The sequence below is a fragment of the Streptomyces sp. TLI_185 genome, from assembly GCF_003814765.1.
Taxonomy (GTDB): domain Bacteria; phylum Actinomycetota; class Actinomycetes; order Streptomycetales; family Streptomycetaceae; genus Streptomyces.
In genome coordinates this window covers 8,166,676-9,077,895 of sequence record NZ_RKRB01000001.1, presented here as the reverse complement: position 1 = coordinate 9,077,895, position 911,220 = coordinate 8,166,676, and the positions used below count along the sequence as shown (strand labels likewise).

783 protein-coding genes, 4 tRNA genes, 34 pseudogenes and 1 riboswitch (1 of these 822 only partly in view) are annotated in these 911,220 nt (G+C 70.8%); of the genes and pseudogenes, 351 read left to right on the top strand and 470 right to left on the bottom strand.

The window, feature by feature from the left end; all coding sequences use genetic code 11:
* Positions 1 to 17: 17 nt before the first annotated feature.
* Positions 18 to 1,238: an MFS transporter gene (locus EDD92_RS41630; RefSeq protein WP_123969072.1), complete on the bottom strand. Its 1,221-nt coding sequence runs from the start codon at positions 1,236 to 1,238 to the stop codon at positions 18 to 20.
* Positions 1,239 to 1,424: 186 nt separating this feature from the next.
* On the opposite strand from EDD92_RS41630, the gene EDD92_RS41625 reads away from it, so the two are divergent.
* Positions 1,425 to 2,537 carry an AraC family transcriptional regulator gene (locus EDD92_RS41625; protein ID WP_123969071.1) on the top strand — a complete coding sequence of 371 codons (1,113 nt, stop codon included), beginning with the start codon at positions 1,425 to 1,427 and terminating at the stop codon, positions 2,535 to 2,537.
* Here the strand turns inward: EDD92_RS41625 and EDD92_RS41620 are convergent.
* Positions 2,534 to 5,167: an alpha-L-rhamnosidase C-terminal domain-containing protein gene (locus EDD92_RS41620; RefSeq protein ID WP_260327147.1), complete on the bottom strand. Its 2,634-nt coding sequence runs from the start codon at positions 5,165 to 5,167 to the stop codon at positions 2,534 to 2,536. The genes EDD92_RS41625 and EDD92_RS41620 overlap by 4 nt on opposite strands.
* Positions 5,168 to 5,495: 328 nt before the next feature.
* Here EDD92_RS41620 and EDD92_RS41615 point away from each other — a divergent pair, with 328 nt between their 5' ends.
* Positions 5,496 to 5,870: a hypothetical protein gene (locus EDD92_RS41615; protein WP_123969070.1), complete on the top strand. Its 375-nt coding sequence runs from the start codon at positions 5,496 to 5,498 to the stop codon at positions 5,868 to 5,870.
* Positions 5,871 to 6,078: 208 nt separating this feature from the next.
* Positions 6,079 to 6,435: a helix-turn-helix transcriptional regulator gene (locus EDD92_RS41610; protein WP_123969069.1), complete on the top strand. Its 357-nt coding sequence runs from the start codon at positions 6,079 to 6,081 to the stop codon at positions 6,433 to 6,435.
* Positions 6,436 to 6,456: 21 nt separating this feature from the next.
* Here the strand turns inward: EDD92_RS41610 and EDD92_RS41605 are convergent, their stop codons facing one another.
* A complete protein-coding gene (locus EDD92_RS41605) occupies positions 6,457 to 7,929 on the bottom strand; it encodes an APC family permease (protein ID WP_123969068.1) in 1,473 nt (490 codons plus the stop codon).
* Between the two features lie 53 nt (positions 7,930 to 7,982).
* Entirely contained in the window at positions 7,983 to 8,708 is a 726-nt protein-coding gene (locus tag EDD92_RS41600; RefSeq protein WP_123969067.1) for a FadR/GntR family transcriptional regulator, read from the bottom strand.
* A gap of 199 nt (positions 8,709 to 8,907) precedes the next feature.
* Between EDD92_RS41600 and EDD92_RS41595 the strand changes: the two genes are divergently transcribed.
* Positions 8,908 to 10,356 carry an amino acid permease gene (locus tag EDD92_RS41595; protein ID WP_185124298.1) on the top strand — a complete coding sequence of 483 codons (1,449 nt, stop codon included), beginning with the start codon at positions 8,908 to 8,910 and terminating at the stop codon, positions 10,354 to 10,356.
* Positions 10,357 to 10,444: 88 nt separating this feature from the next.
* Here the strand turns inward: EDD92_RS41595 and EDD92_RS41590 are convergent, their stop codons facing one another.
* From EDD92_RS41590 to EDD92_RS41580, 3 genes are all read right to left on the bottom strand, one after another.
* Positions 10,445 to 10,789: a helix-turn-helix transcriptional regulator gene (locus EDD92_RS41590; RefSeq protein ID WP_123969065.1), complete on the bottom strand. Its 345-nt coding sequence runs from the start codon at positions 10,787 to 10,789 to the stop codon at positions 10,445 to 10,447.
* Positions 10,786 to 11,253, bottom strand: a complete 468-nt coding sequence (locus EDD92_RS41585; protein ID WP_123969064.1) for an SRPBCC domain-containing protein — start codon at positions 11,251 to 11,253, stop codon at positions 10,786 to 10,788. Before EDD92_RS41585 ends, EDD92_RS41590 begins: the two co-directional genes overlap by 4 nt.
* Before the next feature lie 90 nt (positions 11,254 to 11,343).
* Positions 11,344 to 13,239 (bottom strand): ABC transporter ATP-binding protein, encoded by a 1,896-nt coding sequence (locus EDD92_RS41580; protein ID WP_123970780.1) that lies wholly within the window; start codon positions 13,237 to 13,239, stop codon positions 11,344 to 11,346.
* 165 nt (positions 13,240 to 13,404) lie between these two features.
* On the opposite strand from EDD92_RS41580, the gene EDD92_RS41575 reads away from it, so the two are divergent.
* Positions 13,405 to 14,394 (top strand): flippase-like domain-containing protein, encoded by a 990-nt coding sequence (locus EDD92_RS41575; protein WP_260327146.1) that lies wholly within the window; start codon positions 13,405 to 13,407, stop codon positions 14,392 to 14,394.
* A gap of 15 nt (positions 14,395 to 14,409) precedes the next feature.
* On the opposite strand, the gene EDD92_RS41570 is transcribed toward EDD92_RS41575, so the two are convergent.
* Complete coding sequence (locus tag EDD92_RS41570) at positions 14,410 to 15,123, bottom strand: SDR family oxidoreductase (protein WP_123969062.1); 714 nt, start codon at positions 15,121 to 15,123, stop codon at positions 14,410 to 14,412.
* Between the two features lie 197 nt (positions 15,124 to 15,320).
* Between EDD92_RS41570 and EDD92_RS41565 the strand changes: the two genes are divergently transcribed.
* Positions 15,321 to 16,085, top strand: coding sequence for a crotonase/enoyl-CoA hydratase family protein (locus tag EDD92_RS41565; protein ID WP_123969061.1), 765 nt, complete (start codon positions 15,321 to 15,323; stop codon positions 16,083 to 16,085).
* Positions 16,086 to 16,232: 147 nt separating this feature from the next.
* On the opposite strand, the pseudogene EDD92_RS41560 reads toward EDD92_RS41565, so the two are convergent.
* Positions 16,233 to 16,693 (bottom strand): annotated as a pseudogene (locus EDD92_RS41560) (FGGY family carbohydrate kinase); the annotation flags it as partial.
* A 188-nt stretch (positions 16,694 to 16,881) separates the two neighbouring features.
* On the opposite strand from EDD92_RS41560, the gene EDD92_RS41555 reads away from it, so the two are divergent.
* Positions 16,882 to 17,988, top strand: a complete 1,107-nt coding sequence (locus EDD92_RS41555; RefSeq protein ID WP_123969060.1) for a mechanosensitive ion channel family protein — start codon at positions 16,882 to 16,884, stop codon at positions 17,986 to 17,988.
* Positions 17,989 to 18,009: 21 nt separating this feature from the next.
* Here EDD92_RS41555 and EDD92_RS41550 read toward each other — a convergent pair whose 3' ends face one another.
* Positions 18,010 to 19,569, bottom strand: a complete 1,560-nt coding sequence (locus EDD92_RS41550; protein ID WP_123969059.1) for a M1 family metallopeptidase — start codon at positions 19,567 to 19,569, stop codon at positions 18,010 to 18,012.
* Between the two features lie 176 nt (positions 19,570 to 19,745).
* Positions 19,746 to 20,021 carry a hypothetical protein gene (locus tag EDD92_RS41545; RefSeq protein WP_123969058.1) on the bottom strand — a complete coding sequence of 92 codons (276 nt, stop codon included), beginning with the start codon at positions 20,019 to 20,021 and terminating at the stop codon, positions 19,746 to 19,748.
* Positions 20,022 to 20,203: 182 nt separating this feature from the next.
* Here EDD92_RS41545 and EDD92_RS41540 point away from each other — a divergent pair, with 182 nt between their 5' ends.
* Together EDD92_RS41540 and EDD92_RS41535 are read left to right on the top strand one after the other, a co-directional pair.
* Positions 20,204 to 22,423: an NADP-dependent isocitrate dehydrogenase gene (locus EDD92_RS41540; protein ID WP_123969057.1), complete on the top strand. Its 2,220-nt coding sequence runs from the start codon at positions 20,204 to 20,206 to the stop codon at positions 22,421 to 22,423.
* 156 nt (positions 22,424 to 22,579) lie between these two features.
* A complete protein-coding gene (locus tag EDD92_RS41535; RefSeq protein WP_123969056.1) occupies positions 22,580 to 22,882 on the top strand; it encodes a hypothetical protein in 303 nt (100 codons plus the stop codon).
* Positions 22,883 to 22,901: 19 nt separating this feature from the next.
* Here the strand turns inward: EDD92_RS41535 and EDD92_RS41530 are convergent, their stop codons facing one another.
* Together EDD92_RS41530 and EDD92_RS41525 are read right to left on the bottom strand one after the other, a co-directional pair.
* Positions 22,902 to 24,008 carry a DNA glycosylase AlkZ-like family protein gene (locus EDD92_RS41530; RefSeq protein WP_123969055.1) on the bottom strand — a complete coding sequence of 369 codons (1,107 nt, stop codon included), beginning with the start codon at positions 24,006 to 24,008 and terminating at the stop codon, positions 22,902 to 22,904.
* 66 nt (positions 24,009 to 24,074) lie between these two features.
* Positions 24,075 to 24,365 carry a DUF5713 family protein gene (locus EDD92_RS41525; protein WP_221268189.1) on the bottom strand — a complete coding sequence of 97 codons (291 nt, stop codon included), beginning with the start codon at positions 24,363 to 24,365 and terminating at the stop codon, positions 24,075 to 24,077.
* Positions 24,366 to 24,389: 24 nt separating this feature from the next.
* Between EDD92_RS41525 and EDD92_RS41520 the strand changes: the two genes are divergently transcribed.
* The 3 genes from EDD92_RS41520 to EDD92_RS41510 all read left to right on the top strand — a co-directional run bounded on the left by EDD92_RS41520 (position 24,390) and on the right by EDD92_RS41510 (position 27,195).
* A complete protein-coding gene (locus EDD92_RS41520) occupies positions 24,390 to 24,938 on the top strand; it encodes a YciI family protein (protein ID WP_123969054.1) in 549 nt (182 codons plus the stop codon).
* Positions 24,938 to 25,741, top strand: coding sequence for an N-formylglutamate amidohydrolase (locus tag EDD92_RS41515; RefSeq protein WP_123969053.1), 804 nt, complete (start codon positions 24,938 to 24,940; stop codon positions 25,739 to 25,741). Before EDD92_RS41520 ends, EDD92_RS41515 begins: the two co-directional genes overlap by 1 nt.
* A gap of 233 nt (positions 25,742 to 25,974) precedes the next feature.
* Positions 25,975 to 27,195, top strand: a complete 1,221-nt coding sequence (locus EDD92_RS41510) for a cytochrome P450 (RefSeq protein WP_123969052.1) — start codon at positions 25,975 to 25,977, stop codon at positions 27,193 to 27,195.
* Positions 27,196 to 27,210: 15 nt separating this feature from the next.
* Here EDD92_RS41510 and EDD92_RS41505 read toward each other — a convergent pair whose 3' ends face one another.
* Genes EDD92_RS41505 through EDD92_RS41495 form a run of 3 tightly spaced genes read right to left on the bottom strand, consistent with a single transcriptional unit; the run spans position 27,211 to position 29,794 of the window.
* Positions 27,211 to 27,717: a hypothetical protein gene (locus EDD92_RS41505; RefSeq protein ID WP_123970779.1), complete on the bottom strand. Its 507-nt coding sequence runs from the start codon at positions 27,715 to 27,717 to the stop codon at positions 27,211 to 27,213.
* 5 nt (positions 27,718 to 27,722) lie between these two features.
* Complete coding sequence (locus tag EDD92_RS41500; protein WP_030935456.1) at positions 27,723 to 28,298, bottom strand: RNA polymerase sigma factor; 576 nt, start codon at positions 28,296 to 28,298, stop codon at positions 27,723 to 27,725.
* 59 nt (positions 28,299 to 28,357) lie between these two features.
* Positions 28,358 to 29,794, bottom strand: a complete 1,437-nt coding sequence (locus EDD92_RS41495; protein ID WP_123969051.1) for a S8/S53 family peptidase — start codon at positions 29,792 to 29,794, stop codon at positions 28,358 to 28,360.
* 149 nt (positions 29,795 to 29,943) lie between these two features.
* Here EDD92_RS41495 and EDD92_RS41490 point away from each other — a divergent pair, with 149 nt between their 5' ends.
* Together EDD92_RS41490 and EDD92_RS41485 are read left to right on the top strand one after the other, a co-directional pair.
* The gene (locus EDD92_RS41490; protein WP_123970778.1) at positions 29,944 to 32,508 is read left to right on the top strand and encodes a CHAT domain-containing protein; all 2,565 of its coding nucleotides are present in this window, start codon (positions 29,944 to 29,946) and stop codon (positions 32,506 to 32,508) included.
* Positions 32,509 to 32,648: 140 nt separating this feature from the next.
* Entirely contained in the window at positions 32,649 to 33,152 is a 504-nt protein-coding gene (locus tag EDD92_RS41485) for a hypothetical protein (protein ID WP_123969050.1), read from the top strand.
* Positions 33,153 to 33,241: 89 nt separating this feature from the next.
* Here EDD92_RS41485 and EDD92_RS41480 read toward each other — a convergent pair whose 3' ends face one another.
* Positions 33,242 to 35,185 carry a LuxR C-terminal-related transcriptional regulator gene (locus EDD92_RS41480; RefSeq protein WP_123969049.1) on the bottom strand — a complete coding sequence of 648 codons (1,944 nt, stop codon included), beginning with the start codon at positions 35,183 to 35,185 and terminating at the stop codon, positions 33,242 to 33,244.
* A 95-nt stretch (positions 35,186 to 35,280) separates the two neighbouring features.
* Here EDD92_RS41480 and EDD92_RS41475 point away from each other — a divergent pair, with 95 nt between their 5' ends.
* From EDD92_RS41475 to EDD92_RS50185, 4 genes are all read left to right on the top strand, one after another.
* On the top strand, positions 35,281 to 36,366 hold the full coding sequence (locus EDD92_RS41475) for a M12 family metallopeptidase (protein ID WP_123969048.1): 1,086 nt from the start codon (positions 35,281 to 35,283) through the stop codon (positions 36,364 to 36,366).
* Between the two features lie 170 nt (positions 36,367 to 36,536).
* A complete protein-coding gene (locus EDD92_RS41470; RefSeq protein ID WP_123969047.1) occupies positions 36,537 to 36,920 on the top strand; it encodes a hypothetical protein in 384 nt (127 codons plus the stop codon).
* A 193-nt stretch (positions 36,921 to 37,113) separates the two neighbouring features.
* Complete coding sequence (locus tag EDD92_RS41465; RefSeq protein ID WP_123969046.1) at positions 37,114 to 38,631, top strand: APC family permease; 1,518 nt, start codon at positions 37,114 to 37,116, stop codon at positions 38,629 to 38,631.
* 110 nt (positions 38,632 to 38,741) lie between these two features.
* Entirely contained in the window at positions 38,742 to 39,107 is a 366-nt protein-coding gene (locus EDD92_RS50185) for a hypothetical protein (RefSeq protein ID WP_185124297.1), read from the top strand.
* Positions 39,108 to 39,594: 487 nt separating this feature from the next.
* Here the strand turns inward: EDD92_RS50185 and EDD92_RS41440 are convergent, their stop codons facing one another.
* Entirely contained in the window at positions 39,595 to 40,560 is a 966-nt protein-coding gene (locus EDD92_RS41440; protein WP_123969045.1) for a cytochrome c oxidase assembly protein, read from the bottom strand.
* A gap of 198 nt (positions 40,561 to 40,758) precedes the next feature.
* Between EDD92_RS41440 and EDD92_RS41435 the strand changes: the two genes are divergently transcribed.
* Positions 40,759 to 41,301 (top strand): hypothetical protein, encoded by a 543-nt coding sequence (locus EDD92_RS41435; protein WP_123969044.1) that lies wholly within the window; start codon positions 40,759 to 40,761, stop codon positions 41,299 to 41,301.
* Between the two features lie 6 nt (positions 41,302 to 41,307).
* Here EDD92_RS41435 and EDD92_RS41430 read toward each other — a convergent pair.
* From EDD92_RS41430 to EDD92_RS41390, 12 genes and pseudogenes are all read right to left on the bottom strand, one after another.
* A pseudogene (locus tag EDD92_RS41430) lies at positions 41,308 to 41,827 on the bottom strand (LLM class flavin-dependent oxidoreductase); the annotation flags it as partial.
* A complete protein-coding gene (locus EDD92_RS41425) occupies positions 41,824 to 43,200 on the bottom strand; it encodes an NtaA/DmoA family FMN-dependent monooxygenase (RefSeq protein ID WP_123969043.1) in 1,377 nt (458 codons plus the stop codon). The pseudogene EDD92_RS41430 and the gene EDD92_RS41425, both read right to left, overlap by 4 nt.
* Before the next feature lie 20 nt (positions 43,201 to 43,220).
* Positions 43,221 to 44,438: an LLM class flavin-dependent oxidoreductase gene (locus tag EDD92_RS41420; RefSeq protein WP_123969042.1), complete on the bottom strand. Its 1,218-nt coding sequence runs from the start codon at positions 44,436 to 44,438 to the stop codon at positions 43,221 to 43,223.
* Between the two features lie 74 nt (positions 44,439 to 44,512).
* The gene (locus EDD92_RS52215) at positions 44,513 to 44,599 is read right to left on the bottom strand and encodes a putative leader peptide (RefSeq protein ID WP_311736820.1); all 87 of its coding nucleotides are present in this window, start codon (positions 44,597 to 44,599) and stop codon (positions 44,513 to 44,515) included.
* Between the two features lie 50 nt (positions 44,600 to 44,649).
* Positions 44,650 to 45,375, bottom strand: coding sequence for a GNAT family N-acetyltransferase (locus EDD92_RS41415; protein ID WP_123969041.1), 726 nt, complete (start codon positions 45,373 to 45,375; stop codon positions 44,650 to 44,652).
* A gap of 80 nt (positions 45,376 to 45,455) precedes the next feature.
* A complete protein-coding gene (locus EDD92_RS41410) occupies positions 45,456 to 46,475 on the bottom strand; it encodes a transporter substrate-binding domain-containing protein (RefSeq protein WP_123969040.1) in 1,020 nt (339 codons plus the stop codon).
* Between the two features lie 67 nt (positions 46,476 to 46,542).
* Positions 46,543 to 47,340 (bottom strand): amino acid ABC transporter ATP-binding protein, encoded by a 798-nt coding sequence (locus tag EDD92_RS41405; protein WP_123969039.1) that lies wholly within the window; start codon positions 47,338 to 47,340, stop codon positions 46,543 to 46,545.
* Complete coding sequence (locus tag EDD92_RS41400; protein ID WP_123969038.1) at positions 47,337 to 48,317, bottom strand: amino acid ABC transporter permease; 981 nt, start codon at positions 48,315 to 48,317, stop codon at positions 47,337 to 47,339. Before EDD92_RS41400 ends, EDD92_RS41405 begins: the two co-directional genes overlap by 4 nt.
* Positions 48,318 to 48,479: 162 nt before the next feature.
* Entirely contained in the window at positions 48,480 to 48,638 is a 159-nt protein-coding gene (locus EDD92_RS50180) for a hypothetical protein (RefSeq protein ID WP_185124296.1), read from the bottom strand.
* 111 nt (positions 48,639 to 48,749) lie between these two features.
* A complete protein-coding gene (locus EDD92_RS41395; protein ID WP_123969037.1) occupies positions 48,750 to 49,613 on the bottom strand; it encodes a glutathione S-transferase C-terminal domain-containing protein in 864 nt (287 codons plus the stop codon).
* 56 nt (positions 49,614 to 49,669) lie between these two features.
* A complete protein-coding gene (locus EDD92_RS52210; protein ID WP_311736796.1) occupies positions 49,670 to 49,780 on the bottom strand; it encodes a putative leader peptide in 111 nt (36 codons plus the stop codon).
* Positions 49,781 to 50,142: 362 nt separating this feature from the next.
* Positions 50,143 to 51,696, bottom strand: a complete 1,554-nt coding sequence (locus EDD92_RS41390; RefSeq protein WP_123969036.1) for an oxidoreductase — start codon at positions 51,694 to 51,696, stop codon at positions 50,143 to 50,145.
* Positions 51,697 to 52,055: 359 nt separating this feature from the next.
* Between EDD92_RS41390 and EDD92_RS41385 the strand changes: the two genes are divergently transcribed.
* Positions 52,056 to 53,660, top strand: coding sequence for a PucR family transcriptional regulator ligand-binding domain-containing protein (locus tag EDD92_RS41385; RefSeq protein ID WP_123969035.1), 1,605 nt, complete (start codon positions 52,056 to 52,058; stop codon positions 53,658 to 53,660).
* A 136-nt stretch (positions 53,661 to 53,796) separates the two neighbouring features.
* Here EDD92_RS41385 and EDD92_RS52555 read toward each other — a convergent pair.
* Positions 53,797 to 53,934, bottom strand: a pseudogene (locus EDD92_RS52555) (TauD/TfdA family dioxygenase); the annotation flags it as partial.
* 67 nt (positions 53,935 to 54,001) lie between these two features.
* Entirely contained in the window at positions 54,002 to 54,904 is a 903-nt protein-coding gene (locus tag EDD92_RS41375) for a DMT family transporter (RefSeq protein WP_123969033.1), read from the bottom strand.
* Positions 54,905 to 54,973: 69 nt separating this feature from the next.
* Here EDD92_RS41375 and EDD92_RS41370 point away from each other — a divergent pair, with 69 nt between their 5' ends.
* Together EDD92_RS41370 and EDD92_RS51680 are read left to right on the top strand one after the other, a co-directional pair.
* Positions 54,974 to 55,876 (top strand): LysR family transcriptional regulator, encoded by a 903-nt coding sequence (locus EDD92_RS41370; protein WP_123969032.1) that lies wholly within the window; start codon positions 54,974 to 54,976, stop codon positions 55,874 to 55,876.
* A gap of 118 nt (positions 55,877 to 55,994) precedes the next feature.
* Positions 55,995 to 56,084, top strand: a pseudogene (locus tag EDD92_RS51680) (hypothetical protein); the annotation flags it as partial.
* On the opposite strand, the gene EDD92_RS51675 reads toward EDD92_RS51680, so the two are convergent.
* The 3 genes from EDD92_RS51675 to EDD92_RS50175 all read right to left on the bottom strand — a co-directional run bounded on the left by EDD92_RS51675 (position 56,051) and on the right by EDD92_RS50175 (position 58,464).
* Complete coding sequence (locus tag EDD92_RS51675) at positions 56,051 to 56,239, bottom strand: hypothetical protein (RefSeq protein WP_260327144.1); 189 nt, start codon at positions 56,237 to 56,239, stop codon at positions 56,051 to 56,053. The pseudogene EDD92_RS51680 and the gene EDD92_RS51675 overlap by 34 nt on opposite strands.
* Positions 56,240 to 56,298: 59 nt before the next feature.
* Positions 56,299 to 58,203 (bottom strand): ABC transporter ATP-binding protein, encoded by a 1,905-nt coding sequence (locus EDD92_RS41360; protein WP_123969031.1) that lies wholly within the window; start codon positions 58,201 to 58,203, stop codon positions 56,299 to 56,301.
* A gap of 123 nt (positions 58,204 to 58,326) precedes the next feature.
* Positions 58,327 to 58,464 (bottom strand): hypothetical protein, encoded by a 138-nt coding sequence (locus tag EDD92_RS50175; protein ID WP_185124295.1) that lies wholly within the window; start codon positions 58,462 to 58,464, stop codon positions 58,327 to 58,329.
* Between the two features lie 131 nt (positions 58,465 to 58,595).
* On the opposite strand from EDD92_RS50175, the gene EDD92_RS41355 reads away from it, so the two are divergent.
* Positions 58,596 to 58,793 (top strand): hypothetical protein, encoded by a 198-nt coding sequence (locus tag EDD92_RS41355; RefSeq protein ID WP_123969030.1) that lies wholly within the window; start codon positions 58,596 to 58,598, stop codon positions 58,791 to 58,793.
* Between the two features lie 83 nt (positions 58,794 to 58,876).
* Here the strand turns inward: EDD92_RS41355 and EDD92_RS41350 are convergent, their stop codons facing one another.
* Positions 58,877 to 59,791, bottom strand: coding sequence for an AraC family transcriptional regulator (locus tag EDD92_RS41350; protein WP_123969029.1), 915 nt, complete (start codon positions 59,789 to 59,791; stop codon positions 58,877 to 58,879).
* 100 nt (positions 59,792 to 59,891) lie between these two features.
* On the opposite strand from EDD92_RS41350, the gene EDD92_RS41345 reads away from it, so the two are divergent.
* Positions 59,892 to 60,896 carry an aldo/keto reductase gene (locus EDD92_RS41345; protein ID WP_123969028.1) on the top strand — a complete coding sequence of 335 codons (1,005 nt, stop codon included), beginning with the start codon at positions 59,892 to 59,894 and terminating at the stop codon, positions 60,894 to 60,896.
* 272 nt (positions 60,897 to 61,168) lie between these two features.
* Entirely contained in the window at positions 61,169 to 61,813 is a 645-nt protein-coding gene (locus EDD92_RS41340; protein ID WP_123969027.1) for a hypothetical protein, read from the top strand.
* A 381-nt stretch (positions 61,814 to 62,194) separates the two neighbouring features.
* On the opposite strand, the gene EDD92_RS50170 is transcribed toward EDD92_RS41340, so the two are convergent.
* Positions 62,195 to 62,332 carry a hypothetical protein gene (locus tag EDD92_RS50170; protein ID WP_185124294.1) on the bottom strand — a complete coding sequence of 46 codons (138 nt, stop codon included), beginning with the start codon at positions 62,330 to 62,332 and terminating at the stop codon, positions 62,195 to 62,197.
* 140 nt (positions 62,333 to 62,472) lie between these two features.
* Positions 62,473 to 63,393: a helix-turn-helix transcriptional regulator gene (locus EDD92_RS41335; protein ID WP_123970777.1), complete on the bottom strand. Its 921-nt coding sequence runs from the start codon at positions 63,391 to 63,393 to the stop codon at positions 62,473 to 62,475.
* A gap of 127 nt (positions 63,394 to 63,520) precedes the next feature.
* On the opposite strand from EDD92_RS41335, the gene EDD92_RS41330 reads away from it, so the two are divergent.
* The 5 genes and pseudogenes from EDD92_RS41330 to EDD92_RS41310 form a co-directional block, all read left to right on the top strand.
* Entirely contained in the window at positions 63,521 to 64,300 is a 780-nt protein-coding gene (locus EDD92_RS41330; RefSeq protein WP_123969026.1) for an MBL fold metallo-hydrolase, read from the top strand.
* A 47-nt stretch (positions 64,301 to 64,347) separates the two neighbouring features.
* A complete protein-coding gene (locus EDD92_RS41325; RefSeq protein ID WP_185124293.1) occupies positions 64,348 to 65,340 on the top strand; it encodes an SMP-30/gluconolactonase/LRE family protein in 993 nt (330 codons plus the stop codon).
* 33 nt (positions 65,341 to 65,373) lie between these two features.
* Positions 65,374 to 66,018 carry an NADPH-dependent F420 reductase gene (locus EDD92_RS41320; protein WP_123969025.1) on the top strand — a complete coding sequence of 215 codons (645 nt, stop codon included), beginning with the start codon at positions 65,374 to 65,376 and terminating at the stop codon, positions 66,016 to 66,018.
* A 99-nt stretch (positions 66,019 to 66,117) separates the two neighbouring features.
* A complete protein-coding gene (locus EDD92_RS41315; RefSeq protein ID WP_123969024.1) occupies positions 66,118 to 67,050 on the top strand; it encodes an SMP-30/gluconolactonase/LRE family protein in 933 nt (310 codons plus the stop codon).
* 166 nt (positions 67,051 to 67,216) lie between these two features.
* A pseudogene (locus tag EDD92_RS41310) lies at positions 67,217 to 68,281 on the top strand (arabinofuranosidase catalytic domain-containing protein); the annotation flags it as partial.
* A 105-nt stretch (positions 68,282 to 68,386) separates the two neighbouring features.
* Here EDD92_RS41310 and EDD92_RS41305 read toward each other — a convergent pair.
* Genes EDD92_RS41305 through EDD92_RS41290 form a run of 4 tightly spaced genes read right to left on the bottom strand, consistent with a single transcriptional unit; the run spans position 68,387 to position 72,444 of the window.
* Positions 68,387 to 69,709, bottom strand: a complete 1,323-nt coding sequence (locus tag EDD92_RS41305; protein WP_123969023.1) for an LLM class flavin-dependent oxidoreductase — start codon at positions 69,707 to 69,709, stop codon at positions 68,387 to 68,389.
* Positions 69,706 to 70,773 (bottom strand): aliphatic sulfonate ABC transporter substrate-binding protein, encoded by a 1,068-nt coding sequence (locus tag EDD92_RS41300; protein ID WP_123969022.1) that lies wholly within the window; start codon positions 70,771 to 70,773, stop codon positions 69,706 to 69,708. Before EDD92_RS41300 ends, EDD92_RS41305 begins: the two co-directional genes overlap by 4 nt.
* Complete coding sequence (locus EDD92_RS41295) at positions 70,757 to 71,551, bottom strand: ABC transporter ATP-binding protein (protein WP_123969021.1); 795 nt, start codon at positions 71,549 to 71,551, stop codon at positions 70,757 to 70,759. The genes EDD92_RS41300 and EDD92_RS41295 overlap by 17 nt, the downstream gene beginning before the upstream one ends.
* A complete protein-coding gene (locus EDD92_RS41290) occupies positions 71,548 to 72,444 on the bottom strand; it encodes an ABC transporter permease (protein WP_123969020.1) in 897 nt (298 codons plus the stop codon). Before EDD92_RS41290 ends, EDD92_RS41295 begins: the two co-directional genes overlap by 4 nt.
* A 638-nt stretch (positions 72,445 to 73,082) precedes the next feature.
* Between EDD92_RS41290 and EDD92_RS41285 the strand changes: the two are divergent.
* Both EDD92_RS41285 and EDD92_RS41280 read left to right on the top strand, forming a co-directional pair.
* Positions 73,083 to 74,123, top strand: a pseudogene (locus EDD92_RS41285) (MDR family NADP-dependent oxidoreductase).
* A 22-nt stretch (positions 74,124 to 74,145) separates the two neighbouring features.
* Positions 74,146 to 74,514, top strand: a complete 369-nt coding sequence (locus EDD92_RS41280) for a MerR family transcriptional regulator (protein ID WP_123969019.1) — start codon at positions 74,146 to 74,148, stop codon at positions 74,512 to 74,514.
* A gap of 34 nt (positions 74,515 to 74,548) precedes the next feature.
* Here EDD92_RS41280 and EDD92_RS41275 read toward each other — a convergent pair whose 3' ends face one another.
* A complete protein-coding gene (locus EDD92_RS41275) occupies positions 74,549 to 75,790 on the bottom strand; it encodes a vanadium-dependent haloperoxidase (protein WP_123969018.1) in 1,242 nt (413 codons plus the stop codon).
* 583 nt (positions 75,791 to 76,373) lie between these two features.
* On the opposite strand from EDD92_RS41275, the gene EDD92_RS41270 reads away from it, so the two are divergent.
* From EDD92_RS41270 to EDD92_RS41250, 5 genes are all read left to right on the top strand, one after another.
* Positions 76,374 to 77,474 (top strand): LLM class flavin-dependent oxidoreductase, encoded by a 1,101-nt coding sequence (locus EDD92_RS41270; RefSeq protein WP_123969017.1) that lies wholly within the window; start codon positions 76,374 to 76,376, stop codon positions 77,472 to 77,474.
* Positions 77,471 to 78,871: an NtaA/DmoA family FMN-dependent monooxygenase gene (locus EDD92_RS41265; RefSeq protein WP_123969016.1), complete on the top strand. Its 1,401-nt coding sequence runs from the start codon at positions 77,471 to 77,473 to the stop codon at positions 78,869 to 78,871. The genes EDD92_RS41270 and EDD92_RS41265 overlap by 4 nt, the downstream gene beginning before the upstream one ends.
* A gap of 76 nt (positions 78,872 to 78,947) precedes the next feature.
* Positions 78,948 to 79,871 carry an LLM class F420-dependent oxidoreductase gene (locus tag EDD92_RS41260; RefSeq protein ID WP_123969015.1) on the top strand — a complete coding sequence of 308 codons (924 nt, stop codon included), beginning with the start codon at positions 78,948 to 78,950 and terminating at the stop codon, positions 79,869 to 79,871.
* A gap of 89 nt (positions 79,872 to 79,960) precedes the next feature.
* A complete protein-coding gene (locus EDD92_RS41255) occupies positions 79,961 to 80,785 on the top strand; it encodes a DUF1684 domain-containing protein (RefSeq protein ID WP_123969014.1) in 825 nt (274 codons plus the stop codon).
* A 585-nt stretch (positions 80,786 to 81,370) separates the two neighbouring features.
* Positions 81,371 to 82,600 carry a SpoIIE family protein phosphatase gene (locus tag EDD92_RS41250; protein ID WP_123970776.1) on the top strand — a complete coding sequence of 410 codons (1,230 nt, stop codon included), beginning with the start codon at positions 81,371 to 81,373 and terminating at the stop codon, positions 82,598 to 82,600.
* Positions 82,601 to 83,292: 692 nt separating this feature from the next.
* Here the strand turns inward: EDD92_RS41250 and EDD92_RS41245 are convergent.
* The 16 genes from EDD92_RS41245 to EDD92_RS41170 form a co-directional block, all read right to left on the bottom strand.
* Positions 83,293 to 84,318 (bottom strand): hypothetical protein, encoded by a 1,026-nt coding sequence (locus EDD92_RS41245; protein WP_123969013.1) that lies wholly within the window; start codon positions 84,316 to 84,318, stop codon positions 83,293 to 83,295.
* On the bottom strand, positions 84,315 to 85,418 hold the full coding sequence (locus EDD92_RS41240; protein WP_123969012.1) for a GNAT family N-acetyltransferase: 1,104 nt from the start codon (positions 85,416 to 85,418) through the stop codon (positions 84,315 to 84,317). The genes EDD92_RS41245 and EDD92_RS41240 overlap by 4 nt, the downstream gene beginning before the upstream one ends.
* A complete protein-coding gene (locus EDD92_RS41235) occupies positions 85,415 to 86,035 on the bottom strand; it encodes a sugar transferase (RefSeq protein WP_123969011.1) in 621 nt (206 codons plus the stop codon). Before EDD92_RS41235 ends, EDD92_RS41240 begins: the two co-directional genes overlap by 4 nt.
* Positions 86,019 to 86,558: a PIG-L deacetylase family protein gene (locus EDD92_RS41230; protein WP_123969010.1), complete on the bottom strand. Its 540-nt coding sequence runs from the start codon at positions 86,556 to 86,558 to the stop codon at positions 86,019 to 86,021. The genes EDD92_RS41235 and EDD92_RS41230 overlap by 17 nt, the downstream gene beginning before the upstream one ends.
* Positions 86,555 to 87,934, bottom strand: coding sequence for an oligosaccharide flippase family protein (locus EDD92_RS41225; protein ID WP_123969009.1), 1,380 nt, complete (start codon positions 87,932 to 87,934; stop codon positions 86,555 to 86,557). The genes EDD92_RS41230 and EDD92_RS41225 overlap by 4 nt, the downstream gene beginning before the upstream one ends.
* Positions 87,931 to 89,022, bottom strand: a complete 1,092-nt coding sequence (locus tag EDD92_RS41220; RefSeq protein ID WP_123969008.1) for an aminoglycoside phosphotransferase family protein — start codon at positions 89,020 to 89,022, stop codon at positions 87,931 to 87,933. Before EDD92_RS41220 ends, EDD92_RS41225 begins: the two co-directional genes overlap by 4 nt.
* Positions 89,019 to 89,636, bottom strand: coding sequence for a hypothetical protein (locus EDD92_RS41215; RefSeq protein ID WP_123969007.1), 618 nt, complete (start codon positions 89,634 to 89,636; stop codon positions 89,019 to 89,021). Before EDD92_RS41215 ends, EDD92_RS41220 begins: the two co-directional genes overlap by 4 nt.
* Positions 89,633 to 90,976, bottom strand: a complete 1,344-nt coding sequence (locus EDD92_RS41210; RefSeq protein ID WP_123969006.1) for a glycosyltransferase family 4 protein — start codon at positions 90,974 to 90,976, stop codon at positions 89,633 to 89,635. Before EDD92_RS41210 ends, EDD92_RS41215 begins: the two co-directional genes overlap by 4 nt.
* Positions 90,973 to 92,325 (bottom strand): O-antigen ligase family protein, encoded by a 1,353-nt coding sequence (locus EDD92_RS41205; RefSeq protein ID WP_185124291.1) that lies wholly within the window; start codon positions 92,323 to 92,325, stop codon positions 90,973 to 90,975. The genes EDD92_RS41210 and EDD92_RS41205 overlap by 4 nt, the downstream gene beginning before the upstream one ends.
* A 38-nt stretch (positions 92,326 to 92,363) precedes the next feature.
* Entirely contained in the window at positions 92,364 to 93,812 is a 1,449-nt protein-coding gene (locus EDD92_RS41200; RefSeq protein ID WP_123969004.1) for an RtcB family protein, read from the bottom strand.
* Positions 93,809 to 94,576, bottom strand: coding sequence for a hypothetical protein (locus EDD92_RS41195; RefSeq protein WP_123969003.1), 768 nt, complete (start codon positions 94,574 to 94,576; stop codon positions 93,809 to 93,811). Before EDD92_RS41195 ends, EDD92_RS41200 begins: the two co-directional genes overlap by 4 nt.
* A gap of 337 nt (positions 94,577 to 94,913) precedes the next feature.
* The gene (locus EDD92_RS41190) at positions 94,914 to 95,579 is read right to left on the bottom strand and encodes a PIG-L deacetylase family protein (protein WP_123969002.1); all 666 of its coding nucleotides are present in this window, start codon (positions 95,577 to 95,579) and stop codon (positions 94,914 to 94,916) included.
* Positions 95,580 to 95,621: 42 nt separating this feature from the next.
* Positions 95,622 to 98,348 carry an aminotransferase class I/II-fold pyridoxal phosphate-dependent enzyme gene (locus tag EDD92_RS41185; protein WP_123969001.1) on the bottom strand — a complete coding sequence of 909 codons (2,727 nt, stop codon included), beginning with the start codon at positions 98,346 to 98,348 and terminating at the stop codon, positions 95,622 to 95,624.
* A gap of 195 nt (positions 98,349 to 98,543) precedes the next feature.
* Entirely contained in the window at positions 98,544 to 99,869 is a 1,326-nt protein-coding gene (locus EDD92_RS41180; RefSeq protein ID WP_123969000.1) for a hypothetical protein, read from the bottom strand.
* Between the two features lie 117 nt (positions 99,870 to 99,986).
* Positions 99,987 to 100,931, bottom strand: coding sequence for an NAD-dependent epimerase/dehydratase family protein (locus EDD92_RS41175; RefSeq protein ID WP_123968999.1), 945 nt, complete (start codon positions 100,929 to 100,931; stop codon positions 99,987 to 99,989).
* A 188-nt stretch (positions 100,932 to 101,119) separates the two neighbouring features.
* A complete protein-coding gene (locus EDD92_RS41170; protein ID WP_123970775.1) occupies positions 101,120 to 102,457 on the bottom strand; it encodes a UDP-glucose/GDP-mannose dehydrogenase family protein in 1,338 nt (445 codons plus the stop codon).
* A gap of 552 nt (positions 102,458 to 103,009) precedes the next feature.
* Between EDD92_RS41170 and EDD92_RS41165 the strand changes: the two genes are divergently transcribed.
* The 8 genes from EDD92_RS41165 (at position 103,010) to EDD92_RS41130 (ending at position 111,034) form a co-directional block, all read left to right on the top strand.
* Positions 103,010 to 103,570, top strand: a complete 561-nt coding sequence (locus tag EDD92_RS41165; RefSeq protein ID WP_123968998.1) for a hypothetical protein — start codon at positions 103,010 to 103,012, stop codon at positions 103,568 to 103,570.
* 71 nt (positions 103,571 to 103,641) lie between these two features.
* Positions 103,642 to 103,824 carry a hypothetical protein gene (locus tag EDD92_RS41160; protein ID WP_123968997.1) on the top strand — a complete coding sequence of 61 codons (183 nt, stop codon included), beginning with the start codon at positions 103,642 to 103,644 and terminating at the stop codon, positions 103,822 to 103,824.
* Positions 103,825 to 104,038: 214 nt separating this feature from the next.
* Positions 104,039 to 105,478: an RtcB family protein gene (locus EDD92_RS41155; protein WP_123968996.1), complete on the top strand. Its 1,440-nt coding sequence runs from the start codon at positions 104,039 to 104,041 to the stop codon at positions 105,476 to 105,478.
* A 63-nt stretch (positions 105,479 to 105,541) separates the two neighbouring features.
* Positions 105,542 to 105,931 carry a hypothetical protein gene (locus EDD92_RS41150; protein WP_123968995.1) on the top strand — a complete coding sequence of 130 codons (390 nt, stop codon included), beginning with the start codon at positions 105,542 to 105,544 and terminating at the stop codon, positions 105,929 to 105,931.
* Entirely contained in the window at positions 105,912 to 107,786 is a 1,875-nt protein-coding gene (locus EDD92_RS41145) for a phosphotransferase (RefSeq protein WP_185124290.1), read from the top strand. The genes EDD92_RS41150 and EDD92_RS41145 overlap by 20 nt, the downstream gene beginning before the upstream one ends.
* Complete coding sequence (locus EDD92_RS41140; RefSeq protein WP_123968993.1) at positions 107,783 to 109,144, top strand: lipopolysaccharide biosynthesis protein; 1,362 nt, start codon at positions 107,783 to 107,785, stop codon at positions 109,142 to 109,144. Before EDD92_RS41145 ends, EDD92_RS41140 begins: the two co-directional genes overlap by 4 nt.
* Positions 109,071 to 110,111, top strand: coding sequence for a methionyl-tRNA formyltransferase (locus tag EDD92_RS41135; RefSeq protein WP_123968992.1), 1,041 nt, complete (start codon positions 109,071 to 109,073; stop codon positions 110,109 to 110,111). The genes EDD92_RS41140 and EDD92_RS41135 overlap by 74 nt, the downstream gene beginning before the upstream one ends.
* 404 nt (positions 110,112 to 110,515) lie before the next feature.
* Positions 110,516 to 111,034, top strand: coding sequence for a hypothetical protein (locus tag EDD92_RS41130; protein WP_123968991.1), 519 nt, complete (start codon positions 110,516 to 110,518; stop codon positions 111,032 to 111,034).
* Here the strand turns inward: EDD92_RS41130 and EDD92_RS41125 are convergent.
* Together EDD92_RS41125 and EDD92_RS41120 are read right to left on the bottom strand one after the other, a co-directional pair.
* A tRNA-Pro gene (locus tag EDD92_RS41125) sits at positions 111,013 to 111,089 on the bottom strand. The genes EDD92_RS41130 and EDD92_RS41125 overlap by 22 nt on opposite strands.
* A 137-nt stretch (positions 111,090 to 111,226) precedes the next feature.
* Positions 111,227 to 112,675 carry an MFS transporter gene (locus EDD92_RS41120; protein ID WP_123968990.1) on the bottom strand — a complete coding sequence of 483 codons (1,449 nt, stop codon included), beginning with the start codon at positions 112,673 to 112,675 and terminating at the stop codon, positions 111,227 to 111,229.
* A gap of 225 nt (positions 112,676 to 112,900) precedes the next feature.
* Here EDD92_RS41120 and EDD92_RS41115 point away from each other — a divergent pair, with 225 nt between their 5' ends.
* On the top strand, positions 112,901 to 113,485 hold the full coding sequence (locus EDD92_RS41115; RefSeq protein WP_123970774.1) for a TetR/AcrR family transcriptional regulator: 585 nt from the start codon (positions 112,901 to 112,903) through the stop codon (positions 113,483 to 113,485).
* A gap of 97 nt (positions 113,486 to 113,582) precedes the next feature.
* Here the strand turns inward: EDD92_RS41115 and EDD92_RS41110 are convergent, their stop codons facing one another.
* Positions 113,583 to 114,653, bottom strand: coding sequence for a DUF4037 domain-containing protein (locus EDD92_RS41110; protein ID WP_123968989.1), 1,071 nt, complete (start codon positions 114,651 to 114,653; stop codon positions 113,583 to 113,585).
* A 117-nt stretch (positions 114,654 to 114,770) separates the two neighbouring features.
* Between EDD92_RS41110 and EDD92_RS41105 the strand changes: the two genes are divergently transcribed.
* The gene (locus tag EDD92_RS41105; protein ID WP_185124289.1) at positions 114,771 to 115,511 is read left to right on the top strand and encodes a PIG-L deacetylase family protein; all 741 of its coding nucleotides are present in this window, start codon (positions 114,771 to 114,773) and stop codon (positions 115,509 to 115,511) included.
* Between the two features lie 6 nt (positions 115,512 to 115,517).
* On the opposite strand, the gene EDD92_RS41100 is transcribed toward EDD92_RS41105, so the two are convergent.
* From EDD92_RS41100 to EDD92_RS41090, 3 genes are all read right to left on the bottom strand, one after another.
* Positions 115,518 to 115,964 carry a nitroreductase family deazaflavin-dependent oxidoreductase gene (locus EDD92_RS41100; protein WP_123968987.1) on the bottom strand — a complete coding sequence of 149 codons (447 nt, stop codon included), beginning with the start codon at positions 115,962 to 115,964 and terminating at the stop codon, positions 115,518 to 115,520.
* 107 nt (positions 115,965 to 116,071) lie between these two features.
* Positions 116,072 to 117,073 (bottom strand): ABC transporter permease, encoded by a 1,002-nt coding sequence (locus EDD92_RS41095; RefSeq protein ID WP_260327142.1) that lies wholly within the window; start codon positions 117,071 to 117,073, stop codon positions 116,072 to 116,074.
* A gap of 52 nt (positions 117,074 to 117,125) precedes the next feature.
* Positions 117,126 to 118,004 carry a substrate-binding domain-containing protein gene (locus EDD92_RS41090; RefSeq protein WP_260327141.1) on the bottom strand — a complete coding sequence of 293 codons (879 nt, stop codon included), beginning with the start codon at positions 118,002 to 118,004 and terminating at the stop codon, positions 117,126 to 117,128.
* 467 nt (positions 118,005 to 118,471) lie between these two features.
* Between EDD92_RS41090 and EDD92_RS41085 the strand changes: the two genes are divergently transcribed.
* From EDD92_RS41085 to EDD92_RS41070, 4 genes are all read left to right on the top strand, one after another.
* Positions 118,472 to 119,233: an ATP-binding cassette domain-containing protein gene (locus tag EDD92_RS41085; RefSeq protein WP_260327139.1), complete on the top strand. Its 762-nt coding sequence runs from the start codon at positions 118,472 to 118,474 to the stop codon at positions 119,231 to 119,233.
* A 76-nt stretch (positions 119,234 to 119,309) separates the two neighbouring features.
* Positions 119,310 to 119,744, top strand: a complete 435-nt coding sequence (locus tag EDD92_RS41080) for a VOC family protein (RefSeq protein WP_123968984.1) — start codon at positions 119,310 to 119,312, stop codon at positions 119,742 to 119,744.
* 200 nt (positions 119,745 to 119,944) lie between these two features.
* Positions 119,945 to 120,526, top strand: a complete 582-nt coding sequence (locus EDD92_RS41075) for a hypothetical protein (protein ID WP_123968983.1) — start codon at positions 119,945 to 119,947, stop codon at positions 120,524 to 120,526.
* Positions 120,523 to 123,207, top strand: a complete 2,685-nt coding sequence (locus EDD92_RS41070) for a hypothetical protein (protein ID WP_123968982.1) — start codon at positions 120,523 to 120,525, stop codon at positions 123,205 to 123,207. The genes EDD92_RS41075 and EDD92_RS41070 overlap by 4 nt, the downstream gene beginning before the upstream one ends.
* Positions 123,208 to 123,437: 230 nt before the next feature.
* Here the strand turns inward: EDD92_RS41070 and EDD92_RS41065 are convergent, their stop codons facing one another.
* The 14 genes and pseudogenes from EDD92_RS41065 to EDD92_RS41000 form a co-directional block, all read right to left on the bottom strand.
* On the bottom strand, positions 123,438 to 123,653 hold the full coding sequence (locus EDD92_RS41065) for a hypothetical protein (RefSeq protein WP_123968981.1): 216 nt from the start codon (positions 123,651 to 123,653) through the stop codon (positions 123,438 to 123,440).
* 154 nt (positions 123,654 to 123,807) lie between these two features.
* Positions 123,808 to 128,106 (bottom strand): hypothetical protein, encoded by a 4,299-nt coding sequence (locus EDD92_RS41060; protein WP_123968980.1) that lies wholly within the window; start codon positions 128,104 to 128,106, stop codon positions 123,808 to 123,810.
* A gap of 14 nt (positions 128,107 to 128,120) precedes the next feature.
* Positions 128,121 to 129,545, bottom strand: a complete 1,425-nt coding sequence (locus EDD92_RS41055) for a lipase/acyltransferase domain-containing protein (RefSeq protein WP_123968979.1) — start codon at positions 129,543 to 129,545, stop codon at positions 128,121 to 128,123.
* Positions 129,546 to 129,872: 327 nt separating this feature from the next.
* Entirely contained in the window at positions 129,873 to 130,697 is an 825-nt protein-coding gene (locus EDD92_RS41050; protein WP_123968978.1) for a VCBS repeat-containing protein, read from the bottom strand.
* 273 nt (positions 130,698 to 130,970) lie between these two features.
* The gene (locus EDD92_RS41045; protein WP_123968977.1) at positions 130,971 to 131,717 is read right to left on the bottom strand and encodes a PP2C family serine/threonine-protein phosphatase; all 747 of its coding nucleotides are present in this window, start codon (positions 131,715 to 131,717) and stop codon (positions 130,971 to 130,973) included.
* A gap of 239 nt (positions 131,718 to 131,956) precedes the next feature.
* Positions 131,957 to 132,091 (bottom strand): annotated as a pseudogene (locus EDD92_RS41040) (ATP-binding cassette domain-containing protein); the annotation flags it as partial.
* Positions 132,092 to 132,203: 112 nt separating this feature from the next.
* Entirely contained in the window at positions 132,204 to 132,989 is a 786-nt protein-coding gene (locus tag EDD92_RS41035) for an alpha/beta fold hydrolase (RefSeq protein WP_123968976.1), read from the bottom strand.
* Positions 132,990 to 133,080: 91 nt separating this feature from the next.
* Positions 133,081 to 133,383 (bottom strand): annotated as a pseudogene (locus EDD92_RS41030) (MFS transporter); the annotation flags it as partial.
* 22 nt (positions 133,384 to 133,405) lie between these two features.
* Positions 133,406 to 134,356 (bottom strand): catechol 2,3-dioxygenase, encoded by a 951-nt coding sequence (locus EDD92_RS41025; RefSeq protein ID WP_123968975.1) that lies wholly within the window; start codon positions 134,354 to 134,356, stop codon positions 133,406 to 133,408.
* Positions 134,353 to 135,465 carry a 4-oxalomesaconate tautomerase gene (locus EDD92_RS41020; RefSeq protein WP_185124287.1) on the bottom strand — a complete coding sequence of 371 codons (1,113 nt, stop codon included), beginning with the start codon at positions 135,463 to 135,465 and terminating at the stop codon, positions 134,353 to 134,355. The genes EDD92_RS41025 and EDD92_RS41020 overlap by 4 nt, the downstream gene beginning before the upstream one ends.
* On the bottom strand, positions 135,462 to 136,166 hold the full coding sequence (locus tag EDD92_RS41015) for a 4-carboxy-4-hydroxy-2-oxoadipate aldolase/oxaloacetate decarboxylase (RefSeq protein ID WP_123968974.1): 705 nt from the start codon (positions 136,164 to 136,166) through the stop codon (positions 135,462 to 135,464). The genes EDD92_RS41020 and EDD92_RS41015 overlap by 4 nt, the downstream gene beginning before the upstream one ends.
* The gene (locus tag EDD92_RS41010; RefSeq protein WP_123968973.1) at positions 136,163 to 136,912 is read right to left on the bottom strand and encodes a PIG-L deacetylase family protein; all 750 of its coding nucleotides are present in this window, start codon (positions 136,910 to 136,912) and stop codon (positions 136,163 to 136,165) included. The genes EDD92_RS41015 and EDD92_RS41010 overlap by 4 nt, the downstream gene beginning before the upstream one ends.
* A 188-nt stretch (positions 136,913 to 137,100) precedes the next feature.
* Positions 137,101 to 137,751 carry a GntR family transcriptional regulator gene (locus EDD92_RS41005; RefSeq protein WP_123968972.1) on the bottom strand — a complete coding sequence of 217 codons (651 nt, stop codon included), beginning with the start codon at positions 137,749 to 137,751 and terminating at the stop codon, positions 137,101 to 137,103.
* 143 nt (positions 137,752 to 137,894) lie between these two features.
* Complete coding sequence (locus tag EDD92_RS41000; RefSeq protein ID WP_123968971.1) at positions 137,895 to 138,398, bottom strand: MarR family winged helix-turn-helix transcriptional regulator; 504 nt, start codon at positions 138,396 to 138,398, stop codon at positions 137,895 to 137,897.
* A gap of 293 nt (positions 138,399 to 138,691) precedes the next feature.
* Between EDD92_RS41000 and EDD92_RS40995 the strand changes: the two genes are divergently transcribed.
* From EDD92_RS40995 to EDD92_RS40985, 3 genes are all read left to right on the top strand, one after another.
* The gene (locus EDD92_RS40995; RefSeq protein ID WP_123968970.1) at positions 138,692 to 139,729 is read left to right on the top strand and encodes a zinc-binding dehydrogenase; all 1,038 of its coding nucleotides are present in this window, start codon (positions 138,692 to 138,694) and stop codon (positions 139,727 to 139,729) included.
* Between the two features lie 307 nt (positions 139,730 to 140,036).
* Complete coding sequence (locus tag EDD92_RS40990) at positions 140,037 to 140,204, top strand: hypothetical protein (protein WP_185124286.1); 168 nt, start codon at positions 140,037 to 140,039, stop codon at positions 140,202 to 140,204.
* Positions 140,205 to 140,329: 125 nt separating this feature from the next.
* Positions 140,330 to 141,805: an MFS transporter gene (locus EDD92_RS40985; protein WP_123968969.1), complete on the top strand. Its 1,476-nt coding sequence runs from the start codon at positions 140,330 to 140,332 to the stop codon at positions 141,803 to 141,805.
* Positions 141,806 to 141,863: 58 nt separating this feature from the next.
* On the opposite strand, the gene EDD92_RS40980 is transcribed toward EDD92_RS40985, so the two are convergent.
* Genes EDD92_RS40980 through EDD92_RS40965 form a run of 4 tightly spaced genes read right to left on the bottom strand, consistent with a single transcriptional unit; the run spans position 141,864 to position 144,991 of the window.
* A complete protein-coding gene (locus EDD92_RS40980) occupies positions 141,864 to 142,946 on the bottom strand; it encodes a maleylacetate reductase (protein WP_123968968.1) in 1,083 nt (360 codons plus the stop codon).
* Entirely contained in the window at positions 142,943 to 143,809 is an 867-nt protein-coding gene (locus EDD92_RS40975) for an intradiol ring-cleavage dioxygenase (protein ID WP_123968967.1), read from the bottom strand. The genes EDD92_RS40980 and EDD92_RS40975 overlap by 4 nt, the downstream gene beginning before the upstream one ends.
* 26 nt (positions 143,810 to 143,835) lie before the next feature.
* A complete protein-coding gene (locus EDD92_RS40970; RefSeq protein ID WP_123968966.1) occupies positions 143,836 to 144,429 on the bottom strand; it encodes a hypothetical protein in 594 nt (197 codons plus the stop codon).
* 49 nt (positions 144,430 to 144,478) lie between these two features.
* Positions 144,479 to 144,991, bottom strand: a complete 513-nt coding sequence (locus EDD92_RS40965) for a hypothetical protein (RefSeq protein ID WP_123968965.1) — start codon at positions 144,989 to 144,991, stop codon at positions 144,479 to 144,481.
* Positions 144,992 to 145,118: 127 nt separating this feature from the next.
* Between EDD92_RS40965 and EDD92_RS40960 the strand changes: the two are divergent.
* Both EDD92_RS40960 and EDD92_RS52550 read left to right on the top strand, forming a co-directional pair.
* Positions 145,119 to 145,349: pseudogene (locus EDD92_RS40960) on the top strand (cupin domain-containing protein); the annotation flags it as partial.
* 54 nt (positions 145,350 to 145,403) lie between these two features.
* On the top strand, positions 145,404 to 145,640 hold the full coding sequence (locus tag EDD92_RS52550; RefSeq protein WP_399185531.1) for a cupin domain-containing protein: 237 nt from the start codon (positions 145,404 to 145,406) through the stop codon (positions 145,638 to 145,640).
* Here EDD92_RS52550 and EDD92_RS40950 read toward each other — a convergent pair.
* Complete coding sequence (locus EDD92_RS40950) at positions 145,630 to 146,634, bottom strand: LacI family DNA-binding transcriptional regulator (RefSeq protein ID WP_123968964.1); 1,005 nt, start codon at positions 146,632 to 146,634, stop codon at positions 145,630 to 145,632. The genes EDD92_RS52550 and EDD92_RS40950 overlap by 11 nt on opposite strands.
* A gap of 122 nt (positions 146,635 to 146,756) precedes the next feature.
* Between EDD92_RS40950 and EDD92_RS40945 the strand changes: the two genes are divergently transcribed.
* Complete coding sequence (locus EDD92_RS40945) at positions 146,757 to 147,914, top strand: Gfo/Idh/MocA family protein (RefSeq protein WP_123968963.1); 1,158 nt, start codon at positions 146,757 to 146,759, stop codon at positions 147,912 to 147,914.
* On the opposite strand, the gene EDD92_RS40940 is transcribed toward EDD92_RS40945, so the two are convergent.
* Together EDD92_RS40940 and EDD92_RS40935 are read right to left on the bottom strand one after the other, a co-directional pair.
* A complete protein-coding gene (locus tag EDD92_RS40940) occupies positions 147,898 to 148,512 on the bottom strand; it encodes a poly-gamma-glutamate hydrolase family protein (RefSeq protein ID WP_185124285.1) in 615 nt (204 codons plus the stop codon). The genes EDD92_RS40945 and EDD92_RS40940 overlap by 17 nt on opposite strands.
* Positions 148,509 to 149,552, bottom strand: coding sequence for a LacI family DNA-binding transcriptional regulator (locus EDD92_RS40935; protein ID WP_123968961.1), 1,044 nt, complete (start codon positions 149,550 to 149,552; stop codon positions 148,509 to 148,511). Before EDD92_RS40935 ends, EDD92_RS40940 begins: the two co-directional genes overlap by 4 nt.
* 116 nt (positions 149,553 to 149,668) lie before the next feature.
* Between EDD92_RS40935 and EDD92_RS40930 the strand changes: the two genes are divergently transcribed.
* From EDD92_RS40930 to EDD92_RS40910, 5 genes are all read left to right on the top strand, one after another.
* Positions 149,669 to 150,835 (top strand): phytanoyl-CoA dioxygenase family protein, encoded by a 1,167-nt coding sequence (locus EDD92_RS40930; RefSeq protein WP_123968960.1) that lies wholly within the window; start codon positions 149,669 to 149,671, stop codon positions 150,833 to 150,835.
* Positions 150,836 to 150,862: 27 nt separating this feature from the next.
* The gene (locus tag EDD92_RS40925) at positions 150,863 to 151,639 is read left to right on the top strand and encodes an SDR family oxidoreductase (RefSeq protein ID WP_123968959.1); all 777 of its coding nucleotides are present in this window, start codon (positions 150,863 to 150,865) and stop codon (positions 151,637 to 151,639) included.
* Between the two features lie 120 nt (positions 151,640 to 151,759).
* On the top strand, positions 151,760 to 152,764 hold the full coding sequence (locus EDD92_RS40920; protein WP_123968958.1) for a Gfo/Idh/MocA family oxidoreductase: 1,005 nt from the start codon (positions 151,760 to 151,762) through the stop codon (positions 152,762 to 152,764).
* Positions 152,765 to 152,924: 160 nt separating this feature from the next.
* The gene (locus tag EDD92_RS40915) at positions 152,925 to 154,286 is read left to right on the top strand and encodes an NAD(P)/FAD-dependent oxidoreductase (RefSeq protein ID WP_123968957.1); all 1,362 of its coding nucleotides are present in this window, start codon (positions 152,925 to 152,927) and stop codon (positions 154,284 to 154,286) included.
* On the top strand, positions 154,283 to 155,299 hold the full coding sequence (locus EDD92_RS40910; RefSeq protein ID WP_123968956.1) for a Gfo/Idh/MocA family protein: 1,017 nt from the start codon (positions 154,283 to 154,285) through the stop codon (positions 155,297 to 155,299). The genes EDD92_RS40915 and EDD92_RS40910 overlap by 4 nt, the downstream gene beginning before the upstream one ends.
* Before the next feature lie 305 nt (positions 155,300 to 155,604).
* On the opposite strand, the gene EDD92_RS40905 is transcribed toward EDD92_RS40910, so the two are convergent.
* Positions 155,605 to 156,957: a tetratricopeptide repeat protein gene (locus EDD92_RS40905; RefSeq protein ID WP_123968955.1), complete on the bottom strand. Its 1,353-nt coding sequence runs from the start codon at positions 156,955 to 156,957 to the stop codon at positions 155,605 to 155,607.
* A 98-nt stretch (positions 156,958 to 157,055) separates the two neighbouring features.
* On the opposite strand from EDD92_RS40905, the gene EDD92_RS40900 reads away from it, so the two are divergent.
* The gene (locus tag EDD92_RS40900) at positions 157,056 to 157,499 is read left to right on the top strand and encodes a GNAT family N-acetyltransferase (protein ID WP_123968954.1); all 444 of its coding nucleotides are present in this window, start codon (positions 157,056 to 157,058) and stop codon (positions 157,497 to 157,499) included.
* On the opposite strand, the gene EDD92_RS40895 is transcribed toward EDD92_RS40900, so the two are convergent.
* Genes EDD92_RS40895 through EDD92_RS40875 form a run of 5 tightly spaced genes read right to left on the bottom strand, consistent with a single transcriptional unit; the run spans position 157,480 to position 162,467 of the window.
* Positions 157,480 to 158,517, bottom strand: coding sequence for a Gfo/Idh/MocA family protein (locus tag EDD92_RS40895; RefSeq protein ID WP_123968953.1), 1,038 nt, complete (start codon positions 158,515 to 158,517; stop codon positions 157,480 to 157,482). The two genes, EDD92_RS40900 and EDD92_RS40895, sit on opposite strands and share 20 nt — an antisense overlap.
* Positions 158,518 to 158,541: 24 nt before the next feature.
* Entirely contained in the window at positions 158,542 to 159,444 is a 903-nt protein-coding gene (locus EDD92_RS40890; protein WP_123968952.1) for a sugar phosphate isomerase/epimerase, read from the bottom strand.
* Between the two features lies 1 nt (position 159,445).
* Entirely contained in the window at positions 159,446 to 160,366 is a 921-nt protein-coding gene (locus EDD92_RS40885) for an ATP-binding cassette domain-containing protein (RefSeq protein ID WP_123968951.1), read from the bottom strand.
* Between the two features lie 5 nt (positions 160,367 to 160,371).
* Positions 160,372 to 161,448, bottom strand: a complete 1,077-nt coding sequence (locus EDD92_RS40880; RefSeq protein ID WP_123968950.1) for an ABC transporter permease — start codon at positions 161,446 to 161,448, stop codon at positions 160,372 to 160,374.
* Complete coding sequence (locus EDD92_RS40875) at positions 161,448 to 162,467, bottom strand: sugar ABC transporter substrate-binding protein (RefSeq protein WP_123968949.1); 1,020 nt, start codon at positions 162,465 to 162,467, stop codon at positions 161,448 to 161,450. The genes EDD92_RS40880 and EDD92_RS40875 overlap by 1 nt, the downstream gene beginning before the upstream one ends.
* 294 nt (positions 162,468 to 162,761) lie before the next feature.
* Here EDD92_RS40875 and iolC point away from each other — a divergent pair, with 294 nt between their 5' ends.
* From iolC to galE (EDD92_RS40840), 7 genes are all read left to right on the top strand, one after another.
* A complete protein-coding gene (iolC, locus tag EDD92_RS40870) occupies positions 162,762 to 163,724 on the top strand; it encodes a 5-dehydro-2-deoxygluconokinase (RefSeq protein ID WP_123968948.1) in 963 nt (320 codons plus the stop codon).
* A gap of 14 nt (positions 163,725 to 163,738) precedes the next feature.
* Complete coding sequence (locus EDD92_RS40865) at positions 163,739 to 164,617, top strand: deoxyribose-phosphate aldolase (protein WP_123968947.1); 879 nt, start codon at positions 163,739 to 163,741, stop codon at positions 164,615 to 164,617.
* A 39-nt stretch (positions 164,618 to 164,656) separates the two neighbouring features.
* Complete coding sequence (gene iolB / locus EDD92_RS40860) at positions 164,657 to 165,547, top strand: 5-deoxy-glucuronate isomerase (protein ID WP_123968946.1); 891 nt, start codon at positions 164,657 to 164,659, stop codon at positions 165,545 to 165,547.
* The gene (iolD, locus tag EDD92_RS40855; protein ID WP_123968945.1) at positions 165,547 to 167,424 is read left to right on the top strand and encodes a 3D-(3,5/4)-trihydroxycyclohexane-1,2-dione acylhydrolase (decyclizing); all 1,878 of its coding nucleotides are present in this window, start codon (positions 165,547 to 165,549) and stop codon (positions 167,422 to 167,424) included. Before iolB ends, iolD begins: the two co-directional genes overlap by 1 nt.
* Before the next feature lie 40 nt (positions 167,425 to 167,464).
* On the top strand, positions 167,465 to 168,958 hold the full coding sequence (locus EDD92_RS40850) for a CoA-acylating methylmalonate-semialdehyde dehydrogenase (RefSeq protein WP_123968944.1): 1,494 nt from the start codon (positions 167,465 to 167,467) through the stop codon (positions 168,956 to 168,958).
* A gap of 32 nt (positions 168,959 to 168,990) precedes the next feature.
* Complete coding sequence (locus EDD92_RS40845; protein ID WP_123968943.1) at positions 168,991 to 169,773, top strand: GntR family transcriptional regulator; 783 nt, start codon at positions 168,991 to 168,993, stop codon at positions 169,771 to 169,773.
* Positions 169,774 to 169,896: 123 nt separating this feature from the next.
* A complete protein-coding gene (gene galE / locus EDD92_RS40840; protein ID WP_123968942.1) occupies positions 169,897 to 170,997 on the top strand; it encodes a UDP-glucose 4-epimerase GalE in 1,101 nt (366 codons plus the stop codon).
* On the opposite strand, the gene EDD92_RS40835 is transcribed toward galE (EDD92_RS40840), so the two are convergent.
* Complete coding sequence (locus EDD92_RS40835) at positions 170,945 to 172,768, bottom strand: glycoside hydrolase family 15 protein (protein WP_123968941.1); 1,824 nt, start codon at positions 172,766 to 172,768, stop codon at positions 170,945 to 170,947. The genes galE (EDD92_RS40840) and EDD92_RS40835 overlap by 53 nt on opposite strands.
* Positions 172,769 to 172,967: 199 nt before the next feature.
* Here EDD92_RS40835 and EDD92_RS40830 point away from each other — a divergent pair, with 199 nt between their 5' ends.
* The 3 genes from EDD92_RS40830 (at position 172,968) to EDD92_RS40820 (ending at position 175,595) form a co-directional block, all read left to right on the top strand.
* A complete protein-coding gene (locus EDD92_RS40830) occupies positions 172,968 to 173,699 on the top strand; it encodes a TetR/AcrR family transcriptional regulator (RefSeq protein WP_123968940.1) in 732 nt (243 codons plus the stop codon).
* 117 nt (positions 173,700 to 173,816) lie between these two features.
* Positions 173,817 to 174,560: a TetR/AcrR family transcriptional regulator gene (locus tag EDD92_RS40825; RefSeq protein ID WP_123968939.1), complete on the top strand. Its 744-nt coding sequence runs from the start codon at positions 173,817 to 173,819 to the stop codon at positions 174,558 to 174,560.
* A gap of 33 nt (positions 174,561 to 174,593) precedes the next feature.
* On the top strand, positions 174,594 to 175,595 hold the full coding sequence (locus EDD92_RS40820) for a glycoside hydrolase family 43 protein (RefSeq protein ID WP_123970771.1): 1,002 nt from the start codon (positions 174,594 to 174,596) through the stop codon (positions 175,593 to 175,595).
* 29 nt (positions 175,596 to 175,624) lie between these two features.
* On the opposite strand, the gene EDD92_RS40815 is transcribed toward EDD92_RS40820, so the two are convergent.
* The 7 genes from EDD92_RS40815 to EDD92_RS40785 form a co-directional block, all read right to left on the bottom strand.
* Entirely contained in the window at positions 175,625 to 176,923 is a 1,299-nt protein-coding gene (locus EDD92_RS40815; protein ID WP_123968938.1) for a phosphatidylserine/phosphatidylglycerophosphate/cardiolipin synthase family protein, read from the bottom strand.
* A gap of 236 nt (positions 176,924 to 177,159) precedes the next feature.
* Positions 177,160 to 179,016 carry an RICIN domain-containing protein gene (locus tag EDD92_RS40810; RefSeq protein WP_260327127.1) on the bottom strand — a complete coding sequence of 619 codons (1,857 nt, stop codon included), beginning with the start codon at positions 179,014 to 179,016 and terminating at the stop codon, positions 177,160 to 177,162.
* A 73-nt stretch (positions 179,017 to 179,089) separates the two neighbouring features.
* Positions 179,090 to 180,826 carry an amylo-alpha-1,6-glucosidase gene (locus EDD92_RS40805; protein WP_123968937.1) on the bottom strand — a complete coding sequence of 579 codons (1,737 nt, stop codon included), beginning with the start codon at positions 180,824 to 180,826 and terminating at the stop codon, positions 179,090 to 179,092.
* Positions 180,827 to 181,010: 184 nt separating this feature from the next.
* Positions 181,011 to 181,835: a carbohydrate ABC transporter permease gene (locus EDD92_RS40800; protein WP_123968936.1), complete on the bottom strand. Its 825-nt coding sequence runs from the start codon at positions 181,833 to 181,835 to the stop codon at positions 181,011 to 181,013.
* Complete coding sequence (locus EDD92_RS40795) at positions 181,832 to 182,818, bottom strand: carbohydrate ABC transporter permease (protein ID WP_123968935.1); 987 nt, start codon at positions 182,816 to 182,818, stop codon at positions 181,832 to 181,834. Before EDD92_RS40795 ends, EDD92_RS40800 begins: the two co-directional genes overlap by 4 nt.
* 17 nt (positions 182,819 to 182,835) lie before the next feature.
* Positions 182,836 to 184,083 (bottom strand): extracellular solute-binding protein, encoded by a 1,248-nt coding sequence (locus tag EDD92_RS40790; protein ID WP_123968934.1) that lies wholly within the window; start codon positions 184,081 to 184,083, stop codon positions 182,836 to 182,838.
* A 194-nt stretch (positions 184,084 to 184,277) separates the two neighbouring features.
* Positions 184,278 to 185,291 carry a LacI family DNA-binding transcriptional regulator gene (locus EDD92_RS40785; RefSeq protein WP_123968933.1) on the bottom strand — a complete coding sequence of 338 codons (1,014 nt, stop codon included), beginning with the start codon at positions 185,289 to 185,291 and terminating at the stop codon, positions 184,278 to 184,280.
* Positions 185,292 to 185,792: 501 nt separating this feature from the next.
* Here EDD92_RS40785 and EDD92_RS40780 point away from each other — a divergent pair.
* A complete protein-coding gene (locus EDD92_RS40780) occupies positions 185,793 to 189,407 on the top strand; it encodes a LamG-like jellyroll fold domain-containing protein (RefSeq protein WP_123970769.1) in 3,615 nt (1,204 codons plus the stop codon).
* A 211-nt stretch (positions 189,408 to 189,618) separates the two neighbouring features.
* On the opposite strand, the gene EDD92_RS40775 is transcribed toward EDD92_RS40780, so the two are convergent.
* Positions 189,619 to 190,218, bottom strand: coding sequence for a TetR/AcrR family transcriptional regulator (locus EDD92_RS40775; protein ID WP_123968932.1), 600 nt, complete (start codon positions 190,216 to 190,218; stop codon positions 189,619 to 189,621).
* A gap of 329 nt (positions 190,219 to 190,547) precedes the next feature.
* On the opposite strand from EDD92_RS40775, the gene EDD92_RS40770 reads away from it, so the two are divergent.
* On the top strand, positions 190,548 to 191,198 hold the full coding sequence (locus EDD92_RS40770; protein ID WP_123968931.1) for a peroxiredoxin-like family protein: 651 nt from the start codon (positions 190,548 to 190,550) through the stop codon (positions 191,196 to 191,198).
* A 405-nt stretch (positions 191,199 to 191,603) separates the two neighbouring features.
* Here EDD92_RS40770 and EDD92_RS40765 read toward each other — a convergent pair whose 3' ends face one another.
* The 3 genes and pseudogenes from EDD92_RS40765 to EDD92_RS40755 all read right to left on the bottom strand — a co-directional run bounded on the left by EDD92_RS40765 (position 191,604) and on the right by EDD92_RS40755 (position 193,852).
* On the bottom strand, positions 191,604 to 192,056 hold the full coding sequence (locus EDD92_RS40765; protein ID WP_123968930.1) for a hypothetical protein: 453 nt from the start codon (positions 192,054 to 192,056) through the stop codon (positions 191,604 to 191,606).
* Positions 192,057 to 192,111: 55 nt separating this feature from the next.
* Positions 192,112 to 192,276, bottom strand: a pseudogene (locus EDD92_RS40760) (IS110 family transposase); the annotation flags it as partial.
* Positions 192,277 to 192,292: 16 nt separating this feature from the next.
* Positions 192,293 to 193,852, bottom strand: a complete 1,560-nt coding sequence (locus EDD92_RS40755) for a sigma-70 family RNA polymerase sigma factor (RefSeq protein ID WP_123968929.1) — start codon at positions 193,850 to 193,852, stop codon at positions 192,293 to 192,295.
* A gap of 374 nt (positions 193,853 to 194,226) precedes the next feature.
* On the opposite strand from EDD92_RS40755, the gene EDD92_RS40750 reads away from it, so the two are divergent.
* The 3 genes from EDD92_RS40750 to EDD92_RS40740 all read left to right on the top strand — a co-directional run bounded on the left by EDD92_RS40750 (position 194,227) and on the right by EDD92_RS40740 (position 197,241).
* On the top strand, positions 194,227 to 194,481 hold the full coding sequence (locus EDD92_RS40750; RefSeq protein WP_123968928.1) for a hypothetical protein: 255 nt from the start codon (positions 194,227 to 194,229) through the stop codon (positions 194,479 to 194,481).
* A gap of 52 nt (positions 194,482 to 194,533) precedes the next feature.
* Positions 194,534 to 195,967, top strand: a complete 1,434-nt coding sequence (locus EDD92_RS40745; RefSeq protein ID WP_123968927.1) for a glycoside hydrolase family 43 protein — start codon at positions 194,534 to 194,536, stop codon at positions 195,965 to 195,967.
* A 437-nt stretch (positions 195,968 to 196,404) separates the two neighbouring features.
* A complete protein-coding gene (locus EDD92_RS40740; RefSeq protein WP_123968926.1) occupies positions 196,405 to 197,241 on the top strand; it encodes a class II glutamine amidotransferase in 837 nt (278 codons plus the stop codon).
* A 41-nt stretch (positions 197,242 to 197,282) separates the two neighbouring features.
* On the opposite strand, the gene EDD92_RS40735 is transcribed toward EDD92_RS40740, so the two are convergent.
* The 6 genes from EDD92_RS40735 to EDD92_RS40710 form a co-directional block, all read right to left on the bottom strand.
* Positions 197,283 to 197,651 (bottom strand): amphi-Trp domain-containing protein, encoded by a 369-nt coding sequence (locus EDD92_RS40735; RefSeq protein ID WP_123968925.1) that lies wholly within the window; start codon positions 197,649 to 197,651, stop codon positions 197,283 to 197,285.
* 264 nt (positions 197,652 to 197,915) lie between these two features.
* Positions 197,916 to 199,049, bottom strand: coding sequence for a hypothetical protein (locus tag EDD92_RS40730; protein ID WP_123968924.1), 1,134 nt, complete (start codon positions 199,047 to 199,049; stop codon positions 197,916 to 197,918).
* Between the two features lie 19 nt (positions 199,050 to 199,068).
* On the bottom strand, positions 199,069 to 227,043 hold the full coding sequence (locus EDD92_RS40725) for a hypothetical protein (protein ID WP_123968923.1): 27,975 nt from the start codon (positions 227,041 to 227,043) through the stop codon (positions 199,069 to 199,071).
* Between the two features lie 38 nt (positions 227,044 to 227,081).
* Positions 227,082 to 227,480, bottom strand: a complete 399-nt coding sequence (locus EDD92_RS40720; RefSeq protein ID WP_185124283.1) for a WXG100 family type VII secretion target — start codon at positions 227,478 to 227,480, stop codon at positions 227,082 to 227,084.
* A gap of 102 nt (positions 227,481 to 227,582) precedes the next feature.
* A complete protein-coding gene (locus tag EDD92_RS40715; RefSeq protein ID WP_123968921.1) occupies positions 227,583 to 228,047 on the bottom strand; it encodes a YbaB/EbfC family nucleoid-associated protein in 465 nt (154 codons plus the stop codon).
* A gap of 226 nt (positions 228,048 to 228,273) precedes the next feature.
* Positions 228,274 to 229,671, bottom strand: coding sequence for a hypothetical protein (locus EDD92_RS40710; protein WP_123968920.1), 1,398 nt, complete (start codon positions 229,669 to 229,671; stop codon positions 228,274 to 228,276).
* Positions 229,672 to 232,573: 2,902 nt separating this feature from the next.
* On the opposite strand from EDD92_RS40710, the gene EDD92_RS40705 reads away from it, so the two are divergent.
* The 3 genes from EDD92_RS40705 to EDD92_RS40700 are packed head-to-tail and all read left to right on the top strand — an operon-like array spanning position 232,574 to position 233,722.
* A complete protein-coding gene (locus EDD92_RS40705; RefSeq protein WP_123968919.1) occupies positions 232,574 to 233,281 on the top strand; it encodes a hypothetical protein in 708 nt (235 codons plus the stop codon).
* Between the two features lie 30 nt (positions 233,282 to 233,311).
* On the top strand, positions 233,312 to 233,455 hold the full coding sequence (locus EDD92_RS50165) for a hypothetical protein (RefSeq protein WP_185124282.1): 144 nt from the start codon (positions 233,312 to 233,314) through the stop codon (positions 233,453 to 233,455).
* A gap of 42 nt (positions 233,456 to 233,497) precedes the next feature.
* Positions 233,498 to 233,722, top strand: coding sequence for a hypothetical protein (locus tag EDD92_RS40700; protein WP_123968918.1), 225 nt, complete (start codon positions 233,498 to 233,500; stop codon positions 233,720 to 233,722).
* A gap of 408 nt (positions 233,723 to 234,130) precedes the next feature.
* Here EDD92_RS40700 and EDD92_RS40695 read toward each other — a convergent pair whose 3' ends face one another.
* The 9 genes from EDD92_RS40695 to EDD92_RS40655 form a co-directional block, all read right to left on the bottom strand.
* Positions 234,131 to 234,679 carry a hypothetical protein gene (locus EDD92_RS40695; protein WP_123968917.1) on the bottom strand — a complete coding sequence of 183 codons (549 nt, stop codon included), beginning with the start codon at positions 234,677 to 234,679 and terminating at the stop codon, positions 234,131 to 234,133.
* Between the two features lie 32 nt (positions 234,680 to 234,711).
* Entirely contained in the window at positions 234,712 to 235,002 is a 291-nt protein-coding gene (locus EDD92_RS40690; protein WP_123968916.1) for a WXG100 family type VII secretion target, read from the bottom strand.
* A 52-nt stretch (positions 235,003 to 235,054) separates the two neighbouring features.
* Entirely contained in the window at positions 235,055 to 235,390 is a 336-nt protein-coding gene (locus EDD92_RS40685; protein ID WP_123968915.1) for a WXG100 family type VII secretion target, read from the bottom strand.
* Positions 235,391 to 235,524: 134 nt separating this feature from the next.
* A complete protein-coding gene (locus EDD92_RS40680; RefSeq protein ID WP_123968914.1) occupies positions 235,525 to 238,833 on the bottom strand; it encodes a right-handed parallel beta-helix repeat-containing protein in 3,309 nt (1,102 codons plus the stop codon).
* On the bottom strand, positions 238,830 to 241,964 hold the full coding sequence (locus EDD92_RS50160; protein WP_185124281.1) for a hypothetical protein: 3,135 nt from the start codon (positions 241,962 to 241,964) through the stop codon (positions 238,830 to 238,832). The genes EDD92_RS40680 and EDD92_RS50160 overlap by 4 nt, the downstream gene beginning before the upstream one ends.
* A 10-nt stretch (positions 241,965 to 241,974) precedes the next feature.
* On the bottom strand, positions 241,975 to 243,309 hold the full coding sequence (gene eccB, locus EDD92_RS40670; protein ID WP_123968913.1) for a type VII secretion protein EccB: 1,335 nt from the start codon (positions 243,307 to 243,309) through the stop codon (positions 241,975 to 241,977).
* Positions 243,310 to 243,319: 10 nt separating this feature from the next.
* Positions 243,320 to 244,723 carry a type VII secretion integral membrane protein EccD gene (eccD, locus tag EDD92_RS40665; RefSeq protein WP_123968912.1) on the bottom strand — a complete coding sequence of 468 codons (1,404 nt, stop codon included), beginning with the start codon at positions 244,721 to 244,723 and terminating at the stop codon, positions 243,320 to 243,322.
* Between the two features lie 124 nt (positions 244,724 to 244,847).
* On the bottom strand, positions 244,848 to 248,825 hold the full coding sequence (eccCa, locus tag EDD92_RS40660) for a type VII secretion protein EccCa (protein ID WP_123968911.1): 3,978 nt from the start codon (positions 248,823 to 248,825) through the stop codon (positions 244,848 to 244,850).
* 43 nt (positions 248,826 to 248,868) lie between these two features.
* Positions 248,869 to 249,543 (bottom strand): response regulator transcription factor, encoded by a 675-nt coding sequence (locus EDD92_RS40655; RefSeq protein ID WP_123968910.1) that lies wholly within the window; start codon positions 249,541 to 249,543, stop codon positions 248,869 to 248,871.
* A 974-nt stretch (positions 249,544 to 250,517) separates the two neighbouring features.
* On the opposite strand from EDD92_RS40655, the gene EDD92_RS40650 reads away from it, so the two are divergent.
* From EDD92_RS40650 to EDD92_RS40635, 4 genes are all read left to right on the top strand, one after another.
* A complete protein-coding gene (locus tag EDD92_RS40650) occupies positions 250,518 to 251,012 on the top strand; it encodes a MarR family winged helix-turn-helix transcriptional regulator (protein WP_123970768.1) in 495 nt (164 codons plus the stop codon).
* Between the two features lie 138 nt (positions 251,013 to 251,150).
* The gene (locus EDD92_RS40645; RefSeq protein ID WP_123968909.1) at positions 251,151 to 251,768 is read left to right on the top strand and encodes a DsbA family protein; all 618 of its coding nucleotides are present in this window, start codon (positions 251,151 to 251,153) and stop codon (positions 251,766 to 251,768) included.
* 47 nt (positions 251,769 to 251,815) lie between these two features.
* Complete coding sequence (locus tag EDD92_RS40640; protein WP_123968908.1) at positions 251,816 to 252,622, top strand: MBL fold metallo-hydrolase; 807 nt, start codon at positions 251,816 to 251,818, stop codon at positions 252,620 to 252,622.
* 2 nt (positions 252,623 to 252,624) lie between these two features.
* Positions 252,625 to 253,035 (top strand): nuclear transport factor 2 family protein, encoded by a 411-nt coding sequence (locus EDD92_RS40635; protein WP_123968907.1) that lies wholly within the window; start codon positions 252,625 to 252,627, stop codon positions 253,033 to 253,035.
* Positions 253,036 to 253,063: 28 nt separating this feature from the next.
* Here the strand turns inward: EDD92_RS40635 and EDD92_RS40630 are convergent, their stop codons facing one another.
* The gene (locus EDD92_RS40630) at positions 253,064 to 253,708 is read right to left on the bottom strand and encodes a dihydrofolate reductase family protein (protein ID WP_123968906.1); all 645 of its coding nucleotides are present in this window, start codon (positions 253,706 to 253,708) and stop codon (positions 253,064 to 253,066) included.
* 118 nt (positions 253,709 to 253,826) lie between these two features.
* Positions 253,827 to 253,931: pseudogene (locus EDD92_RS51670) on the bottom strand (hypothetical protein); the annotation flags it as partial.
* Here EDD92_RS51670 and EDD92_RS51665 point away from each other — a divergent pair.
* Positions 253,887 to 254,180 carry a hypothetical protein gene (locus tag EDD92_RS51665; protein WP_260327121.1) on the top strand — a complete coding sequence of 98 codons (294 nt, stop codon included), beginning with the start codon at positions 253,887 to 253,889 and terminating at the stop codon, positions 254,178 to 254,180. The pseudogene EDD92_RS51670 and the gene EDD92_RS51665 sit on opposite strands and share 45 nt — an antisense overlap.
* 319 nt (positions 254,181 to 254,499) lie before the next feature.
* The gene (locus EDD92_RS40620; protein ID WP_123968905.1) at positions 254,500 to 256,788 is read left to right on the top strand and encodes a transglycosylase domain-containing protein; all 2,289 of its coding nucleotides are present in this window, start codon (positions 254,500 to 254,502) and stop codon (positions 256,786 to 256,788) included.
* Positions 256,789 to 256,798: 10 nt separating this feature from the next.
* On the opposite strand, the gene glpK is transcribed toward EDD92_RS40620, so the two are convergent.
* Together glpK and EDD92_RS40610 are read right to left on the bottom strand one after the other, a co-directional pair.
* Entirely contained in the window at positions 256,799 to 258,313 is a 1,515-nt protein-coding gene (gene glpK, locus EDD92_RS40615; protein WP_123968904.1) for a glycerol kinase GlpK, read from the bottom strand.
* A 42-nt stretch (positions 258,314 to 258,355) separates the two neighbouring features.
* The gene (locus tag EDD92_RS40610; protein WP_123968903.1) at positions 258,356 to 259,123 is read right to left on the bottom strand and encodes an IclR family transcriptional regulator; all 768 of its coding nucleotides are present in this window, start codon (positions 259,121 to 259,123) and stop codon (positions 258,356 to 258,358) included.
* 141 nt (positions 259,124 to 259,264) lie between these two features.
* On the opposite strand from EDD92_RS40610, the gene EDD92_RS40605 reads away from it, so the two are divergent.
* Complete coding sequence (locus tag EDD92_RS40605) at positions 259,265 to 259,699, top strand: ATP-binding protein (protein ID WP_123968902.1); 435 nt, start codon at positions 259,265 to 259,267, stop codon at positions 259,697 to 259,699.
* Between the two features lie 51 nt (positions 259,700 to 259,750).
* Here the strand turns inward: EDD92_RS40605 and EDD92_RS40600 are convergent, their stop codons facing one another.
* Both EDD92_RS40600 and EDD92_RS40595 read right to left on the bottom strand, forming a co-directional pair.
* Positions 259,751 to 260,128 carry a hypothetical protein gene (locus tag EDD92_RS40600; protein WP_123968901.1) on the bottom strand — a complete coding sequence of 126 codons (378 nt, stop codon included), beginning with the start codon at positions 260,126 to 260,128 and terminating at the stop codon, positions 259,751 to 259,753.
* Positions 260,129 to 260,212: 84 nt separating this feature from the next.
* Complete coding sequence (locus tag EDD92_RS40595) at positions 260,213 to 260,578, bottom strand: hypothetical protein (RefSeq protein ID WP_185124280.1); 366 nt, start codon at positions 260,576 to 260,578, stop codon at positions 260,213 to 260,215.
* Here EDD92_RS40595 and EDD92_RS40590 point away from each other — a divergent pair.
* Entirely contained in the window at positions 260,577 to 261,164 is a 588-nt protein-coding gene (locus EDD92_RS40590; RefSeq protein ID WP_123968900.1) for a DinB family protein, read from the top strand. The genes EDD92_RS40595 and EDD92_RS40590 overlap by 2 nt on opposite strands.
* 329 nt (positions 261,165 to 261,493) lie before the next feature.
* Here the strand turns inward: EDD92_RS40590 and EDD92_RS40580 are convergent, their stop codons facing one another.
* The 9 genes from EDD92_RS40580 to EDD92_RS40540 form a co-directional block, all read right to left on the bottom strand.
* Positions 261,494 to 262,405, bottom strand: coding sequence for a hypothetical protein (locus EDD92_RS40580; RefSeq protein WP_123968899.1), 912 nt, complete (start codon positions 262,403 to 262,405; stop codon positions 261,494 to 261,496).
* A 199-nt stretch (positions 262,406 to 262,604) separates the two neighbouring features.
* Positions 262,605 to 265,574: an aminotransferase gene (locus EDD92_RS40575; RefSeq protein WP_123968898.1), complete on the bottom strand. Its 2,970-nt coding sequence runs from the start codon at positions 265,572 to 265,574 to the stop codon at positions 262,605 to 262,607.
* A gap of 50 nt (positions 265,575 to 265,624) precedes the next feature.
* Positions 265,625 to 266,065: an Lrp/AsnC family transcriptional regulator gene (locus EDD92_RS40570; protein ID WP_123968897.1), complete on the bottom strand. Its 441-nt coding sequence runs from the start codon at positions 266,063 to 266,065 to the stop codon at positions 265,625 to 265,627.
* A gap of 217 nt (positions 266,066 to 266,282) precedes the next feature.
* Complete coding sequence (locus EDD92_RS40565; RefSeq protein ID WP_123968896.1) at positions 266,283 to 267,107, bottom strand: ABC transporter ATP-binding protein; 825 nt, start codon at positions 267,105 to 267,107, stop codon at positions 266,283 to 266,285.
* The gene (locus EDD92_RS40560) at positions 267,107 to 268,948 is read right to left on the bottom strand and encodes an ATP-binding cassette domain-containing protein (protein WP_123968895.1); all 1,842 of its coding nucleotides are present in this window, start codon (positions 268,946 to 268,948) and stop codon (positions 267,107 to 267,109) included. Before EDD92_RS40560 ends, EDD92_RS40565 begins: the two co-directional genes overlap by 1 nt.
* Entirely contained in the window at positions 268,938 to 269,969 is a 1,032-nt protein-coding gene (locus tag EDD92_RS40555; protein ID WP_123968894.1) for an ABC transporter permease, read from the bottom strand. Before EDD92_RS40555 ends, EDD92_RS40560 begins: the two co-directional genes overlap by 11 nt.
* The gene (locus EDD92_RS40550; RefSeq protein WP_123968893.1) at positions 269,966 to 271,396 is read right to left on the bottom strand and encodes an amidase; all 1,431 of its coding nucleotides are present in this window, start codon (positions 271,394 to 271,396) and stop codon (positions 269,966 to 269,968) included. The genes EDD92_RS40555 and EDD92_RS40550 overlap by 4 nt, the downstream gene beginning before the upstream one ends.
* Positions 271,397 to 271,526: 130 nt before the next feature.
* Positions 271,527 to 273,107 carry an ABC transporter substrate-binding protein gene (locus EDD92_RS40545; RefSeq protein ID WP_123968892.1) on the bottom strand — a complete coding sequence of 527 codons (1,581 nt, stop codon included), beginning with the start codon at positions 273,105 to 273,107 and terminating at the stop codon, positions 271,527 to 271,529.
* A 262-nt stretch (positions 273,108 to 273,369) separates the two neighbouring features.
* On the bottom strand, positions 273,370 to 274,053 hold the full coding sequence (locus EDD92_RS40540) for a TetR/AcrR family transcriptional regulator (RefSeq protein ID WP_260327119.1): 684 nt from the start codon (positions 274,051 to 274,053) through the stop codon (positions 273,370 to 273,372).
* Between the two features lie 535 nt (positions 274,054 to 274,588).
* Between EDD92_RS40540 and EDD92_RS40535 the strand changes: the two are divergent.
* A pseudogene (locus EDD92_RS40535) lies at positions 274,589 to 275,186 on the top strand (M20/M25/M40 family metallo-hydrolase); the annotation flags it as partial.
* Between the two features lie 20 nt (positions 275,187 to 275,206).
* On the opposite strand, the gene EDD92_RS40530 reads toward EDD92_RS40535, so the two are convergent.
* The 3 genes from EDD92_RS40530 to EDD92_RS40520 all read right to left on the bottom strand — a co-directional run bounded on the left by EDD92_RS40530 (position 275,207) and on the right by EDD92_RS40520 (position 277,673).
* Positions 275,207 to 276,187 (bottom strand): NADPH:quinone reductase, encoded by a 981-nt coding sequence (locus tag EDD92_RS40530; RefSeq protein ID WP_123968891.1) that lies wholly within the window; start codon positions 276,185 to 276,187, stop codon positions 275,207 to 275,209.
* Positions 276,188 to 276,189: 2 nt separating this feature from the next.
* Positions 276,190 to 276,765 carry a PadR family transcriptional regulator gene (locus tag EDD92_RS40525; protein ID WP_123968890.1) on the bottom strand — a complete coding sequence of 192 codons (576 nt, stop codon included), beginning with the start codon at positions 276,763 to 276,765 and terminating at the stop codon, positions 276,190 to 276,192.
* A gap of 131 nt (positions 276,766 to 276,896) precedes the next feature.
* A complete protein-coding gene (locus EDD92_RS40520; protein ID WP_123968889.1) occupies positions 276,897 to 277,673 on the bottom strand; it encodes an SDR family NAD(P)-dependent oxidoreductase in 777 nt (258 codons plus the stop codon).
* A gap of 134 nt (positions 277,674 to 277,807) precedes the next feature.
* On the opposite strand from EDD92_RS40520, the gene EDD92_RS40515 reads away from it, so the two are divergent.
* A complete protein-coding gene (locus EDD92_RS40515) occupies positions 277,808 to 278,707 on the top strand; it encodes a LysR family transcriptional regulator (RefSeq protein ID WP_123968888.1) in 900 nt (299 codons plus the stop codon).
* Positions 278,708 to 278,714: 7 nt separating this feature from the next.
* Here the strand turns inward: EDD92_RS40515 and EDD92_RS40510 are convergent.
* From EDD92_RS40510 to EDD92_RS40495, 4 genes and pseudogenes are all read right to left on the bottom strand, one after another.
* Positions 278,715 to 278,969 (bottom strand): annotated as a pseudogene (locus tag EDD92_RS40510) (aldo/keto reductase); the annotation flags it as partial.
* A 177-nt stretch (positions 278,970 to 279,146) separates the two neighbouring features.
* Complete coding sequence (locus EDD92_RS40505) at positions 279,147 to 280,715, bottom strand: alpha/beta hydrolase (protein WP_123968886.1); 1,569 nt, start codon at positions 280,713 to 280,715, stop codon at positions 279,147 to 279,149.
* A complete protein-coding gene (locus tag EDD92_RS40500; RefSeq protein ID WP_185124279.1) occupies positions 280,712 to 281,932 on the bottom strand; it encodes a serine hydrolase in 1,221 nt (406 codons plus the stop codon). Before EDD92_RS40500 ends, EDD92_RS40505 begins: the two co-directional genes overlap by 4 nt.
* A 549-nt stretch (positions 281,933 to 282,481) precedes the next feature.
* Positions 282,482 to 282,555, bottom strand: a tRNA-Pro gene (locus EDD92_RS40495).
* A gap of 100 nt (positions 282,556 to 282,655) precedes the next feature.
* Here EDD92_RS40495 and EDD92_RS40490 point away from each other — a divergent pair.
* Both EDD92_RS40490 and cobF read left to right on the top strand, forming a co-directional pair.
* Positions 282,656 to 283,198 carry a DUF309 domain-containing protein gene (locus EDD92_RS40490; RefSeq protein ID WP_123968885.1) on the top strand — a complete coding sequence of 181 codons (543 nt, stop codon included), beginning with the start codon at positions 282,656 to 282,658 and terminating at the stop codon, positions 283,196 to 283,198.
* An 82-nt stretch (positions 283,199 to 283,280) separates the two neighbouring features.
* Positions 283,281 to 284,057 carry a precorrin-6A synthase (deacetylating) gene (gene cobF / locus EDD92_RS40485; protein ID WP_123968884.1) on the top strand — a complete coding sequence of 259 codons (777 nt, stop codon included), beginning with the start codon at positions 283,281 to 283,283 and terminating at the stop codon, positions 284,055 to 284,057.
* Positions 284,058 to 284,298: 241 nt separating this feature from the next.
* Here the strand turns inward: cobF and EDD92_RS40480 are convergent, their stop codons facing one another.
* The 4 genes from EDD92_RS40480 to rpmG all read right to left on the bottom strand — a co-directional run bounded on the left by EDD92_RS40480 (position 284,299) and on the right by rpmG (position 285,796).
* A complete protein-coding gene (locus EDD92_RS40480) occupies positions 284,299 to 285,045 on the bottom strand; it encodes a cobalt-precorrin-6A reductase (RefSeq protein WP_123968883.1) in 747 nt (248 codons plus the stop codon).
* A 95-nt stretch (positions 285,046 to 285,140) separates the two neighbouring features.
* Positions 285,141 to 285,263, bottom strand: coding sequence for a type B 50S ribosomal protein L36 (gene ykgO / locus EDD92_RS40475; protein WP_030935932.1), 123 nt, complete (start codon positions 285,261 to 285,263; stop codon positions 285,141 to 285,143).
* Positions 285,264 to 285,298: 35 nt separating this feature from the next.
* Complete coding sequence (locus EDD92_RS40470; protein WP_030935933.1) at positions 285,299 to 285,559, bottom strand: type B 50S ribosomal protein L31; 261 nt, start codon at positions 285,557 to 285,559, stop codon at positions 285,299 to 285,301.
* A 72-nt stretch (positions 285,560 to 285,631) separates the two neighbouring features.
* Entirely contained in the window at positions 285,632 to 285,796 is a 165-nt protein-coding gene (gene rpmG, locus EDD92_RS40465; RefSeq protein ID WP_123968882.1) for a 50S ribosomal protein L33, read from the bottom strand.
* Between the two features lie 123 nt (positions 285,797 to 285,919).
* On the opposite strand from rpmG, the gene EDD92_RS40460 reads away from it, so the two are divergent.
* The gene (locus EDD92_RS40460; RefSeq protein ID WP_185124278.1) at positions 285,920 to 286,774 is read left to right on the top strand and encodes an HAD-IIA family hydrolase; all 855 of its coding nucleotides are present in this window, start codon (positions 285,920 to 285,922) and stop codon (positions 286,772 to 286,774) included.
* Between the two features lie 5 nt (positions 286,775 to 286,779).
* Here the strand turns inward: EDD92_RS40460 and EDD92_RS40455 are convergent, their stop codons facing one another.
* Together EDD92_RS40455 and EDD92_RS40450 are read right to left on the bottom strand one after the other, a co-directional pair.
* Positions 286,780 to 287,553, bottom strand: a complete 774-nt coding sequence (locus EDD92_RS40455) for a sulfite exporter TauE/SafE family protein (RefSeq protein ID WP_123968881.1) — start codon at positions 287,551 to 287,553, stop codon at positions 286,780 to 286,782.
* Between the two features lie 306 nt (positions 287,554 to 287,859).
* The gene (locus EDD92_RS40450; protein ID WP_123968880.1) at positions 287,860 to 289,047 is read right to left on the bottom strand and encodes a thiolase family protein; all 1,188 of its coding nucleotides are present in this window, start codon (positions 289,045 to 289,047) and stop codon (positions 287,860 to 287,862) included.
* Positions 289,048 to 289,181: 134 nt separating this feature from the next.
* Here EDD92_RS40450 and EDD92_RS40445 point away from each other — a divergent pair, with 134 nt between their 5' ends.
* The 5 genes from EDD92_RS40445 to EDD92_RS40425 all read left to right on the top strand — a co-directional run bounded on the left by EDD92_RS40445 (position 289,182) and on the right by EDD92_RS40425 (position 292,462).
* Positions 289,182 to 289,991, top strand: a complete 810-nt coding sequence (locus EDD92_RS40445; RefSeq protein WP_123968879.1) for an alpha/beta hydrolase — start codon at positions 289,182 to 289,184, stop codon at positions 289,989 to 289,991.
* A gap of 98 nt (positions 289,992 to 290,089) precedes the next feature.
* Positions 290,090 to 290,572, top strand: coding sequence for a Dps family protein (locus EDD92_RS40440; protein ID WP_123968878.1), 483 nt, complete (start codon positions 290,090 to 290,092; stop codon positions 290,570 to 290,572).
* A 42-nt stretch (positions 290,573 to 290,614) separates the two neighbouring features.
* Positions 290,615 to 290,947, top strand: coding sequence for a DUF3140 domain-containing protein (locus tag EDD92_RS40435; RefSeq protein ID WP_123968877.1), 333 nt, complete (start codon positions 290,615 to 290,617; stop codon positions 290,945 to 290,947).
* Positions 290,944 to 291,591 (top strand): endonuclease, encoded by a 648-nt coding sequence (locus tag EDD92_RS40430; RefSeq protein ID WP_123968876.1) that lies wholly within the window; start codon positions 290,944 to 290,946, stop codon positions 291,589 to 291,591. Before EDD92_RS40435 ends, EDD92_RS40430 begins: the two co-directional genes overlap by 4 nt.
* 58 nt (positions 291,592 to 291,649) lie before the next feature.
* The gene (locus tag EDD92_RS40425; RefSeq protein ID WP_123968875.1) at positions 291,650 to 292,462 is read left to right on the top strand and encodes an SAM-dependent methyltransferase; all 813 of its coding nucleotides are present in this window, start codon (positions 291,650 to 291,652) and stop codon (positions 292,460 to 292,462) included.
* A gap of 1 nt (position 292,463) precedes the next feature.
* Here the strand turns inward: EDD92_RS40425 and EDD92_RS40420 are convergent, their stop codons facing one another.
* The 9 genes from EDD92_RS40420 to EDD92_RS40380 form a co-directional block, all read right to left on the bottom strand.
* Positions 292,464 to 293,360 carry an NAD(P)-dependent oxidoreductase gene (locus EDD92_RS40420; RefSeq protein ID WP_260327110.1) on the bottom strand — a complete coding sequence of 299 codons (897 nt, stop codon included), beginning with the start codon at positions 293,358 to 293,360 and terminating at the stop codon, positions 292,464 to 292,466.
* Entirely contained in the window at positions 293,357 to 294,046 is a 690-nt protein-coding gene (locus EDD92_RS40415) for an SDR family NAD(P)-dependent oxidoreductase (protein WP_123968874.1), read from the bottom strand. The genes EDD92_RS40420 and EDD92_RS40415 overlap by 4 nt, the downstream gene beginning before the upstream one ends.
* Positions 294,043 to 294,918 (bottom strand): cupin domain-containing protein, encoded by an 876-nt coding sequence (locus EDD92_RS40410; RefSeq protein ID WP_123968873.1) that lies wholly within the window; start codon positions 294,916 to 294,918, stop codon positions 294,043 to 294,045. Before EDD92_RS40410 ends, EDD92_RS40415 begins: the two co-directional genes overlap by 4 nt.
* On the bottom strand, positions 294,915 to 296,267 hold the full coding sequence (locus EDD92_RS40405; RefSeq protein ID WP_123968872.1) for an amidohydrolase family protein: 1,353 nt from the start codon (positions 296,265 to 296,267) through the stop codon (positions 294,915 to 294,917). Before EDD92_RS40405 ends, EDD92_RS40410 begins: the two co-directional genes overlap by 4 nt.
* A 22-nt stretch (positions 296,268 to 296,289) precedes the next feature.
* A complete protein-coding gene (locus tag EDD92_RS40400; protein WP_123968871.1) occupies positions 296,290 to 297,288 on the bottom strand; it encodes an alpha-ketoacid dehydrogenase subunit beta in 999 nt (332 codons plus the stop codon).
* A complete protein-coding gene (locus EDD92_RS40395; protein ID WP_123968870.1) occupies positions 297,276 to 298,256 on the bottom strand; it encodes a thiamine pyrophosphate-dependent dehydrogenase E1 component subunit alpha in 981 nt (326 codons plus the stop codon). The genes EDD92_RS40400 and EDD92_RS40395 overlap by 13 nt, the downstream gene beginning before the upstream one ends.
* Positions 298,256 to 299,590, bottom strand: a complete 1,335-nt coding sequence (locus tag EDD92_RS40390; protein ID WP_123970764.1) for a Xaa-Pro peptidase family protein — start codon at positions 299,588 to 299,590, stop codon at positions 298,256 to 298,258. Before EDD92_RS40390 ends, EDD92_RS40395 begins: the two co-directional genes overlap by 1 nt.
* Positions 299,591 to 299,642: 52 nt before the next feature.
* On the bottom strand, positions 299,643 to 300,299 hold the full coding sequence (locus tag EDD92_RS40385) for a helix-turn-helix domain-containing protein (protein WP_185124277.1): 657 nt from the start codon (positions 300,297 to 300,299) through the stop codon (positions 299,643 to 299,645).
* 250 nt (positions 300,300 to 300,549) lie between these two features.
* The gene (locus EDD92_RS40380) at positions 300,550 to 301,512 is read right to left on the bottom strand and encodes a sensor histidine kinase (RefSeq protein ID WP_311736795.1); all 963 of its coding nucleotides are present in this window, start codon (positions 301,510 to 301,512) and stop codon (positions 300,550 to 300,552) included.
* Here EDD92_RS40380 and EDD92_RS40375 point away from each other — a divergent pair.
* Positions 301,513 to 302,133 (top strand): annotated as a pseudogene (locus EDD92_RS40375) (response regulator).
* Here the strand turns inward: EDD92_RS40375 and EDD92_RS40370 are convergent.
* The 3 genes from EDD92_RS40370 to EDD92_RS40360 form a co-directional block, all read right to left on the bottom strand.
* Positions 302,130 to 302,984, bottom strand: a complete 855-nt coding sequence (locus tag EDD92_RS40370; protein WP_123968867.1) for a Cof-type HAD-IIB family hydrolase — start codon at positions 302,982 to 302,984, stop codon at positions 302,130 to 302,132. The pseudogene EDD92_RS40375 and the gene EDD92_RS40370 sit on opposite strands and share 4 nt — an antisense overlap.
* 79 nt (positions 302,985 to 303,063) lie before the next feature.
* Complete coding sequence (locus tag EDD92_RS40365; protein WP_123968866.1) at positions 303,064 to 304,470, bottom strand: cytochrome P450; 1,407 nt, start codon at positions 304,468 to 304,470, stop codon at positions 303,064 to 303,066.
* Positions 304,471 to 304,607: 137 nt separating this feature from the next.
* On the bottom strand, positions 304,608 to 305,075 hold the full coding sequence (locus tag EDD92_RS40360) for a potassium channel family protein (RefSeq protein WP_123968865.1): 468 nt from the start codon (positions 305,073 to 305,075) through the stop codon (positions 304,608 to 304,610).
* A 150-nt stretch (positions 305,076 to 305,225) separates the two neighbouring features.
* Here EDD92_RS40360 and EDD92_RS40355 point away from each other — a divergent pair, with 150 nt between their 5' ends.
* From EDD92_RS40355 to EDD92_RS40330, 6 genes are all read left to right on the top strand, one after another.
* The gene (locus EDD92_RS40355; protein ID WP_260327108.1) at positions 305,226 to 305,468 is read left to right on the top strand and encodes a hypothetical protein; all 243 of its coding nucleotides are present in this window, start codon (positions 305,226 to 305,228) and stop codon (positions 305,466 to 305,468) included.
* A gap of 97 nt (positions 305,469 to 305,565) precedes the next feature.
* The gene (locus EDD92_RS40350; protein ID WP_123968864.1) at positions 305,566 to 306,396 is read left to right on the top strand and encodes a hypothetical protein; all 831 of its coding nucleotides are present in this window, start codon (positions 305,566 to 305,568) and stop codon (positions 306,394 to 306,396) included.
* Positions 306,397 to 306,509: 113 nt separating this feature from the next.
* The gene (locus tag EDD92_RS40345; protein ID WP_123968863.1) at positions 306,510 to 307,319 is read left to right on the top strand and encodes an SAM-dependent methyltransferase; all 810 of its coding nucleotides are present in this window, start codon (positions 306,510 to 306,512) and stop codon (positions 307,317 to 307,319) included.
* Positions 307,320 to 307,358: 39 nt separating this feature from the next.
* A complete protein-coding gene (locus EDD92_RS40340) occupies positions 307,359 to 308,762 on the top strand; it encodes a glutamine synthetase family protein (RefSeq protein WP_123968862.1) in 1,404 nt (467 codons plus the stop codon).
* 2 nt (positions 308,763 to 308,764) lie between these two features.
* Entirely contained in the window at positions 308,765 to 309,895 is a 1,131-nt protein-coding gene (locus EDD92_RS40335) for an amidohydrolase family protein (RefSeq protein ID WP_123968861.1), read from the top strand.
* A gap of 15 nt (positions 309,896 to 309,910) precedes the next feature.
* Positions 309,911 to 310,447, top strand: coding sequence for an NUDIX hydrolase family protein (locus tag EDD92_RS40330; protein WP_107057478.1), 537 nt, complete (start codon positions 309,911 to 309,913; stop codon positions 310,445 to 310,447).
* Here EDD92_RS40330 and EDD92_RS40325 read toward each other — a convergent pair.
* Complete coding sequence (locus EDD92_RS40325; RefSeq protein ID WP_123968860.1) at positions 310,410 to 311,240, bottom strand: DUF427 domain-containing protein; 831 nt, start codon at positions 311,238 to 311,240, stop codon at positions 310,410 to 310,412. The two genes, EDD92_RS40330 and EDD92_RS40325, sit on opposite strands and share 38 nt — an antisense overlap.
* A gap of 172 nt (positions 311,241 to 311,412) precedes the next feature.
* A complete protein-coding gene (locus EDD92_RS40320; protein ID WP_044883207.1) occupies positions 311,413 to 311,772 on the bottom strand; it encodes a hypothetical protein in 360 nt (119 codons plus the stop codon).
* Between the two features lie 68 nt (positions 311,773 to 311,840).
* On the opposite strand from EDD92_RS40320, the gene EDD92_RS40315 reads away from it, so the two are divergent.
* The 5 genes from EDD92_RS40315 to EDD92_RS40295 all read left to right on the top strand — a co-directional run bounded on the left by EDD92_RS40315 (position 311,841) and on the right by EDD92_RS40295 (position 315,893).
* Positions 311,841 to 312,812, top strand: a complete 972-nt coding sequence (locus tag EDD92_RS40315; protein WP_123968859.1) for a Clp protease N-terminal domain-containing protein — start codon at positions 311,841 to 311,843, stop codon at positions 312,810 to 312,812.
* Between the two features lie 8 nt (positions 312,813 to 312,820).
* Positions 312,821 to 313,984: an NAD(P)/FAD-dependent oxidoreductase gene (locus EDD92_RS40310; RefSeq protein ID WP_123970763.1), complete on the top strand. Its 1,164-nt coding sequence runs from the start codon at positions 312,821 to 312,823 to the stop codon at positions 313,982 to 313,984.
* Between the two features lie 40 nt (positions 313,985 to 314,024).
* Complete coding sequence (locus EDD92_RS40305; protein WP_123968858.1) at positions 314,025 to 314,963, top strand: sigma-70 family RNA polymerase sigma factor; 939 nt, start codon at positions 314,025 to 314,027, stop codon at positions 314,961 to 314,963.
* Between the two features lie 64 nt (positions 314,964 to 315,027).
* Positions 315,028 to 315,585 (top strand): dihydrofolate reductase family protein, encoded by a 558-nt coding sequence (locus tag EDD92_RS40300; protein WP_123968857.1) that lies wholly within the window; start codon positions 315,028 to 315,030, stop codon positions 315,583 to 315,585.
* A complete protein-coding gene (locus EDD92_RS40295; protein ID WP_123968856.1) occupies positions 315,582 to 315,893 on the top strand; it encodes an EthD family reductase in 312 nt (103 codons plus the stop codon). The genes EDD92_RS40300 and EDD92_RS40295 overlap by 4 nt, the downstream gene beginning before the upstream one ends.
* Positions 315,894 to 315,914: 21 nt before the next feature.
* Here the strand turns inward: EDD92_RS40295 and EDD92_RS40290 are convergent, their stop codons facing one another.
* Both EDD92_RS40290 and EDD92_RS40285 read right to left on the bottom strand, forming a co-directional pair.
* On the bottom strand, positions 315,915 to 316,247 hold the full coding sequence (locus tag EDD92_RS40290; protein ID WP_123968855.1) for a DUF2218 domain-containing protein: 333 nt from the start codon (positions 316,245 to 316,247) through the stop codon (positions 315,915 to 315,917).
* Positions 316,248 to 316,296: 49 nt separating this feature from the next.
* Positions 316,297 to 317,028, bottom strand: coding sequence for a flavodoxin family protein (locus EDD92_RS40285; protein ID WP_123968854.1), 732 nt, complete (start codon positions 317,026 to 317,028; stop codon positions 316,297 to 316,299).
* A gap of 176 nt (positions 317,029 to 317,204) precedes the next feature.
* Here EDD92_RS40285 and EDD92_RS40280 point away from each other — a divergent pair, with 176 nt between their 5' ends.
* Complete coding sequence (locus EDD92_RS40280) at positions 317,205 to 317,657, top strand: SRPBCC family protein (protein WP_123968853.1); 453 nt, start codon at positions 317,205 to 317,207, stop codon at positions 317,655 to 317,657.
* An 8-nt stretch (positions 317,658 to 317,665) separates the two neighbouring features.
* A complete protein-coding gene (locus EDD92_RS40275) occupies positions 317,666 to 317,995 on the top strand; it encodes a TfoX/Sxy family protein (protein ID WP_123968852.1) in 330 nt (109 codons plus the stop codon).
* Positions 317,996 to 318,007: 12 nt separating this feature from the next.
* Here the strand turns inward: EDD92_RS40275 and EDD92_RS40270 are convergent, their stop codons facing one another.
* The 4 genes from EDD92_RS40270 to EDD92_RS40255 form a co-directional block, all read right to left on the bottom strand.
* The gene (locus EDD92_RS40270; protein WP_123968851.1) at positions 318,008 to 318,991 is read right to left on the bottom strand and encodes an aldo/keto reductase; all 984 of its coding nucleotides are present in this window, start codon (positions 318,989 to 318,991) and stop codon (positions 318,008 to 318,010) included.
* 90 nt (positions 318,992 to 319,081) lie between these two features.
* Positions 319,082 to 319,744, bottom strand: coding sequence for an NUDIX domain-containing protein (locus tag EDD92_RS40265; protein ID WP_123968850.1), 663 nt, complete (start codon positions 319,742 to 319,744; stop codon positions 319,082 to 319,084).
* Between the two features lie 57 nt (positions 319,745 to 319,801).
* Positions 319,802 to 321,250, bottom strand: a complete 1,449-nt coding sequence (locus EDD92_RS40260) for an alpha-amylase family glycosyl hydrolase (protein ID WP_123968849.1) — start codon at positions 321,248 to 321,250, stop codon at positions 319,802 to 319,804.
* Positions 321,247 to 324,000, bottom strand: a complete 2,754-nt coding sequence (locus tag EDD92_RS40255) for an MGH1-like glycoside hydrolase domain-containing protein (RefSeq protein ID WP_123968848.1) — start codon at positions 323,998 to 324,000, stop codon at positions 321,247 to 321,249. The genes EDD92_RS40260 and EDD92_RS40255 overlap by 4 nt, the downstream gene beginning before the upstream one ends.
* A 130-nt stretch (positions 324,001 to 324,130) precedes the next feature.
* On the opposite strand from EDD92_RS40255, the gene EDD92_RS40250 reads away from it, so the two are divergent.
* Positions 324,131 to 324,925, top strand: coding sequence for an aminoglycoside adenylyltransferase family protein (locus EDD92_RS40250; RefSeq protein WP_123968847.1), 795 nt, complete (start codon positions 324,131 to 324,133; stop codon positions 324,923 to 324,925).
* Between the two features lie 333 nt (positions 324,926 to 325,258).
* Here the strand turns inward: EDD92_RS40250 and EDD92_RS40240 are convergent, their stop codons facing one another.
* Together EDD92_RS40240 and EDD92_RS50155 are read right to left on the bottom strand one after the other, a co-directional pair.
* Positions 325,259 to 326,347: an FAD-dependent oxidoreductase gene (locus EDD92_RS40240; RefSeq protein WP_123968846.1), complete on the bottom strand. Its 1,089-nt coding sequence runs from the start codon at positions 326,345 to 326,347 to the stop codon at positions 325,259 to 325,261.
* Positions 326,344 to 326,493 (bottom strand): hypothetical protein, encoded by a 150-nt coding sequence (locus EDD92_RS50155; RefSeq protein WP_185124516.1) that lies wholly within the window; start codon positions 326,491 to 326,493, stop codon positions 326,344 to 326,346. The genes EDD92_RS40240 and EDD92_RS50155 overlap by 4 nt, the downstream gene beginning before the upstream one ends.
* 126 nt (positions 326,494 to 326,619) lie before the next feature.
* Between EDD92_RS50155 and EDD92_RS51660 the strand changes: the two genes are divergently transcribed.
* Both EDD92_RS51660 and EDD92_RS52545 read left to right on the top strand, forming a co-directional pair.
* On the top strand, positions 326,620 to 326,889 hold the full coding sequence (locus EDD92_RS51660) for a GntR family transcriptional regulator (RefSeq protein ID WP_260327103.1): 270 nt from the start codon (positions 326,620 to 326,622) through the stop codon (positions 326,887 to 326,889).
* A pseudogene (locus tag EDD92_RS52545) lies at positions 326,816 to 327,097 on the top strand (FCD domain-containing protein); the annotation flags it as partial. The gene EDD92_RS51660 and the pseudogene EDD92_RS52545, both read left to right, overlap by 74 nt.
* 132 nt (positions 327,098 to 327,229) lie before the next feature.
* Here EDD92_RS52545 and EDD92_RS40230 read toward each other — a convergent pair.
* Positions 327,230 to 327,724, bottom strand: coding sequence for a PaaI family thioesterase (locus EDD92_RS40230; protein WP_123968845.1), 495 nt, complete (start codon positions 327,722 to 327,724; stop codon positions 327,230 to 327,232).
* 100 nt (positions 327,725 to 327,824) lie between these two features.
* Here EDD92_RS40230 and EDD92_RS40225 point away from each other — a divergent pair, with 100 nt between their 5' ends.
* Positions 327,825 to 328,292: a helix-turn-helix domain-containing protein gene (locus EDD92_RS40225; RefSeq protein WP_123968844.1), complete on the top strand. Its 468-nt coding sequence runs from the start codon at positions 327,825 to 327,827 to the stop codon at positions 328,290 to 328,292.
* A 49-nt stretch (positions 328,293 to 328,341) separates the two neighbouring features.
* Here the strand turns inward: EDD92_RS40225 and EDD92_RS40220 are convergent, their stop codons facing one another.
* Entirely contained in the window at positions 328,342 to 328,890 is a 549-nt protein-coding gene (locus tag EDD92_RS40220; RefSeq protein WP_123968843.1) for a DUF1062 domain-containing protein, read from the bottom strand.
* A 190-nt stretch (positions 328,891 to 329,080) separates the two neighbouring features.
* Positions 329,081 to 331,060, bottom strand: a complete 1,980-nt coding sequence (locus EDD92_RS40215; RefSeq protein WP_123968842.1) for a heavy metal translocating P-type ATPase — start codon at positions 331,058 to 331,060, stop codon at positions 329,081 to 329,083.
* Positions 331,061 to 331,155: 95 nt separating this feature from the next.
* Here EDD92_RS40215 and EDD92_RS40210 point away from each other — a divergent pair, with 95 nt between their 5' ends.
* A complete protein-coding gene (locus EDD92_RS40210; RefSeq protein WP_030936065.1) occupies positions 331,156 to 331,515 on the top strand; it encodes a helix-turn-helix transcriptional regulator in 360 nt (119 codons plus the stop codon).
* Here the strand turns inward: EDD92_RS40210 and EDD92_RS40205 are convergent.
* Positions 331,512 to 332,675 carry an acyltransferase gene (locus tag EDD92_RS40205; protein WP_123968841.1) on the bottom strand — a complete coding sequence of 388 codons (1,164 nt, stop codon included), beginning with the start codon at positions 332,673 to 332,675 and terminating at the stop codon, positions 331,512 to 331,514. The genes EDD92_RS40210 and EDD92_RS40205 overlap by 4 nt on opposite strands.
* A gap of 134 nt (positions 332,676 to 332,809) precedes the next feature.
* Positions 332,810 to 333,727, bottom strand: a complete 918-nt coding sequence (locus tag EDD92_RS40200) for an SGNH/GDSL hydrolase family protein (protein ID WP_123968840.1) — start codon at positions 333,725 to 333,727, stop codon at positions 332,810 to 332,812.
* A 288-nt stretch (positions 333,728 to 334,015) separates the two neighbouring features.
* Here EDD92_RS40200 and EDD92_RS40195 point away from each other — a divergent pair, with 288 nt between their 5' ends.
* From EDD92_RS40195 to EDD92_RS40165, 7 genes are all read left to right on the top strand, one after another.
* On the top strand, positions 334,016 to 334,267 hold the full coding sequence (locus EDD92_RS40195; protein ID WP_030936072.1) for a hypothetical protein: 252 nt from the start codon (positions 334,016 to 334,018) through the stop codon (positions 334,265 to 334,267).
* Positions 334,268 to 334,282: 15 nt separating this feature from the next.
* The gene (locus EDD92_RS40190) at positions 334,283 to 335,476 is read left to right on the top strand and encodes a flotillin family protein (RefSeq protein ID WP_123968839.1); all 1,194 of its coding nucleotides are present in this window, start codon (positions 334,283 to 334,285) and stop codon (positions 335,474 to 335,476) included.
* A gap of 243 nt (positions 335,477 to 335,719) precedes the next feature.
* Positions 335,720 to 336,841, top strand: coding sequence for a PP2C family protein-serine/threonine phosphatase (locus EDD92_RS40185; protein ID WP_123968838.1), 1,122 nt, complete (start codon positions 335,720 to 335,722; stop codon positions 336,839 to 336,841).
* Positions 336,842 to 336,929: 88 nt separating this feature from the next.
* Positions 336,930 to 338,561, top strand: coding sequence for a CdaR family transcriptional regulator (locus EDD92_RS40180; RefSeq protein WP_260327098.1), 1,632 nt, complete (start codon positions 336,930 to 336,932; stop codon positions 338,559 to 338,561).
* Positions 338,562 to 338,757: 196 nt separating this feature from the next.
* Positions 338,758 to 340,218 (top strand): amino acid permease, encoded by a 1,461-nt coding sequence (locus EDD92_RS40175; protein WP_123968837.1) that lies wholly within the window; start codon positions 338,758 to 338,760, stop codon positions 340,216 to 340,218.
* A gap of 239 nt (positions 340,219 to 340,457) precedes the next feature.
* Positions 340,458 to 341,162 carry a transglycosylase SLT domain-containing protein gene (locus EDD92_RS40170; RefSeq protein WP_185124276.1) on the top strand — a complete coding sequence of 235 codons (705 nt, stop codon included), beginning with the start codon at positions 340,458 to 340,460 and terminating at the stop codon, positions 341,160 to 341,162.
* 295 nt (positions 341,163 to 341,457) lie between these two features.
* Positions 341,458 to 342,303 carry a serine protease gene (locus EDD92_RS40165; protein WP_123968836.1) on the top strand — a complete coding sequence of 282 codons (846 nt, stop codon included), beginning with the start codon at positions 341,458 to 341,460 and terminating at the stop codon, positions 342,301 to 342,303.
* A gap of 376 nt (positions 342,304 to 342,679) precedes the next feature.
* Here the strand turns inward: EDD92_RS40165 and EDD92_RS40160 are convergent, their stop codons facing one another.
* Positions 342,680 to 343,015: a hypothetical protein gene (locus tag EDD92_RS40160; RefSeq protein ID WP_123968835.1), complete on the bottom strand. Its 336-nt coding sequence runs from the start codon at positions 343,013 to 343,015 to the stop codon at positions 342,680 to 342,682.
* Between the two features lie 681 nt (positions 343,016 to 343,696).
* Positions 343,697 to 343,773 (bottom strand) — tRNA-Pro (locus tag EDD92_RS40155).
* Between the two features lie 155 nt (positions 343,774 to 343,928).
* Here EDD92_RS40155 and EDD92_RS40150 point away from each other — a divergent pair.
* Positions 343,929 to 344,634: pseudogene (locus EDD92_RS40150) on the top strand (transketolase).
* Positions 344,635 to 344,687: 53 nt separating this feature from the next.
* Positions 344,688 to 345,611, top strand: coding sequence for a transketolase family protein (locus tag EDD92_RS40145; protein ID WP_123968834.1), 924 nt, complete (start codon positions 344,688 to 344,690; stop codon positions 345,609 to 345,611).
* 283 nt (positions 345,612 to 345,894) lie between these two features.
* Here the strand turns inward: EDD92_RS40145 and EDD92_RS40140 are convergent, their stop codons facing one another.
* The 8 genes from EDD92_RS40140 to EDD92_RS40105 all read right to left on the bottom strand — a co-directional run bounded on the left by EDD92_RS40140 (position 345,895) and on the right by EDD92_RS40105 (position 352,960).
* A complete protein-coding gene (locus EDD92_RS40140) occupies positions 345,895 to 347,166 on the bottom strand; it encodes an MFS transporter (RefSeq protein WP_123968833.1) in 1,272 nt (423 codons plus the stop codon).
* A gap of 318 nt (positions 347,167 to 347,484) precedes the next feature.
* Complete coding sequence (locus EDD92_RS40135; protein ID WP_123968832.1) at positions 347,485 to 347,844, bottom strand: MmcQ/YjbR family DNA-binding protein; 360 nt, start codon at positions 347,842 to 347,844, stop codon at positions 347,485 to 347,487.
* Positions 347,845 to 347,922: 78 nt separating this feature from the next.
* Positions 347,923 to 348,456: a GNAT family N-acetyltransferase gene (locus tag EDD92_RS40130; protein ID WP_260327097.1), complete on the bottom strand. Its 534-nt coding sequence runs from the start codon at positions 348,454 to 348,456 to the stop codon at positions 347,923 to 347,925.
* Positions 348,453 to 349,037 carry a helix-turn-helix domain-containing protein gene (locus tag EDD92_RS40125; protein ID WP_123968830.1) on the bottom strand — a complete coding sequence of 195 codons (585 nt, stop codon included), beginning with the start codon at positions 349,035 to 349,037 and terminating at the stop codon, positions 348,453 to 348,455. The genes EDD92_RS40130 and EDD92_RS40125 overlap by 4 nt, the downstream gene beginning before the upstream one ends.
* A gap of 129 nt (positions 349,038 to 349,166) precedes the next feature.
* Complete coding sequence (locus EDD92_RS40120; RefSeq protein ID WP_123968829.1) at positions 349,167 to 350,069, bottom strand: LysR family transcriptional regulator; 903 nt, start codon at positions 350,067 to 350,069, stop codon at positions 349,167 to 349,169.
* A 36-nt stretch (positions 350,070 to 350,105) separates the two neighbouring features.
* Positions 350,106 to 351,299 carry a glycine C-acetyltransferase gene (locus EDD92_RS40115; RefSeq protein WP_123968828.1) on the bottom strand — a complete coding sequence of 398 codons (1,194 nt, stop codon included), beginning with the start codon at positions 351,297 to 351,299 and terminating at the stop codon, positions 350,106 to 350,108.
* Positions 351,300 to 351,335: 36 nt separating this feature from the next.
* Entirely contained in the window at positions 351,336 to 352,364 is a 1,029-nt protein-coding gene (gene tdh / locus EDD92_RS40110) for an L-threonine 3-dehydrogenase (RefSeq protein WP_123968827.1), read from the bottom strand.
* Between the two features lie 188 nt (positions 352,365 to 352,552).
* Entirely contained in the window at positions 352,553 to 352,960 is a 408-nt protein-coding gene (locus tag EDD92_RS40105; protein ID WP_123968826.1) for a RidA family protein, read from the bottom strand.
* Positions 352,961 to 353,097: 137 nt separating this feature from the next.
* Here EDD92_RS40105 and EDD92_RS40100 point away from each other — a divergent pair, with 137 nt between their 5' ends.
* From EDD92_RS40100 to EDD92_RS40090, 3 genes are all read left to right on the top strand, one after another.
* A complete protein-coding gene (locus EDD92_RS40100) occupies positions 353,098 to 353,478 on the top strand; it encodes a helix-turn-helix domain-containing protein (RefSeq protein ID WP_123968825.1) in 381 nt (126 codons plus the stop codon).
* A 767-nt stretch (positions 353,479 to 354,245) separates the two neighbouring features.
* Positions 354,246 to 354,581, top strand: a complete 336-nt coding sequence (locus EDD92_RS40095; RefSeq protein ID WP_260327095.1) for a CBS domain-containing protein — start codon at positions 354,246 to 354,248, stop codon at positions 354,579 to 354,581.
* A 62-nt stretch (positions 354,582 to 354,643) separates the two neighbouring features.
* Complete coding sequence (locus tag EDD92_RS40090; protein ID WP_123968823.1) at positions 354,644 to 354,937, top strand: SCO5918 family protein; 294 nt, start codon at positions 354,644 to 354,646, stop codon at positions 354,935 to 354,937.
* Between the two features lie 6 nt (positions 354,938 to 354,943).
* On the opposite strand, the gene EDD92_RS40085 is transcribed toward EDD92_RS40090, so the two are convergent.
* The 3 genes and pseudogenes from EDD92_RS40085 to EDD92_RS40075 all read right to left on the bottom strand — a co-directional run bounded on the left by EDD92_RS40085 (position 354,944) and on the right by EDD92_RS40075 (position 356,761).
* A complete protein-coding gene (locus tag EDD92_RS40085) occupies positions 354,944 to 355,159 on the bottom strand; it encodes a hypothetical protein (RefSeq protein ID WP_123968822.1) in 216 nt (71 codons plus the stop codon).
* A gap of 330 nt (positions 355,160 to 355,489) precedes the next feature.
* Positions 355,490 to 355,693: pseudogene (locus tag EDD92_RS40080) on the bottom strand (SDR family NAD(P)-dependent oxidoreductase); the annotation flags it as partial.
* A 129-nt stretch (positions 355,694 to 355,822) separates the two neighbouring features.
* Positions 355,823 to 356,761: a LysR family transcriptional regulator gene (locus EDD92_RS40075; RefSeq protein WP_123968821.1), complete on the bottom strand. Its 939-nt coding sequence runs from the start codon at positions 356,759 to 356,761 to the stop codon at positions 355,823 to 355,825.
* Positions 356,762 to 356,869: 108 nt separating this feature from the next.
* Here EDD92_RS40075 and EDD92_RS40070 point away from each other — a divergent pair, with 108 nt between their 5' ends.
* The 3 genes from EDD92_RS40070 to EDD92_RS40055 all read left to right on the top strand — a co-directional run bounded on the left by EDD92_RS40070 (position 356,870) and on the right by EDD92_RS40055 (position 359,240).
* A complete protein-coding gene (locus EDD92_RS40070) occupies positions 356,870 to 357,172 on the top strand; it encodes a muconolactone Delta-isomerase family protein (protein WP_123968820.1) in 303 nt (100 codons plus the stop codon).
* A complete protein-coding gene (locus EDD92_RS40065) occupies positions 357,169 to 358,425 on the top strand; it encodes a YbfB/YjiJ family MFS transporter (protein WP_185124275.1) in 1,257 nt (418 codons plus the stop codon). Before EDD92_RS40070 ends, EDD92_RS40065 begins: the two co-directional genes overlap by 4 nt.
* A gap of 209 nt (positions 358,426 to 358,634) precedes the next feature.
* Positions 358,635 to 359,240, top strand: a complete 606-nt coding sequence (locus EDD92_RS40055; RefSeq protein WP_123968819.1) for a GPP34 family phosphoprotein — start codon at positions 358,635 to 358,637, stop codon at positions 359,238 to 359,240.
* Between the two features lie 142 nt (positions 359,241 to 359,382).
* On the opposite strand, the pseudogene EDD92_RS40050 reads toward EDD92_RS40055, so the two are convergent.
* The 8 genes and pseudogenes from EDD92_RS40050 to EDD92_RS40015 all read right to left on the bottom strand — a co-directional run.
* Positions 359,383 to 359,769 (bottom strand): annotated as a pseudogene (locus EDD92_RS40050) (TetR/AcrR family transcriptional regulator); the annotation flags it as partial.
* Positions 359,770 to 359,825: 56 nt separating this feature from the next.
* Entirely contained in the window at positions 359,826 to 360,407 is a 582-nt protein-coding gene (locus EDD92_RS40045; protein ID WP_123968818.1) for a GAF domain-containing protein, read from the bottom strand.
* A 60-nt stretch (positions 360,408 to 360,467) separates the two neighbouring features.
* Positions 360,468 to 361,067, bottom strand: coding sequence for an ATP/GTP-binding protein (locus EDD92_RS40040; RefSeq protein WP_030936139.1), 600 nt, complete (start codon positions 361,065 to 361,067; stop codon positions 360,468 to 360,470).
* The gene (locus tag EDD92_RS40035) at positions 361,045 to 361,416 is read right to left on the bottom strand and encodes a DUF742 domain-containing protein (protein ID WP_030936141.1); all 372 of its coding nucleotides are present in this window, start codon (positions 361,414 to 361,416) and stop codon (positions 361,045 to 361,047) included. Before EDD92_RS40035 ends, EDD92_RS40040 begins: the two co-directional genes overlap by 23 nt.
* A 2-nt stretch (positions 361,417 to 361,418) precedes the next feature.
* On the bottom strand, positions 361,419 to 361,853 hold the full coding sequence (locus tag EDD92_RS40030) for a roadblock/LC7 domain-containing protein (protein ID WP_030936144.1): 435 nt from the start codon (positions 361,851 to 361,853) through the stop codon (positions 361,419 to 361,421).
* Positions 361,854 to 361,927: 74 nt separating this feature from the next.
* Positions 361,928 to 364,066 (bottom strand): sensor histidine kinase KdpD, encoded by a 2,139-nt coding sequence (locus EDD92_RS40025; protein ID WP_123968817.1) that lies wholly within the window; start codon positions 364,064 to 364,066, stop codon positions 361,928 to 361,930.
* 384 nt (positions 364,067 to 364,450) lie between these two features.
* On the bottom strand, positions 364,451 to 364,861 hold the full coding sequence (locus EDD92_RS40020; protein ID WP_030936149.1) for a VOC family protein: 411 nt from the start codon (positions 364,859 to 364,861) through the stop codon (positions 364,451 to 364,453).
* Between the two features lie 99 nt (positions 364,862 to 364,960).
* Positions 364,961 to 365,353 (bottom strand): helix-turn-helix domain-containing protein, encoded by a 393-nt coding sequence (locus EDD92_RS40015; RefSeq protein ID WP_260327088.1) that lies wholly within the window; start codon positions 365,351 to 365,353, stop codon positions 364,961 to 364,963.
* Between the two features lie 112 nt (positions 365,354 to 365,465).
* On the opposite strand from EDD92_RS40015, the gene EDD92_RS40010 reads away from it, so the two are divergent.
* Positions 365,466 to 365,852: a cupin domain-containing protein gene (locus EDD92_RS40010; protein WP_123968816.1), complete on the top strand. Its 387-nt coding sequence runs from the start codon at positions 365,466 to 365,468 to the stop codon at positions 365,850 to 365,852.
* Positions 365,853 to 365,896: 44 nt separating this feature from the next.
* Here the strand turns inward: EDD92_RS40010 and EDD92_RS40005 are convergent, their stop codons facing one another.
* Both EDD92_RS40005 and EDD92_RS40000 read right to left on the bottom strand, forming a co-directional pair.
* On the bottom strand, positions 365,897 to 366,685 hold the full coding sequence (locus EDD92_RS40005) for a DUF429 domain-containing protein (protein WP_123968815.1): 789 nt from the start codon (positions 366,683 to 366,685) through the stop codon (positions 365,897 to 365,899).
* A 53-nt stretch (positions 366,686 to 366,738) separates the two neighbouring features.
* Entirely contained in the window at positions 366,739 to 367,992 is a 1,254-nt protein-coding gene (locus EDD92_RS40000; protein WP_123968814.1) for an MBL fold metallo-hydrolase, read from the bottom strand.
* A gap of 288 nt (positions 367,993 to 368,280) precedes the next feature.
* On the opposite strand from EDD92_RS40000, the gene EDD92_RS39995 reads away from it, so the two are divergent.
* Positions 368,281 to 369,459: a glutamate dehydrogenase gene (locus tag EDD92_RS39995; protein WP_123968813.1), complete on the top strand. Its 1,179-nt coding sequence runs from the start codon at positions 368,281 to 368,283 to the stop codon at positions 369,457 to 369,459.
* 140 nt (positions 369,460 to 369,599) lie between these two features.
* On the top strand, positions 369,600 to 370,220 hold the full coding sequence (locus EDD92_RS39990; RefSeq protein ID WP_311736794.1) for a TetR/AcrR family transcriptional regulator: 621 nt from the start codon (positions 369,600 to 369,602) through the stop codon (positions 370,218 to 370,220).
* A gap of 112 nt (positions 370,221 to 370,332) precedes the next feature.
* On the opposite strand, the gene EDD92_RS39985 is transcribed toward EDD92_RS39990, so the two are convergent.
* From EDD92_RS39985 to EDD92_RS39970, 4 genes are all read right to left on the bottom strand, one after another.
* Positions 370,333 to 371,118, bottom strand: coding sequence for an SGNH/GDSL hydrolase family protein (locus EDD92_RS39985; protein ID WP_123970757.1), 786 nt, complete (start codon positions 371,116 to 371,118; stop codon positions 370,333 to 370,335).
* Positions 371,119 to 371,290: 172 nt separating this feature from the next.
* A complete protein-coding gene (locus tag EDD92_RS39980; RefSeq protein ID WP_123968812.1) occupies positions 371,291 to 372,004 on the bottom strand; it encodes a DUF6250 domain-containing protein in 714 nt (237 codons plus the stop codon).
* 674 nt (positions 372,005 to 372,678) lie between these two features.
* Complete coding sequence (locus EDD92_RS39975; RefSeq protein WP_123968811.1) at positions 372,679 to 373,587, bottom strand: LysM peptidoglycan-binding domain-containing M23 family metallopeptidase; 909 nt, start codon at positions 373,585 to 373,587, stop codon at positions 372,679 to 372,681.
* Positions 373,588 to 373,591: 4 nt separating this feature from the next.
* Positions 373,592 to 373,750, bottom strand: a riboswitch (cyclic di-AMP (ydaO/yuaA leader).
* 316 nt (positions 373,751 to 374,066) lie between these two features.
* Positions 374,067 to 376,136 (bottom strand): alpha-galactosidase, encoded by a 2,070-nt coding sequence (locus EDD92_RS39970; protein ID WP_123968810.1) that lies wholly within the window; start codon positions 376,134 to 376,136, stop codon positions 374,067 to 374,069.
* Positions 376,137 to 376,306: 170 nt separating this feature from the next.
* On the opposite strand from EDD92_RS39970, the gene EDD92_RS39965 reads away from it, so the two are divergent.
* Entirely contained in the window at positions 376,307 to 377,104 is a 798-nt protein-coding gene (locus EDD92_RS39965; RefSeq protein WP_123968809.1) for a tyrosine-protein phosphatase, read from the top strand.
* 34 nt (positions 377,105 to 377,138) lie between these two features.
* On the opposite strand, the gene EDD92_RS39960 is transcribed toward EDD92_RS39965, so the two are convergent.
* The 21 genes from EDD92_RS39960 to EDD92_RS39865 form a co-directional block, all read right to left on the bottom strand.
* Positions 377,139 to 377,264, bottom strand: coding sequence for a DUF6126 family protein (locus EDD92_RS39960; protein WP_123968808.1), 126 nt, complete (start codon positions 377,262 to 377,264; stop codon positions 377,139 to 377,141).
* On the bottom strand, positions 377,261 to 377,899 hold the full coding sequence (locus EDD92_RS39955) for a helix-turn-helix domain-containing protein (RefSeq protein ID WP_123968807.1): 639 nt from the start codon (positions 377,897 to 377,899) through the stop codon (positions 377,261 to 377,263). The genes EDD92_RS39960 and EDD92_RS39955 overlap by 4 nt, the downstream gene beginning before the upstream one ends.
* Before the next feature lie 80 nt (positions 377,900 to 377,979).
* Complete coding sequence (locus EDD92_RS39950; RefSeq protein WP_123968806.1) at positions 377,980 to 381,366, bottom strand: hypothetical protein; 3,387 nt, start codon at positions 381,364 to 381,366, stop codon at positions 377,980 to 377,982.
* Between the two features lie 96 nt (positions 381,367 to 381,462).
* Positions 381,463 to 382,848, bottom strand: a complete 1,386-nt coding sequence (locus EDD92_RS39945) for an aspartate aminotransferase family protein (RefSeq protein ID WP_123968805.1) — start codon at positions 382,846 to 382,848, stop codon at positions 381,463 to 381,465.
* Positions 382,845 to 384,779, bottom strand: coding sequence for a 1-deoxy-D-xylulose-5-phosphate synthase (dxs, locus tag EDD92_RS39940; protein ID WP_123968804.1), 1,935 nt, complete (start codon positions 384,777 to 384,779; stop codon positions 382,845 to 382,847). Before dxs ends, EDD92_RS39945 begins: the two co-directional genes overlap by 4 nt.
* A gap of 27 nt (positions 384,780 to 384,806) precedes the next feature.
* Entirely contained in the window at positions 384,807 to 385,964 is a 1,158-nt protein-coding gene (gene ispG / locus EDD92_RS39935; RefSeq protein ID WP_123968803.1) for a flavodoxin-dependent (E)-4-hydroxy-3-methylbut-2-enyl-diphosphate synthase, read from the bottom strand.
* A 4-nt stretch (positions 385,965 to 385,968) separates the two neighbouring features.
* On the bottom strand, positions 385,969 to 386,991 hold the full coding sequence (hpnH, locus tag EDD92_RS39930; RefSeq protein ID WP_030936191.1) for an adenosyl-hopene transferase HpnH: 1,023 nt from the start codon (positions 386,989 to 386,991) through the stop codon (positions 385,969 to 385,971).
* A gap of 5 nt (positions 386,992 to 386,996) precedes the next feature.
* Positions 386,997 to 387,638 carry a 1-hydroxy-2-methyl-2-butenyl 4-diphosphate reductase gene (locus EDD92_RS39925; protein WP_123968802.1) on the bottom strand — a complete coding sequence of 214 codons (642 nt, stop codon included), beginning with the start codon at positions 387,636 to 387,638 and terminating at the stop codon, positions 386,997 to 386,999.
* The gene (gene shc, locus EDD92_RS39920; protein ID WP_123968801.1) at positions 387,638 to 389,644 is read right to left on the bottom strand and encodes a squalene--hopene cyclase; all 2,007 of its coding nucleotides are present in this window, start codon (positions 389,642 to 389,644) and stop codon (positions 387,638 to 387,640) included. The genes EDD92_RS39925 and shc overlap by 1 nt, the downstream gene beginning before the upstream one ends.
* A 116-nt stretch (positions 389,645 to 389,760) precedes the next feature.
* Entirely contained in the window at positions 389,761 to 390,825 is a 1,065-nt protein-coding gene (locus EDD92_RS39915) for a polyprenyl synthetase family protein (RefSeq protein WP_185124483.1), read from the bottom strand.
* A 68-nt stretch (positions 390,826 to 390,893) separates the two neighbouring features.
* A complete protein-coding gene (gene hpnE / locus EDD92_RS39910; RefSeq protein ID WP_123968799.1) occupies positions 390,894 to 392,408 on the bottom strand; it encodes a hydroxysqualene dehydroxylase HpnE in 1,515 nt (504 codons plus the stop codon).
* A complete protein-coding gene (locus EDD92_RS52540; protein ID WP_221268183.1) occupies positions 392,405 to 392,542 on the bottom strand; it encodes a DUF6380 family protein in 138 nt (45 codons plus the stop codon). The genes hpnE and EDD92_RS52540 overlap by 4 nt, the downstream gene beginning before the upstream one ends.
* Entirely contained in the window at positions 392,542 to 393,492 is a 951-nt protein-coding gene (gene hpnD / locus EDD92_RS39905; RefSeq protein WP_099932723.1) for a presqualene diphosphate synthase HpnD, read from the bottom strand. The genes EDD92_RS52540 and hpnD overlap by 1 nt, the downstream gene beginning before the upstream one ends.
* Positions 393,489 to 394,376 (bottom strand): squalene synthase HpnC, encoded by an 888-nt coding sequence (gene hpnC, locus EDD92_RS39900; RefSeq protein WP_399184981.1) that lies wholly within the window; start codon positions 394,374 to 394,376, stop codon positions 393,489 to 393,491. Before hpnC ends, hpnD begins: the two co-directional genes overlap by 4 nt.
* Positions 394,377 to 394,778: 402 nt before the next feature.
* Positions 394,779 to 395,567: an ABC transporter ATP-binding protein gene (locus tag EDD92_RS39895; RefSeq protein ID WP_030936207.1), complete on the bottom strand. Its 789-nt coding sequence runs from the start codon at positions 395,565 to 395,567 to the stop codon at positions 394,779 to 394,781.
* Positions 395,560 to 396,489: an ABC transporter permease gene (locus EDD92_RS39890; RefSeq protein ID WP_030936209.1), complete on the bottom strand. Its 930-nt coding sequence runs from the start codon at positions 396,487 to 396,489 to the stop codon at positions 395,560 to 395,562. Before EDD92_RS39890 ends, EDD92_RS39895 begins: the two co-directional genes overlap by 8 nt.
* A gap of 96 nt (positions 396,490 to 396,585) precedes the next feature.
* Positions 396,586 to 397,458, bottom strand: coding sequence for a glycosyltransferase family 2 protein (locus EDD92_RS39885; protein WP_123970756.1), 873 nt, complete (start codon positions 397,456 to 397,458; stop codon positions 396,586 to 396,588).
* Positions 397,459 to 397,463: 5 nt separating this feature from the next.
* Positions 397,464 to 398,243 (bottom strand): CDP-alcohol phosphatidyltransferase family protein, encoded by a 780-nt coding sequence (locus EDD92_RS39880; protein ID WP_123968797.1) that lies wholly within the window; start codon positions 398,241 to 398,243, stop codon positions 397,464 to 397,466.
* On the bottom strand, positions 398,221 to 399,282 hold the full coding sequence (locus tag EDD92_RS39875) for an iron-containing alcohol dehydrogenase family protein (protein WP_123968796.1): 1,062 nt from the start codon (positions 399,280 to 399,282) through the stop codon (positions 398,221 to 398,223). Before EDD92_RS39875 ends, EDD92_RS39880 begins: the two co-directional genes overlap by 23 nt.
* Positions 399,270 to 400,022 carry a sugar phosphate nucleotidyltransferase gene (locus tag EDD92_RS39870; protein ID WP_123968795.1) on the bottom strand — a complete coding sequence of 251 codons (753 nt, stop codon included), beginning with the start codon at positions 400,020 to 400,022 and terminating at the stop codon, positions 399,270 to 399,272. The genes EDD92_RS39875 and EDD92_RS39870 overlap by 13 nt, the downstream gene beginning before the upstream one ends.
* Positions 400,019 to 401,812 (bottom strand): DUF5941 domain-containing protein, encoded by a 1,794-nt coding sequence (locus EDD92_RS39865; RefSeq protein ID WP_123968794.1) that lies wholly within the window; start codon positions 401,810 to 401,812, stop codon positions 400,019 to 400,021. The genes EDD92_RS39870 and EDD92_RS39865 overlap by 4 nt, the downstream gene beginning before the upstream one ends.
* Before the next feature lie 277 nt (positions 401,813 to 402,089).
* Between EDD92_RS39865 and galE (EDD92_RS39860) the strand changes: the two genes are divergently transcribed.
* The 3 genes from galE (EDD92_RS39860) (at position 402,090) to idi (ending at position 404,996) form a co-directional block, all read left to right on the top strand.
* The gene (gene galE, locus EDD92_RS39860) at positions 402,090 to 403,055 is read left to right on the top strand and encodes a UDP-glucose 4-epimerase GalE (protein ID WP_123968793.1); all 966 of its coding nucleotides are present in this window, start codon (positions 402,090 to 402,092) and stop codon (positions 403,053 to 403,055) included.
* A 149-nt stretch (positions 403,056 to 403,204) separates the two neighbouring features.
* Positions 403,205 to 404,146, top strand: a complete 942-nt coding sequence (locus EDD92_RS39855) for a cation diffusion facilitator family transporter (RefSeq protein ID WP_123968792.1) — start codon at positions 403,205 to 403,207, stop codon at positions 404,144 to 404,146.
* Between the two features lie 256 nt (positions 404,147 to 404,402).
* Entirely contained in the window at positions 404,403 to 404,996 is a 594-nt protein-coding gene (idi, locus tag EDD92_RS39850; RefSeq protein WP_030936227.1) for an isopentenyl-diphosphate Delta-isomerase, read from the top strand.
* 6 nt (positions 404,997 to 405,002) lie between these two features.
* On the opposite strand, the gene EDD92_RS39845 is transcribed toward idi, so the two are convergent.
* On the bottom strand, positions 405,003 to 405,515 hold the full coding sequence (locus EDD92_RS39845; protein ID WP_123970755.1) for an ATP-binding protein: 513 nt from the start codon (positions 405,513 to 405,515) through the stop codon (positions 405,003 to 405,005).
* Between the two features lie 245 nt (positions 405,516 to 405,760).
* On the opposite strand from EDD92_RS39845, the gene EDD92_RS39840 reads away from it, so the two are divergent.
* The gene (locus EDD92_RS39840) at positions 405,761 to 406,510 is read left to right on the top strand and encodes an enoyl-CoA hydratase/isomerase family protein (protein WP_123968791.1); all 750 of its coding nucleotides are present in this window, start codon (positions 405,761 to 405,763) and stop codon (positions 406,508 to 406,510) included.
* Here EDD92_RS39840 and EDD92_RS39835 read toward each other — a convergent pair.
* Together EDD92_RS39835 and EDD92_RS39830 are read right to left on the bottom strand one after the other, a co-directional pair.
* Entirely contained in the window at positions 406,497 to 407,132 is a 636-nt protein-coding gene (locus EDD92_RS39835; RefSeq protein ID WP_123968790.1) for a DJ-1/PfpI family protein, read from the bottom strand. The genes EDD92_RS39840 and EDD92_RS39835 overlap by 14 nt on opposite strands.
* Positions 407,133 to 407,142: 10 nt before the next feature.
* Entirely contained in the window at positions 407,143 to 408,108 is a 966-nt protein-coding gene (locus EDD92_RS39830; RefSeq protein ID WP_123968789.1) for a GlxA family transcriptional regulator, read from the bottom strand.
* Between the two features lie 113 nt (positions 408,109 to 408,221).
* On the opposite strand from EDD92_RS39830, the gene EDD92_RS39825 reads away from it, so the two are divergent.
* The 4 genes from EDD92_RS39825 to EDD92_RS39815 all read left to right on the top strand — a co-directional run bounded on the left by EDD92_RS39825 (position 408,222) and on the right by EDD92_RS39815 (position 412,534).
* Positions 408,222 to 409,091, top strand: coding sequence for an SCO6745 family protein (locus tag EDD92_RS39825; RefSeq protein ID WP_123968788.1), 870 nt, complete (start codon positions 408,222 to 408,224; stop codon positions 409,089 to 409,091).
* A 72-nt stretch (positions 409,092 to 409,163) separates the two neighbouring features.
* A complete protein-coding gene (locus EDD92_RS51655; RefSeq protein WP_260327084.1) occupies positions 409,164 to 409,295 on the top strand; it encodes an LPFR motif small protein in 132 nt (43 codons plus the stop codon).
* 100 nt (positions 409,296 to 409,395) lie between these two features.
* Positions 409,396 to 411,798 carry a Tex family protein gene (locus EDD92_RS39820; RefSeq protein WP_123968787.1) on the top strand — a complete coding sequence of 801 codons (2,403 nt, stop codon included), beginning with the start codon at positions 409,396 to 409,398 and terminating at the stop codon, positions 411,796 to 411,798.
* A gap of 172 nt (positions 411,799 to 411,970) precedes the next feature.
* Complete coding sequence (locus EDD92_RS39815) at positions 411,971 to 412,534, top strand: putative glycolipid-binding domain-containing protein (RefSeq protein WP_123968786.1); 564 nt, start codon at positions 411,971 to 411,973, stop codon at positions 412,532 to 412,534.
* A gap of 10 nt (positions 412,535 to 412,544) precedes the next feature.
* Here EDD92_RS39815 and EDD92_RS39810 read toward each other — a convergent pair whose 3' ends face one another.
* Together EDD92_RS39810 and EDD92_RS39805 are read right to left on the bottom strand one after the other, a co-directional pair.
* Entirely contained in the window at positions 412,545 to 413,123 is a 579-nt protein-coding gene (locus EDD92_RS39810; RefSeq protein WP_185124274.1) for a TIGR03086 family metal-binding protein, read from the bottom strand.
* Between the two features lie 76 nt (positions 413,124 to 413,199).
* Complete coding sequence (locus EDD92_RS39805; protein WP_123968784.1) at positions 413,200 to 413,622, bottom strand: SRPBCC domain-containing protein; 423 nt, start codon at positions 413,620 to 413,622, stop codon at positions 413,200 to 413,202.
* Positions 413,623 to 413,740: 118 nt separating this feature from the next.
* Between EDD92_RS39805 and EDD92_RS39800 the strand changes: the two genes are divergently transcribed.
* Positions 413,741 to 414,064: a helix-turn-helix transcriptional regulator gene (locus EDD92_RS39800; RefSeq protein ID WP_123968783.1), complete on the top strand. Its 324-nt coding sequence runs from the start codon at positions 413,741 to 413,743 to the stop codon at positions 414,062 to 414,064.
* Positions 414,061 to 414,498, top strand: a complete 438-nt coding sequence (locus EDD92_RS39795; protein WP_123968782.1) for an SRPBCC domain-containing protein — start codon at positions 414,061 to 414,063, stop codon at positions 414,496 to 414,498. The genes EDD92_RS39800 and EDD92_RS39795 overlap by 4 nt, the downstream gene beginning before the upstream one ends.
* A gap of 30 nt (positions 414,499 to 414,528) precedes the next feature.
* On the opposite strand, the gene EDD92_RS39790 is transcribed toward EDD92_RS39795, so the two are convergent.
* The 3 genes from EDD92_RS39790 to EDD92_RS39780 form a co-directional block, all read right to left on the bottom strand.
* On the bottom strand, positions 414,529 to 415,008 hold the full coding sequence (locus EDD92_RS39790; protein ID WP_123968781.1) for a DUF1003 domain-containing protein: 480 nt from the start codon (positions 415,006 to 415,008) through the stop codon (positions 414,529 to 414,531).
* A 149-nt stretch (positions 415,009 to 415,157) separates the two neighbouring features.
* Positions 415,158 to 416,798, bottom strand: coding sequence for an ABC-F family ATP-binding cassette domain-containing protein (locus EDD92_RS39785; protein ID WP_123968780.1), 1,641 nt, complete (start codon positions 416,796 to 416,798; stop codon positions 415,158 to 415,160).
* A gap of 168 nt (positions 416,799 to 416,966) precedes the next feature.
* On the bottom strand, positions 416,967 to 417,989 hold the full coding sequence (locus tag EDD92_RS39780) for an oxidoreductase (protein ID WP_123968779.1): 1,023 nt from the start codon (positions 417,987 to 417,989) through the stop codon (positions 416,967 to 416,969).
* A gap of 114 nt (positions 417,990 to 418,103) precedes the next feature.
* On the opposite strand from EDD92_RS39780, the gene EDD92_RS39775 reads away from it, so the two are divergent.
* Complete coding sequence (locus EDD92_RS39775; RefSeq protein ID WP_399185526.1) at positions 418,104 to 419,012, top strand: FAD-dependent oxidoreductase; 909 nt, start codon at positions 418,104 to 418,106, stop codon at positions 419,010 to 419,012.
* Between the two features lie 151 nt (positions 419,013 to 419,163).
* Here EDD92_RS39775 and EDD92_RS39770 read toward each other — a convergent pair whose 3' ends face one another.
* Entirely contained in the window at positions 419,164 to 421,113 is a 1,950-nt protein-coding gene (locus EDD92_RS39770) for a Xaa-Pro dipeptidyl-peptidase (RefSeq protein WP_123968777.1), read from the bottom strand.
* Between the two features lie 196 nt (positions 421,114 to 421,309).
* Between EDD92_RS39770 and EDD92_RS39765 the strand changes: the two genes are divergently transcribed.
* Complete coding sequence (locus tag EDD92_RS39765) at positions 421,310 to 422,818, top strand: M1 family metallopeptidase (RefSeq protein WP_123968776.1); 1,509 nt, start codon at positions 421,310 to 421,312, stop codon at positions 422,816 to 422,818.
* Positions 422,819 to 422,990: 172 nt separating this feature from the next.
* Here EDD92_RS39765 and EDD92_RS39760 read toward each other — a convergent pair whose 3' ends face one another.
* Positions 422,991 to 423,905 (bottom strand): PfkB family carbohydrate kinase, encoded by a 915-nt coding sequence (locus EDD92_RS39760; RefSeq protein WP_123968775.1) that lies wholly within the window; start codon positions 423,903 to 423,905, stop codon positions 422,991 to 422,993.
* A gap of 262 nt (positions 423,906 to 424,167) precedes the next feature.
* On the bottom strand, positions 424,168 to 425,634 hold the full coding sequence (locus EDD92_RS39755; protein WP_123968774.1) for an amino acid permease: 1,467 nt from the start codon (positions 425,632 to 425,634) through the stop codon (positions 424,168 to 424,170).
* Positions 425,635 to 425,851: 217 nt separating this feature from the next.
* Between EDD92_RS39755 and EDD92_RS39750 the strand changes: the two genes are divergently transcribed.
* On the top strand, positions 425,852 to 426,640 hold the full coding sequence (locus EDD92_RS39750) for a MerR family transcriptional regulator (RefSeq protein ID WP_123968773.1): 789 nt from the start codon (positions 425,852 to 425,854) through the stop codon (positions 426,638 to 426,640).
* 113 nt (positions 426,641 to 426,753) lie between these two features.
* Here EDD92_RS39750 and EDD92_RS39745 read toward each other — a convergent pair whose 3' ends face one another.
* The 6 genes from EDD92_RS39745 to EDD92_RS50150 form a co-directional block, all read right to left on the bottom strand.
* Positions 426,754 to 428,382 (bottom strand): thiamine pyrophosphate-binding protein, encoded by a 1,629-nt coding sequence (locus tag EDD92_RS39745; protein ID WP_123968772.1) that lies wholly within the window; start codon positions 428,380 to 428,382, stop codon positions 426,754 to 426,756.
* Between the two features lie 331 nt (positions 428,383 to 428,713).
* Positions 428,714 to 430,888 carry a 3-hydroxyacyl-CoA dehydrogenase NAD-binding domain-containing protein gene (locus EDD92_RS39740; protein ID WP_123968771.1) on the bottom strand — a complete coding sequence of 725 codons (2,175 nt, stop codon included), beginning with the start codon at positions 430,886 to 430,888 and terminating at the stop codon, positions 428,714 to 428,716.
* A gap of 50 nt (positions 430,889 to 430,938) precedes the next feature.
* Positions 430,939 to 432,153: an acetyl-CoA C-acetyltransferase gene (locus EDD92_RS39735; RefSeq protein WP_123968770.1), complete on the bottom strand. Its 1,215-nt coding sequence runs from the start codon at positions 432,151 to 432,153 to the stop codon at positions 430,939 to 430,941.
* Between the two features lie 41 nt (positions 432,154 to 432,194).
* Positions 432,195 to 433,337, bottom strand: a complete 1,143-nt coding sequence (locus tag EDD92_RS39730) for an acyl-CoA dehydrogenase family protein (protein ID WP_123968769.1) — start codon at positions 433,335 to 433,337, stop codon at positions 432,195 to 432,197.
* Positions 433,334 to 434,470: a CaiB/BaiF CoA-transferase family protein gene (locus tag EDD92_RS39725; protein WP_123968768.1), complete on the bottom strand. Its 1,137-nt coding sequence runs from the start codon at positions 434,468 to 434,470 to the stop codon at positions 433,334 to 433,336. Before EDD92_RS39725 ends, EDD92_RS39730 begins: the two co-directional genes overlap by 4 nt.
* Before the next feature lie 122 nt (positions 434,471 to 434,592).
* Positions 434,593 to 434,760 carry a hypothetical protein gene (locus EDD92_RS50150; protein ID WP_185124273.1) on the bottom strand — a complete coding sequence of 56 codons (168 nt, stop codon included), beginning with the start codon at positions 434,758 to 434,760 and terminating at the stop codon, positions 434,593 to 434,595.
* A 96-nt stretch (positions 434,761 to 434,856) separates the two neighbouring features.
* Between EDD92_RS50150 and EDD92_RS39720 the strand changes: the two genes are divergently transcribed.
* Positions 434,857 to 436,035 carry a trans-acting enoyl reductase family protein gene (locus EDD92_RS39720; RefSeq protein WP_123968767.1) on the top strand — a complete coding sequence of 393 codons (1,179 nt, stop codon included), beginning with the start codon at positions 434,857 to 434,859 and terminating at the stop codon, positions 436,033 to 436,035.
* 331 nt (positions 436,036 to 436,366) lie between these two features.
* Here EDD92_RS39720 and EDD92_RS39715 read toward each other — a convergent pair whose 3' ends face one another.
* On the bottom strand, positions 436,367 to 437,260 hold the full coding sequence (locus EDD92_RS39715; RefSeq protein WP_123968766.1) for a YhjD/YihY/BrkB family envelope integrity protein: 894 nt from the start codon (positions 437,258 to 437,260) through the stop codon (positions 436,367 to 436,369).
* 168 nt (positions 437,261 to 437,428) lie between these two features.
* On the opposite strand from EDD92_RS39715, the gene EDD92_RS39710 reads away from it, so the two are divergent.
* Positions 437,429 to 438,109, top strand: a complete 681-nt coding sequence (locus tag EDD92_RS39710; protein WP_123968765.1) for a GAP family protein — start codon at positions 437,429 to 437,431, stop codon at positions 438,107 to 438,109.
* A gap of 173 nt (positions 438,110 to 438,282) precedes the next feature.
* On the opposite strand, the gene mmpA is transcribed toward EDD92_RS39710, so the two are convergent.
* The 5 genes from mmpA to EDD92_RS39690 form a co-directional block, all read right to left on the bottom strand.
* The gene (gene mmpA, locus EDD92_RS50145) at positions 438,283 to 438,426 is read right to left on the bottom strand and encodes a morphogenic membrane protein MmpA (RefSeq protein ID WP_185124272.1); all 144 of its coding nucleotides are present in this window, start codon (positions 438,424 to 438,426) and stop codon (positions 438,283 to 438,285) included.
* 67 nt (positions 438,427 to 438,493) lie between these two features.
* The gene (locus tag EDD92_RS39705) at positions 438,494 to 438,868 is read right to left on the bottom strand and encodes a hypothetical protein (RefSeq protein ID WP_123968764.1); all 375 of its coding nucleotides are present in this window, start codon (positions 438,866 to 438,868) and stop codon (positions 438,494 to 438,496) included.
* 75 nt (positions 438,869 to 438,943) lie between these two features.
* The gene (locus tag EDD92_RS39700; RefSeq protein WP_123968763.1) at positions 438,944 to 439,636 is read right to left on the bottom strand and encodes an endonuclease V; all 693 of its coding nucleotides are present in this window, start codon (positions 439,634 to 439,636) and stop codon (positions 438,944 to 438,946) included.
* A gap of 106 nt (positions 439,637 to 439,742) precedes the next feature.
* Entirely contained in the window at positions 439,743 to 440,075 is a 333-nt protein-coding gene (locus EDD92_RS39695; protein WP_123968762.1) for a plasmid stabilization protein, read from the bottom strand.
* A 56-nt stretch (positions 440,076 to 440,131) separates the two neighbouring features.
* Positions 440,132 to 441,235: a WD40/YVTN/BNR-like repeat-containing protein gene (locus EDD92_RS39690; RefSeq protein ID WP_399184967.1), complete on the bottom strand. Its 1,104-nt coding sequence runs from the start codon at positions 441,233 to 441,235 to the stop codon at positions 440,132 to 440,134.
* Between the two features lie 223 nt (positions 441,236 to 441,458).
* Between EDD92_RS39690 and EDD92_RS39685 the strand changes: the two genes are divergently transcribed.
* Positions 441,459 to 441,875, top strand: a complete 417-nt coding sequence (locus tag EDD92_RS39685; RefSeq protein ID WP_115910400.1) for an SsgA family sporulation/cell division regulator — start codon at positions 441,459 to 441,461, stop codon at positions 441,873 to 441,875.
* A gap of 239 nt (positions 441,876 to 442,114) precedes the next feature.
* Here the strand turns inward: EDD92_RS39685 and EDD92_RS39680 are convergent, their stop codons facing one another.
* Entirely contained in the window at positions 442,115 to 442,786 is a 672-nt protein-coding gene (locus tag EDD92_RS39680; protein WP_123968760.1) for a GPP34 family phosphoprotein, read from the bottom strand.
* A gap of 313 nt (positions 442,787 to 443,099) precedes the next feature.
* On the opposite strand from EDD92_RS39680, the gene EDD92_RS39675 reads away from it, so the two are divergent.
* The 3 genes from EDD92_RS39675 to EDD92_RS39665 all read left to right on the top strand — a co-directional run bounded on the left by EDD92_RS39675 (position 443,100) and on the right by EDD92_RS39665 (position 446,821).
* Positions 443,100 to 444,713 (top strand): ABC-F family ATP-binding cassette domain-containing protein, encoded by a 1,614-nt coding sequence (locus EDD92_RS39675; RefSeq protein ID WP_123970754.1) that lies wholly within the window; start codon positions 443,100 to 443,102, stop codon positions 444,711 to 444,713.
* A gap of 137 nt (positions 444,714 to 444,850) precedes the next feature.
* Positions 444,851 to 445,627, top strand: coding sequence for a dimethylargininase (gene ddaH / locus EDD92_RS39670; RefSeq protein WP_123968759.1), 777 nt, complete (start codon positions 444,851 to 444,853; stop codon positions 445,625 to 445,627).
* A 216-nt stretch (positions 445,628 to 445,843) separates the two neighbouring features.
* Complete coding sequence (locus EDD92_RS39665; protein ID WP_123968758.1) at positions 445,844 to 446,821, top strand: acyl-ACP desaturase; 978 nt, start codon at positions 445,844 to 445,846, stop codon at positions 446,819 to 446,821.
* 61 nt (positions 446,822 to 446,882) lie between these two features.
* Here the strand turns inward: EDD92_RS39665 and EDD92_RS39660 are convergent, their stop codons facing one another.
* Positions 446,883 to 447,128, bottom strand: coding sequence for a WhiB family transcriptional regulator (locus EDD92_RS39660; protein ID WP_030936300.1), 246 nt, complete (start codon positions 447,126 to 447,128; stop codon positions 446,883 to 446,885).
* Between the two features lie 216 nt (positions 447,129 to 447,344).
* Between EDD92_RS39660 and EDD92_RS39655 the strand changes: the two genes are divergently transcribed.
* Positions 447,345 to 448,130: a VOC family protein gene (locus tag EDD92_RS39655; RefSeq protein ID WP_030936302.1), complete on the top strand. Its 786-nt coding sequence runs from the start codon at positions 447,345 to 447,347 to the stop codon at positions 448,128 to 448,130.
* Positions 448,131 to 448,151: 21 nt separating this feature from the next.
* Here the strand turns inward: EDD92_RS39655 and EDD92_RS39650 are convergent, their stop codons facing one another.
* Positions 448,152 to 448,829, bottom strand: coding sequence for an ANTAR domain-containing protein (locus EDD92_RS39650; RefSeq protein WP_123968757.1), 678 nt, complete (start codon positions 448,827 to 448,829; stop codon positions 448,152 to 448,154).
* Positions 448,830 to 448,959: 130 nt separating this feature from the next.
* Between EDD92_RS39650 and EDD92_RS39645 the strand changes: the two genes are divergently transcribed.
* Positions 448,960 to 449,310 (top strand): winged helix-turn-helix domain-containing protein, encoded by a 351-nt coding sequence (locus EDD92_RS39645; protein ID WP_123968756.1) that lies wholly within the window; start codon positions 448,960 to 448,962, stop codon positions 449,308 to 449,310.
* Positions 449,311 to 449,461: 151 nt separating this feature from the next.
* Here EDD92_RS39645 and EDD92_RS39640 read toward each other — a convergent pair whose 3' ends face one another.
* A complete protein-coding gene (locus EDD92_RS39640) occupies positions 449,462 to 450,499 on the bottom strand; it encodes a LacI family DNA-binding transcriptional regulator (RefSeq protein WP_123968755.1) in 1,038 nt (345 codons plus the stop codon).
* Between the two features lie 119 nt (positions 450,500 to 450,618).
* Complete coding sequence (locus tag EDD92_RS39635) at positions 450,619 to 451,566, bottom strand: multicopper oxidase domain-containing protein (RefSeq protein WP_123968754.1); 948 nt, start codon at positions 451,564 to 451,566, stop codon at positions 450,619 to 450,621.
* Between the two features lie 189 nt (positions 451,567 to 451,755).
* Between EDD92_RS39635 and EDD92_RS39630 the strand changes: the two genes are divergently transcribed.
* Both EDD92_RS39630 and EDD92_RS39625 read left to right on the top strand, forming a co-directional pair.
* Positions 451,756 to 454,260 (top strand): ThuA domain-containing protein, encoded by a 2,505-nt coding sequence (locus EDD92_RS39630; protein WP_185124271.1) that lies wholly within the window; start codon positions 451,756 to 451,758, stop codon positions 454,258 to 454,260.
* Positions 454,257 to 456,446: an OmpL47-type beta-barrel domain-containing protein gene (locus EDD92_RS39625; RefSeq protein ID WP_123968752.1), complete on the top strand. Its 2,190-nt coding sequence runs from the start codon at positions 454,257 to 454,259 to the stop codon at positions 456,444 to 456,446. The genes EDD92_RS39630 and EDD92_RS39625 overlap by 4 nt, the downstream gene beginning before the upstream one ends.
* Here EDD92_RS39625 and ligD (EDD92_RS39620) read toward each other — a convergent pair.
* The gene (gene ligD / locus EDD92_RS39620; protein WP_123968751.1) at positions 456,433 to 457,482 is read right to left on the bottom strand and encodes a non-homologous end-joining DNA ligase; all 1,050 of its coding nucleotides are present in this window, start codon (positions 457,480 to 457,482) and stop codon (positions 456,433 to 456,435) included. The two genes, EDD92_RS39625 and ligD (EDD92_RS39620), sit on opposite strands and share 14 nt — an antisense overlap.
* A gap of 74 nt (positions 457,483 to 457,556) precedes the next feature.
* On the opposite strand from ligD (EDD92_RS39620), the gene EDD92_RS39615 reads away from it, so the two are divergent.
* Positions 457,557 to 458,627, top strand: coding sequence for an ATP-dependent DNA ligase (locus EDD92_RS39615; RefSeq protein WP_123968750.1), 1,071 nt, complete (start codon positions 457,557 to 457,559; stop codon positions 458,625 to 458,627).
* A gap of 96 nt (positions 458,628 to 458,723) precedes the next feature.
* On the opposite strand, the gene EDD92_RS39610 is transcribed toward EDD92_RS39615, so the two are convergent.
* The gene (locus EDD92_RS39610; protein WP_123968749.1) at positions 458,724 to 459,914 is read right to left on the bottom strand and encodes a zinc-dependent alcohol dehydrogenase; all 1,191 of its coding nucleotides are present in this window, start codon (positions 459,912 to 459,914) and stop codon (positions 458,724 to 458,726) included.
* A 277-nt stretch (positions 459,915 to 460,191) separates the two neighbouring features.
* Between EDD92_RS39610 and EDD92_RS39605 the strand changes: the two genes are divergently transcribed.
* Positions 460,192 to 461,139, top strand: coding sequence for a DUF3048 domain-containing protein (locus EDD92_RS39605; protein ID WP_260327371.1), 948 nt, complete (start codon positions 460,192 to 460,194; stop codon positions 461,137 to 461,139).
* 11 nt (positions 461,140 to 461,150) lie between these two features.
* On the opposite strand, the gene EDD92_RS39600 is transcribed toward EDD92_RS39605, so the two are convergent.
* The gene (locus EDD92_RS39600) at positions 461,151 to 461,615 is read right to left on the bottom strand and encodes a MarR family winged helix-turn-helix transcriptional regulator (protein ID WP_123968747.1); all 465 of its coding nucleotides are present in this window, start codon (positions 461,613 to 461,615) and stop codon (positions 461,151 to 461,153) included.
* 211 nt (positions 461,616 to 461,826) lie between these two features.
* Between EDD92_RS39600 and EDD92_RS39595 the strand changes: the two genes are divergently transcribed.
* From EDD92_RS39595 to EDD92_RS39560, 8 genes are all read left to right on the top strand, one after another.
* The gene (locus tag EDD92_RS39595; protein ID WP_099932669.1) at positions 461,827 to 462,582 is read left to right on the top strand and encodes a CoA transferase subunit A; all 756 of its coding nucleotides are present in this window, start codon (positions 461,827 to 461,829) and stop codon (positions 462,580 to 462,582) included.
* Positions 462,582 to 463,226, top strand: coding sequence for a CoA transferase subunit B (locus tag EDD92_RS39590; RefSeq protein WP_123968746.1), 645 nt, complete (start codon positions 462,582 to 462,584; stop codon positions 463,224 to 463,226). Before EDD92_RS39595 ends, EDD92_RS39590 begins: the two co-directional genes overlap by 1 nt.
* Positions 463,223 to 464,425, top strand: a complete 1,203-nt coding sequence (locus EDD92_RS39585; RefSeq protein ID WP_123968745.1) for a thiolase family protein — start codon at positions 463,223 to 463,225, stop codon at positions 464,423 to 464,425. Before EDD92_RS39590 ends, EDD92_RS39585 begins: the two co-directional genes overlap by 4 nt.
* A gap of 45 nt (positions 464,426 to 464,470) precedes the next feature.
* Complete coding sequence (gene pcaH / locus EDD92_RS39580; RefSeq protein ID WP_123968744.1) at positions 464,471 to 465,244, top strand: protocatechuate 3,4-dioxygenase subunit beta; 774 nt, start codon at positions 464,471 to 464,473, stop codon at positions 465,242 to 465,244.
* A gap of 6 nt (positions 465,245 to 465,250) precedes the next feature.
* The gene (gene pcaG / locus EDD92_RS39575) at positions 465,251 to 465,856 is read left to right on the top strand and encodes a protocatechuate 3,4-dioxygenase subunit alpha (protein WP_123968743.1); all 606 of its coding nucleotides are present in this window, start codon (positions 465,251 to 465,253) and stop codon (positions 465,854 to 465,856) included.
* The gene (gene pcaB, locus EDD92_RS39570; RefSeq protein WP_123968742.1) at positions 465,853 to 467,190 is read left to right on the top strand and encodes a 3-carboxy-cis,cis-muconate cycloisomerase; all 1,338 of its coding nucleotides are present in this window, start codon (positions 465,853 to 465,855) and stop codon (positions 467,188 to 467,190) included. The genes pcaG and pcaB overlap by 4 nt, the downstream gene beginning before the upstream one ends.
* Positions 467,187 to 468,308: a 3-oxoadipate enol-lactonase gene (gene pcaD / locus EDD92_RS39565; protein ID WP_123968741.1), complete on the top strand. Its 1,122-nt coding sequence runs from the start codon at positions 467,187 to 467,189 to the stop codon at positions 468,306 to 468,308. Before pcaB ends, pcaD begins: the two co-directional genes overlap by 4 nt.
* Before the next feature lie 70 nt (positions 468,309 to 468,378).
* Positions 468,379 to 469,170 (top strand): SDR family NAD(P)-dependent oxidoreductase, encoded by a 792-nt coding sequence (locus EDD92_RS39560; RefSeq protein WP_123968740.1) that lies wholly within the window; start codon positions 468,379 to 468,381, stop codon positions 469,168 to 469,170.
* A gap of 103 nt (positions 469,171 to 469,273) precedes the next feature.
* Here the strand turns inward: EDD92_RS39560 and EDD92_RS39555 are convergent.
* Positions 469,274 to 471,960, bottom strand: a pseudogene (locus tag EDD92_RS39555) (ATP-binding protein).
* 181 nt (positions 471,961 to 472,141) lie between these two features.
* On the opposite strand from EDD92_RS39555, the gene EDD92_RS39550 reads away from it, so the two are divergent.
* Genes EDD92_RS39550 through EDD92_RS39535 form a run of 4 tightly spaced genes read left to right on the top strand, consistent with a single transcriptional unit; the run spans position 472,142 to position 475,863 of the window.
* Positions 472,142 to 473,422 (top strand): MFS transporter, encoded by a 1,281-nt coding sequence (locus tag EDD92_RS39550; protein ID WP_123968739.1) that lies wholly within the window; start codon positions 472,142 to 472,144, stop codon positions 473,420 to 473,422.
* A gap of 4 nt (positions 473,423 to 473,426) precedes the next feature.
* A complete protein-coding gene (locus tag EDD92_RS39545) occupies positions 473,427 to 473,630 on the top strand; it encodes a hypothetical protein (RefSeq protein ID WP_123968738.1) in 204 nt (67 codons plus the stop codon).
* Positions 473,621 to 474,775: an anhydro-N-acetylmuramic acid kinase gene (locus tag EDD92_RS39540; protein ID WP_123968737.1), complete on the top strand. Its 1,155-nt coding sequence runs from the start codon at positions 473,621 to 473,623 to the stop codon at positions 474,773 to 474,775. The genes EDD92_RS39545 and EDD92_RS39540 overlap by 10 nt, the downstream gene beginning before the upstream one ends.
* 50 nt (positions 474,776 to 474,825) lie before the next feature.
* Positions 474,826 to 475,863, top strand: coding sequence for a DUF2510 domain-containing protein (locus tag EDD92_RS39535; RefSeq protein ID WP_123968736.1), 1,038 nt, complete (start codon positions 474,826 to 474,828; stop codon positions 475,861 to 475,863).
* 146 nt (positions 475,864 to 476,009) lie between these two features.
* Here EDD92_RS39535 and EDD92_RS39530 read toward each other — a convergent pair whose 3' ends face one another.
* Positions 476,010 to 476,624, bottom strand: coding sequence for a TetR/AcrR family transcriptional regulator (locus tag EDD92_RS39530; RefSeq protein WP_123968735.1), 615 nt, complete (start codon positions 476,622 to 476,624; stop codon positions 476,010 to 476,012).
* Positions 476,625 to 476,853: 229 nt separating this feature from the next.
* Between EDD92_RS39530 and EDD92_RS39525 the strand changes: the two genes are divergently transcribed.
* Complete coding sequence (locus EDD92_RS39525; RefSeq protein ID WP_123968734.1) at positions 476,854 to 477,666, top strand: phosphatase PAP2 family protein; 813 nt, start codon at positions 476,854 to 476,856, stop codon at positions 477,664 to 477,666.
* A complete protein-coding gene (locus tag EDD92_RS39520) occupies positions 477,663 to 478,628 on the top strand; it encodes a hypothetical protein (RefSeq protein WP_123968733.1) in 966 nt (321 codons plus the stop codon). The genes EDD92_RS39525 and EDD92_RS39520 overlap by 4 nt, the downstream gene beginning before the upstream one ends.
* A gap of 18 nt (positions 478,629 to 478,646) precedes the next feature.
* On the opposite strand, the gene EDD92_RS39515 is transcribed toward EDD92_RS39520, so the two are convergent.
* The 3 genes from EDD92_RS39515 to EDD92_RS39505 all read right to left on the bottom strand — a co-directional run bounded on the left by EDD92_RS39515 (position 478,647) and on the right by EDD92_RS39505 (position 482,146).
* Entirely contained in the window at positions 478,647 to 479,477 is an 831-nt protein-coding gene (locus EDD92_RS39515) for a phospholipid scramblase-related protein (protein ID WP_123968732.1), read from the bottom strand.
* Between the two features lie 77 nt (positions 479,478 to 479,554).
* Positions 479,555 to 481,612: a phosphocholine-specific phospholipase C gene (locus EDD92_RS39510; protein ID WP_123968731.1), complete on the bottom strand. Its 2,058-nt coding sequence runs from the start codon at positions 481,610 to 481,612 to the stop codon at positions 479,555 to 479,557.
* 303 nt (positions 481,613 to 481,915) lie between these two features.
* The gene (locus EDD92_RS39505) at positions 481,916 to 482,146 is read right to left on the bottom strand and encodes an isocitrate/isopropylmalate family dehydrogenase (RefSeq protein ID WP_260327080.1); all 231 of its coding nucleotides are present in this window, start codon (positions 482,144 to 482,146) and stop codon (positions 481,916 to 481,918) included.
* An 84-nt stretch (positions 482,147 to 482,230) separates the two neighbouring features.
* On the opposite strand from EDD92_RS39505, the gene EDD92_RS39500 reads away from it, so the two are divergent.
* Positions 482,231 to 482,455: a hypothetical protein gene (locus EDD92_RS39500; protein WP_030936372.1), complete on the top strand. Its 225-nt coding sequence runs from the start codon at positions 482,231 to 482,233 to the stop codon at positions 482,453 to 482,455.
* Positions 482,456 to 482,472: 17 nt separating this feature from the next.
* Here the strand turns inward: EDD92_RS39500 and EDD92_RS39495 are convergent, their stop codons facing one another.
* The 3 genes and pseudogenes from EDD92_RS39495 to EDD92_RS50560 form a co-directional block, all read right to left on the bottom strand.
* Entirely contained in the window at positions 482,473 to 483,132 is a 660-nt protein-coding gene (locus EDD92_RS39495; protein WP_123968730.1) for an ATP-binding protein, read from the bottom strand.
* A gap of 137 nt (positions 483,133 to 483,269) precedes the next feature.
* Positions 483,270 to 483,353, bottom strand: a pseudogene (locus EDD92_RS52535) (hypothetical protein); the annotation flags it as partial.
* A gap of 11 nt (positions 483,354 to 483,364) precedes the next feature.
* Positions 483,365 to 483,640, bottom strand: a complete 276-nt coding sequence (locus tag EDD92_RS50560) for a hypothetical protein (RefSeq protein ID WP_221268181.1) — start codon at positions 483,638 to 483,640, stop codon at positions 483,365 to 483,367.
* A 588-nt stretch (positions 483,641 to 484,228) separates the two neighbouring features.
* Here EDD92_RS50560 and EDD92_RS39485 point away from each other — a divergent pair.
* The 8 genes from EDD92_RS39485 (at position 484,229) to EDD92_RS39450 (ending at position 492,731) form a co-directional block, all read left to right on the top strand.
* Complete coding sequence (locus EDD92_RS39485; RefSeq protein ID WP_260327370.1) at positions 484,229 to 486,673, top strand: SpoIIE family protein phosphatase; 2,445 nt, start codon at positions 484,229 to 484,231, stop codon at positions 486,671 to 486,673.
* A 281-nt stretch (positions 486,674 to 486,954) separates the two neighbouring features.
* Positions 486,955 to 488,028, top strand: a complete 1,074-nt coding sequence (locus tag EDD92_RS39480; protein ID WP_185124270.1) for an aromatic ring-hydroxylating dioxygenase subunit alpha — start codon at positions 486,955 to 486,957, stop codon at positions 488,026 to 488,028.
* Complete coding sequence (locus EDD92_RS39475) at positions 488,025 to 488,210, top strand: hypothetical protein (RefSeq protein WP_030936387.1); 186 nt, start codon at positions 488,025 to 488,027, stop codon at positions 488,208 to 488,210. The genes EDD92_RS39480 and EDD92_RS39475 overlap by 4 nt, the downstream gene beginning before the upstream one ends.
* On the top strand, positions 488,207 to 489,142 hold the full coding sequence (locus tag EDD92_RS39470) for a PDR/VanB family oxidoreductase (protein WP_123968728.1): 936 nt from the start codon (positions 488,207 to 488,209) through the stop codon (positions 489,140 to 489,142). The genes EDD92_RS39475 and EDD92_RS39470 overlap by 4 nt, the downstream gene beginning before the upstream one ends.
* A gap of 245 nt (positions 489,143 to 489,387) precedes the next feature.
* A complete protein-coding gene (locus tag EDD92_RS39465; RefSeq protein ID WP_123968727.1) occupies positions 489,388 to 490,356 on the top strand; it encodes an ABC transporter substrate-binding protein in 969 nt (322 codons plus the stop codon).
* Positions 490,353 to 491,126 carry an ABC transporter permease gene (locus EDD92_RS39460; protein ID WP_123968726.1) on the top strand — a complete coding sequence of 258 codons (774 nt, stop codon included), beginning with the start codon at positions 490,353 to 490,355 and terminating at the stop codon, positions 491,124 to 491,126. The genes EDD92_RS39465 and EDD92_RS39460 overlap by 4 nt, the downstream gene beginning before the upstream one ends.
* Positions 491,123 to 491,899 carry an ABC transporter permease gene (locus EDD92_RS39455; protein WP_123968725.1) on the top strand — a complete coding sequence of 259 codons (777 nt, stop codon included), beginning with the start codon at positions 491,123 to 491,125 and terminating at the stop codon, positions 491,897 to 491,899. The genes EDD92_RS39460 and EDD92_RS39455 overlap by 4 nt, the downstream gene beginning before the upstream one ends.
* 19 nt (positions 491,900 to 491,918) lie before the next feature.
* Positions 491,919 to 492,731 carry an ABC transporter ATP-binding protein gene (locus EDD92_RS39450; protein WP_123968724.1) on the top strand — a complete coding sequence of 271 codons (813 nt, stop codon included), beginning with the start codon at positions 491,919 to 491,921 and terminating at the stop codon, positions 492,729 to 492,731.
* Here the strand turns inward: EDD92_RS39450 and EDD92_RS39445 are convergent.
* The 16 genes from EDD92_RS39445 to EDD92_RS39365 form a co-directional block, all read right to left on the bottom strand.
* The gene (locus EDD92_RS39445; protein WP_260327079.1) at positions 492,700 to 494,841 is read right to left on the bottom strand and encodes a discoidin domain-containing protein; all 2,142 of its coding nucleotides are present in this window, start codon (positions 494,839 to 494,841) and stop codon (positions 492,700 to 492,702) included. The two genes, EDD92_RS39450 and EDD92_RS39445, sit on opposite strands and share 32 nt — an antisense overlap.
* Positions 494,842 to 494,918: 77 nt before the next feature.
* Positions 494,919 to 496,499, bottom strand: coding sequence for a glycoside hydrolase family 13 protein (locus EDD92_RS39440; protein WP_123968722.1), 1,581 nt, complete (start codon positions 496,497 to 496,499; stop codon positions 494,919 to 494,921).
* Positions 496,500 to 496,529: 30 nt separating this feature from the next.
* Positions 496,530 to 497,408: a carbohydrate ABC transporter permease gene (locus EDD92_RS39435; protein ID WP_123968721.1), complete on the bottom strand. Its 879-nt coding sequence runs from the start codon at positions 497,406 to 497,408 to the stop codon at positions 496,530 to 496,532.
* On the bottom strand, positions 497,405 to 498,361 hold the full coding sequence (locus EDD92_RS39430; RefSeq protein ID WP_123968720.1) for a carbohydrate ABC transporter permease: 957 nt from the start codon (positions 498,359 to 498,361) through the stop codon (positions 497,405 to 497,407). The genes EDD92_RS39435 and EDD92_RS39430 overlap by 4 nt, the downstream gene beginning before the upstream one ends.
* Before the next feature lie 4 nt (positions 498,362 to 498,365).
* Complete coding sequence (locus EDD92_RS39425; protein WP_123968719.1) at positions 498,366 to 499,715, bottom strand: ABC transporter substrate-binding protein; 1,350 nt, start codon at positions 499,713 to 499,715, stop codon at positions 498,366 to 498,368.
* Between the two features lie 110 nt (positions 499,716 to 499,825).
* Complete coding sequence (locus tag EDD92_RS39420; RefSeq protein WP_123968718.1) at positions 499,826 to 500,821, bottom strand: LacI family DNA-binding transcriptional regulator; 996 nt, start codon at positions 500,819 to 500,821, stop codon at positions 499,826 to 499,828.
* A gap of 57 nt (positions 500,822 to 500,878) precedes the next feature.
* The gene (locus EDD92_RS39415) at positions 500,879 to 501,550 is read right to left on the bottom strand and encodes a GntR family transcriptional regulator (RefSeq protein WP_123968717.1); all 672 of its coding nucleotides are present in this window, start codon (positions 501,548 to 501,550) and stop codon (positions 500,879 to 500,881) included.
* 40 nt (positions 501,551 to 501,590) lie between these two features.
* On the bottom strand, positions 501,591 to 502,592 hold the full coding sequence (locus EDD92_RS39410; protein ID WP_123968716.1) for a proline racemase family protein: 1,002 nt from the start codon (positions 502,590 to 502,592) through the stop codon (positions 501,591 to 501,593).
* A gap of 18 nt (positions 502,593 to 502,610) precedes the next feature.
* A complete protein-coding gene (locus tag EDD92_RS39405; protein WP_399184947.1) occupies positions 502,611 to 503,501 on the bottom strand; it encodes a dihydrodipicolinate synthase family protein in 891 nt (296 codons plus the stop codon).
* Entirely contained in the window at positions 503,498 to 504,910 is a 1,413-nt protein-coding gene (locus tag EDD92_RS39400; protein WP_123968715.1) for an NAD(P)/FAD-dependent oxidoreductase, read from the bottom strand. The genes EDD92_RS39405 and EDD92_RS39400 overlap by 4 nt, the downstream gene beginning before the upstream one ends.
* Entirely contained in the window at positions 504,900 to 505,202 is a 303-nt protein-coding gene (locus tag EDD92_RS39395) for a (2Fe-2S)-binding protein (RefSeq protein WP_123968714.1), read from the bottom strand. The genes EDD92_RS39400 and EDD92_RS39395 overlap by 11 nt, the downstream gene beginning before the upstream one ends.
* Positions 505,199 to 506,350, bottom strand: coding sequence for an FAD-binding oxidoreductase (locus tag EDD92_RS39390; RefSeq protein ID WP_123968713.1), 1,152 nt, complete (start codon positions 506,348 to 506,350; stop codon positions 505,199 to 505,201). The genes EDD92_RS39395 and EDD92_RS39390 overlap by 4 nt, the downstream gene beginning before the upstream one ends.
* A gap of 311 nt (positions 506,351 to 506,661) precedes the next feature.
* Positions 506,662 to 507,477, bottom strand: a complete 816-nt coding sequence (locus EDD92_RS39380; protein ID WP_123968712.1) for an ABC transporter permease — start codon at positions 507,475 to 507,477, stop codon at positions 506,662 to 506,664.
* Positions 507,478 to 507,524: 47 nt separating this feature from the next.
* Positions 507,525 to 508,388 carry an ABC transporter permease gene (locus EDD92_RS39375; RefSeq protein WP_123968711.1) on the bottom strand — a complete coding sequence of 288 codons (864 nt, stop codon included), beginning with the start codon at positions 508,386 to 508,388 and terminating at the stop codon, positions 507,525 to 507,527.
* 3 nt (positions 508,389 to 508,391) lie between these two features.
* Complete coding sequence (locus EDD92_RS39370) at positions 508,392 to 509,594, bottom strand: ABC transporter substrate-binding protein (protein WP_123968710.1); 1,203 nt, start codon at positions 509,592 to 509,594, stop codon at positions 508,392 to 508,394.
* Positions 509,595 to 509,622: 28 nt separating this feature from the next.
* Positions 509,623 to 510,660, bottom strand: coding sequence for an ABC transporter ATP-binding protein (locus tag EDD92_RS39365; RefSeq protein WP_123968709.1), 1,038 nt, complete (start codon positions 510,658 to 510,660; stop codon positions 509,623 to 509,625).
* A gap of 103 nt (positions 510,661 to 510,763) precedes the next feature.
* Between EDD92_RS39365 and EDD92_RS39360 the strand changes: the two genes are divergently transcribed.
* Together EDD92_RS39360 and EDD92_RS39355 are read left to right on the top strand one after the other, a co-directional pair.
* Positions 510,764 to 511,522 (top strand): FadR/GntR family transcriptional regulator, encoded by a 759-nt coding sequence (locus tag EDD92_RS39360; RefSeq protein WP_123968708.1) that lies wholly within the window; start codon positions 510,764 to 510,766, stop codon positions 511,520 to 511,522.
* Positions 511,523 to 511,558: 36 nt separating this feature from the next.
* Positions 511,559 to 512,314 (top strand): cache domain-containing protein, encoded by a 756-nt coding sequence (locus EDD92_RS39355; RefSeq protein ID WP_123968707.1) that lies wholly within the window; start codon positions 511,559 to 511,561, stop codon positions 512,312 to 512,314.
* A gap of 12 nt (positions 512,315 to 512,326) precedes the next feature.
* Here EDD92_RS39355 and EDD92_RS39350 read toward each other — a convergent pair whose 3' ends face one another.
* Positions 512,327 to 512,989, bottom strand: a complete 663-nt coding sequence (locus EDD92_RS39350; protein WP_185124269.1) for a hypothetical protein — start codon at positions 512,987 to 512,989, stop codon at positions 512,327 to 512,329.
* 223 nt (positions 512,990 to 513,212) lie between these two features.
* On the opposite strand from EDD92_RS39350, the gene EDD92_RS39345 reads away from it, so the two are divergent.
* A complete protein-coding gene (locus EDD92_RS39345) occupies positions 513,213 to 513,866 on the top strand; it encodes a helix-turn-helix transcriptional regulator (RefSeq protein WP_123968705.1) in 654 nt (217 codons plus the stop codon).
* A gap of 32 nt (positions 513,867 to 513,898) precedes the next feature.
* Positions 513,899 to 514,429, top strand: coding sequence for a toxin-antitoxin system, toxin component (locus EDD92_RS39340; RefSeq protein ID WP_185124482.1), 531 nt, complete (start codon positions 513,899 to 513,901; stop codon positions 514,427 to 514,429).
* A 20-nt stretch (positions 514,430 to 514,449) separates the two neighbouring features.
* On the opposite strand, the gene EDD92_RS39335 is transcribed toward EDD92_RS39340, so the two are convergent.
* The gene (locus EDD92_RS39335) at positions 514,450 to 514,884 is read right to left on the bottom strand and encodes an ankyrin repeat domain-containing protein (RefSeq protein ID WP_123968703.1); all 435 of its coding nucleotides are present in this window, start codon (positions 514,882 to 514,884) and stop codon (positions 514,450 to 514,452) included.
* An 80-nt stretch (positions 514,885 to 514,964) separates the two neighbouring features.
* Complete coding sequence (locus EDD92_RS39330) at positions 514,965 to 516,008, bottom strand: alpha/beta fold hydrolase (protein WP_123968702.1); 1,044 nt, start codon at positions 516,006 to 516,008, stop codon at positions 514,965 to 514,967.
* 222 nt (positions 516,009 to 516,230) lie between these two features.
* On the opposite strand from EDD92_RS39330, the gene EDD92_RS39325 reads away from it, so the two are divergent.
* A complete protein-coding gene (locus EDD92_RS39325; protein ID WP_123968701.1) occupies positions 516,231 to 516,458 on the top strand; it encodes a hypothetical protein in 228 nt (75 codons plus the stop codon).
* 25 nt (positions 516,459 to 516,483) lie between these two features.
* Here EDD92_RS39325 and EDD92_RS39320 read toward each other — a convergent pair whose 3' ends face one another.
* Both EDD92_RS39320 and EDD92_RS39315 read right to left on the bottom strand, forming a co-directional pair.
* A complete protein-coding gene (locus tag EDD92_RS39320) occupies positions 516,484 to 517,167 on the bottom strand; it encodes a 4'-phosphopantetheinyl transferase (protein ID WP_123968700.1) in 684 nt (227 codons plus the stop codon).
* A complete protein-coding gene (locus tag EDD92_RS39315) occupies positions 517,164 to 518,024 on the bottom strand; it encodes a metallophosphoesterase (protein WP_123968699.1) in 861 nt (286 codons plus the stop codon). Before EDD92_RS39315 ends, EDD92_RS39320 begins: the two co-directional genes overlap by 4 nt.
* Positions 518,025 to 518,291: 267 nt before the next feature.
* On the opposite strand from EDD92_RS39315, the gene EDD92_RS39310 reads away from it, so the two are divergent.
* The 3 genes from EDD92_RS39310 (at position 518,292) to EDD92_RS39300 (ending at position 522,188) form a co-directional block, all read left to right on the top strand.
* Positions 518,292 to 519,413, top strand: coding sequence for an ATP-grasp domain-containing protein (locus EDD92_RS39310; protein ID WP_123968698.1), 1,122 nt, complete (start codon positions 518,292 to 518,294; stop codon positions 519,411 to 519,413).
* A 252-nt stretch (positions 519,414 to 519,665) separates the two neighbouring features.
* Positions 519,666 to 521,354: a carbohydrate binding domain-containing protein gene (locus tag EDD92_RS39305; RefSeq protein WP_123968697.1), complete on the top strand. Its 1,689-nt coding sequence runs from the start codon at positions 519,666 to 519,668 to the stop codon at positions 521,352 to 521,354.
* Positions 521,355 to 521,486: 132 nt separating this feature from the next.
* Positions 521,487 to 522,188 carry a hypothetical protein gene (locus EDD92_RS39300; protein WP_123968696.1) on the top strand — a complete coding sequence of 234 codons (702 nt, stop codon included), beginning with the start codon at positions 521,487 to 521,489 and terminating at the stop codon, positions 522,186 to 522,188.
* A gap of 7 nt (positions 522,189 to 522,195) precedes the next feature.
* Here EDD92_RS39300 and EDD92_RS39295 read toward each other — a convergent pair whose 3' ends face one another.
* The 4 genes from EDD92_RS39295 to EDD92_RS39280 form a co-directional block, all read right to left on the bottom strand.
* On the bottom strand, positions 522,196 to 523,446 hold the full coding sequence (locus EDD92_RS39295; RefSeq protein WP_123968695.1) for an alpha-L-fucosidase: 1,251 nt from the start codon (positions 523,444 to 523,446) through the stop codon (positions 522,196 to 522,198).
* Positions 523,447 to 523,449: 3 nt separating this feature from the next.
* Entirely contained in the window at positions 523,450 to 526,494 is a 3,045-nt protein-coding gene (locus EDD92_RS39290) for a glycoside hydrolase family 38 C-terminal domain-containing protein (protein WP_123968694.1), read from the bottom strand.
* 116 nt (positions 526,495 to 526,610) lie between these two features.
* Positions 526,611 to 527,948 carry a 6-phospho-beta-glucosidase gene (locus tag EDD92_RS39285; protein ID WP_123968693.1) on the bottom strand — a complete coding sequence of 446 codons (1,338 nt, stop codon included), beginning with the start codon at positions 527,946 to 527,948 and terminating at the stop codon, positions 526,611 to 526,613.
* The gene (locus EDD92_RS39280) at positions 527,945 to 528,709 is read right to left on the bottom strand and encodes a DeoR/GlpR family DNA-binding transcription regulator (protein ID WP_123970751.1); all 765 of its coding nucleotides are present in this window, start codon (positions 528,707 to 528,709) and stop codon (positions 527,945 to 527,947) included. The genes EDD92_RS39285 and EDD92_RS39280 overlap by 4 nt, the downstream gene beginning before the upstream one ends.
* A 129-nt stretch (positions 528,710 to 528,838) precedes the next feature.
* On the opposite strand from EDD92_RS39280, the gene EDD92_RS39275 reads away from it, so the two are divergent.
* From EDD92_RS39275 to EDD92_RS39235, 9 genes are all read left to right on the top strand, one after another.
* Positions 528,839 to 529,888 carry a carbohydrate kinase family protein gene (locus tag EDD92_RS39275; RefSeq protein ID WP_123968692.1) on the top strand — a complete coding sequence of 350 codons (1,050 nt, stop codon included), beginning with the start codon at positions 528,839 to 528,841 and terminating at the stop codon, positions 529,886 to 529,888.
* Positions 529,889 to 529,936: 48 nt separating this feature from the next.
* Positions 529,937 to 531,214: an ABC transporter substrate-binding protein gene (locus EDD92_RS39270; RefSeq protein ID WP_123968691.1), complete on the top strand. Its 1,278-nt coding sequence runs from the start codon at positions 529,937 to 529,939 to the stop codon at positions 531,212 to 531,214.
* A 34-nt stretch (positions 531,215 to 531,248) separates the two neighbouring features.
* Positions 531,249 to 532,223 (top strand): carbohydrate ABC transporter permease, encoded by a 975-nt coding sequence (locus EDD92_RS39265; protein WP_185124481.1) that lies wholly within the window; start codon positions 531,249 to 531,251, stop codon positions 532,221 to 532,223.
* A complete protein-coding gene (locus tag EDD92_RS39260) occupies positions 532,220 to 533,089 on the top strand; it encodes a carbohydrate ABC transporter permease (protein WP_123968690.1) in 870 nt (289 codons plus the stop codon). Before EDD92_RS39265 ends, EDD92_RS39260 begins: the two co-directional genes overlap by 4 nt.
* A gap of 270 nt (positions 533,090 to 533,359) precedes the next feature.
* Positions 533,360 to 534,241: an alkaline phosphatase family protein gene (locus tag EDD92_RS39255; RefSeq protein ID WP_123970749.1), complete on the top strand. Its 882-nt coding sequence runs from the start codon at positions 533,360 to 533,362 to the stop codon at positions 534,239 to 534,241.
* On the top strand, positions 534,238 to 537,177 hold the full coding sequence (locus EDD92_RS39250; protein WP_123968689.1) for a glycoside hydrolase family 2 TIM barrel-domain containing protein: 2,940 nt from the start codon (positions 534,238 to 534,240) through the stop codon (positions 537,175 to 537,177). Before EDD92_RS39255 ends, EDD92_RS39250 begins: the two co-directional genes overlap by 4 nt.
* Before the next feature lie 124 nt (positions 537,178 to 537,301).
* On the top strand, positions 537,302 to 539,158 hold the full coding sequence (locus tag EDD92_RS39245; protein ID WP_123968688.1) for a LamG-like jellyroll fold domain-containing protein: 1,857 nt from the start codon (positions 537,302 to 537,304) through the stop codon (positions 539,156 to 539,158).
* Between the two features lie 19 nt (positions 539,159 to 539,177).
* A complete protein-coding gene (locus EDD92_RS39240; RefSeq protein WP_123968687.1) occupies positions 539,178 to 540,848 on the top strand; it encodes a PHP domain-containing protein in 1,671 nt (556 codons plus the stop codon).
* 60 nt (positions 540,849 to 540,908) lie between these two features.
* Positions 540,909 to 541,739, top strand: a complete 831-nt coding sequence (locus EDD92_RS39235) for a PaaX family transcriptional regulator C-terminal domain-containing protein (RefSeq protein WP_123968686.1) — start codon at positions 540,909 to 540,911, stop codon at positions 541,737 to 541,739.
* On the opposite strand, the gene EDD92_RS39230 is transcribed toward EDD92_RS39235, so the two are convergent.
* The 4 genes from EDD92_RS39230 to EDD92_RS39215 are packed head-to-tail and all read right to left on the bottom strand — an operon-like array spanning position 541,730 to position 545,526.
* On the bottom strand, positions 541,730 to 542,185 hold the full coding sequence (locus tag EDD92_RS39230) for a MaoC family dehydratase (RefSeq protein ID WP_030936488.1): 456 nt from the start codon (positions 542,183 to 542,185) through the stop codon (positions 541,730 to 541,732). The genes EDD92_RS39235 and EDD92_RS39230 overlap by 10 nt on opposite strands.
* A gap of 23 nt (positions 542,186 to 542,208) precedes the next feature.
* Positions 542,209 to 543,711 carry a long-chain fatty acid--CoA ligase gene (locus tag EDD92_RS39225; protein ID WP_123968685.1) on the bottom strand — a complete coding sequence of 501 codons (1,503 nt, stop codon included), beginning with the start codon at positions 543,709 to 543,711 and terminating at the stop codon, positions 542,209 to 542,211.
* A 10-nt stretch (positions 543,712 to 543,721) separates the two neighbouring features.
* Positions 543,722 to 544,606, bottom strand: a complete 885-nt coding sequence (locus EDD92_RS39220) for an amidohydrolase family protein (protein ID WP_030936492.1) — start codon at positions 544,604 to 544,606, stop codon at positions 543,722 to 543,724.
* 2 nt (positions 544,607 to 544,608) lie between these two features.
* Positions 544,609 to 545,526: an SDR family NAD(P)-dependent oxidoreductase gene (locus tag EDD92_RS39215; RefSeq protein ID WP_123968684.1), complete on the bottom strand. Its 918-nt coding sequence runs from the start codon at positions 545,524 to 545,526 to the stop codon at positions 544,609 to 544,611.
* Positions 545,527 to 545,771: 245 nt separating this feature from the next.
* Between EDD92_RS39215 and EDD92_RS39210 the strand changes: the two genes are divergently transcribed.
* Positions 545,772 to 546,197: a MarR family winged helix-turn-helix transcriptional regulator gene (locus tag EDD92_RS39210; RefSeq protein WP_123968683.1), complete on the top strand. Its 426-nt coding sequence runs from the start codon at positions 545,772 to 545,774 to the stop codon at positions 546,195 to 546,197.
* A 29-nt stretch (positions 546,198 to 546,226) separates the two neighbouring features.
* Complete coding sequence (locus EDD92_RS39205; RefSeq protein ID WP_123968682.1) at positions 546,227 to 546,982, top strand: IclR family transcriptional regulator; 756 nt, start codon at positions 546,227 to 546,229, stop codon at positions 546,980 to 546,982.
* 7 nt (positions 546,983 to 546,989) lie between these two features.
* On the opposite strand, the gene EDD92_RS39200 is transcribed toward EDD92_RS39205, so the two are convergent.
* Positions 546,990 to 548,294 (bottom strand): lipase family protein, encoded by a 1,305-nt coding sequence (locus EDD92_RS39200; protein ID WP_123968681.1) that lies wholly within the window; start codon positions 548,292 to 548,294, stop codon positions 546,990 to 546,992.
* A 207-nt stretch (positions 548,295 to 548,501) separates the two neighbouring features.
* Between EDD92_RS39200 and EDD92_RS39195 the strand changes: the two genes are divergently transcribed.
* Complete coding sequence (locus tag EDD92_RS39195) at positions 548,502 to 549,686, top strand: sensor histidine kinase (protein WP_123968680.1); 1,185 nt, start codon at positions 548,502 to 548,504, stop codon at positions 549,684 to 549,686.
* Positions 549,683 to 550,351: a response regulator transcription factor gene (locus EDD92_RS39190; protein ID WP_123968679.1), complete on the top strand. Its 669-nt coding sequence runs from the start codon at positions 549,683 to 549,685 to the stop codon at positions 550,349 to 550,351. Before EDD92_RS39195 ends, EDD92_RS39190 begins: the two co-directional genes overlap by 4 nt.
* On the opposite strand, the gene EDD92_RS39185 is transcribed toward EDD92_RS39190, so the two are convergent.
* The gene (locus tag EDD92_RS39185) at positions 550,348 to 550,815 is read right to left on the bottom strand and encodes a VOC family protein (protein ID WP_123968678.1); all 468 of its coding nucleotides are present in this window, start codon (positions 550,813 to 550,815) and stop codon (positions 550,348 to 550,350) included. The two genes, EDD92_RS39190 and EDD92_RS39185, sit on opposite strands and share 4 nt — an antisense overlap.
* 208 nt (positions 550,816 to 551,023) lie before the next feature.
* Between EDD92_RS39185 and EDD92_RS39180 the strand changes: the two genes are divergently transcribed.
* On the top strand, positions 551,024 to 553,123 hold the full coding sequence (locus EDD92_RS39180) for an MMPL family transporter (RefSeq protein WP_123970748.1): 2,100 nt from the start codon (positions 551,024 to 551,026) through the stop codon (positions 553,121 to 553,123).
* A 120-nt stretch (positions 553,124 to 553,243) separates the two neighbouring features.
* Here the strand turns inward: EDD92_RS39180 and EDD92_RS39175 are convergent, their stop codons facing one another.
* Positions 553,244 to 555,922: an FAD/NAD(P)-binding protein gene (locus EDD92_RS39175; RefSeq protein WP_260327074.1), complete on the bottom strand. Its 2,679-nt coding sequence runs from the start codon at positions 555,920 to 555,922 to the stop codon at positions 553,244 to 553,246.
* 208 nt (positions 555,923 to 556,130) lie between these two features.
* On the opposite strand from EDD92_RS39175, the gene EDD92_RS39170 reads away from it, so the two are divergent.
* Both EDD92_RS39170 and EDD92_RS39165 read left to right on the top strand, forming a co-directional pair.
* On the top strand, positions 556,131 to 557,366 hold the full coding sequence (locus EDD92_RS39170) for an Ig-like domain-containing protein (protein WP_123970746.1): 1,236 nt from the start codon (positions 556,131 to 556,133) through the stop codon (positions 557,364 to 557,366).
* A gap of 160 nt (positions 557,367 to 557,526) precedes the next feature.
* On the top strand, positions 557,527 to 558,912 hold the full coding sequence (locus tag EDD92_RS39165; protein ID WP_123968677.1) for a glycoside hydrolase family 16 protein: 1,386 nt from the start codon (positions 557,527 to 557,529) through the stop codon (positions 558,910 to 558,912).
* A 153-nt stretch (positions 558,913 to 559,065) separates the two neighbouring features.
* Here EDD92_RS39165 and EDD92_RS39160 read toward each other — a convergent pair whose 3' ends face one another.
* Positions 559,066 to 559,977, bottom strand: a complete 912-nt coding sequence (locus EDD92_RS39160; RefSeq protein WP_123968676.1) for an AraC family transcriptional regulator — start codon at positions 559,975 to 559,977, stop codon at positions 559,066 to 559,068.
* 146 nt (positions 559,978 to 560,123) lie between these two features.
* Between EDD92_RS39160 and tkt the strand changes: the two genes are divergently transcribed.
* Genes tkt through EDD92_RS39125 form a run of 7 tightly spaced genes read left to right on the top strand, consistent with a single transcriptional unit; the run spans position 560,124 to position 569,006 of the window.
* Positions 560,124 to 562,199: a transketolase gene (gene tkt / locus EDD92_RS39155; RefSeq protein ID WP_123968675.1), complete on the top strand. Its 2,076-nt coding sequence runs from the start codon at positions 560,124 to 560,126 to the stop codon at positions 562,197 to 562,199.
* Between the two features lie 19 nt (positions 562,200 to 562,218).
* Positions 562,219 to 563,364, top strand: coding sequence for a transaldolase (gene tal / locus EDD92_RS39150; protein WP_123968674.1), 1,146 nt, complete (start codon positions 562,219 to 562,221; stop codon positions 563,362 to 563,364).
* Positions 563,361 to 564,914 (top strand): glucose-6-phosphate dehydrogenase, encoded by a 1,554-nt coding sequence (gene zwf / locus EDD92_RS39145; RefSeq protein ID WP_123968673.1) that lies wholly within the window; start codon positions 563,361 to 563,363, stop codon positions 564,912 to 564,914. The genes tal and zwf overlap by 4 nt, the downstream gene beginning before the upstream one ends.
* Complete coding sequence (opcA, locus tag EDD92_RS39140) at positions 564,911 to 565,846, top strand: glucose-6-phosphate dehydrogenase assembly protein OpcA (protein ID WP_123968672.1); 936 nt, start codon at positions 564,911 to 564,913, stop codon at positions 565,844 to 565,846. Before zwf ends, opcA begins: the two co-directional genes overlap by 4 nt.
* A complete protein-coding gene (gene pgi / locus EDD92_RS39135; RefSeq protein ID WP_123968671.1) occupies positions 565,839 to 567,533 on the top strand; it encodes a glucose-6-phosphate isomerase in 1,695 nt (564 codons plus the stop codon). Before opcA ends, pgi begins: the two co-directional genes overlap by 8 nt.
* A gap of 2 nt (positions 567,534 to 567,535) precedes the next feature.
* The gene (gene gnd / locus EDD92_RS39130; protein WP_123968670.1) at positions 567,536 to 568,411 is read left to right on the top strand and encodes a phosphogluconate dehydrogenase (NAD(+)-dependent, decarboxylating); all 876 of its coding nucleotides are present in this window, start codon (positions 567,536 to 567,538) and stop codon (positions 568,409 to 568,411) included.
* 7 nt (positions 568,412 to 568,418) lie between these two features.
* Positions 568,419 to 569,006 (top strand): histidine phosphatase family protein, encoded by a 588-nt coding sequence (locus tag EDD92_RS39125; protein WP_123968669.1) that lies wholly within the window; start codon positions 568,419 to 568,421, stop codon positions 569,004 to 569,006.
* Positions 569,007 to 569,413: 407 nt separating this feature from the next.
* Here the strand turns inward: EDD92_RS39125 and EDD92_RS39120 are convergent, their stop codons facing one another.
* The gene (locus tag EDD92_RS39120) at positions 569,414 to 570,688 is read right to left on the bottom strand and encodes a lipase family protein (RefSeq protein WP_123968668.1); all 1,275 of its coding nucleotides are present in this window, start codon (positions 570,686 to 570,688) and stop codon (positions 569,414 to 569,416) included.
* 322 nt (positions 570,689 to 571,010) lie between these two features.
* Between EDD92_RS39120 and EDD92_RS39115 the strand changes: the two genes are divergently transcribed.
* Genes EDD92_RS39115 through EDD92_RS39105 form a run of 3 tightly spaced genes read left to right on the top strand, consistent with a single transcriptional unit; the run spans position 571,011 to position 576,732 of the window.
* On the top strand, positions 571,011 to 573,890 hold the full coding sequence (locus EDD92_RS39115) for a peroxidase family protein (protein WP_123968667.1): 2,880 nt from the start codon (positions 571,011 to 571,013) through the stop codon (positions 573,888 to 573,890).
* Complete coding sequence (locus tag EDD92_RS39110; protein WP_123968666.1) at positions 573,887 to 575,254, top strand: hypothetical protein; 1,368 nt, start codon at positions 573,887 to 573,889, stop codon at positions 575,252 to 575,254. Before EDD92_RS39115 ends, EDD92_RS39110 begins: the two co-directional genes overlap by 4 nt.
* 11 nt (positions 575,255 to 575,265) lie before the next feature.
* On the top strand, positions 575,266 to 576,732 hold the full coding sequence (locus EDD92_RS39105; protein ID WP_123968665.1) for a membrane-associated oxidoreductase: 1,467 nt from the start codon (positions 575,266 to 575,268) through the stop codon (positions 576,730 to 576,732).
* Here the strand turns inward: EDD92_RS39105 and EDD92_RS39100 are convergent.
* Together EDD92_RS39100 and EDD92_RS39095 are read right to left on the bottom strand one after the other, a co-directional pair.
* Positions 576,719 to 578,518 carry a bifunctional sugar phosphate isomerase/epimerase/4-hydroxyphenylpyruvate dioxygenase family protein gene (locus EDD92_RS39100; protein ID WP_123968664.1) on the bottom strand — a complete coding sequence of 600 codons (1,800 nt, stop codon included), beginning with the start codon at positions 578,516 to 578,518 and terminating at the stop codon, positions 576,719 to 576,721. The genes EDD92_RS39105 and EDD92_RS39100 overlap by 14 nt on opposite strands.
* Positions 578,519 to 578,634: 116 nt before the next feature.
* Complete coding sequence (locus tag EDD92_RS39095) at positions 578,635 to 579,516, bottom strand: shikimate dehydrogenase (protein WP_123968663.1); 882 nt, start codon at positions 579,514 to 579,516, stop codon at positions 578,635 to 578,637.
* 141 nt (positions 579,517 to 579,657) lie between these two features.
* Between EDD92_RS39095 and EDD92_RS39090 the strand changes: the two genes are divergently transcribed.
* Both EDD92_RS39090 and EDD92_RS39085 read left to right on the top strand, forming a co-directional pair.
* The gene (locus EDD92_RS39090) at positions 579,658 to 580,323 is read left to right on the top strand and encodes a TetR/AcrR family transcriptional regulator (RefSeq protein ID WP_123968662.1); all 666 of its coding nucleotides are present in this window, start codon (positions 579,658 to 579,660) and stop codon (positions 580,321 to 580,323) included.
* Between the two features lie 220 nt (positions 580,324 to 580,543).
* The gene (locus EDD92_RS39085; protein WP_123968661.1) at positions 580,544 to 581,884 is read left to right on the top strand and encodes an MFS transporter; all 1,341 of its coding nucleotides are present in this window, start codon (positions 580,544 to 580,546) and stop codon (positions 581,882 to 581,884) included.
* A 194-nt stretch (positions 581,885 to 582,078) separates the two neighbouring features.
* On the opposite strand, the gene EDD92_RS51650 is transcribed toward EDD92_RS39085, so the two are convergent.
* The 4 genes from EDD92_RS51650 to EDD92_RS39070 are packed head-to-tail and all read right to left on the bottom strand — an operon-like array spanning position 582,079 to position 583,497.
* Positions 582,079 to 582,204, bottom strand: coding sequence for a hypothetical protein (locus tag EDD92_RS51650; RefSeq protein WP_260327072.1), 126 nt, complete (start codon positions 582,202 to 582,204; stop codon positions 582,079 to 582,081).
* Between the two features lies 1 nt (position 582,205).
* Positions 582,206 to 582,547 carry a VOC family protein gene (locus tag EDD92_RS39080; RefSeq protein WP_123968660.1) on the bottom strand — a complete coding sequence of 114 codons (342 nt, stop codon included), beginning with the start codon at positions 582,545 to 582,547 and terminating at the stop codon, positions 582,206 to 582,208.
* A 53-nt stretch (positions 582,548 to 582,600) separates the two neighbouring features.
* On the bottom strand, positions 582,601 to 583,035 hold the full coding sequence (locus EDD92_RS39075; RefSeq protein WP_123968659.1) for a VOC family protein: 435 nt from the start codon (positions 583,033 to 583,035) through the stop codon (positions 582,601 to 582,603).
* A gap of 51 nt (positions 583,036 to 583,086) precedes the next feature.
* A complete protein-coding gene (locus EDD92_RS39070) occupies positions 583,087 to 583,497 on the bottom strand; it encodes a VOC family protein (RefSeq protein ID WP_030936560.1) in 411 nt (136 codons plus the stop codon).
* 238 nt (positions 583,498 to 583,735) lie between these two features.
* On the opposite strand from EDD92_RS39070, the gene EDD92_RS39065 reads away from it, so the two are divergent.
* Complete coding sequence (locus EDD92_RS39065; RefSeq protein ID WP_260327069.1) at positions 583,736 to 585,511, top strand: hypothetical protein; 1,776 nt, start codon at positions 583,736 to 583,738, stop codon at positions 585,509 to 585,511.
* 157 nt (positions 585,512 to 585,668) lie between these two features.
* Here EDD92_RS39065 and EDD92_RS39060 read toward each other — a convergent pair whose 3' ends face one another.
* Positions 585,669 to 587,759, bottom strand: a complete 2,091-nt coding sequence (locus EDD92_RS39060; protein ID WP_123968658.1) for a tetratricopeptide repeat protein — start codon at positions 587,757 to 587,759, stop codon at positions 585,669 to 585,671.
* 153 nt (positions 587,760 to 587,912) lie between these two features.
* Entirely contained in the window at positions 587,913 to 588,350 is a 438-nt protein-coding gene (locus EDD92_RS39055) for a PPOX class F420-dependent oxidoreductase (protein ID WP_123968657.1), read from the bottom strand.
* A 78-nt stretch (positions 588,351 to 588,428) separates the two neighbouring features.
* On the opposite strand from EDD92_RS39055, the gene EDD92_RS39050 reads away from it, so the two are divergent.
* The 3 genes from EDD92_RS39050 (at position 588,429) to EDD92_RS39040 (ending at position 591,774) form a co-directional block, all read left to right on the top strand.
* On the top strand, positions 588,429 to 589,004 hold the full coding sequence (locus EDD92_RS39050; RefSeq protein ID WP_123968656.1) for a TetR/AcrR family transcriptional regulator: 576 nt from the start codon (positions 588,429 to 588,431) through the stop codon (positions 589,002 to 589,004).
* Positions 589,001 to 590,377 carry an MFS transporter gene (locus tag EDD92_RS39045; RefSeq protein WP_123968655.1) on the top strand — a complete coding sequence of 459 codons (1,377 nt, stop codon included), beginning with the start codon at positions 589,001 to 589,003 and terminating at the stop codon, positions 590,375 to 590,377. The genes EDD92_RS39050 and EDD92_RS39045 overlap by 4 nt, the downstream gene beginning before the upstream one ends.
* 167 nt (positions 590,378 to 590,544) lie before the next feature.
* Positions 590,545 to 591,774: a serine hydrolase gene (locus tag EDD92_RS39040; protein ID WP_123968654.1), complete on the top strand. Its 1,230-nt coding sequence runs from the start codon at positions 590,545 to 590,547 to the stop codon at positions 591,772 to 591,774.
* A gap of 70 nt (positions 591,775 to 591,844) precedes the next feature.
* Here EDD92_RS39040 and ribA read toward each other — a convergent pair whose 3' ends face one another.
* Positions 591,845 to 592,504, bottom strand: coding sequence for a GTP cyclohydrolase II (gene ribA, locus EDD92_RS39035; protein ID WP_123968653.1), 660 nt, complete (start codon positions 592,502 to 592,504; stop codon positions 591,845 to 591,847).
* 38 nt (positions 592,505 to 592,542) lie between these two features.
* On the opposite strand from ribA, the gene EDD92_RS39030 reads away from it, so the two are divergent.
* A complete protein-coding gene (locus tag EDD92_RS39030; protein WP_123968652.1) occupies positions 592,543 to 593,358 on the top strand; it encodes a creatininase family protein in 816 nt (271 codons plus the stop codon).
* Between the two features lie 137 nt (positions 593,359 to 593,495).
* Here EDD92_RS39030 and EDD92_RS51645 read toward each other — a convergent pair.
* From EDD92_RS51645 to EDD92_RS39000, 5 genes and pseudogenes are all read right to left on the bottom strand, one after another.
* Positions 593,496 to 594,797: pseudogene (locus tag EDD92_RS51645) on the bottom strand (YbhN family protein); the annotation flags it as partial.
* Entirely contained in the window at positions 594,794 to 595,801 is a 1,008-nt protein-coding gene (locus tag EDD92_RS39015; RefSeq protein WP_123968649.1) for a class I SAM-dependent methyltransferase, read from the bottom strand. The pseudogene EDD92_RS51645 and the gene EDD92_RS39015, both read right to left, overlap by 4 nt.
* Positions 595,798 to 596,958, bottom strand: a complete 1,161-nt coding sequence (locus EDD92_RS39010) for a glycosyltransferase family 4 protein (protein ID WP_123970744.1) — start codon at positions 596,956 to 596,958, stop codon at positions 595,798 to 595,800. Before EDD92_RS39010 ends, EDD92_RS39015 begins: the two co-directional genes overlap by 4 nt.
* A 47-nt stretch (positions 596,959 to 597,005) precedes the next feature.
* Positions 597,006 to 597,404, bottom strand: a complete 399-nt coding sequence (locus EDD92_RS39005) for a 6-carboxytetrahydropterin synthase (protein ID WP_030936582.1) — start codon at positions 597,402 to 597,404, stop codon at positions 597,006 to 597,008.
* A gap of 116 nt (positions 597,405 to 597,520) precedes the next feature.
* Entirely contained in the window at positions 597,521 to 598,501 is a 981-nt protein-coding gene (locus EDD92_RS39000; RefSeq protein ID WP_123968648.1) for a zinc-binding alcohol dehydrogenase, read from the bottom strand.
* Between the two features lie 108 nt (positions 598,502 to 598,609).
* Between EDD92_RS39000 and EDD92_RS38995 the strand changes: the two genes are divergently transcribed.
* Positions 598,610 to 599,386 (top strand): CDP-alcohol phosphatidyltransferase family protein, encoded by a 777-nt coding sequence (locus tag EDD92_RS38995; protein WP_123968647.1) that lies wholly within the window; start codon positions 598,610 to 598,612, stop codon positions 599,384 to 599,386.
* A 91-nt stretch (positions 599,387 to 599,477) separates the two neighbouring features.
* Here the strand turns inward: EDD92_RS38995 and EDD92_RS38990 are convergent, their stop codons facing one another.
* The 5 genes from EDD92_RS38990 to EDD92_RS38970 are packed head-to-tail and all read right to left on the bottom strand — an operon-like array spanning position 599,478 to position 604,945.
* Entirely contained in the window at positions 599,478 to 599,894 is a 417-nt protein-coding gene (locus EDD92_RS38990) for a GNAT family N-acetyltransferase (RefSeq protein WP_123968646.1), read from the bottom strand.
* Between the two features lie 10 nt (positions 599,895 to 599,904).
* On the bottom strand, positions 599,905 to 601,131 hold the full coding sequence (locus EDD92_RS38985; protein WP_185124267.1) for an MFS transporter: 1,227 nt from the start codon (positions 601,129 to 601,131) through the stop codon (positions 599,905 to 599,907).
* A gap of 5 nt (positions 601,132 to 601,136) precedes the next feature.
* On the bottom strand, positions 601,137 to 602,900 hold the full coding sequence (locus EDD92_RS38980) for an ABC transporter permease subunit (protein WP_123968644.1): 1,764 nt from the start codon (positions 602,898 to 602,900) through the stop codon (positions 601,137 to 601,139).
* A 3-nt stretch (positions 602,901 to 602,903) separates the two neighbouring features.
* The gene (locus EDD92_RS38975; protein WP_399185521.1) at positions 602,904 to 604,412 is read right to left on the bottom strand and encodes an ABC transporter substrate-binding protein; all 1,509 of its coding nucleotides are present in this window, start codon (positions 604,410 to 604,412) and stop codon (positions 602,904 to 602,906) included.
* Complete coding sequence (locus tag EDD92_RS38970; RefSeq protein ID WP_123968642.1) at positions 604,409 to 604,945, bottom strand: GNAT family N-acetyltransferase; 537 nt, start codon at positions 604,943 to 604,945, stop codon at positions 604,409 to 604,411. The genes EDD92_RS38975 and EDD92_RS38970 overlap by 4 nt, the downstream gene beginning before the upstream one ends.
* 140 nt (positions 604,946 to 605,085) lie before the next feature.
* Between EDD92_RS38970 and EDD92_RS38965 the strand changes: the two genes are divergently transcribed.
* Both EDD92_RS38965 and EDD92_RS38960 read left to right on the top strand, forming a co-directional pair.
* Positions 605,086 to 606,042, top strand: coding sequence for an adenylyl-sulfate kinase (locus tag EDD92_RS38965; RefSeq protein WP_123968641.1), 957 nt, complete (start codon positions 605,086 to 605,088; stop codon positions 606,040 to 606,042).
* Positions 606,043 to 606,098: 56 nt separating this feature from the next.
* Positions 606,099 to 606,491 (top strand): SCO5389 family protein, encoded by a 393-nt coding sequence (locus EDD92_RS38960; protein WP_123968640.1) that lies wholly within the window; start codon positions 606,099 to 606,101, stop codon positions 606,489 to 606,491.
* A 166-nt stretch (positions 606,492 to 606,657) separates the two neighbouring features.
* Here EDD92_RS38960 and EDD92_RS50555 read toward each other — a convergent pair.
* The 9 genes and pseudogenes from EDD92_RS50555 to EDD92_RS38915 all read right to left on the bottom strand — a co-directional run.
* Positions 606,658 to 606,822 (bottom strand): annotated as a pseudogene (locus EDD92_RS50555) (DUF397 domain-containing protein); the annotation flags it as partial.
* Positions 606,823 to 606,873: 51 nt separating this feature from the next.
* Positions 606,874 to 607,137: pseudogene (locus EDD92_RS50550) on the bottom strand (Scr1 family TA system antitoxin-like transcriptional regulator); the annotation flags it as partial.
* Between the two features lie 163 nt (positions 607,138 to 607,300).
* Positions 607,301 to 607,432 (bottom strand): annotated as a pseudogene (locus EDD92_RS51635) (IS5/IS1182 family transposase); the annotation flags it as partial.
* A 151-nt stretch (positions 607,433 to 607,583) separates the two neighbouring features.
* On the bottom strand, positions 607,584 to 607,940 hold the full coding sequence (locus EDD92_RS51630) for a DUF4262 domain-containing protein (protein ID WP_260327067.1): 357 nt from the start codon (positions 607,938 to 607,940) through the stop codon (positions 607,584 to 607,586).
* 84 nt (positions 607,941 to 608,024) lie between these two features.
* Positions 608,025 to 608,876, bottom strand: a complete 852-nt coding sequence (locus tag EDD92_RS38935) for an MBL fold metallo-hydrolase (protein ID WP_185124266.1) — start codon at positions 608,874 to 608,876, stop codon at positions 608,025 to 608,027.
* Between the two features lie 326 nt (positions 608,877 to 609,202).
* On the bottom strand, positions 609,203 to 610,567 hold the full coding sequence (locus EDD92_RS38930) for a GH1 family beta-glucosidase (RefSeq protein WP_123968638.1): 1,365 nt from the start codon (positions 610,565 to 610,567) through the stop codon (positions 609,203 to 609,205).
* A gap of 41 nt (positions 610,568 to 610,608) precedes the next feature.
* On the bottom strand, positions 610,609 to 611,448 hold the full coding sequence (locus EDD92_RS38925) for a carbohydrate ABC transporter permease (protein WP_123970742.1): 840 nt from the start codon (positions 611,446 to 611,448) through the stop codon (positions 610,609 to 610,611).
* Between the two features lie 22 nt (positions 611,449 to 611,470).
* Positions 611,471 to 612,466, bottom strand: a complete 996-nt coding sequence (locus EDD92_RS38920) for a carbohydrate ABC transporter permease (RefSeq protein WP_123968637.1) — start codon at positions 612,464 to 612,466, stop codon at positions 611,471 to 611,473.
* A gap of 4 nt (positions 612,467 to 612,470) precedes the next feature.
* Positions 612,471 to 613,784, bottom strand: a complete 1,314-nt coding sequence (locus EDD92_RS38915) for a sugar ABC transporter substrate-binding protein (RefSeq protein WP_123968636.1) — start codon at positions 613,782 to 613,784, stop codon at positions 612,471 to 612,473.
* Positions 613,785 to 613,995: 211 nt separating this feature from the next.
* On the opposite strand from EDD92_RS38915, the gene EDD92_RS38910 reads away from it, so the two are divergent.
* The gene (locus EDD92_RS38910) at positions 613,996 to 615,780 is read left to right on the top strand and encodes a coagulation factor 5/8 type domain-containing protein (protein ID WP_123968635.1); all 1,785 of its coding nucleotides are present in this window, start codon (positions 613,996 to 613,998) and stop codon (positions 615,778 to 615,780) included.
* Positions 615,781 to 615,961: 181 nt separating this feature from the next.
* On the opposite strand, the gene fusA is transcribed toward EDD92_RS38910, so the two are convergent.
* Entirely contained in the window at positions 615,962 to 618,037 is a 2,076-nt protein-coding gene (gene fusA / locus EDD92_RS38905; RefSeq protein ID WP_399184920.1) for an elongation factor G, read from the bottom strand.
* 398 nt (positions 618,038 to 618,435) lie between these two features.
* Between fusA and EDD92_RS38900 the strand changes: the two genes are divergently transcribed.
* Positions 618,436 to 618,891, top strand: a complete 456-nt coding sequence (locus EDD92_RS38900; protein WP_123968634.1) for a tellurite resistance TerB family protein — start codon at positions 618,436 to 618,438, stop codon at positions 618,889 to 618,891.
* A 38-nt stretch (positions 618,892 to 618,929) separates the two neighbouring features.
* Here EDD92_RS38900 and EDD92_RS52205 read toward each other — a convergent pair whose 3' ends face one another.
* Positions 618,930 to 619,061 (bottom strand): hypothetical protein, encoded by a 132-nt coding sequence (locus EDD92_RS52205; protein WP_311736791.1) that lies wholly within the window; start codon positions 619,059 to 619,061, stop codon positions 618,930 to 618,932.
* A gap of 162 nt (positions 619,062 to 619,223) precedes the next feature.
* Between EDD92_RS52205 and EDD92_RS38895 the strand changes: the two genes are divergently transcribed.
* Positions 619,224 to 620,327, top strand: coding sequence for an acyltransferase family protein (locus EDD92_RS38895; RefSeq protein WP_123968633.1), 1,104 nt, complete (start codon positions 619,224 to 619,226; stop codon positions 620,325 to 620,327).
* A 50-nt stretch (positions 620,328 to 620,377) separates the two neighbouring features.
* Here the strand turns inward: EDD92_RS38895 and EDD92_RS38890 are convergent.
* Together EDD92_RS38890 and EDD92_RS38885 are read right to left on the bottom strand one after the other, a co-directional pair.
* A tRNA-Leu gene (locus EDD92_RS38890) sits at positions 620,378 to 620,465 on the bottom strand.
* A 196-nt stretch (positions 620,466 to 620,661) separates the two neighbouring features.
* Complete coding sequence (locus tag EDD92_RS38885; protein ID WP_221268178.1) at positions 620,662 to 620,979, bottom strand: ANTAR domain-containing response regulator; 318 nt, start codon at positions 620,977 to 620,979, stop codon at positions 620,662 to 620,664.
* Between the two features lie 438 nt (positions 620,980 to 621,417).
* On the opposite strand from EDD92_RS38885, the gene EDD92_RS38880 reads away from it, so the two are divergent.
* Genes EDD92_RS38880 through EDD92_RS38855 form a run of 6 tightly spaced genes read left to right on the top strand, consistent with a single transcriptional unit; the run spans position 621,418 to position 630,166 of the window.
* Complete coding sequence (locus tag EDD92_RS38880) at positions 621,418 to 623,826, top strand: glycosyltransferase (RefSeq protein ID WP_185124265.1); 2,409 nt, start codon at positions 621,418 to 621,420, stop codon at positions 623,824 to 623,826.
* Positions 623,823 to 625,346, top strand: a complete 1,524-nt coding sequence (locus EDD92_RS38875) for a glycosyltransferase family 39 protein (RefSeq protein ID WP_123968631.1) — start codon at positions 623,823 to 623,825, stop codon at positions 625,344 to 625,346. Before EDD92_RS38880 ends, EDD92_RS38875 begins: the two co-directional genes overlap by 4 nt.
* Entirely contained in the window at positions 625,343 to 626,599 is a 1,257-nt protein-coding gene (locus EDD92_RS38870; RefSeq protein ID WP_185124264.1) for an alkaline phosphatase family protein, read from the top strand. The genes EDD92_RS38875 and EDD92_RS38870 overlap by 4 nt, the downstream gene beginning before the upstream one ends.
* Positions 626,584 to 627,585, top strand: coding sequence for a hypothetical protein (locus EDD92_RS38865; protein WP_123968629.1), 1,002 nt, complete (start codon positions 626,584 to 626,586; stop codon positions 627,583 to 627,585). The genes EDD92_RS38870 and EDD92_RS38865 overlap by 16 nt, the downstream gene beginning before the upstream one ends.
* Complete coding sequence (locus EDD92_RS38860) at positions 627,582 to 628,679, top strand: endo-1,3-alpha-glucanase family glycosylhydrolase (protein ID WP_123968628.1); 1,098 nt, start codon at positions 627,582 to 627,584, stop codon at positions 628,677 to 628,679. Before EDD92_RS38865 ends, EDD92_RS38860 begins: the two co-directional genes overlap by 4 nt.
* Positions 628,680 to 628,735: 56 nt before the next feature.
* The gene (locus EDD92_RS38855) at positions 628,736 to 630,166 is read left to right on the top strand and encodes a fibronectin type III domain-containing protein (RefSeq protein WP_185124263.1); all 1,431 of its coding nucleotides are present in this window, start codon (positions 628,736 to 628,738) and stop codon (positions 630,164 to 630,166) included.
* A gap of 71 nt (positions 630,167 to 630,237) precedes the next feature.
* On the opposite strand, the gene EDD92_RS38850 is transcribed toward EDD92_RS38855, so the two are convergent.
* From EDD92_RS38850 to sucC, 3 genes are all read right to left on the bottom strand, one after another.
* Positions 630,238 to 631,779: an aldehyde dehydrogenase family protein gene (locus EDD92_RS38850; protein ID WP_123968626.1), complete on the bottom strand. Its 1,542-nt coding sequence runs from the start codon at positions 631,777 to 631,779 to the stop codon at positions 630,238 to 630,240.
* 137 nt (positions 631,780 to 631,916) lie between these two features.
* Entirely contained in the window at positions 631,917 to 632,816 is a 900-nt protein-coding gene (gene sucD / locus EDD92_RS38845) for a succinate--CoA ligase subunit alpha (protein WP_123968625.1), read from the bottom strand.
* An 11-nt stretch (positions 632,817 to 632,827) separates the two neighbouring features.
* Positions 632,828 to 633,958 (bottom strand): ADP-forming succinate--CoA ligase subunit beta, encoded by a 1,131-nt coding sequence (gene sucC, locus EDD92_RS38840; protein ID WP_123968624.1) that lies wholly within the window; start codon positions 633,956 to 633,958, stop codon positions 632,828 to 632,830.
* A 145-nt stretch (positions 633,959 to 634,103) separates the two neighbouring features.
* Here sucC and EDD92_RS38835 point away from each other — a divergent pair, with 145 nt between their 5' ends.
* The 5 genes from EDD92_RS38835 (at position 634,104) to EDD92_RS38815 (ending at position 642,105) form a co-directional block, all read left to right on the top strand.
* On the top strand, positions 634,104 to 635,801 hold the full coding sequence (locus EDD92_RS38835) for a thiamine pyrophosphate-binding protein (RefSeq protein ID WP_123968623.1): 1,698 nt from the start codon (positions 634,104 to 634,106) through the stop codon (positions 635,799 to 635,801).
* Between the two features lie 10 nt (positions 635,802 to 635,811).
* The gene (gene frc / locus EDD92_RS38830; RefSeq protein ID WP_099934529.1) at positions 635,812 to 637,053 is read left to right on the top strand and encodes a formyl-CoA transferase; all 1,242 of its coding nucleotides are present in this window, start codon (positions 635,812 to 635,814) and stop codon (positions 637,051 to 637,053) included.
* 4 nt (positions 637,054 to 637,057) lie between these two features.
* Positions 637,058 to 639,202: an acetate--CoA ligase family protein gene (locus EDD92_RS38825; RefSeq protein ID WP_123970739.1), complete on the top strand. Its 2,145-nt coding sequence runs from the start codon at positions 637,058 to 637,060 to the stop codon at positions 639,200 to 639,202.
* A 120-nt stretch (positions 639,203 to 639,322) separates the two neighbouring features.
* A complete protein-coding gene (locus EDD92_RS38820) occupies positions 639,323 to 640,711 on the top strand; it encodes an OFA family MFS transporter (protein ID WP_123968622.1) in 1,389 nt (462 codons plus the stop codon).
* 2 nt (positions 640,712 to 640,713) lie between these two features.
* Complete coding sequence (locus EDD92_RS38815) at positions 640,714 to 642,105, top strand: OFA family MFS transporter (protein WP_123968621.1); 1,392 nt, start codon at positions 640,714 to 640,716, stop codon at positions 642,103 to 642,105.
* 81 nt (positions 642,106 to 642,186) lie between these two features.
* On the opposite strand, the gene EDD92_RS38810 is transcribed toward EDD92_RS38815, so the two are convergent.
* The 16 genes from EDD92_RS38810 to EDD92_RS38735 form a co-directional block, all read right to left on the bottom strand.
* Positions 642,187 to 643,218, bottom strand: a complete 1,032-nt coding sequence (locus EDD92_RS38810) for a sugar phosphate isomerase/epimerase (RefSeq protein ID WP_123968620.1) — start codon at positions 643,216 to 643,218, stop codon at positions 642,187 to 642,189.
* Between the two features lie 60 nt (positions 643,219 to 643,278).
* Positions 643,279 to 644,676, bottom strand: coding sequence for a nucleotide pyrophosphatase/phosphodiesterase family protein (locus tag EDD92_RS38805; protein ID WP_123968619.1), 1,398 nt, complete (start codon positions 644,674 to 644,676; stop codon positions 643,279 to 643,281).
* Complete coding sequence (gene eboE / locus EDD92_RS38800; protein WP_123968618.1) at positions 644,673 to 645,878, bottom strand: metabolite traffic protein EboE; 1,206 nt, start codon at positions 645,876 to 645,878, stop codon at positions 644,673 to 644,675. The genes EDD92_RS38805 and eboE overlap by 4 nt, the downstream gene beginning before the upstream one ends.
* 3 nt (positions 645,879 to 645,881) lie before the next feature.
* Positions 645,882 to 646,730 (bottom strand): TatD family hydrolase, encoded by an 849-nt coding sequence (locus tag EDD92_RS38795; protein WP_185124262.1) that lies wholly within the window; start codon positions 646,728 to 646,730, stop codon positions 645,882 to 645,884.
* Complete coding sequence (locus EDD92_RS38790) at positions 646,730 to 647,455, bottom strand: EboA domain-containing protein (RefSeq protein WP_123968617.1); 726 nt, start codon at positions 647,453 to 647,455, stop codon at positions 646,730 to 646,732. Before EDD92_RS38790 ends, EDD92_RS38795 begins: the two co-directional genes overlap by 1 nt.
* A complete protein-coding gene (locus tag EDD92_RS38785; protein WP_123968616.1) occupies positions 647,452 to 648,435 on the bottom strand; it encodes a sugar phosphate isomerase/epimerase in 984 nt (327 codons plus the stop codon). The genes EDD92_RS38790 and EDD92_RS38785 overlap by 4 nt, the downstream gene beginning before the upstream one ends.
* Positions 648,432 to 649,544, bottom strand: coding sequence for an SCO3242 family prenyltransferase (locus EDD92_RS38780; RefSeq protein WP_123970737.1), 1,113 nt, complete (start codon positions 649,542 to 649,544; stop codon positions 648,432 to 648,434). The genes EDD92_RS38785 and EDD92_RS38780 overlap by 4 nt, the downstream gene beginning before the upstream one ends.
* A gap of 14 nt (positions 649,545 to 649,558) precedes the next feature.
* Positions 649,559 to 650,809 (bottom strand): inositol-3-phosphate synthase, encoded by a 1,251-nt coding sequence (locus EDD92_RS38775; protein ID WP_123968615.1) that lies wholly within the window; start codon positions 650,807 to 650,809, stop codon positions 649,559 to 649,561.
* A gap of 94 nt (positions 650,810 to 650,903) precedes the next feature.
* Positions 650,904 to 652,250: a ThuA domain-containing protein gene (locus EDD92_RS38770; protein ID WP_123968614.1), complete on the bottom strand. Its 1,347-nt coding sequence runs from the start codon at positions 652,248 to 652,250 to the stop codon at positions 650,904 to 650,906.
* Between the two features lie 14 nt (positions 652,251 to 652,264).
* Positions 652,265 to 654,775, bottom strand: coding sequence for a PQQ-dependent sugar dehydrogenase (locus EDD92_RS38765; RefSeq protein ID WP_123968613.1), 2,511 nt, complete (start codon positions 654,773 to 654,775; stop codon positions 652,265 to 652,267).
* Between the two features lie 95 nt (positions 654,776 to 654,870).
* Complete coding sequence (locus tag EDD92_RS38760; protein ID WP_123968612.1) at positions 654,871 to 655,875, bottom strand: sugar phosphate isomerase/epimerase; 1,005 nt, start codon at positions 655,873 to 655,875, stop codon at positions 654,871 to 654,873.
* 45 nt (positions 655,876 to 655,920) lie between these two features.
* The gene (locus EDD92_RS38755; protein ID WP_123968611.1) at positions 655,921 to 657,129 is read right to left on the bottom strand and encodes a Gfo/Idh/MocA family protein; all 1,209 of its coding nucleotides are present in this window, start codon (positions 657,127 to 657,129) and stop codon (positions 655,921 to 655,923) included.
* A gap of 61 nt (positions 657,130 to 657,190) precedes the next feature.
* Entirely contained in the window at positions 657,191 to 658,231 is a 1,041-nt protein-coding gene (locus EDD92_RS38750) for a substrate-binding domain-containing protein (RefSeq protein WP_123968610.1), read from the bottom strand.
* Between the two features lie 52 nt (positions 658,232 to 658,283).
* Positions 658,284 to 659,303 carry an ABC transporter permease gene (locus EDD92_RS38745; protein ID WP_123968609.1) on the bottom strand — a complete coding sequence of 340 codons (1,020 nt, stop codon included), beginning with the start codon at positions 659,301 to 659,303 and terminating at the stop codon, positions 658,284 to 658,286.
* The gene (locus EDD92_RS38740; protein ID WP_123968608.1) at positions 659,300 to 660,817 is read right to left on the bottom strand and encodes a sugar ABC transporter ATP-binding protein; all 1,518 of its coding nucleotides are present in this window, start codon (positions 660,815 to 660,817) and stop codon (positions 659,300 to 659,302) included. The genes EDD92_RS38745 and EDD92_RS38740 overlap by 4 nt, the downstream gene beginning before the upstream one ends.
* A gap of 109 nt (positions 660,818 to 660,926) precedes the next feature.
* A complete protein-coding gene (locus EDD92_RS38735; RefSeq protein ID WP_123968607.1) occupies positions 660,927 to 662,108 on the bottom strand; it encodes an ROK family transcriptional regulator in 1,182 nt (393 codons plus the stop codon).
* Positions 662,109 to 662,331: 223 nt separating this feature from the next.
* Between EDD92_RS38735 and EDD92_RS38730 the strand changes: the two genes are divergently transcribed.
* Entirely contained in the window at positions 662,332 to 663,513 is a 1,182-nt protein-coding gene (locus EDD92_RS38730) for a low temperature requirement protein A (RefSeq protein ID WP_123968606.1), read from the top strand.
* Here EDD92_RS38730 and EDD92_RS38725 read toward each other — a convergent pair.
* The 4 genes from EDD92_RS38725 to EDD92_RS38715 form a co-directional block, all read right to left on the bottom strand.
* On the bottom strand, positions 663,492 to 664,169 hold the full coding sequence (locus EDD92_RS38725; protein ID WP_123968605.1) for a GntR family transcriptional regulator: 678 nt from the start codon (positions 664,167 to 664,169) through the stop codon (positions 663,492 to 663,494). The genes EDD92_RS38730 and EDD92_RS38725 overlap by 22 nt on opposite strands.
* A gap of 139 nt (positions 664,170 to 664,308) precedes the next feature.
* Entirely contained in the window at positions 664,309 to 665,247 is a 939-nt protein-coding gene (locus tag EDD92_RS38720) for a beta-ketoacyl-ACP synthase III (RefSeq protein WP_123968604.1), read from the bottom strand.
* Between the two features lie 148 nt (positions 665,248 to 665,395).
* Positions 665,396 to 665,530: a hypothetical protein gene (locus EDD92_RS51620; protein ID WP_260327058.1), complete on the bottom strand. Its 135-nt coding sequence runs from the start codon at positions 665,528 to 665,530 to the stop codon at positions 665,396 to 665,398.
* Complete coding sequence (locus tag EDD92_RS38715) at positions 665,499 to 666,833, bottom strand: OFA family MFS transporter (protein WP_123968603.1); 1,335 nt, start codon at positions 666,831 to 666,833, stop codon at positions 665,499 to 665,501. The genes EDD92_RS51620 and EDD92_RS38715 overlap by 32 nt, the downstream gene beginning before the upstream one ends.
* A 225-nt stretch (positions 666,834 to 667,058) precedes the next feature.
* Between EDD92_RS38715 and EDD92_RS38710 the strand changes: the two genes are divergently transcribed.
* From EDD92_RS38710 to fdhD, 5 genes are read left to right on the top strand one after another with little or no spacing between them, the layout of a single operon-like run.
* Positions 667,059 to 668,030, top strand: coding sequence for a 2-dehydropantoate 2-reductase (locus EDD92_RS38710; protein ID WP_123968602.1), 972 nt, complete (start codon positions 667,059 to 667,061; stop codon positions 668,028 to 668,030).
* Between the two features lie 10 nt (positions 668,031 to 668,040).
* On the top strand, positions 668,041 to 669,966 hold the full coding sequence (locus EDD92_RS38705) for a molybdopterin oxidoreductase family protein (protein WP_123968601.1): 1,926 nt from the start codon (positions 668,041 to 668,043) through the stop codon (positions 669,964 to 669,966).
* 4 nt (positions 669,967 to 669,970) lie between these two features.
* Complete coding sequence (locus tag EDD92_RS38700) at positions 669,971 to 671,794, top strand: NADH-ubiquinone oxidoreductase-F iron-sulfur binding region domain-containing protein (protein ID WP_123968600.1); 1,824 nt, start codon at positions 669,971 to 669,973, stop codon at positions 671,792 to 671,794.
* The gene (locus tag EDD92_RS38695; RefSeq protein ID WP_123968599.1) at positions 671,791 to 672,651 is read left to right on the top strand and encodes a 2Fe-2S iron-sulfur cluster-binding protein; all 861 of its coding nucleotides are present in this window, start codon (positions 671,791 to 671,793) and stop codon (positions 672,649 to 672,651) included. Before EDD92_RS38700 ends, EDD92_RS38695 begins: the two co-directional genes overlap by 4 nt.
* Positions 672,652 to 672,659: 8 nt before the next feature.
* Positions 672,660 to 673,508: a formate dehydrogenase accessory sulfurtransferase FdhD gene (gene fdhD / locus EDD92_RS38690; protein ID WP_123968598.1), complete on the top strand. Its 849-nt coding sequence runs from the start codon at positions 672,660 to 672,662 to the stop codon at positions 673,506 to 673,508.
* Positions 673,509 to 673,579: 71 nt separating this feature from the next.
* Here fdhD and EDD92_RS38685 read toward each other — a convergent pair whose 3' ends face one another.
* A complete protein-coding gene (locus tag EDD92_RS38685) occupies positions 673,580 to 674,395 on the bottom strand; it encodes a LysR family transcriptional regulator (protein WP_123970736.1) in 816 nt (271 codons plus the stop codon).
* A gap of 138 nt (positions 674,396 to 674,533) precedes the next feature.
* On the opposite strand from EDD92_RS38685, the gene EDD92_RS38680 reads away from it, so the two are divergent.
* Entirely contained in the window at positions 674,534 to 675,253 is a 720-nt protein-coding gene (locus EDD92_RS38680) for an SDR family oxidoreductase (RefSeq protein ID WP_123968597.1), read from the top strand.
* Positions 675,254 to 675,256: 3 nt separating this feature from the next.
* Here EDD92_RS38680 and EDD92_RS38675 read toward each other — a convergent pair whose 3' ends face one another.
* Both EDD92_RS38675 and EDD92_RS38670 read right to left on the bottom strand, forming a co-directional pair.
* Positions 675,257 to 675,781, bottom strand: coding sequence for an isochorismatase family protein (locus EDD92_RS38675; protein ID WP_123968596.1), 525 nt, complete (start codon positions 675,779 to 675,781; stop codon positions 675,257 to 675,259).
* A 19-nt stretch (positions 675,782 to 675,800) separates the two neighbouring features.
* Positions 675,801 to 676,238: a MarR family winged helix-turn-helix transcriptional regulator gene (locus EDD92_RS38670; protein WP_123968595.1), complete on the bottom strand. Its 438-nt coding sequence runs from the start codon at positions 676,236 to 676,238 to the stop codon at positions 675,801 to 675,803.
* A 105-nt stretch (positions 676,239 to 676,343) separates the two neighbouring features.
* On the opposite strand from EDD92_RS38670, the gene EDD92_RS38665 reads away from it, so the two are divergent.
* Positions 676,344 to 677,261 carry a zinc-binding dehydrogenase gene (locus tag EDD92_RS38665; protein ID WP_123968594.1) on the top strand — a complete coding sequence of 306 codons (918 nt, stop codon included), beginning with the start codon at positions 676,344 to 676,346 and terminating at the stop codon, positions 677,259 to 677,261.
* Positions 677,262 to 677,481: 220 nt separating this feature from the next.
* Here EDD92_RS38665 and EDD92_RS38660 read toward each other — a convergent pair whose 3' ends face one another.
* Positions 677,482 to 678,126: a GIY-YIG nuclease family protein gene (locus tag EDD92_RS38660; protein WP_123968593.1), complete on the bottom strand. Its 645-nt coding sequence runs from the start codon at positions 678,124 to 678,126 to the stop codon at positions 677,482 to 677,484.
* Between the two features lie 368 nt (positions 678,127 to 678,494).
* Between EDD92_RS38660 and EDD92_RS38650 the strand changes: the two genes are divergently transcribed.
* Entirely contained in the window at positions 678,495 to 680,408 is a 1,914-nt protein-coding gene (locus EDD92_RS38650) for a sialidase family protein (protein ID WP_123968592.1), read from the top strand.
* A gap of 10 nt (positions 680,409 to 680,418) precedes the next feature.
* Positions 680,419 to 681,630, top strand: a complete 1,212-nt coding sequence (locus EDD92_RS38645; protein ID WP_123968591.1) for a DUF4185 domain-containing protein — start codon at positions 680,419 to 680,421, stop codon at positions 681,628 to 681,630.
* Here EDD92_RS38645 and EDD92_RS38640 read toward each other — a convergent pair.
* Positions 681,566 to 682,642: a bile acid:sodium symporter family protein gene (locus EDD92_RS38640; protein ID WP_185124478.1), complete on the bottom strand. Its 1,077-nt coding sequence runs from the start codon at positions 682,640 to 682,642 to the stop codon at positions 681,566 to 681,568. The genes EDD92_RS38645 and EDD92_RS38640 overlap by 65 nt on opposite strands.
* 192 nt (positions 682,643 to 682,834) lie before the next feature.
* Here EDD92_RS38640 and EDD92_RS38635 point away from each other — a divergent pair, with 192 nt between their 5' ends.
* On the top strand, positions 682,835 to 683,716 hold the full coding sequence (locus EDD92_RS38635) for a LysR substrate-binding domain-containing protein (protein WP_123968589.1): 882 nt from the start codon (positions 682,835 to 682,837) through the stop codon (positions 683,714 to 683,716).
* Between the two features lie 89 nt (positions 683,717 to 683,805).
* Here EDD92_RS38635 and EDD92_RS38630 read toward each other — a convergent pair whose 3' ends face one another.
* Complete coding sequence (locus EDD92_RS38630; RefSeq protein ID WP_123968588.1) at positions 683,806 to 684,786, bottom strand: Lrp/AsnC family transcriptional regulator; 981 nt, start codon at positions 684,784 to 684,786, stop codon at positions 683,806 to 683,808.
* Positions 684,787 to 684,908: 122 nt separating this feature from the next.
* Between EDD92_RS38630 and EDD92_RS38625 the strand changes: the two genes are divergently transcribed.
* Together EDD92_RS38625 and EDD92_RS38620 are read left to right on the top strand one after the other, a co-directional pair.
* The gene (locus EDD92_RS38625; protein WP_123968587.1) at positions 684,909 to 686,417 is read left to right on the top strand and encodes an MFS transporter; all 1,509 of its coding nucleotides are present in this window, start codon (positions 684,909 to 684,911) and stop codon (positions 686,415 to 686,417) included.
* A gap of 240 nt (positions 686,418 to 686,657) precedes the next feature.
* Entirely contained in the window at positions 686,658 to 688,484 is a 1,827-nt protein-coding gene (locus EDD92_RS38620) for a long-chain fatty acid--CoA ligase (protein WP_123968586.1), read from the top strand.
* Between the two features lie 18 nt (positions 688,485 to 688,502).
* On the opposite strand, the gene EDD92_RS38615 is transcribed toward EDD92_RS38620, so the two are convergent.
* The 8 genes from EDD92_RS38615 to pqqA all read right to left on the bottom strand — a co-directional run bounded on the left by EDD92_RS38615 (position 688,503) and on the right by pqqA (position 699,281).
* Entirely contained in the window at positions 688,503 to 690,533 is a 2,031-nt protein-coding gene (locus EDD92_RS38615) for a PQQ-dependent sugar dehydrogenase (RefSeq protein WP_123968585.1), read from the bottom strand.
* An 11-nt stretch (positions 690,534 to 690,544) separates the two neighbouring features.
* On the bottom strand, positions 690,545 to 695,050 hold the full coding sequence (locus tag EDD92_RS38610) for a glycosyl hydrolase family 28 protein (protein WP_123968584.1): 4,506 nt from the start codon (positions 695,048 to 695,050) through the stop codon (positions 690,545 to 690,547).
* A gap of 11 nt (positions 695,051 to 695,061) precedes the next feature.
* Positions 695,062 to 695,847, bottom strand: coding sequence for a heparin lyase I family protein (locus EDD92_RS38605; protein ID WP_123968583.1), 786 nt, complete (start codon positions 695,845 to 695,847; stop codon positions 695,062 to 695,064).
* Between the two features lie 4 nt (positions 695,848 to 695,851).
* Positions 695,852 to 697,039 carry a glycoside hydrolase family 105 protein gene (locus EDD92_RS38600; protein WP_123968582.1) on the bottom strand — a complete coding sequence of 396 codons (1,188 nt, stop codon included), beginning with the start codon at positions 697,037 to 697,039 and terminating at the stop codon, positions 695,852 to 695,854.
* A complete protein-coding gene (gene pqqE, locus EDD92_RS38595) occupies positions 697,036 to 698,112 on the bottom strand; it encodes a pyrroloquinoline quinone biosynthesis protein PqqE (RefSeq protein ID WP_123968581.1) in 1,077 nt (358 codons plus the stop codon). The genes EDD92_RS38600 and pqqE overlap by 4 nt, the downstream gene beginning before the upstream one ends.
* The gene (gene pqqD / locus EDD92_RS38590) at positions 698,109 to 698,363 is read right to left on the bottom strand and encodes a pyrroloquinoline quinone biosynthesis peptide chaperone PqqD (RefSeq protein WP_123968580.1); all 255 of its coding nucleotides are present in this window, start codon (positions 698,361 to 698,363) and stop codon (positions 698,109 to 698,111) included. Before pqqD ends, pqqE begins: the two co-directional genes overlap by 4 nt.
* Positions 698,360 to 699,070: a pyrroloquinoline-quinone synthase PqqC gene (gene pqqC / locus EDD92_RS38585; protein ID WP_123968579.1), complete on the bottom strand. Its 711-nt coding sequence runs from the start codon at positions 699,068 to 699,070 to the stop codon at positions 698,360 to 698,362. The genes pqqD and pqqC overlap by 4 nt, the downstream gene beginning before the upstream one ends.
* 61 nt (positions 699,071 to 699,131) lie before the next feature.
* On the bottom strand, positions 699,132 to 699,281 hold the full coding sequence (pqqA, locus tag EDD92_RS38580; RefSeq protein WP_123968578.1) for a pyrroloquinoline quinone precursor peptide PqqA: 150 nt from the start codon (positions 699,279 to 699,281) through the stop codon (positions 699,132 to 699,134).
* Positions 699,282 to 699,581: 300 nt separating this feature from the next.
* On the opposite strand from pqqA, the gene EDD92_RS38575 reads away from it, so the two are divergent.
* Positions 699,582 to 700,418 (top strand): aldo/keto reductase, encoded by an 837-nt coding sequence (locus tag EDD92_RS38575; protein ID WP_123968577.1) that lies wholly within the window; start codon positions 699,582 to 699,584, stop codon positions 700,416 to 700,418.
* A gap of 95 nt (positions 700,419 to 700,513) precedes the next feature.
* Here the strand turns inward: EDD92_RS38575 and EDD92_RS38570 are convergent, their stop codons facing one another.
* Positions 700,514 to 701,125, bottom strand: a complete 612-nt coding sequence (locus EDD92_RS38570; RefSeq protein ID WP_123968576.1) for a hypothetical protein — start codon at positions 701,123 to 701,125, stop codon at positions 700,514 to 700,516.
* A 204-nt stretch (positions 701,126 to 701,329) separates the two neighbouring features.
* On the opposite strand from EDD92_RS38570, the gene EDD92_RS38565 reads away from it, so the two are divergent.
* On the top strand, positions 701,330 to 702,025 hold the full coding sequence (locus EDD92_RS38565; protein ID WP_123968575.1) for a glycoside hydrolase family 75 protein: 696 nt from the start codon (positions 701,330 to 701,332) through the stop codon (positions 702,023 to 702,025).
* 67 nt (positions 702,026 to 702,092) lie between these two features.
* Here the strand turns inward: EDD92_RS38565 and EDD92_RS38560 are convergent, their stop codons facing one another.
* Positions 702,093 to 703,004 carry a trans-aconitate 2-methyltransferase gene (locus EDD92_RS38560; protein ID WP_123968574.1) on the bottom strand — a complete coding sequence of 304 codons (912 nt, stop codon included), beginning with the start codon at positions 703,002 to 703,004 and terminating at the stop codon, positions 702,093 to 702,095.
* A gap of 136 nt (positions 703,005 to 703,140) precedes the next feature.
* Between EDD92_RS38560 and EDD92_RS38555 the strand changes: the two genes are divergently transcribed.
* Positions 703,141 to 703,917, top strand: a complete 777-nt coding sequence (locus tag EDD92_RS38555) for a phytanoyl-CoA dioxygenase family protein (RefSeq protein ID WP_185124261.1) — start codon at positions 703,141 to 703,143, stop codon at positions 703,915 to 703,917.
* A 92-nt stretch (positions 703,918 to 704,009) separates the two neighbouring features.
* On the opposite strand, the gene EDD92_RS38550 is transcribed toward EDD92_RS38555, so the two are convergent.
* Together EDD92_RS38550 and EDD92_RS38545 are read right to left on the bottom strand one after the other, a co-directional pair.
* Positions 704,010 to 705,722, bottom strand: a complete 1,713-nt coding sequence (locus EDD92_RS38550) for a glycoside hydrolase family 6 protein (RefSeq protein ID WP_123968572.1) — start codon at positions 705,720 to 705,722, stop codon at positions 704,010 to 704,012.
* 64 nt (positions 705,723 to 705,786) lie between these two features.
* Positions 705,787 to 707,256, bottom strand: coding sequence for a cellulase family glycosylhydrolase (locus tag EDD92_RS38545; RefSeq protein ID WP_123968571.1), 1,470 nt, complete (start codon positions 707,254 to 707,256; stop codon positions 705,787 to 705,789).
* A gap of 281 nt (positions 707,257 to 707,537) precedes the next feature.
* Between EDD92_RS38545 and EDD92_RS38540 the strand changes: the two genes are divergently transcribed.
* The 3 genes from EDD92_RS38540 to EDD92_RS38530 all read left to right on the top strand — a co-directional run bounded on the left by EDD92_RS38540 (position 707,538) and on the right by EDD92_RS38530 (position 713,809).
* The gene (locus EDD92_RS38540) at positions 707,538 to 710,453 is read left to right on the top strand and encodes a glycoside hydrolase family 48 protein (protein WP_123968570.1); all 2,916 of its coding nucleotides are present in this window, start codon (positions 707,538 to 707,540) and stop codon (positions 710,451 to 710,453) included.
* A gap of 302 nt (positions 710,454 to 710,755) precedes the next feature.
* Positions 710,756 to 713,422, top strand: coding sequence for a cellulose binding domain-containing protein (locus tag EDD92_RS38535; RefSeq protein WP_123968569.1), 2,667 nt, complete (start codon positions 710,756 to 710,758; stop codon positions 713,420 to 713,422).
* Positions 713,423 to 713,539: 117 nt separating this feature from the next.
* Positions 713,540 to 713,809 carry a hypothetical protein gene (locus tag EDD92_RS38530; protein WP_123968568.1) on the top strand — a complete coding sequence of 90 codons (270 nt, stop codon included), beginning with the start codon at positions 713,540 to 713,542 and terminating at the stop codon, positions 713,807 to 713,809.
* A gap of 58 nt (positions 713,810 to 713,867) precedes the next feature.
* Here the strand turns inward: EDD92_RS38530 and EDD92_RS38525 are convergent.
* Positions 713,868 to 715,563, bottom strand: a pseudogene (locus tag EDD92_RS38525) (rhamnogalacturonan lyase); the annotation flags it as partial.
* Between the two features lie 96 nt (positions 715,564 to 715,659).
* A complete protein-coding gene (locus tag EDD92_RS38520; protein WP_123968567.1) occupies positions 715,660 to 716,610 on the bottom strand; it encodes a YafY family protein in 951 nt (316 codons plus the stop codon).
* 40 nt (positions 716,611 to 716,650) lie between these two features.
* Between EDD92_RS38520 and EDD92_RS38515 the strand changes: the two genes are divergently transcribed.
* Together EDD92_RS38515 and EDD92_RS38510 are read left to right on the top strand one after the other, a co-directional pair.
* Positions 716,651 to 717,139 (top strand): hypothetical protein, encoded by a 489-nt coding sequence (locus EDD92_RS38515; RefSeq protein ID WP_123968566.1) that lies wholly within the window; start codon positions 716,651 to 716,653, stop codon positions 717,137 to 717,139.
* Positions 717,136 to 717,639, top strand: coding sequence for a hypothetical protein (locus tag EDD92_RS38510; protein ID WP_123968565.1), 504 nt, complete (start codon positions 717,136 to 717,138; stop codon positions 717,637 to 717,639). The genes EDD92_RS38515 and EDD92_RS38510 overlap by 4 nt, the downstream gene beginning before the upstream one ends.
* Here EDD92_RS38510 and EDD92_RS38505 read toward each other — a convergent pair.
* The 3 genes from EDD92_RS38505 to EDD92_RS38495 all read right to left on the bottom strand — a co-directional run bounded on the left by EDD92_RS38505 (position 717,617) and on the right by EDD92_RS38495 (position 719,891).
* Positions 717,617 to 718,366: a class I SAM-dependent methyltransferase gene (locus EDD92_RS38505; RefSeq protein ID WP_123968564.1), complete on the bottom strand. Its 750-nt coding sequence runs from the start codon at positions 718,364 to 718,366 to the stop codon at positions 717,617 to 717,619. The genes EDD92_RS38510 and EDD92_RS38505 overlap by 23 nt on opposite strands.
* 5 nt (positions 718,367 to 718,371) lie before the next feature.
* The gene (locus tag EDD92_RS38500; RefSeq protein ID WP_123968563.1) at positions 718,372 to 718,677 is read right to left on the bottom strand and encodes a 4a-hydroxytetrahydrobiopterin dehydratase; all 306 of its coding nucleotides are present in this window, start codon (positions 718,675 to 718,677) and stop codon (positions 718,372 to 718,374) included.
* A gap of 134 nt (positions 718,678 to 718,811) precedes the next feature.
* The gene (locus EDD92_RS38495; protein ID WP_123968562.1) at positions 718,812 to 719,891 is read right to left on the bottom strand and encodes an ADP-ribosylglycohydrolase family protein; all 1,080 of its coding nucleotides are present in this window, start codon (positions 719,889 to 719,891) and stop codon (positions 718,812 to 718,814) included.
* Between the two features lie 30 nt (positions 719,892 to 719,921).
* Between EDD92_RS38495 and EDD92_RS38490 the strand changes: the two genes are divergently transcribed.
* The 6 genes and pseudogenes from EDD92_RS38490 (at position 719,922) to narI (ending at position 724,662) form a co-directional block, all read left to right on the top strand.
* A complete protein-coding gene (locus tag EDD92_RS38490; RefSeq protein ID WP_123968561.1) occupies positions 719,922 to 720,758 on the top strand; it encodes a helix-turn-helix domain-containing protein in 837 nt (278 codons plus the stop codon).
* A gap of 115 nt (positions 720,759 to 720,873) precedes the next feature.
* Complete coding sequence (locus EDD92_RS38485; protein WP_123968560.1) at positions 720,874 to 721,737, top strand: helix-turn-helix transcriptional regulator; 864 nt, start codon at positions 720,874 to 720,876, stop codon at positions 721,735 to 721,737.
* Between the two features lie 41 nt (positions 721,738 to 721,778).
* Positions 721,779 to 722,591, top strand: a complete 813-nt coding sequence (locus EDD92_RS38480; RefSeq protein ID WP_123968559.1) for an SAM-dependent methyltransferase — start codon at positions 721,779 to 721,781, stop codon at positions 722,589 to 722,591.
* A gap of 296 nt (positions 722,592 to 722,887) precedes the next feature.
* A pseudogene (locus EDD92_RS38475) lies at positions 722,888 to 723,283 on the top strand (molybdopterin-dependent oxidoreductase); the annotation flags it as partial.
* Positions 723,284 to 723,448: 165 nt separating this feature from the next.
* Complete coding sequence (gene narJ / locus EDD92_RS38470) at positions 723,449 to 723,943, top strand: nitrate reductase molybdenum cofactor assembly chaperone (RefSeq protein ID WP_123968558.1); 495 nt, start codon at positions 723,449 to 723,451, stop codon at positions 723,941 to 723,943.
* Positions 723,940 to 724,662 carry a respiratory nitrate reductase subunit gamma gene (narI, locus tag EDD92_RS38465; RefSeq protein ID WP_123968557.1) on the top strand — a complete coding sequence of 241 codons (723 nt, stop codon included), beginning with the start codon at positions 723,940 to 723,942 and terminating at the stop codon, positions 724,660 to 724,662. Before narJ ends, narI begins: the two co-directional genes overlap by 4 nt.
* A gap of 3 nt (positions 724,663 to 724,665) precedes the next feature.
* Here narI and dnaK read toward each other — a convergent pair whose 3' ends face one another.
* From dnaK to EDD92_RS38435, 6 genes are all read right to left on the bottom strand, one after another.
* Positions 724,666 to 726,531: a molecular chaperone DnaK gene (gene dnaK, locus EDD92_RS38460; RefSeq protein WP_123968556.1), complete on the bottom strand. Its 1,866-nt coding sequence runs from the start codon at positions 726,529 to 726,531 to the stop codon at positions 724,666 to 724,668.
* A gap of 172 nt (positions 726,532 to 726,703) precedes the next feature.
* Positions 726,704 to 727,132, bottom strand: a complete 429-nt coding sequence (locus EDD92_RS38455) for an OsmC family protein (RefSeq protein ID WP_030936774.1) — start codon at positions 727,130 to 727,132, stop codon at positions 726,704 to 726,706.
* 58 nt (positions 727,133 to 727,190) lie between these two features.
* A complete protein-coding gene (locus EDD92_RS38450; RefSeq protein ID WP_123968555.1) occupies positions 727,191 to 728,990 on the bottom strand; it encodes a DUF2201 family putative metallopeptidase in 1,800 nt (599 codons plus the stop codon).
* Complete coding sequence (locus EDD92_RS38445) at positions 728,987 to 730,048, bottom strand: ATP-binding protein (RefSeq protein WP_123968554.1); 1,062 nt, start codon at positions 730,046 to 730,048, stop codon at positions 728,987 to 728,989. The genes EDD92_RS38450 and EDD92_RS38445 overlap by 4 nt, the downstream gene beginning before the upstream one ends.
* 116 nt (positions 730,049 to 730,164) lie before the next feature.
* Positions 730,165 to 732,171 carry an alkaline phosphatase family protein gene (locus tag EDD92_RS38440; protein ID WP_260327368.1) on the bottom strand — a complete coding sequence of 669 codons (2,007 nt, stop codon included), beginning with the start codon at positions 732,169 to 732,171 and terminating at the stop codon, positions 730,165 to 730,167.
* A gap of 274 nt (positions 732,172 to 732,445) precedes the next feature.
* Positions 732,446 to 732,847: a hypothetical protein gene (locus EDD92_RS38435; RefSeq protein WP_123968552.1), complete on the bottom strand. Its 402-nt coding sequence runs from the start codon at positions 732,845 to 732,847 to the stop codon at positions 732,446 to 732,448.
* A gap of 83 nt (positions 732,848 to 732,930) precedes the next feature.
* Here EDD92_RS38435 and EDD92_RS38430 point away from each other — a divergent pair, with 83 nt between their 5' ends.
* Together EDD92_RS38430 and EDD92_RS38425 are read left to right on the top strand one after the other, a co-directional pair.
* Positions 732,931 to 733,704, top strand: coding sequence for an MBL fold metallo-hydrolase (locus EDD92_RS38430; protein WP_185124259.1), 774 nt, complete (start codon positions 732,931 to 732,933; stop codon positions 733,702 to 733,704).
* Entirely contained in the window at positions 733,701 to 734,321 is a 621-nt protein-coding gene (locus EDD92_RS38425) for a DedA family protein (protein WP_123968551.1), read from the top strand. Before EDD92_RS38430 ends, EDD92_RS38425 begins: the two co-directional genes overlap by 4 nt.
* A gap of 94 nt (positions 734,322 to 734,415) precedes the next feature.
* On the opposite strand, the gene EDD92_RS38420 is transcribed toward EDD92_RS38425, so the two are convergent.
* The 4 genes from EDD92_RS38420 to EDD92_RS38405 all read right to left on the bottom strand — a co-directional run bounded on the left by EDD92_RS38420 (position 734,416) and on the right by EDD92_RS38405 (position 738,467).
* Positions 734,416 to 735,480, bottom strand: coding sequence for an MBL fold metallo-hydrolase (locus EDD92_RS38420; RefSeq protein ID WP_123968550.1), 1,065 nt, complete (start codon positions 735,478 to 735,480; stop codon positions 734,416 to 734,418).
* Positions 735,477 to 736,724, bottom strand: coding sequence for an aminotransferase class I/II-fold pyridoxal phosphate-dependent enzyme (locus EDD92_RS38415; RefSeq protein ID WP_123968549.1), 1,248 nt, complete (start codon positions 736,722 to 736,724; stop codon positions 735,477 to 735,479). The genes EDD92_RS38420 and EDD92_RS38415 overlap by 4 nt, the downstream gene beginning before the upstream one ends.
* Before the next feature lie 107 nt (positions 736,725 to 736,831).
* Complete coding sequence (locus EDD92_RS38410; RefSeq protein ID WP_123968548.1) at positions 736,832 to 737,569, bottom strand: hypothetical protein; 738 nt, start codon at positions 737,567 to 737,569, stop codon at positions 736,832 to 736,834.
* Positions 737,570 to 737,747: 178 nt separating this feature from the next.
* Positions 737,748 to 738,467, bottom strand: a complete 720-nt coding sequence (locus tag EDD92_RS38405; RefSeq protein WP_123968547.1) for an ANTAR domain-containing response regulator — start codon at positions 738,465 to 738,467, stop codon at positions 737,748 to 737,750.
* An 88-nt stretch (positions 738,468 to 738,555) separates the two neighbouring features.
* Between EDD92_RS38405 and EDD92_RS38400 the strand changes: the two genes are divergently transcribed.
* Complete coding sequence (locus EDD92_RS38400; protein ID WP_123968546.1) at positions 738,556 to 739,671, top strand: PAS domain-containing protein; 1,116 nt, start codon at positions 738,556 to 738,558, stop codon at positions 739,669 to 739,671.
* Here EDD92_RS38400 and EDD92_RS38395 read toward each other — a convergent pair.
* A complete protein-coding gene (locus EDD92_RS38395; RefSeq protein WP_123968545.1) occupies positions 739,652 to 740,446 on the bottom strand; it encodes an RNA polymerase sigma factor SigF in 795 nt (264 codons plus the stop codon). The two genes, EDD92_RS38400 and EDD92_RS38395, sit on opposite strands and share 20 nt — an antisense overlap.
* A 256-nt stretch (positions 740,447 to 740,702) precedes the next feature.
* Here EDD92_RS38395 and EDD92_RS38390 point away from each other — a divergent pair, with 256 nt between their 5' ends.
* The gene (locus tag EDD92_RS38390; RefSeq protein ID WP_123968544.1) at positions 740,703 to 742,496 is read left to right on the top strand and encodes a thiamine pyrophosphate-requiring protein; all 1,794 of its coding nucleotides are present in this window, start codon (positions 740,703 to 740,705) and stop codon (positions 742,494 to 742,496) included.
* A gap of 65 nt (positions 742,497 to 742,561) precedes the next feature.
* Positions 742,562 to 743,440 carry an LLM class flavin-dependent oxidoreductase gene (locus EDD92_RS38385; RefSeq protein WP_123968543.1) on the top strand — a complete coding sequence of 293 codons (879 nt, stop codon included), beginning with the start codon at positions 742,562 to 742,564 and terminating at the stop codon, positions 743,438 to 743,440.
* Positions 743,441 to 743,443: 3 nt separating this feature from the next.
* Here EDD92_RS38385 and EDD92_RS38380 read toward each other — a convergent pair whose 3' ends face one another.
* Complete coding sequence (locus EDD92_RS38380; RefSeq protein ID WP_123968542.1) at positions 743,444 to 743,704, bottom strand: hypothetical protein; 261 nt, start codon at positions 743,702 to 743,704, stop codon at positions 743,444 to 743,446.
* A 127-nt stretch (positions 743,705 to 743,831) separates the two neighbouring features.
* Between EDD92_RS38380 and EDD92_RS38375 the strand changes: the two genes are divergently transcribed.
* The 6 genes and pseudogenes from EDD92_RS38375 to EDD92_RS51615 all read left to right on the top strand — a co-directional run.
* Positions 743,832 to 744,224 carry a DUF2795 domain-containing protein gene (locus EDD92_RS38375; protein WP_123968541.1) on the top strand — a complete coding sequence of 131 codons (393 nt, stop codon included), beginning with the start codon at positions 743,832 to 743,834 and terminating at the stop codon, positions 744,222 to 744,224.
* 140 nt (positions 744,225 to 744,364) lie between these two features.
* The gene (locus EDD92_RS38370; protein WP_260327053.1) at positions 744,365 to 744,799 is read left to right on the top strand and encodes a CBS domain-containing protein; all 435 of its coding nucleotides are present in this window, start codon (positions 744,365 to 744,367) and stop codon (positions 744,797 to 744,799) included.
* A complete protein-coding gene (locus EDD92_RS38365) occupies positions 744,796 to 745,452 on the top strand; it encodes a diguanylate cyclase (protein ID WP_123968539.1) in 657 nt (218 codons plus the stop codon). Before EDD92_RS38370 ends, EDD92_RS38365 begins: the two co-directional genes overlap by 4 nt.
* Before the next feature lie 6 nt (positions 745,453 to 745,458).
* Positions 745,459 to 746,001 carry a type 1 glutamine amidotransferase domain-containing protein gene (locus tag EDD92_RS38360; protein WP_123968538.1) on the top strand — a complete coding sequence of 181 codons (543 nt, stop codon included), beginning with the start codon at positions 745,459 to 745,461 and terminating at the stop codon, positions 745,999 to 746,001.
* A gap of 37 nt (positions 746,002 to 746,038) precedes the next feature.
* Positions 746,039 to 746,219: pseudogene (locus EDD92_RS52530) on the top strand (catalase); the annotation flags it as partial.
* A gap of 70 nt (positions 746,220 to 746,289) precedes the next feature.
* Positions 746,290 to 746,942, top strand: a pseudogene (locus EDD92_RS51615) (DJ-1/PfpI family protein); the annotation flags it as partial.
* Between the two features lie 14 nt (positions 746,943 to 746,956).
* Here EDD92_RS51615 and EDD92_RS38345 read toward each other — a convergent pair.
* Complete coding sequence (locus tag EDD92_RS38345; RefSeq protein ID WP_123968537.1) at positions 746,957 to 747,229, bottom strand: DUF6158 family protein; 273 nt, start codon at positions 747,227 to 747,229, stop codon at positions 746,957 to 746,959.
* 57 nt (positions 747,230 to 747,286) lie between these two features.
* Here EDD92_RS38345 and EDD92_RS38340 point away from each other — a divergent pair, with 57 nt between their 5' ends.
* Complete coding sequence (locus tag EDD92_RS38340; protein ID WP_123968536.1) at positions 747,287 to 748,402, top strand: Vms1/Ankzf1 family peptidyl-tRNA hydrolase; 1,116 nt, start codon at positions 747,287 to 747,289, stop codon at positions 748,400 to 748,402.
* Between the two features lie 69 nt (positions 748,403 to 748,471).
* On the opposite strand, the gene EDD92_RS38335 is transcribed toward EDD92_RS38340, so the two are convergent.
* Both EDD92_RS38335 and EDD92_RS38330 read right to left on the bottom strand, forming a co-directional pair.
* The gene (locus tag EDD92_RS38335; RefSeq protein WP_123968535.1) at positions 748,472 to 750,091 is read right to left on the bottom strand and encodes an ABC-F family ATP-binding cassette domain-containing protein; all 1,620 of its coding nucleotides are present in this window, start codon (positions 750,089 to 750,091) and stop codon (positions 748,472 to 748,474) included.
* Positions 750,092 to 750,133: 42 nt separating this feature from the next.
* A complete protein-coding gene (locus tag EDD92_RS38330) occupies positions 750,134 to 750,790 on the bottom strand; it encodes a histidine phosphatase family protein (RefSeq protein ID WP_123968534.1) in 657 nt (218 codons plus the stop codon).
* A 71-nt stretch (positions 750,791 to 750,861) separates the two neighbouring features.
* Here EDD92_RS38330 and EDD92_RS38325 point away from each other — a divergent pair, with 71 nt between their 5' ends.
* The 3 genes from EDD92_RS38325 to EDD92_RS38315 all read left to right on the top strand — a co-directional run bounded on the left by EDD92_RS38325 (position 750,862) and on the right by EDD92_RS38315 (position 753,489).
* Positions 750,862 to 752,355, top strand: a complete 1,494-nt coding sequence (locus EDD92_RS38325) for a bifunctional phosphatase PAP2/diacylglycerol kinase family protein (protein WP_123968533.1) — start codon at positions 750,862 to 750,864, stop codon at positions 752,353 to 752,355.
* 99 nt (positions 752,356 to 752,454) lie between these two features.
* Positions 752,455 to 753,276: a class I SAM-dependent methyltransferase gene (locus tag EDD92_RS38320; RefSeq protein ID WP_123968532.1), complete on the top strand. Its 822-nt coding sequence runs from the start codon at positions 752,455 to 752,457 to the stop codon at positions 753,274 to 753,276.
* Positions 753,277 to 753,318: 42 nt separating this feature from the next.
* Positions 753,319 to 753,489: a hypothetical protein gene (locus EDD92_RS38315; protein WP_030936854.1), complete on the top strand. Its 171-nt coding sequence runs from the start codon at positions 753,319 to 753,321 to the stop codon at positions 753,487 to 753,489.
* 12 nt (positions 753,490 to 753,501) lie between these two features.
* Here the strand turns inward: EDD92_RS38315 and EDD92_RS38310 are convergent, their stop codons facing one another.
* Genes EDD92_RS38310 through EDD92_RS38250 form a run of 13 tightly spaced genes read right to left on the bottom strand, consistent with a single transcriptional unit; the run spans position 753,502 to position 763,530 of the window.
* Positions 753,502 to 753,786, bottom strand: coding sequence for a gas vesicle protein K (locus EDD92_RS38310; RefSeq protein ID WP_030936856.1), 285 nt, complete (start codon positions 753,784 to 753,786; stop codon positions 753,502 to 753,504).
* A complete protein-coding gene (locus EDD92_RS38305; protein ID WP_030936857.1) occupies positions 753,783 to 753,971 on the bottom strand; it encodes a gas vesicle protein in 189 nt (62 codons plus the stop codon). The genes EDD92_RS38310 and EDD92_RS38305 overlap by 4 nt, the downstream gene beginning before the upstream one ends.
* Complete coding sequence (locus tag EDD92_RS38300; protein WP_123968531.1) at positions 753,968 to 754,735, bottom strand: GvpL/GvpF family gas vesicle protein; 768 nt, start codon at positions 754,733 to 754,735, stop codon at positions 753,968 to 753,970. Before EDD92_RS38300 ends, EDD92_RS38305 begins: the two co-directional genes overlap by 4 nt.
* Positions 754,732 to 755,136, bottom strand: a complete 405-nt coding sequence (locus EDD92_RS38295) for a gas vesicle protein (RefSeq protein ID WP_123968530.1) — start codon at positions 755,134 to 755,136, stop codon at positions 754,732 to 754,734. The genes EDD92_RS38300 and EDD92_RS38295 overlap by 4 nt, the downstream gene beginning before the upstream one ends.
* The gene (locus EDD92_RS38290; RefSeq protein WP_123968529.1) at positions 755,133 to 756,239 is read right to left on the bottom strand and encodes an SRPBCC family protein; all 1,107 of its coding nucleotides are present in this window, start codon (positions 756,237 to 756,239) and stop codon (positions 755,133 to 755,135) included. Before EDD92_RS38290 ends, EDD92_RS38295 begins: the two co-directional genes overlap by 4 nt.
* Positions 756,236 to 756,991, bottom strand: coding sequence for a DNA primase (locus EDD92_RS38285; protein ID WP_123968528.1), 756 nt, complete (start codon positions 756,989 to 756,991; stop codon positions 756,236 to 756,238). The genes EDD92_RS38290 and EDD92_RS38285 overlap by 4 nt, the downstream gene beginning before the upstream one ends.
* Complete coding sequence (locus tag EDD92_RS38280; protein ID WP_123968527.1) at positions 756,988 to 757,251, bottom strand: gas vesicle protein GvpG; 264 nt, start codon at positions 757,249 to 757,251, stop codon at positions 756,988 to 756,990. The genes EDD92_RS38285 and EDD92_RS38280 overlap by 4 nt, the downstream gene beginning before the upstream one ends.
* Before the next feature lie 4 nt (positions 757,252 to 757,255).
* The gene (locus EDD92_RS38275) at positions 757,256 to 758,026 is read right to left on the bottom strand and encodes a GvpL/GvpF family gas vesicle protein (RefSeq protein ID WP_123968526.1); all 771 of its coding nucleotides are present in this window, start codon (positions 758,024 to 758,026) and stop codon (positions 757,256 to 757,258) included.
* A complete protein-coding gene (locus EDD92_RS38270) occupies positions 758,023 to 758,466 on the bottom strand; it encodes a gas vesicle structural protein GvpA (protein ID WP_030936873.1) in 444 nt (147 codons plus the stop codon). Before EDD92_RS38270 ends, EDD92_RS38275 begins: the two co-directional genes overlap by 4 nt.
* 59 nt (positions 758,467 to 758,525) lie before the next feature.
* Positions 758,526 to 758,891: a gas vesicle protein gene (locus EDD92_RS38265; protein ID WP_123968525.1), complete on the bottom strand. Its 366-nt coding sequence runs from the start codon at positions 758,889 to 758,891 to the stop codon at positions 758,526 to 758,528.
* A 39-nt stretch (positions 758,892 to 758,930) separates the two neighbouring features.
* Positions 758,931 to 759,860 carry a non-homologous end-joining DNA ligase gene (gene ligD / locus EDD92_RS38260; protein ID WP_185124256.1) on the bottom strand — a complete coding sequence of 310 codons (930 nt, stop codon included), beginning with the start codon at positions 759,858 to 759,860 and terminating at the stop codon, positions 758,931 to 758,933.
* Positions 759,857 to 761,713, bottom strand: coding sequence for a transketolase (locus EDD92_RS38255; RefSeq protein ID WP_123968524.1), 1,857 nt, complete (start codon positions 761,711 to 761,713; stop codon positions 759,857 to 759,859). The genes ligD (EDD92_RS38260) and EDD92_RS38255 overlap by 4 nt, the downstream gene beginning before the upstream one ends.
* Complete coding sequence (locus EDD92_RS38250) at positions 761,710 to 763,530, bottom strand: FAD-dependent oxidoreductase (RefSeq protein ID WP_123968523.1); 1,821 nt, start codon at positions 763,528 to 763,530, stop codon at positions 761,710 to 761,712. The genes EDD92_RS38255 and EDD92_RS38250 overlap by 4 nt, the downstream gene beginning before the upstream one ends.
* A gap of 150 nt (positions 763,531 to 763,680) precedes the next feature.
* Between EDD92_RS38250 and EDD92_RS38245 the strand changes: the two genes are divergently transcribed.
* Together EDD92_RS38245 and EDD92_RS38240 are read left to right on the top strand one after the other, a co-directional pair.
* Positions 763,681 to 764,640: an LLM class F420-dependent oxidoreductase gene (locus EDD92_RS38245; RefSeq protein WP_123968522.1), complete on the top strand. Its 960-nt coding sequence runs from the start codon at positions 763,681 to 763,683 to the stop codon at positions 764,638 to 764,640.
* 10 nt (positions 764,641 to 764,650) lie between these two features.
* Complete coding sequence (locus EDD92_RS38240) at positions 764,651 to 765,742, top strand: enolase C-terminal domain-like protein (RefSeq protein ID WP_123968521.1); 1,092 nt, start codon at positions 764,651 to 764,653, stop codon at positions 765,740 to 765,742.
* A gap of 174 nt (positions 765,743 to 765,916) precedes the next feature.
* On the opposite strand, the gene EDD92_RS38235 is transcribed toward EDD92_RS38240, so the two are convergent.
* Positions 765,917 to 766,936 (bottom strand): SDR family oxidoreductase, encoded by a 1,020-nt coding sequence (locus tag EDD92_RS38235; RefSeq protein WP_399185517.1) that lies wholly within the window; start codon positions 766,934 to 766,936, stop codon positions 765,917 to 765,919.
* Positions 766,937 to 766,960: 24 nt separating this feature from the next.
* Positions 766,961 to 767,500 (bottom strand): phage holin family protein, encoded by a 540-nt coding sequence (locus EDD92_RS38230; RefSeq protein ID WP_123968520.1) that lies wholly within the window; start codon positions 767,498 to 767,500, stop codon positions 766,961 to 766,963.
* 147 nt (positions 767,501 to 767,647) lie between these two features.
* Between EDD92_RS38230 and EDD92_RS38225 the strand changes: the two genes are divergently transcribed.
* Together EDD92_RS38225 and EDD92_RS38220 are read left to right on the top strand one after the other, a co-directional pair.
* Positions 767,648 to 768,196 carry a hemerythrin domain-containing protein gene (locus tag EDD92_RS38225; protein ID WP_123968519.1) on the top strand — a complete coding sequence of 183 codons (549 nt, stop codon included), beginning with the start codon at positions 767,648 to 767,650 and terminating at the stop codon, positions 768,194 to 768,196.
* 91 nt (positions 768,197 to 768,287) lie between these two features.
* Positions 768,288 to 768,635 (top strand): VOC family protein, encoded by a 348-nt coding sequence (locus EDD92_RS38220; protein WP_123968518.1) that lies wholly within the window; start codon positions 768,288 to 768,290, stop codon positions 768,633 to 768,635.
* A gap of 4 nt (positions 768,636 to 768,639) precedes the next feature.
* Here the strand turns inward: EDD92_RS38220 and EDD92_RS38215 are convergent, their stop codons facing one another.
* The 13 genes and pseudogenes from EDD92_RS38215 to EDD92_RS38155 all read right to left on the bottom strand — a co-directional run bounded on the left by EDD92_RS38215 (position 768,640) and on the right by EDD92_RS38155 (position 786,335).
* Positions 768,640 to 770,568, bottom strand: a complete 1,929-nt coding sequence (locus EDD92_RS38215; protein ID WP_123968517.1) for a DUF5107 domain-containing protein — start codon at positions 770,566 to 770,568, stop codon at positions 768,640 to 768,642.
* Between the two features lie 167 nt (positions 770,569 to 770,735).
* Positions 770,736 to 771,305, bottom strand: a complete 570-nt coding sequence (locus EDD92_RS38210) for a GNAT family N-acetyltransferase (RefSeq protein WP_123968516.1) — start codon at positions 771,303 to 771,305, stop codon at positions 770,736 to 770,738.
* Positions 771,306 to 771,324: 19 nt separating this feature from the next.
* Entirely contained in the window at positions 771,325 to 771,570 is a 246-nt protein-coding gene (locus tag EDD92_RS38205; protein ID WP_123968515.1) for a DUF1049 domain-containing protein, read from the bottom strand.
* 59 nt (positions 771,571 to 771,629) lie between these two features.
* Positions 771,630 to 773,393: a CocE/NonD family hydrolase gene (locus tag EDD92_RS38200; RefSeq protein ID WP_123968514.1), complete on the bottom strand. Its 1,764-nt coding sequence runs from the start codon at positions 773,391 to 773,393 to the stop codon at positions 771,630 to 771,632.
* Positions 773,394 to 773,538: 145 nt separating this feature from the next.
* A complete protein-coding gene (locus EDD92_RS38195; protein ID WP_123968513.1) occupies positions 773,539 to 774,462 on the bottom strand; it encodes an LD-carboxypeptidase in 924 nt (307 codons plus the stop codon).
* On the bottom strand, positions 774,459 to 776,411 hold the full coding sequence (locus tag EDD92_RS38190) for a prolyl oligopeptidase family serine peptidase (RefSeq protein WP_123968512.1): 1,953 nt from the start codon (positions 776,409 to 776,411) through the stop codon (positions 774,459 to 774,461). Before EDD92_RS38190 ends, EDD92_RS38195 begins: the two co-directional genes overlap by 4 nt.
* A gap of 17 nt (positions 776,412 to 776,428) precedes the next feature.
* Positions 776,429 to 777,733 (bottom strand): M20/M25/M40 family metallo-hydrolase, encoded by a 1,305-nt coding sequence (locus tag EDD92_RS38185; RefSeq protein ID WP_123968511.1) that lies wholly within the window; start codon positions 777,731 to 777,733, stop codon positions 776,429 to 776,431.
* Positions 777,726 to 778,559, bottom strand: a complete 834-nt coding sequence (locus tag EDD92_RS38180) for a M55 family metallopeptidase (protein WP_123968510.1) — start codon at positions 778,557 to 778,559, stop codon at positions 777,726 to 777,728. The genes EDD92_RS38185 and EDD92_RS38180 overlap by 8 nt, the downstream gene beginning before the upstream one ends.
* A 141-nt stretch (positions 778,560 to 778,700) precedes the next feature.
* Positions 778,701 to 779,598: pseudogene (locus tag EDD92_RS38175) on the bottom strand (superoxide dismutase).
* Positions 779,599 to 779,768: 170 nt separating this feature from the next.
* On the bottom strand, positions 779,769 to 780,494 hold the full coding sequence (locus EDD92_RS38170; protein ID WP_123968509.1) for a class I SAM-dependent methyltransferase: 726 nt from the start codon (positions 780,492 to 780,494) through the stop codon (positions 779,769 to 779,771).
* Between the two features lie 178 nt (positions 780,495 to 780,672).
* Positions 780,673 to 783,168 carry a SpoIIE family protein phosphatase gene (locus EDD92_RS38165; protein ID WP_123968508.1) on the bottom strand — a complete coding sequence of 832 codons (2,496 nt, stop codon included), beginning with the start codon at positions 783,166 to 783,168 and terminating at the stop codon, positions 780,673 to 780,675.
* A gap of 153 nt (positions 783,169 to 783,321) precedes the next feature.
* Positions 783,322 to 785,745 (bottom strand): MFS transporter, encoded by a 2,424-nt coding sequence (locus EDD92_RS38160; protein WP_123968507.1) that lies wholly within the window; start codon positions 785,743 to 785,745, stop codon positions 783,322 to 783,324.
* A 146-nt stretch (positions 785,746 to 785,891) separates the two neighbouring features.
* Positions 785,892 to 786,335, bottom strand: a complete 444-nt coding sequence (locus EDD92_RS38155; RefSeq protein WP_030936919.1) for an SRPBCC family protein — start codon at positions 786,333 to 786,335, stop codon at positions 785,892 to 785,894.
* A 178-nt stretch (positions 786,336 to 786,513) separates the two neighbouring features.
* Between EDD92_RS38155 and EDD92_RS38150 the strand changes: the two genes are divergently transcribed.
* The 4 genes from EDD92_RS38150 (at position 786,514) to EDD92_RS38135 (ending at position 790,279) form a co-directional block, all read left to right on the top strand.
* Complete coding sequence (locus EDD92_RS38150; RefSeq protein ID WP_123968506.1) at positions 786,514 to 787,566, top strand: Rv2578c family radical SAM protein; 1,053 nt, start codon at positions 786,514 to 786,516, stop codon at positions 787,564 to 787,566.
* A 135-nt stretch (positions 787,567 to 787,701) separates the two neighbouring features.
* A complete protein-coding gene (locus EDD92_RS38145) occupies positions 787,702 to 789,297 on the top strand; it encodes an alpha/beta hydrolase (protein WP_123968505.1) in 1,596 nt (531 codons plus the stop codon).
* A gap of 62 nt (positions 789,298 to 789,359) precedes the next feature.
* Entirely contained in the window at positions 789,360 to 789,758 is a 399-nt protein-coding gene (locus EDD92_RS38140; RefSeq protein ID WP_123968504.1) for a RidA family protein, read from the top strand.
* A 20-nt stretch (positions 789,759 to 789,778) separates the two neighbouring features.
* Positions 789,779 to 790,279 carry a GNAT family N-acetyltransferase gene (locus EDD92_RS38135; protein ID WP_123970732.1) on the top strand — a complete coding sequence of 167 codons (501 nt, stop codon included), beginning with the start codon at positions 789,779 to 789,781 and terminating at the stop codon, positions 790,277 to 790,279.
* Positions 790,280 to 790,286: 7 nt separating this feature from the next.
* On the opposite strand, the gene EDD92_RS38130 is transcribed toward EDD92_RS38135, so the two are convergent.
* Positions 790,287 to 790,862: an adenylosuccinate lyase gene (locus EDD92_RS38130; protein ID WP_123968503.1), complete on the bottom strand. Its 576-nt coding sequence runs from the start codon at positions 790,860 to 790,862 to the stop codon at positions 790,287 to 790,289.
* A 401-nt stretch (positions 790,863 to 791,263) separates the two neighbouring features.
* On the opposite strand from EDD92_RS38130, the gene EDD92_RS38125 reads away from it, so the two are divergent.
* The 9 genes from EDD92_RS38125 to pssA all read left to right on the top strand — a co-directional run bounded on the left by EDD92_RS38125 (position 791,264) and on the right by pssA (position 802,202).
* Positions 791,264 to 793,069, top strand: coding sequence for a 3-hydroxyacyl-CoA dehydrogenase family protein (locus EDD92_RS38125; RefSeq protein ID WP_123968502.1), 1,806 nt, complete (start codon positions 791,264 to 791,266; stop codon positions 793,067 to 793,069).
* Between the two features lie 136 nt (positions 793,070 to 793,205).
* A complete protein-coding gene (locus EDD92_RS38120) occupies positions 793,206 to 794,021 on the top strand; it encodes a TetR family transcriptional regulator (RefSeq protein WP_260327049.1) in 816 nt (271 codons plus the stop codon).
* Between the two features lie 414 nt (positions 794,022 to 794,435).
* Positions 794,436 to 795,779 (top strand): crotonyl-CoA carboxylase/reductase, encoded by a 1,344-nt coding sequence (ccrA, locus tag EDD92_RS38115; protein ID WP_123968500.1) that lies wholly within the window; start codon positions 794,436 to 794,438, stop codon positions 795,777 to 795,779.
* Positions 795,780 to 795,796: 17 nt separating this feature from the next.
* On the top strand, positions 795,797 to 797,845 hold the full coding sequence (locus EDD92_RS38110; RefSeq protein ID WP_123968499.1) for a protein meaA: 2,049 nt from the start codon (positions 795,797 to 795,799) through the stop codon (positions 797,843 to 797,845).
* Positions 797,842 to 798,807: a CoA ester lyase gene (locus EDD92_RS38105; protein WP_099932428.1), complete on the top strand. Its 966-nt coding sequence runs from the start codon at positions 797,842 to 797,844 to the stop codon at positions 798,805 to 798,807. The genes EDD92_RS38110 and EDD92_RS38105 overlap by 4 nt, the downstream gene beginning before the upstream one ends.
* 5 nt (positions 798,808 to 798,812) lie before the next feature.
* Complete coding sequence (locus EDD92_RS38100) at positions 798,813 to 799,325, top strand: MaoC family dehydratase (RefSeq protein ID WP_062716551.1); 513 nt, start codon at positions 798,813 to 798,815, stop codon at positions 799,323 to 799,325.
* A 3-nt stretch (positions 799,326 to 799,328) separates the two neighbouring features.
* On the top strand, positions 799,329 to 800,534 hold the full coding sequence (locus tag EDD92_RS38095; RefSeq protein WP_062710448.1) for an acyl-CoA dehydrogenase family protein: 1,206 nt from the start codon (positions 799,329 to 799,331) through the stop codon (positions 800,532 to 800,534).
* 170 nt (positions 800,535 to 800,704) lie between these two features.
* Positions 800,705 to 801,361 carry a phosphatidylserine decarboxylase gene (locus EDD92_RS38090; protein WP_030936947.1) on the top strand — a complete coding sequence of 219 codons (657 nt, stop codon included), beginning with the start codon at positions 800,705 to 800,707 and terminating at the stop codon, positions 801,359 to 801,361.
* Positions 801,362 to 801,383: 22 nt separating this feature from the next.
* Entirely contained in the window at positions 801,384 to 802,202 is an 819-nt protein-coding gene (gene pssA, locus EDD92_RS38085) for a CDP-diacylglycerol--serine O-phosphatidyltransferase (protein ID WP_030936949.1), read from the top strand.
* Between the two features lie 325 nt (positions 802,203 to 802,527).
* On the opposite strand, the gene EDD92_RS38080 is transcribed toward pssA, so the two are convergent.
* Positions 802,528 to 803,646 carry a glycerate kinase gene (locus EDD92_RS38080; RefSeq protein ID WP_123970731.1) on the bottom strand — a complete coding sequence of 373 codons (1,119 nt, stop codon included), beginning with the start codon at positions 803,644 to 803,646 and terminating at the stop codon, positions 802,528 to 802,530.
* 192 nt (positions 803,647 to 803,838) lie between these two features.
* On the opposite strand from EDD92_RS38080, the gene EDD92_RS38075 reads away from it, so the two are divergent.
* Both EDD92_RS38075 and EDD92_RS38070 read left to right on the top strand, forming a co-directional pair.
* Complete coding sequence (locus EDD92_RS38075) at positions 803,839 to 804,912, top strand: ADP-ribosylglycohydrolase family protein (protein WP_123968498.1); 1,074 nt, start codon at positions 803,839 to 803,841, stop codon at positions 804,910 to 804,912.
* Positions 804,913 to 804,995: 83 nt separating this feature from the next.
* A complete protein-coding gene (locus EDD92_RS38070; RefSeq protein ID WP_123968497.1) occupies positions 804,996 to 805,490 on the top strand; it encodes an NUDIX hydrolase in 495 nt (164 codons plus the stop codon).
* Between the two features lie 12 nt (positions 805,491 to 805,502).
* On the opposite strand, the gene EDD92_RS38065 is transcribed toward EDD92_RS38070, so the two are convergent.
* Complete coding sequence (locus EDD92_RS38065) at positions 805,503 to 805,703, bottom strand: DUF2191 domain-containing protein (protein ID WP_123968496.1); 201 nt, start codon at positions 805,701 to 805,703, stop codon at positions 805,503 to 805,505.
* A 76-nt stretch (positions 805,704 to 805,779) separates the two neighbouring features.
* Here EDD92_RS38065 and EDD92_RS38060 point away from each other — a divergent pair, with 76 nt between their 5' ends.
* Complete coding sequence (locus EDD92_RS38060) at positions 805,780 to 806,517, top strand: Sir2 family NAD-dependent protein deacetylase (RefSeq protein WP_123968495.1); 738 nt, start codon at positions 805,780 to 805,782, stop codon at positions 806,515 to 806,517.
* A 41-nt stretch (positions 806,518 to 806,558) separates the two neighbouring features.
* On the opposite strand, the gene EDD92_RS38055 is transcribed toward EDD92_RS38060, so the two are convergent.
* From EDD92_RS38055 to EDD92_RS38045, 3 genes are all read right to left on the bottom strand, one after another.
* A complete protein-coding gene (locus EDD92_RS38055) occupies positions 806,559 to 807,800 on the bottom strand; it encodes a serine hydrolase (protein ID WP_260327047.1) in 1,242 nt (413 codons plus the stop codon).
* Between the two features lie 206 nt (positions 807,801 to 808,006).
* Positions 808,007 to 808,489, bottom strand: a complete 483-nt coding sequence (locus EDD92_RS38050; RefSeq protein ID WP_123970730.1) for a methylated-DNA--[protein]-cysteine S-methyltransferase — start codon at positions 808,487 to 808,489, stop codon at positions 808,007 to 808,009.
* 20 nt (positions 808,490 to 808,509) lie between these two features.
* Positions 808,510 to 809,985, bottom strand: coding sequence for an AlkA N-terminal domain-containing protein (locus tag EDD92_RS38045; RefSeq protein ID WP_185124254.1), 1,476 nt, complete (start codon positions 809,983 to 809,985; stop codon positions 808,510 to 808,512).
* Positions 809,986 to 810,144: 159 nt separating this feature from the next.
* Here EDD92_RS38045 and EDD92_RS38040 point away from each other — a divergent pair, with 159 nt between their 5' ends.
* On the top strand, positions 810,145 to 811,314 hold the full coding sequence (locus EDD92_RS38040; protein ID WP_123970729.1) for an MFS transporter: 1,170 nt from the start codon (positions 810,145 to 810,147) through the stop codon (positions 811,312 to 811,314).
* A gap of 574 nt (positions 811,315 to 811,888) precedes the next feature.
* Here EDD92_RS38040 and EDD92_RS38035 read toward each other — a convergent pair.
* Positions 811,889 to 812,776 carry a M56 family metallopeptidase gene (locus EDD92_RS38035; RefSeq protein WP_123968492.1) on the bottom strand — a complete coding sequence of 296 codons (888 nt, stop codon included), beginning with the start codon at positions 812,774 to 812,776 and terminating at the stop codon, positions 811,889 to 811,891.
* Between the two features lie 60 nt (positions 812,777 to 812,836).
* Positions 812,837 to 813,220 (bottom strand): BlaI/MecI/CopY family transcriptional regulator, encoded by a 384-nt coding sequence (locus EDD92_RS38030; RefSeq protein ID WP_099932381.1) that lies wholly within the window; start codon positions 813,218 to 813,220, stop codon positions 812,837 to 812,839.
* 136 nt (positions 813,221 to 813,356) lie between these two features.
* Here EDD92_RS38030 and EDD92_RS38025 point away from each other — a divergent pair, with 136 nt between their 5' ends.
* The 5 genes and pseudogenes from EDD92_RS38025 (at position 813,357) to EDD92_RS51600 (ending at position 817,400) form a co-directional block, all read left to right on the top strand.
* Positions 813,357 to 814,865, top strand: coding sequence for a hypothetical protein (locus tag EDD92_RS38025; RefSeq protein WP_260327045.1), 1,509 nt, complete (start codon positions 813,357 to 813,359; stop codon positions 814,863 to 814,865).
* Between the two features lie 218 nt (positions 814,866 to 815,083).
* On the top strand, positions 815,084 to 815,974 hold the full coding sequence (locus tag EDD92_RS38020) for a lysylphosphatidylglycerol synthase domain-containing protein (protein ID WP_123968491.1): 891 nt from the start codon (positions 815,084 to 815,086) through the stop codon (positions 815,972 to 815,974).
* 238 nt (positions 815,975 to 816,212) lie between these two features.
* Positions 816,213 to 816,488 (top strand): annotated as a pseudogene (locus EDD92_RS52525) (hypothetical protein); the annotation flags it as partial.
* A 19-nt stretch (positions 816,489 to 816,507) separates the two neighbouring features.
* Positions 816,508 to 816,840, top strand: coding sequence for a hypothetical protein (locus EDD92_RS51605; protein WP_260327040.1), 333 nt, complete (start codon positions 816,508 to 816,510; stop codon positions 816,838 to 816,840).
* Entirely contained in the window at positions 816,837 to 817,400 is a 564-nt protein-coding gene (locus EDD92_RS51600) for a hypothetical protein (RefSeq protein WP_260327039.1), read from the top strand. The genes EDD92_RS51605 and EDD92_RS51600 overlap by 4 nt, the downstream gene beginning before the upstream one ends.
* Here the strand turns inward: EDD92_RS51600 and EDD92_RS38005 are convergent.
* The 4 genes from EDD92_RS38005 to EDD92_RS37990 all read right to left on the bottom strand — a co-directional run bounded on the left by EDD92_RS38005 (position 817,381) and on the right by EDD92_RS37990 (position 819,811).
* Entirely contained in the window at positions 817,381 to 817,521 is a 141-nt protein-coding gene (locus EDD92_RS38005; RefSeq protein ID WP_399185573.1) for a hypothetical protein, read from the bottom strand. The two genes, EDD92_RS51600 and EDD92_RS38005, sit on opposite strands and share 20 nt — an antisense overlap.
* 84 nt (positions 817,522 to 817,605) lie before the next feature.
* Positions 817,606 to 818,289 carry a phosphatase PAP2 family protein gene (locus EDD92_RS38000; protein ID WP_260327038.1) on the bottom strand — a complete coding sequence of 228 codons (684 nt, stop codon included), beginning with the start codon at positions 818,287 to 818,289 and terminating at the stop codon, positions 817,606 to 817,608.
* A 254-nt stretch (positions 818,290 to 818,543) separates the two neighbouring features.
* Positions 818,544 to 819,149, bottom strand: coding sequence for a phosphatase PAP2 family protein (locus EDD92_RS37995; protein ID WP_123968489.1), 606 nt, complete (start codon positions 819,147 to 819,149; stop codon positions 818,544 to 818,546).
* Complete coding sequence (locus EDD92_RS37990; RefSeq protein ID WP_399184867.1) at positions 819,146 to 819,811, bottom strand: DedA family protein; 666 nt, start codon at positions 819,809 to 819,811, stop codon at positions 819,146 to 819,148. The genes EDD92_RS37995 and EDD92_RS37990 overlap by 4 nt, the downstream gene beginning before the upstream one ends.
* 119 nt (positions 819,812 to 819,930) lie before the next feature.
* Between EDD92_RS37990 and EDD92_RS37985 the strand changes: the two genes are divergently transcribed.
* Both EDD92_RS37985 and EDD92_RS37980 read left to right on the top strand, forming a co-directional pair.
* Entirely contained in the window at positions 819,931 to 820,356 is a 426-nt protein-coding gene (locus tag EDD92_RS37985) for a BlaI/MecI/CopY family transcriptional regulator (protein ID WP_123968487.1), read from the top strand.
* A 79-nt stretch (positions 820,357 to 820,435) separates the two neighbouring features.
* Complete coding sequence (locus EDD92_RS37980) at positions 820,436 to 821,401, top strand: M56 family metallopeptidase (RefSeq protein WP_123968486.1); 966 nt, start codon at positions 820,436 to 820,438, stop codon at positions 821,399 to 821,401.
* Positions 821,402 to 821,437: 36 nt separating this feature from the next.
* Here EDD92_RS37980 and EDD92_RS37975 read toward each other — a convergent pair whose 3' ends face one another.
* Positions 821,438 to 822,265 (bottom strand): alpha/beta fold hydrolase, encoded by an 828-nt coding sequence (locus tag EDD92_RS37975; RefSeq protein ID WP_123968485.1) that lies wholly within the window; start codon positions 822,263 to 822,265, stop codon positions 821,438 to 821,440.
* Between the two features lie 254 nt (positions 822,266 to 822,519).
* On the opposite strand from EDD92_RS37975, the gene EDD92_RS37970 reads away from it, so the two are divergent.
* Positions 822,520 to 824,370, top strand: a complete 1,851-nt coding sequence (locus EDD92_RS37970) for a M1 family metallopeptidase (protein ID WP_123968484.1) — start codon at positions 822,520 to 822,522, stop codon at positions 824,368 to 824,370.
* A 122-nt stretch (positions 824,371 to 824,492) separates the two neighbouring features.
* Here the strand turns inward: EDD92_RS37970 and EDD92_RS37965 are convergent, their stop codons facing one another.
* From EDD92_RS37965 to EDD92_RS37935, 7 genes and pseudogenes are all read right to left on the bottom strand, one after another.
* Positions 824,493 to 824,831: a hypothetical protein gene (locus EDD92_RS37965; RefSeq protein ID WP_123968483.1), complete on the bottom strand. Its 339-nt coding sequence runs from the start codon at positions 824,829 to 824,831 to the stop codon at positions 824,493 to 824,495.
* Positions 824,832 to 824,975: 144 nt separating this feature from the next.
* Complete coding sequence (locus EDD92_RS37960) at positions 824,976 to 825,581, bottom strand: dihydrofolate reductase family protein (protein ID WP_123968482.1); 606 nt, start codon at positions 825,579 to 825,581, stop codon at positions 824,976 to 824,978.
* Between the two features lie 644 nt (positions 825,582 to 826,225).
* Positions 826,226 to 826,306, bottom strand: a pseudogene (locus EDD92_RS51595) (aminoglycoside phosphotransferase family protein); the annotation flags it as partial.
* Between the two features lie 17 nt (positions 826,307 to 826,323).
* Positions 826,324 to 826,836, bottom strand: a complete 513-nt coding sequence (locus EDD92_RS37950) for an O-acetyl-ADP-ribose deacetylase (RefSeq protein WP_123968481.1) — start codon at positions 826,834 to 826,836, stop codon at positions 826,324 to 826,326.
* On the bottom strand, positions 826,833 to 828,242 hold the full coding sequence (locus EDD92_RS37945) for an NAD(P)/FAD-dependent oxidoreductase (protein WP_123968480.1): 1,410 nt from the start codon (positions 828,240 to 828,242) through the stop codon (positions 826,833 to 826,835). The genes EDD92_RS37950 and EDD92_RS37945 overlap by 4 nt, the downstream gene beginning before the upstream one ends.
* Before the next feature lie 132 nt (positions 828,243 to 828,374).
* Positions 828,375 to 829,220 carry an inositol monophosphatase family protein gene (locus EDD92_RS37940; RefSeq protein ID WP_123968479.1) on the bottom strand — a complete coding sequence of 282 codons (846 nt, stop codon included), beginning with the start codon at positions 829,218 to 829,220 and terminating at the stop codon, positions 828,375 to 828,377.
* 103 nt (positions 829,221 to 829,323) lie between these two features.
* Positions 829,324 to 831,266, bottom strand: a pseudogene (locus tag EDD92_RS37935) (gamma-glutamyltransferase family protein).
* 248 nt (positions 831,267 to 831,514) lie between these two features.
* Between EDD92_RS37935 and EDD92_RS37930 the strand changes: the two are divergent.
* From EDD92_RS37930 to efeB, 5 genes are all read left to right on the top strand, one after another.
* Positions 831,515 to 832,147, top strand: coding sequence for a DUF6230 family protein (locus EDD92_RS37930; RefSeq protein ID WP_123968478.1), 633 nt, complete (start codon positions 831,515 to 831,517; stop codon positions 832,145 to 832,147).
* Positions 832,148 to 832,332: 185 nt separating this feature from the next.
* Positions 832,333 to 833,193: a DUF6230 family protein gene (locus EDD92_RS37925; RefSeq protein WP_221268176.1), complete on the top strand. Its 861-nt coding sequence runs from the start codon at positions 832,333 to 832,335 to the stop codon at positions 833,191 to 833,193.
* Positions 833,087 to 835,219 carry a DUF6114 domain-containing protein gene (locus EDD92_RS37920; protein WP_185124253.1) on the top strand — a complete coding sequence of 711 codons (2,133 nt, stop codon included), beginning with the start codon at positions 833,087 to 833,089 and terminating at the stop codon, positions 835,217 to 835,219. The genes EDD92_RS37925 and EDD92_RS37920 overlap by 107 nt, the downstream gene beginning before the upstream one ends.
* A 151-nt stretch (positions 835,220 to 835,370) precedes the next feature.
* Positions 835,371 to 837,410 (top strand): iron uptake transporter permease EfeU, encoded by a 2,040-nt coding sequence (gene efeU, locus EDD92_RS37915; protein WP_123968476.1) that lies wholly within the window; start codon positions 835,371 to 835,373, stop codon positions 837,408 to 837,410.
* Between the two features lie 50 nt (positions 837,411 to 837,460).
* The gene (gene efeB / locus EDD92_RS37910) at positions 837,461 to 838,741 is read left to right on the top strand and encodes an iron uptake transporter deferrochelatase/peroxidase subunit (RefSeq protein ID WP_185124252.1); all 1,281 of its coding nucleotides are present in this window, start codon (positions 837,461 to 837,463) and stop codon (positions 838,739 to 838,741) included.
* Positions 838,742 to 838,753: 12 nt separating this feature from the next.
* Here the strand turns inward: efeB and EDD92_RS37905 are convergent, their stop codons facing one another.
* The 3 genes from EDD92_RS37905 to EDD92_RS37895 are packed head-to-tail and all read right to left on the bottom strand — an operon-like array spanning position 838,754 to position 841,006.
* Positions 838,754 to 839,170, bottom strand: coding sequence for a hypothetical protein (locus EDD92_RS37905; RefSeq protein WP_123968474.1), 417 nt, complete (start codon positions 839,168 to 839,170; stop codon positions 838,754 to 838,756).
* Positions 839,167 to 839,730 carry a DUF6232 family protein gene (locus tag EDD92_RS37900; protein WP_123968473.1) on the bottom strand — a complete coding sequence of 188 codons (564 nt, stop codon included), beginning with the start codon at positions 839,728 to 839,730 and terminating at the stop codon, positions 839,167 to 839,169. Before EDD92_RS37900 ends, EDD92_RS37905 begins: the two co-directional genes overlap by 4 nt.
* A 16-nt stretch (positions 839,731 to 839,746) precedes the next feature.
* Positions 839,747 to 841,006: an SH3 domain-containing protein gene (locus EDD92_RS37895; RefSeq protein ID WP_123968472.1), complete on the bottom strand. Its 1,260-nt coding sequence runs from the start codon at positions 841,004 to 841,006 to the stop codon at positions 839,747 to 839,749.
* A gap of 157 nt (positions 841,007 to 841,163) precedes the next feature.
* On the opposite strand from EDD92_RS37895, the gene EDD92_RS37890 reads away from it, so the two are divergent.
* On the top strand, positions 841,164 to 841,529 hold the full coding sequence (locus EDD92_RS37890; protein ID WP_123968471.1) for a response regulator: 366 nt from the start codon (positions 841,164 to 841,166) through the stop codon (positions 841,527 to 841,529).
* Positions 841,530 to 841,544: 15 nt separating this feature from the next.
* Here the strand turns inward: EDD92_RS37890 and EDD92_RS37885 are convergent, their stop codons facing one another.
* On the bottom strand, positions 841,545 to 842,291 hold the full coding sequence (locus EDD92_RS37885; RefSeq protein WP_399184859.1) for a response regulator transcription factor: 747 nt from the start codon (positions 842,289 to 842,291) through the stop codon (positions 841,545 to 841,547).
* Complete coding sequence (locus tag EDD92_RS37880) at positions 842,288 to 844,135, bottom strand: sensor histidine kinase (protein ID WP_123968470.1); 1,848 nt, start codon at positions 844,133 to 844,135, stop codon at positions 842,288 to 842,290. Before EDD92_RS37880 ends, EDD92_RS37885 begins: the two co-directional genes overlap by 4 nt.
* Positions 844,136 to 844,441: 306 nt before the next feature.
* Between EDD92_RS37880 and EDD92_RS37875 the strand changes: the two genes are divergently transcribed.
* The 6 genes from EDD92_RS37875 to EDD92_RS37850 all read left to right on the top strand — a co-directional run bounded on the left by EDD92_RS37875 (position 844,442) and on the right by EDD92_RS37850 (position 851,990).
* The gene (locus EDD92_RS37875; protein WP_123968469.1) at positions 844,442 to 845,500 is read left to right on the top strand and encodes a LacI family DNA-binding transcriptional regulator; all 1,059 of its coding nucleotides are present in this window, start codon (positions 844,442 to 844,444) and stop codon (positions 845,498 to 845,500) included.
* A gap of 392 nt (positions 845,501 to 845,892) precedes the next feature.
* The gene (locus tag EDD92_RS37870; RefSeq protein ID WP_123968468.1) at positions 845,893 to 847,368 is read left to right on the top strand and encodes a glycoside hydrolase family 32 protein; all 1,476 of its coding nucleotides are present in this window, start codon (positions 845,893 to 845,895) and stop codon (positions 847,366 to 847,368) included.
* 53 nt (positions 847,369 to 847,421) lie between these two features.
* The gene (locus tag EDD92_RS37865; protein WP_260327033.1) at positions 847,422 to 848,819 is read left to right on the top strand and encodes a sugar ABC transporter substrate-binding protein; all 1,398 of its coding nucleotides are present in this window, start codon (positions 847,422 to 847,424) and stop codon (positions 848,817 to 848,819) included.
* Positions 848,820 to 848,895: 76 nt separating this feature from the next.
* On the top strand, positions 848,896 to 849,885 hold the full coding sequence (locus EDD92_RS37860) for a carbohydrate ABC transporter permease (RefSeq protein WP_123968467.1): 990 nt from the start codon (positions 848,896 to 848,898) through the stop codon (positions 849,883 to 849,885).
* 2 nt (positions 849,886 to 849,887) lie between these two features.
* Positions 849,888 to 850,724, top strand: coding sequence for a carbohydrate ABC transporter permease (locus tag EDD92_RS37855; protein WP_123968466.1), 837 nt, complete (start codon positions 849,888 to 849,890; stop codon positions 850,722 to 850,724).
* A gap of 273 nt (positions 850,725 to 850,997) precedes the next feature.
* Complete coding sequence (locus EDD92_RS37850; protein WP_123968465.1) at positions 850,998 to 851,990, top strand: phospholipase D-like domain-containing protein; 993 nt, start codon at positions 850,998 to 851,000, stop codon at positions 851,988 to 851,990.
* A 144-nt stretch (positions 851,991 to 852,134) separates the two neighbouring features.
* Here EDD92_RS37850 and EDD92_RS37845 read toward each other — a convergent pair whose 3' ends face one another.
* Together EDD92_RS37845 and EDD92_RS37840 are read right to left on the bottom strand one after the other, a co-directional pair.
* Entirely contained in the window at positions 852,135 to 852,812 is a 678-nt protein-coding gene (locus EDD92_RS37845; RefSeq protein WP_123968464.1) for a response regulator transcription factor, read from the bottom strand.
* A complete protein-coding gene (locus EDD92_RS37840; protein ID WP_123968463.1) occupies positions 852,809 to 853,912 on the bottom strand; it encodes a sensor histidine kinase in 1,104 nt (367 codons plus the stop codon). The genes EDD92_RS37845 and EDD92_RS37840 overlap by 4 nt, the downstream gene beginning before the upstream one ends.
* Positions 853,913 to 854,079: 167 nt before the next feature.
* On the opposite strand from EDD92_RS37840, the gene EDD92_RS37835 reads away from it, so the two are divergent.
* The 3 genes from EDD92_RS37835 to EDD92_RS37825 all read left to right on the top strand — a co-directional run bounded on the left by EDD92_RS37835 (position 854,080) and on the right by EDD92_RS37825 (position 856,393).
* On the top strand, positions 854,080 to 855,081 hold the full coding sequence (locus EDD92_RS37835; RefSeq protein WP_123968462.1) for a carboxymuconolactone decarboxylase family protein: 1,002 nt from the start codon (positions 854,080 to 854,082) through the stop codon (positions 855,079 to 855,081).
* Positions 855,078 to 855,611 carry a class I SAM-dependent methyltransferase gene (locus EDD92_RS37830; RefSeq protein ID WP_123968461.1) on the top strand — a complete coding sequence of 178 codons (534 nt, stop codon included), beginning with the start codon at positions 855,078 to 855,080 and terminating at the stop codon, positions 855,609 to 855,611. Before EDD92_RS37835 ends, EDD92_RS37830 begins: the two co-directional genes overlap by 4 nt.
* 122 nt (positions 855,612 to 855,733) lie before the next feature.
* On the top strand, positions 855,734 to 856,393 hold the full coding sequence (locus EDD92_RS37825; RefSeq protein WP_123968460.1) for a hypothetical protein: 660 nt from the start codon (positions 855,734 to 855,736) through the stop codon (positions 856,391 to 856,393).
* A gap of 34 nt (positions 856,394 to 856,427) precedes the next feature.
* On the opposite strand, the gene EDD92_RS37820 is transcribed toward EDD92_RS37825, so the two are convergent.
* The 9 genes from EDD92_RS37820 to EDD92_RS37770 form a co-directional block, all read right to left on the bottom strand.
* Complete coding sequence (locus EDD92_RS37820) at positions 856,428 to 857,954, bottom strand: NCS1 family nucleobase:cation symporter-1 (protein ID WP_185124251.1); 1,527 nt, start codon at positions 857,952 to 857,954, stop codon at positions 856,428 to 856,430.
* A 120-nt stretch (positions 857,955 to 858,074) separates the two neighbouring features.
* The gene (locus tag EDD92_RS37815) at positions 858,075 to 859,094 is read right to left on the bottom strand and encodes a TIGR03842 family LLM class F420-dependent oxidoreductase (RefSeq protein ID WP_123968458.1); all 1,020 of its coding nucleotides are present in this window, start codon (positions 859,092 to 859,094) and stop codon (positions 858,075 to 858,077) included.
* An 11-nt stretch (positions 859,095 to 859,105) separates the two neighbouring features.
* On the bottom strand, positions 859,106 to 860,509 hold the full coding sequence (hydA, locus tag EDD92_RS37810) for a dihydropyrimidinase (protein ID WP_123968457.1): 1,404 nt from the start codon (positions 860,507 to 860,509) through the stop codon (positions 859,106 to 859,108).
* Positions 860,510 to 860,606: 97 nt separating this feature from the next.
* Positions 860,607 to 861,449 carry a nitrilase-related carbon-nitrogen hydrolase gene (locus EDD92_RS37805; RefSeq protein ID WP_123968456.1) on the bottom strand — a complete coding sequence of 281 codons (843 nt, stop codon included), beginning with the start codon at positions 861,447 to 861,449 and terminating at the stop codon, positions 860,607 to 860,609.
* A 332-nt stretch (positions 861,450 to 861,781) separates the two neighbouring features.
* Positions 861,782 to 863,347: a PucR family transcriptional regulator gene (locus EDD92_RS37795; protein WP_123968455.1), complete on the bottom strand. Its 1,566-nt coding sequence runs from the start codon at positions 863,345 to 863,347 to the stop codon at positions 861,782 to 861,784.
* A 24-nt stretch (positions 863,348 to 863,371) separates the two neighbouring features.
* Positions 863,372 to 864,658, bottom strand: coding sequence for an aspartate aminotransferase family protein (locus EDD92_RS37790; protein ID WP_123968454.1), 1,287 nt, complete (start codon positions 864,656 to 864,658; stop codon positions 863,372 to 863,374).
* Positions 864,655 to 865,497: a nitrilase-related carbon-nitrogen hydrolase gene (locus tag EDD92_RS37785; protein WP_123968453.1), complete on the bottom strand. Its 843-nt coding sequence runs from the start codon at positions 865,495 to 865,497 to the stop codon at positions 864,655 to 864,657. The genes EDD92_RS37790 and EDD92_RS37785 overlap by 4 nt, the downstream gene beginning before the upstream one ends.
* Positions 865,498 to 865,676: 179 nt before the next feature.
* A complete protein-coding gene (locus tag EDD92_RS50130; protein WP_185124250.1) occupies positions 865,677 to 867,662 on the bottom strand; it encodes a hypothetical protein in 1,986 nt (661 codons plus the stop codon).
* Between the two features lie 147 nt (positions 867,663 to 867,809).
* Positions 867,810 to 868,061 carry a helix-turn-helix domain-containing protein gene (locus EDD92_RS37770; RefSeq protein WP_123968452.1) on the bottom strand — a complete coding sequence of 84 codons (252 nt, stop codon included), beginning with the start codon at positions 868,059 to 868,061 and terminating at the stop codon, positions 867,810 to 867,812.
* A 32-nt stretch (positions 868,062 to 868,093) separates the two neighbouring features.
* On the opposite strand from EDD92_RS37770, the gene map reads away from it, so the two are divergent.
* The gene (gene map / locus EDD92_RS37765; RefSeq protein WP_123968451.1) at positions 868,094 to 868,864 is read left to right on the top strand and encodes a type I methionyl aminopeptidase; all 771 of its coding nucleotides are present in this window, start codon (positions 868,094 to 868,096) and stop codon (positions 868,862 to 868,864) included.
* A 231-nt stretch (positions 868,865 to 869,095) separates the two neighbouring features.
* Positions 869,096 to 871,633, top strand: coding sequence for an ATP-dependent Clp protease ATP-binding subunit (locus EDD92_RS37760; RefSeq protein WP_123968450.1), 2,538 nt, complete (start codon positions 869,096 to 869,098; stop codon positions 871,631 to 871,633).
* A 130-nt stretch (positions 871,634 to 871,763) separates the two neighbouring features.
* Here EDD92_RS37760 and ggt read toward each other — a convergent pair whose 3' ends face one another.
* Entirely contained in the window at positions 871,764 to 873,572 is a 1,809-nt protein-coding gene (ggt, locus tag EDD92_RS37755) for a gamma-glutamyltransferase (RefSeq protein ID WP_185124249.1), read from the bottom strand.
* A gap of 143 nt (positions 873,573 to 873,715) precedes the next feature.
* Between ggt and EDD92_RS37750 the strand changes: the two genes are divergently transcribed.
* Together EDD92_RS37750 and EDD92_RS37745 are read left to right on the top strand one after the other, a co-directional pair.
* Complete coding sequence (locus EDD92_RS37750) at positions 873,716 to 874,474, top strand: hypothetical protein (protein ID WP_185124248.1); 759 nt, start codon at positions 873,716 to 873,718, stop codon at positions 874,472 to 874,474.
* A gap of 116 nt (positions 874,475 to 874,590) precedes the next feature.
* The gene (locus EDD92_RS37745; protein WP_123968449.1) at positions 874,591 to 876,156 is read left to right on the top strand and encodes a CocE/NonD family hydrolase; all 1,566 of its coding nucleotides are present in this window, start codon (positions 874,591 to 874,593) and stop codon (positions 876,154 to 876,156) included.
* A 36-nt stretch (positions 876,157 to 876,192) separates the two neighbouring features.
* On the opposite strand, the gene EDD92_RS37740 is transcribed toward EDD92_RS37745, so the two are convergent.
* Together EDD92_RS37740 and EDD92_RS37735 are read right to left on the bottom strand one after the other, a co-directional pair.
* On the bottom strand, positions 876,193 to 876,936 hold the full coding sequence (locus EDD92_RS37740) for an amino acid ABC transporter ATP-binding protein (RefSeq protein ID WP_123968448.1): 744 nt from the start codon (positions 876,934 to 876,936) through the stop codon (positions 876,193 to 876,195).
* Between the two features lie 130 nt (positions 876,937 to 877,066).
* The gene (locus tag EDD92_RS37735; protein ID WP_123968447.1) at positions 877,067 to 877,474 is read right to left on the bottom strand and encodes a DUF6278 family protein; all 408 of its coding nucleotides are present in this window, start codon (positions 877,472 to 877,474) and stop codon (positions 877,067 to 877,069) included.
* A gap of 166 nt (positions 877,475 to 877,640) precedes the next feature.
* On the opposite strand from EDD92_RS37735, the gene EDD92_RS37730 reads away from it, so the two are divergent.
* Complete coding sequence (locus tag EDD92_RS37730; protein WP_260327029.1) at positions 877,641 to 879,407, top strand: SGNH/GDSL hydrolase family protein; 1,767 nt, start codon at positions 877,641 to 877,643, stop codon at positions 879,405 to 879,407.
* A gap of 106 nt (positions 879,408 to 879,513) precedes the next feature.
* On the opposite strand, the gene EDD92_RS37725 is transcribed toward EDD92_RS37730, so the two are convergent.
* The 4 genes from EDD92_RS37725 to EDD92_RS37705 form a co-directional block, all read right to left on the bottom strand.
* Positions 879,514 to 880,293, bottom strand: coding sequence for an exodeoxyribonuclease III (locus EDD92_RS37725; RefSeq protein ID WP_123968446.1), 780 nt, complete (start codon positions 880,291 to 880,293; stop codon positions 879,514 to 879,516).
* A gap of 62 nt (positions 880,294 to 880,355) precedes the next feature.
* Positions 880,356 to 880,991, bottom strand: coding sequence for an MBL fold metallo-hydrolase (locus EDD92_RS37720; RefSeq protein WP_123968445.1), 636 nt, complete (start codon positions 880,989 to 880,991; stop codon positions 880,356 to 880,358).
* Positions 880,992 to 881,084: 93 nt separating this feature from the next.
* Positions 881,085 to 882,395, bottom strand: coding sequence for a 4-carboxymuconolactone decarboxylase (pcaC, locus tag EDD92_RS37715; protein WP_123968444.1), 1,311 nt, complete (start codon positions 882,393 to 882,395; stop codon positions 881,085 to 881,087).
* A gap of 414 nt (positions 882,396 to 882,809) precedes the next feature.
* Positions 882,810 to 883,322: a cupin domain-containing protein gene (locus EDD92_RS37705; RefSeq protein WP_123968443.1), complete on the bottom strand. Its 513-nt coding sequence runs from the start codon at positions 883,320 to 883,322 to the stop codon at positions 882,810 to 882,812.
* Positions 883,323 to 883,380: 58 nt separating this feature from the next.
* Between EDD92_RS37705 and EDD92_RS37700 the strand changes: the two genes are divergently transcribed.
* The 4 genes and pseudogenes from EDD92_RS37700 (at position 883,381) to EDD92_RS37685 (ending at position 886,059) form a co-directional block, all read left to right on the top strand.
* Positions 883,381 to 884,091 carry a TetR/AcrR family transcriptional regulator gene (locus EDD92_RS37700; RefSeq protein WP_123968442.1) on the top strand — a complete coding sequence of 237 codons (711 nt, stop codon included), beginning with the start codon at positions 883,381 to 883,383 and terminating at the stop codon, positions 884,089 to 884,091.
* Positions 884,092 to 884,183: 92 nt separating this feature from the next.
* Positions 884,184 to 884,801: pseudogene (locus EDD92_RS37695) on the top strand (MFS transporter); the annotation flags it as partial.
* A gap of 119 nt (positions 884,802 to 884,920) precedes the next feature.
* The gene (locus EDD92_RS37690; RefSeq protein ID WP_123968441.1) at positions 884,921 to 885,319 is read left to right on the top strand and encodes a DUF6153 family protein; all 399 of its coding nucleotides are present in this window, start codon (positions 884,921 to 884,923) and stop codon (positions 885,317 to 885,319) included.
* Between the two features lie 83 nt (positions 885,320 to 885,402).
* Positions 885,403 to 886,059 carry a DUF305 domain-containing protein gene (locus tag EDD92_RS37685; RefSeq protein WP_123968440.1) on the top strand — a complete coding sequence of 219 codons (657 nt, stop codon included), beginning with the start codon at positions 885,403 to 885,405 and terminating at the stop codon, positions 886,057 to 886,059.
* A 61-nt stretch (positions 886,060 to 886,120) separates the two neighbouring features.
* On the opposite strand, the gene EDD92_RS37680 is transcribed toward EDD92_RS37685, so the two are convergent.
* Positions 886,121 to 886,696 carry a TetR/AcrR family transcriptional regulator gene (locus EDD92_RS37680; RefSeq protein WP_123968439.1) on the bottom strand — a complete coding sequence of 192 codons (576 nt, stop codon included), beginning with the start codon at positions 886,694 to 886,696 and terminating at the stop codon, positions 886,121 to 886,123.
* A 159-nt stretch (positions 886,697 to 886,855) separates the two neighbouring features.
* Here EDD92_RS37680 and EDD92_RS37675 point away from each other — a divergent pair, with 159 nt between their 5' ends.
* The 3 genes from EDD92_RS37675 (at position 886,856) to EDD92_RS37665 (ending at position 889,522) form a co-directional block, all read left to right on the top strand.
* A complete protein-coding gene (locus EDD92_RS37675) occupies positions 886,856 to 887,374 on the top strand; it encodes a class I SAM-dependent methyltransferase (RefSeq protein ID WP_123968438.1) in 519 nt (172 codons plus the stop codon).
* 29 nt (positions 887,375 to 887,403) lie between these two features.
* Positions 887,404 to 888,078 (top strand): DUF2218 domain-containing protein, encoded by a 675-nt coding sequence (locus tag EDD92_RS37670; protein WP_123968437.1) that lies wholly within the window; start codon positions 887,404 to 887,406, stop codon positions 888,076 to 888,078.
* A 169-nt stretch (positions 888,079 to 888,247) separates the two neighbouring features.
* Positions 888,248 to 889,522: an APC family permease gene (locus tag EDD92_RS37665; RefSeq protein WP_123968436.1), complete on the top strand. Its 1,275-nt coding sequence runs from the start codon at positions 888,248 to 888,250 to the stop codon at positions 889,520 to 889,522.
* A 32-nt stretch (positions 889,523 to 889,554) separates the two neighbouring features.
* Here the strand turns inward: EDD92_RS37665 and EDD92_RS37660 are convergent, their stop codons facing one another.
* Both EDD92_RS37660 and EDD92_RS37655 read right to left on the bottom strand, forming a co-directional pair.
* On the bottom strand, positions 889,555 to 889,893 hold the full coding sequence (locus EDD92_RS37660; RefSeq protein WP_260327028.1) for a PadR family transcriptional regulator: 339 nt from the start codon (positions 889,891 to 889,893) through the stop codon (positions 889,555 to 889,557).
* A 67-nt stretch (positions 889,894 to 889,960) separates the two neighbouring features.
* A complete protein-coding gene (locus EDD92_RS37655; RefSeq protein WP_123968435.1) occupies positions 889,961 to 891,241 on the bottom strand; it encodes an FAD-dependent oxidoreductase in 1,281 nt (426 codons plus the stop codon).
* A 271-nt stretch (positions 891,242 to 891,512) separates the two neighbouring features.
* Here EDD92_RS37655 and EDD92_RS37650 point away from each other — a divergent pair, with 271 nt between their 5' ends.
* Both EDD92_RS37650 and EDD92_RS37645 read left to right on the top strand, forming a co-directional pair.
* Entirely contained in the window at positions 891,513 to 892,292 is a 780-nt protein-coding gene (locus tag EDD92_RS37650; protein ID WP_123968434.1) for an ArsR family transcriptional regulator, read from the top strand.
* The gene (locus tag EDD92_RS37645; RefSeq protein ID WP_123968433.1) at positions 892,289 to 892,672 is read left to right on the top strand and encodes a VOC family protein; all 384 of its coding nucleotides are present in this window, start codon (positions 892,289 to 892,291) and stop codon (positions 892,670 to 892,672) included. Before EDD92_RS37650 ends, EDD92_RS37645 begins: the two co-directional genes overlap by 4 nt.
* A gap of 396 nt (positions 892,673 to 893,068) precedes the next feature.
* On the opposite strand, the gene EDD92_RS37640 is transcribed toward EDD92_RS37645, so the two are convergent.
* The 3 genes from EDD92_RS37640 to EDD92_RS37630 all read right to left on the bottom strand — a co-directional run bounded on the left by EDD92_RS37640 (position 893,069) and on the right by EDD92_RS37630 (position 896,719).
* Positions 893,069 to 895,282 (bottom strand): bifunctional polysaccharide deacetylase/glycosyltransferase family 2 protein, encoded by a 2,214-nt coding sequence (locus EDD92_RS37640; protein ID WP_260327026.1) that lies wholly within the window; start codon positions 895,280 to 895,282, stop codon positions 893,069 to 893,071.
* A 14-nt stretch (positions 895,283 to 895,296) separates the two neighbouring features.
* A complete protein-coding gene (locus EDD92_RS37635) occupies positions 895,297 to 896,079 on the bottom strand; it encodes a hypothetical protein (protein WP_123968431.1) in 783 nt (260 codons plus the stop codon).
* A gap of 142 nt (positions 896,080 to 896,221) precedes the next feature.
* Positions 896,222 to 896,719 (bottom strand): DUF1877 family protein, encoded by a 498-nt coding sequence (locus EDD92_RS37630; RefSeq protein WP_123968430.1) that lies wholly within the window; start codon positions 896,717 to 896,719, stop codon positions 896,222 to 896,224.
* A gap of 582 nt (positions 896,720 to 897,301) precedes the next feature.
* Between EDD92_RS37630 and EDD92_RS37625 the strand changes: the two genes are divergently transcribed.
* Together EDD92_RS37625 and EDD92_RS37620 are read left to right on the top strand one after the other, a co-directional pair.
* Entirely contained in the window at positions 897,302 to 897,934 is a 633-nt protein-coding gene (locus EDD92_RS37625) for an RNA polymerase sigma factor (protein WP_123968429.1), read from the top strand.
* An 81-nt stretch (positions 897,935 to 898,015) separates the two neighbouring features.
* Positions 898,016 to 898,762 (top strand): hypothetical protein, encoded by a 747-nt coding sequence (locus EDD92_RS37620; RefSeq protein WP_123968428.1) that lies wholly within the window; start codon positions 898,016 to 898,018, stop codon positions 898,760 to 898,762.
* A gap of 126 nt (positions 898,763 to 898,888) precedes the next feature.
* On the opposite strand, the gene EDD92_RS37615 is transcribed toward EDD92_RS37620, so the two are convergent.
* Together EDD92_RS37615 and EDD92_RS37610 are read right to left on the bottom strand one after the other, a co-directional pair.
* On the bottom strand, positions 898,889 to 899,485 hold the full coding sequence (locus EDD92_RS37615; RefSeq protein ID WP_185124247.1) for an FMN-binding protein: 597 nt from the start codon (positions 899,483 to 899,485) through the stop codon (positions 898,889 to 898,891).
* A gap of 44 nt (positions 899,486 to 899,529) precedes the next feature.
* On the bottom strand, positions 899,530 to 900,861 hold the full coding sequence (locus EDD92_RS37610; protein ID WP_123968427.1) for a ferric reductase-like transmembrane domain-containing protein: 1,332 nt from the start codon (positions 900,859 to 900,861) through the stop codon (positions 899,530 to 899,532).
* Positions 900,862 to 901,430: 569 nt separating this feature from the next.
* On the opposite strand from EDD92_RS37610, the gene EDD92_RS37605 reads away from it, so the two are divergent.
* The 5 genes and pseudogenes from EDD92_RS37605 to EDD92_RS51590 form a co-directional block, all read left to right on the top strand.
* A complete protein-coding gene (locus EDD92_RS37605) occupies positions 901,431 to 903,530 on the top strand; it encodes a bifunctional polysaccharide deacetylase/glycosyltransferase family 2 protein (protein ID WP_123968426.1) in 2,100 nt (699 codons plus the stop codon).
* 16 nt (positions 903,531 to 903,546) lie between these two features.
* A complete protein-coding gene (locus EDD92_RS37600; RefSeq protein WP_123968425.1) occupies positions 903,547 to 904,698 on the top strand; it encodes an LCP family protein in 1,152 nt (383 codons plus the stop codon).
* A gap of 182 nt (positions 904,699 to 904,880) precedes the next feature.
* Positions 904,881 to 905,072, top strand: a complete 192-nt coding sequence (tgmA, locus tag EDD92_RS37595) for a putative ATP-grasp-modified RiPP (RefSeq protein ID WP_123968424.1) — start codon at positions 904,881 to 904,883, stop codon at positions 905,070 to 905,072.
* Between the two features lie 14 nt (positions 905,073 to 905,086).
* Positions 905,087 to 906,043 carry an ATP-grasp ribosomal peptide maturase gene (tgmB, locus tag EDD92_RS37590; RefSeq protein WP_123968423.1) on the top strand — a complete coding sequence of 319 codons (957 nt, stop codon included), beginning with the start codon at positions 905,087 to 905,089 and terminating at the stop codon, positions 906,041 to 906,043.
* A gap of 36 nt (positions 906,044 to 906,079) precedes the next feature.
* Positions 906,080 to 906,323 (top strand): annotated as a pseudogene (locus EDD92_RS51590) (IS701 family transposase); the annotation flags it as partial.
* An 88-nt stretch (positions 906,324 to 906,411) separates the two neighbouring features.
* Here EDD92_RS51590 and EDD92_RS37580 read toward each other — a convergent pair.
* The 3 genes from EDD92_RS37580 to EDD92_RS37570 all read right to left on the bottom strand — a co-directional run bounded on the left by EDD92_RS37580 (position 906,412) and on the right by EDD92_RS37570 (position 910,463).
* Positions 906,412 to 907,674 (bottom strand): esterase family protein, encoded by a 1,263-nt coding sequence (locus tag EDD92_RS37580; RefSeq protein ID WP_123968422.1) that lies wholly within the window; start codon positions 907,672 to 907,674, stop codon positions 906,412 to 906,414.
* Between the two features lie 145 nt (positions 907,675 to 907,819).
* Entirely contained in the window at positions 907,820 to 908,425 is a 606-nt protein-coding gene (gene rfbC / locus EDD92_RS37575; protein ID WP_123968421.1) for a dTDP-4-dehydrorhamnose 3,5-epimerase, read from the bottom strand.
* Positions 908,426 to 908,453: 28 nt separating this feature from the next.
* Entirely contained in the window at positions 908,454 to 910,463 is a 2,010-nt protein-coding gene (locus EDD92_RS37570; protein WP_123968420.1) for a glycosyltransferase, read from the bottom strand.
* 226 nt (positions 910,464 to 910,689) lie between these two features.
* On the opposite strand from EDD92_RS37570, the gene EDD92_RS37565 reads away from it, so the two are divergent.
* Positions 910,690 to 911,220, top strand: the 5' portion of a protein-coding gene (locus tag EDD92_RS37565; RefSeq protein ID WP_123968240.1) for a glucose-1-phosphate thymidylyltransferase. 537 nt of this gene lie beyond the right edge of the window; the window shows 531 of its 1,068 coding nt (coding positions 1-531); its start codon is at positions 910,690 to 910,692; its stop codon lies beyond the right edge, outside the window.

The window sequence follows — 911,220 nt, the reverse complement described above, 5'->3', positions numbered from 1 at the left end:
GGAAATGGTCCGTGCGGTCAGAGAGGGGGCCTGGGCGGCCATGCGAAAGACCGCGCGGTCGCCAGGAGCGCGAGGACGAGTGCGGCCGGTATCGCGTAGGCGAGGCGGAAGTGGCCGGTGGACCCGAGGATTCCGCTGGCGGCGCCGCCGACGAGCACGCCTGCGTAGTTGAAGACGTTCATACGGGCCAGGACTGCTTCGGTCGCCCCCGGTCGCAGGCGTCCGGCGGAGGCGAGGCACAAGGGGACGAGTGCGGAGACCCCGAGCCCGGTGCACGCAGCGGCCAGGAGGGCGTACGGCCAGGCAGGGGCTGCTGCCAGTCCGCCCAGAGCGGCGGCGGTGAGCAGGGTGGCGGCACGGATCACCGCCACCGGGCCGATGCTGCGTACGAGGTGGTCGGCGCAGGCCCGCCCGGTGACGGTACCCACCTGGTAGGCCGCATAGGCCAGGGGCGCGATGGACAGGGCGGTGTCCAGGGTCTGGTGGAGATACAGCGTCGACCACGAGGAGACCGTGGAGTCGATGACATAGGCGACCAGGAGGACCAGGCCGAACGGGGCGAGTCTGACCCACAGTCCGCGGCCGAGCGCAACGGACTCTCCGTGGGTCTCCTCATGGTCGGACACGGTGAGGCGTGAGCCCGTGGGAAGCTCGTGCGCGCGGACGGTCAGGGCGAGGGCCAGGACGAGGCCGGCCTGTGCGGTGAGGGTGTATTCGGCGGGCCAGCCGAGGCGTGCGGTGCCCGCGGTCAGCAGTGCGGCCGCGATGCCGGCCGCGCTCCAGGCGGCGTAGAAGGAGGCGAAGATGCTCCGGCCGTAGTGGCGTTCGACGGCCGCGGCCCGGGTGTTCGCCGAGACGTCGATGCAGCCCAGCGCCATGCCGAACAGCCCGTAGGACACGGCGACCACGGGCCGGCTGGGTGCCCAGCCGATCAGCAACAGGGCCGCGGCGGTCGCCACGACGGCGGCCCGCATCGCGGCGACCAGCCCCACACGCCGGATCACGGCCAGTCCGGCGAAGCTGCCGACGCCCGCGCTCAGCGCGACGGTCACGACGAGCACGGTCATCGTCAGCGGGGAGAGCGCGAGGCGCTCCTTGACGGCGGGCACCGTGGTGGACACCGCGGCCACCGCCGCCCCCTGCGCGGCGAACACCGTCGCCACGGCCCGTCGGGCCGCCGCGTGGGGGCTGCGGCGCGCGGATCGTCGCCGGGCCGGGGTCTGAAGAGGTGCGGTCATGGTGAGCCTTCGTTACACCGGCGCGAGAGCGCAAGACGGGCGGATGTGGCAAAAGGTAGGGAGGGCGAAAAGGTCGTGTGCAGCGCGCCGGAGGCCGAAGAGGGGGCTCCGGCGGCCACACCCGCGACAGGCGGGGGCCCGGCTGCTTACAGTGAGGCGAGAAACGCCCTGGTGAGAGGGGACGCGATGCCCGATGCTCCCGCCCCGGTCACATCTCCGGGAACGAGCCGCAGCACCTCGGCCACCATCGCGCCGAACATCCTGCGCTACCTCGCCAGGGTCGCCGGCGAGTCCGGCGTCGATCTGCAGCCGCTGCTGACCCGGGTGGGGCTGGACCCGACGGTGATGGGCTCCGCCGCGCTGCGGGTCTCCTACCGGCAGGGCAGCGACGTCATCCGCCAGGCGGTGCAGCGGACCGGGGACGAGCACCTGGGGCTGCGGGTGGGCGCGGCGCAGCACCTCACCGCGTGGGGGCTGATCGGCCTGGCCATGATGGCCTCCGACACTCTTCAGGACGCCATCGAGACGGGTGTGCGCTATCAGAACCTCTCCGGGGCGATGACGGTGTGGTCGGCCCGCTGGGAGGACGCGGGCTATGTGCTGCGCGCCGATCTGCCGGACCCCGCGCTGGATCCGACGGTCGCCGTCTTCCTGACCGAGGAGGCGTACTCCAGCGTCGTCACCCTCACTCGGCTGAGCGTCGGCGCCGCGTTCGCCCCGCAGGCGGTCGAGTTCGCCTTTCCCGCCCCGCGAGACACCCGCCCGTTCGACGACCTGTTCCGCTGCCCCCTGCGCTTCGACGCCGCCGGCAACCGCATGGTGTTCCCGGCCCGGTGGGCCCGTGCGGCCATGCCCGGCCGGGACCCCATCACCTACGCCTCGGTACTGGAGGTGCTGGACAAGGAGACGGCCTCACGGCGGGACCAGCAGGACCTGCTGGAGGTGCTGGAAATCTCCATCGCGCAGAGCCTCCCGGCCGTCCCCTCCTTCACCGAACAGGCCCGCAGACACGCGTCCAGCGAACGCACCCTGCGCCGCCGCCTGGCCGAGTGCGGCACCACGTACGAGGCGATCGTCGACGGGGTACGCCGCGAGCAGGTCGAACAGCTCCTACGCCGCCCGGAACTGACGCTCCGTGACATCACCCGCCAGGCGGGCTTCGCCGACGTGAGCGCACTGCGCCGGGCGGTGCGCCGCTGGCACGGCCTCACCCCGCTCGAGCTGCGCGCCGGACTGCTGGAGCGGGAAGCGCCGACCGGCCGACCGCACGCGCCGCCCGAGCGGGGTGCCGAACCCTAGCCGAGCCGCTCGCAGACGAACCTGTGGCTGCCCGGCCCGAGGTCCGACACAGTGATCACCCCGCCCGTCACCTCCACGCCACGCGTCGACGCCCGACGCCCGTCCCACAGCGTCTGCCGGCCGGCGCGCACGCTCTGCCGGTGCGCGTCGCCGGGGAAGGAGACCGACCCCCGCGTGTGTGCCGGTACGTGGACGGTGAGGCGGAAGACCTGATCGCCGTTGTCCCACTCGACGCGCAACGGGCCGTACGGCGTGGGCAGTTGGCCCGTCGCCCAGTCGACGTCTCCGGGCTGCGGGCGTATCTCCCAGGTGGCGTAACCCGGCGAGGTCGGGCGGGCTCCCAGCAGGTGGTGCGTCAGGGCCGGCAGGACGCCCGTGGACCAGCCGTGGGCCATGCTCGTGTACGCGCCCTCGTACAGGGAGCCGCCGGGGCCGATGCCTTCCCAGTGGGTGATGCCGGGGTCGTTCTGGTCCATCCAGCCGTAGGTGCGCCGGATCTGGTCGAGCGCGGACGCGGCCCGGCCCGTCAGGAAGCGGGCCTCGATCTCGGGGTAGGAGGTGAAGGCGTACACGCGCTGGGAGGCCTGGTCGAAGAGGGTGTCGTTGTCCATGAAGGCGTTGCCGTACGGCCGCCGCGTCGTGGCGTCGAGATGGGCGAGCGCCGAGGCGGCGCGGTCCGCGTCGGCGATGCCGGTGACCACGGACAGTGCGTTGCCGTCCTGGGCATGGCGCACCGGGCCGGTGGTGGAGTCCAGGTAGGCGCCCGCCGCCGCGTCCCAGAGCAGCGCGTTGACGGCCTGGGCGACCTTGTCCGCCCTGGCGGTCCAGCGCTCGGCGTCGCTTCCGCGGCCCAGCAGGCGGGCCAGCCGGGCCCCGGTCCGCAGGGCCTGCACGTACAGGGCGTTGTAGTAGGTGACCTGGCCGGTGCGGCCCAGGAACGCGTAGTCGCCGTACCCGCCGGTGCCGTTCAGGCCCTTGCGCAGCAGGCCCGCGTCGTCCGTGACGCCGGGGTACCAGGCGTCCAGGACCTTGACCAGGTTCGGGTGGTGGCGGGCGGCGTAGGAGGTGTCGCCGGTGTAGAGGACGTAGTCCCAGCTGCAGGTGACCCAGTACAGCGGATAGTCGAAGAGGGGCAGGGTGTAGCTCGAGATGGAGGCGGGCGGGATCCAGCCGTCGGAGCGCTGGTGCGCGGCGAGGTCGGCGAGCACGTTGCGGGCCGCTTCGGCGGTGTCGTCGTGGGTCAGGTACAGGGTGCGTGCGGAGACCGCGAGGTCGCCGACGTAGGGGTCGCGGTCGCGTTTGGCGCCGTCGTGCAGAACCAGCTTGCCCTCCAGGCCGGCGCTCCAGGCGCCGCGCGGATCGACGTCGTCCTGGCGGAAGGTGTCGGTGACCAGTTCGTTGGTGTACGACGCCCCGTACCAGTAGCGGTTCAACTCCTCGTCGGAGCACAGGAACCAGCCGCGGTAGGTGCTGGGCGTACCCAGGTATCCGGTGAACTGCAGGGCCACCGAGTCGATCTCGACCTCGCCCCACGGCTGGGCCACGGGAGCGTCCGTGGCGAGGGCGTCGAGGGAGATCCTGAGGTAGCGGAAGCCGTGCAGCCCGTCCGCGAAGACCTTGTCACCGGACTGAAAGCCCTTGTGGTCGGTCCAGTCGGCGCCGGTTGCCGGGACGGCGAACTGGTCCGTGCCCTGTCCGGTGCCGCCCGCCTGGTCGGAGCGGGTGAAGTCCGAGCGGTCGGTGAGGAACCGGCGGGTCTCGGAGAACGCCAGCCGCACGCCCGGGGAGTTGTCGGAGGCCGAGGGGAAGTGGATCCGTGGGTATCCGACCACGACCTTTCCGAAGTCCACGGTGACGCTCGGCACGGCGATCGCATCGACAGGCGCGGGCCAGACTTCGTTGATACGGGTGAAGGCTCCGCGCGGTGTGTCCTGCACGCCCGTCACGGTGATGCGTACGCGGGCGGTCGTGACCGGCGAGGTGAAGGGCACGGCCTTCTGGATGACATCGTTGTCCACGACCGTGGCTGCGGTCTGCCATGCGCCGTCGCGCCATACCTCGACGGTGAACGCGGTCGGTACGCCGTCGCTGTTGGAGACGACCGTGACGCCGGGGAGCTGCATGGCCTGCGCCAGGAGGATGGTGAGGGTGTCGGGGAACGCCCCGATCGTGTCGTCGTTCCAGAACGTGTCCGGGTTGCCGTCGATGGCGTTGGACGCGTCGTAGGTGCGCGGCTGACCGTCGTTGCCGTTGTTGCCGGCATGAGCCGAGGAGGCCTCGGCCGTGGTGCCCTCGGGCCAGCGGGGTGCCGCCGCGGGGCGGGCACGCCGCAGGACCGTTGCAGCCCCATCGGGCGTCAGCAGTGCCTCGGCGTTGTCGACCTCGCCGCTGGTCGTGACGATCCGGACGGGCCGGACAGTGCGCGAGGACGGCGCCTGGACGTAGCGGTGCCAGCCCTTGGGGCGACGAGCCGCGTCGTCGGCGACAGGGGCGGCTTCCTCCTCGGCGGGGAGCGCCGCCGCTGCGGGGAGTCCGGCGGAGGCGAGGGCCGCCGTCAGCCCGACCGCACCGGCCCTGGCCATCACGGTGCGTCTGGGGATGTCGTTCTCCGGTGTGCCGTTCGACGTCACTGCGCCTCCCTGAACAGACGGGGATTGAATCGTTTCATACGACGGTGGTGACGTGACGGTATCCCGAACACCGGGCGCCCGTACAGGGATCGGACAGGAGTCGGGCGGAGGAAAGCCGGCCTGCCGGAGACAGGGGCCACAGCGTCAACTTCGCGGCCGGTCAAGGAACTTACGGACCGTCGAACGGTCCGGTCGCGCCGTTGTTCGGTCGTCACGGGTCAGTCCCGGAAAGTCCCGCCTGACGTGACGGTGGCACGCATACGGTCCGTGCACCGAGACGGGTCGCCAGCACCGGCCCGCGCAGTCAACGCATGCAAAGGGAGGCGCCGTGGCGAGTGTGGAAGTGTCACTGAAAGAGATGATGGCCGGGGTCGAGGGAGCCTTGGGAGCTGCCGTCGTCGACTACACCAGCGGAATGGCGCTGGGCACGCTCGGCGGGAGCAAGGACCTGGACCTGACCGTCGCCGCGGCCGGCAACACGGATGTCATCCGCGCCAAGGTCCGCACCATGGAGCAGTTGGGCCTCAAGGGCCAGATCGAGGACATCCTGATCACGCTGGACCGTCAGTACCACGTGATCCGCCTCGTGACCGGCCGTAAGGGCAACGGGCTGTTCCTCTACCTCGTCCTCGACAAGGCCCAGTCGAACCTGGCGATGGCCCGCCACCAACTCAAGCGCGTGGAGGAGGCGATCGAGATCTAGCCCGCCCGAGGACGCCGGAGCCCATGTCTGCCCATCATGTGAAGACTTCTTCAAGTCACCACATAAGCATGGTTCCAATGTGCGTTCCTTTCGGGTCCCAGGCGTGAAGGATCGGCATCCGAAGGCGGTCTGTGGTGCGGCGGTCTCCCTGGACGCCGCCGCACCCCGGCGGCCGCAACCCCACCCACCCGACCAGGAGCGAGCATCCATGCAGGCCCCCCTCTACCAGGTCAAGGCGGAGTTCTTCCGCATGCTCGGCCACCCTGTGCGCATCAGAGTGCTGGAACTCCTCCAGCACGGGCCGGTGTCGGTACGGGACCTGCTCGCCGACATCGAGATCGAGCCGTCCAGCCTGTCCCAGCAGCTTGCCGTTCTGCGGCGCTCCGGCATCGTCGTGTCCATGCGGGAGGGCTCCACCGTCCGCTACGCGCTCGCCGGCGGAGACGTCGCCGAGCTCCTGCGCGCCGCCCGCCGGATCCTCACCGAGCTGCTCACCGGCCAGAACCAGCTCCTCACCGAACTCCAGAAGGCCGACGCCCCGGCCGCTGCGCACACCACCCGATGACCCGGGATTGCATACGGATCCTCACTCGGCGTCCGCGACGACCGAGCCGACCCGCTCGGCCAGGCCCGGATCGCGGCGCACCAGCAGGGTCGCGTAACCGACGGACAGCAGCAGGGCGACCAACGCCGCGACGGGGAACCAGTTGTACGGCGCGGGCTGGCCGGGCTTGGCCAGGTAGTACAGCGGCACCAGGATGGCGAGCGCGCCGAGGGCGGGCAGCACCAGGTGGCGGCCGGTGCGGAACTCCTGCGGCCGGTAGCGGCGGTAGTACAGCGGCAGGGCGATGTTGGACGCGAGATAGACCAGCAGGATCAGGATGGATCCCAGGCTGGAGGACTCGGTGAAGAAGACGACGGGGTTCATCGGACCGCCGTCGGCGCCGAGCAGATGGCCCAGCCCCCAGCCGCCGATGATCAGCAGGGAGATGGCGGCGAAGGTGACGATCGCGTTGTTCGGCGTACGGCGGGTGGGGTGGACGTAGCCGAAGAACGACGGCAGCAGTCCCTCGCGTCCGGCGTTGAACACCAGACGGGCCTGGGAGTTGATGCCGGCGATCAGCACGCCGAGGGTGGAGGTCAGACCGCCGAGGTAGGCGAGGAACGCGAGCGCGCCGAGGGTGTGGTGGGCGACGTCGATGAACGGGATGCGGGCCTCACCGAGCCGGGCGACGTCGTAGTCGAAGCCGGTGACCGTGGCGTAGGAGAAGAGGATGTAGCTCACGGTCATGATCCCGATGGAGGAGAACACGGCGCGGCCGACGTTGCGCCGGGGGTTCTCCGTCTCCTCGGCCAGGGCCGCGGAGTTCTCCCAGCCGATGAAGAGGTAGACGGCAAGCGGGAAGCCCGCCGCCAGGCCGCGCAGGCCGTGGTGGATGTGGTCGGGCAGGAACGGCGCGGCGGAGAGGTTGCCACGGTGTTCGACGAGGGCGGCGACCGAGACCACGACGAGGACCAGCATCTCGACGCCGAAGAAGTAGCCGGCCCACTTGGTGGAGACCACCACCCCGCGCAGCATCAGCACGACCGACAGTCCGGTCAGCAGCAGCGTCCAGATGATCCAGGGCAGGTCGACGCCGGTGTAGTGGTGCAGGGTGATCTGCACGAAACCGCCGGAGATCGCGATGACGGAGGCCATCGCGATGATGTAGCCGAGTACGGCGAGCAGGGCCGTGGTCACCGCGCTGACCGGCCCGAAGGTCTTGCCCACGAAGGTGATGAAGCTGCCCGCCGAGGGGTGGGCGCGGGAGAACTGGGCGAGCGTGTTGCCCAGCAGGGCGACCGCGATGCCCGCCGCGAGGATGGTCAGCGGGGACGCGACGCCGGCGGTGGTGGACAGGAAGGCGAAGCCGAAGAAGAAGCTCATGGCCGGGCCGACGTTGGCCATGGTGGCGGCGGCGATGTCCGCCATGCCGAGCACTCCGCCGCGCAGCCGCTGGGGCGTGCCGCCGACGGCGCCCGGCGTCGGCGGCGGGCCGACGGCTTTGGGGTCGGGCATGGCGGCAGCTCCTTCTGATCCGGTGCGGCAGTGCAAGCGGTGCGCGGGGGATGTCAGCCGGGGTGGGTGTGCTGGTGTGCCTTCACCGCCTGCACGGCCGGGTCCAGTGCGCCGCGGCCGAGTTCGGCGAGCAGGTCGGCGTGGCACCGGTTGCGTGCCCGTACGACGGCGATGTCCGGGGCGGGCTGGACCAGGCACAGGCGGCCGAGGAGGTCGGCAGTCAGCTCCCGGACGCCCGCGCCGCCGAGGGCCTCGGCGAGGTCGAGGTGGAAGCGGGTCTCGAGCATGAGCAGTGGTCCGGGGTCGTCGGTCAGGTCCATCTCGTCGACCAGTGCCTGCAGGCCGTCGAGCCGGTCGGCCGGCACCTCGCCCGCGCCGTGGGCCACGAGACCGCACTCCAGGAGCAGGTGGAAGGCGTTCAGCGAGGCCGCCTCGCCCTCGTCGTGCAGCGCCGGGACGATCGTGTCCCAGCCCTGGGCGACGAAGGTGCCGCCGGTCCGGCCGCGCCGCCGGTCGAGCAGACCGTCCTGGCACATGGCCTCCAGCGCGCGCCGCACGGTGATCTCCCCGATGCCCAGTTCCTCGGCCAGGACGCCGGCGTCGGGCAGCCGGTCCCCCGGCGAGACGGAGGTCAGGCGCACCTGCAGGGCGATCCGTGAGCGGACGAGCTCCGCGCCGGTCTGGCCGCGGCCGGGCAGCACTCGGGCGTCCTGCACTCCGGCGACCGACGCCGGAGCCGGCTGGCCGTAGGGCCCGAACTTGCCCGCTGCATTCACCACGACGTCACCTTAACGGCCTGCTGAGCGGGGGTTACGGCGGGCGGCGGAGCAGTGTCCTGTGCGCGCTCGGATGCATGCTCGGAAAATAGAGCATGGTGAACAGTTAAACAAGACTGTTCTTTTGGATCGTACTGAACTAATTTCCCCGGCACGGCGCCCGTCCCCTTCGTCCGCACTCCCTCAAACGAGAGATGTCGAGATGACCACACGTCCCCCTGTTTCCGCTCCGCCCCCGGTGACCAGCACCGATGGCACTCCGGCAGACTCCGGCCTGCAGGCCGGCCTGAAGAACCGCCACCTGTCGATGATCGCGATCGGCGGTGTCATCGGCGCCGGCCTGTTCGTCGGCTCCGGCTCCGGCATCGCCGCCGCAGGCCCCGGCATTCTCATCTCCTACGCCCTCGTCGGCATCCTCGTCGTCCTCGTCATGCGGATGCTGGGCGAGATGGCCGCGGCCAACCCCACCTCGGGCTCGTTCTCCGCGTACGCCGACAGGGCGCTGGGGCGCTGGGCCGGGTTCACCATCGGCTGGCTGTACTGGTTCTTCTGGGTCGTGGTGCTCGCCGTCGAGGCGACCGCGGGCGCGAAGATCCTGGCCGGCTGGATACCGGCGGTCCCGCAGTGGGGCTGGGCCCTGATCGTCATGGTCGTACTGACCGCCTCCAACCTGGTCTCGGTCAGCTCCTACGGCGAGTTCGAGTTCTGGTTCGCCGGCATCAAGGTGGTCGCCATCGCCGCGTTCATCGTGGTGGGCGGTCTCGCGATCTTCGGTCTGCTGCCCGGCTCCGACCACCCGGCGTCCGGCTTCTCCAACCTGACCGCGCACGGCGGGTTCCTGCCGCACGGGCCGGGAGCGATCCTCACCGGCGTGCTGATGGTGGTCTTCTCCTTCATGGGCAGCGAGATCGTCACACTCGCTGCCGGTGAGTCCGCGGACCCGCAGGGTGCGGTCACCAAGGCCACCAACAGCGTGATCTGGCGCATCGCCGTGTTCTACCTGGGCTCGATCCTGATCGTGGTGTCGCTGCTGCGCTGGGACGATCCGGCCATCCTCAAGGACGGCTCCTACGTCGCCGCGCTGAGCTCCATCGGCATCCCGCACGCGAGCCAGATCATGAACGCCATCGTGCTGACGTCGGTGCTGTCCTGTCTCAACTCCGGTCTGTACACCGCCTCGCGCATGGCGTTCTCGCTGGCCCGGCGCAGTGACGCCCCGGCCTCCTTCGGACGCACCACGAAGCGCGGTGTGCCGCAGGCGGCCATCCTGGCCTCGGTGGTCTTCGGCTTCGTCGCGGTCGCCTTCAACTACCTGTGGCCGGACACGGTCTTCCAGTTCCTGCTCAACTCCTCCGGTGCGATCGCCCTGTTCGTGTGGCTGGTGATCTGCTTCTCGCAGCTGCGGATGCGCAGGATCATCGAGCGGGAGACGCCGGAGAAGCTCGTCGTCCGGATGTGGCTCTACCCCTACCTGACCTGGGCCACCATCGCCCTGATCACCTTCGTCCTGGGCTACATGCTCACCGACACGGCCGACGGCGGCGGACGCGACCAGGTGGTCCTGTCCACCCTGGTGGCCCTCGGCGTGGTCGTCTTCGCGCTGGTCCGCGAGCGGGTGGGCCGGAGGAAGGACACGCTGATCTCGTCGTAGAGCCCGGGCCTGCCGGGCGACGGTGGTGGTGCGGTACTTGTGCCGCACCACCACCGCGTCGTCACCGGTACGGCGCACACCCCCGAGCTCAGGCCTCCGTGCCGCCCTCCGCCAGGTCCCTGATCGCCTCGAGTCGCCGCTCCCACCGGTCGGCGAGCACGTCGAGCCACCGCGTCGCCTGCCTGAGCGGCCGCAGGTCGGCCTCGTAGTGGACCTCGCGTCCGGCCCGGCGGGATCGGACGAGGCCCGCGCGATCGAGGACGGCCAGGTGCTTGGCCACCGCCTGCCGGGTGACGGGGAGGACGGCCGCCAGGGAGGTCGGTGTCGCGCCGCCGGTACGGGCGAGGGTCGCGAGGATCTCCCGGCGGACCGGATCCGCCATGGCCGTCAGTACCTCCTCGGGGGCCGGCACGGCCTCTGCGGTGCCGGTCATGCTGCGGCCTGTTCGCATTCCGTGCGCAGTTGGTCGAGTTTGGCGGGCCAGTTCCCGGAGTTGGCGCGGTGGCGGTCGGCAGCCTCGTCGTCCGGCAGTCCCAGGCGGCTGAAGCCGCTCTCGACCATCGTGAGCCGGGTGCGGTCCGCGGCGTCGTCCCGGGCGAGGGTGAACTCGACCCGGGTGGCGTTGCTGTCGTCCGGCTCCTCACCGGCGGCACCCTGGGACCAGCGCCAGGCGAGGACACGGGGCGGTTCGACCGTCTCGATGCGGGCCGGGATGACTCCGTGCACTCCGTGCTCGAAGACCAGGAGGCCGCCCGGGCGAAGGTCGATCTTGACCGGTCCGCCACTGCCGAACCAGCGGCCGAGGAAGGCGGGTTCCGTCAGCACGGTCCACACCCTCTCCGGCGAGGCGTTGATCAGTACGGAGCGTTCGATCGCGTCGGGAATCTCGGGAATCATGGCGGCCCAGCCTCCTTGGAACCATCGGATGCGCAACCCAACGGTTGCATATCCCGGTTCGGTGCGCACCCAAATGGTTGCGCATGGGCCCTATGCCACCGCCTCGACGTCCGGCGCGCCGCCCTCCCGGTCGCGCTCCTCGAACTGCGTCCGGTACAGCTCCGCGTACCGCCCTCCGGCGAGCAACAACTCCTCGTGCGTCCCCCGCTCCACGATCAGCCCGCCCTCGATCACCAGGATCACGTCCGCCGCCCGCACCGTGGACAGCCGGTGGGCGATCACGACCGCGGTGCGGCCCTCCAGCGCCTCCGCCAGAGCCTCCTGGACGGCCGCCTCCGAGGTGTTGTCGAGGTGGGCGGTGGCCTCGTCGAGGATGACCACGCGCTGACGGGCCAGCAGCAGCCGGGCGATGGTCATGCGCTGGCGTTCGCCGCCGGAGAGACGGTAACCGCGCTCGCCGACGACCGTGTCGAGACCGTCGGGCAGGGACCGTACGAGATCGTCGAGGCGGGAGCGGCGCAGGGCGTCCCACAGTTCGTCCTCGGTGGCCGTGGGGGCGGCCAGCAGCAGGTTGGCGCGGACCGTGTCGTGGAAGAGGTGGCCGTCCTGGGTGACCATGCCGAGGGTGGCGCGCAGGGACCGTGCGGTCAGGTCGCGGACGTCGCTGCCGCCGACGCGTACGGCGCCCCCGTCGACGTCGTACAGGCGCGGAAGCAGTCCGGCGATCGTCGACTTGCCCGCACCCGACGAGCCGACGAGTGCCACGGTCTGGCCCGGTTCGGCGCGGAAGGAGATGCCGTGCAGGACCTCGGCGCCGCCCCTGGTGTCCAGACTCGCCACCTCCTCCAGGGAGGCCAGGGAGACCTTGTCGGCGGACGGGTAGGCGAAACGGACGTCGTCGAACTCGACGGAGACCGGGCCGTCGGGCACGGCGTGCGCGTCCGGTTTCTCCTCGATGAGGGGCTTGAGGTCGAGCACCTCGAAGACCCGCTCGAAGCTGACGAGGGCGCTCATCACCTCGACGCGCGCCCCGGCGAGCGCGGTCAGCGGCGCATACATACGGGTCAGCAGCAGCGCCAGCGACACGACCGCGCCCGGCTCCAGGCTGCCGCGCAGCGCGAACCAGCCGCCGAGGCCGTAGACCAGGGCGAGGGCCAGGGAGGAGACCAGCGTCAGGGCGGTGATGAACACCGACTGGGCCGTCGCGGTGCGCACGCCGATCTCCGCGACCCGGCGGGCGCGGGCCGCGAACTCCACCGACTCCTCCTCCGGCCGCCCGAAGAGCTTGACGAGCGTGGCTCCCGGAGCGGAGAACCGCTCGGTCATGCGGGTGCCCATCGCCGCGTTGAGCGTCGCCGCCTCCCGCTGCATACGGGCCATGCGGCTGCCCATGCGCCGGGCGGGGATCACGAACACCGGCAGCAGGACCAGCGCGAGCAGGGTGATCTGCCAGGACAGCGTCAGCATGACGGCGAGGGTGAGCAGGAGGGTGACCAGGTTGCTGACCACTCCGGACAGCGTGTTGCTGAACGCACGCTGGGCGCCGATCACGTCGTTGTTGAGACGGGAGACCAGCGCTCCCGTACGTGTGCGTGTGAAGAACGCGACCGGCATCCGCTGCACATGATCGAACACAGCCGTGCGCAGATCGAGAATGAGTCCCTCCCCGAGCGTCGCCGAAAGTCTCCTGCCGAGGATGCCGAGGGCCGCCTCCGCGACCGCGATGAGCGCGATGAGCAGGGCCAGGCGTACGACCTTGGCCTCGTCGCCGCCCGACACGATCGCGTTCACGACACGCCCGGCCAGTACGGGGGTCGCGACGGCGAGCAGCGCGGTCACCACCCCGAGCACCACGAACTGCGCCATACGGGCGCGGTGCGGGCGGGCGAAGGCGGCGATACGGCGCAGCGTGGCGCGCGCCAGAGGGCGCCGTTCCTGCTCGGCGTTCATGACACTGTGCAACTGCATCCAGGCTGTGGTCTCCATGCTCATGAGAGAGACCGTAGGACCTCAAGCAACATTGAGGTCAATGTTTTCCTGACGTCCCCCGCGAAGGACCCGATGACCGTACGCAAGCCGCTGTCCCCGCTTCAGCCGCTGTCCCCGCTTCCGCAACCCGCCGTTGGCACGGCCTGGAAACCCTCTCCGGATGTGACTGCGGTACACCTTCCCCAAGGGCCACTGCCCCCAGGACGATTCCCCCGACGCGTCCCGGCCCGCGTGCTCCGGCAGATCCTGTGCCTGCTGCCGCTGCTGCTCGTGTCCGTCGTGGCCGTGCAGCACCGCTCGGTCCTCGTCGAGGGCTTCGGCCATCTGCGGGCCGCCGAGTGGCCCTGGCTGCTGGCGGCGGCCGGCGCCACCTGTCTGACCTGGGTGGCGGCCGCCTTCACCCGGCAGGGCGCGGTCGTCGACCGGCTGCCCAAGCGGCGGCTGCTCGCCACCCAGTTCGCGGCGGGCTCGGCCAACCACCTGCTGCCGACCGGCCTCGGCGCGGGCGCGGTCAACCTGCGGTTCATGACCGTGTGCGGGATTCCGCTCGCCCGCTCCTCGGCCGCGCTCGCCCTGTATCTCCTGGCGGAGACGGTGGCCCGGCTGAGCCTGCTGGCCGGGCTGCTGCTCGCCTTCCCGGGCGCGCTGCACCTCGGCACGCTGCTGCCCGAGGGTGCGGTGGGCCCGCTGCTGCTCGCCGTCGCCGGGGCCGTGGTCGTGGCCGCGGCCGTCCTGGTTCTCGTACGACGGCTGCGCACGGCCGTCGTGTCCTTCCTGCGCACGGCGCTGTGCGAGCTGCGCTCGGTGCACACCCGCCCGTCCCGTGCGCTCGCGCTGTGGGGCGGTTCGCTCGCCTTCCCCGCGCTGCAGGCGGCCGGGCTGGTCCTGGTCGGCCTGTCGCTGGGGCTGCCGGTACCGCCCGTGCACATGGCGGTCGCATATCTGGCGGCGACGGTCGCCGTCGCGCTGGTGCCGACGCCGGGCGGGCTCGGCTCGGTGGAGGCGGCGCTGGTCGTGGCGTTGGTGGCGGCGGGCGGTCCGGTGGCCGTGGCGACGGCGGTGGTGCTCGCCTACCGGATCATCACGGTGTGGCTGCCGCTGCTGCCGGGCGCACTGACGCTGGGTGCGCTGGTACGGCTGAAGGTCATCTGAGCCGCCTCCCCGGTGTCACCAGGGCACCGGCTTGCCGTCCCGGAAGAAGCCGCCGGTCGGCCCGTTGTCGGGCAGCGTGGCCGCCCACACGATCCCGGCGGCTCCTTCGGCGACGGGACGTCCGCCACCGCCGCCCATGTCGGTGGCGACCCAGCCGGGACAGATCGCGTTGACAAGAACGCGATGCCGGCGCAACTCACCGGCCAGCAGGCAGGTCAGGGCGTTGAGCGCGGCCTTGGAGACGCTGTAGGCAGGGGTTCCGCCGCTCATCGACTGCAGCGAACCGCCCTCGCTGCTCACCATGACCACCCGCGGGTGCGGACTGCGCTGCAGCAGCGGGAGCAGCGCCTGGGTGACCCGCCAGGCACCGAACAGATTGGTGTCCAGGGCCCGTTGGACCTCGCCGAGATCGGCCGACCGTGCCTGCGCCCAGGTGTCGTACAGGATCGCCGCATTGTTGACGACCACGTCCACACGCCGCAGGTTCCCGCCCACCCAGTCGGCCATGGCGGCCACGCTCGCCGCGTCGGAGACGTCGAGCTGCACCGCACTCACCCGCTCGCCGCCCGGGTCGACACGCGCGGCGGCGGCGCGCCCCTTGGCGAGGTCGCGGGAGCCGAGCACCACGTGGTGGCCGCGGGCGGCGAGCTGCCGTACGACCTCGTACCCGATACCGCGATTGCCGCCGGTCACGACGGCGACCGGCGGCGCACCCGCATGTTCACTCATTGCCTCGCGATGCCCGCGCCGGTCCTCCCGGCCGACCTGCTTGTCTGCCGGAGGTCCGGGGGTTGCCCCCCGGGAAGACGCAGCAGCTGCCATCAGGAACACTCCCTCTGTACGGTGTTCCAGCCTCGCACAGCCGTTGCACGATCGCCCCGCCGGTCGCCGCCCGCACCGGCACTGTCGGAGAAAGGGGTTGCACCATGCCGGTCCGTACCGAACGCCAGGGACACGTCACCACCGTCGTCCTCTCCCGTCCCGAGGCCCGCAACGCCGTGGACGGTCCGACTGCCGCCGAACTCGTTGCCGCCTTCCGGGAGTTCGAGGCGGACGACGAGGCGCGGGTGGCGGTGCTGTGGGGCGAGGGCGGCACGTTCTGCGCGGGCGCCGACCTCAAGGCGATCGGCACCGAGCACGGCAACCGGGTCGCGGAGGACGGGGACGGCCCGATGGGGCCGACGCGGCTTCGGCTGTCCAAGCCGGTGATCGCCGCGGTCGCGGGGCATGCCGTGGCCGGCGGCCTCGAGCTGGCGCTCTGGTGTGATCTGCGGGTCGCCGAGGAGGACGCCGTCTTCGGCGTGTTCTGCCGCCGCTGGGGCGTCCCGCTGATCGACGGCGGCACGGTACGGCTGCCCCGGCTGATCGGGCAGAGCCGCGCACTGGACATGATCCTCACCGGACGGGCGGTACCGGCACGGGAGGCATACGAGATGGGCCTCGCCAACCGGCTCGTCCCCACCGGCACGGCACGCACCGAGGCGGAGACACTGGCCGCCGAGATCGCCCGCTTCCCGCAGGCGTGTCTGCGGGGCGACCGGGCGTCGGTACTGGAGCAGGACGGGCTGGACGAGTCGGCGGCCATGCGCGGCGAACTCCGGTACGGGATGGGCGTGTTGACGGAGGGCCTGGAGGGGGCGGCACGGTTCGCGGCCGGGGCCGGGCGGGGCGGGTCCTTCACGGACGTGTGAGACGCCGTGCGGGTCGATCCATGGCAGGCTCATCCAGACGCGCAGGTCTTCTTGGACGTGCACGTCATTTCGGCAGGGGGTGTGCGCAGGGCCCGCGCAGCGGACGCTCACCCTCACCGGCCCGCCCCTCGGAGTCGACGCGGTCGTCCAGCGCGCCGGCAGCGCGACGACGCCCTCGCGGGTGAGGTGGCGTCGGATCCAGGCCATCGTGGGCGCGGCGAAGTACGGGTCGAGGGGCAGTCCGGTCAGCTGCCGTGACTCGTCGGCGTGCGGGGTGAGTTCGGTGCGGACGGTCACGGCTCGGCGGTCCGGCAGAGGCAGGGCGTCGGTCAGCGGGCGGCCGGTGGCAGGGTGCCAGGCGAGGACGGTCTCGCCCTGGTTGGCGAGGCCCAGTGCGACGACGGGTTCGCGGGCCTCGGACAGGGCCCGGCGGCCGCGTGGAGCGCCGAGCGGTACGGCTCCTCCAGGTCGACCTCCACCAGGCTGCCGGGCAGATGGCGGGGGTGCACCTCGGCGAACCCGGTGCCGATGACGCCGCACTCGGGGCAGCCGACCAGTGCCGTGGTGCCGGACGGGCTCTGGTCGACTGCAAGGACTGCACCCGTCATCGCACCTCTCCCCCTCGAAGCCCTCGCCGGGCGTCAAGCAACGCCGATCGGACTGGCGCACGGCGTACGCCGTCCCCAGGCCCAGGGCATCGTCCGAAACCGCACCGTCCGGGCGGCCACCAGGTGCGAACTCCTGTGCGGAATAGGGCAGGATGAGCGGCTGCACATCCCGAACTTGGAGGTAACCGGTGAACCGAGCGCTCACCGTGGACGACTTGGTCATCGCCTCAGTCGCGCTGGCGGCGGGCCTGTTGGCCGCGTTCCTGCTGCGCATGCTGCTGCGCTGGCTGGGCAAGCACGCCGACCGCACCCGCTGGAGCGGCGACGACGTCATCGTCGACGCGCTGCGCACGGTGGTGCCGTGGGCGGCGATCGTGGGCGGCGCGGCCTCCGCGGGAGCGGTGCTGCCGCTGACCCGGACGGTCCAGAACCACGTCAACCAGGTGCTGACGGTGGTGCTCATCTTCGTCGTCACGGTGACGGCGGCCCGGGTGATCGCCGGTCTGGTACGGGCGGTCACCACGTCCCGCTCCGGGGTCGCCGGGTCGGCCACGATCTTCGTGAACATCACCCGGGTGCTGGTCCTGGCGATCGGTTTCCTGGTGGTGCTGCAGACGCTGGGCATCTCGATCGCGCCGCTGCTCACCGCCCTGGGCGTGGGCGGTCTGGCCGTCGCGCTGGCGCTGCAGGACACCCTCGCCAACCTCTTCGCCGGCATCCACATCCTGGCCTCGAAGACCGTGCAGCCCGGCGACTACATCCGGCTGAGCAGCGGCGAAGAGGGCTACGTCGAGGACATCAACTGGCGTCAGACGACCGTGCGCGCGCTCTCCAACAACCTGGTCGTCATCCCCAACGGGGAGCTGGCGAAGGCGAACATGACCAACTTCATGCGTCCCGAGCAGCGGTTGACGATCCTGGTCCAGGTCGGTGTCGCCTACGACAGTGACCTGGAGCAGGTCGAGCGGGTGACCATGGAGGTCATCGCCGAGGTGATGACCGGGGTTGCCGGCGCGGTCCCGGACCACGAGCCGGCGATCCGCTTCCACACCTTCGGCGACTCCCGGATCGGCTTCACCGTCATCCTGGGCGTGGGCGAGTTCAGCGACCAGTTCCGGATCAAGCACGAGTTCATCAAGGCACTGCACAAGCGCTACCGCGAGGAGGGCATCCGCATCCCGGCGCCCGCGCGGACGGTGGCGCTGCAGCAGGGGTCGGTCAGCATCCCGCAGCAGCGCGGCTCGCAGGAGGCGATCGTCGAGGCGGGCGAGGTGTCCTCCGCCCGCCTCGACTGAGAGCCTGAGGGCTCGGCGAGGTCAGAGCGTCGCCGAGTTCTCGTGCCAGTGCCCGCCCCGGCGGCTGTGCGGGGAGGCGAGCGCCGAGTTCACCGGCTTGACCGTCCAGTCCGGGTGACCGGGCATCCGCGGCGTCTTCGTACCGTAGAGCCAGTCCTTGAGGAACCCGGACAGGTCCTGCCCAAAGACCTCCGAGGCGACCGCGATGTAGTCGTCCGTCGTCGCCGCGGAGTTGCGATGCCGCTCCAGGAAGCACCGCTCGATGGCGTGGAAGACGTCCTCGCCGACGACCTGGCGCAGCGCGTACAGAACCAGGACGCCGCCCGTGTAGCGCTGGCTGTCGAAGAGGTTCACCGCGTTCGGGGCCGCGACCGGCCCCGAGTCGTGGCGCCACTGGTCGCCGAGGCCGTAGGTGTACTTCATACGGTCCTCGAACGTGCTGTAGCCGAGCGAGTCGGTCCAGCCGCGCTCGTAGCGGTACAGCAGTCCGTAGTAGTCGGCGTGACCCTCGTTCAGCCACAGGTCGGCCCAGTTGGCGGGGCTGACGAGATTGCCGAACCAGGAGTGGACCAGCTCGTGCATCATGTGCGAGCCGATCTTCTTCTCCTCCTGGAGCAGGAAGTTCGGCTTGTACAGGGTGAGGGTCTGGGTCTCCAGGCCGGTGAAGTCGAAGGCGTTCGGGTTGTCGGAGTTGCAAGGCAGCAGTCCGTACGTCTCGAAGGGGAACGCGCCGAGCCGCTGCTCCAGCCAGTCGACCAGCCCGGGGGTGAGCGCGAGCGCCGGTTCCAGGGCGGCGGCCCGGGCCGTCGGTACGACGTCCCGCAGCGGCAGCCCGTGCGGGCCCTGCCGGTCCTTGACGACGTAGTCGCCGACCGTGATCTGCACCAGTTCGGTGGCCATCGGCTCGCGGGAGCGGTACGAGTACGCCGTGCGGCCGTCGGCGAGGGTCTCGGTGCCGACGAGCAGCCCGTTCGCGACGCCGCGCAGGCCGCCGGGGACGGTGACGCGGAAGGTGAAGTCCGCCTTGTCCGAGGGGTGGTCGTTGCAGGGGAAGACGGTGTGCGCCGAGTTCGGCTGCGGGCAGATCGCGAAGCCGTCCGGGGTGACGACCCACGCGGTGTGCGCGAGGGTGCGGCTCGGGTCCGCGCCGTACTCGATGCACACCGTCGTCCGGGCCCCGGCGGGCAGCGGGCGGGCGGGCGTGATCCGCAGCTTCTCGTCCGCCTGCTCGAAGGCGGCACTGCGGCCGCCGACGCGGACGGAGCGTATGTCCAGGCCGAGGGCGTCCAGCGAGAAGCGGGTGAGCGCCTGGGTGGCGCTGATCTTCAGGAGGGCGGTGGCGTCGACGAGCTTGGTCGTCGGGTCGTAGGAGAGGTCGAGGTGGTAGGCCCGGACGCGGTAGCCGTCGTTGCCGAGGCTCGGGAAGACGGAGTCGCCGAGGGTCTCGGGGCCCGGGGTGCCGCCGTCCTTCGGCGTACGCCTGCCGTTCGGCGCGGCGGACGCCGTACCCCCTACGGTCAGTGCCGCGGCCGTGCCGATCAGGGCGGCCGCGGGGGCCGTCACTCTGCTGCGATATCTCATGGTCAGCTTTCGCTCGGGCGGCCGGGTGGTCAGCTCCGGCCGTCGACGATCAGATGCACGATCTACATGCAGGACCACAAGATCCGACGTTTGGTTGCAGCCCGGCCACAGGTTCGGGGTCCGCAAGTGCGGGAAACGTGCGGGGAGTTCTTCCGGCGGCCGGGCAGATGTGAGTGTCAGGCGTGGCGCACGACGTCGTAGAACGTCTGGGAGGCCGGCGCGGGATGCGGCGTGTCGTTCCAGCCGATTTCCTCGGCGCGCCGCTCGATGGCCTCCCGCGCCGCCACAGCGGCGGCCTCGTCCTCGAAGAACGCGATGGCGAGTCCGTTCCCGGTAGCGGGGTCGATCAGGTGATACGCGCCGTGGACACCGGGAACGGCCGCCGCGGCCTGAAGGACCCAGTCCCGGTCATCTGTCGGCATCGGTTCCCACACCGCCACCCTCGCGATCATGATCGTCTCCTTCGTCCGAGTTGTGGGGCTTCAGAATCGCGCACCTTTCGTCACCACAGGCCGATATCCCTCGGTTGCCCCGGCCGGGGCAACCGACGTCACTGCCCACCCCTGTCGAGCCTCACCCGATCACGAGATATCTTGATGTCGAGCAATGTTGCAGACGTGGAGCGGAGCACCCGGTGACTGACTCGACCATCTTCTATACGCACACTGACGAGGCCCCGGCCCTGGCGACGTATTCCTTCCTGCCGGTGGTCCAGGCGTACGCCTCGCAGGCGGGTGTCGCTGTGGAGACCCGTGACATCTCGCTGGCCGGGCGCATCATCGCCCTGTTCCCGGAGTACCTGACCGAGGACCAGCGGATTCCGGACGCCCTCCACGAGCTGGGCGAGCTGGCCAAGACGCCCGAGGCCAACATCATCAAGCTGCCGAACATCTCGGCGTCGATCCCGCAGCTCAAGGCCGCGATCGCCGAGCTGCAGGGCCAGGGCTACGCGCTGCCGAACTACCCGGACGACCCCAAGACCGACGAGGAGCGGGACGTCCAGGCCCGCTACGACAAGGTCAAGGGCTCCGCCGTGAACCCGGTGCTGCGTGAGGGCAACTCCGACCGCCGCGCCCCCGCCTCGGTCAAGAACTACGCCAAGACCCACCCGCACCGCATGGGCGCCTGGACCCCGGAGTCCAAGACCAACGTCGCGACCATGGGCGAGAACGACTTCCGCTCCACCGAGAAGTCCACGGTGATCTCCGAGGCCGGCGCGCTGCGGATCGAGCTGCTCGGCGAGGACGGCACCACCACGGTGCTGCGCGAGTCCGTACCCGTCCTCGCGGGCGAGGTCGTCGACGCCTCCGTGATGCGCGCCGCCGCGCTCAACGAGTTCCTCGCCGCGCAGGTCGCCCGCGCCAAGGCCGAGGGCGTGCTGTTCTCCGTGCACCTCAAGGCCACGATGATGAAGGTCTCCGACCCGATCGTCTTCGGTCATGTGGTGCGCGCCTTCTTCCCGAAGACCTTCGCGAAGTACGGCGAGACCCTCGCCGCGGCCGGCCTGTCCCCGAACGACGGCCTGGGCGGCATCTACAAGGGCCTGGAGGGCCTGCCGGAGGGCGCCGAGATCAAGGCCTCCTTCGACGCCGAGCTCGCCGAGGGCCCGGCCCTGGCGATGGTCGACTCCGACAAGGGCATCACCAACCTGCACGTGCCGTCCGACGTGATCGTCGACGCCTCGATGCCGGCCATGATCCGCACCTCCGGGCACATGTGGGGCCCGGACGGCCAGGAGGCCGACACCCTCGCGGTCCTGCCGGACTCCTCCTACTCCGGCGTCTACCAGGCCGTCATCGACGACTGCCGCGCCAACGGCGCCTACGACCCCGCCACCATGGGCTCGGTGCCAAACGTCGGCCTGATGGCTCAGAAGGCCGAGGAGTACGGCTCGCACGACAAGACCTTCGAGATCAAGACGGCCGGCACGGTCCGTCTGGTCGACCAGGCCGGCAACGTCGTCCTGGAGCAGCCGGTCGCTGTTGGCGACATCTTCCGCGCCTGCCAGACCAAGGACGCGCCGATCCGCGACTGGGTGAAGCTGGCCGTCACCCGCGCCCGCGCCACCGGCGACCCCGCGGTGTTCTGGCTGGACGAGACCCGCGGCCACGACGCCGTGATCATCGAGAAGGTCAAGCAGTACCTGCCGGAGCACGACACCGAGGGCCTGGACATCCGGATCCTCGCCCCGGTCGAGGCGACCAAGCTGTCGATCGAGCGCATCCGCCGCGGCGAGAACACCATCTCGGTGACGGGCAACGTGCTGCGTGACTACCTGACCGACCTCTTCCCGATCCTGGAGCTGGGCACCAGCGCCAAGATGCTGTCGGTGGTCCCGCTGATGGCGGGCGGCGGCCTGTTCGAGACGGGCGCCGGCGGTTCCGCGCCGAAGCACGTCCAGCAGCTGGTCAAGGAGAACTACCTGCGCTGGGACTCGCTGGGCGAGTTCTTCGCGCTGGTGCCGTCCCTGGAGCAGTACGCCACGGTCACCGGCAACGCCCGCGCCAAGGTTCTGGCCGACACCCTCGACCGCGCCACGGCGACCTTCCTCAACGAGGACAAGTCCCCGACCCGTCGCGTCGGCGGCATCGACAACCGCGGCAGCCACTTCTACCTGTCCCTGTACTGGGCGCAGGAGCTGGCCGCGCAGACCGAGGACGCGGACCTGGCGAAGGTCTTCGCCCCGCTCGCCGAGACGCTCACCGCGAACGAGCAGAAGATCATCGACGAGCTGCTCGCCGTCCAGGGCAAGCCGGCCGACATCGGCGGCTACTACCAGCCCGACCCGGCCAAGGCCGCCGCGGTCATGCGCCCGTCGGCCACCTGGAACGAGGCGCTGGCGTCTCTGAGCTGACGCGCCAGGCCTCGACGGCCCGTTCCTGACTCCGCCCCGGTCGGCACACTGCCCGGCTGGGGCGGAGCCGTGTCACGAACGGCGTACCACGGCAGGTGACCGGTGCCCCGGCTCGGTCTACTGAGCAGGGGGAACCGAACAGAGGAGGCAAGTCATATGGCTGTTGTGTTGTCCTTGACCTGGCCCGGGGTTTCGCCCCAGCAGTACGACACCGTGCGGCAACTGGTCGACTGGGAGCAGGACCAACCGGACGGCGCCGTCCTGCACGTGGCCTGGTTCGACGGGGACGCCCTGCACGTCACCGACGTGTGGAACGCCCAGTCCGACTTCGAGCGGTTCTTCGCCGGACGGCTGGCACCCGCCGTCAAGGAAGCCGGCATCGCCGGTGAGCCGGAGTCCACGTTCTCACCCCTGCACCGGCGTTTCGTGGCGTCGGGAGTCAGCGGCGGCGGCAGCTGACGACAGGCCGGTCGAGCCGTCACCGGCCGGGCCGTACGAGCTCCAGCCCGAGCCAGCGGGCCAGGTCCTCGATCTCCCGGCCGATCTCCGCCGCCATGGCCGGGGTGAACGGGATGTCCTCATGGACGGCGCCGACCCGCAGCGCTCCGGCCCTGCGGTCAGCGGTGGCGTCGAGTTTCCCGACCAGCCGGTCCCCGTACAGAACCGGCAGTGCGAAGTAGCCCCAGCGGCGCTTGGCGGCGGGCTTGTACATCTCCAGCTGGTATTCGTACTCGAACAGCTCGGCGGTGCGTCTGCGGTCGTGGACGAGGCGGTCGAAGGGTGACAGCAGCGCCGCCCGCCCCTCGAAGGGCAGGCCCAACTGGGCAGGATCCACCCGCCACTTGCCCCGCACACCGTCCACGACCGCGGGCTCACCTGCCTCGCCCACGTCCGCCGGCTCCACCTGGCACTCCGGGCCGCGGGCGCGGGCGATGCCGAGGGCGCGCAACCGCCGCTCGTCGCGGATGCGCAGCGCCTCCTCCACCGGGATCGGCGGGAGATCGGGGTAGACCCGCCCGGCCAGGTCCCACAGCCGGTCACCGCCGCTGCGCCCGGCGACAGCGACCTCACCGCGCTGCACCATCAGTTCCAGCAGCTTGGTGACATTGCGGTGGTTGGTCCAGCCGCTCGACTTCCACGGTGTGGCGCAGGTGTCCGGGAGGGCGCGGGAGGGCAGTGGCCCTTCGGCGCAGAGCCGGTCGAGGATGTTCCGGCGACAGGCGTCGTTGGCCGCCACCCACGACCGGTGATGCTCGCGCCACGACGAGGGCGTGCCCCGCTCCGGCCACTCGGCCATCTCGGCGCGATACAGGGCGAGATCCTCGGCGGGCCGGATCATCGCCTGCAGCTCCAGCAGCGTGCGTTTCTCCCGTTCAGCGCTCAACTGTTCTGGCGCGTACGGCGATCCGAGCCGGCTCCACGCCACCAGGTCGGCGTTGGGCGCGACGGCGGCGGTCGGGTCGATCTGCAGCAGGGTCAGCCCGCGCACCACGTCGAGCAGCCCGGCCGGCCGTACGGCGTCCAGGAGTTGGGCGCGTACGGCGATGCGGCGGGCGTCGGTGCGCGAGAGCTCATGGACGGTCATGATCCGACGCTAGGCGACGGCACTGACAACGGCCCGCCGCTCCTGCGGAGTGACGTCGCCGACGGCTCACCACTCCCGGGTGGCGATCAGCTTCTCCGCGTCCGCGTCCTCGAAGCCGTAGGCCTCGGCGATGAACCAGAAGTCGCCGCCGATCTCCTCCCGCGCCACGGTCTCGATCTCACTGCCCGCCGCGTCGAACTCGGCCTCCACGGCGTCGAACTCCTCCGCGGCCGCCTGCGTCAGGGCATGGAGCGCCGCGAGGTCGGCGGGCCGCTCGCCCTCGATGCGCTCGCACAGGGCCGGCAGGATCGCCTTGTAAGCCCTTGGGGGGCGTACGGATATCACTCGGCGCCTCATGGCGGGTGCTGGCAGGCTGTGGCCATGGAGTTCTTCTGTTACCACCGTGATCGATTCGGATCTCTCGGCCTGCGTGAGGAGTTGGTGGAGGAGCACTGGTCCTACATGGACCGGTACGCGGCGCAGCTGATCGCCCGCGGTCCGACCTTCGCCGAAGACGGTGAGACACCTTCTGGGAGTGTGCACATCGTCGATCTGCCCGATGCCGCGGCCGCCCGGGCGTTCGCCTTCGACGAGCCCAACCACCAGGCCGGGGTGTACCGGGACGTGCTGCTGCGGCGGTGGAGGAATCTGCTGGGGCGCACCATGTGGAAGTTTCCCGGTGGGGCGAGCGGCGGCAATCGGTTCCTCGTACTCGGCCTCGGTTCCGGCCCGGCGGCCGACCTCGAGGTACCCGCCGACGATGCCGAATTGATCGCGTACGGGCCGCTGTTGTCCGACGACGGTGTCACCTGGCTCGGTACGGCCGCGCTGCTGCGGGCTCCGGACCCGGACCAGGCCCGTGCCGTCCTCACCACGGAGCGCTACGCGGACGTCGAGGTCCACGCCTGGGAATTCGGCGGGCGGCGCTGATGAACTCGTCCGTACCGTCACCGTCTTATGCGTTGCTGTCGGGCGCGGCCCACTCCCCCGTCATCCTGCATGTGCCGCACTCCGCGCGGGAGATTCCGGCCGAGGTGCGGGCCGGCATCCTGCTGGACGGCCCTGCGCTGGAGCGGGAGTTGGACCACATCACCGACTCGCACACGGCGGAGCTCGCCGCGGCGGCGGCCGGGCTGGCGGGGGTCGCTCCCTGGCGGTTCGTGAACCGGCTCTCCCGGCTGGTGGTCGATCCGGAGCGGTTTCCCGACGAGCGGGAGGAGATGCTCGCCGTCGGGATGGGCGCCGTGTACACGCGGACCACGCACCGGGAGGCGCTGCGGGGCGACGACACCGACCCCGCGCCGCTGGTCGACCGGTACTTCCGGCCGTACGCGCAGGCCATGACGGACGCGGTGGCCGATCGGCTGGCCGCCGCCGGGCGGGCCGTGATCGTCGACGTCCACTCCTACCCGAGCGCGCCGCTTCCCTACGAGCTGCACGGCGAGGGCCCGCGGCCGCCGGTCTGCCTGGGCACCGACTCCTTCCACACTCCGCAACAGCTGCTGGCAGCGGCGCGGGAGGCGTTCGCGGCGTGCGGGGAGACGGGGCTGGACAGCCCGTTCAGCGGGACGTATGTGCCGCTGGAGTTCTACGGGAAGGACACGCGGGTGAGCGCCCTGATGGTGGAGATCCGCCGGGACACGTACATGAGCGAGCCGGGCGGGCCCGTCGGCCCGGGTTTCGACCGACTGGCGTCGGCACTGGCCGTACTCGTCGATGCCGTGACGGGCTGAGTGCCTGCGTCGCGTCCCCGGTGGGATCAGCGCGCGTCGTACGGGGGTCCCCTCGCTCGGGCGAGGCCGAGAGCGAGGGAGCAGACATGGGGGGCGGTTCGGCGACGCGGCGGGCGTGCCGGGCGGCGGGCGCCCGGCCGGGGAGGTTACGCCGGCTCTGCGGCGCGGTCCCTGACCTCCGGCTGGAGCACTCCCGCGCGACAGGCGCCCGGGCCGCGGTGAGGGTGGAGGGCATGACTGAGGAGACCACCACGCTGACGGAGCAGGTCCCGCCCCCGGTACGGGAGTGGCCCGCGCACGACCTGGCCGGGACGGAGTTCGACCCGGTGCTCGCGGACCTCATGCGCGAGGGCCCGCTCACCCGCATCCGGCTGCCGCACGGCGAGGGCTGGGCGTGGCTGGCCACCCGCTACGACGACGTGAAGCTGATCACCAACGATCCGCGGTTCAGCCGCACGGAGGTCACCCACCGTCAGGTGACCCGGCTCGCCCCGAACTTCGCGCCCCGCCCGGGTTCGCTCGCCTGGGCCGACCAGCCCGACCACAACCGACTGCGCAAGCCGGTCGCCGGCGCCTTCACGGTGGGCGCCATGAAACGGCTGCGGCCCCGCGCGCAGCAGATCCTCGACGAGCTGCTCGACGGGGTCGTACGCGACGGGCCGCCGGCCGATCTGATCGAGCGGGTCCTCGAGCCCTTCCCGATCACCGTGGTCAGCGAGGTGATGGGGGTGCCCGCCGAGGAGCGGGAGCAGGTGCATGCCTGGACGCGGCAGATCATCTCCACCTCTGGTGGATCCGAGGCCGCCGACCGCGCCAAGAACGGCATGTACGGATGGATCACCGAAACCATCCGCGGCCGGGCCCACAGCAGGGGCGAGGACGTGTACGCGCTGCTCGGTGCAGCTGTGGGCCGCGGCGAGATCAGCGAGGAGGAGGCCGTGGGCCTCGCCGGGCCGCTGCAGATCGGCGGCGAGGCCGTCACCCACAACTGCGGGCAGATGCTGTTCCTGCTGCTCACCCGGCCGGAGTTGAGGGAGCGGATGCGGGAGCCGCAGGCGCGCGGGCGGGTGCTGGACGAGCTGCTGCGCTACATCCCGCACCGCACCTCGGTGGGCCTGGCCCGCATCGCCCTGGAGGACGTGGAGCTGCACGGCCACCGCATCAGCGCCGGCGACCCGGTGTACGTCTCCTACCTGGCCGCCAACCGCGACCCGGACGTCTTCCCCGAACCGGACCGGATCGACCCCGACCGCGACCCCAACCCACATGTGGCGTTCGGCAACGGCGCGCACTACTGCACCGGCGCCGTGCTCGCCCGGCTGCAGACCGAACTCCTCGTCGACACGCTGCTGGAGCGGCTGCCGGGCCTGCGCCTCGCGGTCCCCGCCGACCGGGTCGTCTGGCGCCGCAAGACCATGATCCGCGGGCCGCAGACCCTGCCCGTCACCTGGTGAGGGCAGGGCCCCGCGTCAGGCCGTCACCCAGTCCGTGACGAGCACTCCCTCGCCGGTCCGCAGCCGCAGCGCGAAGGGACCGCTGGGGGGTTCGCCGTAGGTGAAGCGCCCCATGTCGTCGGTGGTCAGCGGCGAGCCGGCCTGCGGGCCGCTGAGCACCTCGATACCGGCCGACTGCGGCGGCAGCACCTGTCCCATCAGCCCCTGTGCGGTCAGTTCGACGTCGACCGTCACCCCGCCCGCGTGGAACGTGAGCATCCGCGGCACATCCGTCGCTCCCCTGACGGGGATGGCGTCGACCACCGAGTCGAAGGTCAGCTCGGCGATACGGGCGTCGAGGTCGTGCAGTGCGAAGGCCTCGACGGCGATCTGTCGCAGCCCGGCCGGCACCGGGTCCAGGATGGCCGCGGCCCGCCGGAGTTCCTCCTCCAACAGGTCGTACGCCATCTCGTCGATGCCGTTGATGCCGTCCAGGTCGTTGATGTCGTCGTTGTGGTCGGCGTTGTTGTTGGCGTTGTTCATGTCGGTCACACCGCTCCCCGTGCTTCCAGTCGTGCCCGCAGGCGCCGCAGACAGCGCTGGCGAAGCGGTCCGATGCTGCCCACGGCGATGCCGAGCGCCGCGGACACCTCCTGGTAGCTCGGCGGCGGCGAGGCCATCAGGACGCGCAGCAACTGCCTGCAGCGATCGCCGAGTTCCTCGAACTCCTGCCACAGGTGCCGGATGCGCTCGGTCTCGGCGGCCGCCTCCTCCAGGTCGAGGAACGACTGCTCGGGCGTACGGTCCTCACTGACCCGGTCGAGCAGTTGCGGATCGTCCGTGGGAGTCAGCCGCCTTAAGCTCTTGAGGACCTTCAGCGACTCATGGCGCGCGGTGCTCGCCAGCCACGAACCGGCCTTGTCGGGTTCGCGGATGCGCCCCAGGTGCTGGGCGAAGCGGAACCACACCGTCTGGTACACCTCGTGCGCGTCGGCGTCGGACAGCCGGTGCGCGCGCACGACGGACCACACCAGTGGGCTCAGCCCCTCCACGAGCGCCTTCCAGGCCGCCGCGTCGCCGTCGACGGCGGACTGGACCAGCGCGCCGACATCTGCTCGGTCCACGGCCCCACCCCTCGTGTACGGCAAGTCATCGTACGCCGTGGAGGGGACGGTTCCGGACCTCATGCGGGAGGTGCCAGCTGCGTGACGGGCATGGGGTGCCAAGTCGGCGGGCGCAGCGCCGGCACATGCGCCCCGCGCACCTCCGCGTACGCCCCGGTCTGCGCGAGGAGCTTCTTGCGGGCGGCGCGCGCATCACCCAGCTTGTTGGCTGTCATGTAGGCGACGACCATGCCCGCGGCGACCGGCGCGGCGAACGAGGTGCCGCTCCAGTGTGCGTAGCCCTCGAACATCACCTGGTCCGCCTTGCCGGCGGTGGGGGTTCCTGCCGTGCTCAGCACGCCGGTGTGCCGCGGGTACTGGCAGGTGCACGTGTACGTGAAGTGGTACCGGCACTCGTCGTAGGTGGAGTGCTGGTAGACGTACGGCACGGGCGCGTCGAAGCCGGTGAGCGTGCTGGTCAGCCGCTCTCCGGGAGCGTAGGCCTTCACCCAGGAGCCGTAGTTGGAGAAACAGGCGCCGAACTCGCCGTCGCTGCGCAGCGCTCCGACCGACAGCACGGCATCCTCGTACTCGGGCAGGTCGGCGTAGGCGGCGGGCCAGAACTTCGACGCGCTGGAGTTGTTGCCGGCCGCGGCGACCAGCAGGGTGCGCTGCCGGCGCAGTTCCTGCATGAAGCTCTGCACGCCGAGCAGGCCGTCGTCGCGGCCGTTGGCGGTGCCGGCGGAGAGGCTGATGACATCCGGCCAGCCGTGCTCGTCGACGGCGTCGAAGAGCCGCTGCCCGAACTGGTCCTCCAGGATCGCGCCGGCGTCGTTGAGGGTGTTGCGCACGGTGACGTTCGTGTTGGGTGCGACGGCCGCGAGGAGGCCCGCGATGAACGTGCCGTGGCCGACGTACTGCAGGAGGTTGCCCTGCGCGTCGGTCTCGGTACCGTGCAGGTCGCCCTGGACGTGGGCGAGCAGCGGCACCGTCCGGTAGTCGTGGGTGAGCCCGTTGTCGATGACGAGGACGCCCACGGCGGTGTCCGCGTCGTAACCGGCCTCGGCGGCGGCCGGGTTGGTGCCCTGGGTGAGCGGGGCGGGCACGGGCTCGTCGCCGGGACAGGAGTTGACCGCGATCGACACCACGTGGTTGCGGCTGACCAGCCTGCGCTGGGCGCGCCCCTCGTGCTCGCGCATGGCCCGCAGGGCGTGCGCGACCGCCCGGTCGCCGCGCCGGTCGCCGTGGCCGGGGTCACCGACCTGGATGCGGGTGATGCCGGAGCGGTTGGTCTCCGGGCTCACCCGCTGCACGTGGTCGGCGGTCAGTCCGGTCGCCTCGGTGAAGTGGCCGCGCACGGTGTCCTCGACGAGCCGCGCCTCCTCACCGTCACGGGCCAGGACCACGCCCTTCTCGTAGATGAACTCCGCCGCGTCGTCGGGCCCCATCGCCAGGGAGACGTCCGGCATCGAACGCTGGATCTGGTCGAACTGTTCGTGGAATCGCTGAGGTGCCATGGCGTGTCCTCCCCCTTGAGGCGACTGTCGTCAATCAGAGTCGCGGAGCCGTCGATTGATACAGCGCCAAACCGGTGTGGGGCGCAACCACGGCCACTACCATCCTTTGAGTGACAGCGGGAAGCGACTCGGTTCTCGAACTGCTGCCGATGGTGTTCGCCGACCCGGGCGAGGCCCGGGCGCGGGCCCAGGGCGTGCTGGACTCCGATCCCACGCCCTGGCGCGCCTCCGTCGCGCACCAGGTGATCGGCATCTGGCAGCGGGACTGGGGCGACCTGCGGATCGCGCTGCACCATCTGCGCCGCGCCCGCGATCTGGCCGCGCGCGCCCAGGTACCGGACCGGGAGGCGGACGTGCTGGCCACCCTCGGCGTGGCGCTGGTGCACGCGGGCCGCACCCGGCAGGGCCTGGAGGCGCTGGAGCGGGGTGTCGCGGTGAGCGGCGGGCACACCCGCGCGCGGGTCCTGTACCGGCGGGCGTATGCCTCCTGGGTGCTGGGCCGGCACCGGGAGGCGCTGGAGGACGTACGCCGGGCGATTCCCGTGCTGCGGCAGGCGAACGACGTCATCTGGACGGCGCGGGCGCTGACCCTGCGGGCCACGGTGCATCTGGCGCTCGGCGCGGTGGACCGGGCGGAGGCCGACTTCACCGCCGCGCACGCGCAGTGGGACACCACCGGCCAGGAGCACGACAAGGCGGACGTGGTGGAGAGCCGGGGACTTGCCGCGTTCCGGTCGGGTGACATCCCGGTGGCGCTGCGGCTGCTGGACGAGGCCGAGGAGCGCTACGCCAAGCTCGGCACGCCGTCGTTCATGCTCTACATCCGGCGCTGCGAGGTGCTGATGGCGGCCGGGCTCGCCCCGGAGGCGCTCGCCGAGGCGGACACGGCCACAGGGGCGCTCGACGGCATCGGCGGACAGTCCACCCGCAAGGCGGAGCTACTGCTGGTCGCGGCCCGCGCGGCGCGTCTGGCGGGCGATCCGCACACCGCGATCGCGCGCGCGGCACTGGCCGTGCGGCTGTTCGCCGGGCAGCGGCGCACCTGGTGGGAGACGCACGCCCGGCTGGTGCTGATCGAGGCGCGGGTGGCCGCAGGGCGCGGCTCGGGTCGTCTGGTCGCGGACGCGGCGGCGGTGGCCGAACGGCTCGCCTCGTTCGGCGCGCCGGCCGCCCCGGAGGCCTCGCTGCTCGCGGGCCGGATCGCGCTCTCCCTGGGCTGGACGGCGGACGCAGAGCGGCATCTGGCCGTCGCCGCCCGCAGCCGGCACAGCGGGCCGCCGCTGGCGCGGATGACAGGCTGGGCCGCGCAGGCGCTGCGCGCCCGGGCCGCAGGTTCCGGCCGGGGTGTCCTGGAGGCGTGCCGGCGCGGCCTCGACGTGCTCGACGACCACCGGATGACGCTGGGCGCCTCCGAGCTGCGGGCCCGCGCCACCGAACAGGGCGCGGAGCTTGCCGCGTTGGCCCAGCGAGCCAGCCTCGACTCGGGCAGCCCGCGCCGGCTGCTGATGTGGAGCGAACGCTGGCGGGCCACCGTCCTGTCCACACCGCCCACCCGGCCGCCCGCCGATCCGGCCCTGCTCGGCAACCTGACGGCGTTCCGGGAGATCGCCGCCCGCGCGGAGGAGGCCCGCAGCGACGGCCGCCCGATCCCCACCCTGGAGCGTGAACAGCGGCGTCTGGAGCGGGAGATCCGCTCCCGGACGCTGCACATGCGCGGCGACGCGCCCGGTGCCGAGGACCGCTTCGACATCGGGCGGCTGCTGGAGCGGCTGGGCGAGGTGCGGCTGGTGGAACTCGCCGTGCTCGACGGGCGGGTCCAGGTGCTGCTGTGCGGGCAGGGGCGGGTGCGGCGGTTCGAGGCGGGCCTGCTCGCCGACGCCGAGACCGAGGCCGAGCATGTGCAGGCCGGGCTGCGCCGGCTGGCCCACCCGGGGGCGGAGGCGCGCCTTCCGGTGGTCGAGGCGATGGGCCGCCGACTGGAGGAGCTGCTGCTCGGACCGGCCGCCGCGCGCCTGGGCTCCGGGCCGGTCGTGGTCGTGCCGCCGGGCCGACTGCACCGGGTGCCGTGGGCGTTGCTGCCGTCGCTGCGGGAGCGGGTGCTGAGCGTGTCGCCGTCGGCGAGCAGCTGGCTGCGCGCCCACGAGACCGAGCCGCCGCCCGGCGGCCGCCATGTCCTGGTCCGCGGGCCGGGGCTCGCCACCGGCGGCGCGGAAGTGCCCGAACTCGCGGACCGCTACGGCAGACCGACCCTCCTGGAACACGACGACGCGCGCGTGCCGCGCGTTCTGGAGGAGCTCGACGGCGCCACGCTGGCCCACATCGCCGCGCACGGCACCTTCCGCGCAGACAGCCCCCTGTTCTCCGCCCTGCGGATGGCCGACGGCCCGCTCATCGTCCACGACTTCGAACGCCTGGACCGCAGCCCGTACCGGATCATCCTGTCCAGCTGCGACACCGCGCGCCTCGCCTCGGTGGGCGCGGACGAACTCCTCGGCCTGGTCACCGCCCTGCTGCCGCTGGGCACGGCGGGAGTGCTGGCCAGCAGCGCACCCGTCAACGACCACGCCGTGGTGCCGCTGATGCTCGCCCTGCACAAGGGCCTGAGCGCGGGCCTGTCCCTGGCCGAGGCCCTGCGCGACGCGCGCGCCTCACTGCCGGGGGATGCCCTGCACCAGGCCACGGGGTGGGCGTTCACGGCGTTCGGGGCGGCCTGAACTCGCCGGGCGCCGGCCCGATCTCTGTACGCGGCACCCCAGATCGACAGTCACAGAATGATCACTCTCCTCACACATCCTTCACATGTCTCCTTGTAGGGCACTACGGTCACTCCACCTGAAACACCCAGGGGGACGAGATGACCAACCCGTACATGGCACCCATACCGCCGGCGCCACGCCCGCCTGACATCCGGCCTTTGCGCAAGCGCAAGCGCGTGTGGCTCGGCGGCGCCGGCCTGCTCTTCGCGGGCGCGCTCATCGTCTCCCCCGCGAACGACGGCAAACAGCCCGTCGAGGCCAAGGTCAAGCCAGCGACGACGATCACCGCGACCGTGACGGCCACGCCCGAGCCCGGCCCGACGGTCACCGAAACCGTCAAGGCCAAGGCAAAGCCCGCCCCCACGGTCACCGTCACCAGAACCGCCGCCGCCAGAGCCGCAAGCAGCGACAGCGACGGCGGCGGCAGCAGCAGCAGCCAGGACAGCGTGGACACCTGCTCGATCAAGTCCAACTCGGGCAACTGCTACTCGGCGGGCCAGTTCTGCCGCAACAGCGACCACGGCGCCGTCACGACCACCGCGGGCGGCACGCCGATCAAGTGCACGTACAGCTCGAACGCGTGGCGCTGGAAGTACGCCTGACGGGACACGCCCGACGCTCCCGGCAGGGGTCGGCGGCCTGACCCCTCCCCCGAATACTGGGGGTCAGACCGCCGGTTCATGGGCGCGGCTCAGGCCGGCTGCGCGTCCGGCAGCTCCACGAGCCACGACAGGGCGCCCCGGTCGCTCGCGCCGAGCCGGGCGTAGGCGCTGTAGAGGTGGTTGCCGACGGTGCGGATGGACAGCGTCAGCTGTTCCGCGATCTGCCGGTTGCTCAGGCCCGCCGCCGCCAGGGTGACGATCTGCCGCTGGCGGGCGGTCAGTTCACCCAGGACCAGCCCCGACAGGGCCGGGGTGCGGGCGCCCTGGCAGCGGCGGGCCAGGGCGACGGCACGTGTGCGTGAGGTGCGTGCGGCGCGCGGGTCGCGGTGCGCGCGTACGGCCTGCGCGTGCGCCTCGGCCGCGAACAGCAGGAACCCGCGCCCCTCCAGCGCCTCCGCGGCCCGGTCCAGCGCCGGTCCGTCCCCACGGGCCAGCGCCTCGGCATGCAGAGCGAACACGCCGTCGGCCGGGAGCCGTTCGGCGACCTTCTCGGGCGCCCCGAGGCGTACGGCGTCGTAGAGAATGAACGCGCTGTCGGTGCCGGCGAATTCGGACGTCGCGGTGGCCGTGCGAGGGGAGTCGGCGGTCATACGGTCGCTGCCGTCGCCGTACCGCTGCACCATGCCGTCGGTGGCGTCGCCGATCGCCGCGAGCGCCCCGTCCACGTCCCCGCGGGCCGCGCTCAGCCAGGCGCAAGGCTCGTCCAGATCCGGGCAGCCCGCCACGGCGTCCCGGGCGGCCGCCGCGTCCCCCGACTGCGCGGCGGCCAGGGCGAGTTCGGTGCGGCAGGACGCGTCCCCCCACGCGTCCCGCAACCCCTCCCGCGCCCAGGCCGCCGCCTCCCGCAGCTCCCCCCGAAGCCGCGAGAACCTCGCCCGCACGGCCGCGTACCCGGCGGGCACCGGTGCGCCCTCCTGTACGAGCCACTCCCCCACGGGCGTCGGCAGCGGCCGTACGTCCGCCTGCTCGATGCGGCGGGTCAGCGCGGCCGACTCGACGGCGAGGGCCGCGGCGCACTGGGCGGGTGTGCGGGCCAGCCGCCGGGCCCGGAGCCTGCCCGCCGCGGCGCGCAGCACCGGGCCGTGCAGGGGGTGGGCGAGGCGGACGGTGCCCTGGTCGTCCTGGTCGTCGATGCGGATCAGCCCGTCGGCCTCGAGGTCCTCCAGGATCCGCAGGTCGAAGTCGTCCACATGCAGGGGCAGGGGCTCTGCGAAGGCGAGGCGTTCGAGCGTCTTGCGCTCCTCGGGGCCGGGGCGTTCGAGGAGCTCGGCGGTGCGCCGGCGGACGGTCGCCGTCACCGGCACCGGGCCCCGCCACGCCCATTCCTCCGCGTCCGGGAGGAGGCGGGCCAGCAGGCCGCGCTCGCGCACCGCGTCCATCAGTTCGCGCAGCAGCCTCAGGTCTCCCTGGCACAGGTGGTGGAGGCGGTTCAGGGTGAGCGGCTCCAGGTGGCCGCCGACGCCCGCCGCGAGGAGCTGTTCGGTGTCCTCGCGCGGCAGCGGCTGCAGGGCGAGGCGCGGCAGCAGCTCACCGGTCCACAGCCGGGAGATCGCGCCGGGGTACGGGCCCCCGTCGTCGGCGACGACGATCAGGCGGGTGCGGCCGTGCACGGCCAGCTGGTGCACGAGGGCGGCCGAGGCGTCGTCGAGCAGGTGCGCGTCGTCGACCACCAGCAGCCGTACCCCGGACAGGAGTTGCACCGCCCGGTGCAGGGTGACCGCCTCGGGCAGCAGGTGGGCGAACGCGGCGAAGGGGATGTGCCGGGTCTCGGGCGTCCCGGCCGCGCGGGCGCGGTCGCTGCCCCGCACGGCCTCGGTGACCAGCCGGGTCTTGCCGCAGCCGGCCGGTCCGGTCACCACGATGCCGTGCCGGCCTGCGGTCAGGGAGCGGCGGATCAGCTCGAGCTCTTCCTCACGCCCGGTGAACTGCCAGGGCAGCTCAAGGGTCTTCGCGTCGCGTTCGAAAGTCGTCACGGGAGTATGAGCCCGAGTACTCAACCCTGATACAGGGTGACTTGAGTAGCCCCCGACTCAGGCGCCTGTGTCCCTGCCCACGGCAACCTGTGCGCATGACCGGACGCTACTGCTCCCTCGCGCAGCAGTCGGCCCTCGCTTTCACACCGGGGCTGACCGCCGAGCGGCTCAGTGCGCTCATCGGCGGACGGTCGATGTGGGTCAACGGCACCGTGCTGCACTACTGGTTCTTCGACGGCGACACCGACGGGTCGGTCATTCCCGTACCGGGAACCGGGCGGTCCCGCCGGGTGTCGTGGGTCGGCGCCAAGGAGCAGCGGGACGTGGTGCGCGAGTGCTTCGAGGAGTGGCAGGGCCTCGGCATCGGTGTGTCCTTCATCGAGGTCGGCGACCGCTCGGAGGCCGAGCTGCGCATCGGGTTCCAGCTCGGTGACGGCTCCTGGTCGATGGTGGGCAAGGACTGCCTGCAGGCCGGGCAGAACGAACGGACCATGAACTTCGGCTGGGACCTGACCGCGCCCGGGGAGCGCGGGACGGCCCTGCACGAGATCGGGCATGCGCTCGGCATGCTGCACGAGCACCAGAGCCCGTTCGCCGGCATCCACTGGGACGACGAGGCCGTCTACGCCGAGCTGGCGGGCCCGCCGAACTTCTGGAGCCGGGACAGGACGTACTTCAACATCCTGCGCAAGCTCGACCCGGACGAGGTCAACGGCTCCGTCTGGGACCCGCAGTCGATCATGGAGTATCCGTTCTCGGACGGGCTGATCCTGGAGCCGGAGCAGTTCCGCGGGGGCCTGAACCCGCCCGGCACGCTCTCCCCCGCCGACAAGGAGTTCGTGCTGCGCTGGTACCCGCCGGCCGACGTGCCGCGGCCGCCCGCGCTGGTACCCTTCCGCTCCGCGCCGCTCGGTCTCGGCCCCGGAGAGCAGGCCGACTTCACCGTCGATCCGCCGGAGACCCGCGAGTACACCATCGGCACCTTCGGTGCGAGCGACTGCGTCGCCGTGGTCTTCGAGGAGCGGGACGGGGAGCCCCGCTACCTCGCCGGCCGGGACGACGGCGGAGCACCGCACAACGCCACCATCAAGGCCCGGCTCGTCAAGGGCCGCCGCTACTTCGTCCGAGTACGTCTGTACTCCGCGTGGGGTCCGGGGGAAACAGCGGTCATGTGCTGGTGACAGCACAGATCCGCACCCACGCGGTCAGCCGGCCCACAGTCCGGCGCCGGGGGAGCGGTCGGGGAACGGTACCTTCGGGGGAGGGAACCGTTCCCCGACCCATGTCCAGGGGTCACTGCCATGACAGGCCGTTCCGGGGCGGTGTCAGTGGCGGCCGATAGCTTCGAGGCATGAGTCGATCACACATCAGTGGATACGTCATCGGCGAGAGTCTCCGGCCCGGAGCGGTCTTCCAGCCCGCTGGGCTGCGTCTGCGCAACGTCACCCGCCTCGACGTCTCGGCAAGCGCGAGCGCGGCGCAGCCCGGGCTGTGGACGCTCGTCGAGTGGGAGACCGACAGCGACGACGTGAGCGGCCTCGCGGAGGCGCTTGCCGAAGCGCTGGAGCCGGAGAACGGTTGGTACGCGGACTTCACCGCGGGGGACGAGCGCGTGGTCGTCTTCGCCCGAAAGGTGTTCAGGTATCGGCGTGGCGATGCGGCGGGGCACGCCGAAGCGATTGCGTACGGGCGGTCGGTGGGGACTCCCGAGCATCAGCTCGACTGGAAGGAGTGAGCCGGGTAGGGGTCAGGCGCTGCCGTATCCGCCGGCCCCACGTCTGCTGCGTCAGATGTTTCGGCTGGGTTTCCGTTGCAGTAAGGCGCCGCGGCGATGGTCAAGACTTGTGCAGGAACGCTTGTGCGGTTCTGCGGCGGCGCAGATCATGGCCGGATCGCATCCGTTACCCCGCGCGCACGCAGGAGCCCCAGTGACCGTTGGCCAGACAGCGTCCGAGCCGGCAACGGCCCAGACGGAGCGGCAGAAGCTGCGCAAGCACTTCGGCCGCTTCGACATTCTCTTCTTCCTCCTGTGCACCATCGTCGGCGTGGACACCATCGGCACGGTGGCCTCGTCCGGTGCCGAGGCGTTCACCTGGCTCATCGTGCTGGCCGTCGTGTTCTTCGTGCCCTCCGCGCTGCTGACCGCGGAACTCGGGGCCGCGTTCCCCGACGAGGGCGGTCCCTACATCTGGACCAGCCGGGCCTTCGGCCGCCTCGCGGGCGCCGTCAACAACTTCCTTTACTGGATCACCAACCCGGTGTGGCTGGGCGGCACGCTCTCGGTCTCCGCCGTCACGGCCTTCACCACCTTCTTCAACGACGGCAAGGACCTGAGCACGCCGGCCTTCTACGTCTTCACCCTGGCGTTCGTCTGGGTCGGCGTACTCGCCGCGATCCTCTCCTTCGACGTGGGCAAGTGGATTCCCACCCTCGGCGCCTGGAGCCGTTTCGTCCTCCTCGGCCTGTTCACCGTCACCGTCGTGATCTACGGGATCAAGCACGGCCTGCACGGCTTCGGGGCCGGTGACTTCTCGCCGACGTACGCGGGCTTCGTCGGTCTGGTGCCGGTCCTGATGTTCAACTACGTCGGCTTCGAGCTGCCCAACACCGCCGGCGACGAGATGACCGACGCCCAGAAGGACGTGCCCTTCGCCATCTTCCGCAGCGCCGCCCTCGCCGTTGCGCTGTACGCGCTGCCGATCCTCGGCATCCTGCTGGTCCTGCCGGTCAAGGCCGTCACCAGTCTCGGCGGGTTCATCGATGCGATCCGGCAGGTCTTCACCGTCTACGGCGGGCACGTCGCCTCCGACGGCACGGCCACGCTCAGCGGTGCCGGCAGCCTGCTCGGCGACTTCGCCGCGATCATGTTCATCCTCACCGTGCTGTCCTCCGGCGTCACCTGGATCATGGGCTCCGACCGCGCCCTCGCCGTCTCCGGCTACGACGGTGCCGCGCCCCGCTTCCTCGGCGTCATCTCCAGCCGCTTCGGCACTCCGGTGCGGGTCAACATCCTCAGCGGCCTGGTCTCCACCCTCGTTCTGGTGCTGGCACACGAACTGACCCACGGCAGCGCCGCCAAACTCTTCGGCGCGGTCCTCGGCCTCGCCGTCTCCACCACCCTCGTCAGCTACCTGGGCATCTTCCCGGCACTCGCGGTACTGCGCCGCAAGGCCCCGGACGTCCCCCGCCCGTACAAGGCGCCCCTCCCCCGCACGATCAGCGTCGTTCTCACCGCGCTCATCGTGTTCGCCAGCGTGCAGCTGGTCGCCCCCGGGCTCGGCGACCACTGGTTCGGATCCGCCTACGCGCCGGACGGCTGGAGTCACGCCGAGCGCTGGAAGTACCTGCTGACGGAGGCCGTCCCGCTCGTCGGCTTCATGCTCCTCGGCGTGCTGTTCTGGGCCCTGGGCAAGCCGACCCGCGAGTCACTCGCCGCCGAGAAATGACCTGATCCGCTCCCCCGCGGACGGCACGGCACACCACCGCACCTGGCCCAACTCTCCTAGGATGACAGGGAGTTGATCACCCTCAGTTGCGTGCGAGGTGGTGTGTGCCCATGCCCCACACACCGTCACGACGTGCCCTGCTGCGCGGACTCACGGTCTCCGGTGCGGCGGTGGTCGGCTTCGACCCCGCCGCCCGGAGCTGGGCCGTGACCGGTTCCGGGTCCGGACGCGAACTGGCGGAGATCCCCGCGCTCGACGGGACGCTCGCCGTCGACGAGGCGTCACTCGCCGCCACCTCCGAGGACTACGGCCACATCGTGCAGCGCCGACCCCTCGCGGCGAAGCGCAGGTACGACCCGGCGGGATCCTGGTGCCAGGTCAAGGCGTCTTCTGAAACCCGCGCGGGAGACGGCGCCGGGAGCGGGCGGTCCCCGGTGCCATCGCCGCGGCCGACTGCCCGGCCCCCGGCAGGATGACCGTGCTCGTTGTGATCGGCGGCCTGCCCGCCACCGGAAAGACCACCCTGGCCCGGCTCCTGGCCGCGGAGACCGGAGCGGTGCATGTGTGGGCACGTGCCGCCGGTGCTCCTCGGCCAGCGTGTACCCGACGACGTAACCGGCCGACCCCACGGGATGCCGCGCCGCCCCGGACCGGACCAGTGCCTGTTCGATGGTGTCCACGCATCACGGTCGGTGGACATCCCGGATCTGCCATTGCCGGACTGGGCAGAGGTCACCGGAAGGGAGTACGAGCCGTGGTCCCGCGAACGCATCGTCGTGGACACCGCGGGGTCAGCCCCTGAGGAGTCGCCGGCCGCACTACTGAGGGCTCTTGTGACCGACCGTCATGGGTAGCGAGGCGCTCGGTGGTCCGTGGTGCCAACTGCTCCCGTATGTCTGCCAGTTCGAGCGATCACAATGTCAAGTCGTAACCGCCACGGCACGGCTCCGCTCGGCGTACCGGTCACTGCTGCCGGATGCGCCGGGCGATCTCGCTGTTCTCGGTCTCCCACCACGGGCGTACGAGGTCGGGGGACTCGGTCTGCCCCTGCGCAAGCGTGGCCGGGATCAGTTCCGTTGCCAGGCGGCGGTCCAGCGCGGCGGTCGTCGCGCGTTCCGTGCGGGCCCACTGGACGAGGATGGCGAGCAGGAAGGGCAGAGCCACCAGCTCGGCGATGCCGACCATCGCCCCGCCGCCGAGCTGCTGGTCGTGGTGGACGTCCGGTGACCAGGGCGGGGCGTGGTGCAGATACCAGGCGCCGGCGATCAGCGTGCCGTGGGTCATGACGACGATGCCGGGGACGGCGTCGACGATGCCGTCGAGGAACACCAGCGCCGCCCGCACCGGGTGGGTGCACCAGGCGGGCAGTGCCTCCTCGCGGGTGAGCACCGGCACCACGAACAGGCAGCCGGCGAGCAGCAGATGCAGATACAGCAGCTGGTGCAGCCAGCCGTGGCGCAGGGCCGTCTCGAAGTACGGGGTGAAGTACACGGTCAGTTCGGTCGCCAGCACCAGGGCTGTGCTGACCAGCGGGAAGGTGAGAAGGCGTACCAGGCGTGCGGTCATCGCCCGCTGCACGCGCCCGGCGGCGCCTTCGGGAAGGGCGCGGACGGCCAGTCTCAGGGGGTCGCCCAGCGCCAGGCCTAGCGGTGCGACGAGGTCGAGCAGGATGTTCTGCACCGCGGCCGGCCAGAACAGCACACGGTCGTAGACGGCGAGGGCCGACATGGTGGCCACGACGAGCGTGCCGAGGCCGAGCACCGCGAAGGCGGCGATGCGGGACACGGGCCAGCCCTCGCCCCGGCGCCGCAGCCGCACTACGCCCCATCCGTACACGGCACCCAGCAGCAGGACGAGCAGCAGCGCGGGCACGTCCGGTTGCCAGGAGGACAGCAGCCGCCCCACGGTGAGTTCCGGCGGACTCGCCATCGCGCTCTCCCTCCACCACGTCCGACCAGGCCCGGCCAGGCACGTTACGCCGCCGGGACCGGCCGGAGCGCGCTGTGCCCGGCGATCACGGCCGGTCATACCGAGCTCATGTCGAGCCCTTACCGAGGGACACCGCGGCGATCGTTTTCGGCCAGAGATCGGTTAGGCTGGCCGCCGACCTCAGGGGGAGACATGTTCATGACGCGTCGGTTGCTGGCCGCCGGGGTGACGGCCGTCCTCATGGCCGGGCTCGGCGCATGCGGCGGCGGTGGCGGTGGGACCGAGGCCGACGGAACCGTGGGGACCACCGGAAGCACCGGAACCACAGGCGCCGCCAAGGAGGCCCAGCCGAGTCCGGACACCGTCTTCGGGCTCCGCGACACCGTGCGCCACCTCTCCCGGAAGACCGTCGCCGACACCCGGGCACACCTGGTCAGGAAGTGCACGACCACCACCGAGCGGGTCAGGCACACGAGCCGCTCGGGCACCGGCACGCACAGGACGACCCGTGTCTGGTACACCGCCGAGCACCACCAGAGCTGCACGAAGGTCCGCCAGGGCACGGAGAAGTACCGGCGGGTCGTCCGCCCGGAACGCTGGTGCGTGCGCCTGGACGACGTGAACGGCCACACCTCGCAGGACGCCGTCTGGTACCGGGTCACCCGCGAGACCTACGACCAGGTCCTGGCGGCGGACGAGCACACGCGCGTGGAGTTCACCCCGGCCGGCACCGGCTGCTGAGTCTCACCGCACCGGCTGCTGGTACGGGCGCGGCCACACCTCTGCCTCCGACAGTTCGGGGCGGAAGCGGGTCGCCGCGCTGACCTTGTCCTGCCGCCAGAGCTGCCGGAACACCTCGTAGCTCTCGGCGTTGCGGTCCCACTGGTCCTCGGGCGTGACGTGGAACAGGTCCCGCCGGGCAGCGCCGTTGCCCTTGCCGATGATCAGCCCGAGTCGGCCGTTCGAGAGGTGGTCGAGGGTGGCGTAGTCCTCGTAGGCGCGGACCGGGTCCAGCAGGCTGAGGGTCGTCACCGCGGTGAACAGCCGGATGCGCTTCGTCAGCGCGGCGACGTGGCTCAGCACGACCGGCGGTGAGGAGGAGATGAACGGCCGCTCGTGCTGCTCCCCACTCCGAAGCCGTCGAAGCCCAGCTCCTCGGCGAGCAGGGCGTTGTCGAGCACTCACGGAACCGGTCATGGGTGGGCTTCTGCACCCCGGTGACCGGGTCCGGGCGGTGCACGATCAGGGTGACCGCGAGGAACTTCACGACGCCGCCCGCCGGTCGGCGGCCACCTCGTCCGGGTGGGCGAGGCCCAGGTGGTGGCGGAGGGTCGGGCCCTCGTACTCCGTGCGGAACACGCCCCGTTCCTGGAGCAGCGGGACGACCTTGTCGGCGAAGACGTCGAGGCCGCTGGGTGTGATGTGCGGGACAAGGATGAAGCCGTCACTGGCGTCGGCCTGGACGTAGTCGTTGATGGTCTTGGCGACGGTGGCCGGGGAGCCGATGAAGTTCTGGCGGTTACCGGTCTCGATGACGAGGTCGCGGATGGACCAGTTGTTGGCGGCGGCCAGCTCGCGCCACTCGCGGGCGGTGGCCAGCGGGTCGCGGTACATGCGCACCTGGGCGCGGCCCTTGGAGATGTGGTTGTCGCTGACGTCCGGGTCGATGTCGGGCAGTGGGCCCTCCGGGTCGTAGGAGGACAGGTCCCGGTTCCAGACGAACTCCAGGTGCTTGATGGCGGTGGCCCCGCTGACCTGCTGGCGGCGCACCTCCTTGGCCAGCTCCTCGGCCTCCGCGTCGGTGTCGGCGAGGATGAAGCTCGCGGCGGGCAGGATGAGCAACTGGTCCGAGCGGCGGCCGTACTTGGCGAGGCGGTTCTTGACGTCCTTGTAGAAGCTCTGGCCCGCCTCCAGGGTGGCGTACCGGCTGAAGATCGCGTCGGCGGAGGACGCGGCGAACTCGCGGCCCTCGTCGGAGTCGCCGGCCTGGAAGATGACCGGGCGGCCCTGCGGGGACCGCGGGACGTTGAACTGGCCGTGGATGTCGAAGTGTTGGCCGGAGTGGACGAAGGAGCCGGCTTTCGCGTCCCGCAGGAAGGTCCCGGACGCCTGGTCGGCCACGATCTCGTCGCCGTGCCAGGAGTCGAAGAGTTCGTGCGCGGTGGTCAGGAACTCCTTGGCACGGGAGTAGCGCTCGTCCTGTGGGAGGAAGCCGCCACGGCGGAAGTTCTCGCCGGTGAAGGCGTCCCAGGAGGTGACGACGTTCCAGGCGGAACGGCCGCCGGAGAGGTGGTCGAGGCTGGCGAACTGGCGGGCCACCTCGTAGGGCTCGTTGAAGGTGGAGTTGATGGTGCCGGTCAGGCCGAGGTGTTCGGTGACGGCGGCGAGCGCGGCCAGGATGGTGAAGGTGTCGGGGCGACCGACGACGTCCAGGTCGTATATTTTCCCGCCCTGTTCGCGGAGCCTGAGCCCCTCGGCGAGGAAGAGGAAGTCGAACTTGGCGCGTTCGGCGGTCTGTGCGAAGTGGACGAAGGAGCGGAACTCGATGTGGCTGCCGGCCTTCGGGTCGCTCCACACGGTGGTGTTGTTGACGCCCGGGAAGTGCGCGGCCAGATGGATCTGCTTCAGCGGCTTGGTCATGTCGGTGCGGTCCTTCCGGCTCAGGCGGTGGCGGCTGCGGCGTAGCGGTTGGCGGGGCGGGCGAGGCCCAGCAGGCCGCGCAGGGTGTCGGCCTCGTAGGCGGTGCGGAAGGCGCCCCGGCGCTGGAGTTCGGGAACCAGGCCCCGGGTGATGGCGGGGAGATCGTGTCCGGCGACGGCGGGCCGCAGCCGGAATCCGGTCAGGCCCGCCTCTCCGAACTCCTGGAGCAGATCGGCGAGTTGGGCGGACGTACCGGCGAAGATGCGTGCGTCGCTGGTGTACGGCTCTGCCGCGCGGGCGTCGAGGCGGGCGCGGCGGTCCTCGGCGGCGGACTGGTCGTCGTCGAGGAAGACCACCAAGTCACCGAAGACATGGAGGAGTTCGTCACCGCGTCCGGCTGCCTCCTGCTCCGCGCGGATCTCGGCGACGACGGCACGCGCCTGCTCGGTGTCGTGCGGGGTGACGTAGCCGACGTCGGCCTGGCGGGCCACCAGGCGGTAGGGGACGGTCTGGTGGGCGAGGGAGGTGACGAGGGGCTGGCCCTGCGGCGGGCGCGGGGTGATGGAGGGGCCCTTGACGCTGAAGTGCGTACCCTCGAAGTCGATGTAGTGCAGCTTGTCGCGGTCGACGAAGCGGCCGGTGGCGACGTCGCGGATCTCGGCGTCGTCCTCCCAGCTGTCCCAGAGCCGGCGCACGACCTCGATGTAGTCGGCGGCCTCGTCGAACAGGTCGGTGAGGCGTTCCTGTCCGGCAGGGGTCCGGAGTTCCTCCAGGTTGATCGGCGGGAAGGTGCGGCGGCCGAAGTGGTCGGCCTCGTGCGGGCGGGCGGTGATCTGCACCCGCAGGCCGGCGCGGCCGGTGCTGACGTAGTCGAGGGTGGCGATCGCCTTGGAGATGTGGAACGGCTCCGTGTGGGTGGCGATCACGGTCGGAACCAGGCCGATGTGCCGGGTGAGGGGGGCGATGCGGGAGGCGGTCAGTACGGCGTCGAGGCGGCCGCGTACCTCGTCGGTGCGGCCGTCCAGCTCGCCGTAGTGCGAGGACTGCAGACCGAGGCCGTCTTCGAGGGTGACGAAGTCGAGCAGTCCGCGCTCGGCCTCGGCGACCTGATCGGCCCAGTATCCGGCGGTGAACAGCTCCCGGGGGCGGGCCACTTGCTCGCGCCAGGAGGCGGGGTGCCAGCCGGTGCCCTCGAGGGCGACGGCAAGGTGCAGAGGGGAAGCGGGAGTTGAGGACACGAGGGTGCCTTCCTGGAGGTCCGTACGAGATCGCCGGTCCGCGGGAATGGGGGCACGGCGGCTTGAAAAACGGGTCAGGAGCAACAGAGGGCGCCGGCCACGCGCTGGAGGTCGATGTGGGGCCGGGAGTGAAGGCGGACGGCAGGCCGTACACGTGTCATCTGGCCCACCTCCGCTCGATACATCGCCTTCGACATGAACAACGGCAGAGCTATGCCGTTTCTTCCAGAACGGCGGTTTGGGTCGGCCGTACGAGCGAGAAGACCGTACGGCGGCGCAGCGTGAAGCCGATCGACTCGTACAGGCGGATCGCGTTGGTGTTGGTGGCCCTGGCGTGCAGGAAGGGGCGTTCGCCGCGCTCCTTGATGCCGGCGGCGACCGCGCGGACCAGGCGGGTGGCCAGGCCCGTGCCGCGGTGGTCGGGGTCGGTGCACACGGCGCTGATCTCGGTCCAGCCGGGCGGGTGGAGCCGTTCGCCGGCCAGGGCGATCAGCCGGCCGCGGTGACGGATGCCGAGATAGGTGCCCATCTCGACGGTGCGCCGCAGAAAGGGGCCCGGCTCGGTGCGGGCCACCAGGTCGAGGATCTCGGTCACGTCGTCGGGGCCGAGCCGCACGGCCTTGGGGTCGGGCTCGGCGCGCAGACCGGTGTCCACGAGCTGGACACCCTGTCCGGTACGCAGGATCTCCCACCCGGCCGGTGCCTCGGTCACTCCGCGCACCGAGGCGGTGCCGTCGGGGCCGACGAGGGTGGCCAGGTCGGCCCAGGCCTGCGGGTCTGCGGTGTCGGTGAGGGCATAGAAGGGGGCCACATCCTGCCGGTAGCGGGCGGCGCGGCCGACACGTTCGGCGAAGTGCGCGTGCGGGCCGGTGAGGGCGGCCCAGGCGGGGTTGTCCAGGAGGTGCGAGGACGTGGCTTCGAGGCTGGTGGCGGACATCGTGTGGCGGTCTCCGAGAGGTGCCCTGGGGGCGGGGGCTCCGCCGCGGGGCGGCGGCGGAGCCCCCTGTCAGTGGTAGATCAGGAGTTGTCGAGCGGCAGGCCGGGCGGGTTGACCTCGGACGTGGCGACGGCCTCGTTGGAGAGGTTCCAGGCGGCCAGCCACTTGGCGTACTGGCCGTTCTTGATCAGGTAGTTGATGGCGTCGGCGAGCGGCTTGGCCAGGCCGCTGTCCTTCTTCGCGGTGGCGGCGATCAGGCCCTGCAGCGAGGCGCCGGCGCCGGAGTACGTGCCCGCGTTGCGCGTCGGGTTGGGCGTGTTCGCGGACTGGGTGATGTGGTACGCGATGCCGGGGTTGGGGCCGAAGAAGGAGTCGATCTTGCCGCTGTTCAAGGCCAGGTAGGTGCCGTTGCGGTCCGGGTAGTACTTGACGGTGAGCTTCTTGCCCTCACTCTCCAGCTTCTTCTTCCACTCCAGGAGGAGCTTCTCCTGGTTGGTGCCGGCACCGACGGAGACGGTCTTGCCGGCGAGGTTCTCGTAGTTGCCGCCGAAGTTCCACTTGCTGGTCTTGAGCACCTCGAAGCCGAGGTTGTCCTTGCGGTAGGAGGCGAACTCGTACTTCTTCTTGCGCTCCTCGGTATCGGTGACATTCGAGAAGGCCACGTTCACCTTGCCGCTGTCGATGCCGACGAAGAGGTTCTCCCAGGTGAAGTTCTTCAGCTCGGGCTTCAGGCCGAGGACGGCGGCGACCAGGCGGCCGAAGTCGGGCTCGGCGCCGGTGAGGGTCTTCTGGTCGCTGCCGACGTAGGCCAGCGGCGCGAACCCGGCGGGCAGGGCACCGATGCCGATCTCCAGCTTGCCGCTGCTCTTCACGGACTTGGGCAGTTCCGCGCTGATCGACTTCACCTCGGAGACCTTGAGGCTGGTCTGCTTGGCGGCGCCGTTGGAGAGCTGTCCGACGGTCACGCTGCCGGCCACGGCGGTCGTGGTGGCGGCGTCGCTGTCCCCACCGCAGGCGGCGAGCCCGGTGGCGAGGGAGGCGACCGCGGTCGCCGCGGTGATGCCTCGTATCAGGCTGCGTCGGGTGAAGTGGACAGACATGGCCGTTCCTTGTCGCTGAGAGGGAGAAGGTGATGAGGGTGAAGGTGATGAGGGAGCAGCGGCGCGGTCAGAGGACCTTGCTGAGGAAGTCCCTGGTCCGCTCGTGCTGCGGCTTGTCGAGGACCTCGGAGGGCGGGCCCTGTTCGACGATCCTTCCGCCGTCGATGAAGACGACCCGGTCGGCGATCTCGCGGGCGAAGCCGATCTCGTGGGTGACGATGACGAGAGTTGTGCCGCTGGTCGCCAAATCCTTGATGACGGCGAGGACTTCGCCGACGAGTTCCGGGTCGAGGGCCGAGGTGGGCTCGTCGAAGAGGATGACCCCGGGGCGCAGGGCGAGGGCGCGGGCGATGGCGACGCGCTGCTGCTGGCCGCCGGAGAGCTGGCGCGGGTAGGCGCCGGTCTTGTCGGCGAGACCGACCCGGCCGAGCAGCTCGCGGGCCAGTTCCTGCGCTTCGGGTTTGCTGAGCCTGCCGGTGGCGACCGGGGCGGCGGCCACGTTGTCCAGGACCGTCAGGTGCGGGAAGAGGTTGAAGTTCTGGAAGACGAAGCCGATCCGGCCGCGCTGGGTGAGGATGGCCCGCTCGCTGAGCTCCTTCAGCCTCTCGCCCTGCCGCTTCACGCCGATCAGTTCGCCGTTGATGCTGACGTGGCCGATCTCCGGCTTCTCCAGGTGGTTGATGACCCGCAGCAAGGTGGACTTGCCGGAGCCGGACGGGCCGAGGACCACGGTCACCTCGCCCGGGCGCACCGTCAGGTCGATGCCGTTGAGCACGCGGTGGGCGCCGTACCACTTGTGAACGTCGTGGACCTCGACGGTGGCGGCCTCGACGCCGGCCAGGGGTTCGAGGGTCTTCGCGCTCATATGGCGGCCTCCCGGCGGATGCGGGCTCGCAGGTCGGTGAGACCGGTGCGGAGCTTCTGCAACGGCGTCGGCGGCAGGGTGCGGGTGGCGCCCCGGGCGTAGTACCGCTCGACGTAGAACTGGATGACGGAGACGACGCTGGTCAGGACCAGGTACCAGACGGTGGCGACCAGCAGCAGCGGCACGATGTCGCCGGGGTAGGTTGCGCCCATGGACTGCGCGGTGCCGAACAGGTCCAGCAGCGAGACGTAGAAGACCAGCGAGGTGCTCTTGATCAGGCCGATGAGCTGGTTGACGTAGTTCGGTGTGATCGAGCGCAGCGCCTGCGGGAAGACGATCTTCGTGAACTGGTAGCTCTTCGGCAGGCCCAGGGCCGCCGCGGCCTCGTGCTGGCCCTGGTCGACGGAGAGGATGCCGCCGCGGACGACCTCGGCCGCGTAGGCCGCCTCGTTGAGGCTGAGGCCGATGACGGCGACGACCATGTCGGTGGCGAGCTTGGACTCGTCGAAGGAGAGGAAGGCCGGTCCGAAGGGGACGCCGACGCTCAACGTCTTGTACAGGGCGCTGAAGTTGTAGAGGAAGAGCAGGACCACGATGAGCGGGATGGAGCGCAGCGCCCAGATGTAGGTCCAGCTGACGGCGCGCAGCACCGGGGACTTCGAGAGCCGGGCCAGGGCGAGCACGATGCCGCCGATCAGGCCCAACGCCGCGCTGTAGGCGGCGACTTCGAGGGTGATGAGCAGGCCGTCGAGGATGTTCGGCCGCAGGAACCAGTAGCCGAAGCGGTCCCACTGGTAGAACGGGTTGGTCGTCAGGCCGTGTACGAACTGGGCCGCGAGGACCAGGACGACGGCGGTGGCGATCCAGCGTCCCGGCCTGCGCAGCGGCAGAACCCGCTGTGCTGCGAGGTGCTTTGACGGTTCGTCGGCGGGCGGCGCCTCGGCGAGGGCGACGGTGGCGCCAGGGGGTTCACTCATGGTGGGCTCCGGCGAAGTCGGACACCCCGGGCAGGCCGCGGCAGCCGTGCGCTGGAGCGGATTGCTCAGCGCACGGGTGTGCAGGGGCACCGGGGGCGGGGAGGACAACGGCACACCGCGCGGGCGGTGTTCGTCAGGGAGTGCGGGGGCTGCGGGGAGGTGTCAGCCCCGGCAGCGGGCACAGCCCGGTGCGGTACACAGTGCGCTGCTCACGCGGAGCAGATCGACGGCCCGGTCGGCGGCGAACAGGTTCAGCAGGTTCGCGTACGGCAGTACGCAGCCCTGAGGGCGGCGGGCGGCCGTCCTGGCAGCTGCGTACATGGCGTCACCATCACTGTTCCGGCCCTTGCGGGCCTCGCACTTACCGAAAGGTGGGCAAAGTTAAGACAGTTGCCGGAGGGAATGTCAACGCCGTTCCACCGAGTGGAACGGCTAGCGGGCGGCGTGGGCCGTCCAGTCCAGGATCTGGACGGCGGCTCCGGCGGCCTCCAGGCCCTGGCAGCGGGCGTGGTGGCGCCTGGCGATGCCGTCCAGGTCGAGGTGGGTGCCGAAGGCCGGGTGGGCTGCCAGGCGGCGGGCGTAGGCCCACAGGGTGGGATGGTCGGCGATCCGCTGGACGGCACAGGCGTCCAGGTGATTGCGGTGCACGGTGTCGAGTTGGACCAGCGCGACCCACAACTCGACGTCCGCGGCGGTGACTTCGTCACGGATCATGTACGTCCGCCCGGCCAGCCACCGCTCCAGGGCACCGAGCGTTTCGAGCAGCGTCTCGAGCGCCGCCGCGCGCTCCGACTCCTCACCGCCGGCCGATCCGGCGCGCTGCGCGGCCTGTTCGATGCCCTGTGCGCACATCCGCTCGACGGCCTCGATCTCCGACTCCGCGCCGCACGGGTACGGCGAGGGGCGGTCGCTGCCGAAGCGGCGGGCGAGGTCACGCATGATGTCCGGGGCGTGCGTGCTGACGATCCGCCCGGACCAGTCGTCGCTGAGCACGGGTGCGACGGCCGGGCCGGTGTAGTGGTGCGCGCTCGCCTCGTACAGCGGGCGCAGGGCGCGGTGGCTGCCTTCGGCGGTGTCGGGGACGGCGGGCAGGAAGGTCGCCGGACAGACGGTGTCCAGGCCGAGCAGGCTGTGGGTGACGGCGATGCGCAGGCCGTCGGGACACGCGGTCGACAGATGGAGGCGGTAACGGCCCGGTACGGCGTAGTGGCCGCTGCGGGCGTCGCTGCCGATCCGGCCGCGGAAGGCGGGCGCGGGCTGGGCGAAGGCGTGGGCGGCCAGAGGTGTGACGGACATGGATCTCCCCGGGAGAGGGCGCGGACGTACGCGCGGCGGAAGCGACGTCGGGCAACTCAGCCCTGGGGGCTGATCGCACTGCAGACACGCTGCAGATCGATGTGACGGCGGGAGGTCAGAAGAGGCGAACGGATCACTCGGACGGTGACCGGCTCAAGGCGCCCCATGCGTTTCCCTACCTATTCACTAGGATTCTCCTCTGGAGTGTCGTTCCGGCTCGCAGCCACGTCAAGAGGGCCGTCCCGCAATGCGGACAGCGCGGTGGACACACCCCTTCCCCTGGCGTCACCGCCGCATCGCCGGCCCCGGTGCAACCATTCGCCGCCCGCGCATGCCTCCTGCGGGTGAACTGGCGTTACCGCGCGGTTCGTTGATCGCATCTCCGCCCACACCTCCCCCAGCGGCGACCTGGCCAGCATCGGCTCCGGCGCGACCCTGCCGATCGCGGGCGCGGCGGCCGCAGCCCTCGCCGTCGGCACGGGCACCGTCGTGGTGGCACGCCGCCGTCGCGCCGCCCGGCGGTAGGAACCTAGTTCTTCTGCAGGGCGCGGCTCACGCCCGCGATGACGGCCGTCGTCAGCACCCAGCCGAAGGCGATCAGCAGATAGGCCAGCCACTGGCAGGTGCCGCTCGTCCAGTACCAGGCGGTGCGCTGGCCCAGACCGCCGATCGGAATCAACAGGTCGAGTGTGTAGACGAGGGGCTGGAAGTGGGGCCCCTCGCCCGCCTGCACGCGCGTGGGACTGTGCGCGCCGAACGTCACGGTGCCCAGCAGGGTCAGCATGAGCAGCCAGACACCCGCCAGCCAGGGGCGGTAGCCGTAGCCGACGGTCGCATCCAGCAACTGCCCCCAGGCGCGGGCCGCCGGACGCAGTGTGCGGCGCCGGTGCCGCTGCTTTGCCAGCAGCACCCGGCGGGCGTCGTCGTCGTGGCCGGCCTTGCGATACCAGCTCGCCAACTGCTCGTACGGCTGGGGGCTGTAGCCGGGGCTGCGTCGTATCCACCGCAGGCGGTTCGCCACGGAATCCGGCCATCCCACCGCCTCGCGCCGCTCGCCCGCCACAGCCACCTTGATGGAGCCGTAGACGAAGCCGTCCAGCTCCACCGTCGTTGGCCAGCTGTGCTCGTTGTCGTGGAGGTACGACACCTGCGCGCCCCGCAGGTCCACCGTCCCGGACGGCGGGCGGGCGAGGGTGAGGTCGAAGTCGACGGCCTGCATGAGCATGCAGAGCAGGGCCGGGCCGTCACCGTCGGCCGGCCCGTTCAGGACGGCCCCCTCGAACGCCACGTTGTCCGAGACCCGGGTACCGCGCAGACGCACGGTGCCGTTCGCGGTGAACTCCCGGGAGAAGTCGAGCGTCGAGGCCACGGCGTTGTCCAGGGAGAGGGCCACTCCGTTCGGGCCCGGCGTTTCCAGCCGCGTGCGCCGCATGAACAGTGCGCCCAATTGCGCACCCGGCAGCCGCACTTCGCCGTGAGCGACGAATCCACCCCCGCAGAAGAAGCCTCCCTCACAGACCAGGCCGCCTCCCGCCAGGGCCCATCCCTCCGGCGCACGCAACTCCGCCCCGTTGAGGATCACACCGCCGGTCACATGCGCGTGGGTGAGGGACAGGGCGCTGATCTCCCGGTGGAAGGCGGAGACGGGGCCGGTCTCCACGGTCGACCGGAGCAGGTCGAGACGTCCCTCGATCCGGGCCGACCCGGCTTCGAGGCCGGGCACCAGGCTGCCGGTGATCGCGACGCTCCGGGTCTCGGCCCCGAAGAGGCTGACGTCCTGCTCGAACCAGCAGTCCTCGAACCAGAGAGAATGATCGATCCGCGCGCCGGCCAGGTTGATCCGGCCGGAGATCCGCGCGCCCGCAAGCGTCAGAGCGCCCACCGCGCCCGGCTGCACGGAGTGCGCACCGAGCAGCAGCGCGACGATCACTTCGGCCCGGACGGTACGCCCGGGCCCCCACTGCCCGCCGCCGGCCACCCGGTCGTCCTCGGCCACACCGGACCGCAGATCCACGCGGCGCCCTTCGGGGAACGCGTCCCACAACTCACGTTCCGGTGGAGTCAGTTCGTCGTATGACAGCACACGGACAGGGTAGTGATCTTTCCTCTCCTTCGGCCTGCTTCTCCGCGCTCCCTACGGAGGTGGTCACCTCACCGGGATCGCCAGGTACTGGTACTCCAGGAACTCCTTGGCACGGACCCGGCCGCCCTCCCGCGGCGGCCGTCCTCGCCGTGGAGGTGCACGCCCTCGCCCCAGGCCGCCACGACACGACAACGCCTGAGCTGTCCAGCCGGAGGGCGGTGTTCGGACGGTGTGTCAGTCGCCCTGGACGGCAATGCGCCGATTCGGGGCGCCGGGACGCGGTCCGGTGCCTCTTGCGCAGGTCAGCGCCGCTTGTCACAGTGTCCAGGCAGGCAGGCCGATGCCCGAGACGAGGCTCCATGCGTGAGAACGCCGACACGGCAAGCCGTCCGTTGACGGTCGCCGACGCGCTGGCCCTACCCGTGCTCGCCGCGGGGCAGCCGCAGGTCGTCACGGGGGTGGACCGCCTCGACCGGCGGGTGCGCTGGGTCCACATGACCGAGCTGACAGACCCGGCGTCCTTCCTCAAGGGCGGCGAACTCGTCCTGACCACCGGCATGCCCCTGCCCGAGGAACCGGCCGCGGTGCGCCGGTACGTGGACGAACTCGCCGACGTCGGGGCGGCAGCGCTGGTCATCGAGCTGGTACGGCGCTACCACCGGCCGCCCGAAGCACTTGTCGACGCATGCCGGGCCCGCGGTCTCCCCCTCGTCACGCTCGCGGCGGACGTCAACTTCCTGGAGGTCACCCAGGTCGTCCATGCCCTTCTGCTGGGCAACCAGACGGACGCGATGCGCCGTACCCAGCGCATCCACGAGGCGTTCACCGCGCTGACGCTGCGCGGTGCGGGGCCCGAGGACGTGGTGCGCGCGGCGGCGGAGATGAGCGGCCGTACCGTCGTGCTGGAGAACCTGGTGCACCAGGCGCTGATCTGCGAACCCTCCGGCAGCACGATGGAGCAGGCGCTCACCGGCTGGGAGCAGCGCTCCCGGGGCGTGCCGTCCCGCGAGCGCACGGAGGTGTGCGGCGGCGAGGGCTGGCTCGTCGCGCCGGTGGAGTACCAGGGCGAGCGCTGGGGCCGCGCCGTGATGCTCCCGGCCCGCACGGGGGACTTCGGGGCCGAGGACGTCACCGTGCTGGAGCGGACGGCGATGGCCCTGACCATCGCCCGCCTCATCCACGCCACCCCCTGGGAACGCACCGCACACCGCAGCGCCCTGCGCGAGCTGGCCGAACAGCGCCACCACTCCCCCGAGGACGCCCGCGCCCGCTTCGCCGCGCTGGGCCTGCCCGCCGAGGACTGCGGCTTTCTCGCCGTACTGGTGGTCACGCGCGCGGCGGACGACGCTGCGGAGGGCCGGCTGTCCGAGGAGCTGCGGGCCGCAGGGGTGCCGGCCCTCGTCGGTGTGCTGGCCGCAGGCCGGCTCGGCATCCTTCTCGCCCTGCGCGCCACCCGGCCGTGGCGGCCCACGGTCGAGCGGCTGAGCCGCACCGCGTTCGCCCTCGATCCGGAGGCGGTGGTGAGCGTCGGCTCCGAGGTCACGCAACTCGCCGACGCCGCCCGCTCGTTCCGCGAAGCCGGCCGCGCGTCGGAGGCGGCCGTGCCCGGACTGCCCCTGCCCGGGGGCCGTTCCTACCACGAACTGTCCGACATCGGCCTGCGCCGCCTGCTGTACGCACTGCGCGAGGACGTCCGCGTCCAGGACTACGCCGAACGACAGCTCGGCCGACTCGTCGACCACGACACCCGGCACGGCACGGACCTGATCACGACCCTGCGCCACTACCTCGACGCGGCCGGCAACAAGACCACCGCCGCCCGCCGCGGCGACCTGTCCCGGGAGACCGTCTACCAGCGCCTGCGCACCATCGAGCGGCTGCTGGAATGCGACCTGGAATCGGGCGAACAGCGCACCGAACTGCATGTGGCGCTGGCCGCCCTGGACGTCATGCGGGCACGTTGACTCAGCCCTCGGCGGCCTTGCCGTCCGTGGACGCACCGGAGGCCATGCCGTACGTCGGCACCGACGCCGCTCCAGGAGTATCGAGCGGCGGCCGTCCACGCCCACCGGCACGTCGCCGTCGATGGTGACGCGGCGGCGAGAAGGCGGGGTAGGCGGGCACGAACGTCACGTCGGAGTGCCACTGGTCGGCTCGGCCGCCGTGGTCGTTGTCGACGCCGAAGGCGTACTTGCCGTCGACGGAGGGGACGGTGGGGTGGGCGACGGGCTCGCCCAGGCCGCAGGCCTTCGGCGATACGACCGCCATGCTGCCGTCGGCCTGACAGTCCACCCCGCGGGGCACCTCAGCGGTTGCCCGTGCGTACGGCGCCCGCGCTCGCCGTGACGACCAGCGCGATCGCGGCGCACTGCGGCAGCGACAGTCCCTGGCCCAGCACCAGATAGCCCGCCAGAGCGGCAAGGGCGGGCGCCAGGCTCGTCAGCACCGCGAAGGTCGCCGCAGGCAGTCGGCGCAGGGCGAGCAGTTCGAGGGTGTAGGGCAGTGCCGAGCTCAGCAGGGCGATGGCCAGGCCCAGGCCGAGCACGGTGGGCTCCAGCAGCGTGCCGCCCGCCGCTCCGACGCCCAGCGGCAGGCTGACCAGTGCGGCGACGGTCATCGCGATCGCCAGGCCGTCCAGCCGCGGGAAGCGGGCGCCCGCGCGGGAGTTGAGCACGATGTACGCCGCCCACAGTGCGCCGGCGCTCAGCGCGAAGGCCACACCGGCGACGTTGAACCGGTCGAAGCCGTCCTCGCCCAGCAGGAAGACCCCGGCCAGTGCGAGTCCGGCCCACAGCAGGCCGGCGGCGCGGCGCGAGGCGAGGACGGACAGCAGGAGCGGGCCCAGCACCTCGACGGTGACCGTCGCACCCAGCGGGATGCGGTCGATGGCCTGGTAGAAGAGGAGGTTCATGCCGCCGAGGGCCAGACCGAACCCGCACACCACCGCCCAGTCGGCGCGCGAGTGCCCGCGCAGCCGCGGCCGGGTGACAACCAGCAGCAGCACCGCGGCGAACGTCACCCGCAGGGCGACCGCCCCGAACGCTCCGGCGCGGGGGAAGAGCAGCGCGGCGCAGGCCGACCCGAACTGTACGGACACCGCTCCGGCCAGCATCAGGCCGACCCCGCCGAGGCTGCCGCGGCCGGGCGCATGACGGACGAGGACGGGCGCGGGCGTCGCTGCGGACGAGGTGCGAGCGGTGGAGGTCATGCCGTTCACGCTAGGAACCCGGCTGCGGCCTGTGAAATGCCGATTCGGCTGCGGTTATGCTCCGGAGGCATGACCATCGAGCTGCGGCATCTGCGGGCCTTCCTCGTCATCGCCGAGGAAGGCAACATCACCCGTGCCGCGGCCCGTCTGCGGCTGAGCCAGCCCGCGCTCTCCCGCACCCTGCGCCAGCTCGAGGACCACCTGGGCGGCCGCCTCGTCGACCGCTCCACCCACCACCTCGAACTCACCGCCGAGGGCCGCACCTTCCGCGACAAGGCCACCGCCGCCCTCGCCGCCGTGGACACGGCTCTGGACACGCGCAGCCTGCGGAGCTGGCCGCTGCGCGTGGGCCACCCCTGGGCGGCGCTCGGCGACCACACCATCGCGCTGCTGCGCCGCTGGGACGAGACGCACCCGGAGGTCCCGCTGCAGCTGCTGCGCATCGACGACCGTACGGCGGGCCTCACCCAGGGCAGGGTCGACGCGGCCCTGCTGCGCGGCACGGTCCCCGCGGCCGGGCTGCGCACGGAGCTGCTGGTGTCGGAGGAGCGGGTGGCGGTGATGTCGGCGGACAGCCCGCTGGCCGCGCTCCCCCGGGTCACCCTGGCGGACCTCGCCGCCCATCGGATCGCCCTCAACACCGTCTCCGGCACCACGACGATGGACCTGTGGCCGGCCGCGGCCCGCCCCGCCGGCACCCTCGAGGTCACCAACACCGACGAGTGGCTCATGGCCATCGCCGCGGGCCGCGCCATGGGCATCTCGACGACGGCCACCCCGGGCAACCACACCCACCCGTCGCTGGTCTTCCGGCCGCTCGTGGACGCGCCGCCCGTCCCCGTCGTGCTCGCCTGGCGCGAGGGCCCCGGGCACCCGGCCGTCCCGGACCTGCTGGCGCTCACCCGGGAGGTACTGGCGAGCGGAACGGCCGGTCAGCGGGCCGGTTCGCCGACCGCGCCGCCGGTGGAGTAATTGCAGTTCACCCTGGTCGGCCGTGCGACGCTGGTCTTGGGCTCGGGTCAGGAGGCGGCCATGACGGGAGACAGCCTTCCGCTTCCAGCTGGCGGGGGCCGCGCCCTGCGCGCTGGCCGTGTCGACGACCTTCGCGATCATCGCCGCCGCCCGGGAATCGGGCCCGTTCCACGGTCACGACCTGCTCACCAACATGATCACGCTGCAGGCGTTCAACGGCTCCGCCGCACTGACCGCGCTGCTGCTCGGGGCGGTCGTCAGCGAGCGGAACCAGACCCGGCAGGAGATCGCCCGCGCCTGCGGGCAGCTCGCCGACATGGTGGCCAGGATGGCACCGGAGACCTCCGCCCCGCGCTTCCCCACCGGCAGAACGAGAGGGAAGAGCAAGGCGGAGAGGCCCCGAGACGGGCGTGATCCGCCGGTCAGTGCAGGTCGGCGCGGGCGGGGCCGTCTTCCAGGGCAGTGTCTTCCAACGCGGTGTCTTCTATCGCAGTGTCTTCCACAGCCCTGCCTGCGACGGCACCGCCGTCCACGGCACTGTCGTCGAGGAACCCGCCCGACTGGTGCTGCCACAGCTTCGCGTAGGCGCCCTGGGCCGCGAGCAGTTCCTGATGCGTGCCCTGCTCGACGATCCGTCCGCGGTCGAGGACGACGAGCCGGTCCATGCCGGCGACCGTGCTCAGGCGGTGCGCCACCACGAGCGCCGTCCGCCCCTCCATGAGCCGCCACAGCGCCTCCTGGACGAGGAGCTCGCTCTCGGAGTCCAGGGCGCTGGTCGCCTCGTCGAGCAGCAGGATCGGCGCGTCCCGCAGGATCGCCCGGGCCAGGGCGACCCGCTGGCGCTGTCCGCCGGACAGCTTGATGCCACGCTCGCCCACCATGGTGTCGAAGCCGTCCGGCAGCGCGTCGGCGAACTCGGTGACGTGCGCCGCCTCGGCCGCGCGGCGGATCTCGGCATCGGTGGCGTCCGGCCGGGCGAAGGCGATGTTCTCCTTCAGCGTGCGGTGGAACATCGCCGGGTCCTGCGGCACATAGGCGATCAGGCCGCGCAGGTCGGCCTGGCGCATCCGGCTGATGTCCTGACCGCGAACCAGGATCCGGCCGCCGTCGATGTCCATCATCCGCAGGAGGAGACGCGACAGCGTGGTCTTGCCGCCGCCCGAGCGGCCGACGAGCCCGATCTTCGTCCCGCTGGACACAGCCAGGTCGAGGCCCTGGAAGAGCGGATCCCCTCCCCCGTGGGCGAAGGTCACCCGCTCGAAGCGGACGTCGGCGGGCCCCGGCAGCAGCGGCTCCGGCGACGGCGGGTCGAGCACGGTCGGCGGAACCAGCAGCAACTCGGTGAACTGCGCGGCCTCCGTCATCGAGCTCTCCAGGCGGCGGTAGATCTGGTTGAACTCGAACATGATCTTCGTGGCGTTGCTGTAATACGTGAAGGCGACCACGACCGCCTCCACCCCGTGCTCGCCCCCGCCGAGCGCGACCGCGAGCAGCAGGCCCAGCACATTGGTCAGTACGGACATCGGCGCGACCAGCGTGTCGATGCGCAGGTTGCCGTAGTCCCACGACCTCAGCGTGAGCCGCCGCGAGTGGGCGACGCGGGTGCGATGCTCGGCGGCCTCGCGGCGCTCCGCGGCGAACGCCCGGACCGTGTCCATGTTCATCAGACTGTCGGCGACATGCCCCGACACCCGGGCGATCGCCTCCTCCCGCTGGTCGACGAGGCGCTGGCGGCGCCGGATGAGCGGCGCCACGCACAGCGCCGTCACCCCGATCATCACCAACAGCCCGACGACGAGCAGCGGTTCGTAGCGCCACAGCACCACCGACCCGAACAGCAGCGGTACGAGGCTGCCCATGATGTTGAACGTCAGTGTGTCGGCGAACTCCTCGAAGCGGGAGGCGAAACTCAGCACCCGCTTGGTGAGGGCACCGGCGAAGTTGTCGTGGAAGAACGCGGCGTCCTTGGCGAACAGCTCGTCCATGCCAAGCACGTACAGGTGCTCGATGCCGAGGGCGTCGAGGCGGTTCAGGCAGTGCAGACCGATCCGCCACAGCGCCTCCGCCGCCAGCAGGACACCGGCGAAGGCGAGGACGTACGGCAGCGTCGGACCGATCCCGATACCGGCGTCGCCGGCGATACGGCCGACGAGCTTCGCGACGACCAGCGGCGCGATGTAGCTGATCCCGATGTTGCCCAGTGCCGGGAGCAGCATGCCGGGCACGGCCCACAGCCGAAGCCGGCCCAACTCCCGTCCGTAGTAACGAAGTGCGAGGAGCACAGCGCCCCTGCGCGGGGGCACCTTGCTTGCTTGAGGTAATCCCATCCCGATCCCGTGTGGTTGTGCGGCGGGATGGGAGTGTCCCGCGACGACACCCACGGCGTCCAAGCGTTTTCCGGGCTGATGGGGCCTTCGCCCCATGTGTCACTCGGGCGCGGCGGACCGGACTCAATCGTCCTGTTCGGTCTCCTCCATGACGGTCGCCGCCTTCACCATCCTCGGCTGCTTCGCCGTGCCCCGCGTGGCCGGACGGCTCGGCAGGCGCGGGGCACTGCCGCTGGCCTTCGGCCTGATGATCGTCGGCACGGTCGGCGCATACGGCTTCGCCTACCCCCTGCACTCGATCCCGCTGACCTTCGTCTTCCTGCCGATCCTCGGCCTCGGCGGCGCGAGCTTCGCAGTGTTCACCATCTGGCTCCCCGAGCATCCCCACCCGGATGCGCGCCACCGCCTTCGCCCTCATCACCACCTTCTCCCGCTGGGTGGCCGCCGCCGGCACCTTCCTCATCGGCTACGGCATCCACGCCACCGGCTCCCTGTCCCTTCCCCTCACCCTCACCGCCGCGGTCTTCGCCATCGGCATCGGCCTGGTGCGCCTCGCCCCCGAGACCCGAGGGGAGGCGCTGCCCGGCTGAGATCCTGTCGGCGCCGGGAGGGAAGGCCTCGCTCCTCCTGGCGCCCTGTCAGGCAGCCGGCCCGACGCGCAGGGCAGCGCCTGTCACGGCTTCGCGCCCGAACCGTCGAGCAGAACCGGAGCCTGCCCCGCCGCGGTCAGGCGGGCGCGCAGCCGTGCCGCGTCCTGCCCCGGGGGCAGCCCATAGGCGCTGCGGTATTCGCGGCTGAACTGCGTCGCGCTGGCGTATCCGACCGCCTGGGCGACCTGAGCCGCCGTCACATCACCCGCGAGCAGGCGCCGTCGGGCCTCCTGCAGCCGCAGGTGCTTCTGGAACCTCATCGGGCTCATGCCGGTGGCCGCCTTGAAGTGGCGGTGCAGCGTGGCCGGGCTCATCCGGGCTCTCTCGGCGATCTCGTCGATGCCGAGCGGTTCGGTGTAGTGGTCGCAGATCCAGCGGGCCACGGTCCGGATGCGGGCGGCGGCGGAGTCGGCCAGGGACCAGTGGCACAGCACGGGACCGAGCGGACTGCGCAGCAGCCGATAGAGGATCTCGCTCTCGATGCGGGGCGCCAAGGGGCGGATGTCCTCCGGGCTGTCGAGGAGGCGGATCCAGCGGGTGACGGCATCGACGAGTTCCGGCGCCATGGGTGCGGTGACCGCCGCGGCGGCGGCCGGCGGTGGGGGCGGGCCGGACTCGTCCAGTTCCATCTGCACGGCGGCGAGCGCCTCGGCGTCCAGCCGCATGACCGCGGCCCGGTAGGGCACCTTCTCGAAGGCGGCGGTGACCGGCAGGTCGAGCGTGAACAGGGCCATCTCGCCAGGGGGTGTGACCCAGCTCCGCTCACCGGCCGCGGTGCGCTTGGCGCCGTCGGCGATGAAGCAGATCATGGGCTCGTACGTCACCTCGACCGGCTCGATCAGCTCGTCGAGTGCGACCAGCGACATCCTGGGCACGGCGGTCTCGGACCACGGCCCCTGACAGTGCCGCCCGATGGCGTCCGCGAGCCGGTCCAGCATGAAGCACACCCTTCGAGCAAGAGACGGGCGAGAGGATCAGGCAATACTATGCGACCGCTGCCCCATGATCTCCCGGCGCCGCGTCCCTAGCGTCGACGCCATGACACAGCACGACACCACGCTCCCGCACCGCACGCTCGGCACCCAGGGTCTGGAGGTCGGCGCCATCGGCCTCGGCACGATGGGCATGACCATGGCGTACGGCGCCGCAGACGAGCAGGGCGGCGCCGCCACCATCCGCCGCGCCTACGAGCTCGGCGTCACCCTCTTCGACACCGCAGAGCTGTACGGCATGGGCACGGGCAGCAACGAGCAGCTCCTCGGTCGCGCCCTTAAGGACGTCCGCGACGACGTCGTCCTCGCCACCAAGTTCGGCTTCGACCTGAGCGACCCGACCAAGCTGGGCGCCCTCGACAGCCGCCCCGCGCACATCCGCGAGGTCACCGAGAACAGCCTGCGCCACCTCTGCACGGACCACATCGACGTCCTCTACCAGCATCGCGTCGACCCGGACGTGCCCATCGAGGACGTGGCCGGCACGGTCGGCGAACTGATCGCCGAAGGCAAGGTGCGCTTCTTCGGCCTGAGCGAAGCGGGCCCCGACGTCATCCGCCGCGCGCACGCCGTCCACCCGGTGTCCGTGCTGCAGACCGAGTACTCGGTGTTCGAGCGGGCCGTGGAGGCCGAAGTGCTCCCGGTCGTCCGCGAGTTGGGCATCGGTTTCGTGCCGTACTCCCCGCTGGGCCGCGGCTTCCTCACCGGCGCCGTCAAGCCGGCCGCCGAATACCCGGCCGACGACATGCGCAGCTGGGACGAGCGCTGGCAGCCCGGCAATTACGAGAGGAACCTGGCCGCCGTACGCGAGTTGACGGCCCTGGCGCAGAGCAAGGGCATCGTGGTGACCCAGCTCGCCCTCGCCTGGCTGCTGGCCCAGGGCGACGACGTCGTCCCGATCCCCGGCACCCGCAGCCCACAGCGCCTCGCGGAGAACGTCGCCGCCGCGCACATCACCCTCAACGCCGAGGACCTCGCACGCATCCAGGAGATCCTCCCGCACGGCTCGGCCGGCTCCCGCTACCCGGCGGCCTTCATGCCCACCTGGTAGCAGCGTCGCCAACGGGCGCCATCCTCCAACTCGGGTTTCGATGGCGCCCGTTGGCGTCATCCGGAGCAATGCGTTCGGCCAACCGGACACCGTTCGATACCTCTTGACGTTGCGCCACACCCCGACTGACACTCTCGCCACACGACGTCCCACAGCCGCAACGACCGTGTGCCCTTGGCGAAGGCACCCGTTGTCGGGGCGTTCCCCCATGCCCTCTTGCCTCGTCCGTCACCCCACACACGACGGCTCACCCCCACACAGGAGGCCCGCACATGAGTCCCCGACACCCCGCGGAGCGAACTCACCGATCAGCCCTCTCCCGGCGCGGCAAACTGGCCGCCGCCGCCCTGGCGGCCGCCCTGCTGGCGGGACCGGGCATAGCCCAGGCGGCTCCGCAGCAGCCGGCACCCGTCGCCCGGCATCAGGCGGCCGCGGCCACCATCACCTGGACCCTGGAACGGGCGGGCAACCCCACCCAGGACCAGCAGACGGCGTACGACCTGATCACCAAGGCCATGAACGCCGCGGTGGCCCGTTACAACAACCTCAGCGACCTCGGCAAGAGCATCACCGTCCGCTACGACCCGAGCGTTCCTACCGCCGACGGCAGCAACAAGGGGACCATCCGCTTCGGCAGCAACCGCAGCTACATGACCGAGCGGACCGCCCTGCACGAGATCGCCCACACCATCGGCGTGGGCACCAGCGCCAACTGGAACTCCCTGTCGAGCGGCGGCACTTGGCACGGCGCGCAGGCCACCGCCCTCGTCAAGCAGTTCGACGGCTCGGCCGCCACGCTGTCCACCGGCGGCGGCCATTTCTGGCCGTACGGCCTCAACTTCGAGAACGAGTTCTCGAACACGGCGGCCGACCGCCATGTCCAGATCGTCGCCGCCATGGTCCGCGACGGGCTGTGACGGCGGGGCCGATGGCCTGAGCGGGAGCGATGCGGGAGCGATGCGGGCAAGGTCAGCGGTCGAAGCCGATATGTACGTGGTCGTGGTGGGTGTTGTCGCTGAAGAACTGGTTGGCGGTGGCGCCGCCGGACAACAGGACGGGCCGCCGACGTTGTAGGAGCTGACCGCTGCCGCGTCCCGCATGAAGCGCTCCACCAGAGTGCGGGGCGTGGCCGGGTCGACCACCGCGTGACCGTCGATCTGCCACACGTCGAAGGCCCGGCCCCGCGGATGGTCGCTGGGGCGGCTGGTGCCGAAGACATCCAGGGGATGGCCGAGCGAACCACGCTGACGTACATCCGGAAGGGACCCGCCAGGCGCAGCACCGCCGCGAGAACACGGTCATGGACGCGCCCGCTGCCGCGGGTCGGTCTGCGCAGCGGGCGGCAGTTCGATGCGGGAGTCGGCCAGCAACGCCCGGATGCGAGCGGGCAGCGCCGACACGGCGGCTCCCGGCCGGGCCGGGTGCAGCGCGGTCACCGTCCAGCCGGAGGCCGCCCGAGTCAGCCGTACGTCGCACGACGCGGCGGAAACGCTGGGCCGGGCTTGCGCGTCACGACATCCGGTGTCCGTCAATCGTGGCCCGAGAAGCGGGCGGACTCGCCTGACCCACGCTCGTGTCAGTGCTTGAGCGTCTGACCGCCCTGCTGGCTCTGGCGGAAGGTGCCCGGGGTCATGCCGGTGTGGCGGGTGAAGAACTTGCCGAAGTTGGTGGGTTCGGCGAACCCGAGGCGGCGGGCGATGGTCGCCACCGGTTCGTCGGTGTGCGCGAGAAGCCGTTGCGCCTCCAGGGCGACGCGGCCGTCGATGACGTGTTTGACCGGCTGCCCGGTAGCGGCCGCGCAGGCGCGGGTGAGGGTCTTGACGGTGTAGCCCAGGCGGTGGGCGTAGTCGGCGGCGCGGCGGGTGGTGGCGTAGGAGCCTTCCAGCTCTGCGCGGAAACGGGCAAACACCTCTCCGCCCGCGTACGGGTCGCCGCCGCCGTCAGGGCGGGGCAGCCGGTCGATCTGCAACAGCACGGTGGCGAGCAGGAGTTGCAGGATCTCCGCGGACACCTCCTGCTGCGGCCGGTCGTACTCGGCCCGCAACTGCCCCAGCAGGGTGGACAGCACGGCGTACTGCGGGCTGGTGCCCAATTGCCGGCAGCCGGGCCCGTACCACTCCCTGACCATCCGGTCGGCACTGCTGCTGTGGGGCGGGAAGGCCGGGGTGAACAGCAGATGCGTGCCGCCCGCGGTACCCGGCCGCACGAAACTCTGCACCTGACCGGGCCGGACCCACAGCAGAGTGCCGGGGCGGCACGGGTAGGTCACGAAGTCGATGGCGTGCTCCCCGCTGCCCTCGGTGATCAGGGTGAGGGTGTGGAAGTCGACCCGGTGCACCAGATCGGTCCGCCGGCCCCGCCGCCTGCGCCGCTCGTGCAGCGTCGCCAAATCGATGATCTCGAATCCGGGGACATGCTCCGCGGGCGGTCTGAAGTCGAGCCGGAGGATGGCGTCGCCCTGTGCGGAATCCCCGCCGTCATGATCCGCGGAAAGCATCATGGTCTCCGAATGTCCTCGATTTACCATGCCCGGTCTTCAGCGTATCTCGTCTGCCTGCGGTTTCGCGGCGAGAGTGGAGGTCATCGAGGCGAGGAAAGGCCGCCTCCACCGCTAGGAGCACCCCATGAACGGCACGGTCACGGTCCTCGACAAGGGCGCGGTCCGCATCCACAGCTACATGTCGCCGGCCGACACCTTCCACACCACCACCCAGCTGATCGAGACCCCGGCACGGATCATCGCGATCGATGCCCAACTACTGCCCGTCTACGCGGACGAGGTCGTCGCCTACGCAGGAGGGCTCGGCAAGCCCCTGGAGCGGCTCATCGTCACCCACGCCCACCCGGACCACTACAACGGCGCCGCCAGCTTCGGCGTCCCAGTCCACGCCCTGCCCGCGGTGCGCGAGCAGATCATCGCGCGCGGCGACAGCCGGCTGCCCACCGGACTGGTCATCCCGGTCACCGACTTCACGCCGACCGTGGACCTCCTCCCCGGCACCGAGGTCATCGACGGTGTCCCCTTCGTCCTCGAGGCCGTCTCGGGCGGTGAGGCCACCGACGAACTGCTGATCAAGCTGCCCGAGCAGGGCGTGCTGATCGCCCAGGACCTGGTCTACAACGACGTCCACCTCTACCTCGGCAACAACGACATCACCGGCTGGCAGCAGGCGATCGCCGCGCTGGCCGCCGAGTCCGGATACGACGCCGTCCTCGCCGGCCACGGCCTGCCCACCGGCCCGGAGATCTACGAGGAGGTGCGCCGCTACCTCGCCGACGCCCGCGAACTGCTCGGCGACGACGGAGACGCGTACAAGACGGCGATCGTGGACCGCTACCCCTCCTACGTCGGCCCGTTTCTGATCGACATCGCCAATCGCTCCCTGTTCGGCGCCGGTCACTGAACGGCCACCCGCACCCTCCAACTCCCTTCTGTTCAGAAAGACTTGTGATGCCAGTCCGTCTTCGCCGCACCCGCACCGCAGCCGCCGCGATGGCCTCGCTGCTCGTCCTGGCCGGTGCCGCCCCGGCCCTCGCCGACTCCAACGGGGACACAGCCCGCCACCCCGCCCCGCTGCCCACGAGCTACACGATCCCCGGCGACAAGACCTACCCCGAGGGCATCGCCCGCCAGCACGGCACGCCCTACTTCTACGTCGGCAGCACCAGTGACGGCACCATCTACCGCGGCGACGTCCACCAGAGCGCGACCAAGGTCTTCCTGCCGGGCGGCCAGGACGGACGCGTCTCCGTCGCCGGCATGAAGACCGACCGTGCCGGACGGCTCATCGTCGCCGGCGGCGCCACCGGCAAGGTCTTCGTCTACGACACCCGCACCCGCACCCTGCTCCACGTGTTCGACACCGGCCGCAGTGACGTCTTCCTCAACGACGTGGCCCTCGCCCCCAACGGCGACGCCTACATCTCCGACTCCATCCACCCGGCGCTGTGGCACATCACCGCCGCCGAGTTGACCAACAAGGCCGTGCAGCAGCCCCTGCGCGTGGGGGTGGACCTCACCCACTCCCCGATGGTCTACAACGCGGGCTTCAACGGCAACGGCCTGGTCGTGACCGACAACGGCCGCTACGTCCTGCTCGCCGACTACAACGACTACGCCTTCTACCGCATCGATCTGCGCAGCCACCAGGTCGTCCCGATCGACCTCGGCGGCGCCAAGGGTGTCTCCGGCGACGGACTTCTGCTGCGCGGCAACACGCTCACCGCCGTCACAGAACTCGACAACCCCGACGGCCAGATCGCCGTCCTGAAGCTGAGCCACGACTACACAAGAGCCCGCCTGGTGCGCACCGTCCACGGCCACGGCATGCACAGCCCGTCCACGGCCGCCTTCGACGGCTGCGACCTGCTGATCGTCAACTTCCAGTTCCAGATCGCCGATCCGCACCTGCCGTTCAACGTGGTGCGCGTCCACGCCCAGTAGCGGCCAGGAACACTCGAAGAAAGGGCGACAACCATGGAGATCACCATCGTCGGGGCCGGGAACATGGCTCGCGGCATCGCCACCCGCGCACTCGCGGGCGGTCACACGGTCACCCTCACCGCCAAGGATCCCGGCAAGGCCGTACAACTCGTCGACGAACTACGCAGCCATGGCAGTGGACAGATAAGTGCCGCCGACGAATCCGCCCTGGACACCGCGGACCTCGTGGTCCTCGCGGTCCCCTTCGAAGCGGCCAAACAACTCGCCGCCGCCTACGGAACGCGGCTGAACGGCAAGGTACTTGTCGACATCAGCAACCCCGTCGACGCCTCGCTCGACTCGCTCGTCGTACCCCCGGGCACCTCCGCTGCCGAGCAGATCGCCGAAGCCGCCGCGCCGGAGACGCGCGTCGTCAAGGCGTTCAACACCACGTTCGCCACGACGCTGGTCGCCGGACAGGTCAACGGGACTCCGCTCGACGTCTTCATCGCCGGCGACGACGCAACGGCCCGCAAGCAGGTCGCCGAACTCGTCACCTCCGGCGGGCTCCATCCCGTCGACGTCGGCGCGCTCAGGCATGCACGCGAGCTGGAGGGCTTCCAGCTGCTGCACATGGCCCTGCAGATCCGGGAAGGCGGCCGCGGCTGGGCCAGCACGATCAGGATCGTCGCCCCCTGAGCCGCGCGAGCAGGACAGCCCCGTAGCTCCGCTGCCGGCACGCTACTCCCCCGCGTGGGCAGCGGAGCATCACCCATCCCCGACCAGGAGAACCACCCCATGTACGTCCGCACTGCCCTCGCGACCGCCGCGACCTTGCTGGCCTCCGCCGCCACCGCCACCGCGGCGACCGAACCCCTCTCCCACCCCCGCATCGCCGCCCACTTCAGCCTGGCGACCTCGCAGCAGCCCGAGAACATCACCGTCGACCGCACCGGATCGGCGTATCTGACCTTCTCCTTCGCCCGGCAGATCGTCCCCGTCACCCCCGGCGGCCACGAACACGTCCTGGCCACTCTCCCGGCCCCGGCCAAGGCCAGCACGCCCAACCTGGGCAAGGCCTTCCTCGGCGGCATCGCCCGCGCCGACGACGGCACCCTGTACGTCACCTACGCCACCGGCACCGCCGACCTCACCGGCCTCTGGACCGTCCGCCCTGGCGGCCGTCCGCACCGCGTCGCCGCGCTGCCCGCCGACGGTCTGCCCAACGGCCTGGCCCTGGACCGGCACACCGGCCGCCTCTACGTCACCGACTCCGTGCACGGCGTCATCTACCGCCTCCCCGCACGGGGCGGCAAGGCCGTCGTGTGGGCCAAGGGCAGGGCCCTGGAACCCAGTTCGTTCGCCGGCGCCAACGGCCTGAAGCTCCACAACGGCGCCGTCTGGGCCACCAATCTCGACAAGGGCACCGTACTGCGCATCCCGTTCACCGCAGGCGGAGCGGCGGGCCGCATCCAGGTCCGCGCCACCGGCATGCCGTCCATCGACGACTTCGCCTTCACCGGCCACGGCGACACCCTCCTCGCCGCCCGCGACGACAACCAGGTCGACCTCGTCCGCCCCGACGGCACCCACACCGCCGCACTCACCGCGGCCGACGGCCTGCAGACCCCCACGTCCATCGCGGTCCACGGCGACAGGGTGTACGTGCCCAGCGCCGCCTACCTCACGAACAAGGACCCCAACCTGCTCCTCGCCCATCTCGACCAATGAGTGCGCTCGGTACTTCAGCGAATCACGCGACAGGCATTGACGTTTGTGGCGTGGTTCCTATCATCCTCAGAGTCCGAAGTCCCGATCGACGTTCGATATACCGGACACAGACCTCGCCCCCGGCACTGAGCGAGACCGCACCCCCACACTCGAAGGAGCTCCGCTCATGCTCTTCCGACCACGGTTACGTCCCCTGCGGCACGCGCTGCTCGCCACCGGCGCCGCCGCCGCGCTCGGCGTCGGCCTGCTCACCGCCGCCGCACCGGCCGCACCCGCCGCCAGCTCGCTGCCCTGTGACCTCTACGCGGCCGGCGGCACCCCCTGCGTGGCGGCACACAGCACGACCCGCGCGCTGTACGCCACCTACAACGGCCCCCTCTACCAGGTGCGCCGCGCCTCCGACAACGCCACCCGGGACATCGGCGTCCTGAGCGCGGGCGGGGTCGCCAACGCCGCGGCGCAGGACTCGTTCTGCGCCGGCACCAGCTGTCTGATCACCGTCATCTATGACCAGTCCGGCCGCAACAACCGCCTCACCCAGGCACCCCCCGGCGGCTTCTCCGGCCCGGCCGCGGGCGGCTACGACAACCTCGCCAACGCGACCGCGGCACCCATCACGGTCGCCGGACACAAGGCGTACGGCGTCTATGTGGCGCCCGGCACCGGATACCGCAACAACCGCACCAACGGTGTCGCCAAGGGTGACCAGGCCGAGGGCATGTACGCGGTCCTGGACGGCACGCACTACAACGGCGGCTGCTGCTTCGACTACGGCAACGCCGAGACCAACAGCCGGGACAACGGCAACGGCACCATGGAGGCCATCTACTTCGGCAACATCAAGGTCTGGGGGTACGGCACCGGCAACGGCCCCTGGATCATGGCCGACCTCGAAAACGGCCTGTTCTCCGGGGTCAACCAGCGCTACAACGCCAACGACCCCTCGATCAGCCACCGTTACCTCACCGCGGTCGTCAAGGGCGGTCCCAACCGCTGGGCCATCCGCGGCGGCAACGCCCAGTCCGGCTCCCTGTCCACCTTCTACAACGGGGTCCGTCCCAACGTCGCCGGCTACAACCCGATGAAGAAGGAGGGCGCCATCATTCTCGGCATCGGCGGCGACAACAGCCACGGCTCCGCCGGCACCTTCTACGAAGGCGTCATGACCTCCGGATATCCCTCGGACGGCACGGAGAACGCGGTGCAGGCCAACATCACCGCGGCCGGATACGGCAGGTAGATCCACCTCCACGAAAGGTCTTCGCTCTGGCGGACTCCCGCCGCTGCGGGATGTGCAGCGGCGGGAGTCGCGAGCGGGCCGCCCGTGGAAGGCCGGTCAGGCGTGGAACTGGTTCGCCGGGACCGGCAGCCCGTAGTGCTCGCGCAGGGTCGTGCCCTCGTACTCCTCGCGGAACAGGCCCTTGCCGCGCAGGATCGGCAGCACGTGTTCGACGAAGGCCGCGAGGCCCGACGGCAGGGCGGGGGCCATGATGTTGAACCCGTCCGCCGCGCCGCCCTCGAACCAGGCGATGATCGTGTCGGCGATCTGCTCGGGCGTGCCCACGAACTCGAAGTGACCGCGTCCGCCGCCGAGCCGGGAGATGATCTGCCGGACCGTCAGCTGCTCGCGCACCGCGAGGTCGATGATCAGGTCGGAACGGCTCTGTGAGCCTTCCAGCTTGGGCCGGGCGAGGATGAAGTCCGGCAGCGGCTCGTCGAGTTGGAAAACCGAGGGCTCGGTCTCGAACACGGCGGCCAGCTGGCGCAGCCCGTACTCCGGGACGCGCAGCTCGTCGAACTGCCGGGCCAGAGCGCGGGCTTCCGCCTCGGTCGACCCGATGTAGGGGACGATGCCCGGCAGGACGATCACACCGTCCGGGTCGCGCCCCGCGGCCCGGGTCCGGGCCTTGATGTCTGCGTAGAAGGCGGCCGCGCGCTCGTACGTCGTGTGCGCGGTGAAGATGGCCTCGGCGTGGCGGGCCGCGAAGTCCTTGCCGTCCTCGGAGGATCCGGCCTGGACGAGCAGCGGGTAACCCTGCGGCGGGCGCTCGACGTTGAGCGGGCCGGCCACCTTGAAGTACCTGCCCTGGTGGCCGAGCCGGTGCAGGCGCGCGGGGTCAGCGTAGCGGCCGGTGGTCCGGTCCGCGACGACGGCCTCCGACTCCCAGCTGTCCCACAGCGCCTTGGCGACCTTCAGGAACTCGTCGGCGCGGGCGTAGCGTTCGGCGTGGTCGGGGCGGTTGTCGAGGCCGAAGTTTGCGGCCTCGTCGGCGCCGGCCGAGGTGACGATGTTCCAGCCGGCGCGGCCGCCGCTGACGTGGTCGACGGACGCGAGCCGGCGAGCGAGGTTGTACGGCTCGTTGTAGGTCGACGACACGGTCGCGATGAGGCCGATCCTGCTGGTCGCCTGGGACAGCGCGGTCAGCAGGGTCAGCGGTTCGATCTGGCCCGGCGGACGGAACTCGCCGGTGCCGATGAGGGCGGGGCCGTCCGCGAGGAACAGCGAGTCGAACTTGGCGCTCTCGGCCAGCTGCGCCAGCTCGATCCAGTGCCGCAGGTCGAAGTCCGCCCGCGGATTGCTGTGCGGGAGGCGCCACGCCGCCTCGTGGTGGCCCGCCTCCATGAGGAAGGCGTTGAGGTGGAGCCGTCTCGCGCTCATGACGTGACCTTCAGCTTCGAGCTGTCGTAGCCGACCGGGAGGAGGTTGTCGACGATCGACTTGACCTCGACCTTCTTGGTGATCTGGCCCGCTTCCAGGAAGGCGTCGGCGAGCTTCTGCTCCAGCGCGATGTCCGCCGGCACCACCGGGGTCACCCGATTCGAGTAGGCGGCCAGGGACGCCTTGGCGTCGGCGAGCGGGATGCCCTGCTCCTGAGAGAGCGCCTGCGCGTACTTGTCGGGGTTCTTGACGGCCCAGGCGAACTCCCGCGAGAGCCTCTTCAGGACGTCCGTGAGGGCCGCGCGCTTGGTCTTGTCCTTCAGCGAGGTGTCACTGGCGACGTAGTAGCTGCTGGTCTGGTCGATCGGCGGGAGGCCCTTCACCAGGATCCGGGCGCCGTTCTTGACCGCGATGGCCGACTGCGGGTTCCAGATCGACCAGGCGTCCACCTTGCCGGTGTTGAACGCAGTGGCGGCGGCAGCCGGGTCGAGGAAGACCAGCTTGGCGTCCTTGGGGGTGAGGCCGACGCTCTTCAGTGCGTTCAGGGCCAGGCCGTGGGCCGAACTGCCCTGCGGGACGGCGATCCTCTTGCCCTTGAGGTCGGCGGCCGTCTTCAGCGTCGAGCCCTTCGGCACGATGATGTTCTCCACCGCCTGGTCGGGCGTGAGCGACCGGTTGACGGCGACGACCTTGAAGCCGTACTCCTTCGCGGCGCCGGTGATCGGCGGTACGTCGCCGACACTGCCCAGGTCGATGTCGCCCGACGCGGCGGCCTGCACGAGCGGCGGGCCGTAGGTGAAGCGGGCGAACTTCACCTTGTACGGGGCGTTGTCGAAGACGCCGGTCCGCTTCGCCAGGGCCTCGCTGCCGTCACCGCCGTTGTCGCCGACGGTGAAGGTGTACTTGCTCCACTCGGGATGCTTGGCGTCGCTCGCGTCGACGGCGTTGCTCAGCGGCGCCGCGGTGTCCGACGACGACGATCCGCAGGCGACGAGGGTGCTCGCCAGGGTGAGCGTGCCGACGGCGCCGATGACTCTGCTGGTTCTCTTACGTGTGGGACGCATGGGTTGTCGTGTGCTTTCTGTGCTGGGTGAGGGTTTGGGCGGGCAGTCGGTTCCGGCCTGCGAGGCCGAGGTCTTCCAGGAGCCGGGCGCGCAGTTCCTCGCGGGCGACGCTCGCTTCGCGGTCCGCGGCGGGTAGACGGACCTCGTGCGAGGTGCCGATACGGCCGTTGCTCATGACGACGATGCGGTCCGCCAGGGCGATCGCCTCGTCGACGTCGTGGGTGACGAGCAGCATGGCGGCGTGGTGCTTGGTGCGCAGGGCCCGTACGAGGTCGTGCATGCGCAGCCGGGTGATGGCGTCGAGGGCCGCGAACGGCTCGTCGAGCAGCACGAGTTCGGGCTCCGAGACCAGGGCCCGTGCGAGGGACACCCGCTGGGCCTCGCCGCCGGAGAGCTCCTTGGGCCAGGCCTTCTCCCGGCCCGCGAGTCCGACCTCGCCGAGCACGGCGCGGGCGCGTTGTTCCGCGTCGGGTCCGTGCAGTCCGAGCGTGACGTTGCGCAGGACGCGCTGCCACGGCAGCAGCCGGTCGGCCTGGAAGACGATCGCACGCCGTGCCGGGACCTCCACGCGGCCTCCGTCGGGCCGGTCGAGTCCGGCGAGCAGCCGCAGCAGGGTGCTCTTGCCGCAGCCCGAGGGTCCGAGCAGGATCACCAACTCCTCGTCGCCGACGGTGAGATCGAGGTGGTCGAGCACCACCCGGTCCCCGAACCGACGGACCACCTGCTCGACGACGACACCGGTCTGCCGACGCGGCTCGGTCGCGACTGTGCTGCTCATGACGCCTCATAACTGGGTCGCCACCGCAGCAGCACCCGCTCGAGAGCCCGGACGAACTGATCGGCGAGCAGACCGAGGAGCGAGTAGATCACCAGCCCCACGAAGACCTGGTTGGTCTGCAGATACGTCTGCCCTTGAGTGATGAGGAAGCCAAGTCCCTTGTCCGCGTTGACGGTTTCGGCCGCGACGAGACCCAGGACGCTGTACGCGAGGGAGAACCGCAGGCCGACCAGGAACCCCGGCAGCGCTCCCGGCACCAGCACGCGCGTCACCAGGCGCCAGCGGCCCGCGCCGGTCGTGCGCGCCATCTCGATCAGCCGCTGGTCGACGCCCCGGATCGCGGCGAACAGGTTGAGGTACATCGGGACACCGGCCCCGAAGGAGATCAGCAGCACCTTCGTGAGCTCGTCGATGCCGAACCACACGATCATCAGCGGCAGCACCGCGAGGAGGGGGATCGTGTTGAGCACCTGCACGACGCCGTTGAACAGGAACTCACCGCTGCGCAGGAGCCCGCCCAGCACGCCGGTGACGATGCCCACCGTCAGACCGATCGCGAGTCCGATGCCGGCCCGCTGCAGCGAGATGGCCAAGTCCGGGCCGAGAACGCCCTGTTGCCACAGATCGGCGGCGGACTTCACGATCGAGGTCGGTGCCGGGGCGTAGGTCTTCGCCAGCACTCCGGCCCGGGCGAGGACCTCCCAGGCGATGAGGATCACGACCGGGGTCGTGTAGATGCCCAGCGGCCAGCGCAGCCGCCCGCGGAGTGTGGTGAGCGGCGTCCGGCGGCGGGCGTCGCGCGGCAGGAACACCTCGCGTTCCCGCACGCTGGTCGGCCCGGCGTCCGGGGCCGGCTTGACCAGAGCCGCGGCCGGAATACGGACCTCGGTCATGGCGCCACCGCCGGCATGTCTTCGGTGACCGCGCAGCTGCGGTCGGTGAGCTTACGGATGGACACAGGCATGAGGAGGCCCTTCTCGGGTGAAGCGGGCGCACCGCTGGGTGCTGAGGGGTGAGGAGCGGGAGTGAACGATCGACTCGATGCGCATCGATCGGGGACTTGGCAGCCGGTGCGGTCGCAAGGCTGGGACGGCCGGCGACCACGGGACGGCACGCTGTGCCGCAGACACTTCTCCCTCAGCCGGGAAGGGGAAACGGTGAGGTGAGGCCGGAGAAGCAGTCGCTCAGGACGCGGATACGAAGGCCCCGCAGGACGGCATCACCGGATGCTGCCGGGGACCACCTACCGGGTCAGCGACAACAAAACGCGCTGGAGACGTGCGCCAGATCGATGTGGCGCCGCCGGGTCAGGTCCACGCGCGGGTTCATGGGACGGGAGTCCAGCAGAGGTCCACCACGTTGGTCAATAATTTCTCGGACAGGTCTTGCATGGCGGACACCGAGAACTTCCCCGCCTCTTCGGGACGCATCTCTCCTTGCCTTTGACGCGCGCGTCAGGGCTTAGCGTGTGCGCGCCCCGCGCCGGCCGGTCGCCACCGCTCGGCCCGCCTCCCCGGACCAGGAGCTTTCCATGGCCACTCCCCTGCCGTCCGCCACCCGCGAGATCCGGCTTGTCAGCACCCCTGAGGGGCTGCCCGGCCCCGACACTTCGCCGTCGTCGAGCAGCCGCTGCCCCTGCCGGGCCCCGGCCAAGTCCTCGTCCACAACCGGTACTTCCCGGGGTTCCCCGGGCTGCGCACCCTGATCGCAGGCCCGCCCGAGGGTGTGCCGCTGCCGCCGATCCACGCCGGTGACGTGCTCTTCGGCCCCGCGGTCGGCGAGGTCGTCGCCACGGGCCCCGGCAGCCCGCTGCGGCCGGGAGACGCCGTCACGCACCTGCTCGGGTGGCGCGAGCACGCGCTGGTGGCCGCAGCCGACTGCACCCCGCTCGGCGATGTGCTGCCGGACCCGGTCGCCCACCTCTCCTCGGGGTCGGCCGCCTACGGCGCGCTCACCCGGATTGCCGACGTCCGTCCCGGCCGACACGGTCTTCGTCACCGGGGCGGCGGGCGCGGTGGGAAACCTGGCCGGTCCGGTCGCCAGGCTGCTGGGCGCCGGCAGGATCATCGGCAGTACCCGTTCGCCGGCCAAAGCGGAGCAGCTGCGGGCGGACTTCGGCTACGACTCGGTGGTGGTGCCCGGCCACCAATCCCCCACGCTCGCCCAGCAGTTGGGCGCAGCGGCACCCGAAGGCATCGACGTCCTGGTGGACACCGTGGGCGGCGGGCAGCTGAGCGCGGCGCTCACGGTGGCACGCCGCGGCGCCCGCATCGCCCTCGTCGGCGCGCTGTCCGGCCAGCTGTCACCGCACCGGGACGGTGACAGCGCTCCGGCGGAGATCGACACCTACCGTGTCGTCACCCAGGGGATCACGCTGCGCGGCTACAGCGGCACGGACCATCCCGAGGTGGCGGAGGAGTGGACCGAGCGGTTCGGCAACTGGCTGCGCACCGGTGAGATCTCCTTTCCGTACGTGCGGATCCCGGGCATCGATCGGGCCCCGCAAGCGTTGCAGGAACTGTTCGAGGGGCGGCACTTCGGCACCGTCGTCGTGGAGCTGCCGCCCCACTGAGACGGACCGGGACGAGGTCGGAATGCGCATCGGAGATGCGGCAGCTGCGGCAGGGACCACCCCGCGGGCCCTGCGGTTCTACGAGGAGCGCGGGCTGCTGACCCCGCCGCCGCGTACGGCGACCGGCCAACGCCGGTACGGTCCGGACGAGGTGGCCCGCGTCCGCGTCATCCGTGAACTGCACGCCCTGGGCCTCACCGTCGAGGACCTGCGCGGCATCGCCGACCGCATCCAGCTCCTGGTCGAGGAGCCACAACGCCGCTGCACGAACACCGACCCGTCGTCGCCCGGCTCCCAGGTGGTCGCCGGCCGGCTGGCGGCCCTCGACGCCGAGATCGCCCGCCTGACCGGGCTGCGTGCCAGTCTGACGCGCCGGACGGGACAGACCTGAGCCCACCACCGTACGAGACGGTGCGGGCCGGCGGTCAGCGCGGAGCGAGGAGCCGTCCCGCGTGCTGCAGGACGTATCGGGCCACGTTCGTGCCGAGCGTGATCCCCGCCTCGTCGGCCGACCGGGTGTGGATGCCGGAGAAGACCCGGGCATCGACGTTCTCGTCCGAGAGCTGCCTCCAGGCGGTGTACGTCCGCGTGACCCCCGGCGCGGTGGAGCTGGTCAGTTCGAACGGGGCGGTGCGCGGACCGACGAGCGCCGACAGGACGGTCCCCGCGGCGCCCGCGTAGGTGTTGTGGCCGCTGGGATAGTCCGGATGCGCGGGGGTGGCGTGCAGCGGCGTCCAGTTGGGGTCGGGGTCGATGGTGCCGGTACGGATCGCGGTGACGGGACGCCAGCGCTCGTAGGCGTACTTGCTGTCGGAGGTGGCGATCTGCGTGTCCACGAGTGCGACGTGGAAGAGCGCGATGAGCCGCGCCTGACCGGCGACTCCCTCGCTCGTCCGGGAGAGCGCCACACGCAGCGGCTGGGTGTAGAGCGTGAGGGAGGAGCCGAGCCAGAAGGTGGCCGTCTCGGTCTGATGGGCGCTGCGCGCTGTGCTGTTCGCGGCGCCGTACGTGCGCACTTCGGCCAGGTCGGCGGCGTAGCGCCGGGAGTCAAGGGCGGGTGGCGGGGCGAGCCGGAACTGGCTCTGCGTGCTGAGCACGAACGGTTTGGCGAGACGGTTGCCGTACTGGGCCGCCGGCGCGTAGTCGGGTGGCGTCGGCTGCCAGATGCCGGGTGCCGCGGGCTTCACGGTGTAGGTCGCGTTGACCGACGTGGGATCGAGACCGTCGCCCTGCCTCGACTTGAGGACGAGATCGGCCTGGTGTTCTCCTGCCGCGACGCCCCGCTGCTCGGCCGGGCCGTCGGGTATCGCCTCGAGGGTCCCCTTGAATGTCGCGTCGAGCTGCTGCGTACGGGTCGGGGCGAGCGTGACGAGCGCACGGTGGACGGCCCCGGCGAGCGCCGCCTCCCGGTAGGCGCCGGGCTCGACGCCCGGGGGAACATCGCGGGTGGCTCGGGCGGCCGCGAGCCAACTGACGGCCCAGGTACGGCTGTTGGTGATCTGGGTCGGCGCCCCGGCCGCCGCGACGGTCTCGGCGGTGGCGTCGTACCAGGCGAGCGCCGTGGACGTACGGCCGGCCGCTGAGGCCTGCGGAACCACGACGGACGCGGTCAGCAGCGCCGCCGCGCCCAGGACGACGAGGGCGGACCGGGTTCTGGTCGAACTCACGCGTTCTCCTTCAGTTCGAGTGCGGTGAGAGGGTGAGCGAGGTGTGGCTGCGCACAGAAATGACCCGTGAGCGGTCGCGCAGGGCAGGACGAGCCGAGGGGGTGTCAGAGCCGTCGACACGCGGAGGCGTCGACACACGCCAGATCCGCGGACAGCCTGCGATACAGCGCCGAGGGGCTCACCCCACCATGTCTAGCAGGCAGTTGAGGGAGAGACCGTTGCAGCTGCATGAAATTCCGTCCCGCGACGTCCGGTCTTCGAACCCTCCTTGACACTCGTGGGGACGGACGACGTACGTTGAATCAGCAATTTTCGACGGGTGGAGGCCTTTCATGCACGTACCTGGCGCGGCACCGCAGGGTGCGTGCGCGGGTGCGCGGCTGATCACCCGGCGGCATGTCGACTACTGCCGCACCGCCTCCGCCGTCTGTCCTTCCGCACAGGTCTGACCCCCGCTCCCATCCCTGCCGGCGCATCCCGCCGGCCGTCTCGTCGCGGCCCTACGCCTTGTGCTGTGCGCCTTGTGCTGTGCGCCTTGTGGCTTACGGCCGCGAGTCCGCGTGCATCTCGGAAGGAACACCCCTTGTCCGGCCCTGCCCTGCACCTCGCCCTCGAGATCGACGGTGACGGCGCCCACCCCGCGGCCTGGCGCCGCGCCGCCCACTCGCCCGACCAGTTGCTCAGTCCGCGCCGTATCGCCCGGGTTGCCGCCGTGGCCGAGAACACCGGATTCGCCCTGATCACCCTGGACGACGGCGTGCTGCCGCCCGGGGCCTCGCCCGATCCGGTGGGCCGTATCGGCGCGGTCGAGCGGGCGGCCTTCGTCGCCGCATCCACCAGCACCCTCGGGATCGCGCCGGTCGTACCGCTCACGTATGCCGAACCCTTCCATGTCTCCAGCCAGTTGGCGTCCCTGGACCACATCTCCGCCGGTCGCGCCGGGTGGGTGGTGGCGGAGGAGGAGCGTCCCGAGGCGGCCCGTGCCTGGGGGCGGCCGGTGGTCGCCGACGCCGAGGCGCGGGCCCGGGAGTCCCGGGACGGTGTGGAGGTGGCTCGAGCCCTGTGGGACTCGTGGGAGGACGACGCGGTCATCCGGTCCGTGACCACGAGCCGCTACCTCGACCGCGAACGGCTGCACTACATCGACTTCACCGGGGAGACCTACGCCGTCAAGGGCCCGGCGATCGTGCCGCGCCCGCCCCAGGGGCAACTCGTCGTCCTGGGCCGGCCGGACCGGATTCCCGCCGCGCAGCTCGACGTCGCTTTCGTCGAGGGCCGCGACCTGACGTCGATCGCCACGGCTGCTGCTGTCGCCGGTGTACCGCGCGTGTTCGCCGAGGTCGAGGTGGCGCTGGACACGCCGGAGGCCACGGCCGCCGAGCGCGTCGCCGACCTGGAACGGCATGGGCCGTGGACCGACCGGGGGTGGTTGCGGCACATCGGTTCCGCGCAACAACTGGTCACTCTCCTGGGCGAGTTGAGCCGTCACGTCGACGGTGTACGGCTGCATCCCCTGGTGCTGGACGAGGACCTGCCCGTCCTCTCCCGCCTCGTCCTGCCGGACCTGTCCGAGCGGCGTCTCGTCGCCCGCCCGCTACCCGGTACGTCCCTGCGCTCGACTCTGGGTCTTGAGCGCCCCGCCAACCGCTTCGCCGCCGCGGCCGTCCAGGAGGAAGCCCGATGACGCGCACCGATCCCCTCGACGTCCCCCGGCCACACGCCCAGCTGCACTTCGGCGTGTTCTTCCAGGGCGTCAACCACTGGACCATCTGGTCCGCCCCCGACAGCGGCTCGCAGATCGACCCCGCCTCCTTCCGCCGGGTCGCCCAGACCGCCGAACGCGGCCTGTTCGACGCGTTCTTCCTCGGCGAGGGGCTCCGGCTGCGCGAGGTCGACGGCAAGATCCACGACCTCGACGTGGCCGGACGGCCGGACGCCATCACCCAGCTCGCGGCGCTGGCCGCGGTCACCCGCCGGATCGGCCTGGTCTCGACCTCCAACTCCACCTTCAACGAGCCCGCCGATCTCGCCCGCCGCCTGTCCGGCCTCGATCTCCTCTCCGAAGGCCGCGCCGGCTGGAACGTGGTGACCACGGACAACGCCTGGACCGGCGCGAACTTCCGCCGCGGCGGCTACCTCGACCACGCCGACCGCTACCGGCGCGCCGAGGAGTTCCTCACCGTGGCCCGCGCCCTCTGGGACGGCTGGGAGGACGGAGCAGTCGCCGACTCCGCGGGCGCACGGGAATGGTCGACGCCCGGTGCCGTACGCCAAGTGCGCCACCGCGGAGCGCAGTTCGACGTCGACCTCGCGCCGACCCTGCCGCGCAGCGCCCAGGGCCACCCGGTGATCTTCCAGGCCGGTGACTCCGGCGAGGGACGCGACTTCGCCGCCCGCAACGCCGACGTCATCTTCTCCGCGCACGGCACCGACTTCGACGACGCCCTGGCCTTCACCGAGGACATCCGCACCCGTCTGCGCGCCGCCGGCAGGCCCGACGACGACCTGCGGATCCTGCCCGGCACCGAGATCATCATCGGCGCCACCGAGGAGGAGGCCCAGGAGAAGAAGCGCTGGATCCGCCTCCAACAGGTCACCCCCGCCACGGCGTTGGGGATCGCCGGGCTGCTGTGGGGCATCGACCTGTCCGACCGCGACGCCGACGGGCCGCTGCCCAAGGACGACCCGGTCGTCAGCGAGAACGACGGCTCCTTCGGCGCCCGGCGCGTCGCCGACCCGCGCACGGTGGTGGCCGAATGGCGGGCGAAGGCGGAGGCACACGGCTGGTCGCTGCGCGAGACCGTCATCGCGCTCGGCCCGCAGCGCGGCCACGTCGGCACCCCGTCCGGCCTGGCCGACAAGTTCGCCCACTTCGTACGGCACGGCGCGATCGACGGCTTCAACGTCACGCCGTACCTCATCCCCGACGGCCTCGACGACATCGTCGACCTGCTCGTCCCGGAACTGCAGGAACGCGGGCTCTACCGCACGGACTACACCGGCACCACGCTCCGCGACCACCTCGGCCTGCGCGCACCCCTCACCCGCCGGTCCGCACCGGACCACCGCCAGGCAGGCTGACCGCCTCACCCGACTGACACGAAGCTGTCACACAGGGAGCGGAATGCGGGTTCGCCAAGCTTCCGTTCTGACTGACATGACTGTGGGAGTAGCACTCAACGCATCCGACGCACAGAACCAGGTCGACGCCACCGTGCACTTGGCCCAGGAGGCCGCGGCCGCCGGACTGCGGTCGGCCTGGTTCGGTCAGACCTTCGGCGCGGACTCACCCCAGCTCGCGGCGATCGTCGGACGCGAGGTGCCCGGACTGCAGGTGGGGACCTCCGCGATCCCCGTCTTCGGCCGCCACCCGCTGCTGGTCTCCAGCCAGGCCCAGACCGCCCAGGCCGCGACGCACGGCCGCTACCACCTCGGCCTCGCCCTGGGCACGAAACTGCTGACCGAGACCGGCTTCGGCCTGCCCTTCGAACGCCCCATCGCCCTCCTGCGTGAATTCCTCACCGCGCTACGGCAGTTGACCGAAACCGGCACGGCCGACTTCCACGGCGAACTGCTCACCGCCACCACCCCGATCCCGGCACGCGTCCCGGGCGCCGAGAGCGGCGTCCCCCTGCTGGTCGCCGCGATGGGGCCGCAGGCGCTGCGGGTCAGCGGTGAGCTGGCGGACGGGATCCTGCCCTATCTGGCAGGACCGCGCGCCCTGGCGGAACACATCGTTCCCGTCCTGACCGCAGCGGCCGAGGCCGCCGGCCGTCCCGCGCCCCGGATCGTGGCCCTGGTGCCGGGCGTGGTCACGGACGACGTGGACGCGGTGCGGGCGAAGGCCACCGAGAACCTCGCGTTCTACGAACAGATCCCGTCCTACGCCCGGGTCATCGAACTCTCCGGCGGCCGACGGGCCGCCGACCTGGCCGTGATCGGCGACGAGAAGGCGGTCGAGGCCGAGGTACGGCGTTACCGGGAAGCCGGCGCCACCGAGGTCGTGTTCTCGGGCACCGAGATCGCCGGAGAGGCGGACCGCCGGCGCACCTGGACCCTCCTCGGCGAACTGGCCGGCTGAGCAAGCCCGTCGGCCAACCCGAACCCCCAGCTCCCCTGCAACCCCGTACCCCTGCGCGAGGCCGAGCCTCGCAGGACGAAGGAGACCGTATGACCACCGAGGCCACCGCAACCGACCTCCAGGCCTTCACCGAGAACTGGCTGGACTGGTACCGCGCCCAGGAGGCCCGGCTCGCCGACCCGCACGGTTTCCTGGCGATCACCGGCCAGCACTGGCTCGACGACCGGCCGCAGCGCTTCCCCGACGCGCCAGGCGCCTGGCACACCGGCCCCGAGGGGGTCGTCGTCACCCTCGCCGAGGACGAGGAACTGCTCGTCGACGGAACCCCGGTGCGCGGTGAACACCGCTTCGGTGTGCTTCCCGAGCGCAGCGACGTCCACGCGGTCTGGGGAGACGCCGTCATCGAGGTCGCCAAGCGCGGCGGCAACGACATCGTGCGCCCCCGACACCCGGACGCGCCGCTGCGCACCGCCTTCGTCGGAACACCCGCCTACGCGCCCGACCCGCGCTGGGCCGTGACCGGCCGGTACATCCCCTTCGACGAGCCGCGGCCGACCACCGTGGGCGCCGCGGTCGAGGGCCTTGAGCATGTCTACGACGCTCCGGGCAGGGTCGAGTTCGAACTGGCCGGGCGGCAGCTGTCCCTGACCGCGTTCCCGGGACGTGGTGCGGGCAGTCTGATGCTGCTGTTCACCGACGCGACCTCCGGCGTCACCACCTACGCCGCCAACCGGTCCCTGGCACTCGATCCGCCCGCCGCCGACGGCACGGTGGTCCTGGACTTCAACCGCGCCGCAAACCTGCCCTGCGCGTACACGGACCTGGCCACCTGCCCGCTGCCCCCGGCCGAGAACCGGCTGGCGGTGGCCATCGAGGCGGGCCAGAAGATCCCCCGTGAGCGGGGCGGTTCCTGAGCACCACTGCCGGCCGGCCGGCGGCCCGTCCGCTCGGCAGCGGCGGGGGCAAACCGCCCGTGGGCCGGCAGACTCGGGGACGGCCGTCGCCCGTGGTCGGCACGGGCGACGGCCGCCGGGCGCGAGAAGTCGCACTCTCCCCTGGTACGACATCCCCGCGCGGGAACGTCCTCGCGGCCTGAGGCATGCGGGAGTTCGCCCCAGCTCGAAGCCACCGCAAGGACCAGGGCCAAGCCTGCACGGACGGGCGGGTAGCCGGATTTCCGGTCCGAAATCCTCGAACGAGGCGACAGCCGCACCGGCAGGGTCGCATTTCGGCCTGCCCGGCCCGGATGGTCAGCGGCCGCGCCGAACCTGAACGGTGGCGTGCACGGCGCTGCCGCCGCCTCTCCACCCGTTGATCATTCGACGCGCCCGTATGCAGCCTGCGCAGATATTCACACGTGCAACTACCCCGTAGTCTGCCGCGAGCCCTCGCGCGCCGCCCGCGCCACCCGCGACCGCTCGTCCCCACCCGAGCGCACGGCCTCGATGGCCCGTAGCGTGAGGGAGAGAGGGCGGCCGGAGGTGGTTGCGTTGCCGGAGATGGACTACGCGGCCTTGTTCGCCGCCACGCCGAGCCCCTACCTGGTACTGGGCCCGGACCTGGTCATCGTGGAGGTCAACCAGGCGTACCTGGACGCCACCGGCCGCACACGTGACGAATTGCTCGGCAAGCACATCTTCAAGGCCTTCCCCGACAACCCTGCCGACCCCGAGGCGGACGGCGTGCGCAACCTCAGCGCCTCCCTGCACCGGGTGCTGGCCCTGCGGACACCGGACACCATGGCACTGCAGAAGTACGACATCCCGGTCATGGGCGAGCCCGGAACGTTCGAAGAGCGGTGGTGGTCCCCGATCAACACGCCGATCCTCGCCCCGGACGGCGGCGTGCAGTGGATCATCCACCGGGTGGAGGACGTCACCGCCTTCGTCCAGGCCCGCGTGGCCGGCAACCAGCCGCCCCTGCAGCAGCTGACCAAGCGCGACGCACTCGAGGCGGAGCTGTACGCACGCGCCCGTGAGCTGCAGCGACTGAACGAGGAACTGCGACTGGCCCACACCCGCGAACGCGAGGTGGCCGTCACCCTGCAGGAGGCCATGCTCCAGGTACCCGACCTGGCCCGGCACTCGGACGTCGCGGTGCGCTATCTGCCCGCGACCGGGTCACTGAACGTGTGCGGCGACTGGTACGACATGGTCAACCTGTCCGACGGCCGGTTCGCGGTGGCAGTCGGCGACGTCGTCGGCCACGGCCTGGAGGCGGCCGCCGTGATGGGCATGCTGCGCAGTGCACTCAGTGCCGCGATCCGGGCACTGGAGTCACCCGCCCGGGCCCTTGAGGTGCTGGGCCTGTATGCACGGTCCGTCGACGGCGCGCTGAACACCACCGCCGTGAAGGCACTCGTCGACCCCCGCAGTCAGTTGATCATCTACAGCAACGCGGGACATCCGCCGCCCGTCCTGATGGACCCGGACGGCATCTGCGACCTGCTGGACAAGGCCACCGACCCGCCACTGGGAGCCCGGCCGCAGCACGTGCCCCGCCCTCAGGCCGGTCATGCCTACGAGCCCGGGGCCACACTCGTGCTGTACACCGACGGGCTGATCGAACGACGAGGCGAGGACATCGAGAAGGGAATCGCACGACTGGTCGAGGTCCTGCGCCAGCACCGCACCCTCGGACCGGACCGCCTGGCCGACACCCTCCTGGCCCACCTCGGCGTAGCAGGCGGGGCCCACGACGACATCGCCCTCGTCATCGTCCGGCTGTGACCTTCCGGTGCCTCGTGACCCCGAAGCCGGACGTCCACCCAGAAGAAGGGCCCTCACAGGCTCTCGCCTGCGAAGACCCTTCGCACCGTCGGGACGACAGGATTTGAACCTGCGACCCCTTGACCCCCGGAAACTGAAACCCAGTCCATACCGTCCATCCAGTCCACTCGGTTCGGCAAACGTCCGGGGCAGACGTTGCAGTTCGGCTTGCGCGGCACATTGGCGCCCTGGACCCGCTCGCCGGCACCGGTCACCGTGTTCCCGCTCACCACGATGTTGTTCGAGTTCCACAGATGGATCCCGCTGGACGTGGCACTGGTGACCCTGAACCCACTGATCGTGATCCAGCTCCGCGAGGAGAGGGTGAACCCGTGCGAACCACCGGTGAGGGTGACCTCCGTACCGGGAGCCGCCTGGAAGGCGACCGGTGCGCCTTGGGTTCCGGAGTTCGCCAGTTCTCCTGGTACGTACCGGACGAGACGAGCACGGTCTGCCCGGCCACTGCACGCCTCGCCGCACCGGAGATCGTGCACAGCGGTGGGGTCGGGGTGCCCGGACCGGAGTCCGAGCACCCCTCACCGCCGACGTGCAAAGTGGTGGGCTGGCTGAGGTACGGGGCCGCTACGGCCGCCGAGAGGGGACTGAAAGCGGCCCACATGGCAAGCACCAAAAGGGCGAGGTGAGGCGACTCGTCAGCGTGACGAAGTGCCCGTGACCTGCCTCTGCCGCACTGCGGCCGAGGCCGCGACCATGGCACGCCATATGTCGGTTGCGTTCCCTTTGCTGTCCAGGAAGGTGTAGATATCGCCCTCGTAGAGCTGGTGCCAGGCCCACAGGGCCAGCCCCTCCGCTCCACCGGTCATCGGCGCCGTCATGTAGGCGTCCGCCAGCTCAGCCGCCGCGGCGGCTCCTCGTGGCCGCGATTGGTCCGGGGAGGACAGCTCGAAGCAGGTGCTCCACAGCAGGAACGGGCTCGGCCAGCGCTTGCGCGCTTCCCGCCACGCCTGGCGCTGGACAGCGGCGTCGTTGTTCTTGAGGTTGTCCGAGAGAGTGAATCCGTCCACGTAACCGCTGTCCTTGAACGCGTCCAGCGTGGCGTGGGTCTCGTGCCGGTACTGCGGATCGGTCGACGCACAGGACGACTGACCGCGCATGCCGCAGGTCAGCTCCCAGTCGGGGGCGTTGACCAGCACCGGAACGCCGGGCAGCTCACGGTGGAACACGCGCCCGGTTGCGGCAAGGTACCGAACGCCCTGCCCAGCGTCGTAGTCCTTGTTCAGCTGGTCCGCCACATGGATCGCCGCGATCGTGCCAGGGTGCGTCCGGATCTGCTGGACGACGGCCTGCACCTTCGCGGTGATGTCCTTGCCGGCGAAGAAGTCCGCCTTGTAGTCGAACTCCAGCACCACCGCGAGCCCGGCCTTCCGCGCATGCGCCACCGTCGTCTGGTCCTCGGGCATCAGGCTGACGGCGTTGAACACCTGCCGCATCCGGGCGAAGTCCCAGGCCTGGTTCCGGAAGAGGTGGTCCGGGTTCGCGCTGCTCACGCCCTGGGCCAGCACCAGGGGCCGGGGCAGCGGCGCCTGGTAGCGCGGCGCCGCAGCGGGCCCGCCGTCGGCCGGGCAGCCGAACGCGGCCGCGCCGGTCGTCAGGGCGGCGAGCGCCAGCGCGACGACGGCCCGCTGGAGCCGCGGTCCGCGGAGTCGGAGGACGGTCATTGCGGAATCCCTCCCCGCACGGCCGCTCCGACGGTGGTCGCCACCGGCACCGGCAGATGCCGCCACACGTCGGTCGCCCACTGCCAGCGCTGGACGTCCCGGTCGTCGTCCGCCCCCGGCAGCCGGTGCCAGTACAGCTGCGAGGGCCGCGCGCCGTAGTACGTCTTCGAGACGTAGGGGCCCGAGCCAGGGGAGGAGCGGCCGAAGTCGAAGACCTCGCACCCGCGGGCCAGGGCCAGGCCGATCGCCTCCCAGTAGAACAACTGCGTGGGATGCAGGGAGAAGGTGGAGCGCAGCGCCGCCGCCCACGGCACCCCCGCCCATGTCCTCTGGAAGAGCATGAGCCCGGCGCCGATGGTACGTTCCCCGTCGCGGACGAGCAGGATGCGCGCGTCCTCGCCGAAGGCGTCCATGACCCGCTCGAAGAAGGCCCGGCTGTGGACGGGCGAGCCGAGGTCGCGCAGGTTCACCGCCTGGATGCGGTGGAACTCCCCCAGTGCCTCCGGGCCGTGCTCACTGGCCACCAGCCCGCCGCGACGGGCCATGCGTATCTGCCGGCGGCGGGTTTGGTTCAGGTGCTTCCAGACCGCCTGTTCACCGCCGCTGAGGTCCAGCAGCAGGGTGACCTTGTGCAGGGAGGGCACGAGCGGGATCTCCCGGTCGGTTTTGTGCCGCAGTTCCAGATGCGCATCCGCGGCCGCCGCCAGGCGGACGGCGGCGGAGACGAGTCCGGCCTCGGCAGTGCGGTCACCCGCCGTGCACAGCCCTCCGGTGTCGAGGTAGGGCATGGAGACCAGGTGACGGCCGAAGATCCGGCTGCGCATCCGCACCAGCGGCAGTACTCCGGCCAGCTTCTCGCCCCGGACGGCCGCCAGTGGCACGACGGGGTGGCCGTAAGCGGCGGCCGCGATGCCGAGCCATGCCCAGCGGTGCGCCATGGTTCCGTCGGGCGCCCGCAGCACGAAGTCGTCCCATGCCGCAGGGTCCGTCCACAGCCCCACCTGGACCTGCTCGGTGCCCGGGTGTCCGCCGTCCGGCGCCGCGGCCCTGACGGCCGAGGAAAGCGGGTAGTGGGCGGTTCCTGAACCTGTCGTTCTCACAGCAGCCTCCTTGCGATCGCGGCCATCTGCCGACACAGCAGGCCGATGTCGCAGGCGAGCGAGCGTTGATCCAGATAGCCGAGGTCGGCCCGGATCCGCTCGTGCAGCATCGTCGTCTCGTAGTGGGCCGCCGGGTCGTCGGCGGCGGCCAGGACGTCCGCCTCGTCCATGAACGCCAGCGTCGAGGGGCCGGCGATGCCCGCCCGCACAGTGAGCACCCGGCGCTCTTCGGGTGTCAGCAGCATGACGAACTCCGGCGTCTCCGGACGGGGCCCGACCAGGCTCATGTCGCCGCGCAGCACGTTGTACAACTGCGGCAGTTCGTCCAGGTACCAGGCGCGCAGGAAGCGGCCGAGGGGGGTGACGCGCGGGTCGCCGGCGGGGCTGACGTTGCCGCTCATCCGGTCGGCGCCCACCACCATGGTGCGGAACTTGAGGATGAGAAAGCGCTCGCCGTAGAGGGTCACCCGCTGCTGCCGGTAGAGCACCGGTCCCGGCGAGAACCAGATGGCCACCGCGATCGCCAGCAGCACCGGGGAGAGGGCGAGCATCGCCGCAGCGGAGACCCCGATGTCGAACAGGCGCTTGCCCGGGCGTCCGTCAAGTGCCGAGAACATGGCTGTTCGCCCGCATCCACTGCACGTGCCGGACCAGCATGAAGGACTCCGCCGCGGCCAGTCCCGATATCGCCCCGTACCGGCGGCTGTACGCCTCGAGCTCCCGGTAGGAGCGCGGGTGCGGGTAGGGCCGCATCTCGCTGTCCGCCGGCGGCCGGGTGGCCACCGGCGTCGCCGCCAAGGCGACCCGGTGGTCCTGGTTGGGGTCCTCCTTGAGGTGCGTGAAGACCAGGTGGGGGCGGAACTCGCCGATGCACTTCTCGATGGGCGTGCCGTCCAGCAGCGGCAGGGCGTCGAGCCGCTGGTCGGGGAGGCCGCAAAGCGTCACGTCGGACACCCCGCGGACACCGCAGGTCCGTATCGCGCACTCCTGCTGGAGTTCCACGTGCGGGTGCCGCGCCGTCGCGCCCTCGGTGCGGACGCAGACGTGCGTCTCGTGGGAGTCGGCGCCGAGGCGCGCCATGGTGCCGCGGACCCCGAGCGTCTCGTCGTCAGGGTGGGCGGCGATGGTCAGGATCCTCATGGGGATGCCTCCGCGTTCGGTGGGGCTGGGGCTGCTGAGGCGGGGCCGCCGGGGAAGTGGCCCGGGGCTTCCTCGGTGGTGCTGCCGCTGGTCTCCGGCGGCGATGCCGCCCGGCTCGTCCTGCGGAAGCAGACGACAAGAGCGCCGACGGTGGTCAGATAGGCGAGAGCGGAAGCGATGGCGGCACCGACGATGCCGGTGTGCGGGATCAGCGCCAGATCGAGCGCCACCGTCACGACCAGGCCGACGCCTTGCGCGAAGGAGTTCAGGCCGGGGTGCCCGGCGCCGGACTGGAAGGCCGACATGACGCCGTACACGCCGCCGCCCGCGAGTCCCGCCAGCAGGATCCAGGTGGGGACGACGGCCGAACGGAACGCCGGGCCGTAGAGCAGCGGCAGCACCACGGGCGCGGCAGCGGCGACGGGGACGGCGGCCGCGGCCGGCACCCACGACGTGCGCCGTATGGCGTCGCGGGCCTGCGCGGCGGCGTTGATCGCCCCCAGCCTGGCGTAGGCCGGATACAGCACGTAGTTGATGGCAAGCGCCGGCAGCCGCAGCAGTTCGGCGAACCGCGACGCCACCGCGTACACGCCGAGCGCGGACGGTCCGACGAGCGCCGTGACGACGGCGAAGTCCAGCCGGGCGTTCAGCAGCAGCACGATGCTGCCGACCTGGGCCCGCGCCCCGTACCCGGCGACCTTGCGGGCCAGGACCAGGGACGGGCGGCCCGCGCCGCGGAAGAAACCGCGGCGCCGCAGCCGGATCCAGCCGGCGGTGGCGGTGAGGACGTCGCCGACGGGCAGGGCGATCAGCATGGCAGCGTACGGAGGGACGCCGGCGGCCACCGGTACTCCGTACAGCGGCACGAAAACCAGTTCTTCGAGGAAGATGATCCGGTTGCTGCCGGCCAGGTCGTCGAACCCCTGCGAGCAGGCCTTGGCCGTCGTCTCCATGAGCTGAGTCGGGATGGTGATCCCGGCGGCCAGCACCAGGGCGGAGGACAGTGCGGGGAAGAACCGCGGGCCCACGACCGGCGCCAGGGCTACCCACAGCCCTGCGCCGAGGACGCCCGCTGTGGCGGCCATGGCTGGCAACGTCGGACGATAGCGGGGATCGGCGCGACCGGGCCCGGACAGGAAGTACGGCGCGGCGCCGTACAGACCGGAGCTCAGCAGCAGGCCGGCGAACCAGGGCAGGACGCGGAGCAGCGCCAGGGTGCCGACCGCGGCGGGGCCGCCGGTGCGGGCCACGAGCAGGCTCGCCGTTGTCAGGGCCGCGAGGGCGCCGACGCGGGCCATCAGGTTCGCGGTGATCGTCGGTCCGCGGGCCACGCGGCCCAGCCGCCGGATCCGGTCCCCCGCCGCCGCCCGGTTCATCCCACCGTCTCCAGGGAGCACAGCGAGCCGACGGCGTTCTGCTCGGCGAGCAGCCTCAGCAGCTCGCGGTAGCCGGTGCGGTACGCGGGCTGGTCGAGGGCGAGGACCTGCTCGGCGAGGAAGACGGGCAGGAACAGCGGGACGGCGGCGGGCGGGGCGCCCAACCGGGTCAGCTGACCGAGCAGGAAGGACCGCACCAGGTCGGGGAACCAGCCGGAGCCGAAGAAGGCGTACAGGATGCCGGTTCGGTTGGTCCAGTTCGGCGAGGCGCCCCAGCGGTCGCGGGCCTGCGCCCAGCCCGGGTGGCCGGGGGGTGCGCCACGCCGGGGCGGGCTCGCCCGGTCCAGGAAGGAGCCGTACGACGCGGCGAACTTGAACAGGTCGGAGAACGGCAGTCCGGCGGTTCGGCCGAGCTCCCAGTCGACGACGCCGGAGACCCGCCCGGCGTCCAGGAGGATGTTCCCGGGCGCGTAGTCGCCGTGCACCGCCACCACGGGGAGGCGGGTGCCGGCCAGCAGGGCGCACTGCCGCGCCAGGTGGTCGAGGAGGCCGCGCTCCCAGTCGCCCCAGCCGACCGTGGCCTGGTAGCGGCGGAACACCGGGCGGATCCACGAGTCGAAGGCATCCGGTCCGAGGACGGCGGTCCCTTGGCGCGTTTCGTCGTGGAAGCGGCTCAGCCAGCTGCCTGCCACGTGGAAGTCCTCGGCCACCATGGCGGGGTCGCGAACGTGCCCGGGCAGGTGGTAGCGGCGGGACAGCGGGGTGCCGGGGACGGCCGTCGAGAGCAGCATCAGCCGGCCGGCGACCCGTTCCAGGGCCACGGGCCGGGGCAGTTCGGCGGCGGTCGAGGGCGGCCGCAGGGACCACACGCCGGTCAGGGCTGTGTGCTCGGCCTCCAGCGCGGGCTCGGCGGCGCCGGAGCGCGCCAGCTTGGCGGCGAGGCAGGGCGTGCCGTCCTCGCCGAAGAGCAGCAGGGTGACCTTGGCCGCGGGCGCGTAGTCGACGGCGATGACGATGCCGCCGGTGACCCTGGGAAGCCGCCCGTCCGCGGCGATCGCGTTGACCCGTTCGCAGACCGCCCCGATCATGTCGGCCTCCGAGCCACCACGTAGTAGGCCGGCATGAGGCGGCGGCGGGCCCGGGGTGCGGCGAGCGCCACCCGGCGCAGCACGGTAAGGATCCGCCGAAAGGCGACCGCCCCGCGGCCGCCGGACGGGAAGGAGGTGTCGAACAGGACGCTCAGCGTGTGGTCCATCTCCGCGGGGCGGGCCATCGGGACCAGGAACGCCGCCCGGCGCTGGTCGGGCAGCGCCGCGTACACGGCGGCGCCGGTCAGCCCGGCCCGGCGGGTCGCGCGGAGCGCCGCGGTGAGCGAGAGCGATCCGGGGCGCAGTGGGGCCGCGGGGTACCAGCGGTTGGGGAATCCCACGCAGAGCCAGCCGCCCGGTGCCACCGCCGTAGCCATGTCCGTCAGCATCCGATGGGCCGCGCGGGGCCGGTGCCGCAGCACCCAGGCCGCCAGGTCCGGGGTGGCGACCGCCGGATAGCGCCGGTTGCGCAAGGCGACCGCGAGCGCGGCCCGTCCGGGCGACACGGCGCCGGGCAGCCGTTCTGTGGTGGCGGGCAGCAGGAGCAGGCCGGCCGGCTCTCCGGGGACGACAAACCGCCAGTTCAGCAGGCGCGCGTCGGGCTCGGTGCTCATCGCAGCGTCCCGTCCACGCGGCGCCCGGCCGCCGCGTCGTCCGTCCTGTCGCGGGACGTCCCGTCAGGCTCCTGGAGGCGCTTGGTGGGTTCCGGCGGCGGAAGCGGTGCGCAGCCGAGCAGCGAGGAGTAGATCTCGTCGAGCACGGTGCACATCCGCTTCGGCGCGAACAGCGTCCGCACCAGGTCGCGGGCCTGTTCGCCCATCCGGGCCGCGTCCTGCGGGTGGTCGAGGAGCCACACGACGCGGGCGGCCAGGCCCTGGGGGTCACGCGGCTCAGCCAGCAGTCCGGTCGAGCCGTGGGTCACGACGTCCACCACGCCGTCGACGGCGGTGGCGACCACGGGACGGCCCGAGGCCATGGCCTCGGTGACGGACCGTCCGACGCCCTCGTACAGCGAGCTGACGACAAAGACATCGAAGGCGGAGGCGATGCGGGGGGCGTCCTGGCGGAAACCGGTGAACACCATGTCCACGCCCAGCTTCGCGGCCAGCTGCCGCATCTGCGTGTTCTGCTCGCCGTCGCCGACGACGACGAACCGGGTGCGGGGATGCGAGACAGCCACCCGTGCGGCCATGCGGACGAAGTCCAGGGGCGCCTTCTGCGGGTCGAGCCGCCCGACCATGCCCACGACGGTGTCCCCGTCCCCGATGCCCAGGGCGGCACGGACGGACGGGTCACGGCCGTACGGGATGGCGTCGAAGTCCACGGCGGACGCGGCCACATCGGTGCGTCCCGCCGTGGCGATATGGTTCTGGACGGCGTCCCGGGCGACGGTAGGGGCGACCGCCACGAAGGCGTCGGTAAGGGGCCTGGCCATCCGTTCGAGGGCGGAGTACAGCGGCAGCCCGTGCGGCATGACCTCACGCAGATCCGTGCCGCTGCCCGAGGCCGTCCGCCACCACGGGTCACGGCCGTGCAGGGTGATCACGACTACCGGCGTGCCGCACAGCGCGGCGGCCAGCCGCCCGAGGAAACCGGCCTTGGCCTCGTGGACGTGGACGACCGCGAACCGCTCCGCGCGGATCAGCCGGACCAGGCGGACGAGCACCGCCACATCCCGGGCCGGGGACACCTCGCGGCGGAACTCCGGGATGCGGACAGTGCGCATACCCTCCTGCTGCGCGCGGTCCCACAGCGGGCCGCGGCCGCCCGCGGCGATCCAGACCTCGTAGCGACGCGGGTCCATGCCAAGCGCGGAGACCAGCGTGTTGCCGCCGGCGCCCGCCTCGAGGCGGGTGATCACATGCAGGACCTTGAGCCGGTGCCGGGGCGGGCGGGCCGGGAGCTGCCCGGGCTCCGCCACCGGCGGCGGGGCGGGCATCCATCGGGCGGTCATCGCGTCCTCCGGTCGGGTGCGGTGGGCACGGGTTTTGGGGGCGGTGCCGGGGATTCGAGCCGTTTCGCCTGGGCCTGACGGTTCCACAGGGAGAAGGCTGCGAGGAGGCCGAGCAGGGCCCAGGTGGTCCGGTCGTGCAGCATCTCGTGGGTAAAGGTGTTGACGGCCAGCGCGGCGAGCGCGCCGACGAGGTAGTGCGGCGCAGGAATCGCGGCGCTGAACCCGGGTCCGAGCCGCCGCGCGCTGCCGACCCGGAATCCGCGCGCCACGACCTCGCCGGTCAGCATCAGCAGCCCTGCACAGCCGAGGACACCGCGCTCCACAAGCGCCGCCATCCAGTCGTCGTGCGCCTCCTTCGGGTACGGCGCCATGTCGCGGTACAGGGCGTTCTTCGTCGACGCGGGCCCCTGGCCCAGAGGGCTGGAGCTGCGCCACAACTGCAGCGTCTCCTGGGTGAGGAGGGCGCGCTCCGAGGCGCTCTGCTGCGCCCTGCCGATGGAGTTGCGCAGCAGGACCTGCTGACTGGTCTGCGCCCGTTCCACCACGTGATAGTGCTGGGCCTGCCGGTAGCCGACCCCGCCGACGACGGTCAGGACGAGAAGGGCCACCAGCGCGGCCGCCGCGCCGCGCCGCGCGGCGGTGCGCACGACGATGGCGAGGCCGAGCCCGGCCAGCAGCCCGGTGAACGCGCCGAGCGAGCCGGTCAGGAGAGCGTCCAGCAGCAGACAGGCCAGGACCGGTATCCGGTAGCGCAGCTTCCGCGGCCAGCGCCCGGCGAGGATCATGAAGAAGGTGACGACGAGGTAGAAGCCGGCGCCGTTCTGCTCCCCTATGGTGAAACTGGCCCGGACGGCCTCCGCCGTCGCAAGTCCCGAGGTCGACGCGTTGTGGATCGTGAAGGCGAGCAGGCCCAGCGCCCAGAGGCTGCCGCTGACACACCAAGCCCGCAGCAGGAACGCGGCCGCGGCCTTGGTCCGGCCGACGTTGGCCAGGGTGATGGCCCAGGCGAGCAGGAAGACGTCCTGGAAGAGGGCGACCGTGCCCGCGTAGGGGAACGCTCCGGCGACGGCGGCGATGCTTCCGGCGGTGATCATCGTGCTGACGGGGAGGAGGTAGGGGAACTTCAGCAGCTGGCGGGTGGATCCGGCCCACAGCACGGAGGCCGCCATGGCCACCAGGATGATCACATCGGCCGGGCTGGTGTTCCCCGGGCCGCGCGGGAGTTGTACCGGCAGGCCCGCGATGGCGGCCGCCGCCGTCCAGCGTGCCAGCCAGTCGGCGCGCGGGATCCGCCTGCGGCGCGGTGAGAGATCCGGCGCCGGCCGCGGGTCGAGTTCTGTGATGGTCATCAGCATCGGGCCTCTGCTCTGGCCGAGAGGGGGTGTCCTTAATTGAGCACCGCGACGGGGTGCAGCCGGGCGACCGGCTTCACCAGTCCATTCCGGGACAGGATCGCGAGCGCCTCGTCGACACCGCGATCGTCGAGTTGCGGCACGGCGGTGGGCCCGTCCTGGCGATAGCGGAAGCGCAGCGTGGTGCGGTGCCGTCCGTCCTGGCCGGACCGGCCGGAGGCGGCGAACTGGTCGATGATCGTCCCCGCGCCGTGGCAGGCGGTGTAGAGGCTGCCTTCGGCTCCGTCCGCGGCCACGCACAGATACGACGACGTGCGGTGCGTGCCGGGCACCAGCAGGGCCTGGCCCACAGTGCCGAACGCGGTGCCGGGCGTCATCTTCGACGCGGGGTAGGCGCGGCAGGAGTTGTGCCGGTGCACGATGGCCCTCTGACCGCCGATGTCCTCCTCGTAGATGGAGTTGTGCGGCGAGTCGACGATCAGGCGCACCTCGCGGGCGCCGAGGACGTCCCGGGCGAGTGCGGTCAGGGTGCCGTAGGTCGCGGTGCGGAAGGCGAATCCGTAGTTCATCGCGGCCGCGTTGGCGAGCAGGACCCGTTCTCCCTCGGTGCCCTCGACGGGGATCACCGGGCAGCCGCCAGTGAAGTAGAGCGCAAGGCGTTCGCGGATCTGCGCCGCCGAGCGGGCGGTGGCCAGATGGGCGAGCGGCCGGTTGATGAGCATGGTGGCCGCCAACGGCCTCGACATCTTCTGGCGTCGGGCGAAGAGGCGTCCAACCTGGCCGGTGAGCTGGCCGCCTCCGGCGTGGTACTGGAGGGTGAGCTGTCCGGCCGCCACGCCGAGAACCGCGGCCGCCTGCGGGTCCAGAATCTCCTCGACCTGCTGTAGTTCGACGAAGTGGTCGGACGGTCCGATCGTGCCGAACCTCAGGCGCGCCAGCTGAAGGGAGAGCGCGGGCAGTTCGCGGCGCAGGCGCTTCAGGCCGCCGTAGCGGTCGAGGTCGAGGCGACCGCCCTCCTCGATGCGTTCCAGCGCCTCCGGGTGCAGCCCGTACCGGTCGACGCCGAACTCGGCACCCGTCTCGGCACAGGCCAGCACGTCCGTCAGGGACAGTTCCCAGCGCCAGCGCGGCGGGTGCGGATAGCGGCGGCGGATCTCGTCGAAGTAGCGGTGCAGCGCGGCCTCGCCGGGGACGTCGATGTCGAGGGCGAGCAGGGCCATGCCGCAGTTGACGGACGGGCTGGTGAACTCGGGGCGGACGGTGGCGCGGGTGGCGACCGCGATGCTGGATGGCATCTCCAGGTCGCGCTTGTGGTGGAAGTCCGGCAGGACGACCGGAGGGGCCGCGAGGTCGGTGTCGGCGGCCGCGCGGTTCAGCGCGCGCAGCACGGTCGGGTCGGCAGGCGCCTCGGTGCTGTCGAAGACCCGGGCCTGCGGGTCCGGCAGGGCGCCCGGCGTGCCGGTGAGCATGGTCATGTCTGTCATGCCTGTCGTGTCCACGCTTCCGCTCCCTTTGCGGCGAGATGGTCCGTCAGGCGTTCCCCGAGGACGGCGGGCAGTTCCACGCGGACGCACCGCAGACGCCCGGCGAAGGCCGTGGCGGTCTCGGACACCAGCGGATGCGGGGGGCCGACGCCGGTGCCCAGGCAGAGCAGCGCGTGGATGCCCCAGTAGCGCCGCAGTTCACCGGCCGCATATGTCGAGGCGGTCAGGGCGAGGGCGGCCGCGTCCGGGGAACACTCGGTGACGCGGTGTTCGGTCCCGCGGCCGATGACGACCAGCAGCGTCGGGTCGAGCGAGGCGACCCTCCCGGACAGCGCCATCTCGCGTCGGCCGTGTGGTGCTCTGCGTCCGCCGCCCAGCTCGCTGCGCACCGGCTCGACGACGCCCCAGACGCGGTGTCCGTCGCCCACAGCCAGGTTGTCCCCGACCGCCGTGCCGCCGGCCGCGGTCTCCGCACCGACGAGGGTGGTCTTGCCGGATCCGCTCGGGCCCACGAGCAGCGCCGCGTCCTCGCCGCCCACGGTCAGCGCGGCGGCGTGCAGTGGCGCCCGCCCGCGCGCCGAGGCGGCCCACAGCGCGGGGTACTGGAGCAGCACGGCGCGGGTCAGCAGCCGCGCGCGCTCACGCAGCACCAGCTCCGCGGCCAGCGTCTGCCGGGACGGGCACCGGCGCAGGAGCAGCTCGGGAACCGGGCCGTCCCACCAGGCATGCAGGTCGAAGCCCGACGTGGCCACGTTCTGCAGCACCACGTGACCGTCCCGGGACCAGGCGTCCCGCGCCAAGCGTGTCCATCCGTGGACCGGGAACGGCTTCCGCTCCGGTTCGACGCGCACCCGGACGGTCGGGGAGTCCGGCGGACCCGGGATGAGGCACCCGTCGGCTCCTTCGACGATCCGTTCGGCGATCCGACCGGGTGGACATTGGATCGCCAGCCGCTCTCCGGCTGTTGGCAGCAGTCCTTCCACCGGGCACCTCACCATCGGCCGACCGCGGAACGCCGGCCGTCGGCCGGCACGGCCATCGCCTCTCCGCTGATCGGGGTTTTGTCGTTGCTGTCGCCCCAGGTCCGCTCCGTCATGGCCGTCACCACACCTCACGCAAGACCTGGAAGGGTTCCACCGCTAGACGCCCCACCCTGCTGCCCCAGTACGCGGCGCGTTCCTGCAGCGCGCGCAGGGATCTCGGGTGGGGGTAGTCCCGCAGCTCGGTGTCGTAGCAGGCCATGGCTTCGAGCTTGACTTCCAGGGTGTCGGTGACATCGGCGTAGAGGCAGGGGGCGAAGGCGGCGCTGTCCACCGGCCAGGCCCACTCCGTCGACGACGGGGTCTCGAACACCGCGAACCGCCGCAGCTCAGGCAGTACGTACGGACGACATGCAGTCCACGCAGCCCGCGCGACGATGCCGTGGTCGGTGTTCACATCTCCGGGGAAGTGCGTGTAGACGATGTCCGGGCGGAGTGCGTCCACGACCTCCTCCACCCGCTGGACCACATCGATCAGGGGTATGGCGTCGAGCCGCTGGTCGGGCAGCGACCACCCGTCGATCGAAGACAGCCCCAGCACCTCCGCGGCGCGGTTCGCGGACTTGGCCAGCTGCTCGGCCAGACCTTGCCGGGAGCGGCTCGACGCGCCTTCGGAGAGCACCACGGCATGGGCCTCGTCACCGGACCGGACGTGCCGCGCCAGCGTGGCGCCGACGCCGAGCAGCTCGTCATCGGGATGGGCTGCAAGGACCAACACGGTGTTCATGAGGTGACCTCCTGTGGTCGGGCCGGTCAGGACGCCTGGGCGTCAGAAGTCATCCGGGTAGGGATCGACCAGGGTGCCTGGGGCGGTGACGGCCGCGGCGGGGAAGCCGGGGATCACCCGGGCGAGCGACTGTCGCGTCGCGTCCGGGTCGTTGCGCCCGGCGGCGGCATACAGGCGGGGAAGCTCTCTGCGCAGGGCGGCGATACCCGTTCTGGAGACCGGGTTGGTGGCGAGGATCTTCGGATGGGCTGTGCGGGTGTAGTCCTCGTCCGCCGAGAAGAGCGTCTCGCTCATCTTCTCGCCCGCCCGCAGCCCGGTGAACCGGATCTCCGGGTCCGGCATATTGACCGACTGGGCGAACTTGTGGACCAGGTCCACGATCCGGACCTCGTCTCCCATGTCCAGGACGAACACTTCGCCCCCGGTCGCCAGTTGAGCCGCCCCCAGGACAAGTCCGACGGCTTCCTCGACTGTCATGAAGAACCGCGCCACATCGGGATGGGTGACGGTCACCGGCTCGCCGGACCCCAGTTGCTCCGCCAGCACCGAGAGCAGCGATCCCCGGCTGCCCAGCACATTGCCGAACCGCACGGCGGTCAGGACCGTCGGGCCGCCGGCGTTCGCCTGCACGATCAGCTCGGCGAGCCGCTTCGTCGCGCCGAGGACCGAGATGGGGTCCGCCGCCTTGTCGGTGGAGATCAGTACAAACCGTTCGACACCGCTCGCCACCGCAGCCCGGACGAGATGCTCGGTGCCGAGCACGTTCGACTTCACGCCCTCGCACGGATGGCGCTCCACCAGCGGAAGGTGCTTGTGCGCCGCGGCATGGAAAACCACATCGGGTCGCAGCTCCTGGAACACGTTGTCGATGCGGGCCCGGTCGCGGATGTCGGAAATCACGATGTCGTCGTCGATCAGCGCATTGCCGTACAGCTCGAGCTGGAGCCTGTGCAGGTTCGACTCGTCGTGGTCGAGGAGGAACAGCCGGCTCGGTTCGAAGCCGCGCACCTGCCGGCACAGCTCGCTGCCGATCGACCCTCCGGCACCGGTCACCAGGACGCGCTTCCCGGCGATGATCGAACGCGCCTCCGGGCTGACCACGTGTATCTCGGAGCGGCCGATCAGCTGATGTACGTCCAGTGAGCGCATGTCGCTGCCCACCACATCGCGGCGGAGCGCCGCGATGAACGACGGCAGGTAGCGGATGCTGGCCCCGGCCGCTTCGGCCGCTTTGGCAACAGCCTGGAACCGCGCGGGGTCCAGCCCGGGGATAGCCACCACGACGACCTCGATGCCGTGGGCCAGCGCCAGCTCCCGGATGTCGTCCAAGCTGCCCAGCAGGGGCAGGTTCCCCGCGCCGGACTTGGCCGGGTCGTCGTCGACGAAGCCCACCGGATCGAGTCCGAACCGCGGTGCACCGCTGAGATCCCGGGCCAGTGCCTGCCCCGCCTCTCCGGCGCCGGCCACCAGGGTGCGCAGTCCGGCCGATCGCCGCGACCCCGGCACGGAGCGGTCCGGCAGAGCCGCCGCGGAAGCCGGGTGGCGCGGACGGGACAGCTGGGCGAGCTCGCTGCAGACCCGCTCGACCGAGTGCTTCGGGAGACTCGGATACATGGGCAGCGACAGGAGCTGCGGGAACAGGGCGTCAGCCCCGGGCAGCCCGGCGGGCGGGGCCAGCGCCACTTGCCGGAAGTAGGGCATGTGGTGCAGTGGGATGAAGTGGACGGACGTACCGATCCCGCGCTCGGCCAGCCGCGAGATCACGTCGTCGCGGTTGATGCCGAACTCCTCCAGGACCCGTACCACATACAGGTGCCAGGCATGGTGGCCGGCTGCCGGGTCGCTGGGACAGACGATCCCGGGTACCTGACCGAGGAGGGACGTGTACTGGCCGGCTACCGCGGCACGCTGCCGCTGCCAGTCATCGAGATGACGCAATTGTGCGCGCCCGATGGCGGCTTGAACATCGGTCATGTTGGCTTTGAGCCCGGCTTCCTCAACGGTGTAGGCCCAGTTGCCACCGGGCAGGTGCCGCCGCCAGGCATCGGCGGACATCCCGTGCAGGCGCGCGCGGCCCAGCCATGCGGCCACCTGCTCGTCGGCCGTGGTCACCATGCCGCCCTCGCCCACCGGCAGGTTCTTGGTGGCGTAGAAGCTGAAGCAGGCCGCCCGTGACAGCGCCCCGACGCGGCGGCCGTCCACATAGGTCCCCAAGGCATGGGCGGCGTCCTCGATCACACGGTCGAGCGGGAGCCCGGCGGCCTCGGCCAACTCGGCCGGCTGTGCCGGGGCCCCGGCGAAGTGCAAGACGATCATCGCGTCCGACCGGCCGCAGGCACGCACAGCGGCGGCGACCGTGGCCGGGGTCGCCATCGCGGTGTGCTGGTCGACGTCGACCAGCACCGGACGGAGCCCGGCATGCAGCACGGCCTGCGCCACACCGCAGAACGTCAGAGTCGGCACCAGAACCTTGCTCTGCGGCGGGAGACGCAGAGCGCGCAGCGCCAGCTCGATCGCGGCGGTGCAGGAACTCACGGCCACCGCGTACGGCGCTTGCACGTACGCGGCGAACTCGCGCTCGAACTGCACCGTCTCCTGGCCGGTGGTCACCCATCCGGACGCGAGAACGCGCTGCGCCGCCCTCCGCGCCTCCGGGCTGATAGTGGCGGACGCGAACGGCACGCACAGCTGATCCGCGACGGGCACGTGGCCGGCCGGGGGGGAGCGCCACGTCTGGCGCGGCGGAATCTGGAGGCGATGAAGCGTCATCGGGTGATCCTTAGGTGTTCGTCGGCAGCGGCACCGGCACCGGCGTGGGTGCACGGCCAGTGCTGCGAGCCGTTCGACGGCCTGGGCCTGCCGGCCCACGGGGACCTGCTACGACCCCGCCGTCCACCAAGCCAACGGCAAGATCAACGGACCCACCGCCGGGCCTCTGGCGGTACAGGGGTTGGCTCAGGAAACTCATGCGTCCACCTCCACGTGCTCGCCGCGAGCGCCGTCCTGGGAGCTGCGCCTTTCGGGGCCGGGCCAAGCGCTGCTCTTCCAGCCGGGGGAGGACCGGTAGACGATCACGCCGAGCAGACGCCAGCCCGAGAGCCACATGAAGTTGGTGAGGGCGTCGATGTCGGCCACCTTCAGCACCCGTGGGATGGCGACGACAAGTCCGGTCCTGGTCGGAACGTCCGAGGCGTCCGCGTCGGACGTCGGGACGGGGCGGCCCTTGGCGGGGGTGCCCGTCACAGGCCCGGGCTGCGGCGCGTCGGAGGTCTGGTGGAACCGCATGCGGTGCAGCGGTCCTTCGAGCATGCGGACGCGGGCCGCACGCCTGCCGCTCGAGTCCAGGACGCCGAATCTCACTTCGTCCACGTTGGCTGAGTCGGCGGCGCGTTCGACGTACGTGCCGGAGTCGGGCAGGGCAGCCCTGGTCCAGCTGTCGGGCGTCCCGCTCATCTCGCCCAGCAGGGGTGCATCAACCGCCCGTGCGATCGCCGGACCGCCGACGAGGCTGGGCCGGAAAGCTTCGCGCAGTGCGGCGACGGCGATGCCGAGGACCAAGCCGAGCATCCCGCCCAGCAGCGCGTCGAGCAGGCGGCGTCCGTGCACCGGTGCCGCGGAGACGGCCTTGTCGGTCACCGTGGTCTCCGGCCGCTGCCCCTGCTGGGCGACGAGCGCGTTGCGCTGCACGGCGATCTGGGTGGCCTCCGCCTCCAGCGAGGTCCGCCGGGCCTCCAGCTGGCCCAGCTGGGCGGTGGCGCGGTTCGGCGCTGAGGCCGCTGCCAGCGCCTCGATCCGGGTGTTCAGCTTCTGGATCTGGCCGCCGACGCTCGCGGCCTGCTGGTCCAGGTTGCGGACGGACGCCGCGAGGCCGTTCTCCAGCAAGTCGATCCGGGTGCTGACCACTGCGGACGCCAGGGCGTTGGCGAGCTTCACGGCGACCTGGCGATCGCGGTCCTCGATGGCGAGGCTGAGGACGCCGGAACTCCCGATCTGGTTGACGTCGATGGCCGCGGCCACCGTCTCGGCGTCACGCGGGACGCCGACCTGTTTGATGGCCTTGCCGACCAGTTGCGGCCCCGTCACGATGCCCCGCGCCGTGTCCGCGAGTGCGGCCGCAGTAGCCAAATCCTGCGGATCCTCGGCACCGAGCACCAGGCGGGCTTTGGCCTGGTACTGGGGCTCGTCATTGACATGCAGAGCGAGCCCACCCAGGACGCCGACCACGATCAGAGCGATGATCAGCTTGGCGTGCAACTGGAGCAGCCGATGACTGAGTTCGCGCAGTTCCATGCCTGCCCATCTCCGTTCCCGTACACCTGCCGTCTTCGCTTCCGCTCCGCCGGCCGACGGACGGCTCTTCAGGTCTTTGAACTCCGGGTCACGGGCGCCGGCTTCACGGGCGCCGGCTCACCGGCCGGTCGTTAGGGCGAGTTCGGACTCGACCATCCGGGCCAGTCCGTCGGCCAGCGGCACGGACGGCGCGTAGCCGAACCCCTGCCGCGCCACCGTCGTGTCGGCGGCGGTGTCCCGGACATCCCCGGGCTGAACCGGCATCGGCACCACCTCCACGGGCCGGCCCACGAGGGCGCCGACCAGGCTGATCACCTCGGCCATCGAGATCCACGCCCCGCCGCCGATGTTGGCGACGCCGGTCCACGGCGAGCCCGCGGCGGCCAGCAGAGCGTCCACGACGTCGCCGACGTAGGTGAAGTCACGTGTCTGCCGACCATCGCCGAACAGCGGGAACCTTCGCCCGTACAGAGCGGCCGTGATCAGCCGCGAGAAGGCCATGTCGGGCCGCTGACCGGGCCCGTAGACGGTGAACAGGCGCAGGCTCGCCGTCGGGATCGAGAAGTTGACCCGGTACAGCTCACAGAGGTGCTCGGCCGCCAGCTTCGTCACCCCGTAGGGCGACACGGGTCGCGGTCGCATGGTCTCCACTGTGGGGTAGCTCTCTGCGTCCCCGTACACCGACGAGCTGGACGAGTAGACGATCTTGCGCAGCGGCACATCACGCAGCGCCTCCAGCAGTCGCTGCGTGGCCAGGATGTTGCGCTCGGCGTAAACGGCGAACTCCGAACCCCAGGACGGCCTGACGCCGGGCTGGCCCGCGAGGTGGAAGACCACGTCGCAGCCGTCGAGGAGTTGCGGCAGGGGCGCGTCGAGCAAGTCGGCCCGCCGGAGGGTGAAGGAGTCCCAGTCCGCGAGCGCGGCGAGGTTCGTCTCCTTGCGTGTGACGTCGTAGTAGTCCGTCATCGCGTCGATGCCGAGCACGGTGTCTCCCCGCTCCAGCAGCCGCCGGCACAGGTGGGAGCCTACGAACCCCGCAGCGCCTGTAACGAAACTGCGCATGATGTTCCCTCCGGGGGCGTCATCCACGAATCGTCGGCAGGCATCGGCCGTTGTTGGCCTGACGTCCCCCAAAAACCCGATAACGTATATTTACGTCGTATACGTACAAGTATGTCCGTTATGCACATCGGGGTCAAGGGTGCGATGGCTCCCAGTTCCTCACCGTCCGGTGCGGCGGCGCCGGCCTCTCAGCGGAATCCCTCGCCGGGATCGCGACCCAGCTTCGGCCGTCCGAACGCACGAACAGTCCAGCCCGCCGATCGCCACCGCGCCGCGTCAAGGGTGTGGCGCGCGTCGAGGATCGCCGGTCTGCGCACCACTGACGCGAGTTCGGCCGGATCGATCTCGCGGTACGCGGGCCACGCGGTGAGATGCAGCACGACGTCCGCGTCCTCGCACGACTTGGGCACGTCCAAGGTGAACTGCAGCCAGGGAAGGGCGGCGCGAGCGTTGTCGACGGCCTCCGGGTCGTGCACACGCACTCGCGCGCCCTGACGGTGGATCTCCTCCGCAACGGCGAGGGCTGGTGAGTCACGCACGTCGTCACTGCCGGGCTTGAAGGCCGCACCCAGCACTGCGACGTTCAGGCCGGAGAGGGAACCGCCGGCAAGCTGCTCGGCGAGGACGACAACGCGCCGACGCTGGCGTGTGTTGATCTCGTCGACCTGGCGCAGGAAGCCCACCGACTCGCCGAGCCCCAGTTCCTCCGCACGAGCCATGAGAGCCCGGATGTCTTTCGGCAGGCAACTGCCTCCGAAGCCGAGTCCCGGCTGAAGGTATCGGTGTCCGATCCGTGCGTCCCGGCCTATGGCGTCCGCAAGGGTCACCACGTCGGCACCGGTCGCGTCGCACAGTTCCGCCATCGCGTTGATGAACGAGATCTTGGTCGCAAGGAAGGAGTTCGCCGCCAGCTTGACCAGCTCGGCGGTGGGAAGGTCTGTGCTGACGAAGGGAACGTGTGCCCGCAGCATGGGCGCGTAGACCTCCCGCAGTACCGCATCGGCGCGAGGCGAAAGAACGCCCGCCACCAGCCGCTCAGGCCGCAGCGTGTCCTGCACGGCGAAGCCCTCGCGCAAGAACTCCGGATTCCAGGCTATTTCGGCCTCCGGTGCGATCCTGGTCAGCCGTGCCCCCAGCCGGGCTGCCGTCCCCACGGGGACGGTGGACTTTCCCACGATCAGACACCAGCCGCGCAGATGCGGAGCCAGATCGTCCACTACGGCGTCGACGAAACGCAGGTCGGCGGCATGGGAGTCGAGCCGCTGCGGCGTACCCACGCAGACGAAATGCGTCTGTGCAGAGCGCGCGGCCGCGGCGAGGGATGTGGTGAAGCGCAGGCGACCCGACTCCTGACCTCTGTGGAGCAGTTCGCGTAGGCCAGGTTCGTAGAACGGCACCCTCCCCCTGGTCAGACCCTCGATCCGATCTGTATCGAGGTCGATACCGATGACCGTGTGGCCGATTTCCGCCATACACGCGGCGTGGACAAGCCCTACGTATCCGGTGCCGATGACTGTCAGACGCATGCCGGCCTCCACGCCCAGAGGGGTACGTTTACGTCGTACATATACATCTTTCGCCGCATTTGTTCGTAACGTCAAGCGGGTGGCTGCGGCAGCGCAGCCGGTTGCGGATCGGGCAGGGCCCAGACCGGCGGTAACAGGAGCAAACAGACCCCCGCAGTCCAGGCCGGCGCGCCGGCCAACGCGGCCCTGAAGCCTGCTGACATCACCGACCGCACCCCGGGCGAGGTGGCCCACCAGACCTAGGTCTCGCCGGCTGCGCGGTTCATCGGTGTTCACCGTCAAGGTCACCGACCGTGATCCGAGAACGGCGGAGAAACTCGTCGGCGCCCTGTCGGAGGAACTCGTCGACTTCTTCAACGGCGACGGAAACCTGCTGATCACCCAGCTGCCGGACCGCGAACGCCAGCTCCGGACGGAGCGGGTGCACGTTGCCGGGCAGATCCCGGACGCCAAGAACGCAGCCGAGTCCGACGGCTCACCGCCCAGCTCAGCGCCCTGGACCAGCAGATCCTCGACGTCCGGGCCTCGCTGCGCGCGGCGCAGGCCGCCGGCATGGGCGACCGCACGGGCTCGCTGCTGTCCCCGGCAAGCGGCGCGGTACCGGCACCCCGGTCTCCCACCAGCGTGGCACTGGCCGGTGTGGTCGGGCTGCTGGGTGGACTGCTGCTGGTGACACTGCTCGAAGTGCTCCGGCCGCGCGTGGCGGGCCGGCACGCGTTCGCTCGGGAACTCGACACTCCGATGCTGGGCCGGCTTCCCGGCTCCCGCCACCGCGCCCGCAGGACCGGCCCCCGGCGCGGGGGCCGCCTTCGACGACGAGACGGTCGTCGCGCACCGCCGAGCCGTGGCCCGCACCAGAGCGGGAACGCTGCCCGTCAGCCGACGCAGGGCGCGCAGGTCGTCGCCGGGGGCGATCGGCGCGCGCAGCGAGGGCTCGACGACCCCTTCGATGCCGGACTCGGCGGCGAGGCCGAGCAGCCGGCTGAGGCGGCCGTACCGGCCGCGGTGGCCGGCGCGCCGGCCTGGACTGCGGGGGTCTGTTTGCTCCTGTTACCGCCGGTCTGGGCCCTGCCCGATCCGCAACCGGCTGCGCTGCCGCAGCCACCCGCTTGACGTTACGAACAAATGCGGCGAAAGATGTATATGTACGACGTAAACGTACCCCTCTGCGCGTGGAGGCCGGCATGCGTCTGACAGTCATCGGCACCGGATACGTAGGGCTTGTCCACGCCGCGTGTATGGCGGAAATCGGCCACACGGTCATCGGTATCGACCTCGATACAGATCGGATCGAGGGTCTGACCAGGGGAAAAGCGCCGCTCAACTGGCGCCCCGACTCCCGGTCGCCGTCGTCGAGGCGATGGTGAGCGGGGTTCCCGTCGTGGCCACCGCCGTGAACGGCCGGCCCGACGGTGGTGGTGCCGGGGCGGACGGGGCTGCTCGTGGCCCCGCAGCAGCCCGACCTCTTCGCCCTGGCGATCGGCCGCCCGTTGGACCACCCCCGAGAGGCCCGGCCGGCCGCCGAAGCCGGGCACGAATCGGCGACGCGTTCGACCTGCCCTGAACCCCGAGGAGTCCCCTGTGCATATCAACATCATCAGCGGTCAGGTCAACGGTTCCCAAGCCGATCTCACCGTCTTCGACAGTGCCGAGGCACCCGCCGATCCGAGGCTGCTCGCCCTGGTCCGCCGGGGCACCGAGACGGCGGATCTGGCCGCGCCGCCGGTAGTGCTGCCGGACTTCTGCCACAAGGGCAAGTCGGAGATGCCGTCGAGCATCGCGGTGGCCACCCGGGGAGCGATCCGGCCGTCCCTCACGGACGCCGCACTCAACTGCGGCATGGCACTCGCCGTGCTGGACGCCCCCCGGCCCTCCACGGCCGCCGTCGAGGAGTTCTACCGGCGGGTCAAGCAGCGCTACCCCTACCCGGCGCGCTGGAATTTCGAGCTGACCCGTTCCGAGGTGCTGCGGGCCGCCGTCGAGGGCGCACAGTTCGCCGCCGAGCGGTTCGGCATCGACGCAGCGGACATCGAGCGGATCGAGGAGTTCGGGCAGCTCCCCGTCGAGGAGCACGGCGGCGCCCGCCGAGCCCGCCGTGAACTTCCGTGGATCTGCGTGCAGTTGGCCCGGCTGCGGTTCGGCACCATCGGCCCGAGCACGCACTTCGTGGAACTCCAGGATGTCGAGGAGATCCTGGAACCGGAGATCGCCGAGCGGCTCGGCGTGCACCAGGGGCAGGTGACCCTGCAGTTCCACAACGGCGGCGGTGTGCTGACCGGCCAGATCGGCGAGCTGTACGCCCGCCGGCAGGCCGCCTCCCGGCTGCTGCGCACGGAGATGGCGGTGCAGAAGCCCCTGTCGCACCTGATGCGGGCCGACGGCCTGGCCGAGGCCCGGCAGCGGTACGCGACATACTTCCGGCACGGCTGCCCCTCGGTGCCGATCGAGGGCGACGAGGGCCAGCGAATGCTGCTCGCCCAGCGGCTCTCCATGAACTACGGCTTCGCCTACCGCCTCGCCACCTATGCTGCGCTGCAGAACTTCGCCCGCGTCGCCTTCGGAGCCGGCCTGCGGCTCGTGGTGGACTCCCCGCACAACTCGGTCTACGAGGAACTCGTCGACGGCGAGCCGGCATTCGTACACCGGCACAACGCTGCCCGAGCCTGGACTCCCGAGCTGATGGCGGGTCACCCCGCCTTCGCGGCGACCGGCCAGCCGCTGCTCGTACCCGGCACCAACCGCACTTCGTCGTTCCTGTGCGTCCCGGCCCCACAGGCCGGCCGCAGCCTCTACACCGCCTGCCACGGAACCGGCAGCATCATCAGCGCGTTCGAGCGCAGCGGCCGCAGCGGACCGGACCCCTACCGCCGGCACACCCTGCGCTTCACCTACGACCGGGCGACACCGCTCAACGTGCCCCACCTGGACGACGCCGGGGTCGACGCGGCGGTGTCCATCCTGTCCGGCAACGGCCTGGTCCGACCGGTCGCCCGGCTCCGGCCATTCGCGGTGCTGTCATGACCGCCGCCACCCCGCCCCGGGACTGCATGGGTCGCGAACTGCTGCCCCCCGGGGCGACGGCACGTGACCCTGCCGTCGCGGCGGCACCCCGTCGTCGTGGCCGAGGACCGTGCGCCGGTGCTCTCGTACGTGCCCCAGTCGCTCCGGGCGATCCCGCCGTCGCTCCCGGCCTGGCTCTATCCGGCCGCCCGCGCGGCGCCGGTCATCCCGGCGGTACGACGCCATGTGCCACGGCTGAGGACTCCAGGACCGGCCGGCGGCCACGCACTGCCCGGCACCGCGTACAGCGGCATCGGGCGCATCCTCGCCTCCGGCCACCTCGTACCGCTGGACAACAGCCACGATGCCAACGCCCGCCTCATGCTGCTGCTGTTCCCCCGCGGATTCGGCACTGCCGACACTGGCCGTGAAGGTGCCTACCGGGCCGGGCCGCGTGCCTGGCATCATCCGTGAGGCCACGCAGCTGCGGGCCATGGCTGGGCTGCCGCTGGGCCAGGCCCAACCGGGCGTGCCCACCCTGCTGGGCCACGGGGATCTGCCGACGCCGGCGACCACTGCCGCCCCGGGAGTGCTGATGCTGGTCGCGTACCGCCGACCGGGACACCACACCCGACCTGCGCCGGTGCGCACGGACCTCACCGCCGCAGCGACGTGGCTGACCGCCCTGCACTCGGCCACCGCCGACGAGAGCGCCCCGCTCGACGCCGCGCCGAGCGTGCCGGGCCTGCTGGACCTGCGCCCGAACGGTGAACGCGCCGGGGACGCACTGCGCGCACTGCGCCGCCTGCCGCGGCATGCCGCTCCCCTGACCGCCGTCCACGGGGACTTCTGGCCCGGGAACATGCTCCTGCGGGGCGGTCGGGTCTCCGGCGTCGTCGACTGGGAGCACGCCCGGACAGCCGGCAGCCCCCTCGCCGACCGCGCACGGTTCGTCGTGGCCTACTGCAAGTACCTCGACCGGCGCATCCGCCCCGGGCGGCGGGTCTCCGGCCATCCGGGACTGGTCGCCGGGCACCCGGGCGCGGCCCTGGCCTGCGCGCTGGACGGCTCGGGCTGGTACCCGCGGCTTCCTCTCCGCGGCGCTGTGCGGGCTCGGTCTGCCTCCCGCCTGCGGCCGGGACGCCGTACTGGCGGAGTTGGCGGCGGTGGCCGCCAAAGCCACGGATCCGGAGTTCGCCGAGGCACAGACCCGGGCGTTCGTCCACCTGTCGTCGAGGGAGGACGCGCGATGACCACGGTGACCGCAGCCGCACTCGTCGCCTGCGCCGCGCTGGTCTTCCAGCCGATCCTGCGCCCCGCGGGACCCGGCAACAACTCTCCGATCCTGCTCGTGGCGTGGTGCGTAGCGCTGTGCAACCTCGCGCGCCGGCCGGGCGTCCTGCGCCTGTTCACCTCGGCGTTCGCCCATGCGGCCGTAGTCTGGGCGTCCCTCCTGGTGGCCGCCGCTCTCGCGCACATCACCGTGATCGAGGGCATCTCCCCGACCAAGGGCGACCGGAAGCTGTTCACCCTGAGGGACCCCAACTACGCCGTCACCTACTGGGTGGTGCCGCTGTTCATGGTGTACGCCGCCCAGCGCCCACGCAGTCGTGCGCTGCGCTGGTACGGATACATGATGCTGCTCTGGGCCCTGCTGCTCAGCCAGTCCCACGGCGGCGTCCTCACGGTGGTCGTCGGTCCGGTCGTCCTCGCGGCAAACGCGGCCTGGCGCAAGGGCGGCCTGGTCGCCGCGGCCGCCGTGGGGGTGGCCGTCGCCCTCTCGGCCGGCGGTGCCCTCACCGCGGCTCCCCTGACCCAAGTGCAGGACTGGGCCCGGCTGTACGAGCGGACGGAGCTGGTCAACACGGTGGGCCACAGCGGGGCGAGCACCGAGCAACGCGACACGCTGGAACACGAGAGCCTCGAGCTGTATGAGCGGCAGTGGCTCACCGGCTCGGGCCCCGGCACGACCCAGCAACTCCCGACGGACCGGCAGTTCGCCTACGCCAAGGAGGCTCACGACGACTACCTCGCGGTCCTCGTCGAACGCGGCCCGCTCGGCGTGGTCGCCCTGCTGACCCTGCTGATGTCCGCGGCCTGGCGGTCCGCCAGAGCGCTGCGCGCGCCGCCCGGCAACGGCTTCGCCGCCCAAGTGCCCCGGCCGGCCGGGATCGTCGCGGCGCTCGTGGGCCTGGCCTTGGCCGGCGCGTACTACGAGGTGCTGCACTTCCGGTTCCGCTGGGTGCTGCTCGCGATGGTGGCCCTACTGGCATCGACTCCTGATCCCGACAGCCCCGATCACCCTCACGGACACGGAGACCCGCCATGACCGCAGGCCAGGACCGCGAGACCGGCCGGCAGACGCCGGACCTGGGGCGTCGAAGCATGGCCGGCAACCTGGCGGCCCAGGGTGCCTCGGTCGGCCTGGTCTTCGTCGCCAGCCTGCTGGTCGCCTGGCTGTCCGGGCCCGAGGTGCTCGGCGAGTACGCCCTGCTGCGCGTGCTGCCATGGCTGACCGGAGTCGTGGTCAGCTGCGGGCTGCCTCTGGCGAGCGCGTACTTCCTGGCGGGCGAGCGGCGCGACGACCCCCGGCTGCGGCCCACACTGGCGCTGCTCGCCGCCGCCGGATCGGCCGCGGGTGCGCTGCTGTGGCTGGCCGCGGTACCGCTGCTCGACGGGCTCTTCCCCACCGTCCCGGGCCGGCAGTTGGCCCTGCTGGCAGTCACCGTGATCACCCAGCTGCTCACCGTGTGGGGCAAGGCCTGCTGCCAGGGGCGGGCTGACATGCGGGGTGCCAACCTGGTCATCGTGGCGGAGGAGTTCCTCTTCCTGCCCGCCTATGGGCTGGCCCTGCTCGCGGGGCTGCACGGCTCTGACGCGGTGGTCGCCGGGCTGGTCGGCGGCGGAGCGGCCGCAACAGCCACCTCGCTGGGCCGGCTGGTCCGCACCGGGTTCGGACGCGGCTGGGGCCGGCCGTTGGTGCCGCTGGCCACGGAGGTGCTGCGCTACGGAGCCCGCGGCCAGCTGGGGAACGTACTGCTGCTGGTCAATCGCCGGCTGGACTTCCTCTTCGTGGACGCGCTGTCCGGCCCCGCCGTGCTCGGCATCTACGCCGTCGCCTCCAAGTTCGCCGAGCTGTTGCGGCTGCCCGCAGTCGCGATGCAGTACGTGCTCTATCCGCGGTTCTCCCGCGACGGCCCACGGCTCGCCGCCGAGGAGATGCACCGCTTTCTGCCGCGAGCCACCGCGTTGACCGCCGCACTGGTGCCGCCGCTGGTGGGCGCGTCCGTGATCGCGCTGCCCCTGCTGTACGGTCGCGCCTTCGAGGACGCGGTCCTTCCCGCCTGTGTCCTGCTGGTCGGGCTGGCCGTCGAGGGCGCGGTGGCCGTGACCACTGCCTATCTGTTCGGCGTCGGCCGCCCCGGGATGAGCTCCTGGGGCATGGGGGCCGGCGTCGCCGTGACCGTCGTCCTGGACGTGCTGCTGATCCCCCGCTACGGGGCGGTCGGAGCGGCGGTGGCGTCCAGCATCGCGTACCTGGTCACCACAGGAGTGCTGGTGACCCTGGCCCGTGTCGTGGCCGGGCACGGCCCCGGATCTCGAAGGAACGGCCATGCACAACGCATCCGCTCAGTCCTCCACCGTTCGCCGACCCGGCCGCGTCGTCTTCATCGGCGCCGTGCATGAGGCCATGGCGGCACTGACGGCCCTGCTGCAATCGCCGCTGGTCCGCGTAGCGGCCGTGATCACGCTGCCTGACGAGAACCGGCACCGGCTGTCGGGCGCCGCCGACCTCCCGGGCGCGGCCCTGGCCGCTGAGGTTCCGCTGATACGCGAGAGCGACCTCAACACCGCGGACATGGCGGCGCGGATCCGGGCGCTGGACCCGGACGTGATGGTCGTCGTCGGCTGGACCCGGTTGCTCGGCGCCGAACTGCTGTCCGTACCGCGGCTCGGCTGCGTCGGCTTCCATGCCTCGCTGCTGCCACGTCACCGCGGCCGCGCCCCGGTGAACTGGGCGATCCTGCGCGGCGAGAGCGTCACCGGCAACACGATGATGATGCTCGACCCGGGTGTGGACACCGGCGACATCGTCGATCAGCGCACGGTGCTCATCGGGCCGGACGACACCTGCGGCACGGTCTACGACCGGGTGGCCAGGGCCGGTGCCGGGATGCTGATCGCGCACCTTCCCGCCCTCCTCGAAGGCGGCGCGCCGCGCCGTCCGCAGAATCCCGCCGAGGGTGACGTGCTGCCCCGCCGCTCGCCCGCCATGGGCGTCATCGACTGGGACCGCCCGGCGCGCGCCGTGCACGACTGGGTGCGGGCGCTGACCACGCCGTACCCGGGCGCCTTCGGTGTGATGGACGGTGAACGGGTCATGGTCTGGCATACCCGCCTGCCCCGCCACGACGAACCCGGTGGGCCGCCGGGCTCGGTGCTCTCCGTGCAGCCAGAGGGCGTACGGGTAGCCACCCGCGCCGGCAGCGTCCTGGTCACCGTCATGAGCGGGCCCGACGAGCCGCCGCAGCCCGCGGCGTACTGGTCCCGGAAAGCCGGTCTGGGACCCGGCGCGCGTTTCGCGGCGGTGCCGTCCGAGATCGCCGCCTGGGCGCTCGGTGAGGGCCCGCGGCCCGAGGGGGTGACGATATGAGCACCGTGCTCGTCCTGGGCCGCACGCCCCGACGACGAGCTGCTCGGCGCTGGCGGCGCGCTCGCCCGGCACATCAAGGACGGCGACGAGGTCCACGCCGTCCTCGCCGAAGGCGCGTCGAGCCGATACCGGGAAGGACTGGCCGAGGATCTCGCCAAAGCGGCGCAACACACGGCTGACCTTGCTGGAACTGTGGTCCCTTCCCGACCAGCGCCTGGACTCACTGCCCCTGATCGAGGTGGTCCAGCAGGTGGAGACAGCGGTGGGAAGCCGTGCCGGTCGATGACGGCGAAGTCTTCGACGTGTGCCGGTGAGCCGCTCCACCGTCTCGATCATGAGGGGCGGACCGCCCCAGGAGAACGCGGCATTGACCTTCGCCGAGCCATGGCACGTCGACCCTGCGCGTGTCGGCGCTCAGGTGCACCAGCATCATCGTGTCGCTGCGCCGGGCGCCGAACCTCCACAGGCGCGTCGTGGCGTCGCTGGCGGTGGTCGGCTGCTCGGAGCGGCTGTCGACGGCCGCCACCCTCGCCATCACCGCCGGCGTCCCCCTCACCGTGGTCTCCAGGACCCTGCGCCACTGCACCCTGTCGACCACGGCCAACATCTACAGCCACCTCACCCGGCAGGCCGCCCGCGAGGCCGTCGACACCATCGAACACACCCTCATGCGAACCGAGCAGAAGGCCGACCGGCAGGCCCGGCCGAAGCGGCCGCGCTCCCCACGCGACCACATCCAGCGGCTGCGCGAAGCCCTCCACCGGCTTCGCTCCCCCGCCCCGCCAGCCTTCTGCGCCACCGCGGAGCGTCCCCAACTCCGGCCTGCGACCACCAGCCCTCCGGGAACCCGAAAGGCCGTCCTCCCTGAAGCGAGAGAACGGCCTCCGACCTGCATCAAAGCTGGTCGGGACGACAGGATTTGAACCTGCGACCCCTTGACCCCCAGTCAAGTGCGCTACCAAGCTGCGCCACGTCCCGGTGTGCTTCCCGCGGTGCACCGCGGGATCACGCAGGTCAACCTTACCGTACGTACACCGGTGTTACCGCCGGGCCCGGTGGCCGACGTTACCGCCGGGCCCGGTGGCCGACCCGGCAGTCCGGGTCGGCCCCCTGCGTCAGCCGCGGGTGCCGGAGGTGGCCGCTTCCGGCTCGGCGGGTGCCCGGTCGGCGGCGCGGGCCGGACCGGTGGGGCGGGACGGGCGTGCCGTCGGGACCAGCAGGGCCGCCAGTGCTGCGGCCAGGCACAGCACCGCCAGCAGGGCGAAGCCGTGGGTGTAGCCGGAGGCGTACGGCAGGCCGGAGGGCTGGAGCCGGCCGGTGACCAGGACGCTGGTGACGGCGGCGCCGATGGAGCCGCCAATGGTGCGGATGTTGGCGTTCATGCCGGTGGCGGCGCCGGTCTGGGAGGCAGGGACGCTGCCGACGATCAGGTTGGCCATGGAGGCGAAGGCCAGTCCGATACCGAGGCCGAACACGCCCGAGACGAGGGCGACTTGCCACTGCGCGGAGTGCCAGAGGGCGAGGATGCCCAGGGCGAGGGCGCCGAGTGCGGCGCCGGTGGTCAGCAGGGCCTTCGCGCCGACCACGGGTTCCAGACGGCCACTCAGGATCCCCGAGAGGAACATCGCCACCAGCATCGGCAGCATCAGGAGCCCGGAGGCCGTGACGCTCGCGCCGAAGCCGTATCCGGCGGAGGGGGGCGTCTGGACGAAGGCCGGCAGGAAGGACCAGAGCGCGTACATGCCCGCACCGAACAGCAGGGCCGCGGTGTTGGTGGTCCACACGGCCGGCAGCCGCATGACGCGCAGGTCGATCAGCGGGGTGCGGGAGCGGGCCTCGGACAGCAGCCACAGGGCGAACAGGGCGACGGCCGCGGCGAACAGGCCGATCACCTTCGCCGAGCCCCAGCCCCACTTGCTCGCCTGACTCAGCGGCAGCAGCAGGGCCACCAGCCAGGCCGAGAGCAGGCCGGCGCCCAGCCAACTGACCTTGCCCTCGGCCCGGTTGGGCGACTCGGGCACGTAGCGCAGGGCGATGAGCACCGTGGCCGCGACGACTGCGACCGGGATCCAGAACAGCCAGCGGTAGTCGAGCGCGGACACGATGGGTCCGGCCGCGACGATGCCGACGCCGCCGCCCGCGGCGATCACTGCGGACAGGTTGCTGATGCTGCCGCTGACCTGGGACTGGGCGAACTCGTCGCGGATGATGCCGAAGGAGAGCGGGAAGAGGGCGCCGCCGACACCCTGGACGACCCGGGCGACGATCAGGACGCCGATGGTCGGGGCGAGCGCGGCGAGCAGACAGCCGAGCAGCACGACGAACAGGACGGCGACCAGGGTGCGCTTCTTGCCGATCAGGTCGCCGACGCGGCCGAGAATCGGGGTGAAGACCGAGGCGGACAGCAGATAGGCCGTCATCACCCAGGTCGCGGTGGACTGGGAGGTGTGCAGCGCGTGCTGGACGGTCGGCAGGGCCGGCGCGATCAGCGACTGCAGCATGGCGAACACACCGGCGCCGGTCGCGAGGACCGCGAAGGTGAGACGGGTGGACTTGCGGGGCATGAAGGGCCTCTCCGAACGAGCGGGGTGCGGCCGGGGTTCTCGGGCCACGGTCGTGCGGGCCCGGAGCGCCGGTGGGCGGATTCGGGCACGCCGACGGCCGCGGTGAGCGGTCGCGGAAAGGTGGTGGACTTGCCCCCCACTGGTAAAGTGGAGGAGTACCTCCACTCTAGCGGAGGCACACCTCCACTTCAAGTACCGGAGGCATTCCTCCGTATCGATCCAGCCCTGGAGGCACCCGTGACGTTTCCCGTCGGCGAGATCGTGGCGTCCCGGCGGCCGCACCGTAAGGACGCCGCACGCAACTACGACGCCCTGCTGGACGCGGCCCGCGAGGCGTTCGCGGAACACGGCGCCGATGCCTCCCTGGAGGACATCGCGCGTCGCGCGGGCGTGGGCATCGGCACGCTCTACCGCAATTTCCCCACCCGCCGCGACCTGTTCGAAAGCGTCTACGCGAACGACGTCAACGAACTGTGCCGGGTCGCGCAGGAGGTCGCCGGGCTGGAGCCGTGGCGGGCGCTGACGGCCTGGCTGCACCGGTTCGCGGGATACATGGTGACCAAGCGGGCCGTCCGCGAGGCCCTCAACGACGAGTCCGAGATCTTCCAGGCCTGCCGGGAGTCGATGTACGCGGCGGGCGGGCCGCTGTTCGAGCGGGCCCAGGAGGCGGGCGAGGCACGCAAGGACATGGACTTCGTCGACCTGCTGCGGATGGTGGCCGGCATCACGGCCACGGCCTTCGACGACGACGCCCAGCGAGACCGCGTCCTGGCGATCGCGCTGGACGGGGTGCGCACCACCGCCCGCTGACACCGGCGGCACCCGCTCACGGGACCGCCGGTGCCGCATCCGGTCGTCAGAGCAGCGCCGCCGTACCGCAGAACCACGGGCACTGATCGCTCGGCAGTCAGGCGGAGAGGTCCGGTCCGGCGATGTAGCGGATGCGACGGTCGGTGTGGTTCCGGTCCGTGACGTCGGTGCTGTCGACGTATTGATCGATCGCGCCGACCGGGGGCAGGGCGCGCAGGCCTGGATCACCGATCGAGTCCATCAGGGCCTCGGTGAAGCGGTGGGCGTCCAGGACCAGGAACGGCCTGGTGTGGAAGTGACGGACCTTCACGTCAAGAGGTTCGGTCAGCCCGAGGCTGTTGTGCATGCCGGCGGCCAACTCGTATGCCGGAGAAAGGTACTGCTCGCGTTCCTGCCAGCTGCGCGCCGCCAACGCGCCCGCGAGGAGCGGGGTGAATTCCACGGCGCAGGGCAGTGCGGCGAACGCGGTGCCCAGCCACTTGCTGTAGGGCGGGTACACCCGGTGCATCAGCAGGCACAGCTTCATCAGGTCGCGCACCTGCCGGGCGGAGACCACCGCGGAACCCAGGTCGTCACCGACCTCGCCGCAGCGCCCGACGAACGGCTCTTCCTGGGACAGGCGCATCCACTGGCAGGCCAGCACATAACGCCACACGTCATCGGGATACCAGGCCAGAGCGGTGCGGTAGGACTCGAGCAGGCCGAGGCCGTCGTGGAAGACCGCCCCGCCGGTCAGTTCCCGTAGCAGTTGCGTCGGGACCATCAGCCATTCGCGCACCGACAACCCCTGGGCCGGGTCGGCGCCGAGCTGCTCGGTGAAGAAGGCCCGCAGATCGTTGACGTGCACCCAGTGCCGAGCCGGTGTGCCGTCGGGAAAGGGAAACCGAACCGGGTAGCCACGAAACTCCTCCGGCAGCCGCCGGTCGAGCTCCGCCTCCAGGTGCTGCGCACGGGCTCGGAAGTCTTCGCCGGCGAGGAACACCTGCAGGCGCGGCCCCCAGGCGTGGTCGGTGGAGCGTACGGTGTCGAATCCCTGCACCTCCGAGCCGTAGCCGATCAGCGCCGCCGAGTACGCCACGCCGTGCAGCGCGTTGTCCAGGATCGGGGCGACGACCTGCCGGTAGAACAGCTCGGCCAGCTCGAGACCGGGAAGGAAGTGGCGCGTCACGCCCGCCACCCTGGCAGAACCCCCTGGATGGCGGCCAACTGTTATCAGCGTCCGCGTCGTTCCGCGGGCACGCCCGAACGGCGGACAGCGGGACCTGAACGCGCAAGGATGGCCGACATGACATTACCCGCCCTGCCCGAGGAGTCCTTCCAGCGCGTGCTCTGCGTCGTCGCGCACCCCGACGACATGGAGTACGGCACGTCTGCGGCCGTCGCTCGCTGGACCGCGCGCGGTATCGACGTCGGTTATCTCCTGCTCACCCGCGGCGAGGCCGGTATGCCGAACCCTCCCGAGGAGACGGCCCGCCTGCGCGTCGCCGAGCAGCAGGCCGCCTGCGCCGTCGTCGGCGTCAAGCACCTGACTGTTCTCGAACATCCGGACGGCGTGCTCGTCTACGGCCTCGACCTGCGCCGGGACATCTGCCGGGAGATCCGCCGGTTCAAGCCCGACGTCGTATTCGGCGCCGGTCACGAGATCGAGACGCCCTACGGCTTCGACCAGGCCGACCACCGCGCGGCCGGGCTCGCGACGCTCGACGCGGTGCGCGACGCGGGCAACCGGTGGGTCTTCCCGGAGCAGGTCGACGACGAGGACCTCGAAGCGCACTCCGCCCGCTGGCTCATCACCCCCGCACTCCCCGGCTTCGGCGCGACCCACGGCGTCGAGGTCACGGGTGAGCCGCTGCGCCGCGGCATCGCCTCGCTGGAGGCGCACGCCGCGTACCTGGCCGCGCTCCCGGACCACCCCGCCCCCCAGGACTTCATCCCGAAGTTCACCGCGATGAGCGGAAAGGCCATGGGCGTCGAGCACGCCGTACTGTTCCGCGCCCACGACCTGCAGGCGCCACCGGAGTTCTGAGCCAGGTCAGTCCTGCGGGGTGAGCAGGACGATCAAGATTTCGCGGTCGGTCTTCCGCGCGTACTCGTCGTACAGCGGGAAAATGCGCGCCATCCGGGGCCACAGGAGTTCACGTTCGGCCGGGGAGGCGACCCGGGCATGCGCGGTGAACCGACGGCTGCCGACCTGCACCCCGACGCTCGGGTCCGCCTGGAGGTTCTTGAACCACTCCGGATCGTCGTCGGCACCGCCTTTGGAGGCGACCACGACGAAGTCCTCGCCTGCGGTGCCGTAGATCAGGCACGTGCGGCGCGGAATGCCGGTCCTGCGCCCGGTCGTGGCGAGCACGAGCGTGCAGTCGCCGTTCGACTCGTGTCCCTCCGTGCCACCCGAGGCCAGACAGGTACGAGTCTGCTCAGCGACCCAGTCCCACTGCGAGCCGGTGGCGCGGTCGAGGTCATCGGCGACAGCCATGACGGACGGTCCTTTCTGCAACGGAAGTCTGGCGCCCCTGGGACGGAGTCGGCGCACTGTTCTGGACACAACCTGAGACCGAGTCCGTGAACGCCGGCGCGTCGGTGTCAGCGCGCGGAGCCTCTGCGCAGGACCTTGTCGACGGCGACCGTGACGACGACGAGGGTCCCGGTGGCGACGTCCTGGTAGAGGCTGTCGATGCCCGCCTGGGTGAGGCCGGAGCGGAGCACGGTGACGATGAGTGTTCCGATGAGCGTGCCGGCGACGCTTCCGCGGCCGCCGAAGAGGCTGGTCCCGCCGATGACGACGGCGGTGATGCTTTCCAGGTTCGCCGTCTGGTAGGAGTTCGGGTCGGCGTTGGGGATACGGCCGAGGGCCTGCCAGGCGGCGATGCCGTAGAGGAGACCGGCGGTGACGTAGACCGACAGGACCGTGCGCTGCACGTTGATGCCGGTCAGGCGGGCGGACTCGGGTGCGTTGCCGACGGCGTAGATGTGCCGGCCCCAGGCCGTCTTGGCGAGGCCGTACCAGAAGAACGCGTACAGACCCACGAGCAGGAACGTCCCCCAGGTCACGAGGACGCTGCCGACGTGGACACCGTTCCCCCAGAAGACGAGCAGATCGTCGGTGACCGGGTAGCTGCGGGAGTTGGAGTAGAGCCTGCCCACGGCGTAGATGACGGTCAGCGCACCCAGCGTCACGATGAAGGGGGGCAGGCCCAGCCGGGCCACGAGCAGGCCGTTGACCAGCCCCAGCAAGGTCGCCGTGACCAGGCCGAGCAGCAGCGCCGCCCCAGGGCCGTGCCCCTCGAAGACGAGCTTGGCCATGACGAGCGTGCCGAGGACCGCGATGGCCCCGTTCGCCAGGTCGATGCCGGCGGTGAGGATGATCAGGGTCTGGCCCAGTGCCAGTGTGCCGATCACGATGGACTGCTGCAGCACCAGGGCGAGGTTCTCCGGCGTCAGGAACGTGTCCGTCGTCAGCGAGAAGACCAGTACCGCGACGGCCAGGGCCGCGAGGGGGCCGACGGTCGGTGTACGCAGGGCGTACCGCAGCGCGTCCCGCACTGCGGTGCCCGGCTCGCCGTCGGCGGCAGCACTGGTGGTCACGGGAGATCTCATGATCCGTTACTGATCCCTTCGCCCGGTCGGCGCCCGAAGGTCACCCCCAGCAGTGCCGGAGTCCCCAGCCCGTGTCGCGGGACGCCAGCCCCTGCACCGGCTTGTCGGTGATGAGCTGCGTGCCCGTGTCCGTAAAGCCGGAGGGTTTCTTCCCGTGCCTGGCGTACTCGGTGACCGCGGCCACGCCCAGGTCGGCCATCCTGACCGGGAACTGCATGACGGTGGCCGCGTACTTGCCGGCTCTGACGTCGCGCACGCCCTCGCATCCGCCGTCGATGGATCCGACTGTCACCCGCCTGTCGAGCCCGCGTGCCGCGAGGGCCGTGTAGGCGCCGTCGGCCACCGGTTCGTTGATGGTGTAGACCGAGTTCACGTCGCTCGTGCGCTGCAGCAGGTTCTCCATCGCGGTCTGCCCTCGGTTGCGGTCGCCGTTGGTGATCGCCCGTCCACGGATCGCCGGTGAGTCGTCCTTTATCCCGAAGCCGCTGAGGAAGCCGTCGTGGCGCTGTTGACTGACCGTGGAACCCTCCGTGCCGTCGAGCATGAACAGCTTGGGGGCCCGGCGGCCGAGCACAGCCCTGACATAGGCGCCCTGGAGGCGTCCGGCCTTGAAGTTGTCGGTCGCGTACGTGGCCGCCGCCGCGTTCTCCGGGTCCGTCGCGGTGTCCAGCGCGATCACCAGGATGCCCTGCCGACGGGCCTCGGCGATGGCGCCCAGGATTCCCGTCGTGTTCGACGGTGTGATCATGATGCCCCGCACATGGCGCGCGATGAGGCTCTCCACCGCGTTGACCTGGCCCTCGTTGTCCCCGTCGAACTTGCCGGACAGGGCGATGAGCTCGGCGCCGTTCTTCTTCGCCGCGTCCTGGGCGGCCTCGCGCAGGGCCACGAAGAACGGATTCGTCTCGGTCTTGGTCACCAGACCGATCGTGACCTTCTGCGTCCCGCGGCCACCTGTGGGGGCCTGATTTCCGCCGCAGGCCGCGGCGGAGAGCAGCAATGTCCCCACCAGGAGCAGCGTCGGTCCTGCTCGGGAACACCGTGGCCGACCGCGCCTGCGGACCGTGTAGTGGTGTGCCATCGGTGACACCCTCCTCCGGCCGGGTCCAACGTCGTAGGAGTCCCTGCGATCCACACCATGCGTCCAGTTTGTTCATACATATCGCACTGTGTCGCTTCAGTCTCCTCTTAGGGCAGGTGCGGCTGGACGCGCCGTCGGACGGGTTCGTGCGTTCTGCATTGCGTACGTCCCGATGGGGACGAAGGATGGTGATCGGAACAGGAGCCCGCCGGCCCTGCCGATTGGCGGGGCGGACTCACCCGCGGCCGGGGTTCCACCGGGGCCGTGCGGCGTCGCCGCGGTCGCGCGGAGAAGGTGAGGTTCGCGTGACTGGGCAGCCACTGCTCGCGCTGGGCGGGATCTCCAAGCGGTTCGGCGCCGTCCAGGCCCTCAAGGACGTCGACCTGGAGGTCCACAAGGGGCAGGTCGTCGCCCTTCTGGGTGACAACGGTGCCGGCAAGTCCACCCTGATCAGGGTCATCTCGGGTGTGGATCCTCCCGACAAGGGTGTCATCGAGTGGGAGGGGCGGGCCGTCCAGATCAGGACTCCGCGGATAGCCCAGCGCCTGGGCATCGCGACCGTGTACCAGGACCTGGCATTGTGCGACGACCTCGATGTCGCCGCGAACCTCTTCCTGGGGCGGGAGCGGCGGTGCTCCGGTGCCCGGGGCCGCCTGTTCCGGTCGATGGACGACAGCGGGATGCGCAGGGAGGCACGCGCGCAGCTCGACACGCTTGGCATCCGCGTCCCCGATGTGCGTGCTCCGGTCGCTTCACTGTCCGCGGGCCAGCGGCAGACCGTCGCGATCTCCCGCGCGCTCCTCGGCCGGCCGAAGGCCGTCCTCCTGGACGAGCCCACCGCGGCGCTCGGCATCTCACAGGCCGGCCACGTCCTCGACCTCGTAGAGGAGCTCCGCGAGCAGGGCATCGGAGTGATTCTCATCAGTCACAACCTGGGAGACGTCAAGGCGGTCGCGGACGAGGCGGCGGTGCTGCGGCTCGGCTGCAACAACGGTTTCTTCCATGTTCCGACCTCCCCGCAGGACCGGATCTTCTCCGCCATTGTCGGCGCCACGAGCAACTCCTGACGCTCTCCCACCCGCCCTGCGTCAACGTGCCGATCCAGCGGAGTTGAGCAGCCGATCTCCCTGCTATGGTGCGCCGATGTCATCGGTCAAGCAGTTCCAGGTCACCTTCGACTGTGCAGAACCTGAGCGCGTCGCTCGCTTCTGGTGCGAGGTTCTGGGGTACGTCGCACCGCCGCCGCCGGAGGGGTTCGCCACTTGGGATGATTTCGATCGCTCGCTGCCACCCGAGCGTCAGGGTGCCTCGTTTGTCTGCATGGATCCCTCAGGTGTCGGCCCGCGCATGTACTTCCAGCGCGTCCCCGAGGAGAAGGTCGTCAAGAATCGCGTGCACCTCTGCGTGCGAGCCGGTACCGGGCTCGTGGGTGAAGAGCGCCTCGCCACTCTCGAGGCGGAGTGCGCACGCCTGGTCGCGCTCGGTGCGGTGCGCGTGCGTCTGCTGCGTGCCGATGGCGTCAACGAGTCGTGCATGGTGATGCAGGACATCGAGGGCAACGAGTTCTGTCTCGACTGAGCAAGATCCAGTAGGGGGTGGGAGTTCCAGCGGGCGACTTCGACGGAGGGCCTTGCCGTCATGGCGGGCATGTTCCCGAACTCGGCCAACTGCCAAGGTGGTTGAGCAAAGCCAGAGAGCACGCCCCCTCCGCCCCGGCCGACATGCCAAACTGATCGTCGTCGCGACCGTTTGCGCCGTCTGCCCGGAGGAGACGCCGTATGGAACTGCTTGCCACCCTCGGCACCACCGCGCTCAGCGAAGGCATCAGATTCCTGTTCGACCAGGCCAGAGCGCTGCTCGATCGGCGCCGAGGCGACCAGGAACAGGATGCCGCAGCCACGGCCGAGCCGGACGACGGCGTCGTACAACTCCCCCCGGATGCGTTCGTCGGCACCCTTGACACTCGTCGACTGGACGAGGCCGCCCTCGCGCAGTCTGTGGCCACGCTGCGTCAACTGCGCACCGCACTCTTCCCGTTCGTCGACGACGAGACCTCCGTCCAGCCGGGTGACCCCGAGTTGCTCCAGCACGTCGACCAGCTAAGGCGCCTGCTCGAGGCGGTGTACGGGCAGCGGATCACCTTCGTCACCGAGGCCGGCGCGCGGCCCGCCTCCGGCACCGTCATCGACACCACCATCGACATCGACGACATCAACGCAGAGGTCATCGGCGTCAGCGTGCGCCAGGTCAGCGGCGGCAGCTACGCCACCAAGATTCGCGGTAAGAGCGTCGGGCCGGGCGGCCGCGTGGTGGGGTTCCAGGCGGACAGCGTCGGCGGCCCGGGCGGGGATGCGGAATGACCGTGCCGGCTCAGCGGTCGGATCCGCCCGGGGACCCCTTGTCGGACGACCTGTTCAGCAGGGCCTTGATCGACCGTCACCTTGCGGAGCCGTTCATCCCCAGAACCTGGCTGGCGGAGCGGATCGAGGCCGACTTCGCCTTGTCGTCCTGTCGCATCGTGCTGGTCACCGGGCCGGCCGGGGTGGGCAAGTCCGCGCTGGCGGCCTGGATGACTCAGCGGCACAAGCTGTCCCCGCGTTACTTCCTGCGCGTCGACAGCCGCGCCGCGCATTCCTGCGGTGACACCCATGACCTGCTGATCTCCATCGGCAGACAGCTGGCCGCACTGCGGCCCGACCTCTTCGACGACCCCCAGGTCCGGATCGACATCGAATCGGATATCGGCCAGGTGGCCGAAGGCGGCAGCCACATCGCGCTGGAGGCACGGCAGATCACCGCGAACCCCTTCAAGCCTCTCTCCGTAAAGATCAGTCAGCGGGTGGAGCGGCTGGAGGGCCGGTCGACGGGAATCGCGGCGGACCGGCTGGACGCCGATCCCGAGTTGATGGCCCCGAGGCAGCTGCAGCGTCTGGCGCTCTTCGACCCCGCCAGAGCGCTGCTGAAGAAGGATCCCGGCGCCCGGATCGTCGTGATCATCGACGCGCTGGACGAGTTGGACGAGTTGGACGTACCCGGGCTCCGGCCGGACACCGTCACCGGCTGGCTGGCCGACTGCCCGACACTGCCGGACAACGTCCGGATCCTGGCGACCAGCCGACCGCACTTCAAGCTCGAACAAGTCGTACGACGTCACGAGAAACGGCTGCACAAGATCCATTTGGAGCCGGGTGCGGCCGAGGCGGTGGCAGACGTACGAGCATATGCGGAGGCCATCGCCGGGGACACGGAATTCGGCGCGGCGTTACGCTCCCGGGCGGTGAACCTGCGCCACACGGTGCACGCGGTTGCCGAGCGGGCGGGGGGCAATTTCCTGTTCCTCGTCTCCTGGGTGCGCGCAGTCCGCAACGCCGTGGAGGACGACCGCCCGGGCGACCTCCGGGCCCTGACCGATCCCGGCCGGCTGCCCGCTGACCTCGACGGCCTCTACGAGTATCTGCTCTTCCAGATCCACGGTCACGCGAAGGAGGAGCAGTGGGACGAGCTCGGGCACCCGCTGCTCGCAACGCTCGCCGTCGCCCGTGCACCGCTGCCCGAGGCCCGGCTGCTGCACTGGGCGGGACTCGCGGGCCGCCGCAAGGAAGCCCGCCTCGCGCTCCGCGATCTCCGCTTCGTCATGCACGACCCGGGCGACGGCGCCCTGCGTCTCTTCCACGCCTCCATCACACGGTTCCTGACCAGTCCGGAAACCGACGCGGACGAAAACCGCTGGCTCTATTACGTTGACCCTGTGATCCACAACCAGCGCGTCGCGGACAGGATCCTGGACACCTACGGTGCCGACTGGACGAACTGCGAGGACGACTACGCCCTTGCCCATGTCCTCGGCCACCTGGTCTCGGCCCTGGACGCGGGTCTGGACGATGCCCGCGACGCGGACCGTACGGCCCTGGCCGCGTGCGCCGACTCCCTCGTGACCGTGATCGAGGACCCGGCGTACGCCGATGTCCGGGCCGTCCGGCTGGATCCCCTGGACCTGTTCGCCGACTGCCTCGCTGCCCACCGTGCGCTGACCGCGGCCGCCCCCGGCCTCGCCCCCCGGGTGGCCCGGGCGGTGGCCGCCCATGTGGCACGGGCCGAGGCGCGGGACACTCCCGGGCCGTTGGGCGCCGCCGCTCTGAACTCCGCGCTGGTCTACCGGACCGACGCGGACGCGTTCTACTCCGCGGTGCTGGCCTCCGTCATCGACCGCGGTTTCCTCTCTGCGCACATCCCCGGGCGCCGAGTGCCGCACGTACGCGCCGAGTTCCTCCGCACCCAGGCGGGCCGACTACGCCGCAACGGAGCAGTCACGGAGGCGGAGGCGCTGCTGGCACAGCTGGCCCGGGACGACACGGCGACGGCGGCACAGCGCTCCACCGACCTGTACGACCAGGGGTACGCCGCGTTTCTGCGCGGAGAGATCCGTCCGGCACACGATCTGATGGTCCGCAGCGCCGAGGCCGCACGGGAGGCCGGCAACGAGGTCTCGGCCTGGGTGTCGCGGAGCCTGGCCGCCCAGTTCGCCTACTACGAAAAACGGCTGTCCGCGGACGAGTACGAGCGCGAACTGAACGAGATGGACGCCTTCTTGAAGACCGTACCGCGCCCCGCCGGCTCGATGGCGGAGCGGTTCCTGATGAACTGCCATGCCCATCTCTTCGACCTCGCCGTGCTGGAGGGCAATCTGCAGCTGGCCGAGCGCGAGTGGCACGTCCTGGACACCGACCCCTGGCTGCGGCGCGCCCAGAACCCCATGTACCACCTGCGCTTCGACGCTCGCCTGGCGCTGTTGCGGGGTGAGGCGAGCCGGGCCTGCGATCACTACGAGGCGTTGTTGGGCACGGACGTGCTGCAGGCACAGGAGCCGCCGCCGGGCGAGGGCATGGCCCGCGACTTCTTCGACTACGGCCGCGCCCTGTCCGCCGCGGGCCGCACAGCAGACGCCGTACGCGCCTGGCGCCTGGCCACGAACACCCCCGACCATACGGCCGCCTGGTTGTGGAAGCCGCGGGCACAGCGACTGCTGGACGAGATGGAGTGAGCCGACTCCCCGCTGCTCCGCCTCTGCGGAGCGCCGTCGGTCGCGTCCTGGTTACGGTCGTATGGGAGCGGACGTTCGATCCGCGAGGCAATCGCAACTCAGAGGAAACGCCCCAAGGTATTCAGGGTCAACACACCGGTTGACGACGCACTCGGGGCAGGCGACTCCCTTGACCAGCGGACTGCTGCACCACCTCGAAGCTCAAGAACTGCTCGGCGGGCGGCTCGCCCCTATTCAGTCCCGCGGTCCAGGACACGGCGGGCCGCCTCCGCCTCTGCTGCCGGAGGTGACAGCTCGTCGAGGGTATCGAGCTCATCATCCGTTTCCAGTTCCCGTTCCCAGGCTGCCGCAAGGCGTTCTTGCTCCTGGCGCGTCTTGGCGCCGATGGCCTCGCGCTGCTCCGGGTCCAGGGCTGCCAGGAATCGTCCGACCGGATCCGTGCGCATTCGGTGCTCCTTGCCGCAAGAAGAGGTGCCGCCCCGCACCAGCATGGCTGAACGCTCCCCCGTTAGTCCCCCGACACCGCCGGGAAACACCCCGTTGGGCCTCTTGCCAGCCGGATCAGGAGCATCGTCGTAAGGGCAGTGGACTGATGGCGCGTCAGAGGTGGGGTCTGATCACGGCGACGCCCTGGTCGGTGGCCAGTGCCAGGTTCGGGCCGAGTGCCGCGAGTCCGTGGATCGCCAGGTCCACGGAGATGACGAGGCGTTCGGTCCAGGTTGCCGGGTCCCAGATCCGGACGGTGCGGTCGTTGCTGCCTGTGGCCAGGAGGGTGTGTCCGTCGGGCGCAGTGAACGCCGTGACCGCCTGGACGGCGTCGGAGTGGGCGGCCAGAGTCCGTACGGTCTCCTTGCCGCTGGCGGGGTCCCAGACGCGCACGGTGCGGTCCTCGCCACCCGTGACGAGCAACGTGCGCTCGTCCACCGATGCGAGAACCAGCATTGTTCGTACTGCACCTGCATGGCCCTGCAGGGGCGCTTGCTCCTCCCGTCCGGTGACGGGATCCCAGATACGCACGGTCCCGTCGTTGCCAGCGCTGGCGAGTAGGGGGCGTCCGTCCGACGCGGTGAAGGCGCTGACGGCGCGCACGGCGCCGGTATGCCCCAACAGCGGTGCCGAGATCTGTTGTCCGGTGACGGGGTCCCACAGGCGCACCGTGCGGTCGTCGCCGGTCACCAGGAGCGTTCCTCGGCCCGGTGCGGGGAATGCCGCGATCGCTCGCACCGCACCGGTGTGGCCCATGAGCGACAGTGCCCCGTGCCGCCTGGCCTCCAGGTCCCAGATCTCCACGAATGTATCGCCGCTGCAGACGGCCAGAAGGGTTTGCCCGTCCGGCCCGGTGAACGACGTGAGCGCCTTGACGCCGCTCCCGCGTCCGCGCAGGGGGGAGCCGATCTCCCGGCCCGTGGCCGCGTCCCAGATCCGAGCCGTGTCGTCGTCCCCTCCGGTGACGAGGAGTGTGCGTCCGTCGGACCCGGTGAACGCCACCACCGCGCCCACCTCTTGAGCGTGACTGCGCAGGGCCGGTGAGGCCTGTCGACTCGTGACCGGGTCCCAGATGCGGACGGTGCGGTCGTTGCTGCCTGTCGCGAGAAGGGTACGTCCGTCGGGCCCGGTGAACGCCGTGATCGCGCCGATCCACTTGCCGTGACCATGTCCGTAGAGAGGTGGTGCGGTCTCTCGTCCGGTGGACGGGTCCCAGAGCCGGATCGTCTCGTCGTCGCTGCAACTGGCCAGCAGCGGGCGCCCGTCAGGCCCGAGGAACGCGGTCAGCTCGCCGATCCAGTCGGTGTGTCCCTCGAGCGGTGGCAGCGTCTGGCGGCCGGTGGCCGGGTCCCAGATGCGGATCGTCTCGTCGTCGCCACCGCTGGCGAGCAGTACGTATCCTTCGGGCGTGGTGAACGCCACCAGCGTCTGGACGGCGCCGACGTGGCCTTCGAGAGGTGCGATCGTCTGGCGGCCGGTGGCCGGGTCCCAGATGCGGATCGTCTCGTCGTCGCCACCGCTCGCAAGCAGCATGAGTCCGTCGGGCGTGGTGAACGCCGTGAGGGCCTGGACCGCGCCGATGTGCCCGGACAGCGGCTGTGCGGTCTCCTGGCCCGTGGCGGGATCCCAGATGCGGACCGTGCAGTCGTCGCCGCCGGTGGCGAGGAGCGTGCGTCCGTCGGATCCGGCGAAGACGGTCACCGTCTGCACGGGGCCCTCGTGACCCACCAGGGGTGAGACGGCGGTCTGGTCCGCCGTGGCCGGGTTCCAGATGTGCACCGTGCCGCTGTCGGTGCCGGTGGCAAGCAGCGTGCGCCCGTCCTGAGTGGTGAAAGCCGCCACCGCCCGTAAGGGACCGGTGCCGCTGTCCAGAGGGGAAGTCGTCTGCTCGGCCGTGGCCGGATCCCACAGACACAACGTGCCGTCGTCGCCGGCGGAGGCCAGCAGCGTCCCCGCTTTCGGCGATGCAAAGGCCGTCACTGCCACGACCTCGCCCTGGTGTCCCTGCAGCGGGAGGTGGAGGGGCCGCCGCTGGAGCCGGGCCCAGGCCAGGGACCACGTTGCCTGCGGGTCGGGCGTCTGACGAGGAGGGGTGCTCTGGTCGGTGCAGCGCGCCGTGGCCAGCTCACGCAGGCCACGCCGGTCACCGGCCGACGCGTCGGCGAGCCGGTCGTACGCCGCGACCACGCCGGCGACGGCGGGCGGCAACGCGAAGCGGCCGAAGCCGGTGAGGTTGGCACCGCCGCGCACGGCCGTTGCGTCCAGCCGGTCCAGCAGACGGGGGCGGGCGGCCAGAACCTGCCAGGCCGCGAGGCCGCCGAGAGCAGCGTGATTGGCCAGGTGGTGACGCACGTAGGGATTCGGCACTTCGTCGGGGACCCGGGCATCGGCCTGACCGGCGAGCCGGGCGGCGATGCGCCGGTGGCGGTCGTCGCTGGCCGGCGGCGGCGTAGGCCGCGCGAAATGCTCGACGAAGGCGCGATGTGCGAGGCGATACACCGTCTGATCGGACTCGGTGGCGGCCATGAGGTAGGGGGCTCCGCCGTCGATGAGTCGGACGATGTCCTCACCGGTGATCGGCACTACGCCGTCACGGGGCATGAGCGCGGCGGCCGTAGTGGACCAGATGTCGTCCCGGTCGGGCAGTCCGAGGCCCTGTGAGAGTGCCAGAGCCTCCAGCAGGTGGCGATGGGCCGGGTTGACGGCGGTGAGACGCTGCACTGCACGGGCGAAGAGTCCCCTGTGGTCGCTGTCGAGGAGCGGCGCAGGGTCGTGCGCGAGGCCCTGATCGTGGAGGATCTCGTGGACGGCCAAGCGGGCGAAGAGGAACTCGCGGTCGACGCGGCCGAGGGCGTGGACCGTGCGTTCGATGTCTTCCTGGCCGGCCTCAAGTGCGCCGCGTCCGTGGGCCGTCTGCAGGCGGCGGCGGATGTAACGGGTCGTGGCCTCGCGGTCGCGCCTCACCACGAGCACTTTGTCGCAGGGGTGGTCGAAGCCCTCCGTGACCCCGAGAGCGTCGAGGAGATCCTCGTCATCGGGGGCGGGGAGGTCCGGGCCCTCCCGGGTGGAGCGACGGGTCCCGACGACGACCCGGGCCCCTGGTGTACGGGCCAGCGGGCGCAGCACCTCCTCAGCGATGACCAGGGGCAGATGGGCCTCGTCGAGGGCGTCCGCGAGCAGGGTGAACGTCTTGGCGTCCTCGCCCCGAGCTCTTCTGAGATGCCGGTTCGCCAGACGTCCCGTGAGCCAGGCCACCTGGGAGTCGAAGGGATTGTCGGCAGGCAGCGACTCGCCCACCGCAGAGGCGATGCGGTCGAGCAGGGCCTGGGGTGAGACACCCGTGAGATGGACGGCCAGGTCGAACGCGCCAGTAGGGCGGGGCGTTCCCGGCGGAAGGTCGGAGAGATGGCCCGCACGGGAGAGGGGTTCGGTCAGCTCAGGGCGGGTGTGGATCAGGACGTGCCCGAGCAGTGCCGACTTGCCGGAGCCGGCCGGGCCGGTGACCACGAGCAAACCTTCCCGTGTGGTGTCGAGCCAGGACAGGACGTCGTAGCGTTCGGTCTCTCTGCCCTCGAAGTACCAGGCCTGTTCGCCCAGTTCGCCACCCGCGGCCTTCTCGACGAAATGACGACGCTCGTCGGCGGTGAGCGCAGCGAGGGCTCTGTCGATCTCGGCCTCGGTGTCGAGCGGTGCCTGCATCCGGCCCACCACGGTCGGGTGGGTGCGCCTGAGCGCCGCCCGGCTGTGCGTCCGCGCATAGGCGACGGTGTCCCCCATGGCGCAGTTGATCTGCTCGGCCAGGGCATGGAGACCGATGGTGTCGTGCGTGCGGAAGGTCACGGTGAGCAGACGGTCGAGGATCTCGCGGAAAGAGCCGAGGGTCGTACTGCCGTCGTGCGAACTGGCGACGAGGATGAAGTCGCTGACGTCCGGGTCCAGGATCGCCTGGCTGCTCATCAGCTCGATGAAGCGGCGCGACTTGCAGGCGTCGACGACGACGGCGGCCCAACCGGGATCCTGCTGCGACTGTCTCTTCTTGAGGTGCTGCAGAATCTCCAGATGGGAGATGCCGTTCGTGTCGAGCGGCCGGGGACTCTTCGCGTGGGCGAGCAGGGCGTGGAAGGCGCCGTCGCTTGCGCCGTGTCCGATCCAGTACAGGACGGTGTCACACCTGGTGCGGTTGGCGGACCATGCGGCGAGGCGGTCGTGGACGACGTCGGGACCTCGGCCTTCCTGCGAAGTGTGCCAGGCGTCGGTCTCGGCGCCGAACGGAGTCAGCAGAGCGGCGACCGCCTCGACCTCCGGTTCCGTGGGCAGCGCGGGGTGGTTGTCGTAGTGGCCGATGTCCACGGGGAAGAACTGCAGCAGCCTGCCGACGTACCGGTCGTCGTCCTGGATGTCCTGTGGGGCCATGGGGTGTGCGGGTCTCAGATCGGTTTTGTGGGATCGAGGGCGAGGACGAGTTGGGTGAGGGGCGAGGTGCCGTCGGTGGTGACCCGTATCCGGTACAGGCCGGGGGCGGGCAAGGTGATGGAGGCGGCCACTCCGCCGTCGTGCCAGCCCAGGCGCCCGGTGCCGACGCGTCGGTCGGTCTCGGCGTCGTGGACCGAACAGGCGATGCCGGCATGGCTGTCCAGTTCTTCGCCGGGTGCGGGCCTCAGGTGCGCGAGCCAGGGCCGGCCCGCCTCCACGCAGTCGGGCAGGTCCAGGCCGATGCCGCCGACGCCGAGGGCGGGGCCGAGGTCCTGGTCGCGCTCGGTGAGGATCGCGCGGATATGGGCGAGGGCCACGCCGTCCTTGGCCAGGGCGCCGTGCTGCAACGGGAGCCACGTCACGCTCTCCCTTCCGGGGAGAGCGGCGGCGTCGCGGTAGACGGTGCCGTCGCCCGCCCGGTCCCGGCGGAGGGGAAGCCCCGTGGCCGGGTCGCGCGCCAGCTCGCCGTCGCCGTTGCGCTCGAAGGACTCGTACTGCTCGTACACCACCCCGCCTTCCAGACGCAGGCTCTGCGCAGTGGGCTGAGCAACTCCGACGAGCGCACGGTGTCCGGGCAGGACCGGTGCGCCGGGGGCGCGCATGCGCCGTTGGAAGTCCTGAGCCTGCGCGGCCAGTTCCTTGTCGCCGCCGAGTTCGGCGACGTCGGACGGGGAGAGCCGGAGTGCGTCCCCGCCCGCGTCGACGCACCGGTAGCCCGGCAGCAGGTCGTGTACGCCCGGCAGAGTCCTGGCCAGGGCCTGCATGCCGCGCCCGGGCAGGGCGGGCAGCGGGTCGGAGCGGTTGCCGCCCAGGATGACGGCGGCCTTGACCGAGCCGAGGAACGGTGTCCCGAGGGTGACGACACAGCGGGTGTCGGCGTCGAGATCGCTCCCATGGGCCGCGGCATCGGCGAACGCGGCACGGGTGACCAGGCCGCCCATGGAGTGGGCGACGAACACCAGGCGGGCCTCCCGTCCGTCGGGGTGCATTCGGCGCGCCCTGCGGTGGGCCTCGCTGTCGCGCCAGGCGACAAGGTGGCGGTGAGCAGCCTCGGCCAGCAGTGCGCCGTTGACCTCGACCGACAGCCGCCAGTCGTAGGCGAACGCCAGCACGGCAGCAGGGTCGGCCACGGCATCCCGTACGGTCTTCAGCAGGTGGTCGTAGGGTTCCAAGCCATGCAGGAAGGGCGCCCAGGCCGGAAACCGCAGCAGCCCGGCGGGCTCGACACGGCCGTAGCGCCCCGATCGCTCGCTCTCGTCCAACTGCAGCGGCCGCAGTGCCGCGCTGCGCCCCTGCCACGCCGACAGCAGCCAGCTCGGATCCTGCAGTCCCCATAAGAGCCGCCGGGCCCCCGTGGCTTCTCGTAACGCACTTCCCATGATTCCCGGCACCACGACCACCGCGTCATGTGTGATGTCCCGGGTGATCGGCGGCTGCCCCGTCCACGGCCTCGGCAGCGGCGCCGACGCGAGCTCTGAGCGATGCGTACCCCGAGGCGTCATATCAGGGACTGTAGCCAGCGCACACGGCAGGGGAGACGAAAACCCGAGTCTGGAAGCGTACTTGGTGCAGGTCGTCGTCAACGCCCCGTCCGTCGGCGTCGGTCGCAACTTCGTCGATCACGCCGAGAGGCTGCCCGGATCGCAGTGCTCGGGCCAATCCGGTCATGCCGCGGTGGTCCTCGTCCATGGTCCGGTTTCCGTGCTTCATGGAGACGTCGGGCACTGGCCCAGGTCGGCCCACCCGTCCTTCTGCTCGGCGAATTCCTGTGCCCACCGAGGCAGCGGCTCATCCGGCACCACCAGGTCATGACCGAGTTTCTGTCCCTGGTATGTCTCGAATGCGCCGTCTCCGGTCGTCTGGTGAACCAGCAGCCGGGCGGGGCCCGGGTTGGCGCCGGCACTGGGCCGGGTGCCCGCCACCGCGCGTAGACCGTCGATGTAGTAACCGTGGCTCATCCGGATCGAACCCCGGCTTCTGCCCTTGAGGTCACGGCCCAGCGGCCCCCAGCGCACTTCGTGCATGCTCGCCGAGTCGACCGGATCGTCGCTCTCGGGGAGTGCGGTGTACGTGACCGCCATGTCCACGCGGCCGTCGTGGTCGAGATCTCCGAACGCGGCCCGGAAGCCCTCCTCGGGTGATGCGTGGGCCTTCAGGCGCCCTTTCGCCGTGGTGACGATCGACCACACGGGCTGCCGGGCCCGCTTGTTGCCAGGCCCCTCGAACGTGACGACCGTGCGCCCGTCGCGGTCCTTGCTGTCGTACACCTCGTCCACCACGCCGTCGCCGTCCACGTCCGCGTACAGCGTCCGCCCGTCCGGCGAGGCACAGATCGGCTGTAGTTTGCCGGGGTGGCGCACGTGGGGGTCCGCGCTCGTCTCCTGGCCCGTGGGCCACGCGTACCAGCCCACCCCCACCGCTGCGATCACGGCGATCGAACCGACCCACAGCCATCTGCGACGCCGGGCTACCTGGGCGCCGGGCGCGTTCACGGACGTGTTCTTGCGCCCGGATATGTCGTCACCACGCATTTGAGGACCCTAGCGGCAGGAGGGCTGCAGCAGGCTGATGCCGTGGGCGGCGAGGAAACGGTCGAGGCCGGTCGCGATGCGGGCGCCGGCCGCCAGGATCAGCACGCCCCGCCTGTCGGCCGCCAGGTGCGGCTCCCGCAGTCGGAAGTATTCGTCTGGCCGTACAGCGGTCGGCTGGCCTGCCTGGCGACGCCGCCATCAGGCCTGATCAAGGCCAGCCACTGCCTGGTGACAAGCGCGGCACCAGCCGTGAAATCACGATCTACAGCGGAATCATCGTTCGTCCGCAACCCGTACGACCGCCAGCGTGATGTTGTCGGGCCCGCCCGCAGCAATCGCGGCCTTCCACAGCTCGAAGGCCGCCCGGCCGTCGTTGTGGTCCCTCAGCAGCTCCTCGATGACGTTCGGCGTCAGCGGGTCGGTCAGGCCGTCCGTGCAGACGAGGTAGCGGTCGCCGGGTGAGAGGGGCGCCGACGTCACATGGGGGCTGATGGCCCGGTAGCCCGGGCTGCCGCCCAGGCACTGGGTGACCAGGGACGTGGTGCGCTGCCCGGGGGCGAGCGGTGGGCTGTCGTCCACGCTCACCTGGCGCAGGCCGTCGCGGGAGGCGGCGAGGACCCGGCTGTCGCCGACGTTGAAGATCAGCAGCGAGCCGGGCCGTACGACGATACCGGCCACCGTCGTTCCCATGGCGGTGAGCTCGCTGCCCTCTGCCGCGGCCTGGTACACGGCACGGTTGCAGGCGTTCAGCACGGCCCGCACGGTTTCCTCGTCGTCCAGGGCAGGGCCGATCGACGCAATCCGGCGGGCGACCAGGGCGCTGGCCACGTCACCGCCGGGATGCCCGCCGAGACCGTCGGCGACCGCGACGACCAGGGGCGTCCCGAGCGGGAAGACCAGGGTCTGCGGGCTCTCGGTCACGGTGGCGCACAGGGTCCACGGCCCGACGACGAGGCTGTCCTCGTTCCGCTCGCGCAGCAGCCCGGGATGGCTCACCGCACTCACCGCGACGTACTGCATGGAGCGCCACCACCGCCTTCCCGCGTCGGACGCACCAGGGGATGCCAGGACATACCACTGGAGGACGCACCCCCGCTGCAAGTCTAGGAGCGGCTCGTCGTTTCTGCTGGTCAGCAGCCCTCTCCAGGCGTCAGCCGCTCACGCCCCCAGGTAACGCAGCACCGCCAGCACCCGACGGTTCATGTCCTGAGAGGCCGCAGCCGTCGTGCAGGTCCCGCTCCAGTCGGCGCAGCAGGGCCGCGCATGGTGGTGGATTTCCCGGACCCGTTGGGGCCGAGGAAGCCGGTGACGGCGCCCGGCCGGACATCGAAGCCGAGGTCGTCGACGGCGAGGGTGGACCCGTGGCGTTTGCTGAGACCGCGCGCTTCGATCACGGCTGCTCCCTGGTGGCGGCTGTACTCGTGCCGTCGAAGCCAGGCGCGCGCCGCGACGCCCGGAACGCGGTTGACCTCCGTGTTCACCTGGGGATTTCCCCCAGCCTGAGCTTCAGCGCGTCGCGGCGGCCGCCTCCACGATCACGTCGGCGACCCGTGCGGGCTGCTCGACCAGTACGGCGTGCCCGGCGTCGGGCACGGTGACCATCCGGACCTGCGGGCAGGCCGTAAGGCCCCGCCGCTCGACGTCGGTCAGGCCGATCTCGTCGTGGTCGCCGCGCACCACCCAGGCCGGGACGGCGGCCTCGCACAGCCGTGGGACCAGTGCCGGATACCGGTCCAGGTATTCGTAGTAGCGCCGCACGATGCGGCGGCAGGTGGCCGGGTCGTTGTCGGCCATGTCCGCCGCCAGCGCCTCGGCGCGGTGTGCGGGCATTTCGCGTTTCATGGCCTTGGGCAGCATCTTCAGCATGCCGGTCCAGGCCGCGATGCCGAGCCCGGGCACCCGCCCGAGGGTGTTCATCACCCCCAGGAACTTCGCCTCGTCGCCGCGCGAGAAGGTGGGCGACAGCAGCACCAGCGGTCCGTGGAACAGGCCGGCCGCCGCCATCTCGATCACGACGTTCGCTCCGAGGCTGTGCCCGACGGCCACGTCGCAGCCCGATTCGGCGGCGAGGTCCGCCATCAGCCGGGCGTAGTGCTCCATGCTCACGTCCTCGGGCGCCGTGGTCCCGCCGAATCCGGGCATCGTGGCCGCGACCAGCCCCAGTTCCGCCAGCGCCGGTTCGGCCATCACATCGGCGTAGAACTCGGTCGAGCACAGCCCGCCCGGAATCATCAGCACCCGGTGCGGTGCCTGCTCCGGCCCCGCACGGCGGACATCCCACCGCTCGCTCATACTCCGAGCCTGACGCCAGACGCCGGCCCCCGCATCCGCTGCGGGGGCCGGCGTCCGTCCTCCTGCCCCGTCACGGGGGTACGGCCGCTGGTCAGTGGGCGGTGACCAGCTCCTGGCCGGTGCTGCTCGGGGTGCCGGGCTTCGGGCTGCGCAGTGCCGCGATGCCGATGAAGACCATGGACGACAGGCCGGCCAGCGCGACGGCGGTGAAGCCGAAGTCGCCGTTGCCCGCGGCGAGCAGCTGGCCGCCCAGCCACGGCCCGAAGACGGCGCCCAAGCGGCCCATGCCGGAGGTCCAGCCGACGGCGGTGGCGCGGTTGTCCGGGGTGGAACGGATCGAGACCGTCGCATAGATCATCGTCTGGGCGCTGTTGAGGAAGACGCCAGTGAGGAATTGCGCCGGGGCGACAGGGCCGTCAGGCCACCGGCGGCGTCCCGTGCGTGTGGAACGACTCGATGGTCTTCAGGCCCCAGGCCTGCCCCTTCTTCCGCTCCTCCTCGGTCCAGGTGATCAGCGGCCAGTCGGGCGCGAGCACGAGGCGGGTGAGCGGGTTGCACAGCTCGATGCGGTTGCCGCCCGGCTCGTAGACGTAGAGGAAGAACGTCTGCTGGATGGCGTGCTTGTGCGGGCCCGTCTCGATGAACACGCCCGTGTCGATGGCGAGATCGGCGGCGCGCAGGATGTCCTCGCGGGTGTCGGTCGCAAAGGCGATGTGGTGCAGCCGCCCGGTCGAACCGGTCCAGTCCTCGGTGTAGACGACGTCGTACGACTTGTTCGTGTACGTCAGCCAGCGCGCCGCGATCCGGCCGGAGTCGAGCCGGATCTGCTCGGTCGGCCGCGCCCCCAGTACGTGTTCCTGGAACTCGGCGCTCGCGAGCACGTCGGCCGCGAGGAAGTTGATGTGGTCCAGTCGCCGCACACCGACACCCCGGTTGGGCTTGGCCTGCGGCTGGTTCTTCAGCGCGGGCCTGAGCTCCTCGGGCGCCCGGTAGTGCTCGCTCTCCCAGTAGAGGGCGTGCTCGTGCCCGTCGGGGTCGGTCGTCAGGTACAGCTTGCCGAGGCCGGGTTCGTCCTCGACCCACTTGCCGGAGCCGCCCGCCTCCTCGATCGCCTTGATACGGCGGTGCAGCGCCTCCTCGCTGGAGGTGCGCAGGGCGAGCCGGCCGAGGCCGGGCTGTTCGCGGGCGGTGAGGACGAGGCTGTGGTGCTCGTAGTCGTCGAAGGTCCGCAGATAGACCGTGTCGGCATCCTGCCCGTTGACGGTGAGGCCAAGGTAGTCGGTGAAGAAGGCGACGCTGGCGTCCAGGTCGGGGGTGAAGAGCTGGGCGTGGCCGATATGGGCGATGTCGCCGAGCGGCGGGGTCATCGGTGACCTCCTCGGGGGTGCGGGGGGATGGGTGCCGTCTCGGCGGGCCGCGGGAAGACGGTGCCGTCGAAGATCTTGCGGGCCGTACGGACCACGGCTGTCCGGCGGGCGGCGGGCAGGCCGTCGGGAGTGGTGGCCAGGCTGCTTTCGATGTCCAGGAATCCGGTGGGGTGTTCGATACGGATACGGTCGCTGCCGGCATCGAGCCGTGCGAGTTCCGCGGCCACTGCGCCCTCGATCCGCAGGCCGGCGGCCACACTGGCCGCGCCGAGCACACCGATCGACGTATGGCAGCGCACCGGGATGAAGGTGCGGGTGGAGATCGCGCCATCGCCGCGGGGCGGTGCGAGCAGGGTGAGCTTGGGCACGGTGGTGTCGGAGACGTCGCCGAGGCCCATCAGCCGGCCTGCTTCCAGGCGGATTTCACGCAGCCGGTCGGCGAGCGCTAGGTCCTTCTCCAGGTCCTTGGGCGACTCGTAGCCGGTGACCTTGAGGGACGAGGCGGCGATGAGCACCGTCGGCATGCCGTTGTCCACGCACGTCACGGGTGTGCCGTCGAGGTCGTCCCGGACCTTGCCGGTGGGCAGCAACTTCCCTGCCCCGGCCGGGAATTCGATGACCACGGGTGCGGCCGTCCCCGGCACGCCCGAGATCTCGGCGTCTCCCGTGTAGTCGACGCGACCGCCGGGGGTCGGGAAGGTCGCCGTGGCGAAGTCGCCGGTGTTGACCATGCGGATGCGGACGGAGGTCTCCTCCTCGCCCGCCGTCACCAGACCGCGTTCGACGGCGAACGGCCCGATGCCGGCGAGAATGTTCCCGCAGTTCTGACGGTCACTCACTTCTGCTCGGTCGACGGCGACTTGGAGGAAGAGGTAGTCGATGTCGGCGCGCGGATCGGCCGAGACGGACACCACGGCCACCTTGCTGGTGAGCGGGTGGGCCCCGCCGAGCCCGTCGATCTGCCGCTCGTCGGGGCTGCCCATGATGCGCAGCAACAGCGCGTCACGCAGGGCCGGTTCGGCGGGGAGGTCGTCGGCGAGGAAGTAGGCGCCCTTGGAGGTGCCGCCCCGCATCAGCAGACAGCGGACCTCCTCGGGCCGACCGGTCACGGCCGCTCCCCCGCGTACTCCTCGTACGTCCGGTACTCGACACCGAGGCGTTTGAGGGTGTCCCTCAACCCGTAGCGGTCCAGGCCGAGTTGGCCGTCGAGGAAGGCGGCGCGGGTGGCCGCCTCCTTGGCCTCGCGGGCCTCCGCCTTCTCCGCCGTCTCGCGGGCGCGTTCACGGGGTACGACCACGACGCCGTCGTCGTCGGCGAGGATCACGTCGCCGGGGCGGATCACCTGGCCGTCGATGGCGATCGGCACATTGACGCTGCCGCCGGTGGCCTTGACGGTGCCCTGCGAGGACACGGCCCGGGACCAGGCGGCGAAGCCCATGTCCCGCAGCTCCTGGGTGTCGCGGATCCCCGTACTGAGGACGACACCCCGCACGCCGCGCTGCTTCAGGGCGGTCGCGAACAGCTCGCCGAACAAACCGTCCGTGCAGGGCGAGGTGGTGGTGACGACCAGGATGTCGCCCTGGCCGCACTGCTCGACGGCGGCATGGATCATGAGGTTGTCGCCGGGCCAGCCGATCACGGTGACGGCCGTACCCGCGACTCGTACACCCTGCTGGACGGGTCGGATGTCCGGGCCCAGCAGGCCGGTTCGGCCCATCGCCTCGCTGACGGTCGCCACACCGAAGCCGGCCAGTGCCTCGACATCCTTCGCGTCGGCCTTCGGCGGGTTGGTGACGATCACGCCGCTCATGCCAGCTCCTTCGCGATCTGCGGGAACGGCCGCATGTACGCCTCGGCCATGGTGTTGTGCGCGAGGCCCAGGTTCGGGCCGGCGTTCCGTTTGAGCTGGACGCCGCGGCGGACGGCGAGGTCCGTGTAGTACGCCCACAGGTGCTGCTGGGCGGCCAGGCACTCCATGGCCTTGCGCTTGGTGTCCCACACCTCGGTGATGTCGAGGAGGACCTCGGGCCTGAAGCCGCTCATCTCGGGCTGGTGCGGCTCGAAGTAGAAGACGGGCGGGGCACCGATGATGTCGCCCTCGCCCGGGTAGCCGATGGCCTGGGCGAGGATGCGGGCCTGAAGCGCCATGCGGTTGGCCGCGGGGTGGTCGCCGTTGTAGGGGTCCTCGACCGGGTGGGTGAGCACCACGTCCGGCTGGGTCTCGCGGTAGACGGCGACGAGCTGGTCGGTCAGCTCGGCGGTGGGGATGAGCGGGTAGTCACCGGCGTCGAAGAAGCGGACCTCGGCGCCGAGAGTGGTGGCGGCGCGCTCGGCCTCGTCCCGCCGTATCGCCTTGATCTCGTCGAGCTTCCCGCCCTCGCGCCATGCCTTGGCGGACTCGCCGCGCTCGCCGAAGGTCAGACAGGCGATGGTGACCTTCTCCCCGCGGACGGCGGCCAGGGCGATGGCGCCGCCCGCCCGCCACACGAAGTCCCCGGCATGCGCCGTGACGACGAGGGTGGACCGTGGGGAGGCGGGCGCGTTGGCCTGGGTCATGCTGGCATCTCCCAATGTTCTGGGCGGCTCACCTCCGGGGTGCTCCAGCCGGTGTCGAGGCTGCGACCGTGCTCAGCCCTTCGGGCCTCCGCGCGCTCGCAGCCTCGACACCGGCACACCCCTTAGGCTCGCTCGCCTTGGTGACAGGTGGGCGCCCGCCCTGTCAGCGGCTCTCGGCCGCGCGGCTGTCAGTCGCGCAGCGCCTCGATCACGCTGGTGAGGTGGGCGCGGACGGCCGTCTCGGCCGCCTGCGGGTCCCTGGCTCCGATCGCCTCGATCATCGCCAGGTGCTCGTTCAGGGAGTGCTGCGGACGCCCCGGCCGCAGCGCCAACTGGAAGCGGTGTCGCACCAGTTGGGCGTTGAGCCGCTCCAGCAGGTCCACGGCCGTCTGTTGGCCGGAGAACTCGCGCACCTTGGCGTGCAGCTCCTGGTTGAGCTCGGAGTAGGTCACCGGCTCACCGTCGGCCACGGCCTTGGTCATCGCCGTGCCCAGCTCCGTCAGCTCGGCGAGCTGCTCGTCACTGGCGGCGACGGCGGTCTTCGCCGCGCACAGCCCTTCCAGGACCATCCGGCACTCGGTGATGGCGACCGCTTCCTCCACGGTCACCACCCGCACCCGCGAGCCGCGGTTGCGGATCCGCTCGACGAGGCCCTGGGCCTCCAGATCGATGAGTGCCGCGCGGATGCTCGCCCGTGTCACACCGAACTGCTCGGCGAGTTCGTTCTCCACCAGCCGCTGAGCCGGTGCCATCTCGCCATGCAGGATCGCCTGCCGCAGCTGCGCGAGCGCATGCTGTTTGGCCTGCTCTCCGGTGCTCGGACGGGCTTCTTTCGGCATCGCTGCCCTCCCTGAGTGAGCGCCTGTCGAACCTAAATCTAGCCAGACAAGATTGTCAACAATTTTGTCCGCCACATTGCGGGCATGCTTCGACACCTCCTGCCGCGAGAGAAGCGGGAGGCCCAGGGGTACGTCAGAGCCGGTCAGACGGCCGCAGGCCCCGGCAGCGGATCCTCGGCGTGGGCGACGAAGTCGTGCACCAACCGGCGAAAGAGCGCGGCAAGCTGCTCCAGGTCCTCCCCCGACCAGTCGGCCAGGGCCATCTGCAGCCCGCGGCGGTTCACCTCGCGGATGCGGTCGACCGTCGCCAGGCCGAGGTCGGTGATCTGGACCCGCTGGGCCCGCCGGTCGTCCGGGTCGGCGATCCGCACCACATGGCCGCCCTGCTCCAACTGCCGCAGCTGCCGGGTGACATGCGAGGCCTCCACGGACAGCCGCACCGCCAGCACTCCGGGGCGCATCGGCTCGCTCTCGGCGATGTGCCGCAAGATGGCGACGGCGGCCCGGTCGAGCGTCAGTCCCGCCATGGCCATCAGGCGCTCGTGCTGCCGCGCCCGGCCGGCCAGGTAGGTGACGCACGTGAGCGCCCGCTCGATGTCGTTCACGTTCGCCGGGACCGACGCTGAGGCGGATCGCTGCACTGGCATGCGCCGAGGGTAAATCTAATTGCCTGACTTAAGCAATATGAAGGTGGTTGCTTGACTTAAGTAATGTGACAATGCTTGCCTGAGTCAAGCACGCCAGTGGGACACAGACCGGGGCCGCACCGAGCGGATGCGGCCCCAGCGCGCCGGCTCCGTGGGGACGGGGAACGGCGCAGTCATCGGGTCCGGCCGTCGGCACACTCCCCCGGCCGGCGCCGGGCCCGGTGACACCTCACGGCTCCGCCCACCGACACCCCTCACTCACCTCACCCCGCCCCCGGAAAGCGAGTCTGCCGATGACCACCATGAAGTCCGTCAGGACCGGCGCCCAGAACCACATCGACCTGGTCGACGTCGAGCGTCCCGCGCCGGGGCCGAAGGACGTGCTGGTCAGGATCCGCGCCTGCGGCATCTGCGGCACCGACACCTTCTTCCTGCATCTCGGCGGCATGCCCGCCGGTGCCGACGGGTCGATGCGCTCCATCCCGCTGGGCCACGAACCGGCCGGCGAGATCGTCGAAGTGGGCGCCGAGGTCACCGAGCTGAAGGTCGGCGACCGTGTGGTGGTCAATCCGCAGGGCGTGCCCTCCGGGATCATCGGCTGCGGCGGCGAGCACGGCGCGATGAGCGAGTACCTGCTGCTGGAGAACGCCGAGATCGGCAGGACGGTCGCCGTCTTCCCCGACACCGTGCCCTTCGACGTCGCCTCGCTGAACGAGCCGATGGCGGTCGCCCGGCACTGCGTCAACCGCTCCGAGGCCAAGCCTGCCGACAAGGTCGTCGTCTTCGGCGCAGGCCCCATCGGGCTGGGCGCCACAATCTGGCTGAAGCTGCGGGGCGTGGAGCACGTGGTCGTCGCCGACGTCATCCCCGAGCGGCTGGAGACGGCGCTCGCGGTCGGTGCGGACGCCGTCATCAACTCCGCCACCGAGGACGTCACCGCCCGGCTGACCGAGCTGCACGGCGCTGCCGCGAACGCGCTCGGGCAGCCCCGCACAGGCACAGACATCTACATCGATGCCGCCGGGGTCGCGGCCGTTTTCAACGCCACGGTGGATGCCGCCAAGTGGGGCGCCAAGCTGGTGATGGTCGCCGTGCAGAAGAAGGGTGCGGACATCGATCTCGGCGGGATGCTGCGCAGTGAGCTGACGCTGGTCGCCTCGCAGGGGTATCCGACGGAGATCTTCGAGGTGACGCCGGAGATCGTGGAGCACCATGAGCGGTTTGCGAAGCTGATCAGCCATCGTGTGCCGTTTCTTGAGGCGGAGCGGGCCTTTGAGCTGGCGATGACGCCGGGGGCGGCGGAGAAGGTCGTTGTCACCTTCGAGGCGTAGTCGCTCCGCGGGGGCGCGACGGATCGTTCTTTGGCTGCGGCGCCGTCGTGGTTGATCGCGCAGTTCCCCGCGCCCCTTCAGGGGCGCGGCTGGCCATTACCCGTGGCGGCACACCCGGCCCCGCACCACCGTGATCGTGACCCTGGCGAGCGCCGCGGTCACCTCCACACTCGGCCGTCTCCTCACAGGAGCGTGCCGAGCATGCCGAGCAGACCCGGGAGGAGGAGACTCGGCGCCGGGTCCCGGGGCTCGTCCACTCCCGGGCCCGGCTGGCGGTGACGGTCGCCAACGCGGGCGCCCAGTGCCGGTGTCGTCTGCTCCCCCGGGCGGCGGTTACGGCGTCATGGGCATGCGGGAACGGGCACGTTCGGTCAGCGGTCGCTGCCATGCGGGGCCGCGGGCCCGGGGCGGTTTCGAGGTGGTCACCGAGCTGCCGCTCGAAGCGCAGCAGCGGGAGGAGACCGCGGCCCGCTGAACCGCCCTCCCCGCGTGGGCCTCGTCACATGGGCCGGCCCTCCGGAGTCGTTCACTTGCTTAACTCAATCAATCCCTCTTATGCTTGCGTAAGTCAAGCAATAAGCCCTTGCTGGAGGCCCCGCCATGTCCGAAGCGCTCGCCCGACCCGCCGCCGCGGGGGCATACGCCCCGCACAGGCCGAACGCCGTGGTGGCGGTGCTGGCCCTGGCCGGAATCGTCGTCTCGCTGATGCAGACCCTGGTCATCCCGATCGTCCCGGAGCTGCCGACCCTGCTGCACGCCTCGGCCTCCAACACCGCCTGGGCCGTCACCGCCACCCTCCTGGCGGCCGCGGTGGCCACCCCGGTCGTGGGCCGCCTCGGCGACATGGTCGGCAAGCGGCGGATGCTGCTGGTCAGCATCGTGCTGCTGGTCTCCGGTTCGGTGGTCTGCGCACTGGCCGACTCGCTCGTCCCGATGATCGTCGGTCGTACGCTGCAGGGCCTCGCCGCCGCCGTGGTGCCGCTGGGCATCAGCATCATGCGGGACGCACTGCCCGCCGAGCGGCTGGCGGGTTCCACCGCGCTGATGAGTGCCTCTCTGGGTGTGGGCGGAGCGTTGGGTCTGCCGGCGGCCGCGTTCATCGCCGACAAGTGGGACTGGCACATCCTGTTCTGGACCTCGGGCGCCCTGGGTGCCGTCGCCTTCCTGCTGGTGCTGCTGATCGTGCCCGAGTCCAAGGTGCGCACCGGTGGCCGCTTCGACCTGGTCGGCTCGCTCGGTCTGTCCGCCGGTCTGGTCTCCCTGCTGCTGGCCGTGTCCAAGGGCGCTGACTGGGGCTGGACCAGTGGCACGACCCTCGGCCTGGGCACCGCCGCCGTCGTGATCCTGCCGGCCTGGGGCTGGTGGGAGCTCAAGGCCAAGCAGCCGCTCGTCGATCTGCGTACGACCGCCAAGCCGCAGGTGCTGTTCACCAACCTGGCTTCGGTCGCCCTCGGGTTCTCGATGTTCGCGATGTCCCTGGTGCTTCCGCAGCTGCTGCAGCTGCCGACCCAGACCGGCTACGGGCTGGGCAAGTCGATGCTGACGGTCGGTCTGGTGCTCGCCCCGCAGGGCCTGGTCATGATGGTCATGTCCGCCGCGTCCGCGAAACTCACCCAGGCCAAGGGCCCGAAGGTCACGCTGATGATCGGCGCATTGATCGTGTCCGCCGGCTACGGCCTGAACATCCTCCTGATGTCCGAGGTCTGGCACCTCGTCCTGGTCTCCTGCATCATCGGCGCCGGTATCGGCTTCACCTACGGCGCGCTGCCCGCCCTGATCATGGGCGCGGTCGACCCGTCCCAGACCGGTGCGGCCAACAGCCTCAACACGCTGATGCGGTCCCTGGGTACGTCGTTCGCCAGCGCCCTGGCCGGCGTCATCCTGGCCCAGCTGACCACCGACTTCGGCGGTCACGCCCTGCCCTCGGAGAACGGCTTCAAGGTCGTCATGGCGATCGGTGCCGGAGCCGCCCTGCTCGCCTTCCTGGTCGCCTCCTTCATTCCGCGCCGGCAGCCGGCGGCGCAGGCCCCGAAGGGCGCGCCCGAGCAGGTGGAGGCCGCAGCCGGGCAGGCATGAGGCCCGGCCGTCCGGCGGATGCCGTCGTCCCGCTCCCGCGGGCGGCGGCCCTTCCGCGTCAGGCGGCGGGGAACACCGGTGCCGCGCCCTCGTACGCCGCCCGCAGCACGGCGAGCGCCCCGTCGACCGTGACCTCGCGGGGATTGGCGTAGGCCTGGCCCGCGGTCTGCGCGGCCGCCACCGCCAAGTCGCCTTCCTTCAGGCCGAGTTCGGCAAGGGAGCGGGGTGCGCCGAGGCGTCCGGCCAGCTCCCGCAGGGCGTGCGGGGCGTCGTCCGCGTCGAGGGCTCGGGCGACGGCGGCCGCCGCGTCCGGGGCCGCGGACGCGTTGTACGCCAGGGCGTACGGCAGGACCACGGTGTGGGTCTCGGCGTGGGGCAGGCCGAAGGTGCCGCCGAGGACGTGGCACAGCTTGTGGTGCAGGCCCATGGTGGTGGCGCCGAGGCAGGAGCCGCACAGCCACGCGCCGTACAGGGCACGGCCGCGGGCCTCCAGGGCTTCCGGGTCGGCGGCCACCTCGGGCAGGGCGTCCGCCATGGCCCGTACGCCCTCCTGGGCCATCAGCGCGATCAGGGGCGAGGTGTCGGGGGCGTACAGCGCCTCGACGGCGTGGGCGATGGCGTTGATCCCGCTGGTGACGGAGAGCGGCACGGGCAGGGAGAGGGTGAGTTCGGGGTCGTAGACGACGCTGCGCGGCAGGACTGCGGGGTCGCGGCCGGTGCGTTTGGCGCCGTGTTCGGTCAGGCCCCAGACCGGGGTCATCTCCGAACCGGAGTAGGTGGAGGGCACGGCGATCAGCGGCAGGCCGGTACGCAGGGCGATCGCCTTGCCGAGGCCGATCGAGGAGCCGCCGCCGACGGCCACACAGCCGTCCGCACCCGCCGCCCGGGCCGCCTCGACGCCCCGGTCGGCGACCTCGACGGGCACATGCATCCGGGCACCGTCGTGCAGGCCCGCGCAGGCGGGGCCCAGCGAATCGGCGACCGCGCGTGCCGTCTGTGCGCCGTGGCTGCCGCACACCACCAGCAGTCGGCGCAGGCCGAGCGCCGCGGCCTCGCCGGCGGTCGCGGTAGTGGCGGCCCCGGGCCGGAAGACGACCCGCACGGGCCGGGACTCGTAGGAGAAGTCGAGGCGGTGCTTCACGAATGCTCCAGTACGAGGTCGAAGCGGGCGTGGCGGAACGGGTTCGGGACGCCGAACTCCCGCGCCAGGGAGGAGTCATCCGTTCGGGTGAACTCCTGGACCAGGCTCGGCTTGACGGCGAACACCGCGTCCGAGTCGAGGTAGTCGCTGCCCGCGACGAAGATGTGCGTGGTCACCGGTGCATGATCTTCGGCCGAGGCGATGAAATGGATGTGTGCGGGCCGGTAGGGGTGGCGGGCGGTCGCGCGCAGCAGGTCGCCGACCGGGCCGTCGGTGGGGATCGGGTACGGGCTGGGAACGCAGGTACGGAACCAGAAGCGGCCCTCCTCGTCCGCGGTGAACAGCCCGCGCCCGTTGCCCGGAGGCTGTACGTCCGGGCGCTGGACGTCGTAGAAGCCGTTTCCGTCGGCCTGCCAGACGTCGACGACCGCGCCCGGCAGCGGAGTTCCGTCCCGGGACAGAACACGGCCGCTGACCACGCACGGCTCGCCGCCGCCCACCAGGTCGATGTCGGCGCCGAGTTCGCGTGCCGGGGACTCGGTCATGTGGAAGGGGCCGAGGACCGTCGACTCGGTGGCTCCGGCGGCGCGGTCGCCGTTGATGGTCTCGACGAGCATCGACAGGCCGAGGACGTCCGACAGGAGGATGAACTCCTGCCGGGTGTCCGTGCACGTCTGCCCGGTCGCCGTGAGGAAGCCGATGGCCCGCTCCCACTCCTGCTGCGTCAGCCGGGTCTCGCGGGCGAAGGCGTGGAGGTGGCGGATCAGGCCGGTCAGCAGTTCTCGCAGGCGCGGGTCGGTGGTGGCGTGCAGACTTCGTACCGCCTCGTCCGTGACCGCCGTGTCGGTGGCGTCGGTGGTCATGTCGGCTCCCTTCACCGGTGCGCGGGTCAGCCGAACCAGACGACGAGCCGTACGTCCTCGTCGCCGTACCTGGCCGCCAGGTCCCGCATGGCGCTCCATACCTGTGCCCAGCATCCCTCGTCCGGCGGGGCGAGCATCCGCGCCGTGAGGATCACGGGGCGGTGCGCCACGTCGTCCAGGCGCACCTCGGCGCCTGGCGGCCACTCCGGCGGGGCCAGAAGCAGGTTTCCGCCGAACGTGTCGGCGGCCGCCGCGCGCAGGCCCGGAGTCACCCGCACGAGTTCGTCACCGTCCGGCAGGGTCCGCACCGCCCAGTTCCAGGCCGGGCCGTGGGCGAGCGGGGCGTCCCAGTCGACCGCCTCGACCTCGGCCCAGGTGGCATAGGTGTGGTCGTGCTGGAAGTCCCCGATGGCCGACTCCCGTACCGGATCGGAGATCCCGTCCGGCAGGCCGCGGCCGGCGAAGAGCGGACGTTCCACGTCCCCTGCCCCGCGAACGCCGAAGAGACACTCCCAGGCGACGTAGTCCCGGGGCGGCTGGAAGTCCAGCAGATCGGCCGTGAACCGCCAGTGCCCGTCGGGCGAGCGGCTTTCGATGACACCGTCGATGTCCGTACCCACGAGGGATGACCATACGACAGTCCGGGCGCCAATCGGCCCCCGGACGCCGTTACTTGATGATGGCGTTCGCGACGACCACGACGACGCCGAGCAGCGCGTCGACCACTCCGGTGCCCACGGCGACGGCCCAGGAGCGTCCCGACCCTCGTGCCGTCACCAGCCCCAGGCCGAACAGCAGTCCGATGTTCAGCGTGAACGCCGGATCCTCCACCCCGTCCGCCGGCCACCAGCCCCAGCCCGCCCCCGCGAGGATCGCCACGGTCGGCAGCACCGCCGTGACCAGGGGCCACTCGTCGGCGAGGGCGCGCAGGGCGTCCCAGCGGCGGTGCGGTGCGCGCTCGGCGATGTAGTGGGCGTAGCCGTGGGCGAGGGCGGAGGCGAGCGCGGTCACCAGCAGCCAGATGGCGTCGTAGCGGCGGCTGACGCGGGAGCTGTGGCCGTACTGGCTGAGCGCCGCGACCATCGAGCAGGCCAGTACGGCGCCGTAGACCCCGCCGAAGAGGACGGCCTCGCGGGTGTCGTGCTGTCGTCGCTCGGGGACGGCGGTCGTTGTCTGCGCCATACACTCCACGATCGCCCGGCACCCGCCCGGCCGCCAGTCGCGACCCGACGAAGTGTCCTCCCACCTGGGGCGATGGCGCACACAGTGTCCATGCACGGCCCACGGACGGTCTCGCTAGGGTCGGCCCATGACGCACAGCTTCGTTGTTCACATCCCCGACGCCGAGCTCGAGCCCGAGCCCCTCGACCCGGAGCAGATCGTCTCCGGGACGCCGGAGGTGACCGGGAAGGTGGTGTGGGAGTCGGCGGACGGCCGTCAGGTCCGCGGGATCTGGCAGATCACGCCGGGCGTCGTCACCGACACGGAGGCGGACGAGCTGTTCGTGGTGATCAGCGGGTCGGCGACCATCGAGGTCCAGGCCCTGTCGTCGAACTCCCGTCGTCCGCCCGGAGGGCGGGCCTGGCGGCGTCTGGTGCGTGCGATCGCAAGGCGCCGGAGCGCCCTCGTGGCGGAGCCACGTGGGCGTTTCGGCAACGCGGCGAGCGTGCGTGCCAGACGCCGCCAGGCAGGCGGGAGTTCGACGACAGGGCCTGGGGGCGGGCCGACACTGACGGTGGGGCCCGGGGACATGGCCGTCCTGCGTGCGGGCGACCGTACGACGTGGACGGTGCACGAGACGCTGCGGAAGGCGTACGCCATCAGTCTGTGAGCGGTGCCGCCGTGGTGCCGCGGATCTCCAACGTCGGTGCCGTCAGGTGGAGTCGGCCCGCTCCCCCGGCGTGTTCGAAGCGGTCCAGGAGGCAGCGGGCGGCGCGGCGGCCGACCTCGTGGCTGCCGTTGTCGACCGTGGTCAGCCAGACGTGGCGCAGCCGGGCGATGCTCGTGTTGTCGTAGCCGACCACGGACACGTCCTGTGGGACGCGCAGTCCGAGCTCCTCGGCCGCCGAGAGCGCGCCGACGGAGGTGATGTCGTTGACGGCGAAGAGGGCGGTGGGCCTCTGCGGGCGGCTGAGCAGCCGGACGGTGGTGCGGTAGCCGCCCTCCTCGGTCATGTCTGCGGCCTCCACCAGAGCCTGGTCGGCGAGGCCGTGTGCCCGCATCGTCGCCTCGAAGCTGCGGCGGCGCAGTTCGCCGACGGCGCCGTAGCCCGCGATGTGGGCGATGCGGCGGTGGCCGAGGCCGATGAGGTGTTCGGTGACCAGGCGGGCGCCCCGCTCGTCGTCGCCCGCCACGACGTCCACGCCCGCCGGGGCCGGTTCGCGGGCGCCCGCGACGACGACCGGGATCCGCTCGGCGGCCGTGCCGAGGGCGGCCGGGTCGGGCAGGGTGCCGACGACGACCAGGCCGTCCACCCGCAGGTCGAGGAGCGGGTCGGCGGGGTCCTGGCCGGTGCGGCGGTTGAGGCGGGCATCCGCGAGCAGCATGCGCAGGCCGTTGTCGTGCAGCAGTGAGTTGAGGCCGTCGAGCAGGTCGACGAACCAGGGGTTGCGCAGGTCGTTGAGGAGCACGCCGACCGTGCGGGTGCGCTGCTCGCTGAGGCTGCGCGCGGCGGCGTTGGGCCGGTAGCCGAGTTCCCGCACCGCCCGCAGCACGGCCTCCCGCTTCTCGGGCCGCACCTGCTCGGAGCCGCGCAGCACGAGCGAGACCAGCGACTTGGACACCCCGGCCTGCTCGGCCACGTCGCGGATCGTCGGCGGTTTCATGTTGTGGACCGTTCCATGGGCTGGTAGGGCTTGTCAAAGGGTACGGAGAGGGTTGACAGCTGCTGAGCGGGGGCTTCAGGGTGGCCTGGACAGATTGTGGACCGGTCCAAAGAGGGGCTGTCATGGTGGATTCGCTCGGTGTCGCCGTCGTCGGGTTCGGCTGGATGGGCCGGGTGCACACCCAGGCGTACGCCCGCGTCCTGCACCACTACCCGCAGCTGGGGCTCCGCCCGCAGCTGGTCACGGTCGCCGAGGAGGTGCCCGGCAGGGCCGAGGAGGCCGCCGGCCAGTTCGGGTTCGCCTCGACGACCCGTGACTGGCGTGATGTGGTCAAGGACCCGCGGATCCAGGCGGTCAGCATCACCGCCCCGAACTTCCTGCACCGCGAGATCGGCGTCGCCATGGCGGAGGCGGGCAAGCACATCTGGATCGAGAAACCGGTCGGTCTGAGCGCGGCGGACGCCAGGGCGGTCGCCGACGCGGTGGCCACTGCAGGCGTCCAGGGCGCCGTCGGCTTCAACTACCGCAACGCGCCCGCCGTCGAGGCCGCCCGCGAGCTGATCGCCTCCGGCGCCATCGGTACCGTCACCCATGTCCGCGTCCGCCTGTTCAGCGACTACGCCGCCCATCCCGAGTCCGCGCTGACCTGGCGCTACGAGAAGGAGCGCGGCGGCAGCGGCGTCCTGGGCGACCTCGCCTCGCACGGCGCGGACCTGGCCCGGTACCTGCTCGGCGACATCGAAGCGCTGACCGCCGACACGGCCGTGTTCATCCCCGAGCGGGCCCGGCCCACCGGCGCCACCGCCGGGCACACGCGCGCCACCGGCGGCGAGCTCGGCCCCGTCGAGAACGAGGACTACGTCAACTGTCTGCTGCGCTTCGCCTCCGGCGCCCGCGGTGTGCTGGAGGCCTGCCGGGTCTCGGTCGGCGAGCAGAACAACTACGGCTTCGAGGTGCACGGCACGAAGGGCGCGGTCTTCTGGGACTTCCGGCGCATGAACGAGCTGGGCGTCAGCCGCGGCACGAGCTACCAGGACCAGCCCGTCAGCACGGTCTACGTCGGACCGGGCGACGGCGAGTTCGGGGCGTTCCAGCCGGGCGCGGCCAACGCCATGGGCATGGACGACCTGAAGGTGATCGAGGCCCACCGCTTCCTGCGCTCCATCGCCGAGGGCAAGCCGCACGGGGCCACGCTCCCGGACGCCGTGCACAGCGCCGCCGTACTGGAGGCGATGGTGAACTCGGTCGAGAGCGGCTCCTGGGTCAGTCTCCGGGCATAGCGGAGGTCAGCGACTCCACGCCCTTGGCCAGGGCGTCGATCACCGACCGCGGGGGTGCGTCCGGCACTCCCGGCACCCATCGCCTGCGCTCGGTCCTGGCCGCGAGCGGGAGCTCCACCTGGACCCCGCCTTGGCGGGTCAGGTTCACCGGGTTCCTGGAGTGCAGGCCGCGCAGGGCCACGGGGATCTCGTCCAGGTCGGTGACCGGGTCGAACTCCGGCCGCAGGACGCCGAGTTCGCCGGCGACGAGGCGGGCGGCCCGCCGGTTGCCGCCGCCGAGGAAGACGGCCCGTGGAGTCGCACTCCTGTTGTGGCCGTGCAGGGAGACCGTGAGCGCCACCCGGGACAGGAAGTCCCGCAGCAGCGTGCAGTGCCCGACCGCCATACGCGGGGACGGGATGTGCACCGGATAGGGCACGCCCGGCTGCGTGAAGACCAGGCTGGTGGCCCCGCACCGCTCGGCCACCGACCGCGCCAGCTCGGCCGTACCGCCTTCGTTGCTGCCGTGCAGCGCCAGCAGTCCCAGCTCGCTGCCCGTCGTGAGCGTGGCAAGCAGGCGGACGCCCTCGATCTCCACGTATTCGCTGCTCGTCGTCACCCGGCTCCTCGGTTCGTCGCCTGCGGGGGCATGTTGTACGGCGTCACCACCTGGATCGCCGACGGCAGCGTAGGCCCCGCGGGCGGCAGGGCGCCGTGGGCGCGCATCACGATGTGGCAGGCCTCGCGCATGTCCTGGCGCAGATCGTGGTGGAGGACGGCGGACAGGCGGTGCTCGCGCAGCAGGCGGGTGTTGTCGTGGTCGAGGTCGTGCGCGACGAACACCGCGCACTCGCGGCCCAGGTCCTCGAAGGCGCGCAGGGTGGCGTTGTTGCCACCGCCGATCGAGTAGACGGCGCGGATGTCCGGGTCGCGTTCGAGGGCGGCGCGGACCAGGTCGTACTGGGTGGCGTCCAGGCCGTGTCCCTCGGCGATCTCGACCAGGGTGCGGTTCGGGTGGCGTGCACGCATGGCGCTGCGGAAGCCCATCTCGCGCTCCTCTTCGTTGCGGAAGAAGCCACTGCTGAGGCTGGTGAGCACATTGCCGGGGCGCTCGCCCAGCCACTGGCCCATGAGGTAGGCGGCGGTCGCGCCGGCGGCCCGGTTGTCGATGCCGACGTAGGCCAGGCGGGCGGTGGCGGGCAGGTCGGTGACCAGGGTGACGACGGGGATGCCGGCCTCGGCGAGGCGGCCGACGGCAGCCGTCACCTCGGGGACGTCCGGGGCCTTGAGGATCACGCCCTGCGAGCCGCGGCGGCCGATCCGGTCCAGCGTCCTCGTCAGCTCCGCCACCGGGCCGGTCTCGCGGAAGTGGAAGCGCGAGCGCACCACGGCCGGGTGCAGGGCCGGCAGCTCCGCCTCCAGCGCGGCGCGTACGGCGGTGGAGAACCGCTCCGGCGTCTGCATCACGATGTCGATCATGAAGGTGCGGCCGACGAGCCGGACCTGGGTGCGCTGGCGGTCCAGGTCGGCGATGGCCTGCTGGACCTCCCGCGCGGTGCTCTCCCGGACGCCGCCCCTGCCGTTGAGGACCCGGTCGACGGTGGCCTCGCTCAGGCCCGCCTGACGTGCGATCTCCCGGATCGGGAAGGGATGGCCCACCGCGGGCTCCTCTCGCCGGCTTGAGGGGTTTTTGATGGCCGCCTGCTGGTTGTTCGACGGGTTTGTACTGACAAGAATGACAGGGCTGAGTCGCCCCTGTCACCGAGAGGACACCGATGTCCTTCACCGCCGTACACCACCGTGCCTGGCTCTGCGAGCAGGACTGCGACCTCGACTCGTTCCGCGCGCTCGTCGAGCGGACGGCCGACCTTGCCGACTACCCCCATGCCTCGTCGGTGGAGCGGAACGTCCTGCTGTACGACGCCGAGGGCGTCAGTACCGCGAAGGACCGCAGGGGCATCCAGGAGGAGCTCGTCAGGGCCCTTACCGACGGCCCCGGAGTGGTGGTCTTCCGGGGCGCCTTCCCCGACCACGCGGTGGTCGACCGGGCCACCGAGGTGTTCGACGCGCTGATCCGCGAGCAGAACGCGGCGGGCACGACGGCCGGCGACCACTTCGCCAAGCCCGGCGCGAACGAGCGGGTGTGGAACGCACTGGAGAAGGCGGCCCTCTACGACCCGGTGGCCTTCGCCGACTACTACGCCAACCCGGTCCTCGCACTGGTCTGCGAGGCCTGGCTCGGCCCCGGCTACCAGGTGACCTCCCAGGTCAACGTGGTCAACCCGGGCGGCCTCGCGCAGACCGCGCACCGCGACTACCATCTCGGCTTCCTCTCCGACGAGACCGCCGCGGCCTATCCGGCACACGTCCACCGCCTCTCCCCCGTGCTCACCCTGCAGGCCGCGGTCGCGCACTGCGACATGCCCGTGGAGTCGGGGCCGACGCTGTACCTGCCCTTCTCACAGGCCTACGAGCCGGGCTATCTGGCGTGGCGGCGCCCGGAGTTCCAGGCGTACTTCAAGGAGCACCACGTCCAGCTGCCGCTCGCCAAGGGCGACGCCGCCTTCTTCAACCCGGCGCTGTTCCACGCCGCCGGGACCAACCGCACCACGGACGTGCGGCGCATGGCCAACCTGCTCCAGGTGTCCTCCGCCTTCGGCCGGGCGATGGAGACCGTGGACCGGGAGGCGGTGACGAACGCGGTCTACCCCGTGCTGCTGCGCCGCAAGGCGGACGGCGCGGACGAGGGCTGGCTGGAGAACGTGATCGCCGCGAGCGCCGAGGGCTACCCCTTCCCCACCAACCTCGACAGCGACCCGCCGGTCGACGGCCTGGCCCCGCCCTCGCAGGCGGACCTCGTACGCCGGGCGCTGCGCGAAGGCCGGCTGCCGCGGGCTCTGCGGGACGACCTGCGGGCGAGCACCGAGCGCCGCACCAGCTGACGTAAGCCGAAAGGACAACAAAGATCCATGGGACTTCTCGACGACAAGGTCGTCCTCGTCAACGGCGGCAGCCAGGGAGTCGGGGCCGCCATCGCGCGCGCCGCCGTGCGTGAGGGTGCGGTCGTGGCCGTCACCGGCCGGCGTGCGGAACCCGGCGAGGCACTGGTGACCGAACTGACGGCCGCCGGCGGCAAGGCGATGTTCGTGCGCGCCGACCTGTCCGACGCCGAACAGGCGAAGACCGCCGTGGGCGAGGTGGTCGCCGCGTACGGGCGGATCGACTGCCTGGTCAACTCCGCGGGTCTGACCTCCCGGGGCACGCTGCTGGACACCACGCCCGAGCTGTTCGACGAGCACATCGCGATCAACCTCAAGGCGCCGTTCTTCGCGATGCAGGCCGCCGTCGCCGACATGGTGTCCCGCAAGGCGCCCGGCACGATCGTCAACATCATCACGTCCTCTGCGCACGGCGGGCAGCCGTTCCTGGCCCCGTACGTCGCCGCGAAGGCCGGCCTGATCGGCCTGACCCGCAACGCCGCGCACGCGCACCGCTGGGACCGGGTGCGGATCAACGGCCTCAACATCGGCTGGACGGCGACCGAGGGCGAGGACGCGACGCAGAAGACGTTCCACGGCGCCGACGACGACTGGCGCGAGGCGGCTGCCGCCAAGCTGCCGATGGGCAAGCTGGGGCAGCCGGACGAGATCGCCGACTTCGTCGTCTTCCTGCTGTCGGAGCGGTCGGGCGTGGTGACCGGATCGGTGATCGACTGGGACCAGAACGTCTTGGGCGGCCTGGACTGAATCAGCCCGTCCGGCGGTGCCCCCTCTGGGGGAGTTTGAGGACGAGCCCGAAGGACGATCGGGGCCCGGGGCGGAGCCCCGGCAACGGACAGCAACAAACACCAGAAAGCAGCGGAGCTCATGCGTATCGGAATCCTCGGCCTCGGCCGCATCGGCGCCTTCCACGCCGAAACCCTCTCCGGACTCGACGCGGTCGAGTCGCTCGTCCTGACCGACCCGTTCACGGACGCCGCCAAGTCCGCGGCGGAGCGGTTCGGCGGCGAGGTCGTGGACTCCCCGGAGGCCCTGCTGGCCGCCGGCGTCGACGGCATCGTGGTCGCGGCCGCGACGGACGCCCACCCCGGGCTGATCCTGGCCGGGGTCGACGCCGGCATCCCCGTCTTCTGCGAGAAGCCCGTCGCCAAGACCATGGCCGAGGGCGTCCAGGTCCTCAAGGCCGTCGAGGGCACGGACGTGCCGATCCAGATCGGCTACAACCGCCGCTTCGACGCCGGCTTCGTCGCCGCCCGTGCCGCCGTGCAGAGCGGCGAGCTGGGCAAACTGCACACCGTACGGTCGACCACGCTGGACCCGGCGCCCCCGCCGGCCGGATACATCGCCGCCTCGGGCGGCATCTTCCGCGACTGTTCGGTCCACGACTTCGACATCATCCGCTGGGTGACGGGCCGCGAGGTCGTCGAGGTGTACGCCGTCGGCGGCAACCGGGGCGCCGACTACATCAAGGAGGCGGGCGACGCCGACACCACCGGCGCGATCCTCACCCTCGACGACGGCACCATCGCGGTGGTCTCCAACTCCCGCCACAACGCCCGGGGTTACGACGTCCGCATGGAGATCCACGGCTTTACGGACTCCATCGCGGTGGGTCTGGAGGACAAGCTGCCGCTGCGCTCCGTCGAGCCCGGCGTGACCTTCCCGGCCGGTACCCCGCACGACTTCTTCATGGACCGCTTCACCGCGGCCTACCGTGCCGAACTCACCGCGTTCACCGAGGTCGTGGCCGGCACCCGCCCCTCGCCCTGCACGATCGCGGACGCCCTGGAGGCCGGCTGGATCGCCGACGCGTGCACGCTGTCGCTGCACGAGCACCGTCCGGTGACCATCGCCGAGGTCCGCACCGCCTGAGCGGCGGCTGCAGTCTCTCGTGCTCCGGGCACCGGCCCGGCCTCCGGCGCCCGGAGCACGAGTGTGCGAATCGCCACGTTGTCCCTGTCGGTCACGACCACGAGATCTCCCCGTACAACCATGAGATCCACGCACGTCGGACCGAACGAGGAGCAACGACATGAGCACCGGCGAGATATCCCGGCCCCACGCCGACACCCGTCAACCCGCCCTGCCCGGTGGGCAGTTACGCAGCGAACGGCGTGTGGTCGTCATCGGCGCCGGGCCGGGCGGCCTCACGGCCGCCCGTGAACTGGAGCGTGCCGGACACCGGGTGACCGTTCTGGAGGAACAGGAGACGGTCGCCGGGAAGTGCCAGAGCGTGCACGTCGACGGCCGGGCCCACGACCTGGGCGGCCACATCTGCACCAACCGGTACGAGCGGACGGCCGAATTGCTGACGGAACTGGACATGGAGACGGAGCGCACCACCCGCTACCGCGTCCTCGACGTCGAGGGGCGCACCGCGACCCGCCAGGCCATGTCGTTCCTCCGCGACGACGCCTTCCAGCGCTACCGGGCGCTGCGCGAGCGGGACTTCCCGCGCATCGCCGAACCCGGGCTCGCCCACTCGGCGCGGGCCCTGGCCGCCCCGGTCACCCGCTGGCTCGCCGAGCACGGCCTCGAGTCCATGGCCGAGTCGTTCGGCACCGGATACACCGCGGCCGGGTACGGCTACCTCGACGAGCAGGTGCCCGCGCTGTACTTCGTCAAGTACGCCCAGATGACCGGGCTGCTGTCAGACAGTCCCCAACTCCTGGGCCACGCAGGCGCGTTCACCATCACGGGCGGGTTCGCCACACTGTGGCAGCGGGTCGCCGAGGAGCTGAAGGACGTACGGTGCGCTGTGCGCGTGCAGTCGGTCGAACGCTACGAGGGCGGAGTGCGGGTGCACACGGACTCCGGCCCGGTGGAGGCCGACGACCTGGTGCTCGCCGTCCCCCTGGACCGCATCCTGCCGGTCCTGGACGCCACCGCCGAGGAACGCGACCTCGCCGCGCGGATCCGCAGCAACGCCTACCACACCACCCTCGCCACCGCGTCCGGCCTGCCCGAGAACGCCTTCTACTTCCTCGACCGCCACACCGCGACCCGCGAGGCGGCCGGCCACTGCGTCTCGTACCACCACCGCTACCCGGGCAGCGACGTGCGGACCTTCTACTCCTACGGCCGCCCCGAGGACGTCAGCGCGCTGCTGGGGGACGACGTTGCGGGGCTGGGCGGGCGGCTGGAGGAGGTGCATCTGCACCGCCAGTGGGCGTTCATGCCGCACTTCGGAAGCGACGACCTCGCGGACGGCACCCTGGACCGGCTCGACGCGCTGCAGGGCCGCGGCCACACCTACTACGTCGGCGGGCTGCCCGCCTTCGAACTCATCGAATGCACCCTCGCCCACGCCCAGGACCTGGCCCGCCGCCATTTCCCGCCCGTCGGCGGCACACTGACCCTGCACGAACGGACAGAGAAGGAAACGACCTCATGAGCGAAGCGGTCCACGAACCCCTGCGTATCGGCGTCCTGGGCGCCGCCCGGATCACCGAACGCGCCCTGATCGACCCGGCCCGCACCACAGGCCATCGCCTGGTCGCGGTGGCCGCCCGCGACCGCTCCCGCGCCGAGGCCTTCGCGGCCGAGCACGGCGTGGAGCGGGTCGCGGACTCCTACGCCGCGCTGCTCGCCGACCCCGAGGTCGAGGTCGTCTACAACCCGCTCGCCAACGGCCTGCACGGCCCCTGGAACCTCGCCGCCCTCGCGGCCGGCAAGCACGTCCTGAGCGAGAAGCCGTCGGCGAGCAACGCCGAGGAGGCCGCCGAGGTGCGGGAGGCGGCGGCAAAGGCCGGCACGGTCTTCATGGAGGCCTTCCACTACCTCTTCCACCCGGTCACCCGCCGCCTGCACGAACTCCTCGCCGGCGGTGAGCTGGGCGAGCTGCAGCGGGTGGAGACCATGGTCGCCATCCAGGCTCCCGCCGACACCGACCCGCGCTGGTCCCTGCCGCTGGCCGGCGGCGCCGTGATGGACCTGGGCTGCTACAGCCTGCACGCCGTGCGAATGCTGGCCCCCTGGGCGGGCGGCGCACCGAGGCTGGTCTCCGCGCGCGGCGGGGAGCGCGCGGGCGCGCCCGGGGTCGACGAGTGGCTGGACGCCGACCTGGCCTTCCCGAACGGCGCCACCGGCTCCGCGCGCTGCCACATGGCGTACGACAGGCTGGAGATGAGCTGCCGGATCATCGGCAGCCGCGGCGAAGCGCTGGCCCCGAACTTCGTCCTGCCCCAGATGGACGACCGGATCGTGATCCGCACCGCGGACGGCGAGCGGACGGAGCGCCTCGGCACCCGGTCCTCGTACACATACCAGCTGGAGGCGTTCGCGGCACGAGTACGGAAGGGCACGCCGCTGCCACTGGACGCGGACGACGCGCTGGCGACGATGACCCTGATCGACGAGAGCTACCGGGCGGCGGGGTTCGAACCGCGGCCGCGCACGAGGGTGTAGACGAAGGTCGGGTACGGCTCTCCTGTCGCCCGCTCCCACGCCTGCGTGACGGCGTCACCTTGCTCCGCGCGGATCTCGGCGAACGTCGTGACGCAGCGGGCGTGCACCTGCGGCGCCTGGGCTCGGCGGGTGAGGGCGAGCAGGGAGCGCAGGGCTGTGACGGCCTCGGCGGTGCGGCCGGCGCCGAGGTGGTCGCGGGCCGCCGCGCGGAGGGTGGTGGCGAGCCGGACGTGCGTCGCGGCGAGCTCTGCGGCGTGGTCGCCGCCGTCGTCCGTCGCCTCCCGCAGTGCCGCCTCCGCCTCCTCTTAGCAGGTGACGGCCGCGGCGAACTCGCCGGTGCGGCGCAGGGCCTGGGCGAGGATGCGGAGCCGGCGGGCGGTCAGGGGCTGGTACGTCGTCCAGTCGGTCTCGGCCAGCCGCCGAGTCATCGCCACCGCCTCGCGCGCGCTCGCAACGGCCGGCTCCGGCTCGTCGGCTTCCTGTTGATGGAGGCTCAGGTTGGCCAGCAACCGCGCGAGTTGCGGCTCGTGCTGCTCGGGGTCGTGTTCCGCCGCGCGGCGTGCGACGGTCACGGCGTGCTCCCCTTCCGCCAGCGCCGCCCGACGGTCGCCGGTCTGCCCGAGACAGCGGGCGATGTCGTCCAGGGCCGTCGCGAGCGCAGGGTCGTCGTTGAAGCTGGCGTGCAGGTCGGCGAGCTCGCGCAGGGCGGTCAACTCGTCCTCGTAAGCCTGCAGTTCGTGGAGCATGAAGGCCAGGCAGTCGAGCGCCAGGGCCAGCACCCGTTCGCCCGTCACCGGGAACCGGCCGGCCATCCGGTGGGCCTCCGTGACCGCCTCCTCGGCGGTGTCGCGCGCGGCGTCCGGGCGGGCCGCGGCGTTCTCACAGGCGGCCAGTTCGGTCAGGAGTTCCACCCGCAGCGCCAGGAGGATCTCGGGCTGGGACCACGCGATCGGGCCGTGCACCGCCTCGCGCGCCTCGGGGCCGGTCGCCAGGGCCTCCTCGTACCGGCCGAGGGCCCGCAGTCCGCCGACCAGTTCGACCAGGACCCGGGGGCGGACCAGCTGTGCGGTCGCCAACTCCCGTGCGGACATGGCTCGCAGAAGTGTGGCGCACTCCTGGTACACGGCCACGGAATCCCCCGTACGCCCCAGCACGCCCAGCACCAGCGCGTGCGTGCGCAGGGCGCCCGCGAGACTGCCCGGCACCCTGTCGCGGCTCTTGGGAGCGGGGATGCGACGGTAGAACTCGATGGCGTCCCGGGCCGGTTCGAGCGCCTCCTCGTACCGTCCGAGATGCACCAGCGCCTGCGCCCGCAGATGGACGGCGAACGCGGACCGGGCGGCCGACGGCCGTGCGCCGACCATCGCGAACGAGGCGTCCGCCGCCGTGCACGCCTCCTCGTAGCGCCTCGACAGGAGCAGCCCGAACGCCTGCAGGGCCAGGGCACGGGCCAGCCGGTCGGGGTCGGCCGACGAACGGTACAGGCCGACCAGTTCCTCAGCAGCGGCCAGTCGGCGCGCCGCCGGTGGCGGCCTCAGCAGCACCCAGCGGGGCATCACACACCACGTCAGTGCCGCGCCGAGCAGCGGACGGCCGACTGCCGGCGCCAGCCGGGCCGCCGCGCGCGGCAGCGGCAGCAGGATCCGCACGAGCCCCATCAGCAGCCCCCCTCGCCGTCACACCAAGGACGGCCGCAAGGGGCACTGAGGTTGCACACGGACGCCTGCCCGGGCCGGGCTCTGCGATGATCGGCGTCATGGCCGCACGCATTGCACCCGCCCAAGTCACCGACATCCAGCAGGTCCTGGCCGACCACCCCCGTTACTGGGGCGACCGGGATCTCCGGGACCTTCATCTCCTGGCCCTGGTACAGGAGTTCGGCGAGACCTGTATGGTCGCGCGCTCCGACGACGGCATTCTCGGCTATCTGATCGGCTTCGTCACGCCCGGCGGCACCGGATATGTGCACCTGGTCGCGACGCGGGACGACGCCCGCGGCAGCGGTCTGGGGCGGGAGCTGTACGCAGCGTTCACCGAGGCCGCGCGGCGGCAGGGAGCGGTCCGGCTGAAGGCCATCACGAGCCTCGGCAACAAGGGGTCGGTGGCCTTCCATCGCAGTCTCGGCTTCGAGGTCCGTGTGGAGGAGGACTACAACGGGCCCGGCGAGGACCGGGTCGTGTTCAGCCGGGTACTCGGCTGACGTCGTACAGCGCGGGCCGCTGCACCAGCTCGACCTCCGCCCGGCCGCCCTCCTCCAGCGCCCGCACGCCCGCCTCGCACACCGCCGCCACCGCGTAGCCGTCCCACACGCTCGGGCCGATGACCTCGCCGCGACGGGTGGCGTCGACCCAGGCCTGGACCTCGCGGTCGTAGGCGTCGGCGAAGCGTTCGATGTAGTCCTGGGTGATGGTGCCGCCCCAGCGGCCGGCCATGTTGGTGACCATGGCGTGGCCGTCGCCGATGCGGGCGGTGCCGCGTTCGCAGACCACCTCGGCCTGGACCTGGTAGCCGAAACCGCAGTTGACGAAGATCTCGACGTCGACGATCGCGCCGCCGTCGGTCTCGAAGACGACGAACTGCGGGTCCTGCACGCCGTCCGGTGCGTTCGCGGACGGCATGGGGCGCAGGACGGTGACGGCGGTGATCTCCTGGCCGAGCAGCCAGCGCGTCACGTCCATCTCGTGCACGACGGAGTCGTTGATGAGCATCTCGCTGCGCCAGCCGGGCGGGGAGGCGAGGTTGCGGTGCCGGTTGTGCAGCATCAGCGGACGCCCCAACTGGCCTGTGCCCAGGAGGGACTTGAGCTTCATGTACTCGGCGTCGTAGCGCCGCATGAAGCCGACCTGGACCCGGCGGCGGCCCAGCTTCTGCTCCGCTTCCAGCACCCGGAGCGCGGAGGCCGCGTCCGGGGTGAGCGGCTTCTCGCACAGCACGGGCAGATCGTGCTCGAACGCCGTCAGCAGGGCCGCCTCGTGGGCGGGCCCCGGGGAGGCGATCAGCACGGCGTCGACATCGGCCGCCGCCATGGCGGCGGCAGGGTCGGAGTAGGCGGTGCAGCCGTCGACACGGGCCGCGACGTCCTTGGCGCGTTCCGTATCGACGTCCACGACAGCAGTCACCCTGGCCCCGCTGACGACCTCCTGGATACGACGGACATGGTCGGCGCCCATCTTGCCGGTGCCGACGACCGCGACCTGCAGTGTTCCTTGCCGAGCCATGGTCGTTCGTCCCCCTTCGGAAGGTCAGGCGCCGCAGGACCTCAGGAACTTGCGGGTGCGCACCGCGATCGGCAGCGGCTTGTCCGGCTCGCACGGGTACATGTCCTGCTCGACGATGGCGAACAGCTCCACGCCGAGCTTCTGCGCTGCCTCCATCACCGGCCCCAACTCCGGTACACCGGCGGGCGGTTCGCACATCACCCCCTGCGCCACGGCAGGCCCGAACGGTGTGCCCTTGGCCTGGACGTCGGCGAGGACGGCCGGGTCGACCTGCTTGAGGTGCAGATAGCCGATGCGTTCGCCGTAGGTCTCGATCAGCTTGACGCTGTCGCCGCCGCAGTAGGCGTAGTGCCCGGTGTCCAGGCACAGGTTGACCAGTTCGGAGTCGGTCGAGTCGAGGAAGCGCTCGACGTGGTCCTCGGTGTCGATGTGGGTGTCGGCGTGCGGGTGTACGACGATGTCGAGGCCGTACGCCTCCTTCACCTCGTGCCCGAGCCGCTCCATGCCCTTGGTGAGGTAGGCCCACTGCTCGCCGGTCAGCTCCGGCGGCTCCAGGATCTCGGCCGTCTTGTCGTCCCGCCAGAAGGACGGGATGACGACGAGATGCTGTGCGCCCATCGCCTGGGTGAGCGCGGCGACCTGGCTGACGTGCTCCCAGGTCGACTCCCAGACGGAGGGGCCGCGGTGCAGGCCGGTGAAGACCGTGCCCGCCGAGACCTTCAGGTCACGCTTGGCGATCTCGTCGGTGAGGCGGGCCGGGTCGGTCGGCAGATAGCCGTACGGGCCCAGCTCGATCCACGCGTAGCCGGCCTCGGCGACCTCGTCGAGGAACCGTTCCCAGGGCACCTGCTGGGGGTCGTCCGGGAACCAGACGCCCCAGGAGTCGGGGGCCGAGCCGACGCGGATGCGGTCCAGAGCGCCTGCCATGTCAGGAGGTTCCTTCCGGGCTTGCCGCCACGGGCGCGGTGAGGTCTTCCTGCTCCGGGAGTTCCTCGACGTCGACTCCGCTGACCTGGGACAGCTCGTGCTTGAGTGCGGCGAGTTCGGCGCCGCCGGCCATGTGGTTGGTCAGCTCCTCCAGGGTGATCTGGCTGCGTTCTGCGGACAGTTCCATGGTGCCCAGGCGCAGCACGCTGAAGTGGTCGCCGACCATGTAGGCGTGGTGGGGGTTGTGGGTGATGAAGATGACGCCCAGGCCGCGCTCGCGGGCCGCGGCGATGTACTTCAGAACGACACCGGACTGCTTGACGCCGAGGGCGGCGGTGGGCTCGTCGAGGATCAGGACGCGGGCGCCGAAGTAGACGGCGCGGGCGATCGCGACGCACTGGCGCTGGCCGCCGGAGAGGGTGCCGATGGGCTGTTCCAGGTTGTCCAGGACGATGCCCATCTCGCGCAGCTCGTGGTCGGCGGTCTTCTTCATCTTCTCGATGTCAAGACGCCGGATGGGCCAGGGGCCGCGGGTCATCTCGGAGCCGAGGAAGAAGTTGCGCCACACCGGCATCAGCGGGACGGTCGCCAGGTCCTGGTAGACGGTGGCGATGCCGCGGTCCAGGGCGTCACGCGGGGTGGTGAAACGCACCGGGGTGTCGTCGACGAGGAACTCGCCCTCGGTGTGCTGGTGCAGGCCGGAGATGATTTTGATGAGGGTGGACTTGCCGGCGCCGTTGTCGCCCAGCACGCAGGTGACCTGGCCGGGATGCACCTTCAGGCTCACGCCGTGCAGGGCACGGATGTTGCCGTAGGCCTTGCCCGCGTTGCGCAGCTCGACGATCGCGCCGTCCTTGGCCGCCGGGGCGGTGTCGGGGAGGACGGCTCCGTGGACCCCGCTGGTGTTGTTCTTGTCTGTCATCGGATTCACCTCCGGGTCATGGTGCGCTGGACCCACAGATTGATCAGGACGGCGCCGAGCAGCATGACGCCGAGGAAGGCCTTGAACCAGTCGGGGTTCCAGCCGGCGTAGACGATGCCCTGCTGCACCATGCCGAACATGAACGCGCCGAAGACCGGGCCGATCGCCGATCCGTAGCCGCCGGTCAGCAGGCAGCCGCCGATCACCGCGCCGGAGATGTAGATCAGCTCGATGCCCACGCCCTCACCGGACTGCACCGTGTTGAAGGAGAACAGCTGGTGCATGCCCACGAACCAGGCACCGAAGCCGACCAGCATGAACAGGGAGATCTTCGTGAACGCCACCGGCACACCAACCGCGCGGGCGGAGTCCTTGTTGCCGCCGACCGCGAAGGTCCAGTTGCCGTACTTGGTGCGCAGCAGCACCCAGGTGGCGATCGCCGCGAACAGCAGCCACCAGAACACGGTGATCTTCACCTGCACGCCGCCGATGTCGAAGCTGGAGGCGAAGACCTTCTTGGCCTGCTCGAAGCCGTCCATGTTGCTGATGTCGTCGGTGGCGACGTTGCCGGTGACCAGCTTGGTCACCGCGAGGTTGACGCCCTGCAGGATCAGGAAGGTGCCCAGGGTGACCAGGAAGCTGGGCAGTCCGGTCTTGACGACCATCCAGCCGTTGAAGAAGCCGATCGCCAGCGACACCACCAGCGCGGCGATCACACCGACCCACACGTTCATAGTGAGCTGGTAGCTGATCATGGCCGCGGTCAGCGCCGAGGTGATCACCCCGACACCGGCCGACAGATCGAACTCCCCGCCGATCATCAGCAGCGCCACCGGGATCGTCACGATCCCGAGCGTGGAGGACTGGTAGAGGATGTTCGCCATCGAGCTGGCGTCGCGCACCGGCGGCGCCGAGACCAGGAAGAACACGTACACCGCCACGGCACCCAGGAACACACCCACCTCGGGGCGGGCCAACAGCCGTACGACAAGAGGCCGTTCGGCGGTGCGCCCGTCGGTCTCCTTGGGGCCGGGGGCCGGCGGTGAGGTCACCGCCGGCTCGGCGTGCTGGGTCATGCTCATCACCGCGTTCCGTTGGCGGCATACTTGGAGACCGCCTCGACATTGGACTTGTCGACGAAGGCCGGACCGGTCAGCACCGGCTGCTCGCCGCCGCCCATGTAGTTGCCGTTGTTCTTGTACAGCCACAGCGAGTCGATCGCCAGGTAGCCCTGGAGGTAGGGCTGCTGGTCCACCGCGAACTGGATCGTGCCCTTGCTGATGGCGGTCGTCAGGTCCTTGTTGAGGTCGAAGGTGGCGACCTTCGCCTTGCTGCCGGCGTCCGAGACCGACTGCACCGCGGTCAGCGCGTACGGGGCGCCGAGGGCGGTGACGTAGTCGATGGAGGAGTCCTGCTTGAGCTTGGCGGTGATCGTCGACTTCACGGACGGCATGTCCGTGCCGTTGACGTAGAGGACGTCGGTCTTGCCGGAGAAGGTCTTCTTCACGCCGTCGCAGCGCTGGGTCAGGCCGACGTTGCCCTGCTCCTGGATGACACAGACGGTGTGCTTGGCGCCGAGGTCGTTGAGCTTCTTGCCGAACGCCTCGCCGGACACGGACTCGTCCTGGCCGAAGAACTCCATCAGGCCGAGCTTCTTCCAGTCGCTGAGACCGGAGTTGAGGCCCACCACGGGTATGTTGGCCGACTTCGCCTTGCCGACGACGGTCTTGAGGGCGTCCGGCTTGGCCAGGGTGATGGCGATGCCGTCGACCTTCTGGTCGATCGCGTTCTGCACCAGGTTGGACTGGTTGCCCGCGTTCGGGTCGTGCGAGTAGATGAGCTTGATGTTGTCCTTGGCCGCGGCGGCCTCGGCGCCCTTGCGGACGATGTCCCAGAAGGTGTCGCCGGGCGACTGGTGCGTGACCAGTGCGACCGTCATCCGGGGCGTGGTGGCCTTGCCGGCCGATGCGTTGGCGCCACCCTCCTCGGACTTCTTGCCCCCGGAGCTGCTGGAGCAGCCGGCGAGGGTGAGGGCAGCCGCCGCGGCCACCGCGACAACGGGGGCGATTCTGCGGGAGCGGGGGTGAGAAGAGCGGTCCATCTTTCCTGGCACCTCACTGTGCGTTGCGGGGGAAAGGGAGAGGGGGATCACGATGATCCAGCGGCCCGGGATCTTGGCATGCCCGGGTCGTCTGCCGCAAACGCGGCGGTCGGCCTGGGACGGGATCAAACTCCTGGCCGCGCCTGCTGTCAATACTTTGTTAAGACATCATTTCACGAGCTAGTCCGAATGTAAGTACAAACTATTGACAGCGTCGCCCTTCGAGGCCTACACCTGGGAGGCGGCAGGCCCTCTGGGACCCGCATCCCCAGACCAGCTCGAGGAGCGTCGCGCATGGCCGAGTCAGACCAGTCCTTCGACTTGATCACTATGGGCCGTATCGGAGTCGATCTCTACCCTCTGCAGTCGGGGGTGCCCCTGGCGCAGGTCGAGACCTTCGGCAAGTTCCTCGGCGGTTCGGCCGCCAACGTGGCGGTCGCCGCCGCCCGGCTCGGCCGGAACACCGCGGTGATCACCCGCACCGGGGACGACCCCTTCGGCACCTATCTGCACGAGGCGCTGAAGGAGTTCGGCGTCGACGACCGCTGGGTTGCGCCCGTCGCCGCGTACCCGACACCGGTGACCTTCTGCGAGATCTTCCCTCCGGATGACTTCCCTCTGTACTTCTACCGGCAGCCTAAGGCTCCTGACCTGGAGATACATTCCGAGGAGCTGGACTACTTCGCCATCCGGTCGAGCCGGGTCCTCTGGATCACCGGCACCGGCCTGAGCGAGGAGCCGAGCCGCTCCGCCACGCTCGCCGCCCTCAAGGCACGCGACAAGGCGGGTACGACGGTCTTCGACCTCGACTGGCGGCCCATGTTCTGGCGCGATCCGGACGAGGCTCGCCCGTACTACGCGGAGGCACTGCGGCACGTCACGGTCGCGGTCGGCAACCTCGACGAGTGCGAGGTCGCCACCGGCGTGCGCGAGCCGCGGGCCTGTGCCGAGGCGCTGCTGGCAGCCGGTGTGGAACTGGCGGTCGTCAAGCAGGGCCCCAAGGGCGTCCTCGCGGTGCACCGCGACGGCACCAGCGCCGAGGTACCGCCGGTGCCCGTCGAGGTGGCCAACGGTCTCGGCGCGGGCGACGCCTTCGGCGGCTCGCTCGTGCACGGCCTGCTGGCCGGCTGGGAGTTGGCCGAAATCATGCGGTACGCCAACGCGGCCGGCGCCCTCGTCGCCTCCCGTCTCGCCTGTTCCTCCGCGATGCCCACCGAGGCCGAGGTCGAGGACCTCCTCGCGCGAGCCACCCCCTGAAACGGAGCTTCCCCTTGTCCCTCAGCATCCCCGACCTCGTCTCGGTCAGGGCCCGGCATCCCGAGGCCGTCGCCGAGGCTGCCGCCCGGCGCGCGCGCCGCCCGCTCATCGGCGACAGCGGCCGCCTGATGATCGTCGCCGCCGACCACCCGGCCCGCGGCGCCCTCGGCGTCGGCGACCGGCGGCTCGCCATGGCCGGCCGCGCCGAGCTCCTGGAGCGCCTGTGCATCGCGCTGTCGCGGCCGGGCGTGGACGGGGTGCTGGCCACCGCCGACATCCTGGAGGACCTCCTCCTGCTCGGGGTGCTGGAGAACAAGGTCGTCATGGGTTCGATGAACCGCGGGGGCCTGGCGGGCGCCGTCTTCGAGATGGACGACCGCTTCACCGGCCACCGCGCCGAGGACATCGCCCGGCTCCGCTTCGACGCGGGCAAGCTGCTGCTCCGCATCGACTACGACGACCCGGGCTCGCTGACCACGCTGGAGTCCACGGCCCGCGCCATCGACGACATGGCGGCACACCGGCTGCCGCTGTTCGTCGAGCCGTTCCTCTCCCGCCGGATCGACGGCAGGGTCAGCAACGACCTGTCCGCCGAGGCCGTCACGAAGTCCATCGCGATCGCCGCGGGCCTGGGCGGCACCTCCGCCTACACCTGGCTGAAGCTGCCCGTCACCGACGACCCGGACGACATGGGCGAGGTCCTGGAGACCTCCACGCTGCCGACCGTGCTGCTCGGCGGCGAGGTGGGCGAGGACCAGGAGGGCGCGTACGAGCGCTGGCGCAAGGCCCTCCGGCTGCCGACCGTGCAGGGCATGGTCGTCGGGCGGTCGCTGCTGTACCCGGCGGAGGGCAGTGTGGAGACGGCGGTCGACACGGCCGTGGGACTGCTGTGAGTCGGAGGAGTGCTGTATGACATACCACCGGAGTGCCATATGACATACCACCTGCCCGCCGGCAAGGCCCTCGGCGGCCCCTACGTCGTGGACGTCACCCCGGAGAAGGCCGGCTGGGGCTACTCCAGCCTGCGTGTGCTGGAGCTCCCCCCGGGCGGCGCGCACACCTTCGACACCGGCGACAGCGAGTGGATCGTGCTGCCGCTCAGCGGCGGCTGCACGGTCGCGGCCGCCGACGACTTCGGCCACGACACCTTCGAACTCACCGGCCGCGACAGCGTGTTCAGCTCCGTCAGCGACTTCGCGTACGTGCCGAGGGACGCCCGTACGACGGTCACGTCCGCCGGCGGCGGACGGTTCGCGCTCACCGGCGCGCGCTGCACCCGGCGGCTGCCCGCCCGCTACGGACCCGCCTCGTCGGTGCCGGTGGAGCTGCGCGGCACCGGGAACTCCTCCCGCCAGGTCAACAACTTCGGGGCGGCCGGGGTCTTTGATTGCGACAGACTCATCGCAGTCGAGGTGATCACCCCCGGCGGCAACTGGTCGTCGTTCCCGCCGCACAAGCACGACGAGCACCGGCCGGGCGAGGAGTCCGTCCTCGAGGAGGTCTACTACTTCGAGTTCGCCGCCCACGACGGCATCCCCGGCCTCGGCTACCAGCGGGTCTCCCCCTCCGGGCAGGGCCGCAACACCGACGTGCTGGCCGAGGTGCGCAGCGGTGACGTCGTACTGATCCCCGACGGCTGGCACGGGCCCTCCATGGCCGTGCCCGGCCACCACATGTACTACCTCAACGTGATGGCGGGCCCGGAGCCCGAGCGCGCCTGGCTGATCTGCGACCACCCCGATCACGCCTGGGTCCGCGAAACCTGGCCCGAGCAGCCCGTCGACCCCCGCCTTCCCCTCTACACGGCACCGGAGAAGTCCTGATGAGCACCACCACCCGCCGCCTGACCGTCGCCCAGGCCCTGGTGCGTTTCCTGTCCGTCCAGTACACCGAGCGCGACGGCGTGCGCCACCGGCTGATCGCCGGTACCTGGGGCATCTTCGGCCATGGCAACGTTGCCGGGATCGGCCAGGCCCTCCTGGAGGCGGGCGAGGACGCCATGCCGTACCACCAGGGCCGCAACGAGCAGGCCATGGTGCACGCGGCCGTCGGCTACGCCCGCCAGCTCGACCGCCTCTCCGCGCAGGCCGTCACGACGTCCATCGGCCCCGGCGCCACCAACCTGGTCACCGGCGCCGCGCTCGCCACCATCAACCGCCTGCCGGTCCTGCTGCTGCCCGGCGACTACTTCGCCACCCGGGTCGCCGACCCGCTGCTGCAGCAGCTGGAGCACCCGACCGAGGCGGACGTGTCGGTCAACGACACCCTGCGCCCGGTGTCGCGGTACTTCGACCGCATCACCCGCCCCGAGGCCCTGATCCCTTCCGCGCTGAACGCCATGCGGGTCCTCGCCGACCCGGCCGAGACCGGTGCGGTCACCCTGGCCCTCCCCCAGGACGTGCAGGCCGAGGCGTACGACTGGCCGGAGGAGTTCTTCGCCGACCGCGTGTGGCACGTACGGCGGCCCGCGCCCGACCCGTACGAGCTGGCGGAGGCGGTGGCGGCGATCCGGGCCGCCGAGCGTCCGCTGATCGTCGCGGGCGGCGGCATCCACCACAGCCGCGCCGAGGAGGCGCTCAAGGCGCTGGTGGACGCCACCGGCATCCCGGTCGCCTCGACCCAGGCGGGCAAGGGTTCGCTGCGCCACGACCACCCCGCCGACCTCGGCGGCATCGGCCACACCGGCACGGCGGTCTGCGACGACGTCGCGCGTACGGCCGACCTGGTGATCGGCGTCGGGACCCGCTACACGGACTTCACCACCGCCTCCAACACGCTCTTCCAGCGGCCGGAGGTCCGGTTCGTCAACCTCAACATCGCCGCGTTCGACGCGCACAAGCTGGCGGCGCGGACCGTCGTCTGCGATGCGCGCGCAGGGCTCACAGCGTTGACGGAGGCCCTCGCCGGTCACCGCGTGAACTCGGCTTACGAGGACGAGTACCGCGCCGGCAAGGAACGCTGGGAGCAGGTGGTTGACGCCGCTTTCACCGCCGCCGACGACAGCGCCGTACCCACCCAGACCCAGGTGCTCGGCGCCCTGGACGCGGTGGTCGGCGACGACGACGTGGTGATCAACGCGGCCGGCTCGCTCCCCGGCGACCTGCACAAGCTCTGGCGGGCCCGCAGCCCCCGCCAGTACCACCTGGAGTACGGCTACTCCTGCATGGGCTACGAGATCCCGGCCGGCATCGGCGTCCAGCAGGCCGCCCCCGACACCCCGGTCTGGTCCCTGGTCGGCGACGGCACCTACCTGATGATGCCGACCGAGATCGTCACCGCCGTCCAGGAGGGCCTGCCCGTCAACCTCGTCCTCATCCAGAACCACGGCTATGCCTCCATCGGCGGCCTCTCCGAGTCGGTCGGCGGCGAGCGCTTCGGCACGGCGTACCGCTACCGGAGTGCCGACGGCACCTTCACCGGCGCCCCGCTCCCCGTCGACCTGGCCGCCAACGCCGGCAGCCTCGGCATGGACGTGCTGCGCGCCAAGACGGTCCGCGAACTACGCGAGGCGCTCGCCGCGGCCCGCGCCTCCGACCGCCCGACCTGCGTCTACGTCGAGACCGACACCGCCACCCCGACCGCTCCCCCGGCCGAGGCCTGGTGGGACGTGCCGGTCGCCGAGACCGCCTCCCGCGAGGCCGCCGTACAGGCCCGTGAGGAGTACGACCGGCAGGTCGCCGGGCAGCGCCGCCACCTCTGACCTCCCCCCGCACGACCCCTTTGTGAAAGGCCCCCGCACCATGAAGACCATCACCCACTGGATCGACGGCAAGCCCGTCGAGTCCGCCTCCGGCCGCCACGGCGCCGTGTTCAACCCGGCGACCGGCGCGCAGGAGAAGCAGGTCGGATTCGCGACCGTCGACGAGGTGGACGCCGCCGTCGCCTCCGCGAAGGCCGCCTTCGAGACCTGGGGCACCTCCTCGATCGCCAAGCGCACCGCGATTCTCTTCAAGTACCGCGAGCTCCTTGACGCCCACCGCGACGAGATCGCCGAGCTGATCACTGCCGAGCACGGCAAGGTGCACTCCGACGCACTCGGTGAGGTCGCGCGCGGCATGGAGATCGTGGAGCTGGCCTGCGGGATCAGCGTGCAGTTGAAGGGCGAGCTGTCGACGCAGGTCTCCACTCGTGTGGACGTCGCCTCGATCCGGCAGCCGCTGGGCGTGGTCGCGGGCATCACGCCGTTCAACTTCCCGGCCATGGTGCCGATGTGGATGTTCCCCCTCGCCATCGCGTGCGGCAACACCTTCGTGCTCAAGCCGAGCGAGAAGGACCCCTCGGCCTCCTTCCGCCTGGCCGAACTGGCCACCGAGGCGGGCCTGCCCGACGGCGTGCTGAACATCGTGCAGGGCGACAAGGTGGCCGTGGACCGCCTCCTCGAGCACCCTGACGTCGAGGCCGTCTCCTTCGTCGGCTCGACGCCGATCGCCAAGTACATCCAGCTCAAGGCGGTCGAGCACGGCAAGCGCGTGCAGGCCCTGGGCGGTGCGAAGAACCACATGCTGGTCCTGCCCGACGCCGACCTGGACTTCGCCGCCGACCAGGCGATCAACGCGGCGTACGGTTCGGCGGGCGAGCGCTGCATGGCCGTGTCGGTCGTGGTCGCGGTCGGCGACACCGGTGACGAGCTGGTCGCAAAGATCGCCGAGCGTGCGAAGGACCTGAAGATCGGTCCCGGCGACGACCCGTCCTCCGAGATGGGCCCGCTGATCACGCGCGAGCACCGCGACAAGGTGGCGTCCTACGTGTCGTCGGCCGCCGAGCAGGGAGCGGAGGTCGTCGTCGACGGCACCGGCTACACGGTCGAGGGCCACGAGGACGGCTTCTTCCTCGGCGTATCGCTGCTGGACAGGGTGCCGCTGACGGCGGACGCGTACCGGGACGAGATCTTCGGCCCGGTCCTTGCGGTGGTCCGTGCGGAGTCGTACGACGAGGCCATCAAGCTGATCAACGACTCCCGCTGGGGCAACGGCACCGCGATCTTCACGCGGGACGGCGGCGCCGCCCGCCGCTTCCAGATGGAGGTCAAGGCGGGCATGGTCGGCGTGAACGTGCCGATCCCGGTTCCAGTCGGCTACCACTCCTTCGGAGGCTGGAAGGACTCCCTCTTCGGCGACCTGCACATCTACGGCAACGACGGCATCGCCTTCTACACGCAGGGGAAGGTGATCACCACGCGCTGGCCGGACCCGGCCGACGCTGGCATCAACCTCGGTTTCCCCAGCCACTCCTGACATCACGTCAGCCATCAGAGGGAGGTACGCCCATGGCGAAGACCGGCGGAACCGCACGTGCCGCGACGGCCGCTGTCGACTCGCTGGACTTCGCCCTGGACCGGGGCAGTCCGGTGCCGCTGTACTACCAGCTGGCCCAGCAGCTGGAGGCGGCGATCGAGCACGGGGCCCTCGCCCCGGGCAACCTCCTGGGCAACGAGATCGACCTCTCGACGCGCCTGGGCCTGTCCAGACCCACCGTCCGCCAGGCCATCCAGTCCCTGGTCGACAAGGGGCTGCTGGTGCGTCGCCGAGGGGTCGGCACGCAGGTGGTGCACAGCCAGGTCAAGCGCCCGCTGGAGCTCAGCAGCCTCTACGACGACCTGGAGTCGGCCGGGCAGGGCCCCACCACGCAGGTGGTGCGCAACGAGCGCGAGCCGGCGTCCCCGGACGTGGCGGCCGCGCTCGGTATCGCGGAGGGCAGCGAGGTGATCGTCCTGGAGCGGCTGCGCCTCACCCACGGCCAGCCGGTCGCCCTGCTGTGCAACTACCTCCCCGCGACCTTGCTGGAGCTCGACTCCGCCCGCCTGGAGTCGACCGGCCTGTACCGGATGATGCGCACCGCGGGCATCACTCTGCACAGCGCCCGCCAGACCATCGGCGCCCGCTCCGCCACCGCCGAGGAGGCCGCCCGCCTCGACGAGGAGGAGGGCGCGGCCCTGCTGACCATGCAGCGCACGGCGTATGACGACACCGGGCGGCCGGTGGAGTACGGGACGCACATCTACCGGGCGTCGCGTTATGCGTTCGACTTCCAGCTGCTGGTCAGGCCCTGACGGTGTCCGGCTGAGCCCGTCCGCTTGACTCCGGGCGGCAACGGGCGCACAGTCGTGGATATACGTCGTAAACATACGGCGTCACCCAGCTCAGGGTCCGGTCTCAGGGTCCGGTGAGGCATCGTGGACAAGGAGCGGCCAGCGCATGCGCGCCCGGGGGCGGAGCCCCCGTGGGCCCCGTCCACCGTCCTCGTCACCGGCGGCGCGGGCTTCATCGGCAGCCATGCCTGTGTCGAGCTCCTCGACCACGGTTACGAGGTGATCGTGGTCGACGACTATGCGAACAGCAGACCTGAGGTGTTCGCACGGGTGGAGCGGATCGCGGGCCGGTTCGTCGGTGCCGTATACGAGTTGGACATCCGGGACCGGCGCGCCCTTTCGGCCGTCTTCGACCGGCATTCCGTGGACGCTGTCATGCACTTCGCCGCCCGCAAATCCGTGCGCCAGTCGGTCGAGTCGCCCGTCGAGTGCTACGACACCAACGTGGGTGGCACCACCGCGCTGCTGCAGGCCATGCACGAACACGGGGTCCACTTGCTGGTGTTCTCCTCCTCGTGCTCGGTCTATGGCGATGCCGGCTCCGGCCTGCTCAACGAGACCACCCCAGTCCGGCCGGCCACCCCCCACGCGGCCTCGAAATGGATCTGCGAGCAGATCCTCGCCGACATCTGCCGCCACCGCCCGGAGTACTCGGTGCTGTGCCTGCGGCACTTCAACCCTGCCGGTGCGCACCCCAGCGGGCTGCTCGGCGAGGACCCGCAGAGCGTCCCCGACAAGCTCATGCCGTACGTGGCACAGGTGGCCGTCGGCCGCAGGGAGCGGCTGCAGATCTTCGGCGGGGACTATCCGACCCCCGACGGCACCGCGATCCGCGACTACATCCACGTCATGGACACCGTCGAGGCCCACCGCGTCGCCCTCGACCACCTGGCTGACGGGCCGGGTATGCGAGTCTTCAACCTCGGCCTGGGACAGGGCAGTTCGGTCCTGGACGTCGTCGCCGCCTTCTCCGCAGCGTGCGGCAGGCCGGTGCCGTACGACATCAAGCCCCGGCGGCCCGGCGACGTCGCCGCACTCGTCGCCGACGCGAGCGCCGTGACGAGTGCCTGGGGCTGGCACCCCACGCGAGATCTCGCGGACATCTGCCGGGACGCGTGGCGCTTCCAGCGGCTCAACCCGCACGGGTTCGCCGGTGCCGGGCGGCGCCCGCACTCGAAGCACTGAGGGCGAACGCCGTCTCCACCAGGGCGATGTGGCTGAACGCCTTGGGCGCGTTGCCCAGTTGACGGCCCGCGTCCGGGTCCCACTGCTCCGAGAGCAGCCCGACGTCATTGCGAACGGCAAGCACACGCTCGAAGACCTCCCGGGCCTGCTCGACGTGGCCGGTCGCGGCGAGGGCGTCGGCGTACCAGAGGGAGCAGGAGACGAACGCGCCTTCGGAGCCGTGGATGCCGTCCACGAGATGCACGCCGTCGCCATCCGGGGCGTACCGTCGCACGAAACCCCCGTGACGCAGCCGCCGCATCGCCCGAACGGTACTGCGCACCCGCTCGTCCGAGGCGGGCAGGAAGCCGAGCCGCGGCATCAACAGCGCCGAGGCGTCCAGGGTCGGCGAACCGTAGGCCTGCACGAACGCCCCCTGCCCGGCGTCCCACCCCTCCCGGCACACCTGCCGGTGCACCTCGTCCCGCATGGCCCGCCACTCACCGGAGGACCCGTTCCGCCCGAGCAGTCTGCCCATCCACAGGGCACGGTCGGCGGCAACCCACGTCATGACCTTGGAGTGGACGAACTGCCGCCGCGGACCACGCATTTGCCACAGCCCCTGGTCCGGCTCCCGCCAGTGCCGCTGCAGATACCCCATCATCGCCTCGACCAGATCCCAGACATGAGCCGGCATCGGAATCCCGGCTCGCAGCGACAGGCAGAAGGTGTCGAGCACTTCACCGTAGACATCCAACTGGAACTGATTGGCAGCCGAGTTACCGAACCGCACGGGCCGCGACCCCTCGTACCCCGGCAGCCACGGCGCCTCGCTCTCCGGCAGCAGGCGCTGACCACCCACGCCGTACACGGTCTGCAGGTCGCTCGGATCCCCGGCGATGGCCCGCACCAGCCAGTCCAGCCACGCCGTGGCCTCCTCGCGGTAGCCGCCGCGCAGCAGACAGGACAGCGAGAGGGTCGAGTCGCGCAGCCAGCAGTAGCGGTAGTCCCAGTTGCGCTCGCCGCCGATGCATCCGGGCAGGGATGTGGTGGGGGCGGAGACTATGCCGCCAGTGGGGGCGTAGGTGAGGGCCTTGAGGGTGATCAGGGACCGCATCACGGCGTCCCGCCACGGCCCGTCGTAACGGCATTGGGCGGCCCAGCGGCGCCAGAAGTCGCCGGTCTCCTTGAGCAGCGTCTCCGCGGGCACGCACAGCGGCGCGGGCAGTTCGGGCAGGTGCGAGGACGACCACACGAGGGTCAGCGCCAGCCGCCGTCCGGCCTGGACGGTGAAGTCGTACACCGTGGCATCCTCGTCCCCGGCCACGCGCACGGGTCCATCGGCCCCGAGCCAGACGGCGTCCGGGCCGGCGACCGCCACCGCGCACTGGTCGACGGCCCGGATCCAGGGCACGACCCGGCCCTGGTGGAAGCGCAGCCGCAGCTCGCTGCGCATGGATACGGCACCTGACAGCCCTTCGACCAAACGGACGAGGCAGGGCAGCCCGACACGGGGCGGCATGAAGTCCGTGACCCGAACGGTCCCCGTCGCGGTCTCCCACCGCGACTGCAGAACCATAGAGTCCGGGGAGTACGCCCGGTGCGTGCACGGGCCGCGCCCGACAGGCGCGACCCGCCAGAATCCGTTGTTCTGGGTGCCCAGCAGCGCCGCCAGACAGGCCGGCGAGTCGAAGCGAGGCAGACACAGCCAGTCGACGGAGCCGTCCCGGCCGATCATGGCGGCGGTCTCCAGGTCGCTGAGGAGGGCGTAGTCCTCGATGAGAGTACTCATGATCACCAGAGCCGTATATTTACGACGTATACGTACATCCTCTCCTCTCGAGCGTTCTACGTCAACCCGAGCCGTCCTGCCCTTGACGGCATGCTCGAAACAGGCCAAAGATGTATGTATACATCGTAAGTGTCCTGCGTTTCAGATCTTGACCACCGGTGCGGAGTACCGGCGGCGGACCGAGGCTCGGAGGCGATGCATGACCAGCCGGACGGACCCAGACCGCGGGCGGCGCATCAGCGACCGGGGGCGCTACGGGCGCCTGAGTCGGCAGCGCGTGCTGGCCGCCGCTCTCGATGTGGTCGACCGCGACGGGCTGTCCGCACTGAGCATGCGCAGGCTCGGTGCCGAACTCGAGGTCGAGGCCATGGCCCTGTACCGCTATGCGGCGGGCAAGGAGGCGCTGCTGGACGGCCTCGTCGAAGCCCTGTACCTGGAGCTCGAGGAGAACCTGGACACCTCCGCGTCCGCAGCAGGCACGGAGACCGGCGAGCCCGTTCCTTGGCGCGACGAGCTGCACCGCATCGCCCAGGAGGGCCGCCGGGTGTCGCTGGCACACCCTCAGGTCGTACCGCTGCTCGCCACCCGCATGCTCGCCGTCCCCATGGCCCGGCGCCCACTGGCAGTGCTGCGCTTCCACGAGCGTCTCCTCGCCCTGTTCGACCGGGCCGGCCTGGACGACCGCACCGCCGCCCTGGTGCTGCAGGTGGTCACCGCCTGGCTCCTCGGCTGCAGCCTCGTCGAGCTGCGGGCCATGGTGGACAACCCCGAAGAGCCCGAACCCGCGTTCCGGCTCGGCCTGCATCTCATGCCCGCGCAGGAACTCCCCCGGCTGCGCGCCATCGCGCCCGGCCTCGCCGAGCGCGGAGGGCCCGAGCCACTGGACGCAGGCCTGGACGCCCTGCTCGATCAGTTCACCGCGGGCATGTGACGACATGGCGTGTCCCAGCCCCGGCACACCGACCGCTTGCGAGTAGCATCGGTGTTTACGCCGTATACAGACGGTGGTCCCGATGAAGGTCCTGGTCGCACGGCGAGGAGACCCGCAATGGCGCATGGCTCGGAACCCGGCCCGGCACGACGCGCCAGCGACCGCGGGCGTTACGGCAGGCTCAACCGGGAGCGCGTGCTCGCCGCCGCCCTGGAACTGGTGGACCGCGAAGGCCTCTCGGCGCTGAGCATGCGCCGTCTGGGTGCCGAGCTCGGAGTGGAGGCGATGGCGCTCTACCGGTATGCAGAGAGCAAGGACGCGCTCCTCGACGGCCTGGTCGAAGCCCTGTATCTCGAGCTGGAGGAACGCCTGACCATCGGCCCCGAAGCGGGCTCGACGGACACCGCGCCGGCCTGGCGCACCGAGCTCCACCGCATCGCCCGCGCCACCTACGACGTCTGCCTCGCCCACCCCCAGGCAGTTCCGCTGCTCACCACCCGCATGCTCGCCGTCCCGCTCGCGCGTCGCCCGCTCGCCGTGCTCAAGGACCACGAAAGGGTGCTCGCGCTGCTCCGGGAGTCCGGGCTCGACGACGCCGGTACGGCGGCCCTTTTCCGGGCCTTCACGGCCTGGCTGCTGGGCTATGTGTCCGTGGAGCTGCGGCCCATGGTGGACAACCCCGACGAGCAGGACCCGGCGTTCCGTCTCGGTCTGCACCGCATGCCGCCGCAGGAGCTGCCGGGGCTCCGCGAGGCTGCCCCCGCCCTCACCGAGCCAGGTGGACCGGAGGGCCTGGCCGCCGGCCTGGACGCGCTGCTCGACCGGTTCGGAGAGAGCGCCGGAAAGCAGGCATCCGCCTGAACGTATTCTTCGACGGTGGCTGAGACCGACCTGATGCAGCTTCCCGACATGCCGCTGCACGATCCGTTCATCGTCGCCGACAGGGCAACCCGCACGTACTACCTCTACACCTCCAACGAGTCGTCCGTATCAGGCGTGGACGGCACCGGCACGATGGTCTACCGCAGCCACGACCTGCGCGACTGGACGCGCCCCGTGGTGGTCTTCCGCGCCGCCGAGCAGAGCGGAATCTGGTCGACCGACGGCGGTTGGGCCCCAGAGGTCCACGAACTGGGCGGCAGGTACTACCTGTTCACCACCCTCCACAACGAGGACAGGCCGCTCCCGGTGCCACCCGCCAACCAGTGGGGCACCCCGTTCCAGCTCCGCAACTACATGCGCGGCACGATCATCGCCGTGTCCGACTCGCTGCTGGGCCCCTTCACCGCCGTCGACCCCGCACGGCCCACCCCGCCCGAGAACCTCATGACCCTCGACGGCACGCTCCACGTCGACCCGTCCGGACAGCCCTGGATGGTGTACGCACACGAGTGGCTGCAGACCATCGACGGAACCATGGAGGCAATCCGGCTGGCCCCGGACCTGTCGGGAACCGTCGGAGACCCGGTCTTCCTGTTCAAGGGCTCGGACGCGTTCTGGCTCGGCGAGCAGATCCCCGCCGGCGTCCCCAACCAGCTCCCGCCCTACATCACCGACGGCCCCCAGCTGCACCGCACCCCCGACGGGTCGCTGCTCATGCTGTGGTCGACGTACGAGAAGAACACGCTCGGCATGGACGGCACCGTCAGCGGCGGCTATGTGCAGACCTACGCCGTCTCCCAGTCCGGCGAGATCACCGGGCCCTGGCGGCAGCAGCGGCCGTTGGTCCGGGACGACAGCGGTCACGGCATGCTGTTCCGCACCTTCGACGACCGGTTGATGATGGTCCTTCACCGCCCGTTCGAGAACGCCCGCGGGAAGCTGTACGAGATGCAGCTCGTGGGCCACGAGCTACGGGTGCTCCGGCAGCGGACGGACCTCGACGGCGGCGGATGACGGCCGAGATGGGGCAGCACCGGGGCCCGTCAACCGCCGCAGGCTGAGCGGATCTTGTAGAACGTGCTCAGGTACTTGGCGTGGTACGACGCACTGGCGATCCGCACGATCGCCTCGTCCGCCGAGCGCAGCGACGACCCGGTCAGGTTGGCGCTGCCCGTGTAGACGCGCGGTGTGATGTCGCCGCCGAAGGAGCCGTCGATGAGGATCTCCTTGTTGTGCGGACGGACGTCGATTCCCGGGCCGTTGGGGATACGGCACCTGCGGTGCTGGATGCCGGCGGCGGTCAGCTTGTTGGTGATCTTGGAGTCGCTCTCGGCGTAGACGATGTCGATCCAGCAGCCCCTGCCGCGCAGTTGGGCCAGTTTGTCGGCGACCTGGACGCGCGAGCCTTGGAAGCTGTGCATCACGATGCGGATGTCGGTCTGGTGCCGTTTCCCGTCCGTGCCCGTATAAGCGCAGCTGACCTCGTTCAGCGAGTTGACGATGGTGTCGGTGGCCGGGTTGTTGTACGAGGAGTCACCGCGTGGGAAGAAGAAGCCCCGGTAGGCCGAGCCGGTCGGGGTGGAGAAGTACACGTGGTTGTTGCCGCCCCGGAGTGCGCGCGCGGTGCGCTGTTTCTCGTGGTACGAGGCGTAGCCGTCGTACACGGCGCCGTTCGCGAAGGTCACGGAGTCGTTGAAGGACTCGACCTTGTACCAGTCGGAGAGGTTCGAGGAGGTCTGGAAGACCACCTTCGAGTAGCTGGTGCCGTCGTCGAAGGGCCCGATCCTCGAGAAGATGAAGAACTTGTTGTGGTTGTAGGCCGGCTCGGGCGGGGCGACGCTCAGACAGCCGCGCTCGACGTCGTCCACGCCGTCCTGATCCTCGAACTTGTCGTCGCAGACGACGATCCAGGAGCGGGCGGCGTCGTTGGTTCCGAGCCCCGCCCGCAGCGACTGGAAGGCCGGATTGGGGAACTCCTTGCTGCCACCGTCCACATAGGTCGAGTCGTCGACGATGATCCTGACGTTCACGCCGCGCCGGTGGGCGGCGAGCAGCGCGTCGGCGACGTCCTGGTCCTGGAACTCGTGCATCGAGCCGCGGATCGTCGCTCCGGCGGGCGTCGCGTCGATCAGCCGGATGAGCTGGGTGAAGATCGCGCCCTGCTGCGTCGGCGTACCCAGGGGGTCGTTGAACACGGGCCCGTTGATGACGGGCTTGGTCAGTGCGGCGGCCGGTGTCGCACTGCCGACGAGGAGGGCGGCCACCAGATACAGCACGACGGCGACGAGCCGCAGCACACGGAGCGGACGGATCGGGCGCGGGACCGCAGTCGAACGGGTCATCTTCGCCTTCCTCGAGGTGAGTGCGCGAGCGTTTCAGGCGTGACCAGCTCAGTCGGATCACGGCGGCAGGACAATCACTGTGCGTCGTATGAGCCCGGCCGGCGGCGGGAGATCAGTCGTTCGGAGCAGTCGGTGTGCTCCACGAGTGGTGCGCACGCCCGGCCTCGGCGCCCTGCGCACAGCTCGTGTGGCCGTCCGGCGGCGACACCGGGCGGCCACACGTCTGAGAAGCTCCGTCAGCTCTTGCCGAGGAGCCGCCAGATCTGGTTCTTCTTGGTGCTCAGTGCGCTCGCCGGGTCGCAGGTCCACTGGTGGATCAGCGCGCCGGGTGTGGTCGAGACCCCGCTGACGTCCACGCACTTGCCGCTGTGCACCGCGACCAACTGGTAGTCCTTGCTGTTGCCGAGCGCGGTGACCGGGTTGAGGGTGAACATCTGGTTCGTACTGCCGCTGCAGGTCCACTGGATGACGGCGGCGCCGTCGGCCGTGGAAGCGCCCGAGACGTCCAGGCATTTACCGCTGTGCTCGTTCACGATGGTGTAGGTGTTCGCCCGGCCGGCGACCGGCTTGAAGTCCAGCATCTGCTGGTAGCCGCCCTCGCAGGAGTACTGCTGGTACTGCGTGCCGTCGGTGGTGCTCAGGTTGGTGTCGTCCAGGCACTGACCACTGTGCTGGGCCACCGCGACGGTGGAGACGGTCGTGTTCGAAGGCGGTAGCAGCGTGACCGTGTAGCCGTCCGCGGCGTCCGTCCACGGCACGTTCACCGAAGCCGAGTTCCCGTTCACGGTCAGGGTCTGGTCGGAGACCGTCACCGGACCCGTCACCGCGCCGCCGCTGTTGTTCGGTATGCGCTGGACTATCGCGCGCACTCGGTTGTTCTCCACGACCGAGGTGGTGTCGAGACGGTTGAGGCTGACGGTGACGTTGCCGGTGTTGCCGTTGTTGCCCAGCAGGATCTTCGCGTTGCGCGCGGTGTTGTCCTTGGTCGCCAGCCCGTCGGTGTTCGTACCGGGCGTGAGGTTCACGATGTTTCCGGTCTGGGAGCCGTAGTACCGGTAGAGGAACCACTCGCCGAGCGGCAGGTACTGGCCGGAGCTGTTCTTGGTGAGCAGGTTGGCCGCGTAGTCGTGCAGGCTGGGGCCCCCTCCCCAGTTGGAGCGGAGGCCGTCGGCGCCGGCCCGCTCCAGGCGGCTGATGAACCAGCCGCCGCCACCGGGGTTCTGCTGTTCCCGCCCGGCGTACTCGTTGATCTGGTACGGGCGGGTGTTGGTCAGGCCCGCGGCGGCGAGGGTCGAGTTGGCGCCGCTGACGGCCGTGACGGGGTCGTGCGGAATGGCATGCCAGCTGTAGATGTCGGGGGCGACGTTGTTGGCCTTGACGTAGTTCAGGTAGGTGGTCCACCAGGTGTTGGAGGAGCTGGGCGGGTTGGCCATGCTGGGGCCGACGATGAGCTGACCGGGGAGGTTGGCCCGCACGGCGGCGTGGAACCGCGACCACATCTGAAGATACTGGCTCTGGGACCGGCCCCAGAAGCCGCTGAGCTCCGGCTCGTTCCACAGGTCCCACTCCACCGTCATGTTGTTGGCCTTGACGTCGGAGATGAGCTGGTTGACGAAGTTGTCGAACAGCGTCCAGTTGCCGTTGTCGCCGGGAAAGCCCTGGCTGGTGGTGCCGTCGGCGCCCCACAGGTCGTGCGGCAGGATGACGAACGTGCCGCCGAGCGCCTTGGTGCGCTTGTACTGGGCGAGGGTGGCGTTCCAGCGGGTCTGGTAGTCAGCGAGGCTGGTGGCGTAGCCGCCACCGTTGAGCTGGGCGCCGCCGGCCCGCTCGAAGTGCCACTTGATGTCCTTGAAGAAGTGGTCCGGCGGCAGCGACCCGTCGGGAGTCAGCCCGTAGATCATGCCCGAGGCGCGGTAGGTGGGGGCGCCCCCGGCGACGGAGAAGTCGACGGCGACGGTGGTGTCCGCGGCCTGTGACGGGCCGGCGGGCACCAGGGTGGCGGCCAGGGTGGCCAGGAGGACGGCCGCGGACGAGATGGCTCGACGTCTGGTGCGCGATGCGCGTCCGGGCGGTGCGGAGGAGAGCGACTTCATTGTGCGGCTCCTAACAGGGTGGGGGAAAGGACCGGGGACTGAACGGCCCCCGGAGCTCGCGTAAGGCAGCCGGTCAGCGGCCGCCCCGGTGTGCGTGGGCTTCGGCCAGCAGGAGGTAGCTGCTGGCGGTCCACGTGTAGGCGCGGTCGCGCAGGCCCGTTCCGGTGAGGGCGTCGAAGTTCTCGGCGAACCCGTGGGTCTCGCACAGGGCGCGGAAACGGGCGCTGACGTCGTCCGCGAGCCGGTGGTGGCCGGCCCGGCGCAGGCCGTCCTCGACCAGGACCGTGGCGGGAGCCCAGATGGGGCCGCGCCAGTAGCCGTCGGCGAGGTAGTGCGGCGAGGTGGTCAGTTCGGTGGCCAGGCCGTACGGGGTGAGGTGGGCCTTGATGTGGTCGGCCAGCGCGCTGCTGACCTCGCCGGGCAGGTGCTCGCCGAGCACGATGGGCATCAGGTCGAGGAGGCTGGCGCTGCTCCAGGTGTCCCCGCCGGCGGCTCCCCGGGCGACGAACCGTTCGCCGGTCCAGAGCTGGTCGAGCAGCGCCGTCTGCGTCTCCTCGGCCACGGCCGTCCATCGGCGCGCCGCCTCGGCATTGCCCAACTCCTCAGCCAGTCCGGCGAGTTCACGCAGTTGAAGAACGAGGAAGGCAGCCAGGTCGGCGGTGACGACCACCCGCTCGGGGTCGAAAGTGGTGGCGTTGTCCCAGCCGCTGTCGTTGCCGTGCTGGTAGTAGGGCAGTTCGGCCCCCGGGGCTCGTCGTGCGGTGAGCCAGAAGTTCGTCCAGCCCTCCAACCGGGCGTAAACCTGCGTGAGTTGAGCCCGGTCGAGAGGCGTCGGCAGACGGCGGCGCAGGTGGCCGAAGGCCCAGCCGTGGATGGGCGGCTTGACGAAGTTGTACAGGACCTCGGAGTGGGTGACCGAGTCGGGCAGGGCGCCTGCGGCGTCCTGGTGGTCGAAAGGCAGGTGGAACTGATCCAGCGACAGCTCCGGCGAACCGGGCGCCAGCGCAAGGGCGTTGAAGCAGTGGTCCCAGCTCCACACCTTGTCCATCCAGTGCTTGGACATCAGCACGGCGGGCCGGGTGACCAGGCCCGTCGGCCCTACGGTCGCCGACCAGACGACGTAGGCGGCGAGTTCGGCGGCCGGCGTGGCGGACGAGCGCCAGGGGGCCACCGCGTCGACGAAGTCCGCGAACGCGCCCTGTGCCCTCGCCAGGATCTCGTCGAAGGCCGCCGAGGACACGTACGGCGGGCGGGCGGTGTCGAGCTCCTCGACCGCGACCTCCCAACCGCCGTCCGCCTCCGCGGTGATGGCCAGACCGCGGTCGGCGCTGCCCAGGGCCTGGGTTCCGGCCGCCTCGGCAAGCGAGCCGGACAGCACGGTGACGCGGTAGCGGCGTCCGGTCTCGTACGACGTGAAGACGTGCGCGTCGGCGGCCGGGTCGTGGAAGAAGTACGTTCCGCTGAACGGGGTCAGAGCCTGCGCGGCGGCAAAGACGCCGATGCCCAGGCCGCTCCCCCGCAGCCGTACGGTGTCCGGCGACTCGTAGGCGAGGTCGACACGCCCGCTCTCGCCGATCCAGCTGAGCAGGCCCGGCGTCGCCTCGACGCGGGTCGCGGCTCGGTCGCCGTTCGCCGGGTTCAGGGGGACCAGGCGCAGGACGCCGTGCATGCCGTTCTGGTGCGAGACAAGGTGGAGGTCCTCGGCGTACGTCTTCTCCGCGATCACGGGCGAGATGTCGAACCAGGATCCGCAGGTGCTGAACGGGATGTCGTGGACGGAGAAGGCCGGGCCGGTTCGGGCGGCGGTCATGTGGCGTGACTCGTTTCTGGAGCAGGGAGGCGACAACGGAGGGCTCTATGCAGGCCGGGGGAGGACAGCGCCCCGCAGGGGCGCGGGGCTGTGTCTGACTTGCGGCTACCGCCGCGCGGGCGCGACCAGCCACGACGCAGCCGCAGACGACCGACGGCCCATCGCGGCACTTCGGGCGGACCGCTCAGTCCTTCACCGCACCGGCGGTGACGCCGGCCGCGACGTACCGCTGGGCGAGAACAAGAATCACCGCAGCCGGCAGCGAGGCCACGACGGCGGTGGCCATGATGGCGTTCCACTGCTGGTTGTTGTTGCCGATGTAGTGGTAGATGCCGAGGGTGATCGGCTCGTGGGAGCCGCCGTTGACCAGGGTGCTGGCGAAGACGAAGTCGGACCAGGACCACAGGAACGCGAACAGGGACACCGTGACGACGGCGTTGCGGCTCATCGGCAGCACCACGGACCAGAAGGTGCGCAGCGTCTTCGCCCCGTCCATCTGTGCGGCCTGGAGGAGTTCGCCGGGGATGCCGGACATGAACGCGGTGAAGATCAGGACCGCGAACGGGACGGCCAGGGTGGAGTCGGCGACGATCAGGCCGGGAACGGACTGGAGCAGCCCGAGTTGGAGGTAGATGGCGTAGAAGCCCATCGCCATGATGATGCCGGGAATCATCTGGGCGGCCAGCAGGACGAAGCTGAGGAGGCCGCCGCCGCGCGGGCGCAGCTTGGCCAGCGCGTAGCCGGCGGGGGCGGACAGGAGCACGGTCAGAACGACGGTGCCCAGGCCGATGACGAGGCTGGTGCCGAGGTACGGCAACTGCTCGTCCAGGACGGTGCGGTAGCCGGCCAGCGTGCCGTGCACCGGCAGCAGGCCGGGTGGGCTCTTGCGCATGTCCTGGTCGCGGGTGAGGGACACGTTGATCATCCAGTACACCGGGAACAGCATGATCGCGGTCAGTACGACGCCGGTCGTGGTCTTTCCCCATGTACGCCTGCGGATGCGGCTCATGACAGGGCCTGCTTTCTCTGCACCCGGACGTAGACCAGCCCGAAGACGAGCGCGGCGACCACGAGCAGGTTGCCGACGGCCGCACCCGGGCCGAAGGCCGGCAGGAGATTGCCGAAGCCGAGCTGGTAGGACCAGGTGGCGAAGGTGGTGGAGGAGTCGGCGGGGCCGCCCTTGGTCATGATCCAGATGATGTCGAAGACCTTGAGCGTGTAGACCAGCCCCAGCAGCAGGGTGATCGCGGACACCGGGCGCAGCAGCGGGAAGGTGATGCTCCAGAACCGGCGCCAGGCACCCGCCCCGTCCAGGGCTGCGGCCTCGTACAGGCCGGCCGGGATGGACTGCAGGCCGCTGTAGAGCACGACCAGGTTGAAGGGGACGCCGATCCAGATGTTCGCGATGATCACCGAGGTGAGCGACCAGGTCGGTGAGGTCAGCCAGTTGACCGGGCCGATGCCGAGGGCGTGCAGGGCGGCGTTGACGATGCCGGAGTCGGTGTTGAGCATCCACGACCAGGTGGACGCCGACACGATCAGCGGCAGCAGCCACGGCACGAGGAACAGGGCGCGCAGGGTGGCGGAGAGGCGGAAGTGCTGGTTGAAGAAGACCGCGAGGGCGAGCCCGATGGCGTACTGGAAGACCAGGCAGACGGCGGTGAAGAGCGCGGTGTGCAGCAGGGCCGGGGCGAAGGTCGGGTCGTCGAAGACCTTCCGGTAATTCTCCAGCCCGGTGAAGGGGGCGTCGCCCTGGACGAAGGAGCGAACGGTGTAGTTGCGCAGGCTCAGGTCGAGGTTGCGGTAGAGCGGATAGGCGTAGAAGAGGGCGAGGTAGAGGGTCACCGGGGCGAGGAAGCCCCAGGCCGCCCACTGCTGGGAGGTCGGACGGCGGCGCTTCCTGCCGCTGGCCGGGGGCGGGGCGGCGGCGGTGGCCGCCCCGTTCCGGGCGTCCGCGGGCCGGTGGTCCGGCGGATGAGTCGTCTGCTTCATCGGGCTCACATCACACGTCACTTGGCCGCGGCCTGCGCCGAACTCAGTGCGTCCTCGGGAGACTTGGAGCCGCTGAGGGCGGACTGGACGGCCTTCCACATCTGCTCGGAGATCTTGGGGTACTTGGTGCCCAGGTCGTCACTGGTGCGGCCCTTGGCCGCCTTGACCGCCTCGACCCACGGCTTCAGGTCCGCGCTGGCGGCCACCTGCTTGTCCTGGACCTCGCTGGTGGGCGCCACGTAGGACAGCGTGGTGTCGGTGGCGTTGAGGTTGTCGCCGCTGGTCAGGCAGGTCACCAGCTTTTGCGAGGTGGCGTAGCGGCCGGTGTCCTTCTGGACCGGGACCGTCACGAACTCGCCGCCGGTCGGGGCCGCCGCGGTGCCGCCCGCAGCCGCCGGGACCGGGATCACGCCGTAGCCGAAACCGGCCTTCTTGGCATTGGCCAGCTGCCAGGTGCCGTTCTCGGCGAACGCGTAGTCGCCGCTGGCGAACTCCTGCCAGCTGGTGGTCTGGGTGTTGTTCAGCACCGAGTTGGGGGCGTAGCCCTGCTTCAGCCAGTCCTTCCACAGCGACAGCGCGGACACGGCCCGGGCCGAGTCGAGTTCGGTCAGCTTGGCGCCCGCGCCCCACAACCAGGGCAGGAACTGGAAGCTGCCCTCCTCGGTGCCGATCGCGGAGAAGGTGATGCCCTTCTTGCCGGCCTTCTTGACCTTGGCCAGCGCCGCCGTCAGCGACGTCCAGTCCTTGATGGAGGCGACGTCCACCCCGGCCTTCTTCAGCACCTCCTTGTTGTAGTAGAGGGCCAGGGTGTTGGCGCCGATCGGGGTGCCGTAGGTCTTGCCGCCCGACTGGCCGGCCGCGAGCAGGTTGGGGTCCACCTTGGAGGTGTCCAGCTTGTTGTCGTCGGTCGTGGTGAGCACCCCCGCCTCCGCCAGCGTCGACACCACCGGGTTGTCGACGATGAGGACGTCCGGGGAATTGCCCTGCTGCGCCGCCAGCAGCGTCTTGTTGCCCAGGTCGCTGGTGTCGAACGCGGTCCGCTTGACCTTCACGCCGGCCTTGGTGCCGCACTGGTCCAGCAGCTTCGCCCAGTCCGAGGTCTTGTCGAACTGCGGGTACGGGTCCCAGATCGTGTACGTGCCGCCGCCGGCACCCTTGGTGTCGGTACTGCCCGAGCCGGAGGAACAGCCAGTGGCGGAGACGGCCACGGCGAGCGCGGTCACGGCCGCGGCGGTCAGACGACGCTGTCTGGAGGAGGTGTTCATGGCGAGGGTTCCTTTGTTCTGGGCATGCGGGTGCCGAAGGCACGGGTGGGTGAAGGCATGGGTGGGTGAAGGCATGGGTGGTACAGGCCTGTCCTGGCGTGGCGAGGAGAGGCGGGCACGACGGACGCAGCCCTGTCGAGCGCTGTGAACGTCAGGTGAAGTGAGGTGAGTTGTGGAGTACTACGGATGTGCGGTCAGGGCGCGGTAACGGGCCCGGTGCTGGCCCGTAGGGAGATCGGCGGGGCGAGGAGATGGTGGCGGGGCGGTGCGTCGGGATGGTCGAGCCGCTCCACCAGCAGGTCGACGGCGCGTCGGCCCATCTCCTCCGCCGGTACGTCGGCCGCGGTGAGCTGCGGGGTCACCGTCTCGGCCCAGCGGCTGGCGACGACACCGGTGACGGAGAAGTCGCGCGGCACATGACGGCCCGCATGCGCGAGCCCCCGGTAGAGACCGCCGAGAGCGGCCTCGTTCAGCGTGACCAGGCCGGTGGTGGCCGGGTCGTCGCGCAGGATCTGTTCCAGGCAGGCCTGGCCGGACGCGGCGTCGTCCCCGCAGCTATACGTCCGCACCGTCAGCCCACGCTCGGCCGCGGCCTTCGTGAACCCCTCCAGCCCCCGGTGCGCGGACTCGTACCCGGCCCGCAACAGCTGCTCGGGCCGGTTGACGAAGGCGATGCGGCGATGGCCGAGGTCCGCCAGGTGGTGGACACACGCCGCCGCCAGCGCCGTGTGATCCAGGCCGACCCACCAGCCGCCTTCCGGATGGGCGGTACGCCCGATGGCAACCGAGGGGAAGCCCAGGGCGGCCAGGTGGTCCACCCGGTCGTCCTCCAGCCTGATCTCCATCAGGATCGCGCCGTCGACCCGCCGCTCCCCCAGCAGCCGCTGGAACGAGCGGTCGCTGTCCACACCGCTCGGGGAGAGCAGCACGTCGTAGTCGTATGCCGCGGCGGCCTCCACCACACTGCCGATGAAGTCCAGCTGCATACCGGTGTAGTGGTTCCCGGCCGGCGGAAACACCAGACCGATCGTGCTCGTCCGCCCGTTGGCCAGGGCTCGCGCACTCGCGTTCGGCCGGTAGCCCAGCTCGTCGATGACCTCCTGGATCTTCCGACGCGTGTCGTCCGAGACCGGACGCTTGCCGCTCAGCGCATACGAGACGGTGCTCCGCGAAACACCGGCCCGGCGGGCGATCTCTCCGATGTTCACGGCGGCTCCTTGCGCGAAATCCTTGCCCGAACCGGTTCGAGTGCTCGGTGGAGAGAGTACTCGCCGGACGTGAAGATGTGGGTTGGAACGGAGAGCGAGAGCCGGTTGTCGAACCGGTTCGCGTGAAGTGAAGGTAGGAACTGACCAGGCCCCTGTCAACACCTCCGACGACACTTTCCAGTCCGTTCGAAGGTCCCGTTTTCTTCCTGTCCAGGGGATTGCTGGCCGGGGATTTCCGGTGCTAGCTTGCCGAACCGGTTCGATGAAGTGATCCTTCCGACGACCGCGGGCCGGTTCCATCCCCTCTCCGGGCAGGTGAAGTCTCCGCCCCAGCCGACGGGACGAGCTCCCTCACGTCTGCGGCGAAACGGGATCGAACCGGTTCGACGCACGAGACGACACACCGACAAGCCGATACGCCGTCACGCCGATACACAAGGATTGAGGACGCAATCCATGCCATCCGCTGACAGATCCGCCCGGCGCCGGGCCCCCGCCGCCATGGTGCTGGCTCTCGGTGCGGGCCTGCTGGCCGCACCGGCCGTACCCGCGCAGGCAGCCGATACGCCCCGGCCCGCCGCCCACTACACCTTCGACCAGGACGACCTCGCCTCCGGCGGGATCACCGACAGCTCCGGCAACGGGCTGACGGCGACCCTGGTGAACGGCTCCACCGCCCAGTCCGTCGCGGGCCCGGACGGCGGCAAGGCGCTGTCCCTGCCCGGCGGGGCACCCTCCTCGGACGGCGCGTATGTCCGCCTCCCCCGCGAAGTCCTGGGCGACGCAAGCGACTTGACGGTCTCGGCCCGCGTGAAGTGGAGCGGCGACAAGTCGGCCTGGCAGCGCATCTTCGATCTGGGTACCGACACCACCAAGTACCTGTTCACGACGCCGTACAACGGCAGCGTGCTGCGTACCGCCGTGACCACCGGCGGAGGGGGCGCGGAGGCGCAGGTATCCGGGTACGCGCCGCTGCCCGCCGAGGGCTGGCGGACCGTCACCGTCACCCTCGACACCGCCGCCCACCGGGTCACGACCTATCTCGACGGCGTGGCGGTCTCCGCCTCCGCGACGAACGTCAAGGCCAAGGATCTGCTGGACGGTTCGGCCACCGCGGCCGGCTACATCGGCAAGTCCTTCTACCCGGACCCGCTGCTGAAGGGCGCGGTCGACGACTTCACGGTCTGGCACTCGGCGCTCACCGCCGAGCAGGTGGCCGGTACGGTCGGGACCCTTCCCACTCTCCAGCAGCTCTCGCAGACGTCCTTCGAGGTCCGCACGACGACCGGGACGGCCCCCTCCCTGCCCGCCTCGGTCCGCTCCTCCTTCTCCGACGGCTACGACCGCGACACACCGGTCACCTGGGACGCCGTACCGGCCGGGAAGTACGCCCAGCCGGGCACCTTCACGGTGGCCGGAACCGCCGCCGGGCAGGCCGTGAAGGCGACCGTCACCGTGGTCCGCGAGGGAGCCCTCACCGTCGATCTCGGCTCGGACACCGGCACGTTCCACGGCGGTGCCTCCGGCACCCTCTACGGCGTGTACGGACCGGACGTCCCCACCAACAACCTCCTCGAGGGCATGGGACTGCGCACCGTCTCCACCAAGGCGCAGGACGGCCCGCAGCACCCGGGTGCCGACGCTCTGGACGTGGTCAAGCCGCTGGCCGACTCCACCGACGGTGACGTGTACATCTACATGACGGACATCCACCGCGGCTTCCCGTACGAGTGGCCCGGCGCCACCCCCGAGGAGAAGCTCAAGCTCTACGAGGAGAAGATCGCCAAGCAGGTCGACCAGGTCCTGAAGCTGCCCAAGCAGTACCAGGACAACATCGTCTTCGTGCCGTTCAACGAGCCCGAGGGCAACATGTTCGGCACCGGCGAGTGGAGCTACAACAAGGTCAGCTGGCTGAACGCCCCCAAGGACTACTTCGCCGCCTGGGATTCCGCCTACAAGCTCATCAAGGGCAAGATGCCCGACGCCCGCGTCGCCGGTCCCAACACCAGCGTCCTGTACGACCAGGTGAAGGGCTTCCTCACCCACACACTGGCCGCCGGCACCCTCCCGGACGTGATCACCTGGCACGAGCTGAGCCACCCGGAGGCGGTGCGCGAGAGCGTCGCCAAGTACCGGGCGTGGGAGAAGGACCTGTTCAAGGGAACCGCCCGCGAAGGAACCCACCTCCCCGTCAACATCAACGAGTACGCCTTCAACTACCACACCTCCGTCCCCGGCCAGATGATCCAGTGGGTGTCCGCGATCGAGGAGTCCAAGGTGGACGCCGACATCGCGTACTGGAACATCGACGGCAACCTCTCCGACTCCGCGGTGCAGTCGAACCGCGGCAACGGCCAGTGGTGGCTGCTGCACTCGTACGCCTCGATGAGCGGGCACACCGTGAAGGTGACGCCGCCGTTCCCGGGCCAGAACTACACCATGCAGGGCGTGGCCACCCTCGACGAGAAGAAGAAGCAGGCCCGGCTGATCTTCGGCGGCTCGACCGGGAAGGGCCACATCACCTTCGCAGGAGTCCCCAAGAAGGTCTTCGGGGACCAGGTCCACGCCTGGGTGCGGGAGATCGACTGGAGCGGGCAGGTCGGCGACAACTCCGGCCCGAAGCTGCTGACGGAGACGAACCTCAAGGTCGGGGACGACGGGACGGCCGTTGTCGACTTCGGCGACGGCACACTGCCGACGCTGAGGGAGTCCTCGGCGTACGAGATCGTCCTCAGCCCGGCCGGGAAGGCGAAGGGCACGCAGTCCGCGCCCGTGCGCTGGCAGGGGTCGTACGAGGCGGAGGACGCAGCCCACACCGGGTCCGGCTACTCCAAGAACGGCCCCGAGGGTTCGACGAGCGACGTGTCGAAGTTCTACACCTCCGGCGGCTACGACGTCGGCGGCCTGCGCACCGGTTCGGACGTCACACTCGACTTCGCCGTGGACGTCCCCGAGGACGGCACGTACGACCTGAGCGCCTTCGCCAACTCCCTGAACACCTTCGACAAGGTGAAGGAGCAGGGCCCCACCAACGTCTTCCTGCGCGTGGACGGCAAGGCGGACAGCGAGCAGGAGCTGTACCTGCCGCTCGGCTACAAGTGGGTGGTGTGGGACCACACCGACACCAAGGTGCATCTCACCAAGGGCAGGCACACCCTGACGCTCGCCGCGAAGAGCCTCGACGGCAAGCGCACCACCAAGGGCGACGCCATCGTCGACCGCCTCACCCTGTCCCTGCCGGACCCGTCGGCGGCCACCGAGGTCCACGAGGGCGAACTGGCCTGGCTGGGCGGCGGGGCGCGGCCCGTCTACGACCTGCCGAAGCAGGCCGGAACCCCCGCCACGGGCTCGGGAGCGGCCCGGCTCGCGAAGGGCCAGACCGCCACGTTCTGGGTCTACTCCCCCGCCGACCGCGAGGCCACCCTCGACGTCGACACCCTCGGCGCCGCAGACGCACGCCTGGCGGTCAACGGGCACGACGTCCTGCACGTGAACAAGGCCAGGCACGAGGTCGCCGTCTCCCTCTCGGGCGGCCTCAACAAGGTGACGGTGACCGGCAGTTCGGCCGCCACCCTCGTCGACCGGCTCACGGTCACCCCCACCGACGGCACGCTCAAGGCGCGCACGTACGAGGCGCAGGACGCCAAGCTCGCGGGTTCGACCACGCTGACCTCGCTGCCCCTGGCGACGGACGGTACGGCGATCACCGGCATCGGCGGCGACCCGGGCAACGGCAACACGGCGACGTTCACCGTCGCCGCGGACAAGCCCGGCCTGTACGCCCTGCGCATCCGCTACTCGAACCCCGAACAGTCCGAGGCCACCCACTACAACCCGGACCCGCTGGCCCGCCACGCCGACCTCACCGTCAACGGCGGCACGATGCAGCGCGTCAACTTCCCGCACACCTTCCACCAGGACAACTTCTGGGAACTGACCGTCCCGGTCCAGCTGAAGAAGGGGCAGAACACGATCGCCTTCCGCTCCGAGGAACTGCCGAACTTCGACGGCACGACCTACGCCTCGGACACCTTCCCGGGAGTACTGCTCCGCTCCCGCTACGCACCGCTGATCGACCGGATCACCGTGGCGCCGTATGCGCGGGAGGTGCGATGAGTTAGCCGCCGGCGTCGCAAGCAGGGGCCCGGGTCCGTCAGGGTGGGCGGAACCGGGCCTCTGGCGTTACCCGCGGGGCTCGGGTGAGCCGCGCCGGCGGACCACTGCGAGGAAGACCGCGACGGCGTAGCTGAAGCCGTGGCGGCTTCCATCCTCCGTCCGGGCACCTCACCTGCGCTCAACCCCAGTTGAGAGCCGGATCCACGGATGCTTACGCCGCCGCTGTGACGCCGAGCGAGTCCAGGGCGGCGGTCACCGTCTTTCGCAACGTCGCGGCGTCAGCACCGGCACGCGAGCGCAGGTTGACGCCATAGGCGAGCAGGGCCAGCAGATCCGCGGAAGCATCGGGGTCGGTCACTGGGGCAAGCTGCCCCTGGCGCTCGGCGGTGACCAGCGCCGCGTACATTGCCTCGCGCAGCTCCCGGTGGTGCTGGTCCAGGACGGCGCGCACGTCCGGATCGCTGTTCTCGACCCCGGCGTGTGCGTTGGAGACCATGCAGCCCCAGCGGGCGTACTCACCCGAGCAGCGCGCCTCGATCAGGCCGGCGAAGAACTCGGAGACGGCCGGCAGACCCCGCTCGTCCCCGGCCAGGCTCCGAAAGATCGGCTGGGAACGCTGCTCGAGGTAGCGGCGCAACGCCGCGAGGTAGAGCTCCTGCTTTCCGCCGAACGTGGCGTACAGGCTGGAACGGTTGAGCCCGGTCGCGCTCACCACGTCCTGGATCCCGGTCGAGGCCACGCCCTGCCGCCAGAACAGCCGCACCACGGTCTCCAGGGTGGCATCCGGATCGAAGTGCTTGATGTCGGGCATGGCCCACCCCGCTATCCTGAAATGAGGATTCCAAGATACTCCCGGTTGAGCACGCCGCAAACGTATCGACAGGTACACGGCAGCCCGCCGGGCGCCCCTGAACGGGGCACAGCCCCCGCCTGCGCCGACACCTCACTCACCCATCGCGCAGTCCAACTCGCCGCGTTCATCATGGCGTTCGCCCTGACCGTCCGTCACCCCTTCACCAGCCTCTGCCCATTCGTACCTCGGCATGGCTGGCGCGGGACCACGAACCCCCTTATCTTGGAACGGTCATTTCAAGATTGACCGGTCCCGCCCCAGCCGCCGACCAGAAGGAATCAAGCACCATGACCAGCCTCAACACCGAACTGCGCGCTTTCTACGCAGCACGCCAGCAGCAGATCCCCGCCGAGATCCGGGCAATCATGCAGCGAGCCGGCCAGGAACTCGCCGACTCCGGCCGGGCCGATCGCGCCCTGACCGTCGGCGCCCAGGCTCCACGCTTCAACCTCCCCACCGCGACCGGACAGACCCTGGCCCTGGACGACCTGCTCACCGACGGCCCGGTCGTGCTGACCTTCTACCGCGGCGCCTGGTGCCCGTACTGCAACATCGCCCTGCGCTCACTCCAGCAGCACCACGAGGCCATCACTGCCCGCGGCGCCCGCCTGGTGGCCGTCTCCCCGCAAATCCCCGACGAGTCCCTCAACCTCGCCGAGAAGCACGATCTCGCCTTCGACGTCCTCAGCGACATCGGTTCCGACACCGCCAAGCAGTACGGCCTCGCCTTCGACCTCCCCGACGACCTCGCCGCCGTCTACGCCAAGCTCGGCTTCGACCTCCAGCGGGTCAACGACGGCCACCGGCGCACGCTCCCGCTGCCCGCCACCTACGTCATCGACCGCGACGGCGTCATCCGCTGGTCCTTCGTCGACACCGACTACACCACCCGCGCCGAACCGGCCGACATCCTCGCCGCCCTCGACGCAATGCATTGATCCCTGGGCAACTGCCCTTATTCCTATTGACCACAACAAATTGCCCCCAGAATCGCTGGGCTGCTGGTCAAGACGGCTGTCAGGCTCCGCCTCGTGGAGATTCGATTCAAGCAATTCCGCCACCGTGAACTCCAGGACTGGCTCGCCACACACCCTGTGCCCTAGGAGCCAGCCGCCTACTCCGCCCCTGAAGCGACGGTCCACCGCGGCAACGTTCTGCGCCCGCACCCACAGGCTCTAGCCCAACCCGGCCGCATCCCATGCTGCCCTCGGCTCCAGTAAGAGGATCAAAGCATTGGGGACGCAGCTCAGGCAGCACGCCTCGCCCCGCTTCGGCGACGAAGTCGAGACCGCGGTGGCTTCCCAATACAGAGGTCAAGCTCTGTCGGGAACGGAATTCCGTGATCAGTCGAACCAGACGATGAGTCGCACATGTTCTGGTCCATGCAGCTCGGCAAGCGTCCGCATCACGTCCCAGACCGGTGCCCAGTGGGTTCCCGGCCCGGCGACCGTGCTTCGGCTGAGCGTGCGGGACCGATCGGTCTCGTCCCAGTTGGCAGCTGCCAGCTCGGCCCAGCTGATCCACGTTGTGCCGTGTGCGTCCCGTGGCCCGCCCCAGGCGTTGAACGCGGCCCGCAGCCCATCCGAAGCGTCCTCCGGCAGGCCACGGTCTTCGGTCAGCGGCTGGAACCCGAAGGAGTTACGGACGCCGAAGAGGCAGGCGAGTGCGTCATAGGCGTTGCCGGTGTTGAGGAGGAAGAGGTCGATGGCGGCGTGCCAGACCGCGTCCTCGTCGTCCTCGCCCCAGATCCGGGCCAGGGGTCTGCACTCGATCATCCCGCTCACGTCGGTGGACATGTCTGCAGTCTGCCGAGAACGGACAAGGCTCGTCGCCTCGTTTTCGATGCAGAACCTATCCGGTGGGCTGGGGTGGGGCGACGTCGTAGAGGCCCCGGTCCCGGATCAGGGCCCACAGCACGTTGATTCTGCCGCGGGCGAGGGCGATCACGGCCTGAGCATGGCGATTGCCTTCAGCGCGCTTGCGGTCGTAAGACGTGCGGGAGTTGGGGTCCTTCCGGCAAGGCCGTTCCGTGTCAGGTCCAGGGCGCCACGAGGACGAAGGAGCGGCTGGCCCGGTAGGCAGCCGTGTTCTCGGAAGGGTCGAGCCACAGCTGGAGGTTGCCCCGGTGGCGGAGGTAGCGGCCGGCGTAGTTGTACGACTCCAGGGAGACGGAACCGGCCATGGAACCGGAACGGGGGCAGAAGGTGGCGTCCTTCCGGAAGATGGCAGATCGGTCGTCGCTGTCCAGCCGGATGCGGAAGGCGTAGTGCCGCAGATACCTGCCGGTGGCGTCCCTGAGTGAGTAGCAGCGGGGGTCGGCCAGGCCGGGAACGAAGGTGAAGGTGGCCGCCTGCCGGGTGGCCACGGAGCTGGTGGCGCCGACCGGGCCCAGGATGCCGAGTCGGCCGGACTGGCTCACGTAGGCGCCGGGGTTGTCGACCGACCGTAGGGCGTGCCGCCCCGAGAACCGCACCGCAGCCGTCGTCGCCGGGGCTGCTGTCGGCGTCGATGTGGGTGCCGGTGTCCGTGAGGCGGACGCTCTCGGCGTCGGCACCACGGACGAGGCGGCGGGCGACAGTGGGGCCGCCGCGGCGGGCCGCGGGGCCGGCTCGTGAGACCCCGCGGCGGTGTACCAGGCCACTCCGGCAGCGGCGAGCGTGACGGCTCCCGCGGCTGCCGCCGCCGCGGGCTTGGCGGCCAGCCTGCCGATCGTCCGCGCCGTACGGCTTGTACCGCTCGCCGTCCGGGTGCCCGCGCCGACGGTCGCCCCGGCCGAATCCGCCCTCAGCGCCCTGGCCAGTACCAGGCCGGCCAGGCCGAGCGGCACAGGCACCAGCGCGAGGCCGGCCAGCAGCCCCTCCGCCGGTATGAGGTCGGACGAGCTCGACAGGCACTGCGGACAGTCGCGGACATGGCGTGCCAGCCGCTTGCGCCACAGCGCGGACGGCCGCCCGTCCCACGAGGCGAGCAGGGCGGTCAGGTCCGGGCAGCGTGGCGAGGCCGTCACGGCACGTACGACGGTGCGCGCCGCCTCCAGCCGCTCCTTGACCCGCTGGATTCGGACCGCGGCATGCTGGCGTGTGAGGCCGCAGGCCGCCGAGAGCTCGCCGCGGGTCAGTTCACCGGCGCTCTCCATCCACCACAGCGCGAGTACCTCGCGTTCCTCGTCCTCCAGCCAGCGGGTCGCCTCCACCGCTTCGCGCCGCTGGCCCGACAGCGCAAGCCGAAGAATCGCCAGCTCGGAGAAGTCGGCCTGCGGGTCCGGTTCCTGGGCGTTCTCCTCCAGGGGTTCCACACTGAGCCCGGTGCGCCCTCTGCGCCACCGGTCACGGATCTGCCGCACGGTGATGGCGACGAGCCAGGACCGGAACCGATCCGGTTGCTCCAGTCCGGGCAACCCGTCCAGGACCCGCATCATCGTCTCCTGGACCACGTCGTCGACATCGCTGTGCCCGTCCAGCGCCCGCCCGACGATGTTGTAGACCAACGGCAGACAGTCCCGTATGAGCTGTTCCGAGGCCTGCCGGTCCCCGGCTCGCGCCGCCATGACGACGGTGATGTCCGGCTGTTTCTGCGTGCCCTGCGAGCGCACCCCGTCCCACCTGTCCCGTCGCCTTGCCGATGTGTCGAGGGCGACAGTGTGTCAGGAGTGAATCCGGAGGATTTCGCGCGGGTCGCTCCCCAGGTGCCCCCCCACGCGTTCGCCCGTTCCGTGTTTTCCGTTATGCGCCCACGCGTCGGCGCGTCTCCTTTGTGTACGACCCCTGCAACGACCCCATCCCGGACACACGGAGGCAACGCGGGTTTCTCTTGGCTTCACCCCTCTTGACACCCACTCTTACCCCCCTCTAACTTTTCGCCGAATTCACGAACAATGTCCGGGATATCGAACACGCGCCTGTTTGCCGGACCCCTGTGGCTCGCCTTCACTTCCGCTCCGCGACGTGAAACAAGGATGCCTCTGTCATGAGCATTGCCCCCACATCCGCCGGTGTGGAACAGATCATCCGCCCGACCGTTCGCCACGGCGACGGCGCCGGCCGTCCTCGCCGACGGCGCGACAGCCGGGACAGAGTCGGCCGTCCCCGTCGCGCAGGCGGCCATCACGACGTTCCCGAACGCTTCGCGTGGCTCGCCACCAACGGCGCGACCGCGGATTTGGCCCTGTTCGAACAGCGCACCTGCGGCCCAGCCCCCGGCTTCCAGTGGTCACGCACCTGACACTCCCCTTCCGCCCCCCGCCCCGGCACCCGCAGAAAGACAGGAAACGCACATGTCAAGGGTTCTCACCCGGCTCGCGGCGATATTGGTCGCCGTCGGCCTCTTCTTCACCTCCCAATCCCTCGCCACACCTCAGCGGGCGGCCGCTGCCGACCCCGGCTACCTGATGGTGCACTTCACCGGGGAGGGGTCTGCCAACCAGCAGATGTACCTCTCGCACAGCACGGACGGCCTGCACTGGAACGACCTCAACGGCGGCGGCATGGTCCTGCGCTCCACGGTCGGTACGCAGGGCGTGCGCGACCCGGCATTCGTGAGATCCCCCGACGGCAGCAAGTACTGGATCATCGCGACCGACCTGTGCATCAGCTGCGGGCAGACGTGGAGTCAGTCCATCAACGACGGCAGCCGCAACCTGGTGGTGTGGGAGTCCACCGACCTGGTCACCTGGTCCAAGCCGTGGCTGCTCAACGTCGCCGGCGCGATCCCCGACGGCCGCAACGCCTGGGCGCCCGAAGCGATCTGGGACCCGCAGACCAACGACTACGTCCTGTACTGGGCGACGAACGTGCCCCTCAACGGCGCGACGAAGCACCGCATCTTCTACGCCCGCACCAGCGACTTCCGCACCATCAGCACCCCGCAGACCTACATCGACCGCCCCGGCACCCAGGAAATCATCGACACCCAGATCATCGAGATGCCCTCCGGGGTGGGGAACTACCGCTACGTACGGGCCTCCGGCGACGGTCAGATCACCCTTGAGGGCAGCAATTCGATCCTCGGAACCTGGACCAGGCTCGGTGACCTCTCCGGCATCGGCCTCACCGGCTCCCAGGTCGAGGGCCCGATGTGGATGAAGTTCAACGGCACCAACAAGTGGGCCCTCTACCTCGACCAGTACGCCACCAGCGGCGGCTACATGCCGGTCCTGACCACCGACCCGTCCAACCCCGCGACGTACCAGAGGCAGGCTTCGGGAAGCTACAACATGGGCGGCACGAAAAAGCGCCACGGCTGGATCATGAACCTGACGGCCGCCGAGGAGAGCCGCGTGCTCGCCCGCTGGCCCAACACCGCCGGCAACCGGCTCCAGTCGTACAACTTCCAGGACCGGTACATACGGCACACCAATTTCGACGTACGCATCGACCCCAACGTCAGCCCCGTCGACGACTCCCAGTTCCGGCTGCGGCCCGGCCTCGCGGGCACCGGCACCGTCTCCTTCGAATCGGTGAACTACCCCGGATACTTCCTGCGGCACGCCGACTACGACTTCCAGCTTGTCCACAACGACGGCACCGGCCAATTCGCCCAGGACGCGACCTTCCGTCAGGTCTCAGGACTCGCCGACTCGTCCTGGTCGTCGTTCCAGTCGTACAACTACCCCGACCGGTACATCCGCCACTACGCCTATTACCTGAAGCTCGACCCGATCACCACCACGACAGCCCGCGGCGACGCCACCTTCCGCGTGACGAACTGATCCGACGGGGATGCCGGTGTCTCCGCGGAAGCGCCGGCATCCCCTTTTCTCGCCACCCATGTATGCCGACGTGTCGAATCCGGTCCGTCGCCCGCCGACTGGCACAGATACGTCCGCGGCAAGGGTGCCGGTGGAGCCGCACAGCCATGGACGGCTCCACCGCCCCGTGCTCGGAGTAGTGGCGGTCCGATCCGCGCCCGCATGGCGATGCGCGGCGAGAGAGGCGAAAATGAGATCGGGACAAGAGCCACCCGATCATCGGACACGGCGTCGCCGCCGGCGCGAGGGACGCCCACCATCCTCAGTGCGCTCGAGCCGAGCCGGCAGAGCAGTGGGGCGCTGCAGCCAGGTGACCGGCGGACTCATTGAAGACTCCGGGCGCCGCGGGCGGGACATCAGCAGTCCGCAGGTGCAGCTGGGAACACAGGTGATCGCTCATGTGCCGATGGCTCGCTTACTGGGGAACACCCCTGCTTCTCGACACCATCCTCTACAAACCGGCCCACTCGCTGATCGATCAGAGCCTCCACTCCAGATTGGGCGTCGAGACGACGAACGGCGACGGTTTCGGCGTCGGCTGGTACTCGCAGGAGAGTATCGACACCCCGGCCTTGTTCAGGGACATCGGCCCCGCCTGGAACAACCGCAATCTGAGGGAGATCGCGGATCATGTCCGCTCCCCGCTGTTCTTCGCCCACATACGGGCGACGACCGGCACGGCGGTGCAGCAGACGAACTGCCACCCGTTCCGGCACGGCCGCTGGATGTGGATGCACAACGGCGTGATCACAGGTTTCCACCTCATGCGTCGCGAGTTGTCCATGCTCGTCGACCCTGGGCTGTACTCCGACATCGAAGGAACGACGGACTCGGAGGTGATGTTCTACCTGGCGCTCACCCTCGGCCTGGACAAGGACCCGCCGGGCGCCGTGTCCCGGATGGTGGGAGTGGTGGAGCGCAGCGGCCGCGATCACGGTGTGGAGTTCCCGCTGCAGATGACAATCGCCGTGACCGACGGCGAGCGCGTCTGGGCCTTCCGCTACTCGAGCCAGGGCACTTCCCGGTCTTTGTTCTACAGCACCCGCGTGGACGCACTGCGCAAGCTGCACCCCGATGCGGCTTTCCTGGAGGAGGTGTCGGACGAGACCCGCCTCATCGTTTCCGAACCTCTCGGCGACCTGCCGGGCGCCTGGAACGAGGTACCGGAAAGCAGCTACGGCGTCGTGGAGGCCGGGGCCGACGCGTTGTATCCCTTCGTCCCGGAACCGGCATGACACGTCGACTGCTTCTCATCAGCCGAGGTCCCAAGCACGACTCATGCCGTTTTTGTGGCGGCCCGCTTCGCGCTCTTGCCCCTGCTGGTGCCCGTGCCGCTCCGACCGGGCTTGGCGGGCACGTTCCTCCTGCTCGTGGTCTTCCCTGTGCCTGCGGCCGGCTGCGACGGCGCTGTCCGGGTCGGTGCGGTCGGCCATTTGAACTCGATCTCCAGCTCGATCTCCCCGTCGCCGACCTCGACTTCCACCTCGCTGCGAAGGTCGTCGGGAATCCGCAGGCTCAGCGTCGCGGGGCCGATTTCCAGTTCGGCATCCCCGCCCTCTCTCAGTGCAGCCGCAAGTGCGGTGAGCTGGTCAGCCGCCTCAATGCGTGACAGCGAGGCCTTCTGCTCGAACTTGAGATCCTTCATGGGTGCCTCCGATCCGGAACAAACAGGGCATAACGCTAATTCTGAGGCCATACGCAGGATCGGACATCCTCACGGCCGGGCGAAGAGCCGGCACTCGCGCCGCCGGCCTGAGCGAGTCACCGTCGCCGACTACTCATCGACACCTCCGCTCCCACCTGCGTCGTGTCGTGCTCACCGATGAAGCCCGGCATCGCCCAAGCGCAGAGCAGGCGCCCGAGCTGGTCTTTCGTCCGTCAGGCGCCTCCCCCGGTTCGATCATCGGCGTCAGTAACGTCCGTTCTGGGACACCTCTTTGCTGTCGCCGACGGCCGTGGTCACCACGGCCCATATGTCGTGGCTCGTGTCGCGCGTGCCCTTGTCGTGGTTGTACTGGAACTCGAAGACGTATGTTCCGGGGTCGAGGGTGATGCCCGCGTCGAGCGTCACGACGTAGTCCACTCCCCCGTCCGAAGCCCTTCCGGTGTGCACCGTGACCTTGTCGCCGAGGGACGTCCAGACGCCGGTGTTCGCCACGCCGCCGGTCTGGGCCACGTGCAGGACGACCTTGAGTGCGCTGAGCTTCTTGGTGGTCGTGACGCTGACGTTGCTCTGGCTCCAGTAGTCGTTGGAGGACGTCACGGAGGTCCGTACGGAGAGGTAACTGCTCTGCCCGGCCGTCGAGGACTTGACCGCGGCCTTCTGGGGTGAGACCGCGGCGGTGTGCCCTGGCGTGGGGGTGTGACCGTTCTGGGCGTCGGCGGCCGCCAGGCCTACGGCGGGGGGCGCTGCCGCGGCTGCCTTCCCGGCCCCTGCCGCAAGGCGTCCTTTCGCAGGCGTGGTCGGGGTCTGGGTCGGGGTGCCCGCCTCGTCGAGGCCCTTGCCGGGGCCCAGGATCGGCTCCGGCTTCTCCTTGGCCGTCGCGGTGGAGGGATGCGAGCCCAGTCCCTCGGTCACCCCTACCGCCGCGAGAAGAGCGCCGGCCGCGACGGCTACGCCGAGAAGCCACTTCGAGACGGCGTGACCGGCGACGGCCCCCGTGGGAACCGGCGCCGCGTGCGCACCGCGCTGCTGCTCGGCGACAGCCGCCTGCCACAGTGCGACCGAAGACCCCTCGTCGGGAGCCTCCGTGTCGGCCTTGGTGTCCTCACCAGCCGGCTGTGCGGAGGGGTTTGCCGGGGCCGCCGGCTCTTCGGGCTGCGCAGACGTCGGCTCAGCGGTGCTCTCGTCCTTGCCTTCGTCCTGCGGGGCGGCCCACGGCAGTGGCTGATCCCACACGGCGCCCGTCTGCGCAGCAGCCTTGGTGCCGGTATCGGCGTCCGGTGCTGTGGGCGCCGGGGCGAGCGCGACCTGCGCCTGGGACTGCCCGGCGGATCTGTCCGTCCCGCCGGCTTCCTCGGCGGACTGGTCTCCTGGTGTCATCTGAGCTTCGTTCCCTTCGTCATTGCAGGTCGGTAGGGCTGCCGGTGTCGGCAGCGTGTTGATCACCGTTGATTCGCGTGAGGAACCTTTCCGCGCTGGCCTCTGCGGTCTCCGCACCGTCCGACGGGTGCGCCGGGCCGGCGGATCCGCTCCCGGGCGCCGTCTCCAGGGGCGACTGCGGTGGAGAGTCGTCCGGCGCGGTATCGCCGTTCACCCGGGTCAGGAACCCCTCGAGGAGGCGGTCCGTCGTCCGCTCCGCGCCGGACGCCGCACCAGCGTCGTCGTCGACGTGTGCGGTGCTCGTCTCCGGTTCGGTGACCAGGACTTCCGCCAGGGCGGGTGAGACCGCGAGGTCGATGGGGAGCATGAAGTACAGGCCGCCTGGGACGTTGACGAGCAGCTTTCCGTGCGGGCCGGAGAGGACGACGTCCAAGTCGGCCTTGTAGTAGCGGAACGGCCGGACACTGGCGACGTTCCGCTCCAGGATCTCCTCGGCCTCCGCGGCCCGCTCCCCGGACGTCTCCCCCTCGTAGCGCAGGGGTGCCGAGTCCCGTAGCGAGTGGCCGTCGATGTCTCCGCCGAGGTCGGGGCCCGCCCCGGCGAACCATGCGCCGGACCGGCCATGGAGGTGCTCCTGTGTCTCTCGGCCCTGGTTGAAGTGGCGCGAGAGGATCTCCACGTCGGACTCCGGCAGGACCGTGACACGGGTGATGCGCATGCCTGCGGTCACCTGCTCGCCGCCCACCTGCACCTGGTACCGGTGCCGCAGCAGGCGTTCCAGGCTGAGCCGCAGCTGCACCTCGTTGGTGAGGTGGTCGTACAGCATGCCGGGGAGCGTGGTGCGGTCCGGCCGCCAGGTCTGCGGCGCCTCGGGCCGGGGGCGTGTGGTGGTGGGCGCCGCAGGCAGCACGGCCCAGCGGTTGATCTCGGTCGCGGCGGGCAGTGCCCAGGGATGTCCGTGCTCGGACATCAGGTCCACCAGGGCGTCGTTCAGGGGCTGTTCCTGGGTCTGCCACACCGGCGGGGCGGCATCCTGGGGGTGGTCGGGCGTCGGTTGTGGTGCCTGGCCGGGCCGGACGAGGTGCTCGGGGACGACGACGCGTACCCAGCCGTCGACGGTGCCGTCCTCGGGCCGCTGCGGGAACCGGGCGAGGTACGACCGGGGCCGGGAGCCGGCCGCCGCCCAGCGACGGCGCCCCATCAGGCTCGAGACGGCGAGGGACACCCCGTGGAGGAGCCGGACGGGGGCGGAGAGCACCTCGGGCAGCTGCCTGGTGAGGGCCATCTCGACCCTGAACCGCTGCCGCAGCCGGAACTCGACCGACGGGTTGCGGGTCTGGCCCCAGTAGACCTCCACGTTCTCTTCGTGCTGCTCGTGGGCCGTGCTCGCCTCACCGGACCAGCCGCCCGCGATCTGGAGGCCGCCCTGTGTCCCCCGGCCGGCCCTGCCGTGCAGTTCGCCGTGGACCTCGACCTCGGTCGAGCGGGCGGTGCTGGTCGTCTCCTCGGTGATCGCCTTGCCCCGCAGCAGCATGGTCAGCTCGGGCCGGGCGTGCTGCGACAGCGGCTCCAGGGTCTCGGCGGTGACCTTGGTCCACAGGTAGCGGGTGGCGCCGAACGCCGAAGGGATGGGCAACCACCGGGTGACTCCGCCGGTGTTGAGCAGGGTGAACTGGTCGAGCAGGGCGGCGGGTGAGTAGGAGGCCTCGACGGAGCTCAGCAGCAGGCTCGGCCGGTGGCCGAAGCCGTCGGGCCGTAGCAGGCCCTGCTCCGTCAGCCACTGCTTCATCGTCTCCAGCACGCCGTCCGCCTGCAGCACCTCCGGGTGGGTGCCTCCGGGCAGCAGCGCCAGGTCGAAGTGACCGGTCGGCGGCTGCGGTTCGACGGGCGCCACGCCGTCCGGCACCGGCAGAGACAGGTCGAAGATCCGCCGCTCGGGGACCACGAACTCCAGGCCGTGCCTGACCTCCAGCACCCGCTCGGCGCCGGTCGTGCCGGATGCGCTGCGGGTCAGTGCGTCGGTCAGGTGGGGGCTGCGCCAGCGGTGCAGGGTGATCCGGAACACCGCGTGGGCGCGGTAGGTGTGCTTGGGGCCGCCGTACGTGCCGCGGGTGATGCCGACTGGGCCGACGGCCGTGCCGTGGCCGCTCTCCCAGCCCCACTGGAGGCCGCCGCCGAAGGTGGCGCGCAGTTCGCCGGTCAGCGGGTGGTGCTGCTGGGCCGGGGACTGCCGCTCACCGGTCGTGAGCCGCTCCACGCCGGTCGCGGCCGACTGCTCGCCGTCCTCCTCGCCGTGGCCGAAGTGGCGGGCCGGACCCAGGCGGCCCGCCACGCCGACGGTGTGGGTGCGCTCGGCGGTGCGTTCGTAGTGGGCGGTTCCGCTGGTGTTCTGCCACAGCTGGAAGGCGGCCCCGGTGTGCGCCCGCACATGCTGCGGTTCGGCGGCGACGAGCTGCAGCCGCAGGGCCTGGTGCCATCCGTCGGGTCCGTCGGGCAGCTCCACCAGCCGCCCGTGGCCGGTGGTCAGGGACGGGAAGTGGGCCACCAGTTCGTTCGGCGCGAACAGCTTCTTGATCTCCGCCGGCCAGTTCGCCGGGTCCGCCCGCCACTCGTCCGGAAGTCTGTTGGCCTGCTGGTACATCGTCGCCGCCGTACGTGCCACTTCGGGCGCGGACAGGAACGACCGGTACACGACTGCGGAGCCGTGGCTGGTGAAGTCCACCAGCTGGTCCGCGGCCGGCAGGGATTCGAGGGGCCGCACCCGGCCGGCCTCGGCCAGCAGCTGCGCCGGGATCCTCCCCGACGGCACGTGCAGATGCGGCATGGCCACGCGGGCCACCACCTCGTCCGGCCGGTCGATCCACCACTTCTGCTCGGGGTGGCCGTCAGTGCGTACGGACAGCTCGTACACGGCGTCGTAGACGTGCTCGTCGGCCTTGCCGCCCATGTCGGCGCGCTGTGTGGACTTCGCCGCGCCGGAGAACTGGTGCTCGGTGCCACGCCCGATGCTGCCGGTCAGCCCCGCCTGTCCGAGGCGCAGCCGCAGGAGCTTGGTCAGTTCGGCATCGCCGCGAGCGCCCACGAAGGCCCGCAGCTTCCAGGCGTGCTTGCGCTCTCCGCTGACCGTGGCGCCCTGCCCGGAGCGGACGTTGAGCGACATCGGCCGCGTCTCGTCGCCTGTGGCGCCGCCGACGCGCTCCCGCAGCCGGGCGGTCACCGACACGTGGTACGTCCGCCCGCCCAGCCGCACGGAGTGCTCGACGCCGGACATCAGCTGCGCGAGGTCGGTCTCCAGGGACGGCCGCCCGAACGTGGTGAGCAGTTCCCGGTCCGCGCCCGCCCAGTCGACCCGGGGGCGGCCCAGCTTGACGAAGGGCGGGTGGCCGGTCAACTTCAGTCGGCGGCCGGTCAGTTGCTGGTGCGTCTGGCCGATGACGGTGCGGATCTGGTCGTGGACCAGTTCGGCGCCGGGCAGGCCGAGGAGGGTACCGAAGCCCAGGCCCCGCCGCGTCGCCAGGGCCAGCGGTTCGCGTTCGTGCGGCTGCGGCAGGGGCGCGTCAAGACGCTCCGGGCGCCGGTAGGCCGCCTGCGGCAGGCCGACGCCCAGTTCGGCCGCCTCCGCGAGCAGCGCCCGCACATACGGCCGCGCCTCCACCGGACCGGCCGGCTGGGGCTGCCGCAGCAGCGGCGCGTCCGCTCCGAGCACACGGCGCTCGAAGTCGGCGGCCTCATGGCTGGGGACGCCGAGTTCGGCCGGCACGATGCGGGTGAGCGGCTCGATGCGGTGCGTGGTGGAACGCACCTCGAGGGAGACGTTCAGCGAGGTGCGGTAGCGCGCGTGGTCGTCCGAGGTCTGGACGATGGTGTGGAGGGCCGTCGCGACGGCCAGGCCCTGACTGGTGCCGCGCTGGACCTCACCGGTGAGCGAGAGGAACTCCGCCGGCCCCACGACGACCCGGCCGCCCAGCGAGGCGCTGCTCTTCGCACCCTCCTTGCGGTGCGCCACCAGCGTGCTGGCGGAGTCCTCGCGCACGGGGACCTTGGCGGTGTCGCCCAGGTACTCCAGACCTTCGATCGTCGCCCTGATCGCCACATGGCCCTGGAACGACCGGCCTAGGCCGGTGGAGAGGGACACCCGGTCCGTCACCAGCTCGTTGCCCAGCAGGTAGCGGCTGCGGTTGATGGCGGACCGCTCGTTGAGCTGGACGAGGGTCCGTTCCATCAGTGTTCGTACGGCGTCGGCGGGTAGTCCGGCGGCGTGCAGCCGGCGTTCGAACTCGGCGGCCAGCGGTGTCAGATCAATGGCGTTGAGGATCGTACGGGCCCGGTGGCGCCCGGCGTCCTGCTGTTCACCGTCGCGCACAGGGGCGGCGTGGGGCACGTGCTGCAGAGCACCCGGGACCGTCAGCGACTTGGGCAGCCGCACGGTGAGACGTTCAGGGATGACCCGGTCGTGCCGGCGTTCCTCGCCGTCGACGAAGATCCGCAGCTGCAGGCCCGCGCGGAACGGGGTGCTCTGCTGCATCCAGATCTTCCGGTCGAAGACCACCCTGCGGTTCGTCTGCGTCTGGCCGGTGCGGTGCGCCTCGACGCTCAGCACCGGCGCCGGCGTCACCGACGACACGGCCCTCGATCCGGTGGAGATCGCCGTCAGCAGGGAGCTCGCGCCGGACCAGCCGCCCTCTCCGGCAGACTTGTGAGTGGTCGCCAGGGAGCCCCAGTTGAGGGCGTACCCGTCGACCGGGGACGCCTCCTGCGGCAACGGCTCCACATTGCGCAGCACCGGCCGCACCCACACCACATGACCGTCCGCGGTGAGCAGCCGGCCGCGCTGGAGGGCCGTCTCCCAGAAGTCCAGCAGCCGCTCCCGGTCGGCCGCGGCGCTGCGGGTGTCCTCGCCGGCCGCCAGTGCCTCAGGCACCTCCCCGCTGCGGAGCAGTGTGCGAAGGGCCTCGCGGATGCCCGTCTCCAGCTCGGCGCTGTCGCCGTCGTGCCGTACCGCGTACGCGATGTTGTTGGCCCACTGCCGGATCAGCGCCTCGTCCCAGGAATCGACGGCGGTGACGTTCAGTTCGCCGTGCGCGTCCATGCCGTTCCCGCCCATGTACCAGGGGACTTCGGCGTGCGGCGGGGTCGCAGCGGCGTCCGTCTGCGGCTCGCGCTCCGGTACGGCGTGGGCGGCGGCCACGCCGGACTGCTCGCGCACCTCCGAGACGTCGTCGGCAGGCAGGTCCGGCTGCTCGGGCTGGTGCGCCGTGGACGGCGAGTTCTCCGGTGTGTGAATCGGCTCGGTCGGTGTGCCCTCTGCGCCGAAGAGGAACGTGTCTCCGGTGGCCTGGTTCCCGACGACGAACTGACGGCGGGGATCCGTGCTCGTCCCGGTTTCGTCGCCCACCCAGCCGATGGTGAGATGGCCGCCGACCTGCGCGGCGTCCGCCCACGCGAATCCGAGTTCCCCGTCCGGGTTGTGGCTGACCTGGACCGGCCGGCCCGACAGCTCCGCGGGGACCTCGTGCAGGTAGATCTGGTGCGAGACCAGTTCACCTCGGGGCCCGAACACGGTCTCCAGGCCCGTGGCCTCGTGTGTCACCGGCCGCAGCCCGTCCGGCCGAGCGGGCAGCACCGTGAATCCGTTCACGGAGAGTCCCGCCGCGTCCACGACCGGCCCGGCCTCCTCCAGCGCCCGGCGCGCGGCCGCCCACAGCGCCTCGTGCGCCGTGGCCCGCAGTTCGGCGAGCCCGTCGGGGTCCGCCGACGCATTCAGCCCGGAACGCCGCAGGAAGTCCGTGGCATCGCGCGAGATCAACGGCACCAGCACCTGCGCAGGCGCACTCCGCGGGCCCGACGACCGCTCCCCGGGCAGCATCTCGTCGAAGATCCGGGCCAGCACCTGGTCGTACTCCACGCCGACCATACCCACATGGTTCTGCGGCCGTGTCCGGGGCGCACGCCTCGCCGACAGCCCCTCGTTCAGCCCGCGCAGCCAAGTCCGCCACGGCGCCGCACTGTTGTGGCGCGCCGGGACCAGGATCCCGTCCGTGCCGAAGCGGAGCGCCTCACCGGTCACCCGGTCGGTGAGGACGTATCCGTCCGAGGTCGTCTGCAGGCCGTGGGACGCCACGACCAACGGGTCGGCGGCGACCAGCTCCGCGACCCAGCCGTGGGGTGCGCTCTGCGAGACGGGGACCCGGAGCCTGCGGATCAGCGCGCCGACCAGGTGCTCGGGCAGGCCCTCACCGTGGAGCGGGACCTCGACGTCCCGGGGCACGCCGTTCCCGTCGACGCGCCACCCCAGGTCGTCCCCGGGGGCGTTGATCCAGACCTCGGTCAGCGTCCCCGACGCGTCGCGCACCTCGCCCAGTTCATAGTGGTCCGCCCCCACCACCGACAGTTCGGGGCCGTCCTCGCCCGCGGCGAACCGCAGGAAGTCCTCCGTTCCCGTCAACCGCACGTCCAGCGCCTGCGGCACCCCGTCCGCGGCGAACTGCCAGCGCACCTCTCCCGCCGCGTCGGACGCGGTGTACCCGCCGTCCGCCCGCGACGTCACCGTCCAGCCGGGCAGCGGCCTCATGTGCGCGTCCACGGCCTCCGGGAGCGCCGGCAGTCCCAGCAGCTCGTACCGGGCGACGACCTCCGGGGACGGCACCACCAGCCGGAACCCGGGAGCCGCGGGCAGTCCCTCGGCCACGGCCGGCAGGCCCGGCCGCCACCGTGCCCGCTGCCTGCCGCGGGACTCCGCCTGCCCGGACTCCTCCCGCACCTCTTGCGCGGCGTCACCGGACGCCTCCGGCTCGGCAGGCTGCTCCTGCTGTGCCTCGGCCGACGACGACTCTGCCGCCGGTGCGTCAACCTCGCCCAGCGGGGCCTTCCCGCGGCCCGAGAACGCGCCGCCGGACGACTCACCGACGTGCGGCAGCACCCGACGGACCAGCACACCTGAGGTGTCGAAACGCCACTCCGCCACCACGCCCTCGTTCCGGCCCACCGGCTGCAGCGTGACGGTCAGACCGTCCGGGAACCGGGCCAGCCGCCCGCCCTCGACCGGAACGCCGTCGCGGTCCAGCAGCTCCAGCGGACCCTGGATACCGTCCGGCACCCGCAACCGCACCACATGGTCGACGCCCGGCAACTCCAGTTCGCGGTACTCGAAGCGGACACGGGAATCGAGGAACAGGGCTCCCTCGTCCCCCTGGACGACGAACCCGCCGCCTTCACGCGGCAGCACCGTCCGGTCCGGCACCACCTCACCCGCGACGTCCGCCAACTCCAGCCGCGAGGACGCCACAGAGGTGCCGGTCGCCGCGGTGTCCGTCCGCCGCAGCCGGTACCCGGCAAGCGAGGCGACACCGCGCACCGGCTCCTCCACCACCCGCACCACCGGATCGGCGGCAGGGGGCGGCACCTGATCCGTGAGGTCGCTCCCGGGTTCCTCGACGGGCAGGGTCCCGGCCTCGGCCTCGGACCCGTCGCTCGGCGCGGTGTCCTCCACGTCCTGCGTGCCGTCCTGCGTGCCGTCCGCGTGCTCCTCGGGCACGGTCGGCAGCACCGGCTGCCAAGTCCGCCCGCTGCGGTGACGCTCCCGTACGTCCCCGGTGCCCGGGGCGACTTCGTCGCCCGGCTCCGACAGCCCCAGTCGGTCCAGTCCCTCCTGGTCCACCACGACCAGGATGGGCTCGTCCGGCCCGGTGGTGATCGGTGCCCGCCACTCCTCGGGGAGTTTCTTGGCACGATAGGAGGGAGTGACCGTCCACCGGGGCGTCAGCCGTACCAGGTAGCGGGGGCCGGCATCGCCGTTCCCCTCGGGCCTCGGCTCCTTGCGGGTCGTCTCGCCGGTGACCGACGTCGGTTGCCCGTACGTCAGCCAGGTGCTGTACGCGTCCTCGCCCAGCACGAAGGACCGGTTCGCCGCAGTGTGGTCCTTGAGGTGGATCGTCGGTTCGCGCAGGTCGGCGTACCACATGGGGCCCGCTTCGCCGGCGCTCGTCCAGCTCGACTCTGCCTTCGAGGTGTCGGAGGCGGTGGTGGTCAGGGAGCCTTCGCGGATCGCCCGGACCACTTCCCGCGCCACCACGTCCGCCGTGAGGGTCACCTGCGCCAGTGCGTCCCCCGTGATCTCGACGACGTGCCCCCGCGGCGACATCGCGTCCGGCAGCTTCGACCGCAGCACCACGGCACCCGTGCGTGCCTGCAACTCGAAGCCCGCACGAGGACGCAGCACCGGCCGCCCCTCCCGGCCACCGAAGGCGAGATCGTCCAGGACCCTGCGGAGCCGGGGCGCGTCGAACGGGCGCACCAGCGCCTTCGTGGGCAGGCCCGCCTCGAGCCCGGCACCGCGCTGCCACTCCGCCAGCGAGCCGTGGACCGGCGCCGCCGCCGAGGGAGCCGCCTCCTCGGTCGGGGGCAGCACCTCCTCCGCGGGCACGGTGGAGCGCGCCGCACCCGGGAGGGTGAACTGCGCCGTCCACGAGCCGCCGAACGAGCGGCCGCCCGACTTCGGCATCCAGTCCGGCAGATACCTGCTGTAGTGCCCCGGACGCGCGTACGGGTACACGTCCATCGTCACCAGCAGGTCGTGGAGGAACTGCACCCCCTCCCCCGCCCCGGCCCCGAACACGGACCTGGAGCCCGACCGGGACGCGGAGCCGTCCGCGGACGCGGCCCCGGCCTCGGAGCTGCTGACCGACGCCGTGTGCTCCTTGGTCACCTCACTCTTCGCGGTCCATGAGTGGGCGCCGCCGACTCCGGCCATGAGCAGTGAGGCCGGACGGTGCGCCACGCCCGGATTGGCGATGGCGTACACGCCCCACGAAAGGGACAGGCCGGACTGGGTCGTGCCGGTCGTGCGCTCGGTCGTCTCCAGACCGTCCCGTGAGGTGTGGCGGGACAGCGTGGCGTGGTAGCGCCCCTCACCGAGCCTGGCCCGCAGCACCACCAGCTGCTCCACCTTGCCGAAGGGCGTGTCACCCGCCAGGAAGACCGGCCGCCCGCCGTTCAGCATCTCCTCGATCACCGTGCCGAATCCGGACGCGGGCAGCGACGGGCCCAGCACGTCGTGGATCAGCCTGTCGTTGATGCGGGCGAACTTCTCGACCCGCACCGCCCCTGTCCGCCCGTTCTCCACCGACCACTGGCCGAGCCGGCGTGCGATCTGCTGGACCAGCTCTCCGCCGGCCTCCAGCCGGTACAGCTCGACGCGCCCGCTGCCGCGGCCCGTGTTCGCCGGCGCCCGTACCGCCGGTATGTCCGGTGTTCCGGCCACCGCGGACGGTTCCTCCTGCGGCGCGTCCAGGGTGGGTTGTGCCGCCGGTGGGCTGCCGACGGGCTGCGGTTCGGCGTCCGCGTCGGTCTCGGCAGCCGCCGCGAGGTACCGCTCGGCGTCGTCGGCGACCAGCTTGGCGATGTCCTGCTCGGTCAGCTCGCCGATGCGGTGGATCTCGCGCGCCGGTACCCACAGGGTGACCGCGTCGGGCACCAGTGCCCAGGTCGACCGCTCGTCGGCCGGAGTCCGATGGACCATGGTCGCAAGGTCCTGCCAGGCCGCGTCCCTTCGCGTGCGCACCTCGTAGGTCACGTCGAAGGTGACCTGGTAACCGCGGTCGACCCACTCGTCGGCGGACATGGCCTCAGCGGCATGTGTGGTGGACGTGCCCTGTGTGTCGGCATAGCTCAGCGAGCCGCCGACCTCGGCGCCGACGTAGGTGTGGAGGTCGGTGAGCGGGGCCATGACTCCCCCGCCGAGCTTGCCCTTGACGGCCCACCCTCGCTGGGTGTCCGACGTCTGCTCGACCTGGCCGAAGCGCGTGCCGCCGAACGTGTGCTCCTCGTCGACCGCCATGATCCGGGGGTCGCCGAGCCGGGCCGACAGGTCCACGCGCGCCAGCAGTTCGCGGTTGCCCGCGAGTCCCGCCCGGTTGTGGCTCTTCAGGGTGACGGTGTCCTTGAATCCCACGGCCCGCTCGAACCCGGCCATGCGGGCCGCCGGACCGGTGAAGTTCTCCAGTACGTCCAGGGCGGCGTTGCGCTCGTTGATCTCGTCCGGTGTGCGCTCCAGCCAGTTCTTGCCCTGGTGCTGGTCGAACGCGGCCGGGGCACTGCCTAGCAGCGGCCGCCGGTAGAGCTCCCGCCAGCTCGTTCCGCGTGGCGCGGACAGCATCCCGGCCACCGTGCTCTGCAGGCCCGGGACCGGCTTGAGCGAGTCCAGCCGGTAACCGGCGGGCAGGTGTCCCTCGCGCTGGACGGGCCGCGGCGTGTCCCCTTCCCTCCACAGCGGGACGGACGGTTCGGCCGGCGCCTGCGACGACTCCGCGAGCGGCACCACGGTTCGCTCGGGGACCGCCACCTCGACGCGGCCGGGAATCGTCGCGGCCGCGTAGCCGGCGGCCGCGTCCGCCTCGCGCCACCGCGCCACCTCACCCGGCGCCGACCAGCGGCCACCCACCCGGACCTCGAAGTCGACCGGGAAGTCGAAGCGATGGATTCCCGTGCCGTCGCCCAGCGGCCGTTCGTCCCGCAGGCGCTGCGTCACCTTGCGGGTGACGACCTGGTTGTACTTGTACGCCAGTCCGCTTCCGAGGTACTCGACCTCGTCCGTCGGAGCGATGGACCCGGCGCCCGCCACCCCTACGGAACCGTCCTTCCGCCGGGTGACGGCGGTGTTCTGGGCGTGGCTCGCGGTGACGGTTCCGCTGAGCGTCACCTGCGCGCCGTCGCCCAGGTACCGGCCGTCCGCGAGCCGCAGTACGCCGCGGACGAAGACGTCCGGGGCGCCGCTGCGCCACGCGCTCAACGGGAACCGTACGCCGTCCCCGCTGTGCGCCACCTCCCGCGCGTGCTCCCGCAGGAAGGCGCGGAACTCCGTCGCCACGTCCGGCAGTCGGGCGGCGTCCAGCAGCCCTTCCGCCTCGAGACGGTGCAGAACCGGGCCGGCGATCTCGTCCACGGTCTCGTCCGTGAGCCGGTAGGCGGCGTCCAGCCGGTCCGCCACGGTGAACCGGCTCGCCCCCGCCGGCTCGGGGACGGAGGGCCGCGGCGTGGCGGCATCCTGGGATGCGGCGGCGGCATCGGCGGACACCGCGGTTTCCGTGGGGGCTTCTTCGAGCACTGCGGTTTCGGTCGTGGCGGTTTCGGTCGTGGCGTCTTCGGTCGCAATGTCGGTGGACACCGTGGTCCCGGTGTCGTCCGACGGCACCGCATCGTCGTGCTCCCGCGTCCACAGCGTCGCCACACCGCCGTCCACCCGCTGCGCCACGCCGTCGTGGCCGCCCACCCGGACGACGAGGGTGAACTCCGCCTGACGCTTGTGGATCGGTCCCTTGTACGTCTCCGCTTGGGTGCGTTCGCGCGTGTCGGAGACGTCGGTGACGCTCTTGGTCAGGCCGTAGCCCAGGACGACCGGACCGAGAACGCCGGTCGTGTGGGTGGTGTTGCCCACTCCCAGCGTGAGGCCGCCGCCCCAGCGCCGGGTCACTCCCTGCCCCCACGTGCTCTCCGCGCTGATCCGGTGGGTACGGGTGACCGTGCCGTCCGCCTCCGGCAGGTCCCGTACGACGATGTCCTTGGCGACGGCCACCGCGATCTGGGTCCTGCCCCAACGTCCCTTGAACGGGAAGGACTTGCGGACCACCTGACCGCCGAACAGCTCCGGCGCACGCCCTGAAAGCTGATCCAGCCAGGCGCGCAGTTCCCGCGCCACGGGATCGTTCACCCGGAAGGTGCCGCCCAGCGCGCCCTCCACGGCCTGGAAGACGCCGGGGCCGACGCCGGCGAACTCGGCGTGCAGCACCTCCTCGGTGCGCCGCTGCCCGGCTTCCTGCGCCACGTCGGGCAGCACGACGGTGTCCGCGGCGGGCTTGGGCCAGGCGAGGGTCACCGGTACGTGGACGACGTCCTCCCGGACCCTGGCGCTGCTCCAGGGCCAGCGGCCGGGCTTGCGCACCGAGACGCGGTACGTCACGGTGTGGCCGGCCTGCGCGACCGGTACCCCGGTCTCGACGACCTCCGTCTTCATGTCGCGCTTGGTCTTCGCGGACATGTTCGTGTCCCGGGCGTTGATCAACCCGGCGATCTTTCCGGCGATCTGCAGGAAGGGCAGCGGAATGCGGGCCGCCCGCGGTTCGAGGACCGGTTGCTGGCGCGTGACCGACGCGCCACGGTTCTCCGCAGCTCGGGTGCGGCTGAATCCGAAGTCGTCGGTGCCCGACGCCACCCCGTGCGGGGTGCCGAGGCCCACGGCCTCCACCACCACTTGCGGTCCGCCGTTCGCACGGGCGCTGAAGTCGACGCTGTATCCGCCGTCCAGGGAGCGGTGGAAGTTCTCCTTGAGCTGCTCGTCCGAGAAGGCGTTGTCGATCAGGGCGTACGCCGCGCGATCGGCGACGGCACGTCCGACCATCCGGACGATCGCGGTACGCACGTCGAAGCCGTCGATCTCACCGGTCACCTTGGGCCGGTCCGCCCGCGCCCGCCGCATCAGTTCGGCGGGGTCGAGCGGGTTGTCGCTCCGCCCGAGCACGTCCGCCAGGTCGGCCTGGGCGAACAGCTGGGTCAGCGTGTGCCCTCCGATGGTGTGCTGATGCGTGGCGGTGTGGGCCGTGTCCTGCGCGGCGGGCTGCTCCTGCTGTGCCTCGGCCGCGGGCACCTCCACCGCACCCGATGGCAGATCCGGCCCCACCCCGTCCACGTCATCCACCGACTCCGGCTGCGAGGACACCGCAGAAGCCCCGCCCGCCGCAACGTCCGTCCGCGGCGACCGAGACCCTGCAACGTCCGCACCGCCGTCCGGCGGCTCCTCCACCGCCCGCACGGCCGACTCGGTGTCCGGCTGCTGTACGCCGGGCCGCTCGAACAGCACTCGGGGCGCCTCCCCGTCCTGCTCCGCAAGCACCACGCGCACGTCGCCGCCGTCGGTGGCCTCCAGTACGGCGTGGTCGAACCGGCCGCCGGCGAGGGCGACCGTCCTGCCGTCGTCGCCGGCACGCAGGGCGATGCCGGCCTGGAAGTCGAACTTCCAGTGGGTGCCGGGGAGTTCATGGCTGCCCGGCGCTGCGACGGTCTCCTCCAGGCGGTGCCCCGTCTCGGCGTCGACCACGATCCGCTCCAGCGGCGACGCGCCGGACGCGGTGGGCAGCAGGGCCACCCTCTCACCACCCAGGTCCTCCACCCGGTGCAGCGTCGACGGCTCGCCCGTCGGGTCCAGCAGTCGGGGCTTCTCGCCCGGCCGCACCATGTCGAACCGCAGCTGTCCGAGCCCGTCGGCGAGCGGCTGGTCCTTGGCGATCACCCTGCCGTCGGCGAGGAAGTGCAGCCACCGGCCGCTGTCCTTCTCCAGGACGCTGAACGCCGCCTGGTGACGGTCTCGCAGGTCGCCGGGGGCCGCACGGACGGTGAACCGGTCCGCTGCCTCGGGGTCGCCGAGGAGTCGGTACCGCATCTCGATGCGGCCGTCCTCCTGCCGGACGTGGTCGACGGCCACCTTCAGACCGCGCAGCTCGCCGGACCCGAAGCCCGGGACGGCCTCGTGGTGGACGATCTCGTGCTGCTCGCCGGCGAACCGGGTGACCAGGCCCGTGGGCGTGTGAACGACTTCGTGGCCGTCGTCCACCGCGGTGATCGTGAAGTCCTGGTCCGAACGGTTCCGCCGCCGTGCGCCCAGGTGGTCGAGGAGTGCCTGACGCGCGTCGTCCACCGGGTCGTAGGCCGCGACCCCCGAGCCGCGCACCAGCTCGTCGGGGAACAGCCCCTCCGGGGTGACGTGCTCCCGCAGTTCCCGCTCCGTCAGCGGGCCCAGGTGACGATAACGCTCCCAGTTGTCCTGGTACCGGAAGCCCAGGGCACGGCGGGTGCCCGCCATGCGCGCCCATGCGTCGGCCCCCGCGAGAATCTCGTGCAGCGTGTGGTGACCGGCCGACAGCATGTCGCCGACGATGGCGAGCCGCAGCCATCTCAGGTCGATGTCCGCGTTCCAGACTCGGTTGGCGTAATAGGCCTCCTTCAGGAAGATCTGGGTCGTGCCGGAGATCCCGGACGCGACGAGTCCGCCGGTGCGCTGCGCTCCCGCGTGCAGCCCCTGACCGAACACCTTGTCGTCGAACGGCACCGGCTCACCGTCGTCGCCGACGGGCAGGAGGCGTATGCCGGTCTTCTCGGCCCCGCTCTTCCACGACGTCCCGCCCTCCGACCAGTCGGCCTCCCGCTCGCTCAGGGGGACCGTCTCCCGGTACGCGCCATGGGCCGGCTCCGGAACGGTGGGGTTCTTGTCCTCCCAGGGCTCCTCGGCGTCCTTGCCCTGCCGGATGTCCTCGAAGTCGATACCGAGGCTCTTCGGGATGACGTTGTTGTAGCTGCCGTTCATGAGGAAGCCCATGTGCTCACGGATGTTGCCGTGCCGCACGACCTCCTCCGCGCGATCCTCACCGGGGCCGACGGCACCGACCGATGTGGTGCGGTGGGTGGCGAACTTCGCCCGGTCTTCGGGGTCCGCGTGTTCCCAGGCCGCCTGTACGAACTTGTGGACCTCCCGCCGCACCTCGGGGTGCTGCACCAGGTAGGCACCGAGCCTGCGCTCGAAGCGCTCGGCCTCGCGCTGGAAGGCCAGCCGCTCCCGGTCGGCTCGGCTCGCGGCTGTCTGCGCGGCCACCTCCGCGGGGGCATGCACGCCGAAGTCCTCGGAGCGCAGCCAGGCGACGCTGTCGTTCATGCCGGGCCGCTCGAACAGGACGCGCCGGCCCTGGTCCTCACCTCCCGGCCGGATCACCCGGAGCCTGCCGTCGTCGGCGATCTCGAAAAGGCCGTGGTCGAGCCTTCCGTCCACGGACTCGCCGTCCTCGCGCAGCCGTACGGCCGTTCCGGCCTGGAAGTCGAGCTTCCAGTGCGTGTATCCGTGCAGTTCACCGCGCTCGCGCGGCGCGGCGACGGTCTCCTCCAGCACGCGCGCGTTCCCCGTGTCGACCACGAGACGGGCTTCCTCCCGCCCCGCGCTGTCCTGGCGGATCACCGCCGTCCGGCCGTCGCCCAGCTCCTGCGTCGTCACCACCAGGTCGCCGGTCAACGGCCCCGAGGGCCCGATGAGTTGCGGCTCCCGGTTCTCGCCGAGCCGCAGATACAGCGGTGCAAGGCCGTCAAGGACGTGCTCGCCGGCCGCCCCCGGATACAGCGGTATGTCCCGCGCCACCAGTCGCGCGCCGCGGCTGTAGTGGTGGCGTATGCCCTGGTGGGAGTCGGTGACGGTGAACTCGACCGCCGGATCATGTGCGAGGTCCGCGGGTGCCGGGCCGATGCCGAACCGCTCCAGCGCGGCTTCGGGGCCGTCCAGCGCGAGGTTCGGTCCCCCGGAGGTGTGCCGCACGACGAGCCGCACGTCGCCGAGGGCGGCGTCCCCGCTGCCCAGGAGCGGCAGTTTCTCGAAGCGCGGCCGGCCCCGCAGACTGAAGTCGTACTGCGCCCGGGCGTCGTTCGCCGCACCGGGCACCGCGACTTCCACGTTCAGGATGTCCGCCCGCGAGAACCGCACCGGCACGTCGATCCGCTCACCGCTGCTCCGGTCCACCAGACGCAGTGCCTCCGGCGCTCCCAGGGGCGCGTCGATGCGCACCGACCGGTCGCCGTCCGCAAGCCCGATACGGAAGCCGAAGGCTCCGGGACCGACCGGCAGCCGGCGGCCGTCCGCCATGACGTCGCCCAGCGGCGGACGTTCGAAGAGCAGCGTGGAGTCGGGTCCGCTGCTGAGCAGTCTGAGGTCACCCTCCTCCCCGGTGACCACCAAAGCGTCCGAGGAGCCGTCCGCGGTGACGGGACGCCCCGCCTCATCCATGCGCACCGCCCGGGCGCGCCGGTGGTCGATCTCCCAGAAGCCGGTGATCTTCCCCCGTCTGCCGTGGATCGCGACGGTCTCCTTCAGCAGCCGGCCGGTGCGACCGTCGACTTCCAACTGTTCTGTCGGGTCGGCCGGTGCTTCGGCGCGCACCAGCTTCACCCGGCCGCCGTCCAGCGGACTCGCGCTCCACTCCTGCGACGGCGTACGGTCCGCCTCCAGCAGCTCGGGGGCCTGGCCCGGGCGTGTCGCGTCGTACCAGAGTCGGCCCAGTCCACCCTCGATCCGGACCTGACGCTCCATCACGACACCGGTGGCGTCGACCGTGTAACGGTGGCCGTGGACGTCGTCGACGACCTCCAGCAGGCCCTCCTCGACTGCGGTCGTCCCGTTCGGGGATGCGGCATAGAACCGTGCGTTCGCCCCTTCTCCGCTCTCCCCCGCCAGATCGCTCCACAGCGAGTCCGACCCGTCCTGCTCGAACTCCCGGTGGACCACGAGCTTCACGGAGGCCATCTCCGAAGGCGCGTCCACCAGCCGGAACTCGCGCGAGGTCCACACCGGCCCGCCGTCGGCCAGCTCGAAGGTGGAGCGCAACCCGGTCGCGTCATGTACGGCGGCGATGCCGCCGTCCTCCAGCGAGGCGACGGTGAAGCCGTCGACGTGCGCCTCCTGCGACCGTTCGGACGCGTCGAGCCACTTCCGCGTCGCCTCGGCCGCGTCCTGGAGCAGCTGGTCGTAGGCGGCTTCCCGCTGCCCGGCCGCCCGGACGTAGTCACCGGCCTCCACGTCGGTCGCGGCCGACCGGGCCCTGGCGTCCAGGACCAACCGGTCCACAACGTCGAGGGTCTGCCGGGCCTCGTCGGAGCTGTGCTCGGAGCCGCTCTCGCGACTCGACGACTGTGGGGCAGCCTCGTCGGGGATCGGCGACTGCGTATGCGGCTCCTCGGGAACGGCGGCCGTCCCTTCGGAGCGCACCGTGGACACCGCCTCCTGCTCTGCGCCCGGCTCCGGCGCCCGCAAAGGCTCGGCCGTGGTCTCGGCAGGCTCGAGCAGCGCCCGGGAAGGCCCGTGCGGCACCGCCGTCCCGCCCACGGCGCGCGCCTCTTCGGGGGCCCGCGCCTCGCCGGGGCCCGCCCCGTCCTCGACGGCACGGGCCTGCTCCGCCGTACGCGCCTCATCCGGGATCACCGCGTCCTCGGCAGCAGACGCCTCCTCGGCGCCGTGCACCTGTTCCGGCGTACTCAGCTCTTCGGGAACCGTTGCTTCCCCGGCGGCAGGGACCTCGTCGGGCGCAGGCTCTTCCCCGGTCGAACGCCTCTGCTCCGGCGGACGCACCGCCCCGGGACGCGTCACCGCACCAACGGCAGGCACCTGCTCCGGCGCACGCACTTCCTCCGCAACCGCCGCCTCCGCAACGGCAACGACGTCGTCGGGCGCTTCCTGGACAACCGTCCCGTCCCCAGCCGACTGCGCCGCCCCCCGCCGGGGCGAGCTCGCCAAGAGGTCCGCCAGGGTCGTCCGGGGGTGGGTGATGGTGATGACCGCGCGGCGCAGGGCGCCCGCCCCGTCGGTGGCGCTCGTGCCGGGCGGGTAGTCGCGGCCACGTGACGTGACGACGACGCGGAAGTCGGCGGCGTTCAGTGTGGCGGGCGCCCCTGCCTCCGTCAGGTGCCTGCGGAGGCTTTCGGTGAAGGCGTCGGCCACCGCCTCGGCCCGTTCCTGGCCGCGCAGGACGGCCCTGCCGTAGTGGGGCCGCCCGAGTACGGTGCCGTTGCCGTGACCGCTGATCGACACGACGGGCAGCGGCCGTCCCCGCTCGGCGGCCGCCATGGCCTCCTGGGCCGTGCTCGCGGCGAGAGCCTCGATGGCCCGCACGGCCTCGGTGGTCAGCCGGTGCGATCCCCTGTCGAAGAGGATGTGCCGGGTGACCGGCCCGGGCTCCGGCATCTGCTGTGCCGCTCGGTCGAAGTGAGGTGCGTCGGTCCGGACGGGCCCGGGCCTGGAGCCCTGCGCGGTCGGGGCGGCCGCGACGGGGCCGTCCGCCAGGTCGGAGCGGCTGGAGACCGGGTCGAGGGCGAGCGTGCCGGGGCCGGTGAGGAGCGCCGTACGGGCGGGCGTCTCCTCGTTGCCGACCGCCCGGATCCGGTCCAGGGAGTCGAGGACCCGCGTCAGCTCCGGACCCGGCTGCTGCCCGCCCAGCGCCTCGGTGATCCGGCCGCGCATGCCGGTGGCGAAGGCGCGGTACTCGTCGTTCCTGGCTGGGAGGACGGTACTGTCGCCGACCTTGAACCGGTAGTCGTCGACTATCTCCTTACGGCGTTTGCTCAGTTCGCTGAGCGCAATGCGGACGTCGCGCGGCGAGTCCTCCCCCAGCGCGGCCGCGACGTGCTCGCCGAGGGCCTCGAAGCCGGAGCGGATCGCGAACCGCTCAGCCAACAGCTCACCGTGGACCCGGCCCAGTTGCCGGTCGGCGGTCCTGCGCTGGCCCCGCAGGGTGGGCTGCACCTCGGTGAGGCGGTAGTCCACCGGCCTCTCCGACGGGTTGCTGGTGAGGAACTGCTCGTACTCCTTGCAGAGGGTCTGCGCGATGCGCGCCTGGGAGGCCCAGAGGCTCACGTGGTCGCGGACGAACGCGTCGATGGCCGCCCGCTTGCCGGCACGGTCGTCGATGCCGTTCTTGAGGTGCTCGGGAGCGTGCTGGTCGAAGTACGCCTCCACCTGCTTTCTCGACAGGTACTTGTCACCGGGCTCGCGCAGCCCGGGGTTGTTGTAGTGGGCCGCGACGATCTCCCGGAGTGTCCTCGCGGTGGCCTCGTTCGTGACGGGACTGACGAAGCCGTTGCCCTCGGTGAAGACGGGGAGCCCGGGCATGCCCTCGTTCGGGACGCCGAGCCTGCCGCGGAGTTCGCCGATGGGCCGGACGTCGCCCCAGGAGCCGGGACGGCCCTGCGTCGGTCCGTCCGTGTAGGTGCGCAGCGAATGGGGCAGCGCCGTCCGGCGGAGCAGTTCGAGGGAGTGGGGGTTTCTGATGCCGAACTGGTTGGACGCGTAGGGCTTGTCGACGTTGAAATCGTCCATGATCTCGCCGGGCCCGTACGCGGAATCCCCGGCGTTGTGCTCGGTGACCGCGCCACGCGAGATCTCGTTGGCGATGTCGAGCGGCACGAGGAAGGACCGGATCATCGGCTCGGTCGCGCCCTGGGCCTTGTACTTGTCGATCCATTTGATCTGGCGCAAGGGCTGGCCGATGCTGACCCAGAAGACGCTCTCGGTGGGTTTCCTGGCGTCGTAGTTCGGGGTTCCGGTGTGGATCTGGACGACTCCGTTGGCGTCCAGACCGACGTCCTTGTACTGCGGTTTGTCGGCGCCCAGTTCGTCCCCGAACACGGCCGAATAGACGGTCACATACGGTTCGCCGTCGATGACGACGACCTCGGGGATGTCGCGGTGGACGAAGCCGGCCCCCCTGGGGGCCGTGACGCGGCTCGCGCTCACGTACTGCGCGCCGGGGACGGCCAGGGTGCTCCGGTCGGTGTCGAAGGCGTTCAGAGCCCGGTGGGCGGCGTTGACCGACTCGTCGGTGTACTGCGTGTCGGGCAGGGTGTCGATCAGCTGCCGCGTCTCGTGGACCCAGGCCGCCCGGCGCTGCGGAGCGACACCGTCCAGGAACGCGCCGATGCTCTGCCGCAGCTGATCGGGATCAGGGTGGGGCCTGACCACCAGGCGCTTCAGCTCGTCACGGAACCGCCCGAACCGCCGGTGTTCCGCGGGGTCACCGGGGGTCTGGCGGGCGCCCTTCGTCCTGGCCTTGGTCGACGAGGACTCCGTCAGAGGGTGGTCGCGTACGACCGGGCCGGAGTCCACGGCGTTCTCGATGGCGGCCAGGTATTCCTTCGGGACGCCCGAGGAGGGTGCCTCGACGACGTCGGCCATGATGCCGGTGCGGCTGGACTTCCCGGCGGTGTTGCGGAAGACCGAGTCCGCCGCGTAGTAGGTGTCCGGCAGGCCGATGAAGTGGCCGAACTCGTGCAGGCCCAGCAGGTCGTTGAGCTGCCGCCGCCGCGCCAGCTCGTCGGGGCGAAGCCCGGGGTGCTCGCTGTGCATGCGGAAGTGCAGCTGGTCGGAGCGGCCGGGCTCGGGCGACGTGCTGAGCTCGATCGCCTCGGGGTGGTCCGGGACGTGGCTGAGGTTGAGATCGATGTGGAGCTGATCGCCGGAACGGGGAAGCCGCAGGCCGGTGTTGAAGTGGTCGTCCAGCGTCTGCCGCCAGCGGGCCTCGTACCGCGGAAGCATGTCCTGGTGGAAGCCGTCGCCGAACCGCACCGGCAGGTGCAGGTTCAGGTTGCGCACCCAGCGGCCGTCGTCGGCCTGGATCCGGCGCACCCACGCCCGGATGAGGGTGCTGCTGCCGGGCAGCGTGCCGTCGCCGGCCGGCCGGCCCCGCTCCGGATCGAAGCGCTCGGTCCGAAGTTCGCTGCCGACGGCGTCTGCCCGGCGGTGCCGCCACTGCTCGGGTCGTACCGGATCCGTCGCCGGGAACACGAGTGCCTGCGACGGACGACTGAGGTCGCTCTGTACGGCCGATGCCCCCGCCGGTGCCTGCGAAGTCCGCTGTCCCCCGGTGCCCAGGAGGCTCTCGAGCGTCGCGCCCTCGCGCCGGCCCCTGGCCAGCCGCTCGGCCAGCATCACGCCCTCGACGCTTCCCCGGCGGGGACCGCCGTGCAGGTGGATCTCCTGCGCCACCCGCATGGTGTGCCAGTACTGCTCGGGATCGCGCCGGAGCAGCGCCGGACTGATCAGGCGGTGCCCGACCAGGGGAGGCAGGGGCTCGTCGACCACCGTGTCGAACCGGTTGTAGGTCCGGGTGATGAAGACGGCGCTGTCCCAGAGGGTGTGGGACTTCGAGATCGTCATCTCGGCCAACTGCTGTGCGAACCGCCGCAGTTCCTCGGGTACCTCCACCGGCGCCGACACCTGCGTCCCGGGGGCCGTGGCGGACCTCGCCCGCTCCAGGATCTGTTCGACCTCCTGGGTGGTGACCGGCCGTCTCACCTCGGTGTTGACGGAGGTGGGGTCGAACGCGGGGTTGGACTTCCACTTGCCCCTGAGGTGGCTGCCCTGCGCGTCCTTGATGTGCTGCGCCCGTCTGATGAACTGCGGGCGGACACCACCGGGGAACGCGATCTCGTGCTCTTGGGTGTGCGGGTTTCCGACCTCCGCGCGTTGCGGTTCATGACCGAGCTCATCGCCCTGTTCGTCGAACCGGTGGTCCTTCAGCGTCTCGTTGACGTCTATGCCACCCGGCGCGTGGATCTCGTACCTGAATTTCGCGGGGTGGGTGTAGTTGTCGTCCTTCGATGTGCTGACGAACATCGAAGGGCCCCACGCGACGACGTACTGCGCCAGGTTGGCCCTCTCGGTGCCCTTGGCCTCGAAGCCCTGCTTGAAGACGACCTTCGGCGGCCTGAGGTCGTAGCGCCACAAGGGTTCGTACGAATCGCGCCATACGACGCCCTCCGGACGCAGACCCGACAGATCCAGCGTGCGGTCGACGGCCGCCGCGAGCCGGTCCGGCACGATCAGCGACTGGTCGCGCAGCGCTCCGTCCTCGTCGAAGTCCCAGCGCAGCCGCGTCTCCTCCTGCCCCGGCACCGGGAGGGTCACCGCCACACCGCCGTGACCGCCGCGCCGGATGTCCGCTCCCGGTACCAGCGAACCGTTGCTGTCGACCAGTCGCGGTGCGGTGTCCACACCGGACGGTGTGTCGAACCGCGCGACGTGGCCGGTGCCCGGCAGCGGCACGTCCCGGTGCGTGAAGTCGCCGTCCGCGGTGAAGTGCAGTTCTCCTCCGGTGCCGGTGACCATGAACCCTCCGTCCGGGCCGGACCGCACCGCGTGGCCGGGCAGCCGCAGACCGTCGGGGCCGACGAACTCCAGTCGATCCGGGATTCCGGAGGCGGCGTCACCCGCGGCCCGCGTGATCCGCGCCTCCTGCTCCGACAACGCCCCGGCTCCGCGCAGCGGCAACACCTGCCGCGGCGTCCTTGCGTCGGACGCCGAGGTCGAGCCCTCCCCGGACGAGTGGACCTCGGCAGGGGTGCCGGGGACGTCAGCCCGCTGTGCCGCAGGCGTTGCGGACTCGTCGGTCGGGGTCGCGCCGTCGGCCTGGCGGGTCCGGTCCGCGGTCGCGGCCTCTGCAGCACCGCCCCGCAGGCTCTCCCGCACGGCGCCGACGCCGCGCTGTGCGGCCAGGTCCCTGGCCGCGGCCTCGGCCCGGATCTCCCGGTCCGGCGCACCCTCGTTCTGGTGCAGTGCCTGCGCCACCCGCATCGTCGCCCAGTACTGCTCCGGGGCGCGCTCCAGCAGGCCTCCGGAATTCTCGTCGATCGTGAGCCGGAACGGGAAGTGCTCCGCGGTGATCCGCGACGCCTCGGCCCAGAGCTGACGGGCCTTCGGCTCGCTCAGCTTGCCGAACTGCTGCTCGGCGAACTGGCTCAGCGATGCGCCGGGCTCGACGTCGCGGACGCCCTGATCCGTCGTGTCGTCCCGCACGTCCTGAGCGGCGGCAACCGTCTGCCGCTCGCGCCGCTCGCGCTCGGAGGCCTCTCTTTGCGCAGCTGCCTCGGCTTGCGGAGCATTCTTGGCCTGCGCAGCTGTCTCCACCTGCAGACCTGTCTCGGCCTGCGACACCGCGGGCGGCTGCGCTGCTTCCAGCCGGGAGACCATCCGCTGGGCCGCGTCCGGGGTGGGTACGGCGTCCTGCGCGTCGTGGGGCGCGGCCTGCTGTTCGGGGGCGCGGACCGGGGACCGGGGGTCGTCCGGGGCCGAGGAGGTCGCCGGTTCCTCCACGGCGGCCGCGGGTGCGGTGTCGGTGGTGTTGTCGGGTGTGGTGTCGTCGCCGACGGCCCGGAGGGGGGCCGTCTGCGCTTCGTCCAGCGTGGTGCCGAATGTGTTCTCAAGCCCGTCCGACACCACCGGCCCCGGAACATCCGCCGTCCGCGGCGTCGCCGGTCCGCCGGGCTTGGCGGCCGTGCCGGGGCCGTCGGCCACGGTCTGTTCCTTGGACAGCGCCCGCGGACGCTCCGGCTCGCCGGACCTTGCGGCCGCGTGCGGAGCGGACGCCGCCGAGTCCGGCGACTCCCGGCCGTCCGTCCGGCCCGGTCGGGACGCGGGGGCGTCGGCGGCGGTCCGGCCTGTCCGTACTCCGGTGCCTGAGCCGACACCACCATCCGTGCCCGTGCCCGCGCTGGTGCGGCCCGGGTCGCCGCTGCCCGTACGGCCGACGACTGGCACCACCGTGGCGCCGCTGTGGGAGTCGGCCTGGGCGGTGTCGGAAAGGCCAGTGTCGGAAAGGCCAGTGTCGGAAAGGCCAGTGTCGGCAAGGGTGTTGCGACCGCCCACACGGCCGTCGTCCGCCACTCCCGTCCTTCCGGCATCACCGTCGGTGACCGCCCGCTCCGCCGCGGGCGAGGACACCGGCGGGCTGCCAGGCGCGGGTGCCCGGTCTGCCTCGGAGAGCTTCCGGGAAGGCGGGGCGGCGTGCTCCGCAAGCCGGCCGGGTTCAGTGCTCTGCGCCGTCGGCGCGGCGGGATGCTCCGTCGGACCGGTGGCCTGCTTCGTCTGCCCGGTGGCGTGCTCGGGCTGCGTTGCCGAGGTGTCGTGGGCGGGCGCCAGGGCCGCCGCGTCCTGCTGCTCGTGCGTCGCCGAGGTGCCGCGGGCAGGCGCCGGGGCCGCGTCCTGCTGCTCGTGCATCGCCCAGGTGCCGCGGGCTGACGCCGGGCCCACGTCCTGCTGCCGGTGCATCGCCGAAGTGCCACCGGCAGCCGCCGAGCCCACGTCCTGCTGCCCCTGCGTCGCCGAAGTGCCACCGGCAGCCGCCTGGGCCGCGTCCTGGTGCTCGATCTCCGCGAGTGTCCTCTCGAGGTCCGAGACCTGCGGGACACGCGAGGGCATGGTCGCCCGGTCGACGCGTGGGTCGGAGACCGGCGCGGGCGGCAGCTCAGTGTCGGCGGCGGGGCGGGGCCGCTGGGCCTGGGTGACGTCGGACCCAGGCCGGGGTGCGGACGGTTCGACATGCGGCGGGCGCGCCTGCGAGGACGTCTCCTTGTGCCCCTGTCCCGTCGGCGCATCGCCCGGACGCCCCAAGGGACTCAGCGGCGCGCCCGGCAGTCCCTCGATCTCGGAGGCGATCCGGTCGGGCGCCTCGTGGGACAACGGCACATGCTGCACGTCCCCGGCGGGGTGCAGCTCGGGCGGGACCGTCGCATCGGGCCTGGCGCCGCTGCCCGGCATGTTCCGCATGTCCGGCAACGGATCGGGCCGGCCGACGGTCGACGGCTCCAGCCAGGTAGCCGGCACACTCGGCGGGGCCTCCGGCTCGACGGTGTGGATGCTCGGCAGAGCGTCCGGCTCGACGACGTGAGTGCTCGGCACGGACTCCGGCCTGCCAGTTGGCACATCGGGCAGACCGTCCAGCCCGTCGGTGTGGATGCTCGGCAGGACGTCCGGCCCGACAGCATGCGTGCCGGGCATGGCGTCCGGCTCGACGGCCGGGGCGCTCGGCACGGACTCCGGCCCGACGGTGGGCACATCGGGCACACGGTCCAGCCTGTCGGTGTCGATGCTCGGCAAAGCGTCCGGCTCGACAGCATGCGTGCTCGGCAGCGCGTCCGGCTCGACAGCGTGAGTGCTCGGCCTGCCGGTGGGCACATCGGGCAGCCCGTCCAGCCCGTCGGTGGGGCGGGCGGTCCGCAGGGGCTCGGGCGTGGTCGTGGGGGTGCTGGGCAGGTCGTCGAGCTCGTCGAGAGTGAACGGGACGTGCTCGTCCGGCTCCTGGTGCAGGAACTGGTGGTCCTGCTCGGACTGCTTGGAGATGCCCTCCTGGACGAGTCGGTCCAGCCGGCTCCCGGAGCCCGTACCACCGGACTCCGTTCCGCCGCGACCGGACCCGGCACCGGGGCGGTCCGAGCCCGGTGCCGGGTGGTCGATCTGCTGCTGGAGTTCGTGGCGCAGCGCGGCGGTGTTCTCGTCGGGGGTGCGCGTCGTGGCCAGTCTCTGCTCCGCCTGGTCCAGTTGCCGCCGGGTCTCCCCCACGGCCTCCTCCGGCGCCCCGGATCGGCGCTCCTGGGTGAGTTGGTTGCGAAGGCGGCCGACTTCCTGCTCGTGGGCGCGGACCTGCGCCAGCCGCTGCTGCTCGTCGACCTGGCGCTGCTGCTCCCGCTCGCCGAGATAGTCGTTGAGCTGCTGTTCGGCGGTCCGCGCCTCCTGCGGGCTGCCCGCCGCCTCCATCCGCCGTATCAGCTCGGCCTCGCGCGGGTCCTGATGCGACCCGTCGCCGCGCAGCGCCTCGAACCGCCGCATGAGGTCCGCGTGGGCCGCCGCAGCAGCCGACCCTGCACCGTCACCGCCCTGCTGACGCAGCCGTTCCTCCAACTGCCGTGTCTGCTCTTCGATCTGACGGTCCGTGTACTGCTTGAGCTCCTGCTGGGCCTGGCGGGCCTCCTCCGGTGTCCGGGCGCTCTCCACCTGGCGTACAAGGTCCGCGCGGTGGGCGTCCGCCTCCGGCGCGCCGCCCGGGTTCAGCACCGTACGCAGCTCGGCCATCCGCCGCTCCACCGGCGTCCAGTTGTTGAACCTCGCCTGCGCGTCGAGCGCCTGCCTGCGCTCCCGCGGCGTCGTCGCGACATCGACCCGATGCTGCAGGACTTCCTGCTGGTGCACGCCCAGCTCGTGGATGACCCGGGATCGCTCCTGCGGGCTCGCCGCGGCGTCGAGCCGCTGCCGCAGCTCGACCTCGCGCGGATCCTGCGGCGTAGTGCCGTTCAGGCGGTCGATCCGCCGCAGCAGGTCCTCGTCCGCCGCCTGCGTCCGGGCGTCCTCCTGCGTGTGCAGGCGCTCGGCGAACGTGTGCTGCTGCTCCTGGATCTGACGGTCCGTGTACTCCTTGAGCTCCTGCTGCGCCTGGCGCGCCTCCTCCGGCGTCCGGGCGTTCTCCACCTTCTGCACCAGCTGCTCGCGCTGCGGGTCCTCGGCGGGCAACAGCCCCTCGCGCAGGGCGTCGAGCTGCCGCTCCTGCGGCGCCGACTGGTTGTGCGCGACCAGGTCACGGAGCGCCTGCTCGTGTTCCTCCGGCGTGTAGGCGTCCAGCACCCGCTGCAGCAGCTCCTGCCCGCGCGCGTCAGGCAACGCCCGTTCGCGCAGCGCCTCCAGCCGCTGCTCCAGCTTGGTCTCGGCCGCGCCCTGGCGCACGTCGTCGAGCCGCCGCTGCATGTAACGCTGGTCCTGGAACTCCCGCAGCCCCTCACGGGCCTGCGCCGCCTCCTGCGGCGACTGCGCCGACTCCTCCACCGCGATCGTCCGGCGCCGCATGATGTCGGACTCGGGGTCGGACTGCGCCAGCCGGTCCAGACGCTGCTGCATCTGCTGGTGCCACTGCAGGTCCTTCTGCAGCGCCTCCCGCACCGTCGGGTCGCTGACCGTGGCGATCTCCCGGCGAAGCTGCTCCACTCCCGAGTCGAAGGTGCGCGCGCCGTTCCCGGAGACCACCTCGACCGGAAGATGACGCTCGACGAAGTCGGTGTACTCCTTCAGCCGGCTGTCCAACAGGACCGGATCACCCGTCCGCTGCGCCCGTTCGACGGCGTCCACCTGGGAACGCCAGGCGCCCTCCTCCACCCCCAGCTCACGCAGCCGGGAGAACCCGCCCTGGACATGGGTACGGAAGTCCGACAGCCGCTGGTCGAGAATGCCGTGCTCGACCGCCGTACGGAAGTTGTGCAGACGCCGGGCTGCCTCAGCCCAGTCGCCCGACTTGGCCGCCTCGCGCACCGCGTCGGCCTGCCGTCGCCACTGCGTCTCGGGCAGCCCGGCCGTCCGCGCGACCGTGCTGAGCGCGTCGACACGGTTGCGCACCTGCTGCGGCAGCGGATCCCGCCTCCCGGTCGGAGCGGAAGGAAGGTCCGCGACCAGCGCGCGCGGCGACGGGTCCGGCAACGCGGACACGTCGAACGGCTTCGGCGCGTCCGGCAGATCCAGGTGTTCCTCGGCGGGACGCTGCCCGGTCGCGTCCGGCGACGCGTTCGGGGACGGGTCCGGCGACGCGTTCGGGGACGGGTCCGGCGACGCGTTCGGGGACGGGTCCGGCACGGCGGACGCATCGAACGGCTTCGGAACGTCCGGCAGATCCAGCTGCTCCTCGGCCGGGCGCTGCCCGGTCTCGTGCTCTTCGGGCACCTCCCCAGGCACCTGCCCCGAAGCCTCTTCGGGCGGCGACAGCGGGTGCTCGGGGGTGCCCGGTTCGACCTCGCTCTCCAGACCGTGCTTGAGCGCCTCCCCGAACGACTTGTCGACCGTGGGCACCTCGATGTGGTCCGGCGCCTTCCGGCCGTGCAGGGTGTGGCCGTGGGCGATGGCCCCGCCCAGCGCTCCGGCCGCGGCGCCCAGCCCGAGGTCCTGGCCGGCGTCGAATATGAGATTGGATGCCTCGGCCGTGCCGAGACCGGTCAGAGCGCCTTCGACGGCATTGCCGAGCAAGGACTTGGAGAACCCCGGCGCCAGGTGGCGCATGAGCTGCCCCATCCCGCCGCCGACGAGCCCACCGAGGGCCCCCATCTCCGCCGCGCTCTTGGTGGCGTTCCAGTCCCAGTGGGTGCGGTCGCCCTTCAGGAACTGGAGGACCTGCACCGCGACGTCCATGCCGACCTGCATCACGATCGAGGTGATGACCGCGATGAACAGCTCGCGCAGGATCGTCTGAACCGCGAACCGACCCATCGTGACCACGGCCGGAACCGCCGCCGCGCCGAACCCAGTGGCCGTCAGATACGCGATTTCCGCAGCCATCCACGCCAGTTGCAGGATGATCATGTACTTCGCGTACTCGATCTCCAGCGCGATCTCCTGCGCCATCTCCCCGAGTTGCGCGGCCGACGTGGCCATCACGGGCAGCGTCGAACTCAATTGGTTGACGAACTGTCCGAATTGCTCCGCGGGAGCCCCGGCCAGACTCTCGAACGTCGCGGCGGTCGCCGGATTGAGCTCACCGAGCAGCTGGTTCAGCTCCTGGGCCGTCGAGTTCCACACCGCACCCAGTTCGGCGAGGTGATCCTCGTTCCCGGTCGGAAACTCCTGACCGACGGTAATCTTGGCGAAAGGCTGCAATTCCGGCGGAATCATCATGCTCATGAATTGCGGGCCTTTCTAACAGAAACTACAGAAACACGTCAGTGATGCGCAGGGCCGGGGCCGCGCGAACCACCGGGCGGCTTCGCGTCCGTGGCAGGACCCGCGTGCGTGTCGGTGCCGCGCTCGAGGCCGCGCGCCGTCGCCGTCGCCTGCTCTTCGGTCTGGTGAAATCCCTTCGCCATGGTCTCCAGACCGTCAGCCGTGCTGTCCAGTACGTCGACGATGCCCTTCAGCCCGTCGATCATCTGATCCCGGGGAGTGAGGTACTGCTGTGCGAAAGCCTTCCCCATCGGGTCGTCGCCCCAGCAGTCGCCGAGCTCGTTCATGCGAGACTCCAGCTGGCTGAGGACCTGCCTCATCTGGTCGGAAAAGGCCCGCACCTGAGGGGCGTTCTTCGCCAGACGGTCGGGATCCACAGCGAAGTAGTCGGAAGACACTGCGATCTCCTGTCTCATGTCGACTCAGCGGGGAGAAATCCCTGGATTCCGGGATTTCCGGGGGGATCCGAGATCCCGGGTTTCATGGGACCCCGGGGATTCTCAGGCGAGCGGAGGCCGTGCGATCCGGGGACCGCCCGCGCCTCGGCCGGGACGGCCGTTGACGACGTACTCCTTGACCTCGTCCGCCATGGCGGGCGTCTCAGGCAGCAGTCCGCCCAGGTCGGCCTTGCCCTGCAGCAGTTCGGTGGCGGAGATCCCCTCGGGAAGATGACCGGACAGCACCTCGGCCACTTCCGCCATGGCGGTGGCCCGGGCCTTCTGGATGGTCGAGACGAGCATCTGCGAGAGCTCCACAGGAGCCATGCGCTTGTAGGCGCCGGTGGGGAAGTCGATCGCGGTCACCTCGCCCTGCGAGTTTACCGTGACCTTCAGCGCCTGCCGGGGAGCCGTCACGCTGGCCTTGACCTCACGCATCCTGCGCTGCAGTTCGCCGATCTGCGCCCGCTCCCTGCGATACGCGCCCAGCAGCTCTTCGATGTGCTGGTCGTAGGGACTACTTGGCACGTTGCTCCTCTCCCACCTGCTGTGACGCACTCCGTGTCGATGGGAGCGCTCCCCGCGCCTGTCGCGCAGATTCGATGAGAGACAGGAAACATGCCCCTCCCGGAGTGCGGAGAACGATTCGGCCGACGATGACCCGAAGGACACCGACCTCTGCCCCAACGGCCAGATGCGGAGGAGGCGGCGGGTGATCCGGGCGCGCTCCGCCGCACCGTCACGGCGCTGAACGTCAGCCGAGCACGTCGGTCTGGTCGGGGACGGCGCCCCAGGAATCGGCGCCCTGCCTCAGCAGGTCGGCGATGCCGTGGCTGCTCTTCGCCTCGCCGCCGTCCTCCTCCGTGTCCTCTGCCTCCTGCTCGTCCTCGTCCTCGTCGTCGGGCACCTCCGCGGTGCTGAGCAGCATTCCGGCGTACCCGGTGACCGGCATCGGTGGCTGCTCGGCCGCCGCGGTCTGGGAGCGGTCGGGCCGCCAGGTGGCCAGGCCCGGACCAGTGACAGGCTCGGCGGAGATGCTGTCGGAAGCCGGGGGCTGCGGGAAGCCGAGCCCGGCGGCGAAGGCCGCGCCGTCCTCGTCGCTCCACCCCGGCTCCTTGGCCTCGGCGACCGCGCCTTCCTCCCGGTGCTCGTCCTCGTCGTCGCCGATCCGGTCCTGGGACCCGACGCCGTCCTCGGACCCGACGCCGTCCTCGTCGCTCCACCCGTCGTCGTCGCTGAGGACGTACTTGGGCAGAAGCTCGTCCTCCTCCTCGCCCTCGGTACGGCGCCCGCCGAGCGCCCACAGCGCCGCGGGGTCGGAGGCCTCCCAGGCGCTGGTGTCCTCCGCGGCCTCGACACCGCGAATCACCGCGACGCGGTCCTCGGCGAGCTCGTCCGACGGCGCGGACTCGGTGCCGCGGAGGGTGGCCCCGCCGGCCGGGGCACCGTGCGTCTCGCTCGGCAGGTCCTCGATTCCGGGATCGGCCCAGCCCTTCTCCGTCTCCCCCATCAGTCCGGAGGAGTCCGAACGCTCGTCGCCTCCCCGAGGGGCCCCACCGGACATCCCGTACGGCGGCATCATGCCCCCTCCCTGGGCAGCCTCTCCCTCCGATACCGCGGCCGCACCGAGACCGGCCTCCGCGGCGCCCTGCTGCGTGCCGGCCACCGCCTCGCCCTCGGCGGGCACCGACGCCCCGGCGACGCCCACGCGCGCGGCGGTGGGCAGCGGCCCCGGACGCATCGCGGGGGGCTCGTCCACGCCGTCCTCCTGTGTCGCCGGTGGCACCGGCGGTGCCACCGGGGCCGGCTGAGCGGCCCCGGTCGGCGTGCCGGGCAGAGGAAGCAGAGCGGGAACGGGCACCCCGTCGTCATGCTCCTCCTTCTTCTTGCTGGGCGCGTGCATGCCGGCACCCGTGGTTCCGGGAAGCGTCACACCATCAACCCCGGCCTGCGGCGACACGGTCCCACCGGTGCCCTGGAGCACCAGTCCGGGACCGCCCGCGGACGCCCCTCCGGACGGGGCGGCCTCGCCGTCGCCGCGCACATCGCCGTGCGGATCCGCCCACGGCTCGACGCCGCGTACCACCAGTCCGGAGGCATCCGAACGGTGCTCCTCCTTCGACGCACCACCAGCACCCGGCGCCATCGGCATGAACGGCATCCCCGCACCAGCAGCAGCACCGGCCCCGTCAGGAACACCTGCCGGGACGGGAGTCCCGCCCAACGACGAGCCACCGGTGCCGGTGCCTGTGCCACGCAGGCCGACACCGCCCGCGCCACCATGCCCCAGCGAGTCGGACGGCACGGGAGAAACAGACACCTGCGGAACCGACCCGCTCGGCACCGACATGTGCGCCCCGGATCCAGCGGGCAGCGCCCCTTCAGGCAACGGCGTCACCGACCCCGACGCAGACCGAGCGGGCACCGACGCGCTCGGCTCAGACCCAGAGGACAACGACCCATCGGGCAACGACACCACCGACCCCGGCACGGACCCAGCGGGTACCGACCCCTGCGACACAGAGCCGGAGGACAACGCCCCCTCAGGCAACGGCGCCACCGATCCCGGCACAAACCCGCCAGGCACCGCCTCGTCCGCCACAGACCCGGAGGACAGCAACCCATCGGGCAACGGCGCCACCGACCCCGACGCAGACCCACCCGGCAGCGACACATGCGAAACGGATCCAGCGGGCAGCGGCGCCACCGATCCCGGCACAAACCCGCCAGGCACCGCCTCGTCCGGCACAGACCCGGAGGACAGCAACCCATCGGACAACGGCGTCACCGACCCCGGCTCGGACCCAGCGGGCACCGACCCGCTCGGCACCGGCCCAGCGCCCGGGCCCGGCATCACCAGCCCAGGCCCACCTGCAACAGCACCCGCGGTCGGCGACACCTCACCCGCCACGGGCGACACGGCACCCTTACCTGCCCAGGGCTCAACCCCACGCGCCACCAACCCGGAGGCATCCGAACGGTGCTCCTCCTTCGACGCACCACCAGCACCCGGCGCCATCGGCATGAACGGCATCCCCGCCCCAGCACCAGCACCGGCACCAGCACCCGTACCCACACCGGCACCGGTCCCCTCCGGAACAGACCCCAGACCGGCAACCCCGCCCAACGACACACCACCAGCAGCACCGCGCACCCCAACACCGCCATGACCCAACAAGTCAGCCGGCAGGGGAGAAGCAGAGACCTGCGGCACAGACCCCGAGAGCACCGACACGCCCGGCACGGATCCCGAGGGCAACGACCCACCCGGCACCGACACATGCGGCACGGATCCGGCGGGCAGGGACCCCTCAGGCAACGGCGCCACCGACCCGCTCGGGACCGACCCAGCGGGCACCGACGCATGCGGCACAGACCCGGGGGACAACGACCCATCGGGCAACGGCGCCACCGACCCCGGCGTCGAAGCGTGCGGCACAGACTCGGCAGGCAGCGGCATCACCAGCCCAGGCCCGCCTGCAACAGCACCTGCAGTCGGCGACACCTCACCCGCCACCGGCGACACCGCACCCTTACCCGACCACGGCTCAACCCCACGCGCCACCAGTCCGGAGGCATCCGAACGGTGCTCGTCCTTCGGCGCACCACCAGCGCCCGGCGCCATCGGCATGAACGGCATCCCCGCCCCAGCACCAGCACCAGCACCCACACCGGCACCGGCCCCCTCCGGAACAGACTCCAGACCAGGAACCCCGCCCAACGACACACCACCAGCACCAGAGCCGGCACCAGCACCGCGCACCCCGACACCACCCACGCCACCATGACCCAACAAGCCAGCCGGCAACGGAGAAGCAGAGACGTGCGGCACAGACCCCGAAGGCACCGACATGTGCGGCACGGATCCGGAGGGCAACGACCCACCCGGCACCGACACGCCCGGCACAGCCCCGGGGGACAACGACCCCTCAGGCAACGGCGCCACCGAACCCGGTACCGACACGCCCGGCGCAGACCCGGAGGGCAACGACCCACTCGGCACCGACACATGCGAGACAGACCCAGCAGACAGCGCCCCTTCAGGCAACGGCGCCACCGACCCGCCCGGCACCGACCCAGCCCCCCGGCCCGGCATCACCAACCCAGGCCCACCCGCAACAGCACCCGCCGTCGGAGACACCTCACCCCCCACCGGCGACACCGCACCCTTACCCGACCACGGCTCAACCCCACGCGCCACCAAACCGGAGGCATCCGAACGGTGCTCCTCCTTCGGCACACCACCAGCACCAGACGCCATCGGCATGAACGGCATCCCCGCCCCAGCACCAGCACCGGTCCCCACACCAGCACCCCGCACCCCGACACCACCCACGCCACCATGACCCAGCAAGTCAGTCGGCAACGGAGCAACAGACACAGGCGGCACGGATCCGGCGGGCAACGACCCACCCGGCACCGACACATGCGACACAGCCCCTGGGGACAACGACCCCTCAGGCAACGGCGCCACCGAACCCGGTACCGACACGCCCGGCGTAGACCCGGAGCCCCGGCCCGGCATCACCAACCCAGGCCCACCCGCAACAGCACCCGCCGTCGGAGACACCTCACCCCCCACCGACGACACCGCACCCTTACCCGACCACGGCTCAACCCCACGCGCCACCAAACCGGAGGCATCCGAACGGTGCTCCTCCTTCGGCACACCACCAGCACCAGACGCCATCGGCATGAACGGCATCCCCGCCCCAGCACCAGCACCAGCACCCACACCGGCACCGGCCCCCTCCGGAACAGACTCCAGACCAGGAACCCCGCCCAACGACACACCACCAGCACCAGCGCCGACACCAGCACCGCGCACCCCGACACCACCCACGCCACCATGACCCAACAAGCCAGCCGGCAACGGAGCAACAGACACGGGCGGCACAGATCCCCTCGGCACGGACCCGCCCGGCTGCGTCACCCCGCTCGTCGGAGCATGCGAGGTCAGGGACACGGGATTGATGCCCGCGAGGCCACTGCCGATCGGCAGGGTCACGCCACCCGCGTTGACACCCTGCGGGGTGGGGGCCAAGCCACCGGCCTTGCCACCCTTCAACAAACCCGACGGCATCGACGACGGAGAGCCGACCGACGGCGATGAGAGCGTGTCCTTGGTGCTGGGCGCCGTCGGCAACGTCGAACTCGGCGCAGAGCCAGGGTTGAGGACCGCGTCCATCGCGGGGTTCAGTTTCCCGGGGAAGGGTGTGGGTGACGGCATGGACGCCGGCAGGGGCGAGTTCACCGGCGCCGAAGCCAACTTGGACGACGTCACCGGCGAGCCACCCGGCAACCCCATCGGCGGCGCCCCCAGCACCGGAGAATCGACCGGCGCATCACCTGGAGCGCCCAGCGTGTCTTGCACCGGCGCCGAAGCCAATTTGGACGACGTCACCGGCGAGCCACCCGGCAACCCCATCGGCGGCGCAGCCGGCACAGGCGAGTTCAGCGGCGTACCGCCGCCAACGCCCGACGGATCCGGCAAGCCCGACGCACTCGGCGCACCGGGCAGCGCGGCCCTCCCGGGTCCCCCCAGGGAGACGGGCGTCGGGGACGGCAGCGGGGGCACGGATATCGGGGACGAAGGCCCCAGGGGCACGGATATCGGCGACGGGGACAGCGAGGGTACGGATATCGGGTGCGAGGACCCCGGGGACGGGGACAGCGGAGGCACGGATATCGGGGACGGGGACACCGGGCGGATGGTCGGCGTGGGGGCCGTGTTGATGGGGGGGAGAGTGCCGCCGCGATGACCAGGAGGCAGCGCATCGATCTTCGGCGTCGTGAGATTGGGGGCCGTACCGCTGACCGGAGACGTGATGTTCGCCGGGGAGACCTGGCCGAGCGTGCGCGTCTGGACGGAGTACTGCCGGGCCAGCGAGTGCAGCACACTGCGCATGTCGTCCGTCATCATCTTGACGATCTGAGGGTTCCGGCTGACCGGAATGAGCCCGTTGTCCATCGGCTCGATGCCAAGTTTCAGCGCCTGCTGCGCGTACCAGTGGTCGATGGTGGCGATGTTCGCCTGGGCCACCGCGAGGTTGTTGCCGGCATCGACGAGGGTCTGCGCGACCGATGCGCCCATACTGCCCCCGGACAGCGCGTTGGCACCGGACGCCACCTGCTTGGAGAAGGTCTGCATCATGGTCATGAAGGAGTCCGCCGCAGCGCCCTTCCACGGTGCGTCCTGGTGACCGGCCAGCGCGTTGGCCTGCGCGACGATGTTCTCCGAGACCATCTGCAGAACTTCCTGCACGAACTGGAACGTGTCACCCGCGTCATAGAGGCTCTGCGGGGAGACCACGCTCTCCGCCCGATGCGCGTCCTGATGGGAAGGAAGGTTCGAACCACCGACGATGACCGCTTCGATCTGTTTCCAGTTCCAGGTGTCGTAGTCGCTCGAGGACCCCATGACGGCGTTGTTGCCGAAGATCCCGGAGGTGTCCGACTCCTGGGTGGTGTTGCCGGTGTTGTAGTTCTTGCTGTCGGGTTTCCATCCCATGGCGTCCAAGCTCCCGTTCGTGCCTGTATGGGCAAACGCCTGAAGCGGCGTCAGGTAAACACACACCTGACGCCGCCCGCGGCAGCCGTACGGCTTGTTCTCATCCGCCAGTGCCCATCTTGGTGAAATCGCCCTGTGCGGACTGCATCGAATTGTTCAGATCCTCGGCCGTGATCTTGGCTTCTTCTTCGGTGGTCTTGTACTTGGTGCTCAGCTGGCGTACGCCGGTGCTGAGGTCTGCCAGACCCTGGCCGAGATCGTGGAGCATCTTGAGGTATTTCTCCTGGAGCCCCGAATCACCGTTGGCTCCGCAGGTGACCTGCCGGAGTGCGTAGCCGTCGTAGAAGGCGCCGGGATTGACCCGTGCAAGCTGCATGAGCTTCTCGTACGCCTCCTTCACCGGCCCGGCCAACTTGTCCATGTTGTCGGCGAAGAGTTCCATGGAGGGCGTGTCGACCGACGTCTTTCTTCCGCCGGCCGAACCGCCAGGAACCGCCGGCGGCGTGGGGTCGTGCTGATGCGGTTCCGATCGCGTGTGCGGCGCGTGGAACGTCGTCGGATCCCACTCCTTGGGGGTCCCGTCCTCGGCCTTCTCCTGACGCTTCTCCTTCTGCCTCTCCTCCCAGTCCCGCATCTGGGCTTCGGCCATCTGCTGCGAGACGGGGGGTACGGGGAATCCCATCAGCGGTTCCAGATGTTGACGCCGGACCTCTCACCGTCGGCGTAGTGGCCGGTGATCTGGTTCAGTGCGTTCTGGGCGTTGACGGCCTGCGTGGCCATGTCGGCGGCACCCGTGGCCCAGATGCTGCGCTGCTGGTCGAACAGGTCGCGCGCGCCGCTCTCCCACTCGACGATGGACTTCATCGTGCCGCTCTGCAGCTCCTGCAGGAAGTCGTTGATCTGACGGGAGATGGTGCCCATCTGGGTGACCGCCTGCTCGAGGCCGTCAAATTGGAGGCTGTAATCCGCCATTTCGTTCTCCTGTTCCGTTTTCGTGGAAGGCTGAAAGGTTGGTGACTGTTTCTCAGAATCCGGGCAGGCGCGGCGCGGTGATTCCGGCAGCGGCCTGCTGGGCGCGCTCGATGGTCACCTGGTTCGTCTGGTCCAACACGTTGGTGTTCTGACTCAGGGCGTTCTCCATACCGTTGAGAACCTGGATCACCTTGTTGAAGTCGGCGAGCCAGTTCTGCAGCGCCCGGTCGAATGCCTGGTAGGCCTGGCCGGTCCACACGGACTGGATGTTGCTGACCGTCGTGGACATCGACTTGTACTGGCTGTCGAAGTTGGCGACGCCATTCGAGAAGACGTTGATGGCATTCCGGAGTCCGGCAAGATCGACCTGCGTCATGTTGCCCGCCATGGAATCCTCCTGTTCGCGTTTCGCGTTCCTGGTGGAACCTTCTGCTCATACCTTCCCGAAGCGCGGTGGCGAATGGAATGGCATTCGCCGTCCCTTGCCCCCTCCACCAGCGATCGTTGCCCCGACGACTCCCGTCAGGCCCCCGCGCCCGCCCCTGCCAGGGCCGGACTGTCCTCCTGCGGAGGCTCCTGACCTGCGCCGACCGGGCCGGCGGCGTCCGGGCGGGCGGCCGGGCGGATCGCGGGAGAGTCGGCTGCGGCCAGACGTTCGGCGAACCGGTGCGCCCCGTACGCGCCCGCCGGTGGCGGCGATTCGGTGAAGTGCTCGGCGAGTGAGCCGCGCACATGGTCCTCGACCGTGAATCCACGAACGGTCAGATAGCGCAGCGAGAGCTCGGCCAGCTCCGCTCCGGAGTAGTCCACGAACGGTAGGTACTCGGTGAAACACGCGGCCAGTTCGGAGCCCGGGCGCGCGTTCAGGGTCTCCGTCAGGGCCGACTGCTCGCCACAGAGCACCAGCGCCACCTCGGTGTTGGCCGCCACGGCGGCGCACAGGGCGCCTGTCACAGCGCTGCGCTCCGCCTCCGGGCGGGCCTGGAACGCCTGGTCCAGTTCGAGCAGCAACAGCCCGCCCGCGGCCTCGTCGAAGAGGGCGGCGGCGTACGTCTCCGCCTGCTCCGGCCAGCGCGCCGGGAACGCCGAGAGAGCCTGCCGGTGCACCGCGCCCGTCGCCAGGAGGCCGTGCTCGGCGAGGCAGCGCGCGTACAGTCCGGCCACGGCGCTGCGGCCGCTCCCTTGTCTGCCCGCGAACACCAGGTTCATCAGCCCCGCGACCGGCTGGCGCTGCCGGTGCAACTCCGCGAGTCCTGCGAGGCGTTCGAGCAACGAGGTGCGGACCGCCTCCAGTCCGACCAGGTTCGCGATGCGCCGACTGCTGCGCGGGTCCGGCAGCCGACTGCGCCGGGCGCCGGGCGCGGCGGGCTCCGCCCCGGGCAGGCTTTCCACGTCCTCGTCCGTCAGACGTGTGAACTCGCTGTCGGCGGTGGGTGGTTGAGTGGCCAGCCGGGACGCCTGACGGTTGATCATCGATTCGAACAGCTGGCGGGCCACGCGGCCGTTGCCGAAGGTCGGCCCCTTGGGGATCCGCTCGAAGTAGGAGGTGAGGGCCTCCAGCGCGGGATCGGTCAGCTCGTAGTAGTGCTTGCTGCACAGGCCCCGGACGATCGTCACCAGTTCTTCGACCGAGTAGTTGGGGAACTCGACGGTGCGCGAGAAGCGTGATGCCATGCCCGGGTTGGAGGACAGGAACTGGTCCATCTGCTCGGAGTAGCCGGCGACGATGACCACGATCTCGTCCCGGTGGTCCTCCATGAGCTTCATGAGGGTCTCGACGGCCTCCTGGCCGAAGTCGGGGCCGCTTCCCTTCGCCTGGCTGGTCAGGGTGTAGGCCTCGTCGATGAAGAGCACACCGCCGATCGCCTTGGTGAAGACCTCCGTGGTCTTGATGGCCGTGGCACCGATGTACTGCGCGACGAGATCGGCGCGCGCGACCTCCACGATGTGCCCCTGGCTGAGGATGCCGAGTTCGGCGAGGACCGCACCGTAGAGCCGGGCCACCGTGGTTTTGCCCGTGCCCGGAGGGCCGGCGAATACCAGGTGTCGGCTCATCGGAGGCATGGGCAGACCCATCTCCTCCCGCCGCTGGGCCATCTTGTTGAGGTTGATGAGGCCGGTGACCTCTTGTTTGACGCTCTCCAGCCCGACCAGTGCGTCCAGTTCGGCGAGCGGTCCGGTGCCGGTGTGCTGCGCGGTCTGCGGCGCGCCGGGCTCCTGGGCGCCGTCCTGCGGCCGCTGCTTCCCCTTCGGCCCGGACTTGTCCTTCCGGTCGCCGCCGGTCAGGTTGGCGGCCGTGAACTGCGGGTTGTCCCGGAGTTGGTGCACCTGCCGGCCGCCGTTGTCCCGCACCTCGCAGTCGCGGACGAGGACGGGCTCCTCGGTGTTGGTGCGTACGCCGTCCCCGGCGTTGTCGAAGATCGTGCAGTTGCTGACCTCGGCCCGCGCCTTCGCCTGGATGTTGATGCCGTGCCCGCGGGCACTGTGCACCCGGCACCCGATGGCCGTGACCGATCCGCCGCCGGTCACCCGGACGGCGTCGGTCCCGGAGCCGGCTATCTCGCTGTCGCGCAGGGTGAGCGCCGCGCCGGTCCCGATGAGGATCTCGCAGCCCTGGAGCCTGGCGGACACCACCTCCGCGGAACCGTCGGTCACACAGATCCCGGACCCGCCGGCGGTGCGCAGGCGCAGCCCCTGGAACGTACCGGTCCCCTTCTCGGTCAGCTCGACCGCGTTCGCCCGGTCGGTGGCGATCTCACTGTCCCGCAGCGCGACCTTGGCACCTCCCGCCACCCGCAGTCCGACGCCGGCGCCCTCGGCCACCGTCAGCCGCTCCAGCTCGGCTGTGGCGCCCTCTGTCACGGCCACGGCCGCCTGGGCGGCCTCGCGTACGGCCAGTTGTCTGAGGTCGGCCGTGCTTCCGCCGTCCACGGCGACGCCCACCGACGCCTGCGTGATCTCGCAGTTCTCCAGCCGGGGCCGCGACTTGCCGGTGATCCGGACCGCGGTACGGCCCGGGGCGGCGACGTGGCACTCCTTGAGCAGCGGGCTCGAACCGCCGGCGATGTGCACCGACTCCGCGCCGGCCCCGGAGAACCGGCACCCGGCGAGGGTGATCCGGCCCTTGCCGGTGAGGTACGCGTCCACGCTCACGCTGTCCGTCACGGTGAGGCCCGACACCTCGGCCGCGCCGTTCTGCTCGACGACCAGCGCCGGCTTGCCGCTTCCGGTGATCTTCGTGTCCTTGATCTGCGCGTGCCCGTGTCCGTTGACGCAGATCCCGTTGCCCCCGGCCCGGTCGACGACGCTCTCCCGGACAGCCAGCCGCCCGCTCTCGGCGACCACGATCGACGACGATCCGGTCTCCTTCACCACGGTCCGTTCGACGGTGTTGCCACCGGGCGAGGTCACCACGATCCCGGCGCCCTGCGCCTCGTCGATCCGGCAGTCGCGTGCCACCAGTGTTCCCTGGTGCCACGCCAGGATCGCCGTCCACCCCGCGCCGGTGATCCGGCAGGTGTCGAGTGCGGCCTCGCCGCGCCGGATCTCCACGGCGGCCGTGTCGTCGTCCCCACCGGAGATCGTCAGTCCGGAGAGCTGCACGGCCTCGGCGTCGACGACGACGGCGCTTCCCGAGCGCGTGCGGATGAGCACCTCGCCCGCACCGCTCTCGGCGGTGACGGTCACCAGGCGCGTGATGACCAGCGCTTCCTCGTACGTCCCTCCGGCCACGGTGATCAGCGCGCCGTCCGAGGCTGCTCGCAGTGCCTCGCCGATGGACTGGTAGGCGCCGGGTCGGTCCCGGGAGACCAGCAGGACCTGCCTCGTCATGGCGTCGTTCCCTTCCTGGGTGGTGCTGTGTCGGCGCTCCGCCGCGATGCGCTGCGGTCGGTGAGGATCAGCCCCGGCGGATGACGGAGCGCGCCCATGGCCGTCGCCGGGAGCCGTACGGCGGGTTTGATGTCCCGCCACTCCACTGCGGCCTGCTCCAGCCGGGTGATGGCGATGTCGTCCAGCGGAAGGCGCCGCAGGTCGACGCTCCCGTCCGCACCGATCTCCGGACCCGTCAGCTCCCGCAGGAGCAGCACGCGCCGTTCCTCGTCGCGCACCCCGAGCACCTTGAAACTGGTGCCGGGCAGGTAGAACACCCGGTCGGGGACGGTCGGGTCCAGCAGCGCGGTGCGGCGCGCGGTCATCGACCAGATCATGACGTCGACGTCGCCGGGCAGGTCCGGATGCGCGGTGGTCAGCGCGGAGCAGAACGCCCACTCCGTGACGACCCGGCGCTTGCCGTACCACTGCCACTCCGCCTCGTTCAGGGTGGTGCGCAGCATCGTGGCACCCCGGTAGGAGGGCAGGCGGCGCAGCCCCGACGCCACGCAGCGGGCCAGCGGCACATGAGGGCCGACCGCCGCGCTGCGTACGGCGTTGTCGATCCGGTCGGTTCCTCCGGCCAGGTACAGCCGGACCGCGACCAGGTCGGTGACCACGTCGTCGGCCGACTGCCGGGAGCCGCCGCGCAGCCCGGGCGACTCCGACAGCACCCGGGCCACGTGGTTCGCGGCGGCGTCGTACTGCTGCTGGAACGTCCGCCGCAACCAGGTGCGCTCCTGCTCGATTCCCCGCTCCGGGAGGACGGCGCAGGCTTCGGCGGTGGGCACGGGTTGCACCCGGACCGCCGCCCCCTGTGCCTTCGGCCGCGCCGCAGGCGAGGGAGCCGGAGCCGGTGCGGGCGTCACCGAGGGGCTGGGCACCGCAGGCGCGGGAACAGCCGTCGGAGGAGGCACGGGCGCCGGGTCTGATGGCGCGCTGGGCGCCGGTGAGGTGCCCGTCGCCGGATGGTCCACGGAGTCGGGGCCCACGGTGTCCGCACCGGCGACCGGGACCGCGGCCGCACCGGCGGTGGAGACCTCCGCCGCCCCCGAAGGAACCTCGGCCTCGCCTGCGGAAGGACCATCGGTCCCTTCGGCGGGCGCGGCCCCGGAAGGCGGGGCGGACTCCAGGCGAAGGGCCCGCGGGCGGAGGGGCGTCGGCAGGGAAGGCGGCGCCTGCCCTGTGTCGCGCATCGCGGCACCGGCGGGCGTATCCCCCGAGGCGGCAGCCCCGGCAACGACAGGCGCGGGCTCGGCAGCTCCCGCACCAGACGCGGCCTCACCCACGGCAGGCACCGCCGTGGTACCCGCCCCCGCACCCACAACACCGGCCCCACCCACCGCAACATCCGGCACGGACTCCAACACCCCCACCGGAACGGAAAACGACACCTGCCCCGCCCCCGTGTCGGGCATCGCGGCACCAGCGGGCGCAGGCCCGGCAACGACAGGCGCGGGCCCAGCACCTTCCGCACCAGACCCGGCCTCACCCACGGCAGGCACCGCCGTGGTACCCGCCCCCGCACCCACAACACCGGCCCCACCCACCGCAACATCCGGCACGGACTCCAACACCCCCACCGGAACGGAAAACGACACCTGCCCCGCCCCTGCGTCGCGCGTCGCGGCACTGGCGGGCTTATCCCCCGAGGCGGTAGGCGCGGATCGGCCCATCGAGCCCGCGGTCCCCGACCCGGACGGATCCGCCCCCGGCCCCGGCGCGGACTCCGACAGCCGAACAGACCCGGACTCGCCCTCAAGGGGCGCGGCCGCACCCTGGGAGGGGGCGTGCGCGGGCGTCTCCTTCGGGGCGGGCAGCACTCGGCATGCCTCGGCGAGCGAGGGATCGAGTTTCTGCCGTACCTCTTCGGCCACCGAGCGCATCCCCTGCTCGGTGGCCGGCGTGCCCGCGTCGAAGTGGATGGCCGGCCCGCTCGGCTCGGCCGGGAGGCACTGCACGACCGCGGGGTGGGCCGAAGCCGCGCGGGGTCGCAGCCACAGTCCGCTCTGGGTCACCTCCAGCACGGCGTCGGGCGCGTACTGGTACACGCCCGTGGAAATCTCCGGCAGGCCGTCCAGCGGCGGGCGACAGCCGGACAGCACCGGTGGCGCCACGGCGCCCGTGACACCCGCGGGCCGGTAGACCAGCTCGCGTACGAAGGCGGGCGGACCGGGCGTGCCGTCCTTGCCCGGTACGCACATCCGGGGACCGTCCGTGCCCGGCTCACCGGCCGTGGGCAGCCCGGCGTAGACGGTCACCTCCTGGCCGAACCGGTCGGCCAGGTACTGCCCGAACGCCCTGCCCTCCGGCACGCCCACCGGCCCGTACTGGGCGAAGCGCACCTGTGGCCGGGCGTCGGGCGCGACGCACTCCCAGAACCGTTCGACGTCCATCACCGACAGATCCGGGCCGCCGGGGCAGCCGAGTACCACGGTGAGCCGGTCGGACTGGCAGAGCAGCAGGGCCGACAGCCGCCCGCGATGGACGTCCCGCTCGCTTTCCGGCTGGTCCGTCCGCCTGATCCAGGCACCGGCGGGAAGGGGTTCGACCGTTCCGCCGGCACTGGTCGCGAAGGAACGCGCCGGCAGGGCACCGTCCCAGTCCGGCACGGGAAAGCGGCGCGACACGCGGGGGGTCTTCCGGTGCGGGGCGAGCCGCGTCCAGGCGGACGGGCGGCGCGGCTGGAAGCCGAGCCAGCCGCAACCGGCGTCCTCCGGTACGAAGAGCACACCTCCGGCGGCGGGGAGGACCCTGCCGTCCGGAGTGAGCACGGTCCGCTCCAGCCGGTCGGCCAGAAGCTGGCCGACCCTCATGGCGGTCTCGCGGCTCGGCCGGCCGATGATCACCCGGAAGGACCGCCCACGGCGTCTGAGCAGTTTGGCGACCGACTCCCAGTCCTCGGCCGGCGGATTCTCCGGGAGGTCGACGACAACCAGTGTGTGTTCGGGGTCCTTGGCCAGTCCGCCGACGAAGGCGTGCACCCGCGGGTCGATCTCCCCCTCGGGATGGACCAGCAGCGCACCGCCGATGTCCTGGCATTCCAGTGCCGCACGGTCTGCGCCGCGCGGCCCGCGCTCGAGTTGAACCATGTCGCGCCCCCTAACCGGCCCGTGCCGGGACAGCGGCCTTGGCGGCGGTGGTGTCCAGCCTCGGACCGGTGGGCGCCAGGTCGAGCAGTTTCCGCGGCAGCGCCCGCACCTTGGCCTGGCCGTATCCGAGTGCCGCGACGGCGGTGTCGGCCAGCGGGTACTTCCTGCCGCTGTCGGTGATCAGGTAGAGCTGCGGTGTGGAGCCGCTCGTCTGCGCGGACTGCGCCGTGACCAGCAGGCCCTTGGCCGGCGGTACGTACAGACCGGAGGGCCGCGAGCCGGCGGCGACGGGCTCGGTCACGATCGAACCGCCCGTACCGCTGCCGGCCTTCTGCAGGACGCACAGCGCCGAGCCGCCGGGGCGGAAGGCCGCCCCCGACAGCAGGTCCGGCACCGCGGTCAGCAGGGAGCGGTCCTGCGAGACCGGGGCCGCCGCGATGTCGGCCGCGCTCACCTGCCGGGGCGCGCTCGCGCCGGGTGCGGCGCTGAGCAGGGCGAACCCGGTGCGGTTGACCGGAGTGAGCCCGTCCGACCGCAGCACGTACAGCTCCTGCGCCCCGGCGGCCGTGGCCTGGAACAACTGCCCCACCTTCGCGGGACGGCCGGCCACCGAGGTGCCCGTGGAGCCCGCCTTCGGGATGCGCGGGGCCGTCACCGTCCCGCCGGACGGCACCTGGGCGAGCCATGTGGAGGAGACGGCGACGGGCTGCTGGGCCACCAGGCCGAGCGCGACCAGTTCGGTGTGGGACCGCAGTCGGTACGTCCGGCCGTTCCACAGGATGTACGTGACGTGGTCCGGCCCGGAGAGCAGGATGCGCTGGTCCCGCTGGAGGGGGGTCGTACGGCCGGCGGGGTCGAGGTCCACCAGCGTGGCGGTGCCGCCGGGCGGCAGGCAGACCGCGCGGTCTCCGGAGAGGAGTTGACCCGCGGGCGGCACGTCGTCGGGTGCGCCGAGGATGCCGAGCTGCGGCCCGCGCCGGACGTCGGCCAGCGCGTCGCGGGAGACGGACACGACCTTGGCGCGGTCCCCCGCGACCAGCAGCGCGGAGGCGTAGTTGGCCATGGGGTACAGCTGCTTGCCGAGGTAGAGGTACCGGGTGCCGGTGTCTTCCTCCACGATGATGGAGCCGGGGTTGCGCCAGGCCGTGCTCGGCTGGGGGCTGATCAGGCCGTAGACCGCGCAGCCTGCGGCGAGCAGGACCGCGATCAGCGCGCCGAACTGCATGCCGAGGTTGCCCCGCCGCATGGGAACCTCGAGGGGACCCGGATCACCGGCCACCAGTGCCGACACGAGCCGGCCTGCGGCGAACCGGTGTGCCTGGACGTGATCGCGTCGATTCTGCACCGCAGCTCCCTCAGCCGGCCAGCGAACGGAAGAACGCGTACGCGCCCAGGACCTGCAGCAGCAGCGGGATGAGGGCGAGCGCGGTGCAGCCCTCGATGATCTCGCCGAGGCGTCCCCAGATGGGCCGCAGCCTCGCCCCCGGCAGGCGCGAGGCACCCGTCAGCAGCAGGGCGGCGGCAGCGCACAGCCCGAGCATCGCCGCGGCTCGGGCGGGCGCGGAGGCCGGGAGCGCCAGGGACAGCAGAACGAGAATCGGGCCGAGCCCGCCGGCGGCCACCAGCGCGATGCGCTGCCATGCGTTGGCCACGCCGCGTGCGCGCAGCAGCACCGCCACGCTGAACACTGCGGTGAACACCTTCCCCGACCAGCTCGGGACCTGAACCAGCAGTGCGGAGGCCACCGTGAAGACCACGGCGGCGGAGAGGAAGAAGACGCTGAGGTAGCCGTCCGCCACCGCGGCCCGGCGGTTGATCAGGGATTCCGGCAGTGGGTCGATGCCCTGCTGCAACTCCTCGGCGTTGTGCGGGAGTTCCACGACACGCAGTTTGGCCGCGAACAGCGCCAGTCGCGGGACGAGCGGGGCGACGGCGAACATGGCCGCCGCGAGTACCGCCGCGACCTGCGTGGCGTTCCATCCGAGGACGATCGACAGGAACGACCCGAGCTCCACCGTGCCCGCCAGCATCAGCACGGTGCCGAACACCGCGATCGGCACCCTTCCGGTGGCCAGGACCGCGGCGGCGGCCACCCCGGTGAAGGCGGCGGTGAGCAGCCCGTCCAGCCGGCCGGGGTCGAACAGCCCGGACGGGCCGGCCGCGGCGGACAGTCCGGCGAGCGCGGCGAACAGGCAGGCGCCCAGGCCGGTGACGGTCCCGATCGTCCGGTCCTGCAGTGTCCTGGTGACCACGCCGCAGCCGACGACCAGGCCCAGTGCGAGCATGCCGCAGGTGAGCGCGGTCAGCGGGGCGGGGCGGGCGGCGAGCACCAGGGCGGCGAGGGACACCAGCGCCAGGCAGGCCAGGCCGAGGCACAGCCGCCGAGTCAGCTCCGGTCGCCAGCGGTCGCGCCGGGCGTTGATCGCGGTGGCCACCGCGTCGGCCACGTCGTCGAACTGCAGCTCCGACAGCAGGTCGTCCTTCGGCCGCAGGTACAGGACGTCACCGTCCCGCAGGCCTAGGGTCTCGGGGGTGCCGTCCAGGTCCAGCGGTGCCTCACCGAGCCGCTGCAGCGCCCAGACGCTGACGAGATCGTCCTCGGTCGCCGCCTTTTTCAGCAGAACGGGCAGGAGGGTGGCCACCGTGGTGCTGACGGGCACAGCGAGGTCGATGCGACCGGAGGGTGCGCTCACGGTCAGTCGGCAGACGTCGATGTCCCCGTGCCCGGTGCGGGATGGGGACGGCGCGGCGGTGCTCATGGTTCTCCTGCGGTGCGCGGACGGGAAGACGGGGGCGGTGTGCGCAAGGGCGGTGCGGGATGCCGGCCCGGTACGGCGGGCGGGCGCCGGGCGCCCTGGGTACGGCGCCCGGCGGAGGTCCGGCTCATGACGGAGCCGCCAGTCCGGTCTGGAGCAGCCCGACACCGCGCCGGGTGACGAGCTGCGCACGGCCCGCGGGCAGGGTGCGCGGCTTGGCCTCGCCGATGAACTTGCCCTCCTCCTTGGGGTAGGAGAAGAGCAGCGCCGGGCTTCCCAGTTCCCACATCCGGCGCAGCAGCGGGTCCATCATGGCCCGCATCGCTCCCGAGGTGCTGCGCGCGGCCACGATGTGCAGTCCGATGTTGGGCGCCTGGGCCAGCAGCGGCACCATCGACGACATCGGGTTGTCCATGGCGCCGCCGGTGGCGAACAGGTCGTAGTCGTCGATGAGCATGAACAGCCGCGGCCCCTGCCACCAGTCGCGCTGTGCCAGCCGCTCCGGGGCGATGTCGGGGCCGGGCACCCGGCTGCTCACCGACACCGCGGCGCTGCCCGCCAGTTCCGCCAGAGCCTCGGTGCCCACGGCGTAGCCGACGCGGTACTCCTCCGGGACGTCCCGCAGGAGCTGCCGGCCGGGGTCGGCGAGCAGGATGCGCGCCTCGGCGGGGGTGTAGCGGGCGGTGATCGCCTTGGCAACCAGGCGCAGTGCGTTGGTCTTGCCGGTGGCGTCGTCGCCGAAGAGCATCAGGTGCGGCAGCTTCTCGAAGTCGTGCCAGACAGGCTGCAGGCGCTTCTCGTCCCAGCCCAGGCAGACACGCATGTCGCCCTCCGGCGGCGGCAGCTGGTCGAGGGGAAGGCTGGTGGGCAGCAGCCGGACGCCCGGCGCCGACCGGCCGGTCCAGAACGTCTCGATCTCCGCTGCCGCGGCCTTGGTGGCGCTGGTCAGGTCGTCGATGCCCAAGGAGCCGTCGAGACGGGGCAGCGCGGACAGGAAGTGGTGGCCCGAGCTGGTGAGGCCGCGGCCGGGGCGTGGGGGCACTCCGGCGGCCTGACGCGTTCCGACCTCCGATTCCATGCTGTCGCCGAGCCGGAGTTCGAGCTTGGTGCCCATCAGGTCGCGCTGCTTGGGGCGGATCTCCGACCAGCGGACCGCCGAGGCCACCACGTGCAGGCCGAAGGAGAGGCCGCGGGCGGACAGCTCGGCGACGCGGTCCTCAAGCTCGTCGAAGTCCTGCCGGAGGGTGGCCCACCCGTCCACCACGAAGAAGACGTCGCCGTACGGGTCGTCGATCTGCCCGCTGCGGCGCAGCGCGCGGTATGCGGCCATCGACTCCAGGCCCATGCTGGTGAAGCGCTCCTCGCGTGTCTCCAGCAGCTGGGTCAGCTCCTCGACGGTGCGCAGCACCCGGTCGCGCTCGAGGCGGGTGGCCACCGAGCCGACGTGCGGCAGGCCCGCGATGGAGACGATGCCGCCGCCCCCGAAGTCCAGGCAGTAGAACTGGACCTCTTCCGGGGTGTGCGTCAGAGCGAGCGAGAGGATCAGGCTGCGCAGCAGGGTGGACTTGCCGGTCTGCGGTGCTCCGGCGATGCCGACGTGCCCGTCGGCTCCGGAGAGGTCGGCCACCAGGAGTTCGCGCAGCTGCTCGTAGGGCAGGTCCACCGTGCCGAGCGGTACCTTCAGGGCGCCGAGCGCCGGGTAGTCGCTCGCGCTCATCCCGCGCACCGGGTCGGGGACGATGCCCGGCAGCAGCTGGTCCAGGCTCGGCGACTCGTCCAGCGGCGGCAGCCACACCTGGCGGGCGGGCGGCCCGGAGTCGGTGAGCCGGTCGATCAGCACATCGAGGAGGCTCTCGGAGCTCTCGGACTGTTCTTCGTCGTCCGACGGCTCGTCCGGGGCCGGTGAGAGGGAGGGGTCGACGGAGGCCGGGCCGGCCGGCAGCGGAGGCCGCTGGTCCAGGCCGAAGGGGACGATCTCGGCGGCCGATCCGGTCTGGTCCCCACCCGCCGAGGCGCGGGTCTGCGGCTGCGGGCAGGGCCCGGAGACGTAGGCGGCCTTGAACCGGACCAGGTTGGTGGTGTCGATCTTCAGGTAGCCGTGGCCCGGCCCCGAGGGCAGCTCATACGCTCCCGTGATGCCGATGACGCTGCGTGACTCCATGGAGGAGAAGGTGCGCAGGGCGATCCGGTAGGAGAGGTGGCCCGTGACCTTGTGGATGCTGCCTTCGTCGAGCCGCTGCGAGGCGAGCAGCAGGTACACGCCGAGGCTTCGCCCGACGCGTCCGATCATCACGAACAGCTCGATGAACTCCGGCTTGCTGCTCAGCAGTTCGGAGAACTCGTCGACGATGATCAGCAGCGAGGGCATCGGGGCCAGCCGGGCGCCGCCCAGCCTGGCCTTCTCGTAGTCGAAGAGGTTGGCGTAGCCGGCCTCGCGGAGCAGTTCCTGGCGGCGGATCACCTCTCCCTGGAGCGAGTCGCGCATCCGGTCGACCAGCGGCAGTTCGTCGGCCAGGTTGGTGATCACTGCGGAGGTGTGCGGCAGCTTCTCCATGTTGAGGAACGTGGCGCCGCCCTTGAAGTCGACCAGGACCAGGTTGAGGATCTCGGAGGAGTGGGTCGCGCACAGGCCGATGACCAGGGTGCGCAGGAGTTCGCTCTTGCCGGACCCGGTGGCGCCGATGAGCAGGCCGTGCGGTCCCATGCCGCTCTGGGCGGATTCCTTGAGGTCCAGCTCGACGATCTCGCCGTCCTCGGTCACCCCGAGGGGCACCCGCAGCCGGTTGTGCTGCGGGGTGCGCGGCCGCCACTGGGACGCCACGTCGAACGCCCGCGGGTCGCGGATGCCGAGCAGGGCGGTCAGCTCGAAGTCGTTCTCGAACGGCTCGTCGACCAGGTCCACGATCCCGCCGGTGCGCATCGGCGCGAGATATCTGGCCAGGCTCTCGGCGGAGGCCGGGCTCAGCCCGTCGGCCCGTGCGGACGCGGTCGAGTCGCCGGACGGGAAGGTCACCCGGCCCTTCTCGGCGGTCAGGCGCAGCACTTTCGGGCCGCCGGTCATGTCCCCGGTCAGGTCGAGCAGGACGGTGTTGCGCAGCCCTGCGCCGAGCAGCCGGGAGCCGGGCGGGACGTGTGTTCCGGCGGCGACGATCACCACGAAGGGTTCGGACGCGCTGGGCGCCTCGGACTTGTCGTGGTCGGGGCGGTCGCTGACGTCCTGGCCCAGGAGCTGCATCAGTGCGTCGTGGTCGGTGGCGACGAGCCGCAGCGCACCGGCCGCGTCCCGCTCGCGCGGGTGGGCGTTGTGGGGCAGCCACTTCACCCAGTCCCAGTCCGCCCGGCCCCGCTCGTCGGTGAGTACGGCGATCCTCAGCTCGTCCGGCGAGTGGAAGACGGCCAGCTGGCAGAGCATCGCCCGGGCCATGGCGTAGGCGCCGGTGCCGTCCCCGGCGAACTCGACGCTGCTGAAGCTGCGCAGCGAGACCGGGACGGCCATGCCCTGGACCGTCTGGTGGGCCTTGATGAACCTGCGCAGGGAGATCGCCGAGAGAGGTTCGAGGTCCTCGACGGGCTTGGTCTCCGGAGGGGTGAAGTGCAGCGCGGCTCGCCGTGTGCCGAGCCCGACCCGGATCCGGGCGAAGTCGTCGTGGCTGGCACGGCGCTCCCACAGCCGGGGGCTCATCGCCAGTGACCACAGGTCCTCGGGCTCGGGATGGTCCCAGGAGATCGCGGCCCGCTGCTCGGCCGCAGCGTCCCTGGCCTGCTTGCGCAGCTGCCCGAGGTAGCGCAGGTAGTCCCGGCGCTCGGCCCGCATCCGGCGCTTGCGCTCCTTGCCCGACTGCCCGAGCTGGGTCAGGCTCATCGCGATCATGGAGACGCCCATCATCCCGGACATCATGTACGTGGTGGGCGAACCGTGGCCCATCGAGAGCCCCACGGCCATGACCGCCGAGCCCAGCCCCATGGGGAGGAAGGCCAGCGCGGACCCGAAGTCGGCGCTCGCCGGCTCACCGAGCACCGGCGGCTCGGCCAGCTCGACCTCGCCCTCGGGCATCGGAGGACCGGCGGTGCGCGACCCGCGCTTCACTGGCACAGTGTTCGTCATGTCCGTCCTCCCGTGGACCTGGGGCGGGAGCGCTCCCAACGGCTCACAGCGCGCCGCATCTCATCGCATAGGCGACCGCATGCGAGCGGTTGCGCAGGTTCAGCCGCGTCAGCATGCCGCTGACGATGTTCTTGATGGTCCGCTCCGAGTAGTTCAGCTGCTGGGCTATCTCCACGGTGTCCAGGCCGTCGGCGAGCAGCCTGAGCACCTCGACCTCCCGGTCCTGCAGACCGCCGGCGGTGAGTCCGTTGGGCACCAGCACGGTGCGCTGGATCATCCTGACCTGTTCGAGCAGCCAGCCGACCATCTGCTCGGGGACGAGCCCGCGGTCCCGCCCGTTGTCCCGGATGGCCTTCACGACCCGCTCCCGGTCGGCCTCCTCACGCGGCAGGAAGGCCACCAACCCGCTGGTGACCGCCCGCATCAGGTGGCACTCGCTGATGGTCTCGGCGACGAGCACGATGCGCATCTCGGGATTGGTCGACTCATTGGCGGCGCGTTCCATCCAGCAGATCACGTCCTCGGTGGTCTGGTGGACCGTGACCAGCAGGACGTCGGCCTCGCACCGCCGGTCGCGCGGGAGCACCGTGATTCCGGGGGTGGAGCGCAGGCAGGCGACGGCACCCTCGCCGCTGACGGGGTCGCCGGCGTGCACGGCCACACTGATCACCGCGCCCGGTTCCCTCACCGCCTGCGCCTCTACCGAGCGGGTGACCATACCGACCGGCCTGCATCGTCCTGGTGACCCACTTCGTCGGCGGCGCGCAGTGCGAGAGAACGGACACTGGTCATAGACGCTCCAATTACTGAGGTGGTGCTGCCCCACACCCTCGCGGGACCGTGCGCGATGCCCAGCCGGCGTTCAGGCCGGTCGGAAGCCATCGATTGTTGTGCGCCTCACCCTGCTCGAACTGCACAGAGGGACAGGTTGTTCGGCCCGCTGAACCAGGAAGAGCGATGGACGTGAATGGATCCACCGAGCAAAGCGCTCAACATCTAAGGCACTTCACGAAAGTGGTCAAGCAAAGATTGGGCAACTTCGAACCCAAACAGACATGTCCGATTCCACACCCGATCAGCCGACAGCCCGGCAATATCAGGGCACCGCAGGCCTCCCCCGCGGCAACGACAATGTGACGGAGGGGTGTCGCCTTCACAGGAAATTCACCGTACGGTCATGGAAGGCCAGCGACGTCGCGGCGGCCGGAAGGATAGATTCCGGTGGCCGCACACCGCCTGCCACAACGCCTGATGCCCCTGCCAACTCCTGTCCCGCACCACCGGATTCGCGCTCTCATCGCCCACCCGCGGCCGAAGACCTTCAAGGTTGGGTCCGCCCGATGGCGATCATGGGCGGCGTGCGCCGCAGAGTTCCAGCCGATCGCAGATGTGAACCAGTCGCTGAGCGAGCGCTCGCTGCGCGAGCCGTACAGGAGACTCCGGCAATCGGTGCACGAGGCAGCCCAATTCCCGGCACACAAGGCAGGCCAGTTCACCCAAGCCCCAACACCAGCGAGCGGCGGGCGAGTTCGCCGGTGCCGCGCAGGCAGGCCGCCGCCGACCTCCTCGGGCAACACGGCGGTCGCCGAAGGCCCGCGCCGTGGCGACCGTCGCCCTGCCTCCCCATCCTTGGAGCCGACACGGCATGATCAATGGATGGAAGCCGTGGAAGACCCGACAGGCGGTGGCGACGTGGGTGAGCAGGCGGACATCTCCTCGGCGGAGGAGGCCGCGAACGACCCGCTGGTGCTGGCGTTCGGAAGGCTGCAGGGGGCGGCGAACCGGCTGGAGTACATCCTGGGGCGCGCCCTGGAGGAGGAGTGCGGGATCAGCCACCTGATGTTCGAGGTGCTGCTGATCCTGGGGCGGGCGGGCGAGCCGGGCCTGTCGATGCGGGCCATCGCCCAGGAGCAGGTGCTGACCACGGGCGGCGCCACCCGGCTGGTGGACCGGATGGAGGCGGCCGGACTCGTCGAGCGGGCCGAGGATCCCGGCGACCGGCGGGGCCGCCTGGTGCGCCTCACGGAGTCGGGCGAGCAGACCGCGGTCCGCGCCTCCCGGCTGCACGTGGAGAACATCCGCCGCTACTTCCTGGCTCCTCTGCCGACCGAGGATCACGAGCGGTTCGCCGAGGATCTGCGCATCCTCAGTCACTCGGCCAGGGACGTACTGCCACGCCTGCCCTGAAAGACGTCTGAACCTGCTCCAGCGGGCAGTGTGTCCGGCGTCATACGCGCAGCGAAATATCTGACGAGTCAGTTACTGTTTTCTCAGGCAAGACGCTCGCAGTCGGCGGGCGCATCCCTCCCCTTGCCGAGGTCTTCGATGAAGCTGGTCTACGTCTTCGACGCCTATTGCGGTTGGTCGCACGGGTTCTCCGGAACACTGCGCGAGGTCGTCTCCCGTCACCCCGACCTCCCGGTGGAGGTGGTCTCCGGTGGCCTGTTCACCGGAGCGCGCCGGATGCCGATCCGGGAGTTCGGCCATGTCCAGGGCGCGAACGCCAAGATTGCCGAGGTGAGCGGCGCCGAGTTCGGGGCGGCGTACGAGCGGCTGATCGCCGACGGTTCGTTCGTGATGGACTCGCAGGCCGCCGCGCGCGGGGTCGCCGCCCTGCGCCAGGCGGCTCCCGCCCGCGCGGCGGAACTGGCCGCCGCCCTGCAGGACGTCTTCTACGTCGACGGTCTCAGCCTCTCCGACCCGGCCACCTACCGGAAGGTCGCCGAGGAGGCCGGGCTGGACGCCGACGCAGTCGTCGCGGCCTTCGAGAGCGCCGAGGCGCAGCAGGCGGCCGAGGCCGACTTCCATCGGGCCGCCGAACTCGGCGTCACCGGCTTCCCCACCCTCCTCGCCGTCGACGGCGACCACGTCACCCCCTTGGCCTACGGCCGCGCTGACGCCGACGAGATCGACCGGCAGATCGCCGCTCTGCACACTTCCTGATCGCCTCCCCCGTCCCCACCCAGCCCACTCCCTTCAAGGAGCCATCCATGAGCACCCTGTCCTTCAAGGTCCTCGACCTGGACTTCCCCGCAGGCAGCAAGAACAAGACCGCCACCCTCGTCACCGGCGAGAACGAGGCGCTGCTGGTGGACGCCGGCTTCACCCGGGCCGACGGCCACCGCCTGGTCGCCGAGATCCTCGATTCCGGCAAGACCCTCACCACCGTCTTCATCAGCCACGGCGACCCCGACTTCTACTTCGGCGCCGAGGCCGTCGCCGACGCCTTCCCCGAGGCGAAGTTCGTCGCCACGCCCATCGTCATCGAGCACATCAAGCACTCCTACGAGGGCAAGCTCAAGGCCTGGGCCGCGCTCGGCCCCAACCTGCCCACCCGCCGCGTCGACATCGAGCCCCTGACCGGTGGCCTCACCCTGGAGGGCCACCACTTCGAGCTCAAGGGCGGGCCGGCCGGACTGCCCGACCGCCACTACCTGTGGCAGGCCGAGCAGCGCGCCCTCCTCGGCGGCGTCCTCCTCTTCCAGCAGGAGCACGTCTGGGTCGCCGACACCCCCACCCCCGGCGACCGCGCCGCCTGGATCGACCTGCTGGACGAAATGGCCGCCCTCGACCCGGAGTTGGTCGTCCCCGGCCACCGCCTGCCGGGCGCGCCTGCCGACGCCTCCGCCATCGCCGCCACCCGCGAGTACCTGCTCGCCTTCGAGGAGGAGCTGGGCAAGGCGGCCGACGGCGCCGCACTGACCGAGGCGCTGGTCAAGCGTTACCCGGACAACGGCATGCAGATCGCCGCCCAGATCGGGGCGAAGGTCGCCAAGGGCGAGATGAAGTGGGGCTGACGATGGCGGAGTTCGCCGCATCCACCACCCCGGCCGACGTCGTACGCCGCCAGTACCTGGCCTCCGCGGCCGGCGACCTGGAGGCCCTGCGCGCCACTCTCGCCCCGGACGTGGAGTGGACCGAGATGGCCGGCTTCCCGCTGGCCGGCACCTACCGCACCCCCGACGGCGTCACCTCGAACGTCATGGAGAAGCTCGGCCAGGACTGGGACAACTGGACCGCCCACGACGACACCTACGTCGTCGACGGCGAGAACGTCGTCGTCCTCGCCCGCTACACCGCCGTCAACAAGGCCACGAGCAAGCCGATCGACGTCCGCGTCGCTCACCACTTCGTCGTACGCGGCGGCCTGATCGTCCGCTTCGAACAGTTCGTGGACACTGCCCTCGTACACGAGGCCATGGTCCCCTGAGACAGCCCGAGGCGGCCACGGCCGTGGTTCAGGCCGTGGCCGCCTCGTACTGCGGGCGGCCGGTGGTGCGGTAGGTCTGGATCGTCAGCCCCTTCGGGGTGGACTGCAGGTCGACCAGGTCGAGTCCCAGGTCCGGGCCGGTGGCGGCGAACAGGCGCGTGCCCTGGCCGACGACCACGGGATAGGTGAGCAGCACGATCTCGTCGACCAGCCGGTGGTCGAGCAGCCAGCGGATCAGGGTGCCGCTGCCCCACACCTGCAGCTCACCGCCCGGCTCGGCTCGCAGTTCGCCGACGGCGCCCGCGACGTCGCCGGACAGGACGGTCGTGTTCGACCACTGAGGGTCGGAGAGCGTGGTCGAGGCGACGTACTTGGGCCGCTTGTTCAACGCCTCTCCGACGGGGTTTCCCGGATCCATGCCTGCCCCCCAGGAGCCGGCGAAGATCTCGTAGGTCCGCCGGCCGAACAGGAAGGCGTCGGCGCGCTGGAAGGCCTGGCCGATGAACGTCGAGGCCTCGTCGTCGAGCAGTGGCGGGGCCCATCCGAAGCGCTCGAATCCGTCGCTGCCGTCCTGGTCGGGCGCGTCGGCTGCGCCCCGGGCCCCTGCATTGATCCGTCGATGTCCCTGCGTCACTCCGTCTACGGAGACGTTCGTGATGGTCGTGAGTTTCATGGGGGCAGTTTCCTTCGCGCCGGGGTCGTCGTCCGGTAGGACCGGACCGCGACGCCGATCTCGTCGGTCGCGCACGGATCTCCCCCGGCGTGTCACCGAAACGGCTGCCGAAGACCCGGGTGAAGTGTGCCTGGCCGACGAAGCCCCAGTGGTGGGCGACCTCGGCGACCGTGAGGTGATGACGGAGCTCATCGAGGGTGCGGCCGCGCGTCTCCTCGCCCAGCGCGGCCGGTCCCGGAGATCGACTCGCTCGTGCGGAACCTGCGCGAGGCCGACGCGGCTGTGGAGCGCGACGACCAGCAAGCTGCAGGCCCACTACCGGATCCAGATGAATCAGCTCGCGCACTTCCAGATGGTGAACACCTCGCTGAGCCAGCCGGGCCGCGCCACCCAGTCCGACCACGGGCACCACCCCGTCCTGGAGCTGATCCCTGGCCAAGGTCGGCGACAGCGCCGAATGCGTCATGCGTGAGCACGTCAGGGCCAGCCGGCGCGCTCTGCCGGCGGGCCTGCCCTGATCGGCTTCGACACCGCACAGCAGAGCTCATGCCAACTCCCCCGGACAGTCGGGCTGTTCATCCCGCCGGACATCGGTCGAGGACCCCGCCCGACCCGACCCATTCCGTCAGTCAGCCACCCCCACAAACCACCCGCCACAGGCATGGTTCGGCCACAAAGGGGAAATTGCTATTCCATTAGTGGTATTTACGGCACTTCGGAGCGGCGCGCCGCGTCCGGTACGCGCCGAGGCGCACCCCCCCGACCCTGCCGGCCTGAAGAACGGCGCAGGTATGAACAAGGGGGACAGCAAGACGACCGGGAGAGCCGTCGCCGCCTGGCGCAGGCAACTGCGCACCGCGCAGCAGACGCGCCGACGCGCCCGGCTGCTGCGCAAGGCGGCACGCGAGGCGATGCCCTGGTGGCGCAGGATATTTCCCACCTGGCGCATGGTGCTCAGCAGCCTGCTCACCATGGTGCTGCTCGCAGTCGCGGCGTTCTTCGCGCTCTACGTGACCGTCCAGGTCCCCGATCCCAACGCCGCGGCGGTGAGCCAGAGCAACGTCTACTACTACGCCGACGGCACCGAGATCGGCCGCACGGGCGCGGTCAACCGCGAGTCGCTGCCGCTCTCGGAGATCTCCGTCGCCATGCAGCACGCCGTGGTCGCCGCGGAGGACCGTACGTTCTACTCCAACAAGGGCGTGGACGCCCGCGGCATCCTGCGTGCGGCCCTGAGCACCGTCACCGGCAAAGGGCTGCAGGGTGGTTCCACCATCACCCAGCAGTACGTGCGGAACTACTACCTCACCAGCGAGCAGACTCTCGATCGCAAGGTCAGGGAGGCCATCATCGCGATCAAGGTCAATGAGACGCAGAGCAAGGACTCCATCATGGCCGGGTACCTGAACACCAGTTACTTCGGCCGCAACGCGTACGGCATCCGTGCCGCCGCAGAGGCTTACTACGGCATCCGCGCCTCCCAGCTGAGCGTTCCTCAGAGCGCCTACCTCGCCGCGCTCCTCAAGGCCCCCAGCAGTTACGACATCTCCACGGCGACCCCGGCCCTCAGAGCCGCGGCCGTCGCCCGCTGGAACTACGTCCTGGACGGCATGGTCGACCTCGGCTACCTGGACAAGGACCGGCGCGCCGGAATGACTTTCCCGGCCCCCCGGGCGCCCCGGCCCACTCCCGGTGTCGGCGGCCAGGCCGGGTACCTCATCGACATCGCCCGCAAGTACCTCATCGACAACGACATCGTCGACGAGGCCACGCTCGGCTCGGGCGGCTGGCAGATCACCACCACCTTCGTGAAGAAGGACCAGCACGCGCTGGTCGCCGCGGTGAAGAAGGGCCTGCGGGAGCTGCCGGGCACCCGTAAGGCCAGGTCCATCCGGGTCGGCGCGGCATCCGTGGACCCGTCGACGGGACGGATCGTCGCCGCCTACGGCGGACCCGACTACGCCGTCCGGCCCTACAACGACGCCGTCCGGCACGACCTCCAGGTCGGTTCCACGTTCAAGCCGTTCGACCTCGCGGCCGCACTGCAGCACCACGCCACCACTCAGGACGGCCGCGCCATCACCCCCCGAACCCCCTACGACGGCACCAGCCGCCACTGCGTGCAGGGCCTGCCCCGCGGACTGCACTACTGCCCGCCCAACGAGGACGACCGCGACTACGGCCGGATCAGTCTGCGTACGGCGATGATGAAGTCCGTCAACGCCGTGTACGCGCAGGAGGGCGCCGACGCCGGTCTCGCCCGTGTCCGCAGGGCCGCCGTCGCGGCCGGGCTCCCCGCCGACACGCCCGACATGGGCGCCACACCCGCCCTCACCCTCGGCGTGGCCACCCCCAGTCCGCTCGACATGGCAGGGGCGTACGCGACCTTCGACCACCACGGCCGGCGCATCGCCCCGTGGGCGGTGCAGCAGCTCACCCGCGACAACAAGGCGTACGAACTGCCCCATCATGAGGCCACCCGGGCGTTCTCCCGCGCCACGGCCGACCAGGTCACCTCGGTGCTGAAGAGCGTCGTCAGCCCCGAGGGCACCGGCTACCTGGCCACCGCCCTGGGGCGGCCGGCCGCCGGCAAGACCGGCACGACGGACAACAACCTCTCCGCCTGGTTCGTCGGCTACACCCCCGAACTGACCACGTCGGTCGCCATGTTCGCCGAGAACCCCAAGGACCACACCCGGATGTCGCTCGGCGACGCCGCCGGCATCAGCCGGGTCAACGGCGGCTCCTATCCGACCCGGATCTGGACCGCCTACATGGCCGCCGCACTGAAGGGCCGACCGGTGCACGACTTCCGTCTGAAGCTGCCCGCACAAACTCACAGCCCGCGAACCGAGGCCAGGCCACACCCCGCGAACCCGCCGAGCCACACCACGCCCCCCACCCACAGGCCGACGACTCCGGCCCCCACGACGCCTACACCCACGCCGCCCCGGAGCACGCCCCCTGCGACCACGACTCCCCCTACGCCCACGCCGAGCGAGACCGAACCGCCCACCCCCACGGAACCGCCATCCACCCCGCCACCGAGCGGTACCGGCACCAGCCCCCCGCCCTCCTGACACCGGCACGTCACGACCGCTTCGGCGGCTGGATCCACCCCAGGGACCGCTCGACGGCCCGCTTCCAGCAGGCGTACTCCCACTCCCGCCGTCCGGGATCCATGTCCGGCAGCCACTGGGCGGCCATGTGCCAGTTGCGACGCAGTACCTGCAGGTCCGGCCAGTAGCCGGCCGCGAGCCCCGCCGCGTAGGCGGCGCCCAGCGACACCGTCTCGTGGACCAGGGGCCGTACGACGGGAACGTCGAGCACGTCGGCCAGGATCTGCATGAGCAGATGGTCGGAGGTCATGCCGCCGTCCACCTTGAGCTGCTTCAGGGCGAGCGCGGAGTCCGCGTTCATGGCGTCGACGACCTCGCGGGTCTGCCAGCCGGTGGCCTCCAGGACGGCCCGGGCCAGGTGCCCCTTGGTGATGTACGAGGTGAGGCCGACGATGACCCCGCGGGCGTCGCTGCGCCAGTGGGGCGCGAACAGACCAGAGAAGGCGGGGACGATGTAGCAGCCGCCGTTGTCCTCGACGGTGCGGGCCAGCGTCTCGATCTCGGGTGCGCTGTGGATCAGGCCCAGCCGGTCGCGGAACCACTGGACCAGCGAGCCCGTGACGGCCATCGGGCCCTCCAGCGCGTAGACCGTGGGCTGGTCCGCGATCTTGTACGCGACGGTGGTGAGAAGCCCGTGCTGGGAGCGCACGAGGTCGGTGCCGGTGTTCATCACCAGGAAGCTGCCGGTCCCGTACGTGCACTTCGCCTCGCCGGGCGAGAAGCAGGTCTGCCCGAACAGGGCCGCCTGCTGGTCGCCGAGGGCGGCCGTGATGGGCACGCCCGGCAGAAGCGAGCGGGCCTCGCCGTAGCGTTCCGCCGAGGAGCGGATCTCCGGGAGCATCGAGCGCGGCACGCCGAAGAAGTCCATCAGGGCGTCGTCCCAGGTCAGCGTCCGGATGTCCATGAGCATGGTGCGGCTGGCGTTGGTGGCGTCGGTGATGTGCAGGCCGCCGTCCGGGCCACCGGTGAGATTCCAGATCAGCCAGCTCTCCACCGTGCCGAACAGCACCTCGCCGTCCCGGGCGCGCTGCTCCAGCCCGTCGACATGGTCGAACAGCCAGCGGATGCGGGGTGCGGAGAAGTACGTCGAAGGGGGCAGGCAGCAGTGTTCGAGGAAGAACTCGTCCCCGGGCTGCTTCCTCAGCTCCTCGACGAGCGGGGCGGTACGGGTGTCCTGCCAGACGATGGCCCTGACCAGCGGGGCCCCGGTCCGCGGGTCCCAGAGCACCGTCGTCTCGCGCTGATTGGCGATCCCCATGGCCGAGATCTGTCCCGCGTCGACGCCGGCGTTGGACAGCGCCTCGGGGACCACACGCTGGAGATTGCGCCAGATCTCGACGGCGTCGTGCTCGACCCAGCCCGGCCGGGGGAAGTACTGCTGGTGCTCCCGCTGGGCGACCGACACCAGCCGTCCGCTGTGGTCGAACAGGATGCATCGCGTGGAGGTGGTGCCCTGGTCGATGGACATCACATACCGCTCAACCATGATCGGCCCTGCCTTCCGATGTGTCGCGGAGGTGCTGGGGACCTACCAGCGGGCCGCGCCCAGGTCTCTGGAGATCGCACGTGCCGCCTCCCTGAGCACGGTGATCAGGGCCGGCTGAGGCCGGCCTTTGGTGTCGCAGATCCGCTCGACGGCGCCGGACACCCCGATCGCACCCACCACCAGACCGCCCTGCCCCCGGATCGGCGCGGCGATGCCGGCTTCGCCCATGCTCAATTCCTGCACCTCGGCGCCCCAGCCGAGATCCCGTATCTCGGCCAGCGCCCGGTTGAGCTCCTCCGGGTGGACCAGGGTGTGCCGGGTGTACGACTCCGGTGCGGCCTCCAGCATCGCGTCGAGGGGCGTGGCCCCGAAGGCCAGCAGAACCTTGCCCAGCGAGGAGGCGTGCAAGGGCAGCAGAGCACCGACGTCCAGGGTCTGGAGGGTGTCGTCCGGCCGGAAGACATGGTGGATGACGAGCACTCTCCCCTCCAGGGGCGTGCCCAGACGTACGGCCTCCCCGCTGCGGGCGGCCAGGGCGTCGGCCCAGTTGATGGAGCGCGAACGCAGTTCGTTGACGTCGAGATAGCTGGTGCCGAGGTGCAGCAGAGCCGCCCCGAGCTGGTACTTTCCGGTCGCCGGGTCCTGCTCAACGAAGTCCACATGTTGCAGGGTGCGCAGGATTCCGTGGGCGGTGCCCTTGGCCAGACCCAGCGAGGACGCAACCTCGCCCAGTCCCATCCGACGGGATCCGCCGGCTAGCAGGCGCAGGATCGCCGCCGCTCGCTCTATGGACTGGACTGGGCCGGCCATGAAGCGATGGTAGTCCGAGTTTTTCCGGTTTGGGACTGTCGTTCGGTAATGCCGACCGATGTTCATTGACCGCCGGTATTTCCCTCCTTAACGTGCATCACGCCCGGACTGCTGCCCCCGACGTTTCCCCGAGGAGGACACATGACAGCAGCGCAGCTCGACGCCGCGCCCCGCGGGGAAGCCGAACACGTCTTTCCGCTGCCGCACGCGCCGGGGGCCGTCTCGGCCGCACGCCACCGCATACGGAAGATCCTCACCGGCTGGAACCTGGCCACGGACTTCACCGAAGACGTACTACTGGTGGCCTCGGAACTGCTCACCAACGCCATCGTCCACGCCCTGCCCCCGGCGACGCTGGCCCTCTCACGGAGCGAGGTGGACAGGTGCAGAGCCGTACGCGTCGAGGTGACCGACATGGGGCCGGTGAGTACGACAGGGCTGTCCGCCTCCGCCCTCGACCCGGACGAGCACGGCCGCGGCCTCGCCATCGTCACCGCACTCGCGACCCGGTGCGGCGTATACGTGCACTCGGCCGGGACCAGCCGGTGGGCGGAGCTGCAGGTCGGGCGGGGCTGAGCTGCAGATCGGCCGGGGCTGGGCTCGCCGCCCTTGGCGCTGGTGCAGTCGTCACTCGAGCCAACGGGCAGCGGCCTCGTAAGTAGTGGCGGGCGTGCTGTTGAACGCGATGGCCGCATCGGGGGCGTGCCGCCGAACCAGATTGATCACCTGCTCGAGGAGTTCAACCTGATCGTCCGAGTGCCGCAGGCCACCGCCGATGGTGACGCACTCCCACGGGTGGGCTCGCAGCGCATCCCCGACGACCGCTTCCACGTCGTCACTTCCGTCCAGGCCGATCAGGCAGGTCTCCACGTCCACGCCGTGTTCGGCGAACTTGGCCAGTCCCGCCTCGATCGCCTTGACCACCGGCTCGGGATCCCACGGCCCGGGCACCCGATACGGATCGAGCCCGATGACGAGGACGCGGGGTGAAGCAGCGGAGTCCATGTGTGGACGATAGGCGACCAGGTACGTCAGCGACGCCGGGCGGTTGCTGAGCGAGTCGCCGTGACCGGAGGCGCGCGTAGCCGCTCACCCTCGTACCTCGGGGGCGACGTACTCGAAGGTGGGGCCGGCTGTCGTGCCCTCGCCGTCGGGCATCTCCAGCAGGCGCTGGGCCTGCGCCTTGAGCGCGTACATCATGCCGATCGCGGCCCCGAGCATCTGCGGGCTGCCGTTGAATGCCTGGTCCAGCCGGTGGAGCATGCCGCAGTAGGTCCGGTTGAACTCCTCCTGCGCGGTGCGGATCGGACTGCCCGAAGGATGGTCCGACATGCGCTGGTTGGGGCGCATGGGGCGGACGGCGGTGAGGTCGACGGCGACCGACTCTGCCAGTCGTTGCGGACCACGTACGGGATCTTGAGACCACGAGCAGCCCATGGCAGGCTCATGCCGCATGATCGATGAGTTCGCGAAGGACAACCTGCACGGGAGACTGCGGCGGGACCGCGAGGCGCTGCTCTGGAAACTCGACGGCTTGTCCGAATACGACGCCCGCCGGCCTCTGACAGCGACCGGGACCAACCTCCTCGGCCTGGTCAAACACGTGGCCACCGTCGAGGCCAGGTACTTCGGCGAGGTCTTCGACCGCCCTTCCCCGGAACCCCTGCCCCGGTGGCAGGACCACTCCAACGGCAGCGATCTGTGGGCGACCGAGGACGAGAGCCGCGATCAGATCATCGGGTTCTACCGGCGCACGTGGGAACACTCGGACGCGACGATCAACGAGCTTCCCCTCGACGCCCCCGGCCACGTGCCGTGGTGGCCGGAGCCTTATCCCAACACGAACCTGTTCGCCGTCATGGTGCATGTCCTCGGCGAGAATATCCGGCATGCCGGGCACGCCGATATCCTGCGCGAGGGCCTCGACGGCCGGACCGGGGTGCGCGCCGAAAACGAGCAGCGGGTCGACGAGGAAGCCCGTGCAGCCTACTGCGCGAAGATCGAGCAGGCCGCCAGGTCGGCCGCACCAAGCAAGGCTTAGAGGCCTCCAAGTGGTCGAGAACGCCTGATGGGCACCACCTTGATGATGGCCCCAACATGCTCGTTGTCAGGGTGCGGCCAACAGCGTCCTGAGCTGACCTGCGCACAGCCGCGACGCTTGCCGTGCCGTCGGCCGTGACGAAGGGCTCCTGAGCGGGCAGCCGTGCGCCGACCCACGCGAGGGTGAGCGTGGCGGTCACGGCCAGGACGACAACGGCGGCTCCCGAGAGCAGGAAGGCGTTCTCGACTCCGGCGAAGGTGATGGCGGTCGAGGCACATAGGGGAGATCGCCAGCTCCGCTCCAGGCGGGTCGCGCCATCACCGCTCACCTCACCTCTCGCTTCTTGCCCTGTGTGCGCCCCGCGCCGGCCCGCTCAGGCGCTTGACCTGGGCGGCAGTGGATTCGGCGCGGCGGCGGGCTTCCTTGACCTGCCGGTCGGCGGCGCGGGCCTGCTCACGTGCCTGTCGCGCGGCCGACTCGGCCTGATGGTGGTCGCTCTCCAGCCGCTTGATCTCGTCAGTCAGCTCGGCCAGGCGCTGCTCGAGTTCGTGGGCGTGTGCCTGCGTGTCCTGCGCCTGCCGGTCTGCGGCCGCGGCCTCCTCCTTGCGGGCGGTGAGGTCGCGTTCGGCGTCGTCGGCCTGCTGCCGGGCCTGCTCGAGCCGCCTGCGCTGCTCTTCGCCGGCGCTGCTGCGGTCTCTCGCGGGCCGGGCCGGCGTCGACTCGCGCGCAGCAGCGTCGCCAGGACGCGGTCGCGCGCCGGCGGCGGCCGCCGGAAAGCCGACGGTCTGGTCGAAGGCTCTGACCAGCCGTCCGCCGGCCCATTGACGAGCGGCGTCGGGGTCGGCGAGTACGGCATGCAGCATGGCCCCGACCTCGCGCTGGACAGCCTCGCCGACCGGGTGTCCGGCCTGAGAGGCCAGCTGGCGGGCCTGCCGCGACAGCGCGTTGATCAGGGCGTGCTGCTGACGGCTGAGTTCCCGGAGCTGCGCTCCGTCCAGGTCACGGTGCGCCTGGCGCAGGCCTTCGCCGAGACGCAGCAGTGCGTCGGTCTCCTCCGGCTGTTCACGGACGAGGAGGTTGCTTGCCCAGGCCGACAGACTGGGACGGCGCAGCTTGCTGATCTCCCCGGCGAGGGTGCGGTCACCGGCCCTGCGGGCCTCGGACGCACGCGCTTCGCGGGCAGCGGTGAAGTCCTCCGGCTTCAGTCCGTACAGCTCGTCCGCGACAGTCTCCAGGTCCACCGCATCCCTCCGCACTCGACGCCACGGGACGAGTTTCGCAGTTTTCACACCTTATGCCGGGTTCGACCTCGGCATCCTGTGCTACGGCTGCCCCGAGCGTGCGTGAAGCTCCATCGGCAACGCCATGACGGTGAGAAGTGCGTCGGCTCGGGCAGATGCCGTACACGCCGCCGGGCCCCCGTGCTCCGGATGTGTGGCGTCAGCGGGAGTGGCCGAGTTGGGTGAGGGCCAGGTCGAGCATGTCGGCGAAGAAGTCGGCTGCGGTGGTGTCGATGCACAGCGGTGGCTTGATCTTGAGGATGTTGAGGTGGTCCCCGGTGGGCTGGACGATCACGCCGAGGTCGAGCATGCGGTCGCAGAGTTCGGCGGTCTCTTCTGTGGCGGGTTCCAGGCCGGCGCGGTCCCGGACGAGTTCGAGGCCGAGGTAGAGGCCCGAGCCGTGGACGGCGCCGATGATGCCGTAGCGGTCGGCCAGTGCCTCGAGCCGGCTTTTCAGATGGCCGCCGACGCGCGCGGCGTTGCCCTGGAGGTCTTCGTCGCGCAGGGTGTCCAGGACGGTGAGGCCCACGATGCTGGAGACGGGGCTGCCGCCGGTGGAGGAGAAGAAGTAGCCCTGGTCGCGGTACCGGTCCGCGACCGCCCTGGACGTGATGACGGCGCCGAGGGGGTGTCCGTTGCCCATGGCCTTGGCGACACAGATGATGTCGGGGACGACCTGCTGCTGCTCGAAACCCCAGAACCAGTGCCCCAGGCGGCCGTATCCGACCTGGACCTCGTCGGCGACGGCCAGGCCGCCGTGACGCCGTACCGCCGCGTACACCTGGGCGAGATAGCCGTCGGGAAGGGCGACTCCTCCGGCGTTGCCGTAGAAGGTCTCGCCGATGAATGCTCCCGCCGGGCGGCCGGCAGCGGCCAGTTCGTCGATCACCGCGACGGCCTCGGGTGCGTAGCGCACGGCATCCGGCCCGCGGTGGCGGCCGCGGTAGGAGTTGGGCGAGTCCACGGTGTGCACCCAACTCGGTCGGGTGGCCAGGGCGTTGGGGTTGTCCTGGAGCGAGGTGGAGACCGCGTCGGAGGCGTACGTCCAGCCGTGGTACGCCTCGCGCAGCGCGACGACGTCGGGCCGGCCGGAGGCCCCGATGGCCAGGCGAAGGCCCAGATCCACCGCCTCCGAACCGGAGTTGACGAGGAACACCGTGTCCAGAGGGTCGGGGAGGAGGGCGGCGAGGCGCTCGGTGAACTCCACCACGGAGGCGTAGTGGAAGCGCGAGTTGGTGTTGAGCCGCCGCAACTGCCGGGAGACCGCCTGCTCGACACGGGGGTGGGCGTGGCCCAACGGGGTGACGTTGTTGACGATGTCCAGGTACGACCGGCCGTCGGTGGACAGCAGATGGTGGCGCCAACCACGTTCGATACGCGGAGGGTTGGCGTAGTAGTGCTCCTGCACGGTGGCGAACGCGGCGTCACGCCGGTCGAGGAGGCCCCTGTCGCGCGTACGGTCGGAGTCGGCCGGGAGGCCGAGGAGCGGGGCGGGGTCGGCGGTGAGCGAGAGCCAGCCGGCGGCGTACTCGGGACGGACCAGGCGCGGGGCGGCGGGGCCGTCGGCGTCGCGCAGCGCAACGCCGACCGAGGCACCGGAGCCGAGGTGGGCGATGTCCTCGCCCGCCTGCACCGTGGCACCGGTGATGACCACCGGCTGGATCGCGCCGGGGAAGGACAGCGACAGCACCTGCGCACCGTGGGTGAGTTCCACGTGGCCCGGCGCCGCGGCGAGGACCTTCCCCGCGGCGGGCGCCTGCACCACGGCATCCCGGCCGAGCCAGAGGTCGATTCCGGTGGGCACGGTGGCGGTGGACACCGCCGACAGCGCCGGTGTCCGAGTCAGGCGCGCCTGGGCGTACCGGGTGGCGACGGCGGCCGCTCCGTCCGCGAGCGCGGAGGTCACCAGCCGGGCCTCGGTACCGGCGTCCATCCAGGCTCCGTGGTCCCAGGAATCGGCGTCGGTGGACAGATCGAGGAGGGTGATGTCGTCGGCGACGAGGTCCCGCAGGAGAGGGCACGCCGGAGCATCGGCCTGCGCGGTCCGGGCAGGCGTGTCGGCCATGCCGGTCGCGTCCCTGACGAGGCGGATCATCACCGGCAGGGGCAGCGAGGTGGCCTGTTCGAAGATGCGCCATTCACGGTCGAGCGCGGCCTTGGCGTAGCCGTTGTCCTCGTCGACGGCGGCCTGGTGCCGCCCGCTGACCACCAGGACGGCGGCACGCAGGACCACGAGCGGCCACACCGCCTCGGCTTCCTCGGCGGAGAGCGGCCGAACGGCGTGGAAGGCGCGGACGGCCGGCAGCACATGGTGAGGCTCCACACCGTCGTGGTGGAGCATCGAGGACAGTGACACGGCGAGTTCGCCGACCGCCCAGCTCGTGGTCACGTCACCGAAGTCGATGACCCCGTCCGGCATGGGCGGACGGCTGTCGGGACAGCGGATCAGATTGTCGTCGGTGAGGTCCAGATGCACGGCCTGCAACGGCAGCGCGGCGGCGAGCTTCTGGACATGTGCCCAGGCCTCCGCGGTCGCGGTCTGGACGGCGGTGCGCCGGTCGGTTTCGTCGATGTGCCCGGCGAGCTTGGCGACGACGCGGTCGGCGTGCTGCGGGTCCCACTGGAGCACGCGGTCGAGGCCCGGGTGCCGGAAGTCGCGCAGGGCGGTGCTGACCTTTCCGGCGATCGTGCCCATGCCCGCCACGGTGCCGGAGGACAGATGCCGTGGTCCCGAGAGCGTGCCGCCGGGCAGGTGGCGCAGCAGGCGCGCGGAGGCCGGACCGTTCTCGGTGTCCACGGTCGTGCGCCGCGGGGAGCCGTCAGGGCGGCGCAGGACCGTGGCGATGCGCAGTTCCGGGCAGGCCGAGGCGATCAGGTCGGCTGCCGCGTCCTGGGCTTCGATCTCCACCGTGCCGAAAGCGGGGTTGGCGATCTTCAGAATCGCCGCGGGCGTCCCGTCGTCGGCGTGCAGCAGGAAGTTGGCGTCCTGCTGGCTGCCCAGCGCCTGCGCGCGAGCGGTGATGCCGAGGTGTTCGGCAGCGATGAGCTCAGCCTCGGCCGGCGCCATGCGGGGCACGGGCAGGGCGTCCTCGGTGAAGAAGTCGATCGTGCGGTACTCGTCGGGCAGCATGCAGGTTCCTCGGCTGGTGCGGGCAGACAGGGCTCGGACGCTCGGATACCTCAGTCGACGTGCCACAAGAAGCGGTGCGTGTGAATCGCGAAGTAGGGGAAGTTCTCCACGGATGCGACACCCTCGACGGGCCGCACGACGTCGTTGATGAAGTCCAGAAGATCCCGGGGCTGAGGGCACACCACTTCCGCGAACAGGTCGAAGCCGCCGGCCGTCAGGACCGTGTACACGACTTCGTCGTGCCGGGACAGTTCATCGGCGACGGCCCGGGAATCGCCGTCGATGCGCAGGCCCAGGAGTGCCATCGTCTGCTGGCCCATGGTCATCGGGTCGGTCACTCCGACGACCTGGACCGCCTTGGCGTCGATGAGCCGCTGCAGCCGGAGCCTCGCGGCCGAAGGTGACAACCCCACCTTCGGCCCCAGATCGGCGTACGGGATCCGGCCGTCGACCTGCAGCTCCCGCAGGATGGCCCGGTCGATGTCGTCCATGCAGCATCTCCCTCTCCTGCGTGAACGGCAGGCGTTGCGCTTGTTTCAAGCACGATGCCGGATTCATGTGCTCGATTCAAGTGTAGATACGATGGAATCGAGCGACGCGTGCCGTACTGGAAATTGCGGCGGCGAGGTCCGGGCCCACAGCGCCGCACGGCCCGCCGACCGGCATGGGCCGGTCGGCGGGCTGGAGACCGCATCGTGTCCGGTCGGTTCACGTCATGGCGGGCTCGTCGTCGAGGCGGAACCTCGGGTCGCCCGGGACGGACGCGAGGAGTTGAGCGGTGTACGGGTGGTTCGGCTCGGCGAAGGTGGCTCCGGTCGGGCCGAGTTCGACTAGGTCCCCGTGCAGCAGGACCGCGACCATGTCGCTGACATGCCGGACGACGGCCAGGTCGTGTGAGATGAACAGCATCGTCAGCGAGAGCCGGCGGCGCAGATCGGCGAGCAGGTTGAGGATCTCGGCCTGGGTCGTCAGGTCGAGGGCCGAGGTGATCTCGTCGGCGATGACGAACCGGGGACGCGGTGCGAGGGCCCGGGCGATCGCCAGCCGCTGCCGTTGGCCGCCGGAGAACTCGTGCGGGTAGCGGTCCATGGTGTCCGGGTCGAGGCTCACCTGGCTGAGCAGTTCGGCGATCCGGGTCCGGGCCGGTCTGACCCTGGCCCGGACCGGATCGAGTGCCTCGGCGAGCGACTGCGCGACGGTGCGCCGCGGGTCGAACGAGGAGTACGGGTCCTGCGGAATCATCTGGACCGTCGCGGCTCCCGCCCGTCCGCGCGAGGTGCGAAGCGGGGCGCCGTCCACGAGGATCCGGCCGCTCGACGGCCTGTGGACACCGACGAGTGTCCGCGCGAGCGTCGTCTTGCCCGACCCTGACTCTCCGACGAGTGCGAGGGTGCTGCCCCGGGGAATGTCGAACGAGACTCCCTTGAGCACCCTGCGGGCCGCGGCGCCGTGGCCGAGGTCGACGGTGAGGTCCTCGACGCGCAGCAGCGGGGCGGCCGTCTGCGGGTCCGGTGTGGTGGCGGTGGCGGACATCAGCGGCTCCCTTCCGCGGCCGGGGGGCGGTCCGCGGCTTTGTCGGAAAGGTCGTCCGACGGCGCCCCGCTCGGCTGCGCCGCATGCGCGTCGGCCGTCCACCGGACGGCGTTGAGGGCCCCGCCGGCCTCGACCGCGGCGGGCGTCGCCGCGAGCAGCGCGCGGGTGTACGGGTGGGTGACCGTCCCCCGGCGCAGGTCGCCGCCCGTCGTCCGGTCGACGACCCGGCCGCCGTGGAGCACCAGGACGGTGTCGCAGAGCACGCCGACCACGCCGATGTCGTGCGAGATGAACAGCATCGCCGTGTCGTGCTCGCGGTTGATGCGCCGGAACTGCCGCAGCACCTCCGCCTGGACGGTGACGTCGAGTGCCGTCGTCGGTTCGTCGGCGATGAGGAGCCGTGGGTTCGTCGTCATCGCGGAGGCGATCGAGGCGCGCTGGAGCATGCCACCGCTCAGCTCGTGCGGGTGCTGGCGCAGCCGCCGCTCCGGCTCGGTGACGTGGATGTCGGCCAGGGCGCGGACCATGTCCTGCGCGGCCCGGCGCCGGGGGGTACGCAGATGCGTCCTGGCCACCTCGGTGAGCTGGGTGCCGAGCCTCAGCGCGGGGTTGAACGTGCCGATCGGGTCCTGGTAGACGATGCCGATCTCGGTCGCGAGGCGTCGCTGCGGCGGTGTTCCGAGCAGGTCGAGGTCGCCGAGGGCAAGGCGCGAGGCGTTCGCCCGCACGCCCTCGGGGAGCAGGCCCGCGACCGCCATGGCGATGGTGGACTTGCCCGAGCCCGACTCCCCGACGAGGCCGACGATCTGGCCGGCCCCGATGGTGAACGACACATCGTCGACGAGTGTCCGGTCACCGGCCCGCACGGTCAGCCCGGCGACGCTCAGCAGGCCGTCCGGTTGCGTGCCGGCCGCTGCCCCCGCATCCCCCGACGCCTGAAGCGCCCGAGGCTTCTGTGCCGGGCCGACCGGTCCCGCCGCGTCCGCCGTCCCGCTCGGTGTGGGCGCTGTGACGCGGGTTCGCGGGTCGACGAGCGAGGCCACGCCGTCTCCGAGGAGCATGGCTCCCACACCGGTGACGATGAGCATGATCGACGGAGCGAGGACGACCGAGGGCTGGGCGAAGATCGACGGCAGCGCCTCGTTGAGGAGTCGGCCCCAGTCGTACTGCGGGTTCTGCACACCGAGGCCGACGAACGACAGGCTGCTGATGTCGAGCAGGGACAGAGTGAAGCTCGAACTGAGGAGCACCAGCAGCGGCCCGCTGATGTTCGGCAGGACATGCCGGCCCAGGATGCGCAGGCCGGGAACGCCGAGCAGACGCGCGGTGAGCACGTAGTCCTTGTCCGCGACGGTCGCGGCGAGATTCGCCGTCAGCCGCGCGAACCCGGGGACGCCGGCGACGGCGATCGCGACGATCGCGGACACCGTGCCCGGTCCGAGCACCGCCGCGATGACGAGGGCGAGCACGAGCGAGGGGAAGGCCACCGCCGAGTCGATGAGCCGCAGACAGGTCTCGCGCAGCCAGCCGGGGGCCAGGTGGACCAGAGCGCCGATCGCGACGCCGACGACGAACGAGGCGGCGGTGGCGGCGGCGGCCATGAGCAGGGTGAGCCGGGTCGCGACGAGCGCCCGGGCGAGGACGTCACGGCCGAAGGCGTCGGTGCCGAGGAAATGCCCGGCACCGGGCCCCAGCCGGGCGTTGTCGGTGAGGGTCTCGGCGGAACCGCGCAGCAGCGGCGGGGCCACGAGGGCCACGACGAGGAGCAGTCCGAGGATCACGGCGCCGGACAGCAGCGACGGGTTGCGGAGCCATCGGCGCACGGTCGCTTCAGTGGCCACGACGACCTCCCTCGAGCGTGCGGGGGTCGACGATCCCGAGGACGACGTCGACGAGGAGGTTGACGAGGAGGGCGAGCATGCCGACGACGAGGATGACGCCCTGGATCACCGGATAGTCCTTGTAGATGATCGCCTGGACGACCTCGGTGCCGAGCCCCGGGTAGGTGAAGACGTTCTCCAGGATGATCGTCCCGCCGAACAGGGACGTAAGGACGAGACCGCTCAGGGTGAGGACGCTCGTCACGAGGTTGGGCAGGGCGTGGCGGAGGTGGAGACGCACGGATCCCAGGCGGTGGCCGCGGGCGGTCCTCATGTAGTCCTGGGCGAGCACCGAGGCCGTCTCCTGCCGGACGACCCGGGCGATGGCGAAGGCGGGGCCGATGCAGAGCGCGGCGATCGGGAGGACGAGCGCGCTCGGTGTCGTGGCGCCGCCGGACGGCAGCAGCCCGAGGCTGATCGAGAACAGCACGATGAGGAGGGTCGCGACGACGTAGACCGGCGCCGACGCGAGGAGCCCGGCGACCGTGCCGAAGCCGACGCCGAGCCGGCGGCGGCGTCCGTCACGGGTGAGGACACCGACGGCCATGCCCAGCGGGACGGCGATGACCAGGGAGAGCAGGACGGCTGGGATGACGAGCTGGACGGTGTACGGCAGCCGGGTCGCGACGATGTCCGAGACCGGGGTGTCGAACCGGAACGAGGTGCCGAGCCGTCCGGACGCGATGTCGCCGAGGTAGTGGACGAACCGCGTCGCCAGCGGCTCGTCGAGGCCGAGTCGTTCGCGTATCGCCGCGAGCGTGGCCGGGGACGAGTTGGTGCCGGCGATCGCGCGGGCCGGGTCCCCGGGCAGCAGGGGCACGATGAGGAACGTCACGAGGACGAGCAGCAGCATGGACATCAGCAGCCCGCCCGCCCGGCGGACGGCGAACCCGGCCCAGCCTCCGCCCAGCCGCAGCCGAGGAACGCGCCGGACGGGTGCGGCAGGCGGCGGCCCGGTCGGGACCGCGGACCCGGCGCTCACAGCGCCGCCGCCGCGAGTGCCGCGTCGTCCGGATGCCGCTCGTGCCAGCGGAACCGCGGTTCGAGCTGGGCCGAGAGTCGCAGCAACGTCGCCTCGTCGTAGGGCGCGCCGACGAGCTGCGCACCTACCGGCAGTCCGTCCGCGGTCGTGTGGACGGGCAGCGAGATGGCGGGCAGCCCGGCGATGTTGACGAACGCGGTGAACGAGACCATCCGGGTCTCGGTGGCCCGCGGGCCGTCCGGGTCGGAGTTCGCCTCGTCGTACACGGGGCCGACCGGTGGCGCCACGACCGCAGTGGTCGGAGTGAGGAGGACGTCGAAGTCCCGGCCCCACTGGGCGACCACCTCGCGTGACTCGGCCTGCAGGCGCGCCGCCGTCCTGGCGTAGTCGCCCGCGGTGACCTCAAGGGCGGTTTCCCGGCGGCGCCGGATATAGGGGTCCACGGCGTCGGGATCGTCGACCTCGATGGCGTAGGTGGAGGCACTGATGATCGTCCAGGTGAAGCCCATGATCGCCTCGTACGAGAACATCTTCGGGCGGGCCTCGACGACGTCGTGTCCCAGGTCGCGCAGTGCCTGCGCGGCCGTCAGCGCCGCCGTGCGGCACTCCTCGTCGACCGGCAGCCCGGTCGGCGCGTCGAGGAGCAGGCCGATCCGCAGCCGCCCGGGATCGGCACCGACCTCCTCGATGTACGGGCGGCCCGGTTCGGGCGCGCTGTACCAGGCGAGCCGGTCGGCACGGCCCATGACGTCGAGCATGAGGGCCGCGTCGCGCACAGTGCGGGTGATCGCGCCTTCGGTCGTCGAGTGTTCCCAGCCCCGGACGAGCGCGGGCACGCGTCCCCGGCTCGGTTTGAGGCCCACGAGGCCGGTGACGGACGCCGGGACCCGGATCGATCCGCCGCCGTCGGAGGCGTGTGCCACCGGGGCGAGCCCGGCCGCGACGGCCGCCGAGGCGCCGCCGCTCGACCCGCCGGAGGTGTGCGCCGGGTTCCACGGGTTGCGTGTCTTGCCGTGCCGGGCGTTCTCGGAGACGGTCAGAGCGCCGAACTCCGGCGAGTTCGTCCGGCCGAGGGGAATCGCGCCGGCATCGAGGAGGAGCTGGACGTCGGGGTCCGTGACCGTCCTCGGGGTGTCCCGGATGGCCAGTGAGGACATCGTGTTGGGTTGTCCCGCGACGGAGTTGAGGTCCTTGATGGGGACGGGGACCCCGTGCAGCGGGCCGAGCGGATCGCCGCTCAGCACCGCCCGCTCGGCCCGGACGGCCGCCGCGCGCACGGCGTCGGCGTCGAGCCAGACGACGGCGTTGACGGCGGGATTGATCCGCTCGATGCGGTCGAGGTAGGTCTCGGCCACCTCCACCGGGCTGACCTCTTTCGTGCGCACGAGGTCGGCGATCTGCTGTGCGGTGCTGAATGGGTCGATCACCAGGGGACTCCTGTCGGAGAGGTGCAAGGGTCGTCTCGGGTGCGGGGCGCCGGAACCGCGCGGGGAATCTCCGTGCCGGACCGTCGGGCCCGGCCGCGCGGGTCTCCGCCGCGTGCGCGCGGCCTACCGGTCAGCCGGTGATGCGCAGGATGGGGTCGTCGAGCGAGCCGCCGAGCATTCGTGCGCTGAATCCCTTGCGCAGCGCGTAGATGAACGGGTCGTTGACCAGTGGCACCGCGTCCACCTGCGAGATCAGGGCCTTGGCGGCCTTCTGGTAGGCGGCGCAGCGGGCCTTGTCGGTCGTCGCCTCGGCGCCCTGGGCGAAGGCCTTGTTCAGCACGGGGTTCTTCACCGCGCCGAGGTTGCCGCCGCCTTCGGGGACGGTCGGGCCGACGAAGTGGGCGAGCGGGCCCGCGAGGCTGCCGAGGAAGTTGAGGTCGGCGAAGACCGTGAGGTCCCAGGCATCGGGCTTGCCGAACACGGTCCCGACCCAGGCCCCGACGTCGACGTTGGCGAGGGTGACGTCCGCGCCCGCGGCCCGCAGCGCCTCCTGGATGTACTGGTTTCCGGCGCCGGCGGGCCCGACGACCTGGGGGCCGACGAGGCGGATCTTCTTGCCCTTGAGCACGGAGGCCGCCGCGGCTTTGTCCGTCGGTACGAGGAAGGAGGTGCCGGGGTCGTTGCAGGGGATGCCCTTCTGCACGAACATCGTCGACGGCTCACCCGTGTCCTTCGAGACGACCTTGGTGAAGGCGGCGCGGTCGACGGCCTGGGCGACCGCCCGGCGGGTGGCGGCGTCCGCGAAGACCGTGCCGGGACGTTCGTTGAAGAGCAGGTAGAAGTCGGAGAACCGGCTGATGCTCACGCTGTTGCCGCCCACGCCGTCGAAGCGCGGGATGCCGGAGGCGTCGATCTTGCCGATGTCGAGCTGGCCGCTGGTCACGAGGTTGCCGGTCGCCGTCGGGTCGGGCGAGACCAGGTACTCCAGCGTCGTGGCGACCTTGCCGGGGATCTTCGTGCGCCAGGCCGGCCATGCCTTGTACTCGGGGCGAAGCCGGTAGGAGTACGAGACACCGGACTGGGACTTCTCAAGAAGGTACGGGCCGGACTGGGAGCCCTTGGCCTTACCGGCGGCAAGGGCCTTGAGGTCCTTGAGTCCGGCCGGGCAGACGATGCCCGTGCTCGCGACCGACAGACCGGTGACCATGTCGCCCCACGGCCTGGCGAGCGTGACCTTCACCGTCCGCGCCGCGTCGTCGGCGGTCACTTTCACCTTGTTGCCGGGGCCGAAGACCGTGGGGAGATCGGGCGCCGCCGTCTTCGGGTCGATGTAGCGGTCGAGGGACGCCTTGACGACCGTCGGCGTGATCGGCGTCCCGTCGGCGCAGGTCGCGTCGGCGCGCAGAGTGAACGTGGCCGAGGTCGGCGTGTTCGTCCACTTGCCGGCGAGCCCGCCGACGAGCCCGCCGTCGTCCTTGCGCACGAGGGTGTCGTAACTGTCCCGGGCGAGCTGGTAGTCCGGCAGGGACAGAGCCTTGGCCGGGTCGAAGCCGGCCGGCACGTCGATCGTCGTGCGGATCTTCGTCGCCGTGGCGGCGTCGCCGCCGCGGGGGTCTCCGGCCGTCGATCCCGTGGTGGTACAGCCGGCGAGTACGGCCGTCAGGGCGACGGCAGCGGTCACAGGGACCGCGCTGGTACGGGTCTGGCGCATGAGTGCTCCTGGAGAGGGATGTCGCGCTCTGCGGAGGTCTCAGGAACCGGCGGGACGAGCGCGAGCAGTTCGGGGGTGGAGGCGGTGCGCGCGGCGCTCGGTGGACGCCGCCTGGCAGCGAGCCGTGGAGCACTTGGTGGAGAGGATGCCGCCAAGTGAACGACGTAGTCAATAGCGTTAACTATCTTTGCGCGCGCCAGTCCTGCCGCCGATTTCGGCCGCGAGAACGCCGCTGGGCGGTGGCCGCGAGGACTGACGCGTGTCAGTCGCGCGGAAGCGTCGCCGCCTCCGCCTCGAGGGCCACGAGGAGGATGTCCATCTGCCGGTGGAAGACGTCGGTCATGTCGATGCTGCGCAGGTGCTCCTTCGCCGCCTCGGCGTAGGGGTACGCGTCAGGATCCGCCGGCTGGTATTCCTGCACCCAGTTCACCTCGGCGCCGAACTGCTGGTTGACGAGCCGCCAGGCGTTGTTGCTCGCCATGGCGAGGATGAAGTTCGAGAACGCCTGGTAGTGCAGGACGGCCGCACGGCCGCGCCAGCCGCCGCGGTGGAACGCTTCCAGGACGGCGTCTACGGCGCGCAACTCGTGCACGCCCCGGGTGACTCTCCCCATGCAGAGCGCGGCGGCCGCCGGGTGGTCCAGCGCGGTGTTCCAGGCACGGATCGCCAGGTCCCGCAGCGACTCGGTCCACGACTCGTGCGGCTCGTACCCCTCGAGAGAGATCCTGTCGAGCTCGTCCGCGACGGCGACCATGAGGTGGTCGCGACTCGCGAAGTGCCGGTAGACCGCGGTCGCGGAGGAGGACAGCTCCTTGCCGAGTCGCTGGAAGGTCAGCGCGTCCGGCCCGTCCTCGTCGAGGATCCGCAGCGCGGTCGCCACGATGAGCCTCTGGGAAAGGGTTCCCCGCTGGAGCCGCTTCGTCGACCGGCCTCCGGCAACTGCCACGCGAACGCCTCCCTCGGACGGACGGCAAGCACACGCTGCCGCAGCCTGCGCCTCCTTACCGGCGACGAGGAAACCAGCCTAAGCGACTGGTGGTCAGCGGATCGTCCTGGGCCCGGTCAACCGGGGGCCATGACCCCCGTTGACCGGGCGCAGGAAACACGCACTCCGGACCGAACAACAACAGCTCGGACCCCACCCGCTCCGACACCGTCAGGCGACAACAGGCTCGGTCGATTACGTACGGACCGCCGTCTCCCGGCTGGTCCCTGAGCACGGTGAGGACGTCCCGTCCCTGGATCGACCACTCCTTCGTCTCCGTAACCAGCATCGCCTCGATGGCCTCCCCGGTGACCAGTGCCTGGGCGAAGTCCGGTCGCAGGGTTTCGACTTCGAGGGTGTATCGAGCGCCCCGGCCGCCCGTGCCGCGCAGCGCACCCATGGCCCACGAGAGCCGAGGGGGAAATGTGTCGCTGCGACCAGAAGTCCGAACGGAGCGGGACCGGTGAGCCGGGGGCCCGCGCTCTCATTGCCGGCGATGCTGGCCGAACCGGAGAAACTCGTGCTCTGCGAGTCCTACTCAGCCGACCACGCGGCGGTGGCGCGCAGCACCGAGGTGGTCGGCGCCCTCGGGACGATGCTGCTGGGGACCGAGCCGGAGACCATCGCGATCGACGGAGTGACCCATCTGCGGTGGATCTTCGGCACCCCACGGGTCCTCCTGGTGGGACACCACGACACGGTCTGGGCCATGGGCTCGCTCCACAACCACCCCTGGTCGGTGACGGACGGGATCGCCCGCGGCCCCGGGGTCCTGGACATGAAGGCGGGCCTGGTGCAGATGCTCCACGCGCCGGCCTCTCTGTCCTCCCCGGACGGGGTGTGCGTACTGGTCACCGGGGACGAGGAGATCGGCTCCGCGCCCCCCCCGAGAGCTGATCGAGGAAGCCGCGCGGGCGGGCAGGGCCGCTTTCGTACTGGAGGCGTCCGCAGACGAGCAGGGTGCGCTCAAGACCGCCCGCAAGGGGACTTCGCGGTACGAGGTCGTGGTGCACGGCCGGGCAGCACACGCGGGCCTGGAACCGCAGAAAGGAGTCGACGCGGCGGTCGAGGCCGCTCATCAGGTGCTGTCCATCGAGGTCCTGCCGGAGTTCCTCTACTGAGGGATGTCGAGCAGGACCCGGCCGCGACCTCCGGCGTCGATGCGGTCGTGGGCCTTGGCGATGTCGGCGAGTGGGAAGCGGGCGCCGACATCGACGGTGAGGGCGCCGACGGCGGCCGCGGCGGTGAGGTCGCGGGCGGCCTGTCGTCTGGCCTCGGCGGGGAAGTCGTCGCTGCCGAGCAGGCGCAGGGTGACGTTGTTGAACAGCAACGTCCAGAACGGGATCTCGGTACGGTCGTCGCGGGTGGCGTACGCGGCGATGACGGCGCCGTTGGCGGCGACGGCGTCGTCCAGGTCGGCGTTGTCGGACAGGGCGACCTCGATGATCCGGTCCACGCCGCCGGGTGCGTGGGCGCGGATCGCGGCTGCAGGGTCGCCGCAGTCCAGGGCGACAGGGTGGGAGACGACCACGGGATCGATCCGGTCCAGATCGGCGGAGTGCCGCACGGTGCCGATGACGGTGGCCCCACCCCAGTGGGCGAGCTGGGCGGCCAGCGAGCCGACGCCGCCCAGGACGCCGTTGACCAGGACGAGTCTGCCGTCGACGGGGCCGTCGGCGAAGACGGTGCGGTGTGCGGTGATGCCGGGGATGCCCAGGCTCGCGCCGAGGTCGTCGGAGAGGTGGTCGGGCAGCGGGACGGCGAGGTCGCCGGGGACGACGGTGTACTGGGCGGCGGTACCGAAGGGGCGGTAGGACTGGGCGCCGTACACCCACACGCGCTGCCCGACGCGGCGCACGTCGACGCCGTCGCCGACGGCGTCGATGGTGCCGGCGGCGTCGCTGTGCGGGATCACCCGCGGACAGGGCATGGCCGAGCCGGTCCAGCCGCGTCGCTTCTTGGTGTCGCCGGGATTGGCGCCGGAGACGGTGACGCGGACACGTACCTCACCGGGGCCGGGGGTGGGGTCGGGCAGCTCACCGAGCTGGAGCACCTCGGCGGCCGGGCCCTGCTTGTCGTACCAGGACGCCAGCATGTTCAGTCCTTCCGGTCACGGGTGTGGGGCTGTGGGCGGGACTGCTCGTCCGCCGCTCGGGTGCCGTCGCCGTCCAGGACCTCGTGGAGCCAGGCGCGTTCGGCGCGGCTGGTGGCACGGGCGGTGAGCAGCATGCCGCGCCGGTACGGGTCGCCGGCCTGCTCGGCGCGAAGCGGCGTGTCGCCGTCGTAGAAGAAGCTGGCCGGTGCCTCCAGGAAGTCCAGGCGGCGGCGCAGCACGGCGTGCTGCTCGGCCCGGTCGGGCAGCAGCGAGAGGAACGCCAGGATCACGAACCAGCGGGAGAAGTCGGTGATCTCGTGCTCGGCCGGTTCCCGCAGCCGCCGCAGCATGTCCTCGCGTCCTGCCGTCGTCAGGTTCAGCACGTACCGGCCACCCCCGGCCTCGGGGGCCGGGCGCCGTTCGATCAGCCCGGCCTTCGTCAGCCGGTTGATCGCCGGGTAGAGGGTGCCGTCGCTGACCGGACGGCTGTAGCCGGTCAGGTGCGTGATGCGGCGGCGCAGCTCGTGACCGGGCAGAGGGCCTTCGGCGAGGAAACCGAGGATCGCGAGTTCGAGCATGACCCCAGAGTCTCACATCGAAACGATGTGTGCATCGTTTCGATGTCACGGTGGATGTCGAGGCCCGCCCGTACCGCCGGCAAGGCCAGGGGTGGACGAGTAGCCGTGGACACGGCACCCCATCACCCCGGTCAGCCGAGGTTCTTGGGGCCCAGATACGTGCCACCGCTGGCGTCGATGGTGTTCGCGGTGACGAAGCCGCTGTCAGGGGAGGCGAGGAAGGCGACGACCCCCGCGATGTCGGCCGGGACACCCACGCGTTCGATCGCCTGGCTGTCGGTGACCATCTGCTGCGCCTGCGGATGGCTGAACAGCCAGGCGGTGCGGTCGGTGTGGACGGTGCCGGGTTCGACCGTGTTGATGGTGATCCCGCGCGGGCCGACCTCGTTGGCGAGGTTGCGGCCCAGCGTGGCCAGGGCCGCCTTGGACATCGAGTACGCCAGCTCGCCCGGGACCGAGATGCGGGTCACGCCGGAGCCGATGTTGATGATCCGGCCGCCCTCGCCCATCAGTTGGAGCGCGCGCCGGATGAGGAAGTACGGCGCCCTGACGTTCACCGCGAACAGGCGGTCGAAGGCTTCGGGTGTCTCACCGTCGCCGCCTTCGTCGACGGCCGCGTTGTTCACCAGGATGTCGAGTCGGTCGGTTCCCGTACGTTCCTGAAGCCCCGTCACGACCGCCTCGACGAGGGTGTCCGCGTCGCCGGGCACGCCGAGTTCGGCCCGCACCGCGAACGCCTGCCCACCCGCGGCCTCGATCGCGGCCACGGTCTCCTTCGCAGCGCCCTCGTCCCGTCCGTAGTGCACGGCCACCAGGGCGCCGTCGGCGGCCAGGCGCTGGGCGATGCCCCGCCCGATGCCCCGCGACGCGCCGGTGACCAGCGCGGCCTTGCCCGTGAGTGCTGCCATCGGTCCCACTCCCCTCGGATTGCCTCCGCGGTGTCGCGGCGCAGCCTCAGAATCCGCCGTCCGGCCTATGGCCATCAACGGCCGTCTCGGTACCGTTTCGTTAACCGAGCGGTTCACAATCCGGGGGCGGACGCGTGGAGTTGCGAGACATCGAGATCTTCCTGGCCCTGGCCGAGGAGCTGCACTTCGGGCGCACCGCCGAGCGGCTGCACGTCACCCCGGCCCGGGTCAGCCAGTCCGTGAAGAAGCAGGAACGGCGCATCGGCGCCCCGCTGTTCGAGCGGACCACCCGCACGGTGCGGCTGACGCCGCTCGGCGAGCAGCTCCACCGCGACCTGGCCTCCGGCTACCAGCAGATCATGGAGGGGATCCACAGTGCGACCACCGCCGCGGGCGGGGTGTGTGGCACGCTTTCGCTGGGCGTCATGGGCTCCGAGACGCTGATGATCGGCCATGTCCTCGATGCGTTCCGGGCCCGCTACCCCGCCGTCGAGCTGCGCTACCGCGAGATCCAACCCACCACTCCCTTCGATGAGTTGCGAGCCGGAGAGGTGGACGCGGCGCTGGTCTGGCTGCCGGTCGACGAGGCCGATCTGACCGTCGGCCCCGTCACCCACATCTCCCCCGTGGTCCTGATGGTCAGCACCGGACATCCGCTCGCCGCCCGCTCCTCGGTCTGCCTGGAGGACCTGGGCGACTGCACCGTCCTGGCCTCGCCCTCACTCCCGTCCGGCATGGAGGAGGCCTTCCATCCCCGGCGCACACCGTCGGGGCGTCCCATCCGGCGTGGGCCCACCGCGTCGAGCTGGCACGAGCAGATGTCCCTCGTCGCCGGTGGGAACACGGTCTGCGCGGTGGTGGCCGAGGCCGCCAGCTTCTACCCCTGGCCCACCATCGCGTATCTGCCCATCCGTGACGCGCCGCACTGCCACTGGGCCCTGGTCTGGCGCACCACCGGCCACACGCCCGTCATCCGCGCCCTGGCCCGCACGGCCGCCGACGCGACGCCGCAGCCACCCGCCCCGACGGGCTGAGCGGACGTCACCCCTGCCAGTCGGTCTCGACCGTCATCAGCCGTGTCGTCTTCGCCGGATCCCGATCGATCAGCCCGTCGAGCACCTCGTCCACCGCGCGCAACACGTCCTCACCGAGCCGGGCTCCGGACGCCTGCGCATTCTGTGTGCTCTGCTCGGGCCGTGCCGCCCCGATGACCGCCGCACTCGCCCCCGGCCTGCTGAGCACCCAGGCGATGGCCAGCTGCGCCATGCCAGGACCCGCCCGGTCCGCGACCGTCCTCCGGCGCGGGCACGCGAGCCCTCAGGGGCTCCTGTCCTGGTCGGCACTTCCCGGTCAGCACACCCTGCGCCAGCGGCTGGAAGGCGAGTCGGCCGAGCCCTTCCTTGCGGCACAGCGGCAAAGCGGCCGGCACCCATGAGCACCCGGGATGCGGCGTACGCAGGTACAGCCCGGCGCTCACAGGGGGCGCGCCCCGCAAGTGATGTCCGTGGCCGGGAGGCGGCCGGTGGCGAGGTAGGTATTGACCGTGGCGTCGACGCACGGGGTGCCGTAGACGCCGTACACCGCGTGCTGGTCGGCGCCGCGCAGGGTGACCAGACGGGAGGAGGGCCACGTCCGGCGCACCGCTGTGGCGCCGTCGTAGGTGGTGCGCGGGTCTCCGGTGGCGTTGACGAGCAGGGCTGGGAGGTCGTCCCTGATCGTGGTCGGGCGCTCGCGGGGCGGGTCCCAGAAGGCGCAGGGGTTGAGGTTGTTCGTGACAGGGCCGAACAACGCGTCCCGCACGCGTGCTTGCTGGATGTCGCGCCAGTAGACCTCCGGATCCCGCGGGGCGGCCATGTCACCGCAGAGGATCGCCATCTGGACGCTTCCGTAGGGGGAGTCGGCCCCGGTCAGCTCGAACTCGAGAACCTCGGCGAGCCACGGGGACGGGATGACCCGCTGCCCGTCCGCCGCGCGCAGCATGTCCCGTACCCCCTGCGCAAAGTCCCCGTAAGCGGCGTCGTTGTCCTGCGAGAGGCCGTTGAAGACGATGAGGGGCACCATGTGCTCGTCCACCCGGTGGACGCCGAGCCGCAACGGTGTGCGGGCGGCGACGGACTGGACGCGATCCACGACCTCCAGCACCGCCCCACGGGTACGACCCAGGCCGTAGGTCGCGTCACGGGCGGCGGCCCACGAGGCCCAGCCCTCCAGTGCGTGGCGGTTGGCCTTCTCGGTGCCCCGCAGCAGCCGGGGACCGTACCGGCCCGGGTCTATGACACCGTCCAGGACGACACGGTCGGTGCGGCCGGGGAACATCGTGGTGTACACCTCGCCCAGGTAACTGCCGTACGAGTACCCCAGATAGGAAATCCGCCGTTCAGCGAGCGCGGCGCGGATGACGTCCAGGTCGCGGGCGGTGTTCCGGGTGGTGACGTACGGCAGCACGTCACCTGCGCGCTGCCGGCAGCGCTGGGCGAGTTCCTCGGAGAACGCCGCCATGCGCTCGAACCCGACGCGGCCGACGCCCGCGCTCCGGAACGCGGAGCCGGTCGGCCAGTGGCAGTCCAGCGGGGTGCTGCGGCCGACGAAGCGGGGATCCACGCCCACCACGTCGTAGCGCGCGCCGACCTCCTTCATCGCCTTGCGCACCCACGGCGGGTCACCGAGCGTCTGCCCGCCGGGGCCACCGCCGTTCAGCAGCAGCGGGCCGACGCGGTGGGCTGTGTCGGTGGCGCGGATCCGGGAGATCGCGACGGTGATCGTACGGCCGTCGGGGGCGCTGTAGTCCAACGGCACGGTCACGTCGGCACATTGGGCGCCCGCCTGCTCCAGCTCCTTGCCGGTCGCGTCGTTCGGGCCGAGCACGCAGCTCTTCCAGTCGAGGCGCTGGTGGTGGTAGCGGGCGAGGGGGTCGGAGGCCGCCTGGGCCGGGAGTACGGCGGCGGGAAGCGCAGTGAGGGCGAGAGCGGTGGCGGCCAGGCCCAGGGCGGCCTTTCTCGCCGTTCCCGAAGCGCACGGCAGCGAGCGGGCTAAGCGGATCACTGATGTTCCCCTTCTGTTGGTTCTGTTCCTTCGGAAGGCCGCTCTTCACAGAAGGCGGTCTGGACCGTGTCGAGGAAGTCCTGTTCGGCCTGGAGCGTGGCCGGTACCTCGTTGAGTGCGACGGCGACGCTCCGCCCGCCGGGGCCCACGGCGGTCAGCGCCCGGTGGCCTCCCGGTACGGTCCCTGCATGGCCCCACCACAGGCCGCCGCAGCGCAGCGGGGAGGCGATCAGGCCGAGCCCGTAACGGGCGCCGGGCCACAGCCGGTCGGGGTCCGCGGCCACCGTCCGCCGCATGTCGGCCAGTTGGTCCGCGGGCAGCAGACGGCTGCCGAGAAGCGCGGTGATGAACCGGGTGAGGTCGGCGGGTGTGGAGACCAGGGCGCCGCCGACCCCGCCGAAGGTCGTGTTCCAGGCAGTGCCGTCGGCGAGGCGGCCGTCCTCGGCGGTGAAGTAGCTGCGCGAGTGCGGTCCGTGGATGCGCGTGTCGTCCCCGGGCCAGTACGTGTCGTGCAACCCGAGGGGACGGATCACGCGGCGGGTGATCTCCGCCTCCGGAGAGTGGCCGGTGACCTCGCGGATGATCAGGCCCGCGAGGAGGTAGTTGGTGGTGGCGTAGTGCCATTCGCCGTGCGGGCGCGGCAGGCCGAGGGCGCGAGCGACGAGCTCGCGCGGCTCGAAGTGGCGGTACCGGATGCGTTCGGGGTGCTCCCATTCGGGGGCGTCGAGGTAGTCGGGCAACCCGCTGGTGTGTTGCAGAAGCTGCCGTACCGTGATCCGGCGGCCGTCGTAGCCGTTCTGCCGGATCAGACCGGGCAGGTAGCGGTCGACGGGAGCATCGAGCGCGATCCGGTGCTCGGCGGCGAGCTGGAGCACGACCGTCGCGGTGAACGTCTTGGTGACGCTGCCGGCGCGTAATCGGTCGGTGGCGTTCATGAGGCGGCCCGTGCTCAGGTCGGCCGTCCCCGCGGTCTCGGTCCAACTCCCGCAGGATGCGCCCGCGGTGTCGGTGATCAGTACCGCGGCACCGGTGATCCGGTCGCGATGGGTGAGCGTGCGCAGTGCCTGACGCAGTTCGCCGTGCGGTCCGCAGACGGCGTGCTGCCGGGCAGCGGGCTGCTGTGCGGCAGCCGGAGCGACGGGCACGACGACGGCCGCCAACAGGGCCGCCACGCCTGCGCGTCTGCCCAGCGTCGAGATGATCAGGGAGGATGCCATGCGCCACAACGCTAGGCACGCGCCGCGAAGGGGTCACTCGGGCTGGCAGCCGATTCGCGGGTGGGGGCAGCCACAGTGCGCGACAGGGGGCATGCCCCCCGGGCGAAGGGAAACGCCGCCCACTCGGCTGCCTCGGCCCCACTTCCGGGCGGTGCACCCGCGGATGCCGACGGTCCGCCGGCCGGCGCACGTTCGCCGTCAGGGCCTGATCCGGCCCCCTCGGGTGAAGGTCAGCCCGCCGTCCGGGAGCCCGCAGCGGACACCGCGTCCTCTGGCCGATCCACTTCCAGGCACACATCCATGGCCGGGGCCATACCGGCGGTGCGATGCAGGAAGAGACAGCGGCGTCGGATGGACGCGGCCGCACGGGCATCGGCCCGCAGAGGGCGGAAAGTGCGCTCGCCAACGGACCGCATGGCGCACCTTGACCCGGCCAATGTGCGCTTCACCTCCGGTCAGGTGCGCTGATCCCCAACTGGTCCCCAAAAATGATCAAGGGGCCGTTTCAGATTTCCTCTGAAACGGCCCCTGACCTGCGACTTCGCAAAGTCGGGACGACAGGATTTGAACCTGCGACCCCTTGACCCCCAGTCAAGTGCGCTACCAAGCTGCGCCACGTCCCGGTGCGCTTCCCGCGGTGAACCGCGTGATCGCGCGGACAGCACTTTACCCCACGTGCGGGGTGGTGCCGAAGCCGGTCGGTGGCGCGGGACAATCGGGCGTATGGGCAGTACGGGACGCAGGGGCAGCGCGTCGTCGGGCCGGGTGGCCGGGGCGCGGGACCGGGACGGCGAGGGGCGGGCGCGCAGTGCACGGCCGCGGGACGGGCTCGGGCGGCCGCTGCCGTACGGCGCGGACGGGGTGGCCCGGCAGCCCGAGGGCGTCGTACGCGCCCCGGAGCAGAGCGTCGCCGAGGCGCAGGAGCTGTTGGACGCCGGTAAGCCCTTCCACGCGCATGAAGTGTTCGAGGATGCGTGGAAGTCGGGGCCGGAGGAGGAGCGGGAGCTGTGGCGGGGGCTGGCGCAGGTTGCCGTGGGGCTCACGCATGCGGCCCGTGGGAATGTCACCGGCGGTGCCCGGCTGCTGCGCCGGGGTGCCGGGGCCGTCGAGCAGTGGGCGGCGGAGTCGGGGCGGCAGCGGCCGTACGGGATGGATCTGGTGGGGTTGGTCAGCTGGGGGCGTGGGCTGGCGGACGAGGTGGAGCGTGGTGGCGGGGCCGTCGATGCCGGGGCGCGGGCGCCGCGGTTGCGCGGGCGGACCTCGTAGGACCGGCAGGGCCTGCGGCGTCCGTCCCGCTCGGTAGGGATGCGGTGTACGGACTGTCAGTGGTGTGGGGCAGACTCGGGGTGTGCGAAAGATTCATGTCATCGGTATCGGCGCGGGCGACCCCGACCAGCTCACCCTGCAGGCGGTCAGGGCGCTGCGGAGCACGGACGTGTTCTTCATTCTCGAGAAGGGTGAGGTGAAGGACGACCTCACCCGCCTCCGCCGGGACATGCTCGACGCACACATACCGGACGGGACGTCGTACCGGGTGGTCGAGGCGCGGGATCCGGAGCGGGACCGGAAGGCGGGCGGTGCGGCCTACTCCCCCGCCGTCGGGGACTGGCGCAGTGCGCGCGCCGACATCTACGAGCGGCTGATCGCCGAGGAGCTGGGCGAGGACGAGAGCGGCGCGTTCCTGGTGTGGGGGGATCCGGCGCTGTACGACAGCACGATCGGGATTCTGGAGGAGGTGCGGGAGCGGGGTGCCGTCGAGTTCGAGTACGAGGTCGTGCCCGGCATCAGCAGTGTCTCCGCGCTCGTCGCCCGGCATCGCACCGGGCTGAACCGAGTGGCCCGGCCCGTTCAGATCACCACCGGGCGGCGGCTCGCCGAGGGCTTCCCTGAGGGCGTGGACGACGTGGTCGTGATGCTGGACGCCCACCAGACCTTCCGGCAGTACGCCGACGAGGACATGGACATCTACTGGGGCGCGTACATCGGCACTCCGGACGAGATCCTGGCCTCCGGGCCGATCGGTGAGGCCGCGCCGCGGATCGAGCGGCTGCGGGCCGAGGCCCGGGAGCGCAAGGGGTGGATCATGGACACGTATCTGCTGCGCAGGCATCCCGGGGAGCGGTAGGCATGCGCCACCCGAGTGGGTCGCCCCGCATGCATCGGTAGTCCACCGGTGTGATCGTGACCTCGTGACAGTGATCGAGGAGGCCGCTCCGCCTGCCGCCGCACCGCAGCCGCCCGTGCTGGACCCGCGTCGCCGCAACGTCGTCCGAAGATGACGCTGGTCGCGAGGCTGCCCGCCTGGATCAAGAGTGCCAAGAACCGCGGTGAGGTGTTGCGCGCGATCGATCGGCTGCGGGCGTCGGTCACGTCGGGCTGAGGCCCAGCCGGGCGAGGGCTTGCTGCACGTCGGGGACGGCGGTCACGCCCTCCGGCAAGGGCGGCCTGCGTACGACCACGACCGGCAGCCCAAGTCCGCGGGCGGCCGTGAGCTTGGCGGCCGTCGCCGCTCCCCCGCTGTCCTTCGTCACCAGGACGTCGACCAGGTACTCGCGCAGCAGCGCCGTCTCGTCGTCCACCGTGAACGGACCGCGGGCCAGCAGCACTTCCGTGTGCGGCGGCATCGGCGGCTCGGGGGGCTCCACGGACCGTACGACGAAGTGACGGCCCGTCAGGTGGGCGAAGGCGGACAGGCCCATGCGTCCCGTCGTCAGGAAGACGCGGGGGCCGAAGCGCGGCAGGAGGTCCGCCGCCGCGGCGAGTGACGAGACCAGGTGCCAGCGGTCCTCGGGGCCGGGCTGCCAGCCCGGCCGGCGCAGGACGACCGCCGGGACGCCGGCCGCCGACGCGGCCTGAGCCGCGTTCGCCGTGATCGACTCGGCGAAGGGGTGCGTGGCGTCCACGAGGGCGTCCACGTGCTGCTCGCGCAGCCAGTCGGCCAGCCCCTCCGCCCCGCCGAAGCCTCCGACGCGCACCTCCCCCGCCAGCGCGCCCGGCCGGGTCACCCGCCCTGCGAGTGAGGTCGTGACGCGGACGCCGGGGTGTGCCGTAAGCGCGGCGGCCAGTTCGCGGGCCTCGGTGGTGCCGCCGAGGATCAGGACGTGGGGGGACATGGGTGCGAGCGTACGAGGTCGGCGGCGGGCGCGGTTGCGGGGGATGCGGGACGGCCGCCCGGTGGGTGCACCGGGCGGCCGTCCCATCTATGCGCTCAGCCCTGGCGGGCCTTGAAGCGGGGGTCCTTCTTGTTGATCACGTAGACCACGCCCCGTCGGCGGACCACCTGGGCGCCGGGCTTGGACTTCAGTGAGCGCAGGGACTTGCGGACCTTCATGGTTCTGCTCTCCTCGGGTAGGGCGCGGGGCCGCGTCAGTGACGGGTCGCCGGGGAGCGGCCGTAGCGGCGCTCGAAGCGCTCCACCCGGCCGGCCGTGTCCAGGACCCGCGACCTGCCCGTGTAGAAGGGGTGGGATGCCGAGGAGATCTCGACATCGATCACGGGGTAGGTGTTGCCGTCCTCCCACTCGATCGTCTTCGACGAGTCGGCGGTGGATCGGGTCAGGAAGGTGACGTCCGCGGTGCGGTCGCGGAAGACCACGTAGCGGGAGTCGGGATGGATGCGGGGCTTCATGGGGTTCTCCTTTCCGGAGCCGCGGCCGCAGAGTGGTTCCTCAAGGCCGCGGTCTGGTCGTCGCGTGCTGCTTCAGCGCTCCTCGCGGAACTCGACGTGCGCGCCGGCCACCTGGTCGTACTTGCGCAGGACGAGTCGGTCGGGGTCGTTGAGGCGGTTCTTGCGGGTCACGTAGGTGACGCCGGTTCCGGCCGTCGGCTTCAGCTTGACGACGGGGCGCGCGGTGCTGCGTGCCATGAGGTTCTCCCTTCGCCCACGCCACGGATCTTTGATCCGAGCATGCCAATCACAGCCGGTCCAACAACGCCTTCGGCCGTCGCATTCCCGGGCTGGCGGGCGGTGCGCGGTTATCGTCCAGGCATGGAGTCAGTACGTGAGTCCGTGCGTGGGTCTGTGCGTGCCGTCCTCATCGACATCGACGGGGTGCTCACCGTCTCGTGGGAGCCGTTGCCCGGGGCGGTGGAGGCGTTGCGGGAGATCCGGGAGGCCGGGTTCGGGGTCGCGCTGGTGACGAATACGACCTCGCGGACGCGGGCCTCGATCGCCGGGACCTTGCGGGAGGCCGGGTTCGCGGTCGACGCGGAGGACATCCTGACCGCGCCCGTGGCCACCGCCGCCTATCTCGCCGAGCACTGTCCGGGGGCGCGGTGTGTGCTGCTGAACAGCGGGGACATCCGGGAGGATCTCGACGGGGTCGCGCTGCTCGACCCTGTGGATGTAGACCCGGAGGCTGTCGACCCCGAGGATGCGGAGAGCGTGCCGGACGTCGTGATCGTCGGGGGCGCCGGGCCGGAGTTCGACTACGACGCGCTCAACCGGGCCTTCGGGTATCTGCAGCGCGGGGCCCGGCTGGTCGCCGTACACCGCAATCTGTACTGGCGTACCGATGCCGGGCTGCAACTCGACTCCGGGGCGTTTCTCGTCGGGCTGGAGCAGGCGGCCCGGACCGAGGCCGAGGTGACCGGGAAGCCGTCGGCGGCGTTCTTCGAGGCGGGGCTGGCTCGGCTCGGGGTGGAGGCCGGTGACGCGCTGATGGTCGGGGACGACATCGAGTCCGATGTGCTGGCGGCGCAGCGTGCGGGGATCACCGGGGTGCTGGTGAAGACCGGGAAGTATCTGCCCGAGACGCATCGGGATGCGAGCGGTACGCCGGATCACGTCATCGAGTCGTTCGCGGATCTGCCGCGGCTGTTGCGGGGTTCGGCGGAGGAGTAGCTCGCTCAGCGCAACAGCAGCTGCAGGCCGCCCACCACCGTCGCAGCGATCACGAGTTGTTCGAAGAGGCGCTGGTTGATTCGGTTCACAGCCCATCTGCCGAACAACGCACCGGGCACGACGAACACGGCGAGTGCGGCGTCAAGGAACAGCGAGCGGCCGTCGATCAGGCCGAGGCCGACACTGAAGGGCACCTTCGACACGTTCACGATCAGGAAGAAGAACGCCGAGGTGCCCAGGAATCCGAGTTTCCGGAAGCCCGCCGAGAGCAGGTACATCGACATCACCGGGCCGCCCGCGTTGGCGACCATCGTGGTGAAGCCACCGAGGACGCCGTACGAGCGGGCCTTGACCCGGCCGGACCTCGTGGCCACCGAGTCCGGCTCCTCGTCGGCCTCCGCCGTGCGCCGCCGCCACACCGTCACGCCCGCCATCAGCAGCAGGATCGCGCCGATCGACGTTCGTACCATCCCGTCATTGGCCCACATCAGGAACACCGTGCCCACGACCACGCCCGCCGCGACCGCCGGGAACAGCCGCCACAGTGTGGGCCAGTGGGCGTGCCTGCGGTAGGTGAGGACGGCGAGGACGTCGCCGACGATCAGGATGGGCAGCAGGACGCCGGTGGAGGCGCGCGCGGGCAGGACCGCCGCGAAGATGGCGAGGCTCACCGTGTTGGCTCCGCTCACGGCGGTCTTGGAGAAGCCGACGAGGAGGGCGGCGAAGGCGAGGGCGGCGAACTCCCAGCCGGTTATGTGCCAGAGCGTCATCGTGTTCATGCGGGGACCGATGCTATGTGCAGCCAACGGGGCGTGTAAGTACCGTCTCGCTGGTTGGCGCCCGGCGGTGGTGTGGGCGTCGCTGGGGGCTGCCATCTTTGGGACGGGTGCTTTCGGCCTGAACGGCCTCGTCCTCAAACGCCGGACGGGCTGAAAGATCACACCCCGGCGGTCAGAAGTGCCGCCGCCGGCACCCCCAAAGGGGCGCGGGGCCGTATCGATATGCGGCTCCGCCGCGTGGGCGCGACCAGCCACGACGATGCCGCAGACGACGGACCGCCCATCGCCGCACAACCCGCGGAGCGCTCAGTGCCGCTCCACCAGCACCGCGCTCCCCTGCCCCACCCCCACACACATCGTCGCCAGCCCCCGCTCCGCCCCCGTCCGCCGCATGCGGTGCAGCAGCGTCGTGAGGATGCGCGCCCCGGAGCAGCCCAGCGGATGACCCAGGGCGATGGCGCCGCCGCTCGGGTTCACCAGCTCCTCGTCGATGCCCAACTGATCCACGCAGGCCAGCGCCTGGGCCGCGAACGCCTCGTTGAACTCGGCCTCCTGGATGTCGGCGATCGTCCAGTCGGCGCGGGCAAGGGCCTTGCGGGTGGCGGGGACCGGGCCGATGCCCATCACGTCGGGGTGGACCCCGGCCGAGGCGCCGGCGACGTAGCGGCCGAGGGACTCCAGGCCCAGGTCGTTGAGGGCTTCCTCGCTGACCAGGAGGAGGCCGGCGGCGCCGTCGTTCATCGGGGACGCGTTGCCCGCCGTGACCGTGCCTCCGGTGCGGAAGACCGGCTTCAGGCGCGCGAGCTTCTCGTACGACGTGTCCTCGCGGATGCATTCGTCGGCGTCGACGAGCACGCCGTCGGGGCGTTCCACCGGCAGCAGTTCGTCGTCGAAGTGGCCGTTCTTGCGGGCGTCCGCGGCGCGTTGGTGGCTGCGCAGGGCGAACTCGTCCTGGCGTTCACGGGTGATGTCATAGCGGCCGGCGACCTCCTCCGCTGTCTCGCCCATGGGCAGCAGGCCGTGGAGGTCCCTCATCGCCGGGTTGACCAGGCGCCAGCCGAGGCGGGTGTCGACGGTCTCGATGCGGTGCGGGAGGGCCTCGTCGGGGCGGGGCAGGACGAAGGGGGCACGGCTCATCGACTCGGAGCCGCCCGCGAGCACGATGTCGGCCTCTCCGGCGGCGATGGTGCGGGCGGCCGTCGTCACCGCCTCCAGGCCCGAGGCGCACAGTCGGTTGACCGTGGCGCCGGGGACGGATTCGGGGAGGCCCGCGAGCAGGGCGGCCATGCGGGCGACGTTGCGGTTGTCCTCGCCGGCCTGATTGGCGGCGCCCCAGTAGACGTCGTCGATGCGAGCCGGGTCGAGAGCGGGGACGTCGGCGACGAGGGACCGGATCACGTGCGCCGCGAGGTCGTCGGGGCGCACGGAGGACAGGGCTCCGCGCAGCTTTCCGATGGGGGTGCGGCGGGCGGCCGCGAAGTGGACGGGGCGCACGACAGAACTCCTGACCTACGGCACACGAAATCAGCCCTTAATTAGCGCTGCTAGTTTTGGAGTGTAGACCGCTGCCGCGCCCGCTGGGAAGATCCTCCGGGAGCAGGACCTTCACCGACGCAGCTGGAGGAGACATGGCCGACGGCCGCGAGCACGTCCTCACGGGGAGCCACGGTTCGATCGCCGTACGCGAGTGGCCTCGGGAGCGGCCCCGGTATCTGGCGCTGGTCGTGCACGGGTACGGGGAGCACGCCGGCCGGTACGAGGAGTTGGCGGGCGCTCTGGCCGGACACGGGGCCGCGGTCTTCGCGCCCGATCATGTGGGGCACGGCAGGTCGGCGGGCGAGCGGGTGCTGGTCGAGGACTTCGAGGACGTGGTCGGTGACGTCCACCTCGTGGCGGAGCTGGCACGGTCCGCGTACCCGGGGGTGCCGGTCGTGCTGATCGGGCATTCCATGGGCGGGCTGATCTCGGCCCGTTACGCCCAGCGCTACGGCGACGAGCTCGCGGCGCTCGTGCTGTCCGGGCCGGTGATCGGTGCATGGGAACTGCCGGGGCAGCTGCTCGCGCTCGACGAGATCCCCGACACGCCCATCAGTCCGGCCTCGCTCTCCCGCGACACGGCGGTCGGGGCGGCGTACGTGGCCGACCCGCTGGTCTGGCACGGTCCGATGAAGCGGCCGACCGTGGAGGCGTTCGCCCGGACGCTGGAGACCGTCGCCAAGAGCGGTGATGTCGGCCGGCTGCCGCTGCTGTGGCTGCACGGCGACGACGACCGGCTGGTTCCGCCGGCCGGAAGCCGCGTCGGCGTCGAGCAGCTCAGCGGCGGCAACCTCACCGAGCGGATCTATCCCGGCGCCCGGCACGAGGTGTTCAACGAGACCAACAAGGCCGAGGTCTTCGCGGATCTGTCCCGTTTCCTGGACGGCGTGCTCACGCACTGAGACGGCACCAGGCAGCCCCGCGTCTTGTTTGCACCACTTCGCCATGGGCACCCGAGCCCGCGTGGAGTGACCGCAACGGCTGGAAGGAGAAGCGCCCTATGACTGCGGTGAAGAGCACACTTCCGGAACCGGCCCGCAAGATCGCCGGTGACGCACTGCAGAGCACTCTCGTGGATCTTCTCGGGCTCTCACTGATCGCAAAGCAGGTGCACTGGAACATCGTCGGCCCGCGGTTCCGCTCGATCCACCTCCAGCTCGACGAGGTGGTGGCCACGGCCCGCTCGTACGCCGACACGGTCGCGGAGCGCTCCTCGGCGCTCGGCCTGCCGCCCGACGGACGACCCGAGACGATCGCGGCGGCCTACACGCTGCCGGGTCCCAAGGACGGCTGGGTGCGCGACACGGACGTCGTCCAGCTGATCGCGGACGCGCTGGAGGCGGCGATCGGACGGCTGCGCGAGCGCATCGCCGCGACCGCCGAGCCGGATCCCGTCACCCAGGACCTGCTGATCTCCCTCACCGCGGAGCTCGAGAAGCAGCGGTGGATGTTCGACGCGGAGAACTGGCCTCGCGAGGACTGACCCGCCGACGGCCGGACCATGCACGTACGGAAGGGGCACTCGATGACCGACGCCCTCGAACTCGACGCGCTGTGGGACGACTTCCACCGCGCGGTGAACATGACCTCCCAGGAGCTCGCCGCCTGGCTGCGGGTGAGTGACTCCGACGAGAACACGGAGCCCCTGCCCGACCAGGCGGGCTCGCCCACCGGACAGCACGTCCTGGCGATCCTGCAGAAGCGGCGCACGGACCTCACCGACGACGACATCCGCGTGATGTACGAGGTCGTCGACACGGTCACGGAGCAGTCGGACCTGGAGAACGAGCCGGAGGCCGAGGACACCGACCGCCGGCACCGGCTGATGACCATCGGCCACGACCCGCTGAAGCCATGAACGGTCAGAAGGACGTCGTACGCGAACTGGTGCGGGCGCATGGGCAGACGTTCGCCGAGGAGGCGGGCATCACGCTCAAGGACACCCCGCAGCCGCTGTACCGGTTGCTGGTCCTTGCGCTCCTGCTCAGCGCCCGCATCCGCGGGTCCATCGCCGTCGACACCGCCCGCGAGCTGTACCGGGCGGGGCTGCGCGACCCGCGCCGGATGGCCGAGGCCGACTGGCAGCAGCGGGTGGACGCGCTGGGCCGCGGCGGCTACCGCCGCTACGACGAGCGCACCGCCACTCAACTCGGCGACGGCGCCGAGCTGTTGACCGAACGGTGGGGCGGAGATCTGCGCCGGATGCGCAAGGAGGCGGACGGCGATGTCGGCGAACTGCGCCGTCTGCTCCAGGAGGTCCCTGGCCTGGGCCCGGCCGGCGCCGACATCTTCCTGCGCGAGGCGCAACGGGTGTGGCCGGAAGCCGCACCGTACCTGGACCGCAAGGCGCTCGACGGAGCGGAACGGCTGGGCCTGCCGAAGGACCCGGACCGGCTGGTGAAGCTCGCCGGGAACACCCAACCGGCCGTGCTCGCCGCCGCGTTGGTACGGGCGGCGCTCGACAAGGAGGTGGCCGAAGACAGTCTCCGCCGCGCAGCATGATCGTGTAACACTGCTCGCACGCACGCCTTTTGGGGCCTGTCGAGCAGAGGAGCGTCACGTGACGGGGACCGAGCCGGCCGCACAGCGGATCGACACGACCAGGCCGCACCCGGCCCGCGTCTACGACTGGTTTCTCGGCGGCAAGGACAACTACCCCGTCGACGAGCAGCTGGGCCGGCAGATCGCGTCGATGCAGGGAGACGCGCCGCGGGCCGCGCGCGCCAACCGCCGGTTCATGCAGCGCGCCACGCGCAGGCTCGTCGAGGAATCGGGAATCCGCCAGTTCCTCGACATCGGCACGGGCATCCCCACCGAGCCCAACCTCCACCAGATCGCCCAGCGCGTCGCACCGGACGCGCGCGTCGTCTACGTCGACAACGACCCGATCGTCCTCGCCCACGCGGGCGCCCTGCTGCGCGGCACCCCGGAAGGCGTCACCGAGTACCTGCAGGCCGACGCCCGCGACCCCGCCGCGATCCTCGAACAGGCGGGCCGCATCCTCGACTTCGACCGCCCGATCGCCCTGTCCCTGATCGCCCTGCTGCACTTCATCGCCGACGAGGACGGCGCGTACGACCTGGTGAGCACCCTCGTCGAAGCCCTCGCACCGGGCAGCTGCCTGGTCCTGTCCGCGATGACGGCCGACTTCGAGCCGGAGAACGTACGGCGGGGCATCGAGGCCTACGCGGCGGGGGGAGTGACCCTGGTGGCCCGCACGCACACCGAAATGGGCGGCTTCTTCAAGGGACTTGATCTGATCGAGCCGGGGATCGTGTCGGTGGTGGACTGGCATCCCGAGCTCGGCGTGGACGAGACACCGGACAGTGAGGGGCCCGTGTCGCTGTACGGGGGCGTTGGCGTCAAGGGCTGACTCAGGGCCGTCGATCACCGCGGAGGAAGTCGGCCAGTGCACTCAAGTCCCGCTGGCCCAGGCCCTGTTCCACCGCTTGACCCACCAGCCGTCTGTTGGCGACTGCCTGGTGCATGGGCGCACCCACGCGCTCGGCGAGCGCAAGGGCCAGGTCGAGGTCCTTGGCGACGAGTTCGAGGGTGAAGGCGACCGTGGCCCTCTCCGGGTGCAGATATGCGTCCTTCTTGTACTGCACGAACGGCGCCCCTGCGGCGCCGGCCGCGAACACCTCGTACGCCGACTCCCGGGACACTCCGGACCGTTCGGCGAGGACGAGTGCCTCGGACAGGGCCTGGTTGAGGCCGAGAAGCAGGGAGTTGACGGCCAGCTTCATCGCCGCGCCGGTGCCGGCGGGGCCGACATGGACGACGTGGGCGGCCAGCACGTCCAGCACCGGGCGGGCCTGTTCCAGGGCCGGGACGTCCCCGCCCGCCATGACGGTGAGCCTGCCCTGTTCGACGAAGACGACGCTGCCGGAGACCGGGGCGTCCAGCAGGGCCGCGCCCGCCTTCTCGACCAGGGGTGACAGGGCGGCAACGGTCTCGGGGGCGACGGTGCTGGTCTCCACGACCACCGTGCCGGCACGCAGCCCGGCGGCGATGCCGTCCTCCCCGCCGTACGCCTGCCGTACGGCCGTGTCGTCGGCGAGGGAGACGAGGACGACCTCTGCCACGGCGGCGGCCTGGCGGGGCGTGTCGGCAACCGCGGCCCCGGTCGCCTCGGCCTTGGCCCGCGTGCGGTTGTACGCCGTCACTGCGAAGCCGGCCTCGCGCAGCCGTACCGCCATGGCCGCGCCCATCCGGCCGGTGCCGATCACCGCGAGGTGCGGTCGCGCAGCGCTCGTCCCGGTGTCGCTCACCCCAGCAGCCACCCCCCGTCCACGCTCAACTCCACGGCGTTGACCGACCTGTTGCGCAGCAGGAAGTCCACCGAGTCCACCACGTCCGTCATGGTGGCGAGCCGTCCGGTCGGGGTCCTGGCGCGCAGGGCGGCCAGCACCTCCTCCGGCTTGGACTGCCAGTAGGGGCTGTCGCCCACGACTCCGGGGTGGACGGCGTTGACGCGGACGGGCGCGAGTTCGACCGCGAGGGTGTTCACCAGGCCGCGTACGCCGGCATTGACCGTGGCCACCGTGGTCGCGCCGGGGTAGGGGCGTTCCTTGGCCTGGCCGCCGAAGATGACGATCGCGCTGTCGTCGGTCATGCGCGGCCACAGCACGTGCACGACCTCGGTGTAGCCGACGAGCTTGAGCGTGACGAGGCGCAGAGCTGCGGTGATGTCGTAGTCGGTTGCCCGGTTCTCGTCGCGGGAGACGCCCGCGAGGACAAGATGGTCGACCCGTTCGACGTCCGCCAGCGCCGCTGCGATCTCGCGCGGCCGGGACAGGTCCAGGGCGAGGCCTCGCGCGCCGATCTCCTTGGCGGCGGCGTCGGCCCGGTCGGGGTCGCGGCCGGTGAGGACCACCTCGTCGCCCCGCTCGGCCCGGACCCGGGCGAACTCGCGGCCGATGCCCGATGTCCCACCGACGACCAGGACGCTGCTCATGACTCCAGGGCCTCCCTCAGGTACTCCCAGTCCCGCGTGAACCGGTACGAGTGGCGCGGCGGTGGCTGCGGCGCCTGGGTCTCCAGCCAACGCAGCGGCCCCGTACCGGCGTTGGCGAAGCCGTGCACGCAGCCGGCGCCCGCCCAGGCGCAGTCGCCGGGGCCGAGCCGGTGGCGTTCGCCGTCGAACACGGCGTCCGCCTCGCCTTCGAGGAAGTAGTAGGTCTCCTCGAAGGGGTGGTCGTGGGTGCCGGCGACGCCGTCGGGCGCGTACTGGACCATGAACATCGTCGAGGCGACCGCGCCGAGGTCGCTGTCGACCATCATCTTGACGGTGATGCCGCTGTAGACGAGCAGCGCGGTGCGCATGCTCGCGGAGACGGCGAGGAGGTCCTGGGACTGCTTGCCCGGGTCCATCTGTGCGGGTTCGAAGTGGCCGAAGGAGCGGGTGCGCGGGTCGCGGACGTCGATGCGGGCGGGGTTCGCCGCCGGCAGGTCGCGTACGGCCTGTGTGTCGTACCCGTAGCGTGCCCGCGGGACCGGCGCAAGCATGTCCGCCCAGCGTGCGGGCGTGTCCCCGGTGCCGCGCCAGGCGTGCGGGACGCCGGTCGGCAGGATGCCGTAGTCGCCCTCCTCCAGGAGGTACGAACCGTCGGGCACGTCGAGGATCGCGGTTCCGTCGAGGATGTGGAAGCTCTCCTCGTAGGAGTGCACATGCGCCGACACCGCGCCGTCCGGCCGCAGTTCACACAGGCCGAAGCCGGTGTGCACGCTGCCGTCGTCCTCGCCGACCAGGGTGCGGCGCCGGTAGCCGTGTGCGTCGTACGGCGGCTCGGCCGCGTCGGCGGCCCGCCGCACCAGATGCCGGGTCATGCGCTCGGCTTCGCCTCCTTCGCCGCGAGGAGCCGGTCGCGGGAGGCCTCGACGAGTTGCCGGGCCCGGGCGACGTCGGCCGTCAGCCTGCCCTCGCGCTTGCGGATCACGCCGTCGACGATGACCGTCTCGACGTTGGAGACGTCCGCGCACAGCGTGACTGCGGACGCCGCGTCGTGCACCGGAGCGATGTTCAGCGCGGTCGCGTCGAGGGCGACGACGTCGGCGCGCTTGCCGGGGGTCAGTGAACCGGTGCGGTGCTCCAGTCCCGCGACGTGCGCGCCGTTGCTCGTCGCTATCTCCAGCATCTGACGTGCCGTCAACATGGTGTCCGGCACGGGCATGTTGGCCTGCCAGCAGTCCGCGTTGAGCCGACCGCGCTCGGCGCCGAAAGCCGCGCGGATCTGGGTGAACATGTCGCCGGGCACGGTGGTGACGACGTCGATGCTCAGGGACGGCCTGAGTCCGTGCTCGATCGCCGCCATCACGGGCGGCCAGCCGTGCCCCATCTGGGTCTCCACCTGCGGCGCGACCGAGACCGTACCGCCGCTGTCGGCGACCATCTGCCACTCGTCCTCGTGGAGGTAGCAGCAGTGGATGTAGGTGGTGTCCGGGCCGAGGAGGCCGAGGTCGTTGAGCTGTTTGACCATGCCGAAGCGGCCGGCGAGGCGGCCCATCGCCACATGCACGGTGATGGGGATGTCCAGTTCGCGGGCGAGGGCCCATTCGGAGGTGACGACGTCGTTGACGCAGAAGCCGGGGCCGCGGGTGGCCAGCGCCATGGTCAGCAGGCCGTCGTCGGAGGAGAAGTACTTGGCGCGGATACGGCGGACGTCGTCGCCAGGGATCGCGATCTTGCTCTCGAACCAGTAGTCCGCGAGGGAGGTGTTGGCGCTGCCGTAGGCGTACTGGGCGCGGATGCCGGTCTCCGTGAGCGCCTGGATCGCGGCGTCCGGGTGCTCGGGCGTGTTGTTGATGTGGGACCAGTCGACGAGGGTGGTGATGCCTGCGTTGAGGCACTCCAGGGCGCCGGCGAGGTTGGCCGCGTACACGTCCTCGGGCGTGTACAGCGGGGCGAAGGTGTCCAGGATGTCGACGAAGTAGTCGTCCAGGGTGGCGTCGGGGGCGACGCCACGGATCGAGGCCTCCCAGGTGTGGCGGTGGGTGTCGACGAAGCCGGGGATCACGATGCGGCCGCTCATGTCGAGAACCTCGGCATCGGCGCTGATCTCCGGTTGTACCGCCGCGATCCGGCCGTCCTCGATGAGGACGTCACCCCTCGGCAGATCCCCGACGGAGGGATCCATCGAGAGCACGTGCCCCGCGCGAAGCAGTATCCGATCGGTCATCGCGCTTCCTCCTCAGGGGTGTTCAGTACGTTGCGAGATTCCGCACCGCAGCCACGACCTTGTCCACGGTGGGAATGACTTGCTCCTCCAGCACGTCGGCGAACGGCAGCGGCACGCACTCCCCCGCCACTCGGCGCACCGGCGCGTCCAGCAGCCCGAAGCCCTCGTCGGCGACGACCGAGACGAGGGTGGCGCCCCAGCCGCCCTGGTAGGGGTTCTCCTCCACGGTCACCAGCCGTGAGGTCTTGTCGAGGGAGGCGAGGACGGTGGCGACGTCGAGCGGGACGAGACAGCGCAGGTCGACGACCTCGGCGCCGATGCCCTCTGCGGACAGCTGCGCGGCGGCCTGCAGCGCCACCGGGACCATGGAGGCGAGCGCGACCAGGGTCACGTCGGCGCCCTCGCGTACGACGGCCGCGCGTCCCAGCTCGACCACGTGATCCGGTGGCGCGGGCGCGCCCTTGCTCGCCAGCAGCCCCTTGTGCTCGAAGAAGACCACGGGATCGTCGCTGCGGATGGCCGCCGCCATCATGCCGATGACGTCGGCGGGCGTGGCGGGGGCCGCGATCTTCAGCCCCGGGACGGTCAGTGCCCAGTTCTCGGTGGCCTGCGAGTGCTGGGCGCCGAAGCCGAGACCGCCGCCGTTGGCGGTGCGCACCACGAGCGGCACGGTGACCTGACCGCCCGTCATGTACCGCACCTTCGGTATCTCGTTGGCGAGGTAGTCCCAGCAGCAGGCCAGGAAGTCGGAGAACATGATCTCGGCGACCGGCCGCATCCCGGTCATCGCGGCGCCCATCGCCGCGCCCACGATGGCCTGTTCGGAGATGGGCGTGTCCCACACCCGCTCGGGCCCGAACTCCTTGAGCAGCCCGACGGTCGTCTTGAACACCCCGCCGGCCTCGCCGATGTCCTCGCCGAGACAGACGACGGCCGGGTCGCGGCGCATCTCCCGCGCGATGCCCTCGGCGACCGCCTCGCGGTAGGTGATGACGTCACGGTCCGTGCTCACGTCCGCCATGCCGCACCTCCGTCCGCCCATACGTCGGTCAGCGCCTCGCCCGGATCGGGCGGCGGCGCGTTCTTGGCCGCTTCGACGGCTCTCTCCACGACGTCGCGGGCGCGCTCGTCGGCCGCGGTGACCGTCGCCTCGTCCACCCCCAGCTCGACGAGGCGTCCGCGGGCGAGGTCCAACGGGTCGTGCTTGAGCCAGCGTTCGACCTCCTCGGCCGGGCGGTACGTGGCCGGGTCGGCGCGGCTGTGCCCGAAGTGGCGGTAGGTCTCGGCCTCCAGCAGAGCGGGCCCGTCTCCCGCCCGGGCCCGCTCTGCGAGGCGGGCCACCGCCTCCTGCACGGCGAGGACGTCGTTGCCGTCGACGACCTCGCCGGGGATGCCGTACGCGGGCGCCCGGTCGGCCGCCGGGCGGGCGACGGCCGTGACGTCGGCGATCGGCGTGTACTCCATGTACAGGTTGTTCTCGCAGACGAACAGCACCGGCAGCTTCCATACGGCGGCCAGGTTGAGCGCCTCGTGGAAGGCGCCGATGTTGGTGGCTCCGTCGCCGAAGAAGGCGACCGCGAGCTGCCCGGTACCGCGCAGCCGTGCCGACCAGGCGGCGCCGACCGCCATCGGCAGGTGGGCGCCGACGATGGCGTACGAGCCGAGCATGAACGCGTCCGCCTTGGTGAGGTGCATGGAGCCGCCCTTGGCCCTGCACAATCCCGTAGCCCTTTGCATGAGTTCGGCGAGGCACTCCTCGGGGGTGGCCCCGCGGGCCATCGCGTGGTGGTGGCCGCGGTAGGTGGCGAAGACGTAGTCGTCGGGGCGCAGGGCGGCGCTCGCGCCGACGGCGATCGCCTCGTGCCCGGCGGCGAGGTGGGTGGTGCCCTTGACCAGGCCGGACAGGAACAGGTCGTGGGCGGCCTTCTCCGTACGGCGGATGACGGCCATCTGCTCGTAGAGAGTGAGGAGTTCTGCGCGGTCGGCCATCAAGTACCCCCGCTGGCACGGGTGTTGAGGTGGGACTGTGCCTCACGCCGGGTGTTGAGCTCGCCGCCGACCGTCCAGTACTTGCGGCCCGCGACCAGCAGTTCCTCGGCCGGGAACTTGGTGATGACCTCGCAGCCGTCGGCGGTGACGACCAGCTCCTCCTCGATCCGGGCCGCGGACCAGCCGTCGGCGGCCGGCCAGTAGGTCTCCAGGGCGAACACCATGCCCTCTTCGAGGACTTCGGGGTGGTCCAGGGAGACCAGGCGGCTGAAGATGGGCTTCTCCCAGATCGACAGGCCCACCCCGTGGCCGTACTGCAGGGCGAAGGCGGCGGTCTCGTCGGCGAAGCCGAACTCCTCGGCACGCGGCCACACCTGGACGATGTCGGCGGTGGTGGCGCCGGGCCGGACCAGGGCGATGGCCTCGTCCATGTACTCGCGGCAGCGGACGTAGGCGTCGCGTTGGGCGCGGGAGGCGCTGCCGACGGCGAAGGTGCGGTAGTAGCAGGTGCGGTAGCCGAGGTGGCTGTGCAGGATGTCGAAGAAGGCGGGGTCGCCGGGGCGGATCAGGCGGTCGCTGTAGACGTGCGGGTGGGGTGAACAGCGTTCGCCGGAGATGGCGTTGACGCCTTCGACGTACTCGCTGCCGAGGTCGTAGAGGACCTTGCTGACCAGGCCGACGCACTCGTTCTCGCGCACGCCGGGGCGCAGGTGGCCGTACAGCTCCTCGTAGGCCGCGTCGACCATCGCGCAGGCCTGGGTGAGCAGGGAGATCTCGTCGCGGGTCTTGGTGCGGCGGGCCTCCAGGAAGACCTGCTGGCCGTCGACGACGTCTATGCCCTCGGCGCGCAGGGCGGCGAGGACCGGCATTTCGGCGACGTCGATGCCGAGGGGCTCGTTCGCGAGGCCGTGCTCGCGCAGCTCGGTGGCGATCTTGGCGGCGACGTCCTCGGCGATGCCCGCCTGCGGGTGGAAGGCGCCGCGGAGGGTGGAGATGCCGGCGCGGGCGCCGGTGGGCGGACCCTCCTTGCCGTCGCTGTAGTCCAGCCACGGGTTGTAGAGCTGGTGGTGGCGGGCCGCGGAGCCGAAGTCCCAGACCACCGGTTCGCCGCCGCGCACCAGCAGGGCGAAGCGGATCAGCTTGTCCATCGCCCAGGTGCCGATGTGCGTGGCGGTCATGTAGCGGATGTTCGCGAAGTCGAAGCTGAGCACCGCGCCCAGCGAGGAGCGGTTCAGGGTCTCGTTGAGCCGGGCCAGACGCTGCTTGCGCAGCCGGTCCAGGTCGATGCGCTCTTCCCAGTCGACGGCGTTGGGTCCATATGTGCGGATCGCCATGGCGACCACCCCCACTCCGGAGTGAACGACCATGCCGGGCAGGTGTCAAGTACTACTGAACATGCTGGCTGAACACGAACCAGACCCCGACGGCCGGTTCAGCTCCATCATTGCGGTAGCGGTGCGGGGTCGTCGACTCGAAGCAGACGGCGTCGCCGGGGCGGAGGGTGTACTCGTCGAAGCCGAGGGTGAGGACCAGCTCGCCCGAGGTCAGATAGCCGTACTCGGTGCCGGTGTGCCGCATCAGGCCGCCGGAGCTGGACGAGGAGCCGCCGGGCCGGTAGGTCACCAGCAGGAAGTCCACGTCGGTGCCCGGAACATGCCCGAGCCGCTCCCACACGACCCCCGAGTCCAGCTCCAGCAGCTCCCGCTCTCCCGGTGTGACCAGCGGTCCGATGCGCCGGCCGGGGTCGGCGGCGAAGGCCGCGAGGGCGTGCAGGACGGTGGCGGGGGCGGCGGCCGCGGCCACGACCGGCGAAGCGGCGGCCTCCTCCTCGTAGCCGTCGAAGAGGGACTCCACGGAGATCGACAGTGCGGTGGTGATCGCGTACAGCGTGCTCACCGACGGCTGACTCTTGCCGGTCTCGATCTGGGAGACCAGGCTCGCGGAGACGCCGATCTCCCGGGCGAGGGCGCGCAGGCTCACGCCTTTGGCCAGGCGTGCCTGCCGGATGCGGGTGCCGACGGGCGGCACGGGGGCAGGAGCCACGCCTACTCCCCCTCTCGCCTCTCGGGCGGCTGTGTACAGCACCATTGAACAGCCGGGGTCGGCCGCAGCGCCAGAGCCTCGGGCGAGGACCGTTCCGTACGTCAGCGCACGCCCGCCCAAGCGGGCCGGATGACATCCCCTGCGGGTTCGGCCGCGCCCTGGGGCGCGGGCTGTGTCGATATGCGGCTCCGCCGCGTGGGCACGACCGGCAGACGATCGACAGCACATGGCCGCACCTCCTGCTGAGCGCTCAGAAGACAGCCCGCACCTCCCACCCCACCCCGGCCCGCGGCCCCGCGTACAGGTCTCCGCCGAGTGCGGTCACCCGCTCCTTGAGGCCGATCAGGCCGAAGCCGCCGCCGTGGGCCGCGGCGGGGAGTTGGGTGCCGCCGCGGCCGTCGTCCGTGACCGAGACGCAGAGGTGGCCGGCGTCGTAGCGCACCTGGACGGTGACCTCGGCGGCGTAGGCCGCGTGGCGCCGCACGTTCGTCAGTGCCTTCTGGACGACCCGGAAGGCTGCCGCCTGCACCTCGTACGGGAGGTCGTCGGGGACCGCGGGGTCGTGGTGCAGGGTGGCCTTCTGGATGGGGCTGAAGAAGCCTTCCGTCAGACCGGCGATGCCCGCCAGGTCGCCCACCGGGCGGCGGTCGGCCTCCTCCCCGGTGTCGCGCAGCACGCCGACCGTGCGCCGCATCGAGGCGAGCGCCTCGGTCGCGGCGCGTTCGATGCCGGCCAGGACGGGGTCCAGTTCCCGCGGCCGGGTGTCCGCCATCATGCGGGCCACCTGGGTCTGCACCAGGATGCCGGTCACGTGGTGGGCGACGAAGTCGTGCAGGTCGGCGGCGATCGCCACCCGCTCCTCGCGACGCGTGTCGGCCACGGCGACGGTACGGCGGTAGTCGAGCGAGCGAAGGTAGGCGGCGAGCCCCGCGACCAGACCGGCGAGGGCAAGGCCCACCACCATGAAGCCGAGCGCTTCGCCGCCCTCCGTGCCGCTCAGGGAATGGGAGTAGCGGACCGGTGTGGCCAGCAGGGCGACCAGGTCCAGCAGGCCGCAGGCCACCGCCCAGCGCGGCGGGCCGTCCCGTACGGCGATGAACAGCAGGCACAGCAGGATCGCCGTCTCACCCGGGCCGAACAGGTCCGCCCGGACGGACACCAGGGCGCCCACCGTGTAGAGCGCGGACAGCAGCGCGGGCACGGCGGCTCGCAATTGGGCTTCTTCCTGGACGCCCAGCCGGACATCACCGTGGTCGCCGAGGCGGCCGACGGCGAGGAGGCCGTGGCGCTGGCCCGCCGGGTGCGGCCGGACGTGTGCCTGCTGGACATCCGGATGCCGAAGCTGGACGGCCTGGAGGCGACCCGGCTGCTGGCGGGGCCGGACGTCGCCGACCCGATGCGGGTGGTCGTGGTCACCACCTTCGACCTCGACGAGTACGTGTACGGGGCGCTGCGCGGCGGCGCCTGCGGGTTCCTGCTCAAGGACTGCGGGCCGACGCTGCTGGCGTAGGCGGTGCGCGCCGCGGCGGCGGGTGACTCACTGGTCTCCCCGTCGGTCACGGTCCGTCTGCTCAAGCACGTCACCGCCGACCCGAAGACGGAAGTACCCGCGCGGACCGCACCGCCGGTCGAGTTCCTCACCGACCGCGAGCTGGGCGTCGTCCGCCTGGTCGCCCTCGGCCGCACCAACGCCGAGATCGCCGCCGAGCTGTATGTCTCCCTCTCCACGGTCAAGACCCACCTCACCAGCGTCCAGCTCAAGCTGGACGCCCGGAACCGGGTCGAGATCGCGGCCTGGGCGTGGCAGAACGGGTATGCGCAGCCAACCGCCTAGAGGTTCAGCACCCGCGCCACGGTGCGCAGCACTCCGTCGTCGTTGTTGGACGGGGCCAGGTGTCGGGCCCGTGCGATGACGTCCGGGTGGGCATTGGCCATGGCGAAGGACCACTCGGCTGCGTCGAGCATCTCCAGGTCGTTGAGGTAGTCGCCGAAGACCATGGTCTGCGCGGGTGTGATGCCCAGTTCGCACTGGAGGCGGCGCAGGGCGGCGCCCTTGTTGGCGGTGCGGTTCATGACGTCGACCCAGTGCTCGCCGGAGACGACGACCTGGTGGGTGGCGGTGAAGGACTGAAGCGCGGGCGCGGTGGTGTGCGCGGCGGAGCCGAAGTCGAAGAGGGCGACCTTGATGACGTCGTCGTCGAGCGCGGTGGCATCCTCGACGATGCGGTGCTCGACGTAGTACTTGCGCACCTCTGCCAGGAACGCCTCGTCGCTGCGCTCGACGTAGGCGGAGCGCTTGCCGCAGACGACGGCACCCACGTCCACGCCTTCGGCGACCAGCCGCCGTACGGCCTGCACGACGCGGGCCGCGACACCGGGCTCCAGCGGGTCCGAGCTGAGCTCCACGCCGTCGCGCACCACGTACGTGCCGTTCTCCGCGATGAACACCATGCCCTCGGCGACCTCGGCGAACTCCCGTGCCAGCGTGGCGTACTGCCGTCCGCTCGCCGGGCTGAACAGCACTCCGCGGCGGCGCAGTTCGGCCAGCGTCTCCCACAGACCGGGCGGGATCCGCTTGGCGTCGTCCAGCAGCGTGCCGTCCATGTCGGTGACGACGAGGCGTATGTCGGCGGGGACGGTGGGCGGGCCGGAGGCGGTGAGGAGGGGCGAGGCGGCGGAGGACATGACCTGCTTCCGGTGGGGCGCGACGAGGCGCCGGCTGGCTTACGGCGGTCCCGTCACCCTACGCGAGCTGCGCGGACGCTCAGCTTCCGGACCGGATCAGGCCCGCCAGGTAGCGCCACAACGACGAGCGCCGCTTGGCGGCCTGGTCCGGTACGGCGGGTGCATCCGGTACGTCCGCCGCGGGCGCCGGCGCGAGAGGCAGCGGCGGCCCGGACAGTTCGTAGCGCACCGGCAACGAGCGCAGTCCCCGCATGAACGGCGAGGAACGCCACGGCAGTTGGTCGACGGGGAGGGCGAGCTCCAGGTGCCCGAACCGTTCGAAAACACGGCTGACGCCCGCTGCCGCGATCGTCGAGGCCAGCTCGCGGGCCGGGCACTGGCGGGGGCCCGCGCCCCACGACAGGTGCGCGCGACTGCTGATGCCGGCGCCGGGTGTCATCTGGCCGGCGAAGAGGGGGTCGGCGTGCGCGGCGGCGGAGGAGACCCACACGGGGTCGCCGGTGCGGATGGTGTAGTTGCCGAGCCGGGTGTCCGCGGCGGCGAACCTCGGCACGAAGTTGACCAGCGGCGGCTTGCGCATGACCACCCGGTTCATGGTCTCGCGCACCATGCCCGCGGACAGGGTGGTGCGCACCCCGCCCTCGTTGTCTCCTGCTATCACCTCGACGACCGTGTTGGAGATGAGGATGCCGACGTGGTCGGAGGTCATGCCGAGCAGCATGAACAGCTCGCGGGCCAGCGCGTCGACGGACAGGTCCGGGTGGGCGGCCAGCAGTTGGGAGGGGAAGTCGTCGCCCGGCTTCTCGATCTTGGCGGCGGCGAGTTCGGTGAGCGTGACCAGCAGGCGGGCGAGGGCGGATTCGGCGTCCGGGCCGGCGTCCAGCACCCGCCACATGTCCATCAGGGCGTCGTCGCCCTGCGAGCCGGGGAAGCCGAGCAGATGGCTCGCCGCCATCAGCGGGAGTGGGCGGGAGAACTGCGCCGAGAGGTCGGCCATGCCCGTGGCGCCCCCCTGGGCGAGCAGGCTGATCAGCTCGTCGGCGTAGCCGGTGACGGCCGCCTTGAGCCGTTTGGCCTGCGGGTTGCGGGGGTCCTGGAAGGGACGGAGGGCGGTGTCCCAGGCGCCGCGCAGCGTGCGGTGGCCGGGGCCGCCCTGGATCAGTACGTGGTTGACCTCGAGGGAGGGGCCGAGCGGCCAGTCGGCGGGCAGCCGGCCTTCCGTGCGGGCCCGCCAGTTCTCCAGGCCTTTGGGCCAGCCGGCGTCGTCCTGGAGCACCTGCAGCGACTCGCGGTAGCCGAGCACGAGCCAGGAGGGCACGCCCAGCAGGTCGACCGGCGCGACCGGGCCGTGGCGCTCCCGCAGCCGCTCGTAGACGAGCGCGGGGCGGGTCTCGTAGTCCCGGGTCAGCAGGGGTTCCGGAGCCAGGTCCTCCAGCGGTGTGCCGGCCCGCTCCACGCTGTCCTCGTCGACCAAGTGGAACTCCATGCTTCCGCCGCCCCCTTCGACACCGCCCGAAAACAGTTCGCGGCGTGCGGGTACCCGCGAACCCGGAGGGACCGTACCTCAGGTGTCACAGAAGTCACACGGCAGGGTACTCACGGGTAGCAAGGAGCGCTCCGCCCTCAGTTCCGCTCGCCGCTCCCGGCCACCATCCGCTCCAGCCGGTCGAAGCGTTCATGCAGGGCACGGGCGGTCTTCTCGCCCAACTCCTGGGCGTGCAGGGCGAGATGGTGGCGGCGTTTCTGCTCCCGTCCGACGAACCAGGTGGCGAGGGCCGCGGTGACCATGCCGTATGTGGTGATCCCGACGACCATCACGACGGTGCCGATGACGCGGCCGGCGAGGGTCACCGGGTAGAAGTCGCCGTACCCGACGGTGGTGGCCGTCTCGATCGACCACCACAGGGCCTGCGGGTACGTCCGCAGATTGGCGCGCGGTGCGTCGTGTTCGGCGGCGACGACGGCCGACGAGCCGATGAGCATCACCACGCCCAGTACGGCCGTCGCCCCGCCCGCCGCTTTCAGGTGCAGGGAGCGGCCCTGCCGGCCGAGCAGCAACGCGACCGCCCTGGCGAGGAATCCGGGCAGCATGGTCACTCCTCGGTATGCGTCGGCATGGGGTCAGTGTCGCCGCGGGCGGGCGTGCGGGCATGCCGGACGGGGCGTTCGAGTTGCCGTGCGAGGTGGGGCGTTGTGCGCTGAAGGCATGTACTTCTCCGCACCGGGCAACGGACCGGGTCCATGACGGCGGATCCCCCCTCGGTGCCGGAAACCTACGGCTTCGACTGCACCCACTGCGGTCACACCTGGAAGGCCGACTTCCAGCTCATGTTCTTCACCGACCCGCTGGATCCCTCGGGCCTGACCACCCAGGAGTACGTCGACGAGGCGGGCCGGGCCATGCGGTCGCCGCTCGCGGACGCGGTCTGTCCCGAGTGCGGCGGGCGCAGGGTGCGCGTGCACGCGGAGCGGGAAACGCCCTGACGGCCCGCTCACCCGAACGGGCCGTCGTGCCTGGTGGGGAAGTAGGGCCGGTGGTGCGCTGAACGGAGGTCCCCCAGCTGCTCCGGAGGCATCCGCGATGATCCCTCGCCCGTCCCCTCTCGTCCGTGCGCTCGCCTCGGCCATGGCGGTGAGCACCCTGCTGGCCATCGCGTCCTGCTCGGGCGAAGGTGACGCTTCCCAGGCCTCCGACGCCACCGCCACCCCGCTCGCCGCCCGCACATCGGCCCCGGCCCCCACCCGTACGTCGGCCCCGCCCCGCCTGACCCAGGCCGGAGCACAGGCCGCGCTCATCACCGAGGACGACCTGGAAGGCGACTGGAACCAGGTCAAGGGCGCCGCCGCCTGGGGCGACACCCTGCTCATCGGGAAGGTCGACGTCGCCCAGTTCCTGACCTCGAAGGCGAACGCCGCCGACTGTCAGCGGCTTCTCGACGCGCTCTACGACGACGACCTGCTGGGCAAGCCGAGCGGCGCGTCCGCGCTGACCGGCTTCGAGCAGGGCGACTCGCGCCTCCTGTACCAGGTCGCCGCCCACAACCCCGTCCGGCTCAGCGCCTCGCTGGCCTGGCTGAAGACCCTGCCGGTCAAGTGCGACCAGTTCACCGCGACCGACGCCAAGGGCGGCAAGCGGACGGTCCAGGTGACCACCGCCTCGGTGCCCAAGCAGGGCGACGCCCGGCAGGGCCTGCACGTGACGGTGCAGGGCACCACGAACGGCGAACCCGCCACCCTCACCCTCGACGTGGCCGCCGTGCGCGTGGGCAACGACGCGATCACCGTCACCGCCGGCGGCCTGGCCGGGGGCGCGCACCCCTCACTGGAGCTGGCGGTGCGCACGGGCGCCCAGCGGCTCAAGGACGTCCAGAGCGGCAAGACGCCCGCCGCCGGTCCCGGCCGCACCGGCTGACGGCCGGTCAACCGGCCCGTTCCGCACACCTGATCGGCCGATTCCCGGGACAGCGTGATCAACGGGCGGCACAATGGCGGCGACGGCCACAGGTGTTGAGAAGGAGCACAGTTGTGAGTGAGAGCCACACCCCGGGCGGGTCGGCGAGGCTGAACACCGGTGTGGCGCACAACGCGCGCGTGTGGAACTACTGGATCGGCGGCAAGGACAACTACGAGGTCGACCAGCAGGTCGGCGAGCACGTCGCCGGGATGTTCCCGATCATCCGGGAGATCGCCCGCGCGGACCGCTGGTTCCTGGGCCGTGCGGTGCGGTTCCTGGCCGAGGAGCGCGGGGTGCGGCAGTTCCTGGACATCGGCACCGGGCTGCCGACCGCGGACAACACCCACCAGATCGCCCAGCGGATCGCCCCCGACGCCCGCATCGTCTACGTCGACAACGATCCGATCGTGCTGGCCCACGCCCGCACCCTGCTGACGGGCACCCACCAGGGCGTCACCGACTACATCGACGCCGACGTCCACGACCCCGACGCCATCCTCGAACGCGCCTCCCGCACCCTCGACTTCGGCCGGCCGGTCGCGGTGATGATGCTGGGCATCCTCAACTTCGTGCTGGACACGGAGAAGGCGCACGAGATCGTACGGAAGGTCGTCGCCGCGGTGCCCTCCGGCAGCTTCCTGGTCCTCACCCACCCCACCTTCGACGACGACCTGGGCGGCGCGGGCCAGATCCCGGCCATGAAGTTCTGGAACGAGAACGCCACCCCGCCGATCACCGCCCGCAGCGGCGCGGACATCGCCGCCTTCTTCGACGGGCTGGACCTCCTCGAGCCCGGCCTGGTGTCCTGCTCGCAGTGGCGCGCCGAGCCCGGATCGCCCGCCGTGGTACCGCAGTTCGGCGCGGTGGCCGTGAAACCCTGACGGAGCAGCCCTGACGGACGTGCCGAGCGTGGAGGACGTATGACGACCTTTGCCGATCCCGTCCCCGGCGGGCGCCCGGGTGACGTCGAGCGGGCCACCGCGCTCACCGAAGAACTGTCCGGGCGGGGCGTGCACGGCATCGTCCTGGCCTATGTCGACACAGCGGGCGTAGGCCGGGTGAAGACGATCCCGACAGCCCGCCTCGCCTCGGCGGTGGCCTGGGGCGTCGGCATGTCACCGGTGTTCGACACGTTCCTGGCGAACGACTCCATCGTCTCCACCGACGTCCTGGGCTCCCCGGACGGCGATCTGCGCCTCTACCCCGACCTCGGCCGACTCGTCGTCCTGGCCGGGCAACCCGGCTGGGCCTGGGCTCCGGTCGACCGGATCACGCAGGAGGGCGAACCACATCCGGGCTGCAGCCGCACGATCCTGCGCCGCATGGTCTCCGCGGCCGCCGAACGGCACGGCCTCACCTTCAAGGCAGGCATCGAGATCGAATGGGCCGTCGGGCAGGGTCCGGCGGAGGGCGGCGACTTCGTGCCCGCGACCTCGGGACCCGCGTACAGCGCCACGCGCCAGGTCGAACTGAGCGACTACACCGCCGACCTGCTGGCCGCGTTCGCCGCGCAGGGCGTGGACGTCGAACAGATCCATCCCGAGTACGCGGCCGGGCAGTTCGAGATCTCGGTGGGCGCGCTCGACCCGGTGGCGGCAGCCGACCGGAGCGTGCTGGTACGGCAGACCATCCGGGCGGTGGCCCGGCGCCACGGGCTGGTGGTGTCCTTCGCCCCTGCGGTCTTCGCGCAGGGCGTCGGCAACGGCGGCCACATCCACCTCTCCGTCTGGCGCGACGGCGTCAACCTGCACTCCGGGGGCGAGGGCCGCTACGGCATGACCGCCGCCGCGGAGTCCTTCGCGGCCGGGGTGCTCGCCCGCCTCCCGGCCCTCACGGCCGTGACCGCCCCCAGCCCGGCGAGTTATCTGCGCCTCAAACCCTCCCAGTGGGCCGGGGTGTTCACCGCGTGGGGCCGCGAGACCCGCGAGGCGGCGGTGCGGGTCGTCACGGGCACGGCGGGCCTGCGCGACCAGGCCGCGAACCTGGAGGTCAAACCGGTCGACCTGGCCGCCAACCCCTACCTCGCCCTCACCTGCCTCCTCGCAGCCGGACTGGAGGGCCTGACCTCGTCCACGCCCCTGCCCGAGGAGATCACCGGCGATCCGGCCGGCCTGGACCCCGCGGACGCGGCGGCCCGGGGCGTGCGCCGTCTGCCGACCTCGCTCGCCGAAGCGGTCGAGGAGTTCCGCAAGGACGAACGGCTGCGGGCCGCGCTCGGCCCGGTCCTCGCGGACGCCGTGATCGCCGTACGACAAGGGGAGATCGCGGCGGCGCACGGGCTGGACGAGGAGCGGGTGGCGGCGGCGTACCGCTGGAAGTACTGACCATGGGCGGCCCGGTCGAGGAGGCGCTGGACGCACTGGAGTTGGTGGACCACCACTGCCACGGAGTCGTCACCGCCGACCTGATCCGGGAGGACTTCGAGGACCTGATCACCGAAGGCGCGGCCTGGCCCGGCATCTCCCCCTTCGACTCTCCCGTCGGCGTGGCGATCCGCCGCCACTGCGCCCCGCTGCTGGACCTGCCGCACCATGCACCGCCCGATGAATACCTGGCCCGGCGGGCCGAGTTGGGCACACACGAGGTGCATCGCCGCTTCCTCACCGCCGCGCGGACAAGCACCTTCTGCGTGGACACCGGCTACGCCCCGCAGCGTCTCACCACGCCCGCGGAACTGGCCGGGACCGCGGGCGGGACGGCGTACGAGGTCGTACGGCTGGAGGGTGTCGCCGAGGCGGTGGCGGCGCAGGGCGTCGAGCCCGACGACTACGGCGACGCCTTCCGGGCGGCCGCGCTGGAGGCCGTACAGCGGCCGGGCGTGGTGGCGGTGAAGTCCGTGGCCGCGTACCGCACCGGCTTCGACCTGGACCCTGCCCGCCCCTCCGACGCAGAGGTCACCGAGGCGGCCCGGCACTGGCCGGCGCGCGGCGGACGGCTGGACGATCCGGTCCTCGTACGGCACCTGCTGTGGACCGCGGTCGACCTCGGCCTCCCCCTCCAACTCCACACCGGCTTCGGCGACAACGACATCCGTCTGCACCGCGTCGACCCCACCCACCTCACCGACTGGCTGCACCTGACCGCCGGCACCATCCCGGTGCTGCTTCTGCACTGCTGGCCGTACCAGCGCCAGGCCGCCTACCTCGCCGCCGTGTTCGAGCACGTGTACCTGGACGTGGGCCTCACCCTCCACTACGTCGGCCCGGCGCGCGCCAGGGCGGTCCTGGAGGAGGCGATGGAAATCACGCCGTTCCGCAAGCTGCTGTACAGCTCCGACGCGTACGGTGTGGCCGAGTTCTACTGTCTGGGCGCGCTCGCCTTCCGCCGTGGTCTGGCCGGTCTGCTGCAGGACCGGGTGGATGCCGACGAACTGGGTCTGCCCGACGCGCTGCGGTTCGCCGAGTGGGCGGGAGCACACAATGCCAGCCGGGTCTACGGCCTTTCCGGCCCCTCCTGAAAGTATGATCAAGCAATGTCTGACATGACCGATACCACGCCGGGCTGGCTCAGCCCCGACGACCTCGAGCTGGCACGCGCCCGTATGCCGATCCTGTACGTCGAGGCCGTGCCCGTGCGCGTCGACGACAGCGGCGAAGTCACCAGCGTCGGCCTGTTGCTGCGCATCGGCCCGGACGGGACGGTCAGCCGGACCCTGGTCTCCGGTCGCGTCCTGCACCACGAGCGGGTCCGTGACGCCCTGCTGCGCCACCTGGAGAAGGACCTCGGCCCGGTGGCGCTGCCCCGGATCCCGGCCTCGCTGCAGCCCTTCACGGTCGCGGAGTACTTCCCGACGCTGGGTGTCACGCCGTACCACGACCCGCGCCAGCACGCGGTGTCCCTGGCCTACGTCGTCCCGGTCACCGGCGACTGCCGGCCCCGGCAGGACGCCCTGGACCTGGTGTGGTTCAGCCCGCAGGAGGCCGTCTCGGAAGCGGTGCAGAGCGAGATGCCGGGCGGGCACGGGGTGCTGCTCAGGCAGGCGCTGGCCCACGTCGGCTGCTCTGTCTGAGCATCGCGCTGAAGGGTGTGACGGGGCGCTCCACGCGCTCCCCGTCCACGGTGATGTCGGCCACCTCGTTGTAGAACGCGAGGAGTCCCGTGATCGTGCCCACGGCGGGCAGCGGGTCCGGGTAGCTCCAGACGACGTTCGGGGGCACGTCGGCCTCGCCCCGCACCGACCAGTACTGTGCCGTGCCCTTGTAGGGGCAGCCGGTGTGGTGCCCGGTGGGGTCGAGGAGGTCGAGGCGGACGTCCTCGCGCGGAATGTAGTAGCGGGTCGGCAGGCCGGTCTCGAAGAGCAGCACGGGCCGGTGGGTGTCGGCGACGAGCATGCCGCCGACCGAGACCTGGACATGCCGGCTGCTCGGGATGGCATCCACCCGCTTGTGCGGGTCACGGGGGTGGATGAAGATCTCTTCCTCCTCCTCGTACCAGTGGTCCAGGCCCCTGCCGCTGCGCCGGAACCACTCGAAGGCGATGTACTCGGCCAGGTCGGCGGCCGGGAAGGTCCAGGCGGCGTTCTCCAGCAGCTCGCCGTCGACCTCGAGGTCGTAGAAGATCCTGGATCCGGTGTGGGCGCCCGTCCGCGGGTTCTTCGCAGGGCGCAGGAGGTCCTCGCGTACGTCCGCGCGCGGGAAGGCGTACTGCGGTACGGGCAGCGAGGGCTCCCAGACGAGGACGGGATGCCGGCTGTCGACGACGGTGACCTCACCCTTGCGGCCGCGCACCCAGCGTTCACTGGGCTCCCACAGGAGGCCTTCGGGGGTGGTGCGCAGGGAACGTTCGGTGGGGAGTGCACTCATGGACCGCTCTCCTTCGGCTCGTTCTGGAGCAGAACCAGCTTCGCCGCATCGGTGCCGGGAAGCGAGGACAGGGTCGGTCGGGCGCGGGAGCGGCGGGAGAACTTGCACGGTTGTCGTCGGGATCGCCGAGTACGGTGCGGCTACACCAACCGCCGCAGCTCGCCGTCGGTGGTCACTTCCGCTCCAGCGCGGCCAGCCGCAGTTCGAGCTGGTCGACCCGGTGTCGTAGCAGGGTGACCTGGGCTTCCAGGCTGACTTCCCGCTCCGCCCGGCGCTGAATGCGCGGGGACGCGGCGGCTCGCTCGATCACCGCGTCCAGCTGGACCAGGCGCTGCGGCCCGTTCGGGCCGTCCACCAGCCGGGACTGGATCTCGCCGTTGCGGTACCAGGACCGCAGGGCCGAGCGGGAAACGCCGGTCTCCGCTTCGGCCTTGGCCAGCGTGACCCAGGGTTTCTCGTCCAGCTGCTCGAACAACTCCAGCTCGTTCTGCCAGCGCGCGAGCCGGTCCTCCCAGTCCGACGGTGTCTCCATCACACCCTCCCTTCGACACGGTGACCCTATCAATAACAGTGCATTGACAGGGTTGAGACCATGAAGACATGACTTTTGAGAGGTTCACAGTGAAAGCCCGCCGGGTGGTCGTCGCGGCCCAGGAGCAGGCGAGGCAGCTCAAGCACAGCCACATCGGCACGGAGCACCTCCTGTTGGGACTGCTCGACGTGCCGGACGGCATGGCGGCGCAGGTGCTGCACCAGCTCGGGTACGACATGGAGACCGCACAGGCCGACATCGCCGCGGTGGTCAAACCCGGCACGAAGGAGCTGAGCGGCCACATCCCGTTCGCGGCGCGGGCGAAGAAGGTGCTGGAACTCGCGCTGCGCGAGGCGCAGCAGCTGCACCACAACGACATCGGCACGGAACACATCCTGCTCGCCCTTGTCAGGGAGGGTGAGGGCGTCGGCGCGAAGGTGCTCGCCGAGCGGATCAATCCGGTCAGCAGGATCCGTGCCACCGTGCTCGCCTCAGTGGAGGGTTCGCAGGACGTCGCCGCCGGACCATGGCCGACCGGCACACCTGCCACCGAGGACACCCTGTCCACCGCCGACGCGCTGGCCGGTGGCGCTCCGGTCGGCAGCCATCACCTGCTCGAGGCGATGCTGCGGGCGGAGAACAGCATGGCGGCCAGGGTGCTGCGCGAACTCGGCGTCGACCCGGACGCCGTCGCCGCCAAGATCGACGAACTGGACCCGGAGACGACCACGGACGCGAACCCGGAGGAAGCCGCCGCGCGCAGGATGGAGATCCGGCTGGTCGACGACGAGGTGCACCTGATCCTGCGCGACCCGGCAACGGTCGCGGCGGCCAAGAAGGTGACCGAGCTGTCCGGCGGCCCGATCCAGGGCGTCGGGCCGGTCGCCGGTCTGTTCGTCCCGTTGTGGCGGTCGGCCAACCAGCTGCTGCAACAGATCCAGCGCACGCTGGAACCGGAGCCCGAAGAAGACGACGGATCCGCCGCGAGCAAGGTCGCCAAGGCCGTGCGCACGGTCCTCGCGCCCCGGCTCCGCCGGTGAACCGGGTGATCGGCGGGCCGGCACCTGCCGGTGGGACAGGCGAGGACGGGAGCTCGGGGAGCGCAACCATCGCGATCGTCGGAGCCGGCTTGGGCGGTCTGGCCCTTGCCCGTGTGCTGCATCTGAACGGCATCGACGCCGTCGTGTACGAGCGTGAATCGTCGCGCGGCGCGCGCGGTCAGGGCGGCATGCTCGACATCCACTCCGGCCAGCGGGCACTGCGCGAGGCCGGTCTGATCGACCAGTTCCACGCGATTGCCCGTGGCGAAGGCCAGGACATGCGTCTTCTCGAGCCGGATGGCACCCTGCTGCTCCAGGAGGACACGCCCGACGACGCCCCGCTCGACCGACCCGAGGTCGACCGTGCCGATCTGCGCAACCTGCTGCTGGACTCCCTCCCCGACCACACGGTGCGCTGGGGGCTCCCGGTCGAATCCGCCGACAACGGGCTGCTGCGCTTCGCCGACGGCAGCAGTGCCACGTACGACCTGCTGGTCGGCGCCGACGGCGCGCAGTCCCGGGTCCGTGCACTGCTCACCGACGCCCGACCGGCGCATACCGGGCAGAACATCGTCGAGCTCGGTATTCCCGACATCGACCGCACCCACCCGGACCTCGCGGCGATGGTCGGGCGCGGCAACTACTGGGTGCTCGGCAACGGACAGTCCCTGTCGGCACAGCGCAACGGCGACGGCCGCGTACGCGTCTACCTCAGCTTCTACAACACCGCCGAGGACTGGTTCGCGACGAGCGGGATCCCGTTCGGCGACCCGGCCGCCGCACGGGAGCGGCTGATCGACCTGTTCACCGGCTGGGACCCACGGTTCACCACGCTCATCGCGGCCTGCGACGACACGGTCCTGCCGCGGTCGATCACCACTCTCCCGGTCGGCCTGACCTGGCCGCCGAGGCCAGACGTCACGCTGCTCGGCGATGCCGCACACCTGATGCCGGCGGTGGGGCAGGGCGCCAACATGGCACTGCTCGACGGCGCCCTCCTGGGCCTCGCACTGGCCGCTCACCCGGACGACTTTCCCGCCGCCGTCAAAGAGTACGAACGCGAGATGTTCGAACGCACCAGTGCCGCCGGCCGGCAGTCCGCGCGGATGCAGCAACTCCTGTCGTCACCGGACGCCGCCCGGAAGCTGCTCGCGTTCTTCCAACCGGGCTGAAGGCAACCGCATATGAGCCACGCCGGGCATGATGAGCCCCATGGACCTTGAGCCGCACCGGGGCGAGTTGGTGGCGTACTGCTATCGGATGGTGGGCTCGTTCCACGAGGCCGAGGATCTGGTGCAGGAGACGATGCTGCGGGCGTGGAAGGCCCGCGAGCGGTACGACGCCTCGCGCGCGTCGGTGCGGACCTGGCTGTACCGGATCGCGACCAACGTCTGTCTGACCGCGCTGGAGGGGCGGGCGCGGCGGCCCCTCCCGTCCGGGCTCGGTGCGCCGAGCGAGGACCCGGGGGCGCCGCTCACGCCGGACTTCGACATCCCGTGGCTGCAGCCGTTCCCCGAGGCCCGGTACGACGTCGAGACCCGGGCCGATCTGCGGCTGGCTCTGGTGGCGGCGATGCAGCTGCTGCCGGCCCGGCAGCGGGCGGTGCTGGTGCTGCGGGAGGTGCTGGAGTTCAGTGCCGCGGAGGTCGCGGAGCAGCTCGGGACGACGGTCGCCGCCGTCAACAGCTCGCTGCAGCGGGCCCGGGCCGCGGTCGCCGAGGCGGGCGATCCGGGCGAGGTCCCCGAACCGGACGACGCCGAGGCGCGGAGGGTCGTCCAGCGGTACGCCCGTGCCTTCGAGGCGGCCGACGTCCCCGCCCTGGTGCGGCTGCTGACCGACGCGGCCGTCCTGGAGATGCCGCCGGTGCCGCTGTGGTACCGGGGCCGCCGCGACTACGGCCTGTTCATGGAGCGGGTCTTCGAGATGCGCGGGACGGGGTGGCTCACACGGCAGCTCACCGCCGGCGGACAGCCCGCTCTCGCCGCCTACGCGCCCACCCAGGACGGCGGGCACCGGCTGCACACGCTGCAGGTGTTCACGGTGGCCGGCGGGCGGGTCGCGCGGAACGTGGTGTTCGCGGACCCGCGCGTCTTCGAGGCGTTCGACCTGCCCGGAGAGATTTCTTCGGACGACTTCGGCCGCGCGCGATGAGTCCGGCCGGTGGCGCCGGTACATACCGGTGACCACCGATCGAGACATCCGAGAGGACATCGCCATGAGCGTCATCGTCATCGCCTTCACCACTTTGGACGGCATCGTCTCCGACCCGGACGGCCGCGCGGGCACACCCGGCGGCGGCTGGATGTTCCGGTACGGCCCCGAGGCGGTGGCCGGGGACAAGTTCCGGCTCGGGCCCACCCTGGACGAGGGGGTCCTGCTGCTGGGCCGCACCACCTGGGAGCTGTTCTCGCAGCTGTGGCCGCATCGCGACGACCCGTTCTCCGCGCGCATGAACGCCGCCCGGAAACTCGTCGCCACCCGCACCCTCACCGACCTGTCCGCCTGGGCGAACTCGCAGATCCTCACGGGCGACCTGGTGGACGCGGTCAAGCAGGAGAAGCGCGACGTGGTCGTCACCGGCAGCCTCAGCATCGTCCGCTCGCTCATGGCCGAGGACCTGATCGACGAATACCGCCTGATCACCTTCCCCACGATCGTCGGCACCGGCGACCGCCTCTTCCCCGCGGACACCCCGCCCGTCCACCTCGAATGCGAGTCGGTGCAGCAGACGGGCCCGGTCGTCCTCACGCGCTACCGGAGGGCCGGGCGATGACAGCACGCTTCCTCGTCCTCCACGAGACTCCTCCCGACCCGGCGGCGTTCGACCGTCACTACCGCGAGGTCCACCTCCCGCTCGCCCGCAAGCTGCCCGGGCTGCGCCGGTACACGCTCGGCCGCGAGGCCACCACCGTGCGCGGGGGCGAACCGTGCCACCTGGTCACCGAGTTGGAGTGGGACACGATGGCAGAGCTGCGCGCCGCGTTCGCCTCCCCCGAGGGCCGCGCCTGCGCCGAGGACTCGGAGCGCCTGCAGGAGCTCGCGCCGGTGCGCAGCATGGTCTTCACCGTGGGCGAGGCCTGACGTCGCCCGTGGTCGTGGAGGTCAGGCAGGGTCCTCCGTCCTGCGCTGGGTGGTGCCGGGGGCGCCGGTGTCGCGGTGCCATTCGACGACCAGTTCGTCCTTGGTACCGAAGCGGACCAGGTGGCGGCCGACGACGTCCTCGAGCAGGCCGAGGTGCTCGGCGTCGCTCTCCACCGAGAGCAGCAGGGCTCCCTCGGTCGCGGTGAGGGAGCCCGTCCCGTTCTGGAAGACCAGGCTGCCCTCCCCCGCCTCCTCGTCCCAACTCGCCTGGCTGCGGCGGCCGAGGTGGGAGGCGAGCTGCTTGGCGTAGCGGTGCGGGCGGTCGGTGCTGACGCGGGCTTCTGAACGGGGCATGGCGGACTCCCGGGTTCGCGGTGGGGCGGCTGGAGTCGATGGTATGGATTCAGCGGTGTTCGGGGTTCTCCGCGTCGAAGCGGCAGCCGGCGTCCCACTCGGAACGCTGGTTGCCGTGGGCGGGGATGCCCTTGGCGCGCTTCAGCATGGCGGCCAGATGCATCAGGTTCCAGGTCATGAACGTGGTGTTGCGGTTGGTGAAGTCGTTCTCCGGGCCGCCCGATCCGGGGTCCAGATACGACGGTCCGGGCCCCGCCGCGCCGATCCAGCCGGCGTCGGCCTGCGGGGGGATCGTGTAGCCCAGGTGCTGGAGGCTGTAGAGGACGTTCATCGCGCAGTGCTTCACGCCGTCCTCGTTGCCGGTGATCAGACAGCCGCCGACCCGGCCGTAATAGGCGTACTGTCCGGCGGGGTTGAGCAGCGACGAACAGCTGTAGAGCCGCTCGATGACCTGCTTGGTGACCGAGCTGTTGTCGCCGAGCCAGATGGGCCCGGCGAGCACCAGGATGTCGGCGGCCATCACCTGCTCGTACAGCGCCGGCCAGTCGTCGGTGGCGAAGCCGTGCTCGGTCATGTCGGGGTAGACGCCGGGGGCGATGTCGTGGTCGACGGCGCGGATCTCGGAGGTGGTGACCCCGCGCGACATCATGATCGCCGCACTCTTGTCGATCAGCCCCTGGGTGTGGCTGACCTGGGGCGACGGCTTGAGCGTGCAGTTGATGAACAGGGCACTGAGGTCGTCGAAGCGATACGCGTCGTCGGTCGGGGGCGATGCGGTCATGAACGCACTCCTTCACACGGGACCGCCGGGCGGGTGCCAGGGCGGGTCCGAGCCGCGGCTCAGCAGCAGCGTCCCGCCCCGGCGGCGATTTGTCCTGCTCTGGCGCGGTCGCGTAAGAGACCCGTCATATCGGCGTACGCCGCGCGTTCGCACTCCCACGCGGGGATCCTGGAGGCATGGGCGTCGACGTGTCCGTGGAACGCGTGCTTCCGCTGCCACCCGAGCGGGTGGCGGCGTACGCCATGGACTGGCGCCACGACGCCGACTGGACGCAGGGCATTCGTACGGCGGAGCTGACCCGGGAGGCGGACGGGGGCGGCTTCGGCGTCGGTGCCGAGGTCACCCGGACGGCCTTCTTCCTCGGCCGGCGCATCGACTACGTGTTGCGCGTGGCCGCGCACGACTTCCCGCGGCTGCTGGACATGGTGTCGGTGGCGGGCCCGATGCCCATGCACGTGACGTACTCCTTCGAGCCGAACCCGGCCGGCACCCTGGCCCGGATCCGCGTCCAGGGCGGCTCGGGCGGCTTCTACCGGCTGGCTGCACCGCTTCTCGCCCGCCAGGTCCGCTCCTCCCTGCGCAAGGACCTCCGCGACCTCGAACGCAGACTCACGCGACGCACGGATTGAGGCTCCTCATGGCGTACGACGAAGGACTCGCCGAACGGATCCGGCAGCATCTGGGGGCCGATCCCGGCGTTGCCGAGAAGCGCATGTTCGGCGGCATCGCCTTCCTGCTGCACGGCAACATGGCCGTCGGCGTGACCGGCGACGACCTGATGGTCCGCGTCGGCCCCGACGCGACGGACGCCGCGCTGGCCCGGCCGGGTGCCCGTCTGTTCGACATGACGGGCCGCCCGATGCGCGGCTGGGTGGTCGTGGACTCGTCCGCCCTCGCCGAGGACGAGACGCTCGGCGAGTGGATCGACGAGGGGTACGCCTTCGCCGCGGGTCTGCCGCCCAAGTGACGGGGAGCGGTCTCAGTGCGCGGCGTCCAGCCGGGCCCTCTGCTCCGCCGTCAGTTCCAGGTCGACCGCGGCCAGGTTCTCGTCCAGTTGGGCGAGCGTCGAGGCACCGGCCAGCGGGATGATCGGGAGGTCTGCGCCCAACTGCCAGGCCAGGACGACCTGGTTGGCGGTGGCGCCGGTCTCGCGGGCGATCTCGTGCAGGACGGTGAGGCGGGCCGGGGTGCCGGGGTGGTCGTAGTCCGAGGGCAGCCTGTCGGGGTGCGTGTAGCTGCCCTTCAGGAGCGGTGAGTACGCGATCAGGGTCAGACCGGGCTCGGTCCGTAGATAGCCGAGCAGGTCGGGGCCCGCCGCGCCGAGGCTGCCGTCGGGGAAGAGGTCCGACGGTACGTCGGTGCGGGGCCGCAGGTAGCTGTGCTCGTACTGGAGGACCTCGTAGCCGGGCAGTCCGGCCGCGGCGGCGATCGTGCGGGCGCGCTCCACCCGCCAGGCGGCCTGGTTGCTGACGCCGAGCAGGCCGACCGTGCCCTCGGCGACCAGCTCTGCGAAGCCCTCGACCGTCTCGCGCTGGGGCACGGTGGGGTCGTCGATGTGGGCGTAGAGCAGGTCGAGCTTGTCGACGCCGAGGCGCTCGCGGCTGCGTTCGGCGGACTCGCGGATCACCTTCGCCGACAGGCCCTCCGCGTTGTCGACGTAGCTGGTGCCGGGGGCCAGCGGGCGGGCGCCGAGCTTGGTCGCGATGAAGATCTCGTCGCCGATGCCGCGGCTGCGCCGCCAGCGGCCGAGGAGTTCCTCGCTCTGGCCGCCCTGGCCGCCGTCGACCCAGAAGGCGTAGTTGTCGGACGTGTCGATGAAGTTGCCGCCGGCCTCGACGTACCGGTCGAGCAGGGCGAGGGACGTCTCCTCGTCCGTCCGCGAGCCGAACAGCATCGCGCCGAGCGCGAGCACGCTCACCTCGCGGCTGGTGTGCGGGTCTGTTCCGATGGTGCGGTACTTCATGCCAAGTCCTCCCGTTCGCGCCCGCGGATTCGGGTACGAACGGGAGTCTTCAGCTTGAAGCGCACACGAAGTCAAGGGGCCCCGCGCGCACTACTTGCTGAACGGGCCCTCCAGGGCCGCCCACTGCAACAGCATGATGGTCTTGGCGTCGTTGATCTCGCCGGTGCGGATCATCTCCAGGGCCCGGTGGAAGGGCAGTTCGACGATCTCGATGTCCTCGCCCTCCTCGTCGAGGCCGCCGCCCTCGTGGGTGCGGGTCGAGGGGCCGTAGGCGGCGGCGTAGAAGCTGACGCGTTCGGTGACCGAGCCGGGGCTCATATAGACGTCGAAGACGTGCTGGACGTCGCCGATGGTGTGGCCGGTCTCCTCCACCACCTCGCGGCGGACGGCGAGTTCGGGGTGCTCGTCATCGTCGTCGAGGAGTCCGCCCGGTGTCTCGACCAGCATCCCGTCGGGGTGTCCGTTGACGTACACCGGGAAGCGGAACTGCCTGGTGAGCAGCACGGTTTCGCGTTCGGCGTCGTAGAGCAGCATGGTGGCGCCGTTGCCGCGGTCGTGCGTCTCGCGCTGCTGTGTGGACCAGGTGCCGTCGGCGTGCCGGAAGTCGAAGGTGGTGGCGCGCTCGACGTACCAGTGGCTGGAGAGCAGTTTCACCTCGCGCACCTTCACGCGGGGGTTGCCGGTCAGGTCGAGTCCGGTGCGGTCCAGGCCGGTGCGGCCGCGGCGGTCCGGGGTGTCGATGCCGGCGGTCATCGGGGACCGCCGGCCGTGCGTGCGTAGGTCATGGTCGCTGTCTACCACGGCAGCCGGTCAGGACAGGGTCAGCACGTGGGAGTGCCAGGGCGGCAGGTCGACGAACAGGCCCGGGGTGAGCAGTTGGTCGCCGTCGCGGTCGTAGGTCTGGTCCGTGAGCAGGTCGGCCAGTCGGCACGGGCGGCCGGCCAGGTCGGGCCAGGGCAGGGGCACTTGTCCCTGGGCCGGGGTGTCGGAGTAGTTGACGATCACGAGGTGGCGGGTGCCGGGGCCGGTCCAGCTCCAGGCGAGCAGGCCCCGGTGGGTGTCGTTGCCCGGCCAGCCGGTGGTGGTGAGGAGGCGCCAGTCGCCGTCGCGCACGGCGGCCGCGGCGGAGAGCAACTGATCGTAGAAGGCGCGGAGTTGCTCGGCGGGCGGTTCCTGTGGACGGCGGGCGAGGAAGACCGGTGGGCGGACCTTGCGGCCCTCGAACTGGCCCTCGTGCCAGAGCGTCGCGCCGGGCAGGGTGGCGACGGTGACGGCTGCGGCGCGCTCCTGCGCGCCCGGGACGGTGGCGGCGGCCCGCGGCTCGTCGTGGTTCTCCAGGAAGCGGACCAGGCCGCGCTGGTAGGTGAGGTCGGCCTGGAGGTGGGTGCGGGTGGATCCGGCGTCCTCGTGGAGGAGGCGGTCGTAGAGCCGCTTGTCGTAGCAGTGGTCGAAGCCCTGTTGCTGCAGGGCCCATTCGAGGTCCCAGTACGCCTCGGCGACGAAGAGGAGGTCGGGGTGGTGTGCGCGGACACGCGGAACGACGTACGGCCAGAAGTCGTCCGCGGGGAGCGGGCCCGCCCGGTCGCCCCAGGTCTTGGCGAAGACGTCGTTCATCAGCAGCATCGCCATGTCGCAGCGCACGCCGTCCGCCTGGTCGCCGATGGAGACGAGGGTGTCGACGGCCGCGGTGCGCAGGTCGTCGCTGAATGCGTTGAGCTGGACGACGTCATGCCAGGGGGCGAAGTAGGGGTCTCGGCCGTTGGCGTAGATGTGTCCGCCGACGTCGAGGAAGGCCTCGGGTGACCGGTCCAGGTCTTCGCGGGTGCCCCGGATCAGGCGCTCGGGGTGCTCGGTGAGCCAGGGGTGGTCGGGGGCCACGTGGTTGGGCACGTAGTCGAGGATCAACCGCATGCCCCGGGCGGCGAGTTGGGCGCGTGCCTCGGCCAGGCCGTCCGGGCCGCCGAGGGAGGCGTCGACGACGTAGTTCCGTACGCAGTAGGCGGAGCCGGCGATGTCCGTCTCGGTCAGGTCGGGCAGCGCCTGGCGGAACGAGGCGAGCAGGGACTCGTCGCGCAGGGCGATCGCGAGGCCTGCCGGGCTGCGTTCCCAGACGCCCATCAGCCAGACGGTGTCGAGGCCGGGCCGGGCGACCTCGTCCCAGATCTCGGCGGGGACGTCGCCCAGGGTGACGCGGCGCCCGTACCGTCCGCTCAGCTCACCCAGCCAGACGAGGGTGTTGATCTCGTAGATGACGGTCATGACAGGGGCTCCTCGTCGCCCGAGCCCGTGAACCGTTCATCCTGATCGTCGCGTTCGCGCACGGAGCGCAGGGACTCCCTGCCGCCGCGGTGCCAGTCGTCGGCGCTGATGGCGTGGAAGAGGGTGGCGGTGGCGGCCACCAGTCCGGTCCAGCCGGTCTGGTGGGAGGCGCCCAGGCCCGCGCCGTTGTCGCCGTGGAAGTACTCGTAGAAGAGGATCAGGTCCTTCCAGTGGGGGTCCTTGGCGAACTTGGGCTGTGCGCCGTGGACCGGGCGGTGGCCGTCCTCGCCCGTCAGGAAGGTGGCGGTGAGCCTGTTCGAGATCTCTCGGGCGACCTCGTAGAGGTTCAGCTGCCGTCCGGAGCCGGTCGGGCACTCCACGGTGAAGCCCGGGCCGTGATAGCCGTGCAGGTTGAGCAGGGCGCGGATGAGGAGGAGGTTCATCGGGAACCAGACGGGGCCGCGCCAGTTGGAGTTGCCGCCGAACATGCCGGAGTCGGACTCGGCGGGCAGATAGCCGACGCCGTACGTCTGGCCGTTGACGTCGAAGTGGTACGGGTGCTCGGCGTGGTAGCGGGAGAGGGACCGGATGCCGTGCGGGCCGAGGAACTCGTCCTCGTCGAGCACGCGGGCGAGGATGCGGCGCAGCCGGTCCTCGCCGAAGAGGGCGAACAGGTAGCGGCCGTTCTCGTCGGCCGTCCCCAGGTCGTGCTGTTGGACGACGGCTTCGACTGCCGGGTGGCGCCGGATGAACTCCTTTGCTCCCTCGACCAGTTCGGGGAAAGTACGGTCGGCGCGTCCGCCAATGACGCTGGTCGCCGCCAGCGGTATCAAACCGACCAGGGACCGCACCTTCAACGGGGTGGCGCTGCCGTCGGGCAGCCGCAGCACGTCGTAGAAGAAGCCGTCCTCCTCGTCCCACAGGCTGGCGTTGTCCTTCCCGATGCGGTTCATGGCGACCGCGATCCAGGCGAAGTGCTCGAAGAGCATCTGCGCCTGCTCGACGTAGACGGGGTTGTCGACGGCGAGTTCGATGGCGATGTCGAGGAGGTTCTGGCAGTACAGCGCCATCCATGCGGTGCCGTCGGCCTGGTCGATGTGGCCGCCGGTGGGCAGGGGTGCGCTGCGGTCGAAGACGCCGATGTTGTCGAGGCCGAGGAAGCCGCCCTGGAAGACGTTGTTGCCGTCGACGTCCTTGCGGTTGAGCCACCAGGTGAAGTTCTTCGTCAGCTTCTGGAAGGCGTTCTCGAGGAAGGCGCGGTCGGCGTGGCCGGTGCGGTGCTTCTCGAGTTCGTAGACGAACAGGACCGCCCAGGCGTGCACGGGCGGGTTGACGTCGCCGAAGTTCCATTCGTACGCGGGGATCTGGCCGTTGGGGTGGAGGTAGAGCCGGCGCAGGAGGAGCTCCAGCTGCCCCTTGGCGAAGCCGATGTCGACCATGGACAGGGCGAGGGTGTGGAAGGCGAGGTCCCAGGCCGCGAACCAGGGGTACTCCCAGGTGTCCGGCATCGACATGACCTCGTCGTTGACCATGTGGTACCAGGCGCTGTTGCGGATGCCGGGGTCGGCGGCAAGGGGGTCGACGCCGTGCTCGGCGAGCCAGCGCTCGACGTCGAGGTAGTAGTACTGCTTGCTCCACAGCATCCCGGCGAGCGCCTGGCGCACCAGGCGGCGCTCGTCCTCGCCCATGCCGTCGGGGACGACGTCCTCGTAGAAGGCGTCGGCCTCGGTCCTGCGGATGTCCATGGTGGCCGCGAACTCCGCCCAGGGATCGGCGAGTTCTGCGTCCGAGAGCCGCAGCCGGAGGGTCGCGCTGCCACCGGCGGGAACGGTCAGGGTGTGGTGGAAGGCAGCCTTGGTGCCGGTCTGCGCGGGGTTGACGGCGCCGGTCTCGCCGTGGACGACGCAGCGGCCGATGCCGTCCTTGACGTAGGGCGTGCTGTTCGGGCTGTGGAAGATGCGCTGGTTGTTGGTCTCGTTCTCGGTGAACAGGGCGGGGGCGTCGGTCTCGCAGTACAGCCATCGCGGGCCGAGTTCCTCGTGGTCGGCGCGGATGGCGTTCCCGGCCGGGCGCAGGCTCGGGACGGCCGTGCCGCCGGCCCAGGACCAGGTGTGCCGGAACCACAGGGTCGGCAGCAGGTGGAGGATCGCCTCGTCGGGGCCGCGGTTGTGCGCGGTGATCTCGATCAGCAGGTCCTCGGGGCCGGCCTTGGCGTACTCGACGAAGACGTCGAAGTAGCGGTCCTCGTCGAAGATGCCGGTGTCCAGCAGCTCGTACTCGAAGTCGCGGCGGCCGCGGACCTTGTTGGTGTCGACGAGGTCGGCGTAGGGGAACTCGCCCTGCGGATACTTGTACAGGTACTTCATGTACGAGTGGGTGGGCGTGCTGTCGAGATGGAAGTAGTACTCCTTGACGTCCTCGCCGTGATTGCCCTCGGCGTTGGTCAGGCCGAACATCCGCTCCTTGAGGATCGGGTCGCGGCCGTTCCACAGGGCCGGCGCGAAGCACAGCCGCTGCTTGTCGTCGCTGATGCCGGCGATGCCGTCCTCGCCCCAGCGGTAGGCGCGGGAGCGTGCCTGGTCATGGGTGAAGTACGACCAGGCATCGCCGTCGGGGCTGTAGTCCTCCCGCACGGTGCCCCACTGACGCTCGCTGAGGTAGGGGCCCCAGCGGCGCCAGGCCGCCCGGGACGCGTCGGCCTCCGCCAGCCGCTGCCGCTCGGCGCCCACCGTGCCGCTGTCCTCCACCATCGCCGCCTCCTCGCCCAGCCCGGCATTGTTCCCAGACTCGGACGTCCCGGACGGGGCCGCAATGGGTGGGGGGCGGAGGGGGGACTTCCCTATTCGGGGGGCCATCTCCCTGGCCGGCCGAAGTCGGGCAATGCTGCGCACTCCGCCGGATGAGGGAGATGCTGGTGGAGTGAATCGGGTTCAGGAAATCGTGGGGCTGGCCGGCGGTGTGCTGGGCCGAGACGTCATCGGCGCCTACCTGCACGGCTCCTCCGTACTCGGTGGACTCAGGCCGGCCAGCGACGTGGACCTGCTGGTCGTCTCCCGGCGGCGTATGGACGAGCAGGATCGACGGACACTGCTGGGGGGACTGCTCCAGATCTCCGGCTCCCGGAACAAGGCCCGCCCGATCGAGCTCACCGTGGTCGTCCAGTCCGAGGTCCGGCCGTGGCGGTACCCGCCGACCGGCGACTTCCTCTACGGCGAATGGCTGCGCGCCGAGTACGAGGCCGGGGAGGTCCCCCAGCCGGTGCCGATGCCCGATCTGGCCCTGCTGATCGCCATGGCGCTGGCCGGCGACCACCCCCTCACCGGCCCGCGCCCCGCGGAGGTCCTCGACCCGGTTCCGCAGGCCGACCTGGTCCGGGCGAGCGTAGCGGGTATCCCCGGCCTCCTCGACGACCTGGACAGCGACACCCGCAACGTCCTGCTGACCTTCGCCCGCATCTGGACCACGCTCGCCACTGGCCGGATCAAGTCGAAGGACGCCGCTGCCGACTGGGCCCTCGCCCGGCTCCCGCCCGAGCACCGTCCCGCCCTCGAACACGCCAGGCAGCTCTATCTCGACTGCCCCTACTCCGAGGAGAGCTGGAGCGATGCATTGCGGGCGCAGGTGCGGCCGCATGTGGACCGGGTGCTCGCTGAGATCGACCGGCTGCGCACCTGAACCCGGCGGACGTGAGGGCCACGGCCTGAAATCCCAGGGGCCAGCAGGCTGTCCATGCGCTCGTGGGCGCCCCGGAGAGAACCGAGCTGTGCGTACTCGCGGCCGACCTTGGTGCCCGCCGGACGATCCGGGCGCCGTGCCCGGCGGGTACGAAGACCGCCTCGCGTTCGTCGTCCGTGCCGCGGAACAGGGCGGTGACCGGGACGTCGAGACCTGGGGTCCGGCAGCCTGCCGCTACTCCCGGGCCCTGGCCGCGATGATGCGCTCCAGGGCCTTGTCGTCGGAGTTGCCGGATCCCTCTGCGCGGGTGGCGCGCTCGGTCACCGGCGCGTTTCATGTCGTGCGCCCCAAACGGAAGCGGGGATGGGGCTCGGCGCGGCCGGTCGCGAGGTCGGCGGCCATCGCGCCGATGAGCGGGGTGAACTTCGCGCCGTGTCCGGAGCACGGGGAGACGATGACGAAGGGGCCGTGACGGTCGAGGACGAAGTCCTCGTCGGGAGTGGTGGTGTAGAGGCAGGTGGCCTCGGCGACCGGGTCGGGGGCGAGGCCCGGGAGACGGTCGCGGACGAAGCCGCTGACCCGCGTCCGCGACGACGCATCGACGAGGCCGCTGCGGGTGCGGGCGGTGGTGGGCGTGCCGCGGTCGTGTTCGGCGACCTTGAACGTGGGCAGCGGACCGCCGTCGCTTCCCGACGGCAGGCCGTAGAGGTGCAGCGCCCCGTCCCAGATCAGGGTCGGCCACTGCACGGACGGATCCCGCTGCGGGAAGTGGAAGACCTGCTGCTGGGTGACCTCCAACGGCGGTAGCGGCACGGGGAGTTCGAACTCGGGCAGCCAGGCGCCGGCGGCGATCACCACGGTGTCCGCGAGGACCTCGCAGCCGTCGTCGGTGCGCAGAAGGACCCGCTCGCCGCCCTGGAGGTCCATATCCGTGACGCGCGTGCCGATGATCACTTCCGCACCGTGCTCCTTCGCCTGCCGGACGCAGACCGCGACGGTCTGGTCGGCGTCGACGACGCCCGCGTCCGGGTGGTGAAGCACCGGGCCCGTGATGCGGATGTAAGGCCAGCGCTCCGAGGCTTCCTCCGGGCCGAGGAGTTCATGGGACGCCCCGGCCGCGGAGAGGAGCTCGGCGATCGCCTTCGGGTCGCGGTCGTCCCCCATGTCGATGCCACCGGTCGTGCGCAACAAGGGAGTTGAGCTGTCGTTCTCCAGTTCCCGCCATTTCTCGTACGCCTGGCCGGTCAGCTGTACGTAGAAGGGGTCGTCGTACGCCCGCCGGAAGATCCGTGAGCTGCCGTGCGAGCTGCCGTGCCGGTGGCCGATGTCGTACGCCTCGATCAGCGTGACCTCGTGGCCGCGCCGGGCGAGTTCCCAGGCGGTGGCCGCGCCCATCAGCCCGGCACCTACGACGGCGATCACAGCCCCTCCCCGGGGATCCAGTTCGTGCCCGCGAGTGGGACGCGGGCCATGGCGGCGGATTCGATGGTAAGGGCAACCAGGTCCTCGGGCTCGAGATGCAACAGGTGGGCCTTGCCGTAGGCACGGGCGGGGGTCTGGGCCTCCATGGCCATCACACGGAGGTGGTTCGCCAGCCGGTGACCGGCCTCGACGGGATCCGGGCGGGACGGGGAGCTCCTCGTCCTGGGGGAAGATGCCGGCTGGGTCGCGGTCCTGGTAGTCGTCGAAACGCGTTGCCGGAGACGTTGGGCGTCAGCCGCACCCCGATCCGCGAGGCGCTGAAGCAGCTGCAGATCGAGGGGCTGGTGGAGGTGCGGCCCCGGGTCGGCACCTTCGTCGCCGTGCCGTCGCGGCGGGAGATCACCGAGTTGTTCCAGATGAAGGAACTGCCGGAGGGTGCCGCGGCGCGACTGCCGGCCTTCCGGGGCAATGTGCCCGAGGTGGAGCGCCTGGCCGAGAAACATGCACGAGGCCGACGAGGCCGTGCACGAGGGAGATGCTGAGCGGCACGCGCCGCTGGTGCACGAGTGCCACGACCTGCTGGTCACCGGCGCCGACAACACCAAGCTGGAGGCGCACTACCGCACGCTCATGAACCAGCCGACCTACGCCCGCCTGGTCCGGACGTCGCTCTCCCGGCCGGGCCGGCTCAGCGAGTCCGGCCATGAGCGCAACCGCATCCTCGACCTGACCCTGGCCAAGGACGTCCTCGACCTGATCCTGGCCAAGGACGGCGACCGGGCGGAGCGCGGGATGCGCGAGCACGCCGCCGCAGCCACCAGGCCCTCATGGCCGGCATGGACGACCGGCAGCAACAGGGCTGAGCAGTGCGGGGGTCGGGCCTCAGGCGCCCGGCACCGGGAAGAGCATGCAGCTGCTGGTGGCGTGCGCGAGCAGGCGGTCCGCCGAGTCGAAGAGCCGTGCCTCGGCAAGTGCGGTGCGCCGCCCGCCGTTGAGGACGCTTCCGACGGCGCGGACCTTGCCCGTGTCGGCGGTGATCGGGCGCAGGAACTTCACGGTCAGGTCCAGCGAGGTGTAGCCCATGCCCGGCGGCAGGGTGGACTGGACGGCACAGCCGGCCGCCGAGTCGAGCATCGTGGCGTAGATGCCGCCGTGGACGCTGCCGATGGGGTTGTAGTGCTCCTCACCGGGCTCCAGGGAGAACACCGCGCGGCCGTGGTCGACCTCTTCGATCGACATGCCCAGCGTGGCGGCGATCGGCGGCGCGGGCAGCCGACCGGCGAGGATCTCGCGGAGGAAGTGCAGGCCGGAGCCCTGCCCGACGGCGCCCGCCGAGATCGCGGGGTCGTCCCAGTCGTACGTACGAGAGCGTTCCATGCGGCTGCGTTTCCTCCCTGACCCACTGACTATGTTTCTCGAAGCTAGCCCTGCGGTCAGCTGACTGTCAATGTAGAAGCCAGGTGGCTAGCATGGCGGTATGAAGTGGCTCGAGATGAGCACCGAGAACTGCCCGATCCAGCGCAGCCTCAATCTGATCGGCGAGAAGTGGTCGCTGCTGCTCCTGCGCGACGCCTTCAACGGGGTGCGCCGTTTCGACGACTTCCGCCGCCATGTGGGGCTGTCGGAGGCGGTCCTCTCCGACCGCCTGCGCAAGCTGGTCGCGGCCGGGATCCTGCGGACGGTCCCATACCAGGAGCAGGGCAGCCGGACGCGCTACGAGTACCGCCTCACCCCCAAGGGCCGCGATCTGTGGCCGGTCATGGTGGCACTGCGGCAGTGGGGCGAGGAGTACGTCGGGGATCCCGAGGGCCCGGTCCTGGAGATCCGGCACCGCGACTGCGGCGCCCCGGTGCGGGTCGTGGTCGAGTGCCCCGACGAGCACACCGAGCTCTCCCCGAGGGAGGTCACCGTGACGCCGGGGCCGTCCGCGCGGCTGCAGGCCTGAGGGCCTGTCCGGCGGGTCTTGCCGGACAGGCCTGTCTGCCGAGACGGACTCAGCGTTTGAGCGTGAAGGTGAAGTCGCCGGACAGCTTGCCGCTCAGCCGGACTGCCGAGACGAGCTTCCCGTCCGTGATCAGTCGCTCGACCTCGGCCCGCGAGAGACCACAACCGTCAGCGATCAGCCGCACCGGCCGGACAGAAATCCGCGCCGCGAAGCGGACTGATACGTCGATCACCTCGCGGTCCAGGTGATCCGACCCTCCGGTGTCGAGGCGCCAGGCGTCGTCCCAGTCGAGGGCTGTGCGATTACGGCGCTGCAGGACCGGATCCTGGAGCAACTCAGCTGCCAGGTCGGGGTCGTTGGCATGCATCCGGTCCAGCAGCTCCGGTCGTACGGAGCGCACGTTCATCCGCTCCAGAACCGTGAGCTTCGCCGTGTCCCCGCAACCTGTACAGAGCACGAGGAGCCACGCGTCGAGGAGCTTGTGGTGTGCGTTGACACGAAACTTGCCGTTGGCCCGGAAACGCTTGGACGTACACGCGGGGCAACGGCGGAGAACGGTCGGCAGGCAGGTGGGCATGACCACCCAGGTGTTGAGCACAGAAGTACACCGGTTTCAGTGAGAAGTCCGCAGCAAGAAGCAGCGCGGCGCAGATGCGCGACGCGCGACAGATCAGCTCTCGGGGGGTCTCACACGGTGTACAACGGCACGTCCTTGCCTGGGCGACTTGGTTCGGCAGCACGCTAGGGCAGCACAGTGACACTGATCCACTGGTTTTCGACCGCGGACGTCAGGCGCCTTCAGCGACCGCCCGCCGCCAAGCCCCCTCCCCCAGCAGCCGCAGCCCGTTGAGGCCGACGAGAACGGTGGAGCCCTCGTGACCGGCGACGCCCAGTGGCAGCGGCAGCGTGCCCGCGAGGTCCCAGACGACTAGGCCCGCGATGAAGACCCCGGCGATCACCAGGTTCTGCACGACCAGGCGCCGGGCCCGGCGGGAGAGGGCGATCACTGCGGGCACGGTGGCGAGTTCGTCGCGGACGATCACCGCGTCCGCGGTCTCCAGCGCAAGATCGGATCCCGCCCGGCCCATGGCGACACCGGTGTGGGCGGCCGCGAGGGCCGGGGCGTCGTTGACGCCGTCCCCGACGACCAGCGCCTTGCGTCCCGCGCGCTCCAGTTCCGCCACCGCGCTCACCTTGTGCTGCGGCAGCAGTCCCGCCTGGACGTTCTCAATGCCGACCTCGGCGGCCAGGCGCGCGGCCGCGCGAGGGTTGTCGCCGGTCAGCAGGGTCGGGGCGGTTCCGGTGAGGTGCGTGAGGGAGGCGACCGTGGCGGCGGCGTCCGGGCGCAACCGGTCGGCGAGGCCCAGGAGTCCGACGGGCACGCCGTCCACCACGACGAGGACAGCGGTACGGCCGGACTCCTCCAGGTCCGCCGCATGGACCGCGGCGTGCGCCGCCACGGCGTCGGTCGCGCCGCTGAGGAGCCGGGCCGGTGCGCCGACCGTGACCCGCCACCCGTCGACCCTCGCCGTCACTCCCAGGCCGGGCGTCGAGGCGAAGTCCTGCGCGGGTGGCAGGGGAAGCCCCCGCTCGCGCGCCGCCTCCACGACAGCGCGCGCCAACGGATGCTCGCTGGGGTGCTCGGCCGCCGCGGCCAGTGCCAGCAACTCCCGCTCCCCCATGCCGGATCCGGGCAGCGGCCGTACGTCGGCCACCCGCGGCACGCCCTCGGTCAGCGTGCCGGTCTTGTCCAGGGCGACGGTGTCGACCTGGCCGAGCCGCTCCATCACCACCGCCGACTTGACCAGCACGCCGTGCCGTCCGGCGTTGGCGATGGCCGACAGCAGGGGCGGCATGGTGGCCAGGACCACCGCGCACGGCGAGGCCACGATCATGAAGGTCATGGCCCGCAGCAGCGCCCCGGTGAGCTCGGCGCCGAAGGCGAGCGGCACGAGGAAGACGGCGAGGGTCGCCGCCACCATGCCGAGGGAGTAGCGCTGTTCGACCTTCTCGATGAACAGCTGGGTGGGCGCCTTGGTCCCGGACGCCTCCTCGACCATGCGGACGATCCGCGCCAACACCGAGTCGGAGGCGTCGCGTTCGACGCGGACGCGCAGCGCGCCCGTGCCGTTGACGGTCCCCGCGAACACCTCGTCGCCGGGCTCCTTGAGGGCGGGGAGCGGTTCACCTGTGATGGTCGCCTGGTCGACCTCGCTCGCCCCGTCCAGTACACGGCCGTCGGCGCCGACCCGCTCACCGGGCCGTACGAGAATCGTGTCCCCGACCGCCAACTCGTCGACGGATACGGCCCGTTCGGAGCCGTCCGGGGCGATCCGGGTCGCCGTGATCGGCGCCAGGTCCAGCAGGCCGCGCACCGAGTCGGCGGTCCGGGCCGTGGCCAGTGCCTCCAGTGCGCCCGAGGTCGCGAAGATGACGATCAGCAGGGCACCGTCCATGACCTGCCCGATCGCGGCCGCGCCGAGTGCGGCGACGACCATCAGCAGGTCGACGTCGAGGGTCTTGTCGCGGAGCGCCTTGAGCCCTTCGCAGCCCGGCTCCCACCCTCCGGTGACGTACGCCGCCGCGTACAGCGGCCCCCAGGTCCAGGCCGGCGCGCCTGTCAGCTGCAGCGGCAGCGCAAGCAGGAAACAGACGGCGGCTGCGACCGCCCAGTGCACCTCGGGCAGCGCGAACATCCGGGTGCGCCGCCGGGGCGCAGGCGCGGACGTGAGCGGGGCGGCCCCGGGCGGAGCGAGCGTGGAGGTCATGCCCCGACCATACAGGAACACATGAATACCCATTCATTTCTTCATGAGTACATGGGTAAGGAGCTACGGCCGCTCATCTCCGTAGGATGAGCGGCATGGGCCACGGAGCTGACACCACCACCGCCGCAACAGCACGCGAGCGCCTGGAGACAGTGGGTGCCGCCGATGTGGCCGCCACCCTCCAGGCCCTGGCGACCCCGTCCCGGCTGCGCATCCTGGCCCACCTGCAGGAGGGCCCGTGCGCGGCGACCGAACTCGCCGACGCCGTGGGCATGGAACAGTCCGCCTGCAGCCACCAGTTGCGCCTGCTGCGCAACCTCGGCCTGGTCACCGGTGAGCGCCGCGGCCGCTCGGTCATCTACGCGCTCTACGACAACCACGTCGCCGAACTGCTCGAGCAGGCCCTCTACCACGTGGAGCATCTACGGCTGGGCCTGCGCGACAGTACGTCCTAGGCTTCCTGGCCGTCCGGCTGCCGAACGACCGCCCGGGGCTCGACTGAGGGACGGCGGCGCAGCAGCAGGCGTCTTGCGGGGCGCTCCACCGCCTCGTACAGGACCCAGGACAGGCCGAGGGACACGGCGAACGCGACGGCCGTGACGGCCAGCCCCGCCGTCGGGCCGAAGAGAGGCTTCGTGCCCAGCACGTTGGTCCCGGCCCGCAGCACGAGCAGGTGGACCATGTAGAAGGCGAAGGAGAGCTCCCCCAGCCGTACCAGTCGCCGGTGGCGCCACATGGAGGGCAGACCGTGCAGGTCGGCGACGGCCGCCGCCGCAATGAGCAGGGCGAAGCCGGTGACGGTGCAGACGGTGGCCGGGTAGCCGTCGGTGATGTGCGGGACGTGGGGGACGAAGAAGTAGCCGATGATCGCGAGGGCGAGCGAGGCCTCCAGGCCGGGTCCGCGCCACCGGTCGAGCAGCACCAGCCGGGCGACGGCGACGCCGAGGACGAACTCGGGCAGCCGCGCGGCGGGGAAGGAGTAGATCTGCTGGCCCAGCCAGTGGTGCGCGTCCACCCATGCCAGCACCAGCACCGCCAGCGCCGACGCCCCGGCCAGCGCCGCCGATCCGCGGGCGCCGAGGCGGCGCAGGAGCAGCGCCAGCAGCGGGAAGACGGCGTAGAAGAAGGCCTCGCAGGCCAGTGACCAGCTGACCGGATCCAGCGTCTGCCACCAGGGCCGCCACCAGGAATGCACCAGCAGGACGTTGGCCAGCCCCTGGCTCAGGGTCGGCTTGGACTGGTGGGCCAGCGTGTACGCCATGAGCAGCGCGATCGCGGCGGTGACCAGGTGCACCGGCAGGATGCGGGCGATGCGGCGGCGCCAGAAGGCAGGCGCGCGGTCGCCCGGCCGGGCCGACCAGGTCAGGACGAACCCGGACAGCACGAAGAAGAACGACACCCCCGTCGCGCCGGCCCCGAACGCCCAGGTGACGAGGGAGCCGGCGGTGCCGTCGAAATACTGGAAGTTGTGCACGTGCAGTCCGAAGACCAGCAGTGCGGCCATCCATCGCAGACCGGTGAGGGACGGCAGCGAGGGCGCCGGAGCGGACGGGGAACTCCTGGTGGTGGCCGCAGTGGCTGATGGCGTCCGGGGCGCCCTGGTCGCCGTCGTCATCGAATCACCTGCAGGGGACAGTTCGTGCTGTGCATGAAGCGGGGCATGAAGGGGAACGTTGCCCGTTCAGCACCTTTCATTCATTCCCGTACCCGACGTCACACCAATGGGGCCGAACCTCGGCGCCCTGGCGCTCAACCGCGGCCGCGCCCCCTGTCCAGACGTTCGAGAACGGCACGCGCCATCGCTTCCTCACCCTTGGCGTTGGGGTGCGCGGGCGCTGCGGGCGAGGCCGGCTGCAGCGGTTCGATCCAGCGGACGTCGGGCGCCTTGCACATGTCGTGACCCACCGTGGGCCCGTAGGTGTCGACGTACTCCGCACGATCCCACCCGGCGACCAGCCGAAGCATCAGGTTCAGTCGCTTGCCGGTGTCCCGCAGATAGGCGAAGTCCTTGGCCGCGAACGGCACCGAGGGGTAGCAGCCGCTGCCGTCGTCGGGCAGCAGGTCGGGGTAGCCGACGACGAGCACCCGGGCATGCGGCGCCCTGGCGTGCACGGCCCGCAGCACAGCGTCGATCTTCGGCGCGGTCCGTGCGACGGCGACCGCCAGCTGGTCGATGCCGGACGAGGCGTAGTAGCGCCGGCACGGGTCTCCGGTCGGGTCCTGGGAGCTGAGGCGGGCGCAGGTGCCGATGATGGAGCTGAAGCCGATGTCGTTGCCGCCGATCTGGACCGTCACCAGACCGGTGTCGCGGTTCAGCGCGTCCAGCTGGGGCTCGTTGGTGCCCTGCGACTTCCACATGTTGTCGGTGGTCGCACCGCTGCAGCTCACGTCCTTGAACGCGGTCGCCTTGCGCGCCGCCGCCACGATCGAGGGGTAATTGTGGTCGGAGCGGGCGCAGTTGGCGTCCACCTGCTGCGGGATGAGGGGGCCCGCCGTGTAGGAGTCCCCGAGCGACACATAGCGGGTGTCCCGGCCGTGTCCACCGCCGTACGCCGCGGCTGGCGTCGTGGAGGCGGCGACGAGGACGCAGCCGCCGAGCGCCGCCCCCACCGCGATCCCCCTCCTCCGGCGTCTCGCAGCTGAGCCCGAACGCGTGTCGTCCGCCATGCGATTCCTCCCCCTGAGACCCGGACGTCGCGCGGAGCCGCACCGAGGCGCGGCTTCACACGCGACGCAGCCTGTATACCGCCCGGTATGTCTCCGGGGCCAGAGGCAGGAAGCAGGCAACTGGCCTTTCCGGCAAAGGGAATCCATCGGTTCCGGGGGCCGGACTCCCCGCCGGCCGCGGACGAAGGCATCCCTGCGGCGCGCGCCGAATCGACATGCCCGTTGGGTCCCCGACCCAGGTAGGTCTATCGTCTGAATCGTGGGCCAGAACATAGGAGAGCGGCCATGATGCCGCAGGACGAAGCCGTGATCGGCTGCACGGGGAAGGTGCTCGTCGGAACCCGCGGGTCCGCGGGGCCCGGCGAAATCCTGGTGCGGGTCAGAGGCGGTTCCGAGACCTTCCTCGCCTGGTCCGAAGATCCCCTGCCCACGGGGGCGACGGTGCTCGTGATCGAGTCGCGCGGATGTCGTGAGGTCGGCGTCATCGAGTGGGTGGATCCATTGGACGCGCTCGGCGGCGACGCCGTCGGCGCAGACTGAGGAGTAGAAAGAAACATGTTCGGATACCGCGTTCCCGCTCCCGACGAGGCGATGTTGATCTCGGGAGGCAGGCGGGGACTGGGGGGCGCGCCGTTCCGAGTGGTGACGGGCCACGGCAAGTTCGTGATCCCGTTCTTCCGCAAGACCCGCTTCCTGACCCTGTCGATGTGCGAGTCCGAGGTCACGGAGACCTGTGTGACCCGGCAGGGCATCGCCCTGCACGTCCGCGCAGTCATCGCGTTCAAGGTCGGCAACGACCACGAGAGCATCATCAACGCCGGCCAGCGCTTCCTCTCCGACCAGGACCAGATGTCGGTCCTGACCGGCCGCATCTTCGCCGGTCACCTGCGGGCGATCATCGGCTCGATGACGGTCGAGGAGATCGTGACCGAGCGGCAGAAGCTCGCCGCGGAGGTCCTGGACACCTCCAAGACCGAGATGGCGAAGATCGGCCTGATCGTGGACTCGCTGCAGATCCAGTCGATCGACGACGGCGACGCCGGATACATCGACGCGATGTCCGCCCCGCACAAGGCGGCCATCCAGCGGCAGGCCCAGATCGCCCAGGCCCAGGCCACCCAGGCCTCCGTCGAGGCGGAGCAGGAGGCGGCCCGCAAGCAGGCCGAGTACGCCCGGCAGACCGCCATCGTGAAGGCGGAGTACTCCGCCGAGGTGGACCGCGCCCAGGCACAGGCCTCCCAGGCCGGACCGCTGGCCCAGGCGCACGCCCAGCAGGAGGTGCTCGCCGCGCAGACCGAACTGGCCCAGCGCCAGGCCAAGCTCCGTCAGCAGCAGCTGGTCGCCGAGATCGTGAAGCCCGCCGAGGCCGAGGCCGAGCGGATCCGGGTGCTCGCCGCCGCCGACGCGCAGCGCATGAAGATCCAGGCCGAGGCGGCCGCGTCGTACGACCGGGTCGCGCTCGACCGGATGCTGATCGACCAGCTCCCGCAGATCGTGAAGGAGGCGGCGGGCGGCCTGGCCGGCGCCAACGTCAACGTCCTCAACGGCGCGGACGGCCTGGGCGAGATCGCCGCCGGCCTGGTCTCCCAGGGCCTGACCATCCTCGACTCGGTCCGGCAGAACCTGAACGGCCAGGACGCCACGGACGGCCGCCGGCCCGAGGAGGGCAGCGGCAACGGCAGCGGACTGCTCCAGCTGCACTCGGGGAAGGACAGGAAGTCGGACAACGGGCCGGTCGACGTCGACTGAGCGCTCCGCTGGTTGCGCGGCGATCGGCCGTCGCTCGCCTGCGGGCCCGTCGTGGCTGGTCGCGCACACGCGGCGGAGCCGCATGTGGATACAGCCCCGCGCCCTTTGGGGCGCGGCCGAACCGCAGCGGACCCTGCTGAGCCCGGGGACCGGACATGGACCGGCCCCCAGGCGGGGCGCCTCTCGCACGCGGCCCGGGTTGCCATAACGTAGATGGTGATCACCACCTGTCCGGGAGTCGCCATGGCCGGTAACCGCCCGAAGAGACCCGTCGAAGTCTCCGACGCCATCGAGCCCCCGAGCAACGCCGAGCTGGTCGTCGGCGTGGTGTCGGTGACGATGCTGGTGGAGGTCCTGGGGGCGCTGTCCGGGTCCGAGGTGTGGCTGCTCGGGCTGCTGGTCTTCCTGCCGGGGACGGCGTCGGCGCTGTGCACCGTCCGGCAGACGGGGTTCGTCGCCGCCTGGACCTCGCTCGTCGTCACCGCCACCGCGGTGGTGCGGGCCCCGGTCGGGGGGCACTGGCTCGACCGGCTGCTGCTGGTGCTGTTCACTCTCGCGCTGGGGGTGGCCTCCGTCTACGCCTGTCATCGGCGCATCAGGCGCGAGCACGAGATGCTGCGGCTGCGCTCCACCGCCGCGGCCATGCAGCGACATATCCTGCACCCACTGCCCCTGGTCACCGGCGACGTGCTGGTCAACGGCGTCTACGAGCCCGTGCAGGAGGACCGGCTCGTCGGCGGCGACATCTACGACGTCGTCGACTCGCCCTTCGGCACCCGGGTGCTGATCGGCGACGTACAGGGCAAGGGGCTGGCCGCCGTGGGCGCCGCCTTCGCCGTCATCGGCGCCTTCCGTGAGGCGGCCCACCGGGAACCCACGCTCACCGCGCTCGTCGACGCCCTGGACGCGGCGGTCGTGCGGCACAACTCCTACGCCGAACAGACCGGCGACGACGAGCGGTTCGTCACCGCGCTCATCATCGGCGTCGACGCCGGCAGCGAGGTGCAGGTCGTCAACTGCGGGCACATTCCTCCCCGGTTGATGCACGAGGGCCTCGTCACCACACCGACGCTGGACTCCGGTGTCCCGCTGGGTCTCGCCGAACTGGCCGCCGAACCCACGACCGTGGGCTGGTTCGACTTCCCGGCCGGTTCGACGCTGCTGCTGACCACCGACGGTCTCACCGAGACCCGCGCCGACGACGGCACGTTCTACCCGCTCGACGAGCGGCTGACGAAGCACCTCGGCCTCTCCGCCACCGAACTGCCCCGGGCCCTGCACGAAGACGCCCTCGCGTTCACTGACGCCGACCGCCGGCACGACGACATCGCCGTGCTGACCGTCCGCCGCTCCCCGCGTCTGTGAGCCCGGTCGCTCATGCTGCGGTTCGGACCCGCTGACCGGGCCGGTTAGCATCAGAGCTCCGGCGTGGCTCCCAGCAGAGGCGACAAACATGGATCCGGCCGCGGTCTCCCCGCCCCCTGCCGGCGTCAGCCTGCGCCAGATGCTGATGACCCTGGGCGACTCTCTGGTCGAGGTACAGGCCGCTCCCGCCGGACTGGACGTCGAGATCCATGGCGTGGCGCTGCTCGATCCCGAGGACCCGCCGACGGCACAGCCCGGCGAGCTGGTCCTCGTCATCGGCGCCCGTGGCCGGGCCGCCTTTCCCGCGCTGCGGGCCGCCGGGCGCGACGGAGCCGCCGCCGTCGTGGTCAAACTGGACGGTGCCGGCCAGGCCGCCGCGCTCAGCGAGACCGCCGCCGAGGCCGGGGTCGCCCTGCTCTCGCTGCGCAGCGAGGCCCGCTGGGAGCAGGTGAACGCGCTGGCCCGCGCCGCTCTCGACGACGCACCGCCGGGCGACCACGGGGCAGGGACCGAGGAGGGCGACCTGTTCTCGCTCGCCCAGACGACCGCCGTGCTGACCGGCGGCATCGTCAGCATCGAGGACGCCGCCAACCGGGTGCTCGCCTACTCCCGCTCCACCGACTCCGACGAGATCGACGACCTGCGGCGGCGCTCCATCCTCGGCTGGCAGGGCCCTGAGGCGTACCTGGCGAAGCTGCGCGAGTGGGGCGTGTTCCAGCATCTGCACTCCAGCGACAAGGTGATCGGTATCGACAGCCACCCGGAGCTGGGCATCCGGCGCCGGCTGGCGGTGGCCATCCGCTCCGGGGAACGGCAACTGGGGACCATCTGGGTGCAGGAGGGCTCGACACCACTGTCCGAGCACTCGGAGCGGGCGCTGCTGGGTGCCGCCAGGGTCGCCGCGCATCACCTGGTGCGCCGCCGCCGGGAACTCTCCGACGACCTGACCCTCACCCGGACCCTGCTGGCCGGACTGCTGGAGGGCAGCACCGGCCCGCAGCCGCTGGCCACCCACCTGGGCCTCGACGCCACCCGCCCGGCCGCCGTCCTGGGCTTCTCCTACGGGACCGCCGAGGCGGTCACCGCACCCGAACTGACCCACACCGAGGTCACCAACCTCATCTCGGTGCAGATCGCCGCCCGGCACCGCAGCGCCCTGGTCACCCAGGTCGACCCGCGGATCTACGTGCTGCTGCCCCAGCTGCCCCGCAGCATCGACACGGACACCCTGCGCGGCTGGGCACACGAGATCACCGACGCCGCCCGCCGCCACCTGGGCCTGCCGCTGCGCGGCTCGATCGGCTGCCTGGTGTCCGGGCTCGGCCGGGCCCCCGACTCACGCCGCGAGGCCGACCGCATCCTCGACGCGATGCTGGGCGCCGGCGTCGCCGCCGCGGTCGCCGCATTGCCGGACATCCAGGCGGAAGTCCTGATCAGCGAAATGCTGACGCTGCTCTCCGCCCACCCCGAGATACGGGACCCACGGCTGACCGCGCTGGTCGCCCACGACAGCCGGCACCAAGGGCAGCTCGCCGAGTCCCTCCTGGCCTACCTCAACTGCTTCGGTGACGTCCGGGCGGCCGCCGCCCAGCTGCATGTGCACCGCAACACGCTGCGCTACCGCATCCGCCGGGCCGAGGAACTGACCGGTCTCGACCTGAGCCGCCCCGACCAGCGTCTGCTGGCCATGCTCCAGCTGCGGCTGCCGCCCGGCGCCTGAGGCCGACTTCGCATTGTCCGGCCGTACAGCCATCGAAGACGACTTCGTCCCGGGGGACAAACACGGCCGCCCACAGCCGCTCATACGCTTGCGCAAATCCATTTCAGCAAGTGAAACGGATCACTTCCCGCAAGGGAACGGAACGCGGCGCGGACCCCTCCCCCGCGGCCCTCCCCACCACTCAATGGATGTCGACATGACTACACGTCCCCCGGGTTCTGTGGCTCCTGCCACCGCGCCTTCCACCAGTGGTCAGACTCCCGAGCAGGCAGCTCTGCGGCCTGGCCTCAAGAACCGCCATCTGTCGATGATCGCCATCGGCGGGGTGATCGGTGCCGGGCTCTTCGTGGGCTCCGCCTCCGGTATCGCCGCCGCCGGGCCCGGCATCCTGCTCTCGTATGCGCTGGTCGGTGCGCTGGTCGTGTTCGTGATGCGGATGCTCGGCGAGATGGCCGCGGCGAACCCGAGCTCCGGCTCCTTCTCCGCCTACGCGGACCGCGCGCTCGGCCGCTGGGCCGGGTTCTCCATCGGCTGGCTGTACTGGTTCTTCTGGGTCGTCGTGCTCGCCGTGGAGGCGACCGCGGGTGCCGTGATCCTCGAGGGGTGGGTGCCTGCCGTACCGCAGTGGGCCTGGGCGCTGATCGTGATGGTCGTGCTCACCATCACGAACCTCGCCTCGGTCGGCTCGTTCGGCGAGTTCGAGTTCTGGTTCGCGGGTATCAAGGTCGTCGCCATCACCGGCTTCATCGTCCTCGGCGGCCTGGCGATCTTCGGTGTGCTGCCCGGCTCCGACCATGCCGCAACCGGCTTCGGCAACCTCACCGAGCACGGCGGCTTCCTGCCGAACGGGCCCGGCGCGATCCTCACCGGCATCCTGCTGGTCGTCTTCTCGTTCATGGGCAGCGAGATCGTCACCCTCGCCGCCGGTGAGTCCGCGAACGCACGACAGGCAGTCGCCAAGGCCACCAGGAGCGTGATCTGGCGGGTCGGTGTCTTCTACGTCGGCTCGATCCTCGTCGTGGTCTCGCTGCTGCCGTGGAACGACCCCGCGATCGCCAAGAAGGGCTCCTACGTGGCGGCCCTCGACTCGATCGGCATCCCGCACGCCGGCCAGATCATGAACTTCATCGTGCTGACCGCCGTGCTGTCCTGTCTCAACTCCGGCCTCTACACCGCCTCCCGGATGGCGTTCTCCCTCGGACAGCGCGGCGACGCCCCGCGCTCCTTCGTACGGACGAACTCCCGCGGCGTGCCCCAGCCCGCGATCCTGGCCTCGGTGGCCTTCGGTTTCGTCGCGGTCGGCTTCAACTACCTGTGGCCGGACACGGTCTTCCAGTTCCTGCTGAACTCCTCCGGCGCGGTCGCACTCTTCGTCTGGCTGGTCATCTGCTTCTCGCAACTGCGGATGCGGGCGATCATCCTGCGCGAGGCGCCCGAGAAGCTCGTCGTCCGCATGTGGCTGTTCCCCTACCTGACCTGGGCCACGATCGGGATGATCTCCTTCGTCCTCCTCTACATGCTCACCGACGACAGCAAGGGCGGCGGACGCATCCAGGTACTGCTGTCCGTGCTCGTGGCCGCGCTGGTGGTCGCGATCTCCCTGGTTCGCGAACGCATCCGCCGCAACGACCCCCAGGACGCACTCGCGTCCCGGTAGCCGCAGCGAACTGCTGCACCGTCTTCGGGGCTCCCCGCCGTTTGCTGCGGGGAGCCCCGGCGCGTCAACTGGCCGCATCCGGCCGGGGTTTCACTGACATCAGCTGTGAGCATCCACACCTTCTTCACCATTGCGTCACCCGCCCCCGCAGGGCAGAGTGTGCGAACTGCCGGATTCGGCAAGCGAGTTGCCCGTACACGTCACCGCATGGCGTCACGGACGAAGCGGAAGGAAGAAGTGTGAGCCCGATTTCGGTCCGGGGACTGGCAGTGGCTTCGGCCTCCGCGGTCACCGCTGTCGGAAGCGTCGTCGGAGCTGCCTCCCCCGGCACCACGCACACGAACGACGCCGAAGCGACGGCAGCCGACGCGACGCTGCTCGCGGACTTACCGGCGGGGCAGCAGGCCCAGGTCCAGACCGCGTCCCTGACGCAGCAGGCTGACGCCCAGGCCGTCCAGGCGGACGCGAGCGCCAGGAAGGACGCCGAGCAGGCGGCCCGCAAGGCTGCCGCCGAGACCGCGGTCGCGAAGAAGGAAGCGGCGAAGAAGGAAGCCGCGGAGAAGGCTGCGGCGGAGAAGGCTGCAAAGGAGCACACCGAAGCCAAGTCGGCCGCCGGCCACAGCAGCACAGTCGTCCCGGCCAAGAGCTCGTACACCGTCGCCGAGATCCAGGCGATAGCCCGGCAGATCGTGCCCGGCGGCCAGTTCCAGTGCTTCAGCAACATCGTGGACCGCGAGTCCGGCTGGAACATGCAGGCGCTCAACGCCTCCTCCGGCGCCTACGGCCTCATGCAGGCGCTGCCCGGCTCCAAGTACTCGTCCGCCGGCTCGGACTGGCAGACCAACCCCGCCACCCAGATCAAGTGGGGCCTGAACTACATGAACAGCGTGTACGGCAGCCCCTGCCAGGCCTGGGACTTCTGGCAGACCCACCACGCGTACTGAACCACAGCGAACGCCACACACAGGCTCCGGCCCCGCCCCGGCGGGCCAAGATGCTGGAAGCCTGGGCCTACAGGGCCATGAGGCGGTCGCCTTGTGGTGTGCGGGCACGGCGAGTTCGCCGAGCGCCCGCACTCAGGGGTCGTCATGACGGACGACATCGAGCGCACGGCCCGGGAACTGCTGTGCGGGGGCACCTCGGTGACGTTGCGAAGTCCGGTGTCCTTAAGGGTTTCACGGGAAAATCTCAGCTAAGTCGAGCGCTTGCCCTCACCTTCGTGAGACAGAGTGATCACCGATGGAGCGCATCTCACGCATCTTGGTCACCTCGCGTCACGCGTTGCTCGGCGTCGTGATGATGTTCACCCTGGCCTCGTCCGTGGCGGCCGCGGAGGTCGGGCACAGGCCCTCAGGGCCTGCGTCGGAAGTCCCGTCGTCCGCCGGAAAAGCGGGCCCCGCGGGGCAGGCGCGACCGCCAACAAGGGCTCTGGGGGCCACCGTCGACGTCGTCGCCGATCGTCAGGCGGCGCGGATCGGCGCACTGTTCGACGCGGACCGGGCCGACGACCTGGCCGGCGGACACCTCTGCACGGCCTCGGTCGTGCACAGCCTTCAGCGCGACCTCGTCGTCACCGCCGCGCACTGCGTGAGCGACACCGGTACCGACCTGGTGTTCGTGCCGGGCTACCGGGACGGGCACGCGCCGTACGGGGTGTGGAAGCTGAGGCACCGCTATCTGCCCGACGGATGGACCAAAGACCAGGACGAGGACAGTGATCTGGCCTTCGCCACCGTCGACGAGCAGGACGGCAGGGCGATCGAGGACGTCGTCGGGGCCAACCGTTTCACGCCCGGCACGGCCACGGGCGCCACAGCCGTGACCGTCGTCGGCTACCCCGACTCCCACGAGGCGCCCATCAGCTGCACCAACAAGCCGACCTCATACGGCAGCACCCAGCAGCGCATCGACTGTCCCGCCTTCACCCAGGGCACCAGCGGCAGTCCCTGGATCAACGACGACGGCCAGGTCGTCGGCGTCCTCGGCGGCTACGACCAGGGCGGCGACACCGACGACGTGTCCTACAGCGTGACACTGGGCAGCCAGGCGGCCGACCTGTACAAGGCCGCCACCAGCGATCCGTGATCCGCGCGTCCCGCCCGTCGCCTTCCCGTCCGCGTCGGTGACCTTGGCGATCGCATGGGCGGGCAGCTGCCGAGGATCCGGTCATCTGGAGCGCACACAAGCAGCACCGCTCCCGCCTGGCGCTGCCACCACGCCCAAGACTGGGAAAAGCATGATCAATCGAGCGCCGTCCGGGCTCGAACATCGAGTCGGACGCCGCGCGGCCCAGCACGCGGTGAGGGGGGTCGGTGTCCAGGTTCTCCATGCCCCGGTTCTCGAAGTTCACATCTTCCGTGTGCGCGTTCCGCATCGCGCGGTGGCCTGCGGCCGCCGTATCGGGCGTGATGGCCTCGGCCGTCGCAGCGGCAATGGCGCCGGCCGCGGCACAGGCCACGCCTCAGGCCGGGCCGGTCGGCGGGCCGCCGTCCGCTGCGGCCCGCTGTGCCGGCCAGCGGCTCGACTGGCAGCCGTGCGCCCGGGCGCCGAGATCGGTCGCCGGGCCATCGAAGCTCCGCAGCATCCGGAACCGACTCGGCGCGGGCCTCACCAGACTCAAGGCGTGACGACGCAGCTCCTCCGCCTGCTCGGGCTCCAGGCGATCGATGAGCTCGTGCAGCTCCCTGTAGTCGTACGCCGAGGTCATGGCCGCTTCCTCTCCAACGCGCCGCACGTCCACGACAGCGTTGGCGTCCCCCGAGCCCATGACCCTGTCAGCAGGCTCCAGGTCGATCATCCGAGTCGGGTGCCACCGCAGCTGATCACAGGCCCCGGCCATTTCCTGATCGCACCGCCAGGCAGACGAAAGATCTGCGGGTACCCGAGTGCGGGTCACTCCATCCTTCCGAGCCGCCGCCCTTGGCGCGCCGACAAGGGAAAAGCGCTGGTCGCGGCAGGCATCGTGGACGTGGTGGTCGCGTGTGGGCGCATGAGACCGCGAGTGTCGGCCCTTCCTCCGCCGCTTGAGGCGATCCTCTGCGTACCACCGTCGACCGCAGGTGCGGCTGCCGGAACACCCACCGCCGCCGGCTCGGAGCGCGCTGCCCCCGCCTGCGTGCCGACGGTCGTCACGGGACGTGGACGTTCGCCGTCGACGTTCCGGCGCCGCACCACCACCGGACGACCGTCCGGCGTGGTGGCTTCACCAGCCACGACGGCGCCGAGACGTGCTGCGGACGTTCCTGGAGGGCGAGGCGGGCGGGTTCAACGCCGACCGGCCCGGCGGAAGCAGCTGCGCTCCCCACGCGACCACATCCAACGGCTCCGTGAAGCCCTCCACCGGTTCCGCTCTCCCGCCCGCCGGTCTCGGCACCCCTGCGAACCAACGCCAGGCCGGGCCCGCGACCACCAGCCCTCCAGGAACGCGAAAAGCCGCCCTCCCGCAAACGAGAGAACGGCCTCCGACCTGCATCAAAGCTGGTCGGGACGACAGGATTTGAACCTGCGACCCCTTGACCCCCAGTCAAGTGCGCTACCAAGCTGCGCCACGTCCCGGTGCCCGTCTGACCTGGGGTTTCCCCCGACCGGACGTGCATGGAAACCATACCGCACTCGGGTCGATGGTCGCGCATGGCTTTTGTGCGCGGCAGACGAAGAGCTGGCAGCGGGCGCTTGACCTTAAGTTTGGTTGAGGTTGCACGATCGTCCGCATGACGATCACCGAGGAACAGCGGCGTACGTACGCGTACGAGCATCTGCCCAGGCTCATGGGGCTGATGACGGGCGACGAGAAGCACGGCCCGGCGGCGACGTCCACGCTGGACGTGCTGTGGGTGCTGTACGACCGGGTGCTGGGGGTGGGGCCGGAGCGGGTGGGCGACCCGGGGCGGGACCGTTTCCTGCTGTCGAAGGGGCACGGCCCGATGGCGTACTACGCGGTGCTCGCAGCCAGGCTTTTTGCCCGTGGACTGGCTGCCGGGGTTCGGCTCGTACGACTCTCCGCTCGGGCACCACCCGGACCGTGTGCTGGTGCCGGGGGCCGAGATCGGCAGTGGGTCGTTGGGGCACGGGCTGCCGATAGGTGTGGGTACGGCGCTGGGGCTGCGCGCCCAGGGGTTGCACGAGCCGCGGGTCTGGGTGCTGATCGGGGACGCCGAGCTGGACGAGGGCAGCAATCACGAGGCGATCGCCTTCGCGGGGCCCGCCGGGCTCGAGCAACTGCACACCGTCGTGGTCGACAACTCCTCCGCCAGCCATGCCCGGCCCGGCGGTATCGCCGCGCGTTTCCAGGCGGCGGGCTGGTCCGCGGTCACGGTCGACGGCCGCGATCACGAAGCACTCCGTGCTGCCTTCACCGCTCCGCATCCGGGCCGCCCGCATGTCGTCGTGGCCCGGGTGGAGCCGAAGAGCGCCTGAGACCCGCTGCCTCCTGCGGTATTTCCTCAACCACGAGAAAGGCCAGACCTCCCATGGACTCCATGCGTGACCGTTTCGCCCCTGTCATCTCACGGCTGCTCGACGAGAACCCGCGGGTCGCGGTCGTCCTCGTCGAGATCGGCAAGGACGGTTTCGCCGAGGCTCGGCGGCGACATCCGGACCGGGTCCTGAACGTCGGCATCCGCGAGCAGCTGCTGATCGGGGCCGGTGCGGGGCTGGCGCTGACCGGGCTGCGACCCGTCGTCCACACCTTCGCCAGCTTCCTCGTCGAGCGGCCCTTCGAGCAGGTCAAGCTGGACCTCGGGCATCAGGACCTGGGCGCTGTGCTGGTCAGTGCCGCCGGGTCCTTCGACTGGCCGGCCGGTGGATACACGCACATGGCTCCCGGCGACGTGGCTCTCCTCGACACCCTGGACGGCTGGACCGTGCACGTGCCCGGGCATCCCGACGAGGCCGAGACGCTGCTACGGCATGCGGTCGCAGCGGGCGACGACAAGGTGTACGTGCGGTTGTCCGTGCAGGCGAACACGGCGGGGCTTCCGGTCGACGGCGAGCGTTTCCTCACCGTCCGCGAAGGTCGCTCCGGTGTTGTCGTCGCCGTCGGACCGATGCTGGACGCCGTGCTCGCCGCGACGGAGGGGCTCGATATGACCGTGCTGTACGCGACGACCGTACGGCCCTTTGACTCAACCGCACTGCGCCGGGCAACGGAGACGGCCGGGACGGATGTCGTCCTCGTCGAGCCCTGTCTGGCGGGCACGTCGACGACCGCCGCGAACGACGCGCTCTCCGACCTGCCCCACCGCGTACTCGGACTCGGCGTGGGCCGCCGTGAGCTTCGCCGGTACGGCCGCGTCGAGGAGCACGTGGCAGCACACGGCCTGGACGCCCGGTCGCTGCGGGAGCGGATCGGCGGGTTTGTATCGGGCGGGCGGGTGGCTGCGCAGGTCGGGTGAAGCGGGGCGTCGGCGGGTGGCACGGGGGCGTCGGCGGGTGTCCAGGGCGAGCGCGAACGAGCCGGCGGTGTCGGTGAGTGAGTCAGGAGCGATGGCGGTGAGCCAGGGCCTTTGGCGCGTGGCGGCTCGACGTGCCGCGTGCAGCACAGCGCGAGCCGAGTAGGTGGATGTCCGCCGTCAGCCCGTCATCTCCGGGCACGACCGCCTGTCTGCCGCACCCGTGCCGCCGCCGGTGCGTCGGCGCGTACCGGGAGAGAGCAAGCCAAGCAAGGGAAGTCCGCCGTCAGCCCCTCGCCTGCGAGCGCGGCCGCCGGTCTGTCGCTCCCGTGCCCGAACGCCCCGTCAGTGCGTCGGCGCGTATCAGGTTGCGTATCGCCGGTACCGACAGGAGGGAGATCGGGATGGCGAAGCTCATCGCTCCGGCGGCGAGGAGGACGTGGTCGGCGCCGACAGCCGTGGCGGCGGGGCCGGCCAGGGCCTGGCCGACCGGCATCATCGCGAGGGAGCCGGCGACGTCGTACGCGTGGATGCGGTTGAGGACGTCGGGCGGGACCTGGGTCTGGACGCTGGTCGCCCACATCACGCCCCAGAAGGACATCCCGGCCCCGGCGGCAGCCGCTCCGGCCGCCATGGCCGGTACGCCGAGGCCGGCACCGACGGTCGCCGGGAAGCCCGCGAAGGCGAACAGGGAGATGGCGCCGGCGCGCAGCATGCGGCGGGGGCGCAGGCGCAGGGCGAGGAGGCCGCCGATGACGGTGCCGGCGCCGAGGGCGGAGTTGACCAGGCCGTAGGCGCGCGGACCGTGCTGCTGTACGACCTCCGTTGCGACCAGCGGGACGGAAGGGCCCCAGACGGCGATCATGTACACGCACCAGACGGCGATCACGCCCCACAGCCAGGTCCGGGCTCTGAACTCCCGCCATCCTTCGATCAGATCGGCCCTGAAGGCGCTGCCGCCTCCGTGTCCCGTCGAGCTGCTGCCGGGAGCGAGCGGGGGAAGGCGGAGCAGCAGGAGGCACAGGGCGCTGACCGCGTATGTGGCCGCATGGGCCGCGAAGACACCGCCGGGTGAGGCGAAGCCCACCAGGACACCTGCGAGCGCGGGGCCCGCGAGCTGGGCCGCGGACTCGGCGATGCGTATGGCGCCGTTCGCGCCCTGGATGTCGGAGGCGAGCCGGGGCACCGTACTGGCGACGCCGGGCTGGAACACGGCGCCCGCGACACCGTTGACGAAGCCGATGGCGCAGATCTCCCAGAGCACGACGTGACCGGAGTAGAACAGCACCGCGGCAAGGGACTGTGTGACCAGGCGTACGAGGTCGGCGCCGATCATCAGCTTCTGCGTACTGATGCGGTCGGCGATCACCCCGCCGAAGACCACGAGGCCGGCGAAGGCGACGGAGGTCGCGGCCATTGCGAGGCCGACCGCGCCCGCTCCGTACCCGTGCTGCAGCAGGCCCGCGGCGAGGGCGACGGGCAGCATGGTGTCACCGAGCCGGGCGATGGCACGCGCGACGAAGAACAGCGCGAAGTCCCGCGACCACACCGGCCGCACGGCCCTCTGTCGTCCCTGTCGTCGTCCTTTGCCGCCCGTCGCCTTGCCGCCCGCAGTCCGGGTTTCGGCAACGATGTCATGCGGTCCGCGGACCGCTCCTTCCGAGCCGCCCTGTTGACCGCCTGCGCCCGTCCCGGCCCCCAGGTCCGATGGCTGTGATGACGTCCCGGTCACCCTGTCCGACTCCCCTCCCCGCTGCCCGATCCCCCACAAGTCCCGCACCCCGACGTCTCGGTGGTAGCCGAAGCCCCCTCCGCCCCGGCTCCCACACCCGCCTTCGGATCATGCCACGCACCACTGACAACGCTCGAAGTGTTTTCAGTCCGCGTCCGGCAGCCCCAACTCCGGGTAGGTGTCCAGCAGTCGGGGCGGGGCCGCCTGGCGCCAGGAGTCGGCGAGGATGTCGCGCAGTTCGCCCTCGTCCTCGATCGCGGCGAGGCGGGCTCTCACCCAGGCGAACTGCGCCTCGTGGTCGGCGATCCAGAACTTGCCCGGCTCGGCCAGCACCAGTTCGTCGCGCTCCTCCTTGGGGCAGCGCACGGCGATGGAGGTCTCGTCCTCGGGCAGCGTGGCGAACATCTTCCCCGCCACCCGGAACGTGGGCATGCTCCAGGCGATCTTCTCCGTCGTGTCCGGCAGGGCAAGGCAGATACGGCGTACGTCTTCGGCATCCGGCATGCTCCGCACCGTAGCGGCTGCCACTGACAATCACCTGGTGAGGGCATGGGGCAACCATGTGGCGAGAGCTTCGGGCGATTACCTCACGAGGTCGGTGGGTGCCAGCTTCTTGAAGTAGATCGACGTCGGCCGCAGCACGCCGTCCGGCGCTGCCGCGTAGTCCGGTATCGCGCCGATCCGGGTCCATCCGGCCGCACGGTAGAGGTGCTCGGCGAGGCTGTCGGTCTCGGTGTCCAGGTGCAGAAGGGTGAGACCGGCCGCGGCGGCCGCCTCCTCGGCGGTGGTCAGGAGTGTGCGGCCGAGTCCTTGTCCCCGGGCGTCCCGGTGCACCATCAGCTTGACCAGTTCGGCGCGGTGGCGGCTGTTGGGCTTGTCCGGGAAGGCCAGGCTGACGGTGCCCACCACTCGCTCCCCGTCGCGCGCCGCCCACACGGCGAGCTGCCCGGCGGCGACGGCCGCAGCGCGCTCCTTCCACCAGGTGAGCGCCGCCGCTCGGTCGAGCGGTGCGAGAAAGCCGATGGAGGCGCCGCCGTCCACGGTGTCGACGAGGAGGTCCGCCAACGCGTCCACGCGCGCGTGCAGTTCATCGCAGTCCAGTTGGTTCACGATCACGGCAGCACCACCGCCAGGACGTACCGCACGTCGTCCGGTCCCGTGCACCGGAACCGCGTCGGCCCCCATACCCGAAGCCGCAGACAGTCCCCAGTGCCGAGGTGGTGCTCCTTCTCCTGTGACGTCACCCGGAGTGCTCCCTCCAGCACCCAGATGTGCTGTTCGAGACCCGGCACGGGCGGCCGGTCGTAGGCGATGTCCGCGCCCGCGGTCAGCCGTCCCTCGACGAGCTCGCCGCGCAGCCCCGGGTGCGGCGGCGACACGGAACGTCGTACGAACCCGGAGGCCCGGTCCTCCCAGACCTGCTGCTCGGCGGCCGGTACCAGCAGCGCGGGCTCTGCCTCCACCTCGCTGAGCAGCTGGGACATGGTCCGCCCGTACACACCGCACAGGCGGTTCAGGAGCGAGGCGGTCGGGCTGATCTCGGCCCGTTCGGCACGGGAGAGAGTCGACCGGCTGACCCCGCTGCGCTCCGCCAACTCCCCCAGCGACCAACCCCGTTCGGCCCGCAGCTCGGCCAGCCGGGCACCGAGCCGGGCGTCGACCGGGTCGGGCCCGGTCTCAGCAACATCCTGTTTCATATTCGGGATGCTATCCCAAATCAGAGACGAACCACGCTGCGACTCCCGTCCCTCCATCCACCATCCACCGAAAAGAGTCGGTGTCGCGCGCATGACAATCCACACCGCCTGCGGCCGCCGGCCAAGTCCCTATACCCGCGCTGCCTCGTCGAGCGCCTCCAGCACCGGCCGGATCAGCGGGTGCTCCTCGGCTCCCCGGCGTACGGCCGCGAAGACCCGGCGAGTGGGTGCGACCCCGTCCACCGGCCGTACGACCACGCCCGTGAGGTCCATCCCGCGCAGCGCAGAGCGCGGTACGAGGGCCACGCCCGCGTCCGCCGAGGCGAGGGCGACGACCGCCCGGAAGTCGTCCGAGGAGTGTTCCAGGCGCGGCTGGAATCCTGCGCTCTCGCAGGCCAGCACGACCACTTCGTGGCAGGGGTTGCCGGGGTACGGGCCGATCCACGGGTCCTTGGCCAGGTCGGCCAGCGGGATCTCGGAGGCGTCGGCCAGCCGATGGCTCACCGGGACGACCGCGTCGAAGGGCTCGGCGTACAGCGGTACGTGCGTCAGGCGCGGGTCGTCGGCCGGCGGCGCCCCGCGGTACTCGACCGCCACCGCGACGTCGACCTGACGGTCCAGGACCATCGGCAGGCTGGCGTCGCCCTCGGCGTCCTGGACGCGGATGCGGATGCCGGGCGCGGAGGAGGCGAGGCGCGCCACGGCCGGCGCGACGACCAGGGCGATGCCGGTCGCGAAGGACGCGACGGTGACCGTGCCGGCGGCGCCCGAGCTGTATGCGGCGAGCTCGGCCTCCGCCCGCTCCAGCTGCGCGAGGACCGCGTTGGTGTGGCTGAGCAGGATCTCGCCGGCCGGGGTGAGCCGTACGCCCTTGGCGCTGCGCTCGACCAGGCGGTGGCCCGTCTCCTGTTCCAGTGCCGTCAGCTGCTGGGAGACGGCGGAGGGCGTGAGGTACAGCGCGGCGGCAGCCGCCGTCACCGTGCGGTGGTCGGCCACCGCACGGAGGATGTGGAGCCGCCGCGCTTCGATCATGGGATCGATTATCTCAATATGTCCGGGACGGCCGGATCAGGCCTCCAGTTCCGCCCGTGCCGCCACGAAGGCGTCCACGGCCCGGTTGACGTCGTCCGTCGAGTGCGCGGCGGAGAGCTGCACGCGGATGCGGGCCTGCCCCTGGGGCACCACGGGGTACGAGAAGCCGATCACGTACACGCCCCGCTCGAGGAGCAGCTCCGCAAGGCGGCCCGCCTTGGTCGCGTCGCCGATCATCACGGGTGCGATGGCGTGGTCGCCGGGGAGGATCTCGAAGCCCTCCTCGGTCATCCGGCGGCGGAACAGCGCGGTGTTCTCGGCGAGGCGGATGCGCAGGTCGTCGGCCGACTCCAGGAGGTCGAGAACCTTCAGGGAGGCCGCGGCGATCACGGGAGCCAGGGTGTTGGAGAAGAGGTACGGCCGCGAGCGCTGGCGCAGGAGCGCGACGATCTCGGCGCGGGCCGCGACGTAGCCGCCGGACGCGCCGCCGAGCGCCTTGCCCAGCGTGCCCGTGATGATGTCGACGCGGTCCATGACGCCGTGCAGTTCGGGGGTGCCGCGGCCGCCGGGGCCGACGAAGCCGACGGCATGGGAGTCGTCGACCATGACCATGGCGTCGTAGCGGTCGGCGAGGTCGCAGATCTCGCGCAGCGGTGCCACATAGCCGTCCATGGAGAAGACGCCGTCGGTGACGATCAGGCGGCGCCGGGCGTCGGACGCATCCTTCAACTGCCGTTCCAGATCGGCCAGATCACGGTTGGCGTAACGGAAGCGGCGGGCCTTGGACAGGCGGATGCCGTCGATGATCGACGCGTGGTTCAGGGCGTCGGAGATGACGGCGTCCTCGGGGCCCAGCAGCGTCTCGAAGACACCGCCGTTGGCGTCGAAGCAGGAGGAGTACAGGATCGTGTCCTCCTGACCGAGGAACACGGACAGCCGCGCTTCCAGCTCCTTGTGTACCTCCTGGGTGCCGCAGATGAAGCGGACCGACGCCATGCCGTAGCCCCACCGGTCCAGGGCCTGGTGCGCGGCGGCGACGACCTCGGGGTGGTCGGCGAGGCCGAGGTAGTTGTTGGCGCAGAAGTTGAGGACCTCGCCGGGGCGGCCGCCCGCGGTGACGTTCACGGTGGCGGACTGCGGGGTGCCGATCACGCGCTCGGGCTTGTGCAGGCCGGCGGCGCGGATCTCGTCCAGGGTGGCGCGCAGGTCGTCGCGCACGGAGTCGAACATGGGGAAGCTCCTGAAAGTGCTGACGGGTGAGGGGAGTCAGACGGTCCAGTCGAGGATGACCTTGCCGCCGCGGCCGCTCGCCGCGTCGGCGAACGCCGCCTCGAAGTCGCCGTATCCGTACCGGCCGGTGATCACGGGTGACAGGTCGAGGCCGGCTTCCAGCAGCACCGACATCGCGTACCAGGTCTCGAACATCTCCCGGCCGTAGATGCCCTTGACGGTGATCATCGAGGTGACGATGCGGGCCCAGTCGACCGGGAACTCCTGGGCGGGCAGGCCGAGCATGGCGATACGGCCGCCGTGCGTCATGTTTGCGATCATGTCGCGCATGGCCTCGGGGCGGCCGGACATCTCCAGGCCGATGTCGAAGCCCTCGCGCAGCCCCAACTCCCGCTGTCCGTCGGCGATTTCCGACTCCGCCACGTTCAGCGCGAGGCTCACGCCGATCTTCCTCGCCAGCTCCAGCCGCTCCTCGCTGACGTCGGTGATCACGACGTTGCGGGCGCCCGCATGCCGTGCCACCGCGGCGGCCATCAGGCCGATGGGGCCGGCCCCCGTGATGAGCACGTCCTCGCCGACCAGCGGAAAGGAGAGGGCCGTGTGCACGGCGTTCCCGAACGGGTCGAAGATCGCGGCGACGTCGAGGTCCACCGGCGCCCGGTGCACCCACACATTGGCGGCGGGCAGGGCGACGTACTCCGCGAAGGCCCCGTCCCGCCCGACGCCGAGCCCGACCGTGGCCCGGCACAGATGCCGCCGCCCGGCCAGGCAGTTGCGGCACTTCCCGCAGACCAGATGCCCCTCGCCGCTCACCCGGTCACCGACACTGACGTCCGCGACATCACGCCCGGTCTCCACGACCTCACCGACGAACTCGTGCCCGACCACCAGGGGCGTGCGGATGGCCTGCTGCGCCCAGCCGTCCCAGGCCCGGATGTGCAGATCGGTGCCGCAGATGCCGGTGCGCAACACCTTGATCAGTACGTCGCCGGGTCCGACGGCCGGCTCCGGCACGTCCGCGAGCCACAGCCCGGGCTCAGCCTTCTCCTTGACCAGCGCCTTCAACGCGGCTCCTGTGGGTGCGACCCCGGGTCCGGGCACGCCGAAGGCGCCCGTATCCGGGGAGAGGGGTGGAATCGCGTAGCAATCTGCCGTACGACGCCACCCGCGGTCCATCGAGGTTTTCTTAACCCGCGCCGCAGCTCCGCTTCACACCCGCCCCGCCCGCCTCACACCGGCCCAGGGGTACATGCTCAGTCGAGGACTGCGGTGGCTTCGATCTCGACCAGGTGCTCGTGGATGTCCAGCGCCGCGACGCCGATCAGCGTGGTCGGCGGCACCGGAGTGATCCCCAGCTTCGCAGCCGCCCGGGAGATTCCCTCCAGGAGCGGGGGCATCTTGTCGGCGGTCCAGTCGACGACATAGAAGGTCAGCTTCGCGACGTCGTCGAAGGAACCGCCGGCCTCCGCCAGGGCGGTGGCGATGTTGAGGTAGCACTGCTCGACCTGCGCGGCGAGGTCGCCCTCGCCGACGGTGGCCCCTTCCACGTCCCAGGCGACCTGCCCGGCGACGAAGACCAGCTTCGAACCGGAAGCGATCGCCACCTGCCGGTAGACGTCGATCTTCGGCAGTCCGTCGGGGTCCTTCAGCATGATTGCCATGGTGTCCGTCTCCTTGCGCGGGCTCCTGTGAGCCCCTGTTCGTCAAACCAGCTCGTGGTCTCTTGTGGTTACTCAGGAACGGTAGGAGAGTGTTCGTTGACATGGAAGAACGCACTTTTCAGTGACTGGGGAACCTGATGGTGACCAAGCAGTTCAGCGGCTCGGCCGAGGACGCCGACCTGCGGCGCGCCGACTCCCTGGGGCGGGAGATCTTCTCCGACATCGCCAACAAGTGGGCGCTGTTGATCATCGAAATGCTGGGAGAGGGCACGCTGCGCTTCAGCGAGCTGCGCGGCCGGGTCGAGGGCATCAGCCACAAGATGCTCACCCAGAATCTGCGGATGCTGGAGCGCAACGGCCTGCTCGTGCGGACCGTCCACCCCACCGTCCCACCCCGCGTCGAGTACACCCTCACCGAAGCGGGCCACGGACTGCGGGCGACGGTCGACGGGATGTGCGAGTGGACCTACCGGTACTTCCAGCACATCGAGTCCGCCCGGCGGCAATTTGAAGCTTGACTTGACGTGGCGCAGAGCTGATCGGAAATCTGCTACGGCCACTGCGAACCCACAGGTCCAGATGGCACGAATTGGACCAGATGGCATGAATTCATGAGATCCGCTCATCGATCTGTGGTAACGTGACAAATGTTGCAGTTTTGGTTACCAGAGACATCAGAAATCCCGGGAGCTCTTCCGACTTTGCGTCGATGAGCACCCTTTCTTGTTTCCGAAGCTTTCCGGTTCTTTTCGGAGGGGCGATCATCGCGGCGACTCCGGATCCGCAAGGGTTTCGGCTTCCGCGGATCCATTGGGAATTCCTCGATAAGTGCCGCATCGAGGAGGGTTCTGCATGAACCGCACCGGTCGCACGACCGACGGCTCATCCCGCTTGCCCGGCACAAAAACGGGGAGCCGAAGCCCCCCTTCCCGTCCGGCTGAGGTCGGACGGAATGACTGCAAGAACCATTCCGCCGTATTCCGCAAGAAGTTCGCGCTGCCGAAAACCGTCGCCCGCCGCTGTCGGCTGTTGACGCTTTCGACGACCTCGATCTGCCCCGCTCGGTCCCCCGGCCACGCGGACGGGCGGGCCGTCCCGCGCCCCAGGTTCCCGCCGAGCACGAACGCACAACGCCCATCGGCGTTCGGATGAACCATCCGGTCGTCATGCATGCCCGCCCCGACGAAAACCCGTCGTAGAGGAGAAGCCATTGACGCCAGACCGAACTCGTTGGCCCCATAGGGATGCTGAGACCGCCGACACCGGCCTGACGGCCCGGTGCGCAATGGACGTCCCCGGACCCCAGGTCGACGAGCACATGACGGTCGACGTGGCCCTCTCCGTCCTCATCGGTGCCCGCGTCCCGCACCTGCTGCTGCGGGACGAGGACGGCCGGTGCGCAGGTCTGGTCACCAGGGCTCGGCTCTCCGACCACCGCGGCGGCGCGTGGTATCGCGACCGCACCCGGCTGCGGGACATCCCGTACGACCGGGGGCCGTTGACCTCGTCCGCCGCCGCCCTCGGTGCCGCGAAGGCCGCCATGCGGGTGCGCACAGTGCCCGCCTCACCCGTGGTCGACGAACACGGCTGTGCCCTGGGCGTCCTCGCTCTCCTCCCCTGACCGACCGCACGGCGTCGGACCGGGCTGGTCCGGCATCTCCCTCTCAACCCTGTGGAGGCATCATGCGCTGCGTCATCGCCCGTTTTCCCTTCGACTTCACCAAGTTCGAGGTGGAGCAGTCGATGGGGGGCATCAAGCCGGAACCCGTTACCGGGGTGTCCGTGACCATCGGCCGTCGCGTCTACCCGGTCATGCAGGTCGGGGAAGTGATCACCAGACAGAGTCGCCGCGACTTCACCGTGGGTGAGGTCCGCAGGGCGCTGACCCAGCTCGGCTTCACCTGCCACGACGCCCCGCCCGCCCCGCCCGTGCAGCGGCCGGCGCCCTGGCAGGCGACGGCCGCGGAGTGGGACTGACCGGCGTCATGGTCTGAGGACCAGGGCCCTGCGCGGGGCGGGCGGGTGCGCCGCGAACCCACCCGGGAGGCACCGCCGGCCCCAGGAACGCAGGGCCTCCAGCGTCGCGGTGTCCCCACGGCACACGAGGGTGACACCGAGGGCCGCGCCGTGGTCGCGGAGCAGCTGCTTCTGGAGGCGTCGGGCGAGGTTCCAGTCGCGGCCCTGGTACTGCCGGCACACCTCGGGCGGGACGACGATCTCGGGGATGGCGAAGAGCAGCCCCGCCGCGGCGAGACGGAACAGGCCCGTCGGCAGGTACGCGCCGAGCCCCTCCCCCCGAGGCGCCCTCGCCCCGTACGGGGAATCCGTAGGCCAGTCCCGTCGGGTGGGTGTTCCCGGCGAGCACCAGGGCGAAGCCGGGCCGTCGTACGGCGGTCGCCAGGCGTCTCACGAAGCGGGCGCGGGCTGCCTCGCCAGCGTCCGAGGTGTGCGTGTCCACGTCGCCCAACTCCTGCAGATGGTCGTCGACCTGGCATCGGGTCAGCGGGCGGAGCACGGCACCTTCCCAGGAGCGGCCGCGACGACCCGTTCCGCTGTCGCCGGGTCGGCGATGTCGCCCTGGACGGTGACGACGTCGGCGTCGTCGACGGGGGCAATGGTGCGCGAGGTGGCTACGACGGCGTACTCGAGCTTGCGGTAGCCCTCGACGAGGGCGGCGCCGATGCCCTGCGAGGCGCCGGTGACGATCGCGACCTTCTGGTTCTGCGCGCTCACGGTGACCTTCTCCCGAGGAACTGACCGGTTACCAGCCGACCGGTCGACTAATCGGAAGGTAGGACGGGGCACTCGACGACGGAAGGATCGGCTTGCTCCTGCCTGGGAGGCGCAGGCTTTCAGAACGGGTCAGCCTGGGAGCCTGTACGGATCGTCCGCGGGCAGCCAGGCGTCCGGGGCGTGGATTCCGAGGTCGCCGACGCCCTCGCACAGGGCGTCGACGGCAGCGAGGACTCCGGCGCGGTCCTCGGCCTCCCGCCAGACCACGGACCAGGTCCAGTAGACCTTCGGGGCGACGATCTCTCGGCGGACCAGGTCGGGCGGGAGCGGACTGGTCTGTCCCTTGGGCGAGTTGAGGACCGGGCGGCGGCAGCGGCGGACGTGGTCGAAGAAGGCCGGGCCGGTGACGGCACCGTCGGAGATGCGCACGGTGCGGGCCCCGGTGGCCTGTGCCAGCTCCTCCGCGTAGACGTTCCAGGACGCCCAGGAGGTGATGTCGTCGTCGATGAGGACGTCGGTGTCCTGGGCCGCCACATCCGTTACGTCATGGGTGTCGCCGCCCTTGGCGACGGCGTACAGCCGGTCGGCGCCGATCAGCCGGGCCCGCAGCCCGAGCCGCTCGAGGTCCTCGGTGCGCAGCCAGCACACGGCGAGGTCCAGGCTGCCGTCGGCGACCCGGGCGGCCTGGGTGTGCGAGGGGGCGACCCACGCGTCGACGTGCACGCGGGCCACCGCTGCCGTACGTGAAGTCAGGTCGGGGGGAAGCCAGTTGACGTAGCCGAGCCGTACCGACTGTGAGCCCGACAGCCGGCCGGCCCGGTGCTTGAGGTCGTCGGCCCGTTCCAGCAGGGCACGGGTGTGCGGGAGCAGGGCGGCTCCGGCGGGCGTGAGGGAGACCGAGCGGCGGTTCCGGTCGAACAGCCGGACGCCCAAGTCCCGTTCGAGGGCTTTGATCTGCTGGGAGAGCGAGGGGCCCGCGATGAGCAGCCGCTCGGCGGCCCGGCCGAAGTTCAGTTCCTCGGCGACCGCGACGAAGTAGCGCAGCTGGCGCAGTTCCACGCGCGCCATGCTACGCGCGCTGGGAGGCTGCGCCTATCAGCAGCAAGGCAGCCGGTCGTGGCATCGGCGCTGGTCACGGGCGCACGATGGGCCCACCAACGACGATCGGAGTACATCATGCGCGAGTTCCTGGTCGAGATCACCACCACCGTCCCCGAAGGCACCGGCCAGGACGAGGTCGACCGGCGGCGGGCCGCCGAGGCCGTCCGTGCGAGGGAGCTGGCCGCCACCGGCAATCTGGCCCGACTGTGGCGCCCCGTGGGCGAGTTGCGCAGCATCGGCGTGTGGCGGGCCGCCGACGAGGCGGAGCTGCACGAGAAGGTGCTCGGCACGCTGCCGCTGCGCCCGTGGATGACCCTTGCCGTCACCCCGCTCGAGTCCCACCCCAACGACCCGGGGCGGGTCGACGGCACCCGATGAGCACCCCCTCCCCTCCCTCCTCTCCCTCGTCCCCCTGGACCCATGTCGCCCAGGGCGCGGCGGCGCTCGCCGCGGGCATGGGGGTCGGCCGCTTCGTCTACACGCCGATCCTGCCCCTGATGCACACCCAGGCGGGCCTGTCCGCCGACGCCGGAGCCAACCTGGCGACCGCCAACTACGTCGGCTATCTCGTCGGGGCGCTCGCGGGCATTCTGTTGCCCGCGCTGGTCCGTTCACGCACTGTCCTGCGCGGCTCCCTTCTCGCGCTGACCACGACACTCGCCGCGATGCCCGTCGCTCAGAGCACCGCGGCGTGGGGCGCGCTGCGCCTGCTGGCCGGGGTGGTGAGCGCCCTGGTGTTCGTCGTCGCGGCCAGTTCCCTGCTGCACCATCTGCGCGGGCATCCGGCGCACCTGTCCGGCTGGGCCATCGGCGGCGTCGGCGCCGGCATCGCACTGTCCGGCCTGCTGCTCCTCGCGCTGCGGTCCGTCGCGGACTGGCGGGCCGCCTGGTGGGCCTCGGCCGTGCTCACCGCGCTGCTCACTGTCGGCGCGTGGAACCTGCGGCCGGAGGCGGCTGCACCCGCGAGCAGCGAGAAACCGGAGAGTACGGCGCCCCGCACACACCGCTGGTTCGGTGCGCTGTTCGTGAGCTACTCCCTGGAGGGCATCGGCTACATCGTCGCCGGAACCTTCCTGGTCGCGGCGATCGGTCAGGGGTCCCCCGGCTGGGTCGGCAACGGCTCCTGGGTGCTGGTGGGGCTGGCCGCCGTGCCGTCCCCGGCGCTGTGGGCGCGGCTGGGACGCCGCTGGTCCCGGCCCGCGCTGCTGCTCGCCGCGCTGGTGGTACAGGCGGTCGGCATCGCCCTGCCCGCACTGATCGGCGGAACCGCTGCCGCGCTCCTCTCGGCGGTGCTGTTCGGCGGCACGTTCCTGGGCATCAGCATGCTCGCCCTGGCCACCGGGGCCCACCTGCGCTTCCCCCGCTCGGTCGCCCTGCTGACCGCCGGATACTCCGTCGGCCAGATCCTGGGCCCGCTCGCCGTCGCCCCGCTGCTGCACCACGGCTACCACCGGGCGCTGCTCCTGGCCACCCTCGTGGTCCTCGCCGCGGCCGCGGCCGCCGCCGTGCTGCGGATCGGCTTCCCGCACCACATGGTCGTAGTACGACACACAGCCCCGCCGCGACAGCGAGAATCGACCGAGGACGCCCGGACTGCTCAGGGGCTGTCCGGCGGATCGGGGCGGCTGTAGGTAACCTCGCTTTGCAGCCGTCCCGAGCGGGGTTCGGTGCGTGCAGCTGCAAGGCGGAGGAGGGCGCCGACGCGGAGCGTCGGCAACCGACGACAACGCCGCAGATGTGCGTGTCAGCCCCCGCGACGCCGGCATGATCCGCCGGACAGGCGCTGGGGCCGGCCCCGACGCTCTCGCCCCGCACTCGGCCAACTGACGTGGAGCCGCTGATGAACACCGCACGGGACCTCGCGATCGTCGCCCTGGATGCGGCGCCCAGCCGTCAGGTCCAGCAGGGCGAGTTGTCGCTCGCACTCGCGGGAGCCGAGGTGCTCGACCTCATCGAGGCCCTGGCGCTCGCCCTGGACGGCGACCGCATCCTCCCCAGCGCCCCGTCACCCACCGGCGACCGCCTGCTGGACGAGGCCGTTTCCTCCCTCGTACGGCAGGAGCCGTACGAGTCGGTCGAGGAGTGGCTGTGGCGCCGGGGCCGCGGGCTGTCCTCGGCCTATGTCGACGACCTGGAGCGGGTGGGGCTGACCGCCCGGCAGCGCGGGCGCCGGATTCCGCTGCGGACCGGGCGGGCGGAACTGGTCGACTCGCCGGCCCGGCGGCAGGCCGAGGAGCGCTGGGCTTCGGGCGAGCCGGTCCTCGCCGCCCTTGCTGCTGCCGCCGGGATCCACGAAGAGCAGGCCGAGCACCAGGACGACCTCTCCGGTGAGGCGGTCACGACCGTGCTGGCCTCCGTCGGCGACGCGGTGATGGAGCTGGAGGCCGTACGACAGCGGAAGGCGATCGAGGACTCCGCCTTCGACAACGTGTGGCGCGGCTACTAGTCGCTCCGCGGGTTGCGCCGCTACTGGCCGTCGGTCTTCTGCGGGCACGTTGTGGCTGGTCGCGCAGTTCCCCGCGCCCCTTGGGGGCGCTGCCGAACCGTCGGACTTCGCCCTCCCCGCTCAGCGGCTGCTAGGAACCACCGCGGACCTCCTCGGCCCGGTTGCTCAGCTCCAGGGTGAGGTTGCCGAACAGACAGCCCGACATGGTGCCGCTGCCCTGCTGGGCGGCGCGCGGCCGGCCTCCGTCTCCTCGAAGAGCTGCCGCAACTGCTGCAGGGGTTCCGCGTCGCCGCCCAAGGCGCGCGCCCAGTCGCGCTGTTGGGCCGCCCAGTGTTCGTCGACGACGGTGAGCGCGAGGGCCTCCTTCGACTCGAAGAAGTAGAAGGAGTAGAAGAAGCTGCCTGCTGCCCTTCGGTACCCCGGCCGCCTTGCAGATCTCGGCCACGCCGAGCGCCGTGCAGCCGCGTCCCTCGATGAGGGAGCGTGCGGCACCGAGGAGCCTCTGCCTGGCGTCACTGGTGCGTCCCACGACCCGAGGGTACGTAGGTACTGGACCGGTCGGCCGGCGACTGACCGTGCCCGCCGTCACAGCAGCGGAAGCCCGTCCGCCTCCCGTCGCTCCAGCCGGGCGACCAGGTCCGCCGCCGTCGACTTGATGGTCTCCAGGCCGGGCCTGCCCCAGGGCCGTGGCTCAACGTCGACGACGCACACGGTACCGAGCACCATCCCCGTACTGTCGATCAGCGGTGCGCCCAGATAGGAGCGGATGCCGAACTCGTCGACCACCGGATTGCCCGCGAACCGCGGGTAGTCGCAGACGTCCTCCAGGACCAGGGCCTTGCGCCGCACCACCACGTGCGGGCAGAAGCCGTGGTCGCGGGCGAGTTCGCGGCCCAGGACGGGAGTGGTGCCGTCCGCCTTGACCACGGGCCGGGGGACGTCCGAGAGATGCAGGCCCGCGAAGAACTGCCGGTTCTCGTCGATGAAGTTGACCATGGCGTACGGCGCCCCGGTGAGCTCGGCGAGGTGGTCCGCGTAGGCGTCGAGGGCGGGGTCCGGGTGTTCTGCGAGGCCCAGTTGACCGAGGCGCCGGGCCCGGGCGGGGGCCTCCTTGTCCTCGGGGGTGAGCAGCAGACGACCGGCCGGGCGCGACGGGTCGTACCTCATGGGCGGGCTCCGTCACTGTGGACGCAGGGCATATACGGGCTCCGTGGCGGTGTGCGGGGATCACATGTGGGCGCCGTGGCTCGGCGCATGCGCCGGCGCGTGGGCGATGAGGTGCCGGACGAGGGTGAGCAGGGTCTGCACTCCTGAGCTGGAGATCCGGGCGTCGCAGCGCACGACGGGGATCGCCGGGTCGAGGTCGATGGCGGCGCGGACCTCCTCGGGGTCGTAGCGGTACGAGCCGTCGAACTCGTTGATCGCGACGATGAAGCCGAGGCCGCGCTGCTCGAAGAAGTCGACCGCCGCGAAGCACTCCTCCAGACGGCGGGTGTCGGCGAGGATGACCGCGCCGAGCGCGCCCTCGGAGAGCTCGTCCCACATGAACCAGAACCGCTGCTGCCCGGGCGTGCCGAACAGATACAGCACATGTTCCGGGTCGAGGGTGATGCGGCCGAAGTCCATGGCCACCGTCGTCTCGACCTTGTTCTCGATCCCTTCGAGAGAGTCGGTCGCGGCGCTGACCGTGGTGAGCAGTTCCTCCGTGCTGAGCGGCGCGATCTCGCTGACCGCGCCCACGAAGGTCGTCTTGCCGACTCCGAACCCGCCCGCCACCAGGATCTTCAGTGCGGTGGGGAAGGGGTCAGAGCTGTCGTCGTAGTCCATCGAGCACTGCCTCCAGAAGGGCCCGGTCAGTCGGGTTGTGGTGGAACTCGGGTGGCTTGGTGGTGAGCGCCCCGCAGTCGACGAGGTCCGACAGCAGCACCTTGGTGACCACCGCCGGCAGCTTCAGTTGCGCGGCGACCTCGGCGACCGAGACGGGCGCGCGGCACAGGTCGAGCGCCTGCGCATGTTCGGGGCCGAGGTAGCCGAGGGGGGTGGCCCCGGTGGCCATCACATGCGACAGCAGGTCGAGGGCGATGGTGGGCCGGGTGCGTCCGTTGCTGACCGTGAAGGGGCGCACCAGCCGACCGGCCGCGTCGTCGAGCCAGGGCCCGTCGCCGACCGCCGCCACGCTCAAGGCCTCATCGCCGTGGGTTCGACGGCGTGCTGCCGGGGCGCGGTGACGAGGTAGGGGCGGACGCTCTTGACCAGCATTGCCATCTCGTAGCCGAGCACCGCCGCGTCGGCCTCGCGGCCGGCCAGTACGGCGAGACAGGTGCCGGAGCCGGCGGTGGTCACGAACAGCAGGGTCGAGTCGAGTTCGACGACGACCTGGCGGACGTCGCCGCCGTCGCCGAAGCGGACCCCGGCGCTGCGGCCGAGGGAGTACAGGCCGGAGGCCAGGGCGGCCATGTGGTCGGCGCTGTCCGGGTCGAGGCCGTGGACCGACTTCACGAGCCCGTCGCAGGAGAGGAGTACCGCACTGGTCGTGTGGGGTACGCGCTGCACGAGGCCGCTCATCAGCCAGTCGAGATCGGATACATGGCCGGTCGGCGCATCGCTCGCCATGGTGGATCGACTCCTTGGGGTACGAAGGTCTGCGGGAGCGGTGGGGGCGGTAACGGGGGTGGGGACAGGGGTGGTCATCCGGCTGGTGCGCTCCCGTCGTGCCGGGTGGGATGGTCGGTGCCGCGCGCGGACGCGGGGCGTGCCTCGGCTATGTGGGCCGGGTCCATGTGCGATACGTCCACGGACGGCGGCGGAGTGGTGGCGGTGACGTCCGTGTGGAGAACGTCCAGGGGCGAGCTCGGGAGGATGGACGCTGCCTCTGTGTGAGCCGGGTCGGTGAGCGGGCGCGACTCGATGCGCGGCGCCTGCTCCATGGGCTCGGCGGCCATGTAGGCAGACTCCATGTGTGCCGACTCCACGTGCGCCGAAGCCATGTGCGCCGACTCCATGTGGTCCGGCTCCAGGTGCGCGGTCGACGCCGTGTGTACGGCCCCCGTGTAGTCCGAGTGCTCCGCGTACTCGGCGCGCTCGGACTCGAGGTTCTGCTGGGCCTCCGCCAGGCCGATGCCGCGCTGGAAGGCGGCCATCAGACCCGGGTCGTGGCCGGCGAGGTGGTCGGACTCCTGGCGTGGCGCCGGGCCGTCCCGCAGCTGGGGTGCGATGTGCTCCTGGGCGCGGCGGCGCGGCAGTTGGGGCTTGCCCATGGTGCCGCGGACGGTGCCGGTGCGGGGCGTGGGCGGCGTGGCGGCGTTCTCCGCGACCAGCCGCCGGTCGTCGGGCCGGATGCCGGGCAGAGCCTCCGCGGGATTGGCCCGCTCCTCGTGGGCGCCGCGCACCGGGAGCGGTGCGGGTCCGCTGCCGCTCTGCGTGCTGCCGTTGAGCGGGCCGGCGTTCGCCGCGGCGACCGTGGACTGCGCGGGCGGCGGGGGCACGACGCGAGACCCGAGGGTCTCGGGTCGGGGCCCGGGCGGCGCCTGCGGCTGGGACCGCGGCGGTACGGACGGCTCGGGCATCCCCATCACGCCCGTGACACCGTGCGGCTGCGCTGCACCCCCGGGAACGCCCGGCGTCGAGCCCAGCAGCCCCTGCGGTACGACGAGAACGGCCTGCACTCCGCCGTAGATGTTGGTCTGCAGCCGGACGTTGATGCCGTGCCGCCGCGCGAGCTGCGAGACGACGAACAGTCCGATGCGGCCGTCCGCGAGCAGGCTCGCCACATTGACCTGGTCCGGGTCGGCGAGCAGGGCGTTCATCTTCTTCTGTTCGGCGACCGGCATGCCGAGGCCGCGGTCCTCCACCTCGACGGCGAGTCCCGAGGTGACGAGGTTGGCGCGCAGCAGGACCTGGGTGTGCGGTGCGGAGAACACCGTGGCGTTCTCGACGAGTTCGGCCAGCAGGTGGATGACGTCGGCGACGGCGTGGCCGCGCAGGGTGCCGTCGATCGGGGGCACCAGCTTGACCCGGGAGTACTGCTCGACCTCGGCGATGGCGGAGCGCAGCACCTCGGTCATGGAGACGGGGTTGCTCCACTGCCGGCGGGAGACGGCGCCGCCGAGGACGGCGAGGTTCTCGGCGTGCCGGCGGATCCGGGTGGCGAGGTGGTCGACGTGGAAGAGGCCCTTGAGCAGGTCGGGGTCCTCGATCTCGTTCTCCAGCTCGTCGAGGATCGAGATCTCCCGGTGCACCAGCGACTGCAGGCGCCGGGCGAGGTTGACGAAGACCTCGAGCTTCTGTTCGCTGCCCGCCTGGCTGGAGAGCTGGGCGGCCTGCACGACGGCGGTGACGGCGCCGTCGTGCGCGCGGGTCAGGTCGGCGGCGAGCAGCTCGAAGTCGTCGGCATCGTCCGCGGGAGAGCTGCGCGGCTTGCGCGGGGGCGGGGTGTCGCCGCGGCGCAGCGACTCGACGAGGGCGCGCAGGTCGGCCTCGCCGCGGCCGCTGATGCGGCGCAGGGCGCCGAGGCGGTCGCTCACCGACCGGGCGGTGCGGTCGGCGGCGACGGATGCGATCAGGATCGCTGCGAGCGCCACCGCTGCGGCGCCGGCGAGCACGCCCCACAGGGTGAGGCCGGGCCGTGCTCCGGTGGTGCGGACGGTGAACAGCACGGCCGCGCTCGCGCTCAGGGCGACCGCGATCGGCGGCAGCACGGCGAGCCGCAGCAGCTGGGGCCGTATGTGCGTCTCGGGCAGCGAGGGTACGGGACGGGCAACCGGCCGTCCGTGCCGCCCGCCCTCGCGGCGGTCTGCGCGTGCGGCCGGTGCGCGAAGGTGAGACATCGGTGTCCTCGTCGTACTGATCCGTCGGTGCCTGGGGCGCGTGCTGCGCGGTTCGGGCATGCGTTGCCCGATGGACACTCACAGTAGTCGCCAACGCATCATGTGCGGTGGGCAGTTGACAAAGTCCCCCGGCGAGCGTCCCGCTCTGGTATGAGACTTCGTACGACAGACCGATAAACCCAGCGGGCGCGTGATCCCGCTCAATGAAGATTCGATCAGAGCCGGTCAGGAGCGGTCACCAGGAAAGGGTGAGGGCCGGGGAGCGACTGCTTCCCGGCCCTCACCGAATGCCCTTTTCTGTCCGCCCGACAACCCGCCGGGACCGTTTCGGGACGCTCACACGCCTCCAGAAGTCATCCCCCGAACGTCACTCAGCGTATTGGCCTAAGCCTTCGGCTGGGTGAACCTGATGCTGTTGCCGAACGGGTCCCTCAGACCGCAGTCGATTCCGTACGGCCGCTCGGTGGGCTCCTCCGTGAACTCGACGCCCTTGGCCTTGAGGGTCTCGTACGTCTTGCGGCAGTCCTCGGTCCGGAAGATGAGGAAGCCGCCCGTCGCGCCCTTGGTCAGCAGCTCGCGGACCTGTTCCGCGGTCTCCTCGGACAGCCGCGGCGGGCCGGGCCGCTCCAGCAGGACCTCGCGGTCCGGCTGGCCGGGGACGTTGACGGTGAGCCAGCGCATGAAGCCGAGGTCGGCGTCGGTGTTGACCTCCAGGCCGAGCTTGCCGACGTAGAAGTCGAGGGCCTCGTCCTGGTCGAGGACGTAGATCTGCGAGTGCGTGATTGCTGTGAACATGTGCATCACGCTACGAGCCCCGCACCGCGAAAACTTATCCAAAACTGCTCTGTCCACCGAAGAGCGAGCAGAAGGACGAGCACAAGGACGAGGGGACTGTCAGGCGCTCGGCCGCATCCACGCCATCGTGAAACAGGTGGGGACGTCCACGGCGACGGCCTGTTTGCGGTACTCCCTGGGCGAGCGGCCGACGACGTCGCGGAAGGTGCGGCTGAAGGTGCCCGGGCTGCCGAAGCCGACCTCGAAGCAGATGTCCGTGACGCTGCGGTCCGTCTCCCGCAGCAGGAACATCGCGCGCTCGACGCGGCGGCGCTGCAGATAGCGGTGCGGTGTCTCGCCGAACGTGGCGCGGAAGGTGCGGGCGAAATGCGCCGGGGAGACATGGGCGATCCGGGCCAGGGCGGGCACGTCCAGCGGCTGGGCGTAGGCGCGGTCCATCGCGTCCCGGGCCCGCAGCATGCGGCGGTTCGTTTCTTCTGCGGCGCGGCTCACGGCGCCATCACACCATGGTTCGCCCAAGGGTTCCGCTCTGGTGGTGGGCCGCCTGGCTAGCCTGGTGAGGAGACGGAGCCGCCGTTCGACGGCCCGAGCCGAAGGAGCCTTCATGGAGCTTCCACGCGACGAGGTGACCGTCGCCCGTCCCGGCGACCGACGGCCCGGGCCCGCAACAGCGGGAATGGACCGGCAGGAGGCGTTCGCCACCGACGGCATGTGGGCGGGATTCGTCCGCACCGAACCCGGGACGGTCTCCGGCTGGCATCACCACGGCGAGCACGAGTCGGTGATCTACGTCCTCACCGGGGCCCTCAGGATGGAGTTCGGCCAGGACGGCTCGCGCACGGTCGATGCCGGTCCCGGCGACTTCGTCCACGTGCCGAAGGGCGCCGTGCACCGGGAGAGCAACCCCTCGGCGGAGCCTGCCGACATCATCGTCACGAGGGCGGGGACGGGGCAGTCCACGTTCAACGTGGACGGGCCCGCACAGGGCTGAGACGCCCACTCCGCCCACTCCGCCCACTCCGGCCGTCGGTGTCGTCAGCGAAGGGCGGCCAGGTCCCCGCCCGGCAGGTGGATCCAGCCCTCCTGCCGGGCGGCGGCACACTCGTCCGCGGTGCGCGGCCACCGGGTGTCCCCGACCAGGACGGCCCTGGCGACCAGAGCGCAGAGCAGGGCGTCGAGATGGTCGTGGCTGTCGGCGCACGTGGAACGCACCGGCTCGGGCAGGACCAGTCCCAGGCCCTCCTCGACCGCGAGAAGAATGTGCTCGCGGACCTCGCGCGCTTCGGGCGTGGCGCTCTTGTAGCTGCGGGCCGGGCGGATGCCCCACCGCCGCAGCGCGGCGGCCGGGTACACCTCGGCGACCCGGCCCGACCCGTCCCGGGGCACAGGGGTGTCAGCCGCCGCGAGCGCGTCCAGGAGACGGGCGGCACGCAGCGCCACGACGCCCAGCAGATCGGTGGACACCGACAGCGGAGGGCGCATCGAGGTCGTCTTCCAGGTGAGGTCGTCGGTCAGCCGGAACCGCAGCGCGTCCAGGCCGGGACGGCCGTCCGTGCGCTCCTGGAACCGCGCTTGCGGCGGCAGCCGTATGCCCTGGTGGTGGGCGAGGACCGTGGCCACGAAGCTCGACGGCCAGCCGAGCGGACAGTCGAGGCCGGTCTTGTCGGCGGCCCGGACCAGCGCCAGCAGGTCCTCGTCCCCTTCCGGCACGACGAACTCCGCCGTCAGATCGCCGTCGGCTGCCCACAGCACGCGGCACACGGCGGTACGCCGTGCACTGGCAGCCAGGTCGACCCCGACCGTCACCGTCTGCTGATGGCTCATGCCGGGATCCTCTCCCAGCATGCCGGGTCGGGTCACGGCCTCCCCCGTCGAGGTCAGCCCGCCGATACCGTCTCGGGCTCCCCTGTGCCCTCCGCGGACTTGCCGTCGGCGTCGGTCCGGGCCTCGGCTCCGGAATCGGCGGCCGTCTTGATTGCCGCCTTCGTCAGCACGTCCGCCGTCGGCCAGCCGCCGGCCGGGGCCTGGGCGACGGCCCGCCACCACGGTTCGGACGGAACCGTCTCCGCAGTGGGCTCGAAGGGCTCTCCCGGGCGGGGCAGGGCGATGCGGGAGCCCGTGGCGCGGGCGGCCGCGACGGTGCCCTCGCCGGGCTCCGCCCAGGGGTGCGTGGCCAGGTTGAAGGTGGCCCAGTGGATCGGCATCATCACGCCGTGCGGCTCGCCGCCCTGCAGGTCGAGGTGGGCGCGCATGCCCTCTTCGGGCGTCATGTGGATGTCCGGCCAGAAGTCGGAGTAGGCGCCGATCTGGATCATCGTGGCATCGAAGGGTCCGTGCTCGGCGCCGATGTCCTTGAAGCCGTCGAAGTAGCCGGTGTCGCCGCTGTGGAAGATCCGGTGCTCGTCCCCGGCGACGGACCAGGAGGCCCACAGGGTGTGCTGGGTGTTGCGCAGGCCGCGGCCGCAGAAGTGGCGGGCCGGGGTGGCGGTCAGGGTGAGGCCGCCGACCTTGGTCGCCTCGTGCCAGTCCAGCTCGCGCAGCCGGTCGGCGGAGACGCCCCAGTGTTCGAGGTGGGCGCCGACGCCGAGGGGGACGGCGAACAGCGTGTCCGTGTCGGCCAGTGCCTTGATGGTGGGCAGGTCCAGGTGGTCGTAGTGGTCGTGCGAGATGACGACGACGTCGACCGGGCCGAGCGCGGCGATCGGCAGTGGCACCGGGTGCAGCCGCTTGGGGCCGACGAAGGAGAACGGGGAGCAGCGCTCGCCCCACACGGGGTCGAAGAGCACCCGCTGTCCGTCGATCTCGGCAAGCACGCTGGAGTGCCCCATCCAGGTCAGCCGCAGTCCGGTGGCCGGCGGCTTCGCGATGTCGGCGAGCGTGGTGGGGTGCACCGGCACCGTGCCCTTGGGGGCGCGCCGGGGCCGCTCGTCCTTGTCGAAGAAGACCTTCGCGAAGTCCAGCGTGGAGCCGGAGGGCCGGATCCGGGCGGTGCCTCCGGGATTCTGGAAGACCCCGTCCTTGAAGTGCGGCGATCTGCGGATGCGTGCGAGACGCTCACCGCTCGGGTCCGCGCCGAAGCCCGCGGGCTGCAGCGCACGGAGCCCGGAGCTCAGGGAACGGAAACCGGACACGGTACCTCCAGATGGAGTCGACGAGGCATTCCATTATGGTCGGCTGCTCCGACAACACCTGTGTCGTCCGCGTCGCTGCGGGCTCATTCCAAGGAAAGCCCAAAGATTGCCGACCGCTTGGTGAACCGCGGACCGTCGGCGTCCATTCCCGTCCTCCTGCCGGCGCCGGGGTGATCGATCCGCCCGTTGACAGTGGGTGCCCCCGATTCCGATACTGACTGACGATTCAGTAATCGGGGGACCTTCGCCCCCGTCGCCGCCTCTGGTCACCATCCGCGAGGAGATCGCATGACCACCCCCCTGATGTCGGTCACCTGGACCGACCACCTCACCGGCCGCCAGGGCTTCCTGGTCGTCGACCGGCTGGTGCGCGGCGTCTCCAGCGGCGGACTGCGCATGCGCGCGGGCTGCACCCTGGACGAGGTCGCCGGGCTCGCGCGCGGGATGACCATGAAGGAGGCACTGCACTACAACCCCGAGGGCCGCTACGTCCCCCTGGGCGGCGCCAAGGGCGGCATCGACTGCGATCCCCAGGACCCGGGGGCGTACGCCCTCCTGGTGCGCTACCTGCGGGCCATGAAGCCGTACGTCGAAGGCTTCTGGACCACCGGGGAGGACCTCGGTCTCAGCCAGGACCTGGTGGACCGGGCGGTGGCCGAGGCGGGGCTCGTGTCGTCCGTCCAGGCCGTGTATCCGCTGCTCGACGACGAGGCGGCGGCGCGCCGTCGGCTCGCGGACGCGTTCGCGATCGAGGTGGACGGGATCGGACTGGACGAGTTGGTCGGCGGGTGCGGGGTCGCCGAGTCGGCGCTGGCCGCCCTGGACCGGGCGGGCGTGCCGTACACGGGGACGCGGGTCGCCGTGCAGGGCCTGGGCACGATGGGCGGGGCGACGGCGCGTTTCCTCGCGCGGGCGGGGCTCACCGTCGTCGCCGTCGCCGACATCAAGGGCACCATCGCCAACCCGGCGGGCCTCGACGTCGAGGCGCTGCTCGCCGCGCGGGACGCGTACGGCACCGTGGACCGTGCGGCCCTGCGCCCCGGCGACCGTGAACTGCCCGGCGAGGCCTGGCTGTCGGCCGAGGCGGAGGTGCTCGTACCCGCGGCGGTCTCGTACGCGATCGACACCGCCGGCCAGGAGCGGATCACCGCCCGCTGGATCGTCGAGGCGGCCAACATGCCCGTACTGCCCGAGGCGGAGGAGCTGCTGGCCGCGCGCGGGGTGACCGTGCTGCCGGACGTGGTCGTCAACTCCGGGACGAACGCCTGGTGGTGGTGGACCCTGTTCGGCGACATCGGCCCGGACGCGGAGGAGGCGTTCGCCCACACCCGCCGCTCGATGAGGGCCCTGACCGAGCAGATGCTGGCCCGCGCGGAGGCCGACGGGACGACCCCGCGCGCCGCCGCGCACGCCATCGTCGCGGACCGGCTGCCGGTGATCGCGGAACGGTTCGGCTGGTACCGGTGACGACGGTCCGGGCATCCGTGCCGGACATCCGGCCGCTCGGAGAGTACGAGCGGCTGTACTGCCGCAGCGCGCACCCGCTCGAACCCGCCAACTGCTGACCTCGCCCGGCGTCACCAGCGGCGACGGAATAGGGTGACCGCGTGGCGAGAGTGCGGTTGAGCGTGGCCGAGCGGCGCGAGGAGTTGCTGCGGGCCGCCATCGGGCAGATCGAGGCGCGAGGCGTGGCGGCGGTCAGGATCGCCGACGTGGCCTCGGCGCTCGGTGTGAGCAACGCGCTGGTGCTGTACCACTTCTCGACGAAGGAGAAGCTGGTCGCCGCCGCGTTCACCTTCGCGGCCGAGGACGACCTCGGGCATCTGCGCAAGCTTCTGGGCCGCCGTACGACCGCGCTGCGGCGGTTGCGGTCGGCGGTGCGCTGGTACGCGCCGACGGGCCAGGCCAAGGGCTGGCGGCTGTGGATCGAGGGCTGGGCGGCGGCGCTGCGCGAGCCCGCGCTGCAGGAGGTCACGCGCGACCTCGACAAGCGGTGGAAGGCGGCCATCGCCGAGGTCATCGCGGAGGGTGTGGCCGCGGACGAGTTCCGCTGCCCGGACCCGCACGGCGCGGCCCTGCGGCTGACCGCCCTGCTGGACGGGCTCGCCGTGCAGCTGACCTCGTACGCCGGTGCGGTGTCGCGGGCGCGGGCGCAGGAGTGGGTGGACGAGGCGCTGGCCCGGGAACTGGGACTGGAGCGGGCGGCGTTGACGGCTTCGCAGCACTGAGCCCCCGCACTCGGCGGGGGCTCAGTGCCACCGGGCCGCTGCTCCGCCCGCCCGGCGAGGGCCCTTCTCAAGCCATTTCGAGGGCTCGGCCCAGGACGGTCTCAGGCGGCTGTCACGCCACCGAAGCGATCCGCATCTTGATGTCGTCCGGCGACAGTGCGCCCTTGGCCGTGACGTGGTCCCCGGACGACTCGCCGCGCAGCCGGCGGCCGATCCACGGCACCAGGTACTCGCGCGCCCAGTGCACGTCGTCCCGTCGCACCTCGAGGGTGCCGCGCGGCGGGAGCGGCGGCCAGGGCTGGTCGGGGTCGGCCGGCACCTCGAGGCCGAGGACCTGCCCGGCGCGGAGCGCCACGCGCGTGTGCCCCTCGGGCGAGAGGTGGAGGCGGTCGCCGTCCCACGCCCTGCGGTCCTGAACGGTCTTCAGGGACCACAGGTCGAGCACGGGACAGCCGTACCGGTCGGCGATGGCCCGCACATGGCCGTTGTACGTGGCGATCTTGCCGCGCAGGTGCTTGAGCACGGGGACGCCACGGGTGTCGAAGCCGGTGGTCACCATGACCGTGCCGGCGACTTCGGTGAGCCGGGCAACCGCCCGCTCGAAGCGCTCGGCGACCTCGTCGGGGTCGGTGCCGGGACGGATGATGTCGTTGCCGCCGGCACAGAAGGAGACGAGGTCCGGCGCCAGTTCGACGGCCTGCGGGACCTGGTCCTCCACGATCTGGTCGAGCAGTTTGCCGCGCACGGCGAGGTTGGTGTAGCCGAAGTCGCCCTCGGGTCGCCGGTCCGCGAGAAGCACCGCGAACCGGTCGGCCCAGCCGACGAATCTCCCGTCGGGGCCGGGGTCGCCGACGCCCTCGGTGAAGCTGTCCCCCACCGCAACGTACGACCCGATCACTGATCTGCTGTCACTCTTCGAATCGTCTGTCACATCGACCATGATTCACCTTCGAATGTGACCTACGCGACCGTAGGAAAGGGTTGACGTGCGGTGAGATAAGCCACTTCTAAAGTGTTCGCCAAGCCCGGAATACCCCTTCCATCAGCGACGTTGAAGCGTCGTCAAGGCGTCAGAGACGGTGCGGGACGAGCCGGCGGACCCTGAAGTCGGTGATCCGGAAGTGGCTCCAGGTGGTCCGGAAGGCGAAGTGCCCCCTTGTGTACGGCTGCTGGTCGGTGTAGTCGAAGACGAGCCGCCCGTTGTTCCACCAGCGGACCGCCGAGCCGTCGGAGACGATACGGACGCGGTTGGGTTCGTTCGCGACGAGGAGCGGCTCCGTGTAGTCGTAGATCAGCGGGCGGACCCCGGGCTCCCCGACGTAACGGCGCAGACGGGTCGTGGTGTTCGTGTTGGCGCCGTAGCCCACGTAGTACGTCTTGAGGTAGTCGTACTCGGCCAGTGCCCCGCTGCGGCGGGTGGCGAAGAGGTCGTCCGGGGAGCGGACGTCGGTGGCGTTCCAGAAGTTGTTGAGGTCGGACACGCGGTCGTTCGCGCCGCCTTGCGACACGGGCGTCGCCGTGTACTCGATGACGTACGGCCCTTCGAGCCGCTGTCTGAACCAGACCGTCGCCCCGGCGGGTACGTCGACCTCCAGCACCCCTCGGGAGGCGGTCACGGTGCCGCCCTGCTCCAGTTCGACCGCCCACTTGCCGAGGCCGTGGCGGAAGTCGTCGCGGGCGATGAGGCGGCCGCGGGGCGAGGCAGTGGCGGCCGGCGCGGGGGCGAGGGCGGCCAGGGCGGCGCCGGCAGCCAGGGCTCCGAATGCTCTACGGGTACTCGTCACGGGGCGGCTCCTTCGGGTGCAGTGAGGGTGGATCCGAGAAGGGTGAGCAGGTGGTCGGCCACTTTGCGGTGGCCCTCAACGCGGGGTGGACGTTGCAGTTGAAGTCCCCGTCCGCCGGGGAGAGCCAGTCAGTGGTGTCGACGAACTCGGTGTGCGGGTCGGCCAGTTCACCGACCGCGGCGGCGATGCCGTCGGCGTGCGCTCCGCTGAAGGGGCCCAGCGCGAGAATGCGGGCGTGCGGCGCGGCTTCCCGCAGCCGGGGAGGTAGGTCGCGGCAGGCGGCCGGGAACTCGGCCGAGCCGAAGGCCGTGTCGCTGGTGGTGAGAAGACGTCTTGACGGACAGCTCGACGGCGTACAACTGCTTCCGGCCGTCGCCGACCTGCACGTAGACCTGGGCGGCCACGATCACCGCCGAAGCGATGCCGCCTGGCGGTGCGTCGACCGACGCCGGGCACGGGAACCTCCACAGACCTGGGAAGGCGATAGGGAAAGCGCTTTCATCGCTACGGAGATCACTGTGCCCTCACCTCCCCCCGCTGTCGACACCCGTGCAGCCCCCGCCACAAGAACGCAATACGGCAAACATGAGCGCAGCCGGACACACCGAAGGCCGGACCCGGGGATCGGGGTCCGGCCTTCGGCAGCGTGTCAGGCAGGTGGTTCCAAGGGGATGTCAGCCGACGCCGACGCCCTTCGAGCGGAGGTAGGCGACCGGGTCCACGTCGGAGCCGTAGTCGGGCGTGGTGCGGATCTCGAAGTGCAGGTGCGGGCCGGTCACGTTGCCGGTCGCGCCGGAGAGGCCGAGCTGCTGCCCCGCGGTCACGGTCTGGCCGGCCGAGACGGAGATCTGGGACATGTGGCCGTACTGGGCGTAGTACCCGTCGGCCAGCCTGATGACGACCTGGTTGCCGTAGGCGCCGCCCCAACCGGCGGAGACGACCGTGCCCGCACCGACGGCCTTGAGGGCGGTGCCGGTCGGGACGACGAAGTCGACACCCGTGTGGTAGCCGCTGGACCACATACCCCCGGGCACGTGGTAGCCGGTGCCGACGGTGCCTCCGGCCACGGGGAGGGTGAAGCCGGTGGGGGCGGACTCCGAGGCCTTGGTGGCGGTCGCCCTGCCGGCGGACGAGGACGTCTTCGAGGCGGACGAAGCGGACGAGGACGACGACTTGGTGGTGTCCGTCGCGGCCTTCCGGCCGATCGTCAGCTTCAGGCCCGGGTGGATCAGCGACGGGTCGTCGCCGACGGCCCGGCGGTTGTCCGAGTAGAGCTTGTGCCAGCCGCCGGAGACATGCTGCTCGTCGGCGATCCTCGAGAGGTAGTCGCCGGCCCGCACTGAATAGGTCCGCACACCCGCATTGCCGGCGGCGCTCTTCTGGGCCGCCTTCTTCGCGGTGACCGGAAGGGACTGGACGGCCTTTTCCGAAACCGTCTGGGAAGCGGACTGGGTTGTGGCGGCATGGGCGCCGGTGGCCCCCATGAGCGGGAGAGCGAGTGCGGCGCCACCGGTTCCGGCGACGGCGATGGAGCGGGTGAAGCGCTGGGGCTTCGGGCGGCGGTGTTTACCCTTCGCGGGCATGACGAATTCCTCTCCGGCGCCTGCGAGGTGAGCTGTCGGGTTCGGGCTGGAGATGCCCGGCCGCGCATGCGACGCGGCTTTACCCCTAGCCGTTCCGGAGACCGGAACAGGCAGTTGTACCTGTGGGTCCCCCGCTCCTGCCGTTCACGGGTGAGTTGTGCGGGCACCGGGCGGCGGCAGGATTGGGCGTCCGTCCGGATTGGTGGCGAACGTAAGCGACCAAGACGCAAAGCAACAAGTGCCGGTTCCCCGTGAATGCGTTTCTATTGATCCCTTGGGAGAAAACCCGGTAACCCTGCGTTGATTCGGGGGTGATCGTCTCGACCAAACACCCTTGTAAAGCACGTGAATTACGTGGACATGACGCGCCACGCACCGTCATGGATATGACGCTCCTCACGTGCCCCTGCTCCAGGATCCCCCATTCAGGAGCGAGTTGGAATAAAGAGGCAGAAGGAGCGCCAATCCGGACAGAAGACTCAGATACGCCGCAGACGGAAAACTGCCGCGTCGAGGTCACCACGCAATCCGGTACGCAGTCCGTGATGCAGCAATACGGCACCGCTGTGGATTTCGCCCGTTTCAGGGCATTCATACGAGGCTGTCGGGTCGAGGCCCCGCAGTCGCAGCGCCGGCACGGGCTCGCCGTGGCTCTGCGCCTGGAGCCAGGCGAGGACGACCGCCTCGTCCCCGCGCACATACTGCACCGCACTCAGTCCGCCCCGCGGCGGCCGCAGCCGGTAGAGGTCCCCGTGCTGCACCAGCGGCCGGATCTCCTTGTAGAGCGCCACCCACTGGCCGGCCTCGGCCAGCTCCTCCTCGGTCCACCGGGTGAGGTCCCCGCCGACCCCGAGCACGCCGGCCATGGAGCTCACGAACCGGAAGCGCAGCGAGCTGACCCGGCCGTTGAGCTGGGTGTTCGGGCTGTCGGTGACCCAGGCGGCCATCACCCGTGCGGGGTGGACCTGGCTGAAGCCGTGCTGGATGGCGAGCCGGTCGAGCGGGTCGGTGTTGTCGGAGGTCCACACCTGGTCCGTACGGCTCATGATCCCGAGGTCGATCCGTCCGCCGCCGCCCGAGCAGGACTCGAAGGCGACATTCGGGTGGGCCGCCCGCAGCCGGTCCAGCAGGGCGTACAGGGCGCGGACATGATCGACCCAAAGGCGCTGCGGGTAGGGCTCGCCGGGCCAGCCCGCATCGGTGAAGCAGCGGTTGAAGTCCCACTTCACATAGTCGATGGGGGCGCTGGAGAGGAGCGCGTGGAGCTGCTCCCACAGGTATTCCTGGACGTCCTCCCGGGCGAGGTTCAGTACGAGCTGATTGCGGAATTCCGTCCGCTTTCGTCCCGGCTGGAACTGCACCCAGTCGGGATGGGCTCGGTAGAGCTCGCTGTCCGGGTTGACCATCTCGGGCTCGACCCAGATGCCGAACTGCATGCCAAGAGCGTGCACATAGTCCGCGAGAGGCTTGAGGCCGTTCGGGAAGCGGTCCCGGTTGACCGTCCAGTCGCCGAGGCCGGCGCGGTCGCTGGTGCGCTTGCCGAACCAGCCGTCGTCGACCACGAACAGCTCGACGCCGATCGCCGCGGCCCGCCGCGCCAGGGTTCCCTGCTGCTCCTCGGAGATGTCGAACTCCGTGGCCTCCCAGGAGTTGAACAGCACCGGCCGGTCCTGCTCGGCGTCCGGGATGACGTACGCACGCTGGTAGGCGTGCCAGGCGCGGCTCGCGCCGCCGAAGCCGCCGTCGCTCCACAGCCCGGCGAAGACGGGGGTCGTGTACGACTCCCCCGACTCCAGGCGCAGCAGCCCGGAGTCGTCGTAACCGGCGCCGCCGGTGATCTGCACGCGCGCGTCCGGGAGCTGCGCCACCGCGATCCGCCAGGAGCCCGACCAGCCCAGAGCGCAGCCGTAGACCTCGCCGCGTTCCTCGGTGGCGTCGGTGTCGAGGGCGACCCAGGGCAGGTGCTGGTGTCCGGTGTGGCCGCGGCGGCTGCCGATGATCTTCTCACCGTAGGTGAGCTGCGAGGCGGTCAGCCGGGACTCGGCGGCCCAGCGGCCGTGCAGCTGGGACAGCCGCCACTCCTCGCGCTCGGGCAGCGTCCAGGTGGCGGAGTCGGCGCGCAGCAGCTCCAGGGCGGACCCCTCGTTGTCGAGGGTCACCCAGCGTTCCACGACGTCGTGCCGCATCCGGTAGTGCAGCGTGATCGCGAGACCGCCGTCCCGGAAGGCCAGCCGGAGGTGATCGTCGTCCGCCTCGTACGTCTCGAAGCGCCATTCGGTGCCGCGCCGCTCGCCGGTGCGCACGGACAGGGCGGGCCGCGCGAAGCGGGGGCCGCCCTCCACCGGGTACTCCTCGCGTCCGTCGAGCGGGGACTCGAAGGGCCGGTAGTCCGGCAGCGGGCGGACGGCGAGTGCCTCGGCGTCGGCGAGCGCGATCCGGGGGCCCCAGTGCAGGTGCAGCAGTTCGTCGTCCTCGGTGAGGTGCACGGCGTAACTGCTGGCCGGCCCCGAGAGGAGCCACGTACGGCCGTTGTCTGCGATCTCCAGCATCAAGCCCTCACACATCCGAACAGGCGCGACCAATCCCCAACATCATCAAGCCACATGTGCCCTGGTCGCAACGCCTGTGGACAACTCATTGCCTCAGGAATCCATGTCGTATGGTCGGGAGGGTGCCCGACGACGAGCCGCGCCGGCCGGGCGGAGTGGGAGGAGCCCCCGTGACGCAGCAGATCCCGTCGACCGAGCCCGAGCTGGCCGGAGTCCGCAACTTCCGCGACGTGGGTGGACTTCCGACCGTGGACGGACGGCGGGTGCGCTACGGGGTGCTGTTCCGCAGCGGCCACCTCGCGCACGCGACCGAGGAGGACGCCGAGTTCCTGTCCTCCCTGGGGCTGCACACGATCTTCGACTTCCGCAACGCGGCGGACCAGAAGCTGGAGGGCCCGGACGTCGAGCTGCCGGGCGTGCGCAATGTGAACCTGCCGCTGTCGGACCCGGCGGACGGATCCGGGTTCTGGAAGATGGTCCGGGAGGGCGAGATCGAGCAGCTGCGCGAGATCCTCGGCGACGGCAAGGCGGCGAACCGCATGATCGTCTCCTACCGCACGATCATCAAGGAGCGCACGGCCGAGCACGCGCGCGTGCTGCGCTCGCTCGCCGACGACAGTGTGCCCGCCCTGATGCACTGCGCGGCGGGCAAGGACCGCGCGGGCCTGTCCATAGCCGTGACACTGCTCGCCCTGGGTGTCGAGCGCGAGGCCATCGTCGCGGACTACCTGGAGTCGAACGCCAAGCACCGCCGCTACAAGGTGCACCGCAGCGGCAGCTCCGCCTCGGCCTACTCCCCCGAGGTGATGGAACTGCTCAGCCCGCTGTTCGAGGCGCGGGCCGAGTATCTGACCGCGGCCTTCGAGACGATCGAGGAGACGTGGGGCGACGTCGACACCTACCTGGAGCAGGGCCTCGGGCTCACCCCGGAACTCCGCGGGCTGCTGCGCGAGCGGCTGCTGGACTGAGCCGGGCCGTTTCTCTCTCGACCGAGTCGGGCGGCTATTTCGCCCCGAGCTCGAACAGCAGGTAGATGAAGGCCGCGAAGAGGTGCCCCACGGCGATGTAGATGATCAGGCGCACCCACAGGGCGCGGGGGAACTTCTCCTCCATGTTGCTGTTGCTCATGGCATCTCTCCGGTGATCGGGCCCAGGCACAGCGTGGCCGTGGGGCTCTGCAGCAGGGTGTGGACGAACAGGAGCTCCACGCCGTCGGCGTCCTGGGCGGCGATCCGGTGCGGGGTCAGCGAGTCGAAGTGCGCGCTGTCGCCGGGGGCGAGCCGGTGCGTGGTGTCCCCAAGGCGCAGCCGCATGCGCCCCTTGAGGACGTACAGCCACTCCTCGCCGGGGTGCACGCGCACGATGTCGCCCTGGGAGCCGTGCGGTACGTGGACGCGCAGGGCCTGCATTCCGCGTCCGGGCGCACCGGCCGGCCAGTAGGTCCAGCCGCCGGCCGCCGTCGGTTCCATGTCGGCCGCACGCACGACGGCGTCCCGTCCGGCGACCGTCTCGCCCAGAAGCTCCGAGACGGTCGTACCGTAGATACGGGCGAGGGCGAGCAGCACCGGGAGCGAAGGCTGGCGTTGCCCGGTCTCCAGCCGGGAGAGATGGGCGGCCGACAGCCCCGCGGTGCGCGCCGCGGCCTCCAGGGTGAGGGAGGCGCGGCGGCGCAGGGCGCGGAGCTGGGGTGCGACCACGGGCAGGATCTCGTCCGGCGCGGCCGACGCGTCCGCCGAGGCGGGCCCGGTCTCGGGAGAGCTCATGCTCTCCATTCAGCCGGAGGATTACCCGTGCGGCAAATTTCTTGCCTCAGAGGCAAAAAGGCTGCCTCACGTGCGCGCTGTCACTCCGACGCCGTCACCGTCTGATGTGCCTGGTGCCGTACATCGGGGTCCTGATGTGTGCGCAGCTGCCGCAGCAGCGTCCGCCACTCCTTCGGCCAGCCGAGGGTGCCGGCCGTCCCGGCCACCAGCTGCACCGCGAGCAGACCGGTGACGGTGCCACCGTCTCCGGCGAGCCGCTCGGCCGCCGCCAGCAGAGCCGCGATGCGCTCCGGCTGCGCCCGGTGCGCCCCGCCCGTCGGCAGGCGCCCCGCAACCTGGAGGGCGACCGCTCTTCCGGCGCCCTCCAGCGCCTGCGCCAGATCCAGCAGCCGCCCGAGCAGCCGGTCCGGCTCCTCGGTCCGTTCGACCAACCGCCCCAGCAGCGCGGCGCGTTCGGCCACCAACAGCGGTTCCGGCGCCAGCAGTGCGGCGATCGTCGCCAGCCCCTCGGGCCGCCCGGCCACGTTGAAGGACGGTGACACCAGGGTCCGCAGCCGTTGCAGCGCCGGCAGGTCCCGGTCCGCCAGCGCCTCGCCCCCTCCCTCGGGCGTGTGCATCGCGGCCAGGAGGCCGGTCACCGCACCGTGGAAGGCGCTGCCGGCCTCGGTGCCGCCCACCGGGTGGGGGAGGTCGGAGAACGCCAGGTCGCGCAGCACCCAGGTCGCGTACTGCCAGTGCGCGCGGCTGCCGAGATCGGACACGGTGCCGGAGATCCGGTCGGCCAGCCCGGGCGCGTACCGGGCCCAGGGGGCCAGCCCCTGCAGGAAGCCGTATCCGGTGAAGCCCTCGCACGAGGCCAGCCCGGCGTCGTAGACCGCGTCGACCACCGCCGCGTATCTGGGGCGCTGCGCCTCGGCCAGTTCCCACGGCCCCACCTCCACGACGGCCCGGAGCACGCCCGGGGAGTCGTCGTGTGCGGCGGTGTCGAGCAGGCTCCAGGCCTCCGGTACGCCCAGCAGCGGCGGCAGCGCACGGATCACGACGGACCGTACATCGGGGTGCGAGTCGGGGGCGAAGCCGCCGGCCAACAGCGCCACCGCCTGCCTCGGCGGCAGGAACCGGGCCGCGAGGCGTACGGCCTCCTTGCGGGAGGTCACCTTCACGGGCCGCTCCCCGGTCAGCAACGCGCCGAGCGCCGGGGCGAGTTCGGAGGGGCTGCTGAAGCAGGCGGCGCGCGTCGCCGCGTACACGGCGACGCGGGCCCGGTCGCCGCCCGCCTCTTCCAGGAGCACCGGCAGGGCGTCCTGCGGGCGGTCGGTCCAGGGCAGCGCGGCGAGCGCGGCCTCGGCGACGACCACTTCCTCGTCGTCCCGGTGCCGCGTCGCCAGAGCCCAACCCAGCTCCGGCACCGGCGCGGCGGTGCGGATCGCGGCGGCCCGGTCGTCCAGCGGGAGCGAGCGGTCCGCCGCCACCTGCTCGGCGAGGTGTGCCGCCGCCCGCTGCTGGCGGGGCAGCCAGCGGTCGGCGGAACCGAGGTCCGGCAGCGGCCGGGCGGCGCCGGGGACCAGGAAACGCCCGTACGGCGGGGTGTCGGCCAGCAGCGTGTCCAGCAGGTCCGTCCGGCTGCGGGACAGCACGCGGCGCACCGGCGCGAGGACGACGGCGGACGGCTCCTGCCCGACGATCACCGCCGCGCGTTCCCCACGGGTGGCCGGGGCGGCCAGCCACAGCTTCGCGGCCACCTCGAACGTCATGTCGTCGCCGCGCTCCAGCGTCGTGGCCAGCATGTCCTGGAGCGCGGGCATCCGCCGGGCCCGCGGACCGAACGCGGCGGCCAGGCCGAGCAGCAGCCGGAAGTCGGATCTGGCCGCCGCGGCTTCCAGCCAGGGGCGCAGCGCCTCGAACACCTCGTGTTCCTGGCCGCGCCGCAGGACCCGGTGCAGCGGCCCGAAGTCCGGTACGCCGACCCGGCCCGTCATCCGCTCCAGGGTGTTCAACGCCCAGGCCCGCAGGGCCGTTTCACCGTCCCCGGCGTGCTCGACCAGCACGCGCTCGGCGAGGGTGCGCAGCGACGTCAGACTCGCGGCCGAGCAGTCCCGGGCTTCAAGGGCGTCGACGGCGATCCGGTCCAGCGGCTCGGCGTCCTCGGGGGCGAACAGCCGCGGGTGCACCTCGGCGAGTGCCTCCAACGCGGCGGCCCGCACGGGGTCCTGGTCGTTGCGCAGGCGGGCAGCCGTGCCGAGCACCTCGGTGACGGACTCCCGGCCGCCGTCCCGGGCTGCGCAGGCCACCAGCAGCGGCCAGGCGGCGGCGCGGTCGTCCGCGTCGGACCGCCGGATCGCGGCGAGCAGCGCGGAGCGGGCCTCGTCGTACGGACCGTGAGCGAGCGTGTCGAGGTCGTCCCACCAGTCGCCCCGGTCGCCGAAGTCGGCTGCCGCACGCCGCACCGCCGCCCAGCGACGTTCGCGCGGCAGCAGGTCCAGTACGGCCAGAGCCGGGTCCCAGCCGGTCCCGTCGGCGGTCACCGCGTCGAGGAAAGCCGCCCGCCTGCCCGGGGCCATGGCCTTCAGCAGCCCCGCGAAGTGACGGCCGTGGTGCAGCCAGTGGCGGCCCAGCAGCGGCAACGACTGCGGCTCGGCCCGCGCCAGCCGACGCAGCACACCGGGCGGCGGGGTGGCCGGGTTGCGCGGGGTGTGGCGGTCGGGGGAGATGATCCAGCGCACTACACGCTCGGCGTCGGCGTCGACCAGCGCACCGAGGCCGCCGAAGAGGCCGGGCGGCATGCCGGGCGGCCCGTACTGCTCCAGCAGTGCCAGGACAGCCTCGGGACGGTGCGGGGCGAGGGCCGCGACCGTCGTGGCGTTGAGGCGCCACCAGTCCTCCCGCTCCCGCCCGTCGGAGCGCTCGGACAGGGCGCGTTCGGCGTGGTCCAGGACGGGCCCGGGGTGGCGCCGGGCAAGCCGGGTCCAGCCGTCGACGGCGTGCGCGAGCCGCGGCAGCTCCCGGGCGACGAACGGGGTGGAGCAGGCGGCCAGCAGCCGGGCGGCCTCGGCCTCGCCCCACTCCGAGCCGAGCCGGGCCACCAGCCGCTCGGCGAGCGCCGTACGGCCACCGGCGGCGAGAAGGCGGGCCAGCCGCCGACGCAGTGCGGCCGATGCGTTGTCATATGCCGCCGCCACCGCCTCGTCCGGCACGGGCAGGATCCGGGCGCCGCGCTGCGCGTAACCAGCGACGACCGTGTCGGGGTCGGCGAGCCGCTCGGCGAGGAAGCCGGCGTCCCGGCCGACGAGGGCGGCCAGCGCGGCGAGGCGCCGCTCGTAGGGGCCGCGCGCGTCGAGGTCGGTGAGCAGAGGAGCGAGTCGGCCTTCCGCGACGAGCCGGCGTGCGGTCGTGGCGGTGAGGGCGAGGCGGGCCGGGAACGGAAGTGGTTCAAGTGCGGAGAGCAGTTGCTCCGCGGTGGTCGGCATCCGGCGATTGTGCCCCCCGGTGATCGTTCATGCGATCGATTATTCGGGTGGGGGGCCTGCAGGCCGGGCCCGGTGGAGCCCGGTCTGCAGGGCGGCCTACCGGTTGGCGACCGCCTGCTTCACGAGCGTCTTGCTGAAGTCCCACATGAGGCCGCCGCCGCTGTGCGCGTCGTCCATGACGGCGGTGAAGGCGTCGACGAACCGGTCGACGTCCTGCTCCCCGATGGTCAGCGGCGGGATCAGCTTGATCACCTCCAGGTGGTCGCCGGAGACCTGGGTGAGGATCCGGTGCCGCTGCAGCAGCGGCACCACGACCATCTGCGCGAACAGGCCCTTGCGCGCGGCCTGCAGCATCGTCCAACGGCTGCGCAGCTTCAGCGACTTGGGCCTGCCGAACTCGATGCCGATCATCAGGCCGCGGCCGCGTACGTCGGCGAGCAGCTCGTACTTGTCGATCAGCGCCGCCAGCCGGGACTTCAACTGCTCGCCCACGACACGGGCATGGGCGACGATCTGCTCGTTCTCCATGACGGACAGCACGGCGAGGCCCGCCGTCATGGCCTGGGCGTTGGACCCGAAGCTCGCCGAGTGGACCAGCACCCGGTCCATCGACGAGTAGACCTTCTTGAAGATCCAGTCCTTGCCGAGGGTGGCGCCGACGGGCACATAACCGCCGGAGAGCGCCTTGGCCACGCACACCAGGTCCGGCTCGACGCCCTCCTCGTGCTGGTAGGCGTAGAAGTCGCCGGTCCTGCCCAGGCCCGTCTGCACCTCGTCGGCGATGAGCAGCGCCTTGTGCTTGCGCAGCAGGTCCTGGGCGGCGCGCAGATAGCCGGGCGGGGCCTCGTGCACGCCCTTGCCCTGGATCGGTTCGACGATCAGGGCGGCGACGTCGCCCTTCTTCAACTCCCGCGCCAGGGCGCCGAGATCGCCGAGCGGTACGGCCGTGTCGGGCAGCAGCGGGGCGAAGCCGTCGCGGAAGCCGCCCTCGCCGTTGACCGACAGCGACCCGGTGGTCAGGCCGTGGAAGGCATGGTCGCAGTACAGGATCCGCGGCTTCCCGGTGACGTACCGGGCGAACTTCAGCGCGGTCTCCACCGCCTCCGTACCGCTGTTGCCGAAGAACACGCGGTCCAGGTGCGGGCTGTGCGTGAGGAGCTTCTCCGCCAGCAGCCCGGGCAGCGGCTGGCAGTCGAAGCGGGTGAGGTCGGCGAGCTGGGCGTCCAGGACGTCGTGCAGCGCCTTGCGGACGACGGGGTGGTGGCGGCCCAGGCCCATCACCCCGAACCCGGCGAGCATGTCCAGGTAGTCGTTGCCGTCCGCGTCCCAGAAGTGGGCGCCCTCGGCGCGCTCGTAGACCTTGTCGAAGCCGATGGTGTGCAGCATGCGCGGGAGCTGGTGGTTCAGGTACTTCCCGTGCAGCTCGTAGCGCTCGGCTCCGCGCTCGGCCAGGAGTGCGCCGAGGTCGAACTCCTTGGTCATTCAGCCTTCTCCTTGACTGTGCCGTCCAGCTGTTCCTTGACGGCCAGGGTGTCCTCGGCCTCCTTGACGGCGAGGCTCGCGCTGATCCGTCCGGCCACCTCGACCGGCGTGAGGCCGATGTCGGCGAGCACCTCCCCGCGCTTGGCGTGCGCGAGGAACTGCTCCGGGATGCCGAAGCGTCGTACGGGGACGTCGACGTCGGCGTCACCGAGCGCCAGCGCGACCGCGGCGCCGACTCCGGAGGCGCGGCTGTTGTCCTCGACCACGGCCACCAGCCGGTGTTCGGCGGCGAGGCCCGGGAGCGACGGGTCGACGGGCTTGACCCAGCGGGGGTCGACGACGGTGCACGAGATGCCGCGCGCCTCCAGCAGCTCGGCGGCCTGCAGACAGACGGGCGCCATCACGCCAACGGCGACCAGCAGCACATCGGGGGTGTCCGGGCCGCGGTGCAGGACGTCGAGGCCGCCCACCCGGTCGATCGCCGGGATCTCCGGGCCGACCGACTCCTTCGGGAAGCGGACCAGCGTCGGCGCGTCGTCGACGGCGACGGCCTCGCGCAGCTGCGCCCGCAGCTGGTCGGCGTCGCGCGGCGCGGCGATCCTGAGCCCCGGCACGACCTGGAGGATCGACATGTCCCACATGCCGTTGTGGGACGGCCCGTCGACGCCGGTGACGCCGGCCCGGTCCAGCACGAACGTCACCCCGCAGCGGTGCAGCGCCACGTCCATCAGCAGCTGGTCGAAGGCACGGTTGAGGAAGGTGGCGTAGACGGCGACGACCGGGTGCAGCCCGCCGGTCGCCAGGCCGGCCGCGGACACGGCGGCATGCTGCTCGGCGATGCCGACGTCCCAGACCCGGTCGGGGAAGCGTGCGGCGAACTTGCCGAGCCCCACCGGGTGCAGCATGGCCGCGGTGATCGCCACGACGTCCTCCCGCTCCTCCCCGATCGCGACGATCTCGTCCCCGAACACCGAGGTCCAGGAAGGCCCGTTGGAAGGGGCGAGGGGCTCACAGGTGAGCGGGTCCATCACACCGACGGTGTGGAAGTGGTCCTCCTCGTGGGCGATCGCGGGCTCGTAGCCTCGGCCCTTCTCCGTGAGGCAGTGGACGAGGACCGGTCCGTGGAAGCGCTTGGCGCGCCGCAGCGCCGACTCGACGGCCCCGATGTCGTGTCCGTCGATCGGGCCCACGTACTTCAGGCCCAGGTCCTCGAACATGCCCTGCGGGGCGAAGGCGTCCTTGAAGCCCTTCTTCGCGCCGTGCAGGGACTCGTAGATGGTGTTGCCGACGACGGGCGTGCGCAGCAGCACGTCCTTGCCCCAGGCGAGCACCTTCTCGTAGCTGTCGGTGGTGCGCAGGGTGGCCAGGTGGTTGGCGAGCCCCCCGATGGTCGGCGCGTACGAGCGCTCGTTGTCGTTGACGACGATGATCAGCGGGCGGTCCTTGGCGGCCGCGATGTTGTTCAGCGCCTCCCAGGCCATGCCACCGGTGAGGGCGCCGTCGCCGATGACCGCGACGACGTGTCCCTTCTCGCCCTGCACCTGGCGGGCCTTGGCGAGGCCGTCGGCCCAGCCGAGCGCCGTGGAGGCGTGGCTGTTCTCGACGATGTCGTGCTCGGACTCCTCGCGCGAGGGATAGCCGGACAGGCCGCCCTTGCCGCGCAGCTTGGAGAAGTCCTGACGACCCGTCAGAATCTTGTGTACGTAGCTCTGATGGCCGGTGTCCCAGACGATGCGGTCGACGGGCGACTCGAAGACCCGGTGGAGCGCGATGGAGAGTTCCACCACCCCCAGGTTGGGCCCGAGGTGTCCGCCGGTCCTGGCCACCGCGTGCACCAGGAACTCCCTGATTTCTTCGGACAGTTCGCGAAGCTCCGTCTCGGACAGCGCCTTCAGGTCGCGTGGTCCCCGGATGTTCTCCAGAATGGTCACGCTCGGGCCCCCTTCGGTCCGTGCTGTTCAACTCACGGTGACGGCCGGCTCCCCCGACGCGGTACCGTCCTGTTCCATCTGTTCGGCGATCTTCATCGCCTCCTCGATGAGGGTCTCCACGATCTTCGACTCGGGTACGGTCTTGATGACCTCGCCCTTGACGAAGATCTGCCCCTTGCCGTTGCCGGAGGCGACCCCCAGGTCCGCCTCCCGCGCCTCACCCGGGCCGTTGACCACACAACCCATCACGGCTACCCGCAACGGGACTTCCATGCCCGTCAGGCCGGCCGTGACCTCGTCGGCCAGCTTGTAGACGTCGACCTGCGCGCGGCCGCAGGACGGGCAGGAGACGATCTCCAGCCGCCGCTGCTTGAGGTTCAGGGACTCCAGGATCTGCAGGCCGACCTTGACCTCCTCGGCGGGCGGGGCGCTGAGCGAGACCCTGATGGTGTCGCCGATGCCCTGCGAGAGCAGCGCGCCGAAGGCGACCGCCGACTTGATCGTGCCCTGGAAGGCGGGCCCGGCCTCGGTCACGCCGAGATGCAGCGGGTAGTCGCACTGCGCGGCGAGCTGCTTGTACGCCTCGATCATCACGACCGGGTCGTTGTGCTTGACCGAGATCTTGATGTCCCGGAAGCCGTGCTCCTCGAAGAGGGACGCCTCCCACAGCGCGCTTTCGACGAGCGCTTCCGGGGTCGCCTTGCCGTACTTCTCCAGCAGCCGCCTGTCCAGCGAACCGGCGTTGACCCCGATCCGGATCGGCGTGCCGTGGTCCTTCGCGGCCCGCGCGATCTCCTTGACCTGGTCGTCGAACTTCTTGATGTTGCCGGGGTTCACCCGCACCGCCGCACAGCCCGCTTCGATCGCCGCGAACACGTACTTCGGCTGGAAGTGGATGTCCGCGATCACCGGGATCTGCGACTTGCGGGCGATGGTCGCGAGGGCGTCCGCGTCGTCCTGGGTGGGACAGGCGACGCGGACGATCTGGCAGCCGGACGCGGTGAGTTCCGCGATCTGCTGCAGGGTGGCGCCGATGTCCGAGGTACGGGTCGTGGTCATCGACTGCACCGACACCGGGGCCCCGCCCCCGACCGCCACCGGCCCGACATGGATCTGCCGCGACACGCGCCGCTCGGCGATCGGCCGGGCCGGTACCTCGGGGACGCCCAAGGAGATGGCGGTCATGACGTCACTCCCGGTTTCCGGAGACCGTCTCGCGCATCGCGCGCAGGGACTCCTTCAGGGAGCCCATGGTGGCGAGGACGGCGGTGGGCTCGTAGCCGCAGTGCGCCATGCAGTTGGCGCAGCGCGGGTCCTTGCCGCGGCCGTACTTGTCCCAGTCGGTTTCCTCGATGAGTTCGCGGTACGTCGGCACATACCCGTCGCTCATCAGATAGCAGGGGCGCTGCCAGCCGAAGAGCGAGTAGTTCGGGATCGCCCAGGCGGTGCACGGGAAGTCGACCTTGCCCTCGAGGAAGTCGAGGAACAGCGGCGAGTGGTTCAGCCGCCACTTCCTGCGGTTGCCGCCCGCGAAGGCCTTCTTGAACAGCTCGCGGGTCTGCTCCACGCCCAGGAAGTGCTCCTGGTCGGGCGCCTTCTCGTAGGCGTAGGCGGGCGAGATCATCATCTCGTCGACCTTGAGGTCGTCGTTGAGGAAGTTGAGCACCTCGATGATGGTCTGCGGGGTGTCCGTGTTGAAGAAGGTCGAGTTGGTGGTGACCCTGAAGCCGCGCCGCTTGGCCTCCTTGATCGCCTCCACGGCCTCGTCGAACACACCCTCCTTCGCCACCGACTCGTCGTGCCGCTCGCGCAGCCCGTCGATGTGCACGGCAAAGGCGAAATAGGGAGAGGGCTTGAACTTGTCCATCTTCTTGCGCAGCAGCATCGCGTTGGTGCAGAGGAAGACGTACTTCTTCCTCGCCACCAGCTGCCGCACGATCTCATCGATCTGAGGGTGCATCAGGGGCTCGCCGCCCGCGATGGACACCATGGGGGCACCGGATTCGAGGACCGCCCCGACGGCCTGCGCTACCGGCATGCGCTGCTTGAGCACACCCGCCGGATGCTGGATCTTGCCGCAGCCCTCGCACTTCAGGTTGCACGCGAAGAGCGGTTCCAGCTCCACGATCAGCGGAAACTTGTCCCGCTTGCGGAGCTTTTGTTCAGCCAAGTACGTAGCGACCTTGATGGACTGACGCAGCGGCATGGCCATCTGGCTCACCTCCTGGGGAGCAGCAAAGAACGGTGCCATTCGAAGAAAGCTGGAAGTACGGCACGAAGGACACGGAAAGCTGATATTCCACCGCGGACCGTGCCGATTCGAACAAGTTCATGTTCAGGAGCGTCCACGACCACCCGCACGGCCGCAACCGGGCGCGCGCCGGTGCGCACGGCGCTCAGAAGCGTCGCCGCGGACTCCATGTCGACCGCGATTGCGCCGGTCGCGAGCAGATCCGACCGTTCGTGACCACGCACGACATGATCGGAGCCAGTGACGGGGCCGGTATGGACGGTGCGCCCGGGCACCGCGCGCCCGAGCTCCTTGACGAGCAGGTCGGTCCCCACGCACGGAACGGTTCCGTCCGGATCCCGGGTCTCCTCGGCGACGACCAGGTCCCCGGGGTGCATGCCGGGGGCGAGCCCCGCACAGAAGCCGGTGGCCAGCACGGCCGCCCCGCTCCAGGCCGGGTCCGCGAGCATCCGGGTGACGGAGCGCTCGGCCGCCCTGGGCCCCATGCCCGTACGGACTATCGTCACGGGCCCGCCGGCCCCGCCCCGGTCCCCGGCGCGCAGGGCGAGGTGCTCGATGCCGAGCGCGCAGGCGATCAGCAGCGGGGCCGGGGCGGGCTGGGTGCTCATCAGCCCCCCTCTGCCTCGGCGAGAGGCTTCTTGGTGAAGGGCTCGCCGTTGACGTACCGGCCGAGCGCGGTCAGCGGGAAGACCTGTCGGTAGAGGTGGTAGTTGATCGAGAAGTCCCAGGGGAAGCCGGTTCCGGTGAAGTACGGCTCGTCCCAGGAACCGTCGTCACGCTGGGTGGCCGCAAGCCATTCGACACCGCGCTCGACGGCCTTGGAGTCCTGCTCCCCCGCGGCCAGCAGGGCCATCAGCGCCCAGGCCGTCTGCGAGGCGGTGGAGGCACCCCTGCCGCTCCACTCCTTGACGTACTTGTAGGAGCGCAGGTCCTCGCCCCAGCCGCCGTCGTCGTTCTGCACCGACTCCAGCCAGGCCACCGCCCGCCGGATCGCCGGGTGCGAGCCGGGGAATCCGGCTGCGACGAGGGCGGGTACGACCGATCCGGTGCCGTAGACGTAGTTGACGCCCCAGCGCCCGAACCAGGAGCCGTCCGGTTCCTGCTCGGCCAGCAGCCACTCGATGCCGCGCCGGGTGCGCGGGTCGTGCGAGAGGCCCTCGACGGCCAGCATCTCCACCACGTGCGCGGTCACGTCCGCGGACGGCGGGTCGATGACCTCGCCGAAGTCGCAGAACGGCAGCCGGTTGGGGAAGGGGCTGGTGTTGTCGACGTCGAAGGCGGCCCACGCCCCGTTCTTCGACTGCATCCCTAGGTTCCAGCGCACCCCGCGCCCGATCGCCTTCTCCACCCGTTCCGGGTCGTGGTGCTGCACGCGGCGCAGCGCGAGGACCACCTCGGCGGTGTCGTCGATGTCGGGATAGTTGTCGTTGTGGAACTCGAATGCCCAGCCGCCGGGCGGCAGCCCGGGCCGTCTGACGGCCCAGTCGCCGGGCCGGACGATCTCCTCACCGAGCATCCAGTCCGCCGCCTTGACGAGCTGCGGATGGTCGGCGGGCACGCCCGCGTCGACGAGAGCGATGGTGGCAAGGCAGGTGTCCCACACGGGCGACTGACAGGCCTCGATCATCCGGGCCCCGTCCTCGCGCCACACGGCGAAACGGTCCAGCGACGCCAACCCCTCGCGTAGCACCGGATGTTCGAGGTCGTATCCCAGCAGATACAGGGCGATCACCGAGTACACGGCCGGCGGCTGGATGCCGCCCCAGCAGCCGTCGTTCTCCTGCCGCTCGATGATCCAGCGGGCGGCCGAGTTCATGGCCGCCTTGCGCAGTCTGCGCGGAATGACCTTGCGCGCCTGGTGCAGCACCTTGTCCAGGCGCTGGAAGGCACCGTCCCAACTCGCCGCCGGGGCAAGGGGCTTGGGCGGGTTCGGGTTACGGGGGTCGGTGTGCAGCTCGTCGAGCGGGAAGGGCGCGGGCCGCACCGGCCGCTTCGCGGAGACGACCGTCAGCGGGACGATCGTCTGCCGGGCCCAGCACCCGAAGTCGTAGATGTTGAGCGGTACCCACGTGGGGAAGTAGATGAGCTCCGGCGGGAGTTCGGGCAGGTCCTCCCACTTCCACCAGCCGAACAGGGCTAGCCAGATCCGGGTGAAGACCCGGGCCGCGGCGATGCCGCCCTGCTCACGGATCCAGGCGGAGGCCTGCGCCATGTGCGGGGCGTCCGGCGTGTCGCCCGCGAGCCGCAGGGCGACGTATGCCTCGATGGTGGTGGAGAGTTCGCCCGGTCCGCCGTAGAAGGTGGCCCAGGTGCCGTCCTCGCGCTGCTCGCCGCGGATGAACAGGGCGGCGGCGCGCGCGGTGTCCTCGTCCAGGATGCCCAGGAACTGCCGTAGGAGCAGGTCCTCGGCGTCCATGGTCACGTTGGTCTCGAGGTCGCCCTTCCACCAGCCCTGGGCGTCCTGCCGGGACAGCAGGAAGTCGGTGGAGCGTTGTACGGCGCGTACGGCGGCATCGCGCACCCCCGCCGCCACGGGGCTCGTGCTGTCGGTTTCGCTGGCCGAGGCTGCCCGGGGCGGCAGGGCCCCGGTGCTTCCGTCGGTCGTCGCTGTCATGGCTTCCCCTTCGTGCAGTCGTACACATCGTGCTGCTGTGGGTCCGCCGTCGGCCGGTGCTCGTGTTCCCGCGACACCGGCCGGCGACTACGCGAGGGCTATTCGACCGATAGTGATCATCTCTTTCGTACGACGACGAAGTCGGCGAGCGCCGTGAACTGTTCCCGCACCCGGTCGGGCATGTCGATGGCGTGCAGGGCCTGGATGGCGGTGTTGTGCTGACGGCGCGCCTCTTCGGCGGTCCACTCCCGGCCGCCCGCCTCCTCGATGAGCGCGGCACGGGAGGCGAACTCCTCCTCGGAGAAGTTCTCGAAGTCGCTGCTCTTGGCGTCGGCGGCGAGGATCTCGCCGAGCCGCTCGGAGGCCGATCCGCCCGCCGCGAGCGCGGCCACGACCGGCAGGGACTTCTTGCGCTGGCGCAGGTCGCTCCAGGTCTGCTTGCCGGTGGAGACCGGGTCGCCCCAGATGCCGAGCAGGTCGTCGACGGCCTGGAAGGCGAGGCCGAGGTGGTAGCCGTACTTCTCCAGGGTGTCGGCGGTGCGGTCGTCCGCGCCGCCGAGGACCGCACCGATGGAGGAGGCGCAGGCGAGCAGGGCGCCGGTCTTGTTGCCCTCCATCTCCAGGCACTCCTCGACGCTGACGCGGTCGCGGTGCTCGTAGGAGATGTCCTGCGCCTGGCCGTCGATCAGGGCGCGGGTGGCGGTGGTCAGGCGGCGGGTGGCGCGACCCGCCTCGACGGTGCCGAGCTCCAGCAGGATCTCGTTGGCGAGGGCGAACAGGGCGTCGCCGACGAGGATCGCCTGGGCGGGGCCGTGCACCTTCCAGACGGTGTCACGGTGGCGGCGCTGTTCGTCGCCGTCCATCAGGTCGTCGTGCAGGAGGGAGAAGTTGTGGACGAGTTCGACGGCGACGGCGCCGGGGATGCCGACCTCGGGTGCGGCGCCGGTGACCTCGGCGGAGAGCACCGCGAGGGCGGGGCGCACGGCCTTGCCGCCGTCGCCGTCGGCGGGGTTGCCCTCGGCGTCGATCCAGCCGAAGTGGTAGGCGGAAACGGTGTCCATGGGAGGGGCCAGGCGGTCGACGGCCGCCCGCAGTACCGGTGTGGCAAGGGTCCGGCCGCGCTCCAGGAGCGCGGTCACGTCCACCGCGGTCCTCTCAGCGGCCGCTTCGGCCGGGGGCACAGTGGGCACAGTTTCTCCTTTTTCTGCGGTACCGGGGGTGCGGGAGCCTGCCGGGTGCTGATCGACCTTCACTGGCGCCCACCTCGCAGTGAAGCGCCGGTCCCCTCCAGCTTTCGGCCGGGGGTCCGGGGGTTGTCCCCCGGGAAGATGCAGTACGCCGCCTCCTCGAGCTCGAAGAGGCGACTCGGGCGGGGCCGGCCCAGGGCGGTGAGGGCGGCGTCCGCCGCACTCACTCCACTGCGGACCGCACTCTCCATGGTCGCGGGCCACCCTGTGGCGGTCCACGCTCCGGCCAGGTAGAGGCCGGGGGCTTTGGTACGGGCGCCGGGCCGCAGCCGTCCGACGCCGGGGGTGGGAGCGAAGGTGGCCGTGCGCTCCCTGGTCACGAAGAAATCCTTCACTTCGGCGCGGCGCGTACCCGGAAGCAGCCGTTCCAACTCGGGCAGATAGCGCTCGCGCAGCACGGCGACCGGCTCGTCGATCTCGTCCTGCGCCGCCGACTGGGACAGGGCGAGGTACTGGCCCTCGCGCAGTCCGGAGGCGTCGGTGCGGTCGAAGACCCACTGCACGGGGGTGCCGAGGGCCGCGAAGAACGGCTTCTCAAGCACCTTGCGGTCGTAGACGACATGCACGTTGAGGATCGGCGCGGTGTCGATCTCCAGAAGATTTTCGGGGGCGTCCAGCGCGCCCTGAGGCAGCAGGTCATGCGCCTCGCGCTGGGGTACGGCGAGCACGACGGCGTCCGCGGCGAGGGTCTCGCCGGGAACCTGAACGCTCCAGCGCCCGTTTTCGTCAGTGGAGATGGAGGTGACGCGTGTACGGACCTCGGTACGGACGCCCGCGGAGTCGAGCGCCTTGCGGGCGAGCCGGTCATGCAGTTCGCCCAGCGGGACGTGCGCCCATCCGATGTCGGCCGCGCCCGGGTCGGACAGCAGACCGGTCTTGAACACCATCGCGGCGAGCCCCAGCGAGGCGTCGCCCGCGACCGCGTTGAGGGTGGCGACCCCGACCAGGTCCCACAGGGCCTCGACGGCACGCGCCGACTGACCGTGCGCGGTCAGCCAGCTGCCGAAGTCCTGGGTGTCCAGGTCCGGATCGGCGAGGTCGAGCCCCTTGAGCGCGAGCGCGGCCCGGCCCACCTTGGCCCGCTCGGCGAGCGAGAGATGCGGATACGTGGCGAGGCTGCGCCCCAGGTGCAGGGGCACCGGCAGCGCGTCGCGCCGCAGTCTGCCGAGCCGCCGCCCAACGGGCTTGTCGACGTCGAGTACGGGCACGTCGAGACGATCCTGCAGCGGTGCCAGCGCCGTCCCCTCGATGCGGTCGAGGAACCAGCGGTAGGCGGTGCAGCAGCGCAGGTAGACGTGCTGTCCGTTGTCGACGGTCAGGTCGCCGCGCTGGAAGGAGAAGGCGAGGCCGCCGAGGCGGGGCCTGCCCTCGATCAGGGTGACGCGGACTCCCGCGTCGGCGAGTGCGAGTGCGGCGGTGATCCCGGCCAGCCCGCCACCGACCACGACGGCGTCCCTTGCGGAACGCCCCGCCGGATCCGCGAGCGGCTCGTCCGCCCGCGTGCCGTCGTCGCTCATCGTGCACCCTCCCCTGCGCGGCCGCCGTGGTTGAACGGTGCACGGCAGACCGCTGCAGTCAGGGACGCCGTCCCCGCCCGGAGGGTTGCGTGCCGCTTATCGCCGGTGACATCACCTTGGCCCTGTTTGTCCATCAGGCGCGCCTCCTGACGGTCCTCCGCGTCACATGCCGGGCATCCAGTCCGGACAGGCCGCGTACGGCGACGTAGGCCTTCTCCCGGCCGGGCAGCGAGACCCGGCCGCGCAGCACGGCCTCCGGGTCGCGCTCGATGCGGTCGAGCAGCCGGCGGTAGATGCCGGCCATCGCGGCGACACACGCGCCGCTGCGCCGGTCCAGCATGGGGAGCAGCCGGTACCCCTCGGCGAAAAGGGCGCGGGCCCGTCGCACTTCGAAGTGCACGAGGCCCGCAAAGTCGGAGCCCTCCGGTGGGGTCGGCCCGCTGAACCCGGCCGAGCACCCGAATTTCGCGAGGTCGTCGGAGGGCAGATAGGTGCGGCCGCCCTCGGCGTCCTCGCGGACGTCTCTGAGGATGTTGGTGAGCTGCAGCGCGAGCCCGAGTGTGTCGGCGTACTCCGGCGCACGGTCGGCGCCGCGCGCCCCCGGTTCCGTGCCGAACACGCCGAGCGAGAGCCGTCCGATGGCGCCCGCGACGCAGCGGCAGTAGACCTTCAGGTCGTCCCAGGTCTCGTAGGTCTCGCCGCGTACGTCCATCAGCACGCCGTCGATCAGCTCGTCCAGGCCGTCGAGCGGGATCGGGAAGGTCTCGGCGGCATGGGCGAGCGCGACGGCGACCGGGTCGATGTCGTCCTCGGCGACCGACCCCTCACGCACCCGGGTCAGCAGCGCCCGGGTGTCCTCGAGTCTTGCCGCCTTGACCTCGCCGGCCAGCGCGCCGTCGCCGATGTCGTCGACGCGCCGGGAAAACGCGTAGAGCGCCGACATCGCGCGGCGCTTGGGCGTCGGCAGCAGCCTGATGCCGTAGGCGAAGTTACGGGCCTGCTGTCCGGTGACGGCCTCGCAGTAGCTGTAGGCGGCGAGTACCGGTGCGGACGCGTGTTGTTCCGACTCCACGGTCCGGATCACCCCTCTCCTCGCAGAGTCACGCCCACCTCGCGCAGCAGCTGGACCTTGCCGGGCTTGGGCGGGCCGGGAAGTACGTCGTATTCCGCGGCGGCGATCGCCTTGATCGCCGCCCTTCCCCCCGCCACGAATCCCGCAAGCAGCAGCTTCAACCTGCCGTGGACGCTACCCACGAGGGGGGCGCCTTCATTCAGGAGATCGCGGGCGCGTTGTGCTTCGTATGCAACCAGTGCGCGCAACGATGCCCCCGCGGTGGAGGTGGCGAGATCCGCCTCTTGAACATGGAAGTGCTTCATGTCCTCGGCGGGCAGATAGATGCGGTCGCGGCCGAGGTCCTCGGCGACGTCCTGCAGGTGTTCGACGATCTGGAGGGCCGTGCAGATCGCATCCGAGAGGCGGATGCGTTCGGGGGTCGAGGTGCCGGTGACGTACAGGACCAGGCGGCCGACGGGATTGGCCGACAGTTCGCAGTACGCGAGCAGGTCGTCGTAGGTCTCGTAGCGGCTGACGAGCTGGTCCTGGCGGTTGGCGGCGATCAGGCCGAGGAAGGGCTCGGGGGTGAGCGAGCAGCGGCGGACCGTGTGCTGGAGGCGGCGCAGCAGGGGGTGGCGCGGGGTCGAGTCGAAGACCCGGTTCAGGTCGGCCTCGAAGGCGTCCAGGAGCAGCAGCCGGTCCTCGGCGTCCTCGGGCGACACGCCGAGCAGACGGGCGTCGGCGCCGCCGGGGGCCAGATCACCGTCGCCGATGTCGTCGACGAGGCGGGCAAAGCCGTACACGGCCATGAGGTCGGCGCGCCAGGCCCTGGGCAGGAAGAAAGGTGCCACGGGGAAGTTCTCGCCCGCGGCCTTGTCGAGCGTGTCGCGCTCCGGATCAACGGCGTGCGACATGCCGGTTCCCGTCACCGGTGACTGCCCGGGGCGGGGACGGCACATGCTGCGTTCAGCTGGGGAGTTTCCGTAGCCATTGCCGTCACATCTCCCGTTCTACACTGCCGACCCAATGCATACTATTTCGGACACGCCGCCCGGCCGTCCGCGCGGCTGTCCCGCTTGAGGCTGTCGCGCATTATCGCCCCAGTTTGCCGCGTTTCGGGACCGGTACAGCTTACGTTGTACAACGCAGCCGGGATCCCTGGGGTGTCCTGCACATCACAACAACACACCGATTGGTGTCAAGATTCCTTGGGCGAAACCGAGTTGACGTTTCCTTTGCAGACGCGGGGCCCCGCCGCAGAGGTTGCGGTGGGGCCCCGCGATCCGTCCTGGCCGGTGTGTCCAGGCCGGGGTGGACTACTTGCCGGTGAACTTCTCGTACTCCTTGAGGACCTCTTCGGTCGGCCCGTCCATGCGCAGCTCGCCGCGTTCCAGCCACAGGACGCGGTCGCAGGTGTCGCGGATCGACTTGTTGTTGTGGCTGACGAGAAACACCGTGCCGGCCTCCTTGCGCAGCTCACGGATGCGTTCCTCGGAGCGCTTCTGGAACTTTCGGTCGCCGGTGGCCAGCGCCTCGTCGATCATCAGGACGTCGTGATCCTTGGCGGCGGCGATGGAAAAGCGCAGGCGGGCCGCCATGCCGGAGGAGTAGGTGCGCATCGGCAGGGTGATGAAGTCACCCTTCTCGTTGATGCCCGAGAAGTCGACGATCGACTGGTAGCGCTCCCTGATCTGCTCGCGGGTCATCCCCATGGCGAGCCCGCCCAATATGACGTTGCGCTCGCCGGTCAGGTCGTTCATCAGAGCCGCGTTCACGCCCAGCAGCGAGGGCTGGCCGTTGGTGTAGACGCGGCCCTTCTCCGCCGGGAGCAGGCCGGCGATGGCGCGCAGCAGCGTCGACTTGCCGGAGCCGTTGGAGCCGATGAGGCCGACGGCCTCGCCGCGGTAGGCGACGAAGGAGACGCCCTTGACGGCGTGCACCTTGCGCACCCCGCGCTCCTCGCCGCGCTTGACGATGCGGCTGAGGGCGGCGGTGGCGCTGCCCTTGCCGGTCTTGGCGCCGTGCACGCGGTAGACGATGTGGAGCTCGTCGGCGATGACAGTGGGGATCCGCTCCCCGGTCTGCTGGTCGGTCTGCTCAGCCACGGCCGTACCTCTCCTCCGCCTTCCAGAAGTACACGAACCCGCCCAGGGCGATCAGGGCGGCCCAGCCGCCCGCGACCACCCAGACGTGGTCGGGCAGGTTCTCCGAGCCGTAGCCGTCGATGAGCGCGAAGCGCATCAGGTCCATGTAGATGGCGGCCGGGTTCCACTGCAGGACGTTCGCCAGCCACTGCGGCTTGTCGGCCAGCATGATCGGGATGGAGAACATCACGCCCGACGCGTACATCCACGTCCGCATTACGAACGGCATCAGCTGGGCGAGGTCCGGGGTCTTGGCGCCCGCACGGGCCATGATCAGCGCGAGGCCGGTGTTGAACAGGAACTGCAGGGCCAGCACCGGGACGATCAGCAGCCAGGACAGGTCCGGGTAGCTGCCGAAGGCGGCCGCCACGGCGAACAGCACGATCATCGAGAACAGCAGCTGCTGGAGCTGCTGCAGTGCGAAGGAGATCGGCAGGGAGGCGCGCGGGAAGTGCAGCGCGCGGACCAGGCCGAGGTTGCCGGAGATCGCGCGCACGCCCGCCATCACCGAGCTCTGCGTGAAGGTGAACACGAAGACGCCGGTGACCAGGAACGGGATGTAGACCTCGCGGGGCAGTCCGCGGTTGGCCTTGAGGATCATGCCGAAGATGAAGAAGTACACGGCCGCGTTCAGCAGCGGCGTGGCCACCTGCCACAGCTGGCCGAGCTTGGCCTGGCTGTACTGGGCGGTCAGCTTCGCCCGGGAGAAGGCGAGGATGAAGTGACGCCGGTCCCAGAGCTGGCGGACGTACTCGACAAGGGAGGGCCGGGCGCCGCTCACGGTCAGCCCGTACTTCTCGGCCAGCCGGCTCGCCGGGAGGCCCTCGTCGGGCGGCATGGCCGCGCCCAGGGCGACCGTGCCGTCGTGCGTTGTCTCACTCACTGGTGGAAACTTTCGTCTTCGGGATGCGCAGCCTGTGCGGGCATGGGCAAGAGCCTGGGGCCCGGGTGGGGCCGATTGCTCACAGGAACGAGCTTGTCAGATCACCGGAGGTCGGCCCAGCCGGGTCAGCCGCCACACCGTACGCCACTTCATCGGCCTGCGTGGCCCGCACGGAGTGGTCCAGCCTTCCCGGAACCCGCCGAACCATGCCTTCAGGGCGGGCCGCGAGGGGCGGCGGACAAGGGTGAGCAGCAGCCAGACCCCGAGGTAGACCGGGACCAGCAGGGCCGGAAGGTTGCGGCGGGCCAGCCAGACCCGGTTGCGGGCGACCATGCGGTGGTAGACCGCGTGCCGCGAGGGCGCGGTCGTCGGGTGGTACAGCACCATGTCGGACCGGTAGTCGATCATCCAGCCCGCGTCGAGGGCCCGCCATGCCAGGTCGGTTTCCTCGTGGGCGTAGAAGAATTCGTCCGGGAGCCCGCCGACTTCGGCGAAGACCTTCGTGCGGACGGCGTTGGCGCCGCCGAGGAAGGTGGTGACCCGGGAGGAGCGCATCGGGTCGGCGGCGCGCAGGCGCGGCACGTGGCGGCGCTGGGTGACCCCGGTGTCGGGGTCGGCGATGCGGAAGCTGATGATGCCGAGCTTCGGGTCGGCCTCGAAGGCCTGGCGGCACAGCTCGGCGGTGTCGTGCTGGGCGAGGAGTCCGTCGTCGTCGAGGAACATCAATATGTCGACGTCGCGGCCGCTGGGGCCGAAGGCCTCGATGCCGACATTGCGGCCGCCGGGGATGCCGAGGTTCTCGGGCAGCTCGATCGTACGGACACCCTCGGGGACGTCCGGGACGGGCGAGCCGTTGCCGACCACGACCACCTCGACCCTGTCGCCGTCCTGCTTGGCGACCGAGTCGAGCAGGGCGCGGAGCTCGTCGGGGCGGTTGCCCATGGTGATGATCACCGCGCCGACTCGCATGCCGCTCACTTCAGCCTGCTGGAGGCGAGGATGGACACGAGGTGCAGCAGGGTCTGCAGCAGGGCGATGCCGGCGAGCACCGCGACGCCCAGCCGGGAGAAGAACAGGTCGCCCCGCATCTGGTCGACGATCGCCAGGACCAGGATGAGCAGGGATGCCTCGATGCCGAGGATCAGCCGGTGGAACCTCAGCAGGGACGCGGCCTTGCGGGCCAGCGCCATGCCGGAGGAGCGCATCTCGGCGGCGGCCTCCTGGACCGGCGGCTTGCCCGTCTGGTGGCGGGCGACGCCGACCAGGTCGGTCTCGGCCTTGATCAGGATGGCGCCGAGGGCGGCCAGCGTGCCGAGGAAGGCCCACAGCCAGTCGATACGGCCACTGCCCCACACGTCGGCGGCGCGCAGTCCGAAGCCCACGAGGACGGCTGCGTCGGTGAGGTAGGCGCCGACCCGGTCCAGGTAGACGCCGTTCAGCGAGTACTGCTTCTTCCAGCGGGCGATCTCGCCGTCGACGCAGTCCAGCAGCAGGTACATCTGCACGCAGACCACGCCGAGCACGGCGCCCGTGATCCCCGGCACCAGCAGGGCCGGGGCGGCGAGCACGCCGAAGACGGTCATCAGATACGTGAGCTGGTTGGGCGTGACCCTGGTGTTCACCAGGTAGCGGTCGACCCGCAGGGACACCTCACGCATGTAGAGGCGTCCCATCCAGTGCTCACCGCTGCGCCGGTCCTTGACCCCTGCGGGGTGGACGACCGGGCGGAGTTCAGCTACCGATGGCCTTGACATAGTCGGCGTAAATGTCCTTGATCTGGTCGGTTGTGAGGTCGAGGTGTTCGAGGATCGTGTAGCGGCCGGGCCGGGTCTCCGGAGCGAACTCGACGGCACGGACGAACTCGTCCACCGTGAAGCCGATCTCCTCCGGGAGCACCGGAAGCCCGTGCCGGCGCAGCACCTCGGCCGTGTACGCCGACTCCTCGTGCGCGCCGCGCAGGTACATCGCGAAGGCGGCGCCGAGGCCGCACTGCTCGCCGTGGCTGGCGGCGCGCTTGGGGTAGAGCAGGTCGAAGGCGTGGTTGATCTCGTGGCAGGAGCCCGAGGCGGGGCGCGAGTCGCCGGAGATCGACATCGCGATGCCGGTGAGGACCAGCGCCTCGGCCAGCACTTGGAGGAAGTCGTTGTCCCCGATGCCGCCGGGGTGGCGGAGCACCGCCTCGCCCGCCTGGCGGGCCATGGCGGCGGCGAGGCCGTCGATCTTCTCGCCGTTGACGCGGTTGGACAGCTCCCAGTCCGCGATCGAGTTGATGTTGGAGATGGCGTCGCCGATGCCCGCGCGCACGAAGCGCGCCGGGGCCTGGCGGATGACGTCGAGGTCGATGACGGCCGCGATCGGGTTCGGCACGCCGTACGAGCCGCGGCCGGCGTCGTTGTCGAGGGTGGCGACCGGCGAGCACAGGCCGTCGTGCGCGAGGTTCGTCGGCACGGCCACCAGGGGCAGGCCGACCCGGGCCGCGGCGAACTTGGCACAGTCGATGATCTTGCCGCCGCCGAGGCCCACGACCGCGTCGTAGCGGCCGGCCTTTATCTCGCCGGCCAGCCGCACCGCGTCGTCGAGGGTGCCGCCGCCGACCTCGTACCAGGTGGCACCGGGCAGGGTCGGGGCGATGCGCTCGCGCAGCCGGGCGCCGGAGCCGCCGCTGACGGCGACGGCGAGCCTGCCCGATGTCGAGATGCGCTCGTCGGCGAGCACACCGGCGAGGTCGTCCAGGGCACCCGGGCGGATGTCCACGACGAGCGGCGAGGGGATGAGCCGGGTCAGTACTGGCACGCGATCTCCCGTCCGCGGGCGAGATCGTCGTGGTTGTCGATCTCGACCCACTTGACGTCGCCGATCGGCGCCACGTCGATCCGGAAGCCGCGGTTCACGAGCTCCTGGTACCCGTGCTCGTAGAACTGCTGCGGGTCGGTCTCCCAGACGGCCTTGAGGGCGTCGGCCAGCTCGGGGGCGGCGTCGCCCTCGATCAGGGTCACGCCGATGTACTCGCCGGTCGCCTCGGCGGGGTCCATCAGCTTGGTGATCTTCGTCATGCCCTGCTCGGGGTCGACGACGACCTTCATCTCCTCGTCGGCCAGCGACTTCACGGTGTCGAGGGCGAGGATGATCTTCTTGCCCTCGCCGCGCGCGGCGAGCAGCGTCTGCTCGACGGAGACCGGGTGGACGGTGTCGCCGTTGGCGAGGATCACACCGTCCTTGAGGGCGTCACGGCCGCACCACAGGGAGTAGGCGTTGTTCCACTCCTCGGCCTTGTCGTTGTCGATGAGGGTGAGCTTGAGGCCGTACTTCTGCTCCAGGGCGGCCTTGCGCTCGTAGACGGCCTCCTTGCGGTAGCCGACGATGATCGCGACCTCGGTCAGACCGATCTCGGCGAAGTTGCCGAGCGTCAGGTCCAGGACCGTGGGTTCGCCCTCTATGCCCGCGGGCCCCACCGGCACCAGCGCCTTGGGAAGGCTGTCGGTGTAGGGGCGCAGACGCCGTCCGGCGCCGGCCGCCAGCACGAGGCCGATCATGCGGGTTCTCCTTCATCGTGTACGGCGGGGGCCCCGGAGGACACCCAGAAGCGGATGCTCTCGACGAGCACCACCAGGGCGACGGCCACGGCAACCACCGCGAGCGCGACCTTGAACTGCGAGGCGGTGAGCACCGCGGCCAGGACGGTGACGAGCAGCGTCCGCCCTTCGTGCCCCCCGATGGCGCGCACCAGCCAGGCCGGGGACGCTCCGGCGTTGCCGCGGATGCGGTACACCGTGTCGTAGTGATGGTAGGCGACGGCCGCCACCAGCCCGAAAGCCGCGGGAAGCGCTCCGTTCACGTCCGCTTTGGCCGCCAGTACCAGGACGGTGCCGTATTCGGCGGCCCTGAACAGTGGGGGAACCAGCCAGTCGAGGGGGCCCTTGAGGGGGCGCAGCACGGTGACGGCCGACATGAGCACGTAACCGACGCCACACAGGACCGTCTGCCATCCGGCGCCCCACAGCAGGGCTGAGAGCGTCACCAGTGCCGCGCCGACGAAGGCCAGATAGGCCATCGAGTGACGCGACTCGCCGCGGGCCGCGCGGCCCAGCAGCTCGGCCAGCGGCCCGCTGTCCGCCAGATCCGCCAGCGCCTGCGCCGCCCGGTCCGTCCGCTGGGCCTTGCGGGTCAGCGAGCGCAGCACCCGGCCCGCAGTGGTGTAGGTCGCGGCGAAGGCGCAGCCGATGAGCAGGACGTAGAAGGTGATGCGGGGCGTCGTGACCGCCGTCAGGACCGCGATCATCGCCCAGCGCTCGCCGATCGGCAGCACGATCATGCGGCGCACCCACACCGTCCAGCCGACGCTGTCCAGTTTGTCGGAAAGGGCCGCTGTGGGGCTGGTGTTGGCGGTGGCGTCGTGGTTGGCCTCGTTGAAGGAGAAGTCGACGACGTGCCGGCAGGTCTGCAGGATCATCGCGCCGAGCGCGAGGGCCCATACGTCGTCGCCGCCGCGGGCCGCTCCCAGCGCGAGCCCGGCGTAGTAGGCGTACTCCTTGGCCCGGTCGAAGGTGGCGTCCAGCCAGGCGCCGAGCGTGGAGTACTGCAGGGAGTAGCGGGCCAACTGGCCGTCGGTGCAGTCCAGTACGAAGGACGCGATCAGCAGGACGCCCGCCGCGACGAAGCCGAGCCGGGTGCCGGTGGCCGCGCAGCCCGCTGCGATCAGCGCGGTGAGCAGGGAGGCGGTGGTGACCTGGTTCGGGGTCAGACCGCGGCGGGCGCACCAGCGGGCGATGTAGCGGGAGTACGGGCTGATGAAGAACGTGGTGAAGAAACCGTCGCGGGACTTCACGGCCGACTTCAGACGTACGGCTTCGTCGTCGACGTTCGCGACGGCTTGCCGTGCCTCGTTGCGGGACTGCGGGTCGGCGGGGACGGCGGCGACCAGGCTGCCGAGTTCCGGGTGGTGCACGTCGGCGCCGTCGCTGTCGAGGGCGGTGACGATGCGGTCGGCGAGGCTGTCGACGGCGAGTGCCGTGCCGCCGCCGGCCGAGTTCTCGCGGGCCATCGCACGGGTCAGGGCCTGGCGGCCGGCCGGCTGGGCGGTCACCGCGCCGGGGATCGCGGCGAGCGGGAAGCGGGGGTCGGTGAGGCCGAGGCGCAGGGCGTGCAGGTGGCCCACGAAGCGGGCGTCCACCACGGCGACCCGCTGGTCGCCGGGGGCCTGGGCCAGCAGCGTCTCGGCGTCGGCGGTGTCGGAGGCGGTCCGTACGTCGAAGCCGAGGGACCGCAGATCACCCTCGATCGACGATCCGGGGACCGGCTGACCGGTGAGGATGGCGGTCGACAACCGAACTCACTCCCTGGGTGCCGGCGCGCCGGCGCCGGTCATGTGCATGGTGGGCGCCCCTTGGCTGCACCAGGCGGGCGGCATGTCGGCAGAGGCTATCGGATGCCCGGAGAGCGGAGTTCACCGCCCGTTCACGGGCCGATCAACGCCGTCTCCACTGGCCTTTGCCGCGATCATCATCGGTGATCCGGGGTCCCGCCGACAAACCGCGCTGCCCAGATCAGGCATCCCGGGACATTGGGGATCGCCGGGTGCCGTCGGCATAGGGTGGGCGACCATGACATGGCTGATCACAGGCGGAGCGGGATACATAGGGGCCCATGTGGTGCGGGCCATGACCGGCGCCGGGGAGCACGTCGTGGCGCTGGACGACCTCTCGGCCGGGTTCCCCGCTCGGCTGCCGGCAGACGTGCCGCTCGTCGAGGGCTCGACGCTCGACGGCGACCTGCTGAAGCGGGTGTTCGCCGAGTACGGGGTGACCGGCGTCGTCCACCTCGCCGCGCGCAAGCAGGTCGCCGAGTCCGTGGCGCAGCCCACCCGCTACTACCGGGAGAACGTCGGCGGTCTCGCGACGCTCCTGGAGGCGGTCGCCGAGGCCGGGGTCGGGAAGTTCCTGTTCTCCTCGTCCGCGGCCGTCTACGGCAACCCCGATGTGCACCTCATCACCGAGGACACCCCGTGCGCGCCGGTGAACCCGTACGGCGAGACCAAGCTCACCGGCGAGTGGCTGGTCCGGGCGGCGGGCCGCGCACACGACATCTCCACGGTCTGTCTGCGCTATTTCAACGTGGCGGGCGCTGCCGCACCCGAGCTGGCCGACACGGGCGTCTTCAACATCGTCCCCATGGTCTTCGACCGGCTCACCCGTGACGAGGCCCCGCGGATCTTCGGCGACGACTATCCGACGCCGGACGGCACCTGCATCCGCGACTACATCCACGTCGCCGACCTGGCCGAGGCGCATCTGGCCGCGGCACGGCGGCTCGGCGGCCGCGGCGGTGACCTCACGGTGAACATCGGCCGCGGCGAGGGTGTCTCCGTCCGCGAGCTGATCACCGTCATCGGCGAGGTGACCGGCGACCGCCGCCCGGCCCTCGTCGAGGGCCGCCGGCCCGGGGACGCGCCCCGTGCGGTCGCCTCCGCCGCCCGGGCCGCCGAGGAGCTGGGCTGGACGGCCCGGCGCGGGGTGCCCGAGATGGTCGGGTCGGCGTGGCGGGGCTGGCTGCTGCACCATGGCAAGTGACAGCACGGCAAGGGAACTGAGGCTGCCCTGACCTGCATATCGTTTCCGCAGGTCAGGGCACATGACAACGGTGTTCAGTGCCGCGTTGCCCGATACCCCCCGCCCGTAGTTCACTGTCATCCCGGGCGCAACACAGGAGGGCGGCTGCCATGGGGGCTGGGCACGATCACGGGCACGGGCACTCGCATGCCCCGCCCACCGGTACGGCCGCGGCGGCGTACCGCGGGCGGCTGCGCGTCGCGCTGTCGATCACGCTCACCGTCATGGTGGTCGAGATCGTCGGCGGTCTGCTCGCGGACTCCCTCGCGCTGATCGCGGACGCAGCCCACATGGCGACCGACGCCCTCGGGCTGGGCATGGCCCTGTTCGCGATCCACTTCGCCAACCGGCCACCGAGCGGCAACCGCACCTTCGGGTACGCCCGCGCCGAGATCCTCGCGGCGCTCGCCAACTGTCTGCTGCTGCTCGGCGTCGGCGGCTACGTCCTGTACGAGGCGATCCAGCGGTTCCTCACGCCGGCCGACACCGCGGGCGGGCTGATGATCGTGTTCGGTGCGATCGGCCTGGTCGCGAACATGATCTCGCTGACGCTGCTGGTGCGTGGCCAGGCGGAGAGCTTGAACGTGCGCGGCGCGTTCCTGGAGGTCGCTGCCGACGCGCTCGGCTCCCTCGCAGTGATCATCTCCGCGCTGGTGATCCTGGCCACCGGCTGGCAGGCCGCCGACCCGATCGCCTCGCTCGTGATCGGCCTGATGATCGTGCCGCGCACCTGGAAGCTGCTGCGCGAGACCCTGGACGTCCTGCTGGAGGCGGCCCCCAGGGACGTCGACATGGCGGACGTAAGGGCCCACATCCTCGACCTGGACGGGGTCGAGGACGTCCACGACCTGCACGCCTGGACGATCACGTCCGGGATGCCGGTGCTGTCCGCGCACGTGGTCGTGCGTTCCGACGTGCTCAGCGCGATCGGCCACGAGAAGATGCTCCACGAGCTCCAGGAGTGCCTCGGCGACCACTTCGACGTGGCGCACTGCACCTTCCAGCTGGAACCGGGCGGGCATGCGGAACACGAGGCGAGGGTGTGCCATTGAGGCAGGTGGGCCGCATCTTGGCCGGAATGCAGCCGTCCGGCGCGGCCCGGCGTCGTTAAGCCTCACAGCGATGCCCTGGAACGGTTCCCTGCCGAGCACTACGGGCACGATCAACTACCGGGCCCCTCTTCCGGTCTTCAACCGGTGACGGCCGTGCCCGCGCCGCGCGCGGGACATGCGGGCGCGCCGCGAAGTGCCGGGAGTGCCGGATTCGTACGGCAGACTTGGGGCGCGAAGACCGATGTGAAGGATGGGTATGCCGATCACACCTGCCACCGCGACGCACACTTCGTCGAACGGCGCCGCAGACGCGATTTTGCTGGAACTGGTCGACGAGAACGGCGTCACGATCGGCACCGCGGAGAAGCTCGCCGCCCATCAGCCGCCGGGTCAGCTGCACCGCGCCTTCTCCGTCTTCCTCTTCGACGAGCGCGGCCGGCTGCTGCTGCAGCAGCGGGCGCTGGGCAAGTACCACTCCCCCGGTGTGTGGTCCAACACCTGCTGCGGCCACCCCTACCCCGGCGAGGCGCCCTTCGCGGCGGCGGCCCGGCGCACGTACGAGGAGCTGGGTGTGTCCCCCTCGCTGCTCGCCGAGGCGGGCACGGTCCGCTACAACCACCCGGACCCGGACTCGGGCCTGGTCGAGCAGGAGTACAACCACCTGTTCGTCGGGATGGTGCAGTCGCCGCTGCGGCCGGACCCGGAGGAAGTCGGCGCGACGGCGTTCGTGACGCCCGCCGAGCTTGCGGAGCGGCACGCCAAGGACACCTTCTCGTCCTGGTTCATGACCGTGCTGGACGCGGCCCGCCCGGCCGTCAGGGAGCTGACCGGCCCGTCGGCCGGCTGGTGACCTCCGTCAGAGCACCCTCAGGGGTTTGAGCGGCAGGGCGGCCCAGATCACCTTGCCGCCGCTCGACGTGTGCTCGACGTCGCACACCCCGCCCGCCTCCCGGGCGACCTCGCTGACCAGGAGGAGCCCTCGGCCGCCCTCGCCGCTGTGATCGGTCTCCAGAGCGGTCGGGCGGTAGGGGTGGTTGTCCTCCACGGACACCCGCACCCACTCGGCGCCGACGGCGACCTCCACTGCGAGCATCGGGGACAGCAGCGCCGCGTGCCGGACGGCGTTCGTGACCAGCTCCGAGACGATCAGCAGCAGGCCGTGCACCAGGTCTTCGGAGACGGGCACCCCCTGGCGGTAGAGCAGGTCCCGTACGGCGTGCCGCGCCTGCGGGACCGAAGCCTCGATGGCGGGCGCGGTGAACCGCCAGACGCCTTCGTACGGCAGCGGCTCCGCAGGCGGCCCCGGGTCGCGGGGTTCGGCGGCGCCGCCTTCTGGGCGTGGGCCGGACCCGCGCCCATGGTTGTCCATCGTCCGGTCGCCACCCTTGCGCTCGATTGTCACCACACGTCGAGTGTTGGGAACGACCCGCAGCACTCCGGATGACTGAACACAAGTCAGCAGGTATCGAGCACTTATGACCGCCTGCGTATGACACGGTCAGTTGTGGGACTGGTCTTTTCACCCTTCAGCCGACTTCGCGAACTCTTCGGGTTGTACGGGTTAGGGCGCCCCCTTCTTGATCACGTGCCCGGCTCGGCGGCTAGCATCCGGCCATGGAGCCCCAGCTGTTGCACAGCGTCACCGACTCGGTCGCCACCGTCGTCATCCACCACCCGGCGAAGCGCAACGCCATGACGGCCGCGATGTGGGCCGCCCTGCCGCCGCTGCTCGACGCCCTCGCGGCCGACCCGGGCGTACGGGCGCTGGTGCTGACCGGCGAAGGCGGGACGTTCTGCGCGGGGGCCGACATCTCCACGCTGCAGGGGTCGCCGGAGGAGGCGCAGTCGCTCGCGGTGCGGGCCGAAGAGGCCCTGGCCGCCTTTCCGAAGCCGACTCTCGCCGCGATCCGCGGGCACTGCGTGGGCGGCGGGTCGCAGCTGGCGGCGGCCTGCGATCTGCGGTTCGCCATGGAGGGGGCGCTGTTCGGGGTGACGCCGGCGAAGCTCGGCATCGTGTATCCGGCCTCCTCCACGCGCCGGCTGGTGTCGCTGGTGGGTCCGGCCGCCGCCAAGTACCTACTGTTCTCGGGCGAGTTGATCGACGCGGAGCGGGCGCTGCGCACCGGCCTGGTGGACGAGGTGCTGCCGCAGGGCGAACTCGCCAAGCGGGTCGCGGAGTTCACCCGGATCCTGGTGTCGCGTTCGCAGCTCACCCAGGCCGCGGCGAAGGAGTTCGCGAACGGGCGCACCGACCGGGACGCGTACTGGACGGAGCAGGCGCGCGGCAGTGGCGACACCGTGGAGGGCGTCGCCGCGTTCCTGGAGCGCAGGCAGCCGCGCTTCACCTGGACTACGTCAGGATGAAGCGGCTCTTGGAGCGGAACTCCTCGACGAGGTGCGCGGGCGCCTTCTCGGGCGACCCCGCGTCGTAGGGCGGCTGCGGGTCGTACTCGGTCAACAGCTGGACGGCCTGGGCGTGTTCGTCACCGGCGATCCGGCCGAGCAGGGTCAGGCCCATGTCGATGCCGGAGGAGACACCGGCCGCGGTGACGTACTTGCCGTCGAGGACCACCCGCTCCCCCGTGGGCTCGGCGCCGAACTGCTTCAGGAAGTCCAGGGCCAGCCAGTGGGAGGTGGCGCGGCGGTCCCGCAGGAGGCCTGCCGCGGCCAGGAGCAGGGATCCCGTGCACACGGACGTCGTCCAGGTGCTGGTGGTGTCGGCGGTGCGCAGCCAGTCCAGGAGGGTCTCGTTCTCCATCTGCGGGGTCTGCCCGGGGCCGCCCGGGACGATCACGATGTCGGGGCTCGCCACCTCGGCCAGGGTCCGGTCGGCGACGATCGCGAGGTTCCCGGTGTCGGTGCGGACGGGGCCGGTCCGTTCGGCGACGAAGACGGTCTCCGCGTCCGGGAGGCGCCCCAGGGTCTCGTACGGGCCCACGGCGTCGAGGGCGGTGAAGCGGTCGAAGAGCACGATGGCGATCTGCATCGGGTTCCTTTCAGCGGGTGGGTACGGGGCGGAAGCGGCGGCGGTACTCGGCCGGGGCCGTGCCGAGGGTTCTGACGAAGGCGCGGCGCATGGCCTCGGGGGTGCCGTAGCCGCTGGCGCGGGAGATCTCCTCGATGCCGTCGGCCGTGTCCTCCAGCAGGCGGCGGGCGTGTTCGAGGCGCACGCGGTCGACGTAGCGGCCCGGTGTCATGCCGGTCTCCGCCTGGAAGGCGCGGGCGAAGTGGCGGGGCGAGAGGGCGGCGCGGGTGGCGAGGGACTCGACGTCCAGGTCGGCGCCCGGGTGCTCGGTGATCCACTGCTGGACCTCGCGCAGCGGTTCGCGCCGGGCGGTCTGGGCGGCGAGCTGGGCGCTGAACTGCGCCTGGTTGCCGGGCCGGCGCAGGAAGACGACCAGGTGGCGCGCGATGGTCAGCGCCGCCTCCCGGCCCAGGTCCTCCTCGACCAGGGCGAGCGCGAGGTCGATGCCCGAGGTGACGCCGGCCGAGGTGAAGACGTGTCCGTCACGCACATAGATGGGGTCCGGGTCGACCTCGACGGACGGGTGGTCGCGGGCGAGCCTGTCGCAGTACGCCCAGTGGGTCGTGGCGCGGCGGCCGTTCAGCAGACCCGCCTCCGCGAGCAGAAGGGCACCGGTACAGACGGAGACGAGGCGCTCCGCACGCGGGCCGCACTCGCGCAGCCAGTCGGTCAGCCGGGGGTCGCGCTCCGGCCGGCGGGTGCCCTGGCCGCCCGGCACGAGAAGGGTGTGCGGGGCGGGCGCGTCCGCGAGGCTCTGGTCCGGTACAAGGGTCAGGCCGCTGGAGGTGCGTACGGGCGCGCCGTCCAGGGAGGCCGTACAGAGGTGGTAGGTGCCCGGGCTGTGCAGCTCGGCGCCCGCGAAGACCTCCAGGGGGCCTGTGACGTCGAGGCTCTGGACGCCGTCGAAGAGGACGAGCAGGACGGTTCGCTGCGGCATACCCACGATTCTTGGCAGCCGGGCGGATGGCCGCAATGACGAGTTCCCCACCTTTCCTGCCATCCGGAGCACGGCACTGGAGCCCGTACCGACCAGTCGGTAACCTGCCGGGCATGACTACTGCCGCCCTTGATCCGCACGCCGGCCGCCGCTGCCACAACGCGCTCAACTCCCTGCACGCGACGTACTACTTCTCGCCCGACCTGAGCAGGGAACTGGGCGCTCTCGGCATCACACACCCGAGGGCCGTCAACCTCGCCGCGCGGGCGGCAGCGCTGGGCGCGGTCGGGCCGGGCACGGTGACGGCGACGTTCTACAACTACAAGTACGAGCTCGTGGCCCGGTATGTGCCCGCCGTCTGGGAGAGCGCCGCGCCCGCGCAGATCCTGGCCGCACGCGCGCGTGCCGTCGATGCGACCCTGCGCCGCCTGCTCGGCGAGGACACCGTGGCGTCCCAGGAGATGGCGGAAGCGGCGCGGCTGGCGCTGCGGGCCGCGGAGGCCTGTTCGCGCGCGGCCCGGCCGCTGTACTCCGCGCACGCCGACCTGCCGGTGCCCGACCAGCCGCATCTGGCGTACTTCCACGCCACCACGCTGCTGCGCGAGCACCGCGGCGACGGGCATCTCGCCGTGCTGATGTCCGCGGAGCTGGACGGCCTGGAGGCCGTGGTGACGCACACCGCGACCGGCAAGGGCATGGCACCGAAGTGGGTGTTCGGCAGCCGCGGCTGGAAGCAGGAGGACTGGGACGCGGCCTGCGGGCGGCTGCGGGAGCGCGGGCTGCTGGACGAGGCGGGCGAGCTGACGGAGCGGGGCATCGCGCTGCGGACGGAGATCGAGGCGGAGACGGACCGGCTGGACCGGGCGCCGTACGAGCACCTGGGGGCGGAGGGCGTCGCCCGGCTGACGGAGCTGGGGACGGGGTTCGCGCGGGCCGCATTCGCCGCCGGGGCCTACCCGGCGGATCTGATCGGCAAGCGCTGACGAAAGCCGGGTACCCGGACCTCGCCCGGCCACCGCGGTCGGGCGGGAAACCGGATCAGAAAGGGGAATTTCGTGTTCCGCGCCATTGCAGACGTGCTGCGGCAGATCGCCGGAGCGATCGCCACCGTCGTCACACTGCCCTTCCGGGCACTGGCCCGGCTCTTCGGCGGAGCCTCTGGTTCCGCGCGGGGCCACAGGGCCTGATCCCGCCGTCCCGCCTCGCCGGTTGCCGCCCTGATCCCCGACTGTCGGTGCCGCCTGCCACAATTGCGGCGCAACCTCAGTGAGAAGGCGGTACGGGATCGTGACGACACCCGGGTCCAGCGCAGTCGGGACCATCGAAGGCAGGATCGCCGAGGAGCTCGGCGTACGGGAGCGGCAGGTCAAGGCTGCCGTGGAACTGCTGGACGGCGGTTCGACGGTGCCCTTCATCGCCCGCTACCGCAAGGAAGCGACCGAGATGCTCGACGACGCGCAGCTGCGCACGCTCGAGGAGCGGCTTCGCTATCTGCGGGAGCTGGAGGAGCGGCGGACCGCGATCCTGGAGTCGGTGCGCGAGCAGGGCAAGCTGACCGCGGAACTGGAGGCGCAGATCCGCGGCGCGGAGACCAAGGCGCGGCTCGAGGACATCTACCTGCCGTACAAGCCCAAGCGCCGCACCAAGGCGCAGATCGCGCGCGAGGCCGGGCTCGAGCCGCTCGCCGAGGGCCTGCTCAGCGATCCGACGGTCGAGCCGCTCGCCGCGGCCGCCGCGTTCGTCGACGCGGACAAGGGCGTCGCCGACCCGCAGGCCGCCCTGGACGGCGCCCGCGCGATCCTCACCGAGCGGTTCTCCGAGGACGCCGACCTGATCGGCGAGCTGCGTGAGCGCATGTGGGTGCGCGGGCGACTGGCGGCCAGGGTGCGGGACGGCAAGGAGGAGGCGGGCGCCAAGTTCGCCGACTACTTCGACTTCGCCGAGCCGTTCACCGAACTGCCCTCGCACCGCATTCTCGCCATGCTGCGCGGCGAGAAGGAGGAGGTCCTCGACCTCGTCCTGGAGCCGGAGGAGCCCACGGACGGCCCCTCGTCGTACGAGGGCATCGTGGCCTCGAAGTTCCAGATCGCCGACCGCGGCCGTCCCGCCGACAAGTGGCTGACGGACACGGTCCGTTGGGCCTGGCGCACCCGCATCCTGGTGCACCTCGGCATCGACCTGCGCCTCAGGCTGCGCACGGCCGCCGAGGACGAGGCGGTGCAGGTGTTCGCGGCGAACCTGCGCGACCTGCTGCTCGCCGCCCCGGCCGGCACGCGCGCGACGCTGGGCCTGGACCCCGGTTTCCGTACGGGTGTGAAGGTCGCCGTCATCGACGCCACCGGCAAGGTGGTGGCCACGGACGTCATCTACCCGCACGTCCCGGCGAACAAGTGGGACGAGGCGATCGCCAAGCTGGCCCGCCTGGCGAAGGAGCACGCGGTCGAGCTGGTCGCGATCGGCAACGGCACGGCGTCCCGCGAGACCGACAAGCTCGCCGGTGAACTCATCACCAAGCACCCCGAGTTGGGCCTCACCAAGGTGATGGTGTCCGAGGCGGGCGCGTCCGTGTACTCGGCGTCCGCGTTCGCCTCGCAGGAGCTGCCCGACATGGACGTGTCGCTGCGCGGCGCCGTCTCCATCGCGCGCCGTCTCCAGGACCCCCTGGCCGAGCTGGTGAAGATCGACCCCAAGTCGATCGGCGTCGGCCAGTACCAGCACGACCTGTCCGAGGTGAAGCTGTCGCGCTCGCTGGACGCGGTGGTGGAGGACTGTGTGAACGGCGTGGGCGTGGACGTCAACACGGCGTCGGCCCCGCTGCTCGCCCGGGTCTCCGGCATCACCTCGGGGCTGGCCGAGAACATCGTGGCGCACCGCGACGCCAACGGCCCCTTCAAGTCGCGTACGCAGCTCAAGAGTGTGGCGCGGCTCGGCCCGAAGGCGTACGAGCAGTGCGCGGGCTTCCTGCGGATCCGCGGCGGCGACGACCCGCTGGACGCCTCCAGCGTGCACCCGGAGGCCTACCCGGTCGTCCGGCGCATGGTGAAGACGTCCGGGCAGGAAGTGGCGTCGCTCATCGGCAACACGGGCGTGCTGCGTTCGCTGAAGCCGGGTGAGTTCGTGGACGAGACGTTCGGTCTGCCGACCGTCACCGACATCCTCAAGGAGCTGGAGAAGCCCGGACGCGACCCGCGGCCCGCGTTCAAGACGGCCACCTTCAAGGAGGGCGTCGAGAAGATCTCCGACCTGGCCTCCGGGATGGTCCTGGAGGGCGTGGTCACCAATGTGGCGGCCTTCGGGGCGTTCATCGACGTCGGTGTCCACCAGGACGGTCTGGCGCACGTCTCCGCGCTGTCCAAGACGTTCGTCAAGGACCCGCGGGATGTGGTGAAGCCGGGGGACATCGTCAAGGTGAAGGTGCTGGACGTCGACATTCCACGCAAGCGGATCTCGCTGACGCTGCGGCTGGACGACGAGGCCGCACCGCAGGGTGACGGCGGCGACCGTCGGCAGCGGGGAGCGCGTCCGCCTCAGCAGCGGCAGCAGCAACGGCAGGGCGGAGGCCGCGGCGGACAGGGCGGAGGCCGGGGCGGACAGGGCGGAGGTTCGCGGCAGGCGGCGGCGCCTGCCAACAGTGCGATGGCCGATGCTCTGCGCCGGGCCGGGTTGCTTGATCCGAAGGGTAAGCGGTGAGCTGAAGGGGAGGTCGTGGGGAATCTGCGGGCCGGTTGTGGCTGGTCGCTCCCCCCGCTCTCGACTTCGCTCCAGCGGAGGGACCCCCATCGCGGCGGAGCCGCATATCGACGCAGCCCCGCGCCCCTGAAGAAGGGGCGCGGGGCGCCCTTTCAGACCTAAAGTGGCTGGCATGGTCGCTGCGCACGCCGTCACCTGGGAAGTGCTGGAGAGCCGGGGGTACGAGACCGCCTGGGTCGAGTTCGCCGACGGCTCTCTGCGGGCCCACGGCCGGGCCGTCGGGACCGTTCCGGAGCCGTATTGGATCTCGTACGAGCTCGAGACCGGTGAAGGATTCGTGACCCGGCGGCTGGTGGTCACTGCGGAGACCGAGACCAGTACCCGCACCCTCGATCTGCGGCGCGACGACGCCGGGCGGTGGACCGCGGACGGCGAACCGGTGCCCGGTGTCGAGGATGCGCTCGACTGTGATCTGGGACTGTGCCCGCTCACCAACACCATGCCGGTGCTGCGGCACGACCTCCATCGGGCGCCCGGCGAGCGGGAGTTCCTGATGGCGTGGGTGTCGGTGCCGGGCCTGGTGGTGCGGCCGTCGCAGCAGACCTACACCCACCTGGGGCGCACCAACGGCGGCGGCCATGTCCGGTTCGCATCCGGCGAGTTCCGCAGTGACCTGGAGTTCGACGCGGAGGGCTGCGTCGTCGACTATCCCGGGCTGGCGACGCGCCTGCGCTGAAGCCGCGCTCTCAGCCGTTCCAGGCGGGGTTCCTCCCGCTGATGCCGAGCGCCCGGTGGAAGGCGGGGGCGTCGGAGGGAACCGGCACGGGCGGGCCGTAGCTGCCGTTGCCGCGTGCCTGCTCGGCGAGCTGCTCGACCACGCCGACCGCTGCCCGCTCGGTCTCCTGGCTGAGGTCGAAGGAGCGGCCGGTGGCCTGGGCCAAGTCCCAGCCGTGCAGGGCGAGTTCGTGGAGCGTGATCGAGGCGGCCAGGGAGGCCGGCATCTCCCCCGGGCCGAACTCGGTGGTGCCGTCGTAGGCAGCCGGGTCCGACCAGGCCGCCGCGGCCCGGCCCGCGGAGTCGGCCAGCGCCTGCGGTGTCATGGCCGGGGCAGCGGAGTCCTCACCGGGCTGCGCCTCCCTGCGGGCGGCGCGCGCGGCGGACAGGAGGGTTCCGCCCAGATGGTCGACGAGTTCGGCGACGGTGAACTTCTCGCACGGGGTGCGGTCCTGGAGCTGTTCCTCGCGGATGCCGGAGGCCGTCGCTGCGACGGCTTCGGCGCATTCGCGGATGGCGGGGTGCAGTGTGCTGTGCTGGGTGGCGTTCACGGGTTCTCTCCCTGCGGTGGTTTCTGACGGGCCGGCCGGGTTGCGGTTGCGGTTGCGGTTGCGGTTGCGGTTGCGGTCAGGCTGTGAAGAACGGGGCGGGTTCGCCAGTCTCGGCGTACCGCTTGAGCTGCACGAACTTCGTCGCCCAGCCGTAGGTGAAGTCGCGGTAGGCGTCGTCGACGGCGGGGAAACCGCTGTGGGTGAAGCGCAGGGTGACGCCGCCCTCCGGGCGGGCCAGGAGCTCGTAGACCTGCTCGGTTCCGGTCCAGGGGCCGTTCTCCCCCGCCAGGACCAGCCGCTTGCCGGGCTCCGCCTCCGTGACGCGCAGCCGCCATGCCCCGGGCACGCCCGGAAACTCCAGCTCGTGCAGGCTTCCCACGCCTTCGCCGGCAGCGGCCGTGGTGGTGAACCAGCCGTGGATCCCGTCGGCCGTGGAGATGGCGGTGTACACGGTCTCCGGGTCGGCCTCGATGGTCAGTTGCATCGCGATGTCGGGCATGACGTGTGTTCCTTCCGCAGGCGCTCAGGCCTGGAACTTCCGAGACCTTCGTTTTAGTGATGACTAAAATGTAGTCCCGAGGCTCCGGCAAATTCAAGTGGTGACTAAAATGAACTCCATGGACGCGGTACAGGTGGTCGCCGAACCCCGGCGACGCGAGATCCTCCGCCTGGTGTGGGACGAGGAGCGGTCGGCGGGTGAGATCGCCGACCGGTTCGACGTCACGTTCGGCGCGGTCTCCCAGCACCTCAAGGTGCTCAGGGACGCCGGTCTGGTTACGCTGCGCCAGGACGGCAAGAAGCGGTTCTACCGTGCCGACCGTGAAGCCCTCGGTCCGCTGGCCGCGTATCTGCAGTCCATGTGGGCGGACAGGCTGGACACGCTCGCCGAACTGTCCGAGGCGGCGGAACGCGCGGAGCGCGGCGAAGGGACGGACACGTGAGCGTCAATGCGGTCACCCTGGAGAGGCTCATCGCCGCGCGACCGGAGACGGTGTTCTCCTTCTTCACCGACCGGGACAAGTGGCTGTCCTGGATGGGCGCGGACGGCACGTTCAGCTTCGAGCCCGGTGGCGCCTACCGGACGCGGGTCAACGGCGACAACGTCGCGGAGGGCCGTTTCGTGGAGATCGACCCGCCGAAGCGGGTGGTCTTCACCTGGGGCTGGGCCGAGGGCGAGATGCCCGTGCCGCCCGGCTCCACCACGGTCGAGATCACCCTGGAACCGGTCGCCGAGGGCACCCTCCTCCGCCTCGTCCACCGCGACCTGCCGTCCCCCGAGGCGTCTGCCGCGCACCGGGAGGGCTGGACGCACTACACCGGCCGACTCGCCACGGTGGCGGCGGGCGGCGACCCAGGGCCCGACGACTGGATGTGAGCCGATCCGCTCAGCTCTGCGCCGGCCCGCTCAGCTCTGCTTGGGAGGCGGCGCGGTGCCGCCGTTCATCCGGGCGCGGTTCTCCGCGAGCAGTTCCTGAACGCGCCGCTCGACCTCCACGGGGTCCACACCGAGGGAACGGCCGATGTGGACGGCCCACACCTCCGAGCGCACATTGGTCTCGAAGTCCAGGTCGGCGCGGACGTTCTCGCGGGCGGCCTGGCGGTTCTGGCTCACCATCACGAAGGTGGACAGGAAGATCGCTTCCAGGCTGACGATCATGGTGAGCAGTCCGAAGGGGTACGGGTCCCAGACCGCCCCCTTGCCGAAGGCCCCCTCGTTGCACACGATCCACACCGCGAACCACAGGGCGTGCAGATAGACGAAGGCCATGGTCCCGGCGAAGGCGGTGATCGCGTCCGCGATCCGGTCCTGGGTGCCGCGCATCCGTGCAACGACGTCCTGCTCGTGCACGATCCGCACGGCCGGCCGCTTCGCCTCAGAACCCATGGCCCCTCCTTGTGACGCGATGGGCCGTCGATCACCTGCGGCACCATCGTGGCTGGTCGCCCCCGCGGCGGGGCCGCCTGTGCAACAGCCCCGCGGCCCTTCAGGGCGCTACCCCGAGCCGCAGCGGACTTCCCCCGGCCTGCTCCTGCTCAGCGCTCCGTGACTTTTCCGTCCGCCACCTCAAGCCGCCGGTTCACATGGACCGCGTCCAGCATGCGGCGGTCGTGGGTGACCAGGAGGAGGGTGCCCTCATAGGCGTCGAGGGCCGACTCCAGCTGTTCGATGGCCGGCAGGTCGAGGTGGTTGGTCGGCTCGTCCAGGACGAGCAGGTTGACGCCCCGGCCCTGCAGGAGCGCCAAGGCGGCGCGTGTGCGTTCGCCCGGGGAGAGGGTCGCCGCCGGGCGCAGGACGTGATCGGACTTCAGGCCGAACTTGGCCAGCAGCGTGCGTACTTCGACCGGCTCGGTGTCCGGTACGGCGGCGCAGAAGGCGTCGATCAGGGCTTCCGTGCCGTGGAACAGTTTGCGGGCCTGGTCGACCTCGCCGACCAGGACGCCGGAGCCGAGGCTCGCATGGCCCGCGTCCAGGGGGATCCGGCCGAGCAGGGCGCCCAGCAGGGTCGACTTGCCGGCGCCGTTCGCCCCGGTCACCGCCACCCGGTCCGCCCAGTCGATCTGCAGGGAGACCGGGCCGAAGGTGAAGTCGCCGCGCCGGACCTCCGCGTCCCGCAGGGTGGCCACGACGGCGCCCGAGCGCGGGGCCGACGCGATCTCCATGCGCAGCTCCCACTCCTTGCGGGGCTCATCGACCACGTCGAGCCGCTCGATCATGCGCTGGGTCTGCCGGGCCTTCGCGGCCTGCTTCTCGCTGGCCTCGCTGCGGAACTTGCGGCCGATCTTGTCGTTGTCGTTGCTCGCCTTGCGGCGGGCGTTCTTGACGCCCTTGTCCATCCAGGAGCGCTGCATCTGGGCCCGGTCCTGGAGGGCGGCGCGCTTGTCGGCGTACTCCTCGTAGTCCTCACGGGCGTGCCGGCGGGCGACGTCCCGCTCCTCCAGGTAGGCCTCGTAGCCGCCGCCGTAGAGCGTGATCTGCTGCTGGGCGAGGTCGAGTTCGAGGACCTTGGTGACGGTGCGGGTGAGGAACTCGCGGTCGTGGCTGACGACGACGGTGCCGGCGCGGAGGCCGGAGACGAATCGCTCCAGGCGTTCCAGGCCGTCCAGGTCGAGGTCGTTGGTCGGCTCGTCGAGGAGGAAGACGTCGTAGCGGGAGAGGAGCAGGGACGCGAGGCCGGCGCGTGCCGCCTGGCCGCCGGACAGGGAGGTCATCGGCTGGTCCAGGTCCACGGCCAGGCCCAGGGAGTCGGCGACCTCCTCGGACCGCTCCTCCAGGTCGGCTCCGCCCAGGTCGAGCCAGCGCTCCAGGCTGGTCGCGTACGCGTCGTCGGCACCGGGGGCGCCGTCGACCAGGGCCTGCGTGGCCTCGTCCATCACGCGCTGCGCCTCCGCGACGCCGGTGCGGCGGGCGAGGAACTCCCGGACGGTCTCGCCGGGGCGCCGCTCCGGCTCCTGCGGGAGGTGCCCGACGGTCGCGGTCGGCGGGGAGAGCCTGAGCTCCCCCTGCTCCGGCGCGAGCAGCCCCGCGAGCATCCTGAGCAGCGTGGACTTGCCCGCGCCGTTGGCGCCGACCAGCCCGATCACGTCTCCGGGCGCGACGACGAGGTCGAGCCCGGAGAAGAGCGAGCGGTCGCCGTGGCCGGCGGCGAGGTTCTTGGCGACGAGAGTGGCGGTCACAGAGGGCGATCCTAATGGGCGGGTCGGGTCGGACGCGCCCCGAAGGGGCGCGAGGCTGCATCCATATGCGGCTCCGCCGCGGGGGCGCGACCAGCCACGACGAACCCGCAGACGGCTGACGGCATCTCGCGGCACCCCCTCTCCCGTCGCGGCCCCCAAAGCGGAGCGCTATCGCGCCATCGCCTCCACCAGCACGCTCCCCGCCGTCCGTGCCACCACGAACGACTCCCCTTTCACCGCCTTGGCGTCCAGGGCGATGCGGTGGCGGCCCGGTTCGAGGACGCCGTCGAAGACCTCGTGGGTGTGGGTGCGGTAGAGGCGGTCGAGGCGGTACGCGGTGAGGCGGACCCGGCAGGGTGAGGTGACCTCGACGCCCGCCTCGCCGTCGGCCGCCACCAGGCGGGTCAGGCGGCGCTGCTCCGCCGGACTGCGGTCCAGGGCGTGTTCGATCTGGGCGACGAGGAGCGGGACGATCGGGGCGAGGCCCTCGACGTACACCACGTCGACGCCCGCCTGCTCGAAGGAGCTGCGTACGGCGGCACGTTGTTCCCGGGTGATGGCGCGGCCGAAGGCGACGGCGCCGTAGGCGCGCAGTTCGTCGGCGGGGACGCCGTCGGCGTCGTGGGCGATGTCGGCGCCGATGCCGATGGTGCGCAGGGCGGCGGCGAGCTTGGCGAGCAGGGCGACTCGGGCGCCGATGAGCAGGACGCGGCGGCGGGCGCCCGGGGACTCGCCGTCGAGGAGGGCGGCCAGCGCCTCGCGGTACTCGGCGCCGTGGAAGCGGAAGGGCCCGATGCCGTGGTAACCGTTGAGTTCGAGGTCGGCGTGTTCGTCGGTCTGCCAGGCGAAGTCCCGCCAGACGTAGTCCTCGCCGTCCTGCTCGATGATCGCGGTGACCGCGCCGCAGGCCAGATCGGCGCACTCGGGGCAGCCGTAGATGACGTAACGGCCGTCCGGAAGCGGCGGGTCCGCCTCCAGAAGGAGGCTGCGGACCTGTTCGGTGAAGATCGCGGGTGGGATGTCGGAGGCGAGCGGGGAGACGGCGTCGAGGTCGGAGAGCCGGAACAGCAGCGGGCGTCCGTCGACGATGAAGTCCACGAAGTCCCGGTGCACTTGGTAGTCACCGTTGGCGAGGACTCCACCGGCACGCATCGCCGGTGCCAGGCCGAAGGTCGCGTACTCGGCAGACATGCTGTGAGTATCCCCAGAGTGGGAGCTGTCTGAGCACGGCATGACACATTCCGCTAACGTCCCCGCGTGGAGAGCCTGCGGAACAACGATGTCATCGTGGTGGGCGCCGGGGTCATGGGGCTGACCACGGCCGTCGTCCTCGCCGAGCGCGGCATACGGGTGCGGGTGTGGACGCGGGATCCCGTGGAGGCGACCACCTCGGCGGTTGCGGGCGCACTGTGGTGGCCGTACCGGATCGAGCCGGTCGCGCGGGCGCGCGCCTGGGCACTGCAATCGCTCGACGTGTACGAGGAGTTGGCGACGCGGCCCGAGTCCACCGGCGTACGCATGGTCGAAGGCGTACTGGGTGAGGCGGATCTCGACCGGGCCGAGGCGTGGGCGTCCGCCCGGGTGCGCGGGCTGCGGGCGTCGACGGCGGAGGAGTACGCCGGGAGTGGGCTGTGGGCGCGGCTGCCGCTCATCGACATGTCGACTCATCTGCCGTGGCTGCGGGAGCGGTTGGTGAAAGCGGGCGGGGTGGTCGAGGAGCGTACGGTCGGCGACTTCGCGGAGGTGGACGCGCCGGTGGTCGTCAACTGCGCCGGTCTTGGCGCGCGTTCGCTCGTTCCGGATGCGTCCGTGCGGCCCGTGCGCGGGCAGTTGGTCGTGGTGGAGAACCCCGGCATCCGCACGTGGCTCACTTCCACTGACGCGGACGGGGAGATGGCGTATTTCTTTCCGCAGCCCGGACGGCTGTTGCTGGGCGGTACGGCGGATGAGGATGCCTGGTCGCTGGAGCCGGATCCGGCGGTGGCCGAGGCGATCGTGCGGCGGTGTGCGGCGCTGCGGCCCGAGATCGCGGGGGCGCGGGTTCTGGAGCACCGGGTCGGGCTGCGGCCCGCGCGGGATGCGGTGCGGCTGGAGCGGGAAGTCCTGCCGGACGGGCGGGTGTTGGTGCACAACTATGGTCATGGCGGGGCCGGGGTGACCGTGGCCTGGGGGTGTGCGGGGGAGGCGGCCGGGCTGGCTTGCCCGGCCGCATAGCGCTCCGCGGGGGTGCCGCGAGGGGCCGTCTGTCGTGTGCGGCTCCGTCGTGGCTGGTCGCTCCCCCACTCTCGACTTCGCTCGAGCGGGGGGACCCCCATCGCGGCGGAGCCGCATATCGACACATCCCCGCGCCCCTGAAAGCCGCTGCTCAGCCGATGGGGATGCGGTGGGCGGCGCTCGGGTTGCGTACGCCCTTCAGGGACGTGGCCGCAGGTGCGGACGGGGACTTGCTGGAGGTGGCCCGGGTGAATGCCGGCGCGCCTCCGACGAGGGGGACACTGGCCGATGTGCGGGTCAGGTCCAGGGTGAGGGTCGGCTTGTCGGTCGGGGGGTCGATGAGGTCCTTGTCGGTGCCCGCGACGATCAGCGCGAGGCGGTGGCCGGCCGGGACGACGTGGTCGGTGGCCGCCAGGTCCAGGGTGATGGTGTACGCCTTGCCCGGGGTGAGCGGGACGCCCTTGAGGTCGGAGGCATAGTTGCCGAGGTCGGCCCAGCCGCGGCTGAACACCGTGTAGTCGACGGCGGTCTTCTTGGCCTCGGTGGCCTTGAAGCAGGAGCTGTCGCCCGCCGTGCTCGCGCCCCAGCAGGTGCGGTCGGTGAGGGTGGTGATGCCCTCTGCGGAGTCGGCGTAGTCACGGATGGTGTCGGGGCCGAGGTCCACGAGGACGGCGGAGAGGTGGGCCGTCTTCGTGGTGGGGGTCGCGGTGACGGTGACCTTGGAGGAGCCGGACAGGCGCAGGTCGTGGGTGAGGGGCTTGGTGACGAATCCGGCCTTGTCGGGAGTCGACGTGTCGATCTTCGCGGCCCAGTCGGTCTCGCTCAGCTGCGGGTTGTCGGTGAAGGTCTCGGTGCCGTCGCCCTTCGTGAGGCCGAGGGTGCCGACGCCCGCCTGGGTGCCCTGGTCCGGGCGCAGGGTCGTGGTCCGAGTGCCGCTCGGGGGCCAGGACTGCGAGGTCACCCACTGGTCGGGGTGGCGCTCGATGTCGGCCATGGGCGCGCGGTCGATGCCGTTGTCGTAGCCGAGGAGCTCGTGGTCGAACCAGCGGTGCAGGGTGTCGACCCAGGTGGCGCGGCGGAAGTCGAAGGGGTCGACGTGGCCGGTCTGGGAGAGCCAGATCTTGCGCTCGACGCCGTTCTTGGCGAGGGCGTCCCACCACTGGCCGAAGTGCTTCGTGCGGACGTTGAGGTCCTGCATGCCGTGCACAAGGAAGACGCTGGCCCTCACCTTGCTCGCGTTCCTGACGTAGTCGCGCTCGGTCCAGAAGCCAGTCCAGTCACCGGTGCGCGGCGCCCCGTCGACGATCTTCTTCTGGACGGCGGCGCACTTGGCCTGCGCGTCGGGGCTGTCTACGTAGTTCGAGAGCCAGTCGGGGCCGGAGTCGTAGAGCGGGGCGCCCTTGGCGAAGTAGTAGTCGTACCAGGAGGAGATGCCACTGATCGGGACGATGGTCTTCAGACCCCGCACGCCGGTCGCGGCCACGCCGTTGGCGATCGTGGCGTCCCAGCTCTTGCCGATCATGCCGGTCTTCCCGTTGGTCCAGGTCGCCCTGGCGGTGGTGGTGCCGGTGCGGGTCGTGTACGCCTTGGCCCTGCCGTTCAGCCAGTCGACGACGGCCTTCGCGGACTGGATGTCGCTGCGGCCGCCGACGTCGACGCAGCCGTCGGATCGGTTGGTGCCGGCGAGGTCGACGCCGACGAAGGCGTAGCCGCGGGGCACGAAGTAGTTGTCGTAGAAGAGCGGCATCTGGACGACGTTGCCGTTCGCGTCGTACGTCTTCTTCTGGCTCTCGTTGCCGCGGCCGCAGCAGGAGTAGTAGGGGCTGGCGTCCATGATGACCGGGATCTTGTGGCCCTGCCGGGCGGGTTCGCGGGGGCGGACGATGTCGACGGCGACCCGGTCGGCCTTGCCGTCGCCGTCCCCGTCGAGTCCGGTGTCCACCCATACGGCCTCGCGGATGGCGTTGTCGTAGGAGTAGACGGGGCGGCTCTCCTGCGGGGCACTGTGAGCCGCCGCGGGGGTGAGGAACGCTGCCATGAGGGCGGCGACGGCCGCCGCTGCGAGCGGTCTCCAGGTCGTGAAGCGCATGCGTATGGACATGCGCGGACGGTACAACGGTCAACTCCCGTACAGAAGAGTGCAATCGGACGCCTACGAGGTCCGTGAGGAACGGGGGGCTGCTGCTCATGTCGGCCGAATGGCGATCGTGTGACACGTGGGGCCATGGACATGCCCGGGGACACAGGGACTGAATAGGCTCCGAACAGACCTCGTACTCCTACGACTTGGAGCTTTCGTGCACCGCAGAATCATCACGCCGGGCGCACTCGCTGCCGCGTCCCTGATGCTGGCGATCCCGGCGTCGGCCGCGAGCTACTCCCCCGGCGCACCGGGCATCGGCGACCCCTACTACCCGGCCTACGGCAACGGCGGATACGACGTCTCCCACTACGACCTGCGTCTCCAATACCAGCCCGCCACCGACGAGTTGGCGGGTACGGCGACGATTCTGGCCAGGACGACGCAGGATCTGTCGAGCTTCGACCTGGACTTCCTGCTCGACGTCAGCGAGGTGCGGGTCAACGGCGTCAAGGCGTCCTTCGCCACCTCGGGCCAGCACGAGCTGGTCGTGACGCCGAAGACGCCGCTGGCCAAGGGCTCGCCGATCACCGTGGTCGTGCGCTACAGCGGGGTGCCGTCGACGAAGAGCGCGTACGGCTTCAACACCTGGCATCGCACGCCGGACGGGGCGGTCGCGGCGGACGAGCCCGAGGCGGCCTGGTGGTGGTTCCCGAGCAACGACCACCCGCTGGACAAGGCGACCTACGACGTGTCGGTGGCCGTGCCGGACGGCACCCAGGCCCTCTCCAACGGCACGCTGCAGTCGACGAGTTCGAAGCTCGGCTGGACCCGCTACAACTGGCGGGAGAACAAGCCGCAGGCGACCTATCTGGCCACGCTGGCGGTCGGCAAGTTCGACATCACGACCAGCACCTCCGAGGGCGGCGTGCCGGTCGTCAACGCCTACAGCAAGGACCTCGGCGACAACGACGGCGCCGCGCGGGCGAGCGTGGAGCGCACCGGGGAGCTCGTCGACTGGCTGAGCGGCTACTTCGGGCCGTATCCCTTCAGCTCGGCCGGCGGGTACGTGCCGAACACGACCACCGGGTACGCGCTGGAGACGCAGACCCGTGTGTACTACAGCCCGAAGCAGTTCGCGAACGGCTCCAACACCTCGGTGGTCGTGCACGAGCTGGCGCACCAGTGGTACGGCGACAGCGTGTCGCTGAAGGGCTGGAAGGACATCTGGATCAACGAGGGCTTCGCGCGGTACGCGCAGTGGCTGTGGTCCGAGCACGAGGGCGAGGGCACGACGCAGCAGCTCGCCGACTACGTGTACGCCTCGCACCCGGCGGATGACGCGTTCTGGACGGTCAAGCCGGGTGACCCCGGTGCTGACAACCAGTTCGACATCGCTGTCTACGACCGGGGTGCGCTGGCGGTTCAGGCGCTGCGGAACGCAGTCGGCGATGACGCGTTCTTCGCCATTCTGAAGGGGTGGCCGCGGGATCACGCGTACGGGAACGCGTCCGTCGCCGACTTCCAGGCCTACGCCGAGAAGGTCTCCGGGAAGTCGCTGGGCGCGCTGTTCGACGCGTGGCTGTTCCAGCCGTCGAAGCCGGCCGCGCCGGCGGCGCGTTCCGCGTCGATCGCGAAGTCGGCGGCGGCTGACGTGCAGCCGAAGTCGTGGAAGAAGATCGAGGCGACGAACGACGTGCACGGGCAAGGGCGCGGCGCGCAGTAGGGCGGGGGACGGCGGGGCGGTCCTTCATCCTCGACACCTGTCGAGGTGGGGGCCGCCCCGACCGGCTCGGAATCCGGCGAGCCGCGTCGGCGGAGGTAGATCGACAGGACGGCCATGGAGGCCACGCGAGGAGTTCGGACTGCCAGTTCTGCAGCCTCCGGCTCCCCCTGCGCTACGGCCGCGGCTCCGTGCCCGCCACGAGGGCGAGCAGTGCGTCCCGGCTGATCGCCTCCGTCTCCGTCGAAGGGATCGTGCAGGCGTGGGCGCCGGCAACGGTGCCGTACAGGGCGCAGCGCTGTGGGGTTTCGCGGTTCAGCCAGCCGTGGAGGAAGGCCGCGGCGAAGGCGTCGCCCGCACCGTTGGAGTCCACCACCGGGGCGGGCGGTGCGAAGGGCGGTACATGGGTCAGCTCCTCGTCGGCCAGGAGGTAGGCGCCCTTGGCACCGGCCGTGGCGACGACGACCTCGGCCCGGCCGCGGTCCGCGATCCGGCGCATCGTGCGCTCGGGGTCGGCCAGGGCCGCGGCGGACAGGAACACCACGTCCGCCGCGTACGCGAACGGTTCGTGGTAGGTGTTCCTGCCGTCCCAGTCGTGCAGGTCGGTGGACACGGTCACGCCGGCCTCGCGCAGCACCGGCAGGGCGTGGGCGCAGGGCTGGGTGATGGCGACGTGGGCGTGGCGGCTCGCCGCCGCGAGGGCGCGCACCGTGTCCTTGGGGAAGCGGTCCTCGCCCTGTGTGCGGCTCACGTCGTACAGCGACAGGCGTCTGCCGTCGGGGCCGACCAGGTTGACCGCGCGCTTGGTGCCGGCGGGGTGGGGGACGGCGGTGAGCGCGATGCCGTTGTCCCGGTGCAGGGCGCGGACCAGGTCGCCCTCGGGGTCCTCGCCGAGCATGTCGAGGTGATGGACGCGCAGGCCGAGGGCGGTGAGGCCGAGGGCCACGAAGTCGCCGGTCTGTCCGGCACGGGTACGGATCCCGGACTCGATCATGTAGCTGTCGGCGTACGGCAGCGGCAGCTCCGGCACGTACACGATGGTATCCACGCCGGCGCCGCCCAGCACGAGGACGTCTGTCTCCCTGCTCAACTGCAGTCCTCCCCATGGTCAGAGACCGTGACCTTGATGCCGCGCTTCACCGGTCGCTCCGTGACCGGTGGCTCGACACGCGGCCATGCGCCGCCGGCCAGACCGCACCCTATCCGAGGCGTCTCGCTCCGCCGGGCAGGGCGGACCGTCTCGCCGCAAGCCCTCCGGGCAGTGGGTGTCTGCGGGTCGTGCGTGGTTGCCCGCGCCCACGTGGCGGAGCCGCATATCGATACAGCCCCGCGCCCCTTACGGAGCGCCCCCGCTACTTCGTGAGCTCGGTCAGTTCCCGGTCGCCGTCCCGGGTGACCCTGCGCCGTACCGCGAACCAGCCGGCGACCAGCATTGCGGCGATCACGGGGATGAGGAGGAGGGTCTTGCGGCCGACCTCGGGGTCGTTCCACATCAGGGCGAGCACGGCGAGCAGGAAGGCGATCGTGGTGATCTCCGTGACCGGGCTGCCGGGAAGGCGGAAGGACGGGCGGGTGACCAGGCCGGCCTTGGCGCGGCGGACGAAGACCAGGTGGCAGATCATGATGATCACCCAGGTCGAGACGATGCCGAGCGAGGCCACGTTCAGCACGATCTCGAAGGCCTGGCTCGGCATGAGGTAGTTGAGGCCGACGCCGAGCACGCACACCGCGCAGGTGAGCAGGATGCCGCCGTAGGGGACCTGGCTGCGGTTCATGCGGGCCGTGAACCTGGGGGCGGAGCCCGCCGTCGCCATCGAGCGCAGGATGCGGCCCGTCGAGTACAGGCCCGAGTTCAGCGAGGACATCGCGGCCGTCAGGACCACCAGGTTCATCACGTCGCCCGCCGCCGGGATGCCGACCTTCGACAGGACCGTGACGAAGGGGCTCTGGTCCGCCGAGTACACCGAACCCGGGAGCAGCAGGGCCAGCAGGACGACCGAGCCGACGTAGAAGAGGCCCACCCGCCACATGATCGAGTTCACCGCGCGCGGGACGACCTTCTCCGGCTCGGCGGTCTCACCGGCGGCGACGCCGACCAGTTCCAGGGCGGCGTACGCGAAGATCACGCCTTGCATGACGAGGACGACCGGCATCAGGCCGTGCGGGAAGACTCCGCCGTGGTCGTTGATCACGGACAGGCCCGGTGTGTGGCCGCCGACCTCGTGCCGGGTGGCCAGCAGGAAGATGCCGATCAGCATGAAGCCGACGAGCGTGGCCACCTTGATGATCGCGAACCAGAACTCCATCTCGCCGAAGATCTTCACCGAGATCAGGTTCACGGCGAGCACGACGGCCAGCGCGATCAGGGCGAGCACCCACTGCGGGATGCTCGTGAACATGCTCCAGTAGTGCGTGTACAGCGCGATCGCCGTGATGTCGGCGATTCCCGTCGTCGACCAGTTCAGGAAGTACATCCAGCCGGCGACGTACGCACCCTTCTCGCCGAGGAACTCGCGCGCGTACGACACGAAGGATCCGGAGGAGGGGCGGTAGAGGACCAGTTCGCCCAGCGCCCGGACGACGAAGAAGGCGAAGATCCCGCACACCAGGTAGGCGAGCGCGAGGGCCGGGCCCGCGTTGTGCAGACGGCCGCCGGCGCCCAGGAAGAGGCCGGTGCCGATGGCGCCGCCGATGGCGATCATGTTGACGTGGCGGGCCTTGAGGTCCTTGCTGTAGCCGGCGTCGCCCGCGTCCGCGGGCACCTGGGCCACGTCGGTCCGGGTGGCGGCCTGTGCCGTGTCCACGGCGTCCTTGCTCACAGGTGGTTCCACTCTCTGGTGCGCCCGAGCGGGTCGCGCTCGGGTGTCCGGACGTACTCGGTCGGCGCGTTCGGTGGGGCGCAGACCAACGCGGCACCTTCCCCCAGGTGGCGGCGCGCATGCGATGGCATAGATCACAGAGCCGTACTTCTCACAAGCCCCACCGGCCCCACCCAGCGGGTTTCGCAGTACTGGTGTGACAGCGATACTGCTGCACATGACGACGGACACCGACACCGACAGCGACACCGCGGAGCCGACGCTCACGATCGACGAACTGGCCGCGCGGGCAGGCGTCACGGTCCGCACGGTCCGCTTCTACGGCACCAAGGGACTGCTGCCGCCGCCGGTGATCGGTCCGCGCCGGGTGGGCCGCTACGGGCAGCAGCACGTGGCCCGGCTGGCGCTCATCGAGGAACTGCAGCACCAGGGCATGACGCTGGCGGCGATCGAGCGCTACATGGCACAGCTGCCGCCCGGTCTGAGCCACCACGACCTGGCGATCCACCGGGCCGTGGTGGCGTCCTGGGCACCGGACACCGTGGAGACCGTCAGCGCGGCGGAGCTGCGGCGCCGCGCCGGGCGGCCGCTGACCGAGGACGAGGTCGAGCGGCTGTGCGCCATGAACGTGATCCGGCGCGACGGGGAGTCGTACCGCGTCGACTCCGGCCTGCTCCGGCTCGCCGTGCAGCTCCTCGACGTACCGCTGTCGGAGCAGGCGATCCTCGCGGCGCGAAGGGTGCTGATCGAGCACTCGCGGGCCGCCGCGCACGAGCTGTCACAGCTGTTCCGGGGCGAGGTGTCCGAGCGGGCGGAGGAGGACGTGAAGTCGCTGTCCGCGCACATGCAGCCCATCGTGGTGCAGGCGCTGCTGACGACCTTCCAGCGCTCGCTCAGGGAGGAAGTGCACCAGTGGCTCGACGTCTCACTCGACCTCTCTGAGGAAGGCATCTCCGAGGAAGGCATCTCCGAGGAAGGCGTCTCGGAGGAAGGCCGATCCTCCTGACACGTTGAGCGTCCTGCCGGTCGCGGATGAACTCGTCGTTTCCGGGTGGGCCGACAAGGAGGCTAGGTGGCAGAAGGCGGGCGGGAGTGTCCGGGCGCGCACGGCTCGGGCCGTCACTGTCGCAGGGGTACGTCCACCAGCAGCGGCCTCGTCAGCTCACCCGCCCCGGCAACCAGTTCACGCAGGTGGTCCGCGCTGTCCGCGCGTACCGCGTCGACCCCGAAGAAGCGCGCCGCGTGGGTGAAGTCCAGTGGCCCCAGCTCCGTCCCGGGGCAGACGCCCTGGTTGCCCATGGCCCCGTAGGTGTCCTGGACGGTCTGGTAGGCGCCGTTGCTCATCACCACGAACAGGACAGGGACGTTCTGGCGGGCGGCGCTCCACAGGCCTTGGAGGCCGAACAGGGTGCAGCCGTCGCCCAGGACGGCGACCACCGGGCGGCCGGGCTCGGCGAGGGCGCGGCCGACGGCGGCGCCGATGCCCCAGCCGAGGCCGCCGCCGACGGTGTGCGTGTAGCTGCCGGGGCGGTCGAGGCGGACGAATCGGCGGAGCAACAGGCCGACGGTGATGGCCTCTTCGACGACCACGGCGTCGGACGGCAGTCCGCGGGCCACGGCGTGGGCGGCGGCCCACGGGGCGAGGGGTGCCGGGGAGTAGGCGGCGCGGGCGGCGGACTCGGCGCGGTCGCGTTCGGCGGTGTGCCGTTCACCGGCGCGCAGGGCGCGGGCCTTGGCGGCGTGGGCGGGCACACGGTCGGGCAGCAGCTCGGCGAGGCGGTGCAGGGAGGGGCCCAGGGCGCCCACGAGTCCGGCGGTGGCCGGGAAGTTGCGGCCGATCTCGTGCGGGTCCGAGTCGAGCTGGACGACGGTGAGGCCGGGCGGCAGCGCGGGCCCCGGGGTGTAGTGGTGGGGTGTGAAGGCGTGCGCTCCGGCGATCAGCACGGTGTCGTACGCGGCGAGGGCCTCGCGGATGGCGTCGTGGCGGGGCGGCAGCATCCCGGCGTAGAGGGGGTGTGTGGTGGGGAAGTTGAGGCAGTCGGCCATCGGCTGGTGGTGGACCACCGCACCGCACGCCTCCGCAGTGCGCACGAGCGCGGCGACGGCGTCCTCGCGGCCCACCCCGTCCCCGGCGACGATCACGGGACGGGCGGCGGCGCCGAGCAGGTGGGCCGCGCGCTCGAGGCCGGGGGCCGGTCCCGGCGGGGGTGTGGGGGTGCGGGCCGGGACTTCGACCTCGGTGTCCTCGCCGAGCAGATCCGTGGGCACGGACAGGAACACCGGTCCGGCGGGCGGCCGTTGGGCCAGGGCGAAGGCGCGGCGCAGGGCGAGCGGGAGGTCGTGGGCGTGCTGGACGTCGTACGTGGCCTTCACTGCGGGGGCCGCCAGGCCGATGATGTCGCCGGAGAGCATGGGGTCCTGCTGGAGGTGGCGGCGGTCCTGCTGACCTGCCGTCACGACGAGGGGCGTACGGGAGCGGCGGGCGTTGAGCAGGCCGATCAGGCCGTTGGCGAGGCCGGCGGCGATGTGCAGGCTGACGAAGGCGGGGCGGCCGGTGCCGCGGGCGTAGCCGTCGGCCATGGAGACGACGGAACCCTCGTGGACGCCGAGCACGTACTCGGGGGCGTCCTGGGCGTCCGCCAGGGCGGCCAGGAAAGGGAGTTCGGTGGTGCCGGGGTTGCCGAAGACGCGGTCCACGCCCTCGCCGCGCAGGATCTCCAGGAGGGCGAGGGCGGGACGGTATCCCATGGGGGCTCCTCGGGGGGCGGCGGCCGTGTGAGCCTTTCGCTGATCAGCGTGCGGGGCGCTTCCGCGGGAGGCAAGGGGGCGTGTCGCTCAGCGGTACGCCCCACCGACGGATCTCGCCCCCGCCGCCCCTACCCGTCCCGACCCGGGGGCCAGCCCCCGGACCCCCGCTCCTCAAACGCCGGAGGGGCTGAATTTGGCGCAGCCAATCTCAGCCCGTCCGGCGTTTGAGGACGAGGCCGTTCAGGCCGAAAGCGGGGGTCTGGGGGCGGCAGCCCCCAGGGACGGGAATGGGAAGGGACGGCGGGGACGAAAAAGCCGCCGGCGCCAGGGGTCACGCGTCCGCGAACCGCTCCCCCTTCTCCGCCTTCTCCACCAGCAGTGCGGGCGGCGTGAACCGCTCCCCGTAACGGTCCGCGAGCTCACGCGCGCGTGCCACAAAGCCCGGCAACCCGCCCTCGTAGCCGTTGATGTACTGCAGGACCCCGCCCGTCCAGCCGGGGAAGCCGATCCCGAAGATCGAGCCGATGTTGGCGTCGGCCACCGACGTCAGGACACCCTCCTCCAGGAGCTTGACCGTGTCGAGCGCCTCGGAGAAGAGCATCCGCTCCTGCATGTCCCGGAACGGGATCTCGTGCCCCGGCTCGGTGAAGTGCTCGCGCAGCCCGGGCCACAGCCCCGCCCGCTTGCCCGCCTCGTCGTAGTCGTAGAAGCCCGCTCCCCCACTGCGCCCGGTCCGCCCGAACTCGTCGACCATGCGGTCGATGACCGCCTCGGCCGGGTGCGTCGGCCAGGTGCCGCCCGCCTCCTCCACGGCCCGCTTCGACTCGTTGCGGATCTTGCGCGGGAGCGTGAGCGTCAGCTCGTCCATCAGGGAGAGCACCTTGGCCGGGTAGCCCGCCTGGGCCGCCGCCTGCTCGACGGACGCGGGCTCGATGCCCTCGCCGACCATCGCGACGCCCTCGTTGATGAAGTGGCCGATGACGCGGGAGGTGAAGAAGCCCCGGGAGTCGTTGACGACGATCGGGGTCTTCTTGATCTGGCGGACCAGGTCGAAGGCGCGCGCGAGGGCCTCCTCACCCGTCCGCTCGCCCTTGATGATCTCGACGAGCGGCATCTTGTCGACCGGCGAGAAGAAGTGCAGGCCGATGAAGTCGGACTGGCGCTCGACGCCTTCGGCGAGGGCGGTGATCGGCAGGGTCGAGGTGTTGGAGCACAGCAGCGCGTCCGGCTCGACGATGTGCTGGATCTCCTGGAACACCTTGTGCTTGAGCTCCGGGTTCTCGAACACGGCCTCGATGACCGCGTCGCAGCCGGCCACGTCCTGCGGGTCCCCCGTCGGCGTGATGCGGGCGAGCAGTGCGTCCGCCTTCTCCTGCGTCGTACGGCCCCGGGAGACCGCCTTCGCGCACAGCTTCTCGGAGTAGCCCTTGCCCTTGACGGCCGCCTCGAGCGACACGTCCTTCAGGACCACGTCGATGCCCGCGCGGGCGCACGAGTACGCGATGCCCGCGCCCATCATCCCGGCGCCCAGGACGGCGGCCCTGCGGACCGGACGCGACTCGATGCCCTTGGGACGGTTGGCGCCGGAGTTGACGGCCTGGAGGTCGAAGAAGAAGGCCTGGATCATGTTCTTGGAGGTCTGGCCGGCGGCCAGCTCCACGAAGTAGCGCGCCTCGATGACCTGGGCCGTCTCGAAGTCGACCTGGGAGCCCTCGACGGCCGCGGCGAGGATGTTGCGGGGCGCCGGGTAGGGCGCGCCGTTCGTCTGCTTGCGCAGACTGGCCGGGAAGGCGGGCAGGTTGGCCGCGAACTTCGGGTTGGCGGGGGTGCCGCCCGGGATGCGGTAGCCGGGCTTGTCCCAGGGCTGCTGCGACTCGGGGTTGGCGTCGATGAAGGCGCGGGCCTTGGCGAGCAACTCGTCCTGGGTGGCGGCCACTTCGTGGATCAGGCCGTTGTCGAGCGCGCGCTGCGCGTTGTACTGGGTGCCCTGCAGCAGCACCTTCAGCAGCGCGTCGGCGATGCCCAGCAGGCGTACGGTGCGGACGACGCCACCGCCCCCGGGGAGCAGGCCGAGGGTGACCTCCGGGCAGCCGATCCTCGCACCGGAGGTGTCGAGTGCGACCCGGTGGTGGCAGGCCAGCGCGATCTCGTAGCCGCCGCCCAGGGCCGCGCCGTTGATCGCGGCGACGACCGGCTTGCCCAGGGTCTCGATGCGGCGCAGGTTGCGCTTGATCGCCAGGCCGCCGTCGAAGAGGTCCTGGGCGGTCTCGGGGGTGACCCGGATGAGGTCGCGCAGGTCGCCGCCTGCGAAGAAGGTCTTCTTGGCGGAGGTGAGGATGATGCCGCGGATGGAGTCCTTCTCGGCCTCCAGGCGGTCGGTGATCACAGCGAGGGAGTCGCGGAACGCCTGGTTCATGGTGTTCGCGGACTGGTTCGGGTCGTCCAGTACGAGGGTGACGACGCCGGTGCGGTCCTGTTCCCAGCGGATGGTGGTGCTCTGCGTCATGACGGGTGTCTCCGTAGAAGTCTCTGAAGTCTCTTGGTTCCGCCGGGTGTTCAGATGCGCTCGACGATCGTGGCGATGCCCATGCCGCCGCCGACGCAGAGGGTCGCGAGTCCGTAGCGCTTGTCCTGGCGCTCCAGTTCGTCGATCAGACTGCCGAGGATCATGGCGCCGGTCGCGCCGAGCGGGTGGCCGAGGGCGATCGCGCCGCCGTTGACGTTGACCTTGTCCAGGGACAGGCCCATGTCGCGCACGAAACGCAGGACGACCGCCGCGAAGGCCTCGTTGATCTCGACGAGGTCGATGTCGTCGATGGTGAGGCCGGCCTTGGCGAGCGCCTTGCGGGTGGCGGGCGCGGGACCGGTGAGCATGATCGTGGGCTCGGAGCCCGAGACGGCGGCGGAGACGATCCGCGCGCGCGGGGTGAGGCCGTGGCGCTCGCCGACCTCCTTGGAGCCGATCGCGACCAGCGAGGCGCCGTCCACGATTCCGGAGGAGTTGCCCGCGTGGTGGACGTGGTCGATCTTCTCGACCCAGTGGTACTTCTGCAGCGCCACGGCGTCGAAGCCGCCCAGGTCGCCGATGTCCGCGAAGGACGGCTTCAGCTTGGCGAGGGAGTCGGCCGTCGTACCCGGGCGCAGGTGCTCGTCGTGGTCGAGGACGACCAGGCCGCTGCGGTCCTTGACCGGGACGACGGAGCGGTCGAAGCGGCCCTCCTTCCAGGCCGTCGCCGCCCGCTCCTGCGAGAGCGCCGCGTACTCGTCGACGTCACGGCGCGAGAAGCCCTCGATGGTGGCGATCAGGTCGGCGCCGATGCCCTGCGGCACGAAGTTGACGGCAAGGTTGGTCATCGGGTCGTTGAACCAGGCGCCGCCGTCGGAAGCCATCGGCACCCGCGACATGGACTCGACGCCACCCGCGAGGACCAGGTCCTCCCAGCCCGAACGGACCTTGGCGGCGGCCATGTTGACGGCCTCCAGACCCGACGCACAGAAGCGGTTCTCCTGTACGCCGGCGACCGTGTCCGGGAGGCCCGCGGCGACGGCGGCGATGCGGGCGATGTCGGAGCCCTGGTCGCCGACCGGGCCGACGACGCCGAGCACGATGTCGTCGATCGCCGCCGGGTCCAGGCCGGGGAAGCGGTCGCGGATCTCGTGGATGAGTCCGACGACCAGGTCGATGGGCTTGGTGCCGTGCAAGGAGCCGTTCGCCTTGCCGCGGCCGCGCGGGGTGCGGATCGCGTCGTACACGTACGCTTCGGTGCTCACTGGAAAGCCTTTCGGGGTGTGGGTCAGCCGGGCAAAGAGCGTCAGCCCAGCAGGGAACGGCCGATGATCTCCTTCATGATCTCGGTGGTCCCGCCGTAGATGGTCTGGATGCGGCCGTCGGTGAAGGCCCTGGCGACCGGGTACTCGGTCATGTAGCCGTAGCCGCCGTGCAGTTGGAGGCAGCGGTCGGCGACCCGCTTCTGCAACTCGGTCGCCCACCACTTGGCCATGGAGGCGTGCACGGCGTCGAGCGTGCCGACGGAGTGGTCCTCGACGCAGCGGTCGAGGAACGCGCGCGTGACGGCGCACTCGGTGGCCATCTCGGCTATCTCGAAGCGGATGTGCTGCTTGGTGGCGAGCGGTCGGCCGAAGGCCTCGCGCTCCTTGACGTACTCGGTGGTGAGCTCCAGCAGGTGCTCGGCGGCCGCGATCGCGGAGACGGCGATGCTGAGGCGCTCCTGCGCGAGGTTGGTCATCAGGTGGCCGAAGGCACCGTTGAGCGTGCCGAGCAGGTTCTCCTTGGGCACGCGCACATCCGTGAAGAACAACTCGGCCGTGTCCTGTGCCTTCTGGCCGATCTTGTCGAGGTTGCGGCCGCGCTCGAAGCCCTCCGTGCCGCGTTCGACGACGAGCAGCGACAGTCCGTGCGCGCCGCCTTCCGGGGTCGTTTTCGCGACGACGATCACCAGGTCGGCGAGGATCCCGTTGGAGATGAACGTCTTGGCGCCGTTCAGCAGCCAGTGGTCGCCCCGGTCCTCGGCGTGCGTACGGATGCCCTGGAGGTCGGAACCCGCGCCCGGCTCGGTCATGGCGATGGCGGTGATGAGGGAGCCGTCGCAGAAGCCGGGCAGCCAGCGCCGCTTCTGCTCATCGGTGGCCAGGCCGGTGAGGTACGGGCCGATGACGTCGTTGTGCAGGCCGAGGGCGAGCCCGGGCGCGCCCGCGCGGGTGAACTCCTCGGCCAGTACGGTGGCGTAGCGGAAGTCGGAGGTGCCGCCGCCCCCGTACTCCTCGGGCACGGCGAGTCCGAGCAGGCCCTGCTTCCCGGCCGCCCGCCAGGCGTCGCGCGAGACGATGCCGTCCTTCTCCCACTGCTGGTAGTACGGCAGCACCTCCCTGGCCAGGAAGGCACGCACGGTCGCGCGGAACGCGTCGTGCTCGGGGGCGAAGATCTGCCGTTTCATTCGAGGCCCTTCAGGAGGTCGGGTACGTCCCAGTCGCGCGCCACGTCGGCGGTGTCGGCGCCGGGCTGCGCGGGACCGGTGCGTACGGCCGTGGGGGTGGCGGAGAACCGGGGGGCGGGCGCGGGCTGGGTGATGCCGCCGTGGTCGGTGAAGGTGCCGCGGGCGGCGAGGTGCGGGTGGTGCGGGGCCTCGCGCAGGGACAGCACGGGCGCCACGCACGCGTCGGAGCCCTCGAAGAGCGCCGTCCACTCGTCCCGGGTGCGGGATGTGAAGCGGGCCGCGACCGCCTCGCGCAGCTCGCCCCAGCGGGTCCAGTCCTTGCGGGCGTCGGCGTGCTCCGGGATGCCGAGGACGCGCACGAACTCGTCGTAGAACTGCGGCTCCAGGGCACCGACCGCCATGTACTTGCCGTCGGCCGTCTCGTATGTGCCGTAGTACGGGCAGCCGCCGTCCAGGAGGTTGGCGCCGCGCCGGTCCTGCCAGCCGCCGGCGGCGAGCATGCCGTGGATCATCGCGGCGAGGTGGGAGGTGCCGTCGACGATGGCGGCGTCGACGACCTGGCCGCTGCCGCCCGCGCGCGCGTGGTGGAGGGCGGCGAGGACGCCGACGACCAGGTAGAGGGCCCCGCCCGCGTAGTCGCCGAGGAGGTTGGCGGGGACGGCCGGGGGCTCGTCCGGGCTGCCGATCATGCCGAGGGTGCCGGTGAGGGCGATGTACGCGATGTCGTGGCCGGCGCGGTGCGCGAGGGGGCCCTGCTGGCCCCAGCCGGTCATGCGGCCGTAGACGAGTTCCGGGTTGCGGGCGTGGCAGGCCTCGGGGCCGACGCCCAGGCGCTCGGCCACTCCGGGGCGGTAGCCCTCGATGAGGATGTCGGCGCGTGCGGCGAGGTCGAGGACCCACGCGGGGCCGTCCGCGGACTTCAGGTCGACGATCACCGAGCGCTTGTTGCGGTTGGTGATGTCGTACTCGGTGTTGATCGCGAGTCCGACGCCGCCGGGGCGGTCCACGCGGACGACGTCGGCGCCCAGGTCGGCGAGGAGCATGGCGGCGAACGGGCCGGGCCCGATACCGGCCAGCTCCACCACGCGCACGCCGGAAAGCGGGCCGTGTCCAGGCGTCTTTGCCTCTGCCATGCAGTCCCCAGGAGTTGTGACACAACTGCTGTAACACTAGTGATGTTAGGAACACGTTCCAGCGGACACAAGACCCGGGAGAGCAAGCGCTTAGCCAAGTTGTGCCGGAGGAGGCATGCGGATCAGCGTGCATCCAGCGGGACGCGGACCCAGCCGGCCCTGCCGGGCCGTATCCGGCGCATTCCGCGACCGGCGAGGTACGCGTGGGCCGCCTCGTCCCTGAGCTTCACCGGCAGCCCGAGGGCGAACTCGCGCACGTTCTCCCATTTGTTCAGGGCGTTCTTCGGCACGGACACCGCTTACCTCCGGGCTCGTCGTCGGGCTCCGCACCCTTCACGCTAGCCTCGGCCACCGACAACGGCGCGTGCTGCGGACCGAGGGGTGTCATGAGCAGGCTGAACAGGACGGACCGTCCGTACGACCTCGTGCTCTTCGGAGCCACGGGCTTCGTCGGGACGCTCACCGCGGAGTACCTTGCCGCGCATGCGCCCGAGGACCTGCGCTGGGCGATCGCCGGCCGCAGTGAGCGGAAGCTGGAGCAGCTGCGCGAGCGGCTGCCCGGCACCGGGAAGGTCGGGGTGCTGCGGGCGGACGTGGCCGATCCGGTGTCGCTGCGCGAACTCGCGGAACACGCGCGCGTGGTGGCCACGACCGTGGGGCCGTACGTGACGTACGGCGAGGAGCTGGTCGCCGCCTGCGCGGACAGCGGTGCGGACTATCTCGACCTCACCGGTGAGCCCGAGTTCGTGGACCTGACGTACGTCCGCCACGATGCACGCGCGCGTGAGACCGGTGCGCGGCTGGTGCACGCCTGCGGGTTCGACTCGATCCCCCACGACCTGGGCGCGTACTTCACCGTGCGGCAGCTGCCCGAGGGGGTGCCGCTGACAGTGGACGGGTTCGTGACGGCGGACGCCACCTTCTCCGGCGGTACGTTCGCGTCGGCGCTGAACCAGTTCTCGCGAGTGCGGCCGATGCTGGCCGCCGAGCGGGACCGCAAGCGGCACGAGCCGCGCCTGGTGGGGCGGCGGGCGGCCGCGCCCACCGGTGTGCCGCGGTTCGCGAAGGAGGTCGGTGCGTGGGCGCTGCCGCTGCCGACCATCGACGCGCAGATCGTGGGCCGCTCCGCGAAGGCCCTGGAGCGCTACGGCCCCGACTTCCGCTACCGCCACTACGCAGCCGTACGACACCTGCCCGTCGCCGTGGGCGGGATCGCGGCCGTCGGCGGCCTCTTCGCGGCCGCCCAACTGCCGCCGGCGCGGCGCTGGTTGTCCGACCGCCTCAAGCCCGGCGAGGGGCCGAGCGCCGAGAAGCGGGCGAAGAGCTGGTTCCGGGTCCGCTTCGTGGGCGAGGGCGGTGGCCGCCAGGTGCTCACGGAGGTCGCGGGCGGCGACCCAGGCTACGACGAGACGGCGAAGATGTTCGCCGAGTCGGCGCTGTCGCTGGCGTTCGACGACCTGCCGCCGACGGCCGGCCAGGTCACCACGGCGGTCGCGATGGGCGACGCTCTCACGGAACGGCTGCGACGGGCGGGGATCACCTTCAGGGTGGCGTCGAGCCGGTGAATCGGCACGGCTGAGACGCAGGCACGAGCAGGACCGGCGCGCGACCGCGCTCGGCATCCCGTCCACCCGCCCGGCCCGGGCCGGGCGGGGGCGCGGGAACGGTGCACCCTCGTCGTCTGACCCGGCCCGCGGCATTGGCGTGCAGGTAGTCAACCGCGAACAGCGAGCGGACCCGGTGGCGGACCCGGCACCGGGTCCGCCACCGAGGCGGCGTACACCCGGTACTGCAGCAACCGGGGAGCCGCCACGACGGAGCGCCCGACTGGCCGACCGCCCTCAACCTCACATCCTGGTCGGCGGCACCTGCCAGCGGGTTCCGACGGGTGTCCCGTCAGCGTGGCGAGGTCGGGGTTCCGAGGCGCCGCCGCAGGAAGGGCTCCTGGGACAGTACGGCGCCCACGCTGAGCCCGACGGCGATGGCCACGGAGACGACGATCAGCCAGGACAGCAGGACGAAGACGGAACCCGCGGAACCGTAGTCGGACAGTGCCCGGTTGAGCGCCCGTGGCATGTAGAAATGGGCGGTCACGGACAGGCAGCCGACCGCGATCGCCGTGAGGACGGCCCCTGGCAGGAGGGGCGCCCAGCGGACTGCCCCGCCCAGCAGAAGATGCTGGGTCCACCACCACATCGCCGTCTGTACGACCAGGACGATCGGAATTCCCAGCCAGGCCCCCAGCCCGAACCCGTCGCGCAACAGCCCTTGTGCGACCAAGGCGCCGAGCCACAGGCCGATCCATGACAGCCACCTCCATGGAGCGACTTTCGTTCCTCCGTGGGGCAGCTGCCAGGCCCGTCTGCACAACCGCTGCACCGCGCGGCTCACCGCGGTGGCCGACAGCAGCACCATCAGCCCGCCGACCACGCCGATCGCCTGGCGCACATCGTCGGTCGGGGGCTGGAACGCCCGCTCCACCTCGGCCTTCGACTGCCCGGTCAGACCGAAGACGGCGCTGACCGATTTGACGACCTGGGTCTGCACCGTATCGGGCGCGTACGCGTCCAGCACGAACAGCAACGGGACCGCGGTGAGGAAGCACTGCGCCGCGATGCGGGTGGCGGAGTCGAAGATGTTCACCGACACCATGCGGTCCAGAAGTGCTGTGATGACGGGGAAGCGGATCTCCAGCCGCGCGTGGACGGCTTTCAGGCAGGCCGTCAGTTCTCCGAGACGGCCACGCCACCGTGACGCACGCGAGTCCGTGCCCGCATCCCGGCGCCGCATCAGCCGCGAGTCTCCATCGTCGCCCCTTCCATCTCCAGAGTGCGCGACGAAGCGGGCCACGGCACCCTGCCGCGCGCACGGGGCAAGGACGGCTCAACCGTCACATGAGATGCGGTGGGTCACAGCCGTGCATAGGCTCGGCCCATACGGTGCCTGATGGGATCGCCCATGGTCTTCGACCTCCTGCTCATCGCCCTCGCCATCACGCTCGACCCGCTCCCCCTCATGGCGTTCGTCCTGGTGGTGGCATCCGTCAGAGGCGTTCGGACGGGGCTCGCCTTCATCTCGGGATGGATGACGTGTTTCGTCGCGGTGATCGTTCTGGTCCTGACGGTGACCGGCGGGCAGCCCCCGGACCGGAGGTCGCCTCCGTCCACGGCAAACCTCGCGATCAAGGTCGCCATCGGAGTGTCGCTCGTCGTGTACGGCATCCACCGGCACCGAAAGGCCGGTCACCACGATCCGTCCCCCACCGTCACCTCGGCGCCGAACGGCAGATCGTCCTCTTTCCTCACTTCCCGGATGGACCGGGGCGCACTCTGGCCGGCGGCGGGACTTGCCGTCCTTCTCCAGCCGTGGGCCCTCGTCGCCGCCGGCGCCGTGACCGTGGTGGAGGCCGACGGCTCCGACCCCACGACCTGGCTGGTACTGATCGCGTACTGCATCGTCGCGACCGCCACGCTGCTCGCCGCGGAGCTGTATGTGGTCTTCAAGCCGGCGTCCGCCCGACACCGACTGCGGGAACTGCGCTCTTGGATGCAGGGCCACGCGGAACAGGCGATCGTGTACGGCAGTGTCGTGGTCGGCCTGTTGCTGGCGGGAAAGAGTGCCTACGCGCTGGCCCATTGACGTCATGTTCAGCGCGCATCGGGTTGCCCGTCGAGCGCGCGGTCGAGGTCCCGTGCGCACCTGTGGCCGGCGGCCAGCTCGTGCTCAGGCAGGTCGCGGGCGGCGACCCCGGCTACGACGAGACGGCCAAAATGGTCGCCGAGTCGGCGCTGTCGCAGGCCGCCGAACAGGAGCTAGGACCACCCCGCCACCGTGTAGAGCATCCCGGCGATCCAGCCGAGTCCCGCCAGCACGGCGAGGATCAGCGCGGCCGTCACGGCACGCTCGACGGGACGGTTGGGATCGGCGAGGGGCTTCGGGGCGCGGTGCGTCGTCATGCGGCACAGCCTGCCGACCGGCGCACCGCACCCACATCCGTACGGGTACTCAGTCCGGGTACTCAGCTCACCCGTCGAGCGGCAGGGGCGGCCGGTCGCCCAGCGCATCCGCGATCCGGTCCCGTACAGCGGGGTCGGGCTCGACGATGGCGAGCTGCCAGGCAAGGGGGCCGATCTGCCACCCCGCGTGCTGGTCGAAGAACGGCGGAGGTCCGGCCTCGTTGTGGGCGACCTTGCCGACCAGCTCGGCGAGGCGGAAGAGGATCCGTTGCTCCTGCGCGCACTGCTCCTCGGCCGCCGAGCCTCGGCGGACCAGCTCGAACACCTCACGTCCGCGGCTCCACCGGTCCCGGTCCGCCGCGAGCTCCAGAGCCCTCTCGATCTCAGGCGTCCGCCCGTGCCCGTCGGCCGCCGCCCGCAGTACACGGCCCGCCCAGGTCATCGGGTCGGACTGCCGCTCGAACAGGGCGCGTCCCCACGGCCGGGCAGAATCCGCCGCCGCAGGATCGGCAAGTGGTCACCTCGGGGCGGCATCCCGCAACGCAGTTCGGCACAACGCATCCGCCCTGCGCGTCGTCTCCGGCAGCCGGTACTTCGGGGTCAGGGCCAGCGTGTGGGCGCAGGCGTTGGCGAGGTCCATGCGGTGGCCGACGGACACGAAGACCGGCTTGACCGCGTCGCGGGTGCGCAGAGCGCGGCCGACCTCCTCGGTGTCCGCGAGGAGCGGTGACGTGCTGCCGCGCGCGGCGCCCGGGTCGTCGTAGGCGAAGGTGAAGGGGTTCTTGGCGACGCCGATCGTGGGCAGGCCCGTCAGGACGCCGAGGTGGCTGGCGAGGCCGAAGCGGCGGGGGTGGGCCAGCCCGTAGCCGTCGCAGACGACCAGGCCGGGCGGGCACGCCAGGGCGTCCAGGGCGGCGAGGACCGTGGGGATCTCACGGAAGGCAAGCAGGCCGGGGACGTACGGGAAGGAGATGCGGCCCACCGCCGTTGCCTCCGCGACGACCTCCAGGGTCGCCGCGTCCAGAACGACCGCCGCGGCCGCGACGACGTCCCGCTCGTCGTCGTAGGCCACGTCGACGCCGGTGACATGGCCGGTGCCGGGCGGCGGTCCCGGCTCGTCGAGCACCACCTGTGTCCGCAGTTCGTCCTGTACGGCGCGGGCCTGTTCCTCGGTCGCGGGCCAGCCCGCGGGAATGCGTACGGTCGTCATGATGGGGACGAGCGTACGGCCCGTGAGCGGGCGGCGGACGTTCGACGCCGGGCGCAAGAACCCCCGCGACGGCGGCATGGTCCTCGCTGTCGCGGGGGACGAGAGCTCAGCCCTTCTTCGCGTTCAGCGCACGCTGCAGCTGCCCCTTGTTCATGTTCGAACGGCCCTCGATACCGCGCTGTTTGGCCTCGTTGTACAGCTGGTCGCGGGTGGGGCCCTGGGAGCCCTGGCCCGACCGCTGGCCACCGCGCTTGCCGGATGACATGTCCTTCGTGGAGCTGCGGCTGGCGGACTTGGACTCACCGGACCGGGCGCGCTCCTTGTTCACCGTCCGCGCCGCGATCTCCTTGGCGCGCCCGGTGCTCTCCCCCCGGTCCTGCGCGCTCTTCTTGATGTGCTCGTACTGGCGCTCACGCTTGGAGCTGGAACCTGCGGGCATCGTCGCTCACTCCTCTCGCAGTCAGCGCCCGAGTACCCGCATCCGAGTCCCATGCGTCATCGTTCCAGGCGAGCCACCCGTCCCTGCTCCCCCGCGGCCCAGCAGCCGAGATCCGGGGCGCAGTCCACGGTGTCGTACGAGCCCGTGTCGACCGTCCGCCAGGTGCGGCCGCCGTCGGTGGTCAGGTCGGTGCCGGTGGGGCCGACCGCGAGGGCGGCGGTGCGGCTGTGCGGGAGCCAGGCGGCGCCGGAGCGGTAGGCGGGCGGCGGGGTGGCGGCGGGCTGCCAGGTGCGGCCGCCGTCGAAGGTGCCGGCCGCCGCCTGCGGGGAGGTCTGGTCCGGGCGGTAGTCGCCGCCGACGGCGAGGCCGTGGGTGCGGTCGCGGAAGGCGAGCGCGAAGACGCCCTTCGCCGGGTCGCCGGCCGGGATCGGTGTGTCGGTGACCGTCCAGGTGAGCCCGCGGTCGGCGGAGTGCAGCACGCGCGCGCGTGCACCGCCGCCGGTGGCGAGCCAGACGTCCGAGGGGCCGGAGGCGACCAGGCACTGCCCGCTCGCCGCGAAGCCCGCCTCGCCGTCCAGCGCGGCCGGCATGCCGTCGCTGGGGAGCACCTTCCAGGAGCGGCCGCCGTCGCCGGTCGACAGGATGCGGAACCTGCCGTCGACCGGGTCGCTCATGGCGAGGCCGTGGCGGCGGTCGAAGAAGGTCAGGCAGTCGTAGAAGGCCTTGGTGTCGGTGTTGCGGAAGGACTCGGTCCAGGTCGTGCCGCCGTCGTCGGTGCGGTACACGCGGGAGGCCTCGCCCTCGCCGATGGCCAGCGCCACGGCACGGCGCGCGTCGAACGCCTCGACGTCCCGGAACTGCAGCTCGCCGGCGCCCGGTGGCGAGACGTTCCGCCAGCTCGCCCCGCCGTCGGTGGTGCGCAGCACGGTGCCGCCGGTTCCGGCCACCCAGGCGGTGTCCCGGCTGACGGCCGACAGCCCCCGGAAGCGCACGCCGGTCGCGCCGGTGTCCTTCAGTTCCCAGTGCGGCGCCCGGTGCCCGGGCTCCCGTGCCTGTGCGGGTACGGCGGTCAGGGCGGCCAGCGCCGCCGAGCACACCGCCCCTGCGGCCACTGTCCGAAACGTACGCCTCAGTCGTCGCGTGTTCCCCATACGCCTCATGGCGGGCGAAGCTAGCCGACGCCCCGGACTCCGTCCAGATGGCGGCTCCCGCCACAACTGCCCGTCGTGGCACGGGAAATGGACTGCGTCACTCCTGTGCATGAACGCGGTGACGCAGGTCACTCGAAATCGGTGTGCACGGATTGGCTGATTCCAGCGTCTCTAGCAGTGCCCCGCCCAATCCACCCGGAAGCCCGTCCAGACGTCACAAGGGAGCAAGGCGTTGTCCACCGTCATCGAACAACCCGTGGAGGCCCGCCTCGTCGCCGCCGCGCCGCGCATGCCGAGCATCCCGGCGAAGCTGCACTACGACCGCAGCGACCCGTTCGCGGTCCGTATGACCTTCCCGGCCCCGGCCACCCTGGAGGGCGTGGAGGTCTGCTGGACGTTCGCCCGCGACCTCCTCGCAGCCGGTCTGCACGAGCCCGAGGGCCACGGCGACGTGCGCGTGCGGCCGTACGGCTACGAGCGCACCGTCCTGGAGTTCCACGCCCCCGAGGGCACCGCCGTCGTGCACGTCCGCTCGCACGAGATACGCCGGTTCCTCGACGCCACGAGCGCGCTGGTGCCCGTGGGGCTGGAGCATCTCCAGCTCGATCTGGACCATGACCTGGCGGAGCTGATCCGGGACGCCTGCTGAGCGCTCCGCGGGTGGGGCGCGACAGGCGGTAGGTCGTGTGCGGGCACGTCGTGGCTGGTCGCGCCGACGCGGCGGAGCCGCAAATCGATACAGCCCCGCTCCCCTAAGGGTGCTCAGCGCGCCCCTGTACGTCCCCGCCTCCACCAGCTCCCGGGTGGCGCGGTGGACCAGGGGCGTCCAATCGAGAGTCGTCCGTCGAGCCGAGGGCCCAGGAGAGCCCCGCGCTGGTGTTGGCGACCTCAGTCGCCCGTCGCCGCGGCGACCGGCGTCAGCGACGCGGCCAGCGCCGTGTGCACCTCGGTGACGAGCTTCCGCAGCGCGGGCGCTGCCGCCCCACTGCGCTCGGTCAGCTCCGCCACGCGCACGTGGTGGCGTTGACGGTCCTTGCCCGGCACCAGCGTGGGCAGCTCCGCGGTCGCGGCGAGGGCGACGACGGCCGCGTCCCGCTCGGAGACCTCCGCCACCGGCACCGGGCCCTCCAGAACCTGCCGCGCCTCCGCACGCAGCGCGTCCACGAGGTCCGCCCGCGCCAGCACGTGCTCCACGCTCGGGAAGACTCCGAGCACCCGCTTCCGCTCCGCCCGCAGACAGCCCTGCGCCGTCAGTTGCTCCCGTACGGCATCGAGCGTCACGCGCGCGTGCAGCGTCACCCAGGTCTGCCAGCGGTGCGGCCGGGACTCGCGGACCAGTTCCAGGAGCCCGTCGAGGACGGCGTCCCCGGTGAGGGAGTCCATGTCGGCGGGCGTGGCGATGCCGTCGTCGTCGACGAGCAGACCGCGCTGGGCCAGTTCGGTGAGCGCGCCGGCCCGCACCAGGTGGTGGAGGCGGGCGGCGGCGGTGACCTCGGTGGTGTTCGTGTCCCAGGCCAGCAGGTAGAGCCGGGCGGGCAGTGAGAGCGGGCCGTTGGGCACGGAGACTCCTTCGTGCGGTGAGGGCGGGGATCACGTTAATCCGTTGACAGCCCGCCCACCGCTTCCTACGGTGTACAGCGGTTCTGTTGCCGTCGATTGGAGAAGGACGTTGCTCGTCTGAGGTCCTGAGACACCGTGTCACACACGTGAGGTGTGTGCGCTGCGTGCGACCTCGGCAGTCGAGCCGTCCCGACGGAGCAGGGCTTTTTTCGTGCCCCGGTCCCGTACTCCAGGGTTCTCCTCTCCCGCCGCTGGTCTCCGGTGTCTCGATACGCGTTTGCCCATGACCGCACCAAGCAACCGCGAGGCCCGCATGTCTACTTCCATCACTTGTACGTCCCTGTCCTTCACCTGGCCCGACGGCACCCCTGTCTTCGAGGGCCTCGATGTCTCCTTCGGTCCCGGCAGAACGGGGCTCGTCGGCGTCAACGGGTCCGGGAAATCGACCCTGTTGAAGCTGATCGGCGGTGAGCTCGCCCCGGCCGACGGCGCCGTACGCGTCGCGGGCGAGGTCGGCTACCTCCCGCAGAACGTCACGCTCGACACCCAGCTGCGCGTCGACAGGGCCCTCGGCATCGCCGCGCAGCGCGCCGCGCTGCACGCCATCGAGGCGGGCGACGTGGCCGAGGAGCACTTCGAGACGGTCGGCGACGACTGGGACGTGGAAGAACGCGCGCTCGCCACACTCGGCGAACTCGGCCTCGGACACATCGAGTTGGACCGCACCATCGGCGAGGTCTCGGGCGGCGAGTCGGTGCTGCTGCGGCTGGCCGCACTGCTGCTGCGCCGCCCGGACGTCCTGCTCCTGGACGAGCCGACCAACAACCTCGACCTGTACGCGCGCAGGCGGCTGTACGCGGCCGTCGAGTCCTGGCCGGGTGTGATGGTCGTGGTCAGCCACGACCGCGAACTCCTGGAACTGGTCGACCAGATCGCCGATCTGCGCTCCGGGGAGGTCACCTGGTTCGGCGGCAACTTCTCCGCGTACGAGGAGGCGCTCGCCACCGAGCAGGAGGCGGCCGAGCGGATGGTGCGGGTCGCGGAGGCCGACTTCAAAAGGCAGAAGCGTGAACTGGTCGACGCCCAGGTCAAGTTGGCCCGGCGCAAGCGATACGGGCAGAAGATGTGGGACCAGAAGCGCGAGCCGAAGATCGTCATGGGGGCGCGCAAGCGCGCGGCGCAGGAGTCCGCGGGCAAGCACCGCATCATGCACGAGGAGCGGCTCACCGAGGCGAAGGAAAAGCTCGACGAGGCGGTGGACGCCGTACGGGACGACGACGAGATCCGCGTCGACCTGCCGCACACGGCCGTCCCGCCGGGCCGCACCGTCCTGACCCTCATGGACCTGCAGCTCGCGTACGGCGCGCGCGTGGCCGGCGGTCTCGATCTGCGCGGCCCTGAGCGGGTGGCGCTGATCGGGCGCAACGGCGCGGGCAAGACGACGCTACTGCGGACGATCGCCGGGGAGCTGGCCCCGGTGGCGGGCGAGGCGCACGCGCACGTGCCGCTGCGTTTCCTGCCCCAGCGCCTCGACGTGCTCGACGACGAGCTGTCGGTCGCCGAGAACGTGGCCCGGTTCGCCCCGGCCGCCACCAACAACCGGGTCCGGGCGCGCCTTGCCCGCTTCCTGTTCCGGGGCGCCCGCGCCGACCAGAAGGCGGCCACCCTGTCCGGCGGCGAACGCTTCCGGGCGGCCCTGGCCGCTTTGATGCTGGCCGAGCCCGCACCGCAGCTGCTGATGCTCGACGAGCCGACGAACAACCTGGACATGGCGAGCGTGCGGCAGCTGACGTCGGCCCTGGAGTCGTACGAAGGGGCGCTGATCGTGGCCAGCCACGACCTGCCGTTCCTGGAGTCGATCGGGATCACCCGGTGGCTGCTGCTGGACGGCGAGCTGCAGGAGACGACGCCGGAGGCGATCGGATAGCTCCCGATTGCGCGTCTCAGGAGGGGCACAGCCTGGCAACGAGGGTTTTGCCGTCGTGGATCGGCGCTGCATGATGGCGGACCGGGCGTCGCGTCATGGGCGCCCGGTCTGCCGTCCCGCCGATTCGGAGTTCCGTCGTGCCCAGCAAGAAGGCCCTCGTCCGCCGCCCGAGCCCCCGCCTCGCCGAAGGGCTCGTGACGCACATCGAGCGGGAGAAGGTCGACTTCGATCTCGCTGTCGAGCAGTGGGAGGCGTACGTCGAGGCCCTGCGCGAGCACGGCTGGGAGACGGTCGAGGTGGACCCGGAGGACGACTGCCCGGACTCCGTGTTCGTCGAGGACACGGTCGTCATGTACAAGAACGTCGCGCTGATCACCCGGCCCGGCGCCGAGTCCCGGCGGGACGAGACGGCAGGCGTCGAGGAGGCCGTGGCGCGCCTGGGCTGCTCGGTGAACTGGATCTGGGAGCCGGGCACCCTGGACGGCGGCGACGTGCTGAAGATCGGCGACACGATCTACGTCGGCCGGGGCGGCCGCACCAACGCGGCCGGTGTCCAGCAGCTGCGGGCCGCCTTCGAGCCGCTGGGGGCGCGCGTCGTCGCCGTACCCGTGACCAAGGTGCTGCACCTGAAGTCGGCGGTCACGGCGCTGCCCGACGGGACGGTCATCGGGAACATCCCCAAGGTGGACCGGCCGTCGCTGTTCCCGCGCTTCCTGTCGGTGCCCGAGGAGTCGGGCTCGCACGTGGTGCTGCTGGGCGGCAGCAAGCTGCTGATGGCGGCGAGCGCGCCGAAGTCCGCGGAGCTGCTCGCCGATCTCGGTCACGATCCGGTCGTGGTGGACATCAGCGAGTTCGAGAAGCTGGAGGGCTGTGTGACTTGTCTCTCGGTGCGCCTCAGGGACCTGTACGCCTGATGGGTGAGCCGATCGCCCCTTCAGCCCTGGGACCTGCGGTCCTGGGTTCTTCCTGCAGTTGCTTGGAAGTCCTAGAAAACATGGTCTGATCAGGGATCTTTACACGGGACTTAACCTACGGCAACGTAACCTACGGTTTCGTAGCCTACGCTCACGTAGGTTCCGGCACCGCTCGCCGGTTTGTTCCGCTCAGGTCGTACGCCCCCTGGAGTTCCTATGACGATCACTTCCCCTCACCTCAGCAGCCCGTCCTCCGCCTGGACCGACGCACGGCTGCTGTACGCGCTGGAGGAAGTCGTCGAGACGGAACTCAACCGGCACCTGGGCGTCGCCAAGGACTGGATGCCGCACGAGTACGTGCCGTGGTCGGACGGCCGCAACTTCCCCGGTCTGTTCGAGGACGGCGAGGCCTGGGACAAGGAGCAGTCCAAGGTCACCGAGATCGGCCGGATCGCGCTGGTGGTGAACCTCCTCACCGAGGACAACCTGCCCAGCTACCACCACGAGATCGCCTCGCTGTTCGGCCGTGACGGCGCCTGGGGCACCTGGGTGCACCGCTGGACCGCCGAGGAGGGCCGGCACGGCATCGTGATGCGCGACTACCTGCTCGCCTCGCGCGCGGTGGACCCGGACAAGCTGGAAGCGTTCCGCATGGCCCACATGAGCGAGGGCTTCGAGTCGGACAACCGCCACTCGATGCTGCACTCGGTCGCCTACGTCGCCTTCCAGGAGCTCGCGACCCGTATCTCGCACCGCAACACCGGCCACCAGTCCGGCGACCCGGTCTGCGACCGCATGCTGGCGCGGATCGCGACCGACGAGAACCTCCACATGGTCTTCTACCGCAACCTCCTGAAGGCCGCCTTCGAGCTGGCTCCCGACCTGACCATGCAGGCGGTCCGGGACGTCGTGGTGAACTTCCGGATGCCCGGCCACGGCATGCCCGGCTTCGAGCGGTTCGCCGCCCAGATGGCGATCGGCGAGGTCTACAACCTGCGCATCCACCACGACGACGTGCTCCAGCCGGTCCTGCGCCACCTGAAGGTCCTGGAGATCGACGGCCTCGGCCCCGAGGGCCTCAAGGCCCAGGAGGAACTCGGCCTGTTCATGGGCGGGCTGGACGCGGAGGCCCTGAAGTTCGACGAGAAGCTCGCGGCACGCAAGGCACGCATGGCGGCGCGCGCCGCCGGCTGACGGCACACCCACCCGACTGCGGGCCATGACGCGGCCGGTACGCACACGCGTACCGGCCGCGTCAGTGTGTCCTCCGCCTGAGTTCCAGGCGTTCCTTCTCCGACAGGCCGCCCCAGACGCCGAAGCGTTCGTCGTTCTGCAGGGCGTACTCGAGGCAGGCCGGGCGCATCTCGCACATGCCGCAGATGCGCTTGGCCTCACGCACCGAGCTGCCCGGCTCGGGAAAGAAGAAGTCCGCCCCCGTCTGCGCGCACAGCGCCTGGGCCTGCCAGGCGGAGTCGGCCGGGGTGATGGTGTCGATGTGCATGGACGAGATCGTGCCGGGGGCCGAAAAACGTTCGATCAACGCGTCATCAACGCGGCCCGGCGGGACCCCCGGCCACCCTGATGGTGGCGCCCTGACACACCGCGGCGCACGGCGGCGCGCGGAAGGCGACGGGAAAGAGCGCTCCGGCAGCGATTGTCAGTGGGCGGTGCAAGACTCGGCAGTGCAGAGAACGGGACCCTTCCGAGGAGGGCGAAGATGCTCACCACCCGTTTCGTCAACGGCGCTCCCAACTGGATCGACGTCGGCACCTCCGACATCGACGGCGCCATCTCCTTCTACGGCGGCCTCTTCGGCTGGCGGTTCCAGTCGGCCGGGCCGGACGCCGGCGGATACGGCTTCTTCCAGCTGGACGGGAAGACCGCGGCAGGCGGTGTGCAGACCACGCCCGAGCAGGGCCCGCCGTCGTGGACCGTGTACTTCCAGAGCGGGAACGCCGAGGCCACCGCCAAGGCGGCCGAGCAGGCGCACGGCAGTGTGCTGATGCAGCCCATGGACGTGATGGGCGAGGGACACATGGCGATCCTCGCCGACAAGGCGGGCGTGCCCTTCGGCATCTGGCAGCCGGGCCGGACCAAGGGCGTGGACGTGGCGAACGAGACCGGCGCCCTGGCCTGGGTCGAGCTGTACACCCCGGACATCGCCGCGGCCGCCTGGTTCTACCACGAGACGCTCGGCCTGGAGACGGCGGCGGTGGACTTCCCGGGCGGCACTTACACCACCGTCAACCCCGCCGGGGGCGGCGAGGACTCCATGTTCGGCGGCATCGTCCCGCTCGCCGACGACCCGTCGGAGGACCGCGCGTACTGGCTGCCGTACTTCGAGGTCGCCGACACGGACGCCACGGTCGCCAGGGCGAGCGAGCTGGGCGGCGAGATCCGCGTCCCCGCCACCGACATCGAGGGCGTGGGCCGCTTCGCCAAGCTCGCCGACCCCTACGGCGCCCGCTTCGCGGTGATCAAGAGCGCACCGCCGCAGACATGAGGGAATGGCAACGCCGGACGGTCATGCCAGCGGGGCAGCCGCGCGCGCCTGGGCGACCGCGGCCGCCAGCTGCTGCTGCACGTCCTCGGGCAGCGGCGTGCCCTGAACGGTGCCGACGAGGTCCTCGGCCAGGCGGTGCAGCTTGGTGTTGGTGTTCTGGGAGGCCGTGACGAGCACGGTCCACGCCACCTCGGGACTCAGGCTGAAGGAGGCCATCAGGATGCCGCGGGCCAGATCTATGGAAGGCCGCGTCTGCATCGCCCTTCGCAGCTCGGCGACCTCCTTCCGCAGCTCTTGATCGACCGCATCAGGGGACTTCAGGCTGTCACCGGCGGTGTCCGGCTCGGCGCTCCCGGCCTCGGAGACAGGGTGCACGAACAACTCCCGGGCTCCGGTCAGCGCCAGCAGCCGGTCGACCGAAGGGCCGCTGGCGCAGATGGTGACTGTCTTGCCCTCGTCGAGCGCCTTCCGCCGCAGACCGAGCAGAAGGTTGAGACCGGAGCAGTCGCAGAAACCGATGGCGCTCAGGTCCAGGTCGATACCGCTCGCCGAGCTGTTCAGGGCCTCGTCCAGGCCGCGTTCGAGCTGTCGGCCGCCGTGGTCGAGCTCACCGCACACCCGGACGTACATGCGATCGCCGTCCGGCACGACGTCGATCGTCACCAGGCATGTCTGCGCGGACTGCGCAGGCTCCGACATGGCCTCTCTCCCTCGAGTGCTCGTCTACCTCCGCTCCCAGGTTCCCCTCTTCCGCCGCACACGTCAAGAAATACATGAAATCAGGTTCGTGCTTTTGAATGCGCGAATACTTACTCGCTACAGTTGGGACATGGATGGAGTGCCCGAGCCACACACTGGATGGACGTTCGTCACCAATCATGCGCGCGTACTGGCGGCCATCGCCGACAACCACAGCGCCCGGATCCGTGACATCGCCGCGCACTGCCGCCTCACCGAACGGGCCGTCCAGAAGATCATTTCCGACCTCGAACAAGCCGGCTACCTCTCCCACACCAGGGAGGGACGCACCAACACCTACCGGATCGATCCCAGCAAGGTCCTGCGCCATCCCGCCGAGGCAGGCCTGACCGTGGCATCACTGCTCTCCCTGCTCGTGCAGGCGGAGGCCGCCCGCTCCACCGGCTCCCCCGACGGCACACGGCCCCACGCCACGGCCTGACGGCGCCACCCCCCGGCTGAGCGGTGTCGGTGAAGTCCGCGCGGTACCGCACCCCGCAAGGGGCGCGGGCCATATCGATATGGGCTCCGGGGCGTGGGCGCGACCAGCCCCCAGCCGGCCCGCGCGCGGCGGAGGGGCATGTCGATACGGCTCAGGCCGAGGCCCGTCGCACCAGTGTCGTCGGCAGGACCACGCTGGACGGCGCGCCTGCGACGCCCTGGCCAGTGCCGCGGGGACCGAGGCGGCGCAGCAGCAGCCGGGCCATCAGCCGGCCCATCTCCTCGATGTCCTGACGGACCGTCGTCAGTGGCGGATCGGCCTGCTCGGCGACGGGCAGCATGTCGTCGAAGCCGATCACGGCGACGTCGTCGGGCACCCGCCGCCCGCGCTCACGCAGCACGCGCAGCGCACCCGCCGCGGTGAGGTCGTTGGCGGCGAACACGGCGTCCAGGTCGGGGCGGCGCTCGAGGAGTTCCCGCATCGCCCGCTCACCACCGGCCGGGGTGAAGTCGCTCTCGACGATGAGCCCCGGGTCGGCGTCGACCATGACGTCCCGGAAGCCGTCGAGCCGGTCCGCCGCGGACGTCTGGTCGAGGGGCCCGGTGATGTGCGCGATCCGGGTGCGGCCGAGCCCGACGAGATGGCGTACGGCTTCGCGGGCGCCGCCGCGGTTGTCGCTGTCGACGTACACCACCCCGCTGCGGCCGTCGCTCCAGCCGGGCCGCCCGCCGAACACGGTCGGCACGCCCGCGTGCTGGATCAGGCCGGGCAGCGGGTCGTCGAGGTGCAGGGAGAAGACGAGCGCGCCGTCCACATGGCCCCCGGCGAGGTAGCGGCCGACGCGGGCGTGGTCGTCGCGGCCCTCAGTGAGCAGCAGCACCAGCTGGCTGTCGTGTGCCGTCAACTCCTTGCTGATGCCCCTCAGTTGCAGCGCGAAGAAGGGGTCGGCGAAGACCCGGGTCTCCGGCTCGGCGATGACCACGGCCACGGCGTCGTGCCGCCTGGTCACGAGAGAGCGGGCGGCCTGGTTGGGCACGTATCCGAGTTCCTCCACCGCCCGCCGGACCCGTGCGACCAGGGGTTCCCTGACTCCGTCGCCGCCGTTCACCACGCGTGAGACGGTCGCCCGGGACACGCCCGCCCGGGCGGCCACGGCCTCCAGTGTGGGGCGCGGCGCTGTGTCGGTCACTTCGGGCTCCTGCTCCTGCTCGGCGGTTGCCGATCAGGATAGCTCCGGGCAAGCGGTGTCGTGAGAGCGCTCTCGGATCACCGGGATCCCTCGGATGCAGGAGTCGTCCGCCCATGACCTCAGTGTTCGTGCGGCTCGTACCCCGGAATCGTGCCGTCCGGCTTCTTCACCAGGAAGAGCCCGACCATGCCCATGTCGGAGTGGCTCTGGACATGGCAGTGGTACATCCACGCACCGGCGCCGACGCCCTCCCCCGCGAGCACCTGGAAGCCGAAGGAGTCCGCCGGCCCCACGATCTTGTTGTCGACGACCCGGCTGGGGTCGTCCGGGCCGGTCGGCATGCCTGTGCGGTTGTCGGCCCAGCGATGCCCGTGCAGATGGAACGTGTGGTAGTACTCGCCGTGCGTGATCATCACGAACTCGACCCGATCGCCCACCGTGGCCTCGAAGTTCGGCCCCGAGTGCGCCGGCTTGTTGTTGATCGTCATGTCGTTGAAGACGATCGTGTGCGTCCGGTCCGGCAGGACGTCTCCCTTGCGGCGCACGATCAGCGGGCCGTACAGGCCCTTGCGGATGCCTCCGGTGCCGTGTTCGGTGCCGACGACGTGGTCGTGGTAGTGCCAGTAGCCCGCGCTGCCCGCGCGCCAGGTGCCGTCGGAGCGGCGGCCGGGGGTGTGGGTGCGCCAGGTGTAGGTGCGGGTGCCGCCGGGTTCGACGTCGCTCCTGTTCAACTTCGTTCCGTCGCTGGAGACTTCGTAGTCCAGGCCGTGCACGTGCAGGCTTGCCGCCACGTCCATCGTGTTCTCGAACTCGATGTGCAGGGTGTCGCCCTCGTTGAGCTCGATGAGCGGCCCCGGGATCGTGGCCTTGCCCTTCTCCAAGCCGTAGCCCATCTGCCCGTCGGCGAGTTTCTCCGCGTACAGCCTGATGTGCTTGACCTCTCCCCCGGCCGGTGCGGTCCTGGCCGGCCCCGTGGCGCTGACGGCCTCGGGGGCCAGCGATAACGATGTCGCGACGGCCGCGCCGCCCAGCAGCACGCGCCGCCGGTTGAACCCGTGTCCGTCCATGCAGAACTCCCCACGTCGATACGGGATTTGCGGAGACGTACCTGTGATGAACCTGTGAGACGGTACCGGCCGTCGAGCCGTTTATCCACACCCAGGACAAAGTTCGTGCGATTGCGGTCATAGGTATTGGCGAGTGATGCAAAGGGGTCTAGCTTCCTTGGCGTTGTTGCTGTGACCAAGGAGGTGCCCATGCACTTACGAGGGTTGAGCACAGATGGCAGAAGAACCACGGCCGGCGCGAGGAGACGGGTCTGGGCGGCCACCGTCACGGCGGGGGTGCTCGGCGCCGGACTGCTCTCGGGCACAGTGGCCAACGCCCGCCCGGCCCCCGAGCCGCCCCTGACAACGATGTCCGTCAAGTCGCCGCCGGGCGGCGCGAATGTACGGGTGCTGATTTTCTACGGTTCCGCGGCCGCCGGGGACGAGTCGCCGGTCGTGAACGCCGGTATCGAGGCGATCGAGAAGATCGGTCTGTCGGGGCCGGCGGACCAGCGCTTCAAGGTCGAGGCGACGGACGACGCCTCGGTCTTCACCGACGGGACCAGGCTGGGCCGTTACAACGCGATCGCGTTCCTGACCGGCGGCGGCGACGTCCTCGACCCCGAGCAGGAGGCGGGGCTCGAGGCCTATATGGAGGCGGGCGGCGGGTTCCTCGGCGTCCACGACGCGGCGCGCGCGGAGCCGTACTCGGACTGGTTCACCGGTCTGATCGGCGCCCGGCCCGCCGCATCGAGCCCAACGGACGTACAGCGCGCGGTGGTTGAGGTGGGCGACCGGCAGCATCCGGCGGCCAAGGGCCTGCCCTTGCAGTGGAAGCGACCCGACCAGTGGTTCAACTGGGCGAAGAACCCGTCCGGTGACGTGCACACCGTGGCGCGGGTGCGCGAGTCGACATACAAGCCGGGTGCGAGCGCCAACGGCTGGGACCATCCGGTCAGTTGGTGCCGCGACTACGACGGCGGACGCTCCTTCTACACGGGCATGGGCGGCACGGTGTCGTCGTACGACGAGACGGACTTCCGTGACCATCTGCGCGGCGCGCTGCTGTGGACCACGCGGCTGGTGCAGGCCGACTGCAAGGCGACGATCAACGCCAACTACAAGGCGGAGCGGCTGACCCAGCCCAACCAGCCCGGGCAGAACGACCAGATCGGCGAGCCGCACGGCCTGGTGGCGGCACCCGACGGACGGGTGCTCTACATCGGCCGCGGCGGCGCGGACTCCTCTCAGCCAGTGATCACCGACTGGAACAACCCGGACGTCGGCAAGGGCAAGGGTCAGATCCACGTCTATGACCCGAAGACCAAGAAAGTCACGTTCGCAGGCGAGTTGACGGTCTTCGGCAACAAGGGCGGCGGTGACGAACTCACCAAGGTCGAAGAGGGCCTGCTCGGCATCGAGCTCGACCCGCACTTCGAGCAGAACGGCTGGGTGTACCTGCACTACACACCCCACTCGCAGCTCAACCGCGACACCCAGACGGCCGAGCGGCGCGTCTCCCGCTTCACGCTCGACCTCGCCACGAACAAGCTGGACCTGGGCAGTGAGAAGGTGCTGCTCAAGTGGCCGGTGCAGGTGCACAGTTGCTGTCACGCGGGCGGCGGGATGACCTGGGACTCCAAGGGCAACCTGTACATCGCGACCGGCGACAACAACTCCAGCGGGTTCAGCGGCGGTTACTCCGGCAACAACCCGCAGCCCAGCTACAAGGGCGTCTCCTTCGCCGACGCGCGCCGCACCGCCGGCAACACCAACAACCTCAACGGAAAGATCCTGCGCATCCACCCGGAGCCCGACGGGACGTACACCCTCCCCGAGGGCAACCTCTTCACGGGCAGGGAGACCGACGAGGGCGGCGGCAAGACGCGAGGCGAGATCTATGTGATGGGCGTCAGGAACCCCGCCCGGATCTTCGTCGACAAGAAGACCGACATCCTCTACGCGGGCTGGGTCGGCCCGGACGCGAGCGCGCCGTCGACGACCTGGGGACCGGCCAAGTACGACACGTTCGCCGCCATCACCAGGGCGGGCAACCGGGGCTGGCCGTACTGCATGGGCAACAAGCAGCCCTACCGGGACCGCAATCTGCCGGACCCGTCCAAGCCGCTGGGCTGGTACGACTGCGACCACCCGAAGAACGAGTCGCCGAACAACGACGGCCTGGTCAACCTCCCGCCGGTCACCGGCAACAACATCTGGTACTCGCCCCAGGGCGGCGCCCCCGACTACCCGCGCGACGCGGACGGCATCCCCTCCTACAGGCAGGAGGAGGCCACCTATCTGCTGCCGTGGCTCAAGGGCGGCGGCCAGGCGGCCATGAACGGGCCGGTCTACCGCTACGACGCGGCGAGCACCAGCGCGACCAAGTGGCCCGCGTACTGGGACGGCAAGTGGTTCGTCGGCGACTTCTACGACGCCGACCAGCCGCGCAACGCGGTCCTCACCGATCCGAAGACGCAAGGGGACGGCGGTCTGCCGGTGCACTCGGAGTCGCTGAAGAAGATCGTGCCGGTCGGCAACGACGGCATCAAGAACCTCATGGACTGGAAGTTCGGTCCGGACGGAGCGCTCTACGTCCTCGACTACGGGCGCGGTTTCTTCACCTCGGACGCCAAGTCGGCGCTGTGGCGGATCACTTACACGGGCGGCGGGCCGACCCCGGCCGCCGCCCAATTGGCGAGGGGAGGCCAATGATGCGGCAACGAAGAATCCTGACGGCCCTGTTGGCCGCCCTGCTGATGCTGCTGGGGCTGCAGACGACCTCGACCGCACAGCCCGAACAGGCCGCCGCCGCCCAGGTGCTCACCTGGACCGCGGGCGACGACATCACCAAGTACGCGTCCGCGCCCACGACGGCGTTGGCCGGTACGACGACGATCGTCTTCGAGAACAGCGCGGTGACCGGCAACACCATGGGAATGCCACACACGTTGACGTTCGAGACCTCGGATCCCGAGTACAACAACGACGTCCAGCTCAACATCCTCGCCAACCCGAACGACGACCAGGGCGGCCGCCACACCGCCGAGGTCACACTCACTCCGGGCCGCTACTTCTACCACTGCACGATCCCCGGGCACGGACAGATGCAGGGCATCCTGGTGGTCACCGAGGGCAGCGGCGAGGACACCACCGCGCCCCAGACCTCGGCGGCGGTGAGCGGTACGCAGAACGCGCAGGGCCAGTACGTCGGTTCGGCGAGTGTGGCGATCACGGCGAGCGACGCGGGCGGTTCCGGCGTCGACCGCGTCGAGTACGCGAGCGGCGAGGGCGGGGCCTGGCAGCCGTACACCACCCCGGTCGTCGTCGACCAGGTCGGCACTCACAAGGTGCGCTACCGGGCCACCGACAAGGCGGGCAACGTATCGGCCGAGAAGAGCGTCGAGTTCACGGTCGTGGCCCCGCCGTCGGACGACACGACCGCGCCGGACACCTCGGCGACGGTCAGCGGGGAGAAGAACCCCGAGGGGAACTACGTCGACATGGCCACGGTCACCGTTTCCGCGTCCGACACCGGGTCCGGCGTCAACACGATCGAGTACGCGGTCGACTCCGGTTCCTGGCAGCCGTACACCGCGCCCGTGATGGTGCATCAGCTCGGCACGCACACCGTGCGCTACCGGGCCACCGACAAGGCGGGCAACGTATCGGCCGAGAAGAGCGTGGAGTTCACGGTCGTGTCGCCTCCCGCGCAGGACACCACTGCGCCGGTGACGGGTGTGCAGGTCGAGGGGACAAAGAACTCCGACGGGGCCTACGTGGGAACCGCCAAGGTGACCGTGACGGCCGTCGACGAAGGCGGGTCGGGTGTCGACCGGATCGAGTACTCGCTCGACGGCGGACCGTATCTGGCCTACATCGCTCCGGTGCTGGTCGGCCGTGCGGGCGCCCACACCGTGGTGTACCGGGCGACCGACAAGGCCGGCAACACCGCCGTGGCCCGTACGGTGAGCTTCACCGTGGTGTCGAGTCCGGTGCCCCCTCCCAACTGCCCCGAGTACGACGAGCGTCTGACGGTCATCGTCGGAACGGTCGACTCAGGTGTGCCGAACCGGGTCACCAACAACCGTTGCCGTATCAACGAGTTGATCGAGGACGAGAAGGAGTGGACGTCCCACGCGCTGTTCCTCAAGCACGTGAAGACGGTCCTGGACCGACTCGTCAAGGAAGGGGCCGTCGACCAGCGCGAGTGCAACGCCATCCAGAAGGCCGCACGGCAGTCCGGGATCGGCAGGCCCGGTCAGACCGACGGCTACCGGACGATCTTCGACGGGACGGCAGACTCTCTCGCCAAGTGGGAGCAGGTGGGCGGCGGTTCGTTCGGGCTGAACGTCGACGGTTCGATCACCAGCGGCACCACCAAGGACGGTCTGGGCATGCTGTGGTTCCCGCAGCGCAAGTACGGCGACTTCTCGCTGAAGCTGCAGTGGCGTGACGACGCCCCGGGCACCGGCAACGCCAACTCGGGCGTGTTCGTGCGCTTCCCATGGGTCCACGACCATCCGGAGGAGTCACGGCCGGAGTGGGTCGCCATCAAGTACGGGCACGAGGTCCAGGTGCTCGACCGGCCCGACGGCGACATGTACAAGACGGGCTCGATCTACGGCTTCGACCGGGTCGGGCTGGCCGGCGCCGGAGTCACCCAGAAGGGCACCTGGAACGACTACGAGATCCGCGTGGTCGACCAGCACTACTCGGTCTACCGCAACGGCGTGCTGATCAACGAGTTCGACAACACCGGCGGCCAGGTCTTCTCCCCGCCGCGCTCGGACGACCCGGGCACGGACGGCCGGCGGTTCGCCTCCGGCTACATCGGGCTGCAGGTGCACAGCACGACGGATGTCATTTCCTACCGGGACATCCGGATCAAGGAGTTGTAGGACCCGACGGAGGCGCCTGGGTCTCAGGCGCCTTCTTCGCCCTGCTCGGCTGCACCCGCTTCGGCTCGCCCGGCATCTTCGGGTACTCCGGCGGATACGGCAGGTCGCCCAGCCCGTGGTCGTGCTCGTCGCGGCGGGCGAGTTCGAGCAGGGCCTCCAGGGAGAAGCGCCGGTCGTCCATGTCCGCGTGCACATCGCCGAGTTCGGCGAAGCGCGCGGACATGGTCGCGATGTCGAAGTCCCGGGGGTGGGCAACCCCGACCTCCTCCCAGGTCAGGGGCGCCGAGACCGGGGCGTGCGGGCGGGGCCGTACGGAGTAGGCGGAGGCGATGGTGCGGTCGCGGGCCGTCTGGTTGTAGTCGACGAAGATGCGCTCGCCGCGCTCCTCCTTCCACCACTTGATGGTGACGTGGTCGGGCATGCGCCGCTCCAGCTCCCTGCCCACCGCGATGGCCGCGCGCCGGACCTGGGTGAAGGTCCAGCGGGGCTCGATCGGCACGAAGACATGCAGGCCACGCCCGCCGGAGGTCTTGGGGAAGCCGCGCAGGCCGCCGAACTCGTCGAGGACGGATCGCAGTTCGTGGGCGGCGCGGACGGCGTCGTCGTAGTCGGTGCCGGGCTGCGGGTCGAGGTCGATGCGCAGTTCGTCGGGGCGGTCGACGTCGTCGCGGCGCACCGGCCAGGGGTGGAAGGTGAGCGTGCCGTACTGGGCGGCCCACAGGACGGCGGCCTCCTCGGTGGGGCACATCTCGTCGGCGCTGCGGCCGCTGGGGAAGGTGATGTGGGCGGTCGGGATCCAGTCGGGCATGTTCTTGGGCGCCCGCTTCTGGAAGAAGTTCTCGCCGGTCACCCCCTCCGGGTAGCGCTCCAGGGTGGTGGGCCGGTCGCGCAGGGCGCGCAGGATGCCGGGGCCGACCGCGATGTAGTACCGGGCGAGGTCCAGCTTGGTGAAACCGCGCTCCGGGAAGAAGATCTTGTCCGGGCTGGAGAGGCGGACGGTACGGCCGCCCGCTTCCAGTTCCACCGCTTCACCCATGCGGCCACGGTAGGCGCACCCGGTAAACCTCGCATACCGGGCGGCAAGCGGCGTATGCGAGCAGAATCGGAACCATGGATCTGCCGGTGATGCCGCCCGTGAAGCCGATGCTCGCCAAGTCGGTGGCGAAGATTCCGCCGGACATGCACTACGAGGCGAAGTGGGACGGCTTCCGGGCGATCGTGTTCCGCGACGGGGCCGAGGTCGAGCTCGGCAGTCGCACCGGTAAGCCGCTGACCAGGTACTTTCCCGAGGTCGTGGTGGCGCTGAAGGAGCGGGTGCCCGAGCGGTGCGTGCTGGACGGCGAGATCGTCATCGCCCGGGAGGGACGGCTCGACTTCGACGCGCTCACCGAGCGTATCCACCCGGCGGACTCCCGGGTGCGGATGCTCGCGGAGAAGACCCCGGCGTCGTTCGTGGCCTTCGACCTGCTTGCCCTGGCCGACGAGTCGCTGCTGGACGTGCAGCTGACCGACCGGCGGGCGCTGCTGGAGCGGGCGCTGGCCGAGGTGACCGCGCCGGTCCACCTCGCGCCGGCCACGACCGACATCGACGTGGCGCAGAGCTGGTTCGAGCAGTACGAGGGGGCCGGCCTGGACGGCGTCATCGCCAAGCCGCTCACCGGGCGCTACCTCCAGGACGAGCGCGCCATGTACAAGATCAAGCACGAGCGCACGGCGGATGTCGTCGTCGCGGGTTACCGCTTCCACAAGAGCGGCCCGATCGTGGGCTCACTGCTGCTCGGCCTCTACGACGACCGGGGCGCCCTGCAGCACGTGGGCGTGTCGGCGGCGTTCCCGATGAAGCGGCGCGCGGAGCTGGTCGAGGAGCTGGAGCCCTTGCGGATGAAGGACGCCGAGGGGCATCCCTGGGCGGCCTGGTCCGACGAAGCGGCGCACGAGACGGCCCGGCTCCCCGGCGCGCCCAGCCGCTGGTCGGGCAAGAAGGACCTGTCCTGGGTGCCGCTGAGACCGGAGCGGGTGGCCGAGGTGGCGTACGACCACATGGAGAACGGGGCACGGTTCCGGCACACCGCCCGCTTCCGCCGCTGGCGCCCGGACCGCACCCCGGAGAGCTGCACCTACGCGCAGCTGGAGGAGCCGGTGCGGTACGACCTGGCGGAGGTCTTCGGGGCTGGGGCTTGACCGGCGGTGCCGCGGCTGCGCTGGGGGCTCCGCCCCCAGACCCCCGTTCGGCCTGAACGGCCTCGTCCTCAAGCGCCGGACGGGCTGAATTGCTCCCTACGGCGTCATCAGCACCTTGACTGCGCCATCCTGCTTGCGCTGGAACATCTCGTACGCGTGCGGCGCGTCGGTGAGCGGCAGCCGGTGGGTGGCGAAGTCGTCGACGCCGAGGGGGTCCTCGTCCGTCAGATACGGGAGGATCTCGTCGGTCCAGTGGCGCACGTTGGCCTGGCCCATGCGGATCTGGATCTGCTTGTCGAACATGGTGAGCAGGGGCATCGGATCGGCCGTGCCGCCGTAGACGCCGACGAGGGAGAGCGTGCCGCCGCGGCGGACCAGTTCGATGGCGGTGTGCAGGGCGGCGAGGCGGTCGATGCTGAAGCGTTCGGCGAGCGGCCCGGCGAGCTTGCGGGGCAGCAGGGCCGAGGCCTGCTGGGCCAGCCGTGCGGCCGCGCTGCCGTGGGCCTCGGTGCCGACCGCGTCGATCACGGCGTCGGGGCCGCGGCCATCAGTCTCGTCACGGATCGCCTGGACCAGCTCCTTCTCGCTGTCGAAGCTCCGCAGGTCGTATGTCTCCACGCCCCGCGCCTTCGCCCGGCGCAGCCGCTCGCTCACCAGGTCCACCCCGAACACCCGCCCGGCACCGCGCACCTGAGCGACACGGCAGGCCATGTCACCGATCGGCCCGAGGCCGAGCACGGCGACGCTGCCGCCCTCCGGGATTCCCGCGTACTCGACCGCCTGCCAGGCGGTGGGCAGGACGTCGGAGAGATAGACGAAACGGTCGTCGGGCGGACCCTCCGGGACCTTGATCGGCCCGTACTGCGCCTGCGGCACCCGCAGGTACTCGGCCTGTGCGCCCGGCACCGCGCCGTACAGGCGGGTGTAGCCGAAGAGAGCGGCGCCCATGCCCTCGCCGGTCACCTGTGTGGTCTCGCACTGGGTCGGCAGCCCGGTCAGACACATCCAGCAGTTGCCGCAGGCGATCTGGAACGGCACCACGACCCGGTCGCCCACCGCGAGGTCCGGCACGCCGGCCCCGACCTCCTCGACGATGCCCATCGGTTCGTGTCCGAGGATGTCGCCCGGTGTCATGAACGGCGTGAGCACCTCGTACAGATGCAGATCGGAGCCGCACAGCCCCGTCGAGGTGATGCGGATGACGGCGTCGGTCGGCTCCTCGATCCTGGGATCGGGCATCTCCTCCACCCGTACGTCCCGCTTCCCCTGCCAGGTCACAGCCTTCATCGCGTGGCGCTCCCTCCATCGCATCGGTGTATCTGCCCCTGCGGTGCCGCCCGGGTACCCGCCCCGCCGCTTCCCGAAGCGGGATCAGGAGCAAGGCCGGAAGCAGGCCCCCGGGCCCGCAGCCGGACCAGGGCCAGGGCCAATGGGTGTATCGAACGCGCGCAATCAGAACCAAGCGGGTATGGCCATCAATGAACGTATAAGCGCACAATCATTGACACGGGATGTGGTGGCCACGGTGAGCACGGGACGGTTGGCGCGTCCGCGACGCGCCTCGATGACAGTGGCGCTGCTGGCCGCCACGGCGACGGCCGCGCTGGCGGCGGGCTGCACGGATCAGCACGGCCCGGCGCAGGACGGACGCGGCCGGACGCAGGCGCCCAGGCAGCCCGAGCAGATCGTCAGCGGCACCCCCGTACTCGCAGTGAAGATCGACAACTCCCCCGCGGCCCGGCCCCAGACGGGACTCGACTCGGCGGACGTCGTGTACGCGGAACAGGTCGAGGGCGGGCTGAGCCGTCTGATGGCGGTGTACGCGAGCACGCTGCCGAGAGCCGTCGGGCCGGTGCGCAGCGCCCGCGAGTCGGATCTGGAGCTGCTGCGCCAGTTCCACAATCCGACGCTCGCCTTCTCCGGGGCGCAGCACAAGCTGCTGCCGCTGATCAACAGTGCCCCGCTGCAGGCGGAGCCGCCCGAAAAGGCGTCCGGCGCCTACTTCCGCGGCACCGGCAGACCAGCACCGCACAACCTCTTCCTGCGCCCCGCCCGACTGATGCCGTCGCCACCGGGCACGAAGGCGCTGACCACCGGTTTCCGCTACGGCGCCGCACCGGCCGGCGGCAGACCCGAGAACACACGCACCATCCGCTTCCCCGCCGCCGGCTTCACCTTCACCTGGTCCGCGGGCCTGCACCGCTATCTGGTCGCGATGGACGGCAGCCCCACCATGACGGCCGACGGAAAGCGGGTGGCGCCGGCCACGGTCGTCGTGCAGTACGTGCAGGTGCGCCAGTCCGCCTTCCACGACCGCCTCGGAAACAACACGCCGTACACCGAGACGGTCGGCTCCGGGAAGGCGCAGCTCCTGCGCGACGGACGGGTCTACGACGTCAACTGGCAGCGCAGGAAAGCCACCGACGGCACGCAGTTCACGACGAAGGACGGCAGGCCGGTGAACTTCGCGAAGGGTCAGGTGTGGGTGCTACTGACGAAGGCACCGCGATAGGTCCGGCGCGCTCAGCCCTGCGCCACGAGGGGTTCCGCCGGGTTGCGGAGCCCCTCGGCCGCATCGGCGACCCGCCGGATGAGATCGAAGAACACCGACTGCTCCTCGGCGGACAGCGGGGCCAGGAAGACCTGGTTCATCCGGGCCGTGCGCACGGTCAGCTTGCGGTGGGTGCGCACACCGTCGTCGGTGAGACGCAGCAGGAAACGACGGCCGTCCTGCGGATCACGCACCTTGTCGAGCAGCCCACGACGCCCGAGCCTGCTGATCACCTCGGCGATCGTCGACCGGTCAAGACCCACCCGCTCCCCCACCGTGCGCTGGTCCAGGCCCGGCTCGGCGACGAGCGTGTTGAGGACCGCGAACTGCGGCGAGGTGATCTCCTCCGAGACCATCGTGTTCCACAGCAGGTAGTGGGCCTGCTGCAGCCGCCGGGCCAGGTGCCCGGGATGGGTGGTGAGGTCCACCGCGGCCATGCGTGCTCCCGAGGTCGAATTCGTTTGTGCACTGAACGATACCTGTCGGCCAGTCGACTGTCTGTACAGCTGCACGCCGCTACTGACCTTGCTGTTCTTCGGGGTCTTGACGTCCAGCGGCTCGGGTGGCAGCGTGAAGGAAACTTCACTGAAATACTCAGTGCCCTGATTAATTCGTGACCGGGCGCTCGGACGGGATGGGGCTTCACGGATGGACAAGGTGGTCGCCACAGCCGCTGAGGCGGTGGCGGATGTGCCGGAGGGTGCGTCGCTGGCGGTGGGCGGGTTCGGCCTGAGCGGTGTGCCGAACGTGCTGATCGGGGCGTTGTACGAGCGGGGCGTGTCCGGGCTGAGCGTGGTCTCCAACAACTGCGGGGCGATGGAGACGGGGCTTGCGGTTCTGCTGGCGGCCGGGCGGATCGCGCGGGTGACCGGCTCCTACATCGGGGCGAACAAGGAGTTCGCGCGGCAGTATCTGGCCGGGGAACTCGAGGTGGAGCTCATCCCGCAGGGCACGCTGGCGGAGCGGCTGCGGGCGGGCGGGGCCGGGATCCCGGCCTTCTACACCCCGGCCGGGGTGGGCACGCAGGTCGCCGACGGCGGGCTGCCCTGGCGCTACGACGGCCAGGGCGGGGTCGCGCTGGCGTCGCCGCCGAAGGAGGTGCGGGAGTTCGACGGCACCGAGTATGTGCTGGAGCGGGGCATCCGGACCGACTTCGCGCTGGTGCGGGCGGCGAAGGGCGACCGGCACGGGAACCTGGTGTTCAACAAGTCCACCCGCAACTTCAACCCCCTCGCCGCGATGGCCGGGCGGGTGACGATCGCCGAGGTGGAGGAGCTGGTGGAGCCCGGGGAGATCGATCCGGACGCAGTGCATCTGCCGGGGATCTTCGTGCAGCGGGTGGTCGCCCTGACACCGGAGCAGGCCGGCGACAAGAAGATCGAGCAGCGGACGGTGAGCAGCTGATGGCCTGGACACGCGAGCAGATGGCCGCGCGGGCCGCGCGCGAGCTGGAGGACGGGCAGTACGTCAATCTCGGCATCGGGCTGCCGACGCTGATCCCGAACTACCTGCCGGCGGGGGTGGAGGTGGTGCTGGAGTCGGAGAACGGGATCCTCGGCACCGGCCCGTATCCGGCCGAGGACGCCGTCGACCCGGATCTGATCAACGCGGGCAAGGAGACCGTTACCGTTCTGCCGGGTGCCTCCTTCTTCGATTCGGCGCTGTCGTTCTCGATGATCCGCGGCGGGCACATCGATGTCGCGGTGCTGGGCGCGATGCAGGTCTCCGCTCGTGGTGACCTGGCGAACTGGGCCATCCCCGGGAAGCTGATCACCGGGATCGGCGGGGCGATGGACCTGGTGCACGGCGCGCGCACGGTGATCGTGGTGATGACGCACACCGCCAAGGACGGCTCGGCGAAGATCCTCGAGGAGTGTGCGCTGCCGCTGACCGGCAAGTCGTGTGTGAACCGGGTCATCACCGATCTCGGCGTGATCGATGTGACAGCGGACGGACTCGTGTTGACCGAGGTCGCCCCCGGCGTGAGTGTCGATGACGTCATCACCCGGACCGGCGCCAAGCTGACCCTCGCGGAGGACCTGCTGTGAACACGGTTTACATCGTCGACGCGGTGCGCACCCCGATCGGCCGCTACAACGGCGGCCTCGCCTCCGTCCGGCCGGACGACCTTGCCGCCCACGCGATTCGTGAACTCCTCGCCCGGACGCCGCAGTTGGAACCCTCCCGGATCGAGGACGTCTACTTCGGCAACGCGAACGGGGCGGGCGAGGAGAACCGCAACGTCGCCCGCATGGCCGCACTGCTGGCCGGGCTGCCGACCTCCGTGCCGGGGGTGACCGTGAACCGGCTGTGCGCCTCCGGCCTGGAGGCGGTCATCCAGGCCGCCCGCGCCGTCGCGGTCGGCGACGCCCACATCGCCGTGGCCGGCGGCGTGGAGTCGATGACCCGCGCCCCGTACGTGCTCCCCAAGAACGACAAGCCCTTCCCCGCCACCCACACCGAGCTGTACTCCACCACGCTGGGCTGGCGCATGGTCAACCCGCAGATGGACCCGCAGTGGACCATCCCGCTCGGCGAGTCCGCCGAACTGATCGCCGACAAGCACAAGATCAGCCGGGAGCAGCAGGACGAGTTCGCCCTCGCTTCCCACCGCAAGGCCGCCGCAGCCCAGCAACAGGGCCTGTTCGACGCCGAGTTGGCACCCGTCCCGGTCCCGCAGCGCAAGGGCGACCCGGTCGCCTTCGCCGCCGACGAGTGCGTCCGGCCGGACGCCTCCCTCGCCGCGATGGCCAGGCTGAAGCCGTCCTTCCGCAAGGACGAAGGGACGGTCACCGCGGGCAACGCCTCGCCCCTGAACGACGGTGCCGCCGCCCTGCTGCTGGTCGACGAGGAGGGCCTGAAAGCGGTCGGCCGCGAGCCGCTGGCCCGTGTCTCCGCGACCGGCGTCAACGCCGTCGACCCGCACTACTTCGGTCTCGCCCCGGTCGAGGCGGTCAACCGGGCCCTGGCCAAGGCGGGCAGGACCTTCGCCGACCTGTCCGTGCTGGAGCTGAACGAGGCCTTCGCCGCCCAGGTACTGGGCTGCGTCGCCGAATGGCCCGAGTTCGACCCCGCGATCCTCAACCCGCAGGGCGGCGCCATCGCCCTCGGCCACCCGCTCGGCGCCTCCGGTGCCCGGCTCGCCGGCACCGTCGCGCACCAGCTCGCCCGCCGCGGCTCCGGCACCGGCGTCGCCACCCTCTGCATCGGCGTCGGCCAGGGCCTCGCCCTCGTCCTCGAACGTTAAGAACACCCAGGCGTCAAGAACACCCAGGAAGCCCCAGGGACTCCCATGACTCTCACCCAGCAGGACATCGACCAGGAGATCGCGGCCGAGCACGCCGCGTACGAGAAGCGGATCGCCGACGGGGCGCCCGTGGAGCACCAGCCGCGACGCGACTACGCGCCGTACCGCTCGTCCGTCCTGCGGCATCCCAAGCAGCCGCCGATCACCATCGACGTGACGAAGGACCCGGAGCTGGTGGAGCTCTCCTCCCCGGCCTTCGGGGAGCGCGACATCACCGAGATCGACAACGACCTCACCCGGCAGCACACCGGCGAGCCGATCGGTGAGCGCATCACCGTCTCCGGCCGACTGCTCGACCGGGACGGGCGGCCGATCCGCGGTCAGCTCATCGAGATCTGGCAGGCCAACTCGGCCGGCCGCTACGCCCACCAGCGCGAGCAGCACGACGCCCCGCTGGACCCGAACTTCACCGGCGTGGGCCGCACGCTGAGCGACGACGACGGGCACTACCACTTCACCACCGTGCAGCCGGGCCCGTACCCGTGGCGTCAGCACCTCAACGCCTGGCGGCCGGCGCACATCCACTTCTCGCTCTTCGGCACGGCGTTCACGCAGCGGCTCGTGACGCAGATGTACTTCCCGAGCGACCCGCTGTTCCCGTACGACCCGATCATCCAGTCGGTGACCGACGACGCGGCCCGGGAGCGGCTGGTCGCGACGTACGACCACAACCTGTCCGTGCCGGAGTTCTCGATGGGCTACCACTGGGACATCGTGCTCGACGGGCCGAACGCCACCTGGATCGAAGAAGGGCGCTGACCCGCAATGACGAAGATCGACACGAGCCGTCCTGAGACCGTGCTCCCGACCCCGTCGCACACGGTCGGCCCCTTCTACGGCCACGCCCTGCCCTTCCCCGGCGGCGGCGACATCGCCCCGGTCGGCCACCCGGACACCATCACCGTCCAGGGGTACGTCTACGACGGCGAGGGCAGCCCGCTGCCGGACGCCTTCGTCGAGCTGTGGGGCGCCGACCCCGACGGCAACATCCCGCAGGTCGACGGCTCGATCCGGCGCGACCCTGCCAGCGGCGGCTACCTGGGCCGCAACGGCGTGGAGTTCACCGGCTGGGGACGCATCCAGACGGACGCCAACGGCCACTGGTACGCGCGGACGCTGCGGCCCGGCGCGCGCGGGCAGAGCGCGCCGTACATCAGTGTGTGCGTGTTCGCGCGCGGGCTGCTGGTGCACCTGTTCACCCGGATCTACCTGCCGGGTGACGAGGCGGCGCTCGCCGCCGACCCGGTACTGTCCCAGGTGCCGGACGCGCGACGCGGCACGCTGATCGCGAAGGACGACGGCAAGGGCACATACCGTTTCGACATCCGCCTTCAGGGCGAAGGCGAGACGGTCTTCCTGGAGTTCCAGTGACTTCTGTCGGCTTTGACGACACCGGCCTGCTCGCCCCCGGGTGGGCAGGCTCCCCCGCCGCCTCCGCGACCGGCGACGCGGCCTTTCTGCAGGCCCTGCTCGACGCGGAGGCCGCCCTGACCCGGGCCCAGTCCTCGCTCGGCCTCGCGCCGTCCGAGGCGGCGGTCGCGGTGACCGAGGCGGCCGACGCCACCCGCTTCGACGTACGCTCCCTCGCCGAGCGCGCCCGCGCCGGCGGCAACCCGGTCATCCCCCTGGTCGCCGACCTGACGAAGGCGGTGGGCGAGGAGTACGGGCCGTACGTCCACCGGGGCGCGACCAGCCAGGACATCATGGACACGGCGACGATGCTGGTCGCCGTGCGCACCCTGGACCTGGTCCTCGCCGACCTCGGTCGCACCGAACGGGCGCTGGCCCGGCTGGCCGCGGACCACCGTGACACCGCGATGCCGGGACGGACGCTCACCCAGCACGCCGTACCGACGACGTTCGGGCTGAAGGCGGCCGGCTGGCGGTCGCTCGTCCTCGACGCGCGGGACCGGATCAAGGCCGTACGGAACTCACTTCCCGCCCAACTCGGCGGCGCGGCCGGGACGTTGGCCGCCTTCACCGTGTACGGCGCCCGGGACACGCAGGCCCTGACGGCGGCCTACGCCCGCGAACTCGGGCTCCGCGAACCGCTCCTGCCCTGGCACACCCTGCGCACACCGATCGCCGACCTCGCCGGATGCCTGGCCTTCGCGGCCGGGGCGCTGGGCAAGGTCGCCGCGGACGTGCTGGCCCTCGGCCGCACCGAGGTCGCCGAGGTCGCGGAGGGCAGCGGCGGCGGCTCGTCGGCCATGCCGCACAAGGCGAACCCCGTACGGTCCACGCTGATCGCGGCCGCGGCCCGGCGGGCTCCGCAGCTCGCGGCCACGCTGTACGGATCGCTGGCGGCCGAGGACGAGCGTCCGGCCGGGGCCTGGCACGCCGAGTGGGAGCCGCTGCGGGATCTGCTGCGGCTGGTCGGCGGTGCCGCACGGGACGCCGCCGAACTGGCCGAAGGCCTGCGCGTGCACGCGGACGTCATGCGTGAACACCTGGGTCTCACACACGGTTTGATCGTCTCGGAACGACTGTCAGCCGAACTGGCCCCCGTGCTCGGCCGTGCCCGCGCCAAGGCCCTGCTCACCGACCTCGCCAGGCGCACGTACACGGAGGGCCGCCCGTTGGCCGAACTGCTCGCCGCGGAACCGGAGTTGAAGGACGTCATCGACCTCGACGAGCTCACCGATCCCGCCCGTTACACCGGCTCCGCCGGAGTCCTCACCGACCGTGCCCTGGAGCGACGTTGACCGAGAAACTCCTCAACCACCGTACCGAGGGGCCCACTTCCGCTCCCCCGCTGCTGCTCGGGCCCTCGCTCGGGACGTCGTACGCGCTGTGGGACAAGGTGGCACCCGAGCTGTCCGTCACCCACCGGGTCATTCGCTGGGACCTGCCGGGGCACGGCGGGTCGGCACCCGGCCTGATCGGTCACGGCGCGACCGTCGGTGACCTCGCCGATCTGGTGCTGGCACTCGCCGACTCGCTGGGCATTGAGCGGTTCGCGTATGCGGGGGTGTCGCTCGGCGGTGCCGTCGGACTGCATCTGGGCCTGCACCACCCGGAGCGGGTGTCGTCGCTGGCCGTCATCTGTTCGTCGGCACACTTCAACGGCTCCAAGCCATGGGAGGAGCGGGCCGAGCTGGTGCGGCGCGAGGGGCTGGGCTCGCTGGTGGCGAGCGCGGACGCCCGGTGGTTCACGCCCGGGTTCACCGTGCCGGAACTGGTGCGGGACCAGGCAGAGGCCGACCCCGAGGCGTACGCCGCCTGCTGTGACGCGCTGGCCGCCTTCGACCTGCGCGACCGGCTCCCGGAGATCACCGTGCGCACGCTGCTGATCGCCGGGCGCGAGGACAAGGCGACTCCGCCACCGCATCTGCGGGAGATCGCGGACGCCGTGCCCGGCTCCACCCTGGTCGAGCTTCCGCACGCCGCGCATCTGGCGCCCGCACAGTGCCCGGAAGCCGTGCTGACAGCCCTCCGGACCCACCTCGGCGGAGCTGCCGGGCGCGGCATGGAGGTACGGCGGGAAGTACTCGGCGATGCGCACGTGGACCGGGCCCAGGCCCGGCAGACGCCCTTCACCGCCCGCTTCCAGGACTTCATCTCGCGCTACGCCTGGGGCGAGATCTGGACCGACCCGACACTCAGCCGCCGCGAACGCAGCATGATCACACTGACGGCACTGGTCGCACACGGGCACTACGACGAGCTGGCCATGCACGTGCGGGCGGCGCGCCGCAACGGGCTCACCCCCGAGGAGATCGGCGCCGTACTGCTGCAGACGGCCGTGTACTGCGGGGTCCCGGCAGCGAACTCCGCGTTCGCGGCAGCCCAGCGGGTGCTGGCGGAGGAGGACGGTCTCTGAGGGTGACCCTGCTGGTAGTACCTTCAGCAGCACCTCGCACATGCCTCCACCGCGTGCCTACGGTGGAGGCATGTCCACCATCCTGATCACCGGCGCCACCTCCGGCCTCGGCCGCTACGTCGCCTTCGAGCTGGTCCGCTCGGGACACGTCGTCCTCGCACACGGCCGCGATCCGGGCCGTACGGAGCAGCTGGTCGAGGAGCTGCGCGCCGAGGGCGACGCGGAAGGCTTCGTCGCCGACCTCGCCTCGCTGACGCAGGTGCGCGAGCTGGGCGCCCACGTCGCCGACGCCCACCCCGACCTCGATGTCCTGATCAACAACGCGGGCGTGGGAGCGGGCGCGCCCGGCGCCGGGCGTGAGCTGAGCGCCGACGGGCACGAACTGCGGCTCGCCGTGAACTACTTGGCACCGGTCGTACTCAACCGCGCCCTGCTCCCGGTGCTGCGCGCGAACACACCCGCCCGGATCGTCAACGTCGGCTCGGTCGGCCAGGACCCCCTCGACTTCGACGACATCGAGTTCAGGCACCAGTACGACGGCTTCGCCGCCTACCGCCGCGCCAAGTTCGCCCTCGCGGCCCATACGTTCGCCCTGGCCGAGGAGTTGGCAGACACCGGAGTCTCGGTGAACGTCCTGCACCCGGCCACCTTCATGGACACAGCCATGGTCCGCGAGGGCGGAGTCACCCCCTGGAACACGGTCGCAGACGGCGCCCCGGGCGTACTGGCCCTGGCCACTCAGGACGTGGGCACGGGCGGCTACTTCGACGGAACCAGTCGGTCCAGGGCACACGAGGCAACGTACGACCGCGAGATACAGAAACGTCTGTCGACGTTCACTGATCAACTGCTTGCGCTGTAGCGCCCTTCAGGGGCGCGGGGCTTTATCGATATGCGGCTCCGCCGCGTGCGCGATCAAGCACAACCAACCTGCAGCCGCCCTACCACCTTGCGCCCCGAGCTCTTCAGCGCACCCCGCGGCCAACCTCCAGCGCCTCCCGGGCCTGCGCCACCAACCCGTCCGCCCCGCACGAACGAGCCAACGCCAACCCCCGGTTCAGCTCAGTGACGGACCTCGCAGCGATCCCGTACTCGATACGGGCCGCCGCATGCTCGTACTGGCAGGGCGAAGCCTCCAGATACGCCACAGCCTGCGCCAGCAGCCGAACGGCCCGCTGCCCGGTCTCCAGCGCTGCAGCGCACCGCAGAGCCTCCCCGATGGCGGTGTCCGTGCCGAACCGCTCGGCCTGCCGGCGGGTGTCCGCGACGAGCCGAGCCGCACGGGCCGGGTCCTCGGAGGCGAGGGCCCGGGCCAGATCGAGCGCCCAGGGGACGAGCACCGGGTTGTGGTGACCGCGTGCGGCCACGGCCTTCTCGGCCTCCTCCAGTTCGTTGATGCCGTCCTTGGTGCGGCCGACGGCGAGCAGCAGCCGGCCGCGCACGGACCGCGGATCCGGCATCACCATGCCGGAGGTGTAGGGCGGTGCGAAGCCGTACTGCTCGGCGATCGCCCAGGCCTCGTCGACATGGCCACGGGCGAGCAGGACCTCGACGAGGTTGCAGGTGACGCACCAGTACAGGGGCAGTCCGCGGCCGACGGGCTCGGCGAGGCGCAGGGACTCGCGCAGGGAGGCCTCGGCCTCCCGCAGGCGGCCGCGCCTGCGGTGTCCGATGCCGACGTGCGCGTGGGCCAGGGCGAGATGGCCGCCGCTCCAGCCGGCCGACTCGCGTAAGTGCGCAGGGCCTCGTTGTAGAGGCTCTCCGCGCGGTCGAGGCGGTCGGTGTAGGTGTAGGAGTTGCCGAGCATCAGCAGGAGTTCGATGCCCCACTCGGTGTCGGTCCAGCCGAGTCCGGGGGCGAGGCGGCCGTTGACGAGGGCGCGGTCGCACAGTTCGACGACCTCCTCGGCGCTCTCGCCGCGGATCAGGGCGTCGAAGCCGCGCAGCATGAGCAGGGCGCGCTCGGAGTTGTCGCGGCCGGTGCAGGTCGAGGCGAGCTCGGCGAGGCGCTGGGAACGGTCCTGCGAGGTCGTCTCGCCCGCGTAGAGGCTCTCCCACATGTACTGCACGGCCTGCAGCCGCATCTTCGCGGGCCCCTCCGCGTGCCGGGCGGCCTCCGCCTCGACCGTGCGGACGGCCTCCTCCATCTGGTCGTTGTGGAGGAGGGCCTGGGAGAGGCGGAAGACGGCGTCGACGCGCTCGTCGCCGTCGAGGCCGGGCATGCCGAGCGCGGACTGCAGGTGGTCGATGGTGGTGGCGGGCGCGGTGAGGAGGGTGGCGCAGCCGAGTTCGTAGAGCACGCGCGCGTGGACCTCGGGAAGGGGCGGTTCCAGCAGGGCGCGCTCCAGGCAGCGGCGGGCCGCGTCGGGGGCGCCGACGGCGAGGTGTTCGCGGGCTGCCTCACGCAGCTGCTCGACGAGTTCCTCGTCGTCGTCCGGGTGCACCTGGAGGAGGTGCCGGGAGGCCATGGCGGCGCCGCGTCCGGACTCCGTGACGACCTGGGCTGCGATGCCGTGCATGGCGGTGCGCAGGGCGTCCGGGATGGAGTTGTAGACGGCGGTGGCGATCAGCGGGTGCACGAACTCCAGGTCGCCGTCGTCGGCCTGGGCGCTCGCCGGGTCGGGTTCGGTGAGGATGCGGGCGTCCTGCAGCAGTTCGGCGCAGCGCAGTGCCTCGTCGTGGTCCATGGTGGCGAGCTCGGCCACCAGGTCGACGGAGATGCCGGTGCCGAGGATGGCGGCAGCCCAGGCGAAGCGGGTGGCGTCGATGCCGAGTTCCTCGAGGCGGGCTACGAGGCCGCCGCCGCGGGCCGAGCGGTTGAGGGCGCGCAGTTCGGCGGCCGCGGTCTCGGTCGGCTCCAGCTCGCTGTCCTGGACCTTGGCGAGGAGTTCCACGGTCTCGTACGGGTTGCCACCGGTGACGGCCCAGACCTCGCGGCAGAACGGGGCGTCGGCGTGCGCGCCGAGGGTGGCGCGGGTGAGGCCTGCGGTGGCGTCCGGGGTGAGGGCGCTCAGATTGGCGTCGGGATGGCCCGAGGCGGCGGCGATCGCTTCGAGGTGACGGGCACTCTCGCCGCCGACCTCGCCGGGCCGGCGGGCCACGACGACCAGGACGGACAGGTCGTCGAGACGCTCGGCGAACGCGGCGAGCCAGCGCAGCGTCTCCTGGTCGGCCCAGTGCGCGTCGTCGATCAGCAGGACCAGCGGCCAGTCCCGGCGGGCCAGCCGGCGCACCCCGGCGACCAGGCCGTCGCACACGCCCTGCGGGTCGGCCTGGCGCTCGCCCGGTTCCGTCAGGCCGAGGGCGGGGCCTGCGATGTCGTACCAGTCGCCGAGGTATTCGCGGGCCTCCTCCGGCATCAGGGACACCAGCGCGGGCTGCAGCAACTGCCGTACCACGTTGAAGGGAACGGATCGGAGGGTCTCCCCGCCGCGGGTCGACCACACCGTGCAGTTGCGCCGCTCCGCGATGCGGCGGGTCTCGGCCAGCAGAGCGGTCTTGCCGAGCCCCGCCTCGCCCCGGACCACCAGCACGCTGCCCGAGGACGAGCGGTCGGCGCACAGCATGTCGATCGCCTGCTTGACGGCGGCGATCTCCTCGTCGCGCTCCCACAGGGAGGCCGAGGCGGCCTCCATGGGCCGGACCTCCGTCATCCCGCTACCTCCCCAAGTCGCCCGAACGACGTACAGACATCGAGCGTAGCCGTCCGATTGCAGAAGTGGAGGGGGGTCCGGGTAGCTGTTGCCGGGATGGGTGACAGCGGGTGCGGGCAGGCGACGCATGAAGCCTGTCATCTGCCTGTGTGAAGGTAACCGACAGTCAAAAGGCGCTGAAATGACGCTGTTTTTCGGACAACGCCGGGCCGTGCCGGACTCGTCTGCGGTACGGGCGCTGGCGGCGGGTTCCGTGGGCAACTTCGTGGAGTGGTACGAGTTCGGGGTCTACGGCTGCTTCGCGACCGTGATCGCGGCACGGTTCTTCACCCCGGAGGGCGGCAGCGAGGCCGAGGCGCTGGTGAGGACGTATGCGTCGTTCGCGCTGGCGTTCTTCTTCCGGCCCGTGGGGGCTGCCTTGTTCGGAAGGCTGGGCGACCGGATCGGCCGGCGTCCGGTGCTGATCCTGGTCATCGTGCTGATGACTGGTGCGACGACCCTGATCGGCGCGCTGCCGACGTATGCGGCCGTCGGGGGGCTCGCACCGTGGCTGCTGACGTTTCTGAGGGCCCTTCAGGGGCTGTCCGCGGGTGGCGAGTTCGGTGGGGCGGTGGCGGTGATGACGGAGTTCGCGCCGCCGGGACGGCGTGGGCTGTACGGGTCGTGGCAGTCGTTCACGGTGGCGCTGGGGCTGTTGGGCGGTGCGGGGGTGGCGGCGCTGTTGGCGACTCTGCTCACCGAGCGGCAGCTGGGCGACTGGGGCTGGAGGGTGCCGTTCCTGCTGACGCTGCCGCTCGGGCTGGCGGCGCTGTGGCTCAGGCTGCGGCTGGAGGAGACGCCCGCGTTCCGGCAGGAGACCGAGGCCGTGAGGCTTCCTCCGGGCGAGGTGGCCGGCGCCATCGCGCTGGGCGCGGCCAGGATCATGGGCTGGGCGGCGGCGGGGTACACCTTCCTGGTCGTCCTGCCGTCGTATCTGCAGAGCACGCTGGGCGCAGGCTTCCAACAGGCGCTGATCGCAACCATGTTGGCCAACCTCGGCTTCGCGGTCACGATCGTCCCGGCAGGTCTGCTCAGCGACCGAGTGGGGCGGCGCGCGGTGATGCTGACGGGCGCGCTGCTCGTGGCGCTCCTGTCCCTGCCACTGCTCAACCTCCTTCAGGACCCGGGAACTTCGAACACCGTGAAGGGTGCGGCGGTGTTCGGGGCGGGTGCGGTGGTCGGGCTGATGGCGGGGCCGGGACCGGCGATGCTCTCGGAACTCTTCCCCACGCACGTGCGCCACACGGGCCTGGGACTCGCCTACGCCCTCTCGAATGCCGTGTTCTCCGGCTGTGCCGGGCTCATCATTACGGAAACCGTCAAGCGGACAGGGAGCGTCGACATCCCCGGGTACTACGCGGCGGCGACGTGCGCGGTGAGCGTCCTCGCCCTGGCCAAGGCACCGAAACGGAAGGCGGGTTGAGCAGATGCGGTGGAGAGGCCTGACGCCGGTGGAGGAGGTGCAGGACGTGCTCGCAGCCACGCTGTCGTCGGGCATCGCCCCGCCGCCGGAAGTCTCCCGACGCGGCATGACGATCCGGCGGGCCCGCGCGGTGAAGGCCCGCACGCCAGGCATCCTCGCCCTGACCACGACACCGCACCGGAAGGCGGGGTGGACCGGATGCGGGTGATCGGCCTGATGTCGGGCACGTCCTACGACGCCATCGACGCGGCGGCGGCCGACCTGAGGCTCGACGGCGACAGCCTCGTACTGGAGCCGCTGGGGATGGTGAGCGAGGCGTACGACGAGGAGCTGCGGGAGGCGCTCGCGGCCGCGCTGCCGCCGGCGGCGACATCGCTTGCGGAGGTGTGCCGGCTCGACACGGGGATCGGGCAGGCCTTCGCGGCGGCGGCCGTGCGGGCGGACCGTGAACTGTGCGGCGGACAGGCCGAGTTGGTGGCCTCGCACGGGCAGACCGGCTACCACTGGACGGACGGCGGCAAGGCGCACGGCACCCTGCAGCTCGGGCAGGCCGCCTGGATCGCGGAGGCGACCGGGCTGCCGGTGGTGGCCGACTTCCGGCCGCGGGACATCGCCGCGGGCGGCCAGGGCGCGCCCCTGGTCGGCCTGGTCGACCTGCTGTGGCTGCGCGGCCGCCCGGGCAGGCCCGTCGCCCTCAACCTCGGCGGCATCGCCAACCTCACCGCCCCCGACGGCACGGCCTTCGACACCGGGCCCGCGTGTGCGCTGATCGACGCGGCGGCCCGGGGGTTCAGCGGCGGGACCATGGCCTACGACGTCGACGGCGCGCTGGCCGCGCGCGGCACCGTCCACGAGCCCCTGCTGCGGCGGCTGCTGGAGGAGCCGTACTACGCGCTGCCCGCGCCCAAGACGACGGGCAAGGAACTGTTCCACCTCGGCTATCTGCGGGACGCGCTGGCCGGGTTCGGGACGCTGCGGGCCGAGGACGTGGTCGCCACGCTGACCATGCTGACGGCGCGGACGGTCGCGGACGCCGTGCTCGCCCTGGGCGCCGGGGAGGTGATCGCCTCGGGTGGCGGGGTCCGCAACCCGGTGCTCATGGGGATGCTGGAGCAGCGGCTGCCGGGGATTTTGTTGCGCGCCTCCGACGAGCTGGGGCTGGCGTCGGACGCGAAGGAGGCGTACGCGTTCGCGGTGCTCGGGTTCCTGACCGCGCACGGTCTGGCGGGCACCGAGCCCGCGAGCACCGGGGCGCGGCATGCGAGCGTGCTCGGTTCGATCACACCCGGCCGGGACGGGCTGCGGCTGCCGCCGTCGGGTGCGCAGGCGCCGAAACGGCTGGTGGTGGCCTGAAGCCGGATTCCTCTCATGCCGCTTTCACCGAGGCCTCATACGGTGGGGGCATGACGCAGGTGACTCCTCCCGGGTGGTATCCCGACCCCGGGCAGACAAGTGAGGCTCCCGCCACCGAGCGCTGGTGGGACGGCAAGGCATGGACGGACCGGACCCGCCCCGCGGGGTCGACCGCCGTATGGGGTCCCCCGGCGCAGACGCCGACGGCCGGGGCGGATCCGGCAGGCGCTGTCCCTCCGGCGGCCCCGGCCTATGCGGGATACCCGGACTATCCGGCCTACCCTGCCCAGCCGTCGGCCGCTCCGCGGCGCGGTCTGCGCACGGGCATCGCCGTCGGGGCGGCTGTGGTCGTCCTCGCGTGCATCGGTGTGGGTGTGTACGCGCTGGCGGGCAACGACGGTTCGGGCGGCACCGTCAACTCGCAACAGGGGCAGGGCGGCACCGGCGGCCAAGGGGGCCCGGGCGGCGGTCAGGGCGGTCCGGGCGGCGGGTCCGGTGGCTCCGGTGGCTCGGGCGGATCCCAGTCGCCCGGCCCCGGCCAGTCCGAGGCTCCGAAGATCGAGAGCGGTTCGGTGTCCGATCCGATCAGCGGGATCACCCTGCCCATCCCGGACGACTGGTACGGCCAGCAGATCGCGGTGGGCGCGTCGATCACGTCCAACGACTCCTACAAATGCCCCGGGGACACCTCCAAGACCTGCACGAAGGGCGGCGCGTACTCGGCGCCGGCCGCGGTCCTCAAGACCGCGGGCAGCACGGCCGAGGAGGTGGCGAAGGCCGACATCAAGGCCAACGCCGAGGAGTCCTACGGCGGCAAGAGCTACGGCTCGATCACCTCGCACAAGGTGGTGGACTCCAGGGCGGTCACCGTGGCCGGGCAGAAGGGCTACCTGGTCCGCTGGCAGGCGGTCACCAGCAAGGGCTCCGACGGCTACGTCGAGTCGCTCGCCTTCCCCTCCCCCGCGAACCCGGCGCAGATCGTCGTGGTCCGCTTCGGCGTGGACGTCGCCGAGAAGCAGTCGGTCATCGACGACATCACCAAGGGCATCAAGGTGTCGACCGGCGGCGGCAACGGCCAGACGGTGTGAACCGCCCCGCACACCGGTCGGCCGGGTGGGGCGCCCCTCCGCTCAAGAGGAGCCCCACCCGGCCGGGGGGTGCGCGCCGCCCCCGTCCCCACGGTGCGGCGCGAGCAGGTCACCGTCCAGTCATCCCACGGACGGCGACCTGATTCTCAGGTGAGGCCCAGTGCCGGCAGCACCGCGGCCTCCACGAAGCGGACCAGGTAGTCGGGGTCGGCGTACTCGCCGTCCACGACGGGCCGGGCGCGTACGACGCCGAACATCTGCGCCGGGATGTACTCCAGCGCCGGATGGCCGGCGGTGACCTCGCCGCGCTCGACCCCGCGCTTGAGCATCTCCTTCAGCGCGGCGATCTCCGGGTCGACGAGCGCCTCCCGCAGCGCCTTGGCGAGGTTGGCGTCCTGGGTGACGGCGTGCCCGAGGGCCTGCAGCAGCTTGGTGTCGTTCTGCGACCAGCGACCCACGGCCCGCGCGGCCTCGCGCAGGTCGTCCGCGAGTGATCCGGTGTCGATGCCCTCGAAGCGGGCTTTGCGGCGGGAGCGCAGGGCGGCCACCACGAACTGGGGCTTCGTCTTCCACTGCCGGTACAGCGTGGACTTGCTGCAGCGCGTGCTGGCGGCGACCCCCTCCATGGTGACGGCTTCGTATCCGCATTCGCGGATCTGCTCCAGGACGGCGTCGAAGAACTCCTGCTCACGCTCACGCGTGATCTTGGAGCGGCGCGAGGCGGCGACCGTCTGCGGTCCGTCCGCGGCCTGCGACGTCATCTGCTCTTCTCCCTCACTCCGAGCGCCGGCTTTATTCGCGCTTTATTCCCGGCTTCCAGTGTGTCGTACCTCAATCGATACGCCAGTGTACCGGAACGGCCGCGTATCGGTACACTCCCGTATCGGAACGCTTTCGTTTCGGCACGCAAGCGTACCGATGAGTTCGGGCTCCGGCCCGGGTCTCACCACGTACCAGCACACGCACCACCGTCAGCGAAGGGGCCGGGGGATGAATGCCCGCACCGAGCCTGCAGAAGGACAGACCGAAGAGACCGGCGTGATGGCGCGGCCTCCGGTCGTCCGTGAGTTCCTGCTCGTCGCAGGGCTCTTCCTCGTCTACAAGTTCGGCCGCCAGCTGGCGACCGGCCACACCGGCGAAGCCCTGCACAACGCGCACCGCGTGTGGGACCTGGAACGGACGCTCCATCTGCCCGGCGAAGGCTCGGTGCAGTCCGCACTGCTGCACAGCGACACGCTGGTGCACCTCGCGAACACCTACTACGCGACCGTCCACTTCCCGGCCACCGCGGCCTTCCTGGTCTGGCTCTATCTGCGGCGCCCCGCGCACTACGTGTGGGCCCGCCGGGTCCTCGCCACGGTCACCTCCGCGGCCCTGGTGCTGCCCTTCCTGTTCCCGCTCGAACCGCCGCGGATGCTGACCGCAACGGGCCTCGTCGACACGGCGCACGTGTACGGGCCGTCGGTCTACGGTCCGCCGTCCTCGGACCACCTCTCCAACCAGTTCGCGGCGATGCCGTCGCTGCACTTCGGCTGGGCGCTGATGGTCGCCATCGGCCTGATCGCGGCCACCCGGTCCCGCTGGCGCTGGCTGTGGCTGCTGCATCCGCTGGTGACGCTGCTGGTCATCGTGGGCACGGCGAACCACTACTGGCTCGACGCGATCGTCGCGACCGCCATGCTCGGTGCCGCCCTGGCACTCGTTCACCGGCCGCACCGCACGCTCACCACGGCCGGGCGCGGCAGCGAGAAGCTCGCCGCACCCGTCGCCGACGACCACGTCCTCGTAGGAGCGGGCCGATGACCGCCACACTCGTCGCCGTCGCCCTCTCGCTGGTCTCCGCCGTCGCGTACGCGGCCGCCGCCGTGGCCCAGGAGCGGCTCGCCTCCCGCAGCTCCGGCACCGGCATGCTGCGGCTGCTGGGCACGGGCGCCTGGTGGGCGTCGGTCGGGCTCAACGCCGGCGCGGCGCTGCTGCACGTCGTGGCCCTCAAGTACGGTCCGCTCACCGTCGTTCAGCCGCTCGGCGCACTCACGCTGGTGGCCGCGGTTCCGATGGGGGCGCGGGCGGCCGGGCGGCGGGTCAGCGCGACCGAGTGGCGGGGCACCGCGCTGACGCTGGCCGGGCTGGCCGCGCTGCTGGTCACCGCGTCCGGGTCGGCGCCCGAGCAGGTGCTGAGCCTGACCGAGGCGCTGGCGGTCGCGGGCACCACGGCCGCGCTGATCGGGCTGCTGTCGCGGCCGGGAGCCCGTCCGGGCCTGCGGCACGCCACGGCGTCGGGGTTCGCCTCGGGTGTCGCGTCGGCACTCACGCAGACCGTGACGGTGGCCGCGACCGACCGGTCGGGCTCCGCACTGAGCCTGCAGGTCGTCCTGGTGGCGGTGCTGGTGGCCGCCTTCGCGGTCGGTGGGCTCCTGCTGTCCCAGACGGCGTACCGGGGCGGGCTCGGCGCCCCCCTCGCCATGGTGACGCTCTCCAACCCCGTGGCAGCCTCGGTGATCGGCCTCACCCTGCTCGGCCAGGGCCTGCGCGGCGGCCCGGAGGGCATCCTGCTCGCCCTCGCGGGTGCGGCACTGGCGTCATGGGGCGTCGTACTGCTGACCCGGGCGACACCCGCTGCGGTCACTCCGGATGCTGCGGTGACAACGGTCGACGAGGAGCACCCCGTGGCCGCGGTCCTGGCCCTGAAGCCGGAAACTGCCACGCCGGAACCGGCTCTGGTGCCCAGGCAGTCCGCCGAGCCGGGGCACCTCACACCACTGTGAACGCCACTTGGAGCAGGGTCAGCCGAGACCTCGCGAGTCCTGCTTGAGCGCCGTGTCAACGGTGAGCGCCGTCGCGACGACGAGGCTCAACAGCGGCTCGGGCAGCTTGTAGTGGATCTGCAGGACGTAGTTGTCCGCGGTGGTGAACATCGTCTTGGCAAGGCCTTCCCAGGTCTTGGTGATCCGGGCGACCTCGTTGTCGGAGTGGTCGACGATCGCGAAGTTCCAGGCCCGCCAGTTCTCCGCCTTGATCGCACCGACCTGCCGGCCGTCCGCGTTCATCGCGAAGTTGATCTTCCCGATCATGTTCTGCTGGACGATCTCACCGACCGGCGAACCGTCCGGACGGGACACCAGCACCTTGGACTTGAAGACCTTCGCGGGCCGGGTCAGCACCAACTGCGGCTGACCGTAGGCGTCACGTATCTCCAGCCGGTGGGTCATGAACTGGTCGAGGCTGGAGACGAAGCGCGCCACCTTCTTCAGCGTGCTCTGCCCGACCTCCATCACCGAGCCGATCTCGGTGCCGTTCTGATCCATGACCTTGTACTCGTTGGTCAGCTCGATCAGCTTGGCCTTCTGGTTGACCACCAGGACCGGCTCGGTGAACAGGCTGCCGCCGCCGGGGCCGCCGGCGGCGACCCCGGCCTGCTGCTGCACCTGACGCTGCACACGCGGGTCCGGCCCGGCGGCCTGCTGCGGTACCTGCTGGGCAGCCTGGGCCTGTTGGGCGCCCTGGTCCGGGCTGGTGTGCTGGGTCCACTGGGCGCCGTCCCAGTAGCGGAGGGTCTGGGGCGCTCCGTGCGGATCCGGGTACCAGCCTGCAGGAGTGTTCGAATGCGTGGTCACCGGGGCACACTACCCCGGGCCCACCGGCTCCTGGCCAGTCCCCCGCGATCCGCTGTCACCAGCCTTTACCCGACAGTTCAGCCGGTGATGATCGCCGGGTCGCTCACCCCCGGGCGCCCGTTCTCGACATGTCCGGCGAACCGCCGCAGGAACGTCGCGTCCGCCTCGGACGTGACGGCGAGGTCGTACCAGCGTCGGCTCGCCGCAAGGTCGACGGTGTGCCTCACCGTGGCTCCGGGCCGCACCGTGAAGGTCCGGGGCTTGCAGCCGTATCCACCCGTCAGCTTCAGACGGACCGTGCCGGCGCCCTTGTTGGTGAAGGTCAGCTCGATGTCGTCGCCGCTGTGGCGGGCGGTGATCTCGGGCCCCGCGGTCTTGTTCGGCCCCTTGAAGACCCGCAGGAAACCGTTCGGGCCGTGCACGGTCAGGTCGTACGAGCCCTTCGAGTACGCCGAGTTCCAGGCGTCCGAGACGGTCTTGCCGGCCTCGGTGGTGTAACTCCACGGGCCGTCCGTGCGGTTGCCGGAGGTCACCAGGAAGGCGGCGCCCGCCTTGGCTCCCGAGGCGAAGTTCAGCGTGAACTTCCCTGCGGCCGTGTCCACCGAACCGTCCACATACGGGGCGTACTTGAGGGGACGCGCCGGGCGCAGGCCGCGCTCCTGCTTGGGCAGGACCGGGTGGGCGGGCGGGGTCGGCACATAGTCGGGGTGGCGGTTGTGGTCCGGCGGCTGGTAGCCGTCGGTGCCCGGCAGGGCGACCGGCTTGGTGTCGGTGCGGGAGAAGTCGAACGCGGAGGTCAGGTCGCCGCAGATCGCCCGACGCCAGGGCGAGACGTTCGGCTCGTGGACACCGAAGCGGCGCTCCATGAACCGGATGATCGAGGTGTGGTCCATCGTCTCGGAGCAGACGTAACCGCCCTTGCTCCAGGGCGAGACGACGATCATCGGCACGCGCTGGCCGAGCCCGTAGGGGCCTGCGGGGTGGCTGCTGTCGCCCTTGAACAGGTCGAGGGCGGGGTCCACCGTGGACTTGCCCTGCGCCGCGGAGCCCGGTGCGAACGGCGGGACCAGGTGGTCGAAGAAGCCGTCGTTCTCGTCGTACGTGATGAACAGGGCCGTCTTCGCCCACACCTCGGGCGAGGAGGTGAGCGCGTCGAGGACCTGGGCGACGTACCAGGCGCCGTAGTTGGCGGGCCAGTTGGGGTGCTCGGTGAAGGCCTCGGGGGCGACGATCCAGGAGATCTGCGGCAGCTTGCCGCCCTTCACATCGGCCTTCAGCTGGTCGAAGAAGCCCTCGCCCTTGCGGGCGTCGGTGCCGGTGCGGGCCTTGTCGTAGAGCGGGTCGCCGGGCTTGGCAGTCCGGTACTGGTTGAAGTACAGCAGCGAGTTGTCGCCGTAGTTGCCGCGGTAGGCGTCCTGGATCCAGCCCCAGGAACCGTTTGCGTCGAGGCCGTCGCCGACGTCCTGGTAGATCTTCCAGGAGACGCCGGCCTTCTCCAGGCGCTCGGGGTAGGTGGTCCAGCTGTAGCCGGCCTCGTCGTTGCCGAGGACCGGGCCGCCGCCCTGGCCGTCGTTGCCCGTGTAGCCGGTCCACATGTAGTAGCGGTTCGGGTCGGTCGAGCCGATGAACGAGCAGTGGTACGCGTCGCAGATGGTGAAGGAGTCGGCGAGCGCGTAGTGGAACGGGATGTCGTCGCGGGTCAGGTACGCCATCGTCGTGGACCCCTTGGAGGGAACCCACTTGTCGTACTTGCCCCCGTTGAAGGCGGCATGTCCGTCGTTCCAGCCGTGCGGGAGGTCCTGGATGAAGGCCAGGCCCAGGTCGTCGGCGTCCGGGTGGAAGGGCAGGATGTCCTTGCCGCTCGCGTCCGCCTGGTACCAGACCGGCTTCCCGTCCTGCCGGGTCACCACCGGACGCGGGTCGCCGAAGCCGCGAACGCCTCTGAGCGAGCCGAAGTAGTGGTCGAAGGAACGGTTCTCCTGCATCAGGACGACGATGTGCTCGACGTCCTCGATGGATCCCGTGCGGTGGTTCGCGGGCAGCGCGGCGGCGCGCTGGATGCTGTTGGACAGGGCGGTGAAGGCGGTGGTCGCGCCCGCGAGTTGCAGGAATCGGCGCCGGTTGACTTCGGGCATGGGTGAGTGCCTCTCATCCTGGTACGGACGGCCGGAACATGACGGATTGTGCGCGGTGCGAGTGTTCCAAGAGCACCAAACGTCAGGGAAGGGTCCGGTGGCGCCAATGTGAAAGTCGTCGGTACGCGAGGTGTGCCGCGACGGCCGCGTCTGCCGGCCGGTTGGTCGGGCGGGCGGGGGGAGAGGGGCCGTCGGCGGCAACTCAGCGGCAGGCAGTGCCACTTGGTTGCGGAAGGGCGAGGCGATGCTCGGTGAGCTCGTCGGGCCCGGCGGCGGCCGCAGAGCTGTCGCGTGCCCTCGCGATCAGGCGGTCAGGGCGTCGATCAGGGCCTTGGTCACGTCCTCGGTGGCAGCTGTGCCGCCGACGTCGCGGGGCAGGATGCCCGCGGCCGTCGTCGCCTCGATCGCCTGGTTGAGGCGGGCCGTCTGCTCCGGCAGGCCGCAGTACTCCAGCATCAGGGCCGTGCTGCCCACCTCGCCGATCGGGTCGGTGAGGCCCGGAAACAATCGATGCCCTGCATGAGCGCGGCCCATGCGTCCCAGCCCGGGCGGCGAGGCGTTTCACCGGTCGAAAGTCCCCCTGATCTCGCCTGACCGCACCTTCCTTACACTCACGGGATGAACAACTACACGTGCACCCACTGCGGCACCGTGGGTCTGGCGCCGGGCTTCATCGAGGACGGCGGCGAGCACTCGCGCGGGTACGCGCGCTGGATCGAGGGCGCGTTGGAGCGGGGGATCTTCGGGGGTGCCAAGCGGATGGGGCGGCCCCGCCGGCAGATAGAGGCGTACCGCTGCCCCAAGTGCGGACACCTCGAACTGTTCGCCGCCGCCGAGGTGTAGCGGGCATCGCTCGGTTCCTATGGACCCGCGTCCTCGCCCAGCCGTGAACTTCCGGTACTGCGCCGGTCGTCGACCTGAAGGTCAAGGTCCGGCCACATTGTTGCCAGACGCCTGAGCTCGTCCCCCGTCGACACCTCCACGGGACGCAACAGGGCGTCCGGCCCGAAGTGGACGAGTGTGCCGGTGGTGCCGTCGGCCTCGACAGGCTCCAGGTCGGTGACCGGGATGCCGCGCTCATAGCGTTGGGTCCAGGCACCGTTGAGACGGCGGTTGGTGTGGACGAGCCATTCACTCAGCGCGGCAACCACGGACATGCCCCGACGCGGATGGCCGTCCGGAAGCCGTTCCGCGTCCGGGGAGTCGAAGAACCGGAGATCCTTCGACGCCATGACGGGCTTCTTGACGGACCGACCGTGCTCGTCCGCCCGGGTATCGGTGCCCCGCCCGTCGTCCGCCACGGACAAGGACCCGTCCGGACAAAGGGTGACGAGGCAGCGTCCGCCGCCCCTGCTGGATGCTTCGTCGGCGGCGTACGCAAGCACCTCGAGGAGAAGATGCCACGCGCCGCCCGGCGCGAACTCCTCCGCAGCTTGTCGAATGGATGCCAGATGGTCCAGATCGACGGTGCTGGACCAGTCGTGCGTGGTGTTGACCCAGGGACCCCTAGAGACCTGCATCGGGCAAGTATCCAGGGTCCGGGGTGTCCGTGGATGTGGGGAGCGTCCGGGCGGTGCTCCTTGTCGCGCGTCGAGTCTCGTTGTCGCCAGGCGCCCGGGGGTTCGCCGTGGTGGCGGCGGAAGGCGGCTGCGAACGCGTAGGGCGAGCTGTAGCCGACGCTGCGGGCGATGGCCGGCATGCCGAGTTCGCCGGTGCGGAGGTGCTCGCGTGCGAGGGCCATGCGCCAGTCGGTCAGGTACTGCATGGGGGCTGGCCGAGTGCCGCCAGGAAGGTGCGTGCGAAGGCGGCTCTGGACAGGCCGCTGATCGCGGCGAGTTCGGGAACGGACCAGGGGTGGCCGACGTCCTCGCGCATCGCCTGGCGCGCCGCGCTCAGCCGGGGGCCGGCCGGGGCCCGATGCCAGCGAGGTGCGTTCGGGCTGCGGCGGAAGTCGCTGCGGATGGCGAGTACGAGGAGGACGTCGAGGAGCCGGTCGAGCACAGTGGGCCGGCCAGGTTCGGGGGGCAAGCTCGTGGGAGAGCAGGGCGATCACATCCCTGAGCGGGTCGCCGACGGCCACCTGCAGGGTCAGGACCTGCGGCAGCGCTTCGAGCAACCCGCTGGCTGCCCCCGTAGAGCGTCCGGCCGAGCGGGCCCGCGCCGGGCATGGGTCGCACGGGGAGTTCCTCGCCGCCTGCGCCCCTGGTCCCCCGTGGAGGCCGCGGCGGTTCTTGTTGCGCTGGATGGGCGACGGCGCTGCGGCCCGGCCACCGTCGTGGCGGGCGGCCGGGCGGGCTGGACTCGTCAAGCGGCGCGCCGCCCGCTCGCGATCGCGCCGGCCAGGTGTCGCGCACGACACCTCGGAGGTGCTTCCGAGACGCCCCGACCCCGACCAGTGCCCCCGTGACGTACGGCATGGAGGCGGGCTCACTTCGGGGCGTCGCGACTGCTGTCGAGCGGGGGCGCGAAGGCCCGAGCCCCGTTCACTCCGGCACCTGGCAGCCCGAACGCATCGGTGGGAGCGCCGTGGAGCGGGGGTCGATCTAGGCTGGAAGCAGCCGCTGGAAACCAGCCCTGACGGGCACGGCTGTCCGGACGGAGGCGTGGCGCGTGGAGATGGCCGACAAGCAGGACGCACCCACTGCCGTTGCCGTAGTGGACGCGGACGGCATGGTGAGCGGCTGGAGCGAGGGGGGCCGGCTGCTGCTGGGCTGGACGGCCGAGGACACCGTCGGCCGCCCTGTGACCGACCTGCTGGTCGGTCCCCCGCCACCCGGCTTCCCCGAGGGCTACGGCGCCGGCCCCGACACCACGGGGTTCATCTCCCTGCGCCACCGGGACGGTTCCACGGTGGACGCCGTGGTGGCGGCCCACCCGTTGGCCGGCCCTGGAGGGCGGCTGCTGGGTCACGCGGTGACCGTCCAGCGCTGGGGACGCCGCCCGGTGATCGCCGACCGGGCCTTCGAGCAGTGCCCGTTCGCTCTGGGCGTCTACGACCCCGATCTGCGGTTCCTGTGGATCAACGCCTCCTCCGGCCGGGTGATCGCGCACTCCGAGGAGCAGGTGCTCGGCAGGAAGTACCGCGAGGTGCTCCCCGAATTCGACCGCACGCTGTTTCCCGAAAGGGACGACAAGCCCTACACCGACGCGCTGGCCGAAGTGGCGAGGACGGGCGAGCCCACGCGTCTCATCACCGTCTTCCGCCCGCTCGGCAGCAACTACGCCAACGCCTGGGCCACCAGCATCTGGCCCGTCCGGGATGCCGAGGGCAGGGTCCGCGCGATCGCCAACTGGGGATTCGACATGAGCGCCGAGTACTGGGCTCGGCAACGCCTGCTCCTCCTCAACAAGGCCAGCGGCGGCATCGGCCGGACACTCGACGTGATCGGCACCGCCCATGAACTGGCCGGGATCCCGGTGCCGGGATTCGCCGACCTCGTCAGCGTGGATCTCTTCGACGAGGTGCTGCGCGGAGAGGAACCGCCCTCCGTGTCCGCCTTCGCCCCCGGCGAGGCCATCGCGCTCAGCCGTGCCGCCCAGCACGACGCGAAGGAGGACACCGACCGGACTCCCGGGCCCACGACGCCGGTCAGCCACACTCCCGGTTCCGTCGCCGCCCGCTGCATGACCACCGGCAGGTCCACGGTCGAGCTCGCCGCCGAGCCCGGCCAGGGCGGCGAGTGGGCCTTCGGGCCGGGGCTCGCCTCCGACCCGGCCCACTGGCCGCCGGGCAACCCGGTGATCGACGAGTCCCTTGCCGCGGACGGGCTGACCGGCCGGATCACCGTGCCGCTCCGGGCGCGCGGCGCACTGCTCGGCGTCGTCACCTTCTCCCGTCTCGACCGGCCCGAGGCCTTCACCGCCGACGACCTGATCCTCGCCGAAGAGCTGACCGCCAAGGCCGCCGTCGCCATCGACAACGCCCGCAGGTACTCGCGCGAGCGCACGACCGCGCTGACCCTGCAACGCAGCCTGCTGCCGCAGGGGCTGCCGAACCAGGAGGCGGTCGAGGTCGCAACCCGCTACCTGCCCGCCGGGACCGGCGCGGAAGTGGGCGGTGACTGGTTCGACGTCATTCCGCTGTCCGGGGCCCGGGTCGCCCTGGTCGTCGGCGACGTCGTCGGTCACGGGCTGCACGCCTCGGCCAGCATGGGCCGGCTGCGTACCGCGGTCCGCACCCTCGCCGACGTGGACCTGCCGCCGGACGAACTGCTGACCCACCTGGACGACCTTGTCCTTCATCTCGCCAGCGACCTCCAGCCCACCGGCCATTTCCAGCCGACCGGCGAGACCGGGGCAACCTGCCTGTACACCGTCTACGACCCCGTCTCCCGGCGCTTCACGCTGGCGAGCGCCGGTCATCCCCTGCCGTTGATCATCTCCCCGGACGGCACCGGGACCCCGGTACCCGCCCACCCGGGACCGCCGCTCGGCATCGGCGGGCTGCCTTTCGAAGCCACCGAGCTCGAGCTGCCCGAGGGCAGCCTGCTCGCCCTCTACACCGACGGACTGCTGGAAAGCCGCGAGCGCGACGTCGATTCGGGGGTCGTCGAACTGCGGCAGGTCCTGAACCACTCGGCCACCTCGCTGGAGGCCCTGTGTGACACGGTGATCGACGCCATGCTCCCTGATCGCCGCACAGACGACGCCGCCCTCCTGCTCGCTCGCACGCACGCGCTGGATCCCCACCACGTCGCCGACTGGGACGTCGAGCCCGACCCCGCGCAGGTGCCGCGCGCCAGGAAGTTCGCCGTCGACCAGGTGGACGCCTGGGGCCTGGAGGAGGCGTCATTCGTCACCGAGCTGGTCGTCAGCGAACTGGTCACCAACGCCATCCGATACGGCGAGCCGCCGATCAAACTGCGGCTGATTCGCGACACTTCCCTGATCTGCGAGGTCTCCGACGCCAGCAACACCGCCCCGCACCTGCGCCGGGCCCGCGCCTTCGACGAGGGCGGCCGGGGCCTGCTCCTCGTCGCCCAGCTCACCGAGGGGTGGGGCACCCGGCACACGACCAACGGCAAGACGATCTGGTGCGCGCAGAACCTCCCCCAGCCCTGAGGGCGCCGTAGCTCGCATCGGAGTCGGTGCTTCGCTCCAGCCAGTCCGAAGTGCAGATGAGGGCACCCGGCAGCCGCCTCACGAGTGATCCACCCGGCGGCGCGACCGCGCAGCCCCCGCCCGTGCTGAGCACGACGCGCGACAAGGCCCTGACCAGTTCTTTCGCAGAGACGCTTCCGCCTGGCAGAAGCCGTCTTGCGCGCCCACCGCAGCCGTCAGGACGCTGAGTGCAACCACGGCACGCGGGGCGACGGCGCCCCGCCGACAGGGACGGGAACCCCATGCCTCACATGACCGCCTTCGCCAGGAACCAGTGGTACGTCGCCGCCTACAGCCACGAGGTCGGGCGCGAGGAGTTGCTCGGCCGGACCATCCTCGGTGAACCGCTCGTGTTCTACCGGACGGAGGAGGACGGGACTCCGGTCGCGCTCGCCGACCGTTGTGTGCACCGCCGCTTCCCGCTGCACGAGAAGCCCAGCCGGCTGGACGGTGACAAACTCGTGTGCGGCTACCACGGGTTCACGTACGACACGACGGGTACCTGCGTGTACGTGCCCGGTCAGAAGCGCGTCCCGCGCACCGCCCGGGTCGCCTCCTACCCGGTGGTCGAGCTGGATTCCCTGGTGTGGGTGTGGATCGGCGACCCGGCCCTAGCCGATGCGCAGACCATCCCCCGGGCCCGGCACCTGGACGCGCCCGGCTGGGTCACCGTCCGCGGCATGGAGCCCATCGACGCCGACTACGGACTGCTCGTCGACAACCTCCTCGACCTCTCCCACGAGACGTATCTGCACGGCGGTTACATCGGCACCCCCGAGGTCGCCGAGACACCGATCACCACCGAGGTCGACGAGGGCGCGGGCATCGTGCGGGTGAGCCGGCACATGGACGACGCCGAGTGCCCGCCGTTCTACGCCAACTCCACCGGCATCCAGGGCCGGATCACACGCTGGCAGGACATCGAGTACCACGCGCCCTGTCTGTATCTGCTGCACAGCCGGATCGCGCCGGTGGGCGTGCTGCCCGAGGCCGACGGCAGCGACCCGAACGGCTTCCACACCGAGATCACCTACGCGATCACGCCGTCGACGGACGGCAAGGTGTACGACTTCTGGGCCGTCTCGCGCGACTGGGCGACGGAGAGCACAGAGGTCACCGAGTTCATGCGGAGCAACAACCACACCGTGGTCATGCAGGACGTGGTCGCGCTCAACCTGCTGCACAAGACGCTCGGCACGGAGCGGACCGGGTACCAGGAACTCAGCATCAACATCGACACCGGCGGCCTCGCCGCCCGCCGTATCCTCGCCCGGCTGGTCGAGGAGGGCGACAAGCCCGTGGAGAAGGTCCTGTGAGCAGCTCCACCGGCGAGATCTACCGCATCGACTGGCTGCCGGGCACCGACATCCTGCACGGCACCTGTCACTGCGGCGCCGAGCACAGCGCCCAGGATCCGATCGAGATGTGGGAGTGGATGCTCGGCCACCCCGAAGGACACCAGCCGCGAGGGCACGAGCCGCAAGGAAACAGCTCATGACCGTGTACGAAGCCGAACTCGTCGTCGACCGCCGGGAGTTCGCGGCCGACGGCGTACTCGCCCTCACCCTGCGCCATCCGCTCGGCGAGGACCTGCCGGCCTGGGAGCCGGGCGCCCATGTCGACGTCGTGCTCGGGCCGGAGCTGGAGCGGCAGTACTCGCTGTGCGGGGATCCCGCGGACCGTTCGGTGTGGCGGATCGCGGTGCTGCGGGAGCCTGACGGGCGCGGTGGATCCGCCCATGTGCACGAGCAGGTGGGGCAGGGCGACAAGGTGCGCGTGCGCGGGCCGCGCAACCACTTCCGGCTGGAGAGTGCGCCGCGCTACCGGTTCGTCGCGGGCGGCATCGGCATCACCCCGATCCTCCCGATGCTGGCGGCCGCGGAGGTCGCGGGCGCCGAGTGGACACTGCTGTACGGCGGCCGCACCCGCAACTCCATTGCGTTCACCGAGGAGTTGGGACGGTACGGGGACCGGGTCCGCGTCTGCCCGCAGGACGAGACCGGGCTCCTCGACCTCGGCTCGGTGCTCGACGACCTGCCCGAAGGCACGCTCGTGTACTGCTGTGGTCCCGGGCCGCTGCTGGATGCGGTCGAGGAGCGGTGCCCGGCCGAGCGGCTGCGGGTCGAGCGGTTCTCGCCCAAGGCCCAGGAGGACGGCGAGAACAGCGAGTTCGAGGTCGAGCTGGCGCAGAGCGGCCGTACCGTCACGGTCGCGCCGGACGTGTCCGTGCTGGATGCCGTCCGTGCGGCCGGCGTGGAGGTGCTGTTCTCCTGTACGGAGGGCACCTGCGGCACCTGCGAGACCGACATCCTCGACGGCACCCCGGACCACCGGGACTCGGTGCTCAGCGCCGAGGAACAGCAGAGCGGGGAGACGATGATGATCTGTGTGTCCCGCTGCCGTGGGAAGAAGCTCGTGCTGGACCTGTGACTCCGAGGCCGGCCCGCTCCTGGTCGACGATGGCGCCCCCTGACGCAGCACCCGTCAGGGGGCTCAGCTGCGTACGGGCGAGCCGGAAAAAGTGTCAACAATGTTGTCGGCGAACCCATTGACCGCACCCGTTGCGGCTTCTACCTTCCCGCTCAGCAAGTCCGCGCACTACTGTGCGCCTTGCGCACGACCTGTCGGAACACCGATGCACCGCGAACTGCACCGTTCTCTGTACAGGAGGAGCCATGCGCCGTCTGTTCGCCGGTCTCACCGCCGGCGCCTTCCTGCTCGTCTCGACGGCCTGCGGTTCGTCCGGCGGGAGTTCGTCGAAAGCGGGTGAGTCGTCCGGGGGCATCACCACCGTCAAGGTGGGGCTCATCCCGATCGTCGATGTCGCACCCCTCTACCTCGGCGAGAAGAAGGGCTTCTACGAGAAGCAGGGCCTGAAGCTGTCGCCGACGCTCGCCGCGGGCGGAGCCGCCATCGTGCCGGGCGTGGCCTCCGGCCAGTACCAGTTCGGCTTCTCCAACGTGTTCTCGCTCATGGTCGCCCAGTCCAACAACGTGCCCGTGAAGGCGATCTCCAACGGAGTCGCCTCAACCGGCTCACAGGGGCAGGACTTCGGGGCGGCCCTGGTGAAGAAGGACAGCTCCGTCAAGACCGCGAAGGACCTCGAGGGCAAGAAGGTCGCCGTCAACACCCTCAAGAACATCGTCGAGTTGTCCATGCGCGCATCAGTGAAGAAGGCGGGTGGCGACCCCGACAAGGTGAGCTACGTCGAGATCCCCTTCGACCAGATGCCCGCGGCGCTCGACAAGGGCCAGGTGGACGCCGCCATGGCCGTCGAGCCCGCGCTCACCACCATCAAGGACCAGGGCGGCCGCGAGATCGCCTCGCCGCTGGTCGACGTGGCCCCCGACCTCACCGTCGCGATGTACTTCACGTCGACGCGGTACGCGCAGCAGAACCCGGACGTGGTGAAGAAGTTCCGGACGGCCACCGCCGAGTCCCTCGCCTACGCGAACGCCCACCCGGACGAGGTCCGCCAGATCGTCACCACGTACACCAAGGTCCCCGCCTCGGTGCTGGCCAAGGTGACCCTGCCCAAGTGGCCGGCCGAGGCGAACCGTGCCTCGATCGAGGCGCAGGAGAAACTGGGCCAGGAGTTCGGCTTCTTCAAGAAGACTCCCGACCTGGACACGCTGCTGCCATGAGGGGCGCGAACGCAGCACTCGGCGCGGCCGGGCTCACGGCCTTCCTCGCCCTGGGCGAGGCGGCGCCGCGGCTCGGCCTCGTCAAGGAGGCCTACTTCCCGCCCACCAGCCGTATCGCCTCCGCGCTGTGGGACGAGGTCACCGAGGGCGCGTTCTGGTCGGCGCTCGGCGACACCCTCACCGGCTGGGCGATCGGCCTCGCGATAGCGGTCGGCGCGGGCGTCGTCGTCGGCGTGGTCATCTCGATCGTGCCGTATCTGCGCGAGGCGACGGCCTCGACGATCGAGTTCCTGCGCCCGATCCCCTCGGTCGCCCTGATCCCCCTGGCGGTGCTGTTGTACGGCGCCGAACTCAAGTCGGTGCTGCTGCTCGTCGTGTACGCGTCCTTCTGGCAGGTGCTGATCCAGACCCTGTACGGCGTCCAGGACGTCGACCCGGTCGCCGAGGAGACGGCACGCTCGTACGGCCTGGGCACCTGGGCTCGGGTGCGCCATGTGCTGTGGCCGAGCGCGCTGCCGTACGTCATGACGGGCGTGCGGCTCGCCGCGGCGGTGGCGCTGATCCTCGCCGTCACCGCCGAACTCGTCATCGGCGCACCGGGGTTGGGCCGGCAGATCGCGGTCGCGCAGGCCTCGCAGGCGGTGCCCGACCTGTACGCGCTGATCGTGGTCGCCGGGCTGCTGGGACTGCTGATCAACGTCGGTGCGCGCACGGTGGAGCGGAGGGCGCTGGCCTGGCACCAGTCGGTGCGCGGGGAGGTGGCGGTGTGAGGCGCGCAGTCCTCCGGCTCTTCTTCGTGCTCGCCCTGCCCGTGGTGCTGGTGGCCGTCTGGTGGGCCGCGTCGGACGGCAGCACCGACCCGTTCTGGCCTCCCCTGCGCACGATCTTCCAGACCTTCCCGGACGTCTGGACCGCCGACCGGCTGCGCTCGGACGTCCTGCCGAGCATCGTGCGACTGGCAGCCGGTTGTGCCACGGCGGCCGTCGTCGGCATCGCACTCGGCACGGTCATCGGCTCCTACCGGCGGGTGCGGGCGGTCTGCGAGCCGGTCCTGGAGTTCCTGCGCGCGGTGCCACCCCCGGTCCTCATCCCCGTCATCATGCTGTTCGCGGGCATCGGCGACACGATGAAGATCGTGGTCATCGCCGGCGGCTGCGTCTGGCCGATCCTGCTCAACACGGTGGAGGGCGTGCGCGCGGTCGACCCGGTGATGCTGGAAACGGCCCGCTCCTACGGCATCACGGGCCTTGCCCGGCTGCGCAGCCTGGTCCTGCGCTCGGCGAGCCCGCAGATCTTCGCGGGCCTGCGCCAGGCGCTGTCCATCGGCATCATCCTGATGGTCATCAGCGAGATGTTCGCGGCCAGCAACGGCATCGGTTTCACCGTCGTCCAGTTCCAGCGCAGCTTCGCGATTCCCGACATGTGGACCGGGATCCTCGTCCTCGGCCTGCTCGGCTTCCTGCTGTCCGTGGTCTTCCAGGCCGTCGAGCGCAGAGTGCTCGCCTGGTACCACGGCCTGCGCGCATCCACCCGGCGGTCCTGACATCGTGAGAGGGCGATCCATGCTCGACGTACGCGGCCTCAAGAAGGTCTACGAGGGGTCCGGCCGCCGCGTCGAGGCGGTCCGCGACCTCACCTTCACGGTGGAGGCCGGCGAACTTGTCTGTCTCGTCGGCCCGTCGGGCTGCGGCAAGACGACACTGCTGAAGTGCGTGGGAGGTCTGCTCACCCCCACCGCGGGCCAGGTACTGCTCGCGGACAAGCCGGTGAGCGGGCCGCCTCCCGGGATGGCGTTCGTCTTCCAGGAGTACGGGCGCAGTCTCTTCCCCTGGATGCGGGTGGCCGAAAACATCGAACTTCCCCTGAAACAGAAGAACTTGAGCAAGGCGCGGCGCAAGGAGCTGGTCGCGGACGCACTGGAGTCGGTCGGGCTGGCGGACGCCGCGGGAGCGTACCCGTGGCAGCTGTCCGGCGGTATGCAGCAGCGCGTCGCCATCGCCCGGGCCCTCGCCTATGAGCCCGACGTACTGCTGATGGACGAACCGTTCGCAGCGGTCGACGCGCAGACCCGCGCCGATCTGGAGGACCTGGTACGACGGCTGTGGCGGGAGCGCGGGATGACGATCCTGTTCGTCACCCATGACATCGACGAGGCGGTCTACCTCGGCGAACGGGTGGTCGTTCTCTCCGCCTCCCCCACCGTCGTACAGGAACAGCTGAAGGTCGATCTGCCCGACGAGCGGGACCAGTTGCACACCCGGGTGGCCCCGCGCTTCGCCGAGCTGCGGACCCATGTGTACGAGCAGATCCAGACGGCGAAGCGCGGAACCCCGCAGGACGCGGTCACGAAGCCGGATACGCCTCCACCTCGCTGAACTGCCCTGCGGGCCAGCCGGTGTTGGCGCTGACGGTCAGCCGCAGATGGCGCAGGTTGGTGCCGGCCGGCAGGGAGACGGTGGCCGTGTTGCCGGTCGCCGGGTCGAAGCGGTAGCCGGTGGAGCCGACGACGGTCGAGTAGGTCGAGCCGTCGGTGCTGCCGAGCACGGTGATGGTCTGGGTACGGGCGCCCCAGGCGGACGACGGCGGCAGCTTCAGCACCAGCCTGCGCACGGCCTGCACCGAGCCGAGGTCGACCGTCCAGGACTGCGGGAAGGCGTTGTTGGTCGACTCCCAGTAGCTGTTCGCGTCGCCGTCGACCGCCTTGCCCGGCGTGTAGACGTCCTGCGAGCCGGTCGCGGTGGCCGGGCGGCCCTTGGCGAGGTTGCGGTTCGGGTCGGGGTCGGGGTTGCCCTGACCGGGCTGCGGCCAGGTCGAGCAGTCGGCCCAGGTGCTGCTCCAGCCGGTGTTGCCGCCGCCGTCGTCGAGGGTGAAGGTCCCGGAGCCGGACGGGTAGGGGCAGTTGTAGATGCCGGCCGCGCCGACCCCGGTGGCCTGGACGTTGCTGAACTTCGCCGAGCCCTGCGTCTCCGCCTGGACGACGACCGTGCCGGTGTTCTTCACGGTCGCGCCGCTGACGGTGACATTGCTGGTCGGGTAGCCGTGCCCGCCCCCGGAGACGAACTCGAAGGCGCTGTAAGGGCTGTCCGTGACGGTCGTGTTGGTGATGTTCACGGTGGCGTTGACGGCGCTGTCGTACGAGTCGACGCGCAGCGCGCCCATCGGATGGTTCCAGTTGGGGTTCATCGCGCCGGTGCGCACGAGCGTGTTGCCGTCGACGGTGATGGTGCCGGCCAGTGGCGAGAACGGGTCGAGGAACTTCTGGTTGGAGATCGCGATGCCGCTGCCGAGGGCGTTGGTGTCGGCGACCAGGTTGTTCTTCACCGCGATGTCGGTGCCGCCGTAGATCGCGATGCCGTTGGCGAGGTTCGGCTGCGAGATGGTGTTGTTCTCGAAGCTGCTGTCCGTGTCGGGCGCGTACAGCGACCACATGGCGAGCGAGTCGTCGCCCTGGTTGCGCAGGAAGTTGTTGCGGACGCGGACACCGCGCGCGTTGCCGTTGAGGTTGAGTCCGTCGGCGGTGGTGTCGAGGATGCGGTTGTTCTCGACGACCAGGTTGTCGTTGTTGCCCATCAGCCAGAGGCCGACCTTGAGGTGCTGGATCCACATGCCGGACACCGAACTGTTCGGCCCCAGCGAGCCGTTGACGAAGTTGTCCGGGTTGGAGTCGACGCGCTCGGTGACCTCGCCGATCACCGCGAAGTCCTTGATGTGCACGCCGCCGGAGGAACTCGACTGGTCGATGAAGCGTGAGGTGTGCACGACGGAGTACCAACTGCCGGCGCCCTGCAGGGTGACGTTCTGGACGCCGCTGAGCGAGGACGTCAGCTTGTAGTCGCCCGGCGGGATCCACACCACTCCCCCTTGCGCGGCGGAGATCGCCTCCCGAAAGGCCTGGGTGGAGTCGCCGTTGCCGCTGGGGTCGGCGCCCTTGGAGGTGACCGAGACGGAACCGGCGGGCTGGGTGGCTGCGGCGTCGACCTGCTCGAAGTCGGCCACGTCGACGGTGACCTGGGTGCCGGTCGACTGGAAGGCGATCTTGTCACCGGGCTGGACGCTTTGACCGAGCAGCAGCCGGGCGTCGTCGAAGAAGTGGTGCGTCTTGGCGCCCGGGATCCAACCGGTGTCGATGTACGAGTACTTGGACGTGACCGCGAGCGTCTTGGCGATCTTCTGGCCGTTGACGTACACGTCGAGGGTGCCGGACTGGCCGTCGGGGACGCTGTAGGCGACGTTCACGGCGTTGGCCGCACGCGGCACGGTGAACTCGACGCGCTGGCCCGAAGTAAGACGTACGGCCTGGCGGCCCGAGGCCTCGGAGGCGAGGGTGCCCTGGGTGTAGTCGGGGCCGATCCTGGTGCCGGTGGTCGAGGCCGACTCGGCCTCGACCGAGGTGAAGGGCAGAGTGGCGCCGGAGGCGGCGTGCGCGGCGGGGGCCGTGGCCGTGAGCAGACCGGCGGACAGGGCAACGACCATCGCTGCTGGCATGCCCCTGAAGGTTCTGTGCATGTGCTGATCCCTTCGTGGTGGGGGTGCGGGGATAGCGGGGAGGGTGCGGTGCAGGCTCAGACGCGCAGCCAGACCGCGGTGTCCCTCGGCAGTCGTCCCTCGACATCCAAGGGCCCGCTGGCGAGGAGGAGTTGAGTGTGGGCGGGAAGGTCGACGGGGGTGTCGGCGAGGTTCACCAGGCACCGGACGCCGGCCCGGCTCAAGGCGAGCACGCCCTCGGGTGCGGTCAGCCAGCTGAGCGGCCCGTCGCCGAACACGGGGCGCAGCCCGATGGCCGTGCGGTAGAGGGCGAGCATCGAGCCGGCGTCCGCGGCCTGGCGGTCGACGGCATACGACGCCCAGCCGGCCGGCTGCGGCAGCCAGGGCTCCTCACGGCTGCCGAATCCCGCATACGGCGCCCCGGCCACCCATGGCAGCGGGACCCGGCAGCCGTCGCGTCCCGGGTCGGTGCCGTTCGACCGGAAGTGCATCGGGTCCTGGATGCGGCCGAGGGGGATGTCGGCCTCGGGCAGGCCCAGCTCCTCGCCCTGGTACAGGTAGACGGCGCCGGGCAGGGCGAGTGACAGCAGGGCGGCCGCGCGGGCGCGCCGGGTACCGAGGGCGAGGTCGGCCGGGGTGCCGAAGGCCTTGGCGGCGAAGTCGAAGCCGGTGTCCGTGCGGCCGTAGCGCGTGACCGTGCGGGTGACGTCGTGGTTGCACAGCACCCAGGTGGCGGGGGCGCCCACGGGTGCGTGCTCGGCGAGGGTCTCGTCGATGGACGTACGCAGCCTGCGCGCGTCCCAGGGGCAGGTCATGAAGGCGAAGTTGAAGGCCGTGTGGAGTTCGTCGGGGCGCAGATAGCGGGCGAAGCGTTCGGTGTCGGGGAGCCAGACCTCGCCGACGAAGATGCCGTCGTACTCGTCGGCGACGGCGCGCCAGGAGCGGTAGATGTCGTGGAGTTCGTCCCGGTCGACGTAGGGGTGCGGGTCGCGGCCCTCGGTGAAGTCCGGCAGGTCGGGGTCCTTCGCGAGGAGGGCGGCCGAGTCGATGCGGACTCCGGCGACGCCCCGTTCGAACCAGAACCGCAGGATGTCCTCGTGTTCCTGGCGGACCGCCGGGTGTGCCCAGTTGAGGTCGGGCTGTTCGGGGGCGAAGAGGTGCAGGTACCAGTCGCCGTCGGGCAGTCGGGTCCAGGCGGGGCCGCCGAACTGGGAGGTCCAGTCGTTGGGCGGGAGTTCGCCGTGGACGCCGCGGCCGGCGCGGAAGTGGAACAGCTCTCGTTCGGGGCCGCCGAGGCGGGCGGCGTGGAACCAGGGGTGCCGGTCGGAGACGTGGTTCGGGACGATGTCGACGATCGTGCGGATGCCGAGTTCGCGGGCTTCGGCGATCAGCTTCTCCGCCTCCGCCAGGGTGCCGAAGGCCGGGTCGATCGCACGGTAGTCGGCGACGTCGTAGCCGCCGTCCTTCATCGGTGACAGGTACCAGGGGCTGAACCACAGGGCGTCCACGCCGAGTTCGGCGAGATAGGGCAGTCGGGCGCGGACGCCGGCGAGGTCACCGGTGCCGTCACCGTCGCCGTCGGCGAAACTGCGGACGTAGACCTGGTAGATGACGGCGGAGCGCCACCACTCCGTGGGGGCATGGCGGGGCTGTCCCACTGTGCTTGCCTTTCTGTCGGAGGGAGGGCGTCAGCCCTTGGTGCTGCCCGCGCTGATGCCGGCGATGATGTGCCGCTGGAAGAGCAGGAACAGGGCGACCATCGGGATGCTGGCGATCACCATCGCCGCGATGAGCACGGTCAGTTGGATGTTCTGCGACAGCTGGACGAGTGCCACGCTGATCGGCTGTCTGCCGGTGTCCGAGAAGACCATCAGCGGCCAGAGGAAGTCCTGCCACACGGCGACCAGCGCGAAGATCGACACGACCCCGAGCACCGGCCGCGACATGGGCAGCACGATCGACCACAGTGTGCGCAGCTTCCCGGCGCCGTCGATCTCGGCCGCTTCCAGGACGTCTCGCGGGAGCTGGTCGAAGAACCGCTTGAGCAGGTAGAGGTTGAAGGCGTTGGCGACGGCGGGCAGCCAGATGGCCAGGGGGTCGTTGAGCAGGCTGGTGTGGATCAGGGGGAGGTCGGCGACGGTCAGGTACTTCGGTACGACCAGCGCCTGGGCCGGGACCATGAGGGTGGCGAGGATGCCGCCGAGGATCAGCTTGCCGAAGGCGGGTCTGAGCCTGGACAGGGCGTAGGCGGCGGCCGTGCAGAAGACCAGCTGGAACAGCCAGGCGCCGGCCGCCTGGACCAGCGTGTTCCACAGGTGCTGCGGCAGCTGCATGAGGTCCCAGGCGTCGGTGTAGCCGCCGAGGCGCCAGTGCTCGGGGACGATCGTGGGCGGGGTCCGCGCCACCTCGTCCGGCGACTTCATCGCACCGGTCACCATCCAGTAGACGGGGAACAGGAAGGCCAGCACGAACAGGACGAGGACGACGGTGAACACCGTCCAGTAGACCGTCTTCCCACGCGGGCGGGCGAGCGCCGCCGGAGAGACGAGGGTGCGGGTGGCGCTCATGCGTCCTCCTCTCCGGAGCGGGTCAGGTGCAGGTATACGGCGGAGAAGGCGCCGAGCAGCACGAGGAGCATGACGCTGAGCGCGCAGGCGCCGCCGAAGTCGTTGTAGAGGAAGGCGTACTTGTAGATCAGGTAGAGGACGGTGACCGTGGCGTTCTCCGGGCCGCCTCCCGTGATCACGAACGGTTCGGTGAAGATCTGCATCGTCGCGATGATCTGCAGGAGCATCAGCATGAGGATGACGAAGCGGGTCTGGGGAATCGTCACGTGCCGTATGCGCTGGAGGAGGTTCGCGCCGTCCAGTTCGGCGGCCTCGTACAGCTCGCCGGGGATGGACTGGAGTGCGGCCAGGTAGATCAGGACGGTGCCACCCATGTTGGCCCAGGTGGCCACGACGACCAGGGAGATGAGGGCGGTGTCGGTGCCGTTGGACCAGTTCGATGTGGGCAGGTGCAGGAAGCGCAGTGTCTCGTTGGCGAGGCCGGCTCCGGGGTCGTAGAACCACTTCCACAGCAGTGCGCTGACCACCGGCGGGATCATCACCGGCAGATAGACGACGACCCTGAAGAACGCCTTCGCGTGGCGGAGTTCGTTGAGCACGAGGGCCATGACGAAGGGGATCGCGAAGCCGAGCAGCAGGGCGAGCAGGGTGAAGGTGAGTGTGTTGCGCCAGGCGGCGGTGAACTCGGGGTCGTGCCAGACACGGGTGAAGTTGGCGGTGCCGACCCACTCGGGCGGTGAGCCCGGCGTGTACTTCTGGAAGGCGATCACGACGGCGCGGATCGCCGGGTACCAGGAGAACAGGGCGAAGCAGACGAGGCCGCCGAGGAGGAAGGCGTAGGCGCGGGCCTGGTCGGCTAGGCGGCGCCGCCCCCGGCCCCCTGCCGGGGACGGCGCCTGGACCGGATGGACGGCGGCCGTCTGGACGGGTTGCCGCTCGGCCGTCTTCGTCATGTCGTCAGCCCCGCGCCAGGATGCCGTCGATCTTGCCGGAGGCGTCCTTGAGCAGCTGGTCGATGTCCGCGTCCTTCTTGGTGAGGACGGCGGAGACGGCGGAGTCGAGGACGGAGTAGATCTGCTGGGCGTCCGGCGGCTCGATCTTCAGCTGGAGGGTGTGGTTGCCGTCGAGGAAGGCCTGGTAGTTCTCCACGGGCACATTGGCGTTGGCCTTCTTTACCTGCTGGTCCTTGGCGTCGGCGGCGTCGGTGAACAGGCGCGGCTCGGGCAGGCCGACGGGGGCGTTCGCCTTCTTGGCGCGGGCGTAGTCGCCGAGGAAGCCCGTGCCGGGGGTGAGGAACATGTGGTCGAGCCACTTCAGGCCGGCGCGGATCTGGGCGGGCGTGTCGTGCTTGTTGAACATGTAGCCGTCGCCGCCGATGAGCGTGCCCTTGCCGCCGGGCATCGGGCCGAGGGCGAGGTCCTTGTAGTTGCCGCCCTTCTCCTTCACCAGGATCGGGATGTTGTCCGGGGCGGAGAGATACATGCCGAGCTTGCCCGAACCCATCATCTGCTGCACGTCGTTGATGACCAGGAGCTGCTTGCTGCCCATCGAGTCGTCGGCCCACCGCATGTCGTGCAGGTTCTGCAGCACGGCATGGCCCTCGGGTGTGTCGACGGTGGCCTGCTTGCCGTCGGCGCCGACGACGTCGCCGCCCTGGGAGTACAGCTCCGCGGTGAAGTGCCAACCGCCCTGGTTCTGGGCGCTGTAGTCGGCGTATCCGACGGTGCCGTTGCCGAGTGCGGCGATCTTCTTGGCGTCGGCGCGGACCTCGTCCCAGGTGGCCGGGGGCTTGTCGGGGTCGAGGCCGGCCTTCTGGAAGAGCTTGCGGTTGTAGATCAGGCCCATCGAGTAGCCGGTGCGCGGGATGCCGTAGATCTTCCCGGCGACGGTGTAGATGTCGCGCAGCTGCTTCTGGATGGTGTCGTAGCTCTTCAACTCCTTGATGTACGGCGTGAGATCGGCCGCCTGCCTGATGTCGACGACGTGCCTGGCGTCCGTGAAGTACGTGTAGAAGACGTCCTCCATCTGCCCGCCGGCGAGTTTGGCGTCGAAGGTCTTGGGGTCCTGGCAGGGGAACGCGTCGTGCGCGACGACGTCGATGTCCGGATGCTGCTTCTCGAAGGCGGCGGTGTCCTGCTCGAAGAACCCTCGGTCGACCTTGGCGCTCTTGGGCGGCTCGCAATTGACGGTGATACGGGTCTTTCCGCTCGCCGATCCGTCGTCGCCCGATCCGCAGGCGGAGGCGGCGAGGGCGAGAGAACAGGCGCTCAGCGCGACGAACGTACGGCGGAACCCGGTGCTTGTCATCGGTGGACCCCTCGTGGCAGGAGCGGTGGGCGCCGCACACTCAAGCACCGCCGACATCCGTCCGCAAGATGTCGCGCAGTATCTGTAATTATTCGACAGATCGATGGACCTCAGGGACGGGTTGCTTGCGCGGTCGAACCGCGGACCACCAGTTCGGGCTCGAAGAGCAGCTCTTCGGGCGCTACGGCACTGCCGTTGATCTGCGCATTCAGGAGCTCCACGGCTGCCCGCCCCATGGCCTCGATGGGCTGGCGGACGGTCGTCAGCGGGGGTTCGGTGCAGTTCATGAACGCGGAGTCGTCGTAGCCGACGACCGAGATCCGCGAGGGGACGCCGAGGCCCTTCCGCCGGGCGGCCCGGATCGCGCCGAGCGCCAGGGGGTCGCTGGCGCAGATGATGCCGGTGACGCCCCGGTCGATGAGACGGGAGGCGGCCGCGTGACCTCCCTCGATTGAGAACATGGCGCGGGCGACACGCTCGTCGGGCAGCTCCCCCATGCTCTGCGCCGCGGCCAGTTTGCGGGCCGACGGCATGTGGTCGGCCGGTCCCAGCACCAGCCCGATCCGCTCGTGCCCGAGCGAGGCCAGATGCCGCCAGGCCTGCTCCACCGCCACCGCGTCGTCGCAGGACACGCCCGGGAAGCCGAGGTCGTCGATGGACGCGTTGACCAGCACCACCGGGATGTTGCGCTCGGCGAGCCGGCGGTAGTGCTCGTGCGGGGCGTCGGCCTGGGCGTACAGGCCGCCGGCAAAGACGACGCCGGAGACCTGCTGTTGCAGCAGCAGCTCCACGTAGTCGGCCTCGGAGACGCCTCCCTTGGTCTGCGTGCACAGCACCGGGGTCAGGCCGAGCTGAGCGAGGGCCCCGCCGATCACCTCGGCGAACGCCGGGAAGATGGGGTTCTGCAGTTCGGGCAGGACGAGGCCCACGAGGCGGGCGCGCTCGCCGCGCAGCTGCGTGGGCCGCTCGTAGCCGAGGACGTCCAGGGCACTGAGCACCGCCTGCCGGGTGACCTCCGAGACCCCGGGCTTGCCGTTCAGCACCCGGCTGACCGTGGCCTCGCTGACCCCGACCTTCTTCGCCACCTCAGCAAGTCGTCGCGTCATGCACGCAAGAATAGCGCAAGAAATGCAAACGACTTGCGTAATGGCGAACGTGGGCTCTCAGTGGGCTGCCCAGAGCCCCCGGACGTGGCCGAGGTGCCGCGTCATCACCTCGCGCACGGCCTCGGTGTCCCGCGCGAGCAGCGCGTCGAGGAGTTCGAGGTGTTCCTCGGCCGAGGCCTTCAGCCGTCCGGTCTCGACCAGGGCTGTCAGTCCGTACAGCCGTGAACGCTGCCGCAGGTCCCGTACGACTTCCACGAGATGGTCGTTGCCGGCCAGGGCGAGCAGAGCGAGGTGGAAGTGCAGGTCCGCCTCGACGTAGTCGGTGAGGTTGCCTCGCGTGGCCGAGGTGACGATCTCCATGGCGAGCGGGCGCAGCGCCTTCAGGTCGTCGAGGCCGGCGGTGGTCGCGAGGCCGACGGTCGTCGGGATCTCGATCAGGGACCGGATGTGGGTGTACTCGTCGAGCTGCTTCTCTGAGACCTCGGTGACCCGGAACCCCTTGTTCGGGACGATCTCGACCATGCCCTCCTTCACCAGCTCGAGCATCGCCTCGCGCACCGGGGTCGCGGAGACGCCCAGGCGGGGGGCGAGGGCCGGCGCCGAGTACACCTGGCCGGGGCGCAGTTCACCGGAGATCAGTGCGGCCCGCAGCACGTCCACTACCTTCTCCCGGAAGTTGGGCTTCCTGCCGCCGAGCGAGGGGATGGCGGGGCGGTGCTGCTGGGCCATGGTGATCGTCCTCCTTGGGTTACCGGACATTATCGGGCCGCTACAACACGAAACCCGCGGGGAACGGGTCCTCCGGGTCGAGCAGGTACTGGGCGGTTCCGGTGATCCAGGCACGCCCGGTGAAGCTGGGCAGGACGGCGGGGCAGCCCGCTACCTCCGTGGTGCCGAGGAGGCGGCCGGTGAAGCGGGTGCCGATGAAGGACTCGTTGACGAATTCGGTGTGCAGGGGGAGTTCGCCGCGCGCATGCAGCTGCGCCATGCGCGCGCTGGTTCCGGTGCCGCACGGCGAGCGGTCGAACCAGCCGGGATGGATCGCCATCGCGTGCCGGGAGTGGCGGGCGTCGGAGCCGGGCGCGTAGAGGTGGACGTGGTGGCAGCCGCGGATGGACGGGTCCTCGGGGTGGACGGGCTCGTCCTCGGCGTTGATGGCGTCCATCAACGACAGCCCCGCCGCGAGGATTTCATCCTTGCGAGTGCGGTCGAAGGGGAGGCCGAACTGGTCCAGGGGGAGGATGGCGTAGAAGTTTCCGCCGTATGCCATGTCATATGTCACTGACCGCCCGTCAGCCAGCGTCGCCTTCCGGTCGAGCCCCACCGCGAACGACGGCACGTTCCTCAGCGTCACCGACCTGGCCGCGCCGCCCTCCACCGCCACCTCCGCGACCACGACTCCGGCCGGGGTGTCGAGGCGGATGGTGGTGACCGGTTCGACGACCTCGACCATGCCGGTCTCGACGAGCACGGTCGCGACGCCGATCGTGCCGTGCCCGCACATCGGCAGATAGCCGGACACCTCGATGTAGACGACACCCCAGTCGCAGTCGGCCCGGGCCGGCGGCTGCAGGATCGCGCCGCTCATCGCCGAGTGCCCGCGCGGCTCGTTCATCAGCAACTGCTTGATGTCGTCGCGGTGTTCGCGGAAGTACAGCCGCCGCTCGTTCATCGTCGCGCCGGGGATGGTCCCGATCCCGCCGGTGATCACACGGGTCGGCATGCCCTCGGTGTGCGAGTCGACGGCGTGCAGGACGAGTCTGCTGCGCATGACCGGTCTCCTTGTGGGTTACGCCAGTCCGGCGGCGACGGCCTTCTCGGTGGCCGCCCGGACGGCCGCCTCCTGTTCGGGCAGCAGCGGCATACGGGGCGGCCGGACCGGCCCCCCGTGTCGCCCGACGATGTCCATGGACAGCTTGATCGCCTGCACGAACTCGACCTGGGAGTCCCAGCGCAGCAGCGGATGCAGCTGACGATAGAGGTGATCGGCGGTCGTCAGGTCGCCGTCGACGGCCGCGTGGTAGAGCTCCACGCTCGCGGCGGGCAGGGCGTTCGGGTAACCGGCCACCCAGCCCTTCGCACCCGCGATCGCCAGCTCCAGCAGGACGTCGTCGGCACCGATCAACAGGTCGAGTTCCGGGGCGAGTTCGGCGATCCGGTAGGCGCGGCGGACGTCCCCAGAGAACTCCTTGACGGCGTGGATGTACCCCTCCCCGTGCAGCTTCGCGAGGAGTTCCGGCACGAGGTCGACCTTGGTGTCGATCGGGTTGTTGTACGCCACCACCGGCACGCCCGCCTTCGCGACCTCCGCGTAGTGGGCGAGTACCGAACGCTCGTCGGCGCGGTAGGCGTTGGGTGGCAGCAGCATCACCGCCTGGCAGCCGGCGTCGCGGGCCTGCTCGGCCCAGCGGCGGGACTCCGCGGACCCGTACGCGGCGACGCCGGGCATGACGCGCTGCCCGCCGACAGCGGCGACGGCCGTCTCGACGACCTTCGCGCGTTCCTCGAGGGTGAGCACCTGGTACTCCCCCAGCGAGCCGTTGGGGACGACGCCGTCGCAGCCGTTCTCGACGAGCCAGGCGCAGTGCTCGGCGTACTTGTCGTGGTTCACCGTGAGGTCGTCGTTCAGCGGCAGCGCGGTGGCGACGAGCACTCCGCGCCAGGGACGGTGGTCGGTCATGAGGATCCTCTCTCCGTGGGGTGCGTGTCCTCGCGGGCGAGGACACCGAGCGGTACGGGACGCGCGAACGGCCGTCTGGAAGCGGTGAGTTGGCATCCGGCCAGCCCGGCGACCGCGGGCGCGCACACCCGGCCCTGGCACCAGCCCATGCCGGCCCGGGTCAGCAGCTTCACCGTGCGGACGTCGCCGGCGCCGAGCTCCGCGACGGCCTCGCGGATCGCGGAGCCGGTGACCTCCTCGCAGCGGCACACGACGGTGTCGTCGGTGATCAGCTCGCTCCAGTGGGCGGGCGGCGCGTACACGGCGTCGAGCGCCGCAGCGAACTCCCGCAGCTTGGTACGGGACTTGGCGGCCGCGGCCCACTCGTGCGGGTCCGGTGCACGGCCCGCCAGGCGGGCCGCAGCCGAGCGTCCGGCGATGTGGCCCTCGGCCAGGGCGAGGGCCGAACCACCGATGCCGGTGGTCTCGCCTGCGGCCCAGACGCCGGGGACGTCGGTGCGCTGCTCGCCGTCGACCTGCACGTTCATGCCGTCGAGGCGGCAGCCGAGGGTCTCGGCGAGGTCGGTGTGCGGGAGCATGCCGTGGCCGACGGCGAGAGTGTCGCAAGGGATGCGACGCGCGGTGCCGGGCCGGACCCGCCCTTCGCCGTCGAGCGCGGCAACGGTCACCGCCTCCAGCCGCTCGGTGCCGTGCGCCTCGACGACGGTGTGCCGGGTGAGGGTGCGCACCCGGTGCCGGAGCAACTGGGCCGCGTATCCGGCCCCTTCGGCGAGCTTGCCCGGTTGCGCCGCGAGCGCCCGGGACCGTCGTACGAACGCCTTGGGGTCGGCGGACTCGACGAGCGCGGCGATTTCCACTCCCGCCGCGGCGAGGCCGGTCGCGACCGGCAGCAGCAGCGGTCCGGTGCCGGCGACCACGGCGGTGCGTCCGGGCGCTGCGAGGTTTCCCTTGAGCATGGCCTGGGCGCCGCCCGCGGTGAGGACGCCGGGGAGGGTCCAGCCGGGGAAGGGCAGCACCTTCTCGTAGCCGCCGGTGGCGAGGACCACGGCGTCGGCGTGTACGGCAGCCGGGTCCTCCTGCTCGGGGCCGAGCAGGGCGTGCACGGTGAAGCGGTCTGCGTGCCGTTCGACGAACCAGATGTGATGGTCCGTCAAATGTGTTACCGCACCTGCCTTTACGTGTGTGTGGAGCCCGTCCCGCAGTCGCTCCCAGGTCCGCCAGTCGTGATGCAGCGCCTGGGGGCGCTGCACGCGCAGTTCGGCGGCGGGCTGCCGGTAGAACTGGCCGCCCGGTTGTGCGGCCGCGTCGAGGAGCGTGACCCGCACGCCGTGTGCCGCGGCGGCCACGGTCGCGGCCAGGCCCGCCGGGCCCGCGCCGATGACGGCGAGGTGGGGTCGGTCAGTCGTCATGACCGGTCCCCTCCTGAGTGCGGATCGCGTCGCCCGGCTGCAGGCAGACCAGGCAAGCCCGTTGGTTGGGACGGTCGTTGACGGTCACCAGGCAGTCGAAGCAGACGCCGATCCCGCAGAAGACGCCGCGCGGGCGGCCCCCGTCACGGGTGGTGCGCCAGGAGGTGACACCTGCTGCCCAGAGCGCGGCGGCGATCGTCTGGCCGGGCAGCGCGTCGATCTCGCGGCCGTCCAGCGTGACCGTGAAGGCCGGGCGCGGGTGGGCTTGTGCCAGGTCCAGCGGAGAGCTCACGGGGTCTCCTCGGGGAAGCGGTCGGGGCGGAACGGGGCGAGGTCCAGGTCGGGTGTCTTCGCGGTCAGGGTCTGTGCGATCAGGTGCCCGGTGCCGGTTGCGAGGCCGATGCCCGCACCCTCGTGCCCGCAGGCGTGGAAGAGGCCGGGGACACGAGGATCGGGGCCGATGGCGGGCAGGTGGTCGGGCATGTACGGGCGGAAGCCGGCGTAGGAGCGGATGGCGCGGACCTCGGCCAGGAACGGGAACAGCCGGGTCGCGCCCGCCGCGAGGGCCCGCAGGGCCGGCAGCGAGAACGACCGGTCGAAGCCGACCCGTTCCCGGCTCGCGCCGATCAGGATCGGTCCCGCGGCCGTGCCCTCCACGACCGGCGAGGTCTGCAGCGCGGCCGAGTCGCTGGCCACGTCGGCCACGTAGTCGGCGGCGTACACCTTGTGGTGGACCCTGCGGGGCAGCGGTTCGGTGACGAGGACGAAGCCGCGCCGCGGGAGGACGGGCAGGGAGGTACCCGCGAGGGCGGCGAGTTCGGCGCCCCAGGTACCGGCCGCGTTGACCACGGCCGGAGTGCGGATATCGCCCTTGTTCGTGCGAACTCCCCACACCTGCCCGTCAGTTGTCCGCAGAACACCCGTCACCGTCCGGCCGGTGAGCAGGCGCGCGCCGGACGCCCGGACGAGGTGGGCGGCGGCCAGGGCGGGCATGACCTGGGAGTCCTGCGGGTAGTGGACGGCGCCGGGCAGGCCGGGGGCGAGATGGGGTTCGAGTTCGTACAGCTCGGTGGCCGCGACTGTCGTGGCGGTCACTCCGGCGGCTCGCTGCCCCGCGGCGAAGTCCTCCAACGCGACGAGACCGCCGGGGGAGGTGGCCACCACCACGCCGCCCTTGGCCTCGTACTCGATGGCCTCCCCGAACTCCTGCGCCAGCTCGGACCACAGTCGGTTGGAGAGAAGCGCAAGGTCGAGCTCCGGGCCGGGCTCCTTGTCGGAGACGAGGAGGTTGCCCTCCCCCGCGCCGGTGGTGCCGCCGGCCACGGGGCCACGGTCCACGACGACGACGTCCAGGCCTGCGCGGGAGGCGTAGAGGGCGCAGGCGGCGCCTGTCATGCCGGCTCCGACAATCACGACATCGCAGGTCAGTGGCTGACTCACATCAGTACTATGTCACATACCACTGATTCTGAACATGGCGTGCACACGGCTGACCGTAATCAACCTCGCGCCGCCGCTGACGCGGACATCACCAGCAGAGATCAGGCGGCCTGGGAGCGCCGCCGCGTCACCAACGCGACGGCTGCGCCGATCCCCGCGGCCAACAGCCCGAGCCCGCCGAAGACCAGCGGCACCAGCCACAGCGAGACGAACCCGTTGATCCGCGCGTCCTGTGGGGGAGTCTCGTCCGGGCCTCCGGCGCGCGCCTGCTCACCAGGTGGCTCGCTCGCCGAGCGCCCGCTGGGGTGCGGTCAAACCCGGCTCCCGGTCGCCGTGTCCGCCGACAGCCGCTGCGCGACGTAGATCGGAATCGCCGAGAGCAGGACGAGCACGGCCGCCACCACGTTCACCACAGGTGCCTGCTGCGGGCGTGTCATGTTGTTGAAGATCCAGATGGGGAGCGTCTCGATGCCGGGCCCGGCGGTGAAGGTCGTCACCACGATCTCGTCGAAGGAGAGCGCGAAGGCGAGCAGCCCGCCCGCGAACAGTGCCGAGCGCACCAGCGGGAAGGTGACGTCGGCGAAGGCGCGGAAGGTGTTCGCACCGAGGTCCATGGCCGCCTCCTCGTACGACCCGGCGGTGCGTCGCAGCCTGGCCACGACGTTGTTGAAGACGACGACGATGCAGAAGGTGGCGTGTCCGACGACCACCGTGAACAGACCGAGGCCGAGGCCGAGCGGCGCAAGTACCGTGCCGAAGGCCGAGTTGAGGGCGATGCCCGTGACGATGCCGGGCAGGGCGATCGGCAGGACGACCACGAAGGAGATGGCGTCGCGGCCGAAGAACCGGTGCCGGGCCACGGCGAAGGCGATCAGGGTGCCGAGGACCAGGGCGATGGCCGTGGCACCGAGGCCCGCCTTGACGGAGACCCAAAGGGCTTCCCGCGCACCGGAGTTCTGCCAGGCGACGGACCACCAGTGCAGGGTGAGGCCGGGCGGCGGCCAGCTCGCGCTGCGGTCGGGGTTGAGGGAGTTGACGAGGACGAGCAGCAGCGGGATGTAGATGAGCGCGAAGCCGATGCCGGCGGCGGTGCGCAGGGCGATGCGCGCGGAGCGGGTCAGTGGCATGTGACATAGCACCCGTTTCCAGTGGAATGTGACATAGCACAGGCCTTTCAGAGGCTGCTCAGCGCACCCGTGCGCCGCATCGCCAGCAGATACCCCACGATGACGACGACCGGCACAGTGCCGAGCGCCGCAGCCATCGGCAGGTTGAGTTCGATGTTGGAGTAGACGACGTTGCCGATCAGCTGGGTCTTGCCGCCGACGATCTGCACGGTGATGTAGTCCCCGAGGCTCAGCGAGAAGGTGAAGATCGACCCGGCGGCGACGGACGGCAGCACCATCGGCAGCACCACCGACCGGAAGGTCCGCCAGCCCCTCGCGCCCAAGTCGGCCGACGCGTCGAGCAGGTTGGCGGGCAGCTGCTCCAGCGCCGTGTGGATCGGCAGGATCATGTACGGCAGCCACAGGTACGTCAGGGTCAGGACGGTGGCCGGCAGGCCGAACCCCGGCCCGCTCAGCCCGAACGGCTTCAGCATCCAGTCGGCGAGGCCGCCCTCGGACAGGATCAGCCGCCAGGCGTACACCTTGACCAGGTAACTCGCCCACAGCGGTGTGAGGATGGCGACAACGAGCAGCGGACGCCACCTGGGCGTGGCGACCCGGGCGGTGTAGAAGGCCACCGGGAAGGCGATCACCACACACAGGGCGGTGACCGCGAGGGCCACGCCGATGCTGCGGAAGACGACCTGGCGGTAGACGGGCGTGGTGAACAGCTCGTGGAAGTTGTCGGTCGACCAGACCTTCACCACCTCGGAGGTGAAGGAGTTCGTCGTCCAGAACGCGGAGGCGAACAGCACGGCGAGCGAGCCGAGATAGAGCACGGCCAGCCACAGCAGTGGCGCTGTCAGCAGCAGGGTCAGCCGGAGGCGGGGGCGGCGGTGCAGCGCCCCCGCTGTCCGGGTCAGTACGGCCACGCCTCAGCCCTTGATCTCGGTCCAGGCCTGGACCCACTTGGCGTACGGCACGCACTTGACGTCGGTCCGCCCGTCGAGGCACTGCTCGATGGGCGTGTTCCAGAAGGCGATGTTCTTCCAGTAGCTCTCGTCGGCGGCGTGGTAGGTCGTGCAGAAGTTCTTGTCGCTGGTCAGCTCGCACGCCTTGGAGTTGGCGGGGGCCTCGCCGAAGTACTCGGCGACCTGGGCGTTGACCTTCGGGGAGACGATCCAGTCCAGCCATTTGTAGGCGCAGTTGGGGTGCTTGGCCTTGGCCGAGACCATCCAGGTGTCGGACCAGCCGGTCGAACCCTCCTTGGGTACGAAGGCCTTGACCTTGGCGCCCTCGCCGGCGGCGAGGTTGGCGATGACCTGCCAGGTGGTACCGACCACGGAGTCCCCGCTCTTGAAGGCGGAGATCTCCTTCAGATAATCGCTCCAGTACTCGCCTATGTTCGCGTTCTGCTTCTTCAGCAGCGCGACGGCGGCGTCGAACTGCTTCTGGTCGAGCGCGTACGGGTCCTTGATCTTCAACTCGGGCTTGGTGGCCTTGAGATACAGCGCCGCGTCGGCAATGTAGATCGGCGAGTCGTACGCGGTGACGTGGCCCTTGTACTTCGAGGCGTCGTCGAACACGGCAGCCCACGAGGTCGGAGCCGGGGTGACCTTCTGCGTGTTGTACATCAGCAGGTTGGCGCCGCGGCCGTGCGGGATGCCGTACATCTGGCCCTTGACCGAGTTCCAGCTGCCGTTCTTCAGGCCGCTGAAGATGTCCTTGTAGTTCGGGACGAGCTTGGTGTTGACGGGGGCTGCGTCGCCGGAGGCGATCAGACGCAGGGAGGCGTCGCCGGAGGCGGAGACGGCGTCGTACTCGCCGGTCTTCATCAGTTTGACCATCTCGTCGGAGCTGGCGGCGACCTTGGAGTTGACCTGGCAGCCGGTCTGTTTCTCGAAGGGGGTCACCCAGTCGACCTTCGGGTCGTTGGAGCCGTCCTCGACATAGCCGGCCCAGGCGATCAGGTTGACCTTGCCCTCGGACTTGCCGAGCTTGGTGGGTGCCTTGAGGTCCGGGGGGTTGAGGCCGGTGGCCGAGGAGCCGCCGCCGTTGCCGGAGGATCCGCAGGCGGTTGCGGCGAGGAGCAGCGCGGCGGCGCAAGCTGCGGCCTGGAGGGTTCGGGTGGGGCGCACGACGTTTCTCCCTACGGGACAAAGGGCTTCAGCGGGCGTCGGGGACCTGGACGGTGTGGCGGTGGTGCCATTGCAGACGCACCCGGGTGCCGCGGTAGGCGGCGACGTCCTCGGCGGAGGTCTCCAGGTTCTGCTGGACTGCGGTGAGGCGGCCGCCGGCGTCGAGGTCGACCAGGAAGCGGGTGGCGTCGCCGAGGTAGACGACCTCGGCGACGGTGCCGGTGGCGGTGGCGTGGTCCGGCTGGTCGGCCTCGGCGGACTCCTTGAGGACGCGGATCTTCTCGGGGCGGATGCTGTAGATGCCGGGGGTGCCGACGACGCGCTGCGCGGACTCGCCCTCGAGCAGGTTGGAGGTGCCGACGAAGGAGGCGACGAAAGGGGTCGCGGGGCGTTCGTAGATCTCGGCGGGGGTGCCGACCTGCTGGATGCGGCCCTGGTCGAAGACGGCGATGCGGTCGCTCATCGTCAGGGCTTCCTGCTGGTCGTGAGTGACGAAGACGAAGGTGATGCCGACCTCGCGCTGCAACGCCTTGAGTTCGACCTGCATCTGCTCGCGCAGTTTGAGGTCGAGGGCGCCGAGGGGTTCGTCGAGCAGCAGGACGCGGGGGCGGCCGACGAGGGCGCGGGCCAGGGCGACGCGCTGGCGCTGGCCGCCGGAGAGCTGCGCGGGGCGACGCTTGCCGAAGCCTTCGAGGCGGACCTCGGCGAGGGCCTTGCGGGCGCGGACCAGGCGTTCGGCCTTGGGCACCTTGCGGATCTTGAGGGCGTAGGCGACGTTCTGCTCGACGGTCATGTGCGGGAACAGGGCGTAGTCCTGGAAGACGGTGTGCACGTCCCGCTCGAAGGGGGCGAGGCCGGTGACCTCCTGGCCGGCGAGTTCGATACGGCCCGCGGTGGGGATCTCGAACCCGGCGATCATGCGCAGGACGGTGGTCTTGCCGGAGCCGGAGGGGCCGAGCATCGAGAAGAACTCGCCGTCGCGGATCTCCAGGTCGATCCCGGCCACGGCGGTCGTCTCCCCGAACGACTTCCGCAGATCCTGCAGCCGGATCGCAATTCCCTCCATGGACGGGAACCTTTCTGGCGTTCTCGTACGTTGCTACGTTGCACGGAAAGATATGAAGTCATAGTTCAAAGCTCAAGAGGCCCTTAGGGTAAAGCTTGAGTCAATGCACCAGGTGGTGGCCGTGAAGCAGCAGCAGATGAACGGCGGCGCCCGAAAAGCCGTCTTCGCCCCGGTGGACAGCCGGGCGCGCGTCGACGCGGTCGTCCGGCGGATCGGCGACGCCATCGAGCTCGGACTGCTCGCCGACGGGGAGCAACTGCCCGGCGAGAGCGAGCTGGCCGGGCAGCTCGGCGTGTCCACGGTGACCCTGCGGGAGGCCCTCATGGCCCTTCGCCAGCAGGGCCTTGTCACCACCCGCAGGGGCCGCGGCGGCGGCTCCTTCGTCTCCCTGCCCGAGGTCCCCGGCGAGGAGCGCCTCAAGGTGCGCCTGCGCGGCTGGAGCACCGAGGAGCTCCGCGACCTCGGCGACCACTGGGCGGCCCTGTCGGGCACGGCGGCCCGGCTCGCCGCCGAGCGCACGGAGCCGGACGACCTCGTACAACTGAGGCGTACGGCCGAGGAGTTGACGCAGGCGGCGGATGCGGCCGCCCGCAGCCGCGTCTACGGCCGCTTCCATGTGGAGCTGGCCGCCGCGGCGCAGTCCGCCCGCCTCACCCGGGAACAGGTCGCGCTGCAGACCGAGATCGGGGCGCTGCTGTGTCTTGTGCTCGGGGACGACGAATATCGTGAAGAGGTGGCACACCGTCACCGCTCCGTAATCTCGGCGGTGCAGGATGGGGCCCACGAAACGGCCAGGGAACTGGCCGAGCGGTGCGTCCAGGACTCCACGGCGCGGCTCGTCGCCCTGCGCCTGACCCTGTAGGCGTCGCGACCGGTCCCCGTCCGCTGGAGGGCACCCATGAGCCTCGCGACGGCAGCAGCCGGTACGGCACCCGAGGTCGCGGCAGCGGTCCGCTCCGCCCTGGAGAGCGTTTTCGACGCCGTGGCCGCCACCCGCACCGACACCGCGGACCTGCTGGCCAAGGTGGCCGCCGAGGGCCGCCGCCCCGCGACCGTCGACCTCGCCGCCCTGCGCCCCGGCCTCCATCTGCGCCTGGCCCGCAACGAGTTGGTCTCCGGCGTCGGCTTCGTCGCCGCACCGGGGTTGCTCACCGATGTACCGGCCTGGCTTGAGTGGTGGCAGAGCGGCTCGGACGGTGACGTACGGCCGCTGCTGCTGGACCTCGATCCCGAGCAGTCGGCGTACGCGGACTACACGCACTGGGACTGGTTCGCCCTGCCCCGCGACACCGGGGAGCGCGCGGTGGCCGGACCGTACGTCGACTATCTCTGCTCCGACGAGTACAGCCTCACGCTGTCCGCGCCGGTGCAGATGGAGGGGCGGTTCGCCGGAGTGGCCGCGGCGGACGTGTACCTGCGGCACTTCGAGGCGGCCGTGCTGCCGATGCTGCGCCGGCTGCCCGGGCCGGCCCATCTGGTGAACGCCCGCGGACGGGTGACCGCCTCCGCCGACCCCGCCCATCTCGCCGGGTCCCTCACCAAGGGACCCGATTTCGCCGCCGTACTGCGGCGGGCACGGCCCGGAAGGTTCCGCGGACTGCGGCTGGTCCCCTGCCGGGACATCCCCCTCGTGCTCGTGATCTCCCCGCGCTGACGGTGGCGGCCGTCAGGCCTCGGGGGCCGGCACCACCCTCAGGTGCGCCGCCGCGTGGCGGGCCTTGTGGGCCCGGGGACGGGCGGGGCGCGTCTCCCGCAGCACCAGCGTCATCCGTGTGTACCCCATGTCCTGCAGCGTCCTCGGGGTCTCGTCCACCACGCGGCAGTCGGTGGCGCCCCAGCGCGGATCGGGGTGCGTCAGGGGGCGTACGGCGCCGTCGTGCGCCACGGCCTGTTCGCCGACCGCGCGGATCCAGTGCGGCAGGCCCTGCCCGTAGGCGGCCTCCATGATCGGATCCTGGGCGATGTCGCGGCGGATGGACTGCAGTCCGTGGTCGTGGCCGTAGCGCTCCACGGCGGCCGCGAAGTGCGCGAGCATCGGCAGGCACCAGCTGGACTCGTGCTCGCCGAGGACCGTGCCCGCGTCCGGGTGGAACAGGACGAATCTGAGGAAGTTGTCGCCGGGCATCGCCGTCGGATGCGGGCTCACCTCGCGGAAAAGTGACGCGAAAGCATTGTTGGAGAGAACGACGTCCCAGCGGTGGTCGAGGACGACGGACGGAAAGGGAACGGCCTCCAGGAGGGCGGCGTAGTCCTGCAGATACGCCTGGGCCTCGAGACTCTCGGGGACGGGCCGCGGTGCCGGACGCTGCCCTCCTGCCTGATACGCCATCGGGAGGTCACCCCTCTTGCCTCTGCGGCCTTCACGCGGCGCCTTGATCCTGCGGCCCCGGATCGAGTCGTGTCAACTATCGTGGCATTTCGTGCTTGTTGACGGCTGAAATTGGCCACAGTTGTGGCGACACCTGGATGTGAGTTCGAACTACCCGGTAATCTCCGTCGAGTTCACGGCAACCGCTTGTGAGAAGCCTGTGAGAAACGTAGGAGATCTGTCGGTGACGGATGGCTTCGAGGGTCCGGGCACCTCGGCTGCGACCGCTGCGCTGCCGGCCGTCGTCGCCCGCGTCACCGCGCTCGCCGACCGGCTCGGCGTGCCGCACGTGGAGGTCTTCGACACCGGCCGCCTGTCCGCCGCCTCGGGCGTGCCCGAGCCCGTGGTCAGAGCCCTGCTGAGCGGCCGTCCCGCGGGCGAGCCCGATGTGCAGGAGCGGTTTCTGCAGCGCCTCGACCTGCTGCGCCGCACCCGGCTCAAGCCCAACGGGCGCAAGTACACCCAGCAGGAGATCGCCGACGGGGCGGGCATGTCGCGCCAGCAGGCGGGCGCGCTGATCAACGGCGACCGGCGCCCCACCATGGAGCACTGCGACGCCATTCAGCGCTTCTTCCGGGTGCACGCCGGATTCCTCACGGCCGAGGACCCCGAGGCCCTCACGGGCGCCCTGCAGAGCACAGAGCAGGAACTCCTGCACAAGCTCGCGGAGCGGGAGGCTGCCGCGGCCGCCGACGACCCGCTGGAGCGGCTGCTGCAGGACCACGGGGTCCGCGGAATCGCCTGGCGGGCCGCGCAACTGCCCACCGACCAGCACCGCGACAAGGTCGCGGAGTGGCTGGACATGCTTCTGGAGAGCGTCAAGCGGCCCGAGTCGTGAGCCTGGGGAGAGCTGTGGGCATCGGAAGGGAAATGCGCCGTCTGTGCGGCGAGCTGGTCGCAGAGCTCACCCTTGCCGCACCGGCACCGCCCGAGGCCCTGTACGGCGCGCTGTGCCAGGCGATGAGCAGACGGCGCGGCCGGCCGGTCCACTTCCGCACGGCCGCCTTCCCCACCGGCACGGCGAGCGGGCTGTGGCTCGACATGACCGACCAGGACCTCGTGGTGGTCGAGGAACGGACCGCGCCGGACCACCAGTTGGTGATCCTCGGCCACGAGCTGTGGCACATGAAGGCCGGCCACTGCGGCCATCACGTCGAGGGCGCCAAGGTCGCGGCCCGCCTGCTCAGCGACGGCGCGGACCTGCGGGACACCGTCCGCAAGGTGGCCGCCCGCAGCCGTTTCGACCTCGCCGAGGAGCAGGAGGCCGAGTCCTTCGGGCTGCTGCTGGCCAGCAAGTGCCGTACGTGGCTGGCGGGTTCGGGGGTTCGGGGGCCGGTGCAGCGCGATCATCTGGCGGGGCGGATCGAGGCGTCGCTCGGGTATCTGGGGCCGCAGGGCTGAGTACGCGCCGGTCGGCTCCGTCACGTGGTGCGCAGACGGGCCGTCGCACCCGCCGCGGTGAGGAGAGCGGCGGTTTCGGGGTGAGGGCCGTTGTTCGCCCAGTCCAGCGGGGACCAACCGGTGCCGTGGTCCTCGCGGAGATTCGGGTCGGCGCCGTGTGCCAGCAGCTCGCGCACCGCCTTCGTGTGCCCCCAGCACGCGGCAGCGCACAACGGTGTGCCTTCCGCGCCGATTCCACGGCTCTCGGTGTCCGGGGCGGCGCCGCACGTCAGGAGCAGACGGACGATGGCGGCTTCGCCGTGCACTGATGCCACATAGAGGGGCGTGGTGCCCTCGCCGTCGGCTCTTTCCGGATCGGCCCCGGCCCACAGGAGAGCCCTCGCGCGGGCTGTGTCGCCCCTCCAGATCGCCGCGAAGAGCCGACCCGAGAGCTTCTTCTGCCGCCGACGGTTCATAAGAGCCGAGGCTACCGACCGGTCACCTGAGCGGTCGAGGCAATATCCACTCGCCGCCGGTCGCGACCAGCAGTGATATGTCACGTCGCACTGCGTTCGCTGGCCTCTCTCATATCGCGTTCCACCGCGCGGCTGCGGGGGGTGTCGGGGCGCCCGGCGCTGGTGCCCGGCCGGCCCCCGACAAGGAGTTCACGCCAGCGCTCCCGGCTCCAGCCGGCCGGTTGCGTGCTCGCCGTGAACTCCTCGACCAGCGACACGAACCGCGCAGGGTCGCTGTGGAACGGGAAATGGCCTGCCTGTTCGAAGATCTCCAGCCGGCTGCCCGGCATCGCCTCGTGCGCCCCGTACGCGTGCCGCACCGGCACCACGCTGTCCCGGTCGCCCCACAGCAGCATGGTCGGCATGCCCTCGGTGAGATAGCACCGGTCGAGCATGGTGACGACCTGGCCGCGCCAGTCGACGACCGCGCGCAGGGTGCGGATGAACGCGTTGCGGGAGGTCTCGTCCGGCAGGGCGTCGACAAGGGTGAGCAGTTCGGGTGCGTCCTGGCCGAGATCGGTGTCCAGGAGCTTCATCAGACGCACCGCGAGCCCCACTTGCAGCCGCATCCCCGGCAACCGCAGGGTGGACAGCATCAGGTGGGCGCCCGGCAGGGAGACCAGGCGCAGCACGGGATTGACCTCGCGTCCCACCCCGCCCGCGCTCACCAGGATGAGCCGCTCGGTGCGCTCGGGGAACTGGTAGGCGAACTGCATGGCCACGCCCCCGCCCAGCGAGTGCCCGACCAGCGTCGCCGACTCGATGCCGAGCGTGGTGAGCAGGTCCCGTACGCCGTTCGCATACGCGGCCACCGAGTAGTCGGCGCGCGGTTTGTCCGAAGCGCCGTGGCCGAGCAGGTCGGGCGCGATCACGGTGTGGGTGCGGGCCAGGTCGGGGATCAACTCGGCCCAGGTCGCGGAGGAGTCGCCGATGCCGTGGATGAGCACCAGTGCCGGGCCCTCGCCGGCCATGCGGAAGGCGCGCCGGTATCCGTGCACCACGCGGTACTGCAACTCGAGTTCTCCGTCGCCCACCGGGCGCAGTCGTACGGCGCGCATCGGGCGCCGTAGTGGGACGTCGACCACGCACTCGCCTCCCCGTTCCAGGGCCGCGCACAAGCGGCCGAAAGCCCTTGTCCTCCAGCGTAGAACTGCTTTCCCACAACGGATTTCGAGGAGGTTTCGCCTCCGCTAAGCGGGCGAACGGACCGGTGCCCGGACCCCATTGTCAGTGGCGGGCGGCAAGCTGGAGTTGCGCCCCCTTGTACGGGGGTGTGACCGACGAAGCCGAGCGGGGAGAGCCGACCGATGCCCACTGCCGTACTGACCGACCACGAGCGCACCGCCGTACAGGCCTACCTGCGGCTCTTGCACACCGTACGAGCCGCTTTCGACGGTCCCCCCGGCTCCCCGCGCCCACCCGTCGTACCGCCCGCGGTGCTCGCCGAGGCGGAGCAGGCACTGGCGGCGGCGGGTCTGGCGGGGAACGAGGAGGAGTTCTTCCGGCTGCTGCAGAGCTGGTGCCCGGAGCCGTGACGGCCGGCGGCCGCCGGGCGGGGGTTCACCGGGTGGGCGGCACGGCGATCGCCGTCGCCACCAGCCCCCGCTGGACGGTCCACCGGCCCTCGAAGTGGCCGAGCCGACGGCCGCCGACCAGCGGGCCGGGGACGAGGAGTTCGGCGCGGAAGCCGCCGTGCAGCCGCTCGTCGGGGTCGACGCTGACCTCGATGTCGGCCTCGGTGAACTCCAGCCACAGTCCGGTGAGCGGGAACCACGCCTTGTAGACGGATTCCTTGGCGCTGAACAGCAGCCGGTCCCAGTGGACCTCGGGGTGCCGCACGGCCAGGCGGCGCAGCCTGGCCGCCTCGGCGGGCAGGGCCACCGCGTCCAGGACTCCGTCCGGGAGCGGCCGGTGGGGTTCGGCGTCGATACCGACGGAGGCCAGGTCGGTGGCGCGGACCAGGGCGGCGGCGCAGTAGCCCTCGCAGTGGGTCATGCTGCCGGCCAGGCCGGGCGGCCAGCCCGGTGCGCCGCGTTCGCCGGGCAGGAGGGGCTGCGCCGGCACGCCGAGCTTCTCCATGGCGCGGCGCGCGCAGGCCCGTACGAGGGCGAACTCACGGCGGCGCTTGTGCACCGCCCGCGCCACGGCCTCCGCCTCCTCGGGATACAGCGGTGCGGGCTCGCTCCCGTCGTCGCCGTGCACCTCCACGGCCACCACCTCGTCCGGCAGCAGCTCCTCGATCACCCGGCCCTGACCTCCTTCGGCAGCACGCGGCGCAGTTGCCCCGGCGGCTGCGGCCGCTTGCGCCATTCGCGGGGGTAGCCGACGGACACCTCCTCGAAGCGGACACCCTCGTGCCAGGTGGTCCGCGGGATGTGGAGATGCCCGTACACCATGGTCTCGACGCGGAAGCGGCGGTGCCAGTCGGCGGTCAGTTCGGTGCCGCACCACATGGCGAACTCCGGATGCCACAGCACGTCGCAGGGGTGCCGGTCCAGAGGGTAGTGGTTGACCAGGACGGTCGGCAGGTCGGCGGGGAGCGCGGCGAGTCTGCCTTCGGTCTCGGCGACCCGGGCCCGGCACCAGTCCTCGCGGCTCGGGTAGGGGTCGGGGTGCAGCAGGTACTCGTCGGTGCACACGATGCCGGTGCCGTGCGCGTACTGAAGGCCCTGCTCCTTGGTGGTGCAGCCGGCCGGCAGGAACGAGTAGTCGTAGAGGAGGAAGAGCGGTGCGACGGCCACCGGACCGCCCTGGCCCTCCCAGACCGGGTAGGGGTCCTCGGGTGTCGTCACGCCGAGTTCGCGACACATGGCGACCAGGTGCTCGTAGCGGGCGACGCCACGCAGGGTGACGGGGTCCTTCGGATGGGTCCACAGCTCGTGGTTGCCCGGCGCCCAGACGACCTTGCGGAAACGGCTCGCAAGCGTCTTCAGAGCCCAGCGGATGTCGGCCACGTTCTCCGAGACGTCGCCGGCCACGAGCAGCCAGTCCTCGTCCGACTCGGGGCGCATCGCCTCGACGAGGGCGCGGTTCTCGGCGTATCCGATGTGCAGGTCGCTGATGGCCAGCAGCTGTCCGGCACCACCGGCCGTCGACGTCACCTTCCGCCCCCTCCGTACACGCTGCGCACCCGCGGTCCCACGGATGGGACCACGAGAACACATTTCCCGGCTCACCGACAAGGCAGCAAGATCGTCGAATCCGTAACACGTACGTTGCACGCGCGGCCTCTGGGAAGCCGTATGATCGCCCCAACACCACCGCCATGAACTTCCCTTCATTCAAGGGCGGTTTGGTGACCCTCCAACTCCCCTGCCCGGGCACGGGCTGCTCAGCCGTGCCCGCGAACCGTGAAAGGACGGCCCTGCATGGTCTCTCGCGTACGCGTCTGGCTCAACCGCACGTACGCGGAGAACGTGTTCTTCATGGATCAGCTGCGGCGAAATCCCAGCGATCGGGCCGTGGAGATCCATGCGACGCACGGGGACGCGGACTCCCCCGTGCTGGCCGCCGCCGACACCGCCGATCTGGAGCCGGAGGGCCTGTCCCCGGCCGCGTACGTCGAGTACGCCCTCGACCAGTGCCAGCGGCGCGGCATCGACGTGTTCGTGCCCCGGCTGCAGCAGTCGGCGATCGTGGCGCACCGCGCCGACTTCGAGGCGGTCGGTACGGCGCTGCTGGCGCCGCCTCCGGAGGCGGTGGCCGTCTTCCACGACAAGGTGATCGCGTACGAGGCGGTCCAGGCGATCGGGGTGCCCGTGCCACCGTGGTGGCGCGTGCGGACCGCGGGTGAACTCGTGGCTGCCGTGGAGGAGTTGGAGGCGGGCGGGCACAAGGCGTGCTTCAAGCCGGCGTCCGGCGCTGGCGGGGTGGGCTTCCGCATCGTCACGCGCGCCCCCTTCTCGCTCGTTCACCTCAACGGCTTCCCGGGCCCGCATGTGCCGCTGGATCTGGTCGTGGAGGCACTGCAGCAGTCCGACGAGCCCGTCGACTGGCTGGTGATGCCGCGTCTGGAGCAGCCGGAGGTCTCGGTGGACTGCCTCACCGGGCCGGACAACCGGGTGCGGCTGGCGATCGGACGCACCAAGAACGGCCGGCGGCGCGGGTTCACGCTGCACGAGCAGTGGCTGGAGCCGGCGCGGCGGATCGCGGAGGGGTTCGGGCTGCACTATCTGTCCAACATCCAGTTCCGGATGTTCGGCGACGAGCCGGTCCTCATGGATGTCAACACCCGCCCGGCGGGGGGCCTGCATCAGCTGTCCCTGTGTGGCGTCAACGTCCCTTGGGCAGCAGTGCAGTTGGCGCTCGGCGAGGACCCGGGTGAGATGGCTCCGCCGTTCCTGGGGCAGGACTACACGGTGGTGTCGGGGCCGCGGCCGCTCCGTCCGGTGTCGCTGCCGCAGCAGAGGGTTGAGGCGGAGCCTCTGTTGCCCGCAGTGCCGGCGCCCGTTGACTCCGTGGAGGTCTCGGCTCAGGCCCTGCCGCTCTAGGTTGTCTGCCGACTGCGGGTTGTCTGTGGCTTGTCGCTCCCCCACTCTCGGCTTCGCTCGAGCGGGGAGACCCCCATCGCGGCGGAGCCGCAAATCGATACAGCCCCGCGCCCCTAAAGGCCGCTACCCCACCGGTATGGACCAATTCGGCGTCAGACCTTGACACCGAGATTGGTCCATACCAACTTGGTTGCGCACCCCTCTGCAGTTCTCTCTGCACTCCCGAACACCCCCATTCCCCAGGGAGATCGCGTGCGCAACACACTCAGACGTTCCAGACGTCGGCTACTCGCACTACTCGGCTCCGCCGCTCTCGCGCTCGCCGGAGCCATCGCCCTTCCCGGTACGGCCCAAGCGGCCAACATCCTGACGAATCCCGGCTTCGAGTCGGGCAGTCTCTCCCCCTGGACCTGCACCGGCAACCTCGGTTCGGTCGCCTCCTCCCCCGTGCACGGCGGCTCCAAGTCCCTTGCGGGGGCGGTGAGTTCGAGCGACAACGCGCAGTGCAGCCAGACCGTCTCCGTCCAGCCGAACACCGCGTACTCGCTCAGCGGGTGGGTGCGCGGCTCCTACGTCTACCTCGGCGTGAACGGCGGCGCCTCCACCTGGACGACGTCCCCGTCGGCGTACAGCCGGCTGTCGGTGTCCTTCACCACCGGTGCCTCGCAGACCAGCGCCACGATCTACGTCCACGGCTGGTACGCCCAGGGCACCTACTATGCCGACGACATCAGCCTCGACGGCCCCGGCGGCGGGGGCGGCGGCTCGGACACCCAGGCGCCCACCGCGCCGACCGGGCTGACCTCGACCGGCAAGACCTCGTCGAGCGTGTCGCTGAAGTGGAACGCCTCGACGGACAACGTCGGTGTCACGGCATACGACATCTACAGCGGCTCGAACAACGTCCTCACCGTCTCCGGTACGTCCGCCACGGTCAGCGGGCTCTCGCCCAGCACGTCGTACACCTTCACGGTGAAAGCGCGGGACGCGGCCGGTAACACCTCCGGGGCTTCCAACTCCTTCTCCGTGACCACGGATGCGGGCAGCGGTGGCGGCACCGGATTCAAGCAGGCCGCGCCCTATCTGTACGAGGGCTGGGGCGACCCGCCGAGCCCCTCGACGGTGATGAGCGCGACCGGCGTCAAGTGGTTCACGATGGCCTTCGTGCTCGACTCGGGCGGCTGCACTCCCGCCTGGGACGGCAGCCGGCCGCTGACCGGCGGCGCCGACCAGTCCGCGATCAACGCCATCCGTTCCGCCGGCGGTGACATCGTGCCGTCGTTCGGCGGCTGGCAGGGCAGCAAGCTCGGCGCCAACTGCTCCTCCGCGAGCGCGCTCGCCGGGGCCCTGCAGAAGGTGATCGACGCCTACTCGCTCAAGGCGATCGACATGGACATCGAGAACTCCGACGAGTTCGAGAACGAGGCCGTCCAGGCGAAGATCCTCACCGCCCTGAAGACGGTCAAGGCCAACAACCCCGGCCTGAAGACCATCGTCACGTTCGGCACGTCGACGACCGGCCCGACGTACTACGGCAACCGGCTCATCGAGCAGGCGCAGTCGCTGGGCGCGAACATCGACGTCTTCACGATCATGCCGTTCGACTTCGGCGGCGGCTCCGACATGTACGGCAACACCGTGAACGCGGCGGAGGGCCTGAAGGCCAAGCTGAAGTCGACCTTCGGGTGGGACGACGCCACCGCCTACTCCCACATCGGGATCTCCGGCATGAACGGCCTGTCCGACCAGCAGGAGACCACCACCCCGGCGATCTGGACCCAGATCAAGGACTGGGCGAACTCGCACCACATCGCCCGGCTGGCCTTCTGGTCGGTCAACCGTGACCGGCCGTGCCCGGGTGGCGGTGTGGTGAGCAACTGCTCCGGCATCAGCCAGAACAACTGGCAGTTCACCTCGATCACGGCCGGCTTCACCGGCTGAGGAGCAACTGAGGCGGGACTGAGGAGGCTGGAAGAAGGGCTGGCGCCCGGGTCCCCGCGGCGGGAAGAATCTTGTCCCGCCGCGGGGGCCTTCTCGTGGTTCGACGTGACGGGAACCGGGGGCGGCGCAGGCGTGAGGACGAGGATCGCGGTCGCCTGGTGTCTGTTGCTCCTCCTCACGCTCGGCCTCGCCGCGTGCGGGGTGCCCAGCGACTCAGGCTCGGGGGCGGGGCTGGGCCAGGCCGCCTTGGAGGCCTCGATCCGCAACGACCGCAAACACCTCTTCGACGGGTCCCTCACCTACACCCCGTACATCTCGATGTCCGTCGGTGGCCATCTGACCTACGCCGTCATCCTCACCGCGCGCGGCGAGAAGTCGTCGCGCCGCGCCGCGCAGGCCGCCCTGGAGACCCGGGTCTTACGGGTGGGCGGATGGCAAGGTGCCGGGCTGTCGGCAGACGACCCGGACGTGAAGACGGTGTTGCACGGCCCGGAGAAGCATGCCATCGCCGCGCCGGGAGAGACCGCTCAGTGGCAGTGGAGTGTGTCGGCCGACGAGCCGGGCGCCTACGACCTTGCTCTCACCGTCATCACCTACCAGGGTGAGACGAACCGTGCCCTGGCGACCCTCGACCCACCGATCAAGATCCATCTGAAGGTCTACAACACCTGGTCGCACCGCTTCACATCGATGCAGAACTGGCTGTACACGGCGGCGGGCATCGCGGGCGCCCTTGTCGGTATCTACGCGCTCCGGGCTCCCCTGACCGAACTCGTACAAGGACGGCGGGAAGCCCGGAAGCAGCGTGACGAGAACCGGGACGGCTATATGTGAGCGGGTCTCAGAAGCGGCCCGACCCCCGGTACAGCTCCAACTCCCCCTCCAGCTCCACGGCGAGCACGGTCGCGTACGGGTCCAGGTCCGCCTCCACCGGCGGATCGATCCACACCACACCCACCGCGTCGTGCAGCCCACCGACCACCCGGTGGCCCAGCTCGGTGCCGGTGCCGAGGACGGTGACCTTGCGGACCGCCGTCGCCAGCCCCCGGACGCCGATCTCTGCTCGCGGGATGTCGAACAGGGTGAGGTAGAGGGTGCGGCGGTCGGCGGAGAGGGTGCTTGGCCCGTAGTGGTGCCCGGCCGGAAGCCCGCGCACCGTTCCGTACACCGCCTCCGCGTGCCTGCGGATCCACTCCCCCAACCCCTCCAGCCGCTCGACCTGCGGCTGCGGGATGGTGCCGTCCTCCATGGGGCCGACGTCGAGGAGCAGATTGCCGCCCCCGCCGATGGTCTCGGTGAAGTAGCGGATCAGCTGGGCCAGAGACTTGTGGTTGTGGTCCTGGTGCTGGTAGCCCCACGAGTCGTTGATCGTCAGGCACAGCTCCCAGGGCCCGTCCGGTGGCACGATGGGGGCGCCCTGCTCGGGCGTCGCGTAGTCGCCCTCGCTGAGCATGCGGGCGTTGAAGACGACGTCGGGCACGTACGAGCGGATGAGTGCGGCGAGTTCGGGGATGCGCCACTGCTCCTCGCTGCGGTCCCACTCGCCGTCGAACCACATCAGGTCGGGCCGGTAGCGGGAGGCCAGTTCGCGGATCTGGCCGTCCCGGTAGGCGATGAACCGCTCCCAGGCGTCAAGGTCCTCGTCCTCGGCGGCGACCTCCGAGTAGCGGTTGTCCTCCAGCTCCGGCGGGCGGCCCGGCTTGCGCGTGGACGCGTAGTCCGGGTGGTTCCAGTCGGAGTGGGAGTAGTAGAAGCCGACCTTGAGGTCCTTCTCGCGCAGGGCCTCGGCGTAGGGGCCGAGATAGTCCTTGCCCAGGTTGAGGTCGCCGTACTCCGTGTCCCACAGGGCCACGCCGTCATGGTGACGGCTCGTCAGTACCGCGTACTTCGCGCCGGCGCGGGCGAACAGGTCCGCCCACGCCTTCGGGTCGTACTTGGCGCCGGTGAAGCGCTCCAGCTGGGACATGTACCGGTCGTGCGGCACGATGTCGTCGTAGAACGACCAGGACTCCTGGACGCCGTCGACGGCGTAGATGCCCCAGTGGACGAAGATCCCCAACTTGGCGTCGGTGAACCAGGGTTGCATGGCCATGCGTCAGCCCCTCCGCAGCCGGAGGGTCAGGATCTGGAAGGGGCGGAGCGAGACCGGGACCGTGCCGGCTTCGACGTCCGCGTCCTCCAGCGGGCGCTCCAGCAGGTCGGTGACCTGGGCGCCGGCGAGTGGGAAGCCGGTGCGCAGGACGCCGTGGGCGCGGCCGCCGCGGGACTCGTAGAGCCGGACGACCACGTCGCCGGACTCGTCGTCGGCCAGCTTCACGGCCTCGACCGTCACGCCTTCCCCGTCCACCGACACGACCGGCTCCGGCGCGCCCGCGGAATCCGCCACCCGCAGGGGGAGGTTGAGGGCGTAGCCCTCCGCGACCGCGTCCTCGATGCTCGCGCCGGGGAGGAGGGAGTAGACGAAGCGGTGGCGGCCCTGGTCGGCCTCCGGGTCCGGGATGCGCGGGGCGCGGACCAGGCTGAGGCTGACCCGGGTCGTCGTACCGCCGTCCTCGCGGACCGTGCGGGAGACGTCGTGGCCGTAGGTCGAGTCGTTGATGACCGCGACGCCGTAGCCGGGCTCGGCGATGTGCACCCAGCGGTGGCCGGAGACCTCGAAACGGGCCGCCTCCCAGCTGGTGTTGGTGTGTGTGGGCCGCTGGATGTGGCCGAACTGGATCTCCGCGGAGGAGTGCGGGGCGCGGATGTCGACCGGGAAGCCCGCCTTGAGGATCTTCTCGGCCTCGTGCCAGTCGATGTCGGTCTCGAAGTCGATACGGGGGCTGCCGGCGCGCAGGGTGATCGTCTGGGTGAGCTTGGAGCCCTTGCCGAAGCTGCGCTCCACGCGGATCGCGCCGAGCAGCGGGTCCTCCTCGACGACCGCGACCGAGTCGGCATCCAGCAGGTCGGTGTAGCGGTTCCTGTAGTGCTTGTCGATGTCCCAGGCGTCCCAGTAGTTGGGCAGGTCGGTGTGCAGACGGAGCAGGTTGCCCTTGTCGGCGAGGACCTCGCGGCCTCCGGCGCGCAGATCGCGCACCGAGGCCAGCGTGCCGTCCTCGGCGACCTCGACGCGCACCAGGCCGTTGTCGAGCACCCTTCCGGCCACCGTCACCGCCTGCGGCGACTCGGCGGCCGCGAGCGGGGCGCTGCCGCTCGCCGGCACCTCGACGTAAGTCGGTGCGCCCTCGGTCGTACGCACGACCTCGGCCCGGTCGAAGGGGCTGGTGTTGAAGACCCGGGCCGCGCCACCGCCCAGGGCGGCGACCGCCTCGGCCGTCAGCTCCTCCAACTCCTTCGCCACACGCGCGTATTCGGCCTCCGCCTCGCGGTGCACCCAGGCGATCGACGAGCCCGGCAGGATGTCGTGGAACTGGTGCAGCAGCACCGTCTTCCACAGCCGGTCCAGCTTCTCGTACGGATAGGTGTAGCCCGGCGCGTGCAGTGCGGCCGTCGTCGCCCACAACTCGGCCTCGCGGAGCTTGTGTTCGGAGCGGCGGTTGCCCTGCTTGGTGCGGGCCTGGGAGGTGTAGGTGGCGCGGTGCAGCTCCAGGTAGAGCTCGCCGTTCCAGACCGGGGCGTCCGGGTACTCCTCGCGGGCCTTGGCGAAGAAGTCGTCCGGGTGCTCGACGACGACCTTGGGCGAGCCCTCCAGGTCGGCGAGCCTGCGGGCGCGTTCCATGATCTCGCGGGTGGGGCCGCCGCCGCCGTCGCCCCAGCCGAAGGGCGCGAGGGAGCGCGTACCGGCGCCCTTCTCCTGGTAGTTGCGGACCGCGCGGTCCATCTCCTCGCCGCTGAAGCGGGCGTTGTAGGTGTCGACCGGCGGGAAGTGGGTGAAGATGCGGGTGCCGTCGATGCCCTCCCACCAGAAGGTGTGGTGGGGGAACTTGTTGGTCTGGTTCCAGGAGATCTTCTGGGTGAGGAACCACTCGTTGCCGGCGAGCTTGGCGAGCTGCGGGTAGGCGGCGTTGTAGCCGAAGGAGTCCGGCAGCCAGACGCCCTTGGTCTCGATGCCGAAGTGCTCGATGAAGAACCGCTTGCCGTGGACGAGCTGGCGGGCGATGGCCTCGCCGCCGGGCAGGTTGCCGTCGGACTCGACCCACATGCCGCCGACCGGCGCCCACTGGCCCTTCTTCACGGACTCCTGGATGCGCGCCCAGACCTTGGGGTAGTTGTCGCGCACCCACTCGTACTGCTGGGCCTGGGAGCAGGCGAAGATGAAGTCGTCGTACTCGTCGGCGAGCGAGGTGACGTTGGAGAAGGTGCGGGACGTCTTGCGCTTGGTCTCGCGGATGGGCCACAGCCAGGCCGAGTCGATGTGCGCGTGGCCGACGCCGGAGACGGTGTGGGCGCTGGCGTGCGCGGGCTTGGCGAGGACCGGCGCGAGCACCTCGCGGACGGCGGCGGCGCTGCCGGAGACGTCGTCCAGGTCGAGGGCGTCCATGGCCCGGTCCAGGGCGTGCAGGATCTCGTGCCGGCGCGGCTCGTGCTCGCCGAGGTGGACCATGAGCTCGCGCAGTACCTGGAGGTCCAGGTCGAGGTGGAACACCTCCTCGTCCAGGACGGCGAGGTCGGCTCGCTGGAAGGTGTACAGCGGCTTGTTGCCGGCCGTCAGGATGTCGCCCATGGGGGTGGGCTCGGAGAAGTTGTTCGCCAGGATGTCCGGGTTCGAGGCCGCCTCGACCAGGTAGTGGATCTCCTCACCGCCCGTCGCCGGGTTGGCGATCGCCACGTACTGGTTGAGCGGGTTGACCGCCTTCAGCGGCGTCCCGTCGGTGAGGTGGACCAGCGCCTCGGCCTGGTTGCCCGGCCAGTCGCCGACGAAGCCGAGATCGATGACCGCCTCGACGCGCCGGCCGGCCCACTCGGCGGGCACCTGCCCGCGCATCCGGAACCAGGTCGTGCCCCAGGGCGGCCCCCACGGGGTGTCCATCGCGAAGGGCTCGTACGAGGCAGCCGCGGCCTCCTCGAACGGGACAGGCTCGCCCGGCGCCTGCCAGGCCTCGACCGTCAGGGGGACGGTGGCCGCGTAGATCGCGGTCTTGATGCGCTGGTTGTGGAGGCGCTCGGCGCGCTCCTCGATCCGGCGGCGTTCGTCGTGCATGGGAAGTCTCCAGAAAACCAGGGAGCCGAGAGGGAGGGAGTGAGCGGGCGGGCAGCGGGTCGGGCGGACAGGCGGTCCGAGGACGGGCAGGGAGAAAGCGCTTTCCGGTGGCGCACCTACCTAAGGTACGCCAGCCCGGGGTGCACGTCGGTGTAGCCCTCGACCAGCCGTCGGGCCACGTTCACGGAGTCGACCAGAGGGTGCAGTGCGAACGCCTTCACCGCCGTCGTACGGGAACCGGACTCGGCCGCGGCCAGCACCTCCCGCTCGACCGCCTTCACCGCGCAGACCAGGCCGGTGGCGTGCTCGGGCAGCGGGGCGACGGCGACCGGGTGCGCGCCGTTGGCGTCGACCAGGCAGGGGACCTCGATGACGGCTTCGGCGTCGAGCACCGACAGGGTGCTGCGGTTGCGGACGTTGAGGATCAGGGTGGTGCGTTCGTCGCGGGCGATGGCCCGCATCAGGGCGAGGGCGACCTTCTCGTAGCCGCCGGAGAGGTCGTCGGCGTCGCGTTCGCCGGCGCCGGCACTCTCCCGGTTCTCGGCCATGTACGTCGCCTCGCGCTCGGCGCGGGTGCGGTCCCAGGCGGCGAGGGCGTGTGCGCCGGGGTTGCGCATTTCCTCGTAGAAGTGGGCCTGCTGGTCGCGCAGGAAGGCGCCGCGGGTCTTCTCGGCCTGCTGGTAGGCGCGGACGGCCTCGCGGTTGAAGTAGTAGTAGTGCAGGTATTCGTTGGGGATCGCGCCCAGGGACTGCAGCCAGTCGACGCCGAAGAGCTTGCCCTCCTCGAAGGAGCCGAGCAGGTCCGGGTCGGCGAGCAGACGCGGGAGCTCGTCGCGGCCGGCGATGTGCAGTCCGCGCACCCAGCCGAGGTGGTTGAGGCCGACGTAGTCGATCCAGGCTTCCTTCGGGTTCCCGCCGAGCACGCGGGCGATACGGCGCCCGAGGCCGACCGGCGAGTCGCAGATGCCGATGACGCGGTCGCCGAGGTGGCGGGACATGGCCTCGGTGACCAGGCCGGCCGGGTTGGTGAAGTTGATGACCCAGGCGTCCGGGGCCAGGCGCGCGACCCGCTGGGCGATGTCGACGGCGACCGGGACCGTGCGCAGGCCGTAGGCGATGCCGCCCGCGCCGACGGTCTCCTGGCCGAGGACGCCCTCTGCGAGGGCGACGCGCTCGTCGTTCGCCCTGCCCTCCAGGCCGCCGACGCGGATCGCGGAGAACACGAAGTCGGCGCCGCGCAGGGCCTCGTCCAGGTCGGTCGTGGCGGTCACCTGGGGGGCGTCCGCGACCTGCGCGGCCTGCTCGGCGAGGACGCGGGTCACCGCGGACAGCCTGCCCGCGTCCAGGTCGTGCAGGACGACCTCGGTGACCCTGCCCTCGCCGCGGTCGCCCAGCAGGGCCCCGTACACGAGCGGCACGCGGAACCCGCCGCCGCCCAGAATCGTCAGCTTCACCCTTGCACCTTTCCTGCCACGACCACCTCGACGCCCGCCTCCTCCAGGGAGGAGCGGGTCGCCGGGTCGACCGGGGCGTTCGTCACCACCACGTCAAGGTCCTGGGGACCGCAGACCTTCGCCATACCCGTGCCCGGGAACTTCGCCTGGTCGGCGAGGAGGACGACCTTGTCGCTCGCTCTGATCATGGCGCGCTTGACCGGCACCTCGACCACCGTCGTGTCCATCACCTGCCCGCCCGGACGCACTCCACTGGTGCCGAGGAAGAGCCAGTCGGCATGCAGCTGGCGCAGGTTGTCCTCGGTGAGGAAGCCGACCAGGGAGCGGTACTCGCGGCGGACCATGCCACCGAGCAGCACCAGCTCGATGCCCTCGTCGTCGGCGAGCTCCTCGTAGACCACCAGGTTGCTGGTGATCACGGTGAGGCGGCGGCCGTGCAGCTGGCGGGCGAGCCGGAAGGCGGTGGTGCCGATGTCGAGCAGCACCGACTGGCCGTCGGCGACCATCGCCGCGGCATGCGCGGCTATGGCGTCCTTCTCGGACACCCGCACCTCGGCGACCTCGGCGAAGGGCTGGTCGCCCTCGTCCACCACGGCGCCGCCGTGCACACGGGTGAGCAGACCGTCCTCCTCGAGCTTGACCAGGTCGCGCCTGATCGTGGCGGGGCTCACACCCAGCTGCTCGGAGAGGTCGGTCACAGCCGCGGGCCCGCCGGAGCGCAGGGCCCGCAGGATGAGTTGGTGTCGTCGTTCTGCCAGCACGGCGTGAACACTACTCGTCATCTTCAATCAAATCCATGCTCAGTTCTGCTCGGGTATTGACCAATCTCGTGGATCAGCGCACGATTCCGGTCATCGAAAATGACGAGTTTTGACGAGAGGCTGTTTCGCGTGGACGACGACAGGCCCGACGTGCTCCTGACCGGGCTGCTCTTCTACGACCTCGTCCTCACCGGGCTCGGGAAGCCGCCGACGCCGGGCGAGGAGATCTGGACGGGCGGGATGGGCTGCGGCCCCGGGGGCATCGCGAACCTCGCGGTGGCCGCGTCCCGGTTCGGTCTGCGCACCTCGCTGGCCACGGTCTTCGGCGACGACTTCTACGGCGAGTACTGCCGGGACGTCCTGTGCGACCAGGAGGACATCGACCTCTCGCTCTCCCGCACCGCGGACGCCTGGCCCACCCCCGTCACCGTCTCGCTCGCCACCGGTCACGACCGGGCCCTCGTCACCCACGGCCAGGAACCCCCGTACTCGCAGGACACGCTGATGGGCGACCCGCCCGAGGCGCGCACCGCCCTCGTGCACCTGGAGGCCGAGCCCCGCGAGTGGCTCGCCAAGGCCGCCGCGAACGGCACCCGGATCTACGCGGACGTCGGCTGGGACCCGACCCAGGAGTGGTCCACCGACCTCCTCGACCAGTTGAAGCTGTGCCACGCCTTCCTCCCCAACGAGGCCGAGGCGATGGCCTACACCCGCACCGACACCGCGGTCGCCGCGCTCGGCACGCTCTCCGAGCTGGTGCCGGTGGCCGTGGTCACGCGGGGCGGCGACGGCGCCGTGGCCGCCGACCAGATCACCGGCGAGTACGCCGAGGTCCCGGCCCTCGACGTCGACGTCCTGGACGCCACGGGCGCCGGGGACGTCTTCGGCGCGAGCTTCGTCGCGGCCTCGCTGGGCGGCTGGCCCCTGGAGGAACGGCTGCGGTTCGCCGTCCTCGCGGCCGGCCTGTCCGTCCGGCACCACGGCGGGGCGCTCGCCGCTCCCGGCTGGTATGGCGTCGACCGCTGGTGGCGGTCGCTGAAGGACCCCGAACTGCGGCGCGCCTACGGCTTCCTGGCCGACCGGATCCCGGCCGACCCCGGACCGCCGGTGCAGCACGCCCCCGTCACCCCGCCCGCCCACACGCCCGTCGGCCCACACGCCTCCGAACGGCGGCAGTGATCCCTCGAACCCCCTCTCCACGTCGAACAGGAACAACAGGAGTGACCCGTGGACCTTTCTCGTAGAGGCTTCCTCCAGGCCGCCGCGCTCACCGCGGCCGCTTCCGGCCTGACCGTCGCATGCGGCGGCAGCTCGGGCTCGGGCGGCACCAAGAACGGCAAGGACCTCACCTTGTGGTACTGGGGCGGCGCGCTCAGCGACAAGGTGGTCGCGGAGGCGAAGACCCACTTCAGCAGCACGGTCAAGCTGACCTCCGCCTCCATCGGCGGCGACTTCAAGCAGAAGCTCACCACCACCATCGCGGCGGGCACCTCCGTGCCCGACATCACCGGCATCAAGGGCGAGGACATCGCGTCCTTCCTGCCCAACGCCTCCCGCTTCCTCGACCTGAACGACCTGGGCTTCAAGAAGCTCTCGTCCCAGTACCTGGACTGGAAGACCAAGCTCGCCCAGACCGAGGACGGCAAGCAGATCGGCTTCCCGATCGACATCGGCCCCACCGCGCTCTTCTACCGCGAGGACTTCTTCGCCAAGGCGGGGGTGCCCACCGACCCCGACAAGGTCGCCGCCCTGGTCAAGACCTGGGAGGACTACTTCACGCTCGGCACCGAGCTGCAGAAGAAGAACCCCGGCACCTACCTGGTCAACAACATCGGCTCCATGTTCGACATGACCGTCGGCCAGGGCACCCAGCGGTTCATCGACAAGAACAACCACTTCATCGGCGACCAGGACCACATCCGCGCCGCATGGACCACATCGGTGCGTCCCTACACCCTCGGCCTCGACGCCAAGATCAACGACAACACCTGGAACGCCGCCGTCGGCAAAACCCTCCTCACCGAGCTCGGCGCGGCCTGGCACGCGCTGGACATCGAGCAGGCCGCACCGGGCACCAAGGGCAAGTGGCGGGTGTGCCCGATGCCCGTCGGACCGGCCAACCAGGGCGGCTCCTACCTGGCGCTGCCCAAGCAGTGCCGCAACCCCGAAGAAGCATTCAAGATCATCAGCTGGATCCTCAGCCCCGCCAACGACGCCCGCGGCTTCACCGACGCCGCCATCTTCCCCGCCGCGCCGGCCGCCTACACCATGCCGGCCATGACGGGCCCCGACGCCTTCTTCGGCGGACAGAAGATCATCGAGATCTTCGGGCCGGCCGCCAAGGCCGTGCCGCTCGCGTACGAGGCCCCGGCCGACGCCGCGGTCATGGCCCCCTACAAGATTGAACTGACCAACATCGAGGCCAAGGGCAAGAAGCCCGACGACGCCTGGAAGGACGCCGTCAGCCAGGCCAAGCAGATCGCCCGCCGGCAGGGGGTGAGCTGAGGTGACGTCCCCACCGGTCACCGGTTCCGCCGAGGTGCCGCAGCGCCTCGGCGGGCCGGGCCCGGCCCGGTTCCGCCCGCGGCGCACCCCGCCCGCGGGCTCCGCTCGGCCCAGGCGGCGCGGGCCGCTGTCGTACTGGCGGCAGTACCTGGCGATCTCGCCGTTCTACCTGATCTTCGCCGCGTTCTCCTTCTTCCCCGTCTTCTACTCGCTGTACCTGGCCTTCCAGCGCTGGGACGGCATGGGCACCATGCAGTTCGTGGGCCTGCAGCAGTTCAGGTTCCTGTGGGACGACCCGGTCTTCTGGCTGTCGATACGCAACACCCTGGTGATCTGGGTGCTGTCCACCGTGCCCACCCTCTTCGGCGCCCTGATGCTGGCGACGCTGCTGCACTCGGTACGCCGCTTCAAGGGCTTCTACCGCATCGCGCTGTACGTCCCGAACGTCACCTCGATCGTCGCGGTGGCGATCTTCTTCGGCGCGGTCTTCAGCAACAACTTCGGTCTGGTCAACGCGATCCTGGGCATGGTCGGGATCTCGCCGGTTCCGTGGCTGAGCAACCCGTGGCTGATCAAACTGGTCATCGCGCTGCTGATGACCTGGCAGTGGACCGGCTACAACATGATCATCTATCTCGCCGGTCTGCAGGCGATCCCGAACTCGATCTACGAGGCGGCGAAGATGGACGGTGCGGGACCCGTCCGCACGTTCTTCCAGATCACGATCCCGATCATGCGGCCGATCATCCTGTTCACGGTCATCATCTCGACCATCAACGGTCTGCAGAGCTTCAGCGAACCCCAGGTCCTGTTCGGCAGCAACGCCGCCAACGCGAACCTCGGCGGACCGGGCCAGGCCGGTCTGACCACGTTGCTGTACTTCTACCAGTCGGCCTTCCTCAACAACGACTACGGCTACGGCGCGGCCATCGTGTGGGCCTTCTTCGTACTGATCATCATCCTCGTCGCCGTCAACTGGCGCATCACCACACGAGGGAGGAAGGCATGACGGCAGTGGACACCGCGCGGCCGGTCACGGGCGGCAGGAGGCTGCGCCGCCCCAGGGGCCTGACGGCGCACATCATCCTCGTCGTGGCCGTCCTGATCTCGGTCTTCCCCTTCGCGTGGACGATCGTCATGGCGACGAACACCACCCAGGACATCTACAAGAGCCCGCCGAAGTTCACCTTCGGCTCCCATCTGCTGGAGAACATCCGGCATGTGCTGAACACCATCGACTTCTTCGGGTCGATGCTCAACACGGTGATGGTCGCGACCGTCACCACCGTCCTGGTGCTGTTCGTCGACTCCCTGGCGGCCTTCACCTTCGCCAAGTTCGACTTCCCCGGACGCAAGCTGCTCTTCGGCACGCTGCTGCTGTTCATGATGCTGCCGCTGCAGCTGGCGATCCTGCCGCAGTTCATCCTGATGTCGAAGATCGGCTGGGTCGGCATGCTCAAGGCGCTGGCCCTGCCCTCCCTCGCCAACGCCTTCGGCATCTTCTGGCTGCACCAGTACATCCAGAACGGCGTTCCCGACGAACTCCTCGACGCCGCGCGCATCGACGGCGCCGGGTTCTTCCGGCAGTACTGGAACATCGCCCTGCCGATGATCAGGCCCGCGCTGTCGTTCCTCGCCATCTACGCCTTCGTCAACTGCTGGAACGACTACATCTGGCCGCTGGTCGTGCTGACCAACCCCGGCCATGTGACGCTCCAGGTGGAGCTCGCCCAGCTCAACGTCGGCCACACCACCGACTACAGCATGGTCATGGCCGGTGTGCTGATGGCGGCGCTTCCGCTGGTCATCGTGTTCAGCATCTTCGCCCGCGGGTTCATCGCGGGGGCCACGGAGGGGGCGGTGCAGGGCAGTTGACGCTCGGGAGGGCCGCGCCCGACAGGGGCGGGGGTCCCGCCGCGCCAGCGGCTGATGTCACAGTCGACATGCGGCTCCGTCGCGATGGGGGTCCCCCCGCTCGAGCGAAGCCGAGAGTGGGGGAGCGACGAGCCGCAACGGGCCCGCGGCCAAGAACCGGCAGTGCGCCCCGAACTCTGGGTACGGGGCCGATTCAGCAAGCACGTGCGACGAGAGAGGTGGACAGTGAGGGACGCCGAAGGTCGGCACGGCAAGGTACTCGTCGTGGGGATGGACGGCCTGCGCTACGACCGCCTGACCCGCTCGCCGTCCAACGCGCCCGTGCTGCACCGCCTGATGGCCGCGGGCGCCGTCGGCACCAGCCTGCTCCCCTACGGCGAGGCGGACGGCCACGCCGACAACGGCCCGTCGACCAGCATGGCCTACACCGACTCCGGGCCCGGCTGGTCGAGCATCCTGACCGGGGTGTGGCCCGACCGTCACGGTGTGAGGGGCAACGACTTCGTCGGCGCCGACTACGCCCGTTACCCCGACTTCCTGACCCGCGCCGCCGCGGTCCGCCCCGGTCTGCGCACCGCGGCCGCGGTGTCCTGGCCGCAACTGGTACGCCGCGGCGTCCTCGGCGCCGCCATCGACCGGCGCCGGCGCTACAACGGCGAGTTCCGCGGCTACCGGACCGCGGACCGCCGCGTCGCCCGCACCGCCCTGCACTGGCTCACCAAGCACGACCCGGACGTCGTGTTCGTCTACTTCGGCGCCACCGACGAGGCCGGCCACGACACCGGCCCCCTCTCCCCCGCCTACGACCGTGCCCTCCTCGCCCAGGACGCCCACCTGGGGCGGCTGCTGGAGGCGATCGACGCCCGGCGCAGCGACCCGCGCCGCGCCGGCGAACGCTGGACCGTGCTGGTCACGACGGACCACGGCCACCTGGACAACGGCGGCCACGGCGGCGACACACCCGCAGAACGGGAGGTCTTCGTCATCCTCGCCGAGCCCGGCAGGCCCGACGGCTCCCTCCTCGACTCCCCCCGCCTCATCGACATCGCCCCCACCGTCCTGGACCGGCTCGGCATCCCCGTCGACCCCGCCTGGGGCCTGCAGGGCCGCGTCCTCCCCCGGCCCACCGCACCGACATCGGACAGGTCATGACCGACGCACTCCCCGCCGATCCCCTGATCGCCCTCCGCCCCTGGCAGGCACCCGAGGTGACCTCCTGGGGCCGCCTCCCCATGAACGCCGTCGACCGGCGCTCCGGAGCCCTCTCCCTGGACGGCGACTGGCGTTTCCAGTTGCTTCCCGCTCCGGACGCGCCGGTCGGCGGTGACTGGTCCTCGTCGTACGTCCCCGGCGTCTGGACCATGCAGTCCTCCGGCGCCGGCGACCTGCCGCAGTACACCAACGTCCGCATGCCGTTTGCCGACTTCCCGCCCGGCTCACCGGACGCCAATCCGACCGGCGTCTACGAGCGCGAGGTGGACGTCCCCGCGGACTGGGCCGGACGCCGGATCGTGCTCCAGGTCGGGGCCGCCGAGAGCGTGCTGCTGGTGCATGTCGACGGGCGGCCCGTGGGGATCTCCAAGGACTCCCATCTGGCCGCCGAGTTCGACCTCACGGACGTGGTGCGGGCCGGAGCGCAGTCGGCCGTACGGCTCACCGTCGTGAAGTGGTCGGACGCCTCGCACATCGAGGACCAGGACCAGTGGTGGCACGGCGGCATCACACGCTCGGTGCTGCTGTACGCGACCGATCCCCTGCACCTGGCCGACGTGACCGTGCGGGCGTCGTACGACGGCGAGCTGCGCGTCGACTGCCGGGTGCGGGATGCGCGCGGTGCGCTGCCCGACGGGTGGTACGTCAGCGGCGAGCTGGAGGGTCGACTCCTCGGCCAGGAGCGGGAGTTCGACCGCGCCAACGCCGAGGACGAGCGTGTCTCCGACTTCCTCGGCGAGGCCCGCATCCACACCACCGTCCCCGAGGTGCGCACCTGGAACGCCGAGACACCCGAGCTGTACGAGCTCACCGTCCGCCTGCACCGCGCCGACGGAACGGTCGCCGACACCTCGCGGCACCGCATCGGCTTCCGCGACGTCGAGATCGTCGGACGGGACCTGCTCGTCAACGGCGAGCGGGTGTTCATTCGGGGCGTCAACCGGCACGACTTCCATCCGCTCACCGGCCGCACGGTGTCGTACGACGACATGCGCGCGGACCTCGTCCTGCTGAAGCGGTTCGGTTTCAACGCGGTCCGCACCTCCCACTACCCGAACGATCCGACGCTCTACGACCTCGCCGACGAGCTCGGCTTCTACGTCGTCGACGAGGCGGACATCGAGTCCCACGACCACGCCCACGAGATCGCCGACGACCCGCGCTATCTGGGCGCCTTCGTGGACCGGGTCTCACGGATGGTGCTGCGGGACAAGAACCACCCGTCGGTCATCATCTGGTCGCTGGGCAACGAGTCCGACTACGGCGCGAACCACGACGCGGCCGCCGGGTGGGTACGGCGGCACGACCCGACGCGGCCGATCCAGTACGAGGGAGCCGCGAAGCGGGACTGGGCGGCGACGGACGACGCGTCCGACATCGCCTGCCCGATGTACGCGCCGTTGGAGGACTGCGTCGCCCACGCGCTGTCGGGCCGGCAGACCCGGCCCCTCATCCAGTGCGAGTACTCCCATGCGATGGGCAACAGCAACGGCACCCTGGCGGACCATTGGGCGGCCATCGAGTCAACGCCAGGTCTTCAGGGCGGGTTCATCTGGGAGTTCTCGGACCACGGCATTCTCCAGCATGTGAACGACGGCAGAGCGGTCGGGCGTGGGGGCGCCGGACTCTATGACAACGGTGTCGCCGCGCCCGGCCACCGCTGGGCGTACGGCGGCGACTTCGGCGAGACGATCCATGACGGAGCGTTCATCGCCGACGGAGTCGTCTTCCCGGACCGCACCCCGAAACCGGTGCTGTACGAGCACCGGGAGATCGCGGCGCCGGTGCGCATCGAGTGCTTCAAGCACGAGGGCATCGTGCTCGGCAACCACCAGCACTTCCGGGGCCTGGAGTGGCTGTCCGGCCAGTGGGAACTGTCCCTCGCCGACGGCCGCACGCTGACCGCACCCGCCGAACTGCCCGCCCTGCGGCCCGGCGAGACGGCCGCCGTTCCGCTGCCCTTCGACCTCCCGCGCGACGGCGGCGAGGCCTGGCTGACCCTGCGGGTGACGACCGCGGACGACCAGCCATGGGCGCCGCGCGGCACGGACATCTGCGCGCCGCAGGTCCGGCTGCGCGGGCCGTCCGTGTCCTGGGAGGTCCCCGTGGACGGCGCCGTCGAGGTCGACGACGAGGGCCTCCTGGTCCATCCGCTGCTGACCGCCGCCCCCACGCTCTCCCTGTGGCGCGCGCCCACCGACAACGACGAGCTCGGCGGCATCGCGCTGCGCTGGCGGACCTGGGGGCTCGACTCGATCGTCCGCAAGGTCGTGTCGGTACGGCAGGACGGCGCCCGGGTCACCGTGGACGCCGAGTACGCGGGCACGGTCGGCGTCGTACGGCACCGGCAGGTGTTCACGCCGGTCGAGGGCGGCATCCACATCGTCGAGGAGGCCGATCTGCCCGACGAGTTCCACGACGTGGCGCGGGTCGGCTCGGTCTTCGAGACGGTTCCCGGGCTGGACCTGCTGGAGTGGTTCGGGCAGGGCCCGTGGGAGTCGTATCCCGACCGGAGCGTCGGCGCACCCGTCGGCCACCACTCCGTGCCCGTCGACGCGCTGTTCACCCCCTATCTGCGTCCGCAGGAGAGCGGCGGCCGGCACGGTGTACGGCACTTCACGCTGTCCGCGGCGGACGCGACCGGCTTCGCGGTCGTGCTGGACGAACCGCGCCAGGTCTCCGTCACCCGCCACCGCGTCGAGGACCTGACCGCCGCCTCGCATCACGACGAGCTCGTGCCGCGCTCAGGGTGCGTGGTGCACCTCGACGCGGCGCACCGGGGGCTCGGCACGGCGTCGTGCGGCCCCGACACCTCCGCCTCGTACCTGATCCCGCCGGGTGTCCACCGCTGGAGCTGGACGCTGCGCGTGCTCTGAACCCCCGCCTGAACCTGCCTCACCGCCCCTGCCTGGACCCGCCTCACCTCCCGCTGGACCTGCCTCAAACTCCCGCCTTCCAGTCCTATGTCACATGTGACATGTCACATCTCACGGAGCACACGTGTGCACTTCGCATGACCACAACCAGGGCGAGGCCGCACAGGCCGGTGCCGCACGACGCAGTTTCCTCAGAGCCACCGCCCTCCTCGGCGCCGCCGCCGGCGCCGGCGTCGCGCTGCCGGCCGTCGCGGAGGCGGCTCCGGCGAGCGCAGACAGCTGGCGGCCCGACGCCCGCAGCCGTCGCTTCACGCTCGCCGTCATGCCCGACACCCAGTACCTCTTCGACGGGCCCAGCATCGACAAGGCACCGGTCGAGGCCTCCCTGCGCTATCTGCTGCAGCACGGCAAGGACGAGAACATCGTCTTCCTGTCCCACCTCGGCGACCTCACCCAGAACGGCGCCAAGGAAGAATTCGCCGCGATCAGCGAGGCGTTCGGGCTGCTGGACCGCAAGGGCGTCGGCTACAGCGTCCTGGCCGGCAACCACGACGTGAGGTCCTCGACGGACGACCAGCGCGGCTCGACGCCGTACCTGGACGCCTTCGGGCCGCAGCGCTTCAAGGGGAAGAAGACGTTCGGCGGCGCGTCCGACGACGGCTACAACACCTACCACCTGTTCAGGGCCGCCGGGCGCGAGTGGCTGGTGCTCGCGCTGGACTGGCGGCTGTCGGCGAAGGGGTACGCCTGGGCGAAGGAGGTGCTCGCCGAGCACCCGAAGACGCCGGTCGTCCTCACCACGCACGAACTCGTCGTCGAGGACGACCAGTTGTCGGCGTACGGGCAGCAGCTGTGGGACCAGCTGGTCGAGGAGCACGACCAGATCTTCCTCACCCTGAACGGCCACTACTGGCCCGCGGGCCGCGCGACCCGCAAGAACGCGGCGGGCAACGAGGTGCACCTGCATCTCACGAACTACCAGAACCGCTACTTCGGCGGCGCCGCGATGATCCGTCTCTACCGCTTCGACCTGGACCGGAACGTCATCGACGTGGAGACCGTCTCCCCGTGGATCCTCGGCCGGGCGGGCAAGGGCCTCAACGAGCTGGAGCGGCAGGAGATCGAGCTGAGCGGTGACGCGGACCGCTTCTCGGTGGAGATCGATTTCGAGAAACGTTTCGCCGGATTCGCCCCGGTCCCCGCACGTCCGGCCCGCCCCGCCTCGAAGGTCGTCATCCCCGGCACGGTCGCGTACTGGCGATTCGACAGCCACGAAGACAGGGGCGACGCCACGCCGGTCAGCGGCACCGTCCGCGACCTGTCCGGACGCGGCAACGACCTCAGCCTGGTCACGGTGGGCGGCGGCGCCCTCACCTGGTCGTCCGACCACCACCCCGACCAGCCCGGCCACGGCAGCCTGGAGTTCCAGGGCTTCAAGTCGCCGCTGAAGGGCGCGTACCTGAAGACGGTCGACGGCGCCCCGCTCAACTCGGCGACGTTCAAGGACGGTTACACCATCGAGGCGTTCTACCGTCTGCCCGCCGACTGGGACCCGGACCACCACGCCTGGTCCGGCATCGTCAGCCGCACCGGCACGGGCGGCGCGGCGGGCAAGACGGCCGACGACCCCGACGAACCCCTCGCCACCCTCTCCCTGTCCAACGACCGCGAACCGCAGTGGGCGATGCGCCCGCTCAACCAGCAGGGCATCGCCACCAACTGGGGCCAGGAGACCCCGCTGGAGACGTGGTGGCACCTCGCGGTGGTCAACGACGGCAAGCACACGACCCTCTACGTCGAGGGCTGCCCGGTCGTCCGCAACCCGAAGGCCGCCGCGACCGGCATCACCTCCGTCGGACTGCCGTGGCTGCTCGGCGGCTACGAGTACGCGGGCAAGATCGACCAGATTCTGCACGGCCGCCTCGGCGACGTGCGGATCGTCTCGCGGGCGCTGCCCGTCACCTCCTTCATGAACCACTGACCCGCGACAGGGACTCACGATGACCGAGCAGCAGCTGCCCGCCTGGGCCGACCCGTCCGTCTCCCCCGCCCACCTCGACGCCCAGGGCGTTTCCCGCCGCGGGCTCCTGCGCCGCGCGGGCCTGTTCGGCGCCGCCTTCGCCCTCGGCGGTGCCGCCACCCCGGCGGCCGCAGCCACGGACCGCGGCTTCGGCGGTGCCGATCCGCGCCTCGCGTACCTCGTCGGCGACCACCACGTCCACTCCGTCTACAGCCACGACGCCAAGTACACGTTCTCCCAGCAGGCACAGGCCGCCGCCAAGTACGGCCTGGACTGGATGGTGTTCAACGAGCACTCCAACTTCGGCCACGCCCACTACGGCGCCGCCCTGGAGCACCAGGAGATCCTCAAGGCCCGCGCCGAGAACCCGCGTCAGCTGATCTTCCAGGGCCTGGAGTGGTACATCCCGGCCGCGGAGCACTGCACCGTGTTCGCCGCGCCCGGCCCCCACGAGGTCGACCTGCTCACCCAGTTCGAGCTCGCCTACGACGGCAAGCTCCTCGGCTACACCGACGGCTCCGCGACCGGCACCGACACCGCCCGCAACGAGGCGCACGCCGTCAAGGCCATCAAGTGGCTGGCCGAGCAGCGCAATTCGGGCTACGTCGACGACGTCCTCGTCCTCGCCAACCACCCCCTGCGCCTCGGCATCGACTCCCCGCACGAGATGCGCAACTGGCGTGACGCGGCCCCCGAGATCATGATCGGCATGGAGGGCGCACCCGGCGCCCAGGGCGCGGCCATCCCCGGCTGGCGCGGTGCCACCTCGATCCGCGGCGAGTACGAGAACAAGCCGTCGGCGCAGTCCTGGGCGGGCTACCCGGCGGACGCGTATCTGACGTACGGCGGCTTCGACTGGGCGACGGCGACCGTCGGCGGCCTGTGGGACTCGATGCTGGCCGAGGGCCGGCTGTTCTCGATCACCACCAACTCCGACAACCACCGCACGGTCTTCGACACCTGGAAGAACGGGGACTGGCCGACCGGCCAGAACTTCGACAACACCGGCAGGCTGCCCGACCCGGTCAACACCGACACCCCGCAGCCGGGCAGCGACTTCTGGCCGGGCGAGTTCAGCCGCACCCACGTCGGTGTGACCCGCTACGGCTACCGCGCCGTGATGGCGGGCCTGCGCGCGGGCCGCGTCTGGCTCGACCACGGGCATCTGCTCGACGGCCTCGACGTCCGCCTGAAGCGGGACTGCGACGCGGGCCGGGGCGTCACGCTCGGCGGCCGACTGCGTGTCCGCAAGGGCGAGAAGATCACCCTGTACGTCACCGTCACGACCGCCTCCCGGGCCAACCCGCAGGGCATCCTGCCCGAGTTGGCGCACGTGGACGTCATCCGGGGCGCGGTGCGCGGCCCGGTGACCGACCGGGACGGTTGGAAGGCGCCCGACACCAAGGTCGTACAGACGAAGGACGTGTCCGGCCGGAAGGGGACGTACACCCTGCGCATCCCGCTGACCGCCGGGGACGAGTCCTTCTACGTCCGGCTGCGCGGCAGCGACGGCAACCGCCACGGGGTGGGGTACCTGGGCGCCTCGGTCGACCCGCACGGGCCGATTCCGCACGAGCCCGGCAACGGTGATCCGTGGGCGGACACCTGGTTCTACTCGAACCCCGTTTTCGTCGACGTGGCAGGGGCCTGACCGGCCGTCCACTTGTACCGCCAGGTCACGAAGTGATCCATCGCGTCGTACCGTGGCCGCATGACCGGTGAAGAGTCGTTGCGGCCGCAGTCCCTGCTGCTCACCTTCCTGGGTGACCAGGTGCTCGGGCGGGACGTCTGTGTGTACTCCGGCAGCGTGATCGACGTCTTCGCGCGTGCCGGGGTCGGTGAGCAGGCGACCCGCTCGACGCTGACCCGGATGGTCAAGCGGGGGCTGCTGCGCCGCCAGCGCGAGGGCCGCAAGATGTACTTCGGGCTGACCGAGCACTCGGCGGCGGTGCTGCGGGACGGCGAGCACCGCATCTGGCAGACCGGTGCGGTCAACCGGCACTGGGACGGCACCTGGACCCTGCTCGGGTTCTCACTGCCCGAGTCCTGGCAGCGTCAGCGCCACGATCTGCGCTCCAAGCTCACCTGGGGCGGTTTCGGCCCGCTGTTCAGCGGTCTGTGGATCGCGCCGGGCGAGGTCGACGTGGCGGAGCTGGTGTCCGAGCTCGGGCTCGCGGCCCATGTGAAGGTCTTCCGTGCGCATGCCGACGCCGGGATGGACATCGGCGCGATGATCGAGGAGACCTGGGAGCTGTCCGAACTGGCCGCGCGTTACGAGGAGTTCGTGCGGCGCTGGGAGGCGTGGGAGCGCCGGCTGCCGGACGCCGACGACGCCCTCGCCCTGCGGCTGCGGCTGCAGGCCGAGTGGCTGCAGGTCATCCGCCGCGACCCGCGCCTCCCGGTCAAGCACCTGCCGGACGACTGGCCGGCGGAACGGGCCGAGAAGACGTTCCGGGCGGTGTACGACCGGCTCACGCCGCTCGCACGGGATGCCTCGGAGCGCCTTCTCGACCTGATGCCGGTACGCCCCGATCAGGCGTAGAACCGCGACAGGCTCTGCAGTACGGCCGCGGGCTTCGTGCCGCCCTCGATCTCGATCGTGCCGTCCACGGTGATCTGCACGCCGCCCGGCACCTCCTCGACCTCCGCCAGCTTTCCGACCAGGCGGATACGGGAGCCGACCTTCACCGGGGAGGGGAAACGGACCTTGTTCAGGCCGTAGTTGACCTTCGTGGTGACCCCCTGGACGTCCAGGAGTTCGGTGAACAGGGGGATGAAGAGGGAGAGGGTGAGGTAGCCGTGGGCGATCGGGGCACCGAAGGGGCCCTCCGCGGCACGCTCGGGGTCCACGTGGATCCACTGGTGGTCGCCGGTGGCGTCGGCGAAGGTGTTGATGCGCTCCTGGGTGACCTCGATCCATTCGCTGGTGCCCAGGTCGCTGCCCGCGAGCTTCTTCAGTTCGTCGATGCCGTTGACGGTGACGCTCATGTAGCTGTCCTTACTCGGGAGTCTCAGGAATTGGTGCCGTAGCGCTTGCGCACACGGGACTTGAGGAGCTTTCCGGAGGCGGTGCGCGGGAGTTCGTCCGCGAGGACCACCGACTTCGGGATCTTGTACTTGGCGAGCTGTCCGGCGAGGGAGGCGAGGATCTCGTCGGCGTCGATCGTGGCGCCCTCGCGCGGCACGACGACCGCGCGCGGCACCTCGCCCCACTTCTCGTCCGGCACGCCGATGACGGCGCACTCGACGATGTCGGGGTGGGCGAGGAGGCGGTCCTCGATCTCGGCGGGGTAGATGTTCTCGCCCCCGGAGATGATCATGTCCTTGATGCGGTCGACGATGTAGACGTAGCCGTCCTCGTCGACGCGCGCCGCGTCCCCGGTACGGAACCAGCCGTCCGCGAAGGAGGCCGCCGTCTCCTCCGGCAGACCCCAGTAGCCGGACATCACGCTGGGCCCGCGCACCAGCACCTCGCCGTTCTCCCCCGGTGCGACCGGGGAGAGGCCCGGTCCGACCACGCGCACGTCGCTGAAGAAGTGGGGGACACCGGCCGAGCCACCCTTGCTGACCGAGTGCTCCCCGTCGAGGAAGAGCACGCCGAGCGCCTCGGTCATCCCGTAGCCCTGCAGGAAGGCCAGGCCGCGTGTCTGGTAGGTCTCGATGAGCGGGGTCGGCACGGGGGCGCCGCCGCAGCTGAGCATGCGCAGGCTGGACAGGTCCGCCTCCGCCCAGCGCGGATGGCGGGCGACCTGCTCGAACATCGCCGGCACCCCGAACATGTAGGTGATCCGGTGCTGCTCGACCAGTTCAAGGGTTTCGCCCGGGTCGAAGGCCTCGACGAGGACGCAGGTGCCGCCCTTCATCAGCACGGGCAGGGTGAGCACCGTAAGGCCCGCAATGTGGAACAACGGGGCGGAGACCAGGGCGCGTTCGTCGGCGTGGAGGTCCTTGTCGATGAGAAAGTTGACGGAGTTCCAGGTGACGTTGGCGTGCGAGAGCATCGCACCCTTCGGGCGGCCCGTCGTCCCCGAGGTGTAGAGGATGAGGCAGGTGTCGTCGGCGGCAACGGGCTCGTCGATCGGTTCGTCCGTGGACGCGTCGAGCAACTCCTCGTATTCCGGGCCGACTTCGAGATACACGCGTACGTCCGTGCTGCCCGGCAGCCCGGCGACGAGGCCCCCGTGCGAGGGGCCGTAGACGAGGACCTTCGCGCCGGAGTCGGCGAGCTGGTAGGCGATCTCGGGGCCGGCCAGGCGGGTGTTCTGCGGTACGAAGATCGCGCCGAGCATGCCCGCTGCGAACAGGGTCTCCAGGAAGGAAGGGTGGTTGGGCCCGAGGTAGGCGATCCGGTCGCCGCGCCGCACGCCCCGGGCGCGCAGGGCGTGCGCGAGGCGGGTGGTGCGGGTGTGCAGCTCGCCGTAGGTGAGCGTCGTGCCGCCGTGGACCAGTGCGGTGCGGTGCGGGGTCTTGCGGGCCCGGCGTGCGGGCCATGACCCGAGTCCCTCGTTGCGCATCTACGGCCCCTTACGGCTTCGTCAGCCCGAGCAGGCGGGCGGCGTTCTCCTTGAGGATCTTCGGCTTCACCTCGTCCTTGATCGACAGCTGCTCGAAGTCGCGGAGCCAGCGGTCGGGGGTCAGGACGGGGAAGTCGGAGCCGAAGAGGACCTTGTCCTTGAGCAGCGTGTTCGCGTACTGCACGAGCTGCGGCGGGAAGTACTTCGGCGACCAGCCGGACAGATCGATGTGCACGCCCGGCTTGTGCGTGGCGACGGCGAGGGCCTCGTCCTGCCAGGGGAAGGACGGGTGCGCCAGAATGATCTTGAGGTGCGGGAAGTCGGCGGCGACGTCGTCCACGTGGAGGGGGTTGGAGTACTTGAGCCTGATCCCGCCACCGCCGGGGACGCCGGCGCCGATGCCCGTCTGGCCCGTGTGGAAGAGGGCGATGGTGCCCGTCTCCTCGATCACCTCGTAGAGGTCGTACGCCACCGAGCGGTCGTTGGGGAAGAAGCCCTGGATGCTGGGGTGGAACTTGAACCCCTTCACCCCGTACTCCTCGACGAGGCGGCGAGCCTGCTTCACGCCCGCCTTCCCGCGGAAGGGGTCGATGGAGGCGAAGGGGATGAGGACGTCCGCGTTGGCGGCCGCGGCCTCGGCGACCTCCTCGTTCGGGACGGGCGCGGTGCCGGTGGCGGACTCGGCGTCCACCGTGAAGATCACGGCGGCCATCTTCCGCTCGCGGTAGTAGGCGGCCGTCTCCTCCAGGGTCGGCTTCCGCTTGCCCTCGACCTTGAAGTAGGCGGATGACGCGTCGTGCAGGTCGTCGTCCAGGGAGGAGTGGCCCTTGGAGGAGACCTCCGCGTGGGTGTGGACGTCGATCGCGACGAGTTCCTCGACATTGAGGGTCGTCATGCTCAGGCCTCCGGGAACTTCGGGGCGGGGACGCCGACGCTCTGCAGTTCGGCGCCGACCGAGGTGGGGAAGGCGGCGGCCAGGGTGTCCGGGGTCCAGCCGCCGTCGGCGTAGGCCGCCTTGATCTCCTGCGGATGCGACCAGAGTGCCACCTTGTCGCCGCCGATGCCGATGGCCTGGCCGGTGATCCCGCGCGCGGCCTCGGAGGCGAGGAACGGGACGAGGGCCGCGCAGTCCTCGGGGGTGCCGAAGCCCTCGCCCTTGCGCAGGAAGTCCGGGAGCGGCTCGCCGTTCTTCATGGCCTCGATGTACGGGGCGAAGGCGGGGATGGTCTCGGTCATCGCGGTCGCGGCGACCGGCACGATCGCGTTGACGGTGATGTTCGCGCGGCCCAGCTCCATCGACCAGGTGCGGGCGAAGGCGGCGATGCCGGCCTTGGCGGCGGAGTAGTTCGTCTGCCCGAAGTTGCCGCGCTGCCCGGCCGGGGAGCCGACCAGGATCAGAGTGCCGCCCTCGCCCTGCTCGCGCATCCGGATCGCGGCGGCGCGGGCGCAGGTGAAGGTGCCCTTGAGGTGGGTGGTGATCACCGCGTCGAAGTCGTCGTCGGACATCTTCCACAGCACCTTGTCGCGCAGGATGCCGGCGTTGGTGACCAGGATGTCCAGCCGCCCGAACTCCTCGACCGCCCGGTTCACGAGCCGGTCGGCGGCCTCGGTCGTACCGACCGGGACCACCTCGGCGACGGCCTTGCCGCCTGCCTCGGCGATGGACTTCACGGCCGCCTCGGCCACCGCCTCGTCGACGTCGTTGACGACCACGGACGCGCCGTGGGCAGCCAGGGCGTGCGCGTAGGCGAGGCCGAGGCCCCGGCCACTGCCGGTGACGACGGCGACCTTGCCGGTGAGATCGATGCTGGGCACGGGTGGGTCCCTTCACGAGGTGATGCGGGTGGTGCGGCTGCTGCACCGCGACGTTCCGCACTGCGGCTTCGAGATCGAAGCTAAGAGCAATAATTGTTGACGTCAATAGTTGTTGAAGACCTCCGGGTGCGACATGCTGGAATCTGCACGAAGAACCGCGCCCCCGAGGGGCCGAGACCAGGGAGCCCGCCATCACCCGTCAGCACGCCACGAACGCAGCCTCGATCGACGCGGACGAGCCATGGATGCGTGGGCTGCACGCGGACACGGGCTACCTGCTCTACCGCCTGGGCCTGCGCTCCGGACAGCTGTTCAACGCCTTCCTGCAGGAGTCGGGGCTGCGCCTGCGGCACTATGCGGTCCTGCGCTTCCTCGCCACCTCCGACGGCGCCCTGCAGCGCGAACTCAGCACCCGCCTCGGCTACGACCCGAGCGCGATCGTCGGCCTGGTCGACGACCTGGAGAAGCTGGGCTTCGCCGAGCGCCGCCCCTCCCCCGACGACCGCCGCAGCCGCATCGTCGTCCTCACCGAGGGCGGCCGCGCCTTCCTGCGCGACAGCGACGAGGCGGGCCTGCGCGCGACGAACGAGCTCTTCGAGCCACTCGAACCGGCCGAACGCGAGACGCTGCACGCACTGTTGCTGCGGATCGCCGAGGACGGACTCGGCTGAGCGCTGATGCTGTGGGAGATCGCCCGGCCATGACCACCCGCTCCGCCCCCGACCGGCTGCTCGCCGTGCTCGCCGCGTTCGACCACGAGCACCCGGCGCTGTCCCTCACGGACATCAGCCGGCGGGCCGGGCTGACCCTCACCACCGCCCACCGTCTGGTGGGCGCCCTCACCGAATGGGGCGCCCTGGAGCGGGACGCATCCGGCGTCTACCACGTCGGGCTCAGACTGTGGGAGGTCGCGGCACTGGCCCCGCGCGGACTCGCGCTGCGGCAGATCGCGCTGCCGTACCTGGAGGACCTGTACGAGGCGACGCACGAGAACGTGCAGTTGGCGGTGCGGGACGGACGGGAGGTCGTCTACATCGAGTGGATCTCCGGTCGCAGCGCCGTCGGCGTGCACATACGCGTCGGGGCGCGCTGGCCGCTGCACGCCACCGGGGTCGGGCTGGCGCTTCTGGCGCACTGCGGTCCGGAGATGCAGGAGGAGTACTGCGCGGGCCCGCTCGCGTCGTTCACGCCGTACACCATCACCGAGCCGGCGCGGCTGCGCCGGGTGCTGGCCGAGGTGCGGCGCACGGGAGTCGCGGTGAGCAGCCGGCAGGTCACCGACGACGCTCTGTCGGTGGCCGCCCCGGTGCGCGGGCCGGGCGGGGCGGTGGCCGCCGCCGTGTCGGTGGTGGTGCCGCAAGCCGACGCACAGGTACCGGTGCTGGCGCCCGCGGTGCGGCTTGCGGCACGCGGCATTTCGCGGGCCCTGGGGTGGCGGCCGGCGAAGGAGCCGTAGAGGTCGCTCAGCAGTTGCCGTGCATCGGTTTGCCGGCGAAGCGGTCGGTGAGCCAGTCGACCGAGTCGCCGATCGCCTGCGGGTCGCCGAGGAGATGGTCGCCCGCGTACGAGGTCCACTGCGTGGCAATCCCCGCGTCGCAGTAGGCGCGGCGCGTGCCCTGGCCGGTCTCGGCGGGGATCACCTCGTCGAGGAGACCGCGGTACTGCAGGACCGGGAAGCCGATCTCGTATCGGGCCCCGGATCCGGACGGGCCCACGCCGACGCCCAGTTTGTCGGTGTCGGCGATCTCGCCCCAGGTCGTGCCGTCGGGGCCGCGCAGGGCGTAGAGCTGGTCGAGGGTGAGCCTGTCCTTGGTGTAGTTCTCGATGTGGGCGCCGGTGAAGCGTGCGACGGTGCCGACCGCGCAGAGCGACTCGGCGTCCTTGACCGCCTTGCGGCCCGTGTCGTTGAGGAGTCCGTCGAAGGGCATGTCCGGGTGGGTGACCGACAGTCCGATCACCGCGTCCACCAGGAACCCGGCGAACGCCCCGCCGTCGAGCGCGTTCCCCACCTGCTTCAGGTCGCCCGGAACCCCTCCGGACGCCACACCGGCCACCTTCACCTCGGGGGCGTACGAGGTGGCGAGCTGCGCGGCCCACAGGCTGCCCGCACCGCCCTCCGAGTAGCCCCAGATCCCGACCTGCGCGTCCGGGCTCACCCCGCTGCCGGGCAGCCGGGAGGCGGCGCGTACGACGTCGAGGACGGCGTGTCCGGCGTCGGCGCCGGAGACGTACGGGTGGACCTGGCCGTCCAGGTATCCGGCGCCGTCGGTCGCCGCGACGGCGAACCCGGCCTTGAGCAGCGCCGCGATGTTGGGCCCCTCGTAGGCGTCCTGGTACTCGCCGGCGAGCTGCTTGGAGAAGGCGCACTGCGGTCCGATGCCGAGGGTGCCGGGCACGAACGCGACCAGCGGCCGCTCGCCCGGCCCCTGCCACGCCTCGCGGGGCACGATCACCGTGCCGGCGACGGCGTCCTTCCTGCCGTGGCCGTCGGTGGAGCCGTACTGCACCTTCCATGCGTTGATCGGGGTGCCGCTTCCCACCATGGGCAGGGAGTCGACGGTACGGCAGGCGATGACGTCGCCGGGGGCGGCGGTCGCGCTCACCGGTGGCCGGTAGATCGCGTCGTCGGGATCGGAACACGCCCCGCTCGTCCCGGCCGAAGCGGCCACGGCCGGAACGGCTATCAGCCCGCCGAGCAGGGCTCCGGCCCCGATGAGTGCGGCTCTCCCCTTCCGCGGCTTCCTCTTCGTCCTCTGTGCCGTCACCATCACAACGTCCCTTCTGCGCGATGAGTGAGGCCGCGAGATTACGAACGAGTAGGTGAGCACTGCTAGTTAAGGGATGACAAACCCGCACGGCCCGGCTGCGCTCCGCTGACTAGCGCCCGACCGGCGCCGGATATCCCTCTCACCGGCGAGGCCCCGCCCCCGCACCCCTCGCGATACTGGAACGGCCCTTGTCCCGAGGAGCCGCCCATGTCCCCGCAGTCCTGGTTCACGCAGGCCGCCGCGCGCCTGCGGACGGCGAATCCGTACGCCGTCGACGCCGCCCTCGCCGCGCTCGTCCTGTTCGCCGTCTCGCTGCAGTGGCTCTTCCCCGACGAGGGGGACGACCGGCTCACCTGGCAGGGCTGGCTGCTGGGTGCCGCGACGGCGGTGCCGCTGGTGTGGCGGCGGCGGGCACCGTTCGCGACCGCGTGGGCCGTGTCGGCGGCCACGCCCGCGATGGCCGTCTACCACGCGCCCCCGCCGGATGTGATGTACGGCGGGCTGGTCGTCCTCTACACCATGGCCGCCCGGGGCCTGCCCTGGCAGCGGCGCGTGATGCTGGTCGGCTGGGCGATCGGAACCACCGTCACCATGCAGCACAAGGAGGACGCCCGCCCCTTCGAGTACGCCTTCCATCTGCTGTGCATCGCCTGCGCCTACGCCCTCGGATGGCTGGCCCGCGTCCAGCGCGCCTACACCGCGGAGCTGGAGGACCGGGCCCGGCGGGTGGAGCGGGAGCGCGCCGCGGACACCGCGCGAGCCATCGCTCAGGAACGCGCCCGGATCGCCCGGGACATGCACGACATCCTCGCCCATGCCGTGAGTCTGATGGTGGTGCAGGCGGAGGCGGGCCCGGTCGTGGTGCGCAGTGATCCGGAGCGTGCGGAGGCCTCCTTCGACGCGATCGCAGCGGCCGGGCGGGACGCGATGGCGCAGTTGCGCCGGATCCTCGGGGTGCTCAAGGAGGAGCAGGGCAACGGCACTTCACCACAGCCGGGCGTGGCGGCGCTTCCGCGACTGCTGCGCCAGGTCGGCGAATCGGCGGGCCTGCGGGTCGAGTTGCACACCACCGGCCGACCCCACCCCCTGCCCGCGGACGCCGAGGTCGCCGCCTATCGCGTGGTGCAGGAGGCCCTGACCAACACCGTGAAGCATGCGTACGCTTCCTGCGCGACCGTCGAACTCGACTGGACGGAGGACCTGTTGACCCTCACGGTGACCGACGACGGACAGGGCCCCGCGGCACCAAGCGGCGGGCACGGGCTGATCGGCATCCGGGAACGGGCCGCCGCCTGCGGGGGCAGCGCCGAGGCCGGACGCGGACCGGACGGCGGCTTCCGGGTCGTCGTACGCCTGCCTGCCGCCGCCGACCGTCAGGCGGCCCTCGGGTGAGCATCCGGGTGGTCGTCGCCGACGACCAGGAACTGGTCCGCAGCGGTTTCAGCATGATCCTGGAGGCGCAGCAGGACATCGAGGTGGTCGCCGAGGCCGGCGACGGCGCTCAGGCGGTCGCGGCCGTCCAGCAGCACACGCCGGACGTGCTGCTCCTGGACATCCGGATGCCGGTCATGGACGGGCTGGAGGCGGCACGGCGGGTGTGCGCGCAGTCCTGCTGCAAGGTGGTCATGCTGACCACGTTCGACCTCGACGAGTACGTGTACGAGGCGCTGTACGCGGGCGCCAGCGGCTTCCTCCTCAAGGACGTGCGCCGCGACGACCTGGTGCACGCCGTACGGGTGGTCGCGGCCGGCGACTCGCTTCTCGCGCCGACGGTGACGCGGCGGCTGGTCGCGGACCTCGTGCAGCGGCGCCGCGAGCAGGCCGCCGCCTCGGTCACCCCGCAGCGGCTGGACGCGTTGACCGCCCGTGAGGTGGAGACGCTGCGGCTGCTGGCCCGCGGCCTGTCCAACGCCGAGATCGCCACGGCCTTCTTCGTGAGCGAGCACACCGTCAAGACCCATGTCAGCAACGTGCTGAGCAAGCTGGGGCTCAGGGACCGGGTGCAGGCGGTGATCTGCGCGTACGAGACGGGGCTGGTGACGCCGGGTTCCGCCTAGTCTCCCTGCTCTCCCTGCTCTCCCTGCTCTCCCTGGTCTCCCTCGTCTCCCTCGTCTCCCTCGTCGCCGAGCTCCTCGAAGAGGGTCAGTTGCAGGGCGCCCGGGGCCTCAAGCCGGGAGTTCAACGAGTTCCACGGGGTGCGTGTCGGTTCGGCGACCACTTCGGCTCCCGCCGCGGCCAGCTTCGCCGTGATGGCGGCCGAGTCGTCCACCTGGAAGGCGACCCGGATGTGCCCGGCCACGCGTCGGCCCACCTCGACCTCGTCGATGAAGTCGGCATGGTTGGGGTCGGTCAGCTCCAGGGTGGCCCGCCCCGCCTCGAGGATGGTGACCCGGCCGTCCGGCGAGGAGAACGCGGCACGCTCGGGCAGGCCGAGGACGTCGCGGTAGAAGCGCAGTGCCTCGTCGTAGTCGTCGGCGGTGACGACCAGACGGAGTTCACGGACAGCGGGTTCGCCGGACATACGGGCTCCTCGAAGATCGCGGCTGCTTCGTTCCGACAACCGCCCCAACCGTACGAACGATTCCCGCCGCTCCCTCTCCGGAGGGAGCCGGGGTCCCGCCTCCCCCGCACGACCGAGGCCTCGAAACCGCTCCCTCCGGTGATTCGGTACACCCCCCGTCGGCACGAGCCTGAGGGCGATGGCAAACGACGACCCGCCGGGAGGGACCGTGCTCTCCACACTCGCCCGGGCAGCTACCCGCCGCCCGCTGACCGTCATCCTTCTGTGGGTGCTCTTCCTGCTGCTCGGCTTCGGGCTGGGGACGGGCGTCTTCGGGCGGCTCTCCGACAACGTGCCCGAGGTGCCGGGCACCGAGTCGGAGCGGGCCGCCCAGTACCTGGACCGCGTCGACCCGACGGGCGAGTCGATCACCGCGGTCGTCGCGGGGACCGCCGTCTCCGACCCCGGACTGCGCGAGCAGGTCGAGCGGGCCGTGGCCGACGTACGCGGTGTCGCCGGAGTCGCCGCGGTCCCGGACCCGTACCGGACCCACGGTCTGACCGCCGCCGACGGGCAGGCCCTGATCGTCCCCGTCACCTTCAAGGGCGGTCTCGGCGACGACGCCGAGGAGAAGGCGGTGGACGCGGCGGCCGACCGGATCAAGCAGATCGACGCGCCCGAGGTCCACGTCAGCGGCGGCCCGTTGCTGGGCAAGCAGCTCGGTGAGCGGGCCCAACAGGACGTGAAGCACGCCGAGTTGATCTCGCTTCCCGTCGTACTCGCCCTGCTGCTCGTCGTGTTCGGCGGGCTGCGCGCGGCCGGGCTGCCGCTGGTGATCGCGGTGAGCGGGATCGCGGGCGCCTTCCTGGCACTGTTCGGGTTCAGCCAAATCACCGACATCTCGGTGTACGCGATCCAGGTGACCACCATGCTGGGCCTCGGACTCGCCGTGGACTACGCCCTGTTGATGCTGGTCCGCTTCCGTGAGGAGCGCCGCACCACCGAGGATGTCGTGGAGGCGGTGCACCGGACGGTCGCAGCCGCCGGGCGGACGGTGCTGTTCTCCGGGCTCACGGTGGCCGTCAGCCTGACCGGTCTGCTCGTCTTCCCCAGCGTGTTCCTGCGCAGCATGGGCCTGGCGGTGGCCGCCGTGGTCGTCATCGACATGCTGGCCGCGCTGACGCTGCTGCCGGCGCTGCTGGCCAGGTTCGGCGCGAAGATCGCCCCGGCGAAGGCCCTGCCGGAGGGTGAGGAGGGCCGCTTCTTCGCCCGCGTGGCCCGCTTCTCGGCCCGCCGCCGCGTGGCCGTCCTGGCCACGGTCGTCCCGGCCCTGCTCGTCCTGGCGCTGCCCGTCACCGGCATGAAGATCGAGATCGGCGACGCGACCCAGCTGCCCGCGAGCACCGAGGCACGGCAGTTGTACGACACGGTCGACGCGCACTTCCCGGCGGGCACGGGGGTCTCGCCGGTCACCGTCGTCCTGAAGCCGGGCACCGACTCCTCGACCGCAGCCCGGATCCGCGCCCTGTCTCCCACTGCGCAGTCCCGCGAACTGCCCGGCGGCGCCACGGTCGTACAGCTCCAGCCGTCCGGCAGGGTCGACGGCAAGGAGGCCACCGACCTGGTCAAGCAGGTACGGGACCTGCGCGGCACAGCACCGGTCCAGGTCACCGGGCCCGCCGCCCGTCTGGTCGACTTCCGCGCGATGCTCTCCGACCGGGCGCCCTGGGCCGCCCTGACCGTGCTGGCCGGCATCTTCATCCTGCTGTTCGCGTTCACGGGCTCGGTGCTGATCCCGCTGCGCACGATCCTGACCACGCTGCTCAGTCTGGGCGCGGCGCTCGGCGTGGTGGTCTGGGTCTTCCAGGACGGCCACCTGGCCGGCGCGCTGGGCGCCGAGGGCCTGGGCGCGCTGAGCCTGACCGCCCCGCCCCTGATCGTCGCGATCGCCTTCGGACTGGCCATGGACTACGAGCTGTTCATCCTGGCCCGGATGCGGGAGGCACGGGGCCTAACCGGAGACGACCAGGAGGCCGTGGTGACCGGTCTGCGCCGCTCCGGCCGCGTGGTCACCTGCGCCGCCCTGCTCCTCGCCGTCGTCTTCGGCGCCTTCATGACGGGCGGCTTCTCCCCCATCCTCCAGATCGGCCTGGGCCTCACCCTCGCGGTCCTGATCGACGCGACGGTCGTACGCATGCTGCTGGTCCCGGCGACGATGACACTGCTGGGACGCCGGGCGTGGTGGGCACCGGGGTCGCTGCGGCGGGTGCACGAGCGGTACGGGTTGAGGGAAGAGGCAGTCTCGCAAAGGGAGTTGACGCACAGCTGAGGACTGGGCGCGCAGTTCCCCGGGCCCCGAAGGGGCGCGGGGAACTGCGCGCCCAGCCACGACGGCGCCGCAGACGCCCGACAACACATCGCGGCACTTCCAGCGGCGCATACGCAGCCCTCAGGCCGACAGGCCGGCCCGCATCCGCCGATCGCGCGGCGCCTCCTTGCGGTCCAGGCGGGTGTCCAGCAGGCGGCGGGCGGCGTCGCAGCGGCCCGCCGACACCAGAGCGTACAGAAGCGTCTCCTCGACGACTTCGCGTTGGGCGGCGCTGCCGCCGACCCTGTGCAGCACCGGCAGCAACCCGTCCAGCTCGCGCGCGGCCTCGTGGAAGCGCTCCTCGACGAGTGCGGCAAAGGCCTCGCACAACGGCACGATCACCTCCCGCTGCACGGCGTCGGCGCCCGCCGCATGGTCCCGCAACCGATGCAGCGCCGCCAGATCCCCCGCAGCGGCCAGCGCCACAGCGGCATGCAGGGCCGTGAAGGCGGTCGCCGGACGTTCCAGGACGTCCCGGGCGACCGTGTCCAGGACGTCCCCGGCGGGCAGCTCGCCCCGCCAGCTGTCGCTCAGCCGGGCCCGCCACAGCAGCGACCCCGAGTCGACCAGCGCCCGCACCCCGGTCACCACCCGGCCCGGTGCGAGCTGTGCGAACCAGCGCCTGCGCACCGCCGCCGGGTCGTCGAGGGCGAGTTCGTGCAGGGCGATGTGCCAGGAGAAGTGGGCCCGGTGGACGGCGCCCCGGCCCTGCCCGGACACCCAGCCGTCCAGCCAGTCGCGGCCCGCCTCGTGCACGCCTGACTCGTAGTGGACGTGGGCGAGCGCGTGCACGGCATGCCCCGAGGCGGGCTCCAGGGCCAGGGCGCGGTGGGCGAGTTCCCCGGCCTCGTGCAGCCGGCCCTGCTCCTGCCGCAGAAAGGCGAGCAGCGAGGTGTGGAACCAGTGGCCGTCGTAGGCGGGGGACGTCCGCTCGACCAGCCGCAGTGCGTGGTCGTCGTCGAGGTCGGTGACGCCGGAGAAGGCGATGGTGGGCACGGCGGCGGCCAGCGCGAGCGCATCGGCGGGGTGCGCGTCGAGGTGGCGTACGAGGGCTGTGTCGCCGTCGTCGCCGTGCACCCGGCGCGTGACCACGTCCACGAAGGAACGCTCCCGCTCGTCGGCGTGTTCGCGCGCGGAGCGCTGCGCCTCGGCGAGTGCCCGCGGTACGTCGACGGCGGCGCCGCACTCGTGGCCGAGCAGGGCGAGGGCCGCGTGGCCGAGCGCGAACCCGGGGTCGAGGGCCACGGCTCGGGCGAAGGCGTCCCCGGCGCCGGCGCGGACCTTGAGGACCCGGTTGAGGCCGGCGCGGTACGCGGCGGCCGCCTCGGCGTGGGTGGAGAGGGCGAGCCCGTGCCCGTCGACGGGACGGCGGGAAGTGCGGGGCCTGCCCGTCCTCCCCGTCAGCGGGGCGAGCAACTGCCCTGCCAGGGCTGCCGCCTGGACGCGTATCTCGGGGATCGCGGTGGTCTCCCACAGTTCGCCGCGGCGCGGGGCGCCCAGCGTGAACAGCGGCCGGTCCGCGCGGCCCTCCGAGTCCAGCAGCCGCCCGTCGCGGGTGGCCACGCCCATGCCGAGCGGGCCCGGCACCGCGGCCCCGGACGCGAACAGGGAATGCCACAGGGGGTCGTCGAACCGTCGGCCCGGGCCGGTGCAGTCGATCACCCAACCGACGTGCAGAGTACGGCCGTTGGAGAAGGCGAGCATGAGTGAACCGTCGTGCTCCACCGCGTCCGTCACCGCGCCGGTGTGGACGGTGAGCCGTCGAGCCGTACGGGCCCGGGCGACGGACTCGGCGGTGGCGGGGGCCATCCGGTGGCGGTGGGTGTTCCACAGGGCGCCCTCACGGGCGAGGAACTCGGCCCGGTCCTCGGGGGTGAGGCTCTCCCAGAGGCGGGCGGTGTGCGGGCGCAGGCTGTCGACGGCGGGGCGCCAGTCCCCGTGGGTGCGCACGGAGCGGCTGATGTGCCGGTAGACGGCCCGGCGGAGGCGGCCCAGCGAGGTGTCGTCGAGGTTCTCGGGCGGGTCCATCGGGCCGGCCGGCGTGAGGGCGTGCGGCTGGGGCAGCAGGCCGCTGCGGGAGAGGGCGTGGACCGTGCGGCCGGGACGGTCGAGGGTGAGGGAGAGGTCGACGGCCGTCAGTCCGGTGCCGACGAGGAGGACGTCGGCGGTGTCGGAGAGCGGGCCGTCCAGCGCGCCCGTGGCCCAGGGCGCGGCCACGAAACGGGCCGAGGCGCGCAGTGCCGGCGGGGCCCAGGCCGCGGAGGGGGCGGCGGGCCCGGTGGCCAGGACCGCGCTGTCGACGGTGAGGTGTCCTCCGTCGGCGAGGTGGAGCGCCGGCCGGCCCTCGGGGGTGCCGGTGCAGCTCTCGGCCCGGGTGCGCAGCCGTCGTACCGTCACCGTGCCCTGAGCCCGGACGATGGCCTGCGCGAGGGTGTCGGCGAGGTAGGCGCCGTAGCGGTAGCGGGTGGCGAAGTCGGCGGCGGTGACGGACGGTTCGCCGTGGCGGCACAGCCAGCGGGTGAAGTGGCCGGGGTCGTCGGGGTAGCAACTCATGCCGCCCGCAGGCACGTTGAGGCGGTGACGCGGGTCGCGCGTGGCGTACGCGGTGCCGCGGCCCGCCTCCGGGGCCGGGTCGAGAAGGACGAGGCCGAGCGGTGTCCGGCGGCGCGTCGCCGTCTCGCAGAGCTGGACGGCGGTCAGCGTGCCCGCCGCGCCCGCTCCGACGACGGCCACGGTGTGCTGCTCGCGGACTTCGGTCACGTATACCTCCGGCGGTGGTCGGTCGGTCCCGGTCGGGCCGCTCATACTCTGTTCACAATCCCCGGGCCCCCCACAACCGTGGTTTCGGTCCTTCTCACCGCGATTCCTCACAGGAATCTCAGGAATCAGCCGGGAAATTCAAAGGATCAACAAATCCAGGCGGCGCAGGATGCACCCGGAAAAGGTGGACATCCCAGAAAGGCCTGCCGTGGGCGTCTCGCACATATCGAACCGGTCTCTGCAGTCGCAGAATTGGTCCCGGCGTGGAGTACTGAGCGCGCTGGGCGCGGTGCCCGCTGCCGCGGCACTGACCGGATGCAGCAGTTCCGCGGGCGCCTCCGAGGGGACGACGAGGTCCGGCGAATCCGCGGCCGCCGCCTCGAAGAAACCGACCGTCTCGGTCACACCCGCCGACGGCACCAGGAAGGCCGCCTTCACCAGCCCCGTCGAGGTCACCGTGACCGACGGCACCCTCGCCTCGGTGAAGGTCACCGGCAACGACGGCTCCGCACTGGCCGGTTCGCTCAACGACGCGAAGACCAGGTGGACGTCGGCGAAGAACCCGTACTCCGGGACGAAGTACACGGTGACGGCCACCCCGGAGGGCGCCGCGACACGGACTGCGACCTTCACCACCAGGTCACCCGGCGAGACGTTCGTCGGCTATTTCACGCCCGAGGCGGGCTCCACCTCCGGCGTCGGCATGCCCGTGTCGATCAACTTCACGCACGCCGTGACGGACCGCGCCGCCGTGCAGAAGGCCATCACCGTCACCGCCGAGCCCGCCGTCGAGGTGGTCGGCCACTGGTTCAGCGACACTCGCCTCGACTTCCGCCCTGAGACCTACCGGGCCTCCGGCACGAAGATCACCCTCAGCCTGCGGCTGAAGGACGTCGAGGGCGCAGGCGGCGTCTACGGCGTGCAGAACAAGGACGTCACCTTCCACATCGGCCGCGCCCAGATCAGTACGGTCGACCTGGCCACGAAGGAGATGGTGGTCGAGCGGGACGGCGGGAGGCTCGCCACCTACCCGGTCAGCGGCGGCAACCCCCAGCACACCACCTGGTCAGGAATCATGGTGATCAGCGAGCGGTTCAAGCAGACCCGCATGGAGTCCTCCACGGTCGGCCTCGGCGACGAGTACGACATCTCCGACGTGCCGCACGCCCAGCGCCTGACCACGTCCGGCACCTTCGTGCACGGCAACTACTGGGCGTCCACCTCGGTGTTCGGCCACCAGAACGCCAGCCACGGCTGCGTGGGCCTGCACGACGCGAAGGGTGCGAACGACAGCTCCGTGGCGGGCTACAAGTTCTACGACTCCTCGATGCTCGGTGACGTGGTCGTCGTCAAGAACTCCGGCGAGAAGACCGTCGACCCGGCCAACGGGCTCAACGGCTGGAATCTGTCATGGTCGGAGTGGAAGGCGGGGAGCGCGCTTTAGCACGTTTGCACCGTTCAGGGGGTGAACTTCCGCCGCCGGAAAGCACTTTCCTTGCTTTAACTCTTGACGGTTCTGGTGGCGGAGAGCACATTGGGCCCACTTTGAGAGCGCTCTCAAAGGCACCCCGCAGCCCATCACTCCGCAACCGGGAGGCACCCCCGTGAGTGCAACCTCCGGCATACCCAGACGGCGACGCGCGCTCCTCGCCGTGCTCAGCACGCTCGGCCTGGCCGCCGCGCTCGCCACGGCCGCCACCCAGTCCGCCGACGCCTCGGCGCCCACACCCCCGTCGGGCTGGACGCAGGTCTTCCTCGACGACTTCAACGGCTCGGCGGGAACCGGCGTCAACAGCTCCAACTGGCAGTACGACACCGGTACTTCGTATCCTGGCGGCGCCGCCAACTGGGGCACCGGTGAGGTCGAGACGATGACGAACAGCACCAGCAACGTCTCGCTCGACGGCAGCGGCAACCTCCGCATCACCCCGCTGCGCGACTCCGCGGGCAACTGGACGTCGGGCCGTATCGAGACCAACCGCACCGACTTCCAGCCCCCGGCCGGCGGCAAGCTGCGCGTCGAGGCCCGCCTCCAGATGCCCAACGTCACCGGCGCGGCGGGGGCGGGCTACTGGCCGGCGTTCTGGATGCTGGGCGCCCCCTATCGCGGCAACTACCAGAACTGGCCGAGCGTCGGCGAGCTGGACATCATGGAGAACGTCCAGGGCATCAACAAGGTCTGGGCGACGATGCACTGCGGTACGAACCCGGGTGGCCCGTGCAACGAGACGACGGGCCTCGGCAATTCGACGGCATGCCCCAACACGACGTGCCAGTCCGGCTTCCACACCTACACGATGGAGTGGGACCGCTCGGTCACCCCCGAGGCGATCCGCTTCTCCGTCGACGGCGTCAACTACCAGACCGTCACGGCCGGTCAGATGGACGCCACGACCTGGGCCAACGCCACCAACCACGGTTTCTTCGTCATCCTGAACGTGGCGATGGGCGGCGCCTTCCCGGCCGCGTTCGGCGGCGGCCCGACCAGCGCCACGGAATCCGGCCACCCGATGCTCGTGGACTACGTCCAGGTCCTGTCGAGCAGCGGAGGCACGACCACACCCCCGCCCTCCGGCAACCGGGACGCCTACAGCGCCATCCAGGCGGAGTCGTACGACAGCCAGTCCGGCACCGCCACGGAGAGCACCTCCGACACCGGCGGCGGCCAGGACATCGGCTCCCTGGCCAACGGCGACTGGGCCCTCTACAAGGGCGTCAACTTCGGCTCCACGGCGGCCACACAGTTCTACGCACGCGTGGCGAGCGGCGCCGCGTCGGGGGTGAGCGGCCTTGTCGAGGTACGCCTGGACAGCCGTACCGCCACCCCGATCGGCAGTTTCGCCCTCGCCAACACGGGCGGCTGGCAGTCCTGGAGGACGGTCCCGGCGAACATCAGCGCGGTGACCGGCACCCACGACGTCTACCTGACCTTCACCAGCGGCCAGCCGGCGGACTTCGTGAACGTGAACTGGTTCGACTTCGGTCACTGAGAAGGCTTGCGGGTTCCCCGCGCCCGGTAGGGGCGCGGGGCTGTATTGATATGCGGCTCCGCCGCGTGGGTGCGACCAGCCACGACGCAGCCGCAGACGCCGACGCACGTCACCCCCGCGGCGGAACCGCATTTCCGCACAGCCGGCGCAGCCCTACCGCAGCTCCGCGCGAAACGCCGCCGGCGTCACATCCGTGTGCTGATGAAAGAACTTCGAGAAGTTCGCGGCGTCGGGGAAACCGACGGCCGCCCCCACCCGGCCGATCGGCATCTCCGTGTGGGCCAGCAGACGCTTCGCCTCAAGGACAACCCGCTTGTCGATGAAACCCTTGGGTGTCTCACCGGTCGCGGCGCGGACCGCGCGGACGAGGGTGCGCCGGGAGTAGCCGAGGGAGTCGGCGTAGGCGCTGACGCTGTGGTTGGTGGCGAAGTGCTTCTCCACGGCGTCCCGGAACAGGGTGAACGTCGTGTCCGACTGACGGCGCACCGCCTCCGCCGAACTGGCCGCCAGGTGCGCCAGCCGCAGCAGGAAGGCCGTGAGGGCGTGCCGCAGCACGGCGGTGTGCAGGCTGAGCGGCAGGGTCGTGGTGTCCTCGTACTCGCGTTGCAGTTGGGCGAGGGCGGACTTCAGGGCCGTCAGCTGCGCCTGGTCGGGGTGGAGCAGGGGCGGCAGGTCGTAGCGGTAGAGGCCGGTCGCCTCCACCGTGGCACGGGGCAGGAAGCCGGGCTGCATGGCCAGGACGGTTCCGCGGTACTCGCTCGCTTCCGAGAAGCGGTGGACCTGGCCGGGGCGGATCCACAGCACGTCGCCGAGCGAGGCCTCGTACTCCGCGAAGTCGATCATGTGGCGGACGGGGCCGTCGTCGAAGAACATCACGACGTGGAAGTCGATCCGGTGCACACGCTCCAGGGGCGCCGCCCCCTCGGCGTGCCAGGTGCGACCGGCCCCCATCGGGCCGACTCGCATGCCGACACCGCCCAGACTCAGCTCGACCGGGAAAGGGAACGTTCGGATGCCGTCCACCCCGCCGTCACCGTCTCCACCTTGGATGGTTCTGCCCGCCATGTCCTACTCGTGCCGCCTCGGTCGCGCTGTCGGTGTCCCACTTTCACCACAGGCTGACACACAGCGACCTTCCCCCGTAAAAGTCAGACTTTTAAGTTTGAACGCATCAGAGCAGTTCAGCCGCTTCGATCGAGGACTTCTTGAAGATGAGCACGCAGACACCGGACAGCTTCGAATGGACCGAACTCGACCGGCGCGCCGTGGACACGGCCCGTCTGCTCGCCGCCGATGCCGTGCAGAAGGTCGGCAACGGCCACCCGGGCACGGCGATGAGCCTGGCCCCGGCCGCGTACACGATCTTTCAGAAGGTGATGCGTCACGATCCCGCCGACCCCGAGTGGACCGGTCGGGATCGTTTCGTTCTGTCCCCCGGCCACACCTCGCTGACTCTCTACACGCAGCTGTTCCTGGCGGGATACGAGGTCGAGCTCGATGATCTGAAGGCGTTCCGGACGCACGGTTCCAAGACGCCCGGTCACCCCGAGTACGGGCACACCGCCGGCGTCGAGACCACCACCGGGCCGCTCGGCCAGGGCGTCGCCAACGCCGTCGGCATGGCGATGGCCGCCCGCTACGAGCGCGGCCTGTTCGACCCCGAGGCGCCCGAGGGCACCTCCCCCTTCGACCACACCATCTGGGCGATCGTCTCCGACGGCGACCTGGAGGAGGGCGTCTCCGCCGAGGCGTCCTCGCTGGCCGGTCACCAGAAGCTCGGCAACCTGGTCTTCCTCTACGACGACAACCACATCTCCATCGAGGGCGACACCGCGACCGCGTTCTCCGAGGACGTCCTGGGGCGCTACGAGGCCTACGGCTGGCACGTGCAGCGCGTCGAGCCCTCGCTCGGCGGCGACATCGACGTACCCGCCCTGTACGCGGCCCTCAAGGCCGCGCAGGCCGAGACGGAGCGGCCCTCGATCATCGCGATGCGCACGATCATCGCCTGGCCCGCCCCGAACGCGCAGAACACGGAGGCCTCCCACGGCTCCGCGCTCGGCGCGGACGAGATCGCCGCCACCAAGCGCATCCTCGGCTTCGACCCCGAGCAGTCCTTCCAGGTCGACGCCGACGTGCTCGCCCACGCCCGCGAGGCCCTCGACCGTGGCGCCGAGGCGCACGCCGCGTGGGACAAGCAGATCGACAAGTGGCGCGGCGCCAACCCCGAGCGCGCGGAGCTGTTCGACCGGATCGTCGCGGGCCAGCTGCCCGAGGGCTGGGAGGACGCCCTGCCGGTCTTCGAGGAGGGCAAGGCGGTCGCCACCCGCGCCGCCTCCGGCAAGGTGCTGCAGGCCCTCGGCGCCATCGTCCCCGAGCTGTGGGGCGGCTCCGCGGACCTGGCCGGTTCGAACAACACCACCATCGACAAGACGTCGTCCTTCCTGCCGAAGGGCAACCCGCTCCCGGAGGCCGACCCGTACGGCCGCACCGTCCACTTCGGCATCCGCGAGTTCTCGATGGCCGCGGAGATGAACGGCATCGCGTTGCACGGCAACACCCGGATCTACGGCGGCACCTTCCTGGTGTTCTCCGACTACATGCGCAACGCGGTGCGGATGTCGGCGCTCATGCAGCTGCCGGTCACGTACGTCTGGACCCACGACTCCATCGGGCTGGGCGAGGACGGGCCGACCCACCAGCCGGTCGAGCACCTGGCCTCCCTGCGCGCCATCCCGGGTCTCAACATCGTTCGCCCTGCCGACGCCAACGAGACGGCGATCGCCTGGGGCGAGATCCTCAAGCGGCACGCCACCGACCCGGCCCCGCACGGTCTCGCGCTCACCCGCCAGGGCGTGCCGACGTATGCCCCCAACCCCGATGCGGCGAAGGGCGGTTACGTCCTGAAGGAGTCCTCGACCGGGACCCCGGAGGTCGTCCTGATCGCCACCGGCTCCGAGGTCCAGCTCGCCGTGGCCGCGCGCGAGCAGCTGGAGGCCGAGGGGATCGGCACCCGGGTCGTGTCGATGCCGTCCGTGGAGTGGTTCGAGGAGCAGTCGCGGGAGTACCGCGAGCGCGTCCTTCCGCCGTCCGTGCGGGCCCGCGTCGCCGTGGAGGCCGGGATCGGTCTGACGTGGTACCGCTTCACAGGTGACGCAGGACGCATCGTCTCCCTCGAGCACTTCGGCGCCTCCGCCGACGCCAAGACCCTGTTCGCCGAGTTCGGCTTCACCCCTGAGAACGTCGCCGCCGCAGCCCGGGAATCCCTGGCCGCCGCCCGCGGTTGATCCGATCGCCAGAAAGAAGATGATCAAAGTGACCGAAGCAACCGCGACCGCGGGAGCACTCAAGCGCCTGTCCGACGAGGGCGTCTCCATCTGGCTGGACGACCTGTCACGCAAGCGGATCGAGTCCGGCAACCTCGCCGAACTCGTCGAGAACAGCAACGTGGTGGGCGTGACCACCAACCCGTCCATCTTCCAGGCCGCCATCGGCTCCGGCGAGGGCTACGAGGAGCAGCTCGCCGACCTCGCCGTCCGCGGCGTCACGGTCGAAGAGGCCGTACGGATGATGACCACCGCCGACGTCCGCGCCGCCGCCGACATCCTGCGGCCCGTGTACGACGCCACCGGCGGCCGCGACGGCCGGGTCTCCATCGAGGTCGACCCGCGCCTCGCCCACCACACCAAGGCCACGATCGCCGAGGCCAAGCAGCTGGCGTGGCTGGTCGACCGGCCCAACGTCATGATCAAGATCCCGGCGACCGAGGCGGGCCTCCCGGCCATCACCGAGGTCATCGGCCTCGGCATCAGCGTCAACGTCACGCTGATCTTCTCCCTGGAGCGCTACCGCGAGGTCATGGACGCCTACCTGGCGGGCCTGGAGAAGGCCTCGGCCAAGGGCCTCGACCTCTCGACCATCCATTCCGTGGCCTCCTTCTTCGTCTCCCGCGTCGACTCCGAGATCGACAAGAGGCTGGACGGCCTCAGCTCCCCCGAGGCCTCCGTCCTCAAGGGCAAGGCGGCGCTCGCGAACGCGCGTCTCGCCTACGAGGCCTACGAGGACGTCTTCGCTGGCGAGCGCTGGACCGCCCTCGCCGGTGCCAGTGCCAACAAGCAGCGCCCCCTGTGGGCCTCGACCGGCGTGAAGGACCCCGCGTACAAGGACACCCTGTACGTGGACGAGCTGGTCGCGCCCGGCACCGTCAACACCATGCCGGAGGCCACCCTCAACGCCACCGCCGACCACGGCGAGATCACCGGCGACACGGTGACCGGCGGCTACGCGCAGGCCCGCGCCGACCTGGCTGCCGTAGAGGCCCTCGGGATCTCCTACGACCAGGTCGTGCAGCAGCTCGAGGACGAGGGCGTCGCCAAGTTCGAGACGGCCTGGCAGGACCTGCTGGACGCCGTCACGAAGTCCCTCGACAGCAAGGGAGTTGAGACGGAATGACCGAGCACGCCACGGTCGAGTCGGCGCTCGACTGGACCAACCCCCTGCGCGACGAGCGCGACCGCCGGCTCCCGCGCATCGCGGGCCCGTCCGGGCTCGTCATCTTCGGCGTCACCGGCGACCTGTCCCGCAAGAAGCTGATGCCCGCCGTCTACGACCTCGCCAACCGCGGGCTGCTGCCGCCGGGCTTCTCGCTCGTCGGGTTCGCCCGCCGGGACTGGGAGGACCAGGACTTCGCGCAGGTCGTGCACGACGCCGTCCGCGAGCACGCGCGCACCGAGTTCCGTGAGGAGGTCTGGCAGCAGCTCGCCGAGGGCATGCGGTTCATCCCTGGCGACTTCGACGACGACACGGCGTTCAAGCAGCTGAAGTCGGCCGTCGACGAGCTGGACGCCTCCCGCGGCACCGGAGGCAACTTCGCCTTCTACCTCTCCGTACCGCCGAAGTTCTTCCCCAAGGTCGTCCAGCAGCTGAAGAAGCACGGTCTGGCGAGCCCGCGCGAGGGTTCCTGGCGGCGCGCGGTGATCGAGAAGCCGTTCGGACGCGACCTGGCGAGCGCCCGTGACCTCAACGCGCTCCTGCACGACGTGTTCGAGCCGGACCAGGTGTTCCGCATCGACCACTACCTGGGCAAGGAGACCGTCCAGAACATCCTGGCGCTCCGCTTCGCCAACCAGATGTACGAGCCCATCTGGAACCGGTCGTACGTCGACCACATCCAGATCACCATGGCGGAGGACATCGGCATCGGCGGCCGGGCCGGCTACTACGACGGCATCGGCGCCGCCCGTGACGTCATCCAGAACCACCTGCTGCAGCTGATGGCGCTCACCGCCATGGAGGAGCCGATCGCGTTCGACGCGGAGTCGCTGCTCACCGAGAAGCTCAAGGTGCTGAAGTCGGTGCGGCTGCCGGAGAAGCTCGGCGAGCACACCGTTCTCGCGCAGTACGCGGAGGGCTGGCAGGGCGGCGAGAAGGTCCTCGGCTATCTGCAGGAGGACGGCATCGACCCGAACTCGAAGACCGACACCTACGCGGCCATCAAGCTGGAGGTGGACAACCGCCGCTGGGCGGGCATCCCCTTCTACCTGCGCACCGGCAAGCGGCTGGGCCGCCGGGTCACCGAGATCGCGGTCGTCTTCAAGCGGGCCCCGCACTCCCCCTTCGACTCCACCGCCACGGAGGAGCTCGGGCAGAACGCGATCGTCATCCGCGTCCAGCCCGACGAGGGCATGACGGTCCGCTTCGGCTCCAAGGTGCCGGGCACCTCGATGGAGATCCGGGACGTGTCGATGGACTTCGCCTACGGCGAGTCCTTCACGGAGTCCAGCCCGGAGGCGTACGAGCGGCTCATCCTGGACGTGCTGCTCGGCGACGCCAACCTGTTCCCCCGTCACCAGGAAGTGGAAGAGTCCTGGAAGATCCTCGACCCGATCGAGGAGTACTGGGCGCGGCACGGCAAGCCCGCGCAGTACCCCTCGGGCAGCTGGGGACCCGAGGAAGCCGACGAGATGCTCGCACGAGACGGACGGAGCTGGCGCAGGCCATGAAGATCGACCTGACCGACACCACGGCAAGCAAGATCAACAAGGCGCTGGTGCAGGGCCGCCGCGCCATCGGCACACCCGCCGTGGGCATGGTCCTGACGATGGTCATCGTCACGGACGAGGAGAACGCCTACGACGCGATCAAGGCGGCCGAGGAGGCCTCGCACGAGCACCCCTCGCGCACCCTGGTCGTCATCAGGCGGCAGGCCCGCACCCCGCGCGACCGCATGGCCTCCAAGCTGGACGCCGAGGTCCGGGTGGGCGCCGACGCCGGTACCGGCGAGACGGTCATCCTCCGGACGTACGGCGAGGTGTCCGACCACGCCGACTCGGTCGTCCTGCCGCTGCTGCTGCCGGACGCCCCGGTCGTCGTGTGGTGGCCGGTGGACGCACCCGAGGTGCCCGCCAAGGACCCGCTGGGCGCCCTCGCACAGCGCAGGATCACCGACCTGTACGCCGTCGAGAGCCCGGCCGAGACCCTGGAGCAGCGGGCCCGCTCCTACGCGCCCGGCGACACCGACCTCGCCTGGACCCGGCTGACGCCCTGGCGCTCGATGCTGGCCGCGGCCCTGGACCAGGCCCGCACCAGGATCGTGTCGGGGGCCGTGGAGGCCGAGGCCGACAACCCGGCGGCCGAGCTGCTGGCGCGCTGGCTGGAGGCACGGCTGAACGTGAAGATCGACCGCGTGGTCACCGCGGGCCCGGTCGTCACGGCCGTGCGGCTCGGGACCGCGGACGGCGAGATCGTCATCGACCGCCCCGAGGGCCCGCTGGCCACGCTCACCCTGCCGGGCCAGCCCTCGCGCACCCTCGCGCTGAAGGTCCGCACCACCTCCGAACTCATCGCCGAGGAGCTCAGGCGCCTCGACGCGGACGAGATGTACGCCGTCGCCCTGCGGGGCGAGGCCACCAAGGAGACCGTCTCTCATGTCTGACTCCCCTCAGCTGACGCGGCGCCCCGAGTGGGCCGCTCTGGAGGACCACCGCGCCCAGGGTCAGCCGGTGCTGCGTGAGCTGTTCGCAACCGACCCCGGGCGTGCGGAGCGGTACGTCGTGCGCGTGGGCGACCTGCGCATCGACTACTCCAAGCACCTGATCACCGACGAGACCCTGGCCCTGCTGCAGGAACTCGCCACCGCCGCCGACGTGTTCGGGCTGCGCGACGCCATGTTCCGCGGCGAGAAGATCAACGTCACCGAGGACCGGGCCGTCCTGCACACCGCACTGCGCGCCTCTCGGGACGCGGTGATCGAGGTGGACGGCGAGAACGTCGTGCCCGGCGTCCACCGCGTCGTCGACAAGATGGCCGCCTTCGCCGAGCAGGTCCGCTCCGGGCAGTGGACCGGCCACACCGGCAAGCGGATCAGGAACGTCGTCAACATCGGCATCGGCGGCTCCGACCTCGGCCCCGCGATGGCCTACGAGGCGCTGCGGGCATTCACCGACCGGTCGCTGACCCTCCGGTTCGTGTCGAACGTGGACGGAGCCGACCTGCACGAGGCGGTCCGCGACCTCGACCCGGCACAGACGCTGTTCATCGTCGCCTCCAAGACCTTCACCACCATCGAGACGATCACCAACGCGACCTCGGCGCGCACCTGGCTGCTGCGCGGGCTCGACGATGGGGGCCCCTCCCGCTCGAGCGAATTCGAGAGTGGGGGAGAAAAGGCGGTCGCCAAGCACTTCGTCGCCCTGTCCACCAACGGCGGCAAGGTCTCCGAGTTCGGCATCGACCCGGACAACATGTTCGAGTTCTGGGACTGGGTCGGCGGCCGCTACTCCTTCGACTCGGCGATCGGCCTGTCGCTGATGATCGCGATCGGCCCGGACCGGTTCCGGGAGCTACTCGACGGCTTCCGCATCGTCGACGAGCACTTCCGCACCGCGCCCGCCGAGGCCAACGCTCCGCTTCTGCTGGGTCTGCTGGGCATCTGGTACGGCAACTTCTTCGACGCCCAGTCCCATGCGGTGCTGCCGTACTCGCACTACCTCTCCAAGTTCACGGCGTATCTGCAGCAGCTGGACATGGAGTCCAACGGCAAGTCGGTGCAGCGCGACGGACGCCCGGTGGGCTGGCAGACCGGTCCGGTGGTGTGGGGCACGCCCGGCACCAACGGGCAGCACGCCTACTACCAGCTGATCCACCAGGGAACCAAGATCATTCCCGCGGACCTGATCGGCTTCGCCCGCCCGGTCGACGAGCTCAGCGACGAACTCAAGGCCCAGCACGACCTGTTGATGGCCAACCTGTTCGCGCAGGGCCAGGCACTCGCCTTCGGCAAGACCGCCGACGAGGTGCGCGCGGAGGGGATCCCCGAGGAGCAGGTGCCGCACCGCACCTTCCAGGGCAACCACCCCACCACCACCATCCTGGCGAAGGAACTCACCCCCTCCGTCCTCGGCCAGCTGATCGCCCTCTACGAGCACAAGGTGTTCGTCCAGGGTGCCGTCTGGAACATCGACTCCTTCGACCAGTGGGGCGTCGAGCTCGGCAAGGTCCTCGCCAAGCGCGTCGAGCCCGCCCTGACCGATGGCGCGGACGTCCCCGGCCTCGACCCCTCCACCACCGCTCTCGTGGCCGCGTACCGCGAGCTCAAGAACGCTCAGGAAGAAGTGAACTGACCATGCAGATCGGACTCATCGGGCTCGGCAAGATGGGCGGCAACATGCGCGAGCGGATCCGCCGCGCCGGCCACACCGTCATCGGCTACGACCGCAACCCCGACCTCTCCGACGCGGCCAGCCTCGCCGAACTGGTCGACAAGCTCGAAGCGCCGCGCGTGGTGTGGGTGATGGTCCCGGCGGGCGCCCCCACCCAGTCCGTCGTCGACGAGCTCGGCGGCCTCCTCTCCCCCGGCGACACGGTCGTCGACGGCGGCAACTCCCGCTGGACCGACGACGAGAAGCACGCCGAGGAGCTGGGCGCCAAGGGCATCGGCTTCGTCGACGCGGGCGTCTCCGGCGGTGTGTGGGGCCTGCAGAACGGCTACGCGCTGATGGTCGGCGGCGACAAGGAGCACGTCGAGCGGCTCCAGCCCATCTTCGAGGCGCTCAAGCCGGAGGGCCCGTACGGCTATGTCCACGCGGGCAAGGTCGGCGCCGGGCACTTCTCCAAGATGGTCCACAACGGTATCGAGTACGCCATGATGCAGGCCTACGCCGAGGGCTGGGAACTGCTGGAGAAGATCGACTCGGTGACCGACGTCCGCGAGGTGTTCCGCTCCTGGCAGGAGGGCACGGTCATCCGATCCTGGCTGCTCGACCTCGCGGTCAACGCCCTCGACGAGGACGAGCACCTGGACAAGCTGAAGGGCTTCGCGCAGGACTCGGGCGAGGGCCGCTGGACGGTCGAGGCGGCCATCGACAACGCCGTGCCGCTGCCTGCCATCACGGCCTCCCTCTTCGCGCGGTTCGCCTCCCGCCAGGACGACTCCCCGCAGATGAAGATGATCGCGGCCCTGCGCAACCAGTTCGGCGGACACGCCGTCGAATCGAAGTAGGTCTGCCGTGGGGGACCTTCTCCTGGTCCGCCACGGCGAGACGGAGTGGAGCGTGTCGGGACAGCACACCAGCTGGACCGACCTGCCCCTCACCCAGCACGGCGAGGAGCAGGCCAAGTCCCTCGCTCCACTCCTCTCGCAGCGGACCTACGCACTCGCCCTGACCAGCCCGCTCGGCCGCGCCATACGCACCGCCGAACTCGCGGGCATCACCGGGACGTTCGTCGAACCCGACCTGCACGAGTGGGACTACGGCGCCTACGAGGGCATCACCACCGTCGAGATCCACCGCACCCGCCCCGACTGGTACCTGTGGACCGACGGCGTGCCGCCCGGCCCGGACGGACACCCCGGGGAGTCCCCCGAACAGATCGGGCAGCGCGCCGACCGCGTACTGTCCCGCGTGGACGCGGCGCTCCCCGACGGGGACGTGATCCTCGTGGCGCACGCCCATTTCCTCCGGGTGCTGACGGCCCGACGGCTGGGTCTTCCTCCGGCGGACGGCCGTCTCTTCCAACTGGCGACGGGCACCGTCAGCCGACTGTCGACCGAGCACGACCGCCCGGTGATCGCCGAGTGGAACACCCGTCCCTGAACCCCGGGGCTCCGGGCCAAGCAGGTCGGGCGAGGTCTTCTGTCCCGCGCCCTGAAGGGGCGCGGGACTGCACATATATGCGCCTCCGCCGCGCGGCCGCGACCAGCCACGACGGCGCCCTGAAGGGGCGCGGGGAACTGCGCGACCAGCCACGACGGCGCCGCACCCGATCGACGGCAGATCACAGCCCGCAGCCGCACATCGCGGTCCCGCGGCGCAGCCGCACGTCGGCACAGCGAACGCGCCCCAGAAGGGGCGCGGGGCTGTATCTATATGCGCCTCCGCCGCGCGGACGCGACCAGCCACAACGGCGCCGCACCCGATCGACGACACATCGCAGCCCGCGCCGGGGCCGGAACATCGCGGCCCCGCGGCACAGCCGCACATCGGTACAACCCGCGGAGCGACTAAAGCACGTCTCCGAACTCGCTCAACACCCCCGGCGGAGCAAGCGCGTTGACGTAGTGGCCCGGGCCGTGGTCGTCGAAGGAGTACTTGAACGGGATGGTGCGGGTCAGCGCCAGGCGGGTCGTGAAGAACGCCAGCGGCGCCACCACGGCCAGACCCGCCAGGCTGTCCATCTGGGGGTAGTGCAGGCCCGGTTCGGTGACCTCGGTCCAGCCCTCACCGCCGGCCCGCAGCAGGGGCCGTACCGACCGTCGTACCCCTTCGGTGACGCGGACCAGCAGCCCGCCCCAGTCCCGGTCGACGACCGTGCGCAGGAGGTCGCTCGGCAGTGTCAGGCCCTCGATCGCCGAGTCGGCGACGAAGGTGAGCGTGGCGTCGACCAGGCCGTGCCGCCTGCGGTAGTGGAACTCGCGGCCGAACGGCTGGTACGGGCCGACCGGCCGGGGCGGCAGGGCGGGCACGACGTCCCGGTCGAAGATGTAGCGGATCAGCCGGTCGCGCAGGACGTAGTTGTGGTGCGGGCCGGGTGTCTCCTCGCAGGCGCGGGCCAGATCGGGGCCGCCGACCATGGGCTGGCCGAAGGTGTAGACGCCCTTGAGCTTCTCGGCGATGTGCCGGTAGCGCGGCTCGTGGACGAGGGTGACCGCCATGATCGCGGCCATGGCCGCGCCGAGGCTGTGCCCGGTGATGTAGAGGGCCTCCAGGCCACCGCCTCGGGTGCCCTGCTCCCTGGGATTCAGGGACTCGCCGCGCACGGCGCGCTCCAGGGCCTCGATGATCAGATGGCGGGTGGCACGGACGTTGCGGTAGAAGCCGGCGTGGACCTCGTACTTGCGGCCCTCCAGTTCGACGGTGAGCATCTCCGGCCGTACGTCGGCGTCGGTGAGGATGCTGATGATGTCCTCGGGCTGGGTGCCGCGGTAGCAGAGGATCGCGACCCTGCGGTCCTTGTCCTGGATCAGATAGGCGGCGGACGCGATGTACAGGGCGTCCACGCGCTGCTCGAAGGCCCGGCAGTCGTTCTCCTCCAGACCGAGCCGCGCCATGATCATGGAAACGGTCTGCACGTCGCTGTGCTGCTCGAACCCGGCGTACGAGTAGGCCGCGCAGGTCGCCAGCACATGCGGGACGACTCCGTCCGGGTCGGGCTGGTGCTTGTCCTCGACGAGCCGTTCCACCAGGTCCGGGTAGACCGGGAAGCTGCTCGGATCGGTTTCGGGCTTGCACGGGCGCAGCGCGGCGTAGCTGGGCCCTTTGACGTATGTGTCCCGCATCTGGGACCTCCCCCGGGACGTCTGCGGGTGGTGGGCACCCACCATGGCCCCGAACCGTCACCGGGAAGGAGTCGTTCCCCGGCCACGGCGGGGGCGCCGGATGGGGTTGCTGGGAAGCGGGAACGCCCGCGGTGCGGGCACAGCAGGTTACGGCTCTCTCACAGGCCCGGCTGACGTGCCCAAATGCCGTTCACCGTGCAATTGTTCGCATGGGGCGCAAGATGGCGCACATCGGCGCGAACCATCGCTGTGAGCGCGCGTCGGCCGCCAGTAGCGTGCGGGGCCCTGTCCCGTACGCAACGTGCGCGTGAGGAAACGACCGATGGCCGAGACCGGGCAGCAAGAACCGCAGTACGAGCGGTACGAAGGCGGTAGTCCCGAAGCGGAGCGGCTGGTGTTCGAGCAGCTGGCCGCCGAACTGATGAAGGTGCAGGTCAAGAACCGGCGGGCGGGGGGCGGCGGGATCGCCCGGACCTTCCATGCCAAGGCGCCGGTGGCCGTGGACAACGCGCGGCTGCGCTTCCACGACGATCTCCCCGCCGCACTGCGGGTGGGGTTCGCCCAGCCGGGCGCCGAGTATCCGGCGACGGTACGGCTGTCCAACGCGAGCGGGATCCGGCAGGGCGACGGTTCGCCGGACCTGCGCGGGGCGGCCGTACGCGTGCAGGTGTCGGACGAGGAGAGCCACGACCTGCTGGCAACCAGCTATCCCGTCTCGCACGCCCGCAACGCACGGGAGTTCGTGGCCTTCGCGAAGGCCATGGCGGGCGCAAAAAGCCCCGTGCAGAAGGCGTTCGGGCTGTTCGTGAAGCTGCCGCTGGCCGTGGGCCTCGGCACCGCGAACCGGATGCGCCGCAATGTGCAGGCCGCCACCCGGCACACCGTCGACTCCCTTGCCAACGAGACGTTCTGGAGCCGCGGCGCGGTGCTGTGGGGCGAGGCGGGACCGGTGCGGTTCCTGTTCCGGCCCGCGCCCGGCACACCGCCGGCGCCCGCTCCGGACCGCCGGGACGCGGACGCCCTGCACCGGGAGTTCGCGCACCGGCTGGCGCAGGGGGAGGTCAGCTACGACCTGTGCGTGCAGCGCTTCGTCGACGAGCGGCGCACTCCGGTCGAGGACGCCTCGGTGGAGTGGAAGGACGGCGTGTCGCCCGCGATCGCGGTGGCCCGGCTGACGATTCCGAGCCAGGACCTGAACACCGCCGAGGCCCGCGCGACCGCCCGCCGGATCGAGGACCTCGCCTTCAACCCCTGGTACACCACGGACGACTTCCGCCCGCTCGGCAACATCAACCGGGCCCGGAAGGCCGCGTACCAGGCGGCGAGCGCGCACCGGCTGGGGCTGAGGTTCGTCACCGAGGAACCCCTGCGCAACCGCATCCTGGGCCGCCCGATAGAAGCGACCTTCGCGCTGCTGAACCGCTATGTCCCGTGGCACCGGCTGCCGTTGCAGTTGAGCCTGCTGAACCTGGTGTTCCTGCGCAAGGTGCTGCGCCGCCGCAACCTGATGGACACCGAGCCGCGTGAGGCGCCGCCGCGGGCCCAGCGGGTGCCGGCGCCGATCCCGGAGCAGCTGCGCGGCGAGCGGTCGTACGAGGGGACGTACAACGATCTGGCGGCCCCGAAGACGGGCGCGGTGGGTGCCACCTTCGGCCGCAACCTGAAGCCGGAGTACCGCCCGGACCTCTTCGACACCCCGAACCCGGTCACGGTCAGCCGGCAGCTGCTGTACCGCGAGAGCTTCGTGCCCGCGACCTCCCTCAACATCCTGGCCGCCGCCTGGATCCAGTTCCAGGTGCACGACTGGGTCAACCACCGCCGTTACAAGCCGGGCGAGCGCAGCGTCGAGGTGCCCCTGCCGCCCGGCAGCGGTCCCTGGCACAACACGCCCGGCGGACCCGGCGAGAACGTGATGCGGTTCGCGGAGAACGAGGGCATCGAAGTGCCGGGCCGGCCCCCGATCCTCTTCGGCAACAACGCCTCCCACTGGTGGGACGGCTCCGAGGTGTACGGCGAGGACGAGCACACCGCCCGCTTCCTGCGCGAGGCCGACGGACGCGCCGAACTCCGCCTGGAGGACGGCCACCTGCCCGGCGGCAGCAACGGTCACATCCCGCTCACCGGCTTCAACGAGAGCTGGTGGATGGGCCTGAGCGCCATGCACACCCTCTTCGCCCGCGAGCACAACGCCGTGTGCGCCGCGCTGCGCGCCGAGTACCCGGCGATGAGCGAGGAGCGCATCTACCAGACCGCCCGGCTGGTGGTCTCCGCGCTGATCGCGAAGATCCACACGGTGGAGTGGACGCCGGCGATCCTCGCCACCGAGGCGATCGACATCGCGCTGAAGACCAACTGGCAGGGCCCGCCGAAGAACTGGCTCAACCAGCTGGGCCTGTGGCTGTTCGAGGCGCACTCGCTGACGGGCATCCCGAAGACCCTCCCGGACCACCACACGGCGCCGTACTCGCTGACGGAGGACTTCGTCACCGTCTACCGCATGCACCCGCTGGTCCCCGACGACTTCGAGCTGCGCGAGCACCACTTCGGGCAGCGCCTGGAGACGGTGGGCTTCCTGGACATCCAGGGCGGGGCGGCCGAGTCGCAGATCCGCAAGACGGGCCTGTCGAACACCCTCTACTCGTTCGGCATCGCGCATCCCGGCGCGATCACGCTCCACAACTACCCGCGCGCACTGCAGCAGTTCGAGCGGGACGGCGAGATCATCGACTTGTCGGTGGTGGACCTGGTCCGCACCCGGCGTCGTGGCGTGCCGCGCTACAACGACTTCCGCGAGGGACTGCACAAGCAGCGCATCCGCTCCTTCGAGGAGCTCACGGAGAACGCCGAGACCCTGGCCCGGCTGAAGGACGTCTACCGCTCGGTCGACGAGATCGACACGGTGGTGGGCCTGTTCGGGGAGAACCCGCCGACCGGCTTCGGCTTCAGCGACACGGCGTTCCGCATCTTCATCCTCATGGCGAGCCGGCGGCTGCAGTCCGACCGCTTCCTCAACGTCGACTACCGGCCCGAGGTGTACACGCCGCTGGGTATCGACTGGGTGGAGCGGGGCGGCATGAACTCAGTCATCCTGCGGCACTGCCCGGAGCTGGCGGCGCTGCTGCCACGCGGGGCGAGCGCGTTCGCGCCGTGGCGGACGGTGCGAGCGACCAGCGACGGGGACATGCACGGAGGCCGTGAATGAGCACCGTCGGCGGTCACCCGGGGCTGGCCGACCTGTTCGGCCGGCCCCTGCTGGACACGGTCTGGCACCGGCGCACCCACCGCGTCAGCCGGGGCGCCTCGGTGCCTGCCGGGTCGATGAGCTACAGCTCCCCGCATGCCCAGCAGCCGCTGTCGGAGCTGGAGGAGGCGGTGCTGATCGCGATCACCGGCTGTACGGGCCTCACCATGCCGGACCGCCCCTTCGAGGACCCGCGCGACGGCAAACCCATCATGGCCAAGCCCAACCTGACCATGGCGGGCCGCACGGCGGGCAGCCCGGACAACGCGCAGGGCACCCACTTCTTCATGATCAACGACACGGGTACGTACTACCTGCGGAAGCTGCCACCGGCTCCTCAAGCGCCCTTCGACGCCGAGACGCTGGCGGCGCGGGCGGCGCAGTCCAAGGTGAAGGTCCTCGACCACCGTCTCGACGTACCCCAGAACAAACGGGACTTCCCGGCGTACCTGGACTCGAACCGCTTCCTGTCCAACCTGGCGGGGACGACGGTGTTCTTCCCGGTGGTAGACCTCTCCCATCAGTACATCAACGCGTTGATGTACCTGCTGACCCAGCCGGACGGAGCACGCCCGACGCTGGTGGACGACCGCAACTTCTACCGCCCCGCCGGCGTGAAGAAGTGGGTCAAGAACGGCTTCCTCAACGGAGATCTGAAGCTCCCGCTCGGCGCACTCGGGCCGATGCGCACCCAGATCGAGGCGGACCTGCTGCTGCAGAACCTCATGCTCACGGCGGAGGCGATGGGCCTCGGCGCCTGGATCCATGCGTCGATCAACCCCCAAATAGCCCTGGGCGACCCGAAGTTCTCGCGCATGTACGGCAAAATGCTCGGCTTCACCTTCGTCACCCCGCGCTGGCGGCTTGCGGACGTGTGGCGCTGGCACGTCCCGCTCCCGGCGTACGCGACCCTGCGCTCCCATCCGGTGGGGCTCACCTCCCGGGACGGCGAGGCGCTGATCGCGGCCGCCTGTCCGCCCGCGCACAAGTCGATGTCGGACGCGGTGGATTCGGTGATCGGCTCGAAGTTCGGCACCGGCGGCATCTACACCGACAAGGACGTCTTCACCCGCATCTACAAGGAGGACTACGGCCAGCGCTATCTCGCGGAGGCGAGCGAGTACGAGGAGCGGGTGATCGACTGCGCCCGCGACATCTGCGAGTACGTGATCCGCACCCACCGCAGGTTCCCGGCGCACACGGACGCGATCCACGTCCCGGGTATCTGGCTGCAGACCCATCACGTGGAACGGGAGTACTACGAGCGGTTCTTCGTGAACGGGCTGACCGACACCCACCGGCGGCATGCGGAGCTCTGGGATTAGAGTCCCGCTCTGTGGAGATCAACGATCTGACGCCGGCCGAGCAGCGGGTGTGGCGGGCGTTTTCGACGGGGGCGACGGTCGACTTCCGGGAGGGGGGCGACGACGAGGACACGGCGGAGGGCGCGCAGTGGGGGCCCGAACGGAGCATAAGAGCAACGGTGTTGCGGGCACTGCTCCTCAACGGCCCCCGAGTGCCGGGGGAAGTGGCCGCGCTGAAGGTCAAAGGGGCGCGGGTCACCGGCACCCTGGACCTGAGACACGCGACGGTCGACAGCATCGTCCATCTGAGCCACTGTCACTTCACCGACGCCCCGGACCTCTCCGGCGCCCACCTCCCCTACCTCAACCTGCGTGACTCCGTGCTGCCCGGCCTGATGATCGCGCGGGCCCGCGTGGACGGCAGCGTCCGGCTGACGCGCTGCCGGTTCACCGGAGTCGTACACCTGGGCGGATCGCACATCTCCGGGGTGTTGTTCCTCGAACGGGCTCGGTTCGCCGCCGTGTCGGAGACCGGGCCGGTCCTGCGGCTCAGCCACGTCACCATCGAGGACGACCTGTGCGCGCCCGGGCTGCGCACCCACGGCGAGATACGACTCGACGGGGCCGCCGTCGCCGGATCGGTCGACCTCAACGACGCCCGGCTCCACCACCCCGGAAACGCCGTCCTCGACGCCCAGACCCTCGTCGTGGAAGGCGACCTCCTGATGCGGCGCGTGGAGGCGACAGGCTGGATCGGCCTGCGCGGCGCACGCATCGCGGGTCGCTTCGACCTGTCGTACTCCCGTCTGTCGAACCCGGACGACTCGGCCCTGCGGGCGAGCAGCTGCACCATCGGCGAACTCTGGCTGCGCAAGGGGCCGCCCTTGGAAGGACGGCTCAACCTGCGCCGCGCCCAGGTGGACGTCCTGTTCCTGGAACCGGAGGTGGTGCCCGACGAGGTCTATCTGAGCAGCCTCGTGTACACCACTCTCACACCCCACGAACCCGCCGAGCGCCGCCTCCCCATGCTCGAACGCGATGCCGAGGGCTATGTCCCGCACGCCTACGAGCAACTGGCCACCGCCTACCGCCGCGTCGGCGACGACCACGCCGCCCGCCTGGTCCAGCTCGCCAAGCAGCGCCGTCTCCGCTCCACCCGCGCCTGGTACGGCCGCCTCTGGGGCTACGTCCAGGACGCCACCGTCGGCTACGGTTTCCGCCCGCTGCGCGCAGCCGTATGGCTGCTGTCGCTCCTCGCCATCGGCTCGACCGCCTACGCCCTGCACCACCCCCACGCGCTCAAGGCGTCGGAGGCCCCGCACTTCAACCCGGTCTTCTACACCCTCGACCTGCTGCTGCCGGTGATCTCCTTCGGCCAGGAGGAGGCGTTCGCGCCGGACGGCTGGTACCAGTACCTCGCCTACGCCCTGATCATCACCGGCTGGATCCTGGCCACGACGGTCGTCACCGGCGTGACCAGAACCGTCAGCCGCCAGTGAGCCGCCGCGCGGCATGCTGCGCGGCCAGACGCACGGGTGCGTTCTGGGCGCCGTACCCCTGGTACCCGCCGTCACGCTGGACGAGTTCGAAGAAGACCCGGCCCACGGTCCGCGTGTAGCAGTGCCGGAACTCCCCGTAGCGGTCCCGGTCGTAGAGGATCCCGAGCTCGCGATACGTCTCCAGCTCCCCCTCGGCGAACTCGAACCGGGCCGCCAGGTCGTCGTAGTAGTTCGCGGGCATCGCCAGCAGCAGCCCGCCCGCCTCGCGGAAGCGGCGCGCCGCGGCCACCACGTCGTCCGTCGCCAGCGCGATGTGCTGGGCATGGACCGTGTCGTCGGCGGGTGCCGCACCGACGGACAGGGCGATACGGACGCTGCCGTCGGCGGCGGCGACGGCGCGGCTGCGCAACAGGCCGTAGGGGTCGGCGACGTCCACGCTCTCCTGGGCGGACAGACCGAGGACGCTGCGGTGGAAGAGGGTGGCCTCCTCGAAGTGGTGCCAGGGCTGCACAAGAGCCAGATGGTCGATGCGCCGCACACCCGGGGACACCGGCCCGGCATGCTCGGCGTCCTCGAAGTCACCACGCCAGTCGGGCAGTTGGGGCCGACCGGTCGCGCAGAAGAACAACTCCGTGCCGTCCGGGGCCGCCACGGCATCCAGCGGTGCGTCCTCGCTCGCGCGACGGCGCGGCAGCACGGGCGCCAGCAGCGCCTCGGCGCGCCGCGCCGCGCCCGCCGGGTCCGGGGACTCCAGACCGATCGCGGCGAGCCCGGTGCCGTCCCGTCGGGCGGCCGGCCCGGTGTTGACGAGCACTCGGGCCTCCCCCGCCTGCCACAGATCGACCGGCTTGCTGCGGTGCCGCGCTGTCCGGACGAAACCCAGGGCCCCGAGCACCTCGCTCACCGGCTCGGCGTCGGGAGTGATCAGCTCGGCGAAGGCAACCCCCGTGGGAACGACAGGGGCGGGCAGCTCGGCCGGCCCCACCGCCTCCTGGAGGACCAGGAGCGACCGCTGCGCGTCCACGGCCGTCGGCCCGGCCTCGGCCTGCCGGAAGACGTCGTTGAAGACCTCCAGGGAGAGCGGCCCGGCATACCCCGTGCGCAGCACATGCCGCACGAGCCCGGCGACGTCGAAGCCGCCCTGCCCCGGGAAGCAGCGATAGTGGCGGCTCCACTGCAGGACGTCCATCGCAAGCAGCGGAGCGTCCGCGAGCTGCAGGAAGAAGATCTTCTCGCCGGGAATGTCCTCGATGCCCTTGGGATCGGACCCACGGGAAAGAATGTGAAAGCTGTCGAGACAGGTGCCGAGCGCGGGATGGTCCGCGGTCTCGACGACGTGCCACGCATGGTCGTACGTACTGACGTGCCGCCCCCAGGCAAGCGCCTCGTAGGCCACGCGGATCCCGGAGTCCTGTGCCAGATCGGCGAGTTGACTCAGCTGCTCGGCGGCGAGGGCGTCGTCGTCCACGGCCAGGGGACTCACGCTGGAACAGACGAGGACCGTCTCGGCCCCCAGCCGCCGCATGACCTCGAACTTGTGCCGGGCCCGACGCAGATTACGCGCGAACTCGTCCTCCGGGACGGCCTCGATGTCCCGCATGGGTTGGTAGAGGTCGATGCTGAGGCCGAGATCGGCGCAGCGGGCCCGGATCTCCTCGGGACTGAGCGGACTCGCCAGCAGGTCGTTCTCAAAGATCTCAACCCCGTCGAACCCGGCCCGCGAGGCGGCGGTGAGCTTTTCGGTCAGAGACCCACTGAGAGACACGGTGGCAATGGACGTAAGCATGGGGCCTGCTCCTTCAAACTGCCGGGTACGACAGCGCCCCTATAGGGGCGCGGGGCTGTGTTGGATTTGCGGCTGCCGCCGCGTGAGCGCGAGCAACCACAAACAACCCGCACCCGTCACACGGCCTCACCGACCGAGCTCTCCACAGCAATCTCCGCGAAGTCGGCAAGCATCCGCACAGCGTCCGGCTCCCGCCCGGTGAACAACCGAAACGCATCCGCAGCCTGGAACACAGCCATCCCGCCCCCGTCCAAAGCGGCACAGCCAACCGCCCGCGCGGTCCGCAGCAGCTCGGTCTCCAACGGCCGATAGACAACCTCGGCAACCCACAGCCCGGGGTGCAAGAGCTCCGCAGGAAACGGCAGCCCGGGATGCGCAGCCATCCCGGTTGGCGTGGCATGCACAATCCCGTCGGCCGAGCCGAGCAACTGGGCCAGCCGGTCCGGGGCTGCCGCAACCGCCCGCCGCACCCCGAAGTGCCGGTTCAGCGAAGCAGCAAGCTCCGCGGCCCGATCGGCCAACGCGTCCACGACTGTGACCCGCTCCGCCCCCAGGGTGAGCGTCGCATGAGCGACAGCCGCCCCCGCCCCGCCGGCACCCAGCTGCACCACCCGCTCCAGCGAAGCGTCCGGCAGCCCCCGCGCGAACGACGCGGCGAAACCCGTGACGTCCGTGTTGTGGCCGACGGCGCGACCGTCCTCGAAAACGACGGTGTTGACCGCCCCCAGCGCCTCGGCCTGCGGAGCAAGTGCGTCCAGGTGCTCGATCACCAGCTGCTTGCACGGGTGCGTGATGTTCAGCCCGTCGAAGCCGAGGTCCCGGGTGGCCCGCACCAGGTCGCCGACCGCCTCCGGCGGCACGCCGAGGGTGTCGATGTCGATGAGCCGGTACAGATAGCGCAGGCCCTGCCGGTCCGCCTCCCGCTCGTGCAGCGCCGGGCTGAGCGACGGGCCGATGCCGGAACCGATCAGTCCGACGAGATACGAGTCCTTGGCCACGGGGCCTCCTGAGCCGAGCGCTAATGTACGAACTAGTACGTTAGCTATATCAGCCCGGTGGTTGCCTGGGAAGACCTCGCCGACGCCACCCGGCCCGCCTTCTAGAATCTGCGGCACTGGCCGCACTCCCGAAGGAACCCGATGACCAGCGTCGACGAACCGGCACGACCCAACGGGCGGATCCGCGACGCCGCCCGCACCCAGGCCGAGATCCTCGACGTGGCGACACAGGAGTTCGCACGGGCGGGCTACGACGGCGCCCGGGTCGACGAGATCGCCGCCCGCACCCGCACCACGAAGCGGATGATCTACTACTACTTCGGCGGCAAGGAACAGCTGTTCACGGCCGTTCTGGAGCGGGCGTACGGCGTGATCCGCGAGGCCGAGCAGAAGCTGGACGTCGAGCACCTGGACCCGGTCGCGGCCATCCGGCGTCTCGCCGAACTGACCTTCGACCACCACGAGCAGCACCCCGACTTCATCCGCCTGGTCAGCATCGAGAACATCCACGGTGCCGAGCACATCGCCGCCTCCGAGAAGCTGGGCAGGATCGGCTCCCCCGCGCTCGACGTGATCCGCCGCATCCTGGCCGCCGGGCAGGAATCGGGCCTGTTCACGGCCGACGTCGACGCGGTCGACCTGCACGCGATGATCAGTTCCTTCTGCTTCTTCCGGGTCTCCAACCGGCACACGTTCGGCGCCCTGTTCGGCCGCGACCTGGTGGACCCCGCCCAGCGCGAGCACTACCGGACGATGCTGGGCGACATGGTGATCGCGTACCTGACGGCGGACCGCGCGACGAACTGATCACGCCGATCACCCGCACGACAGCGGCAAGATCCTTCGACGCCGCCCCTTGACACCCGGGAAACGTGGGCGCAACATCCGTAGCCAACCACTACTAACTATCCAGTGGGTTAATTAGCCGGGTAGCGCCCGGCGCGGCCGTCCCGTCACCCCAGGGATCCGGCACTTCTCCCCCGCCGCTCACTCCGCTTACGTTGGAGTTCCCTCGAAGGAGCAAGCCGTGTCCGTCCCCGCCGAAGCCGTCGGGCAGCCGAGAAAGGCGGCCACCGCCGCCTGGATCGGCAGCGCCCTGGAGTACTACGACTTCTTCATCTACGGCAGCGCGGCCGCGCTGATCTTCCCGAAGGTCTTCTTCGACGAGTCCGACCCGGCCACCGCGACCCTGCTGTCCCTGGCCACGTTCGGCGTCGCGTATGCGGCCCGGCCGGTCGGCGCGCTCTTCCTCGGCCACTTCGGTGACCGTGTCGGCCGTAAGAAGATCATGGTCTTCACACTGATCCTGATGGGCCTGTCGACGTTCCTCATCGGCTGTCTGCCCACCCGCGCCCAGGTCGGGGGCCTCGCGCCGGTCCTCCTGGTCGCCTGCCGCGTCCTGCAGGGCATCTCGGCGGCGGGCGAGCAGGCAAGCGCCAACTCGATGACCCTGGAACACGCGCCACCGAACAGGCGCGGCTTCTTCACCAGCTTCACCCTCAGCGGCACGCAGGGCGGCCAGCTCATCGCCACCCTGGTCTTCATCCCGGTGGCCGCGCTCCCGGAGAGCCAGCTGCTGTCGTGGGGCTGGCGGGTTCCGTTCTGGGCGAGCGTCGCGGTCGCCGTCGCCGGCTATGTCATCCGCCGCAAGCTGGAGGAGACACCGGCCTTCGCGAAGCAGGCGGCCACCGAGGGGGTCGTGAAGCTGCCGCTGGCGGTGCTGTTGCGTGAGCACTGGGCGGACGTGCTGCGGGTGATCGGCGGCGCGCTCATCGCTTCCGTCTCCACCATCTTCACGGTCTGGGCCCTGTCCTACGCCACCAGCGACTCGGTCGGCATGTCCCGCTCCTCGATGCTGTGGGTGGGCGCGCTCGCCAACCTCGTGGCCCTCGCGGCGATCCCCCTGTGGGCCTCTCTGTCGGACCGCATCGGCCGCCGCCCGGTGTTCCTGATCGGCGCGGCGGGCAGCGCCATCGCCATGTTCGGCTACCTGTGGGCGATCTCGACGGGCAACTACCCGCTGACCCTGATCCTGGGCATCGTGGCCTTCGGCATCGTCTACAGCGCCGCGAACGGCGTCTGGCCTTCCTTCTACGGCGAGATGTTCTCCACCCGCGTCCGCCTGTCCGGCATGGCGATCGGCACCCAGATCGGCTTCGCCGTGGCCGGCTTCGCGGTCACCTTCGCCGCGCAGATCGCGGGCCCCGACGGCAACGACTGGTCCTCGGTCGCCCTCTTCACCGCGGCCCTCTGCGTCCCACCGGTCATCGCCGCCCTCTCGGCCCGCGAGACCCACAGGATCTCGACGGAACACCTGGGCGACCGGGCCACCCAGGGAGCATCACAGCCGGAGACGGTCACCGCCTGACGCGTCCACGAACGCCCCCGGGCCCCGGATGCCCCACCGGCTCCGGCACCCGGGGGTTCCGGCGCCCCTGAAAGGGGCGCGGGACAGTATCGATGTGCGGCTCCGCCGCGTGGGCGCGACCAGCCACGATGGCGCCGCAGACAACCGACGGCAGCCCGCGGAGGGCACGCTCAGCCACTGGCCGGCAGCACCACTCACGCCTCCGCGACACGCTCCGGCGCGAACCCCTCCCGAGCCTGCTCGCGTACCACCGCACCGGCCTCCCGCCAGTGGTCGGGGCCTGCCGTGCCGCCGGCCTCCGCCAGGCCCAGCCCCGCCACCCTACGCTCGTGGGTGACGTGGCTCGTAGAGGCCGACTTCGCCGCCGCCCGGCAGCCGGAAGCCGGTCAACTGGCCCCAGCGTTCCTCCTGCAGGGGACGGGTGAACTCCACGCCCTTCTCGGCGAGTTCGGCGGTTGTCGCGTCGATGTCGTCGCACATCATGAACAGTTCGTGCGACGGCTCGCCCTCAGCCGGGTGGAAGGCGACCTCTGCGGGCGGCGCCTTGAAGATGAGCCAGCCGTGGCCGGCGTCGACATGCGCCCAGCCGAGGACGTCCCGGAAGAAGGCGCGGTCCGCCTCGGCGTCGCGGGTGTAGATCACCACATGTGCACCATTGATCACGCGCGGAGGCTAGGTCCCCGGCCCGGGGCACGGCAAGGGCGGCGCGCGGTCGGTCATGTGGAAGAGGCGGCCACGCAGAACTCGTTGCCCTCCGGATCGGCCATCAGGATGTGGTGTCCGCCGAACTCCTCCAGGACGCTCCCGCCCGCCTTCACCAGGCGCTCGGACTCGGCCCGGATGCGGGCCCACCGCTCGTCGGGACTGCCGCCTCCCGGCACGCGGACGTCGATGTGGAGGCGGTTCTTCGCCGTCTTGGGCTCGGGGACCTTCAGGATGGACAGCCGGGGACCCACGCCGTCTGGATCGCAGAGCCACGCGCCGTCGTCCGCCGAGTCGTCCTCCGGCAGGTCGAACTGCGCGAGCCACTCCTCGCGCGTGGCGAAGGGAGCGGGCGGCGGCTCGTCGACATAGCCGAGCGCCGTCTTCCAGAACTCGGCGAGGAGCCGCGCGTCCGCGCAGTCAAGCGTGAGATCGAAGGTGGCTGCCATGCGACGACCGTACTGCGCACCACTGACAGCAGGACCGCCGCCGGAGCCTGATCAGGCGTTCGACCAGCCCCGCTCGCACAACACCAGCCGGTATCCGTCCGGATCCTCGATCGTCACGCCCCACCGGTTCCAGTACGGATTGGGCGACGGCACCCGCTTGCCGCCGTGCTCCTCCAGCCGGCCCACCAGGTCCTCCGGCACCGGCCCGTCGACGTAGACGACGAGGAGGTCCTCCTCGGTGGGCCGGGGCTCGACGGGCCGCACCGGTTCATGAACGAGCTCCAGATGCCATCCGGCGTCCGGCCAGCCGAGCATCAGCAGGTCGTGCTCGCCGGGTTCGGAACCGCCCTCGGTCCGCCACACCACACTCAGCCCGAGCCCCTGCGCCCAGAACCGCTCGGCGGCCGCAAGGTCGCGGGACGGGCGGGCGATACGGATGTGGCTGCGGCCGTCGACCGGCATCGTGACCTCTTCCTGAGCTGCGGCATCCTTCCTCGCAGCCTAGGCAGTCCGTGATCCGCGAACCATCGGTCGTCCGCCCTGCACCCAGGGACCTAGGTCCCCACCCGCCGTTTTCGTCGGCCTCCGGGCGAAAGGCGCTGTTGAGGCATTGCGCGCACTGCGGTAATCATGAGGAACCTCCGCGCGCTCCGGCCGGATTCAGGGGCGGCCGGGGTGCGCGGACCGACGTTGACTATCGTTGCCCGATCACACGAGCGGGCGGCGAGAGGCGGACGAGGACGTGGCGGGGGCCGGGTGGATACGGGTGCCGGTCGGCGACGACGCCGCACGGTGGGCCACCCGCGGGCGCAGCCACAAGGTGCTTCTCGTCGTCCACAACGTGACCGCGGCGACCCGTCTGCTGGACGTCCTGCCGCTCTTCCACGACGACTTCAGGGTGCAGCTGCTGGCCACCTGCCCGGGCTCGTCGGCGTTCCGGGCGGGCGTCGTCGAACTGCTGGACGGGACCGGGGTGCCCGTACTGCCGTGGGAGCAGGCAGTCGAGACGCCGGTCGCGCTGGCCGTGTCGGCGAGCTTCGGCGGTCAACTCCGGTCACTTTCCGGTGTATTGACCGTCTTGTCACACGGTGTCGGATACACTAAAACACTGGCGACACCCGACACCCGACACCCGACACCGGGCAGCGGTCAGGAACGGTCGGATCCGGTCTTCGGAATGTCGCCGGAGTGGCTTCTCGACGAGAACGACAAGCCGATCGCGGACGCGCTCGTCCTCTCGCACCCCGAGCAGTACCAGCGGCTGCGCACCGTCTGCCCCGAAGCCGCGCCCACAGCCGTGCTCGCCGGGGATCCCTGCTGGGACCGCATACTGGCGGCCCGCCCGTACCGCGACCGCTTCCGCCGCGCCCTCGGGGTGGGCCGGGGGCAGCGCCTGATCGTCCTGAACTCCACCTGGAACCCCGAGTCGCTCTTCGGCGACGGCGGCGGCGATGACGTACTCCCTTCCCTCCTCCCCCGTCTGACCTCGGAGTTCCCGGCCGACGAGTACCGTCTCGCGACCGTGCTGCACCCGAACGTCTGGCAGGGTCACGGCCCCGGCCAGATCCGCGCCTGGCTCGACCGCGCCCGCCGCGCGGGACTTTCCCTGATCGACCCCCTGGAGGGCTGGCGCCAGGCGCTGCTCGCCGCCGACGCCGTGATCGGCGACCACGGCTCCGTCACCTATTACGCAGCCGCCCTCGGCACACCGGTCCTCCTCGGCGCCGCACCCCTCGCAGGCCTGGACCCCGAGGCCCCGGTCCACGCATTCGTCCGCACCGCACCCCGCCTCGACCCCGCACGGCCCCTGCGCCCACAGCTGGACGCGCTCGTCGACCACCACCAACCACCGTCCGAGCCCGCCGAGTTCGTCAGCTCCGCACCCGGCGAGTCCGCGACCCGACTGCGGCGGCTCTTCTACGACCGCATCGGCATCCCCGAACCGGACGCACCCGCCCGCCTCGAACCACTCCCTCTCCCGCCGTACGAACCCGCGACGCACACGGTCCCGTTGCTGGTCCTCACCCGCCTGCTCGGCTCCGGCGAGGTCTCCGTCACCCGGTACGCGGGCCCGCATCCAGCACCGGACAACGCGGGCGAGGCCCACACGGCGGTGCACGAGGACACCCTCGAGAGCGAGCAACTCCCCCTGGCCGACGTGGTGTTCAGGTACGGCGACGAGAACGACCCACGCTTCGTCTCCCCCGCCCACTGGACGGCAGAGATCCTCGCCCGGCACCCGCACTGCGCGCTGGCCGCCTACGTCACGGGCCCCGGCTCGTGCGTCGTCCGCACCCGATCGGGCACGTCAATACGCCTGGACGCCGGTCCCGGCGCGGACGCCGATCCGGCCGCGTACGCCTCCGCCCTGCACGCGTGGCTGGCGGCGGGCAAGTCACTGGAGCTGTCGGCCAGGCAAGGGCTGACCGTCCGGATCGGGAAACTGACCCACCCCGTACGGCTCACTCCGGCGTGACACCCGCTCCCGCAACCACGCCACCGGATACTCGGCGTCCCCCACCCCAGGCCTCAAGCGCCTCCCCAATACGCATGGCTCACAGCAGACAAGCCGCCGAACCGCCGGCCGGACAGAGGCTGACCGCCCAGATCGGGAACACCCCACCCCGTACGACTCACTCCGGGCTGACACACCGTTCCCGCAGCACCCGCAGCCACGCCACCTGGTATTCGGCGTTCTCACGTCCGAGAGCCGTGAGCGCCTCGTCGATCAGTGGTCGTGCGGTCTCCGATTCGCCGCCGTCCAGGTGGGTTTCGGCGAGGTCGGTGAGGGTGCGGGCGGTGTTGTAGGCCTCGCCGGTGTCGCGGAAGAAGCGCAGGGCGCGGTCCAGCCGCTGCACCGCCTCCTCGCGGCGGCCGAGGCCGCGCAGGGCACGTCCCCGGTGGCGTTCCAGCAGGGCCCGGGCGCGCGGGAGGTCGGCAGCGCCCTCGTCTTCGGGGCCGATGCCGTCGAGGATGCCGTACGCCTCCTCGAAGCATGCGTACGCCTCCTCGAAGCGCCACTGCCGCAGCCGCAGCAGTCCGAGGAACTCGACCGCGGAGGCGTGGCCGCGTACATGGCCGGCCGTCTGCTCGTCCCGGGCGGCGGCGAGCGCTTCGGGTTCGGCCTCGTCCCAGCGGCGCAGCTCCGTCAAGGTATGGGCGAGTTGGGCGTGCAGTGCGCCGGCCGTGCGGGTGCCGGGGAAGTGCTCGTCGGCGGTGCGTGCTCCGGCGCGCAGTGCGGGCAGCAGGACGTCGTGGTGGCCGGCCTTGAGCTGGAGCGGCCACAAGGCCTGGCAGAGCAGGACGACCGTGGCCCAGTCCCGGAAGTCCTCCGCCGCGTGCACCGCCTCGACGAGACCGGGCGCCTCGGCCGCCAGAGCGGCGACGGCCGTGCCCCGGTCCGGGAAGGACACGGGCGAGTCGGCGGCGGGCACCCGCCAGCTCTCGGGCAGTGCGGCCCGTGCCGCACCGACGGCCAGGTCCCGGTAGCCGGCGACGACGCGGGTGACGGCGGCCGAGCAGGCCGCTATGCCGTCGAGGGCGGCCGCCGTGTGCTCGGCGTGGGCACGGACGGCGGGGCGGTAGCGGTAGCGGCCGGCGTCGGTGCGTTCCAGGAGGAGGGCCTCGGCGAGTTCCTCCAGGTGGCGGGCGGCTTCGCCCTCGTCGAGGTCCGCAGCGCGGGCGGCCGCGGCGGGATCGAGGGCGGGCCAGTCGCGCAGGGCGGCGAGCCGGTAGAGACGGGCCGCGGCGGGTGTGAGCAGACGGTAGGAGTCCTCGGCGGCCGCGCGGACGGGGTCGTTCCCGGGTCCGGCGGGCGGCTCGGTGTGCGCGGCCAGGCGGGGTGCGGCCGCGCGCAGTGCGTAGGGCGAGCCGGCGCAGCGGTCGAGGAGCGCGGGCAGCGCGGCGCGGGCAGCGCTGATCGCCGGTCTGCCGACGAGGTCGGTGAGCAGCCGTACGGCGTCCCGCCGGGCCAGCGGGCCGACCGGGATGCGCAGGGCGTCCAGGCCGGAGAGCGGCTGACGGGCGACGACGATGGTGAAGACACCGGGCGCCGAGGTCAGCAGCGGCCGGAGCTGCGCGGCGGACCGGGCGTGGTCGAGCACGAGCAGCAGCTGCCGGTCGGCCAGACAGCGCCTCAGGAGCTCCGCGCGGTCGGCGGCGGCCGGGGGCACCTCCTCGTCGGGCAGGCCGAGTCCGCGCAGCAGGGTGCCGAGAACCGCTTCGGGCGCGCGGGCGCGCAGGTCGGCGTAGAGCTGACCGTCGGGGAAGCGGGCGGTCTGCCGCCAGCCCCAGTGGATGGCGAGGGTGCTGGTGCCGATGCCTTCGGGGCCGTGGAGGAGCACCAGCCGGGGGCGTCCGCCGAAGGCGCGCGTCGCCTCCTTGTCCAGTACTTTCAGGGCCTTTTGACGATCCGTGAAGAAGTGCGGGGCGGTCGGCAGGCAGGGGCGGTGCGGTCCCGAACCGGTGCCGGGAGCTGGCACACGGCTGGCGAACTGCGCCCAGGCATGCGCCAGTTGGGGATCCTGATGTATGCGCTCGTGCACCAGGCGGACCACGTCGTCCATTTGCCCGGGAGTGGTGGGGGCGGTCACCTCGGCCCCGGCAATGCGGCGGACCAGACCGCCCGCCGACTCCCACGCCCACTTGCCGGCTTCGTTCGCCATGCCCGATCCGACGGCTCCGAGCACCGCGCCGATGGCGCCCAGCGAAACCGGATCCACCATGCCGTGCACTCCCCGTCTTCCGTTCTCGGCTGTTCCACCTGTCGCTCGCAGTGATCAACCCTAGCCGTAGTAACGGGACATGACAGGGCATCACCCGGCTCGGGCTCCGGACCCGCCGGACGGGTTCATGTCCTTCAGCCCTGCCGGGCTCCGTCAGCCCCGGTTGGCCCCCTTGGGAATGCCGTACGCCCGCTCCACCTTCAGCCGCACCACCAGGCGCCGGTCGCGGACCATCGCGGCACGGTAGTCGTCCCAGTCCGGGTGCTCGCCCAGGACGTCGCGGTACACGCGGATCAGCTCCTCGACCGTGTCGTCGTGCGGGTCCTTGGCGACGGGTGCGAGCTCGGCGGTTCCCTCGACGACCGTGTAGGCGCGGCGGTCCGCGGTGGACACGTGGTACGACGCCCGCGCGTCCCGGCGCAGGTTGCGGGTCTTGGCCCGGTCGTCGGTGACGGAGATCCGGATGACGCCCTCGTCCGGGTAGTAGTGATGGCTGACGTTCGACAGCTGGGGCCGGCCGTCGCGCTTGAGCGTGACCAGCACGCCGCTGCGTTCGTCGGAGAGAAGCTCGAGCAGTGTGTCGTGAGTCATACCCAGCTAACCCATCGGACCGATCTCCGCATTCCCGTCGGGTAGACACTGTCTACGAGCGGCTGGTAGACAGTGTCTATGGATGCATCGGAGAGTGGACTACGGGACCGGCTGGTCGACGTCGGAGTGGATCTGGTCGCAAGGGAAGGCGCGCAGGCGCTCACCCTGCGGGAGATCGCGCGCCGGGCGGGCGTCTCGCACGGGGCGCCCCGCCGCTACTTCCCCACCCACCTGGAGCTGCTGTCCGCCATCGCCCGCCGCGGCTTCGCAGAACTGTCCGAGCGAGCGACGGCGGCGACCGGCGACGGCACGGCGACCCCGCGCGAGCAGCTGACGGCGCTGGCGAAGGTCTACCTGGAGTTCGCGGTCCACAGCCGCGGCATGTACGAGCTGATGTTCCGTCATGATCTGCTGGAAAGCGGGCACTTGGGGCTGCGCGACACGAGCCTGCCGCTGTTCGGGCGGCTGGTGGAGCTGGTCGGGCGGGTCCGGCCCGACGCGGACGCCCGGGTCGTCGCGGGCGCATTGTGGGCGAACCTGCACGGCATCGCCCAGCTGTGGGTCTGGGGCAGCCTCCAACTCGCCACGGGCACCGACGACTTCGTACTTCTGCTGCGTTCGGCCCTCGACGCGCACCTGGGGGACGGCGCATGAGCGGGCACCGCGCGCTGACGCTGACGTGCAGTGTGGTCGGGGCGGTGATCGTCGCCCTGGACGGCACGGTCCTCACCGTCGCGCAGCCCACCCTGCAACGGGACCTGGGCGCGTCCTTCACGCAGGTCCAGTGGACCAGCACCGGCTATCTCATCGCGGTGGCGGCCCTGTTGGTGTTCTCGGGGCGGCTCGGCGACCGGTACGGGCATCAACGGGTCTTCGCCACAGGGATGTTGGGCTTCGGGGTGATGTCGGCGGGCATCGGTCTGGCGCCGGGTGCCGGCTGGGTGATCGGTCTGCGGGTCCTGCAAGGTGTGTTCGGTGCGTTGCTGCAGCCTGCCACGCTCGGGATGCTGCGGGCCGCGTTCCCGCCCGACCGGCTGCGGATGCCGGTCGCCGTGCGGGCCGGCGCGATCGGGGTGGCGGCCGCGGCGGGGCCCGTGCTGGGCGGGGCGCTGGTGGCCGGGCCGGGCTGGCGGGCGGTGTTCTTCCTCAACGTCGTACCGGCACTCGTCTTCGGCCTGCTCGCGCTCACGCTGCGCGGCCCGCGTCCCCACCAGTCCTCCCCCGCCGGTCTGGACGTGCCCGGCGCGCTCCTGCTCGCCGCGACCCTGGCCGGTCTGGTCCACACCCTGGTCACGCTGCCGGATGGCGGATGGACGACGGCGAGCGCGCTCGGCCTGGCGTCGGCAGCGGTCGCAGGTACCGCCTTCGTACGGCATGAGCGGCGGACCGCAAGCCCGCTGGTGCCGCCGGACGTCGTGGGCTCGGCCGCCGTCCGTTCCGCGCTCGGCATGCTGGTCGCCGCGTCGGCCGCCCTGAACGGCACGCTGTTCGTCGCCACCTTCCTGCTCCAGGACACGCTCGGTCTCGACCCGGTGCACATGGCCCTGCTCAGCCTCCCTCTCGCGGCACTGATGATCGTCGCCGCGCCGGGGTGCGCGGTACTGCTGCGCCGGGTCGGGGCCCGCCGTACGACCGTGTCGGCGATGGCCGTCCTGGCCGCCGGGATCCTGGTGCTGGGCCGGGCCTCGGGCACGGTCGGCTTCTGCATCGGGTTCGCGCTGCTGGGGGCCGGGTTCGGCACGGTGATGGTGGCGGCCACTCATGTCGTCGTACGCCAGGCCGCCATCGGGTCGGCCGGGGTGGCGGGCGGGTTGCAGCAGACCGCGATGAACGTCGGCCCGGCGCTGGGCGTGGCCGCGGCGACGACGCTGATGGGGCTGGGCCACGGGTACGGGCTGCCGCTGTTCGTCCTCGCCGTGGTGGCCCTGGCCGGGGCGGCGGCGGGCCGCGCACTGCCGGAACGTTCCGCCGAAACGATCAATCACGGTCAACCGGGGGCCATCGCCGGCGTTCCTGAGCGACGATGAGACCAGGCAGAACAGGCGAGTCCGCTCCGGTTCGACGCGCCCCGAAGGGGCGCGGGGCTGTATCTTTATGCGGCTCCGCCGCGTGGGCACGACCAGCCACAGAGATGCCGCGGCCCACTGCCGGTCTGTCGCGGCACTCACACCGGAGTGCGTTTCGGAGGAGAGCGATGACACAGCTGCGACAAGAGGTCGACCCGGGCGAGGTCGGCCTGGACGCCAAGGCGCTGGACCGCCTCGACCAGCACTTCGCCCACTACGTGGACGACGGGCGCCTGCCCGGCTATCTCGTGGCCGTGGCCCGCGGCGGACGCGTCGCCCACCTCACCACCCACGGTCTGCGTGACGTCGCGGCGGGTCTGCCCGTCGAGGCCGACACCCTGTGGCGGATCTACTCCATGACCAAGCCGGTCACCTCGGTCGCCGCGCTGATGCTGGTGGAGGAGGGCCGCCTGTCGCTCGACGACCCGGTCGCCCGCCACCTTCCGGCCTTCTCCGACCCGCAGGTCTACGAGAGCGGATCCGGCGCCGGCCTCCGGACCCGCCCCGCTGCCCAACCCCCGCTGATCCGGCACCTGTTGACCCACACCGCGGGCCTGACCTTCGCCTTCTACCACAACCACCCCGTCGACGCCCTCTACCGCGAGGCGGGCCTGGACTCGGCCGTGCTGCCGGGCTCGGACCTGGCCGGGACCGTCGACGCGTACGCGCGCCTGCCGCTGCAGTTCGAGCCGGGCACGCAGTGGAACTACTCGGTCGCCACCAATGTCCTCGGCAGAGTGATCGAGGTCGTGTCCGGGCAGCCGCTCGACGTCTTCTTCGCCGAGCGCGTCCTCGGCCCGCTCGGCATGACCGACGCCGGTTTCTGCGTCACGGACGAACAGGCCCCGAGGCTCTCCGAGTTGTACGGCGAGACCGACGCCGGCGGCATCGAGCCGATCGCCGGGCTGCCGCTGCGCGGGCGGCCCCGCTTCCTGTCCGGCAGCGGCGGCATGGTGGCCTCCGCGTACGACGTGCACCGCTTCATGGAGCTGCTGCGCCGGCGCGGCGAGCTCGACGGCGTCCGCCTCCTGGCCCCCGAGACGGTGGACCGGATGACCCGTAACCAGCTGCCCGGCGGCGCCGACCTGCGCGCCTTCGGCAGCCGCCCGGCCCACGACGAGCCCGGCAACGACGGCGTCGGCTTCGGGTTCGGTGTCTCCGTCGTCATCGACCCCGACCGCACGCAGGCGCCCTCGGGTCTGGGGACGTTCGGCTGGAGCGGGGTGGCGACGACGACCTTCTGGGTGGACCCCGGCCGCGATCTGACCGTGCAGTTCATGACACAGGTCCGGCCGAAGTCGTCGCTCAGGCTCTTCCCGGACCTCAAGCGGATGGTCCACGAGGCGGTCACGGACTGAACGTGCCTCGGGGCCGCGACCGGAACACCTCGCCGACCGGCGGTGTCGGCGAGGCGGTGCGCGATCCTGCTCAGGACAGGTGGGCCACCGCGTCCAGGTGCGGCAGGACGTGGTCGAGCCGTTCCCGCTTGGTGCGCAGATAGGTGATGTTGCTCTCGCACGGCGGGATCAGCAGCGGGACCGTCTCCGCCACTTGGATGCCGTGCCGGACCAACGCCTCCTGTTTGCGCGGGTTGTTGGACATCAGGCGCACCGAGTTCACGCCCAGGTCCTGCAGGATCTTGGCGGCGACGCCGTAGTCGCGGGCGTCCACCGGCAGCCCCAGCGCGAGGTTCGCCTCGACGGTGTCCAGGCCCTCCGCCTGCAGCGCCATCGCCCGCAGCTTGGCGAGCAGACCGATGCCGCGGCCCTCGTGGCCCCTCAAGTAGACGACTATGCCGCTGCCTTCGGCGACGACGGCCTTCAGCGCGGAGGCGAGCTGGTCGCCGCATTCGCAGTGCTGGGAGCCGAACGCATCACCGGTCAGGCACTCGGAATGCAGCCGGGTGAGGACGCCCTCCGTGCCGATGTCACCATGGACGAGGGCCACTTGCTCGTCGCCGCGGTCGTGATCCATGTAACCCACCGCCCGGAATTGCCCGTACACCGTGGGCAGCGGGGCATTCACAACACGTTCCACGCCCGTGCGCTGTGCGGACTTCTTGCCGAGGACGCCGATTTTATCTGTCATGATCTGATTCCTAAGCAGAGACGAAAGGCCGTGAAGAAATGAGTGTTTCGGGCGCGCGTACGGCGGCATACGGGCTGGTGCCGGCGGACACTACGGAAGAGGTACGGACCAGGGCGGCGGGTGTCTCAACGCAGGTCGCCGTCCTTCCGGTCGGGAGCTTCGAGCAGCACGGTCCGTTCCTTCCGCTGGCGACCGACACGCTCGTCGCCTGTGCCGTGGCCCGGGAGATCGCCGCGGCGTACCCGGTGCACCTCCTCCCGCCCGTGACGATCTCCTGCTCGCACGAGCATGCGGCCTGGCCCGGTACCGTCAGCATCTCCTCGGTGACCCTTCATGCGGTGGTATGTGACATTGCACAGTCGCTGCGCCGCTCCGGCGTCGACGCCCTGGTGGTGGTCAACGGGCACGGCGGAAACTACGTACTGGGCAACGTCGTTCAGGAATCGTCTGCCCGCGGCGAGCGAATGGCACTGTTCCCGGCCGCGGAGGACTGGGAAGCGGCGCGGCAGCGGTCGGGGGTGATCACCTCGCTGCTGACCGACATGCACGCGGGAGAAATCGAGACCTCCATCCTTCTGCACGCTCACCCGGAATTGCTCCGCCCCGGTTATGAGACCTCCGATTTCGTCGCGGACGACCGGCGTCATCTGCTCACCCTCGGTATGTCCGGCTATACCGATTCGGGCGTCATCGGACGCCCTTCGCTCGGTTCCGCGGAAAAGGGGAAGGAACTGCTGGCGAGCCTCGCGGATTCCTTCGGCGCGTATTTCTCGTTGCTCACCTCGCAGGACGCGTCCGCCGATTCCGACCGTTCCGCGAGCGCCTCCGGGGAAGCGGGCAGCGCCCGCGGCTGAGCGGTGCCGGGTTCCGGCGCCGTCGCCCCGGAACCCGCCCGCAGGCCCGTGTACCAGCGGGCGACGAGGACGACGGCGCCCGGCAGGGCGGCCACGAAGCTCAGCACGCCGTACACCACGGCGACGGCCACACCGCTGCTCGCGCCGAGGCCGACCGCGCCGAACGCCCAGGCGGTGACGCCCTCCCGGGGGCCGAACCCGCCGATGTTCAGCGGCAGTCCCATGGCGACCAGGGCGAGGACGGCCAGCGGCAGCAGGACGGCGACGGAGGCGCCGGAGCCGGCAACCCGCGCGGCGAGCACGAACATCCCGAGGTGCCCGGCCAGGATCAGCAGCGAGGAGACGGTGACGCCGGGCCAGTTGCGGCGCGACAGCAGGCTCTCGCGCGCCTCGGCGAGCGTCGAGCGCAGAGCCGTTCCGCGACGGGACGGCGCCTTGTTCATTCGCAGGGCGACGACGACGGCTAGTGCGCCCACGGCCGCAAGGCCGGCCAGCGGTGCGACGTGCCGTACCTCGCCGAGCACCGGTGACGGCATCGTGAGCAGCGTCGCCGTACCGACGACCGTCAACGCGACCTGTCCGGCGACACGTTCGAGCACCACCGAGCGCACTCCGCGCCCGAGGTCGCCGGCGCTCTGTCCGTGCCGGACGGCCCGGTGGACGTCGCCGAGGACGCCGCCGGGCAGGGCGGCGTTCAGGAACAGCGCGCGGTAGTAGTCGGCGACGGCCGGTCCGAGCGGCAGGTGGATCTTCAGGCCGCGAGCCACCAGCGCCCAGCGCCAGGCGCTGAGCACGGTGGTGGCGACGCCGATCAGCAGGGACACCACCAGGGTCGTCGCGTCGATGCTGCGCAGCCCGTCCAGCAGGACGCCCGTGCCGAGGCGCCACAGCAGCGCACCGAGGATGACCACTCCCGCGACGGTGCCGAAGTGGGTACGTACGGCACGGGAGTTGAGCCGGGCGAGGGCGGCACGCCACCAGGGTGCCCGCGCGGTGGCCGGCTCGGGCCGGGCCGAGGAGACGATCACGCCGATACGCGCCTCCGAGACGGCGGGCCCGGTGGGTGCGGCGGATGCGAGGACATCGGCCCGCGCCCACAGAGCGGCGTCCCGCGCGGCGAGGCAGGCCAGGCCGTCCTCCCACACCTCGACCGCGACGGAGGCGGCACCGCCGGCCGCACCCGCAGCTGCCGGGCGGACGGCGCCTTCGGCCCGCGCCCCGGCACGGGTTCGCGTCGGCAAAGAGGCCCGCACCTCGGCACCGACTCGCGTCGGCAATTCGGCCGGCACCTCAGCACCAGCCCCTGTCGGCAATCCGGCCCGCACCTCGGCACCGACGCCCGTCGGCGCCCCGGACACGACGTCCACACCCCGCCGGGCCTCCACGGCGCCGCGCCGGTCGGCCCGCACCACGAGCGCCCGCACCGTCTCCACGCTCATGACGCGCCGCCCGTCGGCCGGGACAGTGCCAGCAGGTCGCTGTGGTGGACCACGACATGGAGTTCGCCCGCCTCGCAGGCGGCCAGGCGGTCCTGCAGATACCGTTCTGCACGGGCCTTGAGCTCGGGGCGTTCCTCGACGGCCGCGCTGACCCAGCCGCGCAGCCACTGGGCCGTCAGCGCGGCCTCGCCGGGGCCGAGGCGCCAGGGGCTGGGGTCGACGCGTACCGTCGCGCCCCGTTCCGAGAAGGCCTCGCAGGCCACCGTGATCGCGTCCGGGCCGAGCAGGCCGCCGCGGCGCTGGTGGGCGTTGAACGCCTCGGTGATCTCCTCGTCCATCGGGTCGGACGGGGTGAGTTCGATACGTCCGGCCACCGAGAGCGTCAGCAGGGCGGGGCAGCCGGCCCCGGTGCAGGCGTCGGCGAGGGTCTCGATCTCCTCGCGGGTGAGCACGTCGAGCAGCGCGGACGCCGTCACGAGCGAGGCGCCGGCGAGCGCGTCCGGGGTGAGCCGGGCGACGTCGCCGCGGCGCGTCTCCACGGTGACCCTGCTGCCGTCGGCGGCGGAGCGCGGGGAGGCGACGGCCGCGAAGTGCAGCAGGTACGGGTCGCGGTCGTGCAGGATCCAGTGCTGGGGACCGTCCAGGCGGGGTGCGAGCCAGCGGCCCATCGAGCCGGTGCCGCAGCCCAGGTCGTGGATGACGATCCCGGCCTTGCCCGGCAGGTTGGCCAGCCGGATCCGCAGCGGATCGAGCAACTCGTGCGCCCGCCCGGCCGCGTCGGCGGGTTCGCGCAGCTCCAGCCACTCGGGCGCGTAACGGGGCGGCTCCTCGGGCCCGGTGTCCCGCAGCCGCACGGTGGCGCGCTCGCCCGGCCGCGGGGCGGGGCCCGCGCCGGGGATCACGGAGTCCGCCGTCTCGGAGCCGTCGCGATCGGCCGGTTCGGAGCCGCCCCGTCCGCCGGGCTGTGCCGGGATCTTCCCGTCGATCTGTGCCGTCCTGTTCATGCCGCCCTCCTGGGTTCGCTCGGTAGCCGGCCCAGTACTCCGGCAAGGCTTCGGGCCGTGGTCGCCCACCCGTCCAGGGCGGCCCGCCGGCCCCGGGCGGCGGCCTTCAGCCGGCGTCGTACGTCGGCCTCGCCGAACCAGCCGCGTAGTTCCGCGGCGAGGGCGGCGGGGTCCTCCGGCGGCACGAGGATGCCGGGCACCCCGCCGTCGGGGGCGCGTCCGACCGCCTCCGGGAGACCACCGACATCTGTGGCCAGCACGGGGATACCGCGCGCGAGGGCCTCCGTCACCGCCATGCCGTACGTCTCCGCGTAGGAGGTGAGGACCATGAGGTCGGCGGCGTTGTAGCTGGCGTCGAGCTGGGCACCGGCCTGCGGGCCCGCCAGTTCGATGCGGTCCTCCAGACCGTGCTCCTTGATCAGCAGCCGCAGATGGGCGACGTACTCGGGGTCGTGCCCGAGCCCGCCGACGCAGACGCAGCTCCACGGCAGGTCGGCCGCCGCGGCCAGCGCCTGCACCAGCCGGTGCTGGCCCTTGCGCGGGGTCACCGCGGCCACGCACAGCAGCCGGGAGACGCCGTCGGTGCCGGAGGCGAGGGGCGCGATGTCGGCGCCGGGGGCGGCGACATGCACCCGCTCGGGCGCGAGACCGTGGTGCGCGACGAGGCGTCGTACCGCCCAGTCGCTGGTGGCGATGACAGCGGGCACGGCCCGCAGCACGTCACGCTCCTTGGCGTCCAGCTCGGCGGCCACGGCGGGTTCGAGACCCCTCTCGTCCCCGAGGGGAAGGTGCACGAGGACCGCGAGGTTCAGCCGCTCCGTCTCCGGGACGACGATCTCCGGGACCCCGCAGGCGACGATCCCGTCCAGCAGGACGACCGAGCCGTCCGGCAACTCCCGCAGCGTCCGCGCGAGTTCCGCACGGGCCGCCACCCCGGGCCGGGGCCACTCGCCGGCCACGGCGTGCTTGTGCACCTGCCAGCCGAAGCCGGGCAGGTCCAGGCTGACCCGCCGGTCATAGGCGTTGCCGCCGCTCGGCGCGGCCGGGTCGTCGACGCCGCCCGGCATGACGAAGTACACGGAGCGCAGGGACATGGGGATGATCTCGGCGTTCTTCAGGGCGGAGTGCTGCACGGGCACATAGGTGAGCGACGGCATCTCCGCCTCCCCCGGGGCGTTCTCCACCTTCTCCAAGGTCACGTCGGTCACAGGGCACGCTCGTAACTCGCCCAGGCGATGTGCGACTCGTGCAGGGTCACCGAGATGCCCGCGATGCCCTTGGCGCCCTCGCCCAGCGCGCCCTTCTCGATCCGCTCGGCGAGCCGGTCGGCGATGACCTTGGCCAGGAACTCCGTGGAGGTGTTGATGCCTGCGAAGTCGGGCTCGCTGTCGAGGTTTCTGTAGTTCAGCTCGCTGACGACGGCACCGAGTTCCTGGGTGGCGAGTCCGATGTCGACGACGATGTTGTCGTCGTCCAGCTGCTCGCGCCGGAACGTGGCGTCCACCAGGAACGTCGCTCCGTGCAGGCGCTGCGCGGGTCCGAAGACCTCGCCGCGGAAGCTGTGGGCGATCATGATGTGATCGCGGACGGTGACACTGAACAACGGACGACCCTCCAGGTGCGGCGCGTCTGGTCCTCCGGCCGTTGGCCGCCGGAGGATGCCGTGTAGTACGGCTCTTCGCTTCCCCGCGTTCAGCCAAGTCTCACCCTTTTCTCAGGTCAGACCGTTTCGGGGTACCTCACACGGTGACACAGCGCGGGAATCTCACCGGAGGCCAGCCGGGGCATCACCTCCGGCAGCTCCTCGAACGCGCTTTCCCCTGTGATGAGCGCGTCGAGCGCCGGGTCGGCGAGCAGGTCGAGGGCGAGGGCGAGCCGGTCGGCGTAGCTGCGGTTCGCGCGGGCCGGGGAGACGGTGCCGACCTGGCTGCTGCGGATCGTCAGCCGCCGGGAGTGGAAGGCCTCGCCGAGCGGGAGGCTCACCTTGCGGTCGCCGTACCAGCTCAGTTCCACGACGGTGCCCTCGGCGGCCAGGAGTTCCAGGGCCCGGGCAAGTCCCTGTTCCGTGGCGCTGGCGTGCACGACGAGGTCCCGTTCCCCGAGCGCGTCCTCGGGCAGCGCGAAGTCGACTCCGAGGGCCTCGGCGGTCTTGGCGCGGGCCGGGTCGGCGTCGACGAGTTGCACGCGTACACCCGGGAAGCGGGCCAGCAGCGCGGCCACCGAGCAGCCGACCATGCCGCCGCCGACCACCGCGATCCGGTCGCCGACCAGTGGCGCGGCGTCCCACAGGGCGTTCACGGCGGTCTCCACGGTCCCGGCGAGGACGGCCCGCTCGGCAGGAATCTTCTCCGGCACGACAGTGACGGCGGAGGCCGGCACCACATACCGCGTCTGGTGCGGATACAGACAGAAAACCGTACGCCCCACCAGTTCCTTGGGCCCCTCCTCCACCCTCCCCACACTGAGGTAGCCATACTTCACGGGTGCGGGGAACTCGCCCTCCTGGAAGGGCGCCCGCATGGCCGCGTGCTGGCTCTCCGGAACGCCGCCGCGGAAGACGAGCGTCTCCGTGCCGCGGCTGACTCCGGAGAAGAGCGAGCGCACCAGCACCTCGCCCTCCTCGGGTTCGGGCAGGTGGACGCTCCGGATCTCGCCGAGACCCGGACGACTCAGCCAGAACGCGCGTGCGATGCGGTTCATCCGGCCTCCTCCTGAACGATCGGGAAGTTGTTCACGTACCGACATGTGCACAGGCCGCGCACAGTACGCGGCGTTGATCGACTTTGTCATTCGGCCGGAGGGTGTGCGGTGGCCCTGAACAACACTTACGACGCAAGGCTGGTCCAGCAGGAGACCGCTGTGGGAGCGGGCGTTCAGATCCTGTTGCTGGCCCTGCTCGGCACGGCGATCGGCATGGGTCCGGCGGGCTGGCTGACCGGCCTCGTCTTCGCCATCGCCATGTGGGCGGTGCTCTCGCGGGCACTGCACCGCACCCGGCCACGCTCGTTCGGCCCGGCCAACCGCGTGACGCTCGGCCGGGCGACCCTGGTGGGGGGTGTGACGGCCCTGGTCGCGGACTCCTTCGAGAGCTCCCCGCCGGTCACCGCCCTCGTCGGCCTCACGGCGGTCGCCCTCATCCTGGACGGCGTGGACGGCAAGGTCGCCCGCGCCACCGGCACCTCCACTCCCCTGGGCGCCCGTTTCGACATGGAGGTCGACGCGTTCCTGATCCTCGTGCTCAGCGTCTACGTCTCCATGCAGCTCGGCCCGTGGGTTCTGCTCATCGGCGGCATGCGCTACGCCTTCGTCGCCGCGGCCCGCGTCTGGCCGTGGCTGAACGCCTCGCTGCCGCCGAGCACGGCCCGCAAGACGGTCGCCGCGATGCAGGGCATCTGCCTGCTCCTGGCCGCCTCGGGCTACCTGCCGCCCATGGCGTCCCTCGGGGTCGTCGTACTGGCCCTGGGCTCACTGATCTGGTCCTTCGGCCGTGACGTCCTGTGGCTGCGGCGGACGTCGCGGGTCCGCGACGGCGAGGTGGAGCAGATGCTGGAACTGGAGTCGGAACGCGAGACGGTGGCGTCCTGAACGGCCGTCTCCCGTAGCCGCCGTCCACCCGGCGACGGCTGCGTCCTCGGGCCCGCCGCCCGGGGCCCGTTCAGCCGTCGAACGCCAACCGTTACACCGTCGACTCCCGCGCCAGGAATCCCAGCCGCTCGTACAACCGGTTCGCCGCCTCGCGGTCGGGCCGGGAGGTGAGGTCGACAGTGCGGGCCCCGGCGTCGCGGGCGATCTGCAGGGCCTTCTCCATGAGCAGTCCGGCCACTCCGTGGCCTCGGGCCACTGCGTCCACGACGACGTCCTCGACGCGAGCCCGCAGCCCGGTCGGTACGGGGAACATGACGAGGGTCAGGGTGCCGACGATCTCGCGCTCGGCCCGGGCGATGAGCACCGTGTTCGCATCGCAGGCCACGATGCGCCCGACCGCCTCGGCGTCGAGCGGCTCGGCGGACGTCGACTGTTGCGTCAGCAGTCGGCCGAAGACTTCCACGAGTTCCTGGTCCGCCTGCCGGGCGATCTCCACCTCGAGCTTCATGGCGCCGACCCTATCGGCGCGGCAACAGCCCGACCGCCGCGGCCGGCACGGCAGCCAGCACCAGCCAGGGCACGGCCACCGGCAACCCCATGTCGAGGAGCGTCCCGGTCGCCGAGCTGCCGGCCAGGACGATGAGACCGGACACCGAGGACAGCGCTCCCGTGTACAGGCCGAGCCGTCCCTCCTCCGCAAGGTCGGGAACCCAGGCGCGGGCGACGGGTGCGACGAGCATCTGGCCGAGGGTGAGCAGAACGACGAACCCGGCGACAGGCAGCAGGCCTGCCGTGCCCGTCCAGCCGGCTGGACGGGCACACCCCACGACCGCGAACCCGGCCGCGATCAGCAACAGCCCGGCCGCCATGGAGCGCCGCAGCGTGAGCCGCACCCCGGCCCAGCGGGTGACGGGCAGCTGGGCGCTCACCACCAGCAACGACGACAGGGCGAACAGCCAGGCCAGCGGCGCCTGCGAGCCCGCCGCGCGCTCCACCTCCGCGGGCAGCGCGAGGTAGAGCTGGTTGTAGGCGAGCAGATAGACGCCGTACGCACAACACAGCGCCAGGAAGCGGCGGTTGCGCAGCAGCACGCGCAACCCACCCCTCCCTGGGGTGCGCGCCCGCCCGGGGATGTGCTGCGGCAGCAGCCACACATGCCCGGCCAGCACGAACACAAAAATCCCGGCGCCCGCCAGGCACACCGCACGGAAGTCCACCGCCAGCAACAGCGCACCGAGCAGCGGCCCGACGAACGCCCCCGCCTGCCCCGCCACGGTGAACAACGCCAGCACCCGGGTACGCGAGACCCCGCCCGCCTCCTCCAACGCCACCGCCTGCCGGGCGACTTCGGACTCCACGGCCGGTGAGAACAGTGCTGCGGCGAACCCGATCAGCAGCACCGCACCGACGACCGCCCAGGTCTCCCCGGCGTACCCGAGCCAGCCGAAGCCGACGATCCGCAGTACGCAACCGGCAAGCACCACCGGCCGGATCCCGTACCGGTCGGCCAGCGCCCCGCCCACCACGAACAACCCCTGCTGACTGAAGGTCCGCAGCCCCAGCACGAACCCGACGAGCCAGCCCGCCATCCCCATCGCCCGGCCGAGATGCTCGGACAGGAACGGGAGCACGGCGAAGAAGCCGATGTTGAAGGCGAGTTGTGTGAGGATCAGCAGCCGGAGGAGGGGCGTGAGCCGAACACCGCCCTCCGTACGGTGACGCGGACCGATCGACGATGACGTCACCTTGCTCACCTGGCTTCCACCGACTCCCTTGTATCGGCGGGCTGTTCAGCAGCGACGGCATCGGCGGTACGACGCCGTGGCCGCCGCACTCCCCCACCCGCGCTCACCGCAAGCACACCGAGCAGGGCCAGCACGCCGGCGGGGGCGAGAACCGCCCAGGGCGCACGTTCCGCATAGGGCTGGTTCTCGGCGAGCAGCAGGCCCCACTCCGGGGAGGGCGGCTGGGCGCCCAGGCCGAGGAAGGCGAGCGAGGCGAGCGCGAGCGCGGTGCCGGGCAGGCGCAGCAGGGCGTGGCGGGTGACGGGCGGCAGGATGGCCGGCAGCAGCCCGTTGCGCATCAGATACCAGCGGCCGGCACCCAGGCCGCGGGTGGCGGTCAGGTGCACGGCCGCCCGCTCCTGCCGCAGCAGCGCGGAGGTGTGCGCGGCGAGCGGCGCCCAGGCGACGGCGCTCACGGCGAGCGCGGGCGTCGCCGCTGCGCTGCCCGCGACGGCGGCGACGAGAAGCGCCCCGAGCACCGGCGGTACGGCATTGACGGTGTCGACGAGCGGCCCCGACAGCCGGGGCAGCAGCCCGAGCAGTACGCCGGCGACCAGGGCGACGGCGCCGATCACGAGGGCGAGCAGGAGGGTGTCGAGGGCACCGTGGGCGACCCGGGCGAGCATGTCCCGGCCGAGCGCATCCGTGCCGAACGGGTGGGTCCAGGAGGGAGGTTGGAGCCGCTGACCGGTGTCGAGCGCGAGCGGGTCGCGGGGCAGACCGAGCCCGATGACGACGAGCAACAGCCCACCGTGGGCAGGAAGCCGGATCCCGCGGACCGGCGCCGACGGCCGGTGCAGGGTGGGCAGGGCCCCGTCGCGCAGGGCGGGTCCGATCAGCCGACGGGCCGCGAGCCGGGCGGCGCCCGCTGCGACGGCGCCGAGCAGGACGAGTACGAGCACTCCGGCCTGCAGGACGGGCAGGTCCTGGGCGAGGGCGGCCTGGAGGGTCGCCCGGCCGAGCCCGGGGATGTCGTAGATCTGCTCCACGGCGACGGAGGCGCCGGTCAGCCCGACCACGAACAGCCCTGCGTTGGGCAGCAGTCCGGGCAGGCAGCGGCGTACGGCCTGGCGGGCGATGCTCCGGCGGGGCAGTCCGCGGGCGGCGGCGGCCGCCGTCCAGGGTTCGGCGAAGGCGCCGGGCAGCAGGTCGTCGAGGAGCCGCCCGAGCACGGCCCCGGCGGGCAGACCGAGCGCGAGCGCGGGCAGCACGGTCCAGCGGGGCCCGTACCAGCCGAGGGCGGGCAGCCAGCCGAGCTGCACGCCGACGACGGTGGCGAGCACCGAGGCGATGAGGAACTCGGGCAGCGCGGCGAGCACGGCGGAGCCGGAGCCGCCTCGGCGCTCCCGCCGGCACAGGGTCCGGGCGCAGACCAGCCCCGCCGTCACGACCGCGACCACGAGCGCCACGGCCATCAGCAGCAGGGAGACACCGAGGGCCTGGAGCACGGCGGGCGTGACCTCGGCGCCGGAGATCCACGACCGCCCCGCGTCCCCGCGCCACAGCCCGCCGAACCACTGCCCGAGCAACCTCAACGGGCCATCGTCCAGGCCGAGTTGGGCACGGATGTCGGCCAGCACCTCAGGGCTGGGGTTGCGTTCGGCCGAGCGGGCCCTGAGCACGGTGAACGCCGGGTCGGTGTGCGAGAGCCAGGGCAGCAGGCCGACGCAGCACACGAGGGCGACGGCGAGCCCGGCGCGCCACAGGACCGCGGTGGCTAGGTGCCGCATGTGTCAGCGCCGGGTTCCGGTGCCGACGAGGGTGCGCTCGTACGGATCGAGGAGCGCACCGCGGACCGAGCCGGCGACGCCGGTGATGACGCGCTGGTGGACGAGCGGCACGACGGCGTCGGTGCGGAGGATGTCCGCCTCGGCCGCCATGACCGCGTCCTGCCGCTGCGCGGTGTCGGTGGCCCGCTCGGCCTTCGCCACCGCCCGGTCGACGCCCTCGTCGCACAGCAACGCCAGGTTGTAGCCGCCGTCGCAGGTGAAGTCGCTCGCCAGGACGGCGACGGGATCACCGGTGTCGACGAGCGTGTTGCGGGCGAGTACGAACGCGTCGAACTTTCCGTCCAGTGCCTCGGTCTCCAGCCGCGAGTACTCACGCACCTCCAGTTCGACCTCGAACCCCGCCTTCTCCAGTTGCTCCTTCAACACCTGGGCGACTTCCGGGAGTTCGGGCCGGTTGTCGTACGTGGCGAGGGTGAGCTTCGTGCCATGGGGGGCCGCGGCCTTCGCACGCCCGACCGGCGGCCTGCGCTTGCCCTCGGCCCAGGTGACGGCGGGGCCGTAGATACCGGCTCCGGCATCGGCGTGCCCCTCGTAGACGCCGTCGGCGAGCGCGCTGCTGTCGACGGCCCGGCGCGCGGCGGCCCGCAGCCCGGGGTCCTTGAAGGTTCCGGACCGGGTGTTGAGGAGCAGGCTGGTGGTGCGGGTCGTGGCCGTCTCCTTGCGGGTGGCGCCGGCGAGGGTGGCGGCCTGGGCGACGGGGACGGCCTCGGCGAGGTCGACCTGTCCGGTGCGCAGGGCCGCCGTGCGGGCGGTGCCGTCGGCGATGAACTTCACGTCGATGCCGGAGGACCGGGCCAGTCCGCCCCAGTGGTCGGCGAAGCGGTCGAGCGTGGCGGAGGTGGTGCCGGTGACCTTGGTGAGCTCGAAGGGGCCGGTGGCGGTGCCGATCGGGTCGACACGGCCTGTTGCGCCGTAGGCCTTCGGAGCGAAGATCGCGAGGCTCGGGCTGGACAGGCGCAACGGCAGTACGGGATCGGGGCTGCCGGTGGTGATCCGTACGCCCGTGCTGCCTTCCGTCTCTGCCTCCAGACGAACGCCGGAGAGAGCGGCGGGGGCGGGCTTCGCCTCGGTGGCGTGGGTGAGGGAGGCCGCGACGGCGGACGGGGTGACGTCCGTGCCGTCCTGGAAGGTGGCCTCGCCGAGGGTGAACAGCCAGGTGCGGTCGTTCTCCCGGCGCCAGGAGGCGGCGAGCGCGGGGGTCGCGGCACCGTTGGCGTCCAGGGCGGTGAGGCTTTCGGTGACGCCGAGGCGGCTGAGGATGGTGGCGTCGTCGCCGTACGGCGAGAGATTCTCGGCGGGCGGGAAGGCGAGAGCGACCCGCAACCGGGCGCCGGCCGTTGCGTCACCCGCCGCGCTGCCGGAGCCGCCGGAGCCTTCGGGGGCGAAGCAGCCGGTCAGGGCCGGGGCGAGCAGGAGGGCAAGGATCTGTCGGAAACGGCGCACGGCGGCTATCGCCCCATCGGTATCTCGAAGTGGACGATCCCCTGCCCGCCACCGGGATCCTCGCGCTCGTCGTGCACGACCTTGCCGAGCGACCGCCAGAAGGCCTCCGCACCCGGGACCGTCGGGTCGGTGTGCAGGTAGACGGCGCGGTAACCGCCCTCCGCGGCCGCGAACGCGAGCAGTTCGCCGACGAGGCGCCGGGCGAGGCCGCGCCGACGGTGCTCGTGCCGGACGTAGATCCGGCGCAGCTGCGCGGTCTCGCCGGAGGGAAAGCGCGCGGCGAGGTGGCGCGGGTTCGGCGGGTGGGCGGGACCACGGGAGTCGAGGGCGGCGGTCGCGACGACATCTCCGTCGGCCGGGTCGAGCGCCACCAGCAGAGTGTGGCGGGGAGAGGCGAGATAGGCGGCGGCCGGATCGAGGATGTCGCCGTGCCAACGGGGCACGTAGCCGGTGCCGAAGTCACGGTGGACGGTGTCGAGCATCACGGCTCGCGCACCGTCGAGGTCGTCCGGGCCCGCCGCCCTGATGCAGTAGTCAAGCACTTGCACATCATATGCATTAAGCCAGGTCTCCTTGATCGCCACCCCATCACCCTCCGGCTCCCGCCGATTTGACAGACCGTCGGAAGCTGCCTAAAACCTAGCCACATGACATTCATTTTCAAAATGAAGTCGGCCCGGTAATGCGGGTCGCGTTCGTCGGCAAGGGCGGCAGCGGCAAGACCACCCTGTCAGCGCTCTTCACCCGTCATCTGGCCCGCTCCGGCGCGCCGGTACTCGCCATCGACGGCGACATCAACCAGCACCTGGCCGAGGCACTGGGACACGACGAGGCCCATCTGGACGCACCGCCCCTGGGCGCCCACCTGCCTGAGATCAAGGACTATCTGCGAGGCACCAACCCGCGCATCACCTCCCACGAGGCGATGATCAAGACGACGCCGCCCGGCCGCGGGTCCCGCCTGTTGAGGTTGCTCGGCGACGACGAACTGCACGCACGCCACGTCCGGCGCGTGGGTGACGTACCGCTGATGGTGACGGGCGAGTTCGACGAGAGCGACCTCGGGGTGGCCTGCTACCACTCCAAGCTCGGGGGCGTCGAGCTCTATCTCAACCACCTGGTCGACGGCCCCGGCGAGTACGTCGTGGTCGACATGACGGCGGGCGCGGACGCCTTCGCGTCGGGCCTGTTCACCCGGTTCGACCTCACGTTCCTGGTGGCCGAACCGACCCGCAAGGGCGTCTCCGTCTACCGCCAGTACCGCGACCACGCCCGCGAGTTCGGGATCCGTATCGCCGTGATCGGCAACAAGGTGACCGGCGAGGACGACCTGCTGTTCCTGAAGGAGCAGGTGGGCGACGACCTCCTGACCCACCTGGTCCACTCCCCCTGGGTACGGGCGGCCGAACAGGGCCGCACGGAGGGCGGGTTGGACACCCTGGAGCCGCACAACCGCCACGCCCTGAACCTCCTGCGCGAGACCGTCGACGCCCACCCCAAGGACTGGCCCGCCCTCCACCGCCACGCCGTCGAGTTCCACCTGCGCAACGCCCGCGCGTGGGCGGACCAGGCGACGGGCCTGGACCTGGCCGACCAGGTGGACCCGGGGTTCGTCCCGGGCCCATCGGCGCTCACCTGACCCCTCCCTCCACCGTCAAGCACATCCACCAACTCCTCGAACGGACGCCCCTTTTCATGTCTCTCGACGTCTCCCCGAAGCTCCTCGCCGAAGCCGAGTCCGGTGACATCCGCGAGGAGGACTTCGTGGACACGGTCCGCACGTCCCTCCCGTACGCCTACGACCTGATCGCCTCCCTCGCCACCGAACTCAAGGGCGGCACGGCCGAGTTCACCGACAACCAGACCCCTCCCCCCTCCGAGCAGGACCGCGGACAGCTCCTCCGCGCCCTCGCCAGCGACGCCATCCGCGGCAGCCTGGAACGCCACTTCGGCGTGAAACTGGCCTTCCAGAACTGCCATCGGGTGGCGGCGTTCCGGCCGGGAGCACGGGACGGCGAGACGTACGGGCGGTTCACGTCGCTGCGGTCGCAGGTGCTGAACCAGTCGCCGGAGTTCCGGGACTGCTGAGGCCGGACGGGCTCAATCAGGCAAGGCAACCGAACTCGGCGGAGTCGAGCTGCTCGGCCGCTTCGGTCACGGAGGCACCTCCACCAGCCGCTGGGCCCCTGACCACACCAGTGCCCCGTGACCGACCTTGAACGGTCACGGGGCGCTGCCACGGTCACGCTTGGCTCTACGCCGTGTGCCGAGCGGCGAACCCGACGAACTCCGCCCAGGCGTTCGGCACAAGGCTCAGCATGGGCCCCGCCTTGTCCTTCGAGTCCCGCACATGCAAGACGCCGCCGGCAGCGGCCACCTCAACGCACTCGCCGCCATTGCCCGCGCTGTAGCTGCTCTTCAACCAAGCCAGATCGGCAACGTCCGCCCTGGCCACTTCCCCGTTCATCGCTCCCAACAGCTTCTCGATCAGTGCCAGCGACTCGGCCGGGGTGAGCGACTGGGCCCGCAGAATGCCGTACGCAGCCTCAAGTTCCCGAACCTTCCCACGCTCGGTGTGGACGCGGCTGTCACCCTGGACCTCCGTGTAGGCGATCCTCTGCCCATCCTTCGTCTCCATCAAGGTGAACGGGCCAGCCAATCCAGCATGTTCCGCACGCGAGAGAGGCATCACCTGAATCTCGACGTTCCGCTTCTCCCCGACCAGCAGGAACTGCTGCACACCACCCCCGGACGTCGAGTCCGGCCGAGGCCTCCTTCTCGTCGACGCACTCGCGGACGGCTGGGGCGTCACCCCGCGCCCGACCGCGCCCGGGAAGACCGTATGGGCGGAGCTCCTGCTGTCGACTCCGGCCGAGGCCTAGGTTCTGTCTCTTTGGTCAGCGTCGGGTCCAGATGAGGATGCCCGCGAGGTGGAGTGCGGCTTGGTAGGCGATGGCGAGTTTGTCGGTCCGTGTGGCCAGGCCGCGCCACTGTTTGAGGCGGTTGATGCACCGTTCGACGGTGTTCTCGGCGGCAGCCACAGCTGAGGCTGCGACTGCCGGTGGCCTGGGCCAGCCCGCTCATCCAGTGGAAGTGCTCACCCGCGTCGGGCCAGGCAGCCTGGAGGAACCGGAACGGAGGCCGCCGGTATAACCCGGTGGCTCTGCCGAAGAACATCCGTTACCAGCGCATGTCGACGCTCCGTAGCTTCACCGGTCGGCCCTCCCTCACACCGTTGAGCTCTGGTCCGTCCTCCAGTGCGTCGCCGGCGGCAACCCGGTCGCCGAGCACGTTGAGCATGCGATGCATCTCGTGAATGTCCGGGCCGAAGATGCTCATTTCGGCGGCGCCATGCGTGTGTGAGAGGCCGATCGTGTGCGCGAACCCCGGTCCGATCTCGTCCTCGGGAACCATGAGCACGTGCCAGCCATGCCGCCGCACGTTGTCGATGACGGTCTCCTCCAGCCGGTCTGCTTCAGCGCGGTCGCCGTAGTCATGGCAGAGGATGCAGCGGCATTCGAAACCGTCACGGAACATGAGCTGAGGGCTACGGAGCCGTACACCAGCACACGCTTTGGTGCCCGGAGTGCAGCAAATCCCAACGGCGCGCGGCGGCGCCGCTCACGTCCCCGACGGCCGCGGCTGCTCCGGCGGAACCGAGCTCTCGGCAACCGCCATCCACTGGTCCAGGTCGGACTGGGTGAACTCTGTCCACGGCGGGATTCCGGGGAGCCGGCGGAGGAGGTCGTAGGCCTCGGGGATCTGCGGGCCGCGCAGGACCGGGCAGTGGCAGCCGGCGATGACCTCGGCGTTCAGGTGTTGGAAGTCGGTGACGACCGTCCCGAACTTGTGGGCGTCCAGCAGGGCGACCCAGGGTGAGACCAGGCTTCCGCCGAAGAACTGGCCGTCGCGGAATTCGTCTGGCGACAGCGCTGCCATTTCGGGCATGGGGGTCGGCACGTTCGTGGCGAAGGTGTCGACGGCCCACAGGACGTTGGTCTTCGGGTCGAACAGGGCGCGGGTTGTGGGGTTGTCGTACAGAGGCGGTCGCTTGGCGACCAGGGTGCGGTCGCCCGTGTCGATCGTGTCGCCGTCAGTCATGAAGCGGCACCGGTTGATGGGGGTCTCCCACTCCTCGGCCATGCGGCCGATGGAGAACCATGTCGTCAGCAGGGTCGCGTTCGGGCATTCCGCGAGGACCGCCAGGAGGTTGCCGGCGTGGTCGCGGTCGTCGTGGGTGAGGAAGATCCACCGTACGTCCAGGGGATCCACGACGGACCAGGCTGCCTCCAGCCACTGGGAGCGCACCGCGGGCGCCCCGGTGTCCACGAGGACCGGTTCGGCTCCCCGGATCACCATCGAATTCATCGGGAAGTGGCCGACCGGTGGGGCCTCAAGGGCCCACGGGATGACGAATGTCTCCTCGGCGATCTTGTACGGCTGTAGCAGGTTGAAACTTTCGATGGTCGTCATCGCTGCTCTCCCTAGGACGGAGTCGCGGCAGCGTCCATGAATCCAGTGCAGCCCCGTGCCGGGCTGTCGTCAAACGCAGAACTCGTGACGGTCGGCTTCGGTGAGCGACGAGGGGTGTGCGGTCGGTGCTGGCAGGTCTCGCCGCGCCTGCTGCCGTTCCTCGCTCACGAGAAGGGTCACTGTTGTCGTTCCGGCTTCGTCGGCCAAGGTGACGAGATACGGGTCCACGGTCCGCTTCGCGAAACGCGTCGGACTCCGTCATTCTGCGGGCCATGACGGGTGCGTGGATCAGGTCGGCGCTGCCCTGATCCACGCGCCCGGCGGGTTCACGCAGCCTTCGCCGACTGTCCCCGGTGCCTGCGCACGATCTCCGCGTACCGGTACCCACTCCCCTTGATCGTCCGCACCTGCGTCCGATAGTCCACATGCACCAGCCCGAACCGCTTGTCGTAGCCGTACGCCCACTCGAAGTTGTCCAGCAGCGACCAGGCGAAGTATCCGGCCAGCGGGGCGCCCTTGCGGGCCGCGGATGCGCAGGCCGCCAGGTGGCGCTCCAGGTACTCCTGGCGCTCGGGGTCGTCGACGGTGCCGTCCGGGCGTACGACGTCCGGGTAGGCGGAGCCGTTCTCGGTGACGTACAGGCGCCGGGCGCCGTACTCCTCGGTGAGCCGGAGCAGGAGCGTCTCGATGCCGTTCGCGTCGATCTCCCAGTCCATGCCGGTACGCGGGACGCCGAGGCGGCGGACCGAACGCACGTGGGGTGCCGGAGCCGAGGGGTCGTCGGCGACGGTCGCCGGCATGTAGTAGTTCAGGCCGTGCCAGTCGAGCGGAGCGGCGATCGTCGCCAAGTCGCCTTCCTGCTCCGGGAGTTCGATCCCGTACACCTCGCGCATGTCGGCCGGGAACCCGCGGCCGTACACCGGGTCCAGCCACCAGCGGTTGACGTGGCCGTCCTGCCGCCGGGCGGCCCGCACGTCCTCCTCGCGGTCGGTGGCGGCATGCACCGTGGAGAGGTTGGTGACCAGGCCGACCTGCGCGGACGGGGCCGCGGCGCGGATCGCTCCGACGGCGAGGCCGTGGCCCAGCAACAGGTGGTAGGAGGCGCGGACGGCGGCCGTCAGGTCGGTCAGGCCGGGAGCCATCCGGCCTTCCAGGTGGCCGATCCAGGCCGAGCACAGCGGTTCGTTGAGGGTGGCCCAGTGCGACACGCGGTCGCCGAGGCGCTCTGCCACGACCGATGCGTACTCGGCGAAGGCCAGCGCGGTATCCCGCTCGGGCCAGCCACCGCGGTCCTGCAGGGTCTGCGGAAGATCCCAGTGGTAGAGGGTGACGGACGGCATGATGCCCGCCGCCAGCAGAGCGTCGATCAACTCGTCGTAGAAAGCGAGGCCCTTGGGGTTCACCGGTCCGTCCCCGCCGGGCATCACCCTCGGCCAGGCGATCGACAACCGGTAGGCGTTCGTGCCCAGTTGACGCATCAGGCCGATGTCCTCGCGCCACCGGTGGTAGTGGTCGCACGCGACGTCGCCGTTGTCGTTGCCCGCGACCTTGCCGGGCGTGTGGGAGAAGGTGTCCCAGATCGACGGGGAGCGGCCGTCCTCCGCGACGGCTCCCTCGATCTGGTACGCCGCTGTGGCCGTGCCCCACAGGAAGTCGGGCGGGAAGGCGGCGAGGTCGATGCGGTCGGACACGGAAGTCCCTTCGGAATCGGTGGAGTTGGTTTCCCGACGGTTCACTTGACGGCTCCCGCCGTCAGCCCGGCGACGAGATAGCGCTGCAGCAGCAGGAAGCCGGCCACCACGGGCACGCTGACGACCAGCGAGGCGGCCATGATCTGGTTCCAGTAGACGTCGTTGAGCGTGGAGTAGCCCTGGAGGCCGACGGCGAGCGTGCGGGTGGTGTCGTTGGTCATGACGGAGGCGAAGAGCACCTCGCCCCAGGCGGTCATGAAGGCGTAGACGGCGACGGCGACGATGCCGGGGATCGCGGCCGGTACGACGATCCGCAGCAGCGCACCCAGCGGCCCGCAGCCGTCCACCAGCGCCGCCTCGTCCAGGTCGCGCGGCACCGAGTCGAAGTACCCGATCAGCATCCAGATCGAGAACGGGAGGGAGAAGGTGAGGTACGTGAGGATCAGGCCGCCGCGGGAGCCGAACAGGGCGATGCCGGTGGCGTTGCCGATGTTGACGTAGAGGAGGAACAGCGGGAGCAGGAAGAGGATGCCCGGGAACATCTGCGTGGACAGGACGGTGACCGTGAAGACGCGTTTGCCCCGGAAGTCGTAGCGGCTGACGGCGTAGGCGGCGAACACCGCGATCACCACCGAGCAGACGGTCGCCGAGCCCGCCACGATCAGCGAGTTCACGAAGTAGCGCGCCAGCGGGACCGTCGACCAGATGTCGATGTACGGGCGGATCGTCAGACCGCTGGGCAGCCAGCGGAACTTGCCCGTGACGTCGGCCAGCGGCTTCAGCGAGCTGGAGACCATGACGTACACCGGCACCAGGACGAAGCCGGCGAGCAGGGCGAGGAAGATCCGCCGGGACCACAGGAACGAACTCGGCGGAGCCATCGGGGACTTGATCCTCTGGGCCTCAGACATCGGCCGTCCTCCTTCCGCGCGAGGTGAGCACCAGATACCCGCCCGTCACGATCAGCAGGAAGAGCAGCAGGAGTACGGACATCGCCGACCCTGTGCCGAAGTTCCAGGTGACGAACGACGCCTGGTAGATGTGGACCGAGATGAGGTCCGCTGCCTCGGGGGCCGCCTTGCCGAACAGGACGTACGGCGTGTTGAAGTCGTTGAAGGTCCAGAGGAAGAGAACCAGGACCAGGACCTGGTTCACGGGGCGCAGGGACGGCAGCGTGATGCGGCGGATCTGCTGCCACAACCCGGCACCGTCCAGGGCGGCCGCCTCGTACAGCTCGCGCGGGATGTTCTGCAGGCCGGCCATGACGATCAGGAAGGCGAACGGCCAGCCCTTCCACACCGACACGATGAGCAGCGCGTAGAAGCTGTTGTCGCCGATCAGCCAGAAGGACGGTTTGTCGGTCACGTGCAGCTGGTCGTGCAGGACGTGGTTCACCAGGCCGTTGTCGTGCTGGAACATGAACACCCAGGTGATGACGGCCGCATAGACCGGCAGTGCGTACGGCACCAGGAACAGCGCTCGCAGCAGGCCGCGGCCGCGGAAGGTGTCCTGCATGAAGACCGCGGCCGCCGTGCCGATCAGCCAGCACAGGGCGACCGACAGCAGCGTGAAGCCGACGGTGACGAAGAAGGAGTGCAGCAGTGCCTCGCCGACGGGGGCGTCGAAGTCCACCGACACCTTGTAGTTGCCGAGGCCGGACCAGGGCGCGGTGCCCCAGTCCCGGATGTAGAACTGCGTGAGCTCCTTGAAGCTCATCACGATGCCGATGACCATCGGCACGAGGTGGACCAGGAGTTCGAGGATCAGAGCGGGCAGCAGAAGCAGGTAAGGGAGTCCGATACGGCGGATCCGGCCGGGGCGGCGGTCACGCGGCTCGCGTGCCGCCGCCCCGGGGGAACTCCCGCTCACCGAAGGCTCCTTGAGGGCGGTGGTCGTCATCGGATCACTTCGCCGGCATCTGCTGCTGGGCCTTCTCCAGCGCCGCCTTCACCGAGCCGGCGGTCACCTCGCGCCCGGCCGCCGCGTCCGCGAACAGGTCCTTGACGGCCGTGCCGACCGCCGTCTCGAACTGCGACTCGTCGGCGACCTGCGGCAGCGCGGCGGCGCTTGTCGCGAGCGTCTGCTTCAGCACGGAGTTGGACGCGCTGTTGAACGCGGCATCCGATTGGGCGGCCTTCACGGGCGGGATCGAGCTGTACGCCGTGTTGAGGATCTTCTGCTCGGCGTCGCTGGTCATGAACTTCACGAACTTCGTGGCGCCGTCGAGGTTGTGGGTGTTCTTGAAGACGGCGAGGTTGATGCCGGCGACCATCGAGTTGACCTGCGTGCCGGTGCCGGGGGTGCCGGACTGCACGGGCACGGGCGCGATACCGTACGAACTCTCGCTCATCCCCTGGGACTTCAGGTTGGCGGCGGCGGACTGCCACAGCAGCATGGCCTGCTTGCCCTTGGCGAAGTCGCTCACGGACTGGTTCTGCGCGTACTCGGCGTCGCCGGTCGGGATGACCTTGTCCTTGGCCATCAGGTCGACGTACTGCTTGACGGCGGTGACCACGCCGTCACCCGTGAAGTCGGGTTTGCCGTCGGCGGTGAAGAAGTCGGCGCCGTGCTGCTTGGCGAAGACGAAGACGTGGTGGATGTTCTCCGCGAGGTTCGCCCCCTCCGCGCCGAGCGGCGACTTGCCCTTCGCCTTGATCTTCTTGCCGTCGGCGACCAGTTCGTCCCAGGTGGCCGGGGGCTTGGAGATGCCCGCGTCGGCGAAGATCTGCTTGTTGTAGTACAGGGCGTAGGCCATCGAGTACAGCGGTACGGCCGCGGGGTCCTTGCCCGCCGCGCCCGTCGAGCCGAGTGCCGAGTCGACGAAGCGGTCCTTGCCGCCGATCTTCGCGAGGTTCTTGGCGTCCCAGGGCAGCAGGGCACCGGTGGCCTGCAAGGAGGCGCTCCAGGTGTTGCCGATGTTGAGGACGTCGGGGCCCTGGCCGGAGGTGGTCGCGGTGAGGATCCGGTTCAGCAGATCCGACCAGGGGACGACCTCCAGCTTCACCTTGATGCCCGTCTGCTTCTCGAACTTGTCGAGCTCCGGCTGCAGGACCTTCTTGTCGACGGCGATGCTCGCGCCCTGGTTGGAGGCCCAGTACGTGAGCGTCTTCGGCGAGTCGTTGGACCCGCCCGTCGACGAACCGCCTCCGCAGGCCGAGGCGGCAAGGGCGAGTGACATGGTGACGGCGCCTACGGCCGCGGCTCGGATGCTGCGCATGGCTCCCGGTGTCCCTTCGGGGATTGCACTCATGACTTAATTTAGGACGTGAGTTAAACCTCAAGGGATGGACTAGTCAAGGGGTACGGCAACCCTTGCGGAACTCCGGTCGCACCCCTTGACGCGCCCGTTCGGGTAGTTGAAGCATTCACCGGCGAGAGAGCGCTCCCAAACCCCACCTCGTTCACTTTCTGAACAGGAGAGCCGCCCCATGCCCCTGCCTGACTCCGGCCTGCCCGCCCTGGGCCGCAGAACCGTCCTCGGCGCAGCCGCCGCATCCGCCCCCGCGGTGCTCGGTCTGTCCGCCCGCGCGTCCGCCGCCCCCTCCGCCAAGAAGCCGCGGCTCCTCCCCGGCGGCGGCGACCTCGGGCCGAACGTCCTGGTCTTCGACCCGTCCACCCCGGGCATCCAGGCCAAGCTGGACGAGGTGTTCACACAGCAGGAGTCGGCCCAGTTCGGCACCGGCCGCTACGCACTGCTGTTCAAGCCCGGCACCTACAACGGCCTCAACGCCCAACTCGGCTTCTACACCTCGATCATGGGCCTGGGACTCTCCCCCGACGACACCACCATCAACGGGGACGTCACCGTCGACGCCGGCTCGTTCAACGGCAACGCCACGCAGAACTTCTGGCGCTCGGCGGAGAACCTGGCCCTGGTTCCGGCCAACGGCACCAACCGGTGGGCAGTCGCACAGGCGGCACCCTTCCGCCGTATGCACGTCCACGGCGGCCTCAACCTCTCGCCCACGGGCTACGGTTGGGCCAGCGGCGGCTACATCGCCGACAGCCGTATCGACGGCCAGGTCGGACCGTACTCGCAGCAGCAGTGGTACACCCGGGACAGCGCGATCGGCAGCTGGCTCAACGGCGTCTGGAACATGGTGTTCTCCGGCGTCGAGGGCGCTCCGGCGCAGAGCTTCCCGAACCCGCCGTACACCTCACTGGACACCACCCCGGTCTCCCGCGAGAAGCCCTTCCTGTACGCCGGCGGCGCCTCCGGCCTCCACGTGTTCCTGCCGGAGAAGAGGACCAACGCCCGCGGGGTGACCTGGGGCAACGGCACCCCGCGAGGCACCTCGCTCCCGCTGTCGCAGTTCTACGTCGCCAAGCCGGGCGTCTCCGCAGCCACCCTCAACCAGGCGCTCACGCAGGGGCTTCACCTGCTGCTGACGCCGGGGATCTACCACCTCGACCGCCCGATCCAGGTGAACCGCCCCAACACGGTCGTCCTGGGCCTGGGTTACGCAACTCTCATACCCGACAACGGAGTTACCGCCTTGCGCGTCGCCGACGTCGACGGCGTACGCCTGGCCGGGTTCCTGATCGACGCCGGACCGGTCAACTCCCCCACGCTGCTGCAGGTCGGCCCGCGCGGCGCCTGGCGGGACCACTCCGCCAACCCGACCACCGTGCAGGACGTGTTCGTCCGCATCGGCGGCGCGGGCGCCGGAAAGGCCACCACCAGCATGGTGATCAACAGCCGGCACACCATCGTCGACCACACCTGGGTGTGGCGCGCCGACCACGGCACGGGTGTCGGCTGGGACACCAACCGGGCCGACTACGGGATCGTCGTCAACGGCGACGACGTGCTGTGCACCGGCCTGTTCGTCGAGCACTTCAACAAGTACGACGTGCAGTGGTACGGCCAGCGGGGCCGCACGATCTTCTTCCAGAACGAGAAGGCCTACGACGCCCCGAACCAGGCCGCGATCCAGAACGGCTCGGTCAAGGGCTACGCGGCCTACAAGGTCGGCGACGGCGTCACCGCGCACGAGGGCTGGGGCCTGGGCAGCTACTGCTACTACAACGTCGACCCGACGATCGTGCAGCACAACGGTTTCGCCGCGCCGAACCGCCCCGGAGTGCGCTTCCACGACCTGCTGGTGGTCTCCCTGGGCGGCAAGGGCCAGTACGAACACGTCATCAACGACACGGGCGCGCCCACGTCGGGCACCTCCACGGTGCCGTCCACGGTGGTCTCGTATCCGTGATCGAGCGGCGGCCCCGCCCGTTTAGGAGCGGGGCCGCCGTGTCGGTCACCGAACCGCGGTCGCGGCTCGTCATCAACAAGACCGGCGCACCGACGTCAGGGACGCCGACCGTACCGTCCACGGCGGTGTCATATCCCTGAGCGGCGACCCCGCCCGCGTACGGGAGGGGCCGCCTTCTCAGTCACCGGACCGCTGTCGCAGCCGGCGCCGGAGCGTAGCCCGTGGGACGGGCCGTGAAGGTGCCGCGGCCCTGCGTCCGGCTGCGCAACCGGGTTGCGTAGCCGAAGAGTTCGGCCAGTGGCACGGTGGCCGTGACGACCGCCGCGCCGCCGCGCGTGGCCGAGCCCGAGACCCGGCCGCGGCGGGCGGCGAGGTCTCCGAGCACGCCGCCGACGGCGTCCTCGGGGACGGTGACCGTGACCTCGACGACGGGTTCCAACAGGACCATCGCGCAGGCCCGCAGGGCCTCTCGGAGACCGAGTTTGCCCGCCGTACGGAAGGCGGTCTCCGAAGAGTCCTTCACGTGGGTCGCCCCGTCACTGAGGGTCACGCGCAGCCCGGTCACCGGATGACCACCGAGGGGTCCCTCGGCGAGTGCGTCCCGGCAGCCGGCCTCGACCGCGCGGACGTACTCCTGCGGCACCCGCCCACCGACGACGGCCGAGCGGAACTCGAACCCTTCGTCGAGGGGCTCGACATCGAGGACGACATGCGCGAACTGCCCTGCTCCGCCGTCCTGTTTGACGTGCCGGAAGACCAGCCCGGACACCCCGCGGTCGACCGTCTCGCGGTAACTCACGCTCGGGCGACCGACGTTGACCTCCAGACCGTGGGTGCTCCGTAGCTTCTCCGCCGCGACCTCCAGGTGCAGTTCACCCATCCCGGACAGCACCGTCTGGCCGGTCTCGGGGTCGGTCCGCACGACCAGCGAGGGGTCCTCCTCGGCCAGCCGCGCGAGCGCCGAGGCCAGCTTGTCGGCGTCGGTGGACCTGCGGGCCTCCACGGCCACGGAGACCACCGGCTCGGCGACGCCCGGCGGTTCGAGCACGATCGGCGCGCCAGGGGCGCACAGGGTCGAGCCGGCGCGGGCGGACTTCAGTCCGACCACGGCGACGATGTCCCCGGCGACCGCACGGTCCACATGTGCGTGCCGGTCGGCCTGCACCCGCAGGATCCGCCCGATCCGCTCGGTACGGCGCACGCCCGCGTCCCACACGGCGTCTCCCTTCTCGATCGTTCCCGAATACACCCGCAGATACGTCAGCCGCCCCGTGGGGGTGGCATTCACCTTGAACGCCAGCGCCGCGAACGGCGCCGCCGGATCGGCCGCCCGCTCCTGCTCCGTACCGTCGAACGTCCCTTGTACGGCGGGCACGTCGAGCGGCGAGGGCAGGTACGAGACGGCGGCGTCGAGCAGCGGTTCGATGCCGCGGTTGCGGTAGGCCGAGCCGCACAGCACCACCACGCCGTCACCGCTGCGGGTCAGGTCGCGCAGCGCGGCGACGAAGGTCTGCGCGGACACAGCCGCCCGCATACAGAACTCCTCCAGTGCGCCGGTGTGCAGCTCGGCCACCGCCTCCTCCAGCAGCCGCCGACGCCGCTGCGCCTCCTCGCGCAGCTCCTGAGGCACCGGCCCCTCCACGGCCGTGTCGCTGCCGTCGTCCCAGACCAGTGCCCGCATGCGGACGAGGTCGACGACACCGCGGAACCCGTCCTCCGCTCCGATCGGCAACTGCACGACCAGCGGCGCCGGATGCAGCCGCTCACGGATCGACGCGACGGCCGTGTCGAGGTCGGCGCCCGCGCGGTCCAGCTTGTTGACGAACGCGATCCTCGGCACGCCGTGCCGGTCGGCCTGCCGCCACACGGACTCGCTCTGCGGCTCGACCCCGGCGACGGCGTCGAACACCGCGACCGCCCCGTCGAGCACCCGCAGCGAGCGCTCCACCTCGTCGGCGAAGTCCACATGTCCGGGGGTGTCAATGAGGTTGATCCGATGGCCTTCCCAGGCGCAGCTGACCGCCGCGGCGAAGATGGTGATCCCGCGATCGCGCTCCTGCGGATCGAAGTCGGTGATGGTGGTGCCGTCGTGAACCTCACCGCGCCGGTGTGTGGTTCCGGTGGCGTACAGGATCCGCTCGGTGACGGTGGTCTTGCCCGCGTCTACATGGGCAAGGATGCCGAGGTTGCGGACGAGGGCGAGAGTGTTGAGGTTGGTGCGCACGGCCCGTTGGCCTTTCTGGTGATCGCTGATCATCGGCGATGATCGGAACAGGGCAGCGCGATTCCCGGGCGAACGGCCTCGACCACGGGCGCCGGTGAATACGGCAGGCCGCGTCAGACGTTCGTCACGGGCATCCGGTACCGGCCGCGCAGCGGGCACCGGACGGACGGGGACACGAGGATCACCTCGAACTGCGAGCAGGGGACGACGACTGCGATGCAGTAACGCACGGCCGTCCTCCTCACTCGTCCCGCGCGTCACGGCGACGCACGGTGCGTGGCGAGTGTAGGGAGCGCCGAGGGCGCGGGGCACCCGATTTTCCGGCGGCGCGCAGCAAGTGAACTTTCCTGAAACGTCCGGAACTTCTCTGCCGCGCCACTAGTTTCCACGGTGCTGTAGATCTCTTACGACACCGAACACATGGAGTTCTCATGGCCCTGTGGGACCGCATCAAGGAATCCGCGACGACGATGCAGACCCAGCTCGTGGCGAAGAAGAACGACCTGAAGAGTGGAGCGTTCCGCGACGCCAGCATGGCGATGTGCGCCCTGGTCGCCGCCGCCGACGGCACCATCGACCCGGCCGAGCGGCAGCGCGTGGCCCAGTTGATCGCCACCAACGAGGTCCTGCAGAACTTCCCCGCCGACGATCTGCGCCGCCGCTTCGAGGAGAACCTGAACAAGCTGACGACGGACTTCGCCTTCGGCAAGGTCAGTGTGCTGCAGGAGATCGCCAAGGCGAAGAAGAAGCCCGCCGAGGCCCGTGCCGTCATCCAGATCGGCATCGTCATCGGAGGCGCCGACGGCGACTTCGACAAGACGGAGCAGGCAGTGGTGCGGGAGGCGTGCTTCACCCTCGACCTGCCGCCGCACGAGTTCGACCTCTGATCCGGCCTCTTCCCTGATCTGCGGCGCACCCGGCTTGCTTACTTCCGGCTCGCCCACTTCGTCTCTTCGGTCTCCTGAAGGAGCTTGCGCAGCAGTTCCTCGTCCTGGGGCGGAAATGAGGAGACGAGGCCGGCCGGCACCGCCTCCCGGTCAGGCTCGCCGTCCAGCACCTGGCGGAGGCGGTGCGCGGCGAGCCCCGCCTCGTCCGCGGCGGCCGTCCGCGCGAAGGAGCGGCCCGCGCGCTGCAGCGCTCAATGCCGCTTCATCGTAGTGAGATGCAGGCTCACCTCTCCGGGTGGTTTACGTCGCGCAGAACTGGTGAGGCGCGTGGGATGTCCCACCCCCAGACCACAGCCGTAACTCAGGTAAGACACGCATCAGAGAGCGCAGGTTCCCCACGCGGTGTGCAGCAAGGGCGGGTGAAACAGCGCGACGCCTACTTCGACAACGCGAAGTATCTGGCGATCGTGCTGGTGGCGATGGGCCACTCGTGGGAGCCGCTGCGGGACGGCAGCCGGACGGTCACCGCGCTCTACAACCTCGTCTACGCCTTCCACATGCCGGCGTTCATCGTGATCTCCGGCTACTTCTCCCGCGGGTTCGACGCGAGCCCGGCCAAGATCAGACGACTTGTGACCGGCGTCGCCGTTCCCTATGTCGTCGTCGAGACGGCATACACCCTTTTCACCCGCTGGACCGACGGTGTCCCGGACCGGCCGATCACCATCCTGGACCCCTTGTACCTGACGTGGTTCCTGGTGGCGCTGTTCATCTGGCGGCTGACCACCCCGCTCTGGCAGAAGGTGCGCCGGCCGCTGCCCGTGGCTCTCGTCGTCGCGATGCTGGCGACCGTCTCCCCGTCCATCGGCAACGACCTCGATCTGCAGCGGGTGCTGCAGTTCTTGCCGTACTTCGTGGTCGGTCTGTGCCTGCGGCCGGAGCACTTCCGGCTGGTACGCCGCTGGAAGGTGCGCGTCCTGGCCGTACCCGTGTTCGTCTGTGCGCTCGCCGCGTCGTACTGGGCGGTGCCGCGGATGACCGGCGCCTGGTTCTTCCACCGCGACAGCGCCCAGGAGCTGGGCGCGCCCGCCTGGTACGGGCCGGTGATGACGCTGGCCGTGTTCGGCTGCTCGATGGTTCTGGTCGCCTGCTTCCTGGCCTGGGTACCGGGTCGCCGCCTGTGGTTCACCGCCCTGGGCGCGGGCACGTTGTACGGCTACCTGCTGCACGGTTTCGTCGCCCAGGGATCGAAGTTCTGGGGCTGGTACTCCCCCGCCTGGATCCACGGGCCGCTCGGCGAGATCACCGTCACGCTCGCGGCCGCGGCCATCGTGACCGTGCTGTGCACACCGCCCGTACGGCGGATCTTCCGTTTCGCGGTGGAGCCGACCATGGAGTGGGCGTTCCGACGGAACACCCGCGCGGCGTTGTCCTGACGCCACCGCATCCAGAAACGCGAAAGACCCCTGCTGAGCAGGGGTCTCACTGGTGTCCGAGGGGGGACTTGAACCCCCACGCCCGATAAAGGGCACTAGCACCTCAAGCTAGCGCGTCTGCCATTCCGCCACCCGGACCAGGTGTCTGCCGCCTGACCGGGGGTGTTCCCCGCGGCGACATGGACAACAATACCAAGGTTTCGGAGTGCCTTTCACCTGCATATCCACCCCTTGGGCGGCCCCGCCGGGCGGCCGGGGGCGGGCGGCAGGACGCGTCACCTGAGGGTGACCGCACGACTACGGCCGTTGGCCGGATCGCGCCACCTCGGGCGCTTCACATGCGCGGCTGGATCCCGGCGCTTTCCGCGAAGTCCGCGGCGACTGCCCGCACTTTGCGCCGCTGCTGCCGGGAGAGGGCGACGAGCACCTCGAAGGCGGCTGCCTCGTCGCAGCCACGGCGGGCCATCAGCATGCCCTTGGCGCGCTCGATCAGGGCGCGTCCCTCCAGGGCCTCTCTGAGCTGGCGGTTTTCGACTCTGAGTGCCTCTACGTCGTCGATCAGGGCGAGTGCCGCACGCATTGCTTCCATGAGGGTGGCCGCGTGGTCCCCGCCCTCTCGGGGCGTGAGACCCGGTGGTCCGTCGTAAGACATGTGCGCCATGGTTGTCGCGGAATCACAGGTTCAGCAGGGGGTCTGTGAAGAATGCGGTGACTTTCACCTCCGCGTAATCAAGACGTAGATCTGGCTACGTTTGACCGTGACGGACGGGAACGCAGTGCACGCCTGGGGCACAATGCGGTCGAACCAGGTAAACAGCAGGATAATTACCGACGGATACAGGTCGAATGTCCGGCGAACGCATCAAATCCGCTGCTAGCCTCTGGCATCCGCTCCTGACCGTGGAGCCTGGTGCGCGTTCGCCTTTTCCTTGCGCACCGCCGGCACGTCCCGTACCTCCCCGCGCCGCGTCGAGACCGTACGCCCGCGAGGGCCACCGCTCATTCCTCCGCCCGTTTTCCTGGGCGGTCTTCGGTGTCCGTCGCGCCGCTCGGCCGACGGCACGCGTTCTGGGGGGACTCCATGGCGCACATGATCGATTCTCTTTCGGCTGCCTATGACGGGGTGCCGACAGGTGTCCGGGAACTCGGCGGCGGAGGCGACGGCGACGCTGCCACGCCACGGCTGACCGTCCTGATACCCACGCGCGACGAGCAGGAGTGCGTCCCACTGCTGCTCGACCGGCTCGGGCCTGCCCTCGCCCCGCTCGGGGCCGAGATCCTTTTCGTGGACGACAGCGACGACGGGACGGTCGCGGAGATCGCCGCACTCGCGCCGGGCTGTCCCGTCCCGGTCCGGGCCCTGCACCGGCCCTCCGGCCTGCGCGCCGGCGGTCTGTCGGGGGCCGTCGTCGCGGGCGTCCGTGCCGCGCGCGGGGCCTGGGTGCTGGTCATGGACGCGGACCTGCAGCATCCGCCGCAGGCCGCCGCGCTGCTGGCCAGGACCGCGATGCGGGAGGGCGTCGACATCGCCGTCGGCACCCGGTACGCCGGGACCGGCCAGTCCGAGGGGCTCGCGGGCGCGGGCCGGCAGGCGACCTCGTCGTCCGCGACCCGCCTGGTCAAGGCGGCCTTCCCGCGTCGGCTGGCCACCGTCAGCGATCCGCTGAGCGGGCTGTTCGCGTTCCGCCGGGACGCGATCGATACCGAGCGGCTGCGGCCGGTCGGCTTCAAAATCCTGCTGGAGATCCTGGTACGGCATCCGGCCGCCCGGGTCGCCGAGGTGGCGTACACCTTCGCGCCCCGCGAGGCTGGCCGGTCCAAGGCCTCCGTCAAGGAGGGGCTGGCCTTCGTACAGCATGTCGTGCGGCTGCGGCGCTCGGTGGCCGGCGGACAGCGGCAGTTGATGCGGATGGCCGCGTTCGGGCTGGTGGGCGCGTCCGGGATCGCCGTCAACACGGCGGCGCTGTGGCTGTTCTTCGACGTGCTCGGGGTGCACCACCTGGTGGGGGCGGCGCTCGCGACCCAGTTCTCCACGGCCTGGAACTTCCTCCTCACCGATGCCGCCGTCTATCGGCACGGGCAGCGCAAGGGCACCTGGTACGGGCGGGCAGGCCGCTTCTTCGCGATGAACAACCTGCTGCTGATCGCCCGGCTCCCGCTGCTGCAGTGGCTTGTCGTCGCCGGCGTGGGCGTCCTGACCGCCAACGCGCTGACCCTCGTCCTGCTCTTCGTCCTGCGGTTCCTGATCAGCGACCGCATGATCTACAGCGGCGGCGAGAAGAAGGTACAGCGGCGCGATCCCGTGAAGATGCTCGTCGACGCCGCTGCTCCGACCGCGCCGGTGAGCAGGAAGCGGTCCGTGTACCTCCCCTACCGCTACGACGTGGCCGGGACCGTCACCATCGGCTCCCAGATCCGGCTGCCCGAGCTGGAGTTCTTCCGGGCACAGTGGATCCCGGACGCGGACGTCGACATCGCCGTGCGCGTCGGGGACGTCGGGCGGCGCAGGCCGCGCGGGCGGGCGGCGCTGACGGAGGACCACAGCGACACGGCGGCGCTGCGCTACGAGGAGCACCTGGGCCGCTTCGGCGCGAACTTCCGGGTGCGGCTGGGTCCGCCGATCACGGTGGAGGTCGGCCCGCTGCTGGCCCGTTCACCGCACGTCGTATACACCAACGTCGTCGAGGCGCTGCTGCGGTTCGTACTGATCTCACGCGGGCGGATGCTGCTGCACTCCGCGTGCGTGGAGCTCGACGGGCGCGGAGTGATGCTGTCGGCGCTGACCGACACCGGCAAGACCGCGACCGTCCTCAGGCTGCTGCGCGAGCACGGCGGACGGTTCCTGTCGGACGACATGACGGTCGTGGACGCGAGCGGGCGGGCCGTGTGCTTCCCGAAGCCGCTCACCATCAGCGCCCACACGCTCCGTGCCGTGCAGGCCGAGGACCTGACGAAGAAGGAGTGGCGACGGCTGAACCTGCAGTCGCGGCTGCACTCCAAGGGCGGCCGCTCGATCGCGCTGATGCTGTCCCGCTTCAACCTGCCGATCATGGGCATCAACGCGCTCACGCAGATCCTGGTGCCGCCGCCGAAGTACAGCGTCGACCGCCTGGTGCCGTGCCGACTGGGCTCGAGCACCGACGTGCGCGACCTGTTCATCATCGAACGCGGTGCACCCGACCTGTACGACCTCGACGGCGATGTGGCGCTGGAGCGGATGCTGGTCAACACCGAGGACGCGTACGGCTTCCCGCCCTACCGCTACCTCGCGCCCGCACTGCGCATCGACGGGCTCGACCATGCCGAACTGCGCGCCCGGGAGCGGGAGATCCTCGCCGGGTTCCTGTCCGGTGTCCGTACCCGGGTGCTCGCCTCGGACTGCTTCGGGTGGGCCGACGAGATACCGCGGCTGCTGGCGGGCGAGGAACACCGTTCGTCGGTGAGTGCCGCCGCCGAGGCCTGGCCGCGGTGGGGACTGCAGGCCGGCTCGGCCGCATGACCGACCGGTTCGTGCTCCCCAGGGGAGCATCCCGCACCGCCCCGGCGCCGGCCCCCTCCGGCGCCGGGGTGCGGGCTGCCGCACCCCTGACCGCCGTACTGCTGCTGGCGGCCTTCCTGCGTCTGTGGCAGCTCACCGCGACCGGGTTCAACAGCGACGAGGCGGTGTACACGGGGACGGCGGCCTCACTCGCGGGGGACGACCGGCTCGGTTCGCTCTTCCCGGTGTTCAGGGCGCATCCGGTGCTGTTCCAGTCGCTGGTGTCGCTGGCGCTGCGCGTCCACGAGAGCGACTGGGCGGCGCGTGCGGTGCCGGCCCTGCTCGGCGTGGCGACGGTGGCCGTGACGTACGGGCTGGGGCGGCGGCTCTACGGGCGGCGGGCCGCGCTGGTCGCGGCGCTGCTGCTGGCGGTGATGCCGTATCACGTGGTGGTCAGCCGCCAGGTGCTGCTGGACGCGCCGATGACGCTGTGCGCGACCGGCGCGCTGTACTGCGTCGTGCGGTACGCCGAATCGCCGTCCCCGCGATGGCTGTTGGCGGCCGGCGGGATGCTCGGGTTCACGGTGCTGGCGAAGGAGACGTCGATCGTCTTCCTGGGCTCGCTGTACGCGTTCTTCGCGCTGACCCCGGCCGTGCGCACCCGCTGGCGGCATCTGCTGCCGGCGCTGGGCGTGATCGGGGTCGTGGCGGTGGCCCATCCGCTGTCGCAGTTGCTGGCCGGGCATGCGCGGGCGGGCGGCAACTACCTGCTGTGGCAGATGTTCCGCCGCGCCAATCACCCCTACTTCTTCTACGGCGATGAAGTCCCGTGGGCTGTCGGCCCAGTGGTGGTCGTGGCGGCGGTGGCGGGGCTGGTGTGGCTACGGCGGGAGAACACCTGGCGGGAGCGGCTGCTGGTGTGCTGGGTCGTGGTGCCCGCGCTGTTCTTCACGGTATGGCCGGTGAAGGGCTTCCAGTATCTGCTGCCCGTGGCACCGGTGTTCGCGGTGCTGGCGGGGCGGACGCTCGCGTCGTTTCCGCGGGTCGTGCGCCTGCAGCGGATCGCGGCGGCCGCGGCGATCTGGCTGGTCGTGGTCTCCCTGGCGGTGCCGTGCTGGATACGGATCCAGCCGCAGACGAGCACCCGCTTCCTTGCCGGGACGGGCGGGCTGCCGGGAGGCCGGGAGGCGGGACTGTGGGTGCGCGGGCACGCGCCGGAGGGCTCTCGGCTGCTGGCGATCGGCCCGTCCATGGCCAACGTGGTGCAGTACTACGGCTTCTGCCCGGTCTCCGCGCTCTCCGTCTCGCCCAACCCGGCACGCCGAAACCCCAGCTACCGGGCGGTGGCGAACCCGGACCGGGCCCTCAGGGACGGCGACTTCCAGTATCTGGTGTGGGACGCGTACACCGCCCGACGTACGCCGTTCTTCACCGCGGAGTTGCGGGGCCTGGTGGGCCGTTACCACGGGACGGTGGTGTTCACGGCGCGCAACGGGGACGGGGTGAAGGTGGTCGAGGTCTACCGGGTGAGGGCGTCATGAGGGTGCTGCTGGTGGCACTGGTCCTGCTACTGACGGGCAGCGGGACGGCAACGACATCAACTCCCCACCCACGTACGCCCATTCGGCACTTCATCTATCTCATGCAGGGTGACCGCACCTTCGACCACTACTTCGGCACCTATCCCGGAGCCGACGGTCTGCCCGCGGGGGCCGGCCAGCCGCGCGACCCGGCGCATCCAGCCGCGGGCGCGGTGGCGCCGTACTCGCTGCACGGCTCGCCGCCCGTGTCCCCCGGTGCCGGGCCGCGTCTGGTGCGGCAGCAGTACGACGGCGGGCGGATGGACGGCTTCGTCGGCGCCTTCGAGCGGCAGGGCCGCGACGGACGCGTAGCCATGGGGCACTACGACCGCCGTGACCTGCCCTTCTACTGGAACGCCGCCGACCGCTACGAGCTCTTCGACCACTTCTACGCGTCCTCGCTCGACGGCACCCGCGCCAACCGCGCCCACTGGGTGACGGGCACGCCGGACCTGACGGGCCCCACCGTCTTCGACCGGCTCGAAGAGGCGGGCGTGAGCTGGAAGTTCTACGTCCAGAACTACGACCCGAAGCAGAACTACCGTTCCGCCGACGACTCGACCACCCAGACCGTCCGCGTACCCCTCCTCGACCTTCCGCGCTTCGTCGACAACCGGAACCTGAGCGCGCACATCGTCGACCTCGGCGAGTACTACCGGGATATGGACCGCGGGATGCTGCCCTCGGTGGCGTTCGTAGCGTCGTCGGGTGCGGGTGAGCGGTCGGCACGCTCCGTGCCGGCCGGGCAGCGGCTGGTGCGGGAGCTCACCACGCAGCTGATGGCCAGTCAGTACTGGGCGTCGTCGGCGCTGTTGTGGTCGTACGACGGTTCCGGGGGCTGGTACGACCATGTGAAGCCGCCGGACGGGCGGGGGCTGCGGGTGCCCGCGCTGCTGGTCAGCCCGTATGTGGCACAGGGGAAGGTGGAGCACGGGGAATTCGAGGCCGCGAGTGCGCTGCGGTTCGTGGTGGACAACTGGCGGCTGCGGCCACTGGGCGGCCGTACGGCGCAGGCACGGAGCCTCGCCGACGCCTTCGACTTCTCGGCGGGGCCGCGGCGGGCCGAGCTGATTCCGGCGGAGGTGCGGCAGCCGGCGCTGCCGGTGGCGCGGCGGCCGTCGCCGGTGCCCGTGTACGGGGTGTACGGCGCGGCGTCGTTACTGGTGGCGGGGTTGCTGTGGGGGGCGGTGCGGCCGAAATGGCGTATGTCGTGAGGTGGCTGGTGCTGGTCGGGGTCGTGCTGGTGGGGGTGGCGCCGAGTCCGGCGGTGGCCGTCACCGAGATCACCGTCACCGTGCGGACGACACCCCGACTCGTCGGCGTGCCTTTCACGTTCGATGGGCAGAGGGCGGTCACCGGGGCGGGCGGCACCGTGAGCTTCACCGGTGCGCACGACTTCGCGCCCCACGCGCTGGCCGTCGACGACCACGGACTGGCCTCGGAGGGGCGGCAGTTCACGTTCTCCCGGTGGGCCGGGCAGCGCGATCCCGACCAGGCGTTCCGGCGCACGGTCCAGGGGCTGCCGCTGCGCCGGGACTACACGGTGACGGCGGCGTTCACGGCCCGCTTCCGGGTGACGGTGCGCTGCGTCGACCAGGAGGGTCGCGCCGTGCCCCGTGACCGGGTGCCGTATGTGACCGTGCGCAGCGACACCGGGCACACACAGCGGCTGTCGGTGGGCCAATCCGTCTGGCTGGACGGGCTGTTGCCCGTGTATCGCAAGAGCGTGCTGACCTCGCGGAAGGTCGGATACGCGCTGCTGTCGGCGGACGCGTACGGCACGAACACGGTGGACGCCGGGCGGCAGCGGTTCCAGCCGGCCTCGCATCAGGAGGTCGTCTTCACGACGCCGTTCCACGATCTGACGGTCTCGGCGCGGGACGCCGTGTTCGGGTCGGCGTCCGGGCGGGCGGCGCGGATCACGCTGCCGGACGGATCGGTGCGCGAGGTGCCGTTCGGCACGGGCCGCTCGGCGACGCTGCGAGATCTGCCGCACGGGCAGTACGAGGTGGAGGTGACCGGCGGCCAGGGGTTGCGAGCCGTGCAGCAGGTCCGGCTGTCGCGGACGCAGAGCATGCAGGTCCGGGTGGTCAGCCGAGCCGATCTGGCGCTGGCGGCGGGCACGGTGGGTGTGCTGGCGGCCGGACTGCTGCTGGTCGGGCGGCGGATGCGGCGACGGCGGGGTGGTGAGCGCGGGTGAGGAGATCGGGGCTGCTGGCCGTGCTGGTGCTGGTGCTGGCGGGGCTGTTCCCGGCGTCCGCGAGCTCGGCCGAGGGGCACCGGGCGCCCCTGCTGGCGTACTACTACCAGTGGTTCGAGCCGTCGTCGTGGCAGCGCGCGAAGACCGACTATCCGCGTCTGGGCCACTACTCCAGCGACGACGCCTCCGTGATCCGCACGCATGTCGACTGGGCGAAGTCGGCGGGCATCGACGGTTTCGTGGTGAGCTGGAAGTCCTCGGCCGTCAACAACCGACGGCTGCGGTTGCTGCTGGACGTCGCGCGGGCGCGTGACTTCAAGGTGGCGGTCATCTATCAGGGGCTCGACTTCCACCGCCGGCCGCTCACGACGGACCGGGTCGCTGCCGACTTCCGTCTGCTGTACGGCAGTTACGCCCGCGACCCGGTCTTCTTCCGCCTCGACGGCAAGCCGCTGACGGTGTTCAGTGGCACATGGCAGTACTCGACCGCGGACATCGCCCGCATCACCGGGCCGGTACGCAAGGGGATGCTGGTACTCGCCACCGAGAAGAACGCGCAGGGCATCCGCAGGCTCGCGCACGTCACCGATGGGGACGCCTACTACTGGTCGTCGGTCAACCCGGACACCAACGACCGGCACGAGACCAAGCTGCGCGAGATGGCCGCCACCGCGCACGCGGCGCACGGCTACTGGATGGCGCCGTTCGCCCCGGGCTTCGATGCCCGCATGGTGGGCGGCACGAAGTCAGTACCACGGGACGGCGGCCGGACGCTGCGAACCGAGTACGCAGCCGCCATGGCCTCGGGCCCGGATGTGCTCGGGCTGATCAGCTGGAACGAGTTCAGCGAGAACTCGCACGTGGAGCCCTCGGAACGGCAGGGCAGTCAATCCATGGACGTGCTACGGGAGTTGCGCGGCCTGCCCGCGTCGGCCACGCCGTCGGCGCCCTCCTCCTCAGCCGCCCGGCACGACCCGCTCGGCTATTGGCCGGGCCTGCTGCGGATCACCGGCTGCGCGGTACTGCTGGTGGCCGCCGTCGCGGCCCTGGCCTGGCAGCGCGTAATCAGGATGAGAAAGGCAGGAAGAACATGACCGGAAGATTCTCTTCCCAGCACCGCAGACTCTCCTTGAGGCACGCTCGTAGCGCCGTGTTCGCCCTCGTTCTGGGGGCGGGCACGGCGCTGTCGTTCGCTCCGGCTGCGCAGGCCGATCTGCCGGGTGCCGACGCGCAGTTGACACGCGCCCCCTACCTCTCCGACGCCACGACGTCGTCCGTCCAGGTGAGCTGGGCGACCACGACGCAGAGCCGAGGTTCGGTCCGCTACGGCACCCTGGGCAACTGCGCGGCGAACACGGCAACCTCGACGGCCCTGGGCAGCCCGATCACCGTCGGTTCGACCCGGGAGTACACCAACTCGGTCACGGTGACGGGTCTGAGCGCGAGCACGGCCTACTGCTACCGCGTCTACACCGCATCCGGCACCGACCTGCTGGGCACCCTGCCGACCCCTGGCTTCACCACCCCCGAATCCGCGGGCTCCACAACGCCGTTCACCTTCGACGTCCTCGGCGACACCGGTGAGACCACCAACGCCGGCGTCGACAACGGCTCACTGAATGTGAACCAGGCGAACGTGATGAGCCAGATCGCCGCGAGCGGCGCCCGGTTCGTCGTCCAGACCGGCGACAACACCCATCCGGGCACCTCACAGACCCAGTACGGCGACCTCAACCAGACGGGTGTGGATGTCAGTTCCTGGTTCGGGCCGTCGTACTGGACGCAGCCGGGCATGCGCCTACCGCTCATCGGCACCGTCGGCAACCACAGCATGACGAACACCTATCTGCAGGTGTGGAAGCAGTCGGCGCTGGCGGCGGCCTCCGGCGGCGTGTGGGCGCTGGTCGACTATCCGTCGTACCTGGCCTCGAACGCAATCAGCTATCCGACGGCGTACTACGCCTTCACCACCGGCGGCGTCCGCTTCTACCTGCTCGACACCGCGTGGGGGAACTCCAACACCGGTGACGCCACGGGCGGTTCGTGCGGCTCGCACTGCGCGATCTACGAGCAGGACGCGCACGCCCACTGGCAGGACGGATCCGCCGAGTACGCCTGGCTGAAGACCGACCTCGCCGCCCATCCCGGCGTGCCGAAATTCGCCTTCTTCCACTTCCCGCTGCGCTCCGACAGCGCGAGTGAGCCCAGCGACACCTTCCTCACGGGCGTCGAGCAGACCCTCCTGGACGGCGGGGTGGACCTCGTCTTCAACGGCCACTCGCACCTCTACGAGCGCAACAGCGCGGCCGCTGGCCGGATCGCGTCGTATGTCACCGGTGGCGGCGGGGCCGATGTGCACTCCGTCGGCGAGAACGGCTGCTCTGCCACCGACGCCTACGGCATCGGGTGGTCCTACAGCCGCAACCGGGGTTCGGCCTGCGGCGCCGCGTCGGTGCCCACGGACGACGCGCAGGTGTATCACTTCCTGAAGGTGACTGTGGACGGCACCTCGGTGACGGTCGCGCCGACGAACTCGCTCGGTCAGACCTTCGACGTCCAGACCTACACGGTCACTCCGTGACTCCTTCGTCCGTCGGCAGGGCATGAACTCCGGGGGGCGCCCCCGGGACGGGGACGCCCCCCGGCCTGCGGTCACGGCATGAGGTGGTAGTCCGGGAAGTTCCCCGGCAGCCGCTCTCCAGCGGGCCCCTGGGTCACGGCGCGCACCAGGAGCTCGCCGCCGACGAAGGCGCCGCGCCAGGACGCGCCGAACCCGCCGAACAGTTCGTCGCGGTCGCCGCGTGAGCGCGGCTTGCCGTGGCCGACCTTGAACGCCCGGATCTGCGGGGCCAGGCGGTCGAAGGTCGCCCCGTCGTCCGTGGACAGGGTGGCCACCAGCGCGCCGTTGGACGCGTTCATCGCGGCCAGCAGCTCAGCCTCCGTGTCGACCAGGACGATGCTGTCGACCGGGCCGAACGGTTCCGCGTGGTGCAGGGGTGAGGACCGCGGCGGGTTGAGAAGTGTCACGGGATGCACGTACGCCGAGGTGTCCTGGCCGGGCAGGAAACGGCCGTCGCTCTCGTTGCCGCGGTGCAGCGGGACTGCGCCGCGGTCGATGGCCTCGGCGACCTGGTCGCGCAGCTCCTTGGCCTTGGCCGCGTTGATGACCGGCCCGAAGTCCAGCTGCGGATACGGGTCGTCGCTGTGCTCGACCGCCAGCGGGTGTCCCACCCTGAGGGTGCGCACCGCCGGGAGGTACGCCGCCAGGAACTCGTCGAACTGCTGCCGCTGGACGACGAAGCGCGGGTACGCCGTGCAGCGCTGCTTGCCGTAGTCGAAGAGCTTCGGGATCACGGCGGTGAGTGCGTCCCAGTCCGAGTAGTTCCAGATGCCCCAGGTGTTGAGTCCTTCCTGTTCCAGTACATGGCGCTTGCCGAGGTCGGCGACGGCCGTGGCGACCGCCGCACCGGTGTCTCGGCCGCCGACGAAGGAGACACAGCCGATCTCGGGCGCCCGTACCAGCGCCTGAGACAGCTCGCCCCCGCTGCCGCTGACGAGGGTGGCGGGAATCCCCTCGCGGGCGGCGAGCGCACAGGCCAGGGTCAGACAGGCGACGCCGCCGTCGGTCGGGGTCTTGGCGATCACCGCGTTGCCTGCCAGTGTCTGGACCAGCATTGCGTGAACGAGCACGCTCATCGGATAGTTCCAGCTCGCGATGTTGGACACCGGGCCGTCCAGCGCGGTGCGCCCCTCGAGCATCGGGTCGATGCCGTCGACGTACCAGCGCACGCCGTCGATCGCCCGGTCGACGTCCGCCTGCGCCAGCCGCCAGGGCTTGCCGATCTCCCACACCAGGAGCAGGGCGAGCAGTTCGCGGTGCTCGGTGAGGGCGTCGAGGGTGGCCGCGACACGGGCGCGGCGCTCTGCGAGGGGGACGTGTCGCCAGGCGCGGTGCTGGTCGAGCGAGGCCCGCACGGCCTGGTGTGCGGTGTCGCGGTCGAGGCGGGGCGGGCCGGCGATGGGGCTGCCGTCGACGGGGCTGGTGGCGGGCAGGGCCCTGCCGTCGGCCTGCCAGGTGGAGTTCCAGAGGTTGAGGACGCGGTCGTCCTGGAAGGCCTCCGGGGCGACGGACAGGCAGCGCTGCCAGGCGTCGGCCCAGGACGTGCCTGATTTGAGGGTGAGGGTTGTTGCCATAGGGTTTTCTCCGCTCTCGGTGCACAGTCGGGGGCGGGGGGTGCATGGCTCGTCGCGCGCCGGCTCGCACTGCCGTGCGCGGACGTCGTACGAAGGACGCCGTGACGCACGCGGTGGTGCGTCACGGTCTCCTCACATCAACTATGAGCGGCCGCGCGCCCGCGTTCGAGACACTCGAGCACAAGTTTCGCCGTCTCGGTCGGTGTGTTTCCCACACTCACCCCCGCCGCCTCCAGAGCCTCCTTCTTCGCTTGTGCGGTGCCGGAGGAGCCGGACACGATCGCGCCCGCATGCCCCATCGTCCTGCCCTCGGGGGCGGTGAAACCGGCGATGTAGCCGACGACGGGCTTGGTGACGTGCTCGCGGACGTATGCGGCCGCGCGTTCCTCGGCGTCGCCGCCGATCTCCCCGATGAGGACGATCAGTTCGGTGTCGGGGTCGTCCTGGAAGGCTGCCAGGCAGTCGATGTGGGTGGTGCCGACGACCGGGTCGCCGCCGATTCCGACGCATGTCGAGAAGCCGATGTCACGGAGTTCGTACATGAGTTGGTAGGTGAGCGTGCCGGACTTGGACACCAGGCCGATTCGTCCCGGCTTGGTGATGTCGGACGGGATGATGCCCGCGTTGGACTGGCCGGGGGTGATCAGGCCCGGGCAGTTGGGGCCGATGACGCGCGTGCCCTTCGACTTCGCGTATGCGTGGAAGGCGACGGAGTCGTGGACGGGGATGCCCTCGGTGATGACGACCGCGAGGCCGATACCGGCGTCGGCGGCCTCGACGACGGCCGCCTTCGCGAAGGCGGGCGGCACGAAGACGACGGTGACGTCGGCGCCGGTCGCCCGTATGCCGTCGGCAACCGATCCGAAGACGGGAAGGCTGCGGTCGTCGAAGTCGACGGTGCGGCCCGCCTTGCGCGGGTTGACGCCGCCGACGATGGTGGTGCCGGCCGCGAGCATGCGCCGGGTGTGCTTCATGCCCTCGCCGCCGGTCATGCCCTGGACGAGGACCTTGCTCTCCTTGGTGAGGTAGATGGCCATGTCGGGCTCCTTCAGCCGCTGGTGGCGAGTTGGGCGGCACGGCCGGCAGCGCCGTCCATGGTGGTGGCCTGCTGGACCAGGGGATGCGCGCGCTCGTCGAGGATGGCGCGCCCGCGGGCCGCGTTGTTTCCGTCGAGCCGCACGACCAGCGGCTTGGTCAACTGCACGCTGTCCAGGGCCTGCACGATGCCGTCGGCGACCGCGTCGCAGGCAGTGATCCCGCCGAAGACGTTGACGAAGACCGACTTCACGGCCGGGTCGGACAGGATGACCGAGAGGCCGTCGGCCATGATCTGGGCGGAGGCTCCGCCGCCGATGTCGAGGAAGTTGGCGGGGCGGGCGCCGCAGCCCGCGACGACGTCGAGGGTCGACATGACCAGGCCCGCGCCGTTGCCGATGATGCCGACCTCGCCGTCCAGCTTGACGTAGTTGAGGCCCTTGGCGGCGGCCGCCTCCTCCAGCGGGTCGTCGTGCTCCACGCCCTCCCCGCCCCAACGGGCCTGCCGGAAGAGGGCGTTGCCGTCGAGGGTGACTTTGCCGTCGAGGGCGAGGATCCGCCCCTGCGTGGTCCGCACGAGCGGGTTGACCTCGACGAGGACGGCGTCCTCGCGGACCAGGACCTCCCAGAGCCGTACGAGGACGTCGACGGTCTGCGCCGGCAGTCCGGCCGCCTCGGCGATCTCGCTCGCTTTCGCCGAGGTGACGCCCTCGGCCGGATCGATGTGGATACGGGCCACCGCCTCCGGCCGGCTTGCGGCGACCTCCTCGATCTCCATGCCGCCTTCGGCGGAAGCGATGGCGAGGAAGCGGCCCGCCGCGCGGTCGAGCACATAGGAGACGTAGAACTCGCTCTCGATGTCGACGGGTTGGGCCAGCATCACCTTGCCGACCGTGTGCCCCTTGATGTCCATACCGAGGATCTGACGTGCGGTGAGCTCCGCGGCGGCCGGGTCCGCGGCGAGCTTCACCCCGCCCGCCTTGCCGCGGCCACCGATCTTGACCTGGGCTTTCACCACCACTCGCCCACCCAGTCGGCGGGCGATCTCACGTGCTTCCTTGGGCGAGTCGGTGACCTCGGCCCTCGGCACCACGATGCCGTGTTCCTCGAAGAGTTTCCTTGCCTGGTGTTCGTACAGGTCCATTTCGGCTCCTGACTTAAAAGTGCCGCACGCCCCCTGGACACCACCCATCGGATGCGGGATAACAAGGTTCATACAGTATTCGTCGACTGTATGCAATGTACCGCGAGAGCAGTTCGAACCCCCTACGAAGGGACAGGACTTCGCCATGCCCGACGACACCCAGGACCTGATTTCCGGTGGTCATCTCGTTGCCAAGGCACTCAAGGCCGAGGGGGTCGACCGCATCTACACCTTGTGCGGCGGCCACATCATCGACATCTACGACGGCTGCGTCGACGAGGGCATAGAGGTCGTCGACGTCCGCCACGAGCAGGTCGCCGCCCATGCCGCCGACGGTTACGCCCGCCTCACCGGCAAACCCGGCTGCGCCGTCGTCACCGCGGGTCCGGGCACGACGGACGCCGTCACCGGCGTCGCCAACGCCTTCCGCGCGGAGTCCCCGATGCTGCTGATCGGCGGCCAGGGGGCCCTCACCCAGCACAAGATGGGGTCCCTGCAGGACCTGCCGCACGTCGACATGATGACGCCGATCACCAAGTTCGCGGCGGCCGTGCCGGACACGGCCCGCGCGGCGGACATGGTGTCCATGGCGTTCCGCGAGTGCTACCACGGTGCGCCCGGCCCCTCCTTCCTGGAGATCCCGCGCGACGTGCTGGACGCCAAGGTGCCGGTGAGCAAGGCACGCGTACCGAAGCAGGGCGCCTACCGCGCCTCGACCCGCTCGGCCGGCGACCCCGAGGCCGTCGAGAAGCTCGCCGATCTGCTGGTGCACGCCGAGAGGCCGGCCATCCTGCTCGGCAGCCAGGTGTGGACGACCCGCGGCACCGAGGCGGCCATCGACCTCGTGCGGACCCTCAACATCCCCGCCTATATGAACGGGGCGGGCCGCGGCACCCTGCCGCCCGGCGACCCGCACCACTTCCAGCTGTCCCGCCGGTACGCCTTCTCCAACGCCGACGTCATCGTGATCGTCGGCACGCCCTTCGACTTCCGCATGGGCTACGGCAAGCGGCTCTCCCCCGACGCGACCGTCGTGCAGATCGACCTCGACTACCGCACGGTGGGCAAGAACCGCGACATCGACCTCGGGATCGTGGGCGACGCCGGGCTCGTGCTGAAGTCGGTGGCCGAGGCCGCCTCCGGGCACGCTCTTAATGGATACAGCAACGGCGGCGCGGCCAAGCGCAAGGAATGGCTCGACGAGCTGCGTGCCGCCGAGCAGACCGCCCTCGAGAAGCGGCTGCCGAGTCTGAGGTCGGACGCCTCTCCAATCCACCCGTACCGCCTGGTCAGCGAGATCAACGACTTCCTCACCGAGGACTCCATCTACATCGGCGACGGCGGCGACATCGTCACGTTCTCCGGGCAGGTCGTCCAGCCCAAGTCACCCGGGCACTGGATGGACCCGGGCCCGCTCGGCACCCTCGGCGTCGGTGTCCCCTTCGTACTGGCGGCCAAGCAGGCACGGCCCGACAAGGAGGTCGTCGCCCTCTTCGGCGACGGCGCCTTCTCGCTCACCGGCTGGGACTTCGAAACCCTCGTCCGCTACGACCTCCCCTTCGTCGGCATCATCGGCAACAACTCCTCCATGAACCAGATCCGCTACGGCCAGGCCCAGAAGTACGGCCTGGAGCGCGAGCGGGTCGGCAACACCCTCGGCGACGTCCACTACGACAAGTTCGCGCAGATGCTGGGCGGTTACGGCGAGGAGGTCCGCGACCCCGCCGACATCGGCCCGGCGCTGCAGCGTGCCCGTGAGTCGGGCAAGCCGTCGCTCATCAACGTCTGGGTCGACCCGGACGCGTACGCCCCCGGAACCATGAACCAGACGATGTACAAGTGAGGTGGCCCGCATGACTGGAACGCCCACCAAGGCCCTCGCAGGCATCCGCGTCCTCGACATGACCCACGTCCAGTCCGGGCCCTCCGCCACCCAGCTGCTCGCCTGGCTGGGAGCGGACGTGGTCAAGCTGGAGGCTCCGACCGGTGACATCACGCGGGGGCAGCTGCGCGACCTCCCGGACGTCGACTCCCTCTACTTCACGATGCTCAACTGCAACAAGCGGAGCATCACCCTCAACACCAAGACCGAGCGCGGCAAGGAGATCCTCACCGAGCTGATCCGGCGCTCCGACGTCATGGTCGAGAACTTCGGACCGGGCGCGGTCGACCGTATGGGCTTCACCTGGGACCGCATTCAGGAGATCAATCCGCGGATCGTCTACGCCTCCATCAAGGGGTTCGGGGACGGCCCGTACACCAACTTCAAGGCGTACGAGGTCGTCGCGCAGGCCATGGGCGGGTCGATGTCGACCACCGGTTTCGAGGACGGGCCGCCGCTGGCGACGGGGGCCCAGATCGGGGACTCGGGGACCGGTGTCCACGCCGTGGCGGGGATACTCGCGGCGCTGTTCCAGCGGGAGCACACCGGGCGCGGTCAGCGGGTGAACGTGGCCATGCAGCACGCTGTGCTCAACCTCTGCCGGGTGAAGCTGCGCGATCAGCAGCGCCTGGCCCACGGCCCGCTCGCTGAATATCCCAACGACGACTTCGGCACCGAAGTTCCCCGGTCCGGAAACGCGTCCGGCGGCGGCCAGCCCGGCTGGGCGGTCAAGTGCGCGCCGGGCGGCCCCAACGACTACGTGTACGTCATCGTGCAGCCCGTCGGCTGGAAGCCGCTCAGCGAGCTCATCGGCCGGCCCGAGCTGGCCGAGGACCCCGAGTGGGCGACGCCTCAGGCCCGGCTGCCCAAGCTCAACAAGATGTTCCAGCTGATCGAGGAGTGGTCCTCGACGCTTCCCAAGTGGGAGGTGCTGGAACGGCTCAACGCCCACAACATCCCGTGCGGGCCCATCCTGTCCACCAAGGAGATCATCGAGGACGACTCGCTGATCGCCAACGAGATGGTCGTCACCGTCCCGCACCCCGAGCGCGGCGAGTTCACGACGGTGGGCAGCCCGCTCAAGCTCTCCGACTCGCCGGTGGACGTGACCAGTTCACCTCTGCTCGGCGAGCACAACGAAGAGGTCTACATCGGCGAACTCGGCCTCGGCGACGAGGAACTGCGCCTGCTCAAGTCGAACGGAGTGATCTGACGTGATGGCCGAAGACCGGGAGCTGAGGGTGCGGTCGCTCCTCGACACTGTGCGGGCCGAGGGGCGCACCGCGCTCACCGCGCCCGAGGGCAAGGTGATCGCCGACGCCTACGGGATCGCGGTACCCGGCGAGGAACTGGCTACCGACGTCGACGAGGCCGTCTCGTACGCCGCGCGCTTCGGAGGGCCCGTCGTGATGAAGATCGTCTCCCCGGACATCCTGCACAAGACCGACGCCGGCGGTGTGATCGTCGGCGTCGAGGGCGCCACGGACGTACGGGCCGCGTTCCACAAAATCATCGAGAACGCGCGCGCGTACAACGCGTCCGCGCGCATCGAGGGCGTACAGGTCCAGGAGCTGCTCCCCCAGGGGCAGGAGGTCATCGTCGGCGCGGTGACGGACCCTACGTTCGGGAAGGTCGTCGCCTTCGGGCTCGGCGGGGTGCTCGTCGAGGTCTTCAAGGACGTCACGTTCCGGCTGGCGCCCGTGAGCGCCGACGAGGCGCTGTCCATGCTGGACTCGATCCGCTCGGCGGAGATTCTGCACGGGGTGCGCGGACAGGCGGGCGTGGACCGGTGGGCGATCGCCGAGCAGATCCGCCGGGTCTCCCAACTGGTCGCGGACTTCCCTGAGATCGCGGAGGTCGACCTCAACCCGGTGATCGCCACCCCTGAGGGCGCGGTCGCGGCGGACATCCGCGTGATCCTCTCCGAGGCGCCAGCCAAGCAGCGCCGCCGCTACACGCGCGAGGAGATCCTCACCTCCATGCGCCGTCTGATGCAGCCCTCGTCGGTCGCCGTCATCGGTGCCTCCAACGAGCAGGGCAAGATCGGCAACTCGGTGATGCGCAACCTCATCGACGGCGGCTTCGCCGGAGAGATCCATCCGGTGAACCCCAAGGCCGATGACATTCTGGGCCGCAAGGCGTACAAGAGTGTCACGGACGTTCCCGGTGAGGTGGATGTGGCGGTCTTCGCGATCCCCGCCAAGTCCGTGGCCCCGGCCCTGGAGGAGGTGGGACGCAAGAAGATCCCGAACGCCGTGCTGATCCCCTCCGGGTTTGCGGAGACCGGTGAGCACGAACTCCAGGAGGAGATCGTCGCGATCGCCGAACGGCACGGCGTGCGCCTCCTCGGGCCCAACATCTACGGCTACTACTCGACGTGGCAGGACCTGTGCGCCACGTTCTGCACGCCGTACGACGTCAAGGGCGGCGTCGCGCTGACCTCGCAGTCCGGTGGTATCGGGATGGCCATCCTGGGCTTCGCGCGCACCACGAAGACGGGTGTGTCGGCGATCGTGGGCCTGGGCAACAAGTCGGACCTGGACGAGGACGACCTGCTGACCTGGTTCGGCGAGGACCCGCACACCGAGTGCATCGCGATGCACCTGGAGGACCTCAAGGACGGCCGCGCCTTCGTGGAAGCCGCACGGGCGACCGTGCCGAAGAAGCCGGTCGTCGTCCTGAAGGCGGGGCGTACGGCGGCGGGTGCGAAGGCCGCCGGTTCGCACACAGGGGCGCTGGCGGGCGACGACGCCGTCTACGACGACATCCTCCGGCAGGCGGGTGTCATCAGGGCGCCCGGGCTGAACGAAATGCTCGAGTACGCGCGCGCGTTGCCGGTGCTTCCGGCCCCCCAGGGCGACAACGTCGTGATCATCACCGGTGCCGGTGGCAGCGGTGTGCTGCTGTCCGACGCGGTGACCGACAACGGCCTGTCCCTGATGGAGATCCCCCCGGACCTGGACGAGGCCTTCCGGAAGTTCATCCCGCCCTTCGGGGCCGCGGGCAACCCGGTCGACATCACCGGGGGCGAGCCTCCGTCGACGTACGAGGCGACGATCCGGCTGGGCCTCGAGGACCCGCGCATCCATGCGCTCGTCCTCGGCTACTGGCACACCATCGTCACTCCCCCGATGGTCTTCGCGGAGCTCACCGCGCGCGTGGTGGCCGAGTTCCGGGAGCGCGGCATCGAGAAGCCCGTGGTGGCCTCGCTCGCGGGCGACGTCGAGGTCGAGGAAGCCTGCCAGTACCTGTACGAGCGAGGGGTCGTGGCCTACCCGTACACGACCGAGAAGCCGGTGGCCGTACTCGGTGCGAAGTATCGCTGGGCGCGGGCGGCGGGCCTGTTGGGGGGCGGTTCATGAGGTGAGCGAAGCGCGGGGCCGGCCGGCAGTGCGGTCGGCCGGCCCCGGGACCCGTGCGCACGCGAAAGGCATTGGACAGGGGGCGCTGGCCAGAGCTTTCGATGCAAGGGGTGCTGAGCGATGACAACCACCGACCACACGACATCCGTCCCCTACAGGGAGGTGACGGATCGCAACGGCCGCGTGTACCGGATCGGTGAGTCCGATACCGACGTCATGGGCCGAACACGCAAGTGGATGGTCATCCTGCCCTGGGTGGGCATGATGGGCATCAGCTCCGCCGAGTACGCGTTCACGTCGGCGGAGGACACGCTCCACGAGGCTCATCTGTGGAGCAGCGGACACATCTTCTGGCTGATGGGCGTCTGGGTGTTCTTCCAGGCGGCCGTGGCCTTCCCCGCCGGGCAGCTGCGGGAGAGCGGCAAGCTGCCCGCCCGTACGGCGATGATGATCGGCGCCGTGGGCACGATGATCGGCTATGTGTCGCTGGCGTACGCGCCGAACGTGGCCGTCGCGTATTTCGGCTTCGGCATGTGCAGCGGCATCGGCGCCGGTCTCGTCTACGCGACCTGCGTGAACATGGTCGGCAAGTGGTATCCGGAGCGCAAGGGCGGCAAGACGGGCTTCGTCAACGGCGGTTTCGCCTACGGGTCCGTGCCCTTCGTCTTCCTGTTCACGTCGTACATGGACCTCAGTAACTACCGGACCGTGCTCGCCTGTGTGGGCGTCGGACTGTGCCTGGTGGTGGCCGCGGCGGGCTGGTTCTTCAAGGACCCGCCGAAGAACTGGTGGCCCGCGCACGTCGACCCGCTGAGGATGACCGACGACCCGAAGATCCGCCGGGCCCTGGAGAAGAACCCGCCCGCCGTCAAGCAGTACAGCCCCAAGGAGGCCGCCCGTACCCCCGTCCTGTGGATGATGTGGTTCTGTCTGCTGTGCACGGCCGGCATCAACATCTTCGGCATCGCCTTCCAGGTGCCGTTCGGCAAGGACATGGGGTTCGCGGGCGGGATCGTGGCCACCGCGATGTCCCTGAAGGCCATCGTCAACGGCACCGGGCGCGGTGTCATCGGCTGGATCTCCGACCGCTACGGCCGCCGCAACACACTGATCATCGTCTGCATCGTGCTCGGCACGGCGCAGTTCGGCGTGCTGGTCTCCGGCCAGATGGGCAGCATGCCGTTCTTCCTGTTCTGCTCCATGGTCTCCGGTTTCGGCGGCGGGGCGATCTTCCCGCTGTTCGCGGCCATGACGGCGGACTACTTCGGCGAGAACAACAACGCCACCAACTACGGAATGGTCTACAGCTCGAAGCTGATCTCCGGGCTCGTCGGCTCCGGCCTGGGCGCGGTCGTCGTCGGCGCCTGGCACTACCACGGTGCGTTCGTGCTGGCGGGTTCCATCGGCCTGGCCTCCGCGGTGCTGGCGCTCTTCCTGAAGTCTCCGGGCCGGCCGAAGGCCCGGCGCATCGTCCCCAACCCGCACCCGCTCGGCGAGGAGATGGCATAAGCATGACAGCAGACCCGCTTTCGGCCGATCCGACAGCCGCGAACCGTCCCTACCGTGAAGTGACCGACGCCCGTGGCCGCGTCTACCGCATCGGCGAGACCGACCGGGACATCCTCGGCCACTCCCGCAAGTTCATGGTGTACCTCCCGTGGATCGCCATGATGGCCATCAGCGTCTTCGAGTACGCGTACGGCTCCGCGGAGGACACGCTGTCCCACGCGCACGGCTGGACGCAGTCCAACACCTTCTGGATCCTCAGCGTCTGGGTGTTCTTCCAGGCCGGCATCGCCTTCCCGGCGGGCTGGCTGCGCGAGAAGGGCATCCTGACGGCCCGCCGGGCCATGTCCATCGGCTCGGGCATGTGCCTGGTCGGATTCCTCGCCCTGTCGCACCTGAGCAACGTGTGGCTGGCGATCCTGGGCTTCGGTGTCGTCGGCGGGCTGGGTGCCGGCCTGGTCTACGCGACCTGCATCAACATGGTCGGCAAGTGGTTCCCCGAGCGCCGCGGCGCCCGCACCGGCTTCGTCAACGGCGGCTTCGCCTACGGGTCGCTGCCGTTCATCTTCATCTTCAACTACGCCTTCGACACCGGGAACTACCACCGCGTCCTGGACCTGATCGGCTGCTACATCATGATCGTGGTGTTCGGGTGTGCGTTCTTCTTCAAGGACCCGCCGAAGAACTGGTGGCCCGCGGACATCGACCCGCTGACCTTCTCCGGGGCCCAGAAGAGCGCTGAGAGCCTCGCCAAGAACCCGCCCGCGACGAAGCAGTACACGCCCAAGGAGGCCATCAGGACGGGCATGCTGCCCCTGATGTGGATCTCCATCGTGATGACCGCCGGTGTGTCGATCTTCGGTATCTCCTTCCAGGTCGACTACGCCAAGGACGTCGGATTCGGCCCCCTGGTGGCGGCGTCATCCATGGGTGTCATGGCGGTCATCAACGGCATCGGACGCGGTGTGGTGGGCTGGCTGTCCGACAAGTGGGGCCGCAAGTCGACCCTGGTGTTCGTCATCGTCGTCCTGGGACTGGCCCAGTTCGGTGTGATCCTGGCGGGCGAGATGAAGAGCGAGTGGCTCTTCCTGTTCTTCGCCTTCCTCTCCGGTTTCGGCGGCGGCGCGTTCTACCCGATGTTCGCGGCGCTCACGCCGGACTACTTCGGGGAGAACTACAACGCCACCAACTACGGGCTGGTGTACAGCGGAAAGCTGGTCAGCGGCCTCTTCGGCGGCGGCCTCGGCTCCATGGTGGTCGCGGCCTGGGGCTACAACGGGGCGTACGCGCTGGCCGGCGGCGTCTCGATGGTCGCGGCGGCGACCGCTCTGCTGCTGCGGCAGCCGGGGCACAGCAGTCCGGATGCGCTGACTGCACAGCCGCAGCCCGCAGGTTGACGGTTGCCGGCACGCGCGCGTGAGGAGGCCCTCCCGGGAATACAGGGAGGGCCTCCTCACATGTGCGCCCTTACGTCGCCGTCAGCACTTCTCGCGCAGTGAGTGCAGGTATGCGCTGGAGCGGCGCGCGAAGGTGAACGACTCGGTCGGCTGGTCGTGTTCGGTCTGCCAGTGGTGGGCGAGGCGCTCGCCGCGCAGCCGGGTCACGGCGGCGATGAAGCGCTGGTAGTCGATGTCGCCGTCGCCGACGTCGACCATGCGGTAGCCGAACTGGTTGGAGGGGTCGCTCACCCCGTCCTTGACATGGAAGAGCGGGTAGCGATGGGGCTGTTTGAGGACGTAGTCGAGGGGTTCGAAGGGGGCGGGGCTGCCGTCGGGCCGCTTCGAGAAGCGGAACTGGCCCGCGTACGCCCAGAAGATGTCCATCTCCAGGTACACGAGGCCCGGATCGGTCTCGGCGAGCAGCACGTCGTAGAGACGCACCTTGGGGTTGTCGGTGGCGAACGCGAACTCGTCGGAGTGGTTGTGCTGGTAGAACTTCATGCCGCGCGCCTTGGCCGCCGCGCCGTATGCGTTGAACTCCTCGGCGGCCCGCTTCCAGGCGTCCACGGTGTTTCCGTAGCGGCCCGGGCCCGATGCGGTGCCGATGTGCTTGAGGCCGAGGGCCTGGGCGTCGTCGAGGACCTTGGTGAGGTTCTGGGCGAAGGTGTAGGCGCTCGGGTCGCTGGAGTAGTAGCCGACGTGGCTGCCGATCGGGTTCAGGCCGTGGTCCTTCGCCAGCCGCCTGAGCTGCGCGAGGGTGATGGGGCCCGCCGAACCCTGGGTGTATCCGGCGAACTCGACCTCGTCGTACCCGTACTTCTCCAGTTCGGCGAAGACGGGCGCGAAGCCCAGCGTGGAGACCTTGTCGCGCAGGCTGTACAGCTGGATGCCGAGCCGCCCGGGCGGCAGGACCGGACGTCCACCGCCGGCGGCAGAGGTTTCGGCGGCGGTGGCGGGGGCCGTGGCGGCGCCCAGCAGTGCGGCGGCGGTGGCGCCCGCAGCCACACCGAGCATGCCTCGTCTGGTGAGGCGGTGCGTGAGTTCGGGATCGGTCTGGGAGATGCGGCTCATGCCTGGAACTCCTCGGTGTCGGAGGGCGTTGTCAGTGGCGAGTGCTTCACTTGTGACCAGTCAGGAAAGACCGGCCAGTTGGAGCAGCAGTGACTTCACGTCGGTGGCCGCGAGGCGGTCGCCGACGGCGCGGGGGGTGGAGCAGATGAGGAGCGGACCGTCGTCGTCGCTCGCAGGAAGGCGGCCGTGGCTGCCGCGAATAGGTGAGGGATCCAGCGGCACGACCGCCATGCGGTAGCGCATGCCGAGTTTCTTGCGCGCCAGGGCGGTGGCTGCCCTGACCTTGACGTAGGGGTCGAGCGGATCCATGAACAGCTCGACCGGGTCGTAGCCGGGTTTGCGGTGGATCTCGACGAGCTGCGCGAAGTCGGGCGCGCGGGCGTCGTCGAGCCAGTAGTAGTACGTGAACCAGGCGTCCGGCTCCGCGACGGCGACCAGTTCGCCCGAGCGCGGATGGTCGAGGTGGTGGGTCTTCTTGCCCTCGTCGTCGAGGAGTTGGTCGATGCCGGGCAGGTCGGCCAGGGCTGCCCGCGTGGCCTCGAGGTCCTCGGGCCGGCGCACATAGACGTGGGCGATCTGGTGGTCGGCGACCGCGAACGCGCGGGAGGCCATCGGGTCGAGGTACTCCATGCCGTCCTGCGTGTGCACTTCGAGAAGGCCGGCGCGGCGCAGGGCCCGGTTGATGTCGACGGGGCGGTCGGCGCGGGTGATGCCGTACTCGGACAGCGCGACGACAGTACGGCCCTCGGCGCGTGCGTCGTCCAGGAGCGGGGCCATGGCGGTGTCCAGGTCTGCGGCCGCTTTCAGGGAGCGCGGGTCGTCGGGGCCGAAGCGCTGCAGGTCGTAGTCGAGATGAGGGAGGTAGCAGAGCGTCAGGTCGGGGTGGCGGGTGCGCATGACGTGGCGGGTGGCGTCGATGATCCACTGGCTGGAGACCAGGTCCGCGCCGGGGCCCCAGAAGTGGAAGAGGGGGAAGGTGCCGAGTTTGTCGGTGAGTTCGTCGTGCAGGACCGGGGGCCGGGTGTAGCAGTCGGGTTCCTTGCGGCCGTCGGCGTAGTAGACCGGACGGGGGGTGACGGTGATGTCGGTGTCGGCGCCCATGGCGTACCACCAGCAGATATTGGCGACCGTGTAGCCGGGGTGCGCGCGGCGGGCGGCGTCCCAGAGTTTGTCTCCGGCGACGAGTCCGTTGTGCTGCCGCCACAGGAGTACGTCGCCGAGCTCGCGGAAGTACCAGCCGTTGCCGACGATGCCGTGCTCTGACGGGTGGGTGCCGGTGAGGAACGTGGACTGGGCGGCGCAGGTGACAGCCGGCAGGACGGTGCCGAGCGCGGCGCGGGAGCCGGACTGGGCGAGCTCTTTGAGGTGGGGCATGTGGTCGAGAAGACGGGGGGTGAGGCCCACGACATCGAGGACGAGTAGGGGGGTGGGGTCCGGTCCGGCCCGGTGGGCGCTCATGGGAGTTCCTTCAGGCCGAGGTCGGTCAACAGGTCGCGGGCGAGAGTGAGTTCGGCGGCGATGCCGTCGGCGAGCTGGGTGCGGCCTCGGGGCCGCAGGTCGGGAGGCAGGGCCTGCCAGGTGTAGGTCTCCACTTCGAGGTGGCGGGTGAGCGGGTGCGGGCCGCCCACGAGCCGGGTCAGTGCGGACTTGAGCACAGGGAGCGTTGAGGTGAGGGGCGCGGCGGGGGCCGCGTGCAGCGGGACGTGGAAGTGGGCGCGCCAGGGCGCCGCGTCGGGCAGGGCGCCGGCTTCGAGGGCCTCGCCGAGGTCGTCGGTGCCGCGCAGACCGGAGGCGATGGGGGCCCCTCCCGCTCGAACAGAGTTGAGAGTGGGGGACGTGCGGGTCTGGTGCAGGAAACGGGGTTCGTCGAAGGCGGCGAGGGCTGCGCGGACCTCGGGGAGATGGGGGTGCTCGGCGTGCAGGGCCGCTGAGAGCTGGGACTTGACGATGGGGACGCGGGCCGTCGTGAGCGCGTCCAGGGCGGTGTCCGGGTCTTCGAAGGAGGTGGCAAGGTGGCAGGTGTCGACACAGATGCCGATGCGGTGGTGGGCGATCGCGGTGAGCGGGGCGAGGGCGTCGCCGGTGGTTTCGACGACGCAGCCGGGTTCGGGCTCGAGACCGACGCGGATGGAGCGGCCGGTCAGCTCGGCGAGGGCGTCGAGGCGTTCGCCGAGAGTGAGGAGGGCTGCTTGGGCCTTCTCCGCGCGGGCGTCGTCATAGGCGGTGCGCCAGGCGAGCGGCAGCGTCGAGACGGTGCCCTCGGTGATGTCGTCGGGAAGGAGCCCGGCGAGGACGCGGGCCAGGGCGGTGGTGTGGTCGAGGCGTTCCGGGTCGGCCCAGTCCGGCCGGTACACGCGGTACTTGACCTTCTCGGCGCCGAAGCCCTCATAGGGGAAGCCGTTGAGAGTGACGACTTCGAGGCCGCGCCGGTCGAGTTCGGTGCGCAGGCCACGCAGCGCGGACGGATCGGTGACCAGGGCGTGCGCGGCGTCCTTGGCGAGCCACAGGCCGATGCCGAGGCGGTCGCGGCCGAGGCGGCGGCGAACTGGTTCGCAGTGGTCGCGGAGCTGGGCGAGGACCCCGTCGAGGGTTTCGGCCGGGTGGACGTTGGTGCAGTAGGCGAGGTGGACGGTGGAGCCGTCGGGATGGCGGAAGCGCATGGCTCACGCACCGCCGCGAAGGATCGAGTTGCCCTCGTGGGTGGCTTCCGTGGCCGTGATGTCGAGGTTCAGGCGGCCACTGAGCCCGTAGAAGGCGACGGGGTTGCGCCACAGCACGCGGTCGACCTCGTCCTCCGTGAAGCCCTCGGCCAGCATCAGGTCGCCGACTCTGCGGGTCTTGAGGGGATCGCTGCGGCCCCAGTCGGCTGCGGAGTTCACGAGCACCTGTTCGGTGCCGTACGCGCGCAGGATCGCGACCATCCGCTCCTCGTCCATCTTGGTGTCGGGATAGACGGAGAAGCCGAGCCAACTGCCGCTGTCCTTGGCCTCCTTGACGGTGGTCTCGTTGAGGTGGTCGACCAGGACGCGGTCCGGGGCCAGTGCGGACTCCCGCACGACGTCGAGCGTGCGGCGCAGGCCGGCGAGCTTGTCGCGGTGCGGGGTGTGGACGAGCGCAGGCAGTTCGTGGTCGGCGGCGAGCTGGAGCTGGGCGGCGAGGGCGGTGTCCTCGGCAGGGGTCATCGAGTCGTAGCCGACCTCACCGACGGCGACGACCTGGTCCTTGACGAGATAGCGGGGCAGTTCGTCGAGGACGGGCACGCAGCGCGGGTCGTTGGCCTCCTTGGGGTTGAGGGCGAGCGTGCAGTGGTGGGCGATGCCGTACTGGGCGGCGCGGAAGGGCTCCCAGCCCAGGAGGGAGTCGAAGTAGTCGAAGAAGGAGGCGGATGAGGTGCGGGGCTGGCCGAGCCAGAAGGCGGGTTCGACGACGGCGCGGACGCCGGCGGCGTGCATGGCCTGGTAGTCGTCGGTGGTCCGTGACGTCATGTGGATGTGGGGGTCGAAGATGCGCATCAGGACTCCTTGCCGTCGATGCCGCGGGCGCCTTGTGGCGAGGCCTGCGCGGGTGGGGTGGCCGTGGGGTCGGTCAGGGTCAGGACGCGGTACAGGTCTTCGGGCACGGGACGGCCCGCGGCGGTGCGTTCGGCGGCGTAGTCGCCGAGCATGCGGGCGAGTTCCGAGTCGGCGTGGGCGCGCCGGTCCAGGTCGGTGACCTCGTCCACGGGAACGCCGGTGAACAGGCACTTCAGGACGGCGTGGCGCCAGGGGTGGGGGGCGAGGTGCCGGGCTGCGTAGGGGCCGACGGCGGCGGCGAGGAGCCTGGTGTCGTTGGTGCGCAGGGCGTCCTCGACGAGCGGGAGGGCGTCGGGGCCAGGGACGAGGTGGGGCAGGGCGTACAGGACGGCGCGGCGTTCGGCGGCGGTGCCCTGGAAGTAGACGCGGGTGAGGGCGTCCGTGCCGGCGCGGGCGGTGTGCAGGATCAGCACGCGGGCGGCGTCGGCGTGTTCGGGACCGCATCGTCGCCCGGCTTCGGCAAGGCGCAACTCCCATACGGAGATGGGCCCATGGATGCCCGGCTGGGCGGCGGCCTCGTCGAGGGCCTGGTCCAGCCAGGCGCGGGCGGCTCCGCCGAGTCGGGCCGTGAGGTGGCCGTGCAGGTCGGCCGGCGAGGCGAGGGCGGGGGTGGTGCCCCTGAGGTCCGCCGCGGAGGTGTCCCAGGCGGTGTGCGGGTGCGTCATGCGGTGGTGCTCCCTTCGGGGGTGGCGGAGGGATCGCCGTGAGGTGGGGCGGGGTCGGACAGGGCGAGGGCCGTTCCTGCCGCGCGGTGGAGGAACGGAAGGGAGTGCTCGGCGAAATGGGGGCCGGCGTGGGAGTGGCGGGGCAGTTCGACGACGGTCAGACCCTGGTAGCCGGTGGCGGCCAGGGCCGCGAGGACGGGCGGGAAGTCGATCTCCCCGTCTCCGAGAGGGAGGTGTTCGTGGAGGCCGCGGCGCATGTCCTCGATCTGGACGTGCCGCAGCCACGGGGCGGCGGCGCGTACGCAGTCGGCGGGAGAGAGGGGTTCGAGGCACTGGCAGTGACCGATGTCGAGGGTCAGACCGAGGTTCTCCGGGTCACCGAGGATGCGGCGGAGGCGGTGGAAGTCGGCGAGGGTGGCCAGGAGGTGGCCCGGTTCGGGCTCGACGGCGAGGGGCACGTCGGCGGTGGCGGCGGCGTCAAGGACGGGGGTGAGCGCCTCGGCCAGGCGTTTCCACGCCGTGTCGGCGTCCGTTCCCGCCGGTGTGAGTCCGCTGAAGCAGTGCACGGCGTGGGCGCCGAGCTCGGCGGCGACCTGGACCGCGCGGACCAGGAGGCCGACGCGTCGGGCCCGCTCGTCCGGATCCGGGTCCAGCAGCGAAGGGGCGTGCTTGCGCCGCGGGTCGAGCACATAGCGGGCTCCCGTCTCCACGGTGACGTCCAGCCCGAGCGCGTCCAGCCGTCCGGCGAGCCGGTGGGTGCGGGCGGCGAGGTCGGGCGCCAGCGGGTCGAGGTGCATGTGGTCGAGAGTCAGGCCGACGCCGTCGTAGCCGAGGTCGGAGAGCAGGGTGAGGGCGTCGTCGAGACGGAGGTCGGCGAGCCCGTTGGTGCCGTAGCCGAAGCGGAGGGAGGGGGCGGGGTGGGTGCGTCGGGGCGGGTCATGGGCCTCGCTGTCCCTTCGAGGCCGGGTTCCGGGGCTCATGTGAGGCTCACCGTCCTCCCGAACCTCCTGCCGAGCGGGGCGAGAGCAGCGACGAGCAGGGCGGTGGCCCCGGCGCCGGAGCGCGCGGTGAGCGCGGCTTGGAGGGGGATCGTGGCGCGGATGCCGCCGGTGACGGCTCGTTGGGTGAGCGGGGGTGACGGGTTGAGAGTGGCGTGGAAGTAGGGGCGCACGGCGGTGGCTGCGTAGGCGGCGGCAAGGGCCACCCGGAGAGCTGCGTCAGGCGGTTGCGGTGCGTGGGTATACGTCGGCCGGCTCCGTGGGCCGGCACCGGATGCGAGGCCGCTTGCGTGGGGTGTGGCTGGGGCGCCGGGCAGGCCCGGGGCGGCTTCGCGTGCCCCGACGGCGGTGGCCGGCATCCGGTCGGCCCGCACCGTCGACCGACGCCAGGTGGCCACGGCAGGCCGGCGACTGACCAGCCGGGTCAGCAGGCCCGTGGCGGCGAGGGCGGCCAAGGGGGTCAGGGGTGTGCCGCCTCTCGTCTCCTGGCGGGACACGGCTGTCACGGCGAGGGTGTGTGTGCCGAGCAGCGCCGCGGGACCCAGCGCCCCGCGGGTGCGGCCCGTGGTGGCAGCGGCGCCGAGGAGCAGGTCCAGTCCGCGGGCGGTGGCCATGGCGACCGGCCCTGCCGGGGTGTGCTTCAGGGCGAGGTCGTATGCCCAGACCGTGGCCGCGAGGGGTGCGGCGACCGCGAGGGCGGGGCGGCCTGCGCGGGCGGCGAGGGCGAGTCCGGCCCCCGTGAGGGCGCAGGCGGCGGACAGGGCGGCGGCCGGGTGGATGCGGCCGGAGGGGAGGGGGCGATGCGGGCGTTCGGCGGCGTCCTCCTCACGGTCGGCCCAGTCGTTGAGGGCCATGCCCGCTTCGTAGAGACACAGGGAGGAACCGATGGCGAGCAGGGTGCGGGGGTTCGGGATGGCGGCGGTCGCTGCCGCCCCGGCGAGGGCATCGCCCGGAACTGTGAACAGCGCCGGGACACGCAGCAGTTCGGCCCAGGCAAGCCTGCCGCCCGGGTGGTCGGTGCTTGTCCGCTGCGGGCTCGGTGCCCTGCCCGCCGTGGTTGCCCCGCCCGCTTCGGAGACCCGCCGCGTCATCACGGCGCCGCCGCTCACCGCGACTCCCCCGGTCGGCCGGAAGGAGCGTCAGGACCGGAACGCCCCGAGCCACCGCTCCGCGCACCCGCACCCCGGCCGCCCCGGCCACCCCCGCCCCCTGCGGCTTCGTCCTCCCGCTCGCCCGCCAACCGCCCCGCAAACCCCGTCAGCGCCGCATACTGCTCCGCCAAGGACGAAGGCCCGTCCCCCACCGGGTCCTTGAAGTAGAAGCCGAGCTCGCCGAGGGGGCCGGACAACCCCACCTCCTCAGCCCGGGCGACCAGGCGGGCCAGGTCGAGTATCAGAGGAGCCGCCAGGGCCGAGTCGCAGCCCTGCCAGATGGTCTGGAGGATCATGCGGGTGCCGAGGAAGCCGTCGAAGGCGATGTGGTCCCAGGCGGTCTTCCAGTCACCGAGTGCGGGGACGTCGTCGATGTGGACCTCGCCCTCGGGGGTCGTGTCGAGGGTGTCGGCCAGGACGCGCTCCTTGCCGGCGTTCTTCGCCGCGGCGGCGGCCGGGTCGGCCAGGGCGGCACCGTCGCCTCCGCCGAGCAGGTTGGTGCCGGACCAGGCGCGGACCGCCAGGGCGCGCTGCGTGAACATCGGGCCGAGGACGGAGCGCAGCAGGGTCTGCCCCGTCTTGCCGTCGCGGCCCGCGTAGGGCAGACCGCTCGAAGCCGCCGCGGTTGCCAGGGCCGGGTGGTGGAGGCCGGTCGAGGGGGTGAAGTTGACGTACGGGCAGCCCGCGCGCAGGGCCGCCGCCGCGTAGAGGGAGCTTGGCGGGAGGGCACGGCCCGTGGCCGGGGGCTCGGTGGAGGCGACGTTCACCACCACGGCCCGTGCCAGGCCGCACCGCCGTAGGAAATCGGTCATGTCCTCGGCGAAGGCGGCGATCAGTTCGTCCTCGGTGCGGGTGTCGCCCGGGACGGGGCCGCCGGGTCTGATCTCCCGGTCGGCGGCGGCCAGTTCGGCCGCGACCGCCGCGGGGAGGCCGGGTGGGAGGACGCCTCCGGCGGCAAGTACCTCCGCGCGCTTGGGCAGCGGACAGTCGAGTGTGTCGTGGCCGCCGAAGACGAGGGAGGACAGGGGCGGCAGCCCGGTGCCCGCGAACGCGGTGGTCTCGGTGACCATGCCGGTCGGCGGGTGCAGGCCCGCGGTCAGGGCGGCGCAGCCCGCGACAACCGTCGTGGCGACGGATCCGCGCGCCCCGATCAGCCATACACCGACGCCCTGGGGGGAGACGGAAACGGATTCGGACGCGGACATGGGCAGCCTCCTTGTCGAACGCGTCATGACTGAGCCCCGGGAAGAGAGGGGAAAGACGGCGGGCGGAGGTCCGGCGTCCCCCGCCCGCCGCCGCTCAGTTGCCCTTGACGGGCAGTTCCTTGATCCGGATGTCGCGGAAGGACACCTGGTCGTCGGCTCCGTGGTTCTGGATGCCGAGGTGTCCGTCGACGAGGCTCCGGGCCGGATCGGTGTTGGTGAAATCGTTGATCTTCACGCCGTTGAGCCAGACGCGGAGGCGTTCGCCCTCCACGCGGATCTCGTACGTGTTCCACTCCCCCGGCGGGTTCAGCGCACGGTCGCGCTTCCTCAGGTCGGCGGAGCGGAAGCCGTAGACGGACCCTGTCGTCTTCTCGGGTACGTCGGTGGCGTCGATCTGGATCTCGTAGCCGTTGTTCACGGCCGACCAGGGGTCGTCCGAGGGCGGGAAGCCCACGAACACACCGGAGTTGTCGTCACCGTCCGCGCCGGCCATCTTCCAGTCGAGCTTCAGTGAGTACGAGGAGAAGCCCGACGTGGCGTACCAGAGCAGTCCCATGCCGCCCGCCGACGTCAGCGTGCCGTCTTCGGTCAGGGTGAAGGAGCCCGGGCCTGCCTGTTTCCAGCCGTCCAGTGAGGCGGCCGTACCGTCGAAGAGCGGCCGGTAGCCGTTCTCCGCGCGGCAGTCGGCCTGGGCGTCACCGATCGCCCAGCGCAGCCCGCCCAGCAGGTGCTGTCGGAAGGCAGGTTCGGTGTACGACTCCTTGGTGTGGCCGCCGCCCGTGTAGAAGGCGCGGCCGCCCTGGTAGTTCTGGCACCAGGCGATCGGATGGTCGCCGTTCATGGTGCCGCCGGTGTACGAGGACTCGTCGAGCGAGGCCAGGACATGGACCCGGTCGCGGGGATTGGAGCGGTAGTTGTACCACTCGTCCGTACGGTCCCAGGTCCGCCCCAGTGCCGAAGTCGCCGGGTGGGCGCGGTCCTCGACATTCACCGTTGCGGGCTGGATCGCCGGGTGTCCCTGGAAGTAGGCGCCGACCAGGCCGCCGTAGAACGCCCAGTCGTACTCGGTGTCGGCGGCGGCGTGGACGCCGACGTAGCCGCCGCCGTGCCGGATGTAGTCCTCGAAGGCGCTCTGCTGGGCGTCGCCGAGGACGTCTCCGGTCGTCGACAGGAACACGACCGCGTCGTAGCGCCGCAGGTTCTGTGCGGTGAACGCGCCAGCGTCCTCGGTCGCGTCCACCGTGAAGCCGGCGTCGGCGCCGAGTTGTTTCACCGCCTCCACGCCGGTGGGGATCGAGTCGTGCCGGAAGCCGGCCGTCTTGGAGAAGACCAGCACCCGCTTCCCGTCCTGCCCGGGGTTGGAGGCGGCTGGGCCCGAGACGCAGCCGAGGAGCAGGGCGGCACCCAGAACAGCGGTTGTCAGTCGGCCTGTTGAGCGCATTGCGTTCCCTCCTCTCAGCCGGTCGTGAAGGTGAAGTCGTCCACGTCGAACAGAGCACCCGTGCCGCCCTTGAAGACCAGGTAGAGCTTGGTGGTGCCCCTGGGTGCGCGGGACAGGTCGGCGCTGACGTCCTGGAAGGTCTCCCAGCCGCCGGTCACCGGGACGGTCGCCTTGCCGAGCAGCGTGCCGGTCGAGGAACCGGCGCGGACCTCGAGCGTCCCGCCGGCGCCTCCTGACGCGATCCGCGCCGTGATCTTCTTGGCGTTGCTCAGCACATACGGCGTGAACGAGATCCAGTCGCCGTTGTCGATGTCGCCGACCGTCCTGCCGCCGTGCGCGGTGTCCTTGGTGATGACGGAGACCCCGGAGGCGTCGCCGAAGTGCTCGGCCTGGCGGTGCCTGGGCTGCAGGACGCTCTGGTCGTGCGAGGTGAGCGGGGCCTGGCCGCCGCCTCCGCCGTCGGTGTACTCGGCGTCGAGGACCCCGAAGATGTTGGCGTCCTCGTCGTGACCGCCGTCGGCGCTGGTCTGGATGGTGCCGGTGCAGCCGCTCGCCGAGGTCTGCGGGTGGCCGTGGGTGTCGTGGCCCAGGATGAAGTTGACCTTGACCTTCGAGCAGTCGACGGCCGTCCCGTCCTCCGGATCGGTGACCTTCATCTTGAACGGGATCGCGTCACCGAAGCTGAACAGCTGTCCGTCCTGGGGGAGTTCGAGCGTCACCTTGGGCGCGGTGTTGCCGACGACGATCTGCACGCTTGCACTGCCGGTGCGTCCGGTGGGGTCCTTGGCGGTCAGGGTCGCGGTGTAGGTGCCGTTCTTCTTGTACCTGTACGCCGGGTTCGCCGCCGTCGACTTGCCGCCGTCGCCGAAGTCCCAGCTGTACGTGAGGGCGTCACCGTCCTGGTCGGAGGTGCCCGCGGAGGAGAACTGCACCTTCAGCGGTGCCTGCCCGGAGGTCCTGCTCGCCGCCGCCTGCGGAACCGGTGAGTGGCCGTCGGTGGCGTTCTCGATGCGGTACAGGGCCGAGTGGTCGTCGCCGCCGAACCACGCGGTGCCGTAGTCGAGGACGTACAGGGCGCCGTCGGGGCCGAAGGCCATGTCCATCACCTGAGTGCCGGTCCACGGGAAGGCGTTGATCGACTGCACGGTTCCGCTGCCGTCGCTTACGATCCGTTTGATCCAGCGGCGGCCGAACTCCCCGGCGAAGAAGTTCCCGTCGTAGGCCTCGGGGAACTTCACCGGCGAGTCGAGCGAGGCGTCGTAGTGGTAGACCGGCCCGCCCATCGGGGACTCGGAGCCGTCGCCGAACTCCGGTACGGACGGTCCGTTGTACGGGATCCAGGCGGGCTGGGCCGGGGGCAGGTCCGTGAGTCCGGTGTTGTGCGGAGAGTTGTTCTTCGGGGCGTTGCAGTCGAAGGAGGCGCCGGAGGTCTTGGTTGCGAAGTCGTAGTCGACGTAGGCGTCGTTGGCTCCGGTGCAGTACGGCCAGCCGAAGTTGCCGGGGCCGGTCACTCGCGCGAACTCGACCTGGCCGGCGGGGCCGCGGGCCGGGTCGGCGGCGCCTGCGTCGGGGCCGTAGTCGCCGACGTAGAGGATGCCGGTCTTCTTGTCGACGCTGAAGCGGAACGGGTTGCGGAAGCCCATCGCGTAGATCTCGGGGCGTGTCTTGTCCGTGCCGGGCGCGAAGAGGTTGCCGTCGGGGACGGAGTACGAGCCGTCGGCGCTCACCTTGATGCGCAGGATCTTGCCGCGCAGGTCGTTGGTGTTGCCCGCCGAGCGCTGGGCGTCGAAGGCCGGGTTGCGGTCGGCGCGCTCGTCGATCGGGGTGTAGCCGTCCGACTGGAAGGGATTGGTGTCGTCACCCGTCGACAGATAGAGGTTGCCGGCCGCGTCGAAGTCGATGTCGCCGCCGACGTGACAGCACAGGCCGCGGGAGGCCGGAATGTCGATGACCTTCTTCTCGCTGGCGGAGTCGAGGGTGCCGTCGGCCTTGAGGACGAAGCGGGAGAGGCGGTTGACGCCGTCGAAGGGTGCGAAGTCGGCCGCGGCTCCGGTCTCCGGGGCATCGCCCGCCGGCGTGTTCAGCGGTGGCGCGTAGTAGAGGTAGATGGCCCTGTTGGTCGCGAAGTCCGGGTCCACGCCGACGCCTTGGAGACCTTCCTCGTCGTGGGAGTAGACGTCGAGCTTGCCGATGAGCCGTGTGTTTCCGGCCGCGTCCGTGAGCCGGAGCTCGCCGTCGCGCGAGGTGTGCAGGACCGAGCGGTCCGGGAGGACGGCGAGGGACATGGGTTCGCCGACCTCTGCCTCCCCCTTGGCGAGGGTGACCTGCTGGAAGTCCTCCGCGGCGGCTTCCGCGGGGGCCGCTCCCGGGTCGGCGACGGCTGCGCCGGCCTGGGGAGCGGTGAGGGTCAGCGACGCGCCCGCCAGCAACACGCCACTGAAGAGGGCGGCTGCCTTACGGAAGGACGGGCGTCGTCTGTGGGTCTCGATTCTGTCGGTGCTGGTGGTGCGGTCGTTCCCGTGCACGAATGCCTCCAGTGAGGGGCCGGTTGTACGGGCGGGTGCGGTACGCCGGGATGCGCCGTCATCCCGGAACTCACGGAAGAAAGAACGAAGTTGGTCTAGTCGTTGCCGCCGAACGCCGCGTCGAAGGAGGCTGACGGCGGCTCGAAGTCGTAGGCCTTCAGTCGGGTCAGGGCCTCGGGGGCGCCCTGGAGCCGGTCCATGCCGGCGTCCTCCCACTCCACGGAGATGGGGCCCTGGTAGTCGATGGAGCGCAGCATCCGGAAGACGTCCTCCCAGGGGACGTCACCGTGCCCGGCCGACACGAAGTCCCAGCCGCGGCGCGGGTCGCCCCAGGGCAGATGGGAGCCGAGCCGGCCGTTGCGGCCGTCGAGGCGTTTGCGGGCCTCCTTGCAGTCGACGTGGTAGATCCGGTCGCGGAAGTCCCACAGGAAGCCGACCGGGTCGAGGTCCTGCCACACGAAGTGCGAAGGGTCGAAGTTCAGACCGAAGGCCGGGCGCCCGCCAACTGCCTCCAGTGCACGCCCGGTTGTCCAGTAGTCGTAGGCGATCTCACTGGGGTGGACCTCGTGCGCGAACCGGACTCCCTCCTCGTCGAAGACGTCGAGAATCGGGTTCCATCGTTCGGCGAAGTCCTCGTAGCCGCGCTCGATCATCGACTCCGGGGCGGGCGGGAACATGGCGACCAGGTGCCAGATGGCCGATCCGGTGAAGCCGATGACGGTGTTCACTCCGAAGGCGGCCGCTGCCCGCGCGGTGTCCTTCATACGGTCCGCCGCGCGCCGCCGCACCCCCTCCGGGTCGCCGTCGCCCCACACCTCGCCCGGCAGGATCGCCCGATGACGCTCGTCGATGATGGCGTCGCAGACCGCCTGGCCGACCAGGTGGTTGGAGACGGCCCAGCACTTGAGGCCGTACTTGTCCAGCAGTTGCTTCCTGGACTCGATGTACGTCGAGTCGGCGAGCGCCTTGTCGACCTCGAAGTGGTCGCCCCAGCAGGCGAGTTCGAGCCCGTCGTAACCGAAGTCGCGGGCGAGACGGCAGACCTCCTCCAGCGGGAGGTCCGCCCACTGGCCGGTGAAGAGCGTGAACTGACGCGGCATGTCTGCGAACCCTTCTCGGACGGCGATTCAGGCGATTCAGACGATTCAGACGTCGATGGGCGTGTAGACGGAGTTCTTCTCGGCGCTCTCCTCCACCGCCGCCAGTACGCGCTGCACCTGCAGGCCGTCGGCGAAGGAGGGTTCGGGCCTGCGGCCCTCGGCGATCGCGTGGACGAGGTCGCGGGCCTGGTGGACGAAGGTGTGCTCGTAGCCGAGACCGTGACCCGGCGGCCACCAGGCCTCCAGGTAGGGGTGGTCGGATTCGGTGACGAGGATGCGGCGGAAACCGGCGTGCACCCCGGGCTCCGTACCGTCGTGGTACGACAGCTCGTTGAGGCGCTCCAGGTCGAAGGCCAACGAGCCGCGCTCGCCGTTGAGTTCGATGCGCAGGGCGTTCTTGCGGCCGGTCGCGTAGCGCGTCGCCTCGAAGGAGGCGAGGGCGCCCGAGGTGAAGCGGCCGGTGAACAGGGCGGCGTCGTCGACGGTGACCTGTCCCGTGCCGGCCGAGGCGACCGAGGACAGGCCGCTGCTGGCGCCGACGGGCAGCGGCCGCTCCCGTACGAAGGTTTCCGTCAGGGCGGAGACCCCGCCCAGTCGCTCCCCCGCCAGGTACTGCGCGAGGTCGACGATGTGCGCACCCAGGTCACCGAGCGCGCCCGAGCCGGCCTGGTCCTTGCGCAGCCGCCAGGTGAGCGGGAACTCCGGGTCCACGAGCCAGTCCTGGAGGTACGTCACCCGGACGTGCCGCAGGGCGCCGAGCCTGCCCTCGGCGACCATGTTCCGGGCGAGCGCGGTGGCGGGCACCCGGCGGTAGTTGAAACCGACCATCGCCAACTGGCCGCGGCTGTACGCCTCTTCGGCTGCGGCGGTCATCGCCGAGGCCTCCTCCACCGTGTTGGCGAGGGGCTTCTCGCACAGCACGTGCTTGCCGGCGGCGAGGGCGGCCAGGGCGATCTCGGCGTGACTGTCGCCGGGGGTGCAGATGTCCACGAGGTCGATGTCGTCCCGGGCGATCAGGGCCCGCCAGTCGGTCTCGGCCGACGCCCAGCCGTGCCGGTCGGCTGCCGCGCGCACGGCGCCGGCGTCACGTCCGCAGATCGCGGCCAGGACCGGGCGGCGGGGCAGGTCGAAGACGCGGCCCGCGGTGCGCCAGCCCTGGGAGTGGGCGGCGCCCATGAACGCGTAGCCGACCATGCCTACGCGCAGCGGCGGCTTCGCGGCCTCCGATCCGTCCGACTGCTGGGGCTGTCCCATACGGATGTCCTCCTCGTCCTCGTCGTGATGGCGCCGTGGGGGGTGCGGGGCGGGGTGCGGCCTAGCGGAAGCCGGTGGGCATGTACTGGTCGACGTTGGTCTTGTCGACGACGGCCGAGTAGAGCGTCAGCGAGGCCGGGATCTCGAACTCGGCGAGACCGCTGACGCCCTTGCCCTGGCCGAGCGCGCGGGCCAGGTCGATCGCGGAGGCGGCCATCGTCGGCGGGTACAGGACGGTCGCCTTCAGCACGCCGTTGTCCTGCTTGATGGCCTGGAAGGCGGAGAGCGCGCCTGCCCCGCCGACCATCAGGAAGTCGTCGCGGCCGGCCTGCTCGATGGCGCGCAGGGCGCCCACGCCCTGGTCGTCGTCGTGGTTCCACAGGGCGTCGAACTTGGGCTGGGCCTGAAGGAGTTGGGCCATCTTGGCCTGCCCGGACTCGACCGTGAACTCGGCGGCCTGGCGGGCCACCTTCTTGATGTTGGGGTAGTTCTTCAGGGCGTCGTCGAAGCCCTGGGTGCGCTGCTTGGTCAGCTCCAGGTTGTCCAGGCCCGCCAGTTCGATGACCTTGGCGTTCGACTTCCCCTTGAGCTTCTCGCCGATGTACGTGCCGGCGTTGAGGCCCATGCCGTAGTTGTCGCCGCCGATCCAGCAGCGGTACGCCTGCGGGGAGTTGAAGATCCGGTCGAGGTTGACGACGGGGATGCCCGCGCGCATCGCCTTGAGCCCGACCTGGGTGAGGGCCTTGCCGTCGGCGGGCAGGACGACCAGGACGCCGACCTTCTTGTTGATGAGGGTCTCGATCTGGCCGATCTGCGCGGCCGTGTCGTTCGAGCCCTCGGTGATCTCCAGGGTGACGTCGGAGTACTTCTTCGCCCGGCTCTTGGCGTTGTCGTTGATGGCGTTGAGCCAGCCGTGGTCGGCCTGCGGTCCGGCGAAGCCGATGGTGACGTGCTTGCCGGGCTTGTCGTCGGCAGCGGACCGGTCGTTCGCGGCCGGGCTCTCGTCCTTGGACTCGTTACTCGTGCAACCGGCGAGGAAGGCGGTGGCGGAGACGGCTGCGGTTCCGAAGAGGAGGCCTCTACGGCTGGTGGTATGTGACATAGCACTGCGCGACACAGCACTTGTGGAATGTGACATATTACTGACCCTTTCCTCAGGTAGAGCGGGCAGTACGGCGCTGAACCAGCACGGCGGCCACGATGATCGCGCCCTTGGCGATCTGCTGGACGTCGCTCTGCAGGTTGTTCAGGGCGAAGATGTTGGTGATCGTCGTGAAGATCAGGACGCCGAGCACGGAGCCCGTGATGGTCCCCCGCCCTCCACTGAGCAGCGTGCCGCCGATGATCGCGGCCGCGATGGCGTCGAGCTCGTAGAGGTTGCCGTTGGTGTTCTGGCCGGAGCCGGACAGGATGATCAGCAGGAAGGCGGCGATGCCGCAGCACAGCCCGGACAGCAGGTACAGGTAGAGGCGCTGTCGCCGTACGTCGATGCCGGCGAGCCGGGCTGCTTCCGCGTTGCCGCCGACGGCGACCGTGCGGCGGCCGAAGGTGGTGCGGTTGAGGATCAGCCAGCCGATGATCGTCACGATCGCGAAGACGATGACGAGCGGGGGAACGCCGAGCACATAGGCGTCGCGCTCGCCCAGGTCGAGGATGCTGCTGACGGTGACGATCTGCGTCTTGCCGTCGGTGATCTGCAGGGCCAGCCCGCGCGCCGAGGCCAGCATGGCGAGCGTGGCGATGAACGGGACCATTCCGCCGTATGCGATGAGCAGGCCGTTGACCAGGCCGCATCCAAGGCCGACGATCACCGTGGTGAAGAGGATGCCCGCGAAACCGTAATCCTGGGTGGCCACCGTCGTCGCCCACACGGAGGACAGGGCGACGATCGCGCCGACCGAGAGGTCGATGCCGCCGGAGGTGATGACGAAGGTCATGCCGACGGTGACGACGCCGATCACCGAGGCCTGGGTGAGGACGAGTTGGAGGTTGCGGGTGTCGAGGAACTCGTCGGGCTTGGTGATCCCGCCGATGAGGATCAGCGCGGCGAGGACGCCCAGGAGGGACAGGGTGCGGACGTCCGCTCGGGCCAACAGGCCGCGCCAGGAGGGGGGTTGGCCGGTCGTCGGCACCTTGTCGGTGTTGTCCCGTGGCGGGGAGGCATGCTGCGTCATGAGGCCGGGCTTCCTTCCATGACCAGGTCGAGTACGCGGTGTTCGTCGAGTTCGCGGGCGGGCGCCGTGTGGACGACGCGGCCCTCGCGGAGCACCAGGACGCGGTCGGCGAGGCCGAGCACCTCGGGTACTTCGCTGGAGACCAGGAGGACGGCGAGGCCCTCGTCGGCCAGGCGGCGGATCACCGCGTACAGCTCGGCGCGGGCGCCGACGTCGACGCCGCGGGTCGGTTCGTCGAGGAGCAGGACGCGGCAGCCGCGCAGCAGCCAGCGGGCCAGGACGGCCTTCTGCTGGTTGCCGCCGGACAGGGTGCGGATCGGCACGGAGGGGTTGTCCGGGCGCAGTGACAGTTCACGCGTGGCCGCCCGGGCCGCCCCCTTCTCCGCGCCGCGGTCGATCCAACCCCCGCGGGAGAAACGGGACATGGAGGAGACCGAGACGTTGCGGGTGACGGACTCCAGCATCAGCAGGGCCTGCGCCTTGCGCTCCTCGGGGGCGAGTCCGAGCCCGGCGCGAACGGCGGCCCGCACACTGCCCGGCCGCAACGCCCTTCCGTCGACGCGGACTTGACCGGAAGTGGCCTTGCGGGCGCCGTAGATCGTCTCCAGGATCTCCGAGCGGCCCGAGCCGACCAGCCCGGCGAGACCGACGATCTCGCCCGGCCGCACCTCCAGGTCGAACGGCGCGAACTCCCCTTCCCGGGCGAGGGCTTGGACCTCCAGCACCGGTGCGCCGTCCGCAGCCGAGGCCGGCCGCTCGGGAAAGACGTACTCGACATTGCGGCCGGTCATCAGCGCGACCACCTCGCGGGTCGGCGTCGACTTCGCCGGCAGTCCGCCCGCCACCGCGCGCCCGTCCTTCAGTACGGTGACGCGGTCGCCGATGCGCCGGATCTCCTCCAGGCGGTGGGAGATGTAGACGACGGCGACGCCCTCGGCGGTCAGGTCGCCGACGATACGGAAGAGGTTGTCGACCTCGTCCGGGTCGAGGGCGGCGGACGGCTCGTCCATCACGATGAGCCGTACGTCGTGGGAGAGCGCCCTGGCCATGGACACGATCTGCTGCTGGGCCGCCGACAGCTCCCCCACGAGCCGCGCCGGGTCGATCTCGGGATGCCCAAGTCGCGTGAGAAGTCCGGCAGTTGCTGCCTTGGCGGCTTTTCCGCGTACGACGAAGCCGACGGCCGTGGGTTCATGGCCGAGGTGGACGTTCTCGGCCACCGACAGGTGCTCCACCAGGTCGAGTTCCTGGTAGATGGTGGCGATGCCGAGACGCATGGCGGCGATCGGCGAGCGGAGGGTGACCTCCTCGCCGCGCCAGCGGATGGTGCCGGTGTCGGGCTGGTGGGCGCCGGCCAGGACCTTGATGAGGGTGGACTTCCCGGCTCCGTTCTGGCCGAGCAGGCAGTGCACTTCACCGGCCTGGACGTCGAGGTCGACGCCGTCGAGGGCCCGGACTCCGGGGAACGACTTGGTGATGCCGGACATGCTGAGCAGCGTTGGTTCTGGTGCCATGAGGTCCCCTTGGCGGGCGTGCGGGCCGGTTTCAGGGTGCTTTCGGGCAGGCGTGTTCAGGGCAGGGCGAAGCAGGACGCCGTACTGGTGATCTTCAGGAACGGGTTGGTCACGCAGGCGAGAAGAGATGGTCGCTGATGAGCCGGGCCGCGCCGATGACGCCGGCGGTCGGGCCCAACTCCCCCAGGACGATCGGCAGGTTGCCCGTCGCGAGGGGAAGCGACTGACGGTAGACCTGGGTGCGGATCGCGGCGAGCAGGGTGTGGCCGAGGCCGGTCACCCCGCCGCCGATCACCACCAGGCCGGGGTTGAAGAAGGAGACCAGTCCGGCGATGACCTGGCCGGTTCGGTTGCCGCCCTCGCGGATCAGATCGAGGGAGGTGGCGTCGCCCGCGGCGGCCGCGGCTGCGACGTCGACGGCGGTGAGCGTGCCGTTCGCCGCGAGCCGTGAGGCGAGTTCCTCCGACAACCCCTGCCCGGCCGCCTCCACGGCGTCCCGGGCGAGGGCCGCCCCGCTGAAGTGGGCTTCCAGACAGCCCCGGTTGCCGCAGGCGCACGGGTGTCCGTCGGGCACGGCCTGGATGTGCCCGATGTCGCCCGCACTGCCCGTCACCCCGCGGTGGACCTCACCGCCGGCGACGATGCCGCAGCCGATGCCGGTGCCGATCTTGACGCAGAGGAAGTCGCCCACGGAGCGTGCGACGCCCGCATGCTGCTCCCCCATGGCCATGAGGTTCACGTCGTTGTCGACCATGACCGGGCAGCCGAGTTCCTGACTGAGCGCCTCCCGTACGGGGAAGCCGTCCCAGCCCGGCATGATCGGCGGAGCCACCGGTACGCCCTCGGGGAAGCGGACCGGTCCCGGGACGCCGATGCCGGCGCCGTCGAAACCCTCCGCCAGGCCGGAGGCCCTCAACTTCGCTGCCATGGACAGGACTTGCTCGAAGACCGCGACCGGGCCCTCGCGTACGTCCATGGGCTGGTTGAGATGTCCGAGGATCTCCAGCTCGGCGTTGGTGACGGCGACGTCGACCGAGGTCGCGCCGATGTCGACGCCGAGAAAGCGCAGGCCGGGTGCGAGCCTGATGTTGTGGGAACGGCGGCCGCCGCGCGAGGCGGCGAGTCCGTCGGCCACGACCAGGCCCGTCTCCAGCAGCCGGTCCACCTCCACGGCCAGTTTGGACCGCGACAGGTCGACCTGATCGCCCAGCTGTGCACGGGAGTTGGGTCCTCCGTCGCGCAACAGCTTGAGCAGCTTGGCCTGATGGGCGTTCGCGGGTCGTGCCGTCATGCGTCTCACGTGCCCCTCCCCGCCTCAATCGGCCGCCATTGTTCGGGCTTTCGAGGGGAACGTAGCAGTGGCGGCCGAACCTGGGAAGAAGTCGTGCGTGAATTGGCAGCCACTTTCTCCACTCTCAGGACAAAGGACGGTGCGTCCGCCATCCCCCACTCGACCCCGGAGTGCCGCATACCATCTGATCAACGTCGGTTCAGGGGGACACGTGGACATCGCCATGCCGGAGAGCACCGCGCAGCAGGAAGAAGGCCGCCGGGTCACGACCCTCGAGCTCTTCTTCGACCTCGTCTTCGTCTTCACGCTCACCCAGCTCACCGTCCTGCTCGCCGGCGATCTGACGTTCGCGACGGCGGGCCGGGTCGCGCTGATCTTCGTGGTGCTGTTCTGGATGTACGGCGCCTATGCGTACCTGACGAACCAGGTGCCGCCCGACCGGCCCTCCCGCCGCCTGCTGTTGATGCTCGGCATGGGTGCCTTCCTGGTGTGCGCGCTGGCCGTCCCGCGTGTCTTCGACGACACCGGCGTGCTCTTCGGGCTGGGCTTTCTGGCGGTCGTGGTCGTGCACACCGCGCTCTACACCCGCAGCCACGGCCGGGACGCGATCTGGTACGGCGTGCCGAACGGGCTGGCCGCGCTGTCGGTGACGGCGGCGGGCTTCTTCGACGGACTGGCGGCGGACGGGCTGTGGCTGCTGGCGCTGGTCCTGCAGTCCGTGACACCGCTCCTGGCCGAGCACGGGCCGGGCAGGGCGGACGGGCGGTCGGCCGCCGTCATGCGTGTTCAGCTGGGCAGCCTGGACCCGGCGCACTTCGTGGAGCGGCACGGTCTGCTGCTGATCGTCGCGTTCGGTGAATCCGTCATCGCGATCGGCACCGGGATCGGCCAACTGCCGCTCACAGCCGGGTTGTTCGGCGGCGCTTTTCTCTCGCTGGCGCTCGCGATCGCGCTGTGGTGGGCGTACTTCGTGCGTGACGAGGAGGCCGCCGAGGCTGCGTTCCGTGCCACGCCGGCGCCGAACCGCTGGCGTCTGGCGATGAACGCGTACTACTACGCCTTCCTGCCGATGCTGCTCGGCATCGCCTACTTGGCCGCGGGTGTGAAGAAGACGCTGGGCCACCTCACCGAGCACCTGCACACGGGCCCGGCGCTGGCCCTCGCGGGCGGTGTGGCGCTCTTCCTCGCCGGGGACGTGATCTTCCGCGCGGTCCTGCGCCTGCGTCCCGTCGGCTTCCGGGCCACCGCGGCACCGGTCGCCCTCGCCGCCACGCTGATCGGCGTCCACGTCTCAGCGGTCGCCGAACTCCTCGCCCTGGTGGGCGTGTTGGTGGGCATGCTGGCGGTGGAGGCCCGCTGGTGCAGCGGCAAAAGCCCGGGACCTCAGGACTTCGCCCGGTCGTGATACGACCGCCGGGTGTGCTCCGTGTGCTCGCGCATCAGCTGCGTGGCCCGCTGCTCGTCCCGGTCGGAGATGGCGGCGATCAGCTCCCGGTGCTCGATCCAGGACTGCTGTCCGCGCTGCCGGGCGACCGGGGTGTAGTACCAGCGCACCCGGCGGTCGACCTGGGCGGCGAGTTCGGCGAGGACCGCGTTGCCGGCGAGGTCCATGATCTTGGCGTGGAAGCGGGCGTTCATGGCGACGGCCCCGTCCACGTCGTCCGCGGCGACGGCCTTCTCGCCCTCGGCGCACAGCTCCTCGAGCACCGAGATGCCGGCGCTGCCGGCGTTGGCGGCGGCGAGCCGGGCCGCCTCGGCCTCCAGCAGCGTGCGGACGGTGAGGAGCTGGTCGGCCTCCTCCTCCGTGGGTTCGTGCACGAACGCGCCCTGGGCGGGCCGCAGATCGACCCACCCCTCGGTGTTCAGCCGCTGCAGCGCCTCCCGCACGGGCTGCCGGGACACCCCGAGGTGGCCTGCGAGTTCACTCTCGACGAGGTGCTGGCCGGGCTGCAGGGCGCGTGTGGTGATCAGTTCGAGGAGCGCCTCGTAGACGCGGTCGCGCAGCGGGCCGGGCCGTTCGAGCTTGGGTACCGCGCCCTGCGGCAGTCCTGTCGACAACATCGGTCGGTCCCCCTCCTGAGCAGCGCGGAGCAACTGCAGCCGGAAAGCCAGTATGGATTGTCTTTCGTCTACAGTCTACGGCGCACAGCGGCCAGGGGTACGGGGGGTCGAGTGCGTCACATCGGACCGTACGCGCAGGTCACGGGCAGCGGACGACCTGGCCGGCGTACGACAGGTTCCCGCCGAAGCCGAACAGCAGCACCGGGTCCCCGGTGGAGATGGCGCCCTGCTCGACGAGCTTGGAGAACGCGAGCGGGATGCTCGCAGCAGAGGTGTTCCCGGACTCGGCGACATCCCGCGCGACGACGGCGTTGACGGCGCCGATCTTCTCGGCGAGGGGCTCGATGATGCGCAGGTTCGCCTGGTGCAGTACGACCCCCGCGAGGTCCTCGGGGGCGAGCCCGGCGCGCTCGCAGGCCTTTCGGGCGATGGGCGGCAGCTGGGTGGTGGCCCAGCGGTAGACGCTCTGCCCCTCCTGCGCGAACCGGGCGGGCGTGCCCTCGATGCGTACGGCATGCCCCATTTCGGGCACAGAGCCCCACAGTACGGGTCCGATGCCGGGCTCGTCCGCGGCTTCCACGACGGCGGCCCCCGCGCCGTCGCCGACGAGCACGCAGGTGGTGCGGTCACTCCAGTCGGTCACGTCGGACATCTTGTCGGCGCCGATGACCAGCGCACGCATCGAGGCACCCGCCCGGACCGCGTGGTCCGCGGTGGCCAGGGCGTGGGTGAACCCGGCACACACGACGTTGACGTCCATCGCGGCGGGCGAGGGGATGCCGAGCCGGGCGGCGACCCGGGCGGCCATGTTGGGCGAGCGGTCCACAGCGGTGGAGGTGGCGACCAGGACCAGGTCGATGTCGCCGGGCGCGAGGCCTGCCGCCGCGAGCGCCTTGGCCGCGGCGTGGGCGGCCAGCTCGTCGACCGGCTCGTCGGGCCCGGCGATGTGGCGTGTGCGGATGCCCACCCGGGACGTGATCCACTCGTCACTGGTGTCGACCAGGCCCGCCAGGTCCTCGTTGGTGAGCACCTTGGCGGGCTGGTAGTGGCCGACGGCGGCGATGCGCGAGCCGTTCATTGGGTGGTCCCCCTCGTTGCCTGGGTAGCGGGATCCACCAGTCTGATCAGTGACTCACGGGTACGACGGCAGCCGAGGCGACAGGATTCGGGCGCCAGGGTTGTCGGCTTCTGTCAGGCCTTCGGACGCCCGAACACTTCCCGAACAGTCACCCGGTGAACAGCTTCGTCGCCTTCTGCACGAGCTCGTAGACACCGTAGGCGAGCGGTGCCCCCACCCACAGCCAGGCGAAGGCGATCAGAGGGCGCCGGTCATGCGGACTCCGGCTGCTGTCGTTCGACATCGACGGTCTCCTCCCTGGGGGCGGGGATGTGGTGGCGGGCGTTGACGGGCCGGACGAGTTCGTTGGCGACGAAGCCGACGACGAGCAGGCCGATCATGATGACGAAGGAGAGTCCGTACAGGGACGCGCCGCTCTTGCCGGCATCCTTCTGGTGGTCGGCGATCCAGTTCACGATCAGCGGTCCGAGGACGCCGGCCGTGGACCAGGCGGTGAGCAGCCGGCCGTGGATGGCGCCGACCTGATAGGTCCCGAAGAGGTCCTTGAGATAGGCCGGAATGGTCGCGAAGCCGCCGCCGTAGAAGGACAGGATCACCATCGCGCACAGGATGAACAGCGGCTTGGAGGAGTCGCCGAACAGCGCGATCAGCGCGTACATCGCCGCACCGAAGCCCAGATAGACGCGGTAGATGTTCTTGCGTCCGATCAGGTCGGAGGTGGACGACCAGCCGATGCGGCCCGCCATGTTGGCGGCGGAGAGCAGCGCCACGAAACCGGCCGAGGCCGAGACGGACACGGGCGTCGACGTGTTCTTGAAGAAGTCCTGGATCATCGGCGCGGCCTTCTCCAGGATGCCGATGCCGGCGGTCACGTTCATGCAGAGCACGACCCACAGACACCAGAACTGGGGCGTGCGGATGGCCGTGTTGGCGGAGACCTGCGGCCCCTGGAAGGCGCTCGGTGCGCCCTCGACCGGCCGCTCGCTGCGCGGCACCCGCACCAGCAGCACGCCCAGTGACATGAAGACGGCGTACGACAGCCCGTGCACGAGGAACGCGAGCGCGATCCCGGAGCTGTCGGCGCCGAACGACTCCAGCATCTGCGTGGACCAGGGCGAGGCGATGAGCGCGCCGCCGCCGAAGCCCATGATCGCGATACCGGTGGCCATGCCGGGCCGGTCCGGGAACCACTTGATCAGCGTGGAGACGGGCGAGATGTAGCCGATGCCGAGGCCGATGCCGCCGACGAAACCGTAGCCGAGGACGATCAGCCAGTACTGCTCGGTGGCCGCGCCCAGCGCGGATATCAGGAAGCCGGAGGAGAAACAGACCAGGGCGACGGTCATCGCCCAGCGCGGCCCGTTGCGCTCCACCAGCGTGCCGCCGAACGCGGCCGACAGACCGAGCATGACGATGGCGAGCTGGAAGGGCAGCGCGCTCTGCGTTCCGCTGAGGCCGAGCGAGGACTCCAGGGGCGGCTTGAACACGCTCCAGGCGTAGGCCTGGCCGATGGAGAGATGGACGGAGAGAGCGGCGGGGGGAACCAGCCAGCGGCTCCAGCCGGCCGGTGCGACAGGGGGACTCATGATCCCGAACGTAAGGGAGCGGCAAGGGAGTTGAGAAGGCGGCACGTCGATCGTATGCGATGAACGGTATGCGGGACGCGCCGAACGGTCCTACCGACCGGTTTCCCGAACCGTGCGCGAACTCTTGCCGCCCCCATCCCCATACTGTAGACAATATTCAGTCGACAGAGTTCGACGGTGCGGTCATCTCCGCGGTATCCCTCGACCGAACGGAGCTCCCTCGTCATGAAAGTCGCAGTTCTCGGCGCCGGTGCGATCGGCGCCTACGTCGGTGCCGCGCTCCATCGCGCCGGCGCCGATGTGCATCTCGTCGCCCGTGGACCGCACTTGGCGGCCATGAGGCAGCACGGAATACGGGTGCTCAGCCCGCGCGGTGACTTCACCGCGCACGCCCACGCCACCGACGACCCGGCCGAGATCGGCCCGGTCGACTTCGTCTTCCTGGGTCTGAAGGCCAACTCGTACGCGGCGTGCGGGCCGCTGATCGAGCCCCTTCTGCACGACAGCACGGCGGTGATCGCCGCCCAGAACGGCATCCCCTGGTGGTACTTCCACCGGCACGGCGGCCCCCACGACGGGCACCGCATCGAGAGCGTGGACCCGGACGGCGCGGTCAGCGCGGTGCTCGCGCCCGAACGGGCCGTCGGATGTGTCGTCTACGCGGCCACCGAGCTCGAAGGACCAGGTGTCGTACGGCACTTGGAAGGTACCCGGTTCTCGATCGGCGAGCCCGACCGCAGCGTGTCCAAGCGCTGCCTGGCCTTCAGCGAGGCCATGGTCGCCGGTGGCCTGAAGTGCCCGGTCGAGCCGGAGCTGCGGGGCGACATCTGGATCAAGCTGCTCGGCAACATCTCCTTCAACCCGATCAGCGCTCTCGCCCGCGCCACCATGCGGCAGATGTGTCTGCACGGCGGCACCCGCAAGGTCATCGAGACCATGATGGCCGAGACGCTCGCCGTCGCCCGGGCCCTCGGCTGCGAGGTCGGCGTCTCCATCGAACGCCGTCTCGCCGGCGCCGAGCGCGTCGGCGACCACCGCACCTCCACGCTCCAGGACCTGGAGCGCGGCAAACCGCTCGAACTCGACGTACTCCTCACGGCCGTCGTCGAGTTGGCGGAGATCACCGGCGTTCAGGTGCCCACCCTGCGCACCGTGCACGCCATCTCGGACCTGCTCGCGCTGAGGAGCGCCGCATGAGGAGTGTCGTATGAGGAAACGCGACCGGACCCCGAAGACCTACACCCGGCTCACCCACCCCCTGGTCCGCGACTCCCGTGACGAGCCGTTCCGGCAGGCGAGCTGGGAGGAGGCGCTGGACCGTGCGGCCCGCGGCCTCGAACGCAACCGAGGCGCGTTCGGCATGTTCTCCTGCGCCCGCGCGACCAACGAGATGAACTACGTGGCACAGAAGTTCGCGCGGGTCGTCATGGGCACCAACAACGTCGACTCCTGCAACCGCACCTGCCACGCGCCCAGCGTCGCGGGCCTGTCGGCGGCGTTCGGCTCCGGCGGCGGCACCTCCTCGTACAAGGAGATCGAGCACACCGACGTGATCGTGATGTGGGGCTCCAACGCCCGCTTCGCGCACCCGATCTTCTTCCAGCACGTCCTGAAGGGGATCAGGAACGGCGCCCGGATGTACGCCGTCGACCCGCGCCGCACCTCGACCGCCGAGTGGGCGGAGAGCTGGCTCGGCCTCAACGTCGGCACCGACATCCCGATGGCGCACGCGATCGGCCGGGAGATCATCCACGCGGGCCTGGCCAACGAGGCGTTCATCGAGCGGGCCACCTCCGGCTTCGAGGAGTACAAGAAGCTCGTGGAGCCGTGGACGCTGTCGCTCGCCGAAAAGGTGACGGGCGTACCGGCGCGTGCCATACGGGAGTTGGCGCATGCCTACGCCCGCGCCGAGCGCGCCCAGCTGTGCTGGACCCTCGGCATCACCGAGCACCACAACGGCACCGACAACGTCCGCGCGCTCATCAACCTCTCCCTGCTGACCGGCCAGGTCGGCCGGTACGGCGCCGGGCTGCAGCCCCTGCGCGGCCAGAACAACGTGCAGGGCGGCGGCGACATGGGCGCCATCCCCAACCGGCTCCCCGGCTTCCAGGACATCCTCGACCCCGACTCCCGGCTGAAGTTCGAGTCGGCCTGGGACACCGTCATCCAGCCGCACTACGGGCTGAACCTGACCGAGATGTTCGAGGCGATGGAGGAGGGCACGCTCAAGGCCGTCTACTGCATCGGCGAGAACCCGGCGCAGTCGGAGGCCGACAGCGAACAGGCCGTACGCCGTATGCGGCAGCTGGACTTCCTCGTCGTCCAGGACATCTTCCTCACCAAGACGGCCGAGCTGGCGGACGTGATCCTTCCCGCGACCGCCGGCTGGGCGGAGACCGACGGCACGACCACCAACAGTGAGCGGCGGGTTCAGCGCGTGCGCCGGGCGGTCACCCCGCCCGGCGAGGCGCGCGAGGACATCGACATCATCTGCGAGCTGGCGGCACGCCTCGGCCACGACTGGAAGTACGCCGACGCGGAGGCCGTCTGGAACGAGCTGCGCTCGGTCTCACCGGACCACTACGGGATGACGTACGAACGCCTGGAGGAGCACCAGGGCATCCAGTGGCCGTGCCCGAGCACCGACGAGCTCGAACCGACGTATCTGCACGGCCGGTTGTGGGAGAAGGACCCGGCCCGGCGCGGCATGCCCGCGCCCTTCGGGATCGTCCAGCACGATCCGCCCGTCGACCTCACCGACGAGGAGTACCCGATCCGGCTGACGACCGGGCGGCGCCTCGACTCCTACAACACCGGTGTGCAGAGCGGCAGTTTCGCGTCGCCGCTCCGGCGCGGCGAGTACGTCGAGCTGTGCCCGGAGGACGCCGAGCGCTACGGGGTCGTGGTCGGCGAGGAGGTCCAGGTGTCCTCGCGGCGGGGTTCCGTGGTCGCGCCCGTGTGGGTGGACACGGCGCTGCGGCCCGGGCTCGCCTTCATGACCATGCACTTTCCCGACGAGGTGGACACCAACCAGCTGACGATCGAGGCCAACTGCCCGATCGCGGGGACGGCGGAGTTCAAGGCGTCGGCGATCCGCATCGAGAAGCTCCCCGTCGCGACCATCGTGAGGTGACCTGGTGGATCTGCACTTCGGCGACAGCAAGCCGACGGACGACGAACGGTCCGCCGTGGACGCCCTGCTGGGCCCTCCGGAGTCCTCGTGGGAGGGCGCGGACCGTTCCGACGCCGACCTGAGGTGGGCCCGCGGCGGCCGCGAGGCCCGGGAGCGGCGCGACCTGCTGTTGCCGGGGCTGCACGCGATCAACGACCGGATCGGCTGGATCAGCGAAGGCGCCCTCGACTACCTGTGCCGGCGGCTGACCGTACCGCCGGCGGAGGCGTACGGCGTCGCCACCTTCTACGCCATGTTCTCGGTGAAGCCCCGCCCCGCCACCGTGCTCCACGTCTGCACGGACCTGGCCTGCGCTGCCGTCGGGGCACCCGGGCTGTGCGCCGGGATCGAGGCGCGGCTGGGCCCGGGCAGCGGGGTGAGCGTGTTGCGCAGCCCCTGCCTCGGCCTGTGCGAGCGGGCCCCGGCAGCCCTCGCGATCAAGGCGGGCGACCCGGTGCGTACGGCCGTGTCGGCGCCGACGACGGTCGAGGCGGCCGTACTCGCCGCGAGCGTGCCCGACTCGGCGCCGGAGGAACCGGCGGCGGCGATGGCGGTGCCCCAGGCCGGACAGGACGGGCTGGTCCTGCTTCGGCGGGTCGGCGCGGTGACCCCGGAAAGTCTCGACGACTACCGGGCCCACGGCGGCTACACCGCCCTGCGCCGGGCCTTCGAGCTCGGCCCCGCCGGAGTCATCCGCGAGGTCACGGACTCCGGCCTGGTCGGGCGCGGCGGCGCCGCCTTCCCCACCGGCCGCAAATGGCAGGCCACGGCGTCGCAGCCCGACCACCCGCACTACCTCGTCTGCAACGCCGACGAGTCGGAGCCGGGCACCTTCAAGGACCGCGTGATCATGGAGGGCGACCCGTACGCGCTGGTCGAGGCGATGACGATCGCCGGGTACGCGACCGGCGCGCACAAGGGCTACCTGTACCTGCGCGGCGAGTACCCCCGGGCCCTGCGCCGCCTGGAGCACGCGATCGCGCAGGCACGCGCGCGTGGCTTCCTCGGCGATGACGTCCTCGGCCAGGGCTACGCCTTCGACATCGAGATCCGGCGCGGTGCCGGCGCCTATATCTGCGGCGAGGAGACGGCCCTGTTCAACTCCATCGAGGGCTACCGGGGCGAGCCGCGCTCGAAGCCGCCCTTCCCGGTGGAGAAGGGCCTGTTCGGCAAGCCCACGGTCGAGAACAACGTGGAGACGCTGGTCAACGTTCTGCCGATCCTGACCATGGGTGCTCCGGCCTACGCGGCGATCGGCACCGGGAGGTCCACCGGGCCGAAGCTGTTCTGCGTCTCGGGCAGCGTGGACCGGCCGGGCATCTACGAGCTGCCGTTCGGGGCGACCCTCGGCGACCTGCTCACCCGGGCCGGGGTGCGAGACCGTCTGCGGGCGGTGCTTCTGGGCGGCGCGGCGGGCGGCTTCGTACGGCCGGACGAACTGGATGTCCCGCTCACCTTCGAAGGCACCCGCGAGGCGGGCACCACGCTCGGCTCGGGTGTCGTCATGGCCTTCGACGACACGGTCCCGCTGCCTCGGCTGCTGCTGCGCATCGCGGAGTTCTTCCGCGACGAGTCGTGCGGCCAGTGCGTGCCCTGCCGGGTCGGGACCGTGCGCCAGGAGGAGGCGCTGCACCGGATCGCCGAGCGCACCGGCGCGGCGGCCGCCGCCGACATCGCCCTGCTCAGGGAGGTCGGCCGCGCGATGCGGGACGCCTCGATCTGCGGCCTGGGACAGACCGCGTGGAACGCCGTGGAATCCGCCATCGACCGTCTGGGGGCGTACGAATGACCGTGACACCGCTGGGGATCCCGCGCCGGCTGCTGGAGTTCACGCTTGACGGCCAGGAGGCCAGGGTCCCGGAGGGCTCGACCATCCTCGACGCGTGCCGTGCCGCCGGGAAGGACATCCCGACCCTCTGCGAGGGCGACACCCTCAGGCCCAAGAACGCCTGCCGGGTCTGCGTCGTCGAGGTGGAAGGGGCGAGGACCCTCGTTCCGGCCTGCTCCCGCAAGGCCGAGCCCGGCATGGTCGTACAGACCGGCTCCGAGCGCGCCCGGCACAGCCGCAAGATCGTCCTCGAACTCCTCGCCTCCTCGGTCGACTTGTCGACGACTCCACAAGTCGCTGAATGGATCAAGCAGTACGAGGCGAAGCCGGACCGCTTCGGCCCGGACGCGGCCCGCCTCGACGAGGAACCCAAGGTCGACAACGATCTGTACGTGCGCGACTACGACAAGTGCATCCTCTGCTACAAGTGCGTGGACGCCTGCGGCGACCAGTGGCAGAACACCTTCGCGATCTCGGTCTCCGGCCGCGGCTTCGACGCCCGGATCGCCGTCGAGCACGACGCCCCGCTCACCGACTCGGCATGCGTGTACTGCGGGAACTGCATCGAGGTGTGCCCGACGGGGGCCCTGTCGTTCAAGTCGGAGTTCGACATGCGCGCGGCGGGGACGTGGAACGAATCGGCACAGACGGAGACGACCACCGTGTGCGCCTACTGCGGAGTGGGCTGCAACCTCACCCTCCACGTGCAGGACAATGAAATCGTGAAGGTCACCTCACCGCACGACAACCCGGTGACCCACGGCAACCTCTGCATCAAGGGCCGCTTCGGCTACCAGCACGTACAGAACCGGGACTGAGACACGACATGGGACGAGTCACGGAACGACGCAAGGTGATCCGCATCCGCGACGGGGTGGTCTCCACTCGCCCGGACACGCTCGTCGCCGAGGAACCGCTGGAGATCCGGCTGAACGGCAAACCGCTCGCGATCACCATGCGCACCCCGGGCGACGACTTCGCGCTGGCGGCGGGCTTCCTGGTCAGCGAGGGCGTGCTCGCCGAGCAGGACGATCTCCAGAACATCGTGTACTGCGCCGGCGCCACGGTCGACGGCTCGAACACGTACAACGTGGTGGACGTGCGGACCACGCCGGGGGTCGCGATCCCCGACATCACGCTCGAGCGGAACGTGTACACCACCTCGTCCTGCGGTCTGTGCGGCAAGGCGAGCCTCGACGCGGTCCGTACGACGGCCCGCTGGCCGATCGCCGACACTCCCCCGGTCCGCGTCGAACCCGAGCTGCTCGCGAGCCTCCCCGACCGGCTGCGCGCGGCCCAGCGGGTCTTCGACCGGACCGGGGGCCTGCACGCGGCGGCCCTGTTCACGGAGGACGGCGAGCTGCTGGACATACGGGAGGACGTGGGCCGGCACAACGCGGTCGACAAGCTGGTGGGCCGCGCCCTGCAGAACGGCGACCTGCCGCTGTCCCGCACGATCCTGCTGGTCTCGGGCCGTGCCTCCTTCGAGCTGGCGCAGAAGGCGGTCATGGCCGGGATCCCGGTCCTGGCGGCGGTCTCGGCACCCTCGTCCCTCGCCGTCGACCTGGCGGCGGAGACCGGCCTGACCCTCGTGGGTTTCCTGCGGGGCAGCTCCATGAACGTGTACGCGGGCGAGAACCGCATCGCTCTGCGGACCGCGGCCGCCCAGGGGTGACCGGCTCTCCGCGACACGGCGGCGGGGCCCCGGCCGGCGGGGAGCGCCCCCTGCGCCGCAGGGGCCCCGCCTCAGACGAGCGACTGCGCCGCCTCGGCGAACGCCGTGATCAGGGGTGAGCGCCGGCCCGTCTCCCACGCGAGGAACACCTGGTCGGGTTCCGCGTCCGGCACCGGCACGTAGGTGATGTCCGGGCGGGAGTACTGCTCGGCGATCGACACCGGCACGAGCGTGATGCCCGTGCCCGCCGCCACCCTCTCGAACTTCTCCTCGACACTGCGAATCGGCACGTCGTCGGGCCCGGGGTCGGCGTAGCGCAGCCAGGTCTCGCCGGCCAGGTCGGACAAGGCCAGCTCCTGCTTGCCGGCGAGCCGGTGCTCGGTGGGCAGCATCGCCACCCGGGCCTCGGTGAACAGCGGCAGCAGCCTGAGGCCGCGCTCGTCGACCGGCCTGCGCACATAGGCGAGGTCCACGGTCCCGTCGAGGATCATGCGCTCCTGGTCGTCCCACTCCACACGGCGGGCCTGGACGTCGACGTCGGGGTGCGCGGCACCGAAGGCCCGCAGGGCCTGCGTGACAACGACCCCCGCGCGGAACCCCACGACGAGCCGGCGCGGGCCCCGGGCGGTGCGCCGCACCCGGCGCCGGGCCGCGTCGGCTGCGGCAAGCAAGGGGACGGCGTCGTCCAGGAGTTGGCGCCCAGCCGCCGTCAAGGTCACGCCATGGCTGTTCCGTTGGAAGAGCTCGGCACCCAAGTCCTTCTCCAGGGCCCTGATCTGACGGCTCAGCACGGGCTGCGCGATGTGCAGCCGCTCGGCGGCGCGCCCGAAGTGCAGCAGCTCGGCCACCGCCACGAAGTAGCGCACTTTCCGCAGGTCGAGGTCCACGGCCGCCCCTTCTGTCGGCGATGCCTTCAGGGTATCGCCGACGCCGGAAGAGGTCTTGGACGGCAGGTCGGGTGCGAACGCAGGCTGGATGACGTCGAGCAATCGCGTGCAGCGCATGCATCGTGTGAGGAGAATGGCATGAGCCTTCAAGGACAGCGGATCGTCGTCATCGGCGGTACGGCGGGGATCGGACTGGCGGTCGCGGAGGGCGCCGCCCGGGACGGCGCGGAGGTGGTGGTCGCCTCGCGCCGGCAGGAGAGCGTGGACGCGGCGCTGAAGCGGCTGCCGGAGGGGGCCGAGGGGTACGTCCTGGACGCGACCGACGAGGAGTCCGTACGCGCCTTCTTCGCCCGGGTCGGCGGCTTCGACCACCTCGTCTACACCGCCGGCGAGTCCATCCTGATGGAGAGCCTCGCCGAGTCCGACCTGGGGCGGGCCCGGCGCTTCCTGGACACCCGGCTGTGGGGGGCGTACACGGCCGTCAGGCACGGCGCCCCGGCCATCCGGGCCGGCGGCTCGGTGGTGCTGACGACGGGCACGGCGGGGCGGCGCCCGATGCCCGGAACGACCGTCGCGGCGAGCCTGTGCGGGGCGATGGAGTCGCTCACCCGCGCGCTGGCCCTGGAGCTCGCCCCGGTCCGGGTCAACGTCGTCTCGCCCGGTGTGATCCGCACCGAGCTGTGGCGGGATCTGCCTCGGGAAGAACGCGAGTCCCTGTACGTGTCCGCCGCCGACTCGCTCCCCGTGGGCCGGGTCGGCGAGCCGAGCGACGTGGCCGAGGCGTACCTCTATCTGATGCGCGGCGGCTACAGCACCGGCTCGGTCGTCACGGTGGACGGCGGCGGAACCCTCGTCTGACGCTCAGGCCACGAACCGCACCTGGGCCGCCGTCACCACCGTGCCCAGCCGCGGGAAGTCCAGCCGCACCGACGCCTCGTGCTCGGCGGCTGTGAGCGCGGCCATGGCGTCCTCGACGAAGACCAGGTCGTAGCCGAGGTCTCCGGCGGCACGGGCGGTGGACTCGACGCCGAGGTTGGTGGCGATCCCGCCGAAGACGAGGGTGCTGACGCCGCGGCCGCGCAGGAGGTCGTCCAGTCCCGTGCCCTGGAAGCCGCCGATGTTCCGCTTCACGACCTCCAGGTCGCCGTCCCGGGCCAGGCCGGCCACCAGCCCGCTGCCGGGCGGCTGTTCGGCGACACCGGGGCGTTCGACCCGGACTAGGACGACGGTCGCGCCCGCCGAGCGGAACGTGGTCGCCAACTCCTCGGCGGCGGACAGGACTTCGGTGCCCTTGCGGGGCTCCAGGGGCAGCGCGACGATCCGGTCCATCAGATCGACGAGGACCAGGGCGCTGCGCGCGGGATCGAGGGCGAGGGATACGGCCATGACGGAACGTTATCTGCCGTCAGCCCTCCGTACCGGAAATCCGGATCAACAGGCTCATGAACTGGTCGCGTTCGGCCGCGGAGAGCGGCGCGAGCAGCTCGTCGTTGGCTGCGCGCGCCGCGCGCTCGCAGCGCTTCAGCAGGCGTGCGCCCTGCCCGGTGACCGACACCGCGTTCTTGCGCCGGTCCTTGGGGTCCGGTTCACGTACGACGAGGCCCGCGGACTGCAGGTCGTTGAGGACACCGACCAGGTCCTTCGGGTCGAGCTGCACACTGCGCCCGAGGTCGGCCTGGGCGACGGGGCCGAGGTCGCGTACGGCGGAGAGCACCACGTGGTGCCACATCTTCAGGCCCTCCGCGGCCAGCGCCTCGGCCACCAGCGCGCGGCCGCGCGCGGCGGCACGGCCGAGCAGCCAGCTGGGGAGGGAACGGATCTCGGCGAGGGGCGCTTCGGGCATGGGGGCAGCCTAGCGAAAAGTCATTGGACTTCCCAATGAACATCGAATTATCATTGGGACTCCCAACGAATCCGTTGGGAGTCGGAACGAATTGCTGGAGGTGTGATGCGCCGCGTCCGCTACGAGTCCACCGGCGGCCCTTTGCTTCTGGAGGAAGCCCCGGTCCCCGAGCCCGGCCCCGGCGAACTCCTCGTCCGCTGCGAGGCCGTGGGCGTCACGCTCCCCGTCGTCCGCAAGGTCACCGAGGCCGCCGAGCCGATCCCGCTGGGCGGTGAGATCGCGGGCGAGATCGTGGCCGTCGGCGACGGTGTCACCCGCTTCCGCACCGGCGACCGCGTGACCGGGCTGTGCTTCGGGCACGGTTACGCCGACTTCGCGCTCCTGCACGAGCCCATGGCCTCCCCCGTACCGGACGGCGCCTCAGCGGTCGACGCTGTCGCCCTTGTCCGCAGCGGTCTCGTCGCCCTCGGCGCACTGACGGCCACGCGCCCCGATCCGGGTGAGACGGCGCTGGTCACGGCCGCCGCCAGCGGAGTCGGCCACCTGGCCGTGCAGTTGGCGAAGGTGCGGGGCGCGGCCCGGGTGACGGGTGCCGTGTCCGATGCGGGGAAGGCGGACTTCGTACGCTCCCTGGGCGCAGACGATGTCGTCACGTACGGCGACGACAACTGGGGAGATCCTGTCGACTACGCATTGGATGCCGTCGGCGGCGAACTGCTCACCCCGGCCGTCGCCGCACTCGCTCCGGGCGGACGGCTGGTGGCCTACAGCTCGGGCGGCGGCACCATCCAGGCGTACGACCTCCTCGTCGGCGCCAAGTCCGTGATCGGCTTCCAGATGGCGCGGATCGCCCGCGGGAAGCCGGAGTTGTACGAGCGCTGGCGTCAGGAGCTGTGGCAACTGTTCATGGAGGGCGTGCTGAAGCCCGCCGTGCACGGGGAGTTCGCGCTGGAGGACGCGGCGAAGGCGCACGCGGTGATCGAGTCGCGGAGCAACCTGGGCAAGGTGGTTCTGCGCCCCTGAAATCTGCGGCTGCCCCTGAAATCTGCATCTATGCGCCAGCCCTGACCCTCCGTCACCACCCATCCGGTGTAGTCGGCGGCCACGGCACACCCCAGGCGGCGACTGGCTCGTTGTGCCCGGTGGTTCAACAGGTCGCGGCCGGTGCGGCCCGTCGTCCAAGCAGGAGATCCACCAAGTAGGAGGCAGTCACTTGGATGCCGGCACCACCCTGCTCGGCTCGTCACTGGCTGAGCTGTCTCTTGGCAATCCACCGCGTCTCCCGGGCGATGCTCAGCACTTCGCCCGGGTTGGTGAAGAACCACTCCGTCCCCACCGCCGCCTCGACCCGGCGCCCTCGCCCATCCAGAGTCGAGTGCACGTAACGTTCGAGGTCCCGCTCGTGATCGGTGCGTACCAGTAGGGCACACACCGGCTTCTCCGGCATGTATCCCTGCTCCGCTACTCGCCGCGCGGCACTGTACGCGCTCATGCCGATCTTGCGCTCCCAGATCGCTGCCCCACTGGCTCGTGCTCGCTCCCGGTAGGCCGGGAGATACCACACGTACACGCTCCCCTGCCCGGTACCCACGGCTGCGCCGAAGCCGTCCGCCGGCGGCCCGAGGTAGTCCTCCTGCGAGGCATCGGGAGCCGCCGTTTCACTCACCCGCATGTAGTAGCCCTGGCGCGGGTTTGCCAGCACTCCAGTTCGCTTCCCGACGGACAACGCCTTCTTGACGGCCCCGACCAGATGCCCGGCCTCCTTGAACGCGCCGCCACGCGCAGCGTGAACCTTCTCCAGCAGGCCGATGATCTCACCTCGCGTCAACGGCTGATCGCCCGCGTGATCGAGCAACAGCTCAAGGCAGGCGGCGGGGCTGAGGGGCATCCCGGTACGGGTATGTGGGATCCATTACTGACATGCACGCGAGGCCAGTAGCGGCCCGAAGGGAGAAAGGGGGCCCAAGGGCGAATTCAGCCCCACGAGTGAATCTGGCCCCGCCTGCCCCGACGGCTACACCCTCCAGGTCCCCGCCACCGACCCGGACGCCCTGGTCTGCCGCAAGGCGGCCGCTCCGGCTCCGAGTACCGGCCCCGCGGCCGTACTTCCGATCCTCCCGGTTCTCCGCCGCCGCGATCCTGTCGAGTAGCTGCACGGTCCTTGTGAGGCTCCGGAGACCCCAACTAGCCTCTGAGACACGGACATTGGACGTGGGATGTCCAGATGTCCAGACCTCTGAAGGGCAGGTTCGCACCATGCCGTCACGTCTTCGCGCCCGTCTGAGAACCCTCGTCGCGGCAGTCGTCGTCACCGCCGCACTGGCCGTGTCGCCGCATACCGCGCAAGCCCAACCCCTCACCGCAGCATCCGACTTCGAACAGCAGGTCATCTTCAAGGCCTCCCAGGACCCCGGCTACGCCTGCTTCCGCATACCGGCGATCGTGAAGTCAGCCGACGGCACGCTGCTGGCGTTCGCCGAGGGCCGTGTCCGCAACTGCGGGGACGCCGGCGACATCGACATCGTCCTCAAGCGCTCCACGGACGGCGGCCGCACCTGGGGTCCGCTCCAGGTCGTCAACCACGGCGGCGGCGACACGCACGGCAACCCGGCGCCGGTCGTGGACCGCCTGACGGGTCGCGTTCTGCTGGCCGAGACGTACAACACGGGCCGTGCGGACGGCTCCAGTTGCCCGGTGCCCTGCGACCGGACCCCGCATCTGCAGTACAGCGACGACGACGGGCTGACCTGGTCCGAGCCGCGTGACCTGAGCTCCGAGATCCTGCCCGCGAACTGGAACTCCTGGTACGCCACCGGGCCCGTGCACGGCATCCAGCTCACCCGTGGCAAGCATGCCGGGCGGCTGGTCTTCGGCGTCAACACCGAGACGTGGAACGGCGAGCGAAGCGAGATGGGGGTCACCCCGGCCGAAGGCTGGGGGAGGGTCACCGCCAACCATGCGGCGCTGATCGTCAGCGACGACGGCGGCGACCACTGGCGGATCGGCGCCACCGACTCCTGGCCGATCGCGGACGACGGGACCTTCCGGCAGAAGCCCTCCGAGGTCACGCTCGCCGAGCGCTCCGACGGCTCGGTCCTGGTCAGCGGCCGCGAGCAGGACGGCACCGACCTCGGCCACCGCACCCAGACGGTCAGCCGCGACGGCGGCGACAGCTTCGCCTCTCCGTTCCGCGACCGGCCGGATCTCTACACGCCGCAGGTGCAGGGCTCGATGCTGCGTCTGGGCGACCGCATCCTGCTGGCCTGCCCCGGCGACCCCGACCGCCGCCGGACCATGATGATCCGCTCCTCGTACGACGGCGGACGCACCTGGGACAGCGTGGACCGCGGCACGGTGGTCACCACGGACTGGTCGGGCTACTCCGACATGGTGCGTGTCGACCGCGAGACGGTGGGGCTGCTGTACGAGGGCGGTGCCGTCGACGCGCGTGACGAGATCCGCTTCGCCCGCTTCACCGAGGAGTGGCTGCAGCCGCGCCGCGGCCCGGACCCGATCACCGTCGACCGGGCCCCGTACACCAGGCCGGCGGCCGTGCTCGGCGGTGCCGAGGAGACGGACGGCGTGTTCGGCGGGGCGCTGGAGTTCGACGGTGTCGACGACGCCGTACGCCTGCCGTATCGGGAGGAACTCCCGCTGGGGACAAAGGACTTCACTGCTTCGCTGTGGTTCCGGTACACGGCCACTTCCGGTGAGCAACCGCTGCTGTGGATGGGCGGGATCGGCACCACGCAGCCCCAGGTCTGGCTGCGCGGCGAGCCCGCGAGCAACCGCATCCAGGGCCTGATCACCGTGCGCAACGGTGCGTTGGCCCCGCAGTCGGCGTCCGTCCGCACCAGCGGGGCGTACAACGACGGGCAGTGGCACCACCTGGCGCTGCGGCGTGGCGGAGGGCAGCTGACGCTGTTCGTCGACGGTACGGAGCTCAGCACCGCCGACGTGACCGGTTCGGTGAGCCGCAACTCGCCGTTCGGTGTGCACATCGGGCAGCGCATGGACAGCCGGGCCTTCTTCACCGGCGCGATCGACGACGTCCATGTGTGGGACCGGGCGCTGAGCGACGCGGAACTCGCGGCCCGCGACACCTCCACGACCTCCATGAAGGACACCGTGCTGTGGCTGCCCATGGACCATGTGAGCAACAGCCACTAACGTCCCGTGGGTGCCCGACGACGTACGAGCACGACAGCGGACGGGAACCGGCCTCGGCCTGCTGCTGGCCCTGGTTCTCGGGGCCGTGCTGCTCACCGCCCTCCCGGACCATGGTCGACGGGAGGGCGGCGCCTGTACACCGCACACGGTCTCCTCGTGGTCGGCCGACGACCGTCTCACCGGTGAGTTCGCGCGTTACGGCGACGACGCGACCCGTAACGACGACTGGACCGGCGGCGACGGCACCCATTCGGTGCGGCTGCCGGACGGGCGGGTGCTGTGGCTGTTCTCGGACACCTATCTCGGCCAGGTGCACCGCCCGCCCAATCCGGTCGGCGAGTCGTACGCCTGGCGGGACACGACGGCCCCGCTGGTGCGCAACTCGGCCGTGGTGATGGACGGCAGGGGGCGCCTGGAGCGCACTCTCCCGACCCCGCTCTTCCCGGACCCCGGCCAGAACCAGTGGCGCTGGCCGGTCGCGGCCCGGGTCGAGCCGCGCTCTCCCGGTTCCTCCGAGAAGGTCCTCCGGGTGCTGCTGTGGGTGCGGGCGGCCGGGCAGTCCCCGTGGATCTACGGGGTGCCCACCGCGACCGAGGTCGCCACGCTCTCCCTGCCGGATCTGCGGGTCGAGTCGGTGGTGAGGGTGCTCGACCAGAGCCTGGTGCCCGACCCGTCGCGTCGGATCCTGTTCGGTACGACGCTGGTGGAGAAAGGCGGTTGGACGTACGTCTTCGGCGGCGACGACGGGCAGGCGGCGTCCCGGCCGGCCTCGTCGGCGTATGTGGCGCGGGTGCCGGAGGGGCGGCTCGGGGACGCGGCCGCCTGGCGGTACTGGGACGGTTCCGGGTGGGGTGTGCGGCCGCGGCCGGTGAGTGGGGCGAAGGTGGGCAGCGCGTTCTCGGTGGTGCGGGTGGGCGGGACATATGTGCTGTTCACGATGGCCGCGGGGACGGCGGGGCTGACCACGGTGACCTCGTACTGGGCTTGCTCCCCCGCCGGGCCGTGGCACGGTCCGACGAGGAACTTCAGCCCCTCTCTGCCCACGGCCGGTGTCGCCGCGTACAACCCGCAGGTGCATCCCGAGCTGAGCGACGACGGGCGGCTGGTGCTGAGCTACGACGTCAACTGGCTGGAGACGAGCGGCGCTTCGGCGAGCATCAACGCGAACGTGACCCTGTACCGACCTCGGTTCGTGACGGTGCGGGTGGCGCGGTCGCGGTGACCTCGGCGGTTTCCTCCACGGGGTCGTTCGAGCGGCGCTTGGCGATCACCGCGCAGACCATCAGCTGCATCTGGTGGAAGAGCATCAGCGGCAGTACGGCCAGCGAGGCGTGGGCGCCGAACAGGACGCTCGCCATGGGGAGGCCGGAGGCGAGGGACTTCTTGGAGCCGGCGAACTGGATGGCGATGCGGTCCTCGCGGTTGAAGCGCAGCGCCTTGCCGCCGTACCAGGTCAGGACGAGCATCACCGCGAGCAGCACGGCCTCCACGACCAGCAGGCCGCCCAGCCGCAGCGGGCTCACCTGGTGCCAGATGCCCTGGACCATGCCCTCGCTGAACGCGGTGTAGACGACGAGCAGGATCGAGCCGCGGTCGACCAGACCGAGGACCTTCTTGTGCCGGGCGACGAAGCCGCCCACCCGTCGCCCACCACCACCCTGCTCGACGCGCTTCGCGCGGCTCCTTTTGCCTCCGCAGCGGCGTAGCACCTGCCCGGCCAGGAACGGCACCAGCAGCTGCAGCACGATCTGGACGAGCGAGTCGGCCGAGAACCCGCCGGCGCTGCTGCCGAGGACGGCGGCGGCGAGCAGGGGGGTGATGACGATGCCGACGAGGGAGGAGAAGGAGCCCGCGCAGATCGCGGCGGGCACGTTGCCGCGGGCGATCGACGTGAAGGCTATCGACGACTGGATGGTGGAGGGGACGAGGGTGAGGAAGAGCAGGCCCTGGTAGAGCGGGTGGGTCAGGAAGACCGGGACGAGGCCGCGGGCAGCCAGACCCAGCAGCGGGAAGATCACGAACGTGCAGGCCAGAACCGTGACGTGAAGCCGCCAGTGCTTGAGTCCGTTCAGCGCCTCGCGGGTGGAGAGCCGGGCGCCGTACAGGAAGAAGAGGAAGGCGATCGCGGCCGTGGAGGCACCGGAGGCCACGTCGGCCGCCGTCCCGCGGGCCGGGAAGAGGGCTGCGATGCCCACCGTCCCGAGCAGCAGCAGGATGTACGGGTCGATCGGCATCCAACTCGGCCATTGCAGGCGTTTCACGGTGCTCCACTTGCTTGTTGCTGTCGGCGGTCCGGGAGCTGTGCCCGGTGGCTGTCCGGGGCCGCAGGGCCCCCGTTCATCGTCCTCCTCCGGCAGCCGATCGGGAATCCGTCATACCGCTCTGACTGTCATCGCGTTTCGCGATAAGCGGCTACCCTTGTTCCCATGTACGACCCCTCCCACCTGCGGACCTTCCTGGCGGTGGCCCAGACGTTGAGCTTCACGCAGGCCGCCCGGCGGCTGGGGCTGCGGCAGTCCACCGTCAGTCAGCACGTGCGGCGCCTCGAGGACGCCACCGGGCGCCAGCTGTTCTCCCGGGACACCCACTCCGTGGAGCTGACGGAGGACGGCGAGGCGATGCTCGGGTTCGCGCGGCGGATCCTGGAGGTGCAGGAGCAGGCGTCGGCGTTCTTCACGGGCACGCGGCTGCGCGGGCGGCTGCGCTTCGGCGCCTCGGAGGACTTCGTGCTGACCCGGCTGCCGGAGATCCTGGAGGGCTTCCGGCACGACCATCCCGAGGTCGACCTGGAGCTGACGGTCGAGCTGTCGGGGACCCTGCACGAGCAGCTGGCCGCCGGGAAGCTGGACCTGGTGCTGGCCAAGCGTCGCCCGGAGGACCCGCGCGGCGAGCTGGTCTGGCACGACGAGCTGGTGTGGATCGGTGCGGAGCGGCTGCGTCTGGACGCGGACCGGCCGGTGCCGCTGATCGTGTTCCCGCCGCCGGGGATCACGCGCGCGCTCGCCTTCGAGTCCCTGGAGCGTCAGGGCCGGCCGTGGCGCATCGCCTGCACGAGCGGCAGCCTGAGCGCCCTGATCGCGGCGGCCCGGGCCGGCCTCGGTGTCATGGCGCACTCCCGCGGCCTCGTCCCGCCGGGCCTGGTCCGCGTCCCCGACCGCTTCGGCCTGCCCGAACTCGGCCGCGTCGACTTCGTCCTGGTCCACGGCACGCGCCGCACCTCGGCGCAGAGCGCGGCGGACGCGCTGGCGGCGACGATCCTGGCGGGCGGGGACCGGCTGCAACGCGCTCCGCGGCGTGAGCCGCGATAGGCCGTCTGTTGTCTGCGGCGCTGTCGTGGCTGGTCGCGCCCGCGCGGCGGAGCCACATATCGATACAGCCCCGCGCCCCTTTGGGGCGCTTAACGAAGCCGCGGCCGGTACGTCAGCTGCTTGACCTGGCGCAGGAACGGCGTCGCCTCCACGTGCTGGACGCCCTCCAGATGACCGAGGGGGCCGCTGAGGTAGGCGTACAGATCGGAGGTGCTCCGGACGACCGCCGTCGCCGTGAGGTTGGTGGGGCCCGCGGTCGCGGAGACATGGGCGATCGGGGCATGGGCGGCGAGAGCCTCGCCGACGGAGTGGAGAGCCGCGGGGGCGACGGTGACCCAGAGAGCGGCGTACAAGGGGTAGCCGATGGTCTCCACCCGGTATTCGCAGTCGAGGTAGATCGCCCCGGAGGCGATCAGCGTGGCCAGGCGTCGTTTGACGGCGGACTCCGAACGGCCGGTCGCGCGCTGGAGTTCGGGGTAGGTGGCGCGGCCGTCGCGTTCGAGGACGGCGAGCAGGGGCTCGTCCTCGGGGTCGATGCGGGCGGGGCCCGGGTCGGGCACGGGATCGGGGGTGAGGGCCTCGATCTGGTCCGGGGCGAGCGCCGCGAACTTCTGCAGCCAGCCCTGCGGGCCGCCGAAGAAGCGGTGCAGTTGCTGGTAGGCGCGGATCTCCAGCACGTGCGGGGTGCGCGGGAGCTTGCCCAGAAGCAGGTCGTCACGGTCGCCCGCGTTGCGCGGCCGGGTCCCGAGCACGACTTCCGTGCCGCCGGAGGCGAGGCCGATCCAGCTGGTGTCGGGCCGTTTGGCGAGAGCGTCCGCGATGGTCGGCGCACTGTCGGGGACACAGCGCAGCCGCAGCGTCCAGTGGTCCAGGTCGAGTACGTCGCCGTCCCGGACCGCGACCACGCGCAGGGCGCCCTCGGCACACAGCCGCCGGTAGCGGCGCGCGACGGTCTGGTCGGAGACCCCGAGCACCCCGCCGATCCGGCTGAAGGAGGCCCTGCCGTTGACCTCCAGAGCGCTCAGCAGCTGCAGGTCGAGCTTGTCGAAGACGTGGGATTCCATCTCCATCCCGGCCGCTCCCGTCGGATTCCGTCACCAGGCGCCTGGCTACCGTTGCAATCTGCCACTCACCCCCCATCCTACGGAGCGTTGCGCATTCGGCGTACGGAAAGCACGGGGAGTTGAAGGACATGCGTACATGGGGGCCGCTCACGGCCGTGTGCCTGAGCACGTTCATGTTGTTGCTGGACGTGACCATCGCGGTGGTCGCACTGCCGGACATGGCGGGTTCGCTGCACGCGTCGCTGAGCGATCTGCAGTGGGTGATGGACGGGTACGCGCTGGCGCTGGCCGCGCTGCTGCTCGGGACAGGGGCCGCGGCCGACATCCTGGGCCGGCGGCGGGTGCACGTGGTGGGCGTGGTGGTGTTCGCGACGGCCTCGCTGCTGTGCGGGCTGGCGGGCGGGCCGGGGATGCTGATCGCCTCGCGCGCCCTGCAGGGCCTCGGCGGGGCCGCGATGCTCGCGACCACGCTGCCACTACTGGGCTCCGTCTACCAGGGCAAACGGCGTTCGGTGGCGCTCGGCGTGTGGGGTGCGGTCAGCGGGGCGGCGGCCGCGGTGGGGCCGGTGCTCGGCGGGGTGCTGACGGACGGGCCGGGGTGGCGGTGGATCTTCTACGTCAATCTGCCGGTGAGCGTGGCCGCGGTGTGGCTGACGCTGAGGGTCGTCCCGGAGTCGCACGGCTCGCGTGAGCGCCGCCTCGACTGGGCGGGCACGGTGACGTTCGCCGCCTTCGCAGGCGGACTGACCTACGGGGCGGTGCGGGCCGGGGAGCACGGCTGGGGTGAGACGGGCACCCTCGTGACGTTCGCCGCGGCGGTCGTGGCGCTGGTCTGTTTCGTCGCTGTGGAGCGGCGCGGTGCCGACCCGCTGCTGGATCCGCGGCTGTTCCTCAAGCCCGCGTTCTCCGTCGTGATGCTGGGCGCGCTGGCCTTCAACGCGGGGGCGTTCGGTCTCATGGCGTACGACTCGATATGGATGCAGTCGCTGCTCGGGATAAGCCCGGTGCGCGGCGGTGCGGTGTTCCTGTGGATGTCGCTGTCGGCGTTCGTGGTCGCGGCGGCCGGCGGGCGGCTGCTGCACGGAGTGCCGGCGCGGATCACGGTCGGCGGCGGGCTGCTGCTGGTCGGCTCGGGACAGTTCTGCATGACGGTGCTGGACGCGGGGTCGACGGCGTCCGTGCTGGCGCCGGGGATGGTGCTGGTCGGTGTCGGTACGGGGCTGGTGGCGCCCGGGATCGCGGGCGCGGCGCTGGCCGCCGTACCGCCGGAGCGGTCCGGGATGGCGGGCGGCGCGGTCAACACCTTCCGGCAGCTCGGCCTCGCGCTCGGCATCGCCGTCTACGGCACTGTGCTGACGTCGCACATGGAAAGCACGCTGCCGCACGACGCGGCCCATGCGCTGGCGGGAGGCGCGGCCGGAGCCCTGCGCGGCGGTTTCTCCGAGCATGCGCTGCGGTCGGCCTTCGCGTCGGGGCTGAACACGGCGGCGGTGGTGGCGGGGCTGACCGCGACGGTCGCCGGAGCGCTGGTGATCGTCCTGGTCAGGACGGCGCGCCCCACCCGGACGGAAGTAACGGAATCCTCCGCTCCGACGCTGACGGAGGAGAGGACGGCACCCCTCGGACAGGGCCGCTGACCGGCGCCGGGGGCGGTTACCAGGTCGTACAGATTCGGTGGAGATTACGGGACCGAAACTTACTCAACCGTCAGTTTTCTGTCCGACCCTTCCGGATGTGAGCGCATTTTCCGGCCGTGACCAGCGTGTACCGGAGCACTGCTCGGATTCGGCCCCCCTCCCGCCCTGTCGCCGTCTGGGGTAGCTTTCACGCCCTGCGGAGTAGCACTAAATCGGGCGCTGAGGAGCGGGGAGCGGGGTTTGCGCGAGTTCACCAACCCTCCGTTGACGTTGTCGCCGCCGGTGGGCGGCCTGGCCGACGTCGTCTTCGAGCGTGCCCAGGAAGACCCGCTGCACATCAGCCTCGGCCGCAAGGACGACCAGGGGCAGTGGCGCGATGTGACGTCGGCGGAGTTCCGGGACGAGGTACTGGCCCTGGCCAAGGGGCTGCTGGCCCGCGGCATTCGCTTCGGCGACCGGGTCGCGATCATGTCCCGTACCCGCTACGAGTGGACGCTGTTCGACTTCGCATTGTGGACGATCGGCGCCCAGGTGGTGCCGATCTACCCCACGTCCTCGGCCGAACAGTGCTTCTGGATGCTCTACGACGCCGAGTGTTCGGCGGCGATCGTGGAGCACGAGGACCACGCGATGACGATCGCCAGCGTCATCGACCGGCTGCCTCAGCTGCACCAGCTGTGGCAGCTCGACCTCGGGGCCGTACAGGAGCTGTACGACGCGGGCGCGTACATCGACGACGACGTGGTGCACCGGCACCGGCAGGCGGTCACCCCCGAATCGACCGCGACGATCATCTACACCTCGGGCACCACGGGCCGGCCCAAGGGCTGTGTGATCAGCCACGGCAGCTTCATGTACGAGGCGGACACGGTCGCCGAGCACATGGAGCCGGTGTTCCACTCCAAGAAGGGCGACGAGGCGGCGACACTGCTGTTCCTGCCGCTCGCGCACGTCTTCGGGCGGATGGTGGAGGTCACCGGGATCCGTCACGGGATCCGCTTCGGCCACCAGCCTCAGATGAATGCCGCCACTCTGCTGCCCGACCTGCAGGCGTTCAAGCCGACGTTCATCCTCGCGGTGCCATACATCTTCGAGAAGGTGTTCAACGCCTCCCGCCGCAAGGCCGAGAAGGAAGGCAAGGCCGGGCCGTTCGAGAAGGCGGTCGAGATCGCCGTGAAGTACGCGGACGCCGTCGAGGCCAAGGCCTGGGGCATCGGGCCCGGTCCGTCGGCGGGCCTGCGCGTGCAGCACCAGCTGTTCGACAAGCTTGTCTATTCCAAGCTCCGGGCCGCGATGGGCGGCCGCATCCGCAACGCCATCTCGGGCGGCTCCGCGATGGACCGCCGGCTCGGCCTGTTCTTCGCGGGCGCGGGAGTGCAGATCTACGAGGGCTACGGCCTCACCGAGTCGACGGCGGCAGCGACCGCCAACCCGCCCGAGCGAACCCGCTACGGCACGGTCGGCCAGCCCATCCCGGGCGTCACCGTGCACATCGCGGACGACGGAGAGATCTGGCTGCACGGCCCCAACGTCTTCCAGGGCTACCTCAACAACCCGAAGGCCACCGACGAGACCCTGCACGACGGCTGGCTGGCCACCGGCGACCTGGGTTCCCTCGACGAGGACGGCTTCCTCACGATCACCGGCCGCAAGAAGGAGATCCTGGTGACCTCCGGCGGCAAGAGCGTCTCCCCCGCTCTGCTGGAGGAGCGGGTGCGCGACCACCCTCTGGTCAACCAGTGCATCGTCGTCGGCAACGACCGCCCCTACATCGCCGCCCTGGTCACCCTCGACCAGGAGGCCGTCGAGCACTGGCTGACCATGCGCGGCAAGCCGCCGATGTCGCCGGCCCAGCTGGTGCGGGACGCCGACCTGGAGACGGAGGTGCGGCGCTCGGTCGTCGCCGCCAACACCCTCGTCTCGCAGGCCGAGTCGATCCGCACCTTCCGGATACTGGCCCAGCCGTTCACCGAGGAACACGGTCTGCTGACCCCGTCCCTGAAGCTGAAGCGGAAGGCCATCGAGAACGCCTACGCCAACGAGGTCGAGGCGCTCTACCGGGCCTGAGCCAGTCCTGACGTCCCGTCAACTGATGTTGATCCGGAAGAGTTTGTCCGATCCGTCCGGCTGGTTTCCGTTGTTGTCGCAGTTGGTGGTCGACAGCCACAGCTGGTCGGCGCCCGGGACCTTGGTCACGGTCCGCAGACGGCCGTACGTTCCCACGTAGTACGCGGTCGGTGTGCCGACGCTCTCGTTGTCCCCGTTGATCGGGATCCGCCACAGCCGCTCGCCGCGCAGGGACGCCATGTAGACGACGTTGCGGACGATCGCGATACCGCTGGGCGAGGCCTCGGAGACGTTCCAGGTGGCCTTCGGATTGGTCATCCCGGCGGTGCTGCAGGTGCCCTCGCAGATGGGCCAGCCGTAGTTGGCGCCCGGCTTGATCAGGTTGAGTTCGTCCTTGGAGCTGTTGCCGAACTCCGCTTCCCACAGGCGGCCGCCCCGGTCGAAGGCGAGACCCTGCGGGTTGCGGTGGCCGAGGCTGTAGACGTAGTTGCCGAACGGGTTGCCCGGGGCCGGCTTCCCGTCCGTCGTCATGCGCAGGATCTTGCCGTTGAGGGAGTTCTTGTCCTGCGCCAGGTCAGGCGTCTGGGCCTCGCCGGTGGACACGTAGAGGTAGCCGTCGGGGCCGAAGGCGAGGCGGCCGCCGTTGTGGTAGCGGTTCTTCTTGATGCCCTGGAGCAGGATCTTGTAGTCGCTGAGCGAGGTGCCGTCGTAGGTCATGCGGACCACGCGATTGCCCTCGGCTGCGGTGTGCATGAAGTAGACGTAGTGGTTGCTCTCCCACTTGGGGTCGACGGCGACGCCGAGGAGACCGCCCTCGCCGTTCGTGGTGACCGCATTGGGCACCGTGCCGACCTGGGTCCGCGTGCCGCTCTTCGTGACCTTCCAGACACGGAAGTCGTCCCGCTCGGTGACCAGCGCGGTCTGGCCGTCAGGCATCCAGTAGGTGCCCCAGGGGATCGTCCAGCCGGTCGACAGCGTGGAGATGGAGCTCGGTACGCCTCCGTCGGTGGCGCACGCCTTGGTCGTGAAGGTGACGGTGTTGCTCGGCTCGGAGGTGTTGCCGGCCGCGTCTCGGGCGACGACGTTCAGCGTGTACGGGCTGTTGCAGGCGAGCCCGGTGAGAGTGGTCGACGTACCGCTCGTGACCGTCTTGTAGACCGTGGTGTCGCTGCGCACGTCGTATGCGACGACTGCGCGGTCGTCGCTCGAGGCGCCCCAGGTCAGTTGGGCGCTGTTCGCGGTGACGTCGGAGGCGGAGAGCGTGCCCGGTTTCGTCGGCGGGGTGGTGTCGGAGCTGGGCTTGGTCGTGCAGTCGACGACCGGGCTGGCCGAGGAGGTGTTGCCTGCCGCGTCGCGGGCGATGACGGTGAGGTTGTAGGTGGTGTCGGGCGTGAGCCCGGTGAGCGCCTTGCTGGTCGAACTGCCCGGCGCATCACTGATCTTGTTGCCGTGCTCGTAGATGTCGTACGCCGTGACGCCCACGTTGTCGGTGGAGACGCCCCAGTTGAGGGTGAGGCCGTTCTCGCCGATGTCCGAGCAGCCGGGTTGGCCGGGACGGGTCGGGGCCTGGGTGTCGGTCGCCGTCCCGATGCTGATGCGGTCGAGGTTGGGGCCGCCGTTGGCGGTGGTCGCGGTGGCGCGGAGCTTGTGGGTGCCCGCGGCCAGCGGGACGTCGACGGTCTTGGTGGCCCAGGTGTTCCAGTCGGCGGTGGCCGGGAAGGACACGGCGGAGGCGACCACCGTGCCGTCCACGGAGAGGTCCATCGGGCGGTCGGTGGCGGTCCCGTTGGCGAATCGCAGGGCCACCGAGGCGGTGCCCGCGGAGGCCGCGCTCACCGTGAACTCCACGGACGAGCCCTTGACGTTGGTGTAGTCGACAAAGCCGGTGCCCGTGTATCCGGTGTGGTTGGTGGCCACCGTGCCCTGCGAGATGGCCGCCTCCTCGGCCTGGTAGTCGGTGGCGGCGAGTGCGGTGCCCTGGCTCAGCCCCGCGAGGGGCAGGGCGAGGGCCGCGGCGACGCCGTACGGCAGAACTCTCTTCAGCTTCATGGGTGTTCCCCTCAGCCCGTGTACGGGACGAAGACCTTGAGGGAGTTGACGGGCCTGACCCTGATCAGCCGTGTCTCTCCCGGGCGCAGGGTCGCGCTGTACGTGTCGGCGACCGTCCCCTTGTGCGAACCGGACCACAGGTCGGTGACGTCGCCGGAGCCGGCGAAGCCGACCTGCGACCAGTTCACAGTGACCGTGGAGTTGCCGGACGTACCGGTGTTGAACAGCGCCACCACGTAGTCACCGCTGTTCTCGCGTTTGCTCCAGACCTGCCTGACCCCACTGTTCACAACCCGTTTCGCGGCCACCCCGTCCTGGTCGACACCGATCAGCCGGTCATTGGTCAGCATCGCCTTGTCCACGGAGTCGAGGTGGGTGAGATCGGTGCCGAGCAGCAGCGGCGAGGCCGCCATCGCCCACAGGGTGAAGTGAGAACGGCGCTGGTCGGCGGTGAGACCGACCTGGTCGCCGTTGCCGACCTCCAGGGAGTCCAGGTCGTTCCAGCCGCCGGGTCCCGCGTACGGCTGCCAGGAGGCGGCGGTGTTGAAGCGGGCGGAGACATGGGGCCAGTCGGTGAGCGGATAGCCGCTGCCGTTGGGGCCCGGGCCGCAGTAGCACTCGACGTCTCCCTGGGTGCGCCAGCTGTTGGCGAGCCCCCGCCAGGTGGCGGCATCGGAGATCGGAAGGTTGTTGGAGAGCGCGAAATTGACGGGCCGTCCGCTCGCCCGCAGCGACTTGTCCCAGGCCCGCACGTCCGGGATGTCCTGGCTGCCCACACCGTCGATCTTCAGGTAGTCGACTCCCCAGGAGGCGAACTGCCTGGCCCAGGAGTTCACGAACTCCTGGGCGCCCGGCTTGGAGTAGTCGATGTAGTACATGTTCTTGCAGTTGTAGTTCTTCTCGGTCTTCGAGGTGTCCGCGATGTCCTTCGCGTGGTACGAGGTCCCCTCGATCGGCGTGTTCTTCGTGACGGCGTTCTTCGCGATGCCGGGCGTCACGTAGAAGCCGAACTTCAGGCCCTTGGAGTGGATGTAGTCGGCGAGGGCCTTGATGCCGTCCGGGAACTTGGCCGTGTCGACGGCCCAGCGGCCGTAGTTGTCGACGACGAAGCCGTTGGAGTCGCACTTCTGCCAGAAGTCGTCCAGGTTGACGTACACGAAGCCGTGGTCCTTCAGGCCGCTCGACACCAGCGCGTCCGCCTGCGCCTTGATCTTCGCCTCGGTCGGTGAGCGGCGCACGAAGCTCCAGCTGCTCCAGCCCATGGCGGGGCGCAGGGACTGCCCGTTGTCCGACATGGGGGTGAAGGCCGCCGGTGTGGCGTACGACGTGCCGATCCACGCCTCGTCGATCCGCAGCCGCTGGTAGCGGGTGGTGTCGGTGGAGGCGGCCCAGGTGGTGTCGATCTCCAGGCGGACGTAGCGGGCCTTGGCCGAGGTGAGGTCAATGCCCTGGATTCCGCGGCGACTTGGGAGCTGACCGGCCTTGACCGCGCTCCCCCAGGTCGTGCCGTCGTTGCTCAGGTACACCTTGTAGTCCTTGATCCGCGCCGACTGCTCGGTGTCCGAGCGGGCGTAGGCGACGGAGTCCTCGCGCTGGTTGAGCCCGAGGTACTGGACCTTCCTGGCCGAGCCGAGGTCGAAGGTGAGGCTGACCGGCAGGGTCTTGTCGTTGTCCCAGTAGGTGAGGAAGTCGCCGTCGCCAGCGGCCGTCCCGGAATGTCCGCTCGCGGAGGCGCTCGCGGTCACCTTGACGCCGGTGAGGATGCCCTGGCGGCCGGCGGTGGTGACCTTGAAGACGGTGTCGTACGGGTCCCAGTCGCCGAGGCCGGTCAGCGTCAGCACACCGCCCGACTGCGACCACGAAACCGCCTTTCCAGTACGGAGGTTGGTGACGGAGGCGATGCGGTAGCCGTTGTCGCGGATGCGCAGGGTACTCGTGCTCGGCGGGGTCAGGACGTGGACGTACTGCCGGTTCGGCTCACCCTTGGCGATGGTCGTCACGCCGTGCGCGCCGTCGTTCCAGAAGCCGGGCTTGAGGCCGCCGTACATGTAGCCGCCGCCCTCGGTGCCGTGCAGGGACTCCCAGATGGGGTCGAGGTAGGAGTCGGCGAAGGTGTTGAAGGCGGCCTGGTTGGCCGGGAACCTGCCGTTGACCTGGGCGGTCTCGGCCATCAGGGCCTTGACCGAGGAGCCCGCGTTGGTGATCAGCCGGCCGAGGGTGAGCTTCTTGTCGACGGCCGGGTCGGAGCCGTCGTACCACCACGCACCGGTCGAGGGCAGCTTGAAGTCGGCCTCGGTCAGACGGGGTTGGGCAGTGTAGATCGCCTGCGGGTAGTCGTAGGCGGGCGTCATCCCCGTCTTCTGCTCATTGCTGATCATGTCCATGATCGGCGTGTCTTCGTTGTTGTTGCTGAGCGTGTAACCCGGGCGCTTCTGGTAGATCTGCCGGTAGAGGTCGTGGCTCTCCCAGTACGCGTTGTCGTTGTCGATCCAGAAGCCGCCGAGGTCGGGGTAGCGGTCCATGACCTCGAAGAAGTTGTCGTAGCTGAACTGCCCGAAGCCGTCGCGGGTGGTCAGGTCGACGTTCTTGCCCTTGTAGGCGGAGTAGGCCGCCGAGTCGAGCCACTCGTGGCCGCCCTCGTCGTGCCACTTCGGGTCGTCGGTCATGTAGAGGATGACCTTCATGCCCTTGGCCTTGGCGGCGGTGACCAGCTCGCCGAGGAAGTCCCGCTCGGTGGAGCAGGATCCGGGGATCTTCGACGGCCAGGGGCGGGCGTAGCCGAGGCGGCTGTGGAAGGTGGCGAGGACGAGGTACTGGGTGTGCAGTTTCTTCGCCTCGTTCACCCAGTAGTCCGGTGTCCAGCCACCGCTGGTGACGTCCTTCTCCCAGGCGGTGCAGCTGGTGTGGGCGGGTGCGGTGCGCAGGCCCCAGTGCAGGAAGAGGCCGCCGACGGAGTTGCGGAGGAAGTCCTGCCGGGGGTTGTCCAGGTCGCGCGGCCGCACGGCGCTCGCGCAGTTCTCGGTGGATCCACTGCTCGACACCCGCAGCGTCACGCCGGTCAGGCAGTACCCGTCGACGTCCTGGAAGCCCATGTCGTACGGCGAGCCGGAGCCGCGCCCCGCGGTGAAGTCGGTGAAACGGATGTCGCCGGCCGCGTTGGCGATGACCGCGGGGCGGCCGTCGTCCGCCGCGAACTTGACGGAGCTGTCGGCGAATTGGACGTGGTCGGCGTTGTGCAGGTACCAGCCGTACGCCGGCCGGGTGCCGATGGCCTTCGGGTTGTAGTCGTTGGGGTCGTTGCTGGGCACGGCGGTGGACATGGTGCCGTGGCCGCCGGGCACGGTGATGTGGACGTTGTTGAAGGTGACGTCTTCGATCCGGTGGCCGGTCTCGCCCCAGAGGGTCGGACTGAAGGACGGGCTGTTGCCGGTGGCCGTGATGTTGTCGTAGGTGATGTCGCTGATCGATCCGACGCCGGGATGGTTGCCGCAGCGCTTCCGAGTGCCGATCTTCTGCATGATCGGTGAGTGGACGTTGGTCATCGTGATGTCGCGGTAGTGGACGTCCGAGATCTTCGCGCCGTCCATCGACACCATGCCGAGGCCGGACTTGTCCGCGCCCTCGATCCGGATCTTCTCGAACCGGTAGTCCGAGAAGTCACCGCAGGTCTCGGAGCCGAACATCAGGGCGTTGCAGCAACGGGCCGACAGGTGGGAGTCGTTGACGCGTACGTGGCCGTTGGGGAGCTTGGCGCCGAGGGCGTAGTCGCTCTTGAAGACGAGCGCGTCGTCGTTGGCCTTGATGTCGGCGTTCGTCACCGTGACATTCGTGGTGGAGATGATGTTCCAGCCGTCGCGGTCGCTCGCGGTGTCGATGGTCAGACGGTCCGAGGTGACGTTCTTGCAGCCGTTGACCAGCGCGGCGAAGTGACCGCCGCGGCGCAGGGTGAGTCCGTCACCGATGCGCAGTCCGTCGCAGCGCGTGAGCGAAATGATCTTGTCGGCCTCGCCGGACTTCGGGTTGCCGGTGATCAGGTTGCCCATGCCGTCGATGACGCCCTGCCCGACGAAGCCGATGTCGGTCAGCCTGTCGCCGTAGATCATCGCGTCGTGGAAGTGGCTGTGCCCGTAGTCCTGGTAGGCGTCGTACGGGTTGGCCTCGGCCTTGTCGTAGGTGTCGGCGCCGGCGCCCTGGATCGTGGCGCCCTTGTCGAGCTGGAGCGTCACATGGCTCTTCATGTGGATGGTGCTCTGGGACTTGTAGGCGCCGGCGGGGAAGCGGACGATGCCGCCGCCACCGGCCGAACTCGCCGCCGTGATGGCCTTGTTGATGGCGGGGGTGTCGTTGGCGGAGCCGTTCGCCTTGGCCCCGTAGTCACGGACGTCGTAGACGGTGGCGGTGTGCGGGGCGGGGTGCGGGGCCGCGAGCGCGGCGGGGTGGGCGAGTCCGAGGACGACGGCGATGACGAAGAACACGATCGCCGCCGCTCCTGTCCGCTGTGCGGTGGGGGGTCTCATATGACGGTTCCTCAGACGAGTTGGTATCCGCGGAGATTGGTGAGCAGCAGGTAGGTGTTCTGCAGGGACCCGGAGGTGTCGCCGAGGGAGCGGTAGATGCCCCACTTCGGGCGCACGCGGTCGGCGAGGAAGGTGTCGACGCCGGTTTTCGACGCGTCGATGACGGTGGAGCCGCCGGACTTGAGGATCCAGCGGACCGAGCCCGCGGAGCCGTTGCCGACCTTGATCTGGAAGTCGACGTCCGTCCATTTGTCGTGGAGCGGGTCCAGGTCGGTGCGGCCGACGAGGATGTCGTCGATGGCGAGCTTCAGCTCGATGGTCGACCTGCCGTTCACCCGGCGGAGGGACTGCACGACGATGGGCGAGGTGCCGTTGCCCGGCTGCTTCATCTGCATGATGTGCGTGAAGGTCGTCGTCGCCTTCAGCGAGCTCGGGATGTACATCGAGTACGTGAGCCGCCAGGTCTGGCCCTGCGTCCACTTGAGATAGCTGCTGCCGCTCGTGCGCAGGCCCGTGACCTCCTGGCGCTGGCGGTCAGTCGAGGTGTCGCGGTCGACGGTGTGCATGTTGAAGCGCCAGTTGTTGCCGGTGGCGAAGATGTGCGGATGACCGGCGGGGTGCGAGTCGGCGCGGTCGTCCTCGACCGTCTCGAAGGCGCCGAGACCGTCGCCGCTCGCGGACGGTGCCCATTTCTGCTGCCAGGAGGCGGCGTGGGCGGTGGTGGCCGGCACGCCGACCGCCGCTGTGGCCGCGCCACCGAGAGCGGCGCCCAACAGCACCCTTCTGGATGTGCTCATGACACTAATCACCTCGCAGTTGCTCGTTCATGATCAGGAAGGCGCCCAACCCGTGGAAGTCGTTGGCGGCCCGGGTGCGGGCGACGTAGTACGCGTAGTCGCCGACGTTCGTGCCGACGGAGATGTCGGCGAGGTCGGTACGGCCGTCCGGGCCGGTCGAGAGCTTGGCGAGCACGCCTTGGTAGCCCCGGCGGGCCACCTCCGCGTAGTGGGGGTCGAGGTAGTGCTGCTGAGCTCCGCGCGACAGGGCGTAGGTGAACATGCTGGAGCAGGACGTCTCGGTCCAGTTGCCGCTCCGGCCGCCCTTGTCGATCACCTGGAACCAGCGGCCGGTCGCCGGATCCTGGTACTTCTCCAGACCGGCCGCCAACTCCCGGAAGATGCCGAGGAGTTGGAGTCGGCGCGGATGGTTCGCAGGGAGCGCGTCCAGCACATTGACGATGGCCATGGAGTACCAGCCGACCGCGCGGCACCAGTGCTCGGGGGCGAGCCCGGTCTGCGGGTCGGCCCAGCTCGCGCTCTTCGACTCGTCGTAGGCGTGCCTCAGCAGACCGTTCGCCACTTGCAGATGACTGCCGTACACATACAGCTGCTTGGCCGCCTCGTCGTCGGTGTACGCGCTGTCGCCGAACTCCTTGCCGTACTCGACGAGGAACGGGTTCACCATATAGACGCCGTCCGACCAGAGCTGGTGGGCGCGGCCTGCGGAGTCCGCGTGCCAGAAGCCGCCGTCGGCGGTGCGCGGGTAGCGGGCCAGCCGGTCGAGGATCTTCTTCGCGGCCTTGCGGTAGCGGTCCTGGCCGGTCTCGTGGTGCAGGATCACGAGCAGGCGGCCGGCCTGCATGCTGTCCAGGCTGTTGAAGGACTGGTCGATGGAGCCGTCCCTCTTCACGAACCGGTCGACGTAGTTCTTGATGTACGTCAGGTAGCGGGCGTCATGGGTGCGCCTGTAGGTGAGGTACTGGCCGTAGAGGTAGAGGCCGACCGGGTAGGACCAGCCGCCGATGGTGCTCGGGGTGTAGCGGGCCATGGTGGAGTCGACGACGGCCACGGACCAGTCGGGGGCGGCGGCCCGCAGGTGTGCGGACACGGGAGCGGCGGGCGGAGCCGGTGTCGCCGCCGGCAGGGTGACGAGGCCGGCGGTGACGAGGGCGAGGGTCGTCAGTGCCGTCCGCAGACGTCTGGGGCTCATGTTCCTCCCTTTCGGTAGGCGTACGCGAGGTCGCCGCGCGGCCCCTGCACGAGATCGCGTACGAGGTGATGATCGGGGGCGTGCCGGCAGGCGGGGTCGGTGCGGCCGGCGTCGCCGGTGAGGGCGTGGGCCTGGCAGCGGCAGCCGCCGTGGTCGCTGGTGCGCAGGGCGCAGCCGCGGCAGGGCTCGGGCATCCAGGAATCGCCGCGGTAGGCGTTGAAGGCCTTCGACTCCCGCCAGATCCAGGCCAGTCGGTGCTCGCGCACGTTCGGCGGGTCGAGGTCCGGCAGGGCGGCCGCCGCCGGGCAGGGCAGGACCGTGCCGTCCGGGGCGACGGTGAGTGAGACCGCACCCCAGCCGCCCATGCAGGGTTTCGCGGTGGCGTCCACCCAGTCCGCGGCCACCCACACCAACTCCACTGCGCCATCGAGGAGTTCGCGCCAGCGGGAGACCGACGCGCGGGCCTGCTCGACCTGTTCACGGGTGGGCAGCAGGGTCGCCCGGTTGCGCAGGGCCCAGCCGTGGAACTGCGTGTGGGCGAGTTCGATGCGGTCGGCGCCCCACGCAAGACCGAGGGCGATCAGGTCGTCGAGGGCGTCGAGATTGGCGCGGTGGAGCACGATGTTGAGGCCGAAGGCGAGCCCGGAGGCGCGGATCAGCCGGGCGGCGCGCTCCTTGGCCGCGAACGAGCGGGCGCCGGCAATGCGCTCGGAGGCCCGCGGGTCGGCGTGCTGCACCGAGAGCTGGACGCTGCGCAGCCCGGCCTCGGCGAGCTCCGCCGTGCGCCGCTCGCTCAGGCCCACCCCGCTGGTGACCAGCTGGGTGTAGAGGCCCGCGGTGTCGGCGGCCGCGACGATACGGGGCAGATCGCGTCGGAGCAGGGGTTCGCCGCCGGAGAGGTGTGTCTGCACGACGCCGAGGTCGGCGGCCTGGCGGAACACGTCGGACCACTGCCCGGCGTCCAGCTCCCTTGACCGACCGATCAGTTCGACAGGGTTGGAGCAGTACCCGCAGCGCAGCGGACAGCCGTGGGTGAGTTCGGCGAGCAGCGCCCAGGGGGCGTCCACGGTCATGCGAGCCAGCCCTCCTTTCGCAACGTGTCGAGGAAGTCGGGGACGTCGTCGGCGACGGGCGCGCCGGGGTGCCGTTCGCCGAGCTCGGCGACGATGTCGTCCACCGCGCGTGTGCCGTCGCAGAGGCGGAGGACAGGGCCCGCGCTGCCGCGCAGCACCACCACCCGCTCGGGGAGCAGCAGCAGATCGGTGTCCCGCACGCGGTCGTGGCGCAGGACCACACCGCGGGAGAGTTCCGGACGCCAGGTCATGGGCCGCCTCCGTCCACCGCGTCCAGCAGCGACCACAGCACCTCGCACTTGAACTCGAGGGCGGCCAGCGCGCGTTGCTGCTGCTCGCGGGTGCGGGCGAGATCCAGGACGAGGGCGAGGGCCTCGGCTCCGTCGCGGCCGCCCTGGTCGATGCGGGTGCGGAAGTAGGCGAGGCCGTCCGGGTCGATCCAGGGGTAATGGCGCTCGAAGGCGGCGATGCGGGTGCGCATGAGGTCGGGTGCGGACAGCTCCGTCAGCGAGGCGGCGATCGCGTCCAGAGTCGGTTGCAGGCGGCAGAAGTTGACGTATCCGTCGACCGCGAACCGGACGCCGGACAGCACCCGGGAGCCGTCCCACAGTTCGTCTCGGTGCAGGCCGGCCGCCTCGCCGAGCCGCAGCCAACGTTCGATCCCGCCCTCCCGCTCGGCCGTGCCGTCGTGGTCCTGGATGCGACGCAGCCAGGATCTGCGCAGCTCGGGCCGGTCCAGCTTGGCGAGGATCAGGGCGTCCTTGACGGGGATGTGGCGCTGATAGTGGAAGCGGTTGGCGATCCAGCGGCGCAACTCGGCCTGGCTCAGTTCACCGCGGTGCATCCGCACGTTGAAGGGGTGGCGGTCGTGGTAGCGCTCCGCCGCGACGGCGCGCAGCCGCTCGGTGAACTCGGCGGTTCCCCAGGCGGTGGCGCCGTCGATGGGGGCACCTCCCACGCCCTTAAGGCAGTGGGGGAGGACGGTTGTCGTGGTCACGGTGCGGTCGCCGTACGAGGGGTCAGCGGTCGCCGAGGGCGTACGCGGTCACTTCGAGAGCGGTCTCGACCACCTCATAGCCAGGCCTTTGCCAGGCGTTTTCATCCGATGTCTCCCGCTCTTCCGGGAGGGCCCGTTCCGTACGGAGGGCGGGAGGGAGCGTGTCGTTCATGTGGCAGTACCTGCTTTCCTGAGGGGTGGGGGGTTGAGGGGGCCCAGACAGGTGCGAGGTGTTCACATGCATGCACCGAGTTCATGAACTCGTTCGGTGGCGCGATCCAGAGTTGCGGGAGGAAGGCCCGGCGTCAATGGTCCGGACCGAAGACGTCGGATGCATTTCCGGACAATCCTCGGATCCCTCAACTGACTCATCGGTCAGTTCGCGCGGATTCTCCCGTCAGGAATGCATTACCGCCCGTGATCGTTGACGATGGGAGTAACACCTGACGACAACCGTAAGGATCAAGAGCTCGTGAGCAGCAAGGTCCCCCCGATCATCCTCAACAACGGCGTCGAGATGCCCCAGCTGGGCTTCGGCGTCTGGCAGGTGCCGGACGACGAGGCGGAGCGGGCCGTCGCCACCGCGTTGGAGGCCGGGTACCGCAGCATCGACACAGCGGCGATCTACGGCAACGAAGAGGGCACCGGCAAGGCGATCGCCGCCTCCGGCGTCCCCCGCGAGGACATCTTCCTCACCACCAAGCTCTGGAACAGCGACCAGGGCTACGACTCCACGCTGCGCGCCTTCGACGCGTCGCTGGCCAAGCTCGGCGTGGAGTACGTCGACCTGTACCTGATCCACTGGCCGACCCCGGCCCGGGACAAGTACGTCGACACGTACAAGGCGTTCGAGAAGCTGCACGCCGACGGCCGTATCCGGGCGATCGGCGTCTCCAACTTCGAGCCCGACCACCTCCAGCGGCTGATCGCCGAGACGTCGGTCATCCCTGCGGTCGACCAGATCGAGCTGCACCCGCACCTGCAGCAGCACACAGCCCGCGAGTACCACGCGGAGCAGGGCATCGCCACCGAGGCCTGGTCACCGCTCGGCTCCGGCAAGGGCCTCCTGGAGGTCCCGGCGATCGTCGCCATCGCCCAGAAGCACGGCCGCACCCCGGCCCAGGTCGTGCTGCGCTGGCATCTGCAGCTCGGCAACATCGTGATCCCCAAGTCCGTGACTCCGTCCCGGATCAAGGAGAACATCGAGGTCTTCGACTTCAGCCTGGACACCGAGGACCTCGCCGCGATCAGCGCGCTCAACGAGGACCGGCGCCTCGGGCCGGACCCGTCGACGTTCAACATGGCCTGACGGCCGCCTCGGTACACGGGTCGGCCCCCGCCGTTCGGCGGGGGCCGACCCGTGTACCGGAGCCGGCGCGCCGGACAACTCCCGTACGGGACCCGTCAGTTGCCGCGCACATCCGCGTAGACGACCTCGAACTCCTCCAGTCCGATCACGGTCACATGCGCCTTGGCCGCACCCTCGTGCCGGGCAGACGCCTGGGGCCCGCGGGACGCGGCGAGGGAGCCGCGGTCGGTGAACGTGGTGCCGACCAGGCCGCGTCCGCGCTCCCGGTCGATGAGCAGCACCGCCCTGGCCAGCCCGGACAGGGCGTCGAGCCTGGGCACCACCGACGCGCGGAAGGTCTCGGCGAGCAGATCCGCGTCCATGGGATCGAACTCCAGCCTCGTGATCCGCAGTCCGCCGCCCGCCTCCGGCTGCCGTATCTGATGGAAGACAGCCGCCTCGTAGTTCTCGACCGCGGTCGTCGCCGCGAACGGCTCCAGCAGCGCGCCGCGCCGTTCACGCATGACCTCGTCGCTGTTGCGCCGGGCGTCCTCGGACTCCCACCAGCTCGCCGCCAGCAGCTTGCCGAGCTCCCGGTCCACGAAGATGCCGGCACCGCGATAGCCAGGACGCTCCTCCAGCAGCTCCCGCCCCTGCGAGTTCAAGGCCCTAATGGCCGTGTCGACCTTCGCGGGATCCCCGGTCGCATACACCGTGCGAACGAACATGACGTCTCGCCTCCCAGAAGTCGGGCGCATATCTGGATATTCCGCCTCTCCAGTCTTCCCCTCCGGGCAAACCGCTGCAATCAGGGCCGGATACGGCGTCGTGGCACGGAAGTCCGGACCAAGGGGTTGACGAGGACACGCAAAGAGGGCCACCTTGTACGGCACCCGAGTAAGGAAACTTTCCTAACAGAAGGGTCCCCCACAGTGCGCATACGAACACTGACCCTCGCCGCGGCCTCCGGGGCCGCGCTGCTCGCCGCCGGAGTGCTCCCCGCAAACGCCTCCGGTACGGCAGGACCGGCGTCCACCCAGGAGGGCTCGGTCAGCGCGGCCGACCTGCTCGCCAAGGTGACGTCGTGTCAGCAGATCTCCCACGGCAAGTACAAGACGGACGACGAGACGTCGGCCACGATCCCCGTCTGCGGCAAGAACGGCGCGGTCTTCTGGAAGGCCGACATGGACATCGACTGCGACGGACAGCGCACCTCGAAGTGCAACGAGAACACCGACCCCTGGTACCAGGACGACACGGCGTTCCACCAGTCCAACGGCAAGCCGCTCAAGGCCGATTCACTGCCGTACGTGGTCGTGCCCAGCTCCAGCAGCATCTGGAACTACTCCAGCGCCGGCATCAAGGGCGGCGGCGTGGTCGCCGTGATCTACAACAACAAGGTCGAGTACGCCGTCGTCGGCGACACCGGTCCCACGAAGATCATCGGCGAGGCGTCATACGCCACCGCCCACGCCCTCGGCATCGATTCCAACCCCGAGACGGGCGGCACCGACTCCGGAGTGACCTACATCCTCTTCAAGAACTCGCAGGTGTCCCCCATCGAGAGCCACAGCGCGGCGGTCTCGCTGGGGGATCAGCTGGCGAAGAAGTTCCTGCAGAACAACTGAGGCCACGGGGCACGCAAGCTTCAAGGCAGTCCGACTGACCTTCTGGGCAGGTCAGTCGGACTGCCCCTCACATGGCATGGGCAGCCGTGTGCACCGTGTGCGCCGCCAGTACGAACACGTCCGGGCGGTGATGCACGCTCGCCTTGTCGTCGGGGTCGAGGAGCTGGTCGAGGGTGGCGCGGTCGGTGGCGTCGAGGTGGTCGCCGAGACCGTCACGGAGGCGGGAGAGGGAGGCGGCGACATAGGCGCGGGCGCGGTCCTTGGCCGGGGCGGGCAGGTCGAGCAGGAAGGTGCGGGTGCCGGTGGGCCTGAGGCCCGCGGCCGCCATCAGGGCCGGCCAGTCCTCGGTCTCGGCGACCGCGCCGGGCAGGCTCGACCGCATCTCGGCGAACCACTCCTCCTCCAGCACGTCGAGGCGGGCCTGCAGACCGGGGCGGCCGATCCCGATGTCGCGCGGCAGGAACCGCGCGGGCAGACCGCCCTCCATGAGAGCGAGTGTGCCGCCGGGCGCGAGCCGCGCGGCGAAGGCGGCCAGGGCGGCCCGCTGGTCGCCGATGTGGTGCAGGCTGCGGCTGGCCCACAGCAGATCGGCCGGATAGTCCAACTCGTCCAGCACGCCGGGCAGTTCACCGGTGAGCGTACCGAAGCGATCACCGACCCCCAGCCGGTCGGCCCGGGCCCGGGCCCGCTCCAGGAGCGGCGCCGAGCCGTCGACCGCCACGACCCGGGCCCCTGGGAAGGCCTCGGCGAGCAGACAGGAGACGACACCGGGTCCGCTGCCCGCGTCGACGATCAGCCCCGGTTCGGTCTGTTTGTCGGTCAGCCAGGTCATGGCCCGCTCGTAGAGGGATGTGAACAGCTCCGCCTGCGATTCCAGCAGCGGGGCCATATCGGCCCAGTCGATGTCGGTGTGGTCGTGGTGGCCGTGGTCGTGCGTGCCGTGGTCGTGATCGCCGTGCTGGTGGTGTCCGTGCGCCATGGGGGTCAGCCTCTCTCCGGGTGCCGCCCAGAGTGCGCCGACGCACCGCAAGAGGGCCAGCGCTGTTGCCGTCATGGCAAAAAGCAGCGGCAAAAATCAGGTGCGTGCGGCCGACCGTGTCACCCACGATGGCCCGATGGACGACGAACTGGTGGAGAGCTTCCTCACGGACGGGTTCGTGAAGATCGAGGGGGCGTTTCCGCCGCGGGTCGCCGAGGACTGCGCGCGGCTGTTGTGGAAGGAGACGGGGTACGACCCCGAGGACCCCGCAACCTGGAAGGACCCGGTGGTGTGGGTGGGCGGCATGGCCCAGGGACCGTTCGCCGCAGCCGTCAACTCCCCTGCCCTGCATGAGGCGTTCGACCTGCTGGTGGGCGAGGGCCGCTGGATGCCGCGCTACTCCCTGGGCAGCTTCCCGCTGCGGTTCCCGCACGAGGAGGAGCCGGACGACGCGGGCTGGCACATCGAGGGGAGTTATCTGCCCGATGGCGTCGAGTCCCGCTGGCACCACACCAATCTGCGCTCACGCGATCGCGCCCTGCTGATGCTGTTCCTCTTCTCCGAGGTCACCGAGCAGGACGCGCCCACCCGCATCCGGGTCGGCTCACACCTCGACATACCTCCCGTCCTTGATCCGTACGGCGAGGAGGGCGTCTCCATGCTGAAGGTCGCCCCGCAGATCGTCGAGGCTTCCGCGCACCGCCCCCTCGCCTACGCCACCGGGCGTCCCGGCGACGTCTACCTCTGCCACCCCTTCCTGGTCCACGCGGCCCAGCCGCACCACGGCACCCGGCCCCGCTTCATGGCGCAGCCGCCGCTGATGCCGGCCGTTCCGTATGAGCTGGAGCGGCCGGACGGCGACTACTCGGCGGTGGAGTATGCGATCCGCCGGGGGCTGGCCCGGGAGGGCTGACCCGGCGGATCGCGGCAGCGCTATGTCACATTCCACTGTCTACTGTCTACCGTCTGGTGGCATGTGACATAGCACTGGCCACTCGCTCAGCTCTACAACGGCGGGTAAGCATTCTGCATCAGCTGCTGGAACTGCGCCGAGAACCAGTGCCCCGACAACGGAGCGTTCGGCAGCGCGCCCGACATGCTGTTGCCGTTGCGGGGGTTGCCCGTATACGTCGGGTCGCACATGCGGTCGAAGCCCTTGCTTTCGTCGTTCGGGATGGCGGAGCTGGAGCCGTCGGACTCGCCCGGCGGCTTCATCCACACATACGCATCGATCCCGGTCGCCGGGTTCGCCTGCGGACGCTCACCGAGGCCGGCCCCGGACTGGTTGCACCAGTTGCCGACGTGGATACGGCGGTCGTAGCGCCCGCCGTCGATGTACGCGTCCACACTGGTCGTCGGACCGGGGCCCGCCGGCCGGGCGGTGCCGCCCCACCCGTTCCTGGACGTGTCGATCAGCATGCCGATGCCGGAGTTGAAACCGACGGAGACCAGCTCGTTGCGGAAGGCCTGCGCGTACGACAGCTCGTCGACGTACCGGTTCCAGTCCACCCACTTGGACTGGCGCACCGAGGTGCCGTTCACCGTGTCGTTGATGGTGAAGTTGTTCTCCTTCAGGGCGCTGTAGTTCGCCGTGTTGGTGATGAAGCCCTGTACGTCGTCGACGGTCGCGCCCTCACTGGTCGCCGCCTGCTTGAGCACGTTGGCGGAGGGCGCGAAGTTGTCGTCCCAGCCGAGCCAGCCATGGTGGCCTGCATCGATGTAGTTGTAGACGTTGGGGATCGCACCGAGCTTGGCCAGTGCGTAGCCGACGCCCTTCACGTAGTTGCCGTTGGCGAGCATGGTGTCGCAGGCCGGCGTGGCGGTGGAGCGGCTGCCGGTGTTGGTGACCAGGTTGGGCAGCGAGTCGAGCTCGACGGTGGTCACGATCCGCAGTGAGCTGTACTTGCTGTCCGCGAGGATCGCGGCGATCGGGTCGATGAACTGCGTCTTGTACTTGTCGATCTCCGTCGGACCGAGTTCGCCGTTGGAGGCGAGGGCCGAGCAGTCGCGTCCGGGAAGGTCGTAGATGACCAGCTGGATGACTTCCTCGCCGCTGCCCTTCTGCTGCAGGGCCGCGTCGAGGTGCGCGCGCAGACCCATGCCGCCGCCCACGCCGTTGATGGCGGCGATGCGGTCGAGCCAGACGCCGGTGGGCTGGTTGGAGACGCGGCTGCCGCCCGGCTCTGCGGCGGCATGCGCGGACCACTCGGGGTTCACGTACACCTTGGCGCCGGCGTACGGGTTGTCGACTCGACCGCTCGGGTCGGTACCACCGCCCCCGCCGCCTCCCCCGCTGCCGTCATCGACGTTGCAGGTCACGCCGTCGAGCGTGAACGTGGCCGGAATCGCGTTGGTGCCACTGTAGGAGCCCTGGAACCCGAAGCTGACCGAACCGCCGGTTGCCAGCGAGCCGTTGTAGGTCTCGTTGGCGGCGGTGACGGCCGTCCCGCTCTGGGTGAGCTTGGTGTTCCAGTAGTTGGTGACCTTCTGGTTGCCTGCGTACGACCACTTCACCGCCCAACTGCTCTTGGTGGCGCTGTTGTTGGTGACCGTGACGGCGGCGGTGAAGCCGGTGCCCCAGTCGTTCTGCACCTTGTAGTCGACGGTGCAGGGGACGGCGGCCGCGGAGACGCCGCCGGGGACGACGGCCGTCGCTGTCCCGGCGGTCCCGGCGACCAGCGCCAGGGCGGCGAGTATCGCTGTTCTGGTACGACTCATGAGTGCGGGTTTCCTTCTCCGATGCGGGAATTACGGGGATACGGGACTTACGGGGATACGGGACTTACGGGTTGATGGCGCGCAGGTGATCGCGCAGCCCGGTGCCGTACGACGTGGGGGTTCCGTCGTAGTTGGAGATCAGGGAGGGACCGGAGGAGCAGTCCCAGGTGTTCCAGGTCCAGCCGAGGTAGGACAGGCCCCGGTCGTCGAACCACTTCATGACCTGGTCGACGAAGGAGTGCGAGCAGGTGTTCTCGCCGATCTCCCCGGCCAGCAGCGGCACTTGGGCCGCGACGGGGGCGAGGGTGGAGTTCCAGCAGCTCTCGTTCGCGCAGGTGTTGAAGTTGTAGACGTGGTAGGCGGCGACGAGATTGCCCGTCGGGTCGGTGGGCTTGTACGTCAGCCACTGGCCGAGGTCGTTCGAGTACGCCAGACCGCCGGCCATGACGACGTTCTTGGCGCCGGTGCCGCGCACGGCGTCGACGAGGTCCTGCATCCCGGCGACCTGGTAGCCGATGCCGGGGCAGGTGCCTCCGTCCTTCCAGCACTGCCAGGCCTGGGTGGTGGTGGAGGTCGCCCGGTCCGGATACGGCTCGTTGAACAGGTCGAACACGACCGCCGGGTCGGCCTTGAAGGTGCTGGCCACCGACGACCAGAACGACGGTGTGTACTGCATGTCGGGCATCGGCTTCTGGCAGGTGGCGTGCACGTCGGAGCAGCCCGCCGAGTTGCCGGTGTACTGGCCGTAGGTCCAGTGCAGGTCGAGGATCGGCGTCATGCCGTGCGCCTCCGCCTTGGCCACCACGTCCTTGACGGCGGCCGTGTAGTTGGCGCCCGCGTACTCGGGCTTGATGTTGGAAAGCCCCAGCCAGCACTCCTCGTTGAGCGGGATGCGGACGGCGTTCGCCTTCCAGTCGGCGATCGCCTTGATTGCGGCGTCGTCGACCGGGCCGTCCCAGATGCCGCGACCCTGCACGCACATGAACTCGCCGCCGGAACGGTTGACGCCGAGCAGTCGGCGGTTCCTGCCGTCGGCGTCCACGAGCTTGTTCCCGGAGACATGCAGGGCGGGTGCGGTGCTACTGGCAGGCGGCTCGGTCGGTGTCGGGGACGGGTCCGAATCGACGTTGCAGGTCGTCCCGTTGAGCTTGAACGACGTCGGTACGGCATTGGTCCCCGACCGGGAGGCGAGGAACCCGGCACTGACGCTCGCGCCGGTGGCCAGCGAGCCGTTGTAGCTCTCGTTGGCCGCGGTCACCGTCGTACCGGACTGGGACCACTTGGCGTTCCAGCCCTGGCTGACCTTCTGGCCGTTCGCGAAGTCGAAGCTGACGCTCCAACTGCTCACGGCCGCCGTGTTGTTGGTGATCCTCACGGCGCCCTGGAAGCCGGTGTCCCACTGGCTGGTGACGGAGTACTCCACCGAGCAGGCGGGGGTGGCTCCCTGTGCCGTGACGACCGGTGCGACCGCCGTGCCCACCAGGGCCACGGCTGCGGCAACAAGTAAAAGACCTGAACGCGGGGGGTGTCGCATGAGCGACTCCTTGCAGTTCGGGCGCGCCGTGACGGACGCGTCGACTGATGGAATCGCTCCCACTGGTGTCCATGAAGCTAGCGCCAAGTGACGGCAAAGGACAGGGGAGTCACAGACTTTCCTGACTTTCCCTCAGCTAAAACGCATCGAATCTTTTCGACTCTTCAAGCACCTTGACCGCCCTCACCCTCGTCCCCACTATGGGAGCGCTCCCACTGGTTCAAGGCTTGTTGCTCCTCCCCTCCCCCACTCTTTTCCGAGCCGCAAGGAGGAACCAGCACATGCAGCCCAGAAGGAGACGCAGAACCACACGGCGGTTGTGGACCGCCATGGTGGCCGCCCTCGCTCTTCCGCTCACCATGCTCGGTACCGGTACAACTCCCGCTCATGCTGCGGCACTTCAGTGCAGCGTCGACTACAAGACGAACGACTGGGGCTCCGGCTTCACCGCGGACCTGACCCTCACCAACCGCGGCACGGACGCCATCGACGGCTGGACCCTGACGTACGCCTACTCGGGCAACCAGAAGCTGAGCAACGGGTGGAACGGCACCTGGTCCCAGTCGGGCCAGTCGGTCACCGTGAAGGACGCCGGGTACAACGCGAAGATCGCCGCAGGCGCCGCGGTCTCCACCGGCGCGCAGTTCACCTACAGCGGCACCAACACCGCCCCCACGAGCTTCGCGATCAACGGCACCACCTGCGCCGGCGCGCACCAGCCGCCGGTCACCGTGCTGACCAGTCCCACCGCGGGCGCGCTCTACACGCAGGGCGACGCGGTGCCGCTCGCGGCGACCGCGGCAGCGGCCGACAACGCGACGATCAGCAAGGTCGAGTTCTACGACGACACGACCCTGCTGGGCACGGACACCAGCGCGCCCTACACGCTCTCGGCCTCTGGACTGTCCGTGGGCAGTCATTCACTGGTGGCGAAGGCCTACGACAGCCTGGGCGCGTCCGCGGAGTCGACGCCTGTCGGCATCACGGTCGCCTCGGGTCCCGCCGTGGTGGCCTCGCCGACCCAACTGGGCGTCCAGCAGGGCAAGACGGGCACGTACGACGTGAAGCTGTCGACGCAGCCGAGCGCCAATGTGACCGTGACGACGGCCCGTGCGAGCGGCGCCTCTGGCCTGTCGGTCACCGGCGGCGCGACGCTCACCTTCACGCCCTCCAACTGGAGCACCGCGCAGAAGGTGACCATCACCGCCGACGCCTCCGGCACCGGTTCGGCGTCGTTCGAGTCGACGGCGACGGGCCACACCAAGGCCACGGTCACGGTGACGGAGCTGGCGGCCTCGAAGGCGTACGACGCCCGCTTCCTGGACCTCTACGGGAAGATCACCAATCCGGCGAACGGCTACTTCTCACCCGAGGGCATCCCCTACCACTCGGTCGAGACGCTGATCGTCGAGGCTCCGGACCAGGGACACGAGACCACCTCGGAGGCCTACAGCTATCTGCTCTGGCTGCAGGCGATGTACGGCAAGGTCACCGGTGACTGGTCCAAGTTCAACGGCGCCTGGGCTCTCATGGAGAAGTACATGATCCCCACCCACGCCGACCAGCCGACCGGCTCCTTCTACAACGCCTCGAAGCCGGCGACGTACGCACCCGAGCTGGACACCCCGAACGAGTACCCGGCGAAGCTCGACACGTCGGTCTCGGTCGGCTCCGATCCGATCGCGGGCGAGCTGAAGAGCGCGTACGGCACGGACGACGTGTACGGCATGCACTGGCTGCAGGACGTCGACAACGTCTACGGGTACGGCAACGAGCCGGGCAAGTGCGAGGCAGGCCCGACGGCCACCGGCCCGTCGTACATCAACACCTTCCAGCGCGGCGCGCAGGAGTCGGTGTGGGAGACGGTGCCGCAGCCGACCTGCGACGCCTTCAAGTACGGCGGCACGAACGGGTACCTGGACCTGTTCACGGGTGACTCGTCGTACGCCAAGCAGTGGAAGTACACCGACGCCCCGGACGCCGACGCGCGTGCGGTGCAGGCCGCGTACTGGGCCGATGTCTGGGCCAAGGGACAGGGCAAGGGCAGCGATGTGTCGGCCACCGTCGGCAAGGCGGCGAAGATGGGCGACTATCTGCGCTACGCCATGTACGACAAGTACTTCAAGAAGATCGGCAACTGCGTCGGGCCGTCCACCTGCGCGGCCGGCACCGGCAAGGACGCCTCGTCCTATCTGCTGTCCTGGTACTACGCATGGGGCGGCGCGACCGACACCAGCGCGGGCTGGGCCTGGCGGATCGGATCCAGTCATGTGCACGGCGGCTACCAGAACCCGCTCGCCGCGTACGCACTGAGCTCCTACGCGGACCTGAAGCCCAAGTCCTCGACGGGGGCCTCCGACTGGGGTACCTCGCTCACCCGGCAGCTGGAGTTCTACCGCTGGCTGCAGTCCGACGAGGGCGCCATCGCGGGCGGCGCGACCAACAGCTGGGCGGGCCGGTACGCGACGCCGCCGTCCGGTACGTCGACCTTCTACGGCATGTACTACGACCAGCAGCCCGTCTACCACGACCCGCCGTCCAACCAGTGGTTCGGCTTCCAGGCGTGGTCGATGGAGCGGGTCGCCGAGTACTACCAGCAGACGGGGAACGCGCAGGCCAAGGCGGTCCTCGACAAGTGGGTCAAGTGGGCGCTGTCCAAGACCACGATCAACCCGGACGGCACCTACCGGATTCCGGCGACGCTTCAGTGGTCGGGGCAGCCCGACACCTGGAACGCGTCAAGTCCCGGCTCCAACAGCGGACTTCACGTCACCGTCGCCGACTACACCAATGATGTCGGTGTGGCGGCCGCGTACGCCAAGGTCCTGACGTACTACGCCGCCAAGTCCGGGGACGTCACCGCGAAGTCGACGGCGAAGGCGCTGCTGGACGGCATGTGGAGCAACTACCAGGACGGCCTGGGCATCGCCGTGCCGGAGACCCGTACCGACTACAGCCGGTTCGCCGACAGCGTGTACGTGCCCAGCGGCTGGAGCGGCAAGATGCCGAACGGCGACGCGATCAACTCGTCGTCGACGTTCTCCTCGCTGCGGTCGTTCTACAAGAACGACCCTGCCTGGTCGAAGATCCAGGCGTATCTGGCGGGTGGGGCGGCGCCGTCGTTCACGTATCACCGGTTCTGGGCCCAGGCGGACATCGCCCTGGCCATGGGTTCGTACGCGGAGCTTCTCGAATAGTCCCCGCGAAGCGCTCCGCGGGTTGGGCCGTGTTTGGGCTGCGGGTCGGTTGTGGCTGGTCGCGCCCGCGCGGCGGAGCCGCACATCGATGCAGTCCCGCGCCCCTGAAGGGGGCGCTACCCACCGCCCGGTTCCGTGGAACCGCTTGAAGGCTCTGCGTACGTGGCCCCGGCACCTGACGTCGGGGCCATCGCCGGGCGGCCCCCACCCGCACTGGGGGTCGCCCGGCGCTCGCGTGACATTCAGAAAGCGCTTGCCCCTCCCCTCCCCTCCTGGAACCCCACATCCCGGAAAGGACCCCCGTGCGAAGAACCCGCATCCTCACGGCTGTCCTCGCGCTCGCCGCCGGTCTGCTGGCGGGCACGCCGCCTGCACTTGCGGCCGACGGTGGCGCGAAGGTGGAGCTCGCCGCAGATACCTACACCTGGAAGAACGCCCGGATCGACGGCGGCGGTTTCGTTCCCGGCATCGTCTTCAACCGCAGCGAGAAGAACCTGGCCTTCGCACGCACCGACATCGGCGGGGCCTACCGCTGGCAGGAGTCGACCAAGACCTGGACGCCGCTGCTGGACTCGGTCGGCTGGGACGAGTGGGGGCACACCGGGGTGGTCAGCCTGGCCTCCGACTCCGTCGATCCGAACAAGGTGTACGCGGCCGTAGGGACGTACACCAACAGCTGGGACCCGACGAACGGCGCCGTGCTGCGGTCCTCCGACCGCGGTGCCAGCTGGCAGAAGGCGGATCTCCCGTTCAAGCTCGGCGGCAACATGCCCGGCCGGGGCATGGGCGAGCGGCTCGCGATCGACCCGAACAAGGACAGCGTGCTGTATCTGGGGGCGCCCAGCGGCAAGGGGTTGTGGCGGTCGACGGACTCCGGCGCGACCTGGTCGCAGGTGGGCAATTTCCCCAACGTCGGCAACTACGTGCAGGATCCGAGCGACACCAGCGGGTACGCCTCCGACAACCAGGGAATCGTCTGGGTCACCTTCGACGAGTCGACCGGTACCTCCGGCACGGCGACGAGGACCATCTACGTCGGTGTCGCCGACAAGGACAACGCGGTGTACCGCTCGACGGACGCGGGCGCCACCTGGACCCGGCTGGCCGGGCAGCCGACGGGATATCTGGCGCACAAGGGCGTGCTCGATGCGAAGAACGGCTGTCTGTATCTCGCCTACAGCGACAAGGGCGGCCCCTACGACGGCGGCAAGGGCCGGCTGTGGCGGTACGCGACCGCGAGCGGCACCTGGACCGACATCAGCCCGGTCGCCGAGGCCGACACGTACTACGGCTTCAGCGGACTGACTGTCGACCGGCAGCATCCCGGCACGGTCATGACGACCGCCTACAGCTCCTGGTGGCCGGACACCCAGATCTTCCGCTCCACCGACAGCGGCGGCACCTGGACGAAGGCGTGGGACTACACGTCGTACCCCACCCGTTCGAACCGCTACACGATGGACGTCTCGTCGTCCCCCTGGCTGACCTTCAACGCGAACCCCTCACCCCCCGAACAGGCCCCGAAACTGGGCTGGATGACGGAGTCGCTGGAGATCGACCCGTTCAACTCGGACCGCATGATGTACGGGACGGGGGCGACGCTCTACGGCACCGAGGACCTCACCAAGTGGGACAGCGGGGGCCGGTTCACCGTGAAGCCCATGGTGCAGGGGCTTGAGGAGACGGCGGTCAACGACCTCGCCTCTCCCCCGTCGGGCGGCGCCCAGCTGTTCAGCGCCCTCGGTGACATCGGCGGCTTCCGGCACACGGACCTGACCAAGGTCCCCTCCATGATGTTCACCTCGCCGGCCTTCACCACGACGACCAGCCTCGACTTCGCGGAGGCCAACCCGAACACGGTCGTGCGGGTCGGCAACCTCGACTCCGGTCCGCACATCGCGTTCTCGACGGACAACGGGGCCAACTGGTTTGCCGGGACGGACCCTTCGGGCGTCTCGGGCGGCGGAACGGCGGCAGCGGCCTCGGACGGCAGCCGGTTCGTCTGGAGCCCGGCCGGCACCGGCGTGCAGTACACGACCGGCTTCGGCTCGTCCTGGGCGGCGTCGAGCGGCATCCCCTCCGGCGCGACCGTCGAGTCCGACCGGGTCGACCCGAAGACCTTCTACGGCTTCAAGTCCGGGAAGTTCTACGTGAGTTCGGACGGTGGCACAACCTTCAGCGCGTCCTCGGCCACCGGCCTCCCCAGCGGCGACAGCGTGCGTTTCAAGGCGCTGCCCGGCGTGAAGGGTGACATCTGGCTCGCGGGTGGCGCCTCCGACGGAGCGTACGGACTGTGGCACTCCACGGACGGCGGGGCGAGCTTCACCAAGCTGTCCGGCGTCGAGCAGGCCGACACCATCGGCTTCGGCAAGGCGGCGACGGGGGCCTCGTACCAGACCCTCTACACCAGCGCGAAGATCGGCGGCGTCCGCGGCATCTTCCGCTCGACCGACAAGGGCGCGACCTGGACCCGCATCAACGACGACGCCCACCAGTGGGGCTGGACCGGCGGGGCGATCACCGGTGACCCGCGTGTCTACGGACGGGTGTACGTCTCGACGAACGGCCGGGGTGTCATGTACGGCGACACCTCCGACACGAGCGGAGGCGGCGACAACGGCGGTGGCGGCACGGACCCGACGCCGACCGGTGACTGCACGGTGACGTACAAGATCACCAACCAGTGGGCGGGCGGCTTCCAGGCCGACGTCCAGCTCACCAATACGGGTGCGAGTGCCTGGAGCGGCTGGTCACTCGGCTGGACCTTCGCGGACGGCCAGAAGATCACCCAGCTGTGGAACGCCGACCACACCCAGTCGGGCGCGGCGGTGACGGCGAAGAACGTGAGCTGGAACGGCACGGTGGCGGCCAATTCGTCCGTGGGCTTCGGGTTCACGGGCAGCTGGTCGGGCGCGAACACGAAACCGACCTCGTTCAAGTTGGGCGACCAGACCTGCACGGTCGCCTGACTGGGCCGAACGGTCGCCCGGAGTGATCCTCGAGTTGCGGAGCGCAGAGGGCCACCTGAATCTGATTGAACCTGATCAAGGAAGGTCCGGTCCCACATGCTCGTCGAAAGGACAGTGATGTCGCAGCGCACACGCAAATCGACCCGCTCCCGCGTCGCGGCGGTCCTCGCCGCTCCCGTAATCGCCCTGACCCTCATGGCGCCGAGCGCCTCCGCGGCTCCGGCGCCAGCCAAGTGCGAAGGAACAATCCACATCTCCCTCCTGGGCCACCAGACATGCGTCTCGTCCAAGGGCGACAACGGCGACCACCATGACGGGCTCTCGGGCCTTCTGGGCGTCGTGACCGGCCTCCTGGGCGGCCTGTTGGGTGGCGTCCTGGGTGGCTGAAGCCGGCCCGGTGAGATGAGGCGGTCGCCCGCGATCGGTGTGGGCGACCGCCTCCGCGTCACGGGGTGCGGACCGTCGGTCTCGGCGGGGTCGCCATCCCGTCGCCGATGAAGAAGCTCGGGTGCGGCGGCTGGTTGTACGCGGTGTTCTGCCACGCAAGAGCTGTGCGGTACTGCATGTCGTGCAGCAGGGTCGTGATCCTCGTACTCGTTTCGTACGGCGTGGAGTAGATGCGCAGGGCCGTGTTGTCGGTCGTCGGCCAGACGGCCTCCTCACGCCAGTCGCCGAGGATGTCGCCCGACAGGGACGGCGTCGCCTTGGTGCTGTTGTTGGAGTGGACGCCGGAGCCGGTCAGCAGGCGGGTGTCGGACGAGGTGCCGTACTTGTCGATGTGGGTGTCGTCGAGGAGCTCTCGGACCGTGTCTCCGTCCCACCAGGACAGGAAGTTGATACTTGAGGGCTTGCGGCTCGCGACCACGGTGCCGTTCGGGTTCCGTACGCCGTCCGCGTGGGAGGACCACGATTCGGCGCCCGCGCTTCCGGCCCAGATGTCCCCCGAGGCGCCCCGGCCGTTGTCGCCGTCGGCGGGCGTGGACCAGATGATCTGACCCGTCTTGGCGTCCGCCATCCAGGACGCGGGCTTGGAGCCGTCCTCGTCGACCTTGAACTCCTCCAGGCCCGGGCGGGACGGGTCCAGGTCACCCACATGCATCGCGTCACCGTGGCCGTTCCGGGTGGTCCACAGGCCGCTGCCGTCGTCGTCGACGGCCATCGAGCCGTGCACGATCTCGTCCTTGCCGTCGCCGTCGACGTCGGCCACCGACAGCTGGTGGTTGCCCTGACCGTCGTACCCCTTGCCGGAGTTGGTCGAGGAGTTGGTGTCGAAGGTCCAGCGGCGGGTGAAGGCGCCGCCCCGCCAGTCCCAGGCGGCGATCACCGTGCGGGTGCAGTAGCCGCGGGCCATGACGAGCGACGGGCGGGAGCCGTCCAGGAACGCCGTGCCCGCGAGGAAGCGGTCCACCCGGTTGCCGTACGAGTCGCCCCACGAGGACACGGTGCCGCGGGCCGGGACGTAGTCGACGGTCTGCATCGCCTTGCCCGTCTGGCCGTTGAACATGGTCAGGTATTCGGGCCCGGAGAGCACGTACCCGCTGGAGTTGCGGTAGCCGGCGGAGGAGCTGCCGATGACGGTGCCCGTCCCGTCGACCGTGCCGTCCGCCGTCTTCGTCGCGACCTCGGCCTTGCCGTCGCCGTCGTAGTCGTACACCTGGAACTGCGTGTAGTGCGCGCCGGAGCGGATGTTGCGGCCCAGGTCGATGCGCCACAGACGGGTGCCGTCGAGCTTGATGCCGTCGATGAACGTGTCACCCGTGTAGCCGGACTGGGAGTTGTCTGGCGTTGGTGGGCTGCCATTTGAGGACGAAGTCGAGTTGACCGTCGCCGTCCAGGTCGCCGACGGAGGCGTCGTTCGCCGTGTAGGTGTACGTGACCCCGTCGGGGGTGGTGCCGCCTGCCGGTGGGGTGATCGGCACGTCCTTGTAGCCCGTGCGGAACTGGATCGCGTGCACCGAGTCGGCCTGCTCGGCGCCGTTCACGATCGCGCGGACCGTGTAGTCGGCCTGGGCGGGGGCGCCGGCGTGGAAGAAGTTCGTGGAGCCGGTGATCGGGGCCGCGTTGACCTTCGTGCCGGCGCGGTAGACGTTGAAGGAGACGTCGTTCGGGTCGGTGCCCAGCCAGCGCCAGCTGACCAGGTTGGTGTCACCGCCGCGAGGAGGACACGGCGTCTGCGGTGCCTGTGCGGGTGCTGCACGTGACGAACCTCCAGATGAGGACGGACGGGTTCTGTCCCCTCAGTCGCCGCCGCTTTCCGCCAAGTTGCCGTATTTTTCCGCCAGTTGGGCCACCGTACGGGCGATGCGCTCACGTAGTTCGGGCGGCTGAAGCACCTCGATGTCCGTGCCCAGACGCAGGAACTCGCCGTGGGCGTGCTCGACGGACTCGATGGGGACCGTGGCCAGGGTCCAGCCGTCGGCGTCCGTGCGGCTGTCGACCGCCCTCGGCAGCCGCACGCCCGGCGCCAGCCGGACCAGTGCCTCGCCGCGGTACAGCCGGTCGTGGAAGTCGCGCTGGTACGCCGCCCAGTAGGCGGCCAGGTCGAAGTCGTCCGGGCGGGCGAACTCCTCGTCGGAGGTGGCGAGTCGGAGGATCCGGTCGACGCGGAAGGTGCGGGGGCCGGGGCCCGCGACGACGTACCAGCGGCCGGCCTTCAGCACCAGCCCGTACGGCTCCAGGCGGCGCTCCACGTCGGTGGGGTCGGCCCAGCGGCGGTACAGGACGTTCAGGACGCGGCTGTTCCACACCGCGTCGGCCACCGCCGGCAGATACGGCGCCTCCTCGGCGTCCGCGTACCAGCCGGGGGCGTCGAGGTGGAAGCGGCCGCTGATCCGGTCGGCGTGCGCGCGCAGCTCCGGCGGCAGGGCGGCGCGGACCTTGAGCTGGGCGGCGGCGAGCACCGAGCCGAGGCCCAGCTCCGCGGCCGGGCCGGGCGCGCCGGCGAGGAAGAGGGCCTCGGCCTCGTCGGCGGTGAGGCCGGTCAGACGGGTGCGGTAGCCGTCGAGCAGCCGGTAGCCGCCGGCGTGGCCCGCGTCGCCGTACAGCGGGACGCCCGCCGCGCCCAGCGCCTCGACGTCCCGGTAGACCGTGCGGACCGAGACCTCCAGCTCCTCGGCGAGCTGGGCGGCGGTCATCCGGCCCCGGGTCTGGAGCAGGAGAAGGATCGAGACGAGTCGGCCGGCCTTCACTGACACAGGATGTCAGTGAAGTCGGCCTAACGTCCTGTCCATGGCCTTCACGGAGAAATTCCTGACCGTGCCGCCGCCCGTCGAGGTGGCTGGACGGCTGATCAAGCGCTACCACGTCACGGCCGACCCGACGGGCATCGCAGCCGACGTGGAGAAGGCGGCGTACGCGATCCTGCCGGAGCTGCTGCCGGAGCCGGACGGCACTGCGCCGGCGACGTTCGTCGTCGTTCACCGGGGAAACGACGACGGCGCGTACATCAACGCCTACAGCTGGGTGTGGGACAACGTCCTGCACTACGCGAACGCGGCGGCGGGCCAGCCGGTGCTCGGCTGCCCGGACAGCGACCCCACCCACTTCATCAGGCCCGAACTCCCCTGGATCGGCTGCGTCTTCGAGCTGCCGCCGATCCAGCACGAACGGGACGCCTGGGTACGGCACATGCTCGCACCCGAAGTGCCAGACCTGGACGCCTACTTGACCGACTCCCTGCCCGCAGGAACCACAGGAACCACAGGAGACCGCTCATGAGCAGCCCGCACGACTTCGACTTCTTCCACGGCGAGTGGCAGGTCGCGAACCGCCGCCGCACCGACTTCCTCGACCCGGACAGCGACTGGGTGGAGTTTCCGGGCACCAACTGGTGCCGCCCGCTGTTCGACGGTGCCGCGAACATCGACGAGATCGACATGCCGTACCTCGGCGCGAAGGGGCTGACCCTGCGCCTGTTCGACGTGGAGCGCGAGGAGTGGTCGCTGAACTGGTCCTCCAACCGCAGCGGCAAGCTCTTCCCGCCCGTGATCGGGCGTTTCGAAGGCGATCGCGGCGAGTTCTACGGCGACGACACACTCCCCCACTCTCGGCTTCGCTCGAGCGGGGGCACCCCCATCGGCAAGGACGTGCGGGTGCGGTTCGTGTGGGCGGACGTGTCGCCTGTCTCCGCCCGCTGGGAGCAGGCGTTCTCCGTCGACGAGGGCCGGACGTGGGTGACCAACTGGACCATGGACTTCAGTCGGCCGCCGGCTTCCTGAAGGCCCGGAGGCTGAAGTCCGGGTCGGCGCGCGGTCGTTCCTGGTCGGGCAGCGCCTGGAGGCGTGCGACGAACCGTTCGGTGAGCGGGTCGCCGGGCGGCAGCTGGGTGAACCAGCCGCGCCGCAGATCGGCGGCCGTGCGGCGGGGGCTGCGGCCCTGACCGAGGCCCGGGAATCGGGCCTGCCCCGCCGGGTGCAGGCGGTGCGCGGCGGCGTACGACTCCACGAGCGGGGCGGCGTCCGGGGCCGGGCGCCGCGGGCGCGGGGCGAGGACCGCGTCGATGTCGCTGCCGACGTCGTGGGCGGCGGCCTTGTCGACGGTGGTGACGTACACGCCGCCGGGCTTCAGGACGCGGGCGCACTCGGCGACGACGGCGCGCACGTCCTCGGGTTCGTCGAGGAGGTGCAGCAGCCAGACGCTGGTGACGGCGTCGAACGTCCTGTCGCGGAACGGCAGTCGGCGGCTGTCGGCCAGCAGGACGGAGCCGGGCAGGCGTCCGGCGGCCACGCGGGCCATGCCGTATGTCAGGTCGGCGCCCGTCACCCGGGTGGCGGGCCGCGCGGCCGCGAGGCGCCGGGTGACGATCCCGGTGCCGCAGCCCACGTCGAGGAGCCGGCCGGCGGCTGCCGGGATCAGGCCGAGTACGGCGTCGGCGGCGGCCGCGGCCCTCGGCTCACCGCCGCGGGTGGCGTCGTACGCGTCGGCTTCCTTGTCGTAGTCGAGCACGCGGGTCAGTGTGCCCCGTGTGCCGGTGCGAGTTCCTCGACCCTTTGCGCGAGGCCGAAGTCGAGCTCGGTGACCTTGCCGCCCGCGCTGTGCGTGTTCACCGACAGGGAGACGGTGTTGTAGCCGAGGGTGAGGTCGGAGTGGTGGTCGAGCTCGTCCTGGACCTGGGCGATGTGGATGACCATCGCGGTGGCCGCGAAGTGCGTGCCGAGCCGGTAGGAGCGGGTGAGCCGGTCGTCCTCGACCGACCAGCCCGGCAGCTCGGCCAGTCGGTCCTCGATCTCCTTCAGCGACAGGGGTTCGACGGGCATGGGCTCGCTCCTTTCTCGGCACCGGGTGCTTCTTCAGCGTGCCACAGCCACTGACTGCGGTCCTGGTCAGAAGGGTCCCCCGGGGGCAGGCCGGGGACACCTCCGGGCGGAGAGGAACGGCTGCCCCGGGCGCCTCAGAGCCACTGGTGCAGGAACTCCGCCGCCAGGTCGTCCGCGATCGCGGCGATCCTGGCCCTGCCCTCGACCTGCTCGACCCACTCGTGCGGCAGGCGGACGTCTCCGTGCACCGCACCGACGAGGTTGCCGCAGATGGACCCGGTGGAGTCGCTGTCGCCGGAGTGGTTGACGGAGAGCAGCAGGGCGGCCCTGACGTCGGGCTCGGCGAGGGCGCAGTAGACGCCGATGGCGAGGGCCTGCTCGGCGACCCAGCCGGCGCCGAGGTTCTCGACGTTTCCGGCCGTCGGCGGTCCCTGCGCGGCCAGGTCGAGGGCCTTTTCCAGGGCGGCCGTCGTCTCCTCGTGGCCGGGATGACGTGCCAGCAGTCGGAGCGTGCGCACTACCGCGCCCTCCAACGAGTCCCCCTTGACGACATACGCCACGGTCGCGGCCAGCGCGCCGGCCGCGTAGTACCCGGTCGGGTGGCCGTGGGTGATCTGGGCGCCGCGGGCGGCCATGTCGAAGGCCCCCTCAGCGGAGTTGATCAGGCCGAAGGGGGCCGAGCGCATCACGGTGCCGCAGCCCTTGGAGTCGGGGTTGACCTGGCCGGGCTTGCCGTCGAGCGCGAGCCACGGGTCGGGGGTGTAGGCCTGGGCGACCCCGGAGAGGCAGGCGTTGCCGGGCGCACGGCGGGCGTACAGCCAGGGCTCGTCGATCAGACCGCCCGTGGGGGCGCCCTGCTCCGGGCCCGGCCTGGACTGGGTCTTCAGCCAGCGCTCGTACGCCTCGCGCAGCATCTGTGCCCAGGCGCCGCTGATCCCCCTGATCCGCTCCCGGGCGTGCGCGTGGATCAGGGCCTCGACGGTGAACAGCGTCATCTGCGTGTCGTCGCTGATCAGGCCCATCGCGCCCTGCGCACCGGGCACGAACCCGGTCACCCCGCGTTCGCCATGGACCGTGCGGATGCGGTCCAGGGACAGGAACTCGATCGGATAGCCCAGCGCGTCCCCGACCGCCCCGCCCAGCAGACACCCCCGCACTCTGGCCCGGTACACCGCCGCCGCCTCCAAGGTCGGGTTCTTCTGCGGCCAGCTCATGATCTGCGCTCCTCGACTACGGTCGTACGTATGACCATTGTCGCGACGGGAACCAGCGCCTCGGCCACCGCCCCCACCGACAAGGGCGTCGGCCCCCTCCTACGGTCCTGGCGGGAGCGCCGCCGGATCAGTCAGCTGGAGCTGGCGCTGCGGGCCGACTCCTCGGCGCGGCACATCAGCTTCATCGAGACGGGCCGTTCGCGGCCGAGCGAGGAGATGGTGCTCAGGCTCGCCGAGCATCTCGACGTCCCGGTGCGGGAGCGCAACTCCCTGTTGCTGGCGGCCGGTTACGCCCCGCACTACCCGGAGACCCCGCTCGACTCGCCCGCGCTGGACGCCCTGCGCCAGGGCATGGAACGCCTCATCCAGTGCTACGAGCCCTACCCGGCGCTCGTGGTCGACTCGGTGTACGACGTGGTCGCGGCCAACCGGGGCATGATGATGTTCCTGGACGGCGTCGCGGAGTCGCTGCTCGAACCCCCGCTGAACGCCATGCGGTTGACGCTGCACCCCGAGGGTCTCGCGCCGCGGATCCGTAACCTCCCGGAGTGGCGCGGGCATCTGCTCGCCCAGATGGAACGGGAGATCGCCCTGCACCGCTCCGCGCCGCTGCGGGCGCTGTACGAGGAGGTGGCGGCCTACCCGGTGCCCGATCCGGAGCACAGCCACGACCACGAACCTGCGGAACCCGTCCCCTACTTCGCGCTCCCGATGCAGATCGAGCACGAGGGCCGGACGCTGTCCTTCGTCTCCTCCATCTCCACCTTCAACACCCCCATGGACGTGACGGTCGCCGAGCTGGCCATCGAGACGCTCCTTCCGGCCGACCCGGCGACGGTCAAGTACCTCCAGTCGCTGATGCCCTGACGGGTGTCCTCCGGACGGCCCGCGTGGCGAGCGCCTCACCACCGAACCGTCGAGACTGTCACCGGAACATGGCACACTGCTGCGCGGTTACTTCGGCGCGTAGGGGAGGCGTGGCGTGAGTGAGCGGCGTCCCGCGCCCACCGTGGGCCAAGTGGTGCTCGGAAGGCGCCTGCAGGAGCTGCGGGAGGCGGCCCGGCTCAAGCGCGAGGAGGCCGCACGCGTCCTGCGGGTGGCCCCCGCGACCGTACGGCGGATGGAGATGGCCGAGGTCGCCCTGAAGATCCCGTACGTCCAGGTGCTGCTGGAGACGTACGGCGTGCCGGACGACGAGGCGGCCGCGTTCGTCGCCCTGGCCGAGGAGGCCAACCGGCCGGGGTGGTGGCAGCGGTTCCACGACGTGCTGCCGGACTGGTTCAGCCTGTATGTGAGCCTCGAGGGCGCCGCCGGCATCATCCGCTCCTACGAGCCGCACTTCGTTCCCGGGCTGCTGCAGACCGAGGCCTACGCACGTGCGGTGATGGAGGCGGGCACGGTCGGGCAGACCGGTCCGGAGACCATCGACCGGCATGTGTCGCTGCGGATGGCCCGGCAGCGGCTGTTGGAGCGCCCGGACCCGCCGCACCTGTGGGTGATCATGGATGAAACGGTTTTGCGGCGCCCGGTGAGCCTCCGCGGCGAGGTGATGCGCGAGCAGCTGGACAAGCTGCTGGAGTTCGCCGAGCGGGACCGGGTCACGCTGCAGATCGCGGAGTTCAAGGACGGCCCGCACCCGGGGACATACGCACCCTTCACCCTGTTCCGCTTCGGCGAGCCCGAGCTGCCGGACATGGTCTTCACCGAGTATCTGACCGGCGCCCTGTACCTCGACTCGCGCAAGGAGGTCTCCGCGCATCTGGAGGTCCTCGACCACATGACGGCGCGCGCCGCGTCGGCCCAGCGCACCAAGAAGATCCTGCGGGAGCACCGCGAGGACTGCTGAGTCACGCACCGCACCTGTCCGACTGGAGGAGAAGACGCCGCATGACCGGATCCGACGCCGCACCACAGATCGACACCAGTCGGCCGCACCCTGCCCGTGTGTACGACTGGTGGCTGGGCGGCAAGGACAACTACCCGGTGGACGAGGAGCTGGCCCGGAAGATCCTCGCCCTGGACAGCAGCGCGGTGCGTGGGGCGCGGGCCAACCGGAGGTTCATGCGCCGGGCCGTCCGCGCCGTCGCCGAGGCCGGGATCCGCCAGTTCCTGGACATCGGCACGGGCATCCCCACCGAACCCAATCTGCACCAGGTGGCGCAGGACGTGGCGCCGGAGTCCAGGGTCGTGTACGCCGACAACGACCCGATCGTGCTGCGGCACGCCCAGGCGTTGTTGCGCGGCTCCGAGGAGGGCCGCACCGACTATGTGCACGCGGACGTGCGGGACATCGACACCTTGCTGCAGCAGGCCGCCGAGTCGCTGGACTTCTCACGGCCGGTCGCGCTGTCGCTGGTCGCGCTCACCCACTACCTGGGCGGGGAGGCCGACGGCGACGACGTCCACGGCCTGCTGCAGAAGTACGTCGCGGCACTCGCCCCGGGCAGCTACCTGATCCTGTCGCAGGTCACCCCCGACCTGAACCCGGAGGCCATCGCGAAGGCCGCCGCTGCCTTCCAGGCCGGTGGCACCCCCTTCTATCCGCGCTCGATCACCGAGTTCCAGCGGTTCTTCGAGGGGCTGGAGCTGCTGGGGCCGGGCGTGATCCCGGTGACCGGGTGGCGGCCGGAGGCGGAGGACGTGGCGGCACAGGCGGAGGGCGTCGTGCCTGTGTACGCGGGGGTGGCCGTCAAGAGGTGACGTCGAGTGGTGTGTGACATAGCACTGCCCGGTGGTATGTCACATAGCACTGTCCCGTGGTACGCGACATAGCACGGCCCGTGCTGCATGACATAGCACTGTCCCGTGGTACGCGACATAGCACGGCCCGTGCTGCATGACATAGCACCACCGGTGGTATGTGACATGGCACAGCCGGTGGTATGTCACATACCACCGGCCGCCTCCCCCCAGCACCCGTACGGGTGCCATGAACAGGTGCGTTCCCCCGCCCGCCCCTAGCGTCGAAGCACAGGGCGAGCAAGGGAGCGACGCACGTGGCCGACACGCGAATACCGCCCGCCGAGCCGGGAGCGGCCCTGCTCCGCGCAGGACGGTGCTTCCGCCCCGGAGCCACCGCCCCCGACCGGCTCAGCATCGCGCTCACCGGCGGACGCCAGGCCGACGCCTTCCATCAGACGGACTACCCGTCGGTGGACCCCGACCGGCCCGAGTACGAACCCCGGGGCTGCCCGCGCGGCGCCGCCTTCAAGGGCGGCCTGGTGCAGGCGAGTTGGGACGACGCCGTGGAGATCGTCGCCGCCGCGCACGTCCACACCATCAGGACGTACGGCCCCGACCGCATCGCCGGCTCCTCCCCCATCCCCGCGATGTCGATCGTGTCGCACGCGACGGGCGCCCGCTTCCACTCGCTCATCGGCGCCCCGGTGCTGCAGGGGGCTGCAGGGCTGCAGCCTCGACTACCAGGGCGCCGGTGCGGGCGGCGACGGGCCGTTCGGCCGGGACCCGGGACGCAGGCGGCTGCCGGTGTCGGTGTCGGTGGAGAACTTCCACGCCCTGCGCGGACGCCGGACCACGGATGAGACCAAGGAGACCTGATGCCCTCGGACGCCGTGCTGTACCAGGCGGCAGCGCTCTGCCTGACCTATCCCGACGACGACTTCCGCGCCCGGCTGCCGCTGCTGCGCGAAGCGGCCCCGCAGCTGCGGGAGTTCACCGACCACGCGGCCGTCACGCCGCCCTGTGAACTGGCCGCCCACTACGTCCAGGTCTTCGACTTCAAGAACCGGCACAGCCTCTATCTGAGCTGGTGGCGGGACGGGGACACCCGGCGGCGCGGCATGTCGCTGGTCCGCTTCAAGGACGTCTACCGCGCCGCCGGCCTGGAGTTCACCGGCGAGGAGCTGCCCGACTTCCTGCCCGCCGTTCTGGAGTTCGCGGCCCGTACCGGGAACACGGACATCCTCACGGAGCACCACGAGGCCCTGGGGCAGCTCCGGGCCGGGCTCACCGCCTTCGGTACCCCGTACGCGTCCGTCCTGGATGCCGTATGCGCCACACTGCCGATCCCCCACCCGGAGGTTCGCTCATGACCACGCTCCTGTGGGGCGTCCTGCCGTACGTCGCCTTCGCCCTGCTCGTCGCCGGCCTGATCTGGCGCTACCGCTACGACAAGTACGGCTGGACCACGCGTTCGTCGCAGGTGCACGACTCGAAGCTGCTGAACATCGCCTCCCCGGCCTTCCACTACGGCATCCTCTTCGTACTCGCCGGCCACCTCGTGGGCCTGTTCGTCCCGAAGTCGTGGACCGACCCGATCGGCGTCGGCGAGCACACGTACCACGTGTTCTCGCTCTACGGCGGGACAGCGGCCGGCGCGCTAGCCGTCGCCGGGGCCCTGCTGCTCGTCCACCGCCGACGCACGCACGCCCCGATCTTCCGGGCGACGACCGTGAACGACAAACTCATGTACGTCGTCCTGCTCGCCGCCATCGCGATGGGCATGGCCGCCAAGCTCACCCACAGCACCGGCGACGGATACAACTACCACGCCTCCATTGCCCTTTGGGCCCGCAGCCTGTTCACGCTCCAGCCGAAGACCTACCTGATGGAGGGCGTGCCGGTGCTGTACCGGGTCCACGCGACGATCGGCATGGCTCTGATCGCCCTGGTTCCGTACACCCGCCTGGTCCACATGTTCAGCGCGCCGGTGCAGTACCTGTTCCGGCCGTATGTGGTGTACCGGAGCCGCGACCCCAGGCAGCTGGGGTCGCGGCCGGAGCGGCGTGGCTGGGAGAGGACGGGCGTCTGACGGTTATGCCGCGCCGCCCTTCGTGTCGCGGTCCTCGTCGACGATCTCGGCGTCGACCACGCCCTCCTCGTCCTGCGGTGCGGCGCCCTGCTCGGTGCCGCTGCCGGAGCCGCCCTGGTCGGCCTGGGCGTACATGGCCTGCCCCATCTTCTGGCTGACGGTGGCGAGCTTCTCGACGCCGGTGCGCAGCTCGTTGGTGTCCGCGTTCCGTTCCAGCAGGCCCTTGAGCTCCGTGGCGGCCGTCTCCACCTCCGACCTGGTGTCGGCGGGGATCCGGTCCTCGTTGTCCCGGATGAACTTCTCCGTCTGGTAGACGAGTTGTTCGGCCTGGTTGCGGGTCTCGGCGGCCTCCCGGCGCTTGCGGTCCTCCTCGGCGTACTGCTCGGCCTCCCGCATCATCCGGTCGATGTCGTCCTTGGGGAGCGCCGAGCCGCCGGTCACCGTCATCTTCTGTTCGCGGCCGGTGGCGAGGTCCTTGGCCGACACATGCATGATGCCGTTGGCGTCGATGTCGAAGGCGACCTCGATCTGCGGGACGCCGCGCGGGGCCGGGGGCAGACCCGTGAGGTCGAAGACGCCGAGCTTCTTGTTGTAGGCGGCGATCTCGCGCTCGCCCTGGTAGACCTGGATGCCCACCGAGGGCTGGTTGTCGGTGGCCGTCGTGAAGATCTCCGAACGCCGGGTCGGGATGGTCGTGTTGCGCTCGATCAGCTTGGTCATGATGCCGCCCTTGGTCTCGATGCCGAGGGACAGCGGGGTGACGTCGAGGAGCAGCACGTCCTTGACGTCGCCGCGGATGACGCCCGCCTGGAGGGCCGCGCCGACGGCCACGACCTCGTCGGGGTTGACGCCCTTGTGCGGGTCCTTGCCGGTGAGTTCCTTGACGAGGTCGGTGACCGCGGGCATCCGGGTCGAGCCGCCGACGAGGATGACGTGGTCGACGGCGGACAGTTTGATGCCGGCGTCCTTGACCGCCTGGTGGAAGGGGGCCTTGCAGCGGTCGAGCAGGTCGGCGGTGAGCTCCTGGAACTGGGCGCGGGTCATCTTCTCGTCGAGGTGCAGCGGCCCCTCGGCGGAGGCGGTGATGTAGGGGAGGTTGATCGTCGTCTCGGACGAGCTGGACAGTTCGATCTTGGCCTTCTCGGCGCCCTCGCGCAGTCGCTGCACGGCCATCTTGTCGTTGCCGAGGTCGATGCCGTACTGCCCCTTGAACTTCTTGACGAGGTGCTCGACGATCCGCTGGTCCCAGTCGTCGCCGCCGAGGTGGGTGTCGCCGTTGGTCGCCTTGACCTCGATGACGCCGTCGCCGATCTCCAGCAGCGACACGTCGAAGGTGCCGCCGCCGAGGTCGAAGACCAGCACGGTCTGCTCCTCGCCGCGGTCGAGGCCGTAGGCGAGGGCTGCGGCCGTCGGCTCGTTGATGATCCGCAGGACCTTGAGGCCCGCGATCTCCCCGGCTTCCTTGGTCGCCTGCCGCTGGGAGTCGTCGAAGTACGCCGGTACGGTGATCACCGCGTCCGTCACATCCTCGCCGAGGTAGGACTCCGCGTCCCGCTTCAGCTTCTGCAGCACCCGCGCGGACAGTTCCTGCGCCCGGTAGCGGGTGCCGTCCACGGAGCCCTGCTCGGGAAAACGCCAGCTCGTGTCGCCCATGTGCCGCTTCACGGAGCGGGCGGTCCGCTCCACGTTGGTCACGGCCTGCCGTTTGGCGACCTCCCCGACGAGCACCTCGCCGTTCTTGGCGAAGGCCACGACCGAGGGTGTGGTCCTGGCCCCCTCCGCATTCGCGACGACGGTGGGTTCGCCGCCCTCCAGCACGGCCACCACCGAGTTCGTGGTCCCCAGATCGATCCCGACCGCACGTGCCATCTCCGTCCCCTTCCGCCAGGGCACTCCTCACACACCAGCACAAAACTTGAGTGTGCTGTTGTCAATGCCGCGTACTCCGGGTACCCGGAAACGACGTACCCGGAAACGACGGTGCCGCGCCCCCTGTCTCGGGGAGCGCGGCACCGGACGACGTCAAGGACGCACGGGGGCGTCAGGCAAGCTTCGCCGACAGGGTGATCGTCGTGCCGGTGAGGGCCTGGCTGACCGGGCAGTTCTTCTTGGCGTCCTCGGCGGCGGCGACGAAGGCGTCGTTGTCGATGCCGGGGACCGTGCCCTCGACGGTCAGGTGGATGCCCGTGATGCCCTCGCCCGGCTGGAAGTTCACGTCGGCCGAGGTGATGAGCTTGGTGGGCGGGGTGCCGGCGCCGGCCAGGGCGTGCGACAGCGCCATGGAGAAGCAGCTGGAGTGGGCGGCGGCGATCAGCTCCTCGGGGCTGGTCCTGCCGTTCGCGTCCTGGGAGCGCGAGGCCCAGGTGACCGGCTGCTCGGCGATGGCACCGGAGGAGTCGAAGGAGACGACACCGTTGCCCTCGAGCAGGTTGCCTTCCCAGACGGTGTGTGCGGAGCGCGTGGTTGCCACGATGAATCCCTTCGAATTCTGCCTGTTCCTGTAGGACACCATCCGATCACATTCCGGCTCACTGCACCCGGAACACCGGGCCACGCGCGGAGAACGGCAGGCGCGCCCCCTGAGGGATCAGATACGCGTGGTCGCGCCGCACCCGCAGCACGTCGCACCAGCCGTCCGTAATGACGAGGACGGGCGCGCCGGGCGGGAAGTCGTCCGCGCGGTGCAGGAGGTCGATCCCGGGCTGCAGGACCGTACCGCCGCGGCCGTGGACCCGTACCCGGTCGGCGATCTCGGTGACCGGCACGTAGCCGGCGTCGTGCGGGGCCGCGTCGCAGAAGACGACGCGAGCGGCCGGCACCTCGCGGGCCTCGGCGTAGGAGGCGATGGCTCCGAGGGCCTTGCCGAGCAGGGTGCGGTCCATGGAGCCGGAGGTGTCGAGGACCACTCCGAAGGTGCAGCGGGCTGTCTCCTCAGGCGGGAAGTAGCGGCCCGCACGGGGGATGTCGGGGATGGAGGACTGACGGCGGGAGGGGCGGGCGTACGACCGCACGGGCTGTGGGCTGGGTACGAACTCGTCGAACCAGCGGGCGAGTCGGGCGTCCCAGGGCAGGGGCGGGTGGCTGAGCGCGCGGATCTCCTCGACCAGGCCGCCGGGGAGGAAGCCGCGCTCCTGCTGCTGGTGCAGGTCCAGGCCCTGGCTCAGGCCACGGCGGTAGAACTCGTCGAGGTCGACGTAGTCGCGCGGGCTGCCGAGCGGACCGCCGAGGATGTCGCCGACGCCCTTGCCGCGCAGCGTGGCCAGGCGCCGCATCCGGCGCAGGTCGCCGGCGATGCGGTCGTAGACCTCCTCGGCGGACAGGTCCTTCAGCTCCGGGTCGTACAGCAGCCCTTCGGGCATCGTGCCGACCTGCATCTCGCAGAGCCAGCCGTTGATGACGTAGTCGCAGGCGATGTTGAACAGGTACGGGTCGCGGGTGCCGCAGCGGTCGCCGTGGCGCAGGGCGGCGTGCAGCATCTCGTGGGCGAGGATGAACCGCCATTCCTCGTCGTCGAACCGGCGCAGCGGGTTGATGTAGATCTCGGCTGCCTCCGGGTTCACCGCGGCCACGGAGATGCCGTGCGCGCGGGCGAGTTCGGCGTCGGCGACGAGGGTGATGCCGGCCGCGATGCCGCCGAGCAGCGGGTAGGAGGAGATGAACCAGCTCAGGGCCTTCTCCCAGGGGCGTGGCGGGACCACTTCCCCGTCGAGGGAGTCGCGGCGGCCGCCCGCCATGTCCATCGCCGCCGACACGGTCCGGGTCAGGGCGGTGGCGAAGGCCAGCTGGTGGTCCGGGGGTTGGGACCAGCCCACCCACGGCAGGAGCTGCTGGTCGGGCTCGTGGCCCGCGGTGCCGCAGTGCTCGTACGCGGGCGGGAGACCGTCCCGCCGCCAGCGCGCGGCGAGCTGCTCCTCGTCGCCGTCGGGGTAGGAGGCGGGGAGCGCCTCGGGGGTCTCGCCGATGGTGAAGTTCAGCAGGAATCGGTTGACGACGACGCAGCGTGCGGCGAGGTCGAACCGGTCGGGCCGGGTGCGCTCGCCCTTGGCCGCCGGGACGTGTCCGAAGCCCAGGTGCAGGACGGCGTGCGCGAGCGCCCAGGCCCAGGCGGCCGGTTCGGCGAGCCGGCTGGGGTGGACGTGCAGGTCGGCGTCGGAGTCGACGACCACGAGCCCGTCGCGGGGCGCGAACCTGCACTCCTCCTGGCGGCAGACGTCGAAGTTCACGGCCGCGAGCGCCGGGTTGGCCTTCACCAGCCGCAGCCCCTCGGCGAACGCCTCGGCCGCCGGGTCCCGCTTCTTCTGTCCCTTGCCCCGGGTACGGCTGCTCATCGCCGCGCTTCCACCAGCCGCGGCATGTCACGCGCCGCCTCGATGAGGAACCAGGAGGGCAGGACGGGGTTGCCGTCGGCGTCGGAGGCGATGACGGTCTGCGCGACCTCGACGGAGATCTCGGCGAGCTGCACGAGCAGCGACTTGGCGCGGTACGCGGTCTGCCGGCCGTTCGCCGACATGTGCTCCTTGCTGGCCGGCAGCTCCTTGATCAGGCGGCCGCGGAAGGAGTCGGCGAGGTAGTAGAGCAGGTCGCGGTCCTCCGGCCGGCCCGGCCAGCGGGCGTCGCCCTTGATGACGGCCTCGATGCCGAACTGGCTGCGCACGATCTTGACGTAGCCGCAGAACGCCGTCGCGTGCCTCGGCGTGAGCGTGCCGTGTGCGAGGACCTTCAGCGTCTCCTCGTCGAGGCCCTGACCGAAGGAGTGCAGCGCGTCGGAGAGCATGTGCCAGGAGCGGGGTGTGGAGAAGGGCTCCTCGGTCTTCGGCGGCTTGGACCACAGGTGGTCGGGCCGGTCGGTGAGGTGGTCGAGGATCCAGGGGTGGATGCCGTTGTCCGCGGCCCAGGTCAGCCAGTCCTTGGCGGACGCCTCCAGATGGACGTGGGTGAGGCGGTTGACGAGGGCGGAGGCGATGGGGCGGGCGAGCGCGTTGTCCGTGGCGCGGTTGCCGGCACCGATGACGATCGAGCCCTTCGGCAGCTCGTAGTTGCCGATCCGGCGGTCGAGGATCAGGGAGTAGAACGCCTTCTGCACATCGGGCGTGGCCGCGTTCAGCTCGTCCAGGAACAGGCAGTACGGCTCGTCACGGGCGATCGCCTCCGGCGGGCAGAACACGGACCGCCCCTCACGGATCTGCGGGACGCCGATCAGGTCCTCCGGGGCGAGCTGGGTGCCGAGCAGGCTCACGCACTCCAGACCCAGCGACTCGGCGAACGCCCTCACCAGGGAGGACTTTCCGATGCCGGGGGCGCCCCAGATGAAGACCGGCCGGACGGTGGCCAGGCCCAGCAGCAGCTCGGGGATGCGGGCGGGAGTGACGGATACGGCAGCCTGCAAGAGCGGGCTCCTCTCTTTGCGCCTGAACCGGCGCCGCTCTCGCGGACGTGGTTGCTCGCCATCGAGGTTCTCAATTCATGGTTACGGCCGTCACATGGTTTTCGTCGGCGCCCGCGCTAGGCGGCCCGCTCCTGCTCGCCCTCGTCGGTGACCGGTACCTGAGGACCGTCCGTCTCGCGCAGCCACCGCCGCAGCACCCGGTGCACCTCCTCGGCGCCGACCAGTTCCCGCCCTGCCTGCACCGGCTCGGAGAAGACGACCGGCGACAGCAGGAAAGGTCTTGCCTGCGCGCCGCCGAGGCCCCCGTGCGAGCCGATCTGTTCCTCGAAGGCGAGGACCTCGCCGTCGGCCGGGTCGTGGAAGGAGTTGACCATGATGTCGGCGGTGTGCGGGAAGGAGTGGGTGCGGCGCACGGCGTCGGCGGCGCCGGGCCCGAAGACCTCCAACGGGCCTGGTTTGTCCTCGAGTTGGTCGAGCGGGATCTCGGCGCCGTACGCGCCCATCACGACCCCGCCGTGCTCCTCGCTGCGGACGAGCAGGAAGCCGACGCCGGGATGGTTGGCGAGGGTGGTCAGCAGCGCGGGATGGCGGGCGTCGATCTCCTCCTTGCTCATCCGGTGCGGGACGTCCGGGAAGGAGACCAGGCCGAGGTTGCCGGAGGCCAGCACGAGCGGCTCCGAGCGGCGGGAGGGACGATGCTGCTCCTCGCCCTCCTCGACGGGCCGGCGCAGCGCCGCGCGCACGGCCGCGCGGGCCTCGGCCCCGCTGTGCGTGCGCTGCGCCCTGCGCGGCACGGGCAGCCCGCAGCCGGCCCGCACCAGATCGCCGAGGCCCAGGCCGTAGCGGGCGCGGAAGGTCTCGCCGGGGCTCTGGCCGTGGTCGGACAGGACGACGATCCGGTACGGCCGCGGGGCGTGCTCGGCGACGTTCGCGATCAGAGCGAGTGCGCGGTCGAGGCGTTCGAGGACCTTCTCCGCGTCGCGGCTCGTCGGCCCGGAGTGGTGCGCCACTTCGTCGTACGCCACGAGGTCGGCGTAGACGGCGGTGCGTCCGGCGAGCATGTCGCCCATCACCGCGGCGACGACGACGTCCCGTTCGACGACGGTCGCGAAGGCGCGGACGAAGGGGTAGAGGCCGCCGCGTGCGACGCGCGGGCGCTGCTGTCTGATCCGGGCCCGGGTGGACTCGGCTGTCTCGCGGCCGACTTCGGCGACGAAGGACAGGGCGGTGCGCACGGCGTTGGCCGGGTCGGAGAAGTACGCGAAGTAGCCGGCCCGGGACCGGTTCTCCCGGCCGCGGCGACGGGTGGCGATGGACAGCACCAGGGCCTGCTCGTCGGCGCCGCCGCTGAAGAGGTTGCCGCGGCTCGCGCCGTCGGCGGTGAGGAGGCCGCCGTCGCCGGTGTGCTCGACGGCCCGGCGCTGGAGTTCGGCGGCGCTGGTCGGCCGGTTGCAGACCATGACCTCGCGGGTGTCCTTCTCGTACCAGCGGAACGCCGGGACGTCGTGGTTGCTGCCGTGCAGGATGCCGAGCTGGCTGGCGCCGGTCTGGCTGGACCAGTCGGTGCGCCAGGGGGTGAGCCGGTGGGTCGACCCCAGCCACTGGGCGACGGTGGGCATCACGCCCTTATCGACCGCGGCCAGCAGTACGTCGTGGCCGACGCCGTCGAGTTGCAGGAAGACGGTGCCCGGGGCGGACGGGCCGGGCGGCAGACGTCTGCGGCGGCGGTCGGCGAGGCGGTAGAGGCGCCGCCGGTACGCGTCGTCGTCGCGCACGGCCAGGGCGGCGCCGGTCGCGGAGGCCACGGCGGACATCACGGCGGCCACCACCACGGCCGTCTCCGGAGCCGCCTCGGCGCTGCTGGACGGGTTGAGCCGCAGCGCCACCAGCAGCAGGGACCCGTTCAGGACGAACACGAGCAGTCCCAGCACCAGCGCCGGCACGAGCAGCAACAGCCGTACGAGCAGCGGCCAGACCAGGGCGGACAGCACACCGAAGGCCCCGGCGCCGAACGCGGCGGTGACGGCGATGTGGGTGGCGCTCTCGCCGTCGGCGGACTGGAGGCGAAAGTCCGGCAGGATCCCCGCGAGCACGAGCATGGTGACGGTGGAGACCGCCCACACCGCGACGCTCCGCCCCGTCTGACTGGCGACCCGCCGCCAACGCCCGCCACGCACGCCCAGCCCACCTCACGTCCTGGCCCGTCGTCGGTGCGGGCCTGTACTTCAGACTGTCACAGTGGTCCGACAACGGGTTCCGGCAACGGGCGGTCCGGCGATCAGGTGCGGTTCGGCAGCGCCCCAAAGGGGCGCGGGGCTGCATCGATATGCGGCTCCGCCGCGGGGCGCGACCAGCCACACGATGCCGCAGACGAAAGCCGCACAACCCGCGGAGCGCTCAGCGCCCGTCGTATCCGGCCGTCGGCATCGACAGCCGCCGGTGCACCCGGGCCTTCATCTGGGCGTCGTAGCAGGGCTCCTCGAACCCGACCGTCTCCACCCGCACCCCGCGCCGTGCGCACTCCGCGGTGAACTCCTCGACGGACGACAGCGCGCTCTCCAGCACCCGGCGGCTGGGCGCCACGAACAGGTCGATCCCCGGCCGGACGCCGTCCCACAGCACACAGTGGTCGGCCCGCACTCCCCGCACCAGGAGTTCCCGGCTGACGATGTAGCCCCGCTCGGCGGCCCAGCGGGCGCACATCGCGTGCTGGCTGCGGGAGTCCACCAGGAAGGGATCGGCGTCCAGCTCCTGCAGCGGCGTCAGACTCGCGATCGCCGTGACCCTCACCGGTCCCATGGCGTCCCCCTCACCTCCGGGTTTCGGCGCCGACCCTACTCCTGCCCGTAGGCTTCGGGGAGTCGCGCGAAGGAGGCAAAGAGGTGCCGGTGGAGATCACCTGGTGGGGTCACGCGACCTGTACGGTCGCGGACTCGGGCGTACGGCTGCTCACCGACCCTCTTTTCGCGCGCCGTCTCGCCCATCTCCGCCGCCGTCGCGGGGCACTGCCGCCGCCCGGCGCCTGGCGCGCGGACGTGGCGCTGGTGTCGCATCTGCACGCCGACCACCTGCATGTTCCGTCTCTGGAGCGGCTCGCCGAGGGCACGCGTCTGCTGGTGCCGCGGGGCGCACCCCGGGCCGTGCCGGGGCTGCGCCGGCTCACCCATCTCACGGTGCGCGAGGTGGCGCCCGGGGACCGGGTGACGGTCGGTGACGTGGTCGTGCGGGCCGTCTCCGCATGGCACGACGGGCGGCGGCTGCCGCTCGGACCGCACCGCTCGCCCGCTCTGGGGTACGTCATCGAGGGCGAGGCGCGCACGTACTTCGCCGGGGACACCGGACTGTTCGACGCGATGGCGCAGGAGGTCGGGCCGGTCGACGTGGCGCTGCTGCCGGTGGGCGGCTGGGGGCCGTACCTCGGCACCGGACATCTGGATGCGGGGCGGGCGGCCCAGGCACTGGCCCGGCTGGCGCCGCGCAGTGCGGTGCCGGTGCACTACGGCACGTACTGGCCGATCGGGATGGACGCCGTGCGCCCCCATGAATTCCACGCGCCCGGCGACGAGTTCGTGCGCCTCGCGGCCGAGCACGCGCCGGATGTCGCGGTGCACCGGCTCGGGCACGGGGAGAGCGTGCGCCTGGAGGTCGCGCGGTGACGTGGCTTGCCGCTACGGCGGCGATCGTGCCTCCCGAGTCGACCCAGCGGGCGATCGGCTATCCGTCGCTGTTTCTGCTGGTGCTGTTCGGGGCGCTGGTGCCGGTGATTCCCACGGGGGCGCTGGTGAGTTCGGCGGCCGTGGTGGCCTTTCATCAGACCGCGCCGTTCGCGTTGGCCCTGGTGTTCGTGACCGCGTCACTGGCAGCGTTTCTCGGGGATGCAGCGCTGTACTGGCTGGGGCGGCGCGGGATGAGGTCGAAGAACGGGTCGCGGTGGCTGGAGGCGATTCGGGCGCGGGCGGCGGAGGAGCGGCTTGCGCAGGCGCAGGGGAAGCTGGCCGAGCACGGGGTTGCCGTGCTGGTGTTGTCCCGGCTGGTGCCGGCCGGGCGGATTCCGGTGATGTTGGCTTGTCTCATGGCCGAGTGGCCGTTGCGGCGGTTTGCTCGGGGCAACTTGCCGGCGTGCCTGGCTTGGGCTGCGACGTATCAAGTGATTGGGATTCTGGGTGGTTCCCTGTTCCCGGAGCCTTGGGAAGGCGTGGTGGCTGCGGTTGCGTTGACCGTGGTCATCAGTGTCGTGCCGAGTTTGTGGAGACGGGTTCGATCTGCCGGGTGAGGGTGCGTTGCGGGGCGCGGGTGCGTCGTGGTTTCTCGCGCCCACGCGGCGGAGCCGCAAATCGATACAGCCCCGCGCCCCTAAAAACAGGCGGTTACAGGACCCGGGAGGCTCCGACTGGGAGGTCCCACAGGTCCTCGCGGGCCAGGCCCGCCTTCTCCCAGGCCGTTCGAACCCGTGTAAGTGGTTCCAGGACCGGCTCCGCCGACAGCACGAACGTGCCCCAGTGCATCGGGGCCATCCTTCGCGCGCCCAGGTCCTGGGCTGCCCGTACCGCCTCCTCCGGGTCGCAGTGGACGTCGCTGAGCCACCAGCGGGGGTCGTAGGCGCCGATGGGGAGGAGGGCGAGGTCGATGTCCGGGTAGCGCTCGCCGATCCGGGAGAACCAGTGGCCGTATCCCGTGTCGCCCGCGAAATAGACGCGTTGGCCGTCGGGGGCCGTCAGTACCCAGCCGCCCCACAGGGAGTGGCAGGCATCGGTGAGGGTGCGCTTGGACCAGTGGTGGGCTGGGACGAAGTCGAAGCGGACGCCGTTCAGTTCGGCCGCCTCCCACCAGTCCAGTTCGGTGACGGCGGTGAAGCGGCGGCGGTGGAACCAGCGGGCGAGGCCGGCCGGGACGAACACCGGGGTGGTGCGCGGGAGCCGGCGCAGGGTGGGGGCGTCCAGGTGGTCGTAGTGGTTGTGGCTGATGACGACCGCGTCGACGGGCGGCAGGGACTCCCAGGGGATTCCGACCGGGGTGATGCGGGCGGGGGTTCCGAGGATGCGGCGGGACCAGACCGGGTCGGTCAGGACGGTCAGGCCGCCGATCCGGACGATCCAACTGGCGTGTCCCGCCCAGGAGACGGCGACGGTGCGGGCGTCGACGCGGGGCAGCGGGGCGGGTGCGAAGGGGAGCCGGGGGATGTCGGCCAGGCCTTCGCGTCCGGGGCGGATGGAGCCCTCACGGGCGAAGCGTGCCATGGCTTTCAGGCCGGGCAGCGGGGCGGTCAGGCGGTCGTGGAAGGTGCGCGGCCACACCCTGCGCTCGCCCAGCGGGCGGGGTTCGGCGAGCGGCGGAAGGGCGGGCGCGAACCCTGGCCTGGACGCCGTCTCGTCGGCATCCCGGGTGGCCGTACTCGTACTCGTGGTGGTGGTCGACTCGGACTGCTGCGTCATCGAGGAGGCTCCCATCGCTGAGCGTCGTCGCGGAGATCGTCGAAGACCGACTTCACATGGCTCAACGCGCGTTGCACGTGTGGCAGTTCCAACGGCGTGGGTGATGTGAGACATTCCGCGCGCTCCTCGTCCGTGCGGCCCAGCAGCGGGCCGGTGGACAGGCGGACGCGCAGGGCGCCGAGTTCGTCGCCGAAGCGGTGGCCGCCCGGTGCGGGCATGCCGAGCCGGGCGGCGAGGAAGTCCTCCAGTTCCTGCGCGTCGCCCACGCCGTGCGCCGAGAGCGCGGAGCGCAGCGGGCCGAGGTCGGCGTAGAGGTGGCGGCCGGCCTGCGGGGGACGGGACAGGGAGCCCGCCGCGACGACCGCGGCGTGCACGGCGGCGGCCACGCGCGCGTGCAGGCGCACGGTGGCGGCCACGCGCGCGGTGACCGGCTCCGGCTCCCCCAGCGCGTACGCGGCCGCGGCGGCGACCGGGGCGGCGATACGGGCGCCCATTGCGGTGAGCACGTCGAGCACGCGCGCGTGGAGGTCACGACCCGTGTCGCCCGCCGGGAATCGGGCCATCGCGGCCGGCCAGCCGGGCGGCAGCAGCGCGCCCGCCAGGTCGGTGACGACGGTGACGTGGCCGGGCAGCATCTCGGCGGGGCTGAGCAGCACCGTGGCGTGCGGTGCGTGCAGGGTGTCGCGCCAGGTCTCGTCGCTGACCAGGTGCAGTCCCTCCCCTACGGCGGCCTCTACGCACTCGTGCAGGAACTCGGGCGGGGCGACGGTGGCCGTCGGGTCGTCTGCGACGGACAGCACGAGCAGCCGCGGATCACCGCCCTCGGTGCGCACCCTGCGCACGGTCTCCAGGAGGGCGTACGGATCCGGGACGCCACCGCACTCGGCCGGCGTCGCCACATGGAAGACGGGTCTGCCCAACAGGCGTGCGTACGGCGCCCACCACGCCGCGCAGGGCCTCGGCACCAGGACGTCACCGCCGAGCGCGGCGGTCAGCGCGAGCAGCAGGGCGGGGGCGCCGGGGCCGGCGGCCACGCGGTCGGGTGGGGCGGACAGACCGCGTCGCTCCCAGTAGCCGCACGCGGCCTCGATCAGCTCGGGTCCGCCGCCGATCGGCTCCCCGTCGGCCCGTGCGGCGGCCGCGGCGAGCACGGCGGTGAGTTCGGGCGGCACGGGCAGCCCGTCCTCCGGCAGCGGCGGCCCGTAGCGGACGGGTCCGTGGCCTTCCGGGTCCGTCCGCCGCATGCGTGCCTCCGCGCAGTCCCTGTGCCGTGTCCGTCGCTGTGCTCCGAGTACCCAGGGTGCCGCTGCGGCATCGGAGTGCGCACGGGTTTCGCCGGTCGACCCGCGGGTCAGTGGTCCCAGGCTGAGTCCTTGGGCCACAGCCGGTAGGCGGCGGCGCCCAGGGCGACGGCGATCAGGAGGCCGCCGGCGACGAGGGCGGGCACGGAGTCGGAGAAGGTGCCGCCCGCACCGGCCTCCACCCCGTGCTGCCTGCCGTTCTGCATGCCGTGCTCCGTTCCGTTCTGCATCCCCGCGCCGCCGCAGAAGTCGGCGTCCGGATCGGTGCAGGGCCGGCCTTGGTCATGGCCGCCACCGTCGCCGACACCGCCGCCGCCGAGATCGGCGCCGCCACCGCCGCCGGCGTCTCCACTTCCGCCGCCACCGCCGCCGTCGTCACCAAGTCCGCCGGCACCGCCCCCGCCGTCGCCACGCCCGCCACCACCGTCGTCGCCGGCCAGACCCCCGTCACCCCCGACGTCACCACGCCCGGCACCCTCGCTGCCGTCGCCGCGGTTCACGCGGGAAGCGGTGCTCCACGCCTTGTCCTTGCCGCCGGGCGCCGTCGCGCAGGTGCCGTCGGCGGTCGCGGAGTTCCCGCGCCGGGCGTTGGCCTGTGAGACGGCGTCGACGGTGGCCGGCGGCGCTCCGCCGGTGGCTTCGCAGGCGACCGAGACGGTGACGCTGCCGCCCGGGGAGGAACTGCTCGGGCCGGCCTCCGCGGCCGAGTCCGCGTAGGCGGCCGAGGCGAAGCCGAGGGTGGCACCGGCCAGGGCGGCGACGGACAGGACACGGGCGGTGCGGGGCATGGGGAGGGCTCCTTCGACGGGTGACTTCTCAGGAGCACGGAGTCGTGCCCCATAGCCCATCACAGCCCGCCCGGCGGCCAGGCGCGCGCGGCCGAGCCCCATTCGCGCTACAAGGGCGGCCGAGCGGGTGACACAGCCCGCGTCTCGCCCAGGTGTCAGGACCCCGGTTCGCGGGACCTCAGTTCAGAAGCGCGGCCAGGTCCCTCTCCAGCCCCCTCCCCCGCCGTTCGACCACCCCCGCCGCCACGTCGGACAGCTTGCGGTTGCTGCCCTGCGAGATGCGGCGCAGCACCCCGAAGGCGGCGTCCGCGTCGCAGCCGAGCACGTGCATGACGATGCCGCAGGCCTGGTCGACGAGGGGACGGGAGCGCAGTGCGGTGCCGAGCTGGTCGAGTTCGGTGAGCGCGGCGCGGTAGGAACGGTCGCGGATAAGGCACGTCATGGCGAAGTCGCCGAGCGCCCGGGCCGGCCCGTGCGGGGCGTCCTCCAGGGCGCCGGGCCGGAAGCTGTAGAGGCTGAGCGTCACCGCCAGGCCGGAGCGCCGGAAGGGCAGTGTGACGCTGGAGCGCACCCCGGAGTCGAGCGCGAGGGCGCGGTACTCGGGCCAGCGGTCCTCGCGCAGCAGGTCGGAGCAACGGGCGGGCTCCCCGCGTTCCAGGGCGGCCGGGATGGGTCCGTCCCCGGAGCGCAGTTGCACGGCGACGAGCGGGGCGAGGTCGGGATGGGTGACGGCCGCGGGCCGTTCGCTGCCGCCCTCGGCCACCAGTCCGCTCGCTCCGCAGCACTCGACGGTGCAGCGCACGGCCTCCTCGACCAGTTCCGACAACCGCCGCCCCGGGAGAGCGGGCTCGGTCTCCTCCGCGCCCCAACGGCCGGTGTGATGCCCGGTGTCCTGCATGGTGCACTCCTCCTCTCACCCGCGCACCTTCCCGCTCGCCCGGTCCGAAAACGGTGGTCTCGAACGGGAGTCGCGCTACGTTCGTCGCATGACGCAGACGGACGAGTTCGGGGAAGACCTCGCGGATTTTGTGCGCCGCGTCGCGGAGTTGAAGACGGCGAGATCGGTGTCGGGTGGGGACCTGCCCACGGTGCTGGACGCGGCGATCTTCGAACTCGACCATGTGGTCGGCCAGTTGTGGCCCCGGTACGAGCGGCTGACGGAAGCAGGCCCGGCCCGCACCCGCGCCTCGGCGGACCGTCAGGAGCAGCAGCTGCTGCGCACCGTGTTCCAGCGCCTCCCGCTCCCGGTCGCGTTGGTCGACAAGGAGACGGTGGTGCGGCGGCTGAACGGCGCGGCGACCGCCTTCACCGGTGTGCGCGCCGGTTATGCGACGGGCCGCCCGCTGACCGGTTTCCTCGCACACGCCGACCGGGCCGCGTTCCGTTCGCAGGCCGCGGCGGTGGCCCGCGGCGAGGGCGACCGCAGTCTCACCGTCCGCCTCCAGCAGCAGCCGTCCGTCCCGGTGCACGCCACGCTGGCGGCCGTACGCCCGAGCAGCGAGCCCCGCACAACGGTCCTTGTCGTCCTCCAGCCCGGCGGAACCAGCGGCCCCGCCACGCCGGTGGACCCGCCGGCACGGCAGCTCCCGGACCTCGCCGAGACCACCCGGCACGCGGCCGTGATGGACCTCCTGGACGCGATGACCACGGTCCTGCTGACCACGGACCGCCAGAGCGCCCTGGAGGCGGCGGCGCGGGTCCTGCACGGCAGGTTCGCCGACTGGGTGATCGCCGACGCGGGGGCGGACGGCCTGGCGCGTACGACCGTGCTGGCCCCGCCGGACGGGGACGCGACCGCGCTCGAAGGGCAGGATCCGGCCGACTGCCCCCTGGTCGTCGAGACGGCCCGGACGGGGTCCCCGGCGCTGCAGATCCGTCCGCCGGACCCGGACGCCCTCGGCCGGACCGCGACGGGCGCCCCCGTCCTCGTAGCAGCAGACGTCACTTCACTGCTGTGCGTGCCGCTGAAGGACGGGGACGCCGTGCGGGGCGTGCTCACGTTGTTCCGGTGCGGGCCCCGGCTGGCGTTCTCGATGGCGGAGGCGCAGGCGATGGACCTGATGTCCCGCCATCTGGCACTGGCTATGCGGCCTCGCGCATGATCTGGTCCCGCATCCGAGTGCAGCACCGGCTGATCAGTCGTGACACATGCATCTGGGAGATGCCGAGCTGCTCGGCGATCCGGCTCTGCGTCATGTCGCCGAAGAACCGCATGTACAGGATGGCCCGCTCCCGCTCGGGCAGCGCGGCCAGCCGGGGCTTGACGGACTCGCGGTCCACGACCGTGTCCAGCGCGGGGTCGGGCGAGCCGAGGGCGTCGCTCAGCGAGTAGCCGTCCTCGCTGCCGGGCAGTTCGGCGTCGAGCGAGAGCGCGGTGAAGCTCTCCAGCGCCTCCAGTCCGACCAGGACGTCCTCCTCGCTCATGTTGGCGTGCTCGGCGATCTCCGCGACGGTGGGCCTGCGGCCCGGGATGGTCTGGGAGAGGTCCTGGCTGGCGAACCGGACGCGGTTGCGCAGGTCCTGCACCCGGCGCGGTACGTGCAGGGTCCACATGTGGTCGCGGAAGTGCCGTTTGATCTCACCGGTGATGGTGGGCACGGCATAGCTCTCGAACGCGTTGCCGAGGTCGGGGTTGTACCGGTCGACGGCCTTGACCAGACCGAGGGCGGCCACCTGCCGCAGATCCTCGAAGCTCTCGCCGCGGCTGCGGAAGCGTCCCGCGAGGCGTTCCGCCATCGGCAGCCAGGCCTCGACGACCTGCTCGCGCAGCGTGTCGCGCTGCTGGCCCGCGGGGAGCTTGGCGAGTTTGCGGAAGGCGTCGGCGGTGTCGGGGGCGTCGTCGTGCGGGTGGTGCTTCGCGCTCACTTTGGTGGGCATGGTGCGTCGCAACTCCCTTGAAGGTGCTCTGGGGTGGACGGTCACCGTGGGAGTGCGGCCGCGCGCTCGAGACAGGCGCGGCCTGGGCGGCTCAGGGGCCGTTCCCACGGACGTGCCTCCTGTCCGAAGCACTGGAACTGCGCCTGCCCCGGGCCCTGAGCCGCAAACACCCCCGCATGTTTTCCGGGGGCCCACCGGGTGACTCGGCCCGCAGACGACAGCTGCCCGATCACGTCAAGGCCCGGGAGGTCGACACATGAGCACCAAGGTCTCCGACCACGTCCTGCAGCGACTGCGCGAGTGGGGTGTGGACCATGTCTTCGGCTACCCAGGAGACGGCATCAACGGTCTGCTGGCCGCCTGGGGCCGGGCCGAGAACAAGCCTCGTTTCGTCCAGTCCCGGCACGAGGAGATGTCCGCGTTCGAGGCGGTCGGCTACGCCAAGTTCAGCGGCCGTCTCGGAGTGTGCGCGGCGACCTCGGGCCCCGGCGCGATCCACCTGCTCAACGGCCTCTACGACGCCAAGCTCGACCATGTGCCGGTGCTGGCGATCGTCGGCCAGACGCACCGCACGGCGATGGGCGGCTCGTACCAGCAGGAGGTCGACCTGCACACCCTGTTCAAGGACGTCGCCTCGGACTTCATCGAGACGGTGACGGTCCCCGAGCAGCTGCCGAACGTCATCGACCGGGCGATCCGCACCGCGTACGCACGCCACGCCCCCACCGCGATCATCATCCCCGGGGACGTCCAGGAGCTCGACTACTCCCCGCCCACGCACGAGTTCAAGATGGTGCCCTCCAGCCTGGACCGCTCCACCTGGACGGCGATCCCGTCCGAGGAGTCCATCCAGCGGGCGGCCGAGATCCTCAACTCCGGTGACAAAGTGGCGATCCTGGTCGGCCAGGGCGCCGCAGGGGCACGCGCCGAGGTCGAGCAGATCGCCGAACTGCTGAAGGCCGGCGTGGCCAAGGCGCTGCTCGGCAAGGACGTCCTCAGCGACGAACTCCCTTACGTGACCGGCTCGATCGGCCTGCTGGGCACGCGCCCTTCGTACGAGCTGATGAGGGACTGCGACACCCTGCTGACCATCGGTTCCTCCTTCCCGTACACGCAGTTCATGCCGGACTTCGGCAAGGCGCGCGGGGTGCAGATCGACATCGATCCGCACATGGTCGGCATGCGTTATCCGTACGAGGTGAATCTCGTCGGCGACGCGAAGGCGACCCTGGAGGCCCTGATCCCGCTGCTGAGTGCGGACCGCGGACGCGAGTGGCACGACCAGGTGTGTGCGAACGTGACGCGCTGGCGTGAGGTGATGGGGCGGCGGGCGGAGTTGTCGGCCGACCCGATCAACCCGGAGTACGTCGCCCATGTGCTGGATCCGTTGCTGCCGGCCGACGCGATGGTCAGCTCCGACTCCGGCTCGGCGGCCAACTGGTACGCACGCCACCTGACCATGAAGCCGGGCATGCGCTCCTCCCTGTCCGGCACGCTCGCGACGATGGGCTGCGGGGTGCCGTACGCGATCGGCGCGAAGTTCGCGCACCCGGACCGGCCCGCGATCGCGCTCGTCGGGGACGGTGCGATGCAGATGAACGGCATGGCGGAGCTGATCACGGCCGCCAAGTACCGGGATCTGTGGGAGGACCCGCGGCTGGTCGTGGCCGTGTTCAACAACCACGACCTCAACCAGGTGACGTGGGAGATGCGGGCCATGGAAGGTGCTCCGTCCTTCCTGCCCTCGCAGGAGATCCCGGACGTGCAGTACGCCGCGTTCGCCCGTTCGCTGGGTCTGACCGGCATCCGGGTCGAGAAGCCGGAGGACGTCGAGGCGGGGTGGCGGGCCGGTCTGGAGGCGGACGGCCCCGCGGTGATCGAGTTCCTGACCGACCCGGCGGTCCCGCCGATCCCGCCGCACGCCACCTGGGAGCAGATGGAGGCGACGGCCGCCTCGATCCTGAAGGGCGACGCGGACCGCGGCTCCATGATCAAGCAGGGGCTGAAGGCGAAGGTGCAGGAGTTCCTGCCGGGGCGGGAGAAGCAGTAGACCCCATCGGACTCGGTAGCTGGAACGCCGTTGATCGGCATGCCACCGGCACATAGGTTCCGGGCATGACGAACATACGGATCGGCGTGATGTACGACCGCGACTGGGCGCCGGAAGAGCTGCCCGGGTTCGCGCGGCGGGCCGAGGCGCTCGGGGTGGACGACCTGTGGGTGGTCGAGGACCTCGGGTGGAACGGCGGCGTGTCGGCGGCGGCCGTGGCCCTGGGAGCGACGGAACGCATCCGGGTGGGCATCGGCATCACGCCTGCCCCGCTGCGCAGCCCGGCGCTGCTGGCGATGGAACTGGCCACGCTGGCACGGGTGTTCCCGGGGCGGCTGGTGGCCGGGATCGGGCACGGGGTGCGAGAGTGGATGGCCCAGGTGGGCGTCGCGCCGCGCTCGCCGCTCGCCCTGCTGGAGGAGACGGTCACCTCGGTGCGTGCCCTGCTGCGCGGGCAGCGGGTGGAGCTCGCCGGACGTGAAGTCCGCCTGGAGGACGTCGGGTTGGTGCATCCGCCGGCTGAGGTGCCGCCGGTGGTCACGGGCGTCGTACGGCCCCGTTCGCTCGAACTGTCCGGCCGGGTCGCGGACGGCACCGTGATCACCGAGGGGCACGGCCCCGCGGACCTGGAGAACGCCCGTGCGCTGACCGCCAAGGGCGGCGCCGCACCCGACCACACCCTGACGGTCCTCGCCTTCGCCTCCGTCGGTGACGACGCCGACGAGGTGGCCCGCGCCCTGCGCCCGTACATCGAGGGGCACGCCGCCTGGCTCGGCCGCCCGCAGGAGGAGGTGTTCACCGTCGCGGGTCCCGCCTCGCAGGCTGCCGAACGGATCGGCGAGCTTGCGGCGGCCGGCGCGGACACGGTCGTCCTGCGGATCGCGGGCGCGGAGCCGCTGCGGCAGTTGGAGGCCCTGTTGAAGGCGACCGTGCGGCGGGGCTGAGGGTCAGCGAGGAGAGCGCGGGGCAGGGTGGCGGCGGCGCCCCCGCCGCGCGGGCCTGACCGCACTCGTTCCTGAAGCAACCACTCGCACCGGGCGTCGCGGGACCCGCAGGACCGGGAGTGGCACTGTCGCGCCGAGTGGGCCGACCGGGGCGTCATCGCTCGGGTCGGCCTTCTTCATGGGCAGCAGAAGCTCCTCGTAACGGCCCAGTGCAAGCACCATGCCGAGCATGAGAAGCGGGATGATCACGGCGAGCAGTGCCATGGCCGTTTCCTCCCCGAGGATGTGCGTGGAGGGCGTTTGACGGGTTCCCGGCTTTCGGGGCGCAAACCCTGTGTCGGCCTCCGGTCTTCGGGTACGCGGTGCCCACCCTGAGGATCTGGAGTGAGTCATGCAGCGAGGCAGTGACCGGCTGAGCGTCCACCGTGACGAAGAGATGAAGCACGAACTGCAGGGTCTGCTCCGGTCCGGGCACCCCACTCGGACCGAGGAATGGCACGACCCGGAGCCCACCGCCGACGACGACCCGGAGGTCGCGGGCGGTCCGATCGCACCCGGACGTTCCCGCGCGTCCCTGGCCGCGGTCCGCACGGAACTGGCCCGGCACCTGAACCGCCACGTGTTCCCCGCAAGCCCCCGCGAGCTCGTCCACGCGCTGCGCCGGGCCTACGCGCCCGACGCCCTGATCGACCCCGTGGAGCGACTGCCGCGCTCGGCGCGCTACGCCACCGTCCAGGAGCTGGCGGAGGCCCTCGCGGGGACCGGACGGGAGCGACGGGCGTAGACACCGGCCGGATCCTGCGGCCTGCCGGAGGACGAGGGGCCGCCGTGACGCATAGGCCCCGGGCCCAGGGGTACTGCGGGCGGCGTCACCCCGACGACGGCCACGGGCCGGGAACGGAGGAAGGACCCACAGTGATGGCAGTGAGCGCGGATTTCGTCAGGGAGGTCATGACGCCGGGCGTGGTCGCCGTCCGCCCGGACGCGTCACTCGTCGAGGCGGCGCAGCTGATGCGGGCACAGGGCATCGGCGATGTGCTGGTGGCCGACGGGCAGCAGGTCGTGGGGGTGCTCACCGACCGTGACATCACGGTGCGGGCGGTGGCGGACGGCGCCGATCCGCTGACGGTGAGCGCACAGTCCGTGTGCACCCCGGATCCGGTGCTGGTCGGCCCGGACGATCCCGTCTCGGCCGCCGTGGCGCTCATGCGCGCGCACGCCGTACGCCGGCTGCCGGTCGTGGAGGACGGGCTGCCGGTCGGGATGGTGAGCCTCGGTGATCTGGCCACGGTGCAGGACCCCGACTCGGCGCTCGCCGAGATCAGCCTTGCCGTGCCGGACGGCCGGGGCAGCCTGTGAGCCGGGACCAGGCCGCCGAGATCAGCGCCGCCGGGGTCAAGGTCGACGTCGGTGACGTGACCACCCGCTATCTGCTGTACGGGCTGCTGCCCGGCTGGTTCGTGCCGGGCCTCGCCGACTGGGTGATGCACCGGCGCAGCCGCATCGAGGACACGGCGGGCACCAAGGAGTCGTTGATCCACTCGCTGATGATGGCGGAGGTCGGCATCCCCATCGCGCTGACCTTGCGCTACGAGGTCAACCCACTACTCCTGACGGTGCAGTTGGGGGGCGCCGCGGTGCATGAGGCGACCGCGCTGTGGGACGTGCGTACGGCGGTGAAGAGCGACCGCGAGGTCACCCCGCTGGAGCAGCACATCCACAGCTTCCTGGAGTCGCTGCCGTACGGGGCACTGTCCGCGCTGATGTGTCTGCACGCCGACCAGGTCAAGGCACTGCTGCGCGGAGGAGGTGGCCGCGCCGACGCCTGGCGTCTGGTGCCACGCCGCCGCCCGCTGTCCCGCGGCTATCTCGCGGGCATCGCCGCTGCGATCGGCACCTGTGTGGTGCTGCCGTACGGCGAGGAGCTCGTGCGCTGTGTTCGCGCGGGTCGCCGCAACAAGAAGCGCGCCACGACCGACGAGGCCAACTGGCGTGCTGGGAAAGGACGTTGAACCATCATGCGTATCGCATTCCTGACCGCACCCGAGGGCGTCGAGCAGATCGAGCTCACCGATCCGTGGCAGGCGGCGAAGGACGCGGGCCACGAACCCGTGCTGGTGTCGACCAAGTCCGGCCGGATCCAGGCCTTCGACCACCTCGACAAGGCGGACACCTTCCCCGTGGACGAGGTGGTGGGCGAGACCTCGGCGGCGTCCTTCGGCGCACTGGTCCTGCCGGGCGGTGTGGCCAACCCCGACTTCCTGCGCATGGACGAGAAGGCCGTCGCGTTCGTACGGGACTTCTTCGACCAGGGCCGGCCCGTCGCCGCGATCTGCCACGCCCCGTGGACGCTGGTCGAGGCGGACGTCGTACGGGGCCGTGAGCTGACGTCCTGGCCCAGCCTGAAGACCGACATCCGCAACGCGGGCGGCACCTGGGTCGACGAACAGGTGAAGATCGACGACAACGGCACGGGCAAGCTGGTCACCAGCCGCAAGCCGGACGACCTGAAGGCGTTCTGCGACGCCTTCCTGCATGTGTTCGCAGAGGGGGCCGGCTGATGCGCTCCCCCGCCGACCACCAATTAAAAGGGGCCACTTCCGGGAGAAGCTGACCCACTTCGACCACGAACGCATCCCCGAGCGGGTGGTGCACGCCCGAGGCGCAGGACTCGTATGGCTACTTCGAACCGTACGAGTCCTGCGCGGAGTTCACGCGTGCGGCCTTTCTGCAGGCCCCCTCCGTGCAGACGCCGGTCTTCGTGCGGTTCTCGACGGTGCAGGCCCGGACTTGGTGCACGCGGTGAAGCCGGAGCCGCACAACGCCATCAGCTGCAGCACCGCGGCACCCGGGCCGTCGAGCAACTCGCCAAGGTGGACGGCGGGTTGGCGAGCGAGGTGGCGCGCGGCGCCGGGGTCCCGGAGCAGGACGGCACCGGGCCGGGAACGTACAAGCTCGTTTCGCCCGCGCTCAGCCTCGAGTCCCTGCGCGGCGACGGCTCGATCCGCACCCTGCAGATCGCGGTGCTCGTCACGGACGGCGTGGACGCCAGCAGGTGACCTCCGTACGGGAGGCGCCGGCGGCCGAGGGTGCGATCGTCGAGGCGCCGGCGCCGACGGACGGCGCGGTGACCGGCTCCGACGGTGCCCAGTACACGGTCGACCGTGCCCTGCCGACCGTCGCCTCCGTGCGGTACGACGCGGCCCTGCTGCCCGGCGGAGAGTACGGAGCCCCGGCGGCGGCGAAGGACCCGGACGCCCTGAGCTAAGTGCGGGACGCCCGCCCGCACGGCAAGGCGGTGGGCACGCTCGGCTCGGGCGTGGGTCCTGTCCACCCTGGAACCCGAGGGCATCCGACCGTCCACCGGGAACCGGCGCACGGTGTCCGACCGGGGCGTGGTGACGGACACGTCACCGGGCACCGCGAACCCGAGTTCGCACATGCGTTCGTCGATGCCATGGCGGCGCACCGGCATGGGGGCCGGCCGCCGGTGCACCACTGAGGAGGCGCCGTGATTCAGGGCGTCGCCGACTCCCCGCACCGGCGGTCCCGTGCACCTTCACGGGTGCGGCCCGCGGCCACCATGCGCTGCGGGTTGCGGCGCAGGTACTCGCCCTCCAGCTGGGCCATGCGATCGTTGTGGGCCCGCAGCGCGTCCGTCGAGGCGTACAGCAGCGTGTCGTGGCGCGTGCGGTGGATCGTCTCCAGCTCCTTCATGAGCTGCTGGTCGTCCAGCCGGCTGGGGTCGACTCCGGTCATGGTGGCACCCCGCTCGTCGTGTTCGTCCATGCGGTCCGGGTACCCGCCCGGTGAACGCCAGTCCCAAGCGGCATCCGGGAGGGAGCCATGGATCTCGCTTTCCTGCATCCACTCTACGAACATCCGGGCCCCTGGGCCTCCGTGTACGTCGACACCTCCCGGCATACGGAGGACACGCCCCACGAACGGCATCTGACAGCCGCGGCGCTCGCCCGCGACCTCGACCGGCAGGGGGCGGACCAGGCGACGTGCCGGGCCGTCCAGGAGGCCCTCGACGAGCTGCAGCACTCCTCCGAGCCCAACGGGCGAGCCCTGTTCGCCAGGGCCGGCGAGGTCGTGCTGGACCCGCCGCTGGCCCGGCCCCCGCAGCAGGACAGCGCCCACTGGGCGCCGCTGCCGCACACCGCACCCCTGCTGGAGCTGGCCGGTGAGAACCCGGCCTGCGTGGTGGCGTACATCGACCGCAAGGGCGCTGACTTCGAGCTGCGCACCTCGCTGGGCCAGCAGGAGGCCGGCACGGTCAGCGGGCGGCAGTGGCCGGTCCACCGTACGAGCACGCGGGACTGGTCGGTGCGGCACTTCCAGCTGAAGGTGGAGAACACCTGGGAGCACAACGCGGCCGAGATCGCCGACGCGCTCGTCGTCTGCCAGGAGGAGACCCACGCCGACCTGCTGGTTCTCGTGGGCAACGAGCGGGAGAAGCGGGCGGTGCACGACCGGCTGCCCCGGCGGCTGCAGGACATGGTCGTCGAGGCCCCGCACGGCACCGGCAGCAGGCTGCTCGACGAGGATGTCGAGCAGGCCCGCACGGAGCACGTACGGCAGCGGGCGGAACGGGAGCTGGAACGGTTCCTGGCAGCCCGCGAACCGGACACCGAGGGGCGCTCCGGGGCCGTGGAGGGCGTTCCCGCCCTGGTCGAGGCCGCCCGCGAGCACCGCATCGACGAGCTGCTGATCCGTCCCGACGGACCCGACGCCCACCGCGAGGTGTGGATCGGCGAGGACCCCGACCAGCTGGCGGTCCGCCGCACGGACCTGAAGATCCTCGGCGAACAGCGCTCCTGGCCGGCCCGCGCGGACGACGCCCTGATCCGATCGGCGGTGACGACGGGCGCCCCGGCCCTGTCGGTGGCACCGGCGGCGGAGGCGAGCGGCGGCCAGATCCCGGCGGGCGGCCTGGGCGCACTGTTGCGCTGGACGTGAGCGTCTGGGGGCCGCCGCTTCGCCCCTGAACGGGCCTCGTCCTCCAACGCAGGTCGGGCTGAGTGGTGCTTACCGAACGCGCTCCACACGCCGCTCGTCCCACACCGGCTCGGCGGTCTCGCGGACGCGCCCGTCACTGCCGAAGACCAGATACCGGTCGAAGGACCGAGCGAACCAGCGGTCGTGCGTGACCGCAAGCACCGTCCCGTCGAAGGCCTCCAGCCCCTCCTGGAGCGCCTCGGCGGACTCCAGGTCGAGGTTGTCGGTCGGCTCGTCCAGCAGCAGGGCCGTCACGCCCTCCAGCTCGAGGAGCAGGATCTGGAAGCGGGCCTGCTGGCCGCCGGAGAGGCGGTCGAAGGTCTGCTCGGCCTGGTTCGTGAGCTCGTAGCGGCGCAGGCGGGACATCGCCGCGCCCCGGTCCTGGGAGTGTTCCTGCCACAGGATGTCCAGCAGCTTGCGGCCCTGGAGCTCGGGGTGGGCGTGCGTCTGTGCGAAGTGCCCGGCCACGACCCGCGCCCCGAGCTTCCACTCCCCCGTGTGCGCCACCTCGTCGCCGGCCAGCAGCCGCAGGAAGTGCGACTTCCCCGAACCGTTGGAGCCCAGGACGGCGACCCGCTCGCCGTAGAAGACCTCCAGATCGAAGGGCTTCATCAGGCCCGTCAGCTCAAGTCCCTTGCAGGTGACGGCCCTTATGCCGGTGCGGCCGCCCTTGAGTCGCATCGTGATGTCCTGCTCGCGCGGGGGCTCCGGCGGCGGGCCCGCCTCCTCGAACTTGCGCAGGCGGGTCTGCGCCGCCTGATAGCGCGACGCCAGCTCATGGCTGATGGACGCCGCCTGACGAAGGTTCAGGACCAGCTTCTTCAGCTGGGCGTGCTTCTCGTCCCAGCGGCGGCGCAGCTCCTCGAAGCGGGCGAAGCGTTCGCGCCGGGCGTCGTGGTACGTGGCGAAACCGCCGCCGTGCACCCAGGCGTCCGCCCCGGCCGGCGAGGGCTCCACCGACACGATCTTCTCCGCGGCGCGAGCCAGGAGTTCACGGTCGTGGGAGACGAAGAGAACCGTCTTGCGGGTCTCCTTCAGCCGCTCCTCCAGCCAGCGCTTGCCGGGCACGTCGAGGTAGTTGTCGGGCTCGTCCAGCAGCAGCACCTCGTCCGTGCCGCGCAGCAGCGCCTCCAGCACGAGCCGCTTCTGCTCACCGCCGGACAGCGTGCGCACCTGCCGGAACTGCGCCTTCTCGTACGGCACCCCGAGCGCGGCCATGGTGCACATGTCCCACAGCGTCTCGGCCTCGTACCCGCGCGCCTCGGCCCAGTCCGCAAGGGCCTGCGCGTACTGCAGCTGGGCCGCCTCGTCGTCGACCGTCATGATCAGGTGCTCGGCCTTGTCGACGGCCTGCGCGGCCTCGCGGATCCGGGGCGGCGCCACGGACACCAGCAGGTCCCGTACGGTCGTCTCGTCCCGTACGGACCCCACGAACTGCCGCATCACGCCAAGGCCGCCACTGACGGTCACCGTGCCGCCGTGCGGTTTCAGCTCGCCGGAGATCAGCCGCAGCAGCGTCGTCTTCCCTGCGCCGTTGGGCCCCACGAGGGCCACGGCGGCCCCTTCGCCCACCCGGAACGACACATCGCCGAGCAGCGCCCTCCCGTCGGGGAGGTAGTACTCGAGGTGCGCGGCTTCCAGATGTCCCATGAGGAGGCATTCTGCGGGCCGTGCCGGGGGTCGGGCAAACGCTTATGCGGTTTCGTCGAGGGGGCGGCCCGCGGGTCCGCCCTCGCCTGCCGGGGCCACCACGGCGCCCGCCCACGACAAGGCCTTCCAGCCGTCGGCGGGCGAGCCCTCCAGGATCACCACGCCGGTGTTGTCGAGGGGGCGGGCGGCGGCGAAGGGAACGTCGACGTTGTCGGCGCGCGCCGCGGTCCACATGCGGATCGCCGCGCCGTGGCTGACCATGGCGACCGTCCCGGCGCCGCTGCCCGCGGCCTCGGCGACGACGGCGTCGTAGCGGGCGAGCGCCTCGGCGCCGCTCTCGCCGCCCGGCATCCGCAGCTCCGTGTCGCCGGCCACCCACGCGAACACGGTCTTCATGTAGAGCGCGCCCTGCTCGGTGTCGCCGGGCAGCATCTCCAGGTCGCCCGCGGTGAGCTCGCGGATGCCGTCCCGGACCAGGACGTCGAGGCCGCGGGCGGCGGCCAGCGGAGCGGCGGTGAGCTGCGTGCGGACCAGGGTGGAGGCGTACAGGGCCTCGATGTCCTCGTCGGCGAGCGCCGCGGGGAGGGCGGCGGCCTGCTGCTCGCCGAGTGCGGTCAGGCCCGGCCCCGGGACGGCGGTGTCGAGCAGGAAATCGACGTTCGAGGGGGTCTGACCGTGGCGTATGAGGAGCAGACGCATACAGGGGCCCTCCGGGTGTCGATCACCGCCCGCGGGACAAGAAACGGGCACTTCAGGGTACCCGGCACCACATGAGCCCCGACGTCGACCTCACCGTCCCGAAGCCCGGCCCGCACCCGCTGCGCAGCCGGCTGCTCGCCCTCGACTGCCGTCTCTTCGAGTTCGCCGCCGAGCGGAACTGGCCGGCCGCCGAGCGTGTGCTGCCCCGGCTGAGCCGGAGCGCGAACCACGGTGTGCTGTGGTTCGCAGCAGCCGCCGCCATGGCGGCGAGCCGTACCCCGCGGGCCCGGCGGGCCGCCGCGCGCGGTCTCGCCTCGCTCAGCCTGGCCTCCCTGACGATCAACACGCTCGGCAAGCGCTCGGTGCGCCGCCCCAGGCCGGTGCTGGATCCCGTGCCTCTGGTGCGGCAGCTGAAGCGGCAGCCGATCACGACCTCGTTCCCCTCCGGGCACTCCGCGTCGGCGGCGGCGTTCGCGACCGGGGTCGCACTGGAGTCACCGGCCTGGGGTGCGGCGGTGGCCCCGGTCGCCTGGTCCGTGGCGCTCTCCCGCGTCTACACCGGGGTGCACTTCCCGAGCGACGTGCTCGCGGGTGCCGCCCTGGGCGCGGGCGCCGCCTACGCCGTACGGGGTCTGGTGCCGACCCGCGCCCAGCTCGTCCCGCCGGCCCGGCCCCGCGCCGAGGTCGCGGCGCTGCCGGACGGCGAGGGCCTGGTCATGGTGGCCAACAACGGCTCGGGCACCGCCGACCGGGTGCGCGCCCTGCGGGACAGCCTGCCGGCCGCCGAGGTCGTCGAGTGCCAACCGGGCGATCTGCGCGCCGAGTTGGAGAAGGCCGCGACCCACGCCCGGGTGCTCGGCGTGTGCGGCGGCGACGGCACGGTCAACACGGCCGCCGAGGTCGCCCTGCGCCACGACCTGCCGCTCGCGGTGCTGCCCGGCGGCACCCTGAACCACTTCGCCTACGACCTGGGGGTGGAGGACGTCCGCGCTCTGAGCCGGGCCGTCCAGCAGGGCGAGGCGGTGCGCGTGGACGTCGGCCGGTTCGTCTGCGGCAAGCAACAGGGCGTCTTCCTCAACACCTGCAGCCTGGGCGTCTATCCGGAGCTGGTGCGCGTGCGGGACCGCTGGTCGCGCCGGATCGGCGGCTGGCCGGCCGGGGTGCTCGCGGTCCTGCGCGTCCTGCGCACGGGCCGGCATCCGCTGGAGGCCGAGTTCGGCGGCCAGACCCGCCCGCTGTGGCTGCTGTTCGTCGGCAACGGCACCTACCACCGGATGGGCCTGGCGCCCGGCCGCCGACTCGACCTCGCGGACGGGCAGCTCGACGTACGGGTGGTGCACGGCGGCCGCCGTCCCGCGCTGCGGCTGCTCGCGGCCGCCCTGGCGGGCCCGCTGACCCGCTCCCCCGCCCATGCGGCGGTCCAGGTGGGCCGCCTGCACCTGGAGGGAGTCGCCCCCGGCACGCTCCTCGCCCATGACGGCGAGGTCACCGAGGCGGAGGGTGAGGTGACGCTGGAGAAGCTCCCCGAGGCGCTCACGGTGTACCGCCCCCTCACCGGTGGCTGACACCCTGTCAGTCCACATTTCAAAACGCTGGTCTCACCATTCGACACGCGGGCGTACGGTGATGCGTACCGACAAGCCGTCGAACAGGGGAGTTCAGCCATGTCGAAGCCGCAGGAGACCGCTGTCTACACGCACGGGCACCACGAGTCGGTGCTGCGCTCCCACACCTGGCGGACCGCCGCCAACTCCGCGGCCTATCTGCTCGGTTCACTGAAGCCCCACATGAAGATCCTGGACATCGGCTGCGGCCCGGGGACCATCACCGCCGACCTGGCGGCGCTGGTCCCCGACGGACACGTCACCGGCGTCGACCACGCGCCGGGGATCCTGGATCAGGCCCGGGCCACGGCCGCCGAACGGGGCCTGACGAACGTCGACTTCGCGGTCGCGGACGTACACGCCCTGGACTACCCCGACGACACGTTCTGCGTGGTCCACGCGCACCAGGTGCTGCAGCACGTCGGCGATCCGGTGCAGGCGCTGCGCGAGATGGTGCGGGTGACGAAACCGGGCGGGTTCATCGCCGTCCGAGACTCGGACTACGCGGCCATGGCCTGGTATCCCGCGTCCCGGGGGATGGACGACTGGTTGGACCTGTACCGGCGGGTCGCCCGCGCCAACGGCGGCGAGCCGGACGCCGGGCGGCGGCTGAAGGCCTGGGCGCTGCAGTCGGGCCTGACCGACATCACCGCCACCTCCAGCACCTGGACCTTCTCCACGGCCGAGGAGCGCGCGTGGTGGAGCGGGCTGTGGGCCGACCGGACGCTGGCGTCGGCGTATGCGAAGCGGGCCACGGAGGGCGGACACGCGACGGTGGAGCAACTGACGGCCGTCTCGGACGCCTGGCGGGAATGGGGGCGCCGGGACGACGGCTGGTTCTGCGTACTGCACGGAGAGATTCTGTGCCGAAAGAGCGCCTGAATCCCTGTTTTCGGGATACCCGAAGAACAGGAGGTTCAAATTATGGTTGCCGTCCTGCTCGTATTGCTCCTGGCGCTGATTCTCTTCGGCGCAGGATTCGCACTGAAGGCACTGTGGTGGATTGCACTGGCGGTTCTCGTGGTGTGGCTGCTGGGATTCCTGGTACGCGGCACGACAGCGGCCGGACACCGGGGCCGCTGGTACCGGTGGTGAGTTAAGCGGGAGTTATTCCCTGGGAAGCAACGGTCCGAGCGGCCCGAGGTCCAGATTGAGGTCCTCGGGCCGCAGTCCGTACCGCTCGCGCAGTTCGGTCATGCGGTCGTCCAGGAGCATGAGGGTGAGCCCGATCCGCTCCTCCTGGTCCTCGCTGAGCTCGCCGGTGTCGAAGCGGCGCAGCGCCTGGCGTTCCATGAGCTGGCGCAGCAGTTCCACGACGGTCAGGACGAGTTTGACGAGGTCGCGTTCGACGGTGTCGGGTTCCAGGTCCAGCCGGTTGCGGCGCTGGGTCATGTCAACTCCCCCCAGGGCGACGGAACTTGCTCGTTGACCGAGCTGATCAGCGCATTGAGGTCGATGCGGACGAGATCGACGTCCGCGATGCGCAGAGTGATGTCCCCGGTGATGACGACCCCGCCGGCGAGCAGCCGGTCGAGCAGGTCCACGAGGGCGATCTCACGGCGTTCGACGACCGTCACGACTCTTCCCCCGCAAAAGAATAGGCGGCCCACGGGCCGGTGAGTTCGACTCGTATCGCCGGACTGTTCAGCTTTGTTTCGTCCTTGCTCCGGTCCACCAGCTCCACGAATTCCTCGGAATCACGCCGGGACACCAGATAGGCGGCGTTGAGAACATTCCGGCCGGAGACTCCGGACAGTGCGGGATTCTGCGGAGCATGCAATCGGGAATCATCGGCGTACGCGGAAAGCGCCGCGTGCAGGTGTTCGGCGAACTCCTCGGTCTGCTTCCACATGTCCTCGTTCGCCCGCACCCGCATACGCCGCTGGCGCAGATAGTCCCGGCCCGACGCCGCCTTCTGTGCGGGTGCGTCGCTTTCCGCGGGCTCGATTTCGGCGTACACCTTGACGCCCCATTCCACGCGCCCCTCCAGCCGGTCGAGGGTGCGCCGGAAGTCGTCCTCGCGCGCCTCCATCATCACGCGGACACCGCTGTCGTCGCGGAAGACGGTCGCGAGCCGCAGGGGCAGCGGCGTGGTGACGACGGTGAGTGCGTCGATCACGCTCTGGTGGGCCCGCGCCGTCTCGGTCAGCCACTCCAGGTCCTCCAGATGCCTGCGGAGCGGTTCCTCCGCGAAGTCCCGCTCCGGCACATGGCTGACCACGGCGATCAGACCGTGGTGGGTCAGCAGTCTGGGCGGGTCGCCCGCCACGCCTTTCAACTGGGACTGCAGGGGCGCACCCAAGGGGCGGCAGACGGCGTAGACGTACCGCAGTCCGGTCATGGGGCCTCCTCTTCGCGCCTGTCTTCGCGCCTGTCTTCGCGCCTCTCTTCGCGCCTGCCTTCGCGCCTCTCTTCGCGCCTCTCTTCGCGCCTCTCGCGGCCGGGCTCCAGCTGTGCGAGGCGCTCGCGCAGCTCGGCGTTCTCCCGGGCGAGTTCCTTGCGGCGGGCACCGGAGGACAACGCGGGATCGTCCTCCCACCAGTCGATACCCATCTCCTTCGCCTTGTCGACCGAGGCGACGATCAGACGGAGTTTGATGGTGAGGAGTTCGATGTCGAGCAGGTTGATGCGGATGTCACCGGCGATCACGATGCCCTTGTCGAGAACGCGCTCCAGGATGTCGGCAAGGTTGGCGCCCGACCCCTGTCCGTAGGGCTCGGGCAGCCGGCCGGCCATGCTCATCGACGGCCTCCGCCGTCGGCGTACTCGGGCTCAGGCTCTTCCTCGCCCTCCTCCTCGTACTCGTACTCGTCCTCGGGCTCCTCGCCCTCTTCCAGTTCCGCTCGGCCCGCTTCTTCCTCCTCGGGCTCGTCCTCCCCCGTGGCCTCCTCTTCCTCCTCGTACTCGCCGTTCTCTTCCTCGCCCTCGTCCTCGTACGACTCGTCGCCCTCCTGAGCGGCCTCCTCCTCGGCGATCGCGTCCTCGTGGCTCTGGACGACCTCACCGTCGCGGATCTCGCCGCGCCAGCTGTCCGCCGCCTCTCCCTTGAGGGTGACGAAGCGGGCGAAGTTCTTGAGGTCCAGGCGAGCCCGGCGGCCCTGGGCGCGCCAGATGTTGCCGGTCTTCTCGAACAGACCCTTGGGGTAGTACTCGATGACCAGCACGATGCGGGTGAGGCTGTCGTCGAGCGTGTGGAAGGAGACGACACCCTTCGTGGTGCCCTTGGAGCCCTCCGAGGTCCAGGAGATCCGGTCGTCCGGCACCTGCTCGGTGGTCTTCGCCTTCCAGCTGCGGTTGGACCAGAAGACCTTCAGCTGCCAGTCCGACTGGGTGTCGTCGCCGCGGTTGGCGCTCTTCACGCCCTTGGCGAAGGTGCTGAAGTCCTGGTACTGGGTCCACTGGTCGTAGGCCGTGCGCAGCGGCACGCCGACGTCGATGTACTCGAGGATGACGGTGGGCTTCTTGCCCGCCCCGCCCTTGCGCTTGCCCTTGCCGCCGCCGAGGTTCTTGAAGGCACCGACGACGTTGTCCTTGGCACGGGTGGCGCCGACCTCCAGCGCGGTACGCAGGGGGCCCTTGCCCTCGGCGAGCTTGCGGCCGCCGTCGAGCGCGAGCTTGGCGAAGCCCGGGCTGTTCCCCTCGGCGATGTCGTTCAGCTTGCCGGTGGTCTCGCCGAGCTTGCGGCCGACGCCGACGAGCAGGCGCGTGACCTGTGTGGCGAGGTACTCCTGCAGTTCGGCCTTCAGCCGATCGGCGGCCTCGCTCTTCGCCATGTCTGTCAGCGGGCCGGTCGCCCCTTTGGCGCCGCGCGCCGCGGAGGTCGCCGATCCAAGTGTCTCGGTCATCGCTCACCGCCTCCCTTCGGCAGGCGGGCCCGGGCTGAGCGGGCCCCGCCCCTGGCGGCGGCCGTCTTGCGGGCGGCCGTCTTCTTGGCGGCGGTCTTCTTCGCCGTCGTCTGCTTCGTCGCGGCCTTCTTGGCGGGAGCCTTCTTGGCAGGAGCCCGCTTTGCGGCCGTCTTCTTGGCAGGGGTCTTCTGCACGGCCTTCTTGGCGGTCTTCCTCGCCGGAACCCGCTCGGTCTCTTCGGCCGAAGGCTCCTCCTCGGCCTCCGACTCCTCGTCCCTCTCCTCCTCGTCCCTCTCCTCGTTGTCCGGCTCCTCGTTGTCCGGCTCCTCGTTGCCCGGCTCCTCGTCCTCGTACTCGTCCTGCGGCTCCTCGTCCTCGTTCTCCTCCGACTCCTCGTTCTCGTCGTCCTCGAGGAGGTCCGTCGCCCCGTCCGTCACTCCCGAGAGCTGATCGCGGACCTGGGCGGTGCGTCCGTGGAGGCGGTCGGCAAGGGCGTCGATCTGCCGCTCCACCATCGCGCCCGAGGCCGCCTTGCCGACGCCACGCAGGTCCTCGCGCAGCTGGTCCCCGATCTCCTTGAACTGCGGATTGTTCTGCAGCTGCTGGGATGCCAGGTCCGCGAGAGCCCGCGGGCTGAGATGCATCCGCTTGCCGGCCACCAAGGTTCCGACGGCGAACGCCAGTTTCATCTTCTTCGTACGTCCGAGGACGTATCCGGCCCCTATCGCGAGGCCGAGTCCCACTCGGTTCATCGTCTCGTCCAGTTCCCAGGGGCCGCGCCACCGCGCAGGCCGATTTCCATCCGGTCCAGAAGTTCGTCCTCCTGTCGGTCGAACTCCTCCTCGTCGATCTCGCCCGCCTCCAACTGCTCCTCGAGTTGGGCGAGTTCGGCCCTGATGGTGGCCGGGTCGTAATAAATCCGTTCCGCCTCTTGCAGCACCTGTCCGATCACCCACCCGCTCCCGCGTACCGGGGCGAAGGGCAGCAGGACCAGCTCCTTGATCAGCCCCACGGCCTCACTCCTGGGCGATTCCCGGGCCGGCGGCACTACCCGCGTGCTCGGCGGGACCGGGCTCGACGAAGCTGTACGGCGGCAGCGGGCCGTTGACGCGCAGCTCGATGTGCGGATGTCCCTTGCGAACCTGCTCCACCTCCGCCAGGAACGACTCGGCGGAGTCGCGGTCCACGAGGAAGGACAGGTTGACCAGCCAGCCGCTGGACTCGGGGCCGGCGCTCACATCGGCGGCGACCGGCTCCAGGGCGCGCTGCAATTCGGATGCGTCCTCGGCCTCCCGGTCCTTCACCGCGGCGACGACCATCTCGCCGAGCCTGAGCCGCTGCTCGTAACTGCCGCCGCCCGCCTGCCGGTTGGCGTCGGACATGGCGCGGATCTCCGGGTTCTCGGACATCACGCGATGCAGAACGGCCTCTTCCTGGTGCGTGGCCTTGACGTTGTACTCGACCTTGCCGTCCAGGGCTTGCAGGCGCTCCTTGTAGTGCTCGGCGCGGTCGGCGAGCACGCCGGTGACCGTGTCGTCGTCCGGGGCGACGCTGCCGAACCGCATGGGCAGCACGACGCCGGCCGCGCCCGCCTCGGCGAGCACGTTCTGGTGGGCGAGCAGGTCCTTGCGCTTGGGCCGCAGACCCTCGGGGGCGTCGCTCACGACGGCCGCGAGTTCACCCGCCTCGAGGACGCGCACCGGGAGGGGCGGGTCCCCGACGCCGCCCATGTCCCTGGGGAGCGCGGGATGCGACTTCGCGGTGATGCCGTACACGTAGGTGCTCACTCCTGCTCCTCCTTCCTGCGCGAGGACGCCGATGACGAGGTCTTGCGCGCACGGGGCCGGGACTCGGTCTCCTTCTCACGGCCCTCGTCACGTGCCTGCTTGAAGGCGTCGGAGATGGTCTCTGCGGCTCCGGAGAGCGCGCCCTTGGACTTGCCGCGGCTGCCGGACTCGGTGATCTCGCCGACGAGGTCGGGCAGACCCGGGTCCTTGCGCGGCCCCGCTTCCAGGTCGAGGCGGTTGCACGCCTCGGCGAAGCGGAGATAGGTGTCGACGCTGGCCACGACGACACGTACGTCGATCTTCAGGATCTCGATGCCGACCAGGGAGACTCGTACGAACGCGTCTATGACCAGACCCCTGTCGAGGACGAGCTCCAGAACGTCGTACAGGCCACTGCTGCCGCCCCCTCCGCCGGTCTGCTGTGCCGGGACAACGGTCATACCGACCGCGCCTCCTTGTCTGTGAACTGGTAAACGGATGTGTGTTCCATGCGGACGACCTACCGGGCGCCGTGCCCGTGCGGATCGGACCGCCCGCGTTCGTAACGGCGAACGCGCCGGTAGCCGGTGAGCTGCCCCTCGGTGTCGAGCTCGACCTGGTAGCTGGCCAGCAGGCTCATCGTGTCGGGCACCCTTTCGAGCTCCAGGACCTCGACCTCCAGCGACCAGCCGTCCTCCGTCTGCTCGAAGGCCGAGGCGCCCTCGACGGCCATGCCGGTGAGCTCCGCAAGCTGCGCACACGCATTGCGCAGCACCTCCATGGGGCTCGGCCTCTTGTCCGCCACGCTGTTTTCCTTGTCTGTGCTCCGCTGCGAGTCGGAGTTCCGTGAACTTTGTGACTCTTGCGTGTTCCTTGTGTTCGACATGGCCACCTCCGGGTGGCCCCATGGCCACGGGCCAAACCTTTACGAGCCGCGCAACGCGTCGAGCCTGCGCCTGGCGGGTCCCAGGGCGCGTGCCTTGCGCATGACACCGGCCCAGGGATCGGTGCGGGCCTGTTCGACGGCGTCGGCGATGGTCCAGCGTCGGGCGGTCAGCTCCGGGTCGTCCAGCTGGTCCCAGGTGATCGGGGTGGCCACGGGCGCGCCGGGCCGGGCGCGGACGGTGAGGGGTACGACCGCGGTCTGCGCGTAGGCGTTGCGGCCCACGTCGAGGTAGAGCCGGTCGCCGCGCTCCTTCTTGCGGGCGGCGGTGGTGAGCCGGTCGGGATGGGCCCCGGCGAGGGTGTCGGCGACGTCGCGGGCGAACTCGCGGACCTCGTCGAAGTCGTGCCGGCCGTTGAGCGGCACGACGGCGTGCAGCCCGCGCGAGCCGGTGGTCATCAGTCCCGAGGGGAGTTCGAGCTCGTCGAGGAGTTCCCCGAGCAGCAGGGCCGCCTCACGCACCGCCGCGAAGTCGTCACCGGCCGGGTCCAGGTCGAAGACCATGCGGTCGGGCCGGTCGAGGTGGCCGACCCGGGACAGCCAGCGGTGCAGCGTGAGGCTGGCCTGGTCGGCGAGGTAGAGCAGGGTGGCCGAGTCGTCGCACACGGTGTGGCAGACAGTGCCGCCCTCCTTGGGCACCTCGATGCGGGTGATCCACTCCGGGTAGTTCTCCGGGGTGTTCTTCTGCATGAAGCGCGGGCCGTCCAGGCCGTCCGGATGCCGTTCCAGCATCAGTGGGCGGCCGCGCAGATGGGGCAGCATGAGCGGGGCGGCGGACCGGTAGTAGTCGACGAGGTCGCCCTTGGTGTACTCCTTCGCACGGCCGTCGCCGGGGAACAGCACCTTGTCGGCCCGGTGGACCTCCACGGTGCGGCGCCCGGCCCGCACGGTGCGGACGCTGTCGTCGCTCACCGCACGACCGCCTCCTCCACCAGCAGCTTCCCGGCCGCCGCGATCGACTCGGCGTCGATGCCCGCGGCGTGCAACTGCTGGTCCGGGGCGGCCGAGCCCGGCATCGTACGGACGGCCAGGCGTACCAGCCGCGGTACCGGCCGCCCGTCGAGGAACGCGTCCAGGACGGCGTCGCCGAGGCCGCCCTCCTCGTGGTGGTCCTCGACGGTGACCAGGCACCCGGTGTCCTCGGCGGCTCGGCGCAGGGTGCGCCGGTCGACGGGCTTGACCGAGTAGAGGTCGATGACGCGGGCCTGGATGCCGTCCCGGTCCAGAGCGTCGGCGGCGGCCAGCGCCTCGGCCACGGTGACGCCCGCCGCGACGAGGGTCAGCCGGTCGTGCGGGGAGGAGCGCAGCACCTTGCTGCCGCCGATGGCGAACTCCTCGTCGGGGCCGTAGATCACCTCGCTCGCCCCGCGCGAGGTGCGCAGATACCGGATGCCCTCGCAGCCCGCCATCGCGGCGACGAGCTGCGCGGTCTGGTTGGCGTCGCACGGGTACAGCACGGTCGAGCCGTGCACCGCCCGCATCATCGCCAGGTCCTCCAGGCCCATCTGGGACGGCCCGTCCTGGCCGATGGCGACGCCGGCGTGCGAGCCGACGAGGTTGATGCCGGCGCCGCTGACGGACGCCATGCGCACGAAGTCGTACGCGCGGGTCAGGAAGGCCGCGAACGTGGCGGCGTACGGCACCCAGCCGCGGGACGCGAGGCCCACCGCAGCGGCGACCATCTGCTGTTCGGCGATGTAGCACTCGAAGTACCGGTCGGGATGCTCCTTGGCGAAGAGCTCGGCCCGGGTGGAGTCGCCGACCTCGCCGTCGAGGGCCACGATGTCGCCGCGCCCGGTGCCGAGGGCGGTGAGCGCCTGACCGTAGGCGTCGCGGGTGGCGACCCCCTTCTCGGGGGTTCCCTTCTCCCAGCGGGGCAGTTCGAGGTGCCCGGCGCGCACGGCGTGCAGCATGCGGGTGGCGGTCGGCTCGTGGACGTGGACGCGCAGGTCGCGGGGGCCGCCGAGTTCGGCGATCGCCTCGTCGGCGTCCTTGAGGGGCTTGCCGTGCAGTCCCTCGCGGTCCTGGGCGGAGCTGACGCCCTTGCCCTTGAGGGTGCGGGCGAGGATCACGGTCGGCTGCCCGGTGGTCGAGAGCGCCTCGCCGTACGCGCGGTCGACGGCATCCACGTCATGCCCGTCCACCTCGATGGTGTGCCAGCCGAACGCCTGGAAGCGGCGGGCGTAGGCGTCGAGGTCGTGCCCGTGCCGGGTCGGCCCCCGCTGTCCCAGCCGGTTCACGTCGACGATCGCGGTGAGGTTGTCCAGATGCTCGTACGCCGCGTGCTCGGCGGCCTCCCAGATCGACCCCTCGGCCAGCTCGCTGTCCCCGCACAGCACCCACACGCGGTATCCGCCCCGGTCCAGCCGCTTGCCGGCCAGCGCGATACCGACGCCGACGGGCAGCCCCTGGCCGAGCGACCCGGTGGCCGTCTCGACCCACGGCAGCCTGCGCGGTGTCGGATGCCCCTCGAGGCGGCTGCCCAGCTTGCGGAAGGTGAGCAGCTCGCCGTCCTCGATGGCGCCGGCCGCCTTGTAGGCGGCGTAGAGGAGGGGCGAGGCGTGCCCCTTGGAGAGCACGAAGCGGTCGTTGCCGGGGTGGGCGGGCCGGTCGAAGTCGTAGCGGAAGTGGTGCGCGAACAGTACGGCCATCAGGTCGGCGGCGGACATCGAGGACGTCGGGTGCCCGGACCCCGCGGCGTCGGCTGCGCGCACACTGTCCACACGCAACTGCTGGGCGAGCTCCACGAGTTCGTCGGTATTCATGAGTCTCCTTCCGCGGGAATGTCGGGACGTCGCTTCACTGGACCCGGAGGTTCGGCCGATTCACCGCCGCCCAGCTCCTCGCCGGGCTCTGAGACGGGCTGCCCCTTGGCGGGCTCACCGCCCGGCTGGTTCTTCGCGGGCTCACCGCCTGGCTGGTTCTTCGCGGGCTCGCCGCCTGGCTGGTTCTTGGCCGGCTCGCCGCCTGGCTGGTTCTTGGCCGTCTCGCGACCGGGCTGGTCGCCGGCAGACTCGGAGACGAGCTGCCCCTTGGCGGGCTCACCACCTGGCCGACCCTTCGCGGGCCCACCACCCGCCTGGTTCTTCGCCGGCACGCCACCCGGCTTGCTCTTCGCGGGCTCACCACCCGGGTGGTTCCTCGCAGGCCCACCGCCCGGCTGATTCCTCGCAGGCTCGGTGGTGTGCCCCGGCGGCGCGGCGCCCTGGGGGGCCGTGTCCGCCGCTGTGGCCGCGCCCGGGCCCGAGCCGGCCGGGGCCGTCTCCCGGGGTTCCGGTCCGCCCGGTACGCGGGCCAGTTCCGGTGATGACGTGTCCAGGGGGACCGACCACGACCGTACGAGCCCCAACTGGACTGCCTGGCGCGGGAGTACGGAGTCCAGGAGCCAGTCCGCGGCGACGCGGACGCGGTTGCCGGGCATCGCCGCGAGGTGGTAGCCGCGGGTGACGGCTCCGGCCAGCGGGCCGGGCAGGGGGACGCCCAGCGGGTTGGCGGCGGCCTTCGTGCCGCCCAGGTCGACGACGAAACCCAGGTCGCGGTGGCGGTAGGTGCGCCGTTCACCGACCCCGAGGGACGCGGCGACGTTCTGCGCCGCGACCTTTCCGTGCCGCCAGGCGTGCTGCGCGGTCATCGGCGTGTACGTCCCGGGGTTGTTCAGGTCCGGCACCGCGGCCGCGTCACCGCACGCGAACACCTCGGGGCGGCCCGGTACTTGCAGATGCGGGTCGACGAGGAGCCGTCCGCGTTCCAGCGGCTGCCCGGTGCTCTCGACGAGCGGATCGGGCCGTACGCCGACGCACCACACCAGGGTGCGGGTGTCGACGAACTCGCCGTCGGTCAGCAGCACTCCGCCCGGCGTGGCCTCCTTCACGGACGTCCCCATGCGCACCTCGACGCCGCGCTGCCGCAGCACCCGGTCGGCGGTGCGCGAGAGCCGTTCGTCCATCTCGGGCAGGACGCGCGGCGCGATGTCGAGCAGCATCCACCGCGGCTGCATGCCGTGCCGCAGGGGGTGCCGGCGGACCTGCGCGTCGGTGTACATCTGCCCGTGCGCCGCGACCTCCGTCCCGGTGTATCCGGCGCCGACCACCACGAAGGTGCACCGCGCGGCGCAGCTCTTCGGGTCGTCCGCGGTGGCGGCGAGTTCCACCTGCCGGGTGACGTGATCGCGCAGGTACAGCGCCTCGGGCAGCCCCCGGAAGCCGTGCGCGTACTCGGCCACGCCCGGGATGGGCAGCAGCTTGTTGACGCTGCCGACGGCGAGCACGAGCCGGTCGTACGCGAGCGTGCCGCCCCCGCCCTCCGGGTCGGTGTAGTGCACGCTCTGCCCGTCTAGGTCGACGGAGTCGGCCTCGCCGAGCACCAGCCGGACATGCGGCAGGGTGCCGGAGAGGGAGACGGACACCCGGCGGGGTTCCAGGATCCCCGCGGCGACCTGGGGCAGCAGGGGCAGGTACAGAAAGTAGTCGGTCGGATTCAGCAGGGTGACGTCGGCCTTGTGCCGCATCAGCCGGGACAGGGTGCGGGCCGTCCGGTACCCGGCGAATCCGGCACCGACGATCACGATGCGGGGTCGACTCACGGTTCGCCTCCGGCGCTGTCGCGTACGTCGTGCGGAGCCTTCCGCGTCCCCCTGGTCCAGACCCCCAAACGTCCGCCGGTTTCCGCTGCGGGCTCCGGGTACCCGGAGCGGACCGGCCCCCACGCCCAGTGCCTCCCGGAGGTGTCCCCCATGCCCGAGTACGGCTACTTCCTCTCGTGCGAGGAGTTCGGTCCCGCGGAACTCGTCGAACAGGCGAGGATGGCGGAGCAGGCCGGATTCCAGTCGCTGTGGATCTCGGACCACTACCACCCGTGGAACGACGCGCAGGGCCAGAGCCCCTTCGTGTGGTCGGTGATCGGCGCGCTCTCGGAGGCGGTGTCGCTGCCGGTCGAAACGGCGGTCACCTGCCCGACCGTGCGCATCCACCCGGCGGTGGTCGCCCAGGCGGCGGCGACCTCGGCGGTGATGCTGAACGGCCGCTTCCGGCTCGGGGTGGGCACCGGTGAGGCCCTCAACGAGCACATCCTCGGGCACGTCTGGCCGCCCGCGAGCGTCCGCATGGAGATGCTGGAGGAGGCGATCCAGATCATGCGCCGCCTTTTCACCGGCGAGGAGGTCAGCCACCACGGCACCCACTACACGGTGGAGAACGCCCGCCTGTACACGGTCCCCGAGGAGCCCGTCCCGATCGACATCTCCGGGTTCGGCCCGGCGGCGACGCAGCTCGCGGGACGGGTGGGCGACGGCTACATCACGATGATGCCGGACGCGTCGATGGTCGAGCAGTTCCGCAAGGGCGGTGGCGGCGGCAAGCCGGTGATCGGCGGCACCAAGCTCTGCTACGGCACCGACCGCGACGAGGCCGTACGCACGGTGCACCAGCGGTGGTTCAACCAGTTCCTGCCGGGCGAGATGGGCCAGATCCTGCCCTCGCCGAGCCATTTCGAGCAGCTGGCGCCGCTGGTCACCGAGGAGATGGTGCGCGAGAAGGCGGTGTGCGGGGACGACGTCGACGAGCACGTCTCGGCCCTGGCGGCCTTCGCCGACGCCGGCTTCGACCGGGTCTACGTCAACCAGATCGGCCCCGACCAGCGCGGCTTCTTCGACTTCTACCGTACGAAGGTCCTGCCGCAGCTGCAGCAGTCCTGAGGGATCAGCGATGAAACTCCACCGCCCCGTCGTCTCCGTCTACACGGTGCCGACCGATGCTCCCGAGGCCGACGGCACGCTGGCCTGGGACTCCACGACCATGGTGATCGCCGAGGTGACGACGGGCGACGAGACCGGCACGGGCTGGACGTACGGCCCGCCGGCGGCCGGCGACTTCCTGCGCGACCACCTCGCCCCGCTGGTCGAGGGCCGCTCCGCCCTCGACATCCCCGCCGTGCACGACGCGATGTGCCGTTCCGTCCGCAACGCGGGCCGCCCCGGGATCGCCGCGGGCGCGATCTCCGCGGTGGACATCGCGCTGTGGGACCTCAAGGCGCGCCTCTTCGAACTCCCCCTGGCCCGGCTGCTCGGCGTGTGCCGCGAGCGGGTCCCGGTCTACGGCAGCGGCGGCTTCACGACGTACCACGAGACGCATCTGGCCGCGCAGCTCAACGGCTGGGTGCACGGGCAGCACATCCCTCGCGTCAAGATCAAGATCGGGGAGACCTGGGGCCGTGCGGCCGCCCGCGACCTGGCCCGCGTCCGGGCGGCACGCCATGTCATCGGTTCCGAGGCCGAGTTGTACGTCGACGCGAACGGCGCCTACACCCGCAAACAGGCCGTCCGCGTCGGCCGTGCCCTGGCCGAGCACGGTGTCGGCTGGTTCGAGGAGCCGGTCTCCTCGGACGACCTGACGGGTCTGCGCCTGGTCCGTGACGCCCTGGTGTGCGATGTGACGGCCGGCGAGTACGGCTACGACCTCCCCTACTTCGCCCGTATGATCGCGGCCGGCTCGGTCGACTGCCTGCAGATCGACGCGACGCGCTGCGGCGGCATCACCGAGTTCCTGCGCGCCGCCGCGCTCGCCCAGGCCCACGGCCTGGAGGTCTCCACCCACTGCGCCCCGCACGCCCACGCCGCGGCGGCCGCCTCGCTCCCCAACCTCCGCCACATGGAGTGGTTCCACGACCACGTACGCATCGAGGACATGTTCTTCGACGGGGCGCTGGACCCGACGGGGGGCACGGTGCGCCCGCTGGCCGGTCTGGGCCACGGGCTGACCCTGCGGACCGACGAGGTGGAGCAATACCGGGTCGGCTAGGGCCTGTCGTTTGGATCACCTCGGCGTCGCGAGGCCTGGCACGCACTCCCCCACCGCCTCAAAGGCGTGGGGAAACCCCCAGCGGCGTCGTCGCTGCACCCCCCAGACCCCGCTCGGCTCCAGGCGGCTGCAAGGCACCGCTCCCTGCAGCCGGCCTGGCCCAACCGACAGGGCCTAACGGCGGGCGAGCCGGGTCAGTTTCCGTGCGGCCACCACGCCGGCGCCGACGGTGAGCGCCGTCCCCACCCGACCACGGTTCCGGGAGATCCACTCCTGCGCACCGTCCGGCCGGGACTCGTCGTCGAACCGCCCGTGCGCCCCGAAGTCCCGTCCGTGCGCGCCGTCCGCCGGGGTCCACAGGTTGCCGATCTCGCCGTGCTCGCCCTCGTCCTGCTGGGCGTCGAAGCCGGTGCGTGCGAGATAGCGGTCGAGCACTCCGGGAGCCACCGCGTTGGCGAGCAGGGTGGCCACCGTGGAGCTTCCGACCCAGTACTCGCGCCGCCGGCCGTGGGAGGCGGCGTGCACGATCGCGCGGGCCGCGACCTCCGGCTGGAACACCGGTGCCACCGGTCGGGCCCGCCCCGGCATCCGGCTCAACACCCAGTCGAACTGCGGGGTGTTGACGGCCGGCAGCTGCACCATCGTCGTGCGGACGCCGCTGCCGGTGTGCAGCAGCTCGCACCGCAGCGACTCGTTGAACCCCTGGATCGCGTGCTTGGCCCCGCAGTACGCCGACTGCAGCGGAATCCCGCGGTAGGCGAGCGCCGAGCCGACCTGCACGATCGTGCCGCGGTCGCGCGGCAGCATGTGGTGCAGCGCGGCCCGGGTGCCGAACACACAGCCCAGATACGTCACTTCGGTCACCCGCCGGAACTCGTCCGGGGTGATCTCGGTGAACGGAGCGAACACCCCGGAGAAGGCGTTGTTGACCCATACGTCGATGTGCCCGAACGTGTCGGCGACCTGCTGGGCCGCGTCGTCGACCGCCTTGGCGTCGGCCATGTCGACGGTGACGACGAGGGCCTCGCCCCCGGCACGCTGCACCTCGTCGGCGGCCGCGGCGAGGCCTTCACGTCCGCGGGCGAGCAGCGCGACACGGTCGCCCCGGGCGGCGAAGGCCAGGGCCGTGGCCCGCCCCACGCCGCCGCTGGCCCCGGTCACGACGACGGCTTTACGGCCCCCCGGCACGGGCAGACCCCAACGGCTGCGCACGCCTCATCACGCCCGGTGGTGCGGCTGTTCGGGGTCGATGTCGTCCTGGCTCGGCGCGGGCGTGCCCGCACCGCCCGGCTCGCCCGCGACGGGCGCACCGGCGGCCCCGCCCAGACCGCCGGGCGCGACCGGCGGCATCGGCGGATACGGCGCCCCGAGTCCGCTCGGCGGCGCTGCGGGTGCCCGGCCGCCGACGACGGGGTCGCCCTGGCTCGCGGCCAGCTCCGCCTCCCGCTCCGACGTGGGCCGGGACGTGGCGGGGCGGGCCATGCCGCGCAGGACGTAGGCGATGACGCCGAGGACCGCCCCGGTGATCAGTGCCGCGGCCCAGTCGGGCAGGCCGATCGCGAGGGCCAGTCCGAGGGTGAGCGCGAGGGCCGCGCCCGCGTACAGGGCGACGGCGCCGGACACGGCGTACAGCATGGCCCTACGCCGCTGCTTGCGAGTCTGTTCGCGCAGTTCGTCGCGCACGGTCTCGCGCGCCACCTGCGCCAGCTCGTCGACCAGGTGCCTGTCCAGGTGCTCCAGATGATCCAAGCCTTCCATGCCCGCCGAGTACCCGTACGGGCGTACGGATAACGCGGTCCGTCACGGCTGGAAAGCGGTGCGTCAGCCCACGGCCGCCGGGTACCCGGCCCGCTCGCACGACCGCACGACCAAAACCCTCACTGACCCCTTTACAGGAGTTGCAGGATGACCGAGCGCACCGATGTGGTGGAGCTGCTCAAGGGGCAGCACACCCGGATCCGAGAACTGTTCGACGAGGTGGCGAACACCAAGGGCGCGGACCGAAAGCGGCACTTCCACGATCTCGTCCGGCTCCTCGCGGTGCACGAGACCGCCGAGGAGGAGGTCGTCCATCCCTTCGCCCGCAAGAACATCGACGGCGGCGAGCTGGTCGTGAAGGACCGGATCGAGGAGGAGGAGAAGGCCAAGGCGGCCCTGTCCCGGCTGGACGACATGGATCCGGACTCGCCCGAGTTCCTGGACCAGTTCGCGGCCCTGCGCCAGGACGTGCTCGCACACGCCGACAACGAGGAGCGGTACGAGTTCGCCCACTTCAGCCGGGTCGCCGACCGCGGCAGGCTGGAGACCCTGGCCCGTGCGGTGCAGGCGGCCGAGGCCCTGGCACCCACGCGTCCGCACCCGGGCACCGACACCGCCCTGAAGAACGTGGCAGTAGGCCCGGTCGCGGCCGTCGTCGACCGCACGCGTGACGTCGTACGCAAGGCGATGGGCTGATCCACGCCCCGGGGGCGGTCGGGTCGAGGACGATCTCCCGAAACGATCGGAAGTGATCTCCTCGCCCGGCCGCCCCAACTAGGCTTTCCGCATGGACATTCTGGGAGCCACGCTGCGCATCTGCGTCGACGACCTGGAGACCGCGGTCCCCTTCTACGAACGGCTGGCGGGCGGCAGAGCCCAACGCTTCGAACGCGGCGGCGTCCAGGTGGCCGCGGTCGGCTGCTTCCTGCTGATGAGCGGGCCCGAGGCCGAGCTGGAGGTGCTGCGCAAGATCTCCGCCACGATCGCCGTCAAGGACGTCGAGGAAACCCACCGGGTGCTCACCGGGCTCGGCGCGCACATCGTCGCGGGGCCGGTTCCCACGCCGGGGGGCCGCAACCTGATCGCGATGCATCCGGACGGCATGGTGTACGAGTACGTGGACCGCAACGTGTAGGTCCCTACGCCTCCGGCGGGCGCATACGGAAGTCGTACTGGGCCGGGAGCGGTTCGTCGGTCAGCCTCGACCAGAGTCGGCCGATCGCCTCTGCTCCCTCCCGCAGATCGGCGGCCTCGAAGCCCGCCCGGAAGACGTCCAGTGCCTCCTCCCGCCGCCCCTCCGCGAGCAGCAGCCCCGCCTCGATCAGCCGGAACCGGCCGCGCTCCCGGGTGGCGGGGTGCAGCCGCTCCCAGACCCCGCGCGCCTGAGCGGTGCGGCGTACGGCGAGCAGGGCCTCGATCGCCTCACGGCCCAGCGCGGCCGTGGCCGCCGTCCACCGTTCCCCGCCGTCGCGCCGCTCGTGGCACAGGTCGTCGAAGGCGTCGGCGTACCGGTCCGCGGCCCGCTCGTGGTTGCCGCTCTCCTGGTCGGCGACGGCGAGGCAGCGCAGCAACGGCCAGAGCGACGGGGCGAGTTCGAGGGCCCGCTCCCAGCTGCGCACCGCCTGCGCCAGGTCACCGGCGTACCACTGGGCGACACCCAGGTGGTATTCGGTGAGCGGGGTCGCGGGCGCGGTCTCCAGCATGTCCCGCCAGTGCGGAGCGACCAGCGTCTCGCCGGGCGGCCGCACCCGGCGCGGCTCGGGGAAGGCACCGGCCCGCAGCAGTTGCAGCCAGGGCTCCTGGGCCTCGCCGAGCGTGCCCTCGTCGAAGGGCGTGCCGGGCAGCTTCCAGTCGGCGCGCAGCACTTCGAGCGCACCCCAGCCGGAGCCGACGGCGAGGATCTCGCCGGGTTCGGTGTCGGCGTGCGGCTTCCAGGCGGCGTGGGCGGCGTCGACGGCGGCGCGCGGGAGTGCGGTTTCCAGGCGGGCTTCCCCTGCGTCGGCCGCCTCCGGAGAGCTCAGCGGACCGTAGGCCTCCAGCCACGACACCTCGCTCTCCGCTTCCAGCCGTACATGCTCCAGCTGGGTGCGGGCGAGCCCGGCCTGGATCTCCGAGTAGCCGCCCGTGCCGGGTTCGGTGAGCCACTGCTGCCAGCGGCGCCCGCCGGGTCCCTTCCCCCAGACGAAGAGCTTGCGTCCACGCAGCAGGTCGGTGGAGGTCTGCACCAGACCGTGCCCGTCCTCGTCGAGGGCGGCGATCCAGCGCCGTCGCGCATCGGGCAGGTCGTAGAAGTAGTCGGCGGCGTAAGGGAGTTGCTGTATCTCGGCGCACGAGGGTGCGGGCACCTTCCGCAGGCGCCGCTCGTACCCGAACTGCCAGGCCTCCTCCGCGGGGGCCAGCACCCGGCGCTCCTCCGGCACGGCGATGTTGGACCACCAGTACGTCGCCACGGGCCGCTCGTGCGGGTTGCGGATGCGGACGCCGACGTACAGGAAGTCGGAGTCCTCCGGCAGCCACAGGTCGACCTGGAAGGGCAGGTCCCGCAGGCGTTCCCACTCCCACAGCCGGAGCATCTCGCCGCCGTCGGGGGCGGGGACGCGGGCGGCGTGCAGCGGGGAACAGGAGAGGGTGGTGTGGCCGGTGGCGCCGATGTTCCATTCGATGCCGCCGGAGTACCAGGCGCCGTTGAGGGCGAAGTTCGCGGGCTGGAACACCGGGTTGCGGTACAGGAGTTCACGGCCGGTGGGCTTGTGCAGGAGGGAGGCGACACGGCCGCCGAGACCGGGCAGTACGGTGGCGCGCAGCCGGCCGTTCTCGATCACGAGGGCGTCGAACTCACGGGGCTGGCGTGCCCGCCCGTACCCGTCGCGCACCCGCACCGGCAGCAGGCTGCGGAGGGGTTCGTAGCCGGCCTGCCGGGCGATGTCCCGCGGCAGTTCGTCCCGGTCCCGGTCCTCGATGCGGTGAACCTCGTGCAGCAGCCGCAACGGGGGCAGCGGATTGTCCGGCCCCAACTCCGCGGCGGGCAACGTCAGTACCTCACGTCGGATGGTCGTCACGATCACCATGGAAGCCGCTCACCGGTGAGCTGACCAGGGGACCTACCGGTCAGGATTCCGCAAAGGGGACCTGCAGCGCCCCATAAGGGGCGCGGGGCCGTATCGATATGCGGCTCTGCCGCGTGGGCGCGACCAGCCACTACGACGCCGCAGACAACCGACAACCCCTCACGGCGCTACCCGCGCGAAGCGCCCCGCATCTCGACGGTGATCGCCCACCGCTCATGATCCCGCCAGTCCCCGTCAATAAAAATCATCCTTGGCGAGAACCCCTCAAGCCGAAAACCACACGCGCGCGCCAGCGCAATCGACGCCGCGTTCTGCGGCTGCGCATTGATCTCCAGCCGATGCAGCCGCATCGGCCCGAACGCGTACCCCACCACCAGGTCCAGCCCCTCCCGCATCAGCCCGCGCCCGGCGGCGTGCGCGAAGGCGCCGTAGCCGAGCGCGCCACACTGGAAGCCGCCCTCGACGATGTTGTTGATGTTGATGTACCCGGCGATGGCCCCGGCCCCCTGCGCGCCGTCCTTCTCGCAGACGAGGAATCCGGCCTTGGCCGGGTCCTCGATCAGCCGGCCCGCGTAAGCGGTGTACGCGCTCGCAGTGTCCGGCGGGAACAGCCAGGGGTGGTGCAGGTCCTTGCTCTCGCGGGCACGGGCGGTGAACTCGGCACCGTCCTCGTAGGTGAAGTGACGTATACCCACGCGGGGGCCTTCGGCGAGGTAACCGGATGCGGTGTGCGGCATCCCGTCACCCTACGGCGGTCTAACGTCGCCGCCTCATGAAATACGCCCCGAAGAACGAACCGATGGCGGCCGCGGCGAGCAGGGCCGTCGACAGCGGCATCGTGACCTCGGGGATCAGGAGGCGGATCCTGGTGTGGTGGGTGTTCTGGAAGATGAAGACCAGGGCGAAGACGGCGAGCAGCAGGACGGCGACCCGGCCGGGCGTCACGGCTGGGCCCCTCTCGCCGCTGTGCCTGGCACCCGGCTCGGAGGTCTTCGGGCTCATGCCACCAGGATGCGCCCGAAGACCCCCTCACGCACGGTGAGGACTGCCCGTGGGAGGCCTCACCCGCCGAGCACGGGCAGCTCCAGCACCCCGGTGTTCCCGGGCTCACTGGCCACGGTCACCGGTTTGATCCCGCGGTTGCCGAAGTAGGCGTCGTCGCTCGCCGCGATCACGAACTGCAGCCGGTGCCCCTTCTGGTACCGGTGCACGATGCCCGGCAGGCTCACGGTGAAGCTCTTGGTCACGTCCGGGACCCGGACCGGTGCGACCAGCCGGTGCACCAGCGTCTTGGTGCCGTCGGGGGCGATGTCGTACAGCTTGGCGAACAGAACGAGCCGGTCGGCGGCGTTGTCGGAGTTCTGGGCCTTCGCGGCCTGCGGGGAGTCGACCCTGAGCGTGACCCGGGGCGCGCCGACGACATCGGTGGTGCGGGCGAGCGGTTCACCGGTCCAGCCGAGGTAGGTGCCCTCGGTGTCGAACGGCGCCGGGTCCGGCAGCCCGCCGATCGCGGCCAGCGAGGTCTCCGAATGACTCGTCGGAGTCAGCCGGTTGGCGTACGTACGGCTGCCGAGGGCCACCTTCTTGCTGTTGTCGACGAGTTTGCCGTCCCCGGAGAGGTAGAGCTTCCGGCTGAGGGCGGGGAGGCGGTCGGCCGTGGCGTAGGTGTGGCCGGGGTCGGTGATCCAGTCGCGGTAGTAGGCGAGGGCCGGTCCGGTGTCGGTGTGCTGCCCCCGGAGGTAGCGGTCGAACCAGGACAGGATCCGCCTGCCGACGTAGCTGGTGTCCAAGTTGCCCTGGGTGAGGTTGAGTTCACCGTCCACCATGCCGCCGCTGTGCCCCCAGGACTGCCAGATCATCGCGGCGGGTGTGCCCTGGGCCTTCAGTGTCTTGTAGGTCGCCGTCGCCTCGTTGAGGTTGAAGAGGCTGTCGGCCTGCCCCTGGATCAGCAGGGTGGGCGCCCGGACCCGGTTCAGGTACGAGGCCGGTGAGACACTGCGGGCGTAGGCGAGCATCGCGGCGGTGGGGCCCGCGCGGTAGCTCCCGGAGTTCAGTGTGCGGATGGTGGCGCAGGCCCGGGTGACGAAGTGCAGACAGGTGAGGGAGTTGATCCGGGACGGGTCGAGGTTGGGCTGTGTCAGTGCCTGGCCCTCGCCGAGGAGGTAGAACCCGTTGGTCCACTGCCATTTGAAGGCGCCGGGGACGGTGCCGCCGGCGTTGTTGGGGTCCAGCGCGTAGGCGAGGCTGTTCCAGGTGACCAGGGGGACCAGCGCGTCCACCCGGTGGTCGACGGCGGCCGTCGCCAGCTGGACGGCTCCGCCGTACGAGCCGCCGATCATGCCGACCCGCGGGTCGCCCGCGCCGTCGAGGGTGACGAAGTCGGCCCTGGTGCCGTCGTCGGCGGCACGCCTGCCGGCCAGGAAGTCGATCAGCCGGGAGGCCGCGGTGCCGTCGATGCCGGGGTCGTCGAGCGAGATCAGGCAGCCCGAGCGGCCGAAGCCGAGCCCGGAGTAGATCAGGGACACATAGCCGCGTGAGGCGAGGGCCTTGCCGATGGCGTCGGTCGTGCCGTCGGACTTGCTGCCACCGAAGCCGTTCGTGGCGAGGACGGCCGGGGCGCGGTGGGCGCTGTCGACGCCCGCCGGGCGGTACAGATCGGCGTCGACCGCGCAGCGGCGGCCGCCCGCCTGGACGGTGAACTTCAGTGCCGTGACGCTGTATTGGCCTGCGGCGGACACGGGATCGGTGAGTGCCTGGGGTGCGGCGAGCGCCGCGCCCAGGGCGAGAGCGAGCGGAGCCCGGGATCTGAACACGCGTCGGGACACTGAGACCTCCACACTCAGGACAGCTCTGCTTACCGACCAGTAAGTAACCACCGCTTGTCATGGTGTGACACGTGTCATACGAGGTCAATCGCCCAGACGAGTGTTCTTGACGGATATTCAGTGAAGACGGCCCGGGAGAGGCGGTTCAGCGCAGTGCAGGCTCATCGAGCGTCAAGGTGCCCGCGTCGGCGTCGAGTTCGGCGCTCACGCCGAAGGGGATGGTCAACGCGCCCTCGCAGTGCCCGAATCCGAACTCCTCGACGACGGGCACGCCGAGGCTTCCGAGCCGGTCCACGAGGACGGCGCGCACTTCCTCGTAGGGACCGCACTTCACCCACGACCCGAGTGCGATCCCGGTGACGCCGTCGAGCCATCCGCTGCGCAGCAGCTGGGTCAGCATCCGGTCGATGCGGTACGCCCGTTCGCCGACGTCCTCGATCAGCAGCAGCCCACCGCGGGCACCGTCGTGGGCGTGCGGCGTCCCGAGATCGGAGGCGAGCATGCTCAGACAGCCGCCCAGCGTGACGCCCCGCGCCCGCCCGGCAACCAGAGCGGGGCCATCGGAGACGAGGGTGCGAACCCTCTCCGGAGCGAACAGGGTGGCCTTCAGGTGTTCCTGCGCGCGGGCGTGCTTGATGAAGTCGACACCGGCGGCCGCCGGTCCGTGCAGGGTGACCAGGCCCAGCCGGTTGGCGAACGCCTGGTGCAGCACCGTGATGTCGCTGAAGCCCACGAACACCTTGGGTCCGGCGGCCCGCATCGCCTCCCAGTCGAGCAGGTCGACCATCCGCTGCGCCCCGTACCCGCCCCGCGCGCACAGCACCGCGTCCACCGAGGGGTCGCACCAGACGGCCTGCAGATCGGCGGCCCGGTCGGCATCCGTGCCCGCCAGGTAGTCGAACTCGCCGTGCCGGTCCAGCACATGGGGTGCCACGACCGGGTCGAGGTCCCATCCCCGCAGCAGGTCGAGCCCTGCCTGCACCCGTTCTTCCGGGACCGGACCGCTGGGCGCGACGACGGCCACGCGGGCGCCGGGGGCGAGTCGGGACGGCCGCAGGAGTTCTCTCACTTGGTCAGCTCCAATGTCGGGACACCGCGCGGGTTCAGCCCGAAGACCTGGGCGTAGAGGGAGAGTTCCGACTCCAGGACACGGATCATGGTCTCCGCCCGCCGGAACCCGTGCCCCTCCCCCTCGAAGGCGATGTACGCGTGCGGCACCCGCCTGCCCTCCATCCGCGCCAGGAACCGTTCGCACTGGGCGGGCGGGCAGATCACGTCGTCCAGGCCCTGCAGCAACAGGAAGGGTGCGGTGATGCGGTCGGCGTGCTCGGCGGGCGACCGCTCCGCGTACCGGCCGGGGACCTCGGCGAGCGGCCCGACCAGGGTTTCCAGGTACTGCGACTCGAAGTCGTGGGTCTCCCCCGAGCCCCAGCCGGCGAGGTCGAGGATGGGGTAGAGGATCGTGCCGCAGGCGTAGACGTCGGTGGCGGCGAGGGAGGCGGCCGAGGTCCAGCCGCCCGCGCTGCCGCCACGGATCGCGAGCCGCTCGCGGTCGGCTGTCCCCTCGTCGGCGAGGGCGAGCGCGACGGCCGCGCAGTCCTCGACGTCGACGACGCCCCACTGCTCGCGCAGCCGGTTCCGGTACTCGCGCCCGTGCCCGGTCGAGCCGCCGTAGTTGACCTCGGCGACGCCGATGCCCCGGGAGGTGAAGTAGGCGATCTCCAGGTCCAGCACGAGCGGCGCCCGGCTGGTGGGGCCGCCGTGCGCCCAGACGACGTACGGCGGCAGCTCGTCGCCGGGCGAGACGCAGCGCGGGTTGTGCGGCGGGTAGATGTGTGCGTGGATGTCGCGTCCGGCGGGTCCGGTGAACGTGCGGATCTGCGGTTCGGGGTAGTACGCGGGGTCGACCGCGTCCTCGTGCTCGGCGCCGATCACGCGGGCCCGGCCGGCCCGGGTGTCGAGTTCCACGACCTCGTAGGCGCTGCGCGGGCTGGCTCCGACGGTGACAACACGCTCGCCGTGCGCTGCGAGCGTGGGCGCGAACTCGGTCCAGGGGCCGGCGGCGTCGACGACCTCGCCGGTCTCGGGGTCGAGGATGCCGAGCGCGGTGGCGCCGCGGCCGTGCACCACGGCGATCAGTCCGCTGTCCAGCGGGGCGAACCAGCGCTGCCCGAGCTTCCACAGCGGCCCGCCGAACTCCTCCTCGCGCGGACAGAGCGGTACGCCGTCGCGGTAGAGGTTCCACCAACCGGTGCGGTCGCTCACATAGAGGAGCGAGCCGTCGGCGGTCCAGTCCGCCTGGGCGATCGACTCGTCCGGACCGCCGGCGAGCGTGCGTGCCTCCCTCAGCGTGCCGTCCTCGGCGACCCCGGCCAGGGCCAGTTCCGTGCCGTCCCACGGCATCCGCGGATGGTCCCAGGCGAGCCAGACCGCGCTGCGTCCGTCGGGCGAGAGCCGGGGACCAGTGACGAACCGGTGCCGGCCGTCGGTGAGTTCGCGTACGGCATCCCGGTCCTGGGCCGCCGAGCCGTCCAGCGGCACCGCGGCCAGGACGCGGCGCACGTCGGTGGGCCCGTCGCCGGTGAACTCCTCCAGCACGCACCACACTTCACCGCGTTGGACCTGCAACTGCGGCTCCACCCAGCGCAGTCCACCGCCCACCAGCGACACGGGCGTGAGGGGACGCGGGTCGCTTCCGGGCTCGTACCGGTAGAGCCGCTGGTCGGCGAAGTTCACGAACACCACGAGCGGCCGTCCGTCCACGACCGTCCCGGCCCAGGGCTGCCCGCCGTACTCGATGACGCGGCTGCGGACGTTCCACGGCGTGGGCAGCAGCGGCTCCTCCCGGCCGTCGGCGCGCCGCCGCACCAGGGTGCGGCGGCCGCCCTCGGCGGGCCGTGGCTCGGTCCACCACACCTCGTCGCCCACGAAGCCCACGTACTCGGGGCGCCCGTCGTGCGCGGCGGCGAGCGCCGCGTCGATGGGCGAGGGCCAGGAACCGTACGGCAGTCTCTGCACGTTCTCCCCCAACTCGCCTAGGCCGTCCGCAGGAAGCGGTCGAGGACGCGGACACCGAAGTGCAGCGCCTCGACCGGGACCCGCTCGTCGACCCCGTGGAACATGGCCTGGTAGTCGTACCCCTCCGGGAGCCTCAGCGGCGTGAACCCGTATCCGGTGATGCCGAGCCGCGAGAACTGCTTGGCATCCGTGCCACCCGACATGCAGTACGGCACCACGTGCCCCTCGGGCGCGAACTCCTCGACGGCGGCACGCATCTTTGCGTACGTCGGCGAGTCCACCGGCGCCTGGAGGGCCACCTCACGATGGTGGAACTCCCACTCCACGTCGGGTCCGGTGAGCTGGTCAAGGGTCGTGCGGAACTCGTCCTCGCCGCCGTACAGATACCGCCCGTCGACATACGCGACGGCTTCCCCGGGGATCACGTTGAGCTTGTAACCGGCCTCCAGCATGGTCGGGTTGGCGCTGTTGCGTACGGTCGCCTCGACGAGCCTGGCCGCAGGGCCGAGCTTTTCGAGCAGCCCGTCGATGTCGTCCGGGTCGACGTCGAAGCCGTAGAGCGCGGCCAGCTCGGCCAGAGCGGCCCACACGGTCGGAGTCGGCCGCAGCGGCCACTCGTGCTCGCCGATGCGGGTGATCGCGGCGGCGAGACGGGTGACCGCGTTCTCGCTGTTCACCTTGGAGCCGTGCCCGGCGCGCCCGCGCGCGGTGAGCTTCAGCCAGCCCGTACCGCGCTCACCGGCCGCGATCGGGTAGATCTGCCGCCCGCTGCCGTCGTGGAAGGTGAACGCCCCCGACTCGCTGACGCCCTCGGTGCACCCCTCGAACAGCCCCGGGTGCTGATCGGCGAGGTACCCGGAACCGTCCCGGGCACTGTCCTCCTCGTCGGCGGTGAACGCGACGACGATGTCACGCCGGGGCCGCACGCCCTGCCGCGCCCAGCTCCGCAGCACGGCCAGGATCATGGCGTCCATGTTCTTCATGTCGACGGCGCCGCGCCCCCACACCACCCCGTCGCGGATCTCCCCGGAGAAGGGGTGCACGGTCCAGTCCTCGGCCCGGGCGGGTACGACGTCCAGATGACCGTGGAGGAGCAGCGCGTCGGCGGCCGGGTCGGTCCCCTCAAGGCGCGCGACGACGTTCGTACGTCCCTTGGTGCGCTCCAGGAGCGTGGGTTCGAGTCCGGCCCCCGCCAGCTGCTCGGCGGCGTACTCGGCGGCGGGCCGCTCCCGGCAGTCGCCGCCGCCGCGGTTGGTGGTGTCGATACGGATGAGGTCGGAGGTGAACCGGACGACCTCGTCCAGAGCCTGCTGGTCAGCCATACTGCTCCTCCACGGCGGCCGAGACGATCGTGGTGACCGCCTTGAAGGTACGGATCCCCTCGTACATCGTCTCGCTGGTGTACGCCACCTTCCGCTCCCCGATCCGGCCGACACCCGGCACGACGGTGGCGGCCATGGCTAGATGCTCCGCGTCGAATTCGAGGGCGACGGTGAACGGCCCTGCCTGAACGGGCTGGTGACGGACCGCCAGCTGCGCCGCGTCCTTGGCGGCGGCCCGGATGTCGGATGCGGTCCTGGCCGGCGTACGGCACACGGCCGCGTACCGCGACACATGGTCCTTGACCGCGACCTTCAGTGCCTCGGGCGCATACCCGAGGGCGTCCTCGCAGGCCACGTCGTCGCCGGTGACGAGGACGACGGGCACTCCGTACTCGGCGACGACGTGCGCGTTGAGCAGGCCCTCACTGGCGCGTACGTCGTTCAGCCACACCCCGGTGATGGAGTTGGCGAGGTAGGTGTGGGCGAGGACGCCCTCCATCCCGGCACCGGCGTGATAGCCCACGAAGGCGATGCCGTCCACGTCCCCGTGCTGCACGCCCTCGACCATGGAGAGGGACTTGTGTCGCCCGGTGAGCATCTCCGTCCGCTCGTCGAGCTGCTCGAGGAGCAGGTTGCGCATGGTCCAGTGGGCCTCGTTGACGAGGACCTCGTCCGCCCCGCCGTCGAAGAACCCCAGCACGGCGGCGTTGACGTCCGAGGTGAACATCGAGCGGCACCGCTCCCACTGCGGTGTCCCCGGCAGCACGTCGGCCGGCCAGGTCACCCCCGTGGCACCCTCCATGTCGGCGCTGATCAGGATCTTCATGGTGCGTCACGTTACGCGCCGCGGGGGAAACCGGCCAGGAAGCAGGGGGCCGGAGCGTACGACGGAGCAGGTCAAGGAGCACCGCCCAGTGCCGCTCCGTGGCCTGAGTGCTGTACATCGCCGACCTGCTCGACGAGGTCTTCAGAGCGATACAGCGACCGCGTTGAACGTCGTTTCCGGCGTCTGCGGGCTGGTGAAGCGCGCGTTGACGAGGTACAGGCGGTCGCCGAACCGGGCGGCGGTCGTGGGGACGTCGAAGCGCGGGTCGGTGATCGTACGGCGCAGGGTGGCCGCGGTGGCCTTGGCGTCGAGCTCGAACACGCTGATCAGGTTCAGGCGGTTCTGTACCACGTAGAGGGTGCGGCCGATGCGCCACAGACCGTCGCCACCCGCGACGTTGTTCGCGCCGGCCAGGCGTGCTGCTGACGACGATCAGACCCCCGCCGTCGGGGGTGGAGACGATGCCGTTGGCGTTGTTGACGTCGGGTGTCTGCACCCAGTCGCCGGTCAGCGGCAGCGCACGCACCTGGCCGTCGCGGCCGCGCGGCACCCCGTACAGGACGGCGTCGCGCGAGTCGGTGAACCAGGCGCGGTCGCCGAGCAGGGTGACGTCGTTGATGAAGTGACCGGTGGCGTCGGTCAGTTGGTGCGTGCTCAGGAGTTCGCCGGTGCGGGAGTCGTGGACACGGGCGACTCCGGTGCCGCCCGCGACATAGAGCAGGTCGTCGCGGTCCAGCTTCAGGCCCACGGCCACCTGGCCGGTGGCACCCGCGTAAAGCACCCCGCCCTCGCCCGTGCGCAGATCGGTGCGGTAGATGGCGCCGTTGGCGCGCGAGCCCATGTAGGCGTAAGGCTTGCCGCCGATCGTGATGCCCTCGGGGAGCCAGCCGTCGGGGAGCGGGAACTCGGCCGGCCAGGTGGCTCTGGCCGCGGACGGGCCCGCGCTCGCCGTGCCCGCGCCGGCCGCCACCGCGAGGGTGGCCAGGGCCGCTGAACCGAGCAGGGCGCGCCGGGACGGGCGGGGGTGGTTCGGGGTCATGGTTCGGGCCTCCATGACGTGGGGGTGGGACTCGGCGAACCAGTGAACTTTGCAAACCTTGGCGACTCGATGACCCGGCATTGGCCGAGTTTTCGAATTGTGTTCGCATGTACGAACCGCTGTCCGCGGGAGTTCCCCTGCGCCCCACCCTCACCTCACGGTGTCGGCCGTCAGCTCGTGCGCCCCGCCACCAGCCACTTGGACGGCAGCACGATCCGATCGCCGTCGGGGCCGAACTCCGTGGTGGTCAGCGGGAGTTCGCCGCCGGCCAGGACGGTGAGGCCGGCCGTGCGCACATACTCGGGCACGGCGTCGTCGGCCACTTCACCCGGGGCGATGCCGTGCTGGAAGATCGGTGCGAGCTTGGCCGGCGGTCCGGTGGGGCTCTGTGCCAGGCCCAGCAGCACGGGCTTGGCGGCCTCGGAGAGTTCCACGAGGAAGACCCGGCCGCGCTCGCCGACGAGCGCGGCGATCCCGTCCACCATGGGCTGCCGGTCCTCCGGTTCGGCCTGGTGCAGGACGCCGCGCATATAGACGTTGGCGTCGCCGATCTCGGCGTGCAGCGTCTCCGTCTCGCTCTTCTCGACGGCGTCCAGCACGCGGTACGTCGCCTGTCCGGCAGGGTCGGCGTGCTGAGCGCGGTCGAGGGCGGCGGCGGACAGATCCGCGCCGACCACGCGCCTGAACCGGTCGGCGAGGAACCGGGTCTGGGTGCCGTTGCCGCAGCCGAGGTCCACCATCGCCAGACTGGGGTCGGCGAGGTGCGGCTCGAACAGGCCCAGGTGTATGCCGACGGTCAGGGTCGGCTCCGCGTCCCAGAACACGGCCCCCTGTTCCTCCGGGGCTGCACGCCAGAAGCCCTCCCAGGCCTCCCGGTACCGACTCGTCACGCTCATGCCCACTCCCCAGGGTGCGATGTACTGGCCCGATTCAAGTGACGGGCGAGTACGGTCTATCGCGCCCCGGTCACGGCTACAAGCGCGCGGCGCATTCCTTCACTCCGCATTCGAGGGGCGTACGCCCCCGGGCGCCCCCACACTCCTGATGTGCAGTCAGCACAGGTCTGTTGTGCGGTCAGCGCCGGGGCAGGGTCAGTTCGAACCAGACGGTCTTGCCCGCCTTCGTACGGCTGGTGCCCCACTCGCGGGCGAGGGCGCTGACCACGCGCAGTCCGCGTCCGAACTCGGCCTCCGGGCCGGCGCTGCGCAGGGTCGGCAGGTCGTGGTCGTCGTCGTCCACTTCGCACAGCAGGGTGTCGCCGCGGACGAGCCGCAGTTCGACGGGGCGGCTGTGGGAATGCCGTACGGCGTTGGTGACGAGCTCGCTGACCAACAGCTCGGCGCCCGGGGCGAGTTTGGCGAGCCCCCAGTCGTGGAGCTGTTCGCGGACGACGGTACGCGCGCGGCCGACCTCGATCGGGTCGGGGGCGAGGCGCCACTCGGCGACGTCGTCCGGCTCGATGCCGTTGAGGCGGGCCATCAGCAGGGCCACGTCGTCCTTGCGGCCGCCGCGGGTGTTGAGGGCGCGGATGATGGAGTCGCAGGCGTCGTCCATGGACGCGGCCGGGTGGGCGGCGGACTCGCTGAGGGTCGCCAGGCCCACGCCGATGTCCTCGCCGCGCACCTCGACGAGTCCGTCGGTGCACATCACGATGCGGTCGCCGGGCTCCACACGCACGCGTACCGCTTCGAAGGGCACTCCGCCGACGCCGATGGGTGCGCCCGTCGGCAGGTCGAGCAGCTCGCTGCGGCCGTCCTCCGCGCGGACCAGCACCGGTGGGATGTGGCCTGCGTTGGCGATGTGCAGTTCGCTCGCGATCGGGTCGTAGACGGCGTACAGACAGGTCGCGAGGTAGGTGTCGCCGAGGCGCTGCGCGAGGTCGTCGAGGTTGCGGAGCAACTGCGCGGGCGGCAGGTCGAGGGCGGCCATGGTCTGCACGGCCGTACGCAACTGGCCCATCATGGCGGCCGAGTTGAGGCCGTGGCCCATGACGTCGCCGACGACCAGCGCCGTGCGGGCGCCGGGCAGTTTCACGGAGTCGAACCAGTCGCCGCCGACCCGTCCGAGGAGCGTGCCCGGCAGATAACGGGTGGCGATGTCGCAGCCCGCCATGCGCGGCGGGATGTGCGGCAGCATGCTGTCCTGGAGGGTCTCGGCGACGCTCTCCTGGTACGTGTACATGCGCGCGTTGTCGAGCACGAGGCCCGCGCGGGCGGCGAGTTCGGCGCCGGTGACCCGGTCCATGTCGTTGAACTCGACGCGCTCCGGGTGGCGCAGCAGGATCATGAATCCGAGCACCACGTTGCGTGCCTTCAGGGGCACGATCAGCATGGAGCGGTTGGTGATCAGCGGCCGGATGTCCCGCTTCTCGAACTGCGAGGCGATGGCGTGACCCATCTCCACGCTGATGCGCGGCACCAGGACGGGCTCACCGCTGGTCATGCACTGGAAGAACGGCGTGTGCGCCGGGAAGGGCATGGCCTCGCCGACCGGCACGACGTCGTCCCAGCGGCCGGGTTCGTCGGTGTGCTCGAGGGCGACCCGGTGCCACATGGTGGTCGTGTCCGGAACGCCGTCCGGGAACCCCTCGCCGGCGACGACCTGTTCGCGCAGATAGGTGCCGGCGACGTCCGTGAAGCGCGGGACGACTGCCTTGCTGACCTCGATGATGGTCGTCGACAGGTCGAGCGAGGTGCCGATCTTCCCACTGACCTCGTTGAGGAACTCCAGGTGTTCGCGTACGGCGGCGTACTCGAGGTCCTCGGCGTCGTCGGCGAGTTCGTGCGGTACCGGCAGGCCCTCGGCCGCCGCCCGCGCGGCCCGCTCGCGGCGGGCCTTGCGCTCGATGCGCCGCGGCACACCCCAGTCGGGGGTGACGGGCACCCGGTCGTTCTGGCTGAACTCCAGGACGGGATAGCCCAGTTCCAGGACCTGCGCGACGATGCGGGCGCTCTCGTCGACGCTCATGCTGGGCAGGATCTCGGGCAGCCGGCGAGCCAGCTCCTCGGCGCCGGGGAAGTCCGTGTGCAGGGCGAAGCCGGGCGCGATCCGCTCGAACGCCAGATCTCCTTCGCTGCCGTCTGCTTCGTCCTGACGGAGACCGGCGGTTTCGGCGGCGAGCACGAGCAGCCGCTCGTGCCCCGGTCCGACCAGGGGGTAGGCCCACCACAGCACGTCCACGCGCGCATGGAGGCTGTCGTGTTCGGGGACGGTGAGGCGGGCGCGGCCCGCGGCCGGGTAGGAGAGCCTGCCGTCGAGGGACGACTCCAGGTCGGGGCCGAGTCCGTCGTACGCGCCGTATGCCCCGTACGGGGTGATGTCATCGTCCTCGGGCAGTGCGCCGGAGACGGGCAGCAGGTCCACCGCCGCGCGCCCTATCGCGTCGTCCTTGGGGACTCCGAAGAGCCGGCCCGCGCCCCTGCTCCAGTGGGAGACGAGGCCGTCACGGTCCACTACGACCACGGCCAGCGGGATGCGGCCGGCCGCGGCGGACTCCGTCGCCGCGCCGTTCCCAGCTCCGCGGCTGGGAGGCGCATCCCTCTCGGTGCCACGGTCGGTGCCATTGTCCATGGCCCAGGCCCTCTCTCCCCACGGCTCCGCAAGATCTGTGCCGCCTGCTCCACCGTACGGCTCCGGCCGGTGGTGATGTGCGGCAATGCGGGAATTGGTGCAACGGAACGGGCCCCGCGCGCGGGGGCGCGCGCCGGAGCGCGTGACGCTGCGTCAGTCTTCGTGCCCCAGTTGCAGGTCCCGCTCGGTCCGGCCGCCTCCCGCGACCTGGAGCACGGTGGCGACCGGCGGGTAACCGGCCGCGATGACGGTGTACTCGCCGGAGGACAGGTCGACGAACCGGAACGTTCCGTCGAGTCCGGTGGTCAGCGTGTCCACCACGTTGCCCGCCGCGTCCAGCAGGGTCACGCGCGCGTCGTCGACCAGCCGCCCGCCGCTGGTGCGCACGGTGCCGCGCAGCACGGCGCCGCCCGCGAGTTCGACGTCCTGGCGGGTCTCCCGTGAGGCCTGGACGGTGACCGGGAGCGCGGCCGGGCGGAACCCGGGCGCGCTCGCGGCGAGGGTGTACTCGCCGGCCACCAGCTCGGTGATGACGTAGCCGCCCTCGCGTCCGCTGCGGGTGGTGGCGACGACCTCGCCGCGTACGTCGGTGAGCGTGACGGTGGCGTCGCGCACGGGGGTGCCGTCGGCGGTGAGCACGCCGCCGGCGAGGCGTCCGGCGCCGCCGAGGACGACATCCAGCTCGACGGGGCGCTCGCCGACGGTGACGGAGACGGCCTGCGGCTGGTGGCCGCCCGCGGCGGCGATGAGGACGTACGATCCCGCGCCGGGCGTGGACAGCGCGTACCGCCCGTCCTCGCCGCTGGCGCCCCGACCGATCTGCTGTCCGGCGGCGTCGATGAGCGTGAGCGCGGCGCGGGGGACGACGGTGCCGTCGGGGTGCTGCACCGTGCCGCAGACGGGGACTCCGGCGGCGTACGGCGAGCGAAGCGAGATGGGGGTCCCCCCGCCCGAAGGGTGGGGGAGGGCCTGCGGGATCGCGGCGGTCGCGGGCTCGGTTTCGGCGGCGTTGTAGGACACCAGGGGTTTCTCCTTGAGGAAGAACGCGATGAGCAGGCCGAGGGCGAGCACCGGCACCAGGTAGAGGAAGATCCGGGGCATGGCGTCGGCGTACGCCCGGATGTAGTCGTCGCGCAGCGGCGCGGGCAGCGCGTGGACGAGCTGCGGGGTGATGGACTCCGGGTCGGGAAGCTGTGCACCCGCGCGCGTGGGGAGCCGTTTTGCGAGGGCGTCGGTGAGCCGGTCGGCGAAGAGGGTGCCGAAGACCGCGGCGCCGACGCTGCCGCCGATCTGCCGGAAGTAGTTGTTGGCACTGGTGGCGGTGCCGAGGTCGGCGGGGCGCACGGAGTTCTGCACGGCGAGGATCAGGACCGGCATCACCATGCCGATGCCGGCACCGAGGACGGCCATCCAGAGGCTGTAGTCCAGTCGGGGCGTGTCGACCTGGAGGCGGGAGAGCAGCCACATGCCGACGACGGAGACGGCGCACCCGAGGACGGGGTAGATCTTGTAGCGTCCGGTGTGGCTGATGAGCTGGCCGGAGACGATCGAGGCCCCGACGATGCCGCCCATCATGGGCAACATCAGCAGACCCGACTCGGTGGCGGAGGCCCCGTCGACCATCTGCAGAAAGGTCGGCAGATAGCTGGCGGCGCCGAACAGGGCGACGCCGATCACGAGGCCCACCAGACCGGTGACGTTGAAGACGGAGTCCCTGAACAGCCGCAGCGGGATGAGGGGTTCGGCGGCGAAGTGCTCGGCGACGAGGAAGAGCACGGTGGCGGCCGCCGCTCCCGCGCCGAGACCGAGGATCACCCGCGAGTCCCAGGCGTACTCGGTGCCGCCCCAACTGGTCAGCAGGACGAGGCAGGTGGAGGCGGCGGCGAGCAGCAGCGCGCCGAGCACGTCGAGCCGCGCCTTGGCCTGCGGCTTCGGAAGCTTCAGGACGACGGTGACGACGGCCAGGGTGAGCAGGCCGAAGGGGACGTTGAAGTAGAAGCACCAGCGCCAGGACAGGTGGTCCGTGAAGTACCCGCCCAACAGGGGGCCGGCAACAGACGCGAGGCCGAACGCGGCGCCGATCAGGCCCATGAAACGGCCGCGCCGGCGGGGCGGCACGATGTCCGCGATGATCGCCTGCACGCCGATCATGAGCCCGCCCGCGCCGACACCCTGGACCGCGCGGAAGGCGATCAGCTGGTCCATGCTCTGCGCCCGGCCCGCGAGCGCGGCGCCGATCACGAAGACGACGATGGCGAACTGGAAGACGCCCTTGCGGCCGAGCAGGTCGCCGAGCTTGCCGTAGACCGGGAGGCCCACGGTGGCCGTGAGGAGGTAGGCGGTGATCGCCCAGGACATCCTGTCCAGGCCGTGCAGCTCACCGACGATCTTCGGGAGCGCGGTGGCGACGATCATCTGCTCCAGGGCGGCGAGCAGCAGCGCCAGCATCAGCCCGAGGAAGACCAACCGCACCCGGCGCGGGCTCGGTTCGACCGGGTGGGGCGGTGCGGCGGGGGTCTGCGGGGGCGCCACGGCGGGTTCGCCCCGCAGCCCGCCCTGCACCGTCGTCCCGCTCACGTACCGCTCCCCTCGCCGCGCTGCCACACAATTCCGCTCAAGGCGGCAACTACGGGCAAGCGCGACGAGTTACGGCGGACCGGTGCGGCGCAAGGAGATCCACTCGAACCGGTGAGGGGCGTCAACGGCCCCCGAGTGGCCGGGACTTACTTCTCGACCTCGGTGGCGAGCTTGGCGAGCACGGCGTCGTAGATCCGACCGAGGCCCTTGGGCGCGAAGGTCTTCTCGAAGAAGCCGCCGATGCCGCCGGCGCCGTTCCAGACGGTGGTCACGACGACGCGGGACTTGCCCTCCCCCGCCGGGGTGACCCGCCAGGTGGTGACCATCGAGGAGTTGCGGTCCTTCTCGACGAGCTCGCCGTCGGTGGGCTCACTGACCTCCAGGAGGCAGTCACGCACGCGCTTGCTGGTGGCCTGGAGCTTCCAGTGGACGAGGGTGCCCTCGCCGTCGCCGCCCTCGCGCACCTCGTACTCGCTGAAGTGCTCGGGCAGCACCTTCGCGCGCGTGCCGCTGTAGTCGGCGAGGGCGTCGAACACCTTCTCCGCGTCTGCCGCGACGACCCGCTCGGTAGTGGCCTCGACCTGCGCCATCGGTTTCCTCCAGGACTTGCTTCTCTCGGGGTTGGGGCAAGCCAACCACCCCCGCCCACGGCCGCCCAAATCGGGGTGACCCAGGACGCCCGTGGGGCTTCCGGAGCGATCGGAAACAGGCCTTGCACGGGAAATCGAACACGTGTTTCACTCGGGGCAGCGCTACCGAGGAGGCGTCATGCGGTGGGAGAACCTCACAGTGGAGTCCGGCGGGCACAGCCGGGCGGCGGACGCCGCGTTGTTCGGCGCGGACGCGGTGGTCAGCCGTACCTTCGACACGCCCGAATTCCGTGGAATCACCTTCCACGAGGTGCGGGCCCGCTCGATCATCAACCGGGTGCCGGGCGCCTCGCGCATGCCCTTCGAGTGGACGGTCAATCCGTACCGCGGCTGCTCGCACGCGTGCGTGTACTGCTTCGCCCGCAAGACGCACACCTATCTGGACCTCGACTCGGGGATCGACTTCGACTCGCAGATCGTGGTCAAGGTGAACGCCCCGGAGCTGCTGCGCCGCCAGCTCGGCTCGCGCCGCTGGCAGGGCGAGCACATCGCGATGGGCACGAACGTCGACTGCTACCAGCGCGCCGAGGGGCGCTACCGGCTGATGCCGGGCATCCTGTCCGCCCTGCGCGACCACGCCAACCCCTTCTCGATCCTGACGAAGGGCACGCTGATCCTGCGCGACCTCGACCTTCTGGTGCAGTCGGCCCAGGTGACGGATGTCGGCATCTCGGTGTCGGTCGGCTTCACCGACCCCGAGCTGTGGCGCACGGTGGAGCCGGGCACGCCCGCCCCGGAGCGCCGCCTGGACGTGGTCCGCACACTCGCCGAGCACGGCATCGGATGCGGCGTCCTGATGGCCCCGGTGATCCCGTTCCTGAGCGACCGGCCCGCCCAACTGCGCGCGACCGTACGGGCGATCGCGGCTGCCGGGGCCACCTCCGTCACCCCGCTGGTGCTGCACCTGCGCCCCGGCGCCCGCGAGTGGTTCATGGCCTGGCTGGCCCAGCACCACCCGTACCTGGTGCGCCGCTACGAGCGTCTGTACGCGGACGGCTCATACGCCCCGAAGTGGTACCAGCGCCGGATCACCCGTCAGGTCCACGAGCTGGCCCAGGAGTACGGGATCGGCCCCACGCGCGCGGGGATGCCACGGCGGATCCGGCCGCCCGAGGCACCCGAGGCACCCGAGGCGACGGTGTCCGAACCGACCCAACTGACGCTCATTTGAGAGCATACGAGCGCATCCCGCGACCCAATTGGGTCAAGTCTTGCCAGAACGAGTTCTTCCGGGGCGGCCTTCCGGGACGATGCGGCGAGGACCGTGAGCCTCGCGGTCCGAAACCCTCCGTCCTGGGAGGACTTCATGAGAAAACGCGCAGCGGTGCTGTGCGGTGCCGCCGTCGTCGTGGCCGGGAGCTTCACTGCTCTCCCCGCCGGCGCGAGCACCGCGCAGTCCCCGCAGTCCGCTCCAGCCGCGAAACTCACCTGGAAGAACTGCGCCACCACGAACTATCCGACGCTGCAGTGCGCGTCGCTCGACGTGCCGCTCGACCACCGACACCCGCGCGGGCAGCAGATCACGCTTGCGCTCTCGCGCGTGAAACACACCGCGCAGAAGAGCCAGGGCCCGCTGCTGGTCAACCCCGGCGGTCCCGGCGGCAGCGGCCTCTCGCTCGCCGGATTCGTCGCGTCCTCCCTGCCCAAGGCGGTCGCGGCCCAGTACGACGTCATCGGCTTCGACCCTCGCGGGGTGGGCAAGAGCAAGCCCGCCCTCGACTGCAAGCCGGGCCACTTCAATCCGGTGCGCCCGGACACCGTGCCGAGCACACCGGCCCTGGAGAAGGCCAACCTCGACCGCGCGAAGTCCTTCGCCGCCGCCTGCGGCACCAAGTACGCGAGCCTGCTGCCGTACATCAACACCATTCAGGCCGTGCAGGACATGGACTCGATCCGCGCGGCCCTGGGCGCACGGCAGACCAGCTACTTCGGCTACTCGTACGGCACCTACCTGGGCGCCGTCTACGCCAAGCTCTTCCCGCAGCACGTGAAGCACCTGGTCCTGGACTCGATCGTCGACCCGACCGGCGTCTGGTACGACGACAACATCGCGCAGGACTACGCCTTCGACGCCCGCCAGAAGGCCCTGTTGGCCTGGATCGCCAAGTACGACTCGACGTACAAGCTCGGCACCGACCCGGCCGGGATCGAGGCCAAGTGGTACGCGATGCGCAAGGCGGTCGCCAAGAAGCCGGCCGGCGGCAAGGTGGGGGCCTCCGAGCTGGAGGACACGTTCGTCCCCGGCGGCTACTACAACGGCTACTGGCCCCAACTGGCCCAGGCGTTCGCGGCGTATGTGAACGACAAGAACTCCGACCCGCTGGTCGGGGCGTACGAGAAGTTCGCCGCTGTCGACGCCTCCGGGGACAACGGCTACAGCATCTACGCCTCGGTGCAGTGCCGTGACGCCTCCTGGCCGCGCGACTGGAACCAGTGGCGCAAGGACAACTGGGCGGTGTACGAGAAGGCGCCCTTCATGGCTTGGAACAACGCCTGGTACAACGCGCCGTGCGCCTTCTGGCCGACGGACTCGCTGCGGCCGGTGCACGTCGCCAACGACAAGCTGCCGCCGGTACTGCTCTTCCAGGCGACCAACGACGCGGCCACCCCGTACGAGGGCGGCGTGACGGTCCACCGTCTGCTGGCCGGCTCGAGCTTCGTGGTCGAGCAGGGCGGCGGCAACCACGGCATCACGCTGAGCGGGAACGCCTGCCTGGACAAGTACCTGGCAACGTACCTGTCCGACGGCACGGTGCCGCGCAGCGGCGGCCCGGTCGACGCGGTGTGCCCGAAGACGCCCGATCCCAAGCCGCTGAGCACCAAGGCGGCGATGAGTACCAAGGCGACGTCGACGTCCGACGGCGGCGCCACGCTGCACGGCCTGATCGGCTTCCGCGGCTGAGCACGACCCGAAGGTGAGGTCCCGTCGGAGGCGTTGTCAGACGCATGGTCCACGATGGACGCATGAGTGAGCTGACCAGGATCACCGCCCCCGACGGGGTCTTCCCCGCCGCGCAGTACAGCCATGTCGTCATGGGCACGGGCCGTTTCGTCGCGATCGCCGGCCAGCTCGCGCTGGACGAGGACGGCAAACTCGTCGGCGAGGGCGACCCCGAGGCCCAGGCCCGCCAGGTCTTCGAGAACCTCCGCCGCTGCCTGGCCGCCGCCGGGGCGAGCTTCGACGACGTCGTCAAACTCACCTACTTCGTCACGGACACGGCACACCTGCCCGCAATCCGCACGGCCCGCGCCACCCACATACCCGACGACCGCCTCCCCGCGGCCTCCGCGGTACAGGTCGCCGCCCTGGTCCGACCCGAGTTCCTGATGGAGATCGAGGCGTTCGCGGTGGTGGGTGCGTGAGTGGGCTCCTGGTCCGTGAGATGACGCTCGCGGACTGCGAGCGCGTGGCGGAGATCCGAGTCGGCGGCTGGCAGTCCGCGTACCGGGGGATCATCCCGCAGTCCTACCTGGACGCAATGAGCATGCGGGAGGACGCCGAGCGCCGCCGCACCCGCTTCCTGGAGAGCAACGCCGAGGTGGTGAACCTGGTCGCCGAGCAAGGTGGGGAGATCGTCGGATGGGTCTGCCACGGCCCGTACCGGGTCGGTGAAGTGCGCACCGGGGAGCTCGAGTTGTACGCGCTCTACGTGGCCCCTGAGTCGTACGGCCTGGGCGTGGGGCGGGCCCTGATCGAGGAGTCGGTACGGCGGTGCACGGCCGCCGGGCACGCGCGTATGCACCTGTGGGTGCTGAAGGAGAACGCGCGTGCCCGCCGCTTCTACGAGCGGTCGGGCTTCCACCCGGACGGCGCCGAGGAGTCCTTCGCCGTGGACGGGGCCGAGGTGCCGGAGGTGCGGTACGTCAGGGACCTGACGGGCTGACGTGGCGTCACCTCTGTCTCGGGATCCGGGCCAGCGCCCGGACCGCCGCCTGTGCCAGGGCCGGATGTGCCAGCGCCTCGCTGAGTACGGGTCTGGCGCGGGCGTCCTCCAGGGCGCCGAGGCCCTCCACGCAGGCGAGCGCCACCCGGCGGTACGGGTCGTGCGGGCGCAGCCTGCGCTCCAGGGTGGTGATCAGCGCGGGCACGGACTCGGGGGCGCGCAGCTCCGCAAGGAGCCGGACCGGGTGGAGGGCGTAGGCGACACGGAGTTCGTTGGTGGCGAGGGCTGCCGCCGCGCGGGCGGTGCGCGGGTCGCCGAGGTGGGCGAGGGCGTGCGCGGCCGAGGCACAGCGCTGCGGATCGCGGTGGTTCAGAAACAGGACAAGGGCCTCGAAGGCACGCCGGTCACCCGCGAGCCCCAGCCGGAACGCGGCCAGCTCCCTGGCCCACAGCGGCTGCCCGGGCTCGGTGAGCACCCGTGCCAGCTCATCGGCGTCCTCGGTGGCCACGAGACGGTCGTATGCGGCCGTCGCCCCCGACTCCACCCGTAAACGCTCCGTGAGCGATCGCAACTCTTCGTCCATGACACCGAAGATTAGAAGGGGACGCCGATCTCTCGGGACGTACATCACAAACACGGGGACTAGCGCGCTCGTTACCCGCCGGTTAAGCTCAGACGAGCGAGTTACCCACTCGCATTCCCTTGCGGCGGCCTGGTGACGCAGCCGTCGTAAGAGCAGTCGGTTCGGTACATCAGGTACCGCAGCACGACCCGGCCACGGGACAGGGCCGGTCGGATTTCTCACCGTTCGCTCCAGGCGTGTGCGCGCCCACGGCGACGGCATCGGGCGTGTGCGCTTGCAGCCCGGCAACAACACCCGCATTCCTTTCACGCACCCGGTGCGCCAGGTCCGGCTTCGGCCGGCTTTCCCTCGGCGCACCCGGGCGCTCTCCCAGTCGTCACCCTCATGCCTGGAGTCCCGCGATGGCCACTCCCCTGTCCCACACCCCTTCCTCTTCGCTCACGACCATTGCCGTCGTCGGCCTCGGCACCATGGGCACCGGTATCACCGAGGTCCTCGCCAAGGCCGGCCGCGAGGTCGTCGGCATCGACATCAGCGAGGCCGCGGCCGCCAAGGCCCTCGCCACTCTGGAGGCGGCCACTGCCCGTGCCGTGGAGCGGGGCCGGCTGACCGAGCAGGAGCGCGCGGACGTCCTCGCCCGCGTCCGCATCTCCACCGACCTGCAGGCCGCGGCCGACGCCGACCTCGTCATCGAGGTGGCTCCGGAGTCGTACGAGATCAAGCACCAGATCTTCCGTGAGCTCGACGGGATCGTCCGCCCGGAGACGATCCTGGCGACCGGCACCAACGCCCTGTCCGTGACCCGTCTGGCCGCCGACTCGGCCCGTCCGGAGCGCGTGCTGGGCCTGCACTTCTTCAACCCGGCGCCCGCGATGAAGCTGGTCGAGGTCGTCTCCTCCGTCCTCACCGCGCCGACGGCCGTCACCGCGGTCACCAACCTCGCCCTCGACCTCGGCAAGGAGCCCGTCGCGGTCGGCGACCGGCCCGGGTTCGTCGCCGACGGGCTGCTGTTCGGCTACCTCAACCAGGCCGCCGCGATGTACGAGGCCAAGTACGCCTCCCGCGAGGACATCGACGCGGCGATGCGGCTCGGCTGCGGTCTGCCGATGGGCCCGCTCGCGCTGCTCGACCTGATCGGTGTCGACACCGCGCGCACGGTCCTGGAGGCCATGTACGCCGAGTCCCACGACCGCTTGCACGCCCCCGCGCCGATCCTCAAGCAGCTCAGCGAGGCGGGCCTGACCGGCCGCAAGTCGGGCCGCGGCTTCTACACGTACGAGGCCCCGGGCAGCGCCACCGTCGTGCGGGACGCGCTGACGCCGCTGGACGGCGCCGCCCTCGCCCCGGGCCGCGAGGTCCGCTCCGTCGGCGTCGCGGGCTCCGGCACCATGGCGTCCGGCATCGCCGAGGTCTTCGCCAAGGCCGGCTACGAGGTCGTCCTCGCCGCCCGCAGCGAGGAGAAGGCGCAGGCCGCCAAGGCCCGTATCGGCAAGTCGCTGTCGCGCTCCGTCGACAAGGGGCGGATGACCGCCGAGGCCGCCGCGCAGACCCTGGACCGGATCACCGCGGCGGGTTCGTACGAGTCCTTCGCCGACGTCGACCTGGCCGTCGAGGCGGTCGCCGAGGACCTGGAGATCAAGCAGCAGCTGTTCCAGGCGCTGGACAAGGTCTGCAAGCCGGGCGCGGTCCTGGCCACCACGACCTCCTCGCTGCCCGTGGTCGCCTGCGCCCGCGCCACCTCGCGCCCGCAGGACGTGATCGGCATGCACTTCTTCAACCCGGCGCCGGCGATGAAGCTGGTCGAGGTCGTCCGCACGGTGTTGACGGCCGAGGACGTCCACGCGACGGTGCGCGAGGTGTGTGGACGGATCAAGAAGCATGCGGTCGACTGTGGAGACCGTGCAGGCTTCATCGTGAATGCACTGCTCTTCCCCTACCTCAACAACGCGATCAAGATGGTGCAGGAACACTATGCATCTCTTGACGACATTGACGCGGCGATGAAGCTGGGCGGCGGCTACCCGATGGGCCCCTTCGAGCTCCTGGACGTCGTCGGGCTCGACGTCTCCCTGGCGATCGAGAAGGTCCTGCACCGCGAGTTCCGCGACCCGGGCCTGGCCCCGGCGCCGCTCCTGGAGCACCTGGTGGCCGCGGGCTGCCTCGGCCGCAAGACGGGCCGTGGCTTCCGCGAATATGCCCGCCGCTGACGGCGCCGGCGACTGGTTCAGAGGCGAGACGGACTGGGGCGGTCTGCTCGGCCCCGCCGGAGGACCCCCGCCCGCACCGGGCGGGGTCACCCCCGTACATGCGCAACAAGCTGCGCACATGCAGTACGTTCGGGTCATGTCCCAGCCCGCCAAGTCCTCACGTACACCAGCTACGCCCGACGCGCCGGAAAGTGCCGCAGGCAGTCGCGCGGCCGCCCAGCGGCTCAAGATGCGCCGCGAACTGGCGGCCGCGGCGATGGAGCTGTTCGCGACCAAGGGGTACGAGGCGACCACCGTCGACGAGATCGCGGCCGCGGCCGGGGTCGCACGGCGCACCTTCTTCCGCCACTTCCGCTCCAAGGAAGAGGCGATCTTCCCCGACCACGACGACACGTTGATCCGTGCGGAGGCCGTGCTCAATGCGGCTCCCGCGCACGAGCACCCGCTCGACACGGTGTGCCGCGGCATCAAGGAAGTCATGCGGATGTACGCGGCGCGGCCGGAGATCTCGGTCGCCCGCTACAAGCTGACGCGTGAGGTGCCCACCCTGCGCGAGGCAGAGATCGCGTCGGTGGCCCGTTACGAGCGCCTCTTCACCCGCTACCTCCTCGGCCACTTCGACGAGCATGCGCACGACGACGACGCCAACGACGACCCGCTGCTGGCCGAGGTCGCCGCGTCCGCCGTGGTCACCGCCCACAACCACGTCCTCAGACGCTGGCTGCGGGCCGGCGGGCAGGGCGACGTCGAGGCGCAGCTGGACCACGCCTTCGCGATCGTGCGCAAGACGTTCGGGACGGGCATCGGGGCGGGGCGCAGCACGACGGCAACGAAGCCGACGGCTCCCGCGGCCGTCTCCACCCAGGGCGAGGTCCTGGTCACCGTCGCACGTACCGACGCCCCGCTGGACGAGGTCATGCGGACCATCGAGCAGGCACTCAAGGAGCGCTGAGGGCTCTCCACGCCTGTGATGACGGCCACCCTTCGGGGTGGCCGTTTTGGCATGTCAGAGCCCCTTTTCCCACACCTTTCAACCCCCGTTTCGATCGATCATCGCTCATTTGTTACGTAAAGATTTCACCTGAGGGCAATCTCTGGCACTCAGTGCCTTGCGGGGTGACACGCGGTGTCATACGTTGAAGGAGTCCGGGCGGCCGGCGTGCAGAGACCTACCGCACGTCGGCTGTCCCCTCAAGCCCATGGCTTGCGCGCCCGGACGCCTGCGTCACAGGCAACCTCCCGCGCCACAAAGCGCTGCCGAACAGCACCACCGCCGAACCGACGGCACTTCTCAAAAAACCCTCAGCAGCACCGACGTAACCCTCAGCGTCCCTCCCTCAGGACGCGTATCGCCGGAGGCAACACCGTGACCACGAAGGACATCCTGGACGCGATCCAGTCGCCGGACTCGACGCCGGCCGACTTCGCCGCCATGCCGCTCCCCGAGTCGTACCGCGCGATCACCGTGCACAAGGACGAGACGGAGATGTTCGCGGGTCTGGAGACCCGCGACAAGGACCCGCGCAAGTCGATCCACCTGGACGAGGTTCCGCTGCCGGCGCTCGGCCCGGGCGAGGCCCTGGTGGCCGTCATGGCCTCCTCGGTCAACTACAACTCGGTGTGGACCTCGATCTTCGAGCCCCTGTCCACCTTCGGGTTCCTGGAGCGCTACGGCCGCACCAACGAGCTGGCCAAGCGCCACGACCTGCCGTATCACATCATCGGCTCCGACCTCGCGGGCGTCGTCCTGCGCACCGGCCCCGGCGTCAACGCCTGGAAGCCCGGTGACGAGGTCGTCGCGCACTGCCTCTCCGTCGAACTCGAGTCGTCGGACGGCCACAACGACACGATGCTCGACCCCGAGCAGCGCATCTGGGGCTTCGAGACGAACTTCGGCGGCCTCGCCGAGATCGCGCTCGTCAAGTCCAACCAGCTGATGCCGAAGCCGGACCACCTGTCGTGGGAGGAGGCCGCCGCTCCGGGCCTGGTCAACTCCACCGCCTACCGCCAGCTGGTCTCCCGCAACGGCGCCGGCATGAAACAGGGCGACAACGTCCTGATCTGGGGCGCGAGCGGCGGTCTCGGCTCGTACGCCACGCAGTTCGCACTGGCCGGTGGCGCCAACCCGATCTGCGTCGTGTCCTCGCCGCAGAAGGCGGAGATCTGCCGGGCGATGGGCGCCGAGGCGATCATCGACCGCAACGCCGAGGACTACAAGTTCTGGAAGAACGAGCACGAGCAGGACCCGCGCGAGTGGAAGCGCTTCGGCAAGCGCATCCGCGAGCTGACCGGCGGCGAGGACGTCGACATCGTCTTCGAGCACCCCGGCCGCGAGACCTTCGGTGCCTCCGTCTACGTCACGCGCAAGGGCGGCACCATCGTCACCTGCGCCTCGACCTCGGGCTACAACCACGAGTACGACAACCGCTACCTGTGGATGTCCCTGAAGCGGATCATCGGCTCGCACTTCGCCAACTACCGCGAGGCCTGGGAGGCCAACCGGCTCATCGCGAAGGGCAAGATCCACCCGACGCTGTCGAAGGTCTACTCCCTGGAGGAGACCGGGCAGGCCGCGTACGACGTGCACCGCAACCTCCACCAGGGCAAGGTCGGCGTGCTGTGCCTGGCCCCCGAGGAGGGCCTCGGCGTGCGCGACGAGGAGCTGCGCGCCAAGCACATCGACGCCATCAACCGCTTCCGCAACATCTGAGACACCCGAGGTCATAGATGACTGAGCGTCAGCCCGCCGAAGGCAGGCGGGAGAAGGACCGGCCGTGGCTCATGCGCACGTACGCCGGTCACTCCACGGCCGAGGCGTCCAACGAGTTGTACCGGCGCAACCTCGCCAAGGGCCAGACCGGCCTGTCGGTCGCGTTCGACCTGCCGACGCAGACCGGCTACGACTCCGACCACATCCTCGCCCGCGGCGAGGTCGGCCGGGTCGGAGTGCCGGTCGCGCATCTCGGTGACATGCGCCGGCTGTTCCAGGACATCCCCCTGGAGCAGATGAACACCTCGATGACGATCAACGCCACCGCCATGTGGCTGCTGGCGCTCTACCAGGTCGTCGCCGAGGAGCAGGGTGCGGACATCACCCAGCTCCAGGGCACGACCCAGAACGACATCGTCAAGGAGTACCTGTCCCGCGGGACGCACGTCTTCCCGCCGGGGCCGTCGCTCCGTCTGACGACGGACATGATCGCGTACACGGTCTCCCACCTCCCGAAGTGGAACCCGATCAACATCTGCAGCTACCACCTGCAGGAGGCGGGCGCCACGCCGGTCCAGGAGATCGCGTACGCGATGTCCACCGCGATCGCCGTCCTCGACGCCGTGCGCGACAGCGGCCAGGTGCCGCAGGAGCGCATGGGCGACGTCGTCGGCCGCATCTCCTTCTTCGTGAACGCGGGCGTCCGCTTCGTCGAGGAGATGTGCAAGATGCGGGCCTTCGGGCGGATCTGGGAAAAGATCACGCTCGAGCGGTACGGCATCCAGAGCCCCAAGCACCGCCGTTTCCGCTACGGCGTCCAGGTCAACTCCCTCGGACTGACCGAGGCGCAGCCGGAGAACAACGTCCAGCGGATCGTGCTGGAGATGCTGGCCGTGACCCTCTCCAAGGACGCACGCGCGCGTGCCGTGCAGTTGCCCGCCTGGAACGAGGCGCTCGGCCTGCCCCGCCCCTGGGACCAGCAGTGGTCCCTGCGCATCCAGCAGGTCCTGGCGCACGAGAGCGATCTGCTGGAGTACGAGGACATCTTCGAGGGTTCGCACGTCATCGAGGCGAAGGTCGCGAAGCTCGTCGAGGAGTCGCTCGCCGAGATCGAGCGGATCCAGGAGATGGGCGGCGCGATGGCCGCCGTCGAGTCCGGCTACCTCAAGTCGCAGCTCGTCTCCTCGCACGCCGAGCGCCGCGCCCGTATTGAGTCCGGTCAAGAGAAGATCGTGGGCGTCAACATCTTCGAGACGACCGAGCCCAATCCGCTCACCGCGGATCTCGATACAGCCATCCAGACAGTTGATCCGGCTGTCGAGGCCCGTGTCATCGCCTCGCTCCAGCACTGGCGCGACACCCGCTACCAGCCGCCCTTCAACCACCCGCGCCCCTGCAAGGCGCTGGAGAAGCTGAAGGAGGCCGCCAAGGGCACCGCCAACCTCATGGAGGCCACCCTGGAGTGCGCCCGCGCGGGCGTCACCACCGGCGAGTGGGCCGGGGCCCTGCGCGAGGTGTTCGGCGAGTTCCGCGCCCCCACCGGTGTCTCGTCCGCGCCTGTGGCGATCCCCGCCGAGGAGGGATCGGCCATGTCCGACGTCCGCCGCAAGGTCGACCTGACGGCCAAGGACCTCGGCGTCGGCAAGCTGCGCTTCCTGGTCGGCAAGCCCGGCCTTGACGGGCACTCCAACGGCGCCGAGCAGATCGCCGTGCGGGCCCGTGACGCCGGCTTCGAGGTGGTCTACCAGGGCATCCGCCTGACGCCCGAGCAGATCGTGGACGCGGCCCTCGCCGAGGACGTGCACGCGGTCGGCCTGTCCATCCTCTCCGGCTCGCATGCCCAGCTGGTCCCGGACGTGCTGGAACGCCTCCGTGTGGCCGGTGCCACAGATATACCGGTGATCGCCGGTGGCATCATCCCCAATGGTGACGCCGAACAGCTGCGGGCCGCCGGAGTGGCCGCGGTCTTCACCCCGAAGGACTTCGACATCACCGGAATCATCGGCCGCATCGTCGACGAGATCCGGAAAGCGAACAAGCTCGACCCCCTGGAGGTCCCCGCATGACCACGCCCGTCAACCGTCTGCGTCCGCGACGCTCCTGCCTCGCGGTCCCCGGGAGCAACCCCCGCTTCCTGGAGAAGGCGCAGGGCCTCCCCGCCGACCAGGTCTTCCTCGACCTCGAGGACGCGTGCGCCCCGCTCGCCAAGCCCGAGGCGCGGCACACCATCGTCAAGTTCCTCAACGAGGGCGACTGGACCGGCAAGACGAGGGTCGTGCGCGTCAACGACTGGACGACCGAGTGGACGTACCGCGACGTCGTGACCGTCGTCGAAGGTGCCGGCCAGAACCTCGACTGCATCATGCTGCCGAAGGTGCAGACCGCCCAGCAGGTCGTCGCCCTCGACCTCCTGCTGACGCAGATCGAGAAGACGATGGGCTTCGAGGTCGGCAAGATCGGCATCGAGGCGCAGATCGAGAACGCCCAGGGTCTCAACAACGTCAACGAGATCGCGACGGCGTCCCAGCGCGTCGAGACGATCATCTTCGGCCCGGCCGACTTCATGGCGTCGATCAACATGAAGTCGCTGGTCGTGGGCGAGCAGCCGCCCGGCTACCCGGCGGACGCCTACCACTACATCCTGATGAAGATCCTGATGGCCGCCCGCGCCAACAACCTCCAGGCGATCGACGGCCCCTACCTGCAGATCCGCAACATCGACGGCTACCGCGAGGTCGCCCAGCGCGCCGCCGCGCTCGGCTTCGACGGCAAGTGGGTGCTGCACCCGGGCCAGGTCGAGGCGTCCAACGAGATCTTCTCGCCCTCGCAGGAGGACTACGACCACGCCGAGCTGATCCTGGACGCGTACGACTACTACACGTCCGAGGCGGGCGGCAAGAAGGGCTCCGCGATGCTCGGCGACGAGATGATCGACGAGGCCAGCCGCAAGATGGCGCTCGTCATCTCCGGCAAGGGACGTGCGGCGGGTATGCAGCGCACGTCGAAGTTCGAGATCCCGGAGGCCTGAGCGCGATGCAGTTCGGACGCACCTACGAGGAGTTCGAGGTCGGGGCGACGTACAAGCACTGGCCGGGCAAGACGGTCACCGAGTACGACGACCACCTGTTCTGTCTCCTCACCATGAACCACCACCCGCTCCACATGGACACCAACTATGCGGAGAAGACGACGGACTTCGGCAAGAACGTCGTCGTCGGGAACTACATCTACTCCCTGCTGCTCGGCATGTCCGTGCCGGACATCTCCGGCAAGGCGATCGCCAACCTGGAGATCGAGTCGCTCAAGCACGTGGCGCCGACCTTCCACGGCGACACGATCTACGGCCAGACGACCGTGCTCGACAAGTGGCCGTCCAAGTCGAAGAACGACCGCGGCATCGTCTACGTCGAGACCAAGGGCTACAAGCAGGACGGCACGCTGGTCTGCGTGTTCCGCCGCAAGGTGATGGTGCCCACCGAGACGTACATCAAGGAGCGCGGCGGCGAGCAGCCCGGCCGCCCCGAGCTCAAGCAGCAGGAGAAGTAAGCCATGGCCCGTCTCGCCCAGACCGCCGGTCTGACCGACATCCAGCAGGAGATCCTCTCCACCGTCCGCGACTTCGTGGACAAGGAGATCATCCCGGTCGCCACCGAGCTGGAGCACCGCGACGAGTACCCGCAGCAGATCGTCGACGGCCTCAAGGAACTCGGCCTGTTCGGCCTGATGATCCCCGAGGAGTACGGGGGTCTGGGCGAGTCGCTCCTCACCTACGCCCTGTGCGTCGAGGAGATCGCCCGCGGCTGGATGTCGGTGTCCGGCATCATCAACACCCACTTCATCGTGGCGTACATGCTCAAGCAGCACGGCACGCAGGAGCAGAAGGACCACTTCCTGCCGCGCATGGCGGCCGGCGACATCCGCGGCGCCTTCTCGATGTCGGAGCCGGGCCTCGGCTCGGACGTGTCGGCCATCACGTCGAAGGCTGTCAAGGACGGCGACGAGTACGTCCTCAACGGCCAGAAGATGTGGCTGACGAACGGCGGAACGTCAAGTCTGGTCGCCGTACTGGTCCGAAGTGATGAAGGACACCCCGAGGGCACCGCGCCCCACAAGTCGATGACGACCTTCCTGGTCGAGAAGGAGCCCGGCTTCGGAGAGGTCCGCCCCGGCCTCACCATCCCCGGGAAGATCGACAAGATGGGCTACAAGGGCGTCGACACCACCGAGCTCATCATGGATGGCCTGCGGATTCCGGCCAACCGTGTGCTCGGCGGCGAGACCGGCCGAGGTTTTTACCAAATGATGGACGGCGTGGAGGTCGGCCGCGTGAACGTGGCGGCGCGTGGCTGCGGCGTCGCTCAGCGTGCGTTCGAACTCGGCGTCCAGTACGCCCAGCAGCGTCACACTTTCGGCAAGCCGATCGCCCAGCACCAGGCCATCCAGTTCAAGCTGGCCGAGATGGCTACCAAGGTCGAGGCCGCGCATGCGATGATGGTGAACGCGGCACGCAAAAAGGACTCTGGGGAACGAAACGACCTTGAGGCTGGGATGGCGAAGTACCTCGCCTCCGAGTACTGCAAGGAGGTCGTGGAGGACGCCTTCCGGATCCACGGCGGCTACGGCTTCTCCAAGGAGTACGAGATCGAGCGCCTCTACCGTGAGGCCCCGATGCTGCTGATCGGTGAAGGTACCGCCGAGATCCAGAAAATGATCATCGGTCGCAGGCTGCTCGAAGAGTATCGGTTCCAGGGTTAGATGTCCGGATACGGGGTGTTTTCTTGGAGAAGAAGATCACACCCCGTCAGCACTCTTCAGCCGCCGACTCGGCTTCCTGGCTTGCCCAGTTGCGGCCCGCGACCGGTACCATCCCGGGAAAGCCGCCGTCCCCCGTTACAGCGCGGCATCATCCGCTACGAAGGTCATCCATGCCCCACAGCCAAACCTCTGCACCACGCGACAGCCGGGCCGGCGTACGCCTCGCGCGCGGAGCATCGCCGTGGCTTCTGCCGACCGTCGCCACCGCAGCCCTCAGCCTGGCCCGGGCGCGCCGCTCCGGCGTCGCCAAGGCCGTGGCCGTGCCCGCCACCGCGCTCGCGGCGGGCATGCTGTGGTTCTTCCGCGACCCCGAGCGCGAGATCGCCCCGGGCCGGGTCATCTCGCCCGCCGACGGTGTGGTGCAGAGCATCATGCCGTGGAAGGACGGCCGTACCCGCGTCGCGATCTTCATGAGCCCGCTCAACGTCCACGTCAACCGGGCGCCGCTCTCCGGCACGGTGACGTCGGTCGAGCACATCCCCGGCGGGTTCGTTCCGGCGTTCAACAAGGAGAGCGAGAACAACGAGCGCGTAGTCTGGCACTTCGACACCGAACTCGGCGACATCGAAATGATCCAGATCGCCGGCGCGGTGGCCCGCCGCATCGTGCCGTACATCCCGCAGGGGACGAAGGTCGAGCAGGGTGACCGCATCGGTCTGATCCGCTTCGGCTCGCGCGTCGACATCTACCTGCCCGAGGGCGTGGAGGTCGCGGTCGAGGTCGGCCAGAAGACCGTGGCTGGGGTGACTCGCATTGACCGTGATTGATCCTGATACCCAGGCGGGCTGGGTGCCCGAGGCCGACGAGGTGGACGAAGAGGAGGAGATGCCCCTCTCTCTCCGCCTCTCAATAGCGGACACCCTCACCCTCGGCAACGCCACGTGCGGCTTCATGGCGGTGTACTTCACCACCACCGGCATCCTGATCCCGCACCTCACCGGCGACCAGGAGACCGGCATGGCCCGCCACAGCGCGGCCACGGCGGTGATCCTGATGCTGTGCGCGGCGGTCTTCGACCTGTTCGACGGCCTGGTGGCACGCAAGCTGCGCTCCTCCCCCATGGGCGCGGAACTGGACAACCTGTCGGACCTGATCAGCTTCGGTCTGGCGCCGGCGTACTTCGTCCTCGTCTACGGCATGGTCGCGGACGACGCACATCAGCGGGTGGCCGCGGTCGGGGCAATCGTGGTGCTCTTGGCCGTGGTGCTGCGGCTGGCGAGATTCTCGTGCGTGACCGTCCCGAACGGCATGTTCCAGGGCATGCCCTCGCCGTTCGGTGCGCTGACGGTGGTCTCGATCGTGCTCCTCGAGCTGCCCTTCGTGGCGACCCTCCTGGCGATCCTGGGCACGGCCTGGCTGATGGTGAGCCGGGTCGAGTACCCGAAGCCGCGGGGCCGTCTCGCGGTGGCGATGCTGTCCTGGATCGTCGTGTCGATGGGCCTGCTGGCGGCCTGGGCGTTCGACGCCCCGAGCGGCCAGCTGCTGCTCCAGACGGGGTGTGCACTCCAGCTGGTCACCGGTGCGGTGATTCCCCTGTTCGCCACGGCTCGCCGGGTGAACAACTTCCGCGACAACCGGCGCGAGGCGCGGGCGGCGCAGCTGCCGTAGCGGCTCTTCTACGACGGCGAAGGGCCCCGAACCTGTTGGGTTCGGGGCCCTTCGTATGTGGGCGCCGTCCTGGGCTGCCGCCCCCAGACCCCCGCTTCGGCCTGACCGGCCTCGTCCTGAAACGCGGGACGGGCTGAAAGATCACACCCCGGCCGGCGGCTGAAAGATCACATCCCGGTCGGCGGCTGAATGATCACATCCCGGTGGGCGAAATTCAGCACCAGTCCGCAAAATTCAGCCCCTCCGGCGTTTGAGGAGCGGGGGTCCGGGGGCCGGCCCCCGGGTCGGGACGGGTAGGGGCGGCGGGGGCGGAAAAAGCCTGGTCTCAGGTCAGGAAGTCCCGGCCGATCTGCTCCGCCACCCGTTCCAGGATCGGCCCCGCATCCGCGATGCACTTGGCGACGTCCGGCTCCACGGAAGTCAGCGGGTACGCCCGTCGGATTCCCGCCCGCCCCAGCGCGTCCGGCGGCAGAGCGAGCCGCCCGCACACCGCCACGACCTCCTTGTCGGCGGCACGCGCGGCTGCCGCGACCCCCGCCGGAGCCTTGCCGTGCAGGGTCTGTTCGTCCAGGGAGCCCTCGCCGGTGATCACCAGGTCGGCCCACTCCAGCGCCGGTGCGAAGCCGAGCACGTCGAGCATCACCTCGATGCCGGGGCGGAAACGGGCGCCGAGGAGCAGGGCGCCGTAGCCGATGCCGCCCGCTGCGCCAGCGCCCGGGGACGCGGCGAATTCCGCCGCCTTCGCGCCGACCGCTTCCTCCAGGACCTTCGCGTAGTGCGCGAGGGCCGTGTCCAGGGTCTCCACGTCGTCCGGGGAGGCGCCCTTCTGCGGGCCGTAGACGGCGGGTGCGCCCTTCGGGCCGGTCAGCGGGTTGTCGACGTCGCTCGCCAGGACCAGTTCGACGGAGGCGAGGCGCGGGTCCAGGCCGGACAGGTCGGCGGAGGCGAGCTCGCCCAGTCCGCCGCCGCCCGGGGGAACCGGCTCCCCGTCCGCATCCAGGAACCGTGCCCCCAGCGCGGACAGCATGCCGGCGCCGCCGTCGGTGGTCGCGCTGCCGCCGACGCCGAAGACGATCGTGCGTGCGCCCGCGTCCAGCGCGGCCCGCAGCAGTTCGCCGGAGCCGTACGTGGACGCAGTGAGCGGTGCGAAGACGCCGGCCGGCAGTCGCTGCAGCCCGCTCGCCTCCGCCATCTCCACGACCGCCGTGCCCGCGCGCAGTGCGAAGGCCGCCGTCACCTCGTCGCCCAGCGGCCCGGCGACGCGCACTTCCCGCCGCTCGAAACCGGCCACGACCGCCGCGTCCACGGTCCCGTCACCGCCGTCGGCCACGGGCAGCGACTCCACCTGGAGCTCCGGTACGACCCGGCGCAGCCCGGCCGTCACCCGCTCGGCGACCTGCACGGCCGTCAACGACCCCTTGAACTTGTCCGCGGCGATGAGCACGCGCTGTGTCACCTGTTTCCCCTTGCTCTCCGGGCCTTGCGCACGTCAAGGCCAGTCGCGCCGCTGCGACCTTAACCGGAGGATGACCCCGGCGTCATTCGGTGACCGGTGCCTGGGACACTCCGCGCGCCGCGGGATGCGCCGATGTGCGGCCCCGCGCAGCCGGCGGCCAAATTGGGTAAACCTTCTGCTATGACCCCTGTGGGCACTGAGCCAGAGCTCGGAGACCGCATCCTCGGGGGCTGGCTCGGCCGGATCTCGGGCAACATGCTCGGCAAGCCGGTCGAGCAGGGCGACCTGTGGACGCGGGACCGTATCGACCGCTATCTGCGGCAGGCCGCCGCCCTGCCCCTCACCGACTATCTTCCCGAGCCCGCCGACGAGAGCGACGGCTTCGAGCTGCGCCCCGAGTGGCGTCAGTGCGTGCGCGGCCGTATCCACGGCAGCTGCCGCGACGACGACGTCGACTACGCGATCCTCGGCCTGGACCTCCTGGAGACGCACGGCTTCGACTTCAGCACCGAGCAGGTCGGCGAGCTGTGGCTGCTGCGGCTGCCGTATCTGCAGACCTTCACGGCGGAGCGGGCCACGTACCGCAATCTCGCCAACGGGCTGAAGCCGCCGCTGACGGCCACGTACGACAACCCGTACCAGGAGTGGATCGGCGCCCTCATCCGCGCCGACATCTACGGCTGGACGTGCCCGGGCGTGCCGCGCCGCGCCGCCTTCCTGGCCCGCCGGGACGCGGTGCTGTCGCACACCGGCAACGGGGTGTACGGCGCGATGTGGGCGGCGGCGCTGATCGCGGCGGCGTTCACCGCGCCCACCGTGCGGCACGCGGTCGACCAGGCCCTGGCCGTCATCCCGGCGAGCAGCCGGCTCGCCCGTACCGTGCGACGGGTCGTCTCCCTCCACGACACGCGGATGACCTGGGAGGACACGCTCACGACGGTCGCCGAGGAGACCGCCGGGCTCGGCTGGATCCACACCATCCCGAACGCCGCCGTACTCACCGCAGGGCTTCTGTACGGCGACGGCGACTTCACCCGCACCATCACGCTCACCGTCCGCGGCGGCCTGGACACCGACTCCAACGGGGCGACGGCGGGCTCGGTGGCCGGCGTGCTGACCGGGGCGGACGCGATTCCGGCGCAGTGGAAGGAGCCGCTGGAGGACACCGTCCGCAGCGCGGTGTTCGGCTTCGACGGGGTGCGGATCAGCGAGCTGGCGGAGCGGACGCTGCAGCTGGCGGAGGCGGAGATCTAGCCGAAGGCCGAGACTGGTCAGTCACATGCCCGGCCGGGCAGTGAGGGCGAAAGGCGGCTGCGCAAGCTGGTTACCCTTCCTGGATGACCACCACGCCAGACTTCGCCACGTATCTCGCCGGCCTCCCCCGCATTCTCGCCGGGGCCGCGGCCCTGTTCCGCGACGTCGAGGGCCGGGTGCTGCTCGTCGAGCCCAACTACCGTGAGGGCTGGGCGCTGCCCGGCGGCACGATCGAGTCCGACGACGGCGAGACCCCGCGCCAGGGCGCGCGCCGCGAGACCCTCGAGGAGATCGGTCTCGACCGCGAACTGGGCCGGCTGCTCGCGGTCGACTGGGTGTACAAGCCGAGCTGGCCGCCGCTGGTGGCCTACCTGTACGACGGCGGTGTCCTCGACGAGGACGACCTCAAGGCGATCCGCCTCCAGGAGGAGGAACTGCTCTCCTGGCGCCTCGTCCCCCGTGAGGAACTCGACGACTACCTGCTGGGCACCCTCGGCCACCGTGTCCGGGTCGCCCTGGACGTCCTCGCGGAGGGTTCGGGCACGGCCGAGCTGGAGAACGGGCAGCGGGTGGCCTGACCGGGCGTCGGCTCACCCCTCGGGGTCGCGGGGCTTGACGTCCACGTCGCGCAGCGCTTCGTCCCGCGCGGCAACCCGGGCCTCGGTCCGGTGGCCGCGCTCGATGTAGTCGCGGACGACGAGCTCGACGGCGTCCTGAGGGTTGCCGGCACCCGCGAGGACCATGACTTCCACGACGAGTTCGGCATCGAGCGAGACGGTGACCTTGGCCATGGCCGGAACCTAGCACCGGACGGCGCGCACGAATATCCGTTCGCCCCACCCGGTCCGCCGTCCTACCCTCGGTGCCATGAGCAAGCCCCTCGTCGCGATCCTCAGCGGTGCCGGTATCTCGACGGACTCCGGAATCCCCGACTACCGCGGCCCCAACGGGCTGTGGCGGAAGGATCCCGAGGCCGAGAAGCTCGTGACGTACGAGTACTACATGGGCGATCCGGAGATCCGGCGGCGGTCGTGGCAGATGCGGCGCAAGAACCGGACTCTGAAGGCCGAGCCCAACGCCGCGCACCGGGCCGTGGCGGAGTTGGAGCGGTCCGGGGTGCCCGTGCGGGTGATCACGCAGAACGTCGACGGGCTGCACCAGCTCGCCGGGATGCCCGCCCGCAAGGTGCTCGAACTGCACGGCTCAGCGCGGAGTTTCGTGTGCACCGGGTGTCATGCGCGCGGGCCGATGGGAGACGCGCTCGCCCGGGTCGAGGCCGGGGAGGACGACCCGGCGTGTCTGGAGTGCGGGGGCATTCTCAAGTCGGCGACGGTGATGTTCGGCGAGCGGCTCGACCCGGTGGTCCTCGGTGAGGCTCTCGCCATCACCAAGGCCTGCTCCGTGTTCATCGCCGTCGGCACCAGCCTGCAGGTGCAACCCGCGGCCGGACTCGCCGGCGTCGCCGCCGACCACGGCGCACGGCTCGTCATCGTCAACGCCGACCCGACGCCGTACGACGACCGGGCCGACGAAGTGATCCACGAACCCATCGGCACCGCACTGCCCGAACTCCTGGACCGGCTGAACGCGGAGAGCCGCAGCTAGGGCCCGGGCCGCCGTCGGGCGCGGCTACGACGGACACCGTGTCAGCTCCCGGCCGGGACGATGGTGCCGAAGGAGGCTGCGGCGATCTGCTGGATGTAGCGCATCTCGGTGCCGTCGAGGTTGTTGGGGTTGAGGGAGTAGACGATCTTGCGGGAGAGGTCGCGGGTGGCGAAGACGCCGCCGGTGCAGCCGGGGCTGGAGCCGGTCTTGCCCCAGACCACGACTCCGTTGGAGGCCTTGACCCGCATCAGGCCCATGGTCATGCAGGCCCGGCCGGCGTCCGTCTGGGTGCGGCACTGGCTGCTGTGGTGGCTGGGGACGTCGGGAACCGCGAAGAGCTCGGCCTGCTGGGCCGGCGGAAGGAGACGGCCGCGGAACAGCTCGGTCATGAAGCGGTCGAGGTCGGCGGGGGTGGAGATCATGCCTCCCTCGGCCCAGGGCCAGGGGCTCTGCTCGGTGACGTCCACCGGGTGCCTGGTGCCGTCCGTGGACTTGACCATCAGGTAGCCGTGCGCGTGCGGGCCGGGCACGGTCGGGTCGTCCGCGTCGGGGACGTAGGTGTCGTGCAGGCCGAGGGGGCGGGTGATCCGGGACTGCACTTCGTGGGCGAAGGTGTGCCCGGTGATCTTCTCGATCAGCACGCCGGCGACGTAGTAGTTCATGCCGTTGTACTGCTGCGCGGTGCCCGGCGCGAACTGCATCGGCTGACCGGCCATCAGGTCGATCACCTGCTGCGGGGTGAAGCTCTTCAGACGGTTGGCGGCGAACCATTCGGGGCTGCCGTCGCCGAAGTCCGGGCTGTCGGCCGCGCGCGGCAGGCCGCTGGTGTGGTTGAGCAGCCGGCCCACCGTGACCGGCGGAAGGTCCGCGGGCAGAACGCCCGGCAGGTAGTGCTGGACGGGTGTGTCCAGGTCGATCCGGTGCTCGGCGGCGAGTTGGAGCACGACGGTCGCCGTGAAGACCTTGGAGATGCTGCCGATCCGGAAGTGCCCGTTGCGCGGGACGCCCTGACCGGTCTCCAGGTCGCCCACACCCGAGGTGCCCGACCAGTGGCCGGCGCTGCCGGTGATCCGCAGCAGGGCGCCGGTGACGTCCGCGCTGGGCAGACCGCCGATGGCCGCCCTGAGCTTGACCGGGTCGAGCGCGGGCAGCGGGGTTTTGGCCGCCGAAGCCGCAGGCGCCGCAGCCGGGATCACTGCGGAGGCGGGGGCGGCCACGCTCACGGCGAGGGCGGCCACCACGGCGCCGGCGGCTGCCACGGTGGACCAACGGGTACGACGCACGGAGCAGTTCACGGCAGGGCTCTCCCAAGGTGACGGTCGGACCGGCGAACGTCCGGCCCGACCACGAGTCTCTTGCGCCCCGGCAGCCCCGTTCATCAGGAGCGTCCCCGAGTAACCCCTCACCATCCCTGACAACTGATTCGGGGTCAGGTTCATACCTGATCAGGGTGACCCGGCCTGAACAGCGGATTTCAAACGCCCTACCGCTAGAACAGGGCGGTTCCCCGCTCGAAATCGAGTAGTCGTCGTTTTCGGTCCAGGCCGCCGCCGTATCCCGTGAGGCTGCCGTTGGCCCCGACGACTCGGTGGCAGGGGACGATGATGCCGATCGGGTTCTTGCCGTTGGCGAGGCCGACCGCGCGGGAGGCGGACGGGTTGCCCAGGGCTTCGGCAAGGTCGCCGTACGAACAGGTTTCGCCGTAGGGGATCTTGCGGAGTCGGTCCCAGACAGAACGTTGAAACGGCGTTCCGTGCAGGCTGAGTTCGACGGTGAACTCCTTCAACTCGCCCGCGAAGTAGGCCTCCAGTTGTTCCTCCGTCTCGCCGAAGAGCGTGTCGTCCTGTACGCCGAAGGACTCCTCCGGCGGGCGGTGGCGCTGTTCGGTCATGTAGAGGCCGCAGAGGGTGCCGTCTTCGGCTACGAGGGTGAGGGGGCCGTACGGGCTGTCGATCACGGTGTGGTGCTTCACGGGGCTCATCGCGAACGTCCTTATACGGGAAGGAAGTTGATCGGGTGGCTGTCGGTCGCCCAGAGGTACTGGACCGCGTACGCCCGCCAGGGGCGCCAGGCCGCCGCGCGGGCGGTGAGGGCCGACGGGGTGGACGGGAGGCCCAGGTCCTGGGCGGCGCGGCGGATGCCGAGGTCCGTGGGGAGGAAGGCGTCGGGGTCGCCGAGGGCGCGCATGGCGATGACGTCGACGGTCCAGGGGCCGAAGCCGGGGAGGGCGAGGAGCTGGGCGCGGGTTTCGGGCCAGTCGCTCTCCGGGCCCAAGTGGACGGTTCCATCGGCGAGTTGGCGCACCAGGGTGGTGAAGGTGGTGCGGCGGGTGCGGGGCATGGCCAGGGACTCGGGGTCGAGTGCGGCGAGTGCTTCGGGAGTGGGGAAGAGGTGGGTGAGGCCGCCCTCGGGGTCGTCGATCGGGTCGCCGTGCGCCGTGACCAGGCGGGAGGCGTGGGTGCGGGCAGCGGCCGTGGAGACCTGCTGACCGAGCACGGCACGTACGGCGAACTCCGCCTCGTCGACCGTGCGCGGGACGCGTCGGCCGGGGGCCTTGTCGACCAGCGGGGCGAGGAGGGGGTCCGTGCGGAGCTGGTCGTCGATCGCGACCGGGTCGGCGTCCAGGTCGAGCATGCGGCGGCAGCGGCTGATGGCGACGGGCAGGTCGCGCAGGTCGCTGAGGGTGAGGCGGCAGGCGATGTGGTCGGGCTCGGGGGCCAGGGTCGCGATGCCGTGGCCGTAGGGGAGGCGGAGGGTGCGGCGGTAGGCGCCGTCGCGCCACTCCTCCACGCCGGGTACGGCGGTGGCGGCGAGGTGGCCGAAGAGGTTGTCGGGGTTGAGGGGGGTGCGGAACGGCAGGCGGAGGGTGAGCGTGCCCGGCGTGGCGGACTGGGGGTTCCTCTTCTTGGGCAGCCGGGCCCGCAGTTCGCTCGGGGCGAGGGCGAAGACCTCGCGCACGGTGTCGTTGAAGGTGCGGATCGAGGAGAAGCCGGCGGCGAAGGCGATCTCCGCCATGGGGAGGGCGGTCGTCTCGATCAACAGGCGTGCGGTCTGGGCGCGTTGGGCGCGAGCCAGGGCGAGGGGGCCGGCGCCGAGTTCGGCGAGCAGCTGGCGTTCGATCTGGCGGGTGCTGTAGCCGAGGCGGGCGGCGAGGCCGGGGACGCCGTCGCGGTCCACGACGCCGTCGGCGATCAGGCGCATGGCGCGGGCCACGAGGTCGGCGCGCCGGTTCCACTCCGGGGAGCCCGGGCTGGTGTCGGGGCGGCAGCGCTTGCAGGCCCGGAATCCGGCCTGCTGGCAGGCGGCCGCGCTCGGGTAGAAGGTCATGTTCTCGGGCTTGGGCGGTACCACCGGGCAGCTGGGCCGGCAGTAGATGCGGGTGGTCAGGACCGCCGTGTAGAACCAGCCGTCGAAGCGGGCGTCCTTGGACTGGACGGCGCGTACGCAGCGCTCTCGGTCTGTGTGCATCCCGTTCTGCATGCGTCCAGCATCGGCGATGGGCGGGGCGGGGGCTGGCGAGAATCCGACATCAAGGTGGTGTGGGCTGGAGCGGTCCGGATCACCCTCTGCTCTTCAAGGTGCGTGATGGGTACGCTGCCCTCCATGGACCGTGGACGGCAGCGACCGATGTGGCCGCTGTACGCGGCGGGGTTCACCACCGCCTTCGGGGCGCACGGTATCGCCGCGAACCTCGGGGGTGCCGGAAAGGGCGCGGTCACCTCGCTGCTCGTCCTGGGTGGTCTGCTCGCGCTGTACGACGGTGCGGAGGTCGTGCTGAAGCCGGTGTTCGGCACGGTGGCCGACCGGGTCGGGGCGCGGCCGGTGCTGCTCGGCGGGCTGGTGGCGTTCGCCGCCGCGTCCGCGGTGTACGTCCTCGCGGACAGCCCGGGGTGGCTGTGGGCGGCGCGGCTCGGGCAGGGGGCGGCGGCGTCCGCGTTCTCGCCGGCCGCGTCCGCGCTGGTGGCGCGACTCAATCCCGCGGCCAAGCACGGGCGGGTCTTCGGGAGTTACGGCTTCTACAAGTCCGTCGGCTACACGCTCGGGCCGCTGCTGGGCGGGGTGCTGGTGTGGGCGGGCGGGCTGCGGCTGCTGTTCGCCGTACTGGCGCTGCTCGGTGCCGCCGTCGCGGTGTGGGCGCTGGTCGCCGTACCCGTCGTAGCACCGCTCCCCCGCGCCCGGCAGACGGTGCTGGATCTGGCGCGGCGGCTGACGGACCAGGCGTTTCTCGTGCCGACGGCCGCGCTCGCGGGGGCCACCGCCGCGCTGTCGGCCGGGGTGGGCTTTCTGCCGGTGTCCGGTGCGGTGGCGGGGTTCGGGACGGTGGCGACGGGTGCCGCGGTGTCGGTGCTGGCCGCTTGCGCGGCGGTCGTACAGCCGCGTGCCGGGCGGGCCATGGACGCGGGACGGCTCACCGCGGGCGCCGGGCTCACCGCCGGGCTGCTGCTCGCGGCGGCCGGGCTGGCCTGCGCGATGCTGCCCGGCCTGACCGGCGTCCTGCTCGCCGCCGCCCTCATCGGCACCGGCACGGGCCTGATCACCCCACTGGGCTTCGCGACCCTGGCCTCGGCCGCCCCGCAGGAACGGCTCGGGCAGACGATGGGCGCGGCGGAACTCGGGCGCGAACTGGGGGATGCGGGCGGGCCGTTGCTGGTGGCGGCGGTGGCAGCCGCAGCGACCCTGACGTACGGGTTCGGGGCGTTGGCGGTCGTGTTGGGGGGCCTGGCGGCGGCGGTTGCGGCGGGCGTACGGAGGGGACGGCCGGGGCGCGCTGAGGCGGGTGCGGCGCCGACCGCATGACGCACGCTGTTCGCGCCGCCCAGGCCGGGCAGCTCGCAGACGCTGTCCACGCTGGGGCAGCTCCCGCCCCCGTCCGCTCCGCACAAGCGCATGCCTCCGGCCCGGGCAAACACCCGCCCCCCTCCGACCCGGGCAAGCACCCGCCGCCCCCCGTCCGACCCGCACCGCCTCCTTCGCCAGGCACAAGCGCCCGCGCCCCCGACCGACCCGGGCAAACACCCGCCCCGCCGCTCCCGGCGAGAGCCCGCCCGCCATCCGGACCAGGCAAGCACCCGCGCCCCCGTCCGACCCTGGAAAGCACCCCCCGCCTGCTCCAGGCCGGAGCCCGCCCGCCGCCCGGACCAGGCAAGCACCCCCGCCCCCGTCCGACCCGGGAAAGCACCCCCGCCCGCTCCGGGCAAGAGCCCGCCCGCCGCCCGGACCAGGCAAGCACCCGCGCCCCCAACCGGAGCGGGCAGGCACTCCCCCGCCCGCTCCGGGCAAGAGCCCACCCGCCATCCGGGCCGGGCAAGCACCCGCCCCCGTCCAGTCCAGGCGAGCGCATGGCCGCCATCAGCGCGGGCAGGTGCCCGCCTTACGTCAGCGCGCTCCCCAGAAGCTGCAGCAGATCCCCCGTAGCGTCCGCCGCGCCGAGTGCGGGCAGGACTCCGAGGGCCAGTACCGCCGCGGCGATCGGGCGCAGGTGGGGCGGCGTGGCCGTCTGCAGGGCGGCGACGCGGCGGGTGACGGCGCGGTCGGAGAAGTGCAGTGCACAGCCGGGGCGGTGGGCGACAAGGGCGGCTCGGGCCAGGGCCTGGGCCGTGGTCCGGCGGTCGCCGACCGCGGTGGCGGCCTGTTCGTCGGCCCAGCGCTCCACCAGGTAGGCGACCGTCGTCCGCACCGGCACGAGCAGCGGGTTCGCCGCCGCGGCGAGAGTGACCGCGTGGACGAGCAGGGAGTGGCGATGGGCGAGGTGGGCCCGCTCGTGGGCGAGCAGGACACGGCGTTCGGCGGGGCGCAGGGCCGCGAGCATGGCGGAGGTGACCAGGATCCGGCCCGGGGTTCCGGGCACCGCGAACGCCTGCGCGGTCGGTGAGGCCGCGACGACGAGTTCGGTGCCGTCCGGGTGGCCCTCGCACAGGCGGCGCAGGGTGCGGCGGGTGGCGCGTTCGGCGCGGACGGCCCGCAGGACCCGGCAGGCGGCGACCGCGAGAACCGCGAGCGCGGCGAGGGCGACGACTTCGGGGACCGGATCGGGCAGCACCCGGCCGTCCTCACGGGCGTCGGCGACGACCGGCGGCGCCTCGTCGACGAGCGTGACGGTCAGCAGGACCAGCGCCCAGGTGGTGGCGCCCGCGGCGAGGACGGCGGCCGCGGTCAGGGCCCGGGCCGCCGGAGCGGGCGCGAGGCGCAGGCCGACCTGCGGGCTGACGAAGGCGAGCAGCAGGGACAGCAGGAGCGGGGTGTAGACGTCGATCCTCATGTCCCGCCCCGCCTCCCTTCGCCCGCTGCTCCCGTTGCCACTGCGCCTGCGGCTGCCGCCTCACGCACCGCTCTCGCCGAGGAGTGCGCGCAGCGCGGCCTCCTCCGCCGGGCTCAGGCCCGTGACGAACTGCTGGAGGGCGGCTATCGGGTCGGGGCCACGGTCCAGGGCCTGGTGCATGGCCTCGGCCGTCATCTGCGCCGCGTTCTTCGCCGGGCGGTAGGCGCCGCGCCGGCCGTCGGCGTCCCGCAGGACGAGGCTCTTGTCGTGCAGCCGCCGCAGGATCGTGTGCACGGTGTTGTAGGCGAGGTCACCGCCGAGGTCGGCCTGGATCTCGGCAGGCGTGAGGGCCCGGTCCGTCGCCCAGAGGGTGGCGAGGACCTCGCTCTCCAGCTCACCGGGGCTGCGTCGCTCGCCCCTGCCTCGGGAAGTCGTGCCTGCCATGGCCACCACCTTACGGCGCGTAGGGTCCAACGGTCACCAAGTCACACCGACCCCTTACCCAGCTCCGGTTTCGCACCGACCTACAGCCTGTAGGGTGAGATCAACCCTACAACCTGTAGGGCTGGATGGGTGAACGATGACGAGGACCTCCAACGCCGCTCCGGCCCGCGCCACCCAGCACGGGCCGCCGCCGGCCGCCCGGCCGCCGTGGCGCTCTGCGGGCGAGTGGTGGCTCGCGGCCGTGGCGGCGGCCTTCACACTGCTCCAACTCGCCCTGGTGCGGCCCGGGATGGGCCTGGGCTGGGACGAGGCGGTGTACGTCAGCCAGGTGAGCACGCACGCCCCGGCAGCCTTCTTCAGCGCACCGCGCGCCCGCGGCATCACCCTGCTGGTGGCTCCCGTCGCCTCCTGGTCGTCGTCCACCGCGCTGCTGCGGGTGTACTTGGCGGTCCTGTCCGGGCTCGGTCTGTATTGGGCCCTGCGAGCGTGGCGGGGCCTGTTCCCGGTACGGGTGATCGCGGCCGGCGGCGCCCTGTTCGCCTCGCTGTGGATCACCCTCTTCTACGGCCCGCAGGCCATGCCCAACTACTGGGTGGCCGTGGGCGCGTCGGCCACCGTGGGCTTCTTCCTGCATGCCCGCGCCGACCGCGGCCGGCGCGGCGCCCTGTGGGGCGTGGCCGCGGGTACGGCACTGATGGCGTGGATGCGGCCCACGGACGCGGTCTGGGTCACGCTTCCGCTGCTCGCGCTCGTGCTGTGCGTCCGCCCCCGCCGCCACCTGCGGCTGCTGACGACTCTGGTCACCGGCCTTGCCGCGGGGGCGACCGAGTGGATCGTCGAGGCGTACGTCGACTACGGCGGCGTCGGCGCCCGGCTGGCTGCGGGCTCCCGCATCCAGGGCGGCCTGGGCCTGCACAACGCCGTCGCCGACCAGCTGCGCAGCCTCGGCGGACGGGCCCTGTGCCGCCCCTGCACGGGGGCGATCGCGAGCCCGCCGGTGATCGCCTGGTGGGTCGTCCTGCCGCTCCTCGCCGCCGCCGCGCTGGTGATCGCGGTACGGGCCCGCCGCACGACGGCCACGCTGCTGCCGCTGGCCTGCGCGGCGACCGCTGCCGTGCCGTACCTCTTCCTGATCGGCTACGCCGCACCCCGCTTCCTGCTGCCCGCCTACGCGCTGCTCGCGATCCCGGTCGCGGACGCCCTGGCCCGTCTGGTCACCGCGCCGAGCGGGCGTTGGCGGACGGTGGCCGTGACGCTGATGGCCGTGGGGCTCGCGGGCCATCTGGCCGTCCAGTTCGCCGTGTTGGAGCGCGCCGTGTCCCGAACCACCGCCGACCACCGGGTCTGGGGCCGTACCGCCGCCGACCTGCGCCGTCTCGGCGTACACCCACCATGCCTGGTCACCGGGGCCGAATCCGTACCGGTCGCCTTCGCCGCGGGCTGCGCCTCCGCCCACACCGGCGGCCACGACGCCAACACCACGGGCGCGGAACTCGCCCGAACGGCCCACCGGATGCCGGTAGCTCTTCTCACCACGCACCTTGTCCACCCGCCGCCGTACGCCCGCACGTGGCAGCCACACCGTTTGACGGGCGGTTATGCGTACCTCGCTCCCGGTGCCGTACGGAAGGGCGGTCAGGGATGACCACGTCCGTGAACGGGACGGCACGTACGAACGCCGTCGGCGGAGGCCCGTGCGGCTCGGCAGCGCCCCAAAGGGGCGCGGGGCTGTATCAATCTGCGGCTCCGCTGCGGGGCGCGACCAGCCACGACGAAGCCGCAGACGACCGACGGCATATCGCGGCCCCACGGCGGAGCCGCGCAGCGGCACAGCCCAAGGAGCGCTTCGCGCCATGGCATTCGGTGGCAGCGCTCGTCGTCACCGCGGGCGCCGCAGGCCTCGCCGCCCTGCACTGGCCCGTACTGGACTCGGGCGTCGACCGCCTGGCCGTCGCCGACCGCGGCTGGCTGCTGCTGGCAGCCCTGCTCACCCTGCTGACCTGGGCGTGCGCGGCACTCGCGCAACAGGGCGCGGTGCGCGAGGCGCTGCCCGCCGGGCGGCTGGTGACGGTGCAGTTCGCGGCGTCCGCGGCAAACCATCTACTGCCGGCCGGGCTCGGCGCGGGAGCGGTCAATGTGCGGTTCCTGATGCGCTGCCGGCTGCCACCCGGCCGGGCGGCCACGGCCCTCGCGGTCAAATCCACCGCCGGAGCCGTCGTGCGGATCGCCCTGATGGCGGTGCTCGCCCTGGCCTGCCCCGGCGTGCTGCGGCTGCCGTCGGTGGGCGGACCGAAGCTGCTGGCCGGCGCGCTTGCGGCAGCGGCGGCGCTGCCCGTGGCCGTGCTGCTCGTGCGGCGGACGCGTCTGCGGCGGGCGCTGGCCTGCGCGACGGCCGACGTACGTGCCGTGCACGAGAACCCTCGGCGGGCGGCGGCCCTGTGGGGCGGCTCGCTGGCCTTCGCGGCCCTGCACGCGGCGGTCGTGGTCGCCGTGGTCCACGCCCTGGACGTACCTCTTCCCGCCGGGCGAATCGCGCTCGCCTACCTCACCGCGAGCAGCGCCGCCGTCCTGCTGCCGACCCCCGGCGGCCTCGGTTCACTGGACGCCGCGCTCGCCTGGGCGCTCACCACGGCGGGCGCCCCGGGCTCGGCGAGCGTGTCGGCCGTGCTCGGCTACCGGTTGCTGACCGTCTGGCTGCCGCTGGTGCCGGGGCTGCTGGTGCTGGCCGGACTGGTCCGTTCGAGAGCCCTGTGAGGGCACCGCAGTCAGGATGCGTTCAGGTTTCCGGTGACAGCGTCGGCCGTATGACATCAGATACGTCCGGGACAGCTCAGGCCGCTGCGTCGTATGCGCACGGCACCGCCGCCGCGCCACCCACCTGCCGCCGATCGCGGCTGCGTTTGAACAAGGTTCCCGAAGTCACCGTATGTTTCTGGGTGATCAAGGTGCCGTGCACCACCGTCGGCGAGACGGCGGCCGACCTGCTGAACGAGGCTACTGGGTCTCCGCCGTACTGTTCGCGCCGACCATCGCCGCGGTCGCCGTCGCGCGCTTCGCGCTCGGCCCGGACGCGGTGTGGAGCTTCTGGATCGCCTACGTCCTGACCCGCCCGCTGGGCGCCTCGGTCAGCGACCACCTCTCCCAGCCCACCGGGGACGGCGGCCTGGGCCTTGGCACCGTGGTGACGAGCGCGCTGTTCCTCACGGTGATCCTCGGCCTGGTCGTCTTCCTCGCGATCACCCGCAAGGACGTCACCGAACCACAACGACGACAGGAGCTCCCACCACATGACCCGGCAACCCCCCACACAGGCGGCGGAGTCGACGGTCCTCAGCGACCTCGACGCCGTCGGCCGGCGCGATGTACTGAAGAAGCTCCCGGAGGTCACCCTTGCCTTCTGGATCATGAAGATCGCGGCGACCACCCTCGGTGAGACAGCGGGCGACCTCTTCTCGCAGACCCTCAAGCTCGGCTACTTCCTGACCACGATCGCCCTGTTCCTGGTCTTCGTCGTGACGCTGGTCGTCCAGCTCAGGTCGCGGCGCTACAACCCGTTCCTCTACTGGACCGTCATCCTGTCGACCAGCATGGCCGGCGCGCCACGATGTCCGACTTCATGAACCGCGACGCCAGCACCAAGTACCTTTCGGGCGGCGCCACTTCGCTGGGCTGGGGGCCGCAGGGCCTGGGCCTCGGCTATCCGGCGGGCGCCGCGACCCTGATCTCGCTCCTGGCCGTCATCTTCGCCGTGTGGAAGCTGACCGGGATGACGTTCGTCATCCGGGACATCGTCACCTTCCGCGGCGAGGCGCTGTTCTGGTCGGCGATCCTCGTGTCCAACACGCTCGGCACCTCCATGGGCGACTTCCTCTCCGACAGCTCCGGCCTCGGCTATGCCGGCGGTGCGCTGCTCGTGGGCGGGGTGCTCGCCGTCCTGGTCGCCCTGATGAAGACGCCCATGGTGCCGAACGTGCTGCTGTTCTGGTTCGCGTTCGTGCTGACCCGGCCGCTCGGTGCGACGGCCGGCGACTTCCTCACCAAGCCCGTCTCCAAGGGCGGCCTCGACCTCGGCACGGCTGGATCTTCGGCGGTTCTGCTGGCCGTACTGGTCGGGCTGATGGGGTACGCCCACGCACGCGAGCGGCGTCCTGCGGGCGGCGTCACCCGGACGGCAGTCTGACCACGAAGCGTGCACCAGGGGTGAGTTCGGGGTCGTAGGAGACCTCGCCCCACGCGGAGCGGGCCAGGCGCCGTGCCAGCGGCAGCCCCAGGCCCGCTCCGACCAGGATCTTGGGGGGCATGGTCCTCCATCGGCGGTTGTGCGGTATCGGTTGGGCGGTGTGCGGGGGTTGGGGGTGGGGCGCGGGGCGGTGGGTGGGGGTTTCCTAGGACGGTGGCGCGTCCGAAGCATCCGGCGCCGTACCCGCACCAGGCGCCCCGGGCCCATCGCGCCCGCTCGACTCCGCGGGCAGCCGGCGGGCCCAGCCCCACCACAGGCTCAGCCACACGGCAGCGAGCAGCCAGCCGCCGATGACGTCGCTGGCCCAGTGCACCCCGAGGTACACGCGGGTCAGGCCGACCGCTACCGCCCAGCACACCGCGAGCATGCAGGTCGTACGGGCGAGATCCACGCGGGCGCGACGAGTCGTCGCCCAGCACAGCAGACCGGCGGTGAGGGCCGAGGTGGTGGCGTGACCGGAGGGGAACGCGAAGCCGGACGCATGCGTCGCCCAGTCAGCAGGGTCCGGGCGGGCCCGCGCGAACAGTTCCATCAGGCCGGTGCGGACCAGTTGCCCGGCGACCAGCACGATCAGGACGACGAGGGCGGTCCGGATCCGCTCACGTGCGGTGCTCCCCGCGAGGAACCCGGCGATCACGACGACTACGTAGGGCCAGGGCCCGGTCCCCGTCCCCGTGATCCCGCGCGCGAGCGCGACCGCCTCCGGGGGCCGGTGCGCAAGCCCCCACGCGTGGGCCGCCGCGTCCCCGGGCAGGAGAGCGCCGTGGCGCAGGGCCACCGCGGTCGCGAGGGCAGCGAACAGCAGGGCACAGACGACGGCGAGCAGCACCGGCGCTCGTCCGGTCCGGTGCAAGCCCGACCCCCGTCCGGTCCAGTCCAGCCCCGGACCTTGACCGGTCCGGTGCACGCCCGGCCCTGTGCCGGTTCGCCCCGGCCCGCGCCCGCTCCGGTTGGCGCTCGGCCCTCGCCCGCTCGGATTTCCGCCGACACGCCCATCGTGTCCCGCGCCGGCGCCACGTCGAGCAGCGCCCCCAGCTCCAGCCGAACCCCCGCCCCGCACGTCCCGCTCCCCCTCCGGCCCCGTCATGAAGCCGTCACCAGCGGCCTGAGCCGAGTGGCGGCTGCGCGGTCGACGAGGGGGGCGGCCCGGTCCGCCAGGAGCATGAGGGGCCAGGCGAGGGCCGCCCCGAATGCCAGCCCGACGGCCACGTCGTGCGGATAGTGCGCGCCTGTCCAGACCCGGGAGGCGGCCATCAGGACGGCGGCCACGGCCGCGATCGGGCCGAGGCGGTGGTGCGCGAGCCACAGCGCCACCGCAGCGGCTCCGGCGACCACCGCATGGTTGCTGGGGAACGACCAGACGCCCGCGGCCGGGCACGCCTCGACCGTCACGGTGTGCAGCGTCCGGCAGGGTCTGCGCTCGGCCACGGCCGACTTGACCAGTACGTCGACCGCGTAACAGACCACCACGACCACCGGTGCCGCCAGCGCCCGGCCCATCCTTGCCTCCCCCGCGCTGCGGGCCCGCCACCACGCCGCGAGCATCAGGACGCCGAACAGCGCGAGGCCGTAGTCCGACCAGACGGCGATCACCGTGTTCACGGCGTGCGGGGTATGGCGGGCGAGGCCGGTGATCCAGGTGTACGCGCCGCCGTCCACCGTGGCGTCGCCGCAGGCGAGGCCGGTCACGAGGGGGTCCCCTCGGAGGCGCGGCGGGCACGTGCGCGCCGGGCCTCGAGAGCGATCGGGGTGAGGGAGAGGAGGACCACCAGCGCGACCAGCGGCAGCAGGTAGCGGTCGACGTTCGGCACCGAGGAACCCAGCGCGTAGCCGCCCAGCACCAGACCGACCGTCCAGACAAGCCCGCCGATCACCTGCCACAGGGTGAAGACGCGCACCGGCACGTCGAGCGCACCGGCCAGGGGGTTCAGCACCGTGCGCACCACCGGCACGAAGCGGGCCAGGACCACCGCCTTGGCATGCCCGTAGCGCCCGAGCAGCTCCTCGGCCCGCGCCGCGCCCTCGTGCAGCTTCTTCGCACGGCTGCGGGCCAGCAGCGCGCGGCCGCCCCGCCGCCCGAGCCAGTACCCCGTCTGGGCACCGAGCAGCGCGCCGACCACCGCGGCGGCCAGCACCGGCGGAAGCGACAGGTGCACGGATCCACGGACGCCGGGGACACACAACAGCCCGGCCGTGAACAGCAGGGAGTCGCCGGGCAGGAAGAAACCGACCAGCAGGCCGGTCTCGGCGAACATGACGACCGCGATGCCGAGCGCGCCGAAGGCGGACAGCAGGGATCCGGCATCCAGGACGTTCACCGCTTGGGCGACGGCGAACTGGGCAACTGCCACGGAGGCGACCCCTCTCATACTGGAACGTGGACGGAGCGGGCACGGACCCGCACCTAGCGACTACAGTCATGTAGACCGTCTACTGAACTGTAGACGAATCGGAGCCGAGGAGTGTTCCCATGCCCGAGGGGCAGATTGACGAGCCGGCCGGCGGCCCGGTCGACGGGCGCACGGACCGCCGGCCGGCCGGCGAGCTCGAGGCGAGCGTGCTGGCCGCACTGTGGGCCGCCGACGCACCGCTCACGCCCGGCGCCGTCCAGCTGGAGCTCGGCGGCGGTCTCGCCCGTACCACCGTGACCACGATCCTCACGCGTCTGCACGCCAAGGGCGCGGTCACCCGCGCGCGCTCCGGCCGCGGCTACGCCTACGCCCCGGCCCAGGACTCCCCCGGTCTCACCGCCCGCCGTATGCACGCCGAACTCGACAAGGACGAGGACCGCGGCACCGTCCTCGCCCGCTTCGTCTCCGATCTGAGCCCCGAGGACGAACAACTCCTGCGCACGCTCCTGGAGGGCGGCCCCGAGGGCGGTGAGGACAGCGTGTGAACAGCGCCTTACGGATCTTGTTGTCGGCTGCGGCGCGCAGGCTGGTCGACTACGGTCCGGTGGCCCCTGGAGGAAACCCGTGATCTACGCCGTGTGGCTCCCGCTGCTCATGCCGTTCCTCGCCGTGCCCGTGGCCCGGCGTGGCGCCGAGCAGCTGCGGCCGCGGACGGCCGCCGGGGCGCTGACGGCTCTCGCGCTGGTCCTCGCCCTCTCCAGTACGGCGGCGCTGGGCATGCTCGCCCTGGCCGGCGCGCTGCGGCTGTCCTTCGTCGCCCGGGCGGCCCACCTCTCCGCGCATCTGCTGGGCGACGGCTCGCCCGCCACCGTGCCCGCCGCAGTCCTCGCGGCCCTCGCGCTGACCGCTCTCGGCGTCCTGGTCCTCGACCGGACCCGCCGCCACCTGCGCGAACTGCGCGCCGCACACCGCCAGTTCCCCAGCGGGACGAGCGCCGGCGACCTCTGCGTACGGCACGACGACCGGCCCGAGGCCGACGCCCTGCCCGGACGGCCCGGCCGCATCGTGGTGACGACCGGAATGCTGCGCGCCCTCAGCGCCGACGAACGCGAGGTCCTTTTCGCCCACGAACGCGCCCACCTCACCGGCCGCCACCACGTCTTCCTCGCGGCCGCCGAGCTCGCCGTCGCGCTGCACCCCGCCCTGCGCGGTCTGCGCGCGCCCCTCTCGTACGCCTTGGAGCGCTGGGCGGACGAGTCCGCGGCGCAGGCGACGGGGGACCGCGCGCTCACCGCCCGAGCCGTCGGCCGCGCCGCCCTTGCGGCCCGTGCGGCAGGCTCCTCCGCCCGCCCCCGCCTGTCGCTGACCGCCACGGCGGGCCCGGTCCCCCGCCGTGTCACCGCCCTCCTGAGCACCCCCGCGCCCGCCACCCGCCTGCTCCCCCGGTCCCTGGCCTGCCTGCTCCTCGCGTGCGTGGCCGTATCGGCGACGGCGGCTCTGGACGCGGCCACCGATCTGCACACCGGCATCGAGGTCGCCCAGGGTGAGCAGGGACAGCAGGGGCAGGCGGCCTTCGGCGACGGCGACTGACTCCGCTCAGACCTGGTAGCCCCGTAGCCCCAAGGGTCACGGAGACCGGCGGGCCGCCCCTTCGACGAAACCGGTCACGAGGTCGACGTAATCGTCCGGATGCGTCACATGAGGGATGTGCCCCGCGCCTTCGAAGGTGTGCGTCCGTGCCTGCGGCAGGGCCGCGGACAGCCGGCTGACGATGGTGGCGAACCACGGCGGGCTCTCGGTGCCCTTCGACAGCAGGGCGGGCCCGGTGTAGCCGGCGAGGCGGTCGAGGTCGAGGCCGGCCCAGTTCGGATCGGACTGCTCGTCGGCGAAGGTGGGGGCGTTGCGCAGGAAGGTCTCCCGGACCGGGTCCGGCAGCCGCTCCCACATGCCGGGGCCCAGCGCGACCTCTTCCACGAACTCGCGTGCTCCCGCCAGGGTTTCGCCCGCGCGCAGGTGGGCGATCACGGACTCGATCTTCTTCGCGGCGTCCGTCATCAGCGGCTGCAGCTCGGGTACGTCGGCCACGATGCCCAGAAGCGGAGGCTCGTGGGCGATGAGCCCCCGGAAGAGTTCGGGACGTCTGGCGGCCAGGCCCAGTGCGGTCGAGGCTCCGAAGGAGTTGGCCGCCACGTATGCCGGCGCGTACCCCAGGGTCTCCATCAGTGCCGCAAGGTCGTCCTCGTCCTCGGTGCGGTTCCCCTGCCCGGGCGGGCGTTCGCTGAGGCTGTGTCCGCGCCGGTCGTAGACGAGAACCCGGAATCGCTCCGCGAGAGCGCCGAGGACCGGGGTCCAGTTGTTGTGATCGCCCCATGATCCGTGCACCAGGACCAGTGGATCGCCGTCCCCGGCCGTTTCGCAGTAGAGCTCCACGCCGTTCACTCCGACCCGTGCCATAACCAGCCGGTCCTCTCGTCGACAGGCGAAGACTGCCGTCCCCGAGGCCCATGGTCCTCCCCCTCGGTGGCGATTTCCCGGCGATCACCCCAACCCCGCTTTACCCCCTTTTCATGGCATGCCCCCGACAAATCTGCCACGCTACAGCGGTCGCACCACCGATACACGCAGCCCACTGCCGCCCCCAGGCGCACCCCAGCCGACCGGGCGGCACCGAGCAGGCCGGGATCCCGGCCGCCGCAAAGGAGTTTCGCGTGAGAAAGACCCCCCACAGATCCATCGCCGTGCGCGCACTGGCAGTCGCCGCGCTGGCCGCCGTCTCCCTGCCCGCCGCCCCTGCGGCAGCCGCCCCGTCGGCCGCGGCAGCCTGCACCCCGGCGCAGGTGGTCACCAACGGCGGCTTCGAGAGCGGCACTTCACCGTGGACCCAGTCCTCGACGAGCGTCATCACCAGCCGTTCCGGCCAGACCGCACACGGCGGCACGAGCTACGCCTGGCTGGACGGAACGGGCGGCACCCACACCGACACCCTCTCCCAGAGCGTCACGATCCCGTCCGGGTGCAGCACCGCCACCATCTCCTTCTGGCTCCACATCGACACCACCGAGACGACCTCGTCCATCGCGTATGACAAGCTGACGGCGAAGATCGGCGGTACGACGCTGGCGACGTACTCGAACCTCGACAAGAACACCGGGTACGTGAAGAAGACGCTCGACGTCTCGGCGTTCGCCGGCCAGACCGTGACCCTCGCCTTCACCGGCACCGAGGACTCCAGCCTGCAGACCAGTTTCGTCCTCGACGACATCGCCCTGGACACCTCCGGGAGCAGCACCCCGCCGGCGGACTCCACACGCACGCCCGCCACGCCCTCGTACACGGTCAGCCTCAGCAGCAACACCAGCGGCACCGTGTGGACCGGTCACGAGAGCGCGACCTTCACCAACGCCTCCTCGACCGCGTTGAGCGAGGTGTACCTGAGGCTGTGGGACAACTACCACGGCACCTGCGACGCCATGCCGATCACGGTCACCAACGTCAGCGGCGGTACGGCGGGCTCGCTGTCCGTCGGCTGCACGGCCCTGCAGATCACCTTGCCGACACCGCTGGCGCAGGGGCAGTCCGCCACGATCGGCTTCGACCTGGGCATCACCGTGCCCAGCGGCGCGGACCGTTTCGGCCACGACGGGGCCTTCAGCTTCATCGGCAACGCGCTGCCCGTCCTCGCGGTCAAGGACGGATCGGGCTGGCACCTGGACCCGTACACCAACAACGGCGAGTCGTTCTACTCCCTGGCCGCCGACTTCAAGGTGACTCTCGACCACCCCAGCACCCTGCTGGTCCCGGCCACCGGCACCTCGACCGACACGCCAGGCTCCAGCGGCCGTACCGTTACCACCGCGAACGCCTCCAAGGTGCGTGACTTCGCCTGGGCGGCCGGCCCGTTCAGCAAGATCTCCGGCACCTCCACGGCCGGGACCGCGATCAACATCTACTCCGTCTCGGGCATCAGCTCCTCCGACGCCCAGTCGATGCTCAGCACCGCCAAGTCGGCCGTGGACGCCCATGCGGCGCGCTTCGGGGCATACCCGTACGGCGAGCTGGACGCGGTGATCGACAACAACTACTGGTTCGGCGGCATGGAGTACCCCGGGTTCGTCCTCGACCTCGTCAGCACCACCGCGCTCACCCACGAGATCGGTCACCAGTGGTGGTACGGCATCGTCGGCGACGACGAGTACAACAACCCCTGGCTGGACGAGGCGTTCACCGACTACGCCACCGACCTGGCGCTCGGCAAGGCCGGCACCAGCTGCTGGAACAGCGTCTCCTGGGCCTCGTCCGCGGAGAAGATCACCAACTCCATGGCCTACTGGGACGCCCACTCGTCCCGCTACTCCACCGTCGTCTACGGCTACGGCAAGTGCGCCCTGCACGACCTGCGACGGCTGATCGGCGACACGGCGATGACCAAGTTGCTGAAGGACTACGCCACTTCACACTGGTACGGCGTCTCGACCACGGCCGAGTTCAAGGCGGCCGCGCAGGCCGCGACGACCACGGACCTGACGTCCTTCTGGAGCACGCACCGTATCGACGGCTGAGCGTCGGATCGACGGCTGAGCATCGGATCGACGGCTGACGGCCCGGCGGGCCTGCGCGGCGAACGCCTCGTGGGCCCGCTGGTCGTTTCACGCTCCTGCTCCACTCCCGAGTGGCCGGGGCTTCAGTTGGGCGCCCCCGGCGGCACACGCGGAGGCAGGTCGAGCCGGACGGAGTCCGGGGCGGCCGGGTAGGCCGTGATCAGCTCGGCCGCCTCCTCGTGGTGGCCGCCGCCCTTCTGCCGCAGAACCGGGGCGAGTTCACGCAGGACGGCACGGAGCTCGGACCGGACCGGGGCGTGCAGGGCGTCGGAGTCGACCGTACGCAGGGCATGGTGGAGCATGGCCCAGTCGGCGGTGTGCTGCACCGCCGCGCCCGCGGGGACGTCGGCGGGCAAGGGATCGGCACGGCGCCAGGTCGCCGTCAGGAGCGGTGAGGAGTTCCGCGACGCCGGGTACGGCAAGTCCCCTTGAACCAACCCCCGCCCCCAGGAACACGCGCCCCTGGACCGGGCGTCCTGATGTTGGCCGTTCGCCCTCTATCAGGTCTTGCTCCGCGCCCGCCGGCGCCGGCCCGGCGGCCGTCCAGACGGGCGGACGGGGCGACGTCACGCAGGGACGCCGAGCGGCGGGTGCTCGAGCACGCGGGGCTTGTACTCGACCAGCTGGATGCGGCCGTCGAAGGTGCGGTGCTCGATCATCTCGAGGGCAACGTCCGGATAGTCGTCGTAGATGCGTTCTTCGCCCGTGGCCCCGGTGATCACCGGGAACATCACGACCCGGAAGCGGTCGACGAGTCCGGCTCGTAGCAGGGACCGGCACAGGCTGAGGCTGCCGATCGTGCTGAGGAGCCCCGAACCACTCGACTTCATGGCCCGGACCGCCTCGACGGCGTCGTCGCGGACGAGTGTGGAGTTGGCCCACGTCAGTGGCTCCTCGAGTGAGGAGGAGAACACCACCTTGGACGCTTGCGTGAGCTCGTCGACGGACGCCTCTTCTTCGGGCCTGAACTCGTCTTGGCCCTTCGGGACCTCGCCTGCGGCGAAGCCCGACATCAGGCGGTAGGTGTTCGCTCCCATCAGGTAGGTGGCCTCGGGCTGCTCGCCGAGCCATGCGAGGTACTCCGGGCCCTCGAGGCCCCAGAACCCGGGCCATCCCTCTCCCGATGCGTAGCCGTCGAGGGAGGTGATGAAGTCGACGAGAAGCTCCGACATGGCGGTGTCCTTTCCTGGGGTGTCACGAGCTTGGACCGGCCGGAAGCCACAAACTCATCGGCCGCGCTGTGGAGGAACGACAAAACCCATGGCGCTGCAGCCGATCAGGTCAGCGGAGCGGCACTTCTTCGGAGGGCCGGAGGCCTACATGATTGCACTATGCATGCAGTCGGTTAACCTCCGGCTCGTTCCTCATGTCCCTCGCCGCTTCCCTCCAGCGGCAATGGAGCCACGCCCAGAGTCCCCCCTGTTCATGGAGCAGATCCGGCGCCGCTGGGTCCCTCGAAGGGGCACTTGAGTTTGCTCGTGCGGCGGTCAGGGCGAGCGCGCGCTGCAGCTCGTGACGCCCATGTGACGCTCCGGCCGTTTCTGGGTTGCCGGAGGGCCTGGACGAGTTGCCCAGCCGTCCCCGGGGGTCGCGAAGCTGCCATGCCCGCGGCAGCACGGGGCCAAAGTTCAGGTAGAGGGCCACGACCGCCCGCACTGCCCGCACCGGAGGTCAGTCCGCTCACTCCGGGTCCGTGGTGGCGGGCGCCTCGCCGGCCCAAGGCGGCGTATCGACGTCGTCGTCGTTCTCGGTGATGTCGCCGTTCACCGCACTTGCTTCCGGAAGCTCTCGTGGCCGAGGGGGTGCTGAACCTTATGTCGAAACCGTGCTCGACCAGCCGGCGAACCACCCGCAGGCTTCGTAACGACCACCACGCGTGGATCACGTCGAGGTCGAGCGCCACCGTGGTTTCCCTCAGCCCAGTTGGCGTGCGAACGCGTCATACGCCTGGTCATCGAAGAGGACGAACCGCACCTCGTCGACGGCGGTCGGTGTGTCCCTCACCGTCCCCAGCGCGATACGAGCGGCATCCTCCATCGGCCACCGGTACACGCCAGTGGAGATCGCCGGGAACGCGACCGTCCGGGCACCCAGCTCGTCGGCCACGCGCAGTGATTCCCGGTAGCAGGAGGCGAGCAGCTCCGAGCGGTCCTCGGTGGACGACCAGACCGGGCCCACCGTGTGGATCACCCAGCGTGCGTCGAGCTCGCCCGCGGTGGTGGCGACCGCTTGGCCGGTGGGCAGGCCCTTGCCGTACTGCGAGGCGCGGAGTTTGCGGCACTCCTCGAGGATCGCAGGGCCGCCCCGGCGGTGGATGGCACCGTCGACGCCTCCGCCGCCGAGCAGGGACGAGTTCGCGGCGTTGACGATCGCGTCGGCGCTCTCGCGGGTGATGTCGCCCTTGGCGAGCGTGATGGTCGGCGTCATGTCTGCCTCAGCCTTCTCCAGACCGCCTTCGCGGCGTTGTGCCCGGACATGCCGTGTACCCCGGGCCCGGGTGGGGTGGCCGACGAGCAGATGAAGACTGCCGGGTGGGGGGTGCTGTACGGGGAGAGGGAGAGCTTGGGGCGCAGCAGGATCTGGAGTCCGGAGACCGCGCCGGAGGCGATGTCGCCGCCGATGTAGTTGGCGTTGCGGGCGGCGAGTTCGGGCGGGCCCGCGGTGGCGCGGGCGAGGACGCGGTCACGGAACCCCGGGGCGAAGCGCTCAAGTTGGCGCTCCATGGCCTCCGTGAGGTCGCCGGTCCAGCCGCTGGGGACGTGACCGTAGGCCCAGAAGACCTGTTTGCCCTCGGGGGCACGGCTGGGGTCGACGACACCGGGCTGGACCGTGATCATGAAGGGTTTGTCGGGTGCTCTGCCCTCCCGGGAGGCCGCGGTCAGGGCGGCGCCGATCTCCGCGCTGTCCGCGCCGATCTGCACGGTGCCGGCGGCGCGGGCCTCCTCGGCGGTCCACGGCACCGGGCCGTCCAGCGCGTAGTCCACCTTGAAGACTCCGGGGCCGTACTTGTAGCCCTCGTAGTAGCGGCCGAAGCCCGCGATGCGGGCCAGGGCGGTGGGTGAGGTGTCGAAGACGTATGCGCGGGCGGGCGGCAGGTCGTCGAGGCGCTTGACCTCGTAGTCCGTGTGGACCAGGCCGCCCAGGTCCTTGAGGTACGCGGTGAGCGCGTCGGAGATGGACTGGGAGCCGCCGCGGGCCACGGGCCAGCCGCGAGCGTGTGCGGCGAGGGCGAAGACCAGACCGATGGCGCCCGTGGCGAAGCCGTTCAGCGGCGCCATCACATGCGCGACGAGGCCCGCGAACAGGGTCTTCGCCCGCTCGTCCCGGAAGCGGCGGGTCAGCCAGGTCGACGGGGGCAGGCCGACCAGGCCGAAGCGGGCGAGGGTCACCGGGTCGCGCGGGAGCGCGGTGAGCGGCAGGGACATGAAGTCGCGGGCCAGGGTGTCCCACTTGGGGAGGAAGGGCGCGACCAGCCTGCGGTAGGCACCCGCGTCCCGTGGGCCGAAGGATGCGGCGGTCTCCGCGACGGAGCGGGACAGCACGGCGGCGGTGCCGTCGGTGAAGGGGTGCGCCATGGGCAGCTCGGCGTGCAGCCACTCCAGGCCGTAGCGCTCCAGGGGCATGGCGCGGAACGCCGGGGAGTTGATGGCGAGGGGGTGGGCCGCGGAGCACGGGTCGTGCCGGAAGCCGGGCAGGGTGAGCTCTTCGGTACGGGCTCCTCCGCCGACGGTGTCGCGGGCCTCGAACACCGCTACGGAGAAGCCGCGGCGGGCCAGTTCCACGGCGGCCGTCAGGCCGTTCGGCCCCGCACCCACCACGACAGCATCGAGCATCGACGGCACCTTCGGACCCCTTCGTCAGCCGATGGCCTCTGAGGATCAGGATATGCCGGGGCACTGACAGTCTCCGGCGGCGGGTGGTCCACGCTGATCAGGCCCCTGGGCCGGCCTGAACGGGTGCCTGGATCAGGTCGTACCCGACAGCAGCCCGTGCACCCGGTGGGCCGTCGCCGTGTCGCGTGCGGCCGTGAACGGAAGGACGTTGCCCCCCTTGATGCGGAAGGGCTCCCCGCTGAGGGTGAGGTGGGCGCCGCCCGCCTCCTCGACCAGCAGGATTCCCGCCGCGTGATCCCACGCCGCCTCCCAGGAGAAGGCGACGGCATCCAACTCGCCGCGGGCTATGGCGAGATACTCGAGGCCCGCCGAGCCACAGGACCGGAACGCGACACCGTCGGTCCGCAGGCCGAGCAGGGCGCGCTTCTGCTCGTCGGTCGTGTAGTCCGGGTGGGAGGTGGCCACTTGGAGGTCCTGGCCGGGGACGGGCGAGCCCGCGGACAGCCGCTCGCCGTCGAGGAAGGCGCCCTGGCCCCTTGTGGCCGTGGCCAGTTGGTCCCGCGCGGGTGCGTAGGTCCAGGAGGCGAGCAGAACTCCGCGGTGCGCGAGGGCGACCAGCGTGCAGAATCCGGATTCGCCGCGCACGAACTGGCGTGTCCCGTCGACCGGGTCGACTATCCAGACCGGGGCGTCGCCCTGGATCGCCTCGTACGTCACCGGGTCGGCGTGCACCGCCTCCTCGCCGACCACGACCGAACCGGGCAGGAGGGCACCGAGGGTGTCCGTGAGGTACTGCTCGGCGAGGCGGTCGGCGTCGGTCACCAGGTCGTGAGGTCCCGCCTTCTGGTCGACCTCGTGCGCGGCCAGTCGGCGGAAGCGGGGCATGATCTCGGCCGCGGCGGCCTTGCGGACCGCCTCCTCCACGTCGGCCGAGTGGCGGGCGAGAAACTCGTCGATGGTTTCCTTGTCTTCGATCATGGCTCCATGAGAGCACGCGCCACTGACAATCCCCGCCGTGCCGGTGGATCCCCGGTGGAATCGGCGTGAACTCGGCATGCTCGGTCGGCGGCCCGGTGCGCGATCAGCGACCGACCGCGTACCCCTGCATGCCCCGCGGGTTCGCGGCGGCGGACAGGATGCCGGTCTCCGGGTCCCGGGCGACCGCGCACAGCCGTCCTTCCGACCAGGGGTCGCCGACGGTCACGTCGTGCCCGCGGCGCCGCAGTTCCTCGACGACGCCGGGGTCCGTGCGGGACTCGACCGTCACGCTTCCCGGCCGCATGCCGCGCGGGTAGAACGACCCCGGGAAGCCGTCGTTGTGCCAGTTCGGGGCGTCGATGGCGCCCTGCAGGTCGAGACCGCCGCGGACCGGTGCGCGCAGGGCGACGGCCAGGAAGAAGTGCAGCTGCCACTGGTCCTGCTGGTCCCCGCCGGGGGTGCCGAACGCCATGACCGGGACGCCGCCGCGCAGGGCGATCGAGGGCGTGAGGGTGGTGCGGGGCCGGCGGCCGGGCGTCAGCGAGTTCGGCAGGCCCTCCTCCAGCCAGGTCATCTGCAGCCGGGTGCCGAGCGGGAAGCCCAGCTCGGGCACGACTGGGTTGGACTGCAGCCAGCCGCCGCTGGGCGTGGCCGCGACCAGGTTGCCCCAACGGTCGACGACGTCGAGATGGCAGGTGTCGCCGCGGGTGGCGCCGTCGGCGCGCACCTCGGGTTCACTCAGGTCTGCGTCGCGACGTCCGAGCCGGTCATGGGGGCCTGCCTGCTTTTCTGCCGGCCGCCCGGGGGTTGCCCCCCGGGGAAATGCAGCCCCGGCACGCGCGCGTGGCTCACCCGGCACCGGGGACGTGGTCGGCTTGGCGACCGTCGGCTCACCTGCGCCCATCGGGTCGAACCCAGGGTCGTCGGAGACGACCACGCGCGCGTGCCCGCTCAGCCGCGGGGTCCGCCCGCCAGGGCTGCCGGGACGCAGCTCGTACGAGGCCTTGTCGCCGACGAGGTCGCGCCGGGCCGCGTTGTAGTCCGCCGACAGCAGCTCGTCGAGCGGGACCTCGGCGGCGTCCCCGTACCAGGCCTCCCGGTCGGCCATGGCGAGCTTGCAGCCCTCGATCAGCAGGTGGACGTAGTCTGCGGACCCGTACTCGGGCAACTCGGGCGGGAGTAGAGCGAGCTGCTGGAGGAAGGCCGGGCCCTGGCTCCACGGGCCGGCCTTGCACAGGGTCCAGCCGTGCCAGTCATAGGTCGCCGCTGCCTCGTAGGTCGCGGACCAGCCGGCGAGGTCGGCGGCCGTAAGGGTGCCGGTGTGGCGTTCGCCGCTGGTGTCCATGGTGGGCCGCTGCGCCTGCCGTATCAGGGCCTCGGCTATGAACCCGGACCGCCAGACCTCCCGCGCCGCCTCGATCTGCGCGACCCGGTCCCCCGCCCCGGCAACCTCCGCGAGCAGTCGCTTCCAGGTGGCGGCGAGCGCGGGGTTGCGCAGCAGCTCACCGGGGCGCGGGGCTTCCCGCCCGGCAGGTAGACCTCCGCCGACGAGGTCCACTCCGTCTCGAACAGCTGCCGTACCGACTCGACGGTCGCGCCGACGTTCTCCACGGGCGCGTGCCCGTGCTCGGCGTACCCGATGGCGTATTTGAGGACCTCGGCGAGGGGCTTGGTGCCGTGGTCGCGCAACAGGAGCATCCAGGCGTCGAACGCCCCGGGCACGGCGGCGGCAAGCGGCCCGGTGCCGGGGACGAGTTCCAGCCCGAGTCCCCGGTAGTGCGCGACCGTCGCTCCGGCGGGTGCAACGCCCTGGCCGCACAGCACCTGCACCTCGCCGCCCGCCGGGGCGAGCAGGATCGGCACCTCACCGCCGGGCCCGTTGAGGTGCGGCTCGACGACGTGCAGCACGAACGCCCCGGCCACGGCCGCGTCGTACGCGTTGCCGCCGTCCTCCAGGACGGCCATCGCCGACTGCGAAGCCAGCCAGTGGGTGGAGGAAACCATCCCGAAGGTGCCCTGGAGGGTGGGACGAGTCGTGAAATGCATCTCTGACCTCAATGTTTGCGGGCATGGGCCAGGCCCATCCAACCCCAGACGAAACCGGGGGAGAAAGACCACGCGAGGCGCGCTGGCCGTTCCCGGGCGCCCGAAGTCTGGGTTGCTCACTGCGAACCGGCTCCGGTTGCCGACCCCCACACCGCAGGTTGCAATGAGGCTGTGGCCCGACGGCCGCAGCCAGCGGCGCAGGTGGTGTCCCACCCCCGCTCGGCCCCGCTCGAGCCGGGGAGGCAGTGATGACGTTCCCTGAGCCCGGTCCCCGCCCCGCGGGTCACACCCGGTGGGGGCGGCTCGGCCTGGTGATGGTGCCGACGCTGGTGGTGTCCGCGCTGCTCCTGGTGGGGGTCGGCAGCGGCATACTCCCTGTCTCGCTCGCGGTCTCGGCCCAGTCCATGGCGATTTCGGGACAGAACCTCAAGATCACCGCCGACCGGCTGGAAGGCACCGGGTTCACCCAGTACGTCGCGACGGACCGGTCGAAGTCCCAGACGTACCCGGAGGCCATCGCCGGGATCGACTCGGCCGACCTGTACAACCTGTGCCAGTCGATGGTCGTCAAGCTCCCCGTCGTCGGCGAGACCACCCTGCGGATCGGCGCCGGCGGGGGCGGCAAGCCCGCGCACGCGGACCATCTCGTCGTCCACACCGACGACCTCGGCGGCGACGCGGAGTTCCACAACATCGTCATCGGCCAGGATGCCTCGACCTTCGAAGACGGTTCCGGTTCCCTTGCGGGAGTCTTCGGACAGCAGGCCGACACCGTACGCATCGATCACCTGCGGCAGTCGACCCGAGAGGTGAAGGCGGCGACCTTCCGGCTCACGGGCCTGCACCTCACCGTGAAGGCCGGATCCAAGCCCTGCTACTGAACACCCTCCCCCTCCCCTTTTGAGCCGCGCGGGTGAATGCGTCCGTCCATTGGGGTCCCGCCGCTGATTCTCGGAGTCACCCGCGGGTTCCGCCGGAGTTGGCGATGCGTACCGCCCGAGACTCGGGAATTTGGGGCTTCTCGGCCCGCTGACGGGCCGGCCCGGATTGTCTGACGGGGAGAGGGATGACAAGCATCGCCGACAGTGCCACCCAGACCACCGTGAGCACACGTCTCACGGGCCACACCCGATGGAGGCGCCTGGCCGTGGCCATGGTGCCCACCCTGCTGGCCTCCGCGGCGCTGTGCACAGCGATGGCGCGTGGCGCCCTGGCCGCGTCCTTCGGAGTGTCACCCAACTCGTTCACGGTTTCCGGCGAGAGCTTCCAGATCTCGGCCAGCACGCTCGACGGGCAAGGGTTCGTTCAGTTCGGTGTGCTGGACCGCGGCGCTCATGCCTCGTACCCGGAAGCTCTTTCCGGCATCCGGTCCGCGGACCTGTACGACCTGTGCCAGTCCGTCGTACAGGACGTGCCCGTCCTCGGCCCCGTCACCCTGCGGCTGACCTCGGGCAGCGGCGGGACCCCCGCGCACGCGGACCGGCTCGTCGCGGACAGCCACGACCTGCAGGGCGACGCACTCTTCCACAACATCAACATCGGTCAGGATGCCGCGACCGTGCAGGGTGTGCCGGGCGTGCACGGCGCGCCCGGCGGCTTCGGCGAGCAGGCCGACACCGTACGCATCGACAACCTGCGGCAGCAGACCCGTTCGGTGAGTGCGGCGACGTTCCGGCTGCCGGGGCTCCACCTGAGCGTGCAGGTCGGCTCGAACCCGTGTTTCGATGCTGATGCGGATCAGGGGGACGACGGCTCTTCTGGTGCGGATCACGAGGGTCACGGCTCTTCTGGTGCCGATCACGGAGGTCACCACTCCTCTGATGCCGGTCACGGAGGTCACCACTCCTCTGATGCGGATCACGCAGGTCACGACTCGTCCGGTGCGGATCACGGACACCACCACACTCCGGGGGATCGAAGTGAGTAGTGCGTGGCTGCACCTCGGAGGCAGGAGGAAGGGAGAGGCTGACGGGACGCGCCGCGGATGGTGGAGCGCCTTCCGCGACTGGCGGCGCAGCCGCCCGTTCTGGGCCGGGGTGTGGACGCTGCTGGCCGGGGTCGAGATCCTCTCCATCCCGTTCGCGCCGTTGCCGGTCATGATGCATGAAGGCATCGCCGGCGTTGCGGGGTCGCTCATGGGGATCTTCCTGGTGGTCCTCGCGCTCAGCATGTGGCTGTCGCCCGGCCACCGGGTGTTCGCGGGCATCGCGACGCTGGTGCTGGCGGTCGCCTCGCTCGTGCTCTCCAATTTCGGCGGTTTCCTGATCGGTTTTCTGCTGGGCATCACCGGCGGCGCGATGGCGGTGAGCTGGGTGCCGTACGAGCGGCCTCCGGTCCGGCCGCCGATCTGGCCGGACTGGCGTCGCGGCAACGGCTCGGGCCGCTCTGGAGGATCGGACGATCCTGAAGGGCCGGACGGTCCGGGTGGCCCCGGTGATTCGGGCGGTTCCGGTGGTTCTTGCGGTCCCGGTGGGGCGGGTGGCTCCGGTGACCCCGGCGGTTCCGGTGAACCGGACGGCTGGGGAGGCGGCGGAGGTCATGCGGTCGGCGGCGGACAATCCGGCGGCAGCCCGCGCCCGAACGGTCTGACCTGGCGCACCAGCCGTATGCGGGCGCTCGGTGTGCTTCCGATCGGGGCCCTGCTGACCGGCGGCCTGCAACCGGCCCCGGCGCACCTCCCCCGAGTGCTGCCGAGCCGCGCCGATCCCCCGAGCGTGCTCGGGAGCGCCGTCGACGACACCACTCCCCCGCACCTGACCGTCTGCTCTCTGCTCGGCGGACTGCTGGCCGGGGCGGCACCTCCCACGAGCGGCACCGGAGGCCGCATCCCGGGCGCCGGCTCCGCAGTACACGGCCCGCACGGCCCGCACGCCCCCCTCGTCTCTCTTGTGCCGAAGCCGCGTACCGAGACGAACGACAGACACAGGCCCGCACGCGGACCGGCCTCCGTCAAGCCCGCACCCGCTCCCCCGGCTTCGTCCGGAGCGGGCCTTCTCGGCTCGGTCTCCGACCTGCTCGGCCTGCACGGATCACCCGACGCACCCGACAAACACGAGAACGACCCGGCTGCCCGGCACGACCGTGCAACGCCGCGGCCGGCCCGCCCCGCCGGCCCACCGCAGCGCAGCAAGCCCGACCACGCCGCCGGGCCGGGCACGTCGGACAGGCAGCCGAGCAGGTCCGCCGACGACGTCACGCCGTCCGTCCTGCGCCTGGACATCCCGCCGCTGCCTGCCGACGGGCGGATGGACGGGCCGCTGTCGCTGCTGCCACTGCACATCGATCTGGGCGCCGGCTCCGGGCGGGACGAGCACTCGCGCTGGTGCCTTCCGCAGCCCCTGATCTCCCTCAGGCTGGGTGTCGATGCCGCCGCGTACCGCGTACGCACCGCCGCCCAGCCGTTCCGGGTCGTCACCCCGCTGCTGGTGCTCACCGGCCTGACCTATCACGGCATCACCGAGGTGCCGACGGCGTACGGCCCCCAGGAGGTCCTGGTCTTCACGGCGTACCGGGTCGACATTGCGAGCCTGCGCCAGACGGCCCCTCTCCTTGCCCCCGGATGCGGCCGCAACCAGCCCCCGCCGCCCGCTCCGCCCTTCCACGGTCTGCCCGGCCTCCGGCTGCCGCTGCTCGACATGGGCATCCCCGGCATCGGCCGCGTGGACCCGTCCGCCCCCGGCCCCTGGTATCCCTGCCAGGGCACGCTGGAGACGGACGCCCCCTCCAGCACGACGGTGGCCACCGGGCAGCCCGTGGTCCTGCTGACCAAGGTCCTCAGCGGGAACCTTCTCGGCCTGCTCCCCGTCACGTTCACCCCGAGCATGCCGCCCCCACTGCCACCGGGGCTCACCCTTCCCATCCCGATCTTCTTCACGAACGTCACCGCGTACAACCAGTTCCTCAGCGCCGACGAACTGGACATCCCCGGGATCCACCAGACGGCATCCCGCTGACCGCACGCCGCCACCCCATCGGCATACCGGTGACGACGCGTCAGCTGGGGATTTTGGCCTCGGAATTACTCTCCCACGACTGACTGATTGCATACCCGCAGGTCATGATGGTCCGCGTTTGGTTAGGCATGCCTACGCTAATGAGGGCCGCATGTGGGATGACGCGTTTCCGAGCTTCCTGATCGGACTGCGGGAAGGACTCGAAGCCGGACTCATCGTCTCCATCCTCGTCGCGACGCTCGTGCGGGCCGACGCCCGCTCCCGGTTGCCGCAGGTGTGGACGGGCGTCCTCGCGGCGATCGCGCTCGCCATGAGCTTCGGCGCGGTCCTCACCTTCACGGCCGCGTCCCTGTCCGCGACCGCCCAGGAGGCCTTCGGCGGCACGCTCAGCCTGATCGCGGTCGCGTTCGTCACCGCCATGGTGTTCTGGATGCGACGCTCGGCGCGCAGTCTGTCCGGCGAGATCAAGGAGAAGGTCACCAGCGCGCTCGGCATGGGCGCGGGTGTCCTGGTCGTCACCTCCTTCCTCGCCGTGGGCCGGGAGGGCCTGGAGACCGCCCTGTTCCTGTGGACCACCGCGCAGGCGGCCGGCGAGTCCGCGGGCCCCCTCACGGGCGCCGCCGTCGGCCTGTTGCTGTCGGCCGCCCTGTGCTGGGGCCTGTACCGGCGGGTGCTGAAGATCAACCTGACGAGGTTCTTCACCGCCACCGGCGTCGTCCTGATCGTCATCGCCTCCGGTGTCCTCGGCTACAGCTTGCGCGACCTGCAGGAGGGCGGCGTACTGCCCGGGGGCACGGCGTACGCGTTCGACCTGAGCGGCAGCATCGACGCCGGCTCCTGGTACGGCACCCTGCTCCAGGGCGTGTTCAATCTGACGCCGGCCATGACCTGGCTGCAGGTCGTGGGCTACGGCGGCTACCTCGCCGTGGTGATGACGCTGTTCGTGCGCGGTGTGCGGGCCACGGCACCGAAGCAGCCCGCTGCCGACAAAGTGACGTCCGCCCAGGAAGGGCAGGGTGCCCCGCCCGCCCGGCGCCGTCCCGCCTGGGTGGTCCCCGTGGCCGTCGTCACCGTGCCAGCGGTGATCGCGGGCGTCGCCGTCGCCTTCGGCCGTCCCAAATCGGCCGCATCCCAGACCGTCGCCGTCTCGGAGAAGGACTGCGGCAAGGGATTCAGTGCGCCCGAGCCCGGCCGGCAGACCTTCCAGATGCACAACACCGGCGACAAGACGTCCGAGGTCTACCTCGTCGACCCGGCCACGAACGCCGTCTACGGAGAGGTCGAGGGCCTGGCGCCCGGAACCACCCGGGAGCTGGTCGCCACCGTCGCGGGCGGCACGTACGCGTGGCGGTGTGTCCCGACCAGCGGCACAGCCGTGACCTCCAAGGCGGTCCGCGTCACCGGCGGGGGAGCCTCGCAGCCGGTCGTTCCCGTCACCGAGCAGGACCTCGCAGGCCCACTCGGCCAGTACAAGGCGTACGTCGGCCAGGGCTTGGCCACTCTTGTCCGGCAGACCCGCACCCTCGCCTCCGACATCAAGGGCAACCAGCTCGGCCGGGCTCGCGCCGACTGGCTCGTCGCGCACCGCACCTACGCCTCCCTCGGCGCCGCCTACGGCACCTTCGAGGACTTCGACCAGAAGATCAACGGCAGGGCCGACGGTCTGCCGGACGGCGTGCACGACAAGGGTTTCACCGGCTTCCACCGCCTGGAGTACGGCCTGTGGCACGACGAGTCGGCGACCTCGCTCACCGCTCCGGCCCGACAGCTGGCCGCCGACACCGCCGGGCTGCGCAAGGCCTTCCCGCGCCAGGACTTCGCCCCCGCCGACCTGCCACTGCGCGCCCACGAGATCCTCGAGAACACCCTGCAGTTCGAGCTGACCGGCGACACCGACGAGGGCAGTGGCACCAACCTCGCCACCGCCGACGCCAACCTCGCAGGCACCCGCGTACTGCTCACCGTCCTCAGGCCCCTGCTCACCAGCCGCTCCCCGCGCCTGCTGCCGACCGTCGACGCGGACATCAGCCGCCTGCAGCAGCTCCTCGACGCGGCTCACCACGGCAGCTCCTGGACCCCCGTGAACCGGCTCGACCCGACCGCCCGGGCCCGCCTGGACGGAGCCACCGGCCGGCTCGTGGAGGACCTCGCCCCGGTCCCCGACCTGCTGGAGATCCGGAAGTCCGCCTGATGACAACCCCGCACCGCCACGACCCTGTACGCAGCGAAGGGAACGCCCCCATGCCGTCCGCCGAATCCCCCGCCCCGCAGGACGGCTGCCCCGCCGGTGCCGGCCGCCGTTCCTTCGTGAAGACGGCCCTCGGCGCCGGGGCCGCGGGAGCAGTCCTGACCGGCGGCGGCCTCGCGCTCGCAGAGAGCAGCGGCAGCGCGCAGGCGGCCACCCGGACGGAGAACGCCGCCAAGGTCCCCTTCCACGGCGCCCACCAGGCCGGCATCCTCACCCCCGCTCCCGCGGCCGCCACCTTCGTGTCCTTCGACGTCATCGCCGACGACCGCGACGAACTGGCCGAGCTGCTGCGGACCATCACCACCCGCGCCCGCTTCCTCACTTCCGGCGGCACCCCGGCCGACCTGGGCGTGGGCGCTCCTCCCGCCGACAACGGCATCCTCGGCCCGACCGTCCCCGCCGACGGCCTCACCGTCACGGTCGGCGTCGGTGCCTCCCTCTTCGACGACCGCTACGGCCTCGCGAAGGCCAAGCCCCGCCGCCTGACGGCCATGCGGACCTTCCCCAACGACAATCTGAAACCCGCCGAGTGCCACGGCGACCTGTCCCTGCAGATCTGTGCCGACCGCCAGGACACCGTGCTGCACGCCCTGCGGGACATCGCCAAGCACACGCGTGGCGGCATGCAGATCAAATGGCGCATCGACGGCTTCCAGAACGCACCGCGCCCGACCGGTGCGCAGCGCAACCTGCTCGGCTTCAAGGACGGCATAGCCAACCCGGACGTCACCTCCACCCGGGAGACCGACCGCCTGATCTGGGTCGGCGACGGTCAGGGCGAGCCCGCCTGGGCGACCGGCGGCAGCTACCAGGTGATCCGCATCATCCGCATGCTGGTGGAGTTCTGGGACCGGGTCTCGCTCAGCGAACAGGAGCTGATGTTCGGCCGCCGCAAGGACACCGGCGCCCCGCTCGACGGCGCCAAGGAGACCGACATCCCCAACTACGCCAGGGACCCGCACGGCACAGCGATCCCACTGGACGCGCACATCCGCCGGGCGAACCCGCGCACGTCCAGGACCGACAACTCCCGCATCCTGCGCCGCGGTTACAACTACGACCGCGGCATCGACAACGTCGGCAACCTCGACATGGGCCTGGTCTTCTGCTGCTACCAGCAGGACGTCAAGCGCCAGTTCGAAGCCACCCAGACCCGCCTGATCGACGAGCCCCTCGTCGACTACATCTCCCCCACCGGCGGCGGCTACTTCTACGCCCTGCCCGGCGTCCGCGACACCAGGGACTGGTACGGCCGCGGGCTGCTTGCGACCTGACGCCCGGCCTGCTCACGTCCCCCCGACGAGCGCCGTGACCAGCGTCGCCACCCCGCCCTGCACCGCTGCCAGCACCGCGTCCGAGGCGCCGCCCGCGACCGCACGGGCGAGCGCCCGCAGACGCTCGGGCCGGGTACGCACCGCCGTGACGACCGCACCGGCGTCGGTGACGCTGCCGTCCGCCGCCACCACCCCCTCTCGGGTCAACTGGGCCACGAAGGCGCGCAGTTCACCGACGGCGGCGTCCAGCTCGGCAGGCGAGACCCCCGGGGAGTTGTCGATCCTGAAGGTGTTGCCGCTGCCGCCGGTCTGGACGTTCTTGTCGCGGCCGATCTTGTCGCCGCCGAACTTGTCCCCGTAGACGTAGTCGGACATCCGTGGCTCCTTCTTGCTTCTCTTCGTGATGGTGACGGTGATGTTGTGGGTCATGCGGGGGATCCGCTCTGGACGTTCTTGTCCCGGCCGACCTTGTCGCCGCCGAACTTGTCCCCGACGACGAGATCCCCTCCCACGTGCAGGATCCGTTCCGTGGCCGGCGGGTCCTCGATCGCGGCGACGATCTCCGCCTGGATGCGGTGGATCTCGTTGCGGGCCGTCCCGGACAGCGCGGTGTACTGCGTGCCCGCCGTTTCGATGAGCAGTGCGTACCGCTTGCGCCGGAACAGCAGCCGGTAGAGCAGCACGCCCAGCAGGTACGCGGTCCGGACGGCCAGCAGCGCGAGGAAGGCCGCGCCGATCCGCCGCACGGTCTCGGCGTCGGCGCCTGCCAGCCGGGACCCGGCGCGCTGCAGGACCAGGGCGATCGCACCGCCCAGCAGGAGCAGGACGGTGATCTCGCGCAGCGGGTAGAGCGTCGCGAGCTTGCCGCGCCAGACCACGCGCAGGGTCTGAACCCGCGAGATGTTGGCGAGCGGGTAGGTCTCGTGGCCGATGGTGACGATCCGCTTGGCGATGCGGATCTCGCCGACCTTCTTCTTCGTTCTGCTCATCGCTGTTCGTCGTCCCTCATTCGGTCGCGGTCGGGGTCGGGGTGCCGTCGGACGGAGTGACCGTCGCCGGGGCCGTGGTGTCCGGCGCCGGGCCGGAGGGCTCGGCACAGTCGGGGAGCGACAGGGCGTCGGGGCCGCCGGTGAGCGCGGTGGCCGTGACCCAGCCCGTGCCGCCGGTGGCACGGAGCAACTCGACCCACAGATCGCTGTCGTAGCCGTGCGCCTGCACGGGGTCGCCGTGTGCCACGCACAGCGCCTGGTACGAGCCGCCCGCCTCGACGTAGCTGATCTGCGTGTCTGCGGTACTGGGCCCGGTGCGTACGGGTGCCGTCACGGCGCCGGTGACCGCCGTGCTTCCGGGAGTTGCGGTGTCGGTGGGTGTGTCCGTGAGTGTGGGGGCCGGAGAGTCCGTCGGTGGGTCCGAGGGCGCGGGCGCCGTCGCGGCCACGTACACCGTCGTCGGCGTACGGCGGCTTGCTGTCACCCGGTCGCCCGGCCGGGGCGCGGCGTCGTCGGCGGGCGGAAGCTGTACGGTGCCGGCGGCGCCGGCGGTCGGGATGACGACCCGGGAGACCGTGCCCTCCTCGACGCCGTCCGCGGGCTCGGCCGCGTACTGCACCTGGAGACAGTCGGCGGCCAGCCGCGCCACGGTGTCGTCGACGTCGGCGCCGGCGGTCACCTCGGGCAGGGTGACGCCGATGTCACCGGGGCCGGCGGCGCAGGAGGACGCCGAACCGGTCGGCACGGGAGAGTCCTGCTGCTTCGGGGCGTCGGCGATCTGCAGACGCGTCACCTTGCCGGGCTGCGCACGGGTCGCGTCGACCAGCACCGTGCCGCCCTGCGCGAGCGCGAGGTCCCGCCCGTCCAGGGAGGGCTGGACATGGCGGCCCTTGGTGTGGATCTCGTACGCGGAGTAGACGTATCCAGTGCCCTCTGCTCCCCGTGTCTGAACGAACGCGGCGCTCCGGGTGGTTGTCGCGGCGTGCGCCAGGTGCCGGATCAGGACCACCAGATTCTTGCCGCTGACCAGTCGCTGCTGGAATCCGCCGACGGAGACCTCGCCGAGCGGCGTGACGATCTTCGCGTCGGCGGAGACACTGATGTTGCCCGCCGAGTCGATCGTGAACGACACCGGCAGGAACGCCGGTTTGACGGTCGCCGAGCCCTGACCCGGCTTGCAGCCGGCCAGGCCGGTCGCGAGCAGCGCCGCGAGCACGACCAGGGCGAGCGGCCCGGCAGGTTTTCCCCATGCCTTTCCGCGTGTGTTCCCCCGCATGATGTTCCCCCGATTCCCCGACTTCCCTGATGAGTCGTCCGCCCAGTCTTCGCGCGGCAGGGGCCGGGAACATCCAGGCGGGCACCGGTCCGCCGGCGGGGGCTTCTCAGGGTCTGCCCTGATGCCCTGGTCACCGGCGGACCGTCAGCATGGGGCCATGAGCCGCAGCGTGCTGATCGTCGACGACGACCCCGCCTACCGGGCCGCCGTCCGGGCCCTGTTGGAGGCGGACGGGGAGTATGCCGTGACGGAGGCGGCCTCGGGGGCGGCGGCGGTCGCGGCGGTCGCCCGGGGAGAGCGGCCGGACATCGTGCTGCTGGACCTGGGGCTGCCGGGGGAGAACGTCTTCGCCGTGACGCGGGAGCTGAACGAGCTGGCCGCCGACATGGTGCTCGTCCTGTGCTCGGTGCGCGAGGCCGAGGAGTTCGCCGCGCGTATCGCCCGCTCCCCGGCCGCCGGTTTCCTGGCGAAGGACCGGCTGTCGGTCAGGGCCCTGTCGGACCTCGCCGACCGGGGACCGTGAACCCGTGACAGCACGTCAGGAGTCACGGGACTGGAGGTACTTCAGCACGGCCAGGACCCGGCGGTGGTACTCCCCCTCGCTCTCGTCGGGCAGTTCGAGCCGCCGGAAGATGCTGCCGACGTGGGTCTCGACGGTCTTCACGGTGACGACGAGCTGGTCGGCGATCGCCGGGTTGGTCAGACCCTGGGCCATGAGCCGGAGCACGTCCAGTTCGCGGGGGCTGAGCGTGGCCAGACCGCCGCGCCGACGGGGGCCGTTGAGGAGCAGTTGCAGCACCTCCTGGTCGAACTCGCACTCCCCGTCGGCGATCCGGCCGACGGTGTCGAGGAAGTGCTCGCCGGCGACGCGCTCCTTGAGCAGGTAGCCGACGCCCCGGACATCGGATGCCGTCAACTCGGCGAGGTGGGTGACCTGGACGCTCTGGGACAGCAGCAGGATCCCCACGTCGTGGTGGGACTGCCGGATGTCCACGGCCGCCTGGAGTCCTTCCAGGCGTTTCGTCGGCGGCATCCTGATGTCGATCACGGCGAGGTCCGGGACCGTGCGGGCTACCGCGGCGCGCAGCTCGTCCGCGTCGCCGACCTGGGCGGTGATCTCGTGCCCGCGGCTCGCCAACAGCGCGGCGAGGGCGCCCCGGAAGAGGCGTTCGTCGTCGGCGAGCACGATCCGCAGAGGCCTGGGCGAGGGCCGGGCGCAGGTGCTGCCTCCGCGCGGGGAGCCCCCCGGCCCCGGAAGGGTCCTCGCCGACTCGTGTTCCGTCACGACCGTCCGTCCTCCCCCTCGCCACACACGCCGGAAGCCGCCTCTGCCGCAGCCGCCACAGGGGCCAAGTCCCGTACACAGAGCGGAAGTTCCACCGCCACCACGGTCCCCCGCCCACGCTCGCTGCGGACCGTCATGGTGCCGTCGAACACCGCCACCCGGTCCCGCAACCCGAGCAGCCCGGTGCCACCCCCCGGGTCGGCGCCGCCGACACCGTCGTCGGCAACCGTCAGGCACAGCACCCCGTCCTCGGCCCGGTGGCGGACGTCGATGCCTATGGTCCGCGCCTGCGCGTGCTTCAGGGCGTTGGTGAGGGCCTCCGCGGCGACGAAGTACACGGTGGCCGCGAGCGGCGGCGGAAGACCGGGAACCGTGCCCGCGGTCACCTCGACCGGGCAGGGCGCCCGCGCGGCGAGCGTCTCCAGGGCCGCCACCACGCCCGTCTCGGTCAGTACGGCGGGATGGATGCCGTGCGCGAGGTCGCGCAGCTGGTCGATGCCCTCGCCCATCAGCGCCGCGATCCGGTCGAGCAGGCCGACCAGTTCGGGATCGGGCGCCTCCCGGCCGGCGAACCTCTGCCGGGCCAGTCGTAACGTCACCAGTGCGGTGACGAAGGTCGTCTGTGCCCCGTCGTGCAGGTCGTGCTCGATCCGGCGGCGCTGCTCGTCGCCTGCCTCGACGATACGGGCCCGTGACGCGCGGACCTCGGCCAGTTGGGCACGCACCTCGGCGGCCAGGCGCTGGTTGTCCAGTTCCAGCGCCGCCGCGGAGACGACGGCTTCCAGAACGAAGCGGTCCTCGCGCAGCGCCGGGTCGTGGACGAGCACCCCGACGCGCCGGCCGTCCCGCTCCAGCGGGCTGACCTGCCGCCCGGGCGCCACGGCGAGCACGGTGCCCCGGCTGTCGACGTACCCGTCGGGGGCGGGGTAGCCGACCTGCACCGACGGGTCGCGGAGCGCCCGCGCGAGCGCGTCGCGCAACTGCGCTCCGGTGGCAGTCGGCATGCAGCGCAGGAGGTCGGCCACGGCCGTACGCCCCATGCGGACATGCCAGACGCCGGCCAGGAAGGCCAGCGGCAGCGCGAGCACCGCCACGTGCGCGACGGCGATGAGCGGTGGATGGGTCGGCGAGTCGGGTCCCGTACCGAGTATCGCGTCGAGCGTGGACGCGAGCCCGCCGACCAGTCCCGTGACGAACAGCGGCGCAAGCACCCGCCGCGCCGGACGTGTGGCCCTCACCCACCGGCCCAGCAGGACGGCGACGACGGCCGCGCTCATGACGAACTGGACCCGGTCGACCACCTCGGGCAGCCAGAGCACGGCGTGCACCAGCAGCAGGTTCCGTACCACCGAGTGGTAGAAGAGTGTGCTCAGCGGGATCAGCCCGAACGCCGTCGCGTAACCGGCCGTCACCAGGAGCCGCTCCAGCCGCGAACGCAGCACCCCGTCGGGGAACATCAGCAGCAGCGGGATCAGGAATCCGCTGGACGCCGACCGCACGAGCAGCCCCACGGTGTGCGCCACCGGAGCCGGGCTGATCTGCAGGTCCTCGGCGAACCACCCGATGCCCACCCACAGCATCAGCAGCCCGACCGGGTTGCTCGGCCGCCGCGTCCGCGCGAGGAGCCCCGCTCCGAGATACAGACCGCCAACCGCCCCCGAGAACCAGGTCGTGGTGGTCGTGACATACCGCCCGGGCGCGCTCACGACCAGCACATACACCCCGAAAGCGAGCCCGCCGACGGCCAGCCCGACCGCTTCCGCCTGTGGTGCGAGCCGAAGCCGCCCAGCCGGGGCCCGGGTCGCCCCGCTCCCTGGCGCGGCCACCTCCGCCGCCTCAACCATGAGCCGCCTCCCCCCTGGCGCGCACCCCACCGCAGGCCAACGGCCCGTCGGGAGAGCCATGTTAGCGAGGCGAACCCCTCGGACCTGGTGGAACAGGGAGAAACAGGGACAGAACCCGGCTGAGTACGGAATGCTGTTCCGATGCCCCTCGGCCCGGCCGCCCTTCCTGCCGCCGTCCGCGACATGCCGTGGCCAAGAGTTCGTTTACGAGCCATTGACAGTGGCTTCCGGCTGGGGGCACTCTCATGTCCACACGGTTGGCTAAACGATTAGGCAACCCGGAATCCTCCACTTTGGGCAGGGGCAATGGCGCGCCGGATCGGGATCAAGGACGTGGCTGCGGCGGCAGGTGTGTCGACCGCGACCGTGTCGCACGTCCTGAACCGCGTCGAGGGCAAGCGGATCAGCGAGGAGACGCGGCAACGCGTCTGGAAGGCCGCCGACGAGCTCGGGTATGCGCCGAACGGACTGGCCCGCGGGCTGAGGACGCAGCGGTCGCAGACCATCGGCTTCGTCAGCGACCAGATCGCCACCACCCCCCACGCGGGCCGGATGATCCTGGGTGCCCAGGAGGCCGCCGCGGCCGCGGGCCTGGTCCTGCTGCTGGTCAACACGAGCGGCGATGCCGAGCTGGAGCGCACCAGTATCGAGATGCTGCTCCAGCGGCAGGTGGACGGCGTGGTGTACGCGGCCATGTACCACCGCATCGTGGAACTGCCGGAGGCACTGCGTACGACGCCCACCGTGCTGCTCGACGCGGGCTCGGCCGACCCCGCCGTCCCGTCTGTGGTGCCCGACGAGGTCCAGGGCGGTTACGCGGCGGTGCGCGAGCTGCTCGACCACGGCCACCGCCGGATCGGCGTGACCGTACAGACCGTCGACCTTCCCGCCCGGCAGGGCCGTCTGGAGGGCTACCGCAAGGCGCTGGCCGAGGCCGGTGTCGCCTACGACCCGTCTCTGGTCGCCGCGGAGACGGCGGTGCCGTTCAACACGGTCGGCGGTGACGTGGACACGGGCTACCGGGCAGCGCGGCGGCTGCTGACGGCGGAGCAGCGCCCCACGGCGTTGTTCTGCTTCAACGACCGGATGGCCGCCGGTGCCTACCGGGCCGCCGCCGAGTTGGGACTGTCCGTCCCCGGCGATCTGTCGGTCATCGGATTCGACAACCAGGAGCTCGTCTGCGAGTCGGTGCACCCGCAGCTGAGCACGGTTCAGCTCCCGCACTACGAGATGGGGGCACGGGCCGTGGCCCAGTTGCTCGCGCTCACGAAGACTCCGGGCCGGCCACCGGGCCCGGACACCCAGGAATTGCTGCCTTGCCCGCTGGTGGCGCGGGCATCGGTCACTTCGCCGCCCCGACTCTGACCCCGGGACGGCGAAGCAATCGCACCGTGACAGGCGACCGTCGCAACCGGTCGTCGGTCCTGCCAGTACTCAGAACACAGTGAGGGTACACACATGTCCCCTGAGCTTTTCAATGAGCGATCGAGGCGGCATTCCCGCCTGATGCCCGACAGCGCCTCGGAGTACTGAGCCGCGCCTTTCCTGCCGACGAGTCGTCGGCGCTTCAGACAGCCTTCCCGCACCTCGCCGCCGGCAGCACGCCGGACCCGGCTTCCCTCGCCATGCCACGAGGGCCGGCAGCGAGTACAGGGTGAAAGGCGCCTTCACCGAGTTCCACGAGGGGATCGTGGCCGGCCGTGTCCGGTGACCGTCCGCCCTCGCATGCTCCGCTGCACATACCGAAAGGCACGCGTGTGTCCACCGCGCCCCGCGATCCGTACCGGCCCGTCGCACATCTGCGCCCGCCCCGGAACTGGATCAACGACCCCAACGGGCTGGTCTTCCATGACGGCCACTACCACGTCTTCCACCAGTACAACCCCTCTGGCGTGACGCACGCGAACATGCACTGGGGCCACTTCCGCAGCCCCGACCTGCTGAGCTGGGAGCCGCTGCCGATCGCCCTGTCCCCGACCCCGGGCGGCGTGGACGCCGACGGCTGCTTCTCCGGCAACGCCGTCTCCGACGGCGACCGGCTGGTCGCCTTCTACTCCGCGAACCGCTGGGACCGCTCGCCCCAGCACCAGCCGGTCACCACCGCCACCTCCGGCGACGGCGGCCGGACCTTCGCCCCGCGGGGCCAACTGGTCATCCCCACATGGCCCGAGGGCTGCACCATGTACCGCGACCCCTATGTGTGGCGGGACGGCGAGCGGTGGCGGATGCTGGTCGGCGCCGCTCTCGCGGACGGCCGCGGCGCGGCCCTGCTGTACGAGTCGCCCGACCTGGAGACCTGGACCTACCTGGGCCCCTTCGACGCCCGCGCGCAGGAGCCGGTCGGCGACAGCGGCCTGCACACCGGCGAGGGCTGGGAGTGCCCCCAGTACCTGCCGCCGCAGTCCGGACGGCCCGGTGCCCTGATCTTCAGCGCGTGGAACGACCACGAAGGCGCGCGCTGCGTCACGGCCCTGGTCGGCGAGGAACACGGCCACGCCTTCGAGGCCGGGCCGCCCGCTTTCGTGGACCACGGCCCGGACTGCTACGCGCCCGCTCTGCTGCGCGCACCGGGCGACCGATGGCTGCTGTGGGGCTGGTCCCCGGAAGCCCGCGAGGAAGACTGGGCGGTCGCGGACGGATGGGCCGGCGTACTGACCCTTCCGCGCGAGATCTCGGTCGCTGCCGACGGCACACTGCACCAGCAGCCCGCCACCGAACTCCTTGCCCTGCGCGGCGAGTTGGCGCTCCACTCGAAGGGCGTGGCGCAAGGCCCGCAGCCCGTGGAACTGGGCGGTGTGGGCCGCGCCTTCGACCTGACGGCCCGTCTGGAGACGACCGGCGCGGCGAGCCTGCGCCTGCTCACCGACCCCGAGGGCTCCGAGTACCTCGACATCCGCCTCGACAGCGCCGCGGGCGAGCTGGTCGTCGACCGCGACCACGCCTCGCTGGACGCCCGCGCCCACGGCGGCTCCTACCGGATGCCCTGCCCCACCGGACAGCCGGTCGAACTGCGCCTGGTCGTCGACCACTCCCTCGCCGAGATCTTCCTGACCTCCACCGGTCAGGTGCTCACCCTGCGCTTCTATCCGACAGGAAACGGCCCTTGGCGGCTGCAGGCCCACACCGCGCCGGGCGCGCACCTGAGCCACGCGGTCGACGCCTGGGAGCTGCTGCCCCTCGTGGTCAAGGAGCCGAGCGCCGGTCCCGAACTGCCCCAGGGGCAGCCCACATGACGGAGTCATCGCCCACGTCGCCGTACCGGCACGTGCCGATCCCGAATCCCCCCATGCACCTGAGTACCACCCACCCTCGCCCGCACCACACACCGGAGGCACCCACGATGAACGCCGGCACCACAAGAGCCCGCCGGACGGCCTGTACGGCCCTGGCCCTCGCCCTTCCGCTGGCCGCGCTCGCCGCCTGCGGCGGGGGCAGCGGCACCGGCACCTCCGCCGAGCAGGGCAGCGGCACGGGCACCATCACCGTCTGGGCCCACCAGGGTCAGGCGAGTGAGGCGGCCGCCCTGCAGAGCGCGGTGAAGACCTTCAACTCCTCGCAGAAGAAGGTCAAGGTCAAGCTGACACTGATCCCCGACACCGACTACACCAAGACCATCACCGCCACCGAGGCGTCCAAGCTGCCGGACGTGATGGAGTTCGACGGCCCGACGATGGCCAACTTCGTCTACAACAAGAAGCTCGCCCCGATCGACAGCTACGTCTCCGCCACGACGCTGTCCAACGCCACCCCCGCCATCAAGGCCGAGGGCCGGTTCGAGGGCAAGCAGTACGGCCTCGGCATGTACGACTCCGGGCTCGGCATCTACGGCAACAAGGAGCTGCTGGACGCGGCCGGCGTCAAGTACCCCACGGGTCTGTCCGACGACTGGACGGCGGCCGAGTTCACCACCGCGGTGAAGAAGCTGGCCGCCAAGGACTCCGACGGCAAGAGCCTGGACCTCCAGGAGAGCGGCGGCTTCGCCAACGAGTGGGGCACCTACGGCTTCGCCCCGGTCGTCTGGTCGGCGGGCGGCTCCCTGCTGAAGAACGGCAAGGCCGAAGGCGCCCTGGACACCCCTGCCGTGGTCTCGGCGCTGAAGACCTTCCAGTCCTGGAAGAAGTACGTCGACCCCAACACCGACGGCAACGCCTTCGCCAAGGGCCGTGTCGCCCTCAGCTGGGTCGGCCACTGGATGTACCCCGCCTACGGCAAGGCCCTCGGAAAGAACCTCGTCGTGCTGCCGCTGCCCGACTTCGGCAACGGCCCCAAGACCGGCCAGGGTTCGTGGGCGTGGGGCATCGGCGCCGACACCAAGAACGGCAAGGCCGCCGGCGCCTTCCTCGACTCCCTCCTGAACGACACCAACGTCACCGCGATGACCACGGCCAACGGCGCCCCTCCCGGCACCAGGACCGCGCTGGCCAAGAGCACGCTGTACAAGCAGGGCGGCCCCCTGCAGCTCTACGCCGACCAGCTCGCCAAGGCCTGCGGTGACACGGACATCGACAAGTCCTGCGTCGCCGTGACCCGCCCGGTCACCGCCGGATACCCCACGGTCACCGCCAAGTTCTCGCAGGCGCTGAGCGACGTCTACGGCGGCGCCGACCCGAAGTCCGCCCTGGACAAGGCCGCCCGCGCCATCGACCAGGACTTCTCGGACAACGACGGCTACAAGCTGCAGTAGCGGCATCCAGCAGCCGGGAGGGACGGACCCACTCTGACAGCGCCCGTCCCTCCCGGCCCGGAAGAGGACACCTACCGTGACCACCGTGAACCCCGCACCCGCCACGCCCGACCGGCGGAAGCCGAGCCCACCACCGCCGTCCGCCCAGCCCGTACGGCCTCGCCGCGCGAACCGCGACCGGGTGCACGGACTGCTGATGTCCGCACCCGCGCTCGCCGGACTGATCGCCTTCGTCGCCGTGCCGTTCGTGTACGCCGTCGTCCTGTCCTTCTACAACGTGCGGCTAGGCTCCCCGCTCCCGCCGCGCTTCTTCGGCATCGAGCAGTACCGGCGCATCTTCACCGACCCGGACATGTCCGGCCCGTTCCTGCGGGCCCTGCTGAACAACCTGACCTTCGCCGTGGTCGTCGTACCCCTGCAAACGGGACTCGCCCTCGCCCTCGCGATCCTCCTCAACCGCAAGCTCAAGGCGATCGGTGTCTTCCGTTCCCTGTTCTTCCTGCCGGTCGTCTTTCCCATGGCCCTCGTCGCGGTCATCTGGCGGCTCATCCTCGCCCGCAGCGGCGACGGCCTGCTCAACTCCGCGCTGCACGCGGTGAGTTTCGGCAACTGGGGCTCCTTCGACTGGCTCGGCGACGGCCTCACCGCCATGGCCTCGATCATCGTGCTGTCCGTGTGGCAGGGCGTCGGCTTCCAGATGGTCATCCTGCTCGCCGGTCTCCAGCAGATCCCCGGCGAACTCTATGAGGCCGCCCAACTCGACCGTGCCTCGCGCTGGCAGCAGTTCCGGAACGTCACCCTGCCCGGCATCCGCGGCACCCTCGTCTTCGTGGCCATGCTGACCTCCGTCCTCTCCTTCCGCGTCTTCGACCAGGTCTACGTCCTGGTCCACGGCGGCGGGCTCGACGAGGACGCCACCCGCACCGTGATGTACCAGGCCGTCACCACCGCTTTCGACCAGAACAACATCGGCCAGGCGTCCGCGATCACCGTCGTCTTCTTCCTGATCGTCGTCGTTCTGACCCTCATCCAGCGCCGCGTCGTCCGCTCCGGCAACGAGGACTGATCATGACCAGCACACCCCTGCGCCGCTTCTTCGACTACGCCGTCCTCAGCGTCCTGGCGTTCGTCTTCGTCCTGCCGGTCCTCTACCTGGTCCTCGGCAGCTTCAAGCCGTCCGACCAGGTCCTCAGCGGCCTGACCGGCTTCCTCCCCACCCACATGTCGTTCGACAACTACCGCGCCGTCCTGAGCAGCTTCGACTCCGACGCCACCGGCTACTTCTGGCGCTTCATGGGCATCTCACTGCTCGTGGCCACGGTCGTGGTGCTGGGCAACCTGATCGTCAACTCCATGGCCGCGTACGGCCTCACCCGCCTGCGCTGGCGCGGCCAGGGCGCCGTCTTCACCCTCGTCCTGCTGCTGATGCTGGTGCCGTTCGAAGCGGTCGCCGTCCCGCTGTTCTACATGCTCAACGACCAGCGCAACACCGTCTACATCCAGGCCGTCCCCTTCATCGCCAACGCCTTCTCCATCTACCAGTTCGCCACGTTCTTCCGCGCGATCCCGCCGAGCATCGAAGAGGCCGCCCGCATCGACGGCGCCGGTCCCTGGCGCACCTTCTTCGCGATCATCGTCCCGATGTCGAAGCCGGTGTTCGCCTCGGTCGCGATCCTGACGTTCCTCACCCAGTGGGGAGCCTTCCTGTGGCCGGTCCTGATGATCTCCGACCCGTCGGTGCGCCCGCTGCCGCTGGAGATGAGCGTCTTCCAGGGCCAGATGCCCGTCGACTGGGGCCAGGTCCTCGCCTTCGGCGTCCTCCTCGTCCTGCCCGTGCTGGTCGTCTTCGCGTTCTTCCAGCGCTGGTTCGTCCAGGGCGTGGCAAGCTCGGCCGTCAAGGGCTGAGTTGCCGGGTGCGGGTCGCATGGCGTTCTGCGGGACTTCCCGGCAGCGACGCCATGCGCTGCATTCCACCGTGAGCCCCTACGAAGATTTTGCGAACTCGCGGGGACCGCATGAACCGTCTCCCACCTGCCTGAAGTCCCCTTTGTCCGCCTGTGCTTCGGGCTGGTAATCCCGTGTTCACCGACCTTCTCTTCCTGGGCGTTCTACGCGCGTGGTGTCATGCCCACGCTCACCCACCCCCCACGTGGGCATCAACTCGACCAGGAGTCACGCATGCTGTGGAAGGTCATCGGGCGCGCGGGTGTCGCCCTGGCGGCCGGCGCCGCCGTCGTCGCCACCGCCGTCCCCGCGAACGCAGCGAGCTACACCGCGTTCGCCTTCTCCCAGAGTGGCAGCCAGCCGGACATCTACGACTTCATCGACTCGGCCACCACCTCCCTCGACATGACCATGTACGAGCTGGAGGACACCACGGCCGTCAACGACCTCATAGCGCTGGAGAACAAGGGCGTCACCGTGCGGGTGATCCTCGACCGCCAGCACAAGACCGCCGACAACTCGGCGTACACCGCCCTGACTAACGCGGGAGTGGGGGTGGTGTGGTCGTCGTCGAGCTTCGTCTACACCCACCAGAAGACGATCACGGTGGACGCCACCAGGTCGCTGGTCCTCACGGGCAATCTCACCTCGCAGTACTACGCGACCGGCCGCGACTACGGCGTCTTCACCGACGACACCCGTGACGTCGCCGCGATCGAGAAGGTCTTCAACGCCGACTACGCGGGCACCTCGATCACCCCGACCGACGGCGACCACCTGCTCTGGTCGCCCAACGACTCCCGCAGCCGCCTGCTGTCCGTGATCAACTCCGCCACCAAGACGCTCGACGTCGAGGAACTGGAGTTCAGCGACAGCACGGTGGTCGACGCCATCGCGGCGAGAGCGAAGGCAGGTGTGACCGTGCGGGTGGTCCTGGAGACACCGGGCGACTACTCGGGCGAGGTCTCCGAGATCGAGGCGGCGGGCGGCACCGTCGTCGGCTACTCGGACCCCAACGGCTTCTACATCCACGCCAAGGCCATGGTCGCCGACTACGGGCTGTCCACCCAGGAGGTGGAGGCGGGCTCCATGAACATCAGCAGCAACTCCCTGTCCAACAACCGGGAGTTGGGCATCATCCTCACGGGCACCGGAGTGGCCCAGTCGGTGGCCACGACCGTCGAGACGACGTTCAACAGCGACTATGCGGGTGGCGCGGCAGCCTAGCGACACCGGGGACGCCTGCTCACGGCCGCTGCCTGCCACCGTGGGCAAGCGTCCCCTCGATGAAGACCGTCATAGCTCCGAGGTGTCCAGTTGTCCCCGGTCCACCGCAGTCCGTCACACCCCCAGGACGATCCAGCACGGTGATCACTCGAACCAGTGATCCCCACCCCGCGGCGCCACCAGCCCCGACTCATACGCGAACACCACCAACTGGGCCCGGTCCCGTGCCCCCAGTTTCGTCATCGCCCGGCTGATGTGGGTCTTCGCCGTGAGCGGGCTGATGACCATGTGTGCGGCGATCTCCTCGTTCGACAGGCCCCGCGCCGCCAGGGCCGTCACCTCGCGCTCGCGGCGGGTGAGGCAGTCCAGGCCGGGCGCCGTCGACCGGTCCGGAGGGCGGGAGACGAACTCGCCGATCAGGGTGCGGGTGACCGACGGCGAGAGCAGCGCCTCGCCATGGGCCACGACCTCGATGGCCTGGAGCAGGTCGGCCGGTTCGGTGTCCTTGAGGAGGAAGCCGCTGGCACCTGCCCGCAGGGCCTCGAAGACGTATTGGTCGAGGCCGTAGTTGGTGAGGATCACGACGCGTACGGCCGACAGGGCGGGGTCGGCGGCGATCCGGCGGGTCGCCTCGATGCCCGTCATCACCGGCATCTGCACGTCGATCAGCGCGATGTCCGGCTGCTGTGCGCGCACGAGCGCCAGCCCCTGTTCGCCGTCCGGGGCCTCGCCGACCACCTCGATACCGTCCTCGGCCTCCAGCAGGGCCCGGAATCCGGCGCGCATGAGCGCCTGGTCGTCGACGAGGGCGACCCGGATCATCGCGTCTCCCCCAGGGGCAGCCTGGCCCGCACCTCGAAGCCGCCCTCCGCTCTCGGGCCGGCGTGCAGGGTCCCGCCCAGCGCCGACACCCTCTCGCGCATGCCCGTCAGGCCCACACCGGGTGCGGGCGGGCGGTCCGGGTCGGCGGTGCCGTCGTCCTCGACCCGTATCGTCAAGTCGTCGTCCTCGTAGATGAGTTGGACGCCGACCTTGGCGGCCCCCGCATGCCGGGCCGCGTTGGTCAGGGCCTCCTGGACGATGCGGTACACCGCACGGTCGACCGTCGCCGCCAGGGGCCGTTCCTCACCGGTCACCGTCAGCTCCACCGCGAGGCCCGCCGCGCAGGCCCGCTCCACCAGCAGCGCGGGCGTGCCGGTCGGCTCGTCGGTGCGCAGGATCTCCAGGGTGGCGCGCAGTTCGCGCATGGCCTCACCGCTCGCGTCCTGGATCGCGAGCAGCGCGGGCGGTATCTCCTCGCCGCGCTTGCGGGCGAGGTGCACCGCGACTCCCGCCTGAAGCTTGACGATCGAGATGCTGTGGGTGAGCGAGTCGTGCAACTCGCGGGCTATGCGCAGGCGTTCCTCCCCCGCACGGCGCAGGGCCGCCTCCTCCCGCGTGCGTTCGGCCTCCAGGGCACGCTGTTCGGTCTGGCGCAGATACGCCTGCCAGTTGCGGTCCGCCATGCCCGCCACCACCGCGGACAGGAACCAGCCCGCGAGCAGCGCGGTTCGCTCGACGACCTCCTGGGTCGTCGGCCCGGTCGCGAAGTAGGCCGCCAGGAACACGCCGCTCGTGGCGGCCGCATACCCGCGGTGGCCCAGGCGGACCGCCGTGAGCGCGGCCGCGAACACAGGCAGCGCGGAGACCGGTCCCGGGTGGGCATGCAGGACGTAGGCGCTGCCGCTCGCCGCCGCCACGGCCAGCACCGCGCGCGGGGCGGCACGGTGAAACGACAGGGCGGCCGAACCCAGCGCGATCAGCGCGTAGTCGACGGCGGTGGTGTCCGAGTCGTAGGCGGCCGTGGTCATGACGAGGGCGCCGACGACGACCGCGAGGGCCACGTCGGCGAGGTACCTGCGTGAGACCGGATGCCCGCCCATGCACGCACAGTAGACGGCGGCACCGACAACGGCGTCAGACCTGTGGACGGCTCTCCGGCTACTCCTCCCGTAGTAGTGCCCGGGCCCGCCGCGCCCCGCAGTCGCAGTGCGGACTGTCTTCGCCCGTACGACGACCGCGCCCGCCCCCGAGGCGCACGCTGCTGCCCATGTCCACACCCTTCCGCTTCACCGAACCCCTGCCGCCCAGGGCGGCCACCGGCCGCGTCGCCGAGGTGTACGAGCAGCTCGCCCGCGACTTCGGCATCGACAGGGCGGCCACCTTCGTGGTGCTGTCCTCCGCGCCCGAAATCCTCGCCCCCACCTGGGCGTTGATGCGCGAGTCACTGATCGCCGGCCCGGGCAGCCGCACCGGCAAGGAGCTGGCGGCCTACGGGGTGTCGCGCGCCAACAAGTGCCCGTTCTGCGTGGACGCGCACACGGTCCTGCTGCACGCCACCGGAGACCACGCCCTCGCGGAACGGCTGGCCCGGGGCGAGCAGCCGGAGCGCGAGGAGCACGCGCGCGTGCTCGCGTGGGGGCAGCACACGCGCGTGCCGGGCGCCGGCCTGATGCCGTACCCGTTCCCGCGCGAGCACGCCCCGGCCTACATCGGCACCGCGCTCGCCTTCCACTTCATCAACCGGATCGTGTCGGCCCTGCTGACCGAGCAGTTGCTGCCGGGCAACGCCCAGCGGTGGCGCCCGGTACGCAGCATCGCGGGCCGCTCGCTCGCCCGGACCGTACGCCGGACCCCCGTGCCCGGCGCTGCTCTCGCCCTCCTCGACGATCCGGCCCCGGGACCGGCGTGGGCGGCCGGCACGACCGTCGGCCCGGCCTACGCCGCACTCCGGTCGGCGACCGCGGCCGGCGAAGGCCTGCTCGACGCCGACGAGCAGGCCTTCGTACGGGAGACCCTGTGGGACTGGGACGGCTCGCACCCGCCCCTCGCGTGGGCCGGGCTCCCCGACCGCCGAGAGCACCCCGGAGCGCGGCTCGCGCTGCTTGCCGCCCTCGCGCCGTACCGCATCACCGAGGAGGACGTGACGGCCTGGCGCCGGCCGGAGCACACCGACCACTGCCTCGTCCACCTCGTCTCCTACGGCGCCTTCGCCGCCGTGGACCGCATGGAGAGCTCGTTCAGTCTGCATGCCGCCCGGGAGACGTCATGACCGCGATCGCCGACATCCGGCAGCCATACACCTGGAACGGCGTCCACGTCGCGCTCTTCGCGGCGGCGGCCGTCAAGCCCGCCGACCGTGTCCTCGACGTCGGCTGCGGCACCGGGGCCACGACCCGGATCGCCGCCCGGCTGGCCTCGCGGGGGCACGCGGTGGGCGTCGACATCTCGGCGCCGTTGCTGCGCACGGCCCAGAAGCTGACGGCCGCCGAGAAGGTCTCGAACGCCTCGTACCAGGTGGCGGACGCGCAGGTCCACCCGTTCCCACCGTGTGGCTACGACGTGATCGTCAGCCGGGGCGGCGTGCTGTCCTTCGCGGACGCTGCGGCGACCTTCCGCAATCTGGCGCGGGCGCTGATGCCGGGCGGCCGACTGGCGCTGGTGTGGCCCGGGTCCCGCTCCGGCCCCGACCGCATCCGGGTGGTACTGGAGGGATGGGAGAACGTCGAGGTCGGGATGCGCGGTGGCGTCCGGCTCGTCACCGCCGAACGGCCGCGCCGCATGCCGACCGATGTTGACTGAAAAGTAACCGCGCGGCCACGGAGCGAGTTGGCACTTCCGTCTCACAGGGACTCATGTGAGACTGGCGCCCCGTCCGCAGTGCGGACCCCCTCCGCACACCGTCCCCCACCGAAAAGTGTGCCGTGCGCGATTTTCCTCTGCCGCTCGCTCTGACCGCGCGTCTGTCCCCGGTCGTCGTGCTGGCCGCGGCAGGCTGGGCACTGACCTCCGGCCCCGCGGCGACGACGACCGCCGAGCACAAGGACGCAGCGAAGACCGGCAACCAGTCGGCCTCCGCCCCTTCCACGACCGCGCAGACCAAGACGTACGCCGCCGCCCCCGCACCGTGCGGCAGCGTGGCCGAGAAGACGCTCAAGGCGCTCGTTCCGGGCGCCAAGACGGCCGGCAAGGAAATCCAGTCGACGGACGCGAAACTGCGCCGCACCTGCTCCTGGAACGCGCTCAAGGGCTACGACTACCGGTGGCTGGACGTCTCCTTCGAGGTCATGAAATCGGACGAAACGGCACAGAGCACATACAAGCAGCGAATTGGAGAGAAGAGCGGCGGAGGGGCGGTTCCCGGACTCGGTGACCAGGCCTACTCCGTCGTCAATCTCACCACCGAGGACAAGCAGCAGACCCGCGAGGGCATGGTGTTCGCCCAGGTCTCCAACGTGCTGGTGGTCGTCACGTACAACGGCAGCGACTTCGAGACGAAGAAAGCGCCCAGCACGGACGAGATCAACAAGGGTGCGATCAAGGCGTCGAAGGACGCCGTGACAGCGCTGAAGGGCAGCCAGTAGGACCGGCTGCCCTCCGAGGCGCGAAGGCGAAGGCTCAGACCTCGAGTCGGTCCCTTCCGCGCAGCAGCATCAACACCACGTACAGCACCATCGAGGTGCCGAGGCCGACTGCCCAGCCGTAGTCCGCAAGGGGTTCCAGCGCCGGGACGGGCCGCCCGTCGATCAGCGGCTTGAAGCTGGCGCCGCCGATCGCCAGCACACCACCGGCCACGAAGGCCACGACGGCCCGCCAGTTCCAGCCTCCCTCGTACCAGTAGCGGCCGCCCGCCCGGTACAGGTCGACGAGGTCGAGCCTGCCGCGGCGCAGGATCCAGTAGTCGGCGATGAGGATGCCGGCGACCGTGCCGAGCAGTCCGCCGACCAGGCCGAGCCAGGTGAAGATGTAGCCCTGCGGGTCGGAGTACAGCTTCCACGGGAAGATCAGTACGCCGATGACGCAGGTGGCGAGCGCACCTGCCCGGAAACTGACCTTCCGGGGCGCGATGTTGGAGAAGTCGAAGGCCGGCGAGACCAGGTTGGCCGCGATGTTCACGGACAGGGTCGCCACCAGCACGGTCACCAGCGCGTACAGCAGGCCGAAGACGTTGTCCGTCTTGGCGGCGAGCTGGACCGGGTCCCAGACCGTCTGCCCGTACACGGCCTGCGACCCGGAGGTGACCAGCACGGACAGCAGCGCGAAGAGCGTCATGGTCGTGGGCAGACCGAGCGCCTGGCCCCACGTCTGCGCCTTCTGCGACTTCCCGTAGCGGGTGAAGTCCGGGATGTTCAGCGACAGCGTGGACCAGAAGCCGATCATGCCCATGAGGGACGGCCAGAACAGCTTCCAGAAGCCGCCGCCCCAGCCGAGCTTGGAGGGCTGGTCCAGCAACGGGCCGAAGCCGCCGGCCTTGTTGCTCATCCAGATCAGCATCACCAGCGCGCCGACGATGACGAAGGGCGCCGCCCAGTTCTCGAACCGGCGGATCGTCTCCATTCCCCGGTAGATGATGGCGACCTGGATCACCCAGAAGATCGCGAACGACAGCCACATCGTCCAGGCGTACCCGCCGACCTTCCCGGCGTCGGACCAGCCGTTGCCGATCAGCTTCCCGGCGAGGAAGTAGATCGCCTCCCCGCCGATCCAGGTCTGGATGCCGAACCAGCCGCATGCCACCAACGCCCGTACGACGGCGGGGAGGTTGGCGCCGCGGATGCCGAAGGAGGCACGGGCGAAGACCGGGAAGGGGATGCCGTACTTGGGTCCCGCGTGCCCGGTGAGCAGCATCGGGATCAGCACGATCACGTTGGCCAGGGCGATGGTGAGCACCGCCTGCTTCCAGTCCATGCCGACGGCGATCAGACCGGAGGCCAGGGTCCAGGAGGCCGTGTTGTGGGCCATGCCGACCCACAGGGCGGAGAAGTTGTACGTGGTCCAGGTGCGCTTCTCGACCGGGACCGGGAGCAGGTCCTCGTTGGCGTACGGGCCGCTGGGCAGCGGGGACCCCGGCGCGATCTCCACGCGCCCGTCGTCGAGGGTGACTTGAGCGGTCGGCGGTATGGCCGTGGGAGCGGTGTCGGTCATGGGCAGGCCAATCAATGAGGGGTGGGTCCGGAAAGGCCGTGCGGGTCTCCGGTCCCCTCCCCGGGGAGGGGGAGGGGAGAACTGGAGTGGGGGGTGGGGAGGTGAACCGAGCGGTGTGGGTCAGGAGTTGACGGTGGGGATGACCTGCGTGCCGTACGCGTCGATCACGGCCTCCTGTGCGTCGTGCATGTCGTACACGGCGAACTGGTCGACGCCCAGCTCGCGCAGCGCGTTCAGCTTCTCGATGTGCTTCTCGACCGGGCCGATGACGCAGAACCGGTCGACGATCTCGTCGGGTACGAACTGGGTGTCCGGGTTGTCTGCGCGCCCGTGGTGGGAGTAGTCGTACCCCTCGCGCGCCTTGATGTAGTCCGTGAGCTCGTCGGGTACGGCGGCGGAGTGCTCGCCGTACTTGGAGACCAGGTCGGCCACGTGGTTGCCGACCATCCCGCCGAACCAGCGGCACTGGTCGCGCGCATGAGCCAGCGCCTCGGGCGAGTCGTCCTCGGTGACATAGGCCGGGGCGGCCACGCAGATCTTCACGTCGGAGGGATCACGACCCGCAGCGACGGCCGCGTCCTTGACCGCCTTCACCATGTACTCGGTGAGGTAGAGGTCGGAGAGCTGCAGGATGAACCCGTCGGCCTCCTCGCCGGTCATCTTCAGGGCCTTGGGGCCGTACGCCGCCATCCATACGGGGAGTTCGGCGCCCGGCTTGATCCACGGGAACTTGATCACCGTGCCGCCGAGGTCGGCCTCCTCGCCGCGGCCCAGCGCCCGGATGACCTTCATGGCCTCGCTGATGCGTGCCAGGGTGTTGGGCTTGCGGCCCGCGACGCGCATCGCGGAGTCGCCGCGGCCGATGCCGCAGACGGTGCGGTTGCCGAACATGTCGTTGAGGGTGGCGAAGGTGGAGGCGGTGACCTCCCAGGTGCGGGTGCCCGGGTTGGTGACCATCGGGCCGACCGTCAACTTGGTGGTGTTCGACAGGATCTGACTGTAGATCACGAACGGTTCCTGCCACAGCACGGCGGAGTCGAAGGTCCAGCCGTAGGTGAAGCCGTTGCGCTCGGCGCGCTTCATCAGGCTGACGACCTTCGAGGCCGGCGGGTCGGTCTGCAGGACGAGTCCGAAGTCCATGTGCGCCACTCCTAGTTGAGGTACTGACAGGTGGAGCGCGGGGTGTAGACACCGTGGCCGGCGTGTCCGGTGTACTCCCGCTCGTTGATGACGACTTCGCCGCGCGAGAGGACCGTCTCGACCCGGCCGGTGGTGCGCTTGCCCTCGTAGGCCGAGTAGTCGACGTTCATGTGGTGCGTCTCGACGGACATGACCTGCTCGGCGTTCGGGTCGTAGATGACGACGTCGGCGTCGGCGCCGGGCGCGATCGTGCCCTTCTTCGGGTACATGCCGAACATCCGGGCCGGAGTGGCGCAGGCGATCTCGATCCAGCGGCGCCGGGAGATGTGGCCCTCGACGACGGCCTGGTGGAGGAGGTCCATGCGGTTCTCGACACCCGGGAGACCGTTGGGGATCTTGGAGAAGTCCCCTCGGCCGAGCTCCTTCTGGCCCACGAAGCAGAAGGGGCAGTGGTCGGTGGAGACGACCTGGAGGTCGTTGGTCCGGAGCCCCTGCCACAGCTTGGCCTGGTGCTCCTTGGGGCGGAGCGGCGTGCTGCACACGTACTTCGAACCCTCGAAGTCCGGCTCGGCAAGGTTGTCGGTGGACAGGAACAGGTACTGCGGGCAGGTCTCGCCGAAGACGGGAAGCCCCTCGTCGCGCGCCCGCGCCAGCTCGGCCACTGCCTCCATGGCCGAGACGTGCACGACGTACAGCGGGGCGCCCGCCACCTGTGCGAGCTTGATGGCGCGGTGCGTGGCCTCGGCCTCCAGCAGGGCCTTGCGGACCTCACCGTGGTAGCGGGGGTCGGTCTCGCCGCGGGCCAGCGCCTGTTCCACCAGCACGTCGATGGCGATGCCGTTCTCGGCGTGCATCATGATCAGGCCGCCGTTCTCGGCGGAGCGCTGCATGGCGCGCAGGATCTGACCGTCGTCTGAGTAGAAGACACCCGGGTAGGCCATGAACTGCTTGAAGGAGGTGACACCCTCCTCCACGAGCAGGTCCATCTCCTTGAGCGTCTCCTCGTTCACATCGGAGACGATCATGTGGAAGCCGTAGTCGATCGCGCAGTTGCCCTCCGCCTTCGCGTGCCAGGCGTCGAGGCCCTCGCGCAGGGAGTGGCCGACGCTCTGCACGGCGAAGTCGACGATCGTGGTCGTACCGCCCCAGGCGGCCGCCCGGGTACCGGTCTCGAAGGTGTCCGAGGCGAAGGTGCCGCCGAACGGCAGCTCCATGTGGGTGTGGGCGTCGACGCCGCCCGGGATGACGTACTTGCCGGTGGCGTCTATGGTCCGCTCGGCCGTCCAGGCCTCGGCGGCGGAAGTGCCGGCGGCAGCGAGGGCGGCGATGCGGCCGTCCTCGATGAGGACGTCGGCGTGGAGTTCGTCGGACGCGGTGATCACGAGGCCACCACGGATGACGGTACGGCTGCTCATTCTCCCTCTCCTTATGACGGACGGTGCTGAAAGCCCCTCGTGCCCCGCAGGCCCGATCCCTGTGCACCGGGCCTGCGGTGGTGACGCTCGGCGGCGATCAGGGAGCGGTCAGCGGTGCGTACGCGTCGGGGCGGCGGTCTCGGAAGAACTGCCAGCGGTCGCGGACCTCGCGGAGCTTGGCCAGGTCCAGGTCGCGGACCACGAGTTCGGTCTCCTTGTCGGAGGCCACCTCGCCCACGAACTGGGCCTCCGGGTCGACGAAGTACGTCGTCCCGTAGAAGTCGTTGTCGCCCAGCTCCTCCACACCGACCCGGTTGATCGCGCCGACGAAGTACTCGTTGGCGACGGCCGCGGCCGGCTGCTCCAGCTGCCACAGATAGGCGGACAGGCCGCGCGAGGTGGCCGACGGGTTGAAGACGATCTCGGCGCCCGCGAGCCCCAACGCCCGCCAGCCCTCCGGGAAGTGGCGGTCGTAGCAGATGTAGACGCCGATCTTCCCGACCTTGGTGTCGAAGACCGGCCAGCCGACGTTGCCGGGGCGGAAGTAGAACTTCTCCCAGAATCCCGGTACTTGGGGAATGTGGTGCTTGCGGTACTTGCCGAGGTACGAGCCGTCCGCGTCGATCACCGCGGCCGTGTTGTAGAGGACGCCGGGCTGCTCCTCCTCGTACATCGGCAGGATCAGGACGATGCCCAGTTCCTTGGCGAGCGCCTGGAAGCGCTTGACGATCGGGCCGTCCGGGATCGCTTCCGCGTACTCGTAGAACGCCTTGTCCTGGACCTGGCAGAAGTAGGGCCCGTAGAACAGTTCCTGGAAGCACAGGACCTGAGCACCCTGCGCGGCCGCGTCGCGGGCCGCCTGCTCGTGTACCTGGATCATCGACTCCTTGTCGCCCGTCCACGCGGTCTGGAAGAGGGCGGCACGAATCACTCTGCTCATCGGGACCTCCGGTCGCTCGGTGTGCTGGGGCGGGCGTCGGAAGTGCCGTCGTCCGCCCGAAGGGCGGGCCCTGCGGCGTCCGGTGCGTGCTCTCGGCGTGCCGCGCGCAAGCCCTCGTACTGGATGTACTCGGGCTTGTGCGCGGTGCGTCGAGAGTGCGTGCCGGGCGTCGCGGGGCAGACGGAACTTCCGACGCCCGCCCCAGAAGACTAGGAAGTCCGAAAACCGGCGTTGAGTTGCACGCTGTCACGTCTGCGGTCGTGCGGCGTGCCACGCTGTCACCCTTTCCCGAGCCCATGTTTCACCGCCGTTTTCCCAGGTCGTGGCATGTTTCAGCCCTGTTGCGCGTCGTGCGCGAGGAGCGCGATGTGCACCGAGGCGGCCTGCTCGAAGTCGTCGAGGTCCACACCGAGGCGACCCTGTATGGCCTCCAGGCGGCGGTACAGGGCAGGCCGGGAGACATGGTGGAGCTGGGCGGTGCGGGACTTGTTGCGGCCGGTGGCGAGATAGGTGCGCAGCACGGACAGCAGGTCCTCGTCGGCCGAGCACAGCAGCCCGTCCAGCTCCCGCTCCGCGAACGACTGCACATACGGATCGTCCCGCAGCAGCCGGATCAGGCCGCGCAGATGTACGTCCTTGAGGCGTACGACGGCCGGGAGGTCGAGGGCGGCCGAGGAGTCCGCCACGGCGTCGGCGACGTGCTGCGCCTCGCGCAGTCCGGCGGGCACGTCGTCCCAGGCGGTGCGCGGGTCGGCGGCGGCCACCACGGTCTTCGTCGACCCCGATTCCGTACGCAGCCGGGCCGCGAAGTGCGTGGTGAGGGCGGCCGCGTCCTGGTCGCGGGCGAGGCTGAGCAGCACGGCGGTGGCTTCGTCGGCGAGCTCGGCGACGAGGCCCGACAGGCCCAACATGCGCAGCACGCGGTCCAGTTGAGCGAGATCGCCGTCCCGTACCACCAGCGGTACGAAGGTGCGCCGGTTGACCGGCAGTCCGGCGGCACGCGCACGTGGCAGCAGCTGCCTGGCCGGTACGACCCCGCTGACCAGGTCGGTGAGCAGGCTCTGCGCGGACTGCTCCTCCCAGGTGTGGGCCGAGGTGCCGCCGAGCATACGGTGCAGGACGAGGGCCTCGGCGGCCCGGTCGGCGAGCAGGCGTCCGGTGGCGGTGTCGCCGCGGTAGCCGCACAGCATGATCTGGCCCCAGCGCTCGCCGCGCCCGCCGAGCTCGGCGCGGATCCAGCCGTCGCCCTCGCTGCCGCCGGCCTGCCGGGCGATGCGCTCCCAGTCGCGCAGCACGTCGTCCACGGCCGGCCGCTCCCCCGCCGTGGCGAGGACGCGGTGGGCGAGGTTGGTGACGACGACCGGGCAGGCGCTGTGCTGGGCGACCTCGTCGAGGAGCCGCTGCAGCGGGGCGCCCGCGGTGATGAGTCCGGTGAGCGCCGTGCGGACGGACTCCGACAGACTCACGGCGGCGAACTTCCGCCGTACCAGCCGGGCCTGGACCTCCTCCGTCAACTCCGCGAACGGGAAGGGCCGGTGGAGGACGATCATCGGCAGCCCGCAGCGCTCGGCGGCCCTGCGCATCACGTCCGGTGGGGAGGGGAAGGCCCGCCCGAGGCCGAGCACGACGGCCGCGGCCTCGGCGCGGTGCAGGGACCGGATGTACTCGGCCTGCTTCTCCTCGTCGCCGGCGAGCAGCACGCCGGTGGTGAGCACCATCTCGCCGCCGCTGAGCATGACGCCCACGTCGGGCGCCTCGGCGACATGCACCCAGCGCACGGGCCGGTCGAGCTGGGCCGCGCCGGCCACCACCTCGGGCTCCCCGGCGAGAACCCGTTCCAGAGTCAGCACCTGGCGCACCGACAGGGCGGGTTCGAGGCTCCCGAAAGTGGTGGTCATGGCGGTCTTCCCTTGCTCAGCGCACTACTGCGTAAGGCTCCTCAGAGCGCGTTCGAGGGTCGCGGCGCCCTCCTCGGCCTCCGCGACCGTGAGGGACAGGGGTGGGGCGATGCGCAGGGCGCTGGTGTTGTGGCCGCCGCCCTTGCCGATGAGCAGCCCGTCCGCGCGGGTCGCTTCGAGGACGGCGGACGCGGCGTCCGGGTCGGCCTCGTCGGTTCCCGGCTTCACCAGCTCGATGCCGAGCATCAGGCCGCGGCCGCGCACCTCCCGTACGTGCGGGACCTGGGCGGCGACGGCCCGCAGCCGCTCGATGAGCAGCCCTCCGACGCGCCTGGCGTTGCCCTGCAGGTCGTGTTCCAGCAGATAGGAGAGGTTGGCGAGGCCGGCGGCCATGGTGATCTGGGTGCCGCCGAAGGTGGAGATGCTGTTGGAGTCGAGGCAGTTCATGATCTCGGCGCGGGCGACGACACCGCCGATGGAGCTGCCGTTGCCGATGCCCTTGGCGAAGGTGAGCATGTCCGGCGGGCCGCTCTGGCCGTGTGCCTGCCAGCCCCAGAAGTTGTCGCCGGTGCGGCCCCAGCCGGTCTGCACCTCGTCGGCGATCCACAGGATGCCGCGCTCGGCGAGGACGTCACGGAACGCCCCGTACAGGCCGTCCGGCCCGGAGGTGAAGCCGCCGACGCCCTGGATGGGCTCGGCGATCAGGGCCGCGGGCGGGCGGGTGTGGCCGAGCAGGTCCTTCAGGTCGTCGACACAGGCCGCGATGAAGTCGTCGTCGCTGAGGGAGGCGTACGGGCCGCGGGTGCGGACGCCGCCGTGGACGTACAGCGTCTGGAGGGGTGACAGCGAGGTCGGGGACCAGCCGCGGTTGCCGGTGATGCCGACCGCGCTGAAGGAGCGGCCGTGGTAGCTGTTGCGCATCGCCAGGATCGTGTTGCTCTGCCGGTAGGTGGTGGCGAGCAGCAGGGCGGTGTCGTTCGCCTCGGTGCCGGAGGTGGTGAAGAAGACGCGGGCGTCCGGAATGCCGCTCAACTGGGCGATTCGCTCTGCGAGTTCGACCATCGGGCGGTTGAGGTAGAGCGTGGACGAGTGGAGGATCCGCCCGGCCTGCTCGCTGACCGCCTTGGTGACCTCGGGCAGCGCGTGCGCGGTCATCGTGGTGAGGATGCCGCCGAAGAAGTCGAGGTACTTGTTGCCGTCCGAGTCCCAGACGTACCGGCCCTCGCCGTGCGTGATCTCCAGCGGGTCCTCGTAGTAGAGGGCGAGCCAGTCGGGCAGTACCGACTTGTGGCGGGCGTAGAGGTCGGTCACGGCTGCACCAGCCCTTCGTAGGCGTCGGGTCGTCGGTCACGGTAGAACGCCCACTGCTGCCGCACTTCCTCGATCAGGTCGAAGTCGAGGTCGCGGACGAGGAGTTCCTCGGTCTTGTCGCTCGCGGTGTCACCGACGAACTGGCCGCGCGGGTCGACGAAGTACGACGTCCCGTAGAAGTCGTTGTCGCCGTACTCCTCGATGCCGACCCGGTTGATCGCGGCGACGAAGTACTCGTTGGCGACGGCCGCGGCGGGCTGCTCCAGCCGCCACAGGTAGGAGGAGAGGCCGCGGTGGGTGGCGGAGGGGTTGTAGACCAACTGGGCGCCGTTGAGGCCGAGCTGGCGCCAGCCCTCCGGAAAGTGGCGGTCGTAGCAGATGTACACGCCGACCTTGCCGACCGCCGTGTCGAAGACGGGCCAGCCGACGTTGCCGGGCTTGAAGTAGTACTTCTCCCAGAAGCCCTTGACCTGCGGGATGTGGTGCTTGCGGTACTTGCCGAGGAAGGTGCCGTCGGCGTCGATCACGGCGGCGGTGTTGTAGTAGAAGCCGGACTGCTCGACCTCGAAGACCGGCACGACGATCACCATGCCTGTTTCGCGGGCGAGATCCTGCATACGACTCACGGTCGGCCCCTCGGGCACCTGCTCGGCCCAGCGGTAGTGCTCGGGTTCCTGGACCTGGCAGAAGTAGGGACTGTTGAAGACCTCCTGAAACCCGATGATCTTCGCACCCCGGCGGGCCGCCTCGCGGGCGTGCTCCTCGTGTTTCGCCACCATGGACTCGGTGTCGCCGGTCCAGGTGGCCTGGACCAGAGCGGCACGTACGACGTTGGCCATGAGCTGCTCCTTCGGCGGGTCGTCAGAGCCTCTACGCCCGTAGAACAGGCCGTAGAGGGATGAACGTAAGCCTCCGGGAGAGCCTTGCCAAGACCATCGCCGTTAACCCGCGGAGTCGATCACGTTTCGCACTCCGGTGGAGGAGCGGAGGGGCCGGTGGGACGGGTGGAGGAGGTGGGTCAGGCGGTGAAGCCGGCGACCCGGAGAGCGTGCACCAGATCCCAGTGTCGCTCCTCCGAAACGCCCTGCGCCGCCTCCAGGAGCAGCGGTACGAGAGCCCCCGGGTCGGGCTCGGCGCTGCGGGCCGCCTCCTCGGGGGTGCGGACGCGGACGTATGCGTCGAGCAGCGCGCGCACCTCGCGGTCGCGCCCTTCCCCGGCCAGTCCCAGGACGGCCCGCCCTATCTCGGTGGCGGGGCGGGCGACGCCCTGCCGCAGGATCTGCTCCCCGTCGTTCCCGCGCCCGGCCGCGACCAGGGCGTCCGCGGCGGCCACGAGCCGGTCGGCGGGCAGCGAGGCGGCCTCCCACAGCAGGGAAGCCCAGTCGGCGCCGAGCCCGGCGCGCTGCAGTTCCGCGGCGAGCAGCGGGAAACGGGCGGCGGGCCAGTGGGCGGCGTCGACGAGCAGGGCGTGCGCCTCGCCGCTGCGCCCCTCGGCACGCAGCTGCACCAGCCGCTCGACGGTTCCGACGACCTCCCGCGGCCCCGCCGTGTCCAAGGGCTCGGCCTCCGGCTGCTGCGGCCGCTCCGCCACCTCGGCAGCCCCTGCGAACCGCGCTCCGCGCGGGGTACGGCCGGTGGCCTTGGGAGTGGGCAGGACGGACGCATCGGTCGGCGGCACGACTACGGGAGCGGTCGCTTCCTCGACCATCCCGGCAAACCGGGCACTGCCTCGACGGCGCTTGCGCTGCTTGGGGGCGGGGGGTTCAGGGGCGGGCTGTGCCGCGCCGGAGGAACCCGGGCCGTCCGCGGGATCCGTGTGCGCGTCACGCTGGGGCGCGCTCGGAAAGCCGCCGTCGTACGAGGCAGGACGCGCCGCCTCGAACGGGCCACGGTGCTCTGACGCCCCACGGGCACCGGACTCGTAGGAGCCACGCAGCCCGTCTGCGGCACCTGTGCGCGCCACTGCAGCACCGGAGTCCCGCACCTCTTGCCCCGCCCCTGCGGGACCACGGCCATACGACTCGTACGGCCGCGCCGCACCGGAAGCACCCGCCCCGAACGGGCCACCCCGCAACCCATCCACGCCACCGCGCTCGAACGCACCACCGCGCACCCCCGCGGCACCCGAGCCGCGCGAACCTTGCCCCGCCCCCGCAGGACCACGGTCGCGCGATTCGTACGGCCCCGCCGCACCGGAGGCAGCGGCCTCGTAGGGGCCGGCCTGCTCGCTCCGGGCCCACGCAGGGCCACCGCCGTGCGTGTCGGGCGGCTGTGTGCGGGCCGGGGTGCCGGCCTCGTACGGCCCCTGTTGCCCGTCTGCGGGGCCGGGGTCGTACGAGCCGCGCTGGTGCGGGAAGGCCGGGTTGTGGGACTCGCGGTCGTCCGAAGGGGTGTCGGTCGACGGCGTCTCGTCGGGGGTGAACTCCCTGTCGATGCGGTAGACCGCGCCTTGCGCGATGCGGGCCCGGCGGATCGCCGCCGCCCGGCCGTCTGCCGTGCGGCTGTCCAAGTCGGCCATCCGGGACCGGAGTTCGGCGCAGCGGGCGGTGGCCCGTTCGTGGTCGTCGCGGGCCCAGGCCAGGTCGAGGCGGAGGGCGTCGGCCTCCTGCTGGGTGGTGGCGGCGGCGAGCCGGTGGCCCAGTTCCGCCTGGCGTTCCGCGGCGTAGCGCTGCTCGCGGAGCATGACGTCGAGCCGGTCACCGAGGGCGTCCCGGCCGCCGGGCCGGGCGTCGTGCGCCGCCAGCGCGGCGGTGTGCAGCCCGCGGGCCCGCTCCTTCTCCTGGGCGACGGCAGCCGGACCGTACTCCGCGGCGAGGTCCTGCAGGAGGGCCTCGAGCACGTCCCAGGGCGGCACTTCCCGCCCCTCGAGACAGGCCCGCATCCCGTCGGGGTCGCGCTGCCAGAAGACGGCGCACCAGCCGCCGCCCTGATCCAGGCGCGCCAGCAGGCCGTTCAGGTAGTTCACGAACTCCCGTACCCGGCCCGGGAGTTGATCCACAGCCATCGCCCAACTCCTGCCAGACCGGAGCACTCCGGTCCGTTAGACAACACGAGCCGTGTTACAGGAGCGCTACGAGAAGTTTTCCGACGGAACGCAGAGTACGCCCTGCATGCCGGAACGTGACGTGCGCGCGGGGAGCTCTTGGGGAACTCACACCGTGACCGGCGCGCAGGCCCCGGCGAGTTCGTCCATCGACAGGCCGAGCGCTCGGGCCAGTGCCACGACCGTGAAGAAGGCCGGCGTCGGGGCCCGGCCCGTCTCGATCTTCCGCAGGGTCTCCGCGGAGATTCCGGCGTCCGCCGCGACGTCCGTCATGCTCCGCCCGCCGCGGGCCTCGCGGAGCAGTCGCCCGAGCCGCTCGCCGCGTTCGCGCTCTTCGGGGGTGAGAGGGGTGCGCACCATACCGTCATTCTAATACCGGTATAGTAATTGGCATGGTGGAGCTGAAGACAGACACATCGATCGACGCCATGTACGAGGCGGGGCAGGTGGTCGGGCGCGCGCTGACGGCCGTACGAAAGGCCGCCGACGTGGGTGTTTCCCTGCTGGAGCTGGACGAGGTGGCCCGCGGGGTGCTGCGCGAGGCGGGGGCGTCCTCCCCGTTCCTCGGCTACCGCCCCTCCTTCGCCCCCGTCCCCTTCCCCGCGGTCATCTGCGCCTCGGTGAACGACGCGATCGTGCACGGCATCCCGACCGGCTACCGGCTGCGCGACGGCGACCTGGTCTCCATCGACTGCGGCGCCGAACTGGGCGGCTGGGTCGGCGACTCGGCGACCAGTTTCGTGGTCGGCGAGCCGCGCCCGGCGGACGTACGGCTGATCGATACGGCGGAACAGGCACTTGCGGCGGCCATCGAGGCGGCGGTGGTCGGCAACCGCATCGGCGACATCGCGCACGCGATCGGCTCGGTGTGCCGCGCGGCGGGCTACGGCATCCCGGACGGTTTCGGCGGACACGGCATCGGGCGCCGTATGCACGAGGACCCCGGGGTCCCGAACGAGGGCCGCCCGAGGCGTGGCCTGCCCCTGCGCCACGGCATGGCCCTCGCCATCGAGCCGATGCTCATCGCGGGCGGCCGGGACGACTACCACGCGGCGGCGGACGGCTGGACCCTGCGCACGAACGACGGCTCACGCGCGGCCCACGTGGAGCACACGGTGGCGATCACGGACGCCGGACCGAGGATCCTCACCGCCCGGAATTGACGGGACCGACATCCCCTACGGCCGTCCCGGCGCCGGCGAGTGGCCATGGCACGGGCGCCCGCCCTGGTGCCGGACGGCCGGGGCGCAACGCCCCGCGCTTCTGGACGTGCCCCCGTCCGGCGGTCGTGCGAAGGTGGTGTGACCGGGCCCTGCTGGGGCACCCGCACGGGCCGGCACGTCGATCAGCGAGCGCGTCCCGGTCCGCCCGTCGGGACGCCGGAACGGAAGGCCATGACCAGCGGCTTCAGTGGTCCTGAGGGCTACGACCCCTTCGGAGAATTCCTCGCCCGCTTCTTCAGCGGCCCGCGCCCGGGCCCCCGGCAGATCGACATAGGGAGGCTGCTCAGTCAGCCCGCCCGGGAACTGGTCCGTGGGGCCGCCCAGTACGCGGCCGAGCACGGCAGCCGCGACCTGGACACCCAGCATCTGCTGCGGGCCGCGCTGGCCAGCGAGCCGACCCGGAGTCTGCTCAGCCGGGCCGGCGCGGATCCCGACTCGCTGGCTTCGGAGATCGACGAACGCTCCGGCCCGGTCCAGCACACAGCGGAGGAAGCGCCCCCTCCCACCTCGCTCTCCCTCACCCCCGCCGTCAAGCGGGCCCTGCTCGACGCCCACGACCTGGCGCGGGCCAGCGGCGCCGGCTACATCGGCCCCGAGCACGTGCTCAGCGCCCTGGCCGCGAACCCCGACTCGGCGGCCGGGCACATCCTCCACTCGGCCCGTTTCGCGCCCACCGGGCTGCCGCCCGAGGCACCGGACACCACACAGCCCCGTACCGAGCACGCACGCGCCACCGGCACGCCCACCCTGGACAAGTACGGCCGGGACCTCACCGAACTGGCCCGGCAGGGCCGTATCGACCCGGTGATCGGCCGGGAGGACGAGATCGAGCAGACCATCGAGGTGCTGTCGCGGCGCGGCAAGAACAACCCGGTGCTGATCGGTGACGCGGGCGTCGGCAAGACCGCCATCGTGGAGGGGCTCGCGCAGCGCATCGCCGACGGGGACGTGCCCGACGTACTGATCGGGCGCCGGGTGGTCGCCCTGGACCTCACCGGTGTGGTCGCGGGCACCCGCTACCGCGGTGACTTCGAGGAACGCCTCAACAACATCGTCGGCGAAATCCGCACGCACTCCGACCAGTTGATCGTCTTCATCGACGAGCTGCACACGGTCGTCGGAGCCGGCTCAGGCGGCGAGGGCGGGTCGATGGACGCCGGCAACATCCTCAAGCCGGCGCTCGCCCGCGGCGAACTCCACATCGTCGGCGCCACCACCCTGGAGGAGTTCCGCCGGATCGAGAAGGACGCGGCGCTGGCCCGCCGCTTCCAGCCGATCCTGGTGCCCGAACCCTCCGTACCGGACACGATCGAGATCCTGCGCGGCCTGCGCGACCGCTACGAGGCCCACCACCAGGTCCGCTACACCGACGAGGCCCTGGTGGCCGCCGTAGAACTCTCCGACCGCTATGTCACCGACCGCCGCCTGCCCGACAAGGCCATCGACCTCATCGACCAGGCCGGCGCGCGGGTACGGCTGCGGGCACGGACGAAAGGCACCGACGTACGGGCCCTGGAGCGCGAGGTCGAGCAGCTGACCTGCGACAAGGACCAGGCGGTCGCCGACGAGCAGTACGAGCAGGCGACGCAGCTGCGCGACCGCATCGGCGAGTTGAAGAAGCGGATCGCGGACACCACGGGCGGCGACGAGGCCGACGAGGGGCAGCTGGAGGTGACCGCCGAGGCGATCGCCGAGGTGGTGTCCCGGCAGACGGGCATCCCGGTCGCCAGCCTCACCCAGGAGGAGAAGGAGAAGCTGCTCGGCCTGGAGGAGCACCTCCACAAGCGGGTCGTCGGGCAGGAAGCGGCCGTCGCCGTGGTCGCCGAGGCCGTCATGCGCTCCCGCGCGGGACTCGCCAGCCCCGACCGGCCGATCGGCAGCTTCCTCTTCCTCGGCCCGACCGGCGTCGGCAAGACGGAACTGGCGCGCGCCCTCGCGGAGGCCCTCTTCGGCAGTGAGGAGCGCATGGTCCGCCTGGACATGAGCGAGTACCAGGAGCGGCACACCGTCAGCCGCCTGGTGGGCGCCCCGCCCGGGTATGTCGGCCACGAGGAGGCCGGCCAGCTGACCGAGGTCGTGCGGCGGCACCCGTACTCGCTCCTGCTGCTCGACGAGGTGGAGAAGGCACATCCGGACGTCTTCAACATCCTGCTCCAGGTCCTCGACGACGGCCGTCTCACCGACTCCCAGGGCCGCACAGTCGACTTCACCAACACGGTCATCGTGATGACCAGCAACCTCGGCTCCGAGGCGATCACCCGGCGCGGCGCGGGCATCGGCTTCGGGGCGGGTGGTGCCGACGCCGACGAGGAGGCCCGGCGCGAGCAGATCCTCCGGCCGCTGCGCGAGCACTTCCGGCCGGAGTTCCTCAACCGCATCGACGAGATCGTCGTCTTCCGCCAGCTCACCGGCGACCAACTGCGGCAGATCACCGACCTGTTGCTGGAGAAGACGCGCCGCCTGCTGCAGGCGCAGGGCGTCACGGTCGAGTTCACGGACCCGGCCGTCGACTGGCTCGCCGAACGCGGCTACCAGCCCGAGTACGGCGCCCGCCCCCTGCGCCGCACCATCCAGCGCGAGGTCGACAACGAGCTGTCGAGGTTGCTGCTGGACGGCCGGGTCGTAGAGGGCGGCCGGGTGACGGTGGACGTCGAGGACGGCCGGCTGGCCTTCCGTACGGAGGATCTGCCGATCGCCCCGGAGTTGTAACGGCTGGCGGGGTCCCCGCCGCAGTTGTGACGGGCCGACGGAGCGTGGCGCGCCCTTTAGGGGCGCGGGGCTGTATCGATGTGCGGCTCCGCCGCGTGGGCGCGACCAGCCCCCACGCACCCGCAGCCGCCTACGGCGCAGGATCGACCACTTGCGCCGACCCTCCACCACGCCTCACAGTCTCAGCCGCCGCCAGCCACTTCCCCCCAGACAACCGCTGCACACCCGTCGCCGCACCGATCTCGGGGTTCAACTTGAACGAGTGCCCGATAGCCTCCAGCTGCGCCCGCACACCACCCGCACCGGTGTCGTTGTAGAGCGCCGGCTCCAGCTCGGTCTGCGCAGCGTTCCGCTGACTGGCCCGCGGCGCCGCGATCGCGTCGACAAGCGGCAGATGGCGGTCGAGGAACTCGGTGAGCGTCTGCAGCACGGTGGTGATGATGGTCGCGCCACCGGGCGAACCGAGCGCCACCACCGGCTTGTTGTGCTTGTCGAGCACGATCGTCGGCGAGATCGAGGACCGCGGCCGCTTGCCCGGCCCGGGCAGGTTCGGGTCGTGCACGGCCGGGTTGGCCGGGGTGAAGGAGAAGTCCGTCAGCTCGTTGTTGAGGATGAACCCACGGCCGGGCACGGTGATCGCGCTGCCGCCGGTCTGCTCGATGGTGAGCGTGTAGGCGACGACGTTGCCCCACTTGTCGGCCACGGTCAGGTGGGTGGTGTTCTCCCCCTCGTACGTCGTCGGGGCCGCCGTACCGCCGGATGCACACGCTGCGGGATTCCGCGGATCTCCCGGCGCCACCGGGCTGGTCAGCACCGCGTCGTCCTTGATGAGGCACGCACGCGAGTCGGCGTACTTCTGCGAGAGCAGTTCCTTCGTCGGTACGTCCTCGAAGGCGGGGTCGCCGACCCAGCGCCCGCGGTCCGCGAACGCGATCCGGCTGGCTTCGATGTAGTGGTGCAGGTACTGGACCTCGCTCGCCTTCGAAAGGTCCGTCTTCTCCAGGATGTTGAGGGCTTCGCCTACGGTCGTGCCGCCGGAGGAAGAGGGCGCGATGGAGTAGACGCCGAGTCCTCGGTACGAGGTCTTCGTGGGCGCCTGGAGCTTGGCGCGGTAGGCCGCGAGGTCCTTGTCGGACAGCTTGCCCGGACGGGCGTTCCAGCCGGAACCCGGGTCCACCGGCGGCTTGTTCACGGTGCGGACGATGTCGTCCCCGAGGTCACCGTCGTAGATCGCGCCGACGCCCTTCCTGCCCAGCTCCTCGTAGGTGCGGGCGAGATCGGGGTTCTTGAAGGTGGAGCCGACCACCGGGAGCTGCCCGCCCGGCAGGAACAGCTTGGCCGTGTCCGGGAAGTAGCGGAACCGGGTCTCGTTGGAGGCGGTCTGCGAACGGAAGGTGTCGTCGACCGTGAAGCCGTCCCGGGCGATCCGCTCGGCGGGCTTGAGCACCGTGCCGAGTCTTCTGCTGCCCCAGTTGTCGAGCGCCTTCTGCCAGGTGGCGGGCGTTCCCGGCGTGCCGACGCTCAGGCCGCTGCTGACGGCGTCGGCGAAGGCGAGCGGCTTGCCGTTCTCCACGAAGAGATTGGAGTCGGCGGTCAGCGGCGCGGTCTCGCGGCCGTCGATCGTGTGCACCGTACGGGACTTGGCGTCGTAGTAGACGAAGTAGCCGCCTCCGCCGACGCCGGAGGAGTAGGGCTCTGTGACGCCGAGCGCGGCCGCGGTGGCGACGGCCGCGTCGACCGCGTTGCCACCCTTCTTCAGGACCTCGATGCCGGCGGCGGACGCGTCCGCGTCGACGCTTGCGACGGCGCCGCCGTACCCGACGGCGACGGGCACCTTCTGCGGTGTCGTCGCCGTGGTCGGCGGTGCTGCCGCCCCGATCGACACCACGGCGGCAGAGACCGCCAGGACCGAGAGTTTCCGCGCGACAGGGCGACGCATCCGTACCTCCAGTCAGGGACGTCCGCGCAGCGTAACCGCATCGTCCGGGGCCCCAACAGCCCCCTTCCGGCTGCTGTCATACGAATGCCACGGATCGAACACCGGTACGTACCAGCCATATCGGCCCGCTAGCATGCGCGCCCATGAATGACGACCTGCGCAACATCGTCCTGGGCGTGGTCGCGGCGGCCATCAGTGCCGCGCTCGGCTGGCTGGCCCGTACCTACCTGTGGAAGCGGAAACTCCGCCGCAAGCAGGCGTTCTTCGGGCTGCCCGACCACTCCGAGTCGCTGCTCGTCGTCAACCGCGACGCCGGCAGCCCGGACCTCGCGGTGCACCGCTACGACGTGTTCGCACTCCTGGAACTCGCCGCGCTCATCAAGGACTGCGGCGCACATGCCGAGGTGATCACCCAGGACGCGGCCCGGCAGGGCTTCGGCGAACGGACCGAGTTCTGCGTCGGCGGTCCGGGCTCGAACCGGCGCATGGCGGCCCACATGCATGCCATGCTGCCCGGAGTGCGGGTGAACACCGACCCGGAGCCGGGCCCGGACCGGCTGGCGTTCCAGATCGGCAGCGAGCGCTACCGCATGGAGAAGGGCCTGTCCGAATACGTGCTGCTGGCACGGCTGACGGCCGGACAGCCCGGCCTGACCCGCCCCGTCTTCCTCTTCAGCGGCCAGACCGCGATCACCAACCAGGCCGCGACCCGCTACCTCGCCCGCAACCACGAACGGCTGGCCCGCAAGTACGGCAACAACACGTTCGTCCTGCTGCTGAAGGTGGTCAACTCACAGGCGTACGGCCCGGACGTCGCCGAGCTCGTCGCGGACGTGACCCGGGCGGCACAGGCACCCTTGCCGACACCCGCCGCTCCCCGCAACTCCCACCGTGCCTCCTGAATTCATTCACACGACAACAATCGTTACTGGCACGTAACTTACCGACGGGTTACCTCCGGTAAAGGAGCGAGGTTACCGTCTGGTCACTTTGCACTGACACGAGTGAGGAGTGACCCGTGGGAACCCATCGCAAGGCCCTGCGCACGACCGCCGTGGGCGCCGTCTCCGCGACGCTGATCGCCGGTGGCGCCCTCGGGCTCGCCCCCGCCGCACAGGCGGCGGACGCCGTCCGCTTCGTCGACATCACCGGCGACGGCGGCACCGTCCTCAAGGCGAACGTCGTCATGCCCGCGGGCGCCGACGGCGCGCACCGCTACCCGCTGCTCGTGCTCCCCACGAGCTGGGGCCTGCCCCAGGTGGAGTACCTCGCCCAGGCCCAGAAGCTCGCCGACTCCGGCTACATCGTGGTCAGTTACAACGTACGGGGCTTCTGGCAGTCCGGCGGGGAGATAGAAGTGGCGGGACCCCCGGACATAGCCGACGCGTCCAAGGTCATCGACTGGGCGCTCGCCAACACCCCGGCGGACTCGGGCCACATCGGCATGGCGGGCGTCTCGTACGGCGCCGGCATCAGCCTGATCGCCGCCGCGCACGACAAGCGGATCAAGGCGGTCGCCTCCCTCAGCGGCTGGGCCGACCTGATCGACTCGATCTACTCCGGCCGCACCCAGCATGTCCAGGCCGCGGCCCTGCTCGACGGCGCAAGCCTGGTCACCGGCCGCCAGAGCCCCGAAATCCGGCAGATCTTCGACGACTTCTACGCCTCCAACCTGTCCAAGGAACAGGACATGATCAATTGGGGGAAGAAACGTTCGGCCGCAACATACGTGGATCAACTGAACAAGAACGGCGCCGCGGTCATGATGGCCAACGCCTGGGGCGACACGGTCTTCTCGCCCAACCAGTACGCGGACTTCTACGAGAAGCTGACCGGCCCGAAGCGGCTCGAGTTCCGCCCCGGCGACCACGCGACCGCCGAGCTGACCGGGCTGTTCGGACTGCCCAACGACGTGTGGACCGACACCGAGCGCTGGTTCGGCCATTACCTCAAGGGCGAGGACAACGGCATCAACCGCGAGGAGCCGGTGCAGCTCAAGTCCCGCTCCGCGGGCGGCTACGAGGGCTACCCGGACTGGAAGTCGGTGGCCGCGACCGACCGGAAGATCGCCCTCGCCGGCACGACCACGATCCACACGAACGTGGACTCCGGGGCGGACGGCGGGATCGTCTTCCTGTCGAGCATCCTCGACCAGGTCGCCCAGCTGCCCCCGATGGCCTCGATCCCGCTGCTCCCCCGCCGCTGGGCCGCCGTATGGCAGTCGGAGAAGTACGCCGCCGCCCAGCAGATCCGCGGTACGGCCGAGTTGCACACCACGGTCACCCCGACCAAGGAGAGCGGCACCCTCGTCGCCTATCTCTACGACGTGGGGCCGCTCGGCCTCGGCAAGCTGGTCAGCAACGCGCCGTACACCTTCCACGGGCGCACGCCCGGAGAGCCGTTCGGTCTCGACCTGGATCTGTTCTCCACGGCCTACGACGTCCCGGCAGGGCACCGGCTGGCCCTGGTCGTCGACACGGTCGACCCGCTCTACATCGAGCACAACCCGTCCGGCGCTCAGCTGACCTTCTCCTCGCCGGCGAACGACCCGTCGTACGTGTCGATTCCGCTGCGCAAGCAGTGATCTCCGGCTGCCGCCGGCCGGGCATGGCTCTGTCGCTCAGTGCTTGAGGATCTTGGACAGGAAGTCCTTGGCGCGCTCGCTGCTGGGGTTGGTGAAGAACTCCTCGGGGGCGCGGTCCTCGATGATGCGGCCGTCGGACATGAACACGACGCGGTTGGCGGCAGAGCGGGCGAAGCCCATCTCGTGGGTGACGACGACCATCGTCATGCCGTCGCGGGCCAGCTGCCGCATGACCTCGAGGACCTCGTTGATCATCTCGGGGTCGAGCGCTGAGGTGGGCTCGTCGAACAGGAGCGCCTTGGGCTCCATGGCGAGGGCGCGGGCGATGGCCACGCGCTGCTGCTGGCCGCCGGAGAGCTGAGCAGGGAACTTGGGCGCCTGGTCGGCAAGTCCGACGCGGTCGAGGAGCCGGCGGGAGCGCCTGTCGGCTTCTTCCTTCTTGCGCCCGCGGACCTTGATCTGCCCCAGCGAGACGTTCTGCAGAACGGTCTTGTGGGCGAACAGGTTGAACGACTGGAAGACCATGCCGACGTCCGCGCGGAGCCGCGCGAGGGCCTTGCCCTCTTCGGGCAGCGGCTGCCCGTCGAGCAGGATCGTGCCGGACTGGACGGTCTCCAGCCGGTTGATCGTCCTGCACAGTGTCGACTTTCCCGACCCGGACGGGCCGATGACCACGACCACCTCCCCCTTGCCGACGGTGAGGTCGATGTCCTGCAGGACATGCAACTCCCCGTAGTACTTGTTGACGTCATGCAGCTCGATCAGCGGATCGACGGCCATTCGCAGCCCTACTCACTCTCAGCTGTGTCGTGGTTGCCGCAAACTATCCGGACGGGAGTTGACTTACGTCACGACACGCACTTTTCGGGCATAAGCCGTATTTACGTCGATCTTAGGTCGGTCGCTCCACTCATGTCTCCGCGACCTCGCCGTACAGCTGCGAGAGCTCGGGAACCCCGCTGGACGCCCACTCGTGCCCGGAGGTCACGACGTCGAACTCACGGCCCGAGGCGAGCCGTACGACGGGCTGGCCGTCCGGCCAGATCTTCCAGGCGGCGCCGGGCACGGTACGCACGATGACGGTGCCCAGATAGAGGCCCGCGTCGTTGCCGAGCCAGTGCAGCACCTCGGGGTCGTCCCGCCAGCGCGGCAGCAGCTGGTCGAGCGCCTCCAACGAGGCTGCGGAATCGTCGAGTTGGACGCCCTCCTGGGACGCCTGCGAGCGGAGGAGTTCGCACTCGGAGAGGAGTTCGGCGATGCCCTCCGGGTCGGGGATGCCGGGCTTCTCATGCCGGTGGCCCAGAAAAGGGATCTTCATACCCCCCAGCGTGTCATTCGTACCGGCGTGCGCACCACAGGCGCGCGGGCGCTCACTTCGGGGCGATTTCGCGTCGACTCCGTGCATGGCTCGTTGACGGGTCCCTCACGTCTCTCTAGCTTCGCGATGCGTCTTTCGTCCCACCGGTGAGCGGGAGGAGTCGGCCGTGCGTCGACATGTGCGGGGATTCGCGGTTGCCATCGTCTCGTTCGCCTTCCTGGCGCCGGCCGTGTCGGCACGGGCTGCTGCCGACGAGAGGACACAACCACAGCCGCTGGAGCGGCTCTTCGACAGCGTCGCGGTCAGCGACAACACCCGTTCGGGCCTGGCGAACCTCGACGGCTACGGCGGTTCCCTGTCGGCACAGGACCTGCAGGCCGCGGGCTGGACGCCCGGCCGCGCGCTCACCGTGCAGGGAGCCCGGCTGACCTGGCCGCGGCGGCTGCCGGGCGAGCCGGACAACGTACTCGCCGACGGACAGTCCGTGCGCCTCGGCGGACGCGGCGACGCGCTCGCCTTCCTGGTGGCGGGCACGGGCGGGGCCGGCGCAAGCGGCACGGGCTCGGTCTCGTACCGGGACGGCACCCGCTCCTCGTACGCACTGACCGCTCCCGACTGGCGCGCCGGCCCGCTCGCCACGAAGGCGGTGGCACTGCCGCACATCAACACACCCGGCGGTCAACTCACCGAGCAGGCACGGCTGTACGTGGTGACCGTGCCGCTGGTCCGGGGACTCCAGGTCGCCTCCGTGCAGCTGCCGCGCGCCGCCGGTCTGCATGTCTTCGCACTGGCCGTGCGGGCCTCGGGCGGGGGCTGGACCGGCAGTTGGGCGGCGGCGACCTCCGGTGTCCGGGCCGTGGGGCCGTGGAGTGACCGGACGGTACGGCTGGTGGTGCACACGTCGGTGGGCGGGCCGCGGGTACGGCTGCGGTTCGACAACACCTTCGCGGCGGCGCCGGTACGGATCGGTGCCGCGACGGTGGCCGTGCAGCAGGAGGGGGCTACGGCGCGGGGAGTGCCGGTGCCGCTGTCGTTCCGGGGCACGGCGGGGGTCGAGATCCCGGCCGGGGCTCAGGCGTTCAGCGATCCGCTCGGCTTCGTGGTGCCTTCGGACGCGAATCTGCTGGTCAGTTTCCATCTGCCCGGGCCGGTGGCGGCTGCGCCCGTGCACCAGCTGGCGGTGCAGCGGTCGTATGTGAGCACGGCGGGCGACCATACGGCGGAGGGCTCCGGGGCGGCGTACACCACGACCCTGACCAGGTGGCCGCTGCTGACGGGGGTGGATGTGGGCGGTGGGCCGGGGTCGGTGGTGCTGCTCGGGGACTCGATCACCGACGGGGACAAGTCCACGACGGGCGCGAACCGGCGGTGGCCCGACGTGCTGGCCGGACGGCTGCTGAGGCAGCATGTGGTCCCGCGCTACGGGGTGCTCAACCAGGGGATCTCCGGGAACCGTGTGGTCACCGACCGGTATCCCGGTGACGGGGTCTCCACGGACATGGCCGGGGTCAGCGCCCTGAACCGGTTCGACCGTGACGTCCTCGGCCAGACCTCGGTGCGCACGGCGGTCGTCTTCGAGGGCGTGAACGACCTGCGGGGGCAGACCACGGCGCAGCAGATCGTCGCGGGGCTGCAGGAGATCGCGGACCGGGGGCATGCGCGGGGCCTGCGGATGCTGGCGGCCACGATCCTGCCCTGCGGGGGCCAGGCGCGGTGCACGGCTGCCGTCGAAGCGGAGCGCTCCGCGGTGAACGCGTGGATCCGGGGCTCCGGGGTGTTCGATGCCGTGCTCGACTTCGACGTGGCGGTGCGGGATCCGCGGCGGCCCGCTCGGATGCTGTCTGCGTACGACAGTGGGGATCATCTGCATCCGGGGGATGCGGGGCTCGCCGCGATGGCCCGCTCGGTGGATCTGCGTGCGTTGGTGCCGTGAGCGCCTGGGGGCTGCGCCCCCAGACCCCGCTTCGGCCTGAACGGCCTCGTCCTCAAACGCCGGACGGGCTGAACATGCTGAGCCGGCCCTGCCCGCCTGCGACGCTCTACACCTCCAGGTCGACCACCACCGGTGCATGGTCCGATGCGCCCTTGCCCTTGCGTTCCTCGCGGTCCACGTAGGCGTCCGTGACCGCCTTGGCGAACGGGGCGTTGCCGTAGACCAGGTCGATGCGCATGCCGCGGTTCTTGGGGAAGCAGAGCTGGCGGTAGTCCCAGTAGGTGAACGGGTGCTCGTACTTGAGGGGGCGTGGGACCACGTCCGAGAGGCCGGCCTCGCGCAGGGACGCCAGGGCCGCGCGCTCGGCGGGGGTGACGTGGGTGAGGCCCTCGAAGGCGGCCACGTCGTAGACGTCGTCGTCCGTCGGGGCCACGTTGTAGTCGCCGAGCACGGCGAAGGGGCGGCTGCCGCCCGCGTCGCCGGCGACTGCGGCCTTGAGGGCCTCGAACCACTGGAGCTTGTAGGCGTAGTGGGGGTGGTCCACCTCGCGGCCGTTCGGCACGTAGACCGACCAGACGCGGACCGGGCCGCAGGTCGCCGAGATGGCGCGGGGTTCCGGGGCGCCGTCGTAGCCGGGGTCGCCGGGCAGGCCCTTGACCACTTCCTTGAGGCCGACGCGGGAGAGCACCGCCACGCCGTTCCACCGGCCGGTCGCGTTCACCGCTGCCTCGTAGCCGAGGTCGCGCAGTTGGTCGAACGGGAACTGCTCCTCGGCCAGCTTGGCCTCCTGGAGGCAGAGCACGTCCGTGCCGCTGCTCTCCAGCCAGGCCAGGAGCCTCGGCAGGCGGGCGGTGATCGAGTTCACGTTCCAGGTCGCAATGCGCATGCCTCACAACCTACCGGGCCGGTCTGACAACGCGGCCGGCCCGCCCGCCGGGCATCCCGTCCTCAGACCTCCGCCGAGTCCCCCGGAGTCAGCCGCAGGTGCTCCGAGCCGCCGAGCCCGCCGATCTGGCGGTCGTAGACGGGGCGGGCCAGGTCGGTGAGGAGGGCGTCGTGGATGTCGTAGGCGCGCTGCGGCTTGACCTCGCGGACGTAGTCGATGACCTCGGAGATCTTGCTCCAGGGCGCCTGCACCGGGAGCATCAGCGTCTCGACCGGGTGGTCGGGGACGGTGAGGGCGTCGCCGGGATGGAAGACCTTGCCGCCGTCGACGAGGTAGCCGACGTTCGTGATGCGCGGGATGTCCGGGTGGATGACGGCATGCAACTCGCCGTGGACCTGGATGTCGAAGCCCGCGGCGGTGAACGTGTCACCGTGGCCGACGGTGTGCACGCGGCCCGGGAAGGCGGCGGAGATCTGCTCCGCGACGGAGGCGAGGGTCCAGATCTCGGTGGCCGGGTCGGCCTCCATGGCCGCCCGCAGCCGGCCCTCGTCGAAGTGGTCGGGGTGCTCGTGCGTGACGAGGATCGCATCCGCGCCGATCGCGGCGTCCTGCTCGCTGAACCCGCCGGGGTCGAGGACGAGCGTGCGCCCGTCCTTCTCGAGACGGACGCAGGCGTGCGACTTCTTCGTGAGCTTCATGGCCACCATCCTGCCCCGTTCGCGGGAGGCTCGGGCGGCTGAGACTGGTGCTTTCGCTGCCCGGCTGACGATCAGTGGATGATCGCCAGGTGCTCACTCGGTGGGGGTCGTTTCCTCTCTTATGACCTGCTGGGCCACCTTGAACGCGCTGTTCGCCGCCGGCACGCCGCAGTAGACGGCCGCCTGCATCAGTACTTCCTTGATCTCGCTCGGCGTGAGGCCGTTGCGCAGGGCGGCGCGGGTGTGGAAGGCGAGTTCCTCCAGGTGGCCGCCCGCGACCAGGGTGGCCAGCGTCACGCAGCTGCGGGCACGCCGGTCGAGACCGGGACGGTCCCAGATCTCACCCCACGCATACCGGGTGATGAACTCCTGGAAGTCCCCGGAGAACTCGTCCGCCTGCGCCAGCGCGCGGTCGACGTGCGCGTCGCCGAGCACCTCGCGGCGCACCTTGAGGCCCGCGTCGTAGGGGTCGGGACGTCCGTTCACCGGTGGGGGTACGACGGCGGCCGGGGCTATCTCGGCGATCGGCGCGGGCTGATGGGGCTGCGGGGACGGTGCGATCACGGGCTTGACGGGGGCCGCCGGGATGGCGATCTGGCCCGTGGACGACTCGACGTAGCCGGGCTGCCAGGCGGTGGAGAAGTGCCGGACCAGCAGGTCGGTGACGGCGGCGGGCTGCTCGACCGGCACCAGGTGGGAGGCCCCGGGGACGACGGCCAGGCGCGCGTCGGGTATGCCGGCGACCAGGGTGCGGGCCTCAGCGGGGCCGGTGACCTTGTCCTCCGAGCCGACGAGGACGAGGGTGGGCACGCCGACGCGGCCGAGTTCGGGCCGTACGTCGAACGCGGCCAGGGCCTCGCAGGCGGCGATGTAGCAGCCGGGGTCGGTGGTGCGGACCATCTGCACGGCCCAGTCGGTGATCGCGGGTTGCGCGGCGGCGAACCCGCCGGTGAACCAGCGGTCGGGCGAGGTACGGGCTATCGGGTCGAGCCCGTTCGTGCGGACTATCACCCCGCGCTGCCGGAACTCGTCGGCCGTGCCGAAGCGGGGCGAGGCGGCGATCACCGCGAGCGAGGCGAGCCGCTCGGGGTGGCGCAGGGCCAGCTCGAGACCGATCGCACCGCCGAATGCACAGCCCGCGTAGCCGAAGCGCTGCACGCCGAGCGCGTCGAGCGTGGCCAGCAGCCGGGAGGCGAGTTCACCCACCGAGCCCACCGGGTGGGCGGGCGCGCCGCCGTGCCCCGGCAGGTCGAAGCGGAAGACGCGCCACTGCTTCGCCAGCTCGGGCACCTGGCGGTCCCACATGTGCCATGTGGTACCCAGTGAGGGACCCAAGATCAGGACCGGAGCGTCTTCTGGCCCGTCAAAGCGGTATTGCAGGGGGTTCGTCGGTGTCTCACTCACGCCCTGCACGCTCTCACATCTCACGTTTTCTCACGCGTGGGGGTCGCAACCCCATGCAAGCCGTCCCACACTGTGGCGGCTCCGCGAAGATCCTCCGCGCTCGGCTTCACGTACCACTTCTTGGTGGTCACCAATCGACGCGTAACCGCTCGGTTCATAGCGGCGATGCAGCAGCCGGGGTCGGTGGTGTTCAGTCGAGCAGGGTCATGTCCACGCTGGTCAGGGAGAGCGGGGTACCGGCCTTACCGCCCCGGACCCGCCCGGCCTGAACGGCCCATTTCATCCACGGTTATTTGGCGGTACGAACGTCCCTTCGTGGCGACGGTCAGCGATGCTGCGCCGACCACGAACCGGCATCGGATCTGCCCCTTCGCGTTCGGTGGGAGCTTCTTGAATCGGATCGGGCAGGATTACTCACTGTCCTACAGAGCGTGGAGACTCCAGGGTGCTCGGCGGCGGGCCGAGGATCTCGATGTGGTGGCGTGCGGCGGCATGGCCGAGGGCCGCCGGGTCGAACGGCCCCGGATCGGGGAGCCGGTGCTCGCGGGCCGGGGCCCCGACATCCGTGGCGAAATCCTCGAAGCCGGACGGCGTGGTGATCTGCAGGCAGCGCAGTGGTTCCTCGGAGCCGACGACGAACGTGTGGGGCAGGCCGACCGGCAGCAGTACGAAGTCCCCTGGGCGGGCTGTGAGTTCCTCGCCGTCACACAGAAAGCGGGCCGTGCCGGACAGGATGTAGAACATCTCGTCCTCTTCGAGGTGCCGGTGCAGCGGCGGGGCGAAGCCGACCGGGTTGAGGAACTCCGCCACGGTGAGCCGGCCCCGGGTCTGCGCTCCCGCGGCCTTGACGGTGACGAGGTTGCCCAGGAACCACAGAGCCTGCCCCTCGGCACTCCCCAGGATGTAGGGACGGTTGTCGGACGGCATGGCCGCCTCCCATTTGGAGAGACAACGTCTGGTTAATATGACGCTAGTATGTCGGGTTATGGGCGTCAAGAGCAGTCCGGCCGACCGTGGGCGGCGCCGATACGACTCGCCGCTGCGCGACCAACAGGCCCGGCAGACCCGCCAGGCGATCGTCGCGGCAGCGAACCGGCTCTTCGTCGTCCGCGGCTACGCGGCCGCTTCCCTCGCCGACATCGCCAGGGAGGCCGCCGTGGCGCGGCCGACCGTGTTCTCCGCGTTCGGCTCCAAGGCCGCGCTGCTTCGCGAAGTGGTGGACCAGGCACTGGCGGGCGACGACGAGCCGGTGCCGGTGGCCGAGCGCCCCTGGTTCCGGCCCGTGCGCCAAGCGCAGACCCCACAGGCGGTCCTGGACGCCTACGCCGAGGTCTGCCGCATCATCGGCGAGCGCGCCGCAGAGATCTTCGAGGTGGTGCGCCGGGCCGCGGATCAAGGCCCCGAGCTGGCTGAACTGTGGGGCACGATGCAGCGCAACCGACGCGCTGGAGCCACCATGGTGATCGACCGCGTCGAGGCACTTGGCGCCTTGCCGCACGGCCTCGACCACGAGCGGGCCGTGGACGTCGTGTGGATGTTCAACGATCCTTCCCACTACCGGTCCCTGGTCCGGGCATGCGGCTGGAGCGAGCGGGAGTACGCCGCCTGGATCGCCGACCAGATGCACCACGGCCTCGGCCTCGACGCCAGCGGGCCCGCCTCCGGCGACGCGGTACGGTGCGAAGACGACTCGTAGAGCCGTGACCTCACCCCAATCACCACAGCGCGGGACCGGCTGCGGCAGCACCCCCAAGGCGAACGTCCGCCCGAAAGAGCTGGACGGCATGATCCCGGCCCTTCCTGTTCTTCGCCGTGGCGATGATCGGCTCGTACGTGCTGGCCTTCCAGGTGTATCTCGCCCTGCCCCTCGCCGCGGCGAACGCCCTCGGGGCGAGCGGCTCGACGGTGACCAGTGGGCTCTTCGTGGTCTCGGCCGCGGTCACCGTCGCGGGGCAACTGCGCCTCACCCGCTGGGCGAAGGCGCGCCGGCGGCCCGAACAGGCGCTGGTGCGGGGACTGGCCGTCATGGGACCTGCGTTCCTGCCGCTCGCCGTCACCTCCCACGGCTCGTCTCTCGTGGTGCTCGCCTCTCTGGTCGTGGCGGTGGTCCTGCTCGCGGCGGGGTCCGCCGTGGTCTACCCGCTGGAGATGGCCACCGTCGTCGCCCTGTCCGGCACTCGCCTCGTCGCCACGCACTACGGCCTCTACAACACCGTCTCCGGCGCGGGCATCGCCCTGGGCAACCTCGTCAACGGCGCCCTGTGGGACTTCGCGCTGCGACACGATGCCCTCTGGCTGACCTGGGCGGCGCCGACCGCCACCGGACTGGCCTGCGCGGCCTCCGTCGCCGCGCTCGCCCGGCGCGGACACCTCACCGCCCCCCGGTCCGAGCTCGTGGCAACGTAGGTCCGAAAGGCCATCAGGTTGTCCCGCGGGCGCCTTTCTGAACGCGAGGAAGACCAGACCCGTATGAATCACGGGCACCACAAGCCCGCCCACCTGTCCCCCCGCCCAGGATGAGCCCGATGACCAGTTCCGAGCAGCAGCCCGCGCGACCACCGCTGCGGCGGTGGCGAGCCCTGCTGGTGCTCGGGCTGCTGCTCGTGGGGCTGCTGGGCATGCACGCCCTGGCACCCGGCGGCCTCACCCCGGGCGATGGCCACACCCGCCCCATGGCAGTCGCCGAGACCATGAACGGGGACGGTGACTGCATCGACGGGCAGTGCGGCGGCTGCCTCGCCCAGCACGCGGACACGGTCTGCGCGTCGGCCGCCGTGAGCGAAGGGCCGCGACTGCCTGCCCTCACGGCCGATCCGGCAGCCTTTCCCGCCGCGGCCGAGGCGGCGTACTCGTACGTGGCTGCGGCTCCGGACGGTGCCCGCGCACCTCCATCCCTTGCCGAACTCCAACTCCTGCGGATCTAGAGGCACTTCCGGCACCGCGCCACGAACCGGCGCGACGGCCTCGCACGCCCTGATCCCCACTTCCGCACAGCAGGAGTTCAAGCATGTCCACCACCCCTCACCACCTCACCCGCCGTGCCGCCCTCATCGTGGCCACCGCCACCGCCTCGCTCGTCCTCGCCGCCTGCGGCGGAGGCAGTGACAACAGCGGCAGCGCCAACGAGGGCCACAGCAACTCGTCGTCCGCGAGCGACACCGCCGGCGCCCACAACGCCCAGGACATCGCCTTCGCGCAGGGCATGATCCCGCACCACCAGCAGGCCGTGCAGATGGCCGGACTCGCCGCCGACCGTGCCTCCTCCGCACAGGTCAAGGCCCTCGCCTCGCGCATCGAGAAGGCGCAGGACCCGGAGATCAACACCATGACGGGCTGGCTGAAGTCCTGGGGCAAGGACGTCCCGTCCTCGGACGGTTCCATGAGCTCCATGCCCGGCATGGACGACTCCAGCGGCTCGGGCATGGCCAACATGCCTGGCATGATGGGCAGCGCGCACATGGCCGAGCTGAAGAAGATGTCCGGCAAGGAGTTCGACACCATGTTCCTGACCATGATGGTCGAGCACCACAAGGGCGCCGTGCAGATGGCCACCACGGAGAAGGGCAAGGGCAAGTACGGCCCCGCCACGGGAATGGCCGACGGCATCATCAGCACGCAGACCGCAGAGATCACCGAGATGAACAAGATGCTCGGCAAGAGCTGACACCTGCAGCCGGGGGCCGGTGGCCACACCGCCCCCGGCCCCCTTCACAGAACCGGGACCCTCAGCCGGAGGGGCGCAGACCGTCCACCGCGACCCGGACAAGCCTGCGTACCGCGTCCTCGGACCGCAGTCCGCCCGCCGCGGCGAGCGCGTGCAGGCAGTAGGCCGCCAACTCGTCGGTGGCCACGTCGTCCCGCACCTCACCCGCCTCCACTCCCTCGGCGAGCAGGTCACCGATGAAACGGAGCAGATGCTGCTCGGCATGGGCCACGTGGTCGCCGCGGTGCAGGGCCGCACCGATCTCCGCGTCGTGGCCGTGGCGCCGCTGCTGGATGAGGCCGTAGGCGTCGAGCACCGCCGTCAGCCGCTCGCCGAAGCTGCCGGGACGCTCGCGCAAGGCGACGAGCTCCTGCAGATGGCCCGCGATCTGCCGCTCGTGCCACGCCGTCATGATCGATTCGACGTCCGGGAAGTACTTGTACAGCGTCGCCCGCCCGATCCCGGTCCCCTCGGCGATCCGGGACATCGTCACCCCGCGCAGCCCGTGCTCGGCCACCAGGGCCGCGGTGACCTCGAGCACTGTCTCCCGCACCGCGCGGCGGTGCTCCTCGATCGTCTCGTTCCACAGCTTCGGCACACGTGCAGTGTACGAGGTGACCGCATTGGATACACCTTGGATTGACAGAGACACCGTGTATCGATAACCCTGACGACAGCCTACGGATCCGGACTCGCGTGAGGTCCGGCCGACCCCCGCGCAGGGAGGACGCCATGTCCGTCTCACCGCACCGTCCCGGTGCAGCCGGCCCACGCCGAGGCCGGCGCCATCCGCGGCCGGGTACTGGATGCGGGCTGCGGCACCGGCGAGCACACCCTCATGGCCGCGGGCCTCGGCCTCGACGCCACGGGCATCGACCTGGCCTCCCGCGCCCTGCGAACCGCCGAGGACAAGGCCCGGGTACGCGGACGGACCGCTCGATTCCTGCGGTACGACGCCCGTGAACTGGCCACCTTCAGCGAGCAGTTCGACACGGCCCTGGACTGCGGCCTCTTCCACGTCCTCGGCGGCGAGGTCCGCACCGCGTACGTCGCCGGCCTGCGGACCGTACTGCGGTCGGGTAGGCGCTGTTTCCTGCTCTGCATCAGCGACCGGGAGCGCGGCGACTGGGGCACGGTGCACCGGGCGAGCCGGAGCGATGTCGAGGCGGCGTTCTCCGACGGCTGGCGGATCGACTCCGTCGAGCCGTCCGCCATCCACCTCATCGGCGACCCCGGTCATGTCGAGGCATGGCTCGTCGCCCTGACCAGAACCTGACCGCCGACCCGCCACCCCCGAGGATTGCCATGCCGACGACAGAAGCCCGCATACACACCGCCCGTCCCAGCCGGTACCTGGTCCAGCTGGGCAAGCACTTCGCCAACAAGGGCCGCCACCTCGGCCACCGTCCGCGGCCTCACCACGGCGGTGATGTGACGGCATCGGCCGAGACCCACATGCCCCCCGGCATTCAGCCGGACCAGATCCACGTCGAGTATTCCGACGCCCATGGCGTGCTCCGCCTGCCCTGGGGCCGCTGCACGATGGACGCCGAAACGGACGCGCTTGTCCTGCGCGCCGAGGCCGACAACGAAGAGGGACTGCGGCAACTCCAGGAGCTCCTGGCCGCGCACATCGGCCGGTTCGGCAGGCGGGAAGATCTGCGGGTGGAGTGGCGTCGGCTGGAGACGACGCCTGCTGCCCGGCCGACGGAAGAGACCGCCACCGTGCGCTCGGCCCAGCACCCGATCCCGGCACGCCGCAGGCACCTCACCTGGGCGGGGATCGCAACCCTCGCGATCCTTGTCGTCGCCATCCATCTGGGCGCTGCCGATGCGCTGCTCTCCGCGCCGCGGTGGACGGGCTGGGCCGCCTGGGGTGTCCTTGCAGCGGTCGTCCTGAAGGTCACGGTCCTGTCGGTCTGGGGCCGTCGCGCGCACCGCCGTAGGCGCGGCAGGTCGGACAGCGGTTCAGCGGCCTGATGAACCGACGGGATGTATCGGCCTGCCTGGAGGAGGATCCATCGCAACCGCCTTGCGGTCCTGACGGCGCCCGGTTCACGTGAGCCGGGTCCCGTCAGCGCTACCTGACGTTCATCCCCGCTATATATCGTCACCCGATATCGGTGAGCGATAGAGGGGCGGGTGCACCATGGACCAGGCGTCGCAGGACGGCACGACGGCTGTGTTGGAGCGGCGGCTGGGTGTCTTCGACGCTGTCGTCATCGGGCTCGGATCCATGATCGGGGCGGGGATCTTCGCTGCCCTGGCACCGGCGGCGCGTGCGGCGGGCTCGGGGCTGCTGGTGGGGTTGGCGATCGCGTCTGCGGTGGCGTACTGCAACGCCACGTCCTCGGCGCGGCTGGCGGCCCGATATCCGCAGTCCGGGGGGACGTATGTGTACGGCCGCGAGCGGCTGGGCGAGTTCTGGGGATACCTCGCCGGCTGGGGATTCGTGGTGGGCAAGACCGCGTCGTGTGCGGCGATGGCACTGACCGTGGGTTCCTATGTGTTGCCGGAGCAGGCCCATGCCGTTGCGGTGGCCGCTGTCGTGGCCCTGACCGCGGTCAATTACGTGGGTGTGCAGAAGGCGGCGTGGCTGACGCGGGCGATCGTCGCCGTGGTCCTTGCGGTGCTCGCGGCGGTCGTGGTCGCGTGCCTGACCTCCGCCGACGCTGGGTCGGGACGGCTGGCCATCGGCTCGGACGCCTCCGTCAGCGGGGTGCTGCAGGCGGCCGGTCTGTTGTTCTTCGCCTTCGCCGGGTACGCACGGATCGCCACCCTGGGCGAGGAGGTACGCGATCCCGCGCGGACCATTCCGCGGGCGATTCCCCTTGCCCTGGGCATCACCCTCGTCGTGTACGCGGCGGTGGCGGTGTCCGTACTGACCATCCTGGGCCCCGGCGGACTGGCCGGTGAGAACGCACCGCTGGCCGAGGCAGTGCGGCAGGCCGGGGTTCCGGGACTGGTTCCAGTGGTGCGTGTGGGCGCGGCAGTGGCCGCACTCGGGTCACTTCTCGCCCTGATCCTCGGCGTCTCACGCACCGCGCTGGCCATGTCCCGGGACCGTCATCTGCCCCATGCCCTGTCCGCCGTGCATCCCCGTTTCAAGGTCCCGCACCGCGCCGAACTCCTGGTCGGCACCGTCGTGGCGATCCTCGCCGCCACCACTGACGTACGCGGCGCCATCGGCTTCTCCTCCTTCGGCGTGCTCGCCTACTACGCCGTGGCCAACGCCTCCGCCTGGACGCTGACCGAGGAGGAGAACCGACCGCCGCGCCTCGTCCCCGTCGTGGGACTGGCCGGCTGCCTTCTGCTCGCCTTCACCCTGCCCGCCTCGTCCGTGGCCTGGGGCGCGGCCGTCCTGCTCCTCGGGGCTGCTGCCTATGGGGTGCGCCGTGGCATCACCGCGCGCGGGGAGTCGTAGAACCGCGACTCGCCCACGCTGTTCGCCCCTGGTCAGGAAGCGTCGTCGCCCAGGACCTCGCGGGCCAGTTCGGCGAGTGCCCTACGGTCCTCGGCCAGGGCCTGCCTGCCGACTTCGGTGGCCGTGTAGATACGGCGGGTTCGACCGTCCACGAGGCGCTGTTCCGAGGTGAGGAGACCTTCGGCTTCCAGCCGATGCAAGGTCGGATACAGCGTGCCGGGGCTGATGTCGTAGCCGTGGTGGGCGAGTTCTTCGGTCATCCAGGCACCGTGGATCTCGCCTTGGGCCGCGTGATGCAGGATGTGCAGCCGCACCGCGCCGCGTTGGAACTCCCGCACTCCGGCCACCTCCACGCCCCGACAGGCGGTCACGACACCGATATCGGCAATCGATCCTACGGGGCAGCAGGGCAGTGGCAGACGGGAGTCCGGACCGCCCTCAGCCGACTGTGGCCCTCCGGGAGACGTGACGGGCGATGCGCGTGGCGGCGAACTCGGTGCCGGCCACGAACCGCATCATCGGGCCGAACATCGGGGCGGCGAGTGACCCGGTGAAGTACAGGCCGGGTACCGAGGACTCAAGGCTCGCCGACAGGTGCGGTGCCCTCGAACCGCGCACGCACGCCACGGCGCCGCGGACCGTGGGCGACAGGAACGGCACCGCGTCCAGGTCGAGCCGGTAGCCGGTCGCCGCCAACACGTGATCGACGGTCATGGCCTCCGGCCCACCGGGCCCGGACAGTTCCAGGCGCACCCCCGCCTGATCCGCTTCGGCCCGTGTGACATGGCAGGACGTTCGGACCGGCACGATGCCCTCGACACGGTCCCGCAGCCACCATCCGCCCGACGGCCCCAACGCCCGGCGGAACAAAAGCAGGCGTGCAGCCGCAGGCATCCGCCGTACTCCTCCCGGCGCCCTGCAGACCGCAGCCAGAATCCAGCCCGTACCGAGCGGCGAGGCAGGTTTGGTCACCCGCTGGGTCCAGGGGCGGGCCAGGTCGGGCCTCATCCCCCACAGCACGCGCGGCTCCCGGACCAGGACCTGCGCCTCGGCACCGGCCTCGTGCAGCAGGGCGGCACTCTCCAGGGCCGACTGGCCGCCCCCGATCACGGCGACACGTTGACCGGCGTAGGGCGACAGGTCGGTGTGGTGGCTGGTGTGGGACACCAGGGCACCGTTCCCCGGCCCTTCCGGGGCAAGTCGCCGCAGCTCCGCGGGGATGTGGGCGAGACCGTTGAGACCGGTGGCCACCACCACGGCTGCCGCCGCGATCTCCTGCCCGTCGTCCAGGCGGACGCTGAAGCCCGAGCCCGGCGAAGCACGGTCGACGCCGACCACCCGGGCCGGGTCCACTTCGCCGACGTACTGCTTCTGGAACCACAGCCCGTAGCGCACGAACACATCACAGGGAATCGGCGTCAGCTCGGTCAGCTCCGGCTCACCGTGCAGGCTGCGGAAGTCCGCCAGCCGCCCACCCGGCCCGGGCGCCGAGAGATCGGTGGCGTCCGGGGTCGATTTCAGGAACATCCCGGTGGCCATGGCATGACGCCAACTGCCCATCGCGTCACCGAAGATACGGACCGGCACCCCCTCGGCCCGCAGATGCGCGGCCACCGACAGCCCGTACGGACCCGCGCCCACGATGACGACCGGAAGACCTCCGCGCCCGGTGAACACCCGCTCGCGGGCAGGGCGTTGCCCCGGAAGCGACTGCGTCATCCATCCCCCCGCTGGTCCCGACGCCACCTTCCCCAAAGCAGCGCGAACTTCGGGATGGCACGTCGGCATACCGCCGCCGCGCCTGTCCCCCCTCCGCGACTCAGTGTGACGTACCGCCCGGTATCGGTCGACGATATCGCCGCACGTTGTCCAAAACGTGGTCGAACCGTAGACCACGGATTGCCCGCCGATCCTCCGAGACCCCAGCAGGCCCAGGGGCGGGCGTCACGCCCAAGATTCCATCAATGCCATTTGATGTATTATGGGCGCCATGGCGCCTTCCGGCCAAGCCGCCCCGCAGTTCGTGCACCTGGCCGCTCACCCGGTGCGCTGGCGCCTGCTGACCGCACTCGCCGACAGCGACTACCGGGTACGCGAACTCGTGACACTCGTCGGCGAGCCGCAGAACCTGGTCTCCTACCACCTACGACTGCTGCGCAACAGCGGGCTGGTCACCGCGACCCGCAGCAGCTACGACGGCCGGGACAGCTACTACCACCTGGATCTGGAGCGCTGCGCGCAAGCGCTCTCCGACACCGGCGCCGCCCTGCACCCGAGACTGCGCACGGGAACGGTGCCACCACCAGGGCTCGCCACCGAGCCTTCGCGCCGTCCCTCCGTGCTGTTTCTGTGCACCGGCAACAGCGCCCGCTCACCGATCGCCGAAGCCCTGCTGGGCCACCGTGCCGCCGGTTTCGTCGAGGTCATCAGCGCCGGCAGTCACCCGAAATCCCGTCTGCACCCCAACGCCGTACGTGTACTGCGCGACGACTTCGGCATCGACATCGCCGACCGGCGACCGCGACATCTGAACACGGTGATCAGGCACCGGTTCGACCACGTGATCAGCCTGTGCGACAAGGTCCGGGAGGTCTGCCCGGAGTTTCCGGAACGCCCGCGCCGAGTGCACTGGAGCGTCCCCGACCCGGCCACCGCCGGCGACACCGACCGGGCGGGCTACCCCGCCTTCCAGCGCACAGCGGCCGACATCGACACCCGCATCCGTTACCTGCTGCCCATCCTCGCCCAGACACAGGAGGCCCAGCCGTGACGACCACCGACCAACTCGCCAGTGTCCGCTACATCGTTGACGACGTCCAAGCCGCCATCGACTTCTACACGACCCACCTCGGCTTCACGCTGCGCACCAGCGCAGCACCCGCCTTCGCCGACGTCACGCGCGGGCCGCTGCGGCTGCTGCTCTCCGGCGCGGCCAGCTCCGGCGCCCGGGCCACCCCTGGCGACGCCGCCACCGCGGGCCGCAACCGCATCCATCTGATCGTCGACAACCTCGACAGCACCATCGACCAACTGCGCGCCGCCGGACTGACCTTCCGCAGCGACGTCGTCTCCGGCCCAGGTGGACGCCAGGTCCTCATCGCCGACCCTGCCGGCAACCTCATCGAACTGTTCCAGCCCGCCCGCGCCTAGGCCGCAATCAAACCGGTCCTGGCGAGCCCTCTCGCCTCGCCATCGAACGACATGACCGATGCCGAGGGCTGTGTGCTCGCCGCCCGCGGCGGGCTACCGCGTCAGCGTCGCCTGTATGTCGCCGACCCGCCCAGCCCTGCCTCGTGGCTCGTCTCGCTCCTGTCGGGCGTTCCTTCCGCGCAGCCGTCGTCCCGGACCTGGGCTTTGTGGAAGCCAAGCCGACGGCCATTGCGCTGCGGTGGTGCTGTCGCGGGGGTCAAGGGGGCCCCGACGGAGGTACCGGGTCCACAAGGTCGCCGGAACCATCGCGGCCGCGATGGAAGCCCAGCAGCACCGGCAGCGCGGACATCGCCCCGTCCCGTGCCGGGCCACGTACCAGACGTCGGTGAGACCTCGTCACACCTGCGGTGTCGAAGCCGCCGGGACCTGCGGAGGAACGTCGTCGCCGGGTGTCTCCGCGCCGACCGGTGCCCGCAGGCTGCCGTAACGCTCCATGCGCTGCCACCGCAGCCGTGAGCCCGCCACCGCGGTGAAGACGGACTGGATGACCACCAGGTACATCAACTGCCGGTAGACGAATTGCTGCAGCGGCAGGCTCCACAGCGGGCCCGGGCGTTCTCCGTCCAGGCGAAACGCGTACAGGCCCATCAGGAGTTGCAGGAGCAGGAAGGCGAGCCACAGGGCCGTGACCCGGAGCGGGTCGAGGAAGACCAGGCCGTAGAGGGCGAAGACGTCGACGACGGGCGCGAGCAGGGGCAGCAGGACCTGGAAGAGGAGGAGGTAGCCCAGACCCCGGCGGCCGAGTTTGCCCGCGGCGCCGCGCTGCGTGAGTGCGGCGCGGTGCTTCCACATCGCCTGCAGGGTGCCGTAGCACCAGCGGTATCGCTGCCGCCACAGGGCGCTCAGGGACGCGGGCGCCTCGGTCCAGGCCACCGCGCGCTCCTCGTACACCACGCGCCAGCCGGCCCGGCACAGCGCCATGGTGAGGTCGGTGTCCTCGGCGAGGGTGACGTCGCTGACGCCGCCGAGGGCGAGCAGCGCCCGGCGGCGGAAGGCGCCGACCGCGCCGGGCACGGTCGGCATGCACTCGGCGAGGTCGAACAGGCGGCGGTCGAGGTTGAAGCCGACCACGTACTCGATGTGCTGCCAACGGCCGAGGAGGCCACCGCGGTTGACGACCTTCGCGTTGCCGGAGACGGCGCCGACCCGGGGGTCGGCGAAGGGCTGCACGATGGTGCGGACAGCGTCGGGTTCGAAGACCGTGTCGCCGTCGACCATGACCACCAGGTCGCAGCCGGCAGCCGCGAGACCGGTGTTGAGTGCGGCCGGCTTGCCTGCGTTCCGCTGCCGGATCACCCGCACCCCGGGCAGGCGGAGGGATTCCACCAGGTCGGCGGTGCCGTCGGTGGAGCCGTCGTCCACCACGATGATCTCGACCGGATGGTCCGAGGCGACCAGGGACCGTACGGCCGCCTCGATGCCGGCGCTCTCGTTGTACGCGGGGACGATGACGCTGACCCGTTCGGTCACCGCGGGCCCCCAGGTCCTGCCCCGGCGCCTCTTCCGCTGCCGCCGGTGCCGGCGCGCCGCGAACAGCACGACCGCCGCGCGCAGCACGCTGACCGCTCCGGCCACGTACATCAGCACGCCCAGCAGCCACACGGTTTGGTCGCCGGCCCGCAACAGCCCGATAAGGGCCATTCCCTGCAGACGGTCGCTCAGCCCGGCGCGCTGGACGGGGCCGGCCATGCCGACCGCGGCACCGACCGTGGCGAACCGGAAGCCCTGTGCCTTGAGCCGGGGGATCAGCGTGCTCAGCGCGGCAACGGTCTGGGAGCGGTCGCCGCCGCCGTCGTGCATCAGCAGGATCTGCCCGGCGTGGCCGCGCGGTGTCGCGTTCGCCAGGACGCGATCCGTACCGGGGCGCTGCCAGTCCTGCGCGTCCTGGGTGGAGAGCACCGTGACGTACCCGTCCGCGTCGGCCTGTTTCAGGACGGACCAGTCGGCGTCGTCCAGCGCGTCGTTCCCGGAGGAGTAGGGCGGTCTGAGCAGTGCGGTGGTGACCCCGGTCGCGCCGGTCACGGCGAGCTGGGTCTCGCGCAGTTCGAGGGAACGCTGCCACGGGGCGAGGCGGGCCAGGTCGGGGTGGGTGAAGGTGTGGATGCCGATCTGGTGGCCGTCGGCGACGATCCGGCGGACCAGTTCGGGGTGGGCCACGACCTCGGTGCCCACGACGAAGAAGGTCGCCTGCACATGGTTGCGGCGCAGCACGTCGAGGATGCGCGGTGTCCAGACGGGGTCGGGGCCGTCGTCGAAGGTGAGGGCGATGGTACGGCCCTTCGGGCGGGCGGTGTGCGGGGACGTGGCGGCGTTCGCGATCACGGGGCCGCCCTGGGTCACCCGGCTGGGCACCGCCTGGTCACGGCCACGGGGGCCGGTCACGTCGTCCGAGGTGATCCGGAACATGTGGTGCGTGTAGCCCTGAAGCAGGAGAGCCGCCGCCAGGGTCACCACGAGCACGCACAGCAGCAGCCAGTGGGTACGGGGGGTGACCTGGCGGGTACGGCCGCGCGTGCGGGGCGGGGCGGCGCGGTGTCGGCGATCGGTCACGTCAGGGCCTTGGATCACTTCGCGGGTCTGTGGGACGAGGCGATGCCGTGCCCCTTGGTGGCGTGCGCGACGGTCGGGGCCGCGGTGGGACCGGCGGTGGCGTCGGCGGTCGGGGAGGTGGTGCCGGTCGGCGTCGCGGTGGGCTCGGACGTGGCCGAGGAGGCGGTCGACTGCCCGGCCGCGGCACGGGAGTTCCCGTCCGCCGCGCCGGAGGTCGCGTCCTTTGCCGCGGGGCCGGCACCGGACGGGGAGTCGGGGGCGGTCGCGCTGGGCGTGGTCGGGTGCGGGGTGTCCGGTGACGGGACGAACGGGGCGCTGATCGTGGGGCCGCCCAGCATCGTGCTGATCAGCAGGGCGACATAGCCGCCGGTGGGGATCAGCAGCAGCCGTGCGGTGCGTCGTACCCGGCGCTGGCGGCGGCCCGAGGCATCCACGAAGACGGGGCGCGCCGGATCGTTCTCCGGCGTGTCCCGGTCGGGCACGGGACGGCCGGACGGCTCCAGGTCCGGGGGCAGAACGGTGATGACGTCACCGTATGGAGAGTTCCACTCCGTCGTGGCGAGGGGGTCCTGCCCGGTTCCTGGATGCGGCATGCCGGTGATCCAGGGCTCCGGCTCCATGGCGGCGAAATCACCTGCCGGGGGCGTCCACCGGGCGAGGTGTGCGGGGTCCCAAGAGAACGTGGCCGTGTCGGTGGTGATGCCACCACCGGCCTCGTGACCGTAGGCATACGCGTCCCCGGCACCGCCGTACGGATCCTCGCCGTATGCTCCACCGCTCTTGTCCGTCCACTGCACGAGTCGTGCCCCCTGTCCTGGCTGACCGACACGGTCGTCCGCATGGAAAGAGCGCGGCGGGCCGAAACTGTTACACCTCCCACCTCAGGCAGTCACGCAATCCCCTTCGGATCACCACATTCACCTCTTCGGACAGCCGCCCTCACACCTCGGACCGCCACTTCACCACCGCGTCTCCGCGGTCCGCCGTGTGCGTGTAGAACGCCCTCAGTTCCTGGTGGGCCGCGGCGAACGCACACCACGTCTCGGGCTCCGCGGTCACACCCCCGTAGCGGGGCAGCAGGGCCTCCCGGGCGGCTTCCCACAGCGCGTCGAAGTCGGCCGTCGCCAGGAACCCCGCCACCCGACGGGCCTGGGCCGCCGTCAGCACCAGCAGCGGCGGCTTGTGCCGGTCGGCACGGAACACGGGCCGGCCGCCGAGGACCACCTGGGCCTGGGGCCGGTCCCCGGGACCGTGCGGAAGAGCGTCGGCGTAGAGGTGCTCCTGGTCCAGGCAACGCCTGTCCAGCACCTCCTCGCAGTTCACGCCGACCCGGTGCCGGAGGGTCTCCGGGCCGCTTGCGAACAGCCGTTCCAGCCAGGCCGGACTGTTGCGCAGCGCCGGGGCCGGCACCGCTCGCAGACAGAGGTACGCACTCATGCCAGGTGTAGCGCAACGGGGCGCCGAAGCATCACGCGGCCGGGCGGGCCGGTGGACAGATCGGGCGCTGACCTCGCCCGTCCCACCGTGCCCGGAGGAGCCCGCCCGAGCGGGGCGGCCGCGGCGCGGTGGGGGCCGTGACCCGCGTGCGACCCTCTGCGGCCGGTCCGACAGGCACACGGGGCAGCCGGAATCCTGTGCGCCGACCGGGACCCTTGCAGCCCCGACCTCTCCGTACCGCTCACGGGGGGAGACACGAACGGCACGGAGAGGGGCCCGGGGCGGGCTGCGGCGCCGGCGTCGGGGGACGGTCGCCTCCGCCCATGGCGGTACCGAGCCCGGCCTACTCCTCCAGCGCGCGGCCTTCGGGAAACGTCACCCGGCCCGGACAGTGCCGGTCGGGCCCCGATCCCGCACCGCACACCGAATCCAGTGGCCGGGCACAGGCGGCAGAGTGAAGGGCTCGTGGGACGTTGTGACACTTCTGTGAGAACACACGCTGGTCACCATGGGGCCGTCGACGCGACCGGAGCACGACGGACGGTGTGGACTCAGCTGTGATCGGCGCGAACGAGGGCAATCTTGGGCCAGGTACGGCAACCCCGGCGCGTACAGGCGTACGACGGGGAACTGGGCGCGGCGGTCGCGCGGGCCCAGGACGGCGACGAGGCCGCCTTCGCGGTCGCCTACCGGATCGTGCAGCCGCGCCTGCTCGGCTACCTCCATGGCATCGTCGGCGACGACGCGGAGGACGTGGCATCCGACGCCTGGCTGGAGATAGCCCGCGACATCAGACGTTTCAAGGGCGACGGGCCCGGCTTCCGCGGTTGGACCGCGACCATCGCCCGGCACCGGGCACTGGACCATCTGCGCCGCCGGCGCGTGCGTCCCCAGGCAGGCGGGACCGACCAGGATGTGCTGCACCTGGCCGGCCCGCACAACACCCACGAGCAGGCCCTGGAGTCCCTCTCCACCGAGTGGGCCCTGGAACTGGTCCGTGGCCTGCCGCGGGACCAGGCCGAGGCCGTGCTCCTGCGGGTCGTCGTCGGCCTGGACAGTCCCGCCGCCGCACGAGTCCTGGGCAAGCGCCCGGGAGCGGTGCGCTCGGCCGCCCACCGGGGCCTGAAACGCCTCGCCTCTCAGCTGGGCATCGGCGGCGAGGCGGAGACGGGTGTGACGGATGAGACTCCCCGCACGCTGGGGGAGTCGAAATGAACGACGGTTGTGCACTTATCGACGGAAAGTCATCAGATCCAGCACACCGAACCAAACGGTCGGACAAGAACGGAAAAGGGCATGGGTGAGCGGCTGAGCGGCGAGGGAGTACCGGGCCGTCAGCATGTGCAGTCCGGTGGTGTCCTGTCCGGCCGTACGGGCGTGCGTGACACGGACGCGCTGGAATCGGTCCTTGCCGCCGCGATACGCGCCGCCGATCTCGCGCCCGGGGCCGAGCAGCAGGCCGTGGCCGCCTTCCGGGCCGCCCACGCCGCGGGCGCGCACCCGGCGCGCACCCGGCGCCGGGACGACTGGCGACCGGCGGCGCAGCGGCGGGCCGGACGCCCTCTGAAGCTGACGTGCGGCGTGGCGTTCGCCTGTCTCGCCCTGGGTGGTGGGGCGGTCGCGGCCATCGGTTCCGCCGGCTCCTCCACCGACGGCGGCCCGGTCACCACGCACCCCTCGGCGGTCGCCCCGGACCGGCCGGGCGGCGCGGGCTCGTCGCCGTCCGCCGGCAGCGCACGGTCGGCGGACGGACCCGACCCTGCCCAGGACACCGAAGCCCACTGCCGCGCCTACGAGCAGGTCCAGGGCCACGGAAAGGCGCTCGACGCGACAGCCTGGCAGCAACTCGTCGCGGCCGCCGGGAGCGAGGACAAGGTCGACGCCTACTGCTCCGAGCAGCTGGCCGCCTCGACGGCAACACCGAGCAGGTCGACCGCGGGCAAGTCCAGCAAGGCTGCCGCGGACTCCGACGGCACCTCCGGCAACGGCACGTTCGGAAACGGCCAGGCGAACGCCGGCCAGGACAACGGCAAGGGCAGGTAGCCCCCGCTCGGGCAGGCAGGGGCCCGAGGAACACACCCGGTTCGCCTCCGCCCGGCACCTTGCCTCCTGGGCCGGGGGTGGCCCGGCGACGGTGGTTGTAGGGGTACCTGCCTCAGGTTGGGGTATTCAGACGCCGGCCTGGTCCAGGGCACTCTGCAGGGACTGCTTGTAGCCCGCGCTGGTGTATGTGGCGCCGGACACCGTGTCGATGTGCGCGCTCTGCACTTGCAGCGTCTCCTGGTTGAGCTTGGGGACGGCCGTCGAGTTGATGTCCTTGCTCCGCGCCGTCTCGTCGGGAGACTGCACGGCGGCCGCCCCGGTGATCCTGCTGCCCGTGAGGGTGATCCGCACCTGGACCGGACCGTACTTCGTCTGGGCCGTGGCCCCGGTCACGCTGCGGCTGGTGGGTGCGGCAGAGGTGGTCTTCGGCGCGGAGGGGGCACTGCTGGTTCTTGTGGGGGCGGCCGACCGCGACACGCTCGGGGAAGAAGCGGTGCGCTTCTTCTCGGGTGTCTTCGACGGCGAGGCCGATGCGGATGGGGAGTGCGAGGTCGCGGACGGGGAGGTGGACGCGGACGCCTGCGCTGTGATCGTCGGCGTGGGAGTGTCGGCCTTGGCCAGTGCCGGGTCCGTGGTCGGCTTGAGCGCGAGCAGCAGCACGATGCCGGAGACGGTGCCGGCGGTGGCCAGCAGCGCATGGCGGAACGGGTGCCTTTTCCTCATGGGAGTTCCAGCGCATCAGGAGTACGGGGCGTCACAGCAGCGCCTCAGAACTCGAAGGACTCGTGGTGGATGCGGCGGTGCGGAACGCCGGCCTCGCGGAGGGCGGCGTACGACTCCTCGGCAAGCCCGGGCGGCCCGCACAGGTACACATCGTGACGCGCGATGTCCGGCAGGATCCTGCGCAGCATCTTGGCGGTGATCGCGGGTCGTCGCCCGTCCGGGCTGTTGACCGCGTACAGCAGCTGGGCGTCGCGTTCGTCGGCGATCTCCTCCAGCTCGTCCCGCAGCGCCAGCTCCTCGGCCGTGCGTGCCCGGTAGAGCAGCGTCAGGTCTCCAGGTGCGCCAGGGAGCGTCTCGAACAGGGCTCGAAGCGGCGTGATGCCTGCCCCGCCCGCGAGCAGCAGTACCTTGCCTCGGCTGCGGCGGCCGGCGGTCATCGCCCCGTACGGGCCTTCCGCCCACACGCGCGTGCCGGGCCGCAGCCCGGCCAGCGCCGCGCTGTGTCCGCCGACGGCCTTGACCGTGATCCGCAGCAGGTCGGGGCGGGGCGGCGCGGACAGCGAGTACGGGTTGGCGCTCCACCGCAGCCCCTTGGTGAGAAACCGCCAGCGGAAGAACTGCCCCGCCTCGGCGCCCAACCGGTGCAGCCGCCGGCCCCGGATCAGCACGGAGACCACCCCCGGCGCCTCCTGCACCACCGACTCGACCCGCATGCGGTGCCGGAGGTTGAGCCGCACCGGGGTGAACACGCGGTACCACAGCAGGAGGGCGCCGACCGTGATGTACAGGGCGTACCAGGCCGTACGGGCTGCGGGGTGGCCGGCGAACTCGTTGCCCGTGGCGAGTTGGTGCCAGAAGGCGAGGTAGACCGCCGCGTACGTGAGCAGGTGCAGGTAGTACCAGAACTCGTAGCGCATACGGCGCCGTACGGCACCTGCGGACACGAAGCCGGCGAAGAACAGCAGCAGCGTGCCGACGGCCGCTTCGATCATCCTCGGGTAGTCGGTGACGACGGAGACCGTCTGCGCCACGACGCCCGTGTTCGCCTGCAGCGCGTATCCGTACAGGATCAGCACGACGTGGGCGAGGGTCAGGGTCAGCGCGTAGCGGCCGCTTCTCGCGTGCCAGCGCACCACGCGGTCGGACCCGACCCGACGCTCGAGGGCCGGGACGCGCGCCATCTGGGCGATCACCAGAGCGATCACATAGCCGGCCAGCAGTCCGGTGATCCGGCCGGCGTTGACCAGCCGGTCGGCGGTGGTCGCGGCGACGGCGGGGGTGTTGTGCCACCACAACCACAGCACGGCGGCCGCACCCGTCCAGCCGAGCACCAGCAGCGGTGCCGCGGGAGACCGCCGGGGCCGGATCCGGCGCATGGCCTGCCGTCTTCCTGCCCGGCTGTGCTGGATCGCCGTCACAAGGCTGTTCTTCCTTCGCCGACTTCGGTGCCCCGGCACCGTACACCGGTCGAGTGGCTGAAAACAGTCGGCGAAGACAGGGTGCACCCTCCAGGAAATCCGCCTCCGGGGAGGGCGCCTGTGGGCCCACTTCCCCTTAACCACCTCGTCCAGCGCACCACAGCGGCCGACTGTCACACCCTTCGGGGCACAGTGGCCGCCCGCCCGTTTCGGACACACCCGCTGCCTCACTCGTGGCTACACTCGCCGCCCATGCAACAGCTCGGCCGGAAGACAAACCAGCAGATAACGCACGCCCCTTCACCAGGTGCCGACACCTTCGACAACCCCGTGAAGAGCACGTGGAGTACCACCCCGCTCGCCGCTGTCCGCACCGTCAGGCCGACGTCTCCCGTCGGTTCACGCGGCCTCCGGCACCAGCTCGACACACCTGTCCGCACCACACTCGGAGCACTTGCAGGCGGCCTCAACTCCCGCCGCACAGCTGCCGATTCAGCTGTGATTAAGGTCACTCCGGGGAGCGTGGTGTGAGTCGCTCGGCACGACGCCGGCACGCCCGTTCCCGCGAGCCCCGCGGTCACTGGCGGCTGCTGGCCCTGACACTCTCCGTCGTCTTCGCCGCCCTGCTCTTCGAGGGCTGGACCATCCATGAGGTCGACGCCGCCAAGTCGCGCATCCCCTGCACGAGGCCCGCGCCCAAGGCCGTCGGCGAGAGCGGTCCGGTGCTGCGCCGTGTCAGCGGGGACGACGTCGTGTCCTCGGCCATGCCCGCACACACCGTCGCGCTCACCTTCGACGGTGGTCCCGATCCCGTCTGGACCCCGCGCCTCCTGGACCTGCTGCGCAAGCACCATGCGCACGCGACCTTCTTCCTGTTCGGCGCGCAGGCGGCCCGCCACCCGGAACTGGTACGCCGGATCCTCGCCGAGGGCCACGAGATCGGCTCGAACACCTACACCGGGGCCGACCTCGGTTCCTCCTCGCGCGTGCGCACCGCGATGGAGCTGACCCTCACCCAGAAGACCCTCGCCGGCACGGCGGGCATCCGCACCAGCCTGCTGCGGATGCCGCTGACCACCCAGGTGGACACGCTGTGCGGCGCCGAGTGGACGGCGGCCCGGCGCGCCTCCGCCGACGGGTATGTGCTGGTCTCCGCGAACCGTCCGGACCGCGACCCGGCGTACGGCATGGTCCGCCAGTTCAGCCAGACGGACCTGGCGTACCAGGAGACGAAGGCCCTGCTCGGCAACCGGCACGCCCGCCGGTTCACCACCGTGACGGACGCGCTCGGCATGCCCTCGGCCGACACCCGGGTGTCCACCGCCCAACGCTGGCAGGGTAGGGCGCTGATCTGGACCACGGCCGCCGGCCACGCGTTCACGAACGCCATGACCTGGGTGCTGCTCGCGCTGGGTGTACTGGGCGTGCTGCGGCTTGTGATGCTGACAGTGTTCGCCCGCGCCCACGTCCGGCGCCTGACCCGCCTACGCCCCGGCGCACCCTGGCTGCGGGAGGTCAACGCACCCGTGACGGTGCTCGTACCGGCGTACAACGAGGAGGCCGGCATCGAGTCCACCGTCCACTCCCTGCTCGCGTCCACGCACCCGTACCTCGAGGTCATCGTGATCGACGACGGCTCGACGGACCAGACTGCGGACCTCGCCACCTGGATCAACGACCCCCGGGTGCGGGTGATCCGACAGCCCAACTCGGGCAAGGCCGCGGCACTCAACACCGGCCTGGGGTACGCCTCGTACGACATCGTCGTGATGGTCGACGCCGACACGGTCTTCGAGCCCGACGCGATCCGCCGGCTCATCCAGCCCCTCGCACACCCCGCCGTCGGCGCCGTCAGCGGCAACACGAAGGTCGGCAACCGGCGCGGGCTGCTGGGCAGATGGCAGCACCTGGAGTACGTCTTCGGCTTCAACCTCGACCGGCGGATGTTCGAGGTGCTGGAGTGCATGCCGACGGTCCCCGGCGCCATCGGCGCCTTCCGCCGGGACGCGCTGCTGGGGGTCGGCGGAGTCAGCGAGGACACCCTCGCCGAGGACACCGACCTCACGATGGCGCTGTGGCGGGCCGGCTGGCGGGTGGTCTATGAGGAGTCGGCGGTCGCCTGGACCGAAGTGCCCACCTCACTGCGGCAGTTGTGGCGGCAGCGCTACCGCTGGTGCTACGGCACGCTCCAGGCGATGTGGAAGCACCGCGCAGCCCTCCTCGAAGTGGGCCCGTCCGGACGCTTCGCCCGCCGCGGACTGACGTATCTGACGCTCTTCCAGGTGGTCCTGCCCCTGATCGCCCCGGTCGTCGACCTCTTCGCGCTGTACGGAGTCCTCTTCCAGGACCATGTGCAGTCGCTGGGGGTGTGGTTCGCCTTCCTCGCCGTCCAACTGCTGTGCGCCGCTTACGCGTTGCGCCTGGACGGCGAGAGGCTGCGAACCCTGTGGTCGATGCCGTTCCAGCTCTTCGTCTACCGGCAGCTGATGTACCTGGTCGTCATCCAGTCCGTGTTCGCCCTCCTGGGCGGCACCCGGCTGAAGTGGCACCGCATGCAGCGTTCCGGTACGGCCGCCACGGAGCAGCTGAGACAGCCGGTCGCCGCACGGGAGTTGTCGTCGAGGTGATCAGGGGGTGGAACCCATGAACGACTGGAACGGAAACACGCAGGCGCCCCGAGTGATCACGGGACAGGTCATCGCACACACGGAACAGGTACAGACGGAACAGATACGGCCGTCCGAGGAACATGCCCCGAGCCCGTACGAGGTGCGGCCCGGCGGTGGTCACACCCACAGCACGCGACCGCCTTGGGTGCGCCCCAGCCGGCGGCGCCGTATCGCACGCCTGCTGGCACTCCTGCTCTGCGCGCTGCTCCTCGCCTGCGGCGGCACGTACGCCTGGGCCGACTTCGAGCTCGACCGGGCGGTCGACCTCGGCAAGGTAGCGGACCGTCCGCCGCAGGGGACCGGGACCACGTATCTCATCGTGGGCTCCGACAGCCGTGACGGCCTGTCCGAGCAGGCCAGGAAGGATCTGCACGCCGGCGGGGGCGGCGGCGGCCGCACCGACTCGATGATGCTCCTGCACACCGGTGCCCACGGCACCACGCTGGTGAGTCTGCCGCGCGACTCCTGGGTGACCCTCCCGCCGTACCTCGACCCGGAGACCGGCCGGCGGCACCGCCCGGCGAAGAACAAGCTGAACGCGGCCTACTCTCTGGGCGGCGCCGAACTGCTGGTGCGGACCATCGAGTTCAACACGGGCGTCCGCATCGACCACTACGCGGAGATCGGCTTCGGCGGCTTCGTCGGTGTCGTGGACGCCGTCGGCGGCGTCGACATGTGCGTCGACCGGAACATCAAGGACGAGAAGTCGGGCCTCGACCTGACGAAGGGCTGCCACACCCTGGACGGCGCCCAGGCGCTCGCGTTCGTCCGCCAGCGGCACCAGGAGGCCCAGGGCGACCTGGGGCGCAGCAGGAACCAGCAGAAGTTCCTCGCCGCGCTGGCTCACAAGGCGGCCACACCGGACACCGCACTCGACCCGTTCCGGGCCTACCCCCTGCTGGACTCGACGCTCAACACCCTGGTGGTGGACAAGGACATGCAACTGCGCACCCTCGTCTCGCTGTTCCAGGCGATGCGAAGCGTCTCCTCCGGCGGCGGCAGGCAGCTCAGCGTCCCCGTGACCGGCCCCGGAATCAGCACGTCCGAGGGCGACGCCGTGCAGTGGGACGCGGCGAAGGCGAAGAAGCTCTTCGGCGAACTGCGGGACGACCGGCTGACGCAGTGACACCTACGGCCCCTCGTCCGATGAGTTATGTGTGGGGCTGGTGTTACTCACGATGTATTTGATGCAGATGATGCAGGTGATGTGACGACCTTCACCACGATGCAGCAGAAAGTGATGAATTCCTTACGCAATCGGCGCGTAAGGGACTGCAAGCAGGCCAACGCGACCTTGGAGGTTCTCGAGTGCGACCGTTCACCCTCAACTACGCCTTCCCCAGCGGGCTGACGACCGTGGTGACGCCGTACCACTTCGACGCCTCGCGTCAGTTGAACGTGCTGCCCGACGGCCGCCCGGCCGTCACCGACCGGGCACTCCTCCTCGCGGCCGGCACGACGACGTCGACCGCGGGTTCCCAGACGCACTTCGACGACTGAAGATCCGTGACCGCATGACCGTACTGATCCTCACGTCCGAGGAGGACGTCACCGCGGACATGGTGGTGGCCAGGCTGCACGAGACGGGGACCCCCGTACTGCGTCTGGACCCCGCCGACCTGCCCGGCAAGGCCGTACTGTCCGCCGAGTACGCGCACGGCGACTTCACCGGCCACCTCTCGGTGAACGGGCACGTACTGAGCATGAGCGGCCTGCGCTCCATATGGGTGCGCAGGCCCGGCGAACCGGCGGCGCACGCGGCGCACCCCTCGCAGTGGCTGACCGCCGAGACCCGTCAGGCCCTGTTCGGCATGCTGCACTCCGCTCCCGCTCGGTGGATGAACCACCCGGGCAACGCGGACCGGGCCCGCCTGAAGCCATGGCAGTTGAGGGTCGCCCACCTCAGCGGCTTCGCCGTGCCGCCGACCGTGTTCACGACATCACCGCGCCTGGCGCGGGAGTTCGCCGAGGACCACCGGGACGTGGTGGTGAAGTCCGCCTCGGGGCCGCCGCCCGGTGAACCCGGCGTGGCCCTGCCCACGACGCTCATCGGCCCCGACGCGGACTTCTCCGCCGTCGCGGCCGGTCCGGCGCTGCTGCAGCGGTACGTGCCCAAGCGTGCCGACATCCGGCTGACCTGCGTGGGCGCACGGTTGTTCGCCGCGCGGAAGACGGCCGATCCGGGCCAGGTCGACGGGCGCTACGGCGACACAGAGCACGCCTGGGAGCCGGTCACCGTGCCCGAACGCATCGCGGGCACGGTGCGCGAGTACGTCCGCCTCGCCGGCCTGGCGTACGCCGCCTTCGACTTCGCCGAGGACGAGGACGGCGTGTGGTGGTTCCTGGAGTGCAACCAGGGCGGCCAGTTCGGCTTCGTCGAACTGGAGACCGCACAGCCGATCTCCGCGGCGGTCGCCCAGTGGCTGGCACACCGCACGGCGGACCGCCGGATCCTCAAGAACGCTGATTGAACACCGCGATCAGCCGGCATCTACGGGAAGAGCAGGAGCTTGCCACTGGCCACGCTGGTACGCGTCGCCGGGTCGAGATGGCGGGTGGAGGAGACCTTCCGGGCCGGAAAGGGCCTCGTCGGATGGGCCGAGCACCAGGTTCGCCGTTTCACCTCGTGGTCCCGCTCAGCTGCAACGAGATCCACGGTGGTTCACGGCGTTCGTAGTCAGGCCCGTGCGCGACGCGGCCCACCGGCTCGGCTGGTCCGTATGGCAACGCCGGCATCAGGCCCGAGGCCGGCGCGGTGGGCGTCCATCACGCGCGCCCGCCTCCTCTGCCTCGTCTCCGTTGGGCGACACCCACGCGTGGATGAAAGGAGCGGCTTCCGTTACCTGCGCCGGGTGGGGGTCTCGGAGGGTTCCGGGCCGGAGGCGTTCACCGAGGTGCGGCCGGGTTTGTGGACGTGGCGGGGTACGACGTCCTGGGGGAAGGTCAGCTGCTGGTTCATCCACTTCAGGGTGGCCGGCATCTCGCGTACCCAGGTGGGGAAGTTGTGGCTGCCGTTCTCGGGCAGGATCGACGCCACGCGCATGGGTGCCTTGACGGCCTTGATGAACGCCAGGGTCTGCGGGTAGCCCTTCTCGCCGTGTTTGCTGTCCGCGACCAGGACGGAGACCTGCGGCACGGGCAGGTGCTTGAGCCGCCACATCAGGTCGTGCCCGTTGATCCGGTTGACCCGGCCCAGCCCGCTGCCGAAGAGGTTGCCGGTCGTAGGGTCGTCCTTGACCTTGTAGTCGGGTGAGAGGGCGCCCGCCGTCGTGTACACGTGCGGGTTGCGCATGGTCAGCTGCAGGGCGCAGCTGCCGCCGGAGGAGTAGCCCATCACTCCCCAGGCGCTGGCGTCGTGGCCCACCCGGTAGCTGGCCTTCAGGGCGTCGGGCAGGTCCTTGGCCAGGAAGGTCTCGGTCTGCGGTCCGCCCGGCACGTTCACGCACTCGGTGTCGCGCGGCGGAGCGATGGTGGGCCGGATCATCACCATGATGGTCGGCTGCATCTGGCCGCTCTTTTGCAGCTGTCCGGCGGTCTGGGACACCCGCAGGTACTGCGCGAGGTTGAAGATGCTGCCCGGGTAGCCGCTGAGCGCGACGATCACCGGGAAGCGCTGGCGGTGGTAGGCCTTTTGGAAGTACTGCGGCGGCAGATACACGAACGCCGGGTCGACCACGCCGGTGCGCCGGCCGATCACCTTCACGGACTCCACCCGCCCGTTGACCGCCGCCGGGCCGGTGGGCAGACCACTGACCCGGCTCAACTGCTCATCGCCGGCGGGCTGTATCAGGGCGCCCTTGACGGAGACACCCGTCATGCCCCCGCCGTCGTTGGTGCCGCCCGCCTGCGTGACGCCGACGGGAGCGGTGTCGACGCTGCCGAACAACTCCCCCCACGAGCCGAAGAACTGATACGAGGAGTTCAGCCAGCACGCGAACGCCGCGATGATCGTCACCTGGGTCACCCCGACGGCCGCCAGCCGTCCCAGCACCTGCCCCACACTCTGCCGGGCCAGCCGTGGCCACAGCCAGACCAACAGCGCCACACAAACAGCGGCCACCACCGCCATCACGTACACAGTCGTCTCGCTGGTCAAACCCATGCCACTCAGTCCCCGGTTTCCTTGCCCGTGGTCATTCCATCACCCAGAAGGAGGGCTGCGGACCCTTCCGCGTTCCCCAAGAAACGCTAATGGGACAAAGCCCCGGGCCCTTCCTTGTTTCCACGGAAGGGCCCGTCATACGACCTCAGCAGCCGTCAGCCGTTCGGAGGGACCTGCGGTATGTGACGCAATCCTCATACGCCGGGAGCAGGCCCTGTGCCTCTGCCTCGGCGAGTGTCGGTGCCTGCTCGTCCTTGGGGGAGAGCAGCGGTTCGATGCCGGCGGGCCATTCGATGGCGAGGTCCGGGTCGAGCGGGTGGATGCCGTGCTCGCGTTCGGGGGCGTAGCCCTCGGAGCAGAGGTAGACCACCGTCGCGTCGTCGGTCAGGGCGAAGAAGGCGTGACCGAGGCCCTCCGACAGATAGACGGCGTGATGGCTCTCGTCGTCGAGCCGGACGGCCTCCCACTGCTTGTAGGTCGGGGAGCCGACGCGGATGTCGACGATGACGTCGATGACCGCGCCGCGCACGCACTTGACGTACTTGGCCTGGCTCGGCGGAACATCCGCGAAGTGAATACCCCGCAGCGTGCCCCGCTTGGAGACGGAACAGTTGGCCTGCGCGAGGGTGAGGTCCTGGCCCGTGGCATCGCGGAACTCGGCGCCGCGGAACCACTCGTGGAAGCTGCCGCGGTCGTCGGGGAAGACCTTGGGCTCCAGCACCCAAGCACCCTCAATTCCCAGTGGTCGCACGTATTGATCCTTGCCTCGCGTGGTTCGGTTACTTCTTCAGGGCTCGACGGAGCTTGCCCGCGGCGCGGCGCAGCAGCGTCGGCTCCGCGGGGCGGGCGGCGGGCTTGCGCCGCGCGGGGTCCTTGGCTGCCAGGTCGGCGGCAGCGGCCGCGAGCGGCTTGACCACGGCACCACCACTCGCGGAGACATCGAGCGCCAGCGGGAGTGCCACCGGCTTGCCGCCTCCGGTCGAGGGCACGGTCAGCTCCAGCCGCCACTGGCCGTCCGCCAGCTCACCGAGCGGAAGGCCGGCGCTCAGCTCGGCCTTGTCTGCGCCGCGGGCGGTCAGCGTGGCCGTGAGGTCGACCGAACGGCCCGCCGAGGCGCTCGTCAGCTTCAGGGCTGCCTCGCTCTCGCCCTGGACGTGGAAGGGCAGGGCAACAGCGATGCGGCCGGGGTCCGTTGTCACCGTGACGTCGGCGGCGGTGAGACCGGCGAACTCGTAGGAGATCCGGTTGGTCTTCTGGCCCACGTCGAGCGAGAGGTTGCCGTGCGGATCGGTCCAGTACGGCAACACCAGCCGCGCCGGGGAGCCGACAACGGCAGCACGCCGCCCGCGCCCGGCCTCCTCGCCGCGCACGGAACCCAGGCGGGTCTCCTTGGTCCAGCCGCAGGAACTGATGCGGATGAGGACATCCCAGATCCCCGCATCCAGTCCCGCACCGTTCGCCGCCGACAGCGGGTCGACCTCGGCGGTGGCCCGCAGCACCTGCCGGAAATAACCCTCCCGGCCCGCCACCGCGACCTTCTCCCGGGTCAGCTCGACGGGCTGGAAGAACTCCGCCGCCGTCGCGCGCTCCCGCACCACCAGGTCCACCTTGGACTTGCCCAACGGGGCGGACGTGTCCGCGCCCAGCAGCGCGATGGCGTCCAGGCTGGTCTTCGGCAACGGCGGAACGAGCAGATCCTTGTCACCCTCGGCCCGGAAAGCGATCGGCTCACCACCCGACCTGTACTCGGCGGTGAAACCGATCGACAGCCCACCGTCCTGCCAGCCCAGGCTCTCCAGTGCGCCGGAGGGCTTGATCCCGGACTCCCACCGGGCGAACTCCTCGACGTCGGCGAGCCGGTTCGCCGCGATCAGACCCGCGACGATCTGCTGCGTGGGCTGCATGCCCGCGGCGACACCGGGCCCGAAGCGCTCGACGACCACCTTGTGGATCTCGTCGAACAGCTCCTGACGGTAGTCCTCCGGCAGCTTCAGCAGCCGCTGACCACGCATCCGCTCGACCATCTCGTTGCGCAGCCAGCGGCGAAAAAGCCGGTCCCGCAGCGGACCCGGCTCGGTCAGCTCCTCGACGACATCCAGGGCCTCACGCAGGTTCTTGAAATAGCCGACCGGGTCGAAACGCTGGAAGCCCGCGTTGGAGGCATCCTCCCGCTTGACGTGGTAATAGCACAGATAGTCACTGAGCACGGCGACGTTCTCGGCCCGCAGATAGGCCTCGGTGACAAAGACGTGGTCCTCCAGACGGCGGCGCCCCTCCATGTAGCGGAGGTTGTGCTTGTCCAGGAAGGCCTTGCGGAACATCTTGTGCGGGGTGAGGCTGTCGATCAGCGGGGCATTCTCGACGTTCGCGTGCGGCCGGTTCTTGCGGAACAGCTCCAGCGGGACCGGACGCCCCTTACCGGCCATCTTGCCGACGATCACATCGGCGCCGTTCTCCACACCGTAGTCGTACATCCGTTCCAGAGCCTCGTCGCCCAGCCAGTCATCGTTGTCCACGAACTGGATGAACTCACCCCGGGCAGCCTCGATACCCACGTTGCGCGGCTTGCCCGACCACCCCGACCCCTCCTGGTGAATGACGTGCATATGCGGATACTCCGCAGCCAGCCGGTCCAGGCGCCCGGGCGTCTCATCCGTGGAACCGTCATTGACGAAGATCGCTTCATACTCGTCGTCCGGCAGACTCTGACGCAGAAGAGAGGCGATGCAGTCCTCGATGTACTTGCCCGGGTTGTAGACCGGGATGACCACACTCACCTTGATCGGCATGCGCCTTCTTCCGCCTCGGTTGCCGGGAGCCACGGCGCCACCTCCCGGCGAGCGACGCCGCTCGGTAAGCGCTCGGCGAAGATTAGAGACAGCAGGTAAGCCGCGGTTATGAGAAAGGATAGCGCTTGGTGTAAATCGACCAAAAAAGCACTCGGAATGTGCTCTGGGACTGTGCCGGACCACACGGTACGTCGTTTAACAGGACCCCCAACTAGAATCCCGCCTCATGAAGGCTCTCGTTCTCTCTGGTGGCTCGGGCACACGTCTCCGCCCCATTACCCACACATCGGCCAAGCAGCTGGTGCCCGTCGCCAACAAGCCCGTGCTGTTCTACGGGCTGGAGGCCATCGCCGACGCCGGCATCACGGATGTCGGGATCATCGTCGGCGACACCGCCGAAGAGATCCGCGAAGCCGTGGGTGACGGCTCGAAGCTCGGCATCAACGTCACCTACATCCCCCAGGACAAGCCGCTCGGCCTCGCCCACGCGGTACTCATCGCCCGCGACTTCCTCGGCGACGACGACTTCGTCATGTACCTCGGCGACAACTTCATCGTCGGCGGCATCACCGGCCTGGTCGACGAGTTCCGCACCGAACACCCCGACGCCCAGATCCTGCTCACCCGGGTGCCCAACCCGACCTCGTTCGGTGTCGCCGAACTCGACGCGAGCGGCCGCGTCAAGGGCCTGGAGGAGAAGCCCAAACAGCCCAAGAGCGACCTCGCCCTGGTCGGCGTGTACCTCTTCACCCCCGCC

Excerpts from the sequence above, each read along its gene's own strand:
- EDD92_RS41630 (WP_123969072.1), bottom strand. The coding sequence starts at position 1,238 with ATGACCGCACCTCTTCAGACCCCGGCCCGGCGACGATCCGCGCGCCGC.
- EDD92_RS41625 (WP_123969071.1), top strand. The coding sequence starts at position 1,425 with ATGCCCGATGCTCCCGCCCCGGTCACATCTCCGGGAACGAGCCGCAGC.
- EDD92_RS41610 (WP_123969069.1), top strand. The coding sequence starts at position 6,079 with ATGCAGGCCCCCCTCTACCAGGTCAAGGCGGAGTTCTTCCGCATGCTC.
- EDD92_RS41605 (WP_123969068.1), bottom strand. The coding sequence starts at position 7,929 with ATGCCCGACCCCAAAGCCGTCGGCCCGCCGCCGACGCCGGGCGCCGTC.
- EDD92_RS41595 (WP_185124298.1), top strand. The coding sequence starts at position 8,908 with ATGACCACACGTCCCCCTGTTTCCGCTCCGCCCCCGGTGACCAGCACC.
- EDD92_RS41590 (WP_123969065.1), bottom strand. The coding sequence starts at position 10,789 with ATGACCGGCACCGCAGAGGCCGTGCCGGCCCCCGAGGAGGTACTGACG.
- EDD92_RS41585 (WP_123969064.1), bottom strand. The coding sequence starts at position 11,253 with ATGATTCCCGAGATTCCCGACGCGATCGAACGCTCCGTACTGATCAAC.
- EDD92_RS41580 (WP_123970780.1), bottom strand. The coding sequence starts at position 13,239 with ATGGAGACCACAGCCTGGATGCAGTTGCACAGTGTCATGAACGCCGAG.
- EDD92_RS41570 (WP_123969062.1), bottom strand. The coding sequence starts at position 15,123 with ATGAGTGAACATGCGGGTGCGCCGCCGGTCGCCGTCGTGACCGGCGGC.
- EDD92_RS41565 (WP_123969061.1), top strand. The coding sequence starts at position 15,321 with ATGCCGGTCCGTACCGAACGCCAGGGACACGTCACCACCGTCGTCCTC.
- EDD92_RS41550 (WP_123969059.1), bottom strand. The coding sequence starts at position 19,569 with ATGAGATATCGCAGCAGAGTGACGGCCCCCGCGGCCGCCCTGATCGGC.
- EDD92_RS41545 (WP_123969058.1), bottom strand. The coding sequence starts at position 20,021 with ATGATCGCGAGGGTGGCGGTGTGGGAACCGATGCCGACAGATGACCGG.
- EDD92_RS41535 (WP_123969056.1), top strand. The coding sequence starts at position 22,580 with ATGGCTGTTGTGTTGTCCTTGACCTGGCCCGGGGTTTCGCCCCAGCAG.
- EDD92_RS41530 (WP_123969055.1), bottom strand. The coding sequence starts at position 24,008 with ATGACCGTCCATGAGCTCTCGCGCACCGACGCCCGCCGCATCGCCGTA.
- EDD92_RS41525 (WP_221268189.1), bottom strand. The coding sequence starts at position 24,365 with ATGAGGCGCCGAGTGATATCCGTACGCCCCCCAAGGGCTTACAAGGCG.
- EDD92_RS41520 (WP_123969054.1), top strand. The coding sequence starts at position 24,390 with ATGGAGTTCTTCTGTTACCACCGTGATCGATTCGGATCTCTCGGCCTG.
- EDD92_RS41515 (WP_123969053.1), top strand. The coding sequence starts at position 24,938 with ATGAACTCGTCCGTACCGTCACCGTCTTATGCGTTGCTGTCGGGCGCG.
- EDD92_RS41510 (WP_123969052.1), top strand. The coding sequence starts at position 25,975 with ATGACTGAGGAGACCACCACGCTGACGGAGCAGGTCCCGCCCCCGGTA.
- EDD92_RS41505 (WP_123970779.1), bottom strand. The coding sequence starts at position 27,717 with ATGAACAACGCCAACAACAACGCCGACCACAACGACGACATCAACGAC.
- EDD92_RS41495 (WP_123969051.1), bottom strand. The coding sequence starts at position 29,794 with ATGGCACCTCAGCGATTCCACGAACAGTTCGACCAGATCCAGCGTTCG.
- EDD92_RS41490 (WP_123970778.1), top strand. The coding sequence starts at position 29,944 with ATGGTGTTCGCCGACCCGGGCGAGGCCCGGGCGCGGGCCCAGGGCGTG.
- EDD92_RS41485 (WP_123969050.1), top strand. The coding sequence starts at position 32,649 with ATGACCAACCCGTACATGGCACCCATACCGCCGGCGCCACGCCCGCCT.
- EDD92_RS41475 (WP_123969048.1), top strand. The coding sequence starts at position 35,281 with ATGACCGGACGCTACTGCTCCCTCGCGCAGCAGTCGGCCCTCGCTTTC.
- EDD92_RS41470 (WP_123969047.1), top strand. The coding sequence starts at position 36,537 with ATGAGTCGATCACACATCAGTGGATACGTCATCGGCGAGAGTCTCCGG.
- EDD92_RS50185 (WP_185124297.1), top strand. The coding sequence starts at position 38,742 with ATGCCCCACACACCGTCACGACGTGCCCTGCTGCGCGGACTCACGGTC.
- EDD92_RS41440 (WP_123969045.1), bottom strand. The coding sequence starts at position 40,560 with ATGGCGAGTCCGCCGGAACTCACCGTGGGGCGGCTGCTGTCCTCCTGG.
- EDD92_RS41435 (WP_123969044.1), top strand. The coding sequence starts at position 40,759 with ATGACGCGTCGGTTGCTGGCCGCCGGGGTGACGGCCGTCCTCATGGCC.
- EDD92_RS41425 (WP_123969043.1), bottom strand. The coding sequence starts at position 43,200 with ATGACCAAGCCGCTGAAGCAGATCCATCTGGCCGCGCACTTCCCGGGC.
- EDD92_RS52215 (WP_311736820.1), bottom strand. The coding sequence starts at position 44,599 with ATGACACGTGTACGGCCTGCCGTCCGCCTTCACTCCCGGCCCCACATC.
- EDD92_RS41415 (WP_123969041.1), bottom strand. The coding sequence starts at position 45,375 with ATGTCCGCCACCAGCCTCGAAGCCACGTCCTCGCACCTCCTGGACAAC.
- EDD92_RS41410 (WP_123969040.1), bottom strand. The coding sequence starts at position 46,475 with ATGTCTGTCCACTTCACCCGACGCAGCCTGATACGAGGCATCACCGCG.
- EDD92_RS41405 (WP_123969039.1), bottom strand. The coding sequence starts at position 47,340 with ATGAGCGCGAAGACCCTCGAACCCCTGGCCGGCGTCGAGGCCGCCACC.
- EDD92_RS41400 (WP_123969038.1), bottom strand. The coding sequence starts at position 48,317 with ATGAGTGAACCCCCTGGCGCCACCGTCGCCCTCGCCGAGGCGCCGCCC.
- EDD92_RS50180 (WP_185124296.1), bottom strand. The coding sequence starts at position 48,638 with ATGTACGCAGCTGCCAGGACGGCCGCCCGCCGCCCTCAGGGCTGCGTA.
- EDD92_RS41395 (WP_123969037.1), bottom strand. The coding sequence starts at position 49,613 with ATGTCCGTCACACCTCTGGCCGCCCACGCCTTCGCCCAGCCCGCGCCC.
- EDD92_RS52210 (WP_311736796.1), bottom strand. The coding sequence starts at position 49,780 with ATGGGGCGCCTTGAGCCGGTCACCGTCCGAGTGATCCGTTCGCCTCTT.
- EDD92_RS41385 (WP_123969035.1), top strand. The coding sequence starts at position 52,056 with ATGCGTGAGAACGCCGACACGGCAAGCCGTCCGTTGACGGTCGCCGAC.
- EDD92_RS41375 (WP_123969033.1), bottom strand. The coding sequence starts at position 54,904 with ATGACCTCCACCGCTCGCACCTCGTCCGCAGCGACGCCCGCGCCCGTC.
- EDD92_RS41370 (WP_123969032.1), top strand. The coding sequence starts at position 54,974 with ATGACCATCGAGCTGCGGCATCTGCGGGCCTTCCTCGTCATCGCCGAG.
- EDD92_RS41360 (WP_123969031.1), bottom strand. The coding sequence starts at position 58,203 with ATGGGATTACCTCAAGCAAGCAAGGTGCCCCCGCGCAGGGGCGCTGTG.
- EDD92_RS41355 (WP_123969030.1), top strand. The coding sequence starts at position 58,596 with ATGCGCGCCACCGCCTTCGCCCTCATCACCACCTTCTCCCGCTGGGTG.
- EDD92_RS41350 (WP_123969029.1), bottom strand. The coding sequence starts at position 59,791 with ATGCTGGACCGGCTCGCGGACGCCATCGGGCGGCACTGTCAGGGGCCG.
- EDD92_RS41345 (WP_123969028.1), top strand. The coding sequence starts at position 59,892 with ATGACACAGCACGACACCACGCTCCCGCACCGCACGCTCGGCACCCAG.
- EDD92_RS41340 (WP_123969027.1), top strand. The coding sequence starts at position 61,169 with ATGAGTCCCCGACACCCCGCGGAGCGAACTCACCGATCAGCCCTCTCC.
- EDD92_RS41335 (WP_123970777.1), bottom strand. The coding sequence starts at position 63,393 with ATGCTTTCCGCGGATCATGACGGCGGGGATTCCGCACAGGGCGACGCC.
- EDD92_RS41330 (WP_123969026.1), top strand. The coding sequence starts at position 63,521 with ATGAACGGCACGGTCACGGTCCTCGACAAGGGCGCGGTCCGCATCCAC.
- EDD92_RS41325 (WP_185124293.1), top strand. The coding sequence starts at position 64,348 with ATGCCAGTCCGTCTTCGCCGCACCCGCACCGCAGCCGCCGCGATGGCC.
- EDD92_RS41320 (WP_123969025.1), top strand. The coding sequence starts at position 65,374 with ATGGAGATCACCATCGTCGGGGCCGGGAACATGGCTCGCGGCATCGCC.
- EDD92_RS41315 (WP_123969024.1), top strand. The coding sequence starts at position 66,118 with ATGTACGTCCGCACTGCCCTCGCGACCGCCGCGACCTTGCTGGCCTCC.
- EDD92_RS41305 (WP_123969023.1), bottom strand. The coding sequence starts at position 69,709 with ATGAGCGCGAGACGGCTCCACCTCAACGCCTTCCTCATGGAGGCGGGC.
- EDD92_RS41300 (WP_123969022.1), bottom strand. The coding sequence starts at position 70,773 with ATGCGTCCCACACGTAAGAGAACCAGCAGAGTCATCGGCGCCGTCGGC.
- EDD92_RS41295 (WP_123969021.1), bottom strand. The coding sequence starts at position 71,551 with ATGAGCAGCACAGTCGCGACCGAGCCGCGTCGGCAGACCGGTGTCGTC.
- EDD92_RS41290 (WP_123969020.1), bottom strand. The coding sequence starts at position 72,444 with ATGACCGAGGTCCGTATTCCGGCCGCGGCTCTGGTCAAGCCGGCCCCG.
- EDD92_RS41280 (WP_123969019.1), top strand. The coding sequence starts at position 74,146 with ATGCGCATCGGAGATGCGGCAGCTGCGGCAGGGACCACCCCGCGGGCC.
- EDD92_RS41265 (WP_123969016.1), top strand. The coding sequence starts at position 77,471 with ATGACGCGCACCGATCCCCTCGACGTCCCCCGGCCACACGCCCAGCTG.
- EDD92_RS41260 (WP_123969015.1), top strand. The coding sequence starts at position 78,948 with ATGACTGTGGGAGTAGCACTCAACGCATCCGACGCACAGAACCAGGTC.
- EDD92_RS41255 (WP_123969014.1), top strand. The coding sequence starts at position 79,961 with ATGACCACCGAGGCCACCGCAACCGACCTCCAGGCCTTCACCGAGAAC.
- EDD92_RS41250 (WP_123970776.1), top strand. The coding sequence starts at position 81,371 with ATGGACTACGCGGCCTTGTTCGCCGCCACGCCGAGCCCCTACCTGGTA.
- EDD92_RS41245 (WP_123969013.1), bottom strand. The coding sequence starts at position 84,318 with ATGACCGTCCTCCGACTCCGCGGACCGCGGCTCCAGCGGGCCGTCGTC.
- EDD92_RS41235 (WP_123969011.1), bottom strand. The coding sequence starts at position 86,035 with ATGTTCTCGGCACTTGACGGACGCCCGGGCAAGCGCCTGTTCGACATC.
- EDD92_RS41230 (WP_123969010.1), bottom strand. The coding sequence starts at position 86,558 with ATGAGGATCCTGACCATCGCCGCCCACCCTGACGACGAGACGCTCGGG.
- EDD92_RS41225 (WP_123969009.1), bottom strand. The coding sequence starts at position 87,934 with ATGAACCGGGCGGCGGCGGGGGACCGGATCCGGCGGCTGGGCCGCGTG.
- EDD92_RS41220 (WP_123969008.1), bottom strand. The coding sequence starts at position 89,022 with ATGATCGGGGCGGTCTGCGAACGGGTCAACGCGATCGCCGCGGACGGG.
- EDD92_RS41215 (WP_123969007.1), bottom strand. The coding sequence starts at position 89,636 with ATGAGCACCGAGCCCGACGCGCGCCTGCTGAACTGGCGGTTTGTCGTC.
- EDD92_RS41210 (WP_123969006.1), bottom strand. The coding sequence starts at position 90,976 with ATGACCGCCCGATGGATGCCCGCCCCGCCGCCGGTGGCGGAGCCCGGG.
- EDD92_RS41205 (WP_185124291.1), bottom strand. The coding sequence starts at position 92,325 with ATGACCATCACAGAACTCGACCCGCGGCCGGCGCCGGATCTCTCACCG.
- EDD92_RS41200 (WP_123969004.1), bottom strand. The coding sequence starts at position 93,812 with ATGACAGACATGACCATGCTCACCGGCACGCCGGGCGCCCTGCCGGAC.
- EDD92_RS41190 (WP_123969002.1), bottom strand. The coding sequence starts at position 95,579 with ATGAACACCGTGTTGGTCCTTGCAGCCCATCCCGATGACGAGCTGCTC.
- EDD92_RS41185 (WP_123969001.1), bottom strand. The coding sequence starts at position 98,348 with ATGACGCTTCATCGCCTCCAGATTCCGCCGCGCCAGACGTGGCGCTCC.
- EDD92_RS41180 (WP_123969000.1), bottom strand. The coding sequence starts at position 99,869 with ATGGAACTGCGCGAACTCAGTCATCGGCTGCTCCAGTTGCACGCCAAG.
- EDD92_RS41175 (WP_123968999.1), bottom strand. The coding sequence starts at position 100,931 with ATGCGCAGTTTCGTTACAGGCGCTGCGGGGTTCGTAGGCTCCCACCTG.
- EDD92_RS41170 (WP_123970775.1), bottom strand. The coding sequence starts at position 102,457 with ATGCGTCTGACAGTCATCGGCACCGGATACGTAGGGCTTGTCCACGCC.
- EDD92_RS41165 (WP_123968998.1), top strand. The coding sequence starts at position 103,010 with ATGGGCGACCGCACGGGCTCGCTGCTGTCCCCGGCAAGCGGCGCGGTA.
- EDD92_RS41160 (WP_123968997.1), top strand. The coding sequence starts at position 103,642 with ATGCGTCTGACAGTCATCGGCACCGGATACGTAGGGCTTGTCCACGCC.
- EDD92_RS41140 (WP_123968993.1), top strand. The coding sequence starts at position 107,783 with ATGACCGCAGGCCAGGACCGCGAGACCGGCCGGCAGACGCCGGACCTG.
- EDD92_RS41135 (WP_123968992.1), top strand. The coding sequence starts at position 109,071 with ATGCACAACGCATCCGCTCAGTCCTCCACCGTTCGCCGACCCGGCCGC.
- EDD92_RS41120 (WP_123968990.1), bottom strand. The coding sequence starts at position 112,675 with ATGCCCCGCAAGTCCACCCGTCTCACCTTCGCGGTCCTCGCGACCGGC.
- EDD92_RS41105 (WP_185124289.1), top strand. The coding sequence starts at position 114,771 with ATGACATTACCCGCCCTGCCCGAGGAGTCCTTCCAGCGCGTGCTCTGC.
- EDD92_RS41100 (WP_123968987.1), bottom strand. The coding sequence starts at position 115,964 with ATGGCTGTCGCCGATGACCTCGACCGCGCCACCGGCTCGCAGTGGGAC.
- EDD92_RS41080 (WP_123968984.1), top strand. The coding sequence starts at position 119,310 with ATGTCATCGGTCAAGCAGTTCCAGGTCACCTTCGACTGTGCAGAACCT.
- EDD92_RS41075 (WP_123968983.1), top strand. The coding sequence starts at position 119,945 with ATGGAACTGCTTGCCACCCTCGGCACCACCGCGCTCAGCGAAGGCATC.
- EDD92_RS41070 (WP_123968982.1), top strand. The coding sequence starts at position 120,523 with ATGACCGTGCCGGCTCAGCGGTCGGATCCGCCCGGGGACCCCTTGTCG.
- EDD92_RS41065 (WP_123968981.1), bottom strand. The coding sequence starts at position 123,653 with ATGCGCACGGATCCGGTCGGACGATTCCTGGCAGCCCTGGACCCGGAG.
- EDD92_RS41060 (WP_123968980.1), bottom strand. The coding sequence starts at position 128,106 with ATGGCCCCACAGGACATCCAGGACGACGACCGGTACGTCGGCAGGCTG.
- EDD92_RS41055 (WP_123968979.1), bottom strand. The coding sequence starts at position 129,545 with ATGGGAAGTGCGTTACGAGAAGCCACGGGGGCCCGGCGGCTCTTATGG.
- EDD92_RS41050 (WP_123968978.1), bottom strand. The coding sequence starts at position 130,697 with ATGCGTGGTGACGACATATCCGGGCGCAAGAACACGTCCGTGAACGCG.
- EDD92_RS41045 (WP_123968977.1), bottom strand. The coding sequence starts at position 131,717 with ATGCAGTACGTCGCGGTGAGTGCGGTGAGCCATCCCGGGCTGCTGCGC.
- EDD92_RS41035 (WP_123968976.1), bottom strand. The coding sequence starts at position 132,989 with ATGAGCGAGCGGTGGGATGTCCGCCGTGCGGGGCCGGAGCAGGCACCG.
- EDD92_RS41025 (WP_123968975.1), bottom strand. The coding sequence starts at position 134,356 with ATGACCCCGCCGCTCGGCGACATCGCCCATATCGGCCACGCCCAGCTC.
- EDD92_RS41015 (WP_123968974.1), bottom strand. The coding sequence starts at position 136,166 with ATGAGCGGCGTGATCGTCACCAACCCGCCGAAGGCCGACGCGAAGGAT.
- EDD92_RS41010 (WP_123968973.1), bottom strand. The coding sequence starts at position 136,912 with ATGACCCAGGCCAACGCGCCCGCCTCCCCACGGTCCACCCTCGTCGTC.
- EDD92_RS41005 (WP_123968972.1), bottom strand. The coding sequence starts at position 137,751 with ATGCCGAAAGAAGCCCGTCCGAGCACCGGAGAGCAGGCCAAACAGCAT.
- EDD92_RS41000 (WP_123968971.1), bottom strand. The coding sequence starts at position 138,398 with ATGCCAGTGCAGCGATCCGCCTCAGCGTCGGTCCCGGCGAACGTGAAC.
- EDD92_RS40995 (WP_123968970.1), top strand. The coding sequence starts at position 138,692 with ATGACCACCATGAAGTCCGTCAGGACCGGCGCCCAGAACCACATCGAC.
- EDD92_RS40985 (WP_123968969.1), top strand. The coding sequence starts at position 140,330 with ATGTCCGAAGCGCTCGCCCGACCCGCCGCCGCGGGGGCATACGCCCCG.
- EDD92_RS40975 (WP_123968967.1), bottom strand. The coding sequence starts at position 143,809 with ATGACCACCGACGCCACCGACACGGCGGTCACGGACGAGGCGGTACGA.
- EDD92_RS40965 (WP_123968965.1), bottom strand. The coding sequence starts at position 144,991 with ATGGCGCAGACAACGACCGCCGTCCCCGAGCGACGACAGCACGACACC.
- EDD92_RS40950 (WP_123968964.1), bottom strand. The coding sequence starts at position 146,634 with ATGAAACCGCCGACGATCCGCGACGTGGCCGAGCAGGCCGGGGTGTCC.
- EDD92_RS40945 (WP_123968963.1), top strand. The coding sequence starts at position 146,757 with ATGGTGGATTCGCTCGGTGTCGCCGTCGTCGGGTTCGGCTGGATGGGC.
- EDD92_RS40930 (WP_123968960.1), top strand. The coding sequence starts at position 149,669 with ATGTCCTTCACCGCCGTACACCACCGTGCCTGGCTCTGCGAGCAGGAC.
- EDD92_RS40925 (WP_123968959.1), top strand. The coding sequence starts at position 150,863 with ATGGGACTTCTCGACGACAAGGTCGTCCTCGTCAACGGCGGCAGCCAG.
- EDD92_RS40920 (WP_123968958.1), top strand. The coding sequence starts at position 151,760 with ATGCGTATCGGAATCCTCGGCCTCGGCCGCATCGGCGCCTTCCACGCC.
- EDD92_RS40915 (WP_123968957.1), top strand. The coding sequence starts at position 152,925 with ATGAGCACCGGCGAGATATCCCGGCCCCACGCCGACACCCGTCAACCC.
- EDD92_RS40910 (WP_123968956.1), top strand. The coding sequence starts at position 154,283 with ATGAGCGAAGCGGTCCACGAACCCCTGCGTATCGGCGTCCTGGGCGCC.
- EDD92_RS40905 (WP_123968955.1), bottom strand. The coding sequence starts at position 156,957 with ATGGGGCTCGTGCGGATCCTGCTGCCGCTGCCGCGCGCGGCGGCCCGG.
- EDD92_RS40900 (WP_123968954.1), top strand. The coding sequence starts at position 157,056 with ATGGCCGCACGCATTGCACCCGCCCAAGTCACCGACATCCAGCAGGTC.
- EDD92_RS40895 (WP_123968953.1), bottom strand. The coding sequence starts at position 158,517 with ATGGCTCGGCAAGGAACACTGCAGGTCGCGGTCGTCGGCACCGGCAAG.
- EDD92_RS40890 (WP_123968952.1), bottom strand. The coding sequence starts at position 159,444 with ATGGCAGGCGCTCTGGACCGCATCCGCGTCGGCTCGGCCCCCGACTCC.
- EDD92_RS40885 (WP_123968951.1), bottom strand. The coding sequence starts at position 160,366 with ATGACAGACAAGAACAACACCAGCGGGGTCCACGGAGCCGTCCTCCCC.
- EDD92_RS40880 (WP_123968950.1), bottom strand. The coding sequence starts at position 161,448 with ATGAGCATGACCCAGCACGCCGAGCCGGCGGTGACCTCACCGCCGGCC.
- EDD92_RS40875 (WP_123968949.1), bottom strand. The coding sequence starts at position 162,467 with ATGGACCGCTCTTCTCACCCCCGCTCCCGCAGAATCGCCCCCGTTGTC.
- iolC (WP_123968948.1), top strand. The coding sequence starts at position 162,762 with ATGGCCGAGTCAGACCAGTCCTTCGACTTGATCACTATGGGCCGTATC.
- iolB (WP_123968946.1), top strand. The coding sequence starts at position 164,657 with ATGACATACCACCTGCCCGCCGGCAAGGCCCTCGGCGGCCCCTACGTC.
- iolD (WP_123968945.1), top strand. The coding sequence starts at position 165,547 with ATGAGCACCACCACCCGCCGCCTGACCGTCGCCCAGGCCCTGGTGCGT.
- EDD92_RS40850 (WP_123968944.1), top strand. The coding sequence starts at position 167,465 with ATGAAGACCATCACCCACTGGATCGACGGCAAGCCCGTCGAGTCCGCC.
- EDD92_RS40845 (WP_123968943.1), top strand. The coding sequence starts at position 168,991 with ATGGCGAAGACCGGCGGAACCGCACGTGCCGCGACGGCCGCTGTCGAC.
- EDD92_RS40835 (WP_123968941.1), bottom strand. The coding sequence starts at position 172,768 with ATGAGTACTCTCATCGAGGACTACGCCCTCCTCAGCGACCTGGAGACC.
- EDD92_RS40830 (WP_123968940.1), top strand. The coding sequence starts at position 172,968 with ATGACCAGCCGGACGGACCCAGACCGCGGGCGGCGCATCAGCGACCGG.
- EDD92_RS40825 (WP_123968939.1), top strand. The coding sequence starts at position 173,817 with ATGGCGCATGGCTCGGAACCCGGCCCGGCACGACGCGCCAGCGACCGC.
- EDD92_RS40820 (WP_123970771.1), top strand. The coding sequence starts at position 174,594 with ATGCAGCTTCCCGACATGCCGCTGCACGATCCGTTCATCGTCGCCGAC.
- EDD92_RS40815 (WP_123968938.1), bottom strand. The coding sequence starts at position 176,923 with ATGACCCGTTCGACTGCGGTCCCGCGCCCGATCCGTCCGCTCCGTGTG.
- EDD92_RS40810 (WP_260327127.1), bottom strand. The coding sequence starts at position 179,016 with ATGAAGTCGCTCTCCTCCGCACCGCCCGGACGCGCATCGCGCACCAGA.
- EDD92_RS40805 (WP_123968937.1), bottom strand. The coding sequence starts at position 180,826 with ATGACCGCCGCCCGAACCGGCCCGGCCTTCTCCGTCCACGACATCCCG.
- EDD92_RS40800 (WP_123968936.1), bottom strand. The coding sequence starts at position 181,835 with ATGAGCCGCATCCGCAGGCGTACATGGGGAAAGACCACGACCGGCGTC.
- EDD92_RS40795 (WP_123968935.1), bottom strand. The coding sequence starts at position 182,818 with ATGAAGCAGACGACTCATCCGCCGGACCACCGGCCCGCGGACGCCCGG.
- EDD92_RS40790 (WP_123968934.1), bottom strand. The coding sequence starts at position 184,083 with ATGAACACCTCCTCCAGACAGCGTCGTCTGACCGCCGCGGCCGTGACC.
- EDD92_RS40780 (WP_123970769.1), top strand. The coding sequence starts at position 185,793 with ATGGTGCTGGCTCTCGGTGCGGGCCTGCTGGCCGCACCGGCCGTACCC.
- EDD92_RS40775 (WP_123968932.1), bottom strand. The coding sequence starts at position 190,218 with ATGCCCGACATCAAGCACTTCGATCCGGATGCCACCCTGGAGACCGTG.
- EDD92_RS40770 (WP_123968931.1), top strand. The coding sequence starts at position 190,548 with ATGACCAGCCTCAACACCGAACTGCGCGCTTTCTACGCAGCACGCCAG.
- EDD92_RS40765 (WP_123968930.1), bottom strand. The coding sequence starts at position 192,056 with ATGTCCACCGACGTGAGCGGGATGATCGAGTGCAGACCCCTGGCCCGG.
- EDD92_RS40750 (WP_123968928.1), top strand. The coding sequence starts at position 194,227 with ATGAGCATTGCCCCCACATCCGCCGGTGTGGAACAGATCATCCGCCCG.
- EDD92_RS40745 (WP_123968927.1), top strand. The coding sequence starts at position 194,534 with ATGTCAAGGGTTCTCACCCGGCTCGCGGCGATATTGGTCGCCGTCGGC.
- EDD92_RS40740 (WP_123968926.1), top strand. The coding sequence starts at position 196,405 with ATGTGCCGATGGCTCGCTTACTGGGGAACACCCCTGCTTCTCGACACC.
- EDD92_RS40735 (WP_123968925.1), bottom strand. The coding sequence starts at position 197,651 with ATGAAGGATCTCAAGTTCGAGCAGAAGGCCTCGCTGTCACGCATTGAG.
- EDD92_RS40730 (WP_123968924.1), bottom strand. The coding sequence starts at position 199,049 with ATGACACCAGGAGACCAGTCCGCCGAGGAAGCCGGCGGGACGGACAGA.
- EDD92_RS40725 (WP_123968923.1), bottom strand. The coding sequence starts at position 227,043 with ATGAGCATGATGATTCCGCCGGAATTGCAGCCTTTCGCCAAGATTACC.
- EDD92_RS40710 (WP_123968920.1), bottom strand. The coding sequence starts at position 229,671 with ATGCCGATGGCGCCGGGTGCTGGTGGTGCGTCGAAGGAGGAGCACCGT.
- EDD92_RS40700 (WP_123968918.1), top strand. The coding sequence starts at position 233,498 with ATGCCAAGTTTCAGCGCCTGCTGCGCGTACCAGTGGTCGATGGTGGCG.
- EDD92_RS40695 (WP_123968917.1), bottom strand. The coding sequence starts at position 234,679 with ATGGCCGAAGCCCAGATGCGGGACTGGGAGGAGAGGCAGAAGGAGAAG.
- EDD92_RS40690 (WP_123968916.1), bottom strand. The coding sequence starts at position 235,002 with ATGGCGGATTACAGCCTCCAATTTGACGGCCTCGAGCAGGCGGTCACC.
- EDD92_RS40685 (WP_123968915.1), bottom strand. The coding sequence starts at position 235,390 with ATGGCGGGCAACATGACGCAGGTCGATCTTGCCGGACTCCGGAATGCC.
- EDD92_RS40680 (WP_123968914.1), bottom strand. The coding sequence starts at position 238,833 with ATGACGAGGCAGGTCCTGCTGGTCTCCCGGGACCGACCCGGCGCCTAC.
- EDD92_RS50160 (WP_185124281.1), bottom strand. The coding sequence starts at position 241,964 with ATGGTTCAACTCGAGCGCGGGCCGCGCGGCGCAGACCGTGCGGCACTG.
- eccD (WP_123968912.1), bottom strand. The coding sequence starts at position 244,723 with ATGAGCACCGCCGCGCCGTCCCCATCCCGCACCGGGCACGGGGACATC.
- eccCa (WP_123968911.1), bottom strand. The coding sequence starts at position 248,825 with ATGACGAACACTGTGCCAGTGAAGCGCGGGTCGCGCACCGCCGGTCCT.
- EDD92_RS40655 (WP_123968910.1), bottom strand. The coding sequence starts at position 249,543 with ATGGTCACCCGCTCGGTAGAGGCGCAGGCGGTGAGGGAACCGGGCGCG.
- EDD92_RS40645 (WP_123968909.1), top strand. The coding sequence starts at position 251,151 with ATGAAGCTGGTCTACGTCTTCGACGCCTATTGCGGTTGGTCGCACGGG.
- EDD92_RS40640 (WP_123968908.1), top strand. The coding sequence starts at position 251,816 with ATGAGCACCCTGTCCTTCAAGGTCCTCGACCTGGACTTCCCCGCAGGC.
- EDD92_RS40635 (WP_123968907.1), top strand. The coding sequence starts at position 252,625 with ATGGCGGAGTTCGCCGCATCCACCACCCCGGCCGACGTCGTACGCCGC.
- EDD92_RS40630 (WP_123968906.1), bottom strand. The coding sequence starts at position 253,708 with ATGAAACTCACGACCATCACGAACGTCTCCGTAGACGGAGTGACGCAG.
- EDD92_RS51665 (WP_260327121.1), top strand. The coding sequence starts at position 253,887 with ATGACGGAGCTCATCGAGGGTGCGGCCGCGCGTCTCCTCGCCCAGCGC.
- EDD92_RS40620 (WP_123968905.1), top strand. The coding sequence starts at position 254,500 with ATGAACAAGGGGGACAGCAAGACGACCGGGAGAGCCGTCGCCGCCTGG.
- glpK (WP_123968904.1), bottom strand. The coding sequence starts at position 258,313 with ATGGTTGAGCGGTATGTGATGTCCATCGACCAGGGCACCACCTCCACG.
- EDD92_RS40610 (WP_123968903.1), bottom strand. The coding sequence starts at position 259,123 with ATGGCCGGCCCAGTCCAGTCCATAGAGCGAGCGGCGGCGATCCTGCGC.
- EDD92_RS40605 (WP_123968902.1), top strand. The coding sequence starts at position 259,265 with ATGACAGCAGCGCAGCTCGACGCCGCGCCCCGCGGGGAAGCCGAACAC.
- EDD92_RS40600 (WP_123968901.1), bottom strand. The coding sequence starts at position 260,128 with ATGGACTCCGCTGCTTCACCCCGCGTCCTCGTCATCGGGCTCGATCCG.
- EDD92_RS40590 (WP_123968900.1), top strand. The coding sequence starts at position 260,577 with ATGATCGATGAGTTCGCGAAGGACAACCTGCACGGGAGACTGCGGCGG.
- EDD92_RS40595 (WP_185124280.1), bottom strand. The coding sequence starts at position 260,578 with ATGCGGCATGAGCCTGCCATGGGCTGCTCGTGGTCTCAAGATCCCGTA.
- EDD92_RS40575 (WP_123968898.1), bottom strand. The coding sequence starts at position 265,574 with ATGCTGCCCGACGAGTACCGCACGATCGACTTCTTCACCGAGGACGCC.
- EDD92_RS40570 (WP_123968897.1), bottom strand. The coding sequence starts at position 266,065 with ATGGACGACATCGACCGGGCCATCCTGCGGGAGCTGCAGGTCGACGGC.
- EDD92_RS40565 (WP_123968896.1), bottom strand. The coding sequence starts at position 267,107 with ATGTCCGCCACCGCCACCACACCGGACCCGCAGACGGCCGCCCCGCTG.
- EDD92_RS40545 (WP_123968892.1), bottom strand. The coding sequence starts at position 273,107 with ATGCGCCAGACCCGTACCAGCGCGGTCCCTGTGACCGCTGCCGTCGCC.
- EDD92_RS40530 (WP_123968891.1), bottom strand. The coding sequence starts at position 276,187 with ATGCTGGCGTCCTGGTACGACAAGCAGGGCCCGGCCGCCGAGGTGCTC.
- EDD92_RS40525 (WP_123968890.1), bottom strand. The coding sequence starts at position 276,765 with ATGCTCGAACTCGCGATCCTCGGTTTCCTCGCCGAAGGCCCTCTGCCC.
- EDD92_RS40520 (WP_123968889.1), bottom strand. The coding sequence starts at position 277,673 with ATGGCAGCACTCACGGGCAAGGCCGCGCTGGTCACCGGCGCGTCGCGG.
- EDD92_RS40500 (WP_185124279.1), bottom strand. The coding sequence starts at position 281,932 with ATGGCATCCTCCCTGATCATCTCGACGCTGGGCAGACGCGCAGGCGTG.
- EDD92_RS40490 (WP_123968885.1), top strand. The coding sequence starts at position 282,656 with ATGGGCAGTACGGGACGCAGGGGCAGCGCGTCGTCGGGCCGGGTGGCC.
- EDD92_RS40480 (WP_123968883.1), bottom strand. The coding sequence starts at position 285,045 with ATGTCCCCCCACGTCCTGATCCTCGGCGGCACCACCGAGGCCCGCGAA.
- ykgO (WP_030935932.1), bottom strand. The coding sequence starts at position 285,263 with ATGAAGGTCCGCAAGTCCCTGCGCTCACTGAAGTCCAAGCCCGGCGCC.
- EDD92_RS40470 (WP_030935933.1), bottom strand. The coding sequence starts at position 285,559 with ATGAAGCCCCGCATCCATCCCGACTCCCGCTACGTGGTCTTCCGCGAC.
- rpmG (WP_123968882.1), bottom strand. The coding sequence starts at position 285,796 with ATGGCACGCAGCACCGCGCGCCCCGTCGTCAAGCTGAAGCCGACGGCC.
- EDD92_RS40460 (WP_185124278.1), top strand. The coding sequence starts at position 285,920 with ATGGAGTCAGTACGTGAGTCCGTGCGTGGGTCTGTGCGTGCCGTCCTC.
- EDD92_RS40455 (WP_123968881.1), bottom strand. The coding sequence starts at position 287,553 with ATGAACACGATGACGCTCTGGCACATAACCGGCTGGGAGTTCGCCGCC.
- EDD92_RS40445 (WP_123968879.1), top strand. The coding sequence starts at position 289,182 with ATGGCCGACGGCCGCGAGCACGTCCTCACGGGGAGCCACGGTTCGATC.
- EDD92_RS40440 (WP_123968878.1), top strand. The coding sequence starts at position 290,090 with ATGACTGCGGTGAAGAGCACACTTCCGGAACCGGCCCGCAAGATCGCC.
- EDD92_RS40435 (WP_123968877.1), top strand. The coding sequence starts at position 290,615 with ATGACCGACGCCCTCGAACTCGACGCGCTGTGGGACGACTTCCACCGC.
- EDD92_RS40430 (WP_123968876.1), top strand. The coding sequence starts at position 290,944 with ATGAACGGTCAGAAGGACGTCGTACGCGAACTGGTGCGGGCGCATGGG.
- EDD92_RS40415 (WP_123968874.1), bottom strand. The coding sequence starts at position 294,046 with ATGAGCAGCGTCCTGGTCGTCGGTGGGACATCGGGCATCGGCCGCGAG.
- EDD92_RS40410 (WP_123968873.1), bottom strand. The coding sequence starts at position 294,918 with ATGACCCGGCATCTGGTGCGGCGGGCCGCCGACGCGGCCGAGCCGCCG.
- EDD92_RS40405 (WP_123968872.1), bottom strand. The coding sequence starts at position 296,267 with ATGACCGATCGGATACTGCTTCGCGCGGGGCACGTGCTCTCGATGGAT.
- EDD92_RS40400 (WP_123968871.1), bottom strand. The coding sequence starts at position 297,288 with ATGGCGGACGTGAGCACGGACCGTGACGTCATCACCTACCGCGAGGCG.
- EDD92_RS40395 (WP_123968870.1), bottom strand. The coding sequence starts at position 298,256 with ATGGCCGACCGCGCAGAACTCCTCACTCTCTACGAGCAGATGGCCGTC.
- EDD92_RS40390 (WP_123970764.1), bottom strand. The coding sequence starts at position 299,590 with ATGGCGATCCGCACATATGGACCCAACGCCGTCGACTGGGAAGAGCGC.
- EDD92_RS40370 (WP_123968867.1), bottom strand. The coding sequence starts at position 302,984 with ATGTCCTCCGCCGCCTCGCCCCTCCTCACCGCCTCCGGCCCGCCCACC.
- EDD92_RS40365 (WP_123968866.1), bottom strand. The coding sequence starts at position 304,470 with ATGGAGTTCCACTTGGTCGACGAGGACAGCGTGGAGCGGGCCGGCACA.
- EDD92_RS40360 (WP_123968865.1), bottom strand. The coding sequence starts at position 305,075 with ATGCTGCCCGGATTCCTCGCCAGGGCGGTCGCGTTGCTGCTCGGCCGG.
- EDD92_RS40355 (WP_260327108.1), top strand. The coding sequence starts at position 305,226 with ATGACGGCGGATCCCCCCTCGGTGCCGGAAACCTACGGCTTCGACTGC.
- EDD92_RS40350 (WP_123968864.1), top strand. The coding sequence starts at position 305,566 with ATGATCCCTCGCCCGTCCCCTCTCGTCCGTGCGCTCGCCTCGGCCATG.
- EDD92_RS40340 (WP_123968862.1), top strand. The coding sequence starts at position 307,359 with ATGACGACCTTTGCCGATCCCGTCCCCGGCGGGCGCCCGGGTGACGTC.
- EDD92_RS40335 (WP_123968861.1), top strand. The coding sequence starts at position 308,765 with ATGGGCGGCCCGGTCGAGGAGGCGCTGGACGCACTGGAGTTGGTGGAC.
- EDD92_RS40330 (WP_107057478.1), top strand. The coding sequence starts at position 309,911 with ATGTCTGACATGACCGATACCACGCCGGGCTGGCTCAGCCCCGACGAC.
- EDD92_RS40325 (WP_123968860.1), bottom strand. The coding sequence starts at position 311,240 with ATGAGTGCACTCCCCACCGAACGTTCCCTGCGCACCACCCCCGAAGGC.
- EDD92_RS40320 (WP_044883207.1), bottom strand. The coding sequence starts at position 311,772 with ATGGAGACACCGTCGGACTGGGAGGACCGGCTCGCGCGCTGGCAGAAC.
- EDD92_RS40315 (WP_123968859.1), top strand. The coding sequence starts at position 311,841 with ATGACTTTTGAGAGGTTCACAGTGAAAGCCCGCCGGGTGGTCGTCGCG.
- EDD92_RS40305 (WP_123968858.1), top strand. The coding sequence starts at position 314,025 with ATGGACCTTGAGCCGCACCGGGGCGAGTTGGTGGCGTACTGCTATCGG.
- EDD92_RS40300 (WP_123968857.1), top strand. The coding sequence starts at position 315,028 with ATGAGCGTCATCGTCATCGCCTTCACCACTTTGGACGGCATCGTCTCC.
- EDD92_RS40295 (WP_123968856.1), top strand. The coding sequence starts at position 315,582 with ATGACAGCACGCTTCCTCGTCCTCCACGAGACTCCTCCCGACCCGGCG.
- EDD92_RS40290 (WP_123968855.1), bottom strand. The coding sequence starts at position 316,247 with ATGCCCCGTTCAGAAGCCCGCGTCAGCACCGACCGCCCGCACCGCTAC.
- EDD92_RS40285 (WP_123968854.1), bottom strand. The coding sequence starts at position 317,028 with ATGACCGCATCGCCCCCGACCGACGACGCGTATCGCTTCGACGACCTC.
- EDD92_RS40280 (WP_123968853.1), top strand. The coding sequence starts at position 317,205 with ATGGGCGTCGACGTGTCCGTGGAACGCGTGCTTCCGCTGCCACCCGAG.
- EDD92_RS40275 (WP_123968852.1), top strand. The coding sequence starts at position 317,666 with ATGGCGTACGACGAAGGACTCGCCGAACGGATCCGGCAGCATCTGGGG.
- EDD92_RS40270 (WP_123968851.1), bottom strand. The coding sequence starts at position 318,991 with ATGAAGTACCGCACCATCGGAACAGACCCGCACACCAGCCGCGAGGTG.
- EDD92_RS40265 (WP_123968850.1), bottom strand. The coding sequence starts at position 319,744 with ATGACCGCCGGCATCGACACCCCGGACCGCCGCGGCCGCACCGGCCTG.
- EDD92_RS40260 (WP_123968849.1), bottom strand. The coding sequence starts at position 321,250 with ATGACCGTCATCTACGAGATCAACACCCTCGTCTGGCTGGGTGAGCTG.
- EDD92_RS40255 (WP_123968848.1), bottom strand. The coding sequence starts at position 324,000 with ATGGTGGAGGACAGCGGCACGGTGGGCGCCGAGCGGCAGCGGCTGGCG.
- EDD92_RS40250 (WP_123968847.1), top strand. The coding sequence starts at position 324,131 with ATGCTGCGCACTCCGCCGGATGAGGGAGATGCTGGTGGAGTGAATCGG.
- EDD92_RS50155 (WP_185124516.1), bottom strand. The coding sequence starts at position 326,493 with ATGGAGGCCCAGACCCCCGCCCGTGCCTACGGCAAGGCCCACCTGTTG.
- EDD92_RS40230 (WP_123968845.1), bottom strand. The coding sequence starts at position 327,724 with ATGGAACGCTCTCGTACGTACGACTGGGACGACCCCGCGATCTCGGCG.
- EDD92_RS40225 (WP_123968844.1), top strand. The coding sequence starts at position 327,825 with ATGAAGTGGCTCGAGATGAGCACCGAGAACTGCCCGATCCAGCGCAGC.
- EDD92_RS40215 (WP_123968842.1), bottom strand. The coding sequence starts at position 331,060 with ATGACCTCCACGCTCGCTCCGCCCGGGGCCGCCCCGCTCACGTCCGCG.
- EDD92_RS40210 (WP_030936065.1), top strand. The coding sequence starts at position 331,156 with ATGGGCCACGGAGCTGACACCACCACCGCCGCAACAGCACGCGAGCGC.
- EDD92_RS40205 (WP_123968841.1), bottom strand. The coding sequence starts at position 332,675 with ATGACGACGGCGACCAGGGCGCCCCGGACGCCATCAGCCACTGCGGCC.
- EDD92_RS40200 (WP_123968840.1), bottom strand. The coding sequence starts at position 333,727 with ATGGCGGACGACACGCGTTCGGGCTCAGCTGCGAGACGCCGGAGGAGG.
- EDD92_RS40195 (WP_030936072.1), top strand. The coding sequence starts at position 334,016 with ATGCCGCAGGACGAAGCCGTGATCGGCTGCACGGGGAAGGTGCTCGTC.
- EDD92_RS40190 (WP_123968839.1), top strand. The coding sequence starts at position 334,283 with ATGTTCGGATACCGCGTTCCCGCTCCCGACGAGGCGATGTTGATCTCG.
- EDD92_RS40185 (WP_123968838.1), top strand. The coding sequence starts at position 335,720 with ATGGCCGGTAACCGCCCGAAGAGACCCGTCGAAGTCTCCGACGCCATC.
- EDD92_RS40180 (WP_260327098.1), top strand. The coding sequence starts at position 336,930 with ATGGATCCGGCCGCGGTCTCCCCGCCCCCTGCCGGCGTCAGCCTGCGC.
- EDD92_RS40175 (WP_123968837.1), top strand. The coding sequence starts at position 338,758 with ATGACTACACGTCCCCCGGGTTCTGTGGCTCCTGCCACCGCGCCTTCC.
- EDD92_RS40165 (WP_123968836.1), top strand. The coding sequence starts at position 341,458 with ATGGAGCGCATCTCACGCATCTTGGTCACCTCGCGTCACGCGTTGCTC.
- EDD92_RS40160 (WP_123968835.1), bottom strand. The coding sequence starts at position 343,015 with ATGATCGACCTGGAGCCTGCTGACAGGGTCATGGGCTCGGGGGACGCC.
- EDD92_RS40145 (WP_123968834.1), top strand. The coding sequence starts at position 344,688 with ATGGACTCCATGCGTGACCGTTTCGCCCCTGTCATCTCACGGCTGCTC.
- EDD92_RS40135 (WP_123968832.1), bottom strand. The coding sequence starts at position 347,844 with ATGCCGGATGCCGAAGACGTACGCCGTATCTGCCTTGCCCTGCCGGAC.
- EDD92_RS40125 (WP_123968830.1), bottom strand. The coding sequence starts at position 349,037 with ATGAAACAGGATGTTGCTGAGACCGGGCCCGACCCGGTCGACGCCCGG.
- EDD92_RS40120 (WP_123968829.1), bottom strand. The coding sequence starts at position 350,069 with ATGATCGAAGCGCGGCGGCTCCACATCCTCCGTGCGGTGGCCGACCAC.
- EDD92_RS40115 (WP_123968828.1), bottom strand. The coding sequence starts at position 351,299 with ATGTTCGACTCCGTGCGCGACGACCTGCGCGCCACCCTGGACGAGATC.
- EDD92_RS40105 (WP_123968826.1), bottom strand. The coding sequence starts at position 352,960 with ATGGCAATCATGCTGAAGGACCCCGACGGACTGCCGAAGATCGACGTC.
- EDD92_RS40100 (WP_123968825.1), top strand. The coding sequence starts at position 353,098 with ATGGTGACCAAGCAGTTCAGCGGCTCGGCCGAGGACGCCGACCTGCGG.
- EDD92_RS40095 (WP_260327095.1), top strand. The coding sequence starts at position 354,246 with ATGGACGTCCCCGGACCCCAGGTCGACGAGCACATGACGGTCGACGTG.
- EDD92_RS40090 (WP_123968823.1), top strand. The coding sequence starts at position 354,644 with ATGCGCTGCGTCATCGCCCGTTTTCCCTTCGACTTCACCAAGTTCGAG.
- EDD92_RS40075 (WP_123968821.1), bottom strand. The coding sequence starts at position 356,761 with ATGGCGCGCGTGGAACTGCGCCAGCTGCGCTACTTCGTCGCGGTCGCC.
- EDD92_RS40070 (WP_123968820.1), top strand. The coding sequence starts at position 356,870 with ATGCGCGAGTTCCTGGTCGAGATCACCACCACCGTCCCCGAAGGCACC.
- EDD92_RS40065 (WP_185124275.1), top strand. The coding sequence starts at position 357,169 with ATGAGCACCCCCTCCCCTCCCTCCTCTCCCTCGTCCCCCTGGACCCAT.
- EDD92_RS40055 (WP_123968819.1), top strand. The coding sequence starts at position 358,635 with ATGAACACCGCACGGGACCTCGCGATCGTCGCCCTGGATGCGGCGCCC.
- EDD92_RS40045 (WP_123968818.1), bottom strand. The coding sequence starts at position 360,407 with ATGAGGTACGACCCGTCGCGCCCGGCCGGTCGTCTGCTGCTCACCCCC.
- EDD92_RS40040 (WP_030936139.1), bottom strand. The coding sequence starts at position 361,067 with ATGGACTACGACGACAGCTCTGACCCCTTCCCCACCGCACTGAAGATC.
- EDD92_RS40030 (WP_030936144.1), bottom strand. The coding sequence starts at position 361,853 with ATGGCGAGCGATGCGCCGACCGGCCATGTATCCGATCTCGACTGGCTG.
- EDD92_RS40025 (WP_123968817.1), bottom strand. The coding sequence starts at position 364,066 with ATGTCTCACCTTCGCGCACCGGCCGCACGCGCAGACCGCCGCGAGGGC.
- EDD92_RS40020 (WP_030936149.1), bottom strand. The coding sequence starts at position 364,861 with ATGTTCACAGCAATCACGCACTCGCAGATCTACGTCCTCGACCAGGAC.
- EDD92_RS40010 (WP_123968816.1), top strand. The coding sequence starts at position 365,466 with ATGGAGCTTCCACGCGACGAGGTGACCGTCGCCCGTCCCGGCGACCGA.
- EDD92_RS40005 (WP_123968815.1), bottom strand. The coding sequence starts at position 366,685 with ATGAGCCATCAGCAGACGGTGACGGTCGGGGTCGACCTGGCTGCCAGT.
- EDD92_RS39995 (WP_123968813.1), top strand. The coding sequence starts at position 368,281 with ATGACCACCCCCCTGATGTCGGTCACCTGGACCGACCACCTCACCGGC.
- EDD92_RS39975 (WP_123968811.1), bottom strand. The coding sequence starts at position 373,587 with ATGCCCGCGAAGGGTAAACACCGCCGCCCGAAGCCCCAGCGCTTCACC.
- EDD92_RS39970 (WP_123968810.1), bottom strand. The coding sequence starts at position 376,136 with ATGCTGGAGATCGCAGACAACGGCCGTACGTGGCTCCTCTCGGGGCCG.
- EDD92_RS39960 (WP_123968808.1), bottom strand. The coding sequence starts at position 377,264 with ATGAGCAACAGCAACATGGAGGAGAAGTTCCCCCGCGCCCTGTGGGTG.
- EDD92_RS39955 (WP_123968807.1), bottom strand. The coding sequence starts at position 377,899 with ATGAGCTCTCCCGAGACCGGGCCCGCCTCGGCGGACGCGTCGGCCGCG.
- EDD92_RS39950 (WP_123968806.1), bottom strand. The coding sequence starts at position 381,366 with ATGCCGACCACCGCGGAGCAACTGCTCTCCGCACTTGAACCACTTCCG.
- EDD92_RS39945 (WP_123968805.1), bottom strand. The coding sequence starts at position 382,848 with ATGACCAAGGAGTTCGACCTCGGCGCACTCCTGGCCGAGCGCGGAGCC.
- ispG (WP_123968803.1), bottom strand. The coding sequence starts at position 385,964 with ATGACCGCCATCTCCTTGGGCGTCCCCGAGGTACCGGCCCGGCCGATC.
- hpnH (WP_030936191.1), bottom strand. The coding sequence starts at position 386,991 with ATGGCCATGCCGCTGCGTCAGTCCATCAAGGTCGCTACGTACTTGGCT.
- EDD92_RS39925 (WP_123968802.1), bottom strand. The coding sequence starts at position 387,638 with ATGAGCACCCAGCCCGCCCCGGCCCCGCTGCTGATCGCCTGCGCGCTC.
- shc (WP_123968801.1), bottom strand. The coding sequence starts at position 389,644 with ATGACAGCGACGACCGACGGAAGCACCGGGGCCCTGCCGCCCCGGGCA.
- hpnE (WP_123968799.1), bottom strand. The coding sequence starts at position 392,408 with ATGAGCGACGACGGCACGCGGGCGGACGAGCCGCTCGCGGATCCGGCG.
- EDD92_RS52540 (WP_221268183.1), bottom strand. The coding sequence starts at position 392,542 with ATGGACAAACAGGGCCAAGGTGATGTCACCGGCGATAAGCGGCACGCA.
- hpnC (WP_399184981.1), bottom strand. The coding sequence starts at position 394,376 with ATGTCGCACGCCGTTGATCCGGAGCGCGACACGCTCGACAAGGCCGCG.
- EDD92_RS39885 (WP_123970756.1), bottom strand. The coding sequence starts at position 397,458 with ATGCGAGTCGGCGCGGTGATCATCACCATGGGCAACCGCCCCGACGAG.
- EDD92_RS39880 (WP_123968797.1), bottom strand. The coding sequence starts at position 398,243 with ATGTCAAGGCCATCGGTAGCTGAACTCCGCCCGGTCGTCCACCCCGCA.
- EDD92_RS39870 (WP_123968795.1), bottom strand. The coding sequence starts at position 400,022 with ATGATCGGCCTCGTGCTGGCGGCCGGCGCCGGACGGCGTCTGCGCCCC.
- galE (WP_123968793.1), top strand. The coding sequence starts at position 402,090 with ATGACATGGCTGATCACAGGCGGAGCGGGATACATAGGGGCCCATGTG.
- EDD92_RS39855 (WP_123968792.1), top strand. The coding sequence starts at position 403,205 with ATGGGGGCTGGGCACGATCACGGGCACGGGCACTCGCATGCCCCGCCC.
- idi (WP_030936227.1), top strand. The coding sequence starts at position 404,403 with ATGCCGATCACACCTGCCACCGCGACGCACACTTCGTCGAACGGCGCC.
- EDD92_RS39845 (WP_123970755.1), bottom strand. The coding sequence starts at position 405,515 with ATGGACAACCATGGGCGCGGGTCCGGCCCACGCCCAGAAGGCGGCGCC.
- EDD92_RS39840 (WP_123968791.1), top strand. The coding sequence starts at position 405,761 with ATGGAGCCCCAGCTGTTGCACAGCGTCACCGACTCGGTCGCCACCGTC.
- EDD92_RS39835 (WP_123968790.1), bottom strand. The coding sequence starts at position 407,132 with ATGCAGATCGCCATCGTGCTCTTCGACCGCTTCACCGCCCTCGACGCC.
- EDD92_RS39830 (WP_123968789.1), bottom strand. The coding sequence starts at position 408,108 with ATGCCGCAGCGAACCGTCCTGCTCGTCCTCTTCGACGGCGTCCAGAGC.
- EDD92_RS39825 (WP_123968788.1), top strand. The coding sequence starts at position 408,222 with ATGACTACTGCCGCCCTTGATCCGCACGCCGGCCGCCGCTGCCACAAC.
- EDD92_RS39815 (WP_123968786.1), top strand. The coding sequence starts at position 411,971 with ATGGTCGCTGCGCACGCCGTCACCTGGGAAGTGCTGGAGAGCCGGGGG.
- EDD92_RS39805 (WP_123968784.1), bottom strand. The coding sequence starts at position 413,622 with ATGCCCGACATCGCGATGCAACTGACCATCGAGGCCGACCCGGAGACC.
- EDD92_RS39800 (WP_123968783.1), top strand. The coding sequence starts at position 413,741 with ATGGACGCGGTACAGGTGGTCGCCGAACCCCGGCGACGCGAGATCCTC.
- EDD92_RS39790 (WP_123968781.1), bottom strand. The coding sequence starts at position 415,008 with ATGGGTTCTGAGGCGAAGCGGCCGGCCGTGCGGATCGTGCACGAGCAG.
- EDD92_RS39780 (WP_123968779.1), bottom strand. The coding sequence starts at position 417,989 with ATGTCTGCCGAGTACGCGACCTTCGGCCTGGCACCGGCGATGCGTGCC.
- EDD92_RS39775 (WP_399185526.1), top strand. The coding sequence starts at position 418,104 with ATGGGGCTGACCACGGCCGTCGTCCTCGCCGAGCGCGGCATACGGGTG.
- EDD92_RS39770 (WP_123968777.1), bottom strand. The coding sequence starts at position 421,113 with ATGTCCATACGCATGCGCTTCACGACCTGGAGACCGCTCGCAGCGGCG.
- EDD92_RS39750 (WP_123968773.1), top strand. The coding sequence starts at position 425,852 with ATGACGACGGACACCGACACCGACAGCGACACCGCGGAGCCGACGCTC.
- EDD92_RS39745 (WP_123968772.1), bottom strand. The coding sequence starts at position 428,382 with ATGGGATACCGTCCCGCCCTCGCCCTCCTGGAGATCCTGCGCGGCGAG.
- EDD92_RS39740 (WP_123968771.1), bottom strand. The coding sequence starts at position 430,888 with ATGACGCAGAGCACCACCATCCGCTGGGAACAGGACCGCACCGGCGTC.
- EDD92_RS39730 (WP_123968769.1), bottom strand. The coding sequence starts at position 433,337 with ATGAAACGGCAGATCTTCGCCCCCGAGCACGACGCGTTCCGCGCGACC.
- EDD92_RS39725 (WP_123968768.1), bottom strand. The coding sequence starts at position 434,470 with ATGGCAGAGGCAAAGACGCCTGGACACGGCCCGCTTTCCGGCGTGCGC.
- EDD92_RS39720 (WP_123968767.1), top strand. The coding sequence starts at position 434,857 with ATGAGCAGGCTGAACAGGACGGACCGTCCGTACGACCTCGTGCTCTTC.
- EDD92_RS39715 (WP_123968766.1), bottom strand. The coding sequence starts at position 437,260 with ATGCGGCGCCGGGATGCGGGCACGGACTCGCGTGCGTCACGGTGGCGT.
- EDD92_RS39710 (WP_123968765.1), top strand. The coding sequence starts at position 437,429 with ATGGTCTTCGACCTCCTGCTCATCGCCCTCGCCATCACGCTCGACCCG.
- mmpA (WP_185124272.1), bottom strand. The coding sequence starts at position 438,426 with ATGACGACGCACCGCGCCCCGAAGCCCCTCGCCGATCCCAACCGTCCC.
- EDD92_RS39705 (WP_123968764.1), bottom strand. The coding sequence starts at position 438,868 with ATGACCTGGGCGGGCCGTGTACTGCGGGCGGCGGCCGACGGGCACGGG.
- EDD92_RS39700 (WP_123968763.1), bottom strand. The coding sequence starts at position 439,636 with ATGACGACCGTACGCATTCCCGCGGGCTGGCCCGCGACCGAGGAACAG.
- EDD92_RS39695 (WP_123968762.1), bottom strand. The coding sequence starts at position 440,075 with ATGCCCGCAGGTTCCAGCTCCAAGCGTGAGCGCCAGTACGAGCACATC.
- EDD92_RS39690 (WP_399184967.1), bottom strand. The coding sequence starts at position 441,235 with ATGAGGCGTATGGGGAACACGCGACGACTGAGGCGTACGTTTCGGACA.
- EDD92_RS39675 (WP_123970754.1), top strand. The coding sequence starts at position 443,100 with ATGTCTACTTCCATCACTTGTACGTCCCTGTCCTTCACCTGGCCCGAC.
- EDD92_RS39665 (WP_123968758.1), top strand. The coding sequence starts at position 445,844 with ATGACGATCACTTCCCCTCACCTCAGCAGCCCGTCCTCCGCCTGGACC.
- EDD92_RS39660 (WP_030936300.1), bottom strand. The coding sequence starts at position 447,128 with ATGCACATCGACACCATCACCCCGGCCGACTCCGCCTGGCAGGCCCAG.
- EDD92_RS39655 (WP_030936302.1), top strand. The coding sequence starts at position 447,345 with ATGCTCACCACCCGTTTCGTCAACGGCGCTCCCAACTGGATCGACGTC.
- EDD92_RS39650 (WP_123968757.1), bottom strand. The coding sequence starts at position 448,829 with ATGTCGGAGCCTGCGCAGTCCGCGCAGACATGCCTGGTGACGATCGAC.
- EDD92_RS39645 (WP_123968756.1), top strand. The coding sequence starts at position 448,960 with ATGGATGGAGTGCCCGAGCCACACACTGGATGGACGTTCGTCACCAAT.
- EDD92_RS39635 (WP_123968754.1), bottom strand. The coding sequence starts at position 451,566 with ATGGACGGACACGGGTTCAACCGGCGGCGCGTGCTGCTGGGCGGCGCG.
- EDD92_RS39630 (WP_185124271.1), top strand. The coding sequence starts at position 451,756 with ATGCACTTACGAGGGTTGAGCACAGATGGCAGAAGAACCACGGCCGGC.
- EDD92_RS39625 (WP_123968752.1), top strand. The coding sequence starts at position 454,257 with ATGATGCGGCAACGAAGAATCCTGACGGCCCTGTTGGCCGCCCTGCTG.
- ligD (WP_123968751.1), bottom strand. The coding sequence starts at position 457,482 with ATGGGTGAAGCGGTGGAACTGGAAGCGGGCGGCCGTACCGTCCGCCTC.
- EDD92_RS39615 (WP_123968750.1), top strand. The coding sequence starts at position 457,557 with ATGGATCTGCCGGTGATGCCGCCCGTGAAGCCGATGCTCGCCAAGTCG.
- EDD92_RS39610 (WP_123968749.1), bottom strand. The coding sequence starts at position 459,914 with ATGAAGGCTGTGACCTGGCAGGGGAAGCGGGACGTACGGGTGGAGGAG.
- EDD92_RS39605 (WP_260327371.1), top strand. The coding sequence starts at position 460,192 with ATGACAGTGGCGCTGCTGGCCGCCACGGCGACGGCCGCGCTGGCGGCG.
- EDD92_RS39600 (WP_123968747.1), bottom strand. The coding sequence starts at position 461,615 with ATGGCCGCGGTGGACCTCACCACCCATCCCGGGCACCTGGCCCGGCGG.
- EDD92_RS39595 (WP_099932669.1), top strand. The coding sequence starts at position 461,827 with ATGGACAAGGTGGTCGCCACAGCCGCTGAGGCGGTGGCGGATGTGCCG.
- EDD92_RS39590 (WP_123968746.1), top strand. The coding sequence starts at position 462,582 with ATGGCCTGGACACGCGAGCAGATGGCCGCGCGGGCCGCGCGCGAGCTG.
- pcaH (WP_123968744.1), top strand. The coding sequence starts at position 464,471 with ATGACTCTCACCCAGCAGGACATCGACCAGGAGATCGCGGCCGAGCAC.
- pcaG (WP_123968743.1), top strand. The coding sequence starts at position 465,251 with ATGACGAAGATCGACACGAGCCGTCCTGAGACCGTGCTCCCGACCCCG.
- EDD92_RS39560 (WP_123968740.1), top strand. The coding sequence starts at position 468,379 with ATGTCCACCATCCTGATCACCGGCGCCACCTCCGGCCTCGGCCGCTAC.
- EDD92_RS39550 (WP_123968739.1), top strand. The coding sequence starts at position 472,142 with ATGACGCTGTTTTTCGGACAACGCCGGGCCGTGCCGGACTCGTCTGCG.
- EDD92_RS39545 (WP_123968738.1), top strand. The coding sequence starts at position 473,427 with ATGCGGTGGAGAGGCCTGACGCCGGTGGAGGAGGTGCAGGACGTGCTC.
- EDD92_RS39540 (WP_123968737.1), top strand. The coding sequence starts at position 473,621 with ATGCGGGTGATCGGCCTGATGTCGGGCACGTCCTACGACGCCATCGAC.
- EDD92_RS39535 (WP_123968736.1), top strand. The coding sequence starts at position 474,826 with ATGACGCAGGTGACTCCTCCCGGGTGGTATCCCGACCCCGGGCAGACA.
- EDD92_RS39530 (WP_123968735.1), bottom strand. The coding sequence starts at position 476,624 with ATGACGTCGCAGGCCGCGGACGGACCGCAGACGGTCGCCGCCTCGCGC.
- EDD92_RS39525 (WP_123968734.1), top strand. The coding sequence starts at position 476,854 with ATGAATGCCCGCACCGAGCCTGCAGAAGGACAGACCGAAGAGACCGGC.
- EDD92_RS39520 (WP_123968733.1), top strand. The coding sequence starts at position 477,663 with ATGACCGCCACACTCGTCGCCGTCGCCCTCTCGCTGGTCTCCGCCGTC.
- EDD92_RS39510 (WP_123968731.1), bottom strand. The coding sequence starts at position 481,612 with ATGCCCGAAGTCAACCGGCGCCGATTCCTGCAACTCGCGGGCGCGACC.
- EDD92_RS39505 (WP_260327080.1), bottom strand. The coding sequence starts at position 482,146 with ATGGGCCGCGCTCATGCAGGGCATCGATTGTTTCCGGGCCTCACCGAC.
- EDD92_RS39500 (WP_030936372.1), top strand. The coding sequence starts at position 482,231 with ATGAACAACTACACGTGCACCCACTGCGGCACCGTGGGTCTGGCGCCG.
- EDD92_RS39495 (WP_123968730.1), bottom strand. The coding sequence starts at position 483,132 with ATGCAGGTCTCTAGGGGTCCCTGGGTCAACACCACGCACGACTGGTCC.
- EDD92_RS39485 (WP_260327370.1), top strand. The coding sequence starts at position 484,229 with ATGGCCGACAAGCAGGACGCACCCACTGCCGTTGCCGTAGTGGACGCG.
- EDD92_RS39480 (WP_185124270.1), top strand. The coding sequence starts at position 486,955 with ATGCCTCACATGACCGCCTTCGCCAGGAACCAGTGGTACGTCGCCGCC.
- EDD92_RS39470 (WP_123968728.1), top strand. The coding sequence starts at position 488,207 with ATGACCGTGTACGAAGCCGAACTCGTCGTCGACCGCCGGGAGTTCGCG.
- EDD92_RS39465 (WP_123968727.1), top strand. The coding sequence starts at position 489,388 with ATGCGCCGTCTGTTCGCCGGTCTCACCGCCGGCGCCTTCCTGCTCGTC.
- EDD92_RS39460 (WP_123968726.1), top strand. The coding sequence starts at position 490,353 with ATGAGGGGCGCGAACGCAGCACTCGGCGCGGCCGGGCTCACGGCCTTC.
- EDD92_RS39450 (WP_123968724.1), top strand. The coding sequence starts at position 491,919 with ATGCTCGACGTACGCGGCCTCAAGAAGGTCTACGAGGGGTCCGGCCGC.
- EDD92_RS39445 (WP_260327079.1), bottom strand. The coding sequence starts at position 494,841 with ATGCCAGCAGCGATGGTCGTTGCCCTGTCCGCCGGTCTGCTCACGGCC.
- EDD92_RS39435 (WP_123968721.1), bottom strand. The coding sequence starts at position 497,408 with ATGAGCGCCACCCGCACCCTCGTCTCTCCGGCGGCGCTCGCCCGCCCG.
- EDD92_RS39430 (WP_123968720.1), bottom strand. The coding sequence starts at position 498,361 with ATGACGAAGACGGCCGAGCGGCAACCCGTCCAGACGGCCGCCGTCCAT.
- EDD92_RS39425 (WP_123968719.1), bottom strand. The coding sequence starts at position 499,715 with ATGACAAGCACCGGGTTCCGCCGTACGTTCGTCGCGCTGAGCGCCTGT.
- EDD92_RS39420 (WP_123968718.1), bottom strand. The coding sequence starts at position 500,821 with ATGACGCGACGACTTGCTGAGGTGGCGAAGAAGGTCGGGGTCAGCGAG.
- EDD92_RS39415 (WP_123968717.1), bottom strand. The coding sequence starts at position 501,550 with ATGGCCCAGCAGCACCGCCCCGCCATCCCCTCGCTCGGCGGCAGGAAG.
- EDD92_RS39410 (WP_123968716.1), bottom strand. The coding sequence starts at position 502,592 with ATGCGCAGCAGACTCGTCCTGCACGCCGTCGACTCGCACACCGAGGGC.
- EDD92_RS39405 (WP_399184947.1), bottom strand. The coding sequence starts at position 503,501 with ATGACCGACCACCGTCCCTGGCGCGGAGTGCTCGTCGCCACCGCGCTG.
- EDD92_RS39400 (WP_123968715.1), bottom strand. The coding sequence starts at position 504,910 with ATGACGACTGACCGACCCCACCTCGCCGTCATCGGCGCGGGCCCGGCG.
- EDD92_RS39380 (WP_123968712.1), bottom strand. The coding sequence starts at position 507,477 with ATGCCACTGACCCGCTCCGCGCGCATCGCCCTGCGCACCGCCGCCGGC.
- EDD92_RS39365 (WP_123968709.1), bottom strand. The coding sequence starts at position 510,660 with ATGGAGGGAATTGCGATCCGGCTGCAGGATCTGCGGAAGTCGTTCGGG.
- EDD92_RS39360 (WP_123968708.1), top strand. The coding sequence starts at position 510,764 with ATGCACCAGGTGGTGGCCGTGAAGCAGCAGCAGATGAACGGCGGCGCC.
- EDD92_RS39355 (WP_123968707.1), top strand. The coding sequence starts at position 511,559 with ATGAGCCTCGCGACGGCAGCAGCCGGTACGGCACCCGAGGTCGCGGCA.
- EDD92_RS39350 (WP_185124269.1), bottom strand. The coding sequence starts at position 512,989 with ATGGCGTATCAGGCAGGAGGGCAGCGTCCGGCACCGCGGCCCGTCCCC.
- EDD92_RS39340 (WP_185124482.1), top strand. The coding sequence starts at position 513,899 with ATGCGCCGTCTGTGCGGCGAGCTGGTCGCAGAGCTCACCCTTGCCGCA.
- EDD92_RS39335 (WP_123968703.1), bottom strand. The coding sequence starts at position 514,884 with ATGAACCGTCGGCGGCAGAAGAAGCTCTCGGGTCGGCTCTTCGCGGCG.
- EDD92_RS39325 (WP_123968701.1), top strand. The coding sequence starts at position 516,231 with ATGCCCACTGCCGTACTGACCGACCACGAGCGCACCGCCGTACAGGCC.
- EDD92_RS39310 (WP_123968698.1), top strand. The coding sequence starts at position 518,292 with ATGGTCTCTCGCGTACGCGTCTGGCTCAACCGCACGTACGCGGAGAAC.
- EDD92_RS39295 (WP_123968695.1), bottom strand. The coding sequence starts at position 523,446 with ATGGCCATGCAACCCTGGTTCACCGACGCCAAGTTGGGGATCTTCGTC.
- EDD92_RS39290 (WP_123968694.1), bottom strand. The coding sequence starts at position 526,494 with ATGCACGACGAACGCCGCCGGATCGAGGAGCGCGCCGAGCGCCTCCAC.
- EDD92_RS39260 (WP_123968690.1), top strand. The coding sequence starts at position 532,220 with ATGACGGCAGTGGACACCGCGCGGCCGGTCACGGGCGGCAGGAGGCTG.
- EDD92_RS39255 (WP_123970749.1), top strand. The coding sequence starts at position 533,360 with ATGGACGGCCTGCGCTACGACCGCCTGACCCGCTCGCCGTCCAACGCG.
- EDD92_RS39250 (WP_123968689.1), top strand. The coding sequence starts at position 534,238 with ATGACCGACGCACTCCCCGCCGATCCCCTGATCGCCCTCCGCCCCTGG.
- EDD92_RS39240 (WP_123968687.1), top strand. The coding sequence starts at position 539,178 with ATGACCGAGCAGCAGCTGCCCGCCTGGGCCGACCCGTCCGTCTCCCCC.
- EDD92_RS39235 (WP_123968686.1), top strand. The coding sequence starts at position 540,909 with ATGACCGGTGAAGAGTCGTTGCGGCCGCAGTCCCTGCTGCTCACCTTC.
- EDD92_RS39230 (WP_030936488.1), bottom strand. The coding sequence starts at position 542,185 with ATGAGCGTCACCGTCAACGGCATCGACGAACTGAAGAAGCTCGCGGGC.
- EDD92_RS39225 (WP_123968685.1), bottom strand. The coding sequence starts at position 543,711 with ATGCGCAACGAGGGACTCGGGTCATGGCCCGCACGCCGGGCCCGCAAG.
- EDD92_RS39220 (WP_030936492.1), bottom strand. The coding sequence starts at position 544,606 with ATGACGACCCTCAATGTCGAGGAACTCGTCGCGATCGACGTCCACACC.
- EDD92_RS39210 (WP_123968683.1), top strand. The coding sequence starts at position 545,772 with ATGCGTGGGCTGCACGCGGACACGGGCTACCTGCTCTACCGCCTGGGC.
- EDD92_RS39205 (WP_123968682.1), top strand. The coding sequence starts at position 546,227 with ATGACCACCCGCTCCGCCCCCGACCGGCTGCTCGCCGTGCTCGCCGCG.
- EDD92_RS39200 (WP_123968681.1), bottom strand. The coding sequence starts at position 548,294 with ATGGTGACGGCACAGAGGACGAAGAGGAAGCCGCGGAAGGGGAGAGCC.
- EDD92_RS39195 (WP_123968680.1), top strand. The coding sequence starts at position 548,502 with ATGTCCCCGCAGTCCTGGTTCACGCAGGCCGCCGCGCGCCTGCGGACG.
- EDD92_RS39185 (WP_123968678.1), bottom strand. The coding sequence starts at position 550,815 with ATGTCCGGCGAACCCGCTGTCCGTGAACTCCGTCTGGTCGTCACCGCC.
- EDD92_RS39160 (WP_123968676.1), bottom strand. The coding sequence starts at position 559,977 with ATGGCGGGCAGAACCATCCAAGGTGGAGACGGTGACGGCGGGGTGGAC.
- tkt (WP_123968675.1), top strand. The coding sequence starts at position 560,124 with ATGAGCACGCAGACACCGGACAGCTTCGAATGGACCGAACTCGACCGG.
- tal (WP_123968674.1), top strand. The coding sequence starts at position 562,219 with ATGATCAAAGTGACCGAAGCAACCGCGACCGCGGGAGCACTCAAGCGC.
- zwf (WP_123968673.1), top strand. The coding sequence starts at position 563,361 with ATGACCGAGCACGCCACGGTCGAGTCGGCGCTCGACTGGACCAACCCC.
- opcA (WP_123968672.1), top strand. The coding sequence starts at position 564,911 with ATGAAGATCGACCTGACCGACACCACGGCAAGCAAGATCAACAAGGCG.
- pgi (WP_123968671.1), top strand. The coding sequence starts at position 565,839 with ATGTCTGACTCCCCTCAGCTGACGCGGCGCCCCGAGTGGGCCGCTCTG.
- gnd (WP_123968670.1), top strand. The coding sequence starts at position 567,536 with ATGCAGATCGGACTCATCGGGCTCGGCAAGATGGGCGGCAACATGCGC.
- EDD92_RS39120 (WP_123968668.1), bottom strand. The coding sequence starts at position 570,688 with ATGCGGGACACATACGTCAAAGGGCCCAGCTACGCCGCGCTGCGCCCG.
- EDD92_RS39115 (WP_123968667.1), top strand. The coding sequence starts at position 571,011 with ATGGCCGAGACCGGGCAGCAAGAACCGCAGTACGAGCGGTACGAAGGC.
- EDD92_RS39110 (WP_123968666.1), top strand. The coding sequence starts at position 573,887 with ATGAGCACCGTCGGCGGTCACCCGGGGCTGGCCGACCTGTTCGGCCGG.
- EDD92_RS39100 (WP_123968664.1), bottom strand. The coding sequence starts at position 578,518 with ATGCTTACGTCCATTGCCACCGTGTCTCTCAGTGGGTCTCTGACCGAA.
- EDD92_RS39090 (WP_123968662.1), top strand. The coding sequence starts at position 579,658 with ATGACCAGCGTCGACGAACCGGCACGACCCAACGGGCGGATCCGCGAC.
- EDD92_RS39075 (WP_123968659.1), bottom strand. The coding sequence starts at position 583,035 with ATGGCAGCCACCTTCGATCTCACGCTTGACTGCGCGGACGCGCGGCTC.
- EDD92_RS39070 (WP_030936560.1), bottom strand. The coding sequence starts at position 583,497 with ATGCCGGTCGACGGCCGCAGCCACATCCGTATCGCCCGCCCGTCCCGC.
- EDD92_RS39060 (WP_123968658.1), bottom strand. The coding sequence starts at position 587,759 with ATGGTGGATCCGGTTTCGCTGGGCGCCATCGGCGCGGTGCTCGGAGCC.
- EDD92_RS39055 (WP_123968657.1), bottom strand. The coding sequence starts at position 588,350 with ATGACTCACGACACACTGCTCGAGCTTCTCTCCGACGAACGCAGCGGC.
- EDD92_RS39050 (WP_123968656.1), top strand. The coding sequence starts at position 588,429 with ATGGATGCATCGGAGAGTGGACTACGGGACCGGCTGGTCGACGTCGGA.
- EDD92_RS39045 (WP_123968655.1), top strand. The coding sequence starts at position 589,001 with ATGAGCGGGCACCGCGCGCTGACGCTGACGTGCAGTGTGGTCGGGGCG.
- EDD92_RS39040 (WP_123968654.1), top strand. The coding sequence starts at position 590,545 with ATGACACAGCTGCGACAAGAGGTCGACCCGGGCGAGGTCGGCCTGGAC.
- ribA (WP_123968653.1), bottom strand. The coding sequence starts at position 592,504 with ATGACAGATAAAATCGGCGTCCTCGGCAAGAAGTCCGCACAGCGCACG.
- EDD92_RS39030 (WP_123968652.1), top strand. The coding sequence starts at position 592,543 with ATGAGTGTTTCGGGCGCGCGTACGGCGGCATACGGGCTGGTGCCGGCG.
- EDD92_RS39015 (WP_123968649.1), bottom strand. The coding sequence starts at position 595,801 with ATGAACAGGACGGCACAGATCGACGGGAAGATCCCGGCACAGCCCGGC.
- EDD92_RS39010 (WP_123970744.1), bottom strand. The coding sequence starts at position 596,958 with ATGCCGTCGCTCACCTATGTGCCCGTGCAGCACTCCGCCCTGAAGAAC.
- EDD92_RS39000 (WP_123968648.1), bottom strand. The coding sequence starts at position 598,501 with ATGAACCGCATCGCACGCGCGTTCTGGCTGAGTCGTCCGGGTCTCGGC.
- EDD92_RS38990 (WP_123968646.1), bottom strand. The coding sequence starts at position 599,894 with ATGAAGCTCGAGGTGGAGATCGCCCGGCAGGCGGACCAGGAACTCGTG.
- EDD92_RS38980 (WP_123968644.1), bottom strand. The coding sequence starts at position 602,900 with ATGCGGCACCTAGCCACCGCGGTCCTGTGGCGCGCCGGGCTCGCCGTC.
- EDD92_RS38965 (WP_123968641.1), top strand. The coding sequence starts at position 605,086 with ATGCGGGTCGCGTTCGTCGGCAAGGGCGGCAGCGGCAAGACCACCCTG.
- EDD92_RS38960 (WP_123968640.1), top strand. The coding sequence starts at position 606,099 with ATGTCTCTCGACGTCTCCCCGAAGCTCCTCGCCGAAGCCGAGTCCGGT.
- EDD92_RS51630 (WP_260327067.1), bottom strand. The coding sequence starts at position 607,940 with ATGTTCCGTGACGGTTTCGAATGCCGCTGCATCCTCTGCCATGACTAC.
- EDD92_RS38935 (WP_185124266.1), bottom strand. The coding sequence starts at position 608,876 with ATGACGACCATCGAAAGTTTCAACCTGCTACAGCCGTACAAGATCGCC.
- EDD92_RS38925 (WP_123970742.1), bottom strand. The coding sequence starts at position 611,448 with ATGGCTCCGCCGAGTTCGTTCCTGTGGTCCCGGCGGATCTTCCTCGCC.
- EDD92_RS38920 (WP_123968637.1), bottom strand. The coding sequence starts at position 612,466 with ATGACGACCACCGCCCTCAAGGAGCCTTCGGTGAGCGGGAGTTCCCCC.
- EDD92_RS38915 (WP_123968636.1), bottom strand. The coding sequence starts at position 613,784 with ATGCGCAGCATCCGAGCCGCGGCCGTAGGCGCCGTCACCATGTCACTC.
- EDD92_RS38910 (WP_123968635.1), top strand. The coding sequence starts at position 613,996 with ATGCCCCTGCCTGACTCCGGCCTGCCCGCCCTGGGCCGCAGAACCGTC.
- fusA (WP_399184920.1), bottom strand. The coding sequence starts at position 618,037 with ATGATCAGCGATCACCAGAAAGGCCAACGGGCCGTGCGCACCAACCTC.
- EDD92_RS38900 (WP_123968634.1), top strand. The coding sequence starts at position 618,436 with ATGGCCCTGTGGGACCGCATCAAGGAATCCGCGACGACGATGCAGACC.
- EDD92_RS38895 (WP_123968633.1), top strand. The coding sequence starts at position 619,224 with ATGTCCCACCCCCAGACCACAGCCGTAACTCAGGTAAGACACGCATCA.
- EDD92_RS38885 (WP_221268178.1), bottom strand. The coding sequence starts at position 620,979 with ATGTCTTACGACGGACCACCGGGTCTCACGCCCCGAGAGGGCGGGGAC.
- EDD92_RS38880 (WP_185124265.1), top strand. The coding sequence starts at position 621,418 with ATGATCGATTCTCTTTCGGCTGCCTATGACGGGGTGCCGACAGGTGTC.
- EDD92_RS38875 (WP_123968631.1), top strand. The coding sequence starts at position 623,823 with ATGACCGACCGGTTCGTGCTCCCCAGGGGAGCATCCCGCACCGCCCCG.
- EDD92_RS38870 (WP_185124264.1), top strand. The coding sequence starts at position 625,343 with ATGAGGGTGCTGCTGGTGGCACTGGTCCTGCTACTGACGGGCAGCGGG.
- EDD92_RS38865 (WP_123968629.1), top strand. The coding sequence starts at position 626,584 with ATGGCGTATGTCGTGAGGTGGCTGGTGCTGGTCGGGGTCGTGCTGGTG.
- EDD92_RS38850 (WP_123968626.1), bottom strand. The coding sequence starts at position 631,779 with ATGGCAACAACCCTCACCCTCAAATCAGGCACGTCCTGGGCCGACGCC.
- sucD (WP_123968625.1), bottom strand. The coding sequence starts at position 632,816 with ATGGCCATCTACCTCACCAAGGAGAGCAAGGTCCTCGTCCAGGGCATG.
- sucC (WP_123968624.1), bottom strand. The coding sequence starts at position 633,958 with ATGGACCTGTACGAACACCAGGCAAGGAAACTCTTCGAGGAACACGGC.
- EDD92_RS38835 (WP_123968623.1), top strand. The coding sequence starts at position 634,104 with ATGCCCGACGACACCCAGGACCTGATTTCCGGTGGTCATCTCGTTGCC.
- frc (WP_099934529.1), top strand. The coding sequence starts at position 635,812 with ATGACTGGAACGCCCACCAAGGCCCTCGCAGGCATCCGCGTCCTCGAC.
- EDD92_RS38825 (WP_123970739.1), top strand. The coding sequence starts at position 637,058 with ATGGCCGAAGACCGGGAGCTGAGGGTGCGGTCGCTCCTCGACACTGTG.
- EDD92_RS38820 (WP_123968622.1), top strand. The coding sequence starts at position 639,323 with ATGACAACCACCGACCACACGACATCCGTCCCCTACAGGGAGGTGACG.
- EDD92_RS38815 (WP_123968621.1), top strand. The coding sequence starts at position 640,714 with ATGACAGCAGACCCGCTTTCGGCCGATCCGACAGCCGCGAACCGTCCC.
- EDD92_RS38810 (WP_123968620.1), bottom strand. The coding sequence starts at position 643,218 with ATGAGCCGCATCTCCCAGACCGATCCCGAACTCACGCACCGCCTCACC.
- EDD92_RS38805 (WP_123968619.1), bottom strand. The coding sequence starts at position 644,676 with ATGAGCGCCCACCGGGCCGGACCGGACCCCACCCCCCTACTCGTCCTC.
- eboE (WP_123968618.1), bottom strand. The coding sequence starts at position 645,878 with ATGCGCTTCCGCCATCCCGACGGCTCCACCGTCCACCTCGCCTACTGC.
- EDD92_RS38795 (WP_185124262.1), bottom strand. The coding sequence starts at position 646,730 with ATGCGCATCTTCGACCCCCACATCCACATGACGTCACGGACCACCGAC.
- EDD92_RS38790 (WP_123968617.1), bottom strand. The coding sequence starts at position 647,455 with ATGACGCACCCGCACACCGCCTGGGACACCTCCGCGGCGGACCTCAGG.
- EDD92_RS38785 (WP_123968616.1), bottom strand. The coding sequence starts at position 648,435 with ATGAGCCCCGGAACCCGGCCTCGAAGGGACAGCGAGGCCCATGACCCG.
- EDD92_RS38780 (WP_123970737.1), bottom strand. The coding sequence starts at position 649,544 with ATGACGCGGCGGGTCTCCGAAGCGGGCGGGGCAACCACGGCGGGCAGG.
- EDD92_RS38775 (WP_123968615.1), bottom strand. The coding sequence starts at position 650,809 with ATGTCCGCGTCCGAATCCGTTTCCGTCTCCCCCCAGGGCGTCGGTGTA.
- EDD92_RS38770 (WP_123968614.1), bottom strand. The coding sequence starts at position 652,250 with ATGCGCTCAACAGGCCGACTGACAACCGCTGTTCTGGGTGCCGCCCTG.
- EDD92_RS38760 (WP_123968612.1), bottom strand. The coding sequence starts at position 655,875 with ATGCCGCGTCAGTTCACGCTCTTCACCGGCCAGTGGGCGGACCTCCCG.
- EDD92_RS38755 (WP_123968611.1), bottom strand. The coding sequence starts at position 657,129 with ATGGGACAGCCCCAGCAGTCGGACGGATCGGAGGCCGCGAAGCCGCCG.
- EDD92_RS38750 (WP_123968610.1), bottom strand. The coding sequence starts at position 658,231 with ATGTCACATACCACCAGCCGTAGAGGCCTCCTCTTCGGAACCGCAGCC.
- EDD92_RS38745 (WP_123968609.1), bottom strand. The coding sequence starts at position 659,303 with ATGACGCAGCATGCCTCCCCGCCACGGGACAACACCGACAAGGTGCCG.
- EDD92_RS38740 (WP_123968608.1), bottom strand. The coding sequence starts at position 660,817 with ATGGCACCAGAACCAACGCTGCTCAGCATGTCCGGCATCACCAAGTCG.
- EDD92_RS38735 (WP_123968607.1), bottom strand. The coding sequence starts at position 662,108 with ATGACGGCACGACCCGCGAACGCCCATCAGGCCAAGCTGCTCAAGCTG.
- EDD92_RS38730 (WP_123968606.1), top strand. The coding sequence starts at position 662,332 with ATGCCGGAGAGCACCGCGCAGCAGGAAGAAGGCCGCCGGGTCACGACC.
- EDD92_RS38725 (WP_123968605.1), bottom strand. The coding sequence starts at position 664,169 with ATGTTGTCGACAGGACTGCCGCAGGGCGCGGTACCCAAGCTCGAACGG.
- EDD92_RS38720 (WP_123968604.1), bottom strand. The coding sequence starts at position 665,247 with ATGAACGGCTCGCGCATCGCCGCCGTCGGCCACTACCAGCCCGCCAAG.
- EDD92_RS51620 (WP_260327058.1), bottom strand. The coding sequence starts at position 665,530 with ATGTCGAACGACAGCAGCCGGAGTCCGCATGACCGGCGCCCTCTGATC.
- EDD92_RS38715 (WP_123968603.1), bottom strand. The coding sequence starts at position 666,833 with ATGAGTCCCCCTGTCGCACCGGCCGGCTGGAGCCGCTGGCTGGTTCCC.
- EDD92_RS38710 (WP_123968602.1), top strand. The coding sequence starts at position 667,059 with ATGAAAGTCGCAGTTCTCGGCGCCGGTGCGATCGGCGCCTACGTCGGT.
- EDD92_RS38705 (WP_123968601.1), top strand. The coding sequence starts at position 668,041 with ATGAGGAAACGCGACCGGACCCCGAAGACCTACACCCGGCTCACCCAC.
- EDD92_RS38695 (WP_123968599.1), top strand. The coding sequence starts at position 671,791 with ATGACCGTGACACCGCTGGGGATCCCGCGCCGGCTGCTGGAGTTCACG.
- fdhD (WP_123968598.1), top strand. The coding sequence starts at position 672,660 with ATGGGACGAGTCACGGAACGACGCAAGGTGATCCGCATCCGCGACGGG.
- EDD92_RS38680 (WP_123968597.1), top strand. The coding sequence starts at position 674,534 with ATGAGCCTTCAAGGACAGCGGATCGTCGTCATCGGCGGTACGGCGGGG.
- EDD92_RS38675 (WP_123968596.1), bottom strand. The coding sequence starts at position 675,781 with ATGGCCGTATCCCTCGCCCTCGATCCCGCGCGCAGCGCCCTGGTCCTC.
- EDD92_RS38670 (WP_123968595.1), bottom strand. The coding sequence starts at position 676,238 with ATGCCCGAAGCGCCCCTCGCCGAGATCCGTTCCCTCCCCAGCTGGCTG.
- EDD92_RS38665 (WP_123968594.1), top strand. The coding sequence starts at position 676,344 with ATGCGCCGCGTCCGCTACGAGTCCACCGGCGGCCCTTTGCTTCTGGAG.
- EDD92_RS38660 (WP_123968593.1), bottom strand. The coding sequence starts at position 678,126 with ATGCCCCTCAGCCCCGCCGCCTGCCTTGAGCTGTTGCTCGATCACGCG.
- EDD92_RS38650 (WP_123968592.1), top strand. The coding sequence starts at position 678,495 with ATGCCGTCACGTCTTCGCGCCCGTCTGAGAACCCTCGTCGCGGCAGTC.
- EDD92_RS38640 (WP_185124478.1), bottom strand. The coding sequence starts at position 682,642 with ATGCCGATCGACCCGTACATCCTGCTGCTGCTCGGGACGGTGGGCATC.
- EDD92_RS38635 (WP_123968589.1), top strand. The coding sequence starts at position 682,835 with ATGTACGACCCCTCCCACCTGCGGACCTTCCTGGCGGTGGCCCAGACG.
- EDD92_RS38630 (WP_123968588.1), bottom strand. The coding sequence starts at position 684,786 with ATGGAGATGGAATCCCACGTCTTCGACAAGCTCGACCTGCAGCTGCTG.
- EDD92_RS38625 (WP_123968587.1), top strand. The coding sequence starts at position 684,909 with ATGCGTACATGGGGGCCGCTCACGGCCGTGTGCCTGAGCACGTTCATG.
- EDD92_RS38615 (WP_123968585.1), bottom strand. The coding sequence starts at position 690,533 with ATGAAGCTGAAGAGAGTTCTGCCGTACGGCGTCGCCGCGGCCCTCGCC.
- EDD92_RS38610 (WP_123968584.1), bottom strand. The coding sequence starts at position 695,050 with ATGAGACCCCCCACCGCACAGCGGACAGGAGCGGCGGCGATCGTGTTC.
- EDD92_RS38605 (WP_123968583.1), bottom strand. The coding sequence starts at position 695,847 with ATGAGCACATCCAGAAGGGTGCTGTTGGGCGCCGCTCTCGGTGGCGCG.
- EDD92_RS38600 (WP_123968582.1), bottom strand. The coding sequence starts at position 697,039 with ATGAGCCCCAGACGTCTGCGGACGGCACTGACGACCCTCGCCCTCGTC.
- pqqE (WP_123968581.1), bottom strand. The coding sequence starts at position 698,112 with ATGACCGTGGACGCCCCCTGGGCGCTGCTCGCCGAACTCACCCACGGC.
- pqqD (WP_123968580.1), bottom strand. The coding sequence starts at position 698,363 with ATGACCTGGCGTCCGGAACTCTCCCGCGGTGTGGTCCTGCGCCACGAC.
- pqqA (WP_123968578.1), bottom strand. The coding sequence starts at position 699,281 with ATGAACGACACGCTCCCTCCCGCCCTCCGTACGGAACGGGCCCTCCCG.
- EDD92_RS38570 (WP_123968576.1), bottom strand. The coding sequence starts at position 701,125 with ATGTTCGTTCGCACGGTGTATGCGACCGGGGATCCCGCGAAGGTCGAC.
- EDD92_RS38560 (WP_123968574.1), bottom strand. The coding sequence starts at position 703,004 with ATGGCGCACGGACACCACCAGCACGGCGATCACGACCACGGCACGCAC.
- EDD92_RS38555 (WP_185124261.1), top strand. The coding sequence starts at position 703,141 with ATGGACGACGAACTGGTGGAGAGCTTCCTCACGGACGGGTTCGTGAAG.
- EDD92_RS38550 (WP_123968572.1), bottom strand. The coding sequence starts at position 705,722 with ATGAGTCGTACCAGAACAGCGATACTCGCCGCCCTGGCGCTGGTCGCC.
- EDD92_RS38545 (WP_123968571.1), bottom strand. The coding sequence starts at position 707,256 with ATGCGACACCCCCCGCGTTCAGGTCTTTTACTTGTTGCCGCAGCCGTG.
- EDD92_RS38540 (WP_123968570.1), top strand. The coding sequence starts at position 707,538 with ATGCAGCCCAGAAGGAGACGCAGAACCACACGGCGGTTGTGGACCGCC.
- EDD92_RS38530 (WP_123968568.1), top strand. The coding sequence starts at position 713,540 with ATGTCGCAGCGCACACGCAAATCGACCCGCTCCCGCGTCGCGGCGGTC.
- EDD92_RS38515 (WP_123968566.1), top strand. The coding sequence starts at position 716,651 with ATGGCCTTCACGGAGAAATTCCTGACCGTGCCGCCGCCCGTCGAGGTG.
- EDD92_RS38510 (WP_123968565.1), top strand. The coding sequence starts at position 717,136 with ATGAGCAGCCCGCACGACTTCGACTTCTTCCACGGCGAGTGGCAGGTC.
- EDD92_RS38500 (WP_123968563.1), bottom strand. The coding sequence starts at position 718,677 with ATGCCCGTCGAACCCCTGTCGCTGAAGGAGATCGAGGACCGACTGGCC.
- EDD92_RS38495 (WP_123968562.1), bottom strand. The coding sequence starts at position 719,891 with ATGAGCTGGCCGCAGAAGAACCCGACCTTGGAGGCGGCGGCGGTGTAC.
- EDD92_RS38490 (WP_123968561.1), top strand. The coding sequence starts at position 719,922 with ATGACCATTGTCGCGACGGGAACCAGCGCCTCGGCCACCGCCCCCACC.
- EDD92_RS38480 (WP_123968559.1), top strand. The coding sequence starts at position 721,779 with ATGACCGGATCCGACGCCGCACCACAGATCGACACCAGTCGGCCGCAC.
- narJ (WP_123968558.1), top strand. The coding sequence starts at position 723,449 with ATGCCCTCGGACGCCGTGCTGTACCAGGCGGCAGCGCTCTGCCTGACC.
- narI (WP_123968557.1), top strand. The coding sequence starts at position 723,940 with ATGACCACGCTCCTGTGGGGCGTCCTGCCGTACGTCGCCTTCGCCCTG.
- dnaK (WP_123968556.1), bottom strand. The coding sequence starts at position 726,531 with ATGGCACGTGCGGTCGGGATCGATCTGGGGACCACGAACTCGGTGGTG.
- EDD92_RS38450 (WP_123968555.1), bottom strand. The coding sequence starts at position 728,990 with ATGAGCAGCCGTACCCGGGGCAAGGGACAGAAGAAGCGGGACCCGGCG.
- EDD92_RS38435 (WP_123968552.1), bottom strand. The coding sequence starts at position 732,847 with ATGGGACCGGTGAGGGTCACGGCGATCGCGAGTCTGACGCCGCTGCAG.
- EDD92_RS38420 (WP_123968550.1), bottom strand. The coding sequence starts at position 735,480 with ATGACGCAGCAGTCCGAGTCGACCACCACCACGAGTACGAGTACGGCC.
- EDD92_RS38415 (WP_123968549.1), bottom strand. The coding sequence starts at position 736,724 with ATGCGGCGGACGGACCCGGAAGGCCACGGACCCGTCCGCTACGGGCCG.
- EDD92_RS38410 (WP_123968548.1), bottom strand. The coding sequence starts at position 737,569 with ATGCCCCGCACCGCCCGTGTCCTGTCCGTCGCCGCCCTGGCCGGTGCC.
- EDD92_RS38405 (WP_123968547.1), bottom strand. The coding sequence starts at position 738,467 with ATGCAGGACACCGGGCATCACACCGGCCGTTGGGGCGCGGAGGAGACC.
- EDD92_RS38400 (WP_123968546.1), top strand. The coding sequence starts at position 738,556 with ATGACGCAGACGGACGAGTTCGGGGAAGACCTCGCGGATTTTGTGCGC.
- EDD92_RS38395 (WP_123968545.1), bottom strand. The coding sequence starts at position 740,446 with ATGCCCACCAAAGTGAGCGCGAAGCACCACCCGCACGACGACGCCCCC.
- EDD92_RS38390 (WP_123968544.1), top strand. The coding sequence starts at position 740,703 with ATGAGCACCAAGGTCTCCGACCACGTCCTGCAGCGACTGCGCGAGTGG.
- EDD92_RS38385 (WP_123968543.1), top strand. The coding sequence starts at position 742,562 with ATGACGAACATACGGATCGGCGTGATGTACGACCGCGACTGGGCGCCG.
- EDD92_RS38380 (WP_123968542.1), bottom strand. The coding sequence starts at position 743,704 with ATGGCACTGCTCGCCGTGATCATCCCGCTTCTCATGCTCGGCATGGTG.
- EDD92_RS38375 (WP_123968541.1), top strand. The coding sequence starts at position 743,832 with ATGCAGCGAGGCAGTGACCGGCTGAGCGTCCACCGTGACGAAGAGATG.
- EDD92_RS38360 (WP_123968538.1), top strand. The coding sequence starts at position 745,459 with ATGCGTATCGCATTCCTGACCGCACCCGAGGGCGTCGAGCAGATCGAG.
- EDD92_RS38345 (WP_123968537.1), bottom strand. The coding sequence starts at position 747,229 with ATGGACGAACACGACGAGCGGGGTGCCACCATGACCGGAGTCGACCCC.
- EDD92_RS38340 (WP_123968536.1), top strand. The coding sequence starts at position 747,287 with ATGGATCTCGCTTTCCTGCATCCACTCTACGAACATCCGGGCCCCTGG.
- EDD92_RS38335 (WP_123968535.1), bottom strand. The coding sequence starts at position 750,091 with ATGGGACATCTGGAAGCCGCGCACCTCGAGTACTACCTCCCCGACGGG.
- EDD92_RS38330 (WP_123968534.1), bottom strand. The coding sequence starts at position 750,790 with ATGCGTCTGCTCCTCATACGCCACGGTCAGACCCCCTCGAACGTCGAT.
- EDD92_RS38325 (WP_123968533.1), top strand. The coding sequence starts at position 750,862 with ATGAGCCCCGACGTCGACCTCACCGTCCCGAAGCCCGGCCCGCACCCG.
- EDD92_RS38320 (WP_123968532.1), top strand. The coding sequence starts at position 752,455 with ATGTCGAAGCCGCAGGAGACCGCTGTCTACACGCACGGGCACCACGAG.
- EDD92_RS38315 (WP_030936854.1), top strand. The coding sequence starts at position 753,319 with ATGGTTGCCGTCCTGCTCGTATTGCTCCTGGCGCTGATTCTCTTCGGC.
- EDD92_RS38310 (WP_030936856.1), bottom strand. The coding sequence starts at position 753,786 with ATGACCCAGCGCCGCAACCGGCTGGACCTGGAACCCGACACCGTCGAA.
- EDD92_RS38300 (WP_123968531.1), bottom strand. The coding sequence starts at position 754,735 with ATGACCGGACTGCGGTACGTCTACGCCGTCTGCCGCCCCTTGGGTGCG.
- EDD92_RS38295 (WP_123968530.1), bottom strand. The coding sequence starts at position 755,136 with ATGAGCATGGCCGGCCGGCTGCCCGAGCCCTACGGACAGGGGTCGGGC.
- EDD92_RS38290 (WP_123968529.1), bottom strand. The coding sequence starts at position 756,239 with ATGACCGAGACACTTGGATCGGCGACCTCCGCGGCGCGCGGCGCCAAA.
- EDD92_RS38285 (WP_123968528.1), bottom strand. The coding sequence starts at position 756,991 with ATGAACCGAGTGGGACTCGGCCTCGCGATAGGGGCCGGATACGTCCTC.
- EDD92_RS38270 (WP_030936873.1), bottom strand. The coding sequence starts at position 758,466 with ATGACCGTTGTCCCGGCACAGCAGACCGGCGGAGGGGGCGGCAGCAGT.
- EDD92_RS38265 (WP_123968525.1), bottom strand. The coding sequence starts at position 758,891 with ATGTCGAACACAAGGAACACGCAAGAGTCACAAAGTTCACGGAACTCC.
- EDD92_RS38255 (WP_123968524.1), bottom strand. The coding sequence starts at position 761,713 with ATGAATACCGACGAACTCGTGGAGCTCGCCCAGCAGTTGCGTGTGGAC.
- EDD92_RS38245 (WP_123968522.1), top strand. The coding sequence starts at position 763,681 with ATGCCCGAGTACGGCTACTTCCTCTCGTGCGAGGAGTTCGGTCCCGCG.
- EDD92_RS38240 (WP_123968521.1), top strand. The coding sequence starts at position 764,651 with ATGAAACTCCACCGCCCCGTCGTCTCCGTCTACACGGTGCCGACCGAT.
- EDD92_RS38230 (WP_123968520.1), bottom strand. The coding sequence starts at position 767,500 with ATGGAAGGCTTGGATCATCTGGAGCACCTGGACAGGCACCTGGTCGAC.
- EDD92_RS38225 (WP_123968519.1), top strand. The coding sequence starts at position 767,648 with ATGACCGAGCGCACCGATGTGGTGGAGCTGCTCAAGGGGCAGCACACC.
- EDD92_RS38220 (WP_123968518.1), top strand. The coding sequence starts at position 768,288 with ATGGACATTCTGGGAGCCACGCTGCGCATCTGCGTCGACGACCTGGAG.
- EDD92_RS38215 (WP_123968517.1), bottom strand. The coding sequence starts at position 770,568 with ATGGTGATCGTGACGACCATCCGACGTGAGGTACTGACGTTGCCCGCC.
- EDD92_RS38210 (WP_123968516.1), bottom strand. The coding sequence starts at position 771,305 with ATGCCGCACACCGCATCCGGTTACCTCGCCGAAGGCCCCCGCGTGGGT.
- EDD92_RS38205 (WP_123968515.1), bottom strand. The coding sequence starts at position 771,570 with ATGAGCCCGAAGACCTCCGAGCCGGGTGCCAGGCACAGCGGCGAGAGG.
- EDD92_RS38185 (WP_123968511.1), bottom strand. The coding sequence starts at position 777,733 with ATGGCTGACCAGCAGGCTCTGGACGAGGTCGTCCGGTTCACCTCCGAC.
- EDD92_RS38180 (WP_123968510.1), bottom strand. The coding sequence starts at position 778,559 with ATGAAGATCCTGATCAGCGCCGACATGGAGGGTGCCACGGGGGTGACC.
- EDD92_RS38170 (WP_123968509.1), bottom strand. The coding sequence starts at position 780,494 with ATGAGCGTGACGAGTCGGTACCGGGAGGCCTGGGAGGGCTTCTGGCGT.
- EDD92_RS38165 (WP_123968508.1), bottom strand. The coding sequence starts at position 783,168 with ATGGACAATGGCACCGACCGTGGCACCGAGAGGGATGCGCCTCCCAGC.
- EDD92_RS38155 (WP_030936919.1), bottom strand. The coding sequence starts at position 786,335 with ATGGCGCAGGTCGAGGCCACTACCGAGCGGGTCGTCGCGGCAGACGCG.
- EDD92_RS38150 (WP_123968506.1), top strand. The coding sequence starts at position 786,514 with ATGCGGTGGGAGAACCTCACAGTGGAGTCCGGCGGGCACAGCCGGGCG.
- EDD92_RS38145 (WP_123968505.1), top strand. The coding sequence starts at position 787,702 with ATGAGAAAACGCGCAGCGGTGCTGTGCGGTGCCGCCGTCGTCGTGGCC.
- EDD92_RS38140 (WP_123968504.1), top strand. The coding sequence starts at position 789,360 with ATGAGTGAGCTGACCAGGATCACCGCCCCCGACGGGGTCTTCCCCGCC.
- EDD92_RS38135 (WP_123970732.1), top strand. The coding sequence starts at position 789,779 with ATGACGCTCGCGGACTGCGAGCGCGTGGCGGAGATCCGAGTCGGCGGC.
- EDD92_RS38130 (WP_123968503.1), bottom strand. The coding sequence starts at position 790,862 with ATGGACGAAGAGTTGCGATCGCTCACGGAGCGTTTACGGGTGGAGTCG.
- EDD92_RS38125 (WP_123968502.1), top strand. The coding sequence starts at position 791,264 with ATGGCCACTCCCCTGTCCCACACCCCTTCCTCTTCGCTCACGACCATT.
- EDD92_RS38120 (WP_260327049.1), top strand. The coding sequence starts at position 793,206 with ATGTCCCAGCCCGCCAAGTCCTCACGTACACCAGCTACGCCCGACGCG.
- EDD92_RS38110 (WP_123968499.1), top strand. The coding sequence starts at position 795,797 with ATGACTGAGCGTCAGCCCGCCGAAGGCAGGCGGGAGAAGGACCGGCCG.
- EDD92_RS38105 (WP_099932428.1), top strand. The coding sequence starts at position 797,842 with ATGACCACGCCCGTCAACCGTCTGCGTCCGCGACGCTCCTGCCTCGCG.
- EDD92_RS38100 (WP_062716551.1), top strand. The coding sequence starts at position 798,813 with ATGCAGTTCGGACGCACCTACGAGGAGTTCGAGGTCGGGGCGACGTAC.
- EDD92_RS38095 (WP_062710448.1), top strand. The coding sequence starts at position 799,329 with ATGGCCCGTCTCGCCCAGACCGCCGGTCTGACCGACATCCAGCAGGAG.
- EDD92_RS38090 (WP_030936947.1), top strand. The coding sequence starts at position 800,705 with ATGCCCCACAGCCAAACCTCTGCACCACGCGACAGCCGGGCCGGCGTA.
- EDD92_RS38075 (WP_123968498.1), top strand. The coding sequence starts at position 803,839 with ATGACCCCTGTGGGCACTGAGCCAGAGCTCGGAGACCGCATCCTCGGG.
- EDD92_RS38070 (WP_123968497.1), top strand. The coding sequence starts at position 804,996 with ATGACCACCACGCCAGACTTCGCCACGTATCTCGCCGGCCTCCCCCGC.
- EDD92_RS38065 (WP_123968496.1), bottom strand. The coding sequence starts at position 805,703 with ATGGCCAAGGTCACCGTCTCGCTCGATGCCGAACTCGTCGTGGAAGTC.
- EDD92_RS38060 (WP_123968495.1), top strand. The coding sequence starts at position 805,780 with ATGAGCAAGCCCCTCGTCGCGATCCTCAGCGGTGCCGGTATCTCGACG.
- EDD92_RS38045 (WP_185124254.1), bottom strand. The coding sequence starts at position 809,985 with ATGCACACAGACCGAGAGCGCTGCGTACGCGCCGTCCAGTCCAAGGAC.
- EDD92_RS38040 (WP_123970729.1), top strand. The coding sequence starts at position 810,145 with ATGTGGCCGCTGTACGCGGCGGGGTTCACCACCGCCTTCGGGGCGCAC.
- EDD92_RS38035 (WP_123968492.1), bottom strand. The coding sequence starts at position 812,776 with ATGAGGATCGACGTCTACACCCCGCTCCTGCTGTCCCTGCTGCTCGCC.
- EDD92_RS38030 (WP_099932381.1), bottom strand. The coding sequence starts at position 813,220 with ATGGCAGGCACGACTTCCCGAGGCAGGGGCGAGCGACGCAGCCCCGGT.
- EDD92_RS38025 (WP_260327045.1), top strand. The coding sequence starts at position 813,357 with ATGACGAGGACCTCCAACGCCGCTCCGGCCCGCGCCACCCAGCACGGG.
- EDD92_RS51605 (WP_260327040.1), top strand. The coding sequence starts at position 816,508 with ATGACCCGGCAACCCCCCACACAGGCGGCGGAGTCGACGGTCCTCAGC.
- EDD92_RS51600 (WP_260327039.1), top strand. The coding sequence starts at position 816,837 with ATGAACCGCGACGCCAGCACCAAGTACCTTTCGGGCGGCGCCACTTCG.
- EDD92_RS38005 (WP_399185573.1), bottom strand. The coding sequence starts at position 817,521 with ATGCCCCCCAAGATCCTGGTCGGAGCGGGCCTGGGGCTGCCGCTGGCA.
- EDD92_RS37985 (WP_123968487.1), top strand. The coding sequence starts at position 819,931 with ATGCCCGAGGGGCAGATTGACGAGCCGGCCGGCGGCCCGGTCGACGGG.
- EDD92_RS37975 (WP_123968485.1), bottom strand. The coding sequence starts at position 822,265 with ATGGCACGGGTCGGAGTGAACGGCGTGGAGCTCTACTGCGAAACGGCC.
- EDD92_RS37960 (WP_123968482.1), bottom strand. The coding sequence starts at position 825,581 with ATGTCGGAGCTTCTCGTCGACTTCATCACCTCCCTCGACGGCTACGCA.
- EDD92_RS37950 (WP_123968481.1), bottom strand. The coding sequence starts at position 826,836 with ATGACGCCGACCATCACGCTCGCCAAGGGCGACATCACCCGCGAGAGC.
- EDD92_RS37945 (WP_123968480.1), bottom strand. The coding sequence starts at position 828,242 with ATGCTCGATGCTGTCGTGGTGGGTGCGGGGCCGAACGGCCTGACGGCC.
- EDD92_RS37940 (WP_123968479.1), bottom strand. The coding sequence starts at position 829,220 with ATGATCGAAGACAAGGAAACCATCGACGAGTTTCTCGCCCGCCACTCG.
- EDD92_RS37930 (WP_123968478.1), top strand. The coding sequence starts at position 831,515 with ATGACGTTCCCTGAGCCCGGTCCCCGCCCCGCGGGTCACACCCGGTGG.
- EDD92_RS37925 (WP_221268176.1), top strand. The coding sequence starts at position 832,333 with ATGACAAGCATCGCCGACAGTGCCACCCAGACCACCGTGAGCACACGT.
- EDD92_RS37920 (WP_185124253.1), top strand. The coding sequence starts at position 833,087 with ATGCCGGTCACGGAGGTCACCACTCCTCTGATGCGGATCACGCAGGTC.
- efeU (WP_123968476.1), top strand. The coding sequence starts at position 835,371 with ATGTGGGATGACGCGTTTCCGAGCTTCCTGATCGGACTGCGGGAAGGA.
- efeB (WP_185124252.1), top strand. The coding sequence starts at position 837,461 with ATGCCGTCCGCCGAATCCCCCGCCCCGCAGGACGGCTGCCCCGCCGGT.
- EDD92_RS37905 (WP_123968474.1), bottom strand. The coding sequence starts at position 839,170 with ATGACCCACAACATCACCGTCACCATCACGAAGAGAAGCAAGAAGGAG.
- EDD92_RS37900 (WP_123968473.1), bottom strand. The coding sequence starts at position 839,730 with ATGAGCAGAACGAAGAAGAAGGTCGGCGAGATCCGCATCGCCAAGCGG.
- EDD92_RS37895 (WP_123968472.1), bottom strand. The coding sequence starts at position 841,006 with ATGCGGGGGAACACACGCGGAAAGGCATGGGGAAAACCTGCCGGGCCG.
- EDD92_RS37890 (WP_123968471.1), top strand. The coding sequence starts at position 841,164 with ATGAGCCGCAGCGTGCTGATCGTCGACGACGACCCCGCCTACCGGGCC.
- EDD92_RS37880 (WP_123968470.1), bottom strand. The coding sequence starts at position 844,135 with ATGGTTGAGGCGGCGGAGGTGGCCGCGCCAGGGAGCGGGGCGACCCGG.
- EDD92_RS37875 (WP_123968469.1), top strand. The coding sequence starts at position 844,442 with ATGGCGCGCCGGATCGGGATCAAGGACGTGGCTGCGGCGGCAGGTGTG.
- EDD92_RS37865 (WP_260327033.1), top strand. The coding sequence starts at position 847,422 with ATGCACCTGAGTACCACCCACCCTCGCCCGCACCACACACCGGAGGCA.
- EDD92_RS37855 (WP_123968466.1), top strand. The coding sequence starts at position 849,888 with ATGACCAGCACACCCCTGCGCCGCTTCTTCGACTACGCCGTCCTCAGC.
- EDD92_RS37850 (WP_123968465.1), top strand. The coding sequence starts at position 850,998 with ATGCTGTGGAAGGTCATCGGGCGCGCGGGTGTCGCCCTGGCGGCCGGC.
- EDD92_RS37845 (WP_123968464.1), bottom strand. The coding sequence starts at position 852,812 with ATGATCCGGGTCGCCCTCGTCGACGACCAGGCGCTCATGCGCGCCGGA.
- EDD92_RS37840 (WP_123968463.1), bottom strand. The coding sequence starts at position 853,912 with ATGGGCGGGCATCCGGTCTCACGCAGGTACCTCGCCGACGTGGCCCTC.
- EDD92_RS37835 (WP_123968462.1), top strand. The coding sequence starts at position 854,080 with ATGTCCACACCCTTCCGCTTCACCGAACCCCTGCCGCCCAGGGCGGCC.
- EDD92_RS37830 (WP_123968461.1), top strand. The coding sequence starts at position 855,078 with ATGACCGCGATCGCCGACATCCGGCAGCCATACACCTGGAACGGCGTC.
- EDD92_RS37820 (WP_185124251.1), bottom strand. The coding sequence starts at position 857,954 with ATGACCGACACCGCTCCCACGGCCATACCGCCGACCGCTCAAGTCACC.
- EDD92_RS37815 (WP_123968458.1), bottom strand. The coding sequence starts at position 859,094 with ATGGACTTCGGACTCGTCCTGCAGACCGACCCGCCGGCCTCGAAGGTC.
- hydA (WP_123968457.1), bottom strand. The coding sequence starts at position 860,509 with ATGAGCAGCCGTACCGTCATCCGTGGTGGCCTCGTGATCACCGCGTCC.
- EDD92_RS37805 (WP_123968456.1), bottom strand. The coding sequence starts at position 861,449 with ATGAGCAGAGTGATTCGTGCCGCCCTCTTCCAGACCGCGTGGACGGGC.
- EDD92_RS37795 (WP_123968455.1), bottom strand. The coding sequence starts at position 863,347 with ATGACCACCACTTTCGGGAGCCTCGAACCCGCCCTGTCGGTGCGCCAG.
- EDD92_RS37785 (WP_123968453.1), bottom strand. The coding sequence starts at position 865,497 with ATGGCCAACGTCGTACGTGCCGCTCTGGTCCAGGCCACCTGGACCGGC.
- EDD92_RS50130 (WP_185124250.1), bottom strand. The coding sequence starts at position 867,662 with ATGGCTGTGGATCAACTCCCGGGCCGGGTACGGGAGTTCGTGAACTAC.
- EDD92_RS37770 (WP_123968452.1), bottom strand. The coding sequence starts at position 868,061 with ATGGTGCGCACCCCTCTCACCCCCGAAGAGCGCGAACGCGGCGAGCGG.
- map (WP_123968451.1), top strand. The coding sequence starts at position 868,094 with ATGGTGGAGCTGAAGACAGACACATCGATCGACGCCATGTACGAGGCG.
- EDD92_RS37760 (WP_123968450.1), top strand. The coding sequence starts at position 869,096 with ATGACCAGCGGCTTCAGTGGTCCTGAGGGCTACGACCCCTTCGGAGAA.
- ggt (WP_185124249.1), bottom strand. The coding sequence starts at position 873,572 with ATGCGTCGCCCTGTCGCGCGGAAACTCTCGGTCCTGGCGGTCTCTGCC.
- EDD92_RS37750 (WP_185124248.1), top strand. The coding sequence starts at position 873,716 with ATGAATGACGACCTGCGCAACATCGTCCTGGGCGTGGTCGCGGCGGCC.
- EDD92_RS37740 (WP_123968448.1), bottom strand. The coding sequence starts at position 876,936 with ATGGCCGTCGATCCGCTGATCGAGCTGCATGACGTCAACAAGTACTAC.
- EDD92_RS37735 (WP_123968447.1), bottom strand. The coding sequence starts at position 877,474 with ATGAAGATCCCTTTTCTGGGCCACCGGCATGAGAAGCCCGGCATCCCC.
- EDD92_RS37725 (WP_123968446.1), bottom strand. The coding sequence starts at position 880,293 with ATGCGCATTGCGACCTGGAACGTGAACTCGATCACCGCCCGCCTGCCG.
- EDD92_RS37720 (WP_123968445.1), bottom strand. The coding sequence starts at position 880,991 with ATGAAGCTCACGAAGAAGTCGCACGCCTGCGTCCGTCTCGAGAAGGAC.
- EDD92_RS37705 (WP_123968443.1), bottom strand. The coding sequence starts at position 883,322 with ATGCCGTCCGACAACCGTCCCTACATCCTGGGGAGTGCCGAGGGGCAG.
- EDD92_RS37700 (WP_123968442.1), top strand. The coding sequence starts at position 883,381 with ATGGGCGTCAAGAGCAGTCCGGCCGACCGTGGGCGGCGCCGATACGAC.
- EDD92_RS37690 (WP_123968441.1), top strand. The coding sequence starts at position 884,921 with ATGACCAGTTCCGAGCAGCAGCCCGCGCGACCACCGCTGCGGCGGTGG.
- EDD92_RS37685 (WP_123968440.1), top strand. The coding sequence starts at position 885,403 with ATGTCCACCACCCCTCACCACCTCACCCGCCGTGCCGCCCTCATCGTG.
- EDD92_RS37670 (WP_123968437.1), top strand. The coding sequence starts at position 887,404 with ATGCCGACGACAGAAGCCCGCATACACACCGCCCGTCCCAGCCGGTAC.
- EDD92_RS37665 (WP_123968436.1), top strand. The coding sequence starts at position 888,248 with ATGGACCAGGCGTCGCAGGACGGCACGACGGCTGTGTTGGAGCGGCGG.
- EDD92_RS37655 (WP_123968435.1), bottom strand. The coding sequence starts at position 891,241 with ATGACGCAGTCGCTTCCGGGGCAACGCCCTGCCCGCGAGCGGGTGTTC.
- EDD92_RS37650 (WP_123968434.1), top strand. The coding sequence starts at position 891,513 with ATGGCGCCTTCCGGCCAAGCCGCCCCGCAGTTCGTGCACCTGGCCGCT.
- EDD92_RS37630 (WP_123968430.1), bottom strand. The coding sequence starts at position 896,719 with ATGAGTGCGTACCTCTGTCTGCGAGCGGTGCCGGCCCCGGCGCTGCGC.
- EDD92_RS37620 (WP_123968428.1), top strand. The coding sequence starts at position 898,016 with ATGGGTGAGCGGCTGAGCGGCGAGGGAGTACCGGGCCGTCAGCATGTG.
- EDD92_RS37615 (WP_185124247.1), bottom strand. The coding sequence starts at position 899,485 with ATGAGGAAAAGGCACCCGTTCCGCCATGCGCTGCTGGCCACCGCCGGC.
- EDD92_RS37610 (WP_123968427.1), bottom strand. The coding sequence starts at position 900,861 with ATGCGCCGGATCCGGCCCCGGCGGTCTCCCGCGGCACCGCTGCTGGTG.
- EDD92_RS37600 (WP_123968425.1), top strand. The coding sequence starts at position 903,547 with ATGAACGACTGGAACGGAAACACGCAGGCGCCCCGAGTGATCACGGGA.
- tgmB (WP_123968423.1), top strand. The coding sequence starts at position 905,087 with ATGACCGTACTGATCCTCACGTCCGAGGAGGACGTCACCGCGGACATG.
- EDD92_RS37580 (WP_123968422.1), bottom strand. The coding sequence starts at position 907,674 with ATGGGTTTGACCAGCGAGACGACTGTGTACGTGATGGCGGTGGTGGCC.
- EDD92_RS37570 (WP_123968420.1), bottom strand. The coding sequence starts at position 910,463 with ATGCCGATCAAGGTGAGTGTGGTCATCCCGGTCTACAACCCGGGCAAG.